A 922,746-nucleotide genomic window follows, 5' to 3' on the forward strand; every position below is an offset into this window, starting at 1 on the left:
TTCCGTGCTAGAAAATGCCCCTGGTTGGGATAAAACCTCTGTTTCTAAAGTAGATAAACTATCAGGATCATAGTATTTTGTGGCCGCGACACAAGCTGTTATATGATGACCAATTTTAATTTCTGTACCCTTGAGGTTCAGGTAGTAACCTGTTTTGAGAATATTCAGAGTATCTTGGGCGATCGCCTTTCGGTTCATAATGATTAGCTCCGATTTACAGTGACTAATTCAATGGTAGCCAATTCACTGACAACGGCACCGCGACCAACTCCCATCACATCTTTAATGGCGGGGGTAGGAGTCGAACCTACTTATTTCAGCTTCTGAGACTGACAAGCTACCGTAGCTTATCCCCGCATTTCATCAATAGCCCCAACGGGATTTGAACCCGTGTTTTCTGATCGAAAGTCAGAAATCCTCACCACTAGACGATGGGGCCTTTGTAATTGGCGCAAATTCTCCGAAGAATGAATCTTTTTAAAGATTTATCCGCAGGATTTGGGCTTTTTTTGGACGTAGCAGCAGTGAGCGATCGCTTTTTTTGGGTTTTGCTGGATTGGCTGCTTAAGCCGTTTGGCTCTCTCCTGTCCCTCACATTTATATACTACATTATATACTACATATTGTCAATGGGTGGGACGAAAAAATTTTTATTTAAAGAGTGCTTCTCTAGATATCAGGCTAAAACTCTTGTTTTATAAGGATTTAAATAAAGATTTATGAAAAAATACGCAGAGATTACAGGGTGAAAACGGCTAAAATGATGTAGTATGCGTAAGTACAGGTTGGCAATTTATATATTAAGTAAAGATTAAACCGTGAGGGGCGATCGCCCTAGATTTCCGTGGGACAATATGCTACAAATGAGGGGTCAGACCCATCAGGGTGCTAGGTCGATGAATAGAGACAGCACTCGAAGATCGGTGGCATCCACAAAATTTCTCAGTCACTTGTGAATGATTCACCCCAAGAGAGTTCTCAATTATGAATACTCACGCTCGCTGTACCCTGTCTCAGTTAACCAGTAGCCAATTGAATGTATTTTGAACAGTGGTCGAATTACTCGCGCCGATCAAAATGCGTTGCTGAAAATTTTTGCCTGGGAAAATCCCATGAGTAAAGAAGACCAAAGGCGACTTAAACAAGTTTTTGATAGTCTGGATATGGGGTTATTGCAAGTAATTGATTAGTGGTATGGCATCAGTTAAAGATTGAATCTGAGTGAGTCATAATGTTTGGTTTGGTATCCCTGATGAGCGATTGATTTCAGCTTTTTTATGACGATTCTTCTCCAGATATTTTTTGATATTTTTATAATGAGCAATTTTTTGGATTTTACCTGATGTGTTTTTTCAAATTTAATATGATTCAATATCCCAAGGGGCGCACAATGTTGTGCGCCCTTGATATTTTCTGGAAAATTTTGCGGTTTTTCGGAATGTAGGGGTCAACAGCCGTTGACCCCTACATGACGCAATTTTCTAGACGCAATTTTCTAGACGCAATTTTCTAGACGCAATTTTCTATAATTGCGATTTAATCGACTTCTTTGAGCAAAGATGCGCCGGTTTGAGCCTGTTCCCAGCATTTAAACAGATATAATTCCGTGCGATCGCTCATTACCGTGAGAAATAAACCCTCAGCCGTATGGGAATTAGAAGCAATCCAAGTCCCTTGTAAAGTGACTTCGATGTAATCTTCATCGGCAACAGACAACTCGATTTTTTCACTGTCATAACGCAGGGCCTCTGTATGAAGCACATTCACCAAAGGCAAATCTGCGGGCAGCAAAAACGACGCTTTGCTGGGTTCGACGAGGACACTTTGACCAACTCGCATAGCCAAAATAACTCGCCGCACAACTAACTGCTCCAGGGAGTCAGCCAGAAGCTCTAGGTTAAAGCCGGTTTCTGTATATGTAATCTTCAACATTTCCGGGTAGGGATTCTTTTCCTGTGAGAGTGCTTAATCTCTTGGCTGAGGGTAAAAAAACATTTCTCAGCCTGATAACTGCTGTTCCCGCCAAAAATGTTCGGCAAAAGCAACAGCGGGGTGGATAGGGGCGCGTGGTTTGGTTAACAGTGGCATTCCCGCTTGTTGCGGAGTGCGATCGCCCTTGCGGCAATTGCAAGAATTGCAAGCAGTGATGACGTTATCCCAAGTATGACTACCCCCTTTGGATCGGGGAATTACGTGATCTAAAGTTAAATTTTTGTGACTGCCACAATATTGGCACTGGTGACGATCGCGCCTAAGTACCTCTCGACGGTTCACTGGTGGCACTTTCCAGATCCGTTCATTCCCGGTAAAGGTTAAACGAATTTGAGTGGGTACTTGCATCACTAGAGAAGGCGATCGCACCGCTATACAGGTGCAGCCGATCTCCGAAGGGCTGAAATCCAAAGGTTCAGCTTTTCCGGTCACTAACAGCGCGATCGCTCGTTTAATATTGACCCGACTAATCGGTAAATAATTTTTAGAAAAAACCACCACCGACTTACTTAAGACGTCTGTTATCCCAGTCACGACTTTGCTCCTGATTAAAATAGCCCCCGCTTCACCAAGAAAGCGGGGGCTAGAGAATTTAAAGTCTTTTAAGCCTATACTGGCACAGCATAATTATGGCTGTACCTCCCGCGATATCTATTCAGTTGTGGTCTATCCAACCGATAGTCTTCGGTTGAATCTAAATTTTCATTAATCTCTTCTACAGCATTGACTGCTGTAAACAGGCACGATGCTCCCTGTTTCTCGCCACCGGGCTCAAAATGGCATATCCCCAGCATAGCGGTTGTCCAGATGCCATTGATGTCATCTAGACCACTGCCAAAGCTACTGGCGAAATGCCGTGTGAGTGAATAGGTGGATGAGTATGTCACAGGTTTCCTCGTTGAAAGCTACTACTTGAATCCTACAAAAAACATACTACACTAATAATACAGATATGTCTACCCATAAGAGGAAAAAATTATGTCCGCAATCACAAAAACCCCAACCACCGAAATGGAAGTCACCAGCATCCGTCTAGAGAGAGAGCTAAAAAACCAACTCAAAGCGATCGCCGGGAATCAAGGCTATCAAGCACTAATTCGGGAAGTGCTCTGGAAGTTCGTGCAGCATAAATCTGGAGATGTGAAATCTTACCTTTCGCGATCGGATATTCGAGCCAGCTTTGATGCTACAGCGCAACATGAGGAACGGTGCGCCATTACTGGCAAGATTATTCGACCCAATGAACCGATGTTACTTGGACTGACCGTGACCGGAGAAATGATACCCCTCAGCAAAGAGAGTTTAGCTGGCTAGGGCTGATGCTCCCCCGTGCCGAACGTCTGGCGATCGGGGGAGCCGTTTTGTCGATCATAGATTTCCGGCGCTTAAAATTGCCCGAACTGCCGCTAACAGCTTGCCATGACTAGACCCATTACTGCCAATCAAGCAGCCCCATTGGTTCACATCCTCGGAATCATAACTCAGGGGTTCCCCGTTGAGATGGGTTAATTTTCCCCCCGCTTCGGTGAGAATTAATTCCGGGGCTGCCAAGTCCCAATGTTTAGGGGCTGATTTTCCCGAAAAGGAAATATAAATATCCCCTTGTTGTTCCACGATCGCCGCAATGCGGCAACCAATACTGCCGATTTGATATTCTTGGCGACAGGGTAAAGTATGTAAGATTTTTTTAAATTCTGGGGTTTGCCGGTGTTTTGTCACTAAAATGGTTAAGTCTTCCAGGCGATCGCGCTGAGAAACTTGTAGCTGCTTCACCTCACCACTGCGAGTTTCTACAAAAGCCCCCATACCTTTTTGAGCATAATATAATTTCCCCGCTTCTGGAACCACGACCACCGCTAACATGGGTCTGCCTTCATAGACCAAGGCAATATGCACCGCATAGTAATCATTATGGTGAATAAAACCCCCGGTTCCATCGAGGGGGTCAATAATCCATAACCAGGAATTTTCGCCTTTAAACGCTTGATGGTGATCGGTTTCTTCGCTGAGATAACTAAATTCTTCCTGACCGAAGGCAATGCGTAATTTTCTTAGGATATACTCATTGGCCGCTAAATCCGCAGCAGTCACTACCCCATCTTTTTTTTGTTGAATTCCCAGGGTTAAATTCGCGGTTCCGTGATAGTAACCTTGCAGAATATCCGCCGCACCCCAACCAACTTGACGGGCGATCGCGCCGATTTGTTTTAGTTGTTCATCTGTCAAACCAAGCACGATATTATCCCTCAGAGAATTTAGCCGTTGGCTTTTGGCTGTTGGCTGTTTTATTCTACAGTTGAACATTGTATCATAGTTTCTCGATTGCCAAAGCAGAGGGGCGATGTAGCGATCGCCCCTCTGCTTTGATTTATTTAACCAGGCCGGTTATTTTCAACTGGCTATGGCTGAGGAATTAGCTGGCTTTGTTGGCTTTGCGTTTGCGAGCCGCAACTAAGGCACCACCACCGAGAACAGTTCCTAAGATAGTCAGAGGTTCTGGTGCAGCTTCGGAAACCATGCCGCCACCTTCGTCACCACCACCGCTGGATACTGGAGTGCTAGGAATAGAAGGTTCTTCGACAACCGCCGGTGGTGTGCTGCCACCAGTGCTAGGGGTCGTGCTACTATCATAGTTACCAGGGATAGCAGCGCTGCCGGTTTTGCTGCTTTCAGCACGGCCATTAGAGGTATTGCCAACACTCATCAGACGAGTACCAATCATGTCAGAGCTAAAGTCAGCGAGGGAAACCCCAGAGAGTTTGAATGTAGCAGTTTGATAGTCGTCTTTGCCGCCTTTGAGACCTTCGGAGCCGATTTCCACCCCTAAGTTGAAGCTGGCTTTCATGCCGTTTAGATCCGCACTGTTGCTAACTCCGCCCTTCGTGGCATTGCTGGCACCGCTGATACCTGTCACCGGGCCACCACCGGCACCTCTGACACTGACTCCACCGGCATTGGGAAGGTTAAACCAAACAGCCCGCAAGTCGCCAGTCCATCCTGCGGAACTCGGTACGACGTTAACTTTGACTTCTACTCCTCCGTTGACTTCTTTTAAGTTGACGCTGACGGTGGGATAGTCTTGGGTATTCGAGTTGGTCTTGTCGGTGAGGGTCAGGGTTTTTTCAGCGGCTTGGGCTGGCATGACTGATAACATGGCAGAGGCGATCGCCATCGTTCCAGCAAGTACAGCACCTTTAGATGTAAAAAGTTTAGTGGTCATCATGGTCATTTCTCCTGTTCTTTGGTAGCGAATCTCAATGCGTGAGTAGTTTTCTAACGGTGGAGGGTGTTATTGCCTAGCATCGGTGTTGTTGTAGAACTACCACATTGCCGAAGATATATTTTTCACCCTGAGAACATCTGGAGCCTGATAAAGAAATCCCTGGACATCTAAAATAATTAAAGAGCACACCCGTTAACAGTCACCTGGTTATTTTTATTTTAAGCAATTGCTCCAGATAGTTCGTTATTTATCTGATTTGCTTCATTTCCTCCGATCATAGCAACATTCATCGGGGTTTGGCAAGGGGTAATCTCGATTTTTACAAAAAAAATATAATTCCTTGATAATTGTGAAAATTTCTGAAAATCTTTAAGTATTGTGCTCAGTAGCGATCGCCTTAATGCTTAATTAAATTTTCTGCCTTCGGTTTATATACCGACTTTTTATTCCGTGATTATACGGATATGATATCAATGATTTACGGAGAAAATTTTTAATTTTTTACTAAAAAACATTTTGATAGCTTTTGTTTCACATAGCTGGCAATCAGGCACTCTGTCACAATCATCCTATGATCCATCAAAAATGCAACCGTAAGGGCGCGAAACCTTTTCGTTCTTAGGGCGCAACCATTGCGCCCCTACGCCCAAATCCTTATTTTTACGGAGACGGTAAAAATCCAATCAGGCCAGACGATCGCTCCTGAGTAGCCCCTGAGTGGTCTGGCCCCCTAAGTATAAAACTTACTTGAGAAATTCCAGGCAGAGTTGCCGGAAATGATCCCCCCGTTGCTCAAAATTTTGATATTGATCAAAACTGGCACAAGCGGGAGAGAGTAATACTACCTTAGCTCCAAGTTCTTGAGCCAATTGAGCCGCCCTGGGAACAGCACGATCCATTGTGCCAACAATTTCATAACGTTGATGGCCAACTTCTTGCAAGCGTTGGGCAAATTGCGCGGCGGCATCCCCAATTAATAACACTGCTGCGGCTTTGGTTTGAATGATTCTGTACCACCCCGTATCATCCCCAGTTTTGGGATCCCCACCGGCAATGAGAATCACTGGCGCTGCTACGGATTTTAACCCGACTTCGGCGGCGTCGTAGTTGGTGGCTTTGCTATCATTAATAAACTCAATGCCTTGCCAAGTGGTAATCAGTTCTAAGCGGTGGGGGACTCCGGGGAATTCCGCAATGGCTTGGGCGATCGCCTCTTTTTTGATCCCCGCCAAACTAGCGGTAGCCACTGCCATCAGCAAATTTTGTTGATTATGGTCGCCACACATTCGCAAAGCATCAGCCCGGACGATTTTTTCTCCTTTAAATATCACCCAGCCATTTTCAATATAAGCGCCCTTTTCTGGATCGCCTAATAGGTGACTTTTTCCCTGGGTGCTAGTCCAACAAGCATCGGGCCAACGAGTAGCTAAATGTTGCCGTAAATAGGGGTCATCGCCATTAATTACCCGATACTCAGACCGTTCTAATAGAGAAGCTTTGATGTTGAAATAGTTCTCGATAGTATAGTGGCGACTCAGATGATCGGGAGTTAAGGTGGTAAAAACGCCAATTCTCGGCGCTAAAGAATTAGAAGATTCAATTTGATAACTGCTAATTTCCGCAATCATCCAATCAATCGGTTTCACCGATGCTGATTTTTGGGGATTGACCGATTCCCAAACCAGTTCACAGGTGGCATAGCCGATATTGCCACAAGCCGGGGCATTAAATCCAGCAGTTTGGAAAATAGCCGCAATTAAAGCTGTTGTGGTGGTTTTGCCATTAGTGCCCGTGATACCCACCCAGGGGGCTTGGTTCAAATTACGCCAAGCGAGTTCCATTTCGCCAATAGTTTCAATGCCCATTTCTCGCGCTTTCACCAGGGGAGGAATATCCCAAGGAACTCCGGGACTGACTACTACTAACTCCAGGGATTCATCTGGGGCGAAAGTATGGTCTAAATGCACTTCAATGCCAATGGCAGCGAGTTGTTGTTGTTGTTGGCGCAAACTGTCAGAATTGCCGCGATCGCTCACGGTGACTTGCCAAGCTTTTTGTTGCAATAACTTCGCTGCGGCAATTCCTGATTTTCCTAAACCGATGATATGGGCTTTTGACATAGACGGGATATTTGATGAATGAAGATGACTGATGAGCAGCCGACGGAGGTTAAAACCTCCGTCTCATAGCTCAAGTCCATTAAAATGGACTGAAGCGAACAGTTTAAGATAATTACAGTCGTCTTTAGAGGACTTACAGCAATTTTCTCCGCGAATAAACCACAAATTTTTGTAGGGGCGAAGCATTCCGGCAGATAATTTATTACTTAGAATATTGTACAGGCCCGCGCATTCCGTAGGGGCGAATGGCCATTCGCCCGTACAAGGGCGAATGGCCATTCGCCCCTACAATATTTTAAGCAATAAGCTATCTACCGGAATGCGCGGGTCCCTACTGCCGGAATGCGCGGGTCATACCGTGGTTTAGTAATCTGAAAACCGCTGTAAGCTTTTAGCAGGGGGTTTATAGCCCCCTGCGGGTGATGACTGCGGGTGAGGACTGCGGGTGATAACTGCGGGTGATAACTGCGAGTTATGAGTGCGAGTGTTGCTATCTAACTTTTAACGATCGCGCCAAAATCTGCTAAAACACGAGCATGATTCCGCAATAATCCCAAAAGATTTAAGCGGTTGCGTTGAATTGCCGGATCTGAATCCATCACTAGGACACTTTCTGGGCCATCAAAAAAGTTGCTGACCGTTGGGGCAATTTCTGCTAAAGCATCGACTAATTTTTGATAATCTCGTGCTTCACGGGCGGCTTGGGTTTTGGGAACTAATTGCACCAGAGAATCATAAAATTCTTGTTCAGAAGATTTTTGGAATAGTTTGGGTTCGATCGCTTGCTTAGGTTCTAATTCAATGGTATCGAGTTCTCCTTGTTTGGCTAAACGGGAGGAACGGTTTACGGTTTCATAGATATTATTTAGGATGCCATTATTGCGGATAGATTGCAAGAATAAGGCGCGATCGCGCAAATCCAACAAATCTTTTAATCCCCGTTCCGTATATTCTGGGTCATTTTCCCCTAATACCGCATTCACCAAATCATAATCAACTCCGCGCTCTTCTTGCAACAGAGTTCTAATCCGTTGTAAGAAAAAGTCATACAATTGTGACAATAAATCTGGGGAAGTATCGGGGTAAATTGTGCTAAATTCACAGGCGGCTTGTTCTAGCAAATGATATAAATTAAGGGGTAAATCTGCCGCCCAAATAATATTCACGATCGCCGTAGCTGCCCGACGCAAGGCAAACGGGTCGGAAGAACCAGTAGGCAACATTCCCAAGCCAAAAATACTGACCAATGTATCCAGTTTATCCGCTAAAGCGATCGCTTGCCCTGTGATAGTATCTGGCAAACTATCACTAGCGCCCCGTGGCAAATAATGCTCAAAAATTGCCGTAGCTACTGCCTCGGTTTCCCCAGAAATGCGGGCATATTTTTCACCCATCACCCCTTGCAATTCAGGAAATTCATAAACCATCTGGCTGACTAAATCCGCTTTACAAAGTAATGCAGCCCGTTGGATATCTTTAGCTTTTTCGGCGCTGAGGGATAATTGATCTGTAATGAAACTGGCAATTTTGATAATGCGGTTGACTTTCTCCCGCACCGAGCCTAATTTTTCTTGGAAAGTGACAGTTTCTAACTGGGCAACATAACTTTCTAAAGGTTTGGCGATATCGGATTTGTAGAAAAACTGGCCATCAGCTAACCGGGCTCTAATTACTCGTTCGTTGCCATTAGCAATAATTGCTGATTTTGCCGGATCGCCGTTAGAAATGGTGATAAAATAAGGGAGTAATTCTGTAATTTGCTTACCCGTTTTATCTCCATTTGTCTGATTTTTTAATACCGGAAAATACCGCTGGTGTGTCACCATAACCGTAGTAATTACTTCCGGCGGTAAAATTAAAAAGTCGTCGTCAAATTTGCCGATGACCGCTGTAGGCCATTCGACTAAGTTGGTGACTTCGGTGAGTAAATCGGCGGAAATTTCCGCAATGCCACCGACGTTTTCGGCGGTGGCTTTGACTTCCGCAATGATTTTTTCTTGGCGTTTTTCTGGGTCTACTTCAATATAAGCTTGCCGTAAAGTTTCGGCATAATCTGCGGCGTTAGCAATTTCCACGGGTTGAGGATGAAGGACGCGATGACCGCTAGAAATGCGATCGCTTTTGAGAGTTTCTGAGCCATTTTCTATGGCGATCTGCAGAATTTCTCGGTCTAATAATGCCACCAACCAACGCAACGGGCGAGAAAATCTTAAATCCCCATTTGCCCAGCGCATAAACCGTTTGCCTTCTAGTTTGTTAATCCATTGGGGGACGAGTTCCGTGAGAATTTCCGCTGTAGTGCGTCCGGTAATTTTTTTGTTGACAAAGACAAAATCGCCTTTGTCCGTGGGGCGAATTTCTAAGTCGCTTAACTCGACGCCCTGTTTGCGGGCAAATCCTTCGGCAGCTTTGGTGGGTTTCCCATCTTTAAAGGCTGCTTGGGCTGGTGGGCCTTTAATTTCTTCTTCGCGATCGGGTTGCTGGGTGGGCAAACCAGAGATTAAAACGGCCAAACGGCGCGGGGTGCCATAGACTTGGGTGGCTTCGGGGGTGAGAAAGTTTTCTGCCAGAGTCCCCGGAATGAGCGATCGCCACTGAGAAATCGCCGGTTCGACAAAACTTGCGGGTAATTCTTCTGTACCGACTTCTAATAAAAATGTAGTCATATTCGATCGGGATAACCGCTTGGGGTTTAAGGTTCGTTAGAATAGTGTACCGTGGCTTGATGTTTCACAATTCTACAGGGACAAATTTTTCCTAGTGGGGCGGGTTTCGGGGTGCGATCGGATTTCCAATCCGATATTGATTTTTTTGTCAACAAATTTAGGGTGGGCAAAAGTTTGCCCACCCTACGGACTCAAGGTTGTTTATTAGAGTTATTAGTTATGAGGGACTGGTAACAGTTTTAACATATCCACATTTAAGGATTTACAGAGGACATTAAACTTGCCAAATAACCATTTTAAATATTTCGATATCCCACTACAAAAACGGTATAATTATGTCATTTATTGCTTAGTATGCACGGTTCAAAACTCCACCATTTTATAAATATTCTGGAGCTATATTAAGTATTAAAAAATGTAACAATTACTTGAAAATCACCATAATTTTTCTTAAAATATAAATTAATGGTGGTTTTAAATTTAGGAAAAATTCGCAGAGAGTCACGAATATGCAAAAAAGTATTCAGCTAAATTTATTCGAGCCTTTATTAGAGATTCCCTACCATTCTCCTGACATTCCATTTCAACCCAAAAAAACCGTGAAGGCGATCGAGCTGTTTGCCGGGGCAGGGGGTCTAGCATTAGGATTAGAAAAAGCTGGCTTAAAAACCCAGTTTTTAGTAGAAATCGATAAAGATGCCGTGGCTACTTTACGACACAATCGACCTGATTGGCATATTATCCATGATGATATTTCTAAAGTTTCGTTTAAACAAATGTCGGCAGATGTAGTTACAGGAGGATTTCCTTGTCAATCATTTAGTTATGCCGGTAAAAAGCTAGGGCTGGAAGATACCAGAGGAACTTTATTCTATGAATTTGCTCGATGCGTTCAAGAAATTAAACCCAAATTATTCTTAGCGGAAAATGTCCGGGGCTTAATCAGTCATCAACAAGGGGAAACTTTAAAAATTATTTTAGCAATTTTAGAGTCTTTGGGTTATCAAGTTCAATATCGATTGCTGAATGCAGTGAATTATGATGTCCCCCAAAAGCGAGAAAGAATTATTATTGTGGGGACTCGTTCCGATCTAAATGTTCAGTTTTTTTATCCTGAACCTTCTCAAAAAATTCTCACCTTAAGAGATGCTCTAAACAATGTTCCGCCCTCCGCAGGAGTCAAATACAGTAAAAAGAAAGCAGAAGTGTTAAAATTAGTGCCGCCGGGGGGATGCTGGAGAGATTTACCGGAAAATATCCAAAAAGAATATATGATGAAAAGTTATTATTTGGGTGGGGGTAAAACTGGGATGGCACGTCGGATTTCTTGGGATGAACCGAGTTTAACTTTGACCACTTCTCCTTCTCAAAAACAAACCGATCGCTGTCATCCCGACGAAACGCGACCTTTTACCGTCCGGGAATATGCCAGAATTCAAACGTTTCCTGATGATTGGGAATTTATGGGAGGGATTACATCACAATATAAACAAATCGGAAATGCGATTCCGGTAAATTTTGCCTATCATTTAGGACGCTCAATTATATCCGCTTTGACAGGATGTTTTGGCGAAAAAATTAATCGAGCGTTTTTTAATTAATTCGAGTCAAAGTAAAAGTAGGGTGGGCAAAATTTGCCCACCCTACGGGATCAACCGAATTTATTGATCGGAAGATGTGTCATTTTCGTGTTCCCCATTACAGTGTTCTTCACAGTTATCGTGACAGTTATTGCGAAGTTCAGTGTTAAAAGGGTTGTCCTGTTTAGTTAAGGAAACTTGAGCGCTGGCAGGTTCAACGACGAATCCCCCGAAGCTAAACCCAGTGGCGATCGCGCCACTCACCGCCGTTAAAACGATTTTAACTAAAGTCGCTTTCATGTTAGACAAACTCCTAAATCGATATTTTAAGCATAGAGAACAAAAATGAAATCAGGATGAAATTGCGATCTTCAGGTAAAAAGCGATCTACAAACGGGATGATAGAAATCGGGTTTCTTTTGGGGATATTAAAAGTTGTCTTCGCAACCCACAAAAGAAATTCGATTTCTTTTTCCCTGTCACCAGAAAGCGAGACTGCCTCTACAAATCTCCTCATTGAGGCGATTCCCCCCCGCCGAAGAGGGGGCAAGCTTCGGGATCCGCTTCGCGGAATCGCAGAAACCCGTTGGCTGACCCGACCAATATTACCGACCCATCGGCATTCATCACCCATCCGGTAGCTTCCACAATGGGGGGACTAGAAACCCGGTTTCTTGAAGAAACCGGGTTTCTTGAATAACTTGAAGAAACCGGGTTTATTGAATCACCCCGGTTGGTTTGACTTTTGTCCTCTATTTCCAGCGATCGCAAATCCTGCCAAACTGTTTGACCCCACAGCATTTCTGTGGGACTTTGGGGCAGACCACCGCGTCCGACGATATAAAACTCATTGTCTTGATTGGCAACACAACCGGAAGTAATTCGATCGCTCGGATCAACCAAAGCTGAGGATAATTCTACCAATCCTGCGGCTGGGTTGGCATCGGGATTATTAATTTCCACGGTGCCATCTACCCCCAACTCAGAACTAGCGGTAATATCGCTTTTAGGGGTTAAAGTAGGGCGAAACTCTGAGCCAAAAATGCCCCGACTGGTAATGTTAATATTGCCGCCATTTCCGCCTACCGCATTGGCGATAATATCGCTATTTTCTAAGGCCACAATTATATCGGCATTAATGGTTAAGTTGCCGCCATCCCCGATATCGCCTTTGGCTTCCACATTGATTTGACTGCCGTTGCGTAAACTTAATAAATCACGCACGTTAATTTCTACGTCGCCGCCAAAGCCAAACGCTGTTGTGGCATTAATATTTCCGCCGCTTTCTAAATTGAGGCGATCGACATTTATTTGCAGCCGTCCTGCGTTGCCAGTTCCTTGATGGTCTACGCGGATTTGTCCGCCGTTGGCGATCGTGAGGCGATCGCTATTCACCGTTAATTCTCCTGTCTTTCCCGTAGGAATTGGCGCAGCAAAGAAAACTTGTTGAATATCTTCTGCCCCCGCAAAAGCATCCGCACTTAGGGAAGAAGGAATGCCAAGACTTGCCTTGCCAGAGATGAAAATATCCGCAGCATTGATCGTTGAATTTCCGGCATTTCCCGCACCCACAGTCCCCGCAGCAACACTCCCTCCGTCTTGCAAAATCAGACGTGGGGTATTGATGACTAAATATCCAGCTTGCCCCAGACCAAAGCTTTGGTTGCCGATTAAACTGAGAATGTTCGGCATCAATGAACTGTAACCATAAATTTCAATTGACTCAGACGCATTAACGGTCAAATTACCACCGTTTCCCGTTCCCGAACCGGGCAGCGGTTCCCCTAATGTAGAGGTGGAAAACAGTCCGACATTTAATATTTCTGCGCCTTCAAGAATTCGCATTTGTCGAGTTGAGATATTCACATCCCCCGCATCCGCTCGGCCAAATGTTAAGCTGCCAATTAAGGTAATATGATCCAGGGCTAAAGGACTAATTCCAGTTAACTCAATGGTGTCGGCATTGATGATGATATCTCCTGCATTGCCCGTACCACCTTCGGGGACAGAAATGCCAACTAATTCCATTAAAGTTCGCGAACTAATCTGTGCCCCGTCAGAAAGGTTAATTTTGCCCGTTGATACTTGAATATTACCGCCGTTTCCCGAACCAAGGGCGATCGATGTAATCCCACTGTCAGCTATGGGGAAAAGCGGGTTAACTCCTCGACTGGCGATCGCGTCTGTGGCATTAACCAAAATATCTCCACCCTTGCCACTTCCTTGAGTCCAAGAAAACAAAAATGCCCCATCTCTAAAACTTAAATTTTCCGCTGAAATATTCAAGTTTCCTCCGGCAGCTTGCCCTGATGTATAGGTGGCAATTCCACTGACAAATATAGGATTAAATGGCAGTGAATTTTCAGCGGTTATCCCTTGGGCAATCACGTTAATATTGCCACTATTGCCGGTAGCTTGTGACCCCGCTAAAGTAGCAATTTGTCCCCCAGATAAAAAAGTCGCTTGTTTGGTAGCAACGCTGATATTTCCTCCAGCACCACTGGCAAAGTTTTCGCTAGAAATCCGACTATTGGTATTTTGTTCTAGCCAAGTTTCTGGATCTATCGCCTCTAAGTTGATTTCTCCTAAATTAAATCCGGGCGGTAAAGCAAATCCGTCAACTATCATTGATTCCGTAGCTTCTACCTGAATATTGCCTGCGGTTCCCGCCCCTTGGGTTAAAGTCTGGATTCTTGCCCCATTATTAATCGATAAATTCGCAGATTTTACCTCAATATCTCCACTATTTCCCGTGGCATTAGGTGCTACTTGGTTGAGAATCCACGCACTAAAAGGAAAAGCAGATATCGTTCCGCCTAATGATAACGATTCTGCCGCATTAATGGTAATTTTTCCACTGTTAGCATCTCCATTAGTTAGGGAGACAATTTGCGACCCCTCTAAGGCAATATTTTTACCTGTAACGGTGATTTGACTCAGAGGATTATTCACCACAGCGGGAGAAAATATGGCGGAACGATTCGCTAAATTAATATTGGCAAATTCATTGACTAAATCATAGTTAACGACTAATCCAATCGGAGTTGGCATTATTCCCACGGTGCCATTTGCTACGCTGCCGATTTGAATTATTCCCGATGGGGCAGTGACAATTCCTCCGTTAAAGTTAATCCCATTTCCGATTAAGGCGAAGGTTTGACCGGGGGCAACGGTTAAGCCTAAATTATCGGTGGGGATGATATCAGTAATGCCGGTGCCATTGACAGAAATTGCTGCCGAATTTTCTCCCATTTGTAACCCAATGGGCACATTAACAGATAGTAGGGGCAATTCCCCCGTGGTTGCCCCCGTTTCGCGAACCTCTCCTACATTGGCAGGAAATTCTCCATCGGGAAATAACACGCTATTAGCGGTACTGCCAAAGAAAGAACCACCGATCGCTAATCGGGCATTGTTGCCAAATATTAGCCCATTGGGGTTAATTAAAAATAAGTTGGCGGTGCCATTGGCACGAATCAAGCCATCAATATTAGATAGATTATTTCCGGTGACACGAGTCAGGATATTTTGAATGTTGAGGGCATTGTTAAACAACACTTCGGTGCCGGTATTCACGGAAAAATCCGAGAAACTATGAAATAAGTTATTTCCGGCTGCGGTGCCTCCGTCAATTGTAATTAAATTGGCTTCAGGGGTGACGATACTGTTGTTGGGCAGAGTGCCATCAGGGATAATTTGAGCAACAGCGATAGCAGGCCAAAACCAGGGGCATAATAACAAGACAAACCAGAATCGCTTTGATTCTAATATTGGTTTCATATTCAATCTATTCTTTAATCTCATCAGGGATACGCGATCGCTTTTCCGTAACACCCTGAAAAAAAAGCGATCGCTGCGATCGGGCATTTTAACTAATATGCATGATTATAGCGGTAGCAATGCGGATTACAGAAGTTTTCTGGATTCTAGCGGGCGCGGGAATGACAGATTTTATTTGTACTTCATAACTCTGACAAGTTCTCTATCCTTGGGCAAACAATAAAAATCCCACACCATGAATATGCTGATGGTGTGGGGATATGGATGTCGTTGCAATTGAGTTTTAAACTTTACCAAACCGGCGATCCCGCTTTTGATAAGCCAACAATGCCTGATGAAACTCTTGGCGATTAAAATCTGGCCAAAGAGTATTAGTAACATACAATTCAGCATAAGCAACTTGCCAGAGGAGAAAATTGCTCAGACGCATTTCCCCACTGGTTCTAATCAACAAATCGGGATCCGCCTGTTCAGCGGTATAGAGATGACGAGCAAACATAGACTCGTCAATTTGTTCGGGAGTAATCAGACCTTGCTGTACTTTTTCGGCGATCGCCCGACAAGCGTGGACAATTTCTTGACGGGCGCCGTAATTCGTCGCTACAGTAAACTCAATCCCCTGATTATTTCGGGTTTCGGTCATCGAGCGAGAAATCTCCGCTTGCAGTGACTCTGGCAGCGCTTGTAAATTCCCCACAAAGCGAATCTTGACATTTTCTGCCATCATTTCTTGGAGTTCTTGCCGCAATACCCGCTCAAACAGAGTCATCAAAAAATTGACTTCATCCAGAGGGCGGCCCCAATTCTCGCTAGAAAAGGCATAAGCCGTCAACGCGCAAATTCCCCAATCCTTGCAGCAGCGCAGCAGGTCTTTTAGTGAGTCAACTCCCCGCCGATGTCCCATAATTCTGGGCAGTCCTTGCCGTTTTGCCCAACGACCATTTCCATCCATAATCACTGCGACATGTTTGGGCAATCGCGCCGAATCTAGATCAGCGGGTAACTGTTGCAGTGTCGTTTGCTTAACAATCATTTTTTCTCTCGAGAGGAAGCCGATGATGGAAGACGGAGTAAACGCACGGCTAGTGCGACTCCAGAGGATCCTAACTTACGCGTAATTTGCCGCAAGTCAGGGGCAACTACTTCACGATCCGCCGATTGGGAAAATCGAGCTTCTAGTAGTTCTTTGAGTTTACTACTGGTTAACGGTCGATTCAGTGTACCCCGTTCAGCCAAAGAAATAGAGCCTGTTTCTTCAGATACAACCACACAGATGCAATTTTCGACTCGCTCAGTAATTCCCATTGCCGCACGATGCCTGGTTCCCAGTTGCCGGGAGGCTTTCCGGTCTGACAAAGGCAGAATTACTCCCGCTGCCATAATTCGGGCTTCGCGAATCAATACTGCGCCATCGTGTAGTAGGGTTGATGTCTGAAACAGAGTTTGCAATAGTTCTTTAGAAACTTCTGCATTCAATTTCACACCGGGGACAGAAAAATCTCGCTCATCAATCGGCTCACTGGTTTCTAGAATCATTAATGCTCCCGTGCGGTTTTGCGAGAGTTCTTTAACCGCTTCGACTATTTGATCGATGACGCTATCGGATTTGGGAATCGCTTTGCGCGATGATTGAAATAATTGGAGCAGTTCTCCTTTGCCTAGTTGCTCTAGTAATCGGCGAAATTCCGATTGCAATAGCACGGCCATGGCTACGGCAGATCCAATCACCAAATTATTTAACACAAAACTCAGCAGCCTGAGCTCTAATTTGGTGCTGACTGCCGCTGCTACCATGAGCAGTATAAACCCCCGCACCATCCACAGGGTTCGCCGTTCACCGATGATGATCAACACCATATAAGTGAGTATCACTACGAGCAATATGTCGATGGGGTCTTTGAGCCATTGCTGCCAAATTTCGGCAAGCTGAAGCGCCAAGGACTGAGTCCAAGTCGGATTGATTAGCAATTGTTTCCATGTATATCCCATTGGCTCAGGATTGACCTTGCGCTTAAAGAAGTTTTTTGATTAGAAACGGTGCGGATGCGTGGCTGACGCGGCTCCCGATCTTTTATACTGCATCTGAGTCCGTTAGACCTGTGGAATCGTCAGTCTTTCGGGCAGGCGATCGTGTTGAATCAGATCGTCATAAGTTTCTCGTTGCAGAATCAGATTCGCTTCCCCTTGGCAGACTAAGACCGCTGCCGGTCGCGGCTGCCGATTATAGTTAGAGGCCATACTGCAATTGTAGGCGCCCGTGGCCATGACGATGAGAATGTCGCCGGTTTCTAGCTTGGGCAGTTGGGCGTCTTTGATTAAAATATCCCCAGATTCGCAGTGTTTTCCGGCAATGGTGATGGTTTCGGTATGTTCGGCAGACATCCGATTGGCGATCGCTGCCCGATAGACGGATTGGTAGGTAATGGGTCGGGGATTATCGGACATTCCGCCATCGACGGAGACATAAGTGCGAATGCCGGGAATTTCTTTTTTGGCACCCACGGTGTAAGCGGTGATACAGCTTGAGCCAATCAGCGATCGCCCTGGTTCGCACAAGAGTTTTGGTAAGTGTACCCCACGAGACTGACAAGCAGCAGCGATCGCTTGACTCACCACTTTCACCCACTCAGAGATACTCGGTGGATCGTCCGCTTCTGTATAACGAATCCCTAAGCCACCGCCCACATTTAACTCGCTGACGGGCAGTCCATATTCTGCGGCTTTTTCCAGCCATTCTACCAACACCCCTGCCAAATCCTGATGGGGGTTTAATTCAAAAATTTGTGAGCCGATATGAGCGTGTAAGCCAATACAATTTAAACTGGGTTGCTGGCGAACAAAGGCAAACACTTGATCCACTTGTTCCGGATCAAAGCCAAATTTACTATCTAAATGGCCGGTGCGGATATACTCGTGGGTGTGGCATTCGATCCCAGGGGTTAAGCGCAACATGATTCGCACTGGGTGAGAAGAATATTCCGCAATGGCTGCCAAGGTTTCCAACTCTAACCAGTTGTCTACCACAATGGTGCAACCGGAACCGACCGCTAGTTTTAATTCGGTTTCTGATTTGTTGTTCCCGTGGAAATAAATTTTTTCCGGGCTGACGTTGGCACAAAGGGCGGTGTAGAGTTCGCAACCTGTGACTACATCAATGCCTAAGCCTTCGGAAGCCGCGATCGCGCATATTGCGAGGCAGTTCCAGGCTTTAGAAGCATACAACACCAGAGTTTTGCCGGGATAATATTCTTCAAAGGCTTGACGATACTGTCTGCAAGCGGTTCTCAGAGTTGCTTCATCCACAATATAAAGCGGTGAACCATATTGCTGTACCAAAGTCACCACATCACAACCACCAATTTCTAGGCGATCGGCGCTGTTGACCTTTGCGGTCAAAGGCAGCAACTCTTGATTCGGTGAGCGCAATTCAGGGTTAATCCCGGAAGCGTGTAAGTATTGACGGCCAGATTTTTCGGCAACGCGAGGAGGAGTAGATACCATAATTTAATCAATCGATCCTAAGTTTAGAGCGTTTGGGTGAGGAGTTCTCGTTTTCCAGTGTACAATTTGCCATTGTGATTTCTCTGTTTTAATTTTGTAGTTTTTGTGACTTTTTTCAGAATTGATCCCCTGACCCCAGAATTTCTGACTGCCGTAGCCGAATTGGACAAGTCTTGTTTCGGTGGGATTTGGAGTTTGGACAACTATCGCCAGGAAATGGAAAGTCCCAACAGTGATTTACTGGTAGTTTCCGTGACTCCCGCCCCGTCCGCCGCCGATCGCCCCTCCCGAACCTCATCTCCACCCATACTTGTTGGGGTGGGCTGTTTGTGGTCAATTTTAGAGGAAGCGCATATTACCCTATTGGCGATCGCGCCTAATTATCAAGGTCAAGGGTTGGGTCAAGCTATGCTCTACCAATTACTCTTTTGTGCGTGGCAACGGCAACTAGAATGGGCCACCCTGGAGGTGCGGGTTTCTAACACACCAGCCATTTCTCTTTACAAAAAATTCGGCTTTCAGGATGTCGGTCGCCGCCGTCGCTATTATCAAGATACGGGAGAAGATGCCCTGATTCTGTGGCGCTATGGGTTACATCACCCTGGGTTTAAGAATTGGTTGGCGGAATGGAAACCCCAAATCTGCGATCGCCTCACCCGGTCAGGCTTTCGTATCTAAGCTTATTTGTTGTTTGTTGTTGGCTATTTGTTGTTGGTTATTGGTTATTTGTTGTCTGTTGTTTGCCAAGAACAGTGAACCGTCAACAAAGAACAAATAACAGTAAACAGCCCACTATAAATAGTTAATTAGTAAATTAATATTAATAAAATCTGTATATTTACTTACTGCCATGATAAACAGTGGTAAGATTATATCAAATACATGATTCAGACCGATAGGCCAAGCGCGAATAAGTGCTGCCTTTGCCATAACCCGCCAGAGCATAAATTCTCTGGCTAATAGCTCAAGTCAGTTAAAACTGACTAGCCAAATCTCTAAATAATATCACCATGAATATCCCAGTGAGAAAAACTCGGAATTTTTCGACCGATTAGACTCTTAGGACTGACTTTTTGGGATGATGTTTGGGATGATGTTTGGGATGATGTTTGGGATGATTTTTGGGATGATTTTTGGGATGATTTTCAATATTTTGGGATGACTTTCAATATGTAGAGGCAAGGCATTTAGAGGCAAGGCATGAATTGCCGATCGCTGATATGGCGGCGATGCTTAAATCCTGACCTGGCACTGCGCTTGAAAAGGGCTGATTCGGCACCGAGAATGATAAGTCTCGTGAGGTTTTTTATGAATAAAATCACACTTTTTGGGATGCCCGCAGAAAAAGGTCGTTGGCTACTAATTCCCCTCGGCCTGACCGTTTACCTCTGTTTGGGTACAGTCTATTCTTGGAGTATTTTTAGGAAACCTTTAGAAGATTTCCTCAACATTGGCGCTACGCAAAGTTTACTGCCGTTTACGGTGCTCTTGGTGGTCTTTGCTATGCTGATGCCGATTACAGGTTTTTACATTGATAAAATCGGCGTGCGCCAAATTACGGCCATTGGTGGAGTCGTGATGGGACTGGGTTATATTCTGTCTAGCTTTGCCTCAAATTTGCCCATTTTGGTGGTGACTTATGGGGCGATCGCAGGGGCTGGAGTTGGCATTGCTTACGGAGTGCCGATCGCCGTGGTAGCGAAATGGTTTCCCGATCGCAAAGGACTCGCAGTAGGTTTAACGGTAATTGGCTTTGGTTTGTCGCCATTAGTGACTGCACCGTTAGCCCGCATTGCGATCGCTGCTTATGGACTAATGCCCACTTTTGCCATTTTGGGTGTTGCCTTTACCGCGATGATTTTAGCCATTTCCACCCAATTAAAAATACCGCCTAAAGGATGGCAACCTGCCGGTTGGCAACCGAATATTGTTCAAAACCCCGCCTTGATCGCCCAAGAAAGAGATCGTTTGCTGCGATCGCCGGAATTTTACGGCCTCTGGTTGTGCTATATCATTGGCACTTTTGTCGGACTCTCTGCGATTGGCATTTCCAGTCCCGTTGCCCAAGAAATTATTAAACTTGACTCAGGGTTAGCGGCAATGGCGGTTTCCTTGTTTGCCGTGTTTAATGGTGTAGGTCGTCCCCTGTTTGGTTGGTTAACTGACCGGATTCATCCCCAAAACGCAGCGATCGCCTCTTATGTGCTGATTTTGATTGCTTCGATTATGATGATCAATGCCACTGAAGGTCAGACAATCACCTATTTAATTGCCTTTTCCTTATTCTGGTTATCCCTAGGCGGCTGGTTAGCGATCGCCCCCACCGCCACCTTAAGCTTATTTAAACCAGAAAATTACGCCAAAAACTACGGAATTGTCTTCACTGCTTACGGGGTTGGCGCATTATTAGGCACCTTGGTTGCCGGACAAATCCGAGATATTTTTGGCACCTATACTTATGCCTTCTATGCCACTGCCGCATTAGCGATCGTTGGCATCATCATCGCCGAATTCATGCTGAAAAAACATCATCCGAAACCGACTAAACCGGCTACCGTATAATAAAATTCAACAATTTCAGCAATCATCATGTTTGGGTCTAAATCCCTTGATTAAAACAATTAAATAAACCCTTGTCGGGATTTATGTTGATTTAGGCGCGTTCTCTCATTCGCCCTTACATGAACATAAATCCCAATCGGGTATAAAATTAATATTGACATCCAATTTACAGCGGTTTTCAGACTAATGAACCACGGTATGGCCCGCGCATTCCGGTAGAGGCCCTTACAATATTGTAAGGGCGAATGCGCTCGTCGCCCCTACTGCCGGAATGCGCGGGCTACTACAGATAGTTCTGGTTTACTCGCGGAGAAAATTGCTGTAATCATCATCGAGGAGCGCATAAACATGAAATACTTATTATTAATGGGCTTAATGGTTTTTTTTCTCCTAGTTTCTTTAACCCCATTATTAGGATATACTGACAAAAAATGGGTTTTACCATTCATGTGGGGATTATTTGGTTTATTTACAGTAATTGGCTGGTTACTATTTATCTTTATTGGTGCATTTGATTTTTAAAGTTTTTGAGTTTTATAGGACTTATAGGACTTATTTGTTATTGGTTATTTGCCAATAATACCCAATAACAAATAACAAATAAATAGGAATAAAAACTATGAATAAACAACGAAAATGGCTTGATGCGATCGCGCCTTTTTTCCCCAATTTAATATCGCTGTTTTTATCATCAAACACCCTTAACGCCCAAATCATTCCTGACAGTACCCTGCCCAACAACTCAGTAGTCAATATTGACGGACAACAACAACAAATCACTGGGGGTACGGAAGCAGGAAATAACTTATTTCACAGTTTTGCCCAGTTTAATGTCCTAACTGGAGAAACTGCCCATTTTCAGAACCCTGTCGCCATTCAAAATATCATCACCCGTGTCACCGGGGGGCAAATCAGTAATATTGACGGATTAATTCAAGCCAATGGTAACGCTAATCTATTTTTAATCAATCCCAGTGGCATCATATTTAGTCCCAATGCCCAATTAAACATTGGCGGCTCATTTTTAGGCACAACCGCAGACAGCTTATTATTTCCTAATGGAATAGAATTTAATGCTAATATAGGAGCAAATGTAGGAGCGGTTCGCGAAGCGCCCCTACTATCAATTAATCTTCCCATAGGCTTGCAATTTGGCACAAATCCTGGGGTCATTAGAGTAGAAGGAATAGGTCATAGTCTCAAGACCAACAATCCCATATTTTCACCACTTCTAGGACCTGGTGAAAGTGCCACAGGTTTGCGCGTCCCATCTCATGAAACCCTCGCTCTCGTCGGTGGTGACATATTTATAGAAGGAGGAATTCTCACCGCACCAGGTGGAAGAATTGAATTAGGGGCAGTGGGGCAAGGAAGTGTCATCCTGAATGCCACATCATCCGGCTGGACTTTGGACTATCAGGGACTATCTAATGTTGCTAATTTTAAAGATATTCAACTCTCTCAAAGAGCCCTCGCTGATGTCAGTGGCACTGAAAGTAGTTCCCTACAAGTGCAAGGACGTAACCTGGTGATAAGTGATGGTTCTTTATTGCTGATGCAAAACCAAGGAACAGAAAACGATGGGGATTTGCGGATTAATACTACTGAGTCTATAGAAATTCGAGGCTTTATCCCCGATGGAAGTATCAGCAGTGGACTACGCAGTGAAACCCTGGGCGATGGAAACGGTGGAAATATTGTAATTTCAACGGCAAAATTACTCCTGGACGATAGCGGAATTATTGACAATAGAACCTTCGGTCAAGGGTCAGGGGGAAATATTCAAGTTGATGCCTCTGAGTCCATCGAAGCCATTGGTTTGACTTCCATACAGCTTGGTCAAAGTGGTCTACTTACGGCGAATTATAGTTCTGGACAAAGTGGCAATATTACGGTGTCCACCCAAAATTTGACCCTTAGAGATGGAGCCATATTGGTTTCTGGAGTTTTTGGGAGTGCCCTGGGAGGAGAAGTAATCGTCAATGCCACTGATTCTGTAAAACTGATTGGAACCCACCCAACATTCGGGAATAGAAGCATTATCGGAACTAATGTGTTGGGTTCGGGAAATGCTAACAGAGTTACAGTTAATACGGCTCACTTATTCATTGAAAATGGCGGATCTGTTTCTACCAGTACCTTAGCATCAGGCCATGCCGGAGACTTGACAATTAATGCGACCGAATCTATAGAAGTCAATGGCACATATGATAATAATCATAAAAGTGCGATCGCATCCAGGAATTATATCTCACCCCCACTAATCAGACAGTTCAGATTACCTGAGATGCCTTCTGGAGATGCGGGGACGATCGCCATTAATACCCCGGTACTAAAAATCGCCGATCAAGGTGAAATCTCAGTTGTCAATCAGGGTACAGGAAATCCGGGGCAAATCCTGATCAATGCCGATACAATCATGTTGAATTCTCAAGGCAGTATCTCCGCGCTCACTAGAGAAGGATCCGGAGGAAATATTACCCTGAATACTCGCAACCTGGAAGTAAATAATAGTACCATTAATGCCTCTACTTCTAGCTCTGGAAATGGTGGTGATATTAACATTAATGCCAGTGAATCTGTAGAAGTTATTGGCACTGGATATGAGAACTTACAAGAAGGGATTATCACTCCGGCTGTGAATAGAAGCCTGACTTTAGCAAATTTTACCACGGGAATTTTCACCGTAAGCGAAGGGTCAGGAAACTCCGGAAATATTCTCATAGCAACCCCCAATTTTAGTGCCAGGAATGGGGGACTGGTGGCGACGACGACTTTAGGCGCCGGACAAGGGGGAGAAATTATCATTAATGCGGGAAATATTCTCACTATTGATAATTCTCTTTTGGCCACAGGCACGTTTACTAATGCCAATTCAGGAGATATTCATCTCACCAGTCAGCAAATGATTGCCCAAGGCGCTGCCCAAGCATTAACTTCGACTTTTGGATCCGGAAAAGCTGGGAATTTAACGGTGAATGTTTCTGAATCTATTGATTTAATTGACCCCAGTAATTAAAGCCTTTTCTTGGCCACGGGTTTATTAGCTTCGTCTGCGGAAAATGCGGCGGGACAAGGAGGAAATATTACGGTAAAAACTGGCAGATTTAATATTAGCGATGGGGCCGCTGTCACTGTCAGTGGCTCAGGAATTGGTAATGCGGGAAATATATTTCTTGAGGCAGTTTTTCTATTTTTAGAACAAGGGATAATTAGCGCGACCAGTGCAGCGGGAGAAGGGGGAAATACTACCCTAAAAATTGGTGACATTTTACAGTTAAGAAATCGTAGTGCAATTTCTACTCGTGCCGGAACCGAAGCCAGTGGCGGTGGTAATGGCGGAAATATCAGAATCGATACACCTTTTTTAATTGCATTTCCCTCAGAAAATAGCGATATCACCGCCAATGCTTTTGCGGGAAAAGGCGGGAATATTAATATTAACAGTAGTGGGATTTATGGTTTAGTTGAACGCCAGCAACTCACCCCCCGCAGCGATATTAGCGCTAGTTCTCAGTTTGGGTTGGATGGCAACATATCTATTAATACAGAAATTGATGCTACGGCTGGTTTAGTAGAGTTATCTACTGAGGCAGTTGATCCAAATTCGCTGATTTCTCAAGCCTGTGCGGACTATCAAGGGAGTTCATTTACTGTCAGCGGACGGGGTGGTTTACCCTCAGACCCGACTCAACTTTTGGAAAGTTTACACCCGTGGCAAGATGTGCGATTTTTATCTCAAGATTTGTCAATTTTATTGCCTATTTTAACGTTAAAATTTGGCATAAAAAAACAAAATTTATTGACCAATACAAGGGCAAATAATTCAGTTGTTGAGGCTACCGGATGGGTGATAAATCAGCGAGGTAACATAGAATTATTTGGCGATATTCCTGATGGCAAAAATCACGTTTTTTTTGAAAACAAACAATGTTATGCTCCGGTTCAATAAAAATAGACTATTGTTAATTTTTGGTGGTTGAAGGTTGAGGCTTCAAGGTTTACTGGTTTGTTGTTTCAGAGAATCAGTACCCTTTTCAAGGGATATTTACGATCGCCAATGCGATCGCACAAATTCTCTATAACCAGCGATCGCATTGCGATGCTACTGTACATAGGCATGAAATTTAACCGAAGTAACTGCGGGAGAAGATATACAAGAATCAAATATTTTCATAAAAAACCGGGTTTCTATTTTACAGCAATTTTCTATTGAATAAACCACAAACACCTGTAGTGGCCCGCGCATTCCGTAGGGGCGAATGCGCTCGTCGCCCCTACTACCGGAAAGATCACGCCCTTGCCGTATTCTATTAAAATGAAAAGCGCTGTAAGAAAGGGTTTTTCGCCAAGGTTAACTCAAGAAACCCGGTTGATTTTCAGGATATCAAAGTTATCTTCTTTTCGCCACCAAGAAACCGGGTTTCGCTATCCGCTGCCCACCACTATCCGAAAATAAAATAGTCAGCTTATCCGCTGCCAACCGCTATCCGCTGCCAGCTATCCCAGAAACCGGGTTTCTGTTCGGGATATCAAAGTTATCTGTTTATTGCCACCAAGAAACCCGGTTTCTTGCGGGGGTACAGAAACCGGGTTTCTGTTCGAGATATCAAAGTTATCTATTTTTTGCCAACAAGAAACCCGGTTTCTTCTGTCAACCGATATCCCCTATTTAAAACTCTATTCCCCCAAATTCTTCAGCCGCCAACTCTGATAAAATTTTTGCCTCATCCTCGTCATCAGTAGGCATAAAATTATTAGCCGATTCCGCGAAGCGGATCCCTTGCGGGGATCGCCCATTTTCTGTCCAAGATAACGGTTGCGGCATTGCGGCTGTTTCTACAACCTCTTCGGCAATATCAGAAAAATCCTCGACTTCTAATGATATGTCGTTCATCGGCTCCGAAGATTGCTCTATTCTATCCCGATAAAAACTATCTGAATCCTCGAAATCCGTGACCACGGTTCCGCCAAACATATCCGCTAGTTTTTGGGCAGCCGCGATCGCCTCTGACTCGTCCACATAAACTTTTGTCGTTTGCTGCGGTCGAGAAACTTGATAATTCGCGCTTGTATTAACCGTGGCGATCGCAACAGCGGTGCGGAGCACTATCGCCCCTGCCCCTGGTTTTGCCACTGCAACCGACTGGGTTAACGGCACATTTCCTTGACCATTAGCAACCGTTACTGTTTGCACAGGTGGCGTAGTTTGAGTTGGCCTTTGCGCGGGCAAACTTTGACGCACTTCTGACACAGGCGCCGGTTGTGGGGTCGGAGGTGTCGCTGCCGGTGTCGCTGCCGGTGGCTGAACCGGGGCAGTGGGCAACGACCTTTGTGGTTGACTGGTTGCCGGTGCTGGGGTCGCGCTGTCTCCAGAGACTTCGAGACGAACTTGGATCGCCCTTCCCAGGACTTTAGCAAAAGCGTCTTTAATTTGTGGCAATTTCGGTTCAGCCGCAATTTTAATCAGGTTTTGCGATCGAAAACCCAATCTAACTTCATGTTCTTGAACCGAAATCAAGGTTCCCTGTTGTTTTAATAGGGCTTGGCTGGGCAAAGGAAGATGGGCAAGTACCTGTTGCCATAAAGACTGCAAATCATTCAAGTCAGCCGGACTATTGGGCACTTGTGCTGCCTGGGTTTCTGGGTTTGGCAGATGCCCCGAAGCGGATCCCGAAGCTTGCTCCCTCTTCGGCGGGGGGGAATCGCTTTGTGGGGCTGGAGTTGCCGCCACCGCAGGGGTTTGACCGTAAGACCGCTCCCCAGCTTGGGGTTGACTGACTGGGGTTGCCGGAGTTGGAGTTGCCGCAACGGGCTGATAGCTAGGCTGTGTTCCCGGTTGCGGGGAAACCGCCCGTGGACTGGGACTTGCGACAACTTGCTGCGTCACATTCAAAGCAGAAGGCAGCAATCCTAATAAAGCCACTTCCAACCACAAACGGGGCTGCGTAGTATTTTTAATTTGCGCTTCGCAAGCCCGCAAATGTTGCTGACCTTGTAATATTTTCCCCACATCTTGAGTTTGGGCAAATTGACGTAATTCTGCCCAAGTTGCCGGGGTAATCGCTACCAAATCCGCGCGATCGCCCGCAGTTTTCGCAATCAATAAATCCCGGTAAAAACTGGTCAGGTTTTGCAACACCACCAAAGGTTCTCGACCCCGATCCATAATTGCCCGCACCCGGTCAAGAACCGCCTCTGGATTATCCGCAGCGATCGCCTGCAACAACTGCATCAAATCTTGCTCTGGAACAGCCCCAACCAAATTCCAAACTTGCGCGATCGTCACCTCACCGGGCAACAAACTAAGCTGATCCAGCATACTTTCCGCATCACGCAATCCTCCCTGAGAAATTTGCGCCACAGTCAGCAATGCTTCTGGGGTAATATTAATATTTTCTTTCCCCGCAATATCCTGTAAATGCTGCACCATTGCATCCAAAGGAATGCGCCGAAAATCAAAGCGCTGACACCGAGAAATAATCGTCGGCAAAACTCGTTGTGGGTCTGTCGTTGCCAACACAAAAACCACATGACTGGGCGGTTCTTCCAAAGTTTTTAACAATGCATTAAAAGAAGAAGCACTCAAAGAATGGCATTCATCAATAATATAAACTTTGTGGCGACATTGTACCGGGGCAAATTGCGCTCGCTCAATCAACTCGCGAATATTATCAACTCCCGTATTACTTGCCGCATCAATTTCAATCACATCCAGAGATGAACCATTAGTAATACTGCGACAAACTTCGCAAATCCCACAAGGTTGATCCGTCGGACTATTACCCTTAAGACAGTTCAGAGATTTCGCTAAAATTCGCGCACTAGAAGTTTTGCCGGTGCCTCTTGGCCCCGCAAACAAATAAGCTGGAGCGATTTTATTCAATTGCAGCGCATTGCTCAAGGTGGTGGCGATCGCCTCTTGACCAACTAAATCGGCAAAAGTTTGTGGACGATACTTATGATGTAGTGGCTCGTAAGACATAATTAGCTCAAAGAAGGCGAAAACAACCGGGAAATCTATATATAGATCGATATGGAGAACGGGGAACGAGGAGCAGAGGAGATGAGGGGCAGAGGAGAGAGAAGAGGGAAAAGGGAAGAGAGAGTTTTCATTAGCATCATTAGCATCTATGCATCCTCTTTGCTCTTTCCTCTTTTCTCTTTTCTCTTTTCTCTTTTCTCTTTCCTGTTGCAATAGTGCCTCTTGCCTGTTCAGCGACTTAATATTGCGCTAATCAATGATATAATTAAACTGCGCTGTCAATAATCCATGCAATTTTTTAGTAAAAATTAATGCTCTCTCACGTTTAGATCGGGGTAGATCAACGATATTAAGGTTAAACGAACCGGAAGCGCATCCGCGCCTCTTCGCGAATGAACAGTAAACGCGATAAGATATTTAAGATACAATTTGGACTAGAAAGCCGATCTTGGTGACAAAGCGTGCTAAAGACCCTCTTAACTGACTTCCGCATTATATTCGATCGCGACCCAGCCGCTCGCAACTGGCTAGAGGTACTGTTTTGCTACCCTGGATTGCAAGCCTTACTATTTCACCGTTTCGCTCATTGGCTGTATGTGGTGGGAATTCCGTTTATCCCCCGCTTAATCTCTCACCTCTCTCGGTTTATCACCGGGATCGAAATTCACCCCGGCGCCCAAATTGGCGAAGGGGTATTTATTGACCACGGTATGGGGGTGGTGATTGGAGAAACCGCCATTGTGGGCGACTATTGCCTCATCTACCAAGGCGTCACCTTGGGAGGCACCGGCAAAGAAAGTGGCAAACGTCACCCCACTGTCGGAGAAAACGTAGTCGTCGGGGCTGGGGCAAAAGTGCTCGGTAACATTCAAATTGGCAACGATGTCCGCATTGGGGCTGGTTCCGTCGTCCTGCGGGACGTACCTTCTCATTGCACCGTGGTCGGAATTCCCGGTCGGGTTGTCTTTCGGTCAGGGGCCAAAGTTAGCCCCTTGGAACACGGGCAACTGCCTGATTCTGAGGCGAATGCAATTCGGGCTTTAGTCGATCGCATTGAAGCCTTGGAAAAACAACTAGAAAGTTTACAAACACAAACACCAGTGGCGATCGCCTCGACTAAAGCAAATAAATTAGACATTTTGGACTCTAATCGAGCCGCCTTAGAAGCTGTAATGCAGTTATCCCTCGATCCAGAATTAGCCCCTAAATGTTTAATCAAAAATAAAGCGATCGAGCAGTTCTTAGATGGTGCCGGGATTTAATCAAAAACCCAGCATCGCTGCGGAAGATAAAATTGTTGTTGGTTGTTGGTTGTTTGTTGTTTGACCAACAACCAACAACCAACAACCAACAACCAACAACAAATAAAATATTACCAAGAATCAGACTGATGCTCTACTTTCGTAATATGAAGCCCTGTATTCATAATTTCTACATCCGTGAGACTACACAAATATTCCTGATAACTATCTTGAGATTTATGCCAAGGCAATTTCACCGTAAATGTACTCCCTACACCTACGGTACTTTGGACAGACATATCCCCACCATGTAAATAAACACAGCTTTTGACAATAGATAGTCCCAACCCACTGCCGGGAATATTTTCGATATTGTTGCCTCGATAAAACATCTCAAAAATTTGAGTTTGTTCGGCGGTGGGAATGCCAATCCCACGATCTTTTACCTGCAAAATAATTTCTTCATCATCCGTAGCATCAATTTCCAAAAGAATCACCCCGCCCTGGGGGGAATACTTAATGGCATTCCATAATAAATGATTTAAAATTTGCTTCATCAAATCCTTATCAAACAAACCATAAATATGGGGTTTTTCTAAATTATTATTTAAGTTAATTAGCACATCTATTTGATGCTTTTTGTTTTGAGCAATTACTTTAGTCCTATTAATATAAAACTTTAAATTTTTCACAAATTCCTTAGAAAATTCACATAAATCTAACCAAACCGGATTAAAGTTTAAATTTCCAGTTTTGGCATCTTCCATTAGTAGTACATCATTTAACATTTGCGTCATATATTCCGCCGCGCTTTGGAGGCGTTCCACATGGTTTAAAGCATTTTCTTTTTGCAACTGTTCTATATAAAACTCTAGTAAATCTGCGGAAGATAAAATAGTTGCCAGAGGAGTTCTAAACTCATGGGAAACCATCGTCAAAAAGCGAGATTTTAAGTAATTAATTTCCTTTTCATTTTCTAGGGATTGACGCAAATAAGCTTCTAATTGCTTGCGTTCGGTGATATCGGTTTCCGAACCAGCCATCCGACAAGGCTGACCATTGCTATCTCTTAAAGTATCACCTCGCGACAAAAACCACCGCCAAGTTCCATCTTTATGTAGTCGGCGATATTCTACTTCATACTGACTGGTTAACCCGGCTAAATGATTCGCTAAAACCACCTTAACCCGTTCTTGATCGTCGGGATGAATCAGTTTTTGCCATTCTTCCCAATTGGGATTAATTTCATTATTAGTATAGCCCAGCATGGCTTTTAAATTCGTGGCCACATAAAGCTGATTATTTTTGATATCCCAATCCCAAACCCCGACTTCTCCCGCGCTTAAAGCCAAGGCATAACGTTGTTCGCTTAATCGCAATGCTTGATTAATTTGTTGCTCTTTTAGGGCATAACGAATTGCGTGTTCTAAAAGCGTTACATTAAGTTCACTTTTATCGAAGTAATCAGTGGCACCAGCCGCTGTAATTTCTTCGATTTCTCTGGATTTTAGCTCTGATTCTGTGAGGATAAAAATTGGTTGATTACAGCCTTTTTTTCTGGCTTCTTTTAAAAGCTGTAATCCCGCATATGAATCCGGCTCTAATTCGCGATCTATTAAATAGATATCAGCTTGATTATTAATGGTATTTTCTAAGCCTTCTGCATAAGTCTTTACCCAGTTTAAATTAAATTGAAAAGTGCATATTTTATCTAAAAAATCTTTGAATACCTGATAATCATGCAGTTCTCTATCGATGAGTAAAATATTGACAATATATTGAGACATATTTGATATTTTTTTATATTACAAAAATGGTTTGCATAATTTTTTTTTATTTTTTATTTTAAAAATGGATTTTAAAAGATGATTTTGATAGGATCCGATGTTTCAGCTTGATTTCGGGGAAAGATAAAAAAAATTAAAGGATGAATTAAGCAAGTTTTAAACGATTTCTAAACGATCGCCTATCTGGATATTACCACCGCTGATGACTTCTGCTACCACCCCAGTTTGTAAATGACCAAAGTGTTCGGTAAGGAGGCGACATAACGGCAAATCGCGATCGCCCGTTTCTGGATTTACCTCAATATTGACACAGCGACCAATCCGGGCAGAAACCAGCATCCGGCTTTCTCCAAGATATAACTCTTTTCCTACCCAGTCAAACTCACCCCAAGGAGCAACCCCATCTATGACAATATTAGGGCGAAATCGGCGAATATCTACTTCTGCACCTATGCAACGGCTAATTTCATCCACAGTGGCTTGACTGATAATCGAAATATGTCCAGACTGGCGATCGCTATAACGAGTTTCCCCTCGCTGACCTGTTCCCACCAACTGCACTGGAGAATACTGAGGATGACGGGCTTTTTCCGTAGGTTTTAATCCAGCCAAATAGCCAGTAAAAAAAGCACTAATTGCCGCCCGTCCCTGGGAGGTATTGGTGGCAGCCACCAACAGAGGCGAATCACTTTGGCCAATGCTAACCCTGAGTTCGGCATTCTCTGGGTCATAAATACATTTTAACCGAGCTAAACCAGGCCAGTCATTCTGCACCGCAAAGTATTTTTTACTCTGCCAGGGCAAGGTTTCCGGGGAGGGAACTTTTTCCCCAGTATCCACAAACATTAAAGCCATAGCCCGATCGCCTTTAATACCATGTCCAGGCAGGAGCAATGCGCGATCGCACCCTTGGGGAGTCAGACCTTTAATCGGGTGAATAAATAACTGTGTAACCGTTGCCTGGGACATATTTCCGGGGATGTTTGACGATAGGATTTGGCATTTCCTTCCCCTAGAAGATTTGTGGCCTCTCAAAATTGAAAAAAAGCGACAAAACCACCCACGAGAAGGTACGCCAACGAAATTATTGACGACTCACTGCCGAAGTTTGAGATTTACTACGCTCTCCACCCAAGCTAGAAAAATAGAAACTACCTACGGTGAATAAAAATACCATATAGCCCACCGCTTGAGCCAAATAGAGATGAGAGCGATAGCCAAATAAAGCCTTAAGAATCATACCAGGAAACTGGCGATCGGAAAGAAATTCGCTAGTATCCCAAACCATTGGGCCGAGGAGACAGGAACCAGAACCAGAAAAGCACAAGTCACTAAACCGAGCATCGATCTCAGATAAAATCATCGCCGCATTATCAACATTTTTTAACGCGGAAATCACCAACCCAGAGACAATCAAGAGTAACAAGATGCCCATGAGTTGAAAAAATAGCCGCAGATTAATCCTGACACCCCCTTGAAACAGCAAAACTCCAATCAGCACCGCCCCCAGCAACCCTAACAATGCCCCGATCGCTGGTGTCCATCCTTGCTGAAACTGAGCCACAATAAATAACACCGTTTCAAAACCTTCTCGTAACACCGCAATAAAAATTAACGTGAATATGCCCCAAGCCGCTGGCTGATTTATCCCAAACTGGCTGCTGTCTTGGGCGGAACGGGGGGATTGGATCGCCGAACTCACGGCAGTTTCAATTTCCCCTTTTAAAGCTTTAGCCTGCTTAGTCATCCAAATCAGCATCCAACTCAGCATAGCGATCGCCACCAAACAAAATCCCGCCTTGAGCAAAGACTCCACCACTGGGGCATAAAGGTGATCGGACTGACTCAGGGCGAATAAAATCCCACTAAATAGCCAACCCACTAAGGCACTGACCACAATTCCACTAACAACACCACTGTAAACCCAAGGGTTCAAATCACTGGCTTGAGCTTTTTTCAAACAAGCCAGGACAATTCCCACTACCAGGGCTGCTTCCACCCCTTCTCGCAGGGTAATCACAAAAGTCGGTAAGGCCGCACTAAAATCCATAGTTTGATCCTTTTGATTGATTAAGAAAATTCTAAGGCAACAGGGTGTAGGGTGTGGGGTGTGGGGCAGAGGGAATAATTGATAATTGATAATTGATAATTGATAATTGATAATTGATAATTGATAATTGATAATTGATAATTGATAATTGATAATTGATAATTAATAATTGATAATTGATAATTGATAATTTTGTTTAATTGTCAATTATCAATTGTTAATTATCAATTTTTCCCCGCTCCCCTTTGTAAAGATTTATGGATCCTGAATCTGTGGATCCCAATTAAATGGTAAAATCAGCCAAATCACCACAATTCCGACCGGATTTGCGGAAATAATTAACAATTGATCATTGACAATTGATAATTAAACAAAATTATCAATTGTCAACTATCAATTATCAATTATCCATTTCGTGAGGACTTAGGGGTGGTTTACTGGAGATGGTGTGGCGACTTATGTATTGAAAGTTAGCCGCACATTTCACCGCAAGTGTGTCAGGAACTACGCACAGAAACCACAGTAGGGGCAATTCCCCCGTGGTTGCCCAAATCTTACAAAAAAGATATAGACGGTGCGTAAATACTGTGCATTTAATGATTCGGACAGAACGCGAGTTTTTTTGAGATCAACGACTAATGTCTAACTCTACAACTATGACGGCTCCAGCCTCTGGAGATACTGATAAAAAGCTGTCGAAGCTGGAAGCACTCAAGGAGCGTAGTAACTTCTTGCGAGAACCTGTAGCCAGTGAGTTGCTTCAGGATACCAATTACTTTACAGAAGATGGAATTCAAATTCTGAAATTTCATGGTTCCTATCAGCAAGACAATCGTGATAATCGGGTCAAAGGGCAAGAAAAAGATTATCAGATGATGTTGCGGACTCGATCGCCAGGTGGATTTATTCCCCCGCAACTTTATCTGACTTTGGATCGCTTATCGGATCAATATGGGAATCATACTCTGCGAGCCACCACTCGCCAGGGGTTTCAACTGCACGGCATTCTCAAGAAAAATCTGAAAAGCGCGATCGCGGAAATTGTCCGCAATATGGGGTCAACCCTAGGGGCTTGTGGCGATCTGAATCGCAACGTCATGGCACCTCCGGCTCCCTTTCACAATCGCCCAGAGTATGACTATGCCTTGCGCTATGCCAACAATATCGCCGATTTACTCACTCCTCAAAGTGGCGCTTATTATGAGATTTGGCTAGATGGGGAAAAAGTTATTAGTGGGGAAGAAAATCCTGCTGTTAAAGAAGCCCGCCGCCATCAGAATAATGGCACTCTGTTTGAGGATAGTCCAGAGCCGATCTATGGCACTCAATATATGCCCCGCAAGTTTAAAATTTGCGTCACCGTACCGGGAGATAATTCCGTAGATATCTATACCCAAGACCTGGGTTTAGTGGTCATTTCTGACGAACAGGGTAAATTGATCGGATTTAACGTCCTCGCAGGGGGTGGGTTAGGTCGGACTCATAATAAAGAGGAAACTTTTGCCCGGTTAGCAGATCCCATTGGTTATGTAGCCAAAGAAGATGTCTATGAGTTGGTGAAAGCTGTGGTCGCCACTCAACGAGACTATGGCGATCGCCAAAACCGCCGTCATGCGCGGATGAAATATCTCATCAATGACTGGGGGGTGGAAAAATTCCGCGCCACCGTAGAAACCTATTTTGGCAAAAAACTCGAACCCTTTAAGCCCTTACCCGAATGGAAGTATGAAGACTTTCTCGGTTGGCACGATCAAGGGGATGGGTTGATGTTTCTGGGCATTTCTATTGAAAATGGCCGAGTTTTCGATCGCGGTGATTTTAAACTCAAAACCGCCTTGCGGGAAATTGTCGAGAAGTTCAACATACCAATGTTGGTCAGTCCCCATCAAAATGTGATTCTCTACGATATTAAGCCCGCCAACCAGCAGGAAATTAAACAAATCCTCCAAGGCTATGGGATCAAAGGCGAAACGGAAATCGATCCCCTGGTGCGGACTGCAATGGCTTGTCCCGCTTTGCCTACTTGTGGATTAGCGGTGACGGAATCAGAACGCGCCATCCCTGGAATTTTAGAGCGAATTCGGGCTCTATTAAATAAACTAGGGCTATCCCAAGACCAATTTGTAGTCAGAATGACCGGCTGCCCAAATGGTTGTGCGCGTCCTTATGTGGCAGAATTAGGGTTTGTCGGCAGTGCCCCAGAAAGTTATCAAATTTGGCTCGGTGGCTCCCCCAGCCAAACCCGACTGGCTCAACCCGTAATTGAGAAGCTACATATTGATTACTTAGAGGCATTCCTAGAGCCGATTTTGGTCAATTTTAAGCAAAATCGACTTTCTGCCGGTGAGAGTTTTGGCGATTTTTGCGATCGCATTGGACTCGACACCATTCGTGAACTTACCGCCTCTTATCAGCAAAATACTCCTGTAACTAGCAACAAAATGACTACTGAATTATTGACCGCCCCCGTTGACACAGATTTGACTCCCAGCACCGAAACTATTTCCGAAGAGATCGTCGATCAAGGTTCTGAAGAAGACGAAAAAGAACGTCGCCCCCGTCGTCGCGTCAACCTCAGCGAAGATATTTATCATCGCCTGAAAAATGAAGCCGCCCGTCAAGGCAAACCTATGAGCGAACTAGCGGCGAATGCCCTGGAAGCTTTCCTCGCTAGTCAACAATCGGCGGATTAGATTGATTGTTGTTGGTTGATTGTTGTTGGTTGGGGTGTAATTGATAATTGATAATTGATAATTGATAATTGATAATTGATAATTGATAATTGATAATTGATAATTGTCAATTATCAATTGATAATTTTATTTAATTGTCAATTGTCAATTATCAATTGTTAATTGTTTTCCCCCGCCCCTCTGCCCCTCCGCCCCTCTGCCTCTTCATGTCTCAATTACAAAGAATCGCGATCGCACCAGCCCAAATTCAAGGTCAGCAAATATTGCTCACCGCCGAACAGCAGCACTATCTGATGCGAGTGCTGCGGTTAAAAATAGGCGATCGCTTTATTGTCATCGATCCTCAAGGGGGTTGGTGGTTGTCGGTACTCCAAGAAAACAATGGCCAAATTCTCGAACCGATAGCCATTGCCACCGAATTACCTGCTACCGTTTCCTTAATTGTGGCTATGCCCAAAGGAAATGGCTTAGAAGAGATAGTGCGTCAAACTACGGAACTCGGTGTGAGTGCGATTTATCCGGTAATGAGCGATCGCAGCCTCCTCAAACCTAGCCCCCAAAAAATTCAACGGTGGCGTCGCATTGCCCAAGAAGCCGCCGAACAGTCAGAACGAGCAAAAGTCCCGACAATTTTTGAACCGATCGCTTTCTCTGAATGTTTAGGGCAAATTTCTCAGGCTTCATGTAGGGGCGAACAGCCGTTCGCCCCTACCCTCACCCAGGAAAATTCGGGGGGATCCGACACCCCCCTTATTAAGGGGGGCGGGGGGGGATCCGACTCTAAAAAATATAAATATATCTGTGTGGCTCGTGGGGATAGGCCACATTTACTCAAAACTTTGCAAGGATCTGACCTTAAATCTGAAGCAAATCCCCAAATCGCGATCGCCACTGGGCCCGAAGGCGGCTGGACAGCCACAGAAGTGGAACAGGCGATCGCTGCGGGTTTTCAGCCAATTTCTTTAGGCGATCGTATCCTCAAAGCCGTTACCGCCCCCATTGTCGCCTTATCCCTCGTCGCTGCTTACTTAGAAAGTTAGAAACCGGGTTTCTGCGTTAACTGATGCCAATCCGCCAATCCGCCAATCCGCCAATCCGCCAATCCGCCAGGGAATAAATTCCCGTCGCTTTTAGCTAAAGTCGGTTAAAACCGACTGAAATCGATAATTTGAAATCAAATAATTATAATTGGATTTATTTACAACTGAAATCGATATAGCGGTTTTTATTGGATTACAGAGGTTTTCTGGATTCCCGCCTGGGCGGGAATGACAGTTTTTTTGTACTTCATAACTCCGAAAAGTGCTATAATTTGAACTCAAATTATAACGTTTTTAACTAAAAATGCCACATTATGGGCGCAATGCTGTCGCCCAAATTAACAGCTTAATTGTAGCAATAATTTTTGAATTTGGTATAATTTTAGTCGGATTTATCCGACTTTAGCTATGAGGCGGGGGTTTTAACCCCCGACGGTTTTTCAGCCCTTTGAAATCGATAATTTAAAATCAAAGAACTATTTTCAAATAGATATTTTCTCCCAGACCACAAATCCCCAGACAAAAAACCGGGTTTTTTTTAGAATTCCACAGATAACTGTTGATATTCACCAAAGAAACCCGGTTTCCGATCTATATATTTCTAATTAATTGTTTTACTTATTTCCCATTTGGCTGGCCATATCTAAGAAAGTTTTCATATTAGGACCAGGACGACGACGGGGGCCTGTGCTGGGCATTAAATATTGGGTCGCAAATCCACCCACGGGTTCCGCAGCTTTTGCCGGTGCTGGGGCTGGCTTGGCTGGGGCTGGGGCTGCTGCTGGGGCCGGGGCGGGTTCAGATTTTTTCGCTTTCGGTGCCGGGGCTTTCGGTGCCGGGGCTTTCTCAGTCTTCGGCGCTTCTACTTTGGCGGCAGCGGGTTCAGCTTTTGGTGCAGCCGGTTCAGCTTTTGGTGCAGTTGTCGCTGACCCAGTGCCTTTGGCTTCGTCCAATTCTAAGAAATATTCAGATTTTTTGCCAAATAAGTTTTTTAGTGCCATGATGCCTGACTCCTGTTGTGTTGTCTGTGTTTTCGTGGATATGGGATTATCTGGTTTAGGGCGGATGCCGCTTTAGTTGGATCCGTTTCGGTAATCGCCACGTTATACCACTTCTGAGGAAAGAGGAGAGAGGAAAGAGGAAAATTCTCTCTTCTATGCATCTCTCTTCTATGTATCTCTCTTTGTGATATCTGGCTAGAAGATCGATAAAATTCTGAGATTGATTATGAAGTTTTTATAACGCCAAAGGCAATAATTGCTTAAAATTCTTAATAAAACTTCACAAACTTATTAAAGCCAAACGGCGATCGCCTCCCAGAGCCTACGGGTGTGGATAAATTGCAAGGAACCTTAATGCGACAGGAATCCCTAGCCAACAATAGGATCCTATTCCTTGCTAGGACTTATTTTATCTAAGGATTAGCAGTCAAAAAGGTAACGTTGATTTGGATCCAAGGAATTACTGACGGAATTGGTATGGAAGCAGTTTCTAAAGTTATGGCTTCTGCACAAAACGCAGTGCATAAATAATATCTGTCAATGTACATCCAGCATTGTAAATAAACACGGCTTATCGGACGACAATTTTGAGGCAATACTAAAATATTATTATTCCCAGATGACCTCTTCACTTCTCCACTAATAATAACTAAACTTGAGAATTTAGTTATTTTAAATGTACTATATAAACTCTATCCTTCACTAAAAGTGTACGGAATATCGGACATTCCTACTTGTAGATTAGTTCTTGCCGCTGATACGGTACTAAGCCCGGTGCCCCCATTCGCGATCGCAGCTATCCCAGTAATATTGGCGGCACTCCCGGAAATATTCCCAGAAATTTGAGCGCCGGTCTGAGTATGCGATGCGGCGGCTGCACCGATCGCCTCTGGGGTAAGCGGGTCAGTGCCCTCGATTGCGTGGTTTGGGGCGTGGGTCTCAGAAGTCTCAATGATTGGTCGTAAAGGAATCATAATTACCAGTTTTCAGTAATCAAAGCTTCGGCGCGTGAATCAGGTGTCGAGTTGCTTGCCCAAAGGAAATTGATTGCAGTTGTAGGCACAGCAGAAAATTCATAAGCGTACTGGCCGGGAATTTCAATTTCAGCATTTGCGGCAGTAGCTGGTTTGCTGGCCACCGTACCTGTTGCCACATACAAAGTATTAACAGAACGATTGATCATGATTAATCGCTTTCTGTCACTACGTGCGGCGATCGCATCGACAGCCGTCACAGACACAGCAATGGTAGCATGAGCGCTATTGCTGTAAGTTTTGGTGTTGTTGCTGACTGGTTGATTGCCAGTAAATTGTAACATTTTTACTCTTTGTTTTTTTCTGGATAACTAATGGATAATTTTCCTAAAAAATTGAATAAGTATTTTTTTATGCTCTTGAATATTTTTAATTTATTTTTATTAAAATTAAAAATAAATTTTAGCATGACTTAAATTTTCCCAATCTTAAGCTATGCTAAAATTATAAAATGGTTAAAAATGCGTAAAAATGCCAATTAAAATTGTTAAAAAAAAACTAATTTTTTTAACAATTAAATGTTAATTAGCCTAAGATTACCTCAAATTACCCAGACAAAAAAGCATAATGTTCTCCGCGTATTCGTGCATCAAAATAACAATCAATAGATTCAAAACCGTCCTCGACACAATCCACAGCAAGTTGATTGACGACTTGTGCTTTTTCAATGGAAGAATCGTCCGAAAGACTTCCTAAGCCAAAAGTCGTCGCGTCTAACAGCCAATCAACCCAATTGCCGTTAATACGGCCTGCGTAATCTAGCTCAATCCAAGTTTTTACAGCTTGATTGTAGGAGCGTTTGCTAATCGTAAAATCAAGATTTTTATCTCCCATAAATTAACCTTTTTGTTTAGGGATTCAACTTAGCCTAAGCTGCGAAAACCGACAATCATCAAACTTTTCCTAGAAAAAAAGAGGTTAAAGCAATCAATATTTTAAGCAAAACTGGTAATATAAAAGGGTAGCTGGGGATTAATCCCCAGCCGACGGTTTATCCGCCTTCAGCAGAGCAATGAAATCTGTAAAAGAATGATTAAGTTTTATCGTGGTTAAAATAAATCGTTACAAAGGTTAAGAATTAGTTATGAGTCATAAATAAAATGGCGAAAAAAAAACTGGAGTGTCGTAAAGAATTTAACTTCTGAATATACGGGGGAAAACTATTGCAGTCTTATCAAGGGAACCGGACGAGAGTTTGTTGTTAACTTTTGCTTAAAACCAGAGGTCGAGAACCCTGCTATTCCTCCGTTTCTGCCGCCGTCTCCACCCTGCAATATCAAGCCGCTGGCCAAGCTCAGTTAAGAGCTTATGCTGAGTCGATCGCTCATTATCGGCTTCAGCTTTGGGAGCGAACGGCTGAGGGAACTTTTTACCGAAAAACTTTCCCAATTTTCAAATATTTCCCAGATCATCAGCTAGATATTTTTCCCTTGTTGTGGGTAACAACCGAGGCCGGAATTGGGGATAAAGAACTTTTACTAAAATTTGATGGCACTGTTTTACCAATAACTGATGATAAAATCTCGGTCTGCCTCGACTACTACTGTTCAGGACGAAATTTGGTTTTCGTTAAATATTCCGGCAAACACGGAGATTGAATTTCAGCGTCCTGATAATTATACTATTTTTAATTACCAAAGATGCACTCATTTGGGGCGCTTGGACGCCTTGCCCCTACAATATCTGTTATTAATTTGGCATCGGTAGGGGCGCCGGGGCTGGCGCCCAAATTAACCTCGAAATCGTAGCAATAATTTTTGAAATTGGTATAAATACTTGGAAAACGGAAAACCAATCATTGATTACACAATGGGGCAAGAGAAAAAAAATCCGAAGCATCTGACTAAAAAAAATCGCAGCGACGCTTCCGACAAGCTTTAGGGCTGGGGGAAGTTGTCCGAAAATCAGGCGCTACTGTCAATTCAAAGTCCAAGGCAAAAGGGTCAGGAATGGCGCGATCGATAATGTGGCTGTACGTCAATAATAAATTTGAAATGTCACTCAAAGAGAATGGTGTTTCAACAAAAAGTTTGTTGAAACACTATTCGCCGAATTCTTGAGTATTGGCTGAACCGTGCTTATCAATTACTGCCTGATGGTTCCTTGCAAAAACTTAGCGGGAAAGCATTGTATGCCGCTCGTGGTGCAACTATGCGAAAGGTGGCTGCGATGATTTACAAGGATTTCGCCATTGTCACTGGGTTGTCTTGAAGATAGTGATATTTAATCCTCAGGGGTAGAATTCAGACTTGTTGATTGCGGTTGGCTTTGAGTAAGTCTTCTACACACCAAAACCCCATTGAAAAAATCCCATTGAAAATAGACAATTGACAATTGTTTACTCATTCATTATCCATTATCTATTATTTTTTCCCACACCCCACACCCCACAGCCTACAGCCTACACCTCTTACCCTGAGCCACACCCCACACCCTAGACCCTGTAATTAGCTGATGTGATCGAGCAATTGGCGAACGATCGCGGCATCGGCAGCATCAGGGACGATCGCCAGATAGGATTCCAGGTCTTGCCGTGCTTCTGACCAGCGATCGCTTTGATAATATAAAAGGCCGCGATCGCGCAGTTGGTCTGGGGCATCGGGAAACAACAGCAAAATCCGGTCAATTACCCCCAGACATTTTTTCGCCTGCATTTGTTGGAGATAAATCATTTTTAAATTCATCAGCATCCGGGCTAAAAACTGTCGTGACGTGACTGGGGCAAAAAATTCTGGCCGCAACTGCACAGGTTGACCATACAGTTGACTTAATCGGGGCTGCCAATCTTCCGCAAACAATATCTCCCCGCGATTAAATGCATCCACAAAAATCCCCGCATCGGCAAAATCTGGACGAATGATAAAATGTCCGGGCATTCCAATGCCGACCATCGGAAAATCGATGCGCCGAGCCACTTCCAGATATACTAACGACAGGGTAATTGGAATCCCCGTGCGCCGAACAATTACGTCACTCAGAAAACTATTGCGCGGATCGTAGTAATCATCGGTATTGCCCCGAAAACCAAGGTCATCAAACAAATACTGATTAATGGTCTTGATGATTCGGAGGGGATAGCGTTCTGGGGGCAACTGTTGCCGCACCTCTTCCGCCATCACATCAAAAGTTTCGAGGGATTGCTCGACATCCAGATCGGGATATTCTTCTTGAGCAATATATAAAGCCGCTTTTGCCAGATTAATTTGTTCATCTGGCTGCTGGATTTCTTGGTAAAATAATTGTCGCGCTGCGGAAAATTCCATGTTACAAGTGAAGACTGCCTTTTAGGTGGTTCTATGCTGTTTTTCTATTTTAAGTCAGGGATACATTTATTAACCGTTCGTGGTTGATGGTTCTTGGTTGATGGTTGATGGTTCTTGGTTCTTGGTTAAGCGTTGCCGGTTCACCGTTCACCGTTTCCTCCACTTCTACGGATGTACTATTATAGCTGATGCTCTATTAAGTTAACATCAGTTCTTTTATGGAAAAATTTCCACCGTATTTATCTTATCTCGGAATTGGTCTAGGGAGTCTGGTCGGTCTTTTGTTATTAGTTTGGGTTATCGTTGCCATCAGGATTTTGCGGAAAACCAAAGGATTACCTCAAGCAATTGGCACGTTTTTGACTTTGATTGTCGAGGACAATGTGACCGCAGCTTATCAGTTGACGACAGATAATTTTAAAGTCAAAATGTCTAAACAAGCTTTTAGCAAGTTTATTAAAAAGCATAAAATCAATATACTCGTACCCTGATGTCAATTCCTACCGTTGAAGAAAATTGTCATTCTTTGGCGGTGACATTGATTACGAAAACGGGTCAATAAATAACCTTAAAAATCTCTGTTATTAAAAACAAAAAAAATTGGCAAATTGAGTATTTATAATATGAATATCAAGGTTAAAATCCTGATCTTGCCGGGAAATTAATCGTCAGCTTTAAGACAGAATCTCTCTAGATGCAAGCGAGATATTTAGTCGGGGCATTCGCTCGATTTGCCCCAAGAAATCTGCTATGATTCAGTGTACTGACATTTGAGGGGATAATTTAATATCGCTCGGCAGCAAATCGCGGTCTGCGATCGCGATGACGGTCATGGAGTTTCCCCGAAAAATCTATCATTTTATTAATATTTTTTTATATTTTTTTTAGATTTACGTTAAAATTCGTGTAATTTGTGTAATTTGATGCGGAAATTTTGTCCATTTTTACTCAATTTAAAAATAGATTAAATACATAACGGGTTGGATCCAGCCCCTTGATGCTCGTACTCATACTAAATTTAAATCTACCGCTAAATCTAGCTCCGAAGTGAAAATGCAGGTTTATCGGCATTTTGTTCCATTGTCACCAGGGAATTAGCAATAATGGATATCGTGACTAGCGAAACCGAACCGATCCCAGTGTCACCAAGCTATCACTTTTGCTGGGTAGTATTGAATCAACCGCATCTTAAAGTGCTTTCTTGTCGATCGCCTTAAAGGGGCGAAAAATCTTTCAGCCCAGCCAGGAAACGAGAAGTGTTTTTTAATAAAAGACACTTGGAGAAAAACTTTTCTAGCTTACTCTCTAGCTTACTTGTCCCGTGAATGAGTCCAGGTTAAAAATTTTTAAATCAGGGTCTAGAGTCATAACCGCTTCACTCGGCATTTGGCCAAAGCTTTAATTAACCGTGGATGACTCGCGCATAAAACCGAGCAGATCAAAAATATTCGATCGCCAGTTTTTTTTGATTTGAGAGGTCAAAATATATAATTACTTAATCTACCTATATTTTTTGTGATTCATTCTGAATGCGATCGCTTTCATAAATTTGAATCAAGCTTCACAGGAAAAGCCCGTTTACCTGAAAACAAAACCCAAAATATAAAATATGGACATAAACAATCTGGACATAAACAAAATGATTGCTTTCCAAGAACAACGAGGTTATACGGACATAAAAATGTATGCGTCTTTATTGCCAAGGCTAATTTTAGAGATAGCGGCTGCTGACGATCTTGATACCGCTTTAAGCCTTGCAGTAGAGCGGATTTGTGAAGCAACGGACTGGGATTATGGAGAAGTGTGGGTTCCCAGTCCGAATGGGGATTATTTGCAATGTAGTCAATCTAAATTTAATCGGGATTCCTTGGCGATCGCTCAATTAAGAACCCATAGTTTAGAATTTATTTTTCCCCCTAATATCGGTTTGCCCGGACGAATATGGGTGACGAAAAAATCAGAATTTTACCCTGATATTTCTAAATTGTCAAAAAATTTTTTTTCCAGAGTCGAAATGGCGAAAAAACTGGGAGTCAAATCCGGTTTTGGTATCCCCGTTGTGATTTCAAATGAAGTCGTTGCTGTAATTTTATTTTTTATGCTGAAATCTAACCCGAAAAATCCAGTTAAACTGGAGATGATTCAAAATATGATGCCTCAATTGACCGTGTTACTCCATCAAAAACAAACCGAAAAACAATTAAAAGAGACTACGGAAAAATATCGGAGTATTTTTGAAAATGCGGTGGAGGGCATTTTTCAAACCACCGCCGATGGTCGTTATCTAACTGTTAACCCGATGTTAGCGACTATCTACGGTTATGATTCCCCTGGAGAAATGATGGCTAATCTGACCGATATTGAGCATCAACTTTATGTAAATCCTCAACGTCGGAATGAATTTCGCCACTTACTGGAAAAACAAGATGCGGTCTGGGCATTTGAATCAGAAATTTATCGGAAAGATGGCCAAATTATTTGGATTTCAGAATGTGCGCGAAAAATTCGCAATGCTGCGGGAGAAATCATTGGCTATGAGGGGACGGTAGTTGATATTACCCAGCGTAAGCAAGCAGAAATCGAATTGCTGAAACGCGATCGCTTGCTGGAAGCTGTGGCCGCAGCTATGAATGAATTATTGTTAAATCCTAACCACCGAGAAGCGGTGAATCGTGGGTTAGGAAAATTAGGGGAAGTGGTGGGAGTGCATCGGGTTTATGTCTGCATAGAAAGAAAAAATTGCGATTTTAATTGCGAATTGACTGGCGCTCGGCTCGCCAGTCAACCTAGCTTAATTATGGAATATGAGTGGACTGCTGAGGGAATTTCCAGCGCCAAAACAGCGGATCATCTGCTGATTCCCACGGACTCAAAGATTTTCCCCTGTTTATTAGCTGGTGAACCCTTGACGATCTTGACGGAGCAAATGAGTCCAGGCGATCGCGCTGTATTTGGTTATCCCGATGTTGTTTCCAGTTTGTTAGTCCCTATTATTGTCCAAGAAGAATTTTTTGGCTATGTGGGATTTGATGATTGCCAAACGGCAAGGTCTTGGTCAAAAAGTGAAGCATCAATTTTAGTGGCGATCGCCGGTAGTATTGGTGGTGCGATCCAACGCCATCAGCAAGAAGTCCTGATTCACCATCAAGCGTTTCACGATCTTTTAACAGGTTTACCCAACCGACAGCAACTCGAACAATCTCTACCGAAAATGCTGGCGATCGCGCAACAGCAAGAGCAAAAAGCCGCTTTCCTGTTTATCGACTTAGATCGATTTAAAATCATCAACGATACTTTAGGTCATGGAGTAGGGGATCAACTTTTGCAAATCGTCGCCCAACGATTAAAACAGTCCCAGCGAGAAGATGATATGATTATTCGCTGGGGAGGCGATGAATTTATTGTCATCCTGAATCAGATTCACCATTCAGTCGATGCTGGTCATATTGCCCAGAGGATTATTAACTCCATCCAGCAATCGTTTCTGATCGATGAGCATCAACTATATATTAGTTGTAGCATTGGCATTGCCATTTATCCTGAAGATGGCATCGATGCGTCCACCTTGATGCAAAATGCCGATCTCGCATTATATCGGGTCAAAGAAACGGGACGAAATAGCTATGAATTTTACACTCCCTATATGCACTCGGAAATTCCCGAATACTTATTATTAGAAAATAATGCGGAACAGGCGTTGAACCAACAAGAGTTTCTCCTGTTTTACCAGCCATTACTCCACCCAACAACCCGTGAGATTAGAGGAGTGGAAGCATTAATTCGTTGGCAGCATCCCACCCTCGGATTACTGCCAGCAGAAAAATTTATTTCTTTATTAGAAGAAAAGGGCTTCATGGTCAAGTTAGGTCGCTGGATTTTAGAAAGTGCTTGCGAGCAACTGTCTATTTGGCAAACCCTTGGCTGGCCGCCGGTTAAAGTTTGGATCAATTTGTCAGCGGCAGAATTTCAGCAACAAAATTTATTAGCTATTATCAGTGAGGTGTTACAAGCAACGGGAGTTAATCCTGAATGTTTGGGCTTAGAAATTAATGAAGCTACGGCGATGCAAGATTTAGAATTTACTCGCCACAGATTGCAGCAGTTACACCGGATGAGAATTGCTTTGGCTTTGGATAATTTTGGCAGTGGGCTTGTCTCGTTAACAGCACTCAAAAGTTTGCCTTTTGACCGGATTAAAATTGATCGTTTTTTTCTCAAAAAAGTAGCAAAAAAATCTAAAGAATTGGCGCTACTACGCACCATGATTGATTTGGGAAATCAACTGGGTTTTCCAGTGGTTATTCAAGGAGTTGAAACTCCCGAACAACAAGAAATTTTAGCGACATTTGATTGTGACGAAATGCAAGGTAATTTTTTGAGTCCACCACTGTTTGCGTCGGAGGCAAATCGTTTGTTTAGTTTGCCCAGTAAATTTCATTTATCCTAAGTGGATAATAGGTAATGGGTAATAGATAATGGGTAATGGATAATGGGTAATGAACCTGGAGAGGCGATCGCACCAATCAAATCCTTTCAAAATGCTATAATATACCCTATAAACTGCGATGAGAAACAATTAACTATGGCCATCGCCCAATCATTAGAACTGGGAATTACTAGCCTTCCCGACCATACTCAACTACCTGACTCCGACGGTACTTTTGTGAAAAACTTTCAGGAGCATCCCCAAAGTATTTTACTCACTGATTCTCTGAAATCGACATTAGATCAACTGCATCCAGACCAACAATATGCGATCGGTCAAGACTGTGGGATTTATTGGCGATTAACCCAACCCCCAGAAAAAGGGGCGGAATGTCCCGACTGGTTTTATGTTCCCAACGTTCCGCCAACTTTGGATGGACAATTCAGACGTTCTTATGTCTTATGGCAGGAATATATTCCTCCTTTAATTGCCATTGAATTTGTCTCAGGAGATGGTTCAGAAGAACGCGATCGCACTCCCTTATCCCAACTCTCTGGAGAACGCCAAAAACCCGGTAAATTTTGGGTATATGAACAAGTGATCCGTCCGGCTTTTTATGCGATTTATGAAGTACAGAAAGCCAGTGTAGAAGTATATCGCCTAATCGCCAATCATTATGAGTTAGTGGCAGCGAATGAACGAGGTCACTATCCCATTGAGCCAATGGGCGTAGAATTGGGCATTTGGCTCGGACAATATGGCAACTTAGAATTGCCGTGGCTGCGGTGGTGGGATAGTCAAGGTAATTTGCTACTAACCGGAGATGAACGAGCAAGAATTGAAAGCCACCGGGCGGAAAAGGCCGAATTGGAGTTACAGCAGGAACGCCAACGGGCGGAAGCGGAACGCCAACAAGCCGAAGTAGAATTACAGCAAGAACGCCAACGGGCGGAAGCGGAACGCCAACGGGCGGAAGCGGAACGCCAACGGGCGGAAGTGGAACGCCAACGGGCTGAACGACTCGCGGAGTTACTGCGATCGCAGGGAATTAACCCCGAAGAACTGTAAATAACTCTGGCGGAGAGGCGATCGCCAATTTGCCGCCCTGGAAACTATGACGATTTGGTCTTGATAATTACACTTAAGCTCAAGTTTCCACCAACGGCAGGGAATTAATTCCCTGCCCCGCATTCGCGGGGGTTGACACCAATGTTGGACGAAGCCCCCCTAGGGAAACTCCTGTTGCCCCTATTTTGTGGGGTGCGATCGCTTCGGCGTTGCGGATGCAACCGAAGCGACAGAAACAGGGTTTCCGTGCTTAATCTCGCTGTTTAACCTCGCTACTTATTTAGTCTCACCGATCGTAATCACCGCGATCCTTGTCTAAACGCTCAGATCCTTACACCTGAAAACTTTCGATGTAGGTTGGTCAATGATTTCTCTGGGGGATGCTTCCAGCACGTAGTAAAATCAGAAGAGTAGAATCAAGGTGTGCATATGTCAAATTTTAGCTTATCCAGGTTTTGTGCCACTTTAGGTTAATCGATTTTTCAAGGGATAGTTTTCGATTCAAAAAAATCAGTGGGTGCAATGATAAAAGTGGGTTATTTGATCTCTCATATGACTGTGTTAAGATGACTGTCTGTGCGCTGAATATTGTTTGTTTAGCCTGTTTTTCACAATCTGTTTCGATTCCTGGAGATGCTATATGTTCCAGCGATTCTTTAGATTTGTTTATGGCAAATTCCTGTTCTCAGGAATCTCTTAATTTCCCAATGGTTTTTAACGATGAAAAAAAATATTCACAGGTTCGTCAGAATTAGTATTCTGCTAATTATATGCGGATTTTGCCAACCCTTGCATATAATAAGTTTTGCAGAAAAAATTTCCATATTTTCTGCAAAATTATTCTCGCTTACTGGAATAACAATATCGGAAAATTTAGGAGTAAAATCATCCATAATTGATGAAAAATTTGCCTCTATTAATCAAAACAAAATTAGCATAAGCTTGCATGAACATTTTACAAAAAATGCCATAAGCGCATTAATTCTTGAAAATAAATGGGTCAAATTAGGTGCATATTCTGATAATCTTAATGAGAAAAAATACCAAAATTTTCAGTTAAAATCAGCCTTATTGTACACGGGAATATATCCAGAAGTTTATACCAGTAAAGCCGATCGCTTATTGCCCCCACCAAATCATTTTTCTCATTTTTCTCATTATTTAGATGATTTACATATTTATGACTTTCAATTATTTATGGTAATTTCGGGTTTGACCCTGGGCGGAATTGCTATTTTTATTTACCAAGCTAAATATACCGCCAATCAACTGAAGCAGAAAAAAAATGATTTTGCCACCCAAAGTTATTTAAATAAATTCGCCATAAAAACCGTTAAAAATTCTCGGATAATTCATCCTTTAATCACCGATAGTCAAATAATTCTGGATGCTTCTGGTAGAATTCAGTTTATTGCCGAAAATTTATTAGTAAAATTAGGCTACAATGCGGATGAGTTATTAAATAATAATGTTAATGCAATTCTGGGTAAAAGTGATTTTTTGTTTCAGCAGACTCAGAATATTGAAGTCAAAATTCCCGAAATAAAACAAATCAAAAAAAAATTAAAAACTAAACAAGGAGAAAAAATAATTGCCTTGATTTATTGGGCAAAAATACATAAAAACAATAAATTAAAAGGCGTTTTTTTGTTAATTAAAGATATTACAGATAGTCACCATTTGCAAGAAGCACGACGCAATGAAAAGAAGTTTTACCAACTCGCTGAAACGGTTCCTATTGCAACTTTTATTTATCAAGACAAACAGTTCGTTTACGTTAATTCAGCAATGGAAACCTTAACCGGCTATGGTAAAAATACCTTGCTCGCCATGAATTGCTGGCAGGTGATTCATCCCGACTTTCACCAAAAAATTAAAAAAAGCTTGCAGCATAAAAAAAATACTCAGCAGCCTGTCACCTGGAGAGGAGAGATTAAAATGCTCACCCAAGCAGGTGAAGAACGGTGGGTTGATTTTACGGTGAAATTAATTAAGTTCGATCGCAAAGTTGGCCTATTGGGGACAGCTTTCGATCTGAGCGATCGCAAAAAGATGGAACGAACCATCAAAGGCAGCGAAGAACGTTACCGTAATTTGATTGAATTATCCCCAGCGGCAATTTTTGTTCACAAAAAAGGCAAATTAGTCTTTGTCAATCCCACCGCCTTAAAACTCCTGGGAACCAGGAATTCTAAGCTGGTGCTCGGTCAACCGTTGCAAAAATTTTGGTTAGAAGATTATAAAGCATTAATTCAATCTCAATTTAAGCAAGCCAGCCAAAATAATGGCATTTTAGATCCAGTTGAACATCAACTGATTCGGGTTGATGGCCATCGGATTCAGATGGCATCGACTTTTACCCCAGTCATTTATGAGGGGGAACCGGCAATTATGACTACGGGGATCGATATTACTGAACGCAAGCAAGCGGAACAAGCACTCCGAGAAAGCGAAGCCCGCTATAAACAACTCCTGGGGTCTGTCACTGACTATATATATACGGTGAGAGTGAAACACGGCAAGGCGATCGCCACGGAACATGGTCATGGCTGTATTGCGGTCACAGGTTATAGCCCAGAAGAATATCAAGCAGATCCTCAACTTTGGTATGAAATTGTTTACTCCGAAGACTTGGAACCCGTAAGAAACCAAACGGCGCAAATTCTGACGGAAGGAAAAGCCGAACCCTTAGAACATCGGATTATCCACAAAAATGGCGAACTCCGTTGGGTGAGAAATACCCCAGTTGTCCGCAAAGATGCCCACGGTCAGATCGTCTCCTACGATGGCTTAATCAGTGATATTACAGAACGGAAGCACGCGGAAGAAAAAGTCAACTACCAAGCGTTTCACGATCTGCTCACCGGACTACCAAACCGGGCTTTATATAATCAGCGTCTCTTAGAAGCGCTAACCAAAGCCCAGCATCAGGGTCATCACTTGGCGGTGATGTTTTTGGACTTAGACCGATTTAAAACCATTAACGACACTCTCGGTCATGCGATCGGGGACTTACTCCTACAGCAAGTAGCCCAACGGATTTGTCATTGTCTGCGGCAAAATGACACCCTATCCCGGTGGGGGGGTGATGAGTTTACCTTGCTGCTACCCCAAATTCATACTCCTGATGATGCAGTTCATGTCGCCCAAAGAATTATTGCCGCTTTAAAACCTGTGTTTGACCTAGACGGACACCCCTTGCACATCACCACCAGCATTGGTATGGCGGTCTATCCCCAGGATGGTCAAGACATGGAAACATTGCTAGGGAATGCGGACGTGGCTCTATACCAGGCCAAAGAACAGCGGTCTACTTACCGAATGTACAGTGCGACGATGAATTCTCAAGCCTCGGAGTTGTTGGCGTTGCAAAATAGTTTGCACGCGGCTTTAGAACGCGGCGAAATACAAGTGCATTATCAGCCTCAAGTTAATGTAAAAACTCGGAAAATCTTTGGCATGGAAGCATTGGTGCGGTGGCAACACCCAGAATTCGGTCTGGTGCCCCCCAGTCGCTTTATCCCTTTGGCGGAAGAAACGGGACTGATTGTGGAAATTGGGGAATGGGTTCTACGCAATGCCTGCGAGCAAAATCAATCTTGGTTACAAGCGGGCTTTTCACCGATCCGTATGGGAGTTAATCTCTCAGCGCGTCAATTTCAAGAAGCCAACTTGGTGGAGATGGTGGGAGAAACTTTAGCCAGAACCGGTCTGCCTGCGGATTTGCTGGAGTTGGAAATCACCGAAACCATCGCCATGCAAAATGTGGAATGGACTGGCAAGGTGCTCGGTCAATTGCAGTCTCTAGGGGTTCACCTCTCGATGGATGATTTTGGCACGGGTTATTCTTCCCTGAGTTATCTGCAAAAATTCCCTTTCCATAGCCTGAAAGTGGATCGGTCTTTTGTCCGAGATATTAGCATCGATGAACAAGATCGGGCGATCGCCCAAGCGGTGATTGCCCTCGGTCGCGCCTTAAATCTCCGCGTGATCGCCGAAGGGGTGGAAACCGTGGAACAATTAGAAGTCTTACGGGGAATGCATTGTGAAGATATGCAAGGTTTTTTGTTTAGTCCGCCGATTCCCGCCCTACAAGCTACTAAACTGCTAACAAAATATAATCATCATCATCGGCAACATACTGCTTAATTCGTTATGTCCCTGGTGACGAAGCCAAAAATCTCACCGATCATAAAAACAACATGAATGCAAATAACATCAAACGCTTACTAGAAACTAAACAATGTCAAGGGGGCATTCTCCATGATGCCAACCTGCCGCGATTTAATCTGAGTCAAGCGGATCTCAGCGGTGCTAAGTTACTCTTTGCCAACCTGAATCGGGCAAATCTGAGTCAAGCGAACCTCAGTGGTGCGGATCTGAGTTTTGCTAATTTAGTCGGAGCGAATCTGAAAAATGCTGACCTGAGTGGTTTAGATGCTAAAAGCATTAATCTATTTGAAGCCAACCTGACTGGAGCAAACCTCAGTGGTGCAGACCTCAGTTTTGCGAATTGCGTCAAGAGTAATTTAAGCGAAGCCCACTTAAGTGGAGCCGAGTTTCAGGGAGCCAATCTGATTGGGGCTCAGTTCAATCATGCCAACTTGAGTGGAATTCACCTCAGTGGGGCTAATCTTGCTCAAGCGCAAATGTTGGAAGTGAATTTATCTAATGCTGATTTGAGTGGTGCGCGGTTAGTGGATGCAGATTTAAAAGATGCCAATCTGAGTAATGCTGACTTGAGAAATGCGAATCTCGGCAATGCCGACCTCCGGGGCGCTAATTTGACTGGTGCAAATTTGACCGGAGCTAATCTTGGCGGGGCGAAATTAGAGGGGGTGATTGGGATTTATCATAATCCGATGATGATGCAACCGAATTATCCGCCACATTATCCCCCGAATTATTCACAAAATGCACCGAATTATCCACAAAATTATCCCCCAAATCGGGGAATTTCTCCATCGCCTTATATGACGAATGGAGAATCGGGAAATTATCCGGGTGGGGTGAATGGTTTAGCCCTACCTCGTCCAGGAATGCACGTTCAAGGCTAAAAGTTTGACATTTAACAAATGTCACAAAATTCTGGTGACGAAATTCCGGTGACGAAATTTCGGTGACGAAATTCCGGTGACGAAATTGGTGCCTTGGGCAAGGAGTTCCAAGTCACGGATCCCTTAATATTCAGACTTTAACAGACTGGCTCAAATTCATCCTAGATTTCGGAGTCATGGGAGCGGGAATCTGAAAACCCGGACGGGGGCTTTCTTTGGTCATTTTATCCCTTGAGGGAGGAGCGATCGCTTGATTCCCCCTGCCTCAACCCTGGATATATTGGTGAAAGGTTCTGCGATCTGAACCTTCCAAGCGGCACATGGCAAGCTAAGATGAGAATCGTTGTCCAATTCACTAAACTTGTGATTAGAGCAGCGTAGGTTATGGATCGCTGCTGCCGTGGATCGTTGTCAAATCAATTTACTAAAACATAGCCTTATGAGTCCTGTGATTAAATTTATTCGACCCGCTGGGCTGCTAGACCGCACTAGAGCTAGTCAGTTTAATCAGGAGGTTAACAAATGTCTGGAATTCACTTCTGATGTTGAGAGTAAAGCTGACATCGTTTTAATTAATTTTAAAGATGTGACTTTTATGGATAGTTCTGGCTTAGGTGCGGTGGTTTTAGCCATTAAAACTGTTCAAGGAGCGGGGATGCACATTTATGTGTGTTCTCTGAATAATCAACTCAATATGTTATTTGAACTTTCTGGCTTGAATAAAGTCATCGAAATTTTTCGTGATGAAGAGGAATTTAAGCATAAATTTTGCTCAAAAAAATAATCGTAATTAAGGAGAATAAAAGGAGAATGAATTGTTTTTTATCCTGATTGATTAGTAAAATATAATTCAGGTTTTTCCAGCTAAAAAAAATCAGATAATCAATAAAATTATGGGCGGTCTTACGATCGCCCATAATTTTATATGATTTAATAATTGCCTCGCCCGGAGAAAAACTGGAAAAAGATTTTAATAAACTGAAACAGCACCTTTTGTTTGATGGGAAATGTTTGGGTGAAAATGTCGATCTAAAGAAAAAATTTAGGCTGAATTAATCAAAGGCAAAATGCAAGAGTGATACGTCATCATTAAACGCATCATCAAAGTTTAATGAACGAACGGCTTGTAAAATATTTTCCAGACTACATTGATTTTTCTCGGTGTAATCAGCGAGGACTTGAATGAAGTTATCTAATTGCCAGATTTCGCCATTGGGTAAGGGAATTTCATAAATCCCATCACTAAATATGTATAAGTTGGATGCCGGTTCAATTTGACAAGAGTCGTTGATATATTTTGCTTGGGGAAACATACCAATAGGGATACAACCCGATGTAGAAAGTTGTTTGACTTCCACAAGGTTTTCGGGATTTTTGGTGATTAACATGGCGGGGGGATGACCGGCACAAGAGTAGAGTAAACTTCTAGTGCTTCGGTTATAGACTCCATACCAAATGGTAAAGTACATATTCCGCTGTCGATCCATCTGGAATGCTTGGTTCAAGGCATTGAGCACTTGATTGGGTTCATAAAAGTTGGTGTTGGGCAGAAAGCGTGATCGCAAAAAGTTGAGTACGGACACGGACAACAATGCTGCCCGCGAACCATGTCCCGATACGTCCAGTAAATAAATGGCTAAATGGTCGTCATCCAACCAATAATAATCAAAACAATCTCCTCCGAGTTGTTGGGAGGGAATAAAGCGAGAATCAATGCGGACAGGTTCGATGGCGGGGATTGGCAACAGAGATTGGACATAATCGGCGGCTTCCATTAGTTCCGCTTGTAAAGCCGCTTCTGCCCGTTTGCGTTCGGTAATATCAATGCCGACAAATACAGCGGCTTCATTGCCTTGCCATTTTTTGGCAATCACCATATCACTGTGAAAAGCGTCATTGACTTTTGTGTCAATTTCTATAGAGGCTTCCTCGGTTTGATTGGCAAAAAATTCCCGCACAAATTGACCAAATTTTGATTCACGAAAGCCGACTTCTCGACCGACAAACTCTTCTGGGGGTAAATTATAAGTGGCGGCTAAATGTCGATTAGCGCCTAGATACCGAAAATTAGAACTAATTAAAGACACGGTTCCGGGTACTGCATCTAAGACCGCTTGGAGTTGATCGCGAGTAGTTTGTAAGGTGGTTTCCGCTTGTTTTCGGCTGGTGATATCATCCACAAAGCCTTCCACCCCGATGGGATGGTTGTGGAGATCGCACAAGAGCTCAAAGGTTTCTTCGATCCAAATTTTTTTGCCATCCCGTCGTTTTACTTCGGCTTCGCAACAGATGCGACCTTCAACGGTCAGCTTTTTGATGCAGTCAGCCCAATGATCGGGATTGACATATAATTCAGCGCCATTGCTGACGCTGGCGAGAAATTGTTGGGGAGAATCATAGCCATATATTTTGGCTAGGGCTAAATTAACGGTGGTGTAACCACCGGATAAGGTGGCTTGAAAAAGTCCTTGGGTGGCATTTTCAAAGATTTGTCGATATTTGGCTTCCGCTTTTTTCTGGGCGGTGATGTCCTGGAGAATAACACAAATGGAGCAGGGGTTTCCGTCTTGCCAATGACAAAATATTTTGCCCTGACAAAAGAGGCGATCGCCTTCTTTGGTTAATAAAATTAATTCGACATTTTCTAATGTTTGTTTAGAAATCAATAGTTGTGGTAATTGCCAGCAATCTTCTCCACAGTCTGGATGCAGAATATTGCCCCAAGAGAGATGACTAAATTCTGCTTCTGTGTAACCGAGGGCTTCACAGCAAGAGGGGTTGACATAGAGAAATCCTTGGTCTGACGACCGGACGATCGCCATTAAATTAAACGTCTGTGGTAACAGGGTTTCGAGTAATCGTGAGGTGATATTTTTGTCGCCATTGGACTGCTGAATTTGTGGGACGAATTGCTGTTCTGAATGCTGGAGTTCTGGATCTTTGACCCCAGATTCTAAAAGGGCGATCGCCTGTCGAGCAATAATTTCTAGTCCGTCTTTTTGTGGGTCGGTTAAAGATCGCGGTTGATCGTCCATAATGCAAAGGGTTCCCCACAAATAGCCATCAGCGGTTCGCAGGGGGACTCCGGCATAAAAGCGAATGGCAGGAGGATTGACCACCAAAGGATGATGACTAAATCGGGGATCTTGGAGGGTATCTGGAACTATGAATAATCCTGATTGCTCGATGGTACAGAGACAAAACCCGATATCAGGAGCAAAAATCGGCTCGGCAGAATTGTTTGGTTGTACCCTTAACCAACTGCCGTCCCTCTTTCGCCAGTGGATCTGGGCAATGGGGGTGGTACAAATTTGCGCGGCTAGGCGCATGAGGTCTTTAAATGCTGCTTCAACTGCCATATTAAGAGCTTTCTTGCGACCCCAAGAGCGATCGCGATTTTCAATGATGGAGATTGATAATTTATGATGAGCCAATTGCTCTGTCTTCGGGATAGAACCTGACATTAAATATTTTTTGCATTAAGATACAATATACTGTATATAATATCCAGGATCTGGAGTGAGTATCTTGATAAAGTCTCCACCCTGTTTTGCCCAAATTATCAGAGCAGTAAGCTAATGGATTTCCTAATCAACCAATTTTTTTTCTCAACAGCAAGCAATTACGGCTATCGGGGGTTCGACTGTAATCTAACTCATCGGTTAACCGATCCATAAATAGTATTCCTCTGCCGCTGGTGCGCTCGAGGGGGTTGTATTTTTCTTGAGAAATCGATTTGAGTTTTGATTGCAAATCAAAAGGCTGGCCATAGTCCCAAATTCGCATCTCAAACCAATTGCTAAGTACGGTGACTTCAATATCAATTGGAGTGGTACGAGGCAAATTATGATGAGCATGGCGGACTGCGTTGGTGAAGCCTTCTGCCAAAGCAGTTTGACATTGCCACCAGAATTCATTGGTTACAGGTAAAGCATTGAATTGCTCAAACCATTCTAGGACATTTTCTAACTGATTCAGATCGGTTAATACCTGAATTTGCGATCGCTTCAGTGGTGGCTCTGGTTTTTCCGCTTGCTTGTTTAGCTGGGCTGTGAATTGCTTCCACCAGCTTCCAAGGTTTTTTAACACAATTTCTAAGGAATAAGGATAAATCTTGAATCACTGGATTATGGTTCTCGGTAACTTCACAAAGCTCCACTATTTTTGTGAAAAATTACCCAGATAGTTTTGAGTATTAACTTAATATCATAGAGCAAATTCCAGTTTTTTTGGTATTGTCGGTCTAACTGAACGACATCTTCAAAATTTTTAATGCTTGAGCGGCCATTTACTTGCCATTCGCCGGTCATGCCCGGTTTCACGTCTAGCCGTTGCCATTCTGGAATTTCATAGCGTTCCACTTCATCGGGAGTGGGGGGTCGGGTTCCCACCAAACTCATCTCTCCTTTAAGCACATTCCAAAATTGTGGCAGTTCATCGAGACTGGTGCGCCGCAGAAAACGGCCTACTTTCGTAATTCGCGGGTCATTTTTGTTTTTGAACAATTTCGCCCCTTCAATTTCGTTTTTGACCTCTGATTTCCGCGCTTCCGCATCAATGTACATGGAGCGGAATTTCCACATTTTAAATGGCCGATGCATCCAACCACAACGAATTTGACCGAATAAAATTGGGCCGGGACTATTGAGTTTAATGGCTACGGCGATCGGAATAAATAAAACCGCCGTAATGCCTAAACCCACGAGCGCCCCGACAATATCGATCAAGCGTTTCACTTTAGATTTCACCGAGGGATGAGTCGTCGGTAGAGAGGCCATTTGTTCCTTATCCAAGGTGGGAATGACTTGCCGACCGGATTTTTGGGAATTTGGCTGATAATTTGGCTGATAATTCGGCTGATAATTCGGCTGATAATTTGGCTGATAATTCGGCTGATAATTTGGCTGATAATTTGGCCGGGAATTTGGCTGATAATTTGGCTGAGAATCAGGCATTTCCTCAATGGTTACTCGTTGTAACAGGTCGGTCATGGATAAGACTGCCATGACTTGCGGTTGCACTTGACAGAGTACCAAGGAAATTTTCTGTTGTCTGGTGGTTTTGATGTTATAAACTAAAGCACCAATTCCACTACTGTCAATAAAAGTTGTTTGACTACAATCAAGTACGATTTTGTGCGGAGTTGGCTCACGCTCGGCAAGTTGGTGACAGGTTTGCTTAAAAGCAACGGCTTCCAATATGCTGATCCGAGGTGGTAAGTGAACGGTGGCGGTATTGCCATTAAACGAAACCGGAAACTCTGCGTTGGGGTTTTGAGTGGGCATAGAACCGGAAGGGTAAATAAGCGAGTGATTTTGGCCTAGTTTTGGTCTAGATATTTTAACTAAACCTGCCCCCTTGAAGGCGGGGGTCAGAGATTTTGGGGTCTGATTTACCGGGGGTTTGTTGATGACTCTATTTGAGGATCTAGCTGACGATCTCGGTTATGAGGACAGCAAGCGAATGCCTTGATCTTTGAGATATCGGCCTGTAATTATCTATTGTTTGGCGCGATCGCCCCAAATAATAGATATCATAGAGCATAGACTGGCACTGAATTATTTTTCAATAGTACACTATCTATTTGCCCGGTTACAACCACCCACGCCAAGCGGATTTGACAACATTCTATCCAGGGCTGCCACTCTGAAGTTTTATTTTTCCGGCGGGGATATTTTCCCGTGCAATATGGGAACTGTGCAACCTAAATTCTCCTTTTTGAGCGAGAATTTTTTATAGTTTTTTAACGTTTTTTGTTTTGGCAATAAAAAATCAGTTTCCTGGGATCTGGCGGGTTAAAAAAAGTTAACATCTGGGGTTTTTGCTCAGGGACTGAGCAAAAACCCGGTTGCTGCGTTGATTTTCTGTACTTACGCACGATCAGGCTCGGTGTTAGGGGCAATGGATCAATTGCCCCTACGGATAGCAGTAAAATCAGGACTTTTGTTTTAGTGCTGCCTCAGAATATAATCCCCTGGGGTAATTGATCGAGTTCTCCAACCAGAGATGGAAGTGACGGTTCAGCGCTATGGATCATAGCTCAGAAGTATTCCCGGATACGCGGGTAGGGCGATCGCGATTTACCAGCCGTTCCAAGGGGTCACTTCTAGAACTTGTCTGGGGGTAAATACCACCCGGTAGCTGACCACTGGAACATAAGCTAAGTTACCGTCACTGTTTTTTCTCAGAGCCGCAGAAGGCTGATGTAATTGGCGCAGAGGCGTTTCATAAAGATAATCTCGGGCTGGTTGATTTTGCGGTTCGTAGTCGGCGATCGCCCCATCTTCTGTCACCAAAACTTTATAAATTAAATCCCGCTGAAATGTTGGTGTCGTTTTCCACTCGTCAATCAGATTGTCACGCAACTGCTTAAATAAGGTTTCCACCATCGCCGGATCTTGAATCTCAGGCGGTGGGCTGGGTCTGCCGGTTAGCCCCCGGTAGGGACTCACTTCTGGCACCCCATTGGGTTCGAGTACCACTTTAAATAAGCCAATTTCTTCCACCGGAGTGGTGCCACCGCCAGTCTGTTTGTACAGAATTTGCGATAAGGGGGTTTGCTCAACATAATCTCTGGCGGCATCATTTTCCGCTTTGTAGCCGACGATCGCCCCATCTTTGGCTACGGAAACTTGATAGATTAACGGTTCGGTAAACGTTGCCGGATTTGTCCAAGTCTCCACAAGTTGATTCCGCAATTGCTGCTGTAAAATTGTCAGTCTGGTGGGATCGGTAATTTCTGGAGTTTGCGCCAGAAGGGTTTCTAAATCTGAAGCGGACAGGGGTGAACCAGAGTTAGCGGTTCCCGGTGGCTGATTTGCCCCGGAAGAACCGGCGGTTTTCCCATCGGTGATTTCATTCCGAGTGGACTGTGTTACCGGATCCTCTGTAGGCCGTTTAATTTCTGGGATCGGTGCCATGAAAAAGGCGGTGGCGGCGATCGCTAAACCGGAGACTCCCACTGCCAAAGGAACGACTTTCTTCGCGACTGGTTCTTGGGTGCGGAGATATTTCTTAGAAACCGGGGTTAAACTCAGGGTCAATGCGGGGAGAGTGCTTTTATCGGCAAAGAACTGATCCACCGCTTCAATCAAATCAAATAACTGCACCGTGGTCAGATCCACCTGGATCGGGGCCGACTGACGCCCAAGTTCCCCAGACAAGACCGTTAAGCGATGCAAATTACCGGGAATGGCTTCGAGGTTGACCCAGGTGCCTTGATGCGGCTGCTCCCCACTACCATTATTGGGTAGCAGAATAGGCGATCGCACCCCGCTCAACATTTCCTGAGCATAATGACTGACTGCCGTCACCAAACTCTGAAAAAAATCTAGCCCACCGCTGACGGGTTGCTCCAATCCAGTCACATAACATTGAGCATTCAGCAGAATCGACATCAAAGGCTGCACATTGGCACCGAGGGTCGTCTGTTCGCTTAACCCTTCCAAAATCAACCGGCAATTCGGCAAACTATACTGACGTTGAATAGTCATTCAACTTCTCCATCAAACAAACTAATCCAAAAACGTTGTATTCCGGCAGTGCCGGTGCAAATAAGTAATTTACTCAGCAACTCCAAAGCCAACTCATTCAACTTCTCATTAGAAGAATAAGCCAAAACTGCCGCACGTTTCGGGTTCATCCGGCTGCGAAAATGCGCTCTAAATCTTTCGAGATATTTCCCTAAGAGCAAATGGTGTTCTACGGGAATTTGTTTCCGATTGAGTTGCTGGTAGTCCATGAGCAACTGTCGAATTAATGCGGTTAAGCGTCGAGCCAAAAAGCCCACAATCGAGACCAGGGCTTTCCCCTCTGCTAAGGATAAGGGACTGCGTTGGCTATAACGGCGTAAGGGATTGGTGCTCCGCATCCGCCACAAGGCCACCCGATTTTTAATAATCGGTTGCAGTCCTAAGTCTTTGGCTAAAAGCAAGATTGCTTCCGACCCACCGAGATCCAGGGCTTCAATCGCCAGCAACATTAAATCTATTTCTAACCGACCCCGACGGGGACATCCCTTGTGCCATTCCCCTGGAGGATCGGGCAAATTATCTAAAATGAGCGGTTCGCTCGGATCCGGTGGCTTGTTAGAGCCCATTACGTCTACCACACTATTCATAATCAGGATAATAGTTTACGAGAATCAGTATATTCTCAGATTCTACAGAATTAGACTACAGAGGTCGGGCGAAAAGCGATCGGCCCTCTATCTGATCATAAATTGCCGTCGCGATTTAATCTCTACCGGAAAAAAGGCGATGGATTAAATTTCGACCATTGAGAAAGGATCTGACCCTCGGAAAATTCCCTCTCACCCTTTCACCCAAGGGGTCTAACTTGTTTTTTCCTGGGGGCGTTTTGTCAACCGCTGAATTCAAGTGGCATATGTTAAAACCGGCAAGTTTTTTGGTGAATGGTCTATGATTCATTCAGGTTAATCATCCAGGCTTTTAAGCTAGAGTTCCTCCGCTGTAGGGTGCGTCTTTGCGGTCACTAATTATAAATTTATAATTAAAAACCCTAAAGATAAATGTCCGCTCCCAACGCACCATATTATGGGCATTTTTGGTTGATTTGCACTGACGGCGATCGCACCACTAGGCCTGGTTGCTTGCCCTGGTTGCTTGCCCTGGTTGCTTGCCCTGGTTGCTTGCCCTGGTTACTTGCCCTGGTTACTTGCCCTGGTTACTTGCCCTGGTTAAAATCTACAACTTATATTCACCCGCAAAATTATCGATTTATGGATATCAAATCTCTCATTCGCAATATCCCTGATTTTCCCAAACCGGGAATTATGTTTCGAGATATTACCACCCTACTGCAAAATCCTGATGGTCTGCGAGGTGTGATTGACCTGATGGCGGCAGTCTGTGCGCCCCTTCAGCCAGATTATATTCTGGGAATGGAGTCTCGTGGGTTTATTTTTGGCACCCCGTTGGCTTATAAGTTGGGGGTGGGTTTTATTCCGGTGCGGAAACCGGGCAAGCTGCCAGGGGCGGTTTATTCCGTGGAGTACGAGCTTGAATATGGCACCGACCGCTTGGAAATGCACCAAGATGCCCTCAAAGAAGGCGATCGCGTCTTAATTGTTGACGATTTAATTGCCACCGGGGGTACGGCTCAAGCTGCGGCTAAGATGGTTCAGCAAGCGGGGGCAGAATTAGTCGGTTTTTGCTTTGTGGTGGAATTATTGGCCTTGGGTGGTAGAGAAAAACTCCCCAATGTCCCGATTATCTCAATGGTTGAATATTAAAAGAAACCCGGTTTCTTGGATAATTGTGTTATGGCCACGAAGAGAAAAGTATGGATTTAGACGCTTTATTTACCCTGCATTGCGATATCCCCAGGGAAGGCCCCGGCAGCGATGAAGCAACGTGAGGCGATTCATCGTTTACCCGGTTGGCTGCGATCGCGCGATTTTATTGAACCCTGGGGCGGGCAAATTTTGGATCTGGGTTGTGGTCTGGGACGGCAAACCCTGGTATTAGCGCAGGAACTCCAGTGGCCGTTCGCAGCGGTTGATTTCCTTGCAATTCCATCTTCCCTACCTATTGCGACTTCAGCAAGCTGCCGTGGACCGAGGACTGGATCATTTAATCACGATCCGCCAGCAAGATATGGCGCAGTTAGAAGATGCTCCGGGTAGTATCGATCTCATATGGGCAGAAGCTTCGATTTATATCCTGGGATTTGCCAATGGCTTAAAATTGTGCCGTCCTTTGTTACGAGAGGGCGGCTGCCTGGTGGTCAGCGAAGCTACTTGGCTGATTTCCGCACCCCCCCAAGAAGTTCTGGACTTTTGGCAAGCCGAATATCCAGCCATGACCCCGATCGCGGGCAACATAAAATTAGCGGAGGCGGCGGGTTATCAAGTGTTCGATCATTTCATTTTGCCCCGGTCGGCTTGGTGGGACGAATATTTGACCCCATTGGCAAAGCGGGTGCGTCAGCTACAACCTGAAGCGAGTCAGAATCCAGGATTGGCCGAGGTGTTGGCCGCAAGGGCAAAAGAAATTGATATTTGCGATCGCTTTGGAGATTGTTTCGGTTATGTTTTTTATCTCATGCAGCCCTCTTCCTAAAACCTGAATTGGGGTTGAGGATTTCTGGTGAAAATTATGGCTGATTTTTGACCCTTGAAATCCCTAAAAATTTCTGGAAAATTTTCTATGCTTAATCTCAGTGAACCCAATGAATTAGACAACGATATTGTCACTCTAACCAAAATTCAGATTGCCCTGAAAGCCGCAGCGCGATTCCGCGAAGCGGATTGCTACCGCGAATCGCTTCAAAGCAACTTATCCCAATTAGTCATGGAAACCGACCTAAAAAGCGATCTAGGTTTATGGCAATGCAAAGTTACCTGGAAAATTTGTTAAATAATTATCCAGATTAGACGCATTTTATTGGTAGTTCGCAAACGGTGAATGACCGGAAAAATGCCCAATAATTGTTAAAAACATTTTCTTGATCAGCACGGCAAAAGTTCAGTGCAGAAACCCTCAGTAATATTCAGGGAAATATTACCCAAACTGCCCCTATAATTGATGACTTAGAACAGGTTGAAGCGGATTATATTGTTGTCACCTTGTTAATCGGCACCGCTTAAGATCGCCCCTTATTTGCATCTATTAAATCTGCCGCTGAATTAAAAGCTGCATTACAAAGGCCGCAATGCCGCCAGAATATCTGCTGATTTTTGAATTATTGTGGAGTCCGCAATTGGCAACTGATAGCCTGTCCGCCTCGCAATTTGCTCAAGATTATAGTGATTTAATCCCGATCTAAGCCTGCCCCCGTGCAGACGGGGGTTAGATATTTGGGGGAAGTTAGATATCTGGGGACTGAGTGAGCATAACTGCTTGATAATAATTAGGAGAAAATCGGCGATCGCTCCCAAAAGCAGATGTTTTCATCGGTTATGATAGGGTGTGGAAAACCAATCAAGACAGTCAAGAAAGGGTAATATTTATGAGCTTAAAAGACCGCATTGGCGAAGAAATTAAGGCCGCCATGAAAGCTAAAGATAAAATCCGCTTGGAAACGGTGCGGAGTATCAAAAAGCTGATTCTGGAAAAAGAAGTCAGCGTCCGTCCGTCCGGTCAGGATAGCTTAACGGAAGAACAAGAAATTGAATTACTGGTGCAGTTGGCGAAACAACGAAGAGACGCGATCGAGCAATATCAACAAGTTGGTCGCGAGGATCTAGCTGCCCAAGAAGCCCAGGAACTAGCCATCATAGAAGAATACTTGCCCAGTCAACTTTCCGACGCCGAAATCGCCAGTACCATTGAAGCGATCATCGCTCAAGTCTGCGCCACCTCCATCAAAGATATCGGTAAAGTCATGGGGCCTGCCATGCAGCAGTTAAAAGGAAAAGCCGATGGCAAAAAAGTCCAAGAAATCGTCAAAGCCAAACTAGGATAGTTGTTAGTTGTTAGTGCGATTCGTTCAGGCGGAAAGTCTAGGGATAAAACCCAAAACGTGCGTCTGGTGTAGGTTCTGACCTACATAACTCTGGGGGTGTACAGGATAGTCCTGTAGACAAAGATTCCCGGAGGGTTTTTCCTCCGAGGTCATAGACACCTCACCCCACGGTAAAGATTCACTATCTTTACTCGTGAAGCGGGTAGGAAAGCTGATCATCCCTAAGCAGATGGGAAAAATCAGCAAGTCAAGCGCTCATGGGCAGCGAGAGCGAATTCCCGGCTTGAACCCTCTCCAAACAAAAGTAGCGAAACTGCTTGTTACGCTGCGTCCAAAATGGCATAGGGAAAGGTGACGAATTTAACAAGTCAGTCACAAAGGAATCCCAGAAATACCTAGGGGGACAGGGAAGACCCTAAAAGCGCATTCAACCACCACTAGGGAACGAAGTAAACCCATATTTCTCTTACCAGTAATGGTAAGTAGCGATAGTGTGTAAGCGGATGAAATATTGGGAATGGGATGTGGCAAGAAAGCTCTTTTCCGCCGGTTTTGCCAGTGGATATGCAGACGTGCCACGGCTGTGAAGTTAGCGATTATTAGTAAGTCCAAAGGACGCACAAAACCAGTCGCTTACGACATGGTGTGATTTTAAAGGGACAAAGGATGAACGCTATGCCAAACGGGAACGTTTAACGACTTCCCCATTAGGATGCTATTGGTTTAGCAAGCGCAGCTAGGAGCGGAGTGCCGCGAAAGTGGCACGCTCCGTTCTGAATGGGAGGTGGGAGTTGTGAAGCTCCCATCGACCCCTACCGGTAGGGATTCTTTGGTTGTTGGTTGGGGAAAGTGAAAAGTTAAAAGTGAAAAGTGATGCATTTCAATGAAATACCACTATTCACTATTCACTATTCACTATTCACTATTCACTATTCACTCTTCCCTACACCCTACACCCTACACCCTACACCCTGTTGTTAGTTATTCGTGATTGGCTTTAACAAATCACGAATAACTAGCAACCAGTAACTAATCACAATAACTTTACGCAAACTTTACCCATGAATACTACCATCGGGCATGGTCGCACCTGTTAACAACGCTTCCCTTAAATCAGCGCCGACGATCGCCGCATCTCGCAAGCTGGCACCCCGGAGATCCGCACCTCGCAAGCAAACGCCGTCGAGATTCGCCCCCCACAAATATGCTCCTTGTAGGTTGGCATTGGATAAGTCTGCCCCGGTCAATTTCGCTAAATTCAAATTCGCACCACTGAGGTCTGCGTTTCTCAAGTCAGCTTCTCGCAGGTCTGTTTTCATTAAGTTGGCTTGGAGAAAGCAGCTTTTGCTTAAATTGCTATTGTGCAAGTCTGCACCTCTCAAGTTCGCCTCATCCATTTTCACATTTCTTAATTGAGAACCGCTGAGGTTAGCACCACTAAAGTTAGAACCTTGAAATTTTCCGCCACTCATTTTCACTTCGATGAGTTCCATGGCACTGAAATTTACCGCGCCAAGGTCTAAACCATTTAAAAAAGCTCGACTCAGTTTCACCCCATTCATTTGTGCCCCTTTGAGCAATGCCCCACTTAATCTGGCACCACTGAGGTTAGTCCAATTCAGGTTAGCTCCCGTGAGGTTGGCACAACGCAAGTTAATCCCATTTAAGTTAGCCCCACAGAGGTTAACTCCCGGTAAGTTCGCTCGATAAAGACTCACCCAGTCCAGCACCGCACCCGTTAATTTTGCCCCAGTGAGATCCACATTCGGCAATTGTGCGCCGGTGAGATTGGCTTTCGTGAGATCCGCTTCAATTAAATTGCTACCTTTGAGTTTGACATAACTTAAATTGGTACTATAAAGAAATGCACCGTTTAAGTTGACTTCCATTAAAAAACAGCGTTCTAAATGACCGCGAGCGAAGGATGCCTCCATTAAATTATCCCCGGAGAAGTTAGCGTGGGTAAGCTCCGCACCAATTAAGTTAGCAGAGGATAGGTCAAATCCGCGAAAATCCCGTTCTCCTCTGGAATATCGGTTTAAAACTTCATTTTCCTTCATGATTAGAACCTCACGAGCGATAAATCGACTCAGATAGATTCCCAGCAACAATGTTGACTTCGCTTATAGAATTACACCCGTCTTACTTAATCTCGATAATTTTTTTACTGCTTGGTTAACTGTAAACTGGCTACTGTAAACTGGCTACTGTAAACTGGCTAATGAGTGCCGATATCATCAGCATATTTTACGGTAAACTGCTGGTATTTATCTGTTGTTTATATAGTATCAGATTTAGGCAAATAAGTTTATGTCTTAATTTTTTGTTACAAAAAACCTGGGACTCTATTTTGGTATTTTTGGTATTTTTGCTAGTGGTGCGATCGCGCTTCGGCGTTGCGGATGCAATATCACTCTGTAGTTATTCGGAGACGACTTTAAGCAAAATTCATATTGCCCGGTTTTTTTAAAGTTATCTTTAAATTGGCAGCAATTGCTTGATTTTCCGGCGATCTTCGGGTAAGGGAGACTTCGCTAGGGAAAAGCATATGCTTGCCGATTATTTGATTTTTTTACCTATCGATGATAATGGGGATGATGATCCCCGATGGTTGAATTAATTATATTCTTGATAGTTTGCCTCAGCAAAGAGGGCAGGAATATCCTGATAGTCTATGGGCCAGTCTTCATTTTTTCCCCCAATAATAAGTTGCTGGATTTCTACATATTCTAAGCTGAGTTTTTGCAGGGCATTAATCAGGATATCGATCGCGATCGCATCACTGGTGCCCAAATCAAACCAACATCTTGCCCAGGTTCCCTGGTATTCCAACTCGCCCATATTGTGCATTAAAGAAGTGAGACTTTGGTCAGCGTAATCCAATTCATAATGCATATAACTAATGTCAATCCCAGTATCCTGGACTTGTAAATTCTCCGCATTGAATCCGCCCAGCTTACCGAGTAAAAACCAGGAGTCAAGAACTTCCTCAATATATTGCTTTTCTTGGTCGCTAGGAACGGTGCTAAACTCTAGCCAAAACCAGACATCAAAAGGATTAAATTCGCGAAAATAGACTTGCATGACGTTAGATTATATATTTGGTTTGATTGATATTATAGCCCAGTTTAGACCGATTAAGTCTTCAGATCCAGATTTACAGGAGAATCGAGCGTCAAGGTACAAAGGAAGCATCTCGTATTTGTAAATCTGATAGTAAGACTGTAGGGGCGAAGCATAAAGCCTGACGGCATAGCGCAAGCATACCGGGCAGTTAATTATCGGGAAAGAACAATTAAGATAACTAGCCGAATGCAACGCCGTTACAAATATGTGATCCACCAGACTTATCGAAGCGGTAATCGATCCTAACAGCAATTAATCGGCTGATTTGCTGGGACTAATCTAGTCCCCCGATCGCCCCCGAACCCTGTTTCAGGGTTTCTATAAGCATCTATCCTGAAATCCCCAGTTTTTGATAGAAACCCGGTTTCTTTTACCTCATTCTGCCAATATTTTGCTAAAATAAACATAACGTTAAACGGTTTTTAAGATTATGCTACTAGAATATAATCCTAGACATTGCTTGCCTTCCGCTGAAGATTTACCCGATTCTGATGATACACCTGTGGATAATCAACTACAACATCTGATTCCTGGACTACTTGAAGCAATTCTGGCATTAATTTGGTCAGAAAAAATGGATTGGTTTTTTGGGGTGGATATGGGGATTTATTACGATCCTTACCAACCGGCGATCGTTCCTGATGGATTTCTTTCTATCGGAGTTCCCCGAATTATTGACTCAGATTTACGGTTATCCTATGTGTTATGGGAAGAGCAAAAACTGCCATTAATGGTGTTAGAAGTAGTTTCCCAAACTCGCCGGGGAGAATATACCGATAAAAAATTAGAATACGCTCAACTGGGCATCTTATATTATGTGATTTATAAGCCGTTGCGGAAAAGAAAAGCCCGGTTAGAAGTGTATCGACTTGTAGAAGGAGAATATCAATTATTACCAGGTGAACCTGTGTGGTTATCAGAGATAAATTTAGGCATCGGTCGTGGGGTGGGAACCTATCAAGGGATTAACCGAGAATGGCTATATTGGTATGATGACAAAGGAGAAAGATATTTAACTCCAGAGGAGCGACTTTTAACCGCAGAAAAAGAAATACTCGTGGCTAAACAAAAGGCAGATAAATTAGCAGCCAAACTGAGAAGTTTAGGAATTGATCCAGAGGAATTTGATTTCTAGAATCTTATTGACCACAGAGGCACAGAGGACACAGAAAAAAAACCCGGTTTTGGCGGAGAAAAAAAAACCTGATTTTTGCGACAATTGAAAGCATCACCACCGAAATATTTGTGAAAAAACCCGGTTTTTGGATCTGCAAGAAAGGGGCGATCGCTTCCCTGAAAAGAAACCGGGTTTCTGCGTTAACTGTTGCATCACAACCAAAATATTGGGTAATAAACCCGGTTTATTAACACCCATGAAAGGCGCGATCGCGAAGCTCACGCGAGGGAATCGCACTTACGGAAATTGCACCAATTTATGCTAACAAAGGACTTCTGATAGAAATTCCTTGTTTTAGAGATATCTGCACCCAGAGCAACCAGTCGGAGTGAGATATACCATAAGCAGTAGGATTGTAGTAACAGTTTAATTCACATTCTAGCAGATTTTTTAATTGCTCGGTTGCGAGATTTTGGGAAAGCAAATGTTCGATTTCTTTGATGGTTGTTTCTACTTGTTCCAGCGACTCATCTTTAAGGTAGTTGCTGATAACGGCGAGAGCATCGGGGGCTTCTAACTCCCAGTCTTGATGGAAGTAAGCGCCGCAAAATTGAGCGAGGGCGGGGAAATTTTTTTCGGTCATAGTTCTGGGTATGCCGTCAGAATATAGTATCCTAATGGTACGTTAAAATCTCGTTTTAAAACAATTTGTATGTTTTGCGCGGGTACGGAATTAGAATCCCCGCGAGTTAAAGTAACGCCGATAGGTTTACAGCAATTTTATGTTGAGTAAACCACAAATTTTTGTAGGGGCGAAGCATTCCGGCAGATAGCTTATTACTTAGAATATTAACCTGACTGCCGGAATGCTTCGCCCTACCGTGGTTCAGTAATCTGAAAACCGCTGTAGTCGCAGTATGCTTGATTTGTAACCGAGAAGAATTACCAGCAAGCCAATTGGTAATTTGGGTTTGGTTATTCGCGATCGCATCTGCTATGACTTGTTCCGCAATTTCTCGATTGGTGAACGATGATGAGCGGGGAATAGCTATTTGATTAACAAGCCGATTAGCGAGTTTGGTTTCTGTTACATCAACGTGCCGTGCTAATGTATGTCCTCCGGCTAATTCATGGGCTGTTAGACCTCCACCTGGAGTTATATTACTAAAGTTCGTCACGGGTTGGATTTTACTGTCTGCATTGATTTATTTTACTATAAATTTCCCGAAAAAGCGATCGCTTCCCTGAAAAGAAACCGGGTTTCTGCGTTAACTGTTGCATCACAACCAAAATTTTGGGTAATAAACCCGGTTTATTAACACCCATGAAAGGCGCGATCGCGAAGCTCACGCGAGGGAATCGCACTTACGGAAATTGCACCAATTTATGCTAACAAAGGACTTCTGATAGAAATTCCTTGTTTTAGAGATATCTGCACCCAGAGCAACCAGTCGGAGTGAGATATACCATAAGCAGTAGGATTGTAGTAACAGTTTAATTCACATTCTAGCAGATTTTTTAATTGCTCATTTGCGAGATTTTGGGAAAGCAAATATTCGATTTCTTTGATGTTTGCTTCTACTTGTTCCAGCGACTCATCTTTAAGGTAGTTGCTGATAACGGCGAGAGCATCGGGGGCTTCTAACTCCCAGTCTTGATGAAAGTAAGCGCCGCAAAATTGAGCGAGGGCGGGGAAATTTTTTTCGGTCATAGTTCTGGGTATGCCGTCAGAATATAGTATCCTAATGGTAGGTTAGAATCTCGTTTTAAAACAATTTGTATGTTTTGCGCGGGTGCGGAATTAGAATCCCCGCGAGTTAAAGTAACGCCGATAGATTTAGTCGCAGTATGCTTGATTTGTAACCGAGAAGAATTACCAGCAAGCCAATTGGTAATTTGGGTTTGGTTATTCGCGATCGCATCTGCTATGACTTGTTCCGCAATTTCTCGATTGGTGAACGATGATGAGCGGGGAATAGCTATTTGATTAACAAGCCGATTAGCGAGTTTGGTTTCTGTTACATCAACGTGCCGTGCTAATGTATGTCCTCCGGCTAATTCATGGGCTGTTAGACCTCCACCTGGAGTTATATTACTAAAGTTCGTCACGGGTTGGATTTTACTGTCTGCATTGATTTATTTTACTATAAATTTCCCGAAAAAGCGATCGCTTCCCTGAAAAGAAACCGGGTTTCTGCGTTAACTGTTGCATCACAACCAAAATTTTGGTTAAGAAACCCGGTTTCTGAACACCCAGGAATCAACCCGGTTTATGGGTTCTGAGATAGAGGGATTTTGGGGCGATCGCTTGGGAAAATGACGAGATTTTAGCTATAATTTAGTAGAAAGGCTAACCTCTTAAGTTATTAAAGGTTACTGACTAACTTATAATGATGAAAATAAATCTTTCTAATCATGTCAGCCAAAGATATCTTTCACGATACCGTGCGTTTAGCCCTGGAAAAAGATGGATGGACAATTACCCACGATCCTCTGTTTGTCAAAGTTACTGTGCAAGTTAGCATTCAGATAGATTTAGGCGCAGAAAAATTATTATCGGCTGAAAGGGGAGAACAAAAAATAGCAGTGGAGGTGAAAAGTTTTGTTGGCCGATCGACTATCTCAGAATTTCATACTGCTGTTGGTCAGTTTCTTAACTATCAATTAGCCTTGGAAAAATTGGCACCAGAACGAGTTCTGTATTTGGCTGTACCCAACGATATTTATCAAGAGTTTTTCACAGATTCGTTTGTGCAAACGGTGTTGGAACGATATCAAATAAAACTATTGGTATTTCATGCAGAAAAACAGGAGATCATTTTATGGAAAAGTTAAATTATCGAGATTTAGTTCAGAAAGTTATCTCTCAACACGCCAGCGATCGGTCAGAAAAAGATGTAGAAACTACTGAAATTGTTTTTGATACAGAACGCGATCGCTATTTATTGTTGTATGTGGGATGGCATGATGAAGAACGAATGTATGGATGTCCGATTCATATCGATATCAAAGATGGCAAGATTTGGATTCAGCGCGATTTTACAGAAGAAGGATTGGCAAATCAGTTGATGGAATTAGGAGTGCCAAAAACCGATATTGTTTTGGGATTTCGTTCCCCTTATGTGCGGCAGTTTACTGAATTTGCCGTGGCTTAATTTTTGATGGGAAAAAAGAAACCGGGTTTCTGCGACAATCTTTGCCCCCCAACCAAAAGCTTAATTAAGAAACCCGGTTTCTTAACACCGAGGAAAAGCGCGATCGCTCCTGGAAAAAGAAACCGGGTTTCTGCGTTAACTGTTGCATCACCACCAAAATTTTGGTTAAGAAACCCGGTTTCTGAAACCTCACTAAAAGCGCGATCGCTTCCCAGAAAAAAAACCGGGTTTCTGCGACAATCTCTGCATCACAACCGAAATCTTTGTGAAAAAACCCTGTTTCTTAACACCCATAAATCAACCCGGTTTCTGACACTCCACGAAAAGCGCCTCCACCAAAGAAACCGGGTAGGTAAAAAGAAACCGGGTTTCTTAATTAAATCTTGGTAGGGATGCAGAGATTATGCTACAAACCCGGTTTCTGGGTTGAAAGCGGGAGAACAAAAACCGAGTTTTTTGATAAATTTTTTAGGCATAATTTATTCAAAGACTTAGCCACTACTGCCGCTCCAACTTGGCTTGGCAATCTCGCTGAAAATTCTCAATAGATTTTCTGGTGCTATAGGCCAAAATTCCATCTATTTCACCTTGATAGAAACCAACAGATTGCAAAGTTTGCTGAATCCTCATAACTCCGTCAGGATTTAACGCGGCACCTTCCCAGATGACATTGTTAATTTCCCCGATTAACTTAACGCATTTACTTCCTTCAGTAATTTGCTGCTCCCGTTGTTGTAATTTATGCTTGGTTTGAGTCAAGTTTTGATTGGTTTGCGTCAAATTATATTGGGTGGTTTGCAGTTGGGTTTTGGTTGACTCTAATTTATTCTGAGTGTCTGCCAGTAACTTTTCTAATTTAGGAACTCGTTGCAGTTTTTCGTTGGCTGTCTCTAATTCTTGTTCTGCTTTCTTTAAGTCGGCATTGACTTGAGCAAGTTCAGTCTTTGTCTGCTCAAGCTGCCTAATTGCGCGATCGGCTTCCGCAAATTTTTGTCTTGCATACACACCAGCAGAAATAAGTAGCAATAAGGCAGCGATCGCGGCCATACCAGAATAGGATAGTAGTCTTTTCTGAAAAATCTCAAGTTTATGGTCTTTGAGATAATCATCGTATGTTCTATCACAGTATTGGCACTTCTTAGTATTATTAATTGCCTCCGCGTGTGGATTGGTAGAAACGCCGGTGCATTTCCAAGATTGGTTAGAGTTAGATGGTTGTGCATTCATTTGAGTTTCCTTAAAATTAGGTGCTCTGATTTCCTCGGGCATCATAGAATCACTGTGTAATTCGAGTCTGAGCGATCGCTCTTCAGAACTTGCTTTGCTTTGACATTTGGTTAACAATTGCCCTTTTAACTTCAATTCCTATCTCTGGCTTTATTGCTCCTTCTGCAATCAAGGCATTTATTTTTGCTATAACAATTTGGTCTTGGTTTTTTCTAGCTAATTTACTATATTTTGCACTATAACCGGAAAAACTGGAGGCGAGTCCACAACCAATTCCCATAAGTGAGGAGAACGATATAACTATTACCCAGTCACCAAAATCGTCGGGAAAACTGCCGGTGACAACCATCAATACTACGGGTATTAGTTGGGCAGTAATTAAGCTGTATATAATGCTGTTTTTCATCATCTTTACTCCGTGGTCTATACCACAGTTAAATATTATATCAGCTTGATATGCACCCTGATTTTTACCTAAATGAAGAAGCCTATTCCTCCTTTTGATGGCAGCTTTATGGTCTTTGAGATAATCATCGTATATTCTATCACAGTATTGGCACTTATTAGTATTATTGATCGCCTCCGCGTGTGGATTGGTAGAAACGCCGGTGCATTTCCAAGGTGGACTAGAGTTAGGTGGTTGTGCAGTCATTTGAGTTTCCTTAAAATGTGGAGTTAGAAATACAATCAATAATGGGTTGAATTAAAGATTCTGGTACTGGTATCCAGCTAAATGTTGCCTTGAACATCAAGCCAGACTCTTCAACTAGCAAAGATTTTTTCAAATCTTCAAGATAGTTTAAGAAATCCGTTATAGATATCTTCTGCACATATTTTTGAGCAGCACTGGAAAATGCTTCTTTGTAAAGCTCTTTTTCGACCGCTTTATCTCGCCACCACTTGAGCAGGGTCATATTTTTGTTTGGTAATATGTATTGAGTGAAAGCCTCGACAGAAAATTTTTCTACATCAGATATTTCTTCTCTTTTTTCGTTGTTCAATTGCAGTTGAAGTAACAATCCTATTAACTGCTGTTCTTCAGCGGGATTAATTGCTTTATCTTTATCGTAGAGATAGGGGATTATCAAATCAGCATTGCAGGCTTGAGGGAGTGCAGCTTTGAGAATATCTTTTTGTTCAGTGCAACTTAAACCCCATGCTTTACAATCATTAAGCAACTTGCGCGTTTGTTTGGGACAGGTGTAGCGAGGTATTATTGTCTTCGCATAACTCTGCAAAGACAATAGTAGATCGGGGGTCAGAGCAGTTTTAACCCCCAGCGGTAGTTCTAGATCAATTTCTGGTTCCCAACTAAGACGTTGCAGATTTAACCAGTCGTTATTTGTAAATGTATTAGTCACGCTAGGGCTGGTGACAAAATTTTTCAAGTCCTCATCAACTTTCTTTTGTTCTATCCAGGTTCGGCAAAGGTAATGCAGTAAGTCACCCTTAATCCAGTCAAGGCGCGAGCCATCTCGCAAACAGCGCGTCAACGCAGAAACATACTGTTGGGAACTAGGAACAAGCTGATTGAAATTGTCAAGGGCAAGACTTTGCCATGCAGAGGATTTGTCAATAACATTTTTCCTGATATCCTCATTATCATCGATTAGCGGGAGCCATTTTTGCATCACCGGACCAGGGAAGATATTTCCCACTAAGGTGTCCACAAATTCAGTCTGCTCTTTTTGGGTTTCATAGATAGCCTGAGCCAAGTTGATCCAATTTTCACAGATATAATTCTGCTGGATGCTCTCGAAAATTGCCTTGAGTTCAGGCTGCTGTTGCTCAAACCAAGTATAGGTTGTATGAAAATCATCGCGACTGAAATTATTACGAGAATTTGGGGTGTCTTTAATCACCTCAACCAATAGCAACTTGGCTTGTTCCTGGGAAGGAGACCATTTTTTCAGAAATGTTGCGTACCAATTATCCTTTGCGGCGTTATCCATCTCTATTAAGTGGGCTATCTGCGGCAGTTTTGTTAAACCTGCATTGCCCTCTGCAACAAGGGTGTCAAGCAATTCTGCTACTTTTGGGTTTTTTGTGGTAAGCTGTTGGCGTAAATTACTCTGTTTGAACTGTTCCACCTCAATACTAGGCAATAAACCAGCCAGATTTGAGGTGAAACGGTTGGATAAAACTTCAACAGGAACTTCACCTAGCAGGGCGGTATCGAGTAGCGAAAAAGTCTCTTTCTCAGGCTCAGTTTGAAAAAAAAACTTGGTTAGTGGTAAGGCAAGATGATTGGTAGCCAATTCCCATGCCTCTGAGAAATCAGATTTAGCTTTATCAGCTACCAAAATTGTACAGAGTCCAATGAATTTTAAGACAATTTCAGGATCTTTACTGTCGCGGCGGTTCTGCTCTAATAGCCCTTGCTTCAGTAATATTTCAGCTAAGGGTAAATTTTGCCCTAGTTCATCTAGCAGCAGAACTAACTTGGCATTTATAAGGCGACTCCAAACCCTCAACATTAGGGTAATCGCTTGAGGTTCTAAAAAAGCCTTTTTAGCTAACTCTTTCCAGGCAAACATAAGTCCCTGTTGATAATCTTCATTGATTATCAGGGGGATTAATCCATCCCAAATATGGATAGTCAATCCAGAGAGATATTTAGTCAAGCACTCATCTTGCTTTTCTTTAGGTAATGCGGGAATTAACCGGACAATTTCTTTACGGGCAAACACAAATCCCTGTTGATAATCTTCCTTGCTTATTAGTTGAATTAACACATCCCAAATATCGAGAGTCAATCCAGAGAGATATTTAGTCAAGCACTCATCTTGCTTTTGTTCAGGTAATGCGGGAATTAACCGGACAATTTCTTGACAGGCAAACACAAATCCCTGTTGATAATCTTCCTTGCTTATTAGTTGAATTAACACATCCCAAATATCGATACTCAATTCAGAGAGATATTTTGTCAAAAACTCGTTTTGTTTTTCTTCAGGTAATGCGCGAATCAGGCGGACAATTATTTTGGGGTCAGCTAGGGACTCCAGGGTAATATCATTGTCAGCAATTGTATCTAGTTGTTGAATCAGTCGCTTAAGTGTATCTGGCGCGGTCGCGGTGGTTATATGGTCGCGTATGTAATCAACATAGGAGTTTTCAAATGTACTCTCGTCAGCCTGTCCCTGAAATGTTTGATTAACACGATTCAGCAAAATCATATTTTCGGGCAGCGATCGAGAAGAATGTTGATTGGTTTTCACCACCAGTGTTGCCCAAGGGCATTGCTGCTCATCAAGGGTTCCGACGGCAACGGATATTTTAGGACGAATACTAGCAGGTAGTAGGAGCAAAATGATCTCCATCCAGTTCTGAGGAGGAATACCTGTTTGCTCATTGGTGAGCAGGAGCCTTTTGCCGTTAATTATTGCTGCTAACGCCGATAAAACTAAAGGCTTTTGCTCGTTGCCATATTGCCAGCATTGCCGAATTTTATCAATTTCTTTATCTATAGTTTCGGCTGATATTTGCTCTTCTAAAATTGGAATAGATAAAGGTTCTAAATTGGCATTAAACTCTGTCAAGAGGGGGATGGGTTGTTTAAACATCCAAAGGAGTAGTTTAAATGCCCGACCTTGCAACGCTGACATGGATGTGACGGGAATAAAAACATAGCGGTGCTGAACGAAATCGCTACCTCCGCAGATAACAGAATGACCACGATCATCTACAGCAGTTTCGGCTTTGACTAACACCAAATTATCCCCTTGGCAAAAGATACCAACTACCTTTGGTTGTCTATCTGGCGCTGTTGCACCCCAAAAGCGATGAGTTCTTTCTGCCATAATTTTTAAATTAGCTGCATTGGTCAAGTCAGCGCTATGAGCAACAAGCTGATATCTAGGGTCTCTGTTGCTAACCAATTTTCCGTGAATAAACTGTGAGTACATAGGTCAAAGGGTTTTATGTTGTGTGAATGTAGTCTGTGCTGAAATACTCTTGCCACCAGCTATGACTTTTCCTTGGATTGTTGCCGAGATGGTGGTTGTTTTTGAATGCTACAGGACTTTCGCAAAACATCCATATTTGGTGGTTTGTAGGGGCAATTATCCCGTGGTTGCCCCTATCCATAGTGTTAGTGCGTAAGTCCTATGCTATCAATTAACCACTTAATCGGTGCGATGACATTGAATGGTTCATATTCCACTTCTGTATTAATAGTTGGTTGGGGGAGCGAAGGTAGTTCTGGAGTGTTTGATGTCTGGTTGAACGATTCCCAGTCATCATCTGATGACGAACTAGAACTAGGGGGAGTATTAGGTTCTCCTGATGGAGCATCAGGATCATAACCCCCCGAATAACCCCCCTGTAGCGGTTGAGGCGGTTGAGGCGGTTCAGGCGGTTGAGTTTCTGGGATGTCTGGGTAGATTACAGCTTCCCGCGACTTGCCATCTTTATCAAGATAACGACCAATAGATGCTACAGAAAAAAACTCATACCGACCCTCGCTGAAAAAATTTTTCAGCTTTTTAGTAAAAAACTGATTACCCATCACATCTTTAGCTAAATCTGCTGATTTCTTTCCTTGACTCCATATCTCCTCTTTGTCAACCTTTGTCACGCAGAATGCTATATACTGCTCTAGTGTAGTAACCATGTCATTGTCATTTTTGCGAGAGCGTTTTTGAAATTCTCGAAATAATCTTAGTAGCAAAGTCTTGTAGGACTCTCCTTGTTTTTTGCTTCTTATCGGATCGATCAAGAAAATAATTCCATCACAACTGCGTAAATAGTCCACGATATCGCCTGATGTATCCTGGTTGTTCTGCGCCTCATGTATCTTAACTGTTTGAGCGCCATTGCCACGTATGTCTTCATAAAATTCTCCCGGAGCATCAATAAAGTTCAGTACGATTTTAGAGCCTGTTCCTTGAGAAAACTTGGGTATTAGAATATAAGTGAAAATATTGAGATTTGCAGTCGGTTGGGTAGCAGGTGGGAATTTTCCAGCATCAATCTCACTAATGTGTGTGTCTATAAAATCGTCAGCATGATCATCTCCTGCCTGGACTCTCCATTCGTCTGAATCCTCTAGCGCAGAGTAAAGCATTGCTAAATAAGTTGTCTTTCCAGAACGGGACGTTCCCCAAATTCCTATGCGTATATCCTTTGGTCCGGTTGGTGAAGTCTGTTTATTTTTCAACCATGCGGTTAAAGCCGTTCGTAATTGTAAGAACTGGTTGTTATTGTTCATAAATCTCCGGAGTGGGCTATTTCAAAAAATTGACTGATGGTAGTTTTCTGTTTGGGAATACTGACTTGATTACGATTTGATCGTTTCCAAGGTAGCGAGTTTACGTTCTATCAACTCAAGACGTTTCCAGTTGGGATCGTCGCTGAGACTTTCGTTGATTTTGGCTTTCAAAATTGCGTCATTTGAATAGCGCATCTTGGAAAATACATCTTTGATGTAGCCTAATAACGAATCCTCAATCACAATCATTTCATATCGATACAAATTCAAGAGTCCAGTAATGCAATATTGATACACGAAAGATTCATACATTTTTCGCATTTCTGCAATAAATAAAGTAAAATTATTGCTACTTACCTCCGGCTGACGTGGGATTTGAGCAAGACTATCAAAAAGCTGCTTTTTCTCAGGTTGACCGTTAGCACCCATAGCCGTAAAGTAAAGCGCAGGAGCAGTCATTTGAGTCATGGCAATACGACTCGCTATTTCCGGTAGGGTGCGACGCATATTTGCATCTATTTTTTCTTTGATTGTTGATTGAAGTAAAGAAACTTCTACATAGCCGTAGCAACCGCTAGAAATTTTTTCAGCAAGCTGAGAAGTTTGTACGCTGTCTCTGTAAACTCGAATCAAGTGATTTGCCATTAATGGCACTTGATGATTTAGTTCATACCAAAGATTGATTTGAGCCTCGGTTAGTATGTATTCGTAAATTGGTTTAGCAATATTGCTATGAGTGAGACGGTCTTCTAAAGCGAGAAAACTTTTTTTCCACAGTTCAGGCATCTTCTCCTGAATGGCGCGATCGCTTTGATCGCAAATGGATTGAGCTATCTTTTGGAGTTCACTGCCTAAATTGTCCAGTCGTTGCTCTTGTATTTCTCGGATTTGTTTAACTAATTTTTCTTGTTCTTTTTGTCGTTGCTTGAGTAAGTCTTCTACTTTTTCTGTTAGGTATGATGTACCTCTCCGATTAATATTTTTACTCAGATTTTGGAAATTGTCAATCAGCATATTAATAATACTGTCCAAAGCCAATTTTCCGTCGCGAATTTGTCCCTCAATCCGATGCTCACGAGCAAATTTGGTCAATTCTTGCACCAGCTTGGGAATTTGACTGGCTTCTAGGACTTCGCGATCGCTTTTCCCTCGAACACCTAGTTTAAGGGTAGCTGCTTCATAAGTGTTAGTATCTTCAATTGTCTCTCCTTTAAGTTTCTTTTGAACGTAGTATGCAATCCAAGAGGATGTCTCAAAATAAGGACGATCTCCCCCGCGATTTGAAAAATTTATCGCATAATTTGAAACCAACAATTCCATCAACTCGCCCATCTGTCTCCGCAGAATATTCTGTTTCTCTGGGCTGTCTGTCATAATGCTATCTTTAGCATTAAGGACTAGAAATATCCGCTCGCCCGCTCGCTCGTTTCCTTCAAAGCTAATATACTTTCGCGATCTATCAAGCAGATAACCATCGCCACGAGTGAGAATCCCGTTTGGGCTTTGAATAAAAATTACAGCATCAGCTTCTTTAATTCCTTCGCTGATAATAATATCGTGTAGGGGAGTGCCATCAAGCCCTGGTAAGTCAACTAAACATACATTCTTGGGCAATTTTAGTGTAGCGATTCCATCAGGACTCTCGCTTGGTACAATGTGATAGGTCACGGACTTGACTAAGCCAATTCGACGATTCAAAGAACCAGGGCTGTTGATGTCGCTATTTTCATCAATTAAATTCATCAATTCTTCAATGTCTCTTCGGTTGGCAAGAGAAAAATTCTGCCGCAACTCCTTACCAAGATTATTGGCATACTGTCTAACAATATCTGCCAAACTCAACCGTAGCTCCTCAAAATCTCTGTTTGCTTGATCGGGAAGTTGAATGGCTGGCTGTAACTTTTCCAGTGCTATGGCGTAACCTGCATCAAGATTGCCAGTCAGCCCGGATTCGTTCAATCTATATGCTTTATAGCGACTGACAAAATCTGCGACCAAGCTACGAATATTGGCTTCATCACGGTAAATAACTTGGGCTGTTTCCTGTTGAGCATTAGCGGCGTCAAAGAAAATTTCTAAAGCTGCTCCTGTTGCTGGTTTACCTGATATTTTTGCCAGCACTAAATCGCGTCCTAATATGGCGTTAATTGTTGTGCTTTTGCCAGTTCTTGCCTTGCCAATCACAGCTATGCGGTAAGGCTTTTCGTATTTAAGTGCTTTTTGAGCAAGTTCCAGCTTATCTTTAAAGTCTTCTTGCCCTTCAGGATAATCTGTAAAAAAATGTTGCAGCTTTTTCAGTCGCTCAACCTGAAGGGCAAAACGTCCCACCTGATCGGGCGTAGCATCAGGTAAGTGTTTTTGGATTTTGTCACGTAAACTTTCCAAAGGGGCTGATGTCACCATGTTATGAACTCCTAAAGACTAAAATGATTGAATAATGATTGCGATCGCTTGAAGCGCCGAAAGTTTAGGGGTTTATCGGCGATCGCTCAAATCAGATGCCAAATCTTGATTGAGATTGTTGAAAGGTGAATCAATATTCGTCAATCAATCATTGACTAAAAACGCCAATTCCGTAATAACAATCAGAAGTTGAACAACTATACATATCTACCTCTAAACTGAACTCTCCTGTCCCAGTAGGAGAAATCTGGAGCATCGGGTAGTCATCAGATCCGCGATCGACCGCAATTGAATTCCCATTTTCGTCATAAATTTCCAGGTCGATATCGCTGCAATCTTCATCGCAAACGCCAACAATGGCATAAGTCCCGCCTTTTTTCAAGGTGAAAGTTAGGCGATCCTCACTGTTGGCGCCCAAGCTATCGATATAAGGATCGTAAAAAAGCTGATAATCTTCCAATCCCAACGTCATTGCGGCCATCATTAGCTGACCGCGTATTTGCTCTTCGTAACGGTTGCCTGCGATCGCCACCGTGGGAATAAGAAGCGAGGCACTGGCAAGCAGACCAAAAGTGACTTTAGCCGTATGATTGACTTGCATAGTTTTGACTCCATCTATTTATTGCATTCACTAACTTATCGGGCAAGAATTGAAAATTTATGCAATTCGCGGTTAGCGCAACCAATCTTTAATCCTGAATCCCCAAATGTTCTTGCCATCAATTTGTCCAAATGTCCAGATTATTCACAAATCATCGGATACCCACAGGCAACCCTACGGGAATCGCAACCCTGTAAATTCAACGAAAAATTAGATTATGTTCATCTTGCGCGATCGCCAATTGCTTGCCTCGATCGCTCTCAAAGCGCTAAAATCTCCAGCCGCCCAAGATGCTGCCAAAACTCGTGCTTTTTCCCCATCCAGGCGATCGCCAAATATCCCTTGCATCTTAGTCAGCAAATCTGGACTGGTCGCCAAACTTTTCAGGGAATTCTCAACATCTTGCAGCGCATCTGAAACTTGAACATTCAACAATTCAGCATCACTTTTCAGCGATTTCATAATCTCAATTCCTCATCAAGTTACTGAGTGACAAACATAAAAAGCTGGATATATTCAGAAACCGGGTTTTTTGGCAAAGCAAATTCACCGAAGTAATATCCCTGGAAAAACTCGGTTCCTTAGCCACCTTCCCCAGTCCCGCGAAACTCCCATTCGTCTCAGACTAGATGAGCTAAATATTCAGTTGATTTAAAATGATTAGCTGTCGATACTTACAACCGTACAGCGTCGTTGCTTTTGAATCATCCCAATCAAGGCATGGGCTTTATATTTCCGGTTGTTTCCGGCATTTTGCCCCATTGATTGATGCGATATTGGTGCGGGTTTTTCCTCGCACCAATATGGCAATCATACCACAGATAATAATTTCCTATTGTTAAGATTTATTGCCAAGCCACCGCCTCACTTCTTCATCGGTAATCACATAACGATAATGGGTTCCTCCCTTAATCACAATCCTAATTTTTTCAGTTCTAGGCCGATCGCTTTCAATGGATAAACAACCAAAACCTGTCTCTTGCCAAGTTTCAAGCAAAAGGTCTTGAATTCGAGCAAAAACTTCGTCAATATTAGTCTGCTTACTGTCAGGTTCAGGTGAAATCATATTTGGGTGAAAAGTTTAAAAGTCAGTGGTCATAGAGTCAGTCAAGACAGAAACCGGATTTTCATCTGTTTAGGGATAGCAACCTAAATAGACAAGGAATTTTTCCTTTGTCCTTTGTCCTTACTAGCTATAACGTTGGAGAAAGCCAAAACTTTCCAAAATTTCCCAAAAAATTCCCAAAAATTTCCCAAAAATATTTTCAGGGGGTAGGCTTTTCGCCCCGCCACCTGCTTCTATCGATCGCACGCAGCCGGGTGAATCAGGCTGAGGAGTTGGGTAAGAGAGCGCATTTTCATCGTCAATGTTCTCCTTAAAATAGGGGTTACGTCAGAAACCGTGTTTTTACGCAAGTTTCCTCAAGTAATATCCCTGGAAAAACTCGGTTTCATTAGCCATCTTCCCCAGTCCCGCGAAACTCACATCCGTCACAAACTAGGTGGTCTAAATATTCAGTTGATTTGAAATGATTAGCTGTCGATACTTACAACCGTACAGCGTCTTGGCTCGAAGATTTAGCCCTTTAAACCTGCATTTCGCACCATTGATTGATGCTATATTGGTGTGGGCTTTTCCTCAAGCTAATATAACAATCATACCACAAATCATAATTTCCTACTGTTAAGATTTATTGCTAATCCACTTAATAATTTCTTCATCAGTAATCACATAAAGATAATGGGTTCCTCCCTGTAAGGGCGAACCATGATTGTATTGGATTCTTGATTTTAGAAACAGGGTTTCTTGTAGGGGCAAACACCGTCACGGAATTGCCCCTACAAGATCATACTTTTTAGGGCAAATACCTAAATTTCTGGGTCAATTCCAGCCGATCGCAACTGTGCGGCCAATCGTTCCGATCGCTGTCGTTCTAGCTCTAGCTGTTGTCGTTCTAGCTCTAGCTGTTGTCGTTCTAGCTCTAGCTGTTGTTCTGCCAACTTCTTTTGCTGATATAAATCGACATAATCAACAAATTTTTCCCCATTGGGCGCATAAAGTTCTAAACCCTCATCGCCCAACTCAAAACGCACCCCCAATCGCGGTGAAACCCACCCCGGCATTGGGTCAATCACATCGAGCATCCCATCGATTCGCCGCCAACCGCTTAACTCTTTCCTTTGCGGATCGTAAAGGTAATATTCCTCTACCCCATAGCGATTGTAAAAGACTAATTTTTTATCCATCTTAGTTTGGGTGTCGCTTTCAGAGCGCACCTCAAACACCACTTGCGGCGGGATATTATTTTCTAGCCACTGTTTGTATGACTTGCGATCTTCTTTCCCTGTCCCAAACGCCACCATCACGTCAGGGGCTTGGGAAATAGTAGGTTTTCCCTCTACGGGATACCAGAGTAAATCTCCCGCAACAAACACATTTTCATCATCTTTAAAAATGGCGTCACAGCCGCCTTTTATGGTAGTAATCCATTGGTATTGGATGGTACTATCTGCCATTGGTTGACCGTCACTGGAGGGATAGATAATAGTATCAGTAATTAGCTGCATAGTAGTTGCAGAGTCTATGACTCGGCGGTAGCAACAATGTTTGAACCAGACTATTTGCCGTTAAGCTGACTGATATAATCAAACAGCCAGATTTGATTATATCTTATTTTGATTCAAATTGGCTATAGGCTTTGTCGTTTGGGCGGAATAAACCTGGTTTATTCATCAATAGACAATTCTGGCTTTCATACCGGAGAATACTCCCCCAAGCACCCTAAACAAGGGGATTTATTTAGGGGTGCAATAGGTCTTTTATAGGATAATTATACCACGAATCATAATTTTCTACTGTTCAGATTTATTGCTAATCCAACTACTCACTTCTTCATCGGTAATCACATACCGATAATGGGTTCCTCCCTTGATAACTATTCTAATTTTTTCATTTTTAGGTCTGTCACTTTCAATGGATAAACAGCCAAAACCTGTCTCTTGCCAAGTTTCAAGCAAAAGGTCTTCAATCCGGGCAAAAACTTCTTTAATGCTAGTGGTTGTGTTGTCAGTTTCAGATAACATCATATTTGGGTGAAAAGGTTAAAAAGGGAGCATCCCACTTTTGTAGGGGTTCTCGCATTCAGACCGTTAATTATGGGTTTTCACACTTAAAATAATTACCGGGTAAGCTTTCACTATGCCGCTTTATGCTTCGCCCCTAGTCTCTGATTTGCCAATATGGGATGCTGCTGTTACAAGTCAGTGGTCATAGAGTCAGCAAAGATAGAAACCAGGTTTTCGATCGGGATTTTTGTGGGAATCAGAAAATTTTCCCGTACAGCCCCCTGTCTTGGTCTGCCATCTGATTGCGGAACCAGAATGTTCTAAAGCTACATACCTAGAACAACCCAGGTTTTGACCGTATTTTTACGGAACCCCGATTTTGCCAAAAAAAGCTGACAAAACTGGGGTTTTTGAGCATAAGTCATCATGTCAATACATTAACAGCCTTTCAAAAGAAAAAAGTTGCCAAAAAGTGAAGCCCGGTGAAAAAAAAGTTCCCAAAAAGTGACATCATAAGTACAATAAAGTGAATAAAAGTGAATCAAAGTGAATCAAACGGGGGTGCATCCCTCTCTCCAGAGGCATAGACCCTGTTTCGATGACGATTGGTTAATTATGGGTAGGGCTATGGATAGGGCTATGGATAGGGCTATGGATACGGCTATGGATAAGGCTATGGATACGGAAAGCATCGTTCAACGGGTCAACCAGATTGTTGCTCAGAAGACTGGTACATCTCTCAAAGATATTCAGATCCATATTCTCCGGGGGTCGTTGAATCAAGAGGGATATGTTAAGATGGCTCATCAACTAAATAGAAATGAAGCAAGTATCAAGAAACAAGCCTCTTCTCTTTGGCAATTACTTAGCCAAGTTTTTGGGGAAAAAGTCACAAAGACTCGCTTAGAAGCATTAAGACGATCTGTTTTACCAGGTGCGATCGCTTTTGGGGAAAAATTACAATTCAGCGGCCATATAGATTGGGCAGATGCCCCGGATGTGCAGCATTTTTTAGGGCGAAAAAAGGATTTAACCACCCTTCAACAATGGATTAAAAGAGATCGCTGTCGTTTAATTGCGATTGTCGGATTTCCCGGAAAGGGTAAAACCAGCCTAGCGGTTAAATTAGCGGAAGAACTCAGCCTAGAATTTGAGGGGATTATTTGGCGATCGCTCCTCAATGCTCCTCCCCTGGAAGAAATTCTCCGAGATTGGATTCAATTTATCTCCCACCAACAAACCACCACCTTACCGAACAGCCTAACTCAACAAATTTCTCTACTCATATCTTATTTAAAACAAAACCGATATTTACTCATCTTAGATAACTGTGAATCGATTGTTGCCCCAGGAACCTCAGCCGCAAAATATAAATCCGGGTATGAAAACTATCACCAAATCTTAGAAACCATTGCCAAAACTAATCATCAAAGTTGCTTAATCCTCACCAGTCGCGTAAAAATTAGTCACCTAGAAGCCCTGTCAGGGCCGAATCAACCCGTGCGCTTTTTGATGTTAGACGGTTTAACGGTTGCTGACGGAAAAAAACTGTTTAAACAGAAAGGGGAATTTTCAGCCACCGACACCGAATGGGAAACTCTAATTAATTTTTATCAAGGCAATCCTTTAGGCTTAAAGCTAACCGCTTCGCATATTCAAAATCTGTTTGGCAGTAATGTCAGGGAATTTCTAGAAATCGGCAACTTTTGTTTTCAAGATATTCGAGACTTATTAGATTGGCACTTTCAAGTTTCTTCCGGTGAAGAAAATCAGCTTTTATTTTGGTTAGCCATTCACCGAGAACCTGTGTCACTCTGCCAATTAAAAGATAATTTAGTTGGCGGCATCTCTCAACAACAATTATCCAATCGATTAGCATCTCTCCAGCGGCGAATGCTGCTCGAAAATATCGAAAATATTGAAGATAGCCAAAATATTGCAAATAGCGATCGGCAACAACCGGATAAGCAGCAACGCTTTACCCTACAGCCAGCGTTGATGGAATATGTCACTGAAAAATTTATTGAAATCGTTACCGAAGAAATTATTTCGGGAGAGTTTAACTTATTTATAACTCATGGGTTAAGGTTGGCTAAAAGCAAAGATTATATTCAAAGCAGCCAAGTCAGAGTGATCATTAATCCCCTGATTGAAGCTTTATTAGAAAAATGGCAAATTTCGGCGATCGACCTTCAGAATTATTTGAAAAAATTAGTCAATCACAGTCAACAAAAATATGCTTTTACACCTGGGTATATTGGCGGCAACTTAATCCATCTCCTTTGTCAGCTAAACACCAATCTCCAAGGTTATGACTTTTCGCAACTGGCCATTTGGCAAACTAATTTACAAGGCATTAACCTCCAAGATGTGAATTTTTCCTATTGTCAATTTAAAAATACCATCTTCACCAGATGTTTTGGCGGAATTCATTCCTTAGTCTTTTCTCCCGATGGAGAAATTTTAGCCATTGGCGATTCCCAGGGAATCATTAGATTATTAAATATACAAACTGGGAAAATTATCGGGACTTTTGGCAAACATAAATGGTGGGTTTTTTCCCTTGACTTTAGTCCCGATGGTAAAAAATTAGTCAGTAGCAGTTTAGACCAAACCGTGAAAATTTGGGATGTTCCAACAGGTCAATTATTACATAACCTAGAGGGACATACGGAATGGATTTGGTCTGTGGCTTTTAGTCCCACTGAAGCGATCGTTGCCAGTGGATGCAACGATAAAACGATTAAAATTTGGGATGCCAATCGTGGTGAATTACTACGCACGATCGCTGGCCATGAAGGATGGGTTTTAGGGGTGGCTTTTACTCCTAATGGGCAGATTTTAGCCAGTGGCAGTTTTGATAAGACGATTAAACTCTGGGATGTGAAAACCGGAGAATTGCGGCAAACGATCGCCGGAAGTGATGATGCGGTTTGGTGTGTTGATTTTAGTCCTGATGGGAAAAAACTTGCCAGTTGTGGCTATGAAAAAGTGGTTAGAATTTGGGATATTAAAACCGGAAAATGTGAAAAAATTTTATCAGGACATGAGAAAGAAAATAAAGTTTTAGCCTGGAGTCACGATGGTAAAACTTTAGCCACTGGGGGTTTTGATGCCAAGGTAAAATTCTGGTCAATGCCCACGGGAAAATGTCAGGCCACATCACAACAATATAAAACCGGAATTAGAACATTAGCTTTTAGTCCTGACAATCGAACAGTGGCATCGGGAGATAATGACCAACTGATCAAAATATGGGATAGTCAAACGGGCAAATGTGTTCAAACTCTGCAAGGACATACTAACTGGATTTGGTGTTTGGCTTTAAGTCCCGATGGTGAAATTTTAGCCAGTAGCCATTTAGATCATAAAGTGAGACTTTGGAATGCGAAAACCGGAGATTGTTTAAAAACTTTAAGCGGACATACTGCTTGGGTTTGGTCGGTAGCATTCAGTCCTGACGGCAAAACCGTAGCGAGTAGTAGTGATGATGAAACAATTCGCTTGTGGGATATAGAGACGGGAAATAATACGCAAATTTTAACTTATGAAACAGAGAAGTATCAAGGGGGTATTTGGACGATCGCTTTTAGTTATGACGGCAGTTATTTGGCCAGTGGCGGTCAAGATTCAACGATAAAAGTCTGGAATCTCAAAACAGCTAAATTGACCGGAGTTTTAGCGGGACATAAAGCTTGGATTTGGAATCTTGCCTTTCATCCCAGGGCGAATATTTTGGCCAGTGGTAGTAACGATCACACGGTAAAAATTTGGAATATTAAAACCGGGGAATGTTGCCAAACCTTAGCGGGACATGAAAATAATATTAGAGCCGTGGCATTTAGTGATGATGGGCGATTTTTGACCAGTGGCAGTGAGGATAAAGTTGTAAAAATTTGGGATTTACACTTAGGAGACTGTTTGCATAGTTTATTCGGACATGAAGGGCTAATCTTGTCCGTTGATTGGAGTAAAGATGGTCAAGTATTCGGCAGTGGGAGTGATGATTGTACTATAAGATTATGGCAGGTGAAAACTGGTGACTGTCTGCATACACTTAGGGAACATCAAGATACAGTCACTTCCGTGATGTTTCACCGGCATTTGCATCAAGTAATGACCGGAAGTTCCGATGGAACCATGAAGTTTTGGGATCTGGTGACAGGTCATTGTTTAAGAAGTGTGACAATTCCGAATATTTATCTGAATATGAATATTGGGCAAGCTGAAGGCTTAATTGATGCGGAAAAAGAAAATTTAAAAGCATTGGGGGCAATTGACTGTCCCGGTGGGTTTGAGCAATCGGTTTGAAAGTTATCTTTATGGGCACTTTCCAGAAAAAAAACCGGGTTTCTGCGACAATCTTTGGCTTTCAAAAAAAATCTTAATTAAGAAACCCAGTTTCTGACACCTCACGAACAAAAAAACCGGGTTTCTGCTGAGAAAAAGAAGCCGGGTTTCTGCGACAATCTTTGGCTTTCAAAAAAAATCTTAATTAAGAAACCCGGTTTCTGACACCTCAAGAGTATGATGAAAGACGACCATAGCAAATCGTAATTTTTGCAACGGAGAAACGAATGACACTCAAGCGATTAATCTTAACATTGCTGACGGTGATGGTAGTGGGTTTGGCGGGTATTTCTTTAGCGACTAGCTGGAATGAACCTCAGATTCAAAGTCGTCTAGAACTATATCAAACCAATCTACTCCTACACGGATCGGAATACAAGGGCGAAAATTCAGAAGACCCTAGGGTAAAAGCTGCCCAAACTTTATTGGGTCAGGAGTTTATTCAAACGGCCCTGAAGCAATATCAAGCAGTGCGCGAGTCTACCCAAACCATTTTGCAAAGCAACCGGGCTAAATTAGAAGCGAATACAGAAATCGGTACGGTTGACGATCGCCCCGTGGAATTGCTGCAAAAGGCGATTCACGACGGAGAGTTATATTTAAATGACCTAGATTTGCGGATTGGCATTTTGCAAGCGTATCAAGGTGAGGTGAAAACTGCTCAAGCAACTTGGGGACAAATCAGCGAAAGTGCATCCACCCAAACCGAAGCCCAAAAGCAAATCACGGCTATTTTATCAGGCCTTTGGAGTGAACCACCACGTCTGGAACCCAATGCCGAAGAACTGCTAAAAACCAACTTAGATGGCTGGTTTCGCTATCAAGTATTAAGCCAATTATATGAACAACAAGGGCGAACCAGTGACCTAGAAATTCTTCAGGAAAAACAGCAACAAATTGCCGGTCAAGCATTGCTAAAACTGGTGTTTATTGGTGGGTTGCCCGTGTTGGGGGTAATCGTCGGTGGGTCATTGATAATTTTTTTGCTGGTGCAAGTTTTTCTAGAACCGCAAACAGCAATTTTAGCCTTACCCTCGGATAACGATAACCAAGAAATTTGGCAAACTCCCTGGGATTGGGAAACTATTTGGCAAGTGCTGATTGTGGGCTTTTTCTTTGTCCAGCAAATCTTATTACCATTGTTACTCGGACTGCTGCCGATTAAGGCTTCAGAACTCGGTGTCCGGCTTCAATCTTTCTATGTGTTGGGAACTTATGTGCTGTTATCAGTTGGTGGTTTGTTGGTGCTTTATTTATCATTAAAACCATTTTTCCCATTACCAGAAAATTGGTTTCGTTTTAACTGGCGGAGTAATTGGATTCTCTGGGGAATTGGCGGCTATTTAGTCGCCCTGCCTTTGGTAATTTTGGTGTCTTTAATTAACCAACAAATTTGGCAGGGACAAGGTGGCAGTAATCCCCTATTGCAAATCGCCCTAAATAATAAAGATAGTGTGGCGTTAGTGGTATTTTTTATCACCGCATCAGTGGCCGCACCTTTGTTTGAAGAAATTATGTTTCGCGGCTTTTTGTTGCCATCTTTAACCCGATATCAGTCCCCCTGGTCGGCGATCGCCCTGAGTAGTTTGTTATTTGCGATCGCTCACTTAAATGTCTCCGAAGTTATCCCCTTAGCTACCTTGGGCATGGTGCTAGGATTTACTTATGTGCGATCGGGCAATCTTTTAGCCCCAATGTTACTCCACTGTCTCTGGAACAGTGGCACCCTCGCCAGTCTATTTATTTTAGGCAGTAGTGCCAATTAAAATTGACATCATCCCGATATCTGTCAGTTTATAGTCTGACTTAAGTCTGACTTTAAAAACCAAGAAACCGGGTTTCTGGTAAAATCTCTGAATTATCAACAAGATTAACGCCAGAAACCCGGTTTCTGAGCCTGTTTCTCAAACCTCAAGCGAAAACCAAGAAACCGGGTTTATGGTAAAATCTTTCTGATAAAATCTCTGAATTATCAACAAGATTAAAGCCAAAAATCTGCTTTCTGAAAGCTTGTGCAACCATATTCAATTTAATTAAACTCCCCGGGTAGGATTCGAACCTACGACCAATCGGTTAACAGCCGACCGCTCTACCACTGAGCTACCGAGGATCGTGTAGCCTTTTTCTTAACCTTAAATACTATAACCCGATCTACTCGATTTTGGCAAGCCTTTTTTGAAAAAAATTTTTTCACCCTGATTTTTCTCCCTCATAAACCCATCCGCATTTGGGCGAGACGCTCTTGGGCTTTGGCATCCAGCGATTGAAACAAGAACCGTCCAGTAGGTTGCTTGTTCTGTTTATGCTGGTGGCGACGCTGACGATTCGTATTTTCTACCGCCTTCGCCAGATGTTTCGCGGACATCCACTCCGCGCCATAACCAATCACCGTAAGTTGTTGCGCCCGGTCTGAGGTGGCAACGATCACCCGGCGATCGCGCTTGTCGATTTCCCGGTGCAGCTTGGCACAGGTTTTCTCGATATAGGTATCGGCAGTCTGACCAAACTCTGTATAGTGAACCGATACGCGATCGGTGATAACTTCCAGATAGCTAGGTTCCCGGCGATTTTGGGCATCAAAAACCACTTTGGTTTCTAATCCTTCAAAAGCACTGTAGTTGACCAATAACTCGATCAATTCCCGGCGTGAAGCTTCTAAGCCGTCACGCTGATGTATTCTCTTCAGGTCAGACCAGATCCCGATCATGTTGTAACCGTCTACTAGGAGTAGCGATCGCCTTAAGGAGGGTGGCATTGTAGTTAAGGGTGATCAAAATTCTTAAAATTTCATATATTTTAAACAAATTTAAACAACGATCGCCCTTGGTTTCTGAGATTTCTTGACTTTTTGTTAAAAAAATTAAGATTTTCTCACAAAGAATCTCAGATTTCTCCCAATCTCATAGATATCATATTGCCAACTTACCACTTTTTGACTACTTTTTTTACCACTCTTGTTGCATCAAGCGTTGTTTCAAGGGTTCGGGATTCCCAGAATCAACCACCCCCCCATCTTCCAAGAGAAAAGCGCCGTCACAATAATTCAACTCATCAAAACGGTGTGTCACCCATAATGCGGTGATGCCCCGGCTTTTCACCAAGCGTTGCACTTGGGCGACCAAATCTAATTGACTGTCCGGATCTAACAATGCCGTCGGTTCATCCAATAACAACACCTCACAATGACGGGCGATCGCCCCGGCGATCGCGATCCGTTGCTTCTGCCCGCCACTGAGGGCATAAATCGGTCGGCGTTGCAAATCCAGCAAATTTACCGCGCTGAGGGCTTCCTCCACTCGTTGCCGAACCTGGACTGGTGAAAGTTTTTCCTCCACCAAGCCAAAAGCCACATCAGCGCCCACCGTCGGCATCACCAATTGATGATCCGGATTTTGGAACACAAATCCCACGGGAGGCAAAATCGAAATCTCACCCCTTTGGGGAGTCAATAAACCGGCGAGTATCCTTAATAAAGTAGATTTGCCACAGCCATTTGACCCCAAGAGCATCCAAAACTCTCCCTGGGGCACCGCTAAGGAACAGGATTTTAACACCTGTGTTCCATCAGGCCAGGAAAACTGGAGATCCTTAACGCGAATTGCGGGTTCTCCAGTCACCAATTTCTGTTCAACTCCTAAGTTGGGATTCATTCCGCCAAGGCTTCACTCACGAGGGCAGCAAAACCAGGGGCTTTTCCGGTGGGACTAGCCCCGGATTTTTGAGACAATTGCACCGCAATAATCTCATTGGCGTAAACCGCCACTTTTTTCTCTGGCATTTTTTCGCAGGTCAGCTCTAAAATTTCCGAACTTCCCGCCCGCATAGCAGCCAGGATGTCTTGGTAAAGGGATTCAGCCGCTTCGATGGTCTTCCGTTGGACTGACAAAGGCAGCGGATTATTTTTCAGAGATAGATCAATGGTGAACATTCAGTGTTGAGAATTCTCAGTTGATAGGCCATTCTAGTATCTCAGAATATCTCAGGTACTTGGCACTGTGTGAAGATAAAAATCCATTTCATTGCAGATATTTAGGGAAAATTAAGGGAAAATTACTCGACTTCACCTCATGGCTCGAACCGATACAACCGATGCACCGCCCTGGTATGCGGTGGTATGCGCCATCGATTGACCCAGGGCAATCGACTTCTCAAGAAATTCTTAAGAATTTCTTAAGGATTAATTTGGGGAAAAAAGACTTGAAAATTATCCAGTTTTGCCTATAATGAGAAACTAAGTAAAGAAACGTAAACTCTACTACCACTCAGAGCACTTATCTGCTATGGGTCTGTCTCTGACAAGTAAGTCGCCAAGATTCGGTAGTAAAGCATTCGTGGAATCATAATCATAACTTTGGAGATACGCTAAACAATGACTATTGCCATTGGACGCGGCCAAGAGCGAGGATTGTTTGACGTCCTCGACGACTGGCTAAAACGCGATCGCTTTGTATTCGTAGGTTGGTCTGGAATTCTCCTATTCCCCTGCGCCTTCCTGGCGGTTGGGGGCTGGCTGACCGGCACCACCTTTGTGACTTCCTGGTACACTCACGGATTAGCCTCTTCCTACCTGGAAGGCTGCAACTTCCTGACCGTGGCCGTTTCCACCCCCCCGAACAGCTTAGGCCATTCCTTACTGTTCCTCTGGGGTCCAGAAGCCCAAGGCTCCTTTGCTCGCTGGTGCCAATTGGGTGGACTCTGGACATTCGTCGCCCTGCATGGAGCTTTCGCTTTGATTGGCTTCTGCTTGCGTCAGTTGGAGATTGCTCGACTGGTAGGGATTCGCCCCTATAATGCGATCGCCTTCACCGGCCCAATTGCCGTATTCGTCAGCGTCTTCCTGATGTACCCCTTGGGTCAGTCTGGCTGGTTCTTTGCCCCTAGCTTCGGTGTCGCTGGTATCTTCCGTTTCATCCTCTTCTTCCAAGGTTTCCACAACTGGACTCTCAACCCCTTCCACATGATGGGAGTGGCGGGTATCCTCGGTGGCGCTCTGCTTTGCGCCATTCACGGTGCCACGGTGGAAAACACCTTGTTTGAAGATGGCGAAGGAGCCAACACCTTCCGGGCATTTGAACCCACCCAGTCGGAAGAAACCTACTCAATGGTGACTGCCAACCGTTACTGGTCTCAAATCTTCGGGATTGCCTTCTCCAACAAACGCTGGTTGCACTTCTTCATGTTGTTTGTTCCCGTCACCGGGCTGTGGATGTGCTCCATCGGTGTGGTGGGCTTAGGTCTGAACCTGCGGGCTTATGACTTCGTGTCCCAAGAATTGCGGGCGGCTGAAGACCCGGAATTTGAAACCTTCTACACCAAAAACCAACTTTTGAACGAAGGTCTGCGGGCTTGGATGGCTCCGGCTGACCAACCCCATGAAAGCTTTGTGTTCCCCGAAGAAGTTCTGCCTCGCGGTAACGCTCTGTAATCAATATTGGGTTTGATATCAATTAGTCAGTTTCTCTGAATTTGATACTCTCTTACGGTGATTCACCACAAAAAAACCTGCCTGATGGCAGGTTTTTTTGTTGAATCAAACGGGATGGTGAAATAAAACGGGATTAATTTGGACGATGGCGATCGCGATCGCGAGAATATTTTCGGCTGAGTTATTTATCTTTGCCAAGGAAAATAATCTCAAAAGAAAATAATGTAATTAGAATTACATTTAATCAAGAAATAATGTAACTTAAGTTACACTTTTTATAAAAAATAAAGCAGTTCAAAAAATTTCTTAAAAATGGGCTTGACATTAAAAATTTATGTGTTATCTTACAAATCAAGAACGATTTGAAAAATAAACCGTTCAGGGAAACAGGAGGTGATGCCTATGCCAGATAGTAGTAAATGCATGGGTCATCAGTTTGGATTAGGCCGGCTGTGTGCCGGGACTGTTCTCTAACAGCTAGTCTCTGGAAAATCAGAATTTTTCTGATTTTTATCAAGGCTGACTGTTCGGTTCTCCCGGCAGTCAGGTTTCCAAAACTGAAGACCCGCTACACCGCTCTCATCCATTGCAATTAGCTTATGGCTATTTGTCCGGGGTGAGAGCGGATAGCTTTCTTTAGGAGAAATTAGAGAAAATTGATCGATATTCTCAACAGAGATTTATTCTAAACAGAGATTTATTCTAAACAGAGATTTTTTACAGAGATTTTTTTTAACAGAAAAGCCCCTCTATGTTTAAACGCTTAAACACAGAGGGGCTTTCGCTTCAACATCAGTCATTGCTGATGGGTGGCACCTCGATGGTTCGTTCCCCAGTGGCAATATCTAATAAGTTTTCTAGGGTTAACGGTTCCTGGGTTTGAGGGTTGATGGGTTCGAGGACATCCATCAGTAACAGGAGTTGATCGATCGCGAGGCGGGTAATTTTCCCGCCTTCAATGCGGTTAATTTGTGGGCCTGAGATTCCTGGCACCAGTTCCGGGTCAATATAGAGTTCTTTGCCCCGGTCTTTGAGCAATACAGATTCCTCATTGGCAATGTGTTGGCCTAGATCGTGGACGGAAGTCCACCCGCGAAAATATCTCAGCCAACGCAGATATCGCCCCAAGTGGATTAGACCCACTTGAGTCAATCTACGGTTCTTTTTCAAGGGTTTTTGAGACATGGACACAAAATGATCAGATCCGATATTACAGATCGAAATAATAATACGTTCTTTTACAATATCAGATTAGTGGTTACTAATTTTTTACATAGCTTTAGGAAAGTAGGTAATATGTAATATTTTGCTGATAATACTTGCCCTTAGCGCCGATCTGAGTTAGGACTAAATTCCGGCAGGTAAGGCAGGGTCAGTTGATCTCACAGAGGGACGGGGACAAGGTTTGCTGACAGCGAGAGATTTCCTGGGGAGTAAGACGATCCCATGAGATGTCTTGTCTGAGTTCTATGCCGTTGATGCCAATGATGATTCGGGGTAATTCCTGAATATCTAGGACTTTTAAGGTGTTGAGGTTATAGGTGGTGTAGCTGGTGGTGGCCGATCGCAATTCTATATCAACCACGGTGAGGGTTTTTTCCCCTGGGCGATCGCTTTCCAGGAGTTGCCTCGGCCCGCTACCGATCGCCCCTGCATGAAGCATTTGCAACTGCCCCCGATGACCGGGAAAATAAGCGTGGTGATGGCCACTAATATAAGTATGGACGCGATACCGTTCTAAAAGACGACGCAATTGTTCCCCATTGTCCAAGATTTCCCCGGTTTTGTTCCGACCGACCGCCACCGCATAAAGGGGCAAATGGCCGATCGCGATTCTCAGTTTGGCGTTCTGGGCCACAGGACTGGCTAAACTTTCCTCGACCCAAGTTAATTGGGCTGGAGGAATTTTGGCGGTAGAAGCATCCCAGACTAAACAGAATACTTCCTCGTCGTTGGCAGCGGCAGGAGTTAGCCGAAAACTATAGTAAAAAGGAAAATGAGTGCGATCGATCCAGTTTAAGCCTGGGTCATGTTCGGGATCTTGCCAGTAGGCTGCCGCAATTTCTCGGTCTAGGTGAAATTTGAGTTGACCGTTGGCATCAAGGGCGCCGGAACCATCGTGGTTGCCAATGGTGAAGCCAAAAGGAAGATTGGCTTGACGGAGTTTGGCGGCAATGTGCCGATCGAAAGCTTGCCATAGAGCCTGAAGATTTTCTCTGGTTAAAGATAACTTTTGTCCGGCTACCATGTCCCCACCGGCAATGACTAAGTCCGGTTGCCAGTCGGGAATCAGCGCGATCGCCCGCTCCACTTCCGGTTCATAAGTAGTAGACCCATAAGCACTGTTGAAATCGCTAATCACAACTAGCCGCAAATCCCCGCGCGGAGGTGCAAATACACCAGGGGGCGCCGGGTTCAGCGGCTTTTCGCCAGGGGAAGGGATGGAGGCATCAGAAGAGTCAGAGGTGCGATCGCCTATCTTGGCAACGGTGCAACCACCGATCATTCCCGCCAAAACTAAAAACTGACGGCGATTTAATCTCATTGGTTAACGACCTTCCGGGGCTTCCGGAGCAGAGGAGATGAGGAGCAGGGCAGATGAGGGGCAGGGCAGATGAGGGGCAGGGCAGATGAGGGGCAGAGGAGATGAGTAGGGGCGCAATGCTTGCGCCCTTATGCTCCCCTGCTCGATTGGCGGCTCCCCTGCTCCTCATCTGCCCTGCTCCCCCACACCCCACACCCCACACCCCACACCCCACACCGATGGCGGCCCCAAAAGCCTATTCCCCATTCCCCGTTCCCCATTCCCGGTTTAAAGCCTCGGCTTTTTCCTGGGTAGACTGGCTATATTGACGATAAAGGGCGGCGCGATTTTTCGCTGTCTCATATCGACTATGATCCGGGGGAACGGATGCCATAAGTTTAGAGGCTTGATCCCACAAAGCCGCGATCGCCAACCAATCCTCAGCAGTTTGGGCATTCTTTCCTTGGCTAGAAGCTTGTTCTGCCAACCGCACCGCTTGAGCAAAATTCTCTGTATAATTGGCCGTTGGCTCGGCGGCAGTAGGCGAAACCGTCGCTTCAGAACTGGTCGGCGGTTGAGTTTCCTGGGGCGGAGTTGCGACTGGTTGGCGATTTTGACCTTGATACAAATACCAGCCAATCCCGACACTAACCAAAAAAGCCAAACCAGCCCCCATCATTAGAGAATTCAAAAATTGACGTTGTTGGCGTTTTTGCTCTGCCACTGCCGAAGAAGTGGTCAAACTCAAAAGCAATTGACGAGGGTCTGTTTGCTCAGTGCGGATATCTTCCAGTAAACGCTTAAAAACATTGGGCTTGCGTAAAATAATTTTTTCTGACCACAATAATTGATTCTGGGGATCTCGCATAATTTCTTCCAACCAAAGAAGCTGTTGCTCGCGCACCAATCGACTATTAATATTGACGTGGTGAATATTCCTAGGTGACAGAGACTCCAGAATCTCACGAATTTCGTTGACTACCGTCGATTGCTCTAAAGCTGCCTCGGTGCGAGCCTCACAAAGAATTTGTAACACCCCTTCGGCCAACACTGCACGGGTTCTCACCCCAGAAGCCGCTAACTTTTCATTAAGCACTTGTATAATCGCTGCCACACTGCCTTGGCGAGCTTGTTTAGCAATATCATCAATAGAAGCTATCATCGTTGAAATCATTACTTGTTGATGGAATAGGTTGTCAAAAGGTTGTCAGCTTTCTGCTGTAAGCCGTCAGCTTGCCGCTAAATCATCCAGATCGGTGATAGCACAGAATTTCACTTGAGTACCCCAGGCATCCAGAAGCAATATGAATTCTGACTCACTCAACGGGCAGCGAATAGCTGACGGCTAATCTCTGACCGCTAATTGCTGGCTTAAATAGTAAATTGATTTAGATGATAAACGAAATTTACTCCGTCGGTGTATATTTTCAGAAAGTTTAAGACAATTTTTTTTAAAAATCTCCATATTTCTCTGTTTGATTACGCCTTAGCGGATGCAGATAAAAACAAGGGCAATTTTCAGATTGCCCCTGTTTAAACCAATTAAACTAATTAAAGCAAATCAATTAGACAATCGGCGTCAATCGGCGTCAATCATCATCGCCTAATTTTAACGGGCTTCAATGACTAGACCGACACTTTCATTGGCCATATTATCCACCGCACATAAGGCATAATTTCCGGGGGAAACGCTCACATTGTTGATATTTGCTGGCAGAATTATGGCTAATTTCCAACTATTTCCTTGCTGCTGATACAAAGTCCAAGAACGAATGTCATTAGAGGTAGCTGGATTCCAACTAATTTGCCCAAAACTGACCTGAATTCCCGTGGGAGGTTCGGGGGGAATCGCATCTAACCAGGGCATTGTTGGTGGTAATGCCGGTTGAGCATAAAGATTTGTTTTGAATCTTTCATTCACTCCTAGCCAATTTTGGTTGAGCACTTTGGCACTGTATAAAATATTACCCAGGGAAAGTTTGTCAGCTTCTTGACGGGAAATTTGCACTTGTCTTTCAAATTCAGAAATTGGCCAAGAATTTCCATCGAGTTTACTGAGAAAATTACCGGCATAAATATGCCGACGCAGAGGATTATTTTCAACCCACCATTTGAGCAATACAGGATAACTTTGTTGCGGCGGATCGATGCGCCAGTAGAGTTGCGGGGCTAGGTAGTCTAACCAACCTTTTTCTAACCATAATTTCACATCGGCATAGAGGCTTTCGTATTGATCTAAACCGACGATTCCCGGTGCTTTTCCAGGGCGGTAAATGCCAAAAGGACTAATGCCAAATTTGACATGAGGTTTTTCCGCTTTAATTCCTCGCCAGATTCTTTCAATCATCAGATTGACATTTTGGCGTCGCCAGTCTGCCAGAGAAAGAGTCCCCCCAGAATTCCGATAAGCGTTATAAGTTTTGTTGTCAGGAAAGGGAACTCCTGCTTCAGGATAGGGATAGAAATAGTCATCAATATGAATGGCATCGACATCATAGCGACGCACTACGTCCATAATCACATTGTAGGTTTGGTCTTGGACTTCTTTCGCCCCCGGATCCATCCAAATTAATTGGCCATAAGAATAGGCATATTCTGGATAAAGTTTGGCCATATTATTGGGCGCTAAGGTATAGCTGGTGGCGTTTCTTGCCCGGTAAGGATTGAACCAAGCATGGAGTTCTATATTCCGTTTATGACTTTCGGCGATCGCAAATTCTAAGGGGTCATAAAAGGGGACGGGGGCTTTGCCTTGTTGTCCGGTTAACCAATAACTCCAAGGTTCGAGTTCCGAGGCATAAAAAGCATCTCCTGCGGGTCTAACTTGTAAGACCAACGCATTCATATTTAAAGCTTGAATCCGGTCAAGAATTTGCACCAGTTCGGCTTTTTGCTGGTCTACGGTTAGGTCGGGACTGGACGGCCAGTCAATGTTGGCGACTGATGCTACCCAAGTGCCGCGAAACTCCCGCTGATGTTCCACGCTCACTCGCGTAAACATATCATTATTCTGAGTGGGGAACGGTGGCTGATTTTGTGGTTGATTTTGTGGTTGATTTTGTGGCTGATTTTGCGGATTATTCTCTGTTGGCAAGGGTGGTTGATTTTGCGGTTGAAACTGCCAATCAGAATAAGAAGGAGATGGGGGTCCAGAATTTTCTGGCAGATCGATCCGAATTGGATAGGCATAGACTTGAGTCACGGTCATGGCAACCAGGACCAAACAACCGGCGATCGCCAATGGGAACGTGAATGGGGACTTTTTCCCGCGATGAAAAACCCGTTGTTGCAATATCCAAAGGTCTTGGAAAATCCCAATCACAAGACGGATCAAGGATGACAAGGGTTTAATTTTAGGCATTCTTCTGAACATTTGGCTTATCCAATTCATCAAGTAGTAATTCCCTCTGGCAGTTTTAAAGTGTAACATTTGGTTAAGTTTACCCAAATTTGGGGATCGGTTGAGTTTTTTTCACCTGAAATCAGCCCGGACTGAGGGGTGTCCCAGTTGACTTAAGTGCTTCGGCTTCGGTTCCAAGCCTCATATTTGGCAATGTTTGGGTGATTGCTTTGGACTTGAAGAGATTTTACTCAGAACCATACCGATGATTTTTGGCATAACAGAACATACGGCCAAAGCTTCAGCCAATCCCGAAGCTTTGGCCAAATTTAAACCAGGGCAAAATTAGGCCGTCGATATTCCCCACAAGATATCCTACAAGACAGCGAAAAATATGGGACACGGCAATGCCGTGTCCCCGGTAAATATTCAATTTTTTGCGGGCTGTTACTCTGAATAAAGATAAGTTTAGATCCGGTGAAAAATTAGCTAAAAATTAGCCCCGGATTATAAGAGAACTATGTTAATTATTATATGTTTGCTCGTAGTTACTGTTTACAAAAAAAACAGCATATCCAATAGACAAGAATGCAAAATTCGTACAAAGCCCCCACCCCCCTAGCCCCCCTTCAAAAGGGGGTTTGGGGGATCTATCGGTTATTTGGCAAGAGATATAATTTAGAATTCATCACATTTTTTACTACATGAGCAATTAAAATTATCAAAAATTATCAAAATTTTAAAAACATTGAAAGTATAACAATTTATCAATTTACTAGATATAACTATCGGCTAAGATTGCTCTTTTAAAATTGCTCCTTCAAGGTTGGCAGTTTTTAAATAAGCTCCTTCTAAATTGGCTTGACTTAAATCAGCCCCTCTCAGGTCTGCTAAACCCAGAAAAGCGCCGCTTAAATTGGCTCCTTTTAGTATCGCTCCTTTAAGGTTAGCAGCAAATAACCAAGCCCCGCTTAAATTGGCATCCCGGAGGTTGGCGCCACTTAGGTTGGCATTTTCTAAATCTGCATCGGCTAAATCTACTTTTTCGAGAATAATTTTGGCTAAATTAGCATCGCTCAGTTGTCCTTGATGGAGAGAAATAGAACTAAAATTTCTCTCTCCAGATTGATATCGTTTTAGCAGTTCTTCCGGTTGCATATTGCAGTCGATCTCCAATTGATTAATTTATTTAACCACTCTAGTTTATGGAGAAATTTAGCGGTTGCGCTGGTAAAACTAGCCACTTGCTTAAGTGGCACATAATTGGTCAGGACTGAGCCGCGAGAAACGGTTTAATGGCAAAATCTCCTAATGTGACAGTAAAACTCTGCTGTTTTTCGGTGGCGGTAAAGTTGATGATGACTTCACAAGCAACGGCCACTGTTAGGGTGACTAAATTTCTGGCTAAGGGATATTCACAAATGTCATCGTTGGTGGGTGAGGGGACGCGATAATCTTGGTTCCAGATGATTTCGGCATAGTCACTGGCCATTCCCAGATGCAAACAAGGAATGTTGTTGGTGGTGCAGTAATCTTTGACCGCTTGGCGGCTAATGCTATTGTCAAAGGTATCAATGACTAATCCCGGTTTACTAATAAGTTGCTTGGCATTTTGGGGGGTTAATTCTTTGGCTTCAATTTCCAGTTTTACCCCTAAAGCCCGATAAAGACTATTGGCTAAGATTTTGGCTTTGAATGCGCCAATATCTGAGCGATAATAGGGTTGGGTGGATAGGTTGCGTTCTTCTATGCGATCGCGATCGATGGTTTTGAGTTGACTAAAGCCACTGCGGGCTAAACTTTCCGTAAGATTAGCCCCTAGTGCCCCGGCGCCGCACACTGTCACGGGCAATGTTTTTAGTTTTGCCATGACTTCTGATGTTCTATAGATTTGTTCGTGAAAAAATATAGACATTTTTTTAGTTTTTTCTATGGTAAATCACCGGCAAAAATATCGATCGCTATATGTGCATTGCCCAGCTATTTTTAGCTTACCTTTGTTTACCAAAAATAACCGGGTTCAATGTTGGTTTGGCGGGTTTCTCCATTATATTTTAGGAGATATTCCCGGGCGATCGCCTTTTGTTTGCGGAGTTTTTTCACTTCCTCTTTGCCTAATTCTGTATCGGTAGATAGGAGAATTACTTGATGAGAAGCGGCGGGAAAATAACGTTCAATTAAGTTTTGCCGGTGTTCGGAGTCGAGACGACCTAATGGGGTGTCAATGGCTACCGGAAGTTCCCGTCCCGAAACCCGGGCAAGTCCCCAGAGAAAGGCGATCGCTAATAGTTGTTTTTCCCCGGCAGAAATTCGATGTTTGGGCACGGGTTCTCCCTGGAGATCGTAGAGAGAAAGGCTAAAGTCTTTGGTGTCAATGGCTACCCGGTGAACTAAATCTAATTTATGGAGTAAATAGCGGAAACAGTCGGTGACTTCTTTTTCGAGTTTACTGAGTTTTTTGATGGTTAATTTTTCCCGAAATAGTTTTAGGGTGTCTTGGACTCTGGCCGCTGTTTTAATTGTATGTTCATCTTGTTGGCGTTCAATGGTGTTGTCTACATAATTGATTAATTCTTTTTTGGCTTTGTTAATTTCTCGTTCTAGTTGGACAACGAGATGCTGGGCGTTTTCATAGTTAATTCTGGCTTTGATTAAGGCGGTTTGGGTCTTTTGTACCGCGTTTTTTAACTGTTCATAGATTTCCGGCGGTGGGGCAACTGCCAGTTGTTTTTCTATGGCGTTGAGTTGCAGTTCTAGCTGGTCAATTTCGGCGCGAGTTTGTTGGGCGGATTTGATGCGATCGCCTAAGTCAGATTGCACCACAATGCCCAGAGTTTCTAAGGCTTTTTCGTCCGCTGCTAACCAGGCATCTTTTTCGGCACCAATTTGATCTAATAGTTGTTGGTTTTCGTCCGCTAAAAATTGGTCAATTTTTTTGATTTGGTCGGCTTTTAATTTTAAGTTTTTGATATACTCTAAGAGGCGATCGCCCGTTGCTTGGACTAAAGCTTGAGCATTTTTTGCCTGTTGTCGCTTGGTTTCTCTTTCCCCTTGGGTACGGGCCGCTATTAGCAATGGTTGAATTAATGCTAAGGGTAATTTTTCGGCGGCTAATTCTCGTAAATATTGGCGCGATCGCTCAATTTGCCCCTCTAAATCGGCTTTTTGTCTTTCCAGGTCTGCTTCTCTTGAGGCAATTTTACCCCCTTCCGAGAGAAAGCGATCGCTGGCTTCTTTGGCTTTTTTTTCGGCTTTTTCCAACTGAGTTTTTAGGGTAGCTTCCTCCGCTTGTGCCTCCGCTAACTCAGCCTGATATTTTTTCAGCTTGATGTCAATTTCATCTAAACTAATTTTTTGTTGGAAATTCGCCAGCTTCTTTTGTTTCCGCTTGACGAGAATATCAATATCAATAGATAGCCTTTCGATTAATTCCAAGCCCAGCAGGGACTCGATCGCTTTGACCACCGTCGAGGGGGGAACCTCTTGTTCTGCTAACTCTTTCACCTGTTCCCCATCAAATAAGAATAGGTTAGAAATTCCCAGGGGCAGCAGATTTTCAATATACTCGTCCCAAGTTTCCGTTAGATAATCGTCTTTCCAGTAATCTTGCTGACTTTCATTCCACTCTAAAATCCCTAACGTATCTTTGCCGTCTTTGGGGTTTTTTGTCCAATAGCGGACAATTCTTAATTCCACCCAGCGATTGCGATCGATATGTTTAAAAGCCAACTCCAAACGGCTTTTATCCGTAAACGGAGATTGGCGATTCACACATTGAGAGAGAAAATCACCATAACTCAAATTTCCCCGCGTGGAACATTGCGCCCGTGACCCATATAAAGCGAGGCGAATTGCATCCATCAGGGTAGTTTTTCCGCCCCCATTCATGCCGCCAAATAGGATAATCGGGCGGGTTTCTCCAGCTTCGGCTTCCGGGTGAAAGTTAATGATTTGTTTGCCCACATAAGGGCCAAAATTTTCTAAGACAAGTTCAGTGAGAATCATGGTTGATTATATATGTGGTTATGGGTTGCGAATCCGTTATCTATCTGTTGTTCAAATCAATCATCACCATCCACCGCATCCACTCCTTGCTGCCCATATTTAACGTCCGACCAAGGGTTTAACTCAAGCTGTTTCACCTCATCAATACCCCCACCACCAGCGGCAACCTTTAAATCCCGCTGATAATAAGCAGTTCCTACCGCGTCTTTTTCATCACGGGAACTACTTTCAAAGCAACCATCCAACGCTTCAAAAATGCCGCGTCGTTTAACGTAATAGTGGGATTCGGTGCCAATCAGTTTTGACATCAGTTCTAAATACATCGAATCTTCAGCACAAATTTCCTGAAGAATTTCCCATTCATCGCTGCCTAATAGTTTTTTGGCAACTCCTACTCGCGGGTCATTAAAAGGTTGCCCGGTGACTTCTTCATAGATTTTCGGCAAACTGTCATCTAACTCGTGTTTTTCTTCCAGCCAAATCCGGCGAATTTCGCTGAGTTCGTCATCAGAAATCAGGGTAATATCCCTCATGTCTTCCGGGGCAGTTCGCCGAATTTCTGTTTGCGCTTCCAGCAGTTTCCTGAGCAAATATTCTCGATATTCTTTAGTATATGGCCCACGAATCGGTTTGACAGAAATTTTGCCATCAATATTCCGTTCAAAGAGTTGAACCGTACCCCAAATTCGGCGAAAGTCTCTTTTATCGTGTTCGTTCCATATATCTAATTCGAGACGAAAATCAACGAGAGGCTGTAGCCATTCTTTTTCTTCGTCATTTTGGATCATAGCGTTTAAAGATTTATCGCTATCTACCAGGGTGCAAACCCAGCAACCAAACCGTGAACTACCACAACTAGGGGTTGAAGTATCTACTACTAACGGACATTCATTATCCGCAGTGGCTCCTCGATACATGGCGAATAAATCTTTATTGCTATGTCCCCAGGGATTTTCCCATTGCATTAGATATAGCCAAACTTCATCAGTCCGCCAATCTTCAATTGGGCTATAAAGTAAAGAATTCGGCAAATGAGGATGTGGACTCAGGCGATCGCGCACTCTTTTAGCTTCACGCTTAGTCATAATATTAGCGCGATTAATACTTTCAGTTTTGCGAATACCTAAAACTACAATTGCCTCACCATTAGAACGGACAATATTGCGAATAAATCGGTTAGATGGATCGATCTTTAATCGCGAAGTACACCATCTAAATTTGTGACGAGGGGCTGGATAACCTTTGCCAATTAAACCAGTCCAATATGTTTGAGAAATTTCTGGCTTTAAAAGATGTGCCTGAATCGGCATTTCTTTTTCTTTTGCTGCTTTTCTCAGACGCTCCATCGATTTTTTCACCCAAGCAGCAACAATCGGATTCTCAACTAATGTATCTGTAGTAATTACATAAATGGTTTTTTGGCGTTTTTCTTTAGGCAATTCGGCGATCGCATTCCAAACCAACTGTAAAACAGAGGTACTATCTTTTCCCCAAGATACACCAATAATCCAAGGGATATCATCCGCACAATATAATTCTTGAATTTCAGCGGTTAAAAATTTGATATCTTCAACTAGCTGATCAACACTACGTCCTGGGAATAGTAATGTTTGTGTCTCTGCCACTTTTTTCACCTCTGCTTATGGTCTAAATATATTTTTTCTATGCCAGTCTAATGCTTTAATACTGGGAAAATATTGCTCTAAATTTGGTAAAGAAATATTTTCAAAATGAAACTCTTTTAATGGCTTGGCATTCGGTGAATCTTCTTGTAAATCTTCAGCTACTAAAATTCTATAATTATCATCTATACTCAACCAACCGCGATCGAATGCCCAATGATGATTTTTACACAGTGAAAGTCCGTTATTAATATGACTGTTATAAAACTGTGCAAATGGTTGAATATGCGCTCCATCGACAATATTTTGAGTTAAGTTTCTTGTGACTTTTAATCTACAAATTGCACATCGGTAATCATAGACATGAACAACTGCTTTACGAAAGAAAGAATTTCTGACTAATGCTTTTCTGATGACTAACTTAGGTTTTTTCTCGAAATCGGAAAATTCATCATCTTGTGGCTGTTGGTTATGGTTTTCTTGTAATGATTCATTGACTCGTAAAATATCTTCTATTTCTTGTTGGTAATCGGCGAACCAGACAGCAATCAGAGTATCAATCAATTCTTGCAGAGAATTATTATCTTGCAATAATTCAAATAATTCTAGATCCAAACTAGCATATTCAACTGCTTCTTTTAGCTTATTGGTAGTTTTGGGTTGTAAGCCATTAAATTTGTCTGTAAATTTTAAATGCCAAAATCCCTCACTTTGTAAATGAAAAAATGGATAATGTAAACCGCCTTTATACGAGGAATCAGACGATAAGACATTCCAGTATTTTTTAAAGTTATCAATTAATTCATCTGAGACAAATATTTTATTATCTTGGATTGTTCCTTGTGTAATTAAATCAATTACTGATAAAAGTAAAATAGGCTTATAATAAGCCTGTCCCTTGGTTTTATTCCGACTTACATTCAAACTAGAAAAAATTTCTGAATAGTAATTTATATCCCGATTCTGATTTTTTGATGATTCACTGTTACTCATTTTTCATTTCCTCTAGAAAATCGATCGCCCACTAATACCACTAAAGAGTCATGTTCTGGGGTGAACGACCCACCCAAACACTGTCACCAATCAGCAATTAAGCAAATCGCAATTGGGGAATATCGGCAAAAGCGATCGCCTCTACTCTGGAACATAGTTGCACCCTAAAATATTGACAAAAAAACAAAAATGTGCATTAGGCATCGGCGTCCTAGGTAGTTTTTATCTAGACCGCATTATTTTTTAAAAACTGCAAAAGTATCGTAGCATATTAACCAGCGATTTTCAAAAACTTTACAAAAATTGCTCCTCAGCAACCATGAACAGCGACCCCAAACAACCTCCGAACATTGCCAAGCAAATACTGGAACAGGATCAGCAAGACCGAGAAGCCCTAGCCCTGCTATTAGATCGCCATTTGTCCAGAAGCGATCGCCTCCTAGTCCAGCAGACTCACATGGGCAACACCGAAGCCTTCATTGGATCCGTGACCTTAGAATGGCTAGACAGTCGAGTCCGTTTTGCCTCGCAACTGCCCCTATTCCGCAAAAAATTTGACCCGGAAACCGACAACGTAATCCGGGACGAGGAAACCATCGACGATATCTTGCAACGACCCCTCGACTGGTCTAGACAAGCGCCCCTCAGCCTGTATCTGGTCGCCCGCAAAGCCCACAAATTCCCCGCCGTCCTGGTTGTCCTCAGCGCCAGTTGGGTAGACGACCCCCACGCGGACGAATGGGACGAACAAGGACGCGCCCGCCAATCCGCCGCCGATTTCACCCCATTAGATAAAGATGGCACCGTAGGACTATTAGACATTACTGAAAAAGTCTCTATTTTTGCCCTAGATGGCCAACACCGACTCATGGGCGTTCAAGGGTTAATGCAACTAATTAAAACCGGCAAAATTCAACGCTATAACAAACAGAAAAAGGCGATCGGTAATCCCATCACCATTGAAGACCTACAAAAGCAATATCAAGTTGAACCCAACCATGTCCAAACTTTAGCCTATGAAAAAATCGGCATTGAATTTATCCCCGCCGTCGTGAAAGGGGAAACTCGCGAAGAAGCCCGCTTGCGAGTTAGGTCTATTTTTGTCCATGTTAACCTCATGGCCGTTAACCTCAGCAAAGGCCAATTAGCGGTACTAAATGAAGATGATGGTTTTTCCATTGTGGCTCGGAAAATTGCCGTCCAACATCCTTTATTTAAAGAAACTAAATATCGCAAACCTCGCGTTAATTGGGATAGTGCTACGGTCGCCAGCAAATCCACAGTTTTAACCACTTTACAAGCGCTCAAAGATATGTCTGAGCGTTACTTATCTGCTCGTTTTCCCACTTGGCAAACTTCAGACAATAAAGGGTTAATTCCCATGCGTCCCGAAGATGAAGAACTAGAAGCTGGAGTGGCTGAATTTAGTCAGCTTTTCGACCATTTAAGCAAGTTATTAAGTTATGAACGTTTAGAATATGAAGCCGAAACCCCAAAAATGCGCCGATTTAGCCATGAAAAAAGCGGCGGTGAGGGGAATTTTCTTTTCCGTCCCGTGGGTCAGGTTGCTTTTGCTCAAGCGATGGGTATTTTAGTCTATGAAAAAGGATTTTCTCTGGAGAGTTTATTTGAAAAACTTAGCCGGTTTGATACAGACGGCGGTTTTAGTGGCATGGAACATCCCCAGTCTATTTGGTATGGGATATTATACGACCCAAATCGCAAGCGGGTGTTAGTGGCTGGTCGTGATTTAGCGGCCAAGTTGCTGGTGTATCTTTTAGGGGGAATTACTGACAATTATGAGCGAGCTAATCTGCGGAAAGAAGTGGCGATAGCTCGTACTTTTGGCAGTCAAGCCATGAACTTTGATGGTAAATTTGTGGAGCCGAAAAAAATCGTTTTGCCTCCTATTTTGGGGTAATTTGGCAACGGATGGGATAACTGATGGGGTAATGGAAAAATAAAAGGTGATTTTTTTACCACAGAGACACAAAGGACACAGAGAGAAAAACCATTATCCCATCGGTTGCCAATCACTATTTATGACTAAAACAGTTAATCTATCCGTTGGCAACTATCCGCTGCCGATCAAAAAATAAAATGTGATTTTTTTTACCACAGAGACACAAAGGACACAGAGAGAAAAACCATTATCCCATCGGTTGCCAATCACTATTTATGACTAAAACAGTCAACCCATCCCTTGCCAACTATCCGCTGCCAACTGCCTAGGAGTTGCCAATTTTTACCCGCCCCATTAAACCTCAATTATCATCATCAAAATCAGACTCTTCATATGAATATTCACTTTCGTTTAAAGTGGAAATTTCCTGATTTAATGGTCTATCAAAATTCTCTAACCAGTCACTAAATTGCTGTGAAGTAATGCCAAACCATTTCCGACAAAATTTACTCATCCGGTTTTTAGCCTTAACATTGGCTTTTTGTTGGCAAACTTTAGAAGTCATACTGGGATAATTCTTTTTCAGGGTTTTTTCTTCGTCTTTTACCAAAGCGTCTAAATACAATTTTCTTGCTTGACTTAAAAGACGGGCGATCGCCTCTTTTTCTTCCGGGGTAAATTCCTCGCTTCGAGAAACTTGCATAAACTCTAATAAGAGATACCGGAAATAGACCGCATCAGCGGGAGATAGTGTGGTAAAGTCTAAAAAAGCATAGTCTTGTTGGCGATCGAATATCTTAATCCGATCTAATGATAATTCTAAGGCCAAATTCCAAGACCGGATCCAAACTTCAGCCCGTTCTTTAAAAGTCTTGGCATCATACCCTAAATCGTGTTTTAGACTCGCCAAAGTTAAGACCGCACCAGATAAAAAAGCCTGAGTAAACAGCCACTTGTAAATATTGTCGGCAGTTTTCAATAATTCATCATTAATTTCTCGTTTCCGGTTAAATAATTTCTTGGCACGTTCCTGCTCAAACTCTTTTTCTTTATATTGAATAATTTCCCAAGCTTTTACGGTTTCAGTTTTATCTTGAACTGTACCACCATCCAAGCGAGCCGTTTGATTATTTTTTAACCATTGCTCGTGATCTTCTTTAAGAGTCCAGTAAATCCCTAACCCTTTGAACATCGCATCATTTGCCAAAATAGCATGAGCCGCCCCAGCCGTCCAGTTATTTTGTAAGTCTTTTAAGGCTTCAATGTGACATTTAAACGGAAAAAATTCAGAAAAAATATTCATAATCACACTGCCCCAGCCATCCCAAAACTTTTCAATTAATGTTTTTAACTGTGTCTTGGGAAAATGCTCATTCCTTAAATCATTTCTCACAAAAGCTATCGGCCCATTCATTCCTTCATCGACGATTTCTGAATCCAGCCATTTATTAATTTCTAATTCATACTGAAGTCGCCGGTCTTTGTCAGTTTTTTTCGCGGTTCCTTGAATCGTTTTATTCACATCTTTAATATACTTATCTGGCCCGCGTAATGCCCATTCTATAGCACTATTCAGCATCAAAATGCTGGCTAAAGCCGTCTTGCGAACTGGCACCCCTTCCCCTTGTTCATGGGGATAATCGTATTCAATGGCGTGCAAAGGAAACCGCGCATCTTTTGTGCGGAGATGATTTAAAAATTCCCTGACAAAAATAGACGTTAACTCGGAATCCGAAAGCAAAATCAATCGAGATTTACTGGGGGTTCGCGCATTCTTATTTACATCCACAAAAAGCTTCCGCGCCGCTTTATGAGGATTTGGCCATAATGAATTGTCAGAGGTAGGGTGTGGAAACCAACAAATACAGACCGGAAATTCGATATTTTCCAACAAATCAGGGGGCGGATTATTTAATAACTCGTTAATTCGTTTCTCATAAAAATAACGATAAGCCCCACCAGTCCCCGCATCCCAATTGCGATCGATAGTGCGACGAATCGCTAACAATGCCATTGCCCGATGTTGCCCATCAATCACCACCAGTTTAACGTGCTTAGTATTAAAATCTAAGCGACCTAGGGGAGTTTTATGCAGCATTTGATTATTCTTATCCCAGAATTTTAACACCCGAAATGCCTCTCCATATTGCGTTTGTTCCCAGGTATTTCCATCAACCTGGGTAACTGAAATATCTAGATTTTCAGGATAACTATCGATTGGATTTGGCCCATCAAACGGTAATACTGCTGCAAGAATCGGCGTATAAAATGCCGGACCGCCAAAATTGGGTTTAAGCAAATAATCGACTAAATCTGTGGCTACCCGGTAATCATCCAGATCCCGTTGCAGCAATTGGTTAAAATCCAGATCGTCAATATTGAGAACTTCGCGCACTGGGGCTAAATATTTAGTCAGAATGCCTTCGGGAGTAGTATCTGCTTTTAGCTTGGCTTTAGTCATTAAATAAGAGACTTTTCCGGCAAGGGTATGGAATTCGCCATAAGTTCCTTGAGTTTTAACTTCCCAATCTTGGATTGATGGACCTAGCATTTTTTCGTTGACTCCTATATATATTGTTTCTGGGTTTCCCTGTGTGAGAGAAAGAAACCGGGTTTCTGGTCGGGAAACCAAAGTTAACGGTGGAACTTGAACAAGAAACCAGGTTTCTTGTTTTTACAGAAACTTGCTCAAATCAAAAGAAAACTGCCCGGTATCTTCCTGCTTAAACCGCTCAGAAATCAGCATTAACATGATTTGCTCGGTGTAGTCCACGGCGCCGCGCAATTCATCCCGCAAAATTTCTAACCCCCCATTGGCATATTCTTCAAAAATCTCCAGCCGTTTTTCCACCATTGTTTGGTCTAGAGTCCCCAGAATTTTCGCGTCTTTGGTTTCGGCGATCGCCAATAATTTGATGGCGACATCGTACCCACGGGTGACAAAAATATCCAAGTTAATTGGGCCGGGATCTTTTTTAGAAATTTGTCCCAAAGGCGATCGCTTCTTGCGTTTTGCCCCCAAAGCCGCAGCAAACACCATCACATCCGCATAGGTGGGAAAGGGAGAGTTATTATTTTCTGAAGTAGTTAAGGATTTAATCAACTCAGCTTTATCTTTAGCAATCCTAATTTTCAGAGCACTCATAAAACGGTTAGGCTATAATTAACGGCTATGATTAACAATAAAAAAGCGCTATAGATCATTATCTCATATTTTTTAGCGATCGACACAAAATCTCCGCCCCCAAAAAATTAACCCAGCTATCCCGTATTTTTACGGAGAAATCATGGAATTATACGGATAGCAATGGCGTTTTCCCATGAAAAAGGGTGGACAATGCCCACCATAAGAAAATTTTAATGATCTATGCCCATAGAATTTTAAATTAAAAAATTACCGCCAATTGCCCACCAAAGCAAACCCCGACCATAAACAAGGATGAAAGATTATATCATCCTTTAACCTTTTCTCATTAAAAATAAAAACACGAATATAATCAACTTAATCGTTATACAAATCCGGCAAATGAAATCGAACCAATTCCACAAAATTTGGCGCATCAACTGCCAAAGCATTTAACACATCACTGACGCTAATTGGGGGTTGACGAAGCTGTTTTGCTTGTTCTATAATAATTTGCGTCATAATCTGCGGATTTTCATTAAATAAACAAATTAAAAATTGATCCGCTGACCAAGCTTCAATTTCATAAATTGATAAAGCTGATGCGGGAAAATCTTTGAGATTGCTCGTCACAATAATATCAGCTTCAGCCATCACTGCTGCCGCGAGGATATGGCGGTCTTTTGGGTCATTTTTCATCTCTGGAATCAGAAATTCAAAACCCTTAACTGTAGCATTGGGGAAAAATTGGCGCATAGCCGATAAAAGTCGCTGTACTTGCTGGCTATTCATCTTATCGGTTTTGAGCAGATTCCGATTTACTTCTTCAAGAATTGTCTCACTCCAATAAACAAAACATCATATATGCCTTTTTCCGCTGCACGCAGTAAAGTATCTCGCAGGGACGATTTAAATAAAATACAAGCGTCTAAGACCACTTTGAATAAACCTGATTTCATCAATCTATTCCCTATTAAGCGTTTATTCTGCTGATATTTTAGCGGTTGGTTCGCTTAACTCAGATCCCAGAAAATAAAGACCGGCATCATGGCTCATCTGGGCAATGTCTCTAATATTTTTATGCCGCAATTTTGCCCAATTTTTCTGATAATCAATTAGATGATCAAACTGAATTTTACGATTAAGTCCTTCTCCGGTACTCGGAATCTCACCATTTTGGAGTATTTCTACCATATGTTGCCGGGAAAAATTCAGTAAATAGGCAGCTTCATTGATGGTTAATGGCTGATGAAATGTTTCTATAACTACCCCTTTTCCCTGGTTAAATTGATGGACAACTTGGCGAAGTAACTGCAAGATACACTGAGGCATTGGGATGGTTTCTCCGGTTTCTCCATCCAGGATTTGTAATTTGCGATCGGAGTGACCATTATTCAGCATATTTAATATTTGTGCTAATTTGGCTAAATCAGCTTTTTCGTTTTCATCGGCAACAATGGGTTCAATATTTACTTCAGTCATCGGTTAATTCTCCTATTTTGCTGGCATTTTGCTGGCAATTATGCTTTTATTATATAACGTGATTATGATCGATCGCCTCTGGGTTAAAACATCTCTGGTAAAACCTCTCTGGTAAAACATTTATGGAGAAACCGTCGGAACTGGCAATAATTCCAACTGATAACGATACAAAGCCACCGGATGACCTCCGGCATTAAAATAATCTGGGTCTTGGGGAGATAAATAAATCGCCGTAATTTGGTCAGCAGCGATTCGCGTTCGCGATCCGCTTTGCGGAATCGCCCCGGAATTTTGGAACTGATAACGGGTCGTAGTTTCCACTTCATTTAAATAAATATCCGTTTGACCATGAAAAATTTGTTGGGTAATTTCTGTAGCCACAAATTCATCCGGGGCAATAGTTTCACTTAACCGTCCTGTGACCACAGAAACCAATTGGCGATCGCCTCGCAGTCCCGTAATTTGCCGATTGGGATTTTCCGGATCGACTTTCACCGACAATATGCTATCATTCCCTAAATACGCTTGGGCAATATTCAACCCATTAAAAGCGCGATCTGCGACGACCAAAGTTTCCCGAAAATCCTGATTTTTTACTAAAGGAATCGGCACCAATGTAACCTTTTTACCCTTAGATGAATTTTGCCGATAAGTCGGTTCGCCAAACTTGACTAAAAACTTGATTGGTTGATGCAAATACTGACGATTACTTTCAAATCCGGGCGTGATTAATTTGGGGGCTAAAGGGGCAACTAAATCCACCAAGGTACTGCTGACTTCCCAAGTTCCAGCCATCCATTCAGGATAGCGTAAATCTCCTTGGGCTATCTCAACCGGGGGTTTACTTTCCCAATGGGGAAATTGGGCAATGCGATCGCCCAAAACACCGGCGATCGCTGAGTCATTACCCCACAACACCAGCATCAAGACTAAGCAAACTTTCCAGCAAACTTTCCAGCAAACTTTCCAGCAAACTTTTACAAGTAATTTCATAATAGTGGCATAATCCAATTAAAATTGTAGGTTGGATTGAGGCACGAAACCCAACACAAACCATAAAAATTCGTAGGGGCGAAGCATGACCGCAGTCAATTCATGGGTCTAATCAATAACTTATATGCGGTCATGCTTCGCCCTTACAATATTTTACCCAATAAATTATCTCCTCTTGGGGCGAAACATGACCACAGTAAGGGCGAAGCCTGACCGCAGTCAGGGCGGCGTTGCATGACCGCAGTCAGGGCGGCGTTGCATGACCGCAGTCAGGGCGGCGTTGCATGACCGCAGTCCAATTAATATTTTAAGCAATAAGCTATCTGCGGTCATGCAACGCCCCTACAATATTTTAATCAATAAATTATCTATAGTTTTAACCAATAAATCATTGGCGGGAAAAATTACGAATGGGCGATCGGTTAACTTAAATTGCCCGAATATTTCGATTCCGGGATCGGAATTGACAGATCGGTCAGAAATTTTCCCAGAGGCACACAGACCTGAACATAAACCCGTAAAATAGAACAAAGTAAAAATAAACCTGTAATTTCTCTATGTCTATATTGGCAGCGATCGCGGTTCTTGCCCTACTCATTTTCGTCCATGAACTAGGACATTTCCTAGCCGCTAGACTCCAAGGCATTCATGCGAATCGTTTTTCCATCGGCTTTGGCCCAGTATTGTGGAAATACCAAGGCCCCGAAACCGAATACGCCATCCGAGGCATTCCCCTGGGGGGTTATGTGGGATTTCCCGACGACGACCCGGACAGCGGAATTCCCCTTGATGACCCAAATTTACTCCGCAACCGGCCAATTCTTGACCGGGCGATCGTCATTAGTGCTGGGGTAATTGCCAACTTAATCTTTGCCTATGTACTATTAGTCGGTCAAGTCGCCATCGTTGGCATCCCAGAATTTAACTACCAACCGGGAGTAATTGTGGCGGAAATCATGTCCCAAGACTCTGCCGCTTATCGGGCTGGACTGCAAGCAAAAGATATTGTACTTGAAGTCAACAACCAAAAACTTGAGGCTTCCGAAGAAGCCATGCAACTGTTCATTCAAGAAATCCAAAATCATCCCAACCGAGAACTTTCTCTAATAATTCAAAGGGATGAAAAAACCTATCCCATAACCATTATCCCCAACGATCAAAACGGCAAAGGAATTATTGGGGTTCAGTTAGCCCAAAACCGGGAAGTTTTCAGACATAAAGCGGCAAATATTATTGATGCTTTTGTCTCTGGGGCGAATGAATTTCAGCGCCTCACCATGTTTACCCTCAACGGATTTGGTAAGCTAATTAGCAACTTTGGGGAAACCGCTGAACAAGTCGCAGGCCCCGTAGCAATTGTGGCGATCGGTGCCAATATTGCCAAAGATAATGCGGCCAACTTATTCCAATTTGCCTCGCTAATTAGTATTAACTTAGCGATTCTGAATATACTGCCCTTACCTGCCCTTGATGGCGGACAATTAGCGTTTCTCCTAATAGAAGCCTTACGAGGCAAACCCTTACCCACCCATATTCAAGATGGCGTGATGCAAACCGGGTTAATGCTATTATTGGGTCTAGGAATTTTCCTAATTATTCGGGATACAACGCAACTGGATTTTGTCCAGCAGTTATTCCAAGAATAACCAGAATAAATTCCGTGGTAGTGGTAGGGTGCGTTAGGCTGACCAGCCGTAACGCACCAACCAGCAATCCCGTGGTAGTAGTGGTAGGGTGGGTTAGGCTGACCAGCCGTAACGCACCAATCAGCACTCCTGTTGTAGTAGTAGGCTTAAAAATGTAGGTTGGGTTGACGAAGGAAACCCAAAACGAAGAATAATGTGGGGTTTCGTTCCTCAACCCAACCTACGAATCAAGCCACGAATCAAGCTAAATTCAATCATTCATTTAATAGATTCTATGAGTATTACTCGAAAATGGGCAGCCAAAGAACAACGGGCTATTGAAATATTGATTCGCTTAAAGCGCCTTTATCCCGATGCGAAATGCAGCCTAAACTATGAAACTCCTCTACAATTATTAGTCGCCACAATTCTATCCGCCCAATGTACCGATGAACGAGTCAATAAAGTAACCCCCGCATTATTTCAACGGTTTCCTGATGCCCAAGCTTTTGCCGAAGCTGATATCGCAGAAATCGAAAATTTAGTCCGTTCAACGGGCTTTTATCGTAATAAAGCGAAAAATATTCAAGGGGCTTGTCAAAAAATTGTGGAAAAATTTAAAGGTCAAGTCCCTAAACGCATGGAATTATTGTTAGAATTACCGGGAGTCGCCCGGAAAACGGCTAATGTGGTATTAGCCAATGCTTATGGTATTAATCAGGGAGTTACGGTTGATACTCATGTCAAACGTTTAAGTAATCGTTTGGCCTTAACCACTCATCAAGACCCGGTAAGAATTGAAAAAGATTTAATTAGATTAATTCCCCAAGAAGATTGGGAAAATTGGTCAATTCGCTTAATTTATCACGGACGGGCTGTTTGTCAAGCTAGAAAACCTATGTGCGATCGCTGTGATTTGGCGGAACTTTGTCCCTCTAAAAATGAATGAGCGATCGCCAACAGTCAACCCCCAAAAGCCAACCAACAACTCACAACAAATAACCAACAACAAATAAACTCATCAACACCTAACCGCCCAGTAGCAGCCTGCAAAATATTCAGGATGATTAAAAATTTTCGGTTGGCGCATAAAACCCATATAGTCAGCGAGTTATTAAAAATAATAGCGATAAAATAGCGAGCCAAAAATTAGTAATTATCATGGTAATAATTTGACTCTTTTATCAAAGATAAATAAATTTAATTCAATCAAATCAATCTGAATCTGAGTTGACAAAATAGATCATTGATATATCATTGATGGTTGATCCCCGATCGCTCAAATAGTAATTCTGCCTAATTCTGCCTAACTGCCTAATTCTGTCTAATTCAAGCCTAATCAAAGCCTAATTCAAGCCTAATTCAAGCCTAATTAAGATTTCTGTCATAAATTTTACCACTAAAATTGATAAAAGCAAAAAAATCTCAAGTTTTGAGGTTCCCTGACCCAATATGCGGGGATTTGTGATTTTCTGTGTCTCAGGAGTCAAATTATGTCACAATAACTGACATTATTAGACCCATGAGTGATTTAGGTCAATCCCAGCCTAAGTCGATTCATGTTAACCCGATGAAAACATTACATTTTATCTTATGACAGTATCCAGAACGATTTGCCTAGGTTTTCTGGCAATCATCAGCGTTGGTACGATTTTACTACTATTGCCTTGGTCAACCACAGAACCCGGTTTTAGTGATGTCATCACTGCTTTATTTACTTCCACTTCCGCCGTCTGTGTCACCGGGTTAGTTGTGAAAGACACGGGCACATATTATACAGGATTTGGACAGTTTATTATTGTATTGCTGATTCAGTTGGGTGGCTTAGGTTACATGACCGCCTCAAGTTTTTTGCTATTGTTACTGGGTCGCAAATTTCGGTTACGAGAAAAGCTGGCCATTCAACAATCTTTGGATAAACCGGGAATGGCGGGAGTTTTGCAGTTGGTTAAATCCATTATTGCCGCCACTCTGATTGTGGAAATTACCGGCATTTTTTTACTGATGCTAGTCTTCATCCCCAATTATGGTCAAGCTTATGGGCTGTGGTTGTCAATATTTCATAGTGTCAGCGCTTTTAATAATGCGGGATTTGGTTTATTTTATGATAACCTAGTCCAATATGTAGGAAATCCTTTAATTAACCTGGCAATTACCTTGTTAATTATTTTGGGCGGCATCGGCTATCAAGTAATGATGGAATTATTTTACTGGATGCGCGATCGGCTACAAGGCCGTTCCCAACGAGTCATATTTTCCCTTCATTTCAAAATTGCCACCACCACCACAATTTTTCTGCTAATTTTCGGTACTCTGATCTTTTTCATCATAGAATTCAGCAATCCAAATACCCTAGCCAGTTTGACCTTTGGCGAAAAAATATTAGCAGCTTGGTTTCAATCTGTCACCACCCGTACCGCTGGATTTAATAGCATTGATATTGGCAAAATGACCACCGCAGGTTTATGTCTCAGCATTGTGTTAATGTTTATCGGGGCTTCTCCGGGCAGTACCGGCGGCGGGATTAAAACCACCACCTTTCGAGTATTACTGAACACAGCGCAAACTGTTGTCCAAGGCCGTCAACAAGTGCTGTCTTTTCAGCGGCAAATTCCCATAGAATTAGTCCTGAAAGCTGTCGGACTGATTATGACCGCGATGTTTACCGTGTTCGCCGCTACTATGATGATTTGCATTAGTGACCCTGAAATTCCCGCGATTCAAATTTTGTTTGAAGTCGTTTCTGCTTTTGCAACAGTGGGCTTATCTACGGGAATTACTGCCAGTTTGACTCCCTTTGCCAAACTGGTTTTGGTTTTGACCATGTATATAGGTCGAGTCGGTCCATTGTTGCTGATGAATGCAATTCTGGGAGAACCCCAGCCCACAACTCTTCGTTACCCCGACGAAGAACTATTAGTTGGTTAATCAAGCATTGAATTTGTTGCCATTTACCATAGAGAATTAATAGGAGCATTAATGGTCAACTTATCGTCTCTAAGTTTTCTGCGTAATCTCCGCACCGACAACAAGCAATTTGCGGTGATTGGGTTAGGTCGTTTTGGTCGCGCTGTCTCTTCCACATTACATAGTTTGGGATATGAAGTGCTGGCAATTGATAACAATGAAACGAGTGTTAACCAAGCGTTAAAAGAGCAAATATCCTCCCATGCAATTCAACTAGATACTACCGATCCGATCGCCCTGGAGGAGGCAGGACTTTCTGATTTTGATGTGGTGATTGTAGCCATTGGGAATTATCTCGCCCAAAGTATTATTACCACTTTGAACTTAAAAGAGTTGGGCGTCAAGCACGTCGTGGCCAAAGCCTCCTCAGAAATTCACATGAAACTGCTGAATAAAGTCGGCGCCGATCATGTAGTTTTTCCCGAAAGAGAAATGGGATGTGAACTCGCCCGCAGTCTGACTAAACCTAGACTTTTAGATCAGTTTGAACTCGACCCCAATCATAGTATTGTGGAAATGCTAGTTCCTGCCCAATTTAACGGGAAAACCATCGCAGAATTAGAACTGAGAAATCGGTTTGGCATTAATGTGCTGGCGGTGGGTTCTGATGAGAAGTTTGAAATTAATCCGCCGCCGAATAAACGCATGGAAAAAGGAACGATGATGGTAGTGATTGGAGCCAATAAAGATATTGATCGCATCCCCTTGTAGTTAACTGTAGGGTGGGCAATGCCCACCCTACACCTATTTTTTAACTAATTTCTGGGTCTAAAACAATCTCAGTTTGATGGATTAAATCCTCAAAAGATAGAACAAATTTACTCCGAGAATAAGCCCCCGCTAGATTTTTCATTAAAGACCTTTGCATTTGGCTAGTCATTTGCCATAAAATTTGACGGGTGGGTTTAACCAAACTGTTCCATAAATGGAACAAGGCTAATTCAATATATTTCTCTGTTTTTAGCAGATCATCAAACACGACCCGACTCATCAATTGAGTTGGCTTGATCCACGCAAAAATCTTGGCTTTGTTGTTAATTTGATGCCAAAATCCCATACGAGGTGATTTCGCTTTTTGCTGGTTCAGCAAGACACTCACCGTTGGTTGATCGGTGAACTCATCCCCAACCATTTCTGGTGAAAGGAATAAGGGCAGTGGTAAGGTCAGCCATAAAATCAACAAACCGACGATCATTCCCCGAAAAATTCCCATAGCAAAATAGACCCATGACTAGAAAAAGAAATGGGACTTATTTAGTCCTGTAAGAAAGTCACTTGATTTTCCCAGGATGGCTGTGTTTAATGCGATCGCTTCTCACCGCCATGCTTAGTCAAACTAGCCCCCGGCTGCTCCATAGACGATCAACATCTATTTGCCGACTTTTTCCGTCGTCATATGCGTTGATTTGACCGGGTAAGACTATCTTGACTGACGGTTATTTCTGTGCTTTCTGGGTGACAGAAGCAAATTACCCACTCAACTTACCCTTGGTAAGTTTTTGTCTTACAGTTATCCAAGTCTCATCGTTTCTACTTCCAGATCCGATGGCCGGATGTCAAGCCCTCTTTTTTGATTATAACCCCTTTTATAAATTTATTGAGATCCCTAGAGCAAATTTCTGAAAAATTTATTTTTTTACTGCCAAAATTATTACAAATAGATTTGACATTAGCCATTAGCCATTAGCCATTAGCCATTAGCCATTAGCCATTAGCCATTCAAAGAGTAAATAGGACACCTAGGAAAGAGGCAGCATAAGCGATCGTCAGTGTAAATCAACGCAGCCGAACACTTTAGTTCTTAGTTCCAGTCTTCTCTTGGCAATGTATCCTGGCCATAGCCTGTAACAACAGCGATCGCGGCATCACCACTGAAAACTGAAAGCTGATACCTGAATGCTTACAAAAGCCCACCCTAGGGAATGCTATCAAATACTGGCCAAATACTGAAAATCATTCGGTGGTTCAAGCTGACCTGAAATGCGATGAACACCCGAAAATCTCAAGATAATCTAATTAGTTTTGAGTCTTAAACAAGCAATACTGAAAAATGCTGGAGGGAGAACTATGGAGAGGGAAAAACCGGATTGAAAAACACATTGAAAAACACATTGAAAAACACAACTAAGTGAGATATCCTCTGCTTTTTCAAGGAAAATAACCTTAGCTTAAGAGAATTGAAACCCACCGTGTTTCTATCCATCCCATCCCTGAAACAGCAGAGGTTTTCCCACCTGAGCCTGAATCTATACTACACACAGTTCTAAATATTTGTGTTGGGTCGATTCAGTCATCGAAATTCATATCGCTGAATGTTAATTACAGCAGCCCAGTGTTGGTTCCGGGCGTACCAGTGACCAATTTAACCTTAATAATTTTGCCACCCATTTTCATAATTCTTTGCTGTTCACTAAACCAGTTATCATAAGGCACTAGCTTGGTGAAGTAGGTGTTTTGCAATTCTCGTTGGGTACGAATACGAGTTTGACTTGGGACGCAAGCCGTCACCTTGAACATACGCATGAGTTTTTTCTCCTGATTTAATTGAGAAAATTGTAAATGTCAATTGAGATTATCAAAATTAAAGGCAGGGAGTCGAGAGTCAATCCTAACTCGTCAAAACTCATCTTGTAGATAAGCCCTCGACCAGCTAGAACTCACTCTTGACTTCCCTGACCTCAATAGACTCAAGACAATGCTATGATTTGTAGCATTTCCCTGTCAGGGTGGCTATACTAGCTCAAACCAGAGCTAATGTAGTCGAAGTAAACACCCATTTCTTTGCCAGCGTCAGGGCCGACCAGAGAAGCGGTGACTTCTTTCATGGCTTGGATGGCTTGCACGGTAGAACCGATTGGTACACCCAGGGAGTTGTAGGTTTCCTTCAGACCGTTGAGCACGCGCTCATCCAGGATGGAAGGATCGCCAGCTAACATAGCGTATGTGGCGTAGCGCAGGTAGTAGTCCAAGTCGCGAATGCAAGCAGCATAACGACGGGTGGTGTACATGTTGCCACCGGGACGGGTGACATCACTGTACAGTAAGGACTTGGCCACAGCTTCCTTGACGATGGTAGCGGCATTGGCGCTGATGGTGGTTGCAGCACGAACGCGCAGTTCGCCGGTTGCGAAGTAAGACTTGAGCTTGGCCAAGGAAGAGCTATCGAGGTACTTACCTTGGACGTCGGAGGAGTTAATTACAGCGGTAATTGCGTCTTGCATTGTTTTGATGATTCCTTAAACTGCTTAATCTGGTGACAATTGGCTAAAAGGTGCGGAAAGAATTAAAGAATTAATCAGAGGATTAACTCTTAGGACATAGCACCAATTACATAGTCAAAGTAGGAAGAAGCTTCGGCAGCATCTTCGGCAGAAAGCAAGGAGGAAGCAGCTTCCTTCATTTCACGGACGCCTTGTGCCACTGCATCAATGGGGGTGCCCAGAGATTTGTACATTTCACGAACACCAACGATGCCGATTTCTTCGATGGGGGTCACATCACCAGCGATGATTCCGTAGGTGACGAGACGCAGGTAGTAGTCCAGGTCACGCAGGCAGGTGGCGGTCATTTGCTCGCCGTAGGCGTTTCCACCAGGAGACACCACGTCGGGACGTTTTTGGAACAGACGATCGCCAGCGGTCTTGACGATGCGTTCACGAGATTCACTGAGAATTTGAACGATGCGGAGGCGCTTTTCGCCGGTGGTGACAAAGCTCTTGATCCGATCTAATTCGCCTGGGCTCAGGTAACGAGCTTCAGCATCGGCATTCACGATGGATTTCGTGACGATACTCATTAATTACTTCCTCCAAAAGAGAATGATGTCCAGATAGGTCAAAGATTGATCTGGATTGTGGGTTTGGGTGAGAAAGCGGAGATTCTTTAAGTTTTTTTACTTAAAGACTCATATTTGAGCCTCTCTGCTGCTCCCGACAATATTGTACGGGATAACGTCACCCAAAGAAACTCAATTCAGTTTTTCTTTGACTTCAGTTTTGTAAGTATCGCTATTTTGCAGCATTAGGTTAACACTTGAGCGATTTGCTTAATATTTTTTTACAAATCCGTTAATTTTTGGCCGATTCACCCACCCCATGATTAACCTCTTATGCTTTCATTACAAGAGTTTCAGGGACTTATGTGTTGCTACCTCTTGGATGTAATGTGATTGGTGATTCGTTATGGGACAATTCCTCCCCCCAATCACAAACAACGAATAACAAGCAACAAAAGAATCCCTACCCAACAACAAATAACAAATAACAAATAACAATTAACAATTAAATTGCATATTTTCGCAAATCTTCCAGAGAAACAAATTCTAGGGCTTTTTCATGGGTGGCAGAGAGAATGACCGGGGGCGCCACTCCAGCTTCCAGGGCTTCTTGCCAGCGGCTGGCACATAAACACCAGCGATCGCCCGGTTTCAGTCCCGGAAATTGATAGGCAGGCATGGGGGTGGATAAATCGTTGCCACGAGATTTGGTAAATTCGAGGAATTCCTCGGTGACTTGGGCACAGATGACATGGCTGCCAAAATCCATCGGGCCGGTTTTGCAACAGCCGTCGCGATAAAATCCGGTGACGGGATTGGTACAGCAAGTTTCCAGGGTTTCGCCTAAGACATTTTTTGCTTCAGCCATAAGTAATTCCGATGTGATGGTTGGATGGATTGGTTTAAACCTATTAGTCTAAGTAGGTGAACATAATTAATTGCACTTTTCGTTCCCCGCCGATAGGCTTTGGATTCCCGCCTGTAGGAAGTAAAGAGGTTCGTAGGAGAGAGGAGAGAGAATATCTTTACTCTTTACTCTTTACTCTTTACTCTTTCCTATGCATCCTCTTTCCTATGCATCCTCTAATGGGGTCTGTGGTGCATTTATTTCTGCCCGTCTACTTATTATGTTCACCTATATAGATGAAATTTTGGGGGCAATGGGAATCTCTATGATAAACTCGGTGCCTTGATTGGTTTGACTTTCATAAGTTAATTGCCCTCCATGTTGTTCTACGATAATTTGGTAGCTGGTGGAGAGTCCTAACCCTGTCCCTTGTCCGACGGGTTTGGTGGTAAAAAAGGGATCGAATATTTTGCCTTTAATCGCTTCTGGAATACCCACCCCATTATCTCGAATCAAAATTCTCACAGTGTCTTGAGAAGTTCTCTCGGTGAGAATCTCGATTTTAGGGGCAGACTCAGAAAGCGATCGCACTTCTGCTAAAGCATCGATCGCATTAGTCAAAAGATTGAAAAATACCTGATTTAATTAGGCGCCATAGCAAATCACGTTGGGTAAATTGCCATAATTTTTCTCCACGGTTACTTGGCGCAAATTTGCTTCACCGTTAATCCGACTTTGCAATAACATTAAACTACTCTCGATACTGACATGAATATCCACGGGTTTCATTTCAGCTTCATCTAACCGGGAGAAAGTGCGTAATCCTTGGACAATCTTGGCAATGCGATCGCAGCCATATTTCATAGAAGTCAATAACTCTTTCACATCAACTCGCAGATAGTCCAAATCCATCTCTTCAATTTTCTCTTGAATCATGGGACTGGGATGGGGCAATTCCTCTCCATAAGCATGAATCAGATATAGTAACTCATCAAAATAATTCTGGGCATAAATCACATTGCCAGAAATAAAATTAATGGGGTTATTAATTTCATGGGCAATTCCGCCAACTATTCGTCCCAATCCAGACATTTTTTCCGATTGAATCAATCGGACTTGGGTGCGCTGCAATTCCTCTAAGGTTTGGGATAACTTCTGATTTTTTTGTTCTAATTCCTCAGTCCGTTGCTGCACTTTTTCTTCTAAGGAAGCATAAAGCCGAGAATTTTCTAAAGAAATCGCTGCCTGGGTGGATATCATTTGCAATATTTCCATGGGTTTCGTGGTAAACACCCCAGTAGCTAAATTATTTTCTAGATAAACTAAGGCAATTAACCGTCGTTGATTTAATAGGGGAATACAGAGGATTGATTTGGGTTGATGGGTTTTAAAGTAAGAGTCGTTACTTTGGCTAATTTCTTGACTAGCATTCTGATAAACCAAAGGTTTTTTAGTGCGAATAACATATTGAATAATTGACTTAAAAAGCTGATTTTTTTAAGTCAATTATTCAATATAGCCGTTTGCTCATCTCCTGGCACTTCTCCAATAGCTTCGATTTTCCATTTATCTAATTTGACATAACTTTTATCACCGGATTTCACGATTAAATAACCCCTTGGTGATCTGGCGGTTTTAATAAAAATTGTCATTAAATTTTTCAAAAGTTATTCTAATTCTAAAAACCGAGAAATAATTTGATAATTTTTCGCCAATGCCGCATAATCTAAAAAAGCATTAGCATTATTATCCCCAGGATAAGATGAAATTGTTGTGGTGTTAAACTCAGGGAAATTACCAATTTGGAGGATATATTGAGAGTAGTTGGCTTCCAGTTGTTTTAATTTGTTTTTCGCCCCCCAGCGATCGTAAGAAGAGTAACTCTGGCTGAGGTAAATTTTCGCAAAGTGTTCTTTCCCTAAACCCAGATAAAAATAACCAGCCATTTGATTGGCTAATGCATGATCTTGGAGAAATTCGTTTTCTTTCGCTAAGGCGATCGCGCGATCGTATAAATCCATTGCTGCGAGAATATTTTCGTTTCTCCGCGCTTGTTCCGCTTCGATCAGCAGCAACTTATGTTGGAAATTTTTTGGACAACTTTTCACCCATTGGCTCATCGTTTGCTGATTTTTATTGATTTCATTCAGATAAAGATACCAATTGGGCTGATTTAACATCAGTAAGGAAGCATAATAGTAATATTCTGAGGATAAAGTAAATCCCAAGATACTGGTTAAGATTTTTTTGGTTGGGTTGATATATAGGATGCCTTGGGCAAAATCCTGAGTCATACAACAGAGTTGCATTTGACAGATATAATAAATGGTCAAAGCAAACAAAGATTCAGAAGATTTACAGCGATTAACAAATTCGCGATCGCTAATATCCTTATCCCTTTCAATTGTGCTGTCAATTTCCTCGGCATCAACTCCCACGAAGGAAATGATAAATTTTTTAATCGCGAATAAGACATCAATACCTAACCTAATTGATTTTTGCTAGTTAATGCAAAAGATAAATAATCATTTAATTTATTTAACATTCCAGGAAAATACAAGCCTTTAATCAGTAAAATTTAAACTCGCTAAGTCTGACAATTGCAAATCATCCAATAATAAGAATAAGGGATGTTCTGGGTTACAGAAATATCGGATAAATAAAATATTTAAATAAAAGATTAATTAAATCGATTTTGGGCTTCCACCAGCCCGACTTCAGCCACCGCAGGCTGAGAACTAATAATTAACTCTAATTCAGGAATCACATCAATAATAATTTGCCCTTCCCTAATGCGGAGAATATTTTTTCTCGCCATTCTTGTAGTTGCTCTTCACTTTCTGTTAAGATTTGTTCGATTAATTCTCTAAAAGCATTGATTAAGGCTGAGTAGGGAATATGAGTTGGCAATTGATCGAATTTACCACTAATAAAATAGCCCCGTTTGGCGATAATGGCTTTGTGAATTTCTGCCACTAACGCTGATTTGCCGATACCGGAATATCCGCTAATAAGCATTATTTAATTGGAGAGAATTACCCCGTATCCATGAGCGATCGCCGGTTCTTTGCCCAGACTACTGCTAACTCGTTCAAAGGCACTAATTAACTCAGCAATTTCCGCTTCTCTGCCATAGAGTTTTTGGAAAATATGGAATTGATCGGCAAAATTCCACGCTCCCAAAGCAAAGGGTTCAATAAAACCAAGGGCATTAAACTGCCTTTGACATTCTTGTAAATCCGTCAGGAAACCCCAAGCACTTTGATAACGTTCTTCCGCATTTTCGCCATCAATTTCAGCACAATGTTAGCTAAATTTGAGGTAATTTCGGGACAAATAGAGGAGATGGGGGTTGGGTGGCTAAATGACAGTGGACTAATTCCAGTGGATCTTGGCTGGTAAATGGCAGTTTTCCCGTGAGGAGTTCGTAAAAAGTAACCCCAAGAGAGTAAAAGTCACTGCGATAATCAATTACCCGGTTCATCCTGCCAGTTTGTTCTGGGGAAATATAAGATAAAGTTCCCTCTAAAACATGGGGATTTTTAACTGTGGGATTTTCTCGACTCAGTTGGGTGGCAATGCCAAAATCAATTATTTTCACCTCATTGGTAGAGGGGTTGATGATAATATTACTGGGATTAATATCTTTGTGAATAATGTTGCCACCGTGAATTTCGCCAACAATCTTGGTAATTTGAATGGCGATCGCCAAGAATTTAAGTAAAGGTAGAGGACGACCTGCCAGATATTTCTTTAAGGAGATGCCCCCAATGTCCTGAAACACCAAAAAAGGCTTTTGTTGATGGTATTCCAGGCTATCTACTTTGACGACGCCGGGGAGGGAGAGATTTTGCGCGATATTGCATCCGCAACGCTGACGCGATATTGCATCCGCAACGCTCCTGCGCGAACGCATCAAAAAAACCCCCAGTCTCATCAACAGACCAGGGGTTAAACATTAGAAATGAAAGGTGAAATCAGAAGTTAGGAACGCTTGTAAGGCACCACATCCTCACGGAAGTAGCGGCCATACTCTGCACCATCCACCAAAGCATCCACAGCGGCAGCCAATCCTTGGTCTAACATCAACTGCTCACACTGATTCACTTCTGGGGTAGCGCCAGGAAGTATGGAACTGCGACCCAACAGGTGACGGCACAACAACTCAGCGGCCTTCGGTGCCGGATAAGGAGTCACAAACCGAGCCTTGTAAGCATCGGAACTGGCCAACTGGCGGACAAACTCGCGCACGGAAATTTCTCCGTTGCGGAGTTTAGCTTCAGCGTCCAACAAGCGAAACTCTTGGGGAATTTCCTCAGAGTAAACATCCATAATCTGTTGATAGATTGCTTGGATGCCTTCTTCCACTTGCTCCACACCACTGTTCGGCGCGATCCGGTGAATCCGGGCGGCTTTCTGGACGGCCACCGGCTGAGGGCTGACGCCGTTCACCGATCGCCCGATTTCCACCACATCAAATTGAGCAGCGGATTCGGTGGTCTGAGACATACCAGACTTCACCGGCTTAAAGCTGGGCACAACGATATCTTTACTTTGCTTGGTTAGCTGGTTGTAAAGAATTTCCGTATTCGGGAAGTTAGCCGCAGGCAGGGTCGGGAAGCGGCAGAACGGCACGGTATCTTCATTAAAGGCTTGGAGATATTCCATGCTGTTCACCATTGCGGTGATGAAACCACGCAGACCTTGAGCCGCGAGAATCTGGTTATACTTGCGAATTTCCTGCTGATTCAAGGGCGCACGACCCAAGAAATGCTTGGTGCCGAGTTCAATCACCTTGGTATTGGGATAGGGAGTGTAGAACTCTTTAACATAGAGTTTGGAACAACCTAAGCCTTCAATGAATTCCTTAACGGTGATTTCCCCATTCCGCAGTTTGCTTTCCAGGACGCTGAACTCGTTCTTGATGATATAAGGATCGAGATCGCGCTCAAAGATTTGCCGGTAAGCCGCCAGAATGACGTTTTGGGCTTCCACGGGAGTCCGGTTGGTGAGCTTGAACACCTTGGTTTGCTCGCGCCGCTTGCTGACCCCTTGGGCAATCCGCATTTCCACATCGGGCAAGCTGCGATCGCCCACCGCACCCAGTTCGATAAACAGCGGGGTTTCTTCCTTAACAATCTTGAGATTCTTATCGGCAATGCTGCCAACACGGGTACTGCGTAAGGATTGACCCGCTGGAGTCAGATAGCGCTCATAAGGAACGGTATCTTCCCCAAAAGCTTCCTCATATTCTTTGCTATCGATAATTGCATCGACCAAAGCATAGAAACCTTTCTTCGCCGAGATATCAAAATAGGCATTCATCTCTTGACGACCATAAGTAGGACGTCCTAATAAACGCCGATGGATATACTCGATCGCCTTACAGACGTACAGGGGAGTCCAGTACAGTTTCAGGAAAGCTGGAGACTTAGCGATTTGGCGAATAAATTCGCGCATGGTGATTTCGCGGTTTTCCAACTTAATCTCTGCCACTGTCAGACGCTGACCCGAATACACGGGACGGCCAAAGACTTGGCGGTAAGCGGCATCAATCACCGTTTGGGTGCTGGCTTCAATCCCACTGATATTGGCACTACGGGCGCGATCGCGAGGAACTCCAGTCAACTTAAACACCTTAGCGCCCAAAGAACCGGGATTTTCACCCCGTGCCCCTGGGTTGCTCAACTGGTTATTAATTCCCGGTCCTTGATGAATCAGAATCCGGCGACTATCCTTACCAAACGGTGCGGGACGGTTCTTGGGATTCCGGGTTTCTTTCGGGAAAATCGCGCCAAACTGGATTTCCAGAGGATCGTTGCCACTGCCATAGGGATGCTGATCCGGCAACGGCTGGGTGTAATCCGCAAACAGAGTAATAAACTGTGGCACCTTGCGGAAGGGAGCGCTGTAATTAAACAGGTCAAACTGCACGCCCCAGTTGCGGCATTCTTGAGCCTCTTGGCCCAAACCGCGCAGGTAAGGCACCGTTTCCTCACCAAAGTAGTCAGAATACTCTTGGGAATCTACCAAGGCATCGACCAATGCGGATAAACCGCCACTAGAAACAATTGAGAAATATTTATTAAACTCTTCGCGGCTAGAAAGACCCCGGCCCAAGAAGTGCCGATGAGCCAATTCCACCACCCGGCTATTCACAAACGGGTCATAAAACTGTTTTTGGTATAGAGGCGATTTGCCCAAACGACGGACAAACTCTTTCATAGAGATATCGCCATTTTTTACCTGAGACTCCAGGTAAGACAGGCTCAAGCCATAAGCACGAGTAATATCCCGCTCAAAGATTTGCCGATAAGCTGCCTTCACCACTGATTGTTTTTCAGAGAAAGACAAACCGGGCTTCATCACAAATTTTTGCCGACGCTCAGATGCATTGAAATAAATCTGAGGCAGTTCTAGACCTTGTTGATCGGTTGAAGGCCGTTGGCGCAACTTATTAGAAGGAGTAGAACCTTGGAACTCAGTTAATACCAAGTCAAAGCATTGACCGACAAGGCTTTGAGCTTCTGCATCTCCCTTGAAATAAGACAAACTGGCTTGTCTCATTCCTTGGATGGCCACAATAGTCGCCGCCGAAGAACAAGCCCCTTCAATGATTTCCCGCAGTCCGCGCACGTTCACCGAGAGAATATTCATATCCCCGGCCACGATCGCGTAGGTAATATAACGCAAGAACCAAGACAAATCCCGCAAGGATTTGGTCATATTGGATGGACCATAGCGGGAAACGTTAATCGGTTGGAACCCTGGGGGAATTGGTCCACCGCCTGGGGCTGTGGAAAAAATCTCACCCAACCGGCTAAAGATATTGCCACCGCTGGATTTACTTTCCACATAGGTGACAGTTCCCAGTTTCATCCCTTCTTGCAGGGTCATCGGATCGCCTGCTTTGGTCATTTCCATTGGGCGATCGTCCGCTGGCTTTTCTAAGAAAGCCAAGGGAGAACCCCCAGTGAAAATCCGGTTCGCACCACGAGACACAATCAGTTCTGAGTTTTGAGTCAGGACTTCCGCAATCTCTAACCGCTTGGTGCCGGATTGAAAAAATACTTGCAGTTCGCTTAATTCAGAATTATCTGGGAAGCGATCTTGTTGTTCCGCTTGCGAAATGGTTGCAACGGCCACTGTTTGATATAGTTGCGGACGTGCAACTGAGCTTCCACCACTTGCCTTTACACTCATGCGATTTCAAAAACTCCCAACACAGATATTACTAGATTCAACCGAACTCATATAGTTAATCGGCACTTTCACTCCAGTCATGGTTAACAATTCCAGAGTGCCTTCCCTCGATTCGGGGACGGTGAATCATGCCATTGGTTCGACCGTCTGGGTTTAATCAACACAATCTTATTTAGATTAAAACGATTCGGCCTTAACCTCTCAATTATTAAGAATTGTGTAGAAATCTTACGATAGACCCACCATTGGATCTTATGGGTTCATGGGAAAAACTGAGAAAAAAGATAACTTTTGTTACGCTTTCATTGCAAATTACTAACTGCTTATAGAAAAAGAGGAGTTCTAAAGCTTTCGCGGATTACCCGATCGCCCAGCGATCGCGAGTCACGGGCAACTACCAAGCGATCGCCCATTGGAGCCTACTGATTCCTTTGATAATTGGGAAAACGGGTAAAAATCGTTAAATTTACCCCGGCAAATTACGGAAAAATCACCTCGGATTTTGGCAATATTTGCGGAAAACTGACCGAACAAAAAAGGTAAAAAAATTTTTTCCTATTGCACGATAAAAAAAGTCGATAAAAGGTTAAAATAATCGGGAAAATAACCATCATCAATCACGGATAAATTATGAATTCTGAAAGTAACATTAGTCAGGCAGTCCAACAACTTTATGATACTTACCCGTTTCCCCCAGAAACCCTCTTAGATGAACCCCCACCGGGATATAACTGGCGCTGGAATTGGCCGGTTGCTTATAGTTTTTGCACCGGACAAAAACCAAAAAATCAGGCCATTCGGATTCTTGATGCCGGTTGTGGTACTGGGGTGGGAACCGATTATTTAGTTCACCTCAACCCGGAAGCCCATATCACCGCTATTGATTTAAGTAGCGGGGCATTGGAGGTCGCCCAAGAACGCTGTCAACGTTCTGGGGCAGACCGGGTGACATTTCATCATTTAAGTATTTATGATGTGGGTCAACTGGAGGGAGAATTTGATTTAATTAATTGTGTCGGGGTACTGCATCATTTACCCGATCCAATTCGGGGGATTAAAGCTTTGGCGTCTAAGTTGGCGCAGGGGGGTTTATTTCATATTTTTGTCTATGCAGAGTTAGGTCGCTGGGAAATTCAACTGATGCAGAAAGCGATCGGGCTGTTACAACAAAATTCTAGCCTCGATCGACCCACAGGCGAAACCTATCAAGAAGGGGTGAAAATTGGGCGGCAAATTTTTGCCGCATTACCAGAAAATAACCGGATTTTGAAACGGGAAAAAGAACGTTGGGCAATGGAAAATCACCGGGATGCCAGTTTTGCGGATATGTATGTGCATCCTCAAGAAATTGACTACAATATTGACACTTTATTTGAATTTATTGATGCATCAGGATTAGAGTTTTTAGGGTTTTCTAATGTAGATTATTGGAATTTAGAGCGACTTTTGGGCAAGGAACCAGAGTTAATGGAACGGGCAAAACAGTTGAGCGATCGCCAACGGTATCGACTGATTGAATTACTCGATCCAGAAGTAACTCACTATGAGTTTTTCCTGACTCGTCCCCCATTAGCGATCGCTGACTGGTCGAATGATGAAGCATTAAAAGCAGCCTATCCCGAAATCAGTCCTTGTTTACATGGATGGCCAAGCACACAAGTCTTTGACTATAACTACCAAATCGTCGATTTTTCCCCGGCAGAATTTGAATTTCTCCAAGCTTGTGAAACCGCTAATTCTTCTGAAACAGCCAAAAAGACTATCGCCGAAATATTAGCCAAAGTTGACCTAGATTTGGATGGGGTGCGGAGTCTGCAAAAACGACAAATTATTTTACTTTCACCGGCTCAAGGTTAAGCATAGGAAAAATACTTAGAAACCGGGTTTCTTTAGACCATCTCTGTCACCTAACCAAAATGCTGATAGAAACCCGGTTTGTTTGCTTGAGCACATTTTTGGCTATTGGTGCGTTACGGCGGGAATGAAGATAATTAATTTGAGCCATAAATTTTGCCCCGCAAACACGCACCCTACCAAAGACTACCAAAGACGTAGGCTTGAGAAACCGGGTTTCTTTAGACCATCTCTGTCACCGAACCAAGAAACCGGGTTTCGTCAAAGAAACCCGGTTTCTAACCCGGTTTCTTTGCTTGGTTGATTTCGGTGCGATCGCCCTTCATTTGTTTATGCTAGGATTAAGTAGCTTAAACATTAGCAAATAAGAGATTTTCAATAAAATGCCTCAGCCAGCAATCATCACAGAACATATTGAAATTACACCAGGAGTCCTTGGTGGTAAGCCCCGCATTGCCGGTCATCGAATTGCCGTAGCACATATCGCTGAAATGTATCTAAAAATGGGAATTTCTCTAGAAGAAATTGCGGGCAAATATGATTTATCCTTGGCATCGGTTCATGCAGCAATGACTTATTATTATGATCATAGAGCAGAAATCGATCGTCATACCGCTGAAAGTCGAATGCGGGTAGAAGAATTAAAGCGCAATAGTCCCCCATCTCCGTTACAAGAAAAGTTGAGGGCAATTAGAGGTGAGTGAGAAAATTCGGTTTCATTTGGACGAGCATATTGACCCTAATATTGCGCGGGGTTTACGTCGTTATGGCATAGATGTAACCACAACATTAGATGCAGGGTTGCGGACTCAAAGTGATGAATTACATCTGGCATTTATTCGTGAAGAGCAGCGGGTGATAGTCACCCATGATGATGATTTTCTAATTATGGCCAGTGATATCACCGATTATCCGGGGATTGTCTATTGTGCGCCTAATTCTCGTTCCGTTGGGGAGATTATCCGTAGTTTGATTTTAATTTATGAAGTCTATACCCCTGAAGAAATGAGCGGAAGAATTGAATATATTTGATATGATTGCAAGGCGATCGCCTCTATCCAGAAACCGGGTTTCTTTAGACCATCTTTGTCACCGAAACAAGAAACCGGGTTTCGTCAAAGTTACCCGGTTTTTAACCCGGTTTCTTTGGTTGTAAGATGAATTATCAATATCCTGGTAAATTTAGACTAATTTGAGATAAAATAGAATAGATTTTTCTGGAGCAAAAGAGATGGAAACAATTAAGCTGAATTCTCATGTGGTAACCGATGGTATTCTCCAAATTACGATGCCAGCTAATTTAAAAAATACTGCGGTTGAAGTAGTATTAGTAGTACAGCCGTTATTATCTGAAGAAACTAAATCCAAGTATAATGCCTGGGGGAAGTTGACCACTAAAGAATCAATTCAACAAGCCATTGAGCAAATGCGAAAATTGCAGCAACAAGTGGCGTTGTCACCAAATTTTATTCGAGAAATGATTGATGAAGGGCGGAGATTTTAATGCATTTTGTCTTAGATTGTTCGATCGCAATTAGTTGGTGCTTAGTCGATGAAAATAACGATTGTACCGGCAATTTGGTCACTAGAAGTCGCGAATACTCTACTGGTGGCGGAACGACGCAACCGTATGACTCAGGAGCAATCACAATTAGCGATCGCTTTGTTACAATCTTTGTTAATTCACGTTGACGAAGCAACGGATAGCAAGGCGTTCTCTTCAACATTTTATCTGGCAAGAAAAGAAGGTTTAGCCGCTTATGATGCGGCATATTTAGAGTTAGCCATACGATTAAAATTGCCAATTGCAACACTCGATCGCCGCTTGGCAGAAGCCGCAACTCGCTGCGGGGTAGATTTGGTAGTTGTTGATGGTTAGAAAAATCCCAGAAACCGGGTTTCTTTAGACTATCTTTGTCACCCAAGCAGGGGGTTCATAGAAACCCGGTTTCTTTGCTTGGTTGCTTGGTTGCTTGGGGGCAACAGAGAAACCGGGTTTCTTACCCAAATCTCTGTCACCCAATCAACATTATCGCAGAAACCCGGTTTCTTTATTGTAGGGTGCGTGTTTGCGGCGAAAAAATTGAGATTTTTACCGAGATTTATAAATCCGCCGTAACGCACCAATATTTAGCAATAAAGGTGCGTTACGTCTGGAATGGAGATGGTTAATTGGAGGCATAAATTTACCCCCGACTAACGCACCCTACCAAAGACTACCAAAGATTACCAAAGACTGTAGGCGATCGCCTCTATCCAGAAACCGGGTTTCTTTAGACCATATTTGTCACCCAACCTAGTAGGGGCGTTCTCGCATTGGCCCCTACTAGAAACCCGGTTTCTTTGCTTGGTTGCTTGGGGGCAACAGAGAAACCGGGTTTCTTCAGACCATCTTTGTCACCCAACCTTAATGCTCATAGAAACCCGGTTTCTTTGCTTGGTTGCTTGAGTACCTTTTTGGCTATTGGTGCGTTACGGCGGGAATGAAAATAATTAATTTGAGCCATAAATTTTGCCCCGCAAACACGCACCCTACCAAAGAGGTGGTTAAACTAGATACACATCCTTAATTCTGTTAACCTATGATTTCATTTAAAACGATTCTTCACAACGGCATCATTAACATTCCGTCTCAATACTCCTCCCAATGGGAAGGAAAAACCATCTGCGTCATTGTGTTAGAAAACCAGGAAAGCACACCGTCATCTATTGATATTGAAAACAACCCCCTCAAAGGAAGTATTATTTTTGAGGATGACCTGATTTCTCCCATTGATGAGCCTTGGGAAACAGACGAATGATTATTCTCGATACTCATGCTTGGCTTTGGTGGGTCAATGAATCCGACAAACTAGCTCCTCACGCCGGAGAAATCATTCAGGGAGCAGACCAGATTGGGATTTGTGCGATTAGTTGCTGGGAAGTAGCAATGCTCATTGCCAAAGATAGACTCGGGCTATCAATGGATGTACAAGTCTGGATTGATTTAGCACTACAAGTTTCTTTGCTTAGTTGCTTGCTGATGGCGTCAGAAACCGGGTTTCTTTAGACCATCTTTGTCACCCAACCAAAATGCTGATAGAAACCCGGTTTCTTTACTTGGTTGATTTTGGCGCAATCGCGCTTTTTTAACCACAAATAAAGGTGAATGAATCAATGGCGATCGTGAGGAAATTTAATCTAGCTTTAAGTGGAGTTTGAGGGCAGTCTCTACTATTTGCATAACTTCCTGACTCAAAAAACCCACTGCATCCCCACCGATCCTTTGTTTAGAAATAGTTCGCACCTGCTGCGCTTGCACCTTGGAAGGCTTGGATAAACCGCTATCCTCCGGATTGATTAACACTTCAAAAGGGTAAACGCGAGTCACATTAGAGGTAATGGGTAGAATTGTCACTGTATCCGCTGCGCGGTTATTTGCATCGTTACTTACTATAAGCACGGGGCGGCGTTTATCCATTTCCGATCCAACCGCCGGACTGAGATTAGCATAGTAAATTTCACCACGTTTCATCGGTTAATCCATCGGCAATTGTAATATCCCAAGCGGAATCAATTTCACTAGATGCTTCTCTGTAAGCGGATTCTAGTTCTTGATTTCTCAATAATTCTAAAGCTAATTGAATCACTTGGTCAGGGGATTGACATCCTTTGGCGGTTTTATAGTTCTCAATAAATTGTACTAGGGATGTTGGTAAGGAAATTGAGATTTCTTTAGCGGGCGACATCTTAGTTATTGATCGTTATAGATATGATTATTTGATTATAGCATCAGCGATCAACTTAATTCAGAAACTCGGTAATTGACACCAAATCTCTGTCACCCAACCAAGAAACCCGGTTTCTAACCCGGTTTTTTTGCTTGGTTGCTTGCTGAGGGCTTCAGAAACCGGGTTTCTTTAGACCATCTTTGTCACCCCACCAAAATGCTGATAGAAACCCGGTTTCTTTATTGGTATGGTGCGTGTTTGCGGCGACAAACTTTAGATTTTTACCGAGATTGATAAATCCGAATAGACGCACCTTTTTATTTATAAATGATGCGTCTAGTCGAATTTTTAGATTTTCTCGCGTCAACCCAGCCTACAAGAGTCACGCTCTTAATTACAGAGACCGAGCTACCGATATAGCAAGACTGACAAGATTTGGGTAGGCATCTCTAATTTCTTTACTTCCCCATCTATAGCCATCGTTGTGAGGATCAGAGAAGTGGATATTTTCAATATCTCCATTTTTGGAATATTTTACAGTCCAGTGTGGATAATCGTGTGTCTGCCCTGCTCTTCTTAACAGGAAAACACGACCATCGTCGCGTTCCCTGTATTCGAGAGGATGACCTTCATCATCAGAAAAACCTGCTGATTGCCAGCTACTGTACGCCATTTGTTCTCTAAAATTTCTTAAGGTTTACACAGATTGATATGATTCTAATTTTCCTTAAAAATCAAAGCGTTGTCTAGGCTAAAATGCTCGATTTTGTTGGCAATTTTGTCGGCAACCCCAACTCCACCGCGTCAAAAATGTTGGAAAATGCCAGAAAATGTTGGAAAATGCTAGGAAATGTTGGCTATAATACGGAAAATCACGAAATCTACCCGAATCCATGAATCTTGATGAAGTGCTAAAAATGGCTGACGCTCTGGTGTTTGCTAAGACCGGGCAACACCTTGATGACTTGCAACAGGCGATCGCACGGGGAACTCTGCAAGGTAAGAAATACAGCGAAATTGCCCAAGAAAAGCACTGTAATGAGAGTTATGTTCGGGATGTTGGAGCAAAATTATGGCAGACACTTTCAGAGGAGTTGGGAGAAGAGGTTAAGAAATCAAATTTTCGCTCGACAATAAAGAGGTGGCAAATCTCATTATTTTCAAATGTTGTACAAGATCACGTTCAAGCTGGTAGCATTAACTTTTGTGGACAAGCCAGACAACCACCAGATACACCCAACCAAACCCCACAAAATCAAGCAACATCTAACCCCCAACAAAGCCCAAGTTTCCATCACGATTTAAGTGAAATGCCCAAGTTAGGCAGCTTCTATAATCGTACTGCTGAACTGGAACTACTCAAAAAGGAAATCCTCACAGAAAAAGCACAACTTTTAACCATTACTGGCATCATAGGAATGGGCAAAACCGCCCTGGGGATAAAACTTGTAGAAGAAATTAAACATGAATTTGAATATGTGATTTGGCGTAGCCTGGAAACTTGCCCGACCCTTAACCAATTGCAAAATAATTTAACCGAAATTTTTACCCAGGGGGATAATCAAACTTCACCGTTACCCCCGATCAACCTGATGAAATATTTACAAAATCATCGCTGTTTAATTATTTTAGATGATATCCATTACCTGTTTATGCGGGGAGAATTGGCCGGTCATTATCAACCAAACTATGAGGATTATCGCAGTTTCTTTAAACAAATTAAAGAGCGATCGCATCAAAGTTGTTTTCTCTTGATTGGTTGGGAATACCCGCGAGAAATTGCTCAAGTTAAACACCCAAATACCCCTAGCTTAATCTTGACCGGGTTAGACACTGCATCCGCTCACCAAATTATCGCCGAACAAGGATTAGAACCGGAAGCAAACGGCTCCCGATTCATCGATCATTATCAAGGCAACCCGTTATGGTTAAAAACTGTGGCGAATTTTATGGTTGAATTAGGCTTAACCGTGACTGAGGTGTTACAAAATCAGCCTTTATTATTTCCCCAAGATTTGAAAGATATTTTACAGCAACCGTTGGCTTACCTATCGGAACCAGAAAAGCAACTTTTATCCCTATTAGCTAAAGAAAATGAAGCGATCGCCCTGGTCAAACTATTAGAAATTGCCCCGATGCCATATGCCGATTTACTGGATATCCTACAATCTCTTTGCCGTCGTTATTGGATAGAAAAAACCGATCATCTTTATGGAATGTCACCTGTATTGAGACCGTACCAATTTTGAATAAAAAAAGCTGAATAAAAAAAAGCGTCTATTCGGGAATGAAGATAATTAATTTGAACCCTAAATTTTACCCCTACTAACGCACCCTACCAAAGACTTAATACCATCTTTGTCACCAAACCTTATGGCTGATAGCAACCCGGTTTCTTGGTTTCTTTGCTTGGTTGCTTCGGGAGCATCTCCATTAAATTAATCTATAAGTAGAAATACTTAGATAATTTAGGCACCAAAAGCCCCATTGAGATAGGCGCAACGATGCTTGAGTACCTGATTTCTCTTATGGTTAAAATTGTCAAGGAATTCTAGGGATTTCTGAGACAATTTCCCAACCCTAACCCTAATAAAGAACCATAAATAACAAACAACCAACAACCAAAGAATCCCTACCCAACAACCAATAACTAATAACCAATAACTAATAACTAATATTTAATAACTAATCAAAAAATGTTAAGCTATCTCAAAGGCACAGTCGTCGGCGTGCAAAAAATCGCTCCTTGTCGAGTTATTCTCACCGTAGAAGTGAATCATATCGGTTATGACTTGCAAATTCCGCCTCGGATGATGCAGCAGTTGCCCACGAGCGTCGGGCAACCTATTCAAGTATTTACCCACTTACAAGTTCGGGAAGACCAGTGGATATTATATGGCTTTGCATCAGTAGCGGAACGGGACTTATATCGCCAGTTAATCAGTGTGAGTGGGATTGGTTCTCAGTTGGCGATCGCCCTCCTGGATACCTTGGGCATGACGGACTTAGTGCAGGCGATCGTCACCGGCAACACCAAAGTGCTAATTCAAACCCCTGGGGTGGGCAAAAAAACCGCTGAACGCATTGCCTTGGAACTCAGAACCAAGCTGGCAGAATGGCATCAGCGATCGGGTTTATCGACCACAGCCACTCCAGGGCTAAACCCAGCCCTCCAAGAGGATATAGAAATGACCTTACTCGCTTTGGGATATACCCCCAGTGAAGTCATGGCTACTCTGACCAGTCTCAGCCGAGATCCGCATTTATCGGCGGATACCGATGCGGATGAGTGGATTAGACAGGCGATCGCGCTTCTCAGTCAATAATTGTCATTTGTTGATTGTTGATTGTTGATTGTTGATTGTTGATTGTTGATTGTTGTTGGTTGGTTGTTGGTTGGTTGTTGGTTGGGGTGTGGGGGGGGAAAGTGATGCATTGAAAAGTGATGCATTGAAAAGTGAAAAGTCGTAGGGGCGAATGGCCATATAGCCTGACGGCATGGGCTTCGCAAGGACGCCCGTACAAAAGAAATATCACTATTCACTATTCACTATTCATTATTCACTATTCACTATTCACTATTCACTATTCACTACACCTCTTACCCTGAGCCTGCCGAAGGGCTACACCCTCTCTTCCCCCTACACCCCACACCGATGGCGGCCCCACACCCCAAAACCGCGCTTTCACAAAAAAATCAGGCAAATAGATGAAAACCCCTAGACCCAATCGAAAAGAATTTGCTATGATTAAAAATTGCTGTTTTAGAAAAATCAAAAAAAATCAATGGGTTTGCCACAACCAGTCAAACAACAAATCATCAACGAATACCAAAAGCATGAAACGGACACCGGATCCGCTGATTTGCAGGTTGCCATTCTCACCGAAAGAGTCAAACAACTCAGCCAACACCTAGAAAATAATCCCAAAGATTACGCTTGCCGTCGAGGACTTCTAAAAGTGATTGGCCAGAGAAAGCGGTTGCTGTCCTATATACTAAACGAAGACCGGGCGCGGTATCAGGCACTGATTGCCCGCCTCGGCATTCGTGGTTAAGTGGTTAAACAGTAACAAAACTTATGTCGTCGGAATCAACACGCGATCGCTTACCCTTTGAACCCGGTAAACGAAAAAAATCAGCCAAAAAAGCCGCTGATCGGGCAACAGAGCAAAATCAACCATCACGTCCCACTGCCAAAGCAGAAGCCACCAACAACCCACCCAGTAAGGCGATCGCCAAAGAGGACAGGGCAATCCCGGAAGTTGTCAGCAATCGCATGATCCGCCGGATGGCGATTTTATGTGGAATACCTTCCGCTTTGGGGATGGCTACGTTTATCGTTAGCTATTGGATTACGATCAATGAAATTTTTGAGCTACCGAATACAGCGGTGGTGTTGGTGAGTTTGGGCTTTTTTGGCTTGGGCGTCTTAGGGTTAAGCTATGGCGTTTTGTCGGCGTCTTGGGATCCTGAAATATCTGGAAGCCTGGTAGGGTGGAGCGAATTTACCACAAATTTGGGACGAATGACCCAAGCATGGCGGACGGCAAAAGAAAAACGTCAACAAAATTAGTTGTCATCAGTCAAATCACCAGTAAATGTTGGGTTGGCAGAGTCAATCGTCAACACTCAACATCTAACCGTCAAATAAAGATATACAAGACTTACGCATCAGGGTTTGACCGTTGCTGAATCTGATGAGGTGGTAAAAACATACCGCCCCCTGCGGATCAGCCGATACCATGCGTAAGTCTTCGTTTATTAGGGCTGCGATCGATAAAATAGATGACAAAGGACGTAGCAACACAAAAATTGAGAAATTTATGATTATCGTCACAAAAGTCGGGACTCCACCAGCGGAGATTGATCGGATTAATGAAGAACTGAGAACCAAATGGGGACTAACACCAGAAAATATTGTTGGTCGCTACAAAGTGGTGATTGGTCTGGTGGGAGATACCGTTGACCTAGACCGAGAAGTTCTCCAAGAAATTAGTCCTTGGATCGAGCAAGTTTTGCGAGTCGAACAGCCGTTTAAACGAGCGAGTCGTGAGTTTCGCCAAGGGGAAGCCAGCGATGTAGTGGTGCCTACCCCCGCCGGGTCGGTGATTTTTGGCGAAAATCAGCCTTTGGTGACAATCGCTGGGCCTTGTTCCGTGGAAAATGAGGAAATGATTGTGGAGACGGCACTGCGAGTCAAGGCTGCCGGTGCCCAGTTTCTCCGGGGGGGTGCCTATAAACCCCGCACTTCCCCTTATGCGTTTCAAGGACATGGAGAAAGTGCCCTCGGTTTACTGGCAGCGGCAAGAGACGCCAGTGGTCTGGGGATTATTACGGAAGTGATGGATGCAGCGGATCTAGAAAAGATTGCGGAAGTAGCAGATGTGATCCAGGTGGGGGCGCGAAATATGCAGAATTTCGCGTTGCTGAAAAAAGTGGGCAGTCAAAATAAACCCGTGTTGCTGAAACGAGGGATGTCAGCGACGATTGAGGAGTGGTTGATGGCCGCTGAGTATATTTTGGCCGCCGGAAATTCCCAGGTGATTTTGTGTGAACGGGGGATTCGCACCTTTGACCGGGACTATACGCGCAATACTTTGGATTTGTCGGTGATTCCGGTGTTGCGATCGCTCACTCACCTGCCGATTTGCATTGACCCCAGTCATGGAACTGGTAAGTGGGAATATGTGCCTTCAATGGCAATGGCAGCGATCGCGGCGGGAACGGATGCTTTAATGATCGAAGTGCATCCAACGCCCAATAAAGCCCTATCCGATGGCCCACAATCTTTAACCCCAGCAAAATTTGACAAACTGATGCAAGACCTGTCTGTAATTGGCAAAGCGGTGGGGCGTTGGCCGCAGCAAAAAACACCAGTTTTAGCCTAATTTTCTAGGGCTGAAATGGCTAATTTCAGCAATTAATTTGGTAATTTTACCAGATTCACGGACACGGAAAAAGCCCGTGTCCTTATTTTTACACCATATTATTCTATCCCATTCAAATATCTTTAATTCACAGCTTTTTATATTGTAAAGACCGCAGAAAATTGACTTGATTTTCTACTTTTTGAAGAAGCTGATTCAGCACGGGTAAAGAGTCTAATTCTCTGGGCATAAGATCGGGATTATTCCGAGCATTTCGCTCTAGTTGGTTAATTTTATATTCAAGTTGATGGGCTAATCGTAAAGCATCTCGACTCAAAGCCACAATTTGTTGCTGTTGATAGAATTTTAAAGCTGCTCCCCGTAAAACTTGCAGAGTCGCTTCTTCCCCATTCACCCCAGGCATAATCCTTAAGCGTAATAATAAATCCGCATTTTGATAAGAACGTAAAATTTCCACTTGTTTCGGTTCTTTGACCGGCATTAAACTTAAATTAACTAAGCGCTTAAATTCATTCAGGGTACTTTGAAATAAAGGTTCAGACATATTAGATAATACCGATTGCACCACCCCATTTTGACTCCAAAGAATTCGGCCTTTTTGCATTTGTCGCTCGAAGTATAAGCGACCAATTCCTCCTTGTAAAACTCTGGCTAATAATTCTTGCAGGAGTTGATTGGGTGGTAAATGCGCCAGTGACTCAAGATCCTTACCTAAATGAACGGAATGCACCGTTAAAACTGGCAATTCATTCAGGGATGGGGAGACCCCAGGAGGAACTTTTATTTCCGGCGGCTTGTTGAGGCGACGGGCGGCGGCTATTTGTTGTTCAGTCCGCACCAAATTCCCCGCCGGATTATAAACTAAAGCCGATTCATTATTTTGATTAACTGGAGGTTCGCTTTCCTGCTCTTTAGCATATTTGCTCGGACTGGGTTTGGCGGCAGCAGCGCTCGATACCGCAGCATGGCGAGAATGAGAATATTTTAAATAAGCGGAAAGGGTGTCACTATGCACTTTGGATTCTAAAGATTTTGGCACCAAGGAACAATTTACATAGCTCAAAATTCGTCGCACATAATCAAGGGCAGAGACATCTTTAGGATCGACCATACCAAGATGGAGGCGACTTCCCTGGATCGATAAAGGCAGGACTTGATAGTAAAGACAGACTTCAAACGGCAGGATGCTATCAATCAACTGGAATATTTGCTGAGAATCAATTCGGGCAGACCCGTCACTTGGAGATGGGGATGGTATAGGCATAGATGGCATGATTTTAAATTCAACTGAGGCAAAACTTTCGGTGACACCAATCGCAGGTATATACCGCTGGCTTTATTTTCTCAGGATAAAATTTGCGATGATATACCTCCGACCCAAGGATGTTGAATGCTAGGGAGTCGGTCAGAGGGTAGAGAGATTGGACTGACATATTCGTGAGGCTTTTCAGGTTAAGTCTCACGCCTACGATCGCCACGTCAGGAGAATCAGCGAGGTTTGGAACAGGGTTCCGATCCTGGATTCATCAGGAATCGGACATGGATGTACCCGCATCCCATAAAAAGTGATCGGGTTTACTTAGTGTATCAAGAACCAATTTTCCCGATCAGGAATTTCTTACGGATTGGGCGGTTAAATACAGTTGAGTCCATTCGGTCAATACTTGAGAAGTTTTTAGATGTAAAGAAGTCGCGATCGCCTTGATGGGTTGACCGGCTTTTAACTGGGATAAGACCTGCCGTTGGATCGGGGTGAGACTATCTAGATATTTCTGCCATTGAGTTGGGGTCAAACCCAGGCTATGTTCGGTTAGAGAGGTTTGCAGCCAGTTGGTGACTAACTCTGGTTGAATTTTCAGGCTAAAAATCCGCATGGCATGGTAGCTGATTTTTTCCCGTAAACGATAAATTTGTTTGATCGGCAGGTTGAGTTCTTGGGCGATCGCCTCTTGGGAACGACCTTGCAAATACAGATGCAGCCATTTAGCCGCCATCGGATCGACTTTTTTGGCTAAATAATCGGCAAATTCTTCACAGACCGCTTGACGCAGACGCTGTTGTTCTTCCCAGGCTTGTCGATCTTCATATTGGGCGATCGCTTGTTCATCCAGGAGGCTTACAGGGTCATCACTGTCATCGGTGGTAATCTCTTGGGAGACTAAGCGAATTAACTCGGTATCGGGTACATGGGTGAGTCCAGCGCGTCCCGACTGGCGCAGATAGTTAAAAAAGCGATAGGTCAAGAGGGGCTGGTTGCGGACTGGACGCAGACAATATTCTTCGAGGCTTGCCAGTAATAAGGCATTGCGTAACCGGGAATCTTCCGTGCATTGACCGATCCAGGTTACTTGTTTTTGCATATAGCGATCGCGCTGACAAAGTTCTTGGACAACTTCTTGGATCACGTCTACCACCGTGCGCTGGCGATCGCGACTCAAAGCCACCCAAGTGCGGATCTTATTGCGAACTAAAAATAAACTGGCCAAGCGACGAATTAACTGGTTATACCCTTGGGTCATGGGTACGCCCAAATAACGCTGTTGTAAAATTCTCCAGCGGTAATCCATCCCCTGAGAAATCACCAAAAGCTCTTGATCGTTCAAGTGATTCAGCCGTTCTGGGTTTTCGCCTAACAGCCAGCGGATCATCCCATCATAACTGCTTTGATATTCTGGAGCCTCCCGCAACAGGCGCGATCGCCAATCTTGTGTCAGCTTTTCTTCAACCAATATCATACCGATTGCACTCCTTCCTCACCAGTCCAAGCTCTGCTGATTCTAATCTCTCATATATTTTTCCTTGTCGGTTGCGGCAAACACGCAATCAATAGCGTAATTAGCGCATAAGTCAGATGTAGTGGCGATCAAATTCAAAATGGTTTGAAAAGATTTGAAAATGATGGGAAGCTGGCAACGGATACCCCTCAAAATCCCGATCCGGAATTTTTTTATACCCTTTGAATACCGAATTGTAGATCCGTCAGGTATGGGATAAACCATCAATCAGGGGTTAATTGCGTCGAATTTGGTAGGATAATGGTAGGATAAATGGCGATGAATAGAAATTGATAATTTTCCGGCGAAAAAACTTGGTTTTAATCAACAGAGGACTTACTCATCAAACCCTAGAAGCTGACTGAGTTTTACTGCTACTCTCGCTCCCAGATTTATTTTTGGTTTAAATCTGAGAGCGGTGTAAGTCCAATTAATTGTCAAGAAAAACAGCCTTCAGGGGTTAAATTTTGCCCATGGGACAAAGGGTTGAAAAATTCGCACTAATTCTGGTTTAGCCACAACTAATGTCGGAAAATTGCGATCGCTATAATCGTGACCCGGTTTCAGGGGAAAAATCTGGGCATTATCCAAAGGTTGCCACACTCCTCCTGCCGCTTGGACAATTGGATAAGCCCCACAAATATCCCAAACTTTGGGGGTTGCTTCGACTCCGCCAATAGTTGAACCGGCGGCCACGCAGAGAAAATTGTAACTCGCGACGCCTAATAAGCGAATTTTGCAGGGAAAAGGATGCTGGACTATCGGAATACTGCGAGAACAAAAATTAAAAAAGTGATTGTGAGTCGGTTCATCAGCGCAAGTTTCGATCGGGCGATTATTGCGAAACGCACCCCTAGGCCCTTTTAGATCTGTTTGGCCATACCAAAAGCCATGAAAAGAAGTTCCCAATGGGGGCATATAGATGTAACCAAACACGGGAATGCCACGATAAAGTAATCCCAAAGAAATCCCCCACAGGGGAATGCCACGGGCAAAGTTGGTGGTGCCATCAAGCGGATCGACGACCCAACACCATTCGGAATTAGGGAATATCCGCTGGCTTTCCTCGCTCAAAATCCCATGATCGGGAAAATGAAATGCGATCGCCTTGCACAATTCTTCATCAGCCCATTTATCTGATTGGGTAATTAAACTCCCATCTTTCTTTTCCGAAGGCTGAACCTGGCCAAAATCCGCAAGCAGTTCACTGCCCACTTTGTTACAGGTGGTCTTGGCAAAATTTAAGACTTGATCCCAAAAATCTTTCATTAGTCAGTGGTCAATGGTCAAATGTAATGCTTGTAGGTGATGCAAAATGTAATGCAATCTGTGTAAACAGTCAGTTTATCGCAGTGGATTTCTCAGCCAGATCATCCACATTAAACCCATTAGAGATGGCCAAACAATACGCCACTTGGCGCCAGTTGCTCTACTTGGGGGCACCCCAAGCCTGCCCCCATGCAGCCAGCCCCCCGTGCAGACGGGGGAAGCCTGCCCCCGTGAAGACGGGGGACGGGGGACGGGGGACGGGGGGCGGGGGGCGAGGGGCGGGGAAGCGCAGTGGCTTTAGTCTAGTTCCCCTTCGATGATCGTCATAATCGTTGCCCTTGCATTATCGCGAAACTCTTGGATATTCACCTGGTTCAGCAAGATAATTGACAAGAGCATCCCAACTGCTTGGGTGGCAAACACCGTGCCGTAAGCCAGAACTGGTTCGGTGAATAGATTTCGACCCGCATCCAGAATGGCACCGCCCAACACCGTCGAAAGTCCTCTGGCAATTGCTTGAGCTAATCCCCATGCGCCAATAAATGTACCTGCTGTTTCCGCTGCTGTCAAATCTAACATTAAGCTTAAGACTCCAGCGGTAAGGATGCCTGATAGTAAACCAAATAAAACTAAGACACCCATGAGCATTCCCGGTTGACCGACAAATCCGGCCATAATAAATAATCCAGAGCAAACTGCCGCACCGATACAGCCATATTTAGCTGTCTTTTGTTTGCCCAAGCGCGGCACAATCAAAAAACCAGTAGACCCAATTCCCATTAAAGTACCCATGCCCAAAAATGCATTCAGGCGAGTGGTTTGGGCAATTTCCATTTTGAAGACTTGGCCACCATAAGGTTCGAGAATAGCATCTTGCATAAATAAACTAATCGTCATTATTAAGACGAAGCAGAAAAATATCCCGGTTTGGCGGTTGGCGGTTAAAATCTTTAAGGCTTTGCCGAAGGTAATTTGATCTTCCCGGTTGGCAACCGTAGAACGGATGGCGTAGCGAGAATACTTTTTTTCTACGCCAAAAGTAGCAATGATGGCTAAGGAAAATACGATCGCTGGAATAATGATAAAGAGTCGGTTAATCGAAGCTTTTAATTCCGCGATCGGGGCATCTAAAGCGATTTGCTTGAGTAAACCACTACTGACAATTGCCCCAATAATAATCCCCACCATGAGCATTGACCAAACAATACTGACCAGCTTGGAACGGTTATCATCATCAGAAATATCCACCAGTAAAGCGGCAAAAGGAGTGGAACTCATACTCAGGGCTAATCCGTAGAGGGCAAAGATCGCCGCGAGTATCACAGCCCAAGGATAGCTGGCGGGAGTCCAGCCGTTGAGCGCTACAGTATCACCGAGTTGCCAAACCACTTGCAAGGCCACAAATGAGAGACTGGTAAATAATAATGCACCGAGCCAAACATATGCAGTCCGGTGCATCCCCATCATGGGTTTGGCATCGGACATTTGACCAAACCATACTCTGGCAGGGGCGACAAACTGATGCATGGCGATCGCCCCGGCGGTAATTAAGGCCGGGACTTTCAGTTCATCAATCATTACGCGATTAATCACACCCAAGGTTAATAGGGTCATCATTCCTAGTCCCATCTGAAATGTCCCCAGACGGAACATAGTGAATAGATTAATTGGTGGCAGTGTTTCATTCATTATTGGGGCGTCCGGTTGTGGTTCAGATAACTGATTTGTTTTCATCGTTTCAGGGGTGATTAATTGTCCTCTAGATTTTTATTTAAGATACCTTTTTCTCGTTCAGGGCTGATACAAATATATCCAAATATATATACACAAATATATAATTTAGACTTAGTTATACTCTACCCTATATGGGATTTTCATCTTTGATGTAAATAATTAATCGGGAATCAATCGTGTACTCATGGGCGGTTAAATCCCGATGATTCTGGTTGATTGGCAATTCATCGCCAATCACAATTGATAACAATCCATCAGTAATTACCGGGGATTCTAGTGTTCTGAATCTCTCAAAAAATTAAGACCTGAGTGATGATTCTCAAGTCTTAATTTTGGCAGTTTTTATGATTAAACCAACTAGGCTTGTTCCTTGGGTTCACTGTTGCCACTTGGAGAAGAATTATAAAGCTCATCTAATTTCTGACGGGCATCTTCTACCGTCATTGATTTCATTACTAACAAGGGTTCATTCACTAGATTCCCTTGATCGTCTAAAAATTCTGGGTGAGGCACTCGTCGAGACCGGGGGGAGGCAACGGGAGACAAGGGAGAATTTTGGTTCCAATTGGTCGGGGAGTAGCTTCTCTGTGATTCAGCACTTAATGTAATCAGACTGCGGACTAAATTACCTACTGCCAGAATTGCTAGGCCGGTAAACGCAAGAATATAAAGTAGGTGTAGCATCGGGTTTATCCTCCAGTGTATTTGATGTTTAATCAGGTGAGCAATTGGATTTGCGATCGCCGCCAAGCTGCTTTTTGCTAACCCTGGGCTTTTATGTAGCGAAACTCTAATCTTAATTTTCGGTTAAAATCGCTTTTTCTTCAACCTATTGTATTGAACCTATTGTTCTGATTGCTGTTGTGCCGCTTGTTCTTGACGAAAACGAATGCTGACTTGCCAGCACTCCGTTAGGAGTTGATGCCAGGGCATGAGTACCTGCATTTGCACTCCCGCTTGACCATTGGTTAAAAGAAAAAGCTGCTTGGCAATCTTGACTTCTTCTGATGCTGCTTGCACTCGTGATAGCATATCCGCCTGTTTTTCTGCACCGAGAAAGTCAATTTTCTCAGTTTCGAGCAAAGTCCGCGATCGCCCAAACCAATAGTGGAAGTCCTCTAGTAACGGTTCTAGTAGGTTTTTGAGTAATTCTGATTCGCCTGGATTCGGGGGGGTCATAGGTTAAAAAAGTCCTAGTCTATGGAATTAATATTAACTTAGTTTACAAATTTTAACATTAGTGGGCTGATTTTAAGCTAACCGCCTAGTTAGTCTCATAATTTTTTCTAATTTTTTAATATTTAGAGGGTTGATATAATGTAAATAGTCAGCAACTTGTTATTATAGCAGTTACAAAAATTCATCCAACAGTAGGGGCAAAGCATTCCGGCAGATCGTATCCGCTCAAAATATTAACCTATATACCGGAATGCTTTGCCCATCCTCCCCTAAGTAGTCGCCCCGCTATTCTACTGTTGCATTTTTAATTGGAAACGGTATTAAATCAATTAATTAAAGTAAATTAAAGAGATCCGCGATCGCCTTGAATCAGAGATCGCGGATCTGGTTAGATTATTCAAGTGTAAACCTGGACTTTCGCCGTTCACGGAGGAACCCAGCCAACTAGGAGATATCAATCGATGAATCCACGGGGGAAATCAAGCTTCATCCTCAACTTGCAGCCACCCGCGCCGAACGGCGTGCAACAGTCGGTCAATGGCATCCCGCTCATCCTCGCTCAGAGAATCTTGCATGAGAGCAGACATTAATCCCCATCGATGGCGGGCGCTGATTTGTTTTGTTTGCCAGATCTGATAAAAGATTTCTGAGATGGTTTGTTTATAAAAATTAACGTAAACTATCATTTGCCTAAGATGCGAGATTTTTCTGGAAGTTTCTCTATATTTAGATTATCTTTGATTGGCGGGAAATATTAAGTAAATTTAATCCTTAATCCCCAATGATCATTCTCACTAAGCCTTGTGACAGAGATCATTGCCTGGGTGAAGCTGAGGGGGAATCCGGGAATGTAACTAATCGTTATCATTAGATTATCTTTACTGCTTCTACTTAGGAAGGGATCAATTTGAGATGGGAAAATTTTTAACAGATAATAGGCAGTAGGAAGTAGGTAGTAGGGAGTGGGGAGTAGGCTGTCTTCTTGAGTCAGAAAGCATCGGGAATAAAAGACAATTTCCCTTGCCCTCAGAAATGCGGAACGCGCCTCTACGGTTTCTAAAGGCAGTTGCTAAAAGCGGTTTCTAACGGTGACTTTCTAATAAAGTAGTAGTGCTGTTGAGAATTAGTTGCGCCGAACCAAGAAAGAACTCGCGATCAATATTTTCCACCACATCCGTGGGCTGATGATAATGGGGATTGCGAAGGTTGGCCGTATCCGTCACCAAGACCGCCCCAATCCCTTGATACCAGAAAGGTGCATGGTCACTACGCAAGGTATCTGGGGTTAAAACACCTTTTAACGGAATGGGTATGGTTAAAACTGGGCTGGTGTGAATGTTTTTACTGGCGATCGCGTCAGTTTTTACAGAATTGAAGGTATTCAGTAAGGGTAAATTTTCCGCATCCCCAATCACCACAATAAAATCCCCTTTGTTGCTAGGGGGAGTAACCGGGATATTCACAGGATAGCTTTGACATCCGGGAATATGGCAAGCATAGCCAATCATGTCAGCGATAATTACCCCTTTTAAGTTAGCGCGGAGTTGCTCATTGCCCGCAAAAGCCAAACTGCCCCAAAGCCCACTTTCTTCTTTGTCAAAGAAAGCCACTCGCAGCGATCGCGCCGTTTCTCTATTTTTTAATAACCGAGCAATTTCTAAAACCGTAGCCACTCCCGTGGCATTATCATCGGCGCCGGGAGAAAATGCCACCGTATCATAATGGGCAGCCACTAAAATCGTCCCAGCGTCGGGGTCTGTTCCGGGGCGATCGCCATAGAGGTTAATTCCCTCCTCAAACTCTTGCTGCTGGGTTTCCCATCCCGCTGCTTCTAGCTGATCGATAATATATTGACGGGCTTGTTCTCGTTGTGATTCAGAATAACGCTCAAAAGCCAAGTTCTCTAAGTCGGTGAAGATTCTCTTAGAAGATATCGTAGGAAAATCAATCGGTGACAATGTTTCCGGTGGTTTTGGGGCTTCCTCCGTCTTGATGGGTGAAAATTCGGACACAAGTTCAGGGGTGGGAATAGTTGCCGGGGGAGAAGAAGCCCGGTTTCTGTGACTGGGGGCGATCGTCATTCCCGCTACCAAAATCATCAACAACACAAACCCGATAAATTGCTGAATCTTATTTATCATCGATAGTCAATGGGCAGCCCCGTAGAATCTGTGAATATTTTTACAGTAGCATGAGTGACTTTTCCTAGGCAGAGTTTTGCCGATCTTGGGCGATCGCTCAAACTAAAATACCCCGTATTATTAAGTGAAAAACTTAAAATACGGGGGCATCGATCAAAGTTAAATATAATCATGCTACCTGATATTAAATTGCGGGAAGTCCCTGCTGAATACGACTGGACACACTAACCTAAGCGGAGACTTTCCCGTCATTATCGGTTAGGAATTAAGCAGATTTTTGATTTTTGCGCTTGCTGGCATTGCGTTGGAATAAGCCACCAAATCCCAAGGCTAAACCACTACCCATAATAGTCAAAGGTTCCGGTACATCTGTTGCTAAAGTCATTTGATAAGTTGAACTTTGATTTGAACCCCAATTTGTGTAGCCGCCCGACAGTTGACCCTTAGCTAAGGTAGTACCATTAAACTTAAACGCACCAGTCAAATAGGGGAAGGAAACTGTAGTGCCAGTGCCGAAGGCTTCCCAGCTAATGAACTGAGTTTCATCTAAATTAAAGGTTAGCTCGGCTATTTCTCCCTTAATGCTTTGCGTACCAAAGCTAATGAATGGGGTGACAGGATCGGTGGTGCAAAGAGTAGGGTTTCCGATTCCACAAGTGAATGCCAAATCATTGATTTGAGGCAGAGAACCGTCCGCAGGAAATGATAGTCCAGCAAAATCATCGAATTTATCATTAACTACATTCTCAGAAAATTTCCAAGTAAAGCCATTGGCAGTATCATTAATGTCCAAGTCTCCGGATAAGCCAACACTACCATGTAGACCAACATCTAGACTGGCGGCTTGGGCTGGGGCGACTGCTACGACGGTGGCGGCGGTGACGGTAGCGGCGATTAAACTGGTTCCTAGACCTAAAGAAGATAAAGTTTTCATGGCTGTACTCCTGGTATATTCGTGAGAATTTTTATTTATATCTATCTCAGAGACTTGAAGAATTGCTCTCTGTGTGATTACTTACGAATATACTCGGAGCTTTTTGGGAGAGGCAATAGCTTTTGCGTAACTTTACGAAAGCTTTAAAATTCGCCAACGAGTTTTCAGGATTTTCTCGTTTAACCTTCCTTGGCGCTTCATATTACCTTTAAAAAACTATCTAAGTAACCCGCTTCTTTCACTTAGAAGCTATGATAAAAAATACCGTAATCCGTAAAAATACGGATATTTTATTTCAGGATTTTTACGGATTGCGGATATTTTTGTCGGGAGAGAATTTACGGGATGCTCCAATCCGCAAATCTACGCAAATTAGATCATCTTTAAAGTAAAAAATTGCCAACAAAAATAATTAAAATTGACGGTGACAAAATTTGCTTATAGCGGTTATTATCCCGATGAAGTACAGAGGTTTTCTGGATTCCCGGCGATGGCGGCGCGGGGGCAGGCCGCCATCGCCGGGAATGACAGGTTTTTTTTGCACTTCATAACTCTGACAAGTGCTGTAAGCGATCGCAGAATTTGTCTAATTCATCGGCCACTCAGGACTGCCGCCGAAACATAAACAGGGGTGGTGAGTATGACCCACCACCCCTGTGAAGATGGAAAATTACCGAGGAAAAAACTCTGATTCGGCTTCGGCGATCGAGAGGAAGTTTCCTCGGAGTTAATTGTTTGTTTGTCAACGGAGAATTTCCCTGGTAAATACAGCAATACTACAGCACTAATACAGCACTAATACAGCATTAAGCCGGTGTATTGTTGTTTTTTGAGGCAGAGTTTTTACGTCGCAGTAAGCCAGCCAAACCTACGGTCAAACCAATTCCCAGAGTGGTGGAGGGTTCTGGGATAGTTGTTGGTACTGCCGCCAAAGTCATCTGATAAGTTGACGAGTTTCCGGTTTTACCACCAGCAAAATTGCCCACCGCAAGAGTTGTACCATTAAACATTAATGAACCAGTAATAGCAGGGGCGGCAGATGTGGTGTTAAAGAAGTTATTTCCCCAACTCATGTAATTAGCGGCATCTAGGTTAAAGCTGAGATTGGCGGTGACTCCCTTAATCGTTTGCATACCGAAGTCGATGAATGAGGCGATCGGGTCGGTGGTGCAAGACTTCATCGACACACCAAACATACTTGGTGCGGATATACAGCTAAATTCCAGGGTACTGATTTGCGGTTTAGAATTGTCCGCAAATGAGACGCCTAGGAAATCACCGAATTTATCGTTGAGGACATTTTGCGAAAAATTCCAGATAAAACCGTTGCTAGTATTAGTAATGTTCAGGTTTCCGGACAGTCCCATGCTACCGGATAGTTGAATCGCTTGGGCTGGGGCAACGCTTACCACAGTGGCGACGGTGACACTGGCGGCGATTAAGCTGGTTCTTAAATCTAGAGATGGTAAAGTTTTCATCGTATTTTCTCGCTTCTGTGATGTTCTACTGCTGTGATTCAGAGGAATCCTCCGTGTTATTACGCACAATTCTAGTCGGATCTAGGCAGTAACCGCTATATATGCGGAGTAACTTTACCAAATCTTTAAATTTCCCCCACAAATTATTGCGGGTTTAGGGCAAGGCACTGGTTGTGACTTCATCATTATAGCGGTTATTGTCCGAATGAAGTACAGAGGTTTTCTGGATTCCCGCGCGGGAATGACAGGTTTTTTTTGTACTTCATAACTATGACAATTGCTATAATTAATAATTGCCAGGAATTGCCCGGACAAGGCAATAGTCCGGGCAATTATTAACTCTAATTATTTACCTTATTTACCCTATTTACCCCATTCGGTGTGGAAACTGCCTTCTTGATCAATTCGTTGATAAGTATGGGCACCGAAATAATCTCGCTGGGCTTGGGTCAAGTTTTGGGGCAAACTGGCACGACGGTAACTATCAAAGTAATCTAATGATGCACTAAAAGCAGGCACGGGAATTCCTAGGGTATTGGCCAGAATTAAGACTTCTCGCCATGCTTGTTGTCGGTCGAGAATTGTTTGTTTGAATTCTGGGGCTAAGAGTAAATTGGGTAGGCTAGGATTATCGCTGAAGGCTTTTTTAATTTTATTCAAAAATCCAGCGCGAATAATACAGCCACCTTTCCAAATTCGGGCAATTTCACCTAAGTCTAAATCGTAGCCAAATTCTTGAGATGCCATACTTAATAAGGCCATGCCTTGAGCATAAGAGCAAATTTTTGAGCAGTATAGGGCATCGCGAATTTTGCTGATAAACGCTTTGACATCTCCGTCAAATTTAGCGGTTGGGCCGGTGAGTTCTTTGCTGGCGGCTATGCGTTCTTCTTTGCTAGAAGACATGATGCGGGCGTTGACCGCTGCACCGATGGTGGGAATGGCTACGCCTAATTCTAAGGAACTAACCACGGTCCAGCGTCCGGTGCCTTTTTGTCCGGCGGCATCGACAATTAGTTCGACTAAAGGTTTGTTGGTTTCTGGATCGATTTGTTTGAATATGTCAGCGGTGATTTCAATTAAGTATGAGTTGAGTTCGTCGGTGGTGTTCCATTCGGCAAATACTTCATGGAGTTGATTGTGGTCGAGTCCCAAGGCGTTTTTGAGGAGGTCGTAGGCTTCGGCAATTAATTGCATATCGCCGTATTCAATGCCGTTATGCACCATTTTGACGTAGTGACCGGCTCCTTTGGGCCCAATGTAGGTGACACAAGGGCCATCATCGACTTGGGCGGCAATTTTGGTGACGATCGCTTCTATTTCGTCGTAAGCTTCTTTGGTGCCTCCGGGCATTAAACTGGGGCCATTGAGTGCGCCTTCTTCGCCCCCGGAAACTCCCATACCGATATAGCGGAGTCCGGTGGATTCTAAGTATGCTACTCGGCGATCGGTATCTTCATAGAGAGAGTTACCGCCGTCGATAATCATGTCTCCGGGGTCTAGTAAGGGTTTGAGTTGGTCAATGACCGCATCTACGGGTTTACCGGCTTTGACCATAATCAAAATCCGCCGAGGACGTTCCAGGGACTCGACAAATTCTTCTAATGAGTAGGTGGCTTTGACTTGCTTACCACCAGCGCGGTTGGTCATAAAAGCATCGGTTTTTTCCGCTGTCCGGTTATATACGGCTACGGGAAAGCCATTGCGTTCCACGTTCAGGGCGAGGTTTTCACCCATGACGGCTAAACCAATGACACCAAATTTCTGTTTCGTCATAATGTGATGATTCTGATGTTTCTTTTGATGAACTCTAAGAAATCAGAGTAGCCCGATCGCCTGTAGGTTGTAATGGAAAAAGATATTAAGACTTGGCGATCGCCCTAGAATCAAAGGGGTTTTATCAGCGATCGCTGACATAACAGACTCTCGGACAAAACCTCAGAAAGAGGGCAATCAAAATAATTCTGGGAAAAAGCGCGATCGAGAACGGGGTCTGAACGGTAAAATTGACCACTGAGAGGACACACCGCCGAGTCTTCGTAGCACAGTACCATTGAAAGGAGCGCAAAAATGCTGGCATATATCTTAGCTTTAGCAGTCGTTATCGGTAGCTTCGCGATCTACATGGCTGCTTTCTTTTTTCCAGAAGTCCATCGTAAAGGAGATATATTCTGGAGTGGCATTGGCCTTTTCTATGCCTTGGTGTTATGGTTCTGTGCTGGAAGAATTACCGGCGCAGTGCTTCTGGGTCAGACTGCTAGTGTCGCCCTTTTAGTCTGGTTTGGCTGGCAAAGTATGCGTTTGCGTTGGGAAGTCACCCCAGCCCGACAACGCACTCAAGTCCCCAGCAAAGTTCAAACAACGGATCAAAAGACGGATCGGGACTTAGAGCAAAAACCCGCCAACGTTTTATCCAAACTGACCGGAAGTTTTACGACCTTATTTAAAGGCAAGTCCCCAGGGGAAACGCTACAACCGGAGAAAACTAAGACTAAAGCCAAGAAAGATAGCAAGAAAGACAGCAAGAAAGACAGCAAGAAAGACAGCAAACCAGACCAGAAAATCGCCGCAGAAACCCCGGAAACCTTGCTTTCAGAGTCTACGGTGGAGCCAACTGCTGCTCCTGAAGTCGTCGAGGTTACTCCAGAGACTCCAATCGCAAGTCAGGCGGACACCGCAACGGAAAGCACTGTTGCCGCAACTGAAACAACCGTTGCGACTCTGGAAGAAACTAATGAGACTAAACCAGAATCAACGGAAGAAATTGCGATCGCTCAACCTGTCGCTCAACCTGTTGTCTCTGAAGCACCGCAGGAAAGTCAAGCTGATGCCGCAGAAACGAACGCCGTGGCAAATGTAGAAGAAATCACCGATCGCCAGACTGAAGCAAAAGAAGATTGGGACAAAGAAGATGTGGACTTTGACCCAGAGTGGGACATTGAGAATCCTCCCGTATCTTCCCCTGCTGTGGGAGAAGATAGTTTAGGGTCTGGGACGGAAGCGGCAATCACCGAGTCCGCAGTTTCCCCAGTTTCTCCTGTTTCCGCCGATAATTTAGTGGCAGTGGATCGAGAAACCGAGTCGAAAACCGAGTCGAAAACGGAAACTAAGACTGAGGATCGGCAGGATAAGTCCGATCGCGATAAGTCAGAGGCGATCGCTGGGAAGAGTCCCAAGAAATCTAAAGGCAAAACCGCTAAAGAAAAACTAGGGGCAAAAGCCAAAACCGAAGCCAAAACCAAAGCCAAAACCGAAGCCAAAACCAAAGCCAAAACTGAAGCCAAAACCGAAGCCAAAACCAAAGCCAAAACTGACAAATCTAGCGGTGGTGTCACGAGCAAAATTCTGGCACCGATCGCCGGTTTATTCGGTACGATTCCAGGACTATTTGGCAAAGGGAAAAAGGATAAGCAAGATAAACCAGACCAAACACCCCTAGTTCAACCGGATCTTACGGATCTTAAAGAGTCGGAGGGCAAAGATGACACCCCGGAAATAGGGGCGAACGCATCTCAAATAGAATCAGCGGCAACCGTTGAAACAGCCGTTGAAACAGCGCTTGAAACAACCGTTGAAACACCCGATCTGGAACCAAAAACTGCACGTCCAGACACTTTAGAATCAGTTGCCACAACCGTTGAAAGTGCCGAACCGAAGGTCACGGAAACTGAATCTGACTCATTATCAGACCCATTACCAGAAGTTGCCGCAACAGAGGTGACAAGTTATGATTCAACGGACGATTTCACCCCAGAATCTGAAATAGAAGCCACGACTGTAAATCGAATTTCGCCAGTGGTGACAGAAAGCCAAAAGTCTCCAGAAAATACGGAGATCGCTGAAGTGGTGCTGGAAGTGGAAGAATTGCCAAATAACCCCGAATCTGCCGAAGTGGTGCTGGAAGTGGAAGACTTGCCAATGACTTCCGAAGCTGCGGAAGTGGTGGTAGAGGTTCAAAATCCAGTTAATTCTGAAACCTCCGAAGAAATCACGGAAATTCAGGATGATGCGTTAACGGTTGATGCAGCGGCAGTGACCACGGTGTTAGAAACCGAGGTTCTGACAGAGGAGAATCAAGTAGAACCCTCGGAGGATGAGGAGAATCTGCATTCACGAAGCGTTGCGGATGCAACATCGCGAAGCGTTGCGGATGCAATATCCGCTGAAAATACCCCAGGAGAAGAGGGGACAGTTTCCACAGAAACAACTGCGGAAACAACTGTGGAAAACACTGCCGCATCTTCTGACCTAAACAAACCAGAAGAAACGGATCTATCTTCCTCTAACCAAAAGCAAAAAGACTCTTCAGAACCCAAGTCAGAATGAAAGTCAGAACCAAAGTCAGAACCAAAGTCCAATAGTGACAGCGAATATTAGACAATTCTGGCTTTCATTCCGGGATGGTGGATCCCCCCAACCCCCCTTAAAAAGGGGGGCTTTTTAGATTTTTCCAGAGGTCTAATATACAGAAAAAAGCTGATTTTATCTGCGTTAGATCCGGGGGAAGGTGCGATCGCGAAGCGTTGCGGATGCAACATCGTTAATAATCTCTAATCATCGCTAGTTATGACCAGTTATGGCCGCTTATATGTTCACAATTCCATCGGGCATCACCGTTTTAATCATCTGAGTATCCCTTAAATTCGCTTGATAAAGATTAGTATCAATTAAAATAGCCTGACTCAGATTTGCTTCAGTCAAATTCGACCAACTAAGATTCGCTCGATAGAGACTACAGCCTTCTAAGTTCGCGCCTCGCATCGAAGTCCAACTAATATTGGTGCTTCTAAGTTGTGCTTTACTCAAATTGGCTTTACTCAGATTAGAACCACTCAAATTTGCTCTAGTCAAATCCGCCTCAACGAGAATTGCATTCGTCAAATTAACCCCATTGAGAATAGCATTGGTCAGATTAGCTTTGGTCAAATTCGCACCTGTAATGATAGCAATACTTAGGTTAGCGGATTCTAATGACGATCCAGATAGGTCAGCATCCATTAAAATCGCTCGACTGAGGTTAGCATTACGACAATTGCTGCCACTAAGATTAGACAACCGAAAGCGCGTTTCACTAGCAATGCAGTGTTGAAGATTCACTTTTTCTAACGTCGCTCGCTCCACATTGGCTCGACTCAGGTTAACCGCACTTAAGTTAGCTTCACTTAAGTTGGCTCTACTGAGATTCGCGGCAATTAGGTTGGCTTGACGCAGGTCTACCGCAGTTAATTTGGCTCCAGAGAGATTTGCTTCTCGCAGATTTACCCCTGTTAAAATCGCCCCTGTGAGGTTTGCCTCCCTTAAATCACAATTCCTTAAGTTAGCCTCACTAAGGTTGATTCCCTGTAAGTGAGCCATTACCAGATCCAAGTTGCGAAAATCTCTTTCCCCTGCTTGATATCTTTCGCTTAGTTCATTGACATCCATCTAACATTACCCTCTGACTATAGAATCGGTCTAAATTTAATGGTCTATTGTTATAATTTATCGCCTTCAATGGACTATTTCAGCTACCTTGGTGGTAATCCGTACTAAATTGTCAGAGGTGCCGGGGATGCCAGGAACTCTTGACCGTGAAAAAAAATCCATAATCTGACGGGTGCGTTGTTTTCGACGCCGATCGCTTAAATGATAAACTGAATTAAAGAACAGGGATTTTTCATACATAAACTCTTCCGGGGTGCCTAAAATTGGCACGTTTAGAGTTTGATACAAGTTTTTAATGCTCTCAAAAAAGGCTTGTGTCCCTGGTTGTTGCTACTCTTAAAAGTAAACGGTACTAGGCCAAGTGGCGATCGCGCTCACCTGATGGCGATGTTGCATCCGCAACGCCGAAGCGAACGCACCCTTGAATATATTTAATTAAATTTTATTAAAATAAAAATTCATTTTAGCATGGCTTAAATTTTTCCAATCTTAAGCCATGCTAAAATTGTAAAATGGTTAAAAATGCGTAAAAATGCCAATTAAAATTTTTAAAAACCAATTAATTTTTTTAACAATCCAATGTTAATTAGCATAAAATTACCTCAAATTACCCAGACAAAAAAGCATAATGTTCTCCGCGTATTCGTGCATCAAAATAACAATCAATAGATTCAAAACCGTCCTCGACACAATCCACAGCAAGTTGATTGACGACTTGTGCTTTTTCAATGGAAGAATCGTCCGAAAGACTTCCTAAGCCAAAAGTCGTCGCGTCTAACAGCCAATCAACCCAATTGCCGTTAATACGGCCTGCATAATCTAGCTCAATCCAAGTTTTTACAGCTTGATTGTAGGAGCGTTTGCTAATCGTAAAATAAATATTTTTATCTCCCATAAATTAACCTTTTTGTTTAGGAATTCAACTTAGCCTAAGCTGCGAAAACCGACAATCATCAAACTTTTCCTAGAAAAAAAGAGGTTAAAGCAATCAAGATTTTAAGCAAAACTGGTAATATAAAAGGGTAGGTGGGGATTAATCCCCAGCCGACGGTTTATCCGCCTTCAGCAGAGCAATGAAATCTGTAAAAGAATGATTAAGTTTTATCGTGGTTAAAATAAATCGTTACAAAGGTTAAGAATTAGTTATGAGTCATAAATAAAATGGCGAAAAAAAACTGGAGTGTCGTAAAGAATTTAACTTCTGAATATACGGGGGAAAACTATTGCAGTCTTATCAAGGGAACCGGACGAGAGTTTGTTGTTAACTTTTGCTTAAAACCAGAGGTCGAGAACCCTGCTATTCCTCCGTTTCTGCCGCCGTCTCCACCCTGCAATATCAAGCCGCTGGCCAAGCTCAGTTAAGAGCTTATGCTGAGTCGATCGCTCATTATCGGCTTCAGCTTTGGGAGCGAACGGCTGAGGGAACTTTTTACCGAAAAACTTTCCCAATTTTCAAATATTTCCCAGATCATCAGCTAGATATTTTTCCCTTGTTGTGGGTAACAACCGAGGCCGGAATTGGGGATAAAGAACTTTTACTAAAATTTGATGGCACTGTTTTACCAATAACTGATGATAAAATCTCGGTCTGCCTCGACTACTACTGTTCAGGACGAAATTTGGTTTTCGTTAAATATTCCGGCAAACACGGAGATTGAATTTCAGCGTCCTGATAATTATACTATTTTTAATTACCAAAGATGCACTCATTTGGGGCGCTTGGACGCCTTGCCCCTACAATATCTGTTATTAATTTGGCATCGGTAGGGGCGCCGGGGCTGGCGCCCAAATTAACCTCGAAATCGTAGCAATAATTTTTGAAATTGGTATAAATACTTGGAAAACGGAAAACCAATCATTGATTACACAATGGGGCAAGAGAAAAAAAATCCGAAGCATCTGACTAAAAAAAATCGCAGCGACGCTTCCGACAAGCTTTAGGGCTGGGGGAAGTTGTCCGAAAATCAGGCGCTACTGTCAATTCAAAGTCCAAGGCAAAAGGGTCAGGAATGGCGCGATCGATAATGTGGCTGTACGTTAATAATAAATTTGAAATGTCACTCAAAGAGAATGGTGTTTCAACAAAAAGTTTGTTGAAACACTATTCGCCGAATTCTTGAGTATTGGCTGAACCGTGCTTATCAATTACTGCCTGATGGTTCCTTGCAAAAACTTAGCGGGAAAGCATTGTATGCCGCTCGTGGTGCAACTATGCGAAAGGTGGCTGCGATGATTTACTCGGAATTGCTGAAGGAATTGTCTGATTAGGATTAAGCATAAAACGCCACTGCTGTTTAAAGTGGCGTTTTATAATTTACCAATTATATCCCCGAATTGAGAATTGCCGGAAGATAATTGATATCGATTGGCGGCGCTAGAATTGCTTTATAACTTAAAAACAATTTTAGACGCACGTCAAGATTTGGATCGAGAATATCGGGAGTTAATTATGGAACTATCGCCCCTGTATTTGCAGCGACTATAAATCGCTACCCAACAAGGATTTGAACAATAAATTTAACAATGAATTTAACAAGGAATTCAACAAGGAATTCAACAAGGGCAAAGGCTGATGGTTGAAACCATGCTTCAAGTGAATTTTGGCACAATCGAGCGGGAGTTATCCCAAATTATTGATCCGTTAATTCAACTATCTGCCCTGGAAATAACTCAACTGATTATGCAACTGAATCGAGAAGAGTTGTTAGCCAGATTTCACCCGCAATCCTAGGAATCTTTTTGAGGGATTCCCGCAACCCGGTTTGACCAAAAAAACCGGGTTTTTTGTCGGTAGCAAAACTTAAACCAAAAGTGATAACGCATCGATCCCCCCAACCCCCCTTTTTAAGGGGGGCTTTTTAGAATAAAAGCACTCTTGTCTATTCATCGTGACTATTTTCGAGGGAATAAGGGATGCCCAGACTTTTCGGAGGCAGGGCTTTTCCGGCTAATCCTAGTAAGGCAAATAAAGCCAGAATGTAGGGTGACATGACTAAAAATTGATAGGGAATATTTGCCCCAAATGCTTGAATTCTTAACTGTAAAGCTTCCGTCGCCCCAAATAAGAAACAAGCCCCAATAATCCCTAAAGGATGCCACCGACCAAAAATTAGCGCTGCTAGGGCAATAAATCCTTTTCCGGCACTCATTCCTTCGGTAAAAAAATTAATTTGTACCAAGGTAAGATAAGCCCCTCCTAAACTCGCTAAACATCCACTGACTATCACTGCACCATAGCGCACCCAGGCAACGGAAATTCCCGCAGTTGCCGCAGCTTGGGGATATTCACCCACCGATCGCAAGGTTAAGCCAAGGCTGGTATGAAATAAAAAATAGAGACTAAAAGCTACTAAAATAACTAGCAAATAAACCAGAATATTCTGTTGGAATAAAATAGCGCCTAGGAGTGGGATTTTTGCCAGTCCAGGGATGGCAATCGCCTCAATTCCGGGTAATCTTTGCGTGCTATTACCATTAAATATTAGGCGGGCGAAAAATGAGGTTAATCCCGCCGCTAGTAGATTAATTCCTAATCCTGATACTAACTGATTGACTGCTAAAGTCACCGATAAGAAAGCGTGAAGTAAACCCACTAATCCGCCGCCGATTAATGCAAAGACAATTCCTACATAAGGATTGCCGGTGTAAAAGGTAGCGATCGCGCTAGAAAAAGCGCCGGTTAATAACAAACCTTCCAGGGCAATATTCAGAACTCCCGACCGTTCCGAGTACATTCCCCCCAGGGCGGCAAATGCTAAAGGGACGGCTAAATCAACGCTAGAAATCAAATAATCATTATAATTAATCATTATAGTTAATTGTCATTATTTAAACCATTTAACCATCGTTTTTCTACCGCCAAAGCGATCGCAATAAATAGTACGGTTAATCCCTCAATAATATACACAATTGTAATCGGGACTCCGGCACTTCTTTGGATAATATTCGCCCCACTACGCAAAGCGGCAAAAAATAAAGAAGCCAACACAACACCGCTAATACTACCACGACTTAAAAAAGCGATCGCGATCGCATCAAATCCGTAACCGGGGGACATTTGTTCAAATAAACGATATTTTAATCCCATCACTTCTGAAGCCCCCGCTAACCCTGCTAAACCACCTGCTAAAGCCATCACAATCATCAGGGTATTTTTCACCGAAATACCGGCATAATGGGCGGCGGTAGAATTAAAACCAACGGCAGTAATTTGATATCCTAAAGGCGATCGCATCAACAATATCCATAAAACCGCTGCGGTAATGAAAGCGAGTAAAATACCCAAATGGGCTAAACTGTCCGGTAAAATAATCGGTAATCTGGCGGTTTTGGCAATTAATGGAGAATATGGACTCGGTGCAGCGGGTGCTTTTAAAGGGTTTTGGACTAGGTAACTGACTAAATTTATGGCAATGTAATTGAGTAATAAAGTAGTAATCACTTCATTAACTCCTTTTACTGCTTTCAGATAACCCGGTATCCAACCCCAAAATGCCCCAAAAATAAAGCCAGAAATTAGGGCTAAGGGAATATGAATTATCGCCGGAATTCCCTGTACATATAAACCCACTAAAGTGCTACCCAAAGCACCAAAATAAATTTGTCCCTCACCCCCAAGATTAAATTGTCCCGCACGCAAGGCGATTAATACCCCTAAACTGGTGAATAATAGGGGGGTCATTTTGGTGAGGGTATTGCCAAAACCAAAGTAAGTAGTCAGGGATTCTTGAAATAAAGCGGTGTAGGCGCTGATGGGATTTGCTCCGGCAAAAAAAATCAGCATCCCACCCAAAATCAGAGCGCAAATCACCGCAATCAGCGGTGATATAATTGGCCGAATAATTGGCCGAATAATTCGCCTAATTAATTGAAAGGGTTTATTCGCGATCGTCATGTCATGTTTGCTCCTCCCATCAATAAACCAATCTTGTCTAATGTAGCGGTATTTGCATCCAAAATATCCACAAATTCTCCCCGATAAATAACTGCTATGCGATCGCTCATCGTCATCACTTCTTCTAACTCGGTGGAAATATACAAAATCGCGGCACCCCGTTCTCGTTGGGCTAATAACTCCTCGTGAACCGTAGCGGTTGCACCAACATCTAATCCCCTGGTGGGTTGCATGGCGATAATTAAATTTGGTTCTTCTGCCAGTTCTCTGGCTAATACGACTTTTTGTTGATTTCCCCCTGATAGTTGACTAACTTTTACATTCTCTCCAGAAACGCGAATTTTAAATTTTTCTATGCTCATTTGAGCATTGCGTTTGATCGCCTTTGGTTGCAATAATAAATTACAGCAAAACGGCGAATTTTTAAAGCTCTTTAAAATTAAGTTTTCCGCAATGGTAAACGGCAAGATTAACCCCATTTTTTGCCGGTCTTCAGGAATATAGCCGATTTTCGGATGCACCAAAGAACCAGGGAAAGAAATTTTACCCTGATGGATACTTCTTAAACCGGCGATCGCATCAGCCAATTCTCTTTGTCCATTCCCATCTACCCCCGCAATTCCTAAAATTTCTCCAGCCCGTAATTCAAAGGAAATATTGCGAAGAGAGGGAATATTTCTATCATCTAAAACTTGCAATTTTTCTACGGATAAAATTACTTGTTCGGCTGTGTATACAGATTGATTAACTTGTTGATTAACTTGTTGATTAACTTGTTGATTAACTTTTTGATTAACTTTTTTATTAACTGTTAAACTTACCCCTTGTCCCACCATCAAGTCTGATAATTGCTGAGAAGTGACTTCTTGAGTGCTTCTGGTAGCGACTACTTTACCTCGTCTTAATACGGTGACATTATCACAAAGTTTAATCACTTCTTCTAATTTATGGCTAATAAAAATAATCGTCTTCCCAGCCGCCGCTAATTGTCGCAAGATATGAATAAATCCTGCGACTTCCTTGGGGGTTAAAACGGCGGTGGGTTCATCAAAAATTAATAGTTTTGCTTGGCGATATAATACTTTTAGGATTTCGACTCTTTGCTGTTGCCCTACAGGTAAATTTTCGATGCGGGCATTTGGCTCAATTTCTAGGCCATAACTTTGAGCTAAAGCAAAAATTTCTTGTTGTTTTTGCGACCAATTTAAGCGCCAACTATTTTCGGTGCCTAAAATAATATTTTCCGTAACGGTCAAGTTAGGCACCAGCATAAAATGTTGATGTACCATGCCGATTCCTAACTGAATTGCCTGGTGGGGTGATGTAATTTTGACGGGGCGATCGTCTAGATAAATTGTACCCGTATCCGGTTGATATAGACCACTTAGAATATTCATTAAAGTGGTCTTACCGGCTCCATTTTCCCCTAATATTGCCATAATTTTTCCCGTTTCAACCCGGAAACTAATGCGATCGTTGGCAATAAATGAATGAAAGTGTTTACTAATATTTTCTAAGCGTAAATCCATGATTTTTTTACATTACCAGAAAATTATACCAATTTGAAAAACTACTACGACAATTCCAAGGTTTATTTGGGCGAAAAAGACGTGGCGCCCAAGTTGGATGAATTTTTGTAAATGGTATTACCAATTTCAAAATAATCCACAGTCTGTTTTAACCGACTTGGGCTATTAGCCTGGGGTTTTAACCCCAGGCGGTTTATCTATTTTTTTCACGCAACGGGTATCTTTTCCGGCTTCTTGACAAGGTTCAAAGATTATTTTTTGCTGAGAAATGGCTTGTTCTATTTGCAAGGCATTTTGTTTAATTGGTTCGGGTACGGCGGAACCAAATTGACCTAAATATAAGATATCTTTTCTGTCTAAACCGATATTATATATCTGTCCCTTGAGTTCTTTTTTTTGAGCGAGTTCTGCTAAATAGGCGATCGCCACATCCAAGCGTTTGATAATACTGGTTAACACGGCTTTGGGAGCAACTTGTAATTGATCTGTTGTATTCCCAAAAGCATAAACTCCTTTATCGCTGGCGGCTTGTAAAACGGCGGGAGAAGAACTATCTAACCATTGATAAATTACATCGGCACCATCGGCAATTAAAGCCAGTGCCGCTTGTTTTGCCTTCACAATATCATTCCAATCCCCCACAAAGGTGGAACTTACTTGAATATTCGGTTTAACGGATTTTGCGCCTAATTCAAATCCCCGCAATTCTTCCTGGGTTGCCGGAAATTCTTGCCCTGCTAGATAGGCTAATTTATTTGATTTAGTCATTGCCGCCCCAATCAGACCACATAAATAACTCCCTTGTAAGTGATCGATTCTTAAAGAGGCAATATTTTCTCCTTGATTATTCCCATTAACCCCGACAAAAAATGTATTGGGAAATTGGGGCGCAACTTGTTCTATAGATGCATCAAATTGTCCCCCATGAGCAAAGACCACATTATAACCCTTGCGGGCAAAGTCGGTTAAAACTTCCGCTTGATCGGTTTGGGCAACTTGTTCGAGATATGCCACTTCTGCCCCTAACTTTTGTTTCGCTAGGTTGATTCCTTCATATCCCGACTGATTCCAAGCTTTATCGGTGATTAGACCAGGAAGTGCGATCGCAATTTTAAACCCTGCCCCACTATCACTAACGGTGCTAGTTTGATTACTACTGCAAGCTTTCAGTAATAAGCTAGTCCCTAAAGTCGCTGAACCATACACCAAAAATTTCCGGCGGCTAAAATTTCGTTTCATATTTTCTCTGGATGATATCTAGTCATTTTATAGTATTTGCACAAATAATTCGTCAAGCGATCGCCGAAATTAGTTCGGCGATCTAAAATTTTTCCGCAAAATCAGCTATTCTGAGGTTGGTTTTCTTATATAATGCGATAATTTTCTGTGCGAATACAGCAGACTTGCCCATTCTACTTTATTCGGGACAAGACCGGAGCAACCACCGCCAACGGAATTGCTGAATTCCGTCCGGGACAACCACGGAAAACCGGGGCAACCACCGCCAACGGAATTGCCCCTACGGTCTGAATGCTTTGAATATGTTACCGTAAAGGTGAAATCACCCTAGTTGTACTCTAGGTTTTAATTCAACATGACTGCGGAAAATTTTTTAACGATTGGCGAAGAAAACATCTCTTTACCCCAAGCACTGGGTTATTTGCGGGCAAGTGGAGACTTGCAGCAATTTCTGATGCGAATTCTGCGGCAGCACGTGATTGCCAAAGAGGTCGCCCAACGCACGGATCTGGAGGTTGACTCTAGCCAAATCGAACAAGCGATCGTCAATTTTCGACTGCAAAATCAACTGGTAAATCCCCAAAGTTTTGACCAATGGCTGACCAGTCAAGGCACTAACTATGTTGATTTTCGCAAACAAGTGACAGCGGGATTAAAGTTTGAATTGCTCAAACAAGCGATCGTCAATAGTAAGGTGCAAGAAATCTTTGAGCAAAATAAAGATTCATTTGAGCAAGTGATTCTTTCTCGGATTGTGGTGGATAATTTACCCAAGGCAGAAGAGTTAAAAACTCAGCTTGATAAAAAGCCTGCCCAATTTGAAAAACTGGTGAAAGAGCATTCCACAACCGGCGATCGCCTATTTAATGGCATGATGGGGGCGGTGACATTGGGTCAACTCCCAGACCAAATTAGTGAATTGCTCAAAGATGCCAAACCGGGAGATATTGTCGGGCCTGTAGAATTTCAGAATTTATACAGTGTTCTGCGACTGGAACAACGGATTCCCGCCACACTTTCTGGACAACTAAAACAAAATCTAGAAGAGCAAGTATTTGAACAATGGTGGCAATTCCAATTACAAAATCAGCCGGTGAAACTGCATATAGAACCGCCAAAAGTTGAAGCTTGATATTCCCAACCTAACCTAAGTTTAAGAAACCGGGTTTCTGCGTGTATTTTTGATAAGGACAACCTTTTCCAGAAACCCGTTTTTTCTAACTTAGTATTTTTTTATATTAACATTTATCTAAACATTTTTTTGCCCAAGGGTTATATTCAAGATATTTATGTTAGAATGATGGGTAGAGTAATGATTCGCAAGGCGATCGCCTATGAAATTAATTGAAGTTACAGAAACACAAGATCCACTGGCGGAATCGGCTAATTATAAAGAACCGATAGTTTTAACTCGGAATGGACAAGTGATCGCGGTTTTAATGCCTCTAGAAAGTGAGAGCAACTTGGATAATATTTCGACTAACTGGCGTAAAATTATAGAACCAGAGGCGTTTGCTAAAAAAACTGAGTTGGAAACAACTTTTTATCAGCTTGTGGAGCAATGGAAAACAGAAACTCGCGGCATTTCATCCACAGAACAACTATCAATGCACTCAGCTTATCAGCAAATCATTGGCATGGGGAGTGAAGTTATCCCGATGCTGTTACGGGAATTGGAAAAAAATTCTGGGCGCTGGTTTTGGGCTTTAAAATCAATTACTCGTGAAGATCCAGTGCTTCCCGAACAGAGAGGAAAGACCAAAGAAATGATCGAAGCTTGGTTAAATTGGGGGAGAAAAAAGGGTTATATATGGTGATGAATGAGGACTGGATTGCTAGGGTAAAAGCTTGGATAGAAAGGGATTTTCCTAATTTATCAGCAAATGGATATGAAATTACCAGTCCTGATACGATCGATTACAATTGTATCGCTTGGGCAGCGGGTGACGATCAAAGGTGGTGGTGGCCAGATTCGCAAAATATCGATTATTGGCCAGAGGGAGTACCACGAGAAGTCACTGTAGAGGCTTTCCAGCAGGCTTCTCAAACCATTGGCTATGAAGTTTGTGCAGATGATACTATAGAACCAGGATATCAAAAAATAGCCATTTATGCAGATTCTCATGGAAAGCCAACACATATCGCTAGGCAATTAGAGAATGGAAAATGGACGAGTAAGCTAGGGCAAGACGAGGATATAGAACATGAAAATTTACCCGGACTTGCCGGGGCAATTTATGGCAATGTTGTTGTGATAATGAAACGGATCAATTAATCGAAATATTTAATTGAATTATAACCCAAAAAACCAAGTCAATCGTAGGGTGCGTTAGGCGGTGAGAAAATTTTAGAGAAAACTACTAATCTTTACTGTCCGCCGTAACGCACCATAAGCAGCATTAAATTTTAATCAGTAATGCACCGATTAACCTAATTATTGGTGGTAGGGTGCGTTACGGCTCGAACAAGATTAATTCTTGCCATCAAAAGTTTATACCGAGCCTAACGCACCCTACCACCCCGCTTACTTATTTTCATTTTTTGATTCAGTGTCAACTTTCCAGTCATCTATGGACATATCTAATGTTTCTATGACTTTCTGGCAAAATTTATAAATATTTTCTGCCGATAAATTCACTTCAACAAAAGCACCATTCTTGAGTTTTCTTGGACTACGAAATTCTTTTTCATCCCAGCCAACAAAGCGAGGAAATTTCTGTATAACTTCTGTAAAATATTCTGGCTCCAAATTATCAATTATTACAGTCAGAGTCACTTCTGAAACATCTCGCCAACTTTTCACTGGATATTCTTCGCCAAAACAGTAAAGCTTCTTGGGAGTTGTTCCTGTTAAACTGCTTCTTTCCTCTGTATTTTTTGCAGATTCATCACCAAAGTAAGGCCAAATCTTGAGAGCAATGTCAGCGAGATAATGAGATCGTTCTTCAATTTCCTCTCTTCGCCAGCATTGTTGATCTTGAAAATACTTATTCATTTCGAGATGGCTATTTTGAAAATTATTCTTTTTGACTTCAAACTCAGAATTATAATTTTCTGAATTGTAAGCTGTGAGAGTTAAATTTCCTAAAGTATGCTGCAAAAGTTCATGGGCGATTGCCCAATCTTCTCCTAGGTGTTTTTTCCACCAATCATTCGGAGTTTGTGGCATGATATGCTCAATGGAAAGTTTCTCAAAAGAAACCTGTTCTTTATGACCAAAAGATTCTTCAATAGATTCTAGAATAAGTTTGCCTTTTTCAGAGCGATTAGTGCCATAGAGTTGCACCTCCACTAATTTTGCTTTAAACACTACATCTTTTGGATATTCTCGATGTTGCAGGATTAATTTTAATTTTTCCACAAAATTATCAGAGCCTAGGTCAGTGGCTTTACTTACTTGGGAATAGAGCAAAGCAAAAATTCGATTAAGTCCTCTGGTTTGAATATTACAAACAAAACGACGCAGAATAAAATTTTCTAGAATTCGCAAAACCGAAATAAATTCTGCTTCTGTAATTCGAGACTTCATCCAATCATCATAGCAATTTAACAGGAATGGATAAACCGTTGCCACATCGAAACGATTTAATCGATGTAGATATTTACGGACAACTGGATTAGGTTCTCCTTCAGGATTTAACAGCTTGGCATAATATTCAGCAAAAATATATAAATCTTGTAAAGAAGAGAAGGCATCATAATTGTTAATTCGATCCTTGATTTCAAAATAAATTTCATTCTGTTTAACTACTACACCATTTTTAGTTAGATAATGACGAATAAACTCGGTTAAATTATCACCTAGTAAATTCTGCATGGGTTGCCAATATTGAGCATAGACAGATTCTTGAGACTTGGTATCGATTCGCATGAAAAAATAGTTGCGAATTAAATCTGCTTGAGTCAGGGGTCTTCCTTTCGCATTTAGACTTTCAAAAACTAAATACGGATCATCATCTGGACTCAAGACAACACTAACTAGAGAAAAATTACTGCCAATAACTTGTTTAATTTTTTGAAGTTCTAATGATGCTTGCTTTTTGCGAAGTTTTTTTAAAAAAAATTTATAGCATTCTGAAATTGCCGTTTGCTCGATTTGAGACTCTGACTTGATGATCTCGTAAAAGGATGACCGATCAACCTGTGTCGGTTGTAATTTATAGTAATCAAAGCCATCTTCATAAGGGTTGGTCAGAAACCTATCATTAATTTCTGCCGCTAATTTTTTCTCAGAGTTTTTAGCAATATCTCTGAGAGCAGAAAGCAAAATAAAAACAGTGGTTAAGCGTTGTTGTCCATCAATTAATAAATACTTACTGACTCCTTCAGGCAAAGATGTAGTGGGCATGGTGACGATCGAACCCATGAAATGAGGCCGTGGATTCTCTGCCTCACAAAGTTCTACCAAATCATTCCAGAGTGCTTCCCATTCGGATTTTTTCCAGCTATAGGGTCTTTGGAATAAGGGGACAAGGTACTGTTTTGTTCCCTCAATTACTTGTTGCAGCTTTGTTTCTGATGCTTGCATGAGTCCCTGCTTCTTTAGACGATTGACTATTGTGATGAGCCACTATTCTTTGACGATACCACTCAGGGTCTAAATTTTTCAGCATGATTCATGGGGATTCATTGACCCCGGAAAACCGATCGCCCCTACTGACCGATCGCCACAAGATTTGAGCCAGAATATATTTTATCGGTATAATTTCCGATGTCATCCGATAGAAAGTTGTTAAAATAATCAACAACGTCATCACCCAACAAGCAGCCCAGACTGAATGGTTCATATCAAGAGCATTGAACTGACGAATTTTAAATCTTTTGGTGGCACGACCAATATTCCGTTGCTGCCCGGTTTTACGGTGGTTTCTGGCCCGAATGGATCTGGCAAGTCGAATATTCTCGACGCGATGCTATTTTGTCTGGGCATTTCCACCTCCAAGGGAATGCGGGCGGAACGTTTGCCCGATTTGGTGAATCACGATCAAAGTCAGCGCCGCAATAGTACCGTGGAAGCCAGCGTTCAGGTGACATTTGATTTGGGAGAGGACTGGATCGATCGCCCCCAAAAGACGAAAGCCACAAAATCGGACAATGACATAGCCGAAGATGAGACAACGGACGATGTAGAAAATTTAACCGACTCTACAGAAGACCCGGAAGCCAACGAAGCCGATAGTAGCGATTCCGGGAATCGCCGCAATGAATGGAGTATCAGCCGTCGCTTGCGGGTGACAAAACAGGGCACCTATACCTCCACTTATTATATGGATGGGCAACCTTGCACCCTGAGCGAACTGCACGAGCGGATGAACGAACTCCGCATCTATCCCGAAGGCTACAATGTGGTGCTTCAGGGGGATGTGACCGCGATTATTTCCATGAATGGCAGGGATCGCCGCGCCATTATTGACGAATTGGCGGGGGTTGCGGCGTTCGATCGCAAAATTGCCCAAGCCAAAAGTAAGTTAGATGAGGTGAAAGAACGGGAAGACCGTTGTCACATTGTCGAACAAGAACTGATTCGCAGTCGCGATCGCCTGGACAAAGACCGGGTGAAAGCGGAAAAATACCAAAAACTTCGCACGGAATTGCTGGAAAAGCAAAAGTGGGAAAGCATTCTGGCATGGCGACAACTGAAGCAGCAAGAGTGGGAATTGCGGGAAAAAATCGAAGCGGGCGATCGCACCATTGGCGAACTCAGCCTGAAAGTTTCCCGGATTAACTATGAAATTGAGCAAACCAACAATCAGTTAAATGAACTCAATGCCCAGGTAAAAGCCTTGGGTGAAGACCAACTGCTGGCCTTACAAACCACCCAAGCCAACCAACAAGCGGAACAAAAACAACTCCAACAACGGCACGAGGAACTTGTCACCAGCCAACAGGAAACCCAAGCCGCAATAGCACGAATCGAGCAAAAAGTCAAGGAAGATGAGGCAGAACTTGCTCGAGTCCAGGAACAACAACAGTTGACTGAGGCCAAACTCGCTGTCTTGCGGACGGGACGGGATGCAGCGGCAGTGGCGTTACAACAAGGTCGGGAGCAATCCCAGGCGATCGCCGCTGCTAACCAAGCTTGGGTAGAACAACAAACCCAACTGCACCGGCAAATTGAAACCTTGCAAAAAACCCTCGACCCCCAAAGAACGGAACAAGCGCGATTACTGGAAAGAGAGCGATCGCTAGAAGAACAAATTGCCAAACAGCAACAAACCATCCAAGACTCAGAGGCAGAAATTGTCCTGAAACAAGACAGCCTCAAACAACTGCAAAACCAAGAACTGGTCTGTCAAACTGACCAAATCCAAGCCCTAGAAGAAGCCCTCAGCGAAGCCGAAGCCGAATTGCAACTGCAACAAGCCACCCAAAAGCGCCTCCTGGAAGAACAACGGGAAAAACAACGACGCCTGGATAAACTGGAAGCCCAAGCCCAAGCCATCAAAGAAACTAGCGGTAGTGGGGCCAGTCAAGCGATCGTGGACGCCAAACTGCCTGGGGTTCATGGGTTGGTCGCCCAACTGGGGCGAGTGGAACCGCGCTATCAACTCGCCTTGGAAATTGCCGCTGGTGGCAGATTAGGCAATATCGTGGTGGAAGATGACGAAGTAGCCGCCGCAGCAATTAAACTGCTGAAACAAAACCGGGCAGGTCGGGCCACGTTCTTACCCCTGAACAAGATTAAACCAGGGCGTTTTGACTTCAACGAAGGACTGAAAAATGTCCCCGGTTTTATCGACTATGCGGTCAGACTGATTGCTTGTGACAATCGTTATCAGCCCATTTTTGCCTATGTTTTCGGCAGTACCGTAGTGTTTGAAACCCTCGATGCGGCGCGATCGCACCTGGGGAAAATTCGCATTGTCACCCTAGATGGGGAACTCCTAGAAACTTCTGGGGCAATGACCGGGGGAACCATCCAAAATCGTTCCACCCTGCATTTTGGCACTGGAGACAACACCGATTCCACGGAAGTCGCCGAATTACAAGCCCGGTTAAAGCAAATTAGCCAAATCTTAGAACGATGCGCGATCGCCACCGAAACCGCCAACACAGCGGTCAAAACCCAATCGCAACAACTCATCCAAGCCAAACAAGTCCAGCGGGAAGTGCAACTGCAAGTGCAACAACTGGTCAAAGAAATCAACGGCTTAACTGTATCCGTTGAGCAAATGCAGCAACAACTAGCCAACAATCGGCAAGAATTGACCGCTGCCAAAGCCCGCTTGCAACAATTAGCCACCGAATTACCCGCCAAAGAAAGCCAAATCGACCAATTACGTCAAGCCCTAGCCGAACTGGAAAATTCCAGTAAAAACAGTGAATGGCAACAAATTCAAACCCAACAACGGCAACTCGAAGAAGCCTTACAAACCGCTCAATCTGCCTTGACCCAGGCAGAAAAAAATCACCAAGACTTAGACTCTGCCTATCAGCGATTGGCGGAAAAAATCGCCGCAGGAAAACAGCAGTTAACCCAACAGCAAACCCAGCAAAAAAACCGAGAAATTGCCATTTACAAAGTGCGTCAGCAATTGTCAGAAATTAACCAGCAAATTCAGGCCACCCAAACAGCTTTAGGGGAAATCGAAGCCAAATTAGGGGCAGAAAAAGCCGCTCGCGATTTAGCCGAAACCAAATTGCGAGAATTGCACCTGTCTCGACAACAGAACAACTGGCAAATTCAACAACTAAGAGAAACTCAGCAACAACGGCGAGAACAACTTCTAGCCTTGCAAGATGAACTCGAACTGAAATTAGCAGATTTACCGGATCCCTTACCAGAAGTACCTGAAGATATTAATGCCAAAATCTTCGAGTCCCTGCAAAACTTACAGAAAGAAATCCGCGACTTGCAAAAACGACTGCAAGCAATGGAACCTGTAAATATGTTAGCCTTGGAGGAATATGAACAAACCACCAATCGCTTGCAGGAACTTCAGTCTAAACTGAAAACCCTCGAAGATGAACGCACGGAATTACTATTGAGAATCGAAAATTTTACCACCACCCGGTTACAAGCTTTTCAAGAAGCTTTTGACGCCGTGAACAGCAACTTTACCAACATTTTTGCCGAATTTTCTGATGGAGATGGACATTTACAGCTTGATGATACCGACGACCCATTTAATAGTGGTTTGAACCTGGTGGCACATCCCAAGGGTAAACCCGTGCAGCGGTTGGCTTCCATGTCTGGGGGTGAAAAATCTTTAACCGCCCTGAGTTTTATCTTTGCTCTGCAACGCTATCGCCCTTCGCCCTTTTATGCCTTTGACGAGGTAGATATGTTTTTGGATGAGGCGAATGTAGAAAGATTAGCTAAAATGATCAAACAGCAAGCACAGCAAGCACAGTTTATTGTGGTTAGTCACAAAAATCCGATGCTGAAGTCCGCAGAACGCATTATTGGGGTAACTCAAGCGCGAGGCGCTCATACTCAAGTGGTGGGATTAAAAGTTCCCTCCTAAGAATGCTTCGGTGTAAATTTGATCGTAATTTAACTTTTATAGAATTCGAGATCGGAATTTTAGCAAGAATGACATCTGAAATAATCCGCCCACGCTCCGAAATATTAAATACTCAAGTCATTACCCGTAATAGCGGCAAACGCATCGGGGTAGTGAAGGAGCTATTGGTAGACATTGACCGACGGGAAGTGGTGGCGCTCGGTTTACGAGATAGCCTGATTTCTCTCGCCGGTATGCCTAGGTTTATGATGCTCAGTAGCATCCAGAAAATTGGTGACGTAATCCTCGTCGAGGATGAAAACGTGATCGAAGATATCGATGTGGAAGCATATAGCAACCTGATTGGCAGCGAAGTGATCACGGAAACCGGGGATCTATTGGGAAAAGTTCGGGGGTTTAAATTTAACGTAGAAACAGGCGAACTCTATTCTCTAATTATTGCGTCATTAGGAATTCCCCAAATTCCTGAGCAAATGCTCAGTACCTACGAATTGCCCATTGATGAAATTGTCAGCAGTGGCCCGAATCGGTTAATTGTTTTTGAAGGGGCTCAAGACCGCTTGACTCAATTATCCGTCGGGGTGATGGAACGCTTGGGCATTGGGGAAGCCCCTTGGGAAAAGAACCGCGAAGAAGAATTTCTCACGCCGAAAATTCGCATTGACAATCAATTGGGCACCGGCGCCAAGATTCCAGAACCAGAACCAGTGCGGTTCCGCGAAGCGGATCGCGAACGCGAATCGCCTGCACGAGTCGTCGAAGAGGCTTGGAGTGAAGACGAATGGGATGAACCGGAACCAGTTCCCGTCCCCGAACCCATCTCAGAAGCCATGTATTATGAGGAAGAACTGGAAGAAGATAACTGGAATGAAGCCAGTAGAGGCGATCGCTATGAAGATTATCGAGATCCGGTAAATCCTTACCGTGAGCCAGAATATGCCCAAGAATACGACTATCCCGATGTAGAAGCGGATGCTTGGGCCGACGAAGGAGAGCAAACTCCCTATACACCCCCCCGCGTCAATATCCCACAGAAACAGAAAACTCCAGAATATGAAGAAGAACCGGGATATTAACTAACATCAAGACTCTCCAAAGTAGTAGGGTGGGCAAAATTTGCCCACCCTACTTTATTTGTTTGTTATTGGTTGTTGGTTATTGGTTGTTGGTTATTGGTTGTTGGTGGTTGTTGGTTGAATTGAATAACAAATAACAAATAACAAACAACAAACAACAAACAACAAATAACAACCAACAAATAACATCAAAAAGCATAATTACTGAAGTTGATATAAAATAACACCAGTCAGAAGTTATATGGTATTTAGCTAATGCTAGACTCAACTCTCCTAGTTCCACTGTTATACCTGGTTTTGGCTGGGGTTTACTTGGTTGTGGTTCCCTTTGCTACTTATCTCTATTTACAACAACGCTGGAATGTTGCCACCTCCTTTGAGCGTGGTTTTATGTACTTTTTGGTCTTTTTCTTTTTCCCTGGATTGTTATTACTCAGTCCATTTTTGAATTTTCGCCCTCAACGCCGGGAAATCTAATCTCTGACTCTGGGAAAGTTGTCGTGAAAATTTCATGGTAATTTTTAGGATTCAGTGATTTTACCTGCTTATAGTAAAGATAAAATTACTGAATCCTCAAACCATTGATGATAATTTTGATAATTTTGATAACTTTATTCTGAATAATTATGCGTAGAATTGATGTAATTGGCATTGGTTTGGGAATGTTTTTGGCCGGTGGATTGGTTTATTTAGCCTTAGAATTTGCCGGATTAGATAGTCAATCAGCGGGAATTTGGAGCCAAGCTGTCCTGGTGGGGGGAGTGGTTGGCTGGCTGTTGACTTATTTGTTTAGAGCCCTGACTCAACAGATGACCTTGAATCAGCAAATTAAAGAGTATAAAGAGGCGGTTTTAACGAAGCAGTTAGAAGAAATGTCCCCGGAAGAATTAGCCAAGCTTCAGGCAGAAATTGAAGCGGAGAAAAAATCTTAAAAGTGAAGATTTTGGTAGAAGATTTTGGTAGGGTGGGTTAGGCGGACAGTGAGATTGGAAATAAATCAGCCAGTTAATATTTCCGCGCCCTTCCCACCACAGCCAAATTAATTGAAAAAACGGTGCGTTACGGCTCGAATTGGGTTAATTTGTGCTAATTTAATGTTCATGGCCAGCAAACACGCACCCTACAATTTACTTAGCACTTGTCAGAGTTATTAAGTACAAAAAAACCTGTCATTCCCGCGAATGCGGGAATCCATCAAACCTCTGTACTTCATCCGGATCATAACCGCTATATACAGCGTTTTTCAGGTTACTGAACCACGCTAGGGCGAAGCCCAAGCGGTATTTAATTTAATATTGTAGGGGCGAATGGCCATTCATTCGCCCCTACCGCAGGAATGCTTCGCCCCTACAGGTATTTGTGGTTTACTCGCGGAGAAAATAGCTATATGGCTGACAACTAAAATCTATCGGACAACCAATCTAAGTTACGACCAACCAACAATTCAGTCATTTTCGCATGATGCGTATTTTTCATGGCTACAGTTTGCCAATCAAATCTATGTAAATTTGCCCAGGCTTTAACTGCTTGACTTTCATCATAAGTCATCAGAAATTCTCCAGCCATTTGGCTCGCTAATTGAAATAATTTTTCATGGTTTAATTGAGCATACTGATAAAGACGATGCCCTGCTTTTTTCCCCGCTGCTGTGTAGGGAGGATCGATAAAAAATACCACATTATGCCGATGAATATTCTGGGTAATAATTTCTAAACCATCTCCAGGAATAAAAGTAATGCGATCGCGTATTTCAGCAATCTGCAATATCCGACGTTTCAAGGTTTCTGGATACCAGCGAGACTTTAAACCTTTCCCTTTTTCTCCTTGCTTAATCATCCCGGCACCAGGGGCTAAAATTCCGCCTCGATTTACCCGATTTTTCACAATTGTTTGAAAAGCTTTTTATTGTAATGAACTGGGTTCATTTGACAAGATTTCTCTCACCGCTTCAGCGGTCATTTCAAACTTAATAATTTCCTCTGCTAACCACTCTGCATCTTTAGATAAAATAGTCTGCCAAACTGCTGCCACTTGGTCATCTAACTCTACCATTGTCACATGATTGGCTAATTTTTCAAAAGCCACTGTTAAACTGACAATTCCGCCACCAGCAAACGGTTCAATAAATTCTTGGGCTACATTCGGTAAACTATTTAGCCATTGTCGAATTCGAGGCACTAACCAAGTTTTTCCTCCGGGATAGCGAAAAGGACTCCTTTGAGGAACCGAGGAAACATTAGTAATTTGGTTGAGGTTTTGTTGATCGAATAGGGAAAGTTGTTGCATGGCGATCGCGTAATTATCGCGTAATCATCTCCTAATTAGAGTAAATCGATTAAACTGGGCGCATCTGGTGGATTCACCTCTTCTAACTTTTCATCTAATTTTTCTTGTAGATATGCTACAAAATCATTCATAGTGAATATTTTGCATAGGGAAGATTTTCGTAGGGTGGGTTAGGCGGACAGTGAGATTAGGAAATAAATCAGCCATTTAAATTTCCTCGCCCTTCCCACCACAGCCAAATTAATTGAAAAAATGGTGCGTTACGGCTCGAATTGGGTTAATTTGTGATAATTTAATGTTCATGGCGAGCAAACACGCACCCTACAAGCTAATAGATATTTTGTGACATATATATGAGACAGATCAATGAAAAATGAAACATTTAGGTTAAGCCGCGATCGCTATATTTAAGACTTGATTTTTCGCCGTAATACATTTTATAAAAGGTCATACGTTACTTATGAAGCTGATAGGATATAATTAGGTTATGATGAACGAATATTAGTCAATATTTGCTCTCACTGTATTAATGGGTATTAATGGATCGTGGCTGACAGCGGGAATTTTGGGTATCAATAAATTTTAATTGTTGATACAACATCCACATACGGGGTAAATCAACTCCGGCTAATTTAGCCATGCGAAGAGGGTTGCCTAGGATGGCTTCGACTTCCAGGGGATTGCCCCGATCGCAGTCTAATTTCATACTCGTCAAATATGGCTTCATCTTCTCCGTATGATCCAACATTTTTTCAATAAAAACATCGGGAATCGTGCGGCCAAAAGCTGCTGCACCAGCCACCACTTCTCGCATCAAATCTTCGGCCAAATGGCGAATATGTTTATTGGCCATCAATTGATTAGTGTCAGCATTTAAAATTACAGAGAGCCCATTATAAGGCACATTCCAAACCAACTTTTTCCAGCGAGTCAAGATTAAATCTTCATTCAGGATAGTGGCAATTTGTGCCTGTTCAAAATCCCTAGCAATTACCCGTAAATTTTCCGTAATCCCAGCGGGTTGACCGTTGGGGGAATATTCAGCCAAGGTAATCACCCCATAGTCTAAATGGCGAATATGTCCCGGCCCAACTTTATTAGAGCAAACAAAACATAAGCCCCCAATAATCGGGTGATGGGGAATAAAGTTTGCCAGAAATTCTTCAGCCCCTAACCCATTTTGGAGCAAAACAATCATGGTATTTTCTTTGAGTAAAGGAGGCAACAATTGCGGCAGTAAATGATTTTGGGTAGTCTTCAGGGCAACCACGACTACATCACAAGGAGGCATTTCTTGGACATTTTGATAAGCGTTGACTTGTTCTAAAGTAAAGTCACCATCTTTTGATTCAATTACCAGACCATTTTTTCTGACATACTCATAATCGGTATTCAGTAAAAAATGCACTTCAAATCCGGCTTTTTGGAGTAGACCGCCGTAAAATCCGCCGATCGCCCCTGTGCCAATAATTGCATAACTGTGATTTGTCATCAAACCCGGTAAATTGCTCATGTTCATGGTTATATATAGGCTATATCTGGGAATATTATCATTAGACACTAACCGGGCAAAATTATCGCTCGTCTGAGTGGCTTTTTTAGCCCTGGAAAGCCAGAATTGTCTATTATTTATTAGCTATTGGTTTAATTATATAGCCAGTATATAGCCAGAAAGCAAGAGTTAGTCAATCAGGTTCTTCGGGCGATCGCCCCGTTCAGTCCCCACAGTAACCACAATTTTTCTACCCCCTGAAATGCTACACCCCAGCCCCAGATAACCGGGGTCGGGGTGCGGCATCTAATTTAGATTAACTCAGATTGACTTTGAGGACTTTATGTTGCTCGGCTTCTGCTTAAGGGTCAATTTTAAAATACCATTTTTATATTCAGCTTCTACTTTAGTATTCTGAATTCGAGTTGGCTGGGGAATGACTCGTTGGAATTGACCGTAGCGGAACTCACTGCGAAACTTGCCTTTTTCTTCCGCCGTGAATTGAGATTTCCTTTCGCCGCTAACCGTGACAGCTTCAACGGTGACTTGCATATCTAAATCTTGGGGATTGATTCCGGGAATTTCTAGGTTTAAGTAAACGGTTGTCGAGGTTTCTTGGATTTCTGCTGGGGGAACAAAATTGACTGCCACATTTTCCGATTCAGGATAGGTGGTTAAGCGATCGCATACCTGGCAATAATAAAAATTAACTTAAAAACCTGCTTTCTGACTTCCCGGCAAGACTATAATATTTTGCAGTGTTTACCTACCTAGCAAACCAGGTGCATATTGGCATGAACAAAAGCCAGGAAATCCAAAGCATTATCGCCCAGCGTCAACCGCTGGCCCAAAAGCTGGGAGATATCGAGAGTCGCTTATCGTCCCTGTATGGTTTGATTCAGAATTTGGCACAAGAACGCGATCGCCAGCTTGAGTATTGGTCGGGGGACGCGGCGACCCAGGCAAAGCTAAAAAGTCTCGACTTTGCCCAATTTGAGCAAATTGCCACTTCTTCTCTAGCGTCATTGCACCGACTCCAGAGCCGATTTTCCCGCAAAGCCCTGAATATTGGGGTAACTGGGCGCATGGGACAAGGCAAAAGCACCTTGTTGCAGAGTTTGAGTGGGCTGGAAAACGAGGTGATTCCGGCAATGCAGGGGAAAGCTTGCACCGCAGCGCGGAGCACTATTTGTCATCAACCGGGGAATTTGACCGCCGCCGAAATTCAATTTCACGATCGCGAGTCTTTTTTAACAGAGGTGATTATTCCCTATTACGAGAAACTCAAACTCACCCCGGCGCCCAATTCTTTTGAAGCGTTTGCTCATGCAGAAATTCCCAGGCTGGAGCCGGGGAAAGAGTTAAGAGCGTGTTTTTAAACATTGAAAAATACTTACTTTGGCCATGAAAAAAGTAAAATTTGTTCTACTGATTTCGGGGTTACTAGCTTCTCATATGCTATTCTCAGACAGAGTTATGGCGGAATCTTGCTATGCTCGAAGAGCCGATACTCAGGGTAGAACTGCTTCTGATGGGAGTTGTCTTGCTTTTCCTATTTTTGCTGGAAATGCGTGGGGTAAAAGTTATGTAGCTCCTTATGTTATGGGTTTTGTTACTAGGGCTATACAGGCAGGCAGTGCGGGTGATTATAATTCGGCATTATTGCATTTTGAGGAAGCCAGCCAATCCCTTCTTAATAATGAATTGATATCTGCAAGAGACGCGGAGCCTTATCAAAGAGAAGTTAATCGAGGGTATTTAGCGGCTCAAGTAGCAAAAAAATGGGTAGACCAAGGAGATTCTGTCGCAGCGCGACAAGCTTGGATTGAAATTAGTGGGATTGATTACTGAACAAAGTACGGGCTGAATTTTTCTAACGAAGGTTGTACACCTAGAGAGTTGAGGGCGATTTAGGGCGATCGCACATAATTGGGTCAACAGCCTTTGACCCCTACCGTCGCCAAAAATAGTTATCCTATAAATATGTAACCGGAGTAAACCAACAGAGATGGAAACTATTACAATTCAAGTCGATGCTGAACTAGCCCAAGCTTACCGAGAGGCTGAACCCCAGCAACAAAAAAATGTCTCGTTCATGTTTAATTTGATGATTAAGGAATTACTCACCTCTAATTCTTTTAACGACCTTGTAGCACAAATTAGAGAAGAATCTGCGGCCAATGGATTAACTGCTGAAATTTTAGCCGAACTATTAGAACATGAATAAAAAACGTTTTTCCCCTGGCTTATAAATGGAGGAATAGCCTCAAAGAATGCATTCCCATGCTGGAGCAGGGTAAGGAGTTAAATAAATAGTAAATATAGAAAATAAAAAAGCGATCGCACATTTTAAATCTATCCTCTGTGTCCTTTGTGTCTCTGTGGTAAAAAATCTCAATTACACCTCCATGACAGAAACCGCCAGGGAATGAATTCCCTGGCTAATAGCGAAAGTCGGTTAAAACCGACTAAAATTTTTTTAATATAAGCATTAAGAGTCGGTTAAAACCGACTTGCGCTATGAGGCCGCCATCATTTTAATCCCCGCCGGTTGTGGTTGATTAATCTAAAAACCGCTGTATGTCGTGCGATCGCGCTTTCACCAGAAACCCGGTTTGTCAAAATCCCAAATTTTGCTAAAATGGAAACCCTATACAAATTATTAGATAAAATCAAGCATAACCCAGGACTTTATATCGATTATTCATCGGTGACAAACCTATATATGTTTCTCTGTGGATATGAATCACGCACAACTGAATATTTCCCTCAGTGAAGAAGAAGCAGAATTCCAAGAATTTCAACCGTGGCTACAAGAACGGTTTGGCGTAAAAACTTCTGCATCATGGGCGCGGATTATTTTGCTTTATGCTATTAATGAGGAAGAAGGATTTAATACTTTTTTTGATTTGCTAGAGGAGTTTAAGTTCGATCGGGCTACTCAGTCGGATCAACTTCGATTTGACAAAACCTCAGAAAATGAGTTTATTTTATCAGGAAAATAAAAAAGCGATCGCACATTTTAAATCTATCCTCTGTGTCCTTTGTGTCTCTGTGGTAAAAAATCCCAATTACACCTCTATGACAGAAACCGGGTTTCTTTCTGTGAAAAATAAAAAAGCGATCGCAATCAATCCTCTGTGTCCTTTGTGTCTCTGTGGTAAAAAATCCCCTGGTTTATTTTACCGGGAAATAAAGAGGCGATCGCTGCTACTCCAGATAGTATTGGTGGGTTACCACACCGAACGGCACCCTACTAATAGAAAAGTATTGCCTAAGTCCTGTTCAACCCTATTTTTTATCAGAATTTTGATCAACTCATGCTTTCCGCTTGCGAGCAGATTTCGCACCTAAAATCCCCAACCCAATTAAACCAAGAACCGTAGAAGGTTCAGGAACCGAGGCGACGGTGACATTAAATCTATCTTCTGTCCCAAGTTCCTCACTACCATATACGCGGTTTAAAGCAGTCAGCCAATCATTTGTCGGGCCTTGAGTTAACCAACTAAATGGTTGGGCTGTGGTAATAAAATCTTCCACTTCAAATGGATTTTCATTACCATTATCATTACTTTGAATATCATAACCCCAAGTCCAACCCACTAACGGCTTGACGGAAAAGAAATCATCTTGGGCTTTGTTGGGATCATCGCCAAACACTTCATCTAAGACTTCAACTAACCAAGTTTCAAACTTAGCCTCTGCACGACCACCAATAGATAAAACATCAGGGAAAGAGGCGGTAGGCTGATCGAAGAAATAATTTTCCAAACCTGGTTCTGCATCGTAGTAAGGCAAGAAATCAATCAAACCAGGGGGCATCATAAAATACCCACCGGGGGGAGGATCGAGCAAAGGTTTTTCAATCAACGTACCATCGTAAAATATGGTAGGGCCATCGGCTGATGTTATAGCACTAATAAAGCCATATTTGCCACTTTGATTGGGATTAAACATCGCGTCCATAATCACCGATCCGGCTCCAATATTAGGAAACTCTTCTAATGGATAACCGGCGCGCACTGTATACTCATTAATTGTTAAAACGCCCTGATTCAGAGTTTGGCAAGAAAATGCTCCATCCCAGCATACAGCGCTTGCCGCTTCTGGGAGAGCAAGGCTGGACAACGCAGCGAAAAACAAGGGGTAAGTAATCTTTTTCATAACCTTCTGATAGCTAACTTTACTTGATAATATCTAATTTGAACTGGATCTAATTTGAACTGGCTCGATTTAATCGAGGGATTCCCTGTAAGGTAGGCAGAAAGAATTAGCCTTTTTACTCAGACTATTGCAGATTACCGCATACCAGCGGGATGGATTTAGCGATCTGGCTATATCTGTTCCAGATTCACTTCTCAAAGAGAAAAATACTGAAAGCATTTTTTTCGTTGAACCGCTAAATTTCACTTGGCTTTATCCGTAATTATACGCAGGTTTTAGAGAAAATACCAGGGGACGGCTTCAACTTTACAAAAGCTTTAAATTTTCCCGGTTGATTTCCCTGGGTTTCGCGGATTTCTTTACACAATCTTTAAAAGACTGAAGAGACCGCGTAAGGGTACTTAACGAAAAAGGCAATTCGAGATAACCCCGCCCGATCGCTGGATCGGGGAAAAAGGCCGTGGAGTTTGTGAGTCACTTTGACAAATCATCAGAATTCACAAATCATCAGAATATAGATGGGAAATAACCATCCAACAATTGTCATAATATGACAAAGTAATAACCCTAGTTAAGTTTTATAAAGAAATATAAATTTTTTTACCATAAAGTTACCAGAAGGAAACAACCAGAATCGACTAAATATTCATAAGCATCAAACTTTTAAGATTGATTGGCTAAAATAGATTGTGTTCGGCTGAGTCCAGCTAACGGTTGAAATCAACCAACAATCTGATAGCGATCTATTGATTAATCGTGTATCTATGACATTTCTGAACAAAACATGACCAATTTTGCCAAAAATCCCCAAAGGCGATCGCGCCTTTTGATTCAGTCACCATCGATTCACCGTGAGGAAATAAATGAGAATAAAAATTAAGACTTGGATGAAAACTTGGATACATTTCCTGCTGGGGTTACTCCTAGCATTTGGTTTATTTACTTGTCAAACCACAAATATGACCACAAATTTTTCCCAGGCAGTGGAAACCTTACCACAGGTTGCCCCACTTCCGAAGCCACAAATTCCCGACTGGATCGAACAAATCAGCCCGACGGAAGAAGCCGAACCCCTTGCCCAAATTCGCATCCGGTTTAAAGACCCAGTAATTCCTCTAGAGAGTCTCGACTCTCCCGAACAGCAAATCAAACTAAACCTATTTCAAATTCAGCCTGCTTTACCGGGGCGATTTCGGTTTTTAACCCCGCGCATGGTGGGATTTCAAGCGGACGAACCCCTGCCCAAAGCCACGCGAATTCAAGTTACTGTAAAAGCGGGTTTAGCAGATTTAAATAATCATCGTCTGACTCAAGATTTGGCGTGGACATTTACCACTGACCCGATCCAAATTACCAATTTACCTGAAACTAATCCTAATCCATATAGTTCAGGATATCTGGATATCAAGCCAAACCTAGAAATTACCTCAAATGTTCAACTAGACTTGAACTCTTTGGCCAACAATGCCACCTTAATTTCTGAGGCTAATCAAGAAAAAATTAGCCTAAAAGCTGAACAAACAACCGCCGAAAATCAGCAACCATATCCGATTTTTTTAGCCAATGGTTCTACGGATCCATTTAATCTGATTAACCGTCAATGGCAGTATCAGCTAATTCCTCAACAAGAACTGCAAAAAAATACTCGTTATCGCTTGGAATTAGATCCAGGAATACGGCCTATCCGAGGTAATTTAGTCAGCGACAAAGCGTTTACCAGTCAAGTAGCAACCTATGCTCCCTTAAAATTTGAAAAAATAGAAACCAATCGCGGATGGGGATCCAGATTTGATCAAGGAATCTCTGGATTAAGATTTAATAACCCCTTGAACGCTGATTCAGCCTTAGAAAATATTCGCTTTAGTCCTCCACCTAACCCAGACATTCCTCTATTAGAAATTTATGAGGGCAACAACTATGTTGGGGTTAACTCTTGGGCATTAGAACCAGAAACAAATTACACCATTACTATCGGCGAAAACCTTAAGGATACCTTTGGTCAAACCTTGGGTAATTCCTTAACTATTCAGCATAAAACAGGAAATTTATTGGCCAATATTTTTACCCGAACAGGGTTAAATATTTTTCCCAAAGGTGCCAAAGCTAATTTTAAAATTTCCACGGTAAATTTGCCGGAATTAAACTATAAAGCCGCTTACAAAGTCGTGCAACCCACTGACTTAGTATATCGCAATAACTCAGAAGAATTTCTGCCAAGTTCAAATACTTGGAAAAAGTTCGATATTTCCGGTAAAAAAAATCAAATCACCCAGACTGAAGTCGCTTTAGAGCAAGAACTGAAAGCCCCTACAGGCATGGTGGCTTATGGAGTCCAAGCCAAGACAGTTCCTTACTCAGAAAATAACCAGCAAAAATGGCAAGAACCCACTTATTATGGTTTCGCCCAAATCACTAATTTAGGCGTCTTTACTCAATTGTTTCCCAAATCTGGATTAATTCGGGTCAATCATCTATCTGATGGGGCGCCAGTTGCCGCTGCCACTATCGAGATTTATCAGTCAAAATTGAATGAAACACCTCGTCCTGAACCGAAACCTTGTGCTACTGGAATTACTGACCAAACAGGAACTTTTATCCTGAATAATCAGCAGTTAAAACAATGTATTCCCAATAATGAACCACCAGAATTATTAGTGATTGCGCGAGAAAACCAAGATTGGGCTTATGCTCGATGCGATCGCGACAGTGGCAGCTATGGTTATGGCATTTATCCCGAATGGGACTATGGCCAAATTCAACCACGGGGGACTATTTTTTCCGATCGCAACCTGTATCAACGGGGTGAAAAAGCATCATTTACCAGCTTGGCGGCTTATTTGCAAAATAGCCAGTTAAAGCTGGATAAAAATAGCCAATATACTGTCACCTTGTCTCAACCAAATGGCACGCAAAAAAATCTGGGTAATTTTACCACCAATGAGTTTGGGACATTTTCTTTTGACTGGGCAATTGAACCAGATAGTCCTTTAGGAGACTATTATTTATCAGCCGATGGAAAAAATGGCAATGTCCTTTCTGGTTATGTTCGGGTAGCAGAGTTTAAACCGCCAAATTTTCAGGTGGATTTAAAGCTAGATAAAGAGATTGCCATTAGCCAGCAAACTATCGAGGCAAAAGCAGAAGGTCAATACTTATTTGGCTCCCCCTTAGCGGCAGGTCAGCTTAAATATTATGTCACCCGCAGTCAGGCAAATTTTACCCCCAAAGGTTGGGAAGAATTTGCTTTTGGACAACAGTGGTTTTGGCCGGAAAACCCACCATCAATTGATGCTGAAGTGCTGCAAAATTATGCTGAGTTAGATCCTCAAGGTCTGGGAACTTTTACCTTTAAAATTGGTAATGACTTACCCTATCCCATGACCTATCAAGTATCCGCCGAAGTCTCGGATAGCTCAAATCAAGCAGTGGCCGCTTCTCAGTCGGTGATTGCTTTACCCAGCGATCGCCTAATTGGGTTAAAAAGTGACTTTGCGGCTGAAGTGGACAAAGATTTTACTGTAGAAATGATTGCCACTGATGCCACAGGTAAAGTGCTTAAAGGAGAACGAATTCGCCTGCAACTCCAAAAAGTTGACTATAAACCGATGCCGCGTTCAATGTCAGAAACTTGGCCAAAATATAAACTTGAATATACAACCGTAGCGGAAAAACAAATCACATCTGGCGGCCAAGCCGAAAAGATTTCTCTCCAAGCAAAAGAAGCGGGTTATTACCGCATTCGGGCTAATTTTGCCAATGCCAAAGATGAAGTAATGGCGACCGATTTATCCATTTGGATTAGTGGGAAAAATCCTGTATTTTGGGGATATCCTGGAGAACAGGAAAATGCCCTGGAAGTTAAACTAGATAAAGATACTTATCAACCCGGTGAAATCGCCACCGCTGTTGTACAATCTCCCTATCCAGAGGCCGAATTATATTTTGCCGTGGTGCGAGATAAACCCATCTATAAAACTATCACCAAAGTAACCGGAGGGGCGCCGCAAATTCAGTTTACTGTCACCCCAGAAATGCTGCCCAATGCCGCAGTGCAAGCGGTGTTAGTCCGACAAGGTATTTCTCTGGATCAAGTGGAAGCGGGAACGGTGAAAGATTTGGTAAAAATTGGTTTTGCCCCATTTTCCACTAGCTTAGATGAGAAATATCTCCAGATAGAAGTGAAGCCAGATTTAGAGGCTGTTGAACCTGGGGCAGAACAAAGCCTCAAACTGACCGTTAAAGATGGGAAAAATCGGCCAGTTAAAGCACAAGTTTCCCTGATGGTGGTGAATGAGGATGTCCTGCAATTGACGGGATATCGTCCCCCGGATTTGGTGACAACAGTTTATGCCCAGCAATTAATTCCGACGCGGTTTACGGATAACCGATTTGCGGTGTCTTTGAAGGATATTATTTTTAATCAAAATGAGAATCCTCAATTGTCACCACGGGCTGCTACTCCAGGAGTGGGAGATGTATTTCTACAACAGGAGTCGGAAAAAAATCAGTCTGCCCCATTACCTGCAAATGCTCCTGCAGCAGGCCGATCGCAGACCCCAGAAGAACCGGCGCAAGCGATCAATATTCGCAAAGATTTTAAGCCCTTGGCTTATTACAATGGTGCCGTCATCACTGACAACAATGGTCACGCCACTGTTCGGTTTAAATTACCGGATAATTTAACCACTTGGCGAGTGATTGCGATCGCCGAAACCGAGGATATGCGGTTTGGCAAAGGAGAGAATACTTTTATCACCAAAAAACCGCTGATGGCCAATCCATTGCTACCCCAATTTGTCCGGGTGGGCGATCGCTTTTTTGCCGGTCTTGCGGTCACTAACAATACGGGCAAAAAAGGCAATTTAGAAATAAATGGCCAAGTGGCGGAAAATATGCAGTTTGCGGAAAATGCCAGCAGTACCCAACAATTAAGCACTCAAGCCAAACCGGATACAACTGGCTATCGTTTCCCGATCGCAGCCCAAGACATTGGGGTAGGAAAGATAAAATTTACCGCCCAATTAAACAAGCGGGACGGCGATGGTTTCGAGGTATCTCTGCCGGTGAAAAAACTGGCAGTTACAGAACAGGTGATTTCTACTGGAGTCACAGAAAATCAGGTCAAAATTCCCTTAAATGTGAATCAGAATGTAGCGCCCAATGTGGGAGGTTTAGAAGTTTCTCTGGCTTCTACCTTAATCCCCGAAATTACTGCCCCAGCGCGGCAAGTATTTGAAGAAAATCGCTTGCCATTCTTGGAACCGGCAGCCTCTCAGTTAGCGATCGCTGCTAACCTGCAAATTTTAGGGCAAAAATATGGTCAAGCTTTTGGGGAATTTAACCCCACAGCCCAGGCAGAAATTGCCTTAAAACAACTCCAAGAACTTCAGCAGTCTGATGGCGGTTTTGCCTCATGGCCAAAACAATACCAATCCGATCCATTTGTCACCCCCTACGCGGCGGAAAGTTTAGCCAAAGCGTTGGCTGCTGACTTTAAGGTAGATCCGGGGATGGTTTCTCAGGTAAAACTGTATTTGCAGCGTCTCTTAGAAAACCCGCAACAATATGATTATTGCCAGACAGAAATCTGTCAAAATCAGTTGCGACTATCCGCACTGATGGCTTTAGCCGAATTAGGAGATAAACGGGATAGTTTTTTAGGGGATATCTATAAACAGCGAGAAGAATTAGACCAGTTATCTCAGCTTAAATTGACCCGCTATTTATTTAGCTTCCCGCAGTGGCAAGATGAGGCAAAAACTCTGTTCGATCGCTTCCAGGAAACAGTTTATGAAACTGGGCGATCGGCCACAGTCAATTTACCGCGAGGCTGGTATTGGCTGAGTACCCCGACCACTCAACAGGCGGAAACTTTACGGCTATTTATTGCCCAAAAAGCTAAACCAGAAGTGAGCGATCGCCTCTTACAAGGGCTATTAAATTTGCGGCGAAATGGCACCTGGCAAAATAGTTATGCCAACGCTTCTGCCCTGACTGCATTAGTGGCTTATGCCAACACTCAACCCACCCCACCGAACTTTACCGCCACGGTAAAATTAGCCGGGGAAAATATCGACTCGATGCAGTTTCAAGGCTACGAAAATCCCAGTCGATTTATTAATGTAGCAATGGATCAATTACCCCAGGGAAATGCTGACTTAACCTTAGAAAAATCAGGGGCAGGTAGCCTACATTATTTAACCGCCTATAGCTATCGCTTATTAGGCAATGCCCCCGGACGATTTAACGGCTTGCGCGTTGACCGAAAAGTTCGCCTTGCCGGGGAAGATCAAGTGCTGGCAACAATGGGGTTATCTGCCTTAAATCAACCCGTAACCGTAGAGGTTGGACAAGTGTTTGATATTGGGTTGGAAATTATTACTGACCACCCCATCGATCATCTGGTGATTACTGACCAATTACCCGCCGGTTTTGAGGCAGTAGATACCACTTTTCAAATCACGAATCCGGCAGTTCAAGCCCAAGTTGATAGCTGGGAAATTGGTTATCAAACCATTTACGCAGACGAAGTGGTTGCTTATGGCGATCGCCTCAATGCCGGGGTCTATAATCTGCATTATTTAGTGCGGTCTGTAACCCCTGGAACCTTTGAATGGCCTGGGGCAGAAGTGCATCTAAAATATGCCCCAGAAGAGTTTGGGCGATCGGCCACGGCTACTTTGGCAGTGAAAGAATAATTACTACCAAAAAACCTCAACCTGGTTCCTGAATAAGCCCGGTTGAGGTTATGCTTCAGAGGTTATGCTTCAGGCGATCGCTAACAGCAAACTGGTTTATTGTGTTAGCTATAAAACCAGGAATTCCTGGTTTATTTCCGTTTACCGATTGACCCATAAAAATAATTGACAAGCGGCTTTTAATTGGAAATATCCCCATTTTCCTTGCCAGTCAGAAATTTTCCCAGTCCATCGGCTTGATTTTTGCAAATCAGGTAGAAAAATCAGGCGTTTAAATTCTTGGATGAGAGACCGATCGTGACAAATGGCAATAATGTCTTGCTGAAAATAATAACTAAATAAGTCAAAGTTAGAAGAACCGATGATTAAGTATTGGTCATCGATTAACATGGATTTTAAGTGGGTCATGCCATCAGGGTAAAGATATAGGTCAATTCCCGATCGCCCAGTTTCCCAGCGAGTATAATGGTCGTAAACTCCCCAGTTATTCGCCGCTGAGGTAATGAAGGAAATTTTCACACCGTTTTTTCGGGCAGTTCGCAGGCGATCGTAAAAAGGAAATGACAAATAAGGGGTTTCAATGATAATTGATTCACGGGCTGACTCAATTAAATCAAAAAATCTGGGAAATAGCTGAGAATTATTCCTGCCATTGAATAAATAGAGTTCAATGTTGCCAAAATTCTGAAATTTCTGCTGATGTTCTCCCTGCCAACTGGCTAAAAAGTCAGTGGTTAAAAATTCTGCTATCTTGGGGTCTTCAATTCGCAGCATCATATCATGCCACGCAAAGTTATGCTGGCTAAAATTAATTCCGCCAATGTAGAGAATTCGACGATCAATCACAATCATTTTTTTATGATTGCGATCGGCAAATTTGCTGAAAAATAGCCCGACGGGATTAATAAATTTAACCCCGACTCCATTTTGATTCAGACGTTTAATGATTTGCCAAGTTTCTCTGGCTTCTTGCTGTAATTCTGATTTGAGTAAATTTGGCAGACTATATAAAAATTGATCGCTAATCTTATACTTAGTATAAGAGTCGATCATCAATTTTTTATCCCTAGCCGCAGAAGCTAATAAGGCTTCGGCCAAGTTTTGACCGACGCGATCGCCCTCAAAAGAAAGGGTTTGAATATAAACTTGGTCTTGGGCTGATAAAATATCGGCTTTCAAGCTTGCCCAAAAGTCATGTGAATCCACTAAAATCTGAAAATTCATAACCACAAACCTTTCAACAATTGAGGAATTCCTACACAAAAGATAAACCGGATAAACCGTCCAGCCGCCCCAAACGTAAAAAAGTTAACCAACTTAATTTTTAACAGAGCCGAGCCAACAGTGACGACAAAAAACGGCGAAAAACTCACCCAACCGGAAAGAAAAATAAACCAGTTGCGGTGGTTGCCCATTTTTTCCATTTTTTGGATAACTTTTTCAATCTGGTTGGCGTATGCTGTTTGAGGGAAAACTGGATCGCACCTTGAGTGGCAAAAAACATCAGAGATTTTCCCAGCATTTGTCCCAAAGTAGCCAAAAGAACGATCGCTAATAATTCCCCAAGAGATTTGGGCAAAAGTGTGGAAATTGAAAGCAAGTAAACTTCGGTGTTCAGCAAGGGAAATGCCCGGGCGACAGTACAAATAATTAAAGTCGCCGCATAAAGTCCGAATTGACTAATTAATTCCGAAACATTCATGCAAGATAATCCGCTGTAAATTGTATCTTTTGATGGGGCAAAGCATTCGGATGGGGAGCATCCCCAGCATTGCAACTACACCCGTAGGCTCTTGGGAGGGCGAAGCATTCTGACGAGTGATTCTCGGTTGCTCGCGAGAGATTCCTCGCCAGAATGCTTCGCCCCTACCGGGGAAAATAATTAATCTGCAATTAATTTGCGGCACCAACTAGGGCTGATTCCCCTGGATCTGACTTCTGAGGGTGGCGCCAGTTGTCAAACACAGCGATCGTATTCACACAGGTCTGCAATACGCAGCGCAATCCTTCTCGGTCGCGTACTCGGCATCCAAGTGCTCCTGAGTGTATTCTAGGAAGGGAATGCCCGGGTAGCCCCTTTGTTGGGAGCAGCGATGCACCAGACCATCCTCGCAAACGTAGAGATAGCGGCCTCCTGCCCGACACCGCCACTGGTTAGGACGGCCTTCCACAAGGTTATTTCGGAATGCCATAAAGTGCGACATCGGCCAGGGGGTTGTGGAACGGTAATCTTGGTAGATGGCTCGTTCCTTTGAACCGAGAGGCCGCAGTTGGCCATTGCCATCGTGGACTACGCTCACGGTACTCGTGAAACCCAGTTTCCGGGCATGACGACCAATGGTCAAAGCATCCTCTGGGTTAGAGATGCCAGCACCAATCACCGAGTTGATGTTCACGTCGAAGTTCCCATAAGCCGCTAGGTGATCGAGATTATGCCCAATGGTCGTCTTGGTTGGGTTTCATGGTCTGCCGTTCCCTTGTAGTATCTGCTTAAATTTTATAGTTACTGGGAGGAAATTGGCATTGTAGAAGCTTTCGCATATAGCCTAGCAGGGCGACAATTTATGGAATAAACAGAAAAATTTATTTACCACAAAGACGCAAAGGACACGAAGGGATGGCTGCTGGGGTCATGGCGGGGTGCGAGAAACCCGGTTTCTTTTAAGCTACAGTGGAATAGACGATAATAAACGATACAAATAGGCATGAATAAGGGGGCGATCTATGACCCAAAAGCTTTTACTGGTGGATGATGAGCCCGGTTTACGAGAGGCAGTACAAGCCTACTTGGAAGATAGTGGCTTTGAGGTGAATGTTGCGCCAAATGCTCAACAGGGCTGGCAATTGTTGGAAAAGACTCTACCGGATTTGGTGATTACGGATGTGATGATGCCCCAGGTAGATGGGTATCAGTTTCTTAAGCAGATGCGGGAGGATCCCCGGTTTAAGGCGCTGCCAGTGGTGTTTTTGACCGCTAGGGGGATGACCAGCGATCGCATTCTGGGGTATCAAGCGGGTTGTGATGTGTATATTTCCAAACCTTTTGACCCGGATGAATTGGTGGCGATCGTGCAAAATTTGCTGCAACGGCGGGCGGCGCAAAATAGTGAAGATGGGGATGAAGCGGGGATGGCGGATTTAGTCCGTCAAATTGCAGAAATTAAGGCGTTGCTAACAGGAAATACGGGAATTGTTCAGACTCCCGCACCGATTAAAGTCGATTTAACTCCCAGAGAACAAAGTGTTTTAGATTTAGTAGCCCAAGGATTAATGAATAAAGAAATTGCCCGTCGTTTAGACACCAGTGTGCGGAATGTAGAAAAGTATGTGAGTCGCTTATTTAGCAAGACCGGCACCAACAGCCGCACTGAATTAGTGCGCTATGCTTTGGAACATGGATTAACGAAGTAATATACATATGACAAAATAACCGATCGATCCCCCCAACCGATGGCGGATCAAAGGGGGGCTTTTTATAATTTTGCCATAATTGTCTAATGATGATTTAAACAGTGATTTAAACAGTGATTTAAACAGTGATTTAAACAGTGATTTAAAGATAGTCGGTTGACAATAACTGTCAACCGTTAGCCATGAACGTTAAACATTTTTGGGGTATGAACACTCAACCAGTGGCTCCTTCTCTAGAGACGCAGCTTAGAGACGCAGGAGCAGGTTAGAACCATGAGTATCGGTGCCGCAGGTACTTAATAAATGATATTCTGCGGCTAACTCTTTTACTTGTTGAGTTTGCCCGGGACTCGGTTGCCAAGGTTTAGGGTTGCCGTAAGCATAGTAAGTTTCTACCCCATCAATCCCTAGGTTAGCCGCTGCTCGAATTAAGTCCACAGGCGATCGCCGATAGCGGACGGGATGCGCTAATACCGCTAATCCTCCGGCAGCTTGAATGGCGGCAATCACCTGAGATGCTTGATAATCCCGACCTTTAGGGGCTTGTCGTTGCAGGTAAAGCTCCATGCTAGGGTGTGCGGGATTAAAGGCATAGCCGAGAATATGAACTTCCGTGCCAATTAAATCAGCGTTAATTTCTACCCCAGTCCACAAATACGGCTTCGGCGCCGGGTTAGAGTCATACCCATGAGCTAATTGTTTTTGAAGTTGGTTCTGATATTGGTTCTGATTTGGCCATCGATCGAGCCATTGCTGTGCCACTTGATAGCCCCCGATGCTGTGGTGATCGGTAATAGCTAGTCCTTGCAGTCCAATGCTTACCGCTTGGGACATAATCTCTTCTGGCTTTAACTGACCATCGGAGAAGGTTGAGTGGAGATGAAAGTTGTAAGTCAGCGGGCAACTATTGCCGTTAATTGTTTGGAAAACTTTTTTCAGTGCTGACTTATTTTGAGCCGCACTGAGGGTCAAGGTTGAAGGTTCTGCAAGATTCAGAGTCATAGATCCATTGGGAATGATTGATCTTTTTCTAGCATATCTAATAAGATATGTTTCTAGGATATCTAACTTGCAGAGGTACTTGACGGCGATCGCCTTATGGCAATTGATTAAATGAATAAACTATTGACTTTGACTAGACTTGACTAGACTTGACATATTTTGTAGGATTTTATACGACTTTTTTAGTAATTTATTCAATTTTCATTATTATATCCATAACCATCAATTATCAATCCTCAATCATTAACTATTAATTATCAAGAATTAAGAGCTAATTATTAATAACGATCAAGGAGGGGCGATCGCCCATGACGGCGTTGGTGCGATCGCAGAGTAAAATCGCTCATCATGTTCACCGAAAGCTTAAGGATTTTCAGGATTATTTTCTGCATTCCGTGCTTCCCAGGCCATTTGTAAAATCGCCGACCAGCGTTTTTGCGCTTGTTTGACAGTACATTTAATCGCGGCAGCAATTTCTTGGTCAGTAGCGTGGTGGCGTTTCAGTTGCAACAACTGAAATTGTTCGGCAGAAAGTTTCCCCTGAAAAGCTTGCCACTCTTGCAAAGACATCCCCAAATTTTGATCCAAATCAGCCCCTAACCATTGATGCACCAGTTTCCATTGACTAGAAGACCGAGCGAATTTTTCCACATGGTACTTAAACCGCTGTTGTAAATAGTCCCGTTGGCGAGGTGTCAGACCCAAAATTTCATCAATATCCGGAGCAGACAAATCTTTCAGCTTCAACACCAGATAATTCACACAATCCGGTTGACCTTGATCTTGCAAGTATTGAATCAGTTCCGCCACCACGCGATCGCGCAACACCGCATCTGCTGGATCGACCGTCTCAGAAATCATTTGCTCGCGCACTTGTTGCGCTGCATAGGAACGACCATGCTTTTCCGCTTCTTCTCCCTTGGGAAATTCCACAGTTTGCTCAATATCCATCACCGTTTCCTGGGGCTGACCGTAGGCAAAGCCTTGAGCGCGTAAAATAATCAACTGCTGATTGCGATAACCGGGTAAATTAATCCGACGCTTGGCATATTGCTCCGTAAAAGCCATATACTCAGCCAGTTGCAATTGAGTCCGGGGAGTATAGTCTTCCGGGACATCATGTTCCCGTCGGAAAGCCCGCAGCACCTCGATATAGAAATTTTGTAAGAAATCTTCAATTAGGTTGTAACGAGCTTGGAAAGTCAGATATTGATTAGAGGAAATATGCCGATAGACCATCGAGCTCAGTTGAGCGTGTAACTCCACTCGTCCTTGTCTCGAACCCAGGCGGAAATATTCCACGCACTTTTGCAACCGCTGACGACCCAGGTTGACCTGCCAGTATTGCACCTTACCGGACTTTTGGATGCGATCGCTCTTAGTGCAAATCCGGTTCACTTCCTCAGCAATCCGTCTTGCCACTTCTGGAGCGCTACTTGAGGCAGTTTTCAGCTTCGTCAACAGTTCGCTCAACAACTCATTCATTAAAGTTTCCAGATCCATCCCTTCTACTTCCGTTTCTGTAGCGAGAGGGGATAAATTCACACTCCGATCATCGTTCAAAGTCATGGTTTCTTGGGCAGCAATTTTGGTTTCGGCATTACGATTCACAGAATTTGCAAGTTTGACGTTCATGATTAAAGCCTCTGGTGGCGACACACCTAATACAAATTTGATTTATGAGCATGGTTCAGAAGAGGTTTCTGATCCGCTTCACATCGCTCAACTGTCCCCAATCTACGAGGCTTTAATTGGGTTTAGTGCTTCCAGGTTGCCACTATCCCAACTGCCTAATTTGATCGTGGCCACCGGAAAAACTGACCCCCAGTTATCCCAGGATTCAAACCTGTGCTAACCGTTGCCCCATAAGTGTTTTCAGCCATTCACACCGCAAATCACGCCACAAAATTTCACTTTCCCGCAGAAAAAGTTAGGGAGCCCACCCCTTCCCGCAATGGACAATTTCAAAACTGGCTGTCCCAGCAGTGAATGCTGGGCTAACTGGCACAATCTTTGCGATCTGTAAATTGGCTATAACAACACAAAATTTCCATACGGACAGATTCCTTTCCGATCCGGAGAAAAAATATTCCACCGCCACTTGCTCTAGGGCCGTCGGTCTCCGACGGCCCTAGAGCAAGTGGCTCTTTGATCCGCGCCATCAAAATGCCATCAGAATTTCTCTCTATCTGGAAAATAATTTATAACAGATTAGTTACTGCTTATAATCACGACAGGAATTATCGTAAACCAATAATTGCCCAGCAACGCCTATATATCAACGCCTATATATCAACGCCTATATATCAACGCCTATATATAAAGATTTGTCATCATTTCTCATAATCTTGAGGAATTTGTGGGGATTTCCTCACTGCCATAACATCTTTTTTTGTGCCTAACTGGATCCCGTCTTTACTTTCAGCCAAATTAATAGATTTTTTCCGGATCTGTCAAATAATAAAGCCGGACTTAAGGCAACACTGATATTATGTTGGATTAGCAACAGAATTTGTTGACGAATTTTTATCGATTAATTCACATAAAATCGATTCATAATATATTGTGACATATTATTATAGCATATTTTTTTGGATAAAGAAATAATTCCCACATTAAAATTTGATTAATTTTTGACCCAACTCGATCATCTAGCACATTTCAGAAATTAGCTGGCTATAATGTGAAAAGAGAGTAAATACCTAGTGATTTCAATCCCTAGGAGACAAGACATAACAGAAATTGAGACAGTTAAGCCCATGAAAGTCACAAATCAAGCCGAACTTGAAGCCCTAATTCAGCGAGTCAAAGCGGCTCAAGCAGAATATGCCACCTATAGTCAAGCCCAAGTTGACGAAATTTTCAAAAAAGCAGCCTTAGCCGCCAATGCGGTGCGGATCGCCCTAGCGAAAATGGCTGTAGCTGAGACAGGGATGGGCATCATTGAGGATAAAGTGATTAAAAACCACTTTGCCTCCGAATACATTTACAACAAATACAAGCACGAAAAAACCTGCGGCATCATCGAAGAAGACAAATCTTTTGGCTTCCAGAAAATTGCTGAACCTGTAGGAATTCTCGCGGGAATTGTTCCCACCACCAACCCCACATCTACGGCAATTTTTAAAGCATTGATTGCCTTAAAAACTCGTAATGGCATCATCTTTTCTCCCCATCCCAGGGCAAAACAATCGACGACTGAAGCGGCCAAAGTTGTCCTAGAAGCTGCGGTTGCTGCCGGGGCACCGGCAAATATTATCGGCTGGATTGATGAACCCACGGTTGCCCTTTCCCAAGCACTAATGCAGCATCGAGATATTAATTTAATCTTGGCTACGGGCGGGCCGGGAATGGTGAAAGCGGCTTATTCTTCGGGACATCCTTCTTTAGGGGTTGGGGCAGGCAATACTCCGGCCATTATTGATGCAACGGCTCATATTAAAATGGCAGTTTCTTCGATTCTTTTGAGCAAAACTTTCGACAATGGGATGATTTGTGCCAGCGAGCAATCAGTGATTGTCGTGGATGAGGTTTATGAGAAAGTTAAGCAAGAATTTGGCGATCGCGGGGCTTATTTCCTCACCCCAGAAGAAAAAGCCAAAGTTGCCAGCCTGATGATTATTGATGGCCACTTAAATCCCAATATCGTTGGCCAATCCGTAGAAACCTTAGCCCAACTCAGCGGCATTTCTGTCCCACCAGGTACGCGAGTTTTGATTGGAGAAGTGACAGAAATTAGCACCAACGAACCATTTGCTTATGAAAAACTTTCTCCCATCTTAGCTATGTATCGGGGGAACGATTTTAAAGATGCCGTAGAAAAAGCCGAGGCATTAATTGAATTTGGCGGGCGGGGTCATAGTTCAGTGCTCTATACTTCTCCGGCAAATAACGAGCATATCAAATATTTTGAAAACCGGATGGAAACCGGACGGGTATTAATTAATACCCCAGCCTCCCAAGGGGCGATCGGCGACCTCTATAACTTCCGACTCGATCCATCTTTAACATTGGGATGCGGCACCTGGGGCGGAAATACCGTCAGTGAAAACGTTGGCCCCCAACACTTGCTGAATATTAAAAGTGTATCGGAACGCCGGGAAAATATGCTCTGGTTTCGGATTCCCCCGAAAGTCTATTTTAAATATGGCTGTATGCAGACCGCCATTCAAGAGTTGCAGGGGAAACAGCGAGCATTTATCATCACCGATAAACCTTTATACGAGTTAGGAATTACCCGCAGTTTAGAACAAGTCCTCGAAGAAATTGGCATCAAATCTGATGTGTTCTATGATGTAGAACCCGACCCATCGTTAAAAACAGTTAATAAGGGATTAGCCTTAATTAACTCATTTAATCCTGATGTAATCATCGCCATTGGTGGCGGGTCGCCAATGGATGCCGCCAAAATTATTTGGCTAATGTATGAGCATCCAGAAACCGACTTTGAAGGACTGGCTACCCGGTTTATGGATATCCGCAAACGGGTTTATGAGTTGCCGCCTTTGGGCAAAAAAGCCATGATGGTGGCTATTCCCACCACCTCCGGGACTGGTTCAGAAGTCACGCCCTTTGCGGTGGTGACGGACGATCGCACGGGGATAAAATATCCTCTAGCTGACTATGCCTTAACTCCGAATATGGCCATTGTCGATCCTGAATTAGTGATGAATATGCCCAAAACTCTCACCGCTTATTCGGGAATTGATGCCTTAACTCACGCCTTGGAAGCTTATGTTTCCGTCTGTGCTTCCGAGTTCACCAATGGCATGGCATTAGAGGCGATTCGGTTACTGTTTAAATATCTACCATCGGCCTATAAAAACGGGGCGAAAGACCCGAAAGCGCGGGAAAAAGTCCATTATGCGGCCACAATGGCAGGGATGGCTTTTGCTAATGCTTTTTTGGGCATTTGTCACTCAATGGCCCATAAATTAGGGTCTACATTCCATGTCCCCCACGGATTAGCCAATGCCCTGATGATTTCCCACGTGATCCGCTACAATGCCACGGATTTACCCTTTAAACAGGCGATTTTTCCCCAGTACAAATACCCCAATGCTAAATGGCGTTATGCCCAGATTGCGGATTACTTGAAACTGGGTGGGGAAACCGACGATGAAAAGGTGGAAAAATTAGTCGAAGCGATAGAAAATCTCAAGCGGGAATTAGATATTCCTATGACGATTAAAGAGGTATTGCCTGAAGATGAGCAAGCCTTCTCCAAAGAACTGGAAGAAATGGCCGAACAAGCTTTTGATGACCAATGCACTGGGGCGAATCCCCGTTATCCTTTGATTAAGGATCTCAAGGAATTGTATGTGTTGGCTTATCAAGGTTGCCGGATTGGGGCAGGTTTCTATCATCCTGAGTCCGATCCTGCCCATGTTTAAAGCGGATCTATTACAGAAATTTTCTCCGCGAGTAAACCACAAATACCTGTAGGGGCGAAGCATTCCGTAGGGGCGAATGGCCATTCGCCCTTGTAGGGGCGAATGGCCATTCGCCCCTACAATACTGAAAATATTAAATTAAATACCGCTTGGGCTTCGCCCTAGCGTGGTTCAGTAAGAAAGAAAACCGCTGTAGTCAAAAACCTTTGAAGTAAAAAGAAACCCGGTTTCTTCAAGAAACCGGGTTTCTTTACTAATCTTTACTAACATAAACCCCGTTTTCTAATTGGGATTTTCATAGAAAACATAGCTAGTGGAGTAATCGCTAAACTCAAAGTAAACTCGTTTTTCTCCGGGATCTACTTGATAGTTCTGATTTTTGTCCAAGTGGCCATAGCCAAATCGATAGGGACGAGAGGTGCTCGGATCGCTGGTTCCCTGCGCCGTGGTTAGTTTATCGATTTTAATAAATCGATGCACCAGCTTATCCCCGGCATAAATATCTAGAACTCCATCAGTCCCCGTCCAGTTTTGGATATTGCGTTGAAGTTGATTTTGGGTTTCCTGGGTGCAACCAGTAACCGATAGACCGAGGAATAAAACTATAGAAAGATTTTTTACTTTTTTTAACATAACTGATTGGATGTTTTGAATCGATTGACAGCTATATTATAGTCGGTCTTATTTGAGTTTTATTCTCGGTCTGCATAGATGCTGGTCAATGTTCAATTTTCAGAGTTTACAGGGTTTAATTTTCAGCCAGTTCCGTTACTCTAAGGGAATGGTCGGAATTGTGCCTGGGTTTTCCTGCTTTGCCAAGTATTGACTCAGGGCATAAACCATATCTCCGCGAGTCATTAATTGATCGGGATTTAGACGATTGTTGGCCGAGTCAATGTTTACTAATTCTTCAAAAATAGCGCTGGCGATCGCCCTTCTTGCCCAGCCAGGGATGCGATCGCTATCTGGGTAAGAACTGAGAATCCGGGAAATTTCGGCATCACTGAGGGACAAAACCCCATAAGCTTGGGCAAATGTGGCAAAACCTGCGGCCCTGGTCACAGGTTGATCCGGGAAAAATCTTCCCTGTTCGTCCATATGTAAAATTCTATTTTGCAGCACAAGCTGAATATTGTCAAACGCCCAATGGTCGTTGGGGACATCGGACACGCGAAGATTATTTTCTTGTCCTGGAATGCGTTGATCTAATCCAAAAGTTTTGACTAAAATTGTGGCCAATTGCGCCCGACTCAATACCCGTTCTGGATGAAATTGACCATCAGGATAATTTGTCATCAATCCCATTTGAATAATTTCCTGAGTGCGATTTCCGTAGGCATCCCTAGAAGAATCGACTTCTTGGGCTTGAACCATTAATGAACCCGTTTCTAAGCACAACAGCAAAGAACACAAGCTGATAATTTTTCTGCTAAACACCCTAATTCCTCCTATTTACATCTTTTAATTTTATTTAATAAAAAAGTCAAGAAAGTGGCGATCGCGGCCTAAGCCTCGGTGCGGAGCACCTTCGCGACTCTCTTGACTCGTGTTCAATTAACCGAATGAGTAATGTTTTTTTACCGCTTTGCGAATTTTCCAAGTGCAAGACATTCCCGCTGGAAATGTCACCAAATCACCTTTACCCATTTCCACTGGGGTGCCCCGGTCGGGGGTGACGACCACATCTCCCTCTAGGAAATAGCAAGTTTCACGCATATCATAAGTCCAAGGAAACTCAGACACTTCTTTTTTCCAAATCGGCCAGCTAAAAATCTCCAGTTTTTTCAGTTTTTCCTCACTGGGTTTATGTTCAATTTGAATCTGCATTTTTTCCAGCCTCCAATTTGCCAACATGACAAGTATTTTCCCCCAGGCTGACTTAGAAAACAATCTCGTTCTGTTATTAGTGATTGGTTATTAGTTATTGGTTGAGTGGTTGGTTGGATTACCCTGGAAATCCCCACAAATAACCAATCACTAATAACCAACAATTAATCTTTAATTTACTGATCCCAGGGAATTGGCGCTGGGTTGCCTTCTTGTCGTTCTAAATACTGACTTAAGGCATAAGCCATATCGCCTCTGGTCATTGGTTCTAAAGGTTTAATCTGATTATTAGGACCGATATTGACAAATCCTTCATAAATAGCGGTAGCAATAGATTTTCTTGCCCAATCAGGAATTTGTCCCGCATCAGGATATTTAGCTAGGAGTTCGTTGATATTATTTTGGGGAAACTGAAAGACTCCATAAGCTTGAGCGAGAATAGCCAAACCTTCGGCTCGGTTGACTCTTTGATTCGGGAAAAACATTCCATCTCGATAACCATTCATTACTCCAGTTTTGAGGACAATTTGAATATCCCGGTAAGCCCAATGAGAGGAGGGCACATCTCGCAAGGTAAAGTCGTTGGTGCTGACCAATGCTTGACGGTTGTCTAACTCAAAAGTTCTGACTAATAATGAAGCGAGTTCAGCGCGGCTAAGAATCCGATTTGAGTTAAAATTGCCGGTAGGATCTTTGGTCATTAATCCGGCAGAAACCACTTTTTCTACATGAGAAAACTCTTCAGCATTGACTAGGGTAGGCATTTGCAAGATTAAGGTCAAAGACAAAATGGTGAGTAAGCGTTTCATGCTGTTTCTCAAAGCTAGGATAATCTTGAGTATTATGATTAATGACTACAGATAAGAAAACAAGTGTTCCGGGATTTTTGATTATTTTTGCTTATTTTTGCTTACCTATAACAAAATCTATAGTCTTTGCATTAGAAATCTAAATAATTGACCAAAGAGGTGGGTGATGGTGGTAGGAGGATGGGAATTTTTCCATTTGTTTTACTAGGGGCGGTTCGCGGTAGCGATCCGATGAAGCGGAATCGCCTCTGGAGAAATTGAGGGTATTTTTGCATCACTACAAGGGAAGTGTTGCGGATTTCGGAATTTATAGAAAAATTTTTTCCGGGTCGCAACTTTCACCCCTTGAAACATAAATATATAAATCTGAGGAAAACCTTTGAAAAGTATTGTCTGACAGAGCGATCGCGATTTGGCATTGCTGAATCCTCACCATTGCCATAAGCTCTGCTTAAGAAATGGTAGGAAATGTTAAGAATTAATACAACCTGCCTGGAGTGATTGACATGAGTTCGCGAAAAATGTATTCAATAACATTCAACTAGATTCAATTGTCGTCTATCAATTAAGGGGAAAGTTCCTTGATTTATTCAACTTTACTTGCAGTGGTTCCCAATACCCTGGAATGGAGTCCCACTGTGGCCATTGTTATGATCATCTGCAATATCGTGGCGATCGCCTTTGGTAAATTCACCATCAAATATCCCAGCGTTGGCCCAGCAACCCCTTCCCCCAATTTGTTTGGTGGATTTGGTTGGGGTGCCGTGCTCGGTACTACCTGCTTTGGTCACATCCTGGGGGTTGGTGTCATCCTGGGACTAGCCAGCATGGGTGCGCTTTAAAGCATTGCCCTGGGATCGTTTGACCGCAACCGAAAGCCGATTTCTTCCCGAAACCGGCTTTCTTTTTGCGATCGGGTTGCGATCGGGTTACGGGGAATCATCACCAATTCGGTGAATTGATGTCAAAATTACGGCAACCAAAACGGCGGGAGAAAAGTCTCGGCGAGCGATCGCACGGTTTGATTAATTTCTCGCAACCCTTGAATATGGGGTTCATCCGGTTCCACGGGAATAATCTCAGCCTGTTGACCTCCTTTCAACCGGGAAATAACTAAATTCGCGGCTTCCAAGCCGGTGACATAAGCTTTTTCCTGAGACCAAGAACCATGACGATTAACAATCCAATCCCCACTCATAAACACATTATTAATACTGGTCTGTGCAGGCAACATATATTGATAACTGCCCGGAGAGAAATGAGTCACCGCTTGGCGCAAGCGAATCACGCTACTATCAATAATTTTAGCTTGACCAAACTCAGGAATACAAGTGGTTAAATACCCTTTAACGATCTTGACAATTTCTCGATCGGTCAGCGGTAAAAATTGATTGGCATGATAAAAATCAACTTCCACCACGCTGCCCGGTTCATCTCGATATTCATCATGCAAAGCATTCAGGTCAAAAAATGTCCAACCCGTGGTTTCATCAAAGCCAAAACAAGCATTAGAAGCACGGGGAATCTTAATTTGGTGATCGAACCATAAACGAGTAGCCAGAACATCAATCCCGGATAAATTCATCAAATTTCTAAATTCTGGGCGACTTTGTAAATGAGAACTATTGCTGACAATTTTTTTCATCCCAGTAATACCCACGGCGAAAATTACCGCATCGGTATCAAAAATTTCGTCCCCACAAACCACGTCGGTAGCTTCACCCAACTCATTAAAAAGAATATCTGTAACGCGATGATTCGCCAGAATTTTTCCGCCCGCTTTTTCTATGCGTTCCACCCAAGGCCGAAAGATTTTTTCTCCCACGGTTCCCCGACACCACATCACATCAAAATTTGGTTGATGAGCCAAGATAAAATAGTAGAGCATTCCCAAGGCAGCAGCGGCAGAACATTGCTCACCAGGGGCAAATAATCCCACTAACAACATCGGGTTAAAGGCATCACGATACAGTCGCCCCGAAACTCCATATTGTTTAAATAATTCTCGTGCGGTTACGGAGTCATATCGCCGCCATGCTTGCTCGGAATTGTCAAAATCAATCAGGGCATAAAGCATCGGCAGGGCTGAGAGTCGGTCAATAAAAGGTAAGCGCTGAAATTGTGGATAAAGAAATGTCCCCAAAGGGGTTGGCAAAGAGGGTTCTTGTTGAAAAATTGGCGATTCAACTTCTAATCCGGCGGGGGAATATTGGGCTGATTTTGTCCAAGGAGTGAAGGGTTGAATGGCTAATTCATCGATTAATTTAAAAATGTTTTTGTAGGGATACCAAAATCCATGAATTCCCGCTTCGACCGAACGTCCGTGTTCAGTTTTCCAGCCAGCAACTAAGCCACCGGGATAAGACCCTGCTTCTAGGAGGGTGACGTTATAGCCTTGTTTGGCTAGATGGTAGGTAGCGCTTAAACCCGCCCAACCAGCGCCGACCACAACAACTTTTTTGGTTTCTGATTCACTAGACATTATTCAGATTGTTTGCTTTTCTAGAGGAAGATAATAAGCTGTTAATCATTTAAATTGGGTATCTGGATTCCAGAAGCCACGAAACCTCGACTGTCAGAGAGTTTAACTGATCTCAATCTAAATGCGTAACAGCTTAAGACAATTTTAAAGGCGAGACATCCCAAGTTTTAGTTTTTCCATGCCGTGACTTAAGTCTCTGAGTCATCAGCAGGATCGCAGTCTGCGATCCTGCTGATGACTGGCATTCCCAACGAGGGGGGAACGAGGAATTTACGACCAAAAAGCGGGATGCCGATCGCAAGGATATGAAAGAATATTGGCGATTAGTGTAGGTGACATAGAATATGTAGATTTTTTTAAAAGTAAAATTTCAGTCGTTCGGATCGACGAGGGTAGATCGCACAATTTATTCATAATTCAATGCTGGGATCATTTCGACTATTTTAGATACGATTCAGCCCACTCATAGCGATTTGGATCTTTGCGGAAAAGATATTCTGCAACTTCTCTACGTTGCTCCTTGTCTTTGACCATTCTGACAATTCTTTCAATTTCATCATCGGTATCATCAGCCCCACGTTCTTTCGCTCGTTCAAACCAGATGTCTCCATCATCATATTCACGGCGATCATAACAAATTGCTCCCATCAGGGTATAAGGCTGATGACTATCCGGTTGACATTCTATTGCTTGCGTTGCACAGTTTTCAGCTTCATCTAGTTGACCAAGATCCCGAAATGCTGCACCTCTAGTAACCAATAAAGCTGATTTTAGGTCAGATTCTTTGATTTGCTTCCAGTTTACCTTTTCTGTGACTTTTAGCGCGTTTTTCGGTTCATCTGCTTTACGCCAGTTACTACTTGCACTGGCTAAATTCCGTCTGTTTCCAGTTCGATGATATTCTTGTTCATAAAATTTTGCTTCTAATGTGTAGTGGGCGATCGCTATTTTTCCATGCCGAGAAAGACGATTTTCTTCTATTAGTTGAACGACTTGTTTTGGTTCCAGCCTTTGCCCCCGTTCAAGTCTGAGCATAATTTCATAAAATGGAGCGAGGGGTAACTTGGGATCCACCATACCATATTTCTTTTTTAAAATGTTAAAATGAATTTCCTGAGCAATTTCTACTGTCTCAGCAAGTCCTTGCTCTGATAACCACTGAATATCTGGATCAGAGACTTGATTATTATCAAGATTTCTCAGCACAGTAAATAAAGGACTGGAAATATCTGAACTTTGATATTGAGTCGCTTTATACTTACTTTTCAGTTTCCTGAAAATTATTTTATCCTTTCGTTTTTGCTCGATTTGAATCAGTTTTGTTAAATTTTGTTTTTTGAGCCACTCACATTTTATCGTATCGATTTCTTCCTCGTCATCTAGTTTATTTAAAATCAAATATAATGGACTGCTAGGAGAAGTGTCTGGATGTTCTTCAACCTGATATTTTGATTTTAGTTTTAAAAATTCAACTTTGGCTTTTCTTTCTTCTTCCTGCTGCAAATAAATCTCTAAGGTTGATTGAAAATCCGATGCTAAAAGCCATTCAGCTTCATCGTCAGATAATTCCTCTCTCATGTCAAGCTTTTTCAAAATTGAATAAAGAGGTTCTTCAGGAAACCGATTTATATGTTGAGTGGCATTGTATTTAACTTTTAGTTTGTCAAACCTAACCATTTCTTCAACCAAGTTAATTGTATCTACCAGACCATGCTGATTTAATATCTCAATTTCTGAATCGGTGAGATTATATTCATTATCTAGTTTCCAAAGGATTGAATAGACTGAACTAGAAATAGGCAGTTCTAGTTCTGAAGGGATATGATACTTAGTTCGCAATTGCAGAAACTCGGCTTCTATTCTCTTCTTGTCTTCGGCTCGATATGTATGTAAGCAAATAGCTTCCATCGTGCTAAAAAGTCGATTTTTTTCTAACCATCTAAATTCTAAATCTGTGAGATCAATGCCTGAGTCTGCTTTTCTCAGTATTAGATAGAGAAACCTATCATAATCAGCAACTTTATATTGAGTAACTTGATATTTCTCTTTAAGAAAAGCAAAGTGTTTTTTCTGGATTTCTTTACTATCCATAGCTGATTCGATCTGTACTTTTTTCTACATTACCACATTAATATCCATTTCATCTAATCTTGCTGATGGTCGGTGGCACCCAATTCGGAGCGAAGGTTAAGAATTTTGCCGCCAGCGAGAAATTTTATCTGTTGCATGAATTTTTGTAAATGGTATCATTTCACTATGCCGCTGTTTGAGTCCATGAACCGCCAAAAACCACCAAAAACCACCAAAAACCACCAAAAACATCTAAGGGTTGTCCCCCCGAACAGGAGGACAACCCTTAGATAGGTAAATAAAGCTCTAGATCAGAAAAAAACCGGGAAAAAATTGGGAAAAACTGGCAAAAAGCTAGATGCTTCCCACCACAGCCTTAGCCTGATCGATATTTTCTCTCACGGTGTCCGCACAGTGAGATAAGGCGGCTTTTTCGCTATCGGTGAGGTCGAGTTTGAGGATTTTTTCTACCCCATTTGACCCTAGCTGACAAGGCATTCCCAGGAAAACATCGTTGATGCCGTATTCTCCTTGAAGATAAGCGGCGACGGGCAATACTCGCGACTGATTTTGCAAAATGGCTTCACACATTAAACAAGTGGAAGAAGCGGGGGCAAAATAGGCACTGCCAGTTTTCATTAAGTTGACAATTTCTGTGCCACCTGTGCGAGTGCGATCAACCAAACGCTCGATGGTTGGGGTATCCATCAGTTCCGTGAGGGGCACCCCATTCACGGTGCAGTAACGAGGAATGGGCACCATTAAGTCGCCGTGGTTTCCCAAGACCATCGTGTGAATATCTTGGATGGAAACGCCGAGTTCCATTGAGATAAAGGCTTGGAAGCGGGCGGCATCAAGTACCCCAGCCATCCCCATGACCCGCTGAGTGGGCAGACCACTGGCTTCCCAAGCTAAATAGGTCATTACATCCAGGGGATTTGTCACTAGAATTAAGATCGTGTTGGGCGATCGCTCCAGGGCTTTTTTCGTCGCGTCCACCACGATCTTGGCATTGGTTTTCAGCAGATCCTCTCGACTCATCCCCGGTTTTCGGGCCAGACCCGCAGTAATCACGACAATATCGGAATTACTGGTATCTGCATAGTCATTGGTGCCGATAATCTGACGGTCATGGCGTTCGACTCCTCTGGCTTCCATGAGATCCAGGGCAATGCCTTGGGGCATTCCCTCGACAATATCGACCAAAACAACATCAGCAATATTTTTCTCAACCAGACGTTGAGCCAGGGTACTGCCAACCCGACCGGCACCGATGACGGAGACACGGGCGCCCCGAAGTGAAGAGGGAGACAACGAGAAAGAGGTCATAACTTGAAGGTGATTAATTACTTAAATTCTTCCAGTTGATCGATCCGCAACCAAATATTTGGGGTGGGCACTTGGCCAAACTTAATCAAAGCATAATCGCCCCTCGTTTCTTGGATTTCCCCTTTGGTTTCAAAAATATAAGCGGGGAAACGCGGATCGCTGGCTTTGGCTTCTACACTATTCTCTAACTTTTCGCGCAATGCGCGGACAAAACTGCCTTTTTTAATTGCCATAGGTGATTGTCTCAGATTTTTAGATTACTTGCTTGAATTTTAATCTTTTTTTCGCTTTTTAGAGTGTTTTTGCGGGAATTTCTCTCTCATCACAACATCCAATTGAATCAGAGAGTAGCCCCCTGCCAGATTTCTGGGGTATCTATGGGGTTGCGGTGGGCTGTAACCTTGGAACCACGGGGTTTTCCAGTGTAAAATCTCCGATCTAATAATATGGACGAGCGACGATAATGCCAATTTGACCATCAACAGCTTGGATATATGATTGTAAATCGCGGGATATTTTTACTTCTCCACTGGGGGAAGCGTGGATAAAGCCAATGCCACCATCAGGAAAACGATAAACTAAGCCAGTATGGGTGACATCTAATCCGGGGATATCCGTAGCGGTGGCAATAATATCACCGGGTTGTAAGTAAGGGTAAATGGTGGCGATTTTGTCTTGGGGAATATAACGGATATTTAGGTGGGCAAGTCGGGCTTCTTGGTTGAGAATACATTGATAATTAGACTCGTTGGCAAGTTGAGGATAATACTGCCGATGTTGGGTCATAAAGTTGAGGGTAGCACCCAGAGGAATTCCCCCAATATTTTGGGTAATATTCTCGACCAGCCGCCGATTTTGATTGTCATATATCCAGTCAGAAAAATAATGTAATCGGCTGCAATAGCCGTCGATTTTACCGCCACGATAACGCTGTTCTTGGACGCGATCGCGGAAGTTTTGGTAGTTGTAATCTTGCTGGGCAATTCCTCTGGCGATCGCCAATACGGTTTCCACAAATAAAACACAGTCAAAGCCTTGTAACGTTACTACCAAATTTTCTTCAGGGGATTTATCTAATAATCCCGCCATATAGGGAGTGCCGAGAAATTGTTCGCCGATCGCTTGGATAATTTCCCCCAAGGGGCGATCGCTCAGTTTAGCATCAATGGCATATTGCATCACCTGATTAAATCGCATCATTTCTGAATCTAAACCCTGATAAATTGAGAGTGCTTGGGGGCGATTTTCTCCGGGAGATGGTAAAATTTCCGGGGGAACGACAGGGGAAAGGGAATCAAATTTATCTTGATTTTGGGGCAACTGCTGCGGTAATTCGGGCAAGGGGCGATCGGTCAATAAATTCTCTTCAGGGATAAGTTCTTCTGGGTTATCGATCGCTTTTTTGGTTTGACCCTGACTCAAATCTGGTTCTTGATAATAAGCAGTTGCTTGGATGCCTGCCAATACCATGAGAATCAAACTGAGAATGCTTAATAAATATAAACAATTTTTTTGAAAATTAAAATCCATAATAGGTTTTTTTTGATCGACTTATTTGATAAACTTAAATATGTGAGCGCTGTGAATAGGACTGATACCTATTTAAAATATAGCTGCTGTTTCCCACCCTTAGATGCCCCCCGGCAACCCTAGGGTTAGGGTGCCCCATATCTGCCATTGACCGTCCCTGGCATTGTATAAAATATATCCTAATATGAAATATATCCTAATTGGTCTCTGTGGATTCGCGATCGCCACCCCAAGTTTTGGGCAAAGTCTGGGGCAAATTGTCCCGGATACCAGCCAACCCATTAACTCCATTGTCACCGTTGATGGCAACAATCAGATCGTCACCGGGGGGACAACTTCTGGTAGCAATTTGTTCCATAGTTTTCAAGAATTTTCTCTGCCCACCGGCACCCAGGTATTTTTTAACAACCCGGTGACTATTGATAATATTATTACCAGAGTGACCGGCGGGGGAATTTCTCAAATTGACGGCATAATTAGCGCCAACGGCACCGCGAATTTATTTCTGTTAAATCCGAATGGAATTATTTTTGGTTTCAATGCGGCTTTAAATATTGGCGGTTCTTTTTTTGCTAGTACCGCCGAAACCATCACATTTGCTGATGGCAGCGAGTTTAGTGCCAAAAATCCCCAAACTCCACCTTTATTAAATGTGAATGTTCCCATCGGGTTGCAGTTAGGAGAAAATCCGGGAACGATTGTTAATTATTCCCGCGCATCAATTAACGAGCGAGTCTTAGGTTTAGCGGTACAACCCGGACAAACTTTGGGTCTAATTGGTGGCAATCTGAACTTAGAAGGCGGTCATATTAATGCCATTCAAGGCCAAGTGGAACTAGCGGCAATTGTCAATGGTGAATGGCCGATATCTATCAGTGGAAATCAACAACCAGTTTTTTTAGAAAATCCCGATTTGCTGATGGGCAATATCCAATTATCCCAACAAGCCGTAGTGAATACTACGGGACTAGGTGGGGGTGAAATTAACATCAGAGGTGGTTTAATTTCTCTAACCGATAATTCCCAAATTTTAGCCAATACTGGCGGAGATTTTAATGGGGTGGGAATTACTATCGAAGGCGATCGCCTCCGATTAGAAAATAACTCTTTAATTTCCTCTTCGACCTTGGGTTCAGGGGCAGCAGGAGCGATCGACATCGCGGTAGGAAATCTAGAAATAATTGGCAACGGTGACTCCAATATATTACCAGCCCTTTTAAGTGGAAATTTTTCCCCAGACTTCCTCAGCAATGGGATATTTTCGATTAGTGCGGGGGCTGGTGCGGCAGGCAAAGTCACCCTAAATATAGATCGCTTACAATTAACAGCGGGGGCGGCAATTTTAACCACCACTCTCGGCCCAAATAAAGGGGGAAATTTAACCTTAAATGCCACTGATTTTGTAGAACTTTTCGGGGGTTCTTTGATGATCACCGGCAGCGGGAATACAGGTGCAGCGGGAGATTTTACCCTGAATACTAATCAGTTAAAAATTCAAGATGGTAGTTTAATTGCGACTTCTCCTACCGCTGCCAGTCAAGGTAGTGGGGGAAATCTCACGGTGAATGCAGGCACAAGCGTGGAAATTAGTAATATTCCACCGGGCAGACCTGTTCCAGGGGGTTTATTTACCACGACATTGGGGGCTGGAGATGCGGGGGATTTAATGGTAAATACGAGACAATTAGTGTTGCGAGATGGGGCGCAGATTAACTCCTCTTCCTCCGGTCGGGGAATTGGCGGAAATCTCACGGTGAACGCCACTGAATCTATAGAAATTAATGGAACTACTGCCGATATTTCCTGGATTAGTGGTTTATATACCAGTTCATCTTTGTTAGATGTGCAAGGATTATCCGGTGCTTCTCCGGCTGGTACTCTGACGGTGAATACAGGGCGATTAAGTATTCTCAATGGCGGCATTATATCCGCAGCCAGTGAGGAAGGTTCCGCAGGCAGTTTACAAATTAATGCTTCGGAATTGTTAGAAATAACGGGAATGACTAATACAGCGATTCCAGAACTGCAAAAAGCCAGTTCTTTGTTGGCGAATAGTGTTGGTTCTGGAAAAGCCGGAGATTTACTGATTCAAACTGACAAGTTAATTGTGAGCGATCGCGCCTTTATCACGGTGAGTGGAGAAGGGACTGGTAATGCGGGAAACCTGCAAATTTCCGCGAATTCTATTCATTTAAACAATGGCAGTCTCAGGGCTACCACCGCCTCTGGGGAAGGGGGGAATATTTTCTTAAATAGCCAAACTTTGCAGTTAAGAGAAAATAGCAATATTTCCACGGAAGCACGCGGCAGTGGAAATGGCGGAAATATTAATATCAATTCTCAAATAATTGCTGCCTTAGAAAATAGCGATATTATTGCCAATGCTTCTCAAGGATTTGGGGGTCGAGTAATAATTGATTCTCAGGGAATTTTTGGCACCCAATTTCGCCAACAACTCACCCCAAACAGTGATATTACTGCTACCTCAAAACTTGGCCCCCAATTTAGCGGCGTGGTGGAAATTAATACCCCCGATATTGACCCTGGGGCTGGGTTGGTGGAATTACAAACTGAAGTGGTTGACGTGCAAAGTTTAGTCGATCGCGATGTTTGTGGAAATCCGGGCAATAGCTTCTACATTACTGGACGGGGTGGCTTGCCTCCGCATCCCGACGAACCCCTGAGTAGCGATACCGTTTGGATAGACGATCGCGCAGCGGCGCGGATGCGCTTTCGCGCCACTTTTGTCGGGGAAATATCAACCATTAACCCAGAAAAAATTATCGAAGCAACGGGATGGAAGATTGACCCTGATGGCCAAATTATTTTAACCGCAAATCAGCCATTTATGCTGCCAAATACCGAATACTGGCGATCGGATCTAAAGTGCCAACAAATAAACTAGGCAATATAAACTAGGCTAGATAAACTGGCATCGAGTTATAAACCAATCACAACCTCTCAATTAAAATTTGAGCAATTCAGTAAAAAAAATTGCGTGAGGATGTACTATGTTATCTGACTCAGTGATGACAAAATCCGCCAAAATATTACTGCCACGCATATTTCTCAGTAGCGCGATCGCACTTTTCTTATTTCCCTTAGTAATTTATAGTGGTTTACTATTGCGTCGTCCCCCGCGAACCGCCCAACAAAAACAGTTATTTCCCGGCATTACCTATCAACGGATTGCGGATTTAAATCCGCGTCCGGTGATGATGCATATTGTCACCATTGACCTGAATGCCCCAGGAATTAAACTGCGAGTAACACCGGGAGAACCGGGAGATGATGGCAAAGATATCCCAGCCCAAACCACCTCAGAGTTTCTGCAAAAGCATCAGCTACAACTCGCTATCAATGGCAGCTTTTTTTATCCTTGTTATTTTAATCACTTTTGGGATTTTGTCCCCCAGCGGGGCGATCGCGTTAATGTGATTGGTCAGTTAATTTCCGATGGCATTTTATACAAGGAAGGTAAACCGGGCTGGGGGGTATTATGTGTTTCTGAATCCGCTGGGGTTTCTATTGCCCCTGCCCATTGTCCCCCTAACACTCGTGAGGCGATCGCCGGTCGAGAAATCATCATCCAAAATGGTCAACCTGTGGCGATCGCTAAACCGAAAAAAAATAGCGATCGCCACAAACCATATCCGCGAACCGTCGTGGCAATAGATCGCCTGGGGGAGAAATTATGGTTCATCTTAGTGGATGGTCGTCAACGGAATTATAGCGCCGGTCTAACCCTTCCTGAATTAACCGAAATTCTCTTAAATATGGGAGTTGATGCAGCCCTAAACTTAGATGGGGGTGGGTCTACTACCCTGGCGATCGCTGATGGCAAAAAGACTCGATTATTAAATTCGCCCATTGATGCCCGAATTCCCATGCGAGAACGGGCGATCGCCAACCATATTGGGATTTATACCTCACCCCAATCATCCCATCAAAAACCATAGACTGAAAATCAGCCAATTAAAAAATCAAAAAAAATCAAAAAAATCAGAGGGGTTAACAAATGTTAACCCCTCTGATTCAACACATCAAAACAATGTGATTTAATTTTCTGCCGCAGACTCAGGACTTGTCACCGGATGAATACTCACAATTGTGCCACCCAAACGGGTAATCCGGCGCATTTCATCATTCATCCGAGAATAGGGAACAGTGATGAAAACACTCGATCCTTGACGAATCGCATGATTTTGGAGATCCGTTTGGTCATTTTGACGCAACCCGGTCACTTCATAGCGAAATAAACGATTAGCCCCAATGACATTAGCTTGATTGCCACCAGCAACTTGTCCCAGCATAAAAATTTTCCAATCCTAAGTTTTCTCTAGTTAAACAGGTAAGATGATGCTGACTTTTTCCTGGATAATTCTGCATCAATGATTGCCGGTAATCATAGCGGTTAATCATGCCATCAATGCCATAAATTTCCCGGTCAATCATCCATCCAACTTCAGATAGTCTGATAATCTGACAATCAGATAATCTGATTAAATTGCCGTAATGCTGGCAATTTTGCCACCTTGCTTCAGAATGGTCTGAATTTGCTTGGAAAGCTGGTTGTAAGGCACCACATAAACTTTGCTGCTGCGGCGAACCTTGGGATAACCTGCTTTCACAAAGCCAGTGGCTTCAATGCGATAAACTTGGCCTTCTTGACCAAAGCCCACAAATGCACCGCCCACAAAGCTATTCGGTGCGGAGTTTTGGCTGACACGGTATGCCCAAGCATCATTATTGCTGCCAGAAGGAGCCACAATTGTGGTCGTGCTGTTTTGACCCAGTTCGCGAGCTAAACGGGGGCTGTTGCCTTCTAATTGAGCGCGATCGCTGTTAGCATAACCACGATACAACCGGAACATCCGATTAAAGCCCACAGTTTTTTGACCCAATTGAGTCGAAAACCCGCGATAGTAAGGAACGATACTATCGCCAAAATTGTCTTCATATTCAGGAGAATCAATATAGGAGTCGATCTCCGCATCAAAGCCTTGATTTTGATAAAGATCGAGATGATAAACAACTTCAGACTCATCATAAGGACTGCGACCCAACAAATGCTTATAGTTGAGTTCAATCACGCGAGTTTGGAAATTGTTGTACAAAAACTTTTCTTTATAAAGATCGGACTTCGCCACACAGCGCACAAAATCCCGCACCGTAATACTGCCATTTTTCAGCAGAGATTCGGCATTAACTAAACGTTCAGATGCCATCACATAGTCATTACCTAACACCTGACGATACACAGCCCGAATGACTGCTTCAACATCTTCTGGGCTCCAATTGGGACGAAGCTCAACAACTGGTGCGTCACTGTAGGGAGAAGTTCCCAAGCGAGATGCGGCTACTGTTACTGCCATATTATTAATTTCCTCATCAAAACAATTATCTAGTGGATGACCTTTAACTGGCTATTTTAGTGATGCCATAGTCATCATCAAAGGCAAGAATTAATTAACCCAAATTCTATTTGGGCTATTTGGGCATCAAGATGCAATCTGTTTAACCTGTGTTGAACCTGTGAACCTGACATCTAAATTCAGTATGCGATTTATCTGAAAATTTTCGATGTTTTCTGATAGATTTAGGCCAAATTTTGATTATTTAATTGCATCCAAATACTGAGTATGTCCGGACGGATGTGTAACTGCTACTAGGTTTACCAGCAGTAGCTTCATATCTTTCCGGACATCTCTTTAAAATAACGGCAAAACCAATTAGCTCAGAGCATTGATGGCGTAGTCGAGGTAAGCATTGGCTTCAACCGCAGCTTGACCGCTCAGACCATGATTGCCTTTGATGTACTTGAGAGCTTCAACGTACCAGCTAGGAGACAGTTCAAAGGTGGTGTTGATTTCATCAATACCAGCCAACAGGTAGTCATCCATTGGGCCGGTGCCACCGCAAATCAAGCAGTAAGTCACCATCCGCAGGTAGTAACCGATGTCACGAGCGCACTTGGACTTGCCGGTTTCGGTGGAAGCGTAGTTAGCACCTTGCATGGAGGTGGTGTAGGGGAACTTGTTGTACACCGCTTGAGCCGCGCCATTGATCAGGTTTTGAGCATTGTTGGTCAGAGCGCGAGCAGCTTCCATGCTGGCGGCGGCACGCTTGAAGCGACCGTCAACAGCTTGCAGTTCAGTATTGCTCAGAAAACGGCCTTGAGAATCTGCGGCAGAAATGGCTTCTGTGATTGGGGTCTTCATGTTGAGAACTATCTCCTTGTGATGATGATTTGCTGAATTTTGATTAGCCTTGAATTAAATCAATCGGCTAATAATTGTGTGAAATCTTTGGTGATTTCCGATGCTGTTGCTAAAGCAGGACTTTGGTCCGGCAGATTAAGCAACCGCAGCAGCAGCGCGATCGAAGTAGGTAGCCACTTCAGACATCAGGGCGCTGCAATCGCCAGGAGTGATACCAGCAGGATCGTTAGCGATCTGGATAGCGGCATCTTTCATTTTGCTGACCCCGTTAGCCACAGAAGCTCCAGGTACACCTAAAGCTTGGTAGGTTTCACGCAGACCATTCAAGCAGCGGTCATCGAGCACACTGGCGTCACCAGCAATGGTGGCGTAGGTGACGTAACGCAAGATGATTTCCATGTCGCGCAAGCAAGCAGCCATACGACGGCTGGTGTAGGCGTTTCCACCGGGAGCGATCAGTTGGGGTTGCTCGGCGAACAGAGCGCGGGCAGCGGCAGCGACGATGGTGGAAGCATTGCTGGTGATCCGGTTGACGGTATCCAGACGCTTGTTGGCGTTGGAAACCATAGCAGACAGAGCATCTAATTGAGCGGTGCTCAGGAATTCACCGCGAGCATCAGCTTGGGAAACCACTCTTGCGAATGCGTCTAGCATTTACTAAATCTCCTATGTTAATTGGATTGGTATCGAGTTAAAGTTTTTTTTCTGGCAACAGATTCAGACTTGTTTAATCCAGAGGTCTGGACAGAGATCGTGTTTCCGATTGACTGTCTTCTGTTGTCGTTATCCAGTTGACCACTGGTTTCTGGAACAGAAACCGGGAAATTAAAACTGGCTTCAGAGAATTATGAGAGTCTTTTCCTCTTTTATGAGATGGAAAAAATTCTCTCAATTCAGGTCTGGGTAATAATTTACCTTTTTTTCTGACCTATTAGGCAATGACTATACAACGGAATTTATGATTTTTATATTAAGTTTTATTACAAAAATTTGTGGCGATCGGCGTAAGTAAAAATGCTCTCCTCAGAGGTGATGCTGAAGCGATCGCCCACCGTCTCAAACCCTCGATCTTCCGTCATATATAAGGTTGGCCAAGATTCTCCGTAAGTATCCTTACTTACTGCCCAAGATAGGCGACGGGGATTTTAAGGGTGATTTTAGAGGGGATTTTAGAGGGGATTTATGGAATTCAGATCATCATGTTGGGATATCAATGACTGCTGATTCCGGCATTTTGGCAAGGCGATCGGCATAAACAGGAAAAGTGAATAATTTCAGAACGATCGGCAGCTAATCCACATTGTATGGGTGCGTTACCGAAATGCCTCCGGCACGCGACCAGATCGGAAAGGCACCCTATTGATACAGGCTTTGCGTAAGTCCTGATATAGTAAGGGTTCAGATTATTTGATCGACGAGCATTTTTGGCTTCTAATTCCACTGGAATTTCCAGATATATTAATTATAGGTTTTAATTATAGGTTTTCTTTTTATTTTTCCGGGGCGATCGGCATTCTTGGCGGCGCAGTTTTCCACATTAAATCTATTTCTTCCGGGGTTAAACCATAAGCTTGATTAACTAAATCAGCAAGACGATATTCCAGGGTCAAGGCTTCTGCTTGACGGGCTTGAATATCCGGGGCATAATCTTGATAAACTTGCCGCAGTTCTTTCAGGGCAGAGGGACTCATACCGCCCGATGATTTGGGTTGGCGCTTTTTCACTTCTTGAATAAAATCATTTTCTTCTAAGTTAGCAAACTCTTCCAGTTTTTCACCAGGTTTATCAATTTTTTGCTCAACTTGTAACCAGTCCAGTACCTCTTTATAAGCAGTTTGGTTGGCTTGGGTGATTTCAATCAAACGGCTAACAATCGGTTCCACTTGTTCGCGGATTTGTGCGGTGGGTGGGGCGATCGGAAAATCCACCATAATATCTCCACGGGGAGTCACCGCATCACCAATCATTTTGGGAAATATTTGATGAGCGATCCACCATCCTAATGCAGAATTTAAGCAGCCACAAAGATATAATTCATATTTAGCAATCAGAAACACTTTATTATTGGCAAAATAACCCTGAGTATCGATCGCATACGCTGGAAAAGTATTAATTTCTTGATAGATAATTTTCGGCTGTTCAAACATCTGCCAATAATCAACGGCATCTTGAATTTCATACCATTGATAGCTTCCGGTTTTTCTTCCTAGCCATTCCCCATCCTGATTTGTATGCCAATCTTTAGGACGAGGTTCTAATTTTTTTCGACACTGACTTAGATGGGCTTTTACTGCCGGATAAGCATCAATATCAATCCCTCGTTTTGTAAAAATTAACCACAAATTTTGCCAATCGGGACTCCAGCGTTTAATATCGCGACCCCGTAAAAAAGGCTTAATCACTTCAGCGGATTTAGGGTCAGCTTTAACCAGACGATTTTTCGTCGTCTCATCAATCAAAAACGCTTCATTAAACCCGGTTAATATCCCCCGATAAGGCTTAACTCCAGCAAACTCTTTCAGGGGAATACCCACGCGCTGAATTTTTTCCATTAATGCTTCAACTTCTGGCCGTTCCAAACTCCAAGCATCCGCAGAAAACCGCGACCAAGCAACCGGATAACTTTCTTGCTGCACATATTGAGTCAAATTAATATCCGCTAATTTTTCTCTAGGAACTGGACAAACTTGCACATACTTTTCCCCGGAACCTTGGGGATCTAATCGTTTCCGTAACCCCACAATACAAGGAAAAGTATCCGCATCCTCAAAAATTGGGGCATGACCAAAATCAACAATTTCCTCAAATACGCTATTTTCCACAAAAAACCGCCGTAACGGTTCCCCATATCCTGCCCGCAACCATTTATTTGTCACAATATAAGAAAGCACTCCCCCCGGTTTCAAAATATTTATCCCTTGCTCATAAAAATAAGCATATAAATCCGCTACCCCATCATAAGACTGATATTTTTTTTGCAAATAAGGCTTAATTGGCGATAACAATTCTTGGCGCACATAAGGCGGATTACCGATCGCCACATCAAACCCACCATCCGCAAACACTTCGGGAAATTCTGCCTGCCAATTAAAAGCCCGTTCTGCCACTTCCGGGTCATCCACAAGAGAATTACCAACTTTAATATTGCCATCTAAATCCGTCAGGGTTTTCCCTTTTTCCGCTGTTTTCAACCAGAGAGAAAGCTTGGTAATTTCCACCGACTCAGGGGACAAGTCCACTCCATAGATATTCTGGTTTAAAATTGTCCGGTTCAAATCAAACAAACTGCGCTGACCGACAATTTCTGCATCCTTTTTCCCGCCAGTTTCTAAACTGGCTAACGCTTGATTGACTCGTTCATATTCCCGCAGCAAATACTCAAAAGCCGCAATTAAAAAAGCCCCGGATCCACAAGCCGGATCGATCACTCTGGTTTTCTTCAAAACCTCATCCCGGTAGGTTTCCCAAAACTGAATTTCTGCTTGCTGCCGTTTCTTAGTTGCCCGTGGGGAAATTTGCTCTAATTGGAGGCGATCGCGGATTTCCTGTTCCTGTTTTTTCAGATAACCACCCAGGGCAACCTCAACAATATATTGAGTAATAAAAGCCGGGGTATAAAATACCCCTTGGGTCTTGCGTTTTCCTTTTTTCTGATTATATTCTTGCCCGGTAGCTTCTGCTTTTAACTCCTCTAAATCCGTCACGGACTGCTCAAATATCCGCCCCAGGATATCAACAGAAACCTCCGTATCAAAATCATAGCGAGTTAACTGCTTAATTTGACCACAAAGAATATTCGGAACGGTCAACTGTTCATCTAACAGGGGGTCAACTTCAAATAACCCGCCATTATAACCAGAAATCGGCGGATTTTCATTGCCTTTATCTACCCAACGAAACACCGCTTTGTAATTTTCCCAAATCGGTCGGGGATTATAGGGATCTTGGTGATCGTGGGCTTGCATAATGGTTTTTGCTGGCAATAACCCCTTATCCTCGCAAAAGGCAATAAACAAAATCCGGTCTAAAGTTTTTTGGGCTTTTTCGATTAGCAGGCGATCGCGATCAGGCAGGTCTTTTGGCCCCGAAAAGCGAAAATGCTTCACCAATTGCCCGCGAATCTCCTTATATTCTTGATACAGTTGCTTAGTAATACTTTCTTGCACCTCATTGGACTCAGCCAATAGGCGATCGATCACCGAAGGGCGATCGGATTTCACCCCCAGAAAATTTTGCCGACAGAAAATAAAATAAAACCGCTTAAACTCTTGAATATCCTCTAAATCAACCAGACGAAACCGCTCATAATAAGCCGGAGTTTTACTGGTATAATATAAGCGCAACTCCCGATAATTAGAAACAATCACCCAGCGACAATCTGGAGTATAATTTGCATAGCGCCAGCCCTGTTCCACCGCTGACTCTTTGCGACCCGAAGGAGGGCGATCTAAATCTTCTTTTGCGCCTTTTAACTCAATCGGTGCGATAACTTTTCCTTCTAGCTTAATTTTGTCTTTTTTCCCTGCGGAAGCCGTAAAAAAACCCAAAGCCGCATCTGCCGAACCACCCCCATCCGATATAGTCGTTTCCGCGTGAATTTCCCAGGCTTTACCCCCACCGGAAATCACCGAAACATAGCCCAAAACTCGCTGAAAAATATCCGTCAGAAATTCCCCATGTAAAGAAACTTCTTTAATTTCATTCAGCGTCCCTGCTTTTAGTGGTTCAAGCCACTTTTTAACCAGGGCATGACGTTGGTCTAAGTCTTGGGGAAAAGTAAAATTGCGGATGGCATTATTCAGAGTTTTGGGGTGAAATAAAGGATGGGTAATTTTATTAGTCATAGCTAAGATTTAACTGCTTGGTCTTATTGTAATCTTCTTTATGTCCTTAGTCTCTTTGTGGTGTTTATTATTTACATCATCCCACCCCAAAATCGGTATATTGCCGCATGATTGGGGAATTAAATCCTAAAATAATATCTTCTTTCGGCACCCCTAATTCAACCAATTGATTCGCCAGTCCTTCTTCGGTTCCATCTTGTTGAATCCAAATTTTCCCATCAATAATATCTACATGAAGCACCACCCCATAGACCCGCTTGGCATTGGTCGGCCACCCTACATAAACTAATTGATAGTGGTCTCTCTCTGGATCGAAAATTGTTTCCGCCTTAATCTTAGGATTCCAAACTAATTTGGAGCGTTTTGTCAGCAATTCTTGAATATATTGTCGATAAATATCTACGGTAGCCATCGCTCAATGACCTCCTGTTCAATATTATAAGTTAAAAGATAAACTTGATTTTCCTGGACAAGTTCCTGAATAAATGAAGTTTGAAAAAATTCCTCATAAATATCGCTAGGAACTCCTAAGTATAATTGACGGTCTTTGTCTTGCAACTTCAAAGCTGAACGATAAGAGATGAATTGACCCAAAGCATTGTAAAAATCAGCAATTCTAGATGGACTGCGAAAGCTTTTGATTTCCACCGCAATTTTTCGTCCTTTTTGTTCAGCGGCAATAATTTTTTCTGCCCCGATATCGATCGCCAGATTAAAGCTACCTGCCTGAAGCGGATATGGATCGTGAGTAACGATCCATTGATCTTTTTGCAGGGCTGTTTTGACAACTTCGTGAAACTTATCTTTGGCAGACATAGTTAATCACCAAATCAAAAAGAATCGCACAACTATAATATAGCAAATTTTACCATATTTTACCATGATTGACATAAATATTTATAGCAGTTGTCAGAGTTATGAACTAAAAAAAACCTGTCATTCCCGCGAATGCGGGAATCCAGAAAACCCCTGTACTTCATCCGGCTAATAACCGCTATATGTCCTTTCTCGAAAGTGGCGTTAATTATTTTTTAAACCACCGGACTTAACATTTCCGCAACGGTAATCGTTACATCAGGAAAAGCTAAAAGTGAAATCGGGTCATTTTCCCTGAGAATAGCTTCCCGTTGATAACCATTTTCTTGAGGTTCTCGCAAAACATATAATTGGCGATCGCTAATATCTAAAACCCAATAATCCGTAATTCCTGCTTTAGCATAAACCGTCCCTTTAAATTCGCGATCTCTTTTCAAAGTGCTATCTGCCACTTCAATAATTAGATAAATTTCCCTGGGGGTTGGGTGGTGGTCTTCATAGTACAAAGGGTCAGGTCTTACCAAAGCAATATCCGGTTCTGGTTCAGAGTAATCATTTAACTTAACGGGATTTTCTAGCCTGACTAAAACGCGATCGCCTAAACGATTTCTCAATAAGTGATCTGTTCTCGAAACTGCCGCACTATGAGATTTTCCTTTCATGGGTTTTTGAATAACTTGTCCTTCAATTAATTCTACAGGTTCATTAGGGGCAAGAATTCCCAAATCTCCCATCCGATGATATTCTTCCACCGTTAACCGACGAATATCGACTATCATTTTTTTCTCCTAATTCCACTTAGCGTTTAATTTTTACCACAGAGACACAGAGGACACAAAGGACACAAAAATTGAATCTCTCCGTGTTCTCTGTGTCTCTGTGGTGATTATTCTTGCACAGGTTTTGCTTCACCTAAAAGGGCATCTAATTCCTCCCCTTCAATCACCTCAGTTTCTAATAATTTTCCAGTAATTCTGTCTAACAAATCGCGGTTATAATTCAGCAAAGCTAATGCATTCTCATAAGCGGTTTCGACAATAGTTTTCACTTCCGCATCGATCGCCTTAGCGGTTTCCTCGCTAACCATGCGTCGCATATTCATTGACCGATTACCTAAGAAATTATTGGCATCATTTTGCTGATAAGCTAAAGGCCCTAATACCTTACTCATGCCATAAGCTGTCACCATGCGTTCGGCTAAATCCGTCGCCCGTTGTAAATCATCCGAAGCCCCATTAGTGACGCGGTTAAAGACAATTTCTTCCGCTGCCCGACCGCCAAGTAACATAGTAATTTGTTCGCGAAATTCGCTATCATCCATTAAAAAGCGGTCTTCCGTAGGCATTTTCAAAGTATAGCCTAAAGCGGACATTCCTCGCGGCACAATGGAAATTTTGGTCACTTTCCCAGCCCCGGGCATAATGGCACCAACTAAGGCATGACCAACCTCATGGTACGCCACTACTTTTTTCTCCTTATCACTCAAGACGCGGCTTTTCTTTTCTAACCCAGCAATAATTCGTTCGATCGCCTCATTAAAGTCTTCTTTTGTCACCGCTTCCCGATGATTTCTGGCCGCTAATAAAGCCGCTTCATTAACTAAATTAGCCAAATCAGCCCCAGCAAAACCCGGAGTTTTCACGGCGATCGCGTGTAAATCCACATCACTTCCTAACTTTACCTTTTGGGCATGAGTAGTTAAAATCGCTTCTCGTCCAGCCAAGTCCGGGCGATCGACCAAAACTTGACGGTCAAAGCGTCCGGGACGTAACAAAGCTGCATCCAAAGTTTCCGGGCGGTTAGTTGCTGCTAACACAATCACCGTAGCTTTTCCTGCGGCAAACCCATCCATTTCAGTTAACAATTGATTCAGGGTTTGTTCCCGTTCATCATTACTCCCACTAGGAGTTCCCCCACTACTCCGAGACTTGCCGATCGCATCTAACTCATCAATAAAAATAATACAAGGAGCTTTTTGTTTTGCTTGTTCAAATAAATCGCGAACTCTGGCCGCCCCAGTACCCACAAATAACTCCACAAATTCCGAAGCCGAAATACTAAAAAATGCCACCCCAGCTTCCCCAGCCACCGCTTTAGCCAGCAGAGTTTTTCCTGTTCCCGGCGGGCCAACTAATAACACCCCTTTAGGAATGCGTGCCCCAATCTCCGCAAAGCGTTCTGGACTTTTGAGAAACTCCACAATTTCTGCTAACTCAGTCTTGGCTTCTTCCACCCCTGCCACATCGGCAAAAGTGATTTTAGTATCCTCTCCGGCCACATAAATTCTCGCCTTACTCTTACTAAAAGAAAGACTCCCTTGAGTCCGACTATCCCGACTCATAAAAAACTGAAACATTAACACTAAAATCACTGGGGGAATCACCCAACTAATCAGCGTTCCCACCCAGGTATTTTGTGGGGGCGGTGCCGCTTGAAAAACCACCCCATTTTTTTCTAATCGTTGGGGTAAACTTAAATCAAAAATTGGCGTAGTTGCCCTTAATTGTCTGGGTCGATTGTTAGCTTTTTCCTGGGTTTCACCGGCTTGAGGGGTATTTTTTAAGTAATATATAATTTCCTGTTCACCCACCTGGGCAGCCTCGACTTGTCCCGATTCTACCTGGGAGATAAAAATGCTATAAGGAACCCTAGGAATTACTTGGCGACGAGGCAAAATAAAATTAGCGGCTAATAATAATAAACCCACTAATATCAGCAAGTTACCTAAATTGAAATAGGAGCGAAATTTAGGTTTTTTAATTAGAGGCATATATCCTTCCAGATTATTTGCAAGTTTCACGGAGGTTTAAACCGGAGGCCAAGCCTCCAGGTTTGTTTAACGGTTAACTCCGATTGGGAGAACGATAAAAAGGTTTTTTCACAACCACACCGGGATAACTTTTCCCTCGGATTTCGACTTCTAATTCTTGACCAGATTTCGCGAGGTTCGTGTGTACATAAGCAAGGGCGATCGCTCGTTGCAAAGTCGGCGACCAACTGCCACTGGTAATTTCTCCCACCGTCTCACCGTCGGCTTTCACCCCATAACCATGACGGGCAATATAGCGCCCTTGCATTTCCAAAGCCACCAGACGCCGTGACAACCCAGTTTGCTTTTGTTTCTCCAACACTTCTCGACCGAAAAAGTCTCCTTTACTATCCAGGTGAACCACCCAACCTAGTCCCGCTTCCAGGGGCGTAGTCGTATCATCAATATCCTGACCATAAAGGGGCATCGCCGCTTCCAGACGCAGAGTATCCCGGCAGCCCAAACCACAAGGCGTCACCCCAGCGTTCAGCAGACTGCGCCACAGCGTCACCGCCACTTCCGGGTCTACCATCACCTCAAAGCCATCCTCTCCGGTGTAACCTGTTCGGGCGAAAAAGCCCAATCCGCCACAAACCGGCGCTTCCAAATGACCAAAATACTTAACAGCAGTTAAATCCGTTTCTACCAAAGATTGTAAATGCTTCACCGCGTCAGGGCCTTGGACTGCAATCAACGCTTTTTCGGGAGATAAATCTTGCAGTTCCACATCAGAACCCTGGAAATTTTCCCATAACCAAGTTTTATCCTTGTTCAAAGTTGCCGCATTCACAATCATCCGTCCCCGGTGTTCCCCAGTGGCATCTTGACCTTGGTAATAAAAGATAATGTCATCAATAATGCCCCCTTGGGGATTTAACAGCAGGGTATATTTAGCCTCACCGGGTTGTAACCGACTCAAATCCGATGGCACCAAATATTGCAATTTCTGAATTAAATCCTTGCCTTTGAGGATAAATTTACCCATGTGGGAAATATCAAACATTCCCGCAGTGGTTCGGACTGCTTGATGTTCTTCCGTAATGCCGCTATATTGCACCGGCATTTCCCAGCCAGCAAATTCGGTCATTCTGGCGTTCAGTTCAACGCAAACCTCGAACAGCGGAGTCCGGGAAAGGGTTTGCGGAGTTTTGTTTGCTTCTGGTGACTTAGCCACGAATTCTTCTTCTCTTACAAATCAATATGTTTATCTTAGAAAAAACTCGTGCCATCTGACGGCACCTTTGACTTATTTCAGGGGCGTCTTGTGTGGAGCGGCCGCCAATCGAGCAGAGGCGCAGAGGCGCAGAGGAACCCGCCGTCGGCAGAGGAGCTTCAGGAGAGAGTGAATAGTGAATAGGGAATAGGGAACAGGGAACAGGGAACAGGGAACAGGGAACAGGGAACAAGGAACAGGGAACAGTGATATTTCTTTTGTACGGGCGAATGGCCAGAAAGCCCCTACGACTTTCAACTTTTCACTTGTACGGGCGAATGGCCATAAGGCCTGACGGATTATGCTTCGCAAGGACGCCCCTACGACTTTCCCCTGCACGATGGCTGCTCCCCCGCACAAGACGCTCCCCTGCACCCCCGCCTCTCCGCAGCCCGATCGCCATAATCCGCCCTAATTTTACTTAATTTAATTACCCGTCGCTGAACCCGTGGCAACCGCCGAGGTTAGCGCCCCAACAGAACCGGCAACCGAAGCAAGTGACCCGGTACAAGAGTCATCAGACCCCGTAGCGGTGAATGTCACAGTGACGCGCAACAATTCACGCAGTGGAAATAATGGCCGGTTTAATAATGCCGGTGGGGTGATGGCAATGAATGCGATCGTGACTACCAGTGATATTGTCGGTGGTCGTTTTCAGTTCGCCGGTCGCAGTGTCCTCATGGCAGTGCTTCAAGGTGCCAAGTCTTTAATTAGTGAATTACTTGGGGAAGGTGAGGTATTTTTTGCCGGTCAAATGATTTCCATTGAAGCGCGGCAAACGGTGGTCACGGTGATGACTAAGTTAACCACTGCGATCGCGGTTTATAACGAGACAATTAGTGTAATGAGTACACAAGCTGTTGAATAACCCTCAGTCAGCGATCGGAGGTATTGTCTTGCACAGGTTATGCCTTATCTAACTTAACCCAAGCCGCCGCCAGTGGCGCAAGCCAACAGGCGAATCGATAGGATCCTCTCTGAAATCCGTAGTAGGGTGGGCAAATGTTTGCCCACCCTACGCTTTGCTACTCTTGCTGATGTTCTCCACTTATAGTACATATAAGAGCTATCCGTAGTAGGGTGGGCAAATACTTGCCCACCCTAACCTTGCTTTGTGCATCAAACCTCGATAGCGATCGCCCAACTATAAGAGCTTTATTCAATCAATTCAAACCCTAAAAATTTCAATTATGACTCCTGAATTTTTTGCTGTCATCGAAAAGCATTTTCCTGGGACTTTGCTCCTGGAAGAATACATGAAAAAAACCTTTGATGTCTTACAAAATTATGGCTTTGAATCTGAAAACACAATGGGCATGGTGGCTCTTTGTCGAGACGAAATTACTGAGCCATTATTTAATGAAGTAGTCAAATATTGGGGAAAAACTTTTAATTGTTGTAGTTTAGGCGGTTTTTTAACCATTGGCAGAACGGGGATAAACGCAGCGGCAGCACATACCCCAATTTATGATGGAATGCGTCGGTTTACTTTTTACGGAATGCCGCATATTGCCATTTCTAGATATGGGGAAATTGGTAAGGTCTATCGGCATGGAATTGATAAACCATCTCATGCTTGTGGTTCTTTAGAGTTGATTGTGAATGAACTGAATAGAGGACATTTTAACATGATTCTCGACTTGGAAGACCTGGAAGAAAGTTTAATTCTGCAGAAGCTTTTATCTCATATCAAATATGGCAGTAAGCCCGATTTAATTAAAATGACTAAACTGGCGTGTAATATTATTTCAATAGATATTAAGAATTTGCTATTAAAACAGCTAAGTCCGAATATTTTTAATTATGCGGTGATGACGGGAATCATGATTCATGGGCCGCTGGATAGCAATTGGGTCTATCCTCGGGATTTTTATGTAGTGGGGGAAAATTTCCCGCATCAACTGGAAAAAATTAAAACTTTTCATCCCTATCGACTTGAGATTGTCAACAAGTCAAGAGGCCGGAACGGATAAATTAATGTTTGCTGAAACATCTAGTAGCTGTTGACTGAAACCGACTTTAGGCGATCGCCTGACTAAATTTTTTGCCAAAACCTAGATGCTATCATCCGCGATCGCCCCGACAATTTCCCCGGCTGAATATAATATATTCTGTGATTCTGTGAACACCGTAGATAGGAGGGGCCAGAATTTCTGGTCAAAAAAGTCTATAGAAACGATATACGGCAACCTTCAAGGTTTAAAACCTAGTCAACTCAAACAACTCGGTCGGCTTTATCACCAACGCTTACCCGTAGACTGCCTGACCACCCCGGAATTTGCCCAGCGGCTGGCCGCCATCAGCACCGAAATCGGCCAACCCGTCTGCACTTACCTCAACCGCCGAGGTCAAGTCATTCGGGTCGGCGTCGGTTCGCCGCGTCAAACCCAAATTCCTCCCTTAGAACTGCCCCGCTATGGGGCTGGTCGTCTCAGTGGCATTCGCTGCATTGCCACAACCCTCAAATCCAGTCCCCCCAGTGAAGCCTCTCTGACCGCAATGGCAATTCAACGCTTAGATGCTTTAGTCGTCTTGACCCTCACCGGGAGTGGATTTGAACGGCGCGGCGGTGGCGCGACTGGGTATGTGAAAGAAACCTACTTGGCGCATTTAATCCCACAAATGCCACAAGACATCGAGAGTTCAGCATCAGAAAATCTCGATATTTTTTGGCAAGTCTCCCCACCAGTTAGCTTGGATACCTTAGTCACCCAAGACTTTTTGGATCTGGTTGAAGGCTTAGAAGCGGAATTGCAGAGTCAATTCGTAGCCAGAGAAGTAGACGCTGACCAAGACTTAGTGTTAATCGTGGGTTTAATGACCGATGACCTAACCCCAGAACAATTTGAAGATCAATTAGTGGAACTGGCGAGATTAGTAGATACTGCCGGAGGCAAAGTCGTCCAAACGGTGCGGCAAAAACGTCCCCGCCCTCATCCGCAAACTGTCGTCGGCACAGGGAAAGTGCAAGAAATTGCCCTGGCTGCCCAGACCGCCGGGGCGAACTTGATTGTATTCGATCGCGACTTATCTCCCGCACAAGTCCGCAACCTAGAAATCCAAATCGGTGTCCGAGTTGTCGATCGCACCGAAGTGATTCTAGATATTTTTGCTCAACGGGCCCAATCTGCTGCCGGTAAACTACAAGTAGAATTAGCCCAACTAGAATATACCTTGCCGCGACTCACCGGGCGGGGTCAAGCCATGTCTCGTTTAGGGGGCGGCATTGGCACCAGAGGGCCGGGGGAAACCAAATTAGAAACCGAACGGCGAGCGATTAGTCGCCGAATTGCCAGACTGCAACAGGAAGTGAACCAATTACGAGCCCATAGAAATCGGATGCGGCAACGTCGGCAAAAGCAAGAAGTGGCAACGGTGGCGATCGTCGGTTATACCAATGCCGGGAAATCAACCTTACTCAATGCCTTAACTAATGCGGAAGTTTACACCGCTGACCAATTATTTGCTACCTTGGATCCCACGACCCGCCGAGTCGTGATTGCCGATGCACAAACCGGGCAACCCATGCCAATTTTATTAACCGATACGGTAGGATTTATTCACGAACTGCCGCCGACTCTGATGGATGCCTTTCGCGCTACCCTGGAAGAAGTGACCGAGGCAGATGCTTTATTGCACGTCGTGGATTTATCCCATCCCGCTTGGCAAAGTCAAATTCGCTCAGTCACAGAGATTTTGCGCTCAATGCCGATCGCTCCTGGCCCCGCTTTGATTGTGTTTAACAAAATTGACCAGGTAGACGGCGAAACCTTAAGACTTGCCCAGGAAGAATTTCCCCTGGGGGTCTATATTTCTGCAAATCTACGGATTGGCTTAGAAACTCTGCGTCATCGGCTTGCTCAGTTGATTGACTATGCGGTTTCTTCTGGGTGAAACTTTCGCTTTACAAAAGTCAAAGTTTCCGTATTTATACTTAAAATAAGTATCTTTACTTTGGGGATGCTCGATCGTTGAGTCAATCTAAATTCCTAAATTTAGATTGACTAATTCCATCATCATTCATTTTGGCACTGTGCCAAAATTGCCTTTGAATTGCAGATAATTTACGCAAAACATCTTCTCTTTGGGTATATTATGTTAATTTAAAAAGCTTATCATTAGAGGCGATCGCCGCATTTTTGGCATCTTTAGGGGTGAAATCTTGATTGTTACTTACAGAACAATATTTCCGTATTCTCATCTCAATGCTGAATAACCGATTGCAGCATAAGGAATGAGCCAGATACAAATCCGTGTAAATACTGAAACATGAAAAAAAAACGGCGGAAAGTCGAGATAAATCAGTGTTTTTACCAAAAATCTCTGGATCGCTCCCTGAATTCATTAAAGATTTGGTAAAGCTTGCCAATATTCCTAGCCAAAGAGGGAATTTAGTTTATAAACTGATACTAGGGTTTGACTGCGGTGTAACCAAATGGATGCTTCAGAAGGTGAGCCCTAACTTTCTTAAGTTAAAATCAGGGAGAATGGGATGTATCTAAACCAAAGGATGATTCGGCAAACACGAGCAAGCAAGGGTTCACCAAGACAACATTTTGGTAGAAGAGGGGAAAGAGAATGTTTAAACAAACAGTGAAATTAGGAATTGGGGTAGCCGCTATATCTTCTGCTGGGCTAGGTTTCTTGATTGAAGCTCCCTCGGCAGCCGCCTTTGTGTTCAATGGCGCAACCATTGAGGATATTAGCGCTCAGGATGTGGGTAAGTCCTTTACGGTCAACTTTGATGGGAATGTCGGAGGGAAAAATGTTAATGATTTGACCTCTTGGGCAAAATTCACCCTGCAATCATTTACCGGCACGGAGGCCATCTTCGGGATTCAGTTGGATAATACTTCAACTGGGAACATTACTTCTAGGACTAGCGCCCTAGGCTTTAATCTGGACGGAGCAGAGATCAAAAGCGCCAGCGTTACAGGTGGCGTTTTTGCCAACGCTCATACTAATGATTCTTTGCCCAATGGATTTGGGGGTATTGAAGCCTGTTTTATCAATAATAAAAATAACTGCAAAGGCGGTGGTGGCGAAGGCAATCAAGGTGGCGTTTCTACCGCCGATGGGGTGGCTGCATTCACCGCCAAAGTTCAGTTAACTAAGTCGGTGCAAAGCTTTGCCATGAGCAACTTTGGCGTGCGTTATCAAAGCATTAATGGTGGTGGGTTTAGTGGGGCCAGTGGGACTGGTAGAGGGACGCCGTATTATGAACCCCCCGCACCGAAAGCCATCCCCGAACCCAGTACAGTCACCGCACTTTTAGTGACTGGATTTGCTTTCCTTCAACAACGCCGAAGAAAGCAAGTAACTAAATAAAATTTAAGGCTAATCGGCATCCTCCTGATAGCTGGTATATGGTCTTGCGAAGTTAAATGCTTTTCTTCTCCCCAACTGGGGAGGGTTTTTTTTCAACAGAGGCGATCGCCTCTTTTCTTTAGGCATAAAATACTATAGTAAAAGTTGATTAAGAAATATTACGAAACCAGAGATCGGGAGCAACTATGCCGAAAGTGGAAATCTATACATGGAGCCGTTGTCCTTTCTGTATCCGAGCGAAAGGCTTGTTGACAAAAAAAGGTGTGGAGTTCACGGAATATTGTATTGATGGGGATGAGGCGGCTCGCGATGCCATGTCCGTTCGCGCTAATGGTCGTCGTTCTGTGCCCCAGATATTTATTGGCGATCGCCATATTGGTGGTTGTGACGATCTTCATGCCCTGGAAAGTGCCGGTGAGTTAGATCCCTTGCTCCAGTAGGGAATTTTGGCGGCCTGGGTTCCCAGGAATCAAGAAAAGATGCCAAGAAAAATATTCAACTTCACAGCGATCCTCTCGACCGGGCGGATCGCTTTTTTCGGTACGTTTGGGGGTTTAATGGATTACGGTGGCTAACGAATTTAAAAAGAGAAGTCAACGTGAAACTTGCGTTTATCATCGATCCAATCCACAAGCTCGATCCCACACACGATAGCAGCGTCGCCATGATGGAAGCGGCCCAAGAGCTTGGCCATGAAGTTTGGATTACGGAAATTAATCAGTTAAGTGTGTTCGCCTCTACAGCTTGGGCGAATTTGCAGCCAGTTCGTTTAACTCCCGTGCAACGGGTGGCAGGACGTTGGCAAAAAGTCGAATCTTGGTATGAAGTAGGCGATCGCCGTCTTTGCTGTCTGGAAGACATGGATGCGGTGTTCATGCGTACCGATCCCCCAGTCACCACGGCCTACCTTTATGCCACTTATATTCTCGACTATATCGACCCCCAGAAAACTCTGGTGCTGAATCATCCCGCTGGACTCCGCAATGCCAACGAGAAAATGTATGGCCTCCAGTTTACCAACGTCATCCCAGAGACCATTGTCAGTCAACATAAGTCAGAAATTCGGGCGTTTACCGAAAAACAAGGGATGGCAGTGCTCAAACCCATTGGGGGTAAAGCTGGAGAAGGGATTTTATTGCTGAAACCTGACGACCCGAATTTTAACTCCCTGATTGAACTGAGTACCCAACAAGGGACTCTGCCAACGATCGTGCAAACTTATTTACCCGCTGCCCGAGAGGGGGATAAACGAATTATCCTGTTAAATGGCGAACCCATTGGCGCGATTAATCGAGTCCCTAGTGGCAATGAATTTCGGGGCAATATGGCCGTGGGCGGTCGAGTGGTGAAAACGGAGATTACCGACCGAGAGCGGGAAATTTGTTCGACTGTTGCCCCGAAATTAAGAAAAGATGGGTTATATTTTGTCGGCCTGGATGTGATTGGGGGTTATTTAACGGAAGTAAATGTCACCAGTCCCACGGGAATTCGGGAAGTTGATTTGTTTCACCCGGATTGCGTGCCTTTGGGTCAGCAAGTAATCCGGTGGGTGGAAGCACAAGTTAAAAATCTGCCGAATTCATCCGCAAAGAAATAGTTTTTTATTAGCACTAATCTCTAAATAATGCGGTTATTTTTTGAGGGATCCGGATTAAATTTACTGCTGGTATATTATTTGAGAGATTAGTGATGTTTTGAATAAGTTTAATTGAGAGATTTATGACAGATTCAGGAATAAATGTGGCCGCTGATTATGCCAGTCAAACCGGGGAAAATAAGCCCCTGGGAGTCGCCATTGTGGGGACGGGTTTTGGGCAAAAAATTCATATTCCCGGATTCCAAGCCCATCCCGGAACGGAAATTGTAGCTGTTTATCACCGGGATATTGAGAAGGCTAGTGAACTCGCTGATGCCTATAAAATTCCCAATGCCTGTGACGAAATAACTGAATTGGTGAATCTCCCAGAAGTGCTGGCGGTGAGTATTTCAACTCCGCCATTTTTGCACGATGAGATGGCAAAAATTGTGTTAGAATCCGGAAAGCATTTGTTATTAGAAAAACCCACTACTCTTTCTGCCCAAGAAGCGCGATCGCTGTATCATTTAGCCCAGACCAAAGGCGCGATCGCCACGATGGATTTTGAATTTCGCTTTGTCCCGGCATGGCAACGCTTTAAAGAATTATTGGACGAAGGATATTGTGGGGAAAAACGATTAATTAAAATAGACTGGTTAGCCTCTAGTCGGGCTGCTGCCGATCGCCCTTGGAACTGGTACTCCCAAAAAGACAAAGGGGGCGGGGCACTGGGGGCGATCGGTTCCCATGCCTTTGATTATATTAGCTGGTTATTTGGCCCAGTCAAGCGGTTATCTGGGCATTTATCTACGAGTATTACGGAACGTCCGGATCCCGCTGACGGCGGTAAACTGAAACTGGTGGATGCGGATGATAGTTGTTTGTTGATGCTAGAACTGACTGATGGCACCCCGGTCAACGTTTGCCTAAGTTCTACCACTTATCAAGGACGGGGACATTTTGTGGAAGTTTATGGCGATCGCGGCACCTTAATCCTTGGCAGCAGCAACCAAAAAGACTATGTACATGGCTTTACCATTCAAGGCGCCCCAGCGGGGGAAGACCTGCGTCATATGGAAATTCCTGATCGCTTACAATTTCCGCAGACTTACAGCGATGGCAGACTAGCCCCATTTATCCGCGTCGTGGACAACTGGGTTCAAGGCATTCACAGGGGTCAGACCGTAGTCCCTTCCCTGAAAGAAGGAGTCTATTCTCAACTGTTAATGGATTTAACATTAGAATCTCACGCCACCGGCACTTGGGTCACAGTACCAAATTTCGAGCAATTTTTAGCCAATTCTTGACCGCAACCTCGGTTAGGTTGCGGATGCCCGGATCCTGCGGTGAAGGGAATTCGTCTGAAAACAAATCAGTCAAGATTTTTCTGGATCCGGGCACAGAAGTAAACAATCAGAAATAATGAGGGAGATCAACAATGGCGACTTGGCGGTGTATTGAACGATGTGGGGCTTGTTGTAACTTGGATCCGAGCGATCGCCCCGACGTGGAAGACTATCTTTCTCCAGAAGACTGGCAACTGTATCTCAGCTTAGTCGGGGCTGATGGCTGGTGCATCCATTACGATCGCCTGACCCGTCGTTGTGGCATTTACGCGGATCGGCCTCGCTTTTGTCGAGTCCAAGCGGATGTATTTGCCGAACTCTATGACATTGAACCGGAAGAGTTAAATGATTTTGCCATTACTTGTTGTCAAGAACAGATTTCTGCTGTGTATGGCGAACAAGCTTGGGAATTACAGCGGTTCAACCACGAAGTGGGAGTATAGGTGGCGCTCGACCAGTGAAAATTTTCGTTAAAATTTTGATCGGGACTGACGCTTTTTCAAGCTGAGAAATCACCAATGGTAGCCAATTGTTGCCAAAGGAACTTCGGGAGGTGATTCGGTCAGTCAGTCCTATGTGTCAAGATTCAAATCAGATGGCCTCAAGAAAGCGGAAATAAGAATGCAATTGTTTCAAAGCAGTACCCTGCCAAAGGGTAGTAATTTATTAATTTCGTTGCTGGTGATATTGGGTTTGTGTACTGTCGCGCCGACCGCTAAAGGGCAGGCATTATTGCCACATACCCAGGAACTGGATCAACAAGAGTTGGAAATTCAGGGAGTCAGACTGGCCCAACAAGCGGCTCAGTTAGCGCAGTTTCAGCAATATGACTTGGCTTTGGCTCGCGCAAAGTTAGCCACCCAGTTAGCGCCAAAGGAAGAAAGAACCTGGGAAGTTTTGGCAGGAGTGCTGTTTTCTCTAGGATCTAGCAACTTTCAACAGCAAAATTATCAGGGGGCGATCCAATACTTACAAGAAGGGTTGAAAATTAAACCGGATCTGCCGATCGCCCGCTTTGAATTGGGCAATACTTACTATAAGCTCAACAAGCTGCCACAGGCGATCGCCGAATATGAAAAAGCGATGGCCGTCGATGAAACATTCTGGCCAGCTTTAAATAATATTGGCTTAATCGAATATGAACAAGGCAAAAAACAAGCGGCATTAAATAGATGGCAGTCTGTGGTTGTCATTGACCCGAATGCCGCCGAACCCCAGTTAGCGATCGCCGTGGCGTTTTATATCCAAGGAAATATCGAAGAAGCTTACGCGATCGCCGAAAAAGCCTTGCGTTTAGATGCCCGTTATGGCCAAATCGAATTTCTCCGAGAAAACCTGTGGGGAGATCGGTTGTTAGAAGATACCAAAAAATTCTTACAAACCCCTAGAATGCAGGCCACTTTAGCCCAAATCGAAAGTTCCGCACCCCCAGAACCCATACGATTACCAGGGCAATAGGAATTGATTCGTTATTCGTTATTCGTTATTCGTTATTCTTTATTTGGCTAGGCGAATAACTTTTTAACGAATAACGAATAACTTGCTTAATTGCCGCTTAATTTTTGCTTAATTTTCGCCTAACATGGCTTTAATTTGCTTAACAAACTCTTCATGATCCACCACCGGCTTGGAAATGTAGCCATCAGCCCCACTCTGTTCCAGAAAGGCTTCCCTATCTCCGGCCATTGCGTGAGCCGTCACCAGAATAATCGGTAAGTTTTTGGTTTTCTCCTCGGATTTCAATATTTGGGTAATCTTAATCCCATCAACCGCTTTGCCATTGTAAACACTTCTGGCTAAAGAAACATCCATCAGAATCAGATCCGCTTCTCCAGCTTGGGCGATGTGCATCACTTCTTCCACATTTTCCGTGTGCTTGACATTTAAGCCCCCCCGTTTGGCCAGGATTTTAGAAAAAACCCGGGCATTGACGGGATCGTCCTCCACAATTAAAACTGTTTTCATACCACTTTCCTTTTTGCTGTCTGATGCATTAATTGTCATAGTGTATCGAAGAGAAGGATTTGAGATTGCGATTAAATCCCGCCTTTCGGTTACTATTCTAAGACTTATGCATCAGCCCTTTTCAGTGGACTGAGTAAATTCCCCCATCTAGTCGCCATATATCAGATTTAAATAAGACCGTCGGTTTCTGGTAAGGGGCGTAAGTCCTGTATTCGTATCCTACGAGTTTTAGGGCTTAAAATATTCCTTCGATGTCAGAAAGTTTATTGGTAATGAGAGGTTCCTCATGGCAAAACAGTTGTCGATTCTGTCGAGTGGGCAGGTAATCTCGACTGCCTTGCATACAGAAATGCAGCAGTCTTATCTTGAATATGCCATGAGTGTGATTGTTGGCAGAGCATTGCCCGACGTGCGCGATGGCTTAAAACCCGTACACCGCCGGATTTTATACGCTATGCACGAGTTGGGTTTAACCCCAGATAGACCTTATCGCAAGTGTGCGCGTGTGGTCGGGGATGTGTTAGGCAAATATCATCCCCACGGCGATCAAGCGGTTTATGATGCTTTGGTGCGGATGGTACAGACTTTTTCCAGCCGCTATCCTTTACTTGCCGGTCATGGGAATTTTGGCTCGATCGATAACGATCCTCCTGCGGCAATGCGCTACACCGAAACCCGCTTGTCGGCGATCGGTCAGGAAGGACTGCTCGGAGACATTAGTGAGGCTACGGTGAACTTTGTTAGCAATTTTGATAATTCCCAACAAGAACCCGTGGTACTCCCGGCGAAATTACCCGTGGTGTTGCTGAATGGTTGTTCGGGCATTGCGGTGGGAATGGCGACGAATATTCCTCCTCATAATCTCAACGAGGTGGTTGATGGTTTAATTGCCCTGATTGATTGTCCGACGTTATCAGACGAACAATTATTTAAGTTGATTCCCGGCCCGGATTTCCCCACGGGCGGTGAAATTGTTGATAACGAGGGGATTTATACCGCATATACCACTGGTCGGGGGACGATTCCGGTTCGGGGAATTACGGCCATTGAAGAAATCGAACGCAGTCGGGGACGCCATCGCCGCAATGCGATTATTGTCACCGAGTTGCCGTTTCAAGTGAATAAGTCCGCTTGGATTGAGAAAATTGCCGATTTGGTGAATGAGGGTCGGATTTCGGGGGTGGCGGATATCCGGGATGAGAGCGATCGCGATGGGATGCGGGTGGTAATTGAACTGAAGCGAGAAACCGATCCAGAAATCGTCCGGGAACAGCTTTATCAGCACACGGCATTACAAAGCAATTTTGGGGCAATTTTACTGGTTTTGGTAAACGGGGAACCGAGACAGCTTACCCTGCGAGAAATTCTGCAAGAATTTTTAGGGTTTCGTGAAGAAACTCTGACAAAAGAGTATTCTCAAGAACTTAGAGAAACAGAAAATCGACTGCATATTCTCTCCGGGAGTTTACTGGCGCTAACGAATCTCGATCGCACCATCGCGATTTTACGGGATAGTCCTGATGGTACTCAGGCGAAAATGCGATTGCAAACGGAGTTGGATTTGAGCGATCGCCAAGCGGAGGCGATTTTAGCCATGCCCTTGCGTCGGCTGACCGGCTTGGAACGGCAAAAATTACAAGCCGAATTGGATCAACTGACCCAACGGCAACAAGAGTTGCAAAAGTTATTGAGCGATCGCCACGAACTGTTAAAGGCATTAAAGAAAGATTTACGCGCCCTCAAGCGTAAATACGGTGATGAGCGGCGGACGCGAATTATTGCCCCTAAAAACGTCGGCCAAAAAATGGTGGCCGCGCAAATAAGCAGCGAAGGCACAAAAAGTCAAAATCTGACAACGGAGAAAAAATCTGCGGGAAAACAGGCTAAAACCACAGCCGCAGCAGGGGCAGGACTAGCTCTAGATGTAGCATTTAAACCGGAAGATACGGTGGTAGAATTCACTTACCGGGGGTATGTGAAACGATTTTCTCCCCAAAATTTTGAACGGCCAAAACCAGATAATAGCGCCACCAAAGATATCGAAGTCATTGGCAAGGCGATCGATGATTTTAGCCGGCAAATTTATCTCACTCGAACGGACAAAACCGTAGTTGTTTTTACTCGTACCGGCAAAGCTTATCCCTTAAATTTGCGTGACTTGCAATTAACCAACGGTCGCAGTTCAAAACCCATAGAGGGGCGGGGCACTCCCCTGATTACTTTGTTGCCGAATTCAGTTCAAGGCGATCCGAATATTATTGCTACACAATTACTCCTTTCCGATCAAACAAATGCCACTGATTTAGTTTTATTAACCAAGCGGGGCAGAATTAAGCGCATCTCTGTGGAACAAATTAGCAATTTAAGCAATCGCGGCTTAACCGTCGTCAAGCTGAAAGATGGGGATGAATTGTTATCGGTGAATTTGACTAAACCGGGAGAATTTGTGATTTTGGCCACTTCTGGGGGGCGGTTATTACGATTAGAAGTGAGTGACGACCATCTACCAATGATGAGTTATGGTACACAAGCCCAACAAGCTTTACGTTTAGGAAAACAGGAAAGTTTGGTCGGATTTGTCACCCTAAATGAGGCAGACAAATTTTTATTGTGTACCCAAGATGGCTGGGCTAAACGGATGAAAGTTAGCAGCCTCCGTTTGGCAAATCCCGGAGATATTGGCACTCAATCTTTACAGTTTAAAAATCAAACCGATACGGTGGTCGGCATTGTTCCTGCGGTGAAAACTGGTGAAGTTATTCTCGTGACCAGTCAAGATCGGTTGTTAAATTTGCCGATGAATGCGGTGAAGTTATGGGAGAAAGATGGGTCAGGCGATCGCATTAAAATCTTGCAACCTCACGAACAAATTGTCTCGTTAAATTTATCGATGGTTGTGGATGAATCTTGAGGTATGAAACCGATAAAATTACGGAAATACAAGGGGGTTTAAACTCTTCCAGGGTTCAAAGACAGGGTAGGGGTTCTCACGCTCCCACCATGTCTTGATAGCGATCGCGCCCTTGCTGTTTGGCGCGGTACAAAGCCACATCCGCTTGTTTCACCAATGCCTCTGGGGACTCACCGGCTGGGATCGTGGTGCAAATCCCCATACTGACGGTGACAATATCGCTGATATCGGAAGCTTGATGGGGAATTGAGAGCGATCGCACCTGAGCCTGAATGCGTTGGGCGATCGCCACTGCCCCTGGTTGCTGAGTGTTCGGCAAAACGACGACAAATTCTTCGCCCCCGTAACGGGCTACCAGGTCTGTGGTGCGGCGAATTGACCGCTGAAGCCCTTGGGCGACCTGCTTTAAACAATCATCTCCCGCTTGGTGGCCATAACTATCGTTAAACTTTTTGAAATAGTCAATGTCCAGCAAAATTAGTGATATTGGCTGCTGTTCTTGGCGGGCTTTTTCCCACTCTTGGGATAAGTATCGATCAAAATAGCGACGATTCGCCAACTGAGTCAGGCCATCGGTTTGGGCTAATTGTTCAAGCTGTTGATTGGCAATTCTTAAGTCATTTTCCATCTGTTTGCGATCGCTAATATCCAACAGGATGCCATGCCAACAAATATCCCCATTTTTTCTGAGTTCGGGACGAGAATTAGCTTGTAACCATTTTAATTGACCAGAGGGGGTAATGATTCGCCACTCATAGAAAAATAAATCTAATGTCTTGGCACTGGTGGCAAGCGCTTTCAGATATCCCTGGCGATCTTCTTCATGCATTTCTCCCAAAATAAACCGTAACGGATCGACTAAAATTTCCGCCACCGTTGCTTCAAAAATTGATTCAATTCCGCGACTGACATATTCAAATTCAATCGAGCCATTTCCTCGCTGCACCGAAGAATAAATTACCCCAGGAGCGGCATCAGAAAGGGACTGAAATCGGATTTGATTGTCTCGTAAGACGGTTTCAATTTTTAAGCGTTCTTCAATTTCCGCTTGTAAATATTTCGTTTTCTCTATAATTTTATTTTCTAATTCACTCTGGTAATTTTCCATGAGTTTTTCCGCCGATTTCCGGGCTGTAATATCTTGAAAAACTACGATTGAATGAGTAATATATCCCTGGGGGTCAAAAAAAGGCGTCGCTTCAGCTTCAATCGCAATTATTTGATGATTGGCGTGAATTTCTATATCTTCTGTTTTGACAATTTCTCCCTTCAAGGCTTTGACCACAGGTAAATTTTCCAGGGGATAAAGTATATCAGTATCAGCTAAATACAATTGATAGGCAATCACCTGCTCTGAGATATCAGCATCAGCCTTTATTTCTGAGTTTAACAGTTTTTTTGCAGCTTGATTCATGTAAACTAATGAACCTTTGGCATTGTGAATCGCTACCCCCACGGGAATGGCTTCGAGGAATTTTTCTAATCTGGCTTGACTTTCTGAGAGTTGTTGATTTAAATGATTCATTTCCTGAAATGACTGATGCAGGCGATCGCCCATATAGACAAAAGTATCCGTAAGCTGTTGCATTTCCTTGACTAATACAGGGGGCAAGTCACATTCAAAGTTGCCTTGGGCGATCGCCTGAGCCGAATTCCGTAACCGCAAAATCGGTTGACTAATCCATTGGGATGTATAAATTCCCAACAGAATTGCAGCCGTCAAAGCCAGACTGACTAAAATCAAAGTATCACGCACATTTTGATAAATTTTCCCCATGATGTCAGATTCAGGAATAGTAATGACAATTAGCCAGTCCAAACCATAATCATCTTGATAGGAAAACACTTCCGTAAAATAACGTTGAGGGAGTTGCCAAAACTTTTGATCGGGGGGTTTGGCGAAAAATTCTAAACATTCACCGTTACGGATTTGAGCCAAGTTTTTGGTTTGCTTAATCACTTCCTGGGCGGTGGTTCGAGTCAGCCAATCCTGACTTTTTACCGCCGGTAGGCGAATTAATTTCTGGCCTTTAATGTTTTTTACATAAGGTTTTTCTTTGGTGGAGGTTGCTACGATATCCCCAGTTTTTTCCATAATAAATATTTGACCATGAGGAGAAAAAGACATTTCGCTTAAAAATAAGCTGATATGGGAAAGAATCACATTTGCCCCAAATACCCCCCATAATTCCCCTTTGGAGTAAATCGGTGCGATCGCATTCATGCTGGCCCAATCCACCCCTGTCCAAGGGGCGATCGGTGTCCATGCTTGGGTATTCGGGGGTTGTTTAATTCCCTGTTGATACCAAGGGCGATCGCGATTATCCATTTTCAGGGATTGAATTAACTGGGTGGGTTTTCCCGTCTCCGAAGCCAAATAATAATTTCTTTCTTTCTCATTGCCTGATGCGAGAATGATGGAATTCGGCGCACTTATTCTCCCATCTTTGTCCCGCCCAACTCCGACAATAATCCCTTGAGTATTGAGCAATTTGAGGCTATTAATATCCTCATAAATTTTAACTTCCTGCCATAATCGTTGTTGAATTTCCGAGACATTTTCTAGATTCAGATTTCCCTGTTCAATGGCTAATAAGTTTAAGGCAATCAGTTTTTGCGGGGTCTGTAAATAATGATCGAGGCGATCGCGGACTTGTTCTGAGACTTTATGGATTAGCTGTTCTGCCATATCCTGCACTGCTTCTTGTCCACTGCGGAAAGAAAGATAGCCAACTAAGCCCACAATCGTAGAAAGTTGCAGCAGAAACGGAACTACTAGAAAAACTCGTAAAGGAATGCGGGCGATCGCTCCCTTTAAATGTCTGTTCCAATGATTAACTTGCATTAAATTTTTCCAGCTTTTCAAAGTAAAGAATATTTCTTTGTATTGAATCTAGTGAAGCCCTACTGTAAACCATCTTTAGTCAAACAGAGGCAATCCCAATATTACTTTTGTTTTTGGGTAATTTGCTTAAGTTTTTGGGTAAACTTAGGAAACCATTCAATCAGTTTATAAACGATCGCCTCCCCGGTGCGATCCATAAATTCCTGAATTGGTTCCCAGCGTTGCTGCACTTTCTGCCAAATCGACTTAACTTGATAAGCATATAAAATCGTTTGGGGATAGCGTTTAATAAATTCAACCAACCAGTGAATGGCTTTCTGTTTCGCGGTTTTGCGGCTGGCTTTTGCCCGTGCTTCTAAAATTGCCGTATATACCTTGGCCAAATGGGGCATTTCCGACTTCGCCCATTTTTTGTGGATGGGATTTTTGCTATCCGTAAGCATTTGACAAGTTTCTAGGGCTTTTTCAATTTGGTTATTTTGTTCATAAGCCGCTACCAAATTGATCTGGGCTTTTTCGATGGTTGTTTGATCCAGTTCCGTCTCACAAACGATTTCCAGTTGAAAAATTGCTTCTTCGTAATCCTTGGCTTTCAGGGCTTCCAGTCCGGCAATTAAATTTTTATTTTTAATGCTCATAGTCTGAGAACTTATTATTACTTGATCAATATTGTATCGAGCCGGATATCCAATTGGCGCGACAGCCCATCAGCAGATCAATCAGAGATAAGATCAATCAGACATAAAATTGGGGGCGGATCTGATGTGCGATCGCCGCCCCCAATTTTACCCAGCAAATTAAGACCAAACATCTTTAATTTTTGGCTTCAATTTTTGGTTTCAGACAATCGATGCATAATCGTCTCATGGTCTAAACCTTCTGTCACCCAACCTTCCACAGGTTCCAGACGGTCTGGCAAGCCCAAAATAAACCGATTACAATCAGCCCCAAGGGATTCACAAGTGGTTTGCACGCAGGCAAGTTCTCGCCCCGTGAGTTGACTAAAATAGCTAGTTAAAATTCCCGCTTCTAAAAAACAAGCAGGCCCCGACCAGTTCTCGGTTTTTTTGGCAAAAGAAGAATTAGTAATTTTAAAGACCAAAAATCCTTTTTGATAATAATTTTGGTCAAATTCAAATAATCCCCAGCCATGAGTTTTCCAAAATTGTTGCAAACATTGGACAAAAGAAATCATGTCCATTTCGGCAATTGATTTATTATAGTAATCCTGGATTTCTTCGCAGAACCGCACATATAAATTCTTGCCCCACCATTTGCCACAATTAAACAAAACTAAACGGGTGGCGGATCCCGTTTCTTTTTCCAAGCCGCTGTAAATAGCCTCAATCAGGGTATCGGGTAAAGCCAAGAGGCGATCGCCCCGACGATTCTCTAATAATCCTAATTCTAAATCCCCCTTCACATAAACATCCCAGGCAAAATAATTTCCCGAAAGTTTCTCGTTGTCTTCTAACAAATTGGCGATAGAAATCATGCTGGTGCCTCATCACTATTTACTTGAATGAAAATCTTTGTCATTTATCAGGAATTGCCGGTTTCGGTCGGGATAATTAAATCTTTGGCTTTTTGAAAAACCGGCTCTAATAACCTAAGATCGTCTGGAGATAGATGGTTTGTTGATTCCTGCATCAGCAATTCATAAATCTGGACATCAATTTGATAGGTTTCATAAGTTTCTAGGAAACCTTTCACCCAATCCTGTAAACGGTTTTGTAAATAAGAAAGATCGTTGATCAGCATCGCCGTCGCACTATAGCGAACAATCAATAACCAATATTTCAAACACCGTTCTAAGTTTTGTTCGCTCTCATTGGGCAATATCTTGACTAATCCATCGGCGATCGCTTGAAAAATATTCGTTTCTTGTTCTCGCAGTAGTTCATAGGTTTGTAAGCGTCTATTCAAAGATGCCGCATGACGACGATAAAGTTCAATCTCTTTCGGTTCTAGGTATCGCTGTTCAGCCGTTTCTAGTAGGCTCAAAAGCTCTGGATGCATAGCGTTAATTCTTAGGTAGATGTGGACAAATAGTATGTCAGCAATATGTAGGGTGGGCAACCCCCCAGCCCCCCCCTACTACTCAAGCATACTAAAAAGAGTCGAGGAGATCCTCAAGGGTGACATCCTCAAGCGGATCATTTTCTAGCAAATCAAGATTAGCGGAGACTTTTGGTAAAGAACCGATAATAGGAGTTCCTTCCCAGGGAATTAAGCGGAAATATTCTGCCACCAATAAACTTAGTCGAATTTCGGGAACAGTTTCTTGATCGATATTTTCCAGAATTGCTAGGGGTTGACCAGCCCAGTTACATTGGCTAAAAAACTGATCGACTGATAGTTTTAGTAAAGTCCTACCATTGCTCATTTTAATCGATCCCCAGATTGCATTCGTCGTTGAATATCGTTAGCGGTGGCTCCTTCATTTTGCCAAAAAGCAGCCGCATCAATCCGATCTTTGTTGCCGATGAGAAATTTACAGTAAGTTTCGCCCATTGAGTAGCATTGCAGTTCAATGCAGCTTAAGGGTTTTTTCACTAAGCAGCTAAAGAAACCGGCAAATAACCCCGCGTAGATATAACAAACAGGTTTGCCCACATCTCCCAGGGTGCGAGCTACGGCAGAATCAAATAAGTTAATGAACATAAATCCATGTTTGCGATCGCTCAAATCGACTTCCCATCGTCCCCACCCTTGAGAAGTAAAAGGCCACCACCATGTTTCCAATAAAAACATTAAATTTGTCTGGCGCACTTCTCGTTCATATTCTTTTTCAAACCATTCTTTAAAAAAAGCAGCATCTTTGTTGCCCCATTCTTCGCCAATGGTGTACATAATCACCGAAGAAGCAGGACCCACTTCTTCTTCTAATCCTTCCACTAACCCAATAATAAAATCTTCACTGGTCAAAATATTCCGAGACTGATTCCAGTCGGTAATGCTGCCCTGGGCGGCATCAAAATGAAAAAAGTCCTTAAACCCGTAATGATTATGCTTTTTGGGATGTTTGGCTCGGAGAGAATGTGTGAGTTGGGTAGCTGCTTGTTGACCCGTGGAGACGACCATAAGGTTTATACTCCTATTTCCAATTGAATATTTCCAATCAAATTTGCAATCGCCTGAAAAAGCTTGATTAATTGACGGTTGACGGTTAACGGTTAACGGTTAGCGCTTCACTGTTTGCGGTCAAGGGTCAATAGAAAGCTTTAATGTATTATTTTGCACCAATATGTTGTCCATGATGTTGTGGATGATCTAGTCCCCATATCCGATCCCAATATCTTGTCCGAATATTTGTCCGAATATTGACAGAGAAAAAAAGGCTCAAGAAACTGGGCTATGGGCTGTCAATCCGGGAATTGTCCACGACATTTTACCGCCGTTTACTGAATCAATGGGATGATTCTTCCTCATTTGAGACAACCACCACTCATAAAAGATGACCCTTATTTAATTTACTTTATGGCGAATCATGGCACATCGGTTGTCGTTGAAACAAACTTTTAACAATCATTCCTCACTGGCTTTGCCACTGTCTATGACTCGATGGGGGATAAATGGCTACTGTCTTCTCGGCCAGCGCAGAGCTTGATCCGCTGCTAGTTGCCGCGCCACTGCCGCTGCGCCAAAGCGGTTGAGATGACTGGGGTCTTCAAAGTATTCATTGCGGCTGAGATTTCCCTGGGAATAGTCCCGCCAGACAAAGCCGAGCGATCGCGCCTGATTCTGCATATATTGACGAAATTGTTGTTGGCGATAACTGCGGCTACTGTCCAAGTAGTCATTGGTGACGGGCAAGTTGACCACCAACAAGGGAATTCTCCGGGCTTTGGTTAGGGCTACCACCGATCGCAATGCCGCATCTTGACTCCCTCCGAGTTGAAACCGGGCATAGTCCCCATCATAATTTCCCGATACTCGCGGATTTTGTCGATAATAAACCGACGGATTAAATCGAGTAGAGACGGCTCTAAAACCATTGGCATCAATGGCCTCAAACAAAGAACTGCCTGGACCCCCTTGAGCCAAAATTCCTGGCATCATTACCCCTGGGTCATCCCAGGTTTCATGATGGACTACCGGCTGATAACTATAAAGCTGTTTGGCGTGAAAAGTCTCTTCGCTGATAGCGGTAGCGGGCAGTTGCGACCCCAGAGTCGGGCGAGTGCCGGACATTAAGAGTTGATAGCCCGGAGAATTGAGAATCTCGTTGTAGGTGCGATCAAATCGACCATTATTAAATGCTCGCAAGCCATCTGCCCAGATAATCATTCGGGGGAGTTGGTTGGGGGTTAACAATTTGCTCAACATAAAATTGACCACTTGAGCCGTTGCACCATTGACACTAAAGTTAAAAATTCTTAACCCCGGATAGCCCCGGGCAGCTAAGGCTTGCTGTAAGACACTTGGATCGATCCCTTGCAAAGCCCGAGAACTGCCAATTATCGCCACATCGGGAATACCCACGGCAGCAATATAAGACAAGTACAGTTCCAATTGTCTATCGAGGATTTCGCTGCCAAGGGTGGGATAAGATAAGCCAAAATTTCCCGCCGCCCTTCGTTGTGCTTGGGTGAAATTTTCTAAATATTCCACGACTTTTTTCTCGGCAAATACCCGTTTAGGACTATTGGGTGGAACGCTTTGCATCCAAGCCACTGCCTCGATCCAAGCCATTGCTACTTGGTTCCAGTCTGTGGGACTGAAGGCGTTTTGAGCCAGAGTTGCCGCCCTGGTTGCTTGGCCGATCGCTTCTCGAAACGGATCTGCCGGTCTGGAGACAGTCAACAGGTTGAGTGGTTTGGCCGATCGCGCGGCAATGGGCAATCGCATCACCGTCGCCAGAGTCAGGGATAAAGTAGCAGAGGAAATGGCGATCGCCCCTACCAATCGATAGAGGTAGCCGTATTTAGACATAAACCAATTTGAATTACTTGGACTTAATCCGATCGATTTGCTGTTGCAACTCCTCAATTTGCCGCCGCAACCTTTCCGCTTCATCCGATGAAGATTCAGAACGCACTGGCACCGACCCTTGTGCTCCTGCCCGAGCATAATTCCCGGCTCTAATTTGTTGATATTCTCGTGAAACTGCCCACTCTCGCAAATAGCTAAGGCGTTCCACGGGAAACGGATGACTTAACATCATACCTTGTGCCCCGTTGTACAGCAAAAACTTATACAACTGATTCAGATTATCATCGTCAAGTTCCTGATAATTTTCCGACTGTTTAATAAATTCATCTAAGTGACATTCATGGCTAAACTGGTGACTTCCCCCGGCAATTTTCATCATGCTATACATTACTGGATTTAAATCATCCATGACCAACAGGGAAGCGCGATCTGCCGATAATTCGGCTTTGCGTCGCCATTCATAAAACGCGAAAATCAAGCCGCTGCCGATTAAATTGCCTAAGCCCATCGTCATTTCTCCTAGGGTTGAAGCAAAGTTAATCGCCCAAATTGCCATTTGAATTAAAATAGTATGCTCGCATTTAATATGGCCGAGTTCATGGGCAATTACCGAGCGAATTTCTGTTTCATTGAGAATATCTAACAGCCCCGTATTGATCACAATATACGGATGTTCTTTGCCCAAGGAATAGGCATTCACCACCGGATTTTGGCTGACAAACAGAGTCGGTTCTGGGTAAACATCTAAATCCCTGACACATTCCCGAAAAATTCCGTACAAGGTGGGATACTGACGCGGCCCAACTTGGATACTATTGCCCATGTGATAGACAAATTGAGGCCGTTCATAGATAAATTCCACAAATTTGCTGGCTAGGAGTTCAAATCCGGGCAGACTGCGTAAAGCTTCCTCCGCTTCGCGATCGAGGGGATGGCGAAACGCTTCACTCGAAATTCCAGTATAAGTAGGCATAATGACAATCCTTCAGAATCCTTAATGGTTTGGCAAAATCAACTTCAGTCTATATTATTGACAAAAGCTGCGGAAATTGGCACCCCTGACAGTCACCCCTGACAGTCACCCCTGACAGACCCGGAATGACCCGGAATGACTTAACTCGGTTGCCGATAATTCTTCTGCTTCACCTCTATGCAAATTTCAGCACCTCTGCTATAATCAGTGTATGTGTTCATTGCCGGTGTAGCTCAGAGGCCAGAGCATTCGATTCGTAATCGAATGGCCACGGGTTCGACTCCCGTCATCGGCTTAGGTAAAACCCTGATACGGTGAAGGTTTTAGCCACTCTCCAAATTGGTCAGAGTAGTTTTTTAGTGCTTTTTTGGGCTTAAGTGGGATAGCGGTTTTCTTTCTTACAGCGGTTACTTGGTTTCAACCAGGAGATTTTAAGCGAATGGCATAAACAAAGTTTTCTTTCAATTTGTAAACATAATGCTTTCTAATTATTTCCTTAATTCTATAGAAATTAGCCAACCATTTTAGGGTATGCCCGTAAATAATGCTGCGGTGGTTTTGCAGGCTTTCTGGAAATGAGAATAAACCGGGAAAAGTGGCAAAACCCAAATCATTAATCATAAGAATCACAATCGGGTTGGCACTAATGGTGTAAATATTTCTGTTGCGGGCGATCGCCTCTTCACAGGCAGCATAAAATAAGCGTTTGCCAATTCCTTGACCGCGATACGCTTCCCGGACATATAAAACAGCGATTTTTGTCCAATTTTGAGCAAAGTCACTATTTAAACTAACTCCCATGAGATGCCCATTGTCATCTTCCGCAATGCGGATATTTTCCGCTTGCATCCATTCTGAGAATGTATAACCAACAATATAAGGAGTTCCCTGGATTTCTTTGACCAGTAAATTCGCTTCATCAGGGGTGACATTTCGTTGGATAATTTTTACCATTGGTTTATTTTTAATTATTTTATATTATTTTACATTACAGTGGGTATTCTTAGGTTGGGTTTCGTTACAAAAAGCCAACCTACAATTTTAGTAGGGGCGAAGGATTTCGGCAAATAGCTATTGGTTAAAACAATGAATTAACTGCCGGAATGCTTCGCCCAGTGGGTATTCGTAAGTTGGGTTTCGTTCCTCAACCAAACCTACAATTTTCTTTTATAAGGAAAGGGCGAATACAAATAATTAATAATTTAAATTATTAATTATTTGTTAATGGGCAATAATAAAAAAATTAGAGAAAAAAAACATGAATAACCCTAGATAAATGCTAAGATTTGCTTGGCAAATTCTTTTTAAGACATTCCAGGAATTATGTTGGTTTTCAAACTCTTGATAACTGACTTTAAATTTTGACAAACCATGAGAGGTTTCTTGGAAAACTGTTTCATAATGGTAAAATCCCCAAAAGATAATCAGTAAGACGATCGCCACCACAATCACCCCAATCCAAAACCAGGCTTGGGCTGCTTCAGATAAGACATTTTTATGGGCATAAAATTTATTGATACTGATGTGAAACAAAACGACAATAGCTAACCCAGAGAATAAGGACGTATAACGTTTGATTAAGTTAATTAGATCGTAGCAATATTTTTGAAAAATGTCAATGAGATGTTCGCGGATTACCGCATCTTTATGGGCTTTCACCGATGGATTCAATTTGATGTTTAATATTTAGGCTTTGCGATCGCAGTTGCAGCAAATCCTTAATTGCGGCATAACCAGCGCCCGCAAATACCCAGACCGCTAACCCAAAGTTAATTGTTGAATAAGGCAAATATAATAAGTAAGGGATATGATAGGTAAAAAAATTATCTGCGGTTGAAAAAACCACCTGATATTTGTCCTTAAGGGCATTTGGCCCAGTCCAGAGATGGTGATCCAATAATAAACCAGCGATCGCCAATGAAAATAGGCCAATAAATACCCGGAATAAACTAAAAATTCCTATGGGGTCTTTCAGGGGGCGGCGAAAGGCAAAAAACTCTCTTGTTTCTTGAGAAAACTTACTAGCTACCAGATAAATAATGCCGACAATTAATATCATACTTTGAGCCAGTTCCACAATCCAACTTTGTTTGCCAAAGGATGCTAACCAAGGTTCACTTTTGACTAAAACGTAACTGGCTAAAAGAGATAAGGTACTGATTATGGATAAATAAATACCGAGTTTAATGGCAAGTTTGGGCGCGATCGTGTCCCAATCAAGGGGCAGATTATTCTGGTAATAATCCCTGAGGTAATTGACCGCAACTTCTGGGGAAATTGTGGGTGATAAATCTAAGGAAATACCGGAGTTTAACCATTCCTGCCAAGTGGGAGAAAACCCAGCGGGATTTTGAAAAATGACTGGCAACCAACTCACCCCAGGATATTGCTGATGAAAGGCATCTTCTAATACTCCCCTTGCATAACGGACTGAGGCATAAAATGATTCATCATTGGCAAAAGACCAGAGAAATTCTTGCAAAAACTTGGTGGCTACTTCGTCCGGGACTGGTTCGCGCATGACAATGCTTTGGGGTAAGTGCAATTGGGTGAGTTGATTGGCTAATCCCAAGCCATCACAAGAGTTGAAAATTGCCAGTTGTAGCCCGTTTTCGTTAATGGCAATATCTAAGGCATTTTTTAAATCGGCGATCGCCATCCAGTCGGTTTTATTAAGTTTAAATCGGCCAATTTTCCCATGTTCATCACTTTGGGAATGACCGGCAAAAAAGAATATATGCCAGAATTCTTGGCGCAAGAGTTGCCGGAGTTGTTCTGGGGTGGGTTGTTGCAGAATGGTAATTTCCCCTTGGCGATCGCGCAACGCTTCTAAAACTTGTCGATCGATGTCTAGTTGCAGATGGGTAGCATCACCAAAAACTGCCAGAATTTTCACAGTTTTACTGGGGAAAATATCCCGATTCGGTCGCTGATAGCTGCGGGGACTTAAGGCAATATCTGTTTTCTTATAATTTCCCCTGGCAAATATATCCCAAGTATGCCAAGGAATTCGCCGTAAATCAATATCCTCCGTTTCTAGCAAAATCCGAGTTTTTTCTTGGGTATTTTGCAGCAATAAATCCCGAATGTCGCGCCATTGCTTATCCCCATAATTTAGCCATTCATTCAAGCGATCGGTTAATTCTTGGGCAACTTGCGGATTTGGGGACACTACTTGACTAGAAATCGCTTCCAGTCTCGATGTTTTTACGGATTGAAAGTTAGACCGCCATCGATTGAGTAATTCCGGGATGTCTGGGGCTGGTGGAAGGATGCCCGGAATTTGGATCTCGGTTTCCGTTGGCGGGTCATCACCCCGAATTTGCAACAAAGCCCGAAATCCTTGCTCAAAATTGCCCTCTTGCAAAATTAGTATGACTAACTTGGCCATCAGTTTTTCAGACCTGTGAATTTGTGAATTATTTAGATCAAAATTAGATCGTAAAATTTTGGTTAATTATATCATTGTCTAAAGAAATTTTCACTGTAAACGGTTCCCCCTGGTCGCCTCTAAAGTCTAATTGTAAAAAACCGCTGGTGGCATTGGCGATCGCGGTGGTCAAAATCGGGTTTCTTTCTAGATCGAGGAGAGTTAATTCTAAATTTGCGGGCAAATGGTTGGAGGCTGGGGTAGGGTGGACTTGCACGCAAATCCGAGCTTTTGCCTCAGTTTCCTGGGCTAAAGCTATGACTAATACTAGGGAAATTCCGGCGATATTAATCCGCTGTCCCCCGATAATTTCTGCCTGCCAAGCCGATCGCCAACCAAAGGCTAACTGCATTTGAGTGGAACTTAATAATGAGGCGATCGCCTGCCAACCAGCGGAAAAAATATCGGGCCGCCATTGGCTTAAATTTACCGAATCTTCCATCGGCGCGATCGCTGCCACTGCTTCTACTGGTAGCCCGGCAATTTCGGTTAAATCACCCCGATTAAATAGAGATTGAATGCGTTTAAATCCTGCTTCACTGCCAGCAAATTCGATGATAATCGATCCTGCGGTTATATTCATTATATTTTGAGCGTCGTCCCCAGCAATTTCACGAACTACAGTTTGAATTTTTTTGAGTGATTCTGGGGTTAATTCGGCTAAATTACCATAAAGCTTGATTTGCCAGCGAACAATTTTATGATTTCCCTGCTGTTCTATTTCAGCGGTTAATTGATAGTCATAATTTGCTGAGGCAATCGCCGCATCCCGGTTCTCTGGGATAGTCTCTTCATCCCCTCGATGATTTGGGCGATCGCTGGAATATAATGACTTTTTAAACCACTGTTTTTCTAAAATAAAATTCATAATTTTTTATAAATTTTGGCTGGTTAAATCTAAATACAATGATAATTTTTCGGCTTTTGCCCCTGTTTTCACCTGGCGCAGGTCGGTTAATATTTGCAATTCCTCTAAATGGGCGATCGCATCTTGAATTTCTGCTTTCTTTTTCTCACTAGGGTAGGGCATTTTTGTCATTAACTTAACTATATTTGCTTTAGTAGTGTAATGAACCAATAACCGATAGCGATCGCGCTGACCTACTTGCCATTCTACCTGGAGAAGTTCCGGGGAATAATTGCGGCTATCCAGCAAAACTTGCAAAAACCTACTCACCCGTTCCCTGGGAATTTTTCCCCAAGTCAAGTTTTTTCTTTGCGGCATTCTCACCTCCAAATATAACCACAGGTAAATCAACAGGTCAATCATGGGCGAAGGAAGCATCACTGTAAAAAATTCTGGCTTTTAATCCATCTAACTTCTGCGGTCATGCTTCGCCCCTACAGATATATTTACAATGCAGGGGATGATCCCAACAGGTCTAATCATCTGGGAGATCCCATATGAATTTCCGGCATCCCAGAGACGGAACCCTTAAATTATAAGGCTTTATCAGCAATTTTCATCACGATTCTGGGAGTATTGACTTGTTTTTGCCTCCCAATTGATGCTTTTTATTAGCGTTTTTTAGGCAGTAGGCATCATTGTTATGTCATTTTTTAACAAAATTAAACAACTAGACCTAGGTCCGATCGCATATAAATTGATGCACCCAGAAACTGGGGAAGGATTAACTTATCAGCAAGTGAATCGCGCTTTAAGCCGTTATTTGATGTTTCTGGGTTTAATTTATCTTTATCCTAATGTAGCGATCGCCCCGAACCGAGAAATCGATCACGTTTGGCATCAACATATTTTAGATACCAGCAAATATGCCCAAGATTGTCAAATGTTATTTGGTCGGTTTATCCATCATTTTCCTTATTTTGGCATTCGCGATGAGGGCGATCGACAACAACTCAATGCTGCATTTGCCCAAACAGAAGCATTATTTGAAAAACACTTTGGCATCAACCTCGCTGAAGCCGAATCCAGCAACTCAGAAGACTCTAGCAATGATGCTAAAAAACCGGGAGTTTGCGTGTTAGTAGAACATACCAATGCCATGCGACCATCAGTAGATATTAAAGTAGAAATTAGCGACTTTTTTGGGTAATTTGTTGACATAAATCTGCCAGAGTAAGGACACGGCAATGCCGTGTCCTTTGGGCGAAGCATTCGCGCATGAATTTTAACGATTTATCCACAGGATGTAGGCGCGAATGCTTCGCCCCCCTACATTGGTAAAACTCATCACCGTTTTTTCCCTCTTGATCATCGGTTGCCAAATTAATTACCCCATAAATCAACCCATCCGCTGCCAAATTAATTACCCCATCAATCAACCCATCCGTTGCCAACACCCAAAGAATCCCTACCCAAAGAATCCCTACCCAAAGAATCCCTACCCAAAGAATCCCTACCCAAAGAATCCCTACCCAACAACCACTCTAAAATGACAAAAACTCATCCATTTCTGCCACTTCTCGCCGCATCAATAAATGGCGAAAATCTTCCCTAGCTAAAGCAGCCCAATATTTTGCTTCTTGCCAATTTTTTTGGGCTTTTTTCAATAAGGCAAATGCCCGCTTACAAAAAGCCAAACAACGGCGATCGCCATTCTTTTCCACCTCTGGTAAAGCCTCTTTTAACAAAACCTCAGCTTTTGGAAGTAAATTCAGGCTAATGGCAACCAAAGCTAACCAAATTTGGCAAAAAATCATCGCTCGATGCCAACCAGTTTTCCTAGCTTCTTCTGCGGCTTTTTCATATTTGCGCTGGAATAAACTCGGCTTTTTTAAAATGCAGTTCCCCGCGATAGTAAAGAATTTGAATGGGAATTCGGGGATGTCTGGGGTCATTAGGGGGCAGATTTTGGTACAATTTAGTCACTTCACTAAACCATTGATTAGCAGCGCTTTCATTTTGTTGATGAACCTGGAGCACTGCCATGTCCAAGGCTAAATTGATGCTAATGGTTAGTTGATAAGTTTGACATAGTTGCCAAGCCTGGTTTAACAGTTGGGTTGCTTCTTGTCGATCTTCCGGTTGATCTAGTAAAATTAGGGTGCGACTTTTATCCCCGATCGCCTCTACCACCGTCAGCCAATCGGCTCGGTTTTCCGCTGTTTCTCGCCACCAATCCATCCAGCGCAACCGTTCCGACCAATATCCAGCAAAATGGGTATAGCCTTTAAGGTATTGCCAAAATTGACCAAAATCTTCATAGCGATCTGCCATAATTGTCCATTCGATCGCTTCACTTATATTTTCCCATTCTTGGTCTAATTCTGTAAATTCACTCCATTCTTGTGCATCGGTTTTGCCATACTTTTGGCAATAGTTTAAATACCATTTCACCCAGCGATCGCGGGCAAGTTTCTCGAAGTTGGGATAACTTTGGAGTTCAGTTAATACATAACCCCGCGTCAAGGGCAACATTTGATAGCGTCCTTGATGCAGTTTCACCAGAAATAACTGTTGCAACGGGGCAAAATGATTCAGGTCGGGAACATTCCCTACTGCGCTGACAGCTTCTGGTAAAGCAGGATTGGGAAAAATAGCCAAAGCCATGAGCAGAAAATGGGGCGGTTTTTCCCGCAAAGGAATCACCGAACCCTGGAAACAATAGCGGGCAATTTCTCCGTCGGAGTGATTCAAATTGGCGATCGCTTCAGTGAAATGATAACCGGCACTCAGTTGACCAATAGTATAAACAATTGCCGCCGGAATTCCCCCGGTAGTGGTATAAATGACCTCCGCTTGTTTAGGCGTAACCGGGATATCTTTTTCCTGGGCGTGATGGTTGATTAAATGCAGGCTATCTTTTTTATTAAAACATTCTAGGCGAATCGAAACATCTAATAAAGCTTGTTGACGGCTAGTAATCAATACTTTTACCGTAGGGGGCGCTTCAAGTAAAAAAGAACGCACATCATTTAAATCTGCCGCTGTTTCCAGATTATCGATCATTAATAAAGTGCGTTGATAAGATAAGCAATCCAGAATTTCCTCCAGTTGGCGATCGCTATCTCCCATCAGTAGATCGTGACGTTGCAAAGTACGGGCGATCGTGCGGAAAATTTCTGACTATTCTCTTTTTTTAACCGAGGTAAAATACCCGTACTCGTGAGTCGGTGGGGTTTCGCCGAAGTAAAAATCATCGCGTCAAAATTCGGCGATTCTGCTGACTCTAAAAAAGCATAAGCCGCTTCCACAATTAACGTAGTTTTGCCTGCCCCACCAATTCCTTCAACGCTAATGCGATGGATGCGACTATCCCAAGATAAGAGTTTCAGCAAGCGATTCAATTGTTTTTCGTGACCGATAAAAGTAGTGTGATCGCGGGTGGGGAGGTTTTGGTAAATCCGTTGTGGAGGGAAAAAATTTCCCATCGCCCTTTGTCCCCCTCTTAATAATAGGAGTTGGGGTAATAGGGGTTGGGTGAATCCTGTAGTCATGGGTTGGTTTCCCTTCCCTGGGTTTCCTCTGTCGTCGGGTTGGGAGTATCCATCCGAGGTAAATTCCCCAGGATATTCTCTGAGCAAAGCTTGTCGCAGTTTTGGTAGTATTTCTTTTTTTAGAATGGTTTTCGTATTTGCATCCACGACCCCCACTTTTTTCAAAGCAGCAGTTAATTTTCTCCGCAATTTGGGAGAAATTGTTTGCCTGAGATAATCGGGGGTGAATTTGATGGATTTATCGCTAGTTATTTGTTCATAACTGCGATCGCTGATGATGCCTTGGAGGGTGATCTTCTCTAAATCAGAGAAAATTTCATTAGTCGTTCGTTCGAGTAACTGTTGGGCAAAGGCGAAAAGTTCTTGCACTTCTTCTTGATTCATGGGTCAAAAAAATTAAACGGTTTGCGGTTGATAGCTGACAGTTGATGGGGGTGCAACGAAGATACATATATAGAATGCACCCATTGACGGTTATTTTTTGTCCTTGGTCATTGGTCATAAGTCCTTTGTCTGTATTTAAATCTACAAAAATGTTAAACATTAAAAAATATTTATGCAACTGGGATTTGGTTGGCGATGAAAGGGTTTGCTAAGGGCTACCCTAGCAAGTTAAATACATTCAGAACCCAGGGCGGAAATATCTCCGTATTTTTGCGGAGATATTCAATGTTTTTGCCTGAAAATAAACTTTACAAAAGTTTACAAAAGTTACCGTTAGCGACATTTTGCGACATGGGAAAAATGTCGCAAATTTTTCGAGCGGCAAGGCCAAAAGAGGCGATCGCCGCTTCAGTCCTAGGCTACACAAAGGATTTAGGCTAAGGCTGATGATAATTATACCGCAATTGTCCACCAAAAATTAGATAAATTTAGTAATGATTTTCATCGACATTTTTAATGGTTATTTAAAGTGTTGGTAAAATGTCGAAAAATGTCGAAAAATGTCGCAAAATGTCGCAATACATGGGTCTTGACAGTTGATTTTTAGATCGGTTAACATCGGTGTTAAGAAATTAAAAAGTTAATCAGCGGTCGATTAAAACACGACACAAGCAAAGGGGCTTTACCAAAAATTTGACTCATGGCTTTACCGGGGAATTATCTATTTAGGGAATTGAAGGTCAGCCTTGGCAATTTTTCGGTTAATTCTTTTCGTTACTGTAAGACAGTTTTTCCGTATTTTTAAGTCAGAACCAGGGAACGAGTTTAAGTCGAAAAATGCGATGGGCGATCGTTGTGCTGTAATTTCTGTAATTAAGGAGTTTTTTCTGTGAAAATCAAGCAAAAATTCATAAACCGTACAATAGCGGGAACTGTCACTATCTTGGCCATATTGGGGAGCATTCCCGAAGTGATTCAAGCAAAAAATGCTTGGTCAAGTTATAGCAATACATCAGAAAATATCGGTTTAGATATTCGCCTTAAACAACGAGGCCAAATTCGACCCGAAACAAGTCAGAGAGTTGTTCAAACAAAACGGCAAAATATGGGAGGAGGGTATAGTGAAGTAGAAGCCACTCTCTATCGCGATGGATCGTTGAGGATTCAAGGTTCCGCGATTGCTACGGAGCGAACACAAGGTGTTCGCGCTACAGTTAATGTAGTTGGATATGACAGAAGAGGAAATACATTATTTGTCTCACAACCCTTGGATATACCTACAGCTTGCGGAAAATGGGATCCAAGTTGTTCTTCACGTGCCAGCGGTCTGAGCAATCAGAACATCTCTCCTGAAATAGCCAAGTATATAAGTCATCTTCACCTAGAGTTTTCTGAGCGTCAAGGTCCTGATATTTTTCAAAGAACCACGCAATTGATTCGCCAGACTTGTACCAGCTACAATTATCTGCCTGTTGCCGCTCGGGCTGCTATAGCTTATCAAACCGGCTTTCCAGGATGTAATTTTTAGATAAAACCAAATGTAATAACGTGACAATTATCCTTACCCACTGCCTTCGGATAAGGATATAACGAAAGAGAGATCGCCCCTCACAGCTAAATCAATCAAAAGGTCGATCGCCTTTTTTTACCAGGGTTCATTTGGTGCGTTACGGCGGCGCAATTGAAGGTTATTTGTGGTTAGAAAAAATTTTCGCGCCGCCTAACACACCCTACCAATGATGGGCGATCGCATCTTCGGATTTCTTATATTATAATTGTCCATGAGCGCAACTCACAATACTCACAATATCATAAATTAACCAAAAGATGAAATTAACTAAAGGTTTGAGACTATTTTACCAAATTAGTATTGCCTCTATCCTCATATTGTCTACCTCTTCTTGCTTTGATTTAGGAAAGGTAGACAATACCTTAGCTGAGTTCGATCGAGCCATTAATCGCTTAGAGAACGAATCGGCCAATTGGCGTCAGGTGGTTAAAGACTTGGAAAGTTCAACTAAAGAAACTATTAGCTATGAATTAGAAAACTTTGCTGAAACTACCATAAATACTGCGGGAGCAGAAATGCGATGTAATGCTACTTTTGTCAATGACTATGTTGGCTATGAACTTCAGAAAAAAATTCTCAAAAAAAGAAACGAGTTAGCCCAAAAAATTGGAGCATCTCCCCGAACCATACCCGCCCCCCTACCTGTGATTTGTAATGATCCAAAACAAATAATCTTAAAAGGAAACCAACCCCAAACTTCATCGGTTGAGTTATATGGCTATTACCTGAATCCTAACGAGTTTCAAATTATTGCAGAGTTGAATGAACAAGCAGCCCGAAAAGCTAAGATAGAAAATCCTAGTTCTCCTAGAGTTATCAAGAAAAGGTTAGCTGGGGGTCAATTTAAGGTGTCTCTAAATTTAGGAGAGAATGGAATTTCCGGTGATTTACTCCAAATAATCGATCGCATTATTCTGAAAAGCCAGAATCAGGAAATATATATCCTTCATGTAATTCATACCCGTGCAGAACGCACCAAAGCAAAAGTTACAGTAAATTTCAAATCCGTTTATCTTGAGGATGATGCCGATCCGGCTGGGTCAGCGGAAGTGGATTTCACTTTTCGGGTCAACGGTCAGACAAAAACTTGGCGAAACTCTAATGCCAATAGCGGGAGGACTTATTCAGTTAATAAACAATTTCAGGTAACTTTATCCAAAGAAGAAAATCTGAGTATTTATGTCAATGGTGTGGATGAAGATGGCGGGTGGATGGACGAAGACGATCCATTAGGACAAGTTACAGAAACTTTTTCCGCTAGTAGAAACTGGGGATTGGGGAGTCACAATCTGAGAAGTAATTGCCCCGATGGATGTTATTACGTTAACTTTGATGTAAATGTTGACTGGATTGATTGAACGGAGGAGCGATCGCTTTTTTGTGGGGGCGATCGCTTTTCTTAGGGAGACAGAAACCGGGGCAGAAACCGGGTTTCTATAGAAATCTCGGCCTGGATACCAAAATTATCGGAGAAACCCGGTTTCTGTTTCTCTCACTGGTTAAGATCCAGTATTTTCCGCTGATTTATCAGCAACCTGCTGCACCAATTTTATATCCAAATTTAACGCCTGGGCAACTTGTTCTACACTTAAACCCACTGCCAATAAACTAGGCACAGATTCCAGTTTACCCTCTTCTTTACCTTCTTCTTTCCCTTGTTGGTAAACTCTTGTTTGTTTTAAATCACTTAAGCTAAACATTGCTTGGATTTCCTCCTTGGTTAATTCAGTAAATTTATAAATCAACACCGTTTCTACTAATTCTACAACTTTTGCCTTCAACCCTGGATCACTCAGTTGGTTCGCTTGCTGCATAGCTTGGGCGGTCAGGGGTTTGGCTGTCTCTTTATCTCCCACCACCAACTGCACAATACTCAGTCCCAGGGAGGGAGAATCTGACAGGGTAAGTTCATCCAAATAGACAAGTTTCAATTGCTGACTCATCAGCAAACCCCGATATTGAACCGGCACTTCTGGGGCTATTCTCTTAGAGACAAATACCGCGATCGCACACCAATCTTGAGTGGGTTGATATTGACCCAGATACACAAATATTTCCGTAAAAAAGCGCCAGTAAAAGTCGGATTTTTCCTGAAACTGCACTTCCACGAAATAAATGGGTAAATCCGCATCTGCCGCTGGCAAAAATATGCCATCAAACCGGCGAGCCAGTTCTTTAATTTCCCTAGAGGAGAATTCATAGCTGTTGGCGGATTTTGGGTCAGCCCCAATCAGTTCAAATACCAGACTAGGAAATGTCTGAAATAATTGATAAAATATCGTATCAGTTCTCATTGATTAATTTGAGTAATTCCTGATTTAAATTATACCATAATCACAGAAACCGGGTTTATATAGATATATCGGGCTAGAACCCAAAACGCCGCAACCCGGTTTCTGTTTCTCTCACTGGTTAAGATTTAGGATTTTCCGCTGATTTAGAGGCAACCTGCTGCACCAATTGTATATCCAAATTTAACGCCTGGGCAACTTGTTCTACACTTAAACCCACTGCCAATAAACTAGGCACCGATTCCAGTTTACCTTCCAGTTTACCTTCCAGTTTACCTTCCAGTTTACCTTCTTGTTTACCTTCTTGTTTACCTTCTTCTTTCCCTTGTTGGTAAACTCTTGTTTGTTTTAAATCACTTAAGCTAAACATTGCTTGGATTTCCTCCTTGGTTAATTCAGTAAATTTATAAATCAACACCGTTTCTACTAATTCTACAACTTTTGCCTTCAACCCTGGATCACTCAGTTGGTTCGCTTGCTGCATAGCTTGGGCGGTCAGGGGTTTGGCTGTCTCTTTATCTCCCACCACCAACTGCACAATACTCAGTCCCAGGGAGGGAGAATCTGACAGGGTAAGTTCATCCAAATAGACAAGTTTCAATTGCTGACTCATCAGCAAACCCCGATATTGAACCGGCACTTCTGGGGCTATTCTCTTAGAGACAAATACCGCGATCGCACACCAATCTTGAGTGGGTTGATATTGACCCAGATACACAAATATTTCCGTAAAAAAGCGCCAGTAAAAGTCAGATTTTTCCTGAAACTGCACTTCCACGAAATAAATGGGTAAATCCGCATCTGCCGCTGGCAAAAATATGCCATCAAACCGGCGAGCCAGTTCTTTAATTTCCCTAGAGGAGAATTCATAGTTACTGGCGGATTTTGGGTCAGCCCCAATCAGTTCAAATACCAGACTAGGAAATGTCTGAAATAATTGATAAAATATCGTATCAGTTCTCATTGATTAATTTGAGTAATTCCTGATTTAAATTATACCATTTGTTTCGGCGGGCGGTAATTTCTATTCCAGAAAGCTTTCTTGGGGCAAAATACCTCCTGTGCCTTCTCGGTGACTCTGTGGTAAAAATGAACCAAAAATGAACCACAGAGTCACCGAGGTTACAGAAAGTGCTTAAATGTCATTTTTAACAAATCTTTACAAAACTTTTAGCTGCGACATTTTGCGACATTTTGCGACATTTTGCGACATGGGGTAATATGTCGCAAAAATTTTTTGCTGAGAGATAAGTCAGGGAAAGCATTGGTTGAAACCTTTGCCATACAAAGGGTGTATAGGTATCATAAGTGTAAATCTGGAAAAAATTTGCGCCTTTTTTTTTGCTAAATGTGAGGCAAAAATTTGCCGGATTTGTTGATTTTTTTAAAAAATAATGTCGAATGTCGAATAATGTCGCAGATTATGGCTATTGACAACTTAGATTTAACTTGTTTAACATTGAAGGTAATCAAATTAAATTTTAATCCTGAGTGACTTTAAACGTGGCATACTCAAAGGATTTGCCCTGAAATACTTACTGGCAGCATCTCCCAATGCTTATCTTCACAATATCCGTAATTATACGGAGGTTTATATCTTCGGTTTCACGGTTGATTAGTTGACAAACAACAAGAAATATTCCCGGATGTTTCTCTAATGTTTGGTGACAATCTATACAGATTATTGTTGCTGTAAATCCAATGATAAGCAGCGACCAAAAGTACCACAAGCAAAAGTAGCCATTGGTGGGAAGACCCGCGCATTTCGGGATTAGATTTTGGCTTTTAACCAGAAATATTTGCCGCAATGCTTCGCCCCTACTGAATTGTTAGGGCGAAGCATTGCGGGATTAAATTTTGGCTTTTAACCAGAAATATTTGCCGCAATGCTTCGCCCCTACTGAATCTTTAATTTTTTACTCTAATTCCGAACATGATTGACCAACTGCTTGACCAACGTTATAAAGTTTTGCAAATTCTCGGCGCCGGTGGTTTTGGCCGCACTTATATTGCCCAAGATATGAAACAACCCAGTAAGCCGAAATGCGTGATTAAACAACTTCTCCCCCAGGGAGTTGATGACCCTACTTTGTCCGATGCTTCGCGGGAAAATCGTTGGGGCTTGGCGCATAAATTTTTCGAAAAAGAAGCGGAAATTTTGGAAGTTCTGGGCAACCATGACCAGGTTCCCCGGTTACTGGCTTATTTTGAAGAAAACCAAGAATTCTACTTGGTGCAAGAGTTTATTGATGGCCTCACTTTGGGGTCTGAACTAATTCAAGGTCAACCTTGGTCGGAAAAACAAGTAATTGCTTTGCTGAAAAATGTTTTAACGGTTTTGGAGTTTGTCCACGGCAATAATGTGATTCACCGAGATATTAAACCGGATAATATTATTCGCCGCAAACTCGATAATAAATTAGTGTTGGTGGACTTTGGCGCGGTCAAGCAAGTGCGCGGTCAAATGGTGACAAATTCTGGGGCATTTGGTTGGACGGTTTGTATTGGTACTGAAGGATATCGCCCCCCAGAACAAGCGGCAGGGCGTCCCCGTTTGAATAGCGATCTTTATGCTTTGGGGATGATTGCGATTCAAGCATTAACGGGAATCAATGCTTTCGATCTGCGCTTGAATTATAGCGATTCAAATACCGATGAAATTCAATGGCAAGATAAAGTAACCAATGTTAGCCCGGGATTAATTGAGTTTTTAACCAAGATGTTGCGTCAAAACTGGCGCGATCGCTACGAAAGTGCCACCGCAGCCTTACAAGCACTGGAGTCTCTAACCGCGAGTCTCCCTGGAAATAACTATCAGCCCACCGTGGTTCCCACCGCAGTTGCTACTCAGTTGCCCGTGACCACCCATCGACCCGCACCTGTTGCAGGTACGGAAGTGGCACCCGCAGCACAGCCTACACCAAAACCTACACCACAACCCACACCACAAACCACACCACAAACCACACTAGCAAGCACACCAGCAACTACAGTATCTAAGACTGCTTCTAAGAATGCTTCAAAACCACTGCCCCTCAAGCCGATCGGTTTAGCAGTTGCCGGAATTTTGGCATTAGCTTTGGTGGGCGGTGGTGTGCGATCGCTCATGGGTTCTTCAGGAGATTCTAAGCTTGCGGTTTCTAATTCTCCGACTAACTCGGAGGTTCAGTCTGACGATGAATTAATCAGTTCGGGCGATCGCATTTTAATCCCCAACGAAGGCGTAGATAACAAAGAATTCGAGGAATTAAAAAAAGCTGGAGTGGACGCAATGGCGGCTAAAGACTATGCCAAAGCTAAAGAAAACTTTCAGCAAGCTCTTGGGATTAAGAAAAATGCCCCGGAAACTCTCATTTATCTGAATAATGCCAAGATTGGTGATGCTAAATCCTACAGGCTGCTGTTGTGCCGATTAAAGATGGTAAAGAGCCAGGGCGATCGCTAGAAATGTTGCGGGGATTTGCCCAAGCCCAAGAAGAAGTGAATAAAAACGGGGGCATTAATGGCGTACCGCTAAAACTGACGATCGTCAACGACTACGATGACAAAGATAAAGCCAAAATGCTGGCAGAAAAACTGGTCAAGGATTCTAACATTCTGGGGATCATGGGACACCATATCGGTTCGGTTAGTGAAGCGGTGGCGCCGATTTATCAACGAGAAAAATTAGTGTTAATTACCCCAATCAGTGTGAATGATGAAATCACCAATGACAAAACCCCCTATTTGTTCCGAACCAATCGAGCCAATATTGAAAAAGGGTCTAATGAATTAGTTCATTACATGGTGAACAATTGGCAGAGGCAAAAAGTAGCGATCTTTTCTAATGGAAAATTGGATTACATTAAAAAAATGAAAACTTCTTTTGAGGATGAATTGTTTAATAAAGGGGAGGTCGTTGGTGAGTTCGATTTATCCCTAGATGGTTTTAATGCCTATCAAAGCCTGAAAACCGCTAAAGAAAAAGGGGCAGAGGTAATTCTATTATTACCCAGCCTCGGAGATTTAAATAAAACCTGGGAACTCTTACGGGTAAAAAATGAATATCCTAACGAATTTGGTGACTTAAAAGTTTTAGGAGATATTGTCACTTTATATCGCCTGGAAACCTTAAAAAATGGACGCGATACCGAAGGTATGGTATTGGCAGTTTCCTGGCAATTCAATCCAGAAGCTGGGGGTTTTTCTCAGGATGCTGATACACTTTGGGGAGGGGGCGTTAACTGGGTTACAGCTATGTCTTATGATGCCGGTAAAGCATTTATTGCGGCGATGGAAAAAAGTGAGAATCCCACTCGTGAAAATATTCAACAGGAACTCAGTAATGACAGTTTTGTCACCGAGGGAGCTTCTGGACCAATCAAGTTTAAAGAGAATGATGTGACACCTCCTTCTTTACATATGGTCACTGTTAAGAAGCAAGCTTCGGTGGAAGAAAGTATTTCTAAAACAGGCTATGATTTTGTTCCAGCTAAATCAGCATCAGCGCAGGAAGCAGAAGTTCCCAATTATTAAAGCCCTCGTTTCTAGCAGTAGTTTTATTGTAGTTTTATTGTAGTTTTATTGTAGTTTTATTGTAGGTTCGGTTGAGGAACGAAACCCAACCTACGAAGGCTAATCGTGGCAGGGTTGGGTTTCATGCTTCAACCCAACCTACGAAAGCTGGGAACGAGGAAAATGACCGATTCCGCTCAAAAATCAACTGGGGATAATGTCGATGAATCTGGTATTAAGCTCTAAAAATTGCCGCCTGTTTTTTACCGGACAAGGCATTTCCCTGGTTGGACAGTGGATGACAAAAGTGGCTGCCGGTTGGTTGGTGTATCAGCTAACTCACTCTGCTTTTTTACTAGGTTTGGTGGCATTCACTGATGATATTGCTAGTTTACTTGTAGCCCCTTTTACGGGAGTGTTACTCGACCAATGGAACCGGCAACGGGTTTTAATTCTGACTCAGACTTTTGCGATGGTTCAGACTTTGGCCGTAGGGGTTTTCTGTTTGACAGGTCATATCGATATTTACGGGATGATTGCCCTGAGTTTGTGCCAAGGTTGTATTAAGGCTTTTGATCTGCCTGCCCGACAATTTTTTATTGCCGAAATTGTCGATAAAAAAACGGAAATTGGGGAGGCGATCGCGCTTAATTCGTTAATGATTAGTCTCGGTCGGTTACTCGGCCCTGCTTTAGGGGATGGGCGATCGTTAATTTGGGGATTGGCTTGTGTTTTTTGTTCGATGGATTTACTTATATGTTTGTGATTGCCGCCTTATTAATGATTAAAATATCTCCCGCTAAAAATACCCGTTCAACCCAAGTCGATCGCCCTTGGAAAAAATTGCAACAAGGATTCGCATATATAGTAAAATTTCCCGATATAGGCTTCATTCTCCTGTTACTAGGCTTAGTGAGTTTTATGGCCATGCCTTATACTTCTTTAACGCCCATATTTGCCAAAGAAATTTTGCAAGGCAATGCCGAAACTCTGGGTTTTATGCTATCCTTTGCTGGACTAGGTTCTTTAATCGGCAGCCTATATTTGCTGTTCAAAATTAAAATCTTCGGTTTAGAAAAAATTATTCCTCTATCCACCGGATTAGCTGGCATCAGTCTGATGGTATTTTCTCAATCAGAAAATGTTATAATATCCTTTATATCCTTGTACTTAGTCGGATTTGCCTTAAGTTTACAAGTTGCATCGAGCAATACCATATTACAAATTCTGTCACCCGATGATAAACGAGGCCGAATTATGAGTTTATTTGCCATTGCTTTTGTCGGCATGACCCCATTAGGAAATTTAATGAGTGGCTTTATGGCCGATCGCCTCGGTGTGGTGACAACTTTAACCATCAATGGTCTGATTTGTTTGATTGCCGCTGGCATATTTTCCCAGCAAATTCAACCGCTCCAGCGTTCTTTAAAACGTTTGGTAAATTGTGAACCTTAACCTTTAACCTAACCTTTATAAGCTTAAGTAAACTCTAACCACATAAACCCTGAAATAAAATTAATTATTAACCATGTTTACTGCAACAGAAAATTAACCCCAAGCGGCATCAAGCAAAACAGAAAAACTGATCCAGTCTCTCCAAGAAATGCACAAATTCTTGACAGCCACAGGATCAGAAGACCCCACCTTTAAAACCGTGGCGGGAAAATTGAGCAGCTTAAGTGCAACGCTCAAAGCTGGACAAATCAAATTTCAAATTGTCAGTCAATCTCCCCCCCTGGCTTATGCGGTTGCTAAACTGGTAGAATCGAGTGCCACCCTACCGGCACTTTATCAATTTCAAACTACAACTTTACCGGGTCAATCTCAACGCACCGAAATTCCCATCAAGGCAGTAGAATATGCTCGCACGGAGTTAGCTGCCCCCGAACCTGTTCTCTTGCAATTTACCGATCGCGATCGCGAAAAGCCGATTTCTCATCGTCTGTCCAAAAATGGTAAATTACTCATCGGTCGTCGTCCAGGCTGTCAAATTCAAATCCCCCAACAATACAGTTTTGCTTCGGGACATCATGCGGAAATTGTCCCGGTTCCGGGGGCGGATAATTCTTTCGGAAATTGGCAAATTTGTGACACCAGTACCAATGGCACTTACATCAACGGTCAAAAGATTTCGGGATGCCAAACTTTGCATCCAGACGATCGCATTACGTTAGGCTATCCCGAACCGACCGATCGCAGTGCGGAACTTATTTTTAAATTTGAATATAATATCGCCTCTCCCCAACCCCCTCATGGTTCTGCCGGAAATCAAACTTCGGATCCGAATGAGTCATTATATAAAGAACTGATTGACTGCGATATTCTCTGTTTGGTGATTAACCCCACTGTCCCCGTTTCCGATACAGAAAAACGGCTGATTTCGCGAGCAAATCAAGGGCGACTTTTCAAAACGATTGCAATTGTGGATGTTTCAGCGATCGCTCGCGAACCGGAACGAGTTAATCATAATATTGACGCCTTCAAGCAATGGCTAAAAAGCCAAAATTTGCAAGGGACTGTTGCCTTGCAGTTAATTCCTTTGCATCCTTTTTATCCCAGTCCCGAACCCATGACCGAACTGGCGCCAAATGTGCAGCAAGAGTGCGATCGGTTTCGCCAATTTTTAGAACAGTTGGCGATCGGGCAACGGGAGGAAATTCTGATGCAGCGGTTCAGCAAAAAAATCAAGGAACAAATTGCGATTATAGAACAAGCTTACGGCGAAAAAGAAGCAAACTTAAAAACCCGGATTGCGAAATCTATTGCCTTGCCTCCGGGAACCGATCTGGATGAGTTGGATCGACAAATTAGAAAAACCTTCAAACAAGTAGCAGAAAACAAAGAAAAATCATTCCGAGAAATTAGATTGGAACTGAATAAATCGAAATCAGAATTAGTGGATGGATTCAGTAAAGAAAGTTTACTGTATAAGATTAAACAGTTTACCGACGAACTGCAAGCCGTTGTCACCAAAGAAAAAGATCAGGTTTCCCTGTGTTTAAATTCTGAGAAAATGAGCAAGTCCCATACCATCTATACTCACATGAATCGTCTTTGTTACGGAGATATGAGTCAGTGGGCAAAAGATGAATGGCAACGAGTTTTTGGGACTTATGGCGATGGCGGTTTACAAGCAATTTTCCAACGTACTCATGCAGCCTTTGATTTTATTCCCGGTCTAGATTTACCCAGTGCATCTTTTGCCGCTAACCCAGAGTTTGACGTTTACAAATGCTTGCAATATTCTTTTGTGGAATTTGACAATCAGGTTTCTTTTCAAGACACCGCTTCGGGCAACAATTTGATGTTATGGGGATCGGCAGTTATGGGAATTGTTGGTTTGGCAATGGGACAACCCATTCTACTGATGACTCCTGGGATGGGTGTCCTGGGAAAACAGGTCGCCCAACAACAAAGCGAAACTGCCAAAATTGAACAAATTACCGAAAATTTACGCAAAGGCTTATGCCAACATTATCAATCTTTTGCGAAAAGTATTGCGGATAAGTTATCCCAGCAAATTAATTTGGCGATCGAAGCGGAAAAACGCCGATTTAAAACTTTAATGAAAACAACTAGCGATAAGGTTTGCGCCTACATGAATGACATGAAAAAAGGTTTGGATTATGCTGAAAAACAACATAAACAATTGCAGCAATAAAAAAGCCTGTTCATGGATATATGTAATAAAATATCTACTTAAATTAAGTCTTAAAATAAACCAGAGGTGTTAATGAATAAAAATACCGGACAACCCCAACCCAAAATAATGCTAAATATCAATAAATGTACTGACGATTATGGTCAGCTAATCAGCAAATTTAAAAATGCTCTATATGGTATTTTTTGATAGACCAGAATAAACTTTAGAAATATTAATGACAGGGAGGTTTCATCATGGGTCTTTTTGATTAAATCAGGGATGCCTGCCGTCACAGATTTGATAATGTTGCCAATGCCATTAAATCGAAGTTTAAAAGATAAGCGAACATAGACACATATAAAGGATAAACGAACATGAACACATCTGAAGGAGAAACAAACATGGACACAAACTACGGCAATTTTGACTCATTAAAAAATGAACTTAGGCTAAAAAATATGCCCACGGTGTCCCGGGATTCATATACCATTTCTGAAGATACCAATGGTGACGGACAAGTTGATTATGTTTACGATCGCGATAATCGATCAATTCCATATCATATTGCTGAAGATACCAATGGTGATGGAAAAATTGATAATGTTTACAATCACTACGATACCGATAAAGACGGGTATTATGAGATTGTAGTTGAAGCGTTTGATGAGAATAAAGATGGAAAATTTGATTACGCTTCTAAGAGTTACGATAGCAATGGTGATGGCCACCATGACACTGTAGAGTATGCCGATGGCAACCAAAGCGATAGTTACACCGATCAAACCATGCTTAGTAACGATATCGATAACGTCAGCTATGATCCAGATAACTACATAGGAAATAACGACGATAACTATGATTTTGATGACCAAATGACATATAACGATGATGGGTGTTACAACGCATAACATTCATGTTGCTAATTCAATATTATCAAGCAATAAAGTTATTGAATTAGCAAAGTTATGAGTTAAAACCAATATGACAATTGGTGCGTTACTGCGGCGCAAGTTAAGATTATTTGTGGTTAGCAAAAATTTCTGCGCCGCCTAACACACCCTACCAAAAAAAGGCGATCGCAGTTCTTGGGATAACAGAAACCGGGTTTCTACAGAAATCTCGGTTGGGATGCCAAAGTTATAATATAAACCCGGTTTCTCGGAGAAGGCGATCGCTTTTCAAGCCCAAATTAGCGGGGATTTAAACTATTTTAAACCAGGATATGTTTTGCTGGATACGGCGATTTCTAGTATTTGCGGTTTGGTAGAAGTAGACCAAGCAGAATGCGATCGCCTGAATGCCAGACCAAAACCAACAGTTACAAGACCATATTCAGGCGATCGGGGTGGGAATTGCCGCAGGGGCGATCTTGGCGTCGAGTTCCGGGTTAATGCTGGCAGAAAAAAAGACATTTCCTTGGCAAGCAAATCAGCGGTATTATTAAGTGCCGGTTGTGCCATAGCATTTTGGTTGGCGTTTTTCTTATACTTCCAAGTCCGCAGAAATGCCGCCAAAAATAAGAAGTAAAATAAACCGGGTTTTTTGAGTAAAAAGAAACCCGGTTTCTGTCCCATGAAAAAGAAACCCAGTTGCTTGAAAAAACCGGGTTTTTGAATCGTTTAAGCTGAAATAATCTTTTCAACGGGAATGGTCACATCAGGAAATGCCAGGGGCGAAATTTCCCCATCTTTTAAGGTCATTTTAAACCCATATTCTCGTTCACGGGGTTGGCGGTAAATAATTAATTCCCCAGTTTGTAGATTCACCAGCCAATATTCTGGGATGCCCGCTTCTGCATAAATGTGATATTTTACTGTTGCATCTTTTTCTAAACTGCTATTAGCATATTCGATTACCCAGAAGATATTTTCTGGATAAGGATGATGAGTCAGATACTCTCTCCCTAGGGGCTGGACAATAGTGATATCCGGTTCCGGTTCCGACCCGTTGGGCAGGGTGATAGGTTTGGCGTGGCGAACAAAAGCGCGGTAAGCGTCAGCTATGCCGTCAGGCTTATCGCCTAAAACTCTAGTCAAATAATTTCCTGCTTCTGAACTAAAGAAAGCATGAATTTCACCTTCGGGGGACATTTCAACTATTTCTCCTGCTAATAACTCCACGGGGCGATCGTCGAGTAACCCCGTTTTAATCATCAGGTGGTAGTCTTCTACACTCCACTTGACTGTTGACAGTACCATATTTCACCTCCATCAACCTTCACTTTAGTTTATCATTTACCTGCCAGATACCTGCCAGAGAAGAGTTAAAAAAATGGCGCGATCGCCTTTATTCCCATATCTCATACCAACCAGAAACCGGGTTTCTTAATTGTAGGGGCGATTCGCGAATCGACCGTACTCGGTACGAAGCATAAATTGTCGCAAAAACCCGGTTTCTTCTATGACCCATCTATCGGTCAAAAACTCAATAAAGTTGCTGATTTGTGAAAATAAATATCAGGATTTAAAAAATAAGTTTAAATACTATAACTTATTAGTTTATTTCATTCACAAAATTTAATATCAAATACAACTAATTTAATAGAATTAAATCATAAATAAAATGCTTTTATGCTAAAATAAAATAAATTGCCAATTATCGGAGGTAAAGCTCTATGGTAGCCGAACTAAAATCTCCAACCAAACCAGAAATTATCTATCCCGATAGTGACGGTCAACCTATGTCAGATAATACAGAACATTTCCAACTGATTGTCTTAATCAAAGAAAACTTAGAAATTTTGTTTTCTGCGGAGCAAAATGTATTTGTAGCGGGAGACTTATTATGGTATACCGTAGAAGGGGATAATCAGCTAAGACAAGCCCCAGATGTGATGGTGGCATTTGGGCGACCCAAAGGACGCCGAGGTTCTTATCAACAATGGCAAGAAGAAAATATTGCCCCGCAAGTAGTGTTTGAAATCTTATCTCCGGGAAATCGGCCATCGGAAATGGCGAAAAAATTCCAGTTTTACGATCGCTATGGAGTAGAAGAATACTACCTCTATGACCCCGATCGCTTGGATTTAACTGGCTGGTTGCGTCAAGGGGAAAAATTAGCCGTCATCGATCGCGTATCTGGGTGGGTTTCTCCCCGACTGGGAATTAAATTTGAATTAACTGAGTCAGGACTTGAGTTAATTCGCCCTGATGGACAAAAGTTTTTAACTTCTCAGGAATTAGCTGAACGGGCTGAAGCCGAAAGCCAGCGGGCTGAAGCCGAAAGCCAACGGGCTGAAAAAGCCGAAGAACGAGTTAAACTCTTAGAGGCACGATTGCGAGAATTAAACATTAATCCAGAGGATTTGTAACCGATTTACTCGCTGTTACTATGTTAGTTTTATCCTGACGAAAAAAAGTAGGGGCGCAATGCTTGCGCCCCTACGGAATTCATGCACATTTTTAATCAAATCTAATCACATTTAATCAGATAATCAGATAATCAGATAAATTTGCTTCAACCTTTGACACAAACCACTTGTTTCAAGGTTGCCACAATTTCCACTAAATCTGATTGATTTTCCATCACTTGCTCGATAGGTTTGTAAGCTCCAGGTATTTCATCCAGTACCCCTCGGTCTTTGCGACATTCAATGCCTTGAGTTTGTTCAATTAAATCCGCTTCAGTGAATTCTTTTTTCGCCTTATTTCTAGACATTAAACGACCGGCGCCGTGGCTGCAACTGCAATAACTATCAGCACAACCTTTGCCTTTGACGATGAAAGATTTGGCTCCCATTGAACCGGGAATAATCCCATAATCTTCTTCTCTAGCTCTCACGGCACCTTTGCGAGTCACATAGACTTGTTCGCCAAAATGAGTTTCTTTTTCAGCGTAATTGTGATGACAATTGACCAGTAATAACGGTTTAGTGGGTTTGCCTCCTGCGAGGTGTTTTTCCACAATTCGCATGAACCGATCCATCATTACATCGCGATTTTTGCGGGCATAGTTTTGTGCCCATTGTAAATCATGCCAATAGGCATCAAATTCGGGAGTTTGGGAGACAAAATAAGCCAGGTCTGGGTCAGGGAGGCGATCGCCTGCTAATCGGGCTAATTCTTTGGCGGTATCAATATGACATTGGGCCAACATATTGCCAATGTGCCGAGAACCGGAATGTAACATCAACCAAACTTGATTATCTGTATCTAAACAGACTTCAATAAAATGGTTGCCACCACCGAGGGAACCCAATTGTTTCATGGCTTTTCCTTCTAAGCGTTGGACTCCAGCATGAAGGTCTTTAAAATCCCGCCATCCCTGCCAATTACTTGCCGGTTTATCCACGTCCTTATTTTCATCAAAACCCAGAGGAATTGCTGCTTCAATATCCTGGCGAATTTTTTTCAATTTGCCTTCGAGTTTGTCTGCGAAAAATGGAGTTTTTACCGCACACATACCACAGTTATGAACGAATACCCCAGCAGTTAGAGCAAAGTTATGATATTCGGGAACGGTTAAACAGTAAACGTCTTGTTGTTCTTCTAGGGAAACAACCTCAACGACTTTGTGGTTGTACCCGTGTTCTTTTCGCCGATGGTTATGTAATCCAATGGGAGTTTTCACTTCATCTCCGCAGGTTTCACAGGTGTAGATCCGATTAGCAATTTCCTTGCTTTTTGCTCTTCCTTTTTCGCTGGTATTGTAGTCAATCAGATAATTTTTTCCCCGTTTTCCATTGTCAAAAACTTGGTATTCACCGGAATCATTCTGCTGAATTAAAGTGTAGCCATCCTGATATGTTTTGCTATAAAAAGGCATTAAGGATGTACCATTATTTAAATCTTTGGCTTCTCGATAACTGCCATCACGCAGCATAAATTGGTGGTCGGGAGTGCATAGGATTTCTGCACCGTTGTCGAGAACCACTTTGACTAATGGGGCATTGCGACGAGTCAAACGAGCGATCGCTTTTGCGGCCACAATTCGTCCTGTATTGGTACAGGAGTAAACCACAAACTCCCGCCCCCAGGAAGCTAACTCCGCCAGGGAATAAGATTTGCCGTCTGCGAGAGGAACTAATGTATCCCCAGTGAAACAACCAATATCGACCCCCACCGCAGCGGGAATAATCGCATCTTTGGTCGCCAGCACTGACCCTACTAAGGCCCCTTTGCCCAAATGAACATCGGGCATAAGCGCCACGTGCTTAAACACAAATGGCAACGAGGCCACATTTTTGGCCATTGCAGTTTCTTCCGAACCTAGTTCGTGATTTGCCCAAGATAAGACAGGTTTGGGCGTTGAGATTTTCAGTTGTTCGTAGGGCATAAGAATTATATTGCCAGTATGACTATTTATATACTACATTATGTAGTATGTTTTGTCGAGCGTTGCTCCCTAACCCCGTGTCAGCCAGTAGCCGCGCAAACCAACGGCATTCGCCCCTTCATAGTCGTCTTGGCGACTATCCCCGACGTGCCAAGCTTCCTGGGGCAGACAATTATGTTTTGCCAAAGCGGTGGCAAAGATTTTCGGGTCAGGTTTGGCAGCCCCCACTTCGGTGGAAATGGTGACGGATTGGAAAAAATGATTTAAATCGAGCGCTTTTAAGACCGCATATAGCCGCGAGTCAAAATTAGATAAAACACCGAGTTCAATGCCAGCACTTTGGCACCGTTCCAGGGTGGGCAGCACTTCGGGATAAAGTACCCACGGCTGGCTGGTGGCAAAGTAGGCGTAAAGTTCCGCAAAGAATTTACTAAAGTCGCGAAATTGGGATTGTACTCCGGCTTTTTGGAAGGTGTGGGAGGCGACCCTTTCCCACCATTCAAATTCTAACCGGGGAATTTCTCTGGGAGTGGCATGGGGAAAGGCTGCGGCTGGGGCTTGCCGAAAGCTTTCCCGGAAGGCTCGATCTAATAGGTTGGGGGCAACTTCTACGCCAAAAGATTGGGCAATTTCTGCATAAATTTGTCCGACTGTCCCCCGAATGCCGAAAAGCGTTCCTACGGCATCAAAAAAAATAACTTTTGGTTTGGGATTAGTCATGGTTATTTGTTGTTTGTTGTTTGTTGTTTGTTGGTGGTTGTTTGTTGGTGTTTGGTGGTTGGTGGTTGATGCTTGGGGAACGGGGAACGGGGAACGGTTATCAGGGAACGGGGAAAGTGAAAAGTTAAAAGTGAAAAGTTGTAGGGGCGAATGGCCAGAAAGCCCCTACAAAAGTCGTAGGGGCGTCCTTGCGAAGCATAATCCGTCAGGCTATATGGCCAGAAAGCCCGTACAAAAGAAGTATCACTATTCACTATTCACTATTGACTATTCACTCTTTCCTCTTTCCTGTTGTTGTTGGTTGTTGGTGGTTGGTTTATTAGAATTTTTGCTTTTGGACCGGCGTCGATCGCCCCAACCCCCCTGAAAACCGCCTGCTCCGCACCGCAGCATAGCTGCGAACGGCTTTTCAGCATTTTGCCACAGATTTATTGGTTATTTGTGGTTCGACTATTGCCCCAATAACGAATAACCAATAACCAGTAACAATTGAATTAACTAGAAAGCATTTCTCGCAGTGGTTGAGTGATCCAGTTAAACCCAACTTTAAGCTGATGGTCTAAGGTGGGGAGGCGATATAAATAGATGAGACGGCGGAGGATATGGGCCGCTGGGCCGTCGAGTTTGATTCCTAAGCCGGTGAGGGTGGCGTTGTCTAAACCCAATGTCATCATTTCCCCTAAATTTTGATACCGGAAGGGTAATAAAGGACGTTCGGTGAGAGAGGCCCAAATGTTCCAGGCAGCATAGTCCGCTTGCTGGATGGCAGCTTGGGCAGTGCTGGGAACCCGTTGCTCGCTGGCATCTTGACAGTCCGCTAAGTCTCCGAGGACAAAGATATCGGGATGGTCGATCGCCTGTAAGGTGGCAGTGGTGGTAATTTGACCCCGTTGATTTTGCTTCAGGGGCAGCGATCGCACCACGGGGGAAACTTCGGTGCCCACAGTCCAGAGGACGATATCCACCGGCAAGTTATCGATTTGTTCTTTATATATTAAGGAGATGCTATCCGCTTCGACGCGATCGACGGTGGTTTCTAAGTCAATCCAAATCCCCCGTTCTTTCAGCGATCGCATCGCCGCAGTCCGATTAAACTCCGAAGCCGATCGCAGAATACTATCCGAGGCTTCCACCAACCGAACTCGACCCCGTTCTCCCAGGCGATCGGCCAATTTACAGGCTAATTCAACCCCACTATAGCCACTCCCAACAATGGCAACGCGAATTTTATCGCAAACGGAGTTTTCTAACTCTCGGAGTTTTTCTTGCAGCCGATAAGCATCATTAATGGTGCGGAAGGGAATAGCATGGTCAGCACATCCCGGAACCCGATCCATTGGGGTTTCCCCACCGAGGGCTAAGACGAGGCGATCGCAACTGATATCCGGGCCATCGTTTAATTGCACTAGATGCGATTCTCGTTCCGAGACGCTTCGCGAACGCACATCAATATTTGTCACCGCACCTTGGACAAAGCGCACCGTTGTGTCCGCCAAAAGTTCAGAAAATGGTGGGGCAATTTCCCAACTTTGCAGTTCCCCGGTCAGCAATTCATACAACAAGGGCGAAAATAAAAAGCGATCGTTTTGCTCAACGAGAATAATTTCTGGTTTATCCGGTGAATTCCAAGGGAATTGGCTTAATCTTAGAGCAGTGTATAGACCGCCAAAGCCTCCACCGAGGATACAAATACGTTTTTGGCTCATGGTCAGCAGGAGTTAAGAAAAAAAATCATCTCTTCCAAGATAGCAGTGACACCGATTTAAATTTGTGGCGATCGCCATAAACAAGCATAAATAACACCATAAATAACATTTTCCATAAAAAAATGCAAAACGCCAAAATCATAGCGTTTTGCATTTTTTGTTTTACACTTTTAACTGTTGCTTCAGTATTGAGCCGTTTGATTATCAATGAATTTGAAATCAGGCAGAATTCTTGCCACCCTAAAAGACTTAATTAATGTTCCAAATTCTTGGCAGTTTTACGAGCTTCCAACCAAGGGGGAACTACCAACCAGGCAATCACAAGCAGCAAGGCTACTAGAGCGAATTTGCTTACCCAGGAGATTAATTGCTCCAAAGAAATAAGTTCGCCCACGAAAAAAGACAAACTCACCATAACACTTGCCCATATAGTTGCTCCGGCTGTGTTACATAACAAAAATTGGGGATAAGGCATTTGAGCGATGCCCGCCATCGGTCCGGCAAAGATACGCAATAGGGCAATAAATCTGCCCAAAAAAACAGCCCTGGCAGCATTTTGGCTAAACTGGTCTTTGACTTCTAGGAGTTGCGCTTCGGTAATGCGAAAAACTCGACCGAGAACTATGAGTAAGGGCCAGCCACCTTTTTTGCCAATCCAGTAGCCAACGTTATCTCCTAGCACTGCGCCAGCGATCGCACATCCCAGCACGAACCAGTAATTAAGTTCTCCGCTTCCCGCCAGAAAACCGCCTACCAGGGTGATGGTTTCACCTGGCAGGGGAATTCCGGCATTTTCCAGCATAATTCCCAGAAAAACTGTCCAGTAGCCGTATTGATGTGCTATTTCTTGTATGGTTTCTAGTGAAATTAACTCAGACGACATTCAACACAGCCTTTACAAACCTTTACTATTACCTCTTATATTGACGTAAATCGGGTCATAGTGTCAATTAAAATCATTAATTTCTGGATAAAAATAATTAACAACCTGTGATTATTTAAATTACATTTAAATAATCTGTAATTATTTGATGAAATGACAGACCAAGAGCCTGGTTTAAGGGAAATACTGAGTAGGATCGGGGAAAAGTTTCATCAGGTTTAACCCAGAGAATTGTGGCGGTCTGGAAAAACCAATCAAATCCAACCAAAATTTAACCAAAAAAATTTAACCAAAAAAATTTAACCCAAAAAAATTGAGCCAGAAAACAAGGTGCCATAGGCGCGACGAGTCCGGGTAGGTGCTAGAAACCCAGTTGCCTAGGTTTCTAGACCCCCAGCCGGAAAATTATTCCCGCATAATACCAAAATTAGGCATTCCCCAAGGAGGGATTGCCCAATGAAGGCAGACTGACACTGCCGCTACCCTCAGAAAAACTGGGTAAATCCAACCGTCCAGACTGGCGACGGGATCTAACCGCCAAACGATAGCTGACGCTTTGCAGTTCAGCATGGAGTTTTTGGTTTTCCCGTTGCAGCATTTCGACTTTCTCTTTGACAGGCGCCATGCGCTCGGCAAACTTCTGGCGATAAATATCCGGCAGTTGTTGGACGACTTGTTCCAGCATCCGAGAGCGATCGGTGAGTTCTTCTACAGACTGGCGCAATTCGACAATTTCGCGATCGCGACCGGCGATCTGCTCTTGGTAAAATTGCACTTGCTCTTCAACCCCTTGGAGTTGTTCCCGCAATCTTTTTACCTGAGCTTGGCAATCTTGATCGGCTTGCGGGTGGGGAATAATTTCACTTTTGCCCTTGACTAAGCGAAACAACTCCTGCGAGAGTTGTTGTACCAGTTGATCGCGCATTTGCAACTCTTGGTTTAAATGCGTGACCTCGGTTTGTAACGACTGTATCGTTGGTTTTTCTGTTTGGCTCACGATCCTTGCCCCAGTTCCAATCATTTCATAACAAAGAGCAATTCACGCTCTTCAAAGCGCGATCGCTCCATTGACTCTGCTGCTAATTTAGCATCACCTTAGCATCACCCGCAGCAATTGACATCCCAATTCCTCCCTTCAACCTCCACATCCGCAAATGTTGCGTTCTCCAGGCTTTCCCCCTGCCGATGCTTCGGGGCTTCCCATTCCCAGTATTCTGAAGCGATTTGATTAAGATTCACAATCCTTGCTCAAGTTAAATTCAGAAATGATGACCGAAATTGCCCGCTAATTGTTAAGAAATGTTAAGATAAAAGTTAAGACTGGAAGTAACCATAAAAAATCTAGTCGTCAGTGAATCTAGGCTTAAAATCTCCGCTTGTTAAGCATTTGCAAGGGCTAGACTACATAAACGATATTTTTTGGCCAAAAAATATCATCGAGAAAAATCAAGAAAACTCAAAAAAATTTACCTTGCTAATTTTTCCCAATCGCCATATAATGCCCAGCAAATAATCCTTGACTTATCCTAGCACAATAAACACCTATTTACACTTTTGGTACAAAATGTTAAAATCCTAATTAAGGATTATGTTTTAAGTATCAAAAAAATCTAGTAAAAAAGCTAGGGTTCTCAGCCATACAGACATATTGGTCTTGATCTGAGAAAATTGAGTGAAGCTGGCAAAGTGAGAAAGCTGGCAATCTGTCAAAATGTCAAATTTGTTGTATAGGGGCTATGCCAAAACGGGTGTCATTATGACCACAACAGCCACCAAAGAACTAAAAAGTGAGAGCATGGGACTGTTGCGGCAGTACCAAACCTCACCATGCACGAAAATTCGCAATCAGATTGTGCAACTGAATATTGGTCTGGTAAAAAGAGAAGTCTATCACTGGATCCATCAATGCTCAGAAAGCTATGAAGACTTACTGCAAGTGGGATGCTTGGGGTTGATTCGAGCGATTGAGCGGTTTGATATGTCCAAGGGAAGTGCCTTCAGTTCTTTTGCCATTCCCTACATTCGCGGTGAAATTCAACATTATCTAAGGGATAAGAGTCCCTCAGTCAGAATTCCTAGACATTGGCTGGCATTACAAAGTCAATCCAAGAAGGCGATCGCGCAACTACAACTGCAACTCAAGCGACAACCTACGGATGCCGAGATTGCCGAAAAACTAGAAATTCCTGTAGCTGAATGGCTGGAAATTAAACTTGCCTATCAGAATCAATCCCCGTTAAGTTTGGATGCTCCAGTCCAGAGTTATGATGAAGACCAAACCTCTTTAGGCGAAACGGTTCCCGATCATGGCTATCGGAGTTTTCAGTTAGCCCAAGAAGACCAAATTCGCCTACAACAGGCTCTCGCTCGTTTAGAAGAAGGCACGCGCAAGGTGTTAGAGTTTGTCTTTTTGCACGATCTGACTCAAAAAGAAACCGCAGAAAAGATGGGGATCAGTGCCGTCACCGTTTCTCGTCGGGTGAAAAAAGGATTAGCTTCTTTGAAGAACTTGATGGGGAGTTGAGGAATATTTGTAGAAAAGTTCTGAAAAGTAAACAATATCAGCGAGCAATATTCAGCAAGCAATATTCAGCAAGCAATATTCAGCGAAAAAAGCGGGTAGAAAATGAAGATTTTCTGACCCGCTTTGATTTTATGTGATTTTCTTTGATGCCTGCCGGATTTAGGTGAATCTAAGAAACCGGGTTTCGGCGACAATTTGTAGATTTGAACCACAACTTTGATTAAAAAACCCGGTTTCTGAATGCCGTGCCAGAGTGAAATTTCCGGCAAAAATTTATGCTGCGATCGCTTCATGCTGCCGACAAATCCCGCTCAGGGTTCGCTATTGTGGACTAAAACATTCGTCGGTAATTTGGCTTCGGTTAAATCGGCGCCTAACAATTCCGTATTCAAGAATGTAGCTTCTGTCAGGTCAGCCCCAGAAAGATGAGCAAAAGCAAAATTACTATTGGTTAAGTCTGCCCCTTGTAAGTTAGCATTAGCCAATTCTGCGTTGTTGAAGAAAGTTGCAGTGAGATTGGCATTTTCTAGGTTAGATCCGGATAAATCGGCTCCCTCTAAGTTCGCTTCTTTTAAGTTGGCTCCGCTTAAATTGGCTTCTCTTAAATCCGCCCCAATTAAATGAGCGCCTTGCAAGTCTGCGCCGCTTAAATCGCAGCCTCGACATAAATTAGTTTGTAAAAGCTGTTGAAGATGTTGAGGATTTTCGGCTCTAACTGGGGTAATGAAGGTTAAAGCAATCAAACAAGTTGCGGTATGAAGAATAATGGATTTCATTTGTCTCTCCCTCCGAGACTCTCTGTGTTTATTATCCAAAATTCATGGCGCGATCGCAGTGATACTTGTCACCGGAATAGGTGATTACTATCAAACAAAAAAGTGACCAGTATCACCGTTGATATTGATACCGATCGCTGACAATATTAGGAAGTTATAAATACTCAAACAATCTTTGATTTTCTTTACTTTTGCTAAAAAATAATTGAGTTTTGTAAAATTTCAGCTAAAGTGATAATTTACTATTATACCATGAGTTGATGTTTTTAACAAGCCTAAGATAAATTTGGCAGCAATTCTCATTTTGGAAATTTAACTGCTATTGGGGGGAATCTCTAGCTCAAGTCCCTGGAGCATGAAGGTGAGCAGGTGATCCCAGTTGTCGAAATACAGATACCGGGTTAAAGCCCGTAAATCATCAAAAAAGGTCTGGCGAGTCGGCAGATGGCCTCGCAGCCGTTTATATTTCTCGTCGAGCCGCTCCAGCAGCGTATGAAAGAGTAGGGACAAGATATTCAGAGTTGCCAGAAAGGCAGCCAGATGCTGTTTGCCATGGCCGAAGTTATGTTCGAGATGGTAGCCTTTGGTCTTGAGGGTATTGTTATTCTCGTTCTCAACCTTCCAACGAGTGCGACCGGCTTGAACAATCTCAGCTACGTTATCATCAGTAAGGGTGTAGCGGGTCACAAAGGCGTTATGGTAAATCACCTTTTGGTCAGGACGGCTGACAGTTACCTCACACCAGTTCACCAACAGCGCATCCGCCGCGTCTTTGAGGGGCAAGTCATTGAGATATCGGTAAGTCCAGGTTTCCTCAACTTTTCCCGTCCACCTTTTGCTGATGACTGTTGGTAGGTCAATCCCCTCAAGATGGTTATAAAGCGTAGTGTGGGAATCTGGGCGACAGACCAAGATAAAGTCCAACTGGTGGTCTAACAGTAGCTGACACAGGGGTTGGTGGCAGTACAAGTCATCGCCTAACACCGTTACCTTCAAGCGACTCAAGCTCGGACCATGCTGGTTCAACCACCGCTTCGCAGCGGCATTCTCACAGTCTTGTTTGTCATGACCGTCTTGGGGGCGGACAAACTCAGGGACTAACGGAATCACCTGAGTCTGCCCTGGACAGACGATGACTGGAGTGACCACGCTATGGAAGTGTTGAATGTCTCCTGACCTCAAGGTGCGTGTCGAGCAGCCAGGACAGTGGATTTGAGTTGAACTGAAGTATTCCGTCCCATCCATAGCAACCAACAGGGTGTCGGCCACAGACCGGAAGTCCTTCAACTGACCCTGTTCGTCCAACATCTGTAGGATTTCCTCGAATACGGGAAACAGCTCCTCCGCCACAACCCCGTCGAGCAAGTCCCGGATGTGGTTGTCGCAAGGAATCTTATGCACTCCAAACAGGCTTTGAGCATTGCTTTGACCCTTATTGCCTGCCATCTTGCGCTGGTAGGCCAGGAAGGACGGGGTTTGGGTGAAGAACACCCCTGCATGCGCTCAACGCAGCATCCTCCATTCCATAGCGGGTATTTTTACCTCGGCGCTTGTCCGGTAGCGACGACAAGCGCTCGCGAAAAGAACTCACTACAGTGTCAAACCAACCTGGCTTTTTCAAGGGCTCTGGCTCTCTTGGGTTTTGCAGATATCATTACCATACAGGTCTCAAGGGGACTTGAACAGTTTTTTGCCAAAATGAGAATTGCTGTAAATTTGGCGATAAATAGCGATAAATTGGGCGGGCGATCGCCGGAAAAATCGAGTAAATTACCAATACAGGATGATCGCTCAGTTGCTCCACCAAGCGATCGCCCCCGACTGAATCTCTTAAGGTTTATTATGAATCTACAATCATCCTTTATACCGTTTCCAATTAACAATGCAACAGTAAAGAGTAATGCTTGCGCCCTTGCGCGGGGCAACCACGGGGGGGGATTGCCCCTAATTACGCCCAAATTAACCTAGTAACTGTAGCCAGAATTTTTCAAATTGGTATTATTTTGCTAAATTAGTCCCAAGGGAAGTCAGCGAATCCCACGGATCAACTCGCATCTTGTTCCATATTTTTCATATAAATGTCCGTGGCTTCTTGAACAACTGCTTTCAGTTCATCCGGCGAAAAAGGCTTCATAATACATCTGAATACAACATTCTGCCGATTGCTATCCTCCTCATCCATGTCTCCTTCACTGTATCCAGTCAGGAGAATGCACTTGGTATTGGGGAATCGCTCTGTTGTTTTGTCAAACAATTGCGTGCCAGTCATTTCCGGCATACTCTGATCGGAAATCATCACCGCCATTTCCCCTTCCTGGTCTAAAATGTCCAGAGCCTCAATGGGGTCTGATGCTTTATAAACTTTAAACTCACGTCGAAACGTCCTGTAGAGCAAATCCAGGTTATCTCTTTCGTCATCGACTATCATCAGTTTGAATTTTTCGGGCATGGTTTACCTCTTGCCAGTGTTTGATCTTATCTGATAGTTGCTTTCCATTTTATGCGGCTTAGGCAAAGGGTTCATAGAGCATAAAGTATTTTTCACCATTAACTCCTGGCAATTGTTTGCCTGATGCTTAGTCAACACAGGAGTCTATCCCATAGAAATCAATTTATCATCGATTACCAGTCCAGCCACATCAAAGGATCAATTACCTGGGATCAAAAGCCAGCACCCTCGCAGATTGGATGAAGATTATATGATGATTCTATGTTAATCAACAATATCAACTTGGTAATATATCATGCTTTTAGCCGCAATCCAGGTTTGTTTATCTTGGGCAATCCGATCGATTGGCCAAGATTCCTGGGGAGGCGACGTAGCGGATCCAGATGCAGGCGATCGCCCATCTCCAGAGGCTTAAGAAACTTTTAATTCTTCATTTGTAATTGCCAATTACAGCTAATTTAGTCAAAATCCTTGCGGATCCTGACAAAAATAGTATTTTTAGCTACAAAAAAATCACAATTCATCGCGATACTAGGGTACGATGCGGGTAAAACAGTAAACAACTACCCAAAGCGAGAGGAGTTAAGAGCTTGAAAAAGGTAGAAGCGATTATTAGGCCATTCAAACTCGATGAAGTCAAAATCGCTCTGGTCAACGCCGGGATTGTCGGGATGACCGTTTCGGAAGTCCGAGGGTTTGGACGGCAAAAAGGACAGACTGAGCGTTATCGAGGTTCCGAGTACACCGTTGAGTTTTTACAGAAACTCAAAGTGGAAATTGTGATTGAAGACAATCAAGTAGATACGGTGGTTGAGAAGATTATTGCGGCAGCCCGTACTGGCGAAATCGGCGACGGCAAAATTTTCATCAGCCCTGTAGAAAAGATTGTCCGTATTCGTACCGGAGAAAAAGATCTGGAAGCGATTTAGGCAATCAGGTAATCTTCAACCCATCTTGATTCGGGGGATTTGCTTTCGGCAGATCCCCCGAATCTCTTTTTGATCTCTTCTTAATTTCTTGATTTCTAGGTCGGTGGAAGTAACTGGAGTTGCGGCAGCAGGAGTTGGAAGGCTTGACCGCGATGGCTGTGGTGTCGCTTTTCGGCAGTGGTCATTTCCGCAAAGGTCATTCCCGCAGTGGGACAGTAGAAAATGGGATCGTAACCAAAGCCGTTGGTGCCACGGGGTGAGTACAAAATTTCTCCGGGACAAGTTCCTTCGACTTGGACGGCAATGGAACCATCGGGACGAGCGATCGCGATCGCGCAGACAAATTGGGCTTGGCGATTGGTTTCCTCGCCCAACTCCCGCAACAATCGCTCGATGCGATCGCGGTCATCTTGACCATAGCGGGCAGAATAGACCCCAGGGGCGCCCCCCAACGCGGCCACTTCTAACCCCGAATCATCGGCGATCGCCCACTGTCCCGTTGCTTTCGCCACTGCGGACGCCTTCAGTTCAGCGTTGGCCATAAAAGTTGCCCCGGTTTCTTCAATATCCAACTCTGGAGGCTTTAACTGTAACTGCCAATCCACATCCCCCAAATATTCCTGCATTTCCCGAAGTTTACCGGGATTGCCCGTCGCCACAACCAGAATAGTCATAAGATTTTTATAGTTGTTTGTTGTTGGTTGGTTGTTGTTTGTTGTTGGTTGTTGGTTGGGGAACGGGGAACAGTTATCGGGGAACGGGGAAATTTATAAGTGAAAAGTTAAAAGTGAAAAGTTGAAAGTGAAAAGTTAAAAGTGAAAAGTTAAAAGTGAAAAGTCGTAGGGGCGAATGGCCATAAGGCCTGACGGATTATGCTTCGCAAGGACGCCCGTACAAAAGAAGTATCACTATTCACTATTCACTATTCACTATTCACTGTTCCCTATTCCCTATTCCCTATTCCCTATTCCCTATTCCCTATTCCCTATTCCCTATTCCCTATTCCCTGTTCCCTGTTCCCTGTTCTCTGTTCTCTGTTCTCTGTTCTCTGTTCCCTGTTCCCTGTTCCCTGTTCCCTGTTGTTTGTTATTCGTTATGCGAGTCAACCAATAACGAATAACAAATAACCAACAATTAGACAGAATTCGCCCAAGATGAAGCCCAAGCTAAAGTGCTGCGGACTTGCTGCATGGTGGGGGCTTCACAATAAAGCCGTAATACGGGTTCGGTGCCGCTAAAACGAATCAGCAGCCAACTGTAATCGGCTAACTGAAATTTATAGCCATCAACGGTTAAGCAATTGAGCACCGTGCGACCATCAATTTCGGTTAACGGCGATTTTTCTAGTTTGTCTAATAATTTTGCCCGCACTTCCATGCTGGCTAAGGGTAAATCAATCCGGTCATAGACAAAATGATAATCGGTTTGATTTTGTAACGCGGTGTAAAGCTGACTGAGATCCTGACCAGATTTAACGATCGCCTCGATGGTATATAGGGCAGATAACAAGGCATCTCGTTCTGGTACATGGGTGCCATAGCCAACACCTCCCGACTCTTCACCACCGATTAACACCTGAGTGGTTAACATTCGCTCGGCAATGTACTTATAACCAATCGCCGTCTCAAATAGCGGCAAATGATAAAGTTTAGTCACACGGGGAATCAGATCGGAACCACTGACTGTTTTGACCACTTCTCCGGTCAACCCGTGATGTTGCACCAGGTGTTGAATCAAAATCGGGATCAGAACTTGAGAACTGAGGAAATTGCCTTGGCTATCTACGGCGGCAATGCGATCGGCATCCCCATCAAAGACTAATCCCACGGAGAGACTATTGGGTTGCTGACGACTTTTGGTGCGGATTAAGCGGAAAAGCTGAGAAAGATAGCGGGGTAAGGGTTCTGGGGCACCGCCATCAAAGAGAGGATCGCGATCGCCGTTAATTTCTTCGATGGGCATACCCAAAATTTGCCCGAGTCCACCACTGGCGGCGCCGTGCATTACATCAGCAAATACGGTAATTTTTCCTGAAGCGATGCTGTCACGAATGGCGGCAATGTCAACTTTTTGCCGCAACATCTCGCAGTAACTCGGCCAAATATTAAATTTTTTTATAGATCCAGGGGCGATCGCTGGTGGCAGAGGACTATCGAGTTTGGCTTCAATATCTAACGTCACTTCTGGGGGCACGGACCCACCAAAAGCCCCTTTCACTTTTAAACCCAGATATGCTGCCGGATTATGACTAGCGGTCAGCACGATCGCGCCGAGTGCTTTTTGGGCATTGGCATACCAACTAAATGCCGGTGTTGGGGCATAAGTTTCGGACAGCAGCACATCAAATCCTGCCCCTTGCACGGCTTGGGCAGCACTGCGAGCAAAATCCTCAGCCAAAAAGCGGCGATCGTAACCGATAATCACCGTGCGACTATTAGTGGTTGGGCCATAAACCTCGGCCAAAACGTGAGCCGCTACCCCAGCGACTAAAGCCACTCGCTCAAAAGTAAAGTCAGCGGCAATCACCCCCCGCCAACCATCGGTGCCAAATTTAATTGGCTTGAAATCAACAGGTAGAGAAGCGTGTTTAACCATAATTTCCGCAAAAATGCAAATTATCTATTCAGGTGACAAGGTAAGCAACCATCAACGAATCAGCACCCCTGAGTCTTACAAACGAGTATCCCTTGAGTAAAGGAAAGGTAAAGGCCATGCCCACTTGTGTCTCTACGAAGACGGGGAAAATCCCATAAGCGTAAGTCCTGAGTGAGCAACACAACCTACAGGCCAAATTATATTGGCAGATCATGGCCAGATTTTCTTTTTTCTGTGAACCTGATATTTTTTTCAGGGTAACAGCATTAGTCCACGATCGATCTCTCAAAAAATCTCCGCACAGAGCCTACGGGTGTGGATGAATTGCAAGGAACCTTAATGGGATAGGAATCCCTAACCAGCAAAAATAGGATCCATTTGGTTTAAGGATTAGCGGTGACAAAAGTAGCGTTAATTTGAACAAAGTTAATTAGTGCGGGAATTGTTCCGGTGGCATATATCAAGGCTACATCGCCATTAGGGTAAAAATCTACTCGACAGGGATAATAAGTGTTATTCCAATACCCCCAACATATTGACATTATACCAGGGCTGGGACGACAACTTGAGGGTAATACTAAAATAGTATTATTAGTTCCAGAAGTTCTAGTTACTAATCCTGTTATAACAATTAAACTCGAAAACTTATTGATTTGTAAATACCAGGATGAACTATGATTACTCCACCCTGTATTGAAAGTGTATGAAATACTGCTCATTGCGACCTGTAGATTAGTTCGTGCCGCTGATACGGTACTTGCCCCGGTGCCGCCATTCGCGATCGCAGCTATCCCAGTAATATTGGCAGCATTTCCAGGGATATTCCCAGAAATTTCAGCGCCCGTGTGAGTATGCGATGCGGCGGCGGCACCTAAATTAGCCAGAGCACCTGCGGGGGTAGTCGCCCCTGTCCCACCTCCCAGAAGTCCCAAAGGTTGATTAAGGTTTACTAACTATGTCAACTTCACAGCCGTGATACGTCAGCATATTCACTGGCATTACCCAGGATGGACGCTTTTTTACCACATCCTACCCCCACGAAGGCTATTCTTACACTTAAATCACTACTCCATTGCTGGAGAGCCAACGTGGGGTTACTTCGTCCCCAAGAGAAGGTTATTTTGCTTTTAGGCTGTCCATCTATCCGGATACTTTTGGGACTTCGTAACGGATGAATCAATTATTTCTCCGTCTTTTTCCTAGTGAATTCCTAGGATTTCTCCAGTCACTTTTTGTGCGTGGCGTGTCAAGCAGTTTCGCCACTTAGTTATTAGGAGGGTTCAAGACGATGGTTCCCATAACGCTATCCATGAGCAATTGACTCAGATGCCGACTTTTTTGACCATCTGCTTAGGTCTTATCGGCTTCGGGAGAGCCCGCTTCACAAGATTGATAGGTATTCCGCTCCGTGGGGCTGATGTCGATGACAAAAGTGGATGGCTCCACAGAAGTCTTTGTCTGTGGGACTGTCCCACACATCTCAAGAGTTATCCTTCTTTCAGACGGCTGAAAGAAATACCCCGCGCACTTTTTAAATATTATTCTCCACTTTTCACGGGAACGAATCGCACATTTTAATTAACTATATAAGTAAATTTAACTGTGCTGGATATAATTTAAATTTACCAGATTTTGCCTGAAAAATATGTAGCAATATTTTATCTAAATTTTTGCTCAGTTTTTGCAGCTTTTTTTTCAATATATTTAAAATATTTTTTTTATTATGCGGCCATAAATCACTATATATTTTAAAGAAGTTTGCGGTTTTATATATGGTGTTTAAGGGGGTATAAAATTGATAAAATGTCATAAAAATTAAGTAATATTTGAATTGATTTATTTCTTTTTTTCTAGCTAATGCTTGATGAATTTGGGTTTCCGCTTGCTTGCGTTCGTTAATGTCATAAAAAGCTGAAAATATGGCTGGCTCAGAGTTAAAGATAATTAATCTAATATATACCGCTACCCAAAACGGCGTTTCATCTTCTTTTTTTACCTAAACTTCATAATTATTAATTTGTCCATTAATTTTTAAAGTTTCTAACAAATGCTGGCGATCGCTCTGATTGTAGTAATAATCTGGGGTTTGGCAGCCAATCAATTTCTCTGGAGGCAGGTTAAAAATTTGACAGGTGTAATCATTGCCCTATAAAACTAAGCCATCACTAAAGCGGGAAATCACCAGGGGAATGGGAGTAGCATCGGCGATCGCCCGAAACCTTTCCTCACTCTCTCGCAGGGCTTGCTCAATTCGTTGGCGTTCTGGAATTTCTGCGGTGAGTTGTTGATTGATGTTGGATAAATCAGCCACTCTTAATTCCACGTGTTCTTGCAAAATTTCTGGTTGCTTAAGCAGTCGAGCGACGAGATAAGCGATCGCCAACCCAATCGCCAAAATAAATGTGATTTCTAAAATCAATGGAGTTTTAGAACCCCAACCATCAGTGGGTGACAAGACTAATATCCATGCGCCATTAGCAACGTTGATTCGATAAGAGATCGGCTCGACTAAATCGGCATTCTGGGAACGGGCAAATACTCCGCGATCGCCGCTTTCTGGATCGACCCACTCTAATTGATAAGCGTAATCCTGTTTAACAATTTGGTTTAATCGACTTTGTTCAAGTAAATCGGCAATCTGGATCTCGACAATCACCAATCCCCAAAATGTTTCGGCGTCAGTATCCTGCTGTACAAACACTGGCAAATAACCGACGATCTTCATCATGCCGTAATCTAACTCCAGGGGTTGAGTCACCTTCATTTTCCGTGAGGCGATCGCCCTAAATAGGTGTGAGGAATTCGCCTCATCTCTTAAGAGATTAACCGCAATTTCTTGGTCATTTTCTTCGGGAGGATACATTTCCCGGACAATCCCGTCTGGCGCTAATTTTAAGTGACTAATCCCCGGATAAGACTCAATCAGATCCGCTGCTAGATCGTCTTTTTCAGCCTTCCTTGGTTATGGCGGAGAATTAAAGCTAGAGTCAATGGGACTGAGAAGGATTGATCCAACTGTCTCTGCAACAATTCACCTTGAACCACCGCCAGTTTGCCCACGACCTCCCGTTCGGCATTGATATGTCGATCCGTCAGCAAGTACATCAGAAATCCTTCGATGGTGATAATAGTTAAAAATGAAAGGCCAGCAATCCAGTATCGCCGAAAAGATCGGTGATATTTTTTGATCAACTGCTGCGCTATCATCCCTCGCACCCCTCCTAGAAACTGTCCCATCTAAACTAAGCTTGCTTGACACGGCGTAATTCCGAGAATTACTCACCTCTAGTGTAACGACCCCTGATTGAATCAAACCAGAATCAAACCACAATCTTTCTGCTGCTAAGTCTAGGATAAGTGTTGCTGCGTCTTTGACCACGCGACCATCAAGGGAACCCAGGTGGTTACAGCGCTTTTTTGCTGAGTAAACTACAGCCCCGGTAGAGGCTTACTACAGGATGTTTTATATTGCGGAAGCGATCGCCCACGGGACATTCGTACCGGGTTTCTAGCAAGATGCTGGCTTGATGACCGAGGTTTACTCAAGAAACCCGGTTTCTAACGAAGATCGCGATCGCCTCTATCCGTTGCCCCATTCGTTGCCTATTTTAATTTCAAATAGCGATCGCCTCTATCCGTTGCCCCATCCTCACGCTAATCCGTTGCCAATCTGCTACAATTTTATAAAAAAATCCTCTATGCCCAACTCAGAAATTAGCGTAACCGTTAAACTTTTTGCGGGATACCAAGAAGCTTATAGAATGTCAGAACTGGTGCTAAAATTCCCTCCAAATACCCCAGTCGTTGCCGTGCGCGATCGCCTACTCTCGGAACATCCCGAACTAGAACACTTACGCCAAATCACTCGCTTTGGCATCAACCTGGAATTCGTAGCACCAGATACCCTACTCCAAGAAGGAGATGAAATTGTTCTCATTCCTCCAGTAAGCGGTGGTTAATTTCCAACTCTCAGAAAAGCAATCTTCTTAATCGATAAGAAGCCAAAAAAGGTGGGCATTGCCCACCCGAAATTCTCACTTTCTTTGCTAACTTTGGGAAGACTCGCGAATCAATCCTGCCGTTTGACTTCCGGGAATTTCCACAATAAACTCCGTGCCTTTTTCCGATTCAGAAATACAACGCATAGTTCCGTGATGTCTTTCCACAATAATTTGATAGCTAATCGATAAACCCAGTCCAGTGCCTTTACCCACAGGCTTACTGGTATAAAATGGATCAAAAATCTTGGAAATCGCATCCGGTTTAATGCCAATGCCATTATCTTGAATCCGAATTTGTACCCAATCATTCTCTAGGATATGAGTAGAAATCTTGAGGATACTAGGATTAATCAAAATTTCCGACTCAGTGCGAGTTTTATCCCGTTCTTCTAGGGCATCGATCGCATTTGCCAGTAAATTCATAAATACCTGATTTAGCTGACCGGCATAACATTCAATCAGTGGCAGTTCACGATAATCTTTTACCACGTGAATTGCCGGATGTTCGCTCGTCTTCTTCAACCGAGACTGTAAAATCATCAAGGTACTTTCCAGATTTTCATGCAAATCAACCCGTTTCATATCTGACTCGTCTAAGCGGGAAAAAGTCCGCAAAGACTTGACAATTTCGCGAATCCGTTCCGCCCCAACCTTCATAGAATCTAATAACTTAGGCAAATCAACCATCAAAAAATCTAAATCTAACTCTTCAATCGCTTCAGAGATTTTTGGAGTTGGTTTAGAATAAGTATCCCGATAGAGTTGAACAATCTTCAGCAGGTCATTAGCATAATCCCGGGCATATTTCAGGTTGCCATAAATAAAACCAATGGGGTTATTAATTTCATGGGCAACCCCGGCCACCATTTGTCCCAGGGAGGACATTTTTTCCGCCTGGATCAAATTGGCTTGGGTTTGCTTCAATTCTCGTAAAGCTGTCTCTAACTCTTGGGATTTAGCATTAGCAATACGAGCGGACTCTACCGACTGACTATAAAGTTCCGCTTGGTTAATAGCGATCGCCACTTGAGAGCAAATTGATTGCAGCATTTCCACATCTTCCTGCTGCCAATGTTCTGAACCATGAGAATGACCGCAACCGATCACGCCAATTTTGCCCGATCGGGTTTCAAAAGGCAAGGCTAACAAAGCACGATACCCCAGACTAGAGATTTGCTCATTGCCCGAAATCATTAAATTACTGATATCATCCACACGGAAAATCTGTAAATTTAAAATCTGCTTGGTCAAAGGATGGCTGGGTAAAAACTCCGTTGTATTAATTAGATTTGGTAAACTCGTATTCTTCACCTCACTGACCAAATCCCAAGTCACTTCTTTTTGATTGGGGACTAGCCACATAAAAAAGCAATGGTCTATCTGTAAAAAGCCACTAATCTGCTGAATAACCGTTTCCACAATACTTTGAATATCCAACGAGTGACGAATCAGATTCCCAATCCGATTTTGCAGGGCTTCTCGTGCGGCCAATTCCCGGAATTTTTGCTCAGATTTCTGCAAGGCTTGGACAAACTCTTTATATTGGGTAATATCCCGACTGACCGTAGCAAACCCAATAGATTTATTCGTTTGTGGATCCTTAACTAAAAATACATTATATTCCACGGGAATGGGTTGCCCAGTCTTAAAGTTTTTCAGGCGAAATTCTCCTTGCCAAGACCCGGTTTCTAGCACAGCAGGCAGAATATCTGACAACACCACGGGTAAATCTTCCGCCATGAAAAATTTAAACATATTCAATTTTTCCACCGATTCATTGGCGGTGATCTCTACCATTTTTCTGCCCGCTGGATTCAGGAAAAATGGTTTGCCTTCCGAAGACGCCAAAGCAATAAAATCGCTGCTATTCTCAATAATTGTCACCAATTTTTGTTGTTCAATTTCGGCTTTTTTCCGTTCCGTGATATCAATCGTAGTACCAATAATTCGATAAATCAGATTGTGTTCGTTTCGCAACGGAGTTAGGGTAGTCATTGACCAACTTTCTACACCTTTAAAGACCTGATATTCTTCATAAATCCTTGAGGTGGCCGATTGTAAACACTTGGTATAATGATCCCGGACAAACTGAGCCGTATTCGGGCCATAAACATCTTCAAAAGTTTTCCCAGCAATATCCGCCGAACTAATCCCCACCAGTCTTTCTGCGGCTGGATTTAAACCGATATAACGGAAATTACCTTTCGGGAAAACATCCACCACAAAAATTGCTTGTTCTACTCCGTTGTAAATACTGCGTAAAAATTGTTCTTGCTCTTGGAGAATTTTTTCAGATTCTTTTTGGTCTGTAATGTCTCGATTACTCGAACGTAAACCGCGCCAGCGCCCCTCAAAGTCGTGGACTGACTGGCTGAGTTGAGAAATCCAGCGAATTGAGCCACTTTTAGTAATAATCCGAAAGTCGATCTTAGTGGTTAATTTGTCGGGATGAAACGATTGCGGTTGTAGAGATTTCTCGACCCGCTCCCGGTCATGGGGATGGACGATTTGAGTGAATAACTGAGGATCGACTAAGAAATCATCGGCTCGGTATCCAGTAATTCTTTCACAAGCCGGTGAAATATAGAGTAACTTACCATCAGCGTCAACCCAATACTCCCAATCATAAGTAAAATCTACTATCGTTTTGTAATGTTTCTCGCTTTCGCGCAGGGATTCGATATCTTGGTGACGAGTGGTAATGTCATCAATTACGGCAATTAAATATTGGGGTTTACCGCATGAGGTTTGGACTAAGGACACGATCGCATTCATCCACACCCAGTGGCCATTTTTATGTTGGAATCGCACATCCTGAGTCGCGATCGCAATTTCTCCGGCTAGTAATTGGCGTCGGTACTTGGCACTCAGGGGGGCATCATCTGGATGGATCATCTCTTGATAGCGCAACTTAAGCAGTTCCGATGAACTGTACCCCAACAAACAGCACAACCGAGGATTTACATTCAGCCAGGTGCCATCAAATTTCATATGGGCAATTCCCACCCCAGCTTGCTCAAAAGTTGCCCGAAATGTTTCGGATTCTATGGTTAGGTGCTTGACCGTTTCACGCAACTTACTTTCTTGTTGCAGGCGATCGGTCACTTCGTGAAAAGAAATTAAAGCCACGGAATTGTTAATTTTTTGTGGCTCGACTTGTGGCTCGACTTGTGGCTCGACTTGTGGCTCAACTTGTGGCTCGACTTGTGAATCGATTTGTAAATCCACCAATGGTTGAGCATTGACAGAAATCCAACTCAAAGTCCCATCAGCTTTATGAATTCCCTGAAGATTACCTTTAACCGATTTACTCCCTAGCCCTCTTTCAGATTTGAGGTGATGATTTCTGCCTTTTGCATTGCCGAAAAATTCCCGGCTATTGTTTGCTGGGATAGGTACAAAAAATCCAGGATTACCAATAATTTGGGCGGAGGTTAAACCCAGGATATTCTCAGCGGTTTGGTTGCAATCACGAATTTGACCGTTGGCATCTTGGATCAAGAGTCCTTGCGGGATAGCGTTAAACACTGAACGATAAATCGCTTCACTTTCTTTTAAACCCCTGATCAGTTCGTCCGTTGACCTGTTCGCGGGCAAGTTTTCCAGCGAATTTTCGGAAAGTTGCCAATCACCAATGCCGCCATTTCTAGGCTCTAGATCGGCAGGAAAATCAACAATTTCTAAGATAAATCCATACCAACTTATGTCTCCATTCTCTTTTGCTTGGGGTTCGGCCACCGCTGATAACCACTTGACGACCCCAGAGGGGGTAATTTGTTTCCATTGCCATTGCCATTGGGTGAGGTTTTTGGCACAATTGGCTAAAGAGTTTTGTAAATCATCCCTGGTCTCTGGATCGACAAATGCCCACATCATGGCTGGATTTTGTTGTATTTCTTCGGCGGTTAATTCATATATTCTTTCACAACTGGGACTAATATAAGGAATTTCTTCACGACCATCCCTGTGGCAAATATATTGATAGATAACTCTCGGTAATTTTTGAGCAATTTTTGGCTGATTTGTTTCTGTAATATCTCGGATAATTCCATCAATGCGAATCAGTTCGCCCGTTCCATCGGTGACAGGAGAAATTTTTTCTTTGATCGGACGAATTGTTCCGTCAGGTTGAATAATTTCATATTGGTTTTCTAGCTGTTCATTTTCTAACAATTCCGCTAGGGATAAGCGTTGGCGATCGCCCTCGGTAGCCGCCTTAACTACTTCTAAGCGTAACTCTGGACAAGCGTAAAATTCCTCTTTTGGCCGACCGTAAATTTTTTCTGCCCCGTGGTTTAAATAAAGGAATTGCTCGGTTTTGGCATCCACAGACCAAGCTCCTTCTTCAATTTCATCTAGCAGACTACTCAGCCATGACTCTTGTTGGTTCATGGGATTGGTACTCGAATATGGTTTGACATCTAGAATGAACATTTTCGTAGATAAACATTCATTTGTATTCTATATCACTATTTTCTCTGAAAATACTTGCTTAAAACCAACGGGATTGAAAATTTATAAAAACTTTATAAAGTTTTGCGAAAATTCTGGCGTTACTTAGAAAAAAATTAACTTTTTTACTGCTAGATATTTTGCCGCTATTTTTTAGGTGCAAAAACCGGAAGTATTTACTTGATAAAAATAAGCCAACTCTTGATTAACTTTAATATCTGGTTAATACCGTGCAAATTTTTCGTAAAAAAGCTGAATTTCTGCCAAATTTTGACCGTGGAGATCGCCGATCGCCGTGGATCGGTGACAATTGCTCCGTATAAATCCTGAGATATTGAGATACTAAGATACTAAGATACTAAGATACTGAGATACTAAGATACTAAGATACTGAGATACTGACCCTGAATCACAGACCGAAAGGATTGACAACATGACAATCGGCGGCGCCCACCACGGGGGGCTGGTGAGCCAAAGCCCACCTAGTCATCCAGATCATCCAGATCATCCAGATCATCCAGATCATCCGCGATCGCCCCTGAATCAACCATCTCCGACATAGCGGAGCATAATTCATCCAGGCATTACCGTGAGGACTTCCGAGGCAAAACTAGCGACCCGGACAAATTGAAATGGTCCAGCGATCGCCCCCCAAACTTGCCGATCGGTTTCTAAATCCATACCGCGATCGTGGCTAATAAATTTTTCGGCATCAATTTCAAACTCACCATCAAAATAAGTGGTTTGGTTTTTCCGCACCACAATGCAGCCTTTACCCGGTTCCACCCGACCTTTGAAACTATGATGGTCAGTCCAATGGGTAATGTAGCTACATCCCGACATCTTGGTCAGGCGGTCTTTGGTGAGATTTTTTAAGCGTTCTGGTTGCCGAGAAGCCCCATAAAATTCTTCCACTTCAGCCACTTCATAGTTCTCAACCACAATATGATCCGTAGCGGGGACTAATTTCAAGACCCGCACGCGATAAGGCTGATTAAGCATAAAATCATAAGCTTGCTCCAAATATAAACTCATGCCATCGAGCAATTCCCAAGGCAGGGGACGCATACAAACTCGGATATGGGCAAAAAAGGGAGGGTTTTCTAAGGCTTGCGCTTGGTTACTGAAGTCAGAAGCCATCCATTGAGCTAAGGTCTTGATATCTGTGGAGTGGGTCATCTTGAGTTGAAACTCTCATCACTAAAAAAATCAATGGTTATTTATCTCAAGTAAGTAACTGGTGATTACTGATTTACTTTCAGAATAATGACCATCTCCTTCTAATTACCAGAAATTATGGCTATATTTCTCGACTAACCGGGGGAAAATCTGCGAATGGTGCGATCGCTCCCTCGTGAGATATCAGCCTTTAGCCTTCAGCCTTCAGCCTTCAGCCTTGACCCAAAAGCTAGATAATGATTTTCCCCACAGGACTGACCATTGATCCGGGTGCTGCCACGTCACATCAAATCCATCGGCGTTACATCGGCATTACCAAAGGGGGATGGAACCCCTGAAGGAACCCCTGAAGTCTTCGGCGACCAAATAGTTAAGAATTGTTACATATACTGCCTAGATTGGGACATCATTTGATGTGCGTCAGCCGCCTTAAATCAATCATTAGATCGACAGCACAGCCAGTAATTATACGGATGCAATCCCCAGTTCAATAAAAAAGGGGCGGGCAAAAAAATAAGTATTTCCACTCAATTTAACGGGAAATAAAAAATTGTTACAAAACTTAAGAATCAAAGGGGCAATCCCATTGTATAAAAGATACCTGTAGGGGCTCACAGGCAAAAAAACTTAACCAAAACACTGATTTATCAGTTTTCAAAATTCTCATGTAGATGTAAAATTTTCTAAGATTTCTGAACTAAGCCTTCTAAATCATCCCTAGTTATGAAATAGATGGCTTGCTCGGAAACCTTAAACCAGTGTTGGATGTCTGTGACCAATCCCTCTTAGCTGTTTCCAGCGGCTAAAACTGGTTCAACCAAACTTCCTTTCATCCTAAGTCAACCTTATTAAATAGGAGCTTTCCTCAATGCTAGACGCATTCGCAAGAGTGGTTTCCCAAGCTGATGCTCGCGGTGAATTCCTGAGCACCGCTCAATTAGATGCTCTGTCTGCTATGGTTTCCAACGCCAACAAGCGTCTGGATACCGTCAACCGGATCACCAGCAATGCTTCCACCATCGTCGCTGCCGCTGCCCGCGCTCTGTTCGCCGAGCAACCCCAACTGATCGCTCCCGGTGGAAACGCCTACACCAGCCGTCGTATGGCTGCTTGCTTGCGCGACATGGAAATCATCTTGCGTTACGTCACCTACGCCACCATTGCTGGTGACGCCAGTGTGCTCGATGACCGCTGCTTGAATGGTCTGCGTGAAACCTACCAAGCTTTAGGTGTACCTGGAGCTTCTGTGGCTAACGGGGTCAGCAAAATGAAAGATGCCGCTATCAAGATCGCTAACGATCCTGCTGGTATCACTCCTGGCGATTGCAGCGCCCTGATGTCTGAAGTGGCTACCTACTTCGATCGCGCTGCTGCTGCTGTTGCTTAATCGACCGGATTTTACCAAAATCCCGCGCCGCTTTAGCAAATGAAATCAGCGAAAGATTTCAAACAATTATTAGCCGATTGATTTAATTCAAGGCTAGTCAAAATTCAGCAAATCATAATCACAAGGAGATAGTTCTCAAGATGAAGACCCCAATCACAGAAGCAATTTCTGCCGCAGATTCTCAAGGCCGTTTTCTGAGCAACACTGAACTGCAAGCCGTTGACGGTCGCTTCAAGCGTGCCGCTGCCAGCATGGAAGCTGCTCGCGCTCTGACCAACAATGCTCAAAACCTGATCAATGGCGCAGCTCAAGCGGTGTACAACAAGTTCCCCTACACCACCTCCATGCAAGGTGCCAACTACGCTTCCACCGAAACCGGCAAGTCCAAGTGCGCTCGTGACATCGGTTACTACCTGCGGATGGTGACTTACTGCTTGATTTGCGGTGGCACCGGCCCAATGGATGACTACCTGTTGGCTGGTATTGATGAAATCAACACCACCTTTGAACTGTCTCCTAGCTGGTACGTTGAAGCTCTCAAGTACATCAAAGGCAATCATGGTCTGAGCGGTCAAGCTGCGGTTGAAGCCAACGCTTATCTTGACTACGCCATCAACGCTCTGAGCTAGGATCGCAATGGCAAATAGAAGGCAAGAGATTAAAGGGTGTTACATCTTTTAACTTTTGACTTTTAGATGAAAATGGCTCGGAAAGGTATGCGGGTACTAGCAATACGCTAGTGTTTGTTTACTTTTCCGAGCCATATTTTATTGCGTAAAAGCATTGAGTATTTATCTTGTAGGGTGGGCAAAAGTCCAGCATCATATATAGCGGTTATTGTCCGAATTACAGAGGTTTTCTGGATTCCCGCCTTTGCGGGAATGACAAATTTTTTTTGGACTTCATAACTATGACAATCGCTATATGGTATGGTGGGTCAAATTTTTTGCCCACCATACGAATGTTAGGGGCTGTTGGATGAATTTTTGTAAATGGTAAGCATTGTCATTCAGCGTTTTTTTGATTAAAAATGAACTTTACAGAAAATACTGAGCCAATTTCCGGGGAGTCTTTGACCCTGGAGCAGGCGATCGCGAATCTCCGCCATGAGGATTTGAGTCTGCGTTATTATGCGGCTTGGTGGATTGGTCGATTTCGCGTCCGCGAACCGGAGGCGGTTCAAGCATTAATTGATTTGTTACAATTCGAGGGCGATCGCACCGATGAGGGGGGTTTTCCCTTGCAACGCAATGCGGCGCGGGCTTTGGGGAAACTGGGCGATTTGCAAGCGGTTCCTGGTTTGATTCAATGTTTAAGTTGCTCCGATTATTATGTGCGGGAAGCGGCAGCCCAAGCTTTAGAAATGTTGGGGGATGCGCGGGCGATCGCCCCTTTAATGAAATTACTGGCAGGGGGCGTGACAGCAGCGGTGCAGGTTCCCGGTAAACCCCATTTGATCCAACCTTATTCGGCGATTATTGAAGCGTTGGGGACTTTGAAGGCGACGGAGGCGATCGCGCTGATTCAGCCGTTTTTAGAGCATTCCGTGGAACGGGTGAAAAATTCCGCAGCGCGAGCGATGTTCCAACTGACGGGAGAAGGATATTATGGCGATCTTTTGGCGCGGGGCTTAAATGCGGCAGATTTACAGTTGCGGCGATCGGCTTTGATGGATTTGGGGGCGATTGGTTATTTACCGGCAGCAGAGGCGATCGCGAATACTTTGGCGGAAAATAGCCTAAAGTTAATTGCTTTGAAAGGATTGTTAGAAAATCATTTACTACAGCCTGACCCGGATCAACCCCCCAGTCTTTCCCCGGAAACGATTCAGGTGATGAAGCTGATGGATAGTCTTTTGTAACCGGAAGTCTTTGGGAAGCGATCGAGCAATTATTTACCAATATTTACAAAGAGCGAGAATCTCGTCAATATATAATCGGCAATCTCAACAATCTAATGAATATGACTGATGTTCAGGTTGAAGATCGGGTTCAAAAACTGATCGAAGCGGTGCAACAAGCAGATTCGGCCAATCGTTTAACCGATGCGGTGAGAGATTTAGCCGAAGTGGGGGCGATCGCGGCAATTCCCACTTTAATTGAAGCCCTGGGATATAACAACCCTGGTGCAGCGGTGGCCGCAGTGGATGGACTGGTGGCCATTGGTAAACCCGCCGTGGTTTCTATCCTAGAACAACTCGACGGTTATAACTATGGGGCTAGAGCCTGGGCGCTGCGGGCATTAGCGGGGATTGGCGATCCCAGGGGGTTAAATTTCTTGCTGGAAACGGCGGAAAAAGACTTTGCCTTGAGTGTGCGTCGTGCAGCAGCTAGGGGTTTAGGGAATATCCACTGGGATGATATGGAACCAGATCGAGTCCCGGAAGCCCAACGCCGCGCCCATCAATCCCTGGCGGCAGTGTGCCTGGATCCAGAATGGGTGGTGCGTTATGCCGGTGTGGTTGGCTTGCAAGGGTTGGGGGCGGCGCTTGTCAACAGTCAACCCGCAGAATTTGGGCAAATTCTAGAACGATTACAAGCGATCGCCAAAACCGATGGGGAATTGTCCGTGCGGGCTCGTGCTCAGTTGGCAGTTCAGGAATTGCCAGGGATATAGCACTTGGCAGATTTATGAAGTACAAAACAACCCTGTCATTCCCGCGCGGGAATCCAGAAGACCTCTGTACTTAATCGGGATCATAACCGCTATATCTTAATCGGCGATCGCGCCTAAATTTTATCTAGCGAAGAATTTATCGGAGAAATTAATGATTAAACATATTGTGATGTGGCGTTTAAAAGAGGAAGCAGAAGGGGCGACTAAGGCAGAAAATATCGCCAAAATGAAGGAAATGCTGTTAGCCCTGCCCGGAGTAATTTCAGAAATTATCGAGCTTGAAGTGGGGATTAATTCTTTAGCATCTCCAGCCGCTTATGATGTGGTGCTCTATTCTGAGTTTGCCAGTTTTGAGGGGTTGAATGCTTATCAAATTCACCCCGAACACGAAAAATGTAAAGATTTTATTGGCAAGATTGCGTGCGATCGCGCTGTGGTGGATTATGAAATCTAAACTACCGGAGTTCAATCTCCCGATCTAAATGGGAAAATTGGGAATTTTTTTGTTAAACCGCCCTTTCTCCGGGCGGTTTTGTTTTGCCCGAATTAATGGATAATTTCTTTAATTTGTGATACCAGTCGGTCGATTTCTGACTCTAAGGTAAAATAGTGAACGCAAGCGCGAAAACAATGGGGATGGGGAATCGTGCGGATGATAATTTTATTAGTTTCTAAAGTTTTGCTTAATGATTCATAAGTTATGGCTTTGTTTAACCGCTTGGGTTCGATTTGGAAAGAAACTAACCCACTTTCTGGGGCGGTATGACGTAAACAAGTAATCCCAGGAATTTCGGTTAATTTTTGCCAAAGATATGCGCTCAATTGGAGAATTTTTTGATAACGTTCTTGGGCATTGCCCCATTGATGATGCAAGGCGATCGCCTCTCGCAAACCCGTATATAAAGGATAAGCAGAAGTGGCTAATTCAAACTTACGAGCATCGGGTTTCCATCCTAGGGGATTTTCTGCCGCATCAAATAGTAATCCCCGCCAGCCAATAAATGTGGGATGGAGGTTATTTTGGGCATCAGGATGAATATAAAGCCCACCCACTCCCCCAGGACCGCCCCACCATTTATGGCCGGTAAAACTATAAAAGTCAACGCCTATTTTTGGTAGGTTTAAGGGCAGAACGCCGACCGATTGAGCGGCATCCACTAAGACTTTAATTTTATTTTTAAATCCCCTATGTTCTGGTTGTTGATTCACATTATGGCATAATTGCATTATCCGGTCAAGAGGTAAAAGTTGCCCCGTATTCCACAGGATATGGCTGATGACTAATAATCGGGTATTTGGTCTTAAATATTGGGAAATTACCTCTACTACATCTCCCTGATTTAAGGTAGGAATTAAGGGACAAATAGATACTTCTATTTTAAATCGGCGTTGGATTTCTTCTATGGCGGCAATTACCCCCGGATGTTCGCTGTCCGTCATTAGTAAATGATCGCTCGGTTGCCAGTCTAAACCCCATAAGGCAATGTTACAGCCCCCAGTGGTATTTTCGGTGAATGCAATTGTTTCTGGGGCTACCCCTAATTCAGCGGCGATCGCTTTTCGGGTTTGATAGCATTCTGCCGCTACCCATTGATTTCGGCTTTCTGAGTAGGGGCCAATTTCTTGCAGATAGGTATGAGCATCGGCGATCGCATTTAAGGCTTGTTGGGGCATTACCCCTTGTCCCCCATAGTTAAAATAGGCTTTATTTTTTAAGCCGGGAAATTGCGATCGGTAGAGGTCTAATCCTGATTTTTGGTAATCTGATTTTTGGTAATCTGATTTTTGGTAATCTGATTTTTGGTAATCGTTCATGGTCGGTAAAAAATTATATTTCTTTGGTAAAATATATTTTGGGGAATTTTTCCGTAATCATCATGGTTGGTTGCCGGTTGGAACGAACACAATAGGTACGAAATAGGAGAGGTTCTTCTTCAGAAATATTAAAATAACTGGATAAACCATTGGCGGGTTGTTTGCCGGTATCCAGAATTTCTTTAAAGGTTTCGACCTTTTGTTCCAGCCAAATTTTGCCAATGGGGGTTTTGGTTTCTAATAATTCTTTTTTAAATTTAGGTTCCAGGCGATCCAAGACTAAAATCGATTCGGCATAAATATAATTTCGCCGACTGATTTTTCCTTGGAGTAAAATTTTGCGTTCCCAGACCTCCGCCCCTTGGCTTAAATCCATTTCCGGGATATCATGGTCTAGTTGGATGTTTTTTTCTGAGAGTTTGACTAATTGAATTTGTTCAAAAAAATATGCCTCTAGCATATCCGTGACGGTGCCATCGGTGGTGAGTAAGATGCGTTCAAAAATACTCAGCTTAGAAGGATCGATGTGACTACGATGTAAAGATTGATCTAGGTCGTTTCTCATCGGAAAATGGGTTTTTTTTGGCGGACAATCAAGATTACTATAGCATTTTTCTGAGGAAAATTTCCCCAATTTTTAAGCATCAGTCAGGGCGATCGCGCTCAAGCTGGGGAAGTCTGACCCCTGGAAGCTGACCTCGGAAAGAAATTTAGATCGATTCAGCGGATTCTCCGGCTGAGAAATTGCTACCCTAGAATCGATGACCAATAAATTCAGGGAAGACTTGCCTAAAAAACTATGCCGGAATTAGGGGAGATATTGCAAGAGCGCTATCAACTCCAACAGCAGTTGAGCGATAACCCAGTAAGAGAAACTTGGTTGGCGGTGGATCTGACCACCGAGGAACTTGTCGTTGTCAAGTTATTGCTGTTTGGCGGTCAGAACCCTTGGCAAAATTTGAAACTGTTTGAACGGGAGGCTAAGGTGCTGCAAAATTTACAGCATCCGGCTATTCCCCGTTATCGGGATTATTTTGCGATCGACGACCAAAAACTATGGTCGGGGTTGGTTCAGGATTATATTCCGGGGTCTTCGTTGCTGGAGTTGCTCTCGCGCGGTCGCAAGTTTACCGAGGAAGAGGTGCGATCGCTGGCCGTATCCTTATTAAATATTCTCATCTATTTACATGAGTTAAATCCGCCGGTACTGCACCGAGATATTAAACCGAGCAATATTATTTTTGGGGAAAATGAGCAGGTTTATTTAGTGGATTTTGGCGCTGTCCAAGACCGCAGTTTCTCCGACGGCAAAAGTTTTACTGTGGTCGGGACTTATGGCTATACTCCCTTAGAACAATTTGCCGGTCAAACTGTCCCGGCATCGGATTTATATGCCTTGGGCGCTACCTTAATCCATTTGCTGACGGGCACCCAACCGGCAGAGTTATTAAAGCAAAATTTACGCTTAGAATTTCGCGCTCGCCTGAATGCTAATTTAAGTGCTTATTTTGTCCAGTGGTTAGAACTTTTGGTGGAACCCCAGTTAGACCAACGGTTTACCAGTGCGAGACAGGCGATCGCGGCTTTAGAAAAAAAATATGCCCTGCCCGGAGACACCAAGACGAGAGATACCAGCACGATTTTGCCGCCAGATAACAGTCAAATTCTGGTGAATTATACGGCTAAAAAACTAGAAATTTGTCTGCCAGAACCGGGGATAAGAATATTAGAATTCGGGAAACAACTGATTGAAAAATGTATTCAAGCCGCCGAAGGAGCAATTAGCGCTATTCAAAATAGTACCCACGGTTCTGACCTCAGTTCCCGCATTTTTGTTTATGCCATTGTGGGGATTGGAACTGTCACTTTTCTTTCCCTGACTTTAAATTTGGCGATCGGGATTTTACCCTTTTTAGTCCCGGTGGTGATTGGGGCAAGTTTGACTGACTATTTTGAACGGACTTATCTTTATTTTGACCGCACTACGGACACTTTTACGATTGCCCAAAAGCGTCTAGGGTTGACTTACCGAAATGCGATCGGGATTATTTCAGAAATTCAAGAAATAAGTCTTTTCTATGACCGGCGTAAATTGGTGATTGGGGTAATGATTACCGCTGGACCAAAACCGGGGGAATATCAGCAATATTCTTTTGGCAATTTAGGCCGTAAACTTACCGAAGAAGAATCTCTTTGGTTAGTCCAGCAAATTAAAGATTGGTTAGAAATAAACCCTGATAAGCAAGGGATTTAATTAAGCAATCAGGAATCAAAGAAACCGGGTTTATGTTGTGGGTTTATGGGAGAACTTTTATCTGCCGAAAATCAACCCGGTTTCTCTTGTTTAAAGGGCTACTTATCTGCACAAGAAGCACCCCTAGAATCCGGCTGGGCGATCGGCGCGAACTTCAGCAATAAACTGTAGCATTTTTTCATAGTGAGAACCTTTCCAGTAAATTTTGCCACAATCGAGACATTGGCGAAATTCATCATGGCTTTCTTTCGTTTTTGGGGGAATTTGTTGGGCAATTGTTTCTTTATCCACTGCTTTGACCGAACCATTACAGTGAATACACCGAGAAAAGGGTTTAATCCCATCAAATAGATTAAATCTTTGCAGGACTTCCCGTAGTTGTCGCTCCGGGTCGGTGTTTCTTACCCAGTAACCATGAGTGACAATTTTCCGTTTAAGTAAGCCAATATCTCGCGTGAGTAAAATGCGGTTTTCCTGGCTAGAAACATCGGCTAGTTCCTCATCGGGATAATCATTCCGATATAGGGTATCAAATCCCATTCGGCGTAAGTATGCTGCCAGTTTTCCTAAGTGTAAATCGAGGACAAATCGTGGTTCTGGTTCAGGACGCAAGGGCAGAAATTGGGCATTTTCTATGGAGTATGAAATGGGATAAATATGGCATTGGTCATTATTTTGGACTAAGTAGGAAAAGTCAACGGGAATTCCATTGACAATTATTCCATGAACTTCGGGATGGGGCACCCCGAAAGAAGCAATCATGTCTTTAATTGATGGGTGTTCTTTAAAGTGATGGGTAAATGGCCGATTTTTCCGCTCATCGGCTAAAAATATATTCAGGTCTGCATAGAAGCAAAATATGGCTTGATTCATAAGTTTTTTGGGGATTGAAATAATTTTTTGCCCGATCGCGGTTTTTTCTCAGCCTAACACAAGGAACTCAGCCGATCGCCCCACGGTCTAGTTTCTCTGGATCCCCCCGATGGTCAAAAGTCGGTCTGAGGAGGCGATCGCACGGATTATTTCCCAGGAGTCATGGGTCGGGTTGTACTAGATTTAAGTAAGAGACAGCGCTTAGAATAAGGGTTTTTTCTTTTCTCTCTACTATAATTAGGGTAAGTTGATCGTAAGAGAATAATCGGCCATGAACCAAAATGATAAAGTGATTATCACCGCTTTTATTTATGCTTTAACCCGCTTGGATAAGAAACTCCCCACGACTGTACTGAATCAGTTGGGGATGATCCAAGATGTGGCCGATCATGCCCGACGATTAGAAATGGTGGCGTCAAGTTATACGGATTTGGCAAGATTATATGAGGAAGAATACGATCGCCTCTTGGTTGATGCCAGCGATCGGAGAAAAGGCTATCTGCCGACTTTTGACAGCAGTGAATATGATAGGGATCTGGAAAAACTGGCAGAATGCATTTGTCATTCTCCTAACCCAGTTCAAGCGGCAAAAGATGCAGTAAATTCTTCCAAAAATTGCAGAATTAACCAATTTTTTCAGCACATCTTTAACCCATCTCACGCAAACTAATCATTAGGAATATTCGGGGGGTCAGCGGGAGTACCTTGCCCTCCCCGGATCCATCAGAGGGTCAGCGGGGGTTTTACCAGTGAGAGTTTCCGGTGAGAAATTTTCCATGAAAGAATGAAAAAATAGTTAAATTTAGGATGAAAAATAGCGGGGTTGTGATCTGAAGCATTGTCACATCAGGAAAAGTCCGTTAATTAATAAAGAAAAGTCAACCCCAGATCCTATTCAGCCCCTAAAAATGGGGTATCACCCCTCGATTCCTTATGTTAATTAAGCATAATATCAACGGACTAGAACTGAAATCCCAGTGGCAATTTTTATTCCATAATTCGGTGAGCGATCGCCGAGAAGAGAGAAAAGTTTTACTGGATCTGATTCGTGCATATTCCAGTAACAGTCGCTTTTATCACGGTTTGGATCATATTAAACATACTTTAGCCGTGATTGCTAGTTTGCAAAGCCAAGCGAAAAATTACTCGGCGATTCAGTTAGCGGCTTGGTTTCATGATGCGATTTACAATCCGATGGTCACAGATAACGAAGAAAAAAGTGCCGAATATGCCGCGAAAGTGTTAACAAAACTGAATATTTCCTCCTCCACTATTGATGCGGTGACTCAGATGATCTTAAATACGAAAGATCATCAAGCAGCCCCAGAGGATATTGATAGTCAAATTCTCCTGGATGCTGATTTGGCGATTTTAGGAGAAGATGAAGCCAGCTACCAGTTTTATGCCAGAGGAATTCGTCGAGAATATGGCTATTTAGGTGGGGAGGAATATTGCTTAGGACGACTCAATGTTTTGAAAAAGTTGTTGCAGCGATCGCGCATCTATTATACGGAGCCAATGTTTCAGCAATATGAAGCCAAAGCCCGTCATAATATGCTTTTAGAAATTACCGCTATTTCTAGCCAAGATAGCTGTTTAGGATTCTACGGTGACATATACTCAGCGGCTTGATCCTTCCCAGAGCAACGCAAACAAGGCAAAATTGTGTTTCCCCTGTCGGCTTTGTCGGTATTTCTTCTTGCCTAGGTCTAGAAAAGGGGCACACACTGTCGCATAATCTTATTTGGTAATAACTGTAGAAAATTATCAAGGCAATGAAACGCTATAAATCGATTTTAGCCAGCATTCTGGCAGTGGTCATGGTGTTTTTGGTCAGTTGCGGCAGTCCCACCCCGACCAAACCTCCTGCTTATACTCCAGAAACTCTGGAGCAAATTAGCTCTTATGAATCTAAACTCCTGTCATTTCGCGATCGCATGACCGAGTTAGAAGGATTTATCGCCGCTAAAGATTGGGTCAATGTCCGCAGCTTGATTCACGGACCTCTGGGTTCTCTGCGTCAGGACATGAGCTATGTGAGCCGTCTGCTGCTACTGCCTTCGGAACAAAAAACTGCTTTGGCAGAAGCCCGCGATATTTTCCGTCACCTAGAAGCGATCGATCAAGCGGCTGAAGCCCGAAACTATGCACTGGCACGGGATAACTATGCAGAAGCCCTAAAAGATTTCGATCGGTTCTTTACTTTGCTCCCGACTAGCTAGGTTTCCAGGTTAAGTGAGAAGTTGTGATACACTTCTCACTTTATTGTTTATGGGGAATAGATCAGATGAGCCATGTGGTTGTGATTGGCTGTGGGGTGGTAGGGGCAGCGATCGCATTTGAACTCAGCCGAGTGCCCGGTTTACAAGTCACGGCGATCGATCGCCAACATCCGGGACAAGGTGCCACCAGTGCCGCCCTAGGGGTTTTGATGGGAGCCATTAGCCAGAAGGTGAAAGGCAGGGCGTGGCAACTCCGACACCAAAGTATGCAGCGCTATGAAACCCTGATTCCTGAGTTGGAAGCTTTGACTCAGAAGAAAATTCCCTTCAACCGTCAGGGAATTCTCAAGCTTTGTTTTGCCGGTGAAAATATGTCCAAGTGGGAAGAATTGGCGCAGTTACGGGAAAGTCAAGGTCTGCCGTTAAAAATTCTCCATCCCGGTGAGGTTCGTTCGCAGTATCCGCAATTGGGAAATCTCGATACATTAATTGCGGCGGTATATTCCCCAAGCGATCGCCAAGTTCATCCCGTTCTCCTCACCCAAGCTTTAGTGGAGGCGGCCCAATGCCATGAGGTGAAATTTCAGTTTGATGTCACCGTTGAAGGCTTTAAAACCGTTGCCGGGGAGAATTCTACCCAGTCCGTGACTGTGGTTCAGACTAACCGGGGGGATTTAACCGCCGATTGGCTGGTGGTGGCGGCTGGGTTGGGTTCCACCCCGCTGACCGCTGAGTTGCAACAGCCTGTTTCCGTTACCCCGGTTCTGGGACAAGCCCTGCAATTACGTCTGAGTCATCCTTTGGGCAATCCTGACTGCCAGCCGGTGATTACTGGGGATGATGTACACATTGTCCCTTGTGTAGATTCTGGGTTAACGGAATCGATGGACTATTGGGTGGGGGCTACGGTGGAATTTCCCAGGGAATTTCCCCTCACGGCGATCGCCGCCGATGAAAGCCTGTTAGAAGAGGTGTGGCAACGAGCGATCGCCTTCTGTCCTGACTTGGCGAAGGCTACGATTGTGCGAAAATGGTCGGGTTTACGTCCCCGACCCCAGGAACAGTCAGCCCCCGTACTCGGCCCAATGCCCGGATATGATAATGTGCTGTTGGCCACAGGTCATTATCGCAATGGGGTGTTATTAGCCCCCGCCACGGCGATCGCTATTCGTGATGTGATCGTCGGGAAAATTTGATGGTTTTCCAGGGGTGGAAAAACTGGGTTTTTGTCATACTAATTTCAAAAATTATTGCTACTTATTGCTACAATACGTCCCCCCCCTTTTTTAAGGGGGGCTAGGGGGGATCGAGATGTAATGACATCGCCAACCATTAACGCCGAAATTGTTTAAAAATTTCTTGGGTATAAATATATTGGATTAAACTGAGAGAATGAAAAGAAACCCCGGTTTTTGCTTGACTCAAATGGGAGGTATCGCCATTTAATTCCATTTGCCATTGTTCTCCGGAACCAACCAGTTTAATTAAAGAACAAAGAGAGGAACGAATTTTCGCCCGATCCCCCACCAGTTTACGAGTCATATTCACCAAGCTGGCACCATGACTAATAATTAAAAGATTACCCGGAAATTCTTTACTTAAACGTTTAATCGTATCTCCCGCTCGTTTTTTGGCAACTGCCAGGGTTTCTGGGTAGCAAACAGGAACGCGATCGCGATAGTTAAGGTCAATGCGGGGAAACCGTTGGGCTAACATTTCTAAAGGCAAAAGTTCGGGCTTAATAGCACAAAAAGGAAAACTCAAACATTCAGCCGCCCCGGACTCTATTTTAATCGGTAAATTCAGCACTTCTGCCACATAATGGGCTGTTTGTACCGTCCGCAAAAATGGAGAAGCAAAAATATGGGCGATCGGTTCTAAAGCCAGCCGCTGCGCCAACTCTTGCGCTTGTTGAATACCATCCGCAGACAGTCCCGGATCAAACGGGCGATCGGCGGTTTTAATCCAATTAAAATCGACAAAATCTTCGCGATTTCCATGTCGGGCAATCCAAATTGTCTTAGTCATGCTTGTTGGTTGTTGGTTGTTAGTTGTTGGTTGTTAGTTGGGGAACGGGGAAATTTATAAGTGAAAAGTTAAAAGTTAAAAGTCGTAGGGGAGAATGGCCATTCGCCCGTACAAAAGTCGTAGGGGAGAATGGCCATTCGCCCGTACAAAAGTCGTAGGGGAGAATGGCCATTCGCCCGTACAAAAGTCGTAGGGGAGAATGGCCATTCGCCCGTACAAAAGTCGTAGGGGAGAATGGCCATTCGCCCGTACAAAAGTCGTAGGGGAGAATGGCCATTCGCCCGTACAAAAGTCGTAGGGGAGAATGGCCATTCGCCCGTACAAAAGTCGTAGGGGAGAATGGCCATATAGCCTGACGGCATGGGCTTCGCCTAACGCCCGTACAAGTTAAAAGTTAAAAGTGAAACGAAATATCACTATTCACTATTCACTATTCACTATTCACTATTCACTCTCTCCTCTGCTTCCCTGTTGCCTGTTCGATTGGCGGCTGCTCCCTGTTGGTTGTTGGTTTTTTGACCGTCAAAGGTCAAAAAAACTCTTTTACAAACGCTATTTTACCCTTCTCTAAAGCCCATTTTGAGTTGATAGACCCCTTCAGACATTCTCCGAGTCACATCAAAACCCATTTTTTCAAATAAATGCAACATCGGGCGATTTTCCAGGAGAACTTCCGCAGTAAATCCCAGTAAACCTTGTTTTTTAGCCAAATAGGTTAAATATTTCAAAAGTTCTGTACCTAGTCCTTGATGCTGATATTCATCTTGAATCACTAAAGCCACTTCTGCGCTATGGGCTTCAGGATCGATCGCATATTGACCAATGCCAATAATTTCCTCTTTTTGTTGGTCAGACAAAATGGCTAAAATCACCATTTCGTTAGTAAAATTAATCACCGCCAAATCCTGTAACATTTTGTGGGGCATATCTTTACGCATAGACATAAATCGCCGGGATAAACTCCGATCCGACAAGGAGTAAAAGAACTCTTTTAATAACGGTTCATCACTAATTTTCACCGGGCGTAAAAACACTTCTAAACCCGTTTCCGTGGTGCGATAAGTTTCCAGGTTTTCCGGGTATTCTCCGGGAGTTCCGGCAATGAAAGCTTGGTCTTTATAAATGAGGTTTAAGGCTTTGGCTTGTTCTATTAACCAAGGGCGGAATTTGGGATGGGCGATCGCAATTAATTTCATCGCCCGTTCGCGGATATTTTTGCCATGTAAATAAGCAATGCCATATTCCGTCACCACATAATGAACATCTCCTCGATTCAGGGTAATCCCTGCCCCTTCTTTTAAAAAAGGAACAATCCGGGAAATTGTGCCATTTTCCGCTGTGGATTCTAGGGTGAGAATCGTCTTACCATTGGGGGCTAAAATTGCCCCCCGCATAAAGTCAGCTTGCCCCCCAATACCACTATAAAAAATCTTACCCAAAGATTCAGCGGTGGCTTGTCCGGTGAGGTCAATTTCCAAGGCACTATTAATCGCCGTCATATTATGATGTTGAGCAATCACCAAAGGATTGTTCGTATAGTTGACGGTTCTAAATTGAATCGCTGGATTATCATTTATATAGTCATAACTTGACTTTTTTCCCATACAAAAAGAAGCGATAGTTTTCCCAGGATTAATCGTTTTTTTTGCATTGGTAATCACGCCTTTTTTGAGTAAATCCACCAGACCATCGGAAATTAACTCTGTATGCACTCCTAAGTCTTTTTTATCATCAAGATGAGCCATAATTTGATTGGGAATACTACCATAGCCGACCTGAATTGTATCTCCATCTTGAATCAGACTAGAAACATACTTACCAATCCGGCTAGTCATTTCCCCATCGGCATCGGCTTCTACACCATATTCTAAAATCGGTTCATCATGGTGAATGATAAAATCTACCTCATCAATATGAATAAATCCATCCCCATGAACGCGAGGCATAAGTGAGTTGATTTGCACAATCACTAAGGAGGCTGTTTCTGTCGCCGCTTTGACAATATCCACGCTAATTCCTAAACTCATATAGCCATGTCGATCAGGCAGAGAAGTTTGAATCAGGGAAACATCAATGGGCACTAAGCCCCGTTCAAATAATTCAGGAACTTTTGACAAGAAAACCGGGGTATAATCCGCCAGTCCTTTGTTGACCGCATTGCGGGTATTTTTGCCCAGAAAAAATGAATTATGGCGAAAATTGCGCTGATATTTTTCATCAGCGTATGGCGCTAGATCCAATGTCCAAACGTGGAGAACTTCTGTATCTACTAACTCTTTGGGGTGAGAAGATACATAGTTTGTCAGAGCATTTACGAGATATTGTGGGCAGCCGCAACCCGTGCCAATAAAGATGTGATCGCCTCGATGAATATGGCTAAAAATTTTTTCTTTCGAGGCAAACTTCTCCGCATATTTTTGCTTAATTTCATTCAAATAAGTTTCTGGTGAATTCATCGTGCAGGCTCCTATTCAGTGAACATCTGAAGTTAAATTTTTATATCTGGTTTATAGCGCTATGCTCAAGCTATTCTCAAAAAGACCTAAAAACCCCGATGGTTTTTATCATCATTGGGTGTTTGGATGTCACCAAAACTTCTGGCAGTCGCGGCTAGATATTAACATTCAATATATTCACATCATATTCACATCCCAGAAACACCCATGCTTATACTTCACAGGACTGAGAAACATCATCGATTATTCATTATCCATTCTCCATTATCCATTTTCTATTGTCAACTATCAACTATCAATTACAAAGTATCAATTATTGATTATCAATCATCAACTACCAGGTGTAATTCGCCGATGCTTTGTTTAAAAATTACAAGGCCCTGTTTGACCATTCGGACAAACGGTTAAATGATTGGTTTTAGTTTGGGATAAAATCGCTCCTTGAATTTTAGCCCCGGTTAATTTGGCGGCAGTTAAATCCGCCCCGGTTAAATCCGCCCCAGTTAAATCCGCATCGCGCAAATCCACCCCACTTAAATTAGCCCATTTCAGCTTGCTATTGCTCAAATTGGCCGCAATTAAGCTGGCAAAGGCTAAATTAAATCCAGATAGATTTAATCCACGTAATTGGCGATCGCGCTTCGGCGAGTTAACCAACTGCCAGTTGAGTAAATCTTCTCGATCCATTTTGGTGTTATTAACATCAATTTTACTATCTCGTAAATTAGCGCCAGTGAGATTAGCCCCGGTGAGATTTGCCCTGACTAAATTTGCCCCACTTAAATCCGCCGAATGTAAGTTAGCTTCGGTCAAATTCGCCCAATCTAAACTGGCATCTTGCAGTTTTGCCCCTTTTAAATTTGCTTGGCTTAAATTAACTCCATTTAAGTTGGCTTTGACTAAATAAGCATTCACCAAACTAGCCCCTTCTAGATTCGTATTCATCAGCTTCGTTTCCGTGAATTTGACCTCATCTAAGGTGGCGTTTTGTAAATTCACTTCGCTTAAATCTTGGTAGGATACATTTTGAAGATATCCTTGCTTTAAAACCCAAGATATAATCGGTTTGGCAACTCTGGGATCTCTGAAGGCAAAATATCCGGGACTGAGAAACAGTAAAATGACTAACAGATGAAGACAAGCTTTGAGATAGCTCGTGACAGCAAATCCCCCAGACTCCCTAGATTGTACCGCAGATTGTACCGCTTGATAATTTTGCAAGCTGTTCTGGAATTCCTGCAAGCGATTTTGTTCCCGTTCATTGGCTTCTAATTCCCACTGAGTTTGCGATAACCGACTTTGCAATTGGGTGAGTTCACTGTTGGCGCGTTCTAGTTCACTTTGCAGTCGATTTCTTTCTTCTAAACTCATCTCTAAACGGGAGGTGAGTCTGCGTCTTTCTAAGCGTTCTTCATTGAGTTCATATTGGAGTTGAGAATGCTGGTCTTTGAGTCGGCTGGATTCCGCTTGGGCTGTTTGGATTTGCGATCGCATATGGGATTGATTTTCTCGCATTTCCAACAAAGAAAAAGAAGTCTGCTCATCGATATTGGCTAATTTCGCCTTAGTTTCTTCTAATTCGCTTTGTAACTGCCAATAAGAAGTCGCAGCTTGTTGCAGTTGAGCCTGTAATTGGGTAATTTCGGCGGTAGATTCTTGCAAGGCGTTTTGATGCTTTTCTAACTCTGCTTGTAGGCGCGATCGCTCCTCATCAGCGGCTTGCAATTCTGTCAGTAAATTATTTCGCATTTCATCCGCTGACTGCACTTTCTCTTCTAATCGCCAGTAAGCGGTTGCTGCTTGTTTAATTTGTTCTTTTAACTCAAAAGAATTTTGTTCCGACTCGGTAAATTGATTCCGAGTTATTTCCAATTCATTCTCGATTTCGTGATAAGCAGTTTCGGCTTCTTTTAACAGTGCCTTCAAGTGATTTCTTTCTTTATTCACAGCTTTTAACTGTGATTGGGTTTTTTCTAACTCACTATGTATTTTCCAGTAAGCGGTTTCTGTTTTTTCAAACAAAGAATGTAACTCAGTCCGTTCTTGAGTGCATAATTTAAGCTGAGTTTTGGCTTGAGATAGTTCCAACTTAAGATTTGTCAGCTTTTGCACGGTTTCTGGATCAATTTCTGTGCTGCTGACTTTCGCTGATTTAGTTTGTAACTCATCCCAAACTTGCCGACTCCAAGCAAGTTGGACCCGTTCTTTGCGTAAAAAGCCTTCGGGAATGCGTCCCAAGGTCAAAGGATAAGGGGTTAAATCCCAACCACAGTTGGTACAGGTTGTGACTTCCCCCTCAGCGTATTTTGTCTGACAAATCGGACAATAAGCCACTACTGATCTCTCCGCAAATCTGAAATTCCGCAGAACTCCGATGAGTTCCTCCAGAAATTATGCCTTAGCAAGCGGCATTCATGCAAAAGACAGTACAGATCCTGGGGTGTTGAGAAGAAGAACCCCCATCAGCCTCCGGCTTTTTTGGCGGCTGGGCGCCCTGGGTTCTTCTGTTGACTTTTAAGGAATATAGCGTTGAGACTCAATCACTTTTTGGACTGTGGGGGGTACATTACTAAAGAAGTCATAGCCCGTTTTTGCCTCTACATCATCAACGGTGACAATGTAATTTTTCCAACTGGTACGCTTCACAGAATCGTCATTGGGCATCCAAACCGCGATCGTCTTAGTTTGGGCGGTGACATTTTTCGGATTACTCCCCGGAGGATCGAGGATTAATAAGACTTTCCAGTTGTATTTGGGAACCGTAATTTTGCCATTGGCGATGGTTTTAATTTTCCCGTGAGGACCCGCCACAATATATAGTTCTTTGCCCTGATCTACTAATCGCCGAGATTCTAACTCCAATTCTCGCCAAACTTCCCGATTCAAATCCGGCGCTTGTGGCAGCATATTCACCATGAGAAATGTGGCGCTATTTTCTTCGAGGGTACGAGTGCGATCGCCTGACGGAACAATATGTCCGCGATCGTAGCCCGTATTTGCATAGTCTTTAACGGTCACTTGATAAAAGTTGTCTGGCAAACTACTATCCGGGCGAAAATTATTTTGGCGATCGCTAGATCCTAACCAAGATTGATTTAGTTGCCAACTTACCCAATTAGCAGTTCCTAGATTGGCGTTGTAACTTAGGGCATATTCCGTTTTTTCCATTAAATAATTACTCAGATTTATGGAATTTGCCGTGGCATTACTCGGATTTCCCATTAACAAATGCTTCTTCCCAGAAAATACCTGTTTATCTTCACCAACATAACAAACCAGGCGATCGCCACTTCCTCGTTCATAAGCAGAACTCGCCCCACATTCCCGACCATCTTGCCGTCGATCATAAGGACATTCACAAGTGCCAATTTTTGGTGCGCGAATCGGTTTCATTTCTCCAGAAGGAGAAAATAACTGATTGCAGGCAATTATTAAAGGCACCAACAGTAAAATCAGTAATTTTTTCATCATCACTTTATCAGTCAGATCATCGCCGCAATGGGCAAACGCCCAGCGCCATTGATGACCAAATCTCGTCTAATGCTCAACTATCATAGAACACATAGAGCATTTTCGGGATCATCTCACTTTTTATGAAAAGAGAAAACAGAAAAGACGAGGAGGAAGAGGAGAGAGTGAATAGTGAATAGTGAGTAAAAATTTTTTTATTTGCTCTTGATTTTTTGAGATTCCTAAATTTATCTACAAAAATTAATTTAGCTTGTAGGTTTGGTTGAGATACGAAAACAAAAAAATACCCTATTATTGGATTATTTTGGGTTATTTCGCTTTGTTAAACCCTAAAGATGCAATTCATTGTCTACGCGGCGTCAAACCGCCAAAAATTACCTCGAATTTCTCGCGAAAACTTTAAAATTTATTATTAATTAAAAATAAAAATATTTTTATCTTTAAACCAAAACTTTTGTTCTTAAGTTTATTTTAATAAAATATCATAATATACTCTAAAAATAAAGTTTAAATTTTTATTGTTTTAATTAAATGAAAAAGCTTAATTTTAAATACTTATTTAAGTATGCAATATTCAAATTTTTTTCTAATTTTTTGCCGGATTTTTCCCAAGAAGTGAATAGGGAGAAACGGAGCGGGTTACTACGGATTTCGCCCCAATAATAGCGCCATCCCCCACTTGGACTCCGGGCATTAAAGTGGCACCATAGCCAATCCAAACATCATTACCAATTACCGTATCTCCTTTATCTGGCAAACTCTCTGGCATGGGATTTTCTCACCCATTGCCAAACACGGGAAAAGAATAATTAGTTAACCAATCTGTACAATGCCCCCATTCATAATAAATTTTACATTAGAGGCGATCGCGCAAAAAAAATTGGCCGATAATCATAAGTATAGTCGCCAACAATAATATTAAGATTCGTGATGATATTTTTCAGATAAACCAGCCTTGATACGGCATGGTATCTTTACTCTCTGGACATGGGCAGAGTAACATAAAATACATCAATAAATTTCTCTTCTCTATCTCTTCTCTAAATTTATCTAAATTTTTCTTTCAGGACTCAATCTCAAAACTGATGAGTGAAAGAACAAGTCAAAGTTAGCCGTAAGAAAAAATTTGTCAAAAAAATTTGTCAATTTTTTAGAGATGACTATAACCGCAAAAAATGATTAGTTTCGGTTGCGGTTTCTCCGACCACCCGCCCAAGGAGGTGGGCCTTCAGCAGGCCGAATTTGCAAAATTTCCCCATCCTCACGAGTAATGGTGAAGGCATCAAAATCATATCCTTCATATTCGCCCACCACCATCACTCGTTCCCCTTCGCGGAAGTTTAATTGATGATACCAAAGCGGGCCGGCATCCACAATCACTTGACCCGTCCCATCATCGAGAATAAACTCATTGCCCACCACCGAACGAATGACCCCAGAAATAGTCAATCCCTGATTTCGCTGCAAGTCGCGAATGGGAATTTGTGCCATGACGGGATTCATTCCTATGGCCAATATTGCTGAAGTAAAAGCTGAAGTAAAAATTGCGGTAATTCTTGGTTTCATAGTATTTTACATTGTTTTACAATGTTTTACCCGTAAGTTCGCATCTAATTTAGAAAACGAATATGACCGAAAAATGACCAAGTAAGAAAATCTAGGAAAGTCGCCGCATCAGGATTTGTCATCTTTTGGTCATAATCTGGATTTAGGCTTAATTTAAGTTCAGCAAAAAACCAATCTACCTAACGAGGAATCTTATTTTATGTCCTACCTCAAGTCTTCCAACTTACTCATGAGTTGTCTTTTAAGTGCCAAAGCCGGTTTTCTGTTAATCTCTCCCGTTGAAGCGGCGATCGGTGGGGCTTCACCACAAACCGCCCTGAATTCGCCGATAGAAGTAGAGGTGGTGAACCTGAAAGTAAATTCCAGCGATCGCACTGGGGATATGATGTTAGTGGCTGATGTTGATTACGATCAAACCCAGGATTACGATCAAACTCAAGATTCCGATCAAAATCAAGCCCGTAGAAATCGTCAAGCATAGGCGTCAAGCATAGGCGATCGCAATTTCTCGACCCCCCATCCCCCTGAAAAAGGGGGAATTTCTTGGCGTCCCGACTGGCGGTAAGATGCAAGTTTATCTGTTTATCAAAGTGTTTATAAAAATGTTTATGAAAGTTTTATCTTCTCTATTATATCCTTATTCAATTGATACTTTTTTTCAAGAAAACTGGACAAAACGGGCAGTATTAATTTCCGGAAATAATCGGGATAAATTCCAGCAGTTATTTACTTGGCAGCATCTCAACCACTTATTAAATTATCATCAAATTCCTTATCCCGATTTGCGATTTGCTCGCGATGGAGAATCCCTCCCAGCCGCTAAGACCGATCGCTGGTTAGAACTGCTTCAGCAAGGATCTACTTTAATTATTAATAGCGTTCATAGTCGGATTCCCGAATTAGAGAAATTGGTGGCTGATGTTCGCCAAGAAACAGGTTATCGCAGTCAGATTAATCTCTATTGTTCCCCAAGCTCAGAAAAAGGCTTTAATTGTCATTATGATACCCATGAAGTGCTGATTTTACAAATTGATGGTGAGAAAGAATGGTTTGTTTTTCCAGAGACGATCGCCTCTCCGATTTCTACCATGCGATCGGCAGAACAAATTCCCCCAGATGTGCCTCCTTATTTGCAATGTATTCTCAAACCAGGGGATGTTTTATATATTCCCAGGGGACATTGGCATTATGCGATCGCCTGTGGCAATTATGCGGAAGAAGAATATGCTCCTTCGCTGCATTTAACATTAGGAATTGACTGTCAAACGGGGTTAGATTGGATGACTTGGTTAGGACAAGAATTGCCGGAAAATACAGCATGGCGAGAAAATTTACCTGTGATTTCTCAGGGAGATAAAACAGCGGCCAAAGCTCATTTAGAACAGTTGCGCGATCGCCTGATTTCCTGGCTACAAACCCCAGAAGCGATCGACGGTTATCTGGATTATTTAGCATATTGCGATCGACCACAGCTACCATTTTCTTTTCCCCATCAACTCGGTAGCCAAATTTTTGCCCAAGGACTAGAAACCCGGTTTATTTGCTCTCAATTACATCCGGTACAAATTTCACCCAAAATTTTACCCACTGGAGAAAACCAAACTCAAATTATTATTGCCGCTAAACAAGCCACCATTAAAGGTTTGCCCACGGATTTAGTCAAAAAACTATTTCGTCCTGAAGGATTTACCCTGCTAGACTTAGCGGACTGGTCGCCATCTCTTGACCTAGAAACCGAAGTAATTCCCCTGTTAACTCGCTTAGTCACTCAGGGAATTTTATTGGTAGATGATTCTGCTTCTATTTCTGAATAAATTATAGATTAAATTTACTGTTTACTGCCGATACTAACCAACGACCAAACCCTCGGAGAAATAAGATTAACCCCGGACGATTTCCCGAAGGCGCGATCGCCAGTTCTAAAGCCTTTTTCATCGCCCCTTGTTTCTCAGGGAAATAAGCAGAAAAGCGTTCATAGCAATAATATAAATCCGGGGTATAACTTTGATCCACTTCCATCACTAACTCAAAGCCCGTTCGCACCATGCGTCGGGCAATCCAGCCACATTGTTTTTTCACCTCAGCGGAAAACCTTAAATTATGGGGTGGTAGTTGTGCTAAAATATCCAAAGTTTTGGCTAAATCATTTTCCCAAGTATAGGCATAGTTAACTAGGTAAAATCCGGGCTTAAACTGGGGCAAATTTAGCAAGTTTAAATTGCGATCATTTCCGGCAATTTTTAAGCTTTTGGTCTGGATAATTCCCGGCCAAATCGAATCATTTTCCTGAATAATTGGTAAATTCAAGAGAATCAACTCTACTTTTTTACAAAATAGATAGCGTTTTTTCATTTGGTCGGAAATATCCTTAGCTAAATTAAGATCGTCGTCAGTAATTTCCCCGGACAAAATCGCAAAACTATCTAAATCAGAAACTTGGATCATTGCCAAACCGCGAGGCACCGAACCGCGTAAATAAAGCCCTTGTAAACGACTTGACCAAACTTTCTCACAAGTTTCGCGCAATTCTGCCACTAAGTTTGTCCAGGGGGGCAATATTTTATCTTCATGGCAATCATTAACAATAAATCCTGCCGCATCTTTTTCTAAAAGTTTACCCCACGGTAAAATATTGGTGTTATTAGTCATTTTTTTTCAGGTTAATTAATAATTAATAATTAATAATTGATAATTGAGAATTGACAATTGATAATTCCCCCGATCCCCCACACCCCACACCCTACACCGATGGCTGCCCCACACCCTAAGATAAAGGCAAGGATATTTTAAAGGTTGAACCCTGATTTAGGGTACTGAATACTTCAATAATGCCCCCATGTAGTTGCACAATTTGCTGGGTAATAGCTAACCCTAAGCCAAAGCCTTTTTGATGGCGATCGCCCTTGGGATCGATGCGATAAAACCGTTCAAAAATATGAGCAATTTCCGTTTTGGGAATACCAATTCCCGTATCTTTTACCGCCACGATCGCCTGACAATTTTCGGTGAATAAACTTACTTCAATGATCCCACCAGGGGGAGTGTAGCGACAAGCATTATTTAACAAATTAGCGATCGCTTGCGGCAATAAACTTTTTTCACCATTGACCATAACGGCATCCTTAACCCCATCATATTTCAACTGTAATTGATGGGCTTCAGCTTCGGGGATTAAATCAGCCAATAAACTAGCTACCATTTCCGTTAAATTAATCTGCTGGAAAGATTCAGCAGACAGCCCCCCTTCATGGCGAGCCAAAAATAGTAATTGCCCCACTAATTTACTCATATTTTTCGCCAATTTAACGATTTTTTGCAAGCGGTTTCGGACAGCAGCTAAACTCTCTTCTAAATCCTCTGCATATGCTAATTTTTCTAAATCTGCTAATGCCATTAATCCTACTTGGGCATTACTCAAAACAGCGGCTAATGGGGTACGCAATTCGTGAGAAGCATTGGCGGTAAACCGCTGAAGTTGCTGGCAAACAACTTGTAACTGTTGATTACTAGCTTGTAAATTCAATTCTCGGTTGGCTAACTCTTTTTCTAGTTGGTAAAATAAGTGCATAGACAAATAAAAGCCGAGGAATCCCAATCCAGCCGCAATACATAAAATCGTCCAAGTCACTTGGCGATAAAAATTCTGGTGTTCTTGGCGTTGTTCTAATAATTTCTCTTCGTTTTCCGCGAAGCGATCGATTAATAATCTGGCTTCATCCATTGTAGCTTTCCCTTCTTCTAGCCATTCATACAGAGAAGCAGCGGGAACTAATAAATCCGTCCTGCCGCGAATTCTTTTCAGTTCGCTTTGTAGAGTTGATTTTTGGTAAAAAATCGCTAAATTTTCATTCGTAACATATTTAATATCTTGCAACAAGCGGGTTTGCTGTGGGTTGTCCGTGACTAGGTTTTCTAATTTTTTTAAAGAATCAGGGATAATTTTAAAAGCATTCTCATAAGGGTTTAAAAACTCCGGTCGTAGGGTCAAACCATAACCGCGCACCCCATTTTCTGCATCAATTAAAGCATTCAGTAATCTTTTAGTTTCTAACCGAACGTTTTGCGTATGTTGTACCCATTTTTCATCTTCCACTAGGCTGGCTTTTAACCACGCAAAAGCGGATAAAGCCGCAAACAGACAAGTGACCGGAATGGCAATAATTAGGGTTCCCCGAATCCGAATTGGCAGTTGATGCCACCAGGATATAAAAAATTTACTTTGGTTACTACTTTCCATAAATTAATGGGTAATTAATTCGTTTTAACACCTGATTTTAATCTTTAGTTGTTTTGGGGATTTTCCAGACGATAACCCATGCCATAAACAGTTTCTAGCCAGTGGTCTACTCCCAATTCTTGCAAACGCTTGCGAAGACGTTTAATGCGGGCTGCTACCGCATTACTTTCCGGTTCTTCGCCCCATTCCCACAGGGCTTGTTCTAGGCGATCCCGGCTGATAACTTTTCTCGGATTTCGCATAAAATATTCTAACATTTGAAAGTCCCGACTGGCTAATTTAATCTGATTTTCTCCTTTATTTAAATACATCGTATCTAGGTTCAAAGATAAATCGTTAAATTGGAGAATATCCCCAACCCAAAGAGGCGATCGCCGCCGCAATGCTCGCACCCGCGCTAACAATTCATCTAGATCGACGGGTTTCACCAAATAATCATCAGCCCCTGCATCTAAACCCTGCACTTTATCAGCCGTAGTATCTCTCGCAGTCAGCATTAAAATCGGGGCATTTTTTCCCGAATGGCGATAAAATTGACAGAGAAAAACCCCATCTTTTCCGGGTAACATCCAATCTAAAATTAATAAATCGTAATCTTTTTCTCCCATTAACCATTCCGCGTCTATCCCGTCGTTAACCGCATCCACAATATGTCCTGAACGAGTTAAAGCAAAATGTAGGGGTTCGAGTTGTTCTGGATCGTCTTCAACTAAGAGAATTCGCATGATTTCCACCACATTACCATCGCAAATTACTATCCCAAATTACCATTAAAGAGGGCAAAGATAAGCATTCAGGGATCGGGTATCAGCTTTTAAGGAATGTGCCTCTCCCTCAACTCTTACCCCTGACCCCTGACCGCTGAATGCTTACAATATGAATGCACCCCCTAGAAACCCGCTTGCTTAATTCTTGGTTAATTTTAACCTACCGTAAATTATGTTATATTTTCAGCATTTTTTAGGCATATTTTTTAGGCATATTTTAAGCATCGTCTAGCCCAATAAAAAATTATTTGTACTTAGCATTCCTGGGTTAAAATTATCCACAATTCCCAGCACTTGATTGCTCTGAGTCACTCGAATTGCGGTGCCTAATTCCATCGCTTCTAAACTGAGGTCAGCAAAGGTTAATCCTGGAGTTAATTGAATGCGGTCTAACCCGCTTTCAAAGTCAAGAATGCGATCGGCTGTCTGGAAATCAGCGGCAGCAGTTGCGGTAGATAAAACAAAGATATCATTTCCCGGCCCGCCGGTGAGAAAATCTTGTCCCATATCCCCACTCAGGATATCATTTCCTTCTCCTCCATCCAGAAAATCTGAATCTTTGCCACCGAAAAGGATATCATTTCCTAAATTACCAAATAGCATATCTTGGCCGCGATTCCCCGTAAGGGTATCATCATCTTTGCCGCCAAAGAGAATATCGTTACCGCTATTCCCAGTTAGCAAATCTTTGCCGCGATTCCCCGATATGATATCATTATTTTCACCGCCGAAGATATTATCATTTCCATCATTGCCATTGATGGTATTGGGATTAATTTCGTCGCCAAAAATCAAATCATGTTCCAGGGTTCCTTGTTGTCCGCTATTTAAATTCTGATTTTCCCAACTGAACGGCAGGGTGACTGGAGAATTGCTGCGAGTAATACTAATCGCATCAAAGTCTTCTAAATCATCGCGATCGCCCACCACCGTTACTTGGTCGCCAATATTTAAATTTAAACTATTCCAACTTCCGGCATTCGGTTCCACCCAAATTTGTCCGGTACTATCTTGGAGTAAAAATTCATCTTCCCGGAACCCAGCAACCGTCCCAGCAATTGTCACAATTACATCTTCTCTTACGGGTAATCCGCCGATATTTGTCGCCATAGTCTTGATTCCTCTTCGGGTTTTCCTCTTAGGGTTATTTTGTTCGTTGTTAGAATCTAAGATAGGCAAAGATTATGACCAAAAAATGACGCATCAAAAAAACTCTCAGCCCCCAACAAACCGAGTTTCTACTCGCAGCTTTGCACCTCATCCGTAAATTTACATAAAAACTCGATTTTTAAATCCGCTCCGTTCTATCTATGTCTCTGTGTTTCTATGGATCCAATCTATTCCCCATAATTATATACCATAATTATATAGCATTAACATTTTAGATGTGAAATAGGAATTTATGAAGCCTGAAAACCGGCAACAGGCATGGTCAATAATTTACTTTTGAATTTATTTTTTTAGGAATTAGCAGCACAGGTGAATTGGCTTGACATCTCAAATAAAAATGTTATATTTGGTTATAGGTAAAGATGCACAATATATTTGTCATTTTCCCGTATATCCTGCCCCCGCGTTTGGCGTCCCAGACCCGAAGTTTACTGATGCGGGGTTGGGCATTTAAGCAGCTTTCCCCAAGGTATTTGTTGGGTTTCGTGCCTTAACCCAACCTACTGTTGCTACTATCGATCTGCGGCTGAATTGTTCGTAACTTGTGTGAAACAAAATCCGGGCGATCGCGCGAGCGAAATTTATTTAGAACGGACTCAGCAACAGGTGAACGATGCTGAGTCAAAAAATCACCTTTGACATATTTGGATCAATTGCTCTACTTTATTTTCCAGATTTTGTTTATGAATCAGGCCATCGATCCAAGGGGATTCAATCTTGCTATAGCCAAATTTTGCACCGAGCAAGGCTCCGGCTACTGCGGCATTGGTATCAGCATCTCCACCTTCATTAATAATCCTTAAGATTCCTTCACGAAAGGTTTGTGCGTGTAATAATGCCCAAAATCCAGCCGCTAAAGTCTTGAGGGTATAGCCTATCTTAAATGATTCATAGTGATTTAGTCCTTCATCTAAACGGAGCATTTCTAGGGAGGATTCTTTCGCTTGTTTAAAACAATCCTCGATCTCTGGATGAAATATCTTAACTTCATTGGCAATGCTATCAACCAAAGCCTCAATATTTGAGTTGCCTTGAATTAACTGACTAATGGCGAGGCATACTGCAATACATGAGGCAATACACCGAGGATCTGCATGGGTGATTTTACAGACCTGTTCTGCATTCCAGCGAACCTGCTGGAGGTTTTGGTATTGCCAAATCCCTAAGACTGATGTTCGCATTAATCCACCATTGGCAGCGGAATTTCGACCTTTTGATTCCCAGACTTGCTGGGCAACCTGATGGGGATTTTCTATAAAATCTGGGTCATGGACGACTCGATAAACAGTGCCACCGATGCCAAAACCATCCGTAACTGCCCACTGTTTGAACCGGGTTGCAATGTCTGTTAAATTAACTTGCTCACAGATGAGCAGACTATCAAGAATGCAGAGCATTTGATCCGTATCATCAGTCCAGTCTCCGGGTTGCCAGCGCCAATCATCCAGATCCTCAAATTGATTGGTAATTTTAGAAAAGAAGCGAATTTGAGCATAGTCAGTTAAGCCATCGGGATAAATAAAATTGACTTCAGATTTTGGCATAAATTCAGTGCCAAATCCAAGGGCATCCCCGATCGCCTGCCCGAATATCACTCCCCGAATTTTATCCGCTGCGATCGCATCCATACCTGATTACCTCATTACCTGATATAGCTCATCTATAGCATCATCTATAGCATTGCTAACCAGAAACCCGGAAGAAACCCGGTTTCTTGAAGAAAGAAGAAACCCGGTTTCGCCGAAGTTACCGGGTTTCTTTTCTATAACGAAACTAATTGATTCCCACACTTATAACAAAACTTGGAATTGGTGGGATTTTTGGTGCCGCAATTGGTGCAGAAAACATGGTTTTGCTGCGGGGTTTGATCCACTGGGGGGACAGGCTGAGAAATTTTCGGGGTTTCCTTAGATATCTCAATGGTTTTTTCCGGTGTTTTCTCAGTAGTAGTGGCCGTGACTGGCAGCTTATAACGAGTAATCACATTCTGGATAATTGTCGCTTCTCGCTTATAGATGAGGCTATCTTTACCTCCCTCTTTTTCTAGTTCTATTTGCCGCTGGTTTAAGTAAGCCATGAACTGCTGATATAACTGCTGCTTTTCTCGGTCACTGTCCGCTTGTTCAAGTTTAGCCTTGACTTGCCGTTCAATTTCTTCGCGATCGCCCCGACAAGCGAGCACTTCTAACACTTGCACTGCCTCTTCCCAGGTAGAGGCAATATCCACATTTTCTTCACCGATTACGGTTTTGCGAGTATAGCGAATTACCTTTTCTTTGGTACTGCGATTTTCTTCAACCCGTAATACTTTCAGCGATCGCGCTTCAACCACTAGCTGATAAATTTGGGGATTTTCGGGAAAAATATCCCAAAACGGGGGCTCTTTTTGGATATGAACTGGAATCGGTGGGTCTTTACTTTCCCCCCGTAATTGAGCCCGTTTTGCCTCAATAGTTTGGCCTTTCCAATCTTGATAAGACTGGCGCAACTCCCGCATCCCATCAATGCTACGCAGGGAAAAACCGCCGGTTTCTTGGACAAAAACCACGCGATGCCGTTCTGCTTCTCCCAAAGGAGTCACCGCATCTTTACTGCCTACTCGTTCTTCTAATAAGGGCAATAATTTAATTGCTGCGGGATCGACAGGATTGCGACCTCCGATAACCGCAACTTTGACATTTGTAGCCGGAGTAAATCCCGCATCTTTCCCAGACATTACCGCTTGATTGAGTAAAATTAATGGCTTAGACTTGCTGTAAGCAATGCCCAATTGGGTGCGAATTTCTCCCGGATCATTGTTAAAGATTTTGAAGATGCGATCGCACGCGGCTAACTCTTTTTTCAACCGGCTACTATTCGGCGCATCCGTAATCACTCGTTGACTTTTTTGAGTAATAATTTCGATAAAATCATCATCCTGCACATCCGCCAACTCTGGCAAATTAAACAGTCGCATCACCTCATTAGAAGTGCGATTTTGTTTCCACAACGGACTTGCTTCCGCCAAAGTTTGATCCGATAAATTGCGGCAAATGCCATCCATGCCGATATGATATTTACTCTTACTCCCTTCCGTAGACCCGGCATATTGTTCGACTAAATCCTGATACAAATCATTCAACTCTTGACGATCATAAAGCTTAATTCCATTAATAACTAAAGCATCCGCACTATCCGCTTGGGCATCCGCTAACTTTTGGAAATTATCCCGCCATTGGCGTAACTTTTGATTAAAGCGGGCTAACCGTCGTTCTAACTCATCCAAATGTTCTTGTAAACGGGCAATAACCTCCAAACCCAAAAACCGGGCTTTGCGTTGAATAGTCGCAATTAAACTGCCTTCTAAACCGCCCAAGGCAGATTGACAATATTCCTCCATTTTCGCTTGTTTAGTCAACCCAAACTTATCTTTAAAATGGGCAATATCTTGCAGGGCATCCTCATATTGTTTCTGGCGTTTTTCCTCATTGGGTTGCCAGACTTTCTCCGCTTCCCGGCGAAACTTTTCGGCTGAAGCTGTAAAAATTTGCCGCATAATGCTGATAAAACTATCGGCAAACTTTGGCCCTCGGTTGCGGTCTTCCAGAATCCGATAAAATTCTTCTTCTAAAGCCTTACGTCCTTGGATAATAGTCCGATTGCGATTATCGTACATCTTTTGCAAGAAATCCCCATGCAACCGTTCGTCGGGGCTTAATTCCCGCAAGTGATTTGAGCGATATTCCTCAACTTTTGGGCTTAAATAACCATCAACAAATTGCAGAATTTTGCCTTTTTCTGCCCCCATTACACCGCCAACTCCCTGCTGGGTACATTGCAATAAATTCTCCTTAGCGATTTCATTGCGAATACTGTTCACCCAACTGGAAATTTCTGCCAAATAAGACTTATCCCCAGCAGCAGATAAATCCATAATTAACTCTATATCCGTCAACCGCATTCGCTTGAGCAGATCGTTCTGAATTAACTCAAACATTTGCGGCGGTAATTGCACTGATTCATTTAGCCACCACCGGATAAAATCAGCCCCTAAACGACTGGCTAAAGATGTGCGAATTTGGGCGATGGGAATTTCTAGAGTAGATAAGCCAAAACTCATAAAGTTTTTCGGATAGCCTCGTCCCCCTGGATCCGCCGCAGCCCAGGCACCTTTAATATTATCCCGAATTGACCGTTTATGGGGGGCAAAGTCGGAGGTTAAATCAAGGAATATATTCTGGGCAATTAGTTCGCGAATTGCCTCCAGACCAAATTCACTTTCGCCGTTTTTGGTGCCCACTAAGTAGGTAAAATCAAAGGGCGGTAATTTCTGGCGAATTTCATCCATTAAGCTACTACTATATTGAGCCACATATTCGGTGCGATGGTCAGAGAAATAACTCAATTCCATCATCGCCGCATAACCATTCGCTAAGACGCGATCGCCCACATTAATCCCCGCAAAAGCCTCTGGAGTAGGGGCAATTCCTGTCACCAAAGGACTCGATTGACCCTTTAACCAATGGCGTACACAATAGCCCAGGTCAATCATCATCCCACTGCCCGTCCCCCCGGAAAGTGACCCGACCACAAACACATTTAAACTATTTGTCACCACCTTAATGCCGTACTTATCCAGCATAATATTTTCGTGACCTTTTACTCGTTCTGCGGCCTGATTAAATGCTTTTTGAATTTTGTGATAATTGCAGAAAAAAGCAAAGCGACCACAGCCACGAATTTGGCCAGCCCCAGCTTCAATGGCGCTGAGATTTCGTTCTAATTCCGTAGGAAACCACTGGGCAATCCAGGGATAATTTTGCATATTATCCATCATATCCCGGACTTGGCGACCACTCACACTTGCCCATAACTTTTCTGAATCTTTAAACGCAGAACCTGCCGCATTCGGACTGGTGACTTTATATTCTTTATCCGTATCGATGATTAGGAAGCTAATTAAGGGAAAATTATTCAAACTGCCATAAGTTTCCTCCACCAAGCGGCGGACTCTTGCCAGCACCTCATGTCCCGTACCCCCGACCCCAATTAACACCGTGGGCACCATACTTTTTTCTTCTACCGTAACTGCCATATTTTTCTCCTGTTTAATGACACTTGATTTTATTATATTTGTCGGTTGGGTTTCCTTCCTCAACCCAACCGACAATTGCTAACACACCCTAAATTCTACTACCTTGGTGCGTTACGGTGGACAATTAAGTTAACCCGTGAAACATTAATTTTTCGCCGCCTAACACACCCTACCTTCTCATATATGAACTGTTGAATTTAGCAAGCACCCGTAAAGGGTAAACCAAATAATCGCCAAACCACAATAATGGTTAAAATTGTCCAAAATAGGGCATTGCCTAAAGCCAGTTGACCGCTGAGGGTCATGTCTAAACCAATTAACCCTTGAAATAACCACCGATCTAATGGTAGCGTCAACATCCACATTAAGCAAATAAATGCTGCTCCTAACCAGAAAATTATCCAGCGCAGATTACTATTAAAGCGGGTAAACAAGTTTTCCGTAAATAAAGTGCTTAGTTGGCTGGCTTCTCCAGAGAGATAAATCCCTCGACTGCGAATGGTCGCCGTTTGCAGATCGGAGGAAACTATATTCCCTAAAACCACCGCATTAATTTTAACATTTTCCTTAATAGCCTGATCGACGATTTCTGGGTTTACGTCAACAATTCCATCGGTGACAATTAACAGTTCTCGACAATGCTTGAGAATGGTCTTGAGAGAGTTTACCCCTTCTTGAATGGCTAAATTCAGATTAGTTCCTCCCCCTAATTGTTTTTCTAGGCTAGGATTCTGTAATGCTTGGGTTAACTCATTGTCTACTTCCTGAGTCTTACTATTAAAAGATGTGGTTAATGGTTGGACGTTGCTGGCAAAAGCCAATATTTTGATTTTGTTTGGGTTTTTGAGTGCTTCGTTTTGCTGTAAATAGGATTTAATTGCCAGGATTTCTTGTTGTCGCACATAACCCGTGGTACTGCCACTCAGGTCAAGAGAAATTGCCACCGCTACCGGAGGTCTGCCCCAACTTAATAGCCAACCCAAGACAGCAATGATTAAACAGCCAATCATTAACATTAACGGAATTTGAAATAGAGGATATAGCCAGAGTTGACGACGCTGAAGCATGATAATTTAGTTATTAGTTATTAGTTATTAGTTGTTGGTTGTTAGTTGGTGGTTGTCAGAAACCGGGTTTCTTAAAGAAACCCGGTTTCTTTTACAGCGGTTTTCAGATTGGTCAACCAGAAATATCTGTAGGGGCGAAGCATTCCGGCAGATATTTGTGGTTGAAAACAGATATTTAATGCCGGAATGCTTCGCCCCTACCAATATCTGTGGTCTATTTAATATAAAATCGCTGTATGCTATGTTTTTTGGCCTCTAGTCTTCCAAAATTACCTTTCCATCTTTGTCCTGCCTCTTGGCTTCTACTCGATAGGATCGAACTGATATTTGGAACCAGTTGGGCCAGCGGTTCCGGGATTAGCTTTGACTAAAGGAATTTCATTAAAAATATTAAATTCCGTAGCCGTTTTTCTCAGGGTTATACCTTGATTTAACTGTTGACTAATCGCCGCCCGATCGCCTGGAAATTGGGTAAAGGCATTGGCTAAGGCATTGGTAGCATCATAGGTTGTGGCAGTGCGCCAACTGACTCTTCCTTGCCAAAGTTTTCCGGCTTGACTCGCAAAAGGATCGTTACTTCGCCAGCGCCAAGGTACAGCCAAAACCATTCCCTTAATCGCATCGCCTCCTTGAACCAAAATCTGCGGATTATACATTTCATCGCTACTAAGTAAAACCAATTGATTTTGATTGGCTTGGGCTAGAGCGATCGCGCGATCGACCTGATTTTTACTTAAGGCTAAAAAGGCAATATTTGACCCGGCTTGACGGGCTTTATCGATCTCTGCCGTCGCATCAAACCCTGGAGATAAAATATCCACTTCTTTGACCAAAGTTGCCCCCGCTTTTGACAAAGCGGAGACTAATTCCCCTTTTAAATCTTGGCTATAACGATTATCGGAATTGTAAAATAATGTCACTTTGGCAGGGCTGTGATTTTTCACCGCATAATTGACTAAAGTTTCGGCTACTTTTTGCAAATAAGTGGTGAGTATAGTTTTGGTTTGACTCAAGGGAATCGTTTGCACAGTCGATTGGCCTGCATTGGTGGAAATTGTCGTATTTAAAGGGGACAGTACCGCCAGATTATTTTGCTCATAACGAGTTAAGGCTTGACGACTATTATTGTCCACCCCATGTCCAATCACTCCCAGCACATTTGCGGAAGATTGAATCAGATCCTCAGCCAAAGAATCGGATAAGCTGGCATCTTTTTCATTGACAACCACCACTTCCAATAACCTTCCGGGAATGCTGGGAACTTGGTTAAATTCCCCTTGGTATTGGGCAACTCCGCGCAGCACTTCTTTGGCTTCATTCACGCGGGTAGTAATCGGCACTACCACTGCCATTGTTAAGGGATTTCCCGCTTGTTTGGCCTTGGCATTGTTCAGGTAAATTGCCGCTTCTGGGTCATTTTTATCTTTATTTACCGCTTCTTGATATTGTTGAATTGCCCCCGGCCAATCTTGACTGGCAAATGCCGCCGCTGCTGAGGTTTTTTCCTGGGAATTCCTCCCACCAATAATCAATATTTTCTCCCCTTGACTAATTAATTCAGCATTCACCGCTGTTTCACTGACGATCGCCAAAGGATTCACCCCAGAGGTCGGGACTCCGTCAGAATTATTGCCAGAATCATTTTCCACCACCACGGTGCGATCGCCCCCCCGTTGGCTAAAATACCACCAACTGCCACCACCTAACAGCAGCAAGGCGATCGCCACCAACATCAAAATCGGCAGAGGAAAGTTTCCTCCCTTTCCTCCATTGGACGAAACCACGGTTTTTGCCGACTGCATGGCCTCCTGGGGCAACCCACAAATGGCACAATCTGGGCCATTATTCTCATAAGGGGGGTGAGGGCCGGAACAATTGGGATATTGCTGGCCATTTTTCGGCGTCCCATCACAAATCCAACTCACTTTGGACTACCTCTCTCGTGACGTTTATTCTAACTATTCTAGAATTATCCTCAACCATAAAACCGTAAATTTCGCAATTTCTGGATTCTAATGGCGAATTGCGGAATTACCAGGCGATCGCTTTGTAACAAAACGTAATATTCTTCAGAACACAGCCATCAGAAAATCTTTCTGGAGCGACCTGGAGCGACCTGGAGCGACGGTCGAAAATCCCACAAATTGACGAAGTGCGATCGTCAGATAGGTCAGAAGGATTTTGAGGCGATCGCCCCTCTTGATTCACCTTTACTAACTCGGCAACTCTTCAGCGGAAAACAACAAACCCATGACCACTCAAAGCAACCATCCCTCCCTAGGCAGTCTGGAATATTTATCTTACCTAGATCAAGAAGGACAAATCAACAACACCTTTCAAGGTCAAGTCGGAGTTTATGCAATTTTTGACCAAAACCAAAAGTTACAATTTATTGGCTATTCTCGCGATATTTATCTCAGTCTCAAACAACACTTAATCCGTAAACCAAATCAATGCTATTGGTTCAAAGTGCAAACAATTAATCGGCCTAGTCGCACAATCTTAGAAGAAATTCGCGAAAACTGGATTGCCGAAAACGGGTCAACTCCCGTGGGCAATTCATCAGAATTAGAACTCTGGACGCAGCCAATTAACGTCAAAACCATGATGCTGGATCGAGAAAAACAAGACTATGAGAAAGCAGCCGGAGATGAACTCAGCCAAATCAAAGTCTTAAAACAAATTGCTCGACGAGTAGAAGCCGAAATCTTATCGATTTTAGAACAGCGGGGATGCAAAGAACAACTCCGCTTTAACCCCAAACTCAAAGAAACAGGATTACTCGATTTAAAGTAATACCATATTAATGCATTCATTAGGGATTAATCTTGGTAAAAACACGGTAAAATATAGAGATTATTTAAATTCTCTATATTTCACCTACCGTCAAAATGGGGTTTGGTTAAATCCAGAATTTCATCAAACAAAAAGTGATTCGTTAAATTAGTCAAAAATTCGCGCGAGTATATTATGGGGTAATTTCAGCCACAAGCTGAAAAATTATTTCATCGCTACACTCTTCCGCTGATTGATAAACTTCTGACAAGCAATCACCGGAAATTTGCCTTAAATAGAACTGGATATCTTCCTCCCGTTTCAATGTAGAATCCTTGGATTTCAACGGATGAAAAACTTGTGATTTCTGATATAAATAAAGAACTCCTAAATATTTTTCCATTTTGACTAAAAGTTCTTGTTCCTGGAAAGGCTTTAGCACGAAATCATCACAACCAATTTGCAAGATTTCCTGGCGATCTTCCTCAAAAGCACTAGCGGTTAAAGCAATAATTACAATTTTTTGGCTCAGAGGATTAGCCTTAATTCGTTTCGTCGCTTCATAGCCATTCATCACCGGCATTTGCATATCCATCCAGATTAAATCCGGTTGCCAAGTTTTCAGGATATCGAGAGCTTCTTGACCATTGGTCGCTTCACGCACTTCCTGAAAACCCCATCTAGAAAGCATTTTCATTAGTAACAAACGATTTTCCAGTCGATCTTCAACTACAAGAATGCGGTATTGAGGTTGATCCGGCGCTAAACCAACCACCTTGGAGTATTTTGAAGTAGTAGCGATTTCCGTCAGATCGGCGTTTTCAATCTGAATATCAAACCCAAACGTTGTGTAAGCGCCCCCTTTTGTTCTTTGCAAATAAGTATCTTTGACCGGAGTGTCTGGGTTGCCAAAATGTTTCAAAGTACATTCTTCATTGTTCATAAACTTATCAGTTAAGAATTATCCTGGTTGGGTGGCAAGAGACGCATCCAACCAGGACTGACAGATTCAGAAGCAAATTCACCACTCCAGTCAGGATTAAAATGATAGATAGCAAAGCGATCGCAGTGCAGAATGGCGCGTAATTCTTCGGTTGTCACCGAGAAAATTGTCTGAAAATCTAAAGTCTGGCGCATTTTTTGAATAATTTTGGCGATCGCCCGTTCTCGGTCGGCAATTTCTCGCAAAGATTGCTCCGCTAAAGCGCGATCGCGGGATTCAATCGCCCGAGAAATCATATACGCCAAATAACTGATAAAATTTTGTTCCTCAATTTCCCAGACTCTTTTTTCACCCGTATGTTATATACAAATGACTCCCTTAATTTCACCCTTTAAATGAATTGGCACATCCAACATAGAACTAATCAATAATGGAGTCAGATAAGTTTCGGTAAATTCAGTAGTTTTTGGATCCTGCTTGGCATCATAAACCACCATACATTTCTCAGATTCTAAAGCCTGAAAATATTTAGGGTAATCAGAAAAAGACAATTCATATCCTTGACTATGCTGATTGGGAGTTAACTCATAAAGATTGGCACAAAAGCTCGCCGAATTATTCTGGTTATAAAACAAAATACTGGCTCTTTCAAGGTTCAAAATTAGGCTAAAAACTTGAGTAATTTCCTGCAATGCCTGCTTTAAATATCCCTGATAAATGCTTTGATTTTTCGCTAACGACAGGAGTCCAGACTGCTGCTTGCTTAACCGATATTCACTACAAAGTAGATTTAATCGTCTTTATCACTTTAATTTTACTTGCTAATACTAGGTTATTTTTTAATAAATTATTTCTCTTTTTTTTTGCTCTAATATCTAATTAATTTTCAGCATTTAGCCGTTTTTTTAGCCTATTTTTTTCTAATTTTTCTAATTAAATACTGAATATTGCGGCAAAAAAAATCAAACTTTTCGGTATTTTAGTTTTGGATAATTCGTCGATTGTCTGTAATACAAAAATTGCCAATTACTCTATTTTATCTATCTAATAGCGTTTGCCAAATATAACTTTTAATTTGGCTTTATTTGATTAAAAAATTTTTATAAAATTATTAGCAAAAAATATTAATAATGATAATATTTATCAAATAAAATTTGAATATTTTTGGTGGTAACTAGACATTTTTTTTAATTATATATTATATCCCAAAGATCATCTGCCAAAGCACAGCCCAAATTACTAAAGGTTTTAATCGCTCTGTCGGGTTTTATATGGCTTCATAAACCATCGCATAGGACACATCAATATCTTGATCTAGATGAGTGACCAAAGCGGAAAAAAATTCACTTACCGTTGCAGTTACCAACACAATATTTTTTAGGGTGTTTTCTGTTCCCAGGCGTTCCCCAATTTATTTTTGCATTTCTTGGTTTAATTGATCTAATTGTTCAGGATTTTTTAAAGCTAAAAATTTTGCCAGTAAATCTACCATTTTTAAAGCTGTATAGCAAAACACTAAAGCGGTGATAGATCGCTCAAATTTTGACCGCCAATAAGCGGGATGCCACAATGTCCAAATATCCAATAAATATCCGATGCCACAGCAAACAATAAAAGCGCCTACTAAGTAGAAAAATCCAAAAAAAGCAGATCCTGGCGTTTGATCGCGAAATAGATTAACATTGCCGAAATCGAAAAATAAGCCAGGGCGATTAGGAAGTCGCTGGTTACATGAAGCCAAACTAAAGGGGGTTGCCACAGGAAGCTGTAACCGTGAGGCATATATTGACTAGGGGAAAAGATGGTTTTGAGAATTTGCCACATTTTCTTGCCGATTGATTATGGGATTTTAAAAAAACGAGAATTAATTGCTATGATACCTTTGAATTATACGTGAAAACTATTTTTTTTTTGCCAAAACATTAATTCATCGTCACTTGAAGGGGATTAGGGTGAGTCAAATTATCGGAAAAAATTACTTGAGCATCCGGGAGGTTTGTTTATCCTAAATAGAGATTATTAGCTCTTTGTCAGGATCTCAGCCCTGCAAATCTTTTGCGATCGCGCTGATTTTTCTTCCCCTAGGGTTTGGCCACGATGAAATTTTTTGCCGATAGGATATAATTACTATATTCTATATTAGATCCATGATGGATGAGTAGGCAAAAGCCCAACCTAAATTTATTAATTTATCTTGGAGCCAATGTTTGACGTAATTTTCCGCAGCCAGCCACTCCCGGCACTCCCCCTTTATGCCCCTTTATGTTAGATATTGGTTAGCTCATGGAAATCAGTTAATTTGAATGATTGGAGGAATATCCTTGTGAATTTTTCGAGAATTTTGGCGATCGCTGTCAATGTGTTTTGGGAAGTGATGCGGGAACGAGTCCTTTATCTGATTGCTTTGTTTGCGATATTTTTATTCGGCACTTTGCGACTGTTGCGAGAATTTGCCCTGGGAACCGAGTATAAAATTATCACCGATTTAGGAATTGCCGGGATTGGGGTAATCGGCTTAATTGTGGCAATTTTTGTCGGCACTGGCATAATTAACAAAGAAATTGAAAAACGCACGGTTTTAGTCCTGTTAGCTAAACCCATTAGCCGCGCCGATCTGATTGTAGGCAAATATCTCGGACTCTCTGGAATTCTGGCAATTCTGATCTTTTTTACCAGTCTGATTTATCTGAGTTTTTTGAGCTTAAATCGAGTAGAATATCCGTTAGGCAGCATTTTAGTCGCCTTATTTTTTATCTTTTTAGAACTGTCTTTACTCACCGCCGTAGCCATGCTTTTGGGGGTGTTTACCAGTTCTTTGTTAGCTACCCTACTCAGTGTTGGGGTTTATGTGATGGGACACTTGAGTCCTGATATTATTAAGGCTGGGGAACTGAGTGAAAATCCGGCTTTGATCGGTTTTACTCGAAACTTATACTTAATTTTACCAGATTTGACCAAGCTAGATTTAAAAAATCAAGCCGTCTATGGTCTATTACCTGACTTGAATACCTTGCTATTTAATGGGATTTATGCTGTAATTTATATTATCCTATTGTTGGCGATCGCTAACTTGATTTTTCGCCAAAAAGAATTTTAACCTTGGCGACAGCCGAAAAATTGTTTTTTGGGTTTTTTTGTTTTTTTGTAGAGAAGCATAGTAGAGAAGCATAGAGTGATGGAAAAACTGAAGCAACTAAAAAATATATTTGCGGAAATGGAGCGAGCATTAATTGCTTATTCCGGTGGAATTGATAGTACCTTAGTCGCCAAAGTTGCTTATGATGTCCTGGGCGATCGCGCTTTAGCGGTAACGGCGGTTTCGGCTTCATTATTGCCCGAAGATTTAGAAGATGCCCGCATTCAAGCAGCGGATATTGGCATTCACCATGAAGAAATTGCCACCCATGAAATGGCCAATCCTAACTACACCTCTAACCCAGTAAATCGCTGCTACTTTTGCAAAAGTGAACTGCATGATACCTTAAAACCCTTAGCCCTGCAACGGGGTTATCCTTATGTAGTGGATGGAGTGAATGCGGATGATTTACAAGATTATCGTCCGGGGATTCAAGCCGCCAAAGAAAGAGGGGCGCGATCGCCTTTAGCGGAAGTGGGCATTACTAAATTAGAAGTCCGACAAATAGCGAAAGAATTGGGTTTACCGTGGTGGGATAAACCCGCCCAACCTTGCCTCAGTTCCCGCTTTCCTTATGGAGAAGAAATCACCATAGCCAAATTGCAGCGAGTCGGTCGTAGCGAACATTATTTACGCCAGTTAGGATTAAAAAATCTGCGGGTTCGTTCAGCGGGGGATACAGCCAAAATTGAATTACCCCCTGAAGAAATTAAACCGTTTATTTTAACCACCGATTTACCCCAACTGGTGGCAACCCTTCAAGAATTTGGCTTTGTTTATGTCACCCTTGATTTAGAAGGATATCGTAGTGGTAAATTAAATCAGGTTTTACCTCCAGAAGTCTTGGCCAATCCGTAAATTAAATAACTTTAAATAACTTTAAATAACTGGCGATCGCCCCAACCCCGATTGGCGGATCTCTCCTTGATCCCCCCTGAAAAAAGGGGGGGCTTTTGAGATGTTTCCAGAATAGACCTCTGGCTTTCATAACGGATCTCCCCTTGATCCCCCCTGAAAAAGGGGGGCTTTTAAGATGTTTCCAGAATCTAATACATCTTACTCAACACTTCTCGAATCGTATCCGCAGAAACTCGATCCGTAATCGTCACCGCCCCGATCGCCGTCGGCAAAACAAACCGGACTTTCCCCGCTTTCACCTTCTTATCCATTTGCAGACTATCTAAAATAGCCTCAATTTCCAAACCCTGGGGTAACTTTGTGGGTAATCCCGCTTTCGCAATCAAAGCCAACTGACGGCGATCGCACAGTTCATCCCAAAGGCCCAAAGCCACCGCTAACCGACTAGCTGCCACCATCCCAATGCCCACCGCTTCACCGTGAATCACCACCGTATAGCCGGTTAAGCTTTCCACCGCGTGACCAATGGTATGACCATAATTCAAAATTGCCCGCAGTCCCGCTTCTTTTTCGTCTTTGCCCACCACATCCGCTTTACTCTGACAAGACCGGACTAAAATATCTTGCAGCAAGCTTTCTCCCAAATAGCCCAACTCGTCGAGGCGTTCTACCGCTTCCATCCGCGCAAATAATTCCGCATCCCAAATCACCCCATATTTAATCACTTCCGCCATCCCCGCCCGAAACTCGCGCACCGGCAGGGTTTGCAGCACCAAAGGGTCAATTAAAACTAAACGCGGTTGATAAAAAGCACCGATGAGATTTTTGCCTTGAGGATGGTTCACCCCAGTTTTGCCGCCAATGGAAGCATCCACCATTGCCAACAGAGTGGTGGGGACTTGGACAAAGTTAATCCCCCGTAACCAAGTGGCTGCCGCAAATCCAGTCATATCGCCAATCACCCCGCCACCGAGAGCAACCATTGTGGAAGAACGTTCCAGGCGATTTTCTAGGGCAGTATCATAAATTTTTTGAATAGTTGCCAGAGTTTTATATTCTTCTCCGTCCGGGAGAATGCAGCGAAACACTTCAAATCCGGCAGACTCCAAAGAGGCGATCGCCCTTGCCCCGTAATGGTCAAACACCACGGGATTGGACACCAGCAGCACTTTTTTGCCTAATTTGCCTAACTTCTGACCCCCAGAGAGTCCCTCGGAGAGTCCCTGCGTTGTTGCCCCCAGTTCGTCCAAGGTGTTATGGCCGATCGCGATTTGATAGGAATTTTCCGGCAGCGCTACATCAATGACAGACCCCATGACTCAGACCCTCGAAACAAGCATTAATCGGCTTAATTGTATCGCAGTATGTTTCAATATTAGAACCATGTTGTTAATTGGAGAAACTTAAATGACTGCTGCTGGAGCCGTTACTTACTTCACTCTCTTGGGTGGTGCCTTTGTCACCGCTTTAGTGCTGTTCTTTGGTTTGCGAGCCGTCAAACTGATCTAACCGGATCTAAAAAAAGTTAAGGCGATCGCATCACCAAAAAATAGAGATTTATAGAGACTCATAGAGAGTTGCCGATCCGCTCGGCAACTCTCTATGTTTCGATTCACTTCGATTCACTTATTTTGTTCTCTGTTCTCTCATTCCGATCTAACCGATCTCATTGATTTAATTATTTTCATCAATTGATGGATCAATTGATGAATCAATTGATCCATTTTGGTTAGGTTGGTCAGGATAGTTATTTGCCGGTGCAGCCCCATTTTCCGCTGATTGATAATTGGCCTGAGAATCCGCAAATTGATTCAACTCTAATTCCGCCTTTTTCTCTTCAGAATCCGCAAAATTATTTAAATATGAGGCTGAATCTGGTGCATCATTTTCTCCCCCTGGAGTCATAGTTGCTCCCAACCGGGCAGCATTTCTTTTGGTTACAGTCTCCCAGGAATCAGACTGAGACTCAGGAGACAATGTTCGCTTCAGGATATCCGTAATACTATGGCAATAATTGGTTAAACCGAAACTGGCGGGACTGACCGCATTTTCATAAGTGAAATGACGATAGTTTAAACAAAAGCAATCCCAAGGACTCATTTGAATCTTAAACCAGTTGATAATTAAATCCGTTAACCAATCAGACAAAGGAATTCTAAAATAAATTTTTTTGTCTAAATATGCACAAATTTCTTCTATAATTTGATTAACCGTAACCGGCTGATTTCCTAATACCAAATGTGGCGCAGTATCCGGGGGATTTTCAATCAAATGCAGCACAATTTGGGCAATATCCCCAGCATGGATAAAGTGAAAACTGCCCTCAGCTTTCAGGAAGCGAATTAGATTAATCCATTTGAGCACATCGGGTAATCCCTTGGTCAGGTGAGAAGAGATGCCGGTATCTTCACCCCCAAATACGAGGGTGGGAAATAAGGTGGTAATCCGTGAGGCGATCGCCAACCGAGATAAGCGAGAGTAACAATCATACTTAGTCCGAATATAATCGGTGCCCAATTGTCTGGCTTCTTTGAGGGGTTGGTTGCGGCGATCGAGAATACTCGCAGTGGAAAAATAGATCACCTGTTCGCAGAATGCGGGATCCAAAGACTGCATCAACTGCATGGTTTTCAGGACATTCACATCAAAAACATCTCCGCCTCCCCAAGCAGTAGCGGTTAATACCGCCACATTAATGGTTTGTAACAGAGGGGCATATCGATCGATGTGTTGCATATCTCCCCGCAAAAGTTCGATTCCCGGACGATGGTTGAGGTCAACTTTCAGCCGATCCGGGTTTCTCACCAGCAGGTAGAGTTCGTGTTCCGTATGGTGAATCAACGCTTGAGTAATATAGTGACCAATACAGCCACTCGCACCAGTAATAAAAATCCGCTTGGGGTTCATTAGAAAAATCTCTCAGGATAAGCTGGGTGAGTGATGGGCTAGATTTTGAATTTTAGACTTAGATTCTATAGTGCGATCGCCAGATTTTCAATTGTATCACCGCAAAATTTTTAAATTTCAGCCCATTGACGCCTAAATTGCGCCTTAAATGATCCTTAAAAATGTGAATTGGGGCAATCCCTGAAGGACTTGCCCCAACAAGAGTTTAAATATGGAGATTTATGAGTCGCTCCGATAAAATCTCAAATAGACTTCTTGCTTTCCCCGGCTAAAAAGCCCCCTTTTTTAAGGGGGGTTGGGGGGATCGACGGCGGTATGAAAGCAATATGTCTAATTTTGTCATCCAGGTGAACTATCACGAAAACCGAGTAAAATTAAGCGGGGACTGCCAATAATTGATCGACTTTTTTGGCGGTTTCAAAGAAGAAAGCAACGTTTTCCTCCGGGGTTCCCGGTAAAATGCCATGTCCTAAGTTAAGAATATGGCCTTGGTTGCCCGCTTTGCGAACCGTGTCCAGGATGCGATCGCGAATAAAGTCCTGAGATCCAAATAAAGCACAAGGATCGATATTCCCTTGGACATGGATATTTTTGCCCAAGCGCTGTCTCGCTTCGGCCATATCCACAGTCCAGTCCACACTAACAATATCCACCCCAGATTTACCCATCCGTTCCAAAACTCCGGCACTGCCACTAATATAGAGAATTAACGGAGTATCCGGGTGAGTCGCTTTCACCTGTTCGACGATTCTTTGGTGATAGGGTAGGGCAAAACTATCATAGTCTTGAGGGCTGAGTTGACCTGCCCAAGAATCAAACATTTGCACCACCTGCGCCCCACTATCAATTTGATAGCGCATATAAATGGCGATCGAATCCGCAATTTTTCCCAAGAGTTTATGTAGCATTGCGGGCTCAGAAAAAGCCATGCTCTTAATAATCTTATAGTCCTTGGAAGATTTACCCTCAATGGCATAAGCCGCCAAAGTCCAAGGGGCGCCGACAAATCCCAAAACCGTGGCTTTGTTGCCCACTTCCTGCCGTAAAGTTTGTAAAATTTCCCGAATAAACGGCAAAGAACTCTCAGGATCGAGGGTATGGATTTGCTCAATTTGCTCCAGACTGCGAATCGGGGGATCGATAATTGGGCCTTTGCTTTCGATGATATCAAAGGGAATTCCCATCCCCGGCAGAGGAGTTAAAATATCAGAAAATAAAATTACCCCGTCTGGCTGAAATGCCCGAAACGGTTGTAAAGAGATTTCAATGGCCAACTCGGTATTTTCCGACCGTTCCCGAAACGAAGGATATTTATCCCGCAAATCTCGATAAACTTTCATATAACGACCCGCTTGGCGCATCATCCACACGGGAGGACGGTCTAATTTTTCGCCACGGGCTGCTCTTAATAAATAAGGAATTTCGTTGGAAGCTGCCATCTGTACTTGACTATTAATCGATTAAATACAACCGTTAAGCTTACCATTGCCCGGATCCTGATTTTTACTGTCTTTACAATCCTTGATGTTATCTTCGCTCAACGGAAAAATCGTCTTCCTCAGAAGCCCCCTTGGGGGTGGGTGGGCTGGATGCCCACCGGACAATTACCGGAAAATTAATTAATGCCAGGGGTAGGGGGCCGTTCCAAGGGGTAACGCACCTTGATTACTTAGCGGAATGGATCGCGGGAGTCGGTGGAACATGAGACAAAGGAACACTGCGATCCGGTCGGAGATTTTTCGCCTCACGCAAATAGGGGTGATATATTTCTGGATGGGATATCGGCAGATTCACATGGATCAAAAAGCGAATGCAACGCTTGAGGTCATTTTCCACGTGCATATGCTGTACATCTAGCAAAGCCACCTGATCCCATTTTGGTCTTTGACGAGCGATCGCTGCGGGAAAAATCGCATCCAGATCGCGAGTCACGGTAAATGTGGCACTAATAATTTTTTCTGGATCTAGCTGATTTCCTCCTTCCAAAGCATCCAGTAATTCCGTCACCGCAACTCGGATCCCCTGAATCGTATTACTCTCCGCAGTGGTAGCGCCACGAATCGCCCGAACTGTCCACTCCACGTTACAATCCTCCATGCTCATTTATTCGTTATTTGTTATTTGTTATTTGTTATTTGAATCGAATCACCAAGAACAAATAACAAATAACGAATAACAATATTTGTCTAAGGTCGATACAGCCATAACGGTTGGCCACTGGTTGCCAGTTCAAATTCCAACCAATCAAGCTGGCCACTCAGTCCCCCCGTCGTCACCTGATTTCCCAACAGCCGATTTAACGTCGGTTTCCGTTCTTCGAGGGTAATACACTGAGTTTTTTTCGGATCGAGACCGACTAACTCTGCCGCCCAGATACGGGCTTCCTCCTCGGTTCCCAGACGGTCTACAATGCCCAGTTCCAAAGCTTGCTGTCCGGTGAAAATCCGCCCATCAGCAAAATTTTTCACCGTTTCCACGGCTAAATTCCGCGAGGCGGCGACGGTTTCCACAAATTGTTGATAACTGGTATCGATTAACTCTTGGAGAATGCTTTTTTCTGGGTCAGTCAGTTCTCGGTCAAACGCCAGAATATCTTTATAAGGACCAGATTTGATCACTTTGAAGGACACGCCGATTTTTTCCAGGAGGCGTTCGATATTATTGCCTCGGAGAATTACCCCAATGCTGCCAGTGATCGTGCCTGGGTTGGCCATAATATGATGGGCGCCCATACCAATGTAAACACCTCCAGAGGCGGAAATGTTACCAAAACTGGCAACAATTTTGATTTTTTCGCCCAGTAGCTTCAGGGCGCTGTAGATTTCCTGGGAGTCTCCCACGGTGCCCCCTGGGCTATCAATTCGCAGCAGCAAAGCGGGAAACTTTCTCTCTTCAACGGTTTTGAGAGATTCTAAGACCTTTTTACGGGTGCCTCCGGCGATCGCGCCGGTAATTTCAATCCGAGCAATTTGTTTACGAAACTTCTTAAACGGCCAAATCATGGGGTAATTCGCAACTATTCGTGAATCAGGACAGCGAGTCAAAGTGCTGACTGCCTTAATTATGACTGCCTTAATTATGACTGCCTTCATCTATCAGTTTACAAGCAGGGTTGAGCAATCTGATCTGAATCGGCATTTTTATTAATTAAAAATAGTTAATGATTAGTTAGTAATTGTTTATTGCTAACTATTAATTTTTTTAGCCAAAAAAAAGTTAACATAACTACATATAAGTACATAATTTAGTACAATAATTAAAATCACCAAAACGATGGCACTGATCGCCTCCTTCAAGTCCCCCGGAGCGCGATTGGCGTTGCTCGATCCGCTTCGCGGTACGACAGTTTAACCAAAATCTTTTAACCAGCTTATGTTGAAACAACTTGAATTTCCGGCCAGCAAAGAATCTACCATTGCATCACCGCTTAACTCCGCGATCCGTTTGCTATTCCTAATCGCACCCTTTTTCTTTTGGGGAACGGCAATGGTGGCCATGAAAGGGGTGATGCCCCACACCACACCCATGTTTATGGCGGGAGTCCGTTTAGTGCCTGCGGGGGTCTTGGTATTGCTGGTCGCTTTTTTGAGTGGTCGTCCCCAGCCCAAAACCGCCCAAGCATGGCTGTGGATCCTCGCCTTTGCGGTGGTTGATGGGATGATGTTTCAAGGCTTTTTGGCGGAAGGCTTGGTCAGAACTAACGCTGGCTTGGGATCGGTGATGATTGATTCTCAACCCCTGGCGGTGGCGTTGTTATCTGCATGGTTATTTGGGGAAGTGATTGGGGCGATCGGTGCGATCGGCTTGATGATTGGTATTCTGGGCATTAGTCTGATTGGATTGCCCGATGCTTGGATTATCGGTTGGCTACATGGACAAAATTTGATGCCGTCTTTGGACTTTAGCCAGTTATTTGACAATGGCCAATGGTTGATGCTTTTATCGGCCTTATCAATGGCTGCGGGAACGGTGATGATGCGTCGGTTGGCGCGGGAAGCGGATCCCGTGGTGGCTACCGGATGGCACATGATTTTGGGCGGGATTCCTTTATGGGTGATTAGTGCCACGACAGAATCAGATCAGTGGGTTAATATTAACTGGGATGGTTGGCTTGCCTTGGCATATTCCACTGTGTTTGGGAGCGCGATCGCATATGGTCTGTTTTTCTATTTTGCCGCCAAAGGCAATCTCACCAGTCTCAGTGCGCTGACTTTCCTCACACCTGTGTTTGCATTACTGTTTGGTAATCTATTTTTGTCGGAAACGCTATCTCGGGTGCAATCAATCGGTGTCGGTCTGACCCTGGTTAGTATTTATTTAATTAACCAGCGTTCGGCGATCGCTGAAAAACTCAATTTCCAGCAGTCAAACGCAGCCAGTGTTTATCTGGGAAATCAATCTACCGGCGAACAATTGCGTCTGTCATTTGTCAAAGAAAATCCACCGGTTGAAGTTCCTGTAAAAGTTCACACCGTAGAGTCAGATGCTTAAACGGTGATTAGCATCAGGATTAGCATCAGAACCAGTGCGATTTTGCTGTTCTCGGATCCAGAAAGAGAATCGCACTTGTCTTTTGACTGAATTCTTTTGGCTGAATCATCAATTTTATGGGCGATCGATCAAAAGAATGACCCTAGCTGAAACTCCGGGATATGATGACGCTGGTTGCTGCTTTTCACCCTGAGTAAGGTTAGTTAACGGTTATGACCTCCTACCGTCTTATTTTATGTTTAATCATCAGTCTGACTAGCTTCGACTTTGCTCCTGGTTCAGTGAGTAAAACCGAATCATTTCAGATTCCTGGTACTAAACCATACCAGAACACTCCTGAGACTGCCCTAAAGTCTAAGTCGTTGAATCCGCCATTTAATCTGGGGGCAAATGCCAAGAGTCCAGGCAATTCTTATTTCTTAGAATTCATCGCAAAAGGTGAGAATAAAGGGAGGTCTAAAAAAGATTTAATTTGGCTGGCTTTAATTATTCTTTCAACGGTGTTCGGTGCGGCAATTTTTGCTGGATTATTTTATCTGCTGACCAATCCCAGCGTTGAAATTGAGTCAGAAGAATCAACCAATCCTGAAAATTCAGATCCGAAATCATCGGCGGAACTTAATCCTCAAGACCTAAGTGATGAGCTAAATTCAGAAACTCATATCGACTCAAATGTAGGGGAGATTTATGTGCAAAATCCGGAAGCGACCGCCTACCAAAGCGGCGCACAGGATGCAACTACAAACCAAATCGATAACCATAAAAATATCTCAGAAAATTCTCAAAATATTCAGAGTATTTCCGAGCAGCCACTGGCAGCAAACCGGAAGAAAAAGCAATCAGATGAACTAGGATTTACCAGAAAAATATTTTTAAAAATATTTTCTAAAAAATCTGAAAAAAAACCGGCGAATCAAAGCGATATAAAACCGATTAATCCCCAGAATAATGATGAATTACTAAAGTCTCAGATAAATTCTGAAAAACCACCAGATATTCACCCAGAAAAGCTGGAAATTGAAAGGTTGCCGAATATCCCAGGCTCTACTACATCGTTGCCCCAAGGAAATCAAGCAATTTCATTAGATCCGGGCAGGGAAAGTTTAGCCATCAGCGAAAATATCAATACCACTCGCTTGGCGAAAATTGATATTATTGAAGAATTAATTAGAGAACTCCAAAATCCCGATCCTATTAAACGGCGTAAATGTATTTGGGAACTGAGTCAAAGAGGTGATTCTAGGGCGATCCAGCCCTTGGTCAATTTAATGATTGATTCGGATTCTAAGCAGAGCAGTTTAATTCTGGGGGCTTTGTCTGAAATTGGCACTCGCACCATCAAACCGATCAACCGAGCTCTGGCTCTTTCTTTACAAGATCACAACGCTGATGTGCGGAAAAATGCCATTCGCGATTTAACCCGCATTTATGATTTGATTAATCAAATTACCCAGTTATTAAATTATGCGGTCAACGATACGGATCCCGAAGTCCAAGAAACCGCTCGGTGGGCTTTGAGTCAATTAAGTAAGCTCAGTAAAAGTTCTGGTTATGAGGTGCCGTCTGCTTTACCTAATGTCACAAATATAGGAGATAATTCCCCAGAATAATTGTGGTTTTGATTGTAGTAGCTTTGAGCGATCGCTCTCAAACACTCTCAAAAAAACACTCTCAAAAATTATGTCTACAATATGCTCACTAACCATATTCTCAATATTCTCCATAACAAGATTCTCACTAACATAATTTAAATCCCATATAATAATGCAATCTAATCAGGAAAATCTGCGATCGCCTCTTCAATTTCCCTCTGCCTTAAAACCAGGCGATCGCCTAAATCTAGTTGCCCCCAGTGGGGCTTTGAAAACATCAGAAGCTTGGGCAAAAGGGTTGGAAATTTGGCGTCAGCGCGGTTATCAAATTGAATTGTCTCCCGGTTACGATCAAGTGTGGGGCTATTTAGCGGGTACAGATAGTCAGCGTCGGCAGCAATTAGCCGAAAGTTGGCGCGATCGCCTCTGTACTGGCGTCCTCTGTGCCCGTGGAGGCTATGGCGGCGCCCGGTTGCTGGAAAATTGGCATTGGCCCAAAGAGGCATCCGGTCAATTAAACCCCAAATGGTTAATTGGGTTTTCCGATATCACCGCTTTACTCTGGAGTCTTTACCAGCAAGGGGTTGGCGCCGTACATGGGCCGGTATTAACTACTTTGCCAGACGAACCGGATTGGTCGGTGCAGCGACTCTTTGACCTAGTAGAAGGACGACCTTTAGCCCCGTTGACCGGGGAAGGGTGGGGCGGTGGGAAAGTCAGCGGACGTTTACTAGCCGGAAATCTCACCGTAGCAACCTATCTGCTACATACCCCCGTCCAACCATCTTTAGATGGGGTGATTTTGGCGTTTGAAGATGTAGGAGAAGCCCCCTATCGAATCGATCGAATGCTGACTCAGTGGCGCATGATGGGGGCGTTTGCCGGAGTACGAGGTATTGCTTTAGGCCGGTTTAGCGATTGTGATAATTTAGCCAAAAATCCCAGTTTGACTGTGGCGGAAGTGTTGCGTGATCGCCTTTCAGATTTAGGCATTCCCATTGTCTCTGATTTGCCCTTTGGTCACGATGGGGTTAATGCCGCATTACCTGTAGGGGCGATCGTCGAACTCGATGCCCAAATCGGAACTTTATATTTTTAATTGCCTCTAATTTATTTAGGTAGATATTTAGGTAGATATTTATGCAGATATTTAGTCAAAATATCTGATTTTTTTTATGCTCAAAGAATTGGCAATTATTTGAGCAAGTATCTATCAAATTTATCAACGCAGATAAAATTGATAGATACTTGCGGATTTTTTTAGCAAATTGAATCGGGAGGAGCATGGTCAAACAAATCGGGATCTCTTTACTAGGAAGTGCGATCGCAACTATCAACATTCTTGCTATCAAACCGGCAGCGGCGCAATTAACGCCTCAACCTTGGGCTTCCCTGGGAGTTCAAGATAGTGAACTCACTTATTCCGTTGGGGTTCGTGCTTTAGGGTTTGGCGCCGAATTAGGGGTTGATAATGAAAACGCTGTAGGGGTGGATGTACTAAAATTTATTAGTCCTCCTTTTATTAGTGTAATTTCTGGCTATGGTGGCGTTGGACTATATGAAAAAGCCAATAGCGATCATTCCCAATTTGCCTATTCTGCGGGCGTACAAATTCGACCTGATGGTAATTTTTTCTTCGGGGCTGGTTATCATAATATTCGCGGATTCAATGGTCAAATAGGATTTAAGCTGTTTTAAACTTGACCATCCGGGGATGATTGGCTGATGCCAAATGCAGCAATCATCCCTAAGAATAGTTTAACATTCAGATGTTTTCATCATATGTTTTTACCATAAATTTGAAGATGTTTTGATCTGAATTTAACTAAAATTTAAGTAATTAAAAATATTCTAAAAATTAATGGTTTTTGAAAAATATATAATTTAGATAAATTAGCACTCAGTTATGCCCCGGTCGATCGCGATTAAGTCTGCGCCAGTTATCGACCGCATATATAGCAATCCTAAAACAAGGTCGCAAATTTGCCCGCACCCCTCTCCCATCTCCCAATTAGCTCCCAGGCATGGGAGAGGCCAGCGTCTTCATAAATCCTGCACGGATAGCTATAGCTGAGAAAATACCGCTATAAAAATGGCAATCAGGCTTACTTTTTAACGTTTTTTTAACCTAGCTTGGTAGCGATCGGGAAAACCGGAAAACCTGGGAAACTCTTGTATTCACTATGCGATCGCCAATCCGCCGTTATCCGCCTCTTTGACTGCCTGATACTCAAAATCGGATACCATCGGATATCTCTGATATATACAAAAATTTAGGTTAAAATCAACTCAGATTTAACCCATTTAGATGTCGGATGAGCGCCGATTGGCAAAAATCTCTAAATTCTTTTAAGCTGTATGTCAACCTTAATGTCTGAACCCTTGTCAATCATAATGACTACACTTAGGCATGAATAGCAAAAACATTTATCATACGTGCTATTTGTTAAGACTTCTTATCAGTTACTTTTAGGTATTACGCACTAACCCTATATATAGGGCAACCACGAGGGGATTCCCCTTACAAAACCCTAAATGTCACAACCGTGCGTAAATCTTAACTTTTCTACAACAAAACCCCTAAAAAGGAGGCCACTTACAGTGTTTAACTCCACTGAACTGCTCATTAACGCCTTTGTCGATCAACTTCAGGATGGCTACCACAGGACCTATGGAGGGTACAAGCCAGACTACGCAGAGATTATTGCCTGGGCGGGTGGGATGGCTTTGGAAAATATCGCCAACAGTGATGCCCTGTATCACAATGTCGAACATACTATCCTGGTGACATTAGTTGGTCAGGAAATTTTGCGGGGCAAGCATATCCGCGAGGGTGGGGTTTCCTGCGAAGATTGGTTACATTTCACCATTTCCCTGCTGTGTCACGATATTGGCTACGTCAAAGGCGTTTGCCGCCAAGACTCCAAATTATTAGGATTTTATGCCACCGGAATTGATGCTCAAACGGTGTCCTTGCCTTCCGGGGCAACCGATGCCAGCCTAACCCCCTATCATGTGGATCGGGGTAAACTTTTTATTAGCGAACGTTTCTGCGGTCACAAGCTGATTGATGCTCAGACTATCATGCGGAACATCGAACTGACTCGTTTTCCGGTGCCTTCCGATGAGGATCATCAGGATACGGTGAATTATCCGGGACTGGTTCGAGCGGCGGATCTGATTGGTCAAATGAGTGACCCGCGCTATTTGCAAAAGATTAGTGCGCTGTTTTATGAATTTGAAGAAACCGGCACAAATTTCAGTTTAGGTTATAAAAATCCGGGAGATTTACGGGACAATTATCCCAAGTTTTATTGGCACGGCGTTTATCCCTATATTCACCATGCCCTTAAGTATCTTGAACTGACTCAAGAAGGCAAACAAATTATTGCCAACCTTTATGCCAATGTCTTCCGCGTAGAACACGCTCAACCTTTAAATAATAAGGTCGAAGTGGCATAAGTCAGCTTTCACCTACTAACTTTCATCTTTCAGTTTTTGTAGGGGCGAATGAGATTTTCGCCCCTATTTTACTGATTGTTCCAGGGTAATTCATAGTTTTATCGATCGCTTATTTAATCAAATATTTAATCAAATAGCCCATCGAAATCCGCCCCACGTAATATCCGGGCAATCAGCGGGATAAATCTTTGATTCATTGCGCCTGATTCATTAGAATTTACGTCTTAATATTGTTTAAGTGCCCGACGCATATCTCGTTGATCGTCCCGCCGTTTCACATCTTCCCGTTTATCGTGAAGTTTCTTACCCCTAGCGAGCCCCAGGGCTACTTTTACCTTGTTGTTGCTCATATACATTTTTAACGGCACCAAGGTTAACCCTTTCTGCTCGATTTTGCCCACCAGTTTGTTAATCTCTTTTCTATGTAACAAGAGTTTGCGATCGCGGCGAGGTTCGTGGTTAAAATACTGACTGGCTTGTTGAAATGGGGAAATATGGGCGTTGAATAGCCAAACTTCACCACCTCTAACTAAGGCATAAGCATCTTGTAAATTCGCTCTGCCTGCGATAATAGATTTGACTTCGGTGCCTTTGAGTTCAATTCCCGCTTCATAAGTTTCCAGAATTTCATAACGAAACCGCGCTTGTCGATTATCTGTGAGTAATTTCATTTTCTGGGTTTTTTCAGCCATAATTCCTTTTTGGTTATTGGTTATTAGTTATTGGTTGTTAGTTATTGGTTGTTAGTTATTGGTTATTGGTTGGTGGTTGCCCCCCCTTTGAAGGGGGGGCTGGGGGGGTGGTTGGTGGTTGTTGGTTGTTGGTTACGTTGGTGATAAAGAACAAACAACCAATAACAAAGAAGCAATAACAAAGAACAAACAACCAATAACAAACAACCAATAATAATAATTAATTTTTTCGTCGGAGTTCTTCTTTGCCTAGATTTTCTTGCCCAGACATGGCTGAACGTCCTTTGACTTTATCCCGCTCAATTTTATAGTCCATAACGGCAAAATTATTTCCTTGCCCCCAACCGACAATTAACCAATCATCGACCCGTAAGCCTACCCCCAGTAAGACTTGATCTTCTACGATCCAGGAAACTTGATAGATGTCTTTGACTTTGTTAATTCTCAGTAGTCCATTGTAGGTAGAATCCGGCTGACCTGGGTCTGTGCCATCGATTCTATATTCTCCCTCGAGTTTGCCGCGTATGCCACCGATCGCCTTTTCCGTGCCAACGGCGCCATTGGCTTGAGAATAAGTCCATCGGCCTTCTAAGGTGCCATCACCATTAATTTTATAAAGAACGGCTCCATAAATTTCTTCATTGAGTCCGTAACCGACGAGTAGGCGATCGCCTTCTAAGAACCCTAAGCCAGTATAATCTCCCGCTGAGGTTTCCCAAGAGAGATTGTACAGATTATTGGTGTCTCGAAAAGCCTCAATTTCTACAGTTCCGGTATATTTTTGGTTGTCGGGACGTTTGGCGTCCCTAAGTTCCCAGGTGCCTTCGATTTCCTCTGGAGAAACATTTGTAGCGGCTAAGATCGGCGATCGCACGGGAGAAATTTCTGAAGTAGAAACTGGAGAAATTTCTGACACTGACTGAGTTTCGGCCAAACTTGTCCCGGAGATCGTTGCCCCAGAGGTGCGATCTCCCGGCGCGACCGCCAGTGCGATCGTACCCAGGATTAAGCTAACGGTTAGGGTTCGATGCCGTAGATATCCCATAGAAACTATCCTCCTAGGAAAAATAAAATCGGAAAAAGTCAAAATTGTCAGGAAAACTTGAAGCGATCGGCCACTTTTGCATAATTGCTGAGTGCGTTGCTCTTGACAATTTGACCCATTTAAGCATTTAGGAGTTTCCGCCCTAGGATTCTCACCGGCTAAAACCCTTATATGGCAATACCTTCAGATTCATTAACCGCGATCGTCACGGAAAAAATTGTAAAAAACAATTAATATACTTGACAGTCTTCAAAAAAAACAGTAACAATAGATACAGAAATGAAAAAAACAAATCGTTCATCTCTCCAAAACAGGTTTGACTCTAAGCCGCTGTAAGCATTGGGGAGACGGAAGTAGGGAGTATTCAAACCAGTCATCCCGAAGGAACGCGCCTCAATTCTTCTGAATGACCTTAAGGAGCAAGCATTATGAAACTCAGCTATCGCGGCGTTTGCTACGACTACACCCCCCCAACGGTAGAAACAACTCAAAGTGAACTTGTAGGCAAATATCGGGGTTTAAATTGGCGCTTTTCTGCGGTGAAAAAAGCCCCAGTACAACAAACCAATGTAGATTTAAAATATCGCGGCGTTGCTTATAATACCAACCCAGCAAAAACCCCGGCATTATCTGTCAGCGAAAAAGCTCGCCAAGGCATGATGGATCGGCAACGGCACAGCGTTAAGCGACAACAAGTTATGTTGAGCCGCTTAAATGCAGAAGTTGGCTTAGGGCCAGTGCTCGCTTAATCTAACTTTGAGCTTTTTGAGCTTGTTGTCCCAGATTAATAAATTTCGATCAAAAAACGTTCATCTCTCTAAAAATCGCGAATCGATTTGATTCCCTATTAGGGAGACGGAAGTAGGGAGTATTTACATAGTCATCCCGAAGGAACGCGCCTCATCATTTCTTCTCAACGAACTAAGGAGGCCAAGACTATGAAACTCTGTTATCGTGGTGTTTCCTACGAATACACACCGGCTACTGTTGAAACAACTCCAAGCGAATTTTTTGGCAAATATCGCGGTTTAGATTGGCGGTTTTATGCAGTGAAAAAAGCCCCAGTCCAGCAAACCAATCTAGATTTGAAATATCGCGGCGTTGCCTACAATACGAACAGTGTGAAAGCCAACCAGGTGAAAACCCCTGCATTGTCTGTAAGCGAAAAAGCTCGCCAAGGCATGATGGCTCGGCAACGGTCAGTGATGAAGCGGCAACAAGCGATGCTGACCCGTTTAAATGCAGAAGTTAGCTGATTTTTTATCCGGTTTTTCATCTCTTCACTGAGAAAAAATGACAAAATTTCAGCTTTTTTCTCAAGATTACTGAAAAAAACTCAACAACTGGTAGTTTATTGACACCCCTTTTTGGGGTGTTTTTTTTAGGACTCATGCAATAGACTTCTTGCGTTCATACCAGATCGATCCGGTATGAACGCAAGAAGTCTAATAATTTTCAATCATCCCAAATCATCCCAAATCATCCCAAATCATCCCAAATCATCCCAAATCATCCCAAATCATCCCAAATCATCCCAAATCATCCCAAATCATCCCAAATCATCCCAAATCATCCCAAATCATCCCAAATCATCCCAAATCATCCCAAATATTGGGGTCGTGGTCTAGTCAGCAACATCTGCCTAAAAACCTGATACTATTGTTCTGGATCTAGCGACGATTACTGCGGAGTCCCGTTCAGAAACGGAATCAATGATGGAAAATGTCGAGGCTGTTAAGCTAATCGTTGAAGTCGTCAGCGCAAACTGGCGGTATAGTTATGCCAAAAAATGCCTCTTTTTGTTTAATGATATGCTTAAGGATTTGTGCAAATGCGTCAATATTATCAACTACTTTTGATCGTAGTTTTCTTAGTTTCATGCACTGTGAATAGCCAGTCAGTGGTTGCTACTTCATCTTGGCGTCCAGTGGGCAGTGGGATTACGTTTGGGATTAGCGGGATGGCGCTGGTGAATCAAGACAATAATCAGTCTAATTTTTTGATTGTCCATGACAATAAAAAAACTGGTGAAAATCGTTTAGCAATTGTGGGTGTGGCTGCTTCAAATCAAAATAATCAGAGTATTGAATATCTGCCTTTAGTTTGGCCAAATAATGTCGATTTGCCCATTGATTTAGAAGCAATTACCAGAGTTACTGGCACGGACAAGGTTGCTTTTATGGCCGCCAGTAGTCAAGGACGAATTTATTATTTTACCTTGGAAAATAACCAAACGATTTCGATTTTGAAAGTCTTGGATTTACCAGAAATTAGCCAGGGCAGCAATTTTGAAGGTGTGGCAATCCAGGAAATTGACGGTAAATTAGTGATAGTTTGGGGACACCGAGGTCAGGATAGCGATCCAGGGGTGATTTATTGGGGAACCCTAGATTTAAATTCTTATCAAATTTCGCCTCAAGGTTCAGCTAAATTCACGGTTCCTTGGCCTAGGGAAAAAGTGCGTCATATTTCCGATATTAAAATAGATTCAGCGGGAACTTTATATGTGACAGCGGCAACGGATAACGGGGATGAGGGCCCGTTTAGTTCCGCTGTTTATGTGGCGGGGGTTTTTACGGTTAATCAATCAAAGGTGCAGTTTCGGGTTAATTCAGAATTGGCGGCTTTATATCGCTTTGATGGTTATAAAATAGAAGGTTTAGAACTGATACCCGGTGAGAATGGTGGGGTGATTTTTGGCACGGATGATGAAAATATGGGTTCGTCAATTTATACCAGTTTTTAATCCCAATTAATCCCTATATACGAGTTGTTACAGGAGTTTTCTCTGCCTGCATAGCAGAGAAAACTCCTGTAAATCGCTGTTTAATTCATGGCTAATTATGAAACGGGAATAAATTAACCGTTGGGAGGAGTAGGTTGGCTGGTGAACCGTTGAATCAATATTTGGATGCCGAGGGCAAATAAACCTAATGCGGCAAAGGCAAAAACAAAAGTCCCTAGGGTGCTAACGCCGACGACTAAAGTTCGCACGGCGCCCGCAATGGTGATGACCGTTTGGTTGTCGGAGTGTATGGGTTTGTTGGCAAAGCTTTGGCTAATGGAACTGGTGAGTAAATAAGCACAGTAGGCGATCGCACTGGCGACGGCTGAACCGCTAAAACACCGCCAAATCGTTGGTTGAACGGTTTGTTGAGACTCTGGTTGTTGGTTCATATATTTGTTGGTTGGTTGTTGTTGGTTGTTGGGTAGGGATTCTTTGGGTAGGGATTCTTTGGGTAGGGATTCTTTGGGTAGGGATTCTTTGGTTGGCAGTAATTGATAATTGATAGTTAATAATTGATAATTAACAATTGATAGTTAACAATTGTTAATTTTTTGGCTATTAATTATCAATTGTTAATTATCAATTGTTAATTATTTTCCCCGTTCCCCGTTCCCCGTTCCCCGTTCCCTCCCAAAACAAGTTAATGGTCTATTTGAATGCCGCAGGGGATTAACTGAGCCACCCAAAAGTCTAAATCTGGGTGATTCAGGGTGTTTTTCACTGTTATAGATGCTTGTTGGGCTTTTTCTGGGGATTCCGCGAGGGCAAAGACCGTGGGACCGGAACCGGACATCATTACGCCTAAAATATCGGTGTTTTCAAAGGCAGAACGCAACTGCGCTACTTGGGGATAAGCAGGTAAGGCAACTTTTTCTAGGTCGTTGTGGAGGAGTTGGCCAATTTTCTGACCGTCTTGGTGGGCGATCGCGGCAATCATAGACCCGGAGTGAAACCTTTGCCGCCGTTCCAGTAAAGCCTCTGGCTCAGAAACATAAGTATGACCAAATTTTTGGCGATAGGTGCCATAAGCCCAAGCGGTAGAAATTTCTAGAGAGCGATATTTGGCCAAGATGACGGAGATGGGCGGTAAGTCGGGCAACGGTTCGAGCATTTCGCCGCGTCCGGTGGCTAATGCGGTGCCCCCAGAAATACAGAAGGGAATATCGGAGCCTAACTGAGCGGCCAATTCCTGCAATTCCGGTTGGGTCAGTCCCAGTTGCCAGATTAAGTTGAGCCCGACTAAGACGGCGGCGGCATTGCTGGAACCCCCAGCCAGTCCCGCTGCCACCGGAATTTGTTTTTCAATATTAATGTCTACGGCGCCATAGCGATTAAATGCCTGGGGAAATTGTTTGGCCATTAATTCCGCAGCGCGATAAGCCAGGTTGGTTTTATCTTGTGGGACTTGGTTGCTGTTACAGGCGCAATGGAACTGTTGCGTGCCATTGGCTCGCAAGTGAACCCGGTCGGCTAAGGAGATACTTTGCAGTACCATTGCTAGTTCGTGGTAGCCACCGGGAGCATTGCCGATAATTTCTAAATAGAGATTTATTTTAGCCGGAGCAATTAAAGAGTAAGAGCGCATTGATTTGGGGATTTGGCGACCTAGTTGTTGACAGGGGATGACTCAAGATTAGATAAGCTGAGATGATTACTCAGGGCGACCCATTGCCCTACGCTAAGGTCTTCAGCGCGGGCTTGAGGGTTAATTTCTAATTGTTCCAGGATTTGGGTCAAGCGATCGCTTTCGATTAATCCTTTCAGGTTATTTCTTAACATTTTGCGTTTGTTGGCAAAGCCCACTCTGACTAAAGTTTCCAGTTGTCGGGGGTCTTCTGCGGCAGGGGCGATTCCCGTAAGGGATCCGCTTCGCGGAATCGCACGGGGTTTGAGTCGTACCACCGCTGACTCTACCTTGGGTGGGGGATAGAATGCTTTGGCCGGAACCGGGCAAATTAACTCACAATCTGCTAAATATTGCACTCGCACCGATAAAGCCCCAAATGCTTTATTTCCTGGGGTGGCGTAGAGGCGATCGGCGACTTCTTTTTGTACCAGTAAGACAATCGATTCATAAGGGTTTTTCGCTGGTTGGGCAATTTTGCCTAACAGTTTTTCTAGAATTGGCCCGGTGATGTTGTAGGGGATATTCGCCACTACTTTATTCGGTTGCTGAAATTTGGGATCTTGGTCAGCCAATAACCCCTCTAAATCCAGAGATAAAATATCTCCCGATAAGAGTAAAAAATTTTGATAATCTCGAAATTTTTTAGTCAGTTTCTCCCAAAGGTCGCGGTCAATTTCTACGGCGGTGACTGAGGCGGCGTAGGGCAATAATTTTTGCGTGAGTACCCCGGTTCCTGGGCCAATTTCCAAGAGGCGATCGCTTGGGGACAAGTTCGCCGCCTCGACAATTTTAAATAATACTTTTTCGCTTCTAAGCCAATGTTGAGCAAATCGCTTACGCGGTCTAATAGAATCACCCATGTTTTTGGTAAAGTGGCAAATTTCTGGTAACTTTCTGATTTTATCATCAATGGTTACTGCATGAGGGCATTCCAAGTGGCGGGGCCAACTGTCCCATCAGCGGGAAGATTAAATTTTTGTTGGGCGGCTTTGACTGCGGCTTCGGTTTTGCTATCAAATACCCCATTAATCGGGCCGGAATAAAACTCTAATGCGGTTAAGCGTTGTTGTAAACCGAGTACCGCTGAACCTTCCATCCCTAAGCGCAAAATTTGCCAATCACCGGATGATATTTGCACGGGCAATGGATTAGCAACGGTTGGGGAATTGGTGGGGTTGTTTGGGGGATTCATGTTTGTATTTGCTGGGGCAACCACTGTGGTTGCTTGGGGGGCAATTACCGATGGTTGTGCCACAATGGGGCTGGGGGGAAATAAACGATTCCAGGTATCGGTTCCAGCCATGCCATCAACGGTTAATCCGGCATCTTGTTGAAATTTTCGCACCGCTTGGGCGGTACTTTCCGCATAAATTCCATCAAGTTTGCCGGTGTAATATCCCATCAGTAATAAAACCGCTTGTAGTTCAATGACCGATTCGCCCTGACTACCAATTTTTAGCAGCGATCGCGCCCCAGGGGGGACTGACTGACCGAGAATTGGGTTCGCCAAATTGGGCAAAACGGATAAAATAAGAGCTAATAAAATTGGCCGGATTAATCTTAGGGTTTTATTGTTTTTAATCATTATCTTTATCTCAATTTACTTCTGTCAATTCAACTCTTTTATTGCAGGACTTACGCATAAACGCTATTGGTAGGGTGTTGTTCCGAGCAATAACGCACCAAGACCCCAGATATAGAGTCGCTGCGTAAGTCCTATATTGGTTATTTGTTGTTGGTTATTTGTTCGTGGTTATTGTTTATTTAAAATTAGACTAACAACGGTAGGGGTCGATGGGAGCTTCACAACTCCCACCTCCCATTCAGAACGGAGCGTGCCACTTTCGCGGCACTCCGCTCCTAGCTGCGCTTGCTAAACCAATAGCATCCTAATGGGGAAGTCGTTAAACGTTCCCGTTTGGCATAGCGTTCATCCTTTGTCCCTTTAAAATCACACCATGTCGTAAGCGACTGGTTTTGTGCGTCCTTTGGACTTACTAATAATCGCTAACTTCACAGCCGTGGCACGTCTGCATATCCACTGGCAAAACCGGCGGAAAAGAGCTTTCTTGCCACATCCCATTCCCAATATTTCATCCGCTTACACACTATCGCTACTTACCATTACTGGTAAGAGAAATATGGGTTTACTTCGTTCCCTAGTGGTGGTTGAATGCGCTTTTAGGGTCTTCCCTGTCCCCCTAGGTATTTCTGGGATTCCTTTGTGACTGACTTGTTAAATTCGTCACCTTTCCCTATGCCATTTTGGACGCAGCGTAACAAGCAGTTTCGCTACTTTTGTTTGGAGAGGATTCAAGCCGGGAATTCGCTCTCGCTGCCCATGAGCGCTTGACTTGCTGATTTTTCCCATCTGCTTAGGGATGATCAGCTTTCCTACCCGCTTCACGAGTAAAGATAGTGAATCTTTACCGTGGGGTGAGGTGTCTATGACCTCGGAGGAAAAACCCTCCGGGAATCTTTGTCTACAGGACTATCCTGTACACCCCCAGAGTTATGTAGGTCAGAACCTACACCAGACGCACGTTTTGGGTTTTATCCCTAGACTTTCCGCCTGAACGAATCGCACGGTAGGGGTCGATGGGAGCTTCACAACTCCCACCTCCCATTCAGAACGGAGCGTGCCACTTTCGCGGCACTCCGCTCCTAGCTGCGCTTGCTAAACCAATAGCATCCTAATGGGGAAGTCGTTAAACGTTCCCGTTTGGCATAGCGTTCATCCTTTGTCCCTTTAAAATCACACCATGTCGTAAGCGACTGGTTTTGTGCGTCCTTTGGACTTACTAATAATCGCTAACTTCACAGCCGTGGCACGTCTGCATATCCACTGGCAAAACCGGCGGAAAAGAGCTTTCTTGCCACATCCCATTCCCAATATTTCATCCGCTTACACACTATCGCTACTTACCATTACTGGTAAGAGAAATATGGGTTTACTTCGTTCCCTAGTGGTGGTTGAATGCGCTTTTAGGGTCTTCCCTGTCCCCCTAGGTATTTCTGGGATTCCTTTGTGACTGACTTGTTAAATTCGTCACCTTTCCCTATGCCATTTTGGACGCAGCGTAACAAGCAGTTTCGCTACTTTTGTTTGGAGAGGATTCAAGCCGGGAATTCGCTCTCGCTGCCCATGAGCGCTTGACTTGCTGATTTTTCCCATCTGCTTAGGGATGATCAGCTTTCCTACCCGCTTCACGAGTAAAGATAGTGAATCTTTACCGTGGGGTGAGGTGTCTATGACCTCGGAGGAAAAACCCTCCGGGAATCTTTGTCTACAGGACTATCCTGTACACCCCCAGAGTTATGTAGGTCAGAACCTACACCAGACGCACGTTTTGGGTTTTATCCCTAGACTTTCCGCCTGAACGAATCGCACTAACAATCAACAACTAACAACCAAAGAATCCCTACCCAAAGAATCCCTACCCAAAGAATCCCTACCCAAAGAATCCCTACCCAACAACAAACATCCAAAGAATCCCTACCCAACAACAAACATCCAAAGAATCCCTACCCAACAACAAACATCCAACAACAAACAACCAACAACCAACAACCAACAACTATTCTAATCCTTCAATGGCTTCGGCAGGGCCAACGAGGGAAACATAAGGGCTGCCCGCAAGATATTGACCAGCGGATGATTGGGCGATCGCGGCATTGACACTGGACACCGCTTGGGGGAACCGAGTGTCAAATTCAATTCCCAGTCCAATGGTTTCATACCAGCCAAAAACCTGGGCTAATTGAGCATTGGTTTGTTTACCGAGGGCATATTGTCCTAGCAGCTTGTTTTTAGATGCTTGAAGTTCTTCTGCCGTTAGTGGAATGTCACATAATCGTTGCACTTCATAGCGAAGACTCTCTAAGGCTAACATGGTATTTTCTGGTGCTGTACCCATATAAACCACAAACATCGCCGGATCTAATCGAGTGGGATAAAATGCTGAAACATCATAAGCTAAACCGCGCTTTTCCCGCAATTCCACAAACAAGCGACTGGACAGACCATTTCCTAAGTAAGTATTGAGTAATTTTAAAGCCGCATAATCAATACTATTATCGTTCACATCATCGTGATGGTATTCTACCGCTGGGGCTAAATACCCCAACATGACAATGGATTGTTGGGTGTCTTGAACGGTGCATAAATAGCAGGGATTAGGGGTGATTTTCGGAAAGGTTAGCATGGGAAATTGCTCTGGAGAAACTGGCCAATCACCAAATATTTCCTCAACTAATTTTATCGCTGCTTCTGGGTTAATGCGACCGGCAATACTAATTACAATATTATCTGGGTGAAAATAGGTTTGGTGATAATTTTGTATATCGTTGCGGGTGATTTTTTCTACGGTTTTTTCGGTTCCCAGGGCAGAAAAACCATAAGGATGTCCCGGATACATGGCTTGTCGGAGTTGCTCGAATGCGACGGAAAACGGCTGTTCTTGTTGGGAGCGAATTCCTTGTAGGGTGAGACGTTTTTCCAGTTCGACTTCATGTTCGGGGAAGGAGGGCGATCGCAGCAATTCATTCGCCAGTTTTAAGATGTCTGGAAAGTCAGCGGAGACGGTTTTCAGACTCATTAAAAAATAATCGGGGCTGCTATTGGTGCTTAAACTAGCCCCGACAGACTCGATCCGTTCGGCAATTTCCAAAGAAGATAATTGATCCGTTCCTTTGGTTAAAACGGCGGCCAAGAGATGAGACAGTCCGGCCATTTCCAAAGGTTCACAACGGCTTCCAGCCCGTACAAAGATCCGAGCAGCGATAATATCAGCGGCGTAATTTTCTACAGCGATCACCACCATCCCATTTTTGAGGATTGTCCGCTGAACTATTGGCTGTAAAAGTGTATTGGTCACGCGATTTTTTCCGTTAGAACAGTAAAAAACTTCTCTCAATTTGAGCCTTCAGCTTTCAGCTTTCAGCTTCAGAGAACAGATAATCGGGGAAATTTTGGCAACTTCCCCCCAATCAAACAACTTCCCGTGCATACCGGATCAAGAATATCAAGAATATGGTTGAATTTCTGTGACGGCGTAACATTCAGGAGAAAGATACCGAGAAGCCAGAGTTTGCAGTTCTTCCGCTTGAAATGACTGGATTTCTTCGGGATAGGAAACAGCTACTTCTGCCCGGTCAATGGTTTGATAGTAACCATAAAGACCGGCAATTTGGCTGGCCGTTTCCGTGGAAAAGGCGTAATCATTACAAAGAAGCCGCTTACCTCTGGCGAGTTCTGCGGGAGAAATGGGTTGAGAGTGCAGTTCTCTTAGGCGATCGCCAATCAGCGATTCTACTAGGTGGATATTTTCTGCCTCCAACCAAGCATTAATCGTAAAGATACTGGAATCTTTTTGTAAAGAGAAATTGCTGGTAATGTCTTGGACTAAATGTTTTTCTTCCCGCAGTTCTCGCACCAAGCGCGAAGTTCTTCCTTCCGCTAACAGCACCGCCAACAAGTCCAGACCATAAGCATCTCTTATTTGGTCTACCCCAGGCCCGATCCAAGCCATCATCAATCTTGATCCTTCTAAGCGAGGTAAGAGCATTTCGCGGCGGCGAATTTCCCTGATGGGTGATTCTGCCTTGATCGTGGGTGTCGCCGTATGATAGTTTGTGGGGAAATCCTGAAACGCTTGCTCGACTAAGGCTAATGCCTGGTCTTCACCCACCCCACCGACGATCGTCACGGTCATATTCTCCGGTTGGTAGTGGGTACTGTGAAACTGACGCATTTGCTGAGGCGATCGCTGCATTAACCCCGGAATATCACCCAAAACTGACCGACCATAAGGATGCTGTTGATACACCATTTGCATCAGTGCTTGAAAAGCGATCCAATCAGGATTATCAGCTTCTTGGCGAATTTCCTCAAACACTACATCTCGTTCCCGGATAAATTCATCTTCAGGAAAAGCGGGATGTAATAACAGATCCGCTAAAGGGGCTAACGAATCTTTTAAATATTCCGTCGCCGTCATAATAAAAAAGTGAGCATAATCATGGCTGGTGGCTGCATTGGTCATCCCGCCCAAACTTTCAATCAGCCAATCAAAGGATCCGGGGGGTAGATTATCCGTACCTTTAAAAATCATGTGTTCTAAGAAATGAGCCATCCCTGACCAAGCATCGGGTTCCCGTGAAGCTCCCGCTTTTACCCAGACATCGACTACCGACACGGGGGTCGCTCTGAGGTATTGATGGATCACCGTTAATCCGTTATTCAGCTTAAAGACTTTGGCGGGAAATTTTGAGCGCGTGGGTATTACAGACAATTTATGTGATTTTCCATCTAAATTTAGTTGATTGGAAAATATCCTAGCTTTTTCTGGCAACGGAAAATTAACAACCTGATGGAAATTTTTCTTGGTGGTTTGTCCAGTCATAGCAAGTCCTCATTGACTATCGAGAATCGAGATTTAAAACCCAGCCAGCTTTGATTGTGAATTTCTCCTTTTTGAGCCATCACTCATTGACTTTATTCATATGTCCCCCTTGCTTATCTGTTTTATTATCTGTTTTATTATCTGTTTTATTATCTGTTTGGTTCTTGCTTCCCTGAGATGAACATGGAATGAACCGTTTTCATCAAAATTTTTAATCAAAATCGAATTATCAAATTATCAAAAATTGCTGACTTTTCGCTTGGTTCTTCGTTCCCGATCGGGTAATTTGCCTGAGTTTTTACGCAGCTTATCTTTACGATGCGAGTTGGTTTATCCTAACCGCTAGGCCGGGAATTAATTTTAACCCGCAATGTCAGCCGGTGGTTCACTCACTGACTGGAAAAATCGCGTTCCTTAAAAAAAATGATTTGATTAGTGATATTTTATCCCCAACCAAACCGTTAATTCTTTAAATATTCATTATAAAATCCAATATCCAGTAATTTTTAAAGATTAACGAGCAATTTTGTGTAAATTGAAAACGGTGGGAAAGTTTTTTGCTAGAATAAACCCACATCAGTTCAGTAAGCTACCCAGAACCCTGTTTACAGGGGGCGGGACTTCCAGAACATCACCATCCAAGAGACAGATTCCATGATTCCTACGGTTATTGAACAATCGGGTCGGGGCGAACGCGCTTTTGACATTTATTCACGTTTGTTGCGCGATCGCATCATTTTCCTCGGACAACAAGTTGACTCAGACTTAGCCAACCTGATCGTGGCACAGATGCTATTTCTAGAAGCGGAGGATCCGGAGAAAGATATCTATTTGTATATCAACTCTCCAGGCGGTTCGGTGACTGCCGGTATGGGGATTTTTGACACCATGAATCAAATTCGCCCTGATGTCTGCACCATTTGCTTAGGATTAGCTGCCAGTATGGGTGCGTTCTTGCTCAGTGCTGGAGCGAAAGGCAAACGGATGAGTTTACCTCATTCTCGGATTATGATTCACCAACCCCTAGGCGGCGCTCAAGGGCAAGCGACGGATATTGAAATCCAAGCTAGAGAGATATTATACCACAAACAACGCCTCAACGAACTGTTAGCTGCTCATACAGGTCAGCCTCTGGAGCGAATTCAAGAAGATACCGAACGGGACTTTTTCATGTCTGCGGAAGAATCCAAAGCTTATGGATTAATCGATCAAGTGATTCAGCGCCGTCCCACTATCACTCGCCCGGTTGCCGTTTAATTGCCGGTTGGATTGATTCAGCCATAAAAAAACCCCTAAATCTTGGCAAGAAGATTTAGGGGTTTTTGATGACATTTAACTTTCAGTTAGCTTTCCGTCGGGGTGGGCTGGGTTTGTAAGTAATGCAAGAAGTCCAATAATTGCTCATCGCTGAGTTGCGATCGCGCCCGCTGGTTATACCGTGTTTGCAGAAACTCACGCCCTTGCTGAGTATTCCAACCTAGGCGCTGAATTTCTATGGTAGTTTGAGCAATCTTTTTTTTGCGTTCATCATCAGATAAAAGATTGGTGGGGGAGGACAAATCCTCTCCGGTCATGGCTTCGGTTGCCTGAGTGGGGGCAACGGTATAAGACAAGTATGGATCGGCACTGGTGGGCGCCTGGTTGGGGCTGGGCGAGGAGGCGATCTCCTGCCCCGACATAGCCGAAACATCTCGGTTAGTCTCAAATGATTCAAAGGATTCAAAGGATTTTGTCGGTGTTGACCACCCGGGTATCTCCTCTGACGGGTTCTGGTTCTCCCCTGAAGAATAATAGTCTTGATTGGAAGCTAACCACTCTTCTTCTGGGGCGGAAATTCCCGCCGCCCCCCGGTAACTGCTGGGCAGATCCGTGAGAATGCCTTCCGATTGGAGATGAGGCAAATTCGCCGCCACATCTTGATTCGGATGGCGATCGCTAATTTGTGGCCGATTTCTGGGGCTGGAGTGCGATCGGCTTGTCCCTGCGGCAGAACTGACCCCGGACAAACCCGCCGATGGCTGCGGGGACACAAGCTGCGGGGACACAACCGGACGAGAAGCTCCTTGATGCAGCGGCGCCTCAAAACTAATGGCGCCCAGAGCTCTGAGTCTAGCTCGATCCTCGGCCATCTCCAGAGTATCTTCAGCGGCTAAACCAGTAGCCAGGGTGACATCATCAACGATCGCCAAAACCCTGACTATATACTTGCCTTGGTATATATTGAGTAACTCAGAAATTAAGCTGCCTCTGGGATAAACTTTACGAAATTCATTTAACATAACGGCACAAAAATAGTTGCTGATCGTTTTATGGGATATAGATGAGGGAGACTTTTTTCTTCACGAAGCGGGATGCAAGCCCTACCAGCCGTAAGAGTCAATCTCACTGTAACGGATGCTATAAAAAAAGTCTAATCAAAACTGTTTGTTATCTGTTGTTTGTTATTTATTATTTGTTATTTGTTATGAGTTGGCTATTACGGGCGCCAAACGCCAGCGAATGACAAATAACAAATGACAAATAACATTCAAAACAAGTGAAAAGTAATAGGGAATACAAGAATTATTAATCTAAATCGTGCAGTAAATTGCCACTTTCTTATAAAATAATAAAGATTATTAATCTGGTTTGCTAAAACGCTAGTGTAATGGCAACCATCTCTGAGATCCCCAGCAACAATGCTTAAGATGTTCTACAACCACTCTGAGGTAGGCAATTTACTTGCTGAACTGGGGATATTCTCGACAAGTGCAGTCAGTGAAATCTGTTGAACTTGTCGCACCTTGGCAGGGTGGATCGAGGTATGCTTTTGTCCCATAGCTCGGATCCGTCAGTTCTGAGATCCCAGATAAATTAATGCTCTAGAGAGGGAAAATACTGCTCCTTGGTAGTACCAAAAGTCAGAAAAGCGGCTCGCAATCTGGCTGTTGTATTCTGTTAGTTCAGCCGCTAGTCAAGTTAGTTATAAGCGATCCCGATCGAATCATCTCACGTCCGGCAAGCTGATCGAGCATCTGTTGGATGAAACGCTTGTAGCTTTGGTTACGCAACCGCCCCTAGTACATCTCTAGAATGAAGGTGCTCCGCACTGCGGCTTAGGCCGCGAACGAGTTGGATGGCTCTGATCCAAACCCTAATTCCAGACCGTTTTGCTCTCCCGGATGCTGATACTCGGAAATAAGAGCGTCCATCAACCCAATCACGCTTTTCTGCGGTGTGCAAGTCTCGAGCGAGAGTAGGGTGAAAGTCAAAGCCAACCGGCGATCTTCGGCGTTAATTTGTTCGGCAATTCTCCAGATCCAAGGAAATTATGGGGTTCTCAAGGTGGGAACCTTGCTGACGTGGGTAAGCTTGGTCATCATGGCACTAAAATTTCTGTAACTGTGCAATGCATGATGGTCAATCATCCTAGGCATTTCAACCAGAAAGCTACCCACAAATTCAACTGCATAATCATAAAAAAGGACTGATCGCTGCATGGAATTTTCAATCGCTACATTACTAGCAAATTTTACCGATGATAAATTGGTGGCTCCCAAAATTTTGGAAAAAAAATTGGGATGCCACGATGATGTCAGTCAGCGCCAATTACAAATTGCTTTAGATGCTTTGGAAAAAATTGGCTTGCTGATTAAAGATAAAGGCCGCTATCGACGCAACCCAGATCAAGCACTGGTGGAGGCGAAATTACGGTGTTCCAGCAAAGGCTTTTGTTTTGCGATTCAAGACCAAGAAGGCACTGAGGATATTTATATCCGCGAGAGCAATCTGAGTAATGCTTGGAATGGCGACCGTGTATTGGTGAATATCATCAAAGAAGGCAGTCGCCGTCGTTCTCCCGAAGGCGAAGTGCGCCTAATTTTAGAACGGGCAAATCCTTCAGTTTTAGCGCGAGTCAAAAAACAAAATACTGTTTATGAAGCCGTACCTTTGGATGACCGATTATTGTTTGATGTGATCCTCAAAGAAAACGGCATCAATCTGGAAAACGCGATCGAGTATTTAGTCCATGTGGAAATATTGCGCTATCCCCTCGGTTCCAATCCCCCAGTCGGACGAGTGGCGCAAGTCCTGGGTCTAGATGCGGAAGATGCCAACGACCTAGATATTGTCTGCTGTAAACATGATTTACCCCGCAATTTTTCCGACATTGTGGTGGAATTCACCAAGGGAATGCCGATTCAATTGCGGAAAAATGACCTCAAAGATCGGCTGGATCTGCGAGATAAATTGACCCTAAGTTTTGTCCCATTACCCTGGGGCTTAAAACTGTCCCCTGGTTCGGCCATCATCGATCATGGTTTTACTCTAGAAAAAATTAATGACTCTCATTGGCGCTTAGGGGTGCATACTTCTGACGTAGCCCATTATGTTAAACAAGAAACACCTTTAGACCGAGAAGCTCGCAAACGGGGTGTATCCGTCTATTTGGAAGACAAAGTAATTCCGATTTTCCCAGAAAGCATTTCCGTAGATCGCTGCTCTTTACTACCAGATTGTGAACGACTAGCCCTATCGATTCTAATTACTTTGGACAATGAAGGGAAAGTTGAAGAATTTGAAATTAAAAGCACTGCCATTTCTGTAGATCATCTGGTCAGTATTAGTGGTGACAGCGCCGAATTCAATGGGAATTCTCAGGGTGAAGCGCCTAAATGGGTGGAAATTAAATCAATTAACACCACTCGACCAACGGAACATGACTTATCCCCCCCTGCCCTAGAAATGTTGGCGCAGTTGTCTGAATTAGCGCAAAAGGTTCGCCTCCAGCGGCAAGCCCGAGGTGGGTTTGAACTGAATCAACCCCTGAATCAATATGGCATTAGTCCTTCTCCTTATGATGAGGAAGGGATTATGGGGGCATTAAGTCAGATTGGGATGTCCGGGCCGCAAGGGATGATCTGTGAGTTGACCATTTTGGCCAATCAACTGGTGGCATCTCATTTAAAGGAACTCTCAATTCCGGCGATTTACCAAATTCAGTCCGCCCCAGATCCAGAAGAGGTGGAAGAAATTGCGAAACTAGCGATCCAGATGGGGGTGGAACTTCAGATAGAAAATCCAGAGGCGGTGAGCCCTCGCGATTACCAACAGTTTACCAAGTTGTTGGGCAAATCCACTAATGAGCGGGTTTTGACTTATTTGTTAGAGTCCAGTCTCAAGGCTCCGATGTATAGCATGAATCCAGCCCCCCATTTTGGTCTGGCTTTGGATAGCTATTTGCACTGCACTTCCCCTCTGCGTCGTTATCAGGATTTGATGGTGCAACGAGTTCTATATGTTGTGTTTGAATCAGGGCGCGATCGCAAATCAACCCGTGCCAAAGAACGAATCAATCTGCACCATAGTAATTGCCACGGTCAAATTACCTGGAATGTCCTAGCCCCAGATGTGCAGAATGAATTAGAAAGTGAGTTGGCTGGAGTCGTCAACCATTTGACCGATCGCACCAGATTAACTCAGGAAGCAGAAGCGGATCTACAAGGATTGAAAAAAGCCGCCCTAATGAAAAAACGCACTGGGGAAATTTTCTCTGGGTTAATTACCGGGGTGCAGTCTTACGGCTTCTTTGTGGAAATTGAATTAGAAGGTTCAAATGGTTTCCCCATTCGTCTCGAAGGACTCGTTCATGTGTCTTCCTTGAAAGATGACTGGTATGAATATCGTTCTCGACAACAAACCCTTGTCGGTCGCAAGAACCGCAAGCAATATCGCTTGGGCGATCAGGTGGAAGTCGAGGTTAAAAGTGTGGATTACTATCGTCAACAAATTGACTTAGTAGCTGTTGGTGGTGGCAGTACCGCCAGCATGGATTATGAACCGGATGAGCCTTATTACAATGATGATGAGTATCAAAGATATTAATCTTTGATTATAGCACTTTGCGGAGTTATGAAGTACAGAAAAAACCTGTCATTCCCGCGCAGGCGGGAATCCAAAAAACCTCTGTACTTCATCCAATAAAAACCGCGATAATCTTTGATTGATTGGTCTTTATAACTTAAGAAACCCGGTTTCCGCTGTTGGGAGAAAGAAACCGGGTTTCTGTTGTTGGGGCAAAGAAACCCGGTTTCTGTTGTTGGGGCAAAGAAACCGGGTTTCTTCTGTGAATATCACGAGTTATCTGTGGGAAGCGAAAAAGAAACCCGGTTTCTGGGGTTCTGGGGCTGACTGTTGGGGCAAAGAAACCGGGTTTCTTTTGTGAATATCACGAGTTATCTGTGAGAAGCGAAAAAGAAACCCGGTTTCTGGGGGCGGCTGACTACTAGGCAGTAAATTGGTGATTTTAACTGATAACTTATGTGCCGAAATGCGCGGGCCCTAGTTTAGGCAATAGCAAATTGCTGTAACCTATGGGGTGGAAAGAAATTAATCACGGGCTAACCACCAAATTAATGCCCCAGCAGCCCCAACAGCTAATGCGACGGGTGCTGCTAAGGCCACAAATGGACTAATAGCCACTGCCCCAACTGTTCCCGCTGCGGTAGTCACAGTCGCAATTCCAAGACCGCCAGTAGTAGCAATAGTATGATCCTTAAAAAAATGACATTTTTTTAAGGATCATTAATGCTTGAAATGGTATAATTATTTTGTATGTTCAATTAAAATAATAAGTCATTTTTAGCGCAAAATTTAGTAGTAATCTGAGTTGAAACCAGGAGATAATTTTGCCGTTAAATTTGTATGAAGCAGAAATTAACAAAAATTGTGCCTTGTAAATAAATGTAACATTATCTAAATAAATATTACTAACTTGTTCTTGGGCATAATTTTTATTATCATTATCTAGGATAGTAAGTAGACGGGCAGAAATAAATGCACCACAGACCATACCAGAAGAAAAACTGTCATTCCCGCGAAGGCGGGAATCCAAAGCCTATCGGCGGAGAACGAAAAGTGCAATTAATTATGTTCACCTACTTAGTATTTTCTGATATATAATTTAAGATCATGGAACCTATATTAGCAGCAGCGTTAGCACTAGGAACAGTCGTCGGCACAAAAGCCTTAGAAAAAACAGGTGAGGGAATTGGTGAGGCTCTCGTTAAAAAAACTAAAGATTTTTTAACAAATCTTAAGCGAGAAAGTCCTACTACTGTAACGGCGATCGTTGAACATACACCCAATCAGCCGTTAAACTATAGTCAAATCATTCCCGCGATTCAAGCCGCAGCCGAAAAACAACCAGAATTAATGGCACAAATTGAAGAGTTAGCAGCATTAGGGCAAAAGGAACCAAAACTTATGCCCTATATTCAAGAGGCACAACAATCGAATTATCAAAAATCTATTGTGAATCAAATGCGTGATAATTACGGTGTCATTGCTGAAAAAATTGATAAAAATGTGCAGATTAATAACGTTGAAGGTGATGTGCATATTTAGAGAGAATAACCTGAATATTGACCGTAGTGGCTCAATGTTAATTGCTACCTAGTAACTGTAACTCTATGAATGATAATTACGGGGTTAACGCTGAAAATATTGGGACAAATGTTCTCATCCAAAAGGTTGAAGGCGGTGTAACAATAGGTGGCACACCGGAAACTACACCAAAACCTATTGATATTAACTGGCGCGAAGTCTCTCAAAACGCATTAGCAGAAAGACAAAAACTCACCACCAATCCCCTCACTACGGGTGAAGGGGTAGAATTTACTTTTGATGATATTTATGTGCCTCTGGGATTGGTGGAAAAGGTAAAGAAAGAAAAACGCCCTGGGGAGGTTTCGCCAGAGGAAGGTTCCCAATTTTATCAGCCAGAAAGACTAAAACAAGAGAAAGAAGAGAAAGAAAAGGAAGAACAGAAGAAAGAATATGAAGAAGTCATTCGCACTTATAAAAATGATGAGTTTTTCGCCCAAGTGCTGAAACAGGGGCAAAGTCCCAAAAGTCAAGGGCGCAGGTTAGCGGTGACAGGGGAACCGGGGGCGGGGAAAACCACCCTATTACAGAAAATAGCCCAATGGGTAGCCGCAGAGACAGAGCGGGATGTGGCAATTTGGGTGTCTTTGGCTGATTTGCAGGGGCGAAGTGTTGAGGATTACCTACGGCAAAAGTGGCTCAAGGATGCTCGGCGTGTGCGGGTAACGCCGGAAATGGAAGATGCACTAATATCGCTGTTTAACAGTGGGCGAGTGTGGCTGTTGCTGGATGGGGTGGATGAAATGGGGGGTAGCAACCCCCTGGCGACGGTGGCGAATCAGATTAGCGGTTGGGTTGCTTCGGCGCGAGTGGTGGTGACTTGTCGCCAGAATGTGTGGGATGCGGGGAAAAATGCTCTGGAAGGTTTTGATGTTTATCGCAATCTCGATTTTGACTACCCGGAGGGGGTGGGGCAATTTATTCATGGCTGGTTTGCGCGTCACCCAGAGTTAGGGGAGCGGTTGCTGGCAGAATTAGCCCAAGCTGGAAAAGAGCGGATTCGGGATACGGTGCGAAATCCCCTGCGGTTGGCGCTGTTGTGTCGCGCTTGGCAAAATCGCCAGGGGAGTTTACCGGAAACCAAGGCGGGGCTTTATGGGCAGTTTGCGGAGGCGCTGTATGACTGGAAGCAGGAGGCTTTTCCCACGACTTCCCAGCAGCGACGGGATTTAAATGCAGCTTTGGGCAGGTTGGGGTTGCGGGGGATGGAGCAATCAGAGTCTCGGTTTCGGTTAAGGGAAGGTTTGGTAACGGAGGTTTTGGGAGAAAAAGATGAGCCGTTGTGTCAGTTGGCGTTGCAGTTGGGTTGGATTAATCGGGTGGGAGTGGCGGTGGAAAATACCGATGAGCGGGTTTATGCCTTTTATCATCCCACGTTTCAGGAGTATTTTGCGGCGTTGGCGGTGGATGATTGGGGTTATTTTTTGCATCATGTACCGGATAATCCGAGTTTGGGAACTTATCGGATTTTTGAGAAGCAGTGGAAAGAGGTGATTTTGCTGTGGTTTGGGCGGGGGGATGTGCAGAAGGAGAAGAAAGAGGCGTTTCTTGAAAAGTTGGTGAATTTTGATGATGGTTGTGGGGATTGGCATCATCAGAAAGTCGATAAAGGTTTCTATGAATATCGTGCTTATTTTTTGGCGGCGGCAATAGTTCCTGAGTTTAAGGAGAGTGGTTTTGCTGATGCAATTGTTAGTCAAATTGTTAAAAATTGCGTTAGTTATCTGTATTCAATTAAAACAGGAGCCAACGCAGTATTAGTAGAAACTGATAGATCAAGGGCAATCAATCGCTTAATCCGACTCCTTGGTGAAACTTCTGATAAAGATACCCGTAGGAGAGTTGCCGATATTTTAGGTAAAATCGCCGTGGGGAATGAGGGGGCTATCAATCGGTTCATCCAACTACTTGATGAAACTTCTGATTATTCTACCCGTGAGAGAGTTGCCGATATTTTGGGTAATATCGCGGTGGGAAATGAGGGGGCTATCAATCGTTTAATCCAACTGCTTGATGAAACTTCTGATGAATCTACCCGTGAGAGTGTTGCCGAAAGTTTGGGTAATATCGCGGTGGGGAATGAGGGGGCTATCAATCGTTTAATCCGACTGCTTGATGAAACTTCTGATCAATACTATAACCAGGGAATAGTTGCCGAAAGTTTGGGTAATATCGCTGTGGGAAATGAGGGGGCAATCAATCGTTTAATACAACTCATTGATAAAAATTTTTATAAATATACCCGTGGGAATGTTGCCAATATTTTTGGTAAAATTGCGGTGGAAAATCAGGAGGCAATCAATCGGTTACTCCGACTGTTTGATGAAACTTCTGATGAATCTACCCGTTGGATAGTTGCCGAAAGTTTGGGTAAAATCGCCGTGGGGAATGAGGGGGCAATCAATCGTTTAATCCAACTGCTTGATGAAACTTTTGATAAAGATATCCGTGGGAAAGTTGCCGATATTTTGGGTAAAATCGCCGTGGGGAATGAGGGGGCAATCAACCGGTTAATCCAACTAATGAATGACAAAGATTATCATAAATATACCCGTTGGGAATTTGTACAAGAGATTTTGGGTAAAATTGCGGTGGGGAATGAGGGGGCAATCAATCGGTTAATCCAACTACTTGATGAAACTTATAATGAAGGTATCCGTGGTCGTGCTGCCCATATTTTGGGTGATATTGCGGTGGGGAATGAGGGGGCAATCAATCGGTTAATCCAACTACTTGATGAAACTTCTGATAAAGATACCCGGAGTAAAGTTACCTATATTTTGTGTCAAATTGCGGTGGGAAATGAGGGGGCAATTAATCGGTTAATCCAACTACTTCATGAAACTTCTGATAATTTTTATTCATCGGATAATTTTTATTCAATTTATTGGATTCCCTATATTTTGGGTAAAATTATTCGGGTAGGAGAACATAGACTCTATATTTTAATCCAATTTATAAATGAAAGTTCTGATAAATATATACGGCGCAAAATTGCCGAAACATTGAATAAATTTGCCCCAATAAATGATCTAATAATTAATCAGTTAATCGAGCATTTATATATTGAAGATTTTTTTTCCCAAGCATACGATATTGAAGAATTTGCCCATATATATTTTTATGGTGAAGAAAATGAGGGGTTAATTGCGGCTATAAATGAGGGAAAAATCAATCGTTTAATCCAACTACTTGATGAAACTTCTGATAAATCTACCCGTTGGATAGTTGCCGATGATTTGGGTAAAATTGCGGTGAAAAATGAGGGGGCAATTAATCGTTTAATCCAACTACTTGATGAAACTTTTGATGAATATACTCGTGGTATAGTTGCCGAAAGTTTAGGTAAAATCGCGGTGGGGAATGAGGGGGCAATCAATCGGTTAATCCAACTACTTGATGAAACTTCTGATGAATATACTCGTGGTATAGTTGCCGAAAGTTTAGGTAAAATCGCTGTGGGGAATGAGGGGGCTATCAATCGGTTAATCCAACTACTTGATGAAACTTCTGATGAAGATACCCGTCAGAGTTTTGCCGAAAGTTTTGGTAATATAGCGGTGGGAAATGAGGGGGCTATCAATCGGTTAATCCAACTACTTGATGAAACTTCTGATGAAGATACCCAGAGGATAGTTGCCGATAGTTTGGGTAAAATTATCCAGACCAAACAACAATATTACCAAGTAGTTTTTGGACTAAAACACAACTTCAATGATGAAATTTGCCAAAATAACTTTGACCTTTACGAAAGATCCTACAATTTGATTTGGCGATACGCCCAAAACCTCACTTACCCAGAATTTTATACAGCATGGCATCAAACACCCAATAACTTCTGGCAAAAGCTATGGCAATACTTAAACCGTCCAATATTTTAATCCCTAGCCGATGAAACAGACACCAGCGCCATTTGTCAAGAACTTTGCACCCTAATTTACTCCCTCGCACTCCCCGATACAGACATCCCCCCTGTCAGCAACTTTGCCCAACTCAAACAACAGATTCTCACCGTAAAAAAACAACTGCAAAAACGCCACCTTGCCCTAATTTTCCATAACTGTAAACCTCATCCCCCACTCCTCACCTGCTGTCGCAAAATTGCCGATGCTAAACTGGGTTTACACATCCTCTGGATAACCGATGAACCCCTAGAAGAACCTTTACGCGGGTTTCCCCCCAATCAGGATAATTTATTAGGGGCGATGCAAAGTTGGATTTCGGAATTTTAGGAAAGAAACCGGGTTTCTGGGGTGGGTATCAAGAGTTATCTGTGGGATGCGAGAAAGAAACCCGGTTTCTGGGGTTCTGGGGGTGGCTGTTGGGGCAAAGAAACCGGGTTTCTTCTGTGGGTATCAGGAGTTATCTGTGAAATGCGAGAAAGAAACCCGGTTTCTGGGGTTATGGGGGTGGCTGTTGGGGCAAAGAAACCGGGTTTCTGCGACAATTTTTCGTTTGACACCAAAGATACTGATAGAAACCCGGTTTCTGGGGTTCTGGGGGTGGCTGTTGGGAGAAAGAAACCGGGTTTCTGTTGTGGGTATCAGGAGTTGTCTGTGGGTGGCGAAAAAGAAACCCGGTTTCTGGGGTTCTGGGGTGGCTGTTGGGGCAAAGAAACCGGGTTTCTGGGGTGGGTATCATACCAAATCCGGTTCTCATATACTGACTATGATCATTACCTAAAACGCTTGTGGATTCCCGCCTTCGCGGGAATGACATATGACCTGATAAACGGGTTTTAACAACCGGATTTGGTATCAGGAGTTATCTGTGGCAGCGAAAAAGAAACCCGGTTTCTGGGGTTCTGGGGGTTTCAAACAATCTCTCGCAAATGAACTATTTGATCCTGATATTCATCATCAAAAGATGCCTCAGCAATAAAAATTAATTGCCGAATATTTTGTCCGATACTTAATTTGGCATTGAGGAGAAAAATCCCTGGTATATGACGACCTTCAGCTAAATGATCTGCCAAATGCAAGGGCATCGATTTACGATTATTCGTCACCAAGATAAAGTTATATTCCTCACACCATTTAAGAATTTCTGGATCTAAAGTTCCCCGACTCGGTGCTTCTGGTTCCCCCACGCACCAAATTATCAAATCGGGATTGCTTGTCAGCATTTCAGCTTTATAGCTAGGATCGACATTTTCATCCAACAGATAATTCAGACTCATTTTTGATTTGTTTAGCTTTTTGTTCCGCTCTCAATTTTTGCAGTCTAGCAATACCAGGTGGAGGATTAAGTTGTTGGGCTTTAAGTTGCTGATGACTCCACTCTAACCAGTCAGCAATGTAGTTACTAACGGCTTCTTTATTATGCAGATAATAAAGGATAGTAGCATAAACTTGTTCTAAGTTTAGAGATGGATAAGTTTGGGCAATTTGTTCGGGAGTGCGAGCGCGATGAATGAAATCATATAGGATAGTTTCTATGCCGATTCGCGTTCCTTTGACCCGAATATCATCCGATCGCTGAAAATCAAAATAGTCTTCCAATTGCATCGGTGAATCCTCCTATTTTAAAGTTGGTGTAAGTTGACTGGGTAATTGATATTATATCATGGAAAAAGAATTGTTGGGGCAAAGAAACCGGGTTTCTGCTGTTGGTATCAGGAGTTATCTGTGGGAAGCGATAAAGAAACCCGCTTTCTGGGGTTCTGGGGGTGGCTGTTGGGGCAAAGAAACCGGGTTTCTGGGGTGGGTATCCGGAGTTATTTGTGGGAAGCGAGAAAGAAACCCGGTTTCTGGGGTTCTGGGGGTGGCTGTTGGGGTAAAGAAACCGGGTTTCTGCTGTTGGGAGAAAGAAACCGGGTTTCTGTTGTGAATATTAGGAGTTATCTGTGGGAGGCAAAAAAGAAACCCGGTTTCTGAGTTTCTGGGGTTCTGGGGGTGGCTGTTGGGGCAAAGAAACCGGGTTTCTGTTGTGAATATTAGGAGTTATCTGTGGGAGGCGAAAAAGAAACCCGGTTTCTGGGAGGGCTGAGGGGCGATCGCTTCGCCGATACAGTATTCTATTAATTAGAAAACTTTCGTAAATTCATGTCTGAATCGATTTCTCCTTCTCCTAAGCCCTTAATTTTGGGCGTATCCGGTGCCTCTGGTTTAATTTATGCGGTGCGATCGCTGAAATTTCTCCTAGAAGCCAATTATCGAATTGAACTGGTGGCCTCGAAATCCGCTTATATGGTTTGGCAAGCGGAAAACAATATTAAAATGCCCGCTGACCCGGAATTACAAGGGGAATTTTGGCGGGAACTAGCCGGAGGTGTCACCACAGGTCAGTTAACCTGTCACCCTTGGCAAGATGTGGGGGCGAATATCGCTAGTGGTTCTTTTAGAACTTTGGGAATGGTCGTGATTCCCTGTAGTATGAGTACCGTGGCTAAATTGGCAGCGGGTTTAAGTTCCGATTTACTCGAACGCGCCGCAGATGTGCAAATTAAAGAAGGTCGTAAACTGGTAATTGTCCCCCGTGAAACGCCTTTTAGTTTGATTCATTTGCGGAATTTAACCGCTTTGGCTGAAGCCGGTGTGCGAATTGTCCCGGCAATTCCTGCTTGGTATCATCATCCTCAAACTATTGAGGATTTAGTAGACTTTGTAGTAGCACGGGCTTTGGATCAGTTAGAAATTGACTGTATCCCGATTAATCGTTGGCAAGGCCATCGCCAAAACAAAAATAGCGATTAGGTTAGATCAATTCATGCCAGCCCTGGTACAGATCGGGCTCTGTCCCGAAAGCCCCTCTAGTCCCATTTGAGGATAAAATTATGCGAAACTTACGCCTAGGATTACTGCTGGTATCTGTGGTAGCGATCGTTATTTTTATTCAGCAAAATCTCTCCCCAGTTTTACCCCTAACATTTTTGGGGATGAAAACTGTGGCATTTCCTCTTTCCTTGTGGATTTTATTCGCATTGGCTGCGGGGGTTTTGACCGCTCAATTGGTTGTGATGCTGCTGCAATTTCCGATCGCTGCGAGTCAGAGGTCACAGGCAAGCGATCGCCCACGAGAAGCTAGGGCAAATTCTTCGGTTAACGACGGGAAAATTCCCGACGCGCGATCGGTTCAAGCCCGAAGCAAAGGCGATGAATCTTCATACTCAAACCGAGAAAAAACCACGACTTATGCTGACAGTTTCCGTAGTGGCTCAAAAGCTGCCGCAGATTTTGGCACGGTGCGGGATTTACAGGATAATTCGACTAATTGGGTTGATGATGAAGAAGTTGAGCAAAATTGGGTTGATGATGATTCGCAAAATTGGGTGGATGAACCAATAGAACCAGCAACAAAATCAAGTGCAACTCCTAAAGTTACGCCGCTGAAAACTGATTATGAAGTGCCGAAATCACCAACCAGTGAATATCGCTCTGGCACGATTTATTCTTATAGTTATCGAAAACCAGAAAATACTGGGGTGGGTATTACTGAATCGGTGAATGATGCAGAGTATCGAGTGATTATTCCGCCTAATTATGAGCATGAGGAACAGTCTGGAAAGTCTGCCGTTGGTGACTATTCATCCAACGATTATGTCGCTCGCAAATATTCTAGTGATGAATATTCTAGTGATGAATATTCTAATGATGAATATTCTAATGATGAATATTCTAGTGATGAACCCTTTAAACCAGAAATAGTAGTACCGACCCCGACACCTGCACCGCAACCAACCCCGGAACCTAAACCACCATCAACTCCGGTTTATAAACCCGAAGTTGAACCTGTGCGATTCCGCGAAGTAGAACGCGAACGCGAATCACCTCAAACTAAAATCCAAACCAATAATCAAACCAATAACAATGATGAGGATGATTGGAGTAAACCTAGGAAAAAGAATAATGACGATTGGGTTTAAAACCTTTTCAGCGATCGCACAACAGCCCGGTTGCTGGCTAAAATATGCATAAAATATTGGTAAGGGCGAAGCATTTCCGGAAAAAATTCACGCTTCTCACCCATCAAACTTCTGCGGGAATGCTTCGCCCCTACAGATCGAAAAACGCCATAATCTAATTATTCCTCAGCCAGTGGAACAATCATCATGGAACAAAACAACTTAAACCAAAACAACCAAAACAACTTCAACAAATTATTCAATTGGTTGCCCAAGGCTAAAAATCGTGACGATTCTCCCCAAGCGGAATCGCCCAATTCTGGCAGTTTTTTGACAAAAATTACCGCCAATTTGGGCAAAAATAGCCCGCGAACTCTCAGCCCTAGCAATGAATTTCCTGATTTCCAAATTCATGGATATCAAGTGCTGCAAAAATTAGGTCATAACTATGCGGGGGGTCGCTGTACTTATCTAGGGGCGGACTGCCAAACTAAGCAACCTGTGGTGATTAAGCAATTTCAATTTGCTAAACCAGGGGCGGACTGGTCAGCGTATAAAGCCCACGAACGGGAAATTAAAGTATTACGAGAACTGAGTCATCCCGGAATTCCCCGTTATTTAGATTCTTTTGAAACCGCTGAGGGATTTTGTCTCGTCCATGAATATAAAAATGCCAAGTCTTTAGGGGTTTATCGTCGGTTTACCCCGGAAAAAATTAAGCAAATTGCCACATCTTTATTAGAGATTTTGGTTTATTTACAAAACCGAGTACCGCCCGTAATTCATCGGGATATTAAACCGGAAAATATCCTGGTTGATGATTATTTGAATGTGTATTTAGTGGATTTTGGCTTTGCCCGCATTGCCGGAGATGACATGATGCAAAGTAGTGTGATTTCTGGCACCCCTGGGTTTATGCCCCCGGAACAATTACTCGATCGCAATTTGAGTGAAGCTTCTGATTTATATGGGTTGGGTGTCACCTTAATTTGTCTTTTAACTAAGACTCCATCCACAGAAATTACCAAAATTATTGATAGTCAATATCGCTTAGATTTTCGCGAATTAGTGCCATTTCTTAGTGATGCTTTGATTTCCTGGTTGGAAAAAATGGTACAACCCAATGCAGGCGATCGCTTTCCTCATGCTGCTGCTGCCCTGGAAGCCCTCACCCCGATTGCCGTAAATCGCACTTTACCGGAAGTAGAATTAAGCCAATCTACCATAGAATTAACTGGCGAATATGGAGAAATTTTAACCCACACCATAGAGGTGAAAAATTCGGTGGCTGATACGGTCTTACAAGGTCGTTGGGAAATCACTGCCCCGACTAATTTATTAGTTGATGCTGGTGCCGATGATTTATCCGATTCCTTAGCGAAAAAACTGCCAAAAAATGCTGATTGGTTAAAAATAAAACCAACTAAATTTAAGCGCAATAAAGTCAAAGCTGAAATTATTATCAATACCGAAAATTTAGTGATTAATGAAGTTTATGAACGGAATATTTTACTCCATACTAATTCAGCGACTCCGACCCAAATTGTCACTATTAAAGTAAAAGCCGTTACCCCAAAAATCACCTTAGCCAAAACCAGCGCCCTGCTGCAAAAGAAACTATCATCTCAGTTACCGTTAACATTATTAATCATCGGGGCTGCAACACCGATTACTCTGCTTTATCCTTATATAGCCGCTGTGATTTCTATTCCCTTAGTGGTGTTAATTGCCAACGATATCTCAGGAAAAATTGCCGATAATGATTTGAATAATATGGCTGAATTTGCCCAGAAATGGCTAGTTGCCCCGACTTTGACGGTACTAGGGATATTTTTATTAACTCATTTACAAATTGATTGGGTAGAAAGTCCCAAATCTCAACTGTTGTTACGCCTGTTAATTACCTTATTAATGGGTGGGGTTGGGGTCGGTATTTTCACCTTATTTAAACCGGCTTTTAAACGGGTGGCGGTGGTGTTGCCGTTGCTAATTTTTGCCAGTTCTTTTGTATTTGTGGGAGTTGCCGGGGGTTTGGTGGGCAAAATTGCCGAAGTTGGGGTGAGTAGCTATATTTTAACTGGCACCGTTCAGCAGAGTATTACTAAGGAAAAACTTTCTAAAGGATTGGCGTTAAAAAAATATGGGTTAAAGGCAATGTTTGGCCTGGGTTTGGGTAGCGCGATCGCCTGGTTATTGATTTATTTAGGCATGGGTTCTTTGCTGTGACAGAGAAACCGGGTTTCTGGCAAAAATCTGGGTATTTGAAGCACAAATATTAGGTGAGGGCGAAGCATGACCGTATATAAGTTATTGCTGCAAAACATAAATCTACTGCGGTCATGCTTCGCCCCTACAAAGGTAAATTATTCCCCAAATAAATAGAAACCGGGTTTCTGGCAAAAATCTGGGTATTTGAAGCACAAATATTAGGTGAGGGCGAAGCATGACCGTATATAAGTTATTGCTGCAAAACAAAAATCTACTGCGGTCATGCTTCGCCCCTACAAAGGTAAATTGTTCCCCAAATAAATAGAAACCGGGTTTCTGGCAAAAATCTGGGTATTTGAAGCACAAATATTAGGTGAGGGCGAAGCATGACCGTATATAAGTTATTGCTGCAAAACAAAAATCTACTGCGGTCATGCTTCGCCCCTACAAAGGTAAATTATTCCCCAAATATTTTTGATGTGTTTATAATAGAACCGCTTCTAATTTTTGTTGTTCCCAGAGCAATCGATAGAGTCCACCTTCCTGCAAGAGTTTTGTGTGAGTGCCACTCTGCACGATCGCCCCAGCAGCCATGACAAAAATTCGGTCAGCTTTGGCAGCGGCAGACATTTGGTGAGAGATAAAAATCACCGTTTTCCGCTGAGTTCCCGTGGAGAGATTTTTGAGAATATCCGTGGCGGTTTGGTTATCTACACTGGAAAGGGCATCATCTAAAATAAGCACGGGTGCATCCATTAATAACGCTCTCGCGAGGGCGGTACGTTGCCGTTGTCCCCCAGAAAGGGTAATGCCTCTTTCCCCCACAATTGTTTGATATTGTTGGGGAAAATTGAGAATTTCGGCGTGAATTTGCGCTTGTTTGGCGGCATATTCTACTTGTGTTTGATCCGCCAATGGGTTGCCATAGCGAATATTATCTTGAATGGTGGTACTAAAGAGAAAACTTTCTTGGGGAACATAGGCGATCGCCCCCCGTAAATCCGTTAATCTTAATTGGGTGATATCTTGTCCATCCAAAAATAACTGACCGGGTTCAATATCTAGTAACCGGGGCAAGGCATTAGCTAAGGTCGATTTTCCAGCAGCAATTGGCCCAACGATCGCGATCGTTTCTCCGGGCATAATATCAAAACTGACATGATTTAATGCGGGAATTTTGCTATCAGGATAATAATAAGTCAGATGACGAGCAGTGAGTTTTCCTTTAGCCTCTTCTGGGGGTAAAGAAATCGCCTGAACCGAGTCAACAATTTTTGGTTTAGCTTCGAGAATGGCTTCGACGCGATCGACACTCACCTCTCCCCGTTGATAAGTGGTAATGGTAAAACCCATCAAGGCAGTGGGAAATACTAACCGTTCCACATATAAAAGTAAGGCGACAAAATCTCCGACGGTAATCACTTTATCCGCGATCGCGTTTCCCCCAAAGGCCAATAAAACCAGTAAACTAATACTGGCTAAACCCCCCAAAATGGGAAACAATAAGCTGCGAGTTTTGGCTAACTTTAAATTAGCCTTCAATAAGGTTTCATTTTTATCAGCAAAAGCTCGCCGCTCATTTTCCTCTTGGGCATAAATTTTAATTAAAGAAATCCCGCTCATATCCTCTTGAATTAAATCGCTCAAATTGGATAATTCTTCTTGAACGGTTTGCTGCTGGGTGCGGAGTTGATCGCTAAATAGTTGCACAATAATCATCAGCAACGGATACACAGAAAGCGCCAATACAGTCAACTTCACATTAATCGATAGCATCACCGGAATGGTCAGCCCATAAGCAAATACGATATTGGCAAAGGATAACATAGCAAACCCAACTAACCGGCGAATACTATCCACATCAGAAGTCGCACGGTTAATTAAATCTCCCACGGGGTTTGCGGCAAAATAAGCCGGTTCTAAAGTGAGTAAATGTTCAAAAATCTTTTGCTTGAGGTCAAATTCTACTTGTCTTCCTACCCCAAACAGCCACATTCTTGAAGCAACGCGAATCACCCACATAACGGTGGTCATTACCAGGATAATGATGACATATTTCAACATCAGTTGAAAGTCAAACATTGCTTGGAGTTCATCAATACTATTGCGAATTAGCAGGGGAATATAAACCCCTAAAGCATTGACGATCAATAGAGTGCCAATTCCCCCTAGTTCTTGTCTCCAGTAGGGACGGATGTAGTCGATTAGTGTTTTCAGTCTTGAGCGAGCCATGTTTTGCCCTGGAATTTCCAATGATTTCAAAAATTAATCTTAATTTTATCACTTTTGCTAGGGGTGCGACAGCTTGAGAAACCGGGTTTCTTGGCAAAATCTCTGTTATCCAACCTTCATGGCTGATAGAAACCCGGTTTCTTGGTTGCTTGGGTTGGTTGCTTGGGGGGCGACAGCTTCAGAAACCGGGTGTCTTAATACCATCTTTGTCACCCAAACCAAGAAACCGGGTTTCTTAGAGAAACCCGGTTTCTAACCCGGTTTTTTTGTTTATTTTAAACTAAATTAAACTCTTTCATCGCGGGGATAAAATTAGCATTTTCGTGGCTGGAACGGCTGAGTTTAATCAAGGCAAATCTTTGTAAGGGAGTGAGTTTTGCCCATTGTTCTAAGGTAATGGTTAAATTAAAGGCTTGCGCCTTTCCTTGCACCATTTCTGGTACAATTGTATCATCTAACCAGGAGGGATTTTCCTCAATGGGCAGGTCTTTGGCTTCGCTGCCCGTATGTGAAATTACTTGCTGGTGTAACCAGTCGTGATAGTCTTGGATTTCTGCGGGGGTGGAACAGGGGCGATCGCACAATTGGGAGCGAATTTCTTGGGGAAACTTATGCCAATGGGCTAATTTTAACTTCACCCCACAAGTATCGAGTTTATAGCGTACTTGCATAGGGATGCAATTCAGGGAATCAACAAAATCCGCTTCAAATTGAAAAAAAGTCATCTTCTTTTAGGTGAGTGATATTAACTGGGTATTAACTGATTTATAATCGCCGATTGCTATGGCGGATAATGAAATAACTAAGGGATAAAGCCAGGATAGCTGTTGCCACTCCAATTAGATCAAATCCTCCAGCTTTGTTAAAGTCGAAAATAATAATTTTCCGAGCCATTGCGATCAGAGATGTCACCAGCACTAACTCCATTTGTACCACATTATTTTGCAGATAGGCGGTAATATTTTCGAGAATTTCCAGGGCAATTAATACATCTAAAAATAAGCCAAACAGTTTAAATAATATTTGATGACCCACCAGGACAGGTTGGGTAGTAAATTCTTCTAGGGTGACAATAATTAAGTCCCAAACTGAGACAATGATGACAAAAATCATTACCAAAGATAAGACTTTGGCAGTAAACTTTTGGATTTTATTAATGCTGTAAATAAAAACTGAGTCATCAAAAAAACTGATAATTTTTTGAATTAAATTTATTTGGGGGTGTCGCTCGTTTTTCATGCTTTTTTTAAAAAAGACTGCATAAAAAAACTGACTTCAGATGAAATCAGTCTATTTTTCGATTTAAGTTGCGGACGATCCAGTAACTAATGGAAAGGGCAAAAATGGCCAGTCCTAGACCGATTAAATCTAAGCCTTTGAGCTTACTAAAGTCAAAAATAATGATTTTCCGAGCTACCGCTACCAAAGAGGTGACAATGACTAATTCGACTTGAACGACGTGCTTGCGTAAATAAGCAGTAATATTTTCTAAGACTTCTAGGGCGATTAAAATATCTAAGAATAAACCAAAAATTTTAAATAAGGTTTTATCTAAAAAAATATCTGGGGTGTCTAGAAAATCTTTAGCCACCACAAGAATCAGGTCGCCCACTGAGACGATAATGATAAAAATCATTACCAAGGAGAGGATTTTAGAAAAGAATCCTTCCATCCAGTGGATGCCAGACATGAAATTATCATCGCGAAACCACATCGCGATGTCTGTGAACAATTTGTTAAGTTGAGTTTTTTTGATGGGAGCCATAGACTAGGAGTTAGGCAAAGTGCTGATATCTGGACTGGACCGACTATCATGCCTAGTCTATAGCACAGTGGCTTCTAATTAGAAGTTTTAAAAGAAAAAATAACCGAGTTTCTACGATCGCTGCTGTTGAGTGACAGAGATAGTCTGAAGCAACCCGGTTTCTGCTTGGGCGATCGCCACTAACTGCACCGCACAAGCTTTTAACTCTGGTTGCAAGGAGTCGGGACAGGACTCGGAGTGAGTCAGGGCGTTGGCTTCGGCATTTTCAGCCCAAAGGAAGCCCCAGTGCATCGGTACAAACACTGTTCCACGGGCGATCGCCTCCGTAATCATGGCCGGAAACACAGCATTGCCACGGGGCGATCGCACTTCCACCGACATTCCCTCAGAAATCCCCAACTTTTCCGCATCACGGGGATGAATTTCTATAAACGGATCTGGGTGCATCTTAGCGGTCTTGGGAATTCGTCCCGTCCGAGTTTGGGTATGCCAATGACCATAAAGCCTGCCCGTAGTCAGCACAAACGGATAATCGGGATTCGGCGGTTCCGCCAAACCTTTGGAATAATAAGCCCCAAACCGAGCTCGACCATCGGGGGTATTAAAGCGGAAATCCGTATATAACCGCTTATTCGTGGCAAAGTTGGGGGTAACTTGGTCAGCGGAAAAAGGCCATTGAATCGGGCCATGTTCCGCCAAAAGTTGATGACTCAACCCGGAAGTATCACAAGGACGACCTTTGGTTAATTGGACAAATTCCCCATAGACTTCGGCGGAATTAGCAAAATTAAACTTATCGGCAAAACCCAAACGCCGCCCCACTTCCGCAAAAATTTCCCAATCCGCTTTAGCTTCCCCTGGGGGTTCGCGAAATCCAGCGCACAAAGTCACCACCCTTTCCGAGTTGGTCATCACCCCTGTTTTCTCACTCCACTGGGCAGCAGGCAACAACACATGGGCATATTGCGCGGTTTCCGTCGGATAATAGGCATCTTGATAAACCGTAAACGGGGATTGACGCAAAGCCGCTTGAGTCCGCTTGATATCCGGCATACTCACCGCTGGGTTGGTGGCGGCAATCCATAAAAAACCCACTTGTCCCGCTTCTAAACCCCGGATCATCTCCACGGTGGTCATCCCCCGTTGGGGCTGAATGCTGCCTGGGGGAATTCCCCAAAATTGTTCGACTTCTGCCCGATGTTGGGGGTTTGAAATCGACCGATAGCCCGCTAAAATACTGCAAAGTCCTCCCGCTTCTCGACCTCCCATCGCATTCGGTTGTCCGGTGAGGGAGAATGGCCCCGCCCCCGGTTTACCGATTTGCCCAGTCATTAAATGCAGGTTAATCAGCGATCGCACCTTAGCAGTTCCTTCCGACGACTGATTCATCCCCATTGACCAAAGAGACAAGACGCGATTTGACTCACCCCACCACCGGGCTGCTTGTTCCAATTCATCCAGCCGAATGCCACAAGTTCTTGCCACCAATTCCGGGGCGGTGTTCTGAATTACTTCGGCAAAAGCGGGAAACCCAGAGGTACATTCATCAATAAAAGACGCATCAATATATCCCCATCGCATTAATAAGTGGGCGATTCCATTTAATAAGTCAATATCTGTACCCGGTCGAATGGCTAAATGTAAATCAGCGGCTTCAGCGGTTTGGGTGCGGCGCGGATCGACCACGACCATTTTCACTTGGGGATTTTTTTTGTGGTGTTGTCGCAGGCGATTAAATACAATCGGGTGACATTCAGCGGTATTGGTGCCAATCAGAAAAGCAAAGTCAGTAAGTTCTAAATCTTCATAGCAGCAAGGGGGGCCATCAGACCCAAAACTTTGGGTATAACCCACCACCGCACTGGACATACAAAGGCGGGAATTAGTATCAAAATTGTTGCTGTTTAAACAGCCGGTAAAAAGTTTTTCAGCGGTGTAATAGTCTTCGGTTTGAAACTGACCGGAACCGTAGAGAAAAAGTGCGTTTGGCCCTTGGGTTTCTCGCACGATTTGAATCCGTTGCACAATGCGATCGAATGCTTCATCCCAGGTGGCGCGGCGAAAGGGTTGATCGAGAGATTCTCGCATCATGGGATATTTCAATCGATCTTTATGTAATGATTCGCTAACTGTAGCGCCTTTGACACAGACTTTGCCCAAACTAGAAGGATGTGCGCGATCGCCTTGAACTTTCCAAATCGGCGTTCCTTCACCATCTTTATGAGTGGGTTTTCCCTTTTGTGCTGGTGGGGATACTTCCAAACCACAGCCCACCCCACAGTAAGGACAGATAGTTTTGTTTGAGTTAGTTTGGTTAGAGTTAGTCATAATATAATTGTTTCGGTGAGTAAATATGATTGTTTGATATAAATATTAGACATATTAGACAATTCTGGCTTTCATACCGTAGAATATCCCCCCAACCGATGGCGGTGGATACGCCATCGGCTATATTGAAAAATTCGATGCATCTAATCTAATATTACGATGTTTAATTATTTGCTTAATTATTTGCTTAATTATTTGCTTAATTATTTGCTTAATTATTTGCTTAATTATTTGCTTAATTATTTGCTTAATTATTTTTCAACAACCCAGGAATAGCTGGGGTGAATGCAGGTCTATAAAAAATATCAATTTTTTGACAATTGCATTATCACCCAGCCGCCCGGAAAGAAAAAATTCAGGTTTAATTACCGGAAATCCAAGGGCTAACTTCTAGTTGCCCACTGGGGGTAAAAACCACCACAAATTTAGCAGTTTTGTCTGAGGTTGCCGCCGGATCAATTAAGCTGGGTAAAGGAGTTTCATTGCTATAATTTTTGGCTGATTCATTGATTTCTTTGTAAGAGGCGATCGCCCCTGATTCAGTTACATTAATCTGATACACCAGACTAGAGGTAAATGTGGGATTAGTCGTCCAATTTTCATCAATTTTGCTCAATACTTGGCTGTTTAATGCTTCAAGAGTGGCCGGATCCGTAATAGTCGATTCGGCGATCGCGGGAGCGGTCGTCGCGGGAGCGGTCGTCGCGGGAGCGGTCGTCGCGGGAGCGGTCGCTGTGTCGATCCTGGGCTGACTGGTGACGGAAAGGTTCTCTGTCACCAGGGGGATTTCTTGATTCGTCCCCGAAGTCGATTCAGGGGACAGGGAAGTTTCACCTGGATTGCTGGGGGTCGATAGGCTGGTGGAATAAGTCACAGCGGGTTTACTTTCCTCAGCAGGCGTGGCCATTTTCTCAGGAGTCACCTTGGGTGAGATGAATTGTAGAACCCCGCCTAAAATCAATACAGACACGGTGGCGCCAGTGGCAATCAGGGCATCAGAACGGTAATGTTGATCGGCAGATGTGTTTTCAGTCACTTTATTGCTAGACATAGCAGGTTTTTCCCTTACTTTAAAGTAGCCAAGGTGTATGAGAATATTATGACAATTTTACCTAGTTTTTTCAGATTGAACGGATTATTCTCACTTAGCGGCTGCACATTACCATAAGATTCAAAATTTAAACGTTATCAGTGAACAATCGACCCTGGGAATGTCTGAATTGCTTAATCTGAGAGCTTTGAGCTTTACCGTTAAGGTTAAGTTTTTTGCCTCTGTTTGGCGGTAATGGCTGGGTGGCAAGTCAAGGCGATCGCTTCTCGGAGCGAAATCCTCCGTTTGCTTACGATTCTTGACTCAGCCACGGCCTCACTTCCCGTTGCCCCTCTGGGGTAAACATGACCAAGAACTTAGCCACGGATTTTTCTGCCGCGAAGGTTTGGGTCATGTCTGTGCTGTGGTTGATGGTGTGGTTCATATCCCGGTGATTTACAGAACCAAGACTCAACTGACTCAACTGATTTAAAGGAGTTTACATAGCGGCGATCGCTCAATAACTCGCCATCAAACCTTCTTCTTTGCGCCAAAATTTTCGATTAACAAATTTTCCAGAAAAGGCTTCAAATCTTCACAAGCAATCCCCTTAGTCACACAAGTACCCAAATGAGCATCTTTGCCAACTTTGCCACCCATATAAATATCCACCCCTTCCACGGTTTTGCCATTCTTGCGGACTTTGGTTCCCATCAAACCAATTTCTGCCACTTGGGGCTGACCGCAAGAATTCGGGCAACCGGTCCAATGCATTCGCACTGACTGGGGAATATCTAATTCTGCTTCCAATTCTTTCACCAGTGCGATCGCCCGGTTCTTCGTTTCCACCAGAGCAAAATTGCAGAACTGCGCCCCAGTGCAAGACACCAAACTGCGAGCCAACGGATTGGGATTAACCGAAAACTTCTCTAACAATGGCTCTTGTAAAAAAGCATCTAAATGGGCATCTTTAACATGAGGAATAATCACATTCTGCTCCACCGTCAGGCGAAGTTCTCCTCCCCCATAAACCGCTGCCATGCGAGCCAAATCAAACATATCTGAAGCATACAAACGACCCACAGGAATATTTAAACCCACATAATTCATTCCCGGTTGCTGCTGAGGATAGACCCCAATATGATCGCGCTTATCCCAATCAATTTCATCTGCCAAAGCAGCGGTTGCCAAAGGGCGTCCTAATTGGCTTTCTACTTTAGCGCGGAACTTTTCGATACCCCACTCATCAATCAGCCACATCAACCGGGCTTTTTGGCGATTTGCCCGCAAACCGGAATCTCGATAAACCTCTAAAATAGCCCGGCAGAGATCCACCACATCATCATTTGGTGCTACCCAAGCATTCAAAGGAATCGCCGCTTCACAACGTTTCGCCGAAAAGAAACCACCGACCAAAACATTAAAACCCAGGGCACCATTTTTATAAGCAGGGACAAAAGCCACATCATTAATTTCGGCGTGAACTGAATTATCTCGTCCCCCTTCAATGGCAATATTAAATTTGCGGGGTAAGTTACTGAATTCGGGATTTCCTGCACCATGATTAGTAATCATATCTTGAACTTTTTGCACTAATTCTCTGGTATCAATTAATTCATCGGCACTAATCCCCGCAACTGGCGATCCGGTGATATTTCTCACATTGTCCATCCCCGATTGAATACTGGTCAAATTCACCGATTCAAGACGGCGGAAAATATCGGGAATATCTTCAAAGCGAATCCCGCGTAGTTGCAGATTTTGTCTGGTGGTAATATCTGCATTGCCATCTTCTCCATAGCGATCGACAATTTCTGCTAAAACCTGCATTTGTTTACTGGTGAGAATGCCGTTAGGCGTCCGTAAACGCAGCATAAATTTACCCGGAGTGACAGGCCGAAAGAAGATGCCCAGCCACTTTAAGCGATGATTTAGGTCAGTTTCACCAACGGATTCCCAACCAATTCTGGCAAATTCATCGAGTTGGTGTTTAACAGCTAACCCATCTTTTTCTTGTTTTAACTTTTCAAACTTATTAGATTTCGTATCTACAGGGCTGGTGGATGTAATCATTGAACGATCGCTCCTCGTTTTACCTCAATATTGTTCTACAAACATATAAATTTAATCCGACAATCTAGTCAAGGTTTAAATTTAATTATTGAATTTTTATTTTTTGCTTAATTTTTTGGGCATATTTAATCGAATTTTTACTTAATAATTCGGCGTTTTGCCGGTATTTTTAGTGTAATTTAAAGGGACTTTACCCCTTTTTTTGTAGTGGTTTTTACAATTTATTAAGAAATATGGGGCTTTTGCATATTACCAATTCTTTTTTTGCATACATGAACGATATTGCCCACCAGGAAAGCTTCCGGGGCTTCCTCTGTGGAGGAGCGGCAACAGGCAAGGGGGAAGCGGATAGAGGATAAATTATAACAGATGGCAGATAATGAGTAACAGATAAATTATAAACAATAGAGGAGAAAAGATAGTGAATAGTGAGTAGTAAATACACCAACGATAGATGATAGAGAGAGTACAGGATAGAGAAAAAATTTTCACTCTTTACTTTTCACTTGTCACTTGTCACTATAAAGCCAGCACCTGGTTTATCGAACAACCGGGTTTCCGTTCTTACTGCGTAAATATACGGATACACGCAAATTCCGTATCCGTATATTTACGTAAATTAAATTATGCAAATGTCACGATGGCTGAAGTAATTTGTTAGTGGTATATTTTTATTGTCCAGGTAAGTACCGAGATTTATCCTGACTTCAGTAAAACCGTCAATTACCACAAAAATATATAAAAATTTATAAAAATATATAAAAATATACAAAAAAATTGTGCTTAAAAAAACGGAACTAATTATTTACTATCCCGGATAATCCTACAAATCAACCAGTAGTTTTTCAGCCCGTATCCTTATTGGGTGGGTTAATTATTTGATCGTTTGATCGAGGTCTAATGGTTGAGAATTAACTGCACGTCTCAATAATTCCAACCATATAAAAAATTGATTGATTTGGGTAGAATGACCATGAGGAATGTCTGAGGGAGATTCACTGACTGTAACCAGGAGGCTTTATGTTAACTCTATTTAAAATCCTATGGATGCAAAAACCATCGATCGCGCTAGTAAGTGGGACTTCAGAAATGCCCCAAATGTGCTTGACAATGGTTTTAGATTCTTGCAATGTTGTGCTTTCTCTAGTTCTAGGAATCATTTTCTGGCAATGGTTCCGCCGCTTCAACCCTCAATTTACCATGTCGCCGGTGCGAATTTTTTCGGTGTTGCTACCCTTATCGATCGCCTTGGGAGTTTTGAATTTACTTCTTCCTGGGCAGGATGATCCTTGGATCTACTGGGTGTTGAAGATTTTACCAGGGACTATCAGTGTGGTAGTGGCGGCAGCCCTGGGGACAAGGATATTCTCTCGGAGTTCCCAGGAGGAAGTTTGTGACGTTATTCCTTGTCAGTCACCGTTTATCCCCGCTCAAGTTCCGTCTGAAGGGCGATCTAGTGAAAGCGTCAGTCCGTTTTTCTCAGACTATCCCTGTGTGATATCTTGTGTAGATGCTCACCCAGAAAAGCAGTTGGCCATGCAATTTTGTCAAAATTTGCATACAAAACTCCAGGCAAAAAATGCTGAATTTGAGGGTATTTTTCAAGCATTTCCCGATTTATTTTTACTCGTTGACAACGATGGCACGATTTTAGACTATCAAGGAGAACATCGTTGCAATATCCACATTTCACCCACGGCAATTGGTCAACAAAAAATTCAAGAATTATTGCCATCCCCAGTGGCTAGTCAGTATGAGCAAGCAATCCGTTTAGTGGCCAAGCATCAGTGGATGACTACCATTGAGTACGAGATCGGTGGATCGGCTGGTGAACAAATCTATGAAGCAAGGCTAATCCCATTTTGGCATCAAAAAATTATGATGTTCATTCGCAATACCACCGATAAAAAACAAGCCCAAAGCGCATTGTGCCAATCTTATAAGGAATTATCAGACCTTAAGTACGCTTTGGATCAATCGGCGATTATTGCGGTGACAGATAGAAAAGGCACAATCACTTATGTGAATGATAAGTTTTGCCAGATAGCGGGCTATTCCCGCGAGGAACTGATCGGTCAGAATCATCGCATCGTCAAATCCGATGAACATTCGTCAGAGTTTTTTCGCAATCTTTGGTCTACGATCGCCCAGGGGAAAATTTGGCGAGGTGAAATCAAAAATAAAACCAAAGATGGCCATGATTACTGGGTAGATACCACGATTGTGCCATTTTTGGATCAGCAGGGGAAACCGTTTCAATATTTATCGATTCACACGGATATTACCGATCGCAAGCAAGCCGAAAAAGCCCTCCATCAACAACAAAAACGCTTGAGTATTTTGCACCAAATTGACCGGGCAATTTTGGAAGCAGAAGAACCAGAAGCGATCGCTGAGGTGACAGTGAAATATCTAAGAACTCTACTGCCTTGTCAACGGGTAAGTGTGATTTCTTTTAACCTGAAGACCGACGAAGCGATCGTGTTAGCGATCGATGCCGACCGAGAAAGCTGTATTTTAGCCGGAAACCGTTTACCGCTGATGAATCAAGACGGTTTCGCCAGCCCAGACAAACTAACCAACGGAGTTTTGGTGGTCAAGGATATTCTGGAGTTATCCAATTTAACCCCGGTACAGGAAAGTCTGAAAGCGGAAGGACTTAGATCCTGTGTTTGTATTCCCCTGAAATCGAGAAACTCACTCCTCGGTAGTCTCAATCTTTGGTCAAACCGTCCCGGTGGCTTCTCCGATGCCCAAATCGCCATTGCCCAGGAAGTCACGGATTCTTTGGCGATCGCCATTCAACAAGCCCGCCTACGCCAAACCGTGCAATCTTACGCCCAGGAACTAGAGCACCGCGTCGCCCAACGCACCGCCGAACTCCTCAAAGTTAATCAACAACTCCGCAAAGAAATAGAGCAGCGGCAAGAGATAGAAGCACAACTCTACCATGAAAAAGAAGTCGCCCAAGTCACCTTAAACTCCATCGGCGACGCTGTAATTACCACCGACCTCAACGGCATCATTCAAAGCTTGAATCCCCAAGCAGAAATCCTCACCGGGTGGCGACAGTCCGAAGCCCAAGGTCAACCTTTAAAGCTGGTGTTGCAACTATTCAACGCCGTTACTGGAGATCCCGTGGAAAATTTCCTCAGCGCCTCCATCACCAGCCGGTTGTCCGCATTTTCCCACCATACCTTAATTAGAAATCGCGACGCTGAAGAATTCATCGTCGAACCTTCCGTCGCCTTCATTAGAATGAGCAATGCGGAAATTATCGGCATGGTGGTGATTTGTCGGGATGTCACGGAAAATCGTAAACTCGCCGCCCAGTTATGTTGGGAAGCCAGTCACGACCCCTTAACTAATTTGATTAACCGACGAGAGTTTAAGCGTCGGCTGTCAGAATTGATGGAAGAAAAATCAACAACTGAATCGGAACATAGCTTATGTTATCTGGATTTAGATCAGTTTAAGATTGTCAATGATACCTGCGGTCATGCCGCTGGGGATGAACTGTTACGTCAAATCACCACCTTGTTGCAATCTCAAATTAGAAAAACTGATTTGCTGGCTCGTTTGGGTGGGGATGAATTTGCGCTTTTATTATATGAATGCCCTCTGAAACAAGCGCGACAAGTGGCGGAAGATTTGCGGCAAGTAGTGCAAGATTTCCGCTTTGTTTGGCAAGATAAAACCTTTTCTATTGGTGTGAGTATTGGGTTAGTTAAACTTGACCCGGTTGTTACTAGCTTGGCGGATGTTATGAGTGCGGCTGATTCTGCCATGTACGCCGCCAAAGATGCGGGACGAAATCGGATTCATGTTTATCAAGCCAACGATCAAGAATTGGCTCAACGACAAGGGGATATGCAGTGGGTGTCTCGATTGGTCAAAGCCTTGGAAGAGGATCGATTTTGCTTGTATTCACAGGCGATCGCCCCAGCCCAACCCGACTCTGGCAAGCCTGATCATTATGAAATTTTAATTAGAATTACCGACGAAAATGGCATCATAATTCCCCCAGGAATGTTTATTCCTGCCGCTGAACGCTATAACCTCATGCCCAAAATTGACCGCTGGGTGATCCGCAATTTATTTAGTTATCTATCCAGCAATCTCAAGCACTCATCCTCTGGAACGAAAACCTCCGCCGATGATCTGCTTTCTCCTTACCCTAAACCCGTTGGCGAATCTAGTATCTACACCGTCAACCTTTCCGGTGCCAGTTTTAACGATGAGCAATTTCTCTCTTTTCTCCAAGAGCAATTTGCTCAATATCAAATTCCCCCCCAAATGATCTGCTTTGAAGTCACCGAAACTTTTGCGATTAGCAATTTAAACAAAGCGATCCAGTTTATTCACGCCCTAAAACAACTGGGTTGCTCCTTTGCCTTAGATGATTTTGGCAGTGGAATGTCTTCTTTGACCTATTTAAAAAATCTGCCGGTAGATTATGTCAAAATTGACGGCTACTTTGTCAAAAATATTCTCGAAGATCCGGTTAATGCCGCGATGATTGAAGCCATCAACAAACTTACTCATGCGATCGGCTTACAAACCATTGCGGAATTTGTCGAAAATGAGCAAATTTTGCATAAACTCCAAGAATTAGGAGTGGATTATGTCCAAGGCTATGGCATTGCCAAACCCAGTCCCTTGGGAGGAAATTTGATTAATATGTCGATCGCCAAACAAAAACCAAAACCCTCACGGCAAGTCCAAGCGGGATAGAAGCTTTTAGGGGCTTTTCTGGGGGCAGGGGATACCACTCTTGCCCCCATTTCATATCGTCGTCATACGGAGATATCACGGAGATATTTCTGTATAGCGTTGCTCATTACAGCGTTTCTCATAAAGGCACTTATTTTTCTCTGTCCCGAACCGCTTGATGCGGGAATCCACAATTTTATTTTACTAAACCTCACCGGATTAAAAATATAAATTAACTAAATTAACTAATACCAATTCCAAAAATTATTGCTACAATTACGAGGTTAATTGGGGCATTAGTAGGGGCGAAAGAAAAGGCGGTGGTCGCCCCGCGCAATGGCGCAAGCCGCCGCGCCCCTGCTGTTGCATGACGTTGGGATAAAATTAAGCGAATAAAAAATCTAGCCAAAGATCAGGAGAATTTTTATATAAATCAACAGATCAATCATTCACGGCACATCCCAGTCTCCTTTGGAGATGACTTTGATGATTTTTCAGATCAGTCTAGGCAGAATTTTCTCCGTGATTTAAGATAAGCTATTCATCAATTCAGATATATTCTCAATCCAAATATAAATAAATTGTAAAGAATAGCCAAGCATCATTAAAGGGAGAAACACAGGGAGAAACACAATGACCAGCGATAGGATTCAGGAGGAAATCAGTCAAAAAAAATGAAACAAAACCAACCATCCACGCTTGAGTAGGGGTGGGTTCTCACAGGGTCAATGTTTGGCGATCGGTCTGCTGACTGGTATCGTTTTGTCCGTTATGGCATCGGTGGTGGTCTGGCAGAGTGAACGGGATGAGTGGCAACGTCAATATGAAACTGGGACAAAAAAAGTGGCGATCGCTTTGCAAAAGGCTATTAATACTGATTTGAAAGTCTTTGATGAGATTAAAGCTTTTTATGTCGCCTCTGAAGCGGTTGAAGAAACAGAATTTCAGCTTTTTGTCCAAAATTCCATGCCCCAACATCCTTCCGTGGATATGGTCGCCTGGATTCCCTCTTTCCCGGCAACTCAGTCCCCTCAAACTTTGAATCCAGTAAACCCAGATGGCGATTCGCTTTTCCGTTTTCCTGGGAATCACTCAGCCGCTACTCAGGGGGGCGATCGCCAGCCATGCCTACCCATTAGATATCTAGCTTCTAAAACTCAGAATTTAATGTGGGCTTTGATTTTGCCCAGGCAAGCAGATTGCTCTATTTTCAGGAAGCAAAAGATACGGAGGAAATAATTTTATTTAGTCCGATGAAGGCGATCGCTGGGGCAGACAAATTTATCGCCGACCAACCCTTAAAAATTTGGGCAATTTCAGCCATTTATCAAAATTAATTAAATTATTTTACCGTTTAATTTAGTCGTCAAACTTAATTGTTTTTTCTGATTGTGACCTTTAATTTCAACCATATTTAAGAGCGAATTAGCCAAAACAAAAAACCAGATATATACCAAAAAATACGATAATTAAATTGGTAAAATTGCTGAAACAATATACAGCAAATGAGCCTGATTTTTGGCAAATACATTCAGCCAAAAAATCATCACATAACATATTTTTGAAAATATTATATTTTTGAACTTTTGAACATATTTTAGCAATTTATCAAGCTACTACTGGACAGTGGTTAAAAACCATCACTCATAACCAAGATTTAAATCTGCTCAAATTGCTTTGTCCATAAACCAATAATTGTCTGAAATATCTGCAAATTGGCAATCAAAAATGGTCGGTGCAGTTTTTACCCACCGCCGCCTATCTTAACCACCAACTCAGGTCAAAAGTATGGCTTACTTTACTCTTCTGCCTGACCATTAGTGGGCGTGTGAGTGCCGACTTGCCTGGATTTTTATCCCGCTATCGCCACCGGCAAAAGTCTCAAATACTGTTTGGACAAATGCAGCAATAATTGATGGAATTACGGCAGCAAAACAATGATTTACAAATTTTACTAGAAACAATAATAAACAATAGTGAACATGATTTACAATAAAATTTAACAAGACAGGATAAGGCTTATGAAGAAATGGAAATACCCAACCTATAACTCATAACAATTAACTCTGAAGTCATCTTGTTAGGGAAAATGATTAATTTGCTTCAGGCTTGTTTCACGCAACAAGACCATAAAAACACAATTTAATTTATGCTCTGAATTTAGGCGCCAGCTTTTTCCCCAGCAATCTGGGGCAATTTATCTAATTTTTGAGTCAAAAAATATGGTAAATTTATTAGTAAATCGAAAAAAATACACCAATTAAGTTTGTTTTTAACATCCATTATTGCTGGTCTTTACGCAGTGGGCGATCGCATTTGACCGCGACCACAAAGATTTACCATGTCAACATTATGATTCGAGTTATACGGAAGAATCTCTCTGTATTCCTTTGAAGGCTCAAGGGGAAACTTTTGGAATCCTGGATTTAACAACAAATTCATCCTCAAATAAATTAACGGAAGCCAAGCAAAAACTCGCTTTGGCTGTAGCGGAACATACTGGGTTAGCTTTAGCCAATTTAAAACTCCGAGAAACTCTCCGACTCCCAAGTATTCGCGATGCCCTCACTGGGTTATATAATCGTCGTTATTTAGAAGAATATTTAGCCACATAAACTCATCGATGTCAACGCTCTGGAAAATCTTTTGCGGTGGTGATGATCGATGTGGATCATTTTAAAAAGTTTAATGATACTTTTGGGCACAAAACTGGGAATATGGTACTGCAAAAATTGGGCATATTTTTGCAATAAAGTGTGCGAAATTTCGATGTGGCTTGCCGTTATGAGGGAGAAGAGTTAACCCTCTGATTTTACCGGAAGTCTCTTTAGAGGAGACGCAAAAAATTGCGGAGAAAATTCGCCTGGGAGTGAAGCAGTTGAATCTGAAATCTCATCATCAGTCTGTGGGGGCAATTACTATTTCTTTAGGAGTGGCGATTTTCCCTCAAGATGGTTGGACGAGCGATCAACTTCTGGAATCGGCGGATCAAGCACTTTATCGAGCGAATAAAGAAGGGCGCGATCGCGTGGTGACTGCCTCTGAACCAGAGAAAAGTCCGCCCCTGTTGAAAGTTTTATCTTGAATTGGCTGTTGGTTGGTTGTTGTTGGTTGGTTGTTGTTGGTTGGTTGTTGTTGGTTGGTTGTTGTTGGTTGTTGGTTGGTTGGGGAAAATCGTAGGGGCGAATGGCCATTCGCCCGTACAAAAGAAATATCCCTCTTCACTACACCCTACACCCTACACCCTACACGACGGCGGCTTCCCCCTACACCCTACACCCTACACGACGGCGGCTTCCCCCTACACCCTACACCCTACACGACGGCGGCTTCCCCCTACACCCTACACTCTACACCCTACACCCCTTTCTCCGTTACAATTGTTAACGTTTTCCTCGACTTTTTATCTATGCTTGACCGTACTGAACGCGCTGGTTTTGATGCCGATTTGAATGCTGTGGCAACTCTGGATGGCCAATCTTTAGCGGAGGCGATTAATCCAGTTAATGACCAACCGACGAATAATCGGATTAAAATTCGGGGGGCGAGGCAGCATAATCTGAAAAATATTGATTTAGAATTGCCCCGCGATCGCCTGATTGTGTTTACTGGGGTGTCCGGTTCCGGCAAGTCTTCTCTGGCTTTTGATACGATTTTTGCCGAGGGACAACGGCGTTATGTGGAGTCTCTAAGCGCTTATGCCCGTCAATTTTTGGGCCAATTGGATAAACCGGATGTGGAGTCAATTTCGGGACTGTCTCCAGCGATTTCTATTGACCAAAAGTCAACTTCTAATAACCCTCGGTCTACGGTGGGGACGGTGACAGAAATTTATGATTATTTGCGATTATTATTTGGACGGGCTGGAGAACCCCACTGTCCCCACTGCGATCGCTCTATTACCCCGCAAACTATTGATGAAATGTGCGATCGCATGATGCAACTAGGCGATCGGACTAAATTTCAAATTCTTGCCCCAGTAGTGCGAGGCAAAAAAGGCACTCACAAAAAACTTTTATCCAGTATTGCTTCCCAAGGATTTGTCCGGGTGCGGATTAATGGAGAAATTTGCGAATTAACCGATGCCGTTGAACTGGATAAAAATCAAAAACATACCATTGAAATCGTCGTTGACCGACTGATTAAAAAACCGGGCATTGAAGAACGGTTAACGGATTCTTTATCGACGGCTTTACATCATGGGGAAGGATTGGCTTTAGTCGTAATTGAGGAACAGCCAGATTTACTCTTTTCGGAAAACTTTGCCTGTCCCGAACATGGGGCAGTGATGGAAGAACTTTCTCCCCGATTATTCTCCTTTAATGCTCCTTATGGGGCTTGTCCTGACTGTCATGGTTTGGGCTATTTTCGCCGGTTTTCCCCAGATTTAATTATCCCAGATCCCGATGCTCCAGTGCATAGTGCGATCGCGGATGCGTTGCGGAGCAATATCGCGCCTTGGGCTGATAAAGACAATCCTTATTACTTGTCCTTACTTTATAGTATTGGCCAAGCATTAGGGTTTGAATTAGACAGTGCTTGGAACCAGTTGACCGCTGAACAGCAAAAGGTGATTTTATTTGGCAGCGATGAACCAATTTTGATCAAACAAAAGCGCGAAAGCTATGAGCATCAATATATCGGAGTATTGGCTATGCTTGACCGCTATTATGAGAACAGCGCCAGCGAACTGCAAAAACAAAAACTGGAACCATATCGCATCGATCAACCCTGTGCAACTTGCCAAGGACAGCGCCTCAAACCAGAAGCGTTATCGGTCCGAGTGGGACAATATCGGATTAATCAAATTACCAGTGTTTCTATTCGCGAAGCCTTAACCCGAATTAACCAGTTAGAATTAAGCGATCGCCAAGCAAAAATTGCCGAATTAGTTCTCCGAGAAATTCGCGCCCGCTTGCAATTTTTACTTGATGTGGGCTTAGACTACCTCACCCTCGACCGTTCAGCAATGACGCTTTCAGGGGGAGAAGCCCAGCGAATTCGGCTCGCCACCCAAATTGGTGCCGGATTAACCGGAGTGCTTTATGTATTAGATGAACCCAGCATTGGACTACACCAGCGAGACAACGGACGACTGTTAAAAACCTTAACCAAATTACGCAATTTGGGCAATACTTTAATTGTCGTTGAACATGACGAAGAAACCATTAGAAGCGCCGATCATTTGGTGGATATTGGCCCAGGGGCAGGACTACATGGCGGAGAAATTGTCGTCCAAGGAACCTTAAGCGAACTATTAAATAGTCAGCGTTCTCTGACCGGGGCTTATTTATCGGGAAGAATAGCCATTGAAACCCCCGCAAACCGACGGGAAGGCAACGGCAAATCTCTTTATGTGAAAAACGCCAAACAGAATAATCTCAAAAATCTAGATATTGAGATTCCTTTAGGCAAATTAGTCTGTATTACTGGGGTGTCCGGTTCGGGGAAATCTACCCTGGTTAATGAGTTATTATATCCGGCGTTGGAACATTATTTGACTCGGAAAGTCTCTCTACCCAAAGGTATCGATCGCCTAGAAACTGTGGAACAGCTATCCGCGAACAAAAATCAGGCGATTGACCTCAAAGCAGCGATCGATAAAGTGATTATTATTGACCAATCACCTATTGGCCGAACTCCTCGGTCAAACCCGGCAACTTATACCGGAGTTTTTGATATTATTCGGGGTTTATTTGCCGAAACCATTGAAGCTAAAGCCAGGGGATATCAACCGGGACGATTTTCTTTTAATGTCAAAGGAGGACGCTGTGAAGCTTGTAGCGGTCAAGGGGTTAATGTCATTTCCATGAACTTTTTGCCCGATGTCTATGTGCAATGTGAAATTTGCAAAGGGGCGCGATATAACCGAGAAACTTTGCAAGTGAAATATAAGGATAAATCCATTGCCGAAGTGTTAAATATGACCGTGGAAGAAGCTTGTTCAATGTTTACAAATATTCCCCGCGCCGCCACTCGGCTGAAAACCTTAGTGGATGTAGGATTAGGATATATTACCCTGGGACAACCAGCGCCAACTCTTTCCGGTGGTGAAGCCCAACGGGTAAAGTTAGCCACGGAATTATCCCGTCGGGCCACAGGAAAAACCCTTTATTTAATTGATGAACCGACCACCGGCTTATCTTTTTATGATGTGCATCAGTTGTTGAATGTGTTACAACGGTTAGTAGATAAAGGCAATTCAATTTTAGTGATTGAACATAATTTAGACGTGATTCGTTGTGCAGACTGGGTGATTGATTTAGGCCCTGAAGGAGGCGATCGCGGTGGGGAAATTGTCGCCGTAGGCACCCCCGAACAAGTGTCAGAAAATTCTCACTCTTATACTGGGCAATATTTAAAACAAGTCTTACAACAACATCCGCCCAAACCATAACTTTTGACTCTAAAAATCCCCCCTTTTTTAAGGCAATGCCCTGAGCTTGTCGAAAGGGGGGTTGGGGGGATCGACGCCGGTATTTTCCCAGAATCGTCTATTGGTTATGCGTGATTGGTTAAGGGCGCAAGCATTGCGCCCCTACATGAAATAACGATTTTTATTACAACCAATAACCAACAACCAACAACTAACAACCAACAACCCAAAAAAATATGAAACTACATTTTTTAGCCAAACTTTCAGCAATTCTTTTTTTAGTAGGCAGTGGTGTAATTTTTCTGCCCATTGCCGATAGTTTTTTCTGTCCTCGGTTGGTATTCAGTCGAGAAATCAACGACTTTGGTGACGAGGGCAGTGATGGGAGTAATGGTCGCAGTGGTGCAGATGGTCGCAATGGTGAAAATCGCACGATTTTTGTGGATGGTTCGGAATTATATCTGAACCTGTCTGGGGAAGATGGAGGAGATGGGGAGGATGGGGATGATGGGGATGATGCCCGGTCTTGCCGCCAACCGAACCGAGCCGATCGCGACCAAGAAGGGGCCGATGGTGGGGACGGAGGTGACGGAGGACGCGGTGGCAATGGCGGCAATGGCGGGGCTTTGACGGTGTATTACACCAACCTTGAAGACCTGAAAAAAATCTATGTCCTGGCTAAAGGGGGCAGTGGTGGCAGTGGGGGAGAACGGGGATATGGTGGCGATGGTTGCGAATGTCGCGATCGCCGCTGGAATGAAGAAGTTTGTACCGGGACTCCGGGAAATCCCGACTACCGTTGTGAAACCCGTTCTTTTGTTTGTAGCGATGGCGATGATGGGGATGATGGCAGTTCTGGGAGTTCTGGGAGTGATGGCAAATTGGGCACTTTAAGGCTAATTCAAGGGACAGAACCTTTGCCCCAGGAACAACCGGCGATCGCCCGTTCTTTAGCGGAATTTAGCAACCAAATTTTTGTCTTATCTAAACATATCTGGGAAACGCGCCGTGGGGCAAAGAATTTATTAGGCAGTAACTCAATTATTGCCGATGAATATCGTCAGTTTATCAAGCGCATTGAAAAGCCGGTACAACTGGTCTGGAATGCGGAGCGATCGCCCAGAAATTTTGCCAACACCAGAGTCACATTTCAGCTAAAAGATGACCAAACCTTAGAAATGTCTGTTCCCGAAGAACTTTGGCTACAAACCAGCCAAATTGAAACCGATAACCAGACTCAATTCGTCATTTCTCAAGCAATGTTAGCCAGTGAAGCCACCCAACTTAGGCTAGTGGATGTCGCCAACAATGGCAAAAATTTGCAACTAACCTTAATTGACGTAGCCAGACAATCACATATTTTAGACACGGAATTAGAAATAGTCTATCAAACCACTCCTGCTGCCCCAAGAGGACGATTTGATGATAATTATACCACCCGCTATCAAGGCAAAATACCCCCTGAATTAGTCTCATTTACTTCAGATCGCTTTACCGTCAATATCGGTCAATTACCCATTGCCGAACAATATTTACGCAGCGGCTTAAATATCAAAATTGAATTACGGATTATTCGCTTTTTAGGTGAACGGTCAGCGGAACAAAAAATCGAATGGCGCGGGGCAATTAGAAGGTAAAAAATTGGCCTGGGGCAGAGAAACGAGATATGAGAAACCGGGTTTATTGGTTAGTTATCAAAGGTGGAAGAAGCGATCGCGCTTTTCTTGGGATATGAGAAACCGGGTTTCTTCTCGGAATTCACCAAAAATTTTGGCTGAAAAAATAAGAAACCCGGTTTCTTTGTTGGGCGATCGCGCTTTTCCTGGGACATGAGAAACCGGGTTTCTTCTCGGAATTTACCAAAAATTTGGGCAAGAAACATCAGAAACCCGGTTTCTTGGTTGCTTCACCTCATCGGATAAGCTATAATTACTATAAGTGTTTGGATTTTGATATGGAAACAAGTTTAAATCTTGAATATATTACTAACCAAGATGGAGAAATAAGCGCTGTAGTGATTCCAATTGATCTATGGCGAAAAATTATACCTAATCAAGAGGTTTCTACCGAGCAACTTGCGGACGCGATAGAAGATTATTGCATGAACAAAGCAATGGATGAAGCAGTTAACACTCCTTTGTTAGATCGTTCTGAAGCTTTAGCGTATCTTGAGGAATAATTACTGTGGAAGTTCAATACCGTCAAGCTTTCCTAAAAGACTTGAAACAACTAAAGAGTTCCCCTTCATACCAAAGCATCTACGATTTAGCATTTACCACTCTACCATCAATCAACACATTACAGGATATTTCTGACATTAAAGCAATGAAAGGTTACGCAGGGCGTTATCGGATTCGCATCGGCGATTATCGGATTGGCATAGAAGTTAATGAAAATGTTATAGAAATAATGCGAGTGCTCCATCGTCGGGAATTTTATCGTTATTTTCCCTAGCAGAAGTCAGAAAACCCGTTTCTTTGTTGGTTATGAAAGATGGAAATGAGCGATCGCATCTTGGGGCATGAGAAACCGGGTTTCTTCTCGGAATTAACCAAAAATTTCGGCAAGAAACATGAGAAACCCGGTTTCTTGTTTGGTTATGAAAGTTTGAGGGCGCGATCGCTTTTTGCAATGAGCGATCGCTGCTAAACTATTAGCGTCGATTATTCTGTCACGCGATAAACATTAATCTTGTTTTTATAATCGCTCTATTAATCACGATACTTGTATTTATTTGGTTGTTAAAATAACAATGAATTCAGCCGCGCAGATACTTGCTAATCTCACGGGGAAAACCCGATTGGAAGCAGTAAACATCCTAGCAGCCCAAGGGTTTCAATTCAAAAGTCAGACAATAGGTGGATACGAAAAGAGCATCCTGATGGTAGTATAATTCATATTAGGCCAACCGGAGAAATTGTCAGAACGGGGCCAAAGATTCGCGGGACAAACGGAAAATATTACCGTCGCCGATATAATCAATATGGAGAGCAAATAAAATTTATCCCAGGCGACAACACTCACAATACTGGAGAAAACTTAAGTTTATGACGGCAACGATTACCCAAAACCTAACAACTTTTTTAGAAGATTTAAAAAGCGCTGATTTAGTTGGTATATCTTTACTGCCCAACTATCTCGGATTACGTCTTGATTTTACTTTTGGGCCAGAATTTGGTGATGCGGCGATCGAACTCGATCGCCTGGTTCACCTGGTGCTTTCTCAACCCATCAATCCAGGTGATGAAAATTGCTGCTTTTGGGTGGGAGAAGTAGAACTGAGAAAACTTGAGTCAGGTTTCGGGAGTCAAATATTATCTGATTTATCCTATTCTTTCAAAAATAACAACGAAAACCTTCAGGCAAGTTCAGATTCATTGATTTATTTTCGCTTGCAGGGAGATATCTACATTGAGGTTGTTTGCGGCAGTTATAAAATATTTCAAGAATTTCTCAAGTAAAGGGAATTGGGTGGTAAGCGATCGCGCTTTTCCTGGGACATGAGAAACCGGGTTTCTTCTCGGAATTAACCAAAAATTTGGGCAAGAAACATCAGAAACCCGGTTTCTTGGTTGGGCGATAAAATGAAAGAGGGTCGCGATCGCTACAGCGTCCAATCTTCAATTTTTAGTCCAGGAACCTGACCAAAATCTCGTTGATTCCTGGTGACAACAGTAGCACCAATAGATAAAGCGATCGCCGCAATTCGCATATCTTTTTGCAGGCGATTTTTCCGCAAAGGCGGATGATATTTTAAAAGTTGCTTGAGACAATTATCCGCCTCTGGTGTAAAATTTAAGACCTCAATAGATTGGAGATATTGTACAGTTGTCCTTTTGAATAAAGTTCCGGGAGGTTATGCACCTGGGATGGATCGTTAATCCTGCCAACCCAGCCATTAAAAAGTTCTTGAACCGTGATAATTGTGATGGCAAACTGATGCTGTCCTGCCTTAGCAGTCAGTTGAGGATGATTGTAGAGAATCAGTGAAATACAATCAGTATCCAAAATATATTGACACACCCTTAGCCACCTCTACAGATAATAGGAAGGATCGACTTCCGAATCATCGTCTGAGTTTCTTTCAGCATGAATTGATTCTATAATGGCCGCAAAATCAGCATCGTCTTTAAAGACCCCAGCAAATTTTATCCAAGTAGGTTCTTTTTCTGGAATCGGCACATTCCATGAAATCGCTTCTATGTTTTTTAGTCGTTCTAAAAAATTCGCTTGAATTTGTGCGATCGCCTCTTCTCGTGTTGCTGCTTTCACTCGACAGTCGGGAAACTCTCTAATCGATGCCGCAACTTGCCCAGATGTTACGGGTTCTATCAGTAACGTGACTTTGAGGTTGCTTAATGGATGGGACTGGGATAACTCTAATTTCATCATCTTAAGTTCAATTTTGACAAGAGTAATTTCATTTTAGCGCAGACATTGAAGCGATCGCGCTTTTCTTAGGACATGAGAAACCGGGTTTCTTCTCGCAATCCGCCAAAAATTTGGGCAACAAACATGAGAAACCCGGTTTCTTGGTTGCGCGATCGCATCTTGGGATATGAGAAACCGGGTTTCTTCTCGGAATTCACCAAAAATTTGGGCTGAAAAGATCAGAAACCCGGTTTCTTGGTTGGGCGATCGCATCTTAGGGTATGAGAAACCGGGTTTCTTCTCTGAATCCGCCAAAAATTTGGGCAACAAACATGAGAAACCCGGTTTCTTGTTTGGTTATGAAAGTTTGGAGGCGCGATCGCATCTTGGGGCATGAGAAACCGGGTTTCTTCTCGGAATCCGCCAAAAATTTGGGCAGAAAAGATCAGAAACCCGGTTTCTTGGTTGGCTATTAATTCTTTCTTTATCAAGGAATAAAAACCCTTCTTGCCCCCATGTAGTTGCCAATATAAATCGCAATCTCAAGCAGGCGATCGACGCACCGTTCTCGATAAATTGAATCGTTCAAAACTCGATCTGCATTACCAATTGTCACCACAGGGAATGAATTTGGGGTATTTTCTTCACGCATAACTTGTTCGAGTGATTCTTCATCTTTCATGCTGCGATTGGCTGTGAGCAAAATCATTTTGTTTTCCTGTGCCAACCTCCAGACTACGCGATCGGGGCTATCAATTGATAATCCTACTTCTTCAAATGTAACAAACCGAATTGGAATCGAATCAAGCCAACCTTGACTAGCAATGCTGCCCAGGAGAATTCGCCCATGTCCCTTCAGGTTATGATCGACTAAAAAAATCATAATTAGGTCTGATACCGTGCCTTTGCTGCTTGAAGTTTTGCCCAGGCTTTTTCTAAACCTGGTGGAGGCGGCATGGTGGCAATTTGGGCGACTCGATCGCGATTTTGTTCTTCATAGTAATGCCGGAGTTCTTCCGCTTCCTTGAGAACAACTTGATATTCGGTTTCTACTTGCTCCCGATGAGTTTTGATGTATGATAGAGCAACGTTAATTTGTTCTTCGGTCAAGTCAAACAGGGAACCAATAAACTTAGGTGGATACCGATCTCTCAGATAATCCATAATGTCATAAAGAGTGATTCGTGTACCTGAGATCGTTAATCCCCGCTCTGTCCTGATAATAGCTGTCTGCCCATTAGAGACTAAAGTCATATCGATCGGATGATTAGAAGTCATTTTTATGATATCTCATCGATCGCCCGGATGGGGGAATGCCAACCCTACCATCTCAGATCGAAAATTACGATCGCGTTTCTCACCATTTGAGCAGTAGGTCTTTTGGGCGATCGCATCTTGGGACATGAGAAACCGGGTTTCTTCTCGTAATTAACCAAAAATTTGGGCTGAAAACACCAGAAACCCGGTTTCTTGTTTGGTTATGAAAGTTTGAGGGCGCGATCGCATCTTGGGATATGAGAAACCGGGTTTCTTCTCGGAATTCACCAAAAATTTGGGCTGAAAAGATCAGAAACCCGGTTTCTTGGTTGAGCGATCGCGCTTTTCTTGGGGCATGAGAAACCGGGTTTCTTCTCGGAATTAGCCAAAAATTTGGGCAAGAAACATGAGAAACCCGGTTTCTTGGTTGAGCGATCGCATCCTGGGGGCATGAGAAACCGGGTTTCTTCTCGGAATTCACCAAAAAATTGGGCTAAAAACATGAGAAACCCGGTTTCTGGTTTGCCGAATAATTAATATGCTAACCATCTTTATGAAGCTGAAGCTGTAGATTGCCAAATTTCATCAAGGATCGGAAGTTCCAGTTCCAGCAGAGCAGAGTCATAAGCTGATAGTCTAGGATTGTCATGCAAATGACGAGAAGATATTTCTGAGAGAATTCCCTCTCTCACTAACTTAAGAGTAGCTTCTAGAGACTTAAGTTCACTCTCAACTAAGTGCAGATTTTTCTCGACACCTTTTTGTTTTTTCAGCCTCATCTGATGAGTTTTAATTGCTGTAGAAATGCTTTTTCTTTGAATGTCATCTTCAGCTTCTTCATACTCTTTCTCTGCTTGGCTTAACTCTTGCATAATTTCATTACACAAAAGTTGATTATTGACATGAGTTGATCTGTAATAAAGACTCACTAAAGCTTGATCGGCAAATCCTATTATGGCTGTAGTTTGCTGCTTAGATAGTAAAGTGCCAGCCACACGATCTCTTTCTTCTAATACCCTTATAGCTTTCCAGGATGACTCCAATATATTCTGCCACTGAGATGCGTCTGTGCTGTTTAGCTTAGATATAAAACGCATACGCCACTCAGCGTGTTCTATCTCTTTACGGAACAGATTCTCTAAGAATGAATCTCGCTCCCATTTAACAGAAATAAGTTTGCAGTTGCCATCATATCCTTCAACTTCTGTTTGGCCATAATATCGATTTAGTGTGACTTTAACTCGCCCTTTAAAAGGATCAATTGACTGAAGAGATAGCTGTCGTTTTCTCTTATCTTGACTTGAACTTACTGCCTCACCAATACTTTTTATAGGTAAAATAACTAACAGGTAAAAAATCCAGCCAATAATTGCCAAAAAAATACCCAATATAATTAAGATTTCCATGGTTTTATTATTTATGTTAAAATTTAATAATTTGCTACGATATTTTTTCTAATTATTCCTGATGGATTAAATCTGTGTCCACCACAAAAATGTGTAATTTTGTGATAAAATTGTTCCATATTTTACGGATTTGTATATAATTTTGTGCCAAAATGTAGAAAAATGTATCAACCTGTGCGAAAATGTAAGCTATAATACAAAAAAACTGCATCTCCCTAACCCCATGAATATTAAGGAAATGTTAAATCTTGCAGATCAGATAGTCTTTGACAAAACCGGCCAGCACCTCGACGACTTACAAGAAGCGATACTCCGAGGAACTCTACAACGGGAGACATACAAAGAAATCGCTAAAAACCTGGACTGTTCACAAAGTAATCTGAGAAAAGCCGGTTCGGAACTATGGCAAATCCTTTCAGAAGAATTGGGTCAAGATGTCAGTAAATCCAATTTACAATCGACAATGGGCAGGCTGATTTCTTCAAATGTATCGATTTTTGAAAAAGAAGCTGTAGCCATCGGTATTTTTGAAAAAGAAGTTGTAGCTATCGGTAGTTTTGAAAAAGATGTTGGAGCAGTCGGTAGTTTTGAAAAAGATGTTGTAGCAATTGGTAGTTTTAACATTTGTGGAGAAACTAGACACTCCCCAGATATCGCAAAGTCAGTTAATCACAAAACATCTAACTCAAAACCCTCTCAAACCCCACATCAAGACTTAAGCGAAATGCCAGAGTTAGGGGCTTTTTATAATCGCACTCCCGAACTGGAAACCCTGAAAACCTGGATTTTACAACAACGTTGTCACCTGGCGACAATTACGGGTATCAGCGGCATTGGCAAAACTACTTTAGCGGTGCAACTGGTTCACCAAATCAAAGATGAATTTGAGTATGTTTTATGGTACAGCTTAGAACCATCCCCGACTTTTGCTGAATTTCAAGATAACTTAATTCAGTTTTTCTCCCAGTCAGAACAACTAGATACCCCTCTCAATTACCCTCTGAATAACGGCAAAAGCTTATCGCTGATTAAGTATTTACAAAAATATCGCTGCTTGGTGGTCTTAGATGACTTTCACCACCTTTTCAGCAGCGGTGAATTTGCCGGAAAATATCAACCCGGTTATGAAGAATATCGCTCATTTTTTAAACAAATCGAACAACTATCCCATCAAAGTTGCTTATTGTTAATCGGTTGGGAACCCGCAGTGGCACTCCCGAAAGTCCCTCAGCCAAAAAATGCCATTTTTTCCTTACAACTCACTGGCTTAGATATTGCGGGTACACAAGAAATCCTGAGAGATTACGGATTACCAGAAATCGATAAATATTCCGCCCTAATTTCCCATTATCAGGGCAATCCTTTATGGTTACAAAGTATCGCCCTACAGATTCAGGAGTTGGGGGAATCCGTCACCGATTTATTGCCCGATAATACTATCTTATTGCCGGAAGATTTAAAAGAGATATTAGATCAACAATTTAATCGCCTATCGACAATCGAAAAACAAGCGTTATTTTTGCTGGCAAAGGAAAAAGAAGCAGTTAATTTGGCAAGTTTGTTGGAAAAGTCCACCTTAGAAGGGTTAGATTTATTGAATGCCCTGCAATCTCTATTGCGACGTTGTTTAATTGAAAAAATAGATAATTTTTATACTTTGTCCCCGGTGTTCAGGCAGTATATAACCTAAAAATTTGGTTTATAGGAGAAACAGGTTTTTTCGGTATTTAAATCCTAATCAGCCAAATTAATCCTATGCTTATAGCACCCCCGTCCCCCGTCCCCCGTCTGCACGGGGGCAGGCTGCATGGGGGCAGGCTTCGCGCTGGCGTTGCTACAAATACTCAAATACTGCATCTACAGCCTTATGGAGATTAAAATCATACTGGCAGACGTTGCTCTTTTTTGATAGCGTTCTTGATTTTTTGCCACCCATGCTCAATTGGATTTAAGTCAGGAGAATATTGGGGAACGGGGTTCGGAGGAGAGGGGAGAGACAAGAGAGAAGAGAGAGTTTTCCTCTTTCATAATTCACCTCTTTCATTAGCATCCTGTTGTCTGTAGCAGTAGTTGCCTGTTGCCTGTTCCCTTTGGTAAAAATAATAATTCACAACCCGCATTCTCAATTAATTCTCTGATTCTTTTTCCTTGATGAAACCGGGCATTATCCATGCCGGATGACTTGACCTTTTTTGAGATTGGGTAATAACTTTTTTCTAGCCTTTGTCTCAATTACCTGAGATGTAATCTTCAGTACCATTGGTGCCAAAAACTCTTTTTGACATAAAGCCCCAATTATGATCTACCGCTGACCGCTTACCGGGCTTTTTGCTATAATATCTTGAGCCTTTTTCATCCCATCCATATTCATAACCTTCATTCCGCATCAATTCCGCTTTCATCCATGTAAATCAATTGTTCTGGTTCTTCGCGATTTTTTCCAGAAATGCCTTTCTCTCTAATTCATCTCTTTCTTGATAACCATAAGTTTTTTTCCGCGTATATCCCAATTTTTTTAGTCCCCTACTAATTGTATGGTGACTGACTCCTCCCCACGGGCTAATTATTTTTGGGTTTTATCTTCCTGGATCATCGATAAACTTTTTAAATTTATCCCAGTCTGTAATTTTTGAGGGGTGGGGCGGTGGCAGGGCGCCAGCCGAAGCGCCCCTAATCGGTTGCGTTGACCCAGTTAATTCCCACTGTTTTTTCCATCGATAGTCCAACGGCTAATCGATAACACCAGAATACTTGACTGACTGAGTAGCCTTGTTCTAATAAATTTAAGGCTCTAATTCGTAAATCTTGAATCTTGACTTAATGGTGTTGCCATTTTTTCGCTTGACTTCGTTTCTTTATGTTACTGGATGTGATTGATACACTTGATGTCCTGAAGGCTTGTATGTCACTATACCATCGCGAATATAATTGTCATTTTAAGTAGTATTAATTTCAGCGCGATCGTTGTCAATGATTTTAATTTCATCCACACCTAAGTAAAGCTCATAAAAAAGCTCATAAAAAAACACTTAGATTCAAATAGATTCAAAAGCCACTGCGGTCTTGGGGCTTGTCACGCCAGTTGCTCTAGCGCCTACGGAGACCCCAAGTCTGTCCCCATGCAGCCTGCCCCCGTGAAGACGGGGGGCGGCGAACCGGACTGGCTCCTGAGTTTATCGAAGGGTCTCCGTAGGCGCTAGAGCAACTGGCGTACTGACAAAGTGTTATTTTTCTGTTTATTTTTATATTTCTTTTTATGTTTCTTTTTCTGTGCCTCTGTGGTGAATCTATGAAGAAACCCGGTTTCTTCAAGAAACCGGGTTTCTAAGTTTCTAATTCATTACATCTTAGCGCCACATTCGGGGCAGAAATTATTAGTCGAAACGTTTTTCGCGCCGCAATTAGTGCAATAAACTAACTCAGCCGCTTTTTCCAAAGATTTATTTTCTGGTAAACCGAGCATTTGGGCATTACTCTTACCAGGGGCAACCATTGGATAGCAGTTTTCATCTTTTGTCACTTGGACATCAATCACCACCGGGCCATTGTGGGCTAACATATCCGCGATCGCCTGCTTCATTTCCTCGCGGGTTTTCACCACAACGCCTTTAATCCCATAAGCTTGACAAAGTAGGGGAATATCCGGCATTCCGGCTTCCATATTAGAAGCCACATAACGCTCACCATAGAAGGTCTGCTGCCATTGCCGCACCATTCCTTGCCAGCCATTATTTAAAATGACGGTTTTCACATTGATGCCGTAATGCTTCAGAGTGCCCAACTCCTGAAGATTCATTTGGAAACTGGCATCCCCACTAATACAGATCGTTTCCTCTTCCGGTAAGGCAACTTTGGCGCCCATTGCCGCTGGTACACCATAGCCCATTGTCCCCAAACCAGCACTGGAAATCCATTTGCGCGGGCCAAATTTCAAGAATTGCGCCGCCCACATTTGGTGCTGACCCACGTCCGTGGTGTAATAAGCGTTGGGCGCTTGTTTGCCCAATTCCACCACCACCTCTTGAGGGGAAATGCCGTCTTCCGGATGGGGAACCACTAAGGGATAATCTTGACGCCAGCGATCGATCCGATCCAACCATGCCTTAGTCCGGGATGGATCCACGGGATCGCCGGTTTCCCGACAACGACGGAGTAAATCAATCAGCACTTGCCGCACGTCGCCCACAATGGGTACTTCTGGGGCGCGGTTTTTGCCCACTTCTGCCGGGTCAATATCAATATGAATTACTTTAGCGCGAGAGGCAAACTCATCCAATTTGCCGGTTACGCGGTCATCAAACCGCGCCCCGATCGCAATTAATAGGTCGCATTCGCTGACGGCAAAGTTAGCATAAGCCGTCCCGTGCATCCCCAGCATATTCAGGGACAGGGGATGATGTTCGTCAAAAGCCCCTAAACCCATTAAAGTAGTAGTGACCGGGATGTGGAAATGTTCGGCGAGTTCTTGAATTTCCGCATGGGCTCCAGAGGCGATCGCGCCCCCACCCACATACATCAAAGGCTGCTTACTCTTGCGAATCAGTTGCAATGCTTGATTAATTTGCCGGGGGTTGCCCTTCACCGTGGGACGATACCCAGGCAACTTAACGCTACCCGGTTCCACGGGCACATAGTCAAATTCTTCTAAACCCACATCTTTGGGCACATCAATCAACACCGGCCCAGGTCTGCCACTGCTGGCAACATGGAAAGCCTCCGCCACAATTCGGGCCATATCCCGGGGGTCGCGCACCACATAAGAATGCTTGACAATCGGTAGGGTAATCCCGTATATATCAGTTTCTTGGAAAGCATCAGTGCCAATAGCCGGACGACCCACCTGACCCGTCACGATCACCATTGGGATCGAGTCCATTTGGGCTGTGGCAATGCCGGTGACTAAATTAGTCGCCCCAGGGCCGGAAGTGGCAAAACAAACCCCCACTTTCCCGGTGGCACGAGCATAGCCATCCGCTGCGTGAGAAGCCCCTTGTTCGTGCCGGACTAGGATATGTTGGATGCCTCCAGCGGCTTCGGCTCGATATAATTCATCATAAATTGGTAAAATTGCGCCACCGGGATAACCAAAAATATGTTGGACACCGTGACGTCTTAAGCTATCAATCAGGGCATAAGCGCCAGTTTGACGACTGGGCACCCCGATGTTGGTATAATGGGACGCGGTTTGCGTTGTGATTGGAGATTGGCTTTGGGATAGCACTCCGATTACCTCTTTTCAGTAACTTGGGCTACTCTTTTAATCATGCCTTAATCAGAAAAAATTTTTTGTTTTATTTTCAGATATTTTCAGAATTTAAAGATTCTTAATTTTGATGCTGAGTCTTGGTGGCGCTGATGGTTGCGTTGCCGGTGTAGGGTGTGGGGCCGCCATCGGTGTAGGGTGTAGGGTGTGGGGTGTGGGGCCGCCATCGGCCGCCATCGGGAAGAGAGGGAAGAGAGGGAAGAGAGGGAAGAGAGGGAAGAGAGGGAAGTGTGGGAAGAGAGGAGCAGAGGAGCAGAAGAGCAGAGGAGCAGAGGATAATTGATAATTAATAATTATCAATTGTTAATTGTCAATTGTTAATTTTTTCCCCCCGCTCCTCTGCTCCCCCGCAATTTTGCCCACCGGACATATCTAGCCCATCAACAGGGGTTAACGACAGAAGCGGAAAACTTACCCAATCTTACCCAAACTTACTCAAATCGTCAGAAATTTCCAGAGCATCGAGCAAGATTTTTAGAAACTGAATGGTCAATGTGGTCATTAGTTGTGGTAAGATTGGATCTGGTTCAGCGCGTCGGAATTATGACTCCATGTTATTAGGGTTTAAAACACAACTTAAATTGAATCAAACCCAACGGCAACAACTTGCTCGCCATGCAGGAGTCGCACGTCATGCCTACAATTGGGGTCATGGTTTGTGTTTAGGGATTTTATCTCATAATACTCATTGTAGCCCCGAAGAAAAAATCAAATTTCCTACAGCCATTGACTTACATAAATGGTTAAATAAGCTGGTAAAACCAGAAAGTCCCTGGTACTATGAAGTTTCCAAATGTGCTCCTCAGTACGCTTTACGACATCTTGCCCAAGGGTGGCAAGATTGCTTTAAAAAAAAGAAAGCTCGACCAAAATTTAAGAAAAAAGGCAGACAGGACAGCTTTACCTTGGATGGGACAATTAAAATCTTATCATCAAATAAACTGAAAGTACCAGTTATCGGCTGTCTAAAAACTTATGAAAAGCTGCCGGTCGTTCCCGACCCCAAAAATGAAGGAGAGAGAAGAGAGGAGAGAGGAGAGAGAATATTTTTCATGGTTCACCTCTTTACTCTTTACTCTTTCATGGTTCACCTCTTTCATGGTTCACCTCTTTCCTCTTTTCTCTAGATGTTCCCGTTGCCCCCACAGATAAAATAGTCGATGTGGTTGGGATAGATTTGGGGATCAAAGCCCTGGCTACCCTATCAACCGGAGCCAGCATAAAAGGAGATGCATCATATAGAAACCAGTCTAAGAAACTGGCACTACTCCAAAGAAAAGTTAGTCGAAAAGTATCGGGGTCAGCCAATCGATATAAAGCTCAAGTAAAAGTCCAGAGACTTCATAGAAAAATCGCTAATCTCAGAAAAGATACGTTACATAAGTTGACATCACAATTATGCAAGAACCACGCAATTAATGTGATAGAAGACCTAAATGTATCAGGGATGTTAGCGAATCATAAATTGGCGAAATCAATCGCCGATATGGGGTTTTATGAGTTGCGGCGACAGATGGAATATAAGAGTGAACTTTATGGGTCACAACTCATAATTGTTGACAGGTTTTATCCTTCTAGTAAAACCTGTTCAAACTGTGGGGCAATTAAAGACTCATTACCGTTGTCAGAAAGAGTATTTTACTGTGAGCATTGTCATTTAAAAATAGACCGAGACTTAAATGCCGCAAGAAATCTCGAAAAAATAGGTCGAGCTACGGCCAAATCTACGCCTGTGGACAATTTGGAGCCGACTCCGTTGGTAGAAGCAGGAAGTAAAACCAACTCAAACGTAGTAAAAATCAAGCTTTCAGACTTGATGAGTAAGTTTGGGTAAGTTTTATCTAGCGGATAATCGAGTTATTCTATCTTGACAATTGCCCTTCCCATGAATGCCTACCAACTGAAATTTTGGCAGCCGGTTAAACCAGATCCAGATATCGCGGCTAAAAATCGCGATTCCCGCAAGGGATCCGCTGCGCGGCATCGCGATACGCATCTTTCCTCATTTGCGGCGGTGGTGAGACAAGACCCGACTTGTCCGCAATTTTATCGCGATCCGCATCATTTTTTTAATGCTACTTATTTGACCGCTGAACTGAAGCAGTTATTTAAAGGGGTACTCGGTGGTTTATGTGGGGAGGGGCAGCGGATTTTTTCCCTAGAAAGATCGGGGGATATTTCTCAGACCTTTCTTGCTTTATATCATCTGGTGAAATATCGCCCAGAACTTCGACAAGTTACCCAATTTTTGACTCTGCCCAATCCTAAGTTAGTCCAGGTTGCGGGTTTAACTAATTTTGACTTAGAGATTAAATCCGGGATGGAAATTAAACCCGGTTTGCGGATTTTTACCCCCTGGGGTTATTTAGCATGGCAACTAGGGGGAAGTTTTGCTTATTCTTTGGTGAAAATTCACGATGAACAACGGGTTGCCCCTAGTCAATATTTGTTGCGGCAATTGCTGGGCGTTCGTCCCACTTTGCTATTGGTTGAGGATTTTCTCGATTATGTGCAAAATGCGATCGCAATTTTGGGAATTGACGATCCATTTATCCCAGAAATTCTGATATTTATTGAAAATCTGATTGCCGTTGTCGAAAAATCACCCTATACGGTTTTAGTTTATTCCTTACCTGCCACTGAAACCAATCTATTAACTGCGGTGAAAAATCTGCTAAATCCCAATTTAATAGTAAATCGTAGGGGCGAAGCATTCGGGCAAGAATCTATGGGCAAAACCCAACAATTTTCGCCCCGAATGCTTCGCCCTCATACTAATAAGATAGCTAAAAACCGACAATTTTCACTCCGAATGGTTCGCCGATGGGAAAAAGCCAGGAAAAATCAAGCAAAATATACATCAGAAACATCAGAAATAAAGGAGAAAAAACAGGCGATCGCTGTTTTCAGCTTAGATGAGCATACCTATTATTATCCTTCAGTTTTACGGTCAAAACCTCGCCAAAAAACCCCAGCAAAAATCTGGAGACTCAAAAGCGATCGCTGCCCAAGAATATGGCTTTCATATTCGCCTGTGAAAAAACGCAATAAGTTTATCATAGAAAATCAGCCATATCTAAATTTTGTTAGCATATTAAGACAATTAAATTATATAAATAAACCGTTGTATCAATTAATAAGTAAGCATTGGGATGGTAAATTATCGGTCTTTATGCCTAAATCCTTTGTCCGAATTTTTCGCCCATACATCAGCGGAATATTGGGAAGCGATCGCTCAAACCGTTCCATAAATAAGCCCCTAGAACGGTGCCATAAACTATCAGAAATTGATGTAGCATTCAAAGAAGTTATCGCGCGATCGCCCCCGAAATATTATCCTTATGGGGTTATCCCTGGGGGTAGAGAAACCGGGACCAAAGCTGTGGATATCAGGAGTTAACTTTGGGATGCAACAAAGAAACCCGGTTTCCGCAACCTTTTGTTTATTACCCAAACATATCCCTGGAGAGGCAAAACACAAGCAGGATATTCCCCCTAACCTCCCTTAAAAAAGGGGGAATCGGATCTTATTTGGAGAGAATTAAAGAAGGTGCGATCGCCTACCTTAAAGTAGATCGTAATCTTCAGGTTCTACATCAGGAACCTTGGTTAAAACTTGTTGAAATTTCTCCCACGAACCCCGTTTAGCTTTGTCCGCTAAATAGTCTTTAGTCAGCCAAGCGGGGACTTGTGCTGATAATGCGATCGCCATTGCGGCATTGAGCGAAAAAAAAGGTGAGCCGAAGCCCACCCTAATTTGTTCTACATTTTTCTACGTTTTTCCTAATCACGAGAAAAATTAGCCCTTAGCCCAATTTTAAACTAATTTAAACTAATTTCAAATTGGGATATTGAGCCAAAATATCATCGGTGGTCAGGGTATCGCCACTGGCTTGAGGTGCCCAGAGAATTTCTATGGCTAATAGGCGATCGCTCGCTAATCCCCCAAACTGACCCAAAGCTTGACGCAAATCGCCACTATCGTTAATCTTGGGTAGTTGTAATTTTCCTTCGGTTGCTAACAGAATGGTGACGACAATATATTCCCCTGGATCGGCGGCAGCCCCATGATTTTCTTCCCCCGGTAAAGCCGCTTGACGCTCCGCTTCTCGGAGTTGATTATTCACATTAGAAAGGGTTTCCCGTTCAACTTTAGAACGTTCCGTCAGGGACAACTGATTAAACTTAGCTTCTGCCGCATTTAACTTAGTTTGTTCTGTGGTAGTAGCGCCATAAACCCAATATTCGGGATGACGTAATAAAGCGAGGCTGACTTCTTGGAGGACTTCAGCCCGACCAGCCTCGGAACCTGTATCGGCACTTTCGGCAATTTGGTTGAGTTCCGTTTGTAAACTACGAGCTCCGGCTAACAGTCCAACTTGTACTTGGGCAATGGATACAGTGGGATTACTGTTATATTCTTCGATCGCTTCTTCCCCGCCATTATTAAAACTGCGGATTAAAAAGTTGGCTACGGCAAAGACAATTAACAGGGTAAACAAACCCCCGCCACCGAACCCAAAGAAGGGAAAAATAAAGGGAAAACCAATCCCCCCGCCATATCCACCCCCGGGATAAGCGCGGGTGGGTGGGGCATAAGTGCGAGTGGGGGCGCGGAAAGAACCGCCGCCAATTCTGCCACCAGTCCTTGCCGCCAAAGCGCTTTGGGCATTGCCAAATACCAGGGCAATGACCAGGGCGATCGCCAAGCAGGATTTGAAAAAGGATTTGATGTTTGATTTTTGATACATAAACCAACTCATTGTTATTCGTTGACGGTTCTTAGTCATCAGTCATCAGTCATCAGTCATCAGTCATAACTAACAACCAACAACCAACAACCAACAACTAAGGACTAAGAAGTCAACGGTCATTGATCTAATGTATCGCTTGTGACAGTAGGCAGGGTAGTCGATTCGGCAAGATACTGCGGGGGTTCTCCGGTCAATCATTGACCAGATATCCGAACCTATATCGGTTTAACCACCGCCGACAATGGTGACAATTTCCAGGCGATCGCCTGTTTGCATTTCGGTCGTCTCCCAAAATTGTCGGTGTAAAATTTCGCCGTTATACTCCACTGCCACCAACCGGGGATTTAACCCAAGTTGTTCCAGGAATGCGGGCAGGGAGGTATGGGGCGGACAAGTTTTCGCTTCACCATTCACTTGCAGAGAAATGGGCATCATTGGACTAGACATGGCACTAGATATAAGGTTGAATCTTGTTTTCGCGATCTCTTAGGTTTTGAATGCGGGTCAATTGAGAAATAAAATATTGACTCAATAACGTAGGTTGTTCGGCTTCCATAAGGGCTCGCACCACGGCGACCCGTTCTGCACCGGCATCAAGCACATCATTCAGGTTATTCATGTCAATGCCGCCAATAGCAAACCAAGGAATTGTGGCATTCTCAGCGGCGTAGCGGACATATTCCAGACCCGCTGCGGTTTTCCCCACTTTGGTGGGAGTTTCATACACCGGGCCAACACCAATATAATCAGCCCCTTCCGCGATCGCCCGTTCCATTTCGTCTGGGTTAGTCGTGGAACGACCCACAATGCGACCAGGGCCTAACAATTGTCGGGCTACGGCGATCGGTAAATCGTCTTGACCCAAATGAACCCCGTCCGCATCCACAGCTACGGCAATATCCACTCGGTCATTGATCAAAAATAACGCACCATAATCATGGCAAATCTCCCGCAGTTTTTTAGCGATCCGGATCCGATCGCTATCGGGTGAATACTTATCACGATACTGCACTAAAGTTAGTCCACCGAGTAAAGCGGCTTCCACAATAGAAAATATCTTTTCTGTTGGGGAAGTGACTAAATAAAGGTGCGATCGCACTAACTTGAGATAGCGCCGATACGCCAGCAAATTAGTTTCCAGGGTATAAACCCGATAACGCATTTGCTTAAAAGTCCCGCCCATCTCTGGGTGATACAGCTTACCGTATTCTTCCAGCACTCTGAGGGCTTCTTGAACTCGACCAAAGTTCACCTGTAACAGTTGCTCAATTCCCTGGCGCTGTTCCTCCCCTGGGTGACTCAAAGTAGTGCCTGGATCTTCTAGGGTATTTCTGGCCGCACGGATATCGGCGCTATGCCATTTGCCAAGTTCCTGACGTAAGTGCTTGCACTCACTAGCCATCTGAACATGGTTCACCCCAAAGCGACACCATTCCTCAATGATTCTCAAGCCTTCACGGGCTCGATCCAAGTTCGCATCTAAAATTCTACAGAGTGCTGATTGCGCCATTAACGGACTGACATTTGGCGATCTATCAAGTTGACTGGTTTGATTAACCATCGGAACCCCCCCATGATTTTGTGATTCTTTTAAGTCAGTGTTTACACTCTCGTCAAAGCCTACATCAATGCCTACATCAATGCTTACATCAATGCCTACATCAGTGGGCGATACAATCTCTGTAGGCCGAGCGATCGCCCCTGTTTGAGATGCTTTAATTATTTTCTCTGGTCAAACGATTATTGCGCTAAAAAAAAATGCAATGTTTTAGCACCAATTCACCAGATTGTAAAGCTTTGTAAAAAAAACTCATTAAAATATCAAAAGGATGAATCTTGGTTGGTGATTTTGAATCATTATTGGGTGCGGCAGTATATCATATTTTTCAAGGTTTTTTTGGTTTTGACTCAAATAAATCAGGATCGTGCTGGGGGATCGGTGTTTCAGACTTATCGGAGGAGGTTATTCAACAGTGTCAGTTTTGTTAACAGATGCTCATGTATGCTAAAGTTTAAGAGATGGCATACATACCACTCAGGAAAGCGGTCGAATTTCTGGGTGTACATCCCAACACTGGAGCGAAAATACGCTGATGAAAAGAAGATCAAAAACATCAAAAACACCGCCTACCAAAGACTCTATGATGTCGAATCATCGGTGCGGGATACAGTTGGAGCTACCACGGCTTGCTACTGCCGAGTTAGTTCAACAAAACAACGATCTCACCTCGACAGACAAGTTGCCTATATGTAATCAATCTATGCAGACGCAGAAATTATCCGAGATATCGGCTTTAGATCGGGGCTTAATTTCAAACGCAAAGGGTTGCTTTGGTTACTGGTCAGACTTATGCGAGGCGATTAGCTCACAGTTATTGTTGCCTGTCGTGACAGATTGTGCTGAAAAGGATTTGAATTATTCGAGTTTATGGCACAACAAAACGGTGGAGGCATCGTGGTTTAAGAAAACTCTGTACAATGTCCAGAAGCCGAACTCAAAGCCGATATTCTCTCCATCCCTCACGTCTTTTCTTGTCGGATACACGGATTCAGAAGCTACAGTAAGAAAATCAAGGAAGCTCCGAATCTATCTAAACCCAGAACAAAAAAAATTGCTTAAACAATGGTTCGGAGTTAGTAGATTTGTCTACAACGAAACCATTAAATATTTGCAGCAGCCCGATACAAAAGCTAACTGGATGGCGATTAAAACAGGAATATTGAATGGATTACCTGAATGGGCTAAACCTGTTCCTTATCAAATTAAATCAATCGCCATCAAAGATGCTTGTTTAGCCGTTAAAGCCGCGAAAAGGGGGTATTGTAAGGATGGAAAAATTAGGAAATGTCGGTTTCGCAGCCGTAAGGATACAAAGCAATCAATCTTTGTGCCTAAGTCGGCAATAAAAGATTGTGGAATCTACTATACAATTCTGGGCAGATGTTTATTCAAGGAGGCACTGCCAAAAGACTTCAGCGATGGTCGATTAACACTAACTTACGGTGAGTATTACTTGACTATCTCGACAGAAGTGCAACAACTAAATTCCGAGAATCAAGGGAGAGTTGTTGCCTTAGATCCTGGTGTCCGCACGTTTATGACATTTTTTTCGGAAACATCTTTTGGTTGGCTAGGCAAAGATTCTAACTTACACATTCAGAAATTGTGTTTCAAATTAGACAAATTAGTGTCTCGACTATCAAAAGCCAAATGTAAACAGAGAAGAAATATCAAAAAAGCCGGGAGTAGACTTCGTTGTAAAATCAAGAACTTAGTCAAGGAATTGCATTATAAGACAGCTAGATTTTTAGTAGAAAACTTTGATGTGATTTTCCTCCCAACATTTGAAACATCACAGATGGTTTCTAAGTCAAGACGTAAACTTAGAAACAAATCTGTCAGGCTTATGCTAACTCTAAGTCATTATGAGTTTAAGCAATTTCTGAAATGGAAGGCTTGGGAAAACAATAAAGTTGTGATTGATTGCAACGAAGCCTACACTTCTAAAACGGTGTCATGGACTGGTGAAATTATCAATAATTTGGGTGGGGCAAAAACGATTAAATCGAATTCCACCCAATTAAAGATGGACAGGGATTTAAATGGTGCGCGAGGGATCTTTCTTCGTGCATTGGTTGATACGCCTTGGTTGAGAGAGTATCTCAACTTATGTGTTTGTTAGCAAATGTTAGCAAAAAAGTATCGGTAAAATTGTGAGTTCAGTAAACAAAACTAAAAAGTCAACGCGACTGACTGAGACGTTGATATGTGGTGCGACTCGCTACCACTATGGGATTCCCGGTGCGATCGCGAAGGGAATCGGCCATCTATTACTGGCAACTGGTGTTTGCTTCGCTTTATCCCCTGAGCCAACTATGGCTCAAACCCCAAACGCACCAGAAGCCATGTCCAATATACTGGCTCAAGCGCCGTCAACCGCCAACCAGTTATATGTCAATCCTGATCGGGGAAGCGATCGCGAAGGCCAGGGAAGCCTTCAGTCACCCTATAAAACCATTACCCATGCCCTGCGGGTAGCCCAAGCCAACACCACCATTATTTTAGCCCCAGGCACCTACAGTGCCGAAACCGGGGAAACATTTCCCTTAGAACTCAAGCGAAACGTCACCCTATCGGGACTCCCAGAACGCAACGGCAACGGCGTAGTCATCCAGGGGGGTGGCTCCTACATTAGTCGGACCGTCGCCGCGCAAAATGTCACCGCGATCGCCGCAGAAAAAGCCACCCTAACGGGAGTCACCATCACCAATCCGAATCGGCGGGGTTATGGCCTCTGGATTGAATCCACCAGTCCCACCATCACCAACAACACTTTTACCGGCAACACCCAAGACGGAATATTTGTCGCCGGTAACGCTGCCCCCGTGATTCGTGAGAATAACTTCGTCCAAAATGGCGCCAACGGGATGACCATCCACGGCACCGCCAAACCAGAAGTCCGGGAAAACTCCTTTGAAAGAACCGGATTCGGCATTAACGTAGTTGAACAAGCCGCGCCCGTATTGGTGGGCAATCGCATCCGGTTTAACAAAGATGGCTTGGTCGTCCAAGGATCCGCTCGACCTGTGTTGCGGAATAACATCATTGAAGGCAATGAACGGGATGGCATTGTGGCCATTTCTAATGCCTTACCTGACCTGGGTTCTTCCGGGCAACCGGGGGGAAATATTTTCCGCAATAATCGCCAATATGACATTAATGGGGAAGCGGCTAAAGAAATTATTTCTGCTTTTGGCAATGAGATGACCGGGAATCGGACAGCCGGACGGATCGATCTCGCGGGGGTGGTCAATCCCGCCAATTCTCCAAGACCAGTGGCGCAAACTCCTCGACCAACCCAAACTCGACCGACCCCAACGCGACCGACCCCGGCCCCATTGCCCAATCGGCCCACCTCTGGTCAAACTTCCGGCGCCGATTCATTTCCGCGTCCCACTCAAACACCGGGACAAAATCCTCGACCCACAGGATCTTCCGCCCCATCGACACAAACCCCGATTCCTGTCCCCACTTCTGAGCAACCGATTAATATTCCGGTGCCGCCTCCGAGAACCAGTAATGTACCTCCAGCCCCTTCCGGTTCTATTCCCAGTCCGGGAAATCGGGGTGACAGTTTGCCCGTGTTATTGCCGGTGCCCAATGGCAACGCGCCGATTGGCAATGCTGGATCGGCGTCACAACCTGTGGCGTCTAACGTGAATCCCCCTGGTGAAGGTCCACCAGTTCCAGCAAATCGCATTCAAATATTAGGTTTACGGTATCGGGTGACTGTTGATGCGCCCACTGCCAGAGAACAAAACCGGGTGCGATCGGTGGTTCCTGAAGCATTTCGTACCATCTTGAATGGTCGAACTGTGATGCAGGTTGGTGTGTTTAACAGTGCCGAAAATGCTAATCAAATAGTTGATACTCTCAATCGCAATGGCATTCAAGCGGTGATTCAGGAACTCGAATAAGCAAATTCGTAGGGGGGCAATTGCCCCCCTAATCATTTTTTACGGTGAGATTTACGGTGAGATTTTTTATTATTTAATCGGCTACGGCAAAAATTTCTTGAGCGGTTAACTTTAATTCAGGAAATGCGGCGGAAATAATCGGCTGTTCCCCGCGAAATTGTTGGACTTGATATTCCCCATCGATTAATTGATACACGGACAAAGTAGGCTGTTTGGGGTCGCCAATATATCGTTTGCCCCCTAATGCTAAATAATCCACAATCCAATATTCGGGTATTTCTAGGGCTTCATAATCAATTAATTTATATCCATAATCATCCCGCCAATTGGTACTGACTACTTCTATAATCAGTTTGATGGTTTTCCCCTGAGTAATGGTGGAGCGTTTTTTCCAGAGGTTTTCATCGGCTAAAGCGGTTTGATCTAGGACGATCACATCGGGATTATACCCGGATTTATCTGTGTCTACGGGTTTCACGATCGCCTGTCGAGGAATGATATAAGGCAGTTCTAGGCGATCGATTTGTACGCCTAGCTTCAGTGCGAGAAAACCGGCAACTTGTTCATGGGTTCCTGTAGGCTGCATTTCAAAAATTTCTCCATTGCGTAATTCATAACGACCGTATCCGTCTGGATATTGTTCAAAAAATTCTTCCAATGTGATTAATTTTGGGAGAGTTTCTGCCAGCATATTGACCTCCGCTTAGGGGTTGACTGATGTTCTTAGTATTTTGTTGGTATTTGGTGATTTGTTATTTCATTTGTCTGAAATTCGTATCTATGGTTTAATTATATTGTATCACAAGTTTAATCAATGGGTTGATGAATAAGAAATTATCAATTATAAAAATTAGACAAAGGAACCTTTTAAAGGGTTTTTATTTTTTGTGGTGAATGCTCACCCTAATTATTCTATAAGTCTTCTATAAATTATTAATTTTTTTGTATGTCTATAATTTAGCGATCGCGCAGGTAATTGAGAGATATTTTTTCCAACGATTAAGCGAAAATTATTCAAGTAAAAGAAAAGCATGACAATTTTGATTCAATAATTTTATAGATATAATCAAGTCCATTGAAGCAACCCTGACGCCAAATTAAAAGCAAGTCATTCGGCTTTTCTCTTACTTAAATAATGATGCAGAATTAGGCAGATTTAATTTCCTGAATCACCCATTCAAAGGTTTCATAAATCCGCTGTAAAGCTGTTTCATCTTGCAACGTAGACAAGCGAAAATTGGGTAAGCGGGTTTCGGTGGCATTCATGGGCAGGGCTAAACCGATCGCACTCATGCGCGATCGCAACTCTAACCAGGTTTCCGGCTCGTCAAACGGGGTTTGAGCGGCATAACTGCTAGAAGAAATTAAAAATTCTCCCGAAATTCCCACCGTAAATAAGGGGGTAGATTTTCGCCCTTTTGGGGCAAATTTGGCGGCAAATCCGCCATAAGCACCACCGCGTCCCCAGTGAATTTCCACTTCGGGTTTTTGGCGAATCCAATCATAAAGTTTTTTGGCTAATTCCGCCTCTTCTCGGCCTTGTCTTGCCTTAAATTCTTTAAAGAAAGAACTCTCATCCCACTGTCTTCTTTCCCGCGTGGTACTGGATTTTTTCTGTTGGGCACCGGCAGTTTGACCAATTAATCGGGGGACTAACGTTCTCTGGCCATCTTCGCTGAGATACTGCTTAATTTCCAACCCCAAAACTTCCGTAGGATCCATTTGTTCGTTCAGGAATTCTACCACTCGTCGCAGTTCCCCAGGAATTTCATCGGCAACAAAAACTAAGCGAAATTTGCCCGCTTGGAGATTGGTTTTTACCTGACTCCAAAACCCTTCTTCGTTGGCATCTTCACCGAGAAACTCTTCAAAGACTTGTTCTGGATCTCGACCGACTTCGCGGCAGTTGACTTCAAACTGGGTCACAATGGACTCAAAAGGCCAGTAAATTAAAGCATTGGCCGCATAGTCAATCATTTGACCCAGCATTTTTTGCCGCATTTCTGCATCGCGACTGCGCTTCACTTCAACCAGTGTGGGAATGCCGTCTTGATCGATAAATAAATGATCCAAGTTCCACCGATCTACCCCATCTTCTTCTGGGGCAATGGCTGATTCCCGATTAATCGATAACCAGCGTCTCGGAGTCGCCCGATCGATTTGATCTCCAGCTAAAATATTGGGATATTTTTCCAATAATTCTTGAAGTTGATCTTCCGAGTCATAAGCTTTTTCTGTCATTTCCACTAGGCGATCGTCGTCGTCGATCAGATAAATGCCTCCACCCATGAAAATTTCCTCTTGTTGATTAGTTTAATTGGGATTACCTGATTGATTTCATGGTGCCAGCCCATCAATCATCATTAAAGATAATGATCGGTGGGTCAGCATCTTCAACACTTAACATGATTATGTAATTTGGTGTAACTAGCTCTGGTTAAGAGAGTTTGCCAGTAAACACCCTTTGTGCTGGCCCGGTCATGTAAATTCTTTCGTTAGATTCTGACCATTCAATGACTAATGAGCCACCGGGCAATTCAATGGTCGCCTTTCTCTCACACCGACCTATAATGAATCCGGCCACCAGGGCGGCACAAGCCCCAGTCCCACAGGCGAGAGTAATTCCCGCCCCCCGTTCCCAGACGCGCATTTTCAGGTAATCAGGTGCGACCACTTGAACAAACTCGACGTTGGTGCGCTGGGGAAAGATGGGGTGATGCTCAAATTGTGGGCCGATGCTTTCTAGGGCAATTTCCGCTACATTATTCACAAAGGTAATACAGTGAGGATTGCCCATGTTGACGCAAGTCACCTTCCAAGTTTGACCGGCGACTTCCAAGGGTTGAATGATCACCCGACAGTCTTCTTCCATCAAGGTGGTGGGAATTTCTGCGGCGGTTAACCGGGGAACTCCCATGTCAACGGTGACTTGGCCATCGGCTTGGATTTGCGGGGTAATCATCCCGGCCAGAGTTTCAATATGATAGGTCTGTGGGGTACGGCTTGGGGCTTGTAAATCCGCCAAAAACCGAGCTAAACAGCGGATGCCATTGCCGCACATTTCCGGTTCCGAACCATCGGAGTTGAAAATCCGCATTTTGTAGTCGGCATCTGGGGATGTGGCCGGTAGTGCAAAAATTACCCCATCAGCCCCAATCCCAAAATGGCGATCGCACAGTTGTACCGCTTGAACGTCCGTCAAAATGGGTTCACTTGATTGGCGATTATCAATCAAAATGAAGTCATTTCCTAACCCGTGGTATTTAGTAAACTCAATAGTCATAGCCTTGTTTATTCACAATATTGCTGATTGCCATGTCAATGGCTAGTTTAAACAGGGAATCAAGGAGGGTTAACCACCCTGAATACACCACAATCGATCGCAAATAGTACACATTCATTGGATCAATTTGATTATGCCTGACTTTGATACCAGTCTCCCTAGCATTCGCCAAATCCAATCGTTAATCACCGATAAAAAAGAGGTAGAACTCAAATTGGTGACGGACGATCTCTTGGTGGGCAAGATTTTTTGGCAAGATATGGAGTGCATCTGCATTCTGGATCACTACGATCAAAAAACCATTGTTTGGCGACAAGCAATTGTTTATATGAAGCCGAAACCCTAAACCCGGATGGCGGTACAGGGTTATGGACTAATGGGGTTCCAGCTTATTCTTCTGCTGAATGTTCGATCCCAGATGTCTCCCCAGATTCATACGCCACTTGGCGCCAGTTGACGCCAGTTGACGCCAGTTGACGCCAGTTGACGCCAGTTGACGCCACTTGACGCCACTTGGCGCCACTTGCTCTACTTGGGGAGACCCCAAGACCCGTTCATGGTTCGCCAGTTGTTCATGGGGGAAACCCCCAAGACCACACTGGCTCACCGCACTGGCTTCTCTACCTGGGGAGACCCCAAACCTGTCCCCGGGAAGGCGGGGAACCGCAGTGGCTTTAGATTCGTTCTTCAATGATTGACTGACTGCTGTCACCATCACTAAAGGATTTTCAGTGGCTATCAATACCGGGACAATAGTGAAAGCTGAATTTGCTTCAGATCGGCTAATCGTCCACGCAGAAATAGCAGATCCCCTGCTTGAATTGTCATATCGCCGTGAGGAAATTGGATGAAATGCCCCTCGCGGCGAATGGCAAATACTTGGATCTGGTATTTTCGCCGCAGATCCAGATTGGCTAGAGTTTCCCCTGCCATCGGACTGCCTAGTGGCACTCTTAACCATTGGCAACACCGGCTTTCGCTCTCGACGGCAATTTCTCCCGATGCCAGTTGACTAAAGGTACTGATTTCTGCCGGTGTTCCGATTAATAAGAGGCGATCGCCCTCTAACAGAAGCGTCTCCCCATTGGGATAGTCGATTTCTTCCCTCGATGACCGCCGAATGGCCATCAAACTGACTCCAGTCAGGCGGCGCAAATCCACCTCTGTCAAAGTCATCCCGACTAATGGCGACGCTTCCGGCAAATCCAGCCATTTGGGATTCATGTCTTGGGTGGCAGCTTTAAGCTGTCGGGAAACTTCCGAGGCAGTTAGGGATGAGCGTAAGCCTTCGTAATGATGGCTGCGAATTTTGCCGATTTCTCGTTGAATGCCACTGAGAGAAAATCCCACGGTCAGCAATAAATGGGTGGATAATTCCAGGCTGACTTCAAATTCTGACTGGACAACCTCACGGGCACCGAGTTGATAGAGGAGTTCGATATCTTCTTCTTGGTTGGCTTGGACGACGATATCCAAGTCGGGGGATAATTCTAGGGAACGCTTCAGACATAGCCTGGTACTCATGGAATCCGGCAGGGCGATCGCCATTGCCTTAGCATGACGGACTCCCGCTGACTCCAGCACGTGCAAACTCGCGGCATTGCCATAAATATAAGGAATGCGATCGCGAAGCGGTGCGGATGCACTATCGCTCTCGCGGTGCGGTGTACTATCGCTGCGTAACTCTTGAATCGCCGCTTCCGACAAATCAATCACCACCACGGGATAATTGTGGGCTTGCAACAACTGCACCACCTTACGACCCACGCGCCCATAGCCACAAACCACCACGTGATTTTCTCCGGGCAGATCCTCCGATCGCCCCAAAATTGTCCCGGTTTGGTCAAAATAGGGCATGAACCAGGGGACTGTTTCGGCCCAGTCCAGGAGTTTGGGCATTAACTTTAACAACAAAGGCGTCACCATCAAGGTGACAGCGGTTGTCCCTAAAATAAACAAATACACCGGACGGGAAACCAGCCCCAACCCCAAAGCCCGCGCTGTCAGCACAAAAGAAAATTCCCCAATTTGGGCTAATCCCAAACCCACTAACAACGCCGTTCTCAGGGAATAACCAAATATCATCACTAACGGGGTGGTAATCAAAAATTTACCCACCAACACCAAAGCCACCAATCCTAAAATCAATTCCAGATGGTTCCACAGGAAGATCGGATCGATCAGCATTCCCACGGAGACAAAGAAGAGGGCGGCAAAAATATCTCGCAGGGGTTCAACATAAGTTAGGGTTTGATCCGCGTATTCCACCTCGGAAATCATCAACCCAGCCACAAAAGCCCCCATTTCGATGGAAAATCCCAGATGTTCCGTCAACAGGGCAATGCCCAAACACAAAACCACCACACCGAGCAAAAATAATTCGCGACTTTCGGTTTTAGCCAGTAAGCGCAACAAACGGGGCACCACAAAAATGCCCGCCAGTACCGCCCCCCCCGCAAACAGGGCAATTCTCAGTAAAGCGTTAAGCAGCGCCATACCAATGGCTTCTGCCGGTTCGTCCAAAGCCGGTAATACCGCCAACATGAAACCCAAGGCAAGGTCTTGGACGACTAAAATCCCCAGCATGACTTGACCGTGGGGGGTTTCCGTCTCATTGCGTTCGATCAAGCACTTGAGTACCACCGCTGTGGAAGACAGGGACAGAATGGCTCCCAGGAATACCCCCTGGGCTGGTTCGAGTACCCAGCCTAAGCTCAAGGAAATCAAAGTGGTGACGGCAATGGTTAAGCCAATTTGTAAGCTACCTCCACCGAGGGCGATCGCTTTTACCTTCCGCAGTTCGGCAAAGGAAAACTCAACTCCCAAAGCAAACAGTAGCAACGCCACACCAAATTGAGCCAAGGTTTCCACTTGAATAAATTCTTTAATCCATCCCAGACTTGCCGGCCCAACGATCATCCCCCCTAGGAGATATCCTAATAATGGTGGTTGACGCAGCGCAGACGCCAACAGTCCCCCGGCAGCGGCCACCGCTAAAACGGTTACAAGGTCAATAATGAGTCTAAAGTTTTCTGGCACAGAATTGGGAGAAATAATCTAGAAACTATTGTAAATTATTAAATATTATATCAGAATATTCTCATAACTCGTCAAATGCTAATTCGGTTCTAGATGTAGTTCTAGATGTAGGGTGGGCATTGCCCACCAATTTACCCGATTAAACCCAGAAAATGACAAGATTCCTAAGTGATGTAATTATATATCATTTGCTAATTTTTACTATTCAATTAATTTATTCCTAACCCAAATGAACTAACCAAATTATCCGAACATTCCTTAAACCATATAAAGGTAATTTCGTTAATTTCTCTCCTGTGGCCATAAAGCCTTTTCCCTAGCTGGCATTAATTCAGCATTGTGTATTATTTCTTGGGCTATCGCCGGTTGTCGGTTGCCGGTTGCCGGTTGTCGGTTGCCTAAATTACTCAGTAAATCTTATTCCCTTGATCAATCTTTTTATTTTCTCATTATGCCATTACCCGTCGGATTTCCCCCACCCACAGAGGTTCAGGTGATTTCAGTTAAACAATATCCTGAATATCGCGCTGTCACCTATACTCACACTGGTGCGGTTCAACAAGCCAGTCAAGTGGCTTTTAATCCCTTATATCAGCATATCAGTAGTAACAATATTGCTATGACTACTCCGGTGGAAGTGCGTTACTATGGTGATTCAGGGATACAAATTGACGCCTACAGTGATTCCCACAGTCATGCGGAAGTTTCATTTCTTTATGCAGATCCAACGATTACCCCAAGGGCGATCGCGCCCAATGTGAAAGTCACCGATTACCCCGCGATGACCGTAGTCAGCATTGGCATTGCCGGGGCTTATACTTGGGAGAGTTACCAAACTCATTTACAAGCATTACTCGATTGGTTAAGTCAACATTCTGAGTATAAAATTGTGGGAGAACCCCGACGCTTTCTTTATAATTCGCCGATGACTCCCGAAGCTTTGAAGCGGAGTGAAGTGCAAATCCCCATTGAATTGCATTAATTGTTGTTTGTTGTTTGTTGGTTGTTGTTTGTTATTTGTTATTTGTTGCTTCTTGCTTGTTGCTTGTTATTTGTTGCTTGTTATTTGGTGGAGGAGATATAATCCTAATAACAAACAACCAACAACGAACAACAAGCAACAACCAACGAACAAAGAATTCGCTAAATAGGAGCACAAATATCGTGAACACTTTTCTGATTTTATTTGTTCCTTTTGCCTTGGTATTACTAGGCGCTTATATTGCCACGTCGATTAAAGTCGTCAATGAAGGCAACGAAGCTTTAGTAGAACGGTTTGGCCGATTTAATCGCAAGTTAAAACCAGGGATCAATTTTATTGTCCCTTTATTAGACTCTGTGGTGCTAGAGGATACTCTCCGAGAACAAGTTTTGGATGTGGCAGCACAAAAAGCAATTACCAAAGATAGTGTTTCCATTGAAGTGGATGCGATTGTTTATTGGCGGATTTTTGATTTAGAAAAAGCTTACTATGCCATTAATAATCTAGAGTTAGCGATCGAAAATCTCGTAAATACGACATTGCGATCGGAGGTAGGAAAAATGAAGCTAGAGCAAACATTTTCCGCCACCACTGATTTAAATAGAACTCTATTACCAACCTTGGATCAGGTGACCTCTAATTGGGGAGTTAAAATTCTCCGCGTCGAGGTACAACACCTCAATTTACCCCAAAGATTAATCGAGTCAATGGAGTTAGAACGCGCCGCCGAAATTAGAAAACGCGCCAGTATTGCGGAAGCCGAAGGATTGGCGGAATCCATGAATTTAATCATTCAAACTTTACAGAGTCAAGGGAAAACTCCCCCCAATATGAACGAGATTCTAAAGTTTTTAATTGCTCAAAAATATGTCCAAGCTTCTCAAGAAATTAGTAAAAGTCCCAATAGTAAAATTATTTTTATGGATCCCAAAGCTTTAACCGAAAGCATCAATCGATTGATGGAATCAGACACTATGCAGTTATTAAATCCTGACTTGCCGATTCCTGGGACACCGGGAACCATGAATGGGGGGATACAGGGGGGCGGCAGTACGTCCTCAAATCCGACATCTTATGCTTCGTCAAACTCTAATTCTCCTACAATCAATTCACCGTTACCGGGAAATCAAACAAGTTCCTAAAATATTCTGGATCATTCTATCTACCGCGATCGATTCAAAATTCCCAGGGATTTTGATTGGTAGAAGTAGCAGTGATTTTTTTCGTAAAATATGTCAAAAATATTAACAAAAATTTTATATTTTGACCCCATTTTACCATCTATAGTTAATTTTCGTTTATTTTCATCATATCCTAGAGCGGAGAGGTCAATTATATATGAAATTTGTCACCTATTTTAAAAATTTAGTTTATCAAAAATTTCCCCGATTTATTTTTCGGTGTTTAACCAACGAAGAACGAGTAATCTATAAATTAAATAAATATAATTTTTCCATGCTTCTCAGTTTAGGAGACAATGCCATTAGTCGGCCAATATTAGTCAAGGGAGAATATGAACAATCAGTGACTAAAGTATTGATTAAATATTTTAAGCCAGACCTGCATTTTTTAGATATTGGGGCTAACTTAGGATATTATAGTTTGTTGGTAGCCAGTCAGTGTCCTCATGCTAAAATATATAGTTTTGAACCAGATGAAAAAAACTTTCATTTATTCACCACCAGCATTCTTTATAATCAGTTTCAGAATCAGATTCAATCTTATGGTTTAGCTGTCAGTGACCAAAATAAAAATATCGTGATTTCAGACTTAGGAAACGGGGCAAATTATGGGGCTAGGTTCACCGGCAATAACGCCCAAGAGTTACGGGCTTATGTTCATGGAGAGAATCCTTATTATGAAGAAATACCAGCAGTTAGTTTAGATGATTTTTTACCAGATATTCAAATAGATATTGTCAAAATTGATATTGAAGGGTATGAACCCTTTGCCCTCAAGGGAATGGTCAACCTATTAAAAAAGAATCGACCGATTATTTTTGCTGAATTTGCCCCGTCTAACTTAAAATTTTTCGGCAAAATTGAACCGCCAGAATTTCTAGAATTTTTTACCAATCTTGACTATACCATCAATTTAATCGATCGCCAAGGCCAGGTAATTGCTTACGAGCAAAATATAGACCAGTTAATTCAAGATTTTGGCACTTATCAAACACATCATCTCGATCTGATTTTCTTGCCCCTTTTGTTGCCCCTTGGGGAAAAGAGTGAGTCAAACCCTGTCTGATAATTTCTCAGATATAGGGAACTTCTCAGATAGTGAATTGATGAGTTTATTGGGGCGCGATTCCGCTTTGATTGAATCCAGAGGCGATCGCCTCTTTCACTGCTACCAGTTTGCTGATAGATTGTTGATTGTTGTTTGTTGACGGTTGACCGTTGTTGGTTGACCGTTAACAGACGGATCAGATTGCCGAGAAAATATCGGGAGGTGGTGAGGCGATCTGATTGCTAACGGTAGAGTGAGAGTTTTAGACGGTTGTCCCTCAACTGTGCGGACTATTGAAGAAAGGGGGCGGTGGGGGCTGTGAAGCCCCCACCGCCCATTCAGAACGGAGCGTGCTACTTTCACAGCAATCTGCTCCTAGCTGCGCTAGTTATTCCCAGACTCCTACTGGGGAGCTTTTTAGGAGTGGAAAACCCTTGGGAACTCGAGGTTCCGTTTCAAGTGACCTTTTCAGGTCGCGCCCGCGTAATCGAATCGCACTATAGATATTTACATTGACTGTAAGTCAAAGAACCAATATGATGGTACAATGATCCTTGTAACAACATGGTCATACTTGTTGCCAAAGTGAGATGCTACCTCAAAATATCTATGCCCAGTATTCAAGCGAAGTAATCGATTTAGCTAGATCGCCTAGCTTCCGCTTTCGCAGTTACATTAAAAATGTAGCATTTTCACCGTCAATACAGTGGATCCTTGATCGGTCATTATGAAAAAAATATTATGACTAAAAAAGAAGCAATTGAATTGGCTCGCCAAACAGGATGGACAAAAGCTGACGCAGAAAGAGCTTTTAGTAATTTTACAGGAGATATCAGTAAAAAGGATTTTTATATTGCTTTAACAGAGTTTGCTGGTTCTGAATTAAAACAGCGTCAACGTCTTCAAGCAAGTCAGAAAAGTGAAGTCACAAAAAAGAATAAGCAAATCAAGAAAATCGAATTAGATCATGCCGCTAAGATAGAAGATTATCAGAATGATCTTAGCAAAGAGAGAGAATTTTGGAGAAAACTGCTTTCAGGTGTTTATAGTAAAGCTAAAGAAGAATGGGGCTTTAGTAATCCTCTGATTGAAAAGATATTGAGTGAAGATAATGCAGCCTAAGCATCAAAAATCTGATTGGAACTTAACTCGTAAGCAATTAACCGCCTATGGATTATCAGAATATCATGCTATAATTCTGACTAAAGAACTAGAACCCATAGAAAAGAGTGGAAATGCTAATGTTTATTCGTGTCGGGAAATAATTGCATCAGCATATAACTACATTAAAAAACCTAATCTTAAGGCAGATAGTCAGGAATCTATCAAGAAATTGATCGAAACTTTACAACAAATGTTAGGTAATAAAGTGGAGATTCATTTTGAAGAATCGTCTAATAAAGATATCCAGAAAGCAGCAGCAAAATTAATTAATGCCATGTCTGAAACAGATAAATCATTAGCCAGATTAAAAGCAGATCGTTTAGAAATACTTCATAAATATAACCAGGAGATATAATCATGGATGATTTAAACTTTATAATTGCCAATTTACAGGATGCGATAGAAAAAACAGATAAATCTTTGCAAAGTCTAAAAAATGATCAAAAAATTATAGAATCAAAGTATGAACCAGTTACAGATGCTAGACGAAATTTTAACAATTGGAGAGATAGTGATGAAGGAAAGAAAACAAAAATTGAATTATATGAAAATCAAAGACATATATGTGCTAATCCAGACTGTGGATTGAAAAATGAATTACCTATTGAATATTTTGAAATAGATCATAAGTTACCTATTACTAAATTTCCAGAACTTGCTTTAGATAAAAGTAATATGCAATTATTATGTACACCTTGTAATAGAAAGAAAAACTCGAAAATATAAAATATAAAAATTGATTTTCAATATTATTTGAGTAAAACGCTTACCTCATTAATGCTTGAAAGCCAGCCTGAACAAAATGTTTATCAAATGTTAATGCTTGTGTTACTTGACTGTGTTTCATTACCACGAAAGAAACACAGTCAACTAAACCCCAAGATTTATCTTGATGTTTTTTGTATAAAGTTAATGATTGTTCCAATAAATCAGGAGTTAGCCGGACAACTTCCACATCATCAGACGCTAAAAATTTTTCCATTAATTCAACCGCTTCATTTTTATAGTTACTTGATAAAGTATTACCAACTTCTAAAAAAATTACATCAGTTGTAATCAAAGGATAACTTTCAAGTTGTTTAGCAAACGCTAAGGCCGCTTGGTGATATTGATCTCGTTTATTAATTAAAGCAACAATAAACAGCGTATCAACAAAAATTTTAGTCTTCACTGACATCTCTCCCTAATTTCATCGCCACTTGAACCGAGAAATCTTCAGGAGCATCAATGGAAATTTTTTGTAATTCAGACATTAAACTAGGCTGTTTAAACGGATATTCTCGAATCCTTGATTTTTTAGATAGAGTATCCCCTTAAATTGAGCTTTTTGTTAAATTTTCTATCTTTTCGTTTTGGAATCATTTTTTTTGCCATAATAACCTAATTATTTTAAATATAGACAATATTTAAAATAGTAAGTTTTGTTTAGTCATCTCTAATCTTTTTAATTTCTGTTCTCTAACTTCTTTTTCCATTTGAGCTAATAATTCTTCTAATTGAAATCCGAATTCTTGTAGTTCTACCCGATTTTTCCTTAAATTACTGACTAATCTTTTTCTAGTTTCTTCATTAGGAATAGATTTTTTTTCGCTCATAATAAACTCCACTCGATTTTAATTTCTTCAATACTACGTTCCAGCGCCGGAATTTTCAGTTGATTTTGAGTAATAGTCTTTTCTAGCAAGTTTAGCATATCGTTTGATAAACCAGGTTGAGCCTCGGCTATCCTGAGTCTTAATGTAGAAAGTTGAGCGTAGCGAGAACTCGCATCTAAAGCCACACCTTTCAATTCATCTAAAGAATTAATTGTTTCATCGGTTTCTCCGAAACGTTCAAACAGTAAATATTCTGTAGCTGTAGCCTCATCAACCAGTTTTGACAATTGTTTTAGCAGATCAAAGATTATTTCTAAAATATGATTAGGTAATTTTGCCATATTTCATGGATATATTGTTATTTGTAAATAATATTTTATCATGGTTTTATTCCATTTACCAGTAATGTACCTAGCATTCTGCTTCTTATATAATAGCATAAATAATATCCAATCGGAGAAGAAAGTAACATATTTTTAACGAATAATGTCAGCACAGATAATAGCAAAATTGATCGTTTACCTCGACACCTAAATACCCAGCATTGCTATTAGCTAAAGCATTAGCCAATCGATTATTGATTATTGATTGCTAGTGAATTTACCAAACAACCAATAACCAATAACCAATAACTAATAATTACATTTGCCGCTGAAATTCTTCGAGAATATTCATCAAATCCGTTTCACATTGCCGGGGCAATAAATCAATTAACGGCAGTTCCCGCCGTCCCCCACCTAACTTAATGGAAATACCGGCCAGAATGTCTCGCACGCGGGCTTCGGTGAGAGTATTTTCCGTCAGCAGGGGATAAAGCTGTTCCGCCAGAGTTTTGTGCAAATGGGCATCATCTAAACGCAAATGCCATTTAGCAATGTCCATATAGATGTTTTGACCAATTTCTGCGGCTAGTTCTTCGATTTCTTGGGTGTGACTGATATTAGCCATAAGCTGATTCCTATCTGTTAGTATTTGGCGGCTGAGAATCTATCTTTGGGTGAATTCATTCTCGGAATAATCAGCGATCGCAAAAATATAAAGGGCATGGGCTAAGATAATCAATAGCCATAAGCCGGTGAACCAAACAGTCCAAGAAAACTGTAAGCGTTGTAAGTTGAGGAAAAACCATAAACCAGAATTACTGGCAGCAAATATTCCCACATGGACGGCAAAGTTCATCCGGTCATCTAAGCGACGGTATTCTGGGTCGTTTTTTCGGTCTGGTTTGCGAGGCCAACGCGGTGGCATAGTTTACCTTCATCAAAATTCTTTCAGACTTATTGTACCGTTTTATTTCCCTGATGATTTTTCGAGAATCTGAGTTTTGCATGGGAATTTAATCCCAACCGGAGAACCTCTGTCCACAACCCCAGTCACGATAGATCGCCGATCGCTTTGGCGATCGCTTTGGTTAAAGGAAGATAAAAACTGGCAAATAATCTAGACAAGAGCGTTAGAATGCAAAAAGATACTTAAAATTCCCCAATGCCCTAAAAACTTTTCCCTAAACAATATTGAACATGACCGCCCTGCGATTTTTAAGAAAAGCAAGTTCTAAACGCAACTCCTGTTTAGCGATCGTTGCGCTTCCTGACGAAGCTTCCGCCTTCGGAGCTTATCGACTTCTACAATATCATGGCATTTCCCCAGAACATTTGGCGATCGTTGGCCAAGGTTATAGCAGTCCTGACAGTGTGGGACTGGTCGAACCGATGCAAATTGCCCGGCGTTGCGCTCGTCGGTTCGGCGCGATCGCCTCTGTGGTCGGGACAGTGATCGGTTTCGTCCTCTTCCTGATCTGCTATTTGTCTTTAGGCTGGCCCTTGGATGCCACCTTAATCCTAATAATTCCGGCAACAATGATCGCCACTGGTTTCCTAGGCGCTGTCCTGGGCGCTTTGTTAGCCTTCTTTGGTGAAGGTGCAAGCGCAGGAATCTATCGTCATCATCTGCGAAAAGGTCATTATTTATTAATGATCGAGGGAACTGAAAAATTAGTCCGCAATGCCCAAGCGGTTTTAAATCAATATTCAGCCCCCCAAACCCGTTAATGCTGATGTTTGATCCAGGCTCACTCTGGCATCCGCTGATAATCCCCAGATTTGCCTCCGCTTTTACTCAGGAGGCGAATTGCTTCAATCTGCATTGATTTATCCAAGGCTTTGGCCATATCGTACAGGGTCAGCGCCGCCACCGTAACACTGGTGAGAGCTTCCATTTCTACGCCAGTTTCCGCTTTGGTTTTCACCGCAGCCCGAATTTGATAGCCGGGAAGGTCGGGGTCAGGATTAATCTGCACCTCTATTTTTTTTAAGGGTAAGGGATGACAAAGAGGGATTAAATTGGCGGTCTGTTTGGCAGCCATAATTCCGGCCAACTTTGCTGTACCCAAAACATCCCCTTTTGGGGCGTTTCCCGCTTCAATAGCCGCAAAGGTCGATGGCAACATCCGCACTTGTCCAGCCGCGATCGCCTGTCGTTCTGTGGGGGCTTTCCCCGACACATCAACCATAAAGGCGGCGCCACTGGCATCGAGATGGGTCAGTTGACTGGGTGATGCCTCCTTGGTGGTGGGGTTGGAGGCGGGGGAGTAGGGCTGTGTGGCGCGATCGCTTGTCACCGCAGGTGTTTCAGCGTCCTCATGGGGGGAATTGAAAAAAAAGTTTTCGGAATTGTTTGACATTTCTCTGATTTATGTTAATATAAATTTCGGTTAAGGGCTTGTAGCTCAGTGGACTAGAGCACGTGGCTACGGACCACGGTGTCGGGGGTTCGAATCCCTCCTAGCCCGTTGGTGATTGACTCCTATAAATTAATACTTATAGGGCTTTAGTCAACACATAAAATATAAGTTTAAGAAATCTTTACTCAGTTAGCACTCTACCATAAGGGTGAATTGAGTAAAGATTTTTTTTAGGCTACCTAATATATCACAATTCTAGCAGTTACATAAGGCAGAATTTTCTCTCAATATTCTCAAACCTGGTGATTACTTAAACCCCTAAGACGGATGGCGCGATCGCTCATACAAAAACAAATCAAACCAATTGGTGTGCCTAACTTGGCCTAGGCAAAAAATCCGGGCGGTGGATTTTTGAAGATCCCTCAATTTGAATAATTTTAGTACCAAGTTCCGCCATTTATCAACTTTCTTTAAACAGGATTTAGGAAAATGCCGATTTACTTTTACAGCACTCGTGACCCTAATTATGGTTGTTTTTCCAACTTTTCCCGACATGGGTTTGAGTTAGATGACTTGTGGTGGCCAACCAGTGAGCATTATTTCCAAGCACAGAAGTTCGTAGAAAGCGATCGCCCTTGGTTTGAAAAAATAAATCAAGCAAAAACTCCCAGTATTGCCGCTACAATGGGGCGTGATCGCTCTCATCCTTTACGGACTGATTGGGAACAAGTCAAAGATGACATTATGCAGCGGGCAGTGCTAAAAAAATTTACAACTCATGCCAAACTTCGGGAAATTCTCCTCGCTACTGGCGATCAGTTAATTGTAGAAAATGCCCCAAAAGATTACTACTGGGGCTGTGGTGCTGACGGCACTGGCAAAAATCAACTGGGACAAATTTTAATGGCGGTGCGAGAAATCTTACGTCAATAGTAAATTAACCAGTCAATATTCATTAATCAATATGAGTCTGTAGATCAATGGGCGATCGCCTCTCACACAGGAGGCGGTGGGTTCAACCCCCACCAGATCCATCTATCTTATGGTGCCTGAAATCGAAATGGTGGAGACACTACCCTGTGAAGCTAGTCATTAGCCGGTTAGACTCCCGTCAGACACCCGGAAGTTTGATTTCTTCATCAACCACCGGAGGCAGAAAAGCGAGGGATTGTTATGATGGAAATCATGGGGAGGTGGCCTAAATTGGCAAGGCACCGTAAAAACTTGAGAAGCGGCTCCTAAAAAGACGATCGGGTTTATTGAGTAAGGTCAAAAGTTGCTTGGCGACGTTCCCTGAAACCGTAAACGGGCAACAGGTTGCGGAGGCACTGAAAGGAATTAATAGTCCGAGGTGGGGGCAGTTCCCATCTGCCTACGGGTAGTAAGGAAGCGCGTTTCCTGAAAGTTGTCGGCGATCGATGCGGGTTCGACTCCCGTCCTCTCCATTATTATATTTTTTTCCCTCTGAAGCCGGGATTTAGCACTGACGCTACGAACGTCGGATGCGGTGGTACTCTGCGAGAAGCCGCGAAAGCGTCTACGATTCCTGTTATTCCCACTGGTTTGATTCATGGAAGATGCTGCTGAATGGTCGGCAACCTGTCTTGAAAACAGGAGTATGGGAAACTGTAGGGGTTCGATTTCTCCATCTTCTTTTCAAATGTATTCAATTGTGAGTAGGGTGGGAAAAATTTTGCCCACCCTATTTATTTTTGAGAATTAATCTAGATTTTAATGTCCCCAAAAATTTGTTTTCTGCTAATGAGTCGATGCCCGACGATCGCACATTTAACCAAAGCACATTTAACCAAACTCTGCTTCAATCGCATCAATTTCTGTAAGCCATTAACATGAACCCAGCCAACATAACCAAAATTTAAGGAACGATGGACAGATCCGGGGTTACAAGTAAATTAACCAATCAATAAATCTGGGTTTGTAGATTAATTGCGCGATCGCCTCTCTTTTACACAGGTATCTTGTACATAGGAGCCAGATCGAATCGACCTGAAAATATAAACTATTAATTATCTGTTGTCAGCAACCTATTGTTAGCTATTTATTGCTGGCTATTTATGGTCTTTTGTAAAATAACAGTTATATGTTATATGTTATTTTTGTATTGGTTATTTTTTGGTTTTGGTCTGTACGGGGTTGTCATCGATGCGCGATCGATTTTCAGGGATTACTGACAATCAGGAACATCAACCGAGAAAAAACCCTCAGCCATATATAGCAAATAACAAGTAACATATAACCAATAATTAAGTTTTAAGAAAGAATAGCAAATAACAAATAACATATAACTGGTAAAATATAAATATAAAAAGTTAAAAAAAGGACTTATGACCAAGAACCTTACGACCGGCTATCAGCTATCAGCTATAAGCTATCAGCTTTTGTAAAGTTTTATCAGGGCGTGCATATTTTTCCCCCCTACTGACCAACAACCAAAGAATCCCTACCCAAAGAATCCCTACCCAAAGAATCCCTACCCAACAACCAAGGACTAAATTAGATTAATTTTTTTAAGCCCGGTAAAGGAGCGAAGGTTATCTTTACTTTCTTTTTCCCAGGGGTACTTCCCTGGGGAATGTCATGGAACAGAAAGGGTTCCAGTTACAGTCATTGATGGGATTTAGGGGTTAAAGATTCTATTTATACCGATTACTTGTGCCATTCAAGGTCGTTACCAAGGGCGATCTTTGACCTTAATCAAGAAAATTTTCAAAAAAAATATACGAATTAAACAAATCAATGTTAGACTTTTTATCAGCTTAATCATCTAAGGATATTGATTCATGAGTGCAGATCAACAAGCAACTCCTTTAACTGGCAAAGCACTGGTCGAGCAAGTTAAAAAGCTGGCCAACATGAGCAAAGAAGAAAAGGCCAAGGCTTGTGGTTACTACACAGTCACCAAAAACGGACTCGAAAGAGTCAATATGATGAAGTTCCTGAACGCATTAATCGATGCAGAAGGCATCAATATTGACAGTCAGCAATCAGAAAATGGTCGAGGTGGACGGAAAGCCAGCTATCGTATTACTGTTCAGTCAAACGGTAACTTGCTGATTGGCTCTGCTTACACCAAACAAATGGGTCTAAAACCCGGTGATGTGTTTGAAATTACTGTGGGACGTAAGCATATTCACTTGAAACAAGTAGAAGACCTAGAAGAAATTGCTTAGAGCTTAATTTTTCCAAGGGTTTTCACCACTGCTGGTCTTGACAGAAGCTTTGGGATTCAGCGAATTTTATAGGAACTTTTGCGGAAAAAACCGATCGCTCAACCAAAGCTTACCTTAACCTGAGAGGCTCATCGCTGAGATTTGAATTCTGACACGATCGCCCCCTGAACATGGGCATCGCCCCTGATTTGATTCCCACCTGTTGGATCGGTCAGAATTCACCATTGTTCCCTCAGCCATGATCGCTCAGGTATTTTATTTTCAGAAGCCAAAGTCGGAAAAATGGCGAAATGAACTTAGAAGTAATTAAAAAATAAGCGATTCACCAACAGGGGGGAAATGTCTTTCACGGGTAAAATATGGGTGGCGGCACCGAGAGCGATCGCCTCCTTTGGCATCCCAAAGACCACACAACTTTCCTCATTTTGGGCAATGGTCAACCCACCGGCTTGGGCGATCGTCAGCATTCCATCCGCCCCATCTCGACCCATTCCGGTTAACAAAACCCCTACCGTAGAACGACCATAATATTTAGCAAAGGAGTTAAACGTCACCGTCACCGAAGGACGATGACCAGAATAAGGTTCCGTTGAAGAATAAATAAATCGACCACATTGATCCAATTCCAAATGTTTGCCTTCTGGGGAAAAATAAATATGTCCCGGTTGGGGAACTTCTCCAAAAGGAGCAATTTTGACCGGCAGATGACATTCTCTTCCTAACCAATCAACTAATCCCTGTAAAAAACCTTGACTAATATGCTGAACACAAACCACGGGCACGGGAAATTTCGCGGGCAACTGACCGAGGATCGTTTGTAACGCCTGCGGCCCCCCCGTAGAAGCACCAATCGTCACAATCCGGTAACGTTGGGTGAGAAATGTAGACCGATCGTCTTTTGACGATGGAGTGACAGAGATTTGTTTTGGTCTGGTCGGGGTGGCAGTGGGGGTGACGGTCGGGGTGACGGTCGGGGTGACAGTCGGGGTGACAGTCGGGGTGACAGTCGGGTTGACAGTTGTGATTAACTTTGGCAGGAAAGATTTATTTTCGGGAGAAAAAGATTTATTCTCGGTAGAAATTGGCACAGGTTTGACTGGAGTCGCGGGGGTTTGAATGGGACTAATATTGCGCTTGCGACGTAAAGTAAAAACTGACACCCCAGACAAAACTCGGACTTTAGTAATTAACTCTTGTTTGATGGATTCATAATCGGCATTAATGCCAGCGCGAGGCTTGGGAAATACATCGATCGCACCCGCCGCCAGCAATTCAAAAACATTTTCTTTATTTTCCGGTTGGACTGAAGCACTAATCACCAGAATTGGTTTAGGACAATTGGACATCACTTGTTCGGTGAATTCCAACCCATTCATCTGGGGCATATGCAAGTCGGTGCAAATCACGTGGGGTTGAACCAAGGGAATCATTTTTAATCCCTCAACGCCGGTTCGAGCAGTTCCTACCACCTCGATATCTGGAGAGGAATTTAAAATACGTTTGAGGATAATGATGGCGACGGGTGAGTCCTCTACCAGCAGAACTCGAATCGGCTTTTTGTTCATGGTCTTCTTGCGTCCATTGAGGCTGATTTTTTACTTTTTTACTTAAAAATTTTTGTTAAACAGCATCTTCATAAAATTATAAAACGAAATTTGAGTTTTTCTCGATGAGTCATCGGCTTTTTCGCCGATCGCGCAATAGAGTGGTCAGGGAGAAAATTTTCCTGGTTAATTCCCATTGTTAAAGGGGGGTTGATGGGAGCGCAGCGATTATTTTTGACAAATAGGCTGATTTTTTGGGCAAAACTGTTCCCGTAATTGTGCTTTTTCCCAGCCACCTTATGAGGTTGATGGCTAAAACTTGCCAAATTCCCGACCAAGGCTAAACCCTAAACTTAGCCCGTGGTATCCTGGAAAAATCTGGGAAAATTCACCGATCTTATAATAGCGAAGACGGCAAACAGGACGGATCGATCCCCCTAAACCGGCGATCGACCGCGAACGGCTTTGCACGAATGAAAGCCTTGCATGGTCTAATTAATCCAACAAAATACTCCCCGGCCCTCCAGACGGTTCATCTCGCAGCATCGATTCTAGGGTAAAAGAATAAAGTTTATAGACATCTTCCACCACATCTTGGGGATCCGCAAACGCATCTTGTCCGGGATCAAATTCCAAGATGCCACTACTCTGGGCAATTTGCTCTAGAGGAGTTATTCCCGTTTGAATCATTTTCTCCGAGGGCAACTCTTGTTTAAAGGGTAAATTTAAGCCAGATTGCGCCATTAAATTGAGAAAAAAATTAATATTTTGGCCACTACTAAACTGCTGAATTAGTTGATTAAATTGCTGGAAATTTCCCTGAGACGGCGAATTATTTTCCGACTCCAATGGAGAACCGGAATTTGGAGCAGACTCAATATTGGGACTGCCCCCACATCTTTCTTTGAGTAAGCTGCCTTGTCCGTGACTGCCAATGACTCGGCCTTGGCGATCGAACACTGGCCCGCCACTCATTCCCACCCTAGTATTATCGAGGTAAAAGATACTATATCCTAAATTTGTGGGATCGGGATTGACTTTGCCGGTGACTGGCCCCCAAGCTAACCGCCGTTGTCGCCTTGCCTGCCGACCCCGACATTGATTTGTGGCGGGATCTCGTTCTTTTTCGGGATCGGGCCAACCAGAAATATAGACAGTATCCCCTGAGTTGATTTGACTGGCATCTCCTAATGTGGCAACGGGATAATCGCGATCGCTTTCAAAAACAATCAGGGCAATATCAATGCCTTTGACTTGATCTGCTCCTAAAGTGCGATCGACCATATCTGTCCCCGGAATAAAGCGATCGCGACAACCAAATCTAATTAAAATATGTTGCCGATCCGGTTGTCCTTGGAGGGGACAATTTCTGCCATCATTCACTTCCTGCACCACGTGGACTTGTCCATCCCAAGTGCGGATGCCGTAGTAGGGTTTTCCCTGAGAATCTTGCCAATATTTTGCCGTATCTAAATGTCTTTGAAAAAAATTATGGGCGACCGTTAAAACATAGTATTTTTTCCCTTCTTTGGCGATAATCACCCCAGACCCAGGATTCCAAAAACCTTCTTTATTTAAAGGATTATTGCGATTATTTTCTAAATCTTCCCGTAAGGTTGGGGTGAGTGCTGGGGCAATCAGTACGGTAGTTTGTCGGGCAATAGAATTAATTTCTTCTAGGGAAAATTCTGCCCGGATTGGCGTAGCCAATACACTGTTTAAAAAGACGCTAATAATAACGCTAATAATAGACGGAAAGCATATATGTTTGCTCCACATAGGCACTTATCGGTAATATTTTAATGAATTTCTGGGCTATTTTTGATTTTAATTAATCAAAAAAATATGCTTAAGTATGATCGAATTAGTCCAGTAAAATTCCGCCGCCATCTGAGGGCTTGTCTCTCAGCATATTTTGAATATCAAAGGAGAAAGTTTTGTAAATATTAGAAATCACATCATTGGGATCTTCAAAACTGCCCTCACTTTCTAGAGTGCTACGATTAAGGGGAATTTCGCTAATCCCAGCCTGAATTAACTCCACAGAAGGGGATGCTAAATTCAAAGAAAGCCTGACTCCAGCTTGGACGATCAACTGACGAGCATAGTCTATGTTTTGTGCGCTACTATAGAAGGCTTGGAGATTATTAGAGTTAGCCGGATTTGTGGGCGGGTTAGACTGCTGAGATGATGGTCGATCGCCCTGATTATTTGGGGTAGAATTTTGTTGATTGGCATCCGGGGAACCATTATTTTCTGAGTTGTCTGGGTTGGGGTTATCCCAATTCCCATCGGGATCAAAAATTCCATCATTTTTACTCATCCCAGAGTTTGACCTTTGCTTAGTCGGTGGTTGATAAACTTGACCGCATACGAGTTTATTTTCTGAACCCCGTCCATGAATCCCCACTACTTGACCAAACTCGTTAAAAACAGGGCCACCACTCATTCCCGGTCGAGTGCGATCGATATAATAAAGACTATAGCCATTTTGGGCTGACGAAGCTGATATTAAAGCTTGCAAAGGACTCCAGGTAAGTTGTCTTTGTCGTCGGGGTGAAGGGTCTTGACAAATAATTCGCCCTTGGGCATCTAATTGGGGACTGCCATCATTATTTAATTTCGCTTCTACTTCAATATTTGGCCAACCGGAAACATACAATAATTCTCCAGTGGTGAGTTCTTTGGTTGCCCCAATGGGTGCGATCGCATAGTTTAGCGAACTTTCAAAAGTAACAATGGCTAAATCATACCCATTCACTTTTCGTTTGCTTTGATAACAACCAAATCTTAACAGCGCTGTGGTTCCTAATCGATTATCCACCTGAAAATTATTCGTGCAATTCTGTCCATCGTTAATTGACTGCACCACATGAACTTGGCGATCGCTCGTCAAAATGCCATAAGGCAAATTTTTTTCTACCTGTTCTTGGGCAAAATTATGGGCTACGGTCAAAACATAATAAGTTTGCCCTTCTTTCGCCACAATCACTCCCGATCCAAAAGTCCAAGTTTTCCCCGGTTTTTTGGCTAATAAATCTTCTAATTCTTGGGGTTGAAGCTGTGGGGCAATTAAAACGGTGGTTTGCTTGGCTAAAGAATTAATTTCCGCCTGATTGAGTTTTTTGGGCATCGCATCCGCCCCCAAACTCCCCAAAGTAAGTATCACGAGAGAAATAGTGCCAAGTTTTTGCAGCCACTTGATTTTATCTATTTCTCTTTTGTCTGCATGAGTCATAAAACCTCCTTTTTTTCTCATAAAATCTGATGGTCGGAAGAGCCAATAAGCAATAACAACAGGGTGTAGGGTGTAGGGTGTAGGGTGTAGGGAGCGGCGGTTCGGCCCTTCGGCTGCGCTCAGGACAGGCTTCGCTCACCGACCGAGGAGCACAGGAGCAGAGGAGAGAGTGAATAGTGAATAGTGAATAGTGAATAGTGAATAGTGAATAGTGATACTTATGCATAACTTTTAACTTGTACGGGCGAATGGCCATTCGCCCCTACGACTTTTCACTTTCCCAACCAACAACCAAAGAATCCCTACCCAACAACCAACAACCAACAAGCAACAAGCAACAACTAACAACTAAATTTTTTTAATCGGAATTGCCCAACTTGCCGATCGCATTTGTTCAAAAAGTCTTGGAGATGGTTTACTGCCATCAGCAAATCGATAAGCATCAACCCCTCCAAAGGCATATTTAGTCCTACCAATAATCCCCATTAGTTTCCCTTCTTGATTAAAAACTGGCCCGCCACTCATGCCGATATAAACTTCATTGGTGATGCCTATTTGATATCCTTGTTCTAGGGGTTGATTCAGTAGTAATGAAATTACTCCACTGCTGATAAAATAAGGCTGAATTCCTAAGTCTAGGGTACTTTCTAATTTATCTAAGTTTTGTTGGGAATTGGGAAAACCAGCCACATAAATCGGCTCCATTAAGGATAAGTTTTGGTCAGGAGAAAGAGTGGCGACGGGATAGGGTCGATCGCTGGTAAATTCAACCACGGCTAAATCTAAATCCCCAAAATAAAAGCGATCGCTTCTCACTGCTGAATACCCTGCCCCATCGGAGGTTAGCACTTGAAAAACTGCCCTGGGATCTAAGGCAATCACATGATCGCAGGTTAAAACCTGATAGGTTGAACCCTGATGACCAATAATCACCCCAGAACCCGCTGCATAATCGCCGATCAATCGCACGGTTAATTGATGCGCGATCGCACTGACGATGGCTGGGTTCCGCTCCGGGGAGGACAGGTTTTCTCTAGCAATAGAAAAATGCCGCATATCCGCTAGGAAAATTAAGCAAAGCATCAAGCTAATTCCCAGGGCGATGGTTTTAATTCGTCTGTTCATATTTCATCGGGGAATTTATCGGGGAATTTATCGGGGAATCGTTCGGGGAATCGTTCGGGGAATTAATCAGGAAAGTCATCAGGGAAACCAGCGGAGACAATTTTTCTATCTGTTTCTATTCCTGCGGTAATTCCTGCGGTAATTCCTGCTGTAATTATTTTAGCTGATTTCTTCTCTTCTGGGGATTACATCCCGGAAAAATTATAGAATTTTTTAATAAACCTGTAATATGGCAATTCACTGGTAAAATAATGAAAATCAAAAATCCGGGCTATATTGTCAGAGCCGGATTGTCAAAAAATTATCTCGGCGGTGATGTGAAAAAAACCGCTGCTGTGGGAGGAGGGAATACAGGGAATGCTCGAAGAACAAAACAGCTATCATATGAGTCCAGAAGAGTTCCGCCGTTGGGGATATGCGGTGGTAGATGCGATCGCGGAATATCAGCAAAACATTGAGAAATTCCCGGTATTATCTCAAGTTTCTCCCGGTGAAATTCGCGCCCAACTGCCGCCCCACCCCCCAGAAACCGGGGAATCTTTCGCGCAAATTTTGCAGGATGTGCAGGAAATCCTCATCCCCGGACTAACTCACTGGCAGTCCCCCAACTTTTTCGCCTTTTTCCCATCCAACAACTCCGCCCCGTCAATTTTGGCAGAACTATTGTCCGCTGGACTAGGGGTGCAGGGAATGCTGTGGGCAACCAGTCCCGCTTGCACCGAATTGGAAACCCTGATCCTTGACTGGTTGGTAGAAATGCTGGATTTGCCGCCACAATTTAAATCCTCAAGTAGCGGTGGCGGAGTCATTCAAGACACTGCCTCCAGTGCGACTTTATGTGCATTATTGGCCGCACGAGAACGGGCGACAGATTTTGATAGTAACCGCCAAGGTTTAGAGCAAAATTCAGCACATAAACTGATTGCCTATACTTCAACTCAAGCCCATTCATCCGTAGAGAAAGCGGTGAAAATTGCCGGGTTAGGAGTAGAAAATTTACGCTTGATTTCCGTGGCCGAAAATTATGCCATGCAAGCGGATATTTTAGCCGAACAAATCGAAGCCGATATTCAAGCCGGACTAACCCCTTGTTTTGTCACAGCCACTATTGGCACAACTTCTTCCCAGGCGATCGATCCGGTGCGGAAAATCGGAGAAATTTGCCAAAAATATCGGCTGTGGCTGCATATCGATGCGGCCATGAGTGGCACCGCCGCCCTCTGTCCAGAATATCGATTTATCCATGATGGTTTAGAGTTGGCCGATAGCTATTGTTTTAATCCCCATAAATGGATGTTGGTTAACTTTGATTGCGACTGTTTTTATGTGGCAGATCGGAGTATTTTGATCCGCTCCTTGAGCGTATTACCGGAATATCTAAAAAATCAGGCTACGGCATCTGGGGCGGTGTTTGATTATCGGGATTGGCATATTCCTTTAGGTCGCCGATTTCGCTCCCTGAAACTTTGGTTTGTGATTCGGCATTATGGCATCGAAGGATTGCAATTTTATGTCCGCAAACATATCGGACTTGCCCAAGAATTTGCCCAGTGGGTACAGGATGATTCCCGGTTTGAATTAGCGGCGCCGGTGCCCTTGAATTTGGTTTGTTTTCGTCATCAAGGGGGCGATGCGGTGAATCAGAAGATTCTGGAAAAACTGAATCAATCGGGGGAAATTTATCTCAGTCATACCAAGTTAGACGATCGATTTACTTTGCGAATGTCCATTGGTCAGGCGCAAACTAATAGAAACCATGTGCAGAAAGCTTGGCAGTTGATTCAGGCAGCGGCAGAGTAGTTATTAGTTATTTGTTATTAATCATTTGTTGTTATTTATTACTTATTTCTTATTAGTTATTGGGTAGGGATTCTTTGCTCCCCTTGGAAGGGGATTTGGGGGGATTGTTGGTGATTTAGCGATCGCATCAAGCAACCAACAAAAGAATCCCTACCCAACAACAAATAACCAACAACAAATAACCAACAACAAATAACCAACAACAAATAACCAACAACAAATAACCAACAATATTAAATTTAAGAATTTAGCTAATTGCTTCCCGGCTATGTCACCATTGAGAATTGAGATATCAATATTTGAGATATCAATGACGTTCATACCCTGGGAAATTGAAATGACTGCTGTTGAATCAAAGCAAAACCAAACGATTTCTTATCCTGTTCAGACCATAGAACGGGCGGAACGGGCGATCCGTTGTTCCCCGTTTCAACTGAAGTTGCTGGCAACCATGCAAACCACTAGGGTGGAGTTAAAAGCGATCGCTGATGAAGTTGGGGTAAAAAATGGATATACACAGTCGCCCATTTCTGAAATCATTGCGGAAAATCATCTACTATGGCTAATCCAAGTGGGTTTACTCCGCCGTGAAGTCGATGGTCAGGGAATCACCGATAGTTTTCGCTTAACTCCCTTGGGGCGTCAACTGGTGGAAAAATGGCAGCCAGCGGGTAGTTTACCCCCAGCGACCGGGTGCGATCGCGTGAAAAATGCCGTAAATCGGTGGTTGACACTGCCGGTATAACCCTGATCGGTAAGTCCTCAAGCATTGCCTGAATTGGCGCCTAGTTATTTTTTAGACTCGATCGAGTATCAATGAAAGCAATCTTAGTAGTCGGAACCACTTCCCACGCGGGAAAATCCATGCTTGCCACGGGGCTTTGTCGGGCTTTTTCCCGACGGGGTTGGCGAGTCAGTCCGTTTAAAGGGCAAAACATGGCCCTCAACTCTTATGTCACTCCCACTGGGGGCGAAATTGGTTATGCCCAAGCGGTACAAGCGTGGGCAGCGGGAGTCACCCCAGCGGTACAAATGAACCCAATTTTATTAAAGCCCCAGGGTGACATGACCTCTCAGGTGATTCTTAATGGCAAAGCCGTTGGCACCGTTGGAGCCAGCGAATATTATGAAAAATTTTTTAATCCAGGGTGGGAAGCGATCAAAGACTCCCTCAAAGTCTTGGGCAACAACTTTGATGTTTTAGTCTGTGAAGGGGCTGGCAGTCCGGCGGAGATTAACCTCAAACACCGCGATTTAACTAATATGCGGATTGCCACTTATTTAAATGCCCCCACAATTTTGGTGGTTGACATCGATCGCGGCGGGTCGTTTGCCCATGTAGTCGGGACGTTGCAACTCCTGGAACCGGAAGAACGGGCTTTAATTAAAGGGGTAGTGATTAATAAATTTCGCGGACAGCTATCCCTGTTACAATCTGGAATTGACTGGCTAGAAGAATACACGGGAATTCCCGTTTTAGGGGTGATTCCTTGGCTAAATCAATTATTCCCTGCGGAAGACTCTTTAAGTTTATTAGAACGCCGCAACGAAAAAAACCATACCGACCTAACGATTGCGGTGATTTTGCTGCCGAGAATTTCTAACTTTACCGATTTTGACCCCTTAGAAGCGGAACCTACAGTTAAAGTTAAATATATTCAGCCCGGTCAACCTTTAGGTCATCCAGATGCGGTGATTATTCCCGGTTCAAAAACCACCATTCCCGATTTATTAACATTACAAAAAAGCGGCATGGCGGAAGAAATCCAAAACTATGTAGCCACAGGAGGCACCGTCTTGGGAATTTGTGGCGGATTTCAAATGCTGGGAGAATTAGTCGCCGACCCGGAAGGCATTGAAGGACAAGCAGGCCGATTTGACGGTCTAAACTTATTACCGTTAAAGACATTTCTCACCTACCATAAAGTTTCCCGCCAACGCCAAGTCGTTTCTAATTATCCGCAAATGGGTTTGCCAATTATGGGATATGAAATTCATCATGGTCGGAGTAAAATTACCAATAATGAAGATATCTATCAGCTTTTTGACGATCCCAGTTTAGGGGTGACGAATTTGGAGCAATCGGTCTGGGGAACCTATCTGCACGGCATTTTTGACAATAGTCCTTGGCGTCGGGCTTGGTTAAATCGGCTGCGCTATCCTAGAGGTTTGCAAACTTTACCCACGGGAATTCCCAATTATCGAGAACAACGAGAAACTTTGTTTAATAATTTGGCCGATATAATTGAGTCAAATCTAAATATGACCCCGATTTTAGATTTGCTGGAATCGCGATCGCTCTAAACCAAATCTCTGGTTTATCTTTGACTTTGACTTTGACTTTGACTTTGACTTTGACTTTTATCTTAGGTTACCTTCAGATTAATTCCTGAAGATTATTTTTTTCCATGACTGATAACCGCCAGCAAATGGAATGATGTAAATTTTGGCCATTGACTAGGTTGGCTCAATTACTTTGGCGTTACTTTGGCCTTACTTTGGCGTTAGATTGATTTTATTCTATTTCTTGTCTAATTAAACCTACTTTGTTATTAACAATTATGACTGTAAAAGTTAACTTTTTACCCGATGATGTCACCGTGAACGCGGAAGTGGGCGAACCCTTGCTGGAGGTAGCGAAAAGGGCTGGGGTAGACATTCCGACCGGCTGTTTGATGGGTTCTTGTCATGCGTGTGAAGTGGAACTCGATGACGGTGAGACGATTTGTGCTTGTATTAGTGCAGTAACTCCCGGAAAAGAAACCGTGACTATTAATCTTTATGTGGATTCAGCCTGGTGAGAGATAAATTATGTAAATTTATGTAAATTTATGTAAATTTATGTAATTTATGAAAAAATAACTAGAAATCACATTCACTATCACATTCACTAACTGAACAACCGTGGATACTCAAGAACCAACTGTAATTTTTTTGGCGGGGGCTTCTCGCGGAGTAGGTCGAGAAGTCGCTCAATGCCTGAGCAAAGAACAAAAACCTGTGGTGGCGCTGCTGCGATCGCCTGATACCCAAGCAGAATTAGAAGCAATGGGCATTCAAGTAGCCATCGGGGATGCCTTGGATCCCGCTTCCCTGGCATCAGCCATGCAAGGAAAAGCTTTCGCCGCCGTAATTAGTACCATTGGGGGGTTGCCCCAGCAAGGGGAAAGACCCGATTATCTGGGCAATAAAAATTTAATTGATGCAGCGGTGAACGCTGGGATCAAGAAATTTATTTTGGTGTCTTCCATTGGTACAGGAAATAGCAAAGGAGCGTTATCGCCCCAAGCGTTAGCCACCCTGGAAAAAGTTTTAATTGAAAAAGAAAAAGCTGAGGAATATTTAATCAATAGTGGCCTAACTTATACTATTATTCGTCCCGGTGGGTTAAAATCTGAACCGGCAACAGGAAACGCCGTTTTAACTGAAAATCCTCAAGTTTGTGGGATGATTCACCGCGCCGATGTCGCTCAGTTGGTTTGTGCCTGCTTGAATTCTGAAACGGCGAATAATAAAGTGTTGTCAGCTATTGACCAAAATATGCAGTTTGTCCCCCAAGAATTTGAGGTATTTAATGTCTAAAATTGTTTGGGCAGGTAATTTTGGCCGAGCAAAGTGAGAAAAAAAGTTATGAGTTAAAAGGTTTGACCCACTGGCGAGCGATCGCCCAATCTAAGACAATTCTAGCCGCCGCAAATAAGATTAAACTTTCTAACCCTATGAGGGCAAATGGCCAAATTTCTGCCAAGTTAGGAATATGCCCAATTAGTTGGGAAATGGCGGGTTCTACTTGGGGGATCGCTCGCACTAATCCAAACGCCAACACTGCCCCAGATTTTAAATGCGGATTGCGATCGTCTCGAATCACATAACGGTAGGTCATGCCAAAGAGAAAACCACTGATGGCAACTCCTGCGGCAGAAGCGAGCGCCGCTTTCACTTGTGACAAATTCACCAATGGCAACGTCACCAAACTTGCTGATGGTTGAGCCAGAAGCCAATGATTTCCCCATGTGGCGATCGCAAATACGACCAGTAAGCATAACGCCGCGATCATGCCAGCTTTCACCGATTCTATCTTTTCCCGGTCATTAAACTTTAAATCCTGGTTCACGCTCTGTTTTACCTAACTCACTCCATGATGAACAGTCCTTATTATTACCCATGAGGCGATCGCCTGTCATCTCGGATTGCGTAAAATTTTGTTGAGTCTGGCAATTTCCCTTTTTCGTAAAATGCTTTTCTCGGTTTTCTCCCAGGTCATATCCCCAACAGAAATAATTTTTCTCCACTCTTGAACAAAATTTAAAAAGCATCAAAATAGGTTATTTTGTCATATTAATTAAACCATAAAAATGACAAAATAACCAAAAATATCAGCTTATTTTTCCAAAAATACTAATAGCTGAATCAGAAAAGTTAAAGATAAAAATTACAGCACTTGATGGGTATAAGCGTGTTGTTTCACATTATCTTCAGTGCTGACAATATTTTCCGCATTCAGCACTCGTTTCCGTTCCAGAGAATAGTTAAATTTCTGATAAGTGCTGCCCACGGGAATGAAAGCAGTGGCTTCCGGTCGGCGGCGATAAGTCCGCACAGCCGCGATCGCTCGTGTGGTGAAATCCTCACTAATTTGGGTATCCGGCGGAAAATCAGCGGGCATTTTCACCACTTCCCCATCTAATAAGTTGCCCAAGGTGGTGGCACAAGCCATCAAATATGAGGTGGGAACTCCCTTCATAATCGCTTCTAATGCCGCTGAAGGAATTGGTTCAATCACTTTCACTTCAATGATTTCGCCATCATTTCTCACAAAACAAGTCGCCAAACCGACCACAAGATAGTCCTCAGCGGAAACATCAGGAGCATTGGGATAATTCTGGGGAATAGTCATATAATTATTCTTGAATTTTGGTGGGTGACTGTTGACTAATATTAGTTGCATTTTATCAACACGCCGGACATTTATAGCGGTTTTTATTGGATGAAGTACAGAGTTTTTCAAAGATTCCCGCCTGCGCGGGAATGACAGGTTTTTTTTGTACTTCATAACTCCGCAAAGTGCTATAATCGTCAACGGTCAAGAGTTATTCGTTATTTATTATTCGTTATTGGGTGAAAACAACCAAAGAATCCCTACCCAACAACAAATAATAAATAACAAATAACAAATAACAGATAGTTACAGCATCGGGGACACCGCTGATAAGGCAGTGATATCTAGACGGGATAAGCGATCGCCTGCTCGATCAATCGTCCCTTGTCCTCGGAGAAATCCCGTATTCGCACCGGGACATAAATAAGTTAACCGATCTGAGGTAAATCGTTGTTGCAGATTTTGAAGCGATCGCAGTTGACGCTGCCAATGAAAAGTCTTGAAAACTCGCAACGGCATCGGTTCCCCTTGTTGGTTGGGCAGGAGATGACGGCCTGTAAACAGCACCCCACCGTGAGCCGCATAATAGACACAAGTGGAACCCGGACAATGGCCAGGAGTCCAGATCAAGGTCAAAGTAGGTGCGATTTCGCCCAGGGAATCGCCTACCGGAATCGTCAACTCCTCAGCAAAGCAAGTCAGGGATAAATTTGGCAACAAATAAGCAATTTGTTCGTGAATCACAATCTCGCACTGAGTAAATTCCTGAATTTCTTTAGCTTTGCCAATAGCCTCGCGATGGGTGATCAGCAAAGACTTTACGCCCCCTGATGCTTGGATAAATTCTTGGGTGACTTCATTCCAGAGCGGACAATCGATTAAGAAATTAGCATTTTTTCCTACAATAAAGTAGGCTGTGCCGCCTAAAGTCTCCCGATTTGGCGGAAAGGCAAAAATGGCATCGAGCACAGCCCGTGGTTCTTTAGGCATAGCATGGTTTCCTGGTTACTAATACTAATACTTGGGTTAATCACCTATATCATTTTGCGGCAGCGAGTTACGACATTAACCCGCACCCCTGTGTGGATTTTATGGCTGGTGCTGATGACGCCCGCTTTTGTGTGGATCGCCTGGTATGCGTTCCACGATCAAAATCAGTCAATGCCACCGACCTTGGTGTTTGGCCCGTTTGTGGTTTGCTTCTTTCTCTACTGGTTTTTGGTGCAATGGGGGCGGCAGGATGTGCCGTCACCGCCACCAAAATCTTCCGTGAACCCAGAAACAAACCTAGAAGTTTCTGATTCAAATAATCCTGAAACAGCGACAAACCCTTCTGAGATCAGAGCCCTGACCCTGGAAGAAGAAAAAATGCTGCGGGATTGTTTTCCTTGGACGATGTATCCCTTGCATAAAATTGATTATCGTTTACAAGCGGCGATCTGTCGAGGACAGTTGCGGGCTAAATCTGATGTGGCTTATGCAAAAATTAAGCAAAATATCGAGGCTAAATTTGGCGATCGCTTTTTGGTGATTTTCCAAGAAGATTTTAATGGCAAACCTTTATTTGTTCTGGTGCCAAATCCGCAAAGAATTTCCCCAAAAGCCCCGGCAAGCCAAACCAACAGCCAAACCGACGATCCATCATTGCTAATGCCAAATTCTGGCGAACAACTCCAATCATTGAACAAACCCGGACTGGCGATCGCCTTAGCCCTCGTCACCCTCTTTACCACCACTTTAGTTGGTGCGATTAAAATGGTTGGAATTGAGCAAACGAGCTTACAATCTAATCCCAACTTATTACTGGAAGGATTGCCCTATAGTCTAACGCTGATGCTAATTATCGGCAGCCACGAATATGCTCATTTTCTCACAGCGACTTTTTATCAAATCCAGGTCACCCTCCCTTATTTTATTCCCTTCCCGGAATTTATTGGCACCTTTGGGGCTTTCATGCAAATTCGCCAACCCATGCCCAACCGAAAAATCTTATTTGATGTCAGCATTGTTGGACCAATCTGTAGTTTTTTGGTGACAATACCGATTTTAATGTGGGGAATGGCTCATTCCACAGTCGTCCCCTTGCCCTCAGAAGCTACTCTATTATCTATTGATGCTTTAAATCCTAGCTTTTCCTTGTTGTTGACCATACTGAGTAAAATTAGCTTACCTTCTCCCCTGGGAGTGAATCAAGGAATTGATTTACATCCTGTCGCCGTCTCCGGTTACATTGGTTTAATTCTCACTGCCTTTAATTTGATGCCCGTAGGTTCTCTGGATGGGGGTCATATTGTCCATGCCATGTTTGGGCAAAAAATGGCCATCACCATTGGACAAATTACTCGTTTTTTGTTTTTTATCCTGGCGATCGCCAAACCAGAATTATTAATTTGGGCAATATATTTATTCCTAATTCCGGTCATTGATAGTCCAGCCCTGAATGATGTCACAGAATTAGATAACAAACGAGATATCTTAGGCTTAATTGCCCTATTAATTTTAGTCATCATTATCATCCCCGCCCCGAAAATTTTCTTGCCGATGTAGTGATTAGTCCAAATAGGGGCCTGTAGGGGCGATTCTCGAATCGCCCGGACGACAGCATTCGCGGCGTAGGGGCGACAGCATTCGCGTAAGTAACTCTTAGCTAAAAACCAACAACCCATGACGCGAATGCTTCGCCAGACAAGGGTTGCGCCCTGCCCCTCCGCTCGATTGGCGGCCCTTTGCTCCCTACCGCTCAATTTGGCATTCAACGCTAAGATAAGTGGGGAGTAAATATCAATCTGTGCAATAACCAAAAAACCGAGGTGAGATCCTTTGCTATGTCTTACGCCCTACCCTTAACCAACTTTTTAACAGTCTTTCGTCAGCCGACAGGGGTAGCCCTGGTCGCCTCTGTGGGGATCCACGGACTTTTTGGCGTCGGTTTGGAGTATGTGCCAATCCTGTCAAAACAAAAAGAAATTTCCCCAGTGCAACTGGTGGAACTCACCCCGGAACAACTGGGTATTTTGCCAGAGTTTTCTCAACCAGATATGGCGGCGATGAAATTCGATACCTTGGTGCCGCCCTCTCCTGGCGCCCCTCTTTCTGGTTTGCCAGCGTTACCCCCTCTGAAAGAACCGCTGCAACCTTGGACATTGCCCGAAGGTTCTTCTCTTTATAATGGTGAATCTGTGGCGACTATACCCAATTTGGAAAACTGGCCGCCGACACCTCCGGCGATCGCTTCTGAACCGCCAAAGAAAAATAGTTCCTCACCGTTAAAGAATAATCGGGGCTTAAACCAGACCCCTGCCACTCAAGAGCGAGTTGCGGTGCGATCGCCCTTGGAAGAGTTACTCAGTCAATTACCCCCACCGCCCCCAGTGGCACCGTACAATAATCAGTCTGATTTATTCAGTCAAGTTCCCCAGCAGGTTTATACCATTCCGGCGTTGCCAGATGCTCCCCCGGAACTGCCTCCAGCCCCACAGTTTGCCCCACAGTTTGAAGGGTTTAATCCCAGTTTCCCCCCCACTCAAGTGATTCCCCCCCAGGGTCAAAACCTGGCACCTCCCTTGATCGATCCTCAAGAACTGGTGATGAATTCGCCGAATCCGCAAAATTCTCCTTTACCCGCTGGGCTAACCCCTGGTCTACAAGTGGGCGGATCCCAACCTTTGTTGGATACTCAACAGCCAGTTAATCCCAACTTGGTACTACCACCCAGAGAACAAACCAGTCAAAACCCAGGGCAGGAGCCTTCACCGGCTGAAAATGCCGCAGTTTTAGCCTATAAGGAAAAACTCCGGCAAGCCTTCCGAGATGGTCAATCCGCTGCAATAACCGCCAATGCACAGCCCGAGTCGCCAAAACCTGAATCCGCTCAACCCACTCCACCGCAGCCGTTGACTCATCATCAGCAACAGATGTTGGCATATCACCAACAGCTAAAGGAACAACAGCGCCTTCAGCAACAAGGAGGGTCTTTGTCCGCTATGGAAGAAGCGATGTTAGCGGGTGGGGAAGAGTTTTATACCTGGTTTATGCAATTACGCCAGGAGTTGCCGGATGTGGCGGCCAAAACTCCGAGCGCGATCGCCGATAATTATCCCTTAGCGGCTTGTGGTCAGAAGTTGGAAGGCAGGGCGGTGGTCGGGACTGTGGTGAATCCTGACGGTGACATTATTAAGTCACCGAAAATTTTGCATAGCAGTGGCTCGGATATTTTGGATGATGCGGCTTTACAGTATGTGGAGTCCAATGATTTTCCTGCCCAGGATCACCCTACCGCTTATCAATATCCTTTTGAGTTTAGCTACAGTGCGGAAACTTGCGCGATCGCCCAACCAGAGAAACCAGAGGGTGATGCAGCCAATCAGCCCCAAAGTCCTCAAACGGTCAACCCAGAAGCCGAACCTGCAGAAAATAGTAATCCTGCTGTCACCAGCGGCGCCACAACGGATCAAGGTGCAACTCAGTCTCCACCGACTGAGGCATTACAGCCCCAAGAGGAGCGATCGCCCACTCCGGCAACCTCCTCTCCACAAGCCACCGGAAATGCCACCGGAAATGCCACCGGAAATGCCACCGGAAATGCCACCGGAAATGCCACCGGAAATGCCACCGGAAATGCCACCCCTCAATCTCCGGCTTCTTTAACCTTGGAAACCGAACCCCGTAATGGGAATTTACAGGAGTTCTATGCTCCAGTGCCAGTGCCGACGATTGACAATTAATCATTATTAGTTGTTGGGTAGGGATTCTTTGGGTAGGGATTCTTTGCCCCCCCTTTGAAGGGGGGTTATTGGTTATTGGTTATTGGTTATTGGTTATTGGTTGTTGGGAGGCCGGACAGGGCAGAGGGAACAGGGAAAAAGAATTCCCCCTTAATCAGGGAGCAAGGGAGGAGCGACGGGGAGAGGGAACAGTCAACAAATAACAAATAAAGAATAGCAAATAACGAATAAAAAATAACAGTTATTACGGTAAAACCTTGATGAATGATACGTCAGTCCTGTTTACATTAAGATACAATGGAAATTTGACTAAATTTTTAGCCATTCCGGGAAGATGATGTGATATAATCAACCTCTGTGTCTAATTATCTCCCGGTTGCGGATTATATAGAAAAATGGCTAAAGGTGTTCGTATTGTAGTGACGTTGGAATGTACAGAATGTCGCACGAATCCGACTAAGCGCTCTCCTGGAGTGTCTCGCTATACCACGCAAAAGAATCGTCGGAATAACTCGGCCCGGATGGAACTGAAAAAGTTCTGCCCTCACTGTAACAAACATACTGTTCACAAAGAAATCAAGTAAAGCTGGTTAGGACTCCCTGGGTTTTCCAAGGCTTTATGGTCTATCCGGCAGGTCATTACAGATGATTCCTCCGGGTAAAACCCATCTGGAGAAAGAGAAAAATTCATTGATCAATTAAAGAAAAGAAAACTATGAGTTATTTTCGTCGCCGAGTTTCCCCCATTAATCCCAAAGACCCCATAGACTACAAAGATGTAGAACTGCTGCGGAAGTTTGTCACCGAACGAGGCAAAATCCTGCCCCGTCGGATTACTGGGCTGACGGCCAAACAACAAAAAGAACTGACTGTAGCAATTAAGCGAGCCAGAATCTTAGCTTTGTTACCTTTTGTTAATCAAGAAGGTTAAGCTGAGAATGATGGTTGGCTGAGGGTCTGGGACTCCGTGCAGAAGCCTGCTCAACCAAGTTAGTCTGGAAAAAAAACACTTTGTGACGAAAGTTAGTGGATTGTGGAAAAGGGAACACTGATCGAATATCGCGTTCACGCAGAACGTAGACTCGCCGTCGCCGAACGTCCAGATGGCAAAAAAAACTGGATTGTGATTGACGAATTCGGTCAATCCCAAAGTATCCGTCCTCAGCAAGTAAGTTATGAAATTGCTAAGGACGGCTATAAACCGTCTGATCTGGCTAACTTCCGAAAAGAGGTAGAACCACTAATCGATCCAGATAGTGTGGAAGTAGCATGGGAAATTTTGGTAGAAGATTCCGAGGCAGTTTCTCCCGCAGAAATGGCCTTACTTCTGTTTTCTGACCAGACTCCGGCTCAGTGTTATGCAGCTTATTCTTTGTTGTCTCAAGATAAGCTGTTTTTTAAGCAAAAAGGCGATCGCTATGAACCTCGTCCCGCTTCTCAGGTGGCTGAACTGAAACATCAAAAAGAGGTGGAAGAAACTCGACAGCGGGATTGGACAGAATTTTTGTCCCGAGTTTCTCAAAGTTTGGCCGGTGAGCCAGTGGAATGGTCTAATAGCGATCGCATTCGCATTGAGGCGATCGAAAAATACGCCGTCTTTGGCGAAGAAGCCAAAGAACGGATGAATGCGAAAGAAATCTTAGCGGTCTTGCAACGTCCTGAGACCCCGGAAGGGGCTTTTGATCTTTTAGTAGACTTAGGATTGTGGACTGAACATGAAAATTTATTTTTGCGACGAACTCAAATCCCCATAAATTTTTCTACCAAGGTGCTGGAAGTGGCGCATCGTTGTTTGATTTCTCCCCCGGCTGATCCTGACGAAAACAATCGCTTAGACCTGACCCAGATGAAGGTCTATACCATCGACGATGAAAGTACCCAAGAAATTGATGATGGCTTAAGTGTGGAATATCTGGAGGATGGTCGGGAACGTCTATGGGTGCATATTGCTGACCCGACGCGATTAATGTCTCCAGGAGATGAGTTGGATCTGGAGGCCAGACGACGCAGCACCACGGTGTATTTGCCCACGGGAATGGTGCCGATGTTTCCGGCGGAGTTGGCGACGGGGCCGATGAGTTTGATCCAAGGCAAAATTTGTCCAGCCCTAAGTTTTGCGATTATTCTGGAACCCGATGGCGCGATCGCGGAATATACGATTCATCCCAGTCTCATCCAACCTACCTATCGCCTCACTTATGAAGATGTGGATGAGATGCTGCATTTGGCTATCAGTGCGGAAGCAGAGTTAGCAACTTTGGCGAAATGGGCAAACATCCGACAAGCATGGCGAACTTCCCAAGGGGCAATCAGCATTTCTATGCCCGAAGCGGTGATTAAAGTTAAAGATGACCAGATTTATATCAATGTCTTAGAAGACTCGATGTCCCGCAAGTTGGTCTCGGAAATGATGATTCTGGCTGGGGAAGTTGGCGGAAGCTACGGTCAAACTAACAATATTCCCCTACCTTTCCGGGCGCAAATGCAGCCAGAACTGCCCCCGGAAGAAGAGTTAATTTTATTAGAACCGGGTCCGGTGCGTTCTTGTGCTATCCGTCGCTGTATGCCCCGCAGTGAAATGGGGACAAATCCCGCCCGTCATGCGAGTTTAGCTTTAGATGCTTACACCCAGGTGACATCACCGATTCGCCGCTATAGCGATTTGTTGGCTCATTTCCAGATTAAAGCCCATCTGCGCGGCGATACGCTGCCTTTTTCAGCGCAAGAACTTCAGGAAATGCTGATGAGTGTCACCAGTACCGCCAAAGAAGCTAGTTTGGTGGAACGTCAGACTAATCGCTATTGGGCTTTGGAATATCTGCGGCGCAATTCCGGTGAGGTTTGGCAGGCTTTGGTGCTGCGTTGGTTGAAGGAAGAAGATAATTTGGGTTTGATTTTGTTGGAGGAGTTGGGCTTGGAGTTGGCATGGCGTTTCCCCCGTCCTTTTGAGTTGGGCGATCGCCTCGATGTGCAAGTCAGTTATTCTGACCCCCGACGAGATCAAATTCATTTGCAAGAAAAGATTTATTCTACCATTTAGCTTGAATTAAATGGTGGCTATTAGTCAAAGGTTATTGGTTATTGGTTATTGGTTATTGGTTATTGGTTGTCTGGAGTCCAATAAAGAATAACCAATAACTAATAACCACAATTATCCATGATTAATAATTTAGATTTTGTAGGCTAAAATTTGCCGGTTCATAATGACGGCAACCTTGACAAGGCCCTTGAGGATTAACGGCGCAACGAATGTAGGGAGAATTGGCATTAAATTGGCAGGTGCGATCGCCAATAATTTGCCACGGTTCTGGGGGCTGATTGGCCGGTGAATCATCAGGAACCCATCCGCTGCCAGCCCTGGCAATTGCTCGTTGCAATCGTTCATTGGCTGTCGCTTGGGCTTGCCGGAGTACCCAAACGGAAATTAATGAGGGAATGACGCCCACAGTCAAAATAAGCACGATAGAAATCATTGTCTTGGTGCTAGTTATTTGTTATTGGTGTTATTGGTGTTATTGGTTGTTGTTGGTTATTTATTGGGGGTTATTGCACTTAATCTTGTTATCCCCATAAAAAATATCTTTTGTCAAGTTCAAGTTAGAGAAAATCTTAATCTTTGTCTACGGAGGAGAAATTCTCAAACCAGCCCCGACGCCAAAAGAAATAGACTAATGAGAGTGCGATCGCAATCATCACTCCCCAACAGCCGACATAGCCCCAATAGGAATTCAATTCTGGCATATTAAACGGCGAAGCGTCGGGATTAAAATTCATCCCGTACACCCCCACAATAAAAGTTAGGGGAATAAAAATCGTGGAAATGATGGTAAGTAATTTCATCACATCATTCATCTTATTGCTGACAGCGGATAAATAGACATCCATTAACCCAGAGGTTAATTCTCGGTAAGTTTCTACTAAATCAATCACTTGGGTAACGTGATCGTAACAGTCCCGCAAATAAATTCGCACATCCTGACTAATCAGCTTACTATCATCTCTAATTAACCGATTAATCGAGTGGCGCTGCGGCCAAATTGCCCGCCGTAAAGCGAGTAATTCTCGCCGCACTTCATAAATTTTTTCTAAGGTTTTTCGCGAGGGATTTGCCACCACTTCATCTTCTAGTTCTTCGATGCGTTCGCCGTAATCTTCTAATACGGGGAAAAACCCATCAATAATAGCATCTAATAATGCATAAGCTAAAAAATCAGCCCCGTGTTTGCGAATCATGCCCTTGCCCGACCGAATGCGCGATCGCACCAACCCAAAACAATCATGTTCCGGTTCTTCTTGAACCGTCAACAGATAATGTTTGCTCAACACAAAACTCACCTGTTCTAGATAGAAACCCTGCTGATCTTCCATCGGCATCACCATGTGTGCAATAATCAGCAATTGCTCTTGATATTCTTCAACTTTGGGTCGCTGTGGTACATTGACCACATCTTCGAGTACCAGGGGATGCAAATGAAACACTCCGCCAATCCGTTGCCAGGTTGCTTCATTTCCTAAACCTTGAATATCGACCCAAGAAACTGACTCTGTATCTAAGTATTGATAGCATTCTTCCGGCTGATTAATTCTGACGCGAGTTGCTCGCTCTAAGTTATAATCAATCAAGACAATTTTGGTGGGAGCCGCATCCGATTCAATCGTCAAAGTTCCCGGTGCGCTGCCCGGTTCGTCGTAAAAATAATCAAAATAATCTTCTTCTTTATCTTCTGCTTCGATTTCTTGTTCTAGTTTTTGTCCCCCAAAATTATGCTGTTTTTCTGTAACTTTTTCTTGGCCTTTTTCATTGATTTTTTCTTTGATTTTTTCTTTGATGTCTAGGTTTGGCAATGGTTTATGAGACATGGGTACTTTCCTGATAAATTGGTTGATAGTTTTTCCTGAAATTATGCATCAAATTCCGGTTAAATAAGCCGGTTAAAGAAATTGGTCAATTCCGCCGCTGAATACGATGACGATTTAGCAACGCAAATTTGCGTGGCAGTTGGTTTGACTTAGGGCTGGGAGAAAATTACCCTTCATGTTCCCGAAAACAAACAATGGAAAACAGGGTGGCGAATACGGTCGAAAAGAATAAGCATTTTTCCTTACGGGCAAATTGCTCCTCACCAGGGTTTGAAGATAGACCAGCCCTTCCCAGGGGCAATTTGCATCTGGGACGAGCAAAAGTCCGAGCTAAAGTCTGATCTAGAGTACCATCAGTCTAGGCTGATTTACTGGGAGCGGCGATCGGTTAAGAATTGTTAAATTAGATTTCAACTAATATTTAAAATTATATTTTAAATATTCGTTGAAAAAAATGATTAAATTCTGCTTGTTTATTTTCAATAAAAAAAATATATATAGCGATATCGCTAATCTAAAATTTAATTATTTTTTATCGATCGCTGGCATTAAAATTTTAACAAATAAATTCATTTTTCAGCATTAAATATTCAAACGAAACTAATTATAAAAAATAATTTAAGAAATCCGGCAGTCATTTTTTCTCTGTTCTCGTCCCATGAAATAGGGGGCTGAATCCAGTTATAATAATGATTGATGTAAAAAAAACAAGGTAAGTGACGGAGAAAAATATTCTCGGTTTTTTTCGGGACTGATTTCTCAGCAAAGATTTTTTCTGTTGATTAGCCAAAATGTTAACTTTTGTGAATTTGTTAATGGGCTAATTTGGCGCAGATCGCAAAAAACAGTCACCTCCAGGGAGTCCTTGTCTCAATTTGTTCTCCCTTAGCGGTTGTTCTATGGAAGGGCGATCCTTCCCGGATCAACCGCTATAACGCTGAATTAAAACGTTGAATTTCTATTTAGATAAACACCATGTCAGAACTCAGACAAAATTTAATTACCAGAGATTGGGTGATTATTGCCCATGAACGGTCACAACGACCGAATCAATTTGCGAAAAAAATAGAAAGCGATCGCATCATTCCACCTTATCAAGCGGATTGTCCATTTTGTCCAGGGAATGAGCATGATACTGCCGAGGAAATCTGTTGTTTAGGCGATCGCGAAAACTGGAAAGTCCGGGCGGTTTTTAATAAATATCCCGCTGTTTCCCCGGAAAAAGAACCCACGCGCAAAATTCAAAAAACTTACCGTTCGATCGCCGGTTTCGGCGTCCATGAGGTGATTATTGAACATCCCTTGCATAACGTCAATCCGGCACTGCTGACAATTAGCGAAATTGCCAATATTTTTAGCATGTATCGGGAACGATATCGCCAACTTAAACGGGATCCTCGAATCAAAACAATTGTCATTTTTAAGAATCATGGTCCGAAAGCGGGAACGTCTTTAGAACATCCTCACTCGCAAATTGCGGCCACCCCTATTGTGCCCGGTCAAATGCGCGATCGCATCTCAGAAGCGATGCGATATTTTGATGAAACTGGGGAGTGTTTATATTGTCGAACAATGAAAGATGAACTCTCAGCCTCTCAGAGGATTATTTCCGAAAATAAACATTTTGTCGCCTTTATTCCTTATGCGGCATTATCCCCATTTCATCTATGGATTTTTCCCAAAAGACATAGCTCGTCTTTTGAGCAAATTTCTGATGAAGAAATTATCGATATGGCTCGGATTTTGAAAACGGTTCTGGCTAAACTCTATTATGGATTAAATAACCCAGACTATAACTATACCATTCGCTCAATTCCTACGGATCAAGATTACACGGATTACTATCATTGGTATCTGGCCATTATTCCCAGAGTATCACAAGCTGCCGGATTTGAATTAGGCAGCGGAATGTTTATTAACAGTTCTCTACCGGAAGAAAGTGCTGAGTTTTTACGTTCCATAGAAATTCCTATCTCGTCAGGCAACCGCGATCTAGATAAAAAATCCCCACCTTACTCAATTTAGTCCGGTATTTAGTCCGGTATTTAGTCCGGTATTTAGTCCGGTATTTAGTCCGGTATTTAGTCCGGTATTTAGTCCGGTATTTATTCCGGTATTTATTCCGGTAATAATAGCCGAACAGGAGTGATGGGAAATCGGGCATTGCCCACCAATGCCCAGAAATTTTTAGTTGGAGATTTTTGTTAGTTGGAGATTTTTAGTGACAAAATGTTCATTTAAATATTCACGTTATTCAATTCATTAAAGCGAGCAATTAAAGCGGCAGTATTTTCTTGGGCTGTAGCCCCACCGAGGCCATAACAAGACCGTTTACGCCATCCTGTAACCGGCAAATGACCTTCGGCGGCGGTAATAGAGCAATTTAAATCATCATAATACAGCCAATTTTCTTTGACTCGCCAACCCACGCGATCGCAAAAAATAGTGTAGTCATTGCCCACAGTTTGCCAAATTTTATACTGAATATGGAAGCCAAATCGACCGCCACTATAATAGTCCCAAAGCCATGCGATCGTTTCTAAGTCCGTAGCCGGAAATCCTTCGATATCTTCAAGATTTAAAAAACCTCGATCTTCCTGATTAGCCACTCTAAGCATAATATCCCAAGTGCGTTCATCGGCTTGTCGCCATTTTCCCGCTGCCAGGAGTTTTTCTAACTTAGAATAGTCCATCCCCACCTCGGATTTTAGATAATTTTGGGGTTGATTTTGGGGTTGATTTTGGGCTGGGTAATTGCTTAGAGCATGAGCCCATTCTTGGAGTTGCCAGAGAGTTTGTTGGATGTCTTGGGGGTTGGCTTCCTGCAAGACATACAAAACCCATTCCATCTGAGATTTTAAATGGCGATTTTCCTCTTGTTCAACGGCCAATTCCGAGCGTAAGCTTTTAATTTCTAATTCAGATGTTTGTAACCGAGATTCTAATTGTTCTAATCGGGCTTCCAGTTTGAGAATGATGGCATATTCAAGACTTTGATTGACTGATTCTCGATAAGAATTATTGACTAAAGGGTTGACGTTTACGGGCTGAGTCAGGGAGTGATTTTGTTGTACGAGATATTTTTGCCACATTTTTCTCGCCCAGTCGAGATGGGCTTGTTCTTTTTTGGCAAAGGCTTGACGATATTTCCCAGTTTGGGGTAAATTATAGTATTTTAAATCCCATTCGCAAACGGCACATTTTTCTAGGGGTGTTTCTAGGGTTGATTCAAGATATTCGGTGTAGCAAATTGGACATTTAGCCATGATTTTTTATGGGGTAATTTTTATGGGTGTTGCTGGTTGGTGGTTGGTGGTTATTGGTTAGTCTGATTAAATTGTGCTTCTAACTGAGAAAATCGGGTTTCTAGGGTGTTGATTTGTTCTTTGAGTTCGATTAAAAGGGTGGCTAGTCGATCAAATTGTTGTTTGTTGGGGGATTCGACTATTTCCCGTTGGGGTAGGGGAAAGATCGCCGGTTCGGGGGCTTGCCGGATTTGGGCAAAATCTAGGCGGTTGTTGAGTCGAGAAACTTGAGATTCCAGGGAATTTATCTGCGATCGCACCATGAAAAATTCTGATTCTAATCGGCTGAGTCGGGCAGACATATCCAGGGATGCTTGAGCAGGAGCGCATCCCATCAGGCATATGAGAAATAAGGTGATTAAAAGATGAAATATTCGGCGGTGTGGTTTCATCATTTCCCTCTATTTTTTATCGGTGATTAAGAGTGATTTTTTCCCTGGGTGAAGGCAGTTTGGAGAATTGCCCCAATTTCCTTTAAGGCAGTTTGACCCAGGGGCAAGAATTTCGCGAAATTAATAAAAGCATGGATGGTGCCATCATAGCGAATGGTTTTGATTTCTACCCCAGCTTCCCGGAGGCGATCGCCGTAAGTTTCCCCTTCATCGCGCAGGGGGTCAAATTCAGCAGTGACAATTAATCCTGGGGGTAAATTGGCCAAATTTTCCGCCAACAAGGGAGATGCATAAGGATTTTTTCCCTCCGTGGGACTGGGTAAATAATGATGCCAAAACCAGTTAATTGAGTCAGCCGTTAAAAAGTAGTTTTCTCCATATTGGTGAAAGGATGGGGTGTTGGATTGATATTGAGTAGCAGGATAAATCAGTAATTGATAGATTAAAGCAAATTCGCCGCGATCTCGTGCCATTAACGTCACCCCTGCCGCAAGATTTCCCCCGGCACTTTCCCCCGCTACCGCAATTAAGCGGGAATCGCCATTTAATAATGCCGCATTTTCCGCCACCCACTTAGTTGCGGTGTAGGCATCTTCTAGCCCTGCGGGAAATTTATGTTCGGGGGCTAACCGATAATCCACGGACACCACCACACAACCAGCGGCATTGGCTAAAGTCCGACAAATACTATCCACCATTGGCAAATCACCGATTACCCAACCGCCCCCGTGAAAATACACCAACAAGGGAAAGGGCCCAGCCCCAAAGGGGGTATAAATCAAGAGGGGAATCTCTCCCCCAGGACCGGGGATGGTGCGAGGTTCCACTTGGGCTACAGGTTCGGGGGGGTGGGAAGCAGCCACGAACACGGCGTTCATTTTGCGGGCAGTTTCCGGTTGCTGCTCATGTAGTGGCGGTTGACCGGACTGGGCTACTTGTTCTAAAAATATTTCGGTTTCTTGATTTAGCGGCATAAATAAATCTCGTTTTTTTTAGCTTGAGTTATGGTCATTTAAATCTAAAATTAAAATCAGTAAAATTTTAAGCCAAATTATGAGTAGTCAGCCACCCCTGCTGGAGATTGCGGAGTTTTATCTGCGGTCAGAAATCGCGCCCCAAGCCGCTGCCATCGATCGTGACCAGGCGGTGTTGCGTTGGGCAATGCAAGGATTGGGCGATCGCTCCTTATTAGCCTTAAAACTCACCGAATCAGAAGAAGACTTTCGGCGGTTTCAGGAAATGGTCGCCAGATATTCTGGTGCTTTAGCCTTTCTGCAAATTCAGCATCAAAGTGCCAGTAGTACGATCTTCGCCAGTGAAAATAAAGCACTGAAACAAGCTTATTTACCAGATTTGGCAACGGGCGATCGCCTTTTGGGGGTTGGCTTTTCCCACCTCCGACGTGCTGGGGAACCCCGGATCAAAGCCTTCCCGGTCAAAGGGGGCTATCGCATCTCTGGGGACTTACGTTGGGCGACGGGATTTGATATATTTCCCGAATTAATTGTAGCGGCCACCTTAGCCGATGGTCGGGCAGTCTTCGCCATTATTCCTTTTACCAATACTACCCAACCGAATGGGGGCGAAATTCATTTTAGCGAACCTATGCAGTTAGCGGCCATGCAGTCTACCAATACGGTCATTGGGGAAATTAAAAATTGGTTTGTTCCCCACGATTATATTGTGGGCATTCAGCCCCCCGGTTGGATACATCAAAATGACCGCAAGAAAGTGCTGATGTTTAGTTTTTTCTGCTTAGGTTGTGCTCGCGCTGCTTTAGATATTATTGAACAGACGGCGAAAACAAAACACTTACCAATTATTCAAGAAACCTTTGAGGTTTTGGATCGGAAGTTGACCCGGTGTCGCGAGGCAATTTTGTCAGAATTGGCAACAGAGGTGATCTATGAAAATGGTTTAAAATTACGAGCGGAGGCGATCGCTTTAGCTAATCGTTGTGCCCATGCTGCCGTCACTGTTGCTAGTGGGGAAGCGAATTATCTTGATCATCCCGCCCAACGAGTTTATCGAGAAGTGTTACTATTTACAGTCTTTGGTCAAACCACTGATGTAATGACCGCGACTTTACATCAATTAATGGTTGATGGTTGATGGTTGATGGTTGATGGTTGATGGTTGTTGGTTGGGGTGTGGGGGAAGAGAAGTGAAAAGTGAAAAGTTAAAAGTTAAAAGTTAAAAGTCGTAGGGGCTTTCTGGCCATACGCCCGTACAAGTTAAAAGTTAAAAGTGAAAAGTGAAAAGTGAAAAGAAGTATCACTATTCACTATTCCCTATTCCCTATTCCCTATTCCCTATTCCCTATTCCCTCTCTTTCCCCAGCCCACCAGCACCCCAGCACCTCTGTTCCCTGTTCCCTGTTCCCTGTTCCCTGTTTGTTGGTTGATGGTTGATGGTTAGTGTAAAACCCCGATTTGTTGACAAATCAGGGTTATTGCTTGACTAATTAAGAGGGCAATGTTTGACTGATTTTATTATGACGGGCTTCAGCGTTATCCATCACCTCATTAAAGTTTTCTATGATTTCTCCGGGGTGATTTTCTAATAACTTGGTTGACAGAGAAACGCGACCTTTGGTTTCATCAATATCAATCACGACCGCTTTAATGGGTTGCCGCAAAGAAAACAGATCATCCAGAGATTTCACGTAATTTTTACTCACTTGATTAATATGGAGTAAAGCAGTCATCCCATCCACATCCACAAAAACGCCAAAGGGTTTAATACTGACTACGGTTCCTTCCAGGAGTTGGCCCACCTTAATTTCACCAATCCGACTGGATTGGGCTAAGTGCCGTTGGGAAAACACCAGCTTATTGCGATCGCGATCTAACTCTAAAATATTTGCCGTCAAGTTTTTACCCACCAGGGATGCGGGATTATTTTTTTCCAACAAGTGCGATCGGGGAATAAACCCACGCAACCCATTGATATCAACCGTCACCCCACCTTTATTCACACCCGTCACATACAAATCAACGGACTGATTTTCTTTTTGCTTGTTCGCCAACTTATCCCAGATTTGCTTAAGTTCCAATTGTCGAATCGAAAGAGTCACCTGACCTTCCGCATCTTGTTCGCGGATAATCAAAAACTCCCGTTCTTCATCGAGGGGTAATAGTTCCTCAAGATCCTCAACGAATGCCACCGCTGCTTCTCGCTTCGGCAGAAACCCAGGGGACTTGGCGCCAATGTCTACATAGACACCATCGTTTGTATAGGCACCGATCCGACCGGACACCACCTGACCGAGACTAAACGCATAGTCGTGTTCTGCAAGGGCTTTGGCAAAATCTTCAGCGGAAAAGGAAGGCTTACCCTTTTGAGAACGGGTCGATTCTTGATTCATAACAATTTCAGGATTTGACAAAAGTAAAATTATACTGATAGAACTGAACCGCTACAACATTGAACTGTCGTAGCTGACTGGAGAGGGAACATCTGTGTTATCCATCAACAATCAGCTTACCCAGTCTAGCTAATTCTTACGGCGATCGCTCTTTTTTGGCGATAGTTTCGGCGATAGTTTCGGCGATCGCTTCGGATTACACCAAGGTAAAATCCCCGGCATTAATCGCAAAATCCGGCACCCCAGCTAATACCGCCAAAAGCTCACCCGTACCGGCAACCCGAATCAACGTATCGGCGCCCACTCCAGTAATCGACAACTGGTCAAAGGTCAGCCCAGCGGACAAACCAATCTTATCCACCCCATCGCTAAAATCCGTAATCCGGTCAGAACCATCGGCGATCGCATACACAAAAATATCAGAACCCTGCCCCCCGGTCAGGGTATCGGCGCCTCTGCCACCGATAATCGTATCCGCCCCAGGGCCACCGTTAATCACATTATCCAGATTATTGCCCGAAATAAAATCATTCACGGGAGAACCAATCAAATTCTCAACCAGCACCCCAAAACCAATCACCGTGCCATAACTACTGGTAATATGTGGCCCATCGGCGATCGTCAAGAGGGCATTACCAACTCCAGCCCGTTCTAAACTCCCATCTTCACCTCTAACCGCTGACACCCCGATATAGGTGGAACCATTCAGGGCACTAAAGGTGGTATTCAGTCCCCCCTCATTCATATTAAAGAAATAACTATCAATCCCCGGCAATTGGGAAAAATCCAGGGTATCGATGCCACCCCCATCCCAGACGGTCTGTTTCATCCCGATAAAATTACTGCCATCAAAGGCATAGACATCATTGCCCTTTCTGGCATCACTAAACCCATACAGGTATTGCAGCGCCCGAATATCATAAGACATCGGGCTAACCGCGCCTACCCCGGCAAAATTATAACTCATCGCCGTATTCGTATTATTATCTTGAAAAGACTGTAAGAATGGCTGAGATTCTGTGGAACTTACGGGGGAATTATTTAAAGGATTGGTACTAGCAATCCCCGGATTTTTCAGTCCTAAAGCAAACCCGATTTGCCGTACCAAAGACTCATAGCCAAAAGTGCCTTTTTGTCGAGAAAAAGCATTATTTTGATCCGACTCAAAATTTCTACTTAAATGGATATCACCCCGTAAATTAATATCACTAATTCCAGGGTCATAAGCATAAGCATAAAAGTTGCCAAAATTATTTGGTTGTCCGTTAGAAAACATAATTCTAATTTCCCCGGTATTCGGGGGTCTGTCCGGCACCTCCACCAATTGAAATGGCAGAATTTCATTATACTGCCGCATGATTTCCCGGACATTATTTTTAATCGCTTCGCTGACCTCCCCGACCCCACTTTCTACCCCGGTATAAAGACCGGCACTAGCTTGGGTCACAAAGCTATAAGTCAGGGTGCCATTAACCCTGGTGTTCCACTTTTGTTTCGGCTGTAAAATGTTATTCGCTGCCAAAGCTTCATCAGGATTTTCGGCAACGGTTTGATTTTGGAGTAAAGCATCAATAGCTCTAGGGGCAAAATATACAGAAGATTGCCGTTGTTCGTCGGGCAAACCAATCAGACGAAAATGATTGATTAATTCCTTATTATTGAGATTTTGTTCTTTTAAATCTTGGTTGTTATCTCGATAATATTGAGTATCATACAGCAGGGAGGGACGGCGATTTTCGTTGATACCAAATCGGATAAAGTGTTCTAAGGCGGTGCGACTGTTGAAATTAGCCGACTGAAGCTCCCGATTATTTTCGACATAGTATTTCGGATCGAAAATAATCGAAAACCGGCGACCTTCATTTAGGCCAAACAGTTGTAAGTGTTGTAAGGCTTGTTTGACGTTGAAACCAGCGTTGACTAAATCCGGGTTAGTGGGTAGGTAAATTTCTTGAATATCAATGTAGGGAGAAAAGCGGAAAAAATCTTCTCCTTCTTCTGGTTGTGCTGGAGCGGTTTGTAGTTGGTTCACTAATAACCGGAGCCATTGTCGGTTCGCTGATTCTATGGGGTTAAAATCTTCGGGAACTGCGGTGGTTAATTCGTTTCTCTTTCTATATGATTGAATGTAGAAGTCCAGGTCAATAAATGGGGAAAATAGCCGACCTTCGCTGATTCCTGATGTTTTAAAATGATTCAATAGATCCCGATTACTTAACCCAGCTAAATCTGGATTTGCGGCGCGGTAAAAGTTAAAATCAAATACGAGAGAAAATCGCCGGCCTTCATCAATTCCATTGTTGAGGAAGTGATTTAATAGTTGCTCGTCATTGAATCCGGCGGCGGCAACGTCGGGGTTGGCCGCGAGATAAAAATCGCGATCGAATATTTCTTGTTCAAAGGGAAAAAATTCAACGCTGGGATCTGTGAAAACGCCCTGAACCATTTTGTTTACTCCTGTTTACTACTTTAGCATTTAGATAAATTTTAGCTGAATAAAACTTTTGATAGTTGTCGTTAGGTGACAGGTCATTTTTTCTTTGTTCACCAATGACCTGTCACCTAATGCTCAATAAGAGTTTCACTTAGTGAGAGGTTTTGAGGGTTTCGCCATAGAGTTGTAAGACGTGAGTCCAAGCATCTGCGGCGGCGCTGGGGTTGTAACTAGCCCGTCGATCGCAGAAGAAACCGTGGTCGGTTCCATCGTAGCGAAAGACGCGATGAGAGATTTGATGTTTCTGAAGTTCGGCTTCAATTTGATCGCCCTGTTCATTGGGAATGAGGGGGTCTTGGTTGCCGAAGAATAGGTAAATGCTGCCGTTGATTTCTGGGGTGCGGGTGATGGTAGGTTCACCGCCTCCAGGGGTCATGGTGGCAATTCCGCCGCCATAAAATGAGGCGGTGGCTTTGATGTCCGGTAATGTCGCCGCCAGGTAAGCGACGTGACCGCCAAAGCAGAAGCCAATGCAGCCAAAGTTATCCGTGGTGACGGGCAAGCTTTTCAGGTAGTTGATGGTGGCTTGGGTATCACTCAGGAGTTGGTCGGCGGTGGTGAGGTCTTTATGATATCTGCCGATTTCTAGGTCTTTTTCGGTGTATCCGGTTTCAAAGTTGGGGGCAGTGCGTTGAAAAATTGCTGGGGCGATCGCCACATATCCTTGTTTGGCAATGCGTTCGGTGACATCCCGAATATGGGCATTGACCCCAAAGACCTCTTGGAACACGATCACCCCTGGAAATGTCCCTTGACCCACAGGTTGGGCTAAATAGGCGGAAAGTTGCAAATCTCCGTTGACAACTTTAACCTGATGAGTAAGTATTTGCTGTTCTGACATAGTTTCTCTGACATAACTGGTTTGATTTTATATTGATAGTTGGTTGTTGGTTGATGGTTGTTGGTTGTTGGTTGATGGTTATTGGTTATTCGTTATTGGTTATTGGGTGTTCGTTATTGGTTATTATAGGTTAGCCAGAACCAACAATAAACAATCAACAATCAACAATCAACAATCAACAAATAATTTGTCCCTGGAGCCCCTGATATGGTTGATTTTCATATTCAGTCTGATAGCGAAATTTCTGCGTCGAACCAATTATTTAATCAAATTCGGTTTGCGATCGCCTCTCGGCAATATTCTCCGGGGGAAAAGCTACCGAGTACCCGTGCGTTGGCCATGCAGACGGGTTTACACCGGAATACGATTAGCAAAGTTTATGAACAATTAGAAGCGATCGGGTTGGTAGAATCCCAAGCGGGTTCGGGGATTTATGTCAAAGCCGAAGGCTCTCCAGGCCAACGGCCTATCAAATCTTACATCTTAGAACAACATCCCCAAGCGAGTGAGATTGTGCAGAAAAGTGTTGACAAGCTAATTGCTCTGGGTTGCACGCTCAATGAAACCAGAGAGCTATTTTTAGGAGAAATTGATTGGCGTTTACGGTGTAGTGCGCGAATTCTGGTGACAGCCCCGTCCCAAGATATTGGCATTGGTAAGTGGATGCGTTGGGAGTTAGAAGAAGCCCTGGCAACGCCGGTGCAACTTGTGGCTTTGGAGGAGTTGGCTGACGTGCTGGCCCAAGCGCCTTCGGGAACGGTGGTGACGACTCGTTATTTTATTGGCAAAGCGGAGGAGATCGCCAAGCCCAAGTCGGTACGAGTTTTGCCGATTGATATTTATGACCATGCCAAAGAAGAGGCGATTGTCAAACAGCTACCCAAGGATAGCTGTCTGGGTCTGGTAAGCATTAGTCCCGGTTGGTTGCGAGCCACGGAAGTGATTATTAATAGTATGCGGGGGGATGAATTACTGGTGATTACCGCCCAACTGGAAGATGCCTATAAGCTCAATTCGATTGTCCGTCGGGCAAGGGTGATCGGCTGTGACCCCGCCAGTTTACCTTCCGTGAAAGCGGCGATCGCAGCGGCTAAAGAAGACCTAATTCGCGCCCCGCAAGTTTACTGTATCGACCATTACATCAACCCGGATTCAATTAATCGGCTCAAACGAGAACTAGGACTTAGTTGAAGCCTTTGTCATTCAGAGATTCAATGGGGCGATCGAGTGGGGATGAGGGGCTTCAGGAGCTTCAGAAGCTTCAGGAGAGAGTGAATAGTGAATAGTGAAAGGGAGGATGCATAGGAAAGAGGATGCATAGGAAAGAGGAAAGAGGATGCATAGGAAAGAGGAAAGATATTCTCTCCTCTCTTTTCTCTCCTCTCTTTTCTCTCTTGGCCATTCGCCCCTACGACTTTTCACTTTCCCTGCCCCCCCGCACCCGCGCACCCCTACATCTGCCCAAGCCCTCATGCTTCCCCGTGATTAAACCAAGTTGGGGCGTTGGCTAATAACTCCGTTGCCGCTTGACTATCTAAGGGTTTAGAAAAGAAATAACCTTGTCCTTGTTCACAAGCTAGGGATTTTAATTGGGCTAATTGTTCAGAGGTTTCGATGCCTTCGGCTACTGCATCCATGCCCAAAGTATGCGCCAGGGTGACAATGGCTTTGACGATTTCTGAGTTTTCTTCGTTGTCGTTCATACGACTGACAAAAGAACGGTCAATTTTCACTGTATTGACGGGGAAACTATGTAAATAGCTTAAGGAAGAATAGCCGGTGCCAAAATCGTCCAGACTTAACTCAATATTGCGCGATCGCAGTTGCCAGAGAATTTTCGCCACTACCTCGGTATTTTCCATTAACACACTTTCAGTAATTTCTAACTTCAGGCAATTGGGATTTAAATTAGTTTCTAGTAAAATGTCATCAATCTTCTGAATTAATTGCTTCTCCCTAAGCTGTTTTGCCGAAAGATTCACACTCATTTTCAAAGGAGCAACCCAGGAAAATTGGTCTTGCCATTGCTTCATTTGCTGACAAGCTTCCCGGAGTACCCACTCACCCAAAGGCACAATTAACCCGGTTTCTTCCGCAATAGGAATAAATTCCACCGGGGAAACCATGCCTTTCTCTGGATGATGCCAACGCACCAATGCTTCAAAGCCAGTTAAGCTGGCGGATACTAAAGAGGTAATTGGTTGATAGTGTAATTTAAATTCGCGTTTTTCTATGGCTCTTCGCAAGTCATTTTCTAACTGTAATAAACCCAAAGCATAGGAATACATTACTTTATCAAATATTTCATACCGAGCTTTGCCAGCGCGTTTGGCTCGATACATGGCAATATCTGCATCTCGGAGGACTTGCTCTGGTTGTTCATAGGTCGGAGATAGCATGGCAATGCCAATACTCGCAGTGGTGACGACTTCATAACCATTTAAAGTAAAGGGTGAACCCAGCAGTTCTAAAATGCGATCTGCGACTTTTGTGGCATCTTTAATATCTTTAATATCTTCGAGTAAAATACTAAATTCATCGCCGCCCAAACGGGCTACCATATCCGTAGACCGCAGACATTGATTCAGTTTATCAGCGATCGCAATTAACAGTCGATCGCCCATCACCGGCCCCATACTATCATTGACAATTTTGAAGCGATCCACATCTAAAAATAACACAGCAAATAGCTGATGGGGATATCGTTTAATTCGTTTCAGTGCGGTGGAAACTCGTTCCAAAAACATCGCCCGATTAGGCAGACCAGTGAGAGCATCATGGAAAGCATCGTGAACTAATTGTTGCTCGACTTGTTTGCGATCGCTAATATCCACAAATTGACCGAGCAAATGTAGCGGTTCTCCCCTAAAGTCCCGCACTAACACCATTTTTAACAAAGCATGAACTACATGACCATCTTTAGCCAAATAGCGATTTTCCATTCGAAAAGAAGCAATTTCATCGGCTAATAAATGCTGCTGTTGTTCCAGAAATGCCATCACTTCCTCTGGATGGATTAAATCCGCAAAACTTTTGCCTAACAATTCCTCAGCGGTGTAGCCCAAAGGTTCACACAATCCTTGATTCACCCGCTGAAATGGCCCATTCAAAGACTGGATCGCCATCCCAATGGGGGCATATTCAAATGTATGACGAAATTGCTCTTCACTTTGACGCAATGCTTCCTCAGTGACTTTCAATTCATTAATATTTGTCACCGTCCAAACATAGCCAGTGATTTTCGTGTCTTGGTCAAATTGAGCGATCGCCTCTGACAAAACCCAAGTCACCTGATTATTAGCCCGTAAAAACCGATATTTACCAGTCACTTTTTGGCGATCGCTGTGGATCTGTTGCAACTGCTCAAACACCGCTAGACGATCTTCGGGATGAACATTTTGAATCCATCCTTCTCCCAACATATCAACCAGTCCCAACCCAGCGATTTCACAAGCGTGAGGATTAGCATAAACACATTCTCCACTGGCATCTAAATGGAAAATTCCCACGGGAGAAACCTGCATCAAGCTATAATATCGATGTTCGCTGTCTTGTAATGCTTGTTCCGTGCGTTTGCGATCGCTAATATCCGTCAAAAACGCCACAAAATATTTCGGTTTTCCCTCGTGATTTCGCGCCAAAGATACAGTAACATTGCCCCAAACCACTGCACCATTTTTGTGAATATACCGCTTTTCCCGCGAAAACTTAGGAATTAAATCATTAATTAATGCCTGACATAACTCTAGACTTGAGTCCAAATCTGCGGAATGAGTCAAATCCTGGAACTTCATTTCTAATAATTCTGACTCAGAATAACCGACAATTTTGCCAAAACCAGAATTCGTCCACAAAAACTGACCATCCAGTGACAGTTGAGCAATGCCAACTGCGGCTTGATCCATGATATCCAGAAAACGCTCTTGACATTCCAGCATGGTCAACTCCATTTCCTTTTGCTGGCTAATTTCTCGACCGATCCCCACCAAGAATTTTTCTGCCCCCACATCCTCAACACAATATATCTTTGTGGAGATAACATAAGTGTTACCCACGGCGTTGGTAAAATTCGCCTCATATTCCACCGGAGACCCCAAGGCTAAGACCCGTTTCTCTTGTTCTCGGAACAGGTCAACTTCGGGAAAAATCTGCTCGTCGGACTGACCAATCAACTGTTCTCGGGGATATCCAACCAGTTGGCAAAAAGCATCGTTGACAACTAAATAACGGTGTCCTTCATTCTTAACAAAAATGGGATCCGCAATGGTATTCAGAATGTGATTGATCCACTGTAGCGAGCATTTTCGGCGATTTTCCCTAAGTGGCTCCTCAGTGCTTGAATTGGCTAAGTCTCCTGTGTTTTGGGAGATTTGCTGTTCCCAGAATAAAGACTCAACTTGCTGACGAGCCTTGATTTCTGCTTGCAATGTGGTCTGCAATTCGGCTATTTGTCTACTGAGATCCTCGATTTGCATTGCTAGTTGCCGTTCAGACATTGTTTATAGAGCCTCCTGACCTTGATAATGGCGAGTCTCTCGCTACCATCCCCATATTGAATCAGCCGTTGAATGACTGTAACCGGCTTGACCATTCAGAAATCGCCAGAGACAAATGAATTTTTGTATTTTTTTAATATTTTCCCCTAAATCTCTCATTTGTGCTACAGCTTTGTCTTTAAATCTCGCCGCCCCGATCTAATTATAATGGACGGTTCTTGACGACTAAATATTTTGTCATCATTTTGTCATCATTTGGCGCTCGATCATAGTTAGTTATAATTGGTTCAATTGAACGGCGATCTCAGTGACTCAATTAGACTTTTCTCATGGTATCTTTAAATCAAGGTTTTGGTCTATTTAAAATATCTATTTCAGAGATTGGCTTTAATTTTATATAAAAAAAGAATAATCTCCAGCCAAATCATTTTTTTTGTTCTGACAAAGTATCAAGTCTCTAGGCAAGTGAGGGATAATTCTAAAAACCGACTAAAAATTATGCGTGATTCTTTATTCTTTGCTCAGGGGATAGTAGATATAAGGGATAGTAGATATAGTAGATTAGGACTGGTCAGTATTCGGAAACCTATATAGCAATTGTCATAGTTATGAAGTACAAAAAAAACCTGTCATTCCCGCGCCGGCGGGAATCCAGAAAACCTCTGTACTTCATTCGGACAATAACCGCTATATACTTTCAGGCAACGCCGCCCTCTTCCCCAGTGATATGTTACCAATTCTTGACAATAGAATTTACCGATCGCGATCGCGGCGATTAGAGGGTTGGGTTGCCTACCAATGGTCTAACCTACATTAGCTAGATTAGCAAAAAAGGGGGATTACCTTTAATGTATCGCGATCGCCGCATTTCCCCGGCAAATTCCCCGGCAAATCAACCAACATCTCAGCGTTAAATTCCACAATCAGCACCCCTAACCAATAACTAATCACTAATAATTAATAATATGTCATTCACCTACTTGCGGACGATTCGCTTCCAAGACACTGACGCAGCGGGAGTGGTCTATTTTAGTAATGTTTTGGCCATATGCCATGAAGCTTATGAAGCTTCACTGTTGTCCGCAGAATTTAATCTGAAAGATTTTTTTCGCAACCCGGAGGTGGCGATTCCCATTGTTCATGCTAGTGTGGATTTTTTCCGACCCATGTTTTGCGGCGATCGCCTCTGTGTGGAGTTAACCCCCCATCAATTAAATGACAACTCCTTTGAAATTGCTTATGAAATTTTCCCAGATCCCAAACTCACTCAGAATTGCCTTGCCAAAGCCTTAACTCGCCATGTCTGTATTAATCCCCGCGATCGCCGCCGACAACCCTTATCCCCACCGATGATCCAGTGGTTGACCACAGGAATTGATGATTTATAGTTGGTTGTTGGTTGTTGGTTGGGGAAAGGGGGTGTGGGGTGTGGTACAAAAGAAATATCACTATTCACTATTCACTATTCACTATTCACTATTCACTATTCACTTTTCCCTCTTCCCTCTTCCCTCTTCCCTCTTCCCTCTTCCCTTAATTTATAACCAATAACCAACAAGTTATATATTTCACCTAATAGCGATCGCTACTTTCTCAGAAAAATCTTACAAATCTCAAACAAACTTAATAAATAGTAATGTTATTTAATTTTACTACATTTAAATTAAAAAAACTTAATAAATCTACAGAAAAATTAAGACAAAGAAAATAATTTAGTAATTAATTGTAATTTTGTGTAACAGAATACAAACTATTTAACATTCTTTTAATAAATTAAGATATATTAAGAATTAGTGAATCTAATCCGGGTTGGTTAAGGCACACTTTCTAGTCGGTTCAACAAAGTAGGGCACTATGACACTGGAACAACAATTTTATACAAGAATCAGAGAATTAGGGTATTGGGATCGGTTGAATTTGACAAACCGCAAAAACCATAATCATAAAATGGCACTGGCTTGGTGCAATCCCAACACCACCGCAGACCCAGAGATGATGTTTCAACTGGTCTGGTTGTTGAGTTCTAGCAAGCGGCGGCAAAGACTGAATGCGATTGACGTGCGAATTTTAGAACAAACCGCAGAAGATTTGGCAGAAAACGGCCAAACGATGTCGGCGCGTAAGTCTTATGTGCAATATCTTTGGCAACAGGTTCACGCTCAAGAATTGACTTCGGTCAGCTAATTAATCATGGAACGGTTGAATGTTAGTTAGTTGTTTGCGGTTGGCTAAGACGCCATGCTTGGGCAATTTGATAGAGGCTGACGCGGTTGATTTTTCCCTGAGCATTCCGAGGTAACTCTGTCACCGGCACCCAATGTTTTGGCTGCTTATACTTAGCCAACCGATCTACTAACTCGATTTTCAGAGATTCCGGGGAAACGGTTAAATGGTTAGGAACATAAACAGCGGCGATCGCTTGACCCCAGTCAGGATCGGGTAAGGCGATCGCGCAAACATCGGCAACTAAACCAGTAGTTCTAATTGCCGCTTCTACCTCAGCGGGAAACACATTTTCCCCACCTGTAATAATTTTGTCGCTGCGGCGTCCCACAATATTTATGTCACCATCGGCATCAAAAAAACCCAAATCATCAGCGGTAAACTCTGGTGAATTATCCTCACATAGGGAAAACGATGCCATATCGGGATAATAACCCAGGGCTAAAGATTTAGCTCTAATCTTAATTAGGCCAATTTGATTAACCCCTAATGGCTGACCATCTTCATTACAAATTCTCACTTGGGCATGAGGTAAAACTTGACCACAAGTCTGATTCCCAGCTAAGAAAGCGCTGGGTTTTAAGGTGACAATTTGGGAGGCTGTTTCCGTCATGCCGTAGGTCGGTGCTAATTTAACGTGATACTCTCTAGCTTTTTCTAATAATTCTGGCCATGGGGGGGCGCCACCGAGAAGCACCGTGGCAAATTGTGATAACCAATCGGCGGCGATCGCCTGTTCTAGGAAGCGAGAAAGCTGGGTGGGTACAAGGGAAATAAAAAAATTTTCCGGGTTAATTTCTTGCAGATATTTTTGACAGGGGATTACCTCGCGAGATTCTGAAGTGAGGACATTTAAAATTTCTTTATAAGAGGGGAAAATTGCCAAAGTTCCGCCGGTAGTGAACGAGCGAATAAATTGCATCAAACCACTAACATGATACAGGGGTAAAACACAAAAGGAATTCACTTTTGAGACTTGAAAATACTCCGTAAATCCGCTGACTGATGCGGTTAAAGTTTCCCAAGTATGAATGGTAAAGCGAATTTTTCCCGAAGATCCGCCCGTGGGAATCATAATCGCTGCTTGGTTTTTGGGTAAGGGAAAAAACTGGTCAGATTTTTTGGCTGTTGCCGGTTTTTTGAGATATTTCTGTAAATGTGCTAAATCATTGCCCCAAATAATATCGGGCTGGAGGTAATCAAAGACCTGCTGCCATTCTTGTGCTTGCCAGTGCGGATTGGCTAAAAAAATGGGACATTTGGCCTCGACTGCGGCGATAAAATTGCCAATAAATTGCTCCGGGTCAGCGTCACAAAGGATAATTTTCCCCGGACAATCCGGGGAGCGATCGCTAATTTCCTGAAATTTTTGCTGGGCGATCGCCTCGATTTTTTGCCCGTCAATTCCTTTGAGCCAACCTTGATGATTTCGGGTGGTTAATGTTGATAATATCCAATAGTTCATGCTGGTTTCGATTCCAAGTAAAACAACTAGAAATTTACAACTATAAACTTAAAAAATTAAATAAGATATCCCTGATAGAGGATAATTTTCCCGGACAGCGGTTTAATCATGCCAAAGTTGATGAACATCAAAATTATCATCAAACCAATGGTTGACCCCAAATCCCACAGGCCGATTATGTTTAGTATTTAATTCTGAAGCTAATCTCAGGGCAGCTTCGCGGCCTATTTCGGTTTCAAAAACCGATGAAAAGACCGCATCAATATTTTTCGATTTGCAAAACTGACGAATTTGGGAAGGAGAACCGGCAATACTCGGTTTAATCACAAAAATTCCGTTCCAACCTTTTTGATAAACCTCTTTCATTTGCTTCAGGGTGACGACTGATTCATCTAAGGCAATGGGGGTGGAAAAGCGATCGCTTAATTTCTTCATCTGGTCAAACTGATCCACCGGCAACGGTTGCTCTAAAAATTCAATAATTTTCCCAGCGCGATCGCAAACGTGCAACCATTGACTCGCTTCCACATCCGTCAGTCCGCCATTGGCATCTAAGCGAAGGGAAATCGAGTCATCGGCAGAAAAATCTTCCAGAATTGACTGGACTAACTGCTCTAAAATTCGCAGTTCTAACTGAATGGGAATCACACCAATTTTCCACTTAAAGGTACGATATCCTTTTTTCCAGAGAATCTTGCAGGCAAGGATGGCCGCTTGTCCAGGGGGAAGTAAACCACTACACATTTCCGGTTCTGAAGTAGGATCTGGCAAATCCTCTAATGGCATTCCACTCAGGGTGAGTGCATGAGTGGTAATGGTTTCCCAGGCTGATTCAATCCCAAATTGACAAGCGGGTAACTCGTCGGGAACTGAAAAAATATTCGTTGGTGTAATCACCTTGGGGAGTTGTTGACAAAAGTCTAAAGCTTGCTCAAAGGTTTCTGACCCCAACCAACTCACTGGGGCAATTTCACCGAAACCTTCTTTCCCTTTCTCATCGGTGAGACGCAGGATAATACCTTTTCGGAGATCCCAGGTGCCATGACTGGTTTTGACCGGGACTCGGAATTGGCGCTGGTAGGGACGAAATTCAAATTTGTATTCCATTATTTTGCTATCTGTTTGGGATTTGCAGATCAGGGCAGATCAGGGATGCCGGATTTTACTGGTTATTTGCTATTTGTTGTTGGCTATTTGTTATTTGCTGTTTGGTTTAGGCTGAGAATTTTCCCGAACCAATAACGAATGACCAATAACGAGTAACGAATAACGAATAATTAATAAAGAATTGGCATTTAGCTAATTAACGATACCCATTTTAGGGACATTTTAGAGCAATCATAGAGAAAATTTAGCAAGATTTAAGTCGATCGCACGCTCCGAAAAATTGAATTAATTCGTTGACGTATGTTCTCGAATTTTCCCAGTGGATATTATGACCTGTGTGGGGGATAATTTTCAACTGGGCGAAGGCAGAGCGCTGGACTATTTCCGTATTAATCTTTCTAAATTTATCATCATACTCTCCTACTAGGAGTAATATAGGAACGGAATTGTGGGGTAATTGTTCCCATAAAGAAGGTTGGTTGCCAGTACCCAGATTACGGAGAGATTTGCTTAATTCTCTGGGGTTTTCCTGCATCCGACGTGCCATTAATTTTCCCCAATCAGGATGCTGGAGTAAAGATTGAAACAGAGGTTGATGATACCACTCAATTAAAAAAGATTTGAAGGGAATTGTTTCTAATTTTTGGGCAAGTGCTTCATCGGCTGCACGGCGCTGCGATCGCTCTGGCTCGGTCTTTAATCCAGGGGAGGCTCCCTCCAAAATCACTTGGTAAAATCGCTGGGGAAAATGTAAGGTTAAATATAAAGCCAATCGCCCCCCCATTGAATAGCCCACTAAAAAACATTGGTCTATGTGGAGGCGATCAAGTAAAGAAATCAAAGCCTGAGCAGTTTGGGGCATTTGGTAGCTAGTTTCATCCCCGTTCACTGTGGTTTTTCCATGTCCCGGTAAGTCAACGGTTAAACAACAAAATTTGTCTTTTAACTCTGTACAAATCTCCCTATAATCATCCCCACTTCCCAGAAATCCATGTAAAAATAAAATGACAGGTTTATGGCGATTTCCAGACAAAGAATAGTGAATGTTCATGGTGATTGATGATTGGTTGTTGGTTATGGATTATTTTGTTGTTTGTTGTTTGTTAGTGGTTATTAGTTGGTGGGTAGGAATTCTTTGGTTATTGGTTGTTCGATTGGAGATTATTGGATATTAAAAGCATTAATAACCACCAACAACCAACAAAATAATCCCTACCCAACAACAACCAACAAAAGAATCCTTACCCAACAACCAATCATTAATAAACTAGAAGAGAAATCCTAAGCCTAATAAACTACCGCTAATAAAATGAAGACCCACGGCGATAAATTTGCAATTGATTAACTTGTGTGGTTCTTGATAGTAAGTTTGGACTTGATGAGAAAGTTTAATGGCAAAGGGTAAACCCGCCAAGCTGAGTAAGGTTGAAAGGGGAAACATTCCTAATGCCACAAATATTCCCGTAAATACAAAAATACTCCCAGAAAACCACGGCAGGAGTTTGGTTCCGGTTTCAATTCCTAGGCGCACAATGGGCGATCGCTTTCCGGCGGCAATGTCATCTTCTACTTGGTGGAAATGAGAACAAAATAAAATCAAGGTGGTGGCGATGCCTACAATGATAGATGCGGCGATCGCCGATAGATTGAGCATTGACCAGCTTTGGGTTTGACTGTAGTAAGCAGCGGCCACTCCTACGGGCCCAAAAGCCACAAAGCAGAGAATTTCACCTAATCCGTGATAACCCAGGCGAAACGGTGGCCCTTGGTACATATAGCCGAGGAAACAGGCCAGCAAAATTAAGCCTAAGACGGTGAAGTCTTGCTGCCACCAACTAATCGCGATAATTTCTAGAATGCCAACAGCTAAAAACAGATTGGCAATCCAAAAAATTAAGGATTTATTTTGGGTGAGATTGACTAAGGAATGATGTTTATTTTTATCAATGCCGGTTTCTGAGTCAAAGACATCATTATAGAGATTTTCCCAGGCTAAAATTAAAATCGCCGCCGTCATAAAGGTGGAAAAAATCCCCCAATTCATAGTTTGGGTTTGAAAAAAAGCGATCGCACTACCGACCCAAATGGGCATAATCGCCACACTATACATGGGTGGTTTAATGGCGGCAAGCCACAGTTGGCGTTTGGAAGTTTGAATGGTTTGGGTGGTCATTTTAACTGTAAATATTAGATCGCAGACTATCCGGAGAAGGAAAATAACAGATATTTTCGGTTAGAGTTGAGCATTTGAATCCCTGGGCGATCGCCAGCTAACCAGTGACAAACCCAGGTGGCTGTGCCCCAGAGAATTTAAGGAACTTCATAATTTTACAATTGCAGATCGGTGGATGATCCCTGGCAATTGTTGAGAAATATTACAGAAACCAGGGAATTTTACTCCTGTCCGCGACAAATCAGGAATGATTGGTCTGAGGACTGGTAAATTCTGCGATTCCGCCTGAAGCGGATCGCGAACGCGAATCGCGCCAATCAGTCCATCGGGATGCCCAAAATATGTCTATATAGGACTTACGCAAATTTCCTTATGTCACCCTTTTAGGTAGGGGTGATTCGCGGAATCACCCCTACCATATATAAAGGTAATGTGTAAGTCCTATCTATATATATCTATGTGTACATATCAGTGGTGCGTCTAGTTCCACCTGATTCGTTTATAGTTAAGTAGCCAACCTTTAAGGGGACACCTGTGCCCCAACCGCCAAAATCTGCCATTTTCTCTTCCATGCCAGTTGTACCGTTTCATGCCAATCTATTGCAAGGTCATCGGGAACTCTGCCAGTTTCTGGTCGCTTGTCAGCAAGTGTCCAGAGAAAAAGGCTGTGGTCAAATTATCAGCATTTCCCTGGAAATTCCCCCAGTGGATCCCCTGGCGGTGTTTCAAGTTCTCAGTCCAGAATCTCCCTTACATTTTTATCTGGAAAAAGGGGGAAACGGTGAAGCGATCGCTGCTTTTGATGCCGCAGTAGATTTTACGGCTAACAGTGGCGATCGATTTACCCAAACCAAAGATTTTATTCATTCTACCCTGGCCAATACTCTGAGCACAGGGGCATTAAACTTGCCTTTTGCCGGCCCCCACTTTTTTTGCAGTTTTACCTTTTTTCCGCCAGATAAATCCAGTGATTCCCCCTTTCCTGCGGCCACCGTCTTTTTACCCCGTTGGCAAGTTTCTCGCTCTAACAATCACTGTTTATTAGTGGCTAATTGCCTCATTGAACCCGATCATAATATTGAAAATTTAGCCGAAAGTATTTGGCAAAAACTCCAAAAAATTAATTTAATTAAATCCCAGGGGTTGAACTGGGCAGAAACCAATGGTCAATCTCTGAATAAAAAACGGCATATTACCCAAACGGATAATTTTAAACTAGCGGTGAATTCGGCATTAGATTCTATCGCCAATCAGCGGTTAAGTAAAGTCGTTTTAGCTCATGCCATTGATGTCAGTTCACCGAAACCTTTTAATTTGGTCAAATCTTTACAGAATTTGCGCCGATTTTATGCCGATTGTTATCTCTTTGTCACCAGCAATCCCCAGGGACAAAATTTTCTGGGAGCCAGTCCAGAACGATTACTCAGTATTCAAAATCACCAACTGGTTACGGATGCCTTGGCCGGGTCTGCACCGAGGGGCAAAACTCCCGCCGAAGATGCTCAGTTAGCCAATCAATTAATCTCTAGTGATAAGGAACGGCACGAGCATCGAGTGGTGATTGATTTTATTCGCGATCGCCTAATTCATTTAGGATTAAATCCCCGAATTTATCCCGAAGTTCGGCTGCTGCAACTCTCGAATATTCAACATTTATGGACACCGATTAAAGCGACGATTCCCCCGGACGTGCATCCGTTAGATATTTTAGCCGAACTGCATCCGACTCCAGCGGTGGCGGGAGTTCCCAGAGATATTGCCTGTGAAGAAATTCGCCGCTATGAAACCTTCGATCGCTGTTTATATGCAGCGCCAATTGGCTGGGTAGATGCCCAAGGAAATGGAGAATTTATTGTCGGTATTCGTTCGGCTTTAATTACAGGAAATCATGCTAGACTGTATGCCGGTGCTGGAATTGTTCAAGGCTCAAATCCCGATCGAGAATTGGCAGAAATTGACCTCAAACTTCAAGCCCTTTTAAAAACATTAGTTTGAGCACATAAGCGATCCTATTTCAGGGTAGGAACGAACGGCCTACCCTGACCGCCATTAGGGTGCGATCGCTTAATTAAAAAATCGCGATTAAAGGCAATGATAGATTTTCGGAATACAAATACGGTTTGGGCGTCAGTTTTAGTCGAGACATTACACCATTTAGGATTAACGACCGCAATAATTTGTCCCGGTTCGCGATCCACTCCATTGGCGATCGCTTTTGCGGCTCACCCAAAAATTGCCGCAATTCCGGTACTGGATGAGCGATCGGCGGCTTTTTTTGCCCTGGGACTCGCCCGACAAAGTAATTTGCCCGTGGCGATCGTCTGTACTTCTGGAACCGCTGGGGCGAATTTTTACCCCGCAGTGATTGAAGCGCGGGAAAGTCGCGTGCCTTTGTTGGTGTTGACCGCTGACAGACCCCCAGAATTGCGCGATTGTCATGCGGGACAGGCGATCGACCAACTAAAACTCTATGGTCATTACCCCAACTGGCAAGCGGAGTTAGCGGCGCCATCGTTGGACATAGCCATGCTGCGTTATTTGCGCCAAACCTTAATCTATGGGTGGCAAAAAACTCTGTTTCCGGTTCCCGGTGTGGTTCATCTCAATGTGCCATTGCGCGACCCGTTGCCCCCGTTGCCCGAACCGGATCGGGCTTTGGCGATCGATCGCTTACGGCAGACGTTCGACGCCGAGGATTTTTTTGCTCATTGCTGCCCTCCTAGCCCCCAACCCCCCCAACCCCCCCTTCAACGGGGGGGCTACGGAGGGGTTGGGACGGTTGGAGAACGATTCATCCCTGAGCAAATATTTCCCCAGTGGCAAGGTAAACCGGGAATCATTATTGCTGGGCCTGCCCAACCTTCCGAACCAGAAACCTATTGTCAGGCGATCGCTCAACTTGCCCAAACCTTTGATTGGCCGGTATTAGCCGAAGGGCTTTCTCCCGTGCGGAATTATGCCGCCATAAATCCTGATTTAATTTCCACTTATGACCTAATTTTACGCAACCAGAATCTAGCCGAAACCTTGACCCCGGAAATTGTGGTGCAAATCGGCGAATTACCTATTAGCAAACAACTGCGACAATGGTTAGAAACTCAAAACATTCGCCGGTTTGTAATTGATCCATCTGACCATAATCTCGACCCCCTCCACGGCCCCACGATTCATTTAACAATTTCCGTGGGACAATTAGCCATTGCTGCCGCAAATAACCCCCCCAATCCTTTCAATTCAGTTAATTCAGCCCAGGCAGAATATCGGCAAAAGTGGGCGGACGCTGAGAGCCAAGTCAGAGAGGCGATCAGCCAAACATTTGCGTCAATCAATCACATCATTGAACCGAAATTAGCCTGGGTAATTTCCCAATCCTTACCCATTGGCACTCCTCTATTTATTGCCAATAGTATGCCCGTGCGGGATGTAGAATATTTTTGGCAACCGGGAAACCTGCAAATTCGGCCATTTTTTAATCGCGGGGCTAATGGTATTGATGGCACTTTATCCACCGCTTTGGGCATTGCCCACCGCCAACAACCTAGCGTTATGCTAACCGGAGATTTAGCCTTACTCCATGATACCAATGGGTTTTTACTTTGCCCTAAATTTCAAGGTCATCTGACAATTATTTTAATTAATAATAACGGCGGTGGCATCTTTGAAATGTTACCTGTAGCCCAGTTTGACCCACCCTTTGAGGAGTTTTTCGCCACGCCGCAACAAGTAGATTTTGGTCAGCTTTTTGCCAGTTATGGAGTTGAGCATCAACTGATTAGTTCTTGGGAAAAATTAAGGCAATTATTAAACCCATTACCGAGTCAGGGCATTCGGGTATTAGAGTTAAGGTGCGATCGCAAATTTGATGCTCAATGGCGCAAGCAAACTTTGCTTAATCTCGCCAGTATATTATCATAACATCCCAGAAACCTGGTTTTAGTGATTTCCCTAAGCTGTGGAGCGACAAACAACCCGGTTTATTGTCACCCAAATTTATCCCAACAACCGGGTTTTTTCTCTCTTCCTGCTTCGGCTGTTCACCAAAAAAACCGATCTTTTAAGTTTTCCTGTATTTCTTTCCTGTATTGGCTTCCAACCCATGAACAAAAAATTAAGATTAATTAGAGTCGCTGCTGCCCTGTTGCTGGCTCCCACTTTGGTTCAATGTACATCAACCACCGTTGCCGAAAAAATAGCTGAAGAAAACATCAATACAGCGTATAATAGCAATATTTCCCGCCCACAAACCAACATTAAAAATATTCTCAGCCCTAGCCAAGAATTAGCAAATAGCTACCTCAGCAAAACTCCAGCCACCGCCGTCACCGCGAATTTAACTTTAGCCCAAGCTGAACAAATTCAAGCGGAATTTGTCCAAATTTTAAGCCAGACATTGGGCAATCCCGTAGGCTATAAAGCCGCACTAACCAGTGCTCCAGCCCAAGAAAAATTTGGGGTTTCTCAGCCATTGTTAGGGGTTTTATTAGAGAAAATGTTATTACCCAATGGGGCAGTTTTACCCGCTAATTTTGGGGCTAGACCCATGACCGAGGGAGATTTAATTGTCCGGGTCGGTAGTGATGCCATTAATCAGGCAAAAACTATGTCAGAAGCATTAGCCAGTTTGGATGCAGTGATACCATTTATCGAAGTTCCGGATCTGGTTTATGGGTCAGAGGTGAAAATGGATGTGTATGCGATCGCGGCCATCAATATTGGCGCTCGCTATGGAATTTTAGGGGAGCCAATTCCTCTGACAAATAATCAAGATTGGCAAACCAGTTTAGCCGCCATTCGTTTAGAAATTATCGATGAAAATGGCACAACCTTAGCCACCGGAAATAGTAGTGCATTGTTGGGTCATCCTTTAAGCGTAGTCCTCTGGATCAAAAATACCCTTAAAGCCCAAGGAAAACAACTTAAAAAAGGTGACTTGCTTTCCCTGGGAACCATTACACCCTTAATCCCCGTAAAACCGAATAGCACAATTCGGGCGAAATATATCGGTTTAGACCCGTTCGACCCAAATAAAGAAATAGAAATTTCGGTTAAATTTGAGTAAAAAATTTGCCTAAATAAAAAATAACCTCAAATATTGCCTGAGCCAAAGCCATCAAAATTGATAACTAATGCCAATTTGTAAAACCGGATAAAATTTAAACCCGTCTAATTTGGCATTTAAATCCTCTATTTCTTTATCAATTGACTCCTGAAGTTGTGGCGTCACCGCTTGATTAGTTGCTCTGAGAGAAACTTCTGGGGTTCCGTGAATCATCACTCCTAAATCTATCGTGAATCCTAATCTTCTTCCTGGTTTCACCGCATTTCCCCAACCAATGCCCACAAAGGGCGCGACTAAAGGAAACGTGACATCTCCCGATAAAGTTCCCACTTGTTCAGCGGTAAAAGTCCGCCCACCAATGGTGTAAACTTGTCTGTCTACCCCACCGACAACTACTGTTTGAGACTCAGCGGTTGCCTCTGCTTTATTTCCATTTAACATCACCCCCGCAGAAAGGCGAAATTCCGTCTCTGGAAGCGGATAAATATCCATTACCGCCGCGCCACTTCTTAAGTTAATATCTGTGCTATATTTCACATCGGTTTCTTCATAGTCTCCACTCAAAGAAAAAATCCCAAATCCAGCGCGGGCATTCAAAATTTCTGAGACTCTGGCTGTAATATCTAATCCTAATCCTAAGCTACTGACTTGCGGCTCGATCGCCACTCCACTGAGTTCATTCAAAGGCCCCCATTTCCGGGGTTTTTCCTGATTATTTGAGTCTTCAGAACTGGATCCGGATGATGGCTTTTCAGGAATTTCGATCCCTGGAGGTTCGCTCTGTGGAATTTGCATCTCTGGGGGTTTTATCTCTGGCACTTCCATCGCTGGTGGTTCGATCGCCGGGGGTTCGATCGCCGGGGATTGACTGTCTGATTCTTGTGGCTTTTCTCGCTCTCCTTGACACATGGAATTTTGGGGAAATTTCTCACAAAAAACTGCCCAGTCAACGTCTTGAGTTAATAAAAACTGGGCCGAATTGCCGGAGATTAAAGGGTCTTGAATCTCTAACGACTCTAACGAGAAAGTTTGCATTTGCCCGGAATTCAGCAGACTATTGTCAAATAAAAAAAGCGATCGCTCATTTATTTGGGCTTTAGCCACCGGATTGCTTAACAAATCTTCAGGCAAAAAGTCGATTTTGTCTTGCGCTAAGAGAGGAGAAGATAAGCCGCCAATCGTATAGAAAACTGTGGTAATTCCTAAGTAAAACTTACTGGATTTTAAGCGGGGAAAATTTTTAAACATATTTGTTGACTTTGCCAAGATTGTATTGCCAATATTTTCAAGCTGGCAATAGGCTGAGTTTTATATACCACAGGTGATGGCTGATATGCAATCATCCCTAAAGATCCCCCTCTGGGGATGGGGGGTTTCCCAAGTCCCCGGCGCCTCCGAGCCAAAAATCGCCAGAAAATTCGCTAAAATATAAAAAAAATCATTAATTTTTTTCAGTGATTTACAAAGCTGAGAAAAATCCTGTGAGTTGAGTCCACAGGACACCTCTAAACCGAAACCAGGAGATAGTGATGAGTCTGAAAGCAATTTTATTTGATTTCAATGGTGTCATCATTAATGATGAGCCGATCCATGAGCAGTTGCTGGCGGAATTGCTGATTCAAGAAAACTTGCGTCCCAAGGACGGTGAGTTTAGGGAGTTGTGTTTGGGGCGCAGCGATCGCGCTTGTATCCTTGAATTATTTGCCAGACGAGGCCGAATTCTCGAAGAACCGGAACTCACCAAACTTATTCAACGCAAAGCACAAGCCTATCAAGCTCACATAGAAACCTTGGCCAAAATCCCCGTTTACCCTGGACTCGAAGACTTAATCTATCAGATCCGAGGGCTGGGACTAAAAATGGCGGTGGTCAGTGGCGCCCTGCGATCGGAAGTTGAACTGGTCTTAAACCGTTTAAAAATTGCCGAGTATTTTTCCGCGATCGTCAGTGGGGATGATATTAAAGTCAGCAAACCCGAACCGGATGGCTATTTGCTGGCGATCGAACGGCTGAACCGCGTCTATCCGGGCTTGAATTTACAACCCCAAAATTGTTTGGCCATTGAGGATACGTTTCCCGGCATTGAATCGGCGAAACGGGCCAAAATCCCTGTGGTCGGAGTCGCCCATGCTTACCCATTACATATGCTGCAACGGCACGCTAACTGGGCAGTAGACTATCTGTGGGACTTGAACCTGGAACGAGTGCAGGAAGTGTACAGCCAGTCGGCAGCATAGGGGATTTGTGATTTTTTTTCATCTCTTTTCCTCAGAGCACTTCCCCTTGGCTCTGACTTGTGCTACAATGTCTGAGAACAAACGCGGGGAATTAGCTCAGTTGGTAGAGCGCTGCGATCGCACCGCAGAGGTCAGGGATTCGAGTTCCCTATTCTCCATTAACTAAAACCCAGACTGGGTAAGTGTTTCATCGGTTGACCAGTTGTAAGTCAGCCTGATACTTTCTAGCATTTTCTGGATATTTCTTGATGTTTTTTGGGAAAATTGAGGGAAAATTGAGGGAAAATTGAGGGAAAATTGAGGGAAAATAATCGGAATCAGAAACATATCCATACAGAGGGCATCAAACTGGCTAAGAAAAGCCCTTGGTTTGACAAGCTCAAGCGGTCTTATCCAGATGTTGCCGGTTACGAGTCATTTTCCACCGTAGCTCAACATCTGGCGTTCAACTTATTTTCCCTAGACTTTTGTTTAGACCAAGAGTTATTGACGCCGCAGGATTTTTTAAATGACCTTGCCTGGAGTTCGACGGTAATGGCAGCCTGGACTTTGGCTCACAATCCGTTTCCCGTCTGGTGGCTCGATAAAGATTTATTTGCTGCGTTTGAGCAATCCGACATTCCCAAGGCGATCGCTGATTTGCAATTATCCGTCCCGTTTGGCATTCTCATGTTGCCCCAAAGCATCCCAAACCCCGATGGTGAATTTTGCAACTGGGTTAGTTTCCAGCATTTTCTCCCAGGGTATAAGTTTCCCATCATGCAGTTTGGGTTACATACTATCGCCTCTGTGCCCGTTGACTGTGAAAAGTTGCGCTGGCTGACGGTGCTTCAGAATGGGACTCGTTATGCCAGCACTGTAGAATTTGCTGGAGACCACCTGGTTCATGGCAACTTTCAGACGGTTGGAGACAAAGGAAAACCAGACGCTAACCGCGATATTGACCTCGAACGAGATTTTCTGAATCGGGTTGAAAAAATTGTTATCCAAACCCTGCTTTATCTTCAAATTCGACCTGATGATTTAGCGCCTCCTCGGAAGGTTTCGGTTTCTTATAAGGGTCAAGGCTTTGGCCAGAAAGCTAACAAAGACCGCCTAACTCCGCTCATCATCGGTCAACAATTTCAGCCTCAAACGGAGCGCGTCTCATCTGCCCACGGCACCCATGCCACCCCTAGGACTCATTGGCGGCGAGGTCATTGGCGTAGAGTGGCTTTTGGCAAGGGACGGCAGCAGCGCGAGTGGCGATGGATTCAGCCCGTGCTGGTGAATGGGTGAGCAGGGGAGCGGGGGGCAGGGGGGGCAGGGGGGCTTCAGGAGCAGGGGGGCTTCAGGAGCAGAGGGGCGGGGGGGCTGAGATACGATGCGATCGCCCGTCACTCAACCCAGTTTCACCGTATCGCTGTAAGGGCGCCTGTCTTGATTGGATAGATATGTTGTAACTTGCCATATTCACCAGCGGGAGTTTCTGTTGCTTAAAATAGTATTCATAAAGATAGAGGGCTGTCCCTAGTATGTCAGTTTCAGTTTCACTGAATTAGTATGGTAGTGCGATCGCCTGATAGACTCCTGTACCAAGTTGCTCTCTTTCAGCTTCATTTTCCCACTCGAAGGTGAGTTAGTGGAAACAAAGCATGAATCAACAATCGTGTAAATCTTTAAGCTTTCCTTAAATATGAATTAATGGAGACGTCCCTATTCCTGTTGTTACTAACAGGAGAAACCATACTTTAAGATTCCTTTGAAACTGAATTAAAGGTAATTAACAGATGGCTATTGATATTTATGCAAAATCACCCTTGGACGGTTTGGAAGAGGAAGAGGCCAAACTCTATGCCTTAATTAACGATTATCGCAAGCAAAACGGACTGCCCTCTATCCCCGCATCTAATGCCCTGACTACGGTGGCGAACCGCCATTTGCAGGATGTGGCGGAAAATCTGCAAATAGTGAGGTTGGATGACCCCCGCAATCCCCATTCCTGGAGTTATGGCGCTTATGATGGGAGCGATTCTAGCACCTGGCCAAATATGTGGACGGCACCGCAGCGACTGAATACGGGTTATCCGGGAAATGGATATGAGAATTTTGCCAGAACAACGGCTGATTTTATGTCTGCGGAACAGGCTTTGGAAGTCTGGAAAAATAGCCCGCCTCATAATGCGGTGATTCTGAATCAGGGTATCTGGAGCGATCGCCCCTGGAACGCTTTGGGAGTTGGTATCTATAAGGGGTTTGCTGCCTTATGGTTCGGGGAGGAACCAGACCCCACTGGTGAACCAGTAAAAAACCAAGGTTCAACAATAGATGAAGACGAGCAGGGTCGCACAGACTTAATATCATTCGTTCCTATGTTGGGAGAGGTGATACCAGAATTTCGCCGCCAGAGTCTCGCGGGGATAACGGAACCGGCAAATCAGTCTTTTGTATTTGCAGATTTTTCAGCGGAGAATGATGTGGTGCAGTTAACCCCGGAAATTAGCCGCCAAAACCCCGGAGGAGTGCGGGCTTTTGATGGGGATGATTTGATTGTGGGGTCGAGCGATCGGGATATCGTCAATGGCAACCGAGGGAACGATACCATCCAGGGTAGTGGGGGAGATGATTACCTGCGTGCCGGTCAAGATAATGATTGGCTTGAAGGCAATGATGGGAATGACATTCTCAATGGCAATAGGGGTGATGATACGGTATATGGCGGCGCCGGAAATGATTTGGTGCGCGGCGGTCAGGGAAATGATTTGTTAATTGGCGGTGATGGGGATGATGTGTTAATTGGGGATTTTGGTACTGATACCCTCACTGGGGGTCTTGGTGCCGATAAGTTTATTATCCGCGCTGATACGGTGGTGGGCGAAACTAATCCTAATTTGGCAGACCTGATTACTGATTTTGGCCTTGGGGATGAAATTGTGATTGTGGGCAATCAGGAAACGATTCAATTAGTCGCCAGTGGTAGTGATACGGTGATTCAGTTGAGCGGTGGCGATATTTTGACCGTGGTGGCAAATGTGACGCCGGGGAATTTGCAAGGGTCAGTTTTGGCGGCTTTTAGTAGCGATCGCGCCATGAGTATCGGGTAATGGCCATAATTTGAGTCTGTTGGACAATTCCGGGACAACCATAGAAGCCACAGAAAGGTACTTAGCACAGCAACCAGACTGAGATGCGATGCGATCGCCACCCAACCCAGTTTCAACCCTTCACAGCGTAACTTTGGGCGTATCGTTATATGGTAAAATAAGTAATTATTCCCCGAACAGTTACTAGGGGGTAATCGGTCGGCTATCTTCGGGTAGTCGGCCACTCTTTTTTTCAGCCTAAATGCTTCAGTAAAATCTCCGTAAATTGCTAACTGTCTAATTTAGAGACTGCTGATTAATGATTCTGTTAGCTGTTATAAGTTTGTAAACAAACCAATAAACTATTAACTACCTAATAAGTAACTACCGCGAGGTTCACGGAAAATCGCTGTAACTTAGCTAATTCGTCGGGAACCTCGCAGCCTCTCTGGGTAAGGGTTTCAGCGATTTTTTTTTCGAGGTTTAGCAAAATTGTAGCAACAAAATTGGTGAACCTCGCAAACCGCCTCTAGACATCTTGCTGGGTAAGGGTTATAATTTTAGCTATCCCCACTCGCTGGGGATATTAATTGAATGGAAACAAATTGCAATTACTGAGTAAGGACAGTTAGGGATTTTTTTTATCCCCACTCGCTGGGGATATTAATTGAATGGAAACGGATAGATGAGCGATCGCTGGTAATGGATAGATGAGCGAATCCCCACTCGCTGGGGATATTAATTGAATGGAAACCATCAAGTATTCCAAAGAGCTATCTAAAAAAGAAAAAATAGATCCCCACTCGCTGGGGATATTAATTGAATGGAAACCCCCTTTTAGGCAATTCGTTAAATCGGGGTTAATCTCAATCATCCCCACTCGCTGGGGATATTAATTGAATGGAAACTGTTAATGGTTTGCCAAGTTCGTTTGACTTAATTTCCGAGTATCCCCACTCGCTGGGGATATTAATTGAATGGAAACGCGCCTTAATAGTGAAAAAATCGGATTCTCGATCGTCTGTGATCCCCACTCGCTGGGGATATTAATTGAATGGAAACGAGCAACTTTTAGTTGCTCATTGAAAAGAGAGTTATTGAATCCCCACTCGCTGGGGATATTAATTGAATGGAAACTGGAGATGCCAGTTGACTACCCCCACAGAGTACATGAAGAATGCCTGTCCGATGAATCCCCACTCGCTGGGGATATTAATTGAATGGAAACTTTACCTTCGGTATTAGAACCGAAGACGAATATTTGATTAATCCCCACTCGCTGGGGATATTAATTGAATGGAAACTTGACATCCGAAGTTACGAGCCACTCGGCAAGCATGGAGATATCCCCACTCGCTGGGGATATTAATTGAATGGAAACTAGGAGTCGGTAAAGAGTCTCAAAAGACTTTTTGATGAATCCCCACTCGCTGGGGATATTAATTGAATGGAAACATAAGTTTTCCAACGTTCTCGCAACATTCAAGTCGATCCCCACTCGCTGGGGATATTAATTGAATGGAAACTTGTTACTGAGAATTGTGTGAGCCAGATGTTTTTTCATCCCCACTCGCTGGGGATATTAATTGAATGGAAACTGAAGCCCATTAGAGCCGGTCCGAATATGGCACTCATATATCCCCACTCGCTGGGGATATTAATTGAATGGAAACTACCTGCACCCGTTGAGGCAACTCGTGGTTTATCCAATCCCCACTCGCTGGGGATATTAATTGAATGGAAACTTCTGACGGATGCGTATTCACCCGTTTTTGAATTATTTATCCCCACTCGCTGGGGATATTAATTGAATGGAAACGGGCGTAGCAGCTAACCCCTTGTACAACCCTACCATACTATCCCCACTCGCTGGGGATATTAATTGAATGGAAACTTAAGTTTAAATGCTTTAATTAAGTTATTGATAGAAAAGAGTAAGTATCCCCACTCGCTGGGGATATTAATTGAATGGAAACACACTTCCTTTTGGCTTAAAGCCATACGGCTACCATTGATCCCCACTCGCTGGGGATATTAATTGAATGGAAACAGGAAAGTATCCCAGATACTTTCTAGGAGAAGGAGCAGTTGAATCCCCACTCGCTGGGGATATTAATTGAATGGAAACGCTCCGAGTGAAGGAGCTCGACCGTAACGATATCCATTTCTATCCCCACTCGCTGGGGATATTAATTGAATGGAAACGTGACTTCTGTTAGTTTGATTTCCAGGGCTTCGATTACCGATATCCCCACTCGCTGGGGATATTAATTGAATGGAAACCCACCGCCAATGATCTACATATTCCCAGTGATTTCGATTATCCCCACTCGCTGGGGATATTAATTGAATGGAAACGCGATGATAGCTGACAGAGTCTTCCCAGAATTTTTTGAAACATCCCCACTCGCTGGGGATATTAATTGAATGGAAACTAAATCCATTGGCTTACAGGGAGATAAATATAGCGATCGATCCCCACTCGCTGGGGATATTAATTGAATGGAAACGTGAATTTACCTTCATCAGAAGATTCCCACTCGCGTTGCATCCCCACTCGCTGGGGATATTAATTGAATGGAAACTGGTTAAGATTACCCCTTCTTCAGAGGTAATCATAGAAGAAATCCCCACTCGCTGGGGATATTAATTGAATGGAAACTCTTCCCCCTCTTCATCGATTAACGTTGGTCTATGGTCATCCCCACTCGCTGGGGATATTAATTGAATGGAAACAAGGAGTTATTAGAAAGGGTTGCAGAACAAAGGTCAACCAGATCCCCACTCGCTGGGGATATTAATTGAATGGAAACTGAACCAATTCAATTTCTCCCAGTTTCTCTCTAAGCTATCCCCACTCGCTGGGGATATTAATTGAATGGAAACCCATATCTCTTTCCACTGATGGAAAGAGACGATTAATTCATCCCCACTCGCTGGGGATATTAATTGAATGGAAACGAGGTCTATAAGAATATCCATGACATCGAATGTTTCTTCTTCATCCCCACTCGCTGGGGATATTAATTGAATGGAAACAGAGAGGGATAGCGCTTGACTTTTGAGGCTTACTTTTATCCCCACTCGCTGGGGATATTAATTGAATGGAAACATGGTAGTCTTGAATGCCTTACGCTCTTGACGGGCACTAATCCCCACTCGCTGGGGATATTAATTGAATGGAAACGATAGTGCCGGGGAACCGGGAGGCGATCGCCTGTGGTGATCCCCACTCGCTGGGGATATTAATTGAATGGAAACCTGCCCTTTAAATGGAATAGACTTAATTAGTGATTTTGGATTTATCCCCACTCGCTGGGGATATTAATTGAATGGAAACGAATTGCTGCTTGGTCAATAGAATCAACTAGCGATTTGTATCCCCACTCGCTGGGGATATTAATTGAATGGAAACGAGCGCTAACTGATTTAAATAATGGATTAACCTCCGCATCCCCACTCGCTGGGGATATTAATTGAATGGAAACGATATCAAATACTTTTTGAATAAACTCTAGAGGAACATCCTTATGGAATATCCCCACTCGCTGGGGATATTAATTGAATGGAAACTCTTCTTATCAGCTTTGCTTTGGGCTTCAAGCCCGAAAAAAATCCCCACTCGCTGGGGATATTAATTGAATGGAAACGGCAATTGTTGCCAGTCGTAATAGGCGATCGCCTCACCCTATCCCCACTCGCTGGGGATATTAATTGAATGGAAACTCTACTCATTTGAGGATTAAATAAGTCTATTACTACTGTATCCCCACTCGCTGGGGATATTAATTGAATGGAAACTTAAAAGATGGTTTAAGTTGTAGTCCCATGTATTGAATCCCCACTCGCTGGGGATATTAATTGAATGGAAACAATAATCAATTGGTTTGAAGCAATTGTCAACTTGATCACGTCGTTGATCCCCACTCGCTGGGGATATTAATTGAATGGAAACGAAATACTTTCTTGTGGGAGAAATCCCGGAGATGGACATCCCCACTCGCTGGGGATATTAATTGAATGGAAACTTCGCTTCCGGCAGTTTAGCAAAAATTTTAAGCATTTTCAATCCCCACTCGCTGGGGATATTAATTGAATGGAAACCGGCAAAAGTTGTCGAGCGGGCATTTTGGAAGTACCGCGAATCCCCACTCGCTGGGGATATTAATTGAATGGAAACGGTAGTTTCATTTTGATTTTTGGAAAATTTACCTAAATTATTCTATCCCCACTCGCTGGGGATATTAATTGAATGGAAACCTTACACCCTCACTGACCATTGCCTTGATTTCCTCGAAATCCCCACTCGCTGGGGATATTAATTGAATGGAAACTCTATTTCTTTCCTTTAATATATCTTGAAGAATAGAAAGATCCCCACTCGCTGGGGATATTAATTGAATGGAAACTATCTATGAAGGTCTCGGGTTATCTGGCTTCAATGCTAAATCCCCACTCGCTGGGGATATTAATTGAATGGAAACAGTTATGAATATAAGACGATGGAAATATTAGATATGGAGGATCCCCACTCGCTGGGGATATTAATTGAATGGAAACTTCGCCTTATCTATCTGTATGGATAATGCGTAAATCTATCCCCACTCGCTGGGGATATTAATTGAATGGAAACGTAGATTAGTAGTATCCCGGTTAAGCATTGCGCTAACCCCTGCATCCCCACTCGCTGGGGATATTAATTGAATGGAAACATGGGGTTCATCAATGGATTGAAACCATTAGCACCAGTACCTCCAATCCCCACTCGCTGGGGATATTAATTGAATGGAAACATCTCCTTCTTTTATAACTACTCTTAAGCCTATCCAATCTTTATCCCCACTCGCTGGGGATATTAATTGAATGGAAACAATCCTAAATGGTACACTTAAACCTCCCTTTTAATTATTGATAAATCCCCACTCGCTGGGGATATTAATTGAATGGAAACATCCGTAATGAACAATACTTAGGAGAGGATAAATCCCCACTCGCTGGGGATATTAATTGAATGGAAACAATGCAAGAGGCGGGCAAGGTTGTCTGGGAAAAAGCATCCCCACTCGCTGGGGATATTAATTGAATGGAAACAAGGAGAATAATTTTTCTAACTTGTTAACATTGGTATCCCCACTCGCTGGGGATATTAATTGAATGGAAACTAAGAACGCCTTTCCCTCTGGTGTTAACCCGACTACTTATCCCCACTCGCTGGGGATATTAATTGAATGGAAACGATGGGATATAACAGAGGCTAATAAATTACAAACCTTTTATCCCCACTCGCTGGGGATATTAATTGAATGGAAACTGGTAGCTTCAAGAAGAACTTCATGCATCCATTTATCGAATCCCCACTCGCTGGGGATATTAATTGAATGGAAACCCACAGTCACGAACTGCATTCCATCCCCATCGACATCGCCTATCCCCACTCGCTGGGGATATTAATTGAATGGAAACTTCACCAGTCCGGCCACAAAGGACCGGCTATCATACTTCTATCCCCACTCGCTGGGGATATTAATTGAATGGAAACGATCGCGAATCATAGAGCGCTCCAGTTGTGCGAAGCCCGCCATATCCCCACTCGCTGGGGATATTAATTGAATGGAAACATTCGGAAAGAGTTAATCAGAGCATTTGACTTTTCCGATATCCCCACTCGCTGGGGATATTAATTGAATGGAAACACTGTTGCCATTTTCTTTGTTGCATTAGCCAATTTGTTGTATCCCCACTCGCTGGGGATATTAATTGAATGGAAACATAAACCTACCTTTTCCTATGCTCGTTACCTTGGATCCCCACTCGCTGGGGATATTAATTGAATGGAAACTCTACTTGGCTAACTATTACAAGGTCTTCGTCTTCTAATCCCCACTCGCTGGGGATATTAATTGAATGGAAACTCATTCCCTTAGCAGACCAGTTGAGAGCACCCGGCCAATCCCCACTCGCTGGGGATATTAATTGAATGGAAACGCTCCTCAATGCTCCAACCTTGAAGGGTGAGTGGTTGATTCAATCCCCACTCGCTGGGGATATTAATTGAATGGAAACGTGGGCTCGGTATGAGCTGTTATTGCCTTAGCTAAGGGACATCCCCACTCGCTGGGGATATTAATTGAATGGAAACCCATTGACCTCCGTGAATAATCTCATGCAAGGTCATTAAATCCCCACTCGCTGGGGATATTAATTGAATGGAAACAGAATTGCCCGATAGCCATTTGCACTGTACGCAGTTCACCATTCTTATCCCCAGCGAGTGGGGATATTAATTGAATGGAAACAAGGAGAAGCTTCTTGATAGAGGTCATGTCCTAATATCCCCACTCGCTGGGGATATTAATTGAATGGAAACTTATAATCCTCCAAAGTAGCCCCGACCACTTGGGAGGAATACTCATCCCCACTCGCTGGGGATATTAATTGAATGGAAACTCGCGGGAATCGTTGCTTTTCCAAAGTTCATCTTTATCCCCACTCGCTGGGGATATTAATTGAATGGAAACTAAGTTTTTCTTAAGTTAGCTGAATTGATTGTAAATCCCCACTCGCTGGGGATATTAATTGAATGGAAACTCAACATAAAAGCAATACCTTGAATAGTAGCCCAGTTCAATCCCCACTCGCTGGGGATATTAATTGAATGGAAACAGTCAGTGGGATTTCCGCATCCCCGAATTTGATAGCTAAAGATCCCCACTCGCTGGGGATATTAATTGAATGGAAACAATCCCTATCCGGTCAAGAGTAGAGAACCCTTGACCAGAATCCCCACTCGCTGGGGATATTAATTGAATGGAAACGTTAAGGGCTTTAGTTGCTCAACGATTGCGGCTTCAGCATCCCCACTCGCTGGGGATATTAATTGAATGGAAACTGGAAGGTAGCCCCCTAGGACAAAGCAGTCATACAATCCCCACTCGCTGGGGATATTAATTGAATGGAAACCATTGGTAGAACGGGGCTTCGATAATGGCTAGGTCCTGATCCCCACTCGCTGGGGATATTAATTGAATGGAAACGTTCCAAAGCACGACGACGAAGGGCTTGAAGTTTGACCATCCCCACTCGCTGGGGATATTAATTGAATGGAAACAGATAGGGCGTCCATAGGATTTAGGGGTAGGTAACTTAACCTTATCCCCACTCGCTGGGGATACTAATTGATTGGAAACTCGCGCGTTCATAATTAAACTCTGTTAGTTCATCCTGGTATCCCCACTCGCTGGGGATACTAATTGATTGGAAACAGCATTTCGGCGTCTGTCGCGTTTAGCAGTTGCTTAACTCTATCCCCACTCGCTGGGGATACTAATTGATTGGAAACTAAGACCTTACCTTTCAAACCACTCATGCTATGAAGAACTATCCCCACTCGCTGGGGATACTAATTGATTGGAAACAAAACGTAATCTGACAGGCTTAAAGTGAAGCTGTTTAATATCCCCACTCGCTGGGGATACTAATTGAATGGAAACGGAATCCCTTTCTTCTGCTGTAAAGGTTTTTCTCGACAGTCAATCCCCACTCGCTGGGGATACTAATTGAATGGAAACGTCAAGGTCTTTCTTGACAGTCATATTTGATTTTTATCCCCACTCGCTGGGGATACTAATTGAATGGAAACTCACCACATCGGCGGTGTATGCCGGTGGAGCGATCGCATCCCCACTCGCTGGGGATACTAATTGAATGGAAACCCTCTACTAAGGCTTCATTCCAAGATGCTCCTTGCTGGGCACATCCCCACTCGCTGGGGATATTAATTGAATGGAAACGCCATGACCATCGGCAGAAACTTGATGGTAAACATTGCTGCAAATGGTTTTCCACTTGCAGGGAACAATTGAACAAAAATAGTAAAAGCGATCGCCCATTTTCTGTAAGCGATCGCTTTTTAATTACTGATTAATAAATTTCTCTCTCTCATCTGCCCGATTCAACCAGCCCGGTAAGTGAACCCCACCCCATTTTTATGGGCGGCAAAATTATTTCGGCAGTCCTCCTTATAATTTTACCAATCAAACTTGTGAATATTTTCTGCCTCCACCAAAACCCACGGAACAGGATATCCAAGTTCACGCTTATCACTTATGGCAACGGATGGGTTGTCCTGAAGGGCAAGATGTAGAAATTTGGCAACAAGCCCGTCAAGAATTAGAAGAAAGTTGGCTTAACTAAGTTATTTCAGTTATTTCAGGACTTACGCATAAACCCTAAATATTTACGGTTGATTCGCTTTCTCAACCCTACTTTTACACCTGGATCTTAAATAATGCATAAGTCCTATATTTGTTATTTAGTCACTCGTAGGGGCGTTCTCGCATTCGCCCCTACTGCTCTCTGCCTCCCTACTTATCCGACAGCCCACACCCTAAACCCTACAGCGGTTTTCTGTTGAATAGACCACAGATGCTTTGTATATTTTATCGAGGCTTGTAGGGGCGAAGCATTCCGGCAGATATTTCTGGTTAAAAGCAGAGATTTAATACCGGAATGCTTCGCCCCTACGGGTATTTGTGGTTTACCAGTCTGAAAACCGCTGTCTTGCCTGATAGTTGCTGGGGACGGTAATCGCATTTAATACAATAATTTATAATAGTGAATCAGGTAACGAGAAACATTCTGACTGCATCGCTCAAATTGGTAACCGGAAAGAGTTAAATTTTCATAACTTTTTTCTGTGAGTAAAATATCTCCGCCATTGGCAATATCTTCCCCCAATTTATAAGATAAATTGACCTCATGGCCATAGACTCCCTCATCTCCAGCATCCAGCATTAGGCCATAACCAATGCCAATAGCCACCCCCAAGGCTTCATCTTCAGCAATCATCATTCGGGCATCAGCTACTACTTTATTCATGGCGATCGCTGCTTCTAAAGCGCGATCGGGATGGGTAAAACAAGCATAAAGATTATCCGCTTTCGGCTGCCATTTAATCGCTTCATGTTGTTTCATCACTGGATCGGCAAGTTCCCGCAAATTGGCCAGCAACTGGAGATAATAAACAATTCCATATTTTGCCGTTGTCCTCGTAAATCCGGTGGGATCTAGATTCAAAATCGCCCAATTGCGCCCTAAATCTGCCCACAATTTTTGCTCATCTTCTTCTCTCACCCGTTGAAATATTCGATTGTTGTTCATATTTGACACCCATCTATGAAAAATTCAAAAATTTTACCCTGAAACAATCTAACCATTCCCTAATCTAAATCTAATTTTACACTAATGCCCCTCCACAACTCGACCCAGACCCAGCGGTACAGCCATAACAATAATTAGCAGTTTGTACCGTTGAAATTATATCTAAATTTTCGGCTTCTAGTAACTTAGCTAACGTTAAAGCTTCTCCATTTGCTGTGCGGGCGGGTAAACCTTCCATTTGGTTAAAATCGCAATCATAAACATTGCCTAAATAGTCAATGGATAACTCATGGCGACACATTAATTGAGGAATAGTAGCTGGGTTGTAATTATGCTCTAAAAATTTCAAATAAGGCTGATAAAGCTGGTGATGTTGTAACTGAAACTTAGTCCGACCAATGGGCAGATTGGTAATGGTTAATAGCTGGTTAAACTGAATGCTAAAATGTTTTTTTAAGAACGATTCATAGGCGTTTTTCAGTCGATACTGATCTGGGGTTAAAGCAAACTTTTCCGATTTAGGCAGTGCCGGGTTATAGACTAAATCGAGAATTAAATTGGGGTCGCTGCCGTAGCCAAGCTGGTTTAATTTCTGCAAGGCTTTGATTGAGTCATTATAAACTCCTTTGCCCCGCAGTTTATCTACATTGTCTTCTAGGTAACAAGGCAAAGATGCCACTATTCTGACTTTTTGACTGGCACAATATTCGGGAATATCTTCATATCCCGGTTCAAAATAAATGGTCAAATTCGACCGGACAATTACCTCTTTGCCTTGGTTTCTAGCGGCTTCGACAATGGGTTTGAATCCATACAGCATTTCCGGCGCCCCTCCGGTGATATCCACGGTTTTAATTTGGGGAAATTGGGCGATCGCCTGTAAAATCTGCTGGCAAATTTCCGGGGAAAGTTCTTCGGTTCGCGTCGGACTTGCTTCTACATGACAATGAGTACAAGCCAGATTACAACGTCTCCCTAGATTAATTTGTAAAACCGTAATTTTATTTTTGGTTAAAGGGGCATTTAGCTTTTGCTGAAACGGGGTAATTGTGGTGTTGGAAACCTGGTTAGCGGCTAATTGAATCATATCCTTTGGGTGATTTTTGATCTTTTGATCGGTTTTGACACTGTACAACAAATTGTTGTTTGTTGTTGGTTGTTAGTTGTTAGTTGTTGGTTGTTGGTTATTTGTTATTTGTTATTTAATAACATTAATTGATAGCAACTAGCAGTTAGTGACTAGCGGTTAACAAGAAACAACTAACAACTAACAACAAAAAATCCTTGGTTAAGAAAATTTAACATAAGTCTAATGAAAGCTTTGATTGCCTTTAACCACAGGGATAGGGGCGATCGCGCATAATATTTAATATAAATTTGTATCAGTAAATACAAAAGGTTCCGGTAAAGTTTCTCTAAGGGCTGAATCTTATAACAAGAATCACTGACAAATCATTAATTCGCGTAATCCCTCAATTTTTAGGAGTACTGCCATGACTACCCAAGCCAAAGCCAGATTTTTACTAGCCCGTCAGCGTCAACGTCAACGTAACCGCCAAGACTCTCAGGTGACATTGCTGGCGCAACAAACAGGGCTATCAAGCGGTACATCTGATGTCACCGATTTTATAAGCGATCGCAATCAAATAATCTAAAATGGTAAAAAACGCGATGAAATTTTCCTATCACCGAATCACCCAACCTTGGCAACCACTGACTTTAGAAGTCATTGAGGCAGAAATCTTAGATCGAGATCATCTCCGTAACGGAAAAACCCGCACCATAAAGGAAATGCCGATGCCTCAACGTCCATTTTCTTTTGCCAAAACTATCTTGTGTCAATAATGATTCGTGGTGGGATTTTTCCGCATTACCAGCATCAAAACCAAAAACCCGGTTTTTTCACGAAAACCGGGTTTTTTGGCGATAAAATTCGGTTCTGTAAGGACAGGACATCGCCTGATGGTCTTATTCTTTGGGAGATTACTTCATATGGACGTTTTTTCACGCTCGTTTGATCTGTAAAGGGAAATGGAACCAAGATAATATCGCCGAAACTATAACTGGTCATAGTCAGCATCCTCATCGTTATCCCAAATCTTGGCAAAAGCGGTTTCCGAAAGTTTCCCCGCCGCACGATTTAAGAGAATCCTGTCATTTTTCTCTAACAGGAAGTCCACAAAATATTCTACTTCTGTAATTTTATCGGGAGGTAAATTGCGGATTTTTTTGATTAAGTTTGTTTCTGAATAAATCCCTGAATTCATATTCTCTATAATTCTTTTATGAGAGTTTTGACTTTCAAATCATCAACACCATAAAGAAGCGTAAAATAGCTATTTGTTAGCATAGCACACAAAGGCACGGTGTGGGTGTCGCGAGTTGAAAGGAAAAAGAATGAAAAAGGGCGATTCCGCGTGCATATCGGATTCCGAAGCTTGCCCCCACTTCGGCGGGGGTAAAATCCCTTGAACGTTTTAGAATTAAAGCCCTGGAAACAGAAAAGATTCTGTATTCAGGAATCCGATTTAAGTAGGTGAACATAATTAATTGCACTTTTCGTTCTCCGCCAATAGGCTTTGGATTCCCGCCTTCGCGGGAATGACAGTTTTTCTTCTGTTATGGTCTGTAGTGCATTTATTTCTGCCCACCTACTTACCCCGATTGATTGCCCATGTTGAAATGTTAATATGTTAAATCTTGATAAAGATTGGCAAAACTATCGATTTTTTTTATGGAAAATTTCTCTGTTTATATGATAGTTTAAATATGAGAGTTTAAATCGACAATCCCTAGAGGATCGGACTGCCATGAAATTACCCCGTCATTTATTTCCCGGTCTCATTGTGATGCTCTCTGGGTGGGTTTTGCCCTGGCAGTCTTCCACAGCGCAAATCCTTCCAGATTCCACTCTGCCAGGGAATTCGCTGGTGACACCTAACGGGCAAATTTGGGAAATTACTGGGGGCACCCAAGCGGGCGGCAATTTATTCCACAGTTTTGAAAAGTTTTCGATTTTGACTGGGGAAACGGCTTTTTTCAATCATTCTTTGGATATTCAAAATATTTTTAGTCGTGTGACCGGGGGTTCAGCTTCCGAAATTGATGGATTAATTCGGGCAAATGGGACGGCGAATCTATTTTTGCTGAACCCCAATGGGATTATGTTTGGCCCCAATGCGAGGCTGGATATTGGTGGGTCGTTTTTTGCCAGTACCGTTAGCAATTTCAAATTAGCGGACGAAACAGAATTAAAAATCGCCCCGGAAACTGCTCCTATATTGACTGTTAATGTTCCGATTGGTCTGCAAAATACATCTTATTCGGCTGGAATTGTCAATACAGGTCAGCTTGCGGTGAAACCAGCGCAAAATATAGGCTTGTTGGCTGGAACTATTATCAATACTGGTCAACTTTGGGCACCAGGGGGTCGAGTAACGATCGCCACTGTCCCGAATATTACAGAATCTGGAGATTTATCTTCATCTTTGTTCGAGTTACCCATCTTTGGAGAAATAGAAACATTCGGACTCAATGTCACCAATACGGGTGCAGTGACATTAGGTGAGTCGGGTTTTTTTGTAGAAACTGGGGATATTGCGATCGCACCGGGAAACCAAGGTGTCCCATCAGTACAAGCGGGAACAGCAACTTTGTTGGCGGCTAAAAATCTGAGTTTAATCGATGCTGCATTATATGTTACCGGAGATTTAAACTTACTGGCGCGGGATACCGTGCAAGTTCGCGATAGTATCGCTAATCCTTTTTATGCCCAAGCTGGAGGAAATCTACATATCCAGGGAAATCAGGGGATAAATTTACTCGTTTTGAATCATCCACATACACCTTTTCAGAGTGGTGCTGCCCTTCATTTAGTCAGCGATGGCACAATTTTTGCCGACGCTCACTTTACCAGTGGCGGTAGTTTCTCGATTCTTAATCTGTCAGGAAACCCCGGTAACTTTGTCAGTCTTTATGACCCGATTATCAGTTCGGAAGAAGATGTCATTATTGGGAATTATACAGGGCCGTCGTTAAAAATAGAATCAATGGGAAGCATCACTGCCGGAAATCTGGTAATTTTAGAACCCGATACAACTTTACAACCGAGTTCCGATCCAGATATTCCAATTTTAAGAAGTAGTCCAGCATTAATTTTGCGAGCAGGAGTGGATGCTTTACAAAATCCCCCGACTTCGATTCCATCTGTTGTAAATAGTTTTCCTGAAGCGGCGATCATAACTTCTTCTACAGAAGTGTACGCTAACGACTTTGAAAACTCTGTGGGCGATGAATGGTCTAACCGAAAAACTGATATTACTCCTCTGGGAGACAGAAGATTTTTAGGCCAGTTTGGTGGCATTGAAACCGTTAGTCTAAATTTGGATAATATTCCCGAACATAATCAAGCCACGGTGACATTTGATTTATTTGTAATTCGCTCTTGGGATGGAAGCAAAATTGATTTTGGGCCAGATATTTGGAATCTGACTATTCCTAATTACATCACTTTAGTGAATACAACATTTTTGAATCAAGAAGATGCAAAGAATAACACAACATTTGGTCAAGCGTATCCGAATAGTTTGTTTGAAGGCAATAATCCTGGTTACACTGGCACTCAAGAAATAAATTCTCTTGGGTATAATTTTAGGGAGCATCGAAACGATGCACTTTATTCATTAATTCAGATATTTCCCCATTCAGACAGTTCATTGCAACTGAACTTTTTTTCATTGCTGGAAGAAGAAATTGAAAATGAAAGCTGGGGAATCGATAATGTTACCGTATCGGTGCAAGAGGCTACTACGAGTTCTGGGAATCCGTTGCCCTCTGTTGTAGTGGATCTGCCAAATTTCAGCACCTCCGGATCGCGATCGCCCGGAAGTATTACCGTTGGCAACATGATTACCGCTGGAGGCCCGATCGTTCTATCAGGAACCAGCGATATTACTGTCAGTGGAATCGTTCGGTCTTTTGGCGGAAATATTAGTTTCGAGAGTAGAGGAGATATCAACACAACTGCCGGTAATATCGATTCAAGGTTAGACCAAAAAGGAGGAAACATAATCCTCAAAGCAAATGGAAATATTTTTACTAACCAGATTGAATCAAATGGGGGAACTATTACGTTAGATAGTGGAGGAACGATCGATACCACTGCCGGTCGGATTCAGTCGAGATCGAGTAGTAATGGAGGAACAATTACTTTCAACGCTGATGGGGACATTTTCGCAGGTTCTATTACTTCCTCTGGAGACCAAGATGCTGGAGACATTAATTTGATTAGTCATGGAAAATTGTTTATCGATGGCGCCATGACGGAAGAGGAACTTACGATTCGCAGCGATACCTTTAAGTCTGGCACTAGGGGTAATATTAATTTTACCGCTAATTCTATTTCTGTGATGAATGGCGCTCAAGTTCTCACGGGAACAGGATTGGACGGACAACAAAGTAGACCGGAAGGAGAAGGTGGTACGGTGACTATCACTGCCAGAGATTTTGTTGAGGTCAGCGGAACCTCACCGGATGGTCTTAGATTTAGTTTCATCTCTACCGCCAGTGGTGGAAATATAAATCCAGCAGATTTAATCATTAATACCCAACGATTGATCGTCAAAGATCGAGGTGCGATCGTCACAGCGGCGGCTGGCTCAGGCAACGGTCAAGGGGGCGATCTGATTGTCAATGCTTCTGAATCGGTAGAATTGTTAGGCTCTTCAGTACCGCTTCTATTTCCGACAGGCTTATCTGCCGATACAATTGGTTTTTCAGATGAAGGAGATGCGGGGAACTTAATCGTCAATACGAAACGGTTCATTGCCCATAATGGAGGCGCTGCATCCGCTTCTACTGCTGCCAGATCATCTAACCGTCAAGGAGGCAATCTGATTATTAATGCCTCGGAATTTGTTGAATTAAGTGGAAGTTCGGTAAATGGGTTTGCCAGTGGTTTATATGCTCAAACTTTTGGTGCAGGAAATGGAGGAAATTTGATCGTTAATACTCCTGAGTTGATCGTTCGAGATGGAGCAGTGATTACAGTTAGTTCTCGGAATGCAGGAGATAGTAGACTTCCTTTCAATTTAAGCGTATTAGAAGGATTAAATATACAGGGTCTGGATAATATGGCGCTATTAAATAGCGTATTAAATGTTGAAGCAACAGGGGATGCAGGGAATATAAAAATTGATGCAAATTCGATAATTTTGGATAGTCAAGGGTCGATCACCGGGGAAACCAAAACGGGGCAAGGTGGGAATATTACCGTCGAGACAGATGACTTGCAACTTCGCAATGGAAGTAATATTTCGACGACTGCTGGAATTGCTGGTGCAGGGGGTAATGGCGGCAACATTACTATTGTGATGGATATTTTAGCGGCTTTGGAAAATAGCGATATTCGCGCAAATGCCTTTGAGGGTAGTGGTGGAAATATTCAAATTACCACTCAAGGGGATTTTCGATCGCCTGATAGTGAGATTGATGCCAGTTCTCAATTTGGAATAGATGGGACGGTGACATTTAATATCTTCGGTATTGACCCCACTTCTGGGTTATTAAAGTTACCGCAGACTCCTGTGGATGTAACCAGTTTAGTCGATCGCCGTTGTACTCCTAGCAACCCACAGCAAAGTTCATTTATTAATATTGGACGCGGTGGTAAACCGGCAACTCCCAGAGATCCTCTGAGTAGTAATGGTGGTTGGGTAGACTCCAATTTTTCTGAGGTATCGACCACTGCCTCAGTGCCAACTGACCAGAAATCGGGTTTCTCTTCAGCGATTTTGGCCGAAAGTCAAGAAAGACTGACAGAAACCCGGTTTCTGATGCCACATAATGCCATTGTGGAAGCCCAAGGTTGGATTTTCAACGAACAAGGTCAAATCATATTGGTGGGGCAAACTGATGCCGCTACCCCCGATCGTTTTTTACCGACACCTCGTTGCGGAGAATAACTTCCGACATCCATATTATTGGGCAAGTTTTATCTTAGTCGGAAGTTGGGTTTAATTTTTGCAGTATTTCTCTTGGATCAAAACCACAGAGACACAGAGGACACAAAGAGAGATTTTTTATTCGTTCCCAGGTTGTACCAGGGAACGAGTAAACTTAGTAGGGACACGGCTGGCCTAAGTCCCTACGTTTTCCTTTTTAGTTGGAGATAGCAAGATGACAAAATATTGGTCAGTTTGGAAATATATTTTATTGGCAATCAGCCTCATCCTAGTGATTATTGGTGGGCAAGAAAAATTAATCGCTCAGGTAGATAATCCTGTCGGCAATTCAACAAGTTCTGCGATCGCCCAATGTGAGTTAGCAGCGGAAAACTATGCGGCTTGTTTAACTCAAAAAGGTTACGACTATTTCAACCGAGGTGATGCCCAAGCTGCCTTAGAAATTTGGCAAGAAGCTGAGGCAGCTTACCCAGAAAATTCAGATGGATTTATAGGCAGTAAAATTAATCAAGGGATGGCTTTACAAGGGTTAGGTCAATCTCGGCAAGCTTGCCAAGTTTTAGTTAAAGCTTTATATGGCGATCGCCTCTATAGTATTTGTGATGTTACAAATGAAGAAACTTTAGATTTATCAGCAATATCCCCATCTTCAATGAATGCGATCGGATTGCGGAATTTGGGGGAGGTGCTGCGGGCGATCGGTAAACTGGATGAGTCGCAGCAGGTATTAGAAAAAAGTCTGGAAATATCTCAAAAACTTAACATTTCTGAACAAATAAATCTGGTGCAGCTAGAGTTAGGCAATACTCATCGCGCAAATTACTACAGACTTACCAATTTATACGAAAGAACCGATAATAAGGCGAATACGAGAAAAGATGCGATCGCTCAAGCTGATTTGGCTTTAGCATCCTATCGCCAAGTTCGGGAAACCTACCCGCTACTTCAGATAAAATCCCAACTCAATCAACTCAGCTTATTAGTAGATTTCAAGGATTGGTTGTCAAAGATTAAGCAAAGTGATTCATTCACTCACAAATCAGAAATAACTGATTTAATTGATTGGCTAAATAACTCATCAAATTTGACAAATTTACCTCCCAGCCAATTTGCGGTTGATGCCCAGATTAATTTTGCCTTAAACTTAAGCAAGCTTGGTCAATCTGAGATGGCTTTCACCTATGCGGAAAAAGCCAGAAAAATTGCTACACCTCTGGGAAATCCATCGGCTGAATCTTATGCTTTGGGTGTTCTTGGTGAATTATTTTACGATCGGTATGTTCGGTTAAAGCAAGATGAAGATTTAACCCAAGCTGAAAAGTTAACCAGAGAAGCCATAGTCATTGCTAACAAGATTCCTGATTCGGCAAATCTTTTGTATGAATGGCAATGGCAGTTAGGCAAAATTTACCAAGATAAAGGAAATATTGAGGAGGCGATCGCGGCTTATGAAGCAGCGGTGAAAAACCTAGAAATCGTCCGCCGAGATTTACTGGCGATTAATGCCGAAATGCGGTTTTCTTTCCAGGAAAAAATTAAGCCGATTTATGAAGATTTAATTTGGTCACTGTTACATCAAGCGGAAACACCCGAACAAAAATCAGAACAAAAAGACTTGAAAAGAGTCACTGAACTGATTGGCCAATTTCAACAAGCTGAAGTTGAAAATGCTTTTGGCTGTATCCAATCAGAGCTAATTAATCTTACCAAAGATATCGAACCACAAAATAACTATGATTTGCCCGACGCGATTATTTACACAATCGTTTTAGAAAGAGAACAGCATAATGCGATCGAAGTGATTCTGAAAACTACGGATAAATATTATTACAACAGTACCCGATGGACGGATGTCAAGAAAAATATTGATAATCTACAAGACATTTTACAAGATAAATATTTCTATCAGTACGAACCGAATGACTGGATATCAACGGATACGAAAAAACTTTACGAACTCTTCATTGGACACGCTGAAAACCACTTGCCAAAAACAGGCGATTTAGTTTTCGTGGTCGATAGCTCATTAAGCAATATTCCGATGGGGCTGCTGCAAGATAAACATAATCAATATCTAGTACAGAAATATCGAATTTCTACGATTTTAGGAGCGCAATTGCGAGAACCCAAAAAGTTGAATTTAGAAAAATCAACGGCTTTAATTGCTGGTGCTGACCAATGGCAAAATGCTCAAGAAAGAAACTTGGATCCGCTGAACTATATAACCGATGAACTCGACGAATTTGAAAAATTGACGGTGGCGCGATCGCGTCTGGAAGGTGAAGACTTTACTCGAAATAAATTTCAAAAGCAAGTTGCAGATTTGCCCGTTCAAATCATTCACATCGCCACTCACGCCAAATTTAGTTCCGATCCGGAACAAACCAGAATAGAAGCTTATGACCAACCGATTACTCTTAAAGAATTAAAGTCTTTACTTCAGAGTAAAACCCAAAGCAGTCTGGATAATATTGAGTTACTGGTTTTGAGTGCTTGCCAGACTGCTAAGGGAGACGAACGTTCCGGTTTAGGATTAGCAGGAGTTGCCTTACAAGCGGGAGCCCGAAGTACAGTGGCAAGTCTCTGGAATGTCAACGATCCTTCTACGCCAAAATTTATGAAAGAATTCTACCAAAGACTCAAAGATGGCGAAACTAAAGCCGAAGCTTTACGTCAAGCACAGCTTGCTTTTTTAGAAGATGAAAAATACTCCAACTTTCGACATCCATATTATTGGGCAAGCTTTATCCTAGTCGGCAGTTGGCTTTAATTTTTGCCGTATCGGTAGGGTGTGTTAGCGCTGGCGCGTAACGCACCAATCCCCTATATATAAAGTCAGCACCGACTGTTGCATTTTTAATTGGAAACGGTATTAAAATTGGTAAAATAGTCGGTTTTAACCGCCTGTAGGGGTGATTCGCGAATCACCCCTACAGGCGGGGATTTTCATCCCCGCCGGATTTTCATCCCCGCCGGATTTTCATCCCCGCCGGATTTTCATCCCCGCCGGATTTTCATCCCCGCCGGATTTTCATCCCCGCCGGATTTTCATCCCCGCCGGAGGGTTAATTGCGGGGGTACATAAACCGCCGGGGGTTAAAACCCCCGGCTAATAGCGCAAGTCGGTTAAAACCGACTCTGGATTATTTTGAAATTGGTAATACCAGTTACAAAAATTCATGCAACAGTAGGGGCGCAATGCTTGCGCCCAAATAAACCTTGGGATTGTAGCAAAATTTTTTAAAATTGCTATCACTCTTGAATCAACTTAAATCGAGTGGTATCAGGTTCTATACAGTTATCAGAAGATGCCACGATCGCTTCAACGGTTACTTCATACCTGTGGCCAAAAATTAAAGGGTCTTCATCATCAGGATAAGGAAAAGCGATCGCTTGAGAAATCACACTGGAATTGTCTACTGTTTCCAATGTTTTCTGAAAATTAAAATCCGAATCCCAGGATTCTACCTTCACCGTGTAACCTGTTGCACCTGCAATTGTTTTCCAAGCGATAGAGGGTCGAGAATTGGAGATTATTTGACTAAAAGGACTCTTAATTTCCGGGCTATCACAAGAACCACTGGGACGCGGGTTCGGGTCGCAAAGATTGCCCGAATCATCGCACTCTACTGCGGGTTCTGGTGCCGAACAATATTCCCCGACCTGAAATCTATCATCACTGGATACTTCCCAACGCTTGCCTTGATCAAAACAAACCAAAGCAACTTTTGTTCCAGTAGTAGGCTGTAAATTTTCATCACCACATAACAATTGTCCCGCTTGTAAACCCACGGGGAAATTAGGGTCATTTTCTACCTGGTAAATCAGTCCCACCGCAGACTCAATTTCACAAGTCTGAGTTGCTGTCGTTGCTGTTACAGGCAACATCGATGTCACTTTTCCATCAGAGTTAAAACTCCACCCTACTAAAACTATCAGTAGAGTTAATCCGAATAAAACCAATTTTCTAATTTTTCTCGATTTCATCGTTGTTTTTTTCCATGATTCAAACGTTGTCGAGCCACAGTTCGCCATAGTATTACATCATTATTGACATATTCAGAATCTAGACAATTTTCCCATTGTTCTACAGCCTCTTCTGCATTACCTTTTGCTTCTTGTACAAAACCTAACAAACAATAAGCGTCCGTTCGTTTTGAGTTGAGCTTAATTGCCTGTTGCAAGTCTTTCTCTGCTTGGTCATATTCGCCACGCATCCAATAAGCCCAACCTTGATTTTTGTAACAAGCGGATAACACTTTGTTTTGGGATTGATTAGTTTTTTCGATACATTGCGAAGTCAGAGTAATTGCCGCAACTAGGTTTCCTTGTAAAATTTTTATCCGAGACAAATCGCTGGTAGCACGAACCGAAACAGGGGAGTGAGATTCAACCACAGATTTGTAGTTTTCCTCGGCACAGTCTAAGTCTCCCCAGTCATCACAAACACCGCCTAAATTATAGCGAACCGTATAATTGTATGGGTTGATTTTAATAGCTTTTTCATAATTTTTTTTAGCGCAAGTATAATCTTGTTGATATTGACAAATTAATCCCAAGCTATTGTAAATAGTATCATTTTGTTCATTAAAATAAAGAGCTCGATCATAATATTTTTTTGCTTGTGTTAAATTATTATCTTTTTGAGCATCTAGTCCCAGATTAAAATAGTATTTTTCCCACCAGGGAAATGATAGCCGATAAATTCCCAAACCAGCAATTACCAACCCCAATACTCCATAAACAGTTAACTTAAACTGACGAGAATTAATAAACCGCCAAACACTTCTAAGCCACAAACCCCGGACGGTCAAATTCCGCAACATCACTTGAATATTTTGCGGTCTAGCTGCCGGATCTGCCGCCATCAAATCATCAATAAAATCCGCCAAAGGTGAAGAAATTTGTGGGGCGCGATCGCGCCAAATTAACTGACCCGTTTTGCCATCTCTGGGTAAGTCTACGGGATGCAACCCTGTGACTAAATGAACAAAGGTGCGACCAACAGCAAAAAAATCTGATTCAGGTAATGCTTTCCCCTCTATTTGTTCTGGGGCAGTATAACCACTAGAAATATATGTGGTGACGCTTCCTAGTCTGACATCTACTCGATAAGTAGGGCTAATTTCTCGCACCGATCCAAAATCAATTAAAACCAGTTGCCCACTATATCCTATTCCCCCCTTTTGAAGGGGGGTTAGGGGGGATCCAGCCTTTTGAAGGGGGGTTAGGGGCGATCGCAGAATAATATTAGAAGGCTTAATATCCCGATGTAAAAATTTATTCTCATGGAGTACCCCTAATATTTCAAGAATTTGTCTCAACCAGTTAATCGCCACCTTTTGAGATATTCGCCCATGAGTGGCAGACCATTTTTCTAAATCCTCACCCTCGATTTTTTCCATGACTAAACAATTCAGGGGATCCGACTCTTCATCAATGGTCAACTGAAAATAACCATCGATATCCACTTTGGGAATACCGGGGCGATCTAGCCACTGAAGAGTTAACGCTTCTTCCTCAAACTTCTCGACTAATTTCGGTTCATTATCTTTTAAGATTTTCAGCACTTTGCGGGTGTGATTATCTTTAATATCTTCCACTTCAAAAATTTCCGTAGCCAAGCGGCGGTCTAATTTCCGCAAAGGGCGAATGAGTCGATAGCGGTTCCGCACCAATAATGGCGTCCCGCAAGCTTGACAAGAAGTTAAATTATCGTCATTTTCCCGATGTTTACATTCTGGATTAATACAATAAATCACATTGTTTTGGTTCTCCTACATTATATTAACAGGTAGGGTGCGTTAGGCGGACAGACAACCTAGGATATTTACAGATTATTTCATATTCCGCCGTAACGCACCATTTGATTTGTTTGATTTATCAATGGCCGCGATCGCCTTTAAGCAATCAAGTCTGAATTGGTAGAGAGCATCTGATATTTGTAAGGGCAAAGCATTCGGGGAAAATTTTAACGGTTTAAACCCAGAATTAACTGCTTTGTAAGGGCAAAGCATTCGGGAAAAATTTTAACGGTTTAAACCCAGAATTAACTGCTTTGTAAGGGCAAAGCATTCGGGAAAAATTTTAACGGTTTAAACCCAGAATTAACTGCCCGAATGCTTTGCCCCTACAATCACTAATATCTTATTTGCAAATCTGAGATATTAGTGATTGGTGCGTTACGGCAGGTTTTGAACTTCATTGTTTGAGTATAAATATTTTTGCCTGCCTAACGCACCCTACCTAACTACCTAACTGATATTTATTGATATATTTTTGAATCACCGGCTGAAGACCAAATCGGCTTTGCTCATTGTCTGGGGATTCGGATTTTTCTAAGAGCGATCGCCCCTTAAGTGAATTTAAACTTTCAATCAAGTCGGACATAGAATAGTCTGGCATTCGATCGCGCAACTCAGAAAAAGATATCGGGTGATCGGCTTCGGCTAAAATCCGCAAAACTTTTTTTTCTAAGTCAGATAATCTTTCCCAGTGCCAAGCTAAAATATGCCGATATTCTGGATCGAAGTAGATGGTTTGTGGATCTTTGAGAAATTCGCCTATATCTCGATCGAAAAACTCCTGAATCGTCGGGGCAATCAATCTCAAAGCTAAAGGCATCCCACTATATCTCTCGATCAACCCTTGCCAATGTTGAGATTCTCCCGTTAAATTAGTATTCTGTAAAAGTTCCTGAACTTCCTCTAGTTTCAATCCCGTCAGTTCTAAAGATTTTACCGCTTGATTAAACTTGCTTAGGCGATCGCATTCTGGGAACTTCTCTCGACTAACTACCACCAAACAACTTTGATGGGCAACTTCACCCACTTTTTTAAACAATTGACCATAGGCTTCAAACCCTGTCCGATATCGACCAAAGCGATCGCCTGGTTGTAAAATCGCCTCCAGATTATCCAGAATCAACAGACAGCGATAGTCACGCAAACCATCAATCAACCGCAAAATTTTGTCATAGACATCTTCCTCCTTATTTTGTAGGGACGACCCAGTTAAAAAAGTCGGTAAATCCCCCAGAAACTTGTCAAAAGCATAAGTCTCGCGCAGCACTCGATAAATGCAGCGGTCAAATTCTCCTTTAACTTGTTCTCCCATGCGAACTGCCAGGGTAGTTTTCCCCATCCCTCCCAGTCCCAAAATCCCCACCATGCGGCATTTGTCCTCAACGATCCAGCGTTTCAAAGTGTTGAGTTCTTCAGTTCGTCCGCAAATATTAGACACATCTGGTGCATAACCCCAATCATCGCGAGGCTGATTTTTCTGTCCTGCGGTTTCGGTGACAGCGGTTTTGGCAACTGGTGAAGTCGGTTGAGGCTGTTTTTCCAACTTTTCCAAAACAGCCCGAACATTTCGCTTACTCACCTGTTCCCCAAACACCTCGCTGAGTAGCTTCCAAAAGTTCGGGCCAACATCTCCTTTGAGATAATTCGCTTCATAGTTTGAGGATTGTTCAGCAATTTGGTCGTAAGTCAGCCCCTCCCAGGCACCCTGGAATACCACTTTTTCTACGTCAAGTAGCGGCTTGCCGGTTTTCTCCTGCACCAATTGCTCAACTAATTTCAGTGCTATTTCAAATTCCATTGTGTTATTAAAGCTTCTCTGTGTAAATCTGTGTGTAAATCTGTCTAAGCTTACCTCTATTGTAGCTTAAGCTTAATCCACCACAAGCGCGATCGAAAACCGGGTTTTTTTAGGTTGACCGAAAATTTTCCTCCTATTACTCCTATTAGGGACACGGCATTGCCTAAGTCCCAACACGCTTCAGCCAAGGATCCAGGATTTGACTAGCGGATTGACATAATAAATGACATAATAGTCAGCTTAGGTAAGGCTATTCTGGAAAACAGCAATCAAGAAACCTGTTGCCACAGGCGAAATGCCGCCTTTTGTCCGGCCTCAATTCCGGCAAATTGTAAAGTTTTGTAAAAAGTTAAGCATAGTATTAGCTAATATACTTATGCTATGTTATGCTGTTAAGCATCAACAGGACTGAGACAAGTTTTCCGATCCAACCCTTTTAGGTACGGGTGATTCGCTTTCTCACCCCTACCAGATATAGGAGTAATGCCTAACTTTTCAAGGGGGGTTAGGGGGGATCTGGGAGTTTGGGGGATCAATCCGTCCTGTTTGCACTCTTGTCTATTAATTGAATTTAACAGGGTGTTTCGTGACTTTCCGCGTGTTGGCCGATGTTAAAAACTAACAATTCGATAATGAGGGTATGATCATGCTTTCTTTTGACACAGATACTAAAGAAATTGCCAGATTACTGGGAATAAATCCCGATCCGATCGCTCCAAATGATGGGGATATTTTAAAGCCTTTTGGTGCCAATCAACTACCAATACCGGGGGCTGCCGATGCGATCGCTCTCCCCACCTTAGTATCAGTGGCCTGCGATAATCTTGTCATCCCTCTCGATATGTCGGTTGACCAAGGAAAAACTCCAGCGGAAACGGATTCTCACACTGCTGCGTCCGTAGATTCGTTAACAGGAATAGCCTTAGCCAAGAGTCACGAACAATTACAGCAATTTGCCAATAGCCCAGAGTTTCTCTCTCAAATGAGCCTTGCTTTTGGAGATGATTTTGATGTTGAGGCGGCTCAGGATTTGGCAGATAGCTTGACTAATGGTACTTTCCAGACATCACCGATTAAGGTCGTTTCTGCTGCTGATATCAACGGAGCTAATGGGGCTTTTGCCGCAGAAACTAACAATATTTATCTGTCTAGTGAGCTTGTGGCTGACAATGCTGATAACCCATTGCCAATTGTCTCAGTGCTGCTAGAAGAGATAGGGCATTATATCGACTCACAGATTAACATCTCCGATGCAGCGGGAGATGAGGGGGCGATTTTTGCTGGTGTCGTTCAAGGGAAAGTGTTTGATGCAGCGGAACTACAGGGATTAAAGGCGGAAGATGATACTGCGACGGTGATGCTGGATGGGAAAGCCACGGTCATAGAGCAGGCAGCTAATCAAAAAGCAGACTTTAATGGAGATGGCAAAACTGACTTCATCCGCCAAGAGAAAAACTTTTGGGATGATGACACATTCAATACTGCCCACGTTTGTTTGTCAACGTCAAATGGCAGTTTTAGCAAGCAGGAATTGACCGATCATGCGGGGATGAAGGGCGACCTGACTAACCTGATTTTTGGCGACTTCAACGGCGATCGTCGTACCGACTTCATCCGCCAAGAAAAAGGGGTTTGGGATGATGACACTGCCAATACTGCTCAAGTTTATTTGTCCAATGGTAATGGCACCTTCAGTAAGCAAGACTTGACGAATCAGGCGGATATGAAGGGGGACATGACTAACCTGATTGTCGGCGATTATAACGGCGACGGCAAAGATGACTTCATCCGCCAAGAAAAAGGAGCTTGGGATGATGACACTGCCAATACTGCTCAAGTTTATTTATCCAATGGTAATGGCACTTTCAGTAAGCAAGACTTGACCGAGCATACGGCGATGAAAGGCGATTTAACCAATCTGATTGTCGGCGATTATAACGGCGACGGCAAAGATGACTTCATCCGCCAAGAAACAGGAGTTTGGGATGATGACAATGCCAATACTGCTCAGGTTTATTTGTCCAATGGTAATGGCACCTTCAGTAAGCAAGACTTGACCGATCATGTGGGGATGAAAGGCGACCTGACTAACCTGATTCTCGGCGACTTCAACGGCGATCGTCGTACCGACTTCATCCGCCAAGAAAAAGGGGTTTGGGATGATGACACTGCTAATACTGCTCAAGTTTATTTATCCAATGGTAATGGCACCTTCAGCAAGCAAGACTTGACGAATCAGGCAGATATGAAGGGAGACCTGACCAATCTGATTGTCTGCGATTATAACGGCGACGGCAAAAATGACTTTATCCGCCAAGAAAAAGGGGTTTGGGATGATGACACTGCCAATACTGCTCAAGTTTATTTATCCAATGGTAATGGCACTTTCAGTAAGCAAGACTTGACCGATCATGTGGGGATGAAAGGCGATCTGAGCAATTTGATTGTTGGCGAATTTAACGGCGATCGTCGTACCGACTTCATCCGCCAAGAAAAAGGGGTTTGGGATGATGACACTGCCAATAATGCTAACATTTATTTGGCCAATAGTAATGGCACATTTTGGAAGCAAGACTTGACCAATGACCCTAATTCTATGAAGGCTGATGATGGTGTCAATATTCTTACCGGATCGCCACAGGCGTATTTAAACCCCACTCCTAGTTCTAGTCCAACTCCTACTGGTGGTAAATACCAACTCCCTTACCCAGATGGTACAACTTATAAAGTTTACCAAGGAAATAACGGCGGATACAGCCACTCGGATCAATGGAACCGCTATGCTTGGGATTTTGGTATGCCTGAAGGCAATACAGTAGTCGCGACAAGAAGTGGTAAAGTCGTCAGTTTATACGAAGGTTCTCAAACGAGATTAACTTCTATGAACGGTTGGGCACAATACACTAACTATGTACTTATTGATCATGGAGATGGAACATCTTCTTTTTATTCTCACTTAAAAAATAATAGTGTACTGCCAAATGTAGGCGATTATGTAAGTCAAAACCAGCCAATTGCTCAAAGCGGAAATACTGGTTTCTCCACTGATCCTCATCTACACTATTCTGTACAAAAAACTCCCAGTTATATTCCTCCTGGTGGTTTTAGCAACACAAGCGGATATGCGACTGAAAGCCTACCAAGTTCTTTCTCAGATCCAAATGTCTTGAGCCAAAATTCTAATGGTGTGCCTACTTCTCCTAACTACTATACTTCGTAGTTTGTTAGTATCGACAACTAATATTAACGTGAGTTCAACGACTAATATAGCAATCCCAAAGTAATAGGGTGCTTCACCGGGCAATTTTTTACTAAAACAATTAATTATCGCAGGTGACACACCCTAAATCTGTTGAAAATACAATTGCGATAATCCCTCTGCTACCTAGTTTCTGTGCTAAGAAGCGATCGCTATTTTATTTTAAGATAGGCGATCGCTATTTTATTCTTAGATAGGCGATCGCTTTTTTGCCCCGAAAAAGAAACCGGGTTTCTATTGTGAATATAACAGTTAAATGTGGTAGGCAAAAAAGAAACCCGGTTTCTGAGTCCCTGGTTTTTGCCCCAAAAAAGAAACCGGGTTTCTGTTGTGAATATCACAGTTAACTTTTGCCGCCAAAAAAGAAACCCGGTTTCTGAGTTCCTGGTTTTTGACACCGAAGAAAGAAACCGGGTTTCTGTTGTGAATATAACAGTTAACTGTGGCAGTAAAAAAAGAAACCCGGTTTCTGAGTCCCATGAGAGGGCGATCGCTTTTTTTGTGGGGAGCGATCGCTTTTTTGTAGGGTGCGATCGCTTTTTTGGGTGGGCGATCGCTTTTTTGGGGGGCGCTTTTTTGGGGGGTGCGATCGCTTTTTTGTGGGGTGCGATCGCTTTTTTGTGGGGTGCGATCGTATTGTATTATCGGAAAACTGCCTAATGTCACATCACTATGTCTGAATCCATTGAGCGAGAAGCCGAAGTCATACTGCACACTCTTGCATCGACTTCGTTCCAGGATTGTATCGCCCTGTCCAAGGAATTCCGCGAACTGCCAATGACGGCTGGTATCTACGCTGTTAAACATCGCACCCTGGGAATCCTTTACATTGGTAAAACCAGAACACTGAGAGATCGTTTTCGTGGGGGTCACAAAGCGTTACTTTGGGCATTCATCGAAGAATTAAAAGCCACAGACATCCGAATTGCTTTTTACCCGCTAGATTTTGTTCAATGGAGACAGCTATCATTGGAGTTAGAACGTCTAATTATTCAAGCCGTGAATCCACCTTATAACGTGAAAATTCCAGCGAGGGACTAATAAAGATGCAAACTCAGCCTGCGATTTCTGAACATCTGTCACCTGAATTAGCACAAATATTTTTAGAAGGATTACCTGAAACCATTCGTCACGGACTAGAAATGCGAGCGAAAAGAATGAACTATCCAGTTTGGGCAGTTATTGAAATGGCGATCGCTGGCTATCTTGATGAAGAAGCACTATCTTTTGTCGATTGCCAGCCAAAGCTTGACTAGCCATAAATCATATTCATGCGATCGCTTTTGGGGGGCGATCGCTTTTGGGGGGCGCTTTTTTTGGGTGCGATCGCTGTTTTAACCCCAAAAAAAGAAACCGGGTTTCTTCTGTGAATATCACAGTTAACTGTGAAAGCGATAAAGAAACCCGGTTTCTGAGTCCCCAAGAAAAGAAACCGGGACCCAAGTGGTGAATATTAGAGTTAACTGTGGAACCACAAAAGAAACCCGGTTTCTATGTCCCCTGAGAGGGCGATCGCTTTTTTGTGGGGTGCGATCGCTTTTTTGTGGGGTGCGATCGCTTTTGGGGGGCGATCGCTTTTGAGAGGGCGATCGCTTTTTTGGGGTGCGATCGCTTTTTTTAGGGATATGAGAAACCGGGTTTCTCTATATAATCTCTGTCACCCAACCAATATTCTCATAGAAACCCGGTTTCTTGGTCGGGGCGATCGCCTTGCGGAGGACGAGGAAATCGCTTTTTCGGTCAACATGGCAAAAAATGACAAAAATTGCCATAATATACCAAAGCGCTAAAAGACTCAGGCTATGAAAACAATGAATGTCTCTGTTCCCGAACCCATGCGGGACTACATCGAACAGCAAGTCAAGACCGGAGGTTACGGAAGTGTCAGCGAATATATCCGCGACCTCATTCGTCAAGACCAAAAACGAAAAGCGCAAGAACACCTGGAAAACCTTCTATTACAAGGAATAGACTCCGGGGAAGCCACAAATATGAGCGATCGCGACTGGGTAGAAATTCGCCAAGCAGTTCAAAAAAAACTGAATCAACAACAAGATGGGTGAAATTCGGAAACGTCCGCAGGTGATTCGTGACTTAATCGATCTAGCCACTTATATTGCGGAAAATAACCTCGATCGTAGTGATCGATTTCTTCATGCGGCTGAAGAAACATTTAAACAACTCGGACAAATGCCGCAACTCGGTAAACAATGTCAGTTTAACAACTATCGTTTACAAAATACCCGTCAAATCGCAGTCAAAGGATTTAGAAAATATCTGATTTTCTACCAAATCACCGCAGGGGAAGTCGAAATTATTCGAGTTATCCACGGGTCACGAGATATTGAAAGCATCCTAGGAGATAGTCAAGAGTCAATGTAAAATTCTTTGTTCGCGCAGATCGGGCGAAGGAATCGCTTTGTTTTGGGAGGCGATCGCTTTTTTGGGGGGCGCTTTTTTGGGTGGGCGATCGCATGAATGGGAGGCGATCGCTTTTGAGAGGGCGATCGCTTTTGGGGTGCGATCGCTTTTTTGGGGGGCGATCGCTTCCTTCCACCTCCCTAAGAGAATAGCCTTTTCCCTTGATATAATCAAGAAATACGACCATTATCATGCCCAAGATGACACAACCGACAATTCAACTACAAATTCCCTTTGATTCTCTAGTCAATGCGATCGCCACCAAGGGCGATCGAAGATAAAATTCAGCTTTTCCAGCTTCTAGAAACAGAACTTGCCCAATTAGAAGAAGACTCGTTAGAAGAAGATCCAATAGTCCTTACTGAAATCCAAGAATCTCGCACTGCCTACCAAGCAGGAGACTATCAAACCCTAGATCAATATATGGTTTCTCGGAAAAACAAAACTCCATGACTTATGGCGATCGCACATTTCCCCCAAGCAAAGAAACCGGGTTTCTGTGGTGAATTATGTAGGGGCGAATGCGCTCGTCGCCCCTACTGTGGAAGCAAAAAAGAAACCCGGTTTCTGGAGTTTCTTAAGGGGGCGATCGCTTTTTTGTGGGGTGCGATCGCCCAAAACCAATGTACTGAATCAACATCCTTTGCCCCCAGGCAAACCCGCGTGTCATAATTGACTAAAAACCTACTGCGAGGTGGACTCATGCAGATTGTTTTAAAGCCAGAAGAAGCAAGCTTTGTACAAACCCAAATAGCCAACGGCAAATATCAAACCGCTGAGGAGGTAATGAGTCAAGCCTTGGCATTACTCCAACGGCAACAAGACTATGAACAATGGCTGATAGAAACACGCCAAAAAGTGGAAGTAGGAATTGCTGCTTTAGAACGTGGAGAAGCGATTGATGGTGATGTGGCGATCGCTCAACTGCGCGAGCGACTTCACAACAGAGGGTAGCACTAGCTTATGAGACGTTACATTATTTCAGTACCAGCCCTTCAAGACTTGCAAGAAATCATTGATTACTTTGCACAGACAAATGTTGAAACAGGGGATAAGTTTATCAATAAATTTGATGCTTGGTGCCAAAAATTACGTTCGTTTCCCGCGATCGGTAAACGCTACAATGGCGTATACCCAGGTTTAAGGGGTGTATTGATTGACGAATACATCATGTTTTACAGAGTAACGGACGATCTAGTTGAAATTGTCAGAATTGTGCATGGCAAACGCGATTTATTATCCTTATTTCAGTAGGGGTAGGGTGCGTTAGGCGGGCATAATATTTTGGCTTAAGCAACAAATTAAAACATCCGCCTAGACGCACCGAAATTGCCAATAATAAACTTTGTTGTGGTGCGTTACGCAGGGAATTTTACTTGACTTCCGCTTAATTTAACCCGGAACAACACCCTACCGCATCGCTTTTTTGCGTAGGCGATCGCTTTTTCGGTGGGCGATCGCTGTTTTAACCCCAAGCAAAGAAACCGGGTTTCTGTGGTGAATTATGTAGGGGCGAATGCGCTAGTCGCCCCTACTGTGGAAGCAAAAAAGAAACCCGGTTTCTGGAGTTTCTTAAGGGGGCGATCGCTTTTTTGTGGGGTGCGATTCCCTCCGGGACGCTTCGCGATCGCTTTTTTGGGGGGCGATATCCAAGCTATAATGTCCTCAGAGTAATCATCGACAACTCATATGAGCCATGAAAGTTATTTCTTTATCAGCATATTTTGATGGTCAGTCTATTCAGCTAGACGAACCATATCAGCTAGAACCTAACACAAAACTGATTGTGACAGTAATTCCCGAACAACCCTCCGAAAGAGAAACGTGGTTATCCTGGTCAAGTCATCAACTGAACAGCGCTTACAATGAGGAAGATGAATACCCACTGGATAGCATCAAAATAGCGAACCCTGATTATGAAAGAAGCTGATGTTGCTCTGACTCCCATTCCCCAAGCCAAGAAACCGGGTTTTTTAGATAAATCTATGTCTCTAACCGATATGTTGAATAAAAACCCGGTTTCTGAGGTGGTCTTGCTCAGGGAATTGCCCCCTTATCAAGACTTCTTAGTTTGTGGCATTAGTACCCAACTGCACCAAGAAGTGGTGGGTTTTGATGATGTCATTTCTCCAGACGATTCGGACTTTATTGCTAGTGGCTTGAGAGTAAAATCTTTAATTCGACTGGGTTTTCTTGCTGTAGTTCCTCGTAATAAAGTGATTGGTTCTATCGGGTCAATCTCATCAGCAAGACATGAGCGTTTGCTCACCACCTTGAGTAATTATCTGGTCAGTAATTGATTGGCATCTAGAAAATCGATCGCGTTTGGCAGGTGCGGTAAGGGTCGCTATGCCGTCAGGCTTTTCGCTGTTTTAACCCAAGCAAAGAAACCGGGTTTCTGTGGTGAATATCACAGTAGTTTATTGATATGGTGGGCTGGCATTTTGCCCACCCTAAACTCCAAGAAAATAAACCGGGACCAAAGTTGTGAATATGTAGGGGCGAATGGCCATTCGCCCCTACTGTGAAAGCGAAAAAGAAACCCGGTTTCTAAGTTCAGGGGGTGCGATCGCCAGACAACCTATTCTATCCAAAACGGCGATCGCGATTTTAGCGTTACAATAAATCATCGCTAGTACAATTGGAGTTGTCCACTATGCCAGAAATGACTATAAAAGACGTGGAAAAAATTCAGTCAATTCTCAGCGAAGCTGACTTTGACTGTCAACTGGAACTGGAAGCAGGTAAGATTATTGTTATGGGGCCATCAGATATCATCTCTAGCGAAGTCTCCCTAGAATTCGCTCGTCAACTGAGTAACTGGGTGAAACCGCGCCGTCTCGGTCGTGTTTTTGACTCGGCAGGTGGCTTTATATTGCCCAATAGCGACTTAAAAGCACCAGATGTTTCTTTCGTTTTGCGCGATCGCCTTCCTCGCAGCGTTAGATATTTTGGTACTCTTGTCCCCGACTTAATAGTAGAAGTTAAATCCCAAAGCGACCGCCTTGCTAAATTGCGCCAAAAAATTGAAATTTTTCTCGACCAAGGAGTTAAAATTGGCATTTTAATTGACCCAGATGAATTAACTTTAACTCTTTATCGCCCCAATCAAAAACCAATTTTGTTGACAAACGGAGAAACTCTTACCATTCCTGAATTGCTGCCCGGATGGGAATTACAAATTTCTGAATTGTGGCCGCCAGTGTTTGAGGAAAATGAAGATTATCCTCATCAACAATAGTTGAATCTTGGGCTTTTTCCGAATATATAACTACATTTAAAATCATCGCTTTTTTGGGGGGCGATCGCGCAGCTTTCCTGCGAGGGAATCGCTTTTTTCCCCAAGCAAAGAAACCGGGTTTCTTTTGTGAATATCAGAGTTAACTGTGAAACAGAGAAAAGAAACCCGGTTTCTGGGTTCAGGGGGGGCGATCGCGCTTTTTTTCCCCAAGCAAAGAAACCGGGTTTCTTTTGTGAATATCAAAGTTAACTGTGAAAGCGAGAAAGAAACCCGGTTTCTAAGTCACTTGAGTGGGCGATCGCTTTTGGGAGGTGCGATTCCCTCGCAGGAAAGCTTCGCGAACGCTTTTTTGTGGGGGGCGATCGCTTCCTTCCTTCTCCCGAAGAGAATAGCTTTTTCCCTTGATATAATCAGTAAATACGACCTAATTAATGCCCAAGATGACACAACCGACAATTCAACTACAAATTCCCTTTGATTCTCTAGTCAATGCGATCGCCACCCTAGCGATCGAAGATAAAATTCAGCTTTTCCAGCTTCTAGAAACAGAACTTGCCCAATTAGAAGAAGACTCGTTAGAAGAAGATCCAATAGTCCTTGCTGAAATCCAAGAATCTCGCACTGCTTACCAAGCAGGAGACTATCAAACCCTAGATCAATATATGGTTTCTCGGAAAAACAAAACTCCATGACTTATACTGTAATCGTTCCGAAACCGTTCCAAAAACAACTAGATAGTCTGCCCGAAGATATCCAAGAGCGAATTCTTGAGAAAATCACGCCATTGGGTGAAGAACCTCGGCCTCCCGGAACTGTAAAGTTAAAAGGCTATGACAATGAGTATCGCATCCGTATTGGTGATTACCGGATCCGCTACGAAATCAATGATAAAGAATGTTTGGTATTATTGCTTCATTGTAAGCATCGAAAAGATGTTTATAAAAGTTGAAGCATTGAAAACTGGGCGATCGCGCTTTTACCCCAAGAAAATAAACCGGGTTTCTGTGGTGAATATGTAGGGGCGAATGCGCTCGTCGCCCCTACTGTGAAAGCGATAAAGAAACCCGGTTTCTGAGTCCAGGGGAGGCGATAAAGAAACTGGGTTTTTTCTGTGGATATCACAGTTAATTATGGTATGAAGAAAGCCGCTGATTATGCCTCTGATGAAATTATTCCCGGATTTTCTCTCCAACGGCTGATTAATTGTAAAATATTGTAACATTATGTAAATATTAGTAATACCTAACTTAACGGTCAACTAACTATGCTATGCTTAAAAAAGGTAGTTAAAAATTTAGGCGATCGCCGTAGACAGGAGCAGCTTTCCTATCAAAGAAAGCCACTCATTGTCTCAATTCACAAAATACTAGAGCAGTTTCATCGCCATAAGTAAAATCAGTTTTAACTCATTTTTCCGCAGCGATCGCTCAGTTGGAGTCCAAGACACTGCGCCTACTGAGACAAAACTGATGAGCGCGATCGCTGTGGATCTTAATGACAATTGAGTTAATCAAGCTATTGATACTTATAATCAATAAGGTGGTTATATTGTACGGCTCAATTGCAAAAAATTGGAGAAAATCGGCCATTTTGAGTCATCAGCATTCCGGGTTAAAGTAGCCGTCCAGATTGGCTGATTGACTGATGAATCAGCGATCGCATCTTTACGGCTGATAGTGGATGGTACGGGACGCATCACCAAACTCTTTAACTGGGATGAAAAAACCCCAATAAAACACAAGCATTACTTTTTATGAAAAGTAAAGGAATTTATTGTTCAGCCATGACTCAACTCAATTTATTTTTTCGCGGAGCGATTCCGCGAAGCGGATCCCTTGCGGGAATCGCTTTTCTAGCTGCTACTTCTTTTTGGGCTAATACCACTGGCAAAGCAGGGGCGCAGAATTTTAACAAAGTAGAAATTGATCAAAGCAAAGTCATCGTCATTTCTACGCAGCTTCGGCAAAGATATGCCTTGACAGTGATTAGACAACTAGCCGATACTCGCTCCTGCTGGACTGAAACCAATTCGGGTAAATCTGTGATTGTCAAGTTAGACTTGCTAGAATTTGACTTTACTGGCATTTGCCAACGGAGTGTTGATAGTGGTGGCTATTCTATCCGCATGGCCGATCAAGATTTGGGACTTGATTACAAGGTGGAAGTGTTAAGCCGAGATGGGACTCTTGTATTAGTTGGTACACCCTATTCGCCGAATTTGCCCGAACTAATTATTGGCCAAACTCATGGAATTTCTGCGGATCCGTTGAAATTTTTTTTGAATCCTGGATGGCGAATAACACAAAGAACCTATGAAGATCAAATACTCGGTCATTATTATTTTACCCATGACCTAAGTGCTGAAGCTTTTCATGCCACACAATAGTAAGTAAATCATTAAGTCAATTATTCAGGGTTAAAATAGCCTGCATATGTAGCAATAATTTCATTAATTTTCGGGTGGGCAATGCCAATCCTACTCAGGCTAGCTAGGCGAATGAAATATGGCGATCGGTCTTTATGCCTCATCAAATTTAGATGGTTTTCAACCCCCCGTAGATCCGTTCCAACTCCCATGGCGATTCCAGCATCAAAACCAAAAAACCAGGTTTTTGAAAAACCCGGTTTTTTGGCAGATATTTGCCCAAATAAGAAAGCTTTAATCCGCCAAGGATGCAATCAGTTTTTCCACCCGTGCTTTAATCTCATCTCGGACGCGGTGAAAGGTTTCAATCGGTTGACCATCCGGGTCATCTAATTGCCAATCTTCAAATACTTCTCTCGTCACCCAATCTTCTGGCAAATTCACCCCACAGCCACAAAGAGAAATCACCGCATCATAATTTTCTGGCTGAAATTCACTCAAGGGATTAGAGGTTTGATCTGTAATATCAATGCCAATTTCTGACATCACTCGAATGGCGGTGGGATGCACTCGACTGGATTCTAATCCAGAACTGGTCACGGCGATTTTCCCTTGGCCTAAATGCCTAGCAAATCCTTCGGCCATTTGGGAACGGCAAGAGTTTCGCTTACAAACAAACATGACGCTTTTCATAGTATTTTTTTGGCAGATAAATGAGAAATTTTTTGGTTAATTTTTTGGTTAACCTTGGCTAATTGCCAGTGGGGAAACAGCGGCGATCGCGCAAAGTAGCTTTTTCTGGTTCACGGCGAAACCAAAAAGCGGTTTTCTTGCAAAATTCCACCAACATTAACATCACCGGCACTTCGATTAAAACCCCCACCACAGTGGCTAAAGCTGCCCCAGAATTTAAACCAAACAACATCACCGCCGTGGCGATCGCCACCTCAAAATGATTACTTGCCCCAATCAACGCAGCCGGTGCCGCATCTTCATAGGCTAAATCCATTTTTAAAGCCGCCACATAACTAATCAGAAAAATAAAATTAGTCTGAATAAACAGCGGCACCGCAATCAATAAAATATGCAGCGGATTTTGCACAATCAGTTCACCTTTAAAGGCAAACAATAAAACCAGAGTAATTAACAGCGCCGAAGTTGCCACGGGACTTAAATAGTGGAGAAATTTATCCTTAAACCAGTCTTCTCCTTTATACTTAAAAATCCAATAACGGCTATACATTCCTGCCGCCAAAGGTAAACCCACATAAATCAACACTGATAACACAATGGTTTCCCAAGGAACTACCAAATCATTGGCCGCCAATAACCATCGCCCCAGAGGTGCATAGAGAAATAACATAGTCAGGGAATTTATCGCCACCATCACCAAAGTATGGCCTTGATTACTATAGGAAAGATATCCCCACATTAATACCATTGCGGTACAAGGGGCAATGCCCAACAAAATCGTTCCGGCAATATAAGAATTGACCATATCCACTTCCATACCGCGCAACATTTCTGTTCCCCCTAGTAAAGGGCGAAATAGCCAGCCTAAAAATATCTGGGCAAAGGCGACCATTGTAAACGGTTTAATCAGCCAATTGACCACTAAAGTTAGTAAAACCGGCTTAGGAGTCCGAATGGCTTGGGCTGCTTGGGTGAAATCAATTTTCACCATGATGGGATACATCATAAAAAACAAACAGATGGCGATCGGTATCGAGACTTGATAGATACTCATCGCGTCCAAAGTCGCCGCCACATTGGGGAAAGCTTTGCCCAAACCAATGCCAATCAGAATGCAGAAAAACACCCAAACCGTGAGGTATTTTTCAAAAAAACTCAGTTGTCCCCCTGCTTGGACGGGACGAGGTTGGTTTTCCGAGGTCTTATTGGAGTCCATACTCAATTTTTTACCGTTGAGAATCCACTGATGGAAAAATTATATCAAAAAAAGTTGATGAATAACCTCTTTAGAAATCTTGATTTTTTGATTTTTTGTTTAAACATATATGTCACCTGTAACAAGTTATAATTTATTTGTTATATATTACCAAATATGTATTACTTAATGAGCGAATAACGAATAACGAATAACAAATATTAGTAAAATTGCAATCACCCTTTCAGCGAAACCGGATGCTGACAAGTTATAGTGTTGATGGAAGCGCAGCAATGTAGTTGAGTTCTTGATCGTGAGTTATTGCGTTAATCCCAAGTGCCCCCAGCCCGATGATCCGGCCAACCAAAACCAGAACCACTGTGTTCACTGTGGTACGGAGTTGCTGATCCAAGGTCGCTATCGAATCTCTAGAGAGATCGGCAGTGGTGGCTTTGGTAAAACTTATGAAGTCGATGATCGCGGGATCCCCAGAGTCCTCAAAGTTTTGCTGCAAAATCACGAGAAAGCAATCAAACTTTTTAAACAAGAAGCCGATGTGATGATGCGGCTGGATTGTCCGGGTATTCCCAAAGTCCAGCCCGATGGGTATTTTGAGATTCCCCTCCCGGAGGGGCAAGATCCATTACACGCTCTGGTGATGGAGAAAATCAACGGATTGAACCTGCGGGAGTGGATGAAAAAGCGGCGCAATAAACCGATCACTGAGGAGTTGGCGATCGATTGGTTAAAACAACTCTCGGAAATTTTAAGTGTTGTCCACCAAGAGCAATTTTTCCATCGAGATATCAAGCCCTTGAACATTATGATTAAACGCAATGGGCAACTGGTGCTGATTGACTTTGGCGCCGCGAGAGAAGTCACCAACACCTATTTTGCCAAAGTGGGACAAGGGCAAAATATTACCGGGATTGTTTCACCGGGATATACGGCACCAGAACAAGCGAATGGTAAAGCGGTGCCGCAATCGGATTTTTATTCTCTGGGTCGGACTTTTGTCTTTTTAATCACGGGGAAATCCCCCACTTCTTTTTCTGAACATCCTCGCACGGGTAAATTAGTTTGGCGCAGAAGTGCCCCCCAAATTTCTGATGGTTTTGCCGATGTGATTGATTATCTGATGGCCAGTTTTCCGGGAAAACGGCCTCAAAATGCTCAAGCGATCATCCGTTGTTTGGAGGAATTGAAACACGCTTCACCTAGTAGTGATGCCGATGAATCTGAGCCATCTTTGGTCAGCCAAAAAAACACCGGAGGATTCAACCGGAATACGGGGAAAAATCCTACGAAGATGAGCCCTACCAGAAATACGCCAACATCTGTTTCTTCTCTGGGTTCTCGCGCTTCTGCTTCCAAGATTAAACAAGTTTCTCGGGTTCAACCATATACGCCATATCAACCCCCGAAGAAAATCCCTTGGGGACTGATGCTTACGCTTTTGATTTTGAGTCTATTGGGATCGCAGGTTTATGGGTATTGGCGCTATGGTTTTTTCCCCGCCAGTCCCATCTCCTTGATTGTCAGTTTACCGAGTAGTGTTTTTTTACAAAAGAGCTTGACGGGTGTAGGCCAAATTCAGTCTTTGGCGATGGGGCCTGAGTCTAGAATTCCCATGTTTGCTAGTGGTAGTTATGGGAAAATCCGCATTTGGAATCTTCAGACTGGAGTGCAGGTCAAAGAATTAGATGCCCATCGATCCTGGGTTAATGCTTTGGCTATTAGCCCGAATGGTCAGATTTTAGCCAGTGGTAGCGAAGATACGACGATCCGCATTTTGAATTTTCAAACCGGGGAACTGCTTCAATCGATTCCAGCCCATTCCGGCCCGGTTAATGCTTTAGCAATTAGTCCCAATGGTCAGATTTTGGCTAGTGGTTCGGCGGACAGAACGATTAGATTTTGGAATTTAAGCGATGGGGTTCGTTTGCGGACAATTTCCGGCCATCAAGATGCGGTGAATGCGATCGCCTGGAGTCCGAATGGCCGATTAATTGCCAGTGGCAGTTCTGACAGAACAATTCAAATTTGGGATGCGATTACCGGCACAAGAGTAAGAAAACTACAAGGTCATGGGAATGCAGTTTTATCGGTGACATTTAGTGCCGATAGTCAGTTGGTGGCGAGTGGCAGTCGTGATAATACGGTGATTGTTTGGGATCTGAAAACGGGTCAACAAAAATATCAGTTAACGGGGGATAATAGTTGGTTTCGGTCAGTGGCGATCGCCCCTGATGGTCAGCTATTAGCAACCAGTGGCAACAACCTCAATATTTGGAATTTAAATACCGGAAAACTGGAAAAAGTGTTATTGGGACATGAACAATATATTAGTGTGTTCGCCCTGAGTCCTGATAATCAAACCATTGTCACTGGCAGTCCAGATAAAACTATTAAAATTTGGCGATTGCCTCCGTTATCAGAATCGGAAAAACCTAAATAATTTTGTTGATTATTTGTTGATTATTATTTATTGGTTATTGGTTACTGGTTATTTGAGGATAGCTTTACCAATAACCAATAACAAACAACTAATAACTAATAGATAGAGGTTTTTAAGGCAAAAAATAATCTCTGGAATGCGGCAATATTAGAAGTTACGGCTAAAAGAATCAGTAATGGGAAAAACTGTTGAGTTGAAATCCCCAAAATAATTAGAATAAATCGGGCGGTACGATTTCCAATTGCTGCTGCTACTACGCTTTTTCCTTCCGCTTCACTTCTGGCGCGAATATAGGGAACCATCATGCCGCCAAACATGGCCAATAAACCGGGAATTAAATGTTGACTAGGGTCGAGGAAAATTAGGGCGGTGATGATAAAAAAATCAACGTATCTATCTAATACACTGTCTAAAATTGCTCCTTCCTTAGATGCGACACCTTTTGCCCTAGCTAAGTCTCCATCCAAATCATCAAAAATGCCACTGATGATAATGACCGCAACGGCGATTAAATAGTAATTTTCTAGAATTAACCAGCAGGCTAATGGGCCGCCAAATAAGGCAGAAAGGATAGAAATCCGATTGGGAGTAATCCAGTCATATTTTGCCAGAAAATTGGCAATTTTTACGGTATAAATTTTTAAGGTTTTTTCTATAAGCGATCGCGGCTTGATAATTTCCGCTTCATCATTACTGGTTTCGGGCTGATTTAATAAAGTTTCTGACGGATCATTTTCTGATAAATTTGACATAATCTCTTCCTGTTGATTTAATTTTAATTAATTTTAATTAAAGCAGAAAAAAACCTAATTTTCAAGTAATTAGCTAAATTATTTCAAGTTAATAAGGCACATAAATATCAAAAATATCAAAAATATCAAAAAAACGAGGGTATTTATTGATGGGGTGGTTATCTTCTGGCTAAGTTCTTAAATTTAGTCACCTGGGAATCAAACAATAGTTTCACCGTTCCCGTTGGTCCATTTCTATGTTTGGTAATAATCACCTCCGCAATGCCGCGATCGGGGGTATCGGGATTGTAATATTCTTCCCGATACAACATAATGACTAAATCGGCGTCTTGCTCAATGCTGTTGTGAACGATGATATTATTGGCCACAAAGTTGTGATGAAAATCGACGGTCAGGTCATAAACTTCTTCTTCTCCATCTGCTTCTATGGAGATGATTTCATCCCAATAAATTTTGAAATATTGCAGGGATTTCTGGAATTGATCGATGGGAATGGCGATGCGATCGCCATTCGCCAATTCATCCAAAGGTTGCCACCCAGCCATTGTGAGAAACTTGTGATTTCCCGTAGCCCGAAGCGATCGCCCATCATGGGTAGTTAGTCTAAAGACGGGTTTAACTCCCGTGGAAAAAGCATGATGAACCAGGGCTGGTTCTAACATCATCGTCGCTTCATTCACTGCCCAAACTTTCAACCGAGATTTGCCGATTTTGTCGATAAAGTCTCGAATCGGTAGCTGCTGATTCCGATTATTCACTAAAGGAATTAAAGTATCTCCGGTTAAGCAACCAGACTCGCGCAAATCTGACATCATCGGTCGCTTATTCGTGCGGGATTCTACCCCACGACTAAGCTGAGATAAAGTAATAATCGGCACATTCAATTCCCGGGCTAAACCTTTCAGTCCGCGAGTAATTCTGGATAATTCTTGAACTCGATTATCTGGACTACTTCCCTCCATTAACTGTAAATAATCGATCAAAATTAATCCTAACTTTCCCCCCTGTTCTGACTGAAGCCGCCGACATTTGGAGCGAATTTCTGTCACCGTAGGATTGGGGCTATCGTCAATAAATATTGGCAGTTCTGATAAGGTAGCGATCGCCCGACTTAAAGGTTCCCATTCATTCTGACTAATTCGACCCGCTCGCAGGCGGTTACTTTCAATTCCTGCCTCTCCCGAAAGCATCCGTTGTACTAGCTGTTCTTTGGACATTTCTAAACTAAAAATCGCCACGGGTAACTCATGAATTGAAGCAATATTATAAGCAACGCCGATAGAAAAAGCGGTTTTGCCCATTGACGGACGACCGGCGACAATAATTAAATCTGAACGCTGAAAACCGCCGGTCATGGCATCTAAATCATAAAAATCACAAGGCAGTCCAGGAATTGCTAAACCTTGCTGATAAATTTCAATGGTTTCAAAGGTTTGCACCAGGGTTTCTGAGATAGAAACTAGACCTTGTTGGGGGCGTTCTTGAGTTAGTCCAAAGATGCTTTGTTCCGCTTTATCTAATATTTCCGGTAATTCCGTGGCGGTATCATACCCTAGTTCGGCAATTTCGTGACCCGCATGGATTAATTTGCGGCGAATCCATTTATCAACTACTAACAAAGCATACAGGTCAACGTTGACCGAGGAAACGGTGCGATCGATCAGTTGGGCTAATTTAATTTGACCGCCAATTTTTTCTAGGAGACGGCGATCGGATAACCAAGTGGTGACGGTCATCAAATCCGTGGGTTTCCCTTGAAGCTGAAGGGTTAAACAAGCTTGATAAATTTCTTGATGGGCGGTGATAGAAAATGCGTCTTTGGGCAGAACATCTGCCACTTTGCTGATCGCTTCCGGGTCGAGCAATATGGCGCCTAAAATTGATTCCTCCGCTTCGATATTTTGTGGAGGTAAGCGATTACCGCTATTGCCTTGGAACTTAACTAGGTCAACCATAATAATAGTGATCGGCTTTGATCTTTCATCGGTCAGACTTCAGTCTAGGGGTGATTTGGGAAATTAGGGGTAATTCGCGAATTACCCGTAGGGGTGATTCGCGAATCACCCCTACTGATTGCTGATATAATTATTCAGCAACCACCTGAATTTCCACTTCGGCGGTAACTTCTGGGTGTAGTTTGATTTGGACTTTGTAGAAACCCAATTTGCTGATATCTGGTAGAGTAATGCCCCGGCGATCGACTTCCTGAGAAGTAATCTTGAGAATCACTTCTGCCACTTCGCGATCGGTGACGGTGCCAAAAATTGCCTCCCCTTCTCCCACGCGCTTGGCAATGGTAAAGCGACCAATAGTTTCCAGGGCAGTTTTGCGAGATTTTGCAGCTTCTTTTTCCGCCAAAATGCGCTTCCGTTCTTCTTCTTTGCGTCTTTCGACTTGTTTTAAGACTCCCGGAGTGACGCGATAAGCCATGCCTTGGGGCAATAAATAATTGCGAGCATATCCAGGGGCAACTTCCACTAAGTCACCGGCTTTTCCTAGTTTTTTGACATCTTTATTTAAGAGTAATGGAACCCGTTTAGACACAATAGTTTCTCCTCTATGGGTAATAATTTTAAGGGGTGATAATTTGACCGCTGGCTGTGTCAAGATTTTGATGAAATCTCCACACAACTTGCTACAACTTCTGTTGAACGTTGAAAAATATGGCCTCTCCTGTTCGTTGGCGGGGCGACTATTGGTGGTTGAAGTTGTGAGCAAATCGGGTATGCCGAGGCCACAATCTCCCAGCATAACCGATTTTGACCGCGATCGCAATTCAGGTTAATAATTTATTGCTAATTGAAAATTCGTAATAAATTGCGGGGTGTAGGGTGTAGAGAGGGTGTAGGGTGTAGGGGTTTGAGAGGGTGTAGGGTGTAGGGTGTAGGGTGTAGGGGTTTGAGAGGGTGTAGGGTGTAGGGTGTAGGGTGTAGGGTGTAGGGGAAGAGGATGCATAGGATGCATAGGATGCATAGGATGCATAGGATGCATAGGAAAATTCTCTATTCTCTTTTCTCTATTCTCTTTTCTCTCTTCCCCACACACCCCACACTTCGATGGCGGCTTCCCACACACCCCACACCCTACACCGATGGCGGCCCCACACCCCAGGGTCTGGGTCAGCTTAAAAAATATCTTTGCGACCCCGCAGACGGGCAAAGGTTTGTACTGGGTCTTGGCTGTCTACCGCTGACTGTAATGCCGGTTGATCCCAGCGCAAGAAAGGATTGGTGCGTTTTTCCAGCCCCAGAATTGATGGGACGGTGGGTTGAGATAGCGATCGCGCGGTTTTCACTTCAGCAAAGCGCTGTTGTAAATCTGGGTTATCCCCATCGACGGTTATGGCAAATTGCAGATTACCGAGGGTGTACTCATGGGCACACCAAACTTGCGTCGAGTCCGGTAAATTGCGTAGTTTGCTCAGGGAGTTGACCATTTGTGCGGGGGTGCCTTCAAATAATCGGCCACAACCTCCAGCAAATAAGGTATCTCCACAGAATAAATGGCCGGTGTCTTCGACCGCATTGGGCGGAAAATAGTAGGCAATGTGACCGCGAGTATGTCCGGGAACAAAGAACACTTGACCTGTGCGATTCCGCGAAGCGGATCCCTTGCGGGAATCGCCAAATTCCACGGTATCGCCTTCCTCAAGAAAGACTTGCTGACCAGGAATTCGTCCCCGATCCTCTGCCCCCCCGTACACGATCAGATTGGGGAAGCGTTCCATCAGCGATCGGTTGCCCCCCACATGATCGCTATGATGATGGGTGTTAAAAATTGCCACCAACTCAGCCCCTAGTTCTTCAAGCTTTTGTAACACCGGGGGAGCCACCGCCGGATCCACCACAGCCGCAATATTTTTCTGAGCGTCGTATATTAAGAAAATATAATTATCAGACAGCGCCGGAATTCGATAAATTTGCATAGAACCATGCCTCCATGAGCGGAAATTTATTCAGTTAAATTTTAATCTGCTTCCGGGGGACAAAGAAAAATCAATCCTCAGTAGTACAATAATGAATACTCACTATCCGGTTAAGACCGATCGCTAGATCATTCCCTATGGTTAGACAAAATCCAATTCCCGTCAGTTCAAACATTCATCAACTGATTACACGAATTGTCGAATCCAATGAAATTGGCAGAAGGGAACAGTTACAACTCACCTCTGCTATGCTAAGGGATAAGAATCTTACCGAGGAAGATCGCCGACAAATCAATCGGATCTTCGATCATATCCAAAGCGGGCGCATCAAAATTATCGATCTTTAGTCGCTCTCTAAGAATTGTTTGGTAAATATTAAGCCACTGAAACAATATAAGGAATTTGCAAGTGAGTAACAAAAAACAAATGATTTTAGTGACTGGGGGCGCTGGATATATTGGCTCCCATGCAGTTTTAGCCCTGAAACAAGCCGGTTACGATGTGCTGATTCTTGATAATTTGGTCTACGGTCATCAAGAAATTGTTGAGGAAGTTTTACAGGTGCCATTGGTGGTCGGGGATACCTGCGATCGCCCTTTGTTAGACCGCATTTTTTCTACCCATGATATTGCCGCTGTGATGCACTTTGCCGCCTATGCTTATGTGGGAGAATCTGTCACAGAACCAGCCAAATATTATCATAATAATGTGGTGGGTACTCTCACTCTTTTAGAAGCGATGGTGGCGGCAAACGTGAAGAAATTTGTCTTTTCTTCTACTTGCGCTACTTATGGCATTCCCCACAGAATTCCTCTCACAGAAGACCATCCCCAAAATCCGATTAATCCCTACGGGGCGACTAAATTAATGGTGGAAAGAATTCTCCAAGACTTTGACCCAGCTTATGATTTCAAATCCGTAAGTTTTCGCTATTTTAATGCGGCTGGGGCTGACCCAAATGGCCAACTGGGAGAAGATCACAACCCAGAAACTCATCTCATTCCTTTAGTGTTACAAACTGCTTTGGGCAAACGAGACTCTATTGGAATTTTTGGCACGGATTATGAGACTGCCGATGGCACTTGTATCCGAGATTATATTCATGTGAATGATTTGGCCAGCGCCCATATTTTAGGTTTAGAGTATCTGATCAATGGAGGAAATACAGACTTTTTTAACTTAGGCAATGGCGGCGGTTTTTCCGTTAGAGAAGTGATTTTACAAGCAGAAAAAATTACGGGTAAAAAGATTAAAGTGGTAGAGAGCGATCGCCGTCCGGGAGATCCTCCGGTGCTCGTGGGTAGTAGCGAAAAAGCCAAAACAATCTTAGGATGGTCGCCCCAATACTCAGATTTAAAGGATATTATTGCTCATGCTTGGCAATGGCATCAAAAACGTCATGGTTAAGTCTAGGCAGCATTAATAGCCAACATTAAAAATCATGGTTCTTCAGTCAGGTGGTAAGATGGCTCCCCTAGTATCAATCATTATCAATTGTTATAATCAATCTCACTACCTGGAAAGGTCAGTTAAAAGTGTTTTAGCCCAAACTTTTACTGACCTAGAATGCTTGATTGTGGATGATGGTTCCACGGATAATACTCGGCAGGTGGCGGAGAATTTAATGGCTCTAGATTCGCGAGTCAGATATTGCTATAAAGAGAATGGTGGTTTGCCCGCAGCCCGCAATTTTGGGGTAAAAGAAGCGCAAGGAGAATGGATTCAATGTCTGGATGCGGATGATTGGATCCAGGAAGATAAAACCCGATTTCAGTTAGAGCATTTAAAGGGTTGGGAAAATCAAGAAATTGTCTTTTATTGCGATTACGAGCGAGTGTTTATTGATGCGGATGAAAAGATTGTGGACAGACAGCCCAATATTATCGGTAAATTGAACCGAGAGCAATTAATTAAACGGTTATTGATTCCCGATTTTTTGGCAAATTCACCCCATCCTGCCCTGCAACAATGTATGTTGATGAAACGCAGTATTTTCCAAAAATGTCAGTTTCCCGCAGAGATGAAAGCCCTGGGAGATAGATACTTTGGGGTGGATATTCTGGTGAACGGTGTCACTTTTGTTTATACCCCGATGGTGGGGGCATTCTATACAAAACACCAGGGAAATCGCACGAACAGTTGGAACTATATGCAGAATTATTATCTGTTATTTTATGAAAAGGTTTATCGAGAACAGCCAAGTTTACGGAAACTTTGTAATATTGGCTTAGAGTTTCTGGTGAATGAGGCGATTCGGGATAAAAAATCAGCAACTTTTGACCGTTTAGTCAATATCCTCGAAGTCCCGATCGCGCTCAAAATCTGGAATATGCGCTGGCAAATTTCCGGGTCTACTGGACTTAGGTTGGCTTATGGGGTGCGATCGCTCATTCCCAGCTTTTTATTATATGAAAAATACCAAGGACCGCGCTCGAAGAAAGTGATTAATTTTATAGCCAAGCTAGGGTTAAAAAAATAATCCAATCAAAAATAAAAAATTATTATGATAAAAGCATTTGAGCATACAGTCAATCTCAAGCAAATATAAGCTAAGGAGTTATTTGAAATCTTGGTGAAAGTATCTTTAGTCGTCAGTGATTTATCCGGGGGAGGAGCAATTCGGGCGTTTCTCCTGGGGCAAGTGCTAAAACAACTGAACTATCAAGTCCAAGTGATTGGCTTTCAATTTGGTAAAGAAATTTACGCGATTCCGCCCCAGGGTTTCTCCGTGGATGAGGTAGCGGGAGAAAATTATCCCGGTTTCCTGAAAGCTGCCCAAAAGCTGCTGCAAAAAATTGATGGAGATATTATTTATGCGGTCAAACCCAAGCCCACTAGCTTTGGCGTATCCCTGCTGAAGAAACTGCAAACCCGTCGTCCTTTATTGTTAGATATGGATGACTGGGAATTGAGTTGGTATGGGGGGGATGATTGGCAATATCGCCCCGGTTCTCTGAAGCAATTTTATCGCGATATTTTTAAAGAAAATGGCCAATTGCGATCGCCCGATCATCCCTTGTATGTGAAGTGGATCGAAAACTGGGTTCACCTCGCTGATGCCATCACCATTGATACGCAGTTTTTACAAGACCGCTTTGGCGGAATTTATATTCCCAATGGCAAAGACACAGATATGTTTGACCCGGAAAAGTACCACCCCGCCGCGAGTCGAGAAAAATATGGACTTTCTGGTTATCGAATTTTGATGTTTCCCGGCGCCCCGCGACCCCACAAAGGAGTAGAAGATGTTTTAATGGCTTTAGATCGATTAAATCAGCCGGATTTCCGGTTAGCCATTGTCGGCGGCAGCCCTTATGATGACTATGACGATCGCCTCATGGAAAAATGGGGACGTTGGATTGTCAAAATTCCCAAGAGTCCAGTGGAGAAGATGCCGGAAATTTTGGCCGCTGCTCATCTGGTGGTGGTGCCTCAACGAGATACCTTGACCGCCAGAGCCCAGTTTCCCCTAAAGTTAACCGATGGCATGGCGATGGCCAAACCTGTTTTATCGACAAAAGTTGGGGATATTCCCGAAATATTAGGGGACACTGGGTATTTGGTTGAACCCAATTCCCCGGAACAAATTGCCCGGGCAATTGCCAATATTTTCCAAGACTTTGAGTTGGCTAATCAAAAAGGTATGAATGCTCGGAAAAAATGCGTTCAATTTTATAGTTTAGACGCAATGGCGGCATCTTTAGAATTGTTAATCTCTGGTTTATAATCTGAATTAATTGAGCCAATAGAGCCAGCGATTCCCTTGTCCTCCGCAAGCGGATCGCATCGAACTGGCAAAACCATTACTGATATTTCCCTGAAGATTTTTTTGCTGAAAACTTCCTAGAGTAGATTTAAGCAGCCTCTCTGAGAATTTGTAGAGTTGAGGCGATCGAGTGACGAAGTTCGGTAATTTTGCTAAGGTTATTGGTGAATATCCATATTTCACCGCTCATTGGGGATTGATTAACCCATCGAAACCCTCCGCAGGCAATAATGACTCCATATAAATTTCTCCTAAAATTTGCTCGCAGACAGCCGGTCTGGATTCTCATCACGATTATCCTAGGTTGGACCGGTGCTTTGTTCAATGGGGTGAGTACAACTCTGATTGTACCATTGTTACTGGGATTTTTAGGACAAGAACTGAAATTTGAACAAGCTCCCCCTTTTCTGCGCTACACTCTATCCCTATTCGATAACCTCCCGGCTAAGTATCGCCTCCTATATATGATGGGCATCATTCTGCTAGGTATTTTGTTAAAGAATGGTGCGATCTATGCCAGCACTGTGGCTTCTGCTTATGTGTCCAAACAATTGGTGAGAGATATTCGCCTTGCGGCGATCAAGTTACTATTAGATGTAGACCTGGATTTTTACTCTAAAACTAAAATTGGCGATGTGATCAATTCCATTGGCCAAGAAGTGAGCCGTGCAGCGGGTGCCATTCGCTTGGGAATTCAAATGGTGGTTCATGGCATTACTATTTTAGTATTTATTGCTATTCTGATCTCGATTTCCTGGCAGCTAACATTAGTCGCTCCATTTATTTTAGTTTGGGTGCCTGTTTTGTCTCAGTTTGTGATTAATAGATCGCAAAAATATGGAGATTTTTTGTCCCAATCATCGAGAGCATTTTCGGGGAAATTTATAGAAATATTAAATGGAATTCGTCTGGTGAAATCAACTAGCAGTGAAGCTAGAGAATATGACATTATTGTGCAAAGAATTCTGGATCGGGAAGAAGCTGAATTAAAATCCGAGATGAACTATGCCCTAACTGCCCCAATTAATGAAATTAGCGCAGTGAGTGCCTTGTTAGCCATGATTGCGATCGGTAGGGTTCTGTTTGCCAATCAGATCGATTCATTGTCTGCGGTTCTCTTAACTTATTTATTTGTGCTGAATCGGATGATGGTGGTGGTGGGACAATTAAATAGTACCCGTAGCCGATTTGCTAATGCGGTCCCTGGGGCTGTGATTGTGAGTGAATTTTTGCGCCTTGATGATAAGCCGATCATGCAAAATGGTTATATTCCCTACCAGGGAATTCAAAAAGAAATTCGGTTTGAGGGCGTCTCTTTTTCTTATCCGAGTAGTTCAGAATTGGTGTTAGATGAGATTAATTTAACGATTCCTCGAGGCACGACTTTGGCTTTAGTGGGGGGATCGGGGGCAGGAAAATCGACTTTGGCGGATTTAGTGCCCAGATTTTACGATCCAACCGCTGGAAAAATTACCATTGATGGAATTGATTTAAGAGATTATGACTTTACCACCCTGCGAAAAGCAATGGGGATTGTGAGTCAGGAAACTTTTTTGTTTAATGATTCGGTGCGAAATAATATTAGTTATCCCCGTCCTGATGCCAGTGAAGCGGAAATTATTCAAGCGGCAAAGCAGGCGAATGCTTATGATTTTATTGTGCAGTTGCCCCAGGGGTTTGATACGGAAATTGGCGATCGCGGGGTGATGCTTTCCGGGGGACAACGACAACGCATTGCGATCGCCCGTGCCCTGTTGAGTAATCCGGATATTTTGGTCTTAGATGAAGCCACCAGCGCCCTGGATACGGTTTCCGAACATTTAGTCCAACAAGCGATCGAACGGTTAAGCAGCGATCGCACCAGCATCGTCATTGCCCACCGACTCTCCACCGTCCAAAAAGCCGATCAAATCGTCGTCCTGGAAAAAGGAAAAATCATCGAAATCGGCACTCATATAGAACTCTTAAAGAAAGGTGGTCGCTATACTCACTTATACTCCCTGCAATTTTCCAAAGACTCACAAGAACTGTTGCTAAAACGAGCTCGCAATGAAACTTTAATGAATTCTTCTTATGAAATCCGCACCCGTTTAAACCCGATGATTGGATTTCTCCGGTTACTGGTGGACAATGCTGCTGATTCAGCGGAAGAACGGCGGGAATTAACCCAAGAAGCTTATGAATCAGCCATGCGTCTGCTTGGCACTTTAGAATATCTCGAAAGTAGTGCCAAAGAATCGATTGATCCTTAATAAATTAGATATAAATTAGATGTTTATCTCCCAAATTTATGACCCTACCCAAATCAGCCAGCATGGGCAAATTTTTCCTCCGCACCACTCTTGTTGTCCCGTTTCTGATTCAAATTATCGCCACGGTTGGCTTAGTGGGGTATCTTTCTTTCCGCAATGGTCAACGGGTTGTCACCGACTTAGTGGGTCAGCTACAAGGGGAAATTAGTTCTCGAGTTAGAGAACGGGTTCAAGTCTATCTGGCTACACCACCCCTGGTGAATCAAATCAATGAAGATGCGGCGCGGTTAGGGTTGCTAGATTTTTATGACTTAGCCATCGATAGAGACTATTTGCGGCGTTATTTTTGGAACCAGGTGCAGCGTTTTCCAACCATTGGTCATGCGGGAATAGGGAACGAGGATGGACAATATTTACGCATGGGCTGGGTCAACCGTTCGGTGGGGGACGAACAACCGCAACTGGCCGAACAATTAGAATGGGGAACCGGCGATTTAATTTATTACCTACTTGACCAGAATGGTAATCCCACTGAGGTGGCTAAAAAGACTCCGAATTATGATGTCCGTAAGCGTCCCCTTTATGAGACGGTGCTGAAAAATAATCGAGCCGCTTGGAGTGAAGTTTATATTAATTTTGGCTATGGTTCACTACAAATTAATGCCAGTTCTCCCTACTACGATGAGCCGGGAAAGTTGCTGGGGATTTTCACTTGTCAGATGGGACTCGATCAAATTCAGGGTTTTTTGCAGACGTTGCAGGTGGGGCGGTCTGGTCAGGTGTTTATAATTGAACCTTCGGGAGAACTTATTGCTAGTTCTTTGAAAGACCAACCCCTAACCGTGGGCAAAGATAGTTCCCAAAGGCGTCTGACCGCCCAAGAAAGTAGCGATCCCATTATGCGTGCGAGTATCGATTTTCTCCGCCGCAAAATTCAGGATTTGCCCACGCTTCAAGAGGCAACGCAATTAGATTTTCAACTGGATAATCAACGCTATTTTCTCAAACTTTCCCCTCTAAGAGATAAATATGGGTTGAATTGGTTGATTGTGGTGGTTGTCCCGGAAGCGGACTTTATGGATCAAATCAATGAGAATACTCGCAATACATTCGTGTTGTGTTTGCTGGCATTGGCGATCGCGATCGCCTTTGGGATGTTGACCGTGAGTTGGATTACCAATCCCATCCAACAAATTACCAAAGCCTCAAAAGCGATGGCTGATGGTGATTTGAATCAATATATTCAACATAGTCCCATTATTGAAGTGGATCGATTGAGCAGTTCTTTTAATTGGATGACCGCACAACTAAAAGATTCCGTAGAAGCTTTACGTTTGGCAAATGAAGAATTAGAAAACCGGGTGGAACAACGCACGCGGCAATTGAGTCAAGAAAAAGAGCGATCGGAACAACTGTTACTGAATATTTTGCCGGTGGAAATTGCCGATCGCTTAAAAAGAGATGAATCCCCCACGGAACATTTTGAAGAAGTGACCATTCTGTTTGCGGATATTGTCGGATTTACCAGTCTTTCGGCGGAGATGGAACCGATGCAATTAGTGGCCGGACTAAATCAAATTTTCTCCGCCTTTGATGGGTTGACGGAAAAGCATGGCCTAGAAAAAATCAAAACCATTGGCGATGCTTATATGGTGGTCGGGGGATTACCGATTCCCCGTGGAGATCATGCGATCGCGATCGCGGAAATGGCCTTAGAAATGCAAGCTTACATGGCCAATATGCCCAGGGATTTAGGTCATGCCCTACAAATCCGCATTGGCATTAATACTGGCCCGGTAATTGCCGGAGTCATTGGCATCAAGAAATTTATTTATGACCTGTGGGGCGATGCGGTGAATGTCGCTTCCCGCATGGAATCTCACGGCAAACCGGGCTATATTCAGGTGACAGAAACAACATATAACCATTTAAAAGAGCAATATATCTTAGAACCCAGGGGAGCGATTTCGGTCAAGGGTCGGGGAGAGATGATCGCTTATTGGCTGGTGGGCAAAAAATCTTTGGCCTTGGCTAACCCTTCAATGCTTCAATAATCTTCACATTTGCTTGAGGAAAGGTAAATTGCTCCAACTGATCCAAGTTGACCCAACGGACTTCATCACATTCTAACGGTTGCGGTTCCCCCGCCAAGTGACGGCAATGATGCACCATCAGGGAAACTCGAAAATGAGAATAGGTGTGCTCTACGGTAATCAGGTGCGCTTGGACGGCGATTTCTATGCCTAATTCTTCCCTAATTTCTCGCTGAATACAAGCTTCTACGGTTTCTCCCGGTTCAATTTTGCCGCCGGGAAATTCCCATAAACCACCGTGAAGTCCATGGGCTTTGCGGCGGTCAATTAAAATTTGTCCGCGATCGTTCCAAATCACGGCAACGCCAATGCATTTATGGGGAATCGGTGTCAGGGTTTCACTCATAAGTATTTTTGGTTGTTGCTTGAGTTAGGGGTTTGAGGCAGGGGTTTGAGGCAGGGGTTTGAGGCAGGGGTTTGAGTCAGTTAAACAAAACAAAATCAGGCAGACTGTTCTGGGAGCCTGCCTTGCTCGCTTGTAGCGATGTTGAGAATATCAATAATGCGGGTTGGACATAAATGACTGGGATCATGGAGTCAACGGAACACAAGCGAATAAGTTTAAAACTGATCCCCGTGGGAAGATTTCGGCTCATTTAATTGCAGCGATCGCTCAAAAGACATCCGTTGTTCGGCATTTCTGAGGAAATAACCGCTCATCATCGCCGAAGCTAGTAATCTGCCCAAATGTTCCCGACTGGTAGTCACCATCATCCCAAAATGTTCGGGTGGTAAATTCCCTAACAGTCCCATAATATTTCGCTCAATCACTTGAAAGACTTCATTGGTGGTAGGCTGGGATAACTGAGAAATGGTTTCTGGACTCATAGATTGGACATATTGCCAGAGCAAATTATTGCCCTCACGGTCATGGTTGGTAAATTCTGGAAATTGATTCGACGAATTATTCATGGCGCATAACCTCCGAGATCAAAGACCTGCTCACAAATTGCTAAAGGATACTATTATCAAAGACTTTTCAGTAAGCTCATTTTTAATTTAGCAATGATCGGTTAATCCGCAGGTAGGATTAACCGATCTCCCATAGACGGGTTATCTACTAATATTCTAACTTTTTATTTTAAATCTACCAGTAGGCTGGGCAAGATTTTCCCCATTAATGTAGGGTGGGCAAGATTTTGCCCACCCTACCAGTAGTAAGGTGGGCAAAGTTTTCCCCATTAATGTAGGGTGGGCAAAATTCATTAATGTAGGGTGGGCAAGATTTTGCCCACCCTACCAGTAGTAAGGTGGGCAAAGTTTTCCCCATTAATGTAGGGTGGGCAAAATTCATTCTAGTTAGCTGGCGACATATTCGTTCATATCCGCTTTGCGCTTGCGTAATTTGGCCAGGGCTTCCCGTTCAATTTGCCGCACCCGTTCCCGACTAATTTTTAGCCGATCGCCGATTTTGGCCAAAGTCATGCCCTGTCCGTCTTCCAAACCAAATCGCAAGGCGAGGACTTCTCTTTGTTGGGGAGTTAATTCCGCCATCATGTTTTCTAAGTCCGATCGCAACGAGGCTTGAGTGGCGTAATCTTCCGGTGACGGGCCGGTATCTTCCAGCAATTCTCCCAGTTCCGTATCCTGGTTATCCCCGACTCGTAAATCTAAGGACAAGGGATGTCTGGCTCGTTCTAGGTATTCCCGAATTTGTTTGCCGGTCATTTCCAGTTCGGCGGCCAACTCATCAATGGTGGCTGCCCGCCCCAGTTGTTGGGAGAGTTGGCGTTGCGCTTTTTTAATTTTATTCAGTTTTTCCGTAATGTGAATGGGCAGACGAATGGTGCGACCTTTTTCGGCGATCGCCCGAGTAATTGCTTGGCGGATCCACCAGTAGGCATAAGTGGAAAACCGATAACCTTTACTCGGATCGAACTTTTCCACACCGCGCTGCATTCCAATGGTGCCTTCTTGAATTAAATCCAGCAAATCCACATTCCGTTTAATATATTTTTTCGCCACCGAAACCACTAAGCGCAAATTCGCTTCCACCATTTTTCGCTTGGCAATTTTACCTTGGGCGATCGCTTGAGACAGGTCGGCTTCGGTAATTTCTGCGGCGATCGCCCATTCTTCATCAGTGGGTTCTCGATGTAATTTTTCCGCCAATTCTTGTTTAAGTTGTTGCAGGGAGGTTAATCGCTGCACCTGCTTACCCAGAACAATTTCTTGTTCATGGGTTAACAAAGGAACCTTCCCAATTTCTCGCAGATAGGTGCGTACTAAGTCTGTAGAACTTTGACCGATTTTCATGGCAATAAATTAATTATGATTAACGACAGTTGAACCCAATTTATCCAGTGGTTAATTAAGGGAAATGGAAAGATGATCCTGAGAAATCAATGGGATTGATTTCACTGCTTGTTGGATGCCTACTATGAATCTGTCTGGATTTTCTTCCCCTTCAGTTATTTTCGGGAATTTTTCTGACAACGATAAATTAAAAAGTTAAACAAGTGAATTGAGGAAAAATAAAATTTTCCCTCTGACCAAACATCCGTCACAAATCTATTTCGATCGCAGTTTTCCCAATATCAGCAAATGGATACGGGAGTTGAATATCACTGACTCACGGCTTGATTTCCTGTACCGACGGATACTTTAGTCGGTTGAAATGTCAAGGTTTGCATATATTGTCGGCAGAGTATCTCGTCCGTTGAGCCTGCGATAATGCTACGCATCGCTATCGCTGGTATGTTAACAATTGTAACATTTATTAAAAAATTGTCTAGTCCTCCGCACCCTTTCTCCTCAGAAAAGTCAGAATTATGCTAGAGATTACCCAGGAATCACCCAGATAAATGCATCATGGAAAACATTTTGAAGATTTTTTTTGTCAACGCTCCGGAAATGAGCCGGATCCGTGATTGGCGATTTGTCACGAACAATGAGAGGGCGATCGGCCATGATTATGCTTGCGATATCGAGGTTTTCCGGGCTATGTTTTCCTGGCGATTCCGGGGAAAATGACGGTTAAATGAAATTGGTTAATGATGTAGATATCAAGTGAATACTCTGTTATTTTTGAGTAACTTTGCTCTTTAGAGAAGGTAGAAACATCAGTTTATTCTAATTCGGAAATCCCCGCTGCGGAAAATCCGGGGAAAACTGGCTAATTTCATTGGTTTTTCTGATGATTTGAGTAAAAATTACTTATTTTTTTGGCAAAAAATTATGCCGCCGAAAAAAGTGACGGGGTAAAACGGAAATAATTTTAGAAAAAATTAATCTTTTGCCAAGGATTTAAACATCAATTATTCTGATGGCGATGATAACAGCAATTGATGAATATCCCAAAAGTCCAGAGGCAACAAAAAACCCGGTTTTTTTGAATGAAAAAACCCCCCTTTGACCGCCATCGGGCAGGGGGGGTTTGGGATCGGTTAGACCGGAGGAAAATCAACTAACCTAACCAATATATTCCTGAAGTGCTTTCACCTCTAGGGGTTGGGATTTCAGGGTGCGAATGGCCGCTACCGTAGCCTTGGCTCCAGCAATGGTGGTGATAATCGGCAGTTTGTAATCCAGGGCAGTACGACGAATGCGTCGGCCTTCCGCTTGGGCATCTTCCCCAGAAGGAGTGTTGATAATAAATTGAATGTTTTCATTCTTAATCCAGTCGATCACATTCGGGCGACCTTCATAGATTTTCAACACTAAATCTACGTCATTAATGCCGTTTTCCTGTAAGACTCGTCGCGTCCCGGAGGTGGCCACTACCTTAAAGCCCAACTGGACTAACTCCTTGACCACGGGAACCACCGCATTTTTGTCGCGATCGCTCATGGAAACAAACACCGTCCCCCCGGTAGCTAGTTTCACACTTGCGGCCATCTCTGCTTTGGCAAATGACTTGCCAAAATCGATGTCAATGCCCATTACTTCCCCAGTGGAGCGCATTTCTGGGCCAAGTAAGGTATCGGCACCAGGGAATTTATTAAAGGGCAGCACCGCTTCTTTCACGGCAATATGTTCGGGGATGACTTCAGCGGTAAATCCGAGAGATTGTAGGGTTTCCCCGGCCATGATCCGGGAGGCGAGTTTGGCCAAGGGGACGCCGATCGCCTTAGAGACAAAGGGTACAGTCCGAGAAGCGCGGGGGTTGGCTTCCAAGATATAAACTTGTGGGTCATAGCCGCTGGCGCCCGCCACCGCATATTGAATATTCATCAAGCCCACCACTTTGAGGGCTTTGGCAATTTGATAAGTCCAAGTGCGGATCTTATTCATCACCGAGGGGGATAGGGTGATCGCGGGAATAGAACAAGCGGAGTCCCCAGAGTGAACCCCGGCTTGTTCGATGTGTTCCATGATGCCGCCAATGACTACATTGCCCGTAGCATCAGCGATCGCATCCACATCCACCTCAATGGCATTTTCCAAGAAGCCATCAATTAAAATCGGGTGGTCCGGTTCTACCTGCACCGCGAGGGTCATGTACCGTTCCAGTTCACTATCGGAATAGACGATTTCCATTGCCCGTCCCCCTAACACATAAGACGGACGCACCACCACCGGATAGCCGATTTTTTGGGCGATCGCCAGGGCTTCCTCGTAGCTGCGGGCAAGACCGTTGGGGGGCTGCTTAATATTCAGCTCTCGGAGGATTTTCTCAAAGCGTTCCCGGTCTTCGGCAATATCAATAGAGTCAGGAGAGGTGCCCCAAATTTTCGTATCTAAGCCCGGAGTTAAGCCGTAGGTTTCCGGATCGTTCAGGGCTTTCTCAATGGGTACGGCCAATTTCAACGGGGTTTGACCGCCAAATTGAATAATCACCCCTTGGGGATTTTCCGCTTCAATAATATTCAGCACATCCTCTTTGGTCAGAGGTTCAAAGTAAAGCCGGTCTGAGGTGTCGTAGTCCGTGGAGACGGTTTCCGGGTTGGAGTTGACCATGATGGTTTCATAGCCGTTAGCCCGCAGAGCATAAGAAGCATGACAGCAGCAGTAGTCAAATTCAATCCCTTGACCAATGCGGTTCGGGCCACCACCGAGAATCATTACCTTGGGTTTGTCGGAGCTCCTGACTTCGGTTTCCGGTTCGTAGGTGGAGTAATAATACGGCGTATAAGCTTCAAATTCAGCGGCACAGGTGTCTACCAGTTTGTACACGGGGGTGACGCCGAGTTGTTTCCGGTAAACCCGCACTTGGTCTTCGGTGGTCTTGGTGGCATAAGCAATTTGCCGATCGCTATATCCCTGACGCTTAATCTCAAACATAAGCTCTTGGGTGAGATTTTTCAGGGGAGTGCGTTTGAGGAATTTTTCGGTTTCCAGTAAATCGCTCATTTTATCTAAGAACCACGGGTCAATGCCGGTGATTTCATAGATTTCCTGATTACTCATCCCCATGAGCATGGCATGACGCAGGGTAAAGATGCGGTCTGGGTTGGGAGTACGCAACCCGGCGCTAATTTGTCCTAAGCTGGGGAGCACTTCGTCGCGATCGCACCCCCAACCAAAGCGGCCAATTTCCAAACTCCTTAAGGCTTTTTGTAAGGATTCTTGGAACGTCCGCCCGATCGCCATCGCTTCGCCCACGGACTTCATCTGGGTGGTTAAAACCGGCTTGCTTCCGGGGAATTTCTCGAAGGCAAACCGAGGAATTTTCGTCACCACATAGTCAATGGTGGGTTCAAAACTGGCTGGAGTCTTTTGGGTAATATCGTTAGAAATTTCCGGCAAGGTATAGCCCACCGCTAATTTAGCCGCAAATTTGGCGATCGGAAATCCCGTGGCTTTGGACGCTAAGGCTGAAGACCGAGATACCCGTGGGTTCATCTCAATCACCACCACATCCCCGTTCACCGGATTGACCGCAAACTGAATATTCGACCCGCCAGTTTCTACGCCAATTTCCCGAATAATGGCGATCGAGGCATCCCGCAACCGCTGATATTCTTTATCCGTCAGGGTTTGGGCTGGAGCCACCGTAATCGAATCCCCCGTATGCACCCCCATCGGATCCAGGTTTTCAATGGAGCAAATAATCACCACATTGTCCGCCAGATCCCGCATCACCTCAAGTTCATACTCTTTCCAACCCAACAGAGATTGCTCAATCAAAATCTCGGAAACTGGGGAAGCATCAATCCCTGCTTGGGCCATTTCTTCAAATTCTTCTTGGTTGTAGGCAATGCCACCCCCGGTGCCCCCTAGGGTAAAACCCGGACGGATAATCAGCGGATAGCTGCCAATTTGTTGTGCCACCGTCTTGGCTTCATCAATATTATGGGCAATTCCTGACGGGCAGCATTGGATGCCGATTTTTTCCATCGCTTCTTTAAAAAGCTGCCGGTCCTCGGCTTTTTCAATGGCCGGTAACTTCGCCCCAATCAGTTCCACCCCATACTTGTCTAACACGCCATTTTTGGACAGGTCAACCGCAATGTTTAAAGCGGTTTGACCCCCCATTGTCGGCAGCATCGCATCGGGACGTTCTTTGGCGATCACCTTTTCCACCATTTCTGGGGTCAGGGGTTCCACATAAGTCCGGTCAGCGGTTTCCGGGTCGGTCATAATCGTGGCTGGGTTGGAGTTCACCAGTACCACTTCATATCCTTCTTGTCTCAAAGCCTTGCAAGCTTGGGTGCCGCTGTAGTCAAACTCACAAGCTTGACCAATAATAATCGGGCCGGAACCAATGAGGAGAATTTTTTTGATATCGTCGCGACGAGGCATAAGTATATACTCCCACGGAATATTTTTGACTGAGTAGAATTATTTGCTAACAGAATTTACGCAAATCTTCTCTTAGCTATCAGCTATTTGCTATCGGTTATCAGCTATGATTAATTTTGCTGGGAGCGAAACATTTCGCCCCTACTGTTATTGGTTGTTGGTTGGTGGTTATTGGTTATTGGCTATTGGCTATTGGCTATTGGGGATGATCGGTTCAAATAACGAATAACCAATCACTCATAACAATATTAAGCGGCAAATTCTACGATTTTACTTACTCAATTTAGTCAGATGTTAGTCAGATGAGTCAGAGTCGAGCCGGTCTATCTAGACCTGTCCGGGCAAAGTAGCCCGGTGATAGTCATTTAAAATCGACATTTGACAGTGACTCTTTAAATCCACCACATTTTAAGGGGTTTTGTCTAGATCGTCCCAACTGCTTTCGGCCATTTTTCCAAGGTTTGATGACTTAAGGCCAAAAAATCAATTTAATATTTGCTATTTGTTATTTGTGATTTTGGGGACGGGAATCAAGGCATCTCTGGCGGTTGTCAGCGAAATTAGTCTTGATGGTATGCCTAAAAATTGCCAGGAGCTAAACCTCAATTGCCCACATCCGTTGCCCACATCCGTTGGTGGTGCCTTACGTTCCACTTCGTTCTACGCTTCGCACCCTACTGTTAAAAAAAAGAGATCCATCTCTGGGTATTGCGTAAAATAAGCAACAAGGGATAACCAATAATCAAGCATTAACAAACAACAAACAACTTGCCAAAAAACAACAAATAACAAATAACAAATATGCTAATCATTGCCAACTACCATCTCAGAGAAATTCTTTATCAAAGTAGTCACTCGGAAGTTTATCGGGGGACAAGTACCGTTGATGGACGACCGATTATTCTGAAAATATTTAGCGATCGCTACCCGGTTCGGGAAAAAATTGCTCAGTTTCAGCGGGAATATGAAATCACCAAAAGCTTAAATCTCCCTGGGGTGATTAAAGTTTATGAATTTGGCCGCTTTGAAAGCCAAAAATCAGGGGTTTTTAGCGATCGCTACGGGATGACTTTAGAAGATTTTGGCGGCACCGCTTTAAACCAGTTGGGAATCCTGGGCAAATTATCTTTAGACAAGTTTCTCAAATTAGCCATTGCGATCGTGCGAATTCTTGAAGCAGTGCATACGCAAGAAATCATCCACAAAGATATTAATCCCAGTAACTTGGTACTCAATCCCAACACTGAAGAAATTAAACTGATTGATTTTGGGTTAGCCACCCTTTTCTCTCAAGAAACAGCTACCTTTCAACCGCCCAATCAATTAAAAGGCACTTTGGCGTATTTAGCGCCGGAACAAACCGGACGCATAAATCGGCGCATCGACTATCGCACAGATTTTTACTCATTAGGGGTCACATTTTATCACCTCTTAACCGGACAATTGCCTTATGCTAGTCAAGATTCTTTAGAAATAATTCATAGTCATCTCGCCAAAGAAGCGATTCCGCCTCATCTAATTTCCCCCCATATTCCCCCAGTGGTTTCCGAGATTATTCTCAAATTGATGAAAAAAAATGCCGAAGCTCGCTATCAATCTTGTCAAGCAATTGCAGCGGATTTATCCGAATGTTTACGCCAATATCAAAGCCAGGGAAAAATTGAATCCTTTACCTTATGCCAGCAAGATTTTTATGCCAGATTTCAAATTCCCCAGAAACTATACGGACGAGACAAAGAAATTGCCCGGCTGATGAATGCTTTTAATCGAATCGGTGGTTCAGCGATCGCTCCCGTTGAATTATTCTTAGTTGCGGGCTATTCTGGAGTAGGCAAATCGGCGTTAGTTAGAGAAATACAAAAACCAATTACCGCCCATCAAAGTTATTTTATTACAGGCAAATTTGACCAATATCAGCGGCATACTCCCTATCTAGCATTTACCGAAGCCTTTCATCAACTCTGCGAGCAACTTCTGGCGGAAAAACCCGAAATTTTTACTCAATGGAAACAGCGGTTACAGAAAGCCGTGGGCAAAAATGGCCAAGTCTTAATTGATGTGATGCCTGATTTAGAATTAATCATTGGCAAACAACCCCCTGTGGATCATTTAGGAACCCAAGAAGCGCAAAATCGCTTTGAATTAGTTTTTAGAGAGTTTATCCAAACCTTATGTCAGCCCGATCGCCCGTTAGTCTTATTTATTGATGATTTACAATGGTCAGACCAAGCATCATTAAGGCTATTAGAGATGATTGTCACCAATCAGCGTTTGCATCATTTACTGGTGATTGGGGCTTATCGGGATAATGAAGTCAATGCTACTCATCCGTTGATGCTGACTTTAGAAAATATTCAGAAAAACGGCGGACTAATCTCGGTGATTACTTTAGAAAATTTACCCTGGGATGAAGTGAATGCTTTTATCGCCGATTCTTTGCAACGTTCAAATAAAAAAAATCTCAAATTTTTAACTAATTTAATTTATCAAAAAACTCAAGGTAATGTTTTTTTTACTGGTCAGTTTTTACAAGCTTTAATTAGCGAAAAATTAGTCATATTTTCTCCATTTCGGGGAGAGTGGATCTGGAATATTGCCCAAATTCAGGCGAAAAATTTTTCTGATAATGTCGTAGACTTGATGGCGGAAAAACTGAGTAAGTTATCGGCAAAAACTCAGCAAATATTACGGTGGGCGGCTTGTATTGGCAATTCTTTTGATTTGGAAACTTTAGGGATTATTTCGGAAAGCTCCCCGGTTGAGGTATTCGCTGATTTATCACCGGCTTTGAATATGGGGTTAATTTGCTTAGAGAGCGATATTGCATCCGCAAAGCGACCGGATATTGCATCCGCAACGAGGAGCGATCGCTATCGGTTAATCAATGGGGAGAATACAGGGGATATTCTCCAGGATATTGCCGGGGAAATCAGATTGTATTTTATCCATGACCGAGTACAACAAGCGGCGTATTCACTGATTGATGAGGAGCAAAAACAAGCGACTCACTTAAAAATTGGTCGGTTACTTTTAGCCAATACCCCAGAAGCCAGTTTAGACTCGGTAATATTTGATGTGGTTTATCAGTTTAATCAAGGTTTGAATTTAATTGAAGACCTCCCGGAAAAATTAGAGTTAATCCAATTAAATTTAGCTGCCGGGAAAAAAGCAAAAGCAGCGAATGCTTATAACTCCGCTGGGGAGTATTTCCAAATTGCCTTAAACTTTTTACCCGAATCTAGCTGGCAGACCTATTACTCATTAACCCTAGAAGTCTATACCGAATTAGCCGAAACTGAATATTTACTCGGCAACTATGCCCAAATAGACCAATTAGCGGAAATTGTTAAAAGCCAAGCAAATTGTGCCTTGGATAAAGTCAGAATTTATTTAACCAAGATTTTAGCTTACAGTGCCCAAAATCAAATGAATAAAGCCTTGGACACTGGGATATTTTTCTTGAACCATATGTTACAGATATCTTTAAAAAAAGAACCTCCCGTAGGTTTGCACGTTGAACAGCTTTATGACCTGCCAGTGATGACTGATGTTTATAGCCAAGGAGCACTGAGAGTTTTAATGACGTTGTTTGGACCGGTCTATATCACGGAACCCAGCTTATTACCTTCATTGGCTTATACAATGGTAGATTTATGTGTCACTTATGGCAACGATCCGCTGGCGGCTTATGCTTATGGCTTGTATGGAATGTTATTATGTGGTGTGTTAGGAGAAATTGAATTAGGCTATCAATTTGGCCAGTTAGCCCTGAAAATATTAGATAAGTTTTCTGCCTGCGAAATTTATTGTCGAGTCACGAATAAATTTTACTCCTTTATTATCCACTGGAAAGAACACGCTGCTTTAGCCCTGGAACCTTTACGGCAGAAAACTATCCCTGTGGGATTAGAAACCGGGGAAATCGAGTTTACTTGTTATGCCGCTACTAACTATTGTCATAATGTGGCGTTACTGGAAGAAAATTTAGCGATCGCCTCTGAGAAAATTACTCCTTATTTAGAATTAATCCAAAGTCTGCAACAAAATTTTCAACTTTATTATGCTCAGATTTGGCTTCAATATCTGTGCAACTTGCAGGGGCAATCGGGAGATCCGAAAAAACTAGACGGTGCAGCTTTCCCTCAAGAGAAAATTTTGCCCCGCTTGATAGAAATTCAAAATCTTGCTTCTCTTTATTGTTTTTATCTCACCTCAACGATGCTGAATTATTTATTCAAAGATTATGAAGCAGCGATCGCATCGGCGGATTTAGCCGCGCAAAATGCTAGAGGAATTGTGGGATTATTTCCATTTACTTACTACCAATTTTACCAGTCTTTAGCTCTATTAGCGGTTTATCCGAGGCGGTCATCAGCGGAGCAGTTAGAAATTTTATATCAGGTGAATAAAAATCAAGATCATTTAAAAATTTGGGCAGACCATGCGCCAATGAATTATTTACATAAGTGGCAGTTAGTCGAGGCAGAGAAATCCCAAGTGATCGGCAACTATTGGCAAGCTGTGGAACTATATGAACAGGCAATTAAAGGATCAACTAAACACAAATATATCCAAGAACAAGCTTTGGCATACGAGTTGGCCGGTGAGTTTTATTTGTGGCAAGGAATGGATAATTTTGCCAAAAATTATTTACAGGAAGCTCGTTATACTTATCTGCGGTGGGGGGCTGAGGCGAAGGTGACAGATTTAGATCGGCGGTATGCTCGATTTTGGCCGGAAATTTTTGCCAAAAAACAAACCAGTCAGAATATTGTAGTTGAAGATAATTCCCTATTATCTAGTCAAACTTTAAATAGCCAAATCGATTTAACCAGTATTATTAAAGCTTCCCAAGCTTTAACGGGAGAAATTGTCTTGCCAAATTTGCTGGAAAATATCCTGAAAATTTTAATGGAAAATGCTGGAGCAACTCAAGGTTATTTGATTTTAGAAAAAAATGGCCAATGGGTGATTTACTCCGCTGTCAGCTTTTCGGCAAGAACTGGAGAAATTTTGCAGTCAATTTCCCTGAACCAATTGGATAAAATTAAGTTTCCTGCGAGCATTTCTCCAGGAATTGTTAATTATGTGATGCGAAGTCAAGAAACGGTGGTTTTAGATGATGCGCTGAATCCACCAATCCAATTTACCCAAGACCATGATATTATAGAAGGGCAGTCTAAATCTATTTTGTGTTTACCTTTGCTGAATCAAGGGAAGTTGGTGGCGATTCTTTATTTGGAGAACGATCTGACTACGGGGGCATTTACCAAAGAAAGATTGACGGTGTTAAATTTATTGGCATCCCAAGCGGCAATTTCCCTAGAAAATGCTAAACTTTATACGGAATTACAAGCTAGTGAAGCAAAGTTAAATCAAATTTTAGAATCTTTGCCGGTGGGGGTTTCATTTCATGATATTACCGGACGAGTAATTTATCTGAATCAAACGGGCAAACAACTCATTGGTCAAGATGCTAAACCGGAAGTTTCTCCCGCAGAAATTGCTCAGGTTTATCAAGTTTATGTGGCTGGAACTGATGAACCTTATCCCGCAGAAAAAAATCCGGCTTTACGATCGCTTAAAGGAGAAATAGTCCTGATTGATGATATGGAAGTTCGTCGATCGGATGGCTATTCCCGATTGTTGGAAGTGCGATCGCATCCCATATTTGATGCTCAAGGAAATGTTATTTATGCGGTGACTTCCTTTGCGGATATTACCGAACGAAAACAAGCGGAAAAACTCCTGGCAGATTACAACCGCACTCTAGAAAATCAAGTGAAAAAACGCACGGAAGAATTAGTTAAATCTACGGAATTAGCCGAAAAAGCTAATCAGGCTAAAAGTACATTTTTGGCCAATATGAGTCACGAGTTACGCACGCCTCTGAATGCGATTCTAGGCTTTACTCAATTAATGAGTCATAGTCCAAGCTTGCCCAAAAGCGATCGAGAAAATTTGCAGATTATTCAACGGAGTGGAGAACATCTATTACAACTGATTAATGATATCTTGGATGTGGCCAAGATTGAAGCAGGACGGGCGACCTTAAATGAAAAATATTTTGATTTACATCAATTACTTAAAGATATTGAGGGTTTATTTGATCTCAAGGCCAAAGAAAAAGGTTTGAGTTTAACTTTGGTGATGAGTCCAGACCTGCCCCAATATGTACAAACGGATCCGATGAAGTTGCGGCAAGTGTTGCTCAATTTGTTGAATAATGCGATAAAATTTACGGAAAATGGGGGGATTTCTGTAAAAGCGGGCATCGTGCCGAGTGCCAATCAGTCTCAGTCTTTGAACGGCCATCGCTTGTGCCGAATTTTCTTGGAAGTGGAAGATACTGGGTCAGGAATTTCTCCGGAAGATTGCGATCTCTTATTTCAAGCTTTTGTCCAAACTGAAACGGGGAAAAATGCTCAAGAAGGGACGGGTTTAGGGTTAGCCATTAGTCAAAAATTTGTGCAAATGATGGGGGGTGAGATTACAGTTATCTCCCAGGTGGATCGAGGCAGTTGTTTTCGCTTTGAAATTGATGCCAAACTGGTCGATTGTTTGACCGTAGAACATAAATTAAGCGATCGCCATGTAGTAGCTTTAGCCCCCAACCAACCCAGTTATCGGATCTTATTAGTAGACGATCGCCCAGATAATCGGCACCTCCTAGTCAAATTACTCAGTCCTTTGGGGTTTGAACTCCGAGAAGCGGGCAATGGTCAAGAAGCGATCGCCCTTTGGCAAAAGTGGGAACCCCATTTAATTTTTATGGATTTGCGAATGCCGGTAATGGACGGCTACAAAGCCACCGAAGAAATTAAATCCACCGCTAAAGGACAAGCTACGGCGATCGTTGCCCTGACTGCCAGTGTCTTCGATCAAGACCGGAACTTGATCTTAGATGCAGGATGTGATGATTTTATTCGTAAACCCTTCCGCGAGGCCGATATTTTTACCGTTCTGGAAAAACATCTGGGGGTGAATTTTATCTGGGGTGAACAGATACCCGTTCCCGTAACAGAAACCCAAGATGTCAACCAAATCGTGGCTGCCCTGCAAACGCAACCCATAGAATTATTAGACCAATTAGCTGTAGCCGTGCAAGAGTGTGACATGGAAAAAATTTCCCTAACGGTGGCAGAAATTCGTCACCATAATCCCCCTTTGGCGGAAAGTCTGACAGGTTTAGCGGATAACTTTGCCTATTTGGAAATTCTCCAGTTAATTCAAAATGCAAAGCAAAAGACCTCTGGGCTTGACCCAAAAATTCAGCCCATTGAATACCGGGGTGAGAGTCGCGATCGCTGATTTCTGCTACAATTCTGAGTGTTCAGGGAAAATCAAGAGGTGCTGGGAATCGTTTCTGCCGTTTTAATTCTGGCAATTCAGTTATAATTTTAGCAAACGCCATCAACTCAAGGATTATTTCATTTTTTCATCTCTGATATTAGAGAACGAGCGGGAATTTTCTGATAGTAACGTTTTTCCGAAAGTCTGAAATTCCGAAAATCCGCTCGCTGTTTCCTCTTTTTAATCACTGATTAAAACAAATCACAGACTAATTAATTAAAAATGACGATTAATCTCGCAGAATCTAAACACCAAATTAATATTCTGTTGGTAGACGATAATCTCGAAAATTTGCGTTTGTTGATCCAAATGTTAAGTAAACGAGGATATAAAGTCCGACCAGCTAATCAAAGCAGTTTAGCGCTTTCTGTGGCCAGAACCACGGCACCAGATTTGATTTTGCTCGACATTATGATGCCAGAAATCAATGGTTATGAAGTTTGTCAGCAGCTAAAATCCGATCCGAACACTCAAGAAATTCCGATTATATTTCTCAGTGCCCTAGACGAACCGATTGATAAAATTAAAGCGTTTACGGTGGGAGGGGCAGACTATATTACCAAGCCTTTTCAAATTGAAGAGGCGATCGCCAGAATTGAGCATCAACTAACCCTGAAACATCTAAAAGAAAAACTTAACCAAGAAAAAACTCAGTTAGAAGAGGAAATTAAACAGCGAGAACAAAGTGAACGGTTATTTAGAAATATATTTGAAAATGCTGCCGTAGGGATGTGCTTAGTGGAACTTTCCGGTAATTTATTAAAAGTAAATGCGTCCCTAGGAGAAATGTTGGGGTATTCTGCCGCTGAATTTTTGCAATTAAACGCCAAAGACATTACTCACCCGGATGATTTAAATTTAGATGCATCGGATCTACAAAAGCTCCAACTGGGTACGATTTCTAATTATGATATAGAAAAACGCTTGATTCATAAAAATAAATCAATTATTTGGGCGTGGTTGAGTGTATCTTTGATGCGGAATGCGGAGGATCAACCTCTTTACTTAATCTGGCAAATTCAAAATCTTACTCAACGCAAGGAAATGGAGGATGATCTAAAAAAAGCCAAAATTGCAGCGGATGATGCGAACCGGGCGAAAAGTGAATTTTTGGCCAATATGAGTCACGAAATTCGCACCCCACTAAATGCCATTTTAGGATTTAGTGAACTTCTCCAGAGCCTAGTCAACGAGGAAAAGTTTGGGTCTTATTTACGGGGAATTATTTCTAGTGGCAAAAATTTACAACGCTTAATCGAAGATATTCTCGATTTGTCCAAGATTGAAGCAGGAAAACTAGAATTAAACTATGAAAATGTGAATCTGGTCAATTTGATGAATGAGATCAGAAATATGTTTAGTAAGTCGGCGGAAGAAAAAGGATTATCTTTGATTTTTGAACTTGATGAGTCGGGGCCGTCAGTAATTGTCTTTGATGAATTTAGACTGCAACAAATTTTGGTGAATTTGATTGGCAATGCGATTAAATTTACCGAGGCGGGAACGGTGAAAGTGCAAATGTTGAATTCACCGAGCCAATCAGCCCAATTTGCGTCAGAGTATGCTCACGTTTTTGATTTGACCGTGATTGTTGAAGACACTGGGATTGGCATTAATCCCAGTCAACAAACTGAGATTTTTAAAGCATTTCGCCAAAGTGCTGGACAAAATGTCCGTGAATACGGAGGCACTGGTTTGGGGTTAACGATTACCCAACGCTTAACGGAATTACTAGGTGGGACGATTAAAATTAGTAGTCAATTGGGCAAAGGGTCTCAGTTTAGCTTACATTTTCCCCAAGTAGTTGGGGTAGAATTATTTAATCAAGCGATCGCCCCTGGGGAGGAAACTTTGGATCTGAATTGTTTTCCCCCCCTGAATATTTTGGTGGTGGATGATGTTTTGTCTAATCGAATCTTGATCCAGGGATATTTTGATAATACGATTCATCATGTTTGGTTGGCCGAAGATGGGACTCAAGCCTTAGAAATGGTAGAAGCTTCTTGTCCAGATTTAATTTTTTTAGATTTACGAATGCCCAATTTGGATGGAGAAGAAGTGGCGAAAATGCTGAAATCTAATCCAGACACCCAAGGAATTCCGATTATTTTTCTGAGTGCGGCTATCTTTGAAATTCAAAAAAAGCATATGAGTAGCCTCTGTAACGGCTTTCTTTCTAAACCTGTGAGTCGGCATGAATTAATTATGACTATGAACAAAATATTTCCCACCACCATGAAATTCCCTGGGAATACACCAGAGTCATGGGTTATAGATGCCCCAGAAAAATTCTTAAGTTCAACGGCGATTACCCTCTCCAAAAGCAATGGGACAAAGTTATTATTTCCCCTTGACCAAGATAGTGAATTTTCTGGATCAGAAACTTCAGAACGGTTCAGAGAATTGGCCAATATTCTCAAGGAATTAGAAGCAGAAGTTTGGCATAATTTACACAAAAAGATGATTTGGCAAGAAATTTATCATTTTATCGATCGATTACAATCCTTGGCCTTAGAATATCAATCCAAAACTTTATTAGTCTATACGGAAAAATTAGCGGCTTTGTATAACGAATTTGAAATTGAGCGATTAGAAGCAAGCATTTATCTCTTCCCAGAAGTTATTCAGGCGATCGCCCCACAGGATTCATCTCAACCAAATTCACCATAAATCCTTTGGCTGAATGGCTGAGGTAAGTTTTCCGGTAAGTTGTCCGGTAAAATTTTAAGATTTCCTAAAAATTCACAACGGTGATGCCCGCAAAATTTACACTGGAAAAAAATGATTAAAATAACTTTCACTGGATGAGGGATTTCTTATGGTGACTCGTGATTTTTCTGATGAACTGGAATGGACGACAGAGGCGAAAACCAAGTTAAAAAATATTCCTTATTTTGTGCGATCGCAAGCTCGTCAACGCATTGAACAAATGGCTAGAGAGGAAGAGTTACAGGTGGTTACACCAGACCTAGTAGAAAAAGCCCGTTTAGAATTTGGTCAATAATTCAGATAAATTGTTGCCAACTTATTTTTATTTATTGCTTATTGGTAATTATGTTCAAGGTTCTTTGATGAAAAATAAATCAGATCACCAATAAGCAATATTTTAGTCTGGCTGGACAATATCATTCAACTCAGCAGCCGCATGGTTTAATTTTTGAATTCCTATTTTAATTTGATTCATCCCATCATTGCTATCTTGAGCATTTTGACTTAGATTATTCATAGCTATCACCACTTGTTGAATCGCCGAAGCTTGTTGTTTGGCATTCAGGGAAATTTGCTGAGAACTCATCACAATTTCTTTAATTTTTTCTGCCATCAGATTAAAACTATTCGCGGTTTCTTGGGCTAATTTTTCAGTATTTTCTACACTTTGAATCCCATGTTGAGTAACAGTCACCGTTGTGCTACTAGACTCTTGAATATCTCTGACTAAGTTATTAATTTTTTCGGCGGATTTTTTACTTTGATCGGCCAATTTACGGATTTCTAAGGCTACTACAGAAAACCCTTTACCCGCTTCCCCCGCCCTCACCGCTTCCACCGCTGCATTCAGGGCTAACATATTGGTTTGATTGGCTAAATCACTGACTAATTGGGAGATGATGGCAATTTGGTTGGTGCGATCGCTCAGGCGTAAAGTTTGTTCGGCAATTCCCTGAACTTTTCCTTTCGTCTCTGCCATTTCTGCCAAGGTGGTGGCGACTAATTGATTACCTGTTTCCGCTAAATTTAAAAGGTGTTGGGCTCCTAGGGCTGACATATCTGCTTGTTGAGTGGCTTGTTTAGCAGATGCCCCTAATTCATCCATAGAAGTCGTGGTTTGATTAATAGAAATTACTTGACTATTAGTAATCGTTTCTTGTTGACGCACCGCCCGATTAATTTCTCCGGCAGAGTTGTCAATTGAACTGGCAGATTGACTGATTTTGTTGCTGACTACAGAGGAAATTAACCAAGCAATCACCAACGCGGTAAGGGCGGAAATGCCTGAGCCAAATATTAACAGATTTACGGCTAATTGCAGAGTTTTTTTGGCGGCGATATTCTCTTGGGATAATTTTTGGGTTTCTGTTTCAGTAAATTCATTGGTTAACTTGAGAAAATCCGCCAAAGCTTTAGTGCCGATTCCCGAATTAAACAGATCCATCGCCGCTTGGCTGTTACCAGTTTTGACCAAATTAAATATTTGATTGGCATATCGATCGTATTCTTGGCCAATTCTTTTCATTTCCTCAAACCGTTGTTTTTGTTGAATATCGGTAACGATATGATCTCGCTCTAAAATCTTACTCGCTTGCTGAAAATCTTGCCAATTTTGGTTGTATAATTTGATGAAATCTTCTTTTTCTGATAGCAAAAAAGCTCGACTATTGGCTACCATATTACTACCGGATAAGGCAACTTTATTGGTTTCAATAATAGATTTTTGCACAGTTTCAACTCGATTAAAAGCGTCAAATACTTCATTGGTGTTCGTATAAACAATGCTCGCCGAACCCATAAACACGACAACAGGTATGGCATAGCCAATCAGCATTTGGGTTCTGAGTTTAAGTCTACTCAGAAAGTTTTTTTGATTATTTTGACTAATTCGGCTATCTTGGATATTTTGGCTATTGTAGTTGCGATCGGAAGTATTCATAAAATTTCATAAGATAATATGAGTATTTAATGTCTATAAAGCTTTATCTTTGAACCAGTGACAGTTAGGGATTAGAAGGAAGCAGATCGGAAATTACCACCAACCCCCTGGGACTAAAAAATCGGGGGTAATGGTCTTTCCCCAGGATTTTGCTGCCAGAGGAAATGCAGATCGGTTTTTTGTCAGGATTCCCAGGATTCAGGCAGTTAGAATTTCGATAATAATTCATAACGATGGGTTGTGAGCAATGGAGGGAAATAACTATATAGTAAGGCTTTAATAATAAAGCTTTAATTACTCACATCTCCAGATTTTGACGGTACTATCACTCGACCCACTGGCAAGGGTTTTGCCGTCGGGACTAAAGATGACGGAGGTGACGGCTTTGCTATGTTCGGTGAGGGTAGTTTGCAATTGACCCGTGGTTAAATCCCAAAGTTTAATTGTGGCATCATAGCTGCCGCTGGCAAAGGTTTTGCCGTTAGGGGCGATCGCCAGGGTGGTACTCGGCAACATAGGACCCGTGAGACTGTGTAATACTTGGCGAGTCTGAAGATCCCAAATTTTGATGGTGCGATCCCAACTACTGCTGATTAACAGGCGTCCGTCCGGGGCGATCGCCACCCCATAGACTGCCCCAAGATGACCCGTCAGTTCAGCCAGTTCAGCCAGTTCAGCCCGTTCAGCCGGTTTTCCTGGGTGAGTGCTTTTGTCCAGTTGCCAAAGTTTAATCTTTTGATCTGCCGAACCACTCGCTAATAAATCACCAAGTAAATGGCGATTGGGATTAAAAGCCACACTGATTACTTGTTGGCTATGACCTTTCAGAATTTGGGTTAATTCTCCGGTCGGCAAATTCCACAGGCAAATCGTTTGGTCACGACTGCCGGAAGCGAGGGTTAATCCATCAGGGGCGATCGCTACTGATGCTACCACACTGCGATGACCTGTCAATTCAAATCTCAGGGTCGGTGGCACACCTTGGTGTAACTCAGCGGTTCCCAACTGCCACAACCGCCAAACCAGAATCCGACCATCGGCGCTGCCACTGACTAAGGTCTGACCATTGGGGGTAATGGCTAAACAGGTGACAGGATGGGGATGGGCCGTCAGAGTATGTAATAACTCACCCGTGGTAAAATCCCACAATTTAATCGTCCCATCGGCGCAACCAGCGATTAAAGCCCGACATTGTGTACTAAAAGCGATCGCCGTGACTTCTGGTATTCCTGGCGTATCTGCGGTCGCCGCATTCAAAGTTTGCACGCATTGCCATTTAGGGATGCGCGGAGATTTTGCCACCACCGGACTAGGCAACTCATTCACCGTTTGGGGCGGGGATATTTTTTCTATGGCTAATGGGGATGGTTTCTGAGAATTTTCTGGAGAATTTGGAGAACTCGTAGTCGATTTTGGGACTTTTTTAGCTTTAATTTGATAAGACTTGGGCAACTGCTTAATTAGCTGACGACTCAGGGCTGGATCTAAATCTGCTAACACCGCTTTTGCTGCATCGTAACGATGACTAACCGGCCACAGCATTTTATCTAAAATCCGGGCTAAAGCAGGACTAATCGCACTTCTGAGATAGTCTCGCCAGACCCAGACCCCTTCCAAACTATCAAACAGATCAAACGGGGTCATTTCCGTCAGCAAATGCACGCAAGTCACCCCTAAACTATAAATATCACTGGCAAAAACCGCCTGACCCATTAACTGTTCCGGGGCAGTATATTCCGCACTGCCCACCATCGTTCCTGGACTCAGCATGGCCAGAGAATTCATCTGTTTAGCTACTCCAAAATCTACCAAGACCAAAGACTGATTTTTCTCAGAGCGAATATCAGAGCGAATAATATTCTCTGGTTTAATATCTCGATGAATTAATCCATAATTATGAATTAAGTGCAATACGGGCAAAATTGATTCTAATAATTCTCGAATATTCGCCTCGTTAAAACTCCCCGTATCCCTCAATTCTGCTTCTAGATTTTTTCCGGGGATAAATTCTTGGATCAAATACTGGCGATCGTTCTTCTCCAAGGCATCAATCAGGGCAGGAATTTGGGGATGTTGCCCTAATTCCGAGAGATTGGCTAATTCCTGTTCAAAGGAATTGGCTGCTTGTTTGGACTGATGGCGAAACTGTTTAATAATACAGCGGGGTTTGGTCGCTTCTGCTTCGGCAATGCCGATAAAAGTCCGGCTATAGTTGCCACAACCAATGGGTTTGAGAACCCGATATTTGTCGCCCAGGAGTAACTTTTGGCCGCAATTTTGGCAAAAAAGATTCTGGTCAGGATTTTGGGGGTTTGGGCAATGGAGATTTAGGCAAAGGGTCATAAACTGAATTGAAATTAATATTCACCACTTCAGACAGAGGACAGAGAAATACACAGAAATATAGAGAGATGGCGTGAAGCTTCCGCAGCGTAACAGCGAATCGCCTCTGCCTCCGATCTTTGTGTCCTCTGTCTGAAGTGGTTATTTTAGTCTAATTTTATGCCAATCTTTAATTATGATATTTTATCCTAATATTTTATTCCTGAAGGTTAAATTCAGGGGATTCGCCCTCCGCGATCGCTCATTTACTCTCCGAAAATTGCGGATAAATTGGCAGTTATTTGTTAAGTTTTTTTAAGTTTTTTTGCGATTTATGATTTATTTTACCGTAAGCAGCCCCCACATATTTATCTGCATCAATTCGATATGTCACCCCATTTTGGGGCGCGATCGGCAGTCTGTGTTAGTCCAGCAAAGAATTCAAACCTAAAAATAACTTTTTCGGTGCAATTAGCAGTCGCGGATTCCCCGAATTAGTGCAGGGTATTTTTTCGGCAAAAAAATTTTATATTATAGATTTGTCTAATTTAAGTTATAATTTAATCAGGATCGAATTCAACTAAATTACGCTCCTTAATTCTCTATTTATTCTATTTATTTTCGCTGGTTCAATGCGAATAATCCCTGCTGGGAAAAAAAATATAGATGGCATCGAATATATCTGAAAATCAGGAGATGAGCAATTATGCAGATTATTCCTAGAAATGAAATCATTAAATTTACCGAAGATGAAAAAAATTTATTGACAAAAAATCGCCAAAAAAATCAGTGGCGACTGGGGAAAACTATTCCCATAGGTTTAGGCATAATTGCCAGTTTAAATCTGTTCAGTGCCATGATATCTCGAACCAACATATTGAGAATTTCTGATGCAATAGATTGGGTGAATACTGCCCATGAAGTTAAGGCAAATATTCGCTTATTGGACAGTCAAATATTAGAATTAGAAACCGATGAGCGGGGTTTTTTGTTGACGGGTAATACGCAATATTTAACTCAGTATGAAGATTACGATGAATCTATATCTAAAGTGATTAGCGATTTAAGATTATTAATCAAAGATCCAAACCAGCTTGAACGACTTGATGATGTGGAAACTATCCTAAAAATTAGATTAAGTGAAATTGCGGCAACGATTCAGCTTAAGAAAAATAATGAAACCGCAACGGTTCTCAAAGCAGTTCAGGACAACACCAGTAAAAATACGAGAAATCAAATCCGAATCCAACTGAAAAAGATGGAGGAAGAACAACATAAAATTATTGGTGAACGGCAAGAAATTGCCAATCAAGCAGAAATCCAAGCGAATTTACTGACGATCGCCACTTCTACGGGTATTTTTATGCTGGTTTGTGGCATGATTTGGTTTGTTTTGCGACAAGTGATTCAACCGATCGATCGCGCAGCTTTGACCATTAGTTCATCTTCGGCACAAATTGCCGCGACCGTGGAAGAACACGAACGCATTGCCAACCAGCAAGCAGCTTCGGTGAATCAAACCACCACGACAATGGATGAATTAGGGGCATCATCCCGACAAGCTGCGGGTCAAGCGGAAGCGGCAGCCCAAAATGTCGATCGCTTACTCATATTAGCCATTGGCAGCAATAAAGCGGAAAATATGACGTTTCAACATGAAGCGAACTTAAAGGAAAAATCTCAACAAATTGCTCAACAAGTGCTGAGTTTAAGTGAAAAGCTGACTCAAATCGATCGCATTGCTGGAGTAGTGAGTCAATTGGCCAATCAAACCAATATGTTAGCCCTGAATGCGGCGGTGGAAGCGGTGCGAGCAGGAGATCAGGGGAAAGGCTTTGGGGTCATTGCCACGGAAATTCGTAAACTGGCGGATCAAAGTGGTAAATATGCCGAGCAAATTAATGGACTGACCGCAGATATTCAACTAAGCACAGATGCCACAGTTAGTGTTAGCGAAGAGGGTAAAGAACTGGTGGAAAAAATGGTTAATTCTATTAATGAAATTGCCTTGAATATCAAACAAATTTCTTTTAATGCCAATCAACAAGCGATCGCCATTCAACAAAGTGTTGAAGCCATGACCAGCATTAACCAAGGAGCCGCAGAAACTGCCACGGGTATTGCCCAAACAAAAGCCAGTACCCAACAGTTGAATGAAGCAGCACAAGCCTTGAAAGCTCTGGTGTAGTTGTAGGGGTGTAGGGTGTAGGGCCGCCATCGGCCGCCATCGGCCGCCATCGGGGGGAGAAGTGAATAGTGAATAGTGAATAGTGAATAGTGAATAGTGAATAGTGATATTTAGGCATAACTTTTCACTTGTACGGGCGTCCTTGCGAAGCCCATGCCGTCAGGCTATATGGCCATTCGCCCCTACGAATGCATCACTTTCTTCCCCTACACCCTACACCCTCTCGAACCCTACACCCTACACCTCTTACCCTGAGCCTGCCGAAGGGCTACACCCCACACCCTACACCCTAATTAGACTTATTTAAATGAGACTTTAACTCCTCGGTCATGGCATAATAAGCCCGTTTTGGGCGATAATTAAAATCAAAAATTAACGGATCTTTCACGGTGCCTAAAAAACTTTTTAGCCAAGTATAGCGATCGGTAAATCCCCACATATTCAAAGTGTTACAATTCGGCGCTTCCAAGCAAATCCTCAAAAAATACCGATATATATCCGCTTGTTGGGCTAATTTTTCCTCTAATGTACCCGAAAACTGTGTCACGGGAACATCCATTTCCGTAATCACGATTTCTAAGCCAATCTCATTAAAACGCTTCATATTTTCTGCCACTTCTTTCGGGTCATTGGCGGAAAGAAAGCCAATATGGGTTTGAAATCCTACCCCATCAATTGACACCCCACGTTCTTTTAATTCTTTGGCTAATAAATATAAGGAATCGGCTTTTGAATTCAGCCCTTCCCCATATTCACTTAAATATAGCTTGGCGTCTGGATCCGCTTCGTGCGCCCAGCGAAAAGCTAAATCAATATATTCGGGGCCAATTGCTCGCATCCATAAGTTATCTCTTAAGGAACCATCAGATCCCAAGGGTTCATTGACTACATCCCAATGTTGTACTTGACCGCGATAATGACCGACTAAAGTTTGAATGTGATCTCGGAGAATTTCTTTCATTTCATCTCTGGTAAATTGATTTTCCGTTAACCAACGGGGCAAGGAATGAAACCAAACAATTGTGTGTCCACGCATGGTCATATTATGGTCTTGAGCAAACTTCACCAGGGCATCAGGACGAGTAAAATCATAGCGATCGCGCTCTGGATGTACAATGATAAATTTCACCTCATTTTCCGTAGTCAGGCTATTGAACTCGCGGGCTAAAACTTCTCGATATTGCCAATCTTTTTCTAAAATTTTATCCCCAACCGCTGACCCAATTAAAAACCCTTGCTGACTAGCCAAAGACCGCAAGGAAGTCGAGGGAATTTCTAGTTGAGTACCGGGGACTGGATTGGCAATTAAGCATACAGAGGCAATGGCGATCGCCAACAGAATCACCTTCGTTACCACCCGCATTAAAAATAGGTGTTTCATTATATTTTATTGGTAGTTATATTGGTAGTTATAGTTATACTATAGTCGCACCATTGTCGCCATTGAGTCGCACCATTGTCAGAAACGGCACTCCTAGTCAATGTGCGGTTAAGAATGCAATCTCTGACATCATAACGAACGTTTCACTTAAGGATCATTTATGCATTTGATGATACCGATTTTTCCCTGTTATTCCGGCGAAATGCCGAAATTATTCAATCCATTGAACCCGCGCCATTATTTATTACTGGCTTATTGGATATTTTTTCGGCCTACGGCTTTAAATTCTTATTTCTATCAAGCTGCCCCGAACCTGCATCCGCAAGGAGGCTTCGGCAAATTCTGGCGCACCTGGAAAGTGCAGGCATATCGTCGCCTTTATCTGATGTTCGGGGCTACTTTGCTGTTATTGACAATTTTGCTCGGTTTAATCGCCAGTTTCTATAACCTCGCTACGGATCAAGGACATACTGCTTCGGTGAATGTCGTGACGCCAATTTCCTCTACGCAATTTATCTCGGCTTCTACTGGTAGTAGTTTTAGTTCGTCTACTATTAAAATTTGGGATTTGCCAACCGGCGCTGTGAGTCATGCTTTAATGGCTGGGAATCGAGGAATTAATGCGATCGCCGTCTCTTCAGATCGAACACGCATCGTTTCCGGGGGCAGTAACAGCGAATTGATTGTCTGGGATTTAAAATCTGGCACAAAACTGAAAACCCTGGAAGGTCATCGCCGTTGGATCAACGATCTGGTGATTCTGGGGGATGGTCAGCGGGCGATTTCCGCTGCCGCTGATCAAACCCTCAAAATCTGGCAACTGGACTCCGGTAAAGCCTTATTCACTTTAGAAGGTCATACCAATTCGGTGAACGATATCGTTTTGACCGAGGATCAGAAACAAGTGATTTCCGCTTCCGAGGATAGAACTTTAAAAGTTTGGGACATTTCCTCCGGCAAAGAAGTCAAAACCCTCAGCGGTCATCAGGTTGGGGTGAACAAAGTGGTGATTTTGCCCGGAAACAAAGCCCTCAGCGGATCTGTTGATGGGATTTTGAAAGTGTGGGATTTAGCATCCGGGAAAGAATTGCGGACATTAACCGGACATACGGACAGCATCCAAGATATCGCGGTGACATCAGATGGGAAATTGGCAATTTCTGGGTCAGCCGATCGCACCTTAAAAGTCTGGGACTGGCAAACCGGAAAACTCTTGCATACCCTCACAGGTCATCAAGGCTGGGTGAATTCCGTAGCGGTGACTCCTGATGGTCAGCAAGCTATTTCCGCCTCTTCTGACCATACCTTAAAAGTCTGGAATCTCCAACAGGGAAAAGAATTAAATACCCTCAAGGGTCATACGGAATGGGTGCGAACGGTGCAATTAACCCCCGATGGTCAATGGGCAATTTCTGGGTCAGGAGATGCCAGACCGAAAGTTTGGGATTGGAAGTCCGGTCAAGAAATTCCCCTCAAGTCTGCGGAGAATACCATCAAGTTAGCCCGAATTGGTTTTTATGTCGCCATGATTTTCGCGATCGCCACGGGTCTATTTCTGATTGCCCTGATTTTGGCGATCGGGATGATGGCTTTTGGCATTGCGGGCAGCCTCTTCTCTATTCTGGTTTTGGCTTTAGGCAGCACCATCGTCTTTACTTGGCTGTTCGTAGCTGCCGATGTGGTCGCTGTTAACCCCTCATTCCGAGAAGTATTCGGCGCGATGGCCCTAGATCCACAGTGGATTAATGCGGGGTTTGCCATTTCCTTGGGATTGCTATTTAATGTGGCGTTTAATTTAACCGGCAGAAAAGCGATCGCCCCAATCAGCAGCATCGCCCTAGTTTTCATCGTCGGGATTGCGATCGGTGCCCTCGAAGCCACTATATTAAGTAACAGTCAAATCATTACCCGAATTCGCCTAAACAGTGGCATAAAAACCGGGATAACTGTTGGTTTGCGATTCAACTTACTGGTCTTAATTGGCGCAGTGCGAGCCATATTTTACCCCATTGAACTTGCCTGGTCTGTCTATAGCAGCGTTCAAATTTTTTCTAAGGGGGGCAAAGGACATCCCGTGGAATGGGATGAACTACAAATTTTTCCCTTGTGGGGGACTCAGAAATATCTATATCGGCGATTACAGGCGTTTACTGCAAAGGGCGACCCCATCTCTGGACTACGTTTAATTGCCGAAGTTGCCAGCAACCCCTTTCAAAGAGTTTTCGCTATCCAAGCCCTGCATAAATTCTTACATAACGCTGAAAATGATGGAAAAAATTACAGCCCGCTACATTTGATTTATGCCATTTTGACCGATCCAGAATTAAAAGCATTCGTTTCAACTCCCAGCAGTCAACAAGATTGGCGCATTTTACCCAGCCGTCAACAATTACTCCTCGGCGAACTCGACCAACGCTGGGTTGACTGTAGTAGCGATTGGATCGATCGCCTAATTTCCCGAATTGTTTGGTTAAAATTGCGGATTTTAATTGGGTTTTGGTGGCACCACCGCACCACTCCCTTAACCCAATTTGCCGGAATGCTTTATGAATTTTTGAACCACAAAGACACAGAGGACACAAAGGACATCCGGGATTATGAAAGAATTTATGATCGTCTGATTGACTATCCCGGTGGCACAGAAATTGCCCTTTCCTTTCAAGCAATGGCTACTTGCTTGAAAGTTCAAGAATTGGCAGATATGGCTGAGGTGGTTAAGGCGATCGAACCCTTGGGAAATATACCCCCAGGTTCGCGGTTCGATTTTTTTGCGTCCCAAAGGGGCGACACTGCCCCCCTATGGGGGGACGCCATTCGACCAGCAGTAATTCAGGCTTTAATTCGTTTAGCAGATATAGCCAAGATATCGATGAATCAACCTACCACAGATGCAGTTCAAAAATTAAGCGCGATCGCTTATGGGATGATTCTGCTGCAAGAACTCGATACCGAATTAATCGCCCAAACAAATATCCCCCTGCCGGAAAAAATCATCCTGAAAAAAATTATTGCTCATTGGCGTCCATTACTAACTCAAGCAACCCATCAAACCCTAGCACAGTTCAATATGTTTTAATCACAAGGGGCGATTCCGCAAATAAGTAAATATATTTGTATGGGCGTGATATTTCCGGCAGTAAATATCGGATTACAAGCAATAACCTATATACCGGAATGCTTCGCCCTGGTAAACATGAAATGCTCTCAACTCGTAGGCGATCGCGCTCTCGTTGCAACCAAGCAAGAAACCGGGGCAAGAAACCGGGTTTCTATAAGAGTTGTTGGTTAGTGGCAAAGGTTATCTGAAGAAACCCGGTTTCTGGGTTTGGGTGGCAAAGATGGTCTAAAGAAACCCGGTTTCTGGGACTAAGGGCGATCGCGTACAATAGAAAGCATACATTCTTGCCCAAAACCGATCTTTATGCCAGTAATTTCCATGTTTTATGGTGTGATCGTGATGATGTACTACTTTCATAACCAAAAACATCAATCCCCACACATCCACGTCACCTATCAAGATGATCTGTAATTGCAGTCAATGGGCAAGAAATATTCAAAATCAACCCCCTCCAGTAATCAGGAGTAATTATATGTCTCCCAAAGTTCTTCAAGTAGAACCCTTGGAATCTTATCAACTTCGCCTGACTTTTAGCAATGGCGAAATTCGTCGTTTTGATGTGACTCCTTATCTTAACAAAGGCATATTCACCGAACTTCAAAACATTGAATATTTTCAACAAGTAAAACTTAGCTTTGGCAGCATTCAATGGCCTCACGAACAAGATTTTAGTGCGGATACCCTCTACCTCACCAGTCAGCCGGAAGAAAAAACTGTAGAGCCGATATTTTCTCACTCAGCCCGATAATAATTTGCACTCAAGCAAATCGTTACAGCCGATTCGTAGGGGCGAAGCATTCCGGCAGTCAATATCGGAGTAAAACCAATAACCTATATACCGGAATGCTTCGCCCTGGCACATATTATATCCGTAGGGGCGAAGCATTCCGGCAGTAAATATCGGGGTAAAACCAATAACCTATATACCGGAATGCTTCGCCCTGACTGGGGTTCACGAGTTGCCAGCTTGCCAAGAAACCGGGTTTCTAGTAGGGGCGAATGGCCATTCGCCCCTACTAGGTTGGGTGACAAAGATGGTCTAAAGAAACCCGGTTTCTGGGGATTATATTTGTAGGGGCGAAGCATTCCGGCAGTCAATATCGGGTTACAACCAATAACCTATATACCGGAATGCTTCGCCCTGGCACAAATGATTTACAAATCAGCTTGATTATCTTTGGGTAAAATATATTCCTCCTCAAAAACCTCTAACCAAGAAAGTGAGGTTAATCGACATTTTTTGCCCATTTCATCCTCGGCATCTTTCACCGAATTATCAAAACATTTATCCCAGATAGACTCAATAAAATTCCGATTTAAACTTGGCATTTCCTCTTGACTTTCCTCAATTTCTCGACGGGCTGAACGAATACTAATAGCCCAGCTTGAAGTGCGTTTCTCTGGTTGACATTTCCACTTAATAACGTGAAGCATTAAGCGAATTAACTGGGTTTTTACCGCTCTTTTTTCAGTTCTTCCCATCGCTTCAATTAGAGATGCTAAACCTTCCGTTGCTTCCATCGATTTTCCTTCTTTGAGAAGTGTCTGTACTGTCACAGCAGTTTGATAATGAGAGCAAACTGCTAACCAATCCCAATCTTGTTTAGTCAGCATTGCCATTTCCTTGAGATTATCTATATTTAATTAAGTTTAAAATAATTATTATAACAATTTGGCAAAAAAATATCAATATATCGACATTATTCCGAGACTATTTTACCGTTTTTCTCACTCAGCTTTTCAGTTTTTAAGGTTTCTTGGATCGCTAACTCAGGAACTTCAGATGTGGGGATGCTCAAATTAAACTTAAAAACGATTTGATGTTGCTCAATATTGACAGTAGTAATATGAATAACGCTTTGATCGGGTAATAAACTTTGCACGGGAACTTGAGGAGGTGCAGATTTATACCCCGACTCATCCAACCATTCATAGATTTTCCGCCAATTCTCCACCTTTTCGTCTACTTTGTCCAACAGAAATTTCACATATTTATAAATAGTGGCACATAAATCCGCCTCTACACCTCTGGGAATTTTATCTAATTTTTCCGCAATTGCTGAGGGACTATAGCCAGATAATAAACCTCTTAAATGGGCTTTTTCAATGGGAGTCAAATGTTTTCCTTTGGCCGAGGCTAAGTCAGCATAAAGGGTTTCTAAATCCCATTCTTGGGCAGCTTGACTAAACATTTGATCCACTTGAGTCATAGTAAGCGTTGGGAAATTGGCTAACAGAACTCTAACACCAGTCCTAACGTTAATCAGTAGATTTTTAGAACTGGGTTATTTTACTCTGATTATAGCATACCATCGCGTAACAATCCTATGCAATAGCTAAAACCGCTCAAAAGGCTACACCATAAGGTATTGAGAGCCTTGGGGCTGTGCTGTGGATGCTTTTATTACGTGGCTTGGCAAATATTTTTTGGAAAAAATTGACAAAGTTATGGCATACACTGTCCCTCTTAGCGGCGAAAACCCAGGATATATAATAATTCTGATTGACCAGTCAGGCTCAATGGGAGATCCTTTTGGCGGGAATGCAGGAGGCACTAAAGCCCAGGAGTGCGCTAAAGCGGTTAATCGGGTACTTCGAGAACTGGGTATGGCTTGTGTATCCGGTGAAACCATTAAAAACCGATGCGATATTTCCGTAATCGGCTATGGGAACTCAGGCGATCGCGCTTACAATGCTTTTACTGGCAACTTAGCTAATAAGCCCATTGTGAATATGCAAGAGTTGGCGAAAAATGCTTTGCGAGTGGAGACATTGAAAGTTAAAGTTTCTGATGGCGCCGGTGGCTTAGTAGAACAGAATGAGCCATTTCCTGTCTGGATTGAGCCGATTGACAGTGGTGGAACACCCATGACACAAGCATTTGAAATGGCTGATCAACTAGCCAATGACTGGAGTAAGAACCATCCAAATAGTTTTCCGCCAGTGGTGATTAATATTACTGATGGTGAACCTAACGATCAATCTAGTGCAAAAACTGCGGCTTTGAAACTCAAACAATTGGGAACTAATGACGGCAAAGTTTTAGTCCTCAATGCACATATTACATCTAAAAGAGCAGCGCGAGTGGAATTACCACCTTCAGCAAGTGACTTGCCAAATGGTGATAATTATGCACAGTTTTTATTTGATATTTCTAGTGAGTTACCTCCTGTAATGTTAGAAAGAGCTTCAGCCGTTGGATTTGAGGTTTCTGCGGGTTCACGAGGGTTTGTCTATAATGCTGATGCAGAAACTATGATTCGTCTCTTAGATATCGGTACTAAAGCGAAGTTACGCTAACAATAGAATGTTAACAATGTTAACTTTTATTAAACTGTAACTGTTTTGATTCTCCCTATTTGAGATTATTTGATATTTAAAAGGGAGAATCAAAAAGTAATTTTGCTCAAAATAGAAGGCTTTTGAGTGATTTTTCTATAAATTTGTTGATTTGATTAAGGCTATGTAGGGAAAATGATTCAACAAAATAATAACTGCATTGAGATTGTTACTTTCACGCTACCCAAAATAAAAGAAAACCCTGAAGATATACAAGATGCTTTTTATTTCAGCGACGATCGGACAATGGTAGCGATCGCAGATGGAGCATCATCTTCTCTTTATCCTCGAAGATGGGCTGATATTCTGGTCAAAAAATTTTGCGAGGATTCGGGCAACTCAATTCAGGAAATATGCAAAAACTGGCAAAAATGGTTAAAGCCTTTACAACATGAATGGTTTCAATATTATCAAGCTATTCAACAAGATGCTACTGTTGAGTGGTATCGTAAAGCAACTCAAAATAAAAATTTTGGTTCATCAACGTTTGTTGGCTTAAAATTACATACTCCCGATCCAAGTGGCAATACCTATTGGGAATGTCTAGCGATCGGCGATAGCTGTCTATTTCAAGTTAAAGCTAATTCTCAGGGAATTATCCCTTTTCCCATGACTAGATACGAGGATTTTTCTTCAGTCACCGATGCTGTTCATAGTCTTTCTCAATATAATTCTCCTCCGCCTCTGTTTTCTAATGGTTCTTATGGTAAAAATGATATTTTTTTGTTGGCAACAGATGCTTTAGCAGAATGGATACTTAAAGACTTAGAATCTCAAGGTAAGAGATGGGTTAAATTACTTACATTATCAGATCAAGAGGAATTTGCTAAACTAATTGAAAACTTGAGATCGGATAAACTCATAGAAAACGACGATACAACTTTTTTACGATTGAAAGTCATGTCAATTCCCCAGAGAAAAAATCAAAAAAGGATCCCCCCAGGAAATAATCAGATTTCTCATCCATCTGGAAAAGACAATTCCATAAATCAATCAAATCCTGTTGATTTATCTGATAATCCTCCAGTTAAACCAGATGAAAATACAACAAATAAATTATTAAAACAACTAAGAATATGTGTTATTTTAAGTACAGCTTTAATCTTATCATTTTCTGGATTAAATTTGTTTACAAATTTAGTTAATACGACCAATTTACGCAAGGTTTATCAAAATAATGACTTGAATCGCATATTAATTCCGGTCTATCTAAATGATCAGAATAAAAATACAACTCAGATCGCGGGTTTTGTTTGGAGAAAAATTATAAACGATCAAAATATCTTACCTTCCAATGATCTAGAGTACCAATTTTTAGTTGAGCTTCCGACATCAGTTGATCGCCCTACCGATCCTAAATGGATTGATTCACAACAAAAAACTTTGACAATTCCTAAATCTCACCCCCCTGTAATTTTATATATCAAAACTAAAGATGTCCAAAAGAATGAAGTAGGTTATTTATTACCAGGAACATATAAATACTCTCAGTCTGACGCAGAAGCTTCTTCGTCGTTAATTGAAATCCAGGTAAAATTAGGTGAATAGAAAAATTTATGGCTCCCCGAATTTATCCTACAAAAAGTGATTATGCTACAGCGATTAATAATCCCAAGGTTGCCTTTAAAAAGAAAGACCCAAATACTAAAGTAGAAACAGACCTTGACTCGATATTAGTTAATGGCGAAGCTTTCAAAATTCCTCATCCCGCTAATCCGAATATTAAACAACCCTGGTCAGCATCAGGAGGATTTGCTTGTGTATTTAAGTATCAGACTTTTTCGCCTAAAAAAATATGGGCTGTAAGATGCTTTAATCAAAGTACATCAACGTTTGATAGTCATTATAAAAAAGTCTCTCAACGCTTAAAAACTATCCCTTGTGCTGATTATTTTATTGATTTTACTTTTCTCGATCAAGGAATTCGAGTCAATGGACAAATTTATCCTATTGTACGCATGGAATGGGTAGAAGGGAAAGATTTAAAAACGTTTATTAAAGATAATATCAGCAATCAACAGCGTTTATTAGAATTAGCTGAAGCTTGGTTACAATTATCAGAACAATTATATAATGCTGGTATAGCTCATGGAGATTTACAACATGGGAATATTTTGATTGACGAACAAAATGGCAGGATTAACATTAAGCTGATTGATTATGATAGCCTGTATTTTCTTCAAGATGGCAATAGTATTGATGATGAAATAAAAGGAATATTGGGTTATCAGCATCCTTTGAGAGATTCTTTACAAAAACAGTGCTTGGAGATAGACTTTTTCTCTCAATGGGTAATTTGGATTTCGATTATTGCATTGGCGAAAAGCCCCAGTTTATGGAAAACTTATAATTTAGACAATACAGAACGCTTACTATTTTCTCGAAATGACTTTGACCAGCCACATCAAGCACAAGTTTTTGATGATTTATCTGTACTATCTTCAGATGTAACCGATAGTTTTAGAGCAATTTGTCAAGTTAAAAGTATTCAAGATATTCCCTGTCTAGCTATAGCATTAAAACCCGATGATCCTATAGATATAACAGACATATTTATCAAAAATGCACCACCACAACCACCAGTAAATCCGCCACCGCCAGTAGGTTCATCTCAAACTCAAGATGTAACCAGTATTTTTACGGGTTTTTCCCCAAATTTGGGAGGAACTCAATCACAGAATAACAGTTCATCTCAAACTCAAGATGTAACCAATATCTTTACAGGTTCTTCTCAACAATCAGGTCGCATTCAGCCCAATAATCCTAGTTTGTCTATACAAAAGCTTGAAAATGAGAATCAATCACTCACTCAAAAACTTGGTAATGCTAAGACAGAATTATGGAAACAAGGACAACAATTAAATATTATCAAAAAATTTGCCATAACTAGCACCATCATTGCTACCGCTTTAGCCGGTCTATCTTTTATTCAATATCAAGAGAGGAATCAGCTAATTAGGCAAATTGAGCAAATCAGAAGACAGAATAATCTTCCCTCTGGTCGATGGGACTTATCATCGTACTCTCTTGATAAGGAGTTAGAAAATTTGGGCGAGATGATTGAGGATGAAAAACCCTTGGTTTCCCGTGACTTGGATGAGTTAATTAATAAAATGCAAGAGAATACGGAGACGAGTATCAATGAAAGAGAACAGAGAATTAGTAATTTAGAGACTACCAAAACGCAGTTAGAAAAGGAAAAAAAGCAGTTAGAAGAGAAAAAAAAGCAGTTAGAAGAGGACAAAAATTCTCTGCAACGTCGGATTAATGAATTTGAAAAATATACTTATGTTAATTTTTGTAATAAAAATTTTGATAAAACAATATATGCTGCATTCACTTACTGGAATGAAACAGGATTTTTATCTCACGGCTGGTATCCTATTAAATCAGGAGAATGTAGCCAAGTTACTGTGAGTCAAAACTATCATGGTAATCTATATGTCTATGGAAGTTATAATCGGGGTGAACGTGAATGGGGAAGCGGAAAATATTCTTTCTGTATAAATATAGTTGATATATTCAGCATTTCTGAAAGTGACACAGTGAGTTGTAGTGGCATTAATCAAAAAAGAGTAAGCATGAGTGAGTTTTCTGTATCACCTGGAACAAATACTTGGAATTTTTAGTAGATAATTTTTTTGATCGGTCTATTATAAAGCTTTGAGCGATCGCGCATTGTCTTTGTCAGCAAGCAAGAAACCGGGGCAAGAAACCGGGTTTCTATGAGCACTTCGGTGGGGTAGCAAAGATGGTCTAAAGAAACCCGGTTTCTGGGGATTATATCCGTAGGGGCGAAGCATTCCGGCAGGAAATATCGGGGTAAAACCAATAACCTATATACCGGAATGCTTCGCCCTGGCAACTCGTGAGCGATCGCATTGTCGTTGCCAGCAAACAAGAAACCGGGGCAAGAAACCGGGGCAAGAAACCGGGGCAAGAAACCGGGTTTCTATGACATTTGTTTGTTGGTGGCAAAGGTTATCTAAAGAAACCCGGTTTCTGGGGTTAGTGGCAAAGGTTGTCTAAAGAAACCCGGTTTCTGGGGTGAGTGGCAAAGATTATCTGAAGAAACCCGGTTTCTGGGGTTTGTTCGGAGCGCTTATTGGTTAGAGTAATTGTGTTAAAATTATAGAGTGGTTTAGTAGTATTCGCTACAGAGTCTTTGTGGATTCTAGCGGGCGCGGTTCGGGACAGGTTGTAGTTTGTCCCCGATCTATCGGCAATATTCTAGGAGAATACAAAATGGCTAATTCCGTTGAATTTAAAACAAAAATTAAGCAGGGTATTATCGAAATACCAGAAGAATATAAACAGGAGTTAAGAGAAGAACAAGAGGTGACAGTAATTGTTGTCAAACCGCCAAAAAGAATCCCTCAAACAGGCATCATTGCTGAATTAACTCAAAATCCTATTTCAGTTCCCGGTATTCGCCAGTTAACACGAGATGAAATTCACTCACTATAGTTATGTCAAATTTCCCGATGATTTTTTTTGATTCAAATATATGGTTATATCGTTTTTTATTCGATCCAGACGGCGATAATTCTGAAGAAATTAGAAAGCATAATATCGCCTCTAACCTGACTAATTCAGATAGCATTTTGATTAGTACACAAGTGATTAATGAAGTCTCTGCTGTTTTAATCAAAAAAGCGAAAATAAGTGAAATTCAACTAAAAAAAATTATTCAATAATTTTACCAGGGTTGTATTGTAATTGAGATTGATTACAATATTATCGTTACCGCTTCTGATTTACGCACTCAATATAATCTCTCTTTTTGGGATAGTCTGATTGTCGCTAGTGCCTTAGCCGGTGGTGCAGATACTCTCTATTCTGAAGATATGCAGCATGGGTTAATTGTTTCTGAGCAACTGACGATTATTAATCCGTTTAAATAAAAGAAACCGGGTCAGAAACCGGGTTTCTTAAAGAAACCCGGTTTCTTGGTTGGGTGACAAAAATGGTCTAAAGAAACCCGGTTTCTGGGGATTATATTCGTAGGGGCGAAGCATTCCGGCAGTAAATATCGAGGTAAAACCAATAACCTATATACCGGAATGCTTCGCCCTTACAAATTTGTCAGCCAACAAGAAACCGGGTTTCTATGAGCACGTTGCTTGAGTGGCAAAGATGGTCTAAAGAAACCCGGTTTCTGGGGATTATATTCGTAGGGGCGAAGCATTCCGGCAGTAAATATTGGGGTAAAACCAATAACCTATATACCGGAATGCTTCGCCCTGACTGGGGTTCACAAGTTGCCAGCAAGCAAGAAACCGGGTTTCTATGTGTACGTTGGTTGAGTGGCAAAGATAGTTTAAAGAAACCCGGTTTCTGGGGATTATATCCGTAGGGGCGAAGCATTCCGGCAGTAAATATTGGGGTAAAACCAATAACCTATATACCGGAATGCTTCGCCCTGACTGGGGCTCACAAGTTGTCAGCAAGCAAGAAACCGGGGCAAGAAACCGGGTTTCTATAAGAGTTGTTGGTTAGTGGCAAAGGTTATCTGAAGAAACCCGGTTTCTGGGACAAAGATGGTCTAAAGAAACCCGGTTTCTGGGTTTTTCTTTATGTCTTAAGTTTTAGGGTTTATCTGATACCAATGATGCACCGCTAACCAGATAGCAGAAAGTAAACCCGCAAGACTAAGAGTGATGCCACTGTATGTAACAATTAACCCCCAAATTGGCAAAACTCCCCCGGCGATCGTCGCCACAATTGCCGCTAATTTGGCAGATTTATTTTTACCTAAACCCCAGACTAATGCTAACATTACCAGTGAAATCATACTCCAAGCTAACTTAACATCTATTGAGCGACTTAAATAGGTCAAAGTTAGTAAGCAGGCAAAGAATAGTCCCCCAGCGATCGCTACATCCCGTAAACTCAGATTAACCGAGAAATACAATAGCATAATCCACCACAAAAATACGGCGGGTGCTAACAATAATAGTCGGGGTAAAATGCCGGTATTTTTGACGCTATCTGTGGCAGTAAATACCCCAAAAGGATTTTTCACGGATACATTATCTTCAAATACCCAAGTAAAGCGAGTCCCATTGCGTTCGTTCTTAGTTTCCGTGGGAATAATGCCACTAGCAAAGTCAGCTTTAGAGAAATTCGCCAATGCACTTAACTGAAATTTCGCCAAAGACTCTCCTTGCGAATTATAGACCCACCTTGGCCCTCCTTGGGCTTTATATCCTACCTTAAATGTGGCAGATTCACCCGCTCCTAACCGAAAGGGAAAGCCATAGTCTCCGGGGTTAATTTGTGGTAATAGCTGCCCATCTTTTTCCACTTTAAAGTTTTGCAATAAAGTGTAACCGTAGGGAGGGTTAAATTCAAAGAAAAAATCTTGCGCTTGTTTGAGTTGGTTAACAAATTGATATTCCGCTTTGAAGTCTACGATATAAATGGCACTATTTTTTTTCTGCACGTCAGTGCTTTGGTTGATGGTGACATCAATGTTTGAAGAAGCGATCGCCATATATCGGTTAAGAATTTGTTCCGACTCCACTTTTACCTGTTTGCCATCCACCCAGTTATAGTAAAAATATGGTTCAACCACGGTGTAGCGAATTTTTGGGACAGGTTGTTCTAGGCGATCGCCTGATACTGTAGCCGCTACCTGCTGAACTCGTTGCTGTTCCCAATGATGATAACGATTTGCCAAAGTGGAACAAAGAAAAAATCCCCCCGTAACCAAAATCAAAACCAGTACCAGATGAGGAAATTTATCTAATATTCGGAAATAATTTTCCACCCATTGTTGCAGAGAAAGGGTCGGTTCTTCCGGCGCTTCGCGCAGCGATCCGCTCTCGCGGAATCGCCGTTTTATGGAAAAATTAATCACAGCAATGACCAACCCCAAAAATGCCATAAAAATGGCTAAATTTAAGGAAATTTTCATAATTTGTGACCCAAATTCCATCAATTCATTCGGATGGGTCAAATCTGGCAAATTAGGAATCCCTTGAAAATCTGAATACATAATCAGACGCCTCGCAGTTCTTTAATCATGGCGATGACTGATATATTCTAGACTTTTGGCAAAATATCGGGAGGTTTGGGTGTGGGGGAAAACAATTAACAATTGATAATTGACAATTGACAATTAAATAGATCAATTATCAATTATCAATTATCAATTATCAATTACACCCCAACCAACCAACCAACAACAACCAACAAACAACAAACAACCAACAACCAACAACCAACAACCAACAACCAACAAAAAATATGCAAAAAAACCTGAAACAAATCATCAATGAAATGCCCAAAGCAGAACTACATCTGCACCTAGAAGCAACCCCCCACTGGTCAAGTATTCGCCAAGCATTTGCTCGACATTACGGAGAAACCTTGCCAGAAATTTCTCCTTTGTATCATCCTGAATTTAGATTTAATAATTTTCAAGAATTCCTCAATGGCTTTACCAGTTATATTCACCCGTGGTTACGCACCCCCAATGGCTATGCAGAATTAATCGATGCGGCGATTGACTCTTTAATTCAACAAAATATTCGCTATGTGGAACTAAATTTTAGTATCTTAAGTATTCAGCGAGTTAATCATAACCTTGAAGAGGTTTTATTTTTATTAGAAAATGCAATAAATCGAGCTAATCAACAAGGTTTTATGATTAAATTAATTGCGGGTATTAGTCGGAATAAACCACCAGAAATAGCCAGTAAAATTGTCAAGCAATTACTTAATTATTCTATAATTTCAGGGTTCGATCTTCATGGGTTTGAAACCCCAGAAACTCGCGCTGATTTATTCCGAGAGGCTTTTGAACTAGCCCAAGCAGCAGGCAAAAAAATCAAAGCCCATGCGGGAGAAATGGATAGACCTGCAAGTATTCGGGCGGCGGTGACAGGGTTAGGGGTGACTCAAATTGGTCACGGCACTTCGGCTATGGAAGATGCGGAGTTAATCCAGTTATTAATTGAGCGAGATATTGTGTTAGAAATGTGTCCGAGTTCTAACGAAAAGTTAGGCAATATTCAGCGGTATGATGACCATCCGATTTTAGCCTTAGATGCGGTTGGGGTTGCTGTCACCGTGAACTCGGACGATCCGAGTTTATTTGGAGTTCATTTAACTGATGAAATGGTGCGATTAGTGACAGAAAGAGGTGTGGCGATCGCAGATTTAGTGCGTTGGACTCGTAACGCTTTTAATTGTGCGATCGCCGATGCTGACTCGCGGCATGAATTGCATCGTCAATTAGATACCTGGGCAGCAGCTTATCAGAATTTCCAGCCTATAAGTAGGTGAACATAATTAATTGCACTTTTTGTTCCCCGCCGATAGGCTTTGGATTCCCGCCTTCGCGGGAATGACAGGTTTTTTCTGATATGGTCTGTGGTGCATTTATTTCTGCCCGACTACTTACAGCCTTGATTTAGCAAATTCGGGGAAGCTGTTCGCCACTGAGCATATCCAGAATCCGTTGAGCACCAATTCTACTTTTCAGCTTCACCAAAGAATTCGCGGTTGCACTCACGGAACCAATTTGACTGGCATTGATTCCCAAGGGGTGCGATCGCATAATTTCCAAAGCTTTCTGGGCATCCGCAGGGGCGACAAAAGCCACAAATCTTCCTTCATTGGCCACATAAAGGGGGTCAAATCCTAACAATTCACAAGCCCCTTGCACATCTTCCCGCACCGGAATCGCCAATTCATCAATAGAAATCTCAAAACCTGCCGCCTCAGCAATTTCATTTAAAGTGCTGGCTAAACCCCCGCGAGTCAAATCTCGCAAACAATGAATTTCAATGCCCGCTTGTAAAAGTTGACCAACTAAATCCGCAACCGGGGCAGAATCACTTTCGATCTCGGTTTCAAAATCCAATCCTTCCCGCAGGGCCATAATCGCGATGCCATGCCGTCCCAGGTCGCCATTCACTAATAAAATATCCCCTGGTTGCACGGAACCGGGCGCGATCGCCAGGGAATGTTCAACAATTCCCACCCCTGCGGTATTGATAAAAATTCCGTCCCCTTTACCTTTGTCAACCACTTTGGTATCGCCAGTAACAATCTTCACCCCAGCATTTTCGGCCGCTTGCTGCATCGATTGGACAATCCGCCAGAGGGTTTCCATAGGGAGTCCTTCTTCTAAAATCAACCCAACGGTTAAATAAAGCGGACGGGCTCCAGCCATCGCCAAATCATTCACCGTGCCGTGAATGGCTAATGAACCAATATCCCCTCCGGGAAAAAATAGCGGACGCACCACATAGGAGTCCGTGGTCATGGCTATTTTCTGGGTGGGCAGAGTCAACACAGTGGCGTCATGGGGAATGTGGCTATCATCCCCAAAGGTGGAGATAAACATCTTTTCAATTAATTGATGCATCAGCTTACCACCGCCCCCGTGGGCTAAGAGGATATGAGGATATTGCTGAATCGGAATCGGACAGGTGCGGGTGTACTCTGGCATATATATCTGTATCTATATAAATAGATATATTTATCTTGGTATTAGGTTGGCAATACTCAGTCCCAAATTTTAACCCTTGGATTGCCGATTATTCACAATTGCGTCAGTGAGCGATCGCATCTTTCCCATTAGGGCAAGAAACTTACCCCAAGTCCAGGGGATCGAGTCCAGGTGCGACTCCCTACGGGACGCTTCGCGAACGCACTTCGCAGCAATTGTTAAAAAAAATCAACGAGTCAAAGTCAAAAACACCATTGGACTTAGAATTGTATCGAGTACAACATCTCTTTTTGCACAGAGATTTTGACCTGATGCAACTTGTCGATCGGAAAATCTGAATTTAATAACTTCAAACCCTTTGCTGTTAAAGGTTCCCAGTTTTCCCACCCCAGCTTCCACCAGGGATATGGCTTAGAATTGACAGTGATAGTTAGGTCAAGCTCAAGGGTCAAAAGCTTTCAATCTAATATTCGCGAATCATTTAATGGAGAAGGAAAATAATGATGATTCCATCCGTTCGATACTCCATCGATGTGATTAAGGAAGAAGTCCGCGATTTGGTTAACAAAAAATTAATCAGCCGTCGGCAGTCAATTTACAATATTTGTCAATATATCCCGGTTAGAGAATGGCAAGAGGTGGAGAGAGAGTTAGAAAATCACGGATTTTTACTCAGAGATAGAATTATTGACCTAATGGGTCGAGAAGATTGGTACGAAGACTAACTCAAGACTAACTCAAGACTTAACTCAAGGCTATTGTGAATTAGTCACAACCATCAAGGGGTGTGGGGCAGGACAATCATTATCAGGAAAAAAATCCCCGATGACGGGTTCACCAATCAAATATACTCATCAAGTCAAACCCGCAAAGTTTGGCTATTTTTATTTTAGGTTATTTAAGGCAGTTTATTTAGGGCGATTTCCCGCAATCCCATCCCCAAATCCAGCCAAACAAAATATAGACCAATCTGGCAAATATAAGCAAATATAAAATTAATCGGAAATTTTAGCCATATTTCTAGACCCAATGCTAAAATAAAGTAGCGTCTCTCCTGGAAGCGATCGCTCCTAATTTAATTAACCCAACCCAGTCACCTGAACCCTCATATTTTCACCCTGACCTCCGCTCTGCCCGGTAGTTAATCTATTGGGGATGGCGCTATCTGATGCGCTATCTGATGCGCTATCTAAAGAATATATTCAAGAGAGATTAAGTTATTTTGGAAATAAATATCACAAAAATTTATTTCCAACTTACAACATTTAACCAAGAAAACAACGAGAAAATTATGTGTTTAGCTGTACCAGGGAAAATTATCAGTATTACCGGGGAAGATCCACTAATGCGTTCTGGGAAAGTCAGCTTTGGTGGGGTTCTCAAAAATGTCAGTCTGGCTTATGTTCCTCAAGCGAAAGTCGGAGATTATGCTATTATTCATGTAGGCTTCGCCATTAGTCTCATCGATGAAGAAGAAGCTCAACAAACTTTAGACGACTTAAAAAAACTAGCCAGTTAACCCATCAAGTTTAAGCAATGGTAAAGGTTAGATAATTTTTGATTAAGATTAGATCAAAAAATGCTCTTAGGCATTATCCGCGATCCCAAACTGGTTTAGGGCTAAATTTGCCTGGTTTTAGCCGCGATCGCGATCGGGGGAAAGTAGAGCCGTAAATCAGTCGTAAATCAAGATTTACTCACAAGATGCCTAAGTCAGCGAGACTGATCAAAATATTTTCCAGACTGGCAGGCAAACAAGCAGGGAAACAAGCAGGTAAACACCAGGAAAACGGGTAAATTTCCCTTTTCCTGGATTTTCATCGGTTCTAGATGCCCATTGAATATTCACAAATATTAATATTAATATTAATATTAATATTTTCTCAGCAATTTCTCTCAAACCCAGGGATCCCAACAATCTCATCATTTTTTGGGCAATGGGGTCAGACTGAACCACGGGAAAGATTCATATTTCTTAACAAAAACCGATCATAATTGAAGAATCATTAGAAAACATTAAATTTCTCGGAAAATCCCCAAATCAGTTATAGAATAATAAAAGTAAGAACTATGGAGTGGGAGTTGTCCATAAAAATATCTCTAACGCCCTTAAAAAAATAAGAAATTGCCTGATTCACGCGCCCAACAAGCCCAATAAATTTAAAAACAAAATCACCGATAAATCGGGTGAATCTGAATCAGGGAAATAAACCGGGAATATGTAACCTTTACAGTCCCACCACAATCGGTCGTTTTTCACAAGATTCATTGGGGCAAATTCAACATAAATACCCAAAAAATATCCAAAAAAAGCCCCAGAACTCAACAGACAGATCGACCCAAAAATTCTGAGAGACTCACAATCAAGTTGAAATAAGTATGACTACACGAACTTATGCAACCCTAGACGGGAACGAGGCAGTCGCCCGCGTTGCCTACAAGCTTAATGAAGTGATTGCCATTTATCCCATCACACCCTCCTCACCAATGGGTGAATGGGCCGATGATTGGATGTCACAAGGTCGTCCCAACTTATGGGGCACTATTCCCACGGTGATGGAAATGCAATCCGAAGCCGGGGCAGCGGGAACCGTTCACGGTGCCTTGCAAGGCGGGGCAATGACTACCACCTTCACCGCATCTCAGGGATTATTATTAATGATCCCCAACTTGTACAAGATTGCCGGTGAACTGACCAGCGCGGTGATCCATGTGGCGGCGCGATCGCTTGCGGCCCAAGGGCTGTCAATTTTCGGCGATCACAGCGACGTGATGGCAGTGCGGGCAACGGGAATTGCCCTGCTGAGTTCCGGTTCGGTACAAGAAGCCCAAGACATGGCTTTAATTGCCCAAGCCGCAACTTTAGAATCGCGGGTGCCTTTTATTCACTTCTTTGAAGGCTTCCGCATTTCCCACGAAGTGCAAAAAGTGGAACTGCTCGACGAGAGCGTTCTGCGGGCAATGATTGATGATGATTTGGTATTAGCTCACCGGGCCCGTGGCATGACCCCAGACCGTCCCGTGTTGCGCGGTACGGCTCAAAACCCGGATATCTATTTCCAAGCCCGTGAAACTGTCAACCCGTTCTACGATGCTTGTCCCGATATTGTCCAGAAAGCAATGGACAAATTTGCGGAACTAACCGGGCGTCAATATAAGATTTATCAGTATGAAGGCGCACCCGATGCCGACCGTGTGATTGTGGTGATGGGTTGCGGTGGGGAAACCACTCACGAATTGGTGGATTATTTAACCGCTAAAGGCGAAAAAGTTGGTGTGCTGAAAGTGCGTTTGTATCGCCCGTTAGACGCCCAACGGTTAGTAGCTGAACTGCCAAAAACCGTCAAGAAAATTGCCGTGCTCGATCGCACCAAAGAACCAGGATCTGCTGGAGAACCCCTCTATTTAGATGTGGTGACTGCCCTGAACGAAGCATGGGAAGGCCCAATGCCCAAAGTGGTTGGCGGTCGCTATGGTCTATCTTCTAAAGAATTTAACGCGGCGATGGCCAAAGGGGTATTTGATAATTTGGCCCAAGATAAGCCAAAGAATCATTTCACCATTGGCATTAACGACGACCTCGGCCATACTTCCATTGCTTATGACCCGAAATTCTCCGTAGAACCGGATAACGTGGTCAAGGCTATGTTCTACGGTTTGGGGGCTGATGGCACCGTTGGGGCCAACAAAAACTCGATTAAGATTATTGGGGAAGAAACCGATAATTACGCTCAAGGTTATTTCGTCTATGACTCCAAGAAATCTGGGGCAATGACGGTTTCTCACTTGCGCTTTGGCCCGAATCCGATTCGCTCTATTTACCTCATTGAACAAGCCAATTTTGTCGGCTGTCACCAGTGGATTTTCCTGGAAAAATTTGATGTCTTACGCTCCGCTGGTCAAGGGGCAACCTTCCTGCTGAATAGTCCGTTTGGACCCGATGAAGTGTGGGATCAATTACCCATTGAAGTCCAAGAAGATATTGTTCGCAAGAATCTGAAATTATTCGTCATTAATGCCAACAAAGTTGCCCGTGAAAATGGCATGGCCGGACGGATTAATACGATTATGCAGGTGTGCTTCTTTGCCCTGTCCAATGTGTTGCCACGGGAAGAGGCGATCGCGCAAATCAAGAAAGCGATTAAAAAGACCTACGGCAAGAAAGGGGAAGAAATCGTCCGAGTCAACCTGCAAGCGGTTGACAACACCCTGGACAACCTATTTGAAGTCAATATCGGTGATGTCACCAGCACCATCAAACGTCCCCCGGCAGTTTCGCCTCTCGCCCCAGATTTTGTGCGCGAAGTCGAAGCCAAAATGCTGATCAAAGAAGGGGAAGACCTGCCCGTGAGTGCTTTACCTTGCGACGGCACCTATCCCACCGGCACCGCTAAATGGGAAAAACGCAACCTGGCGGAAGAAATTCCCGTTTGGGATCCAGATGTTTGCGTCCAATGTGGCAAGTGCATCATGGTTTGCCCCCACGCGGTGATTCGCGGCAAAGCTTACGATGAAAGCCAGTTAGCTAATGCCCCGGCCACCTTTAAGTTCACAGATACTAAAGATAAAGACTTTGCCGGAACCAAGTTCACCATCCAGGTAGCCCCAGAAGATTGCACGGGATGCGGTATTTGTGTGGATGTTTGCCCTGCGAAGAATAAGGCGCAACCTTCCCGCAAGGCGATTAACATGGCAGAGCAGTTGCCCTTGCGTCAACCAGAGGCGGAAAACTGGGAATTCTTCTTGAAGTTGCCCAATCCCGATCGCCAACAACTGCATATCGATCGCATTCGCCAACAACAATGGCAAGAACCCTTATTTGAGTTCTCTGGTGCTTGTGCCGGTTGTGGGGAAACTCCTTATGTGAAATTAATTTCCCAATTATTTGGCGATCGCATGATTGTCGCCAACGCCACCGGCTGCTCCTCCATTTACGGCGGCAACCTGCCCACCACCCCCTGGGCGCAAAACGCAGACGGACGTGGCCCAACCTGGTCGAACAGCTTATTTGAAGATAACGCCGAATTTGGCCTGGGCTTCCGCCTAACCGTCAACAAATTTGCCCAATTTGCCGGGGAATTATTAGTCAAACTCGGTGGTGAAGTGGGAGATAATCTCGTCCGGGATATCCTCAACAACACCCAAAAATCTGAAGCGGACATCTGGGAACAACGGGAACGAGTAGCCGCCCTGAAAGAAAAACTGCAACAAATCAATTCTCCCGACGCCAAACAGCTTCTCAGTTTAGCGGATTATCTAGTCAAGAAATCCGTCTGGATTCTCGGTGGTGACGGCTGGGCTTATGATATTGGCTACGGTGGTTTAGACCATGTACTCGCCAGTGGCCATAACGTGAATGTTCTGGTCATGGATACGGAAGTTTATTCCAATACCGGCGGACAATCTTCTAAAGCCACTCCTCGCGGCGCTGTGGCCAAGTTTGCCGCTGGTGGCAAACCCAGTCCCAAGAAAGACCTGGGCATGATGATGATGACCTACGGCAATATCTATGTAGCATCGGTGGCTATGGGGGCACGGGATGAACATACCCTGAAAGCATTCATCGAAGCGGAAGCTTATGATGGCCCGTCGATTATTATTGCCTACAGCCATTGCATCGCTCACGGCATTAACATGACCACCGCTATGAGTCACCAGAAAGAAGTGGTAGAAAGCGGACGCTGGTTGCTGTATCGCTATAATCCAGCCCTGAAAGAACAAGGACTCAACCCACTGCAATTGGATAGCCGTTCACCCAAGAAGAAAGTGGCCGATTCTTTGTTGCAAGAAAACCGCTTCAAGATGCTGACTAAGAGCAAGCCCGAAGCCGCTAAAGTCCTGCAAAAACAAGCCCAACAAGACGTGGACGATCGCTGGAAAGTTTATGAATATCTAGCATCCCGGTCTTTGGAAAATGGTAACGGTAACGGACATCAGTAGTGGTTGTTAAGTGATGTTGTTTGTTGGAAAGTTGTTTGTTGTTTGTTATTTGATGACACCAATAACGAAGAACGAAGAACGAAGGGTTCAGAAACCGGGTTTTTATCCCACATCTTGCTTAACCAACAAAACGTATCGAAAAAACCCGGTTTCTTTTCAATAACCCAAAAACTATGACCAACATCAAAGATTTCCGACTCAACCCAGACCAGTTACGCTTTTTTGGCCAAAATTTGCACCGTCCCGAAAGCATCATTGCCACTAAGGACGGCACTCTCTGGGTGTCAGATCGGCAAGCGGCTGTCACTCGCATTGACGCAGATGGCACCCAAACCGCGATCGGTCACATGGGTGCTGAACCCAATGGTCTGGCAATGGATCGTCATCGGGACAAGCATCGTAGGGGCAATCTTTATGTGGCGAATATCGGCGATGGGAAGTTTTACAAGCTATATCCCGACGGCACGGAGGAGGTACTCCTAAGTGAGTTTGAAGGCAAACCCCTGGGATCTCCGAATTTTGTGTTTATCGACCGGCGCGATCGCCTCTGGTTATCAGTTTCTACTCGCACCTTGCCCTGGGTTGCGGCAGCGATTAATCCCCGTCCCGATGGGTATATTCTGCTGATGGATGAAAACGGGGTCCGCATGGTTGCCGATGGCATTTATTTTACGAATGAAATTCGCCTGGATGCCAATGAAGAATATCTCTATGTGGCAGAAACCATGAAATCGCGGATCCTGCGTTTTCCAGTTAACCCTGATGGCAGTTTGGGCTCGCGCGAAGTCTTTGGACCCGATCCTCTGGATTACGGTGCTTGGGTCGATGGTTTCACCTTTGATATCGAAGGCAATCTTTGGATTACAACTCCCCTACGCAATGGGTTAGGAATTCTCACTCCTGATGGCGATTATCACGTCGTTTTTGAAGAGGTAAAACCGGATGCATTAAAAAATGCTGTCACCAACCTAGAAGCCAATCAATTAAAGCCAGAAGATATCTTCGCTTGCGCCGGAGAAAATTGGCCATTTCCTACTAGCGTGACTTTTGCCGGATCGGACTTAAAAACGGTGTATGTGGGTTCTTTAATTATGCCCCATTTAATTACTTTTGAGTCGCCAATTCCCGGTTTACCCATGCGCCATTGGCATTAAGTAATGTTGTTTGTTGTTTGTTGTTTGATGTGGGTTCAGAAACCGGGTTTTTATTCCACATCTTGCTTAACCAACAAAACGTATCTAAAAAAACCCGGTTTCTTTTCAAACATTAGAAGGAAAACAGAAAATGGATTTAACTACGACTTATTTAGGTTTAAATTTGCGATCGCCCCTTGTGCCCTCAGCCGCGCAACCTTTGACTGAGGAAATTGATAATGTCAAACGGCTAGAAGATGCGGGGGCAGCGGCAGTAGTTTTGCATAGTATTTTTGCCGAACAACTGCGGATTGAACAATATGAACTGCATCATCACACCACTTATGGGACGGAAAGTTTTGCCGAAGCGCTGACTTATTTTCCCGAACCAGATGAATATAAAGTCGGCCCAGAAACCTATCTAGAACATATTCAAAAAGCCAAAGAAATGGTGGATATTCCCATCATTGCTTCCCTGAATGGGGCATCATTAGGTCAATGGGTTGACTTTTCCAAACAAATTCAACAAGCCGGTGCCGATGCTTTAGAATTAAATATCTACAGTATCCCCACGGATATGCACAAAACAGGGGCACAGGTTGAAGAAGAATATATCGAAATCGTGGAAGCAGTCCGCGCTGATGTCACCATTCCACTGACCATTAAACTGAGTCCTTATTTTAGCAACATGGCAAATATGGCCTCTCGGTTGACGAAAGCAGGGGCGAATGGTTTGGTATTATTCAACCGCTTTATGCAGGAAGATATTAACCCTGAAGAGTTGGAAGTTTGGCCGCATTTAGTATTAAGTAATGTCCAAGAATCTCTCTTGCCAATGCGTTGGATTGCCCTATTATATGGTCGCATTCATGCAGATATGGCCGCTACCAGTGGGATTCAAAAAGGCCATGATGTGGTGAAACTTTTAATGGCTGGGGCAAAAGTGACTCATGTTTGTTCACCATTACTCCGTCATGGGATTTCTCACCTAGCAGAAATTGAGCGGGAACTGGTGCATTGGATGGAAGAAAATGAATATGAATCCGTGCAGCAAATGATTGGCACCATGTCACAAGTTAATGTGGCTGATGAAAGTGCCTATGAACGGGCTCAATATATGAAAGTTGTTCAAAGTTTTAATCCCGATCGCGTCCTGATTTAGGATAGCCCAGAAACCGGGTTTATTGAGACTACCTTTGCCACCAATTAAGAAACCGGGTAACTTCGGCGAAACCCGGTTTGTTACCCGGTTTCTTGCTGGCGGCAAAAAACCAAAAATATATAATCCGTTTAATAGACAAGAGTGTACGCAGGACGGATTGATCCCCCCAACCCCCCTTAAAACCGCCATCGAGTTTGCACGAATGAAAGCCAGAATTGTCTAATGATCGATATCGTATTTGCTTTGGGGCGATCGCGGTGCTGAGAACGTTGAAATTGTCGATTATCACTAAATATCATTAATATACTACTAAAATATACTACTAAGAGAGTCAGTTTTATGATTCGCTTTCCCACTCATCGCCCACCCACTCACCCTGGGGAGATGATATTAGAAGAGTTTTTGATTCCGATGGGTCTGACACCGGAAGAATTAGCCGATGCTATTCATCTATCATATCAGCACGTTAATGAAATTATTAACCAACGGCAAGAAATTACTCCGAGTACGGCTCTGCGGCTGGCTAAATTCTTTGGTATTTCCCCGGATTTCTGGATGAATCTGCAACTGCGTTGGGATTTATATCAGGCAGAGCAGAAAGACCAAGATATCCTTAAGACAATTCGCCCGTATCTGTCAACATCTGCCTAAAAATAGGGACGATCGGCCTAGAAACCGGGTTTCTTTACACTATCTTTGCCACCCAAGCATTTGCCAGGGCGAAGCATGACCGTATATAGGTTATTGGTTGTAACCCGATATTTACTGCGGTCAAGATCACGCCCCTACGGATATATTTATTGTAGGCGATCGCCCCTTTGCCCCCGCCCCAGAAACCGGGTTTCTTTAGACCATCTTTGCCACCCCACCTAGTAGGGGCGTTCTCGCATTCGCCCCTACTAGAAACCCGGTTTCTTGCTTGCTCATATATGCTAGGGCGAAGCATGACCGTATATAGGTTATTGGTTGTAACCCGATATTTACTGCGGTCAAGATCACGCCCCTACGGATATATTTATTGTAGGCGATCGCCCCTTTGCCCCCGCCCCAGAAACCGGGTTTCTTTAGACCATCTTTGCCACCCCACCAAAATGCTCATAGAAACCCGGTTTCTTGCTTGCTGACAACTCGTGAACCCCAGAAACCGGGTTTCTTTAGACTATCTTTGCCACCCAAACCCAGAAACCGGGTTTCTTCAGATAACCTTTGCCACTAACCAACAACTCTTATAGAAACCCGGTTTCTTGCCCCGGTTTCTTGCTTGCTGGCAACGACAATGCGATCGCGCTTAGATGACATTTGGCTCGATCGTAATTTGCCAACCATCATCTACTTGTTTCACAGATAACTCAGGAATATTTTTCAGGAAATTAACCAATTTAATTTGAATCGATAAGCTGCGGAATATCCCCCGAATTGGTTGCCGATAATATTTGGAAAATTCTTCACTTAATGCGCCAATGGTGGTAAAATTTTGGGGATGATTTATCGTTAAACTTTTAACTAATTCTAGCAAAACAAATTCCAAGTAAACCCTAGATTTTATTTCATCAATTAATTTGGGCTTATATGGTAAACCGGCTGGTTTGACAAAAAGGCTATTTTGTGGTTTGGGAATTTCTTGTGGTTTGGGAGTTTCTTGATATTCCTCTGATTTTAGCAGATCCAGCAAGCGTCCGTCAACTTTCCAGGGTCGTTTGATAGTGTATTTAATTGAAAGTGCTGTAGTGGTTTTTTCTGGGGTTAAATTAGGATTGATCGCCGAAAAAGCAGCCACATAAAACTCTTGAGTATCGGGATGGTTGTAGATAGAAAAGCGTTGGCTGCTAGTCAGAAAGCTTTTTAAACAGTCGTAGCCTTTCTGTTTCATCACTGCTTTCAGTGAAATATGGTATTTATCTGCAAACAACTTACAAAGTGTAGTTGCCGTAAACCAGGGCCGATCGGTTTCTGCCGATAACTGAACCATGAAGCGTTCCAATTCTAGGAAAATCTGTTCGGCTGGTAAAGGCGAAAAGTCATGTTCCTCGGAGTTATTCATTTTGCTACACCCAATTAGTAATGCGATCGCATATAGCTACAGACTTACTGCCGATCATTTCGGAATTTTCGCCATACAACTTGCCATACAACTTGCGGTAAAACTTGCCTTTGTGGACAATATGCAAGCATAGATAGGGTTCCAGAAAGCGCGAACTCCGCACCGCTTACGCGAACGCCCGCCCGCAACGGGAAAAGGTCCTTAGCTGAGGAAATTTCTTGATCGCGATCGTGGATATGATAAATTAATTGCTCAAAAACAAGATCGACCTGATTCGTAAGTCCTGAATTAGTGGCAAATTGGGAAAATCACAGTACAGTAGTAATGGTTAATAATTAATCCTTTGACCATAGCTTGAGTAAAGGCGCGATAGAAAAGTAATAAGCCATGAATTCAGAACAACCATTAGGCTCAGTCATTCAAGGTTCCCTAAGTAACGGACTCGAAGTAAAACTCCATGCAGATGTCTCTGTAGAAGACATGAGGGTGGGCAAATTTTTAGTCATCCGAGGAGCGCGATCGCTATTTTTTTGCATTCTCACCGATGTCACCCTGGGTACTTCCAGCGAGAGAATTTTGATTAACCCACCGCCACCGGAAGATGACTTTATGCAAGCGGTTCTAGCGGGAAGCGGCACTTATGGCACAATTAATCTATCGCCAATGTTAATGTTGGCTCCTGAAACTTCTGAAAGTGGCTGGAGTGTAGAATCTCTCCTCAAAACTCAATCCAGTGCTAATAAAAATGGATCAAATAACAACTCAAATAACAACTCAAATAACAACGGAAAAAATAACGGATTAGCCTCGTATCAAGCCAACACTGGCACACCGATGCAACTATTGCCGGTCAAAACCATTCCCAGCCATTTCTCCCAAGTTTATGAAGCCAGCGAAAGAGATTTTCGGGCCGTATTTGGCTGGGAAGATGACCCTCAGCGGCGGAATTTTGCCGTAGGACAACCTTTAGACATGGATGTACCCGTCTGCATTGACCTCGATCGCTTCGTAGAAAGAAGTAACGGCGTCTTTGGCAAATCCGGCACTGGGAAATCTTTCTTAACCCGTCTGTTGCTGTCGGGAATTATCCGCAAACAAGCGGCAGTGAATCTGATTTTTGATATGCACTCAGAATATGGCTGGGAAGCTCAATGTGAAGGCAAACAAGTCAGTACCGTCAAAGGGTTACGGCAGCTATTCCCCCATCAAGTGCAGATATATACCCTTGACCCGGACTCTACCCGCAGACGGGGAATTCGCGATGCCCAAGAACTTTATTTAGGTTATGACCAAATAGAAGTAGAAGATATCAGCTTGGTTGCCAGAGAACTCAACCTTTCCGAAGCAAGTATCGAAAATGCTTACATCCTTCAAGGGGAATTTGGGTCATCTTGGATTAAAGATTTACTGGATATGAATAATGAGGATATTCAAGACTTTTGCGATCAAAAGCGGGGGAATAAATCCTCAATTATGGCGTTACAACGGAAATTGATGCGGTTGGATCGACTGAAATATATTAAAACCCGTTGTCCCCAGAATTATCTCTCCCAAATTTTGGCCAATTTAGAAGCGGGTAAGCACGTTGTAATTGAGTTTGGTTCTCACTCGGATATGTTGTCTTATATGTTAGCCACGAATGTGATTACCCGGCGCATTCACCGGGCTTATGTGGAAAAATCCGAGAAGTTTCTCCAAACCAAAAATCCCAGCGATCGCCCCCGACAACTGGTGATTACCATTGAAGAAGCCCACCGCTTTCTCGATAGCGCTACGGTGCGTCAAACCATCTTTGGCACCATTGCCAGAGAAATGCGGAAATATTTCGTCACCATGTTAGTGGTCGATCAACGTCCCTCTGGAATTGATAACGAGGTGATGTCACAAATTGGCACGCGAATTACGGCGTTACTTAACGATGAAAAAGATATTGAAGCAATTTTTACCGGCGTTTCTGGCGGGCAAAATTTGCGTTCTGTGTTAGCAAAACTTGACTCTAAACAACAAGCTTTAGTCTTAGGTCATGCGGTGCCCATGCCCGTGGTGGTGCGAACTCGTGCTTATGACCAACAATTTTATCGAGAAATTGGCGATATGTCCTGGGATGAAATGGATACGGAAACGTTATTAAAAGTGGCCGAAGCCGCCAAAGCGGATTTAGGGTTTTAGGAAAAAAAGGAATCAAATAACAAATAACCAACAACAAATAATCAACAACCAACAACAAATAACCAACAACAAAAAATTTTGATTAAGTATTTTTGCGGATTGTCGTCAATGTAGTACAAGTGTAATATGGTAGTAGATTAAAAATTCAACCCAGATAATTCGCCAGTCACCGAGAAAGAAAAGGAATGGGGCGTAAACATGGCATGGGTACGCGCATTCAATTTTTGCCCTGACAGAAGTTCATGGGCGATCGCTGCTGTTAGGTTTAATTTCTTTGGGATTACTGGGTACAGTTGCTATATCAAGTCGATGGAATCAAGCAAAAATTTTTTTCTCGATAACCCGGAATTCGAGATTAACCCACTGTAGTCATAGTGCAGTGATGACAAATGATTATCAATGATGATGAATCCATGTCATTCGTCCTTGGCACTTTGCCAGGGTCAGTCCCGTCCAATCATTTAGTCACATTTAGTCAAATCACTTAGGAGAGAGATTTTACGGAACATTTCATCTTTCTGCGGGTAGCGAGTGATCTTGTAAATCTTTACAAACTTTTAATTTTGACTTACGATAATAAAACAAACTCATAACGACTTCGCTTTAGCGGGATAAACCTACCTTTCATTCTCGGTGGCGGCTGAGTCACTCAGGCAAATTCCTGGTATCCAGCCTGGTATCCAGCCTGGATCCCAGCTTTGACTAGGACTTCCTTATATCAGATATCTCCTGGATGACTGGATAATTTTTTTTCTAGGGATCCGGAAAAGTCGCCATCAAAAAGGCTACGCATCTAATCTGTTTGGAGAACTGCAACCCTATGCCCACGATCAAAAACCAATCAACCACCACCCAGCAAAGCAATATGAGTACACGACGTAGTGAAACGAGTGATAGCATTCGGGCTTATCTACATGAAATCGGTCGTGTACCCCTGCTGACTCATGAGCAAGAGATTGTGTATGGGAAGCAGGTACAGCAAATGATGAAGTTGCTAGAGGATCAAGAAGCTTTGGCGAAAAAATTAAATCGCCAGCCAATTGAGCAGGAATGGGCTGACCATGTGAATTTGACGGTTTCTGAACTTCAGAGATTGTTGGATCTGGGGCAGCGGGCGAAGCGAAAAATGATTGAATCCAATTTGCGTTTGGTGGTGGCGATCGCCAAGAAATACCAAAAGCGCAATCTGGAATTTTTGGATCTGATCCAAGAAGGCACCCTCGGCTTGGAACGGGGGGTAGAAAAATTCGATCCCATGCGGGGCTATAAGTTTTCTACTTATGCTTACTGGTGGATTCGCCAAGCAATTACCCGAGCGATCGCCCAACAAGCCCGCACGATTCGTCTACCCATTCACATCACGGAAAAACTGAATAAAATCAAACGAGTGCAGCGGGAACTCAGTCAAAAACTGGGTCGCACCCCAACACCGGCAGAAATTGGGGAAATTTTGGATCTGCAACCCGCCCAAATTCGGGAATATCTGCTGCTTTCCCGTCAGCCGGTTTCTTTGGATTTGCGAGTTGGGGACAACCAAGATACGGAATTGCAAGACCTGCTCGAAGATGTGGACGCTTCCCCAGAAAATTACATTATGCAAGAGTTGTTGCGGGAAGACTTGCATAATTTATTAGATGAATTAACCCCGCAACAAAAAGATGTGATTATGCTCCGGTTTGGCTTCAAAGATGGGCGCGAGCTTTCTTTAGCCAAAGTCGGTGCCGCCCTGAAACTCAGCCGTGAGAGAGTCCGCCAATTAGAGCATCAAGCTTTGGCGCATCTGCGGCGGCGTCGGGCGAATGTGCAAGAATATTTCGCCAGCTAATCCAGCTAAGAATAATCCAGCTAAGAATAATCCAGCGAAAAATATTGTTAGCAATTTTTAGCAAATAGAATCACTGGCAAAGCCAAATAAATTCCCAAGACCAGAGAAATTAATGATTCTCTGGTCTTTGTTTTGTCCTAGGGATACGGTGTGCTGACTGAAAACCTGGACACTTGAAAAAATATGGGTTAATTTAGGCGTGTTTGTGACTTGCTCAGGCAGTCAAATTCCTGACCATCATTTTCAGGGTTAGTATCTACATATTGACGAGCCGAAGTCTTGCAAATCAAGGGTTGATCTTAAACAGGGGATAAGAAACTTCAATGACAATGAAGGATACAGAGAATCAGCATCCTGAACGGATCAGCTTGTTGACCGCGATCTGTCTTGTGGTCGCGAATATGATTGGCACCGGGGTGTTCACTTCTCTGGGTTTTCAGGTGGTGGATATTCAGTCCGGTTTTTCTTTGTTGTTTTTATGGTTTGTTGGGGGAGTTTTCGCCCTCTGTGGCGCCCTGGCTTACGGGGAATTGGGGGCGGCGATGCCCCGGTCTGGGGGTGAATATCACTATTTATCTAAGATATATCATCCGGCTTTAGGCTTTCTTTCGGGATGGCTTTCGGTGACGGTGGGGTTTGCGGCGCCGATCGCTGCTGCCGCGATCGCATTAGGAAGGTATTTCTGTAGAATCATTTGGGAACCAGAAAATATACCCAGTTTTTACCCACAGGCGATCGCTTTATTCGTGGTGATCGTGATTTCTCTATTGAATACCAAAGATTTGAAACTGGCCAGTTCATTTCAACAGATATTTACCCTGTTAAAAGTGCTGCTGATTGTGGTATTTATTGCCTGCGGATTGGTTATGGCTACTCCCCAAGATATTAGCTTTTTGCCCTCTGCCGCCGATCCAAATCTGATTTTTAGTGCGCCGTTTGCCATTTCAATGGTCTATGTCACTTATTCTTATTCCGGTTGGAATGCGGCGATTTATTTAGCCAGTGATATTGACCAACCGGCCAAAAATCTGCCCCGGTCTTTGCTGCTGGGAACGGTGATCGTTATGGTGTTATATTTGTTGTTAAACTTGGTTTTTCTCTACAGTACCCCCATCGATCAACTAGCCGGACAATTGGAAATTGGTTATATTTCTGGGAATCAGATTTTTGGGGCGATCGGGGCTAAAATTATGGCATTCTTAATTTCTTTTGGCCTAATTTCTTCCATTAGTTCAATGGTTTTAGCCGGCCCAAGGGTGACACAGGTGATTGGGGAAGATATCCCGGTTTTCCGAATTTTAGCCAAGAAAAATGCGCTGGGAATTCCTTATACTGCGATTTTATTCCAATTGGCGATCGTGATATTTTTCATCATCACCGCCACATTTGAATCTGTGATTACTTATCTGGGATTTACGCTGACTCTTTCTTCTTTTCTCACAGTCTTAGGGGTATTTGTCCATAGAATTCGCTACCCTGAAGTGGCGCGACCATATAAAACTTGGGGCTATCCGGTGACGCCAATAATTTTTCTCTTAATTAGTCTGTGGATTATGATATTTCTCTTAAGAGATAAACCGATTGAATCGGTGGCGGGTTTATACACGATCGCCCTGGGATTGCCGGTCTATTTCTGGGCTGTGAAGAAAAAACTTGCTGATTAAATTGTTGCTTGGCTTGCTGAATGCTGAATATTTTCAGCGGTTAAACTCCTAAGAAGTCTATGACTATCAAAATTACCATGAATCAAAAAATGAATCAAAAAATGAATCAAAAAGTCACGCGATCGCTTTTATTAGCCATCATCTCTACCCTAGTTTTTATTCAGTCTTGTAACAATCCGCAAACTGAAGGCAGCAAAATCGAAAATAGCAGCCAAACGGCCAACACAAATCAGACCACCGCAAGCAACCCAGAGGCAGTCACCGAAGAACCTACAGCCACGCCAAAACCTGAACCAAACCCCGATCCCTTAGCCCAATTCGATTTAGAAAAATCGGCCAAATTAACGGATACTGCCAAGTTAATTGCGGGGATGAAAATTGAGGATGCTAGTCCCCTCGCTGCCATCCAAAATACTACCGGTTGGAAAAATCATGCTCAATATTTTCAAAAGGGTTGGCCGCAACTAGAAAATCAACAACTTGCTAAAGTCAGAAAATGGACTGAAACGGAACTCAAAACCATCAACGAATCTGCGCCATCAATATTTTATCCTTTTAGCGGACCTGATTTTTTATACGCTTATTCTTTCTTCCCCAACGCCAAAGAATATGTAATGATTGGCCTTGAACCTGTGGGCACAGTCCCGGATTTGCTGAATATGTTAGAGGGACAGCGATCGCAACAATTACAAATTATTAATCAGTCCCTTTATGCCATTCTTGAATATAGCTTTTTCCGCACAAAAGCGATGGCAGTGGATTTAGCCAAACAAGGAGTTTTGCCCATTTTATTACTATTTTTGGCTCGCACAAACAATCAAATTTTGGATGTGCAATACGTCGGTTTGGATGCGGAGGCAAAGATTCAAATTTTAGAAACAAGTACCACTCCAGCAGGAATGATTCCCGGAGTCAAAATTTCGTTTTTACCCGCTGGAGAATCTGAACCTAAAACCCTGCATTATTTTTCTACGGATTTATCTAATGATGGCGTGAAGAAAACCCCACAGTTAGTAGAATTTGCCCAAGGTTATGCCAAGGATTCAGTCACTTATTTGAAAGCGGCTTCTTATTTGATGTATAATGAATCATTTTCCACGATTCGGGAGTTAATTCTCAACCAAAGCTATGCGGTGTTGCAGGATGATTCCGGAATGCCCGTTAAACATTTTGATGAAGCAAAATGGGAGCGGAAATTTTACGGCCAATACATTGCCCCGATTGATTTATTTGCCAGTCGATATCAGGCTGATTTGCGAAAAATTTATCAAAGCGATAAGACGATTCAGCCTTTAGATTTTGGCATTGGCTATAAATTTTACAAAGACTCTAATTTAATGTTAGCCACTCGGAAAGCAGCGCAATAAAAGTTAAGCAATTAATTCACCGCCATTAACACAAGAAAAGAAACCCGGTTTCGCCGAAGTTATCAAAGAAACCCGGTTTCTGGCACCGCGATGGAAAGTTTATAATCCCACGGCTTCTAATAAAGGTTGGATGGTTTCCCAGGTCAGTCCTTGCTCAATGTAAATGGGATTTGTGGGATTTAATGGACCTTGTAGGCGATCGATGGTCAAAATTTCTGCGGTATCGGGAAGTACCGGCACATCTGGGTCAAAAGCAGTTGGACGCATTAAAGAACTAGAATATCCTTTGAAAATGGCAATTTCATCCGCTTCCCCATCAATTTCTGCTTTCACAATTAGCACTTCAGTGGGACGCTTAATCGTGTATTTTTCTAATCGTTGAATGATTTGCTCTGTCATTTTAATTCCAGTCTTAATTCAAGTTTATTGTTGATGTGGTGGGAATTGCCCGCTATTGTCCTCTCAATTATATCAAGCATCAGAAATTATTTCTACAATTATTGCTACGATTGCGAGGTTATTTTGGGCGCAAGCATTGCGACCCTATGCATTTTCTATTACAGCAATTTTCTCAGCAAGTAAACCACAAATACCTGTAGGGGCGAAGCATGACCGCAGACAAATCATTGCTGAAAATATTGTAAGGGCGAAGCATTCCGTAGGGGCGAATGGCCATTCGCCCTTGTACGGGCGAATGGCCATTCGCCCTTGTACGGGCGAATGGCCATTCGCCCCTACTGCTGAAAATATTAAATGAACTGCCGGAATGCTTCGCCCCTACCGGAATGCTTCGCCCTAAAGTGGTTGAGTAATCTGAAAAACGCTGTAAAAACAATATTAACTCAGAGGGTTAAACCGGGTTTGTTTGCCGATGGGATGCTTCGGTGAATCATTGATTTAATCACTGTCAGTGGCCATAAATGCGATCGCATAATGCCGCAATAGAGGAGGTAGCACATAAGATTTTTCGGTTTTTTCAATTAAACAACGCCTGGTTAAAGATTGCAGGGCATTGAGTAACTCTGACGCCGAAATATGATTAGCTTCTAGCAACATAGCCAAAGTGACTGGTTTTTCTTCCTTAGCTAACCGGGAAATTACCTCTATTTCCATTTTCGATAACCGCTTAAATTGTGGCGCTAAATTATCGGCTAAATCTTCCGTTAATAAAATAGTATTCTCCAAAAATAACTCCCTAGGGCTGAGTTCCAAGTCTTGCATCAAATTGGCCAATATTTTTAACCATAAAGGATTGCCTTGGTACAGGGAAATCAGCGATCGACTCATCTCTGAACTAGCAATCCCTCGATCCTTAAATATTTTTAGCGCTGCGTTGTAGTTTAAGCCCCGAAGTTTGAGGCTGTGAATGGGATGAAAATCGCTGTTGTGCTGGGGAACTTGTCTCGGTTGTTCCCACCCAATTAGTAAGAAGCAACTTTGATGGGATAATTCCTCAATTTGTTTCAAAAAAGTGGCATAATCCTGGGTTTCGGGTTTATATTCTCCCGCCGATTTTCCCGGACTAAATAGGTATTGAACATCATCGAATACGACTAAACAACGATGCTTTTGTAGATATTTAATCAGAGATAAAGGCTGAGGGTTCTTTTTACCTAATTGGATTTCTGACCGCTGGGAAAAAAAAGCAATTAGACTGGTTTCCAGTTGGGCAAAAGTGGGGCATTTTTCCAGACTGCGCCACACTACATAGTCAAATTCATCTTTAATTTCGCGGATGAGTTCGGTTGCCAAGGTCGTTTTGCCAATGCCACTCATCCCCTCGATGGTGACAAGGCGGCAATTTTCTTGAATGACCCATTGTTTCAAGGTTTTTAGTTCATCGATGCGGTCATAACAAATCCGCAAATCCGGCATTTCGCTCAAATCTTGATGCAGGGTTTCTGTTGATGTGGCTTCAGGATTTTTCAGATTATTTTCGCTCTTGGGGATATCTGAGAAAGGTAAAGTTTCCCTACCAAAATTTATGCTACAAATTTTTATAGAATCTCGGAGAGAATTATCGGAAAAAATAGAAATTTGCAACCTTTCCATTGTGGATCGCAAATTTGATTTATGGATATCTTCCCCCAACATTTCTGATAGGATTTGCCACAACTCAGAACCCACATTCCTCACATGACTTTCCGAACAATGAGACTCATCGGCGATTTCTTGATATGTCTCACCTTGGATTGTCCCTCGCAGTACCGCTTTTTGCAAGTCATCGAGGTGCTGACCTGTTTTTGCGAACACCAGATCGTCGGCAAGTTTTAACATTTCCTTAAAATTCATGGGCTTTGGTCAATGTCAGGGTTTGCCTATTATATCCGACATTTTCCTACATTTTCGGACATTTTCGGACATTTTCCTACAGTAGGCAAGGAAATTTACCAAAAATTGCCGATAAAATCGGATATTTTCCGACTATACAGAATCTGGCATTAGTTTTATAGTGGAGTTATGACATTTACAGCAAGCGAGTCCGTCATGTCTACACAAATTGAAAGAATCAAAGTTCGTTTAGCTAGTCAGAATGACGAAGAAAGACTCGATGCGTTATTAGAGACTCTTAACTGTGGTCAAGACGGATTAGAACTATTAATTGAACAGTCTTTAAAAGATCAGTCAGAAAAAATTAGACAATTAACCTATAGAATTTTTATGGGCGATCGGCCTCATCTTAATGAAAGCCCAGAAAAATCTTACCCACCACATAACCCAACAGATATAATTACTTCGATCGCAATTAGCCCTAATACCCCTAATACTATTAGAATAGTAGGAGGCAGCTACAAAAAAATTTGGATTTGGAGTTTAGAAAGTAAAGAATTTACTTGTTTTCTTAAAGGAAGTCAACAAGGAAGTCAACAACATTCGCACTGGATTTTGTCGGTTGCGATTAGCCCTGATGGAAATAGATTAGTCAGCGGCAGCGCAGATAAAACTATTAAAGTATGGGATTTAAATCAAGGAAATCTAATTCATACATTAAATCTAATTCATACATTAAAGGGACATGATGGCTGGGTGACTGCTGTTGCCATTACTGCTGATGGAAAAAACATTATCAGTGGCAGTACAGACAAAAGCATCAAAGTCTGGGATTTAAATACAGGCAAATTGATTAAAACCCTGAAGAATGACAAAGAATTATCTTCTGTTCTGACTCTATGTCTGACTCACGATCAAAAAATGATCGTGAGTGGAGACACAAATAATAATATTACTTTATGGGATTTAAAGACAGGTCAATGGCTCCGCAGTCTTGAAGGACATTCAGATTGGATTAAAGCGTTAACAGTTACTTCAGATAATACCACTTTAATTAGTGGCAGTCGTGATGGGATGCAAAAAATTTGGCAGTCAAACCCTGATAATAAAAATAATTTTAACTTACCATTAATTTTAGCTCAAGGATCATTAGATATAGCACTTATTGGATTTTTATGGAAAATTTCAATCTCATGGTTTATTATATTTTTTGTTTGGGTATCTATGAAAATTTGGTTAATATATCGCGATCAAAAATCTGATAATCTATCTTCTAAAACAATAGATTGTATTAAGACATTACCTGGCTGTACATCTATTAATTCTCTGGATTGCAATTTGGATCAAGATATAATTTTTATTGGTAGTTTTAATACGGCTAATTTTTTTAATCTTAAAAAAAATGAATTAATAAAAACATGGATAGTAGATGGGTTTATTAGTTCTGTAGTAATTAGTTCAGATGCCAGAATACTTGCTTTTGCCGGTCAAAACTGGATTACTTTATTAGATGCAAAAACCAGAAAACCTCTGCCTGTTCTTAAAGGTTGTTCTTATTCACGATTAAGTACAATTAAAATTATCGATCAAAGTAATAATCAAAAGCTATATACTGGGGACATTAAAACATTTACAGTAAAAGTAGTAGATCAGAATAACCAACCAATAAATATTGATAGTAAAAATATTATTTGGGACTGTTTTTTTACTGGCTATAAATACAGCGTGGTAGCACCTGGTAAACTACAGAAAAATAATAATGGAGAAGCGGTATTTATAGCCGGTAACAAACCAGGAAATGTTGACATTACAGTAAAAGTTGGAATTCTGGAAGATTCGATAAAAATTAATATTCAAGAAGCTCCTAAAATCTCTAAAATAAAGTGTTCACCTCATAATCAAACTAAACTTTTATATGGACAAAGCTTTGAGTTTAAAGTTGCAGAAACTTTAGATCAATATGGATCTCGCATAAAAACCACGTCAATTCAGTGGTTAGTTGAGCCAGAAAAATATGGCATTTTTGACGAAAATGGTAATTTTACTGCCGGTCAATATTCAGGGACTTGTTACGTCTATGCTTCGGTTGGTTCAATCAAGTCTGAAAGAATTTCAATTGAGATTATTGAACCTCCCAAGTTGACAAAACTCCTGGTGATAAATAATCGCCTATCTAATATAAAATTAGAATATGGAAAAACTTTAAAATTTGAGGTAAAAGGTGTAGACCAATATGGAGAGGATATATCCACTGGAACAATTACTTGGTCAGTGGATGATGATCGATCTGGAACCATTGACGAAGATGGTAACTTTACTGCCGGTGAATATTCAGGGACTTGTGACGTCTATGCTTCGGTTGGTTCAATCAAGTCTGAAAGAATTTCAATTACGATTCTTGAACCTCCCAAGTTGACAAAACTCCAGGTGATAAATCGCCTATCTAATATAAAATTAGAGTATCAAGAAACTTTTCAATTTGAAGTAAAAGGTGTAGACCAATATGGAGAGGATATATCCACTGGAACAATTACTTGGTCAGTGGATGATGATCGATCTGGAACCATTGACGAAGATGGTAACTTTACTGCCGGTGAATATTCAGGGACTTGTGACGTCTATGCTTCGGTTGATTCAATCGAATCTGAAAGAATTTCAATTACGATTATTGAACCTCCCTATCTGAAAGAACTTCAGGTGATAAATCGCCCATATAAAGAATTAGAATATGGAGAAACTTTTCAATTTGAAGTAGAAGGGATAGACCAATATGGATACGATATATCCACTGGAACAATTACTTGGTCAGTGAATGATGATCGATATGGAACTATTGACGAAGATGGTAACTTTACTGCTGGTGAATATTCAGGGAATTGTTACGTCTATGCTTCGGTTAGTTCAATCGAATCTGAAAGAATTTTAATTGAGATTATTGAACCTCCCAAGTTGAAAAAACTCCTGGTGATAAATCGCCCATCTAAAGAATTAGAGTATCAAGAAACTTTTCAATTTGAAGTAAAAGGTGTAGACCAATATGGAAACTATATATCCACTGGAACAATTACTTGGTCAGTGAACGATGAGCAATCTGGAACCATTGATAAAAATGGTAACTTTACTGCCGGTCAATATTCAGGGACTTGTGACGTCTGGGCTTCGGTTGGTTCAATCAAATCTGAAAGAATTTCAATTGCTATTATTGAACCTTCTCGTTTAGAAAAAATAGAATTAAAACCTTCTTTTGTTTCTTTACTACCAAACCAAAAACAACATTTTGCGATCGTTGCTTACAATCAACGAAAGCAAGAAATACCGCTTAATCAAAAAATACAGATTAACAATCAAGAATACAATATTCCCAATGATATAGAATATGAAGTATCTGAAAAATTAACTTTTCAGGGAATTGATTATAACCGAGAACAAAAAAAAGTGTCTTGCAAAGTCACTGTCAATCAAGATGGAAAAGGCGATCAAGAAATAATTATTAAAATTGGAGATTTTAGCGCTAAGGCTACAGTTTATGTTCAGCCAGTTTTGCGAAAAATCGAAATATCGCCTAAAGACAAAGAACTTAAACCAGAAGAATCATTTACGTTTACTTTAAAGGGCTTCGATCAAACTGATCAACCCTATAATCACATTTTTAATGTGCAATGGAAAACGACAACTGGTGGATTCATCTCGCTTGGAAGTGTCAGTGCTGAAGGAATTTTCAGAGGAGATTATAAAAGACGTGAAGTTACTGTCACTGCAAGCGTTGGCGATATTAGCGATACAGCTAAAGTTATTCTATTGCCTGTTTTAAGACGTTTAAGAATTAAACCGAGATTTGTTTATCTGAAACCAAACGATCAACAAATATTTACTGTTCAAGGTTTCGATCAATTTAAAAATGAAATCGATCCGGGAGACGTTTACTGGGAAGCAACCGGGGGCAAAATTACTCAAGACGGTATTTTATCTCTGGATGAAAATGACTTAGGTTATTTTCAGGTTACGGTCACATCTCGAGTTCAACCAAAATATACTCAAAAGGTAAGAAAGATTTTTTTATATTTTGGTATTTCTACCGGAATCATCTCTTACTTGATTTCTTATGAAAGTCTCATAGAAGATGTTCTCGCTTTCGATTCAAAGTCAAAGTTAGTTAATCCTCAAAAACAGTTGACAGAAGCTAACACAACGACTGAATCATCTACGGAAACTGAGTCCACGGAACAACTTGACTTAACAACTGACTCATCTACGGATACACAAGCTGAGTCCACGGAACAACTTGACTCAACGACTGACTCATCTACGGATACACAAACTGAGTCCACGGAACAACTTGACTCAACGACTGACTCATCTACGGATACACAAGCTGAGTCCACAGAACAACTTGACTCAACGACTGACTCATCTACGGATACACAAACTGAGTCCACGGAACAACTTGACTCAACGACTGACTCATCTACGGATACACAAGCTGAGTCCACGGAACAACTTGACTTAACGACTGACTCATTTACTGAATCTACAGAACAACTGGACTCTCAGTCAGGTGACATACAGCAAGTAATAGAACCAGTCGTAGAAACTGAAATTGTTAAGGATACAAATTTCTTCGATGATTTTTATCTAGGTTTAGAACAATGGTTTCTCAAAAAGCTGCGAAAGTTAATTGCAAAAGTATTCCGGTCTATTAGTAATTTTTGCTTGACTCAAGCCGATGCACCTTTAAGTGCTTCTGCTGATGTATTTGTTCTCAAAAATGAATCGAATCCCTATAAACATTTTGAATGTCTTAAGACTCTGAAAGGTCATTCGGGTATTGTTTCTTCTTTGGCCATAACACCCGATGGAGAAAAACTGATTACTGCCAGTTGGGACAATACTATAAAAATCTGGAATTTAACTTCAGGGGAGTTACTTCATACTCTAAAAGACCATGCGGATGATGTGGAATGTGTTGCGATTACACCAGACGGGCAAACACTTCTTAGTGCCGGTTGGGATAGCACGATTAAAATTTGGGATTTAAAGACTAATAAATTAGAAAATGATCTGAATTTTTCACGGAGGGTTGTTTTCGTCACGCCTACACTAGATGGACAAAAATTTATTAGTGGTGAAGCATATAATTTAATCAAGGTATGGGATTTAAATAGTCTGGAAATTAACCAAATAATTGGAGAGTTAATCGGAAGCTATAACCATCCTTATTATTGGCATAATTGCATTGTAATATCTCCAGATCAAGAAAAGATATATGTAGGAAATACAGTGATTAAATCTTATAATTTAATCACTGGCAAATTACTCAATATTATGGATGAAGGCAATTTAGGGCTTGTTTATGCTTTGGCTATTACACCAAATGGTCAAACCCTGATTAGTGGCCATGAGGGAATGATTAAAATTTGGGATTTAGCATCGAATCCAGCTTCTGAGGTTAAGCTCACGTTAAATAGTTCGGCTAAAGCAGTCTATGCGCTTAAACTAACACCAGACGGTAAAACAATTATATCGGCTGGTCGTAAAAGCAATGAGAATTCAGAAAATAATGATTCAGATAAACCTGCTGCTGAAGAATCAATTATTGAGGTATGGGACTTGAATACTGGAGAACTGCTTCACGCGATTACAGAAAAGGCGGACAATGACAATTATGTTTATTCTCTAGAAATTACCCCAGATGGAACAAATATAATTACTGGATATGAAAATGGAGAAATTAAAATATGGGGGGTAGCAGAGTTATCTTTAGTAGAAAATTAAGTAAAAAATATATGGAAAATTTTTGATTGACTACTCATCGGCGATCGCCCATCTATCTCCAAAAAAGCGATCGCCTCTTTACTGAAAATCTGATTCACCACAAAGACACAAAGAACACAAAGAAGGTAAATTAACTTCCTTTGTGTCCTTCGTGTCTTTGTGGTGAGTAATTCATTCTCCCGAAAAAGCGATCGCTAATTTCATGTTAGACTAAAACGTAATTTTAATATTTTAGGGTATGACTTCAAAAGCGTCTCGATCGTACAGTCGATAAACATAAAAATCACTATCCAATGTAAAGATACGTTTAATTTTTTGACTTTCTGCCGTAGCCACCAGCCTCAGTTGGGTTAAATTGATGATGAGGTTCTGCTTGACTATCGATCGCACCAATTAAGTCCCCGATTTTTTCAGACAACGGTTCTGCTTCTGCTTGCTTGTGATAGAGTTGAGCCGCAATCCAATTTTCTGGAGTTAAACCTTGGCTTTGGGAAACCTCTAAAAGCGTTTGATAAATTTCTTTATCTAGGTTGATTGTATAGTTAGACATAAGTCTATTTTTCAGGATATTATAGGGTTGATAAGAATTTAATTATAACATAATGAAATTCTCAGTCAAGGCTTCGATCGCCCATCTATCCCAAAAAAGCGATCGCTTATCTCCCAAAAAGACGATCGCCCAGTTCTCTCTTAAAAAGCGATATCGATTCTCTTCCTCTGTGTCCTCTGTGTCTCTGTGGTGAATTGCTCATTCTCTCGTAAAAAGCGATCGCCTCCGGGACGCTGCGGAATCCCCTCCTATTTTACTGAAAATCTGATTCACCACAAAGACACAAAGAACACAAAGAAGGTAAATGAACTTCCTTTGTGTCCTTCGTGTCTTTGTGGTGAGTAATTCATTCTCCCGAAAAAGCGATCGCCTCGCCCGATAAGCGCGATTCCGCAAAGCGGACGAATGGCGCGAATCACATGAATCTGTTCCGCTATTGATGAGCCTCCATATATGCTCTTAACAAGCGATTAATCTGATTCTGATAACCCCGACCTTGAGATTTAAACCACTCCAAAACATCATTATCAATGGGTAAAGTCACTTCAGTTTTCGTCTTAGACTTGGGTAAACCTCTTTGAACGACTGCCTTAGCAAACATTTCTGGCGTAATTTCCGGGCAATCAGAGAAATCAATCTCTTCATCAGTCATCGCATCTAGGCGTTGCCAATCAGTCTGAGATTTGCTCGAAGTAAATTCGTTGTTCATATTTAGTTGCCTTTCTCGCAGAAATAATCCGGGTAGATTCTCCTCGTTCTGTATGGACAATTGCCACCACTCGTCCTTGCAACAAACCAAAAGTTACAAACCTCTGTTCCCCATAATTAAATCGGTCATCTTCAACGGTGACAATATCTCCCTCGAAAACTACGGGAATATCGATAAAGTCAATTCCATGTTTGCGGAGGTTGGCAAGACGTTTAGTTTCATCCCACTCAAATTCCATCCCTTCATTTACATCTTAACTAAAGATTATAACTACCTAAATGTAGTTATAGCCACTTATGTTAACACATATTCTGACTGTTCTCCCGTTAAGTAACTTCCTTTGTGTCCTTCGTGTCAATGGGAGTGAGTAATTCATTCTCCCGAAAAAGCGATTCTCTCCCCTGATCTGCGCGATCGCTTACTTCTATCCTAAAAAGCAATAAATTTGGTGAGTTAGACTCCGCTGCGCTGCGTTAACACACCCTACTAAGGTCATCTATTTCCGAAAAAGCGATCGCTAAAATCTCTGCGGAAAATCTTATTCAGCACTTTGGACAAAGCAGCTATTGTTACAATAGTCAAAAAGAAAGTCGGATGAACATACATGAACACTTCTATTATCGATCTAGTCGTTGAACAACTCAAGTACCTGCCACAGCAAAAGCAATGGCAGGTACTTGAGTTTATTGAGACATTGCTAAAAACTGAAGTTCGAGGGACTCCAGGAAAGCAGTTACTACGTTTTGCTGGTTCAATTCCGTCCGACGAGCTTCAATTGATGAGTGAGGCGATCGCCCAAGACTGTGAGGAAGTTGATATCAATGAGTGGTAGATATTTACTGGATACCAACATCATTATTGCTCTGTTTGCCAATGAAAACGTCGTCAAAGATCGTCTGGCTCAAGCCAACGAAGTTTTTCTTCCCACTGTTGCCATTGGAGAATTATGTTATGGTGCCAAAAAATCGGGGCGACCTGAAGCAAATTTAGCCAGAATTGATGAATTAGTTGTCAGCAGTATGGTGCTTGGGTGTGATGTTAACACGGCTCGACAATACGGTGAAGTCAAACACAAATTGAGGCTCAAAGGTCGTCCTTTACCGGAAAATGATATCTGGATCGCTGCTCTTGCATTACAACATGGCTTGATTTTGGTCACTCGCGATGCTCATTTTCAGGAAGTGGATGACTTGCAAACAGTAGCGTGGTGAATTCAAACCTTATACTTAATCGCCTCTTTACTGAAAATTTTATTCACTCCCATTGGCACAAAGAACACAAAGAAGGTCAAGTAACTTCCTTTGTGTCCTTCGTGTCAATGGGAGTGAATTATTCCTTCTCTGATTTATATCTATCTCCTAAAAAGCGATGGATTTGGTGCGTTACACTCCGCTACGCTGCGTTAACACACCCTACCAAACTATTTTGTGTCCTTCGTGTCGAAAGTGGTGAATCATTGATTTTCCTAAAAATCTCAAGCAAAAACCACCCCCCCCACTTGTGGAGGGGTGGTTTTGTGGGATCCCATCAAATTCGCCCATCCTTGGGGGAAAATGAGAACCTAAATTAAGAGTTGTTACAAAATTAAACTTGGCCAAGGGGGGCTGAACTTGGCTTAGTCGTCGTGGTCATCAAACGGGTCAGCCAACTCTTTAGCCGGTGGTCCAAAGGCGGTATAGATGGAAAAGGCAGTGATCGCAATCACAATGACGGCAATGCCAATAATAAAATTAGTTTCCGGAGAGGATTCCATGTGATTAGATAGGTTATGAGAACTATTTCTTCTATAATATTACGAATCGTTAAAACTTTCTGCGTACATTCATCAAAGGTGACTTATGGCACAACGCACAGGCTTAGGAGATTTGCTCAGACCCCTGAACGCTGAGTATGGTAAAGTAGCCCCCGGTTGGGGCACCACCCCAGTTATGGGTGTTTTCATGGGGCTATTTTTTGTGTTCCTGCTGATCATTCTGCAAATTTACAACTCCTCTCTAATGATTGAGGGTGTGAATGTAAATTGGACAACCCTGGGTAAATAGGCGCATCTCATTTACAAGTTTTCCCGCAATAGCCCGCCGTTTTTAATTGGGATTTGTCCCAGTTAGTTCAGGCGGGCTTTAAAATCATAGAAAACATTTGCTCGCTCGCATTTTTCGCGGTATCAAGGTGGTAATCGAAAGACCATCGCCTTAAATCCAACTGTTGCAGATTGTCGTCCATTCAGAATCGGAGGTGGCTGTGTGAATATTTTTGGGCTGGGTTTGCCAGAGATGATTGTCATTCTAGTGATTGCGGTATTAATCTTCGGGCCAAAGAAGCTGCCGGAAATTGGCCGGAGTATGGGCAAAGCCATTCGCGGCTTCCAAGAAGCTTCGCGGGAATTTGAATCGGAATTTAAGAAAGAAGCGGAACAGCTTGAGGCTGCCGCTAAACGGGAGTCGGCGGTGAAATCGGCGGCGCCATCGGATGCGGCATCGACCAAAGTGGCGATCGCCTCTCCCGAAGAAACCACCACGGGTTCCTCTGGGCAAAGCTAATCAGAAAATAAAATGTTTGATTAAATGTTTGATCCCAGACCGGGTTAAATGTAATGTTTTGAGTGGGGGTTAGAAACATCTGCATTAACATCTGCATTGCCATCCTCACTCAATCGTTCTTTCCACTTTTTATGACAGAAGCAACAGAAGTTCCCAGTTTAGTGATTCCTCAGTTAATCGTTGGGTTAGGGAATCCCGAAAAGAAATACGAGCAAACTCGCCATAATATAGGTTTTGACGCGGTGGATCTCCTAGCCCGTCGCTGGGGCATTTCCCTGCCAGAGAATCGACGCTTCCAAGGATTATTTGGGGAAGGAGTCGGGCCAAAAGGAGCAAAAATCCGTCTACTCAAGCCTTTAACCTATATGAATCGATCGGGACAAGCGATTCGTTCTGTCACCGATTGGTATAAAATACCCCCCACATCCGTGTTAGTCGTCTATGATGATATGGACTTGCCCACGGGTCGGATTAGACTGCGGTTGTCCGGTTCCGCAGGCGGTCATAATGGGATTAAGTCCACGATCGCCCATCTTGGCACCCAAGATTTTCCTCGATTACGGATTGGCATTGGCAAACCGGCAGATCCGAGTAACCTGGATACCTCCACGGTTTCCCATGTTTTAGGCAAATTTGCCCCAGAGGAAAAACCAATTATCTCAGAAGTGCTTGAGTTGGTGGGTGATGCTGTGGAATTGAGTATTAAGCAAGGGGTAGAAAAAGCGATGAGTCTTTATAATGGTCGTACCGTGCCGCCCGTGAGCTAAATCATCAATTAAATCATCAATTAAATCATCAACTAAATCATCAACTAAATCATCAACTAAATCATCAACTAAATCATCAACTAAATCATCAACTAAATCGGTGAGTGACAAGCATTTACCCAAAACTACTGCTCATGTACGGGTGACTCAGCATTCTTGGCAAAAAGGAACTCTGGAAGGAGAAGTCATTGCCGGTCAATTTGTTTGGCAATTTAAATGGAGTTTTCGCCAGGGAAAACTGGCGATCGCTCCTTCCCGGGGACGGGCTTTAATTCAAGAACCTCTCGGCAGATTTTTGGAAAAATGTGATTATCAACTAGAACCGGGTGGAGACTATTTCTTTACCATTAAAGCCCAAATTTAGATTAGCTTTAGATTAGCTTTAGATTAGCTTTACAGCAATTTTCTATTGAATCTACCACAAATATCTGTAGGGGCGAAGCATGACCGCAGATATCTTTTTGCTTAGAATATTAATTTGATTACGGTCATGCTTCGCCCTACGGTGGTTCAGTAATCTGAAAAACGCTTGAGGTTAGCTTTAGGTATTACCTGGAGCATTAATTTTTGCCAAATATCTTTCAATCAGAATAATCGCCACAATATCGTCCACAGGTCGAGGCGGTTGTCTCATCCCTTGGGGAATTAGCCATTGCAGACCTTTAGGCGGATACATTTGCCAATAGCGATCGCGGGCTTCCAGACTACTATATCGCTCATCAATCATCGCAATTTGCTCTGTAGACCAGCCGGATTTTTCTAACTCTTTAATCCACTTTTTCGCCGTAGTTTGATCGCCAATAATCAGTTTTTCCACCGGAAACTGTTTCGCGAGACTAAAAATAGTCGCGATCGCTTCACCAGATGGCACCACCTGATGAAATAGCAGAGTTTGATCTGACTTCATCACCGCAATGCCACATTTATCTTTTCCTGGATCAAAACCTAAAAAAGTAATTGAATAGTAATTCATGGATATTTTCTCATACAGGGAATAGGTTGTGGGGAGCGGGGGAGCGGATGGTGCGGGGGAGCAGAGAGGCCCGCCATCGGCAGAGGAGCGGGGGAGCAGAGGGGAGAGTGAATAGTGAAAGGGAGGAAAGAGGATGCATAGGAAAGAGGATGCATAGGAAAGAGGAAAGAGGATGCATAGGAAAGATATTCTCTCCTCTCTTTTCTCTCCTCTCTTTTCTCTCTTGGCCATTCGCCCCTACGACTTTCCCCAACCAACAACCAAAGAATCCCTACCCAACCACCAACAACCAAAGAATCCCTACCGAACAACCACCAACCAACAAAACTAATTATTCAACATAATTTGCCCGTCTTGCACCACCACTAAATTAATTTTTAGGGGGCCGGAAGTATAAGTCACATCTGAAACAATTGCCTGCACAATCACTTCTTGATTATACTGCTTTAATTGCTCAATAAATTCCAACAAAGTCAAACGACCTTCAGCAATTTGGATCGGCTCACCTAACATTCCCGCACGACGGGCTCTAAAACTCGCCGATGCCAGCAACAAATCAAGGCGTTGTCGCAATTCTGCATCGGTCATCGTTGCTGGAGACACAGAAGTTCCCGCCAAAATTTCCCCGCGAAAAAAAACAATTTTATTCACCGCTGCATCGGCGAACACTTGCACAATCTTTTCCCCAACCAAATAGTTAGCGGCAGACATAATTCTCACCACATAAGGTTGGCCATTATTAATTTGTTCCACCAGGCGTTCAAATTCCGTGGCGGTAATTTGTACCACTTGTTCTTGTGCAACATTTGTCCCCGGACGGATGCGTTGAATAGCAGCTAAATTCGCTTCCCGCAACAGTTCTTCAGCCGCTTGACGCGCCCCTAATGGTTGGAGAACCCGCACCACCCCAGAAGCCAAAACTTGATTTCTTAAAATCGCAAAGTTGCCCTCGCGTAAAAATTGAAAATTTTGTTCTAAGTTTTGAATATCTTTTTCTAAAAAAGCTTGCTGCCTTTCCAGTTCTTTCAGCCGATTTTCTCGTTCCGCAATCACTCGATCTCTTTGGGCAATCTCTGCCTGTCTTAGATCAATTTGTTGCTGTTGTTCCGTAAGTTCTTGTTTTTGTTGGTCAATTTGAGCCGTTTGTTGGTCAATTTGACTTTGTTTGGCCATAATTTGAGCCGTTTGTTGGTCAATTTGACTTTGCTTGGCCATAATTTGAGCCGTTTGTTGGTCAATTTGACTTTGTTTGGCCATAATTTGACTTTCCTGTTCGGCAATTTGACGCTTTTGTTGGGTAATTTCTTGATCGCGTTTTTGAATCTCCGCTTCACGTTGGGCAATTTCTTGGTCTCTCTGGGCAATTTGCAATTGCACTTCTTCTTTTTGTCGCAGTAACTCTTGCTGTTCTCTTTGGAGTTTTTGAATTTCCCGACGCAAGTTTTGGGCTTGCTCAGAAAAAGTTGCCAACTGACTTTGCGCCCGCTGATACTGAGATTCAATCAGACCGAGTTGCGTCTTAGCCCGTTGAAAATCAGTTTCAACTTGGCTAAGTTTACTTTCGGCTTGATTCAGTTTCACCGCTGTTTCACTTTGCCGATTAATGGCTTGCTGTAGATACTGGTTAATGGCATCTAATTTTTTTTGGGCTTGGGTTTGTTCCTTTTGGGCTTGAGCCAATTGTTGCTCTACTTGAGTTTTTTGTAGAGTCACTTCGGTAAGCTCTTGACGGGCTTGACGTAATTCTCTGAGTTTTTCATCAAGTTGGAAAATTCCCACCCGTAAAGATTTACTCGTGGCAAACAGAATTCCCAACGTCGATGCGGAAATAATGGTGCCGGTAATAATGGTGACAACGGTGGCGGTTTGTTTCGGTCGAAGATTAAATAAACTGAGTCTGGCTTTACCGACTTTCGTCCCCAGGCGATCGCCCAGGGTTGCCAGTAAGCCACCTAAGACCAAAATGGCCAGAATCAAAATATAGGCACTGGTCATTACTCGTTGGTCGTTAATTTTTACTTTGATTACTTTTAAGGGGCGGTTGATTGACAGGCTGATTTACGGCTGGTCGTAGGTACGCGAAATGGCAAATGAGCTTGGGTTTGGCATTGATTAGCCCAGATAATCAACAATGAGTCAATCGCTGAATTGATTACTTCCGCATCAAGTAAATTGCTGACTTAAGGCCACCGGCTTGTGAACGGTGATTTTTTTCTTGTGAATGGAGATCATTTGATCCTCTCGCAATTCCCCCAAGAGTCGGGTGACAGTGACTCTGGTGGAACCGATCGCCTCAGCGATCGCCTGATGGGACAGTTTCAAATCAATCGTAATCCCATCTGCGGTCGGTACGCCGAAATCCCGACAGAGAATTAACAGAAAACTCACCAACCGCGACCCCATATCTCGGTGTGCCAGGGTTTCAATCATCATCTCTGTTTGCAAAATCCGCGATGACAAGCCCCGTAACATCAGCATCGACAGTTCTGGGTCATTTTTCAGGGCTTTTTCCACTTGTTCAATAGGCACCGAGAGCAACTCCACGGGGGTAAAAGCCACCGCATGATAAAACCTGTCTGAACGATTACCTGTAATCAGCGACAGCACACCAAACACACTGTTTTCCCGCAGCAGTGCGACGGTGATTTCCTCTCCAGCTTCGTACACTCTGGAGAGTTTGACGGCTCCTTTGAGGAGAAAATACACCCGTTCAGCAGGATCCCCGGGGAAAAAAATCGTTTTGCCGCGATCAAAATTCTCGACGGCGGGTGGAAATGTCCCGGTTCCCATCTGACGAAATACAGCTTCTAGGGGTCTATCTTGAGTCATTACCATGTCCAATAGTCTATTAGGGGCCGAGTCAACTCTGCTGCAGATCTGTTTCTGTCGGAGTTCAGGAAGGGTTCAACTGTCGGAGTTTAGAGAATGTTATGTTTACAAAACTTAAACTTACAGTCAGTTGTTTTTGTCTCCCGATATACACAATTAAGCCGAGAGCGGCGATCTAAAAAAATCCCTAGGGGAAAGCGATCGGGCAACAAGGGTCGGCGAATTCTCTGAGCAAATTGCCCATCTGTGTGGTACTCAGTAGCACTCAGTGGTACTCAGTGGTACTCAGTGGGAAATTCCCCTGGCTAATCTAAGTAAATTTACACAAAGGAATTTAACACAATTAGGCGGAGATGGGATTTCACGCATCCGTAAATCCACTCTGGTCTATTTCACACTTAAAGAAATAGCACAATTGAGGCCAATTCGGGGTAAACTTGCCCAATTACAGGGATATTAAGCGCTGTCCGCTTCCCTTGGGAAGCGATCGATCGCGCACCTTAGATATAGAATATATGCTCATGCTAGATTTAACCGGAAAAAATGCCCTCGTTACAGGAATTGCTAACAATCGCTCCATAGCTTGGGGCATTGCACAACAGCTTCACCAAGCTGGCGCAAATATTGGGGTCACATACCTGCCTGACGACAAAGGTCGCTTTGAAAAGAAAGTCCAGGAACTCGTCGCACCACTCAACCCCACTATCTTTGAACCCTTAAATGTTCAAGATGACCAGCAAGTTCAGTCTACCTTTGAAGTCATCAAAGACAAATGGGGCAAGCTGGACATCCTGATTCACTGTCTAGCTTTTGCAGGCAAAGATGAACTCAGCGGGGATTTTAGCAATACCACCCGTGAAGGATTTACTCGTGCCTTGGATATTAGCGCCTATTCATTGGTCAATCTCAGTGCAGCGGCGAAACCCTTAATGACCGAAGGAGGCGCGATCGTCACCTTATCCTATCTCGGTGGCGTGCGCGTCATACCCAACTACAACGTTATGGGAGTTGCCAAAGCTGCCCTAGAAATGAACGTGCGTTATTTAGCTGCCGAACTCGGCCCATCAAATATTCGCGTCAATGCGATTTCTGCAGGCCCCATTCGCACCCTAGCTTCTTCTGCGGTCGGTGGCATTTTAGATATGATGCACCATGTGGAAAAAATCGCCCCGTTGCGGCGAAATGTCTCCCAAGAAGAAGTGGGAAATACGGCGGCTTTTCTCTGTAGTGACTTGTCCAGTGGCATCACCGGCCAAGTGATTTATGTAGACTCTGGCTACAACATTATGGGAATGTAATCAAAAACCCGGTTTCTTGAAGAAACCGGGTTTCTTTTCTGGCAGAAACCCGGTTTCTTCAAGAGATATTGGTCGGTTCGATCCGGGATTGTAGGGGCGGCGTTGCATTCCCGCAGAAGTTCTATGGTTAGAAGCGTAAATTTTTTACGGGAATGCTTCGCCCCCGCTAATCAGAAAAACGCTGTAACTTCTTAACTCTCAGAAGCTTTATGATAGAAATCCGGTTTCTTGAAGCAACCCGGTTTCTAATCTCGCTCGCGATCGCCCGTGGTTTGGTTTTACCTCTTGCCCTAAAAAATTCCCGTTTTTCCGAAATAGCCAAAACGGGGATTGAAGTTGTGGTCTGATTGAAGTTGTGGAGAGATAGGCGATCGCTCAAAGGCAGCATTTTTCAGAAAACTTAGCAGGAGCATATCATGGATAAATCTAGTCAATTCCGAACAATTCATCCCAGAAAACATCTCAGTTTTCTCGATTCTTTGATGAATCTTTTGATTCTCAGATGGGGCAGGGTAGGTGGGGCAAAATTTGCCCCCATACTGTGGATAATTTTACTCAGTTTATCCCTGGTTGGCTTTCCTATACTGAGTCATGCTCTCAATGTCAATGATGTCCCAAATCCTAGAAAAGAGTCTAATGGATGGGTCACAGATATGGCCAATATTCTCAGCCAAAGCACCGAAACTTTACTTAATGAAATGATTTCCCAATTGGAGGCTGATACTGGGGCAGAAATTGCGGTTGTCACCGTATCCACTACGGCACCGGCACCCAGTCCCAAGGCATTTACTACTGAGCTATTTAATCATTGGGGCATTGGCAAAAAAGGGGTAAACAATGGGGTACTATTTTTAACCTCGATTGGCGATCGCCGCGTAGAAATTGAAACCGTATCGGGGGTAAAACAAATTATCTCCGATGAACAAGTTGACAATCTCATTAACACCGAAATTATTCCCCAATTTCACGAAAATAATTGGGATAGCGGAGTCTTTATAGGAACCCAAGCCTTAGTGAATTTATTAGCAGAAAATCCGCCAGATACAAGCAAATATAATCAAATTAAAATTATGCTTTTTTTATTAGGAATGTGCCTTTTATTAGGTTTTGGTATTTTCTTTTTGTTTGGCAGTAATAATCCTAATCTCAGGAATTATACAAATTCTGATGACAGCATTGATGATGATATTGATGATGTCATCATCAAAAATGGTGGTGATTACGATATGCGAGATTTTGGTGGTGGGAATAGTCATGGTGGCAGTATAGGTGGAGATTTTTAAGGCATATATAGCTATCCGTGCAGGATTTGTGAATGAGATTCCCCTCTCCCATGCATCGATCTCGCCCCCTCGCGGGGGCAGGCGTCGGTTGGGGGTGAGGGCAAATTTTCGACCTGGTTTTAGGATTGCTATAGCTAAATAAAAAAACATAGAGTAAAATTATTGATAATAAAATTACCAATATTTAACAAAAATTTACCGGGTTAAATGGCTATTTTTACTTTTTAATTTTGACTGTTTATATTCTGATAATTATAGTTTTGTAGGGTTTATTCTGTGGGTTTGGGATCATACCTGCTTTTGTAAAAAGACTTTTTCTGAATATTTTCTATCTCGTCTCTGCTCTCTCCTCTCTTCTAAAAACCTTCAAGGGCGAAAAATCCGCCCGTACTTACAAAAGTGAGATGATCCCGTAGGGGGTGGTTGCTCTCAACCTAGGACGAGTGCCTAAGTTCTAGTTATCCTGAGAGATATGCTGAGAGATATGCTGAGAGATATTGTGTTATCTGTGTATTGTCTTATCTGTGTTATGATAGATGATCGTTCTCAAACCTGATTAATTTTTTCCATGAGTCACCTTTTCTTGCCGGAAACTCCTCAATTTAGCTCTAGTCTGCTTGGTTATAATCCATCGTAACTCGACCGAACCCAATTTGGCGATTTTTCTCATGGTTTCTCATCTTTGGTGATCTGAATCATTACAAAATGACCGAAAAAGATGAATATACATCAGGTCGATGACCGAAATTCAAATATTTGGCTACTATTTGGCTACTATTTGGCTACTATTCAGCTACTATTCAGCTACAACAAGGATAAAAATGCTCCGACTCGAACATATTAGTAAAATTTACCCCACTGGGCAAGTCCTCAAAGATGTCAACTGGGAAATTAAACCCGGCGATCGCATTGGTTTGGTGGGGGTTAACGGTGCCGGAAAATCCACCCAACTAAAAATTATTGCGGGGCAAATTGAACCCACATCCGGGGAAATTATTCGGCCCGCAAGTCTGCGGATCGCCTATTTATCCCAAGAGTTTGAACTGGATTTTCAGCGTACCGTGCGCGAAGAATTTTGGGCAGTTTTTACGGAAGCGAACGACATTCAAAATCAATTACACCATCTGCAACATGAGATGGAAAACGCCGCCCCAGAAGACTTAGATCCCCTGATTCATAAACTCGATCGCCTCCACCGTCAATTTGACGCCCTGGACGGCTATGGATTAGAGTCGCAAATTGAGAAAATCTTACCAGAAATGGGATTTACTTCCGAAGACGGCGATCGCCTGGTCAGTGCCTTTAGTGGGGGCTGGCAAATGCGGATGAATTTGGGCAAAATATTACTGCAAGAACCCGATATTTTGCTCTTAGATGAACCGACCAACCATTTAGACCTGGAAACTATTGAATGGTTAGAAACCTACCTCAAACAACTAAATACCCCGATTGTAATTGTCTCCCATGACCGGGAATTTTTGGATCGTCTTTGTACGCAAATTGTAGAAACCGAAAGAGGGGTTTCAACCACTTACCTGGGAAACTATAGTTCATACTTAGAACAAAAAGCCCTCAGCCGGGAAATGCAGCAAACTACCTTTGAACGGCAACAGAAAGAACTGGAAAAACAACAACAATTTATTGAGCGTTTCCGGGCGAGTGCCACTCGCAGTACCCAGGCAAAAAGCCGCGAGAAACAACTGGAAAAAATCGAATTAGTCGAAGCTCCCATTGGCGAGTTAAAAACCTTACACTTTCACTTTAAACCCGCTCCTCGCAGTGGGCTAGAAGTCGTGACGATTCAAGATTTAACCCATGCTTATGATGAGAAGATTCTGTTCTTAGGGGCAAAGTTAGAAATTAAAAGAGGCGATCGCATTGCCTTCTTAGGCGCAAATGGCACCGGAAAATCCACCCTTTTACGCTTAATCATGGGCATAGAAACCCCCACGGAGGGAACAGTTGCTTTAGGGAAACATAATGTAATTCCTGCCTATTTTGAACAAAACCAAGCGGAAGCTTTAGACTTAGAAAAAAACGTCATGGATACCCTCCATGATGAAGTTCCAGACTGGAAAAATGAAGACGTGCGGACATTATTAGGCCGATTTCTATTTAGTGGCGACACAGTATTTAAAAAAGTCAAAGCTTTAAGTGGAGGGGAAAAAGCCCGCCTTGCCTTGGCGAAAATGCTCCTCCAACCGGCCAATTTACTCATTCTCGATGAACCGACCAACCATTTAGATATTCCCGCCAAAGAAATGCTAGAAGAAGCATTACAAACTTATGAGGGAACCGTCTTAATTGTCTCCCACGATCGCTATTTTATTTCCCAAGTCGCCAATAAAATTGTAGAAATTCGGGATGGAGAATTAAGAGTATATGCCGGGGATTATCATTATTATTTGGATAAACTAGAAGAAGAACGATTCAAAGTAAAACAGGAAAAAATTGCGGCGGCACAAGCAGCCAAAGCAGCGGCTAAACGATCAAAAAAACAGGAGAAAAAGAAAAAATGATCTTAATATCTTGAAACAGGCTCTTAGCAGAGAGGTTCTGGTGTAGGGTGTAGGGGTCAAACTACCCAGTAGCTTTCTCTGTGGTTCTCTGTGCCTGAAGTGGTTCATGGTATTAGTGCAGGGTTTAGGGGTCAAACTACCCAGTAGCTTTCTCTGTGATTCTCTGTGCCTGAAGTGGTTCATTGGTGTAGACTGTAGGGGTTAATCGAAGTACCGAATACCGTCAGCAACTAACCTTATGAGTACCGGACAAACTTTTAACCTGAGAATTCTCCAAGAGACTTTTTTTAAAGTGTCTACCGCTTCTTCTTCGACTCTAAATGACCGGCAAAAAGTCCGCTTGGTCGCGGGGCAGACATTTTCTATCAGAAAATATCAATCCAATAGCGGTCATTTTGAAGTAGAACTGGTCAATCCCATTGCCCCAGTAGGTGCCACGGGCTACCTTTTTGAACCCCACGTGCAAATCACCCCAGCCTCAGCGACTTCTCAGACCGTGGGTAGTATTCACGACGTGGCTGACCCACCTCCGGGGTTTTCTCTGCTGTGGATTGCTCAAAATACCAAAATTAAAACCTCACCGGAAAGTTCCAGTAACCTGCGATCGCACCAACAAATGGATCTTGCGGCGGGGAGATCCTTTTTAATTCTCGGTTATGCCTCGGTAGCGGATCATTTTCGGGTAACGCTCAATCAGCCCCTGGAAAATTTTGGCCGGATTGGTTATCTCTACAACCTCCATGTCCAGATTAAAAGAGATGGCAAACTGATTGCATTCGACCCGAATGCGCTGAATTTGGTGCTGCTGCGAAACACCGTAATTAAAAAGCAGCCCATTGACTCGTCCCAACTAAAACCGGAAGAACAATATACTCTCGCAGTGGGGATGATTTACGGAGTAAGCAGCTACGTCATGGAAGCGGGACAACTGAAAGTATCGCTGACAGAAAACTTACCCCCGTTTGGGAATACCGGCTATCTTTCTCCTGACTTTGTGGAACTGAGACGGGGGAACACGGTGGTTAATGCCGCCCCACGGCTAAACTATACCGGCCCAAGTGCGGTGGTGGCTAACCGGGCGACAAATTTGACCGGGACTTACGATCCACGAGTTATGACTAAGGTAGAATTAATCGCCGAAGATAAACATCCCCTGACCGTCAGCTTAAACTCAAGCGCTAGAACTTGGGCTGTGTCATTGCCCAATGGTTTCAGTACCCCTGGTGCCCGTTGGCTGAGACTGCGGGGGAGCGATCGCACAGGAAAAGTGCTAGATAGCCAAATTGTAAATATTACCGTCTCTCCTGCCGGAACAAGTCCCCAAGCTTTAAGACTTCGAGTAACCCGCGATACTTTGTTTAAAGCTTCCCCCGTGGACTCGACCACTCTGAATAATCGGCAAAAAGTGATGGTGAAAACCGGCCAAACTTTTGCGGTCAGCCAATATGGATTGGTCGATGGACATTTAAGAGTCACCCTTGACCCACCGATCGCCCCGATTGGGGATTTTGGCTATTTTTATGAAGGCCATGTGCAAATGAGCAAAGGTCAGGAAGTCCTGAGATTTGATCTGGCGGATGTGCCCGAAATTCCCGGTACTGCCCAACTGTTAGTAACTAGCACAACTTTTATTAAATCCAGACCCGACGATTCGGCGAATTTAGCCGCGAATCAAAAAGCCGAACTGAAATTAGGGCAAAGTTTTAATCTGACCGGATATGCCTCAACTTCTGGTCATTTTCGGGTGACGCTGACCGAATCGATTCCTGGTTTTGGTCGAGTGGGATTTCTCTACCATCTCCATGTGCAAATTAAAAAAGATGGGCAAACGGTTCCTTACGATCCCGATGCTTTAACCATGACCATTCGGCAAGCCACTGATTTTAAAAGACGTGCCGTTCCTGCTTCTACTTTAAGTGCCAGTGACAAATTAAGCTTACCTGTGGGAAGAATTTATGGGGTTTCCAGCTATAGTATTGAAGCGGGAAATATCAAAGTTTCATTAACCGAAAATTTTGCCAATTTTGGTAATACGGGCTATGTTTGGCCGGGTCATGTGACGATGCGACGGGGTAGCCAAGTTTTCGATCCATTACCCAAACAAATTGAACTGAATGTTCCTTATTTTTCCCAACGAGATAATCCTCGGTTTTATTGGTCTACTTGCAATGTCACTTCGATCGCGATGGTAATGTACTATTATGGGGAGCGATCGCAGTGGGGCGGACAACTCGAAGACGAACTATTGCAATGGTGTTTCAATCGCTATGGGGAAGGCTGCCAAACCGACCATACCGTATTGGCAGAATTGATTCGCGCTTATGGATATAAACATAGTTTTAGCACCACTCGTCGCTGGTCAGACGTAGATAATGAACTGATTAATCGCCGCCCAGTTGTGATTGCCGGGGACTTTACCGCTACGGGACATATTGCCACAATCATTGGCTACAATACTCAGGGATATATTCTTAATGACCCCTGGGGAGATGCCCTGACTGGTTATAGTTATACCGAGGGTCGTCGTTTACTTTATCCTTATGGTTATATGGATCGAGTTTGCGGCCCTGATGGTAATGTTTGGGCGCATTTTATTTCCACTTAATCAGTGTTATTTGTTGTTGGTTGTTGGTTGTTGGTTGTTTGTTCTTTGTTGGTGGTTGGTTGTTGTTTGTTGGTTGTCAAACATAAACAATCAACCATCAACCATCAACAAACAACAATCAACAACCAACAATCAACAATTATATGTCAGGGCGAAGCATTCGGGTAATAAATTGTCTGTTTTTCCCCATAAATCCTTTGCCCGGTAAGCGAAGCTATGCCGTCAGGCTTTATGCTTCGCCCCTACAGATTCAACAAACAACCAACAAACAACCAACAACAAACAACAAAAAAATCCCTACCCATCAACCATCAACAAACAACAAATAACAGGGAACAGGGAACAGGGAACAGGGAACAGGGAACAGGGAACAGGGAACAGGGAATGGTGATATTTTTTTCACTTTTAACTTTTAACTTTTAACTTTTCACTTGTACGGGCGTCCTAGGGAACAGGGAACAGGGAACAGGGAACAGGGAACAGGGAACAGGGAATGGTGATATTTTTTTTCACTTTTAACTTTTAACTTTTAACTTTTCACTTGTACGGGCGTCCTTGCGAAGCATAATCCGTCAGGCTATATGGCCAGAAAGCCCCTACTACTTTTCTCCTTCCCCGTTCCACGCCACTTGCTAGACTTGGGGAGACCCCAAGATCGCAGTGGCTCCTGATAACCGTTCCCCGTTCCCCAACAAACAACAAACAACAAACAACAAATAACAAACAACAAATAACCATGAACAAAGATAGATTATTGATCGAGAGAATTATGCCAGTGAAACTGTTAAATCAACAGGTGGCTTATGAACATGGGGGTAATCCATTTAAAGGATTACACCGCTGGTATTCTCGGAAGCCGTTATCTTTCTCTCGCGCTTCAGTTTTGGCTTCTCTGTTACCAGAGGATATTTCATTAGATGAGTTTGAATATTTACTGGGATTACATCCAGAATTGGATGGGTTAAAACCTGATGCTAATTTGCGACTTTATAAGGTGCCTCCAGGATATCCCGTAGTACAGAAAGTCCATGATTATTGTGAGAGAGTTTGGGGCAACCGAACCCCTACAGTTTTAGATGCTTTTGCCGGTGGGGGGAGTATTCCTTTTGAAGCCGCTAGATATGGGTTAAATGTGTTAGCTTCGGATTTGAATCCGGTGGCAGTTGTGACTATGAAAGCTGCAATGGAATATCCGGTAAAATTTGGCCCCGATTTACAAGTGGATATTGACCGTTGGGTGAAGTGGGTCGGGGATGAAGCGGAGAAAAGATTAGCGGAATTTTTCCCTTCAACCCCCAAAAGTGAGGAAGTTGTGCAAAATTATTTATGGGCACATACGGTAGTTTGTCCTAGTTGTCAGTCTGTGGTTCCCTTAAGTCCAAATTGGTGGTTAAGTAAAACAAGTAACTATGCTGGAAAAGGACAAGCTAGAAAAGTTACGAGTGATTGGTACGCGGTGAAACCAATTCCCAATCTGACAGAAAAGCGGGTTGATTTTGAGTTAATTAAGGGGAAAAAAGGGAAAGGAACAACGATTAAAACCGATGATGGTGAATACAATCCTGATGATTACATTACCGTTAGTCGTGGGGTGGGTAGATGTCCTACTTGTGGCAATATTATTGAGGATGAAGTGATTAAGTCTCAAGCCCAATCTGTCGGTTTAGGACATCAGTTATATGCAGTGGCTTATAAAAAAGGAAAAAGCAGTTTAGAGTTTAGACTTCCTAATCAGTTTGATTTAGACGGTTATCAAAAAGTTTTAAATATTTTTTTAAAAAATATCAAAAATATTGAGATAATTCCGATTATAGATATTCCTCATGGCCAAGAGACAGAAAGACTTTTTAGTATAGGCATAGACTCATGGAATAAATTATTTAACCCGCGACAGCTTTTAACTCTGGTGACTTATGTAGAAATTATCAACGAAGCGAAGGAGTTAATCCGGGGTGAATATGAACCAGAAAAAGTAGAGGCAATTTGCACTTATTTGGCTTTAGTATTAGATAGATGTGTTGATGCAAACTCTCGTTTAGCCCATTGGAGTGCAACCACGTCACAAATTCAACTCGCTAGTGGACAACACGCTTTAAATTTAATGTGGAATTATCCAGAAGTTAATGGAGTGACTCGCTTGTGGAATTGGTGCGTAGATGCCTTGACATATGACTACACTAAACTTTGTGAATTATTCGGCACAAAGTCCCACTCTCTCAGCTTACCGGGTATCCTAGAAACTGAACCCAAAAGCATTAAAATTGATGCGGCTTCGGCGGATAGCCTGTATCATATTGCCGATAAATCTGTGGATGCAATTGTCACTGACCCGCCCTATTATGCTACGATACAATATGCGGAACTTTCCGATTTTTTCTATGTTTGGATGAAACGGACGTTAGGGGATATTTTCCCCGAATTATTCTGGTCAGAACTCACGGATAAACACCGAGAAGCGGTCGCGAACCCGTCTCGTTTTCGGGATATGGGTACTTCAGCCGATGAATTAGCCGCCCAAGATTATGAGGCAAAAATGGCCTTGGCTTTTGGCGAATATTATCGAGTTTTGCGGGATGATGGGGTGATGACCGTACAATTTAATCATAAAGATTCCGGCGCCTGGGATGTGCTGACTAAATCATTAATTGATGCGGGTTTTGAAATTACCGCTTCTTGGTCTGTGAGCACAGAAAATCCCCAAAATTTACATCAAGCCCAGAAAAATTCTGTTTCTAGTACGGTGTTGCTAGTTTGCCGCAAACGCAACCCGAACGCTGAACCCGCTTGGTGGGATGATTTGCGCCCGGAAGTGGCTAATTTGGTAGAACAACGCGCTCCGGAATTTGAGGATAATGATATTACGGGAATCGATTTATATTTAAGTGCTTTTGGTCCGGCTTTAAATGTGTTTAGTCGGTCTTATCCCATTTATAATAGCAGTGGGGATGAAGTTCGCCCAGAGGTGGCTTTTGCGGAAGCCCGAAAAGCGATCGCAGCTTATCGTTTCCGCAAATTAGTCCAAACGGATACCCAGGGATTTGACTCTTTAACTCAATGGTATTTTTTGGCTTGGGATGCTTTTAAAGCCCGCGAATTTCCTTATGATGAAGCGCGACAATTAGCTTTAGCTATTGGCGGTTTTAATGTGTCCGACTTGGACAAAACTCATAAATTGCTAAGTGCTTCTGGAGGTACTTGTAAACTCTTAACTCCAACCCAACGATGGAAAAAACGGGCTTTTTCCATCGAAGCCAAAGATTTTTCTTGCCGTTATTTGGTGGATGGAATCCACGCGATCGTCGCTATTTATGAGGAGGAAAACGATATCCAAGCAGTCCGTAAGTTTATGCAAGATACCAATTTGGTGACTAATGATAATTTTATGAAGGCGATCGAGGTTGCTTTGAAGGCTATTCCCCGGATTGGGGATGAGAAAAAACGCATTTCCGAAGAACGGAATTTGCTGGATTTGTGGTCAGCAATGGATGAGATTAAGGCTAAGGTGGTTTATGAACAATTGACGATTTTATGATTTCTGTAGGGGCGAAGCTATGCCGTCAGGCTTTATGCTTCGCCCCTACAGAGTCAATTTAACAACCAACAACCAACAATCAACAATCAACAATCAACAATCAACAATGTTAGGGCGAAGCATTCGGGTAATAAATTGTCTGTTTTTACCCATAAATCCTTTGCCCGGTAAGCGAAGCTATGCCGTCAGGCTTTATGCTTTGCCCCTACAGATTGAATAAACAATAATTAACAATCAACAATCAACAAACAACAAATAACCATCAACAAACAACAAATAACCATCAACAAACAACAATTTTTACGCGATCGCAATATTAAAGACTTGATTATTCAGCTTGCCGCCAAATGTGTCAGCTACGGTAAAACTAAATAAGTCCTTTTTCACACTGCCGTTAGTATTTTGATAAATCAACTGATGGTTATTCACCTGATCTTGGGTAAAACTCGACCCAATTTTTAATGGGGTGCCATTAAGCAACAATGTGCCACTCGCGGGAACAGAAACCAGGGTATAAGTAAACGGATCGTTATTGGGGTCGATCGCCTGTAAATAACTCTGATTAATTACCGCTGGTTTTCCGGGTTTTCTCAGAGTAAGCTGTCGTAAAGTCATCATCGTCGGACTTTCATTCGTCGGGGTAATAGTAATATTAAATGTTCCCGGAGTTTCTCCACCCTGAGTATCCACCACATTAAAGGTAAAAACATCGCTTTTTGCGTCCCGAAGTTCCTGTTGATAAGTCAGCCGATTTGCTGCCAAATCAGCGGGAGTAAAAACCATCCCTGGACTTAAAGGATTTTCTGCTAATTTTAACGTACCACTGGTGGGGGTATTCGTGAGAATATAACGAATCTCAGCTTTTTCTGTGGTCTGACTAAATAAAGCCCCTTCCCCAATAATTGCGATCGCCCCTGGTTTGATGGTCATCCCATTATTGATCTCTAGACCCGGAGGATTATTCACCGGATTGACCGTAATATTAAACTCCGTAGTAATCGAATTACCTTTGGTATCAAATATCGTCACAGTAAAGCGATCGCTGGTCGTTTCTGTGCCATTGTGTAGATAATTTATTTCATTATTATTAATTTGGGTTTGAGTCAAGGTATTTCCCAACCCCAACGGCGTACCATTCACCAACAAAGTGCCGTTTTCCGGTAAAGAAGTTAAAGTATAAACCACCGGATTATTTTCCGGGTTATTCTGTGGTTGGATTCCGGGCAAATTTGCCGTTTTAATCGCCGCAGTTTCCCCAGCCTTCACACTAAAACCAACGTTAATATTTTCGTTGTTATCTAATGGAACTACGGCAATATTAAAGCTGCCCGTAATTGCCGGAATACCCGGTGCTGTTGCCGTAAAGGAAAATATATCTGTCACCGTTTTGCTGCCATCATGTTTGTAAGTAATTGTGTTACTATTAATTTCCTCTTGAGTGAACTTATCTCCTAATTTTAACTCAGTTCCATTCTTATTCAACTTCCCAGCTTTGGGCAGGGCTGTTAAAGTATAGAGGATATTTTCCCCACCCAACATCACCGTTTCTAAATTAGTTTTGGTAATCGCCGCATCCCTGCCTTCATCCAAAGTTAAGGCTTGATTTGTCACCAAATTTAGGGGAATATTTGCCCCACCGATATTAATATTAAATGTTTGAGGAACTAATTCACCCCCTTGCCCATCGCTGACCGTAAAGGAAAAGCGATCGCTAGGTTTTTCTAATTTAGTCAGTTCATAAGTCAATTTATTGCTATCAATATCCGCTTGGGTAAAGGTTTTGCCCACAGTTAACTCAGTTTCCCCTAATTTGAAAGTCCCAATAGTCGGTGACTCAGTGAGGGTATAAGTTAATTCTGCCGCTGACTGTTCCACATCCATCACTTGCAATTGGGCTTTGGTAATTGGCTGAGGCTTTTTCAATTCCGGTGACAGGTTTATTCCCGAATTAATGGCGATAAAAGGGGCATCATTCACCGGCAAAACCGTCACTTTTACCTCAGCGGTGGTGCTGTAAGTGCCACCATCAAAAACTTGATAACTGAATTGGTCATCTCCATTAAAATTTGGCTTCGGAGTATAAACAATTTCCCCAGTTTCTCGCTTTAGTTGAACCGTGCCATTAGTGGGTTTATTAATCAATCTTAAAGTATCGGATCTGAGCTTGTCTACATCCCCTAAAGCCACAGCTAAACTTGCCGCATTACCCAGGTTTTGACCACTATCAGTAAATTTACCACTGCCATCATTTAACCAAACTTTATTCGGTTGTAATTTATTGGCCAAAAAAGCATCTACATCTTGGTCATTATCTAAATCTCCCAAAGCCACCGATTGAGTTAATGAATTACCTAGTTTTTGCTGAGTATTGGTGTACTTTCCCGACCCATCATTCAGCCAAACTTCTGAGGGTTGTCCGGCATTACCGACAAATACATCCAGATGTTTATCTCCATTTAAATCCCCCAAAGCTACCGCAACCGTCACCGCATTTCCCAAGGCTTGTTGGCTATCAATAAAAACGCCCCCACCTTGGTTCAGCCAAACTTGGTTTGGTTGTCCGGCATTGCCAATAAATGCATCAATATTATTGTCACCATTTAAGTCTCCCAGGGCTACGGCTTTGGTAAAAGAATTGCCCAAAGTTTGACCACTATCGGTAAATATTCCACTGCCATTATTTAGCCAGATTCGATTCGGTTGACCAGCATTTCCTTCAAACACATCTAATGTCTGATTGCCATCCAAATCCGCAAGAGCGATCGCGGTAGTAAAAAAGTTGCCCAAACTCTGCCCAGAATCCGTAAATTTTCCTGTGCCATCATTCAGCCAAACCTTATTTCCTTGACGATTATTGCCTTCAAATAAATCTAAATCTTCGTCTCCATCTAAATCCCCTAATGCAACAGCGGTCGTCAAAGAATTGCCCAAACTTTGACCACTATCGGTATAAACCCCTGTGCCATCATTTAGCCAAACCGTATTTGCTTTACCATAATTGCCGACCAAAGCATCCAAATCCCCATCTTTATCTAAATCACCCAAGGCGATCGCGCTACTAAAAGAACTGCCCAACTTGCCCGCATTAGTCAGAATTCCTTTGCCATTATTTTGCCATAAAAAATTAGTACCATCATTGCCAATAATTACATCTAAATCTCCAAAATCATTTTTGAGCAGTTCAATAACTGTGGAAGTATTTTCATTAATAATAATTGTATCATTTGCGGCATCAGGTTCTCGCTTTTGCCCAACATTTATCTCTGGGGATATCTCTGGCAAAGGTGAATCAGCCATTGCCAGGGCAGGGGAAGCCGGAGAGAAGCGAGAGGAAAGAGGAGTAAATAGGTCAGGAGTTGCTAAAGAAAAGACTTCCCCTAGGGAATTGGCCAATAAATTTTCTGTAGCTGCTTGAAAATCGATTAAGTTCATCATCACAAAAACCAGCGACTAACATCTCTTCTTATTTTACCTCTTAAAATACCCTTTGTGTCCTTTGTGTCTTTGTGGTAAAATAATCTTCACTGAGTAAAAAAATAGACAAAAGTCTAAGAGACATCCCCAATAATTAATATTATCATCTAGAATCCGCCCATCATAAAAGCGCATTGGGGAACGGTAAGAAAATGGCACTAATTATCGGCACATTAGACAAAGATTTTCTACAAGGCACAGACGCGGCAGACGAAATCTTAGGACTCGTTGGGGATGATACCATCAACGGCCTATCAGGAGATGACACCATCAATGGTAACGAAGACAAAGACTTAATTGATGGGGGAGAAGGTAATGATTTACTGCGTGGTGGACAGGACAACGATACCCTCCTGGGAAATAACGGCGATGACACGACTTATGGTGACAAAGGGAATGACCTAATTTTTGGTGATTCAGGTCAAGATGCGCTTTTCGGGGGTGAAGGAGATGACACCCTAAATGGGAGCACGGAAAACGACTTTCTCAATGGCAATGAAGGGGCAGATTTAATTTACGGCGGCCAAAATGACGATACTTTGCGCGGAGGTATCGGCAATGACATCCTTTATGGCGATCGCAACCATGACCTAATTTATGGAGACAAAGGGGCTGACAGCATTTTCGGCGGTCTTGGGGACGATACTTTTGTCATTGGTCAAGGGACAGGCGGCCCAGAAATTACTGACGCCGATTGGTTATTAGACTTTGGTCTAGAAAAAGATTTTATTGGCTTAATTAATGGCCTGAAATTTGAACAACTGAATATCTTCCCAGGGGTCGATGAATACGCAGACAATATTATTATTCAAAATCGGCTAACTGGGGAATTTCTGGCCATCATCAAAGGGGGGGTCAGCAAAGGCATCACCCTGAACGCCTCAAACTTTGTCGAGTTAGTCTCAGAAACCGGGTTTCTTCCAGACACCTCGGCTGAAACAGTAGGAACCGGAGAATCAACGCAGAAACCCGGTTTCTTATCCCTGGTAATTTCTAACAACAAAATTGCCGAAAATAGCCCTAATGGGACAATTGTTGGCACATTATCCATTAGTGGGGTCTCAGAAACCGGGTTTCTTCCAGACACCTCGGCAGAAACCGGAGAATCAACGCAGAAACCCGGTTTCTTGTTAGTAGATGATGCTGGGGGTCGCTTCGCCATTGTTGGCAACGCCATTGTAGTCGCCAATGGTGGGGATTTATTAGATTTTGAAACAACTCCCAATATTCCCTTAACCGTTCAAGTCACCACCGCAGCAGGTTTAACCTTCTCTCAACCTGTCACCGTTGACTTAATTAACCTGGTGAATGAAGAAAACCCCAGTCCTGCGCCCACGGAAATTATTATAGAAACCGGGTTTCTTCCAGATACTTCGGCTGAAACAGGAGAATTAACGCAGAAACCCGGTTTCTTATCCGTTGCCGAAAATAGTCCAGGGGGAACCCTAGTCGGTACTTTGAGCATCCCGGAAGGGTCAGAAGGCGCCACCTTCTTCTTAGTAGACGATGCCGGTGGCAGATTTGTCATTTCAGAAACCGGGTTTCTTCCAGATACCTCGGCTGAAATCGGAGAATCAACGCAGAAACCCGGTTTCTTTTCTCTAAAAGTTGCCCCTGGTGCAGATATTAATTTTGAAACTAACCCAACAATTCCGATTCGGGTTCGGGTGGCAAATGCCAATGGTCAAACCTTAGACCAGGTTTTGACCGTCAACGTGCTGAATATGCCGGATGAATTATCCATAGCGAAAATTGCCCCTGTCTCCACGCCTCAAGACACCCAAGCTAACGTCCCCATCACCATTGGGGATATTGAAGTTGCCACCGGGCAGATTAGCATTACAGGCAGTTCCTCAAATATTGGGTTAGTCCCCAACTCAGAAACCGGGTTTCTTTCAGATATTTCCGCTGAAACCGGAGAGTTAACACAGAAACCCGGTTTCTTTATCACTGGACAAGGGGCAAACCGCAGCTTAATCATTACCCCGACCCCCGGACAGTCGGGTACTACCGAAATCACCCTTAACTTAAATGATGGTAGTCAGACTGCTACTCAGACTTTTAGCTTTAGGGTCTCGCCGCCAGTCACAGAGGTGGTGTTATCAAATAGCAACATTGCCGAAAAAAGTGCTAATGGGACGATTGTTGGCACATTATCCACCACGGGGGCTTCAGAAACCGGGTTTGTTCCAGACACCTCGGCAGAAACCGGAGAGTTAACGCAGAAACCCGGTTTCTTGTTAGTAGATGATGCCGGGGGTCGCTTCGCCATTGTTGGCAATCAAATTGTGGTCGCCAATGGTGAGGATTTATTAGATTTTGAAACAACTCCCAATATTCCCTTAACCGTTCAAGTCACCACCGCAGCAGGTTTAACCTTCTCTCAACCTGTCACCGTTGACTTAATTAACCTGGTGAATGAAGAAAACCCCAGTCCTGCGCCCACGGAAATTATCGTCAGTAGGGACGGTTCGCAAATCACCCCTACAGTAGCCGAAAATAGTCCAGGGGGAACCGTAGTCGGTACTTTGAGCATCCCGGAAGGGTCAGAAGGCGCCACCTTCTTCTTAGTAGACGATGCCGGTGGCAAATTTGTCATTTCACCAACCACCAACCAACAACAAGCAACAAGCAACCAACAACAAATTCAAGTTGCCCCTGGTGCAGATATTAATTTTGAAACTAACCCAACAATTCCGATTAGAGTTCGGGCAGCAAATGCCAATGGTCAAACCTTAGACCAAGTTTTGACCGTCAACGTGCTGAATGTACCCGATCAATTATCCATAGCGAAAATTGCCCCTGTCTCCACTCCTCAAGACACCCAAGCTAACATCCCCATCACCATTGGGGATGCGGAAATTGCCACCGGGCCGATTATCATTACAGGCAGTTCCTCAAATATTGGGTTAGTCCCCAACTCAGAAACCGGGTTTCTTTCAGATATTTCCGCTGAAACCGGAGAGTTAACACAGAAACCCGGTTTCTTTATCACTGGACAAGGGGCAAACCGCAGCTTAATCATTACCCCGACCCCCGGACAGTCGGGTACTACCGAAATCACCCTTAACTTAAATGATGGGAGTCAGACTGCTACTCAGACTTTTAGCTTTACGGTCTTGCCCCCACCAGCAGCGATCGCGGATTTAGCCCTTTCCAACAGCAGCATTCCCGAAAACAGTCCCAACGGCACCCTAATCGGTCTTTTATCCACCATTTCAGAAACCGGGTTTCTTCCAGATACCTCGGCTGAAACCGGAGAGTCAACGCAGAAACCCGGTTTCTTTTCATACACCTTATTAGATGATGCCGGAGGAAGATTTGCCATTTTCGGCAACTTGCTGATTGTGGCTAATGGCGGTTCTGCCTTAGACTTTGAAGCCACCCCCACCATCCCGATTAGAATTCAAGTCACCACCAACAACGGCGACGCCTTTGAAAAAGTCCTCAATATTCCCCTGACGGACATTGCCAACGAGGAAAACCCCGGCCCACCGCCCACAGATATTATCATCAGCGGGGGAGCCGGGGAGCCGGGGAGCGGGGGAGCCCGCCATCGGCAAGTAGCGGAAAATAGCCCAGGGGGAACCCTAGTCGGTACTTTGAGCATCCCGGAAGGGTCAGAAGGTGCCACCTTTAGCTTATTAGACGATGCCGGTGGCAAATTTGTAATTTCAGAAACCTCAGAAACCAACCAACAACCAACCAACAACCAACAACCAACAACCACCCAACAGCTACAAGTTGCCCCAGGTGCAGCGATCGACTTTGAACAAACCCCAGTCATACCGATTATTGTGCGGGCGACGAATGCCAATGGTCAAATATTGGATCGACGCATCGAACTAACGGTGACTAACGTTCCCGATCAATTAACCATTGAAGCAATTCCGTTGGCGGTTTCCACCCGTCAAGACAGTCCCATCAGTGTGGCAGTCAACATTGGGGACAGTGAAATTCTCACAGAAACCTTAACCCAGCAAACCCAGAAACCCGGTTTCTCTTTCAGTTCTTCAAATCCTGCCCTTATTCCTAACTCAGAAACCGGGTTTCTTCCAGATACTTCCGCTGGAACAGGAGAGTTAACGCAGAAACCCGGTTTCTCTATAACTGGAGAAGGGGCTAACCGCATCCTCACCATTACCCCCGCAGCGGGACAAACAGGGACTGCGGAAATTACCCTAACCTTAAACGATTCCCCCCCTTTTGAAGGGGGGGCAGGGGGGGTCCAAACCGCCAGCCAGACTTTCAGCATCAACGTCCTTACCCCGGTAGGAACCCCGGACAACCCCCTAAAAGCCTTTCTCAGCAAACCCCTAAAAGTTCCTCAAATTCAACTCACCACCAACAACCAAGCGATCGCCGAAGTTTCCAACCCCATCAACGGTGAAGTTTCCCTAAAAAATGGCGAAATTACCTTTATCGCTGATGAAGGTTATGTGGGACCGGCTTCTTTTGACTTCACCATAGACAATGGACAAGGAGAACCCACCACCCTAACTGCCAATATAGAAGTCACTGACACCGCAGATATTGAAACCCTTGTAGCAGGTGATGGCGGCTTTGAAATCACCGGAGAAACCAAAGGAGACGGAGAAGAAAAATGTGTCAATATCAGCATAGTACCCGCTGAAGATATTAACGGTGATGGTCTGCCTGATTTAGTGGTTAAAGATGTCAACGCCGACAAAAATTTTCTCATCTTTGGCAAAGAAGATGGCAACGACGTAGACCTCACCAAAGACCCCGCCGAAAGTGGTACAGGTTATCGGATTTTTGCCAAAGACCCTGCGGATGCTGGGGACAAACCCAACTACGCAACAATGCCCGTTGGCGACCTCAATGGCGACGAATTAGAAGACGTTCTGTTTAACAGTTTTCAGGAAATTCCTGAAATAGGAAACTCTGTTCCATCCTATATTGTTTTTGGCCAAGACCCCAACAGCAACGCCACGCCATTTTTAAACTCTTTATTAAGTTTATTAGGGGGTTCATTACCCACCATTCCTCCCAGTAATATCAACGTCAAAAATCTGGGCACTAAAGGGTTTAAAATTATTGGCACTGGCACTTTCGATCAAGCCGGTCGTCCCATCATCAGAGCCGGGGATTTTAACGGCGACAAATGGACAGACTTACTCGTCAAGGCTCCCATTGCTAATCCGAATATCCCCGATTATGGGCCGTATTATGTCCTGTTTGGCAAAAATAATAACCAGCAGGTTGATTTTCCTTACTTAAATAATCCCGCGCCGCAAAAATTCGATTTAGCGGAATTATTCGGGCCACCGAAAGTTGGTTTTGCCATTACCTCTGCTCCCGTATTAGGAACGCCGGTAGTTGATTTTGCTGGTCGTGATGTCTTACCCACTGCGGATATTAATGGGGATAAAAAAGACGATTTATTGATTGGATTTTCCAACAAATCAGCCATTGGGTTTGGCTCAAATAGTGCCTTTGTTGTGTTTGGTAAATCTGACGAACAGCCCATTGATTTAACCAATCTTGCAGCCCCGCCTCGTGACCCAATTCTATCGGTAATTGACCCGTTTCAAATATTTTTTCCTTCCCAGCCTCGCGGTTTTGATATTACCAGCAATAAAGAAACTTTAGCTGGTCGCAAAATTTCTGCCGGGGGGGACACAAATGGAGATAACTTGCCGGACTTAGTAATTGAAGCTGACCCCGACCCAAATAGTGGTTCTAATAAATCTTATGTTGTTTTTGGTAAGAATAACAGCAAAACCGTTAATTTAGATGCATTGGGTTCGGCAGGATATTATCTCGGCAGTGACCCGGTAATTGACCCAGCCACAGGTCAGGAAAAAATTAATCCTGCCACGGGAAAACCCGAAAAGCCCGTGCAGGCTTTACGGGATTTTTCTAGTATTCCTGCTGGGGATATCAATGGAGACAAAAAGCAAGATTTTCTGCTAATTCCCGGAAAAAATCCCAGTGAAATTGCTTCAAAAATTTATGTTATTTTTGGTAAAGAAGATGAGCGATCGATTAATCTCAATGATTTGAATCCACCGCCGCTGACCCCAGTTCAGCAGGCAATTAAAAAAGTGTTTGAGTTTTTTGGCCTAACTTATCCTGAGCCAAAACCGTTGGGATTTGCGATTAATAATCCTGCCGGTTTGAGAAACCGGGTTTCTGCGTCAACTTCTTTATCCCAACAGACATCTTTAAGAAACCCGGTTTCTGATGTTAATTTGGCGGAAGATTTATCAAATCGACAGATAACACCAGCGGGAGATGTGAATGGGGATGGCTTGGATGATGTGATTATTGGGCCACCGAAGTCAGACACACCGGGAGTGTTGTTGCCGGGAGATGCGTATGTGGTATTTGGTAAGAATGAAAAGCAAAGTATTGATGTAAATCTGCAAAATTTAGGCAGTGCGGGATTTAAAATTAATCATTCTAGTTTGGGGGATATTACTAATTTTAGTATTGCCCCAGGGGGTGATTTTAATGGAGATGGTTTAAAGGATTTAATTGTATCGCCCCCGAAGGCTGATCCGTTACGGGCTTCTGGCCCATCATACATGATTTTTGGGAAAAGTAATGCGGGGCCGCGTGACCCAATTCAAGCATTTCTCGATCCGTTGGGTTTAATATTTCCTTTGCCACCGCCAATTGCCCTGCCAACAGTGGATTTGGCAAATTTGGGAAATCGCGGATTTGCGATCGCCCCTAGCGGTAATCAAGTGACAATTTCCTTGCGGGCGGGTAAAGACATCAATAGCGATGGATTTGATGATTTAACAATTGAAACAGAAATCCAACATTCTAACGATAAAATATGTCCTGGGCCGTCTTATTTTGTCTTTGGCACTCCGGCTTATCAAGGCGGTCAACTCATTAAAGGGAATGAGGGCAATGATAACATCGCCGGGACAGCCGCCGCAGAAGTCCTAGTTGGTGGACGTGGCAATGATGTGTTATCCAGTGGCGGTGGTTTTGACAATATCTCTGGGGATTTAGGGGATGATATTATTATTTTAAATAACGTCGGGTTTAATCGGATCAGCGGCGGTTCAGGCAGCGATGTGCTGCGGATTGATAGCACTGAAGATATCAAGTTAGATTTCAGTCCATTTCCCATTCCTTCTATCCGGGGAATTGAACAAATTGACCTGACCAGTGCGGGCAATCATACCATAAAAATCAGCGGGGCGAATCTTAAGACAATTCCTGATAAAGACCAGCCGTTAGTAGTGTTAGCAAATCCCCCGATTGTGAATGAACTTGGGGAGGTGACGAGTGAGGGAGATGTGGTGGAGTTGCCAGACTTTTTATCTGCTGGAACCGAGGGAGGTTTAAATAAGTTTATTTTTGAAGATGAGACGAAAGTGGTATTAGTCACCCCAGGGGTGACGGTGAATTTTGGCGGCTTCAACGTCGAGGGCAGCGATGAAAATGATTTACTGACAGGGACGGCGAAAGGCGATCGCCTGTTAGGTAAAGGAGGCAATGATGTGCTGATTGGTGGTGGGGGTCAAGATGACTTGCAGGGGGGTCCGGGGGATGATGTCTTAGTAGTCAGCGATATTCTGTTCAAAAATGCCAGTGGCGGCATTGGTAAAGACATCCTGCGGATTTCTGGGGCGAACGTTAATCTCGACCTGCGAGCGTTCCCGCAGCCGCCCATTTCTCAAATCTCGCAAATTGACCTGACGGGGTTTGGCAACAATACTCTAACTCTGGACACAGAAGACCTGACCCAAATCACCGAAGATGGCATCCTCACAGTAGTTGGCAACGAGGGAGATACGGTGGCGGTGATCGGATTTGTGCCCCTAGGAACGGAAAACGGCTTAAACAAGTTTGGTCAGGCTGGACTAGAGAACATTGCCACCTTATTGGTAGATCCAGCGGTGACGGTGACAGTTTTACCCCTGTAGGTTTACCCCAGAGTGGCTGTTCGGGCGGAAAGCTGTCTCGCCCCTACAAACTGTTCGCCCCTACAGAGGGATTTTTCAGGGCAGAAGACGGCAGGAGATTAGCTTTGGGCAAAGCGATTTCTACCGTCGTCCCCTGACCGACTCCTTTACTGTTCAGCATAATAGTGCCGCCCATCAGTTCGATTAAATTGCGGGCGATCGCCAACCCCAAACCCGTGCCCCCATGCCGCCGAGTGGTGGAACCATCCACCATCACAAAGGGTTGAAATAACTTTTGTTGTTGCTCCAAAGCAATACCGATGCCGGTATCTTTTAAAGTAATCACCACATCTGTCGCCCCTTTGCCACTGCCATCCAGGGTTTCCGTGGTGGTGGAAACGCGGTTCATTACTTCCGTATAACTGGATTCCAGACGAGTGCTGATGGTAATACTCCCGGTGTCGGTGAACTTAATGCAATTATTCATTAAATTTAATAACACCTGCTTCAGCTTGCTCGGATCGGCTTCCACCACCAGAGGTTCTGGGTATTCTTGGACGGATAAATGCAGTCCCTTCTGGGCGATCGCATTTTCTTGGATTTCAATCACTTCTTTAATAATCCGGCTGACATCCACCGGCTCTAATGTCACCGAAAGAGTCCCCGCCTCAATTTTAGAAATATCCAGAATATCGTTAATAATATTTAGCAAATGAATCGCCGCATCATCGGCTCGCTGTAAAAACTCCACCTCTTCCTCCCGGTCATCACAGCAGTCATCCCGCACCAAGCGAATGCAGCCAATAATCGCATTCAAAGGCGTTCTTAGTTCATGGGAAATGGTGGCCAAAAACTCATTTTTTAGCTGGTTCGCTACTTTTGCTTCTTGCCATGCGCTTTCCAGTTCTGTCGCCCAAGCTTTCAGGCGCTCGACCATCGTATCAAGGGCATCAGCTAATTGTTGAAATTCAGTGATTTTGAGTTTAATTGGGCCAGTGTCACCTTCGGTTTGGCGGCGATGTACGTTTAAGGCATAAGCTTGCAACTGTTCAATGGGACGGGCTAACTCCAAAGTTAAGTACCAAGTGACTACCAAGTTGGCAGCTATGAGGCTAAAAATCAAGGTAAATAAGACCTTCTGAATTTCTTTGAGACCGGCTAGAGCATTGTCGAGTCGAGTCACCGCTAAGATAATCCACCTTTTGTCTGGAGATACAGGAGAGGCGATCGCGGTATATCCGGAAATCAACTCGATGCCTGGGGCTTCAAAGTCAAATAAATGGACAAAATCCTGTTTACCGCTGATCGCGTTTCTGACAATACTTCTGAGGCGATCGGCGTCTGCTTCCTCCGCAATATTCGTCCCAGCGCGATCGGGGCTCAAATGTTCCACAATTGTGCCATTTTCCTGCTGATAGGTGGTATCAAACACATCAATCACTACGGTCTGTCCGGTCAAAGACCCTCGCTTGCCCACGGTTTCTTGTTCCAAAGTTGACAGAAGGCTTAAGGCATAGCGTATATTCCCCCCAGAAACTACGTTGCCCGGAAACACCGGGGCGGAGAAAACCATCCTCATGTTTCTCTGACGTTCTTCTGAGGATGATGGCTGATTTTCGGACAACTGTAGGCTGACATCCACCAGAGAAGAATCTGGACTAGGATTTTGCCACTTGTCCAGGGGCAGTTGACGATAAATCGGTGCCGATCCACAGGTACTAGCGATGATTCTATTGGTGGCGATGTCGGTTAACTGGGTGCATTGCACTTTGGTGGGCAGTCGTTCATCAAGGGTCTGTAGGTATTGGGCGATCGCTGCGGTTTCTTCTGACTGCAAGACCGTGGCTTCAGTAGCGGTTAATAAGCTGGCTTCTAAGGCTTTAACAGATGTTTCAATACTTTGTCCTTTGCGGATGGCGCTTTCTGTTAGGTTCTGGCGGGCAGTTTCCAGGAGGGCGGAACGAGCTTTCCGATAAGTGGTGTACTCTCCCATCAGCAAGACAGGAATGCTCAACAGTAAAATCCGCGTGAGGAGAATACGACGAAAGGATGAACGACCGGGTTTAAACATAGCAATTGTCTAACTCGAAAGGATGCTTTTTTCCAACCACAATCATCAAGAAAGAAATTGGATCGGGTAGATAGGTCTCTACTGATTATGGTATAACTCAAAAAGCTCAAAATTTTCTGATTAAATTTTTAGAGCGTGTTTTAGAGCTTGCACAGGAATCCGATTTTTTTAGGAAAATTTGATCAAACGGATTTTGACCGTGCTGACCGTTGATGATTCGCCGTGGGCGAACCCAGAGGATCTGAATCCTTAATCTGCCGATTTATTTTCTCGTTAGAGATTATTCTCTGTCCCCTGATTCCAGTCTGTTTGACGAGAGATCGTCGTGTAATTTACCGGAGACTGTACTGAATTGATTTGGAACATCGCCGGGAAGCATAAGCTAAAAAATCAGGTTGAATCAGTCCGGGTTCTTGACTCCCCAATAACCAGAAGGGATCAAGGAGGCTCCGCTCCTTAAGCCTGGGTAAAAATTATCAGTCCGGATGGATCGGGAAAAGGCCGTCGGCACTGATTTTGCTTGCCTTCGCCGGTGGGTGGGCTTGAGGGATGAAGCGCTCCACGCCTTGATATTTATTCATATTAATTCATATTCATTCATATTCATTGATTGGGCTATTTTTAAGGGTTTTTACTTAGTCTAAATTGGCTCTATCTGACAAAATAGATCAAAAAATTTTTAAGGGGAAAAGGTTGACATGGATAAATTCGCAAATTTACATTCCCTAATTTACATTCCCTGGCTTGATGGCCAGCGTCATAAATTTTAACAAAATCAGTGGAGTTGGGGGGTGGGATCGATCACCCCTCAACGGAATCTCTTTAGGAAACAACCTGATTCGATGCCTGACGAGGATCGGGATAGTAGCTGGCCACGATCGCCATCACCAGCCACCAAAGGGTATTAATTTGGGGTCGATACCAAACCGTATCAACGACACCATGAGCCAGCATACCGACGATAATCGCGATCGCCCCCATCAGCCAATAGCCCTGAAGATTGGCTTGATTTCGCAGTTGTTGTAGTTGCTGGAAGCCTTGATTTAAGGTGACGACCAGCAGCCAGATAAAAGTCATTAAGCCAATGATGCCCGTTTCCACTGCGGTTTCTAACCAGATAGAATAAGCACTCAAAGCACTAAACCTGGGGCGCATATAAAGGGGATAAATTTTGTTAAACGCATTATTGCCCGGTCCAATGCCTAACAACGGGCGATCGCGAATCATCTCGATTACCGACTGCCAAACATTGATCCGGAAATTATTGCTGCTATCAGAACGACCGGCAAACATACTGGCGATGCGATCGCGCAACGGTTCCACAAACAGAAAAGCCAAAAGCAGCACCGTGACGGTGCCGCCGAAGACCCCAGGCAGCGCCCATTTCCGACCGGCGGGGGGTAACTTGGGACTCCACCAATAAACCAACATCAACAATAAAACAAAACTGGCGACCACCAAACCAATCCATCCCCCCCGACTCCAGGTGAACAGCAAACAGAATGAATTCACCACAGTCATCGTCACCGCCAGCAACTTCGGCAGCAGTCCAGACCAAACAAAGATCGCTGCCACGCCGAAGATCGCTGCCGGGATCACATAAGCAGCCAAGAGATTGGGATTTTCCAAATAGCTATAAACTCGCGTCACACCGGCCATAGAAGAGGTGGGATCGGTCCAAGTCGCCAGAGGCGGGGCGCCAAAAAACCACTGTCGCATCCCATACACACTCACAATCAGAGAAGTATGCAGATAAAGACCGATTAGGAGTGAACGAATCCGGGGCGATCGCAACACTCTTGCCAGCAGTGCAAACATCATCAAATAAAGGGTCAACTTAACCCAGCCACTAAATGCGGCGGTTTTCACCGGCGACATTGCGGTCGAGACTGTGGCAATAGCCCAATAAAGTAACACCAACAAATGAATCGGGGTAAAAACCATTTCACCCTCATCGGCGACAGTCAGCAGCAGCCAATAACCAGCCCCGGCCAACAATAACACTCCAATCAAAGCCGTGGAAACAAAAGGCGACAGACCAAAAATCAAAGCACATAACAACGCACCAATTGCTTCTGACCATTGCATCAACCAACTGCTGGAGCGCCAACGACCCAAAGAACCCACAAATAAACGAGATAAATAGCTTCCTTTTTGCCATCGGTAGATGGGCAAATTTGACAGGGTTACTTGTTGCCAAAGTGAATTCATCGATTGCATACTTATTTTTGATTTAAATCCTATTTTTAGCATTCTTTGCCGGTTATATCAATCTATTATTCAATTTAAAACTGAATATTAAATATATCTTAATTTATTGAGATTTAATCTTATAATATACCATTTTAATCATGATTTTTTTATGACCAATCATATCATATTCATATTTCTTATGAAAAATGGCATATTATAATTTGATATACTCAATCTTCCTATTAAATTGGCACGATCAGAAAAAATTATCTCTAATAATAACTAGGATCATAAATTTTCATAAATCCAAACAAAAATGAATATTTCACGGATTTTCTCCTTTTTTGTAACGCCAAAATCTAGATGTTCTACTCACTCAAAATTAGCCCAATCTTCCCTGATAATTTCACCTTAGTTAATCCGTAGGGGGAACTCAAGTAAATATCGATAACCGGAACTAGGGGAACCTTCTAAAACAATATGTCCTTGATGCTGCCTGGTTAACTCCCAACTGAGTAAAAACCCTAAATCTTGCCGGGAAAGCTTAACGCAGCATAGGTCATTTGGATTTGCGGTTTGACAGTCTGAATCATATAATGCCTTGAATTCAGAGATTAACTTTTGAAAGAATTGCAGCATATTTGATGCCGGTTGCCTAGTAGAAAAAAGAGCTTCCAGGGTTTTTTCTGGCTTCAGAGATTCTGACTCATCATTAGCTGGGTTCAAGGGCATTTCCTCAGACTCCATATCCTGCATTTCTATTGGATTGAAACCATCTCCTAACCAGGGATGAGAAACCCAAATAATCATCTTTAAAATATCAGATTTGCGGGAAACATGAAGCCGCACGACTCCTCCCGGATGCGCCACAGAAATTACCCTGGCCAACATCTGATAGAGAATTTGGTAGACTTTAGACTTATCTATGAGAACTAGGCGATCGCCCGGTTCCACAGACAGACGAAATTCTTGGCCGCGTCGAGAAGCTTCCAATTCCAAGTGATTAAGGACTTGTTGACAAAGCATTTCAATATCCACAGCCGCCAGATCAAGATCCGGGGTTTGGTCATGTAAGTTCCGCAGAGACACTAACTCATCCAGCAACGATACCAAGTAGCGACCACTGTCATAAATAATCTGGAGATATTCTTTCTGTTTGTCGTTTAAATGTCCATAAACTTCTTGATTTAAAACTTTGGCCATTCCTGTCACCGAAGTTAAGGGATTCCGCATTTCTTGCGTCATGCTACCGATGAGTTTCTCCAAAACCAAGTCAGAAATATTCTTCAGCCCAAATTTTTCATCATTACTGGCTGGGGAAGTATCATCATCTACGGATATATCTGGCAATGAGTCAGGCAAAAAAGAGCTAACTGGAGTGTGAGTTGTGTCAGGCGATATTGCATCCGCAAGGCTCCTGCGCGTTCGCGCCAATTTGCTCCGTTCTAACTCGCTCATAATCCAGCGAGCGGTCAACTCCAAAAACTGAATTTCTTTAGCCGTAAATTGACGGGGAGACAGATCCATGCCCATCAAAACTCCCAAGCAATCCCCTTTGGAGGACAGCAAAGGCACTCCGGCATAAGCCCGAATTCCGTAATTTTGAACCGCCATCGACTTCGCCCACTGGTCTTGCTTCAAAGTATCTCGAATTGTCACCACAATTTGACTGGCTAAAACCTGTTGCCAAAAAGCCTCTTGCAGAGAAATTTTTGGTAACTTATTCGCCAAGTCTTGCAACAATTCGATCTCTTCAAAGTTAACGTCAGCAAAATTTACAGCAAGCTGTCTCAAGCGCCGATCTTTTTGCACTCCCCCAACAATACATAAAGGGATATCTAAAAATTCTGCACTCGCTTGAGTCGCCTTTTGCAAGATAAACAAGCTGTGTCGATCCAAGAGACCCCGGTCTGCAAACAGCAATCCAGATTCTTCTGGGGATGGGCTGGCAGAATTATCAAAATAAGCAAATTCTTGATTGTCTGGTACTACCATAAGAGTTTAAGGTTGCCATAGACAACAATGAAATCTATTCAATAAATCTATTCAATGGCGATTGGCCATAATGTTTCTAGTGAACGGCAGAACCGCCGAGGACAAATCTCTTGCCGCTAAGATCTTGAGGATTTTTGCCGTGGGATTTTTGCCGTGGGATTTTTGCCGTGGGTTTGGTTCTGGCAGATTTGGCTAGATGATCGGCACCAAATCTAAGCCTTTAGATATCTGCAATTTGCGCTGCAAAAAAAAATTTGCCGAACAACGAGCGAGATTGCATCCGCAACGCCGAAGCGCGATCGCAGGTCAAAGCTTAATCTTTGGGTGCCGAATCTCTGGGATTGGGTGACTACTTCCATGCTGGATGAGAAAGGAGTTTTTCCATCACTCTAACCCCGCGTAACTGATTGGAAAGAGGTAAATGACCTCTAGGGGCTGTCAAATCCCAAGTAAACTCTTGGGGATATCTTGTCCAATTATTGCCATTTTTCCAGCCGATTTTTGGCCACATCTTATCCCACATTTTCCCGACACCCAGCCAAATTTCTCGTTGGACAGAAAATCCAAACTTATCTTCGGAGTACAACTGCCACAGAGTATTAATGGTTTGTAAATCCGTTTCGGGAAACGTATCAACTTCAGTAAAATATAACCACTTTCTCTGGACGGCAGCAGGACCTGCCAATTCACAAAGTAATTGAATGGTGATTTTGTCAGCGGATTGGAAATCCGCAGCGGCCAGCAGCTTTTGTAACAGACTGTAGTCGATCTGGCGATCGCTCGGAGTTGGGAGCAGACCGTGGGGAAATGTGGAACGCAAAAATTCAGCGGATACCGGGTCTGCCGATGTATAAAGAACTTGGTAAACTTTCCCATCGACGAAGTTCGGGGTGGTTGAGCGGCGTTCTAACAAAAATTCTTGCAACACTCTCAGACCATCCCCACCAGCTTTGGCCAGATGAGAAATCACCTTGATCTGATTTTTTTGATTATTCGTTCTTAAGTTGGAAGCCAGTTCGGCAAAATCCAAAGCAGCATCCGGTATGGCAGAAGTTGTTGAGTCAGTCATGAAGGCTTTTTGAGGATCGACAGTTGCTATTTTCAGAGGTACAAGTAAACCCAGTAGGCCCTGCCCCCGCGAAGGCGCGGAGCCTGCGCGAAGCGCGCTTAGGCGGGGGATGAACCTGGAAGCATTAAGCAATCGGTGCCACTGGATATGAGGTTGAAACCTCAGATGTTCCTATTGTCTCATTATCTTAGACCTGCTGATTATTTCTGTGCTTGTAAAATCCGATTAATGATCCCGGTGGTGGATGAGTTGATTTCCACTTTCACCAGTTCAATCTGACCCCCATAAGCCTGAACCACTGGGGCTTCCGGCAGAGTTTCCAGGGTGTAGTCACCTCCTTTGACATAAATATCCGGTTGCAGAGATGAAATCAGGGTGGTAGCGGTGGGTTGATTAAAGATCACCACGGCATCAACCGCTTTGAGGCTACAGAGTACCTCAGCCCTTTGTAATTCTGGCACAATTGGTCGCGAGGGTTTTCCGGCGGTGGATGGCTTGATTGTTTGTACGGACTGGTCACTATTTAAACCAATAACGAGCGATCGCCCCAAAGCTTTGGCGGTTTGTAAATAGCGCACATGACCCACATGGAGTAAATCAAAACACCCATTGCTAAACACTAGAGGACGCCACCGATCCGGTTCAGAGGCGATCGCCTGAGTTAATTCATCCAAAGTATAAAGACCAGAAATCATAACGCTTAAGGGTTGATGGTTGATGGTTGAAGCTTGATGGTTGATGGTTGACGCTTGATGGTTGACCGTTGACCGTTTGCAGGATTCGTGAGTGTTCAAAAGGTGATGCCTTATTCACAGCAAGCAAACATTTGCTATCGCTTAATAGCTATCATTTAATCTGCTATTAGCTATCAATGTAACTGATAACTGATAACTGATAACTGATAACTGATAACTGATAACTGATAACTGATAACTGATAACTGATAACTGATAACTGATAACTGATAACTGATAACTGATAACTGATAACTGATAACTGATAACTGATAACTGATAACTGATAACTGATAACTGATAACTGATAACTACCGAAATCAGGGAAACCCAGCATTTGATATTGCTAAGTTATTCAGCATCAGGAGCGGACTCGTATCCATGTTCAAAAGCAAACCGAATTAATTGACCACGATTTTCCAAATCTAATTTGCTTAAAATATGACGCAAATGAGTTTGTACAGTCCGAGGACTGATAAATAAACGTTCGGCAATTTCTTTATTTGTACAGCCTTGAATCACTTCCCAAAAAACTCTGGCTTCCGCCGGGGTCAAGGGCAAACGGTCTGGGGAAGTCTCCGATATCGATGAGGTGACTGGGTATTCTTTGGGAGTTAAATTGGACTGATTATCAAGCCGATTATTGAGGGGATGGGTCATCTTCTCTGAAAGGGAAATTACAGAGGGTGAACTCACATTTTTATATCCTCCCGCCATATGCTGCATTAATCGAATAATTTCCGAATAAATCCGGCGACTCCGCTCTAATTGCGCTTCAATTTTTGCTACTAATTCTCTGGGTTCAAAGGGTTTAATTAAATAATCATCGCCACCAATTTCATGGCCTTCTATGCGGTCATCAAGCTCTCCCAAAGAACTTAAAAATATAAAAGGGATTAATTGACCTGATGGCGTCGTGCGTAGTCGTCGGCAAAATTCAAATCCATCCATGTCTGGCATCATCACATCCGATACAATCAAATCTGGCATTTCCGCCTCTAACGATTTTAACGCTTCTACCCCAGATTTGGCATCAGCAACGATATACCCTTGATTTTCTAGGTGTCTTCGTAAAGTAATTCGCATAGTGCGATCGTCATCCACAATTAAAATTTTTTTCATTTCATTTTGGCTCCCGGTTTCATTGAGATAATCTCAATATATTATTCAAGAGCATTTTTTACAAAATTTGTTTCTCATCTTTTTGAGATTTAATCATAGATGATTTTCTTCAAAAAACGCTCCGGCTCCTATAATACAATCAATTTTTCTAAAAAGCAAAAATTAGCAAATGTTATAAAATCTTAATATTTGAGATTTATTTAAGATATTTTCTTCAAATTATCTAATAACCTCGATCAAGAAAACTTAATCATAAGTAGATCCAATCAATTTTGAGACAAAATATGACTAAATTTTCTCAAGGAATCTCAAGGCTTCCCCGGTTTAGGGAATTTGTCATCCTAAGTCGAAAGTGAAAACAAGTTTATTGAGAGTTCTAGGCGTTAGGCAAACCCAGCCGCGATCGCGATAGATCGACGGAAAAATAGAACGCAAATGAGAATAAGTCGATCTGGAGAAGTGTGCGAACAAGAAATCATACAAAGGAAGAGTGGGTTGACCAGAAACATAGTAAGGGCAAAGCATATAGCCTACCCGACCGGATGCCGCTTCGCGTCTACGGCATCGAAATTACCTCGCTGAAATTTGATTGGAGAATCTTCAAGATTGTTACTTAAGATGCTTTGCCCCTACAAATGGCTGAACCAAAGAGCGCGAAATTGTCAAAATTTCGAGATTTTAGGGGCAAAATTCAGGAAAAATGCTTAAGAAACAAAACCTGAAAGCATTGCATGATGTAGTCTACCAAAGAAGGATTGTCTAGTTTTAACTAGACTCAACGGGCAGTATGTACGAGAAAATCACTCCCCCCACCACTGGCGATCGCGTCACCTTTAAAGATGGGCAACCCATTGTCCCCGACAACCCCATCATTCCATTTATTCGCGGAGATGGCACAGGGGTTGACCTATGGCCAGCTTCACAAAAAGTCATCGATGCAGCCGTTCAAACCGCTTACAAAGGCCAGCGAAAAATTAGCTGGTTTAAGGTTTATGCCGGAGATGAAGCTTGTGAAGCTTATGGAACTTACCAGTATTTACCGGAAGATACCCTCCAGGCCATTAGAGAATATGGTGTGGCCATCAAAGGCCCTCTGACCACCCCAATTGGGGGCGGCATCCGTTCTCTGAATGTCGCGTTACGGCAAATTAACGACCTATACGCTTGTGTTCGTCCCTGTAAATACTATAGTGGCACGCCATCTCCCCACAAAAATCCAGAAAAACTGGATGTGATCATCTATCGGGAAAATACCGAAGATATCTATCTAGGAATTGAGTGGCGCCAAGGCAGCGAAATTGCTGACAAATTGATTCAAATTCTCAATCAAGAGTTAATTCCCGCCACCCCAGAACACGGCAAGAAACAAATCCGCTTAGACTCTGGTATCGGCATCAAACCGATTAGTAAAACTGGCTCACAACGGCTGATTCGTCGAGCGATTCAACACGCTTTGCGTCTGCCGAAAGAAAAGCAAATGGTGACCTTGGTTCATAAAGGCAACATTATGAAATACACCGAAGGTGCTTTTCGTGATTGGGGCTATGAATTAGCTACCACGGAGTTTCGCTCCTGTTGTGTCACCGAAAGAGAATCCTGGATTCTCAGCAACAAAGAGCGGCACCCAGAGATTACCTTAGAGGACAATGCTCGCAAAATTGATCCCGGTTATGACAACCTGACCAGTGAAAAGCAAGCAGAAGTTCGCCAAGAAGTCGAAGATGTTCTTAAGGCGATTTGGGATACCCACGGAAATGGCCAATGGAAAGAAAAAGTCATGGTCAATGACCGGATTGCCGATAGTATTTTCCAACAGATTCAAACTCGACCGTCAGAGTATTCAATTCTGGCGACGATGAACCTGAATGGAGATTATCTATCTGATGCCGCTGCCGCCGTGGTCGGTGGTCTGGGAATGGGGCCAGGTGCGAATATTGGCGATGAATGCGCCATTTTTGAAGCCACCCACGGCACCGCACCGAAACACGCTGGTCTTGACCGGGTGAACCCAGGATCTTTGATTTTGTCCGGGGTGATGATGTTGGAATATATGGGTTGGCAGGAAGCGGCTGATCTGATTAAAAAAGGTCTGGGTGCCGCGATTTCCAACCGAGAAGTAACCTACGATTTGGCTCGGTTAATGGAACCTCCGGTAGAACCCCCGCTAAAATGTTCTGAATTTGCTGATGCAATTATTGCTCACTTTAACGATTAATTTCCCATTGAGAGATTAATTCTCGACGGGAAAATATCATCGATATCTATTTTAAGAAACCCCCTTTGACTCAAAAAGTAAAAGGGGGTTTTTCGCTTTTTGGGGATGCGATCGCCACGATATCCTGTGAATGAATCAGCAATGACTATCCAGGAAATGACTATCCAGGAAATGACTATCCAGGAAATGACCTAGCAACACTATCAAGGATTGGAGAAAGTGTTAATCTCTCCACCGCCGATATAGCGCCCCGGAATTGGACGAGGCACCGAAAACGGGGATGTAGGTTGTTGCGGTTGAGTGGGAGCCGCTGACTGGGTGGGATTAAGGGAGGAACCTGTCAGCCCGTTGGCATTGGGGATTGTTGTTGGTAAACCCTGCGGGATGGGGACTGAACGCAGAGTCGGAGTTGGCTGTGCCAATGGCTGAGTGCTTGTGGGAACAGAAGGTTGGGTCATAATCCCTAAATTTTGACCGTTGGCAGTGCTTTGCTGGGATTGATTCGGGGGCAAATTGAGTTGATTGTAAGTCTGTGGATAAGTCTGTGGATAAGTCTGTGGGGCGATTCCGCGCAGCGGATCCGGAAAGGGAATCGCATTTCTTGAAGCGGGTACGCTTCTGGGATTGACTAATCCCCCAGAGTTCATCCCACCTGTAGTCGGATTGCTTGGACTAGACTCTAAGAGATATTGATAAGAGTTGTAGGAATCGGCACTGTTGGCATCGGCAGAATTGCTTTGGAGTGGCTGGTTATAAGAGTTATAACCTCTTTGAGAGCCCTTGACTCCCCGACTTGATGCCGGTGATAGAGGCATTAATAATTCAGCGCTTGGGTTGACCGAATCTCTGAGACCAGGTTGGGCAGAAGTTGGAAATATCCCAGGGGTAGTGTTGGCAATCCCAGAAAAGTTTAAAAGATTTGTTTGATTTGTTTGAGCTAAGAGTGAAAGTTGATTTGTGGGATTGGATATGCTGGACGTGGATATGCTCGACCCTGTGTTCTGATTTGTATCCACTGGTACGGGAGAGACTAAAAGCCCAGAAGCAGATCCAGGAGGATTATTACGGCTGCCTTGAGCCTGAGTGGAAGTCGGTGGAGCCTGGAGATCACTTGGGTTTGATCTACTATTGCTGGTCGATCTGCGGATAATCGCTTCTTGCAATGGACTCATGGCCATGCCCAAATTTCCAGTCCCTACTTCAGTAGCATTAGGACTGATTGTGTTGCCATTTCTGTCACTGTTTCCTAACGATAAATTCATCCCCTGAGGATTCATGCCACCGATCCCGTTGCCTGGATCATTCGCTTTCAAAAATTCATTGACTGGCAAAGTATTAGGGTTGCCACTTAGGAAAATATTAGACAATCCCTGAACATTTTGATTCGTTGGCGGATTGGCTGAGGGTTCAGTTGGGGGAATCGGCGTTGATCTCGACGGTTTAAGATTGTCGGTCTTTTTGGGTTTTTGCGAGGGCAATCCGCCAACGTCGGGCAAAATTGGCGGGGGAGTTTCCAATAGCTTCATATCTTCTTTGAGGACTGATGAGCTATCAATATCAGCGGCGATCGCTTCCTGGGCCTGGTCTTGACTTTCTGTTTCCCCCGGATCCGCCAACGATCCTAGACTAAATTCTCCGTCGGTGAAAAATTCCGTGGAGTTAAGCCAGAATTCCCAACTAAACATAGTAAACAAACCCAAAAATCCGATCGATCCCCAAACCAGCGGTTGCCGCAAAGGGCGTAGTTTGGCTCTGAGATTACGCAGATAAACAGGTAGCTGATTTTCCGATGACATAACAACGTCCTAAATTCATCACAGTTTTCTAAAGTCTGAATAATTATGAGTCAATATGTGCTGAGAGGAAATCGACGCTGCGATCGCCTGCTCATCACTCGGACAATATCTAGACTTCTTGATTGATTCTCCGTTGAGGCTTGGCTGTTGAGGATTCTGCAAAAAAACACCTTTTCTTGTCAACCCGCAACCCGCAACCCGCAACCCGCAAAATTTCTCCAAAATTTCTCCAAAATTTCTCTGGATGATTTCTCTGGGTGATTTCTCTGGGTGATTTATTTGGGTGATTTATTTGGGTGATTTCTCTGAGTGATTTCTCAGGCGGCATCCTCACGCCTTGCCATACTCCTTATACGGAAGCCTACTTATAGACTTCTACTTATATTATATTCTACTTATATTCTACTTATATCTTAGCCGTTGATCTGTCTTTAGACGTAGCAACACACCAAAGCCGGGATAAAGACTGACCCCCTGTGAGAACACAGTGGAAGTCAATCAAAGCTAAATCAAAGCTAAATCAAAGCTAAATCAAAGCTAAATCAAAGCTAAATCAAAGCTAAATATAGCAGTTCTTTAATCTATGAGGTACATCGTTAAACTTGTCATTCCCGCGAAGCCTGCCCCCGCGCGGGGGGCGGGAATCCACTCACATCTCTGTATTTTATAAATCCGAGAACTGCTATATCTCCGTTGACCCAGATTTAACCTGTGACTGGGGAGAAGTTAACGAGAAGCCCGGACTAACAAAACTCCGCCAATGGTCAAACCAATTCCACTGGGCAACCAAGCGGCCAAAACCGGAGATAAAATTTGAATTTGTCCCAAAGCATTGGTTAAAAATGCTAATAAATAATATCCAAACACAATCAAGATACTAATGCCAAAGCTGGTGGCTTTGCTGACCCGTCTGGGGCGGATACCGAGAGTTGAACCGACCAAAGCAAAAACGACACAAACAAAAGGTAAGGCATATTTTTGTTGAATCCGTACCTCCATTTTGCGAATTTCATCCTCATCTGCACCCTGACGCAGAATTGCCAAGCGTTCTTTTGCTTGAGCAATATTCATTTCTCCATAATCTCGACCTCTTTGGGCTAAATCTAAAGGAGTGCGAGGGAGTTGGAGTTGTTGGCGATCGAAGCGAATAATATTGCGATAGGAACCATCGGGGGCAATTAAATAAATGGTGCCATTGAAAAAATCCCAGCTATTTTGGGAAAAATTCCATTGGGCTAATTCAGCGGAAACGATTTGCGTCAGACCTTGCTCGGATCTGTCCAAAATCGTTAATTTTTTCATATCTTTCCCATCAAACTGTTCGGCATAGAACAAGCGTTTCATCACGTTGACTCTTTGGCCGTCGGCTTGGGTAACTCTTTCAAATTCTGTGTGGATAATATTACGGTCTTGAAACGGTAGTTTTTCTCGTTTCAAGGCTCTTTCTAAGGTAGTTGAAGCTTGGTAGTTGGCTACGGGAACGATCGCCTCGTTAAAGGCAAAGGTCATGGCAGTCACCAATAAACTCACCATCATAGCCGGGAAGACTAACCGATAAACACTTACCCCACAACTGCGTAAGGCTACTAACTCGCTATCCGCCGACAATCGACTGTAAGCCATTAAAGTTGCCAGCAACATTGACATGGGAAAGGCTAACACTAAAAATTCTGGAAGTTTCAACAAAAAAACTTCGATGGCGATTTCCCATGCCAGACCTTTCTCTGTCACCTGGCGAATCAGTTCAAATAAAGTGTCAACGGATACTCCTACGGAACAAAACGCGCCAATTCCAAACAGAAATGGACCGATAAGTTCTCGGATGATATATCGATCCATCATCGTCAGCTTTAAAGGAAACCCGAGCAGATTTATAGACGTATTCACACGACTAAAAGATGTCATATTTTTTTTATTCAGCAGCATATGATTGGCATGAACCGATTAAAGGTTTAATCTAAACCCAGAAATCTAGATGTTACACACCTATACCTATACCTATACCTATATATTATACATTTATTAAAGTCTAAGATTAAAGTTTAAATTGCTCTCCTAAATAATATTGTCGAACCAAAGGATTATTATAAAGTTCTTCAGGGGTTCCCGAAGCGATGATTTCTCCATCTCTCATAATGTAAGCCCGGTCAGTAATCGCCAAAGTCTCACGGACATTGTGATCCGTGATTAAGATGCCGATATTTTTCTGACGCAATTTAGCAATCATAAGCTGAATTTCTGATACGGCAATTGGATCGACTCCCGCAAAGGGTTCATCTAACAAAAGAAATTTTGGCCCGGTGACCCCCATCCCTAAAGCTCTCGCCAATTCGGCTCGCCGTCGTTCACCTCCTGAGAGTTGAATTCCTAAAGTTGATGATACTTTTTCTAGGCGGAATTCACGGAGCAGTTGATGTAGGCGATCGCTCCATTCATGTTTAGGAATCTTGCTTTGCTCTAGGACTAAAAGAATATTTTGTCGTGTAGTCAGGTGGCGAAAAATACTCGCCTCTTGAGCGAGATAAGCAATCCCTAAATTGGCTCTTTGATCGATGGATAATTGGGTAATTTCTAACTCATTCAGCCAAACATGGCCTTGATTTGGTTTTTCTAACCCAGTTGCAATGTAAAAAGTGGTCGTTTTTCCCGATCCATTTGGGCCGAGTAATCCGACAATCTCTCCTTGATCTAAGGTTAGGTTCACGCGCTTGACGACTACCCGCTTACCATAGATTTTATAGATGTTTTCCAGATGGATGTTCACGTTGATGATTTTTCCTGAATGGCTGAATTGGTCAACGATTCCGTAAAAATCACGAGGGTAATTTTACCGACATTTGACCTCAGATTAATCATTTTAATCATTTTTTACTAGCGAGGAATATTCGGCGCCGATGATTGATTCGATGCGTTTGGGTCAGGAATCAAATAAATAGATTCTACTTGCTGGTTTTTTTCTGGAACCGCAATAAATCTCCCCTCATCAATTAAATAAGTAATGGTTTCGGCTCGTAAACTATTCCCTTGTTGCAGAATATAGGCATTTCCCGTCAAAACAATCCGACGTTCGCGACTAAAATACTGAGCTTGAGCAGCAGTCCCTTGCATTTGTCGGGCGGGATAGTTAATTTGCACGTTACCACGAGCGGTGACTATTCCGGTTTTCGCATCCGCCTCTTGAATGTCTGAACGAACACTTAAAGATTGTGCGTTCGCCGCTTGGTTCGCGTTGGCGATTTGAGTATAAGTGGGAGTGGCGATCGCCCCAGCTAGGGCGATCGGCAGAATTAATCCCAATCCACACTGAACTAAAAATGAAGATTTTCTCACAGAATGCATCATGGCTGGTAATGGTTCACACGGTTAACAATTAATTTAACCACGGCCAGGGGTGACACTAGGCCGCTATTGATAGTTTAGCCAATCCTAGCAACACTTCCTCCGGAATAATTTCCCCGTGGTGTTGTGGGGATTGGCTTTAGGCATACTGACTTGATGGGATTTCTATAAGTTTCCTATTGCCTGAATCGGTGATTTCCCCTGGTGTTTTGCCATCGAATAGCTTCTTAGGTTCTTAGAGGTTCTTAGGATCTGAGGATTTCAGAACAATTAAGCATTCGTAGACATTGACTAATCTGAGAGGCTCCCCAATAACTGGCATTTTAAAACTCAATTAGGCGATCGCAGTTGAATTAGTCAACGGTTGATTTGACTAATTTTGGGCAAAGATAACCCTGGGTTATCCGGCATTGAATTCTCAGGCATATTGCCAAACAATTGATCGGTTAATTTGACTACATTTTCCGGGCCTACTTCTTGAAGCTTCTGCAAGATTTGGCTACTTATTTGGAGTATTTCCGCTACATTAATCTCAAAATAAGTAGGTTGATAACTTCTTAAACGGCTCATCCCTTCTCCTAACAGAATTGCCGCCCCTTTCCAGTTATGATTGCTCAAATGATATAAAGCAACAGCAATTTGCAGAATTCCTTGATAAAATTTTTTGTCTGGTTCTGATGCTTCCATCCATAAACTTTCTAAAGTATCGTGACAAGCATAGAAATCCTGCTGATTAAATTGTTCGACTGCTTGCCAAAACTCTGGGGGTATTGAATTTGACATTGATTTTTGCTCTGCCGCTTAATTGACTTATGGTGATTTCTTTATGGGGATTGGCAAATTATCTCTTTTGCGCTATCAACGATTTAATACTTTCATCACAGAAAGCTAGATTTTAGAGTAAAAAAACACCGGCAAAAAAGCCGGTATTTTCATAAAAACAATTAAGCAATACTATTTCTGACTGCTTCTAATTCTGCCATTGATATTTCTTGGGTCGCCCCAGCAAAATCATTGTCGGGGGTCAGGAAAAGCATACAGTGGCATTCTTTGCGCTCGCGCATAGGCACACAAGGACAGTTCCAAAAAGTCGCTTTTACTTCCGCTGCTTTATCTTCGTAATGACGACAAGGACAAAGCGGTGAACCCAATTCATCCTTATGTTTCGCCAGTCCTTCAATTACCACCGCTGTCACGGAAAGATCAACACAAAAGTAAGTTCCGGTGCGTTGGGCATACTGTTCAGCAAACTTTTTCATTGCCTCTAGGTTTTTTTCGGTGGAGAGCTTTTTACTATCTGTTGGGTTCATGCCATCTGCCTTGAAAATCTTGTGATGTTTATATTTTAGCGCAAATTTATCCCATAATTTGTGAATATTAATGTCGCAATTCTCTGATTTGTCCAGCCGATCCCTTGGACACTTGTCACAGATCCCGCTTGACAAATAATTAAGGGTGAGTAGGTAAAAATAGCGATCGCCTATAGGATTTAGGGTGGATTTCGCGATTAGTCACCCCGCTCTGAGGACTCTGGCACCTCCGACCGCCGGGATGGCTTATCCTGACGCTTTGAAGTAATATTCGCTGATGGTCTTCAAGCTTAAACCTGAACAGATGCAAATAATTCGTCACCCCCGGCAACAAACTTATCCCGAATAATCTTGTAGTTTATGATTAGGTAAATCCACTCTCTGTGGAAAAATGGTTAATTGCAGTCTGGTCTACAGAAAATTGTTGGCATCCCGAAAGCCCAATACAACTGTTCTTCGGTCTGAATTAATGTTCTCTATAATTTCTCGCGAGTACCTGCATTCCCTTAGCTATGCTTAATCCCAATCTGGATGAAATCCAGTTAACTAAAGACGACTACGAACGTTACTCCCGTCACCTGATTTTGCCGGAAGTCGGCGTTGCCGGACAAAAACGCCTCAAAGCCGCCAGTGTCTTGTGTATTGGCACTGGTGGTCTCGGTTCTCCCCTATTGCTATATTTAGCCGCAGCGGGCATTGGCCGATTGGGGATTGTCGATTTTGATGTGGTCGATCATTCCAACCTGCAACGGCAAGTCATTCACGGCACTTCCTGGGTGGGCAAACCAAAGATTTCTTCCGCCAAACATCGGATTCACGAAATTAACCCATTTTGCCAAGTCGATCTATACAATACCCGCATCAGTTCTCAGAATGCTCTGGAATTGATTTCTCCCTATGACATAGTAGTTGATGGCACGGATAATTTCCCTACCCGATACCTGGTTAACGATGCTTGCGTCTTACTGAATAAACCTAATGTTTACGGTTCTATTTTCCGGTTTGAAGGACAAGCCACGGTGTTTAATTACCAAGAAGGCCCCAACTACCGAGACCTCTATCCCGAACCCCCACCGCCGGGAATGGTGCCTTCTTGTGCGGAAGGCGGTGTTTTAGGGATTTTGCCGGGAATTATTGGCGTAATTCAGGCGACGGAAACCGTAAAAATTATTCTTCGCCAGGGAAATACCCTCAGTGGTCGCCTACTATTATTTAATGCACTGGAAATGAAGTTCCGGGAATTGAAACTGCGACCCAATCCAGAACGTCCCGTGATTTCTAAACTGATTGACTACGAACAATTCTGTGGCATTCCTCAAGCCAAAGCCCAGGAGGATCAACAAAAAATGGATATTCCCGAAATGACCGTTGTCGAGCTTAAGCAGCTTATTGATAGTGGTGCTGATGATTTTGTGCTGATTGATGTCCGCAACCCCAATGAATATGAAATTGGCAAGATTCCCGGTTCGGTGTTGGTGCCATTACCGGAGATTGAAAATGGCGCCGGGGTGGAAAAGGTTAAAGAATTAGCCAATGGTCATCGGTTGATTGCTCACTGCAAGATGGGTGGGCGATCGGCCAAGGCTTTGGGCATTCTGAAACAAGCCGGAATTGATGGAATTAATGTCAAAGGTGGGATTAATGCTTGGAGTCAAGAAGTTGACCCCTCTGTCCCACAATATTAATTAAGCTTAATTAAGCCGTTAATTACTACAACCCCAAAAAGAACAGACACAGAGGACACCAAAGAAAATTTATCTTTGTGTCCTCTGTGTCTTTGTGGTGAGTTTCACCCGCAAGATGCAGCAAAAATTATTAGGCACAATGAGTGATTGACAAAATAGCTAATTTATGGTATAGAAACGAATTTTTATCAATAATATTTAATTTATTTCCCATATATCGGCCATAAAAATCAGTAATATTGCGGATGACTTTGGTCAGAGATTGGGGGGATAATGAAGTCAAGATTAATAAATTGTTAAATTTTTTCAGTGGATCGCTCAATTTTTTGTCCCAGGGGTGGCGGAAAAAATTTCTATTTTTTTATTTAAGTTCGCTTCAGCCATCTCAAAAATATCCTGATTGCCTGGGTAGCCGAAAGCAAGTTACAATGATTATAGGAGTGAATTACTCTATTGTTTAAGTATAGAGAATATTATTGCCAAAAGTAAGTAGGAGAAAGTTATTATGTTACGAGGCTTTAGTCAATTTTCCCGCAGTAAATCTAGCCCAAAAGTCGATCGCCTTGGCATGAAAAAAACTAGCGCTCCATTAGCGGATGGTTTTTGCAGTCGTTATGCCCACAGTTTTGAACACGACGATACAGAACGGTTAGATAAATTTGCCGGTCTGAATGATTTGTTGTCTTCCCTGGAAAGTTTCCGCGAGTAGTTCACCGCGATCGCCTCTGATGTACTCATTATGCTGTAATTCTCAGCAAATCAAGAATATTGGGTTAAATGACTGGATTGAAAGAAACTGAAATCATTATAAAGAGGGTGGGGATTATCTCCCCACCCTCTAAAATTTTTCATGGCTGCTAAGTTTAATGGTTGTTAAAATGGCGCTGGATTTATGGGGAGAAATTACCGAAATTACCAGAGCCAATGGCGATCGCACGATTATTGGCTTCAATGGCTTCGGTGTATCGGCCCAATTTTTCTAATGCTTTACCTTTATTAATCCAAGCTTCTCGTAAATCTGGGTTTAATTCTGTGGCTTTGTCCCAACAGCCGATCGCCTCCTCCCATCGATTTAATCCCGCTAAAGCGATGCCATAATTACACCAAGAAAGCGGATCTGTCTGATTCAATGCTAAAGATTTTTCCCAGCAGAATAAAGACTCTTCTAACCGGCCTAGATTAACCGCTAAAGCTAATGCTTTATTATACCAAGTTTCGCCATCATTGGGGTCAATTTCTAGGGCTTTATCCCAAGAAGCGATCGCCTCTTCATAACGTTCTAAATCATAGAAAGCATCGCCCCGATTACTCCAAGCTAGTTCTGCATCTGGTTTAATTTCTAGGGCTCGATCGTAAGAGGCGATCGCCTTTTCCAACTGCCCTAAATTAGTCAGAATATTTCCCCGATTAATCCAAGCCCGATAATGGTTAGGATCGAGTTTAATTACCTGGTCATAAGCAGCCAGGGCTTCTGAGTTTTTCTCTTGATCCATTTTTTCTTTGCCATAAGCAAACCAACCCTCCACATCATGCGGTTTCGGCAGCCCAGTTCCCGCCACCGGATCCATTTCTAGGAGGCGATCGCCTAGTTGTTGGGCTGCTTGATAAATTTCTCCTTTGCCCAATTCCCCCAAGCGCCGCAGTCTCCGACCAAGTTCATGGTTGGCATTGGTGGCGGACTCTAGTCGCTGGGCAAAACGTCTCAACCAGTCCAACCATTGCTGTTTAGTAGCGCGATCGCTCAAAACTTGAAAAAACCGCGTCACCTCGGCGTCCTGCCAATCGCCATTGACCCCTTCGAGTAACTGCATAAAAAAATGTTCATACTCTGGATCGCTGAGGGGTTTAACTTCCCGTGGGGGTGGCGCTTCAACAATGGGCGACTTCTGGGATCTGCCGAAAAACCGGCGAAATTGCTTAACCAGCCATTGCCAAATTTGCCTCAGCATTTGCGTTTTACCTCATATTTTACGATAGTTTCTAGGCGTCTGTATCCTGCTGATTCCGCCAATCGTATATTAAAATTGGAGAGAATTTTGGTGGAGAGAGTTATTTTGGATCTCCGTCTTCTTATTCCGATTTTCGATCCCTCCGTACCAGACTGGGCATTATCAGCACGATTATTACGCTGGTTAACTTTTTTGTGGCTATTCATCGGCTTGGCGGTGTTATTTTCTGCCTCCTATCCCACAGCCAATGATGAGTTTGGCGATGGATTTTACTATTTAAAAAGACAACTGATCTGGGTAATGGTCGGTTTGGTCGGCTTTAATTTAGTGGTCTATTCTCCACTGCGTTATCTGCTGGGAGTCTCCAATTGGGCAATTTTTTTGCTCCTCGGCGCGATCGTCTTAACCTTAGTTCCCGGCTTGGGGACGACCGTCAATGGCGCAACCCGCTGGCTTTCCATTGGCCCAGTGCCGATTCAGCCCTCAGAACTGATTAAACCATTTTTAGTCCTGCAAAGTGCCCTAGTTTTTGGCCGTTGGGACCGTTTATCTTGGCCAGATCGCCTGCGATGGCTGGGCATTTTCTCCGCTATTTTATTGGGAATTTTGCTCCAGCCCAACCTGAGCACCACTGCCCTCTGTGGTATGAGCATCTGGTTAATCGCCTTAGCCGCTGGTTTACCCTACAAATATTTAGGCGGAACTGCCCTGAGTGGCATCTGCCTCGCCCTCTTAAGTATTACGTTTAAAGAATACCAACGACGGCGGGTGATGTCGTTTCTCAATCCTTGGAACGATTGGTTTGGCGATGGCTACCAACTGATTCAAAGTTTACTGGCGGTCGGTTCGGGTGGCATTTGGGGCAATGGCTTTGGTATGTCCCAACAAAAACTGCTCTATTTGCCGATTCAATTTACCGATTTTATTTTCGCCGTTTTTGCCGAAGAATTCGGATTTGTGGGTTCTCTGGTGATGTTTTTAATGTTAGCTAGTTATGCCACCTTGGGATTATGGGTCGCCCTTTCTGCCCCGACTTTGGTCTATCAGTTAATTGCTATTGGCTCTACGGTTGTGATGGTGGGGCAATCTTTACTGAATATTGGCGTGGCTACCGGCGCCCTGCCCACCACGGGATTACCGTTACCTCTCTTTAGTTATGGTGGCAGTTCCATGATTGCTAGTTTAATGATTGCCGGGTTGTTAATTCGGGTAGCCCGTGAAAGTAGTAGCGCTCAAGTCATCCCCATGGGCGATCGCGTGCTTTAACCTTTTCCGGTCAGCAAAAAAGGAGGCCCCAAGTAGAGCCAGTGGCGATACCAAAAGCCGAGGATCACTGATGATCCTCGGCTTTTTTCATTACTTCCAAATATCAGCCAAAATATCTCATCCCCCGCTAATTCCTAGGCATCTTGTCCCACTTGAATCACCGTATCAGACTGAGACAGTTTGGGGGTGACAAAACCACCAGAAAACAACCGTTCTTGTTGTCCCGCAAACACTGGCATAGTTTGGCGAATTTCCTCAGCCACTTGCGTGGTTTTCACATCATAAGTTTGTGTCACCAGCTTGGGATACAAACCAATGCCAATGATGGGCAACAACAAACAAACCGTAATCAAAACTTCCCGTGGTTTGGCATCCATCCAAGTCTCTATTTCTAAAGCATTGATATCTTTACTCATATCTTTGCCATAGAAGACGACCCGCAGCATGGAAAGTAAATAAATCGGCGTCAAAATTAAACCAACAGCCGCTAACAGAATCACCACTAATTTAAATGAGGTGGTATAAATATCGCTGCTGGCAATTCCTAAAAATACCGTTAATTCACCCACAAATCCACTCATTCCCGGCAAGGCTAAAGAAGCCATTGAAGCGGCAGTGAAGAGGGCGAAAACTTTTGGCATGGACTTGGCCATTCCACTCATTTTTGCCATTGCTAAAGTATGGGTGCGTTCGTAGGTGACACCAGAGAGGAAGAATAAGGCAGCGGCAATTAAACCGTGAGACAACATTTGTAAGACCGCCCCACTGATACCTAATTCCGTCATGGCGGCAATTCCTAATAACACAAAGCCCATGTGGGAAATGGAAGAACAAGCCAGACGACGCTTGAGGTTATCTTGAGCAAAAGCATTCAAGGCACCGTAGACAATATTCACCACACCTAAAATCGCCAGGGCGGGGGCGAAGTAAAGATGAGCATTCGGTAGCATTTCGATGTTCATCCGAATCAGTCCATAGCCGCCCATTTTTAACAAAACTCCCGCCAGGATCATCGAGACTGGGGCGGAAGCTTCCCCATGAGCATCGGGCAACCAAGTATGCAAGGGGAAGATGGGCAGTTTGACCCCGAAGGCAATCAGGAAACCGGCATAAACCAGCAGTTCAAAGGTAACGGGGAAATGCTTGGCGGCGATCGCGCTCATATCAAAGGTGACGGTATCCCCAGAAAATGCCATTGCCAAACCGCCGATCAAAATAAAGATTGAGGCTAATGCGGTGTAAAGGATAAACTTGGTCGCGGCATATTGGCGCTTTGGCCCACCCCAAATAGAAATCAGCAAGTAAACCGGCACCAGTTCCAGTTCCCAAATAATGAAGAACATCAGGATATCTTGGGCAGCAAATACCCCAATTTGGGCGCTGTAGAGTGCCAGCATCAGGAAATAAAATAATCTCGGTTTCTTGGTGACGTTCCAAGATGCCCAAATTGCCAACACATTCACCAAACCTGTCAGCAAAATCAGTGGCATAGAGATGCCATCCACCGCCACAGACCAATTTAAGCCAATTTGCGGCATCCAGGCATAGCTTTCCACCAATTGATAGCTGGGGTCATTCAGGTGGAAATTTTGCCAAAAGGCATAAATAGCGAAATAAAAATCGACCAATCCAACGCCGAGAGCATACCAGCGGAGAGTTTTGCCCTCTTTGTCGGGAATCACAGGAATGGCCAGGGAAGCCACAATGGGCAATAGAATGATGGCGCTGATCCAGGGAAAGACTACCATAATCAGATGAGGATATATACTTATGACTGATGCGACCATTATATTTAGATCAACGAAGTTTTGTAAAGATTTGTTGCATAATAATCTTAGATACAAACCAGAAGTCAGCGTAAATACTTAGTCAATTTGCCCAGAATTGTCAAAATTGCATAAAAAAACGGGCAGCAGCAGCGCCCGTCAATAGACTATTTTTCCCCAGAGGGGATTTTAGAGGGGTGTGGGGCCGCCATCGGCCGCCATCGGTGTGGGGGGAAGAGAGAAAAGAGAATAGAGAAAAGAGAATAGAGAATTTTCCTATGCATCCTATGCATCCTATGCATCCTATGCATCCTATGCATCCTCTTCCCCTACACCCTACACCCTACACCCTACACCCTACACCCTACACCCCGGCTGCCTAACTCGGATCGAGACAAACGTCATATTTGGCGCCAGCATGATCGATCGCCAATACCTTGACCTCAGCCTTAACTCCTTGCTGATCCCAGGTGGCCGCAATGGTGGTCGCGACTTCGGTGGCATAGTTGGGAGATGTTAAAGCTAACAAAGTTGGCCCCGCACCACTAATCACGACACCATAAGCGCCGGAATTAATGGCCGCTTGCCGCACCATGTCGTAGCCAGCGATCAAGGTTTTTCGGTAGGGCTGATGAATGCGATCGCGCATAGCCACTCGCAACCAATCCCCATTCGCTGTTTCTAATGCCAGAAGCAGCAACCCGAAATTAGAGGTATTAAAAATTACGTCAGCCCGACTATAATTTGCGGGCAATACTTTGCGGGCAGTTTCCGTCGCCAGTTCAAAATCAGGAATCGCCAACACTGGGACAATTTCCGGATGCCAAGCAACCGGACAAATCATCCAGTTAGAAGCTTCATAATAAGCAGCATCATTACTGACCGCTAAACGACAGCCACCAATTAAAGCTGGAACCACATTATCCGGGTGGCCTTCCATCGCGATCGCCAAATGCATCACTTCTTCTATGGTCAGCGGCGCCCCAGCCAATTGATTGGCTCCCACCAACCCACCAACAATCGCCGTAGCAGAACTACCCAGCCCCCGCGCTAAAGGCACATTCAAATGAATGTCAATCGCCACATTCGGCGGGATTTGGCCAATTTTTTCATAAACCTTTACAAACGCCTGGTAAACCAGATTCCGCTCATCAGTGGTCACGCGATCGGCGTCCAGTCCAGTCACCGTAATTTTCACCCCATCCGCAGCCGAATCAAGCGTGCTTGAACAGACTTGCGAAGAAAATTGAAACTGGTTATACAGGGTCAACGCTGCACCCAGACAATCGAAACCCGGCCCCAAGTTCGCGGTAGTGGCAGGAACCCTTACAGTCACACTATGTATCATGTCGTCACCGCAAATTTATTGGAGATCAATTTGTGATCGGGATTCATTTAAAATCATTCGCCACCCCATGTAATTGCCGACTTTCTAGAATATCGTGGGTTAGACTTCAAGGAAACCCCACATCCAATATACTCTACCATTTTCTTTGACTTTTCGTAGATCGCGATCGCCGCCACAATCACTGATCGGTCAATTCTGGAAATATGATTAAATTTTTAGCCAGCATTAACAATAGAGTTTTGTTGCTTTCAGGAAAGTTTTTTTAACCAAAGAAAAACTGGCTGAAGCTTAATATAAATTATCAGCATCAAATAAATTCATCAACCTGTCTATAAATCTCCGGGCAATAGATCCCCGACTCCAGGATAAATCAACCGGTTCAAATTTCAAGCATTTCTCAAAACAATGGCATTTTCTACGTGACAATTTTCACAAATTGGATCAGGGTTACAAATGGGGGTAAATCGATAGACACTGGGTGATAGCACATATTCAAGAATTCAACAGAATTTTCACCACAGAATCCAGATAAAAGTTAAGATATATGAAGCTTTGACATATATGTGATTAAAGTTTAACAAGCGCAAAAAAAAATATCAGTAATAAGCACAAATCGCTAACAATCGACAAACCAAAACAATCTCTTTGAATCCTGCGCCCCATTAGACATCTCCAAAAAAGAAGTAAATTGTGGTATTATAGCAAATAATTGTTAATTTAACCTGAAATTATGAGCAACATAATTGAGTATATTAATAACAATCCTGAAGAATCACATCGGTTATTATGAATCGAGCATCAACAGTTAAAGCAACTGATAGAAAAAGCAATAAATATACATAATCCTAAAAAATAATTGGCATAATCTAAAAAAATCAAAATCATTAGGTTTGGAGGTGGACGTAAACCCAAATTAACCATAGAATCACAAATAATTTTAACCTTAACATATTTACGTGATTTAAGAACATTTCAGTTGCTGGTTATTCAGTTTGGCGTAAGTGAGACAACCGCCAATGATACGTTTAACTATTGGTTTCCCCTCCTGGGAGAAATCTTCCCACCGAGTTTAATATCACAAAAAAAACTCCAGCGATCACGAAATTGTTAAAAAAACCTTAACAAATTTTGAGTTAATTGTGGATAGCTAAAAACAGCCTATAGAAAGAAATATTTTCAGAATATGAGACGCAAAAAAATTATTACTCTGGTAAAAAAAACTCATAAAAAAACCAGCTAATTGTCCTACCCAATCGTAAAGATATTGTAGATGTAGTCGCTGGTGAACCAGGTCCAAAAAGCGATCTAAGTTTCTTTGGTCAAACTCATAAATAATTTCAATTTAACCAAAGGTTCAATGGCGAGAAAGCTTATGAAGGATAAAAGTCAATTAAAACCCCGGCGAAAAAATCGAAAAAACAAGAATTAACCCCTGAACCAAAGTTAAACAAAAGTTAAAAAACAAAGAAATAGCATCAGAGATAATTTTTGTTGAACATTTAATTTGTTTAGTCAATATATTTAGAGTATCACAAGAAATATTTAGATTAAATACCCAGAAATATGAACAAATAATTATGACTATTTGTGGAGTTGTCAAATTACGGATTGGTAGTTTGATTTTATAGCTAAAAAAATTGCATTTTTTACAGATAAAATATGCTTCTTCGAGATGCTATTTTTTAGCCCAGATTCCGCACATTTTCATATATCGTTACATATCTTAACTCTATTCAGGATGTTTTTACGAAAAACTGCCCTTACAGGAATACTTAATAATAAAACTTCTCAATAGCTAATTTTTATGAGAAAATTTATTACAATTATTCATATTATGGGCAATGAATCCTGATAACTAGAATGCTTACAGGATAAAGATTACAAGCGATATATTAGTAAAAATAATTCATTAAATGTTAAGAAGTGCGGAATGTGGGTTTTAGTTAATTTCCAATAACAGGCATTTTCAACCCTGATTCTATCGTACGTATAATCTGAATATCTACATAGCCTTCATTTACTCAAACGCAGTCATGGTGAAGGTTACATTGTTTTCGGAGATGTCTATTTAAAAAACTTGAGCGGCGCACTGCCGTCAAGATCCCTTTACCATTTTAGATGTCGAGACGAGGGAGTGAAGCAATTTTTAAAGATTCTGTAAAGATGCTCTAAATTATAGGGGTTTTCACAGAGAACATGAGAGAATTGTACTATGACAAGGGATGTCCTTATGAGCCGAGCAGCTAGACGAAATCCAGTGAGATTGCACCGATGCAGTTCATATGAATTTCCCCGATACTAGCTCAGACCGCTGCAACAGACCATGTTTGCTTGGTTTTGCCGTTAGATTAAGCAGTCTTGGGAATCTGTGACGGACAAAAACCACCTAACCTCAAAAGTTCTTCCAGGACATCGGACGCTTTTGGGGGTTGTCCTTAAAAATGGCATCTGGTCAGCAGCCCCAACAATAGTTATAAATTGCGGGGTTCACCTCTAATCTCTAACTGGATTTATCAGGTCTAAATGAGTCGCTAGAGTAAATTAGTTAAACAGGGGCATTGTTTGCCAGGATCACTTAAGGGGGGGGGATTATGCTCAACCAACAGAACAACCAAAACACCAACAAGCCTATCCGAGAGGAAGCTAACACTGGTAAAAACTCACAAGCTTTACTGCCAATCAAGTCGGGACAATCCTTGGCAAAGGTGGCGCTGGCGATAGGTTCCTTAATTGCCACCAGTCCTTCGGCCCAAGCATTAAACATCCATTTTGATTATGCGGCCAACACTTCCTTACAAGTTAGGTCAAGTTTTGAAATGGCTGCGAGTATTTGGGAAAATTTGTTGTCTGACAACCTAGATGTCCGCATTGAAGTGGGCATGGTCAACTTTGCTACAGAATTTGGCAATGGAAGCAACGGCACAGAAGACTATTCCAAAATCTTGGGTTTGGCCTTGCCAAAATTCTGGGAACCAGACAATGGCTTCCAAGCATTTAAAACGGCTTTGGCAGCAGATGCCAAATCTGCCAATGATGCGACGGCGGTTGCTAATCTGAATATCTCTCAACAGATTAAAGATAACTACGATCTGATTCTGACCCAAGCCAACGCCAAATCTTTGGGACTCTACAATGGCAGCAGTACCGCTTTTGATGGTCAGATTCGGATTAATAGTGCATTTAATTGGGACTTGGATCTGACTCCCAACTCAGGCAGTACCGGAGTCGATCAGTTTCACTATTTAAGTGTGGCGATTCACGAAATTGCTCACGTTCTTGGTTTCACCAGTGGGTTGGATAGTAATGAATGGGTGACGGCGAACAGTGAAGGATCCGCTACTCCAGGAAGCACAACGGCAAGAAATCAATTTACTTCTTTGGACTCCTTCCGCTTTAACGAAAACGGCGTGCTGGATGTGGCCCAAGTCACCAATGCCACGGCGAAACGTTATTTTTCCATTAATGGTGGGGCAACGAATCTGGGTCAATTGTCTACAGGTGTCAACGGTGATGGTTATCAAGCCAGCCACTGGAAAAATGACAAGTTCTTAGATGCCAATGGTAATCTGGTGGTGAATGAGATGCTGGGGATTATGGATCCGGCATTTGGCATGGGTGAACGGGGCAAAGTTTCCGCCCTGGATTTGACGGCTTTGGATGCGATCGGCTGGGATTTGTCCGGGAAAACCTGGAATAGTCTGAATATGGACACTTTGGCCGCACAAGCGAGTACCACTGCCACTATGTCTATATTCCAAGATATGCTACAGCAGTTTCAGGCGCAACAAGGTCTTCGCTGGTCTTGGTGGGGTCGCCGTTGGGCGGTGACAGAGGATGGGCTATTGGCTGCCGCTGGTTTAACCTCTTTGAATCAATTAAATCAGAGCAATCAAGATGAAGCATTTCAGAAAATGCTCTCATACGCCGCTACGGTAGGGTCTGTTAATCCCAATTCTTTGCCCCCGGCAACCTCAGTTCCCGAACCCACGACAACCGTTGCTTTGATGGGTATGGGTCTGTTGGGTCTGAGTGCTGGACGCAAGCGTCGTCAAAGCAAATCATCTGGCTAATTGATGGAATTAGATTTGGTTTTGCCCGGTCGGAAAAAGATCGGCGGCGATCGCGCCGCGCAACGATGAAACTAATTTTGCCCGACTTTCACTCGGTGAGTTCCCTAAACAGCAGAAAGCTAAAATGGTGGGCAATGGTGGGCATTGCCTAAAATGGTGGGCAATGGTGGGCATTGCCTAAAATGGTGGGCAATGGTGGGCATTGCCCACCCTACAACTAAAATGGTGGGCATTGCCTAAAATGGTTGGCAATGGTGGGCAATGCCCACCCTACAAAAATTCAACAAAAACGATTTTAACGATTTTTCTTATTTCTAATTTGACCCCATTGACAGGGCTGGCAATGCCCAGCCTACATCAGCCTATAGTTGTTGGGATAAACTAAGGACAAATGCTACCCGTTGTCAGCAACGGAAATCAGCAACGCAAAATCGTTAGGTGCCGAATATGAGCCTTTTTTCCCCTTTACAATCCTCTACCAGAGAGCGATTACAATGGAGTCTCGGAACTCTGGTGAGTAGTCTAGCGAGTAGTCTGTCTCTTTGGCTGGTGCCTATCCCCCAAATTTCCGCCCAAGTGATCCCCGATGGGAGTTTGCCGAATAATTCTATCGTTACACCTGATGGCAACACTACGGTCATCACTGGGGGCACCACTACTGGCAGCTATCTATTTCACAGCTTTGAGCAGTTTTCCCTCTCTACAGGAAATACAGCATTTTTTAATAACGGCCTAACGATTTCTAATATTATTACCCGCGTTACTGGGGGATCAATTTCTAATATTGATGGCATTATCCGAGCGAATGGCACGGCTAATTTATTTTTGCTGAATCCCAATGGGATTGTGTTTGGCCCCAATGCCAGCCTGAATATTGGCGGTTCATTTCTTGGCACCACTGCCAGCCGGATTACCTTTGCGGATGGGAGTGAGTTCAGTGCCACTGACCCCAATGCCCCACCTTTACTGACAGTTAATGTTCCTATTGGCTTACAGTTTGATTCCTCTGCTGGTTCGATTCAGGTGCAAGGGCCGGGACATGGTGTAATTCCAGATCCAGAGACGCGGCAGCCGAATAGAGATGCGCGGCCTGCGGGACTGCAAGTGAATCCTGGTAAAACTTTGGCTTTCTTAGGTGGCGACGTATCTGTGACTGGGGGAAATATCACCGCTGAAGCCGGACGAGTGGAAGTATGGTCGGTGAGCAATGGTGAGTTATCAGTCAATATTGATGGGTCAAATCTCCAAGTGAATCATCAAACCGGCACAGAATTTAAAGATATTAATTTCACCCAAGCCGCATCTATTGATACCAGTGGCAACCGCAGTGGAGAGATTCAAATGCAGGGCAGACAGATTCGCTTTGCCGATGGTTCACTGATTTTAGCTCTAAATCTAGGAAATCAAGATGGGGGAAATATTGCCATTCGGGGCACTGAATCGGTGGAATTAACCGGCATTTCACCGGAGAATTTTGTGCCGAGTTCCTTTTTAGCAGAGGTGATGCCAGAAGCAACCGGATCCGGAAGTAATTTGTCAATTGAAACTGGTCGCTTAGTCGCAACTGATGGGGGACAGGTTTCTACATTAACTGTCGGTTTTGGCAATGCGGGAGATTTGACGATAAAAGCGAAGTCCGTTGAGGTTATTGGGGGTTCTGAATTTACTGGTCCAAGCGGGTTTGTTAGTTCTTCCGATGGCCAAGGTAATGGGGGTAATTTAATTATTGAAACAGATAGTTTGTTGGTAGCATATGGAGCACAAATTGCTTCTAATACTTTCGGTTCTGGCGATTCTGGAGATGTGACTGTGATTGCGAATGATTTTGTGGAAATCATTGGCGAATCTGTCCAGGGAACAAGTGCCTTAAGTGCAGCAGCATCATCAGGTAAGGGAGCAGCATCATCAGGTAAGGGAAATGGCGGCAACCTTACTATTCACACTAACAGTCTGCGGGTGGCTGATGGTGGACAGATAGCTGCCAGTACCGCAGGCCAAGGAAATGCCGGAAATTTAACAATTGATGCCCAAGAAATAGAACTGGTCGGGCGAGGATATCTGTCTCGCAGTGGATTGTTTGCTAGTGCGATTTTACCTGAATCTCCGGATTCATCCCCAGATTCAGAAAATCCTATTCAAGGAGGAAATGGAGGGGACATTGAAATTACCACGGATAAATTAACGGTGCGTGACGGTGCAATCATTAGTGTCAGTAATTTCCCCAGTAGTTTACTTCTTAATGCTTTACCCGGAACCGGGGCGGCTGGCAATATTATGATTAATGCTGGGTCAAGAGTCCTGCTGGATAATGATGGCCTGATTACGGCGGATACCCAGCAAGGCAACAACGCTAATATTATCGTGAATGCTCGGGATATTCAGTTGCGGCAAGCCAGTAAAATCACCACTAATTCCACACAGCTTGCTAATGGCGGCAATATTACCCTGACGATGGATAATTTGGTAGGTCTGGAAAATAGCGATATTACCGCTAATGCGGAAGTCCTTGATGGCGGAAAGGTGATTATTAATGCGGAGGCTTTGTTTGGGATTGCTTTTCGTCAGGAACTCACCCTAGATAGTGATATTACGGCGACGGGAGGCAGTGAAGGGGTTGCCGGTACGGTGGAAATTAATACCCCAGATGTAGATCCAGCGGCTGGGTTGATTTCGTTGTCCGGTTCGGTGATTGATGTTACCGCCTTGGTGGGGAAAGACCTCTGTTCACCGGAAATTTTGGCCAATAGTTCGTTTACGATTACGGGACGCGGTGGCATTCCACCGACGCCGATGGAGTTGTTTGGTTTTGAGCCGATCGCCCTAGAGTGGGCTAGACCTAATGGCACCTTATCCAGTCAGTCTGGGTTATCTTATTGGTCGAGTTCTCTGCCTGTGAATGCTTCACGGAGGACTGGGGGAAATTCTCAACCCATATCCCCAATACTTGAAGCACAAGGCTGGACGGAAAAGGCCGATGGCACTATTGTGCTGACGGCACAATCCTCAACGGTTACACCCAATGTTTCAGGATTTACCCATCCGGGTTGTCGTTAACAATTGTAGTTGAAAATTGTAGCTGCCAAAGAAACCGGGTTTCTTGAAGAAACCCGGTTTCTGGGTGCTTTAACCCAGGAATAACTTTTTCAAAAGTTTTAATTTGTCTGGAGTGTAGGGCGCATATCGCCAATCTAAGTCGAACATAAATGATTTACTTAAGACACTTTTCTTATGAGAAAATGTGTCGAAAGAAGCTTTGCCATGATAGCTGCCAATGCCACTGTCCCCTACTCCACCAAAGGGTAAGTCAGGAGAGGCAATATGCACGATGGTGTCATTGATGCAAACTCCCCCAGATGAGGTATTTTTTAAAACTTGCTCTTGTTTGGTTTTGTCTTGGGAAAATATATACAAGGCGAGGGGTTTTGGCCGACTATTAATCAACGCGATCGCCTCTGATAAATCCCGATATGCTAAAATTGGTAAAATTGGCCCAAATATCTCATCTTCCATGATAGCTGAATCAGGAGAAATATTATCAATTAATGTGGGGGCAATATAACGGTTTTCTCGATTATTTTGCCCGCCAATTAGAATTTCTCCTTCTGACAAAAATGATGTCAGCCGTTGAAAATGTCGATCAGAAATAATCCGAGGATAGTCTGGACTATTGGCTGGATCGCTGCCATAAAAATCGGCAATACATTGTTTTATTTCGGCAATTAATTGAGATTTAATCCCTTGATTTACTAACAAGTAATCCGGGGCAATACAAGTTTGCCCACCATTAATAAATTTGCCCCAAGTAATTCTTTTAGCGGCAGTTTTTACATCAATATCTGGTTCGACAATACAGGGACTTTTTCCCCCAAGTTCTAAAGTGACAGGTGTTAAATGTTTGGCCGCTGCTTCCATGACAATTTGGCCGATTTTGGTGCCGCCTGTAAAGAATATATGGTCAAATTTTTCGGCAAGTAACTGTTGACTGGTTTCGACTCCACCTTCGATGACAGCAATATAATTGGGGTCAAAGGTTTTGCGGATTACTTCAGTGACGATCGCCGATGTATTCGGGGCAAGTTCTGAGGGTTTGAGAATGGCACAGTTGCCAGCAGCGATCGCGCCTAATAACGGCGCAATCATTAAAGAAAATGGATAATTCCACGGCCCAATAATCAGCACAACCCCCAAAGGTTCTGCATAAATTTTGGCCGATGCAGGAAATTGATCCAAAGGCGTTTTTACTTTCTGGGGTTTGACCCAAGATTTCAGATGTTTCAGGATATAATTAATGTCCTGAATCACCGCTACTTCCAACATTCCCTCTAACTCTGGCTTATTTAAATCAGCCTTCAACGCATCCAGGATTTTTTGTTCAGAGTCTTGAATGGTTTTTTTCAGCCGTTGCAGTTGTTCTAGGCGAAATGCCAGTTCCTTGGTTTGCCCCGTGGCAAAGAATTGCCGTTGCGCTTGGATTAGTTCCTTGACATTAGATTTTGTTATGGTCTGAGTCATTTTTGCTGGTTCATCGATGATGGTTCTATACACAGACCTCTGGCAAAATTCGTTCAAAGCCCCCCTTTTTAAGGGGGGTTGGGGGGATCGAGGCCGCTGCCAGAGGTCTAATAACAGATTAAACAAATTCAACCTAATTTTTCAAGGCTTACTACATCGATGTAGTAACGCACCTTCTGATTGACTACACTTCGTAGGGTGCGTTAGTGGAACGTAACGCACCTTCTGATTGATTACACTTCGTAGGGTGCGTTAGTGGAACGTAACGCACCTTCTGAGTGACTGAGCACAATTTCCAGCACTTTTTGATAAGCAATTTCCACGTCGTGAAAATAAAGTGTTTCATCTTTATGGTCAGCGACGAAAAATAAGGTAATTCCGGGCATCACCCCATCTTCGGATTCTACTGGATCATCCCCGATCGCCACTTTGACCGAATTATCAGCAATTTGCTGATTGGTTAATTTGGCTAAATGATGAAACAGATTAAAGAATCGTTCATATTCTTGGGGCGTCCGGGGCAAAATAGCCACATATCTCTGTCGCATGACGGCATCGTTGGTGGTGGCATGACCCTGACAACTGGAGTAGGTGATGCAGTTATATTTCCGAATCAGGGCGATCGCTAATTCTCTAATTCCCGCTTCCAGGGATTTTTTAAAGTAGCGATGATATTTGGGAAAAATTGCTGAGTTATAGCAAGCGGAAGTTCCCTCACTATTAATATTGCCCTGGGGACTGGTTGCAAATACATCAGTCTCCGTGACTTCCACAAAGCAATCATCCCAAGACTGAATAAACTCTTTGACGCCACTTACAAAAGTCATTTTTATTTGTTGGTTGTTGGTTGGTTGTTGGGTAGGGATTCTTTGGTTGTTGGTTGGTTGTTGGGTAGGGATTCTTTGGGTAGGGATTCTTTGGTTGGAGAAAGGGGAACAGTTATCAGGGAACGGGGAACGGAGGAGAGAGGAGAGAGAAGAGAGAAGAAAGATGCATAGAAGAGAGAGTTTTCATAATTCACCTCTTTCCTGTTCCCTGTTCCCTGTTCCCTGTTCCCTGTTTGTTGGTTGGTGGGTAGGGATTCTTTGGTGATTTGCCAGATAACGAACAAAAAAATCCCTACCCACAAATAACCAACAACAAATCACCAATAACAAATCAATAATAACAAATAACAGTCAATCTGTCAACTCAAGAAAATAATCTCCGCTTGTGTCACCATTTCAGCGGTATCTTGTATCAGAGATATGTTGCAACTTTCAACCATGAACGAACCTCAAACTGAAACTCAACCCCTTCTGATACCAAAAGATACTTTAGTCAAACTACCGAGCCACAAGTTTTATCGGCAAACGTTTATGTTTTATGAAATGCTGTCGATTCTGCTGTGGGGTGTGACCCGCATTTCCTACGATGTCAAATGTTTAACCGATGGGGTGAGAGGTCGATCCATTCAACCAAGTGGGGAATGGGATGTGGGGACAATTCGCTTATTGACGATTGTGGGGATTAAATTTCGCACTGAAGAAACTCGGTTAGAATTTGACTGTTTGACCAAATATCCTCCAACTTTATTATTACCGGATACAGCGGTAATTCAATCTGATAGTAACCTAGTCTGTCGTGAACCCGCTCAAGTGGGCAGTATTGTCCGAGAACTGAAAGAGGAATTACAAGCCGCTTGTGTGGAAACGACTGATTTTTTAGTGCCGACCCGCTTGGGTTTTCCGATGATTGAATTTCTGGAACCAGGGAAAGAATGGCGACAAGCAGAAATGCGTCTGGATTTGGAAATTAGTTTTAAGTCCGATAATTATAAGCCGGGAAATAAACCCGCGAGTATCAGTGCCAGCAAAGCCCCAACGATATTACCTTTAGGAGAACAGCTTAATCCACCTCGCAATTCTTAGCCTGCACTGAACCTGCACTGACAATATCCCTCACATATAGGAAGGATGATTCGGGGCTAGGGGCAGTTGATTAATTGCCCCTATATTGACCATTAAACTTAAATTTTTTTAGTTATGTATGCAAAATTTCGCGGGTTTATTTTATCGGTATTTTCTATCGGTATTTTCTATTAGTTATAGCCTGATTTTACTGGGGTGGAGTCAAGACATTTCTTCAGTAGAGGGGATTCGCGAATCGCCCCTACAAAATCGCGAATCGCCCCTACAAAATCCCGAATCACCCTTACAAAATCGCGAATTTGGTTATAAAAAAGGCATGGTGGTTGCGGCTCATCCTCTGGCTAGTGATGCCGGTTTAGCTATGCTCCAAAAAGGAGGAAATGCCGTAGACGCCGCTGTTGCCACTGCTTTTGTGATTTCTGTGGTGGAACCTTTTTCCGCTGGGATTGGTGGGGGTGGGTTTTTGCTGTTGCGAGAGGCGAATAGTGGGGATATTCGGGCGTTGGATTTTCGAGAACGATCGCCTCTCGCTGCTACAAGAGATATGTATTTGGATGAGAATGGTCAAGTGATTCCCCGCGCTAGTTTGGATGGTCATTTAGCGGTGGGAGTTCCGGGAACCGTGGCAGGTTTATATGAGGTTCACCAGAAGTATGGTCAGTTGCCTTGGGCAACAGTGGTGGCCCAGGCGATCTCCTGGGCAAATGATGGTTTCCCCGTGGGAGAATATTTTGTTTATTCGGCGGAACAACGGCGCGAAGTGTTACTGAAAAATCCCGCAGCTAGGGCAATTTTTACCAAAGATGGGGAAATACACGCGGTGGGCGATCGCCTGGTGCAGCCAGACCTGGGCAAGACTTTGCAGCAAATAGCCGCGAATTGGCAAAGTTTCTATACCGGGGAAATTGCTCAGGCGATCGCTGATGATATGGCCAAAAATGGCGGTCTGATTACCTTGGCAGACCTGAAAGCCTATCAACCGATTTGGCGAGAACCCGTTTGTGGTCTGGTTCTGGAACTGCGAGTCTGTTCTATGCCACCGCCGTCTTCTGGAGGCGTTCACTTATTACAAATTTTAAATATTATTACGGCTAAACCTGCGAACGATAGCGAAACAATTCAATCTTGGGCATGGCAAGACCCGAAGGCTTTACATTTATTGGCAGGGGCGATGCAAATTGCTTATGCTGACCGTTCTTTATATTTGGGCGACCCAGATTTTGTCACGGTTCCGGTACAAGAAATCATTAGTCCTATCTATGGGCAACAGCGACGCCAAGAAATTGACCTGGGTCGGGCGCGATCGCAAACCGAAGTCAAACCCGTGGATGAAGCGACTCTGAAACGCTTACAAGCCGGTGAGTCTGAGAATACTACCCATCTAACGGTGGTGGATCAAGACCGAAATGTGGTTAGTCTGACTTTTACGGTTAATGGCAATTTTGGGGCCGGGGTGGTGACTCCAGGAACGGGAATTTTGTTGAATAATGAGATGGATGATTTTGCGATCGCGCCGTTGGTGCCGAATTTGTTTGGTTTGGTGGGGGATGATGCTAATGCGATCGCCCCGAAAAAAACGCCCCTTTCTAGTATGACCCCAACCATTGTCACCAAACCCCAAGAGGGCGATCGCTTTTTCATGGCTGTTGGTTCTCCTGGTGGCAGCACCATTATCACCACGGTGTTACAGCTTATTCTCAATGTCGCTGTCTATGATCAGGATGCGAATGGGGCGGTTTCTGCCCCGCGAATTCATCACCAATGGTTGCCCGATAAGTTGTGGATTGAAACTGGCACAGACGGCGGTGAATTTGACTCAGGAACCCTGGCAGCTTTAGAAAATTTGGGATATTCTCTCGATCTAAGAGATACCTGGGGCAATGCTAATTTGATTATTCAAACCAAAGACGGGTTTTTAGATGGGGCCGCTGACCCTCGGAGAGAAGGGGCTGCTAGAGGCTTTTAGGGGGCAATGTTAGAAACCGGGTTTCTGGGTTAACTCTATATCCCAACCAAAATCCCAACCAAAATATCCGCAAGAAACCCGGTTTCTGGACTTTTGCAACAATCAACAATCAACCATCAACAATCAACCATCAACCATCAACCGCTGTTGATATAGTTGGACAATTTGCTCAACCACTTGGGCAATGGTGAGAGAGTCGGTTTGAATTTCAATGGCATCGGTGGCTTTACGCAAAGGCGCGATCGCCCTCGTACTATCCAGGCGATCGCGTTCGGCAATGTCTTTTTCTAATTGCTTAAGACTCATTTCTCCTAGCCCCAGATTAATCAAATCTTGTTGACGGCGCCGAGCTCGTTCTGCAACGCTGGCGGTTAAATATATCTTTAATTCCGCATTGGGGAATACATGAGTCCCCAAGTCTCGTCCTTCCCCAACAATGCCTCCGGTCCGTCCATAGCGTTGTTGTTCCCGTACCAGTAACCGTCGGACTTCTTTTTGGGCTGCGATCGCGGAAACTTGGGAAGTCACGCTTTGGCTGCGAATGGCTTCCGTAACATTTTGGCCATTAATCGAGATTTGACTCGGTTGCCCTTCGGGATGCCACATAGAAATCTCTGCATTAGCGACTAATTCTGCTACTGCCGGTTCATCGTCTAGGGGAATTCCCGATTGTAAGACTAGCCAGGTGACAGCGCGATACATTGCCCCGGTATCTAGATAATGTAAACCTAGTTGGTTGGCAACTTGTTTGGCAACGGTGGATTTTCCCGCCCCCGCAGGCCCATCGATCGCAATTACCGGCTGACGATTGCGTAACACTATGTTGTCAATTAACCGTGTAGAACCAATCCGCACCGCGATCGCCAATAAACCCGTTTCCGCCACAGTTTCTAGTGGTTGCATAGTATTGAGATCGACCAGTTCCACATAGTCTATTTCTGTGGGAATCTCTGGTTTAGCGGCACAAGTTTCTAGGATTTCTGCTTTTACCGCGCTGATAATCTCATCACTGCGACTATTGCCCGTAGATAAAACCTCTGCCCCCCGTTGCAGCGATCGATATAATACCGCTGCTAATTCTTTTTCCTCTGGGCTGAGATATTGATTCCGCGAACTCAAAGCCAGTCCTGACGGTTCTCGGACAATTGGACAGCCGACAATTTCCACATTGGAGTTTAAATCCGCCACTAATCGACGAATCACCGCCAACTGTTGAGCATCTTTTTGGCCAAAATAAGCCCTAGTCGGAGTCACGATATTTAACAGCTTCGTGACAATGGTCGCCACTCCCTGAAAATGCCCCAGGCGCGATCGGCCACACAAGCCCGACATCAGAATGCCTGGAGGAACCACCTGAGTCAGAGTGGGAGTTTCCCCGATTCCCATTTCTTCGGGAGTTGGGGCAAAAATCACATCAACTCCGGCATCCTCACACAACTGTCGGTCTTTCTCCAAAACACGGGGGTATTTTTGTAAATCTTCCTGGGGACCAAATTGCAAAGGATTCACAAAAATACTCACCACCACAATATCGTTTTCAGTTTTTGCCCGTTCGACTAAACTGAGATGACCTTGGTGGAGCGCACCCATTGTCGGGACAAAGCCCACATTCAATGAAAAGCCATGTAAGTCTAAATAGCAGCGTAAGGCGGCAACTGTGGTAAACAGACGCACGGCACTCTCCCATCAATTCAAAATATCTTCGATAAAATATCAAAGATTTGCCGTGAGAAACTAGAAACAGAGAAACCGGGTTTCTGATGGCGCTAAGAAACCCGGTTTCTGATTAGGTTTCTGGTTAATTTAAAACCTGCAAAACCACATAAGCTTCACCAGTGTAGATCATGCCCAATGCTTCAGCCGCACCAGCAGACAAGTCAATAATTCGGCCACCGGCAAATGGGCCGCGATCGTTAATTCGCACCGTCACCGACGCCCCATTATCCAAATTAGTCACTTGCACCAACGTCCCAAAAGGAAGAGACGGATGGGCTGCGGTCATGTCATACTGGTCAAAAACTTCACCGCTGGCGGTGTAGTTGCCATCAAACCCCGGACCATACCATGATGCCCAGCCTTCGTTGTAAGATCGACCAGAATTCTTGATACCTTGGAACGCAAGTCTGGAAGATTTGCGCGGAAGTTTATGGATATTTTTATGAGGTTCATGCGGCGATACCTCAGAAATATTCTGCATAGAAATATTCTGGATATTCTGCCGTTCAGCTTTTGCGCTTGACTGAGCACTTACTGCTTCACTCATGCCAATAGTAGAAAGCAGTGCCATTGCGGTCAGGCTATGCCAAAGTTGTTTTTTCATGGGTCTCTCTTAAAAATTTACATTGGTTATGGAGAAATGAGTGTTGACTACCTTGGCGATACCAAGGGTTTTAGATGTATTCACTCATGCTCCGGTAGATGTCACCTAATACCTAAAAAGTAAAGAACTGTCACAAGGTAACACAGAAATTTCTCAGGTTCACCACATTTACGATCAGAAAATCTGTACTTTCCGATAAGTACCGATAAAATTTGCCAAATTTCATGGCTTTTTTGTTGACAAAAATTAGCTTTTGTGGTATTTACTGTAAACCAATTGATCGCCCACTGGATCCAACAATATGGATCTGATAGCCGTTCGCGGAGCGTGCCGGAGGCATCTCGCACAAAAGCGGAATTTTTAGCGGAATTTTTAGCGGAATTGTTATCGGTGACAATTTCGGCATACTGGCACATTAAAATACCGATGTCACTCTATCCCCGGATTAATTCCAGGATTAATTTCAGGATTTAATTTCAGGATTAATTTCTTATGGACTATAAACAAGCAGGTGTAGATGTTGAAGCCGGTCGCGCTTTTGTCGATCGCATTCGTAAGATGGTCGGCAGTACCCATCGACCAGAAGTTTTGGGAGGCATTGGCGGATTTAGTGGTTATTTTCAAATGCCCACGGGTTATCGAGAACCCATCCTGGTTTCCGGCACCGATGGGGTGGGTACAAAGCTGAAACTAGCCCAGCAAGGGAATCAACACAGCACCGTAGGCATCGATTTAGTGGCTATGTGCGTCAACGATATTTTGACTTCCGGGGCTGAACCGTTATTTTTCTTGGACTATTTAGCCACAAGTCAACTCGACCCAGAACAAATGAGTCAGGTGGTTTCCGGCATTGTGGAAGGATGCAAGCAATCTGGTTGTACCCTTCTCGGTGGGGAAACCGCCGAAATGCCCGGTTTTTATCAGCCCGGAGAATATGACCTGGCTGGGTTTGCTGTGGGGGTGGTGGAAAAAAGCCAGTTGCTCGATGGTTCTCAGGTAAAATCAGGAGATGTGGCGATCGGACTAGCCAGTTCTGGGGTTCACAGTAACGGCTTTAGTCTGGTTAGAAAAATCGTCTTTGACCACGGCTACAGTTGGACCGATACCCCTAGTTTGCTCGGAGGTGCTTGCTTGGGTGAAGTGCTCCTAACTCCCACCCAGATATATGTCAAACCTGTTTTAGCCGCTAGAGACGCGGGCATAGAAATTCATGCCATGGCTCATATTACTGGCGGCGGTTTGCCGGAAAATCTGCCCCGCTGTTTGCCCCCAGGAAAATCGATTCAAATTGATGTGAATAGCTGGACTGTACCGCCAATTTTTGAATGGATTGCCACTGTTGGTGAAGTGAATCGGCCAGAAATGTTCAATACTTTTAATATGGGGATTGGTTTTGTGGTTCTCGTGTCCCCGCAGCAAGCGAACCAAGCGATTCAATGGTTTGAAAGTCAACAAATTCCCGCTTATCGGATTGGTGAAGTAATTGATGGGTCTGGAGGCTTAATCGGGATTCCTGAAAGTTAATCAAAGAAACCCGGTTTCGCCGAAGTTACCGGGTTTCTTTATACCAAATCCGGTTGTTAGTAGGGGCGAGCACAGGGGCATTGGTGTCAACTTAAGGAATATGAGGAGGGGAGTGTAGACTAGAAGAGAGAATCTTTCAAGCTTTACACCCCCCTGTAACATATGAGTCAAAAGCAACAGAACCGTTGAATAACCCCTTGAAAGAATTTCTGTAGAAATGGTATTTAGAGGGCTTTATCACTTTTACCGAGCTTTACTGAGGGGAGAATCTGAGGATGTTGTAGCTTTTTTAGCTGAAAATTATCAGTTGTTAGGTTTGGTTAAAGCCGTGAGAAAGCGGCATAGAGACTCGGCTGCTCTCTCCCAAGAAATCTGGGCATCCTCTGGTTAAGTTGACACCAATGGAAAGCGAATCGCCCCTACGCGGGAATCCACAAGCGTTTCAAGGGATTGTAGGGAGGGGGGGTGGGGGCTTGACACCAATGGTTTGAAACCCGCCCGTAATGAGCCTACAATATAACTCAAAACCATTGATATATCCTACTTTTTGACTCACTCGCTACTGTTGTTTTAACCCAAAGAGTGAAAAATGAGTGAAGGATCGAACACCCCAAATAGCGGTATTTACCAAAATTTTGGTGATACGATAAAGTTATATCACAAGTTAGTAACTGAGTTAGGAGATTACTCGGTAGGTCTAAAACTAGAGCGTAACAAATATATCCGATTGCAGTTTATAGATCCTGCAACAGGTAAACGTACGAACAAAGCTTGTGATTGCAATTCATTTACTACTGATAATGTAATCAGTGCTTACCAAAAAGCCATCAAAGTTCACAATGCTTTACAGACATTTACTAAGGCTAGTGAATTTTGGGAATGGTATGACCGTGAGATATTAGGTGAGAATAAGATCACCAATGATCTAATCACTTATCGTGAAATATTTCAAGATATAGAAAACGAATATTTTCGCGGTAATCACCGGAATACTAAACGCAAACGAACACGCGATACTAATCAAATGGGTAGGATAAGCGATCATGCTTCATTCCATAGTAACTATGGTTATATTTTCGCTAAATTCCCAGATTGGAATAAATACCCTACATGGGATGAGATTAAATCAGTTTGGTTTACCGTTGGCACCAATAGTCAATTAGCGAAAAAGCATAATTTACCAGACGGTCAAGGCACAAAAAGTTTTCACGATGCAAAATTTGCAATTATCGCTATTTGTGAACGCTGCCCTAACGCTGATGAGTTAATAAAAAAGTCAACTCAAAGTCCAAGGCAAAAGGGTCAGGAATGGCGCGATAGATAATGTGGCTGTACGTCAATAACAATTTTGAAATGGCTCTTACAGAGAACGGCAAATTCAACAAAAAGTTTGTTGAAACACCATTCGCCGAATTCTCTAATATTGGCTGAACCGTGCTTATCAATTACTGCCTTATGGTTCCTTGAAAAAACTTAGCGGAAAAGCACTTTATGCCGCCCGTGGTGCAACTATGCGAAAGGTGGCTGCGATGATTTACTCGGAGTTGCTGAAGGAATTGTCTGATTAGGTTAATACATAAAACGCCACTTGAAACAACAGTGGCGTTTTATATTCTAGGGCAATTGCCCCCGCATTGAGATTCCAATAAACAAATTGGTAAACCTTTTGCAATTTGTGGGATGGGTAAAGAGGGATTATATGGTCGAATCTGCATAATTTGAAACCTGGAAAAATGAATAAAAAAATCTGTGGCGCTGATGTCTGCAAAGCCAAAATTGTGGCTGTCTTCTTGGACGAAAAGCCGGAAAACTTGAAAGCGTTTTTCTCTGACACGGAAAAGTTTCAAGCCTACGAATTTGATCTAGACCAAAAAAACGTTACTCAATGGTTAGCTCAAGGGTTTTCAGAGTTAGTCCTTGAGCCAACGGGAATAAATTATTCTTGGCTATGGGCTGAAATTGCTACTCAAAATGGAATTCGCGTCCGATGGGCAGACCACAAAAGCACTCGTCACTATCGCGAATCGCACAAGCTCCCAGACAAAAACGATAAAGCTGATGCCTTAGCGCTGGCTGCGATCGGTTGGGAGTTCGGTGAGGATGACGACTATTTTCTCAAGTATTGCCACAACGACGACCTAAGTTTCTTTCGGGATGCGGTGCTGCAACTGGAGTGCATCGAGGCAGCGTGTACACGACTAATCAACCGCGCCCGCCAGCAACTTTGCCGGGAGTTCCCAGAAGTCGCCTTCTCAAATTCAAAGGAAGCGACCGACGGGGAAATTCCACTTTGGGCATGGTTAGCAGGCGCGGAGCGAAAGTTGAAAATCAAGTCCTCTACTCACGATAACAAATGGGCAAAATCTGTAGGCAAGGCTTATGGGCAGGAAATATCTGATTTCACCCGGTTTTTGGCTCAACAGATTCGCACCCTCAAATTAGAAGAAGAGCGAATCCTCAAAGACCTAAAAAAACGGATGCGATCGCCAGAATTTATGCCTTATCAAAAGGTGATGACGGCGTTCGGGTTTAATGTAAAGCTTCAAGCCTTAGTCATCGCCCTGTGCTATCCCATAGACCGATTTTTTACCCCAAAGGGATTCCGCGCAGCCCGTGCCAAATTTAAGCAACGCTTGGGATTTGGTCGGATAGAGGAGTCATATGGGGATAAGAAAAAAACGAAAGTCTCAGGGTCAGCCTTGGGTCGCGAGTTTGTCAATCATTTAATCTCGCGAACTTGCGGTAATTCTAAAAAATGGGTTCCGAAAAATCACTATCAAGACCGGCTTTTAGACTACTATAATTTTACGGTGAAAAAGTGGTGTGGCAGCCCAGAGGCGATTAAAGCGAAGCAAGACCAAGAAGAAAAAGACAAGCTCATGCGGGACATAAAAGACCAAATGGGAGCAAAGCTATCAAAAGAGCAGATGGCTCAAATTGAGGAAATTGTGCGAGGAAAAGTAAAAGAGGTAAAAGTTGAAAAACTTACCTCCAATCAAGCCAAGAAAAAGTGGCAGCGGTTGATAAATTCTCGCGTCGCGGCGAAATGCGTTGAAATGCTGTGGCAAGCTTTGATGGATGAGATTTATCCCAAGGCATAGCCTGCTATACTGAGAAAAAACGGATCATTTTTTAAGGTACTTGTTAGCTTAAACAGAGGATTCGTTCTTTTTTTGAAACTAGAGTTTGACCGTAAACAAAAGGGGGGGCATGGGGGGGATCGTCAATGCGTACAGAATAGGGAAAGTCGCCTTGGCAAAAATGAGGAGGCACCGCAGTCGGTAATGAAAAATTGGCTCCACTTTCTGAAGAAAAGTTGAAGAAAACAGCACCGGAAAATCTTCGGTGCGTAGAATAAGACAAGAGTTGACGGGACACTGCCTCAACTCCCTAAAACGTAAAAGTTTGAATAACAGAAAACAGAATTATGACCTTAACAGGCCAGTTTGAAGTGCTAGCGACTGCCGAGACTGGAATTGACTTTACCAATAGCCAAGGCTCCCCAGTTGCTTATACATTTACGTCGTCAGGAACTTGGACGTCGGACGCAAATAATCCCCACCTGGAATGTACCGCCGAGGGGATAGCCAGTCTCCACCCGCTGATTCAGGATGGGCTAAAACAAGGGTGGCCAGATATGGCAAACTACACGAAGTATCCCAAGAATGTCGTTTATGGCTTAGTCGCCCAAAACCTGACAACGGGTGAAGTTACCGATATTGGCAAAAAAGCCACGATCGTTCTCAAACCGGGGCAAACCTTGCGGTTCCTGATGAATGATTTATTTTGGGACTATGGCAATAACAAGGGCAGTATCAAGGTTGATTGGTCAGGCATGACTTTAGTTCCGAAAGTTATGCTGTTTGACGGCGATAAAGATTATGTCACACTGCCAGCGATAAGTGTCAACTTTGCGGGTGGTCTAACTATAGAAGCGTGGGTGTGGTATGATGCCTTCCGGTGTTGGTCGAGAGTTATCGATTTAGGCAACGGTGCCCAGTCAGATAACATTGTTTTGGCCAATGCGGGAACAACCGCCAAGTTGGACCTGAGTGTTTATAAGGGTAGTTCAGGACAAGATTTTACTTCCCCATCGGCAGTTCTAGAACTGGGTAAGTGGATGCACTTGGCAGGGACGCTAGATTCTGCAGGAAATGCCGTCCTTTACAAAAACGGCCTGCCGGTTGCTTCTGGCAAGCTACTGGTGCCAAACAACATCAATCGCACCAAAAATTACATCGGCAAAAGCAACTGGACTGCCGACCAAGATTTCCAGGGCAAGATGGCAGAAGTTCGGGTTTGGAACCGAGTTCGCACCCAAGCCGAAATCCAGGCGGATATGTCCAAGCGGATCACTGGCAAAGAGCCTGGTTTGGTCGGGTGCTGGCCATTAAATGAGGTCCGCGTGGAAGGTTCAGCGCTAAAAGTTGCAGACCTCACCGGCAATTTCACCGGTACTCTTACTGGCGCTGTCCTCGTTGAAGACAGCACCTTGCCTGTTCACTAAGGGCGAGGATCTTTGTCTGGGGGCAAGAAGCGCGAACATAAATAAACGTAACGAGCCCCCTGTCAGAAACCCGGTTTCTTGGAGGAGGTTATGCCTGACGCCCTCTCAATAGAAACACCGGCTACTGCACGTACTCAGCATAAATCAAGCCAGTGGCTGACAGCATTTCCCCATTCAAAGAAAGACTGACTTTAATCGCTCCGGTCACTTCCTCAATAAAACTATACTGCCGCTCTTGATTGTCAGGCACCACCAACTCCGCCTTCCCGTCAAACTCCACCTCCATTAACAACCGGTCTTGTTCATCCGCCGCATCCACGACCAAACTTTGCGGCATCCTCAAGGAGCGACGAGAAAACAGCGAAGCCATAATTCCAGGCAGGCGCGTTGGCAAAACCGGATCGGGCGACCAATCCCAATTAATCCGCAAACTTGAACTTAGAAAAATCTTGCGCAACTCCTGATTCAAGTAAACAAAAATATAGGATAGCCCGCCCTCTGAGTGATTTTTGTTCGTGCGCCTGTCCAAAACAAAGGTTAATTCACGGCCATCCTCGCATTTCGCAAAAGCCACAAACCATTCCCAACCGATATCCTCGCCCCAGCGGAAGCGCCCGAAATTGCGATCGTGATAGCAAAACCAGTCAGAATTGAGATTAAAACTCTGGCCGCAAACCGACAGTTCTCCCGCCACTCGCAAACCGGGCACTAAACCCCAGCCGATGAAACCGCTGCCGAAAGGCGAATCCTCTGTTACCAACAAAGCTGTCGCCTCAGCTTGTGCTTGAAAGCGGACATAAAGCTGCGCCCTGTCGTCGCGTACTTCCACAGCAAAATTGTTGCCGTCAATATCCAGGGACATCCCTTTGCCTTGCAAGTGCAGGGGGAAACGGCGCACTAATTCTGGCTTCCATTCCTGAGAGAAAGCGGTGCCGAAAGTTGCCAGAGGCGCATCCAATTCCGGCACAATAGATTGGGAGTTCATATTAACAATAAACGTCACTTGAATTTCCCCTTGCCCGGGCCGCCCCGCCAAAGTGACATTAACCAGCGATCGCACCCCGCTGTGCCGATCGAGCAGCACAAAGTGATACCAGTCTTTCCAGTCTATCGGGGAAGCGGGGTCATCTAGGGGGATTCGCAGGGCTTCAATGCGGGCTAGCAATTGAGGGTCAGTTGTCATCGCTGAATAGATTTCTCTTCGCCAAGTACATCGTCAAAAACCGGCTCCGACGCAGCAGGGGCAGCCGGTGCAGCGGACGCGGGGGCGATCGCCTCCAGAAAAGCAGCGAACCTAGGCGACACCTGCGCCAGTGCCAGAACCCAAGCCCCAAACCAGAGGTCAGCATTCCCCCCCAGTGCGGTGACAGTGCTGCCACCGACAAAATCGGGAACCCGAATTTTTAAGGGCAACTCACCGGCAAATAAATCCGCTTCTACCAAACTCCACAGCCACTGCTCCCAGGCATAAAGCATCCCTTGCTGTCCAGGCAGCCCCCCAATGGAAGCGTGATAAGCAGAAGCCGCCGACAGGCTCACCGCCAGCCAGCGCGGTACTTGCGCCGCCGCCTGCGCCAACACCCCATTCTTAAAGAACCGCGTCCGCCCCAGTTGAGCCAGCAACTGACTTCCCGCCTGAGTTTGGGCGCGTTCCTTTCCTTTTTCAGCCAGGACGAGCAGCAGTTCTGCCGCCAGCCAGCGAGCGGGCAGCCCTTCGAGACCGGGCAATCCCATTGCTAAACTGTTACCGGCTCGCTCTCCGGCGCCGGTAGAAACAGCAGGGTTTGCCTTGTCGGTGGCGCAAGATTCCAGAATGCTGGCAATTCTCGGCGACAACCGGGCGAGTCCCAGCGCGATCGCCCCAAACCAGCGCGCCCCATCCCCGCCCATTTGGGCAGCAAATTCTGCGGCGAACAGAGGCGGAAGCGCGATTTCCTTCCCGCTTCTCCCCGCTTCTAAATCCGTGTGCGCCAAATTTAACAGCCAGCGCTCCCAAATCTCCAATAAACGCCTTTGCCCGAATTGACTTTCCAACGCCGCACTCGCCGCCAACAAGTTTTGAGAAATCCAGGCTGGCAGTTGAGCGGTGACAAATGCCCGAGCCCCATTTTGGCAAAAGCGTGTGGCCTTCAGCCGAGCCTGTAACTCTCCGCCGGTTTTTGTTTGAGCGTATTCCTCTCCTTTTTGAGCCAAAATTGTCAGAAGTTCAGCCGCCAGCCAGGGAGAGGGAATCTTATCCAAATCCATCAATCCTGCTATCAAGCCAAAAATTCCGGCTGTGGTCGGATCCGGATCTAAGCCAAACAGTTGATGCGGTTCTCCTGGCAGAGGAAGCGTCACCGACAGATGCAAATCTACCGACTCAGTTTGGTGGGGGAAACTAGCAGCAGGCACAATCTCTATTGTAACAGGAATTGCTGTTTCTTGCCAACCGGGAAATCGCAGCCAACTTTTGAAAAATTGACCGGGCTGCAAATCTGAGGGAATTTCCACCGCGATCGTCTGGCTCGCTTCACGCCCCTGCTCCAAGTAAATGTAAGAGGGAACTAAGTGCTCAATTGTCGAGAAAATCTGGCCGCCATCGCTCACCCAGTCATCTATCGTCGGGCGGATGAGTGCCACTTCATTCATGTTATTAGAGAGTGAGAGCCTTAACAAAAGCGTCGCGCCGGGAGGGATTTTCAGGCTCGCTTCGGTTAAGGGTTGCGGGAGTTCAATTGCTTGGTTCATTCTTCAGGGAATCTTCAACATAATGATTTGACAAAAATCAGGTGGGTCGGCGAGGGGACTCTACTGTGAACCTTCACACATTCCGGTAGATTACGTAGTCGATCAGTTCCTTGAGGAAGCGGCGATCGTGGACGGCGGACACCCCTTGTTCGCTGGGGCGCAAAGGAGTTTCCCGCTGGAGAAAGTCCATCTGCTCAAAAATCTCAGCAGCTTGGTTCGCCAAAGTCCGCGCCACATTCCAGCCGCGATCGATACTGCCGTACCGCTGCATCCGGTCGTAAATAAACTCCACTTGTGCTGGGGTTTTTTGCTCCCGAGGCAGAGCCAGGATTTCCCGAATCTTTTGCGAGTCGGCAGCGGAGCTGTGGGCGAGCGTGTGATTCAGCATCAGAGTGCGCTTGCCCTCATAGATATCGCCGCCAATTTCTTTACCGTAAAGTTTCACATCCCCCTGGAGATTCAAAAGGTCGTCTTGAATCTGAAAGGCGATTCCCAGAACCATACCAAATCGGGTGACGAGCGCCAAGGGTTCTACCAAATCTTTTGTATGTGCCGACGGGTGCCCCACAATCAGACCAATGCGGCAAGGCGTCATAAAGGAATACCAGCAGGTTTTCTTGACGCACATCTTGAAATAATCTTGGTCTGTGAGGTTCGAGGCATTTGTTGCCACCCAGTCCAATTCCATCGCTTGCCCTTCCACCGATTGCTGGGCCATCAACTCAATCTCATGCAGCACATCCAGGGTTTTGTTCGCCCCAATCAGAGAGAGGTTTTCCAGCAACATTCCCACCGCAAGGACATTCGTGGCATCGCCCACATTAATAGCGCGGGGAATGCCAATTATGTGGTGCAGAGTTTCTTTGCCTCGCCGCGCCTCGGAACCGTCTTCAATGTCATCGTGAATTAGAAACGCATTGTGATAGAGTTCTAGAGCCGCTGCTGTGGTCAAAGCCGACTGTCCCATCCCTCCTACCGCTCGCGCCATACTCACGCACATAGTCGGACGCAGCATTTTCCCGGTGCGGAAGGGATAATCTGCCAGCATTTCATACAGGGGTTCGTAGGAGCCGATTCCGCCGCGTTTTTTGTCGATAAACTCCTGAATTTTCACCCCCACAGCCACCCGCGCACTGTGCAGCGCTTCGTTGATAATCTTCTTGTCAAACTCGGCTTTTTTTGCCGCTGGCGGAGTGAGTACCTGTAACGTTTCTCCCCCAGGCAATTTTAGAGCAGATGTCTCTGTCTGGAGAGAGGTTCCCCCCTGATATTCATCCCTCCTCCTACCCCTCTTTGTTTCGGGCGCTTGAAGAGACGCGACTAGGTTGGCTATTACCCCATTTACTTCCCCATTAGCTATGCCGTTGTCTGGGTGATGGTTGTCTGTGCCTGCCGTGCCATGTGGTTTGCCATTACCATTAGAGAATCCGCCATTAGCTGTGCCGTTGTCTGGGTGATGGTTGTCTCTCAATGCAGTCTCGTGATGGTTGTCTGTGCCTGCCGTGCCATGTGGTTTGCCATTACCATTAGAGAATCCGCCATTAGCTGTGCCGTTGTCTGGGTGATGGTTGTCTCTCAATGCAGTCTCGTGATGGTTGTCTGTGCCTGCCGTGCCATGTGGTTTGCCATTACCATTAGAGAATCCGCCATTAGCTGTGCCGTTGTCTGGGTGATGGTTGTCTCTCAATGCAGTCTCGTCAGGCAGCGGTTTGAGATTAGCTCCGTTCGTCCGGTGTTTAGTGGTTTTTCCTTTGGGGTCATACAATAACCAATTTGAAAAACTGAACAATAAAGTAAAATAAAATATTTCCAGCATGGAGTCTATGTTTAACAAAAATTAGCTCAATTTTGTGGGAATTGAATTTTTTCGTGAGCCTAGCGTTGGCACCGATCTATCCTGATTTTTCTAGATATTTTGAAATCAGCATACTTACCCTGAGTAACTTGAGCGGAACTTCCGCCGCCACTTTCAGCCAGCATAACTCATCTCTATCCAGTCAAAACCAGGTGCCTCGGTTTCAGGAACCGCGCCAGTAGATACTGGCTATACCAGCAAATTTTATGTTTTTTATAATTTTTTTTTGTTTTTCGTCTTCTTATTTTTGGTGTTTCATCTGCTGTTGAATTTGCTTAAGTTAATTATTATATTATGCTGAACCTGTCATGTCAATTCATCCTTGACATGACAGGTTCAGAGAATATGAGATTAAATTAGCGTTTAACTTCTAGAGGTCAACAATGGTATATGCGTCGGACAACCGCCAGGAACAGTTGGCGAACTGGATACTCGACCTAGTGGAAATACTGCGAGCCAAGGGAGGCAGGACTTGGAGATTGTTAGTGGAAACAGTCTCTGGGAAGACGGCGGCGATCGCCCTCGACGGGATTGGATTGCGACTGCGAGCATCAGGGGGCAACGAGCTGCTTTTGACGGTTGAACCGCTAGCAGAATCAGAACCGCTCATCTTTCGCAGCGATGCCGAGACGCTCAGAGACGCGATCGCAGGCCGGTTATCTGTAGATGCTGCTGTCACAGCCGGAGATATCTATGTTCGCGGCGACTTAGAGGACTTGCGGGGGATATACGCTGTCACAATGGAGATTTTGGCCGACAGTGCCATCAATCCGCAATTGCAGCGCCTCTGGGAAGAATTCGACGAATCCTGGGAGCGTCCATCCTCTCCCCCGCCTTGCCGCGCTCTCGAACAGCAGAAACCGCCTTACGGTTATCTGGTGAACCAAGTCTCGGAAGACGTGCTACGCACTGACGTTGGGGAGTAAATAGTAGGGTGCGTTCCTGGAGAGCCGCCTCACCGTCAACCGGGAACGACCCCGCTAACATAGCATCGCGCAAAGCCTTAGCTTTATCATCACCATTGTGCCAATTTTGATAAAATTGCTCCATAATAAAGGCGGTAATATTATCATCAACAGACCAAAGAAAAACCAACACTGAAGCCGAACCTGCCGAAATAAAAGCACGAGATAAACTAATCACCCCATCGCCACCAATTTTGCCTCGCCCAGTGCCACAAGCGGACAAAACTACTAACTAAGATTTCAGGTTTAAATTCACAATTTCTTGAGCGGTTAAAAGCCCATTATCTGCCGTATTCAGGCTATCCGGCGACAAAGCTACCCAGCTTTTATTCCCTTGATTAGCATCAAAATTGCCGTGAGTGGCTAAATGAATGATGCGCGATTTTTTCATCCGTTAAACCACCATAAATTTTGTAGCTTCGTGGCAGATTAAAGCCGTATTATTAAAACTCCTGGCAATATTTTGGGCTTCGGTTTCCGCTGCTTTTAGAGAAAATAATTTTTGCGGCTTTTTCCCTGGAATTATAGTGACTAATGGCATCCTCGGATTGCCGACAATTAACACATCATTGCTGCTAATATTTTCACGAGGTAACTGTTGCCGATGTTCAGCGGTTAAACCCAGAGATTGAATGAATCGAAGGATCAGTAAGAATCGTGTGTTTTTCGATTAAATAAGTGTCATTTTCATCCACTAAAGCGGGAAAAAGAACCAGAAATAACTCATCTTGAGGAATAAAAATCACATGAGCATTCGGGTCTGAGGGAAGTAAATCCGCGATCGGGTTTGATCGGTAATTCATGCAGTTGTTTCAATAAGCGAGTATCGAAAGAATTATTCGGTTTGGGGGTATTCGCTTGATCGGCGGATTGCTGTTGTAAATTAAAGCCTGATCCGCCGCGCATTTCTGGTAAACTAATACGGCTAAAAACTATCTGTAAATCGTTGCGACAAGAGAGGTTAGCAAAACAACGATTATTGGCAATAAATTACTCTAAAAATGTATTTTATTGTCGCAAAAAATTTAAATCATCGCGATTTAAAGTAAGTTAAATACTGTTTTTTAAAACCTTAACAAATATACAATACATTTATTCTTATTTAATTATTTATGATTGATGTAAAATCTCACATATTTGAATAAATAACAATCGTGGCATGATGGGCAGCCGCAATTTTTTGAATTTGCTCGCTCTCGATATTGGGCGGTTCAATATTAAATTCTGAATTTTGAGAAAGTCGTTGATTAAATAACTCCACAAATGCTCTTGCCCTTCCCCGTTCCGCTACGGTTAAAGCGATTTCAATTAATGAGGAGTAAACTTCGCCCAAATTATTCAGAAAAATGGCAATGCGATCGCGATCGCCAATTTCACGGAATATTTCCCAAGATTGCTGTAAGTGTTCAATCGCTCTTGCATAGTCTCCTAATGAATAGTAAGCCGTGCCTAAATTATTCAGAGAGTTGGCAATACCTTGGCGGTAAGTAATTTGCTGATAAAGTGCCAAAGCTGCTTCCCAAGATTGTAAAGCTTCGCGAAACTGACTGGTTTCATATTGCTGAATTCCTTGCAGCAATAATTTATGGGCTGCTTTGATTTCCGTTTCCGTTTGCGCGACTGCTTGGGGCGGGAAAAATCCCCTAATAATTGATTCTTGACCCAATTTAACCGACCCAGGACAAGTTATGGACAACAGAATTGTGCTGCAAATCAGGCTAAAAACTTTTTGAGCGAGGCGCATCGGTGAAGCCTCCGATTATTTAAAATATCTCTAATTTTATTAGAGTCTTGGTTTAGATAAAAACTCTTAAACGTTAGTCTTTTTTTATATTGTGCCTGGTGGTGGGGCGGTGGCTGGTAACGAATTTACCGGGTCAGGATTTCAGTCGGTTTTAACCGACTTGAGCTATTAGCCCGCCATCGTTTTAACCCCTGGCGGGTGTGGCGATATGGCAGGTGTGGCGATATGGCGGAATGGCGATATGGCGGAATGGCGATATGGCGGAATGGCGATATGGCGGAATGGCGATATGGCGGAATGGCGATATGGCGGGTGTGGCGATATGGCGGGTGTGGCGATATGGCGGGTGTGGCGATATGGCGATCGGGCGGAATGGCGATATGGCGGAATGGCGATATGGCGGAATGGCGATCGGGCTGGTCGCGGGAAACCCAGACCGCCGGGGGTTAAAACCCCCGTCTCATAGCGCAAGTCGGTTAAAACCGACTAAAAATCCGATATTTAATGCTGCATAACAATCCGACCGGCGGGGGTTTAAACGTTGGCGGCCTCATAGCTAAAGTCGGTTGAAACCGACTAAAAATCCGATTTTTCCTGCTCCATAACAGTCGGTTTTAACCGACTTGCGCTATGAGCCAGGGATTTTAATCCCTGGCGGATGTTGCGATATGGCGGATGTTGCGATATGGCGGGTGTTGCGATATGGCGGAAGGAAACCCAACCTACAATTAATCAATGGTAATTTCAAGGTTGCGAAATCAACGGTTCTTCCGCGACTTCTGCCAATCCCACAGACTGCAATACCTCAATCCAATATTGGGTTAACTCAGAATCATTAGGATTTTCCCGTCGTAAATTAGCCAGACTAGCGAGAAAATCATACCAAATTCCTGCCTGAGCATAAATTTCGGGAACTTGGCGAGGATTTGCTTGCTGGACTTGTGCCACTAAATCGGGATTGTCTACTCTTTGAATCCATCCATTCAGATGAGTTGTTTTATCTTCTTTCCCATTTTTCTGACAAACTAAAGCTAATTCCCATTGATAAGATTTCCCTGGTTGTAATTCTCCCATTGGACTATCCGTAGGCAGACTCACACTCATCACCCCGCCACGAGGAGAGATTGCCATACGGTTACGATATAAAAGTCTGGATTTATCATCTAGAATTAAAAACTCAACAGCTTCAAGCGCATTATCAGGAATATAGAAAAAAAACGTCGGATATCCCATCGTCGTTAATGGATAACCGCTTGAATTCGGAATCAAGGCTGTGAGAGGTTTTGGATTTTCTCCAACCAGGCAATTATCTCGCGTAATTCCTGAATCTGTATTATTTTTTCTGTCATCAGGATCATCGACTGGGTTGACTGGTTTATCGTCACTGGATTGTGTTCTTGGATTAGTTTGCGCCCAAACTCCTGTGGTAAAACTTATCCCCGAAAGCAATAGCAATAGTGCTAAACCAGTGGAGGCGATATGTTGAAATGGTCGAAACATTATTCATCCATCTTCTTTATAACAAAGCTTGATATAAGCTAAAATTTGCTTCATAGAAAAAGCCGCGATCGCTCTACAATTATAGTCATAGACTATTACACCAATTATGGCTCTCTGGCGACTTTACTATCATTTAGTTTGGACAACTAAAAATCGTCAATATTTAATTACCCCAGATAAAGAATCTACTCTTTATAATTATATCATTGGCAAAGCGGACTCTCTGGGTTGTATCATTCATGGGATTGGTGGCATCGAAGATCATATTCATTTGGTGGCATCGATTCCTCCGAGTCTATCAATTGCTGAATTTGTCAAGACGGTAAAAGGTAGCAGCGCCTATTATATGAATCATTCAGGATTGATGGGTCAAGATAAATTTGCGTGGCAGGAAGAATATGGCGTTTTTTCTGTGGGCAGTAAGCAAATCGATCGCGCTGTGGCTTATGTGAATAATCAGAAAATACATCATGGGAATAAAACGGCGATTTCTTGGTTGGAAAAAACTGATTCTGAAGACGATCCACCTAATCGTTGGTATCCCCCGGATCCGCCGAATTAGCCAATTTCCCAATCCGCCGGGGATTAAAATCCGTCTCATAGCGCAAGTCGGTTAAAACCGACTGAAATCCGTCATTTTCAATTATATAATTTTAGTCGGATTCGCCCGGATTCGCCCGGATTCGCCCGGATTCGCCCGGATTCGCCCGGATTCGCCCGGATTCGCCCGGATTCGCCCGGATTCGCCCGGATTCGCCCGGATTCGCCCGGATTCGCCCGGTTCCGCCCGGATTCGCCCGGATTCGCCCGGTTCCGCCCGGTTCCGCCCGGTTCCGCCCGGTTTCGCCCGGTTCCGCCCGGTTCCGCCCGGTTTCGCCCGGTTTCGCCGGGGATTAAAATCCCCGTCTCATAGCGCAAGTCGGTTAAAACCGACTGAAATCCGTCGTTTTCAATTATATAATTTTACCCAGTTCCGCCCCGCCGGGGAATAAATTCCCCGTCTCATAGCGCAAGTCGGTTGAAACCGACTGAAATCCGTAATTTTGAATTATATAATTTTACCCGGTTCCGCCCCGCCGGGGAATAAATTCCCCGTCTCATAGCGCAAGTCGGTTAAAACCGACTGAAATCCGTCGTTTTCAATTATATAATTTTACCCGGTTCCGCCCCGCCGGGGAATAAATTCCCCGTCTCATAGCGCAAGTCGGTTAAAACCGACTGAAATCCGTCGTTTTCAATTATATAATTTTACCCAGTTCCGCCCCGCCGGGGAATAAATTCCCCGTCTCATAGCGCAAGTCGGTTAAAACCGACTGAAATCCGTCGTTTTCAATTATATAATTTTACCCAGTTCCGCCCCGCCGGGGAATAAATTCCCCGTCTCATAGCGCAAGTCGGTTAAAACCGACTGAAATCCGTAATTTTGAATTATATAATTTTGCCCGGTTCCGCCCCGCCGGGGAATAAATTCCCCGTCTCATAGCGCAAGTCGGTTAAAACCGACTGAAATCCGTAATTTTGAATTATATTATATTTTATATATATAAATAATATTATATATATAATATTATTTTAGTCTAATTTTAGTCGGTTTTAACCGACTTTAGCTATGAGGCGGGGAATTTATTCCCCGACGGATTTTAACCCCCGACGGATTTTAACCCCCGACGGATTTTAACCCCCGACGGATTTTAACCCCGACGGATTTTAACCCCCGACGGATTTTAACCCCCGACGGATTTTAACCCCGACAAATGTTAACCCCCGACGAATGTTCACCTCCGACGGATTTTAACCCCGACAAATGTTAACCCAGGCGGATTTTAATCCCCGACGGATTTTAACACCCGACGAATTTTAAACAACCCGACCGATCGCCCGGTAAACTTCTACCATTTGTTGTTTCCCTTTTAACGGTAAAGACCCCCAAGATTCCACCTCAAATTTACCTTGAACATATTCTAAAGTGGCTTGACCAATGAGAATGCGGCAGTCATCGGGTTGGCGCTGTTTTTCACAACTTTCTAACCGTGAGGCGGTGTTGACGGTATCCCCAATTACTCCATATTCTAGACGATTTTTTCCGCCTAAGCTGCCCACCGTAATTAAGCCGGTAAAAATCCCGACACGCATTTGCACTTTGGGCAATTTTTGCTGTTGCCATTTTTGATTAAGTTTTGTTAAGTTTTCGGCCATTGCTAAGGCACAATTGATGGCATTTTCGGCATCTTGAGCGATTTCTTCATTACTACTACGGGGCACCGGAACTCCAAATACAGCCATAATTCCATCCCCAGTAAATTTGTTAACAATTCCATGATAATCTAAGACCCGATCGCTCATGGCAATCAGATAGGGATTTAACCAGGTCATTAACTCTTCCGGTGATTTAGTTTCCGAGATGGTGCTAAAGTTTTTAATGTCTGTAAATAAGACCGTTGCGGTTAGAGTTTGCCAGGGTAATATGCCCGATTGTAATAAGCGATCGCGGCTATTCCATAAAGCAGAAGCAATTTCTGGTGAGGTTTGTTGCCCTAATAGCTTCATTACCATTTGTTCCTGTTGCCAGACTAATTGCTTTTGATACAATTCGGTTAAAATTGTCGTGACAAAAAACGTGGCCATTGGTGCGGCAACGGGCACCCAAGCCGCTTGTAAAAATAATCCATAACTAATCCCAAAGATACCACCCACAGAGGCGATCGCGCTGCCGACTAAAACCAAGGGTTGCTGAATTCGTCCGGCTAAAATAGCGCCGATAATTGCCCAAACGAATATCCACAATACTTCAGCCCATTCTGACCAAAACCCAAATAAAGGTTCACCATCTAATACGGCACTCAATATCTGGCTAGTCATCTGAGCATGAATCTCAACTCCAGGCATTTTTTGTCCGTAGTTGCCTGCACTATAGGGAGTAAAAAATAAATCTTTGAGACTAGGAGCAGTCACCCCAATAAAAACAATTTTATTTTTTACTAAATTTGGCTCAATTTCCCCGTTTATTACTTCTGTAAAACTAATTGTTTGGGCAACAGTTTTCGACCGATAAGTTAGCAAAAATTGATAACCCCGTGCATCTATGGTTTGATAACCACCAGAGGATTTGCTTAATCTCGGAAAAATCTTTTCACCAAGCTGATATTCTTTATTTTCGGTTAATTTATCGGATATTTGCTGATTTTTTAAATAAATTCGGGCTGCCTGAACAGATAAAGCACTTCCATCAGGCTGAAACATTAATTGACGGCGAACTCGACTATCTGGATCGATCGCCATATCCGCAAAACCAATTTGTGTTCCTGGTAAACTGGGAGGGGCGGAAACGCGATCGCGATCGTTATTACCAATGACTAAAGACCCAATCACATTAGGTTGCTGAAATTGTTGCACCAATTCCTCATATCCCGGTGGGTTAGGAATATCTCGCACCAGGTCTAGAGCGATCGCTGCTGGTTGGTGTTTTTGCAACTCGGCTAAGGCTTTTGCTAATACGCGATCGGATATAGGCCATTGCTGTAAATTGGCAATATCTTGCTCGTTAATTTCTACCACCAAAAGCCTGGGATCGGGTCCTGGGTCGGGACGCAAATTTACCATCAGATCAAATATCATCAATTCAGCAGATTGCCACCCGCCAAAATAGCGAACGAGTAACACCAACCCAGTCACTCCAAGAGAAGCGATCGTTAATTTTAATAAGCTAACCAATGAATGCCCTGATTTTTGGTTGGGTTTTTGAGATATATTTAATAATTTAGAAAGCACGGTTTTTTGCAAATAAATCTTATTGGTATAATTAAATTATATAAATTATCCACAAAAAATTATAACAAATTGTTGATTTACAGCGTTTTTTAGATTAATCAACCACAGACAAATAGATAATAAGGATTGGGAGAGAAAACCCAACCATTTTGGTCTCCCAACCTGTAGGGGCAATTCGTAAATAGCCCCTAGTTTCACGCAATAGAACAGCCCTGTAATCAGTGGATTTTAGATATAGGACTCAAATTATTTGAACCGAATCAATCAAAATTAAACTTGTCCCGTCCCTTGAACAATATGCTTGAGAGTGGTTAAAGTTTCCAGACTGATTAAACCCCGGCGAAGGCCTTTTTGGTTGGACATTCCCAGGAAAATGGCATCACCCTGTTGTTTGTTGTAACGGTAAAATCGCGGGGATGAGTTAATATATACTGAAGCACTGTTAATCCCCGCCGAAAATTGAGAACTTTCTAAATAAGACTCGGTGACGAGGCAATCCGCATGACCGCTACTATATTTGTTGATCCATCGAATCGCGGCTTCCATGTTATTCACCCGTTTAAAGGCAACAGTTTTGCTTAAATAAGATTGATGCCACTCTTCTTCTTGGACAACGGTTAACCCAGGAAATTCTTGATGTAACTCTTCATCGACGCGAATTTCAAAGCCACTTTCTTGCAGGGTATTCCACAGTATCGTTAAAGAAGAGAGTTTTTGATTGCTATGGATTAAAACTTTCTCGATCGCATTCACAGGATCTGGTTCACTTTGATGGCTATCCATAATAATAGAACGGGTCAGATCCAAACTCCCCGTAGGCGACCAATAAAGATAACAATTGCCCATTGCCGATCGCAAAACCGGGGCGGTAGATTGCCGCACAACTTGTTGGACTAAACTCGGTCTTCCATAAGGAATGACTAAATTAATATAGTCATCTTGTTTAACTAAATCACGAATGGTTGCCCCAGAATCCGCTGGGATTAATTCTACAGATCCAGAGGGAAATCCCACCTTTTCTAAAGCCCCACAAATAGCTTGCGCGATCGCCTGATTGGATTGACTTGCTTCAGTCCCACCTCGCAGCAGCAAACTATTACCCGTTTTCATACAAAGTCCAGCGGCGATCGCGGCTAACTCTGGCAAAGTTTCATAGATTAATGCAATCACACCCAGAGGCATTAACTGACAATAAGTTTGAGAATGATCCAACTGATAAGACGCATTCATCACCCGACGCAGAGGGTCAGACAATTCCGACAAGCGATAAAGCGTCTCCACCGTATTATTTAAACGTTCTGGAGTCAGCTTCAACCATTCCAAAATCAAATCAGGAACCGCCATTTCCCGACTGGCTTCTAAATCCAAAGTATTGGCTTCGAGAATATCATCCGTCGCATCATCCAACGCATCAGCAATTGCCCGGACAGCCCTAGAGCGTTCTATCCCTTTAGTGGTTCCTAGAATCAAGGACGCTTCATAGGTGCGTTGAACACTCACCATGAGACTGGACGAAGAAGTTAAAGAATCTTTTGTCATTACGCTAACGCCTATAAGCTAACCACACCATTAAGGCGGGGAAAATTGCCAGCAATACTGCCAGAATCACCCACGGGACAATATTTGCCCCCTGGGGCAATTGCAACGCCAAAGGTAGCCAAATTACCAATAACATTAAGATAACCAAGATTGCTACAGATAGGTAGCTTTCTCGGAAATTATCATCGGTCGTTTGCCAGTGATGGCCATTCCAGCGCCAAGAGCGTTTGTAAGGATAGTGGGTGGGCAGTTGTTCTAGAACATATCCCTGTTCCTCAAGAACAAAGATTTGCTGGCAGGAATTGCAACCAAATGCTTCGGTCAAGGTGATAGGGATTAATCTACCTTGGCGCGGACACGGACAAGGATAGTCCGTGTTGCAGTCAATTTTATGCTCTTTTTTAAATCGCACAATATCTTTCTCAAAACATCTTTCACTATATAATGTGAACCATCGCTGCTTTGGCTAATAGGTTTGAACCGCCAAAAACAACTGAGCCATTAAAGGCTTTGCTCTCAGTTTATGATATTTTTGCTTTTAAAGCGGGTAACGCGATTCGAACGCGCGACATCAACCTTGGCAAGGTTGCGCTCTACCACTGAGCTATACCCGCATTTCCATGACGATTTCTATATTTACAGATTTTTCAGATTTTGTCAACAGTTTGGGAAAAAATTTTTTTCGGGTGTGGGGCCGCCATCGGTGTAGGGTGTGGGGTTTAGGGTGTAGGGTGTAGGGGAAAGAGAGGGTGTAGGGTGTAGGGTGTAGGGGAAGAGAGGATGCATAGGATGCATAGGATGCATAGGATGCATAGGATGCATAGGATGCATAGGATGCATAGGAAAATTCTCTATTCTCTTTTCTCTATTCTCTTTTCTCTCTTCCCCCCACACCGATGGCGGCCGATGGCGGCCGATGGCGGCCCTACACCGATGGCGGCCCCACACTCCACACCGATGGCGGCCGATGGCGGCCGATGGCGGCCCTACATCCCCTGTTGAGCGATCGCGCTTTTCGGAGATCCGGCTGCGGGTAAAGTCTGGCTGCCAGAAGTGATCGCTGTAGAGTTGCGTTGCCCCGAAAAAATTTTGAACTGGCGCATCAAACTGGCCATTTCTATGGCATTCATGCCATAGTCCCAGCCTTTATTACTCTTAATTCCCGCCCGTTCCAAGGCTTGCTGCATAGTATCGGCGGTTAAAATCCCAAAAATCACCGGGACTCCGGTTTGAAAACCCGCAGCGGCAATTCCTTTAGAAACTTCGGCGGCGACATAATCAAAATGAGGCGTATGACCGCGAATTACGGCGCCCAAGCAAATGACGGCATCGTAGCGATCGCTCATCGCCAATTGACGCGCCACCAAAGCGACCTCAAAACACCCAGGCACCCATATATAATCAACTTGATTGCCTTGTTCGCTGACATCAATGCCGTGACGTTGCATCGCATCTTGGCACCCGGCTAAGAGTTTGCCGGTAATCAGGTCATTAAACCGACCAATCACGATCGCAAACTTTAATGATTCGGTCTGGGTAAAATTACCCTCGAAAACTGCCATAAGAATTGTTAATTTAATGTTTTCTACCTATAAAGCTGTAGAAACGTTGCCCAACGCATCTACAGCTTCAGCGTAAGCTGTAATTCTGAGGAATTAAGCAACCAGATAATTTAAGACCCCAACCACAATCACCAGGATTGCCCAAATTCCCGATCCGATGTACAGCAGGGGCTTAGATTGATCCCAGTTTTGGGGGGAAGCATAAGCTACCGGCACCCCAATTACCATCACAAAGGACACGAGAACTAAAGCTAAGAGTGCAAATTGAAATATGACTGACATTTTCCTAATCTCCCAAATAAACGGTAATCGACAACGAATGCTGACCAGCGAATCGAAGTTTTTGTTATTAATTCCGATTCCTAAGCTACCAAAAAATGATCCTTTGTCATAGACTTAAGCTAAATATTACTAATTACTATTATGTAATGTTGGTGGTTATTTGTTGTTGGTTGATTGTTGTTTGTTGTTTGTTGATTGTTGTTCGTTATTGGTTATTGGTTATTTGAACTGAATAACCACCAACCACCAACCAACAACAAATAACCACCAACAAACAACAACAAATAACCACCAACAAACAACAACAAATAACCACTAACAAACAACAAACAACAAAATGGATATTATTTTGTGCCATATTACCGCTGATTTCGATACCGTGGGTGCTGCGGTGGGATTGACGCGACTGCAACCGGGTAGCCGAATTGTTTTGACCGGAGGCGCCCATCCTGCTGTGCGAGATTTTTTGGCGTTGCACCGGGATGAGTATCCTTTGCTGGAACGGCGATCGGTGAATCCCCAAAAGATTCGCTCGATCGCGGTGGTGGATGCCCAACGGCGCGATCGCTTGGGGAAAGCGGCAGAATGGCTGGATTTACCCGTGCCGATCCAGGTTTGGGATCATCATTTAAATATAGAGTCGGATATTCCAGCTATGGAGCGACATATTGCCGCAGTGGGGGCAACGACTACCTTAATTGTGGAAAAGCTGCGGCAGTTGGATGGGGAAAAATTAGGCAAATTGCCTGCGGTGGAAACCACGGTGATGGCTTTGGGTATTCATGTGGATACGGGTTCGCTGACTTTTGACCATAGTACCCCCAGGGATGCTCAGGCTTTGGCTTGGTTGATGGAACAAGGGGCTAGTTTAGCGGCGATCGCGGAATATGTGGAACAAAGCTTATCCCCTCGGTTGCAAGAATTATTGATTGTGGCTTTGAGGGAATTAGCGACGGAAACGATTTATGGCTATACCGTCTCTTGGGTCTTGTTGGAAACCGAGGGATATATTCCCGGTTTGTCCGGTCTGGCATCCCGACTATTGGATATGACGGAAAGTGATGCCTTGATTTTGGGCAGTCGTTATCCCCTGAAACAATCTGGGGATGAACGCTTGACGATTATTGGGCGATCGCGCATTAGTGGCACGGATCTGAATCAGTTATTTCAAGGCTTTGGTGGAGGGGGTCACACTCGCGCAGCCTCAGCGATTTTACATGAAGGGGATTTAAGCCAAACTTTTGGCGAATTGATTTCTAAGCTGAAAATGCAGATCCCTCGTCCTCCCGTGGCAAGAGATTTGATGTCTTCTCCAGTGCGAACCATTCGACCAGAGACGACCATTCACGAAGCCCAACGGATTTTATTACGCTATGGTCATGCGGGCTTATCCGTGGTCGATAGTGCCGATAAGCTGGTGGGAGTGATTGCCCGTCGAGATATTGAGATTGCGCTGCATCACGGCTTTTCTCATGCTCCCGTGAAGGGATATATGACCACTAATTTGAAAACTATTACCCCAGAAACGTTGCTGCCAGAGATTGAATCCCTGATGGTGACTTATGATATTGGGCGGTTGCCCGTATTGTCCGGCGATCGCCTAGTGGGAATTGTCACCCGCACCGATGTTTTGCGCCAACTGCACCAAGATAAGGCGATCGGGGATCATGGCGTTCCCATTGGGCCAAAACGTCCTTATTGTCCATTGCCGGAATCCATTGAAAAAATGTTGTCCCATAGCCTAGTCCCGGAACAACGGCAACTGCTGAATCATGCGGCACAACTGGCAGAACAACGGGGCTGGCATCTATATTTAGTCGGCGGGGCGGTGCGAGATTTGTTTCTCCAAAGTGCTTGGACTGAGGCAGAAAGCGATATCTCTGCAAAATCCCCAAAATCCCCGGTTTTTTCAAAAAACCGGGGATTTGACCCTGGCTCCCCAAGATCCCCGGTTTTTTCAAAAAACCGGGGATCTAGCCAAAAATCTAGCCAACAGGCGACTATTTTACTCAGCGATATTGACTTAGTAGTGGATGGATTTCACGAAGCCGCAGATGCGGGGGCTGGAGTAGAATTAGCCAAAGAATTGCAAAAACTCTATCCCGGTGCTCGTTTGGACATTCACGGTCAATTTCAAACCGCTGCCTTGTTGTGGCACAAAGACCCGGTACTAGATTCTTTATGGATTGATATTGCCACAGCGCGGACTGAATTTTATCCCTATCCCGCAGCCAACCCAGAAGTAGAAGCGTCATCGATTCGCCAAGACCTTTATCGCCGGGATTTTACCATTAATGCCTTGGCATTGCGGCTTACCGGCAATGGTCGGGGAGGCGATATGGCAGCCGCAACACGATCGGACCGCCCTGGGATAATTTTGGACTTTTTCGGGGGATTTTTAGACCTGCAAGACCGCCGAATTCGGGTATTGCATTCTAATAGTTTTATTGAAGACCCCACGAGAATTTATCGCGCTGTTCGGTTTGCGGTGCGCTTAGGGTTTCACATTGATTCAGAAACGGAAAATTATATCAGAAATGCCTTAGAATGTGGGATTTATCATCACGTTCAAGATAGCAATAGTCGCGCCCCGGCTTTGGAAACTCGGTTAAAAAGTGAGTTAAAATATATCCTAGAAGCCCCCTATTGGCAACCGGCATTAAAATTACTCGGTGACTTAGGTGCGCTGAAATGTATTCATCCTCAGTTGCAGTTAAGTCGAGAATTGTGGCGGCGGATTCGGCTATGCGATCGGGCTTTAAAATGGTTTGACCCGGAGAAAAATTTTCCCCATTGGCAACTGCGATTAGAAGTCTTAATCGCCGACTTAGCGCCAGAATATCGGGTTAAAGTTGCCACCAATTTACAACTAACCCACGAGAGTATTCAACGGCTGACTAACTTGCATCAAATCAGCCAAGCCGTGCAAAAATTACCGGATTTAAACCGTCCCAGTGAAATAGTTTTGCTATTACGTTCTTATGATATTTGCACCTTAATTTTAATCGCGGTGAAATTTCAAAACGTGCGCCGTCATATTTGGCGATATTTAAGCCGTTACGGTCAGATAAAACCCATTTTAGACGGCAATGATTTAAAAGCCTTGGGCTATAAACCGGGACGACAATTTAAAGTTATGTTAGACCGTTTATTGGCGGCAACTATAGACGGGGAAATATGCGATCGCAATTCTGCCGAAGCATTTCTCCGGCAACATTTCCCCAAATAAACAGGTAGGGGCAAAGCATTCCGGCAAATCCGCAAATCCGCAAATCCGCCAGGGAATTAATTCCCTGGCTAATAGCTAAAGTCGGTTAAAACCGACTGAAATTCATCGTCAAAATTCGTAGTCAAAATTGGGAGTTTGGGTTGATCAACCAAACCCAACACCCAACCCCAACCCAACCAAAAAATAAACACATTTCTTAGGGGCAAAGCATTCCGGCGGATAACTTATAAATAAAAACCAGAAATATATTACCGGAATGCTTCGCCCAGAAATATTTATTAACCCAACCACCAAAAAATAAACACATTTCTTAGGGGCAAAGCATTCCGGCGGATAACTTATAAATAAAAACCAGAAATATATTACCGGAATGCTTCGCCCAGCAATATTTTGTATCCCAACACCCAACACCCAACCCCAAACCAAAAAAACAGAAAATCGCCCCTGCTTAATTTTCCCCTATATTTGATGAATTAGCCTGTGCTTCACGCTGACTTCTAGCCTTGTCTAACTTACTTCTAATTGCCCCTTGAACCTTTTGGTCAAAATCAGGATCGTCAGGACTGGCAATAACTTTTAGCGGACGTTGATTAATTCTATCCAAATACGCTTGAAAAGCCGCTTCATCACCACGATGTTTGAGAAAATACTGTTTTAATTCAGCCGTAGACATAGCAGCATAATTAATCTGACTCATCAGCAAATTCTCCGTGTTCTCTGTGTCTCTGTGGTAAAATTATATCCTCAAGAACCCGACTGACCAATCAAAATAAACGGCGACCAAAAAAACGGATGCAAATTTCGCCCCACCATCTTAAGTTTCGCCTGCCGTAACGCCGCAGCCTGGGAATCACCAGCCCCTAAATTTTGATAAAAATCAGCCATCAAATTCGCAGTTTTTGCATCAGCCGCATTCCACAAAGTCGCCATCACTGCCCGTGCTCCTGCCCGTTCCAAAACATAAGCCATGCCCGAAATTTCCTGCCCTTCCAGATAACTATTCATCGCCGTTTGGCAAGCACTCAGAGTAATTAACTGAGTATCTTTTAAGCCCAACAAAGCCGCATCAGCAATATTATAAAATTCTTTATTAGCAAATAGCAGAGTATTCGCCGACATATCTGGGTCATAATCTTTACAGTCATCACTCAAACAACAGCCCAAAGGTTGAAAACAACCGTGAGTCGCTAAGTGCAAAATGGGAAATTTGGGGGATTCATTTTTAAACCGTTCTAATGTTGCCGCTTCTCGGACATAAATTTGACTATCTTTAAGTAATTCGCCCAAATTTTTCACTTCGGTTTCCGCACCATCGAGGTTAAAAGGTTTTTCGGGAACCGGATTTCCTAGAGCTAGAATGGATATACTGCTGATGGGATTTTTCACCGAATTTTCTATCGGAGATTGGCTGGAAATACGAGTCAGGTAATGGATGGGATATTTAGAAATCAAATATTGTTCCCCGTCGTGGAGGGTTTCAAAAGGAATATAGCGCAGTTTATTCGGGGCAATAATTGCCAAAGTTTCGGGAGATTGGGCGGCGATTTTATCTTCTACCGGACGAATTAGCAGGTCGTAAAGCTGTTGGCTGGTAGTGAGATAGTCGGGGTTGAAAAAATTTTTCAGTTGTTCGTCGTAGTCGTCGATTAGCTTATCCAAATTTTTGCCATCAACGGGATGTTTAATCACCTGAAAACTATCTTGAGTCAGGAGAAACAGGGCAACGGTATCAGGCACATTTGGGATATTAGTCAGCAAGACGGGATGCAGCACTAAAGTGCCTTGGGGAATATTGCGACGTAATTGGGCGATATCCGTGGGGGTAGTTTCAAACAGTTCGGCAATAATGGGATATTTTTTCCCCAAGGTTTCCGCTTCGCTATAAACTTCTGTTTCCAGTTGGCGAATTTGGCTACTAAATTCCTCGGAAAAGTTTTCTTGGAGTTGTTGGCGCTGAAATTCCAGTTGTTGGTTTTTCTGTTTCCAAGCATCCAGGGCTGCTTGCACTTCCGGGTCATTGACTTGGGCATTGATTAAGCGGTTATAGTTGGCTAATTCCGCAGTGGTGACAAGTTCGATCCATTCATAGGCTTTTTCCGGCTGTTTTTGGTCGATTAAAATATCTGCGAGGGCTACGGCTGGGCCTCGGTTTTGTTCGATAAAGCTTTTGCGTAAGTCTCGTTGTAATCCTTTGCGGATATCTAAGACAATCTTGAGGGATTTTTCCCAGTGGTCTATGGCTTCTGTGGGTTTGTTGGTGTCTCGGTATGCTGCTGCAAGATTACTCAGAGTGGCGGCTTCTTGGCTTCGGGCTTGTACTTCTTGGGATATAGGCAAGGCTTGCTGGTAATATTTCAAAGCTTCCATTGGTTGACCGATCGCATAGTGAATCACACCGATATTATTCAGAGTGCGAGCTTCTCCCTGACGGTCTTTCACTTCTCGCAAAATAGGCAACGCTTGTTCGTAATATTTCAAGGCTTTTTGAGATTGACCGATGTCATGGTAAACTCCACCGATATTATTCAGAGTGGTGGCTTCTCCCTGGCGGTCTTGCACTTCTTGGAAAATGGGCAAAGCTTGGTTATAATCACTCAAAGCTTCAATCAGTTGACCGATCGCATGGTGAACCGCACCGATATTATTCAGAGTTGCGGCTTCTCCCCTTCGATCTTGCACTTCTCGGCGAATGAGCAAAGCTTGCTGATAATATTTTAAAGCTTCACTCGGTTGACCGATCGCATCGTAAATCGCACCGATATTATGCAGAGTCGTGGCTTCTCCCTGGCGGTCTTGCACTTCTTGGAAAATGGGCAAAGCTTGTTCAAAATATTTCAAGGCTTCACTCGGTTGACCGATCGCATGGTAAACCCCACCAATATTATTCAGAGTGATGGCTTCTTGGCTTCGGTCTTGCACTTCTCGATCTATAGGCAAGGCTTGCTGATAGTATTTCAACGCTTCCATTGGTTGACCGATCGCATTGTAAACCAGACCGATATTATTCAGAGTCGTGGCTTCTGCCTTTCGGTCTTGCACTTCTCTGTATATCGGCAAGGCTTGCCGGAGAACGGTCAACGCTTCCATTGGTTGACCGATCGCATTGTAAATCAGACCAATATTATTCAGAGTCGTGGCTTCTGCCTTTCGGTCTTGCACTTCTCGGCTGATAGGCAAAGCTTGCTCATAATATTTCAAAGCTTCACTTGGTTGATCGATCTGATCGTAAACCCCACCGATATTATTCAGAATCGTGGCTTCTCCCCTACGGTCTTGCACTTCTCGGAATATAGGCAAAGCTTGCTGATAATATTTCAATGCTTCACTTGGTTGATCGATCTGATCGTAAACCGCACCGATATTATTCAGAATCTTGGCTTCTTGGCTTCGGTCTTGCACTTCTCGGCTGATAGGCAAAGCTTGCTGATAATATTTCAAAGCTTCACTTGGTTGATCGATCTGATCGTAAACCGCACCGATATTATTCAGAATCTTGGCTTCTTGGCTTCGGTCTTGCACTTCTCGGCTGATAGGCAAAGCTTGCTGATAATATTTCAAAGCTTCACTTGGTTGATCGATCTCATCGTAAACTCCACCGATATTATTCAGAGTTGCGGCTTCTCCGCTTCGGTCTTGCACGTCTTGAAATATACGCAAAGCTTGCTGATAGTATTTCCAGGCCTCCATTGGTTGACCGATCGCATGGTAAACTCCACCGATATTCGTCAGAGTGGTGGCTTCTCCGCTTCGGTCCTGCACTTCTCGGAGAATAGGCAAAGCTTGCTGATAATATTTCAAAGCTTCACTCAATTGACCGATCTCACGATAAACCAAACCGATATTATTCAGAATCTTGGCTTCTCCGTTTCGGTCCTGCACTTCTCGGAGAATAGGCAAAGCTTGTTGATAATATTTCAAGGCTTCTGTCGGTTGATCGATCACATGGTAAACCGCACCGATATTACTCAGAGTCGTGGCTTCTTCCTGAAGGTCTTGCACTTCTCGTAATATAGGCAAAGCTTGCTGATAATATTTCAATGCTTCACTCGTTTGACCGATCGCATTGTAAACCAGACCGATATTATTCAGAGTCGTGGCTTCTCCCCCTCGGTCTTGCACTTCTCTGTATATCGGCAAGGCTTGCCGGAGAACGGTCAACGCTTCCATTGGTTGACTGATCGCATGGTAAATCAGACCGATATTATTTAGAGTAAAGGCTTCCAAAGCTTTCAATTCAGGATCTTTAATTTCTCTAAAAATAATCAACGCTTGTGCATAAGCATCTAAAGCTGGCTGGCGTTGTCCAATAGCATTATAATTGAAACCAATTCCCAACAGGGCGATACCTTCTAATTCTTTGATTTGCAGTTGTCGCGCAATGGTTAAAGCTTGCTGAAAGCTTGTTATAGCTTCTTGGTGTTGACCTTGTTGGGTTTGTTGGGCTGCCTGCTGTATAAGTTGCAGGGCTTCTTGCGCTGAATTTTCACCTTGTGCATAAGCAGCCACACCCCCAAAGCCACCTTTACCAACCGGAGCCCATATCGCCGCGGGATTTAGGGGCATTGTCCCCACTCCCAGGGCGACCAGACTGGCGAAAATCCATTTGATTGGGCGGTGCCCTGAGCGTGCCGAAGGGTTGAAATGATGCCGTTGCATGGGTATTGCCTCCTGTGATTTGGGTGTGGGTGTTATTCGTTATTTGTCAGGAACGGGGTAATAGGTTATAGGGGCGATTCGCGAATCGCCCCTAGATTTATTTCAAAACGGGTCTAACGGTCAGAGTAACTTTCCCCTCTGGTTCAAACTGCATTTGTTCAACCACATAAGTTGCCGTAGTCGCTACCGATAAGATTCCTTGTTGCTTTGACGGCGGCAAAGAAGACAAAGTTAAATTCACCCTTGCTTGACCCGTAGCTGCCTCAACCACTTGAAAAGCACTCAGAGGAATTTGCGACCAAGTATCGGGTCTGCTGCTAATCTCTCCTTCACCGCGAATCACCAACTGACCGTTACTATAAAAACGGACATCGCCCTTAAACTCAACCTCAGTCACATCTTTAGTCGGAACCGAAATTTCTAGTCCTGCCAAAGTCAAGACTAACTGTTCGGCTGTCACCTGGGTTAACAGTCCTTCCTTAGCGTTTCCTTCTCTCAGAATCACTTCTGCCTTTTCCGGCAACACCACCGGCAATGCTGTGGCAGAAATCGGGGCGGTTTCTGCTGACAAAGGTTGTCCCGCAACTGTTCGGGGTTTTGTCCCGTATCCAGCTAACCAGGCAGCCGAAATCAGTAGCGCCACTGCCAGAATTTTATGCCAATGTTTCATAACCGTGACGGTTGTTATTTGTATTTTTCTTATTATAAGCTGTGGGTTGAGAAACCGGGTTTCTTTAGACCATCTTTGTCACCCCACCAAAATCATCATAGAAACCCGGTTTCTGGGTCGGGGTTGAGAAACCGGGTTTCTTTAGACCATCTTTGTCACCCCACCAAAATCATCATAGAAACCCGGTTTCTGGTCGGTGTTGAGAAACCGGGTTTCTTTAGACCATCTCTGCCACCCCACGAAAATCATCATAGAAACCCGGTTTCTGGGTTGTTTATTAATTTAATGGTGCGTCTAGGCGCTGAAAAAAAATTCTCGGTTAGGTTGCCAAAAAATAGCAGCGCCTAACACACCCTACCTCTATGCTAATCTAGAGATATAGGATTGCTGTATCCTTCTTTTGTACTTGTTTTATTGATTACAATCTTATGAATACTTTGCCAGAAATTGAACAAGCCGTTCGCCAACTTTCATCAGAGGATCTTGCTGCTTTTAGAGTTTGGTTTGCCGAGTTTGATGCCCAAAATTGGGATCGCCAATTTGAAGCAGACGTGGCAGCAGGTCGTCTTGATGCTTTGGCAGAAAAAGCATTAAAAGTTCAGAAACCGGGTTTCTTTAGACCATCTCTGTAACCCCACCAAAATCATCATAGAAACCCGGTTTCTTAGTTATTTACAAATTAATTTAATGGTGCGTTACGGCGCTGAAAAAAAATCTCGGTTAGGTTGCCAAAATAATAGCAGCGCCTAACACACCCTACCCAGGCTAGAAAAATCCGGTTTATTAATCAGTTATTAATCCCTTATACTTATATCATAATTATGTCTGCCACTAACCCGAACAACTTCAACTTCTTAAGTAGAATCGCCGCATTAGTCGGCCTAATCAGTGCTTCCCTGTATTTCACCGGGTGGATTTATCGCTGGTCGTATTTTGGCTTTTTCCACCTAGAAGTCACTACCCTCGATTTAGCCTTTGAATCTTTCTTAATTGTACCACTTCAAGTGTTTTTTGTCAATAACCAGCCCCGCCTTCCAGCGGTTTTATTATTCCTCTTATTTCCCCTAGCTGCTTGGCTGATTATCGTTATATTTCAGGGTCTAGATTTATGGTTGGTGCAATGGCAAAACCGCTGGCGAATTCGCTTAATTCGTTACTGCCAAAAAGCGGAAAATTACCGGCTGCGTTGGCTGCAACCTTGGGCAAAATTATGGGGATTAAACCTGCGGCAATGGTCGCCCCAACCTGTAGACCTTTCGCAGACTTTAGTAGATGAAGCGATTAAAGTGGCTTTAGCTTTAGTCGCCTTATTTTGGTTAGCCAGTAACCAAGGTTTAGCGGATGCTCAACGAGATGCTTTTAATCAAACTTCCACTTTACCCGTGGTGACTTTAATTGTTCCAGAAAATATGCTGAGTTTTGGCCGCCAATTCGATCCCCCAGAGGCATTAGCGGACAAACAAGCGGCAAATCAGTTTAGAATGATCGGCGATCGCGGATTAATTGAAGCGGTGCGCGGCGCGTCAGAATTAAACGATCTAAAAAATCAAAAAGTGTGGCGGTTGCTGATCGAACGAGATGGCTGGATTTATCTGTTTAGAACCCTGAAACCTTGCTCGGATAGCCAGTTAATTTGTGCCGCCAATAAAAATGAACGCCCATTAGTTTTAATGGTCAGAGAAAGTCAGTTAGGCAATCAATTGTTAATTTTAAGTCCGAGTCCCTCTAAGGAATAGATATGCGTTTTTGAGCGATCGAGTAAAATTTATTTATTAAAATTTTAGTTTGTGCTCTTTAAATCTCAATATTAGAGACGATTAGGGGCGCCAGCATTGCGCCCCTAGCCTTTAAATTTACTGAAATAATTACTATCCAACACTAGCCAAACAAAACTAGCCAAACAAAGGCAATTCTTCGGCGATCGCCGCTTGACCGGGATAAATTTGGCGACTACCTTTAGGCACATAAATCCAGCCTAAATCTTGCAGACGATTCACTAAATTTGAGATACTCACCCCCAACTCATCTTTTAATTGATATAAATGCTGCCAACGAGTTAAATCTCTTTGATGGGCTTTTTCCATTAAAATATGTCTGGGCATGAGCAAACAACCGGCAAAATATTGGGCTTGCCATTCAATAGAGTCTAGTTCCCGAGAACTGCCTTTGCCCCGGCAAAAAAACGGATCGTTACTATTAAGATTGTCCGGTTCGGGCTTCTCCGTGGGGAAAGTCACCCCATCCGCCACTTCTTGATTAATATGTAAAACCCAATGGCCAATTTCATGGGCTAAGGTTGACTCTTGAAACCCTTGGGGCAGATCCAAGATATCCTCGTTAATTTCAATCAGCCGTTGCTGGGGCAAAATTCGGGCAGCGATCGCGCCTAACTCGTCGGGGGAGATGGGTTCCCACACCACCCCCAAATCCAAAAAATCCGCCACCAGAGTGGCATCAAACGGCCAACTAGGGGCAAATTGGCAGCCGCGTCCCTGCATCCGTCTCAGCAAATGGCTGGCTTGATACTCAATTGCTGATTTGGAATAAAAGCGATACGGCTTAAAAATGCTCATAGCTTATTCCCCCTCGTTCACGGTTTGAAACACTTTCTGGGCAAATTCGGGATTTTCCTGCATTCGGCGCAACAAAGCAGGCATCGCCTTATAGTTTTGCTTGAGAAATTCCTCGTACTCTTGCGGCAGTCGTCCGGCTAACACGATCAACTCTTCCGGGTCTAAATGCAGGTGCTTGGCCAAACCCCGAATCACATCTTCCTTGGGGGCATAGTCGGCGCGATCGTTTTCCAGCTTAGACAAATAGCTGAAGTTGACCCCCAGCAGCTTGGCCAAGTCTCTTTGGCTATATCCATTGTCCTTCCGGGCTTGCAAAATGAGCTTTCCAAAGGTCTGTTCCACGGCTGTATCTCCTACTCTGTCTAGATTTTAGGCCATTTGACAAAAAAATCAATTTTTTAGTTGACGTTTTATTCAACAAGTGTTAGACTGAATTTAGTTGATTAAAAAATCAACTCAGCCGCCCCGCTAAGTTGAATATTAAGTCAACTTAAGTATAACACCAGCCATGTCTGACTGGATTGGTAACGGAACGGGAAGGGGCGATCGTTGCGTCGGCGTTGCCACAGGTGTACAGATTGGGAGGAACCATGCTCAAGACTTGGAGAGATACTCATTACCAACTGGATAGCGAAGATTGGCTTTACATTGCCAAACATGAGGATCAAGGTGCCGCTTCCCTAGTTTGCCCCGGCTATGCTCGCGATGGCTGCGGGTTTAGCATTCATTTTACTCCGGATCATATTGAGTTATTAAAAAATCTGATTGCGGTGCTGCAAAGCTGTGCTAGTCCACCCATGAATCAGCCCATCAATCCGTTAGCAAATCAGCCCACAGGAGGCGATCGCGAAACTATTCTCAATCAAAAATATCGAGGAAATAGTTACAAATATCCAGATCCAGAAATTCAGCGACATTTAATTCAATAGTCAGCCGCAAAGTAGCAACGTAGGGTGTGTTAGGCGGTCAGAATTACCAATCAATTACAATCACCCAGATTTTACCGCCGTAACGCACCAGCTTGAATAATTTTTCAACAGCAAAAAATCAGCATTCAGGGTCGAGTCAGTGACGGTTTTAAGAAAGCATCCCCATTGTTTATACCGTCCGGGGGGAAGCATTCGCGGATCTATCTCCCGGAAAAACCAAAAAGTTATTGCTGCGGTAAGCTTTCGCCATGCCGTAGGCTATATGCTTCGTCCCTACAAATAAACAATATGGGATTATGCCCATTTTTACAACTATCAAATTATCACTCATAGGAGTTTTTTATCATGGCTAAGAAAGCAACAATTTCCGTTTTTGGCGTCAAACCGGATAATGCTATTATTGTTCCCGAATTACCTCTAGCGGTTCGCAATAACTGCCAAAGCGGTAAATGGACGATTGGCGATAATGAATATGGCTCCAAACTCGGTATGACCATCTTAAAATTTAGTAAATTTTTCGGCAGCTTAGGTCAAACCCAAAATACCATCTGGGGTCAGTTGTGGTTTGTCGCCGAATCTGGAGAATTACCCCAAAATGTGGTGATGGTGACTTATATAAAAGGTCGCAGTTTGCGGGATTTTAATCGCTTAGTCGCCTCAGTGCAAAGCCGGGGAATTGAGCCGGCAGAGGGCATTTTTGTGCCGGATTTTATGAAACATTCCGGGCAAAAACCCGATGAAGCAGGAGTGATTAAACCCATTAACTATTATAGTCTAAAATGGAATTGGGTTGAACGTTCTGATTGGTCGATGTTGGAAAAAGCTGCCGCTGTTTTAGCCGAACCGAGCAATCACAGCCGGATGATTGATTTAGACAGTACGGCAAATATGATTTGTTTGGACAATTTGCCCCCCCATGAAATCGCCAGTTTAATGATGGCTTATACTAATGGTCACGAGTCTAATGGGGAGTTAAGTTTAGTGGGGGCTAATGAGGGTTTGCCCCGCTTACCAGAAATGGCTGATGCGGTGTAATGGTTAATGGTTAATGGTTAATGGTTAATGGTTATTTGTTATTTGTTATTGGTTGGTGGCTATTTGTGGTTTGGCTAACTAATAACGAATAATCATTAACCATTAACCAGCCTCGTTTTTATGCTTTAATTAAGGAAAAATCAGCCATGAAAAAAGTTGCAGTTTCCCTGAATGAAGCTTTGTGGGAAAAGCGGTTAAGAAGCAATTTATCGACGATAGAAGATATTCGCATTGATGGATTGAATGATTTAAGGGCGATGCAAGATGATTTCCACCATTGGCAAACGGTGTTAATTTCTTTGCAAGAGAATTATCAGGCACTTTTGGCACAAAATCAACGCCTAAAATCCATGTTGCTAGGTAGTATTGATGAGTGTTATTGCTGGCCTGGAAATAGATGCGATCGCTGTACTAAAATAATTGAATTGCTCGGTGATTTTGTTCGATAGGATGTAGGATGTAGGGTGTGGGGGCTGGGGTGCGGGGCGACCGCCAATCGTGCGGAGGGGGCTGGATCGGGCGACATTCAACGGTCAACGAATAATGAATAACGAATCACGAATAACAATAATGGGAGTACAACTATGGCGATAATTTCACAACCAGAAACCAAAGAACAGATTTTGTCAGCGTTTCAAAAGCTGTTAGCGGAAAAGAAAAAGAATGAGTCTAAGGTTTACACCAAAGAAGAGGCAGCGAAGAAAGAAAAGAATCAAGAATTAATTGAAGTTGCCGCTACTTATACGGTTGATAGTATTGTCAATGGGATGGCTTCCCTACAATTAAATTTTGGCAGTATTATCCATGATTTATCCGCACGGTTGAGTACCGAATTTTCTAAGCTGGATGAACTGAAGCAGGCGATCGCGATCGAAAAACAGCACCTAGAAAACTTGCAGCAAATTCGCTTGGTGGCAGATGCCCTCCATATTTTAAACCAAGAACACCAAGAGAAGTTGCAAACTCTGGAAAATCAAGCCGCCCTGCAAAAAGAAGTTATTGAAAAAGAAAAAAATCAACTGCGAAAAGCCTGGGAAAAAGAAGAAGCTGAATTTGAGTTGTCTGTGGCGGAAGAAAATGAGTTATTACTCAAACAACGCGCCCAAGAAAAAGCGGACTATGATTATGAAATGGAACGCTTACGCAAGGTGGAAATGGATCGCTATGAAGAAACAAAACGACAACAACAACGCTCCTTAAAAGAACAAAACGAGGAAAAAGAAAAGGATTGGCAAGTGCGCGAAAAATACCTAGAAGACAATCAAGCGGAATTTGCCGAAAATGAAAATAAAATTGCTGGCTTTGAGGAAGAACTGAAGAAGGCTTATATTAAGGCGAAAGAAGAAGCAATTAAAGAAGCTGAACGAGAAGCGAAGGTCAAGACCGATTTGTTTGAGAAAGAGTGGGAATCCACCCAACAAGGGTATGATTTGAAAGTCACGTCATTAGAAGCGACGATTCAACGCCAAAATGAACAAATTAATAATTTAATTGCTCAACTGCAAGAAGCGACCAAGCAAGCACAAGAGTTAGCGATGAAGGCTTTTCAAACTTCTGGGAATAACGGTTAATTGGTAATATTATTTTGTCGGTTGGGTTGAGAAACGAAACCCAACCTAGCTTAAAGCGAATTAATTGCTCTGATAAAAATGGATCGATTAGGAGAATTCACGATGACTAAAAAACTTAATGCAAAAAGTACCAAGGCGGAAATTTTAGAAGTTTTGACAGAAGTTACTCAGGAAAAGTCAAACCTAGAGGCGGAAATTAAAAAGCTGCATAAAGAATTGCAGTCTGCTGCCAAATCTCCCGCATCTATGCCCGCTACCAAAGTAACAGAAACTATTAAAGGAAAAGAACCTATGAAAGCAACGGTTAATGCTCAAGATAATGCTCAAGATAATGCTCAAGATAATGCTCAAGATAAAATGAATCAGATTATTGAAAGTTTGACGCAATTGCAATTGGGTTTTGGGGGGGCAGTTAGTGATTTATCAGAAAAGCTGACGACGGAAGCTTCTGCCCTGGATGATGTGCAAACTTTGGTGACGGAAGAGTTAGAAATTTTAAAAGAGTTACATGGTTTAGAAGATGTTGCGGAAACGACTCTGGATGAGTTGATTGGGTCTTATGAGGAAAATTCTAAGACTTTTGAACAGGAGGAAAGTGAGCAACGCGAAACTTTAGACCAAGAGATGCAGGATTTACGCAAGGGTTGGCGGAAAGAACAAGAAACCCATCAAAGTCAGGTTAAAGAACGGAATGAAATTCATCATAAAAATCGCCATCGTGATGTGCAAGAATATCGCTATAATTTAGAGTTAGAGCGGCAGTTAGATAGTGAAGCTTATGAGGAGAATAAGAAATCTATTTATAAAGAACTGAGTGAGATTAAAGCAGCCCAAGAAAAAGCCTGGGCTGAACGGGAAAAAACGATTAGCGATCGCGAAAAAGCCTATAGTGAAGCTAAAGCAAAAGTCGAGGCTTTCCCAGAGGAACTGGAGAAGAATATTAAGAATGGGAAAGAAAATGGCCGGAATATTGGCACCTATCAAGCGAAGGTGAAAGCGGATTTACGGGAAAAAGAAATTGAAGGCCAAAAACGAAATTATCAGTTGCGTATTGAGTCTCTGGAAGAAACGATTAAAGACCAAAATGCCCGAATTCAAAGTTTGTCTAAACAACTTGATGCGGCGTTGAAACAGGTACAAGATTTGGCGGTGAAAGCGATCGAAGGGGCGTCTAATGTCAGTTCGTTCCAAGCGGTGAAAGAAATTTTGTTAGAACAACAAAATAAAAATCAACAGAAGACTAAGTAGTTAAAATTAGCTAATTTTAGCTAAAATTTAGCCTCGCAATTTATCCGCAAAATTTACCACAATTGTCTCAGCTATCACATCACAGGGGTTTACATCAGGACAACCAGGGATGGAAACAGCCCTGGTTGTCCTGATGTTGGTTGTTGGTTGGTGGTTGTTGGTTGTTGGTTGGTGGTTGTTTGAATAACCAACAACTAATAACTAATAACCAAAGAATCCCTACCCAACAACAAATAACAAATAACAAATAACAATATTATTTAGGTAGGATTGGGGGAGGTAATCTAAAATACCGGCATAAACCCATGCGTGTTTTCGGGACTTATGGAAGTAATTAGAGGAAATTGGTTAAAAATTGCGGAATATATCTCCTTGCTTGGGGCGGCGATCGGCGCGATCGCGGCGATATTTTTTGCAGCGGTGGTTTATGCAGGGGTATTGCTGTTTCTTTCTCTCTGGCTGAATTTGATGATTAGATATCGTTGGCATCAGATCAACCAAGAAGAGATGATTCATGCCACGATGACCTTGGAAAATTTGCTGCTGGATATTCGGGGGGCGATCGCCGAACGGGTGGAACAGATGAAAACCGAAATCGCCCAAGTACACAAAGCAGCCAAAAATCATGCCTCCCATGAGGATATCGATAATTTAATTATGGCGATCTCCCAGGTGCAAGGGGAACTGAGTATCCTGGATGACTCCGTAATTCCCGTCAAAGAACAACTAGACACTTTAATTACCACGGTAAAACATTATTCAGTTTCCCCACAACGGTTAGAAGATTGGCAAGTACAACTGACGGAAATCCTAACTCGCTTAGAAGCGCGATTCCGCGAAGCGGATCCTTTACAGGAATCGCTCTCCCAAGCAGCATTTGCAGAAATCCAGAGATGTTATCAAGAAATTGCCGATTCCATTAATGAATTAAAACAAATTCGAGCGACTAGCTTTAACACATTTCCCACCGCATCTGCCACCGACTTATTAGAATCAGAATCCTTAGAATCCGCAGAATTCTCAGAATCCGCAGAACCCGCAGAAACCTTAGAATTCTCAACCCTGACCGCAGCAGTGACGGACGCGGATCAAGAAACCTGGGGAACTCCTGAACCATTTGAGGAACCAGTGACCTCCGTGACCTCCGTGACCTCATTGGTGGGGCAATTTCGCCACACCTCAGATCAAGCCTCAGATCAAGCCTCAGATCAAGCTTCAAATCAAGCCTTAGATCAAGTCCATAACCAAAATCCGATCCCAGCAACAGACCCAGACACGCCATATTTATCAGAATCGGATGTCCCAGAAGCAGGGGCATGGACTCCAGTAACTTGGTCACAGGAAAACTGGGTTTCCACCGCGATCGCTGCCCAAATCGTCCCCCAAACCGAAACCCCTGAAGACAATTTGCCAGAAAATTTAGCCATCACCCAAAGACAACCCACAGAACTCCAAATACCCCAGGCAATTCTCGCCAATGAAGCCTTAAACCTTTATCCGGTAAGTATCTGGCAAACCTACGCACCCCCAGACTCCGAATCACTGATGGCCAGCACTTTTAATGACCCATTAGCCTTAATGATGGCTGACACTTCGCCCCACCTGGATCTCAGCCACACCAACCTCAGTGGAGTCAGCCTAGCAGGTGCCAACCTAGCGGGGGCAACCCTCACCCAAGCAAACCTGAGTGGCACCGACCTCAGTGGGGCTGACTTACGGGGGGCTGACCTGCGGGGGGCCGATTTAAGTGGGGCAAATTTGGATCAAGCGGACTTAGAAGGAGCCAACTTAGCCTGGGCTAATCTCATCGCCGTGGATCTGAAAACCGCCAACCTCAGAGGGGCGAATCTCTGCGAAGCGAATTTAGTGAGTCAAAATCTTTGTGGATTAAACCTTTCTCACACTAACTTCAATGGTGCCAACTTAGAAGCCTCCCAGATGATCGCGGTGAACCTTTCTGGCAGCCAACTGATTGCCGCTAATCTCACCCACGTCAATTTAACGGCAGCGAACTTAGAATTTGCCAATCTCACTGCCGCGAACCTAACCGGGGCAACCATTGACCGAGCCAATTTTGGGGAAGGAGACACACAGACGATTCTGACAAAAACGATTATGCCTAATGGGACTGAACGGGATAAAGCAACATAATCCTCTGTAGGTTGCCGTTCCGTGCAGTAACGCACCAATACAATAGACAATTCTGGCTTTCATCCCTGTCTCGATCCCCCCAGCCCCCTTCCCAAAGGGGCTTTTTAGCTTGGGAAAGCCAGAATTGTCTATTGTAGGGGCGGGCGGTTCGCTTTCCCGCCCCTACAACGAACCGGGGAATAGTTTATAAAACCCCTTTAGAACTGGGAATTTCGCCAACGCGACGGGGGTCAATTTCTACCGCCATCCGCATTGCCCGCGCAAAAGCCTTAAAAGTTGCTTCAATAATATGGTGAGAATTAATCCCATCCAACTGCCGAATATGCAGAGTCATAAGACTATTATTCACCACCGCCACAAAAAATTCCCGTACCAATTGAGTATCATAAGTTCCCACCCGCTGCGTGGGAATATCTAAGCCATAACTCAAATGAGGTCTACCAGAAAAATCCAGAGAAACTTGCACCAATGCCTCATCTAGGGGGGCAACAAAATGGCCAAATCGGACAATTCCCTTGCGATCGCCGAGGGCTTGGGCTAGGGCTTTTCCCAGAGTAATCCCCACATCTTCATTAGTGTGGTGGTCATCAATTTCAACATCTCCCGTAGCTTGCACATTCAAATCAATTAAGCCATGAGCCGAAACTTGGTGAATCATGTGATCTAAAAAAGGAATTCCGGTTGCCGCAGTACATTTCCCGGTTCCATCCAAATTCAGGCTAACCTCTACATCAGTTTCCCCAGTGGTGCGTCTGAGTGAAGCGGTTCTGGATCGATAACCGTTAGTTAAAATTGGGGAACTATCCTGGACTGGAGCAACACCTTGATTAATTGGCATAATTGTCTTACCGATCGTAATCACTATCTTCATAGATTATCTTATAGACAGCCCAAGACAACCCAGAAACCCCAGAAACCGGGTTTCTTCTGTGGAAATCAAAGTTATCTTTAGCATCAAAAAAAGAAACCCGGTTTCTTAGTCCTCGCAGACCACCCAGAAACCGGGTTTCTTCTGTGGAAATCAAAGTTATCTTTGGCATCAAAAAAAGAAACCCGGTTTCTTAGTCCTCGCAGACCACCCACCAGACCACCCAAAAACCGGGTTTCTTCTAGTGAAGAGGATAGCGACCTGGAAGCCTGGAAAGTCTATCAGATTATTCCAGATACCAAAGCCGATGAAGTGGTTTGCAGGCGCGTGATTGATGAATCTGGGGAAGACTATTTATATCCTCAAAGTCACTTCGTTAGGGTTGAACTGCCTCCAGAAGCGCCAGCTAAACTGCTGGCTGCTAAGAAAAATTAGCTATTTTTTGATATAGCAATCCTACTATATCAATTGAGAAAATTTGCCCTCACCCCCAGCCGACGCCTGCCCCCGCCTTCGCGGGGGGCAGCCCATGGCAGAGGGGAATCTCATTCACAAATCCTGCACGGATAGCTATATCAAGAATCAGCAATTCAATTAACAGTAAATGTTGGGTTTCGCTACCTAAAACTGGGGATAAAATTGCAAAACATTGCAAAACAAAAAACGCCCCCCTTTTCAGGAGAGCGTTTTTTATTTATTTAGTTAGCTAAGAATTAGCCGTTGATTTGAGGAGCACTCAAAGCCACAGGAGCAGCTTCACCAGCAGCCAAATCTAAGGGGAAGTTGTGAGCGTTGCGCTCGTGCATCACTTCCATACCCAAGTTAGCGCGGTTGATCACGTCAGCCCAGGTATTGATTACGCGACCTTGAGAGTCAACGATAGATTGGTTGAAGTTGAAACCGTTCAGGTTGAAGGCCATCGTGGACACACCCAGAGCGGTGAACCAGATCCCAATCACCGGCCATGCACCCAAGAAGAAGTGCAAGGAGCGGCTGTTGTTGAAGGAAGCATATTGGAAGATTAAACGACCAAAGTAACCGTGAGCGGCAACGATGTTGTAGGTTTCTTCTTCTTGACCGAACTTGTAACCATAGTTCTGAGATTCAACTTCGGTGGTTTCACGAACCAAAGAAGAAGTCACCAAAGAACCGTGCATGGCGGAGAACAGAGCGCCACCGAACACACCGGCCACACCTAACATATGGAAGGGGTGCATCAGGATGTTGTGTTCAGCTTGGAATACCAACATAAAGTTGAAGGTTCCAGAGATACCCAGAGGCATACCATCGGAGAAAGAACCTTGACCGATGGGGTAGATCAGGAAAACTGCGGAAGCAGCCGCCACAGGAGCGCTGTAAGCGACGCAGATCCAAGGACGCATACCCAAGCGGTAGGACAGTTCCCACTCACGACCCATGTAGCAGAAGATGCCGATCAGGAAGTGGAAAATCACTAACTGGTATGGGCCACCATTGTACAGCCACTCATCGAGAGAAGCGGCTTCCCAAATGGGGTAGAAGTGCAGACCGATCGCATTGCTGGAAGGAACAACGGCACCAGAGATGATGTTGTTGCCTAACAGTAAGGAACCAGCCACGGGTTCGCGGATCCCGTCGATGTCCACTGGAGGAGCAGCGACGAAAGCAATGATGTAGCAGATGGTTGCGGTCAACAAGGTGGGGATCATCAGGACGCCGAACCAGCCCACATACAGGCGGTTGTCGGTGCTCGTGACCCAGGAGCAGAAGCGCTGCCACAAAGAGGCGCTCTCGCGTTGTTGCAGAGTAGTAGTCATTTGCTTTATGAGTGCTATGTAGTTTTCAATGTTCGGATGATGTTTTTAGATTAACCCGATTGTTAAGCTTTGTAAAGGGGTTTAATAAATATTTATTCTCATCAGTCTGATAAGTCAGGCTTATGAGTTATTGACTCACCGGAGAAAAACGGCGGAAATGACTATAGGGTAAGGCGGCCAGCTATTTGCCCCAAGGGATATAATCATCAACAAGAATTACCAGAAAGTGGGGAGCCGAAAATGTCAGTAGAACTCACTGCCCAGACTTGCCCGGACACCCCCGTGGAGCCGGACTGGGAACCCCCCATGCCACCCACGGACTTGATTTTTGATGATGGAGAACCCTTGGAGAGTAACCGCCACCGCATCGCGATGAATGTCCTCATCCGGTCATTGCAACAAGTTTGGCGCGATCGCTGCGGACTTCTTTACTGGGGGCAATATGTTCGTTTATTACAGTAGCGACCAAGCCATGAACAAAGATTTCCGAGGACCGGATTTCTTTGCGGTATTGGATGTAGATGGCACCAAAGAGCGACAGGGTTGGGTAGTGTGGCAGGAAGCGGGACGCTACCCTGATGTGATTGTCGAGCTAATGTCGCCGAGTACCGCTCGCATAGATAAAGGAAAGAAAAAGGATCTGTATCAGCGGACGTTTCGGACGCCAGATTACTTTGTATTTGACCCGTTTGAAGCCAACGCCTTTCAAGGATGGCATTTGGATGGTTCAGGACGTTATCAGCTTTTACAGCCGAATGATCGCGGATGGCTGTGGTGTGAAACCTTGGGCTTTTGGCTGGGAACCTGGGAAGGAACCATCGACCGAGAGACGGCAGTTTGGTTACGGTTTTACGATACCGAAGGCAATTTGGTGTTGTTACCGGAAGAGGCAGAACGCCAAAAAGCGGAACAAGCTCAACAATTCGCGGAACAAGCTCAACAGCTTGCTGAGGCAGAACGCCAAAAAGCCGAACAAGCTCAACAGCTTGCTGAGGCAGAACGCCAAAAAGCCGAACAAGCTCAACAGCTTGCTGAGGCAGAACGCCAGCGGGCCGAACTTCTTGCTGAACGGTTGCGGGCGATCGGGCTAGATCCCGATAACCTTTAACAGCCGATCGCTCCCGCGAATCGCGCCAAGCGGATCCCGAAGGGGCGATCGCACTTTCCCTTCTGCCTCAAAATTGTCCAGAAACAAAGAAACCCGGTTTCTTGAAGAAACCGGGTTTCTTGTTTGCTCGGCTTGGGCGATCGCCCCCGCATTGAGAATTGAATAAAGAAGGCGATCGCGATCGTTTTTCCGGTGATAGTGATAAATTCTACTTCATAGCCCAAACCTTCTTGATGGACTAAAACGACCGTGCCAATATCGCCAGATTTTAAATCATATTCTGGTAAATCTGCGGTTAAAACTACGCTATCGTGTTCTTAAATCATTGATTTAAGACTATAACACGCCGAAGAACACGCTGTATAAAAAACTAGAAGTTACGGTGGAGATAATATATATCACCTTTAACTTTTGAAGCTCAGTCATATTTATATTAAAATTGTGAACGTAGCCAGTTCCAAAATTTGCTGATGACATCTTTTATTTTGAGATAAATTGCATAAAGCACATTGGCTAACCATTCTGTAAAAGCTTCAAGAGAGGCTAAAATCACTCTTCGTGTTGTTTCTTCTAAAATGTCGAGTTCTTCTATAACTAGCTGCTTTTCGTAATCACTTAACGCCATTGAGATGAACCTCGCCAAAAAAACTAACTAAAAAAATTACGAATGGATTGCCACAAGCTCCTCAAAGCATCCCTGACTTTGCAATAAATTGAGTAAAGTTTGTCATACAACCAATTACCAAAAGCGTCCACTGAGGCCAAAACTTTGTCTAATTCGCTTCTGTCAAGTTCATCCAGCAGTTCCACCACCCGGCGTTTTTCTTCATCTGTCATTTTTCCCATAATAGCGTTACCTCTTACCATCGAATGATGGTCTGCAAACTATCCAAATAACCAGTCCCAAAGGTCATTTAACCAATCTCTTACTTTACAGTAAATTGAATAAGCGCTGTTACGCAACCAATTTTCAAAAGCCTGTTGAGACGATAAAACCTTTTGTTGCTCTTGATAATCCAATTGATCGAAAATCTGCTCAAGTCTTCTCTTGTCAGCTTCGGTTAAAGCCATTTTCTATACTCCTTAGCGCTGAGGAGTAGGAAAGTCTCTAAGCCACTCAGAGATTTTTATAATCATCTCTTGGTCGTCTGCAAAATCTCTGGTATTGGCTTGCAAAATGAGAAATACTAAATCACAGGAAGGAATTATCTCTTGATAAATTTTTTCATACTCTCGATCTTCTGCCATACTGCGTCCATAGCCTGGTAAGTCAACAACAGCTAAACTTCCGCCGCTAGAGAGGGAAAATTCTTTCATTTGAGCCTGAGTTGTACCAACAATCGTGTGGCTCGTTTTCCATTGTGCATTAAACACACTATTAAGGGTTGTTGTTTTCCCCACACCGGCTTTGCCAAGGATAGCAACTTTGGGCGGGATTCTGCGTTCTTGTCTGAATTTATCCAGCACCAAGTTTAACTCATCCTCTGAGAGAATTTTTCTCATTTCATCGAACATTCTGTCTTTGGCATTAACTTCTTTGCCTTTACTTTTTGCTCTTTTTCGCCGCTCCTCATCGGCAAAAGCTTTCACTTCTGGATCTGCCAATTCAAAAGGATCGGCTGGTTGTACGTTATCGAGTTTGAATCCCGCGTAGGCATTTTTGATGATTTTAGTTAGCAAAGGTAGCAAACGGTAACGCTTCAGCGCCGAATAATATTCGATGTTATCAGCAGATAAATGAGTGTATCTACTTAATCGTTGAATGATATCTTTGCTTCGACGCTCAATTTCTTTTTCAGCCTTTTGGGTAGGCAGATTTAAGCGATCATCCCACCCATCGGGAATCATTTTATCGACTTGGTTTAAACCAATGACAAGCCGAATTGGAGTTTCCTGACTTTTTCCAAATAGAGCACTCAACATGATTCAACCCCTTGTGAATATTTTAGTTTTCAAATTTTCTAAACCCCAACCATAAACAGATGTGTGTGGGATAATTTGTTTTTTGTCAAAACTGACTTTTCCATTGATAGCACTTTGGAAAATTCCGTAAACATCTTCTATCTTTTCAGAGAGACGGTTAAGTTGGTCTTTGGAAGGTTCTCCTCGCTCAAGATTAAATCCATCTTCTCCTTCATCAACTCCCAAGCAATCTATTTTATTAAGAGCGACAATCAGAAAAATATCTGGTTGAAATAAGGGCAGGAACTTGGTCAAAAAAATCTCATCCCGCTTGTAAGCTCTCGTATCTGCTTGAGTCACCCACACTAAAGAATGGGTTTGAGGTATCCACTCTTCATAGTGAGGCATATAGGTTTCATCGTCAGTCAGACTCTCACCAATTCCCGGCATATCAACAACTCGTACTTGCTGATAGGGAAAACCAGTATAGTGAGAGTTGTCTAAATAGGCAATCTGAGGTTCTTTGGTGCAAGCAACAGCATTGTCAGTAGCCCAATTCAGTCCAAACAGAGAATTGAGAGTGCTGCTCTTACCAACACCAGTCTTGCCAAAAAATAACACTGTCAGTTCATCGGGTTTAAGCAAGGCTACATCTTTGTTTACTTGTATGACTATTAAAAGCCTATTGTGAATTTTTCGGTGATGTCAAGTCTTAAAAGTACGGACTTTTGTACGATCGCCCAACCGACCAAAAGTACGAAATGTACGAAAAATACGATATAGTATCATCTGTCACATAAAATTTTTTCTGACCTATGGATATTGATGAAGTGTTAAAACTGACTGATGACCTAGTTTTTGGTCAGACAGGAATGCACCTGGATTACTTGCAGGAGGAGATTCTTAAGGGAACTTTACAATCTAAAACTTACTCGGAAATTGCCAAAGAACTACATTTAAGTAAAAGTCATGTGAGGAATACCGGCTCGGAACTTTGGAAAATTCTGTCAGAATATTTAAAGCAAGATATTACTAAAACCAGTTTTAAATCTATATTAGAAAAAGCAAATTTAGATAATATTTTATCTTTAGTTATTGGTAGTAAGATTGGACGAGATCATATTGGACGAGATCGTGTTGGACGCGATTATGTAGCGATTAATAACTTGAATATCTGTCCGGCAAGTGCCAGATCATCGCCTTCTTCCCCTGACTCTTCCCCTAACTCTTCTTCTCACTCTTCCCCCACCCAAAATTCTTCACCCATTATCGACCTAACCGACGCCCCAGACCTCAGCGATTTTTACAACCGCAACACCGAACTAAATACCCTCAAACAGTGGATCTTACAAGACCAGATCCGCTTAATTACCATCTATGGACTCAGTGGCATTGGCAAAAGCGTACTAACCAGACAACTCATCGAACAAATCAAGCCTGAATTTGACTATATTATTTGGAAAAGTCTCACAGAAACTCCCAACCTTTCCTCCCTAAAAAACCAACTGCAACAATTTTTTGCCCAGTCCCAACAGCCTCCATTACCCACAATAATTGATTACTTTCGTAACTCGCGCTGTTTAGTCATCCTGGATGACTTGCAAAATCTGTTTCAAAGCGGGTTCCTTGCCGGTCAATACTTAACGGAACATAAAGACTATGGCCAATTTTTGCAACAAATCGCCAAAAACCATCATCAAAGTTCCGTGATTCTCCTCAGTTGGGAAAAACCCAGAGAAATCGCCACTTTACAAGGCGAAAAACAATCCACCCGCACTTTAAACCTCAAAGGATTATCAGCGGATGCTGAGGAAATTTTGAAAGAACACGGATTAACCGACTCAGAAAAATGGCCAGAATTAATCAACCTCTATCAAGGTCATCCCACCTGGTTAAATATCATCGCCTCAACGATATTAGAATTATTTGATGGTAGCGTTTCCTTATTTTTATCCGACCAAGAAGATATATTTATCGGCGACTTATCCCCCATTATCGAATATCACTTAGACCGTTTATCGGAGTTAGAAAAAAAAGTCATATCCAGGTTTTCAGAATATGAAGCGGTAGATATTTCTCCAGCATCTGGATTACGGGAATTTGCCAAATCAGAATTAACCGAAGCCATGCAATCTTTAGGCAGACGGGGCTTAGTCGAAAAAGTGACCACAGGAGGGCGATCGCACTTCCTGCTAAATTCGCTCTTTAAACAATACATTTAGTCCCAGTCCAACTCCAGAAAATGAAAACCGTAACACATCTCGTAGTTGCGCGGTCTTCGCTACCTTTGTTGTAGCTGATAAATAATCGGTCGATATTTAGGTTGAGGAATTGCTTTACCCGCAGCCGAAGCCGCTGACAACCATGCTTCTTTAGCAATTTGTACCTCGCGCAAAGCTGTTTCGGGGGTTTCACCAAATGCAGAGCAGTATTTTAAGTCAGGAATATCAGCAATATAACCTTCATCTTCTTCACTGTAGAAAATATTGATGTGATAGTCTTTCATAGTTCATCCTGCTCCATGCTTAGATTATACTCTTCAATTATCGATAAAAATTGACGTACTTGATAAGGTGTCACCTCGCCTTTGTTATTTTGAATGTTAACAATTTCCGTAACTTGGGGATGAGTAAAAATGTGATGACTACCACTGATTCTTTCCAAGCTAAACCCGAAAGCTTCAATCAGCGTCACCATTTCACTAAACTTGATATTTTTTGAACCGGCCAGAACCTTATCCAGAATTTTCCGCTTTTTCGCGACCACTTTTTAGGCTTCCTCTCGGCGATGTTTTAATTCGATCAAAGATGTTGCTCTAGCCGGAAATATTCGGCAAGGCTTTTGGAACTTTTATCAGCTAGTTTACCGCAGCATAACAAGAAACGCAAAAAAACGCCCCCCTTTTCAGGAGAGCGTTTTTTATTTATTTAGTTAGCTAAGAATTAGCCATTGATTTGAGGAGCACTCAAAGCCACAGGAGCAGCTTCACCAGCAGCCAAATCTAAGGGGAAGTTGTGAGCGTTGCGCTCGTGCATCACTTCCATACCCAAGTTAGCGCGGTTGATCACGTCAGCCCAAGTATTGATTACGCGACCTTGAGAGTCAACGATAGATTGGTTGAAGTTGAAACCGTTCAGGTTGAAGGCCATCGTGGACACACCCAGAGCGGTGAACCAGATACCGATAACAGGCCATGCACCCAAGAAGAAGTGCAGAGAGCGGCTGTTGTTGAAGGAAGCATATTGGAAGATTAAACGACCAAAGTAACCGTGAGCGGCAACGATGTTGTAGGTTTCTTCTTCTTGACCGAACTTGTAACCATAGTTTTGAGATTCAACTTCGGTGGTTTCACGAACCAAAGAAGAAGTCACCAAAGAACCGTGCATAGCGGAGAACAGAGCGCCACCGAACACACCGGCCACACCTAACATATGGAAGGGGTGCATCAGGATGTTGTGCTCAGCTTGGAATACCAACATAAAGTTGAAGGTTCCAGAGATACCCAGAGGCATACCATCGGAGAAAGAACCTTGACCAATTGGGTAGATCAGGAAAACTGCGGAAGCAGCAGCAACAGGAGCGCTGTAAGCGACGCAGATCCAAGGACGCATACCCAAGCGGTAGGAGAGTTCCCACTCACGACCCATGTAGCAGAAGATGCCGATCAGGAAGTGGAAAATCACCAACTGGTATGGGCCACCATTGTACAGCCACTCATCGAGAGAAGCGGCTTCCCAAATGGGGTAGAAGTGCAGACCGATCGCATTGCTGGAAGGAACAACGGCACCAGAGATGATGTTGTTGCCTAACAGTAAGGAACCCGCCACAGGTTCACGGATACCGTCGATGTCCACGGGAGGAGCAGCGACGAAAGCAATGATGTAGCAGATGGTTGCGGTCAGAAGGGTGGGGATCATCAGGACGCCGAACCAGCCCACATACAGGCGGTTATCGGTGCTCGTGACCCAAGAACAGAAGCGCTGCCACAAAGAAGCGCTTTCGCGTTGTTGCAGAGTAGTGGTCATTTGCTTTATGAGTGCTATGTAGTTTTCAAGGTACTCGGTAGTGTTTTCCCTACCGTGATTACTAGATTACACACATTGTTTAGTTTTGTAAAGTCTTCTAATCTACAAGCTTTCTGATACATTAAATAATTTTTGTTGATGGTTAGTCATCACCGGAGTCATATTATGGCTGGACAACCAGGATTCAAATTATTCATTATTTACAGTTAGTAATTTGTAATAATTCTCCTAGAGAGGTTCCTGGGAGAGAAGACCGGGGATGGATTATCCAGCAAGGGGATTAGCTGAACAAAATAGGGATTGAAAAATTTAATGAGAAACTTAATTAAGCGGCGATGAATTTAAACTAGACGAACTGGAATTCACCCTCAACCTACCCAAACTAGCCATCCTGCTGACCAACTGCGAACATCCCACCCCAGAACTCATTGCCTTTTGCCACAAACTGACCGACACCGTAGCCGTAGCCTTCCTCACGGACGAATCCCTAGAATGGCCGTTAAAAGGATTTCCGCCAAATCAACCGAATCTGTTATCTGCCATTGAAACCTGGTTAGAGGAGATATAAGAAACCGGGTTGAAAGCGACAGTTTCAGCTACAAACCAGAGATTTTGCTAGAAACCCGGTTTCTGAACCCCACGCCAGTCCCAAACTTGGAATAAAATTAGAATTGACCTTAAAACCTGATTTTTGGTAATGAATACCTTAGCTGAACAACTTCTCAAAAAAGATGGTTTGCCGAATACAGAACAACAGGCGATCGCCCTTGAAATAAAGATCAAATGAACCTCTCTAAACTCTTAGAAATCGCACAAGTCTTCCTCAAACTCGGCATTATTGGATTTGGCGGTCCAGCGGCACATATTGCCATGATGGAAGATGAAGTAGTCCATCGACGGCAATGGTTAACCCAAGAAGAATTTCTGGATCTGGTAGGTGCCACCAACTTAATTCCTGGACCAAATTCGACAGAAATGGCGATTCATGTTGGCTATATATATGCCGGTGGTTTAGGATTAATTGTCGCCGGAACTTGCTTTGTGTTCCCGGCTGTACTAATGACGGCAGCTTTGGCATGGGGATATGTCAAATTTGGACAATTACCGGAGATTTATCCGTTTTTATATGGCATCAAACCGGCGGTTTTAGCGGTGATTTTTACCGCATTGTGGCGCTTGGGGAAAAAAGCAGTGAAGTCTCGGGAACTGTTGATCATTGCGATCGCCACTGGGATTGCAGTCAGTGTAGGAGTGAACGAGGTAGTCGCCTTGTTGTTGGGCGGAATCTTGGGCGCTGTTTGGCTGAATTTGCGTCATCAACCGACTTTAAGTGCATGGGTTTTCGGGTTGTTTTTATCCCAAACTCCCAGCAGTTTATCTCCAGAAAAATCCGTGAATTTAGAATCAGTTCCATTGTGGCAATTGGGGTTATTTTTCTTAAAAGTCGGCAGTGTTTTATATGGGAGTGGTTATGTGTTAATTGCCTTTTTACAGGGTCAATTAGTGGATGAATTTGGCTGGTTGACTCAGCAACAATTATTAGATGCAGTGGCAATGGGTCAAGTCACTCCTGGGCCTTTGCTAACCACGGCAACTTTTATCGGGTATGTAATTGGTGGATTTCCCGGTGCGATCGTTTCTACGGTGGGGATTACCTTGCCATCTTTTCTGTTTGTGTTAATGCTAAATCCCTGGATTCCCCGCTTACGAGGCAGCAAATGGACTTCAGCTTTTTTAGATGCGATTAATGTTAGTGCCGTGGCATTGATGGCGGTGGTGACGGTTGAATTAGCGGTGGCGACTTTCGGGATTAATCTTATGGGAATGCCCCTAGGGAGTGCGCCGATCGCGATCGATTGGATTGCGGTTATGATTGCGGCGATCGCCGCTATTTTTGCCTTAGTTTGGCGGATCAATGCCGTTTGGTTAGTCTTCGGAGGTGTGATCGCCAGTTGGCTGGTCTATATTCTGGGTTAACATTCTGGGTTAACATTCTGGGTTAACATTTCCATCCTCACAATACCGCCAAAAAAACTTATTATCCTTTGGTTAACTGAAGAAACCCTATAAGTGACCTTAAAAGGCTTTTCCCCAATCAACCTAATCTGATATCAACCATTGTTATCTTTGGCATCCAACCAAGAAACCCGGTTTCTTGTCTATTGGCAGCGGATAAAAAAACTATCTCCAAATTAAATAGTCAATTCATCCGCTGCTTGTCTATGGTTTGTTACCGATGGCATCAAGGTTAATTGTTTATCCCCTATTTTTCATCCAACACATTCGACCTAAGAATTAATCAAAAAATCACTGAATAAATCATCAAAAAAACCTTGACAAATAAATTGCCATGAGATAGAGTAATTATTAAGAATTCAGGTTAGGTGGGGCTTTAAAAACACACAAACAGCCCAAGCGATACCTGGGATTGCCCGGCCCGGAGTGGCGAAAAAATAAGAGCGAAAACCCTTATGCTTTCCGGGCCTGGTAAAGTCCCTTAATCGTTTCAAAACTCACAAAGGGAAGCCCTGTGAGGGGCTTCCTCCTGCCCGGAACCCAGAAACCCGATTTCTTTAAAATTCATCATTTTCTGTATCTTCAAACACCGTTGGTAAATAAAATCGGTTTAGGTACAGAGAGGATTTGTCCGTTCTTTGGCCTCTCGCCAATACCTCGTAGGCCGACACGGGTTCCCATTATATCTTTATAAGAGTATTTTGCCAATGGTGTTAATCTTCTCTCTATTCTCTGTGTTTCTCTGTGTTTCTGTGGTTCAAGAATCATCACCACAGAGACACAGAGAGGCACAGAGAGATATAGGGGCGCAAGCCGCCGCGCCCCTAAGTTAAAAAACAGTTAACTAAAAATAGCCGATTCGATCGCATATAAAGCATGGTTGAGGTCGTCGTTGACAATTTGAATGTCAAATTCGGAGGCGACTGCGAGTTCGTTTTCTGCTTTTTGCAGTCGTTTTTCAATTGCTTCTTCTGTGTCTTGTCCCCGTCCGCGAATGCGTTTTTCTAATTCTTCAACGGAGGGAGGTAGGATGAAAATTTGCCACGCTTCGGGAAAACTTTGCCGAACTTGTCTCGCTCCTTGTACCTCTATTTCTAATAGGACAATTTTGTCCTGAGCGATTTGTTCTTCGATCGCTTTTCGGGGGGTGCCGTAGTGGTTGCCCGCAAATTCTGCCCATTCCAAAAATTCACCAGCGGCAATCATTTCGGCAAACTGCGATTTGGTCAAAAAATAATAATGCTGACCGTGAATTTCTCCAGGACGAGGCGATCGCGTAGTAGCAGAAATTGACAGATAAATTTCTGGGTGATTTTCTAGCAGCAATTTTAACAAAGTGCCTTTGCCGACACCACTTGGCCCGGTTAAAACAATTAATTTACCCATAAGTGTTCAGTGAAATGTTCAGTGAAATGATAACTAATTATTTGTCAGGTCTTTATTCAGAAATCGATTGGCCACGGTTTCCGGCTGAATTGCCGACAGAATCACATGATTAGAATCGGTGATAATCACCGCACGAGTGCGCCGCCCATAGGTAGCGTCAATCAGCCGATTAGCGTCTTTGGCTTCACTGATGATTCTTTTAATCGGGGCAGAGTCAGGACTGATGATAGCAATAACTCGGTTAGCAGAAACAATATTACCAAAACCAATATTAATTAATTGAATATCCATAGGAACCAGTGTCCTAGTTGAAAAGTTGAACAATTTTAAAGGACTTGCCGTAGGAGCCTGCCATCGGCAGGGGGGCTTTCGGGGCAGAGGAGAGATGTTAGGGGCGGCAATGCTTGCGCCCCGGCAATGCTTGCGCCCCTAAATCTCGAAAGCCAGTTCCGTGCGATACTACACAAAAAGCCTCACAATAGAATCGAAGTACAACCTCTATCTAGCCTAGACGGATAACTCTGATTTTGAATTATTCCTTGTGATTCTTTTATATTTCTATATTTCGTTTATTTTGTTTTTGCCGTTATCTTCTTATGCAACCAGTTGACTTCACCACCCTCACCGCAGCTTGTGGTGAACTGCGTACCTTTTTACTGCCAGCGCGTCTGGAACAAGTGATTCAGCGCGATCGCCACACGATTTGCCTTGCCCTGCGTACCCTGAAAAAACGCCACTGGCTAACGATTTCCTGGCATCCTCAAGCTGCCTGTATTTGTGCCGGAGATCCGCCCCCCCGGACTCCAGACACATTTACTTTTAGCGATCAATTGCGCCATCAACTCGGAGGTTTTGCCCTGGTGGGGATTTCAGCTTTAGCCCCGTGGGAAAGGGCGATCGATCTGCAATTTGCCCAACGTCCGGGCGACCCAATTTTATGGCATTTGTATGTAGAAATCATGGGCAAACGCAGCAACGTAATTTTAGCCAATCAAGACAATCAAATTGTCACCACCGCCCACCAGGTGAGTGAAAAACAATCCAGCGTTCGCCCAGTGCTCACGGGGCAACCCTATGAACGTCCTCCAGCCCTGACTGACCCTGCCCCCAATTTAACGGAGTTACCATCTCGTTGGCAAGAAAGAATTAGTTTAATTCCGGGCAAGTTAGGCCAACAATTGCTGAAAACTTATCGGGGTTTGAGTACCCACTTGGTTAAATCCATGATAGAAGCAGCGGGTCTAGACAGCGATCGCCCTACGGACTCCCTGACTGACGCGGAATGGGATCGGCTGTTTCAACGTTGGCAAGAGTGGCTACATATTTTAGAGAAGTTATCCCAAGGAGATTTATCCTCCCTTCAGCCAAGATTAACGGAAACTGGCTATACTTTGATTCACTGGCAGATTCACGGGCAAAATCCCCAAAGCGAATCAGGAGTAGTTCAAAATCCTCCGACCACTCATTCCGTTCAACAATTACTTAACCGCTATTACACCGATCAATTAAATCAACAAACTTTCCAACAACTGCATCACCAGTTAGGGCATAAAGTCAAAAATTTGCTAACTAAACTAGGAGTCAAAGCCCAAGGATTTCGCGATCGCCTCCAACAATCGGACAATGCAGAAACTTATCGGCAAAAAGGCGATTTGCTAATGGCTTATTTACACGAATGGAAACCGGGGATGCGATCGATTACCTTAGCGGACTTTGAAACGGGTCAGCCGGTAGAAATTCCCCTCGATCCAGAAAAAAATGCGGTGCAAAATGCCCAGAAACTTTACAAACAACACCAAAAACTAAAGCGATCGCGCATTGCCGTAGAACCCTTATTAGCGGAAGTCCAAACCGAAATTGACTACTTAGAACAAGTAGACTTAGCCATTGCCCAAATCGATCGCTACCAGCATCACCAAGACCTTTCCGCCTTAGAAGAAATTCGCGATGAACTAATGCAGCAAGGTTATCTCCCAGACCCCGACCACCGCAGTCAAAACCAAACCCCGGTTACGGATTTTTACCGTTACTTATCTCCCAATGGCTTTGAAATTCTCATCGGTCGGAACAACCGTCAAAATGACCAACTCAGTTTTCGGCTCGCTGGGGACTATGACCTGTGGTTTCATACCCAAGAAATTGCCGGAAGTCATACCCTATTGCGATTAAATCCGGGAACTGTGGCCGACGATGCGGACTTGCAATGTGCCGCCGACTTAACTGCTTATTATAGTCGCGGGCGACAAAGCGAACAAGTACCCGTAGTCTATACCAAACCCAAATATGTCTATAAACCCAAAGGAGCAAAACCGGGCATGGTAGTATATAAGCATGAACGAATTATTTGGGGGCGTCCCCAAGAGGGCAGTAAACGAAGCGATCCTAGTTTCAGGTCATAGCCCAACAGCAAAATCGCCAGAATAATGATACGGTTAACCCTACTGACTGTAAAGTAAACCGCCCCAATATGCCCCAATATTTGTAGATTTGCTGATTTTTTCAACAAACGATAAATTTTTGTAACAAAAAATCCGTGTTTATTGTTACAATAAAACTGAGGACAAGGTAAATTATCTCTTAACCCCCTGTAGCTTGGGAAGGCACAGTTTGGGTTTCCTCCATTTCAGACAACAACGACAAATATTCTGTTCGACCAACCGGCTTTTTGGTTGGTCTTTTTGTTTTTGATTTTTTAGACAACGGGCGTGGGGGAGAGGTTCGTAGGAGAGAGGAGAAAGTGACACATCAATTGTAGGGGAGGGGCGGTTCGCTTGGACGCCCCTACAGGGAATTTATTCCCCCGACGGGTCTGGTTTACTTGTCTGTTCTACGAACCTCTCTCGTGCGAACCTCTCTTCTCTTTCCTCTGTGTCCCTCTGTGTCTCTGTGGTAAAAAAACCATCACCATTTCAGACGCAGAGAGATGGGGTGTAACAGATAACAGATATTGTATAAATAATTATTTTATTTTCTCTATATTAAATGATATAATTTATAGAATATCTGGAGATAAATTGAGTTGCTGAATTTGATAATTCACCAATTACATAGATAATTTATTCATTTGTAGCTCCCTGGGGGCGATCTAACGCGATCGCCCCCAGGGAGCATAGACACGAGTACCAATTAATTATACAATTAAAAAAGCTTTTAAACTTGAGCGGAAAACATGAGCAAATTTAACGATAAAGACTTTGAAGTAGGTATTTCGCCTCGAATTGTGCGCTTATATGATATTACAAACCAACAACCATTTACCGCTTCAATTGTCAGCTATCCCGGTTCTAACTGTATTACCATTAACCTGTTCGATCGCCATACAGAAATTATCCAAGAAGTCACTTTAGAATTAGATCATGGCCAATTGGTTTATAGTGAAAAATTTTATGAGCATGGCTAATGGGTGATTGGTATTGGGATTTGTAGCGATCTGCTTAGAATGCCAAAAAATCTAAAATTTAGGGTGTAAAACTATTAATTTTAAAAAATAATTTTTTAGTCAGTCCCAGTCAGAAAACTTATAGAAAATCAATATGGATTGCTGAGACTGGCTTTTTATTGCAAATAAGTAATTAATTACCTAAAGCGCCAAGGGTGACAAAAAAAGTGACAAATAGATTGGGTCAGCATTTATCCTGAAAACCCAACCCCTTCAGAGAAGAATGAATTAGTTCTCTAGAATGGGTTCTATTTTTTTGGCCGATTTTCACGGAATAGAACCGCCATCAAAGAAAAATATTCAAGTTTGATTAAAATCCCCATTCTCGATCCCTTATCCGGGCATTATAGTAATAAAATAGTCATAAAATGTATGTAACGGAGAGTTCTCCCAAAACTGTTTTGGGTTCTAATCAGCAGGTACAGAATCAGCTAAAGTTAGCTTTACAGCTAGGTTTGCGCCGTCAAATCTTCGTGGCGGTGTGCGATGACGTGGGCTTAATGTACCACATGGCGGAACGCATAGAGTTAGAAATCGCCGGTGGAACATCATTCCCCGTAGGGGGGCAATGCTTGCGCCAGGAACAGCTTGGATCCAAACCATCACCGGGTTTAGTAACATTACAGCTAAACTTAAAAGATCCTAGTCCGATTAATCAGATTCGGCGATGGTTGAGAAAGCATTCCATCCCGAAAACATCTCGGACGATTGACTCATTACCTGTCCTGCCTAATTTTCAATTTTTAGGGGTGGATCTTTTAACCCGCAAATCCGCCGCTTCTCAGTGGCATTTCTTAAATGAGTTGCAAGAATTAGCCCAAATTTTACCTAGTTTAGAGTTTAGCTTAGTATTTTGGTTGACTCGTCCGTGGTGTCGCGCGATCGCCCAGTCTGCTCCGGAATTTTGGAGTTGCCGAACTGGGGTGTTTGAGTTTGCCGGAGAACCCACACCGACAACGGTAATTAATAGTTTACCTCTGAATTTACCCCTGAAAACTATTGAACCTAACCTGAAAAATAATTCTGAGTTACATAAACCCGTGAACTTGGGTAATGTGACCCGGAAAAAATTATCCGATGCCAAATACTCACGGCAAAAAGATATACAGAAAAATCTCCCTATTATTGGACAATATTTTCATCAAAATTTACCAAATTTAGAGCCAAATTTAGAGCCAAATTTAGAGCCAAATTTAGAGCCAAATTTAGATAAAGATCAAAAATCAGCGCCAAAAGCAAATCAATCGCCAATTCCCCAGATTTCCAGTTCAGCAGCAAAAACGCCGAATTTGCCGAAATTGGATATTATAGGAGTGAGCGATCGCCTCCCAGAAGCGATCGCCAATCATGGCAATTCTTCTCAAACCAATGAATTAAATTACAGTGGCATTGATGCCCCATTAAAGCAGTTAATTACCTCAAGTTTTGCCACCTTAGAAGAAGTGGCAAACCCAAGTCAGCATGGGCATTTATCTGCCCCTGCCGTACGGAAAATTGTCCAAGATATTGAACAATTAAATCAGCAACAGCCATTGCCTACTTTAGAATTGGGCAATGCTTATTTAGCTTTGGGTAATCTTTATCGAGTCGCGATCGCCAGGGGGGAAAGCAATGCCACTTATTTAAAAATTGTGATTGCGGCTTATGAACAAGTGATTAAATTCCGCCATGAGCAAGGATATGATTCTCAAGGCTATGAATTAGCCAATGACCTTGGCAATTTTTACTGGATGCTTTCCCGGTTAGAGGTCAATGTTTCTGAGCAAATTTCCTGCTTAGAACAGGCGATCGCGGCTTATCAAAAATCCCTAACCAAAATCAATCCCGAACAGCAGCCGGAAAGTTGGGCAATAGTGCAAAATAACCTAGGTAGCATCTACAATGAACTAGCCCGTCATCGAGAACCGCTGCCAGCATTACAATCCAGTATTAAAGCTTATCAAGAAGTGCTTCGTTATCGGCCTAATTTCCAAGCAATTCAGCAAAGTAATGCCCCGGAATCAGAAAAAAATGCCCAAATTCAAGCCTTAGCTGCTACGCAAAATAACCTGGCCACAGCTTATTGGAATTTAGCCCAACATCAAGACTCTTTAAAGAACCTAAAACAAGCAATTTATGCTTATATTCAAGCCCTAATTGCCCTGGAATCTCAAATTCATACCAATGAATCGCCCCAAGGGTTGTTAAACTATGGCATGATCCAAAATAACTTGGGAACCGCTTACTGGAATTTGGCGCAACATGAAAATGTTGAAGATAATTTACAATTAGCCATTGGTGCCTATCAAATTGCCTTAATGTACCGCACCCCAAACGCGGCGCCAGTTGCCTGTGCTGCTACCCAGAATAATTTAGGGACAACTTATAGTAATTTAGCCAAATATTCAGAGCCTCATTCTCAAGAACGGCACAATTATTTAAGACAGGCGATCGCCGCTTATTCCACAGCGTTAGAAATTGCGGAAAACCTGCAAAAAATCGATCTGAATAAACCTAAAAATATGGTCGTGGCTGTCAAGCCCTCCCTAATGACCTTTGATGTCTTAACCACCCATAATAATCTGGGGGATGCGTATTATCAATTAGCCAGTGAAAGTGATTCAGAAATCGACTCAGAATCGACATCATCATCGGTAAAAACCGCTCTTAGCCACGCCTTAGAACATCATCTAAAAGCCTGGAAAGGATGGCAAGAAAAAGCCCAAACCGATTTAGCCAAAAATGCCCTCACGCATATTGTGCAAACCATTCGCGCTTTCTACAATTTCTTCGGTGTGCAAGGGCAAAATATCGCTTTATCCCAAATTCCTGGCGAGATATTGCCAGAAGTGATGCCCCGGTTATCCGCATTTAAGCATTAGTCAAAAGCATTCAGCTAACTGCCTAGGTTAACCCTAATGTCGTACAATGACAAATGACTTCCTAGAATCAATATCAACCATGACTGATAGCATATTTGCTAAAATTATCAGGCGGGAACTGCCCGCTGACATTGTTTATGAGGATAATCTTGCCTTAGCGTTTAGAGACAAAAATCCTCAAGCCCCCGTTCATATTCTGGTTATCCCCAAAGAGGCGATCGCCAAACTATCTGATGCTGAATCCAAAGATCATGCCCTGATGGGACATTTGCTGCTAACGGCGAAACGAGTTGCCGAACAAGAAGGACTAAGCGAAGATGGCTATCGGGTCGTCATTAATAATGGTCCCAACGGTGGACAAACCGTGTATCATCTCCATTTACATATTCTGGGGGGTCGTCAAATGAAATGGCCTCCGGGCTAAACTCAATAAATTAGTCTGATAGTCCAGTAGGGTGCGTTAGCCGGTCAAAATGAAGCCACTTCAAGCGACCAGCCACAGTCCGGCGTAACGCACCAAATTATCCCACGGTAACTAGATCGCCTAAACAAACTTTTACTTTAGACTTTTGCTTTGCTATTCTTCCATGCTTTGGGCCACTCTACCAGGGTAATTTACCGAGACAGTGATGAAAGAAAAAAATCAGGGGTTTTGCGGTTTGGGCAGAAAAAACAGATTTTTCAGGTTACACTTTATCTATAACAATTAAGCGGATGGCGATCAAATGGCGATCGGAGTCAGAGTTATCACTGTTAGCCCCCGCTGTTACCCCAATACCAAACCTGCATCTGACCCTGCCCGATTCTATAGCAAATTAGACAGTGAACTTGCTCTGGAAATCAGTGCTAAACTAAACCAATAATATTATCGAGATCCAAGATTAATGGGGGATGTTTCTCTTAACTTGAGAGTCATTGCCAAGGTTGCCCGGTCAAAAGCATAAAATCAAGAGAAAACTTATGAAAGTCAAACTGTTAGTTAGCTTAATCTTGACAAAGACAAGTTTTTTCCCCTATCTGGCTTCAACCGCTAAAGCACAAAATTTTCAGTTGACCATTAAGCCCCCAGGAGAAAGTAAATCATCTCTTGCAATAAATCTTGCAATAAATCTTGCCATAAACAAAACTGCGATCGAGATGGCCGATGCTTCTATTTTTTGAATCATATATATGTCTCTGCTTTAAGTGATTGTGTTAATTCCGGTATTAATATTTCAAGTGGAGAATTATTGCGATTTTCTGCCACTGGCCAAGCCAGGTATGGTTATGAAGGTGAACCAATTAATGATTCACCCATAACAGATGCAAATGGAAATAGGCTAGTAAATGGCAACAATATTGGTAAAAAAATAGACCCGTCTGCACAAATGCCGAATCAACCTATTGGTACTCTGCTAGGGAGGATTGGTCGAAGCGGAAATTTTTTTGCAATTGGCTCAAGTAATCAGTTGATAATGCAGGAATCAGGGAGGTTATTTCTATGTTACAATGATGTGCCGGATATGTTTGGGGATAATGGTAGTGGATACACAGTTAGTATTTACAGAATAGAGGCTGGTTCTCAGAAACCAACTAACCCTTCTCCTTACGGTCAACAGACTGCAACAGCACCAACACGACCCACAAGACAAACTTTCAGGAATGCTCAAGAATTAGGCATGGCACAGTTCTTGCAGGGAAATCGAGAACTGATAGATGCTTATGAAGCGTTACAGGGTGCTGCTCAAGGCCAATACAACGTAGTACAAATTCCCAGTAATGATTTTATGGATAACCCCTGTACTCAGATAGCCAGAGAAAGGGGAACTTTATTCAGCGAGAGAGAAGATATTAGTTATGCCGATTATCTAAAATTAAAGTTAAAGTTAAATGCTCAAATTGCAGCGTACAATAATAGTCTAGCGATTATCGAAAAGATGCAAGACTATAATAATCGTCTGTCAAACGAGAATCGACAGGGCGGAAGGGACGCATCCCAACGCATCGTCGCCAACTTTCAAAGTTTATGGAGTCGTATTGAGCAACAAAACCAACCAGATTTATCCTTAGATAGAATATTAAGATCCCTAGCTTATGCGATAGAAGAAAGTGGAGTTTCAACCATAAATTTTGTAATAAAATCGGCGCAAACTGGTGGAAAACTAGCTGCTGCTTTTAGCGATTTTGGCAGATTGGGTCAATTATTGAATTTACCTAGTTCTTCTAATGCTGATGCTACTCAGTTAACTGGCAGAAGTCTCGACTATGCAATAACTTTTTCTGAACAACTTGAAGAGGTTAGCCGCGAGTTTAATGCAGGTAATTATGAAAAAATAACCGATATTACTTTAGAAGTAGCAAATGCAGCGATCGGTTTGATCGATACCCAAAATAATCCAAGACTGGTTCGGGCAGGTCAAGCGATAGCAATTCGTTCTGAGGCTATAAAGCTGAAGGATATGATAATTTTACTACAGCAACCTAATGTCGGAGAAGTTCTAGATGATTACGACCGATTTTATCTGACAGTAGCAGGAATTTCTTCTGCTTTAAAGATAGGAGCAGACACAGTAACACTAATCAGTCAGTGTAGATGGTGTTTTGTATCCACCCAATTCGCCATAACTTCTAATTATTAACCCGGATATAGTTTGGTAGGGTGCGTTAGGCTGGCGATCTATTTTCCGCGAAAAACAATCAGCCTAATTGCCAGCCGTAACGCACCATTAACCCGGATATGAAAACCGGGTTTCTTCTTTGAATTCCACCGTTAACTTTGATATCCTGAAGAGAAACCCGGTTTCTGGGCCATAACGAAGAAACCTGAGAAACCGGGTTTCTTTTACGCATTTCACCGTTAACTTTGATATCCACAACAGAAACCCGGTTTCTGGGGTTTCTGGGTGATTTATTAAGTTTCTTGCTCCTGATTAAAAGAACATTCTACTTGAATTTTCAGGTTGCTTTTGGCGGTGCCTTTTGTAACATAAGGAATCCCGGTTTCACCACCCATCTCGACCCCAAACTCTAGAGTTACTTTGTCAATCTTGGCTACAGCAACTTGTTTGAAGGCGGCTAAAGTATAGCTGGTATAGGAAAAGATGGTTTTTTGTAAATCGTGAATCTGCTTTTGGAATTCTGCTTTAACTTCTTTGACTCCTTTGGAGACTGCCGCTTCCTCCTCGTCGTCGTCAGAAACCGGGGCAGTGGTTAAAGTTTCTGGTGCATCAATATCTTCGGTGGCTTCGATATAGATTACGGTGTTGTCATCCAGTTGGATCGGGGTGAGTTTAACAGTCATAAGAATTCCGGGTTGCCAGATTTAAAATTTGTAGCTTAATTATATAGAGAGGATTCAAAAATTGGTGGAAATAGTCCAATGAGTCGAGATGCGCTGGTGGTGGGGATTAGCACCTATCAATATCCAAAATTAAACAAGCTAGAGGCACCCGCAAAGGATGCTGAAGACATTGCTCAATGTCTAGAGTCTAGTTTATTGCCGTTCCAAGTGAAACGACTGCCAGAGATTGTCGATAAAGAGAATAATAGGCTGAAGGTTGGGAAAAAAACTGAAGTTTCTCTGACTCAACTTAAACAAGAACTATTTAAACTATTTAAACCCAAAGGGAGCGTAATTACCGACACGGGGCTATTTTATTTTTCTGGACATGGTTTATATGATCAACTCACGGAAGAAGGATATCTCGCCACCAGTGATGCTAATCCAGATCAGGGAAATTGGGGGTTTCCATTACATACTCTACGCAAGTTACTACAAGATAGTCCAGTTCGTCAGCAAATTATTTGGTTAGATTGTTGTCATAGTGGTAGCTTAATCGTACTGAATGAAGCCAACCCCGGAAAAGACCCGGATCATAGTCGCTGTTTTATTGCCGCATCTAGGGATATTGAGGTGGCATATCAGTTAGTGAGTGGATCGCATGGGGTGTTGACGGATGCGTTGTTGGAAGGATTAGATCCAAATCGCGTTTCCGGGGAATGGATTGATACCTTGTCTCTCAGCGCATTTGTAAGTCAATATCTGCAAAAGGTGCATCCAACTTATCCGCAGAAACCGCTTTTTATCAATGATGGGCAAGTTATTAATTTGATTCGGACGCAAGAGAAACAGGAGTCTGAGAGCAAAAGCGATCCGCCACCACCTAAAACCACAGTGGGCTTAGAAAATATCGCCGAAATTCCCGTATGGGTGGGACGGGATGCCCTAATCCAAGAGTTAAAAGCCAAATTACTCGCACCGGAAACCGCCCCGAAAGTGCTGGCGATTATTGGGCAAGGGGGTATCGGTAAAACCAGTTTAGGGGTGAAGTTGTTGGAAAGTTTGGGGGTGCAGTTGCAACCGCCAAACCTCACCGAAACCTGTGTTTATGAAAAAGTTCTCTATTTTAAAGTGTATCCAGGGACGAGTTTTGATGATGTGGCGGAGTTTCTGCTGCGCGGGTTGGACATGGAAACCGTGGAACCGTTGAAAACTCCAGAGGAAAAAATCCGCAATGTCCTGGAGGGGTTGACGAAACAGCGCGGAGTTGTGGTTTTGGATAACTTAGAAGATATTTTACACCCAGGATCGGCTACGAATCCGGGGAAAGCCCTGTCTGGGGAATGGGGACAATTGCTCAATCGCTTTGTCTATGGCAATCATTGCTCAACGATTATGCTCACCAGTCGGGAATTTCCGGTAGATTTGGCTGACCCCCGTGCGCGGACTGGGAACCCTGACCCGAAATTGGTCGAGTTGCTGACTTTGGTGGGGGTTAGCGATGAAGCTGGGGTGGAAATTTTGCGGCTGCGTGGGTCTGCCGATAGTGAAGCAGACCAGCAATGGATTGCGGAACGAGTCAAAGGCAATACATTTTTATTAGCTCAATTAGCGGCGATTGGTTTAGAAAGTCCGGGGTATTTGCGACAACATCCCGAACTGGTGGCAGAGGAGGCAGAACCGATTCTACAAGCGCAACTGATGCGGCAAAGTGAGGCAGCACGGGATTTGTTGCGGCAAATGTGCGTGTTGCGGACGGGGATTGATATCCCAGGATTAACGTTTTTGCGCCTTTATACCGATGACAAGGAAAAAGACGATCGCTTTGGAACAGCAGTAAAGTTAGAAAAACCAGGAAAATTTACCAAAGCAGAACTGAAAGAAACTGCGGAAATTGTCCGGCATTTGGTGAATAGTTCTTTGGTGCAGAGTCGCTATGATAAGGAACGGTGTGAATGGTTTTATGACCTGCATCGTTTGATTGTGGAATATCTGCAAACGGCATATCAGGCAGAGTTGCCGCAACTGATGGAACGGGTTTATAAGTTTTACTGCACTGGGAAAACAGTCGAAAATCCCAAAACTCTGGAAGATTTGCGCCCACTTTTAGAAGCCCAGTATTTTGCTTTTCAGTTGGGGAATTATGATGAAGCCTCTAGTTTATTGATGGGAAAAATAGAGAAATATCTCGAACCTTGGGGATATTGGAGTTTATTAAAAAACCTATGCGAACAAATTTTGCCATATATTACAGATGACACAAATAAACGAATTTGTCTGCAATCAATTGGAATCATATACCGAGAGACGGGTAACTGGGATAAAGCCGAAAAATATTTTGGTAAATCCTTAGATAGCGCAAGAGAGCATAATAATAAAAGCGGTATTGCTGCATCATTACGACTCTTGGGAGATATCGCCCGATATCGCGGCAAATGGGATGAAGCGGAGAAACACTTTCGGCAATCTTTGGAAATAGAAACCGAATTGGACGATCGCGCTGGGATGGCTTCGAGTTGGATACTCTTGGGATATATCGCCGAAAGTCGCGGCAAATGGGATGAAGCGGAGAAACTCTATCAGCAATACTTGGAAGTGATGACCGAATTGGACGATCGCGCTGGGATAGCTTCGAGTCGGGCAAGCTTGGGATATATCGAAAAATGTCGAGGCAATTGGGATAAAGCGGAGAAACTCTATCAGCAATGTTTGGATTTGAGAACCGAGTTGGGCGATCGCGCTGGGATGGCTTGGAGTTGGGGACAATTGGGAGATATCGCCCGATATCGCGGCAATTGGGATAAAGCGGAGGAACTCTATCGGAAAGCTTTGAATTTGAGAACCGAGTTGGGCGATCGCCCTGGGATGGCTTCGAGTTGGGGAGTCTTGGGAGATATCGCCCGAAATCGCGGCAAATGGGATGAAGCGGAGAAACTCTATCGGCAATCTTTGGATCTGAGAACCGAATTGGGCGATCGCGCTGGTATGGCAGAAACTTGGGCAAGCTTAGGAGAAAACGAACTGGGCAAAGGTAATCTCGATACGGCGGAACAATATTTAACCGAAGCTTTAGCCGATATGGAAAACCTGAAAATGACCTGGCATATTGCCGAAACTAATTTTGACTTAGCTAAATTATGGCGTCAGCGAGGCAACGAGGAAATTGCCCAAAAGCATTACGAAAAATCCCATCAACTCTATGAAAAATTAGGGGCGATGAAGGATTTAGAACGGATTGAACGGGACTGGAGAGAAACCGGGTTTCTTATTTGAATTCCACCGTTAACTTTGATATCCTGAAGAGAAACCCGGTTTCTGGGCTACAAAGAAGAAATCTAAGAAACCGGGTTTCTTCTTGGAATTCCACCGTTAACTTTGATATCCTGAATAGAAACCCGGTTTCTGGGCGACAAAGAAGAAACCTAAGAAACCGGGTTTCTTCTTGGAATTCCACCGTTAACTTTGATATCCTGAAGAGAAACCCGGTTTCTGGGCGACAAAGAAGAAATCTAAGAAACCGGGTTTCTGTCTTACAGTGGTTTTTAGATTAATAAACTATCCACATTAACCGCCAGGGAATAAATTCCCTGGCTAATAGCGCAAGTCGGTTAAAACCGACTGAAATTCTCATCACTATAGTTATTTAAAATAAAAATAAAACATTAATTAAATTTCGCGGCGTTAGTAGGGGCGGTTCGCGAACCGCCCCTACATAATTGTATTAATCTTGCTGGAATGGAAATAACTATAAAAGCATGATTAGTCGGATTTATCCGACTTGCGCTATGAGGCGGGGGTAGAAAACCCCCGCCGGATGTGGTTTTCTACTGAGAAAACCGCTGTAAGAAACCCGGTTTCTTATTTAACGCAAGGATAAAATCCGATCGCCCTTATTTAAATCCTGACTTGCTTCCAAAACTGCTTGACGCGCCCAGCTATCTGCTGCTAAAATATCATCTAAAGATGGATTTTGGCAGTTATTCCCTTGGTGGCGATCGCAGGTTTTTTCAATTACACGGGGAATATCTAAAAACGCAATTTTCTCATCTAAAAATAGCGCCACCGCTTGCTCATTGGCCGCATTTAAAACCGCCGTCATCGAACCGCCTGCGCGACCTGCCGCATAAGCTAATTCCATACAAGGATACTTATCATGGTCAGGTTCCCGGAAAGTTAAATCACCGGCTTTAACTAAATCTAACCGTTGCCAATCCGTATAAATTCGCTCTGGCCAAGACAAAGCATAAAGCAACGGCAACCGCATATCCGGCCAACCCAATTGAGCCAAAACCGACGTATCTTGCAACTCAATTAATGAATGAATAATACTCTGAGGATGAATCACAATATCAATATCATCGTAATCCATCCCAAACAGATAATGCGCCTCAATTACCTCTAAACCTTTATTCATCAAAGTAGCAGAATCAACGGTAATTTTTCGCCCCATTGACCAGTTAGGATGTTTTAAAGCATCAGCCACTTTCACCGAGGCTAATTTTTCCACCGGCCAATCCCGAAAAGCCCCCCCAGATGCAGTAAGAATAATCCGCCGCAAACCCCCATCCAGCACCCCTTGCAAACATTGAAAAATTGCCGAATGTTCCGAATCCGCAGGCAGCAATTTTACCCCATATTTTTCTACCAAAGGATTCACCACCGGCCCACCAGCAATCAGGGTTTCTTTATTCGCCAAAGCAATATCTTTCCCCGCTTCGATCGCCGCAATTGTTGGCAGTAACCCCGCGCAACCGACAATCCCCGTCACCACCGCTTCCGCATCCCCGTAAGCAGCCACGGTTTTAATCCCTTCTGCCCCTGCGGTTAAAATCGGCTGGGGGTCAACATGGGCGATCGCCTCGCGCAACTCTGGCAACAAAGACTCATCGGAAATTGCCGCAATTTCCGGGCGAAACTGCTCAATTTGCCGCGCCAACAAGCCCACATTCCGCCCTGCGGCAATGCCCACCAACCGAAATTTATCGGGATGTTGCGCCACAATATCCAAAGTTTGAGTGCCAATCGAGCCGGTGGATCCTAAAAGTGTAATAGCTTTCACGATTTGTTAACAATCAACAACAAACCTACTATAAAATTTTCCGGCGCCCTCGCGATCGCAATTTCCTGGCAGCGCAATTTCCTGGCAGCGTAATTTCCTGGCAGCGTTTGCTATGAGTTGGGTTGGCGATGAGTTGGCAACCATCAGGGTGCGATCGCTCACCACCAACCAGCCCAAGGAGAATAGACAGAGGTCTATTCTCCCGAAATATGAACCACTAAATCTCTTACTGACCCTTGCGATCGATGTTCCCAAACATAAATTCCTTGCCAAGTCCCCAAGACTAAATAACCTTGATTAATCGGAATTTGTTCAGAACTGTGAGTTAAAACCGTGCGAATATGGGCTGGCATATCATCAGGGCCTTCGGTACTGTGAAAATAATTGCGATTTTCTGGAACTAAATCCGCCAAAAAATTTTCCAAGTCCCGCAAAACATCAGGATCAGCATTTTCTTGAATAATTAAACTGGCGGAAGTGTGGCGTAAAAATAAACTACATAAGCCTGTTTTTACCCCAGATTCGGCAACAATTGACTGAATTTTTGGGGTAATTTTAATCAAAGATTTGCCAGTAGTCTTAACTTTGAGTAAATGTTGATGATGAATCATGGTGCTGTGAGGAATTATCTCGCTAGATAGTTGACAAAAAGCGGAATATATTGATATAATTTCAGGAATTACTAGGAATTAGCTGATGTTTACAATGCTTGATGTAAATCATCAGGAGTTAAATGGGAGTGAATAATTTCGCCATCGCGAAACCAAACAATTCTGCGCGTACAGCGAGCAACTTCTGGTTCGTGAGTCACCATCACAATCGTCATCCCACTCTGATTCAGTTCAGAAAAAATATTAATCACTTCCTGAGTAGTATGAGAATCTAAAGCCCCCGTAGGTTCATCCGCTAATAAGAGCACGGGACGATTCACGATCGCCCGGGCGATCGCCACCCGTTGTTGTTGTCCTCCAGAAAGTTGGTTAGGTTTATTATTCATCCGATTTTGTAAACCTACTCGCATTAAAGCTTCTTCAGCCCTTTCTCGACGTTCTCGATTGCCCACCCCCGCATAAACCATCGGTAACATAACATTTTCTAAGGCCGTCATTTGGGGTAACAAATGAAATTGCTGAAACACAAATCCCAGTTTCCGATTTCTAATTGTCGCCAAATCTGCCTCTGGTAAATTGGCCACATTTACCCCGTCTAAATAATATAAACCACTGGTGGGACGATCTAAACAGCCGATGATATTCATGGCAGTAGATTTACCGGACCCCGATGCCCCCATAATTGAGCAATATTCCCCCAATTCAACGGTGAGACTGACGCCATTCAGGGCTTTGACTTCGGTGTTGCCACTGCCATAGAGTTTAAAAATATTTTCCAGAGAAACGATCGCCTGTTTTTTTTCTGGATCTAGCAGTGAGGTGGTTTGATTTGTTTGACCTGTTTGACTTGTTTGACTTGATAGTTGATTCATGGCTTACTTTGATTTTATATTTTTATAGTAGATGATTTTGTAGATGATTTCGATTGTTCCCATTGATGGTTACTTTGATAGTTAAGCTGTTCTTAAGGCAACAATGGGATCGAGTTTTGCCGCTTGTTGGGCAGGTACAACGCCGAAAAATAAGCCGATCGCCCCAGAAACTCCTGTAGCTAAGGCGATCGCGCCTATAGAAACCCCTGGGGAAAAGGGCGTAAAATAACCCACCAACAAAATCCCACTAACGGCGACTCCTGTACCGATCGCACCGCCCATCACCGACAGAATCACCGATTCAATCATAAACTGAATCAAAATATCTCGCGGAGACGCGCCGATCGCCTTGCGTAAACCAATCTCTTGAGTGCGGTCTGTCACCGACACCAACATAATATTCATAATGCCAATACCTGCGACCAGCAGAGAAATACTAGCAACCGCCCCCAAAAAAAGCGTCAATGCCCCACTAATCGCTTGCAATCGATTTAACATATCTTGTTGATTACGCACGGTAAAATCATCTTCATCGGTAATTTTGTGACGCAGCCGCAACAAGTTTTCGATTTGAAACTGTGCTATAGCCATGCTTTGTTCATTTTTAACCGCTGCAAAAATAAAAGAAACCGGCAGTCCATAAGGGGAACGACGGCCAACAATTTGGTTAGCCATTGTAGTAATCGGCACGATCGCGGTTTCATCATAATTAGTACCCAAAGAAGTGCCTTTAGATTCCATCACCCCAATCACTTCCAAGCTAACATTTTTGATGCGAACTTTTTGGCCGATCGGGTCTTGGTCGCCAAACAATGCTTTAGCCACATCAGACCCGATCGCCACCACTTGATTATTTCGTTTCAAATCTAAATCTGTAATAAACCGACCTTTCGCCACCTGGTAATTTCTCACCTGGATAAAATCGGGAATCGTCCCAAAAATTAACGCCGAAAAATTTTTATTCCCATAGCGAATAGTCTCCGAACTATTTAACTCTGCCGAAACTGCCTGAACTAACGACACCTGAGAGGCGATCGCCTCTGCATCAGACAACACTAATTTTTGGGTTGACCCCACATTTAATCTTCGACTCCCGCGACTTCCAGACTGAATAAACAGCAGATTCGTCCCCAGAGATTGAATTTGCTCCCGCACATAAACTTTAGCCGCTGAACCCACCCCAATCGTGGCAATTACCGCCGCATTGCCGATAATAATTCCCAGCATTGTTAGGCTGGTGCGGACTTTATTTGCCCCCAGAGTTTGCGTGGCTGTTTTAATTTGTTCAAAAATATCTACGGACATTGATTTGTTATTTATTGTTGGTTATTTATTGTTGGGTAGGGATTCTTTGGGTAGGGATTCTTTGCTTGCCCCCCTTTGAAGTTGGGGGGGTTGTTGGTTGTTCGGGATAAATAGGGTTAATTTTTCTGGATTGTAAAGCATAACGGCGATTTGCTCCTGTAATTCGGCTTCTGACATTCCGGTAATTTGAAAGATGTCATGGGGAATTGTGATGTTCATAGTATTGTTTCCTAAGCGTTACTTTAAGATTAGCACTAAATGTGGCTAAGAAACCGGGTTTCTATGGTGGATATGTAGGGGCGAATGCGAGAACGTCCCTACTGTGGAGTTACAGGAAGAAACCCGGTTTCTGAATCCTGGGGATAACTAAGAAAAAGAAACCGGGTTTCTGTGGTGGATATTATCGTTAACTGTGGAGTTACAGAAAGAAACCCGGTTTCTGAAACCCAATAAGCGATCGCATTTGTCCCCAGATAAAGAAACCGGGTTTCTGTGGTGGATATTATCGTTAACTGTGGAGTTACAGAAAGAAACCCGGTTTCTGAAACCCAATAAGCGATCGCATTTGTCCCCAGATAAAGAAACCGGGTTTCTGTGGTGGATATTATCGTTAACTGTGGAGTTACAAAAAGAAACCCGGTTTCTGAAACCAAGCGAGATAAGTAAGAAAAAAAAACCCGGTTTCTGATAGTAATCGGCTGATTATGATTCTTTTTTAGAAGTAATCACTTCGATCGGTCGCAGAATTTTATCCCCATGACGAAATCCCCGACGCACAATTTTAGTAATCGTTTGATCCTCAACATCCGATCGCACTTCTCGTTCCACTACTCGGCAAAAATCGAAATCAGGTTTAGTTCCTTCCAGTTCTAAAAGTTCAACTTGACGGCGCTGAAGTACCCCCAGCAATTTCTTTTGCACAATTGAGAGAGACTTAGGCAAACGCTGAATAAATTGAGGAGAAAGTTCAGAATGCTGATCCATATAATCGAGTAAAAATTCCACAGCATCAAAAACATCAAATATCTCTAAAAACAGTTCCTCTTTAGCGGCTATTGATTGTGACTTTTGTTCCCGTAATTCTTGTTGGAGTCCGACTCGTTCTTTTTGCAGGTTTCCCAATTCGTTGACAAGTTGGTCTCGCAGTTCGGCATTAAAGGTTAGATTGGTCATGGGTTATAGGTTATTGGTTATTGGTTATTTGTAGGGGCGTGGGTATTTTTTGCATATTATTTGCGTATTATTTGCCCCTACTGACATAATGACATCTCCAAAAAATAAATTATGGCTGCCTGATTGGGCTAGGGCGAAGCATAAGGGATAGGCATATCTCTAATTTTACCGTCAAATTGTCGCCCATTAGCTTCGCCCCTACAAAATAATACAAATTAATACATTTTTTTCTGGAGATGTCTATAATGACAATTCACAAATGACATTGGTGATTGATTAATAACTTGAACTTTCGCCAACTTCTGCGCTACCGACTTGTCTTTTTAATAAATTGGCGAATTCTCTGGCATCATTGATATTCATAAATGACGCTACTTGAATCATATCTGTGTTAGTATTTTCGACATATTTGACAAATGCATCTCTACAGTAATTATTCTGAATAAATGTTAGATTGCTTTCGCTATAAGTCACATTCACAGGATACCACAAATTAATGCCCCCTGGATGACTATCCCCACAAGAACTTAGAGGAAATGAACCACTATTGTTGCTTAATATATCGGCGGCATTAGCCCGAACTGAGGGAGCATCAGCATTATAGCTAGATGGTTGGCCAACTTCTCCACTACCCAAATCAAATTTGAGAATATTTGCCAACTCTACAGCATCAGATCGATTTAAAAACGAGGCAACTTGAACCGATAACTCGCCAGTTTTTCTCCATTTTTCGATCGCATCTCTACAGTAAAAATTGCGAACTCGATTTAAATTATCCTCGCTATAGTTGACATAAACCGGATACCAGTCATTTGTGCCACCAGGGTCTCGATCGCCACAGGTATTTTTGGGATAGCCCTTAGCATAATAGCGATCGGAGAATTGAGGTCTAACCACTGGTTCCGTTTGTGGCGATCGCGGTTTTTCTTGCCTTACAGGAGTCGGCGGTTCAGGTAGTTTTTCTAAGCGATCGGATAACTGAGGTCTAACCACTGGTTCCGTTCGTGGCGATCGCGGTTTTTCTTGCCTTACAGGAGTCGGCGGTTCAGGCAGTTCTTCTATCTGCTGTATCGGTATAACTTCTGGGGATTTAGGCGAGGTTAAATATTCGATTTTTTGGGCTTGTTTTCGCTCTGTTTTTAACTCATTTCCGCTGTTAACAGCTAAGACAAAACCAGAAAAAATCGGGCTAAACACAAATAGCCAGACAAAAAATCTAATCCCATCTAAAACCAGATGACTACCATTAAATTTAAATTCCGGTTTTAGCTCACTTTGGGGCATGACTTTAGGGCGTTTGCTTAAACTAGCGCCAATGAATTTAACGGATAATTCTTCTTTAGAGGGAAGTTCTGCCCCGGCTTCTAAGCTTGTATCTATTCCGGCGAAATGGGATGACAAATTCGGATCCATATCGTCTCTAATATAGTTAGCGACTTTCTGCTCAATATCCAAATCTGTTGCGTCAAAATCAGCCAGTAAATTTAATTCTGGGGCAGTAGTCTCTATGCTAGAAAAATCTGTTCGCTTGAACCGTTTAATCGGTGGTAAAATTGGACGCAGATAATCGGCGACGATGCGTTTTTGTGAGTCTAGGAGACTTTTTTGCGCTGCGGCGATCGCCTGAAGGGGATATTCCTTGCGCTTCATGGCGATCGCCATAGCTTTGGTAATTTCTGCTTTTGATGCAGCTTGGGAAACACCGAGAATATCGTAAGGATTCATAGAACACTGTTTGTTTTCCATTCAAAATCTCCTAAAAAAATCGACGAATACCTAACTCACGATAAATTTGTTGATATTCAACTTTATCCGGGCAAAGTTCATAAGCCCATAGGCCAAACTTCTGGATCAAATCATAAGGCATTTGTTGAGATTTTGACCCTTTAATCAGATGCAGTATAAAGAATTCCGCCAAATAAGATTTAAGCGGATCGCAGTCGGAATACTTGGCATAGTTCACCGCTTCATCAAAGCGATCGCGTTTCATTAAATCGTGAACTTTATTGAATTCTTTACTCAGTTTGTAAATTTCTTGAACTATCGGATCTTCGGGACAAAGTTCGTAGATCCAACTACCCAATTTACTAATATCCTCAAAGGTTAATTCACCACTTTTAAATCCTTCAACAAATATTTTGACGAAAAATTCAGTCAGATTATGGCGAATTTTATCATGGCGCGATCGCTTGGCTTGTTGAACGGCTTCTTCTAGTTTATTTGCCTTGATCAGCGCATCGATTTTTCGATTATCTTGAGTAATCTCAACGCGATCGATGAGGTCAAGCAATACCGGATTTTTAGGATCGATTCGCTTAATTTCTTCAAGTTTTTGAAGTGCCGTGGTTTCCTGAATTGTTTCCGCAACTAATTGCTCGCGAATTTGCTCCGCTTGATATTCCGCTAAATAGCTTCTGGCTGGTTGACTGCCTAATAATTCATACCAAGATTTGGCAAAATCTAGATGTTCTTTAAAATCAGAAATAGCATGACGCTGCTGTTGGCAAATTCGGTCTATTTCTTGACTCCATTCTCGATTCGCTTTAATCGCTGCAATAGCTGGTTTGAGCGACGATATAGCCTGCCGCCATTGTTTTTGTTGAAGATAATAGCAACCTTCATGGTACAATACAAATTGTTGAGCAAATTGTTGGCCAACAAATTCGGGAGTTATGTTGGGTTTAATCGCCGGTTTAATTTGAATAGCGCGAGCGATATCTCCTTCAACACAAGCAGCTACCGCTAATCCCCAACTGGTATAAAGTCCCCGCAATATATGGTTAGAATTATGGTCATTATTCTGGGAAACTTCAATTTCATTTATGGCAATCTGAGAACGCGAACAAAAACCAGGGGTCAAGTACAAATTATTTTTTTTCGCTCCTGAATTTGCCGGAGTTCCCATCAAACGCAGTGCTACCATTTCCTGACGATAAAGATCGCGCAGACGCAAATAATCGTTTAAGTTTCGATCTCTGAGGGAGTCAACGGCATTTTCTAGGATTTTTTGCAGTTCTGATGTGACTGCGTTTAAGTCAACTGCTGTACTTGACAACCAAGGCAAATTTTTCAGAGAAGAGTCTTGGGAAAGATTGGCGATCGCAGTTGACCAAGTGACAATAAAATCTGGCATAAATTCTGCCAATTTATTTGGGTTATTTTGCCAGCAGTAATAAGTAGCGATCGCCCAATTATGTAGGGCAACAATATCGCCATTATCCCGCCAAACTTGTGCCGCATTTTCGGCTATTTGCTGCCAGTTTTTATTTTGCCAAATTTCCCCATCTATCCGAGGGATGATATGCTCTTCTAGATTCGTTTTGACGAGTTCATAGCTGCCAAATTTATTGATGAATTGAAGACTGATTGATTTGGCTAATTCAAAATCTGCCGCATCAACAGATTGCTCGATTTGCTGTAAACTGAGGGTGCGATCGCGTTCCACCAAAATCTTCAAAAGTTGGCGTTGTTGCTCAACTCTCGGATCGGAAATAGACTGCCATTCTCGATTAGCTTGCTGCCAATTCTGTTTTTTCCCATGAGCAAATCCCCGAAGATAAGCCGCTTGATTGCCCGTCACTCTTTCTAGAGTAGCAAGTGCCTTGTCGAACTGGTAAAGTTTAACGGCAACTGATGCTTTTCTGAGGGCGCATTCTGGAATATCTGGTAATAATTTTTCGGCGGATGCGTAGCTGGGTAAAGCCCGATCAAAATCCCCAGCTTTTTCTAGATTCCATCCATGATGAAACTGTTCGATTCCCCGGACAATATTCTGTAATTTTGCTAAAAAATCGCGGCCATCAGAACGGGGAAATTGAGCTAGTCCGGTTTCCAGGAGAGCGATCGCTTCTGGAAATTTTCCCTCACAGGATAACTGATAAGTTTGACGCCAAATTGTTGCAAATATTTCCTCCTTTTCAAGCTGAGAATGAAGTTGCGCGATCGCTGCCTCCACCTCATCGGTGGCAAACAGTTCTTGCGCTTTTTGATATCGAGAAGTTGCTTGGTGAAAATAATACTGTTTTGCGAGTTGTTCCCCTGACTCAACGAGTGACTGATATTTCTGCCGCCATTCCAGGAGATTTTCGCATCGATTCAAAGCGATCGCCACCCGCTCGTCAGGATAGCTTGAATAAGACTTTTGGTAGAGATCCAGTGCCTTAGACAGGGCTGTAATACTCGGTAAAGTTCCCGTTTCTTTCGCCAAAATTTCATTAGCTGAATTCAGCAATTGTTCGGCTTTTTCTGTTTGAGTTTTCCAGCTATATTTCCAAATATTCAAACTATGTTTAACTTCCCCTAACAGGGATGCTACGGTAAATTTTTGCACAATCAGTTCAGAAACCGACTCAATGGGATACCACAAATTGAGAATTTCTTCAGCCTTGGCGATCGCCTCTGGTAGCTGCTTTTGTCTAGAGAGAGTTTTAGCTTTTTGGAATAGGGATTTAGAATAGGAAAGTTGGCGCAAAACTTCAGCAAAGTCCACCCCTAATAAAAGACTGCTTACCCGATTGAATTTATCGACAATCATGGACAATTTACCTCCAAATTAGGCACAAGCAATATCTCACCGATTGCCAAAGCATTTTCGCGACCAGTGAGGGGAGAATTCGCGGCCATAATTTGCGGCCATAAATTTCCATCTCCATAGAACTTTTCCGCAAGGCGCGATAAAGAATCACCACGATTTACTTTGTAATAAAATCCGCCACAAAGGAGGGATTCTCCGTCGGATTTTTTCGAGGGGACAACTGGCGTTTGTGTGGGATTAAGTGTGGGAAATTCCGGGGATACTCCGGTTTCTAAAGCCGGAGAAATAGTTGCAACTGCTGGTTGATTTTGCTGCACACCTTGCTGCATATAAACTGAATTTCCCGCTGCACCTAAACTTATCCCCAGCAACAGGATGAGAATTGCGACCCCAATTGGCACCCAAGGCGCGATCGCTGTTGATTTGGTTGCTACGGAAGGCAATTCTGGCAGTTCTGTGAGGGTGCGAATTAGGGATAAATCAGTTTCGCAATTAGGGCAGATATTTCCCTCGATTTTCGGGCGATCGCATACCGGACAAGTGAGATAAGTTTTCATCGTGTAATTCCCGTGGCAATATTTGCAGCAGAAAATTCGCGCAATCCATACTCGCGGATATCTGGAATCAGTTCGTTCCAAAGGCGATTAGCTTCATTAATCTTTTCATGCTCTATTGCATGAATCAGACGGTGCAATTTATCTGCCATGAAACCAGCGCGAGTTGGGTCAACAGAATGGGCTTTTTGGATCGCATCTTTGGCAATTAATAACTTTTGGATTTCTTCCGGCAGATTTTTCAGTTCCCGTTCCGCATCTTCGGCGAGTTTTTGCATTGCCGATAGATTATGAATAGCGATCGCCTCTTTGAGTTGTTTAGTGAGACTTTCAATCCGTTGTTTTTGAGCATCAGGAAGCATAAAAGAGCAATGTTCCATGAGGAATTCAAATTCCCGCACAAAGAACTGAGCCACATCCCGATCTTCTGAAGCAAATGTTTTCAATTCCTGAAGTTTAGCTTGGGCAACTGCCACGCGATCGGCTTGGGGTTTATTATTTTGACCTCGAATTTGGTTAGAGGCAGAAATGGCTGCCCCGGCAATTTCATAAGCAGTTTGCACCCCTGTTTCTGTCAAGTTAGCCGCTTGATTCAATTCAGCGATCGTTCGCTCCACTTCTCTGGCAATTTCTTCATCTACCCCACCCCGCGAAAACGAACAACTGACTCGAACAGCAGGGTTATTTTTCAGGGCTGCGGTAATTTGCAGAGAACTATTTTTCTCATCTAATTCTACTGTAACCGCTACTTCTGTACCCCGTGGATAGGGTTTGTCCAGTGCTAACCACATCTCCCCAATCCGTTCGTCCCGGTTGAGGCGATCGAGGTCTTCACTAACGCGATCGGGACTGGAAAATTTAAAGTGAATCAATCGTTGTCCGTCGGCTTCAGTGCGAAATGTATGGGCTGTATTGACTGGCAGAATATCCCCTTGTTTGATTAGTTTATATCGCGGTTCATTCGCCAATTCAATAAAGTAATCGCGGGAAACCGTAGAAACTTTATCTGGCAATCCTGCTGCTACAATGGCCGCTCCTTCTGCAACCGCATACATGGGGCGTGGATGAACTACTACCTTATCTGCACCAAATGCTTCGCGGACTTTGCGTTGAACTAAAGGAATTTTTGAAGAACCCCCGACCAGCAAAACAATATCAACTTCATCGACGGGATATTCGGAATATTTTAGAGTATCCTGGCAAATTGCGATCGTGCGTTCCACCAATGGCAAAATCATTTCTTCCAACTCGCGGCGAGTGATTACAACCTCAATGGGAATTGCCATTCCTAATTCGTCTAAGAGGGGAGTCGCGGGTATAATTCGTGCTGTCTCATTGGTACTTAAATCTATTTTTGCTTGCTCTACAGTAAATTTGACATCTGCTAAAAAGCGAACCCGATGGTAATAGGGCATTTTGGCAATTAAAGCATCGATATTCTCGATTCTTTCTTCCTGCGCTACTTTAGCTTTAACGAATTCAAAAAGCTTGTGGTCAATATCATCGCCCCCCAACCACAAATCGCCTGCTTTACCAGACTCGATAAACTGATTGCCAGAAACCGTAATTAAAGAGGAGTCGAATGTGCCGCCACCGAAATCATAAACCAACATAGTTTTACTATCATCAGAATCCGGTTTAAATCCATAAGAAATGGCGGCGGCAGTGGGTTCGGGTAGCAGTTCCAGCAATCCTAAACCCGCTCGCATGACAGCAGTTTGAGTAGCGTAACGCTGTTTGTCATTAAAATAAGCCGGAATCGTCACAACTGCGTGAGTTATTTTACCTTTTTGATTGGCTTTCTCTTCTTGATGAAGTTGGGCATTTTCCACCACCTTTTTGAGGATTTCAGCAGAGATATCTTCCGGTTGATACTCTCGACCATCCAACCAAACCGAGAGACTGTTATCAGTCCCCTGAGTTGATTGGGTAATTTTATAGCCAAAGCGAGACAATTGTTGTTGCACTGTAGGGTCGTTAAATCCGCGTCCCATCAAACGTTTGATGGAAATAATCACGTTTTCTGGTTGATCGCGTAGCTGATTGTAGGCTTTCGTACCCACCACGAGTTTACCTTTGTCGAACGCAATAACCGAGCGGGTCAGTGCGTTCTCGTTTCCACTGTTTTCTTCATTTTTGACGACTTCTACATTAACCAATTTTAAAGCTGCGACGGAGTTTGTCGTGCCCAGGTCTATGCCAATTACATTACCCATTTAATTGTACTCCTCTAATTTGGTTATTTGTTGTGTGTTGTTGGTTGCTTGTCCTTTAATTAAACCTGTTTGTGTGATTTAATAAATCAGTATTTTCACTAATTTTTTTGACAAGCTTTAGGTTATTTTATCAAAATTTACAGCGCAAAATAGCCCGTTAAAATAGGGCTATAGAGAAGCATAAATCGGATTTATTTTTAACAGTTAATGCTTTTTAGCTTGTGATTAAAAATCCGATTTCTATGACTGCTCGATTAGGGATCCATGTTTCCCAGAGATGGAAATAAGCGATTCGCGTTCGCGATCCCCTGTCGCAGAATCGCGCACATATATAGATTGACTATCGGCATGACTCCTGAAATAGGGCTCAGAAACCGGATGTCTGAGCGCGAAGTTCTGCGAGAGGCATAAAGTTAACGCAGAAACCCGGTTTCTTACCTATCGCCTTGGCGGAGAAGTTTTACGCAAATTTGGCAAAATTTTTTTTCGTTAAGCGTGAAACAGCCCAGAAACGGGGTTTTTCGTCTCTTCCCCGAAAAGCAACCGGGTTTATCCCCAAGAAAAGAAACCGGGTTTCTGTTGTGGATATGTAGGGGCGATTCGCGAATCGCCCCTACTGTGGAGTTACAAAAAGAAACCCGGTTTCTGAAACCCATAAAATAAGCGATCGCGCTTTTGCCCAAAAACCAAGAAACCGGGTTTCTGTGGTGGATATTACCTGTACTGTGGAGTGACAAAAAGAAACCCGGTTTCTGAATCCTGGGGATAACTAAGAAACCGGGTTTCCCCAAGAAAAGAAACCGGGTTTCTGTGGTGGATATTATAGTTAACTGTGGAGTGACAAAAAGAAACCCGGTTTCTGAAACCAAGCGGGATAACTAAGAAACCGGGTTTCTGTGGTGGATATGTAGGGGCGAATGCGAGAACGCCCCTACGGTGGAATACAAAAAGAAACCCGGTTTCTCAACCTGAAAGATTACGACAAAATAAATCAGCCGCTCTTTGAATTTCTGCCATTTCTCTTTCCCAGTGTTTTAACTTGTGCCGACGCTCTTCTTGTTCGCTAAATGAGGGAGCGGGCAGTCCGGTTTCGCGGTTGTATTGGTTGTGTGGGACCTTTAACCCAATAAAATCTTCAGTTCCTTCGTTAGGATAGATATTTCGATTCCTCAGTAATTTTTCACAATATCCCTGCCACAAAAATTTGTGGTCGTGGACTTCTCCACCTAGACAGCGCAGTCGTTTTAAAGATAGGGTGGGAGATTCAAATAGCTTAGTTTTAATGTTTGGATAATCTTGAACATTGAAGACGCGAGTTTCGCTACCTAGACCTCGGAAGAATTCCACAATGCAGCAATCTCCGAAATCAAAGATGCAAACTTCAGTGGGTTCGCTGCCATCTTCCTCAAGAATGCTGATATCTTGGTGCTCAAATTCACTGCCGATCGCCTCCTTGATCGCCTTTTGGGAGGACTGGGGTAATACAATCCGCATTCGTCCAAAGCGATCGCTATAATTCGACCAGAAACCCCGGCGACTTTTTAGCTGATTCCATTCCCAATCCGGCAGATCCAGTTTATCTAGTAATATTTTGACTAATTTATCAAAATATTTATAGCTCAATAATTCAAGCCACTTTTGTAAAGCATCTTTTGCCTCTTGAGATAATTGATTCCATCGGGAATTAGGAGCGGTGCTGCCGTAGTTCTGTTTTACCCATTTGACCATAATATCTGGAAACTGACCAGCAATTTCTTTGGAAACATTTGTCAGTAGATACTCTACCCCATGAAGTTGAGGTTTTTCTGACATTTCCTCTAGGCAATTAATCAGTAAACTTGCCTGCTTGCGATTAGGATTATTTTGTGCGTTGAATTCTTTAATCATCGCCTGAAATGCTCCTACATCCAGCGGATAAACATCCGGGGGGAGGTTAGCTTTTTTTAAGAGTTTTTTGGGCGTGAGTAACTCTTGAAAACAGATGCGTGTAATTGTCTTGCAGAGGTTAAATGTGTTATGGCTTTTTGTGTATTCTGCCAATGCGGAGAGAATATCTACCGTTAAAGAATCGCTCTTTTTCAACGGCGAAACAAATTCGGGAAAAGCATCTGCCAAAGAAGGAGGCAGCACTTTTATATCCTGGCATTTACTATCGTAAAATAATGCCAATCGCCAGAATAATCGAGATTTAATTTTATGTTTATATTCAGATATAGCAAATTGCCAAATAGCTTGGGAGCTTGATTTAGCCCGATCGCTTCCTTGTTGCCTATCCCAATCTTCTTTGGCATAAAATAAATAAACCCACTCCAAAATTGTCACTTTTTCGCCTGTTCCCTTCTCAATATCCGCTAAAATATCATCGAGACTGCGCGGCATTGTTGCCTGATATTTCGGCACACCTGGGGGAAGTTCGGGAGGTGCGATCGGGCTACTTCCACCTGTTCCGTTTGCGAGATTAATTAACTCTTTCGCTTTCGGTTGGGGAATTGGTGGCAATTCTAATGGTCTAAATTGAAAATTCATAGTAATTTATCCAGGAATACCTATAACAATCGGTGCAAAATTTGTTAAACAATGTCGGGTTTCGATCCCCCCAAACCTCTTTTCCAAGGGGGGCTAAAGAATTTTAGGTTGAGTTGAGGTAAGGAAAACCAACCTAGTAAGGGCGAAGCATGACCGCAATCAAGTTTATATTTTAATCACAAATATCTGCGGTCATGCTTTGCCCCTACATAATCGCGATCGCTTCCAAGAAATATTTGTGGTCTATTCATTAGAAAATGTATCACCGGCTTTTTCAGATTAATATATCGCCAATATATCGCCTCTGTAGGGGCGAAGCATTCCCGCAGAAGCTCGATGGTTATAAGCGTAAATTTTTTACGGGAATGCTTCGCCCTTTCCACACCGGAATGCTTCGCCCTTTCCACACCGGAAGGCATTTTAAACCATAGATTATTTCCCGAACAAATTACCCCAATCGGGCGATCGAAGTTGGAACCGAAACACTACTTTTCTGTCAGCAGGAGAATCTATTTTTTGATTCGCATCTAATTCCCCCCGACCAGCCGCCAATATCTTATATTTGAATTGGGACCGGGTGGAAAAGTTGAGAGAGGAAATATAATCCGACACAGATAAAGCCCGTTGCAAGCTCAAATTCATATTTTCTTTTTCGGTTCCTGATGAACTGGTGTGACCTTCGATAATCACGCGAGTAATCATCTGGTCAAATTCATCATTAGAGAAAATGACTTTACTGTAAACGGGAATAAAACCGATCAGAAATTGTTTGCCTGCTGGCTTGAGTTCGGCGCTATCTTCATCAAACAAAATCGCATCAGGAATGCTCACATCCCCTGTTTTGGGATCGACTTCCAATTTATCTCCCCCTGGCACTTCTTGCCGGAGGGTATTGAGGATGGCCAGAGGCAGTTTATCAAAGGCTTCTTGGTAATTTTTTAGTTGTACCATGACGGTGATAAACAACAGGGCAAAAAACATCAGCAGTCCTGACATTAAATCCCCAATGGATAGCCATACTCCAGAGTCTAGTTCCTCTAGAACTTCCCCTTCCATTTCAAAGTCAGAAAAATCGCTCATTAACTAGCGCTCCCGTTTCCATTTTTCAAGTTTTTAGCCGATGCAACTAAGTAATGAGATACATCCATTAATCCGTGAGAAGTCTGGTTGAGTTGTTTGCAAACTTCAGCCGCAGCGCGATCGCCTTCTTCAATACTCTTTAGGTAGGCTTCATTCGCTTTTTGCAAATATTCTATTAGTTGCGCGTTGCCAATTTTTAGGGCTTGTTCAAATTGGTTTGCCATGTGTTGATAGGCATTTTCTATTTGGTTGGCTTCGCTGCCAAGTCCGCGAATAATTTCGTGCAATTGTTGCAGACTTTCCCCGGAGGTTAAGCCGGTTTTGTTGGCTATGTTGTACACTATAGCCATGTCCTGGAATTAAGATTTCCTTGCACTTTTTCCATCGCTTCTTTAATCGAATCACCCATTTTTGGAGCATCTTCTCGAAAAAATCTTTGAAGTCCGGCGATCACCTCTTCTAATTCATCTCGCTGCTTGCCGAGAGTTCCTTCTAGGAGATTGTTTTGGTCTCCAAAGAATTTCGTGAGTGCAGTTTGATATTCAACCCGGAATTTCTCTAACTCCTCCTGCACGGTTTTGCGAGTTTTTTGCAGCATCTCATCGATATTCTGTAATGTTGCATCTAAGTTCTCCGCAGCGTGGTTCATCACTTTAGCGGCTTCGTCACCAATTTCCTTCAGCTTTTCAGATTGATAAGTAAAGGATTGCTTGGCATCTTCCAGCATTTGTTTTTGTAGTTCAGCTTGTTTATCCAGAGATTTTTCTAATTCTTCTCGGATACCTACGAAAGTTGCAGCAGCTTGGGCAGCACTGCGAGCAAAGGCTTTTCGCTGTTCTTTCATTGCTTCGATACTTTCGGCAACGGCTCGCTTGATTTCATCGGCAACTGTTACTAAGACTCCGTTAGTATCGCGGCTAAATTGATCGAGAATACCTCTTAAATCGAGAGCAAATTGTTTCAGGTCTTTGAGGGTTTCGGTTTGGAAGTCCCGAATAGTTTCAACAGCCCCAGCCAAACCAATCGTAATACCTCCCAAATCGGTTTTCAGTTCTTTAACTGCTTCGGATGCTTCTTTGGTGAGTTTGGCAGTTTCATCCAGACGTTCGACAACAGGTTCGATTAATTCTTCGCGGAGTCGCGTGACCAAATAATCTACCGCTTGACCGTGTTTTTCTTGCAATTCCCGAATGCTGGATAATTCGCCTTGCATAGAAGTGAATGCGGGATTTAGTTGTGCTCTGGTTGCCTGTGCGATCGCCTCTGGAGTAAGCTGAGTCAAAGGCGTAACCATCGGGCTAAGTTCCGATCGCAAAACCGATCGCATTTCTGTCGCCACAGCTTGCCCAATTGCCGCAGCAGTCAGATTGCTTTGTCCACCGCTTGTCCCTGGTGCCATGCGGGTCAGAACTCGTACCGGAGTCAGCAGAAAAGCAACTTTGCTCAATTCAGAACGCAAACTATCCCGACGCCCTTGCCGCACTCGTTCTCCAAAAGCCAGGAATAACATAAACACACTGGAACTGCCCAGTCCCCACAAGGAAGTTAAGAAAGCAAATTTCATTCCTGCCAGCAGGTCGGTACTGCTTTTCAGCAGGGTATCGGCTTCTTGGATGTCGAGATTAACTCCCTGCAATCCCTGATAAATGCCCGCAAAAGTTCCTAAAACCCCCAATGCGGTCAACAATGTGGGGGCAAAATAAACGGGGCCGCGTGGCACGGGTTTACCCAAAACTGTTGGGAAAGATAGCATGACGGCAGTATTCCCTTCGTATGCGGGAAAAAACAAATTTCCCCTCATTTCTCCATCAAAATGGGTCAGAAACCATCCCCTCATTTTGTCATCCAAGTTGATTCCATTGCCCCCAGAAACCAGGTGTTCTTTCAGAATTTTAATGGCCTTAGCCGTTAGCCCGCATTGCTTTTGGCAATAGTCTGCGATGGACTTTATCTCAGCGAAAAGGGAGGCGATCGCCACTCCAATAATAACGAGAATAAATACCGTATTCATCGTAATTCCTATCCTAATGTTACAAGTTTGTAAAGCGTTCTAAAAGTTCAGATGAGAGGAATTTTTTCGCCACTCTCACGGGCAAATGGGCAGCATCGGTTTGCCCTCCGGCGATCGCTTCTTTTAGCCGCAAACCATAGACGGGTTCATCACTTCCGGTTTCCGTATCTAATGCCAAATAAACGCGATCGGGCGCATACAGGTGCAATAGCCGCACTTGCAATCGCGCTTTCATTTCTTGCAAAGATGTCGCCAAAGCAGGAATATCCCCAAACGCTAAAGCAACTTTCCAAGCGCGATTGACCGCATGGATTTCGTCGATTAGCTGTTCTAGGGAGGGATTTAACAGGGTCGTCACCCTGGATTCACTATTCATTGGAGTTTGAATCTTGAGGTTGAGTTTGGGTCAAAAATCGGGAACTTTAATTGCTTTTTACCGTCAAAAGCGGATTTTGTTAATTACCTCATTAAAGCTTTTCTGATGCTTTCAGACATCAGTATTTTCACGGAATTTTATTAACCGATAAGGGATCCATGTTGGATCCCCAGGGATGGGAAGATCGCCCAGAAACCGGGTTTCTGAGCGCGAAGTTTTGCGAGAGGCATAAAGTTAACCCAGAAACCCGGTTTCTTATCTATCGCCTTGGCGGAAAACTTTTACGCAAATTGGGCAAACTTTTTTTTCGTTAAGCGTGAAACAGCCCAGAAACGGGGTTTTTCGTCTCGTCCCCGAAAAGAAGGAAAAGAAACCGGGTTTCTGTGGTGGATATTACCTGTACTGTGGAGTTACAAAAAGAAACCCGGTTTCTGAATCCTGGGGATAACTAAGAAACCGGGTTTCTCTGGTGGATATTACCTGTACTGTGGAGTTACAAAAAGAAACCCGGTTTCTGAAACCCATTATGTATAATAATAAATAGAAGATTACCAAGCGAAGGTAATAGAAAATGAGCAAAATATCTGAACATCGCCAAGCGCGTCTAGGTCGAGTATTTCCAGAACGCCAACGTTCCCCAGAAGAACTCGCCCAACGCAAGGCGGAAATGCAAGCATTAATGAAGCGGTGTGACGAAATTTTCGAGGCAGCTAAACCAAAACTAATCGATGATTATTACGACTGGTTTATGGTCATCGAACCAGAAAGCGGGGACTATGTTATCGACAAAGACGATAATGTAGCAACACAGAAAGCTCGTGAAAAATACCCCAATGCTCGGTGTGTGGTTTACTGCGTGAATGAAACCGGAGCCTGTTATCGAGCATGATTAGCGGAGAGTTTAACCACAAGGGAGAATTAGTGTTTGAAATTGCTTTAATTGCAGCCGATGAAACTGATTGGCAAGTTCAGGCAATTTTTGATACAGGGTTCAATGGTTGGCTGTTGATGAATAACGAAGATGTCGATAATTTAGGGTGGTTGCAGCAACCTGAACCTAGAAAAAGTCAGACAGCAGCGGGGACAGTATTTTTTAATGTCTACGAGGGGATTATACTCATCGATCGAGAGGAGTTCATTATTCCCGTTTTGGGTGGCGATGACATTAAAGAAATTCTCCTGGGGGTGCGTTGGTTGCAATTTAAGCGACTGATTGCCGATTATTCTGGCGGAGTTTTGACTTTGGATTAAGGGGCGATCGCTTTTGCCCAAAAACCAAGAAACCGGGTTTCTGTGGTGGATATGTAGGGGCGAATGCGAGAACGCCCCTACTGTGGAGGTACAAAAAGAAACCCGGTTTCTGAATCCTGGGGATAACTAAGAAACCGGGTTTCCCCAAGAAAAGAAACCGGGTTTCTTTGGTGGATATTATAGTTAACTGTGGAGGTACAGAAAGAAACCCGGTTTCTGAATCCAAGCGCGATCGCTTATGCAAATCCTACCTTTTTATCAGATGAATGCCCAGCCATTGTGTGAATTCTTCTCTCCCTAATTCACCGGATGCTAGTTTTAAAATCACTTTTTCTTGCTCATCAACTTCAGCATAAATCTCAAATCCATTTAATACTAGGAAAACTTCCATTGCCGCGTGACCGATGCGTTTGTTGCCATCGAAAAAAGGATGGTTTTTAATCAGAGAAAAGCCTAAAGCTGAAGCTTTTTCGACAATAGTGGGATAAAGTTCTTGTCCCCCAAAAGTCATGCGCGGTTGTGCGACAGCCGACTCTAGCGCTCCCAAATTGGTGACTCCACCAGTGCCACCGGATTGCTGCATGAGATGCCGATATATTTCTAAAACTTCAGGTACAGTAAGATAACGCATTATTGCAGTCTTTGGTAAAGTTCTGCATTTTTATTGAGAACGTATGCGATCGCCTGGTTAAAAGAATCTTCCGGTTGATTCACCACTGCTTCCACTCCCATTAAGAGCAATTCTTCTACAGATACTCCCATATTACTGGCAGTTTTTTCTAGTTTTAGGAGGCGATCGTCAGGAATTGAGATCGTGATATTCTTCATTTTTTACTTTTTGATAGCAGGTTACTCAGGATTTTAGCATATCAATTGGATGCCTGCGATCGCGCTTTTGCCCAAAAACCAAGAAACCGGGTTTCTGTGGTGGATATTATCGTTAACTGTGGAGTTACAAAAAGAAACCCGGTTTCTGAATCTTGGGGATAACTAAGAAACCGGGTTTCCCCAAGAAAAGAAACCGGGTTTCTGTGGTGGATACCAAAGTTAACTGTGGAGGTACAAAAAGAAACCCGGTTTCTCAGACAAGGCGCGATCGCCAAGAAAAGAAACCGGGTTTCTGTGGTGGATATTATAGTTAACTGTGGAGGTACAAAAAGAAACCCGGTTTCTCAGACAAGGCGCGATCGCCAAGAAAAGAAACCGGGTTTCTGTGGTGGATATTATAGTTAACTGTGGAGTTACAGAAAGAAACCCGGTTTCTCAGACAAGGCGCGATCGCTCCTGGAGTGCCGAGGTAGGAGTGGGGGCGATCGCCTGGGAGTTGGGAGTTGGGAGTAAAGGGTAATCGCCCTGCAAAACTGTGACTACTCCCAAGCATAAACACCTCCACGAGCTAAAAAATTAGCTACATTCCAACCAACTTGATCTAGCGCAGCATCTACACCAACTTCCAAAATTTTTGAACTGTACAAATATCGACCCATAGTAGCGTTGTAAAACCGGCCTTGAGGATCGATCATCACATAAGAGTCTTTCATTAACTCATTTGACTCGGCAATTGGCTGCAATTGTTTATCTAGAATGTTTTGATGAAACTTCACAAATTGGTTAAATTCCTGGGGTGAAATTAACATCTCTTCAACAGAACCATCGTTTTGCCCATCTACTGGCAACACTTGAAATACTTTCCACCGCTCTGGACGCACCCGCCGGACAAACTCGGACATATCTTCTTGAAAGTTCAGTCGAGTAATCACTGAATTGAGTTTAGTATGAATGCCTTTTTGATGGAGCAGATCGAATAAAGCAATGGAATTTCGGACATGATCTCCATTACCCCGTCCCAACTGTTTTTGAATTACTTCTGAAGCCGAATCTACTGATAATGCTACCCAATCAATATCACTACCATACCTTTCTAGCAACTCGGGTATTCGCGCACCATTGCTCACTATACTGGTGACAAATCCTAAGCGACGCGATTCAGCTAATATTTCACCTAAATGGGGGTGTAGGGTCGGTTCTCCACCAGCAAAGTTAATTTTTTTAGTCCCCGCACTATGCAGTAATAAAAGAATTTGCTTAACCTCATTCAAGGTTAAATATTCTGTCACATCACGAAAGGTCGCAAAGCAAAAATCACAATGATAGTTGCAGTTATTACACAGATGAAAGTTAACGCTGATTGGTTGCATAATTCGGATTTTTAATTGGGTTTATACAAAATTTAAATTATCAGTTAAAATCTATTGTGTTAAATCCTAAAGCGGAGTTATTTTGTTGATTTTTGTGCATAAATTATGGTATGATTCCTCAGCATTCTCATTGGTAGTATCAATTCGGACGATCGGGATATTGACCAACTCAAATATTCGCTCGTATGATTGAGGAATGTTGTATTCAAGAGAAACTTTATCTCCATACCATTGAGGGGAAATACTCTGACTTCTATTGGCAATACGTTTTTTAATCACTTCTGGAGAAGCGGTTATATAAATTACTACGTCAGGCCATAAAAAGTTGGAGTCTGATTGCCAGATCCGGAAATGCGCCGACAAGTCTTGCTTCAGCAACAAGCTGTGGTAAGCGAAAGTAGAAAATACATATCGATCGGCGACAACTCCCGAATGATTTAAATTGGATATGTACTCATTGCTACGCATTAGGTTACACAAGCTGTAAAAGTGAAAGGTAGCGATTGGGGAATTAGTCGCAGTTATTTGCTCTTGGATAGAGAGTAAGCCATCTGGGATACTGCTGTAATAGCATAAATTTAGCCGTTTGGCTAAGAGTTTAGCTAAAGTTGTTTTACCAGATCCATCTACTCCTTCAAACACGAAAAAAGGGAAATTTTTCATAAATTTACGCTCTCAACTATAAATTATCATAATTACCAATTAAAGCTTTTCTGATGCTTTCAGACATCAGTATTTTCACTGAATTTTATTAACAGATAAGGGATCCAGGTTGTTTCCCCAGGGATGGGAATGAGCGCCCAGAAACCGGGTTTCTTCAGCTAAGTTCTGCGAGAGGCATAAAGTTAACCCAGAAACCCGGTTTCTTACCTATCGCCTTGGCGGAAAACTTTTACGCAAAATTGGCAAAATTTTTTTCTGATGCGGTAGGGACACGGCATTGCCGTGTCCTTTCCTTACCTGCTGCCAGATGACCCAAGGTAATATCCATGATGTCTAATTTCCTAATCCGTGAATATTTTTCACCAAATATGGACTAGAGCGAAGCTTTTTAGATGCGATCGCTTTTTGCTGTTGGTAGGCTGACGAAAAACTTTGAGGAAAGCCACCCAATCCTAAGCGATAGATTATTTCTTTGACAGCGACCGATCTGTGATCGAAACCCATCGAGTCTCCTAAAAGTGCTTGTGAAGTGTCACGCTGATTAAGTTGTAAACTTTTGCGCCAGTACAAGAGTGCTGCGTCAACCTGTAAACTAGCAGCTAAAGCAGTAGCTAAATGGAGATTAGACCAGTAATGATCTGGATTTGTGCTGAGTGCCTTGACATAACACTCACAGCTAATGACCAAAGACTCTTGCGCTGTTTCGATCATCTGTTTTGCTCCGGCTTCACCTATGGAAGAAACTCCCAAATTTGCTAAGAAACTTCGATAATCTACTCCACCAAAAACATTGTCTCCCCAGAATGAATTGTAACTGCGATCGTAGGCTAAACCGGCTTTTAAAAAAGCTTCGGTACTGGGTTGGCTCACCGCTTGCTGGTAAAGTTGATAACCTTGTGAATTAATTTCTTTCATTTTCTCTTCTGAAAAGGCTTGATCTGAACCTTTAGATTGAAATTCGGATATTTCATTGTATTCAACCCTGGGCTTCTCCACGATCGATTCTCTTGAAATAGGAATGGTAGATGAATCGTCATCGGTTGTTTGGTTTTCTGAAAATTCATAATCAGAAGAATATGGCTCCGAAGTGTTTTCTTGTTTCTCTTCACCCCAGGAAAGCCAGAAAAGCCAAAAACCGATTGCCAAGATTGCTAAGATTATGATGATTTCCATACAATATTTGCTCAAATATTTCAGATATTACGCCGCGTCATGCGGGGTTTGAATTATATATTTTTATGGATTTTTGGTTGTACTCCGGTAGACGATTTCCCTTTTAATGAATAAGCAGGTTTTCATTCATATCACTTCCCCGAAGGAAAGTGATATTTTTTACGAAATATTTTTTATAAATGCTTACTTTACTATATGTTGGCAATTAACTTGATATAAGCTTTGTGTGTACATTCCCCCCATCAATTCTATGCGGGATGCTTTGTCTACCTCCTGTTTAATCGACGATCTATATTGATTCAACTGATTACAAAGTTTCCGTAACTCTGCTTCTCGTTTTGCTTGCTCATGGGCTTCTAATCCAAGCAATATAAGGCTTAAGACTGACATGACACCAAATGTCAATACTGCTATCTTTATGGTCTGCTTCATGTTAGTTACAATCATAAGGAACCCCTTCAACATAGATAGTGGTCTGTGCATTTATTCCTAGTGCATTAGAGGTGTTTAAAATTTCGGCGCATTCCTCTTCTGCAATTTGTTCAGGGGGTTTCTCAAAGGCTTTATATCCTAAGCCTACCACCAAACTAAATAATCCGATTCCTAGGAGAATAGCATTGATTTTTTGCATTGCTGTTTTCAATGTACTTTGTACTTTTGCATTTTTTCTTGCTTCCAGGTGCTATTGAACTTTTGAGGTTCAATTCTTATACATCTTCAAGCATTACCAGTGATTCCACCCCTAGTTAAAAGGGCGATGTACTTTCACTGAATTTCGCTAACCGATAAGGGATCCAGGTTGTTTCCCCAGGGATGGGAATGAGCGCCCAGAAACCGGGTTTCTTCAGCTAAGTTCTGCGAGAGGCATAAAGTTAACCCAGAAACCCGGTTTCTTACCTATCGCCTTGGCGGAGAAGTTTTACGCAAATTTGGGAAAAAATTTTTTCGCTATTCGTGAAAAAGCCCAGAAACGGGGTTTTTCGTCTCGTCCCCGAAAAGAAACCGGGTTTCTGTTGTGGATATTACAGTTAACTGTGGAGTTACAAAAAGAAACCCGGTTTCTGAAACCCAAAAACCCGGTTTCTCCTCTAGGGACTAACGATCGCAACAACCGCCGATCGCCTCATTTGCCAGATAGCCCAAGCCAATGGATTCGAGAAGTTCTTTCCACTCAGCGGCGATATCTGCATCCCCCGGACGATCGCGACGCAATTCGGCGAGGGCGGTCAGGGTTTCGTACCACAACCCATTCGCCGCATAGAGTTCCACGCGCTGCATAGGTGTTGTTGCCGCTTCTAGCTGACTGATCAGTGCGCTATCCCCGGCAACTCTTTGCACCATTCCTTGCACATAGTCATCCTCAGCCCGAATTCTCGGATTGCATCGATAGGAGAATTGCCACAAATATTTTTTGCCAATTTCCAACGGTGGGACGCTTTCCGGTAAGCGGAAACTGACAATTCCCGGTGTATCCGCAATCGTGACGACGGTTTTGTAAACTTGCTCTTCTGCTTCATCCAAGAGCACGAATTCTACCTCACGAGGCGGATCCGAGTCATAAGGCACATAAAACCAGAATGTGGGATGTCCCGATAGGGTGTAGTTGACTTGACTGGGAACTAATGCGGTCAAAGGTTTATCCACAGCGGGACAAGAGGTGCGGCTGCCAGAACCTTCGCGATCTTCTGGTGGGTCCGGTGCTGGTGCTTCAAACTTTGTGGCGATCGCCCCATCCGTTGATGGCAGTTGACGATCGCCCCTTTGTAACTCGGTTTGAGATGCGCCGTAAACTTTCGTAACGGGCACTATCCCGATGAAGACAAGCAAGGCGATCGCTAATGGCAATTTGCCCGCTTTCGGCGGTTTCCGCAAAGGACTTGGCAAGGTTCTACTCCTCAGATTGACATTCTATTTACCTATCGCAGTCCGGGGATAAATTTACGCAAAAATTTACGCAAAATTATTCACGGCAGCATCTCGATTTTTTACAGCGGTTTTCAGATTCATCTCCCACTGTTACCGCCAGCCAGGGGTTAAAACGATGGCGGGCTAATAGCCTAAGTCGGTTAAAACCGACTGAAATTTTCATAACTACAAGCATGATTAGTCGGATTTATTTGAAATCTTGCATCAGTTGCAACAACCGGCGGGGATTAAAATCAATTCCTAACATATCAAGCCTGCCCCCGCGAAGGCCGCCAAAGCCTGCCCCCGTGAAGCCTGCCCCCGCGCGGGGGACGGGGGTCGGTTAAAACCGACTGAAATGCTTTTAATATAAGACTCCTAGTCGGTTTTAACCGACTTTCGCTATGAGGCGGGGATTTTAATCCCCGCCGGATCGCGGGGTAAACTTTCGGCTGGTTGAGAATGGTGCAAGATTTCAGTTTCAACCGACTTCAGCTTTGAGACAGGGAAGACGATTCCCTGGCGTGCGATCGACTTGTAGAAGCAAAGCATTCGCGCAGACATTTTCGCGATCAACTTGTAGGGGCAAAGCATTCGCGCAGATATTTTCGCGATCGACAGAAAAATTATCTACGCGAATGCTTCGCCCTTTATTTTCGCGATCGACCCTGGGACCTGTCACCAATGGCAAAAAACAAAGGACAAATGACCAATGCCAATGCTGAAGGAATGAGGGGAACCCAGGTGCCTTGGAGGAATAGCACATAGCAGACAATATATAGAACCCCGATCGCAATGGCGATCGCCGCGATCGCCCATTCCCGGTTGCGGATGCACAATGCGATCGCACTGCCCACCATTGACCACAGGCCCACCCAGATCGCTTCTCCCCACCAAACCCATACGCCGATTAGGGGACGACCGTCAAGGACAGCACTGAGAATATGACTCACCATCTGCGCTTGCACCATCACTCCCGGTACTCGATCCGACGGAAATCGTCCGACGCTGTAGGGGGTGAAAAAACGTTTTGCGTTGACGCTGGTGGCGGTGAGACCGATAATTACAATTCGGTCTTTAACCAAATTCGGGTCAAAATCTCCCTGCAATACTTCCGTCAGAGTGACAGTTCTGGCAATGGGAAAAGAACGATAATTTAACATCATATACCAGCCGCCTCTACCGAGATTTTTGTATCCGCCACTATTCGGGTTCATTGGCTGAAAAATCGCTGAACCCAGTTGCACTGGATTATTTTGATTTCCTTGATAATTGGGTAAAATATTCTCATCTGCCAGATATTTTTCGGCTAATTTAAAGCTCAAAGAAAAGCGAGTGTTACAGCCCGATGTTTCTTTCATAAAGAATAAATGACGGCGCAAAATTCCATCAGAATCGGTGGCGACATCATCGAATCCTAAGCGATTTTTGGGCATAGCATCAGGAGAAGAAATCCCCGGTTCTGCCTTCCGGGGGAAGCTACAGACCGCAAATAAATTCTCTTGCTGCTGCATTTGTTTGCTTAATTCTGAATCCACAGGATAGACGGGAAAATCTCGATAAATGGTTAAGCCGATCGCTCGCGGTTGATGCTGTTCTAATTTCTGCAACAGTTGGGCTAATGTTGCATCGGAAATCGGATATCTTTTCTGCAATTGTACGTCGGCTTCTGTAATTTCAACGATTAAAATCCGGGGGTCTGGTGGTTCTGGAGGACGCGATCGCATTAAGTGGTCATAAAGTCTCAATTCCGATCCTTGTAAAATTCCCAATTGGCGGATGATTAAAATCATCAAAGTTATCCCCAAACTGGTTAACCAAAAATGGCGATTTTGCAATTGGGAAAACCCCAGTTTTTTTGGGTGCGATTGCTGTGGCCAAACCATTGACAATTCGGCGGGATTTTGACAGATAATCGGCAACCAACTAGCACAGGGGAAATTATCTTCTAAACCTTGCAACCGTTCTCGCGCTTGCCGCACCGCTAAATAAAAAGACAAACCACTAGAAAAAGCCTGAATAAATTGGACTAAAAATGCGTTAGCCACCCCATCCGCCACAGGTTCTCGCATCACAATAATTTGGGGAATATGTAAATCCGCTAATTCCGTGGCTAACCCCAACCCATCGCAAGAGTTAAAAATCGCCAGTTGTAATCCACGACTGATAGCGGTTTTTAGGGCTAATTTCAAATGAGAAATGCCGATTTTCTCCGTGGGATTAATGGCCAATAAACCCCGGTGGCCATTTTCTTCACTCTCACTATGACCGGCAAAAAATAAAATATCCCAACCGCGATCGTCCCACAAATGTTCGTCAACTTCCTGACGGGAAGGTTTCACCAAAAAAACCGTTTCTGCATCGGCAATTTCTGACAAAACCTGGCGATCTGCTGCAATATCAAGGCCGTTATCATTGCCTAAAATGGCTAAAATTCTCGTAATTTTTCTTTGGTGTAACTTCTCCACTCGGCGATATTCAGGGGTACTTAAAGCTATTTCGGCTTTGGGATAATCTGACAAAAAATTCCAAAAATGCCAAGGTAAACGCCGCACCGATTCATCATCGGTTTCCAGAATTAATTGGATTTCGTCATTCTGGTGCAGATGCGATCGCAATTGGCGATCGATATTTCTAAATTCCTCCGCATCCAGCCACTCATTAATAAGCTGAATATAACGCTGGCAAATATCCGCAAATTCCATCTCAGAAACATTGGTGATATCTTCGCGATCGATTTTAATCCGGGGATGCCATCCGGGACGGCGATAAAGTGCTTGATAAATTAAATGCCATCGACGATAAATCCCATCTAATTCTACCCCTGGAGGTAAAGCCCCAGTAAATTTCAGGGGGCGGGGATTCTCCGGTTCCCAAAGTAGGGCAGTGACATGAGGAAAACCGGAGAGCAAATTGCCATATCCTAGATTAATGACAACGATAGTTGATTTTTTGTGATTCGTCATTAAATTTCAAAATTCAAATTTCAAAATTCTCTACAATCATGGCATTTTCTAGGGCAACTTGAATCGAAAAACGTTCCCCCGGTTCACCCGTAAAGCGGGACAGTTGAATATAATTATCCTGACGGCGCGATCGCACTTCTTGCAAAATATCCCCCTCTATTGATAATAATGCTAACCGCAAATTTGGCGGTAAATAAATTTCTCCATCAGGGGGATAAAGTCGCACTCTGACTGCTATATTATCAGATTCGGGTGTTAGCGCCACCAGCAATACGACCGTTTGACTGCCAAACTGCATTTGCAAATCAATCAATTTTGCTCGTTCTATATCCACCTCTTTATCTTGTGGAGAATTGCGGAAATTATAGGCAATATTTTGATTGCTAAATATTGCGGCTAAATCCTGCCAATTTTCCCCAAATATGCCTTGCAACCACTCACTAAAGTTTACCAAATTATTCCCAGTAGGGACACGGCACGCCGTGTCCTGACTTGCTGCCTCATTAATTTCTGTGTTTTTACTCAGGCGCAATGCGGATAAAGTGGTTAGCAATGTTTCTAATGGTTGCAATTGAGTTAGGGGAACATATTCTGCTTCTATACTATTAATAAATCCCAAAATATTCGCGGCTTTAACCGAATCTTCAATTTGCACCACCACATAGCCAATGCGATCGCCCCAAACGTCCTGGGGAATTCGACAAATTTGCTGATTTTCGCGGATGGGACGACATTCGAGAACCCCCAATCCCGTCACCTGTAAATCTGCCACATCACTGCCTAAACGGGCGATCGGATTCCAACTATCTCCAGCATTGATTTTCGTAGAAATTCCCATCCACTGTAAATAATCATGCACCACACAAACCGCCAGAGTATTAAAATAAACTTGTTCGGCTTTTTGGCGATTTGGTTGTTCCAAAGCAAATTGTTTGGCAAGGCGGCGCCAATTCCTGCCAATCAACATAGGTAAAGCAAAATTTTCTATTTCTTGAGTGTTATAAATCATAATTTGTTATTGGTTGTTTGTTGGTGGTTGGTTAACGAACCTCTTTATAGATATCCTGTCGATTCGCCAAATTTACGCAATTTTGGCATACATTTCCGCTGATAAAAGCTGCTGAGGCTAGAACTTGGCAACCCCAACTCGGCAGAAAGTTCCCTCCAGGTGGTTTCGGGGGGCAAACGCCGTAAAATTAACAGTTGGCAGGTGACATCTTCTCGACCGGGAATATGAACGCGCTGCAATTCGCCCTCTGGGTCAGTTTCCGCCCACTCGCGGGTGGCTTGCAGGATCGGCGGGATATCTGGGGGGGCTTCAAAGGTGTCCAAAAACGTCAGGGTGTCATCGTCATCTAACCCTTGTGAAGCGGAAACCATTTGTTGTTTCTGTTTTTGCTCTTTAATCGCCCTATCTTTTAGGCGCATTTTTAGGTAAACATTCAGCCAAGTGGTGATGCTACTGCGATCGGGGTCATATTTATCTTTCGCTGTGGTGGCTTCACATAAATTTACGCAAAAATATAGCCAAGTTTGTTGCCATACTTCTTCATAATAAAGAGTATCTTCTCGCCATAGCTTGCCTGACTTAACAATCAGTCGGTACAGTTGAGTTAACCCTCGCTGGCGTTCAACGCTTCTGGGAGGGTGGCGACAAGTCTCGGTAATTAGCGATTGTAATTGGTCATTAATCATTTAACTAAAATGCCTCTAAAAAACATTTCGTCCTGTCTTTTCCTCGTTGCGTCGATCGCTATGGGTGAACTTGAGTTTATCAAATTTTCTTCGTTCCGGGTAGGAGGGTTGCCAGTTTTGGCACAAGAAAGGGGAGAAAGTCCTGCCAGTGAAGCGATACAACTGTACGATCGCGGTGATGAACAGGTCGATCGCGGTGAATTGAAAGAAGCGTTGGCAACGTTCGATCGCGCTTTGCAAATGGCGCGGGTTGAGGGCGATCGCCAACTAGAAGCGGTGATATTAAATGATATCGGTGTTGTGCATCGCAATTTGGGCAACTATCCCCTGGCTGGGCAATTTTTAAACCAAGCTTTAACCATTCGCCAAAATATTAACGACCCACAGGGAATTGGCCAAAGTTTGATGAATTTGGGGGCGCTTGCTTCATCTCAAGCTGACTATCCCAAAGCCCTTAATTTTTATCAGCAAGCATTGGATATTTTGCCAGCCGAAGAATCCTATGGTTCCGCCATCATTCTCAATAATATGGGAGAAATTTATCGCGGGTTAGGACAACCGAAAAAAGCCCTGACTTCTTTTCAAGCAGCCTTACCGCTGTTTGAACAAGAGGAAAACGCTTTCGCCGTGGGAATTACTCTCAGTAATATTGGCGCAGTTTATCATGCTCTCGGTGACTATTCCCAAGCTTTAGAATTCTATGAAAAAGGGTTAGCGATCGCCACCGAAATCGAAGATGCCGTGGGAATTGGTCAAACCTTGCTAAATATGGGCGCGGTTTATGAGAAATTAGCCAACTATTCCCAAGCCTTGCAATTGTATAACCAAGGATTAGAAATGATGACTGCGATCGGGGATGAAGATGCGATCGGTCAAGCTTTGAATAACATCGGTTCAGTTCACCGACTGATGGGGGACTATTCCCAAGCGTTAGAATTTTACGATCGCGCCTTAGAAATTCGGCAAAAGTTAGCAAATCAAGCGGGGATTGCTGTCACCCTGAATAATAAAGGAGTCGCCTTATTTGAAGCCGGACAAATCGCCGAATCTACACAAACCTTATACGCGGCAATTGACGCCTTAGAATCTCTGCGACCGGGCTTAAGCGATTTGAACAAAGTCTCAATATTCGATAAATATCGGTCTAGTTATAGCATACTTCAAAAAGCATTAATTAGCCAAAATAAACCGGAAATTGCCTTAGAAATTGCCGAAAGAGGTCGCGCCCGGGCTTTTCTGGAATTAATCGCCCAAAAGCTATCTCCAGAAGCGGTGCAAGAATATGCCCAAAAACAAAATATTGTAACCACGATTTCCGATATTAAAAAAGTGGCAGCAGAGCAAAATGCCACCCTCGTTGAATATTCTATTATTAGCGAGAATTTAGGCCAAAATTCCGCTTTATTTATTTGGGTCGTAAAGCCTACAGGGGATATTACGTTTCGGGAAGTTGATTTAAGCCAATTAGAAAAGTATCGGGATAATTTAGTGCCGTTTTTGGCTACGGGGGAAAGTGACTCAGAACCGGAAACCTTATTAACGGCTTTAGTGCGGGGAACTCGCGAGAATATAACGGAAACTCTGCCCAGCATTCCCGCCGGTGGAGTGAGCGATTTAAAATTAAATAAGCTGCACGATTTACTGATAAAACCGATTGCCGATTTACTGCCCATTAATCCAGAAGACAAGGTGATATTTATCCCCCACGAGGAGTTATTTTTTGTGCCGTTTCCGGCGCTAGTAGATGAAAGCGATCGCTATTTAATTGAAAAGCATACCATTCTCACAGCACCAGCAATTCAGGTGTTAAAATTGACTCGTCAACTGGCACAAAATCGAACAATTAACAATGCAAATAACAATATAAATAACCCCACAAATGCTTTAGTGGTGGGCAATCCAGTCATGCCGAAATTGTCGGAAGAAGGAGCAGAGCCATTGCCTAATTTACCCGCTGCCGAAGCAGAAGCGATCGCGATCGCCTCTATGTTGAATACCCAGCCTTTAATTGGCAGTGCAGCGACCAAAGCAGCGGTTTTGCAACGTATCGGTTCGGCAGCGATCGTGCATTTGGCAACCCACGGGTTTTTGGCTGATTTTACTGAGTCTGGTTCTGGTTTTTTGGGGGCGATCGCACTAACCCCAAGCGAAGGCGATCGCGGGTTTCTTACTTCTGAGGAAGTCATGGGATTAAATTTAACAGCTTCCCTGGTAGTTTTAAGTGCTTGCAACACAGGTGGCGGCAAAATTACTGGTGATGGCATTATTGGATTATCTCGTGCATTTATCGGTGCGGGGGCTGAAAGTGCGATCGTCTCTTTATGGCAAGCAGACGATGAGGCAAGCGCAAAATTAATGCAGGAATTTTATCGAATTTTGCCCCAAACGGGCGATCGGGCAGTGGCTTTGCGGCAAGCAATGCTGACGACAATGCAACAATACTCTCAACCAAAAAATTGGGCAGCTTTTACTCTTATGGGCGAATCTGTGAATAAATCTGTAAAATAGAAATAGCGCATAAATTATCGATGAGGTATCCAGAAAATGATTGCACTTTCTGATTCATGGCGGATGACCGCAGAAGAATACCTAGAATGGGAAGCATTGCAGGATCTACGTTACGAGTTAATTGATGGGGATGTGGTGGCAATGACTGGCGGCACGATCGCCCATAATGATATTGCCCTCAATCTTAATGATAAATTACGTTCTGCTTTGCGTCCCAAAGGTTGCCGAGTCAATGTGGCAGATGTGAAAGTAAACGTAGAGGCAACGGGGAATTACTTTTATCCCGATTTGGTAGTTAGTTGCGACGATCGCGATCGCGAAGCCACCAAAGAAATCCTATTTCCCGGATTATTAGTCGAAGTATTGTCCCCTAGAACCGAGGCCAAAGATCGGGGGAAAAAATGGCAAAACTATCGGCAAATTCCCACCTTAATTGAGTATGTGCTGATTAACTGCGATCGCCCATTAGTCGAGTGTTTTCGCCGCCGCGATCGACTGTGGATTTATCAAACTTTTGGGGTTGGGGAAGTTTTGGACTTGGAAAGTGTCGGAGTATCCATAGCCGTTGACGATTTATATGATGGGGTGACAATTGAGGAAAATCAAGATGAATCTGTTGATAAGTAACATTAGAAAGAAACCGGGTTTCTGTGGTGGATATTATCGTTAACTGTGGAGTTACAAAAAGAAACCCGGTTTCTCACACCCCACGAATAACTAAGAAACCGGGTTTCTGTGGTGGATATGTAGGGGCGAATGTGGTGGATATGTAGGGGCGAATGGCCATTCGCCCCTACTGTGGAATACAAAAAAAACCCGGTTTCTGAAACCTATCATGCCTATTTCCTACTTTTTTATCCTAATTCAGCTATAATAATAAATAGAAGATTACCAAGCGAAGGTAATAGAAAATGAGCAAAATATCTGAAAATCATCGCCAAGCGCGTCTAGGTCGAGTATTTCCAGAACGCCAACGTTCCCCAGAAGAACTCGCCCAACGCAAGGCGGAAATGCAAGCATTAATGAAGCGTTGTGACGAAATTTTCGAGGCAGCTAAACCAAAACTAATCGATGATTATTACGACTGGTATATGGTCATCGAACCGGAAAGCGGGGACTATTTTATCGATAAAGATGACAAGGTTGCCGAACAAAAAGCCGATGAAAAATACCCCAATGCTCGGTGTGTGGTTTACTGCGTGAATGAAACCGGAGCCTGTTATCGAGCATGATTACCGGAGAGTTTAACCATAAGGGAGAATTAGTGTTTGAAATTGCTTTAATTGCAGCCGATGAAACTGATTGGCAAGTTCAGGCAATTTTCGATACAGGTTTTAATGATTGGCTGTTGATGAATAACGAAGATGCTGATAATTTAGGGTGGTTGCAACGGCGAAAACCCAGAAAAGTTAAAACAGCAGCAGGGACAGTCTTTTTTAATGTCTACGAGGGGATTATACTCATCGATCAAGAGGAGTTAATTATTCCCGTTTTGGGTGGCGATGACATTAAAGAAATTCTCCTGGGGGTGCGTTGGTTGCAATTGAAGCGACTGATTGCCGATTATTCTGGCGGAGTTTTGACTTTGGATTAAAAGAAACCGGGTTTCTGTAGTGAATATGTAGGGGCGAATGCGAGAACGCCCCTACTGTAGAATACAAAAAAAACCCGGTTTCTGAAACTTATCAGAGAGCGATCGCCTATTTCATTTATTAATTAAATTTAACCTAACTTTCCTCAGATTTACTAAAATTAAGTTACAATAACAAATATAAGATTATTTTTGGAGGATAAAAAAATGATTAACACCTCAGAAACTCACTTCAACCCTCGTCTAGGTAAAGTCTTTCCTGGTCGCGAGCCAACTCCCGAAGAAATTGAGAAAGTCGAAGCAGAAATGCAAGCTTTAATGAAGCGGTGTGACGAAATTTTCGAGGCAGCTAAACCAAAACTAATCGATGATTACTACGATTGGTATATGGTCATCGAACCGGAAAGCGGGGATTATTTTATCGATAAAGATGACAAGGTGGCCATTCAGAAAGCCCGTGAAAAACACCAGGACACCTGGTGTGCAGTTTACGGTATTAATGAAACAGGAGCTTGTTGTCGGGTATGATTACCGGAGAGTTTAACCACAAGGGAGAGTTAGTCTTTTAAATTGGTTTAATTGCAGCAGATGAAACTGATTTTCCAGTTCAGGCAATTTTTGATACAGGCTTCAATGATTGGCTGCTGATGAATAACCAAGATGCGAAGGATTTAGGGTGGTTACAAAAACCAAAACCTAGAAGAAGTCAAACAGCAGGAGGAATAGTATTTTTTAATGTTTACGAGGGAATTGTGGCGATCGATGGGGAGGAATTTACCATTCCTGTTTTAGCAGGTTCTCGCGTGAAAGAAATTCTCTTGGGTGTGCGTTGGTTGCAATTTAAGCGACTGATTGCCGATTATTCAGGCGGAGTTTTGACTTTGGATTAAAAGAAACCGGGTTTCTGTGGTGGATATTATCATTAACTGTGGAGTCAAAAAAGAAACCCGGTTTCTCACACCCATTATGCCTAAGTAGGTGAACATAATTAATTGCACTTTTCTTTCTCCGCCGATAGGCTTTGGATTCCCGCCTATAGCCTTTGGCATGGGCTTCGCCTAACGCGGGAATGACAGTTTTTCTTCTGATATGGTCTGTGGTGTATTTATTTCTGCCCACCTACTTATTTCCTACTTTTTTATCCTAATTCAGCTATAATAATAAATAGAAGATTACCAAGCGAAGGTAATAGAAAATGAGCAAAATATCTGAAAGTCATCGCCAAGCGCGTCTAGGTCGAGTATTTCCAGACCGCGAACTTGACCCGCAAGAAATCCAACGACAAGAAGCGGAAATGCAAGAATTACTACAAAAATGTCAAGTTGTGTTTCAACGGGTTCAACCGGAGTTAATTAACGATTACTACGACTGGTTTATGGCGATCGAACCCCAAAGTGGCGAATATTTTATCGATAAAGATGACAAAGTAGTCAGCCAAAAAGCCCATGAAAAACACCCAAATGCCCAGTGCATTATTTTCTGCATTAATGAAACTGGAGCTTGTGATAAAATATGATATCAGGGGATTTTAATCAAAAGGGAGAATTAGTTTTTGCAGTGGATTTAGTTGCGGCAGATCAAACTGATTACCGGATCAAAGCAATTTTTGATACAGGATTTACTGGTTGGTTAATCGTTCATAACCAAGACGCGATCGCTCTAGGTTGGAAACGATATAGTGAACCAAAAACTGTACAAACAGCTAGTGGAATCACTACTTTAAATGTCTATGAGGGAATTGTGCTTTTAGATGAGGAAGAGTTCACAATTCCGGTTTTCGGAGGTTCTCGCGTGAAAGATATCCTTTTAGGGGTGCGTTGGTTAAGATTTAAAAGACTGATTGCCGATTATTCTGGCGGAGTTTTGACTTTGGATTAAAAGAAACCGGGTTTCTGTGGTGGATATGTAGGGGCGATTCGCGAATCGCCCCTACTGTGGAATACAAAAAGAAACCCGGTTTCTGACACCCCACGGATAACTAAGAAACCGGGTTTCTGTGGTGGATATTATCGTTAACTGTGGAGTTACAAAAAGAAACCCGGTTTCTGAAACTCATCAGAGAGCGATCGCACCCCCGCCTTCGCGGGGGCAGGCTTACAACGATTCTTTTGCTGCCTGTAGAATTTCAGCGTAGAGTTGCTGACTAATTCGGAAACCGGCGATCGCAATTAAATCGTCTACTATTGGCTTCACTCGATCGATTAAGCCGTTAGATTTCGCTTCTAGGAGAACTCCCAAAATTCCAATTACTTGCACACCCATATCAATTGCTATTTTTCGGCCTTTACGTTCATCAATAATGAGTCGATCGGCGTTCAGAGCGATCGCCAAGGCAATGGCTGCTGCTTCTCCGGGATCGAGTTTTTGCCGGAGTGCTTTTACTAGGGGTTGGTTCGCCACTATTTTTGTCTCTATCCAAGGGTAGGTTGAGACTTCTTTTGCCCCTGGAACTGTGGGGTTAGCGCCAATCAATTCCTGATAAACCGTTTCGGGGATGATAATGCGCTGATATAGTTGTTTCAGCAGGTCTAGTTGTCCCACCGCAGCTAGACTGGTGATCGGTGAGGTATTGCTGACAATAATTAAGTTGTTCAATCAAATTTTTCCTAACGCTTGCAATGTTTGAATATCTTGTTGTAAATCTTCTACATCATAATGAATGCAGATATTGCGACTGGCAAGGAGTTGTTGGAAATTAAGTTGATTCATCCCCGCTAAACGACTGGCGTTACCTAGGGTTAATTTTTCTGTTTGGTAAAGCATAACGGCGATTTCCAGCTTTAACTCTCTTTCTGACATTCCGGTACTTTGAAAGATGTCATCGGGAATTGTGATGCTCATGGGATTTTTTCCTAAATCTCGTTTTAATTATAGCACTAACCCCGCTATATGGTAGGTGCGATCGCGAAGCTCCTGCGGGGGAATCACCCCTAAGTTATGTTCGGATAAAATAGGCGATCGCTCTATTTTGTCCCCAGAAAAGAAACCGGGTTTCTGTGGTGGATATTATGATTAACTGTGAAGGACAAAAAGAAACCCGGTTTCTCACACCAAGCGGGATAACCAAGAAACCGGGTTTGCCCCCAGAAAAGAAACCGGGTTTCTGTGGTGGATATTATCGTTAACTGTGGAGTTACAAAAAGAAACCCGGTTTCTGAAACCAGGCGCGATCGCCTATTTCATTTATTAATTAAATTTAACATATTTTTTCTCAAAGTTACTAAAAATAAGGTAATATAATAAGTATAATATTCTAGTTTTAGGCTAAATCAAAATGATCAAAATATCTAAACCTCATCGGACACCGCTGCGGCGTCGGGGCTTCCCAGACCTCAGCTATTCCCCTGAAGAACTGGCACGAATCGATGAAGAAATGCAAGCATTAATGAAGCGTTGTGACGAAATTTTTGAGGCAGCTAAACCAAAACTAATCGATGATTACTACGATTGGTTTATGGTCATAGAACCCGAAAGCGGGGACTATTTTATCGATAAAGATGACAAGGTTGCCGAACAAAAAGCCGATGAAAAATACCCCAATGCTCGGTGTGTGGTTTACTGCGTTAATGAAACCGGGGCTTGTTATCGAGTATGATTACCGGAGAGTTTAACCACAAGGGAGAATTAGTCTTTGAAATTGCTTTAATTCTAGTTAAAGAAAGAAACCCGGTTTCTGACACCAAGCGGGATAACTAAGAAACCGGGTTTCTGTGGTGGATATTATCGTTAACTGTGGAATACAAAAAGAAACCCGGTTTCTCACACCCCACGAATAACTAAGAAACCGGGTTTATCCCCGGAAAAGAAACCGGGTTTCTGTGGTGGATATTATCGTTAACTGTGGAGGTACAAAAAGAAACCCGGTTTCTGAAACTAGGAGCGATCGCTTTTGGGTTATGTTCGGATAAAATTAGTGATTGGGTAGGGTGGGTTAGGCGCTGCTTTAATTATTGAAATAATCCTGAATTGAAATAAATTTGTTGGGTTTTATCTCTCAATTCAATCTGCGATCGGGCTGCGGTGTGTTTAAAAATTTACATTCTTTCCAAAGGTCTAACTGGTCGAACAAATTTAGTGTTTGCTCGAACAAAGCAAATTGATGTTGTCGCTGAGGTGCCAACCCATACCCAAGGTAATCCGCGATCGTCTAAGTTAATTCCTGCGCTCCAAATTTCTTCTCCGGCTAGAAATCTATGACTTACGGGAAAATTATAAATATCCCTTCCACTTCCATTAGTTCCATTGGACTGACGTCTATTCATCAAGCGACAGTTTAATCCATTCGGGTCGGGGTCTACCACTTCCCAAACATAAGGCATATATGAACCACCTTCGCCACCAATAATATAATAATCGCCATTTTCGTCAACTCCAGGATAACGTCCGTGCGCTATAGCCACTTCAGTTATTTTTCCTGAATGCAAAATACTGGAAATATTGACCATGCCAACAGTTGCACCGATGACAATTGCTAATCCTGAATTGATAGTAGTTGTGAATTTCATATCACGTTTTCTTGATGAATCATCGTAAATTTTTCTGAAAAAAGCGATCGGGTTTCGACTTCTGGTACTTGGTAGGGTGGGTTAGGCGCTGCGGTGTGTTGGTTTCTGTAGGGGTCAATGGTCATTGACCCCTACCATTTATCTCTTTTATTGCAGCTTAAAAAATTAAGAAATTTTTGGCTGTCAGCAATTCCTGAAATTCTGGTTGTTCTCGAATCAAGTCAAAATCTGGATCGGTCTTGGCTGTGTCTCGGTATTTTGAATCTAATTTAATTGCTTTTTGCAAATTTTCCAAGGCCAAGGGTACATTATTTTGTAATCCATAAATACAGGCTATCTGATATAAAGCCCAATCATCATCAGGATTATATTGCAAGGCTGTATTATAGGATTTAAGTGATTCTGCATATTTTCCTAGGTAGTATAAAGCGTCTCCTTTATTTTCCCACGCCCGATCATCATCAGGCTTATATTGCAAGGCTTTATCATAAGAGTCAACTGCTTCTCCATATTTTTCTAATTTGGATAAAGCGTCTCCTTTCCTTTCCCACGCTCGATCATCATCAGGCTTATATTGCAAGGCTTTATCATAAGAGTCAACTGCTTCTCCATATTTTTCTAATTCGGATAAAGCAAGTCCTCGAATCAAGTATAGATCGGAGTCATTAGACTTATATTTTAAGGCTTGGTCAAATGATTTAACTGCTTCTGCATATTTTTCTAACTTATTTAAACTAAATGCTTTCAATAACCAAGCGTAATAGTAATAATCATCATTACCATCGCCATAATTTAAAGCGTCATCAAATGAATCAATGGCATTTGTGTACTTGTCTAGAAAATATAAAGAAATCCCTCGCTGTAGGTAAAGATAGTAATTATCTGAATTGAACTGCAAAGCTTGATCGTAATATTTAACAGCTTTGTTATAGTCCTCTAAATCTTGCCAGACTAAGCCTAAACGATAATAAGCATCACCAAAGTCACGGTTAATCTTGGAACATTGCTCAAAATCTTTAATTGCTTGATTACTTTCTCCTGAATAGTAAAAAGCTAATCCACGCTTATAATAAGCTAGATATTCTTGACCCTCGCTATCTAGTTTAATGGCGTTCGTGTAATCTTTAATTGCTTGTTGGTAATCCTCTAAGTCAGACTCAACATCACCTCGTTGAAGATATGCATCTAGATATTTTGGATTTAAGCTGATTGCTTCTGAAAAGTCTTCAAGCGCTTGCTCGTATTGTTCGAGTTCTAAGTAAACTGAACCCCGACTAAAGTAAGCATCGTAATAATTGTCATTCAGATTGATTGCTGAATCAAAATCACTAATTGCCTCTTGATACTTAGATTGTTGAAAATAAAGATTACCTCTGCCAATGTAAGCTTCTATCAATTCCGGATCGATAGCTAAAGCTTGATTATAATCTTTCAAAGCTTTGTCTAGTTGATTTATTTTAGAATTAGCATATCCTCGACTCACATAAGCTTTAGCAAACTGTGAATTAAGTTGAAGAGCTTGTGTATAAAGTGGTATAGCTTCTTTAAAATTGTTTTGCTTTGACTGTTCTAACCCCTGATTAAAAAGTTGACTTTCACGAGGTAAATTTTTTGATTTATCTTGTTCATATTCATAGAGTCGAGATTCAATTAACTTATCAATTCTGAGCAACGAATCAACTTTAACATCACCATTAGCTTGAAATAATGTCAAGTTTTCGATATTAACACCTGAAACTCCTGAAATTATTGCATAAACAGGTCGTGCATTCAACGAAAACAAGCCTAAGATGAGAAATAATAGTAAACTAATTTTCACTAGAGAAAATAGTTTGGTTTGAAGTTTCTGCAAGTTTAACATTTTGATCGTTCCTAATGGTGTATTTGGTTGGGTGGGTTAGGCGCTACCATGATTATTGCGAAAATAGTCTATGGAAATAATAGCGCCGTCATCCCACCAGAGATTTTGTTAGAGTTTTACAGTTGTTGGGTTTTGTTCCTCAACCCAACCTGCGATCGCTGCGATCGCGCTAAACAAAATTAACTGGCTATTCTTTAGCCAGCATTTCATTTAGGTTTAGAGTTGATCAACACAGTAGAACTTCAAAAAAACTTGACGCTCTATCAAACAATTGAATTGTGTCGTCTCACTTATGAATTAAATTTCTCTCACTCAGACCGATCGCCTCTGTAGCATATCGATCGCCTAATGCCGAGGCTTCGCTAACGCTTATCGTCGATTTGATATACGAAAATCATAAGTCAATTTAATTATCTAATATTTTGGGAAAAATTACCAATTTTTCCCAAAATTGTTATATCGTTACATAAGTAAATAACACTTAATAAATCTTCACATGAAGTCTTCCCTTGGTCAGCGACTAGGCGCCACCCGCCGACTTTTGGGACTCACGCAGCAACAAGTCATCGAACAGCTAAAACACCGCTACGGAGTCCATCTCAGCCAACAAGCCCTCTCAGCCCTGGAACAAGGCAAACGCAAAATCGACGCCGAAACCGAACTCCCCGCCCTGGCAACCCTCTACGGCAAACCCATCCATTACTTTTACGAATCCTGGGAACCCACCATAACCCCGAAACCTTCTATCCCTCTTGATTTAGACCCCCTCACCCCACGGGAAAAACTGCAACTCGCTGCCGAAATCCTCGATCGCCTGTTACGGGACTAATCAAGCAAACATCTTTCTGTAGGGGCGATTCGCGAATCGCCCCTACATCCGCATTTTGTTGGTAGGGGCGCAATGCTTGCGCCCCCTTTTCCGTAGCGCCCTAAAATACGCGATTTTCGCAACTGCACAAGTTTATCGGATAGAAGAAAGTGCGGCGAAAATTTAAGATTTAGTGGTAATCTACATGATTTTCTGATATGGCGTTCTCACTAGGCAAACGCCTCAAAGCCACTCGCGAATCCCTCGGTCTGACTCAAGAACAAGTCATCGAACAGCTAGAAATTCGCTATGGAGTGACTCTCAGCCAACAAGCCATATCCTGCATCGAAAACGGCAAACGCAAAGTAGATGCAGAACGAGAATTACCGGCTTTTGCTGCCGTGTACGGTCAACCCATTGACTATTTTTATGATTCCTGGCAGCTACAACAGTGCGATCGCATTCCTCAACTGCCCATCCCCAAAGCTAAATCCGTGGTGACAGTTGACTATGACGCTTTGACCCAACGAGATAAACTGCAACTTGCTGCTGATTTGATTCATCAGGTCTTGCAGGAAACCTAAGAAGGAAGCGGGGGTGCAGGGGAGCGGGGGAGCGGGGGAGCGCAAGCCCCATTGGTGTCAAGGTGAAAGCTGCCACCCGCCTGCCACCCGCCAGGGAATAAATTCCCTGTGTCATAGATCAAGTCGGTTGAAACCGACTGAAATGCTTTTAATATAAGGATCAAGAGTCGGTTTTAACCGCCTGTAGGGGTCAACGGCCGTTGACCCCTACAGGCGGGGATTTTAATCCCCGCCGGATCGCGGGGTAAACCTTGGCACCAATGGCAAGTCACCCGCCAGGGAATAAATTCCCTGTCTCATAGATCAAGCCGGTTGAAACCGACTGAAATGCTGTAGGGGTCAACGGCTGTTGACCCCTACCAATTATCATTAGTCGGTTTTAACCGACTTGCGCTATGAGGCGGGGATTTTAATCCCCGCCGGATCGCGGGGTAAACCTTGACACCAATGGCAAGCCACCCGCCAGGGAATAAATTCCCTGTCTCATAGATCAAGTCGGTTGAAACCGACTGAAATGCTTTTAATATAAGGATCAAGAGTCGGTTTTAACCGCCTGTAGGGGTCAACGGCCGTTGACCCCTACAGGCGGGGATTTTAATCCCCGCCGGATCGCGGGGTAAACCTTGACACCAATGGCAAGCCACCCGCCAGGGAATAAATTCCCTGTCTCATAGATCAAGCCGGTTGAAACCGACTGAAATGCTTTTAATATAAGGATCAAGAGTCGGTTTTAACCGCCTGTAGGGGTCAACGGCCGTTGACCCCTACAGGCGGGGATTTTAATCCCCGCCGGATCGCGGGGTAAACCTTGACACCAATGGCAAGCCACCCGCCAGGGAATAAATTCCCTGTGTCATAGATCAAGTCGGTTGAAACCGACTGAAATGCTTTTAATATAAGGATCAAGAGTCGGTTTTAACCGCCTGTAGGGGTCAACGGCCGTTGACCCCTACAGGCGGGGATTTTAATCCCCGCCGGATCGCGGGGTAAACCTTGACACCAATGGCAAGCCACCCGCCAGGGAATAAATTCCCTGTGTCATAGATCAAGTCGGTTGAAACCGACTGAAATGCTGTAGGGGTCAACGGCTGTTGACCCCTACCAATTATCATTAGTCGGTTTTAACCGACTTGCGCTATGAGGCGGGGATTTTAATCCCCGCCGGATCGCGGGGTAAACCTTGACACCAATGGCAAGCATTGCGCCCCTCTGCCCCCCTGCCCCTCATCCGACGGCGGGCTCTCGTAAAGCCGCAATAATTTGCCCCAACGCTAACCCCCCATCATTGGGGGGAACCCATTGATGCCAATAAGGACGGAAGTTTGCCTCTGTTAATTTTTGAATCATTCTTTCCGTTAAATATTTGTTTTGAAAACAACCCCCTGTCAGGGCAATTTTCTCAATGCCCACTTGTTTGGCGATCGCCACAGTTGCCGCCACTAAAGTATTATGAAACTTCAGAGAAACTAGGGCGATCGGTTGTTGGAATCGCAGATCCGCCAAGATTTCCCGAATCATCGGTTGCCAATCCACAATTAACGGCTGATTTGGCAAATTTGCGGGATTATTTTCAATAGCAAATGAATATTCGGCATCCCGATTAATCGGATTAATTTCTGAATCAATCCCATCAATTTGTGATAAAATAAATTCTAACTCCATTGCCCCTTGTCCTTCAAATGTCACCGTTTGCCGTAGCCCGATTAAAGCCGCGATCGCATCAAATAATCGACCCATACTGCTGGTCAAAGGTGCATTAAGTTGTTTTTGCAACATAGTCTTAATCACTTGCAACTCACGGGGAGAAAAATCCTGAAGCGGTAACGGATTAAACGGATTAAAACCATCATCAAAATCCGCACCAAACAACTCATAAAGCAATCCCAAAGCCACTCGGCGAGGTTCTTTCACCGCTTTTTCCCCTCCCGGTAGCCGAAAAGTTCGCCAATGGGCCACGCGCTGAAATGAGCGATCGCTGACTGCGAGAAACTCTCCGCCCCAAATAGTCCCATCCAGTCCATACCCTGTACCATCCCAGGAAATGCCTAAAACTGGCGGTTCTATTTGATTTTCCGCCATACAAGCGAGCACATGGGCATAATGATGTTGCACCGAAAACACCGGCAGCCCAAAAAATGAAGACTGCGATCGCGCATATTCGCTAGAAATATAATCCGGGTGAGCATCACAAGCAATGCCGTCCGGCTGAAAATCATAAATGCTACCCAGGGTTTTAATTACGGTTTGAAAAGCATCAAAAGCTTGGGGCGTTTCCATATCCCCAATATGCTGACTGAGAAACACTTTATCTGCCATCAAAATCGCGATCGCATTCTTGAAATGTCCCCCTACCGCTAATAAATTACTCCCTGATTTTTCCGCACCGTTATCTTTTCCTGATTGCCCATTTTCTGCCTGGAGAAATTTTGGTAAAAAAACTGGTAACGGGGCATAACCTCGCGCCCGACGAATCACCTGTAGGCGATCGCTCACCACCCGCACCACGGAATCATCAACCGGACGGGCAATGGGACGATTATGGACTAAAAATAAATCCGCAATATTGCCCAAACGGGCGATCGCTTCTGCTTCATCAGTGCAAATTGGTTCATCGGCTAAATTGCCACTGGTAGCTACTACCGGGTCGCCCAATTCTGCCATCAATAAATGATGCAAAGGTGTATAAGGCAACATAATGCCTAAATAGGGATTTCCCGGAGAAACTGCCGGGGCAATATGATTATTTTTGCCTGAATTTTTTAGCCTTAATAACACAATCGGCGCTTGGGGCGATCGCAACAAATCCGCCTCTATCTCAGAAACCTCACAAACCCCTTGCACTTTGGCCAAAGAAGGATACATTAAAGCAAAAGGTTTATCCGGGCGATGCTTTTTATCCCGCAACCGTTGCACCGCTGCCTCATTGTGGGCATCCACCATTAAATGAAACCCACCTAAGCCTTTAATCGCCACAATTTTGCCCTCGCGAATTGCCGCCACCGTCGCCATTAATGCCCCATCATGGGATTGCAAAATATCACCATTTTTATCCCACAATTCTAAATGCGGCCCGCACTGGGGACAAGCATTCGGTTGAGCATGAAACCGGCGATCGCTGGGATTATGATATTCCCTTTCACAGTCAGAACATAAATCAAACTTCTTCATGGTTGTAGCGGGGCGATCGTAGGGAACCGACTCAATAATCGTATAGCGTGGCCCACAATTAGTACAGTTAGTAAAAGGATAACGATAACGCCGATTTTCGGGGTCAAAAATTTCGGCAAAACAATCTGGACAGGTCGCTAAATCCGCTAAAACAATCGCCGTTTTCGTTCCCGGAAGGCTGGGGCGAATTTCAAAATTTTCATAGCCGATAATTTCTGCCCAATTTATTTCTAAACTTTGGATAAAAGATGCCGGTGGTTTTTCCGTTTTAATCCGCTCAATAAAGGTTTCTAACAAAGCGCGATCGCCTTCCACGGAAATCATAACTCCTTCGGCAGAATTATTCACCCAACCCACCAGGTTTAACTCCGTAGCCAGACGATAAATAAAAGGGCGAAATCCCACTCCCTGTACCGCCCCCTGAATTTTTAAACAACAGCTAATTTTGCTCATTTTTCAATTGATTTTAATTATCAATAAATCATCAATAAATTACAAATAACGTAGGGTGGGCAATGCCCACCACTTCTAACTAATTCAGATACATTCCCGCATAAGGTCTAAGCAATCGATGTAAATCTAAAACTGGGGGAATGATTTCTGTTTGAGTAATCATGTCATGGACTTGACCCCGATGATGGGTCTGATAATGAAAAAAATGTTCCAACAATAAGATAGCAGAATATTCTTGGAATTTGCCGTCGCGATCGTAATACTTAATCGTTTCTTGCAGAAACTCCTCCGCCATATTTTGGGTGAAACTTTCAATATGGCCATCTTCAACAATTCTCGCTTTTTCCAGTTCCGAGAATGTTTCATATAAAATGGCGTTAAGGTCATAATTTTTAACCGTATTACTGGCAAATCTGGCTAACCAGAGGCGATCGCAAACCAGAATATGATTCAGGGTAGCGTAAATACTGCCAAAAAATGATGGCCGAAATCGAGTCAGTTCAGCGCGAGAAAGCTGGGAACAAGCCTGATAAATTCTCAAATTAGCCAAAGTATTATATCGAGCCAGCATTTGGAAATGCTTAATTAAGGTTATACACTGATTAGTTTGCATAAAATCAAGGGATCAAGCTAAAGCATTTTTTCACTAAGTGGCTAGACCTAACTTTTGGTGCAAAGCTTGGCGCATTACTTCCACAGGAACGGGTTGCTCGATCCAAATTTTTAATGCTGCGGCTCCTTGCTGAACCAGCATTTCACTACCATCAATCGCGATCGCCCCTACTGCTTTCGCCTGTTGCAAAAATTGCGTCGGACTAGGAGTATAAATTAAATCATAAACAATAGTCTGAGAATTCAAACAAGTAAAATCCGCGTCACTAAGAGGCGATCGCTCCACCTGGGGATACATCCCAATGGGAGTTGTATTCACCAATAAACCCGTTTCTGGTAATACCATCGATAATTCCTCCCAAGGATGAACGGTCAGGGGCACAGAAATCGGCGTATTTAACCAACTTTCTGCAAAAGCCGCTAACTTATCCCGGTTGCGACCGACCATAAGAATTTCCGTACAGCCCAACTCTCGACAACCCGCCACCACCGCACGGGCAGCCCCACCAGCGCCTAAAATCACCACTTTGGTATGCTTCCAGTCGCGGTTCAGGGATTGGTTCAGCGATCGCAAAGGAGCGAGAAACCCTGCCACATCAGTATTTGTACCCACCCAACCCCGTTCGGTCCAGTAAACCGTATTCACCGCCCCCACGGACTGAGCCAACGGGGACACCTCTGATAGTAGCGGGATAATCGCTTGTTTGTGGGGAATCGTCAGATTAAAACCTTTCACCCCAATAGCCGCCAAACCTGCCACTGCGGTGGCTAATTTTGCCGGTTTGACCGGGAAAGGCAAATAAACATAATCGATGCCTAAGTGGGCGATCGCTGCATTGTGCATAGCCGGAGACAGAGAATGTTCTACCGGATCGCCCATCACTCCGAGTAACTTTGTTGTGCCTTGAATTTGCATTTTTACTGATTTATAGCTCTATTTCTAGAATACGATTTGAGTAAACCTCTGCTCAAAAATTATTTTTTCTCATGCTTACCTATACATAAATCGTCCGTGCTATGCCACAATCGGTAAAAAGGGACACCAACCCAGTTCACCCTCGGTGGTCGAGATTCTGGAGATGACTTACAGCGGTTTTCAGATTACTGAACCACGCTAGGGCGAAGCCCAAGCGGTATTTAATTTAATATTTTCAGCATTTGTAGGGGCGAATGGCCATTCGCCCCTACAAATGCCGGAATGCTTCGCCCCTACAAATGCTTTGTGGTTTACTCGCGGAGAAAATTGCTGTAAATCAGAATCTCTCTCCTAATCTGGGGTTGGAGCGATCGCTGACTCAGGATATCAGGGTAATCATCAGTTTCAGCGCAACCATCAAATTTCCCGTCTCTCTGGTGCATCTTAACTTTATTTTTACCTATAGAGTCATTTTCTCAACCTCTACCAAGGAAACTCAAGGTTTTTTGAGTTGATTAGATCCTCAATTCCCGGTTATTTTATTTCACCAGATTGCTGCCATGAAAAGACTCACATATATTAGTCGATTTTCTCTTAACTTAACTGCCGCCGATATTGAAAAAATCGGTAAAATTTCTCAGCAGAATAATCAAGCCAGAAATATTACTGGAGTTTTACTGTGCTTAGACGGAATGTTTTTCCAAATTCTCGAAGGAGAAGCCGAAGACATCGATCAAATTTACCAAAGAATCTTGGACGATCCTAGGCACACCGATATTCTTTGCTTAAAATCAGAACTCAATGTCACCGAACGACTATTTCCTGAATGGTCAATGCAAATCATTGATTTAGAGCATAATACCGATCTAATTATTCAACCAATTAAAACCTTATTAGAAACTATTACCGAATCACACGGGATTTTAGAAAAGTACACTCAAAACACTATTTTTAAACTAATTCAACAAGGGATAAATCCTTTAGAATTGCGTCCTAAAAAAATAGAAAAAATCATTATGTTTAGTGATATTGTTTCTTTTTCGGCTTTTGCGGATAAACTGCCTGTAGAGCACGTTGTTTACTTGGTAGATCATTATTTAACTTCTTGTGCTAAAATTATTAGTGAAGCCGGGGGGGAAGTTACCAAATTTATTGGCGATTGTGTTATGGCTTATTTTGATGCCGACCAAGCAGATGCGGCGATTCAAGCGGGTTTAGATATTTTGCTAGATGTCGCCATGTTGCGAAATTATGCCCAAGAAGATAGTGTTTTAAAAGTATTATATACGGGGATTGGTATAACTAAAGGAATGGTGATTGAAGGGAATTTAGGCTCATCTTTTAAAAAAGACTATACAGTGATTGGGGATGTAGTTAATGCCGCATCTAGATTAGAAGCATTAACCAGAAATTTACCGCGATCGCTGGTTTTTTCTGAAGCCGTAAAAAATAGTACCCAAAAACACTGGGATTTTATCAATTTAGGCTGTTATAAGCTCAAAGGAAAAAACCAGCCAATCCAAGTTTACTCCATCGATCAAGAGATTACCATAAAATGCAGCAATGGGACTCAAGTAGCGCGGGAAATTACCGAATATTTAGACATAATTATGAATTTTCAACAACCGGGTTTTTTATAGTTTTGACAAACAAATGGTGAGATTAAATAAAAACCCGGTTTCTAAATCGCTAAATCTCTTGACTAGAATGCCAGTCTTGGGCTTTTTGGTGAATTGCTTGCCATTCTTCCGGGGAAATGCGATCGCAATTTTTTAAAATAAAACTCATCCGCCCTTGAGACTTCAGCTTTTCCCGGTGCCGAGACAAAAAATCCCAATAAAAGAAATTAAACGGACAAGCATTTTCCCCGGTGCGCTTTTTATAATCATAAACACAATCGCGACAATAATCACTCATTTTATGAATATAATTCGCCGAAGCTGCATAAGGCTTAGAAGCCAAAACACCGCCATCCGCAAACAAACCCATCCCGATAACATTTGGTTGCATCACCCAATCATAGCTATCAATAAATGCAGAGTGAAACCAACTTTCTACCGCTTGGGGCAACAGTCCAGAAATTAAAGCGAAATTACTCAAAATCATTAATCGTTGAATATGGTGAGCATAGCCAGTTTCTTCCACTTGAGACAGCACTTGATGCAGACAATTTAGATTAGTTTTTTTGGCATCCCAGAAAAAATCTGGCAGCGGGCGATCGTGCTGAAACCAGTTATTTTCCCCATAGTCATCAGCCATAAAATAATACACCCCGCGCATATATTCTCGCCACCCCATAATTTGCCGGATAAACCCTTCCACACTATTTAAAGGAAGCGAAAAATCAGCATAAGCTTTTTCAGCGGATTGAATCACTTCTAAAGGATGCAGTAATCCTAAATTTAAATAAGGGGAAAGTAAAGAATGCCAGAGAGTTGCTTCTCCTGTCACCATCGCATCTTGATAATGGCCAAAATTCCCCAAGCAATGCTGAATAAAATAGTCTAACACTTGTAGCCCTTGTGAACGAGTCACCCCCCAAGAAAAAGAGGCAATTTTTCCATAAAGTTGGCTTTCGGGTAAGCTATTCACTTGTTGTATAACTGCTTGAGTTATGGCATCCGGGGGAAACTCCAAAATTGGCGGTGTTTTGAGTTGACCATCCTTCCCAGAAAAAAGTTTTGAACTCGCCAGAGGTTTACGATTTTCTTGGTCAAAATTCCATTGACCGCCCACAGGTTTATCATCCGCCATTAAAATATTAAACCGTTTTCGGCTTTGACGATAAAAATCTTCCATTAATAGCCGTTTTCTGGATTTAGCCCATTCCTGAAATTCTGCTACCGTCCACAGGAAATGGTTATTTTCCACTAAGGTAATTTGGCAAGGCAAGTTTAACCCCTGAATTAGTTGAGTAAAAGGACGGTCATTTGGGGTCATCACCCGCAATTCTGTAATGCGGTTTTGCTGCACCCATTCCCTCAGTGGAGTTTCAAAGTTTGGGGCATTGTTATAGTAAGTAATTGGTATGCCGCGATCGCGCAACTCAGCGGCAAAATGTCGCATTGCCGACCAAACCAGCACCAATTTTTGCCGGTGATAACGCCGCCCCATCATAGCAGCTTGAACGAGCACATAATCTAATGACTCGATGAATATCGTGGGAGTCTCTGGGGAAACTGCGGTAAGTGCAGTTTGAGTCTGATACAGTTGATCGCCTAAGATCCAAATGCCGATAGTCATTTGTTACTACTTCTCCTTTTGTGTTACTTGTTAGTTATTCGTAACTAAAATCTGGTTCTTCATAAGTAGGTGAAGATAATTAATTGCACTTTTCGTTCCCCGACGTAAATCCTTGGATTCCCGCATATAGGGAGGAGAGAGGTTCGTAGGAGAGAGGAGAGAGAAAAGAGAAGAGAGATTCGTAGGAGAGAGAATATCTTTCCTATGCATCGTCTTTCCTATGCATCCTCTTTCCTATGCATCGTCTTTCCTATGCATCGTCTTTCCTATGCATCCTTTTTCCTATGCATCCTCTTTCCTATGCATCCTCTTTCCTATGCATCCTCTAATGGGGTCTATGTTGAATTTATTTAAGCACATCTACTTATAGCGAGAGACAAATTAGATATTCCGTACAATTACTCATTAATTAAGCAGTCACTCATTTATTCATAAATTTGTGTGACAAATTATTGACGCATTTTTCAGAGTTTTTGTATATTTAGCTACAGACAAATATTTAATTAAAAGTTGCATCTCCCTAAAATCATTGAAAAATTTTCAGCATAATTACTTATTCATTTACAGGAGAGTTGTATGAAATTCACCACTGAGCAGCAGCAAACAAAAAACTATCCCAAAGCCTCGTCAGTCATTCCATCCCCAGAAACAACTCACGACAAGCTGCTATTTTGCTCTGGTGATTGGGTAAGCTTGATTAAACCCCTGACCGCCCTAAGTTTTGAAGAAGCCATCCTGCTGTGTGAAGAAAGTCTGGATAAATGGGTGGTTTGGGTGCCAGGTTTGGGGGAAACACGGTTAAATACCAGTGAGTTTGTCAGACAAGCCTAAGTGGGTAATGGTAATGGTGCGATCGCCTCATCTCCTCGGCTTAGTCAACAACAATATCCGCTTTTTGGCATAGAAGAATTACGCCATCAGACGGATGTTTTTCCTGGCTCTACAGCAGAAAATGAATGTACTGAATCGAAAAATTCATTCAACTTCTATGGTATAAGCCATCGCCCGGTCAATTGATCGGGTTTTTTGTTTGTGGCCTTCAAGAATATACGCCAAATGGCGTAGAAGAATTACGCCATTTGGCTGATGCTTTTCCCCGCTCTAGGGTAGAAAATGAATGTACTGAATAGAAAAATTCATTCAACTTCCATGGTATAAGCCCTCGCCCGGTCAATTGATCGGGTTTTTTGTTTGTGGCCTTCAAGAATATACGCCAAATGGCGTAGAAGAATTACGCCATTTGGCTGATGCTTTTCCCCGCTCTAGAGTAGAAAATGAATCCATTGAATCGAAAAATTCATTGAATTTCCCTGGTATAAGCCATCGCCAGGTCAGTTGATCGGGTTTTTTGTTTTGGGTTGGTTTTGGGTTTTCAGAATATACGCTATATCAGCCTGATGGCGTAGACGAATTACGCCACCGGGCTGATGTCTGACTGAGAAGATTGCTAGATTTAATTCCTTATCTAAGTATAAGCAAGATAAAGCAAGATAAAAATAGACGTAGCAAAACTAGGCCAGCGACCACGGCAACAAATTAAGCCCTATTGGTCAGAGAATCCAGCATTGCCCAGAGTTGGGAGTCGGTGAAATCCGCAACTACCATCGTCGCCCCTTCGTTTTTCAGGGTATTTGGTTCGTGAGTGGAGGCAATGCCAATTGTTTGAATTCCAGCGGCGACTGCCGAACGGATTCCGGTGAGAGAATCTTCAAAGACGATCGCTTCTTTTGGGGATAAGCCCAGTTTTTCCAATGCCATCAGGTAAGGATCGGGATGAGGTTTGGGTGCTGGGGCTTCTTCCCCCAGTATTATGGGAGAAAATGTTTCGGTCAGGTTTAACAGATTGAGCATAAAGTCCACATTGTCGCGAGGGGCATTGGTGACGAGCGATCGCCCTAATCCCTGAGTTTTTGTCCATTGCAACAGTTCCAAAAGTCCGGCTAAGGGTTTGATTTGTGTGGCTAACTGCCGAAATAGGGATTCTTTTTGTTTAGCTAATTGTTCTCCCGCTTCTGGGGATAATTCCGGGAATATCTGCTCGACAATGTGCTGATTTTTTTTGCCACTGATATGCTGCCGATAAAAAATTTCATCCACGGTGATGTGATAATCATGCAGCATTTGTTGCCAAGCTTGCATATGAAAACGGTCAGTGTTGGCGATCGTGCCATCTAAATCAAATAGTAAACAAAAGCGTTTAAAACCCATACCCTGACTACATCCTAAGCACTCAAAAATCTTCTTACTCGTACTTTGTACCTTGACTGATACTTCTAGCGTCAGTTTTGTATCTAAATTACCCGTAACAAACAAGTTGCTTGCACGCTATTTGCGCTTAATCAGTTTCTATTCAGTTTACAATAGATACCATAATTAAGCACAAATAGTGATAATACTTTTCTTTTTTTGTCTTGACTGTTAACAACCATGTAACCTGTATCCAGTTTAACCAGATACAAGTCACCCTTGCTAAGAATGCGATCGCAAATCTTTGAGCCAAGTACGCAACTTCTCGCTAAAGTCAACTAACTGCTGAATGTTAAGTTGTGGGCGATATTTTACTCCATACCACTTTGTCAGCTTACTTTGAACTTCTTCTGGTGAGACTCCAAGCTCTTCGAGTTCCTTGATGAGAGATGTTGTGTAAAAAGCCAGTTCTTTCCTGACCAAGCTAGTTTCATCAGAGGCGCTTGCCTCTGTTTTTGTGGCCGCTGTGTTTTCACTAGAAAAAGAAGTGTCGCTTGACCCGACACACCCGACATCCTCAGTCACGGCAAGGGTTTCATCCGACATTCCACCCGACATCGTATCCGACATTCCATCCGACATGGCGTGGTGATGAGCTTCGTTGGCAGATTCTAATATTTCGCCGTAAGTGGGGATTTCTTTATCAGATTGGAAATTGCGTAAACGCAATCCTGTAATAACACGATAAGATTGGTTACGTTGTTTTTTGATATCTAGGCCCAAGGTACGTTGTGTTAATTCGAGTAAGTCAGTGCTAAAATTTCGACTGTTTTTAGGTTGATAGTTGTTTTGATAGCAATACAAAGTGTAACTCTCGTAAAGCGTAGTGCAGTCTCGCAGACTGCTCGTTGAGTCAGCTTTTTTGCTGCCAATTTGTTCCTGGCCTTCTTGATCCACGACCACGCACTCATCAAACCATGCAGCTAGGCCATCAGAATTAAATTGAGTTTCCCATGAATCTGACGTAATCAATCCCGTGCAACTGTTGTCCCCCTTGAGAGTACGGGATATCCATCTGTTATCCAGACTCAGCAAGTAACGAGAGAACGCAGGAAGTTCATCTTGGAAGTCAGCGTTAAGGTCGCGTACCTGACTGGGGTTAACTTTTGCATTGAACGGAACGAGAATCATTCGACGCGCGATCGCACTGCTGGCACCCCCCACAAACACAGATTTGTTCGATGCCATGACGACCATTCCGTCATATCGATAACAAAATGCTTTTTTTCCTTTTTCCTCTGCTCTTAAATCATCCTGACCCGTCAGCTTGAGAAATTTAGCATAATTGTTTACTTTGCTGTCTTCATCCGGGAACACCGTAAGACGTTTCTGATAGGCATTGGCGGTCTCAAAGCGGTTGCCATTCCAGTCACTCAGGCTGCTGGAATGGATATTATTTTTACCAATGAGGTCAACAAGCAACCGAATAAAAGTCCCTTTACCGCTACCGCCATGCCCCTGTAAATACAGAAACTTTTGCAAGTCTGAACGTCCACGCAAAGTGGCCGCCATGTAAGCGATTAAAGTTTGTTTATTTCGTTGGTTGTTTTGAGTAGCAAAATCTAGCCACTCATTAATTTTGTTCCAGTTGTCATTTTGAGACTGATATGGGTAGGGCAATTGCCACGTAAAACGATAACCAGGGGAATGGGATTTAAGTTGGTTGGTTTTAAGGTCAAAAACTCCATCACGATATGGGATCAGGTCGGGCGACATCTTCCAATTATCGGTGCTGAGTTTTATTCTTAACAAGGCAGAAATTGATTTAACTTTTTTATCTGTGTAAGCCTCATTATTGACATCCAGATAAGACACGATCATGCGGTTGACAGAATCGGAGTGAATTTCTGACCACATCCCGTCCTGCTCTTTGCCATACATCATCCAACGGCTAGGGTAAGATTCCCAGATAAGTTTGCCTTGGTATTCTTCAGCAATCTCATCAGCAAAATTATTGTCATTTTTTCGGACGGCAGAACGCTTTGAGTCACCTTTCCGCGACTCGGAGTTAAACTGTTTCTCCAGTTTTTGTAACCAGACATCGTGTTGAGTTTCTTTCACTTGGTTGTATTTTCCGTTGGCAATTACATCATCTATACCTTTACCGATTGAGATATCCCAAGTCCAAACACTCACGGTGCAATCTTTGTTGATGAGTGTTTCAGCAAGACTTTTAAGTGCGCTTCTCACTTGTGGCTTACTGACGATATCTGCATCAAAAGCTATGCAAAAATGTCGTCCTGATCTAGCCAAAAGGTCAAGACCAGGGACAAGCTTTGTGCCGCATCCCCCTTTAAGATGTCCCATATTAACACCTGGCAAGGAAACAGCTATCAGTCCTTGACTGATTAAACTTGCTGCTTTTTTGGCACCTTCAGTGATGATAATAGGTTTTGTGGGGTCGTCAGCGATCGCATCCCAGTCAATCCCCTTAAGCAATGCCGCATCATAGCCGCCCTTGGAAGTAAGGTACTTGGCTGGTTTGCCATCCAGAAGAAGCGGTTTCCTGGGCTTAAATTGCCGTTCCAAAGAATCACCACTCAGCCAACCTGGTTCCCCTTTATAAGATTTCCAGCCTAGGAACTGTGCAATTTTTTCGTCGTCGTAAACTGGTTTAAAATTGGCTAAGGCGATTTCAGGGGCGATCGCGCTGGCGCTTAAATCTGCCGCCATCCATTCCAGTAAATCATCTGGAATCAATGGATGAGCACCTTTAAATAGGTTGACAAGCTCATCTTTAGTGGTAAAATTATTACTTGAGCTTAAGTCAAATAGAATTTTGTCAGGCTGGGAAATTTTCATGATCGTTTCTGCTTTAGAGATAGATTGAGTAGACATAGTTGCTTTTTTTGTAGCTATTAACTTTGTTAGCGTTAACAGATTATCAGTTCAAAAAAAATAGCTAATCAACTTAACTTAAATCTGTCAACATCTAAAAAAAAGACTGTACAATGAATCAGTAATTGCCACTTCCAGCAAACTTAATTCATTGTACAGTCTTTTTTTAATCAGAAAATTCATTAAACGGCAAATTTTCAGATTTTATTTCTACAGAGTAAGGTAAGGCTTGTCTCCCTACTTTTCTCCGCCAATAGTCCGTTTTTTTTGCAAACGGAAATCTCACCTGCGTTTGTTTGCCGCTTAGTATTTTGTCAGTTAGGTCACTACATTCGACTGAACAAAACTTCTGACCTTTAGGAACCTTATCTTCACAGCAACAACATTGCGTGACATCTGGAGTGTAATTCTGGAGTCTTTGCAACACGCCCTTAGCGAAACTATCGAGAATCAAAGGGTCCATGCCGTAGTGTCCTATTCGCTTAAGCTTTTTTTGATACTTTTCGGTTTTAATCAATTCTGCATATTTAAGGGCAGCCTCATAATTGTAAACAGCAATCATTGTTACCTGCTCTATTTGTTGAGGCGTTAAGCCTTCTGTGACCTCTTCGGGGAGGCAATTAAGTTGATGGTTATCCGTCATAGCGTTAAGGATGGAGATATACGAATGTCTATCGGGGGATTAGTCCCCTCACAGATGTACAGCGATGTAGAGCCTTCGCAGCCCCTATTCTTCAGCTTGAGCCAACGAGATAAGACAAGCCATTGAAAATCCGTCTTGACCGTTGGCGATCGCACCGTGGCCTGAAAGCTTGAAACCTAGTCACATCAAAGGTGCAAGCTTTTGCACCGGCAAGGTGCAACGGTGACTTTTTCAGGTCACGATCACCCCTGAGTCACCGCGAAAGTCACCGCGAAACGAAATGAACCGGGATGACAGTTCAAACATTAACTCTGCATACTTTTGTTTGATTTGTCCCAAAAACTCAGGCACGTCAAAACATTGCTGAGACACATAGATATAAAGGTCTGTACCTATCTCAGCAACTACCAGAAAACACTCTGGGTTATCCCAGATGTCCAGTTGATAATTTTTGGGGTAAACTTTTTTGAACTGAGCCAAATATAAGGAAATCCCAGAGTTACTCAACTCATCTATCTTTTTGGCCGGTTCTATTAATCGCCACTGCTGACCTGACTCACGGCGTAATTTAGGCAACACGCTCAGAAAGTTGTTTGGGCTTGTTACTTGAAAACGGTAATCACTTAGCATGGTTTTTGCTAAGTCAGGCACTAAAGAACCGTAATAATAATCTAGAACTCGGATGATTTCAGCCTTGGTTAACCGTGACCAGTCCCGCTTGACGATGCCTAGTCTGGACTTGAAAAAGTTGCGAGTGATTCTGAAAGATGTCCGACTGAGATGAGAAAGTTTAGCCTTTAACTGTCGGATGTTAAAGGCCGCGTAAAGTCTTTTCATAATACTTAAATCCTTGAATCAAAGGGGAACACCCTAGGCAATAGCTTTGAGGGTGTTCCCTGTTAGTTATACCGCCTCATTTCCGTTTCCGGTCAATATTTGCCGAATTCTTCATCGGGACAGTAATACCCAAAAAATGACGAGTCAAATGCCCCTAACCCACAATTGGGACAATGCCTGCTTTCTTCATCAATTGGTACTGAATTATTAGCCAATTCAGAAGAAATTTTAGCAGCGTAAGCGCATTCTTTATCTGATGATTTTTCATTTATCCTTGCCATTCATAAATCGTTCACAGTCCTGGCAGAGTAAATTCATCGCTTCTCTTAGGGTTGCTTCAGATTCTCTGATTTTGGCTAAATATGATTCCGAGCAATCAGTTAAAGTCGCTGCACTTTCCATATAAGAAATAAGTGCAGACAGATTAGAAAGTACCTGGTCACATTTGTCCCAAGCTTCTAAATATTGCTCAGTGCTGTTAAAAGAGAAGGCGTTACTTAAGATGCTCATGCTGCTACCTCATCAGTTTCCAGTTGATGCAACCGGGCAGCAATAAAGACGATCGCCTCGATTAATTCTTGGCGCGGATCGTCATAAGCAAAAGTATTCACCGACTCGAGAAAATCATCATCAAAATATGATGCAGTGCCACATTCTTCAAGCGTTGCCGCAATGTTGCATCCCGTTCTCAGAGATGAGCTACAAGCTTCCAGTAGTGCCTCTAACTGGTCATCGGTAAACACTGTCAGGTCATGGAGAGACGCAAGTTCATCCCCCAGGGATACCTGAACGGTGACGGTTTGTGTTATATTCATAGGAAATCAGTCCTTTTCTTTGTAAAGGTTCTGGATTTGCCCGTGTCAGCGTATTCCGCCAAGAAGTAGCGCTGATGCGGGTTTTAAAGTTTTTGTGGAAATAACCTAACTCAGTACGGCACTCATCCGGCATTACCCGTAACTTTGGCAAGCGTACCCGCTTATCGGATTTTTCTGCCTTACCCGCTTTCTGGTTATCCGGCGGCCCTGGACGGTTTATCTAGTTGATTCCCGGATAGGGGCGATGGTGTAAAGGCTATCTTTGGGCGTTGAGTCTTGGTTGGCTTATGGCGTTGCGTCAACGTGACCAAAAGGTTCAGTCTCAACCATTCTCGGTGAGACTTGTTTTTTGCTTGCCATGTTTCTATTATACACAGCATGAATTAAGTTGTCAACTGTCTAACTGTTTTATATCTATGGCTGAATGTTATCTTATATGGTATAATTGCAGATGATAAGCTTTTAGGTATGATAAAGATGAATATCACTAGCAAAAACACTATGATCCAGTGGCGATTACGGCACATAATGGCGGATCAGATGTTAACCAACAAAGAACTAGCGGAAAGGCTAGGCAAGCATCCCAACTCTATCGGGAACCTTAAAAACACTGACAGTATGCCTCGCATTGATGGGGAAACCTTAAACAGCTTATGTCTCGCTTTAAGAGTTACACCCAGTGACCTGATCCGTTTTGTCCCAGATAATGACGCGGCATAACCCCCCCCCCCAAAAAACTTAAGAGATGCGATCGCGTAGCGTTGCGGATGCAACATCGCTTTCGCGGCGCGGATGCGCTATCGCCCCCCTACCTTGGGGGGTTTTTTGTTGGCCAATGTTCGGGGAGTCATCCCCGGATAACTTCTGTACAAAGCTGCATCCTGGACCTGGATAAACAGAAAAGCGATCGCAATTCTGAGCGCTTACCCGCTAAGTCGATGTTTATGCTGGGCATTAACGAGATTCCCATGTCGGATGAAATGTCGGGTGAAATGTCGGGTGGAATGTCGGATGAAACCCTTGCTGTGACTGAGGATGTCGGGTGTGTCGGGTCAAGCGACACTTCTTTGCAATTAAAGCAAATGCGCTCTGTTCGTCAAAAAAATAATCACTACCTATCCGTAAATAGCTTCTAGCAACTTACTTGCAAATAAGTTAACATCTGTCGTTTCTGCCTTTAAGCTCTCAGATATCTTGACAGCTTGCTCTTTAGTCAATTGTGGCAATTTGTTCTGCTGATAAACCCGTTGCCACTCCTCTTTTAGCATTGCAGCCGTTCGTTGGGACGCTAGGTTCTTAGCGTACACACTCTCAGCAGTTGACAAGGTGTGACCTTGACTTTGGGCAAGCTTCCAGGGATTGACTCCTAGGCAACGGCCTCGATGGGTGTAGGCGTGACGCAACTTGTGAGATGAGAACTTGGTAACGTTCAAAGATTCCCAAGCGATTGTAGATCCAGTTCCTGCGCCTAACATTATGACAATGTTCTGAGTTCCCTTGAGTCGGCAATCACAGTTTACTTTCAACGGCTCTTTAATGTCTGGCAATATCAACCCGTCCTTAAGGTGAAAACGCTCTATCCAGTTATCGCCGATAGGTGACAGTGGCATAGCGAGACGCTTACCCGTCTTAGTATCGTCACTGATAACCAAGACCGGAAACTCATTGTTAGGGTCAAAGAACGCGGGGATTATGCGATCGCTTTCAAGTTGAACCCGGCCTAGGCCGTACTCACTATCAGTAGAATCGTCAGAATCATCAGAATCGACTTGAACCCATTCCTTAGCTGAGATGTCAACCGGGTTATGCCAATTTAGAACGTGCCAAAATTCGTGAGCACGAATACCGTAGGTTGCCATGATGCCAAAAACAAACTGATAAGCTTTAGCGGCGTGTAACTGTTTACGATCTTTTTTACGACCATTACGCTGAAATAAAGAAAACCCATTTTCCCAAACATGGATAACTTCATCATCTGTGGGAACGTAAGTTTCTTTTTCCTCTGTATCCTTACCAGTGAACTTACGACAGTTTAAAGCATTGCCAAATTCACGCTCTAAATCGTGATATTGCAACAATGCTTTGACTGCTGTAATTGCTTTTGTCGCTTGACTGTTATCATCTAAAGAATTGATAAAATCTATCAACACTTTAGAAGTCAATACAGCATCACTTGGTAAGTGCTTAAGAAAACGACCCCGATAGTGATTCCACTTACTTTCTGGGTTTTTAGCATCCTTATTATCAGCGATAAAAGCTAATTTGTAAGCTTCTATTAAGTCACCAATAACTTTTGGTGCTATCCCTTTTTTTGCCTTTCCCAACACATCATAATCAAGATAGTCCCAAAATGCAATGGGGTTATCAGAAAAGCGATTGATTTTCAAGACGTGGCTTAGTAAGTTACTAGCGTTTTTAGCCTTAGTTACTTGCAACGGAATATGAGCACTACCCATGCCTACGTTATATTGTTCGGGTTTCTGAATTCCGTCGCGATTTACCGGGTAGGTAAATATCAGAGTCAAGGTTGCGTTGCTGATCGAGCGATCGTTAACCTTGAGTGTACAGACACCTCGACCACCGTATCTTGCCTTTATATCAGAGTTGTGATTTTTAATCTCAGCTTTGACATCTTCCAAAGACTTAGCCGGGTTGCCGCCATTTTTGACTTTAGTCATATAGTTGCTAATTGTTTATTAGATTTTCAAGGTGCATTTTCGGTGCTTACAGTGTACTTTTTAGTACCTACAAAGTTAGATGCTAAAACCTTAACTGTAGACAAATCAATAGTAGCACAGAACCATGCTGGCAGCAATACAATTTAAATCAAATAGTATTGCTGCCAGCATGGTTCCTCGTTAATGTTTAGCAGAAATGTTTAGCAGATTTTTCGGGCTTAGTTGCCCCCGGCAACCACGGGGGATTGCCCCTAGATTTTATCGCGATTTTTGGTATCGCGATTTTTGGTTTTTTCCGATTGTGTTTAGCTAGAGGCACTGGTATAAAAGCGCAGGGCAAACCGCCAAAAGGCGATCGAAGCGCATAGCAAAGTGATGGCTAAAACTCCCGAACCCATGATCCAAGTGAATTCTCCACGGTTTAACATTGCCTGAGCGGGTACTGTGGTTAAAAAAGCGACCGGCACTACAAAGGTAAAGAAAACTCTATAGGCGGTGGGATAAGCCACCATTGGATATCTTCCGGCTTCCAGGAGTCCTCTTAATACCTCAGTAATATTGTAGGTTTTAACGAACCAAATTGTTGTTGATCCGAGCATAAACCATAAGCTATAAAGACTAATGACGGCAAATAATAAAGGAATAAAACTTAACAAGTAATTAACGCTGCTTAAGCCTAGTTGACTGCCAGCGTATCCGACAATAATTATGCCAAATAATAAGTCAGACAAACCCCAAAGAGAAATGGTGCGGGTAGAAAGCCAAAATTGACTACTAATGGGTTTGAGCAAAATAAAATCTAAAGTTCCTTGTTGCACATGATCGACGATGCGATTTAGGTTAGGAATCAAAAATGTGGCGGAAAATCCTTGCAATATGGTAAAAATTCCCAGAACAATTAAGGCTTCTTGCCATTGCCAACCTTGGAAAGTATAGCCTGTTCTATAAAATAAAAATAATCCAAATATACTGCCCCCTAAGCTGCCGATACTGGTGAAGGTAGCCAGTATAAAATTTATCCGGTATTCCATTTCAGCGGCGATCGCTGCTCCCCAAAATAATTTTAAAATTGATAGATATCTTTGCATGGGCTTGTTATTTGTGGTTTGTTGGTGGGTAGGGATTCTTTTGTTATTTGTTATTGGTTGGTGGTTATTGGTTGGTGGTTATTGGTTGGTGGTTATTGGTTGGTGGTTATTGGTTGGTGGTTATTGGTTGGTGGTTATTGGTTGGTGGTTGGCATTATAGCAAATAGCTGGCAGTAAATAACAAACAATGAATAACAAATAACAAATAACGAGTTACTTCAGGACAAATAACCGTAAAATAATTTTTATGGCCACGGATTGCCGCGATCCAAGATTTCAGTCTAAGATAAGACCATAAATCTGGTATAGGAGCAAATTCAATGATAGTTTCAATTTACGCCCCAGCATTATTAAGATTATATAAAATTTCTGACAATTTAATAGTACCCGTATAAAATTGTCAAATAAATTAAATCAAAAACGTTTTTACTTAACCACCTTAAATTTTTCAAATATGTATAATGAAATACCAAATAATATTCTGGTTTTAAATAAAAAAGATTCAGTGAATGAAAAAGTCCAAAGTATTTTAGAAGCTAATCAATTAACTGTGATAAATATCCAGGGGTTTTGTGAAGCGATCGCCTATTTGACTGAAGGCAGATCCCCACAACCGGATTTGGTGCTGCTTGACCTGGATCTGCCAGAAGTTTCCGGGGCATATGCGGTGAAACAATTACAAGCGATCGCCCCTGATGTGCCGATTATAGCACTGGTGAGTCCGCAGCAGGAAGAAATGGCGAACGGGCTATTTTCTGTGGGACTGCAAGACTACTTGGTAAAAGACGAAATCAACAGTCGGGCATTGATGCGAGTAATTGCCGGGGCAGTTTCCCGGAGTCGCTATGTTAAATCATCTGAACGTAAGATAAGCAATCGATTAGAAAAAATAAGTGCAGCACTGGGAAATGATTTTTTCCAAAAGTCGCCGACGGGGATGGCAATTTTAGATCCCGTGGGGGTAATTATCCACGTTAATCAAGCTTTAGCCAAGATGAATGGGCGATCGCTTCAGGATTTTTTGAGCAAAAAAATTACAGAAATATGGCCAGAAATCGGCATTCAATTGATGGGACAGTTTGAACAAGTTTGGCAAACTGTCCCATCAATTATCGCTCAGGAATTTACCATGAATCAACCAGGAGCGTCGAACTTGACTCATCAATCATGGTCGATGTTTCCTCTGTCTGATGCTGAGGGAGAAACTATCGCGATTGGCTGCTTAATTCTGGATATCAGCGATCGCAAACAAGCGGCTGAAGCGATGTTGCATCCGCAACGCTTCGCGAACGAACAAGAACGCCGGCAACTCAGACAAATTGTCGCCCATGCGCCAGTAGCGATCGCTATTTTAGATCGAGAACTGCGCTACTTGGCTTACAGTAAAAAATGGCTGACCACTTATGGCTTAGTCGGTCAAGAAATTTTGGGCGATTGCCACTATCAAATAGTACCAGATATGCCCGATCACTGGCAAGAAAATTATCAAAAAGCATTGGCTGGAGAAATCATTTCTATTCCCGAAGAATGCTGGAATCGGGCAAACGGCCAGAAAATTTATTTGCGTCGGGCAATTCATCCTTGGTACAGTCCCAATGGTCAAGTGGGGGGGATTGTCATTGCCAGCGATGTTGCATCCGCAACGCCGAAGCGCGATCGCATCGATGAATTAGTTGAAGCCAGAGAAAAAGCGATCGCTGCTGTTAAATTTAAATCCCAATTTTTTGCCAACATCAGTCACGAAATCCGCACTCCCATGAATGGGGTATTAGCCATGAGTGACTTACTCTTGAAAACGCCATTAAATGGGGAACAACTTGATTTTGTTCAAACCTTAAAAGTGACAAGTCATCACTTACTGACAATTATTAATGACTTACTAGATTTTTCTAAACTAGAATCCGCCCAAATTCGGCTAGAAATGCGAGAGTTTGACTTAAATGAATGCCTGGAAACTGTCATAGATTTACTGGCAACTCAAGCCAATGCCAAAGGGTTACAAATGGCCGTCCTAGTTGATGGGGATGTTCCCCGGCAACTGGTTGGGGATGATTTGCGCTTAAGGCAAATTCTGACAAACTTAATTGGCAATGCCTTAAAATTTACCGAAACCGGAGAAATCATTGTTCATGTTGAGCGGCTAGAAACTTTAAATATAAAAAAATCTCCAATAAATTATCCTGCCATCAATAGTTATGCTCTAAATAGACCGATTACCATAAAATTTTCAATTAAAGATACAGGAATTGGAATTTCCGATCCCGATCAAAAGAAACTATTCCAAGTTTTCTCCCAAGTGCATCAAACTTCGAGAAAATATGGAGGCACGGGCTTAGGATTAGCAATTTGTAAACAATTCGCGGAATTAATGGGAGGTGAAATCGGGGTACAAAGCCAATTGGGTGAGGGTTCTACTTTTTGGTTTACCATTAAACTAGGTTTGGGAAAAACCCATATGGATCTGCCTCATCTAAGTTATGCCAATAAATCAGAAAAAATCCGAGAAATTGAGGCGACAAGAAAAGCCCTGTCTGGAAAAAAAATCTTGGTCATCGATCGAAATGCCACGAATCGCACCGTAGTGATTTTAGCAGCCAAAAGTTGGGGAATGCAAGTAGAAGAAACAGATAATGCTGTGGCGGCTTTAACTAATTTATGTTCAGACAGCGCTCAACAAAATTTTTATCATGTTGTTTTAGTGGATTGGCAAATGCTGAAATTAGACCGAGATTTTCGCGCTCAATTAATGCGGATTAAACCCGTGCTTAAGCCAACTAAATTCGTTTTAATGACTGAAATCACGGAAACGCAAAAAGCTAAACATTTGCTTGAGTTAGCCTTTGCGACTTACTTGGTCAAACCCATTACCGAAAGTCGATTAAAAACCGCTATGTTAAAAGTCCTATTTTCTCCTAATGAATCCTCTAGTCAAATGAAGGAAAAAATCAATCTTGCTAAAAATAAAGCATCGGATTTTAAAATTTTGATTGTAGAAGATACCCTAATGAATCAAAAAGTGATTAAACATCAGTTAGAAATGCTGGGTTATGTGGCTGATTTTGTGAACAATGGTCAAGAAGCGTTAGCGCAATTATCAGAAAAATCTTACGATATTATTTTCATGGATTGTCAAATGCCCATATTGGATGGATATGAAACAACTAAAGCTGTGAGAGAACGGGAAGCACAACATAAATTGCCGAAAAATATCATCGAAAGAACTGTGGTTATTGGGTTAACCGCTTATGGAATTAATGATGAATGTGCGGACGGAAGTGGTTTGACAAATCGAGAAAAAGGTTTGGCGGTGGGTATGGATGATTTTTTAACCAAACCCATCTCCCTGGAAGATTTAGAATCGGCTATTCAGCGATGGGTTAAACCTGAAACTTCACCCCCAGAAATTGTCAATAATTTAGTAAATGTGCCTGAATGTACTGTGGAGCAAGTTTATGGCCTTGAGTCCGTAGTAAATGTGGCTCATTTGGCCAAAATTACCCAGGCTAATATTGAGTTACAACAAGAGTTGCTAGGACTATTTATTCAACAGGCTGAAACGAATTTGCAAAAGGCACAAGCAGCTTTAGAAACTGGGGATATTCAAACTTTATGCCGCAACGCACATCAATTAAAAGGGGCGAGTGCCAATGTCGCAGTGATTGGGATGCCAGAGTTGGCGGCAGAATTGGAACGTCAAGCTAACGCTAATAATTTAAAAGAAGCGATCGCCCTTATTGGTGAACTAAAACAAAAACTGGATCAGTTAAAAAATGCGATGCTGCACAGCGGATCTTTTAAGGGAATCACCGCTTCAGAAAATTTGAACCATTTCACCCAGACTGCTATGATTGCTCAGAACAGTCCGGTCAAACAGGTGAATCCTGATTCACGGGCGATCGCCGTTGATTCACACCGATTATCGGCACAAATTCCCATTGATTTTGCTCGACTACACAAAATCTCTGGAAGCAATCATTTTTTTGAAAAAAAACTGTTAGAAACCTTTGTCCAACAAACCGACACCTATCTAGAAGAAGCCATGACCGCCCTCACGGATCAAAATTACTTTCATCTGGCTCACAAAATGCAGCAAATTAAAGGAACAAGTCAAAATGTGGGGATTCTTATCATCCCAGAAATTACCAGTAAAATCGAAGCAGAAATCACTCAAAACAATTTCACCTCGATCGCAGAAACCATGAAACAATTACAAAATATTTATCAGGCTGTTAAGGAGTTTATTGCCGCCGATCGGTGATGACCCGATCGGCACATTAACCGAATCCCAGGAAATAAAAGCATGATTCCCAATCAAGAAAAAAACACCCAGCCATCAGTATTAGTGATTGGATATGGAAATACCCTCCGCAGTGATGATGGGGTGGGGCAACAGGTTGCCACTCTGGTCGAGGAGTGGAAATTGCCATATATCCGCAGTTATGCGGTCCACCAGTTAACTCCAGAATTGGCGGCAGAACTAGCTACCGTCCAGCGAGCCATTTTTATCGATGCCTACCCAGAGTCTACAACGGTGGAAGTTTATCCCCTGACCGATGAAGTCCCAGAAACGACCAATTGTTTGGGACATACCAGTAATCCGCGATCGCTCCTCACCTTAGCCAAACAGGTTTATGGGGTCGCCCCGGCTGCTTGGTGGGTACTCATTCCAGCGGTTAACTTCGACTTTGGCGAACAATTTTCCCCCACCACCCAAGCGGCGATCGCGGTTGCTTTAGAAAAAATTAAACAATTAGTCAGCGAATTTTGACTATTCTCCCCACGATCAATTTGTCAGAATTATCTACGATAAAATAATGACATGCATGAAGTCAGTTTAATGGAACAAACCCTAGAAATTGCCCTAGAAAATGCTCGTCAGCAAGGAGCAAACAAAATCAATCGCTTAAAAATGCGGATTGGTGAAATGTCTGGGGTGGTTCCCGAAGCCTTAGAGTTTGCCTTTGATGTGGTGACACAAGGCACGATCGCCCACGGAGCAATTCTAGAAATAGAATCAGTCCCCGTTGTTTGTTATTGCTCTCACTGTCAGCGGGAATTTTCCCCACCTGATGTATTTTATCAATGTCCAACTTGTGAACAATTCAGTCAAAAAATGATTTCGGGAAAAGAAATTGAATTAACTTCTCTAGAATTATCGGACTTTGTTTGAATTTGTTATTGGTTGTTGGTTGTTTGTTGTTTGTTCTTTGTTCTTCGTTCTTCGATGCCAACAACCATCAACCAAAGAATCCCTACCCATCAACCAACAACCAAAGAATCCCTACCCATCAACCATCAACCAACAACCATCAACCAACAAAGAATCCCTACCCAACAACCATCAAGTAACAAAATAAAATTATGTGCAAAGATTGCGGATGTAGTAAAACCCCTGGAGAAATTGGAATTCATAGCCATTTTCACCATGACCATGACCATGACCATGACCACGATCATAACCATGACCATGATCATAACCATGATCATGACCATGATCATAACCATGACCATGACTATGACCATCACCACGATCATCAACACCTTTCTGGTCACGATCATCATCATCCCCATTCCCAAAATGGTCAGAATAAAGGCGATCGCGAAGCGGCGCGGATGCGCGATCGCATTGTTCAAATTAGCCAAGGAATTTTGGACAAAAACGATCGCCTTGCGGAACGGAACCGAGGCTATTTTATGGCCAAAGGTTTGCTAGTGTTAAACCTGCTTTCTTCCCCTGGTTCTGGCAAAACTTCCTTGCTAGAACGTACCATTAGTGATTTGAAAAATCAGGTAAAAGCTGGAGTCGTGGTCGGTGATTTAGAAACCGATAATGACGCCTCTCGTCTCAGTAAAACCGGTGCCCCGGCCATCCAAATTACCACCGGAACGGTCTGCCATTTAGAAGCAGAAATGGTCGCCAAGGCAGTCAAACAACTTGACCTGGATGCTTTGGATTTACTAATTATTGAAAATGTGGGCAATTTGGTCTGTCCTGCTGCTTATGACCTAGGCGAAAATATGCGGGTAGTCATGTTATCTGTCACCGAAGGAGAAGATAAACCCCTAAAATATCCGACCATGTTTAAATCCGCTGATGTGGTGATTGTAAACAAAATTGATATTGCCGAAGTGGTGGGATTTAATCGGGAAAAAGCCTTAACCAATATTCAAAAAGTAGCTCCCCAAGCGAGTATTTTTGAAGTATCAGCCCGTACCGGGGAAGGGATGGAAAATTGGTATCATTGCCTGACAGAAGCAATGTCAAAAAATCAGCCATTCCTGGTTTCTACTTAATCGCCTTCGGGCATAAATCCAAAATAGGACTTACAGCGCTTTTCTGTTGAGTAAACCACGAGCGGGCGAAGCATTCCGGCAGTCAGGTTAATCTTTATAAGCATCAAACTTCTGGCGGAATGCTTCGCCCCTACAGATATTTGTGGTTTACTCGCGGAGAAAATTGCTGTACGCCAATACGCTATATATAAGGGCAACCACCGCTTTCGGATTGCCCCTCCAAAACCAGAAATATCGACACCATGCGTAAGTCCTATAGCAATCCTATTTAAGCTATCCGTAGGGTGTTGTTCCGAGACGGTAACGCACCAATACTCATATATAGAGTCGTTGCGTAAGTCCTAATGAATAGAAAAACCCTTTAATTACCGGGGAAGTGATATAAGCTAGTGGTTAGCGTAATTTTAACCAATCAAGTAACCAATAAAGTAATGTTCAATACGAGTCGATTTCGCCTGTTCGCGAAGCGTGCCGGATGGCATTTGAATTTTCGGGCTTTTTATGGGGTGGTAATGACCGTAGCGATCGCGATCGCCACTTGGTTTTGGATGCCCCCCGCTTGGGCAATGACCCAAATTACCCTCTCTGACCTATCTTACAAAGACTGTCCGGCAGAATTCTCCGAAGGGCTGGTGACTAGCGATGGTTCTGGCAATCCTGCTAATTGCTTTATTATCACTGGAACCGCCAAAAATCCCACCAATAAAATGGTCTACGATGCGGATGTTTATGGTCGGATTTATGATGCCAATGACAATAACGTGCTGCCGAACCGGACGCGGGTAGGAAAAATTGATGAAGTTCCCCCTGGGGAAAGCAATTTTGAAGTGAGAATTTCTGTGCCGGTAAATAATCCATTACCTTTGAGCTTAAAACAATTCAAAGCCTCTGGTTTTGCCTCTGCGGTGCGAATTGAACACTTTTGATCCTGGAAATTTAAAAAAGTAGAGACGTAACCAAAACGTCTCTACTTGTATTTTTGTTTACCTTATTAAAATGCACTTGCTGCTGGTAAACTAGCAAATACATCAGCCACAATTTGCAAGAGCAAAATAGCCAAAATTGCGGAAAAGTCAATGCCACCGATTGGGGGAATGAAAGAACGGAAAATATTCAGATAAGGATCAGTTAGCTGACTGAGAATCGAAAACGGTGGATCGTACCAGTTGACTTGAGGAAACCAGCTTAAGAGAATCCTGATGATCAACAGGGCAAAATAGATGTTCAGAAAAGTGGCTATGGTCTGGGTGAGTATCTCTATTCCCATAAGTTTATGCTGCGAAAGCAAATTAATTAAGTTGGTTAAGGCTTAAATTTAGTGTAAACGATGGGGAGGCGGTCTGGAGCAGTTAACCTCCTGAAAGTTGGTCAAATTTGAAAGTCAACCGTCTCCAGATGCGTCAGTCAGTTCGGTTATCCGTCATGGGCTTTCGGGGAGCGACCGGCGAGGAAATCGCTTCAGGGTTGTCCAGTTCATCAGAATGATCGTGGTCATCCCCTAACTGGAAGCGGACTTCATCAATGGCTTCATTTAGTTGAGCAATTTTCTCTTCTAAGGTTCGCCGTGCGACAGAAATCTTTTCCTCTTCACCTTTTAGCGGGCGTTTGATGATTTTACGCAATTTTGATTCCGGCAGTGGACTATTCTCATCGGCTAAAACCTCTTGCGATCGCCCTCCTCCGAGCAGAAAGCCAATCACGCCTCCGACTAAACCACCGACGACGGCGCCAACGATTAATCCACCTGTAAAATTATCTTGATCACTCATTTCTCTTCCCTATTCATTAACCGATATTTCCAGGATAACTTCGAGTGAATCACTCGAATAACAGTCTTTTTGTCAAATAGCTCCGGACAATTTTGGGGATTTATTCGGTGCCAAAGGTGCGATCGCCTGCATCCCCTAATCCCGGAACAATAAACCCCTGCTCATTGAGATGTTCATCAATACAAGCGGCATAGATATTTAACGCGGGATATTGTAGACTCAATTTCTGCAAAGCGGGAGGGGCTGTCACCACGGAAATAATCCGAATCAGATCCGGACTCACCCCACGATTAGTCAACTCTGTCATAGTGGCCATAATCGTGCCCCCCGTCGCCAACATCGGTTCGGAAATCAACACTCTGGTTTCCGGCTCAAACTTTTCTGGCAACTTATTCACATAACACCGAGGTTCTAAGGTTTCCTCATCCCGTACCATGCCCAAATGATAAATCGATGCCGTCGGCAGTACCGTTTGCGCTCCGTCCATCAGGGCTAAACCCGCTCGCAGAATCGGCACCACCGCGATCGGCTTTTGGGGATTCACCATTGTCGCCGGACAAGGCGCCAAGGGCGTCGAAATCATCACATCCAGAGTGGGCAACCAATCGCGACAAGCTTCGTAAGTCAGCCAACGGCCTAATTCGGTCATGGCGGTGCGAAACAGGACTGATGGGGTGTCGCGATCGCGAGCCACTGCCAGCCAATGCTTAATTAAAGGATGAGGTGGAACGAAGACACGCAATTGTATAGTCATATTCGGTAAATTTGTGGCTAAACGTAAATCATCATAGTGCCTTGCGATCGTGGATTGATCGGCGATCAGGATTTTTTTCTTATTTGTCATTTGTTATTTGTTGTTTGTTATTTGTTGATGCTCCATCGGCGAATTATGTTAATTTATTGCAGATAAAGTATATGCAATAAGCTGTATCCCTAAAAGTTTTGAAAAAAATTCTCAAAAAGTATTGACAAAACTTTGCAATAAGTTTATAGTAAATATCGTGTTCTCCTCTCATAAGGATCGGCAGGCGGGATTAGTTGGCAAGATTAAACTAATCCCGTATTTTCTTTTTATGCATGGGACTTAACCTGAGAAAGCTTTAAAGGTAAAATGTAAGGACACGGCATTGCTGTGTTCTGTCAACAATTGTCAACAACCGCGATCGCAACTAGATCGTCAATCATCACTGATCATGCCCTCAAAATTTGACGTTATCGTTATTGGCTCCGGGATCGGCGGACTTGTCACAGCCACCCAACTAGCTGCAAAAGGCGCACAAGTTCTTGTCTTAGAAAGCTACGTCATTCCCGGAGGCAGTTCTGGGTACTTTGAACGCAATGGCTACCACTTCGACGTAGGCGCCTCCATGATCTTTGGCTTTGGCAAACAAGGCACCACCAATTTGCTCACTCGTGCCTTAGATGCGGTCAATGTCAGCCTGGAAACCATCCCGGATCCGATCCAAATTGATTACCACCTGCCCAATGATTTGCGGGTGCAAGTCCACCGAGACTATGAGAAATTTTTGCAAGAACTGGGAGATAAATTTCCCCAAGAACGCCAAGGGATCCGTAACTTTTATGACGAATGCTGGCAAGTGTTCAACTGCCTCAACGTGATGGAATTGTTATCCCTGGAAGAACTAGGCTATCTGACCCGCGTCTTTTTTCAACACCCTCTAGCTTGTTTGGGTTTGGTGAAATACCTGCCAAAAAACGTGGGAGATATCGCCCGCAAATATATTAAAGACCCAACGCTGCTGAAATTTATTGATATTGAGTGCTACTGCTGGTCAGTAGTCCCCGCAGATATCACCCCCATGATTAATGCGGGAATGGTATTTTCTGACCGACATTATGGCGGGATTAACTATCCCAAAGGTGGGGTGGGGAAAATTGCCGAAAAACTGGTAGAAGGGTTAGAAAAACACGGGGGCAAAATTCAATATAAAGCCCGAGTCGATCGCATTCTCATGGAAAAAGGACGGGCAATCGGGGTGGAACTATCCAATGGAGAAATCTATTATGGCAAACGAATCGTTTCCAATGCGACTCGTTGGGATACTTTTGATAAGTTATTACCGGATACACCCCTGCCGAAAAAAGAACAAACTTGGCGCGATCGCTACCAAGAATCTCCCAGCTTCCTCAGCTTACATTTAGGGGTAGAAAAATCTGTCATCCCCCCAGACACCGCTTGCCATCATATTCTCCTAGAAAACTGGCAACATATGCAAGACCCAGAAGGCACAATTTTTGTCTCAATTCCCACCTTACTCGATCCAGACTTAGCCCCAGAAGGATATCACATCATCCATAGCTTTACCCCCGATTGGATCGCTCCCTGGAAAGGACTCTCTACCACCGAATATGAAGGCAAAAAAGAAACCGCTGCCGGACGAATCATCGAGCGATTAGAAACTATTTTTCCTGGATTAGATGCCGGACTTGATTATATGGAAATCGGCACTCCTCGCACCCACCAAAAATTTTTAAATCGGCACAATGGCACCTATGGGCCAATTCCCCAGCGGAAACTTTTAGGCTTATTACCCATGCCATTTAATCGCACATCTATTCCGGGATTATATTGCGTGGGGGATAGCACATTTCCCGGCCAAGGTTTAAATGCCGTCGCCTTTTCTGGCTTTGCCTGCGCTCATCGCATCGCCGTTGATTTAGGCTTCTAGGGATATATCTATCAAGATATGTTTTATGTCAGGTGGACATTTGCCACCTGACATAACCATCATCCAAAATCAGGCGACGATCGATCGACGATCTACAGGCATTGATCCCAGCCGCATCCGTGAGCCTAGGGGAACAGGGAAGTTGAAGTAGCAAGTGCAACGACCTGAGATTTGAAGTAGGTTGCATCCAAGAAAAATGGATTCTCCAAGAAAACCTGTAACTATTCGGAGTATCGTAAAGATAAGTTAACTTCTAAGCAATTACACCATGAGTCTTGGTAATTTGCGCGATCTTTACCAGCAAGTTATTCTGGAGCGCTACAAAACCCCTCGGCATAAGGGGACAACAAGCCCGGTTCACTGTCGCCAACGCGGCCACAATCCCTCTTGTGGTGACACCATTGAGATCACAGTCCAGCTTAATCAAGCGGGCGATCGCATCGAAGATGTGAAATTTGAAGGGGAAGGCTGTGCCATTTCAATGGCTTCTGCGGATCTGATGGCAGAAGCATTACAAGGAAAAACCATCTCTGAAGCCCTGGAAATGGTCAAACGATTTCAAGGCATGATGAAAGGGGAGGGAGAATTTCCCAAAGAACACCGCAAGCTAAACGTCATGCAAGGAGTCGCTCAATTCCCTGTGCGGATTAAATGTGCTAATCTTTCTTGGCACGCTTTAAAAGCCGCCTTGGAATCGCCAAACCCTGACTCGGTTGAGTTTGTCAGCAACGAGACGGAAACTTGAGTAAAAAAATTCTTAAAATTCTTATGATATCCAATGATCTGATTCTGATGGCTTCAAAGTGGGTGGGAATTGGCACCCTCGTTTTTGCGGTTTTGACCGGATTGAGCTTTATCCTCAGATGGGGATTTAGATTTCGCTTGGTGGGGATCACCAGTTTTATGGCTGTCCTGACGGGTGGATTATTTGCCTTGGGGGTGAGCTTATATGTTCGCACGCCAATTCCTGGGGCGGTAAAGTTTTCTCTAGTTTACGATGATGCCGCCACTCAAGCGGTGATTGCTGTACCGGCGACGATTACTGAGTCAGAACTTGAGGCCACCCTGCGTCAAGCTGCGGCGGATCTTTATTCCCCCGGTCGTTTTAGTCGCAACGGGGAAGATAAACTGACTATTCGGGCGCGAACCGTATTGCATCCTGAACCGGGTATTTCTGAGTTGCTTTATTTGGGTGAGGTGAAGCGATCGCTTGGCACTCGCGATGACGATCAAATGGAGATTCAAATCTATCCGCAGAAAATGGCTTTACTCTCCAAAGCCCAAAAATCTTAAAGCCATCAGGGAGCAATTTTGGCTAGTCTGCCAAGAAAAAAATCCGCAAAAAACCCATTTGCTTACATTACAGCTTATGTTAAACCCCTGGCTTTTCTCAAAGCCAGGGGTGTAGTTTTTGTCAGGGGATCCGTCATGGCCATCAGCCAATGAAGAAAAGGAGATGGTTTGGCAAATGCAGCCCCATAGATAGTTAAAGATAGCAGCGGCAGTATTTTGCGGATTTTTAGTTTTAGCAAATTGACTGGGCTGGATTTTTCCAGTTTTAATAAAATTTAAATAAAATTTATTTTATATTCGTAAATTAAATTTGCTTAACTTTGCCAAAACCTATCTAAAATTAAAAGTTTTTTTCTCCTACAGGTGTTAATTCCGGAAAAATTTTTCAGTTTTGCATAACCAATGACTGTAGATATAATAAGAGTAAAGGTGTGTAGTGTTTAGACCGCAGAATTCTATCCGCATAGATAGATGCGGGCAAAGCCTACACAGGCTTGGTTCTGGCCAAGTGTGTGTTGTGTGATTTCTCTAATTCAAACAAAAAGTTGAGAGACCCTCACTGCCAGGTAAGAGCTTCTCAACCACAGCAACGATGGCTTTTTGGCGATCGCTGCTAATAATGTAGATAGATGCACCTGATGTTTGATAAATCCCTGATGAGTTGACTCCCTGATGTTGTGTACCCTGATGGTTTTATTCCCTGATGATAATGCACCCTGATGGTTTAGTCCCTGATGGTTCAAGTCCCTGATGGCTCAGGATCCTCTCCCCAAACAAGAAGGATTGGTGCAAGATTGTGGAAACAGAGATCCGTCATTGAAGACAGTTCAGTTTCAACAGGCTTGGCCTGTATGTGTCCATTATTAACGGCTGAGTGGTCAAACCACAAGAGGTCTATTGCAAAGGCCCACTTTTGAAGATTGCAATTGCTTCAAAAGTGACATTTTTAGGAAAGCAGGGTACATCTCATGAAAAAGAATATTCTCGTAGTTGCGGCGCTTATCTCCGCCAGCTTTGCCATATTTAACCTTGGCAGTGCCAGTGCGAATCCGCTCAAAGCATCGGCTTCAGGTTTTGCCTGGGAAAAATCCTCTGAAATGCTCCAAAATAGTCGTTCTCAAGGAACGAAAGAGAGCGATAAGCAAGGATACACTGGAACTGATGAGGATGGCGATACAGAGGAGATTCAAACGAAATCATAGGTTAATCACCGTGAGAGTAATTCGCCAGCCAGCGCGGAAATAATCTGAAAATATATTTTTCAGGTGGGTAGAACTTCCCCAGCAATTGCTGATGCCAAGCCTTCCATTGCTGCTCTGTTCTACCCCTCTGGCTATCTGTAATCACAAACCCGTGGCATCATCGACCATGACTATTACAAGACAACGAGCAACCATCAAAACCCAAGGCAGACGTCAAGCAACTGCCAAAGAAAGAGAACTGATCCATTTACTAGCAAATTTGGGTTGTTCTCTGTCGAGATATGGCTTTCAACACGCCACCAAGAAAGGGGAAATTCCGCCCGAAGAGCGGTTGCGTTTGGCCGAATGGCACTATCTTCGAGTGCAACAAATTCGCCGAATTGAGCGCAGTTTAGAGCCTGTGGCCACCCTAAAGCGAGTTTACTTTAAAAGTGACTTGAGTCCCCGCCGTCTGAAATCCTTAAAGCTGGTCTGGGTAGAAGACGACCGAGAAAAAGTGAAACGGATTAATCCAGAATTGGATGACATCCTCACTTTAGCCTTGGATCGAGGAGACACGCTCAAACAGGTGTTTTATATTCTCGAAGTGGGCGATCGCTTATTTTCTCGGACACCCCAACGAGGCAAAGTGCCGCTTTGGGTTAAAGAATGGGAAGATTCTGATTACGATATCAATTTTTTCCCCCCTTCTTTCCCCGACTGGGCGCAGATTGTGGACGATTAAATCAAGTAACTCGCTGGGGATTTTTCATCAAGATGGTCGCATCTACATCCAGAAAAACCAGGGCATCCAGAAAAACCAGGGCTGCTCAATGGACGGTTCCCCGACCTAGGGGTTCGCCTTGGGTCGGGCAATCGGACAAAATCATTTTTATCTTGTATCTTTATCTTGATCAATGCGATCGCTATTCCTCGGAATCCAAAAATGATTCGACCGGGCGATCGCATTGATTTATGCATCTAGGACTGACGCTGAAACCGGGTGTCTAGGATGTAAGGGATAACTCAGCACTGAGCATTGGTTCTCCGGGAACGCGCTGAATCAAAAATCCTAATTTTTTGCCAATATGCTGCATCACGAAATTATGTCGGAGAATTTCCGCCCGGATCACGGATAAATTTTCTGCCCGACCAATAGAAATCAGTTGGCGCAAGAACTCAGTCCCCAACCCTTGTCCTTGGAACGGATCGCTGACCAACACAGCAAACTCCGCCTCTTCTTTGTTGCTGTGCAATTTGGATAATCGACTAATTCCCAAAATTTCAGGTTCCTGGGTTTCCGGATGCCGCCGCACCCCAATCAAGGCAATTTCGCGATCGTAGTCAATACAACAAATCCGGGACAAGCGTTGGTGGGCGAACAAACGACTGGTTTTAAGAATTTGCGCGTAGCGCAAATACAAACTGCGTTCTGAGAGAGTTTCATGGAACTTCTGCACCATCGGCTCATCTTCGGGTCGGATTGGCCGAATCTTCACTTCTTGCCCGTTCTTGAGCGTAATCTTGGTGATATATTGATTCGGATAAGGACGAATCGCGGGTTTGGGGATTTGGTCTTCGGTGATATCCAGGTCGTGAAGCAGTACGCGGGCATCCAAGGCCACTAGACCAGCCTCAGAAACCAACAAAGGATTAATATCAATCTCTTTAATCAAAGGATGCTCAACGATCAGTTGAGAAAATTGCACCATCAGCCCTTCGAGGGCTTTTAGATCCACGGGTTTCCGTCCGCGCACTCCTTGAAGAGCCTTATAGATTTTGGTTTGTTCCATCATCCGCCGCGCCAAGGTACTGTTGAGTGGTGGCAACCCTAAAGCCCGATCTTTAAACACTTCCACCAGTTGTCCCCCAGAGCCAAACAGCATCACTGGGCCAAATTGAGGATCGAGACTACTGCCTAAAATCAGTTCATAGCTATCTTTGAGTTTGATCATCCGTTGCACGGTGACACCTTGGAAATGCTCGGCACCGACTTTTTCCGTCACAGAGGTTTCAATTGCCCGATAGGCGTGTTGGACTTCTTCGGCATCCACCAGATCCAACCGGACTCCACCGACATCAGTTTTATGGGTGATGGTTTCCGAGAAAATTTTCAACACCACCGGATAACCCATTTGCTCGGCCATTTCTACGGCTTCCGCTTCACTGGTGGCCAAGCGGGTTTCCACAATGGGAATATCGTAAGTGGCGAGTAGCTGCTTGGATTCAAATTCTGTCAGGAGAAACCGACCGGCGGCTTGTGCTTTTTGAATAATGGCGGCAGCGCGATCGCAACTGGGATATTCTTCCGCATTCTGGGCTAAAGAAGGGGTATCATAAATTCCCTTCAAGTTGTAGCTATATTGCCACATATAATTAAAAATCCGCACCGCCGTATCTGGGTAAGGAAAAGTGGGAATATTGGCCTGGTTGAGAATTTTGGTTCCTGCCGACACCTCGGCACCCCCCATCCAACTGGCCAGCACTGGTTTACGTTTTGCTGACCCGGTTAGCTTTTGAACGCATTGTTTTAAGGTTTCAGCGGTCTGAGTCGGATCGGTCATGGCTTGGGGGGTTAAAATTACCAGCAAGCCATCACTATTGGGATCCTGTGCGGCAATTTCTAGGGTTTTGGCATAGCGGTCTGGATCCGCATCTCCCAAAATGTCAATGGGATTATTGTGACTCCAATGAGTCGGCAGAATTTTATTCAGAGAGGCGATCGTTTCTGGGGATAACTCAGCCAAAGCACCATCTTCACTGATCAGGGTATCGGTAGTCAGCACTCCCGGCCCGCCCGCATTGGTAATAATCGTCAAACGCTGGCCTGTGGGTCGATCTTGCTTGGCCAGCAACTCCGCCATAGAGAATAGATGGGCGATATGATACACCCGCAATACCCCACAACGACGAAATGCGGCATTGAGCACTTCATCACTGCCGGTCAATGCGCCGGTATGAGATGCCGCCGCTTTGGCCGCCGCTTCGGTTCGACCGGCTTTAATTACGATAATAGGTTTGCTTAAGGCGACCTCCCGCGCGGCGGACAAAAATGACCGAGCATTGCCGACGGATTCCATGTAAATGACGATGCTGCTGGTGCGGGGATCGTCCCCTAGGTAATAAATTAAATCTCCCCAGTCTAGGTCTAACATCGAACCAATGGAAATAAAGGCACTAAAGCCAAAGTTTTCTTGTAAACTCCAATCCAAAATGGAGGTACAAAGGGCGCCACTTTGAGAGATAAATCCTACATTTCCCGGACGGGCGATCGTGCTGGCAAAGGTCGCATTCAGTCCGATTAAAGGGTTCATTACCCCCAGGCAATTTGGCCCAATAATTCGCAGATTGCCCCGCCGAGCATTGGCGAGGATCTGCTGTTCCAGTTTCACTCCTTGGTCGCCAATTTCTTTGAACCCGGCAGAGATAATAATTGCCCCTTTGACTCCGGCGGCGACGCATTCATTGATGATTCCCGGTATGGTTGGAGCCGGAGTGGCAATTATTACTAAATCTACTTGTTCCGGAACCGCACTAATATTTGGATAAGCTTTGATGCCTAATACATTTTTCCGCTTGGGATTGACGGGAAAAATTGTGCCGCCAAATGGACTACTGAGTAAGTTCCACATGACGGTTCTGCCCACACTATCGGGAGTTTCTGTGGCGCCAATTACCGCTACGGTTTTTGGCGCAAAAATTGCATCGAGGGGCTGTTTTTCATAACCCAATATATTATGAGCAGGATCGGCAGTTGCCATCTTTAATATTTCCATTATTTAGCTCCAAATAACTGAATTATCTGCTGATAATTTCATCAAATATTGATCGTTTTTTGGCGATATCCGCTAGACTCTATCCACACTTTTTTCACCCCAATAAATGGGTAATAAGATGTATTTTGGGGTGGGTTCAATGCTGACCAGACTATATCAGTAACTCCATGATTATTTGACCCATCATTTGAGATGGTGGTTCCAATCATCTTTAATCTTAAAGACATTAGCTAGACATAAAAAGCTGATCGACGATCAGCGCGATCGCCGATGATGTTGAAGATGATGTTGAAGTTTTCCCTCCCCCCAATCCACCTTAATCAGGGGGCAGGGGTGTGATGTCATTATTTGTGAATAATGCTTATCGGTTTGGCTAAGGGGTTGCCGTGAAGAACCTAACAGAATTTTTCTCTCAGGTTCGGATGAGCAAATTTTGGATCGATCGCCCTTGGTTTAGCCCGTATTATTGAAGACTTTGGTTTACACAAAATAAGCGAATTCACCGTTGGCGATCGAGACTACCGATATTTTTACCGATATTGTGATCCGAGGAAGAGGTACTGCTATTCTAGCGTATCGATATGTAAAATTACTCAGAAAGAGATACATTTTCGCCGAAGGGGGAGATCCGGGGCAGTGATCGCCCGTTCGCGCAGGATCCCCCCTTCGGCGAATCGCGAGAATCGCCTATTTAAATTAACCCCGCAGACTCATAGAGTCTTCGCATCAACGCCATAATCTTTTTCCCATATTGCAAATCCACAGACCAGCGACCACTGAGTTGATCCACTAAAGGGGCAACTCCTCGCGTGACAAACCGAAATCGCGGATCTACGACGTCTTGAACCAAAGGTTCAGTGCTGGCATAAGCTTTTAACCGTTGAATATGGGCTCTCACACCAATTCGTGCACTGGGGAAAGAGGCAGATGCAGTGGCTCCACCGATCGCACCTAAACTGGCAAAATTATTTTGATTCGGAGTAATGTCCCCACCAAAGCGGAGAAAATCCGTTTCTAAACACATTTGACAGAAAGCGATGTCATAATTTACCCCCTCAATACTGCCTTCTTCTCGATAAATTTTTGAGAGGTCGGGAAACTGATTAATTGCCGCTTCATTGTTACTTTTTAAGAACATCATTAGCTGAACTTCTGAGGTGTTGCCATGCCCCATGATGCGATCAAAGGCTCCTGGACATATCTGCACAATAGATCGCAGCAAGACAGTTCTTGTGTCAGCATTCCAGCCAACAGATATGGAAAAATCACGAAGTTCAACTGCCCTAATATAAACAATATTTTTGTAAGTGATCCGACGAATCTCAGTGACCTGAGAAATATTCACTCCCAAGCTATCCGCTAAATCAATGGGAATAAACGCATTGCCATTCACAACAATGCCGCCTTCCCCATAGATTTGACCATTAATATTGATATTAATTCGGCTATAAGTAGGTGTGGGTGTGGGCGTCGGTGTGGGCGTCGGTGTGGGCGTCGGTGTGGGCGTCGGTGTGGGCGTCGGTGTGGGGGCTGGAGTAGCCCCACTCCAAGCGATCAGTCCCTCGGCAAGTCCGATCGCAAAGTCTCGACGGCGGTTTTGCAGTAAAAAGCGATCGTCTGGGTTGGTAATATAGCCCAGTTCGATCAACAGCGATGAGACACTCACCCATCGACAAAAGGCCAAACTACCCAAACCAGACATGGTGTCTGCAAAAACCCCTTGACTGGGCAGTTGTGGCACCCGTCGCAATAAGGCCAGCAGGAGATTTTGGGCGTCTTGTCTTCTTTGGGTGTTGTTGGCAATATGATAAACTCTGGCCCCACGGGTGGCGGGAGTGGACGCCGACCCTAAGTGAATTTCTAAGGCTACATCCCCAGTTCTAGCCCTGGAGTTGATCCAATAAATGGATTGTTCCATACTCAGGTCATCGGGAACCGATAAAACTTCTATCCGGCGCGATCGCAGTTCGGCCACAACCATATCTCGCAGCAAGATCATTTCCTGGGCTTCCGTGGTGCCACCAGCGATCGCACCGGGATCGATCGTCCCATTTTCATAACCCCCATGACCCGCTGAAATAAAAATTCGTCCCATTGAGATTTCTCCCAGCCTTAAAAATGGATACTTGTAGATTGATTAAATTTAAAATCCCTTGGCGATCCTACCACTTGCGCCCCTTTCTTCCCCAGGGGGCTAGGAGATAGATTCACTGGGGAGGGGTAAAACTTATGATCTTAAGCTGATGTTCTGTGAGCCCCCAGGCTCTCAAACAAATAACAAATCACCAATTATTAATAATATCTTTAGGATCGCCGGAATTCTGTAGTCAAAGAAAATCAAATTCCAAGATAACTAAATTCGGAGCCCCTTCAGTGATACCCTTAAAGATGGCATTTTAAGGGTGACAGACCCAGCTTGACCGAATCACTTTATAGGTAAATTCTCTAAAAACGCGCATGGTCACCACATTAGAAAAAACAAACGTAGGATTCATTACCCAGATTATTGGTCCCGTTGTAGACATCAGATTTCCCAGTGGCAAACTGCCGAAGATTTACAACGCAGTGAACATTAAGGGTAAAAACGGATCAGGCCAAGAAGTTTCCGTGGTTTGCGAAGTACAGCAGCTCCTCGGCGACAACCAAGTTCGCGCCGTGTCTATGACCTCCACCGATGGCTTGGTGCGCGGCATGGAAGTTGAAGACACAGGCAAATCCATTGCCGTTCCTGTAGGCAAGGCAACTCTAGGCCGGATTTTTAACGTCACTGGCGAACCCGTGGATAACCTCGGTCCTGTTGGTAACGAAGAAACCTCCCCCATTCACCGCTCTGCGCCAACTCTGGTCGAGTTGGAAACCAAGCCCTCCATCCAGGAAACTGGGATTAAAGTGGTGGATCTGCTGGCTCCCTATCGTCGGGGTGGCAAAGTGGGTCTGTTTGGTGGTGCCGGGGTCGGCAAAACCGTGATCATCATGGAACTGATCAATAACATCGCCAAAGCTCACGGTGGTGTGTCGGTATTTGCTGGAGTGGGTGAACGCACTCGCGAAGGTAATGACCTCTACAGCGAAATGAAAGAGTCTGGGGTGATTAATGAAAAGAACCTCAGCGAATCTAAAGTGGCCTTGGTTTACGGTCAGATGAATGAGCCACCGGGAGCCCGGATGCGCGTTGGTCTGTCTGCTTTGACGATGGCCGAGTATTTCCGCGACGTGAACAAGCAAGACGTGCTGCTGTTTGTGGACAACATTTTCCGGTTTGTCCAAGCCGGTTCTGAAGTGTCCGCACTCTTAGGTCGGATGCCTTCTGCGGTGGGATATCAGCCAACTCTGGCTACGGAAATGGGTGAACTGCAAGAACGGATTACCTCCACCACCGAGGGTTCCATTACTTCGATTCAAGCAGTATATGTGCCAGCGGACGACTTGACCGACCCCGCACCAGCCACTACCTTTGCTCACTTGGACGCTACCACGGTGTTGTCTCGCGGTTTGGCTTCTAAGGGAATTTACCCAGCAGTGGATCCCCTGGATTCGACCTCAACCATGCTCCAGCCAAATATCGTTGGTGAGGATCACTATAATACTGCCCGGGCTGTGCAAGCCACTTTGCAGCGCTATAAAGAACTGCAAGATATTATCGCCATTTTGGGTCTGGATGAATTGTCCGAAGATGACCGCTTGACCGTGGCACGGGCTCGGAAGATCGAACGTTTCTTGTCCCAACCGTTCTTTGTGGCAGAAGTGTTTACTGGTTCTCCTGGTAAGTATGTGAAGTTGGAAGACACTATCAAAGGATTCAAGATGATCCTGTCTGGGGAACTGGACGATCTGCCGGAACAAGCATTTTATCTGGTGGGCGATATTAATGAGGCGATCGCCAAAGCCGAAAAAATGAAAGCCGAAGGCAAGTAATTTTATTTGCTGTTGACCGTTGAAGCTCAATGGTTATTTGTTGGCAAGTTGGCAAGTTGGCAAGTTGGCAAGTTGGCAAGTTGTTTGCTATCTCAAACCAATGACGAATAACGAATAACAGTCAACGGTCAACCGTCAACGGTCAACCGTCAATCATTGACAATCAATCCTCGATAAATTATGACCCTAAATGTTCGCGTAATTTCTCCAGATAAGACCATCTGGGATGCTTCGGCTCAAGAAGTCATTCTGCCCAGTACCACTGGTCAGCTTGGCATTTTGAGCGGTCACGCTCCTTTGCTAACGGCGTTGGATGTGGGTGTGATGCGGGTACGGCCAGAGAAAGAGTGGGTGGCGATCGCCCTACTCGGTGGCTTTGCCGAAGTGGAAAATAATCAAGTCACGATCTTAGTCAATGGTGCCGAACTCGGTGAGTCCATTGACAAAGAAGCTGCCCGGAAAGCATATGCTGAAGCGGAAAAAAATCTGAATGCTGCGGTCACCGGCAGCCGTCAGCAACAAATTCAGGCCAAGCAAGCGCTGAAAAGAGCCCTGGCGCGTCTGCAAGCCGCAGGCGGTATGGTTTCCGCTTAATTTAAGCTTAATTTAAGCTGAAATTCCACTTAATTTAAACTTAAGCAAAGTAATCAAAACCCGGTTTCTACCCAGAAACCGGGTTTCTAAATCTACAGCGTTTTTCTGATCGACCAGGCAAATTGGCTAAGAAAGCGATCCCTTTATGCCTGTTCTCCCTTACAATAACCAGGGGTTAACTACAGAAGCAGGAAACTTACCCAATCTTACCCAAGATTACTCAAATCGTCATAAATTTCCGGAGCAAAGACCTGCGATTGTTAGATTCAGATTGTCAATCTGGTCATTAGTGGTGGTAAGATGGGAGCGGCGTCTGGCGCATCGGAGTCTGAACATGGCACGCATACCGACCATCACTTACGATCGCGGCACCTTATTACTGCATCCACCACCGAAGGGTAAAGCCTGGGTAGAATTTGTCACCTGGGACGACCGGGTGGAAAAATTTCGCATCCCCGCCATTCAATACCGTCCCTTATTAGAAGCCCTTCAAGGGGAAGACATTCAATTTAATGACGAAGCCAAAGGGTTTGAAGCCCTGGAGTTAGTCCCCAGTTTGGAAATGCCCCCTTATCGGCATCAAGAGGAGGCGTTGTGGGCTTGGAAAAAAGCTAAACGTCAAGGGGTGGTGGTGTTGCCCACCGCAGCGGGAAAAACCTATTTAGCCCAGTTAGCCATGCAATGCACCCCTCGGAGTACCTTGGTGGTGGTGCCAACTCTGGATTTAATGCACCAATGGTATGCCCACTTAGAAGCCGCATTTCCTGATGTCGAGGTGGGACTCCTCGGCGGGGGTTCGCGGGACAAAAGCCCAATTTTAATTTCTACCTATGATAGTGCGGCCATTCATGCAGAAACTTTGGGCAATCGTTACGCTTTGATTGTGTTTGATGAATGCCATCATTTACCCACAGATTTTAATCGGGTGATTGCGGAATTTGCGATCGCCCCTTATCGCTTGGGACTGTCTGCCACTCCAGAGCGATCGGATGGTAAACATTCTGACTTAAATTATCTCATTGGTCCCGAAGTTTATCGCCAAACTGCCGAAGAACTGGCGGGAGGTGCTCTCGCTGACCATGAAATTGTCAAAATTAAAGTAAAATTATCCCAACATGAGCGCGATCGCTACAACCAATTAATCAATACCCGCAATGAATTCTTAAAATCGGCGAAAATTTCTCTCGGTAGCCTAGAAGGTTGGCAGAACTTTGTCCAAGTTTCGGCGCGATCGCCTGCGGGAAGAAGAGCCATGTTAGCCCATCGAGAAGCCAGAGAAATTGCCCTAGGAACCGACGGCAAAATGAGAATTATGGCGGACTTACTTGCCCAACATCATCCCGAACGCATCCTCATTTTCACAGCGGATAACTCCACCGTTTACCGAATTTCCCAACAATTTCTCATCCCCGCAATTACCCATCAAACTCCCATCAAAGAAAGGCACCAAATCCTCACCCGATTTCGCAGTGGCGAATATAAAACCCTCGTCGCTTCTCATGTCCTCAATGAAGGAGTTGATGTCCCTGATGCCAGAGTCGCCATTCTGCTTTCTGGGACAGGTTCAGAACGAGAATATATTCAGCGACTAGGGCGAGTTTTGCGTAAAGGCAACACCCCTGATAAACTGGCAATTTTATATGAAGTCATTGCCGAAAATACCGCAGAAGAAAACACCTCTCAGCGACGACATGGAGAGAAAAATGGCGATAAAAATGGGAATAAAAAACCGCAAAAACCGGCCAAATATCAACCCAGACAATTAGAAATTGTCCCCGAGCCAAACCCTGAAACAACTAAATCACCAGAACCCCCCATTCCTTTATATGGGGTGAACAAAACCCCCAGAAAAAAAGCCGCAGAAAAATCAGCAAAATGGCCGAAAAAATCCGATGACCCTGATAAAGATTAAGGGGAAATTTATCTTGATAACAATCGGGCATTTTGCTGGCTATTTTCTGGATCTAAAAAAACCGGGTTTTTGTGATAGATTCTTAGGCAAAGCTACAGATTTATCAAAACCCGGTTTTTGATTCGGCTTTCGTGCGAACGCGCAGGAGCGTTGCGGAGCAATATCGCGTTAGCGTTGCGGAGCAATATCGCGCAACCCCTTGCGGATGCAATATCGCGGCTAATTAGCGTTGGCGATCGCGGCAACGACTCCCACTTCTTTTTCTTCGTAATCTTGATGTTGAGGATGTATAAAACTCATCAGAATATTTTCCTGAGAAATTCCCATCTCTACCAGTTTTTCTGCGATCGCATCTTCCGTATCATTACGCTGAATCAGAATGCGATCGCCCACAATATCAATATGCACAGCACATTGATGGATGCGCTTATATTTATGCCATCCCACCCACAAAACCATATAGCGCATTCGTTCATCATCAAAAATTAGCTCGATTTTAGAATTCTCATCTTGAAGAGATTCATATTGACCGAGAAAATTTTTCACGCATTCTCTGTAAAAAATTATGTGAGAATCCATTGTAATTCCTCCTCATCGAAAGAAAAAACAATTAGTTTTAACTTGAAATAATTAATCGCTACTTTTCCCACCTGCCTACTGAATATATTCTCAAAAGCGTCAATAGGAACAGCCAAGTAAAGTTCTCTATCCGGTTCTTGGATTTTTAATAATTCTCGATAGATGCCATACTGACCTACAGATGCAGTTCCGTGACCTGGGAGTCTGCAATAAAACTCTTGACTTCTACTCCAATTTTATCACGATTTTTGTCAGCCGCTATGATTCTTTCTGCCCCTAAATCAATCGAAAGCTTGGGATCGGATTGCAGAAAATAAGGCTCGTGGGAAATTCTCCAGCCTTCTTTCATTAAAGCTGATTTAACTAAATCGTGATAGGTATCTTTTCTAGACATATTGACTTATTCAATATTTTGTGACAAAATCAGTTCAGTAATGCTTTAGATCTACATATTTTATAGTTTAACTCAAATCATACATTAATAAAAACCATTTTTTATAGTTAGACCCAATCATCAACTATGTTACCCACTGATTTATTAAGCTTGAGAACTAATGGGGAAACAATTATGCCCAAAAACCTGGCAATAAACCCTAAAAATTTGAAGACAGCAGAGCAAATCATCACCTGTTTCCAAGAAGCGGTGGGCTGTTGTCAAGGGGAATTAAATCGACAACTTTTAGAATTAGAAGGGGACAATACCGACTATCGGATTAAACGAGGACTTGCTCATTTATTACGCAGTGGTTTTTGTAAGTTTGAAGTCATTAGTCCACTGGAACCGCAAGAACTCCGATACAGAGTGTTCACCCTAGCTGCCGCAACGGTTCCCAGTCGTCAAGCCACTGAATTAACCTTAGAAAAATTAGCCAGCCAACTAAGTCAAGAACAAGAAAAAGAAATTATTCCCAGCCAAATTCAAGCGGCACTTTATGCGGATTTAGAAGAAAGTAAAATTCTCACGGAATTTGAAGCACCCACTCCAGAAGCGTTGCTAAATCGCTACAATCTTTCCCAAGTACAGGGGATTTTTTACAAGGCCACTCATATTGTGATTCATGCTCATCGGAACGATCCGGGGGAATATAAACTGTTATTCCGCTATCTGAAATTATTTCAACTAATGGCTTATATTGAAGGAGACGCGGATCATGGTTTTACTATTACCATTGATGGCCCGACTAGCGTATTGAAAGTTAATACTCGCTATGGACTAGCCCTGGCGAAAATGTTACCGGCTTTATTGCACGTCACCAAATGGAGTTTATCTGCCCAATTACAAAGCCGTGATACTTATACGAATCAGTGGAAAAGTGGCCGGTTTACCCTAAATTCTGATTGTGATTTAGTCAGCCACTATCCTCCCGGTAAAACCTATGACAGTATGTTAGAGGAATCATTTGTCGATCGCTGGCATCAACAGAAAACCGAGTGGCGGTTAGAAAGAGAAGTGGATCTAATTCCCATTCCTGGGAGTGTGATGATTCCTGATTTTCGGTTGGTGCATCCAGATGGGCGATCGCTCCTCTTTGAAATCGTCGGTTATTGGCGTCCAGAATACTTACGCAAAAAATTTGCCCAAGTCAAAAAGTCAGAATGTAAAAACTTGATTCTCGCGGTTTCCGAACGCTTAAATTTAGAAAAAGCTGGGGTGAATGTTCGGGATGTTTCGGTGCCGATTATTTGGTTCAAAGATAAACTATTGCCCAAGCAGGTCTTAGCCATTATCGATGAAATTATTTAGTAGTTATTAGGGTGGGCAAAATTTGCTCACCCTATCGGATGCTGGACTATATTTCTATATTTAATTACTTTTTAATTAAAAAGTAATTAAATAGTGATATTTAATTACTTTTTAATTACTTTTTTTGTTGCTGATAATTAACATCTAAATGCAAAACCGTATTTATTAAATAAAGATTGATATTTTTTCCGTTGACTTTTAAACCAGTCTAATACCTCAGAGTCTATCCGAATAGAAATCGCTTTTTTATTTAGCGGTTTCAACATTTTTCCTTGTTCCCATAAGCGATCGTCTAATTCACGAATATCAGAAGTATCAATCGCCGAATCTCGAATATTTTGTAACTCTTTAAGTCGTTCGTCTGAGATACTGTATTGTTTTTTTTCTTTTGGGGTAGCTTTTCGATCCGAAATTAAGCGAATATAACCTTGTCTTTCTCCATGGGCAACTCTCACAATCACTACGCCTCGGATTAGACCAATACTAATTTCTCTAATCTCTCCATAGTCGAATCGGTCGTCAACAGCAGTAAAAATAATGCCTTTCAATATTTCTTGGGCGTCTTCAAAGCTGATGCCATGTTTTTGCTGATTTTGTTGATTTTTTTTCTAATCCCATTCAAATTTACTTTATGTATAAAAAAACTATATACAAATTTATAAGCTAAATTTAAAAAATCAATTTCGATTCTGTCAGAAATCTCTCGTTAGCATCCTCGGACTGATAACTTATGACAAATCTCTGCCCCGAACCTCTCTCCTCTCTTAAATGTAAAGAATTGTAACAAGTATGGGGGGTTTTACCCCTCGTATGCTAGATTAATTTCATGTAGATGCACCCTGATGGCAAACGCCCTTTTGTGGGCGTTTTTTTTTGCCCTTCGGTCAGCCAGAGGCTTTTTGCTAGAGAAGCAGGACAGGAGTACCCAGAAAAATCCGCAGCAAACCAGCGGAAAAAAAGACCTCGCAAAGATTTACACTAAAGATTTACACTGGAGAGACAAAAAATTTTTGTCCTCGCTAGATTTCATAAGCATTGGATGACAGAACCTCAAACCCCTGAACCAATTTCCCCCCAACAGCGATCGCCTCGTGGCTTTAGACCTCGTGGCTTTGGATTAATTGCCGGAGCGACTTACCCATTCCGCACTCTGATATTTTTGCGGCACAACCCGAAACTGTTGCAATATATCGTCATTCCTATCCTGGTAAATTTGATTACTGGGATTCTGCTTTATCTGGGTTTGTTGTTTCCCGGCTTAAATCAGATTGATGCCCTGGTGCGGGGTCTGTCCGGTTGGATCGAAAGCTTAATCGCTAATCTTCCCCCTTGGTTAGGGGCTTTGACGATGATTGCGGTGGCGATCGGTTGGTTACTCCGGTTAGTGCTGGTGGCAGGATTGCTGATTTTAATTGGCTTGCTGGTGTTGCAAATTGGCAGCATCCTCGGTGCCCCTTGGTACGGTCAACTGTCTGAGCAAATCGAGAAACTGCGGACAGGTCAGCTACCACCAATGGCAGAGGGAATGGGTGCTTTGCTGCGCGATATTTGGCGAGCATTGATGTTTGAAATTAAAAAATTGCTGTTCGCTGGGGGATTCGGCATCCTGTTATTTTTGCTGAATTTTTTAATCCCCATTGGCGGTACGGTGGTGGCGACGATTATTGGCGTAGGTGTGGCGGCAACTTTGGTTTGTTTGGATTTTTTTGATGGGCCTTTGGAACGTCGCCGTTTAAGTTTTCGGCAAAAATTGAAGATTGTGTTTGGTCATTTACCCGCTAGTGGTAGTTTTGCCTTGGTTTGTCTTTTTTTAATTAGTGTTCCCGTGTTAAATCTGTTGGTTATCCCTATTTGTGTAGCTTCGGGAACTCTGTTTTTCTGCGATCGCATTTGGCCTAATTTGGTGGTAAATCAGCCAGAAGCTAAATAACATCGATGGTTGAAAAACCCTCTACTTTCATATGAATAGAACAATTTCAGCCAGGGTATCAGCAGAAAAACCATAATATTTATCGGGTAAACAATACCTGTTTTTAGAGTTAATTTATCCAGAAAAAATGGTCAGGTTAATTCATCAATTAACCTGACCAAAATCTATTATGAGTTAAAGCTCAAACAGGTAGATGTTTAGATATCTAAATCAGTGAAATTGAGGTGTTTACTGTGTTGTTCAATAAACTCCCGACGCGGCCCGACGCGATCGCCCATTAAAATGGTAAAGATGCGATCGGCTTCGGCAGCATCTTCAATTTCCACCCGTTTCAGGGTGCGAGTTTCCGGGTTCATGGTGGTTTCCCAAAGTTGGTCTGGCATCATTTCACCTAACCCTTTAAACCGCTGAATTGTGTAATTCGCATTCGGCGGTAATTGGGCTAAATGTTCTTGCAACTCGCGATCACTGTAGCAATACACATGATTGCGACCGCGTTCTACCTTATACAAAGGAGGACAAGCAATATACACATAACCTTGGTCTACCAAATCCCGTTGATAGCGATAGAAAAAGGTCAATAATAAGGTACGAATGTGGGCCCCATCTACATCAGCGTCAGTCATAATTATGACACGGTGATAACGCAGTTGATCGGGGTTAAATTCTTCCCCTTTAATCCCCAAACCTATAGCAGAAATCAGCGATTGAATTTCGTTATTTTTGTAAATTTTCGCATCGTCAGTTTTTTCAATGTTGAGGATTTTCCCCCGTAGCGGGAGAATCGCTTGGAATCGGCGATCGCGCCCTTGTTTAGCACTGTTGTGAACAAATATCCCACTGGCTAAAGCAAAGTTATGGGTGTTGGGAACTTCGATATCATAAACATCAAATCGTTCCTCCATTGGTTCCACCGAAATAATCTGATGGTTGTAGTTGCGAATAGCATCCCGCGCCCGGACATCATCCCCATCAAAATAGCGATCGCAAAATGTTTTAAACGTCAACAGAGAGCGATCTTTTTGACATTTACGGTATGACTCATAAGTTTCCACATCCATATAACCGCAATAGGTGTGAACTTTCTTTAAAGCTTCAATAGTTTTGCGGTAATAGGTTTTATCCAACGCCTCACGACGCTTGCTGCGAAACTCTGGAGTCCATTGCTCCTTGGTTTTTTCCCGGCGCCATGCCAGCAAATCCTCGTCTTTCCATTGCTCCTTAGCCATCTGTGAATACTGTTCCCGCAGATGGGGATGATAAGCAAAATACTCCCGCACTCGTTGGGCTTGCTCCTCACGATGGGCTGGATCGCTCCAATACTCCCGCTGTACTCGGTCAAGTCGTTCCCGATTTTCCAAGCGGTAGGATTCGTTACTATCATAAAACTCTCGCCACTTAGCCATCATATAGGCTTTATGTTCTGGGGATTCCCACAGAGCCTTGGCGTTGGCTGAAAGCATCTCTCGGGTGTCCGGTTGAAGCATCCGCTCGCTCATCATAGCCCGAAACTCTGGACTCTGATGAATGCGTCGGCTCTTTTCGATCACATCTGGACGATGCAATGTTTTCTCCAGATGAGCCCGATGGAGGGCTAAATGTTCTTCCTCTGGAAGTCGCTGAATATTGGTCGGATTATTGTTCAGCTTGTTGAAATCTACATGATGTCGGTGGTTGCCATCTGAAGTTTGATAAACCCCATGTTCCAGATTATAAAAATCCGCCAACAGATGAGTATAGATCCAATCATTGCGCTTCGGACTCCAAACCATTTCATACCCCTTCAACCCCGTGCCGTTCTTATTTTTTTCAGAAAGACACTGGTAAAAAGGCATCAAATGATCGTCCCGTGTCAGGGAAGCTGCTGGTTTATAAGTCCCATCGCGCAACATAAATGGATGATCGGGAGTGCAGATGATCGTTTCCCCACTGTCCAATGTCACCTTAACTACTTCCGCATTGGCCTTAGTCATCCGAGCGTTAATAATCCGCTCCACCGCAATGTGACCATCATCCCGAATGGTGTAGCAGAAATGTTCTTTCCCCGCTGCCTGTTCCTCAACCAACTCTTTAAAGCTCAAACAGCGCCCATCCGTTAAAACAAGTTCAGTTTCTCCAAAAAAACAGCCACTGGCGCTGTCGCCTTCGACCAAATATATCTCACTTTCTGAGGCTTCTTTGGAGCTACAATCGGCCAATTTACCGGGCAGTGGAGACGACTCTAGCACTGACTTTCGGCGGACTTGTTCCCGTGCGAGACGTGCTGCTTCAGCGGCTTTAAATGCTTGGATCGCTTTATCTAAAATGGCATCCGCAATATGGGGGCGAAAATCCAAATACTCGGTGAGCACTTGAGCCACCAGAGAATCAACAATCCCCCGAACTTCTGTATTCCCCAACTTAGTCTTGGTTTGACCTTCAAATTCCGGGTCTGGCACCTTCACGGAAATCACAGCGGTTAAACCTTCCCGGATATTTTCACCGCCCAGGTTGGCATCTTTCTCTTTCAGTTTGCCGCGTTTCCGGGCGACGTTATTCATGCTGCGGGTCAACACCGCCTTCAGACCTTCTAAGTGAGTGCCGCCATCAATAGTGCGAATATTGTTGGCAAAACCCAGTAGGTTATCGTTGTAGGCATCGGTACACCATTGCAACGCCACTTCTACTTGGACATTGTTGCGATCGCCGGAAATATAGATAATCTCCTCATGTAGGGGAGTTTTTTCCCGGTTCATATAGGCGACATATTCTTGAATGCCTCCTTCATAGCAGTAGGTTTCGCTGTGAGGTTTGTCGCTGCCCAACAAATCCAAGCGGTTGTCTGTAAAAGTAATTTTCACTCCGGCATTCAGATAAGCCAGTTCCCGAATCCGTCCGGCAATGGTTTTATAATCAAACTCAATGCCGGTGGTGAAAATGGTGCTGTCTGGCAGAAAGCAAACCGAGGTGCCGGTGCGGTTTTCTTTGTACGGCTTGGCTTCCAGTTCCCCGACGGGTTTGCCTCGTTCGTAGCGTTGATTATGGACTTTGTTGTCGCGCCATACGGTGACTTCCACCCATTCCGATAAAGCGTTGACCACGGAGACGCCCACCCCGTGCAAGCCACCAGACACTTTATAGCCGCCACCGCCAAATTTACCGCCCGCATGGAGTACAGTCATAACCGTTTCCAGGGCAGATTTGCCGGTTTTAGAATGGGTATCCGTGGGAATCCCTCGACCATCATCGGTGACGGTGACAGATCCATCGGCATTTAGATCCACTTCTATGTGGGTGCAATAACCAGCCAGCGCCTCATCAATGGAGTTGTCCACTACCTCGTAAACTAGGTGGTGGAGTCCGCGCGGGCCGGTTGAGCCGATATACATTCCAGGTCGTTTGCGTACTGCTTCCAAACCTTCAAGAACCTGAATTTGATCGGCGCTGTAACTACTGGTCATAGTAAAATTGCTCCAATTATGAGGCGAATAGCCTATATTAACCGTTGAGATATGAAAAACTTTAAAAAGTTTAGCACAAAACGGTTATAGGCGATGATAGAGCAATTTCCTGTAAAATTTATCAGGGGGGTGCAGGGTCTATTGTTGCTGTAAAATTCAACTCAGTTGGCAGTTAGAGAAAATTTTATGGGCGGATTAATTGTAATTTGTGGAGCAACGGCTACGGGTAAGTCGGGACTGGCGATCGCGATCGCTCATCGTTTGCATTCTATTATAATTAGTGCCGATTCGCGCCAAGTGTATCGAGATTTTGACATTGGCACCGCTAAACCGACGCGGGAAGAGCAACAGCAAGTCCCGCATTATTTAATCGATATCTGCGATCCTACGGAAACTCTCACGGTTGCAGATTATCAACAACAAGCACAGTCTTTGATTGCTTCTACACCATACACCCCTCCACCCCTCCTCGTCGGTGGGACGGGTTTATATATTAAATCTGTGGTTAGGGGGATGAAAATTCCGCGAGTGCCACCACACCCAGAACTGCGATCGCAGTTAGCTGATTTGGGGCAATCCCAATGTTATTCAATGCTGCAACAGGTAGACCCGTTAGCAGCAGCGAAAATTCATGGCAATGATTCGGTGAGAACTTTAAGGGCTTTGGAGGTTTATTATGTGACGGGGTGTCCGATTTCGCAACAGCAGGGCGAAAATCCACCGGGCTATCCGATCTTACAGATTGGGTTAGACTGCGAAACCCAGGCATTGAGCGATAGCGCATCCGCGCCGCTTCGCGATGGCGCATCCGCGCCGCTTCGCGAACGCATTTCCCGACGGACGCAACTTATGATTTCGGCGGGTTTTGTGGGCGAAGTGGAATATCTTTGTGAAAAATATGGCAGAGACTTACCGTTGCTGAATACCCTGGGTTATGCGGAAATTAAAGACTATTTGGCGGGAAAGATTAGCTTAGAAGAGGCGATCGGGCTGACTATTTTACATACTAGGCAATTTGCCAAACGGCAACGTACCTGGTTTCAGCGGGATGCAGACATTGAATGGTTTAATGCGGATGACCTTGATTTAGTAGAGCAAGTCTGGCAAAGGATTCAAGAGTTTATCGAAAAGTTATCATAATCAACAAGCCTGTTTAACCTGGAGGTGTTGGTATGCCTTCTCCGTTTCCTGGGATGGATCCGTATTTAGAAGATCCCCAAGAATGGCCTGAAGTTCATAATCGATTGATTGTTAACTTGGCAGACTGGTTGAGTCCTCAGTTGCGTCCGACCTATCGAGTGGCGATTGAAAAGCGGACTTATCAGACTGATGTGGATGATTTTTTATTAGTCGGTCTTCCTGATGTAACAGTATGGCAGCCCAAATCATCAACCCCATCAAGTCAACCACCAAGATATTCTACCGCTGGTACTTTGGCGTCAACCAAAGATCGACCGTTCGCCGTTACCATGCCAATGCCGACTACGGTTAAGGAAGGCTATTTAGAAATTAGACGAGTGAAAACCGGGGAAGTGGTTACGGCTATTGAAATTTTGTCTCCGAGCAACAAACGTCCTGGAGAAGGTCGGGACGCATATATCCGCAAGCGGAGACAAGTGCTGGGCAGTTCCACTCATTTGGTCGAAATTGATTTGCTCAGAACTGGGGAGAAAATGCCCGCCATTGGTGAAGTGCCACCAACCGATTATCGCATTTTGGTCAGTCGGGGCGATCGGCGTCCCAATGCTATGGTCTATGCTTTTACTCTCCGGGAAGCTATTCCTGTCTTTCCCCTGCCTTTGCGTCCCCAAGACCCAGAACCCTTGGTTGACTTGCAGACTTTGTTAAACAACTTGTACGATTTGGCAGGCTATGACAGCAGCGATCGATTATCGCTTATCGCCGGTTCCCTCACTTTCAGAAGCAGATGCAGCATGGGTAGATGTGCTGTTGCGAGAACAAGGACTGCGGTAGTTGGACAGGTTGGACAGTCTGATTTCTGCTCAGTTTATGATCGGGCTATAATAAACCAATTAATTGATTAAGGAGTGAAAATTGCCAACGGAAGCTCAGTCTTTAAAAGCCGTAATTTTATGTCAATGGCTTTCCAACGGGTTTCAGCCAATTCATGTATTTCGATACGATCATAAATATAAAACGATCTATCTTCAAGCTGGCACATCAGAACAAATCGCAATTGTAATTTATGCCGATGGTAAATGGGAGTTTGTGTAATGTCCAATTTTCAAGAGATGACAGTTGCTCAATTAAAACAATTCTTGTCAGATCATAGAAGTAATGATGAGATGTTTAGTGACGCCTTGGGAGAACTGTTAAGACGTAATCCCGATCGCCCAATCTATTCAGCCGATATGCCTCCCGAAGAAATTGGCCAAGTGATTCGCGAAAAAATCGAACAGATTAGAAATAAAGAGCAATATAGCTAATCAGTCGGGGAGATCGCCGTCCCAATGCTATGGTCTATGCTTTTACTTTCCGGGAAGCTATTCCTGTCTTTCCCCTGCCTTGGCGTCCCCAAGACCCAGAACTCCTGGCTGACTGGCAAAGTTAAACAAGTTGTAGGATTTGGCAGGCTATGACAGCAGCGATCGATTATGGTTTATCGCCGGTTCCCCCACTTTCAGAAGCAGATGCAGCATGGGCTGATGGTCTGTTGCGAGAAAAAGGACTGCGTTAGTTGGACTGTCTGATGTATCCTTTGTTTGTGATGGTTAATTCTGTAAGCGCGATCGCTCAACCGGAGTTTTTGGGTAGTTTAAGATTAACGGGTTTCGGAAATTCCCGAAATACAGGATAAATTCAGTGGGGGGCGATCGATATATTATAAATGAATCCAATTCAACATATTACTATATGGAATATTCTAGTTTAAATGACCCTACACATTCAAAGCCACCCTTAGAAGATAGAGTAATATGTATTGTTCATCCCAATGAAAATGCCTACTCGGAAACCTTCATTCGTAACCACATTGAACGCTTACCAGCCAAGGTGATTGTTTTACATAGAGGATCACCAGAGATTCAGAATATCGCCGGTCTTGGTCAATTTTTCTGGGAAAATAATGTCGAAGCTGTCTTGGCAGAATATATTCCCACTGGAGTTGCGCTAATGAATGTTTGTGAAGCCGCAGGATTACCGCTGATTGTCCACACTCATGGTGAAGCAATGGAGACTGTGGTACTGGAAAACGAAGGTCATTTCTATCCAGAACTTTTTCACAAATTAGCAGCGATTGTCGCCCCCACTGAGTTCATTAAAACCCAGCTACTCGATCTAGGATTACCCTTAGAAAAAATTCAGGTAAACACCAATGGGGTTGACCCATCTATATTTTGTGGGGCTAATCCTGCTACTTCAGAGCCAGTGTTTCTAGCTGTATCACGTTTGGTCGATCTAAAAGGCCCGCATTTGACTCTTTTAGCTTTTGCCAAAGCTATTCAAGATTTTGGTGAAGCCCATTTAATGATGGTGGGTGACGGAGTTTTATTAGAAAGCTGTAAACAAATTACTAAAGCGCTGAAAATCGAGAAAAATGTAAAATTTTTAGGGGTAAAAAATCCCTGGGAAATCGCTGAATTAATGCGTTCAGCTAGAGCTTTTCTTCAACATTCAATTCAAACATCTGATGGACAATGCGAAGCCCAAGGAGTTGTATTTTTAGAGGCGGGGGCTTCTGGCTTGCCAGTGATTAGCACTCGTAGTGGTGGCATTCCAGAGGTGGTGATAGACGGGGAGACAGGTTTTCTCGTCCAGGAAGCTGATGTGGATGCGATGGCCGATCGCATATTGCGATTAATCAAAGATCCTCTCCTCGCTGCACAACTTGGCCAAGCTGCCAGAAAGCGGATTTGTGCTGAGTTTTCCATGGAAAAAAGTATTAGCGGCTTGTGGTGTATCATAGATACAGCGATTAAACAACACGCGAAGCAGGAGTTGATTTCTAGTTTAAATCTTAGAGAGATTAATTTAATAGTGTTCCCTGATTGGTTACAGCCGGAGAATTCGCTGATTGACCAGTTGGCATCTGTGATATTATTGCTTTTTAAGCATCCAGAGTCAGATCGGATAACATTGCTTATCGATCAGAGTGATGTTTCTGATGAAGAGTCTAATCTAGTTTTATCTACGGTGTTAATGAAAATTATGATGGAAGAAGAATTAGACGATGCAACAGCCCCAGAGATTTGTCTACTGCCAGATTTAAGTGAAAAAAAATGGTTGGAACTGTTGCCTATCCTCAACTATCGCCTAATTTTGAACCAGGAAAAAATAGCTAAAAATCATAGCAGCGAATTGTCAAATTTACCTGAATTAAATCTGGATGAATTAGCCTTGCTGTATTCAGCTAAACAGTCAACAATTACCAACCTGAATTAAGATGGATAATTTAAGGATAAACACTCCGGTTTGCTTTTTTATTTTTAAAAGACCTGATACCACTCAGCGAGTATTTGAGAGAATTCGTCAAGCTCAACCCCCTAAGCTTCTAGTGATTGCAGATGGGCCGAGAACCGAGGCAGCCGGAGAATTAGAAAAATGTCAAGCAGGACGGGCAATTATTAAACAGGTAGACTGGGATTGTGAGGTACTGACGAATTACTCGGAAACAAATTTAGGCTGTCGAAAACGCATTTCCAGCGGATTAGATTGGGTATTTAATCAGGTAGAAGAAGCCATTATCTTAGAAGATGACTGTTTACCCGATATAACATTCTTTCGGTTCTGTGAGGAATTACTAGAAAAATATCGTCATCACGAACAAATTATGGCGATCGCGGGAGATAACTTTCAATTTAACCAACAGAAAACTCCATACAGTTATTATTTTTCCCGGTATGCTCATTCCTGGGGATGGGCAACTTGGAAGCGATCTTGGCAGCATTACGATCGAGAAATGAAGCTTTGGCCTCAAGTCAAAGCAGAGAATTGTCTTCAGGATATCCTTGAGGATGATCTGGCAATTCGCTGTTGGTCAAATGTGTTTCAACAAGTTTACGATGAGCGTTTAGATACTTGGGATTATCCTTGGCAACTATCCTGTTGGATTCGCAGGGGTTTAACAATTTTACCCAATATCAATTTAGTGTCTAATATCGGGTTTGAAGCAGAAGGGACTCACACGAAGGGGAAAAATCCGCTGGCAAATTTACCGACTAAGATGATGTCTTTTCCTTTAAAACATCCGCCATTTATTTTGCGTAACACTCAAGCGGATAATTTCACAGAAAAACAGTTGTTTAGTGGGCAAATTCAAGCAACTGATCCCAACCATGCACCATTAAACTTGATCGAGGAAGGAGTTAATAAGCTGAACGAGAACCAGAACGGGGAAGCTTTGACTCTTTTTCAAGAAGCGATCGCCCAATATCCAGATGTACCACATCTTAACTATGGTAAAGCTTTAGCTTTAGCCAGACTTGGTTATCCCCGGCAAGCGGTTGACTCTTTGAAGAGTTTATTAGACATTGTGCCAAGCCATAAAAAAGCCCAGTTGCTACTAGGAGAACTGAGGGCGGGAACCGTCGGGCAGTTAATGGAACAAGCGACGGCAGCGTTGCAGTCTGGTCAAGTTAATGAAGCTTTCCATTGGTTGAATCAAGCAAAATCATGCAAACAACCGATCATCGGACTTGATTATTTGCGGGCTGCTTGTTTTCTGCAAATGAATCAACCCGCTGCGGCCCTGGAAGCCTTGTATGAAGAACTGCGATATTTCCCTAACAATCTAGAAGCTAAAGAATGCCGTCAAGAACTGATTTCAGCATATCCAGAACTGGTGACTGGAACAATTGAAGATGCAGAATTTCAAGCACTCTATCAGAGAATCCGTCCTTACACGATGTTGAGCGAAGCTCGTCTCTATTCTCTATTTTCGCTAGTCAAACAAATTTGTTTGGCAAACATTTCTGGCAATATTGTTGAATGTGGTGTGGCCGGTGGCGGTTCCACAGCTTTAATGGCGGCTGTGATTCAACGGTACAGTAAGCAACAACGTTATCTCTATGCTTTTGATTCTTTTGAAGGGATGCCACTGCCAACGGATGCTGACCAATTTAATCAGATTCCTGCGGATGCAACGGGTTGGGGAACAGGCACCTGTGCTGCCCCAGAAAGCAGTGTTCGAGAAATTTGTACGCAACTGGGTGTTTGGCAGATTGTGCAAACGGTTAAAGGCTATTTTGAGCATACTTTACCTACCGTTCGGAATGCGATCGGCATGATTGCTTTTTTGCATATGGATGGGGATTGGTATGAATCAACCAAAAATATCTTAGATAATTTATATGACCGAGTTGTTAATCATGGTGTTATTCAGGTAGATGACTATGGTCACTGGTCAGGATGTCGTCAAGCGATCCATGAGTTTGAGAGCCAAAGACAAATTCATTTTGATATTAAGCCTATTGACAGCACTGGGGTGTGGTTTTCCTGCCCGGATAAGTTTCCTTTAAATCCCATCTTAGAACCTGACTTAGTTCAAGAATTTTATCAGGACGATCCAGTAGCCCATGATATTGAAAGTCAAATGTCTCAAAACGAACGTTTCCAGCTTTACTACATCCTGCGAAAGTTATTGCCAGAAATTTCTGCTCCATTAAGGTTTGTGGAAATTGGTTCTTATGCTGGAAGTTCACTATTTTTGACTTGTCGGACTTTGGATAGAATGGCAGTAGATTTTCACGGGTTTACAGTGGAACCGGGAGGAACTCCAGCTTTTTACGAACTTCTACCAAAATTGGCAGATCGGGTGACACATTTACGGGAATTTTCTCACCAAGCGGTGAGTGAATTAGCGCAGATATTTGAGTCCGATGGCAATTTTCCTCTTTTTATATTTATTGATGGCGATCATAGTTATCAGGGAGTTCGGCAGGATATCCTCGATTATTTCCCGCTCCTCGCACCGGGAGGGATTATGGCTTTTCATGATTATTTGCCAGCAATGAATGATGAAAATAGAGAGGGAATTTTATTTCACCACGGAGATAAAGAACCTGGGATTAGACAAGCCTGTGAAGAAATAATGGAAAATATCTATGGGTGTGAAGCGATCGATATTTTCTTGTTGTATCCAACGGATCCGACCCAAACTCAAGCCCATCTGCCAATTATTCCTGGGGTTTTTTCTACTATTCGAGTTTATCGTAAATCTACCAATAAACCTGTAGGAGATTAATGAACAATACTAAGATTATTCATATTATCCACTGCCTGGGAAATGGTGGAGCGGCTCGCTCCATGATCGCTACCGCTAAGTATTCATCAGAACAGGAGAGTTTTGAACATATTGTTATGTCTTTAGATCCGGCAAAGCCCGATGCAATGGCTATGGTAAAATCAGCCGGTATAACGGTGATTAATAGTCCCGATTTCCCGACTCTGATCCAAGCCATAGAAAATGCAGACATTGTGCAATTTCATTTTTGGAATAATCCGCAGATATACGAGTTTCTCCGGTTAGAATTGCCCCCCATGCGTCTGATTCTATGGTTTCACATTGCTGGAGATAACCCACCCCAAGTCATTACTCAAGAGTTAGTGGGATTTGCGGATTGCGCGATCGCCTGTAATCCATATTCATCAGAACTGCCGGTTTTTCAAAGTCTGCCCACTGAAATTAGATTGTCAAAAACTGGGATGGTGTATGATGGGGCTGACTTTGCTCGACTGACTGATATAAAACCGCAACCCCACGAAACATTTAATGTGGGCTATATTGGCAGCGTCAATTTTGCCAAAATGCACCCCAATTATGTGCCAATGAGTAGCAAAATCAACGTCCCTAATATTCGCTTTATTGTTTGCGGTGGGGATAAGCAAAGCTATTTTAAACAGCAGGCTGGATTAATGGGGACTGCTGACCGATTTGAGTTTCGAGGATTTGTGGAAAATATTAAATCGGTGCTAGAAATTTTAGATGTTTATGGCTACCCATTATGTGAAGATACTTATGCGGCAGCAGAATTAAACTTGCAAGAAGCAATGTATGCCGGAATTCCTCCGGTTGTCTTTCCCTATGGTGGGATTAAAAGTCTAGTGATGGATAATTACACCGGGTTAGTTGTTAATAGCGAACTGGAATATCAGCAAGCCGTTGAATATCTCTATCATCATCCAGAAGAACGAGCGAGAATTGGCAAAAATGCCCAGGATTATGCCCGCCAAATTTTTGGGGCGGAAAATGCGGCGAACAAAATTAATCAAATTTACGAAAATTTGCTGAAGCAGCCGAAGCGCGATCGCGAATGGGGCACTCTTTACGGATATCCTCAAATCGATCAACCTGTGACCCTGAAAGATGTCACCGGAGAGTCAGAAAATCTTTCTGGGGCAGAATTGTTTATTCAAGCTTTGGGAGAAACAGCGCCGGAATTTCAAATTAGTTTGAAATCAGATAATGTCGAAGAATTATTGGCAGCAGACCAAAAAATCGCCCAAGCCTCAATGTTGTTAGCCACCGGAGAAGGTGGGATTTCTCAATACCGCGAATATTATGAAAAAGATGGTTATTTGAGACTTTGGTGGGCGCTATATTTACAAGAACAAGGAAGCTATGGGAAAGCGTTATCAGAATTAATCGCCGCGATCAACTTGGGTTGTAATCACTGGCGTTTTGTCTGGTATCTTGCACAAGCAGCGGTAAAAATTAATCAAATATCTTTGGCCAAAAAAGCCATCACCGATGTTTTGCAAGCTGTACCAGATTTTGCTGAAGCTAAAACGCTATTGGAATATATAGAGTCAATATCAGAACCAGAATCTTTGACTGCCGATCAGCAGCAAGAACTTGCCCATCAACTGCGATTAAGAAACATTAACCTAATTATATTTCCAGACTGGACTGCATCGGAAGATGCGCTGTTAGAAGAGTTGGCAACGGCGATCGGTGGGATCGCCTCTCATCCCGATAAAAATAACATGACTCTGCTGGTAGATAGTACCAATATTTCTGACGAGGATGCCGATATGGCTGTCTCTAGCATTGTGATGAATTTGATGCTGGAACAAGAACTAGACCTGGAAAGTGGCCCGGATATTTGCGTGATTGGACAACTCAGTAAAATTCAGTGGCAAGCACTATTCCCTCAGATTCATGGGAGAATAGTTTTAGAATATGAAAATAAGGAAGCGATCGCCTCAGCTAAGGCAGAAGATATTTCAGTTTTGTCAATCGAAAATTTTTGTGCTGGTCGTGCCGTTGAATCACCAACAGGTATTTGGGAGTTACAAATTTCATATGGTTCAGATGGCAACGAATTTACCCCTTTACCTGTAATCCCTATGGAAAATCCTGATTTATCTGCTGATTATTGGCGATACATAGAGCAGGCTTGTCCCAATCTAGATCGCAGTTTATTTCCTCATATTGTTTCTAGTCTGAAAAATACCTCTTGGGAGCAACCTAACTCTGCCTTAGATTTTAATAATGTTGCGGTTCTCTCGCTAATTGAGGCAGAAAATTGTCAAGATTCATCCATGAAAGAGATTTATCTTGAAATGGCATTTGAAGCCTTAAATCAGGGCGTAGAACAATACAATCATCCTCTTTGTGCTGCCCATCTTGCTCTGTTGTTGATAGTGACGGGAGATATTGAAACAGCGATTCCTTTAGTATTTTCTACTTGGGATGATACAGTTCAAGCAGCGTATGTGAATTTGGCAGAAATTTCACCCGGTATTGTGTATCTGCCTCGCTTCTCAAAAACGGCGATCGACCCGGATTTAATCCTGGAAATCATGGGATATCAGGAAGGATATACTCAATGTCTCTTATTATTGAGAGAAGCAATTAAGCAATTACAAATTCAATCCCTAGGACGCCGAGATGCTGTAATTACCTATACCAAGAAAAGATTACAAGTTATAGAAATAGCGGTTGAACTATTAAACCAGTATATCTGGAACTACTTAATCAGTGGCTTTCAACTGTTACCCAAAAATATCTCTCTGGGATTGCTCAACTTAAAGTTAGCCAACTATGCGCCAATTTCTAGTTTTCAGATCATTCAAGCCATCTATTTGATGGCTCTAGATATAAAGCAAAAAGACTTAGCACAATTTTGGCTGGATTTTGCCCGGAATGACGTTTGGTACAATCCTCATAGTTTAGAGTGGCGTTGGACTGATTTAGCAGTTGATAGTTCAACAACATATATACCTTTTGAGAGTGAATGGCTCTTGGGAGTTGAGCCAACTTGTCATAGTATGGTTACGAGCATACTACTTTCCGAAGGAGACTGGTTTGAAAAAGAAATGGAGTTTTGGCGAAATCATATTCAACCGGGAATGACTGCGATCGACGTAGGGGCAAATGTAGGAGTTTATAGCTTTAGTGCTGCCCGATGTGTTGGTTCAACAGGTTTGGTATTAGCGATCGAGCCTTTTCCCGGTTGTGTTGAATGCTTGGAAGAAACTTGTGAAATTAATCAGATTTCTTGGGTGAAAATCTGTGCAGGTGCCGCCAGCGATCGCAATGGTAAAGTTCGATTATCCCTGAGTAATTCTAGTGAACTCAATGCAATTATCACTGATGACACAAGCGAAAATATCAACCCTGAATCTTATCTAGAAGTTCCCTGCTTTACCCTAGATAGCCTGATGGAAAAAGAAAACCTGAAGCGAGTCGATTTTATCAAAATTGATGCCGAAGGACATGAGCTTTCTGTTTTAATGGGCAGTCAAAGAATTTTATCTCAGTTTTCTCCAGTAATTCTATATGAAAATATTGCTGGATCTCAGGGCAGTAACTTACCTGTAGCTGACTATCTCCGCAGTCATGGATATCAATTATTCCGCTATCAGCCCTATGTTGGACAACTCATTCCCATATCAGATCCCGCTGATAATTTATCCAGCAACTTGAATATCATTGCTATACCTGCCCAGAAAAGTCAATTTTGAAAAGTGAGAATTTTGCCATGTCAGCTTTTGTGGAAAGTTTAAAGAAAAGTGGTCATTTAGATCAAATTTCCATGACAATCTGTAATGTGGGTTCTCGAAAAATAACCAGCCAAGATGACTACGGGAGTCAAGGCTGGAATCTTTTTGCTCCCAACCTGACCATTTATGGATTTGATGCCGATGCTGATGCTTGTGATGCAGCCAATGAAGATATCGAACAGAGACAGATTAATTGGACGGAAAAACATATTCCCTTGGCATTGGCAAAAACTGTGGGTGAAGCCACGCTTTATGTAACGAAAAATCCCATGTGTTGCTCTCTATATCCACCAAATGAATCTTTCATTAATCGGTTTGCCGGACTTTCTGATTTAGTTAAACTAGATTTTACGGTTGAAATAGAAACAACCACTTTAGATACCTTTTGCGAAGCCGAAGCAATTCAGGAAATCGATTTTCTCCAACTGGATATTCAAGGAGCAGAAATTCAAGTAATGGAGGGGGCTGGTAAAATTTTAGACCGCAGTATTTTAGCGGTTCAAGTGGAAGTTAACTTTTCTGAAATTTATGCTAATCAACCTTTATTTGGAGATGTGGACAATTATTTGCGAAACCAAGGATTTACACTATTTGATTTAGCGGGTGCTCGTCGGCCTCGCAAAGATTCGCCAATTCAATCAACTTCTTGCGCCGGACAATTACTGTGGGGAGATGCTCTTTATTTCCGCGATTTAATCCGAGAAGACCTTGACTCACCCCTAAAAAATCCGCAGAACATTCTCAAATTAGCTGCGATCGCTGACCTGATGAACTTTCCTGACTATACGGTAGAGTTACTACAGTATCTCACTCTGGAATATGGCAAAAATGACCCTAATTATAATTTTGCTAATAATATAATTGAGGTTCTCAGCCAAATTCCAGAACTGAAAGAACAAGGATTAGCTTCTCTACCGATCGTGGCTAAACTTCGAGATTATCTGAAAGACTACAAGATTAATGATTTTTAATTCTTGACCTTGACTGACAGATTTTTTCAGATTAATAGAGCACCTTTGTAGGGGCGAAGCATTTGTGGCAAAATTTATGGAAAAAATCACAAATCGGCAATCCACAAATGCTTCGCCCTAGAAAATTGCTGTAGTCATTTATGGTATAACCCTTGAATCTTGGAGAAACTTCTCCCACATTTGCTGATAGGCTTGTTCTATTTCCTGAGTAAATTGCCGAGCATTCCAAAGGGGTGCGGTTTGGCGACCTTGCCGTAATTTCCACCATATCTTTTGCCGCAATTCTGAGTCTAAACCCAGACGAACTCCCCATTCGATATATTCTTCATCTGTCCAAGCAATGCCTTCGGTAATTCCAGCATTGACCATCATGGTATAGCTATTCCGGGCAGCCCATTGTTCGCCCACGCGAGTTACGATGGGAATGCCCATCCAAAGTATTTCCAAAGTTGTGGTTGCACCACTATAAGGATAGGTATCGAGTGCCACATCAACTATTCCTAAGTTAGCTCGATGAATTTCCGAAGAATCGTTAGGTAAAAATCGCAGTCGGGAAACCGCCACTCCTTCTGATTCTGCCAATTCTAGAAAGAATTGTTTCACCCCTTCTACATCAGGCCAAGTTTTAATCAAAAAGTAGCTATTTGGCACCTCTTTAATAACCTTCATTTGCAGTCTTGCCATATCTGGATTGCGTTTGGAACTGGTTTGACCACTGTAATAAACCACTGCTGCCGCTGGAATTTCTAATTCGTCGCGCCGCATGGTGGGAACACTCACTTCATACCCATCCAAGGCGATGTAAGTTTTGGGGAAGCGCAAGATTTTTTCCACATAGTAATCTTGGGCATTTTCTGGTAAAACGAATGGATCGGCTAGATAGTAGTCAATGGCTGGCAGTCCCGCCGCATCCAAGCCTAGCCAAGTAGCTTGAATGGGGGCTGGTTTCAACGCCATCACCTGAAATGTAACCTCCCAAGTTAGGCTATCAACATCGATTAAAATATCAATTTCATCGTTGACGATTTCCTCAGCAATTTGTAAAGCATTCGAGCCTAATTTGTGAGCTTGGTCAACATGATGAATATACCATTCTTGCAGCGAATCCCCTGGCTCATAGTCTACGAAATAGCCGTGAATTTCAAACCGATCGCGATCGTGATATTGAAACACTCCTCTTGCCATCCAACCTACGGAATGTTTTCTCAGACAATTGCCGATATATCCAATCTTTAAGCGTCTTCCCTGAGTCATCAATTCAGGTTTATTCAAATGCTGATTAAAGGAATACCCTTGTTTCCTGGCATCTGCTTGGATGCGTTCCTGGGTCAAATGAGCAATCTTATTTTGGATTTTTCTGTTAATTTTTGGTTCATCTCTGAAATAGGGGAAACAAAACATAGCAGTGAGCAAACGCGATGCTCTGAGTTTTAAAATTTCCTGCGGTGGAAACTCTAGAAACGACAATAGCATAGACTCGTGCCGTTTAAAGATATCCACTGCTTCTTCCCAGTATCCACCCGTAACTAATAAAGCTGTGATAATCTGGTAATTGGCGGCAATTTTATCTGCTAAATATTCACATAGGTCATAGCATTGTTTCGCTGCTTTTATTGACAGATCATACTGCTTTGATTTTTCGTAAAAACGAGCCAGATTTCTCCAAATTTCTTCGGGATGTTCCGCATTAACCTGCAAACATAATTGGGCGATCGCGATTGCGATGTCCGTTTCCCGCATCTGGTAGCCAATTTTAGCGGCTGCCACCAAGAGAACATCTCGAAAATTTGAATTTCCTTTCAGATGAGGCAAACAAGCAGCAACAAATTCTTGGGAATATGATTCTAAGGGGGCAAACTCCAATAAGTTTTCTGCCACTTTTATCAGTAATTGCGAATCCAAACTACCAGGATTTGTAGATTCTAGGAGTTCAATAATGTTCCAAGCGGCAAAGTCCTCTGGAGTTAATGTCTCTTGAGCGATCGCCAGTTGAACTAGCTGCAATAGGTTATAAATATCTCCGGGACAAATTTCTCGCAAATGTTGTCGAATTAACCAAGCTGGTGAATTCTCGGCTTTTTCTTGTTGCCTGTTCGCCTCAGTTTCCAGAATTTGCAACAGTTCTGCCGTCCAAGCCTCCATTTGCTCAGAATCACCTTCCATCATTCCTAGAAGCCAAGTGGTATGAGCTTCTTCTTCTTCTCCTCCCAACAGCAACATTAGCCCCAAATACCAGTAATTTTGTCGCTGTTTTGGATTAGCTGAAATTGCCTGTTCATAAAGCTGTGCCGCCTGATTGTAGTCTCCTGCCATCCAGCATTGAGCAGCTTTTTGTTCCCAATTATTCTGGTTTTCCATTGAGGAAACAGCCTCCTAAAATTTACTTGCCAAATATTTTTGCTTTGCCTGCCACATTTGCTCGTAAGCGTTTTCCATCTCACGAGTAAATTGCTTCGTATTCCAGAGGGGTTCTGTTTGTCTTCCTTGTAATAATTTCCAAGATATTTCTTGCCTTAACCTGGAATTTTGACCCAGTTTAATACCCCATTCTACATAAGCTTCATCACTCCAAGCAATCCCTTCGGTTATGCCTGCATTGACCATCATGGTATAACTATTACGAGCCGCAAATTGTTCCCCCACCCTTGTAACCAGGGGAATCCCCATCCACAGTGTTTCTAACGTATTTGTTGCCCCATTATAGGGATAAGTATCCAGCACCACATCGGCAATTCCCAGATTAGCTCGGTGAATTTCTTCTAAAGAAACTTGTGGTAAAAATCGCAGCCGGGAGCTATCTACATCTTCTTCATCCGCCAATTGCTCAAAAAATCTTCTAGTTAAGGCTTCATCTCCTAAATTTTTGATTAGAAAATAGCTATTTTTTACTTGTTTAATGATTCGCAATTGTAATCTGGCATTTTCGGGATTGCGTTTATATCCGGTTTGGGAACTGAAATAAACCACTGCATCGTTGGGAATTCCTAAGCTATCTCTTCGGATCGTCGGGATTCCCACTTCAAACCCATCCACAGCCACATATACTTTGGGCAGTCGCCAAATTTTTTGGGCATAATAATCTGAGGCTGTTTCCGGCAAAACATAAGGATCGGCAATAAAATAATCGATCGCTGGTAATCCCGAAGCATCGCACCCCAACCACGTTATTTGAATGGGAGCCGGTTGTAATGCCAATACCTGAGAAGTCAAGCGATGAGTAATGCTATCTAAATCCACTAATATATCAATTTCGTCCCTAGCAATTAATTCGGCAATTTCCCTAGCCCCCCAATTAAAAACATCAATGAAATTTGATGGAGATTGTTGTATGTCTTCAAAAAAATATTTTAAATCGTCATTTTTACTTCCTAAGTTATAAGCAAAAATTTGGTATTTTTCTCGATTGTGATATTTGAAGATCCATCGGACTAACCAACCAACTGAGTGTCGGTTAAACCCGCTGGATAGGTAGCCGATTTTTAAATTTTTATCTCGGTTTTCTGGAATGTTTAACTTTGATTTCCTTTCCAGGGATAAATCAGGAAAATATGCTCTAACTTTTTCGTAGTAAAACCTAGCAAATTCATTGTTAAACTGGTGCATCTGTTGGGGACAGTCGCAGAAGTAAGCTTGAAATCCCAACGTTGCCATCAATTCAAGAGTAAAACTGGATTCGATCGCCACATCCTTTTTGGCGATCGCCTCCAGTAATTTTTGATATTCTTGATAAAGTTGCCGTGCTTTTTCCCAATTGCCCCCACTTTCTAGTAAAATTTTAATCATTAGATGATAAGCAATTGCCTGATTTTTGCCCGAAGTGGCAACTTCGAGCAATTTCTCCGCTAATTTTAAAATATGGTTCCGAATCAACCAAGCGGTTTTAAACTGAGCAATTGTCTTTTGTCTTTCCGCTTCTGCATCGAAAATTGAAATTAATTCAATTAGCCAATTTTCCCTCTGCTCTGGCTCAGAAATCGTCAAATTATTATCTGCTAATTTCTCTTGCCAAACTCTTTCCGCTTCTGGTTCATTTTCTGCCAATAAATACATCAAGCTCATCAGCCAATAATTTTGCTGGATGTCGGGACGCGCCAAAATTGCTCTTTCGCGCAGCGTTGCGGATGCAATATCGTAAAATTTTGCCGCCCCAGCATAATCTCCTTGCATCCAGCATTGATAGGCTTTTTGTTCCCAGTGATTATTATAGTTTTCTTGATTTTCCATTGATCATCAACCATTGAGATATATTTGCCACATTTGCTGATAAGCATTTTCCATTTCACGGGTAAACTGTTTGGCATTCCACAGGGGTTTTGTTTGTCTTCCTTGTAACAATTTCCAGGATATTTCTTGTCTCAGTTGTGGCTTTGTCCCCAGACGAATTCCCCATTCTATATATTCTTCATCTGTCCAAGCAATCCCTTCAGTAATTCCAGCATTCAGCATCATCGTATAGCTGTTGCGAGCCGAAAATTGCTCACCAACTCGCGTCACCATCGGCACCCCCATCCAGAGCGTTTCTAATGTAGTAGTTGCCCCATTGTAAGGATAAGTATCTAATACCACATCAACAATGCCGAGATTCGCTCGGTGAATTTCTTCTGAAGGAGCAGACGGGATAAATCTTAAACGAGAACTGTCCACACCTTCGGCTTCTGCTAGTTCAGTAAAGAAATTTTTTACTGCCGTTTCATCTGCCCTACTTTTAATCAAAAAGTAGCTATTCGGCACCGCTTTAAGAATCTTCATTTGTAGTCGGGCTGTGGGGAGATTACCCTTATATCCCTTCTGACCAATGTAATAAACTACTGCATCAGTGGGAATATCTAAATCCTCTCGCCGTAGGGTGGGAATTCCTACCTCAAAGCCATCCACTGCAATATAAGTTTGCGGCAAAGACCATATTTTTTCTGTATAGTAATTTGCGGCTTTGACTGGTAATACATAAGGGTCAGCGATGAAATAATCAATCGCAGGTAATCCCGCCGCATCCCAACCTAGCCAGGTTACTTGAATCGGCGCAGGTTTATAGGCCATAACCGTAAAAGTTCTATCCAAGGTTAAGCTATCAATATCAATCAAAATATCAATTTCGTCCTGGGCAATTTCTGCCGCAATCTTAAGGCTATCCGCACCTAATTGATGTACTTGGTCAACATGATTCATATACCAGGCTTGTAAGGGATCGTCCAAGGGCTGATAGTTCATAAAATAGCCGTGAATTTCAAACCGCTGGCGATCGTGATACTGAAATAACCATCGCGCTAACCAGCCCACAGAATGGGATCGCAGACAATGAGAAATATAGCCAATTTTTAAACGTCTGTCAGTTGGATTAATTTGCCGACGCTGTACCGCTTGCTCCTGAAATTTTCTTACTATCTCCCGCGCTGATTCTTGAATATAAAACTGAAACAGATCGGCAACAGAATTTTGAATCTGGCGATTTTTTACCGGATCGTCTCGCAAGTAGGGAAATAAAAAAGTAGAACTCAGCAAACGTTTCGCCCTCACCAAGTCCAGTTCTGGCGGTTTTTCCGCTATCAGCGATAACATCAATGAATCTTGTTTCGTTAAAGCAACATTAGCTTCCTCCCAGTATCCCCCAGCACCGAGCAAGCTTTTCAGGATGCGGTAATTCGCAAAAACTTGGTCTGGCAAAGTTTCGCATAAAGCATAAGCGCGTTTTGCCATTTCAATCGCCTGGGAAAAATTCCCCGCATAGTCATAAATACCAGCCAAATTCCCTAAAAGTTCTTGGGGTTGCGTGCTAGTCCCAGCCCGCAAACATAACTCTCCCCAGGCGATCGCGATTTTGGGTTGATGTAGTTCATAGGCAATTTGCGTCGCCACCTCCATCAGCAGATCCCGAAACTCAGCACTTTCTGATAGATGCTGCACACAAGCTTCGGCAAATTCCTGCGGATAAGGATGCAGTGGAGCCACATTGATTAAGCTGCGTAAAACTTGTAGGAGCAAATCCCGATCGATCTGCTTAGGAGTGACTGATTTTAGCACTGCGATCGCATCCCAAGCAGTTAACTCCTCCTCTCGCAAACGATTAATTTTGCTCCCAAGTTGGATCAAATGCAACAAGTTGTGAATATCCTGGGGGCAAATTTCCCGAATATGTTGCCGAATCAACCAGGCAACCATATCCTCTCCCAATTCTTCTTGCCTTAAAGCTTCTGTTTCCAGCACCAGCCGTAGTTCCTCTGTCCACTGCTCGATCTGCTCAGAGTCACCATCCATCATCCCCACCAGCCAAGTGGTATGAGCCGCTTCTTCTTCTCCCTGCAAAAGTAACAGCAAGCCTAAATGCCAGTAGTGAGATTTTACGTCAGGCTCCGTGGCAATTGCCTGCTCGTAAATGCTGGCTGCTTCGGTATAATTTCCTTTGAGCCGATGCCGATCGGCTTGCTCCAGCCAATCCACAAAGTCAGTTTCCCGAACATCCTCGATCATCAGCGTGACTCATCCCAGCTTGTAAACAATCCAACCAAAAATAATTGAGAGTGAGTAGTTTCAACTACTCACTCTTGAAAATGGAAGAATAACTCTCCCTGTCTAATTCTGCGTCAGGCACATTCCTCGACCAGACATAAATTAAACTATGTATTGATTATTCGGCGAGGTTCTTATCACCGGCAGTACAGCCAGCACTGGTAGGGTCTCCAGCTTGAGAACCAGGGCTTTTTGCCTCGCAGAGGAGTCCCAGGGTCAGAACTTCTGTCGCTGCTGTACCTGTAGAGGTGTATGTTAACCCTTTATAGCCTTTGAGAGATTGTCCTGTGGTAGCCGCATCTATCTGTGCTATCTGGATGGCTTGAGCATTAGGAGTACCAGCACTGATGGTGTAGGTATAGTTAGGACTATTTTTGATCCCAATGCCTAAATTATCCTTGATTGTTGCGAATGTGTTGTTATTTTCCAAAAAGTATGCTTGCTGTGCCCGGTTCATCGCACCAATATTATTCCGAGCTTCAACCTGCTTGGCTTTGTTGGCTTGGCTGAGGAGGGAGGGCAGAGCCACAGCAGCCAGAATCCCGATGATGATCACCACCACGAGCAGTTCAATCAGGGTGAAACCGCCTTCTCTTCTTTTTTCGTTCAGGTGTTGGAGGAATTTGACTTTTAATTCGGTTTTCATTTTAAAGGTCTCCTTGAGATGTGGGATGCTTGTTTTTTTAACTTCTAGAGATAACTTACCCACCGTCTCTGACTTTTATATCACCCATCGGCAAAATTTTTTTCCACCTTCAATCACAACGCTCCAAAAGCACATATAGAAAGGCTTCCAGGTCAGTTAAAAATTTGGTAATCTCTAATAACGCTTTTTCCTGACTCACGGGGTTGAGGGTGAGCGGATCCACCGGACGAATCTGGAGCCAGCGTTCCACCAAGGCCGTCACTGACTGAGGCTCATCCCACAGAGGTAGCAGACAGGCAGCAATATCACTGCCGATGATTACCGGATTCATTGTTGGGTGGGGAACGTCCCGACTAATTTCAAAAGATTGATGGTCGATGACACATTGGATCAAATAGTCTTTTAACTTAGAATTTCTTAGCTGAGGGTGCAAATACACTCTGGCACTTCGCCAGTCTGCGTCTTGCCAATCGTCAACAGGAACAAAACTTGAACCATTGTTGGGATGACCGCACCAAAAGTCAAGCAGTCGATGCCTCGGATGCAACAATTCAAACAGATGTAATCGATCTTCCGCCGAGAGTTCTGGTAAGCTCATGGCCAGAAATACCGGCAAATTCTCCCAATCTTCAAATAAATCCATCAGTTCCCAGTGTCGCCAATTCACCATACTGATGAACTCTAAATCAGCGGCTTTCATCGCAGCAAACATTTCGTTTACTGTGTACCCTTTGTCTTCTTGGAACAAGTAATTCATCATAAAAAACTCTGGGTTATTTTCTCGATTATCAGCCCAAGTTGTTGCTTTAAGTTGAACGTCATTTTTCAAGGCTTTCATCATTTCACGGACGATAGATATTTCCAGTTCCCCTGGGTTTTCATCCATCAACCCCATCATTTTGAATATTTCTTGCGCCCGATAAAGATAAACCCGATTCAGGGAACTGTGGAGATTGGCGCGAATAATTCCTTCGGGCTTTAAAACCGATTTCATCCCCTGTAGTCCAATCGCCGGTTCAGGCAGCAGATAGAGAACATCGTCACAATTGATATAGTCAAACTGCATCCCTAAGCTGGGCAAATCTTCAATACACAAAAGATGAAATTCTATATTATTCCTAAATCCATGAAATTTTAGTCTTTCTTGAGATATCTTTAATGAGTTTTCTGATATATCTATGCAAACAATTTTTGCCTCTGGGTTGGCTTCTGCTAATGCTAAAGCCTTATATCCAGTGCCACAGCCAGCATCTAAAATAATTTTGTCTTTGGTATCAATTACTTTTTGATTCCTTAAATAAAAGGATGTGACATAATTGTGATAATATAAAGAATTATAATCTTCTTTTAAAGAATTTTCTAAGGGAACTCTGGGATAAGGGCCTGTTTCAAATTGTTGGCGAATTTTTTCTAGGGATTCAGCGTTTTGGTTTTCCATGTTCTTTTTGCGTATATCCGATCAAAATGTAGCCATGTAGCCAGTCTGTAGGGTGGGCAATACCCACCCAAGGGTATAAATTCGATCGCCAGAAATGCTGGTTTTATGTAGGGGCGCTTCGGCTTGCGCCCCCAGCGGCGGAAAAGCGCCCCCAAAATCAGAGCCTGCCCCCGCGTTAGGGGAAGCATTAGCTCTAATGGCTATAGATCCGGGGGCGCAAGCTTTGCGCCCCTACAAATACACCATAAAGGGGTAGGGGGACAATGCCCACCCTAATGGTTACGGCTGGGTGGTGGCAGGAGGTGGTGGTAATTGAATATTACTCGGTGGCAAGGTGGTTGGTGTGGGAATGGACGGCTGGGAACTGGCATCACGGGGAAGGGTCGCCAATGCTACTCTGGTGCCACCGACCGCTCTCATGCGATCGAGCACTTCCACCACCAGATTATATTTGACCTCCTCGCTGGCATACAACACCATGAGCGCCATAGGATTACTGCTGTGATAAAAGCTGAGGATTTGTTCTAACTGGTCTAATGTCACCAGTCTAGGCTGTTCTTCTATATAAACATAGACCTGTCCCGCTGGTTCTAGCCGGACAATTAACATTTCTTGTGTCTGCGTCTCCCCGGTAGCTGCTTTCGGCAAGGCTACATCAATCACGGGCTGGCGCGTGAGTTGCAAGGCTGCCAAAATAAAAAATGTCAGAATGCAAAAAATTACGTCAATCAGTGGAATTAGCTCAATGCGAGCTTCTTCCCCTTGAATATCCTGGTTTATCTTCATCGATCGCCTCTTTCCCCCAATTAAATTAAGCATCTGTAGGGGCAGTGACCCCGCCCCGATTTTACCCAAAATTATCGATCGCGTCAGCCCTCATAAGACCCTGGGCAACATCGAAACAGGGCAACCTCGAAACAAGGCAACCTGGAAACAGGGGAACCACCGCCAACGGAAAAGCCCCTACTTTTGCCCTAAACATTGCTGGTTTCTTCTGGTTTATTATCTGCTGCCGGTGGTCTTTCAGGCGCTTTTGCCTCTGTGTGGTTGGCGACTGTAGAGGTGTTGGACTCAGGAGGAGTGCTGGTGCGTTCATTGTTGGGTAGGGGCGGTGCGATCGCGGTGGCAGCCCCCGGCAACGGAGTCTCTGGACTTGATCGCTGACTATCCGCTACCTGACTATCCGCTACAGGTAAAGGAGTCGGTATTTCTGAAGCAGGAGGTTCCGTGAGTCGCCCGGTTTCCCCCGATAAAGAACCCTCAGATAAAGAACCCGAACTTGAGGATAAAGGACTGTCAGTTAGTCGCCCGGTTTCCCCCGATAAAGACCCCTCAGACAAAGACACCGAAATCGATCGCGCCACTCCATCGGCTGATTCCACCGCACTGATGTTTCTGTCTGATGGTTCCGACAGCGATCGCGGACTTTGCGGACTTTGGGGGTTCATCTGGGGCATCCCCTGACTATGCCTACCTTCAGCCCAAAACTGCCGATACAGCAACTCTAACTCATTCCCCGACTTGCGGAACATCTTCATCTGCGAGAACAAAAAGCCTTGAAACATCCGATAAAAGGCTAGGGTCATAATTGCCACAATCAGTCCTGCCGCCGTACTAATCAGCGCCTCACCAATTCCAGAGGTAACATCTCGCGTCGCATTAGTGCCGATATCACCCAAACGAATCGAACCCAGGGAGTTAATCAAACCTAAAACCGTTCCCAGCAAACCCAGCATTGGTGACAAAGCAATCACCGCTTCCATAATTTTTTCGCCGCGACGCATTGCCGCCAACTCATTATCTGCCGCTGACTCCAACGCCAGACGAAACAGTTCTGGCTCGGCATTTTGCAGTCGCAAAGGAGCATACAGGAATCGACCAATCGGTTGTTTACTCCCTTGTTTGGCAATTTCTTGAGCCACCTGCCAGTCATAACGGGCCGCTTCTAGCACGCGATTGATCAGTTCTCTTTCTTTGCTCATTACGCCCAGCCAAAAGACCAGCCGTTCTAGAATCGTGCTCAACGATAAGATCGAGAGGAACAATAGCGGCCACATAGAAATGCCGCCTTTCTCAAATAGTTCTAGGATTGCTGTTTGTTGTATCATCCGCCTTCTGCTTCTCCTCTTCTGTCTTTCCCTGGAATCGGGTTTGTGGCCATAGCAGTCCAAGACATATTTTAAGTTCAAAAGTTGCCATTATATACAGCGATCGCAGATTGATTCCATAGATTTTTTCACTGACTAATAGCTCGTCATTGATTAATTTATTTTTTTATTGAGTTAGGAAGCCTACAGGCAAAACCTCAAAACCATGAAAGCAGAGCAATATTTTTTTCATTTCAATTAATTCTCTGAATCTTCTGATGATTTTTGGCTTCCTTACCCTAACCTTACCCTAAATTATTCCTAAATCAAAATACCTTGGATATTATACCAATTATTCATCACAATATTATCGTTATATCCTAAACATCAAGATTTTTCGGCATATAAATAAATGCTGACTTTTAGCAACAACAAAATTACACATTTATTATTTAATCAGCATAAATATTGCTGATTGTAAAAATACAAATAGTGTATTTTTACTGCTTTTTAATTTCCCTGGATTTTTCATATTATTTTTGATCGATAAGTTTTATCATCAAAATTCATTTTTTTAGGTTCAAGGATTTTAATGTCAGCGACATACCATCGAGCGGATCAAAGATCACGGTAACTCCACTGAAGTGGGTTTAGCCACATGAGGCAATCCCCAGCCTAACTTTTCTCGCAGCACATGGAAAAATTCAGGCCGTTTTAAGCGAATAAACCGGGCACTATAGGGTGATCGCTTGATGTGGACTCGATCCTCCGGCAACACATAACATCCCGCATTGCCATCCACCACCATCACCAGGCGATCGGGATTCGCGGCAAAAATATTCACCGGCTCACTATTGGCAAAAACTAAAGCCCTTGAAGCCAACGAATGAGGACAAATCGGCACTAGCTGTAATACTGGCACATCAGGGGTAATCACCGGGCCGCCTGCAGACAGGCCATAAGCGGTGGATCCCGTGGGTGTGGAAATAATCACCCCATCAGCGGCGATATCCACAGGTGCATGATGCCCCACTTCGATTTCAAAGTGGCACATACTGGTCAACGGTTCCCGGTGAAGCACCATTTCATTCATACAGAGTGCTTCCCAAACTACGATATTGTCCCGAATCACTTGCACCGTGACCATTGTCCGCTCTTCAATTTGATAGTCACCGGCAAGAACTTGTGCCATCGCTTCCGGGAGATGGTTCAGGTAGATTTCTGTCAAGAAACCCATGTGACCAGTATTCACCGTCAGCAATGGGATCCCCGCCGGTGCCACTTGGCGGAACGAGGACAATACAGTGCCATCCCCACCCAGCACTAAGCCAAAAGTCATATCCTGATCGAACCCAGGGGGAACCAGTTGGTCGATCGCGGTATGACAGATAGGTTTTTCTGGACTGGAGTAACCTAGAATTCCCCCGACTCCGGTGGTGGAGACCACCTGCCAACCAGCATCAGTCAGCTTGTCTTGCCATTCGAGGGCAACACGACAAGCGATCGGTTTATTGTCGTTATAAATAATGCCTGCTTTGGGCGACATTCAGCAGCCTTTCTTCGGTTTAAGTTTTACACAGCACAGAGATAGGGTTTGCCCCTAGGACATTTTTAGCATGGTTCTACCGTATGGTCTAGGGCAAACCTCTGAGAAACCGGGTAATTAACGTCAACCCTTGCCACCAACCAACAACGCTCATAGAAACCCGGTTTCTGTTGCTAGATTGGGATTGCCTAAAAAGGAATCTTCCTTTTCTTTTGCATCTTGCTGTTTTTTTCTTTTTCGTAATCCAGTTCCTTGAGTTTTTTCATAATTCGACTGAAGTATTCTTGCAAATACCCTTCTAAAGTGGTGGTTTCTTTGGGATCCAAGCCAAAGACCGGATAAACTTCATCCATTGACGCCGTTAAGGGTTTGCCACTAGCGAGCACTTCCACAAATGCGAGGCGATCGGCCACATTCCAACTCCATTGGAAGAATCGGGCAATTTTACGCACGGTTCTCAATAAACTCAGGGGTGAGCGGATAATTTTGGCTTCTTTACCCGCCAAGCGATTACACAACGCCACAATTTCATCACCACTCCAGGCACGAGTCCCTACCACGGGAAAGGTTTTGTTTTCCGTTTCTGGTACAGATAGAGCGCGGATGGCAAATTTGGCAATATCCTGCGTGTTCATATAGGCGATCGGCACCACCTCACCGGTCATCCAAACCGCCTGATTATCCAAAATCGGAATCGCATACTGACCAATTAACCCTTGCATGAATCCGGCTAGACGAAGAATTGTATAGTTTAGCCCTGATTCCGCTAGCGCCGCTTCATTACAGCGCTTAATTTCCATTAAGGGTACATCGGGATATTTCTCCGCGTCTAAAATCGAGAAGAAAATATAACGCTGCACCCCCGCAGACTTGGCGGCTTCCATCAGCGCTAGTTTGCCTTCCCAGTCAACTTGCTTGATACTTAAAGAGTCTGTGGCTCTGGCTGTGGCTGCATCAATCACCGCAGTCACCCCATCGAAAGCGGCAGGTAAAGTCTCAGGATCGCAAAGATTTCCCCGCACCAGTTCTGCGCCCCACTCTTTTAAAAAGGCTGCTCTTTTGAAACTACGGACTAAACAACGCACTTGATATCCTTCATCAAGGGCGCGTCGCGCAATTTGTCTTCCTAATGTACCTGTGGCACCGAAAACCAATAAAGTCATTTAGAATTTATGACGAATTTTTAACTTTTATTACATTTTATCAGAAATCGTTACAAATATCGCTTGCTATTGGAATTACACCGGATCGAATCGGCATATTTTGGCGACTGTCTGAATCCGGAACAATATCTTAGAGTTAGCTGGAGTCAGCCTGGAGAGCGATCGCAGGCTGAAGCCACTTCCTAGACTCCACAAAAATTCCAGTTTCCGACATTGTTAAGTTATGTAATCACAAAATCATCAACATTAGGCATGAGAGGAGCGATCGATGTCATATCAGGATTATCGCTTATTGGTGATTGGTTATAAGCAAGTCACTGATAGTGACTTGCTTTAATAGCGCCAACTGATGAGCGATCGCATTTCATCAGCCAGCAAAAAACCGCCATAATTGGCGGTTTCATTCCGGGACTTTCTGGCAAGGTTAACTATTATCTCGCGTAATCCAGTTGATCACCCACAACCCAGTAACTAAACCGATGAAGTGAGCGAAAATGGTGTGGGTGTTCGCCAAGATCACAAAAATATCCAACGGTTGGATCAATTGTTGCATAGGAACAGTCAAGGAAACCCGCGCCGCTTGAGATTGCAGGGCTTTACCCAAAAGAATCCCACTAATCGATTCAGCGGCCAGTAAACTTAAAAACATCCCAACGAGATTGATGATCACACCCAAACGCAAAATTTGCATGGCATCTGCTTTTTTGGGACGCAGGGAAGCCTGACTCGCTTTTAACTGCAACGCCAACCTGGTATAACGGAATGACCAATAGATACTTACCAGTAGGGCGATTATTCCACTCACCGCAAAAAAGATTCCGGCGCTGGTTCCGGGATTACTCCCACCGCCTGAAGCCCCAGAATTGCTGGTTTCAAAGATAATCGCGAATAAGAAGATGATACTAGCTACGACGGCTAGGACGACCTGAACCCAAAAGCTAATCCATCCGCCAAGGCGAAATGCGGGAATAACTCTCTGGACTGCTGGTGGTAAGGCGGGGGGTTCTGAATTGTTTCGCATGACTACGGCCAGTTGAAGTGATTGGGCTTAGTTCTTTTGTACTAGGATTAGGGGTCGATGGGGGAATCGCTTTCCCCACCTCCCATTCAGAACCCAGCGTGCCACTTTCACGGCACTGGGCTCCTACCTAAATTGACCTTTTACACAGGTACGATTACCAGAGCGGCAGTTCTTCCTCCTGATGTCCTTGGGTGCTCCCGTCATATCTTGACTTTAAATCGTGACAATGAGCGTGAAGCAATTGCAGGTTTTTGTATTCATCCTTTCCGCCTTGGCTTTTAGGAATGATGTGGTCTACTTCCAACAGGTCGCTGCTTGTGAAGTATTGCCCGCAATATGGACATTTACCATGCATGCTTTTTCAGCAGTTTTGCCACTCTTGTAGGGGCTTCTATGTCTTGTCCTGGCCTGGTGCTCCAGTAAACCCAGTCGCCGTCATACGGGGATTTGTCAGGCTTGACTAAGGTATGTCTCTTGATTTCCACATCCTGGTGTTTCCATAGCGTTAATCCGTCTGCTGTGGCAAACGTCCATGTACCATGTCGGCCTTTGCGATAATACTTGCGTATTGCTTGGGCTTTTTGTTTTCTTCCACGTCTACTTACTGACCATGCTCTGAGCATTTGCCAAAGAACCATGTCTTCTGATGAGAACGTTTCCTTGGCTGCTACCCCTGAATAGTAGTTTGCCCACCCTTTAATCATTGGATTTAATCTACCAATGAGTCCCGCTTGCGGGGCTGTTTTGTGGGTCTTAATAACTTCTTTTAGGGCTACATGGTGAGCTTTGATTGCTTTCTTACTCGGCTTAATCAGGGTTTTATATCCCAGTAGTTTCCCTTGGGGGTTTTTCCCTGATTTGTGTTTTCCAACTGGATATTGTCGGATGTTGAATCCCAAGAAATCAAAACCGGGAGTTACAGTCAATTCACTTCCTGTAACCAACTGATTAAGGGTGTGACATATCCTGGTTTTTTCTGGTTTTAATTCCAAACCAACTGGTTTTAGCCAAGCTTCAATTGCCGCTTTAGCCTTATGGATGACCTCTAACTCTGGGTGTAGTACCACAAAATCATCGGCGTATCTAATGATTCTGACAGGGGGTGTGTATAAGCCTTTTTTGCTGTAATAGTACATAGGAAATTGACTTTCTACATCCCGAATCATCCCATCTAGTGCTATGTTGGCCAAAAGGGGTGAGATAACCCCACCTTGGGGTGTACCTGCCTCTGGCTTTTCAAAGGCTCCTCCGTCCATGATTCCGGCTTTTAACCAAGTTTTTACTTGGTGTCGGATTTTTGCTGGACATTGGAGCTTTTTCAGTAAGTAAATGTGGTTGATTTTGTCAAAACATTTGGATATATCCGCATCCAGAACATAGTTAGGTTTCTTGTTTATTACAAGATATATTCTGGCTACGGCGTCATGTGTTGACCTACCTGGCCTAAAACCATACGAGGTTTCCTCAAATTGGGATTCCCAATACGGCTCTAGTGCCATTTTTACCAATGCCTGACGCGCTCTATCCTCCACTGTTGGTATCCCCAGGGGGCGTTTTTCATCCCGTCCGGGTTTTGGTATCCATACTCTGCGGACTGCTTTGGCCTTATAGGTTAGTGACAATCTGGAGGCCAGACTAAGCCTTTGTACGGGTGTCAGTGATTTTATCCCGTCAACCCCGGCTGTCTTCTTTCCTCTATTGAGTTGAGTTACTTGCCTTACAGCGAGTAGTTTTGCGTAATATGACTTTAACAGTAATTTCTGGAGCCCTTTTGCTAAGACATCGTTGCCCCTACTAGCCGCTCTGTAGATTCGCTTTTGTAACTTGAACACTTTCCGCTGGATTATTTTCCAGGGGATTTCGTTCCATTCCACCATCAACTTTTGTCGTGTTTTGGACATATATATCACTACTTGGGACTCTACAATTCAACTTAGGCGCAGGCTGTCAGCATATACCAGTTATTAGGCTGGTCTTTGGCTTCTGCACTGCATCTCTCACCCATGTGGCTTGCGCTTACACTTTATTTCACTACTTAGGATTATCGACCTATCCTAAGAGCCTACATGGGCTTTACTTCGTTCCGTGGCTTTGGGTTTATTAGCTTTCTTGTGCTGCCCTCTCCCCCTGGGTACTTCGGGATTTCTTTTTGCACGAACAGCAGAGTCATGCAACTTTTTGTGGGAAGTGTTAAATTCCCTACCTATTCCCCGTGCTCGTTTTGAGCGCAGCGTATCAACCAGTTTTTCGCTACTTCATGATGTAGAGGGTTCAAGTCGGACAGAAAGCCTCACGGCTGACCTTAGCTAATTGGCTCGAAGGGATTCTCTTACTGGTTAAGAGTTACCTCCTTTTCAACCCGCTTCACACCAGTGAATAGTGATTCTCCGGGTGGGGCTGATGCCTAACTACCCCTGGTAATTGTTCTTTTACCAGGAAATCCGGGTAATTGACCTCCATTTAGGCCAACAAAACCACAGTTGGTCGGGTAAGGTTCAGGGATTACTCCCCTCCCCTCCCCTAAGAACCGGACTTGACACTTTCGCATCATCCGGCTCAAGCCTTATTTCAAGCGATTGGACTTGGATTTGCTGTGTACCTGCTTATGACACGCTTGGTGTAAATGCACAAGGTTTTCAATGTCGTTTTGTCCGCCTTCTGCAACAGGTACTATATGATGGGTTTCAATTTCCTCACCGTTGAATAAAGGTTCGCCACAGATAGGGCATTTCCAGTTTTGGTTTTGAGCGATGTTATAATTCCGGGAGTTTTTCTCCCAGTAGCTCTTACCATATTTATGGTGACGTTTTTCCCAGTATTCCTTGAGGCTCGGATCGTCCGGTGACGCTTCCCCTTTGACCTTTACATGGCGCTCGATTGGAGTGTAAGCTATTGGGTAGAGAATTGTTTCAACCTCTTTCCCTCGCCGTTTGTCTGTACTTGTACAGGCGAACGTCCACTTATTGCCTTTTATGGTCTTAAAGTAACGTTTCCGAATCCATTTTGTGTTTTTGTTGGGATGCCGACGCTTCGCCCAACTCCAAAGGTAGTACCACACTCTTGATGAGATGTAGCTGAAGGTTACTTTGCTCACTACCCCCTTGTAGTAGTTAGCAAAACCTCGGAGAATCGGATTTAGCTTTTTAATGACTACTTCTTGTTCACAACCATTCATTGCCTTTATTTCCTTGCCTATCCTTTTACAGAAGGCTAAAACCTTCTTTTTGGATGGCTTGATAAGCAGTTTGCCGTTATAGTGGCGATGGTTGAAACCGAGAAAGTCAAAGCCGTCTTCTATTGATGTAATAACCGTTTTCTCCGTGCTTAATTCAAGTCCTATTTCTGATAACCATTGCTGGATTCTGGTCTGGGCTTTTTCAAGACTTTCCTTGTCTCTAGCAGTAACTATAAAGTCGTCTGCATACCGCACGATGCCTAATTTTGAATTGGTGGTTTTAACGAGTTGTTCCAAACCATGCAGTCCAATGTTGGCTAGTAGGGGTGAGATTACCCCGCCTTGCGGTGTTCCCGTCTTTGTGGGGTTGAATTCCCCTTTGAGAACATAGCCAGCTTTTAACCATCTTTGGATTAAATCCCTTTTAGGGAAGTTTCCTAATTGTTTCAAGATGGATTCATGGGCAATATTATCGAAGAATCCTTTGATGTCAGCTTCAAAAACCCAAGTGTCTCTGCCTTTACAGAGTCTAATAAAACTTTGTTCGATGGCATCTTGACAGCTTCTTCCGGGTCTGAATCCGTAGGAGTTTGGCTCAAACACGGGTTCCCATTCGGGTTCTAGTGCGTTCATTACTATTGCCTGTTCGATTCTGTCACGCATTGTTGGGATTCCTAGCGGTCGCAACTTTCCGTTTGACTTTGGTATCATTACCCGTTTAGTTGGGCTTTGAGTTCCGCCCTTCCAGTTGTTTACCAGTTTCACCCTTTGCTCTGGGGTATTGATTATTTTCTTGTCAATTCCTGCCGTTGCTTTTCCTTTATTGGTTTGGGTGATTTTTCGCACTGACAATAGTAAGTTTGCGTGGCTTTTTAACATCAACTTTTGTAGGTTTCTCAACTTACGAAAGTTACCAAGTTTTCTCGCGAGAAAGATTCTTTGACGTAAGTTCCTAACCAGCTTGTTGGCTTTTTGCCAATTAATTTGGCTCCAGTCTTCCAGTGGTTTCTTTAGTCCGTTTGTTGCATTTGGTTGCGACATCTAACTTGTCCTCAGATACGGTTTTTACTGTCTGGTCTCTTTCTCATACGACCCAAGGCAAGTCTGCTGTTCCTTTCGGTCAGGGGCAAATTTTGAACCCCTATCTCCCCATTACAGGGATGCTTTCGCTTTTTGCCTCATCCTCTACCCTCCAGAGAGTTCTGCTTTCCTTGCGGTCTGCTTACTATGGGATTCGACCTTCCCATAGACTCTGTAGGGCTTACCCTGTTGTATCCTTTGGTTGTCCGTTCTCTCGTTAGGCGCTGTCTTTCCTGCGGTGAGAGTTTTAGTCACACGCCTTGATGACATAGGATCATCGAGGCTGCTCACTTACCTTTTGGTTCGAGCCTGTCAGCCTTATTTGGCTCGTTTAGGAATCACGCAGTTTAAATGGCAGTTCATTTTCATTCACCATTGAGAGAATCCCTCTTGCTCCTTACCGGCTTAGGCTGCCAGTTTCGGTTACGTTCGGGGTCTGCACTCCGTCTGTTTCGTTACCTACTAGGACGTGACCATACCTTTTTTGGTACTTTCCGCGAGGGCAGGGGGTGTGACTCCCCTAGTAGGGCCGACCCTACTTACCAAACGACCAGTTCAGGTCGCGCAAATGGTTCGTGACTACGATTTTAGGTGGATGCCTGTTAGTTCACTATGTCTTCCGGAACCACTACCAAGCGCACGCTTCAGGTATTACCATCCACTTTTCGCTTGAACGAATCGCACCTTGCTGTTTTATGATAGTCCATGAAAGATAATCCCTGAAATCAGCATGGCGCGATCGCGCTATGTTGTGTTGATGTGCTCCTAAGTAGCGGTAGGGTGTGTTAGCGTAGCGAAGCGGAGCGTAACGCACCTTAACCCAGGGTAACGCATCTTACACCAGGGTAACGGATCTGATTAGTTAAAATAAGGGCGAACGATGGGGCTCGAACCCACGAAATTTTGTAGGGGCAAAGCATTCGGGCAACAATTTCTGGGAAAAAACCCCAAATTTAATATCCGAATGCTTTGCCCAGTAACGCACCTTAACCCAGGGTAACGCACCTTAACCCAGGGTAACGGATCTGATTAGTTAAAATAAGGGCGAACGATGGGGCTCGAACCCACGAATGGTGGAACCACAATCCACTGCCTTAACCACTTGGCTACGCTCGCCATTCGATTTATAACTATAGCACATTTAGTTAAAATTGATCTACCCCCTGGGAAAATTTTTTTTGATTTTGTCTAAAAGTCGCTGCGGCTGCGAAATTTCCGGTTTAGCATCGGTAGTTAAAGCATACAGAAAACCATACAGATAAGTTCAACGTCACTATGAAAGGGTTAAAGATAGTCGCATCCATCGGCGCCGTGGGGGGCGTGGGACTTGGGGTAGCAATGGCGATCGCCAATCCCAGTCCAGAAGCTTACAACAACTATGCGGCCCAGCAAATGACCCAGTATCTCAACAATGTCGCCTGTGAGAAAGTGCCAACGGGCAAAAAGCCATGTCTCTCACTGGTGCAGTCAGCGCAGCCGCAAATTTCCCAACTCATTAGTCAGAATACCGAACGCCGTAACTTTCTCTTGTTCAGTATTTACAAGACAACGTTTAATCTGCCCTTACTCCCAACCTACCAATTTGAAACCCTGGGAGCCCTGCAAAACTTTTATATTTATAAGCAAGAAAAATTATAAATTATCATCAAAAGATCATCTATATTGTGGCGCTCAACGATTGCCCCGAAAACCTCATCTTAACCGAATAATGCTGGTTTAAGGGTAATCGCCATTCTCGAAAAACGCGAAAAAAATTAAAATCCCAATTAAATCCCGGTAGCTGGTTATAGATATATGATTGCCTGAATGTTATCGCTCCGATGATTAATTGGGATTTTTGCTGTAACAATGTCGTGTAACAACTGGTAGTGCCCCGCTGAGGTTATTAAACGTGCTGCTTCAGGAGGTCTTTGAACAAGTTATCTTTGACCATGCTCTGACGCAACACTTCTAATAGATACTCTTGCGCTTGCTCTCTGGTTAACCCTTTGATTTGCTTTTCGTACACCTTTAACTGAAATTGTTGTTCCAAGCTCAGACCTGAAGTTGTATTCATCGGTTTGCTCCTTTTTCTGTTGTTTCTTGTCTGTTTTCGGTTGTCCTGTGATTCAAGACGTTAAGTGATTCTGGTTTGGTTTCCGTTAAATGTAAATTATCGTAACAAGCTATTGACAAACTGTTCATAATATACATTTGCAGATTAATTTCTGCTACAAAAGTTCATAAAAGCCTCAGACGGTTTATGATAAAGAGGTGAAAACAACCAAAAATCAATAGTTACAAGGCATCAGCAGTTTCATGGACGCGATAGAATTTTTTCAAAAAAGTGCAGGAAAATGGCGATCGCAGCGCACTACCCACCATTTGGCATTTAGACGCGCTGAGATGGGCGACTCGGAAATTACCGTGGAAGCATTAGCGGGGGACGATCCAAAAGTACAGGAAATTTGTAAACTCCATGAAGTGGATCCCAGGGAAGCCAGTGGCGGGGCTTTTGTCTCTTGGCAGGGTTCGATGGCTTGGGACAGGGAAGGAGAAAATCATTCTGGGGAAACCGTATTTGCGATCGTTCCCGATCCGCATCATCCCAACACTGGGCGAATGTTAAGAGAACGGGGCTATGCGGAAATTGTCCCAGTGGCGGGACAATATCATATAGACGAAGAAGGTGGACTGGTACTGATTACTGAGTATGAAACCATGAGTGTGATTGAACGCTTCTGGTTTGCCAATCCCAATTTACGGATGCGGACTAGCACGGTGACTCGCTTTGGGGGGTTTAGTACCGCCTCTTTTTGTAGCGAAAGTCGGATTTCCACAGAATCAGCGGATGTCAATAATTCTCAAGCGGAATCAGTAAACGCCAACAAAGAATCCAGCCAAGAATTATTAGGAACCGCCAAATTTTCTTCGGTTTTGGGGTGGTAAAAGTGATTGGGGATTGGGGATTAGAGATGAACGCGCCGCACTGGGAAAGCAACCCGGAAAGAAACCCGGTTTCTTGGAGAAACCGGGTTTCTGAGGTTGCCTCCTGCCAAATTACCAGTAGCAACACCAATTCAGATTCGTTTCAACGAGGTTGGCAATACCTAGATCGGGTGCGTCAGCTTACCCCAGAACCGGGGATAATTTCGCTAAATCCAGAAACCGGGTTTCTCGAAGAAACCCGGTTTCTTCACACTCGCATCTGCACCTGGATTGGCGATCATATAGATGCGATTAATTTAGAACTCACCGATTATCTGGAAGCCTGTCATCAATGCTTTCCCGTCGCCCACCGGCAAAATATTCAAATTTTCGCCGCCCCATTAGCCTCTCGATTTGGCATTGACGGCTTATGCAATATTTTATTGGACCCGATCGCCATCCTGATTGATGTAGGTCGGGTTAACCCTGAAGATTGGTTAGGCTTAGTCGTCCATGAATATGCCCATGCTCATCTCAAATCTCCGGGACACGATCGGCGATTTTTAGAAGTCCTCACCCATTTATGTCTAGGCTTAGGACTTGTCCCCCCAGTCTGCTCCTTTGACAGCGATCGATCCGTAAATTCCGCTCATTTGCGTAATTGGCCTCACTGTAGCTCAACCGCCAACCCCCTAGCTTTTTGGCTTGGCCTCACTGTAGAACCGCCAAACTCCTAGCTTTTAGGCAGAAAAAGAAACCGGGTTTATCTTTTAAAAGAGAAACCCCCATGCTAGTCAGGCATTTTCTGAAGCAACCCGGTTTCTGTGGTTTTTCTAGCGGCTTTTCCGCCGATGATTAATCACTTGCCAGCCACCACGCTCCTACAGAAAAACAACTGGCAATAAAGCCAATAATAAATGGATGGGGAGGAAGCCGGGAGGCGATCGCGGCTGGGTAAACTCCCGCATTGAGTAATTACCCAGGAGTACGATCCCCAAACTTGGTGGCAGTACAGCGAAGGGGTTTCCTCGATTTTTTCGGCAACCATTACCTATATGTACGCTCGTTTTTTTTGAAGTCCCTAGGGTGGCGTATCCCATGCCAGAACAGATGCAAGAACGGATATTTTGGGTGGCTTGGTCACAAATTTCTGGGGTCGGCCCGGTGACACTCCATCGTTTAAATCAAAAGTTTGGCAGTTTAGCCGTCGCGTGGCAAGCGCCACCAACTGCCTTAAGTGAGGTAGAAGGATTGGGTCACAAAATTATCGCCAGCATCATGGAACAGCGATCGCGGATCTATCCCAACACCCTGTATCAGCAGCATTGCCAAAAAAATCCCCACTTTTGGACGCCGGTTGACCCGGACTATCCCCGTTTGCTATTGCAAATTCCCAACCCCCCGCCCCTGCTTTATTATCGAGGCACCATCGACCGAGACGAAAATCTGGGCAACCGCCCAGTGATTGGCATCGTCGGCACCCGCAATCCCTCGGACTATGGCAAACGTTGGACTCAGCGCATTGCCACCTTGCTGGCCAAATGTGGCTTTACCATTGCCTCTGGTATGGCTAAAGGTATTGATACAGAAGCCCATCATGCCTGTTTAGCTGCCGGAGGACGCACTCTGGCGGTCTTTGGCACCGGGGTTGATGTGGTCTATCCCGCAGAAAATCGCAGCCTTTACCAACAAATTCTGGCGCAAGGGCTGGCATTGAGTGAATACCCCAGGGGCACTACCCCCAACGCCCGCCACTTTCCTCAGCGGAATCGCATTATTGCTGGACTCAGCCGTGCTTTATTAGTCATGGAGGCGCCGGAACGATCGGGGGCATTAATTACCGCGCATCAAGCCAATGAATTTTGCCGCGATGTTTATGTGTTGCCCGGTCGGATCGATGACTATAACTCTCAGGGTTGTTTAAAACTTTTGAAAAATGGGGCGGAGATGATTCTCAGTGAAGCGGAGTTATTGAAGATGCTCGGTGCCATGCCCCCCCTGAATCAAGGGCAACAGTCTCAACAGTTGTCCCTATTTTCTGATTCGGTAACCAGAAATATTCAAAAAAGCGATCGCGCCATTGCGTCCAGGGATCCCACCCCATCCCCTACCGTACCCAGCATGACCCCAGCCATCAACCTGGAACCTAATTTAAAACAAGTATTTCAGGTCATCCCCTCAGAGGCGATCGCGTTTGATCTGATTGTGGAACAAGCTCGGATGAATGCCGGGGAAGTTTCCAGCGCCTTGTTGCAGTTGGAATTATTGGGTCTAGTATCCCAGTTACCCGGAATGCGCTACCAACGTGACTAACCCAACCGGGACCACCCCGAATACAAACCAGTGCTGGGGAAGCGATTGATGGCAGTTGAGTTGACGCCTAATAGCATAGACATCAGCCGTCAACCCTCAACAATTCTGATAATGAATATGGACTCTTAATCAACAAAATCAACTCTAAGAGCGTAAGGGGAAAAAGATCAGAGGTTGACTGCTGCCTCGCAGCAGATCGCGCCGGAAATTGCGAACCCAATCCCAAGAACCGCCTAAATTTTTACCCGCCACGGCGATCGCACAAATATCACTCATGGCGGCGATTTCCAAGATATCGGGAACAGGTTCTCCCAAGCGCACCTCGATATCCACTTCTAAATTCAACCCTGCCAACTCGGTTTTGATTGCCCCTAATTTTGCCTGAGCTTCTTTGAGCAAAGAATCTTTCGGCACCTCGCGCAGAATACCGGCATCAATAATCCAAATCAGCATACAACGTTCCAGAGAATTAGCGGGACGTTGTGCCGCATAGCGTTTAAATTCTGCCACCAATTGCGGGGAAACATCCGTATCATCATAAGGAATTCCCACATAGCGCAATAAGTGCCGACAACGTAAATCCAATTCTTCCGCAGTCAAGGCATATAACAAAGGAGTAGGAAAAGTGATCAGGGGAACCTTAATCCGAGCCGATAAATCAATAATAGTCGCACCAAACAGTTGGTCACTCAGTAAAGTTTTCGGTTCCGTACCCACAACAACTACGTCACTTTTATAAGTTTGAGCAACTTTGAGAATATGATCTATGGGTAAACCGGATTTAATTTCTACCGCCACTTCCATCCCATTGGGGATATTTTCAGTAATGAAAGACAAGCGATCTTGTGCTTTCTTAATTTGCTCTGTATCTTCCCGAGGAATCTGACCTTTTGACCAAAAGGGAACACAATGCAGAAATACGATTTGCTCGACTCCACCGGCGGCCAAACTCGGCAAAAATTGACCTAGACGATGTAAACCGTCTGTAAAATTTGTAGAAACCAAAATTTTTCTAAACATGAGGATTTCCGCGACTGATTTGATAAAATCCCGTCCAAGGAAGGTTGGCTGGGATTGACGCTGGTTCACAACAGAGTTAACCAAGTTTACCCAGATCCCAGTACCATTCCCACATCTGTTTTCCTCAACATCTATTCCGCTCGTTTATACCTAGGGTAACAACTTCTAATTGGTTTTAGTCAGAGTCTTACGGGTGAGGAGAGACGCAGGATTTCTGATGGCGGGTAGTCGATCTCTTCTGACTGATATCTGCCCAATTGATTGACGATTTAATTCATTTAATTTATATAATTAAATATAATTAATGGGCATTAATGGGCGGATATTCTCCGGGAATTCGACGAATTATCGATGCCGGATCGACGGTTAGATATATCTTTTTTTGATAGCCTGGGCTATTTTAATCCATATGCTTCTTTAATTCAGATTCTTCTACAATAAATTTCCTGAGCCAGACCGATGGCGGTGAGAATGACAATTCCGGGTTATCCAGCAAATTAGATGTATGAATATTTTTCTAGGCGAATCTTCTATTTAAGCAATCGTGATAATCACCACGGTAATATTGTCTCGTCCACCTTTTTCTTTGGCGGCGTCTACCAAAGTGGTCGCCGCTTTTTCCCCGGCTCTAATTGATTTCAGGTTATTGGCGATCGCGGCATCGGATAATTCTTCCGTCAGGCCATCAGAACAAAGCAGGAGGCGATCGCCGGTTTGCACCTCAAACGGATTCACCGTCACTTCCGGGAGATCCGGGCGACCAATACATCGCTCCAAAACATGACGCATCGGATGACTTCGCCCTTGTTCGGCAGTTAAATGACCAGCCTGAATTGCCCGCGCCACCCAGGTATGATCGTCGGTAATTTGCTGCAATTTTGACCCGCGTAGACGATATAAACGAGAGTCCCCCACATGAGCGCACCAGGGCTGGTCATCGCGAAAAATCACCGCCACAGCGGTCGTTCCCATATCATTCAATGCGGGATGTCGCTGTTGCTCCTGAACAATTGTCTCATTCGCGAGGCGAAAAGCTTGATTGAGAATTTCAGCGGAACTCTTATCGGAATGCCACTGATTTTGTAAATAATTTTTGATCGTTTGCACCGCAATTCGAGATGCTTCTTGACCTCCCGCATGACCTCCCATGCCATCGGCGACGATAAAAAATCGTCCCTCCGGTTCGTCCATATAATAATCATCTTGATTAACCGAACGAACGACTCCTGTATCCGTTAGACCCGCAAAATAGCGTTTCATAATTCAATTTTTTTTCAGCATCAGGCGACAGTAAATCAGAAAAAATCGATAAAAATCGATGGTTTGGGACTAATTAATTGCTCCTTAAAGCATTTTATCCATTCGCTCCAATCCCATTAATAGGCGAATTAAGCTACCTGCCAGTAAAACTGCGACCAGGGCGATCGCACCGGCCAACCATAGCCAATTATTCACCAATAAGATCGTTGCCGATAGGGTAAAAGCGCTCACCAGCAAAGCCAAATTCGTACCCATTTGAATACTACCTAGGCGTCGGATTACTCGGTCGGTTTCCGTGGAGCGAATCCGCAAACGGATGTCACCGCGATCTAATTTTTCAATGGTATCCTCAATCCGACCTGGTAAACCGAAGGCGGTACTACTGACTTCCGCTGCTTGGCGACCTAGTTGATCTAAAAAGCTAGATTGATCCAGTCCATTGCCATTACTCATAATCTGTAGAGCAAAGGGTTTTGCTACCTCCATAAAATTAAACTCTGGATCGAGACCTTTGCCGACCCCTTCTAAGGTAGAAAAGGCTCGCATGACAAAAGTAAAGGTGGCTGGGAAGCGAAACGGCTGGTCATAAGCGATTTCATATAAATCATCGCTAATCTGTGTCACCGACTGCTCCTCAAACGGTTGATCCATTAAATTATCTAGAATGTATTGGATCGAACGCCGTACCGGGCCTGGGTCTTCCATCGGTGCTAGGGCACCTAATTCTATCAAAGAAGTCACCACTTTATCGGCATTTTTTTGGGCAATGCCAAAAAACAGATCCAGCAGTCCTTCCCGAATATCTCTGCGGATAGACCCCATCATGCCAAAATCGTAAAAGATCAAAGCACCATCAGGGCTGACAGCAATATTGCCTGGGTGAGGGTCGGCGTGGAAAAACCCATGATTGAGCAGTTGACGTAAATAAGCTTCCGCCCCCAGGTTGGCCAAAGTTCTCCGATCCAGTCCAGCGGCTTCGATCGCTTCGTAATGACTTATTTTAATTCCGGGAATATATTCTAGGGTCAAGACCCTGGGGGAAGCATAGCGCCAATAAACCCGGGGGACTTTCACCCAATTTACCCCGCGAAAATTCCGCCGAAAGGTATCCGCGTTCCGCCCTTCGTTGAGGTAATCAATTTCTTCGTAGAGAATTTTGTAGCATTCATCATAAATGCCCAACCAATCTCGACCTTTACCCCAACGGGGATGATTTTTAAAGTATTGAGCGATGGTTTTGGCGATCGCCAAATCAATGCCGAAGAGTTTTTGTAAGCCCAGGCGCTGCACCTTGACCACTACTTCTTCCCCGTTCATTAGCTGCGCTTTATGAACTTGTCCCAAACTGGCTGCCGCCAAAGGAACTGGGTCAAAGCTGCGGAACAATTCATCCACACTGCGGCCAAATTCTTCTTGAATAATTTGTTTCACCTGCTCATAACTAAAGGCAGGCACCTTATCTTGCAGCTTAGACAGTTCTTCTACATATTCCGAAGGAAACAGATCGGACCGGGTAGAAAATAGCTGTCCCAGTTTAATAAACGTTGGGCCAAGATCCAAGAAAGTTTCCCGCACCCAGATCGCTTGCTTACGACGTCTCGCCCCTTTCGCTTCTTCGGTATATCCGTTTGGGTAGCTCCAAGGTTTGCTATTTAGCCACAGTTCAGTGGTAAACCTGAACACACAACTCCAAATATGAATTCGGCGCTGAAAGCGAGAATAGTTTGGCCGACTCCAACGGTAAGTTTTCTTCTCAGAAGAGTGGGTAATCCCGACGGCATCAGTAGCCTGTGCGTCCCGGTTAGACTTGGCTAAGTGTTGGCCATTTAAGGGACGCTGACGGTTTTGAATATCAGTTTCAGTTAGAGGTGACACAGGCAAAAGCGCAACTCGTTTTTCAGAGGGGATCTAAGGGTATCTAAATTAGTTTAACCGGCGATTGTCAGTCTTTATTTTATCAGTGACAATCCCCATAATTTATCATAATTAATCAAGCACGAGAATTGCTACGATAACGTTGCAATTCTGCTCTGACCTGGGCAATTTCTGCTCGTAATTCGTCAATGGTGGCTTGTAAATCTTCTGATTCTGACCCATTCGCCCCGCTGCCCGATCCGGTACTTTCTAAGCTAACCGCTTCGGCGTCTCGCTTGGCTCGTTCCATCACTTCTTCGGTAAACTTGCGTAAGTTTTCCCGTTGTTCTGCATCAAACTTACCCAGTTCGCTTAAGGCATTCGTAATGGTTTTCGAAATCGTCTGATTGACAACTTCTGCCAGGGCTCGGCCTACAAAGAAAGCATTAACAAGAGGATTCATTTTACTTACATCATGTACACACACATCCGCAGATGATTATAACAGCGATTTACTTTTGGGTGTAGGTTCTGGGCATTTATTTTTTTGTTATTGGTTATTGGTTATTATTTGTTGGTTGTTTGTTATTTGTTATTTGTTTAATAAGAACTAGCAACGGAGCAACGGTAGGGGTCGATGGGAGCTTCACAACTCCCACCTCCCATTCAGAACGGAGCGTGCCACTTTCGCGGCACTCCGCTCCTAGCTGCGCTTGCTAAACCAATAGCATCCTAATGGGGAAGTCGTTAAACGTTCCCGTTTGGCATAGCGTTCATCCTTTGTCCCTTTAAAATCACACCATGTCGTAAGCGACTGGTTTTGTGCGTCCTTTGGACTTACTAATAATCGCTAACTTCACAGCCGTGGCACGTCTGCATATCCACTGGCAAAACCGGCGGAAAAGAGCTTTCTTGCCACATCCCATTCCCAATATTTCATCCGCTTACACACTATCGCTACTTACCATTACTGGTAAGAGAAATATGGGTTTACTTCGTTCCCTAGTGGTGGTTGAATGCGCTTTTAGGGTCTTCCCTGTCCCCCTAGGTATTTCTGGGATTCCTTTGTGACTGACTTGTTAAATTCGTCACCTTTCCCTATGCCATTTTGGACGCAGCGTAACAAGCAGTTTCGCTACTTTTGTTTGGAGAGGGTTCAAGCCGGGAATTCGCTCTCGCTGCCCATGAGCGCTTGACTTGCTGATTTTTCCCATCTGCTTAGGGATGATCAGCTTTCCTACCCGCTTCACGAGTAAAGATAGTGAATCTTTACCGTGGGGTGAGGTGTCTATGACCTCGGAGGAAAAACCCTCCGGGAATCTTTGTCTACAGGACTATCCTGTACACCCCCAGAGTTATGTAGGTCAGAACCTACACCAGACGCACGTTTTGGGTTTTATCCCTAGACTTTCCGCCTGAACGAATCGCACTAACAACTAACAACTAACAACATTAATTAATTTTTTGCCAATAATCACTGGCTTCTGACGGACTCATCCAGAGTAAGCGCAGATCGCCTAATTCTAAAGCAGGAGAGTCAGGGGGTAGGGTGAGGGGATGTAATTCTAAGTTTTGGACGACTTTGGCGCCGATCGCCCGTGCCAATAAGGGGGGTAGGGCATTGCCGACTTGACGAAAGCCATGCCATTTGGTGGCGTGGAAGCGAAACCAGTCGGGAAATGAATGTAAGCGAGCGGCTTCTCTAACGGAGATGACCCGGGGATGCTTGGGATGAATTGGTCGGGGAGAGGTGTGGCGCCCGCGATCGTTGCCGGTTCCCGCCCGTAAGGGGGGACAAACATGATTGATATCGAGGCGACGGAGCCGACTTTGGGGTTCAACTTTGCCCATCGGTGTGGTGGCGAACCTCTTGGCTGAGGCTTCGGTGTGAACGGTACGCATGGCGCCGGTGAGCATTTGCGGATTCCACTGTCGGGGATAGCCCAAGTTGTGGGGGTCGGGGATTAATCCTCGGAGCGATCGCGCATATTGGGAACTGCGCTGTTCGCATTCAAGCAACTGTTCTGGAGTCAGGAGAAGTTCATCGGTTCCCAGTAATTTATGCCAGCGATCGACATTGGGCAGGTCGGCGATCGCATCCCCGACGGTGACTTGAATCGCGTCTGGGTCATTAGCAGAAAATTCAGGATATTCTAGCAACGGATAACCAATGCGGGTGCCAAGGATAAATAAGCGGCTACGGTCTTGGGGCACCCCAAAGTTACGAGCGTTAATCTCTTGAACCGGCTGGGTAATGTGATAACCTCCAGCGGCTAAATCCTCTAATAATTTTTTTCTTAAGTCATCGTAAGGCGCATCCAATAAGTTCGTCACATTTTCCATGACAAAATAGCGCGGTTGCAGTTCGCGAACTAAGCGACTAAACTCAAAGACCAAATCATTTCGCTCGTCTTGTAATTCCCGCTTATTAGTTTGAGAAAATCCCTCTGCTGGCGGCCCCCCAATCACTAAGTCAATTTCACCCTGCCACGGTTTTACCGGACGGTGACGGTAGATTTCCACTGGATGAGAAATCCATCCCCTAATTGCCGCATTTTCAATTGCTTTTGCCGAAACTTTGGTCGCATCGGCACAGAGAACTGTGGTGTGAGGAAAGTTATAAGAATAGACCGCTGCATGGACGGGATCAATGTCTAAGGCGGCTACCACGTCAAATCCGGCTTGTTCAATGCCCAGAGAAAATCCGCCAACTCCGGCAAATAAATCCACGGCGATCGGTCGGGTTCGATGCCGATGCCCGGACAGATTGTGAGCAAATGGTTGAGTAAATGGGGAAGTAAATGACACAGTTGGCGATCTGGCTAAAATTTACTGGCTAAAACTTATGCGACTGGAGCTAATGGATCTAACATAGAGCAGTTTTGACCCTTTTAATATGGGGAATTAGAACTGCTTTCATATTGAAACATGATTTTCGCAAATTTTGAGCGATCGCCAGAAAGGTTTAAAAAACTTGACATTAGACAATTCCAATTGAATCAGCTTTTAGCCGCTATTTTTCTGGGCTAAACCTGGGCTAAAATTGCCAAAATTGATTGGGCAGCGCGATCGCACGCGCCAATTTCTCCTAGGGCTTGACGCATTGTTTGATAATCCTGGAGGATTTGTTGCCGTTTGGGGGTATTTTGAAGCAATGGTAAAGATTCACGGACAATATTGGCGGGAGTGACTTGATCTTGAAGTAACTCCGGCACAATTGATTTCATTAAAACTAAATTTACCGGAGACATAAACGGAATTGAGAATTTGAGCAGCTTGGCCAAAATCCAGGCGCTAATCGGGTTGAGGCGATAAATCACCACTTGAGGGACATTTAACAAGGCAATTTCTAGGTTGACGGTGCCTGATTTGGTAATGGCCAAATCTGCGGCAGCGATGCCTAGGTGATTGTTTTCCCCTGTCAAGATTTTGGCTGGTAATTTAAATAAAGCGATCGCTTTTTCGATATCTTGGCGATAAATTTGGTTGGACACAGGAATCACAAATTGCACGTTGGGTAAATGCTCTTGAATAGCCCGAGCCCCGGCCAACATCACTGGCAATAAATATTTAATTTCTTGCCGTCGCGAAGCGGGTAATAAGGCAATCACTGGCTGGGAAGAATTAATCCCTAAAGCGGCGCGGGCTTGTTCCCGGTTGGCTGCCCCTTGTATCTGGTCAATTAAGGGATGACCCACCCAGGTGACATGGGCGCCTTTTGCTTGATAATAACGAGCTTCTTCGGGAAAAATCGCGATGAGGCGATCGCAAATGCTAACAATTTCGCTGGTATTTTTGTGATTAAAAGACCACACCCATTCCTGGGGGGCAATATAATAAACAATCGGCACTTGGGGAAAATGCCGCCGAATATAATTACCCAGCCTTAAATTTGGCCCGACATAATCAATCAAAATCACTAAATCCGGGGTATTTTGTTGCAGATATTGGTAGATTTTTGCTTGCAGTTTTAGGGTGGGCAAAATATAAGGCAAAGATTCCAGAATGCCTACAGAACCAATGGCGGTTGTATTCGCCCAAATAGTTGCCCCGGCTGCGGCCATGCGATCGCCCCCCAGGGCAAAAATTTCTAAATCTTTAGATTCTAAATCTTTAGATTCTAAATCTTTAGATTCTAAATCTTTAACTTCTAAATCTTTGCCTGGGGCTAAAAATTGACGGTTTAATGCCTCAATGAGTAAAGAACCTTGCAAATCACCGGACACTTCCCCAGTGCTAATAAAAATGCGCTTGGATCGGTTCTTTTTCGCAGTTATGCTGGCTTCATTTTCTGGTTTCGGTTTCATTAAATATTTTTAATCTTATTCTCAAACTTTCCAGGAGTCAGTCCGCGTCTATCCTCTGTTAATGACTGGGTGATAAAGTCAGATAAATGGGTTAAATATGGATTTTCTGGAATTAAATTTAACTGTTCTAATGCCTCTTTTAAAGACAATCCAGAGCGATACAAAATCCGAAAAGCTTTTTTCAAAGATTGACTTTCTTCCGCGCTAATTCCTGCCCGTTTCAGCCCCACGGTATTCAGGACGCGAACTCGCGATGGCGATCCTTCTACTAACATATAAGGAGGAATATCATTGATAATGCGACTGCATCCGGCAATCATAGCCAGTTGGCCAATATGCACAAACTGATGAATTCCTGTCACCCCACCAATCACCGCTCGTGATTCAATGTGAACATGACCAGCCATATTCACCGAATTGGCCATGACTACATGGTTTTCGATCGCGCAATTATGGGCTACATGGGCATAAGCCATCAGCAGGTTATGATCGCCAATGGTTGTGCTTTCTCCCTCCCCTGTGGCTCGATTAATTGTCACATATTCTCTGATCGTATTGCCATTGCCAATCTTGGTAAAACTGATCGCTCCTTTATATTTTAAATCTTGAGGTTCGGTGCCGATCGCGGCACCGGGAAAAATCCGATTGTCTTCGCCAATTTCTGTATGGCCATCAATCACCACATGGCTATAAATTTTGGTGTTTTTGCCAATTTTTACGTTTTTCCCAATCACACAAAACGGGCCAACTTCTACCGTTGGATCTAACTCGGCTTCCGGGTGAATACTTGCTGTTGTATGAATCATATTAATTATTAACAAAGTTGTTGGTTGTTTGTTGTTTGTTGTTGGGTAGGGATTCTTTGGGTAGGGATTCTTTGGGTAGGGATTCTTTGGTTGATGAACAAAGAACAAACAACAAAGAACAAACAACAAAGAACAAACAACAAAGAACAAACAACAAAGAACAAACAACAAATATGCTATTTTTTTGCCAATGCGGAGGTCAGTCCGCCAAGGAAAACATCAGAGTTCCTTCGCAAACTTTCTGGCCATCGACTAAGGCGATCGCCTCCATTTTGGCGACCCGCTTGCGCTTTACCACCAGCAGTTTTGTGGTCATTTTCAACTGATCTCCCGGCACCACCGGACGCCGAAAGCGCACCTCATCAATTCCAGCAAACAACCAAATTTTCCCATGAGGTAATTCAGGATGTTGACTCAGAACAATTCCCCCCACTTGAGCCATTGCCTCGACAATTAACACCCCAGGCATAATGGGTTTTCCGGGAAAATGTCCTTGAAAATGCGGCTCATTAAAAGTGACATTTTTCATTCCCACCGCCAATTCCCCAGGGACATATTGAATGATTCGATCCACTAGGGCAAAAGGATAACGATGAGGGAGCAACTTGTGGATTTCTTCCACATTAAAGCAGACAGTTTCTCTAGCAATATCTTCAGACAATTTTTTTTCACCCAGATCCGTTGTCTCACGAGCAGTGGTTTGCTGCTCAATTGTTTTAGACATAAGCTTAAATCAAGCTTTACTAAGTAAGCGAGTAAGTTTGATATGTAGGTGATGGCTGGCTTTATAGGCCACAAAATGAGCTACGGGAAAGCTGCCCAGCAAGCTCAAATCTCCCACTAAGTCTAGAATTTTATGACGGACTGGTTCATTTGCAAACCGCAAGGGCGGATTTAGCCAACCAGATGGGCTGCAAACCAGGGCATTTTCTAAGCTGCCACCTTTAATTAAACCGGCGGCTCGCAGTTGGTCAATTTGGTGGGCTAACCCAAAAGTCCGAGCGGGGGCAATTTCTGCCATAAAGCTTTCGCGAAATCCCTCCTGCCCCCTGGCGCGATCTGGCGACCAACTATACCACTGCCGACCGATCGCCGGTAAATCAAAATCGATCGCATAACTAAAGCGCAGTTCATCCGCTGGTAACGCGGCGACAAAGGCATCATTTTGGCGCACCCATACCGGAGTCTTAAGCTTTTTGGGCAGGGGATTTTTGGGCAGGGTCAGGGAGTTGGTTGGGTCTTGTGGAGTTTTGAACTGGGTGGCGGGCACCAGTCCCACCCGGAGAATTTCTTGCGCCCAAGGTAGGGCTGACCCATCTAACAGCGGCACTTCCGGGCCATCAATTTCAATTCTGGCGTGGCTAACCCCCATTCCCGCTAAGGCTGCGAGGAGATGTTCTACGGTTCTCACCCTAGCCTCACCACTGGCTAACTCCGTAGAAAGGGTGGTTTGATGGACTGCATCTACATGAGTGGCGATCGCGGGTTTTCCCGGCAAATCAACCCGGACAAAGTAACGCCAGGAGTCCGCAAGGGATGATTTCTGGGCAGGCAGCACTTTGACCGTGGTGAAATTCCCTGTATGTAAACCCACCCCAGACAGTTCAAACCCTGCGGCCAAAGTCATTTGGGGAACAGGGAACGGGGAATAGGGAACGGAGAATATTGCCTTCCCGCCCTGCCCAGACTTTTTCCCTCTTTTTAATTCATACATTAGAATTTCTCTCCAATGCCAAAGTGGAAACGACTATCACCCTCATCATTGAAACCGTAATCAACTCTAATTGCCCCTAGGGGAGACTGGACGCGAATTCCCAGACCATAGCCAAACCCTTCACCGGGCTTACCCCGGACTCCTGCGGGGTCGCCGTCCACTTCACTGCCGGTTCCCAAGTCAGAACCCACATCAAAAAATAACGCTCCGCCAACTAATGAATAAACCGGAAAACGATATTCAGCGGTGGCTTGAACGTAACTCCGACCAGTACCCAGTTCGCCTTCCCCGTATCCGCGCACGGTACTGCTGCCGCCGAGAGAAAAGGCTTCATAAGGGGGTAAGTCTCCAATTACCGTTCCCGCTTGGAAATTCACCGCAAAGGTTTGTGGGCCTTGGGAGAAGCGAATTAAATTTACTGGAACATAATGACTGACGCTACCTCGGAGGCGATTTAAGAAAATACTGCCGCTGCCCACGGGAATTGATTGCTCGCTGCTCAGACGCAAGACCGACCCTTGTGTCGGTTGTTGGGCGCTATTGCGGCCATCATAAACTGTTCCCAACTCGAAGGTGATCAGGTCATCTTGCCCGTCTTCGTTAAAGCTGAGTAGGTTGCCCAGTTCATCGCGGGGGGTAATATCCCCATCCCCGTCTCTAACACTGACTCGTTGATATTGCAATCCCAGAGAACCCCGCCAGTTGCGAGCTAAAGGACGGAAAAAGCTGACGCCACCGCCGAGTCGCAGTAATCTGGGGCGATCGCCATTTTCCAAGGTGACTTCGTTTTCGCCGCCATCGAAAATTAAAGAAATGGAACGACGCCGAAAAGCATTCACTGTATAAGAAAGCCTTTCCGTACCCGCAATCCAAGGATCGGTGAAGCTGATGTCGTACAACAGGGCTCGCTCACCCACTTGGACTTCCGCGCCAAATTTCTGGTTGCGGCCAAACAGGTTTTGTTCTTGATAGCTGACGGTGCCAAATAAGCCACTGGCGGAACTGACCCCGGCACCAGCGGCGATCGAGCCAGTATTTTTTTCAATCACATTCACTACTACGACCACCTTCCGGGGGTCTGTACCGGGATTCAGAGACAGTTGCACGTCCTCAAAGATGCCTAAACCAAAGACCCGCTGCAAGTCTCTTTCTACGAGCGATCGGTTAAACACCCCGCCCGGTTCCAGTCCGAGTTCTCTGGTGATGATGTATTCTTTGGTGCGACCTTTAATCGGTTCACCATTTTCATCGACGGCCTCGCCATCTTTATTCAAGAACCGAATCTCGATACTTTCAATGGTTCCTTCGGCTACTTCTAATGTCACCAAGCCATCAGGACTGACTTCCGGGGCATCAATCACTTGAGCCAAAATGTAGCCATTTTGTTGATACCAATTATTTAATCGTTGGATTCCTTGTTGTAAGTCCCGAAAGTTAATGATTTTGCCGTACTGATTTTCAAATGCGGCGGATATTTCACTCTGGGGCAGTACGCTATTGCCGGTTACTTCTACCCTCGTCAGCACGGGGTTGGCTTCTACGACAAAGGTGACTCGGACACCGAGAGGGGTATCTTCGGGTTCCGCTCGCACTTTGGAGAAATATCCCGTGGCAAAAATCGCGTTAATGTCTTCTTGGAGTTGCGATCGCGTGGTGGTTCGTCCCGGTCTTAAAGAAATTACCCGATAAATCTCATCTTCCAGTTCTCCAGATACCCCACTCACTGCCACCTCTGCCACCAATACATCCGGCTGATTCCCTGGAGATACTGGCGTGGGAGTCCTAGGATTGGTTTGCCTAGGGTTGGTCGGCGTAGGCTGTGGCTGCCCGGGCTGTTGTGTTCCACCGGGAGAGAAGGGTTCCGCTTGTGGAGTTGCCGGTGCGGGAGTTGCTTCGGCTGGGGTTGCCCCTGCGGGAGTTGCCGGTGCGGGAGTTGCTTCGGCTGGGGTTGCTTCGGCTGGGGTTGCCCCTGCGGGAGTTGCTTCGGCTGGGGTTGTGGACTCATTCTCTGCCGGTTCACTTGCCGGAGTGGACTGGGGCGAAGTTTCTTGAGCCAACAACTTAGTGGCAGATATGGTCTGGTTTTCTGCCAAAGAAAAACCAGTTTCTGGATTCGCTTGCCCCACCAAGGGCAACGGATTCATCTCTAGGGAAATCTCAGGGATAGCCCCCAGAAATGGCTCAACGGCTGAGAACTCAGTCTTGAACAATAAGTCATTGCCAGAATTCACAGCCAGGGATGACGATGACTCTACAGAATTTAAACTACTTGGAGGGAAAACTGAGAGACTGATGGGAGCAAACTCCTCGGTCTGCGGCGGCTCCTGAGAACCGATCGAGGAATCCTTTGATCGTTCTCCCAAGGCTGAATCCACTGTTTTGTGGTGGTCGGTCTGCTCAACCGGGCTGACCAAGGAGTTATCCGAATTAACGGTTGGGTTTGAGGTTTCACCCTTAGCAGGGTGCTGAACACTCAAAATTGTTGAGGCAGTGAATACGGCTCCCAACAGCGTAGATAAGCGCATTGTTTTATTTTCCGACACCTTCACACCATTTAAAATTAAGCTAAAATTAAGCTAAAACTAAGCCAAAACTAAGCCAAAAATTGACCAAACTGAAGCCAAAACTAAGCCAAAACGCCAAAAGCGATAATTAAGCTCATAATTAGCCAAAATTAAGCACTTTAATTAAGGACTTTTGGCACTGAACATGACAACTTAAAAGTGATTTTAGGTTATTCACCTATTTCGGCTTTCTGTTTAAGTTGTCCGGATGAATGTTTGCGGTTTTACCCTTGAGTTTTACTGTTTAAAACTCGTTCTAGCACTTTTTGATAAGCCGATTCTACTTGGCCTAAATCTTGGCGAAATCGGTCTTTATCCATGATGCGTTTGGTTTGATCCGTTTCCCCTTCATCCCAAAGTCGGCAAGTATCGGGACTGATTTCATCAGCCAGCAACAGTTTGCCGTTGACATCTATACCAAATTCAAGTTTGAAATCCACTAGGGTAATGCCACACTGGTGGAAAAATTCCGTGAGTATTTCATTGATTTGTAAAGTCATTGTTTTGAGTTGATCGAGTTCTTCTGGTGTTGCCAGTTCTAATAATAGAAGCCGATCGCGGGTTAACAGGGGATCTCCTAATTCATCATTCTTATAGAAGAATTCCACCAAAGGATGTTTCAAGACCGTACCCAAGGGCAAACCCGTTTGCTTGCAAAGGCTACCAGCGGCAATGTTCCGCACTACCACTTCCACGGGGACAATTTTCACCCGTCGCACCCGCATTTGGTTCGGGGCGGGTTGGTCAATCCAGTGGGTGGGAATGCCTTTCGCTTCCAGCAGTTGAAACAGTTCGGTGCTCATTCGACAGTTGATTTCACCTTTGCCGATGATGGTGCCACGTTTCAGGGCATTAAATGCGGTGGCATCATCTTTAAAGTGTGTCAGCAAAATTTCTGGATCTTCGGTAGAATAAATAATTTTGGCTTTACCTTCGTAAAGTTTTTGCATATCGGCCATAAGACAAGGTTAGGTTTTTGTCCCTAAATAATGGATCTCGCCTGTATTCTGCCATAACCAGGGCAAATTTTGATCGGTTCTGAATTTTTTTTGCCATGAGTTCTTGAATTTTGCTTTAGTAAAAGCGTCACCGCATATATCTGGGCATATATCTGGGCATATATCTGGGAATTCAGCCGATCCTCGGTTTGTCGCTAATAAAATTTGATTAAATATCTTGATTTTTAGAGCAATTTATGATTATTTAGTTGTCATGGTATGCACCCCATCCCAAGAATCCGGCGGGGGTAATTGAATATAATTGAGCGATCGCTGAATATGTAAGCTTACCGCTCGGTCTTGTTCTTGCAATCCTTGAGCTTTTTGGAATAGTTCTAAGGCTTGCTGAAAATTGCGATTCATATAGGCATTACGCCCCTGGGCATAAATTTCCAGAAATTCTGTCATTTCTGGTGCTAAAGGATGGCTGGCTAATCCAATTAGTTCATAGATGCTGACCGCTTGTTTTTTGCCTTTTACCCGAATTTTATCTAATTCCCTGACTCTAATGCGATCGCGGCATAATTGATAAGTGAATTCACTTAAAATAATATCACAATGGTATTGTTTGGTGATGCTTTCTAAGCGAGAACTTAGGTTAACTCCATCGCCAATTACTGTATAGTCCATGCGTTTTTGGGAGCCAATATTTCCCGAAACTACTTCCCCGGAACTAATGCCAATGCCAATGGCAATTTTATGCTCGGTTTGGCGATCGTTAAATTCCTTGAGGCGCGATCGCATATCCAAGGCAGACTGCACCGCTTTCCAGGCATGATCTTGGATCGGTAAAGGTGCCCCAAATACCGCCATTAAAGCATCACCAATAAATTTATCTAAGGTGCCATCATAATTAAACACCGCCTCCACCATTGTTTCAAAATATTGGTTTAATAAAGAAACCACTTGAGACGCTTCAAAGTTTTCCGTCAGGGTGGTATAACCGCGAATATCAGAAAATAAAATAGTCACTTCTTTGCGTTCCCCGACCATCAAAGCATCTTCACCCAAAGCCATTACTCTTTCCGCAACTCCAGGGGTCATGTAACGATACATGGTGGTTTTCATTCTTTTTTCTTGACTGATATCTTCTAGTACCACTAAGCCCCCGCGCACTCCCCCTTCCGGGTTGGTTAACGGGTTAACGGTTAGATTAATACTGCGTTCGATTTTTTCAATTTGACTGGCATCAATTCTGGGTTGATGTACGAATTCTGAGGATTCATTCCAGAGGAGATAAACTTCAGGATTTATGCGATCGCTAATTGCTAAACTATACCGTTCACAAATATCTCTGGTATGAAAAATTTGTTCTCTGGATTCTATATATAATCCCACGGTTAAACTTTGCTCTGGGACATAATGTTTGGCGGCATTTTTTAAACTATCTTCTAAACGCCAGCGTAAGTTTTCAATGGGTACTACTTCCCACAGTAAGCGCCCGATTAATTTTTGCTGCCAAATTAGTAACTGTTCTTTTCCCTGTTCTCCCTTAGTCGGACACCCCAACAAGGCGATCGCGGCTTCATTAATCGTCACGATTATTCCCAGCATATCCGTAGAAATAACCGCATCAGAAAGACTTTCTAAAATATCTTTTTGATACTGCTTTTCTACCATCACACTTTCAAATAACTGAGCATTTTCTAAGGCCATGCCTGCTTGAGCATTAAAAGCTCTTAAAAACGCTTCATCGGCAGTGGTAAAATTGCCTTTAATTTTATTAATTAGTTGAGTTACCCCAATCAAGTTGCCTTGGGCATTAAAGACCGCCATACAAAGAATATTCCGGGTTTTATATCCAGTCCGTTCATCGGTACTCGGATCGAAACGCGGGTCTTGATAAGCATTGGGAATATTCAAAGTTTGGCCGGTAGATGCTACATATCCAGCAATTCCTTTATCGGCAGGAATGCGGATTTCCATCATGGTTTTGCCATCGGCTTTGGCTACTTTTGTCCAAAGTTCGTTGGTTTCTTTACTGAGTAAAAATAAGGTGCTGCGATCGGCTTGCATTAAATCTTTGGCTTGATCCATCACAGCGCGTAAAGTGGTTTCTAAATCTAGACTTTGCCCCAAGGTTGTGGTGGCTTTCACCAGGGCATTTACTCCCCTTTGATTTCTCGCTGCCATATAAAAAGATTGGCAACTATCGAGAATAATCCCGATCGCCTGAGCAAATTCCCGGAATTCTTCCTCGTCCCGGTCGTCAAAAGGTAGGCGATCGGTTCTGTTTAAAAGTTGCACCACCGCCAAAGCATTCGTCTCGTCTTTCCGACTAAAAATTGGCATACATAGCAAATTTTCCGCCGTAGTTCCTAGGGCTTCATCGACTTCTGCATTAAATAAAGGATGATTGTAAGCATCGCTAATATTGACACCTTTGCCAGTTTTGGCCACATAACCCAAGATGCCAATATTGATTGGCTTACTGATTTCTATGGTTTGCCCAGTTTCATTATCGGTAATTTTTGACCAAAGTTTCCGTCTTTGGTCATCTACTAAGAAAATTGTAGTTTTTTCCGCTTTCAGGATTTGGCCAATTTTTAGAGTTAACGCATCTAAAATTTGCTCCAGGATATTTTCTAGGGATTCATTCTCAATCAAATCCAGTGCTCTGAGATATTGCTGAAATTCTGCGGTAATAAAATCCAGCAGACAGACAAATTCTCCCACTGGCAGTTTTTTGACTAAATTAGCCAGAACGCCGGTTTGATTCACTTGCGTCAGCCTAGCTAAAACACTACCAGCATTAGAAAAGGTCATGGGGAAGTATCCGAGGTATTTTTATTATCCAGCATAGCTTAGATGATGTAGGGTCTAGGCTGTGGGCAGTAGAAACTTGGCAACATTCAGAAACCGGGTTTCTTTTTTGTAAGAAACAGTTAACTCTGGACTTCACAGCAGAAACCCGGTTTCTGGTTTTATTGCCGATCGCTGGATCGGGAAGTTATGCCGCATTCGGCAATGATTCAACAGCCATCACCGATTGATAGTACCGACGGAGTTGGGCAGTTGCCGCTGACCAGCCCCACCGTTCCGCTTCCTGGCGGGCATTTTGACGCAGGGTTTCTCGTTCTTTTTGGTTGGCTAATAACCTTTGGGTGGCCAGAATTGCCCCGTCTTCCGCTTCCGGGTCAAATAAATAGCCGTTCACGCCATCGGTGACAATATCCAAAATGCCCCCTCTGGCGGCAGCTACTACGGGACAACCGGCAGCCATTGCTTCGAGTAGGACTAAGCCCAAGGTTTCGGTACGGGAGGGAAAGATGAAGGCATCCGCAGAGGCAAAGGCGCTGGCAAGTTCTTTACCCCGCAGGTAGCCGACAAAGTTAGTGGGCGTTCCGGCAAAATGTTCTTGCAGTTGTTGGCGGTTTGGGCCATCACCGACTAGGGCTAAACGAGCATCGGGAATGGCCGCTAGGATGGGTTTGATGCGATCGATTTCTTTTTCGGCACCGAGACGACCTACATATAATAGTAGAGGACTTTCTGGGTGGCCTTGGCTGAGGCGATCGCGCATTTCTGGACTGGCTAATTCCGGTTGAAATAGTTCGGTATCTACTCCCCGTTGCCATAAATCGACTCTTTCAATGCCGTGCGATCGCAATTCTTTGACCATTGCCGTGGAAGTACAGAGATTCAGATCCGCTTGATTGTGGGCGCTTTTGAGCAATTCCCACAACAAGGGTTCCAGGATACCCAGGCCATAATGTTGCAAATACTGGGGTAAATGGGTATGGTATGACGCCACCAGGGGAATTTTCATGGTTTTGGCGTAATACAAGCCCCCTAGACCCAAAATTGCCGGATTGACTACATGGATTAAATCCGGCTGGAATTTTTCCAACACTGGACGAATGGAAGGATTCGGGGGCGCCAGTTTTAATTCTGGGTACATGGGTAAGGGAAAACCACTGACTCCATAGACTTGGGAGCCTTTGTAGTCTTGAATGCCATAATCCGGTGAGATGATTAAGACGCGATCGCCAAATCTTTGGAGATGATCGATCGTCTGACAAAGACGGGTGACAATCCCATCAATCTTAGGTAGAAAAGTTTCCGTAAAAAGAGCGATTCGCATGGGGTTGCGTCTTTAATATTGCTGCTGTGAATATTGCTGCTGTGAATATTGCTGCTGTGAATATTGCCTGGGATAATTTATTGCTGATATTCGGCGCTAATCTTGGACTAAAGTTAATTTTTCTCGTTGACTGCGTGGTAATCCTTTTGATTCTTTGAACGAGAAAAATTAACTACATATTTTTTGCGGTTTGTCTGAAGCCATAATATTTATTATGTTATTTATTATGTTGGCTTCAGAAAATAACCGTTTTCTGGCAAGATTAATCAGGGAAAATTGAGCGATTTTCCCTGATTAATTTTCCCTGATTCATGTTAGCGCCGCCAAGAAACTTTGGGCAGAATATGTTTTTGATCCACGCGATCTTTGTACTTAATCGCGAATTTCAGCAGCGAATCAATCAGCGAATCCGAGAGATAGTGAGGCTTTAAGCCCAAATCGAGTAAATTTGTGTTTTTGGCTTTAAAGTAATGTTCCTCTTTTTCTACCCGTGGGTTATCAATGTTATGAACTTCTACATCTAGTCCCAAAGATACCCCTGCTTGTTTCACTTTCATGGCCAAGTCTTTGACACTGAACATTTCCGTGAATTGGTTAAAGACTCTGAATTCACCGGGTGCGGCTGGGTGGCTAAATACACCCCGTTCGGCGGGATTTCCTAATGCTAATTCAATACAACGCACCGTATCCCGAATGTCCAAGAAAGCCCGCGTTTGTCCGCCACTACCGTAGACGGTTAGGGGATGTCCCACTGCCGCTTGGATGCAGAAACGATTTAACGCCGTCCCAAATACGCCATCGTAGTCTAGACGGTTAATTAGCATTTCATCCATGCCAGTTTCATCGGTCAGAACGCCATAAACGACGCCCTGATTTAAGTCGGTAGCCCGCAGACCCCAAACCTTACAAGCAAAGTGAATGTTATGGCTGTCGTGGACTTTACTTAAGTGATAGAAACTACCCGGTTGTTTGGGATAGGGCAGGGTATCTTTGCGGCCATTATGTTCAATGGTGATATAGCCTTCTTCAATATCAATATTAGGCGTGCCATATTCGCCCATTGTCCCCAGTTTGACTAGGTGGCAGTCGGGGAAATGTTCTTTGATGGCATAGAGAATATTCAGATTTCCCACCACATTATTTGTCTGGGTGAGTACCGCGTGTTCTCTATCGATCATGGAGAAGGGAGCCGATCGCTGTTCCCCAAAGTGAACGATCGCCTCTGGTTCAAACTTGATCAGGGATTTGATTAGGAAATCGTAGTTGGTGATGTCCCCAATAAACAGATCGATATGTTTGCCGGTCAGGTCATGCCACCGTTGGATCCGGTGTTGGATGGGGGCGATCGGGGTCAGGGTTTCCGCACCCAGTTGCAAATCCCAGTGCCGACGCACCAAACTATCTAATATGCCTACTTCATAACCTCGGTTGGAAAGGTAGAGGGCGGTTGCCCAACCGCAGTAACCGTCACCACCAATGACTAAAACTTTCATAAATTGATAAATTTTGCTTGCCGATACTCGGTAAATTTATCAGGTTTTGTGCCTCGTTTCACATTTTTAGGGGTGGGACTTCTGCTATGGGTCTGGTCTTGTCTGGGTTTCGCGGTGATTTGACTATGAGTTAGAAATGAGGAAAGGTAGTCTAGGTTACATTCCGGTAATCGTTGTTGGTTGTTGGTTGTTGATTGTTGGTTGTTGGTTGTTGGTTGTTGATTGGTAACGAATGGGCGACTTTGTGTTCTTTGTGTCTTTGTGGTGAAAAAAATAGGCAACGGATAAGGATAAGCAACGAATTAGCGTCAGGATTAGCTATGACAGATGGCTGTTGCAATGTCATATATCGGATTGAATCGCTCTATAATTATGGGGGGCTTGGTGGTTGATCGGCTTCTGATTCCGGCGATCGCGATCCATCGCCCCAAGTTTAAAGAAATATCAACGCCAATATGATGACTCAATGCCTTAATCCTAATTGCCTGAAGCAAAACCGGGCAGAGAATCAGTTTTGTGAAAAGTGTGGCGGGAAATTGCTCCTGCGCGATCGCTATCGTGCTCTATCTATGATTGGAGAAGGCGGCTTTGGTCGCACTTTTAAAGCTTGTGATGAAGACAAGCCATCCAAACCTTTTTGTGTGATTAAGCAGTTTTTACCCCAAGTTCAAGGCACCGCTAACCAAGAAAAAGCCGCTGAATTATTCAATTTTGAGGCAAAAAGATTAGAGACTTTGGGTTCCCATCCTCAAATTCCCGAACTGTTTGCTTATTTTACTCAAGAAGGACGCCAATATTTAGTCCAGGAGTTTATCGACGGGGAAAACATACAAAAGGAACTTGAGCGAAACGTCTTCACAGAAGAGCAAATCAAAGAACTACTGGCTGATTTGTTACCAGTGCTGCAATTTTGTCACGAAAAACAAGTGATTCACCGAGATATCAAGCCAGAAAATATTATTCGTAGAAATAGCGATCGGGCTTTGGTTTTAGTGGACTTTGGGGCGGCTAAATTCGTGACCGATCCATCTTTGTCTGTGGGAACCGCGATCGGTTCACCGGGTTATCAGTCTCCTGAACAGTCTTTAGGAAAAGCTACATTTGCCAGCGATATCTACGGTTTAGGATCCACCTGCATTCACTTGTTAACTGGGGTTAATCCTCGTGACTTGTTTGATGCCTATGAAGACAAATGGCTGTGGCGCGATCGTTTACCTGAAGCCATCAGTGATGAACTGGCTCAAATTCTCGATAAAATGCTGCAACGAAGTCTCGATCAGCGCTATAAATCAGCCGAGGAAGTTTTAGCGGCACTCAATCCCCCAAGGTCTGCAAAACATAATCGGAATGTGGTTCTCGAAAGTGATAAGGGCATTGACTATACTCATCTACGCGACCTCTTGGCAGAGGGAAAATGGCAAGAAGCAGACGAAGAAACCGCTAAAAAGATGCTGGAAGTAATGAATCGAAAGTCTTTACCATTTATCCGACGTAAAGACATTGAGAATTTTCCCGCTAAAGATTTAAGCACTATCGATCATCTGTGGGTAGAATATTCAAACGGTCACTTTGGCTTTTCTGTTCAAGCCCGAATTTATGAAAAACTGGGCGGAACGAAAAAATATAACAAGAAAATCTGGGAAGTTTTTGGCGATTTCGTTGGCTGGCGTAAACAAGGAGTGTGGATGAATAAGAGTAACGAGTATCTTGCCTTGAATAAAAATCAATTCCCTTCTTATAATCTGCTCCACGGGTATCTTCCTACCACTGCACTTTTGTGTTTTCGTGGTATGATGCCTTCTTTTTTGGTTTTGTGTTATGATGTGTTTCTTTATGTGGGGTACTATATATTAGTTTCTATATTATTAGTTTCTATATTAGTTCCATTGGTATTTGTTGGTTTCTTTAGTCTGTATCTGTTGGACGTAGACTTAGAGAGTGAGATATTGGATGGATTTCTTGGAGTGATGATGAGCATCGGAATATTGATCGGAGGATGGGTAATGACATGGAGATATTTTAAAGATAGAGATAGCAAGCCTCCTTTTCACTCTCTTCTTTCGCACAAAGGCTTAAATCCTGTAAAATAACTTATTTAATTTTAGATCATTGCCTATATTTAGTGTCGGAAGTGTAGGGAGAAAGCGATCGCTATTTTATTTTCCGATAAGCAACGGATCGTTGTTGATTGTTGATTGTTGGTTGTTGGTTGGCAACGGATGGGCGCCTTTGTGTCCTTTGTGTCTTTGTGGTGAAAAAAATAGGCAACGGATCAGCGTGAGGATAAGAGGCGATCGCACAGCGTCCCGGAGGGAATCGCTATTTTATTTTCAAATAGAGGAAAGATGAGGTAAGTTAGCTTTTTTTGAGCAATGGTAAAATGAGAATAATCTGTAACCCACCATGATTTAAGGTTTGAATCAAATATGACTGAGTTACTTCAAAAAGCGATCGCCCTTCGGGCATGGCTTCGCTTACCGCCCAAATCGAGAAACTTCCCATAGATGAACAAAATACCATTGCCAGTCGTTGGCTGGCTGAACTAGGGCGTGTCATCAATTAAGCCAAATGACAGAAGCGATGAGATAAATTGCTCCTAAAAAATTACGAGCAGTCTTATCATAACGAGTTGCAATCGCTCTATATTGCTTCAGACGGGCAAAAAAGTTCTCAATTAAATGACGGGCTTTATAAAGCTCTTTGTCATATGGGTAAGAGACTGTGCGATTCCCTTTTGAGGGAATCACCGCCTCACATTTTTTGGCGGAAGATATCGCTTTCGAACTCGCTCATCTGCATCATATGCTTTGTCTGCTAAAACTGCCTCCGCTTCTATCTCTGGTAACAAGACATCCGCTCCCTCTAAGTCATGGGCTTGCCCCGCAGTTAAATGAAATCCGGTCGGATTCCCCAGTGCATCACAAGTGGCATGAATCTTAGTGCTCAACCCCCCTTTGCTACGTCCAATGGCTTGGTCTTCTCCCCCTTTTTTTCCGCCCCGGCACTGTGTTGATGGGCTCGCACAATCGTACTATCAATCATGGCATATTCATCATCCGCATCTTCTGCCAGTAACTCGAAGATATTCTCCCACACCCCAGAACGACACCAACGACTAAATCGAGTGTGAATCACCCTAAAATCACCAAATCTGTCGGGTAAATCACGCCAAGGAATACCGGCACGATAGCGATAGAGAACTGCTTCAACAAAGAGACGATTATCTTTGGCCGTAACTCCGACATGTCCTTTTCTGCCCGGAAGCAGAGGCTCAATTTTTTCCCATTGGTCGTCTCTGAGAGCGTAACGGCGCATAATTCACCTGATGATCTAAAAAGTTTTCTGCTTCTACCTCTGCATTTCTCCTGCTTTTTGTCAAGTCTTCCAATTGATGACACGCCCTAGAAGACGAGGAAGCATGGAAATCTCGATTTCAAGCTACCACAGATGAGCAATGGGATCGAATCGCGGAAATGGTACATCAAGAAATTGCCGCTGGTGACATTGATTCAATTGATGATGTTTTTCCTCCAAAACCATGAATTCAAGTATGACGAAAACTTTTCGGAAGAAATTAATTCAGCTTCCCGAAGAGGTACAAGAACAGGCAAATAAAGCTTTTATAACCCCATTTTTTTTGACTGATAATTTTTGTTGAGGCGAGCGCTATTTTATTTTCAAATAGGCAGCGGATGGGCGATCGCTATTTTATTTTCCGATAATTTTTCTCTTTGTGTTTCTTTGTGTCTTTGTGGTGAAAAAAATAGGCAACGTCCCGGAGGGAATCGCTATTTTATTTTCAAATAGGCAACGGATGGGCGATCTATGACCTTATGAAAATGAGTGATATAATCCGCTTGATAACTCCTCATCAGACCTAACAGCAAAATTATAAATATGAAAGCAATTACGACTACTGGAAAAATTGATCCATCCGGTCAATTATCTTTAGACCAACCAATTGAAGGGACTGCACAGAGGTCAGTTCGAGTAATTATTCTGTTTGAAGAAACCGATTTGCCAGTAAGAAAAAATCTGATGTCAGCCGAAGAATTGCAGCAAGAATTAAAACAGGCTTTTACCGAAGCAGGCTATGATTCAAAGGAAAAAATTATTAATCTAGTCCAGGATATTAAACGAGAAATATCTCAAGAGCGTGAATCAAAAAACCACCAAGGTAGATAATGGCCATTCCTCAAACCGGAGAATTTGAATCTTTAACCCCATCGGAATTTGTGAAGAAGTATATCAACTGAGTTTGAGAGGCGATCGCGCAGCGTCCCGGAGAAAATCGCTATTTTATTTTCTGATAAGTTTTATCTTTGTGTCCTTTGTGTCTTTGTGGTGAAAAAAATAGGCAACGGATCAGAGGGAATCGCTATTTTATTTTGAAATAGGCAAGAGATAGGCGATCGCTATGGCAATTCTACCCCACCACCAATCTTCTCCTTTAGCAAGTCTGACGGGGTGACAGTATAATCAATCAGTGCGGCGTTATTCCCTGCCGTCTAACTCACTGCAAGACCTAACATGAACAGCGATCCGTACAATCTAAAACGTTTCCTGGACGCACAAGCTACAACCTACGATCGCGCCTTAGCCGAACTCAAAGCCGGTCAGAAGCGATCGCACTGGATATGGTACATCTTCCCCCAATATCGAGGCTTGGGTTTTAGCGCTATGTCACAAAAATATGCCATCCAAAGTCTAGACGAAACTAAAGCCTATTTAGCCCATCCGATATTAGGCGATCGCTTACTTGAATGTACCACAACAGTTTTAGGCATTACCGGGCGATCGGCAGATAAAATTTTTGGCTCCCCCGATGACCTTAAATTGCGTTCCTGTGCCACTTTATTTGCCGTAGTATCACCTGCGGATTCTCTGTTTGTGCAATTGTTAGATCGATTTTACCACGGGCAAAGAGATACCAAGACCTTGCAGTTGTTGGGGTTGGAAGAGTGAAGAATCGGGGCGATCGCCTTTGTGTTCTTTGTGTCTTTGTGGTGAAAAAATAGCGAAAAATGCCCAGGAGAACCCCCGCCAGAGGGTTCTCCGGTTGTGAAGCGATAAAGGGATTTGCCTGACCCGGAGAGGAACTCGATGGCTCCTAAAATTTCTTAACTTTCTTGATGTTTTTGTTGGTGTTAAGAAGGGCAACTCCGGGCCGGGCGCCCCTGGCGATCGCTTGGGCTTGTATTACATTTGCCCCAATTCGCCTTCATCTCTTTATAACTATTATTATTGTCTATTTTTTTATATTTGTCAATAGGTATTTAAAGTTTTTTTTGATGGTTATTTTTCGATTAAATTGGACTAATTTTAGATTTTTTGCCCCCGTTTATTGTAAAAAAATCGCTACTTTATTCTGAGATAAGTTGTTTTTCTGTGTTTCTCTGTGCCTCTGTGGTGAAAAAAGCCAAAGCTTTATGCTAAAATTAAGCTAAAATAAGAATAGCCACGCACAGGCAAAATCGGGAGGAAATTATGAGATTTATTAATCCCAAGGTCGATTACGCCTTTAAAAAAATCTTTGGTTCAGAACAAAGCAAGGAAATTTTAATCAGCTTTCTCAATGCGATCGTCTATGATGGGGAGAAAGTAATTCAATCTTTGACTATTGTTAACCCCTATAACCCCGGTCAGGTACTTACCTTAAAAGATACGTTTTTGGATATCAAGGCGGTTTTAGCTGACGGGTCAATTGTAGTAATTGAAATGCAAGTGGCTGCGATGACTGCTTTTAACAAACGGGTGGCTTATAACCTAGCTAAAGCCTACAGCAATCAGTTAGTCACCGGGGAAGATTATCCTCTGCTCAATCCTGCGATCGCGGTGACAATTACCGACTTTATTCTTTTTAAAGAAACCACCGATACGATCAACAAGTTTGTTTTTCAGGAAGTGACCAAAAAATTCAAGCTGCTGGACGATCAATTGCAGTTAGTCTTTGTGGAGTTGCCGAAATTCCATCAAACGCTTGAGGAGTTACAGACTTTGAGCGATAAGTGGCTTTATTTTTTGAAAAAAGCCGCCAGTTTAGATGAGATACCGGAAAGTTTGGGGGCAGTGTCAGAGATAAATTTTGCTCTAAATTTGGCTAACCAAGCGAATATGACCGTAGACGAGTTGGCAGCGGTCGATCGCCGAGGGATCATGTTACAAGATGAACGGGGACGACTTGCTTATGCGGCAGAACAAGGGGAACAACAAGGACGAATCAAACAAGCGATCGCCCTATTAATGCGGTTACTGCAAAAGCGGTTTGGAGAAATTCCCGCTACCGTCAGTAACAAAATTGAAAACTTACCTTTGGGGAATTTGGAAAATCTAACTGAGGAAATTTTAGAGTTTGAAAGTTTATCGGACTTAGAAGTTTGGTTAGAACAGCAGTAGGCAGCGAACAATGGACAATTGTTCATTGTTCGCTGTTCATATTGTTCATTGACGAGGAGGTACTTCTCTAGTCTCTGATAATTTCTGATAAGTTATTCCTCTGTGTCCTTCGTGTCTTTGTGGTAAATATTTTTGGGTTGAATATTAACTAGAACCAATTGGAACCACAGAGGCACAGAGTACACAAAGTTAATAAGACTGATTTTGGCTTTAATTTTAGCTGTAAAATTAATTATCTTCTGTTTTTTAAGGCAGCGTTAAAAACCAAGAATCTAGTAACAATAATCTAGTAAATAATAACGAGATATTTTTAACCAGATAATTTTTTGATTTTTATTTCATAAACTCGGTTTTTTGCTGGTGAACTTGTTTCACAAATTTTATCTAATAACTCTAGAAAGTCTATGGGAGGATGAAAATCTTTGCTGGCGTTAAAATTTTTTAGAGAAACCAATTGTTGATCGTGTCGCCAGATCGTATAAGCATTAGCTTCTTCGACCAGTAAAAAAATGACCTGTTGTTGCTCTTCATCAAACAGTTCTCTGGCTCGATTTACGGCGGATTTATATTCAGTGATGGGATAGGATTCAATTTTACAAAAAAGTCGGTTATTATAGGCCAATCCAGAAAGTTTACCAAATTTGCCTCGGCCAGGGCGAACGACTTGACAATATATTACTTCCTGTTCGTTAAGAATTAGCATAGACAATCTCCAGTCTAATTATCATAATTACTTAGTCATGCTCCTGGATGCTTGGCGATAAGCTTATTAAGCGGATCGCAAACACGCTTTGAAAATAGCAGCTTTTTACGTCGTGTAGCTTTAAGAGGTATCACGCCAATTTAGTCGCCCAGAAGCCGGAAGCCGGTAGCACAGCGATCGCCTCGGAGAGTTATTGAGTAGCTGCTGCATTTTCATTATGTAACCTGGTGCAAATAATTGCTGTGATGGTATCTAGGGCTAAATAGTGATCTGCATCACATCCTCTGGGGGCAATGGTTGGCGATCGCCTCCGAGGATATAGTCCTGGTCAAGGGCGATCAACAAGATCGACCCACCCAGACCCCCACTCAAACCATAGACGATCCCAAGAGTTCAAGGTCGATCGGGTGAAAACAGCATCGGAAAATCTAAAATGATATAGTCCTCAAATAGCGGATGCACGATCAAAGCAACAACTCACCCATAAAAACTGGCGATAATAAACCAGCCAACTTGCCCTAAAAGCACATTATTCAAATTTTGCTCCCTTAAGCGTTCTCCCTAGGTAAGATCGCACAATAAAATTATACAAAGATCGCGCAAATTTAAGGAATCTGTCTGATGAATCAACAAACCTCCGTGGACAACCTGAAAAAACTTAACCGTCAAGCGGATCAATTAAATCCTCAGTTGCAAGCGGTTTTGGGTAGCTTAGATGTGCAGCTTGATGATGAATTGGCTCGATACCGCCGAAAAAAACGGATCGAGGCAGAGGCGCCTCAGCCTTCTGGTTATCGTCATCGGTCAACAGCGCCAAACAATCTGGAATTGTTTACGATACCAGGGTTGAGAGAAACCTCCACCACACCAGCGGTGGCACAAAGTCCGTCAGAGGCGATCGCCTCGGAGTTCAGAGAACCGAATCAGTCAAATCCTTTTTCCTCTGGGTTATCTCCGTTTTCCCCGGAAGCGGTTTTGCCTGAGAAATTAGAAGCCTCGCTTTCTGCCAACCGACCCAACATTGGCGATCGCGATCCTTTATCATCGAATGCTAATTTAGCGGACAGTGATTCCCAGGATTCCCAGAATCCGATATCACAATCTAATGATTCTAATGATTATTTAGAATCATCGGAACAGCTACTCGGTAGTTTGGAAGATTCTACGCCCAACAACTTGCCAACCCACTTGCCAACCCAATTGAGAAACCGAAGACTGCGCCGCCGTTCTCTGAAAAGTTTACTCAGTCCTTTAAGTGTTGGTGTCACCTTGCTATTTGTCCTGACTTTAGGAACTGTAGCATCGGTCATTAGTGGCAGATTTGGCGATCGCAAGCCTGTGGTCACGGCGGAAAATTCTGCATCATCGGCATCATCTCCAACTCAAACTCCATTACCGGAAGTACCGCGATCGCCCAATTTAGCGGATAAAGAATTTGTGTCTTTAGACTTAGACACATTAGGTACTCTTAGCCGTAATTCTGAAACAAATCCGCCAACGATTCCAGAGCAATCATTGCCAACAGTGCCGATTTCTCCATCGCCGAATCCCAATCCAAACACCACCACCACCCCTGCGGTTCCCGATCAAAATTATCCCAGTTTGGAAAATCTAAATACCGCCATCTTGCCTCAATCAGTGCAAGATAATTTGCCCAACGCCAGGGCGACTAATTCTAATAACGCCAATTCTAATAACGCCAATTCTAATAACGCCAATTCTAATAACGCCAATTCTAATAACGCCAATGTAGCCAATAATTCTCCTGAAGCCAAAACAGGGGCAAGTTCTCCAACCGCCGCCGCAACAAGCCAAAATCCAGCTACCAAAACCCCAGAAAAATTACCGGAACCAAGCGTGGGTACTCAATCATTTCCCTTATTCTTTTATGTGGTGATTGATTATCAAAATGAAGACAGTTTATATCTGGCACGGCAAGTAATTCCCGATGCATATCTGCGAGAATTTCCTAACGGGGTAAAAGTGCAAATGGCCGCATTTGAAGATACAGCTTCCGCTCAAAACATGGTGCAGTATCTCAAGGAACAAGGATTTGCTGCTCAAGTTTATCAACAACCGTAGGGAATTGTGTGCGGTTATTGGTTATTAGTTATTGGTTACTCGTTAAGCTGTCAAATAACCAATAACTAACAACCAACAACAAAGAACAAATAAAATAACAGGAGTTAGAAAAATGGGATTATTTGAGCGAATCATGCGAGTAATTCGCAGCCAAATTAATAGTTTAGTTAGTAAGGCAGAAGACCCAGAAAAAATTCTGGAACAAGCGGTGATGGATATGCAGACGGACTTGATCCAAGTTCGCCAAGCAGTTGCCCAGGCGATCGCCACCCAAAAACGTACTGAACGACAATATGAGCAAGCGAAATCTACTGCCGATGAATGGTACAAACGGGCACAATTAGCGTTGCAAAAAGGGGATGAACACTTAGCTAAAGAAGCGTTAACCAGACGGCAATCTTATCAGCAAACTGCCAATTCCCTAAAGGGTCAAATTGACAGTCAACAAGAGATTGTGGCTCAATTAAAAAATAATATGCGCGGGTTGGAAAGTAAAATCGCAGAAGCGAAGACGAAAAAAGACTTATATATTGCCCGTGCTCGTTCGGCACAAGCGTCGGAAAAACTATCAGAAATGCTAGGTAGTTTAAACACTAGCAGCGCTATGTCAGCCTTTGAACGGATGGAAGAAAAGGTGATGCAATTAGAAGCGCGTTCAGAGGCGATCGCCTCCCTGGGATCTGATGATTTAGAAAAGCAATTTTCTGCCCTAGAATCTAATAATATCGATAATGAATTAGCGGCGATGAAACAACAAATGTTGGAAAGTAAACAGCCTAAAGGAACGTTGCCCGGTAGCAATAATTCCGGGGCTAACTCCGGGCAATAAAGGGGAAAAATGGATAAAAAGGCATTACGCAAGTTATGCTTACAACAGCGCAAATCCCTGTCTGAGGCAGAATGGAAACTGAAGAGCGATCGCCTCTGTCATCATCTCAAAGCTGCCTCAATGTTTCAGCAAGCCCAAACCATTTTAGCCTACTTTAGTTTTCGCCAAGAACCTGACCTCAGCCCTCTATTTAACTCAGAGGATAATTCAAATAAACAATGGGGATTTCCTCGCTGTGTTGATCAATCCTTAGTTTGGCATTCTTGGCAACCGGGAGAACCTTTAGAAAAAGGGGCATTCGGCATCCCAGAACCATTAGCTAATGCCCCAATTTTATCACCGGAAATGGTTGATTTAATCCTCGTTCCCGCCGTAGCTTGCGACTTGCGAGGATACCGCTTAGGATATGGTGGTGGCTTTTACGATCGCCTATTCAATGACCCAAAATGGAGTCACAAACCCACCATTGGCATTGTCTTTGAATTTGCCCGACTACCGGAATTACCCATCGATCCTTGGGACAAACCTTTGGATGCAATTTGTACGGATTATTGTTTAACCAACCGGGTTGGAGGCACAGAAACCGGGTTTCTCGAATAACAAGAGAAACCCGGTTTCTTGTTTTTTTGTAGGATCAAAAACCCCGTTTCTCGTTCAATTGGTATTTTTAGTTTTCTTACCCGAAGGAGTTGGTTGACTTAAGGAAGTTTGCTGCTCTTTTGTAAGCTGAGTATATTGACGACGAACTGCCGTCCCTACTGTGAGAACCTTCGCCACTAATTGACTGCCTGTGGTAATGCCAATTGTATTCATCTTAGCTTCACTAGCCTGTTTTTCATCAACGTTTCCCTGTCCTTTAATTTCATTGGCAATACTATAACCCACTTCATACAAATCATTGACTCCTGAAATCGTACTAAATCCCATATTTTTAGCGGCATCTGCCATCCGCCAAATATACTTCGCCGATTTAAAAGCCGCTTCGCCAAGAGTATCATTATGACGGCTAATTTCTTTTAGGGCATCTCCCATATTTTCCGTAACGGCTTGCATCGATTCTGCTTTGCTTTGTTCAATGGCATTTCCCCCTTGAAGTCCAACCACTGCATGATAAACTGCGGCATCAGTTACATAAGCTTCATTGGAAAAAAGTGCCGATTCAGAAACGAGTTTTCGCAGGGCTTTTAATTTGACTTCTATATAACCATTGAGCATTTCCAGCCCCGTCACGCCACCGAAAGCTGTTCCACCATTATCCCCCTGTTCAACCATATTATTATAACGAGCGATCGCATCTTTTAGCTCCTTGCGTAACTGGGATACTTCTTGCAATTTTCTCTCATAAACTCGGTTGCTCGATCCCATCAGTAAATTTTCCGCTAATACTTCACCACTAGACGATTTTCCTCCCAATTGCTGATGGATTAATTTCTCGGCTGTACTGTTCAAACCAGTAATCCCACTCGCCATATCATCTTCACTCTGTTCAGCCGCATCTACGGAGATATTCGCTTGTTTAGACATTTCCTCAGAAATCTCTTTAACATAGTTCTGATATTTAGCTTCTATGCTTTCTTTTTTCTTCTTGGAAAGACCGGCGGCTTCCGCATACTCTTCCCACTGCACAGGATTAGAGATATATAATCTAACTTTAACCAAAGACCATTCATCCTGTTGCTCCTTATCTTGTTGAGATAAGATTGATTCTTTAAAACCGCCTTGAATTTGATTTTGTCGTTTTCCTTCTTTCTGGGTCAGTTGATGACCGTCCACCTCAACTCCCCCAAATGTATGCATAAAGTCTAAAGCATAAACATTCACATCATAAACAACTCCTGATTCATAATCCCAACCGTCTTTTTTAAACTCTTCATTAAAAATTTTGACAGCGAGTTCCGTTTCTGTTCCTTTCAAATTCACGTCAATATCAGAAGTTAAAGTTTCGCTTCCGGCTGCTGACCAGTTTTTTAATCCATTTTCATCTGTGGTGAGTTGGTTAACTCTCGTTTTTGCCCTTTCCAGAATGTTTCTATGATGCCATTTACGAAATTCCCAGATTTTACGCATGAGCGCTTTAGCTTTTTCATCTCCCTCTGCTAATTCATGTTTGGCAGTATGCCAACTTTGTCCCAAAGGATATTTTAAAATATTACGAATTGTCTCAGATTGGGGATTCAATGAAGCAATGGCACCGAGAGTCGTTGATTGCAAAAAATCCTTCAATTCCTGAAGACTCAGCTTTCCATTATTTAATAAAATTTCCGGTGACTGTTGATTCTCAGGAATATTTTGTTCCTCTGTAGGCTGACTGGCAACCGACTGACTGGCAACTGGTTGATTGGCAACCGACTGATTCGCTGGGGGCTGATTCGCTGGGGGCTGATTCGCTGGGGGCTGATTCGCAGTGGAATGCCCGATCGCTTCTTCAATATTATTTAGTTTCCCTGCTTGTTCGACAGGCAAAAGTGGCAAGCCTCTGGCTTTACGAATTCGGTTAGCGTGTTTAACCTGCTCTGGAGTCAGCTTGCATTGAATATTGGGAGCGTCACCTTTCATTTGGATCGTTGGCAAACCTGGTGACTCAGGCGGTGTAGCGGGCGCTGAAATAGAAATATTCCCTAAACGATGGCCAAAACCTTGCCCAAAACCTTCGCGGGGTTCTGGTTCCATTTGCAACTCTGGCACTTCTAAGTCTGGATTCATAGTTTCCGCTGACTGAACCCAGGAACTTGACTGCAACTGGGTTTGTATTTGGGGGACAAATACCGGATCCGTGTTCTTTTTCTTGCTGCGAGAGTGACTTGGCATATTTTTCTCGGTTTTACACTAAGTTGGATTTCGTTTTGTGAAGGTTGATTAACCCCAGGGAAATCAGAAAAATTAGATGGAATCAATGATAGAAGATTTGGGCAGCAGGGGTGGATTAGACTAAAGTCTAATTGTGAACCGAAAAAAATCATCCCAGAATCCATATTATATTAGATTCAAAAAATTAATCGCACTTGCACCATTAAACAAATAACCACAGAAACACTGCAATAATTCAAGTACAAATAGACAGATCCTATGACATCTTCACAACCCCTAAACCCCACCAAAGAGCGACCTGTAATTACCGATCCAGATGTGCTGAATTCTCTACTAATGGATGCCTTTAATCGCTCCGTTGCTGCTGGGGGAGAAATGTTAATGCCTTGCGTTCCCGTACTGCATTCTTCCCAGATGAAGCGAATTCTAGGAATTTTTGATGCCCTGGGTAGCGAATTTAATGAAGAACAACTGCAACGGTTGAGTCAAATTGTAGCGCGAAAACTCCACGAAGGTTTTCAAATTTCCCCTCATGCCAGACTACTGCTGCACTACAAACCCGCCGAAGGCAAACAAGAAGGATTAACTTTTGATATTTCCGTGAAAGTTGCCTCTTTTGAGGATGAATATAAAGATTGGGTCGAAAGCCAAAATCCGCCTTTATTCGGTCAATATGCCGATGCCAAGGTGATGGCATTAGCCGCAGAATTGGGCAACCCCGCAGAAGCACCAATATTAGATGTGGGGGCAGCCAATGGGCGCAATACTTTTGCTTTAGCGGCCCAGGGTTTTCCTGTGGATGCGGTGGAGTTAGCCCCAGAATTTCTCCGCCACTTAGAAATCAACGCCCAAGGAAAAGCGGTGACGGTGACTCCAGGGGATATTTGCGATCCGTTAGTCAGAATGGAACCAAATTATTATCGATTGGCGATCGCCCCGGAAATTGTGGCTGCCCATTGTTATGACAGCGATCGCCTGCGACTATTCCTAGTAAAAATGTGCGATAGCCTGCAAACGAACGGCTTATTACTTTTTAGCCTATTCCTCGCTGCTGACGACTATCAACCGGATCCGGGCATTCGCCAAATCGCCCAACTCCAGTGGTGTCCCATCTTCACCAGGCAAGAACTCTCCGAAGCAATGGCAGACCTGCCCCTAGAGTTAATCACCGATGAATCCGTCCTAGAGTACGAACAACACCATCGACCAGAGGAAATTTGGCCCCCGTGCGATCGCTTCACCAACTGGGCTGCCGGGTGGGAACTCTTTGCCCAAACCGATGAAAAACCCTTCATAGAATTACGTTGGCTTGTTTGTCGTCGAATTTAATACTGGTTATATGATTGCTCAAACCATTTCCACCCCCAAACTAACGATTGTCAACGGCCAAGGAGCGAAAAAATCAAACCGCACCGTATCCGCCGTAATTCGGGAGCAAATTGTCACCGAACTGACCAATAAATTTTTGCTGCGCGGTGAGTTAATCATGCCTTGCATTCCCAGCATGAAGCATTACTATTTCCAAAGAGTTAATGCCCTATTTAACGCTTTTGGCATTAAACCCACTTCCGAAAAAATTAAAGAATTCTATCAACAAATTCTCGCCAAAATTAACCAAGGATTTCAAGAATCTCCCCACTCTCGGATTAGAATTAAATACGAAAGCATATTAGAACCAGAGCGAGGAATAACTTTTAATATTGGGTTAATGAACTACTCAGTAGTTGCTCAATACCAGGATTGGTTAAAAAACCGCAAACCGCCTTTTTTTGGCACTCATCCCGATGCCAAATTAATGGCGATCGCTGCTGCCATGAATCAACCACCCCAACAAATCAAAGTATTAGATATTGGGGCAGGAACCGGCAGAAATACAATCCCTTTAGCCAACCTAGGCTATCCTGTCGATGCCGTAGAATTAACCCCAGAATTTGCAGAACAAATTCAACAAACGGCGGAAAAATCCAACTTACCTGTACGAGTCATTAAAGGAAATGTCCTGGACTCTCGACAAGTAAAACTCCGACCGGCCAATTATCAAATAATCTTAATTTCTGAAGTAATTTGTCACTTAAGAACTGCCAATGACCTCAGACAAATAATAGCAAAAATGTCTGACTTACTAGCCCCCGGAGGCTTATTACTCTTTAACTCTTTTTTGCCCATCGGTGACTATGAACCGAAGCAATTCGACCGAGAAATTGCTCAATCAGAAATCTCTACTATTTTTACTTATGCCGAACTCGCTTGGGCAATGGACAAACTGCCATTAAAAATGATTTCTGATGAATCGGCTTTTGACTACGAACATCAACATTTACCCATCGAAGCATGGCCTCCTACGGGCTGGTATTGTGACTGGGCAACGGGGCGGGATGCTTTTTGGAAAGCCTTAAATCGACCTCCCATAGAACTTCGCTGGATTCTTTGTCAGCGAACTTAGAAACCCGATTTGTCTGCAAGAAACCCGGTTTCTTGAAGAAACCGGGTTTATGAAACCACGAAACCCGGTTTCTGAAACAACTTTTCAACCAATAACAAATCAAGGTAATTAACGAATGTTTGACGCGAACTTATCAGAAATTTCCTCAGAAAATTCCTCAGAAATTCCCTCAGAAATTCCCGCCCCAGAATTGCCGCAACCGAGACAAAAACCCATGCTCAAAGAAGCGGTTTGGCGAGAATTGCAAGAACGATTTGTCGCCCGTGGACAAGTGACGATGCCCTGTGTCCCAGGAATGCTGCATAATTGCCTCGATCGCATTGCCGGAATCTTTCAATCCATTGGCGCTAAAGTTGACTCTGAAGCGGTTAGCGAAATTCCTCGCAACTTAGCCCTGAAATTACAAGAAGGATTTGATGCCTCGGTTCACTCTACTTTGTTCTTTCAGTATGAACCTGTAGAACCACCAGGAGATGGTTTACGCTTTGACATCAAAATTCAAGTCGGGACAATTGCCCAACAGTATCAAAAATGGTTGGACAATCGAGAACCGCCTTTGTTTGGCACTCATCCCGATGCCAAACTGATGGCTGTAGCGGCTGCTTTAGGGGAACCTAGTCAGGTGCCAGTGTTGGATGTGGGGGCAGGAACCGGACGCAATACTATTCCTTTAGCCCAAGCAGGTTATCCCGTAGATGCGGTGGAGTTAACCCCGGAATTTGTCCAGCAAATGAAATCCCAAGCCCAGGAGTTAGGATTGCCGGTGCGGGTTTTTCTGGGAGATATTCTCGCTCCCAGAGAAGTCAAACTGCGACCCGCGCATTATCGTTTAGTGGTTTTAGCGGAAGTGGTCGCTTCCCATTTTAAAAACGTGGAACAATTGCGGCTTTTGTTAGCAAGAATGGCCGATTGTCTCCAGTCCGGGGGTTTGTTACTTTTTAGTATGTTTTTAACAGTGGACGATTATGAGCCGAATGAGGTAGCCCGTCAGTTGTCCCAAGTGAATTGGTCTTGTTTATTTACTCGTCAGGATTTGGCAGAAGCGATCACGCAATTACCTCTAGAAATCCTTGCCGATGAATCAGTTGTAGAGTACGAAAAAAAACACCAGCCAATCGAAGCATGGCCCCCGACTGGCTGGTTCATTAAATGGTGTGAGGGAGAAAATCTCTTTCCGCTCAAAGATCGGGATTTTAAATCTCCTCTGGAATTACGCTGGATTCTCTGCCGCAGAAAATAGTTTCAGAAACTTGCGAATCAACCCAATGGTTAACCCCGGTAATTCTAATTGTGGGGTTAAACCTACGTCGTCCAACTGTTGAAATACCTTAACCGCAGTGGGGTTAAGTTTGGCTAACCGTTGGCCGATTTCTGGACTGGTAAATTGAGACTGGCGACCCCAAATAATTGCCGTGGGTATAGTCAGATCCCCCATATAAAGGGATAAGTCAAAACACAGATCCCCTCGGACAAATGAAAGGGCGGCATATTCGCCGTTGGGTTGTTTAGCCGACTCTAAATAGGCGGCGATGATTTCTTCATAAATGCGGCTGGGATTGGCAAATTGGCGAATTTCCAAGAAGCGACGAATCCCCGATGGGTTGGTAATGCCCACATTGTAGAAGAAGCGATCGAGAATGGGAGTTTTGACGATTTGGGCAAAAAAGTTATTTCGATAGTCTTCGCCAAAGTCAGACAGTCCCGAAGGAGTGGTGAGAATTAGCGATTTAAATAATTCTGGACGAGCGATCGCTGCCCGAATAGTTATAGCAGCGGTCAGCGACGAAGCAATCACCGTTGTGGGGCGATCGCCAGTTTTTTCCAGAAACTCAATAATCGTCTGAATATAATCGTCAACCTGATAATTCCTTTCGGGATGGTCGGAACGCCCCCAACCAATCAGATCCGGAGCCAAAATCCGATAATCTGCCGCAAAAGCGGGGTAAACTTTAGACCACTCATAAGCCGATGACCCGCCACCAAACCCGTGCAAAAAAACCAAAGTTGGCAACGTTCCCAGGCTGGAGCCTGGGAAAGATGCTGAAGTGGCTGAATCGTTTGAGGACGGTTCACCCTCATTCTCCGTCGATCTACGCCACAGTTCCTCAGCCTCAGTGTAATAAACCATAGTGCCGAGGGATGTCACCACACTATGTTGCTCAAAGCCGATGGGTATAAACATTCAGCAACCTCATTGAAAGAATCCCTACCCAATATCCATAATAGTAGGGGCTTTTCCGTAGGCGGTGGTTGCCCCCATCCAATGGCGGTGGTTGCCCCCAATCCAATGGCGGTGGTTGTCCCGGATGCCTAGGTATGCCAAATTTTAATGCTATCGTCTCCCGCGCCACTAGCCAGTAATTGACCATCGGGACTGAAAGCCACCGAAAAAACTCGCTCTGTATGACCCGTTAAGGTCTGCTTGCGTTTTCCGATATTCAGATCCCAAAGTATAATCGTCTCATCCCGGGAACCACTGGCCAAAGTCTTGCCATCAGGACTAAAAGCCACCGCATTCACCCGTTCTGTATGGCCGGTAAAACAGCAAATTTGTTCACCCGTTTCCACATCCCAGAGGATAATATTGTTAGGTTGAAAACCGCCAGCGGCTAAAGTTTGGCCATCGGGACTAAAAGCCACCACATTCACCAAACCAAAATCGCTATCCAGGGTACGAATTGGTTTACCAGTATTTGCATTCCACAGAATAATCGTCTGATCCCGAGAACCACTGGCGACAATTGAGTCATCAGGACTAATGGCTACCGAATAAACCCAACCGGAATGACCTTTGAGAATATGACGCGGCTTACCCGTTGTCACATCCCATAAAATCACTTTACTATCCCAACCTCCACTGACCAGACTTTGACCATCAGAACTAAAAGCAACGGAATTGACTAATTCTGAATGGCCAGAAAACCAGCCCCCCAGGGTGCGAATGGGTTGACAAGAGGCCACATCCCACAGGACGATTTTTTTATCCCGCGAACCACTGGCTAAGATCGTGCCTTCAGGATTAAAAACTGCGGATAAAACGATATCCGAATGACCCATCATGGTGCCAACGGCGGCACGGGTTGCCACATCCCATAAAATAATTTTGTGATCAGTGCTGCCACTGGCAATATACTTGCCATCAGGACTAAAACTGACAGACCAAACCCAGCCAGTATGACCCTTGAGGGTATCCACCGATTCTGATTGATTTGCCTGAAGTTCCGGTTCTTCGAGTACCGTGAGATGGTGCGGCGGCACCGCGCCCAAGAGGTCTGCCAAGGCTTGTTCAGCAGTTTGATAGCGATCGTTTAGCCCTTCTTGTAAGAGTTTTTCCAGGACGATCGTTAATTCTTCACTTAATCCGGTTTTAATTTGCTCGATCGCCTCTGACCAACGCCACCCGCCTTTAAGAAAATCATAAAGCTCATTGATCGGCGCATCCGTCAGCAGTCGCATACAAGTAACGCCCAAACTATACAGATCGCTGGCCGGATATACCGTGCCACAACGCACCTGCTCAAGGGGTGCATATTCATTGGTTAACTTGGCCACTCCGGTATTCACCAAACCCATACTCACCAATTCGGGAGAAAGGGCAAAATCAATCAGCACCAATTCACCTTCTCTAGCTTCACCGCGATCCCGATTGGGTTCAGATGTACTGCGGCGCAAAATATTTTCTGGTTTGATATTGCCGTGAATCACCTGATTATCATGGATTACCTTCAGTACCGGCAATAATTCTTTTAACAATTTTTCAATTTTTTTTATTTTAAAAACTCCCTCTTCTTTTAATTCTTCTAGTAAGTTTTCTCCTTCAATAAATTCTTGCACCAGATAGAGTTGTTTCCGCTCTTCAAAGTAATCTATTACGGCAGGAAGTTGAGGTTGATTGCCCAAACTTTGTAACGCTTCAGCTTCCTTAAAAAAAAGATCTATCGCTTTGTTCAAATAGTTGTCGCTTGGTTGAATTCCGAAGGTTAAACTGTCTTGGATCATCACTTGTTTAATGACAACAAACTGGTTTTCCCGATCGCGTTCATCAACCCCTAAAAAAGTTCTCCGACATCCTCCTCTCCCCAAAATTGAGATGCCGCGATAACGGTTATGGAGGAGTAGCAGTGAACCGCAGGCTAAACAATGGCTTTCATCTAAATTTTGAGGGTTTGGACAAACTGGATTAAAGCAATAACTCATAAACACCACCGTTCAGGAGACTTGTATTATCATAGTTCTGCGCCAGGATTTTGCCGATCATTTTTTACCGTCGGTTAATTGTTCGCCTAAATTTTCAGCCTAAATTTGAGCAGGCAAGTTTGGCAGCAGATAACTGGCCGAATTCAGTTTTCTATATTTTTTGGCTGAGAAAAATAATTAATCTCCTAAATGAATTCAGGAAAGCCAAATCTTAATCGTCTTATCCCAACTACTGCTGACGAGTCGAGTCCCATCAGGACTAAATGCCAGGGATGTAATCGGGCCGGAATGCCATAGGAGTGAGCATAACTCTTTGCCCTGGTAAACCGACCAAAGTTTAATGGTGCTATTTCGATCGCCACTGGCAAAAATCTGGCCATTGGGATTAATGGCGATCGCCTGCACCCAGCTTGACTGATTAGCCAAATTATAGACCAACTTTTCCGTAGCAATTTCCCAAATTTTGATCGTTTTATCTTCACTGCCACTAATCAGTTTAGTCCCATCGGGACTAATTGCCACAGAACGCACCGAAGCTTCATGTCCCCAAAAGGTAGTTTTCAGGGTCATACTAGGAATATCCCAAAGTTTAATGGTGTGGTCATCATAGCCTCCACCACTAGCCAGAGTCGCACCATCGGGACTAAAAGCGATCGATTCAACATACCCGCTATGGCCGGTCAGGAAACCGAGCCGTGTCCCCCGTTGAGGATCCCAGAGTTGGATCGTACTGTCAAAACTGCCTCCGGCCAGGATTTTGCCGTCCAGACTAAAGGCCAAACTAAGGATATATCCTGAAGGGGTGGAAATTTCGCGTAAAAGTTCACCGCTGCCGAGACGCCATAGTTTAATGGTATTGTCTAAACTCGCGCTGGCGAGAATTTGGCCATTGGGACTAATGGCGATCGCGCTGACCCACCGCTGATGACCTGTCAGAGTCCCTAACAAATGGCCATTGTCCAGATGCCAAAGTTTAATGGTTTTATCGTAGCTGCAACTGACTAAAGTTTGACTATCAGGACTAATCGCTACCCCGATCGCATAGTGATCGTGTCCGGTCAGGGTATGCTCACATTTCCAGTTTTGGGACAATTTCCCGGCGATCGCCGACTGGGGTATAGATTTCGGCGCCGCAATCGATCCACCTAAGTCCGCGATCGCCTCTGCTGCGGATTGATAGCGATCGCTCACCCATTCTTGCAGCATCTTATCCAAAACTTTTTGCAGGCGATCGGGAATCATTCTCCCTTGTTTTTCTAACGCTTCCTTCCACAACCAACGACCATACATCGGATCGTAAAGATCGTCGGGAAGTTCACCCGTCAGCAAATGAACACAAGTCACCGCCAAACTATAAAGATCGCTCGCGGGATAAGCCTTACCCCCGCGTAATTGTTCAATCGGCGCATATCCTTCCGTACCAATTTTTGTCCCCGTTTTAATTAACATACTCCCAGTTAATTGCTTCGCCACCCCAAAATCAATTAACACCAAACTGCCATCCTGCCGCCGCATAATATTTTCTGGCTTAATATCCCGGTGAATAATATTTTTTTGATGAATATCTTGTAAAATAACCAAAATTTCTCGTAAAACATTCTCAACTTTATTCACCGAAAAAGCCCCATTTTGATGCAACTCTGCTAATAAATTATCCCCCTCAATAAACTCCTGCACCAAATATAAGCGGCCTGCCTCCTCAAAATCAGCAAACAACGTCGGCACCTGCCGATTACTCCCCAGACTCAACAACTGCCGAGCCTCCTGAGTAAACATTTCCTGAGCCTTTTTCAACAACCCCACATTATGCTGAACTTGAGGCAAAGGCAAAAATTGTTTAATCACACAAGGCGCATTTAACCTCATAGAATCTTGCGCCAAAAAAGTCCGGCCAAATCCCCCCTCTCCCAACAATTTAATCGCTCGATAACGCTCTTTCAGTTGCACCGAAGCACCACAACTGAGGCAAAATTTAACCTCATCATAATTCTCTGGATTGGGACACTGGGGATTTAGGCAATAAATCATATATTTTGTTCTTTGTTGATTGTTCTTTGTTGTTGGTTGTTAGTTGTTTGTTGTTTGTTTGTTGGGGAACGGGGAACATTTATCAGGGAACGGGGAACGCAGAGGAGAGGAGTAGAGGAGATGAGGAGCAGAGGAGATGAGGAGCAGAGGAGCAGAGGAGCAGAGGAGAAAATTATCTCCTCCGCGCCCCCGCGCCTCCGCGCCCCCGCGCCCCCGCGCCACTGTTCCCTGTTCCCTGTTCCCTGTTCCCTAACAAACAACCACCAACCAACAACAAACAACAAATAACTAATAACCAATAACTAATAACCAATAACTAACTTTTTTCTCCAAACTCCGCCTTCATCGCCTCCAACTCTGCCTGAATGGGATCAAAAGCCGGAGATTTTGGGGTTGACTGAGGTGATTTCGCCGTTGGGGAAGGACTTGGGGGAGATGCCGGTTGCTTGGGCTGGGTCTGACTCAACTCACTTTTCACCGTCTCTAGCAATTTCGAGATTTCATCCGGCTGTGGTGAACCCTGTTGTTGTTTTGGCTGGGGATGTTGGGGATAAGCGATCGCGAAGCCGTGCCGGTGTACTATCGCTGTCCCTGGAGGAATAGGTGGCTGTGTCACCGGCAAACTAACCTGAGTCATGGTTTGACTATAACCACCGTCCACCGCTTGCAGCACCGCCGCCGCCGACTGATATCGGTCTTTCACCGCTTCTGCCAGCATCTTATCTAAAATTTGCCTTAACTCATCGCTCACCGAACCCCCTTTTTGTCTGAGAACTTGCCACCAAATCCATTCCCCTGCCTGTGGATTAAATAACTCATGCGGGGGAACTGCGGTCAACAAATGAACGCAAGTCACCGCCAAACTATATAAATCACTTGCGGGATAAACTTGTCCCCGCCAAATTTGTTCTAAGGGGGCATAACCTTGGGTGCCAGTAATCGTGCCGCTTTCAGCCAATTCACTCTGAGTGCCTTGCTTGGCTACCCCAAAATCCACCAGCACCAAAGCTTCCCTCAACTGCCCAGCAGCGGAAACGCTGGTAGGGGTCTGGTGTCGTAACTGCCGTCTTAAAATATTTTCTGGCTTAATATCGCGGTGAATCACCCCATTTTCATGGATAAATTGCAGCACGGGCAACAACTCCCGCAATAGCTGCCAAATTTTGGCCTCGCTGAAAGCCCCTTGCTGCTGCAATTCCTGCCATAAATTGCCGCCATCAATAAATTCTTGTATAAGATAAAGACGTTTGTCTTGTTCAAAGTAGGCATACAACGTAGGAATTTGTGGATGTTCTCCCAATTTCAGCAGTTGTACCGCTTCCCGGTTAAACAGTTCCGTGGCTTTGGATAAAGCGGCTGAGTTTTGTGTTTGGGGAAAAAACTGTTTAATCGCACATGGGGTTTTCAGTCGATCTTCATCGACACCTAAGA

The 922,746-nt window shown here is 43.5% G+C and carries 774 protein-coding genes, 10 tRNA genes, 15 pseudogenes, 1 CRISPR repeat array and 2 riboswitches (2 of these 802 cut by a window edge); of the genes and pseudogenes, 354 read left to right on the forward strand and 445 right to left on the reverse strand.

Annotated features, from left to right (window positions below; genetic code table 11):
- The 3 genes and pseudogenes from ABWT76_RS04235 to ABWT76_RS04245 all read right to left on the reverse strand — a co-directional run.
- Positions 1 to 198, reverse strand: a pseudogene (locus tag ABWT76_RS04235) (TIGR02452 family protein) (it extends 678 nt beyond the left edge of the window).
- Between the two features lie 88 nt (positions 199 to 286).
- A tRNA-Leu gene (locus ABWT76_RS04240) sits at positions 287 to 357 on the reverse strand.
- A gap of 10 nt (positions 358 to 367) precedes the next feature.
- Positions 368 to 439: transfer RNA gene (locus ABWT76_RS04245), tRNA-Glu, on the reverse strand.
- A 604-nt stretch (positions 440 to 1,043) separates the two neighbouring features.
- Between ABWT76_RS04245 and ABWT76_RS04250 the strand changes: the two genes are divergently transcribed.
- Positions 1,044 to 1,190 carry a hypothetical protein gene (locus ABWT76_RS04250; protein WP_156331872.1) on the forward strand — a complete coding sequence of 49 codons (147 nt, stop codon included), beginning with the start codon at positions 1,044 to 1,046 and terminating at the stop codon, positions 1,188 to 1,190.
- Positions 1,191 to 1,536: 346 nt separating this feature from the next.
- Here the strand turns inward: ABWT76_RS04250 and ABWT76_RS04255 are convergent, their stop codons facing one another.
- Both ABWT76_RS04255 and ABWT76_RS04260 read right to left on the reverse strand, forming a co-directional pair.
- Positions 1,537 to 1,932: an alr0857 family protein gene (locus ABWT76_RS04255; RefSeq protein ID WP_054467693.1), complete on the reverse strand. Its 396-nt coding sequence runs from the start codon at positions 1,930 to 1,932 to the stop codon at positions 1,537 to 1,539.
- A 66-nt stretch (positions 1,933 to 1,998) separates the two neighbouring features.
- On the reverse strand, positions 1,999 to 2,526 hold the full coding sequence (locus tag ABWT76_RS04260; protein WP_054467695.1) for an HNH endonuclease: 528 nt from the start codon (positions 2,524 to 2,526) through the stop codon (positions 1,999 to 2,001).
- Between the two features lie 444 nt (positions 2,527 to 2,970).
- Between ABWT76_RS04260 and ABWT76_RS04265 the strand changes: the two genes are divergently transcribed.
- Positions 2,971 to 3,306 carry a hypothetical protein gene (locus ABWT76_RS04265; protein ID WP_054467697.1) on the forward strand — a complete coding sequence of 112 codons (336 nt, stop codon included), beginning with the start codon at positions 2,971 to 2,973 and terminating at the stop codon, positions 3,304 to 3,306.
- Between the two features lie 54 nt (positions 3,307 to 3,360).
- Here the strand turns inward: ABWT76_RS04265 and ABWT76_RS04270 are convergent, their stop codons facing one another.
- From ABWT76_RS04270 to glyS, 4 genes are all read right to left on the reverse strand, one after another.
- A complete protein-coding gene (locus ABWT76_RS04270) occupies positions 3,361 to 4,227 on the reverse strand; it encodes a 3'(2'),5'-bisphosphate nucleotidase CysQ (RefSeq protein WP_054467744.1) in 867 nt (288 codons plus the stop codon).
- A 178-nt stretch (positions 4,228 to 4,405) separates the two neighbouring features.
- Positions 4,406 to 5,215 (reverse strand): PEP-CTERM sorting domain-containing protein, encoded by an 810-nt coding sequence (locus ABWT76_RS04275; RefSeq protein ID WP_190879943.1) that lies wholly within the window; start codon positions 5,213 to 5,215, stop codon positions 4,406 to 4,408.
- A gap of 743 nt (positions 5,216 to 5,958) precedes the next feature.
- Complete coding sequence (gene murD, locus ABWT76_RS04280) at positions 5,959 to 7,335, reverse strand: UDP-N-acetylmuramoyl-L-alanine--D-glutamate ligase (protein WP_354635692.1); 1,377 nt, start codon at positions 7,333 to 7,335, stop codon at positions 5,959 to 5,961.
- 494 nt (positions 7,336 to 7,829) lie between these two features.
- On the reverse strand, positions 7,830 to 10,001 hold the full coding sequence (glyS, locus tag ABWT76_RS04285) for a glycine--tRNA ligase subunit beta (RefSeq protein WP_354635693.1): 2,172 nt from the start codon (positions 9,999 to 10,001) through the stop codon (positions 7,830 to 7,832).
- A 509-nt stretch (positions 10,002 to 10,510) separates the two neighbouring features.
- Here glyS and ABWT76_RS04290 point away from each other — a divergent pair.
- On the forward strand, positions 10,511 to 11,602 hold the full coding sequence (locus ABWT76_RS04290) for a DNA cytosine methyltransferase (RefSeq protein WP_054467709.1): 1,092 nt from the start codon (positions 10,511 to 10,513) through the stop codon (positions 11,600 to 11,602).
- Positions 11,603 to 11,662: 60 nt separating this feature from the next.
- On the opposite strand, the gene ABWT76_RS04295 is transcribed toward ABWT76_RS04290, so the two are convergent.
- From ABWT76_RS04295 to lysA, 5 genes are all read right to left on the reverse strand, one after another.
- Positions 11,663 to 11,881 (reverse strand): hypothetical protein, encoded by a 219-nt coding sequence (locus ABWT76_RS04295; RefSeq protein ID WP_054467711.1) that lies wholly within the window; start codon positions 11,879 to 11,881, stop codon positions 11,663 to 11,665.
- A 213-nt stretch (positions 11,882 to 12,094) separates the two neighbouring features.
- The gene (locus tag ABWT76_RS04300; protein ID WP_354635694.1) at positions 12,095 to 15,361 is read right to left on the reverse strand and encodes an S-layer family protein; all 3,267 of its coding nucleotides are present in this window, start codon (positions 15,359 to 15,361) and stop codon (positions 12,095 to 12,097) included.
- Positions 15,362 to 15,644: 283 nt separating this feature from the next.
- Complete coding sequence (locus ABWT76_RS04305) at positions 15,645 to 16,394, reverse strand: isoprenyl transferase (RefSeq protein ID WP_054467716.1); 750 nt, start codon at positions 16,392 to 16,394, stop codon at positions 15,645 to 15,647.
- Positions 16,391 to 17,350 (reverse strand): diadenylate cyclase CdaA, encoded by a 960-nt coding sequence (gene cdaA, locus ABWT76_RS04310; protein ID WP_054467718.1) that lies wholly within the window; start codon positions 17,348 to 17,350, stop codon positions 16,391 to 16,393. Before cdaA ends, ABWT76_RS04305 begins: the two co-directional genes overlap by 4 nt.
- A gap of 102 nt (positions 17,351 to 17,452) precedes the next feature.
- Entirely contained in the window at positions 17,453 to 18,862 is a 1,410-nt protein-coding gene (lysA, locus tag ABWT76_RS04315) for a diaminopimelate decarboxylase (RefSeq protein WP_054467719.1), read from the reverse strand.
- A 105-nt stretch (positions 18,863 to 18,967) separates the two neighbouring features.
- On the opposite strand from lysA, the gene rimI reads away from it, so the two are divergent.
- The 4 genes from rimI (at position 18,968) to ABWT76_RS04335 (ending at position 25,376) form a co-directional block, all read left to right on the forward strand.
- Positions 18,968 to 19,540, forward strand: a complete 573-nt coding sequence (gene rimI / locus ABWT76_RS04320; RefSeq protein ID WP_054467721.1) for a ribosomal protein S18-alanine N-acetyltransferase — start codon at positions 18,968 to 18,970, stop codon at positions 19,538 to 19,540.
- 630 nt (positions 19,541 to 20,170) lie between these two features.
- Positions 20,171 to 21,424: an OFA family MFS transporter gene (locus ABWT76_RS04325; RefSeq protein WP_054467724.1), complete on the forward strand. Its 1,254-nt coding sequence runs from the start codon at positions 20,171 to 20,173 to the stop codon at positions 21,422 to 21,424.
- 619 nt (positions 21,425 to 22,043) lie between these two features.
- Entirely contained in the window at positions 22,044 to 24,443 is a 2,400-nt protein-coding gene (locus ABWT76_RS04330) for a filamentous hemagglutinin N-terminal domain-containing protein (protein WP_354635695.1), read from the forward strand.
- Between the two features lie 9 nt (positions 24,444 to 24,452).
- The gene (locus ABWT76_RS04335; RefSeq protein WP_354635696.1) at positions 24,453 to 25,376 is read left to right on the forward strand and encodes an S-layer family protein; all 924 of its coding nucleotides are present in this window, start codon (positions 24,453 to 24,455) and stop codon (positions 25,374 to 25,376) included.
- A 720-nt stretch (positions 25,377 to 26,096) separates the two neighbouring features.
- Here ABWT76_RS04335 and ABWT76_RS04340 read toward each other — a convergent pair.
- Positions 26,097 to 28,409: a DNA polymerase III subunit gamma/tau gene (locus ABWT76_RS04340; protein ID WP_354635697.1), complete on the reverse strand. Its 2,313-nt coding sequence runs from the start codon at positions 28,407 to 28,409 to the stop codon at positions 26,097 to 26,099.
- 461 nt (positions 28,410 to 28,870) lie between these two features.
- Here ABWT76_RS04340 and cysE point away from each other — a divergent pair, with 461 nt between their 5' ends.
- Positions 28,871 to 29,671, forward strand: coding sequence for a serine O-acetyltransferase (gene cysE, locus ABWT76_RS04345; RefSeq protein ID WP_054467728.1), 801 nt, complete (start codon positions 28,871 to 28,873; stop codon positions 29,669 to 29,671).
- A gap of 110 nt (positions 29,672 to 29,781) precedes the next feature.
- On the opposite strand, the gene ABWT76_RS04350 is transcribed toward cysE, so the two are convergent.
- From ABWT76_RS04350 to ABWT76_RS04360, 3 genes are all read right to left on the reverse strand, one after another.
- Positions 29,782 to 31,437 (reverse strand): ATP-binding protein, encoded by a 1,656-nt coding sequence (locus ABWT76_RS04350; RefSeq protein WP_054467730.1) that lies wholly within the window; start codon positions 31,435 to 31,437, stop codon positions 29,782 to 29,784.
- A gap of 156 nt (positions 31,438 to 31,593) precedes the next feature.
- The gene (locus ABWT76_RS04355) at positions 31,594 to 32,406 is read right to left on the reverse strand and encodes an MOSC domain-containing protein (protein ID WP_354635698.1); all 813 of its coding nucleotides are present in this window, start codon (positions 32,404 to 32,406) and stop codon (positions 31,594 to 31,596) included.
- Positions 32,407 to 32,521: 115 nt separating this feature from the next.
- Complete coding sequence (locus ABWT76_RS04360) at positions 32,522 to 33,487, reverse strand: FTR1 family protein (protein ID WP_354635700.1); 966 nt, start codon at positions 33,485 to 33,487, stop codon at positions 32,522 to 32,524.
- 656 nt (positions 33,488 to 34,143) lie between these two features.
- On the opposite strand from ABWT76_RS04360, the gene sir reads away from it, so the two are divergent.
- Both sir and ABWT76_RS04370 read left to right on the forward strand, forming a co-directional pair.
- Complete coding sequence (sir, locus tag ABWT76_RS04365; RefSeq protein ID WP_354636380.1) at positions 34,144 to 36,180, forward strand: sulfite reductase, ferredoxin dependent; 2,037 nt, start codon at positions 34,144 to 34,146, stop codon at positions 36,178 to 36,180.
- 206 nt (positions 36,181 to 36,386) lie between these two features.
- On the forward strand, positions 36,387 to 37,220 hold the full coding sequence (locus ABWT76_RS04370) for a 16S rRNA (uracil(1498)-N(3))-methyltransferase (RefSeq protein ID WP_354635701.1): 834 nt from the start codon (positions 36,387 to 36,389) through the stop codon (positions 37,218 to 37,220).
- Positions 37,221 to 37,834: 614 nt separating this feature from the next.
- On the opposite strand, the gene ABWT76_RS04375 is transcribed toward ABWT76_RS04370, so the two are convergent.
- The 4 genes from ABWT76_RS04375 to ABWT76_RS04390 all read right to left on the reverse strand — a co-directional run bounded on the left by ABWT76_RS04375 (position 37,835) and on the right by ABWT76_RS04390 (position 40,089).
- Positions 37,835 to 38,221, reverse strand: coding sequence for a hypothetical protein (locus ABWT76_RS04375; RefSeq protein ID WP_072160969.1), 387 nt, complete (start codon positions 38,219 to 38,221; stop codon positions 37,835 to 37,837).
- A gap of 692 nt (positions 38,222 to 38,913) precedes the next feature.
- Complete coding sequence (locus tag ABWT76_RS04380) at positions 38,914 to 39,195, reverse strand: hypothetical protein (protein WP_054470438.1); 282 nt, start codon at positions 39,193 to 39,195, stop codon at positions 38,914 to 38,916.
- Positions 39,196 to 39,197: 2 nt separating this feature from the next.
- The gene (locus ABWT76_RS04385; RefSeq protein WP_054470439.1) at positions 39,198 to 39,539 is read right to left on the reverse strand and encodes a hypothetical protein; all 342 of its coding nucleotides are present in this window, start codon (positions 39,537 to 39,539) and stop codon (positions 39,198 to 39,200) included.
- 262 nt (positions 39,540 to 39,801) lie between these two features.
- Complete coding sequence (locus tag ABWT76_RS04390; RefSeq protein WP_354635702.1) at positions 39,802 to 40,089, reverse strand: hypothetical protein; 288 nt, start codon at positions 40,087 to 40,089, stop codon at positions 39,802 to 39,804.
- Positions 40,090 to 40,463: 374 nt separating this feature from the next.
- On the opposite strand from ABWT76_RS04390, the gene ABWT76_RS04395 reads away from it, so the two are divergent.
- The gene (locus tag ABWT76_RS04395; RefSeq protein WP_354635703.1) at positions 40,464 to 40,853 is read left to right on the forward strand and encodes a hypothetical protein; all 390 of its coding nucleotides are present in this window, start codon (positions 40,464 to 40,466) and stop codon (positions 40,851 to 40,853) included.
- An 849-nt stretch (positions 40,854 to 41,702) separates the two neighbouring features.
- On the opposite strand, the gene ABWT76_RS04400 is transcribed toward ABWT76_RS04395, so the two are convergent.
- Positions 41,703 to 42,518, reverse strand: coding sequence for a SirB1 family protein (locus tag ABWT76_RS04400; protein WP_190880666.1), 816 nt, complete (start codon positions 42,516 to 42,518; stop codon positions 41,703 to 41,705).
- Positions 42,519 to 42,736: 218 nt separating this feature from the next.
- Here ABWT76_RS04400 and ABWT76_RS04405 point away from each other — a divergent pair, with 218 nt between their 5' ends.
- The 6 genes from ABWT76_RS04405 to ABWT76_RS04430 all read left to right on the forward strand — a co-directional run bounded on the left by ABWT76_RS04405 (position 42,737) and on the right by ABWT76_RS04430 (position 53,853).
- Positions 42,737 to 43,009, forward strand: coding sequence for a hypothetical protein (locus ABWT76_RS04405; RefSeq protein ID WP_054469935.1), 273 nt, complete (start codon positions 42,737 to 42,739; stop codon positions 43,007 to 43,009).
- Positions 43,010 to 44,157: 1,148 nt separating this feature from the next.
- Entirely contained in the window at positions 44,158 to 46,965 is a 2,808-nt protein-coding gene (locus tag ABWT76_RS04410; RefSeq protein WP_354635704.1) for an EAL domain-containing protein, read from the forward strand.
- Between the two features lie 135 nt (positions 46,966 to 47,100).
- Entirely contained in the window at positions 47,101 to 48,012 is a 912-nt protein-coding gene (locus ABWT76_RS04415; RefSeq protein ID WP_054469937.1) for a Uma2 family endonuclease, read from the forward strand.
- A gap of 942 nt (positions 48,013 to 48,954) precedes the next feature.
- Complete coding sequence (locus tag ABWT76_RS04420; RefSeq protein ID WP_054469938.1) at positions 48,955 to 52,161, forward strand: EAL domain-containing protein; 3,207 nt, start codon at positions 48,955 to 48,957, stop codon at positions 52,159 to 52,161.
- Positions 52,162 to 52,214: 53 nt separating this feature from the next.
- Positions 52,215 to 53,069 carry a pentapeptide repeat-containing protein gene (locus tag ABWT76_RS04425; RefSeq protein ID WP_354635705.1) on the forward strand — a complete coding sequence of 285 codons (855 nt, stop codon included), beginning with the start codon at positions 52,215 to 52,217 and terminating at the stop codon, positions 53,067 to 53,069.
- A gap of 439 nt (positions 53,070 to 53,508) precedes the next feature.
- A complete protein-coding gene (locus ABWT76_RS04430) occupies positions 53,509 to 53,853 on the forward strand; it encodes an STAS domain-containing protein (RefSeq protein WP_054469940.1) in 345 nt (114 codons plus the stop codon).
- 268 nt (positions 53,854 to 54,121) lie between these two features.
- Here the strand turns inward: ABWT76_RS04430 and ABWT76_RS04435 are convergent, their stop codons facing one another.
- The 5 genes from ABWT76_RS04435 to ABWT76_RS04455 form a co-directional block, all read right to left on the reverse strand.
- Positions 54,122 to 56,533 carry a SpoIIE family protein phosphatase gene (locus tag ABWT76_RS04435; RefSeq protein WP_156332085.1) on the reverse strand — a complete coding sequence of 804 codons (2,412 nt, stop codon included), beginning with the start codon at positions 56,531 to 56,533 and terminating at the stop codon, positions 54,122 to 54,124.
- A gap of 127 nt (positions 56,534 to 56,660) precedes the next feature.
- Positions 56,661 to 57,158, reverse strand: a complete 498-nt coding sequence (locus ABWT76_RS04440; RefSeq protein WP_322096588.1) for an ATP-binding protein — start codon at positions 57,156 to 57,158, stop codon at positions 56,661 to 56,663.
- 56 nt (positions 57,159 to 57,214) lie between these two features.
- A complete protein-coding gene (locus ABWT76_RS04445) occupies positions 57,215 to 58,354 on the reverse strand; it encodes an anti-sigma factor antagonist (RefSeq protein WP_054469941.1) in 1,140 nt (379 codons plus the stop codon).
- 795 nt (positions 58,355 to 59,149) lie between these two features.
- A complete protein-coding gene (locus ABWT76_RS04450) occupies positions 59,150 to 60,562 on the reverse strand; it encodes a DUF4335 domain-containing protein (RefSeq protein ID WP_054469942.1) in 1,413 nt (470 codons plus the stop codon).
- On the reverse strand, positions 60,559 to 61,167 hold the full coding sequence (locus tag ABWT76_RS04455; RefSeq protein ID WP_242053180.1) for a DUF3038 domain-containing protein: 609 nt from the start codon (positions 61,165 to 61,167) through the stop codon (positions 60,559 to 60,561). Before ABWT76_RS04455 ends, ABWT76_RS04450 begins: the two co-directional genes overlap by 4 nt.
- Positions 61,168 to 61,809: 642 nt before the next feature.
- On the opposite strand from ABWT76_RS04455, the gene ABWT76_RS04460 reads away from it, so the two are divergent.
- The 6 genes and pseudogenes from ABWT76_RS04460 to ABWT76_RS04485 all read left to right on the forward strand — a co-directional run bounded on the left by ABWT76_RS04460 (position 61,810) and on the right by ABWT76_RS04485 (position 64,496).
- Entirely contained in the window at positions 61,810 to 62,322 is a 513-nt protein-coding gene (locus tag ABWT76_RS04460) for an adenine phosphoribosyltransferase (protein WP_054469949.1), read from the forward strand.
- Positions 62,323 to 62,596: 274 nt separating this feature from the next.
- Positions 62,597 to 63,151: a cyclopropane-fatty-acyl-phospholipid synthase family protein gene (locus tag ABWT76_RS04465; RefSeq protein ID WP_156332086.1), complete on the forward strand. Its 555-nt coding sequence runs from the start codon at positions 62,597 to 62,599 to the stop codon at positions 63,149 to 63,151.
- An 87-nt stretch (positions 63,152 to 63,238) separates the two neighbouring features.
- Positions 63,239 to 63,448: a hypothetical protein gene (locus ABWT76_RS04470; protein WP_054469945.1), complete on the forward strand. Its 210-nt coding sequence runs from the start codon at positions 63,239 to 63,241 to the stop codon at positions 63,446 to 63,448.
- 107 nt (positions 63,449 to 63,555) lie between these two features.
- Positions 63,556 to 63,678, forward strand: a pseudogene (locus ABWT76_RS04475) (hypothetical protein); the annotation flags it as partial.
- Positions 63,679 to 63,743: 65 nt separating this feature from the next.
- A complete protein-coding gene (locus ABWT76_RS04480; RefSeq protein WP_190880947.1) occupies positions 63,744 to 63,857 on the forward strand; it encodes a DUF1517 domain-containing protein in 114 nt (37 codons plus the stop codon).
- A gap of 183 nt (positions 63,858 to 64,040) precedes the next feature.
- On the forward strand, positions 64,041 to 64,496 hold the full coding sequence (locus ABWT76_RS04485) for a GatB/YqeY domain-containing protein (RefSeq protein WP_054469946.1): 456 nt from the start codon (positions 64,041 to 64,043) through the stop codon (positions 64,494 to 64,496).
- Positions 64,497 to 65,551: 1,055 nt separating this feature from the next.
- Here the strand turns inward: ABWT76_RS04485 and ABWT76_RS04490 are convergent.
- Positions 65,552 to 66,556 (reverse strand): pentapeptide repeat-containing protein, encoded by a 1,005-nt coding sequence (locus ABWT76_RS04490; protein WP_054469908.1) that lies wholly within the window; start codon positions 66,554 to 66,556, stop codon positions 65,552 to 65,554.
- A 556-nt stretch (positions 66,557 to 67,112) separates the two neighbouring features.
- Positions 67,113 to 67,580, reverse strand: coding sequence for a DUF3531 family protein (locus ABWT76_RS04495; protein ID WP_054469907.1), 468 nt, complete (start codon positions 67,578 to 67,580; stop codon positions 67,113 to 67,115).
- A gap of 472 nt (positions 67,581 to 68,052) precedes the next feature.
- Here ABWT76_RS04495 and ABWT76_RS04500 point away from each other — a divergent pair, with 472 nt between their 5' ends.
- Positions 68,053 to 68,757, forward strand: a complete 705-nt coding sequence (locus ABWT76_RS04500) for a Uma2 family endonuclease (RefSeq protein WP_354635706.1) — start codon at positions 68,053 to 68,055, stop codon at positions 68,755 to 68,757.
- A gap of 298 nt (positions 68,758 to 69,055) precedes the next feature.
- Here the strand turns inward: ABWT76_RS04500 and ABWT76_RS04505 are convergent, their stop codons facing one another.
- From ABWT76_RS04505 to ABWT76_RS04525, 5 genes are all read right to left on the reverse strand, one after another.
- Complete coding sequence (locus ABWT76_RS04505; protein ID WP_354635707.1) at positions 69,056 to 69,382, reverse strand: contact-dependent growth inhibition system immunity protein; 327 nt, start codon at positions 69,380 to 69,382, stop codon at positions 69,056 to 69,058.
- Complete coding sequence (locus ABWT76_RS04510) at positions 69,379 to 69,504, reverse strand: RNase A-like domain-containing protein (RefSeq protein WP_354636381.1); 126 nt, start codon at positions 69,502 to 69,504, stop codon at positions 69,379 to 69,381. Before ABWT76_RS04510 ends, ABWT76_RS04505 begins: the two co-directional genes overlap by 4 nt.
- On the reverse strand, positions 69,489 to 69,917 hold the full coding sequence (locus ABWT76_RS04515) for an RNase A-like domain-containing protein (RefSeq protein WP_354635708.1): 429 nt from the start codon (positions 69,915 to 69,917) through the stop codon (positions 69,489 to 69,491). Before ABWT76_RS04515 ends, ABWT76_RS04510 begins: the two co-directional genes overlap by 16 nt.
- A 206-nt stretch (positions 69,918 to 70,123) precedes the next feature.
- The gene (locus ABWT76_RS04520; protein ID WP_354635709.1) at positions 70,124 to 70,450 is read right to left on the reverse strand and encodes a contact-dependent growth inhibition system immunity protein; all 327 of its coding nucleotides are present in this window, start codon (positions 70,448 to 70,450) and stop codon (positions 70,124 to 70,126) included.
- On the reverse strand, positions 70,447 to 70,848 hold the full coding sequence (locus tag ABWT76_RS04525; RefSeq protein WP_354635710.1) for an RNase A-like domain-containing protein: 402 nt from the start codon (positions 70,846 to 70,848) through the stop codon (positions 70,447 to 70,449). Before ABWT76_RS04525 ends, ABWT76_RS04520 begins: the two co-directional genes overlap by 4 nt.
- Before the next feature lie 3 nt (positions 70,849 to 70,851).
- On the opposite strand from ABWT76_RS04525, the gene ABWT76_RS04530 reads away from it, so the two are divergent.
- The 4 genes from ABWT76_RS04530 to ABWT76_RS04545 all read left to right on the forward strand — a co-directional run bounded on the left by ABWT76_RS04530 (position 70,852) and on the right by ABWT76_RS04545 (position 72,284).
- Positions 70,852 to 71,022 (forward strand): hypothetical protein, encoded by a 171-nt coding sequence (locus ABWT76_RS04530; RefSeq protein ID WP_354635711.1) that lies wholly within the window; start codon positions 70,852 to 70,854, stop codon positions 71,020 to 71,022.
- Between the two features lie 132 nt (positions 71,023 to 71,154).
- Complete coding sequence (locus tag ABWT76_RS04535) at positions 71,155 to 71,574, forward strand: XisH family protein (protein WP_354635712.1); 420 nt, start codon at positions 71,155 to 71,157, stop codon at positions 71,572 to 71,574.
- Positions 71,562 to 71,894 (forward strand): XisI protein, encoded by a 333-nt coding sequence (locus tag ABWT76_RS04540; protein WP_054469903.1) that lies wholly within the window; start codon positions 71,562 to 71,564, stop codon positions 71,892 to 71,894. The genes ABWT76_RS04535 and ABWT76_RS04540 overlap by 13 nt, the downstream gene beginning before the upstream one ends.
- Positions 71,895 to 71,900: 6 nt before the next feature.
- The gene (locus tag ABWT76_RS04545; protein WP_156332080.1) at positions 71,901 to 72,284 is read left to right on the forward strand and encodes a hypothetical protein; all 384 of its coding nucleotides are present in this window, start codon (positions 71,901 to 71,903) and stop codon (positions 72,282 to 72,284) included.
- 108 nt (positions 72,285 to 72,392) lie between these two features.
- Here the strand turns inward: ABWT76_RS04545 and ABWT76_RS04550 are convergent, their stop codons facing one another.
- From ABWT76_RS04550 to ABWT76_RS04595, 10 genes are all read right to left on the reverse strand, one after another.
- Entirely contained in the window at positions 72,393 to 73,121 is a 729-nt protein-coding gene (locus ABWT76_RS04550; protein WP_354635713.1) for a peptidoglycan-binding protein, read from the reverse strand.
- 82 nt (positions 73,122 to 73,203) lie between these two features.
- Positions 73,204 to 73,773, reverse strand: coding sequence for a hypothetical protein (locus ABWT76_RS04555; RefSeq protein ID WP_354635714.1), 570 nt, complete (start codon positions 73,771 to 73,773; stop codon positions 73,204 to 73,206).
- Positions 73,774 to 73,783: 10 nt separating this feature from the next.
- Complete coding sequence (locus tag ABWT76_RS04560) at positions 73,784 to 76,999, reverse strand: hypothetical protein (protein ID WP_354635715.1); 3,216 nt, start codon at positions 76,997 to 76,999, stop codon at positions 73,784 to 73,786.
- A gap of 212 nt (positions 77,000 to 77,211) precedes the next feature.
- Positions 77,212 to 78,330: a hypothetical protein gene (locus ABWT76_RS04565; protein WP_354635716.1), complete on the reverse strand. Its 1,119-nt coding sequence runs from the start codon at positions 78,328 to 78,330 to the stop codon at positions 77,212 to 77,214.
- Between the two features lie 69 nt (positions 78,331 to 78,399).
- The gene (locus ABWT76_RS04570; RefSeq protein ID WP_354635717.1) at positions 78,400 to 80,733 is read right to left on the reverse strand and encodes a hypothetical protein; all 2,334 of its coding nucleotides are present in this window, start codon (positions 80,731 to 80,733) and stop codon (positions 78,400 to 78,402) included.
- Positions 80,734 to 80,881: 148 nt separating this feature from the next.
- Positions 80,882 to 81,334 carry a hypothetical protein gene (locus ABWT76_RS04575; protein ID WP_054469897.1) on the reverse strand — a complete coding sequence of 151 codons (453 nt, stop codon included), beginning with the start codon at positions 81,332 to 81,334 and terminating at the stop codon, positions 80,882 to 80,884.
- Between the two features lie 210 nt (positions 81,335 to 81,544).
- The gene (locus ABWT76_RS04580; RefSeq protein WP_054469896.1) at positions 81,545 to 81,796 is read right to left on the reverse strand and encodes a hypothetical protein; all 252 of its coding nucleotides are present in this window, start codon (positions 81,794 to 81,796) and stop codon (positions 81,545 to 81,547) included.
- A 376-nt stretch (positions 81,797 to 82,172) separates the two neighbouring features.
- On the reverse strand, positions 82,173 to 82,400 hold the full coding sequence (locus tag ABWT76_RS04585) for a hypothetical protein (RefSeq protein ID WP_054469895.1): 228 nt from the start codon (positions 82,398 to 82,400) through the stop codon (positions 82,173 to 82,175).
- Positions 82,401 to 83,203: 803 nt separating this feature from the next.
- A complete protein-coding gene (locus tag ABWT76_RS04590) occupies positions 83,204 to 83,902 on the reverse strand; it encodes a Uma2 family endonuclease (protein WP_190880603.1) in 699 nt (232 codons plus the stop codon).
- A 285-nt stretch (positions 83,903 to 84,187) separates the two neighbouring features.
- On the reverse strand, positions 84,188 to 84,421 hold the full coding sequence (locus tag ABWT76_RS04595) for a hypothetical protein (protein WP_354635718.1): 234 nt from the start codon (positions 84,419 to 84,421) through the stop codon (positions 84,188 to 84,190).
- 630 nt (positions 84,422 to 85,051) lie between these two features.
- Between ABWT76_RS04595 and ABWT76_RS04600 the strand changes: the two genes are divergently transcribed.
- Positions 85,052 to 88,711 carry an NB-ARC domain-containing protein gene (locus tag ABWT76_RS04600; protein WP_354635719.1) on the forward strand — a complete coding sequence of 1,220 codons (3,660 nt, stop codon included), beginning with the start codon at positions 85,052 to 85,054 and terminating at the stop codon, positions 88,709 to 88,711.
- 266 nt (positions 88,712 to 88,977) lie between these two features.
- Positions 88,978 to 90,516: a CPBP family intramembrane glutamic endopeptidase gene (locus ABWT76_RS04605; protein ID WP_190880599.1), complete on the forward strand. Its 1,539-nt coding sequence runs from the start codon at positions 88,978 to 88,980 to the stop codon at positions 90,514 to 90,516.
- A 272-nt stretch (positions 90,517 to 90,788) separates the two neighbouring features.
- Here ABWT76_RS04605 and ABWT76_RS04610 read toward each other — a convergent pair.
- The 4 genes from ABWT76_RS04610 to ABWT76_RS04625 form a co-directional block, all read right to left on the reverse strand.
- A tRNA-Asn gene (locus ABWT76_RS04610) sits at positions 90,789 to 90,860 on the reverse strand.
- 99 nt (positions 90,861 to 90,959) lie between these two features.
- Positions 90,960 to 91,505, reverse strand: a complete 546-nt coding sequence (locus ABWT76_RS04615) for an NYN domain-containing protein (protein ID WP_054469892.1) — start codon at positions 91,503 to 91,505, stop codon at positions 90,960 to 90,962.
- 190 nt (positions 91,506 to 91,695) lie between these two features.
- Entirely contained in the window at positions 91,696 to 92,400 is a 705-nt protein-coding gene (locus ABWT76_RS04620) for an energy-coupling factor ABC transporter ATP-binding protein (protein WP_054469891.1), read from the reverse strand.
- Complete coding sequence (locus ABWT76_RS04625) at positions 92,397 to 92,678, reverse strand: hypothetical protein (protein ID WP_054469890.1); 282 nt, start codon at positions 92,676 to 92,678, stop codon at positions 92,397 to 92,399. Before ABWT76_RS04625 ends, ABWT76_RS04620 begins: the two co-directional genes overlap by 4 nt.
- A 441-nt stretch (positions 92,679 to 93,119) precedes the next feature.
- Between ABWT76_RS04625 and psbD the strand changes: the two genes are divergently transcribed.
- A complete protein-coding gene (psbD, locus tag ABWT76_RS04630) occupies positions 93,120 to 94,175 on the forward strand; it encodes a photosystem II D2 protein (photosystem q(a) protein) (RefSeq protein ID WP_190883029.1) in 1,056 nt (351 codons plus the stop codon).
- A 792-nt stretch (positions 94,176 to 94,967) separates the two neighbouring features.
- Here psbD and ABWT76_RS04635 read toward each other — a convergent pair.
- The 9 genes from ABWT76_RS04635 to ABWT76_RS04675 form a co-directional block, all read right to left on the reverse strand.
- The gene (locus ABWT76_RS04635; RefSeq protein WP_054468559.1) at positions 94,968 to 95,360 is read right to left on the reverse strand and encodes a hypothetical protein; all 393 of its coding nucleotides are present in this window, start codon (positions 95,358 to 95,360) and stop codon (positions 94,968 to 94,970) included.
- A 187-nt stretch (positions 95,361 to 95,547) separates the two neighbouring features.
- Complete coding sequence (locus ABWT76_RS04640; RefSeq protein ID WP_054468558.1) at positions 95,548 to 96,720, reverse strand: metallophosphoesterase; 1,173 nt, start codon at positions 96,718 to 96,720, stop codon at positions 95,548 to 95,550.
- A 235-nt stretch (positions 96,721 to 96,955) separates the two neighbouring features.
- Entirely contained in the window at positions 96,956 to 97,873 is a 918-nt protein-coding gene (locus ABWT76_RS04645; protein ID WP_242053069.1) for a hypothetical protein, read from the reverse strand.
- A 435-nt stretch (positions 97,874 to 98,308) separates the two neighbouring features.
- On the reverse strand, positions 98,309 to 100,060 hold the full coding sequence (locus ABWT76_RS04650) for a glycoside hydrolase family 10 protein (protein ID WP_082348964.1): 1,752 nt from the start codon (positions 100,058 to 100,060) through the stop codon (positions 98,309 to 98,311).
- 771 nt (positions 100,061 to 100,831) lie between these two features.
- The gene (locus ABWT76_RS04655) at positions 100,832 to 101,197 is read right to left on the reverse strand and encodes a pentapeptide repeat-containing protein (RefSeq protein ID WP_054468556.1); all 366 of its coding nucleotides are present in this window, start codon (positions 101,195 to 101,197) and stop codon (positions 100,832 to 100,834) included.
- Positions 101,198 to 101,306: 109 nt separating this feature from the next.
- On the reverse strand, positions 101,307 to 101,954 hold the full coding sequence (locus ABWT76_RS04660; RefSeq protein ID WP_054468554.1) for a ThiF family adenylyltransferase: 648 nt from the start codon (positions 101,952 to 101,954) through the stop codon (positions 101,307 to 101,309).
- A gap of 86 nt (positions 101,955 to 102,040) precedes the next feature.
- Positions 102,041 to 104,044, reverse strand: coding sequence for a DNA sulfur modification protein DndD (gene dndD, locus ABWT76_RS04665; protein WP_054468553.1), 2,004 nt, complete (start codon positions 104,042 to 104,044; stop codon positions 102,041 to 102,043).
- Positions 104,045 to 104,100: 56 nt separating this feature from the next.
- Entirely contained in the window at positions 104,101 to 105,669 is a 1,569-nt protein-coding gene (dndC, locus tag ABWT76_RS04670) for a DNA phosphorothioation system sulfurtransferase DndC (RefSeq protein WP_354635720.1), read from the reverse strand.
- Positions 105,670 to 105,684: 15 nt separating this feature from the next.
- Positions 105,685 to 106,659 carry an HNH endonuclease gene (locus ABWT76_RS04675; protein ID WP_354635721.1) on the reverse strand — a complete coding sequence of 325 codons (975 nt, stop codon included), beginning with the start codon at positions 106,657 to 106,659 and terminating at the stop codon, positions 105,685 to 105,687.
- 319 nt (positions 106,660 to 106,978) lie between these two features.
- Between ABWT76_RS04675 and ABWT76_RS04680 the strand changes: the two genes are divergently transcribed.
- A complete protein-coding gene (locus ABWT76_RS04680) occupies positions 106,979 to 108,580 on the forward strand; it encodes a DGQHR domain-containing protein (protein WP_354635722.1) in 1,602 nt (533 codons plus the stop codon).
- Positions 108,581 to 108,923: 343 nt separating this feature from the next.
- On the opposite strand, the gene ABWT76_RS04685 is transcribed toward ABWT76_RS04680, so the two are convergent.
- From ABWT76_RS04685 to ABWT76_RS04710, 6 genes are all read right to left on the reverse strand, one after another.
- Complete coding sequence (locus ABWT76_RS04685) at positions 108,924 to 111,113, reverse strand: hypothetical protein (protein ID WP_354635723.1); 2,190 nt, start codon at positions 111,111 to 111,113, stop codon at positions 108,924 to 108,926.
- A gap of 123 nt (positions 111,114 to 111,236) precedes the next feature.
- Positions 111,237 to 111,707: a DNA phosphorothioation-associated protein 4 gene (locus ABWT76_RS04690; protein WP_054468544.1), complete on the reverse strand. Its 471-nt coding sequence runs from the start codon at positions 111,705 to 111,707 to the stop codon at positions 111,237 to 111,239.
- Between the two features lie 357 nt (positions 111,708 to 112,064).
- On the reverse strand, positions 112,065 to 112,478 hold the full coding sequence (locus ABWT76_RS04695) for a hypothetical protein (protein ID WP_354635724.1): 414 nt from the start codon (positions 112,476 to 112,478) through the stop codon (positions 112,065 to 112,067).
- A 26-nt stretch (positions 112,479 to 112,504) separates the two neighbouring features.
- A complete protein-coding gene (locus ABWT76_RS04700; RefSeq protein ID WP_156331925.1) occupies positions 112,505 to 112,645 on the reverse strand; it encodes a hypothetical protein in 141 nt (46 codons plus the stop codon).
- A 22-nt stretch (positions 112,646 to 112,667) separates the two neighbouring features.
- Positions 112,668 to 113,168, reverse strand: a complete 501-nt coding sequence (locus ABWT76_RS04705) for a helix-turn-helix domain-containing protein (protein ID WP_354635725.1) — start codon at positions 113,166 to 113,168, stop codon at positions 112,668 to 112,670.
- A gap of 120 nt (positions 113,169 to 113,288) precedes the next feature.
- A complete protein-coding gene (locus ABWT76_RS04710; protein ID WP_354635726.1) occupies positions 113,289 to 114,161 on the reverse strand; it encodes a DUF6816 family protein in 873 nt (290 codons plus the stop codon).
- Positions 114,162 to 114,420: 259 nt separating this feature from the next.
- On the opposite strand from ABWT76_RS04710, the gene ABWT76_RS04715 reads away from it, so the two are divergent.
- From ABWT76_RS04715 to ABWT76_RS04735, 5 genes are all read left to right on the forward strand, one after another.
- Positions 114,421 to 114,687: a hypothetical protein gene (locus ABWT76_RS04715; protein WP_354635727.1), complete on the forward strand. Its 267-nt coding sequence runs from the start codon at positions 114,421 to 114,423 to the stop codon at positions 114,685 to 114,687.
- A 31-nt stretch (positions 114,688 to 114,718) separates the two neighbouring features.
- Positions 114,719 to 115,807, forward strand: coding sequence for an RIP metalloprotease RseP (gene rseP, locus ABWT76_RS04720; RefSeq protein ID WP_354635728.1), 1,089 nt, complete (start codon positions 114,719 to 114,721; stop codon positions 115,805 to 115,807).
- 274 nt (positions 115,808 to 116,081) lie between these two features.
- Complete coding sequence (nth, locus tag ABWT76_RS04725; protein WP_054468525.1) at positions 116,082 to 116,735, forward strand: endonuclease III; 654 nt, start codon at positions 116,082 to 116,084, stop codon at positions 116,733 to 116,735.
- A gap of 644 nt (positions 116,736 to 117,379) precedes the next feature.
- Positions 117,380 to 118,714 (forward strand): TrkH family potassium uptake protein, encoded by a 1,335-nt coding sequence (locus ABWT76_RS04730; protein WP_054468521.1) that lies wholly within the window; start codon positions 117,380 to 117,382, stop codon positions 118,712 to 118,714.
- Positions 118,715 to 118,765: 51 nt separating this feature from the next.
- Entirely contained in the window at positions 118,766 to 119,464 is a 699-nt protein-coding gene (locus ABWT76_RS04735) for a TrkA family potassium uptake protein (RefSeq protein ID WP_054468517.1), read from the forward strand.
- Between the two features lie 40 nt (positions 119,465 to 119,504).
- Here the strand turns inward: ABWT76_RS04735 and ABWT76_RS04740 are convergent, their stop codons facing one another.
- The 13 genes and pseudogenes from ABWT76_RS04740 to ABWT76_RS04805 form a co-directional block, all read right to left on the reverse strand.
- A complete protein-coding gene (locus ABWT76_RS04740) occupies positions 119,505 to 119,966 on the reverse strand; it encodes a hypothetical protein (RefSeq protein ID WP_054468516.1) in 462 nt (153 codons plus the stop codon).
- 1,106 nt (positions 119,967 to 121,072) lie between these two features.
- Entirely contained in the window at positions 121,073 to 121,276 is a 204-nt protein-coding gene (locus ABWT76_RS04745; protein WP_072160863.1) for a phycobilisome linker polypeptide, read from the reverse strand.
- A 212-nt stretch (positions 121,277 to 121,488) separates the two neighbouring features.
- Entirely contained in the window at positions 121,489 to 121,974 is a 486-nt protein-coding gene (apcB, locus tag ABWT76_RS04750; protein ID WP_054468513.1) for an allophycocyanin subunit beta, read from the reverse strand.
- An 89-nt stretch (positions 121,975 to 122,063) separates the two neighbouring features.
- A complete protein-coding gene (gene apcA / locus ABWT76_RS04755) occupies positions 122,064 to 122,549 on the reverse strand; it encodes an allophycocyanin subunit alpha (RefSeq protein ID WP_054468512.1) in 486 nt (161 codons plus the stop codon).
- A gap of 484 nt (positions 122,550 to 123,033) precedes the next feature.
- A complete protein-coding gene (locus ABWT76_RS04760; protein WP_054468509.1) occupies positions 123,034 to 123,396 on the reverse strand; it encodes a DUF2237 family protein in 363 nt (120 codons plus the stop codon).
- A 267-nt stretch (positions 123,397 to 123,663) separates the two neighbouring features.
- Positions 123,664 to 124,008, reverse strand: a pseudogene (locus ABWT76_RS04765) (sensor histidine kinase); the annotation flags it as partial.
- A gap of 12 nt (positions 124,009 to 124,020) precedes the next feature.
- The gene (locus ABWT76_RS04770; RefSeq protein WP_354636383.1) at positions 124,021 to 124,851 is read right to left on the reverse strand and encodes a GAF domain-containing protein; all 831 of its coding nucleotides are present in this window, start codon (positions 124,849 to 124,851) and stop codon (positions 124,021 to 124,023) included.
- Between the two features lie 26 nt (positions 124,852 to 124,877).
- Positions 124,878 to 125,039 carry a hypothetical protein gene (locus ABWT76_RS04775; RefSeq protein ID WP_354635729.1) on the reverse strand — a complete coding sequence of 54 codons (162 nt, stop codon included), beginning with the start codon at positions 125,037 to 125,039 and terminating at the stop codon, positions 124,878 to 124,880.
- A gap of 3 nt (positions 125,040 to 125,042) precedes the next feature.
- Entirely contained in the window at positions 125,043 to 125,813 is a 771-nt protein-coding gene (locus tag ABWT76_RS04780; RefSeq protein WP_354635730.1) for a hypothetical protein, read from the reverse strand.
- A 325-nt stretch (positions 125,814 to 126,138) separates the two neighbouring features.
- Positions 126,139 to 126,393 carry an AAA family ATPase gene (locus tag ABWT76_RS04785; RefSeq protein ID WP_354635731.1) on the reverse strand — a complete coding sequence of 85 codons (255 nt, stop codon included), beginning with the start codon at positions 126,391 to 126,393 and terminating at the stop codon, positions 126,139 to 126,141.
- A gap of 3 nt (positions 126,394 to 126,396) precedes the next feature.
- Complete coding sequence (locus tag ABWT76_RS04790) at positions 126,397 to 126,558, reverse strand: hypothetical protein (RefSeq protein WP_354635732.1); 162 nt, start codon at positions 126,556 to 126,558, stop codon at positions 126,397 to 126,399.
- A gap of 127 nt (positions 126,559 to 126,685) precedes the next feature.
- Entirely contained in the window at positions 126,686 to 127,291 is a 606-nt protein-coding gene (locus ABWT76_RS04795; RefSeq protein ID WP_354635733.1) for a serine/threonine-protein kinase, read from the reverse strand.
- 68 nt (positions 127,292 to 127,359) lie between these two features.
- Positions 127,360 to 130,578, reverse strand: coding sequence for a phycobilisome rod-core linker polypeptide (locus tag ABWT76_RS04805; protein ID WP_375341519.1), 3,219 nt, complete (start codon positions 130,576 to 130,578; stop codon positions 127,360 to 127,362).
- Between the two features lie 291 nt (positions 130,579 to 130,869).
- Here ABWT76_RS04805 and ABWT76_RS04810 point away from each other — a divergent pair, with 291 nt between their 5' ends.
- From ABWT76_RS04810 to ABWT76_RS04845, 8 genes are all read left to right on the forward strand, one after another.
- Positions 130,870 to 131,004: a hypothetical protein gene (locus tag ABWT76_RS04810; RefSeq protein ID WP_354635734.1), complete on the forward strand. Its 135-nt coding sequence runs from the start codon at positions 130,870 to 130,872 to the stop codon at positions 131,002 to 131,004.
- 204 nt (positions 131,005 to 131,208) lie between these two features.
- Positions 131,209 to 132,435: a class I SAM-dependent methyltransferase gene (locus tag ABWT76_RS04815; protein ID WP_354635735.1), complete on the forward strand. Its 1,227-nt coding sequence runs from the start codon at positions 131,209 to 131,211 to the stop codon at positions 132,433 to 132,435.
- Between the two features lie 380 nt (positions 132,436 to 132,815).
- A complete protein-coding gene (locus ABWT76_RS04820; RefSeq protein WP_190879647.1) occupies positions 132,816 to 133,136 on the forward strand; it encodes a DUF433 domain-containing protein in 321 nt (106 codons plus the stop codon).
- A complete protein-coding gene (locus ABWT76_RS04825; RefSeq protein ID WP_190879645.1) occupies positions 133,129 to 133,464 on the forward strand; it encodes a DUF5615 family PIN-like protein in 336 nt (111 codons plus the stop codon). The genes ABWT76_RS04820 and ABWT76_RS04825 overlap by 8 nt, the downstream gene beginning before the upstream one ends.
- Positions 133,465 to 133,663: 199 nt before the next feature.
- Positions 133,664 to 133,936, forward strand: a complete 273-nt coding sequence (locus ABWT76_RS04830; RefSeq protein WP_054468485.1) for a hypothetical protein — start codon at positions 133,664 to 133,666, stop codon at positions 133,934 to 133,936.
- A 48-nt stretch (positions 133,937 to 133,984) separates the two neighbouring features.
- The gene (locus ABWT76_RS04835) at positions 133,985 to 134,311 is read left to right on the forward strand and encodes a type II toxin-antitoxin system VapC family toxin (protein WP_354635736.1); all 327 of its coding nucleotides are present in this window, start codon (positions 133,985 to 133,987) and stop codon (positions 134,309 to 134,311) included.
- 703 nt (positions 134,312 to 135,014) lie between these two features.
- Positions 135,015 to 135,233 (forward strand): hypothetical protein, encoded by a 219-nt coding sequence (locus ABWT76_RS04840; protein WP_054468482.1) that lies wholly within the window; start codon positions 135,015 to 135,017, stop codon positions 135,231 to 135,233.
- Positions 135,230 to 135,481 (forward strand): PIN domain-containing protein, encoded by a 252-nt coding sequence (locus ABWT76_RS04845; RefSeq protein ID WP_072160861.1) that lies wholly within the window; start codon positions 135,230 to 135,232, stop codon positions 135,479 to 135,481. Before ABWT76_RS04840 ends, ABWT76_RS04845 begins: the two co-directional genes overlap by 4 nt.
- Positions 135,482 to 135,607: 126 nt before the next feature.
- Here ABWT76_RS04845 and ABWT76_RS04850 read toward each other — a convergent pair whose 3' ends face one another.
- The 3 genes from ABWT76_RS04850 to ABWT76_RS04860 form a co-directional block, all read right to left on the reverse strand.
- Positions 135,608 to 135,946, reverse strand: coding sequence for a type II toxin-antitoxin system PemK/MazF family toxin (locus tag ABWT76_RS04850; RefSeq protein ID WP_046320580.1), 339 nt, complete (start codon positions 135,944 to 135,946; stop codon positions 135,608 to 135,610).
- Positions 135,933 to 136,160, reverse strand: coding sequence for a hypothetical protein (locus tag ABWT76_RS04855; RefSeq protein ID WP_006620406.1), 228 nt, complete (start codon positions 136,158 to 136,160; stop codon positions 135,933 to 135,935). Before ABWT76_RS04855 ends, ABWT76_RS04850 begins: the two co-directional genes overlap by 14 nt.
- A 376-nt stretch (positions 136,161 to 136,536) precedes the next feature.
- Positions 136,537 to 136,815 (reverse strand): hypothetical protein, encoded by a 279-nt coding sequence (locus tag ABWT76_RS04860; protein WP_190879640.1) that lies wholly within the window; start codon positions 136,813 to 136,815, stop codon positions 136,537 to 136,539.
- A 220-nt stretch (positions 136,816 to 137,035) separates the two neighbouring features.
- Between ABWT76_RS04860 and ABWT76_RS04865 the strand changes: the two genes are divergently transcribed.
- The 5 genes from ABWT76_RS04865 (at position 137,036) to aroF (ending at position 142,031) form a co-directional block, all read left to right on the forward strand.
- On the forward strand, positions 137,036 to 138,391 hold the full coding sequence (locus ABWT76_RS04865) for an NB-ARC domain-containing protein (protein ID WP_354635737.1): 1,356 nt from the start codon (positions 137,036 to 137,038) through the stop codon (positions 138,389 to 138,391).
- 447 nt (positions 138,392 to 138,838) lie between these two features.
- A complete protein-coding gene (gene ruvA, locus ABWT76_RS04870) occupies positions 138,839 to 139,468 on the forward strand; it encodes a Holliday junction branch migration protein RuvA (protein WP_054468478.1) in 630 nt (209 codons plus the stop codon).
- A 460-nt stretch (positions 139,469 to 139,928) separates the two neighbouring features.
- On the forward strand, positions 139,929 to 140,198 hold the full coding sequence (rpsO, locus tag ABWT76_RS04875) for a 30S ribosomal protein S15 (RefSeq protein WP_054468477.1): 270 nt from the start codon (positions 139,929 to 139,931) through the stop codon (positions 140,196 to 140,198).
- A gap of 23 nt (positions 140,199 to 140,221) precedes the next feature.
- The gene (locus tag ABWT76_RS04880) at positions 140,222 to 140,716 is read left to right on the forward strand and encodes a PAM68 family protein (RefSeq protein WP_054468475.1); all 495 of its coding nucleotides are present in this window, start codon (positions 140,222 to 140,224) and stop codon (positions 140,714 to 140,716) included.
- 250 nt (positions 140,717 to 140,966) lie between these two features.
- Entirely contained in the window at positions 140,967 to 142,031 is a 1,065-nt protein-coding gene (gene aroF / locus ABWT76_RS04885) for a 3-deoxy-7-phosphoheptulonate synthase (protein WP_054468470.1), read from the forward strand.
- A gap of 127 nt (positions 142,032 to 142,158) precedes the next feature.
- Here the strand turns inward: aroF and ABWT76_RS04890 are convergent, their stop codons facing one another.
- From ABWT76_RS04890 to gndA, 10 genes are all read right to left on the reverse strand, one after another.
- A complete protein-coding gene (locus ABWT76_RS04890) occupies positions 142,159 to 143,295 on the reverse strand; it encodes a hypothetical protein (protein WP_054468468.1) in 1,137 nt (378 codons plus the stop codon).
- Between the two features lie 343 nt (positions 143,296 to 143,638).
- Entirely contained in the window at positions 143,639 to 144,766 is a 1,128-nt protein-coding gene (locus tag ABWT76_RS04895) for a HetZ-related protein 2 (RefSeq protein WP_054468466.1), read from the reverse strand.
- 492 nt (positions 144,767 to 145,258) lie between these two features.
- Positions 145,259 to 146,074, reverse strand: coding sequence for an inositol monophosphatase family protein (locus ABWT76_RS04900; protein ID WP_054468464.1), 816 nt, complete (start codon positions 146,072 to 146,074; stop codon positions 145,259 to 145,261).
- A gap of 297 nt (positions 146,075 to 146,371) precedes the next feature.
- Entirely contained in the window at positions 146,372 to 147,808 is a 1,437-nt protein-coding gene (locus ABWT76_RS04905; protein ID WP_054468460.1) for a BCD family MFS transporter, read from the reverse strand.
- Positions 147,809 to 148,165: 357 nt separating this feature from the next.
- Entirely contained in the window at positions 148,166 to 148,492 is a 327-nt protein-coding gene (locus ABWT76_RS04910) for a DUF2973 domain-containing protein (RefSeq protein ID WP_054468456.1), read from the reverse strand.
- Between the two features lie 159 nt (positions 148,493 to 148,651).
- The gene (locus tag ABWT76_RS04915) at positions 148,652 to 148,987 is read right to left on the reverse strand and encodes a DUF2605 domain-containing protein (RefSeq protein WP_054468455.1); all 336 of its coding nucleotides are present in this window, start codon (positions 148,985 to 148,987) and stop codon (positions 148,652 to 148,654) included.
- Positions 148,988 to 150,069: 1,082 nt separating this feature from the next.
- Positions 150,070 to 151,128: a M20/M25/M40 family metallo-hydrolase gene (locus tag ABWT76_RS04920; RefSeq protein WP_354635738.1), complete on the reverse strand. Its 1,059-nt coding sequence runs from the start codon at positions 151,126 to 151,128 to the stop codon at positions 150,070 to 150,072.
- A gap of 265 nt (positions 151,129 to 151,393) precedes the next feature.
- Entirely contained in the window at positions 151,394 to 152,062 is a 669-nt protein-coding gene (locus tag ABWT76_RS04925) for a PEP-CTERM sorting domain-containing protein (protein WP_054468447.1), read from the reverse strand.
- 806 nt (positions 152,063 to 152,868) lie between these two features.
- Entirely contained in the window at positions 152,869 to 153,540 is a 672-nt protein-coding gene (locus ABWT76_RS04930) for a PEP-CTERM sorting domain-containing protein (protein ID WP_054468445.1), read from the reverse strand.
- A 363-nt stretch (positions 153,541 to 153,903) separates the two neighbouring features.
- A complete protein-coding gene (gene gndA / locus ABWT76_RS04935; RefSeq protein WP_054468442.1) occupies positions 153,904 to 155,316 on the reverse strand; it encodes an NADP-dependent phosphogluconate dehydrogenase in 1,413 nt (470 codons plus the stop codon).
- A 294-nt stretch (positions 155,317 to 155,610) separates the two neighbouring features.
- Between gndA and ABWT76_RS04940 the strand changes: the two genes are divergently transcribed.
- Positions 155,611 to 157,866 carry a Ycf66 family protein gene (locus tag ABWT76_RS04940; RefSeq protein ID WP_354635739.1) on the forward strand — a complete coding sequence of 752 codons (2,256 nt, stop codon included), beginning with the start codon at positions 155,611 to 155,613 and terminating at the stop codon, positions 157,864 to 157,866.
- Positions 157,867 to 158,124: 258 nt separating this feature from the next.
- Here ABWT76_RS04940 and ABWT76_RS04945 read toward each other — a convergent pair whose 3' ends face one another.
- Together ABWT76_RS04945 and ABWT76_RS04950 are read right to left on the reverse strand one after the other, a co-directional pair.
- Positions 158,125 to 158,964, reverse strand: coding sequence for a pentapeptide repeat-containing protein (locus ABWT76_RS04945; protein WP_054468439.1), 840 nt, complete (start codon positions 158,962 to 158,964; stop codon positions 158,125 to 158,127).
- 66 nt (positions 158,965 to 159,030) lie between these two features.
- Positions 159,031 to 159,252, reverse strand: a complete 222-nt coding sequence (locus ABWT76_RS04950) for a hypothetical protein (protein WP_156331920.1) — start codon at positions 159,250 to 159,252, stop codon at positions 159,031 to 159,033.
- Here ABWT76_RS04950 and ABWT76_RS04955 point away from each other — a divergent pair.
- Positions 159,244 to 159,399 (forward strand): hypothetical protein, encoded by a 156-nt coding sequence (locus ABWT76_RS04955; protein ID WP_156331919.1) that lies wholly within the window; start codon positions 159,244 to 159,246, stop codon positions 159,397 to 159,399. The genes ABWT76_RS04950 and ABWT76_RS04955 overlap by 9 nt on opposite strands.
- Before the next feature lie 172 nt (positions 159,400 to 159,571).
- On the opposite strand, the gene ABWT76_RS04960 is transcribed toward ABWT76_RS04955, so the two are convergent.
- A complete protein-coding gene (locus tag ABWT76_RS04960) occupies positions 159,572 to 159,859 on the reverse strand; it encodes a hypothetical protein (RefSeq protein ID WP_054468432.1) in 288 nt (95 codons plus the stop codon).
- Positions 159,860 to 160,232: 373 nt separating this feature from the next.
- On the opposite strand from ABWT76_RS04960, the gene ABWT76_RS04965 reads away from it, so the two are divergent.
- Together ABWT76_RS04965 and ABWT76_RS30635 are read left to right on the forward strand one after the other, a co-directional pair.
- Entirely contained in the window at positions 160,233 to 160,622 is a 390-nt protein-coding gene (locus ABWT76_RS04965) for a hypothetical protein (RefSeq protein WP_354635703.1), read from the forward strand.
- A gap of 914 nt (positions 160,623 to 161,536) precedes the next feature.
- On the forward strand, positions 161,537 to 161,695 hold the full coding sequence (locus tag ABWT76_RS30635; protein WP_369817722.1) for a hypothetical protein: 159 nt from the start codon (positions 161,537 to 161,539) through the stop codon (positions 161,693 to 161,695).
- A 148-nt stretch (positions 161,696 to 161,843) separates the two neighbouring features.
- Here the strand turns inward: ABWT76_RS30635 and ABWT76_RS04975 are convergent, their stop codons facing one another.
- The 4 genes from ABWT76_RS04975 to ABWT76_RS04990 all read right to left on the reverse strand — a co-directional run bounded on the left by ABWT76_RS04975 (position 161,844) and on the right by ABWT76_RS04990 (position 166,626).
- Positions 161,844 to 162,773 (reverse strand): ABC transporter permease, encoded by a 930-nt coding sequence (locus ABWT76_RS04975; protein ID WP_354635740.1) that lies wholly within the window; start codon positions 162,771 to 162,773, stop codon positions 161,844 to 161,846.
- A 5-nt stretch (positions 162,774 to 162,778) separates the two neighbouring features.
- On the reverse strand, positions 162,779 to 163,858 hold the full coding sequence (locus tag ABWT76_RS04980; RefSeq protein WP_354635741.1) for an ABC transporter permease: 1,080 nt from the start codon (positions 163,856 to 163,858) through the stop codon (positions 162,779 to 162,781).
- Positions 163,855 to 165,387: an ABC transporter ATP-binding protein gene (locus ABWT76_RS04985; RefSeq protein ID WP_354635742.1), complete on the reverse strand. Its 1,533-nt coding sequence runs from the start codon at positions 165,385 to 165,387 to the stop codon at positions 163,855 to 163,857. The genes ABWT76_RS04980 and ABWT76_RS04985 overlap by 4 nt, the downstream gene beginning before the upstream one ends.
- A 165-nt stretch (positions 165,388 to 165,552) precedes the next feature.
- Positions 165,553 to 166,626 carry a BMP family protein gene (locus ABWT76_RS04990; RefSeq protein WP_354635743.1) on the reverse strand — a complete coding sequence of 358 codons (1,074 nt, stop codon included), beginning with the start codon at positions 166,624 to 166,626 and terminating at the stop codon, positions 165,553 to 165,555.
- Between the two features lie 147 nt (positions 166,627 to 166,773).
- Here ABWT76_RS04990 and ABWT76_RS04995 point away from each other — a divergent pair, with 147 nt between their 5' ends.
- From ABWT76_RS04995 to ABWT76_RS05010, 4 genes are all read left to right on the forward strand, one after another.
- The gene (locus ABWT76_RS04995; RefSeq protein ID WP_354635744.1) at positions 166,774 to 166,917 is read left to right on the forward strand and encodes a hypothetical protein; all 144 of its coding nucleotides are present in this window, start codon (positions 166,774 to 166,776) and stop codon (positions 166,915 to 166,917) included.
- A gap of 64 nt (positions 166,918 to 166,981) precedes the next feature.
- A complete protein-coding gene (locus ABWT76_RS05000) occupies positions 166,982 to 167,758 on the forward strand; it encodes a peptidylprolyl isomerase (RefSeq protein ID WP_054466532.1) in 777 nt (258 codons plus the stop codon).
- A gap of 202 nt (positions 167,759 to 167,960) precedes the next feature.
- Positions 167,961 to 168,443 carry a hypothetical protein gene (locus tag ABWT76_RS05005; protein WP_354635745.1) on the forward strand — a complete coding sequence of 161 codons (483 nt, stop codon included), beginning with the start codon at positions 167,961 to 167,963 and terminating at the stop codon, positions 168,441 to 168,443.
- Complete coding sequence (locus tag ABWT76_RS05010) at positions 168,437 to 168,901, forward strand: hypothetical protein (RefSeq protein WP_354635746.1); 465 nt, start codon at positions 168,437 to 168,439, stop codon at positions 168,899 to 168,901. Before ABWT76_RS05005 ends, ABWT76_RS05010 begins: the two co-directional genes overlap by 7 nt.
- A 249-nt stretch (positions 168,902 to 169,150) precedes the next feature.
- Here the strand turns inward: ABWT76_RS05010 and ABWT76_RS05015 are convergent, their stop codons facing one another.
- Positions 169,151 to 171,154 (reverse strand): DUF262 domain-containing protein, encoded by a 2,004-nt coding sequence (locus ABWT76_RS05015; protein ID WP_354635747.1) that lies wholly within the window; start codon positions 171,152 to 171,154, stop codon positions 169,151 to 169,153.
- A gap of 88 nt (positions 171,155 to 171,242) precedes the next feature.
- Positions 171,243 to 171,413, reverse strand: a complete 171-nt coding sequence (locus ABWT76_RS05020) for a hypothetical protein (RefSeq protein ID WP_354635748.1) — start codon at positions 171,411 to 171,413, stop codon at positions 171,243 to 171,245.
- Here ABWT76_RS05020 and smc point away from each other — a divergent pair.
- The 4 genes from smc (at position 171,405) to ABWT76_RS05040 (ending at position 177,102) form a co-directional block, all read left to right on the forward strand.
- Entirely contained in the window at positions 171,405 to 175,094 is a 3,690-nt protein-coding gene (gene smc, locus ABWT76_RS05025) for a chromosome segregation protein SMC (protein ID WP_354635749.1), read from the forward strand. The genes ABWT76_RS05020 and smc overlap by 9 nt on opposite strands.
- A gap of 68 nt (positions 175,095 to 175,162) precedes the next feature.
- Positions 175,163 to 176,170 (forward strand): PRC-barrel domain-containing protein, encoded by a 1,008-nt coding sequence (locus ABWT76_RS05030; RefSeq protein WP_354635750.1) that lies wholly within the window; start codon positions 175,163 to 175,165, stop codon positions 176,168 to 176,170.
- A 255-nt stretch (positions 176,171 to 176,425) separates the two neighbouring features.
- The gene (ndhL, locus tag ABWT76_RS05035; RefSeq protein WP_054466527.1) at positions 176,426 to 176,647 is read left to right on the forward strand and encodes an NAD(P)H-quinone oxidoreductase subunit L; all 222 of its coding nucleotides are present in this window, start codon (positions 176,426 to 176,428) and stop codon (positions 176,645 to 176,647) included.
- A gap of 149 nt (positions 176,648 to 176,796) precedes the next feature.
- Complete coding sequence (locus ABWT76_RS05040; protein ID WP_190879845.1) at positions 176,797 to 177,102, forward strand: DUF3007 family protein; 306 nt, start codon at positions 176,797 to 176,799, stop codon at positions 177,100 to 177,102.
- A gap of 466 nt (positions 177,103 to 177,568) precedes the next feature.
- On the opposite strand, the gene ABWT76_RS05045 is transcribed toward ABWT76_RS05040, so the two are convergent.
- The 4 genes from ABWT76_RS05045 to ABWT76_RS05060 form a co-directional block, all read right to left on the reverse strand.
- Entirely contained in the window at positions 177,569 to 178,054 is a 486-nt protein-coding gene (locus tag ABWT76_RS05045; protein WP_199317431.1) for a hypothetical protein, read from the reverse strand.
- An 18-nt stretch (positions 178,055 to 178,072) separates the two neighbouring features.
- Entirely contained in the window at positions 178,073 to 178,456 is a 384-nt protein-coding gene (locus ABWT76_RS05050; protein WP_197285289.1) for a DNA adenine methylase, read from the reverse strand.
- A 526-nt stretch (positions 178,457 to 178,982) separates the two neighbouring features.
- Positions 178,983 to 179,948: a putative 2-dehydropantoate 2-reductase gene (locus ABWT76_RS05055; protein ID WP_054466545.1), complete on the reverse strand. Its 966-nt coding sequence runs from the start codon at positions 179,946 to 179,948 to the stop codon at positions 178,983 to 178,985.
- Positions 179,949 to 180,269: 321 nt separating this feature from the next.
- A complete protein-coding gene (locus ABWT76_RS05060; protein ID WP_054466525.1) occupies positions 180,270 to 180,599 on the reverse strand; it encodes an Hsp20/alpha crystallin family protein in 330 nt (109 codons plus the stop codon).
- A gap of 143 nt (positions 180,600 to 180,742) precedes the next feature.
- On the opposite strand from ABWT76_RS05060, the gene ABWT76_RS05065 reads away from it, so the two are divergent.
- The 4 genes from ABWT76_RS05065 to ABWT76_RS05080 all read left to right on the forward strand — a co-directional run bounded on the left by ABWT76_RS05065 (position 180,743) and on the right by ABWT76_RS05080 (position 182,953).
- Positions 180,743 to 181,327: a hypothetical protein gene (locus ABWT76_RS05065; protein ID WP_054466524.1), complete on the forward strand. Its 585-nt coding sequence runs from the start codon at positions 180,743 to 180,745 to the stop codon at positions 181,325 to 181,327.
- Between the two features lie 25 nt (positions 181,328 to 181,352).
- The gene (locus ABWT76_RS05070; RefSeq protein ID WP_156331737.1) at positions 181,353 to 181,799 is read left to right on the forward strand and encodes a hypothetical protein; all 447 of its coding nucleotides are present in this window, start codon (positions 181,353 to 181,355) and stop codon (positions 181,797 to 181,799) included.
- A gap of 157 nt (positions 181,800 to 181,956) precedes the next feature.
- The gene (locus ABWT76_RS05075; RefSeq protein WP_354635751.1) at positions 181,957 to 182,175 is read left to right on the forward strand and encodes a hypothetical protein; all 219 of its coding nucleotides are present in this window, start codon (positions 181,957 to 181,959) and stop codon (positions 182,173 to 182,175) included.
- A 514-nt stretch (positions 182,176 to 182,689) separates the two neighbouring features.
- Positions 182,690 to 182,953 (forward strand): hypothetical protein, encoded by a 264-nt coding sequence (locus tag ABWT76_RS05080; protein WP_354635752.1) that lies wholly within the window; start codon positions 182,690 to 182,692, stop codon positions 182,951 to 182,953.
- A gap of 313 nt (positions 182,954 to 183,266) precedes the next feature.
- On the opposite strand, the gene ABWT76_RS05085 is transcribed toward ABWT76_RS05080, so the two are convergent.
- Entirely contained in the window at positions 183,267 to 184,112 is an 846-nt protein-coding gene (locus ABWT76_RS05085; RefSeq protein ID WP_054466520.1) for a PEP-CTERM sorting domain-containing protein, read from the reverse strand.
- An 863-nt stretch (positions 184,113 to 184,975) separates the two neighbouring features.
- Here ABWT76_RS05085 and ABWT76_RS05090 point away from each other — a divergent pair.
- Positions 184,976 to 190,810 carry an alpha-2-macroglobulin gene (locus ABWT76_RS05090; protein WP_190879857.1) on the forward strand — a complete coding sequence of 1,945 codons (5,835 nt, stop codon included), beginning with the start codon at positions 184,976 to 184,978 and terminating at the stop codon, positions 190,808 to 190,810.
- A gap of 141 nt (positions 190,811 to 190,951) precedes the next feature.
- Here ABWT76_RS05090 and ABWT76_RS05095 read toward each other — a convergent pair whose 3' ends face one another.
- Both ABWT76_RS05095 and ABWT76_RS05100 read right to left on the reverse strand, forming a co-directional pair.
- Entirely contained in the window at positions 190,952 to 192,034 is a 1,083-nt protein-coding gene (locus ABWT76_RS05095) for a phosphatidylserine/phosphatidylglycerophosphate/cardiolipin synthase family protein (protein WP_054466518.1), read from the reverse strand.
- A gap of 145 nt (positions 192,035 to 192,179) precedes the next feature.
- Complete coding sequence (locus ABWT76_RS05100; protein ID WP_054466517.1) at positions 192,180 to 192,512, reverse strand: hypothetical protein; 333 nt, start codon at positions 192,510 to 192,512, stop codon at positions 192,180 to 192,182.
- A 568-nt stretch (positions 192,513 to 193,080) separates the two neighbouring features.
- Here ABWT76_RS05100 and ABWT76_RS05105 point away from each other — a divergent pair.
- On the forward strand, positions 193,081 to 193,230 hold the full coding sequence (locus ABWT76_RS05105; protein WP_156331735.1) for a hypothetical protein: 150 nt from the start codon (positions 193,081 to 193,083) through the stop codon (positions 193,228 to 193,230).
- A 304-nt stretch (positions 193,231 to 193,534) separates the two neighbouring features.
- Positions 193,535 to 194,221, forward strand: a complete 687-nt coding sequence (locus tag ABWT76_RS05110; RefSeq protein WP_054466515.1) for a response regulator transcription factor — start codon at positions 193,535 to 193,537, stop codon at positions 194,219 to 194,221.
- Positions 194,222 to 194,467: 246 nt separating this feature from the next.
- On the opposite strand, the gene ABWT76_RS05115 is transcribed toward ABWT76_RS05110, so the two are convergent.
- Positions 194,468 to 195,223, reverse strand: a complete 756-nt coding sequence (locus tag ABWT76_RS05115) for a PHP domain-containing protein (protein ID WP_054466514.1) — start codon at positions 195,221 to 195,223, stop codon at positions 194,468 to 194,470.
- Between the two features lie 363 nt (positions 195,224 to 195,586).
- Positions 195,587 to 196,858 (reverse strand): HetZ-related protein, encoded by a 1,272-nt coding sequence (locus tag ABWT76_RS05120; protein WP_054466513.1) that lies wholly within the window; start codon positions 196,856 to 196,858, stop codon positions 195,587 to 195,589.
- A 1,124-nt stretch (positions 196,859 to 197,982) separates the two neighbouring features.
- On the opposite strand from ABWT76_RS05120, the gene adhE reads away from it, so the two are divergent.
- Complete coding sequence (gene adhE, locus ABWT76_RS05125) at positions 197,983 to 200,616, forward strand: bifunctional acetaldehyde-CoA/alcohol dehydrogenase (protein WP_054466511.1); 2,634 nt, start codon at positions 197,983 to 197,985, stop codon at positions 200,614 to 200,616.
- Between the two features lie 282 nt (positions 200,617 to 200,898).
- On the opposite strand, the gene ABWT76_RS05130 is transcribed toward adhE, so the two are convergent.
- The 4 genes from ABWT76_RS05130 to ABWT76_RS05145 form a co-directional block, all read right to left on the reverse strand.
- The gene (locus ABWT76_RS05130; protein WP_054466510.1) at positions 200,899 to 201,249 is read right to left on the reverse strand and encodes a hypothetical protein; all 351 of its coding nucleotides are present in this window, start codon (positions 201,247 to 201,249) and stop codon (positions 200,899 to 200,901) included.
- A gap of 135 nt (positions 201,250 to 201,384) precedes the next feature.
- Complete coding sequence (locus ABWT76_RS05135; protein ID WP_231636778.1) at positions 201,385 to 202,053, reverse strand: S-layer homology domain-containing protein; 669 nt, start codon at positions 202,051 to 202,053, stop codon at positions 201,385 to 201,387.
- Positions 202,054 to 202,170: 117 nt separating this feature from the next.
- Positions 202,171 to 202,470 carry a cupin domain-containing protein gene (locus ABWT76_RS05140; protein ID WP_197285288.1) on the reverse strand — a complete coding sequence of 100 codons (300 nt, stop codon included), beginning with the start codon at positions 202,468 to 202,470 and terminating at the stop codon, positions 202,171 to 202,173.
- Positions 202,471 to 202,619: 149 nt separating this feature from the next.
- Positions 202,620 to 203,252 carry an S-layer homology domain-containing protein gene (locus ABWT76_RS05145; protein ID WP_054466509.1) on the reverse strand — a complete coding sequence of 211 codons (633 nt, stop codon included), beginning with the start codon at positions 203,250 to 203,252 and terminating at the stop codon, positions 202,620 to 202,622.
- A 581-nt stretch (positions 203,253 to 203,833) separates the two neighbouring features.
- Here ABWT76_RS05145 and psaK point away from each other — a divergent pair.
- Positions 203,834 to 204,094 (forward strand): photosystem I reaction center subunit PsaK, encoded by a 261-nt coding sequence (gene psaK, locus ABWT76_RS05150; RefSeq protein ID WP_197285287.1) that lies wholly within the window; start codon positions 203,834 to 203,836, stop codon positions 204,092 to 204,094.
- A 128-nt stretch (positions 204,095 to 204,222) separates the two neighbouring features.
- On the opposite strand, the gene ABWT76_RS05155 is transcribed toward psaK, so the two are convergent.
- The 5 genes from ABWT76_RS05155 to ABWT76_RS05175 all read right to left on the reverse strand — a co-directional run bounded on the left by ABWT76_RS05155 (position 204,223) and on the right by ABWT76_RS05175 (position 210,663).
- On the reverse strand, positions 204,223 to 205,734 hold the full coding sequence (locus tag ABWT76_RS05155) for an FAD-dependent oxidoreductase (protein WP_190879859.1): 1,512 nt from the start codon (positions 205,732 to 205,734) through the stop codon (positions 204,223 to 204,225).
- A gap of 438 nt (positions 205,735 to 206,172) precedes the next feature.
- Positions 206,173 to 207,825, reverse strand: coding sequence for a hypothetical protein (locus ABWT76_RS05160; protein WP_354635753.1), 1,653 nt, complete (start codon positions 207,823 to 207,825; stop codon positions 206,173 to 206,175).
- Positions 207,826 to 208,158: 333 nt separating this feature from the next.
- Complete coding sequence (gene mdh, locus ABWT76_RS05165) at positions 208,159 to 209,133, reverse strand: malate dehydrogenase (RefSeq protein ID WP_054466506.1); 975 nt, start codon at positions 209,131 to 209,133, stop codon at positions 208,159 to 208,161.
- A 17-nt stretch (positions 209,134 to 209,150) separates the two neighbouring features.
- Positions 209,151 to 209,366 (reverse strand): NAD(P)H-quinone oxidoreductase subunit O, encoded by a 216-nt coding sequence (locus tag ABWT76_RS05170; RefSeq protein ID WP_054466505.1) that lies wholly within the window; start codon positions 209,364 to 209,366, stop codon positions 209,151 to 209,153.
- 205 nt (positions 209,367 to 209,571) lie between these two features.
- The gene (locus ABWT76_RS05175) at positions 209,572 to 210,663 is read right to left on the reverse strand and encodes an N-acetylmuramoyl-L-alanine amidase-like domain-containing protein (protein ID WP_082348868.1); all 1,092 of its coding nucleotides are present in this window, start codon (positions 210,661 to 210,663) and stop codon (positions 209,572 to 209,574) included.
- 184 nt (positions 210,664 to 210,847) lie between these two features.
- Between ABWT76_RS05175 and ABWT76_RS05180 the strand changes: the two genes are divergently transcribed.
- Both ABWT76_RS05180 and ABWT76_RS05185 read left to right on the forward strand, forming a co-directional pair.
- Positions 210,848 to 213,568 carry a filamentous hemagglutinin N-terminal domain-containing protein gene (locus ABWT76_RS05180; protein WP_354635754.1) on the forward strand — a complete coding sequence of 907 codons (2,721 nt, stop codon included), beginning with the start codon at positions 210,848 to 210,850 and terminating at the stop codon, positions 213,566 to 213,568.
- A gap of 106 nt (positions 213,569 to 213,674) precedes the next feature.
- A complete protein-coding gene (locus tag ABWT76_RS05185; RefSeq protein ID WP_354635755.1) occupies positions 213,675 to 214,622 on the forward strand; it encodes a phosphodiester glycosidase family protein in 948 nt (315 codons plus the stop codon).
- 99 nt (positions 214,623 to 214,721) lie between these two features.
- Here ABWT76_RS05185 and ABWT76_RS05190 read toward each other — a convergent pair whose 3' ends face one another.
- The 11 genes from ABWT76_RS05190 to gcvT form a co-directional block, all read right to left on the reverse strand.
- On the reverse strand, positions 214,722 to 214,976 hold the full coding sequence (locus tag ABWT76_RS05190; protein WP_054466503.1) for a phycobilisome linker polypeptide: 255 nt from the start codon (positions 214,974 to 214,976) through the stop codon (positions 214,722 to 214,724).
- Complete coding sequence (locus ABWT76_RS05195) at positions 214,942 to 215,118, reverse strand: hypothetical protein (RefSeq protein WP_156331733.1); 177 nt, start codon at positions 215,116 to 215,118, stop codon at positions 214,942 to 214,944. The genes ABWT76_RS05190 and ABWT76_RS05195 overlap by 35 nt, the downstream gene beginning before the upstream one ends.
- Before the next feature lie 47 nt (positions 215,119 to 215,165).
- The gene (locus ABWT76_RS05200; RefSeq protein WP_054466502.1) at positions 215,166 to 216,038 is read right to left on the reverse strand and encodes a phycobilisome linker polypeptide; all 873 of its coding nucleotides are present in this window, start codon (positions 216,036 to 216,038) and stop codon (positions 215,166 to 215,168) included.
- 357 nt (positions 216,039 to 216,395) lie between these two features.
- Positions 216,396 to 216,884, reverse strand: a complete 489-nt coding sequence (gene cpcA / locus ABWT76_RS05205) for a phycocyanin subunit alpha (protein WP_054465837.1) — start codon at positions 216,882 to 216,884, stop codon at positions 216,396 to 216,398.
- A gap of 135 nt (positions 216,885 to 217,019) precedes the next feature.
- Positions 217,020 to 217,538: a phycocyanin subunit beta gene (locus tag ABWT76_RS05210; protein WP_054466501.1), complete on the reverse strand. Its 519-nt coding sequence runs from the start codon at positions 217,536 to 217,538 to the stop codon at positions 217,020 to 217,022.
- An 836-nt stretch (positions 217,539 to 218,374) separates the two neighbouring features.
- Positions 218,375 to 221,728 (reverse strand): Eco57I restriction-modification methylase domain-containing protein, encoded by a 3,354-nt coding sequence (locus ABWT76_RS05215; protein WP_354635756.1) that lies wholly within the window; start codon positions 221,726 to 221,728, stop codon positions 218,375 to 218,377.
- 76 nt (positions 221,729 to 221,804) lie between these two features.
- A complete protein-coding gene (locus ABWT76_RS05220; RefSeq protein WP_054466499.1) occupies positions 221,805 to 222,140 on the reverse strand; it encodes a XisI protein in 336 nt (111 codons plus the stop codon).
- Positions 222,128 to 222,544 carry a XisH family protein gene (locus ABWT76_RS05225; protein ID WP_054466498.1) on the reverse strand — a complete coding sequence of 139 codons (417 nt, stop codon included), beginning with the start codon at positions 222,542 to 222,544 and terminating at the stop codon, positions 222,128 to 222,130. Before ABWT76_RS05225 ends, ABWT76_RS05220 begins: the two co-directional genes overlap by 13 nt.
- A 215-nt stretch (positions 222,545 to 222,759) precedes the next feature.
- Complete coding sequence (locus ABWT76_RS05230; RefSeq protein WP_354635757.1) at positions 222,760 to 223,323, reverse strand: Uma2 family endonuclease; 564 nt, start codon at positions 223,321 to 223,323, stop codon at positions 222,760 to 222,762.
- A 107-nt stretch (positions 223,324 to 223,430) separates the two neighbouring features.
- The gene (ftsH, locus tag ABWT76_RS05235) at positions 223,431 to 225,314 is read right to left on the reverse strand and encodes an ATP-dependent zinc metalloprotease FtsH (protein WP_354635758.1); all 1,884 of its coding nucleotides are present in this window, start codon (positions 225,312 to 225,314) and stop codon (positions 223,431 to 223,433) included.
- 73 nt (positions 225,315 to 225,387) lie between these two features.
- The gene (gene gcvT / locus ABWT76_RS05240; protein WP_054466495.1) at positions 225,388 to 226,527 is read right to left on the reverse strand and encodes a glycine cleavage system aminomethyltransferase GcvT; all 1,140 of its coding nucleotides are present in this window, start codon (positions 226,525 to 226,527) and stop codon (positions 225,388 to 225,390) included.
- 487 nt (positions 226,528 to 227,014) lie between these two features.
- On the opposite strand from gcvT, the gene ABWT76_RS05245 reads away from it, so the two are divergent.
- The 9 genes from ABWT76_RS05245 (at position 227,015) to ABWT76_RS05285 (ending at position 236,274) form a co-directional block, all read left to right on the forward strand.
- Positions 227,015 to 227,434: a hypothetical protein gene (locus ABWT76_RS05245; protein WP_054466494.1), complete on the forward strand. Its 420-nt coding sequence runs from the start codon at positions 227,015 to 227,017 to the stop codon at positions 227,432 to 227,434.
- 322 nt (positions 227,435 to 227,756) lie between these two features.
- A complete protein-coding gene (locus tag ABWT76_RS05250; RefSeq protein ID WP_354635759.1) occupies positions 227,757 to 228,539 on the forward strand; it encodes a hypothetical protein in 783 nt (260 codons plus the stop codon).
- A gap of 85 nt (positions 228,540 to 228,624) precedes the next feature.
- Complete coding sequence (gene hflX / locus ABWT76_RS05255; protein WP_354635760.1) at positions 228,625 to 230,460, forward strand: GTPase HflX; 1,836 nt, start codon at positions 228,625 to 228,627, stop codon at positions 230,458 to 230,460.
- A 684-nt stretch (positions 230,461 to 231,144) separates the two neighbouring features.
- Positions 231,145 to 231,894 carry a cistern family PEP-CTERM protein gene (locus tag ABWT76_RS05260; RefSeq protein WP_054466491.1) on the forward strand — a complete coding sequence of 250 codons (750 nt, stop codon included), beginning with the start codon at positions 231,145 to 231,147 and terminating at the stop codon, positions 231,892 to 231,894.
- A gap of 185 nt (positions 231,895 to 232,079) precedes the next feature.
- Positions 232,080 to 232,334 (forward strand): glutaredoxin 3, encoded by a 255-nt coding sequence (grxC, locus tag ABWT76_RS05265; protein WP_054466490.1) that lies wholly within the window; start codon positions 232,080 to 232,082, stop codon positions 232,332 to 232,334.
- Positions 232,335 to 232,492: 158 nt separating this feature from the next.
- A complete protein-coding gene (gshB, locus tag ABWT76_RS05270) occupies positions 232,493 to 233,491 on the forward strand; it encodes a glutathione synthase (protein WP_054466489.1) in 999 nt (332 codons plus the stop codon).
- Between the two features lie 122 nt (positions 233,492 to 233,613).
- Positions 233,614 to 234,777, forward strand: coding sequence for a Gfo/Idh/MocA family oxidoreductase (locus ABWT76_RS05275; RefSeq protein WP_354635761.1), 1,164 nt, complete (start codon positions 233,614 to 233,616; stop codon positions 234,775 to 234,777).
- Between the two features lie 131 nt (positions 234,778 to 234,908).
- Positions 234,909 to 235,259 carry a YkgJ family cysteine cluster protein gene (locus ABWT76_RS05280; protein WP_054466488.1) on the forward strand — a complete coding sequence of 117 codons (351 nt, stop codon included), beginning with the start codon at positions 234,909 to 234,911 and terminating at the stop codon, positions 235,257 to 235,259.
- Positions 235,260 to 235,437: 178 nt separating this feature from the next.
- Positions 235,438 to 236,274: a tetratricopeptide repeat protein gene (locus tag ABWT76_RS05285; RefSeq protein WP_156331732.1), complete on the forward strand. Its 837-nt coding sequence runs from the start codon at positions 235,438 to 235,440 to the stop codon at positions 236,272 to 236,274.
- A 108-nt stretch (positions 236,275 to 236,382) separates the two neighbouring features.
- Here the strand turns inward: ABWT76_RS05285 and ABWT76_RS05290 are convergent, their stop codons facing one another.
- Positions 236,383 to 236,781 (reverse strand): response regulator, encoded by a 399-nt coding sequence (locus ABWT76_RS05290; protein WP_054466487.1) that lies wholly within the window; start codon positions 236,779 to 236,781, stop codon positions 236,383 to 236,385.
- Between the two features lie 286 nt (positions 236,782 to 237,067).
- On the opposite strand from ABWT76_RS05290, the gene ABWT76_RS05295 reads away from it, so the two are divergent.
- On the forward strand, positions 237,068 to 239,692 hold the full coding sequence (locus ABWT76_RS05295) for a DNA topoisomerase (ATP-hydrolyzing) subunit A (protein WP_054466486.1): 2,625 nt from the start codon (positions 237,068 to 237,070) through the stop codon (positions 239,690 to 239,692).
- Between the two features lie 76 nt (positions 239,693 to 239,768).
- Here the strand turns inward: ABWT76_RS05295 and ABWT76_RS05300 are convergent, their stop codons facing one another.
- The 8 genes from ABWT76_RS05300 to ABWT76_RS05335 all read right to left on the reverse strand — a co-directional run bounded on the left by ABWT76_RS05300 (position 239,769) and on the right by ABWT76_RS05335 (position 248,445).
- Positions 239,769 to 242,537, reverse strand: coding sequence for a diguanylate cyclase domain-containing protein (locus ABWT76_RS05300; RefSeq protein ID WP_054466485.1), 2,769 nt, complete (start codon positions 242,535 to 242,537; stop codon positions 239,769 to 239,771).
- Positions 242,538 to 242,638: 101 nt separating this feature from the next.
- Positions 242,639 to 243,175: an outer membrane protein assembly factor BamD gene (gene bamD, locus ABWT76_RS05305; RefSeq protein WP_054466484.1), complete on the reverse strand. Its 537-nt coding sequence runs from the start codon at positions 243,173 to 243,175 to the stop codon at positions 242,639 to 242,641.
- Between the two features lie 188 nt (positions 243,176 to 243,363).
- Positions 243,364 to 244,032, reverse strand: coding sequence for a V4R domain-containing protein (locus tag ABWT76_RS05310; RefSeq protein WP_054466483.1), 669 nt, complete (start codon positions 244,030 to 244,032; stop codon positions 243,364 to 243,366).
- Between the two features lie 47 nt (positions 244,033 to 244,079).
- Positions 244,080 to 244,556, reverse strand: coding sequence for a hypothetical protein (locus ABWT76_RS05315; RefSeq protein ID WP_054466482.1), 477 nt, complete (start codon positions 244,554 to 244,556; stop codon positions 244,080 to 244,082).
- A gap of 91 nt (positions 244,557 to 244,647) precedes the next feature.
- Positions 244,648 to 244,923 carry a hypothetical protein gene (locus tag ABWT76_RS05320; protein ID WP_054466481.1) on the reverse strand — a complete coding sequence of 92 codons (276 nt, stop codon included), beginning with the start codon at positions 244,921 to 244,923 and terminating at the stop codon, positions 244,648 to 244,650.
- Positions 244,920 to 245,621, reverse strand: coding sequence for a V4R domain-containing protein (locus tag ABWT76_RS05325; protein ID WP_054466480.1), 702 nt, complete (start codon positions 245,619 to 245,621; stop codon positions 244,920 to 244,922). Before ABWT76_RS05325 ends, ABWT76_RS05320 begins: the two co-directional genes overlap by 4 nt.
- A gap of 495 nt (positions 245,622 to 246,116) precedes the next feature.
- Entirely contained in the window at positions 246,117 to 247,472 is a 1,356-nt protein-coding gene (locus tag ABWT76_RS05330; protein ID WP_190879741.1) for a hypothetical protein, read from the reverse strand.
- Positions 247,473 to 247,485: 13 nt separating this feature from the next.
- Positions 247,486 to 248,445, reverse strand: a complete 960-nt coding sequence (locus ABWT76_RS05335) for a M48 family metallopeptidase (RefSeq protein WP_054466478.1) — start codon at positions 248,443 to 248,445, stop codon at positions 247,486 to 247,488.
- A gap of 222 nt (positions 248,446 to 248,667) precedes the next feature.
- On the opposite strand from ABWT76_RS05335, the gene ABWT76_RS05340 reads away from it, so the two are divergent.
- A tRNA-Thr gene (locus ABWT76_RS05340) sits at positions 248,668 to 248,740 on the forward strand.
- A 122-nt stretch (positions 248,741 to 248,862) separates the two neighbouring features.
- Here the strand turns inward: ABWT76_RS05340 and ABWT76_RS05345 are convergent.
- The 5 genes from ABWT76_RS05345 to ABWT76_RS05365 all read right to left on the reverse strand — a co-directional run bounded on the left by ABWT76_RS05345 (position 248,863) and on the right by ABWT76_RS05365 (position 253,160).
- Entirely contained in the window at positions 248,863 to 249,399 is a 537-nt protein-coding gene (locus tag ABWT76_RS05345) for a GNAT family N-acetyltransferase (protein WP_190879743.1), read from the reverse strand.
- Positions 249,400 to 249,666: 267 nt separating this feature from the next.
- Entirely contained in the window at positions 249,667 to 250,116 is a 450-nt protein-coding gene (locus ABWT76_RS05350) for a hypothetical protein (RefSeq protein WP_156331731.1), read from the reverse strand.
- The gene (locus ABWT76_RS05355; RefSeq protein WP_054466475.1) at positions 250,091 to 251,836 is read right to left on the reverse strand and encodes a CHAT domain-containing protein; all 1,746 of its coding nucleotides are present in this window, start codon (positions 251,834 to 251,836) and stop codon (positions 250,091 to 250,093) included. Before ABWT76_RS05355 ends, ABWT76_RS05350 begins: the two co-directional genes overlap by 26 nt.
- Positions 251,837 to 251,879: 43 nt before the next feature.
- The gene (locus ABWT76_RS05360; protein WP_354635762.1) at positions 251,880 to 252,743 is read right to left on the reverse strand and encodes a DUF1822 family protein; all 864 of its coding nucleotides are present in this window, start codon (positions 252,741 to 252,743) and stop codon (positions 251,880 to 251,882) included.
- A gap of 6 nt (positions 252,744 to 252,749) precedes the next feature.
- Entirely contained in the window at positions 252,750 to 253,160 is a 411-nt protein-coding gene (locus ABWT76_RS05365; RefSeq protein ID WP_156331730.1) for a hypothetical protein, read from the reverse strand.
- A 265-nt stretch (positions 253,161 to 253,425) separates the two neighbouring features.
- On the opposite strand from ABWT76_RS05365, the gene ABWT76_RS05370 reads away from it, so the two are divergent.
- Positions 253,426 to 253,932 (forward strand): hypothetical protein, encoded by a 507-nt coding sequence (locus ABWT76_RS05370; RefSeq protein WP_354635763.1) that lies wholly within the window; start codon positions 253,426 to 253,428, stop codon positions 253,930 to 253,932.
- Here ABWT76_RS05370 and ABWT76_RS05375 read toward each other — a convergent pair.
- From ABWT76_RS05375 to ABWT76_RS05390, 4 genes are all read right to left on the reverse strand, one after another.
- A complete protein-coding gene (locus ABWT76_RS05375; RefSeq protein ID WP_190879749.1) occupies positions 253,913 to 254,179 on the reverse strand; it encodes a hypothetical protein in 267 nt (88 codons plus the stop codon). The two genes, ABWT76_RS05370 and ABWT76_RS05375, sit on opposite strands and share 20 nt — an antisense overlap.
- Before the next feature lie 87 nt (positions 254,180 to 254,266).
- A complete protein-coding gene (locus tag ABWT76_RS05380) occupies positions 254,267 to 254,539 on the reverse strand; it encodes a hypothetical protein (protein WP_054466470.1) in 273 nt (90 codons plus the stop codon).
- A 43-nt stretch (positions 254,540 to 254,582) separates the two neighbouring features.
- Positions 254,583 to 255,875 carry an NB-ARC domain-containing protein gene (locus ABWT76_RS05385; RefSeq protein WP_354635764.1) on the reverse strand — a complete coding sequence of 431 codons (1,293 nt, stop codon included), beginning with the start codon at positions 255,873 to 255,875 and terminating at the stop codon, positions 254,583 to 254,585.
- Positions 255,854 to 256,660, reverse strand: a complete 807-nt coding sequence (locus tag ABWT76_RS05390) for a hypothetical protein (RefSeq protein WP_054466468.1) — start codon at positions 256,658 to 256,660, stop codon at positions 255,854 to 255,856. The genes ABWT76_RS05385 and ABWT76_RS05390 overlap by 22 nt, the downstream gene beginning before the upstream one ends.
- A gap of 285 nt (positions 256,661 to 256,945) precedes the next feature.
- Between ABWT76_RS05390 and ABWT76_RS05395 the strand changes: the two genes are divergently transcribed.
- The 3 genes from ABWT76_RS05395 (at position 256,946) to ABWT76_RS05405 (ending at position 259,588) form a co-directional block, all read left to right on the forward strand.
- A complete protein-coding gene (locus ABWT76_RS05395) occupies positions 256,946 to 257,101 on the forward strand; it encodes a hypothetical protein (RefSeq protein WP_156331729.1) in 156 nt (51 codons plus the stop codon).
- Between the two features lie 448 nt (positions 257,102 to 257,549).
- Positions 257,550 to 258,188, forward strand: coding sequence for a hypothetical protein (locus ABWT76_RS05400; protein ID WP_156331728.1), 639 nt, complete (start codon positions 257,550 to 257,552; stop codon positions 258,186 to 258,188).
- 299 nt (positions 258,189 to 258,487) lie between these two features.
- Positions 258,488 to 259,588, forward strand: a complete 1,101-nt coding sequence (locus ABWT76_RS05405) for a hypothetical protein (protein ID WP_054466465.1) — start codon at positions 258,488 to 258,490, stop codon at positions 259,586 to 259,588.
- Positions 259,589 to 259,729: 141 nt separating this feature from the next.
- Here ABWT76_RS05405 and ABWT76_RS05410 read toward each other — a convergent pair whose 3' ends face one another.
- Positions 259,730 to 260,524: an Rpn family recombination-promoting nuclease/putative transposase gene (locus ABWT76_RS05410; protein ID WP_354635765.1), complete on the reverse strand. Its 795-nt coding sequence runs from the start codon at positions 260,522 to 260,524 to the stop codon at positions 259,730 to 259,732.
- Between the two features lie 118 nt (positions 260,525 to 260,642).
- Complete coding sequence (locus ABWT76_RS05415; RefSeq protein WP_354635766.1) at positions 260,643 to 261,485, reverse strand: Rpn family recombination-promoting nuclease/putative transposase; 843 nt, start codon at positions 261,483 to 261,485, stop codon at positions 260,643 to 260,645.
- A 969-nt stretch (positions 261,486 to 262,454) separates the two neighbouring features.
- Between ABWT76_RS05415 and ABWT76_RS05420 the strand changes: the two genes are divergently transcribed.
- The 7 genes from ABWT76_RS05420 (at position 262,455) to ABWT76_RS05450 (ending at position 270,102) form a co-directional block, all read left to right on the forward strand.
- The gene (locus tag ABWT76_RS05420) at positions 262,455 to 263,966 is read left to right on the forward strand and encodes a serine/threonine-protein kinase (RefSeq protein WP_354635767.1); all 1,512 of its coding nucleotides are present in this window, start codon (positions 262,455 to 262,457) and stop codon (positions 263,964 to 263,966) included.
- A complete protein-coding gene (locus ABWT76_RS05425) occupies positions 263,927 to 265,036 on the forward strand; it encodes an ABC transporter substrate-binding protein (protein ID WP_354635768.1) in 1,110 nt (369 codons plus the stop codon). The genes ABWT76_RS05420 and ABWT76_RS05425 overlap by 40 nt, the downstream gene beginning before the upstream one ends.
- Positions 265,037 to 265,238: 202 nt before the next feature.
- Positions 265,239 to 265,781: an MFS transporter gene (locus tag ABWT76_RS05430; RefSeq protein ID WP_354635769.1), complete on the forward strand. Its 543-nt coding sequence runs from the start codon at positions 265,239 to 265,241 to the stop codon at positions 265,779 to 265,781.
- Entirely contained in the window at positions 265,751 to 266,470 is a 720-nt protein-coding gene (locus tag ABWT76_RS05435) for an MFS transporter (protein ID WP_231636775.1), read from the forward strand. The genes ABWT76_RS05430 and ABWT76_RS05435 overlap by 31 nt, the downstream gene beginning before the upstream one ends.
- 148 nt (positions 266,471 to 266,618) lie before the next feature.
- Positions 266,619 to 268,676, forward strand: a complete 2,058-nt coding sequence (locus tag ABWT76_RS05440; RefSeq protein WP_354635770.1) for an FHA domain-containing protein — start codon at positions 266,619 to 266,621, stop codon at positions 268,674 to 268,676.
- 356 nt (positions 268,677 to 269,032) lie between these two features.
- On the forward strand, positions 269,033 to 269,566 hold the full coding sequence (locus tag ABWT76_RS05445; RefSeq protein ID WP_190879763.1) for a hypothetical protein: 534 nt from the start codon (positions 269,033 to 269,035) through the stop codon (positions 269,564 to 269,566).
- Between the two features lie 389 nt (positions 269,567 to 269,955).
- Positions 269,956 to 270,102 carry a hypothetical protein gene (locus tag ABWT76_RS05450; protein WP_156331727.1) on the forward strand — a complete coding sequence of 49 codons (147 nt, stop codon included), beginning with the start codon at positions 269,956 to 269,958 and terminating at the stop codon, positions 270,100 to 270,102.
- A gap of 175 nt (positions 270,103 to 270,277) precedes the next feature.
- Here ABWT76_RS05450 and ABWT76_RS05455 read toward each other — a convergent pair whose 3' ends face one another.
- Entirely contained in the window at positions 270,278 to 270,856 is a 579-nt protein-coding gene (locus ABWT76_RS05455) for a Uma2 family endonuclease (RefSeq protein WP_054466456.1), read from the reverse strand.
- A 416-nt stretch (positions 270,857 to 271,272) separates the two neighbouring features.
- On the opposite strand from ABWT76_RS05455, the gene ABWT76_RS05460 reads away from it, so the two are divergent.
- Positions 271,273 to 271,968 carry a Uma2 family endonuclease gene (locus ABWT76_RS05460; protein ID WP_354635772.1) on the forward strand — a complete coding sequence of 232 codons (696 nt, stop codon included), beginning with the start codon at positions 271,273 to 271,275 and terminating at the stop codon, positions 271,966 to 271,968.
- Between the two features lie 146 nt (positions 271,969 to 272,114).
- On the opposite strand, the gene ABWT76_RS05465 is transcribed toward ABWT76_RS05460, so the two are convergent.
- From ABWT76_RS05465 to ABWT76_RS05490, 5 genes are all read right to left on the reverse strand, one after another.
- Positions 272,115 to 273,932, reverse strand: coding sequence for an RtcB family protein (locus ABWT76_RS05465; RefSeq protein WP_375341520.1), 1,818 nt, complete (start codon positions 273,930 to 273,932; stop codon positions 272,115 to 272,117).
- 69 nt (positions 273,933 to 274,001) lie between these two features.
- Positions 274,002 to 274,652: an HAD family hydrolase gene (locus ABWT76_RS05475; protein WP_354635773.1), complete on the reverse strand. Its 651-nt coding sequence runs from the start codon at positions 274,650 to 274,652 to the stop codon at positions 274,002 to 274,004.
- Between the two features lie 494 nt (positions 274,653 to 275,146).
- Positions 275,147 to 276,364, reverse strand: a complete 1,218-nt coding sequence (locus tag ABWT76_RS05480; protein ID WP_054466451.1) for an NAD(P)/FAD-dependent oxidoreductase — start codon at positions 276,362 to 276,364, stop codon at positions 275,147 to 275,149.
- Positions 276,365 to 276,611: 247 nt separating this feature from the next.
- The gene (locus tag ABWT76_RS05485) at positions 276,612 to 277,241 is read right to left on the reverse strand and encodes a DedA family protein (protein ID WP_054466450.1); all 630 of its coding nucleotides are present in this window, start codon (positions 277,239 to 277,241) and stop codon (positions 276,612 to 276,614) included.
- A 427-nt stretch (positions 277,242 to 277,668) separates the two neighbouring features.
- A complete protein-coding gene (locus ABWT76_RS05490) occupies positions 277,669 to 278,238 on the reverse strand; it encodes an Npun_F5560 family protein (RefSeq protein WP_190879766.1) in 570 nt (189 codons plus the stop codon).
- A 759-nt stretch (positions 278,239 to 278,997) separates the two neighbouring features.
- Between ABWT76_RS05490 and ABWT76_RS05495 the strand changes: the two genes are divergently transcribed.
- The gene (locus ABWT76_RS05495) at positions 278,998 to 279,765 is read left to right on the forward strand and encodes an RNA polymerase sigma factor SigF (protein WP_054466537.1); all 768 of its coding nucleotides are present in this window, start codon (positions 278,998 to 279,000) and stop codon (positions 279,763 to 279,765) included.
- 311 nt (positions 279,766 to 280,076) lie between these two features.
- Here the strand turns inward: ABWT76_RS05495 and ABWT76_RS05500 are convergent, their stop codons facing one another.
- The 3 genes and pseudogenes from ABWT76_RS05500 to ABWT76_RS05510 form a co-directional block, all read right to left on the reverse strand.
- On the reverse strand, positions 280,077 to 280,541 hold the full coding sequence (locus ABWT76_RS05500) for a pentapeptide repeat-containing protein (RefSeq protein WP_054466448.1): 465 nt from the start codon (positions 280,539 to 280,541) through the stop codon (positions 280,077 to 280,079).
- A gap of 312 nt (positions 280,542 to 280,853) precedes the next feature.
- Positions 280,854 to 282,162 (reverse strand): annotated as a pseudogene (locus tag ABWT76_RS05505) (ISNCY family transposase).
- 423 nt (positions 282,163 to 282,585) lie between these two features.
- The gene (locus ABWT76_RS05510; RefSeq protein WP_054465827.1) at positions 282,586 to 282,990 is read right to left on the reverse strand and encodes a response regulator; all 405 of its coding nucleotides are present in this window, start codon (positions 282,988 to 282,990) and stop codon (positions 282,586 to 282,588) included.
- Positions 282,991 to 283,580: 590 nt separating this feature from the next.
- Between ABWT76_RS05510 and ABWT76_RS05515 the strand changes: the two genes are divergently transcribed.
- Entirely contained in the window at positions 283,581 to 283,919 is a 339-nt protein-coding gene (locus tag ABWT76_RS05515; RefSeq protein ID WP_054465828.1) for a P-II family nitrogen regulator, read from the forward strand.
- A 95-nt stretch (positions 283,920 to 284,014) separates the two neighbouring features.
- Here the strand turns inward: ABWT76_RS05515 and rdgB are convergent, their stop codons facing one another.
- The 5 genes from rdgB to ABWT76_RS05540 all read right to left on the reverse strand — a co-directional run bounded on the left by rdgB (position 284,015) and on the right by ABWT76_RS05540 (position 289,619).
- Positions 284,015 to 284,593, reverse strand: coding sequence for an RdgB/HAM1 family non-canonical purine NTP pyrophosphatase (gene rdgB / locus ABWT76_RS05520; RefSeq protein WP_054465829.1), 579 nt, complete (start codon positions 284,591 to 284,593; stop codon positions 284,015 to 284,017).
- A 460-nt stretch (positions 284,594 to 285,053) separates the two neighbouring features.
- Positions 285,054 to 286,514: a phosphoglucomutase/phosphomannomutase family protein gene (locus tag ABWT76_RS05525; protein ID WP_054465830.1), complete on the reverse strand. Its 1,461-nt coding sequence runs from the start codon at positions 286,512 to 286,514 to the stop codon at positions 285,054 to 285,056.
- Positions 286,515 to 286,897: 383 nt separating this feature from the next.
- Positions 286,898 to 287,446, reverse strand: a complete 549-nt coding sequence (locus ABWT76_RS05530) for a hypothetical protein (RefSeq protein WP_054465831.1) — start codon at positions 287,444 to 287,446, stop codon at positions 286,898 to 286,900.
- A gap of 1,214 nt (positions 287,447 to 288,660) precedes the next feature.
- Complete coding sequence (locus tag ABWT76_RS05535) at positions 288,661 to 289,377, reverse strand: CHASE domain-containing protein (protein ID WP_054465832.1); 717 nt, start codon at positions 289,375 to 289,377, stop codon at positions 288,661 to 288,663.
- A 71-nt stretch (positions 289,378 to 289,448) separates the two neighbouring features.
- A complete protein-coding gene (locus ABWT76_RS05540; RefSeq protein WP_156331651.1) occupies positions 289,449 to 289,619 on the reverse strand; it encodes a hypothetical protein in 171 nt (56 codons plus the stop codon).
- A 593-nt stretch (positions 289,620 to 290,212) separates the two neighbouring features.
- On the opposite strand from ABWT76_RS05540, the gene ABWT76_RS05545 reads away from it, so the two are divergent.
- On the forward strand, positions 290,213 to 290,473 hold the full coding sequence (locus tag ABWT76_RS05545) for a MoaD/ThiS family protein (protein ID WP_054465926.1): 261 nt from the start codon (positions 290,213 to 290,215) through the stop codon (positions 290,471 to 290,473).
- Between the two features lie 87 nt (positions 290,474 to 290,560).
- On the opposite strand, the gene ABWT76_RS05550 is transcribed toward ABWT76_RS05545, so the two are convergent.
- Complete coding sequence (locus ABWT76_RS05550; protein WP_054465834.1) at positions 290,561 to 294,907, reverse strand: PAS domain S-box protein; 4,347 nt, start codon at positions 294,905 to 294,907, stop codon at positions 290,561 to 290,563.
- 493 nt (positions 294,908 to 295,400) lie between these two features.
- Here ABWT76_RS05550 and ABWT76_RS05555 point away from each other — a divergent pair, with 493 nt between their 5' ends.
- Positions 295,401 to 295,529 (forward strand): hypothetical protein, encoded by a 129-nt coding sequence (locus ABWT76_RS05555; protein ID WP_255353175.1) that lies wholly within the window; start codon positions 295,401 to 295,403, stop codon positions 295,527 to 295,529.
- Positions 295,530 to 295,540: 11 nt separating this feature from the next.
- Here the strand turns inward: ABWT76_RS05555 and ABWT76_RS05560 are convergent, their stop codons facing one another.
- Complete coding sequence (locus ABWT76_RS05560) at positions 295,541 to 296,146, reverse strand: chromophore lyase CpcT/CpeT (protein ID WP_054465835.1); 606 nt, start codon at positions 296,144 to 296,146, stop codon at positions 295,541 to 295,543.
- Between the two features lie 868 nt (positions 296,147 to 297,014).
- Between ABWT76_RS05560 and ABWT76_RS05565 the strand changes: the two genes are divergently transcribed.
- The 5 genes from ABWT76_RS05565 (at position 297,015) to ABWT76_RS05585 (ending at position 300,603) form a co-directional block, all read left to right on the forward strand.
- Positions 297,015 to 297,533, forward strand: coding sequence for a phycocyanin subunit beta (locus ABWT76_RS05565; protein WP_054465836.1), 519 nt, complete (start codon positions 297,015 to 297,017; stop codon positions 297,531 to 297,533).
- A 140-nt stretch (positions 297,534 to 297,673) separates the two neighbouring features.
- On the forward strand, positions 297,674 to 298,162 hold the full coding sequence (gene cpcA / locus ABWT76_RS05570; protein WP_054465837.1) for a phycocyanin subunit alpha: 489 nt from the start codon (positions 297,674 to 297,676) through the stop codon (positions 298,160 to 298,162).
- Positions 298,163 to 298,563: 401 nt separating this feature from the next.
- Positions 298,564 to 299,394, forward strand: coding sequence for a HEAT repeat domain-containing protein (locus tag ABWT76_RS05575; RefSeq protein WP_054465838.1), 831 nt, complete (start codon positions 298,564 to 298,566; stop codon positions 299,392 to 299,394).
- Between the two features lie 101 nt (positions 299,395 to 299,495).
- Positions 299,496 to 300,149 carry a HEAT repeat domain-containing protein gene (locus tag ABWT76_RS05580; RefSeq protein ID WP_054465839.1) on the forward strand — a complete coding sequence of 218 codons (654 nt, stop codon included), beginning with the start codon at positions 299,496 to 299,498 and terminating at the stop codon, positions 300,147 to 300,149.
- Positions 300,150 to 300,300: 151 nt separating this feature from the next.
- The gene (locus ABWT76_RS05585) at positions 300,301 to 300,603 is read left to right on the forward strand and encodes a Dabb family protein (protein WP_054465840.1); all 303 of its coding nucleotides are present in this window, start codon (positions 300,301 to 300,303) and stop codon (positions 300,601 to 300,603) included.
- Between the two features lie 92 nt (positions 300,604 to 300,695).
- On the opposite strand, the gene ABWT76_RS05590 is transcribed toward ABWT76_RS05585, so the two are convergent.
- Together ABWT76_RS05590 and ABWT76_RS05595 are read right to left on the reverse strand one after the other, a co-directional pair.
- Positions 300,696 to 301,964, reverse strand: coding sequence for an aminotransferase class V-fold PLP-dependent enzyme (locus ABWT76_RS05590; RefSeq protein ID WP_354635776.1), 1,269 nt, complete (start codon positions 301,962 to 301,964; stop codon positions 300,696 to 300,698).
- Positions 301,965 to 301,977: 13 nt separating this feature from the next.
- The gene (locus tag ABWT76_RS05595) at positions 301,978 to 302,529 is read right to left on the reverse strand and encodes a chorismate pyruvate-lyase family protein (RefSeq protein ID WP_054465842.1); all 552 of its coding nucleotides are present in this window, start codon (positions 302,527 to 302,529) and stop codon (positions 301,978 to 301,980) included.
- A gap of 234 nt (positions 302,530 to 302,763) precedes the next feature.
- On the opposite strand from ABWT76_RS05595, the gene ABWT76_RS05600 reads away from it, so the two are divergent.
- Positions 302,764 to 304,218 carry a serine/threonine-protein kinase gene (locus ABWT76_RS05600; RefSeq protein WP_054465843.1) on the forward strand — a complete coding sequence of 485 codons (1,455 nt, stop codon included), beginning with the start codon at positions 302,764 to 302,766 and terminating at the stop codon, positions 304,216 to 304,218.
- Positions 304,219 to 304,341: 123 nt separating this feature from the next.
- On the opposite strand, the gene ABWT76_RS05605 is transcribed toward ABWT76_RS05600, so the two are convergent.
- Entirely contained in the window at positions 304,342 to 305,091 is a 750-nt protein-coding gene (locus tag ABWT76_RS05605) for a Mut7-C RNAse domain-containing protein (protein WP_054465844.1), read from the reverse strand.
- Positions 305,092 to 305,362: 271 nt separating this feature from the next.
- On the opposite strand from ABWT76_RS05605, the gene ABWT76_RS05610 reads away from it, so the two are divergent.
- The 4 genes from ABWT76_RS05610 (at position 305,363) to ABWT76_RS05625 (ending at position 308,509) form a co-directional block, all read left to right on the forward strand.
- Positions 305,363 to 305,761 (forward strand): hypothetical protein, encoded by a 399-nt coding sequence (locus ABWT76_RS05610; RefSeq protein WP_054465845.1) that lies wholly within the window; start codon positions 305,363 to 305,365, stop codon positions 305,759 to 305,761.
- A 263-nt stretch (positions 305,762 to 306,024) separates the two neighbouring features.
- Positions 306,025 to 306,723, forward strand: a complete 699-nt coding sequence (locus ABWT76_RS05615; RefSeq protein WP_231636719.1) for a hypothetical protein — start codon at positions 306,025 to 306,027, stop codon at positions 306,721 to 306,723.
- Between the two features lie 143 nt (positions 306,724 to 306,866).
- A complete protein-coding gene (gene psbQ, locus ABWT76_RS05620; RefSeq protein ID WP_054465846.1) occupies positions 306,867 to 307,313 on the forward strand; it encodes a photosystem II protein PsbQ in 447 nt (148 codons plus the stop codon).
- 65 nt (positions 307,314 to 307,378) lie between these two features.
- Positions 307,379 to 308,509, forward strand: coding sequence for an FAD-binding oxidoreductase (locus tag ABWT76_RS05625; protein WP_054465847.1), 1,131 nt, complete (start codon positions 307,379 to 307,381; stop codon positions 308,507 to 308,509).
- 136 nt (positions 308,510 to 308,645) lie between these two features.
- Here the strand turns inward: ABWT76_RS05625 and ABWT76_RS05630 are convergent, their stop codons facing one another.
- From ABWT76_RS05630 to ABWT76_RS05660, 7 genes and pseudogenes are all read right to left on the reverse strand, one after another.
- A complete protein-coding gene (locus ABWT76_RS05630; RefSeq protein WP_354635777.1) occupies positions 308,646 to 309,341 on the reverse strand; it encodes a histidine phosphatase family protein in 696 nt (231 codons plus the stop codon).
- Between the two features lie 68 nt (positions 309,342 to 309,409).
- The gene (locus ABWT76_RS05635; RefSeq protein ID WP_354635779.1) at positions 309,410 to 309,703 is read right to left on the reverse strand and encodes a hypothetical protein; all 294 of its coding nucleotides are present in this window, start codon (positions 309,701 to 309,703) and stop codon (positions 309,410 to 309,412) included.
- A 195-nt stretch (positions 309,704 to 309,898) separates the two neighbouring features.
- The gene (locus tag ABWT76_RS05640; protein WP_054465849.1) at positions 309,899 to 311,797 is read right to left on the reverse strand and encodes a bifunctional acetyl-CoA hydrolase/transferase family protein/GNAT family N-acetyltransferase; all 1,899 of its coding nucleotides are present in this window, start codon (positions 311,795 to 311,797) and stop codon (positions 309,899 to 309,901) included.
- Between the two features lie 363 nt (positions 311,798 to 312,160).
- Positions 312,161 to 314,131 (reverse strand): pentapeptide repeat-containing protein, encoded by a 1,971-nt coding sequence (locus tag ABWT76_RS05645; protein WP_054465850.1) that lies wholly within the window; start codon positions 314,129 to 314,131, stop codon positions 312,161 to 312,163.
- 180 nt (positions 314,132 to 314,311) lie between these two features.
- On the reverse strand, positions 314,312 to 315,268 hold the full coding sequence (locus ABWT76_RS05650) for a DNA/RNA non-specific endonuclease (protein WP_231636720.1): 957 nt from the start codon (positions 315,266 to 315,268) through the stop codon (positions 314,312 to 314,314).
- 592 nt (positions 315,269 to 315,860) lie between these two features.
- Positions 315,861 to 316,013: pseudogene (locus tag ABWT76_RS05655) on the reverse strand (DapH/DapD/GlmU-related protein); the annotation flags it as partial.
- A 434-nt stretch (positions 316,014 to 316,447) separates the two neighbouring features.
- Complete coding sequence (locus ABWT76_RS05660) at positions 316,448 to 316,834, reverse strand: OB-fold nucleic acid binding domain-containing protein (protein ID WP_054465852.1); 387 nt, start codon at positions 316,832 to 316,834, stop codon at positions 316,448 to 316,450.
- A gap of 199 nt (positions 316,835 to 317,033) precedes the next feature.
- Between ABWT76_RS05660 and ABWT76_RS05665 the strand changes: the two genes are divergently transcribed.
- Positions 317,034 to 317,315: a hypothetical protein gene (locus ABWT76_RS05665; protein ID WP_054465853.1), complete on the forward strand. Its 282-nt coding sequence runs from the start codon at positions 317,034 to 317,036 to the stop codon at positions 317,313 to 317,315.
- Positions 317,316 to 317,442: 127 nt separating this feature from the next.
- Positions 317,443 to 318,648: a JmjC domain-containing protein gene (locus ABWT76_RS05670; RefSeq protein ID WP_354635780.1), complete on the forward strand. Its 1,206-nt coding sequence runs from the start codon at positions 317,443 to 317,445 to the stop codon at positions 318,646 to 318,648.
- Position 318,649: 1 nt separating this feature from the next.
- Here the strand turns inward: ABWT76_RS05670 and ABWT76_RS05675 are convergent, their stop codons facing one another.
- The 9 genes from ABWT76_RS05675 to ABWT76_RS05715 form a co-directional block, all read right to left on the reverse strand.
- The gene (locus ABWT76_RS05675) at positions 318,650 to 319,483 is read right to left on the reverse strand and encodes a hypothetical protein (RefSeq protein WP_190879095.1); all 834 of its coding nucleotides are present in this window, start codon (positions 319,481 to 319,483) and stop codon (positions 318,650 to 318,652) included.
- A gap of 115 nt (positions 319,484 to 319,598) precedes the next feature.
- On the reverse strand, positions 319,599 to 321,071 hold the full coding sequence (locus ABWT76_RS05680) for a CHASE3 domain-containing protein (RefSeq protein ID WP_190879093.1): 1,473 nt from the start codon (positions 321,069 to 321,071) through the stop codon (positions 319,599 to 319,601).
- 44 nt (positions 321,072 to 321,115) lie between these two features.
- On the reverse strand, positions 321,116 to 321,796 hold the full coding sequence (rppA, locus tag ABWT76_RS05685; protein WP_054465856.1) for a two-component system response regulator RppA: 681 nt from the start codon (positions 321,794 to 321,796) through the stop codon (positions 321,116 to 321,118).
- A 270-nt stretch (positions 321,797 to 322,066) separates the two neighbouring features.
- Positions 322,067 to 322,948, reverse strand: coding sequence for a calcium-binding protein (locus ABWT76_RS05690; RefSeq protein ID WP_054465857.1), 882 nt, complete (start codon positions 322,946 to 322,948; stop codon positions 322,067 to 322,069).
- A gap of 689 nt (positions 322,949 to 323,637) precedes the next feature.
- Entirely contained in the window at positions 323,638 to 324,636 is a 999-nt protein-coding gene (locus ABWT76_RS05695) for an ADP-ribosylglycohydrolase family protein (protein ID WP_054465858.1), read from the reverse strand.
- A 134-nt stretch (positions 324,637 to 324,770) separates the two neighbouring features.
- The gene (locus tag ABWT76_RS05700; RefSeq protein ID WP_354635782.1) at positions 324,771 to 328,082 is read right to left on the reverse strand and encodes a tubulin-like doman-containing protein; all 3,312 of its coding nucleotides are present in this window, start codon (positions 328,080 to 328,082) and stop codon (positions 324,771 to 324,773) included.
- A gap of 197 nt (positions 328,083 to 328,279) precedes the next feature.
- A complete protein-coding gene (locus ABWT76_RS05705) occupies positions 328,280 to 329,149 on the reverse strand; it encodes a vWA domain-containing protein (RefSeq protein ID WP_354635783.1) in 870 nt (289 codons plus the stop codon).
- Between the two features lie 302 nt (positions 329,150 to 329,451).
- A complete protein-coding gene (locus ABWT76_RS05710) occupies positions 329,452 to 331,074 on the reverse strand; it encodes an ABC transporter substrate-binding protein (protein WP_190879089.1) in 1,623 nt (540 codons plus the stop codon).
- A gap of 106 nt (positions 331,075 to 331,180) precedes the next feature.
- The gene (locus ABWT76_RS05715; protein ID WP_156331654.1) at positions 331,181 to 331,357 is read right to left on the reverse strand and encodes a hypothetical protein; all 177 of its coding nucleotides are present in this window, start codon (positions 331,355 to 331,357) and stop codon (positions 331,181 to 331,183) included.
- Positions 331,358 to 331,399: 42 nt separating this feature from the next.
- Between ABWT76_RS05715 and ABWT76_RS05720 the strand changes: the two genes are divergently transcribed.
- Positions 331,400 to 331,945 (forward strand): GIY-YIG nuclease family protein, encoded by a 546-nt coding sequence (locus ABWT76_RS05720; RefSeq protein WP_054465862.1) that lies wholly within the window; start codon positions 331,400 to 331,402, stop codon positions 331,943 to 331,945.
- A gap of 172 nt (positions 331,946 to 332,117) precedes the next feature.
- Here ABWT76_RS05720 and ABWT76_RS05725 read toward each other — a convergent pair whose 3' ends face one another.
- The 4 genes from ABWT76_RS05725 to ABWT76_RS05740 form a co-directional block, all read right to left on the reverse strand.
- Positions 332,118 to 332,867 carry a response regulator gene (locus ABWT76_RS05725; protein WP_054465863.1) on the reverse strand — a complete coding sequence of 250 codons (750 nt, stop codon included), beginning with the start codon at positions 332,865 to 332,867 and terminating at the stop codon, positions 332,118 to 332,120.
- Positions 332,868 to 332,878: 11 nt separating this feature from the next.
- Positions 332,879 to 333,163, reverse strand: a complete 285-nt coding sequence (locus tag ABWT76_RS05730) for a hypothetical protein (protein ID WP_054465864.1) — start codon at positions 333,161 to 333,163, stop codon at positions 332,879 to 332,881.
- 63 nt (positions 333,164 to 333,226) lie between these two features.
- On the reverse strand, positions 333,227 to 333,559 hold the full coding sequence (locus ABWT76_RS05735; RefSeq protein ID WP_054465865.1) for a GAF domain-containing protein: 333 nt from the start codon (positions 333,557 to 333,559) through the stop codon (positions 333,227 to 333,229).
- A gap of 719 nt (positions 333,560 to 334,278) precedes the next feature.
- The gene (locus tag ABWT76_RS05740; RefSeq protein ID WP_354635784.1) at positions 334,279 to 334,626 is read right to left on the reverse strand and encodes a hypothetical protein; all 348 of its coding nucleotides are present in this window, start codon (positions 334,624 to 334,626) and stop codon (positions 334,279 to 334,281) included.
- Positions 334,627 to 335,190: 564 nt separating this feature from the next.
- On the opposite strand from ABWT76_RS05740, the gene ABWT76_RS05745 reads away from it, so the two are divergent.
- Positions 335,191 to 335,964, forward strand: coding sequence for an ABC transporter permease (locus ABWT76_RS05745; RefSeq protein ID WP_354635785.1), 774 nt, complete (start codon positions 335,191 to 335,193; stop codon positions 335,962 to 335,964).
- A 78-nt stretch (positions 335,965 to 336,042) separates the two neighbouring features.
- A complete protein-coding gene (gene larE, locus ABWT76_RS05750) occupies positions 336,043 to 336,861 on the forward strand; it encodes an ATP-dependent sacrificial sulfur transferase LarE (protein ID WP_190879084.1) in 819 nt (272 codons plus the stop codon).
- 188 nt (positions 336,862 to 337,049) lie between these two features.
- On the opposite strand, the gene aroB is transcribed toward larE, so the two are convergent.
- Complete coding sequence (aroB, locus tag ABWT76_RS05755) at positions 337,050 to 338,177, reverse strand: 3-dehydroquinate synthase (protein ID WP_054465869.1); 1,128 nt, start codon at positions 338,175 to 338,177, stop codon at positions 337,050 to 337,052.
- Positions 338,178 to 338,268: 91 nt separating this feature from the next.
- Between aroB and ABWT76_RS05760 the strand changes: the two genes are divergently transcribed.
- Positions 338,269 to 338,370 carry a cytochrome b6-f complex subunit PetL gene (locus ABWT76_RS05760; RefSeq protein ID WP_072160727.1) on the forward strand — a complete coding sequence of 34 codons (102 nt, stop codon included), beginning with the start codon at positions 338,269 to 338,271 and terminating at the stop codon, positions 338,368 to 338,370.
- Positions 338,371 to 338,535: 165 nt separating this feature from the next.
- On the opposite strand, the gene ABWT76_RS05765 is transcribed toward ABWT76_RS05760, so the two are convergent.
- From ABWT76_RS05765 to sppA, 4 genes are all read right to left on the reverse strand, one after another.
- Positions 338,536 to 339,768 (reverse strand): NAD(P)-dependent oxidoreductase, encoded by a 1,233-nt coding sequence (locus ABWT76_RS05765; RefSeq protein ID WP_190879082.1) that lies wholly within the window; start codon positions 339,766 to 339,768, stop codon positions 338,536 to 338,538.
- A 374-nt stretch (positions 339,769 to 340,142) separates the two neighbouring features.
- Positions 340,143 to 341,207, reverse strand: a complete 1,065-nt coding sequence (gene hemE / locus ABWT76_RS05770; RefSeq protein ID WP_190879080.1) for a uroporphyrinogen decarboxylase — start codon at positions 341,205 to 341,207, stop codon at positions 340,143 to 340,145.
- Positions 341,208 to 341,433: 226 nt separating this feature from the next.
- Entirely contained in the window at positions 341,434 to 341,865 is a 432-nt protein-coding gene (aroH, locus tag ABWT76_RS05775) for a chorismate mutase (RefSeq protein ID WP_054465871.1), read from the reverse strand.
- A gap of 89 nt (positions 341,866 to 341,954) precedes the next feature.
- Complete coding sequence (gene sppA, locus ABWT76_RS05780; protein WP_054465872.1) at positions 341,955 to 342,770, reverse strand: signal peptide peptidase SppA; 816 nt, start codon at positions 342,768 to 342,770, stop codon at positions 341,955 to 341,957.
- 484 nt (positions 342,771 to 343,254) lie between these two features.
- On the opposite strand from sppA, the gene ABWT76_RS05785 reads away from it, so the two are divergent.
- The 5 genes from ABWT76_RS05785 (at position 343,255) to ABWT76_RS05805 (ending at position 349,313) form a co-directional block, all read left to right on the forward strand.
- A complete protein-coding gene (locus ABWT76_RS05785; RefSeq protein WP_369817705.1) occupies positions 343,255 to 344,259 on the forward strand; it encodes a DMT family transporter in 1,005 nt (334 codons plus the stop codon).
- A 212-nt stretch (positions 344,260 to 344,471) separates the two neighbouring features.
- Positions 344,472 to 345,869 (forward strand): hypothetical protein, encoded by a 1,398-nt coding sequence (locus ABWT76_RS05790; protein ID WP_354635786.1) that lies wholly within the window; start codon positions 344,472 to 344,474, stop codon positions 345,867 to 345,869.
- Between the two features lie 154 nt (positions 345,870 to 346,023).
- On the forward strand, positions 346,024 to 346,950 hold the full coding sequence (locus tag ABWT76_RS05795; RefSeq protein ID WP_054465874.1) for an LD-carboxypeptidase: 927 nt from the start codon (positions 346,024 to 346,026) through the stop codon (positions 346,948 to 346,950).
- A 185-nt stretch (positions 346,951 to 347,135) separates the two neighbouring features.
- Positions 347,136 to 347,549, forward strand: a complete 414-nt coding sequence (locus ABWT76_RS05800) for a hypothetical protein (RefSeq protein WP_054465875.1) — start codon at positions 347,136 to 347,138, stop codon at positions 347,547 to 347,549.
- 903 nt (positions 347,550 to 348,452) lie between these two features.
- Positions 348,453 to 349,313: an Npun_R2479 family HD domain-containing metalloprotein gene (locus tag ABWT76_RS05805; RefSeq protein WP_054465876.1), complete on the forward strand. Its 861-nt coding sequence runs from the start codon at positions 348,453 to 348,455 to the stop codon at positions 349,311 to 349,313.
- Between the two features lie 224 nt (positions 349,314 to 349,537).
- Here the strand turns inward: ABWT76_RS05805 and smpB are convergent, their stop codons facing one another.
- The gene (smpB, locus tag ABWT76_RS05810; protein ID WP_054465877.1) at positions 349,538 to 350,005 is read right to left on the reverse strand and encodes an SsrA-binding protein SmpB; all 468 of its coding nucleotides are present in this window, start codon (positions 350,003 to 350,005) and stop codon (positions 349,538 to 349,540) included.
- Positions 350,006 to 350,225: 220 nt separating this feature from the next.
- Positions 350,226 to 351,050: a hypothetical protein gene (locus ABWT76_RS05815; RefSeq protein WP_354635787.1), complete on the reverse strand. Its 825-nt coding sequence runs from the start codon at positions 351,048 to 351,050 to the stop codon at positions 350,226 to 350,228.
- Between the two features lie 292 nt (positions 351,051 to 351,342).
- Positions 351,343 to 351,443, forward strand: a riboswitch (Glutamine riboswitch).
- A 35-nt stretch (positions 351,444 to 351,478) separates the two neighbouring features.
- Here ABWT76_RS05815 and ABWT76_RS05820 point away from each other — a divergent pair.
- From ABWT76_RS05820 to ABWT76_RS05830, 3 genes are all read left to right on the forward strand, one after another.
- Positions 351,479 to 351,799, forward strand: a complete 321-nt coding sequence (locus ABWT76_RS05820; RefSeq protein ID WP_054465879.1) for a DUF4278 domain-containing protein — start codon at positions 351,479 to 351,481, stop codon at positions 351,797 to 351,799.
- A gap of 55 nt (positions 351,800 to 351,854) precedes the next feature.
- Positions 351,855 to 351,950: riboswitch (Glutamine riboswitch) on the forward strand.
- Between the two features lie 38 nt (positions 351,951 to 351,988).
- Positions 351,989 to 352,306, forward strand: a complete 318-nt coding sequence (locus ABWT76_RS05825) for a DUF4278 domain-containing protein (RefSeq protein ID WP_054465880.1) — start codon at positions 351,989 to 351,991, stop codon at positions 352,304 to 352,306.
- A 575-nt stretch (positions 352,307 to 352,881) separates the two neighbouring features.
- Positions 352,882 to 353,796 (forward strand): hypothetical protein, encoded by a 915-nt coding sequence (locus ABWT76_RS05830; protein ID WP_354635788.1) that lies wholly within the window; start codon positions 352,882 to 352,884, stop codon positions 353,794 to 353,796.
- 113 nt (positions 353,797 to 353,909) lie between these two features.
- On the opposite strand, the gene ABWT76_RS05835 is transcribed toward ABWT76_RS05830, so the two are convergent.
- From ABWT76_RS05835 to ABWT76_RS05860, 6 genes are all read right to left on the reverse strand, one after another.
- On the reverse strand, positions 353,910 to 354,227 hold the full coding sequence (locus ABWT76_RS05835) for a DUF3082 domain-containing protein (protein WP_054465882.1): 318 nt from the start codon (positions 354,225 to 354,227) through the stop codon (positions 353,910 to 353,912).
- A 251-nt stretch (positions 354,228 to 354,478) separates the two neighbouring features.
- Complete coding sequence (ispE, locus tag ABWT76_RS05840; protein ID WP_054465883.1) at positions 354,479 to 355,423, reverse strand: 4-(cytidine 5'-diphospho)-2-C-methyl-D-erythritol kinase; 945 nt, start codon at positions 355,421 to 355,423, stop codon at positions 354,479 to 354,481.
- Positions 355,424 to 355,443: 20 nt separating this feature from the next.
- The gene (gene rsmA / locus ABWT76_RS05845; protein ID WP_054465884.1) at positions 355,444 to 356,325 is read right to left on the reverse strand and encodes a 16S rRNA (adenine(1518)-N(6)/adenine(1519)-N(6))-dimethyltransferase RsmA; all 882 of its coding nucleotides are present in this window, start codon (positions 356,323 to 356,325) and stop codon (positions 355,444 to 355,446) included.
- A 53-nt stretch (positions 356,326 to 356,378) separates the two neighbouring features.
- The gene (locus tag ABWT76_RS05850; RefSeq protein WP_054465885.1) at positions 356,379 to 357,050 is read right to left on the reverse strand and encodes a peptidoglycan-binding protein; all 672 of its coding nucleotides are present in this window, start codon (positions 357,048 to 357,050) and stop codon (positions 356,379 to 356,381) included.
- A 1,993-nt stretch (positions 357,051 to 359,043) separates the two neighbouring features.
- The gene (locus ABWT76_RS05855) at positions 359,044 to 360,342 is read right to left on the reverse strand and encodes a M16 family metallopeptidase (protein ID WP_369817703.1); all 1,299 of its coding nucleotides are present in this window, start codon (positions 360,340 to 360,342) and stop codon (positions 359,044 to 359,046) included.
- A gap of 147 nt (positions 360,343 to 360,489) precedes the next feature.
- Positions 360,490 to 361,758 carry a pitrilysin family protein gene (locus tag ABWT76_RS05860; RefSeq protein WP_054465931.1) on the reverse strand — a complete coding sequence of 423 codons (1,269 nt, stop codon included), beginning with the start codon at positions 361,756 to 361,758 and terminating at the stop codon, positions 360,490 to 360,492.
- Positions 361,759 to 362,505: 747 nt separating this feature from the next.
- On the opposite strand from ABWT76_RS05860, the gene clpP reads away from it, so the two are divergent.
- Entirely contained in the window at positions 362,506 to 363,126 is a 621-nt protein-coding gene (gene clpP / locus ABWT76_RS05865; protein WP_255353177.1) for an ATP-dependent Clp endopeptidase proteolytic subunit ClpP, read from the forward strand.
- Positions 363,127 to 363,212: 86 nt separating this feature from the next.
- Here clpP and ABWT76_RS05870 read toward each other — a convergent pair whose 3' ends face one another.
- Entirely contained in the window at positions 363,213 to 364,148 is a 936-nt protein-coding gene (locus ABWT76_RS05870) for a hypothetical protein (RefSeq protein ID WP_054465889.1), read from the reverse strand.
- 1,198 nt (positions 364,149 to 365,346) lie between these two features.
- Between ABWT76_RS05870 and ABWT76_RS05875 the strand changes: the two genes are divergently transcribed.
- The gene (locus ABWT76_RS05875) at positions 365,347 to 367,734 is read left to right on the forward strand and encodes a ribonuclease R family protein (protein ID WP_054465890.1); all 2,388 of its coding nucleotides are present in this window, start codon (positions 365,347 to 365,349) and stop codon (positions 367,732 to 367,734) included.
- Between the two features lie 118 nt (positions 367,735 to 367,852).
- The gene (locus ABWT76_RS05880; RefSeq protein WP_354635789.1) at positions 367,853 to 368,074 is read left to right on the forward strand and encodes a hypothetical protein; all 222 of its coding nucleotides are present in this window, start codon (positions 367,853 to 367,855) and stop codon (positions 368,072 to 368,074) included.
- Positions 368,075 to 368,238: 164 nt separating this feature from the next.
- Here ABWT76_RS05880 and ABWT76_RS05885 read toward each other — a convergent pair whose 3' ends face one another.
- Positions 368,239 to 368,361 (reverse strand): hypothetical protein, encoded by a 123-nt coding sequence (locus ABWT76_RS05885; RefSeq protein WP_354635790.1) that lies wholly within the window; start codon positions 368,359 to 368,361, stop codon positions 368,239 to 368,241.
- 459 nt (positions 368,362 to 368,820) lie between these two features.
- Between ABWT76_RS05885 and ABWT76_RS05890 the strand changes: the two genes are divergently transcribed.
- From ABWT76_RS05890 to ABWT76_RS05900, 4 genes and pseudogenes are all read left to right on the forward strand, one after another.
- Positions 368,821 to 369,255 carry a hypothetical protein gene (locus ABWT76_RS05890; RefSeq protein WP_354635791.1) on the forward strand — a complete coding sequence of 145 codons (435 nt, stop codon included), beginning with the start codon at positions 368,821 to 368,823 and terminating at the stop codon, positions 369,253 to 369,255.
- Positions 369,256 to 369,320: 65 nt separating this feature from the next.
- The gene (locus tag ABWT76_RS05895) at positions 369,321 to 373,175 is read left to right on the forward strand and encodes a HEAT repeat domain-containing protein (protein ID WP_354635792.1); all 3,855 of its coding nucleotides are present in this window, start codon (positions 369,321 to 369,323) and stop codon (positions 373,173 to 373,175) included.
- A 15-nt stretch (positions 373,176 to 373,190) separates the two neighbouring features.
- Positions 373,191 to 373,526: pseudogene (locus ABWT76_RS30640) on the forward strand (hypothetical protein); the annotation flags it as partial.
- 21 nt (positions 373,527 to 373,547) lie between these two features.
- Positions 373,548 to 374,036 carry a hypothetical protein gene (locus ABWT76_RS05900; protein WP_354635793.1) on the forward strand — a complete coding sequence of 163 codons (489 nt, stop codon included), beginning with the start codon at positions 373,548 to 373,550 and terminating at the stop codon, positions 374,034 to 374,036.
- A gap of 71 nt (positions 374,037 to 374,107) precedes the next feature.
- Here the strand turns inward: ABWT76_RS05900 and ABWT76_RS05905 are convergent, their stop codons facing one another.
- On the reverse strand, positions 374,108 to 374,473 hold the full coding sequence (locus tag ABWT76_RS05905; protein WP_054464669.1) for a DUF5615 family PIN-like protein: 366 nt from the start codon (positions 374,471 to 374,473) through the stop codon (positions 374,108 to 374,110).
- Positions 374,448 to 374,801, reverse strand: coding sequence for a DUF433 domain-containing protein (locus ABWT76_RS05910; RefSeq protein WP_054464668.1), 354 nt, complete (start codon positions 374,799 to 374,801; stop codon positions 374,448 to 374,450). The genes ABWT76_RS05905 and ABWT76_RS05910 overlap by 26 nt, the downstream gene beginning before the upstream one ends.
- 58 nt (positions 374,802 to 374,859) lie before the next feature.
- Here ABWT76_RS05910 and ABWT76_RS05915 point away from each other — a divergent pair, with 58 nt between their 5' ends.
- The 4 genes from ABWT76_RS05915 to ABWT76_RS05930 all read left to right on the forward strand — a co-directional run bounded on the left by ABWT76_RS05915 (position 374,860) and on the right by ABWT76_RS05930 (position 379,363).
- Entirely contained in the window at positions 374,860 to 375,123 is a 264-nt protein-coding gene (locus tag ABWT76_RS05915; RefSeq protein ID WP_054465898.1) for a hypothetical protein, read from the forward strand.
- A 215-nt stretch (positions 375,124 to 375,338) separates the two neighbouring features.
- Entirely contained in the window at positions 375,339 to 375,989 is a 651-nt protein-coding gene (locus ABWT76_RS05920) for a flavin prenyltransferase UbiX (RefSeq protein ID WP_199317389.1), read from the forward strand.
- 80 nt (positions 375,990 to 376,069) lie between these two features.
- The gene (locus ABWT76_RS05925; RefSeq protein ID WP_190879054.1) at positions 376,070 to 377,158 is read left to right on the forward strand and encodes a hypothetical protein; all 1,089 of its coding nucleotides are present in this window, start codon (positions 376,070 to 376,072) and stop codon (positions 377,156 to 377,158) included.
- A 186-nt stretch (positions 377,159 to 377,344) separates the two neighbouring features.
- Positions 377,345 to 379,363: a serine/threonine-protein kinase gene (locus ABWT76_RS05930; RefSeq protein ID WP_354635794.1), complete on the forward strand. Its 2,019-nt coding sequence runs from the start codon at positions 377,345 to 377,347 to the stop codon at positions 379,361 to 379,363.
- Positions 379,364 to 379,828: 465 nt separating this feature from the next.
- On the opposite strand, the gene ABWT76_RS05935 is transcribed toward ABWT76_RS05930, so the two are convergent.
- The 8 genes from ABWT76_RS05935 to ABWT76_RS05970 all read right to left on the reverse strand — a co-directional run bounded on the left by ABWT76_RS05935 (position 379,829) and on the right by ABWT76_RS05970 (position 388,773).
- Complete coding sequence (locus ABWT76_RS05935) at positions 379,829 to 381,577, reverse strand: ABC transporter ATP-binding protein (RefSeq protein WP_054465901.1); 1,749 nt, start codon at positions 381,575 to 381,577, stop codon at positions 379,829 to 379,831.
- A 275-nt stretch (positions 381,578 to 381,852) separates the two neighbouring features.
- The gene (locus tag ABWT76_RS05940) at positions 381,853 to 382,302 is read right to left on the reverse strand and encodes a nitrate reductase associated protein (protein ID WP_354635795.1); all 450 of its coding nucleotides are present in this window, start codon (positions 382,300 to 382,302) and stop codon (positions 381,853 to 381,855) included.
- A gap of 40 nt (positions 382,303 to 382,342) precedes the next feature.
- Positions 382,343 to 382,816 carry a phosphate-starvation-inducible PsiE family protein gene (locus ABWT76_RS05945; RefSeq protein WP_054465903.1) on the reverse strand — a complete coding sequence of 158 codons (474 nt, stop codon included), beginning with the start codon at positions 382,814 to 382,816 and terminating at the stop codon, positions 382,343 to 382,345.
- A gap of 46 nt (positions 382,817 to 382,862) precedes the next feature.
- Complete coding sequence (locus ABWT76_RS05950; protein WP_156331666.1) at positions 382,863 to 383,291, reverse strand: phosphate-starvation-inducible PsiE family protein; 429 nt, start codon at positions 383,289 to 383,291, stop codon at positions 382,863 to 382,865.
- 162 nt (positions 383,292 to 383,453) lie between these two features.
- Positions 383,454 to 385,670: a molybdopterin oxidoreductase family protein gene (locus ABWT76_RS05955; RefSeq protein ID WP_054465905.1), complete on the reverse strand. Its 2,217-nt coding sequence runs from the start codon at positions 385,668 to 385,670 to the stop codon at positions 383,454 to 383,456.
- 361 nt (positions 385,671 to 386,031) lie between these two features.
- Complete coding sequence (locus tag ABWT76_RS05960) at positions 386,032 to 386,721, reverse strand: hypothetical protein (RefSeq protein WP_354635796.1); 690 nt, start codon at positions 386,719 to 386,721, stop codon at positions 386,032 to 386,034.
- A 289-nt stretch (positions 386,722 to 387,010) separates the two neighbouring features.
- The gene (locus ABWT76_RS05965; RefSeq protein ID WP_255353176.1) at positions 387,011 to 387,145 is read right to left on the reverse strand and encodes a hypothetical protein; all 135 of its coding nucleotides are present in this window, start codon (positions 387,143 to 387,145) and stop codon (positions 387,011 to 387,013) included.
- An 86-nt stretch (positions 387,146 to 387,231) separates the two neighbouring features.
- Positions 387,232 to 388,773, reverse strand: coding sequence for a ferredoxin--nitrite reductase (locus ABWT76_RS05970; RefSeq protein WP_190879045.1), 1,542 nt, complete (start codon positions 388,771 to 388,773; stop codon positions 387,232 to 387,234).
- Between the two features lie 1,020 nt (positions 388,774 to 389,793).
- Between ABWT76_RS05970 and ABWT76_RS05975 the strand changes: the two genes are divergently transcribed.
- From ABWT76_RS05975 to ABWT76_RS06015, 9 genes and pseudogenes are all read left to right on the forward strand, one after another.
- Positions 389,794 to 393,507 (forward strand): EAL domain-containing protein, encoded by a 3,714-nt coding sequence (locus ABWT76_RS05975; protein WP_354635797.1) that lies wholly within the window; start codon positions 389,794 to 389,796, stop codon positions 393,505 to 393,507.
- A gap of 711 nt (positions 393,508 to 394,218) precedes the next feature.
- Complete coding sequence (locus ABWT76_RS05980) at positions 394,219 to 394,725, forward strand: hypothetical protein (protein WP_354635798.1); 507 nt, start codon at positions 394,219 to 394,221, stop codon at positions 394,723 to 394,725.
- Positions 394,686 to 394,823 (forward strand): hypothetical protein, encoded by a 138-nt coding sequence (locus tag ABWT76_RS05985; RefSeq protein ID WP_156331660.1) that lies wholly within the window; start codon positions 394,686 to 394,688, stop codon positions 394,821 to 394,823. Before ABWT76_RS05980 ends, ABWT76_RS05985 begins: the two co-directional genes overlap by 40 nt.
- A 948-nt stretch (positions 394,824 to 395,771) precedes the next feature.
- Positions 395,772 to 396,101, forward strand: coding sequence for a GAF domain-containing protein (locus ABWT76_RS05990; protein ID WP_054465911.1), 330 nt, complete (start codon positions 395,772 to 395,774; stop codon positions 396,099 to 396,101).
- Positions 396,102 to 396,116: 15 nt separating this feature from the next.
- Positions 396,117 to 396,239 (forward strand): annotated as a pseudogene (locus ABWT76_RS05995) (diguanylate cyclase); the annotation flags it as partial.
- A 56-nt stretch (positions 396,240 to 396,295) separates the two neighbouring features.
- Positions 396,296 to 396,571, forward strand: coding sequence for a GGDEF domain-containing protein (locus ABWT76_RS06000; RefSeq protein ID WP_255353178.1), 276 nt, complete (start codon positions 396,296 to 396,298; stop codon positions 396,569 to 396,571).
- Between the two features lie 101 nt (positions 396,572 to 396,672).
- A complete protein-coding gene (locus ABWT76_RS06005; protein WP_190879039.1) occupies positions 396,673 to 396,873 on the forward strand; it encodes a hypothetical protein in 201 nt (66 codons plus the stop codon).
- Positions 396,874 to 396,895: 22 nt separating this feature from the next.
- Positions 396,896 to 399,883 carry an excinuclease ABC subunit UvrA gene (gene uvrA, locus ABWT76_RS06010; RefSeq protein ID WP_354635799.1) on the forward strand — a complete coding sequence of 996 codons (2,988 nt, stop codon included), beginning with the start codon at positions 396,896 to 396,898 and terminating at the stop codon, positions 399,881 to 399,883.
- Between the two features lie 215 nt (positions 399,884 to 400,098).
- Positions 400,099 to 401,499: a collagen-like protein gene (locus ABWT76_RS06015; protein WP_190879034.1), complete on the forward strand. Its 1,401-nt coding sequence runs from the start codon at positions 400,099 to 400,101 to the stop codon at positions 401,497 to 401,499.
- Positions 401,500 to 401,549: 50 nt separating this feature from the next.
- Here the strand turns inward: ABWT76_RS06015 and ABWT76_RS06020 are convergent, their stop codons facing one another.
- Positions 401,550 to 401,744: a hypothetical protein gene (locus ABWT76_RS06020; RefSeq protein WP_190879033.1), complete on the reverse strand. Its 195-nt coding sequence runs from the start codon at positions 401,742 to 401,744 to the stop codon at positions 401,550 to 401,552.
- A 72-nt stretch (positions 401,745 to 401,816) separates the two neighbouring features.
- Here ABWT76_RS06020 and ABWT76_RS06025 point away from each other — a divergent pair, with 72 nt between their 5' ends.
- The 4 genes from ABWT76_RS06025 to ABWT76_RS06040 all read left to right on the forward strand — a co-directional run bounded on the left by ABWT76_RS06025 (position 401,817) and on the right by ABWT76_RS06040 (position 403,323).
- Positions 401,817 to 402,041: a hypothetical protein gene (locus ABWT76_RS06025; RefSeq protein WP_054465935.1), complete on the forward strand. Its 225-nt coding sequence runs from the start codon at positions 401,817 to 401,819 to the stop codon at positions 402,039 to 402,041.
- Positions 402,042 to 402,046: 5 nt separating this feature from the next.
- The gene (locus ABWT76_RS06030) at positions 402,047 to 402,316 is read left to right on the forward strand and encodes a type II toxin-antitoxin system RelE/ParE family toxin (protein WP_190879031.1); all 270 of its coding nucleotides are present in this window, start codon (positions 402,047 to 402,049) and stop codon (positions 402,314 to 402,316) included.
- 45 nt (positions 402,317 to 402,361) lie between these two features.
- Entirely contained in the window at positions 402,362 to 402,511 is a 150-nt protein-coding gene (locus ABWT76_RS06035; protein WP_190879029.1) for a hypothetical protein, read from the forward strand.
- A 398-nt stretch (positions 402,512 to 402,909) separates the two neighbouring features.
- A complete protein-coding gene (locus tag ABWT76_RS06040; RefSeq protein ID WP_054465915.1) occupies positions 402,910 to 403,323 on the forward strand; it encodes a hypothetical protein in 414 nt (137 codons plus the stop codon).
- Between the two features lie 143 nt (positions 403,324 to 403,466).
- Here the strand turns inward: ABWT76_RS06040 and ABWT76_RS06045 are convergent, their stop codons facing one another.
- From ABWT76_RS06045 to ABWT76_RS06080, 8 genes are all read right to left on the reverse strand, one after another.
- On the reverse strand, positions 403,467 to 403,601 hold the full coding sequence (locus tag ABWT76_RS06045; protein ID WP_277926291.1) for a type II toxin-antitoxin system VapC family toxin: 135 nt from the start codon (positions 403,599 to 403,601) through the stop codon (positions 403,467 to 403,469).
- A 296-nt stretch (positions 403,602 to 403,897) separates the two neighbouring features.
- Entirely contained in the window at positions 403,898 to 404,254 is a 357-nt protein-coding gene (locus ABWT76_RS06050; RefSeq protein ID WP_190879027.1) for a hypothetical protein, read from the reverse strand.
- Between the two features lie 65 nt (positions 404,255 to 404,319).
- Entirely contained in the window at positions 404,320 to 404,451 is a 132-nt protein-coding gene (locus ABWT76_RS06055) for a hypothetical protein (RefSeq protein ID WP_354635801.1), read from the reverse strand.
- A 21-nt stretch (positions 404,452 to 404,472) separates the two neighbouring features.
- The gene (locus tag ABWT76_RS06060) at positions 404,473 to 404,724 is read right to left on the reverse strand and encodes a hypothetical protein (protein WP_190879025.1); all 252 of its coding nucleotides are present in this window, start codon (positions 404,722 to 404,724) and stop codon (positions 404,473 to 404,475) included.
- Entirely contained in the window at positions 404,721 to 405,116 is a 396-nt protein-coding gene (locus ABWT76_RS06065) for a DUF5615 family PIN-like protein (protein ID WP_190879024.1), read from the reverse strand. Before ABWT76_RS06065 ends, ABWT76_RS06060 begins: the two co-directional genes overlap by 4 nt.
- A gap of 2 nt (positions 405,117 to 405,118) precedes the next feature.
- On the reverse strand, positions 405,119 to 405,511 hold the full coding sequence (locus tag ABWT76_RS06070) for a DUF433 domain-containing protein (RefSeq protein WP_322096562.1): 393 nt from the start codon (positions 405,509 to 405,511) through the stop codon (positions 405,119 to 405,121).
- A gap of 79 nt (positions 405,512 to 405,590) precedes the next feature.
- Positions 405,591 to 405,971 (reverse strand): hypothetical protein, encoded by a 381-nt coding sequence (locus ABWT76_RS06075; protein ID WP_354635802.1) that lies wholly within the window; start codon positions 405,969 to 405,971, stop codon positions 405,591 to 405,593.
- Positions 405,972 to 406,041: 70 nt separating this feature from the next.
- Complete coding sequence (locus tag ABWT76_RS06080; RefSeq protein WP_354635803.1) at positions 406,042 to 406,896, reverse strand: hypothetical protein; 855 nt, start codon at positions 406,894 to 406,896, stop codon at positions 406,042 to 406,044.
- A 223-nt stretch (positions 406,897 to 407,119) separates the two neighbouring features.
- Here ABWT76_RS06080 and ABWT76_RS06085 point away from each other — a divergent pair, with 223 nt between their 5' ends.
- Entirely contained in the window at positions 407,120 to 408,586 is a 1,467-nt protein-coding gene (locus ABWT76_RS06085; protein ID WP_354635805.1) for an ATP-binding protein, read from the forward strand.
- Positions 408,587 to 408,776: 190 nt separating this feature from the next.
- Here the strand turns inward: ABWT76_RS06085 and ABWT76_RS06090 are convergent, their stop codons facing one another.
- The gene (locus ABWT76_RS06090) at positions 408,777 to 408,896 is read right to left on the reverse strand and encodes a transposase (protein ID WP_156331663.1); all 120 of its coding nucleotides are present in this window, start codon (positions 408,894 to 408,896) and stop codon (positions 408,777 to 408,779) included.
- 1,340 nt (positions 408,897 to 410,236) lie between these two features.
- Positions 410,237 to 412,060 (reverse strand): biosynthetic-type acetolactate synthase large subunit, encoded by a 1,824-nt coding sequence (gene ilvB / locus ABWT76_RS06095; protein WP_313890659.1) that lies wholly within the window; start codon positions 412,058 to 412,060, stop codon positions 410,237 to 410,239.
- 584 nt (positions 412,061 to 412,644) lie between these two features.
- On the opposite strand from ilvB, the gene ABWT76_RS06100 reads away from it, so the two are divergent.
- The 3 genes from ABWT76_RS06100 to ABWT76_RS06110 are packed head-to-tail and all read left to right on the forward strand — an operon-like array spanning position 412,645 to position 415,559.
- Positions 412,645 to 413,286: a helix-turn-helix domain-containing protein gene (locus ABWT76_RS06100; RefSeq protein WP_231636731.1), complete on the forward strand. Its 642-nt coding sequence runs from the start codon at positions 412,645 to 412,647 to the stop codon at positions 413,284 to 413,286.
- Positions 413,287 to 413,312: 26 nt separating this feature from the next.
- The gene (locus ABWT76_RS06105; protein ID WP_231636732.1) at positions 413,313 to 413,993 is read left to right on the forward strand and encodes a transposase; all 681 of its coding nucleotides are present in this window, start codon (positions 413,313 to 413,315) and stop codon (positions 413,991 to 413,993) included.
- Between the two features lie 33 nt (positions 413,994 to 414,026).
- Positions 414,027 to 415,559 carry a DUF499 domain-containing protein gene (locus tag ABWT76_RS06110; protein ID WP_354635806.1) on the forward strand — a complete coding sequence of 511 codons (1,533 nt, stop codon included), beginning with the start codon at positions 414,027 to 414,029 and terminating at the stop codon, positions 415,557 to 415,559.
- A gap of 165 nt (positions 415,560 to 415,724) precedes the next feature.
- Here ABWT76_RS06110 and ABWT76_RS06115 read toward each other — a convergent pair whose 3' ends face one another.
- The 4 genes from ABWT76_RS06115 to ABWT76_RS06130 form a co-directional block, all read right to left on the reverse strand.
- Positions 415,725 to 415,910, reverse strand: a complete 186-nt coding sequence (locus tag ABWT76_RS06115; protein ID WP_190880804.1) for a hypothetical protein — start codon at positions 415,908 to 415,910, stop codon at positions 415,725 to 415,727.
- A gap of 76 nt (positions 415,911 to 415,986) precedes the next feature.
- The gene (locus tag ABWT76_RS06120) at positions 415,987 to 416,910 is read right to left on the reverse strand and encodes a DUF1517 domain-containing protein (RefSeq protein ID WP_054465938.1); all 924 of its coding nucleotides are present in this window, start codon (positions 416,908 to 416,910) and stop codon (positions 415,987 to 415,989) included.
- 228 nt (positions 416,911 to 417,138) lie between these two features.
- Positions 417,139 to 417,360, reverse strand: coding sequence for a sulfur carrier protein ThiS (gene thiS, locus ABWT76_RS06125; protein ID WP_054465923.1), 222 nt, complete (start codon positions 417,358 to 417,360; stop codon positions 417,139 to 417,141).
- Positions 417,361 to 417,364: 4 nt separating this feature from the next.
- On the reverse strand, positions 417,365 to 418,474 hold the full coding sequence (locus ABWT76_RS06130; RefSeq protein ID WP_054465924.1) for a thiamine phosphate synthase: 1,110 nt from the start codon (positions 418,472 to 418,474) through the stop codon (positions 417,365 to 417,367).
- Between the two features lie 532 nt (positions 418,475 to 419,006).
- On the opposite strand from ABWT76_RS06130, the gene ABWT76_RS06135 reads away from it, so the two are divergent.
- A complete protein-coding gene (locus tag ABWT76_RS06135) occupies positions 419,007 to 420,596 on the forward strand; it encodes a transposase (protein WP_354635807.1) in 1,590 nt (529 codons plus the stop codon).
- Positions 420,597 to 420,627: 31 nt separating this feature from the next.
- A complete protein-coding gene (locus ABWT76_RS06140) occupies positions 420,628 to 422,391 on the forward strand; it encodes a DUF1565 domain-containing protein (protein WP_156332049.1) in 1,764 nt (587 codons plus the stop codon).
- A gap of 73 nt (positions 422,392 to 422,464) precedes the next feature.
- On the opposite strand, the gene ABWT76_RS06145 is transcribed toward ABWT76_RS06140, so the two are convergent.
- The 4 genes from ABWT76_RS06145 to ABWT76_RS06160 all read right to left on the reverse strand — a co-directional run bounded on the left by ABWT76_RS06145 (position 422,465) and on the right by ABWT76_RS06160 (position 425,792).
- Positions 422,465 to 423,082 (reverse strand): Uma2 family endonuclease, encoded by a 618-nt coding sequence (locus ABWT76_RS06145; RefSeq protein ID WP_054469685.1) that lies wholly within the window; start codon positions 423,080 to 423,082, stop codon positions 422,465 to 422,467.
- Between the two features lie 455 nt (positions 423,083 to 423,537).
- Positions 423,538 to 424,680, reverse strand: a complete 1,143-nt coding sequence (locus ABWT76_RS06150) for a hypothetical protein (protein ID WP_054469684.1) — start codon at positions 424,678 to 424,680, stop codon at positions 423,538 to 423,540.
- A 148-nt stretch (positions 424,681 to 424,828) separates the two neighbouring features.
- The gene (dapF, locus tag ABWT76_RS06155) at positions 424,829 to 425,674 is read right to left on the reverse strand and encodes a diaminopimelate epimerase (RefSeq protein ID WP_054469683.1); all 846 of its coding nucleotides are present in this window, start codon (positions 425,672 to 425,674) and stop codon (positions 424,829 to 424,831) included.
- Positions 425,664 to 425,792, reverse strand: a complete 129-nt coding sequence (locus ABWT76_RS06160) for a hypothetical protein (RefSeq protein WP_255353265.1) — start codon at positions 425,790 to 425,792, stop codon at positions 425,664 to 425,666. Before ABWT76_RS06160 ends, dapF begins: the two co-directional genes overlap by 11 nt.
- Before the next feature lie 15 nt (positions 425,793 to 425,807).
- Between ABWT76_RS06160 and ABWT76_RS06165 the strand changes: the two genes are divergently transcribed.
- Positions 425,808 to 426,020 carry a hypothetical protein gene (locus ABWT76_RS06165; protein ID WP_054469682.1) on the forward strand — a complete coding sequence of 71 codons (213 nt, stop codon included), beginning with the start codon at positions 425,808 to 425,810 and terminating at the stop codon, positions 426,018 to 426,020.
- A gap of 392 nt (positions 426,021 to 426,412) precedes the next feature.
- On the opposite strand, the gene ABWT76_RS06170 is transcribed toward ABWT76_RS06165, so the two are convergent.
- Complete coding sequence (locus tag ABWT76_RS06170) at positions 426,413 to 428,713, reverse strand: cation:proton antiporter (RefSeq protein WP_054469680.1); 2,301 nt, start codon at positions 428,711 to 428,713, stop codon at positions 426,413 to 426,415.
- A 451-nt stretch (positions 428,714 to 429,164) separates the two neighbouring features.
- Here ABWT76_RS06170 and ABWT76_RS06175 point away from each other — a divergent pair, with 451 nt between their 5' ends.
- The 6 genes from ABWT76_RS06175 (at position 429,165) to ABWT76_RS06200 (ending at position 433,814) form a co-directional block, all read left to right on the forward strand.
- A complete protein-coding gene (locus tag ABWT76_RS06175; protein WP_354636387.1) occupies positions 429,165 to 429,695 on the forward strand; it encodes a heme-binding protein in 531 nt (176 codons plus the stop codon).
- Between the two features lie 182 nt (positions 429,696 to 429,877).
- A complete protein-coding gene (locus tag ABWT76_RS06180) occupies positions 429,878 to 430,837 on the forward strand; it encodes an SPFH domain-containing protein (RefSeq protein WP_072160919.1) in 960 nt (319 codons plus the stop codon).
- A 196-nt stretch (positions 430,838 to 431,033) separates the two neighbouring features.
- Positions 431,034 to 431,942 carry an FkbM family methyltransferase gene (locus ABWT76_RS06185; protein ID WP_354635809.1) on the forward strand — a complete coding sequence of 303 codons (909 nt, stop codon included), beginning with the start codon at positions 431,034 to 431,036 and terminating at the stop codon, positions 431,940 to 431,942.
- A 723-nt stretch (positions 431,943 to 432,665) separates the two neighbouring features.
- Entirely contained in the window at positions 432,666 to 433,046 is a 381-nt protein-coding gene (locus tag ABWT76_RS06190; protein ID WP_054469674.1) for a hypothetical protein, read from the forward strand.
- Entirely contained in the window at positions 433,036 to 433,443 is a 408-nt protein-coding gene (locus ABWT76_RS06195) for a hypothetical protein (RefSeq protein ID WP_054469673.1), read from the forward strand. The genes ABWT76_RS06190 and ABWT76_RS06195 overlap by 11 nt, the downstream gene beginning before the upstream one ends.
- Before the next feature lie 2 nt (positions 433,444 to 433,445).
- Positions 433,446 to 433,814 (forward strand): HNH endonuclease, encoded by a 369-nt coding sequence (locus tag ABWT76_RS06200; RefSeq protein WP_054469672.1) that lies wholly within the window; start codon positions 433,446 to 433,448, stop codon positions 433,812 to 433,814.
- A gap of 40 nt (positions 433,815 to 433,854) precedes the next feature.
- On the opposite strand, the gene ABWT76_RS06205 is transcribed toward ABWT76_RS06200, so the two are convergent.
- The 5 genes from ABWT76_RS06205 to ABWT76_RS06225 all read right to left on the reverse strand — a co-directional run bounded on the left by ABWT76_RS06205 (position 433,855) and on the right by ABWT76_RS06225 (position 435,931).
- Positions 433,855 to 434,259: a type II toxin-antitoxin system VapC family toxin gene (locus ABWT76_RS06205; protein ID WP_054469688.1), complete on the reverse strand. Its 405-nt coding sequence runs from the start codon at positions 434,257 to 434,259 to the stop codon at positions 433,855 to 433,857.
- 235 nt (positions 434,260 to 434,494) lie between these two features.
- Complete coding sequence (locus ABWT76_RS06210; protein WP_054469671.1) at positions 434,495 to 434,683, reverse strand: hypothetical protein; 189 nt, start codon at positions 434,681 to 434,683, stop codon at positions 434,495 to 434,497.
- Positions 434,680 to 435,024 carry a hypothetical protein gene (locus ABWT76_RS06215; protein ID WP_054469670.1) on the reverse strand — a complete coding sequence of 115 codons (345 nt, stop codon included), beginning with the start codon at positions 435,022 to 435,024 and terminating at the stop codon, positions 434,680 to 434,682. Before ABWT76_RS06215 ends, ABWT76_RS06210 begins: the two co-directional genes overlap by 4 nt.
- Before the next feature lie 298 nt (positions 435,025 to 435,322).
- Positions 435,323 to 435,631 carry a DUF3181 family protein gene (locus tag ABWT76_RS06220; protein WP_054469669.1) on the reverse strand — a complete coding sequence of 103 codons (309 nt, stop codon included), beginning with the start codon at positions 435,629 to 435,631 and terminating at the stop codon, positions 435,323 to 435,325.
- Positions 435,632 to 435,670: 39 nt separating this feature from the next.
- Positions 435,671 to 435,931 (reverse strand): 2TM domain-containing protein, encoded by a 261-nt coding sequence (locus ABWT76_RS06225; protein ID WP_054469668.1) that lies wholly within the window; start codon positions 435,929 to 435,931, stop codon positions 435,671 to 435,673.
- 272 nt (positions 435,932 to 436,203) lie between these two features.
- Here ABWT76_RS06225 and ABWT76_RS06230 point away from each other — a divergent pair, with 272 nt between their 5' ends.
- Positions 436,204 to 436,734, forward strand: a complete 531-nt coding sequence (locus tag ABWT76_RS06230) for a magnesium transporter (protein ID WP_054469667.1) — start codon at positions 436,204 to 436,206, stop codon at positions 436,732 to 436,734.
- Positions 436,735 to 436,754: 20 nt separating this feature from the next.
- On the opposite strand, the gene moaC is transcribed toward ABWT76_RS06230, so the two are convergent.
- Positions 436,755 to 437,366, reverse strand: coding sequence for a cyclic pyranopterin monophosphate synthase MoaC (gene moaC / locus ABWT76_RS06235; RefSeq protein ID WP_190877851.1), 612 nt, complete (start codon positions 437,364 to 437,366; stop codon positions 436,755 to 436,757).
- Positions 437,367 to 437,400: 34 nt separating this feature from the next.
- Here moaC and ABWT76_RS06240 point away from each other — a divergent pair.
- From ABWT76_RS06240 to ABWT76_RS06260, 5 genes are all read left to right on the forward strand, one after another.
- A tRNA-Arg gene (locus ABWT76_RS06240) sits at positions 437,401 to 437,474 on the forward strand.
- 381 nt (positions 437,475 to 437,855) lie between these two features.
- A complete protein-coding gene (locus tag ABWT76_RS06245) occupies positions 437,856 to 438,299 on the forward strand; it encodes an NADAR family protein (protein ID WP_054469666.1) in 444 nt (147 codons plus the stop codon).
- A gap of 33 nt (positions 438,300 to 438,332) precedes the next feature.
- Positions 438,333 to 438,400: transfer RNA gene (locus ABWT76_RS06250), tRNA-Val, on the forward strand.
- A gap of 539 nt (positions 438,401 to 438,939) precedes the next feature.
- A tRNA-Ser gene (locus ABWT76_RS06255) sits at positions 438,940 to 439,020 on the forward strand.
- 1,147 nt (positions 439,021 to 440,167) lie between these two features.
- Entirely contained in the window at positions 440,168 to 440,557 is a 390-nt protein-coding gene (locus ABWT76_RS06260; RefSeq protein ID WP_054468208.1) for an AbrB family transcriptional regulator, read from the forward strand.
- A gap of 296 nt (positions 440,558 to 440,853) precedes the next feature.
- On the opposite strand, the gene cheB is transcribed toward ABWT76_RS06260, so the two are convergent.
- The 4 genes from cheB to ABWT76_RS06280 form a co-directional block, all read right to left on the reverse strand.
- Positions 440,854 to 442,122: a chemotaxis-specific protein-glutamate methyltransferase CheB gene (cheB, locus tag ABWT76_RS06265; RefSeq protein ID WP_054468210.1), complete on the reverse strand. Its 1,269-nt coding sequence runs from the start codon at positions 442,120 to 442,122 to the stop codon at positions 440,854 to 440,856.
- A 474-nt stretch (positions 442,123 to 442,596) separates the two neighbouring features.
- A complete protein-coding gene (locus ABWT76_RS06270) occupies positions 442,597 to 443,811 on the reverse strand; it encodes a serine protease (protein WP_231636869.1) in 1,215 nt (404 codons plus the stop codon).
- Positions 443,812 to 443,965: 154 nt separating this feature from the next.
- The gene (locus ABWT76_RS06275) at positions 443,966 to 445,339 is read right to left on the reverse strand and encodes a serine protease (RefSeq protein WP_354635810.1); all 1,374 of its coding nucleotides are present in this window, start codon (positions 445,337 to 445,339) and stop codon (positions 443,966 to 443,968) included.
- Positions 445,340 to 445,687: 348 nt separating this feature from the next.
- Positions 445,688 to 446,464: a serine protease gene (locus ABWT76_RS06280; protein ID WP_054468218.1), complete on the reverse strand. Its 777-nt coding sequence runs from the start codon at positions 446,462 to 446,464 to the stop codon at positions 445,688 to 445,690.
- Positions 446,465 to 446,821: 357 nt separating this feature from the next.
- On the opposite strand from ABWT76_RS06280, the gene ABWT76_RS06285 reads away from it, so the two are divergent.
- The 5 genes from ABWT76_RS06285 (at position 446,822) to ABWT76_RS06305 (ending at position 451,846) form a co-directional block, all read left to right on the forward strand.
- Positions 446,822 to 448,264 (forward strand): pyridoxal-dependent decarboxylase, encoded by a 1,443-nt coding sequence (locus ABWT76_RS06285; protein ID WP_199317300.1) that lies wholly within the window; start codon positions 446,822 to 446,824, stop codon positions 448,262 to 448,264.
- Between the two features lie 337 nt (positions 448,265 to 448,601).
- Positions 448,602 to 449,009, forward strand: coding sequence for an Npun_F0494 family protein (locus tag ABWT76_RS06290; protein WP_054468222.1), 408 nt, complete (start codon positions 448,602 to 448,604; stop codon positions 449,007 to 449,009).
- Between the two features lie 71 nt (positions 449,010 to 449,080).
- Complete coding sequence (gene cobQ, locus ABWT76_RS06295; protein ID WP_354635811.1) at positions 449,081 to 450,568, forward strand: cobyric acid synthase CobQ; 1,488 nt, start codon at positions 449,081 to 449,083, stop codon at positions 450,566 to 450,568.
- A gap of 257 nt (positions 450,569 to 450,825) precedes the next feature.
- Positions 450,826 to 451,065, forward strand: coding sequence for a 2Fe-2S iron-sulfur cluster-binding protein (locus tag ABWT76_RS06300; protein ID WP_054468226.1), 240 nt, complete (start codon positions 450,826 to 450,828; stop codon positions 451,063 to 451,065).
- A 103-nt stretch (positions 451,066 to 451,168) separates the two neighbouring features.
- The gene (locus ABWT76_RS06305) at positions 451,169 to 451,846 is read left to right on the forward strand and encodes an SDR family oxidoreductase (protein ID WP_054468228.1); all 678 of its coding nucleotides are present in this window, start codon (positions 451,169 to 451,171) and stop codon (positions 451,844 to 451,846) included.
- A 46-nt stretch (positions 451,847 to 451,892) separates the two neighbouring features.
- Here the strand turns inward: ABWT76_RS06305 and ABWT76_RS06310 are convergent, their stop codons facing one another.
- The 3 genes from ABWT76_RS06310 to ABWT76_RS06320 all read right to left on the reverse strand — a co-directional run bounded on the left by ABWT76_RS06310 (position 451,893) and on the right by ABWT76_RS06320 (position 454,133).
- Entirely contained in the window at positions 451,893 to 452,378 is a 486-nt protein-coding gene (locus ABWT76_RS06310) for a hypothetical protein (protein WP_054468230.1), read from the reverse strand.
- Between the two features lie 318 nt (positions 452,379 to 452,696).
- Positions 452,697 to 453,161, reverse strand: coding sequence for a hypothetical protein (locus ABWT76_RS06315; RefSeq protein ID WP_054468232.1), 465 nt, complete (start codon positions 453,159 to 453,161; stop codon positions 452,697 to 452,699).
- A 288-nt stretch (positions 453,162 to 453,449) separates the two neighbouring features.
- Entirely contained in the window at positions 453,450 to 454,133 is a 684-nt protein-coding gene (locus ABWT76_RS06320) for an MBL fold metallo-hydrolase (RefSeq protein WP_054468235.1), read from the reverse strand.
- Between the two features lie 3 nt (positions 454,134 to 454,136).
- Between ABWT76_RS06320 and ABWT76_RS06325 the strand changes: the two genes are divergently transcribed.
- The 5 genes from ABWT76_RS06325 (at position 454,137) to ABWT76_RS06345 (ending at position 460,907) form a co-directional block, all read left to right on the forward strand.
- The gene (locus tag ABWT76_RS06325) at positions 454,137 to 455,690 is read left to right on the forward strand and encodes a site-2 protease family protein (RefSeq protein ID WP_054468237.1); all 1,554 of its coding nucleotides are present in this window, start codon (positions 454,137 to 454,139) and stop codon (positions 455,688 to 455,690) included.
- Between the two features lie 278 nt (positions 455,691 to 455,968).
- Positions 455,969 to 457,867, forward strand: a complete 1,899-nt coding sequence (locus ABWT76_RS06330; RefSeq protein ID WP_354635812.1) for a TonB family protein — start codon at positions 455,969 to 455,971, stop codon at positions 457,865 to 457,867.
- Between the two features lie 395 nt (positions 457,868 to 458,262).
- Positions 458,263 to 458,451: a 50S ribosomal protein L33 gene (gene rpmG, locus ABWT76_RS06335; protein ID WP_072160851.1), complete on the forward strand. Its 189-nt coding sequence runs from the start codon at positions 458,263 to 458,265 to the stop codon at positions 458,449 to 458,451.
- A gap of 131 nt (positions 458,452 to 458,582) precedes the next feature.
- Positions 458,583 to 458,798 carry a 30S ribosomal protein S18 gene (rpsR, locus tag ABWT76_RS06340; RefSeq protein ID WP_054468243.1) on the forward strand — a complete coding sequence of 72 codons (216 nt, stop codon included), beginning with the start codon at positions 458,583 to 458,585 and terminating at the stop codon, positions 458,796 to 458,798.
- A gap of 102 nt (positions 458,799 to 458,900) precedes the next feature.
- On the forward strand, positions 458,901 to 460,907 hold the full coding sequence (locus ABWT76_RS06345; protein WP_054468245.1) for a ribonuclease catalytic domain-containing protein: 2,007 nt from the start codon (positions 458,901 to 458,903) through the stop codon (positions 460,905 to 460,907).
- 121 nt (positions 460,908 to 461,028) lie between these two features.
- Here the strand turns inward: ABWT76_RS06345 and ABWT76_RS06350 are convergent, their stop codons facing one another.
- Together ABWT76_RS06350 and corA are read right to left on the reverse strand one after the other, a co-directional pair.
- Positions 461,029 to 461,340 carry a DUF6464 family protein gene (locus ABWT76_RS06350; protein ID WP_054468247.1) on the reverse strand — a complete coding sequence of 104 codons (312 nt, stop codon included), beginning with the start codon at positions 461,338 to 461,340 and terminating at the stop codon, positions 461,029 to 461,031.
- A gap of 136 nt (positions 461,341 to 461,476) precedes the next feature.
- Positions 461,477 to 462,727, reverse strand: coding sequence for a magnesium/cobalt transporter CorA (corA, locus tag ABWT76_RS06355; protein WP_082348952.1), 1,251 nt, complete (start codon positions 462,725 to 462,727; stop codon positions 461,477 to 461,479).
- Between the two features lie 975 nt (positions 462,728 to 463,702).
- Between corA and galT the strand changes: the two genes are divergently transcribed.
- Positions 463,703 to 464,752 (forward strand): galactose-1-phosphate uridylyltransferase, encoded by a 1,050-nt coding sequence (gene galT / locus ABWT76_RS06360; protein WP_054468249.1) that lies wholly within the window; start codon positions 463,703 to 463,705, stop codon positions 464,750 to 464,752.
- Between the two features lie 212 nt (positions 464,753 to 464,964).
- On the opposite strand, the gene ABWT76_RS06365 is transcribed toward galT, so the two are convergent.
- The 3 genes from ABWT76_RS06365 to ABWT76_RS06375 are packed head-to-tail and all read right to left on the reverse strand — an operon-like array spanning position 464,965 to position 467,398.
- Positions 464,965 to 465,993 carry a GUN4 domain-containing protein gene (locus ABWT76_RS06365; RefSeq protein ID WP_054468251.1) on the reverse strand — a complete coding sequence of 343 codons (1,029 nt, stop codon included), beginning with the start codon at positions 465,991 to 465,993 and terminating at the stop codon, positions 464,965 to 464,967.
- A gap of 50 nt (positions 465,994 to 466,043) precedes the next feature.
- A complete protein-coding gene (locus tag ABWT76_RS06370) occupies positions 466,044 to 466,427 on the reverse strand; it encodes a hypothetical protein (protein WP_156331905.1) in 384 nt (127 codons plus the stop codon).
- Between the two features lie 23 nt (positions 466,428 to 466,450).
- Complete coding sequence (locus ABWT76_RS06375; RefSeq protein ID WP_054468255.1) at positions 466,451 to 467,398, reverse strand: alpha/beta hydrolase; 948 nt, start codon at positions 467,396 to 467,398, stop codon at positions 466,451 to 466,453.
- A gap of 79 nt (positions 467,399 to 467,477) precedes the next feature.
- Between ABWT76_RS06375 and ABWT76_RS06380 the strand changes: the two genes are divergently transcribed.
- A complete protein-coding gene (locus tag ABWT76_RS06380; RefSeq protein ID WP_054468256.1) occupies positions 467,478 to 468,536 on the forward strand; it encodes an acyl-CoA dehydrogenase family protein in 1,059 nt (352 codons plus the stop codon).
- Between the two features lie 352 nt (positions 468,537 to 468,888).
- Here ABWT76_RS06380 and ABWT76_RS06385 read toward each other — a convergent pair whose 3' ends face one another.
- The 3 genes from ABWT76_RS06385 to ABWT76_RS06395 form a co-directional block, all read right to left on the reverse strand.
- Positions 468,889 to 469,791: a S1 RNA-binding domain-containing protein gene (locus ABWT76_RS06385; RefSeq protein WP_054468258.1), complete on the reverse strand. Its 903-nt coding sequence runs from the start codon at positions 469,789 to 469,791 to the stop codon at positions 468,889 to 468,891.
- Between the two features lie 196 nt (positions 469,792 to 469,987).
- A complete protein-coding gene (locus tag ABWT76_RS06390) occupies positions 469,988 to 472,237 on the reverse strand; it encodes a M10 family metallopeptidase (RefSeq protein ID WP_354635813.1) in 2,250 nt (749 codons plus the stop codon).
- Positions 472,238 to 472,376: 139 nt separating this feature from the next.
- Entirely contained in the window at positions 472,377 to 473,126 is a 750-nt protein-coding gene (locus tag ABWT76_RS06395) for a dienelactone hydrolase family protein (protein ID WP_054468262.1), read from the reverse strand.
- 207 nt (positions 473,127 to 473,333) lie between these two features.
- Here ABWT76_RS06395 and ABWT76_RS06400 point away from each other — a divergent pair, with 207 nt between their 5' ends.
- Positions 473,334 to 474,317, forward strand: a complete 984-nt coding sequence (locus tag ABWT76_RS06400) for a GntR family transcriptional regulator (protein ID WP_054468264.1) — start codon at positions 473,334 to 473,336, stop codon at positions 474,315 to 474,317.
- A gap of 278 nt (positions 474,318 to 474,595) precedes the next feature.
- Here ABWT76_RS06400 and ABWT76_RS06405 read toward each other — a convergent pair whose 3' ends face one another.
- Positions 474,596 to 477,622, reverse strand: a complete 3,027-nt coding sequence (locus ABWT76_RS06405; protein ID WP_354635814.1) for a PAS domain S-box protein — start codon at positions 477,620 to 477,622, stop codon at positions 474,596 to 474,598.
- A 965-nt stretch (positions 477,623 to 478,587) separates the two neighbouring features.
- Between ABWT76_RS06405 and ABWT76_RS06410 the strand changes: the two genes are divergently transcribed.
- Both ABWT76_RS06410 and ABWT76_RS06415 read left to right on the forward strand, forming a co-directional pair.
- Positions 478,588 to 479,010, forward strand: coding sequence for a thioesterase family protein (locus ABWT76_RS06410; RefSeq protein WP_054468269.1), 423 nt, complete (start codon positions 478,588 to 478,590; stop codon positions 479,008 to 479,010).
- 466 nt (positions 479,011 to 479,476) lie between these two features.
- Positions 479,477 to 479,806 carry a hypothetical protein gene (locus tag ABWT76_RS06415; RefSeq protein WP_054468271.1) on the forward strand — a complete coding sequence of 110 codons (330 nt, stop codon included), beginning with the start codon at positions 479,477 to 479,479 and terminating at the stop codon, positions 479,804 to 479,806.
- Positions 479,807 to 479,828: 22 nt separating this feature from the next.
- On the opposite strand, the gene ABWT76_RS06420 is transcribed toward ABWT76_RS06415, so the two are convergent.
- The 4 genes from ABWT76_RS06420 to menA form a co-directional block, all read right to left on the reverse strand.
- Positions 479,829 to 481,310 carry a 2-succinylbenzoate--CoA ligase gene (locus ABWT76_RS06420; protein ID WP_354635815.1) on the reverse strand — a complete coding sequence of 494 codons (1,482 nt, stop codon included), beginning with the start codon at positions 481,308 to 481,310 and terminating at the stop codon, positions 479,829 to 479,831.
- A 102-nt stretch (positions 481,311 to 481,412) separates the two neighbouring features.
- Positions 481,413 to 482,417 carry an o-succinylbenzoate synthase gene (locus ABWT76_RS06425; protein WP_054468275.1) on the reverse strand — a complete coding sequence of 335 codons (1,005 nt, stop codon included), beginning with the start codon at positions 482,415 to 482,417 and terminating at the stop codon, positions 481,413 to 481,415.
- 244 nt (positions 482,418 to 482,661) lie between these two features.
- Positions 482,662 to 483,468 (reverse strand): 2-succinyl-6-hydroxy-2,4-cyclohexadiene-1-carboxylate synthase, encoded by an 807-nt coding sequence (gene menH / locus ABWT76_RS06430; protein ID WP_054468277.1) that lies wholly within the window; start codon positions 483,466 to 483,468, stop codon positions 482,662 to 482,664.
- Positions 483,469 to 483,684: 216 nt separating this feature from the next.
- Positions 483,685 to 484,590, reverse strand: coding sequence for a 2-carboxy-1,4-naphthoquinone phytyltransferase (menA, locus tag ABWT76_RS06435; RefSeq protein ID WP_054468279.1), 906 nt, complete (start codon positions 484,588 to 484,590; stop codon positions 483,685 to 483,687).
- 570 nt (positions 484,591 to 485,160) lie between these two features.
- On the opposite strand from menA, the gene ABWT76_RS06440 reads away from it, so the two are divergent.
- From ABWT76_RS06440 to ABWT76_RS06450, 3 genes are all read left to right on the forward strand, one after another.
- Positions 485,161 to 486,585, forward strand: a complete 1,425-nt coding sequence (locus tag ABWT76_RS06440) for an isochorismate synthase MenF (protein ID WP_054468280.1) — start codon at positions 485,161 to 485,163, stop codon at positions 486,583 to 486,585.
- A 96-nt stretch (positions 486,586 to 486,681) separates the two neighbouring features.
- Complete coding sequence (gene menD / locus ABWT76_RS06445; RefSeq protein WP_190877835.1) at positions 486,682 to 488,505, forward strand: 2-succinyl-5-enolpyruvyl-6-hydroxy-3-cyclohexene-1-carboxylic-acid synthase; 1,824 nt, start codon at positions 486,682 to 486,684, stop codon at positions 488,503 to 488,505.
- A 37-nt stretch (positions 488,506 to 488,542) separates the two neighbouring features.
- Complete coding sequence (locus ABWT76_RS06450; protein WP_354635816.1) at positions 488,543 to 489,649, forward strand: hydratase; 1,107 nt, start codon at positions 488,543 to 488,545, stop codon at positions 489,647 to 489,649.
- Between the two features lie 51 nt (positions 489,650 to 489,700).
- Here ABWT76_RS06450 and ABWT76_RS06455 read toward each other — a convergent pair whose 3' ends face one another.
- The gene (locus ABWT76_RS06455) at positions 489,701 to 490,897 is read right to left on the reverse strand and encodes a hypothetical protein (RefSeq protein ID WP_054468284.1); all 1,197 of its coding nucleotides are present in this window, start codon (positions 490,895 to 490,897) and stop codon (positions 489,701 to 489,703) included.
- A gap of 281 nt (positions 490,898 to 491,178) precedes the next feature.
- Between ABWT76_RS06455 and ABWT76_RS06460 the strand changes: the two genes are divergently transcribed.
- The 5 genes from ABWT76_RS06460 (at position 491,179) to ABWT76_RS06480 (ending at position 503,141) form a co-directional block, all read left to right on the forward strand.
- Positions 491,179 to 491,886, forward strand: coding sequence for an HAD family phosphatase (locus tag ABWT76_RS06460; RefSeq protein ID WP_054468286.1), 708 nt, complete (start codon positions 491,179 to 491,181; stop codon positions 491,884 to 491,886).
- Positions 491,887 to 491,971: 85 nt separating this feature from the next.
- Positions 491,972 to 492,044 (forward strand) — tRNA-Ala (locus ABWT76_RS06465).
- A 139-nt stretch (positions 492,045 to 492,183) separates the two neighbouring features.
- On the forward strand, positions 492,184 to 493,164 hold the full coding sequence (locus ABWT76_RS06470) for a hypothetical protein (RefSeq protein WP_054468288.1): 981 nt from the start codon (positions 492,184 to 492,186) through the stop codon (positions 493,162 to 493,164).
- A 491-nt stretch (positions 493,165 to 493,655) separates the two neighbouring features.
- Entirely contained in the window at positions 493,656 to 494,969 is a 1,314-nt protein-coding gene (locus ABWT76_RS06475; RefSeq protein ID WP_354635817.1) for a CAP domain-containing protein, read from the forward strand.
- Between the two features lie 545 nt (positions 494,970 to 495,514).
- A CRISPR array of direct repeats spans positions 495,515 to 502,738; the repeat unit is 36 nt; unit sequence ATCCCCACTCGCTGGGGATATTAATTGAATGGAAAC.
- Positions 502,739 to 503,030: 292 nt separating this feature from the next.
- Entirely contained in the window at positions 503,031 to 503,141 is a 111-nt protein-coding gene (locus tag ABWT76_RS06480; protein ID WP_354636388.1) for a DUF2934 domain-containing protein, read from the forward strand.
- A gap of 399 nt (positions 503,142 to 503,540) precedes the next feature.
- Here ABWT76_RS06480 and ABWT76_RS06485 read toward each other — a convergent pair whose 3' ends face one another.
- Both ABWT76_RS06485 and arsS read right to left on the reverse strand, forming a co-directional pair.
- Positions 503,541 to 504,107 carry an adenylate/guanylate cyclase domain-containing protein gene (locus ABWT76_RS06485; RefSeq protein ID WP_054468293.1) on the reverse strand — a complete coding sequence of 189 codons (567 nt, stop codon included), beginning with the start codon at positions 504,105 to 504,107 and terminating at the stop codon, positions 503,541 to 503,543.
- 76 nt (positions 504,108 to 504,183) lie between these two features.
- Positions 504,184 to 505,194 carry an arsenosugar biosynthesis radical SAM (seleno)protein ArsS gene (gene arsS, locus ABWT76_RS06490; protein WP_354635818.1) on the reverse strand — a complete coding sequence of 337 codons (1,011 nt, stop codon included), beginning with the start codon at positions 505,192 to 505,194 and terminating at the stop codon, positions 504,184 to 504,186.
- A 406-nt stretch (positions 505,195 to 505,600) separates the two neighbouring features.
- Here arsS and ABWT76_RS06495 point away from each other — a divergent pair, with 406 nt between their 5' ends.
- Both ABWT76_RS06495 and ABWT76_RS06500 read left to right on the forward strand, forming a co-directional pair.
- Entirely contained in the window at positions 505,601 to 505,762 is a 162-nt protein-coding gene (locus tag ABWT76_RS06495) for a hypothetical protein (RefSeq protein ID WP_156331907.1), read from the forward strand.
- A gap of 16 nt (positions 505,763 to 505,778) precedes the next feature.
- Complete coding sequence (locus ABWT76_RS06500; RefSeq protein WP_156331908.1) at positions 505,779 to 505,952, forward strand: hypothetical protein; 174 nt, start codon at positions 505,779 to 505,781, stop codon at positions 505,950 to 505,952.
- Positions 505,953 to 506,164: 212 nt separating this feature from the next.
- On the opposite strand, the gene ABWT76_RS06505 is transcribed toward ABWT76_RS06500, so the two are convergent.
- Positions 506,165 to 506,374 carry a DUF2281 domain-containing protein gene (locus tag ABWT76_RS06505; RefSeq protein WP_354635819.1) on the reverse strand — a complete coding sequence of 70 codons (210 nt, stop codon included), beginning with the start codon at positions 506,372 to 506,374 and terminating at the stop codon, positions 506,165 to 506,167.
- Positions 506,375 to 506,917: 543 nt separating this feature from the next.
- On the opposite strand from ABWT76_RS06505, the gene ABWT76_RS06510 reads away from it, so the two are divergent.
- Entirely contained in the window at positions 506,918 to 511,069 is a 4,152-nt protein-coding gene (locus ABWT76_RS06510) for a filamentous hemagglutinin N-terminal domain-containing protein (RefSeq protein ID WP_354635820.1), read from the forward strand.
- Between the two features lie 214 nt (positions 511,070 to 511,283).
- Positions 511,284 to 513,839 (forward strand): CHAT domain-containing protein, encoded by a 2,556-nt coding sequence (locus ABWT76_RS06515; protein WP_354635821.1) that lies wholly within the window; start codon positions 511,284 to 511,286, stop codon positions 513,837 to 513,839.
- A 482-nt stretch (positions 513,840 to 514,321) separates the two neighbouring features.
- On the opposite strand, the gene ABWT76_RS06520 is transcribed toward ABWT76_RS06515, so the two are convergent.
- The 4 genes from ABWT76_RS06520 to ABWT76_RS06535 all read right to left on the reverse strand — a co-directional run bounded on the left by ABWT76_RS06520 (position 514,322) and on the right by ABWT76_RS06535 (position 518,671).
- Positions 514,322 to 515,056, reverse strand: coding sequence for a hypothetical protein (locus ABWT76_RS06520; RefSeq protein WP_054466710.1), 735 nt, complete (start codon positions 515,054 to 515,056; stop codon positions 514,322 to 514,324).
- Entirely contained in the window at positions 515,053 to 516,831 is a 1,779-nt protein-coding gene (locus ABWT76_RS06525) for a tetratricopeptide repeat protein (protein ID WP_354635822.1), read from the reverse strand. Before ABWT76_RS06525 ends, ABWT76_RS06520 begins: the two co-directional genes overlap by 4 nt.
- A gap of 75 nt (positions 516,832 to 516,906) precedes the next feature.
- A complete protein-coding gene (locus ABWT76_RS06530; protein ID WP_156331775.1) occupies positions 516,907 to 517,086 on the reverse strand; it encodes a hypothetical protein in 180 nt (59 codons plus the stop codon).
- A 229-nt stretch (positions 517,087 to 517,315) separates the two neighbouring features.
- Positions 517,316 to 518,671: an NB-ARC domain-containing protein gene (locus ABWT76_RS06535; protein WP_190877822.1), complete on the reverse strand. Its 1,356-nt coding sequence runs from the start codon at positions 518,669 to 518,671 to the stop codon at positions 517,316 to 517,318.
- Between the two features lie 646 nt (positions 518,672 to 519,317).
- Here ABWT76_RS06535 and ABWT76_RS06540 point away from each other — a divergent pair.
- Entirely contained in the window at positions 519,318 to 521,891 is a 2,574-nt protein-coding gene (locus ABWT76_RS06540) for an FG-GAP-like repeat-containing protein (RefSeq protein WP_190877820.1), read from the forward strand.
- A gap of 291 nt (positions 521,892 to 522,182) precedes the next feature.
- Here ABWT76_RS06540 and ABWT76_RS06545 read toward each other — a convergent pair whose 3' ends face one another.
- Positions 522,183 to 522,737, reverse strand: a complete 555-nt coding sequence (locus ABWT76_RS06545; protein ID WP_242049857.1) for a hypothetical protein — start codon at positions 522,735 to 522,737, stop codon at positions 522,183 to 522,185.
- Here ABWT76_RS06545 and ABWT76_RS06550 point away from each other — a divergent pair.
- On the forward strand, positions 522,708 to 522,971 hold the full coding sequence (locus ABWT76_RS06550) for a GIY-YIG nuclease family protein (protein WP_242049852.1): 264 nt from the start codon (positions 522,708 to 522,710) through the stop codon (positions 522,969 to 522,971). The genes ABWT76_RS06545 and ABWT76_RS06550 overlap by 30 nt on opposite strands.
- A 5-nt stretch (positions 522,972 to 522,976) precedes the next feature.
- Positions 522,977 to 523,186: a hypothetical protein gene (locus ABWT76_RS06555; RefSeq protein WP_054466715.1), complete on the forward strand. Its 210-nt coding sequence runs from the start codon at positions 522,977 to 522,979 to the stop codon at positions 523,184 to 523,186.
- Here the strand turns inward: ABWT76_RS06555 and ABWT76_RS06560 are convergent.
- Positions 523,183 to 523,353 (reverse strand): hypothetical protein, encoded by a 171-nt coding sequence (locus ABWT76_RS06560; RefSeq protein ID WP_156331777.1) that lies wholly within the window; start codon positions 523,351 to 523,353, stop codon positions 523,183 to 523,185. The genes ABWT76_RS06555 and ABWT76_RS06560 overlap by 4 nt on opposite strands.
- 70 nt (positions 523,354 to 523,423) lie before the next feature.
- On the opposite strand from ABWT76_RS06560, the gene ABWT76_RS06565 reads away from it, so the two are divergent.
- From ABWT76_RS06565 to ABWT76_RS06575, 3 genes are read left to right on the forward strand one after another with little or no spacing between them, the layout of a single operon-like run.
- Positions 523,424 to 523,720: a hypothetical protein gene (locus ABWT76_RS06565; RefSeq protein ID WP_354635823.1), complete on the forward strand. Its 297-nt coding sequence runs from the start codon at positions 523,424 to 523,426 to the stop codon at positions 523,718 to 523,720.
- Between the two features lie 12 nt (positions 523,721 to 523,732).
- Positions 523,733 to 523,993 (forward strand): type II toxin-antitoxin system ParD family antitoxin, encoded by a 261-nt coding sequence (locus tag ABWT76_RS06570; protein ID WP_054466717.1) that lies wholly within the window; start codon positions 523,733 to 523,735, stop codon positions 523,991 to 523,993.
- The gene (locus tag ABWT76_RS06575) at positions 523,986 to 524,312 is read left to right on the forward strand and encodes a type II toxin-antitoxin system RelE/ParE family toxin (RefSeq protein WP_054466718.1); all 327 of its coding nucleotides are present in this window, start codon (positions 523,986 to 523,988) and stop codon (positions 524,310 to 524,312) included. The genes ABWT76_RS06570 and ABWT76_RS06575 overlap by 8 nt, the downstream gene beginning before the upstream one ends.
- On the opposite strand, the gene ABWT76_RS06580 is transcribed toward ABWT76_RS06575, so the two are convergent.
- A complete protein-coding gene (locus tag ABWT76_RS06580; RefSeq protein WP_054466719.1) occupies positions 524,304 to 524,525 on the reverse strand; it encodes a hypothetical protein in 222 nt (73 codons plus the stop codon). The two genes, ABWT76_RS06575 and ABWT76_RS06580, sit on opposite strands and share 9 nt — an antisense overlap.
- Positions 524,526 to 524,600: 75 nt before the next feature.
- Between ABWT76_RS06580 and ABWT76_RS06585 the strand changes: the two genes are divergently transcribed.
- The 11 genes from ABWT76_RS06585 to ABWT76_RS06635 all read left to right on the forward strand — a co-directional run bounded on the left by ABWT76_RS06585 (position 524,601) and on the right by ABWT76_RS06635 (position 528,541).
- Positions 524,601 to 524,804, forward strand: coding sequence for a hypothetical protein (locus ABWT76_RS06585; protein ID WP_054466720.1), 204 nt, complete (start codon positions 524,601 to 524,603; stop codon positions 524,802 to 524,804).
- Between the two features lie 3 nt (positions 524,805 to 524,807).
- Positions 524,808 to 525,023 (forward strand): hypothetical protein, encoded by a 216-nt coding sequence (locus tag ABWT76_RS06590; RefSeq protein WP_156331778.1) that lies wholly within the window; start codon positions 524,808 to 524,810, stop codon positions 525,021 to 525,023.
- A 30-nt stretch (positions 525,024 to 525,053) separates the two neighbouring features.
- Positions 525,054 to 525,305: a type II toxin-antitoxin system ParD family antitoxin gene (locus ABWT76_RS06595; RefSeq protein WP_054466721.1), complete on the forward strand. Its 252-nt coding sequence runs from the start codon at positions 525,054 to 525,056 to the stop codon at positions 525,303 to 525,305.
- 9 nt (positions 525,306 to 525,314) lie between these two features.
- Entirely contained in the window at positions 525,315 to 525,605 is a 291-nt protein-coding gene (locus ABWT76_RS06600; protein WP_054466722.1) for a type II toxin-antitoxin system RelE/ParE family toxin, read from the forward strand.
- Positions 525,606 to 525,800: 195 nt separating this feature from the next.
- The gene (locus ABWT76_RS06605) at positions 525,801 to 526,025 is read left to right on the forward strand and encodes a hypothetical protein (RefSeq protein WP_156331779.1); all 225 of its coding nucleotides are present in this window, start codon (positions 525,801 to 525,803) and stop codon (positions 526,023 to 526,025) included.
- A gap of 22 nt (positions 526,026 to 526,047) precedes the next feature.
- Positions 526,048 to 526,281, forward strand: coding sequence for a hypothetical protein (locus tag ABWT76_RS06610; protein ID WP_054466723.1), 234 nt, complete (start codon positions 526,048 to 526,050; stop codon positions 526,279 to 526,281).
- On the forward strand, positions 526,268 to 526,651 hold the full coding sequence (locus ABWT76_RS06615) for a hypothetical protein (protein ID WP_054466724.1): 384 nt from the start codon (positions 526,268 to 526,270) through the stop codon (positions 526,649 to 526,651). Before ABWT76_RS06610 ends, ABWT76_RS06615 begins: the two co-directional genes overlap by 14 nt.
- Before the next feature lie 356 nt (positions 526,652 to 527,007).
- Complete coding sequence (locus ABWT76_RS06620; protein ID WP_054466725.1) at positions 527,008 to 527,592, forward strand: Uma2 family endonuclease; 585 nt, start codon at positions 527,008 to 527,010, stop codon at positions 527,590 to 527,592.
- Positions 527,593 to 527,737: 145 nt separating this feature from the next.
- A complete protein-coding gene (locus ABWT76_RS06625; protein ID WP_156331780.1) occupies positions 527,738 to 528,070 on the forward strand; it encodes a hypothetical protein in 333 nt (110 codons plus the stop codon).
- Positions 528,033 to 528,284: a hypothetical protein gene (locus ABWT76_RS06630; protein ID WP_072160772.1), complete on the forward strand. Its 252-nt coding sequence runs from the start codon at positions 528,033 to 528,035 to the stop codon at positions 528,282 to 528,284. The genes ABWT76_RS06625 and ABWT76_RS06630 overlap by 38 nt, the downstream gene beginning before the upstream one ends.
- Positions 528,281 to 528,541: a type II toxin-antitoxin system RelE/ParE family toxin gene (locus tag ABWT76_RS06635; protein WP_054466727.1), complete on the forward strand. Its 261-nt coding sequence runs from the start codon at positions 528,281 to 528,283 to the stop codon at positions 528,539 to 528,541. Before ABWT76_RS06630 ends, ABWT76_RS06635 begins: the two co-directional genes overlap by 4 nt.
- 417 nt (positions 528,542 to 528,958) lie before the next feature.
- On the opposite strand, the gene ABWT76_RS06640 is transcribed toward ABWT76_RS06635, so the two are convergent.
- Positions 528,959 to 529,093 carry a hypothetical protein gene (locus tag ABWT76_RS06640; RefSeq protein WP_255353199.1) on the reverse strand — a complete coding sequence of 45 codons (135 nt, stop codon included), beginning with the start codon at positions 529,091 to 529,093 and terminating at the stop codon, positions 528,959 to 528,961.
- A 282-nt stretch (positions 529,094 to 529,375) separates the two neighbouring features.
- On the opposite strand from ABWT76_RS06640, the gene ABWT76_RS06645 reads away from it, so the two are divergent.
- Entirely contained in the window at positions 529,376 to 529,978 is a 603-nt protein-coding gene (locus ABWT76_RS06645) for a DUF3747 domain-containing protein (protein ID WP_190882952.1), read from the forward strand.
- Positions 529,979 to 529,998: 20 nt separating this feature from the next.
- Here the strand turns inward: ABWT76_RS06645 and ABWT76_RS06650 are convergent, their stop codons facing one another.
- Genes ABWT76_RS06650 through arsB form a run of 3 tightly spaced genes read right to left on the reverse strand, consistent with a single transcriptional unit; the run spans position 529,999 to position 531,866 of the window.
- On the reverse strand, positions 529,999 to 530,271 hold the full coding sequence (locus tag ABWT76_RS06650; protein ID WP_054466729.1) for a hypothetical protein: 273 nt from the start codon (positions 530,269 to 530,271) through the stop codon (positions 529,999 to 530,001).
- Entirely contained in the window at positions 530,252 to 530,650 is a 399-nt protein-coding gene (arsC, locus tag ABWT76_RS06655; protein WP_190877814.1) for an arsenate reductase, glutathione/glutaredoxin type, read from the reverse strand. Before arsC ends, ABWT76_RS06650 begins: the two co-directional genes overlap by 20 nt.
- A gap of 58 nt (positions 530,651 to 530,708) precedes the next feature.
- Entirely contained in the window at positions 530,709 to 531,866 is a 1,158-nt protein-coding gene (gene arsB / locus ABWT76_RS06660) for an ACR3 family arsenite efflux transporter (RefSeq protein ID WP_054466731.1), read from the reverse strand.
- A 292-nt stretch (positions 531,867 to 532,158) separates the two neighbouring features.
- Between arsB and ABWT76_RS06665 the strand changes: the two genes are divergently transcribed.
- Entirely contained in the window at positions 532,159 to 534,303 is a 2,145-nt protein-coding gene (locus ABWT76_RS06665; protein ID WP_190877812.1) for a protein kinase, read from the forward strand.
- Positions 534,304 to 534,398: 95 nt separating this feature from the next.
- On the opposite strand, the gene ABWT76_RS06670 is transcribed toward ABWT76_RS06665, so the two are convergent.
- The 5 genes from ABWT76_RS06670 to gloB form a co-directional block, all read right to left on the reverse strand.
- Complete coding sequence (locus ABWT76_RS06670) at positions 534,399 to 535,055, reverse strand: CDP-alcohol phosphatidyltransferase family protein (protein ID WP_054466733.1); 657 nt, start codon at positions 535,053 to 535,055, stop codon at positions 534,399 to 534,401.
- 158 nt (positions 535,056 to 535,213) lie between these two features.
- Positions 535,214 to 537,010, reverse strand: coding sequence for a replicative DNA helicase (dnaB, locus tag ABWT76_RS06675; RefSeq protein ID WP_054466734.1), 1,797 nt, complete (start codon positions 537,008 to 537,010; stop codon positions 535,214 to 535,216).
- Between the two features lie 130 nt (positions 537,011 to 537,140).
- Positions 537,141 to 537,599, reverse strand: coding sequence for a 50S ribosomal protein L9 (gene rplI, locus ABWT76_RS06680; protein WP_054466794.1), 459 nt, complete (start codon positions 537,597 to 537,599; stop codon positions 537,141 to 537,143).
- 237 nt (positions 537,600 to 537,836) lie between these two features.
- Complete coding sequence (locus ABWT76_RS06685) at positions 537,837 to 538,046, reverse strand: hypothetical protein (RefSeq protein WP_354635824.1); 210 nt, start codon at positions 538,044 to 538,046, stop codon at positions 537,837 to 537,839.
- Between the two features lie 133 nt (positions 538,047 to 538,179).
- Complete coding sequence (gloB, locus tag ABWT76_RS06690; RefSeq protein ID WP_054466735.1) at positions 538,180 to 538,980, reverse strand: hydroxyacylglutathione hydrolase; 801 nt, start codon at positions 538,978 to 538,980, stop codon at positions 538,180 to 538,182.
- 426 nt (positions 538,981 to 539,406) lie between these two features.
- Between gloB and galE the strand changes: the two genes are divergently transcribed.
- The 5 genes from galE (at position 539,407) to ABWT76_RS06715 (ending at position 547,052) form a co-directional block, all read left to right on the forward strand.
- Positions 539,407 to 540,387 carry a UDP-glucose 4-epimerase GalE gene (galE, locus tag ABWT76_RS06695; RefSeq protein WP_156331793.1) on the forward strand — a complete coding sequence of 327 codons (981 nt, stop codon included), beginning with the start codon at positions 539,407 to 539,409 and terminating at the stop codon, positions 540,385 to 540,387.
- A gap of 58 nt (positions 540,388 to 540,445) precedes the next feature.
- Entirely contained in the window at positions 540,446 to 541,459 is a 1,014-nt protein-coding gene (locus ABWT76_RS06700) for a glycosyltransferase family 2 protein (protein WP_190877868.1), read from the forward strand.
- A 93-nt stretch (positions 541,460 to 541,552) separates the two neighbouring features.
- Positions 541,553 to 542,707 (forward strand): glycosyltransferase family 4 protein, encoded by a 1,155-nt coding sequence (locus tag ABWT76_RS06705; protein ID WP_054466739.1) that lies wholly within the window; start codon positions 541,553 to 541,555, stop codon positions 542,705 to 542,707.
- Positions 542,708 to 542,976: 269 nt separating this feature from the next.
- Positions 542,977 to 544,998 (forward strand): ABC transporter ATP-binding protein, encoded by a 2,022-nt coding sequence (locus ABWT76_RS06710; protein WP_054466740.1) that lies wholly within the window; start codon positions 542,977 to 542,979, stop codon positions 544,996 to 544,998.
- Positions 544,999 to 545,036: 38 nt separating this feature from the next.
- Positions 545,037 to 547,052, forward strand: coding sequence for an adenylate/guanylate cyclase domain-containing protein (locus ABWT76_RS06715; protein WP_054466741.1), 2,016 nt, complete (start codon positions 545,037 to 545,039; stop codon positions 547,050 to 547,052).
- Here the strand turns inward: ABWT76_RS06715 and mutT are convergent.
- The 4 genes from mutT to carB all read right to left on the reverse strand — a co-directional run bounded on the left by mutT (position 547,030) and on the right by carB (position 553,775).
- Entirely contained in the window at positions 547,030 to 547,437 is a 408-nt protein-coding gene (mutT, locus tag ABWT76_RS06720) for an 8-oxo-dGTP diphosphatase MutT (protein WP_054466742.1), read from the reverse strand. The genes ABWT76_RS06715 and mutT overlap by 23 nt on opposite strands.
- 215 nt (positions 547,438 to 547,652) lie before the next feature.
- Positions 547,653 to 548,003, reverse strand: a complete 351-nt coding sequence (locus ABWT76_RS06725; RefSeq protein ID WP_054466743.1) for a DUF760 domain-containing protein — start codon at positions 548,001 to 548,003, stop codon at positions 547,653 to 547,655.
- Between the two features lie 387 nt (positions 548,004 to 548,390).
- A complete protein-coding gene (locus ABWT76_RS06730) occupies positions 548,391 to 549,347 on the reverse strand; it encodes an RNA polymerase sigma factor, RpoD/SigA family (protein ID WP_054466744.1) in 957 nt (318 codons plus the stop codon).
- A gap of 1,155 nt (positions 549,348 to 550,502) precedes the next feature.
- The gene (carB, locus tag ABWT76_RS06735; protein WP_190877808.1) at positions 550,503 to 553,775 is read right to left on the reverse strand and encodes a carbamoyl-phosphate synthase large subunit; all 3,273 of its coding nucleotides are present in this window, start codon (positions 553,773 to 553,775) and stop codon (positions 550,503 to 550,505) included.
- Positions 553,776 to 554,576: 801 nt separating this feature from the next.
- On the opposite strand from carB, the gene ABWT76_RS06740 reads away from it, so the two are divergent.
- From ABWT76_RS06740 to ABWT76_RS06750, 3 genes are all read left to right on the forward strand, one after another.
- Positions 554,577 to 561,086 (forward strand): AAA family ATPase, encoded by a 6,510-nt coding sequence (locus ABWT76_RS06740; RefSeq protein ID WP_354635825.1) that lies wholly within the window; start codon positions 554,577 to 554,579, stop codon positions 561,084 to 561,086.
- 264 nt (positions 561,087 to 561,350) lie between these two features.
- Complete coding sequence (locus tag ABWT76_RS06745) at positions 561,351 to 563,798, forward strand: response regulator (RefSeq protein WP_054466747.1); 2,448 nt, start codon at positions 561,351 to 561,353, stop codon at positions 563,796 to 563,798.
- A gap of 148 nt (positions 563,799 to 563,946) precedes the next feature.
- On the forward strand, positions 563,947 to 564,132 hold the full coding sequence (locus ABWT76_RS06750) for a PCP reductase family protein (RefSeq protein ID WP_054466748.1): 186 nt from the start codon (positions 563,947 to 563,949) through the stop codon (positions 564,130 to 564,132).
- A gap of 102 nt (positions 564,133 to 564,234) precedes the next feature.
- On the opposite strand, the gene ABWT76_RS06755 is transcribed toward ABWT76_RS06750, so the two are convergent.
- Positions 564,235 to 565,776 carry a methyl-accepting chemotaxis protein gene (locus ABWT76_RS06755; protein ID WP_054466749.1) on the reverse strand — a complete coding sequence of 514 codons (1,542 nt, stop codon included), beginning with the start codon at positions 565,774 to 565,776 and terminating at the stop codon, positions 564,235 to 564,237.
- Between the two features lie 294 nt (positions 565,777 to 566,070).
- Entirely contained in the window at positions 566,071 to 568,119 is a 2,049-nt protein-coding gene (locus ABWT76_RS06760; protein ID WP_054466750.1) for a serine/threonine-protein kinase, read from the reverse strand.
- Between the two features lie 685 nt (positions 568,120 to 568,804).
- Here ABWT76_RS06760 and ABWT76_RS06765 point away from each other — a divergent pair.
- Positions 568,805 to 570,286: a methyl-accepting chemotaxis protein gene (locus tag ABWT76_RS06765; protein ID WP_054466751.1), complete on the forward strand. Its 1,482-nt coding sequence runs from the start codon at positions 568,805 to 568,807 to the stop codon at positions 570,284 to 570,286.
- Between the two features lie 289 nt (positions 570,287 to 570,575).
- Here the strand turns inward: ABWT76_RS06765 and ABWT76_RS06770 are convergent, their stop codons facing one another.
- Positions 570,576 to 571,667, reverse strand: coding sequence for an endo-1,4-beta-xylanase (locus ABWT76_RS06770; protein ID WP_354635826.1), 1,092 nt, complete (start codon positions 571,665 to 571,667; stop codon positions 570,576 to 570,578).
- A gap of 160 nt (positions 571,668 to 571,827) precedes the next feature.
- Between ABWT76_RS06770 and ABWT76_RS06775 the strand changes: the two genes are divergently transcribed.
- On the forward strand, positions 571,828 to 574,743 hold the full coding sequence (locus ABWT76_RS06775) for a WD40 repeat domain-containing protein (protein WP_354635827.1): 2,916 nt from the start codon (positions 571,828 to 571,830) through the stop codon (positions 574,741 to 574,743).
- Positions 574,744 to 575,010: 267 nt separating this feature from the next.
- On the opposite strand, the gene ABWT76_RS06780 is transcribed toward ABWT76_RS06775, so the two are convergent.
- On the reverse strand, positions 575,011 to 575,142 hold the full coding sequence (locus tag ABWT76_RS06780) for a hypothetical protein (RefSeq protein WP_354636458.1): 132 nt from the start codon (positions 575,140 to 575,142) through the stop codon (positions 575,011 to 575,013).
- Here ABWT76_RS06780 and ABWT76_RS06785 point away from each other — a divergent pair.
- On the forward strand, positions 575,128 to 575,196 hold the full coding sequence (locus tag ABWT76_RS06785; RefSeq protein WP_354636389.1) for a hypothetical protein: 69 nt from the start codon (positions 575,128 to 575,130) through the stop codon (positions 575,194 to 575,196). The genes ABWT76_RS06780 and ABWT76_RS06785 overlap by 15 nt on opposite strands.
- A gap of 61 nt (positions 575,197 to 575,257) precedes the next feature.
- Complete coding sequence (locus ABWT76_RS06790) at positions 575,258 to 575,533, forward strand: DUF2442 domain-containing protein (RefSeq protein WP_354635829.1); 276 nt, start codon at positions 575,258 to 575,260, stop codon at positions 575,531 to 575,533.
- An 83-nt stretch (positions 575,534 to 575,616) separates the two neighbouring features.
- Here ABWT76_RS06790 and ABWT76_RS06795 read toward each other — a convergent pair whose 3' ends face one another.
- The 3 genes from ABWT76_RS06795 to ABWT76_RS06805 form a co-directional block, all read right to left on the reverse strand.
- Positions 575,617 to 575,871, reverse strand: a complete 255-nt coding sequence (locus ABWT76_RS06795) for a hypothetical protein (RefSeq protein ID WP_354635830.1) — start codon at positions 575,869 to 575,871, stop codon at positions 575,617 to 575,619.
- 69 nt (positions 575,872 to 575,940) lie between these two features.
- Positions 575,941 to 576,399: a DUF29 domain-containing protein gene (locus tag ABWT76_RS06800; RefSeq protein WP_354635831.1), complete on the reverse strand. Its 459-nt coding sequence runs from the start codon at positions 576,397 to 576,399 to the stop codon at positions 575,941 to 575,943.
- 86 nt (positions 576,400 to 576,485) lie between these two features.
- On the reverse strand, positions 576,486 to 576,995 hold the full coding sequence (locus tag ABWT76_RS06805) for a helix-turn-helix domain-containing protein (RefSeq protein WP_190877793.1): 510 nt from the start codon (positions 576,993 to 576,995) through the stop codon (positions 576,486 to 576,488).
- Between the two features lie 238 nt (positions 576,996 to 577,233).
- Here ABWT76_RS06805 and ABWT76_RS06810 point away from each other — a divergent pair, with 238 nt between their 5' ends.
- The 3 genes from ABWT76_RS06810 to ABWT76_RS06820 all read left to right on the forward strand — a co-directional run bounded on the left by ABWT76_RS06810 (position 577,234) and on the right by ABWT76_RS06820 (position 581,753).
- Positions 577,234 to 578,085 carry a vWA domain-containing protein gene (locus ABWT76_RS06810; RefSeq protein WP_354635832.1) on the forward strand — a complete coding sequence of 284 codons (852 nt, stop codon included), beginning with the start codon at positions 577,234 to 577,236 and terminating at the stop codon, positions 578,083 to 578,085.
- A 174-nt stretch (positions 578,086 to 578,259) separates the two neighbouring features.
- Positions 578,260 to 579,672 carry a hypothetical protein gene (locus tag ABWT76_RS06815; protein WP_354635833.1) on the forward strand — a complete coding sequence of 471 codons (1,413 nt, stop codon included), beginning with the start codon at positions 578,260 to 578,262 and terminating at the stop codon, positions 579,670 to 579,672.
- A gap of 8 nt (positions 579,673 to 579,680) precedes the next feature.
- Positions 579,681 to 581,753, forward strand: a complete 2,073-nt coding sequence (locus tag ABWT76_RS06820; RefSeq protein ID WP_354635834.1) for a DUF1036 domain-containing protein — start codon at positions 579,681 to 579,683, stop codon at positions 581,751 to 581,753.
- On the opposite strand, the gene ABWT76_RS06825 is transcribed toward ABWT76_RS06820, so the two are convergent.
- Positions 581,750 to 582,064 (reverse strand): hypothetical protein, encoded by a 315-nt coding sequence (locus ABWT76_RS06825; protein ID WP_354635836.1) that lies wholly within the window; start codon positions 582,062 to 582,064, stop codon positions 581,750 to 581,752. The genes ABWT76_RS06820 and ABWT76_RS06825 overlap by 4 nt on opposite strands.
- A 305-nt stretch (positions 582,065 to 582,369) precedes the next feature.
- On the opposite strand from ABWT76_RS06825, the gene ABWT76_RS06830 reads away from it, so the two are divergent.
- From ABWT76_RS06830 to ABWT76_RS06840, 3 genes are all read left to right on the forward strand, one after another.
- The gene (locus ABWT76_RS06830) at positions 582,370 to 582,591 is read left to right on the forward strand and encodes a hypothetical protein (RefSeq protein ID WP_354635837.1); all 222 of its coding nucleotides are present in this window, start codon (positions 582,370 to 582,372) and stop codon (positions 582,589 to 582,591) included.
- A gap of 17 nt (positions 582,592 to 582,608) precedes the next feature.
- Positions 582,609 to 582,821, forward strand: a complete 213-nt coding sequence (locus tag ABWT76_RS06835) for a hypothetical protein (RefSeq protein ID WP_354635838.1) — start codon at positions 582,609 to 582,611, stop codon at positions 582,819 to 582,821.
- A gap of 413 nt (positions 582,822 to 583,234) precedes the next feature.
- Entirely contained in the window at positions 583,235 to 583,480 is a 246-nt protein-coding gene (locus ABWT76_RS06840) for a hypothetical protein (protein ID WP_354635840.1), read from the forward strand.
- 225 nt (positions 583,481 to 583,705) lie between these two features.
- On the opposite strand, the gene ABWT76_RS06845 is transcribed toward ABWT76_RS06840, so the two are convergent.
- Positions 583,706 to 585,124 (reverse strand): hypothetical protein, encoded by a 1,419-nt coding sequence (locus tag ABWT76_RS06845; protein WP_354635841.1) that lies wholly within the window; start codon positions 585,122 to 585,124, stop codon positions 583,706 to 583,708.
- Between the two features lie 251 nt (positions 585,125 to 585,375).
- On the opposite strand from ABWT76_RS06845, the gene ABWT76_RS06850 reads away from it, so the two are divergent.
- Positions 585,376 to 586,416 carry an adenosine deaminase family protein gene (locus tag ABWT76_RS06850; protein ID WP_190877777.1) on the forward strand — a complete coding sequence of 347 codons (1,041 nt, stop codon included), beginning with the start codon at positions 585,376 to 585,378 and terminating at the stop codon, positions 586,414 to 586,416.
- 127 nt (positions 586,417 to 586,543) lie between these two features.
- Here ABWT76_RS06850 and hypE read toward each other — a convergent pair whose 3' ends face one another.
- On the reverse strand, positions 586,544 to 587,587 hold the full coding sequence (hypE, locus tag ABWT76_RS06855; RefSeq protein ID WP_354635842.1) for a hydrogenase expression/formation protein HypE: 1,044 nt from the start codon (positions 587,585 to 587,587) through the stop codon (positions 586,544 to 586,546).
- Between the two features lie 503 nt (positions 587,588 to 588,090).
- Between hypE and ABWT76_RS06860 the strand changes: the two genes are divergently transcribed.
- From ABWT76_RS06860 to ABWT76_RS06885, 6 genes are all read left to right on the forward strand, one after another.
- Positions 588,091 to 588,312: a DUF4327 family protein gene (locus tag ABWT76_RS06860; RefSeq protein WP_054466796.1), complete on the forward strand. Its 222-nt coding sequence runs from the start codon at positions 588,091 to 588,093 to the stop codon at positions 588,310 to 588,312.
- Positions 588,313 to 588,878: 566 nt separating this feature from the next.
- The gene (locus ABWT76_RS06865; protein WP_054466764.1) at positions 588,879 to 589,106 is read left to right on the forward strand and encodes a HypC/HybG/HupF family hydrogenase formation chaperone; all 228 of its coding nucleotides are present in this window, start codon (positions 588,879 to 588,881) and stop codon (positions 589,104 to 589,106) included.
- Between the two features lie 860 nt (positions 589,107 to 589,966).
- A complete protein-coding gene (gene nifJ / locus ABWT76_RS06870; RefSeq protein WP_354635843.1) occupies positions 589,967 to 593,527 on the forward strand; it encodes a pyruvate:ferredoxin (flavodoxin) oxidoreductase in 3,561 nt (1,186 codons plus the stop codon).
- 173 nt (positions 593,528 to 593,700) lie between these two features.
- On the forward strand, positions 593,701 to 594,681 hold the full coding sequence (locus tag ABWT76_RS06875; RefSeq protein WP_054466768.1) for an SMP-30/gluconolactonase/LRE family protein: 981 nt from the start codon (positions 593,701 to 593,703) through the stop codon (positions 594,679 to 594,681).
- A gap of 130 nt (positions 594,682 to 594,811) precedes the next feature.
- A complete protein-coding gene (locus ABWT76_RS06880) occupies positions 594,812 to 595,822 on the forward strand; it encodes a dihydroorotate dehydrogenase-like protein (RefSeq protein ID WP_054466769.1) in 1,011 nt (336 codons plus the stop codon).
- Between the two features lie 339 nt (positions 595,823 to 596,161).
- Entirely contained in the window at positions 596,162 to 596,473 is a 312-nt protein-coding gene (locus ABWT76_RS06885; RefSeq protein WP_054466771.1) for a HigA family addiction module antitoxin, read from the forward strand.
- 637 nt (positions 596,474 to 597,110) lie between these two features.
- Here ABWT76_RS06885 and ABWT76_RS06890 read toward each other — a convergent pair.
- Positions 597,111 to 597,863, reverse strand: a complete 753-nt coding sequence (locus tag ABWT76_RS06890; RefSeq protein ID WP_354635844.1) for a hypothetical protein — start codon at positions 597,861 to 597,863, stop codon at positions 597,111 to 597,113.
- Positions 597,864 to 598,250: 387 nt separating this feature from the next.
- Here ABWT76_RS06890 and ABWT76_RS06895 point away from each other — a divergent pair, with 387 nt between their 5' ends.
- The 4 genes from ABWT76_RS06895 to ABWT76_RS06910 all read left to right on the forward strand — a co-directional run bounded on the left by ABWT76_RS06895 (position 598,251) and on the right by ABWT76_RS06910 (position 604,888).
- Entirely contained in the window at positions 598,251 to 600,032 is a 1,782-nt protein-coding gene (locus tag ABWT76_RS06895; protein WP_354635845.1) for an ATP-binding protein, read from the forward strand.
- 865 nt (positions 600,033 to 600,897) lie between these two features.
- Positions 600,898 to 601,857 (forward strand): RNA polymerase sigma factor, RpoD/SigA family, encoded by a 960-nt coding sequence (locus tag ABWT76_RS06900; protein ID WP_231636800.1) that lies wholly within the window; start codon positions 600,898 to 600,900, stop codon positions 601,855 to 601,857.
- Between the two features lie 323 nt (positions 601,858 to 602,180).
- Positions 602,181 to 603,521, forward strand: coding sequence for an APC family permease (locus ABWT76_RS06905; RefSeq protein WP_242049847.1), 1,341 nt, complete (start codon positions 602,181 to 602,183; stop codon positions 603,519 to 603,521).
- Positions 603,522 to 603,580: 59 nt separating this feature from the next.
- Positions 603,581 to 604,888: a hypothetical protein gene (locus ABWT76_RS06910; protein WP_231636797.1), complete on the forward strand. Its 1,308-nt coding sequence runs from the start codon at positions 603,581 to 603,583 to the stop codon at positions 604,886 to 604,888.
- 99 nt (positions 604,889 to 604,987) lie between these two features.
- On the opposite strand, the gene ABWT76_RS06915 is transcribed toward ABWT76_RS06910, so the two are convergent.
- Complete coding sequence (locus ABWT76_RS06915; RefSeq protein WP_054466776.1) at positions 604,988 to 605,287, reverse strand: hypothetical protein; 300 nt, start codon at positions 605,285 to 605,287, stop codon at positions 604,988 to 604,990.
- A gap of 55 nt (positions 605,288 to 605,342) precedes the next feature.
- On the opposite strand from ABWT76_RS06915, the gene ABWT76_RS06920 reads away from it, so the two are divergent.
- Complete coding sequence (locus tag ABWT76_RS06920) at positions 605,343 to 605,645, forward strand: hypothetical protein (RefSeq protein WP_190882958.1); 303 nt, start codon at positions 605,343 to 605,345, stop codon at positions 605,643 to 605,645.
- A 140-nt stretch (positions 605,646 to 605,785) separates the two neighbouring features.
- Here ABWT76_RS06920 and ABWT76_RS06925 read toward each other — a convergent pair whose 3' ends face one another.
- On the reverse strand, positions 605,786 to 607,180 hold the full coding sequence (locus ABWT76_RS06925) for an NB-ARC domain-containing protein (protein ID WP_354635846.1): 1,395 nt from the start codon (positions 607,178 to 607,180) through the stop codon (positions 605,786 to 605,788).
- Positions 607,181 to 607,375: 195 nt separating this feature from the next.
- Between ABWT76_RS06925 and ABWT76_RS06930 the strand changes: the two genes are divergently transcribed.
- Positions 607,376 to 612,931 carry a hypothetical protein gene (locus tag ABWT76_RS06930; RefSeq protein ID WP_354635847.1) on the forward strand — a complete coding sequence of 1,852 codons (5,556 nt, stop codon included), beginning with the start codon at positions 607,376 to 607,378 and terminating at the stop codon, positions 612,929 to 612,931.
- A 307-nt stretch (positions 612,932 to 613,238) separates the two neighbouring features.
- Here the strand turns inward: ABWT76_RS06930 and ABWT76_RS06935 are convergent, their stop codons facing one another.
- On the reverse strand, positions 613,239 to 613,481 hold the full coding sequence (locus ABWT76_RS06935) for a hypothetical protein (RefSeq protein WP_054466781.1): 243 nt from the start codon (positions 613,479 to 613,481) through the stop codon (positions 613,239 to 613,241).
- Between the two features lie 52 nt (positions 613,482 to 613,533).
- Here ABWT76_RS06935 and ABWT76_RS06940 point away from each other — a divergent pair, with 52 nt between their 5' ends.
- On the forward strand, positions 613,534 to 613,674 hold the full coding sequence (locus tag ABWT76_RS06940; RefSeq protein WP_156331790.1) for a hypothetical protein: 141 nt from the start codon (positions 613,534 to 613,536) through the stop codon (positions 613,672 to 613,674).
- 240 nt (positions 613,675 to 613,914) lie between these two features.
- Here the strand turns inward: ABWT76_RS06940 and ABWT76_RS06945 are convergent, their stop codons facing one another.
- Both ABWT76_RS06945 and ABWT76_RS06950 read right to left on the reverse strand, forming a co-directional pair.
- On the reverse strand, positions 613,915 to 614,190 hold the full coding sequence (locus ABWT76_RS06945; RefSeq protein WP_054466782.1) for a BrnA antitoxin family protein: 276 nt from the start codon (positions 614,188 to 614,190) through the stop codon (positions 613,915 to 613,917).
- On the reverse strand, positions 614,153 to 614,428 hold the full coding sequence (locus tag ABWT76_RS06950; protein ID WP_054466783.1) for a BrnT family toxin: 276 nt from the start codon (positions 614,426 to 614,428) through the stop codon (positions 614,153 to 614,155). The genes ABWT76_RS06945 and ABWT76_RS06950 overlap by 38 nt, the downstream gene beginning before the upstream one ends.
- Before the next feature lie 366 nt (positions 614,429 to 614,794).
- On the opposite strand from ABWT76_RS06950, the gene ABWT76_RS06955 reads away from it, so the two are divergent.
- Complete coding sequence (locus ABWT76_RS06955; protein WP_354635848.1) at positions 614,795 to 615,022, forward strand: hypothetical protein; 228 nt, start codon at positions 614,795 to 614,797, stop codon at positions 615,020 to 615,022.
- On the forward strand, positions 615,012 to 615,401 hold the full coding sequence (locus ABWT76_RS06960) for a type II toxin-antitoxin system VapC family toxin (RefSeq protein ID WP_054466785.1): 390 nt from the start codon (positions 615,012 to 615,014) through the stop codon (positions 615,399 to 615,401). The genes ABWT76_RS06955 and ABWT76_RS06960 overlap by 11 nt, the downstream gene beginning before the upstream one ends.
- A gap of 404 nt (positions 615,402 to 615,805) precedes the next feature.
- Here the strand turns inward: ABWT76_RS06960 and psbN are convergent, their stop codons facing one another.
- Complete coding sequence (gene psbN / locus ABWT76_RS06965) at positions 615,806 to 615,943, reverse strand: photosystem II reaction center protein PsbN (protein ID WP_072160770.1); 138 nt, start codon at positions 615,941 to 615,943, stop codon at positions 615,806 to 615,808.
- An 85-nt stretch (positions 615,944 to 616,028) separates the two neighbouring features.
- Between psbN and psbH the strand changes: the two genes are divergently transcribed.
- The 4 genes from psbH to ABWT76_RS06985 all read left to right on the forward strand — a co-directional run bounded on the left by psbH (position 616,029) and on the right by ABWT76_RS06985 (position 617,861).
- The gene (gene psbH / locus ABWT76_RS06970) at positions 616,029 to 616,232 is read left to right on the forward strand and encodes a photosystem II reaction center phosphoprotein PsbH (RefSeq protein ID WP_054466786.1); all 204 of its coding nucleotides are present in this window, start codon (positions 616,029 to 616,031) and stop codon (positions 616,230 to 616,232) included.
- Positions 616,233 to 616,433: 201 nt separating this feature from the next.
- Complete coding sequence (locus ABWT76_RS06975) at positions 616,434 to 616,730, forward strand: TatA/E family twin arginine-targeting protein translocase (protein WP_054466787.1); 297 nt, start codon at positions 616,434 to 616,436, stop codon at positions 616,728 to 616,730.
- Between the two features lie 131 nt (positions 616,731 to 616,861).
- Positions 616,862 to 617,497: an aminoacyl-tRNA hydrolase gene (gene pth / locus ABWT76_RS06980; RefSeq protein ID WP_054466788.1), complete on the forward strand. Its 636-nt coding sequence runs from the start codon at positions 616,862 to 616,864 to the stop codon at positions 617,495 to 617,497.
- A 100-nt stretch (positions 617,498 to 617,597) separates the two neighbouring features.
- A complete protein-coding gene (locus ABWT76_RS06985) occupies positions 617,598 to 617,861 on the forward strand; it encodes a DUF3146 family protein (RefSeq protein WP_054466789.1) in 264 nt (87 codons plus the stop codon).
- A gap of 177 nt (positions 617,862 to 618,038) precedes the next feature.
- Here the strand turns inward: ABWT76_RS06985 and ABWT76_RS06990 are convergent, their stop codons facing one another.
- From ABWT76_RS06990 to ntcA, 3 genes are all read right to left on the reverse strand, one after another.
- Positions 618,039 to 618,470 carry a RuvX/YqgF family protein gene (locus ABWT76_RS06990; RefSeq protein ID WP_072160771.1) on the reverse strand — a complete coding sequence of 144 codons (432 nt, stop codon included), beginning with the start codon at positions 618,468 to 618,470 and terminating at the stop codon, positions 618,039 to 618,041.
- A 327-nt stretch (positions 618,471 to 618,797) separates the two neighbouring features.
- Positions 618,798 to 620,465, reverse strand: a complete 1,668-nt coding sequence (locus ABWT76_RS06995) for a DUF3084 domain-containing protein (RefSeq protein ID WP_354635849.1) — start codon at positions 620,463 to 620,465, stop codon at positions 618,798 to 618,800.
- Between the two features lie 168 nt (positions 620,466 to 620,633).
- Positions 620,634 to 621,305: a global nitrogen regulator NtcA gene (ntcA, locus tag ABWT76_RS07000; RefSeq protein ID WP_054466791.1), complete on the reverse strand. Its 672-nt coding sequence runs from the start codon at positions 621,303 to 621,305 to the stop codon at positions 620,634 to 620,636.
- 515 nt (positions 621,306 to 621,820) lie between these two features.
- On the opposite strand from ntcA, the gene fabI reads away from it, so the two are divergent.
- The 5 genes from fabI to ABWT76_RS07025 all read left to right on the forward strand — a co-directional run bounded on the left by fabI (position 621,821) and on the right by ABWT76_RS07025 (position 632,536).
- Positions 621,821 to 622,597 carry an enoyl-ACP reductase FabI gene (gene fabI / locus ABWT76_RS07005; RefSeq protein ID WP_054466800.1) on the forward strand — a complete coding sequence of 259 codons (777 nt, stop codon included), beginning with the start codon at positions 621,821 to 621,823 and terminating at the stop codon, positions 622,595 to 622,597.
- Between the two features lie 416 nt (positions 622,598 to 623,013).
- Positions 623,014 to 623,880 (forward strand): YgcG family protein, encoded by an 867-nt coding sequence (locus ABWT76_RS07010; RefSeq protein ID WP_197285304.1) that lies wholly within the window; start codon positions 623,014 to 623,016, stop codon positions 623,878 to 623,880.
- Positions 623,881 to 624,701: 821 nt separating this feature from the next.
- The gene (locus ABWT76_RS07015) at positions 624,702 to 626,399 is read left to right on the forward strand and encodes an ABC-F family ATP-binding cassette domain-containing protein (RefSeq protein WP_054466792.1); all 1,698 of its coding nucleotides are present in this window, start codon (positions 624,702 to 624,704) and stop codon (positions 626,397 to 626,399) included.
- Between the two features lie 238 nt (positions 626,400 to 626,637).
- A complete protein-coding gene (locus ABWT76_RS07020) occupies positions 626,638 to 629,004 on the forward strand; it encodes a C39 family peptidase (protein ID WP_054466793.1) in 2,367 nt (788 codons plus the stop codon).
- Positions 629,005 to 629,773: 769 nt separating this feature from the next.
- Entirely contained in the window at positions 629,774 to 632,536 is a 2,763-nt protein-coding gene (locus ABWT76_RS07025) for a DUF1156 domain-containing protein (protein ID WP_354635850.1), read from the forward strand.
- 300 nt (positions 632,537 to 632,836) lie between these two features.
- Here the strand turns inward: ABWT76_RS07025 and ABWT76_RS07030 are convergent, their stop codons facing one another.
- Positions 632,837 to 635,971, reverse strand: a complete 3,135-nt coding sequence (locus ABWT76_RS07030; protein ID WP_190880559.1) for a cadherin-like domain-containing protein — start codon at positions 635,969 to 635,971, stop codon at positions 632,837 to 632,839.
- Positions 635,972 to 636,162: 191 nt separating this feature from the next.
- Between ABWT76_RS07030 and ABWT76_RS07035 the strand changes: the two genes are divergently transcribed.
- Positions 636,163 to 643,920, forward strand: coding sequence for an Ig-like domain-containing protein (locus ABWT76_RS07035; RefSeq protein WP_354635851.1), 7,758 nt, complete (start codon positions 636,163 to 636,165; stop codon positions 643,918 to 643,920).
- 43 nt (positions 643,921 to 643,963) lie between these two features.
- Here ABWT76_RS07035 and ABWT76_RS07040 read toward each other — a convergent pair whose 3' ends face one another.
- The 6 genes from ABWT76_RS07040 to ABWT76_RS07065 all read right to left on the reverse strand — a co-directional run bounded on the left by ABWT76_RS07040 (position 643,964) and on the right by ABWT76_RS07065 (position 653,083).
- The gene (locus ABWT76_RS07040) at positions 643,964 to 645,970 is read right to left on the reverse strand and encodes an ATP-binding protein (RefSeq protein ID WP_190880563.1); all 2,007 of its coding nucleotides are present in this window, start codon (positions 645,968 to 645,970) and stop codon (positions 643,964 to 643,966) included.
- 822 nt (positions 645,971 to 646,792) lie between these two features.
- Positions 646,793 to 648,181, reverse strand: coding sequence for an IctB family putative bicarbonate transporter (locus ABWT76_RS07045; protein WP_054469851.1), 1,389 nt, complete (start codon positions 648,179 to 648,181; stop codon positions 646,793 to 646,795).
- 393 nt (positions 648,182 to 648,574) lie between these two features.
- Positions 648,575 to 650,158, reverse strand: coding sequence for a GAF domain-containing sensor histidine kinase (locus ABWT76_RS07050; protein WP_054469844.1), 1,584 nt, complete (start codon positions 650,156 to 650,158; stop codon positions 648,575 to 648,577).
- 349 nt (positions 650,159 to 650,507) lie between these two features.
- Positions 650,508 to 651,227, reverse strand: coding sequence for a GUN4 domain-containing protein (locus ABWT76_RS07055; RefSeq protein WP_054469845.1), 720 nt, complete (start codon positions 651,225 to 651,227; stop codon positions 650,508 to 650,510).
- A gap of 200 nt (positions 651,228 to 651,427) precedes the next feature.
- Complete coding sequence (locus ABWT76_RS07060) at positions 651,428 to 651,922, reverse strand: adenylyltransferase/cytidyltransferase family protein (RefSeq protein WP_054469846.1); 495 nt, start codon at positions 651,920 to 651,922, stop codon at positions 651,428 to 651,430.
- Between the two features lie 390 nt (positions 651,923 to 652,312).
- Complete coding sequence (locus ABWT76_RS07065; protein WP_054469847.1) at positions 652,313 to 653,083, reverse strand: response regulator transcription factor; 771 nt, start codon at positions 653,081 to 653,083, stop codon at positions 652,313 to 652,315.
- A 787-nt stretch (positions 653,084 to 653,870) separates the two neighbouring features.
- On the opposite strand from ABWT76_RS07065, the gene ABWT76_RS07070 reads away from it, so the two are divergent.
- Positions 653,871 to 655,298, forward strand: coding sequence for an NADP-dependent isocitrate dehydrogenase (locus ABWT76_RS07070; RefSeq protein ID WP_054469848.1), 1,428 nt, complete (start codon positions 653,871 to 653,873; stop codon positions 655,296 to 655,298).
- Between the two features lie 203 nt (positions 655,299 to 655,501).
- Here ABWT76_RS07070 and ABWT76_RS07075 read toward each other — a convergent pair whose 3' ends face one another.
- From ABWT76_RS07075 to ABWT76_RS07100, 6 genes are all read right to left on the reverse strand, one after another.
- Positions 655,502 to 657,094, reverse strand: coding sequence for a hypothetical protein (locus ABWT76_RS07075; protein WP_054469849.1), 1,593 nt, complete (start codon positions 657,092 to 657,094; stop codon positions 655,502 to 655,504).
- Positions 657,095 to 657,820: 726 nt separating this feature from the next.
- The gene (locus ABWT76_RS07080; RefSeq protein ID WP_231636931.1) at positions 657,821 to 658,999 is read right to left on the reverse strand and encodes an LptF/LptG family permease; all 1,179 of its coding nucleotides are present in this window, start codon (positions 658,997 to 658,999) and stop codon (positions 657,821 to 657,823) included.
- Between the two features lie 130 nt (positions 659,000 to 659,129).
- Complete coding sequence (gene lptB / locus ABWT76_RS07085) at positions 659,130 to 659,858, reverse strand: LPS export ABC transporter ATP-binding protein (protein ID WP_054469528.1); 729 nt, start codon at positions 659,856 to 659,858, stop codon at positions 659,130 to 659,132.
- 107 nt (positions 659,859 to 659,965) lie between these two features.
- The gene (locus tag ABWT76_RS07090; protein WP_054469527.1) at positions 659,966 to 660,436 is read right to left on the reverse strand and encodes an LptA/OstA family protein; all 471 of its coding nucleotides are present in this window, start codon (positions 660,434 to 660,436) and stop codon (positions 659,966 to 659,968) included.
- 354 nt (positions 660,437 to 660,790) lie between these two features.
- Positions 660,791 to 661,216, reverse strand: coding sequence for a DUF309 domain-containing protein (locus ABWT76_RS07095; RefSeq protein WP_054469526.1), 426 nt, complete (start codon positions 661,214 to 661,216; stop codon positions 660,791 to 660,793).
- Positions 661,217 to 661,377: 161 nt separating this feature from the next.
- The gene (locus ABWT76_RS07100; RefSeq protein WP_054469525.1) at positions 661,378 to 661,743 is read right to left on the reverse strand and encodes a ferredoxin thioredoxin reductase catalytic beta subunit; all 366 of its coding nucleotides are present in this window, start codon (positions 661,741 to 661,743) and stop codon (positions 661,378 to 661,380) included.
- 512 nt (positions 661,744 to 662,255) lie between these two features.
- Here ABWT76_RS07100 and moeB point away from each other — a divergent pair.
- Both moeB and ABWT76_RS07110 read left to right on the forward strand, forming a co-directional pair.
- The gene (gene moeB / locus ABWT76_RS07105) at positions 662,256 to 663,428 is read left to right on the forward strand and encodes a molybdopterin-synthase adenylyltransferase MoeB (RefSeq protein WP_054469524.1); all 1,173 of its coding nucleotides are present in this window, start codon (positions 662,256 to 662,258) and stop codon (positions 663,426 to 663,428) included.
- A gap of 505 nt (positions 663,429 to 663,933) precedes the next feature.
- Positions 663,934 to 664,137, forward strand: a complete 204-nt coding sequence (locus tag ABWT76_RS07110) for a hypothetical protein (protein ID WP_054469522.1) — start codon at positions 663,934 to 663,936, stop codon at positions 664,135 to 664,137.
- A 181-nt stretch (positions 664,138 to 664,318) separates the two neighbouring features.
- Here ABWT76_RS07110 and ABWT76_RS07115 read toward each other — a convergent pair whose 3' ends face one another.
- Complete coding sequence (locus ABWT76_RS07115) at positions 664,319 to 665,377, reverse strand: tetratricopeptide repeat protein (protein WP_054469521.1); 1,059 nt, start codon at positions 665,375 to 665,377, stop codon at positions 664,319 to 664,321.
- Positions 665,378 to 665,482: 105 nt separating this feature from the next.
- On the opposite strand from ABWT76_RS07115, the gene ABWT76_RS07120 reads away from it, so the two are divergent.
- Positions 665,483 to 666,643, forward strand: a complete 1,161-nt coding sequence (locus ABWT76_RS07120) for an FtsW/RodA/SpoVE family cell cycle protein (RefSeq protein WP_054469531.1) — start codon at positions 665,483 to 665,485, stop codon at positions 666,641 to 666,643.
- Positions 666,644 to 666,777: 134 nt separating this feature from the next.
- Here ABWT76_RS07120 and ABWT76_RS07125 read toward each other — a convergent pair whose 3' ends face one another.
- Complete coding sequence (locus ABWT76_RS07125) at positions 666,778 to 668,391, reverse strand: NAD(P)H-quinone oxidoreductase subunit 4 (protein ID WP_054469520.1); 1,614 nt, start codon at positions 668,389 to 668,391, stop codon at positions 666,778 to 666,780.
- Between the two features lie 397 nt (positions 668,392 to 668,788).
- On the reverse strand, positions 668,789 to 669,757 hold the full coding sequence (gene thrB / locus ABWT76_RS07130) for a homoserine kinase (RefSeq protein WP_354635852.1): 969 nt from the start codon (positions 669,755 to 669,757) through the stop codon (positions 668,789 to 668,791).
- Positions 669,758 to 670,676: 919 nt separating this feature from the next.
- Here thrB and ABWT76_RS07135 point away from each other — a divergent pair.
- The 3 genes from ABWT76_RS07135 to ABWT76_RS07145 all read left to right on the forward strand — a co-directional run bounded on the left by ABWT76_RS07135 (position 670,677) and on the right by ABWT76_RS07145 (position 676,881).
- On the forward strand, positions 670,677 to 670,868 hold the full coding sequence (locus ABWT76_RS07135) for a transposase family protein (RefSeq protein WP_354636391.1): 192 nt from the start codon (positions 670,677 to 670,679) through the stop codon (positions 670,866 to 670,868).
- A 1,480-nt stretch (positions 670,869 to 672,348) separates the two neighbouring features.
- On the forward strand, positions 672,349 to 673,827 hold the full coding sequence (locus tag ABWT76_RS07140) for an NF038122 family metalloprotease (protein WP_054469518.1): 1,479 nt from the start codon (positions 672,349 to 672,351) through the stop codon (positions 673,825 to 673,827).
- Positions 673,828 to 674,274: 447 nt separating this feature from the next.
- A complete protein-coding gene (locus tag ABWT76_RS07145; RefSeq protein WP_354635853.1) occupies positions 674,275 to 676,881 on the forward strand; it encodes an S-layer family protein in 2,607 nt (868 codons plus the stop codon).
- 69 nt (positions 676,882 to 676,950) lie between these two features.
- Here ABWT76_RS07145 and ABWT76_RS07150 read toward each other — a convergent pair whose 3' ends face one another.
- Positions 676,951 to 678,339 carry an aldehyde dehydrogenase gene (locus ABWT76_RS07150; RefSeq protein ID WP_054469530.1) on the reverse strand — a complete coding sequence of 463 codons (1,389 nt, stop codon included), beginning with the start codon at positions 678,337 to 678,339 and terminating at the stop codon, positions 676,951 to 676,953.
- 233 nt (positions 678,340 to 678,572) lie between these two features.
- A complete protein-coding gene (locus ABWT76_RS07155) occupies positions 678,573 to 679,166 on the reverse strand; it encodes a hypothetical protein (protein ID WP_054469516.1) in 594 nt (197 codons plus the stop codon).
- A 438-nt stretch (positions 679,167 to 679,604) separates the two neighbouring features.
- Here ABWT76_RS07155 and ABWT76_RS07160 point away from each other — a divergent pair, with 438 nt between their 5' ends.
- Positions 679,605 to 680,249 carry a hypothetical protein gene (locus ABWT76_RS07160; protein ID WP_156332021.1) on the forward strand — a complete coding sequence of 215 codons (645 nt, stop codon included), beginning with the start codon at positions 679,605 to 679,607 and terminating at the stop codon, positions 680,247 to 680,249.
- Positions 680,250 to 680,367: 118 nt separating this feature from the next.
- A complete protein-coding gene (gene ggt, locus ABWT76_RS07165; RefSeq protein WP_190880187.1) occupies positions 680,368 to 682,215 on the forward strand; it encodes a gamma-glutamyltransferase in 1,848 nt (615 codons plus the stop codon).
- 123 nt (positions 682,216 to 682,338) lie between these two features.
- Here the strand turns inward: ggt and ABWT76_RS07170 are convergent, their stop codons facing one another.
- Both ABWT76_RS07170 and ABWT76_RS07175 read right to left on the reverse strand, forming a co-directional pair.
- Complete coding sequence (locus tag ABWT76_RS07170; RefSeq protein WP_054469513.1) at positions 682,339 to 683,889, reverse strand: bifunctional pantoate--beta-alanine ligase/(d)CMP kinase; 1,551 nt, start codon at positions 683,887 to 683,889, stop codon at positions 682,339 to 682,341.
- 124 nt (positions 683,890 to 684,013) lie between these two features.
- A complete protein-coding gene (locus tag ABWT76_RS07175) occupies positions 684,014 to 684,535 on the reverse strand; it encodes a septal ring lytic transglycosylase RlpA family protein (RefSeq protein ID WP_082349045.1) in 522 nt (173 codons plus the stop codon).
- A gap of 492 nt (positions 684,536 to 685,027) precedes the next feature.
- Between ABWT76_RS07175 and purM the strand changes: the two genes are divergently transcribed.
- The 4 genes from purM to ABWT76_RS07195 all read left to right on the forward strand — a co-directional run bounded on the left by purM (position 685,028) and on the right by ABWT76_RS07195 (position 690,566).
- Positions 685,028 to 686,059, forward strand: a complete 1,032-nt coding sequence (purM, locus tag ABWT76_RS07180) for a phosphoribosylformylglycinamidine cyclo-ligase (protein WP_054469511.1) — start codon at positions 685,028 to 685,030, stop codon at positions 686,057 to 686,059.
- 589 nt (positions 686,060 to 686,648) lie between these two features.
- Positions 686,649 to 687,383, forward strand: a complete 735-nt coding sequence (locus ABWT76_RS07185; RefSeq protein WP_054469510.1) for a hypothetical protein — start codon at positions 686,649 to 686,651, stop codon at positions 687,381 to 687,383.
- Between the two features lie 409 nt (positions 687,384 to 687,792).
- Positions 687,793 to 689,160, forward strand: a complete 1,368-nt coding sequence (locus tag ABWT76_RS07190) for a transposase (RefSeq protein ID WP_354635854.1) — start codon at positions 687,793 to 687,795, stop codon at positions 689,158 to 689,160.
- A 326-nt stretch (positions 689,161 to 689,486) separates the two neighbouring features.
- Entirely contained in the window at positions 689,487 to 690,566 is a 1,080-nt protein-coding gene (locus tag ABWT76_RS07195; RefSeq protein WP_054469508.1) for a LamG domain-containing protein, read from the forward strand.
- Positions 690,567 to 690,687: 121 nt separating this feature from the next.
- On the opposite strand, the gene ABWT76_RS07200 is transcribed toward ABWT76_RS07195, so the two are convergent.
- The 7 genes and pseudogenes from ABWT76_RS07200 to ABWT76_RS07230 all read right to left on the reverse strand — a co-directional run bounded on the left by ABWT76_RS07200 (position 690,688) and on the right by ABWT76_RS07230 (position 697,860).
- Positions 690,688 to 691,749, reverse strand: a complete 1,062-nt coding sequence (locus tag ABWT76_RS07200) for a hypothetical protein (protein ID WP_054469507.1) — start codon at positions 691,747 to 691,749, stop codon at positions 690,688 to 690,690.
- Entirely contained in the window at positions 691,746 to 693,296 is a 1,551-nt protein-coding gene (locus ABWT76_RS07205) for a hypothetical protein (protein WP_054469506.1), read from the reverse strand. Before ABWT76_RS07205 ends, ABWT76_RS07200 begins: the two co-directional genes overlap by 4 nt.
- A 73-nt stretch (positions 693,297 to 693,369) precedes the next feature.
- Positions 693,370 to 694,983 (reverse strand): polyprenyl synthetase family protein, encoded by a 1,614-nt coding sequence (locus tag ABWT76_RS07210; RefSeq protein ID WP_242050064.1) that lies wholly within the window; start codon positions 694,981 to 694,983, stop codon positions 693,370 to 693,372.
- A 933-nt stretch (positions 694,984 to 695,916) separates the two neighbouring features.
- Positions 695,917 to 696,507, reverse strand: a pseudogene (locus ABWT76_RS07215) (CHAT domain-containing protein).
- A 3-nt stretch (positions 696,508 to 696,510) separates the two neighbouring features.
- The gene (locus ABWT76_RS07220; protein ID WP_156332020.1) at positions 696,511 to 696,657 is read right to left on the reverse strand and encodes a hypothetical protein; all 147 of its coding nucleotides are present in this window, start codon (positions 696,655 to 696,657) and stop codon (positions 696,511 to 696,513) included.
- A 67-nt stretch (positions 696,658 to 696,724) separates the two neighbouring features.
- Positions 696,725 to 696,919, reverse strand: a complete 195-nt coding sequence (locus tag ABWT76_RS07225; protein ID WP_054469503.1) for a CHAT domain-containing protein — start codon at positions 696,917 to 696,919, stop codon at positions 696,725 to 696,727.
- A 326-nt stretch (positions 696,920 to 697,245) separates the two neighbouring features.
- Positions 697,246 to 697,860 carry a tetratricopeptide repeat protein gene (locus ABWT76_RS07230; RefSeq protein ID WP_054469502.1) on the reverse strand — a complete coding sequence of 205 codons (615 nt, stop codon included), beginning with the start codon at positions 697,858 to 697,860 and terminating at the stop codon, positions 697,246 to 697,248.
- A gap of 233 nt (positions 697,861 to 698,093) precedes the next feature.
- Between ABWT76_RS07230 and ABWT76_RS07235 the strand changes: the two genes are divergently transcribed.
- The gene (locus ABWT76_RS07235) at positions 698,094 to 698,375 is read left to right on the forward strand and encodes a hypothetical protein (protein WP_354635855.1); all 282 of its coding nucleotides are present in this window, start codon (positions 698,094 to 698,096) and stop codon (positions 698,373 to 698,375) included.
- Positions 698,376 to 698,604: 229 nt separating this feature from the next.
- On the opposite strand, the gene ABWT76_RS07240 is transcribed toward ABWT76_RS07235, so the two are convergent.
- Positions 698,605 to 699,360 (reverse strand): DUF928 domain-containing protein, encoded by a 756-nt coding sequence (locus tag ABWT76_RS07240; RefSeq protein WP_054470479.1) that lies wholly within the window; start codon positions 699,358 to 699,360, stop codon positions 698,605 to 698,607.
- Between the two features lie 106 nt (positions 699,361 to 699,466).
- Here ABWT76_RS07240 and tnpA point away from each other — a divergent pair, with 106 nt between their 5' ends.
- Entirely contained in the window at positions 699,467 to 699,922 is a 456-nt protein-coding gene (tnpA, locus tag ABWT76_RS07245; protein WP_054470477.1) for an IS200/IS605 family transposase, read from the forward strand.
- Between the two features lie 1,295 nt (positions 699,923 to 701,217).
- Here the strand turns inward: tnpA and ABWT76_RS07250 are convergent.
- The 6 genes from ABWT76_RS07250 to psbZ form a co-directional block, all read right to left on the reverse strand.
- A complete protein-coding gene (locus ABWT76_RS07250; RefSeq protein ID WP_231636954.1) occupies positions 701,218 to 703,128 on the reverse strand; it encodes a CHASE2 domain-containing protein in 1,911 nt (636 codons plus the stop codon).
- Between the two features lie 270 nt (positions 703,129 to 703,398).
- Entirely contained in the window at positions 703,399 to 704,667 is a 1,269-nt protein-coding gene (locus ABWT76_RS07255; protein WP_054469868.1) for a glutamate-5-semialdehyde dehydrogenase, read from the reverse strand.
- A gap of 4 nt (positions 704,668 to 704,671) precedes the next feature.
- Positions 704,672 to 705,079, reverse strand: a complete 408-nt coding sequence (locus tag ABWT76_RS07260) for a hypothetical protein (RefSeq protein ID WP_054469867.1) — start codon at positions 705,077 to 705,079, stop codon at positions 704,672 to 704,674.
- Between the two features lie 130 nt (positions 705,080 to 705,209).
- Positions 705,210 to 705,281 (reverse strand) — tRNA-Gly (locus tag ABWT76_RS07265).
- Positions 705,282 to 705,653: 372 nt separating this feature from the next.
- Positions 705,654 to 706,229, reverse strand: coding sequence for a 6,7-dimethyl-8-ribityllumazine synthase (gene ribH, locus ABWT76_RS07270; RefSeq protein ID WP_054469866.1), 576 nt, complete (start codon positions 706,227 to 706,229; stop codon positions 705,654 to 705,656).
- A 93-nt stretch (positions 706,230 to 706,322) separates the two neighbouring features.
- Positions 706,323 to 706,511, reverse strand: a complete 189-nt coding sequence (psbZ, locus tag ABWT76_RS07275) for a photosystem II reaction center protein PsbZ (RefSeq protein ID WP_054469865.1) — start codon at positions 706,509 to 706,511, stop codon at positions 706,323 to 706,325.
- 337 nt (positions 706,512 to 706,848) lie between these two features.
- Between psbZ and ABWT76_RS07280 the strand changes: the two genes are divergently transcribed.
- A complete protein-coding gene (locus ABWT76_RS07280; protein ID WP_354635856.1) occupies positions 706,849 to 709,740 on the forward strand; it encodes a CBS domain-containing protein in 2,892 nt (963 codons plus the stop codon).
- A 448-nt stretch (positions 709,741 to 710,188) separates the two neighbouring features.
- On the opposite strand, the gene ABWT76_RS07285 is transcribed toward ABWT76_RS07280, so the two are convergent.
- From ABWT76_RS07285 to ABWT76_RS07295, 3 genes are all read right to left on the reverse strand, one after another.
- Positions 710,189 to 710,437 carry a DUF6887 family protein gene (locus ABWT76_RS07285; RefSeq protein WP_354635857.1) on the reverse strand — a complete coding sequence of 83 codons (249 nt, stop codon included), beginning with the start codon at positions 710,435 to 710,437 and terminating at the stop codon, positions 710,189 to 710,191.
- Positions 710,438 to 710,484: 47 nt separating this feature from the next.
- Positions 710,485 to 714,303 (reverse strand): tetratricopeptide repeat protein, encoded by a 3,819-nt coding sequence (locus ABWT76_RS07290; RefSeq protein WP_354635858.1) that lies wholly within the window; start codon positions 714,301 to 714,303, stop codon positions 710,485 to 710,487.
- A gap of 190 nt (positions 714,304 to 714,493) precedes the next feature.
- Complete coding sequence (locus tag ABWT76_RS07295) at positions 714,494 to 715,066, reverse strand: hypothetical protein (RefSeq protein ID WP_354635859.1); 573 nt, start codon at positions 715,064 to 715,066, stop codon at positions 714,494 to 714,496.
- Between ABWT76_RS07295 and ABWT76_RS07300 the strand changes: the two genes are divergently transcribed.
- The 3 genes from ABWT76_RS07300 (at position 715,058) to ABWT76_RS07310 (ending at position 716,802) form a co-directional block, all read left to right on the forward strand.
- Positions 715,058 to 715,414 carry a hypothetical protein gene (locus ABWT76_RS07300; RefSeq protein WP_354635860.1) on the forward strand — a complete coding sequence of 119 codons (357 nt, stop codon included), beginning with the start codon at positions 715,058 to 715,060 and terminating at the stop codon, positions 715,412 to 715,414. The genes ABWT76_RS07295 and ABWT76_RS07300 overlap by 9 nt on opposite strands.
- An 80-nt stretch (positions 715,415 to 715,494) precedes the next feature.
- Complete coding sequence (locus ABWT76_RS07305) at positions 715,495 to 715,698, forward strand: hypothetical protein (protein WP_354635861.1); 204 nt, start codon at positions 715,495 to 715,497, stop codon at positions 715,696 to 715,698.
- Positions 715,699 to 715,887: 189 nt separating this feature from the next.
- Positions 715,888 to 716,802: a hypothetical protein gene (locus ABWT76_RS07310; protein ID WP_354635862.1), complete on the forward strand. Its 915-nt coding sequence runs from the start codon at positions 715,888 to 715,890 to the stop codon at positions 716,800 to 716,802.
- 156 nt (positions 716,803 to 716,958) lie between these two features.
- Here the strand turns inward: ABWT76_RS07310 and ABWT76_RS07315 are convergent, their stop codons facing one another.
- Both ABWT76_RS07315 and ABWT76_RS07320 read right to left on the reverse strand, forming a co-directional pair.
- Positions 716,959 to 717,639: an ImmA/IrrE family metallo-endopeptidase gene (locus ABWT76_RS07315; protein WP_054469860.1), complete on the reverse strand. Its 681-nt coding sequence runs from the start codon at positions 717,637 to 717,639 to the stop codon at positions 716,959 to 716,961.
- A 3-nt stretch (positions 717,640 to 717,642) separates the two neighbouring features.
- Entirely contained in the window at positions 717,643 to 717,981 is a 339-nt protein-coding gene (locus ABWT76_RS07320) for a helix-turn-helix domain-containing protein (protein ID WP_054469859.1), read from the reverse strand.
- Positions 717,982 to 718,229: 248 nt separating this feature from the next.
- On the opposite strand from ABWT76_RS07320, the gene ABWT76_RS07325 reads away from it, so the two are divergent.
- The 6 genes from ABWT76_RS07325 to ABWT76_RS07350 all read left to right on the forward strand — a co-directional run bounded on the left by ABWT76_RS07325 (position 718,230) and on the right by ABWT76_RS07350 (position 724,573).
- On the forward strand, positions 718,230 to 718,568 hold the full coding sequence (locus ABWT76_RS07325; protein ID WP_354635863.1) for a hypothetical protein: 339 nt from the start codon (positions 718,230 to 718,232) through the stop codon (positions 718,566 to 718,568).
- A 345-nt stretch (positions 718,569 to 718,913) separates the two neighbouring features.
- Complete coding sequence (locus ABWT76_RS07330; protein WP_054469858.1) at positions 718,914 to 719,603, forward strand: hypothetical protein; 690 nt, start codon at positions 718,914 to 718,916, stop codon at positions 719,601 to 719,603.
- Positions 719,604 to 719,749: 146 nt separating this feature from the next.
- On the forward strand, positions 719,750 to 720,052 hold the full coding sequence (locus ABWT76_RS07335) for a hypothetical protein (protein ID WP_190880573.1): 303 nt from the start codon (positions 719,750 to 719,752) through the stop codon (positions 720,050 to 720,052).
- 135 nt (positions 720,053 to 720,187) lie between these two features.
- Positions 720,188 to 721,174 carry a hypothetical protein gene (locus tag ABWT76_RS07340; RefSeq protein WP_354635864.1) on the forward strand — a complete coding sequence of 329 codons (987 nt, stop codon included), beginning with the start codon at positions 720,188 to 720,190 and terminating at the stop codon, positions 721,172 to 721,174.
- A gap of 102 nt (positions 721,175 to 721,276) precedes the next feature.
- Positions 721,277 to 722,422 carry a hypothetical protein gene (locus tag ABWT76_RS07345; protein ID WP_054469869.1) on the forward strand — a complete coding sequence of 382 codons (1,146 nt, stop codon included), beginning with the start codon at positions 721,277 to 721,279 and terminating at the stop codon, positions 722,420 to 722,422.
- Positions 722,423 to 722,746: 324 nt separating this feature from the next.
- Positions 722,747 to 724,573, forward strand: coding sequence for a pentapeptide repeat-containing protein (locus tag ABWT76_RS07350; protein WP_054469855.1), 1,827 nt, complete (start codon positions 722,747 to 722,749; stop codon positions 724,571 to 724,573).
- Positions 724,574 to 724,757: 184 nt separating this feature from the next.
- Here ABWT76_RS07350 and hisB read toward each other — a convergent pair whose 3' ends face one another.
- Both hisB and ABWT76_RS07360 read right to left on the reverse strand, forming a co-directional pair.
- Complete coding sequence (hisB, locus tag ABWT76_RS07355; protein ID WP_054469854.1) at positions 724,758 to 725,411, reverse strand: imidazoleglycerol-phosphate dehydratase HisB; 654 nt, start codon at positions 725,409 to 725,411, stop codon at positions 724,758 to 724,760.
- A 7-nt stretch (positions 725,412 to 725,418) separates the two neighbouring features.
- On the reverse strand, positions 725,419 to 725,613 hold the full coding sequence (locus tag ABWT76_RS07360; RefSeq protein WP_156332071.1) for a hypothetical protein: 195 nt from the start codon (positions 725,611 to 725,613) through the stop codon (positions 725,419 to 725,421).
- Here ABWT76_RS07360 and ABWT76_RS07365 point away from each other — a divergent pair.
- Positions 725,607 to 725,876, forward strand: a complete 270-nt coding sequence (locus ABWT76_RS07365; RefSeq protein WP_054469853.1) for a hypothetical protein — start codon at positions 725,607 to 725,609, stop codon at positions 725,874 to 725,876. The two genes, ABWT76_RS07360 and ABWT76_RS07365, sit on opposite strands and share 7 nt — an antisense overlap.
- Before the next feature lie 278 nt (positions 725,877 to 726,154).
- Here ABWT76_RS07365 and psbA (ABWT76_RS07370) read toward each other — a convergent pair whose 3' ends face one another.
- Entirely contained in the window at positions 726,155 to 727,237 is a 1,083-nt protein-coding gene (psbA, locus tag ABWT76_RS07370) for a photosystem II q(b) protein (protein ID WP_054469783.1), read from the reverse strand.
- 240 nt (positions 727,238 to 727,477) lie between these two features.
- On the opposite strand from psbA (ABWT76_RS07370), the pseudogene ABWT76_RS07375 reads away from it, so the two are divergent.
- Positions 727,478 to 728,345: pseudogene (locus ABWT76_RS07375) on the forward strand (Uma2 family endonuclease).
- Here ABWT76_RS07375 and ABWT76_RS07380 read toward each other — a convergent pair.
- The 6 genes and pseudogenes from ABWT76_RS07380 to ABWT76_RS07405 all read right to left on the reverse strand — a co-directional run.
- Positions 728,342 to 728,650 (reverse strand): annotated as a pseudogene (locus tag ABWT76_RS07380) (DUF4926 domain-containing protein); the annotation flags it as partial. The pseudogenes ABWT76_RS07375 and ABWT76_RS07380 sit on opposite strands and share 4 nt — an antisense overlap.
- Before the next feature lie 128 nt (positions 728,651 to 728,778).
- Positions 728,779 to 728,970, reverse strand: a complete 192-nt coding sequence (locus ABWT76_RS07385) for a hypothetical protein (RefSeq protein ID WP_054470411.1) — start codon at positions 728,968 to 728,970, stop codon at positions 728,779 to 728,781.
- Between the two features lie 23 nt (positions 728,971 to 728,993).
- The gene (locus ABWT76_RS07390) at positions 728,994 to 729,191 is read right to left on the reverse strand and encodes a hypothetical protein (protein ID WP_197285449.1); all 198 of its coding nucleotides are present in this window, start codon (positions 729,189 to 729,191) and stop codon (positions 728,994 to 728,996) included.
- A 39-nt stretch (positions 729,192 to 729,230) separates the two neighbouring features.
- A complete protein-coding gene (locus tag ABWT76_RS07395) occupies positions 729,231 to 729,416 on the reverse strand; it encodes a hypothetical protein (RefSeq protein ID WP_054470413.1) in 186 nt (61 codons plus the stop codon).
- Between the two features lie 12 nt (positions 729,417 to 729,428).
- A complete protein-coding gene (locus ABWT76_RS07400; RefSeq protein WP_054470415.1) occupies positions 729,429 to 730,268 on the reverse strand; it encodes a GTPase in 840 nt (279 codons plus the stop codon).
- Positions 730,269 to 730,271: 3 nt separating this feature from the next.
- Positions 730,272 to 730,892 carry a GTPase gene (locus ABWT76_RS07405; protein ID WP_231636982.1) on the reverse strand — a complete coding sequence of 207 codons (621 nt, stop codon included), beginning with the start codon at positions 730,890 to 730,892 and terminating at the stop codon, positions 730,272 to 730,274.
- A gap of 170 nt (positions 730,893 to 731,062) precedes the next feature.
- Here ABWT76_RS07405 and ABWT76_RS07410 point away from each other — a divergent pair, with 170 nt between their 5' ends.
- On the forward strand, positions 731,063 to 732,469 hold the full coding sequence (locus ABWT76_RS07410) for an ATP-binding protein (RefSeq protein ID WP_354635865.1): 1,407 nt from the start codon (positions 731,063 to 731,065) through the stop codon (positions 732,467 to 732,469).
- Positions 732,470 to 732,528: 59 nt separating this feature from the next.
- Here ABWT76_RS07410 and ABWT76_RS07415 read toward each other — a convergent pair whose 3' ends face one another.
- From ABWT76_RS07415 to psbA (ABWT76_RS07425), 3 genes are all read right to left on the reverse strand, one after another.
- A complete protein-coding gene (locus ABWT76_RS07415) occupies positions 732,529 to 732,753 on the reverse strand; it encodes a type II toxin-antitoxin system HicB family antitoxin (RefSeq protein ID WP_054470488.1) in 225 nt (74 codons plus the stop codon).
- The gene (locus tag ABWT76_RS07420; RefSeq protein WP_054470486.1) at positions 732,750 to 733,013 is read right to left on the reverse strand and encodes a type II toxin-antitoxin system HicA family toxin; all 264 of its coding nucleotides are present in this window, start codon (positions 733,011 to 733,013) and stop codon (positions 732,750 to 732,752) included. The genes ABWT76_RS07415 and ABWT76_RS07420 overlap by 4 nt, the downstream gene beginning before the upstream one ends.
- 176 nt (positions 733,014 to 733,189) lie before the next feature.
- Positions 733,190 to 734,272 (reverse strand): photosystem II q(b) protein, encoded by a 1,083-nt coding sequence (gene psbA, locus ABWT76_RS07425; RefSeq protein WP_054469783.1) that lies wholly within the window; start codon positions 734,270 to 734,272, stop codon positions 733,190 to 733,192.
- 355 nt (positions 734,273 to 734,627) lie between these two features.
- On the opposite strand from psbA (ABWT76_RS07425), the gene ABWT76_RS30645 reads away from it, so the two are divergent.
- Both ABWT76_RS30645 and chrA read left to right on the forward strand, forming a co-directional pair.
- Positions 734,628 to 734,840, forward strand: coding sequence for a hypothetical protein (locus ABWT76_RS30645; RefSeq protein ID WP_375339301.1), 213 nt, complete (start codon positions 734,628 to 734,630; stop codon positions 734,838 to 734,840).
- A gap of 215 nt (positions 734,841 to 735,055) precedes the next feature.
- Entirely contained in the window at positions 735,056 to 736,249 is a 1,194-nt protein-coding gene (gene chrA, locus ABWT76_RS07430) for a chromate efflux transporter (RefSeq protein ID WP_054466033.1), read from the forward strand.
- Positions 736,250 to 737,128: 879 nt separating this feature from the next.
- Here chrA and gmk read toward each other — a convergent pair.
- Positions 737,129 to 737,674 carry a guanylate kinase gene (gmk, locus tag ABWT76_RS07435; protein ID WP_190879735.1) on the reverse strand — a complete coding sequence of 182 codons (546 nt, stop codon included), beginning with the start codon at positions 737,672 to 737,674 and terminating at the stop codon, positions 737,129 to 737,131.
- Positions 737,675 to 737,707: 33 nt separating this feature from the next.
- Positions 737,708 to 737,965, reverse strand: coding sequence for an extracellular matrix/biofilm regulator RemA (gene remA / locus ABWT76_RS07440; RefSeq protein WP_054466031.1), 258 nt, complete (start codon positions 737,963 to 737,965; stop codon positions 737,708 to 737,710).
- 305 nt (positions 737,966 to 738,270) lie between these two features.
- Between remA and ABWT76_RS07445 the strand changes: the two genes are divergently transcribed.
- From ABWT76_RS07445 to ABWT76_RS07470, 6 genes are all read left to right on the forward strand, one after another.
- The gene (locus ABWT76_RS07445; protein ID WP_054466030.1) at positions 738,271 to 740,073 is read left to right on the forward strand and encodes an NFACT family protein; all 1,803 of its coding nucleotides are present in this window, start codon (positions 738,271 to 738,273) and stop codon (positions 740,071 to 740,073) included.
- A 770-nt stretch (positions 740,074 to 740,843) separates the two neighbouring features.
- Entirely contained in the window at positions 740,844 to 741,074 is a 231-nt protein-coding gene (locus ABWT76_RS07450; protein WP_054466029.1) for a hypothetical protein, read from the forward strand.
- A 407-nt stretch (positions 741,075 to 741,481) separates the two neighbouring features.
- Positions 741,482 to 743,974, forward strand: a complete 2,493-nt coding sequence (locus ABWT76_RS07455; protein ID WP_054466028.1) for a tetratricopeptide repeat protein — start codon at positions 741,482 to 741,484, stop codon at positions 743,972 to 743,974.
- A gap of 79 nt (positions 743,975 to 744,053) precedes the next feature.
- Positions 744,054 to 744,398 (forward strand): histidine triad nucleotide-binding protein, encoded by a 345-nt coding sequence (locus tag ABWT76_RS07460; protein ID WP_190879731.1) that lies wholly within the window; start codon positions 744,054 to 744,056, stop codon positions 744,396 to 744,398.
- Positions 744,399 to 744,934: 536 nt separating this feature from the next.
- Positions 744,935 to 745,135, forward strand: coding sequence for a hypothetical protein (locus tag ABWT76_RS07465; protein WP_054466026.1), 201 nt, complete (start codon positions 744,935 to 744,937; stop codon positions 745,133 to 745,135).
- Positions 745,132 to 746,592, forward strand: coding sequence for a hypothetical protein (locus tag ABWT76_RS07470; protein ID WP_054466025.1), 1,461 nt, complete (start codon positions 745,132 to 745,134; stop codon positions 746,590 to 746,592). The genes ABWT76_RS07465 and ABWT76_RS07470 overlap by 4 nt, the downstream gene beginning before the upstream one ends.
- A 58-nt stretch (positions 746,593 to 746,650) precedes the next feature.
- Here ABWT76_RS07470 and ABWT76_RS07475 read toward each other — a convergent pair whose 3' ends face one another.
- Together ABWT76_RS07475 and ABWT76_RS07480 are read right to left on the reverse strand one after the other, a co-directional pair.
- Complete coding sequence (locus ABWT76_RS07475) at positions 746,651 to 746,827, reverse strand: hypothetical protein (RefSeq protein ID WP_156331683.1); 177 nt, start codon at positions 746,825 to 746,827, stop codon at positions 746,651 to 746,653.
- A 37-nt stretch (positions 746,828 to 746,864) separates the two neighbouring features.
- Positions 746,865 to 747,254: a CU044_2847 family protein gene (locus ABWT76_RS07480; protein WP_054466024.1), complete on the reverse strand. Its 390-nt coding sequence runs from the start codon at positions 747,252 to 747,254 to the stop codon at positions 746,865 to 746,867.
- Between the two features lie 78 nt (positions 747,255 to 747,332).
- On the opposite strand from ABWT76_RS07480, the gene ABWT76_RS07485 reads away from it, so the two are divergent.
- Together ABWT76_RS07485 and ABWT76_RS07490 are read left to right on the forward strand one after the other, a co-directional pair.
- Positions 747,333 to 750,506, forward strand: a complete 3,174-nt coding sequence (locus tag ABWT76_RS07485; RefSeq protein ID WP_354635866.1) for a tetratricopeptide repeat protein — start codon at positions 747,333 to 747,335, stop codon at positions 750,504 to 750,506.
- Positions 750,503 to 750,784: a hypothetical protein gene (locus tag ABWT76_RS07490; protein ID WP_156331682.1), complete on the forward strand. Its 282-nt coding sequence runs from the start codon at positions 750,503 to 750,505 to the stop codon at positions 750,782 to 750,784. The genes ABWT76_RS07485 and ABWT76_RS07490 overlap by 4 nt, the downstream gene beginning before the upstream one ends.
- Positions 750,785 to 751,095: 311 nt before the next feature.
- Here the strand turns inward: ABWT76_RS07490 and dxr are convergent, their stop codons facing one another.
- The 5 genes from dxr to ABWT76_RS07515 all read right to left on the reverse strand — a co-directional run bounded on the left by dxr (position 751,096) and on the right by ABWT76_RS07515 (position 755,299).
- Complete coding sequence (gene dxr / locus ABWT76_RS07495) at positions 751,096 to 752,292, reverse strand: 1-deoxy-D-xylulose-5-phosphate reductoisomerase (RefSeq protein ID WP_054466021.1); 1,197 nt, start codon at positions 752,290 to 752,292, stop codon at positions 751,096 to 751,098.
- A 194-nt stretch (positions 752,293 to 752,486) separates the two neighbouring features.
- Positions 752,487 to 752,903, reverse strand: a complete 417-nt coding sequence (locus tag ABWT76_RS07500; RefSeq protein WP_190879727.1) for a secondary thiamine-phosphate synthase enzyme YjbQ — start codon at positions 752,901 to 752,903, stop codon at positions 752,487 to 752,489.
- An 89-nt stretch (positions 752,904 to 752,992) separates the two neighbouring features.
- On the reverse strand, positions 752,993 to 753,775 hold the full coding sequence (locus ABWT76_RS07505) for an ABC transporter ATP-binding protein (protein ID WP_082348827.1): 783 nt from the start codon (positions 753,773 to 753,775) through the stop codon (positions 752,993 to 752,995).
- Between the two features lie 81 nt (positions 753,776 to 753,856).
- Positions 753,857 to 755,080: an ABC transporter permease gene (locus tag ABWT76_RS07510; protein ID WP_054466019.1), complete on the reverse strand. Its 1,224-nt coding sequence runs from the start codon at positions 755,078 to 755,080 to the stop codon at positions 753,857 to 753,859.
- Positions 755,081 to 755,101: 21 nt separating this feature from the next.
- Positions 755,102 to 755,299: a hypothetical protein gene (locus ABWT76_RS07515; RefSeq protein WP_054466018.1), complete on the reverse strand. Its 198-nt coding sequence runs from the start codon at positions 755,297 to 755,299 to the stop codon at positions 755,102 to 755,104.
- Positions 755,300 to 755,492: 193 nt separating this feature from the next.
- On the opposite strand from ABWT76_RS07515, the gene ABWT76_RS07520 reads away from it, so the two are divergent.
- The gene (locus ABWT76_RS07520; protein WP_354635867.1) at positions 755,493 to 755,768 is read left to right on the forward strand and encodes a hypothetical protein; all 276 of its coding nucleotides are present in this window, start codon (positions 755,493 to 755,495) and stop codon (positions 755,766 to 755,768) included.
- A 14-nt stretch (positions 755,769 to 755,782) separates the two neighbouring features.
- On the opposite strand, the gene ABWT76_RS07525 is transcribed toward ABWT76_RS07520, so the two are convergent.
- The 10 genes from ABWT76_RS07525 to ABWT76_RS07570 all read right to left on the reverse strand — a co-directional run bounded on the left by ABWT76_RS07525 (position 755,783) and on the right by ABWT76_RS07570 (position 769,550).
- A complete protein-coding gene (locus ABWT76_RS07525) occupies positions 755,783 to 756,253 on the reverse strand; it encodes a nucleotide exchange factor GrpE (RefSeq protein ID WP_054466017.1) in 471 nt (156 codons plus the stop codon).
- A gap of 276 nt (positions 756,254 to 756,529) precedes the next feature.
- The gene (locus ABWT76_RS07530) at positions 756,530 to 757,999 is read right to left on the reverse strand and encodes a hypothetical protein (RefSeq protein WP_354635868.1); all 1,470 of its coding nucleotides are present in this window, start codon (positions 757,997 to 757,999) and stop codon (positions 756,530 to 756,532) included.
- A gap of 10 nt (positions 758,000 to 758,009) precedes the next feature.
- Positions 758,010 to 760,787 (reverse strand): hypothetical protein, encoded by a 2,778-nt coding sequence (locus ABWT76_RS07535; protein ID WP_354635869.1) that lies wholly within the window; start codon positions 760,785 to 760,787, stop codon positions 758,010 to 758,012.
- The gene (locus ABWT76_RS07540) at positions 760,784 to 761,344 is read right to left on the reverse strand and encodes a LysM peptidoglycan-binding domain-containing protein (protein ID WP_054466015.1); all 561 of its coding nucleotides are present in this window, start codon (positions 761,342 to 761,344) and stop codon (positions 760,784 to 760,786) included. The genes ABWT76_RS07535 and ABWT76_RS07540 overlap by 4 nt, the downstream gene beginning before the upstream one ends.
- Positions 761,341 to 763,557 (reverse strand): Hsp70 family protein, encoded by a 2,217-nt coding sequence (locus tag ABWT76_RS07545; protein ID WP_354635870.1) that lies wholly within the window; start codon positions 763,555 to 763,557, stop codon positions 761,341 to 761,343. Before ABWT76_RS07545 ends, ABWT76_RS07540 begins: the two co-directional genes overlap by 4 nt.
- Positions 763,558 to 764,520: 963 nt before the next feature.
- On the reverse strand, positions 764,521 to 766,083 hold the full coding sequence (locus tag ABWT76_RS07550; protein ID WP_354635871.1) for an EH signature domain-containing protein: 1,563 nt from the start codon (positions 766,081 to 766,083) through the stop codon (positions 764,521 to 764,523).
- A 432-nt stretch (positions 766,084 to 766,515) separates the two neighbouring features.
- A complete protein-coding gene (locus tag ABWT76_RS07555; protein WP_354635872.1) occupies positions 766,516 to 767,163 on the reverse strand; it encodes an OmpA family protein in 648 nt (215 codons plus the stop codon).
- Positions 767,163 to 767,513, reverse strand: coding sequence for a hypothetical protein (locus ABWT76_RS07560; RefSeq protein WP_354635873.1), 351 nt, complete (start codon positions 767,511 to 767,513; stop codon positions 767,163 to 767,165). Before ABWT76_RS07560 ends, ABWT76_RS07555 begins: the two co-directional genes overlap by 1 nt.
- Complete coding sequence (locus ABWT76_RS07565; protein WP_354635874.1) at positions 767,504 to 769,174, reverse strand: hypothetical protein; 1,671 nt, start codon at positions 769,172 to 769,174, stop codon at positions 767,504 to 767,506. The genes ABWT76_RS07560 and ABWT76_RS07565 overlap by 10 nt, the downstream gene beginning before the upstream one ends.
- 19 nt (positions 769,175 to 769,193) lie before the next feature.
- Entirely contained in the window at positions 769,194 to 769,550 is a 357-nt protein-coding gene (locus ABWT76_RS07570) for a hypothetical protein (protein ID WP_054466008.1), read from the reverse strand.
- Positions 769,551 to 770,121: 571 nt separating this feature from the next.
- Between ABWT76_RS07570 and ABWT76_RS07575 the strand changes: the two genes are divergently transcribed.
- The gene (locus ABWT76_RS07575) at positions 770,122 to 770,439 is read left to right on the forward strand and encodes a hypothetical protein (RefSeq protein ID WP_054466007.1); all 318 of its coding nucleotides are present in this window, start codon (positions 770,122 to 770,124) and stop codon (positions 770,437 to 770,439) included.
- Positions 770,436 to 770,801: an aspartyl protease gene (locus ABWT76_RS07580; RefSeq protein ID WP_190879714.1), complete on the forward strand. Its 366-nt coding sequence runs from the start codon at positions 770,436 to 770,438 to the stop codon at positions 770,799 to 770,801. Before ABWT76_RS07575 ends, ABWT76_RS07580 begins: the two co-directional genes overlap by 4 nt.
- A 247-nt stretch (positions 770,802 to 771,048) precedes the next feature.
- Here ABWT76_RS07580 and ABWT76_RS07585 read toward each other — a convergent pair whose 3' ends face one another.
- Both ABWT76_RS07585 and ABWT76_RS07590 read right to left on the reverse strand, forming a co-directional pair.
- A complete protein-coding gene (locus ABWT76_RS07585; RefSeq protein ID WP_054466005.1) occupies positions 771,049 to 771,432 on the reverse strand; it encodes a type II toxin-antitoxin system death-on-curing family toxin in 384 nt (127 codons plus the stop codon).
- Complete coding sequence (locus ABWT76_RS07590) at positions 771,432 to 771,629, reverse strand: hypothetical protein (protein WP_054466004.1); 198 nt, start codon at positions 771,627 to 771,629, stop codon at positions 771,432 to 771,434. The genes ABWT76_RS07585 and ABWT76_RS07590 overlap by 1 nt, the downstream gene beginning before the upstream one ends.
- A gap of 316 nt (positions 771,630 to 771,945) precedes the next feature.
- On the opposite strand from ABWT76_RS07590, the gene ABWT76_RS07595 reads away from it, so the two are divergent.
- On the forward strand, positions 771,946 to 772,149 hold the full coding sequence (locus ABWT76_RS07595) for a hypothetical protein (RefSeq protein WP_156331677.1): 204 nt from the start codon (positions 771,946 to 771,948) through the stop codon (positions 772,147 to 772,149).
- A gap of 19 nt (positions 772,150 to 772,168) precedes the next feature.
- Here ABWT76_RS07595 and ABWT76_RS07600 read toward each other — a convergent pair whose 3' ends face one another.
- From ABWT76_RS07600 to ABWT76_RS07640, 9 genes are all read right to left on the reverse strand, one after another.
- Positions 772,169 to 772,999 carry a viperin family antiviral radical SAM protein gene (locus ABWT76_RS07600; RefSeq protein ID WP_054466003.1) on the reverse strand — a complete coding sequence of 277 codons (831 nt, stop codon included), beginning with the start codon at positions 772,997 to 772,999 and terminating at the stop codon, positions 772,169 to 772,171.
- A gap of 66 nt (positions 773,000 to 773,065) precedes the next feature.
- Positions 773,066 to 773,662, reverse strand: a complete 597-nt coding sequence (locus ABWT76_RS07605) for a deoxynucleoside kinase (RefSeq protein WP_054466002.1) — start codon at positions 773,660 to 773,662, stop codon at positions 773,066 to 773,068.
- A gap of 333 nt (positions 773,663 to 773,995) precedes the next feature.
- Complete coding sequence (locus tag ABWT76_RS07610) at positions 773,996 to 774,850, reverse strand: hypothetical protein (RefSeq protein ID WP_190879712.1); 855 nt, start codon at positions 774,848 to 774,850, stop codon at positions 773,996 to 773,998.
- Positions 774,851 to 775,268: 418 nt separating this feature from the next.
- A complete protein-coding gene (locus ABWT76_RS07615; RefSeq protein WP_054465999.1) occupies positions 775,269 to 775,466 on the reverse strand; it encodes a hypothetical protein in 198 nt (65 codons plus the stop codon).
- 464 nt (positions 775,467 to 775,930) lie between these two features.
- Entirely contained in the window at positions 775,931 to 776,719 is a 789-nt protein-coding gene (locus ABWT76_RS07620) for a DUF928 domain-containing protein (protein ID WP_190879708.1), read from the reverse strand.
- A gap of 502 nt (positions 776,720 to 777,221) precedes the next feature.
- The gene (locus ABWT76_RS07625; RefSeq protein WP_156331675.1) at positions 777,222 to 777,422 is read right to left on the reverse strand and encodes a hypothetical protein; all 201 of its coding nucleotides are present in this window, start codon (positions 777,420 to 777,422) and stop codon (positions 777,222 to 777,224) included.
- Entirely contained in the window at positions 777,391 to 779,706 is a 2,316-nt protein-coding gene (locus tag ABWT76_RS07630; protein WP_354635878.1) for a CHASE2 domain-containing protein, read from the reverse strand. Before ABWT76_RS07630 ends, ABWT76_RS07625 begins: the two co-directional genes overlap by 32 nt.
- Positions 779,707 to 779,719: 13 nt before the next feature.
- Positions 779,720 to 780,715: a DUF1822 family protein gene (locus ABWT76_RS07635; RefSeq protein WP_354635880.1), complete on the reverse strand. Its 996-nt coding sequence runs from the start codon at positions 780,713 to 780,715 to the stop codon at positions 779,720 to 779,722.
- Between the two features lie 44 nt (positions 780,716 to 780,759).
- Positions 780,760 to 781,401, reverse strand: coding sequence for a sigma-70 family RNA polymerase sigma factor (locus ABWT76_RS07640; RefSeq protein WP_354635882.1), 642 nt, complete (start codon positions 781,399 to 781,401; stop codon positions 780,760 to 780,762).
- A gap of 108 nt (positions 781,402 to 781,509) precedes the next feature.
- On the opposite strand from ABWT76_RS07640, the gene ABWT76_RS07645 reads away from it, so the two are divergent.
- The 8 genes from ABWT76_RS07645 (at position 781,510) to ABWT76_RS07680 (ending at position 787,378) form a co-directional block, all read left to right on the forward strand.
- Entirely contained in the window at positions 781,510 to 783,909 is a 2,400-nt protein-coding gene (locus ABWT76_RS07645) for a tetratricopeptide repeat protein (protein WP_354635883.1), read from the forward strand.
- 36 nt (positions 783,910 to 783,945) lie between these two features.
- Positions 783,946 to 784,536 carry a Uma2 family endonuclease gene (locus ABWT76_RS07650; protein WP_354635884.1) on the forward strand — a complete coding sequence of 197 codons (591 nt, stop codon included), beginning with the start codon at positions 783,946 to 783,948 and terminating at the stop codon, positions 784,534 to 784,536.
- A 284-nt stretch (positions 784,537 to 784,820) separates the two neighbouring features.
- The gene (locus ABWT76_RS07655; RefSeq protein ID WP_054465992.1) at positions 784,821 to 785,141 is read left to right on the forward strand and encodes a hypothetical protein; all 321 of its coding nucleotides are present in this window, start codon (positions 784,821 to 784,823) and stop codon (positions 785,139 to 785,141) included.
- The gene (locus tag ABWT76_RS07660; protein WP_190879695.1) at positions 785,138 to 785,503 is read left to right on the forward strand and encodes an aspartyl protease; all 366 of its coding nucleotides are present in this window, start codon (positions 785,138 to 785,140) and stop codon (positions 785,501 to 785,503) included. The genes ABWT76_RS07655 and ABWT76_RS07660 overlap by 4 nt, the downstream gene beginning before the upstream one ends.
- A gap of 204 nt (positions 785,504 to 785,707) precedes the next feature.
- Entirely contained in the window at positions 785,708 to 786,028 is a 321-nt protein-coding gene (locus ABWT76_RS07665; RefSeq protein WP_190879693.1) for a hypothetical protein, read from the forward strand.
- 119 nt (positions 786,029 to 786,147) lie between these two features.
- Positions 786,148 to 786,390 carry a hypothetical protein gene (locus tag ABWT76_RS07670; RefSeq protein ID WP_197285264.1) on the forward strand — a complete coding sequence of 81 codons (243 nt, stop codon included), beginning with the start codon at positions 786,148 to 786,150 and terminating at the stop codon, positions 786,388 to 786,390.
- A gap of 305 nt (positions 786,391 to 786,695) precedes the next feature.
- Positions 786,696 to 787,016: a hypothetical protein gene (locus tag ABWT76_RS07675; protein ID WP_054465990.1), complete on the forward strand. Its 321-nt coding sequence runs from the start codon at positions 786,696 to 786,698 to the stop codon at positions 787,014 to 787,016.
- Positions 787,013 to 787,378, forward strand: coding sequence for an aspartyl protease (locus ABWT76_RS07680; RefSeq protein ID WP_054465989.1), 366 nt, complete (start codon positions 787,013 to 787,015; stop codon positions 787,376 to 787,378). The genes ABWT76_RS07675 and ABWT76_RS07680 overlap by 4 nt, the downstream gene beginning before the upstream one ends.
- A 216-nt stretch (positions 787,379 to 787,594) precedes the next feature.
- Here the strand turns inward: ABWT76_RS07680 and ABWT76_RS07685 are convergent, their stop codons facing one another.
- Positions 787,595 to 788,095 (reverse strand): DUF3368 domain-containing protein, encoded by a 501-nt coding sequence (locus ABWT76_RS07685; protein WP_354635885.1) that lies wholly within the window; start codon positions 788,093 to 788,095, stop codon positions 787,595 to 787,597.
- Complete coding sequence (locus tag ABWT76_RS07690; RefSeq protein WP_054465987.1) at positions 788,096 to 788,341, reverse strand: UPF0175 family protein; 246 nt, start codon at positions 788,339 to 788,341, stop codon at positions 788,096 to 788,098.
- A gap of 433 nt (positions 788,342 to 788,774) precedes the next feature.
- Between ABWT76_RS07690 and ABWT76_RS07695 the strand changes: the two genes are divergently transcribed.
- Positions 788,775 to 789,095, forward strand: coding sequence for a hypothetical protein (locus ABWT76_RS07695; protein ID WP_190879687.1), 321 nt, complete (start codon positions 788,775 to 788,777; stop codon positions 789,093 to 789,095).
- A gap of 439 nt (positions 789,096 to 789,534) precedes the next feature.
- Here the strand turns inward: ABWT76_RS07695 and ABWT76_RS07700 are convergent, their stop codons facing one another.
- Both ABWT76_RS07700 and ABWT76_RS07705 read right to left on the reverse strand, forming a co-directional pair.
- A complete protein-coding gene (locus ABWT76_RS07700; RefSeq protein ID WP_354635886.1) occupies positions 789,535 to 790,005 on the reverse strand; it encodes a hypothetical protein in 471 nt (156 codons plus the stop codon).
- 157 nt (positions 790,006 to 790,162) lie between these two features.
- Positions 790,163 to 791,866 (reverse strand): tetratricopeptide repeat protein, encoded by a 1,704-nt coding sequence (locus tag ABWT76_RS07705; protein WP_354635887.1) that lies wholly within the window; start codon positions 791,864 to 791,866, stop codon positions 790,163 to 790,165.
- A gap of 48 nt (positions 791,867 to 791,914) precedes the next feature.
- Here ABWT76_RS07705 and ABWT76_RS07710 point away from each other — a divergent pair, with 48 nt between their 5' ends.
- The 3 genes from ABWT76_RS07710 (at position 791,915) to ABWT76_RS07720 (ending at position 793,258) form a co-directional block, all read left to right on the forward strand.
- Entirely contained in the window at positions 791,915 to 792,049 is a 135-nt protein-coding gene (locus ABWT76_RS07710; protein ID WP_354635888.1) for a hypothetical protein, read from the forward strand.
- A 313-nt stretch (positions 792,050 to 792,362) separates the two neighbouring features.
- Positions 792,363 to 792,695, forward strand: a complete 333-nt coding sequence (locus tag ABWT76_RS07715) for a helix-turn-helix transcriptional regulator (protein ID WP_354635889.1) — start codon at positions 792,363 to 792,365, stop codon at positions 792,693 to 792,695.
- Positions 792,696 to 792,892: 197 nt separating this feature from the next.
- The gene (locus ABWT76_RS07720) at positions 792,893 to 793,258 is read left to right on the forward strand and encodes a helix-turn-helix domain-containing protein (RefSeq protein WP_190879680.1); all 366 of its coding nucleotides are present in this window, start codon (positions 792,893 to 792,895) and stop codon (positions 793,256 to 793,258) included.
- 1,224 nt (positions 793,259 to 794,482) lie between these two features.
- Here the strand turns inward: ABWT76_RS07720 and hypF are convergent.
- From hypF to ABWT76_RS07735, 3 genes are all read right to left on the reverse strand, one after another.
- The gene (gene hypF, locus ABWT76_RS07725; RefSeq protein ID WP_354635890.1) at positions 794,483 to 796,879 is read right to left on the reverse strand and encodes a carbamoyltransferase HypF; all 2,397 of its coding nucleotides are present in this window, start codon (positions 796,877 to 796,879) and stop codon (positions 794,483 to 794,485) included.
- A 79-nt stretch (positions 796,880 to 796,958) separates the two neighbouring features.
- A complete protein-coding gene (locus tag ABWT76_RS07730) occupies positions 796,959 to 797,450 on the reverse strand; it encodes a DinB family protein (protein WP_242053087.1) in 492 nt (163 codons plus the stop codon).
- 75 nt (positions 797,451 to 797,525) lie between these two features.
- Positions 797,526 to 798,407 (reverse strand): shikimate dehydrogenase, encoded by an 882-nt coding sequence (locus tag ABWT76_RS07735; protein WP_354635891.1) that lies wholly within the window; start codon positions 798,405 to 798,407, stop codon positions 797,526 to 797,528.
- A 254-nt stretch (positions 798,408 to 798,661) separates the two neighbouring features.
- Between ABWT76_RS07735 and ABWT76_RS07740 the strand changes: the two genes are divergently transcribed.
- Together ABWT76_RS07740 and ABWT76_RS07745 are read left to right on the forward strand one after the other, a co-directional pair.
- The gene (locus ABWT76_RS07740; protein WP_156331671.1) at positions 798,662 to 798,922 is read left to right on the forward strand and encodes a hypothetical protein; all 261 of its coding nucleotides are present in this window, start codon (positions 798,662 to 798,664) and stop codon (positions 798,920 to 798,922) included.
- A 45-nt stretch (positions 798,923 to 798,967) separates the two neighbouring features.
- Entirely contained in the window at positions 798,968 to 800,047 is a 1,080-nt protein-coding gene (locus ABWT76_RS07745; protein WP_190879674.1) for a BLUF domain-containing protein, read from the forward strand.
- Between the two features lie 49 nt (positions 800,048 to 800,096).
- On the opposite strand, the gene ABWT76_RS07750 is transcribed toward ABWT76_RS07745, so the two are convergent.
- On the reverse strand, positions 800,097 to 801,650 hold the full coding sequence (locus ABWT76_RS07750) for a cryptochrome/photolyase family protein (RefSeq protein ID WP_190879672.1): 1,554 nt from the start codon (positions 801,648 to 801,650) through the stop codon (positions 800,097 to 800,099).
- Positions 801,651 to 802,226: 576 nt separating this feature from the next.
- On the opposite strand from ABWT76_RS07750, the gene ABWT76_RS07755 reads away from it, so the two are divergent.
- Entirely contained in the window at positions 802,227 to 802,481 is a 255-nt protein-coding gene (locus ABWT76_RS07755) for a hypothetical protein (protein WP_054465976.1), read from the forward strand.
- Positions 802,482 to 803,186: 705 nt separating this feature from the next.
- On the opposite strand, the gene ABWT76_RS07760 is transcribed toward ABWT76_RS07755, so the two are convergent.
- The 6 genes from ABWT76_RS07760 to ABWT76_RS07785 form a co-directional block, all read right to left on the reverse strand.
- Positions 803,187 to 803,858 carry an HAD family phosphatase gene (locus ABWT76_RS07760; protein WP_190879669.1) on the reverse strand — a complete coding sequence of 224 codons (672 nt, stop codon included), beginning with the start codon at positions 803,856 to 803,858 and terminating at the stop codon, positions 803,187 to 803,189.
- A 261-nt stretch (positions 803,859 to 804,119) separates the two neighbouring features.
- Positions 804,120 to 806,735 (reverse strand): phage/plasmid primase, P4 family, encoded by a 2,616-nt coding sequence (locus tag ABWT76_RS07765; protein ID WP_354635892.1) that lies wholly within the window; start codon positions 806,733 to 806,735, stop codon positions 804,120 to 804,122.
- 166 nt (positions 806,736 to 806,901) lie between these two features.
- Entirely contained in the window at positions 806,902 to 807,378 is a 477-nt protein-coding gene (locus ABWT76_RS07770) for a hypothetical protein (RefSeq protein WP_354635893.1), read from the reverse strand.
- Between the two features lie 231 nt (positions 807,379 to 807,609).
- On the reverse strand, positions 807,610 to 808,215 hold the full coding sequence (locus ABWT76_RS07775; RefSeq protein ID WP_354635894.1) for a hypothetical protein: 606 nt from the start codon (positions 808,213 to 808,215) through the stop codon (positions 807,610 to 807,612).
- A 264-nt stretch (positions 808,216 to 808,479) separates the two neighbouring features.
- Positions 808,480 to 808,725, reverse strand: a complete 246-nt coding sequence (locus tag ABWT76_RS07780) for a hypothetical protein (protein WP_354635895.1) — start codon at positions 808,723 to 808,725, stop codon at positions 808,480 to 808,482.
- Positions 808,722 to 809,030, reverse strand: a complete 309-nt coding sequence (locus ABWT76_RS07785) for a hypothetical protein (protein ID WP_354635896.1) — start codon at positions 809,028 to 809,030, stop codon at positions 808,722 to 808,724. The genes ABWT76_RS07780 and ABWT76_RS07785 overlap by 4 nt, the downstream gene beginning before the upstream one ends.
- Positions 809,031 to 809,531: 501 nt before the next feature.
- On the opposite strand from ABWT76_RS07785, the gene ABWT76_RS07790 reads away from it, so the two are divergent.
- The gene (locus ABWT76_RS07790; protein WP_354635897.1) at positions 809,532 to 809,750 is read left to right on the forward strand and encodes a helix-turn-helix domain-containing protein; all 219 of its coding nucleotides are present in this window, start codon (positions 809,532 to 809,534) and stop codon (positions 809,748 to 809,750) included.
- A gap of 395 nt (positions 809,751 to 810,145) precedes the next feature.
- Here the strand turns inward: ABWT76_RS07790 and ABWT76_RS07795 are convergent, their stop codons facing one another.
- Together ABWT76_RS07795 and ABWT76_RS07800 are read right to left on the reverse strand one after the other, a co-directional pair.
- Positions 810,146 to 811,708, reverse strand: a complete 1,563-nt coding sequence (locus ABWT76_RS07795) for a hypothetical protein (protein ID WP_354635898.1) — start codon at positions 811,706 to 811,708, stop codon at positions 810,146 to 810,148.
- A 305-nt stretch (positions 811,709 to 812,013) separates the two neighbouring features.
- Positions 812,014 to 812,796 (reverse strand): ABC transporter permease, encoded by a 783-nt coding sequence (locus ABWT76_RS07800; protein WP_054465974.1) that lies wholly within the window; start codon positions 812,794 to 812,796, stop codon positions 812,014 to 812,016.
- A gap of 454 nt (positions 812,797 to 813,250) precedes the next feature.
- Here ABWT76_RS07800 and ABWT76_RS07805 point away from each other — a divergent pair, with 454 nt between their 5' ends.
- The 5 genes from ABWT76_RS07805 (at position 813,251) to ABWT76_RS07825 (ending at position 820,016) form a co-directional block, all read left to right on the forward strand.
- Positions 813,251 to 817,054 carry a response regulator gene (locus tag ABWT76_RS07805; protein ID WP_354635899.1) on the forward strand — a complete coding sequence of 1,268 codons (3,804 nt, stop codon included), beginning with the start codon at positions 813,251 to 813,253 and terminating at the stop codon, positions 817,052 to 817,054.
- A gap of 42 nt (positions 817,055 to 817,096) precedes the next feature.
- Positions 817,097 to 817,564, forward strand: coding sequence for a hydrogenase maturation protease (locus ABWT76_RS07810; protein ID WP_354635900.1), 468 nt, complete (start codon positions 817,097 to 817,099; stop codon positions 817,562 to 817,564).
- 51 nt (positions 817,565 to 817,615) lie between these two features.
- A complete protein-coding gene (gene hypA, locus ABWT76_RS07815) occupies positions 817,616 to 817,966 on the forward strand; it encodes a hydrogenase maturation nickel metallochaperone HypA (RefSeq protein WP_054465970.1) in 351 nt (116 codons plus the stop codon).
- A gap of 191 nt (positions 817,967 to 818,157) precedes the next feature.
- Positions 818,158 to 819,090: a hydrogenase nickel incorporation protein HypB gene (gene hypB, locus ABWT76_RS07820; protein ID WP_354635901.1), complete on the forward strand. Its 933-nt coding sequence runs from the start codon at positions 818,158 to 818,160 to the stop codon at positions 819,088 to 819,090.
- 482 nt (positions 819,091 to 819,572) lie between these two features.
- The gene (locus tag ABWT76_RS07825) at positions 819,573 to 820,016 is read left to right on the forward strand and encodes an FxLYD domain-containing protein (protein WP_054466040.1); all 444 of its coding nucleotides are present in this window, start codon (positions 819,573 to 819,575) and stop codon (positions 820,014 to 820,016) included.
- 65 nt (positions 820,017 to 820,081) lie between these two features.
- Here ABWT76_RS07825 and ABWT76_RS07830 read toward each other — a convergent pair whose 3' ends face one another.
- From ABWT76_RS07830 to upp, 3 genes are all read right to left on the reverse strand, one after another.
- Entirely contained in the window at positions 820,082 to 820,357 is a 276-nt protein-coding gene (locus ABWT76_RS07830) for a YggT family protein (protein WP_054465968.1), read from the reverse strand.
- A 133-nt stretch (positions 820,358 to 820,490) separates the two neighbouring features.
- Entirely contained in the window at positions 820,491 to 820,859 is a 369-nt protein-coding gene (locus tag ABWT76_RS07835; protein ID WP_054465967.1) for a hypothetical protein, read from the reverse strand.
- 100 nt (positions 820,860 to 820,959) lie between these two features.
- A complete protein-coding gene (gene upp / locus ABWT76_RS07840) occupies positions 820,960 to 821,613 on the reverse strand; it encodes a uracil phosphoribosyltransferase (RefSeq protein WP_054466039.1) in 654 nt (217 codons plus the stop codon).
- A gap of 439 nt (positions 821,614 to 822,052) precedes the next feature.
- Here upp and crtH point away from each other — a divergent pair, with 439 nt between their 5' ends.
- The 5 genes from crtH to ABWT76_RS07865 all read left to right on the forward strand — a co-directional run bounded on the left by crtH (position 822,053) and on the right by ABWT76_RS07865 (position 826,768).
- A complete protein-coding gene (gene crtH, locus ABWT76_RS07845) occupies positions 822,053 to 823,549 on the forward strand; it encodes a carotenoid isomerase (RefSeq protein ID WP_354635902.1) in 1,497 nt (498 codons plus the stop codon).
- A 268-nt stretch (positions 823,550 to 823,817) separates the two neighbouring features.
- Entirely contained in the window at positions 823,818 to 824,294 is a 477-nt protein-coding gene (gene sufU, locus ABWT76_RS07850; protein ID WP_054465965.1) for a Fe-S cluster assembly sulfur transfer protein SufU, read from the forward strand.
- A gap of 47 nt (positions 824,295 to 824,341) precedes the next feature.
- Positions 824,342 to 824,842 carry a Ycf51 family protein gene (locus ABWT76_RS07855; RefSeq protein WP_242050025.1) on the forward strand — a complete coding sequence of 167 codons (501 nt, stop codon included), beginning with the start codon at positions 824,342 to 824,344 and terminating at the stop codon, positions 824,840 to 824,842.
- Positions 824,843 to 825,810: 968 nt separating this feature from the next.
- Positions 825,811 to 826,044: a hypothetical protein gene (locus ABWT76_RS07860; protein WP_054465964.1), complete on the forward strand. Its 234-nt coding sequence runs from the start codon at positions 825,811 to 825,813 to the stop codon at positions 826,042 to 826,044.
- A 91-nt stretch (positions 826,045 to 826,135) separates the two neighbouring features.
- On the forward strand, positions 826,136 to 826,768 hold the full coding sequence (locus ABWT76_RS07865; protein ID WP_231636736.1) for a hypothetical protein: 633 nt from the start codon (positions 826,136 to 826,138) through the stop codon (positions 826,766 to 826,768).
- Between the two features lie 262 nt (positions 826,769 to 827,030).
- Here ABWT76_RS07865 and ABWT76_RS07870 read toward each other — a convergent pair whose 3' ends face one another.
- Positions 827,031 to 829,799 carry a bifunctional acetate--CoA ligase family protein/GNAT family N-acetyltransferase gene (locus ABWT76_RS07870; protein ID WP_054465963.1) on the reverse strand — a complete coding sequence of 923 codons (2,769 nt, stop codon included), beginning with the start codon at positions 829,797 to 829,799 and terminating at the stop codon, positions 827,031 to 827,033.
- A gap of 691 nt (positions 829,800 to 830,490) precedes the next feature.
- Positions 830,491 to 831,894: an N-acetylmuramoyl-L-alanine amidase gene (locus ABWT76_RS07875; protein ID WP_054465961.1), complete on the reverse strand. Its 1,404-nt coding sequence runs from the start codon at positions 831,892 to 831,894 to the stop codon at positions 830,491 to 830,493.
- 362 nt (positions 831,895 to 832,256) lie between these two features.
- Here ABWT76_RS07875 and atpD point away from each other — a divergent pair, with 362 nt between their 5' ends.
- The 3 genes from atpD (at position 832,257) to ABWT76_RS07890 (ending at position 836,220) form a co-directional block, all read left to right on the forward strand.
- A complete protein-coding gene (gene atpD, locus ABWT76_RS07880) occupies positions 832,257 to 833,714 on the forward strand; it encodes a F0F1 ATP synthase subunit beta (RefSeq protein WP_054465960.1) in 1,458 nt (485 codons plus the stop codon).
- Between the two features lie 180 nt (positions 833,715 to 833,894).
- Positions 833,895 to 834,308 (forward strand): ATP synthase F1 subunit epsilon, encoded by a 414-nt coding sequence (gene atpC / locus ABWT76_RS07885; protein ID WP_354635903.1) that lies wholly within the window; start codon positions 833,895 to 833,897, stop codon positions 834,306 to 834,308.
- 334 nt (positions 834,309 to 834,642) lie between these two features.
- The gene (locus ABWT76_RS07890) at positions 834,643 to 836,220 is read left to right on the forward strand and encodes a DEAD/DEAH box helicase family protein (RefSeq protein ID WP_054466036.1); all 1,578 of its coding nucleotides are present in this window, start codon (positions 834,643 to 834,645) and stop codon (positions 836,218 to 836,220) included.
- Between the two features lie 219 nt (positions 836,221 to 836,439).
- On the opposite strand, the gene ABWT76_RS07895 is transcribed toward ABWT76_RS07890, so the two are convergent.
- Both ABWT76_RS07895 and ABWT76_RS07900 read right to left on the reverse strand, forming a co-directional pair.
- Positions 836,440 to 836,799: a XisI protein gene (locus tag ABWT76_RS07895; protein WP_054465958.1), complete on the reverse strand. Its 360-nt coding sequence runs from the start codon at positions 836,797 to 836,799 to the stop codon at positions 836,440 to 836,442.
- Positions 836,784 to 837,193, reverse strand: a pseudogene (locus ABWT76_RS07900) (element excision factor XisH family protein). Before ABWT76_RS07900 ends, ABWT76_RS07895 begins: the two are co-directional and overlap by 16 nt.
- 126 nt (positions 837,194 to 837,319) lie before the next feature.
- On the opposite strand from ABWT76_RS07900, the gene ABWT76_RS07905 reads away from it, so the two are divergent.
- Positions 837,320 to 838,543 carry a DUF790 family protein gene (locus ABWT76_RS07905; protein WP_054465957.1) on the forward strand — a complete coding sequence of 408 codons (1,224 nt, stop codon included), beginning with the start codon at positions 837,320 to 837,322 and terminating at the stop codon, positions 838,541 to 838,543.
- A 137-nt stretch (positions 838,544 to 838,680) separates the two neighbouring features.
- On the opposite strand, the gene ABWT76_RS07910 is transcribed toward ABWT76_RS07905, so the two are convergent.
- Together ABWT76_RS07910 and ABWT76_RS07915 are read right to left on the reverse strand one after the other, a co-directional pair.
- Entirely contained in the window at positions 838,681 to 838,809 is a 129-nt protein-coding gene (locus tag ABWT76_RS07910; RefSeq protein WP_255353181.1) for a BrnA antitoxin family protein, read from the reverse strand.
- A gap of 129 nt (positions 838,810 to 838,938) precedes the next feature.
- Positions 838,939 to 839,139 (reverse strand): annotated as a pseudogene (locus tag ABWT76_RS07915) (BrnT family toxin); the annotation flags it as partial.
- 443 nt (positions 839,140 to 839,582) lie between these two features.
- Between ABWT76_RS07915 and ABWT76_RS07920 the strand changes: the two are divergent.
- A complete protein-coding gene (locus ABWT76_RS07920; protein WP_082348823.1) occupies positions 839,583 to 840,473 on the forward strand; it encodes an EI24 domain-containing protein in 891 nt (296 codons plus the stop codon).
- Between the two features lie 197 nt (positions 840,474 to 840,670).
- Here the strand turns inward: ABWT76_RS07920 and gyrB are convergent, their stop codons facing one another.
- Positions 840,671 to 843,913 (reverse strand): DNA topoisomerase (ATP-hydrolyzing) subunit B, encoded by a 3,243-nt coding sequence (gene gyrB / locus ABWT76_RS07925; RefSeq protein WP_054465955.1) that lies wholly within the window; start codon positions 843,911 to 843,913, stop codon positions 840,671 to 840,673.
- Between the two features lie 186 nt (positions 843,914 to 844,099).
- Between gyrB and miaA the strand changes: the two genes are divergently transcribed.
- From miaA to ABWT76_RS07970, 10 genes are all read left to right on the forward strand, one after another.
- Positions 844,100 to 845,053 carry a tRNA (adenosine(37)-N6)-dimethylallyltransferase MiaA gene (miaA, locus tag ABWT76_RS07930; RefSeq protein WP_354635904.1) on the forward strand — a complete coding sequence of 318 codons (954 nt, stop codon included), beginning with the start codon at positions 844,100 to 844,102 and terminating at the stop codon, positions 845,051 to 845,053.
- 32 nt (positions 845,054 to 845,085) lie between these two features.
- A complete protein-coding gene (locus tag ABWT76_RS07935) occupies positions 845,086 to 845,958 on the forward strand; it encodes a DUF4058 family protein (protein ID WP_313890668.1) in 873 nt (290 codons plus the stop codon).
- Positions 845,959 to 845,968: 10 nt separating this feature from the next.
- On the forward strand, positions 845,969 to 846,148 hold the full coding sequence (locus ABWT76_RS30650; RefSeq protein ID WP_375341521.1) for a hypothetical protein: 180 nt from the start codon (positions 845,969 to 845,971) through the stop codon (positions 846,146 to 846,148).
- On the forward strand, positions 846,148 to 846,360 hold the full coding sequence (locus ABWT76_RS07940) for a DUF6887 family protein (RefSeq protein WP_054465952.1): 213 nt from the start codon (positions 846,148 to 846,150) through the stop codon (positions 846,358 to 846,360). The genes ABWT76_RS30650 and ABWT76_RS07940 overlap by 1 nt, the downstream gene beginning before the upstream one ends.
- Positions 846,361 to 846,389: 29 nt before the next feature.
- The gene (locus tag ABWT76_RS07945) at positions 846,390 to 846,485 is read left to right on the forward strand and encodes a hypothetical protein (RefSeq protein WP_156331668.1); all 96 of its coding nucleotides are present in this window, start codon (positions 846,390 to 846,392) and stop codon (positions 846,483 to 846,485) included.
- A gap of 24 nt (positions 846,486 to 846,509) precedes the next feature.
- Positions 846,510 to 846,611 (forward strand): DUF4058 family protein, encoded by a 102-nt coding sequence (locus ABWT76_RS07950; protein WP_231636734.1) that lies wholly within the window; start codon positions 846,510 to 846,512, stop codon positions 846,609 to 846,611.
- Between the two features lie 176 nt (positions 846,612 to 846,787).
- Positions 846,788 to 848,314: a glycosyltransferase gene (locus ABWT76_RS07955; RefSeq protein ID WP_054465951.1), complete on the forward strand. Its 1,527-nt coding sequence runs from the start codon at positions 846,788 to 846,790 to the stop codon at positions 848,312 to 848,314.
- 112 nt (positions 848,315 to 848,426) lie between these two features.
- A complete protein-coding gene (locus tag ABWT76_RS07960; protein WP_354635905.1) occupies positions 848,427 to 851,114 on the forward strand; it encodes a TylF/MycF/NovP-related O-methyltransferase in 2,688 nt (895 codons plus the stop codon).
- Complete coding sequence (locus tag ABWT76_RS07965; protein ID WP_354635906.1) at positions 851,114 to 854,839, forward strand: FkbM family methyltransferase; 3,726 nt, start codon at positions 851,114 to 851,116, stop codon at positions 854,837 to 854,839. The genes ABWT76_RS07960 and ABWT76_RS07965 overlap by 1 nt, the downstream gene beginning before the upstream one ends.
- Positions 854,840 to 854,856: 17 nt before the next feature.
- Complete coding sequence (locus ABWT76_RS07970; RefSeq protein ID WP_054465950.1) at positions 854,857 to 855,849, forward strand: FkbM family methyltransferase; 993 nt, start codon at positions 854,857 to 854,859, stop codon at positions 855,847 to 855,849.
- Positions 855,850 to 855,987: 138 nt separating this feature from the next.
- On the opposite strand, the gene ABWT76_RS07975 is transcribed toward ABWT76_RS07970, so the two are convergent.
- The 13 genes and pseudogenes from ABWT76_RS07975 to ABWT76_RS08035 form a co-directional block, all read right to left on the reverse strand.
- Positions 855,988 to 858,207, reverse strand: a complete 2,220-nt coding sequence (locus ABWT76_RS07975; protein ID WP_354635907.1) for an O-linked N-acetylglucosamine transferase, SPINDLY family protein — start codon at positions 858,205 to 858,207, stop codon at positions 855,988 to 855,990.
- A 15-nt stretch (positions 858,208 to 858,222) separates the two neighbouring features.
- Positions 858,223 to 860,073: a hypothetical protein gene (locus ABWT76_RS07980; RefSeq protein WP_354635908.1), complete on the reverse strand. Its 1,851-nt coding sequence runs from the start codon at positions 860,071 to 860,073 to the stop codon at positions 858,223 to 858,225.
- Between the two features lie 6 nt (positions 860,074 to 860,079).
- Positions 860,080 to 862,314, reverse strand: coding sequence for an O-linked N-acetylglucosamine transferase, SPINDLY family protein (locus ABWT76_RS07985; protein WP_354635909.1), 2,235 nt, complete (start codon positions 862,312 to 862,314; stop codon positions 860,080 to 860,082).
- 157 nt (positions 862,315 to 862,471) lie between these two features.
- Positions 862,472 to 862,999 carry a type IV pilin protein gene (locus tag ABWT76_RS07990; RefSeq protein ID WP_054465946.1) on the reverse strand — a complete coding sequence of 176 codons (528 nt, stop codon included), beginning with the start codon at positions 862,997 to 862,999 and terminating at the stop codon, positions 862,472 to 862,474.
- Between the two features lie 109 nt (positions 863,000 to 863,108).
- Positions 863,109 to 864,437 (reverse strand): class I SAM-dependent methyltransferase, encoded by a 1,329-nt coding sequence (locus ABWT76_RS07995; protein ID WP_190879772.1) that lies wholly within the window; start codon positions 864,435 to 864,437, stop codon positions 863,109 to 863,111.
- A gap of 279 nt (positions 864,438 to 864,716) precedes the next feature.
- The gene (locus ABWT76_RS08000; RefSeq protein ID WP_354635910.1) at positions 864,717 to 865,256 is read right to left on the reverse strand and encodes a biopolymer transporter ExbD; all 540 of its coding nucleotides are present in this window, start codon (positions 865,254 to 865,256) and stop codon (positions 864,717 to 864,719) included.
- A gap of 650 nt (positions 865,257 to 865,906) precedes the next feature.
- Positions 865,907 to 866,545, reverse strand: a pseudogene (locus ABWT76_RS08005) (MotA/TolQ/ExbB proton channel family protein); the annotation flags it as partial.
- A 604-nt stretch (positions 866,546 to 867,149) separates the two neighbouring features.
- Positions 867,150 to 868,070: an NAD(+) kinase gene (locus tag ABWT76_RS08010; protein WP_054465942.1), complete on the reverse strand. Its 921-nt coding sequence runs from the start codon at positions 868,068 to 868,070 to the stop codon at positions 867,150 to 867,152.
- Between the two features lie 188 nt (positions 868,071 to 868,258).
- On the reverse strand, positions 868,259 to 869,233 hold the full coding sequence (locus tag ABWT76_RS08015) for an SDR family oxidoreductase (RefSeq protein ID WP_354635911.1): 975 nt from the start codon (positions 869,231 to 869,233) through the stop codon (positions 868,259 to 868,261).
- Positions 869,234 to 869,657: 424 nt separating this feature from the next.
- On the reverse strand, positions 869,658 to 870,254 hold the full coding sequence (locus ABWT76_RS08020; protein WP_054465940.1) for a DUF3611 family protein: 597 nt from the start codon (positions 870,252 to 870,254) through the stop codon (positions 869,658 to 869,660).
- 154 nt (positions 870,255 to 870,408) lie between these two features.
- Positions 870,409 to 872,155, reverse strand: a pseudogene (gene ltrA / locus ABWT76_RS08025) (group II intron reverse transcriptase/maturase).
- 662 nt (positions 872,156 to 872,817) lie between these two features.
- Positions 872,818 to 874,470: a group II intron reverse transcriptase/maturase gene (gene ltrA / locus ABWT76_RS08030; protein ID WP_354635912.1), complete on the reverse strand. Its 1,653-nt coding sequence runs from the start codon at positions 874,468 to 874,470 to the stop codon at positions 872,818 to 872,820.
- A gap of 1,082 nt (positions 874,471 to 875,552) precedes the next feature.
- A tRNA-His gene (locus ABWT76_RS08035) sits at positions 875,553 to 875,625 on the reverse strand.
- A 159-nt stretch (positions 875,626 to 875,784) separates the two neighbouring features.
- On the opposite strand from ABWT76_RS08035, the gene ABWT76_RS08040 reads away from it, so the two are divergent.
- Positions 875,785 to 876,147 (forward strand): DUF4359 domain-containing protein, encoded by a 363-nt coding sequence (locus tag ABWT76_RS08040; protein ID WP_054470383.1) that lies wholly within the window; start codon positions 875,785 to 875,787, stop codon positions 876,145 to 876,147.
- 247 nt (positions 876,148 to 876,394) lie between these two features.
- On the opposite strand, the gene ABWT76_RS08045 is transcribed toward ABWT76_RS08040, so the two are convergent.
- Positions 876,395 to 876,565 carry an NblA/ycf18 family protein gene (locus tag ABWT76_RS08045; RefSeq protein WP_072160968.1) on the reverse strand — a complete coding sequence of 57 codons (171 nt, stop codon included), beginning with the start codon at positions 876,563 to 876,565 and terminating at the stop codon, positions 876,395 to 876,397.
- Positions 876,566 to 876,807: 242 nt separating this feature from the next.
- Between ABWT76_RS08045 and ABWT76_RS08050 the strand changes: the two genes are divergently transcribed.
- From ABWT76_RS08050 to dprA, 3 genes are all read left to right on the forward strand, one after another.
- Complete coding sequence (locus ABWT76_RS08050) at positions 876,808 to 877,437, forward strand: phycobiliprotein lyase (RefSeq protein ID WP_054470389.1); 630 nt, start codon at positions 876,808 to 876,810, stop codon at positions 877,435 to 877,437.
- Between the two features lie 26 nt (positions 877,438 to 877,463).
- Positions 877,464 to 878,153: a hypothetical protein gene (locus tag ABWT76_RS08055; RefSeq protein WP_354635913.1), complete on the forward strand. Its 690-nt coding sequence runs from the start codon at positions 877,464 to 877,466 to the stop codon at positions 878,151 to 878,153.
- A 361-nt stretch (positions 878,154 to 878,514) separates the two neighbouring features.
- A complete protein-coding gene (dprA, locus tag ABWT76_RS08060; protein WP_231636979.1) occupies positions 878,515 to 879,729 on the forward strand; it encodes a DNA-processing protein DprA in 1,215 nt (404 codons plus the stop codon).
- Positions 879,730 to 879,873: 144 nt separating this feature from the next.
- Here the strand turns inward: dprA and ABWT76_RS08065 are convergent, their stop codons facing one another.
- From ABWT76_RS08065 to ABWT76_RS08130, 14 genes are all read right to left on the reverse strand, one after another.
- Complete coding sequence (locus tag ABWT76_RS08065; protein ID WP_054470376.1) at positions 879,874 to 880,749, reverse strand: universal stress protein; 876 nt, start codon at positions 880,747 to 880,749, stop codon at positions 879,874 to 879,876.
- A 534-nt stretch (positions 880,750 to 881,283) separates the two neighbouring features.
- Positions 881,284 to 882,009: a Stp1/IreP family PP2C-type Ser/Thr phosphatase gene (locus ABWT76_RS08070; RefSeq protein ID WP_054470377.1), complete on the reverse strand. Its 726-nt coding sequence runs from the start codon at positions 882,007 to 882,009 to the stop codon at positions 881,284 to 881,286.
- A gap of 84 nt (positions 882,010 to 882,093) precedes the next feature.
- On the reverse strand, positions 882,094 to 883,779 hold the full coding sequence (locus ABWT76_RS08075) for an AarF/ABC1/UbiB kinase family protein (protein WP_231636977.1): 1,686 nt from the start codon (positions 883,777 to 883,779) through the stop codon (positions 882,094 to 882,096).
- A 220-nt stretch (positions 883,780 to 883,999) separates the two neighbouring features.
- Positions 884,000 to 884,326 carry a DUF6825 family protein gene (locus ABWT76_RS08080; protein ID WP_054470380.1) on the reverse strand — a complete coding sequence of 109 codons (327 nt, stop codon included), beginning with the start codon at positions 884,324 to 884,326 and terminating at the stop codon, positions 884,000 to 884,002.
- Positions 884,327 to 885,315: 989 nt separating this feature from the next.
- A complete protein-coding gene (locus tag ABWT76_RS08085; protein ID WP_072160619.1) occupies positions 885,316 to 886,671 on the reverse strand; it encodes a DNA cytosine methyltransferase in 1,356 nt (451 codons plus the stop codon).
- 218 nt (positions 886,672 to 886,889) lie between these two features.
- Positions 886,890 to 888,170 carry a lipid-A-disaccharide synthase gene (lpxB, locus tag ABWT76_RS08090; protein WP_054464517.1) on the reverse strand — a complete coding sequence of 427 codons (1,281 nt, stop codon included), beginning with the start codon at positions 888,168 to 888,170 and terminating at the stop codon, positions 886,890 to 886,892.
- Entirely contained in the window at positions 888,170 to 888,976 is an 807-nt protein-coding gene (lpxA, locus tag ABWT76_RS08095; RefSeq protein ID WP_190876910.1) for an acyl-ACP--UDP-N-acetylglucosamine O-acyltransferase, read from the reverse strand. Before lpxA ends, lpxB begins: the two co-directional genes overlap by 1 nt.
- Before the next feature lie 199 nt (positions 888,977 to 889,175).
- Positions 889,176 to 889,700, reverse strand: coding sequence for a 3-hydroxyacyl-ACP dehydratase FabZ (fabZ, locus tag ABWT76_RS08100; protein WP_082348712.1), 525 nt, complete (start codon positions 889,698 to 889,700; stop codon positions 889,176 to 889,178).
- A gap of 9 nt (positions 889,701 to 889,709) precedes the next feature.
- Positions 889,710 to 890,603 carry a UDP-3-O-acyl-N-acetylglucosamine deacetylase gene (lpxC, locus tag ABWT76_RS08105; RefSeq protein WP_054464690.1) on the reverse strand — a complete coding sequence of 298 codons (894 nt, stop codon included), beginning with the start codon at positions 890,601 to 890,603 and terminating at the stop codon, positions 889,710 to 889,712.
- An 86-nt stretch (positions 890,604 to 890,689) separates the two neighbouring features.
- On the reverse strand, positions 890,690 to 893,215 hold the full coding sequence (locus ABWT76_RS08110) for a BamA/TamA family outer membrane protein (RefSeq protein WP_354635914.1): 2,526 nt from the start codon (positions 893,213 to 893,215) through the stop codon (positions 890,690 to 890,692).
- A 263-nt stretch (positions 893,216 to 893,478) separates the two neighbouring features.
- Positions 893,479 to 894,213 (reverse strand): phosphoribosylaminoimidazolesuccinocarboxamide synthase, encoded by a 735-nt coding sequence (gene purC, locus ABWT76_RS08115; protein ID WP_354635915.1) that lies wholly within the window; start codon positions 894,211 to 894,213, stop codon positions 893,479 to 893,481.
- Between the two features lie 240 nt (positions 894,214 to 894,453).
- A complete protein-coding gene (locus ABWT76_RS08120) occupies positions 894,454 to 897,018 on the reverse strand; it encodes a GAF domain-containing protein (protein ID WP_354635916.1) in 2,565 nt (854 codons plus the stop codon).
- A gap of 184 nt (positions 897,019 to 897,202) precedes the next feature.
- Complete coding sequence (locus tag ABWT76_RS08125; RefSeq protein ID WP_054464520.1) at positions 897,203 to 898,336, reverse strand: glycosyltransferase; 1,134 nt, start codon at positions 898,334 to 898,336, stop codon at positions 897,203 to 897,205.
- A 314-nt stretch (positions 898,337 to 898,650) separates the two neighbouring features.
- Positions 898,651 to 899,829: a UDP-sulfoquinovose synthase gene (locus ABWT76_RS08130; protein ID WP_190876914.1), complete on the reverse strand. Its 1,179-nt coding sequence runs from the start codon at positions 899,827 to 899,829 to the stop codon at positions 898,651 to 898,653.
- A gap of 455 nt (positions 899,830 to 900,284) precedes the next feature.
- Here ABWT76_RS08130 and ABWT76_RS08135 point away from each other — a divergent pair, with 455 nt between their 5' ends.
- Complete coding sequence (locus tag ABWT76_RS08135) at positions 900,285 to 901,919, forward strand: serine/threonine-protein kinase (protein WP_199317214.1); 1,635 nt, start codon at positions 900,285 to 900,287, stop codon at positions 901,917 to 901,919.
- 265 nt (positions 901,920 to 902,184) lie between these two features.
- On the opposite strand, the gene ABWT76_RS08140 is transcribed toward ABWT76_RS08135, so the two are convergent.
- A complete protein-coding gene (locus tag ABWT76_RS08140) occupies positions 902,185 to 902,385 on the reverse strand; it encodes a hypothetical protein (RefSeq protein WP_354635917.1) in 201 nt (66 codons plus the stop codon).
- Positions 902,385 to 903,144, reverse strand: a pseudogene (locus tag ABWT76_RS08145) (IS5 family transposase). The gene ABWT76_RS08140 and the pseudogene ABWT76_RS08145 overlap by 1 nt, the downstream one beginning before the upstream one ends.
- 582 nt (positions 903,145 to 903,726) lie before the next feature.
- On the opposite strand from ABWT76_RS08145, the gene ABWT76_RS08150 reads away from it, so the two are divergent.
- The 3 genes from ABWT76_RS08150 (at position 903,727) to ABWT76_RS08160 (ending at position 906,225) form a co-directional block, all read left to right on the forward strand.
- A complete protein-coding gene (locus ABWT76_RS08150; RefSeq protein ID WP_054464524.1) occupies positions 903,727 to 904,014 on the forward strand; it encodes a hypothetical protein in 288 nt (95 codons plus the stop codon).
- Positions 904,015 to 904,359: 345 nt separating this feature from the next.
- A complete protein-coding gene (locus tag ABWT76_RS08155) occupies positions 904,360 to 904,794 on the forward strand; it encodes a DUF1810 domain-containing protein (RefSeq protein WP_054464525.1) in 435 nt (144 codons plus the stop codon).
- A 522-nt stretch (positions 904,795 to 905,316) separates the two neighbouring features.
- Complete coding sequence (locus tag ABWT76_RS08160; RefSeq protein ID WP_054464527.1) at positions 905,317 to 906,225, forward strand: Rpn family recombination-promoting nuclease/putative transposase; 909 nt, start codon at positions 905,317 to 905,319, stop codon at positions 906,223 to 906,225.
- Between the two features lie 310 nt (positions 906,226 to 906,535).
- On the opposite strand, the gene ABWT76_RS08165 is transcribed toward ABWT76_RS08160, so the two are convergent.
- On the reverse strand, positions 906,536 to 906,928 hold the full coding sequence (locus ABWT76_RS08165; RefSeq protein ID WP_054464528.1) for a hypothetical protein: 393 nt from the start codon (positions 906,926 to 906,928) through the stop codon (positions 906,536 to 906,538).
- 621 nt (positions 906,929 to 907,549) lie between these two features.
- On the opposite strand from ABWT76_RS08165, the gene ABWT76_RS08170 reads away from it, so the two are divergent.
- The 3 genes from ABWT76_RS08170 (at position 907,550) to ABWT76_RS08180 (ending at position 910,439) form a co-directional block, all read left to right on the forward strand.
- Positions 907,550 to 909,010 carry a hypothetical protein gene (locus ABWT76_RS08170; protein ID WP_054464529.1) on the forward strand — a complete coding sequence of 487 codons (1,461 nt, stop codon included), beginning with the start codon at positions 907,550 to 907,552 and terminating at the stop codon, positions 909,008 to 909,010.
- A gap of 112 nt (positions 909,011 to 909,122) precedes the next feature.
- Positions 909,123 to 909,839, forward strand: a complete 717-nt coding sequence (locus ABWT76_RS08175) for a PspA/IM30 family protein (protein WP_054464530.1) — start codon at positions 909,123 to 909,125, stop codon at positions 909,837 to 909,839.
- A gap of 9 nt (positions 909,840 to 909,848) precedes the next feature.
- A complete protein-coding gene (locus ABWT76_RS08180; protein ID WP_354635918.1) occupies positions 909,849 to 910,439 on the forward strand; it encodes a 5-formyltetrahydrofolate cyclo-ligase in 591 nt (196 codons plus the stop codon).
- A 54-nt stretch (positions 910,440 to 910,493) separates the two neighbouring features.
- Here ABWT76_RS08180 and ABWT76_RS08185 read toward each other — a convergent pair whose 3' ends face one another.
- The gene (locus ABWT76_RS08185) at positions 910,494 to 912,647 is read right to left on the reverse strand and encodes a hypothetical protein (RefSeq protein ID WP_054464532.1); all 2,154 of its coding nucleotides are present in this window, start codon (positions 912,645 to 912,647) and stop codon (positions 910,494 to 910,496) included.
- A 258-nt stretch (positions 912,648 to 912,905) separates the two neighbouring features.
- Here ABWT76_RS08185 and ABWT76_RS08190 point away from each other — a divergent pair, with 258 nt between their 5' ends.
- The 3 genes from ABWT76_RS08190 (at position 912,906) to ABWT76_RS08200 (ending at position 916,330) form a co-directional block, all read left to right on the forward strand.
- Entirely contained in the window at positions 912,906 to 913,976 is a 1,071-nt protein-coding gene (locus tag ABWT76_RS08190) for a class I SAM-dependent methyltransferase (protein ID WP_354635919.1), read from the forward strand.
- Positions 913,977 to 913,986: 10 nt separating this feature from the next.
- Positions 913,987 to 915,090, forward strand: a complete 1,104-nt coding sequence (locus ABWT76_RS08195) for a class I SAM-dependent methyltransferase (protein ID WP_354635920.1) — start codon at positions 913,987 to 913,989, stop codon at positions 915,088 to 915,090.
- Positions 915,091 to 915,205: 115 nt separating this feature from the next.
- Entirely contained in the window at positions 915,206 to 916,330 is a 1,125-nt protein-coding gene (locus ABWT76_RS08200; RefSeq protein ID WP_242049669.1) for a bifunctional 2-polyprenyl-6-hydroxyphenol methylase/3-demethylubiquinol 3-O-methyltransferase UbiG, read from the forward strand.
- Here the strand turns inward: ABWT76_RS08200 and ABWT76_RS08205 are convergent.
- The 4 genes from ABWT76_RS08205 to ABWT76_RS08220 all read right to left on the reverse strand — a co-directional run.
- Entirely contained in the window at positions 916,301 to 917,272 is a 972-nt protein-coding gene (locus ABWT76_RS08205) for an alpha/beta fold hydrolase (RefSeq protein WP_054464535.1), read from the reverse strand. The two genes, ABWT76_RS08200 and ABWT76_RS08205, sit on opposite strands and share 30 nt — an antisense overlap.
- Before the next feature lie 128 nt (positions 917,273 to 917,400).
- Positions 917,401 to 919,287, reverse strand: coding sequence for a WD40 repeat domain-containing serine/threonine-protein kinase (locus ABWT76_RS08210; protein WP_054464536.1), 1,887 nt, complete (start codon positions 919,285 to 919,287; stop codon positions 917,401 to 917,403).
- Between the two features lie 195 nt (positions 919,288 to 919,482).
- Positions 919,483 to 921,315 carry a serine/threonine-protein kinase gene (locus ABWT76_RS08215; protein WP_054464537.1) on the reverse strand — a complete coding sequence of 611 codons (1,833 nt, stop codon included), beginning with the start codon at positions 921,313 to 921,315 and terminating at the stop codon, positions 919,483 to 919,485.
- A gap of 316 nt (positions 921,316 to 921,631) precedes the next feature.
- Positions 921,632 to 922,746: the 3' portion of a serine/threonine-protein kinase gene (locus tag ABWT76_RS08220; RefSeq protein WP_054464538.1), read on the reverse strand. It continues 145 nt past the right edge of the window; 1,115 of the gene's 1,260 nt are visible here — the last part of the coding sequence; its start codon lies beyond the right edge, outside the window — the gene reads right to left on this strand; the stop codon is at positions 921,632 to 921,634.

It is taken from the genome of Planktothricoides raciborskii GIHE-MW2, assembly GCF_040564635.1.
Taxonomy (GTDB): domain Bacteria; phylum Cyanobacteriota; class Cyanobacteriia; order Cyanobacteriales; family Laspinemataceae; genus Planktothricoides; species Planktothricoides raciborskii.

Bases quoted from the DNA above. Each gene is read 5' to 3' on its own strand.
- ABWT76_RS05355 (WP_054466475.1), bottom strand. From the start codon at position 251,836: ATGGCCAAGTTAGTCATACTAATTTTGCAAGAGGGCAATTTTGAGCAA.
- ABWT76_RS04415 (WP_054469937.1), top strand. From the start codon at position 47,101: ATGGCCATCGCCCAATCATTAGAACTGGGAATTACTAGCCTTCCCGAC.
- ABWT76_RS04550 (WP_354635713.1), bottom strand. From the start codon at position 73,121: ATGAATGCACAACCATCTAACTCTAACCAATCTTGGAAATGCACCGGC.
- ABWT76_RS06835 (WP_354635838.1), top strand. From the start codon at position 582,609: ATGATTTTTTTTGATTCAAATATATGGTTATATCGTTTTTTATTCGAT.
- ABWT76_RS07720 (WP_190879680.1), top strand. From the start codon at position 792,893: ATGGCGTTCTCACTAGGCAAACGCCTCAAAGCCACTCGCGAATCCCTC.
- ABWT76_RS06905 (WP_242049847.1), top strand. From the start codon at position 602,181: ATGACAATGAAGGATACAGAGAATCAGCATCCTGAACGGATCAGCTTG.
- ABWT76_RS04470 (WP_054469945.1), top strand. From the start codon at position 63,239: ATGCTTAATCTCAGTGAACCCAATGAATTAGACAACGATATTGTCACT.
- ABWT76_RS08160 (WP_054464527.1), top strand. From the start codon at position 905,317: ATGAGATTTATTAATCCCAAGGTCGATTACGCCTTTAAAAAAATCTTT.
- ABWT76_RS06935 (WP_054466781.1), bottom strand. From the start codon at position 613,481: ATGTCTAACTATACAATCAACCTAGATAAAGAAATTTATCAAACGCTT.
- ABWT76_RS07745 (WP_190879674.1), top strand. From the start codon at position 798,968: ATGAAAAGACTCACATATATTAGTCGATTTTCTCTTAACTTAACTGCC.
- ABWT76_RS08155 (WP_054464525.1), top strand. From the start codon at position 904,360: ATGAACAGCGATCCGTACAATCTAAAACGTTTCCTGGACGCACAAGCT.
- larE (WP_190879084.1), top strand. From the start codon at position 336,043: ATGGAAAAACTGAAGCAACTAAAAAATATATTTGCGGAAATGGAGCGA.
- ABWT76_RS08205 (WP_054464535.1), bottom strand. From the start codon at position 917,272: ATGTTTATACCCATCGGCTTTGAGCAACATAGTGTGGTGACATCCCTC.
- ABWT76_RS05285 (WP_156331732.1), top strand. From the start codon at position 235,438: ATGCAATTGTTTCAAAGCAGTACCCTGCCAAAGGGTAGTAATTTATTA.
- ABWT76_RS06425 (WP_054468275.1), bottom strand. From the start codon at position 482,417: ATGGAATACAAATTTGAATTTCGTCCCTACCAGCGCCAATTCCGAGTC.
- ABWT76_RS06100 (WP_231636731.1), top strand. From the start codon at position 412,645: ATGGTCAATGTGGTCATTAGTTGTGGTAAGATTGGATCTGGTTCAGCG.
- ABWT76_RS05280 (WP_054466488.1), top strand. From the start codon at position 234,909: ATGGCGACTTGGCGGTGTATTGAACGATGTGGGGCTTGTTGTAACTTG.
- ABWT76_RS04595 (WP_354635718.1), bottom strand. From the start codon at position 84,421: ATGATGTTATCTGAAACTGACAACACAACCACTAGCATTAAAGAAGTT.
- ABWT76_RS04890 (WP_054468468.1), bottom strand. From the start codon at position 143,295: ATGCCTATACCATCCCCATCTCCAAGTGACGGGTCTGCCCGAATTGAT.
- psbQ (WP_054465846.1), top strand. From the start codon at position 306,867: ATGAAACGCTATAAATCGATTTTAGCCAGCATTCTGGCAGTGGTCATG.
- ABWT76_RS04820 (WP_190879647.1), top strand. From the start codon at position 132,816: ATGCCTCAGCCAGCAATCATCACAGAACATATTGAAATTACACCAGGA.
- ABWT76_RS07835 (WP_054465967.1), bottom strand. From the start codon at position 820,859: ATGAGTGATCAAGATAATTTTACAGGTGGATTAATCGTTGGCGCCGTC.
- ABWT76_RS06620 (WP_054466725.1), top strand. From the start codon at position 527,008: ATGCCAGAAATGACTATAAAAGACGTGGAAAAAATTCAGTCAATTCTC.
- ABWT76_RS08120 (WP_354635916.1), bottom strand. From the start codon at position 897,018: ATGACCTTTTCTAATGCTGGTAGTGTTTTAGCTAGGCTGACGCAAGTG.
- atpC (WP_354635903.1), top strand. From the start codon at position 833,895: ATGACCCTAAATGTTCGCGTAATTTCTCCAGATAAGACCATCTGGGAT.
- ABWT76_RS08200 (WP_242049669.1), top strand. From the start codon at position 915,206: ATGTTTGACGCGAACTTATCAGAAATTTCCTCAGAAAATTCCTCAGAA.
- ABWT76_RS05560 (WP_054465835.1), bottom strand. From the start codon at position 296,146: ATGACCCACTCCACAGATATCAAGACCTTAGCTCAATGGATGGCTTCT.
- ABWT76_RS07290 (WP_354635858.1), bottom strand. From the start codon at position 714,303: ATGCCCCTAAATCCCGCGGCGATATGGGCTCCGGTTGGTAAAGGTGGC.
- ABWT76_RS04455 (WP_242053180.1), bottom strand. From the start codon at position 61,167: ATGGGCTCTAACAAGCCACCGGATCCGAGCGAACCGCTCATTTTAGAT.
- ABWT76_RS04605 (WP_190880599.1), top strand. From the start codon at position 88,978: ATGACACTCAAGCGATTAATCTTAACATTGCTGACGGTGATGGTAGTG.
- ABWT76_RS05835 (WP_054465882.1), bottom strand. From the start codon at position 354,227: ATGAACCAACAACCAGAGTCTCAACAAACCGTTCAACCAACGATTTGG.
- ABWT76_RS07075 (WP_054469849.1), bottom strand. From the start codon at position 657,094: ATGTCATCGGAAAATCAGCTACCTGTTTATCTGCGTAATCTCAGAGCC.
- ABWT76_RS06945 (WP_054466782.1), bottom strand. From the start codon at position 614,190: ATGAACAACGAATTTACTTCGAGCAAATCTCAGACTGATTGGCAACGC.
- ABWT76_RS04300 (WP_354635694.1), bottom strand. From the start codon at position 15,361: ATGAAACCAATATTAGAATCAAAGCGATTCTGGTTTGTCTTGTTATTA.
- ABWT76_RS07730 (WP_242053087.1), bottom strand. From the start codon at position 797,450: ATGCTGGCTCGATATAATACTTTGGCTAATTTGAGAATTTATCAGGCT.
- ABWT76_RS07705 (WP_354635887.1), bottom strand. From the start codon at position 791,866: ATGTTAAACTTGCAGAAACTTCAAACCAAACTATTTTCTCTAGTGAAA.
- ABWT76_RS06420 (WP_354635815.1), bottom strand. From the start codon at position 481,310: ATGAACTATTGGATATTATCAACATTAACCACCCGAAATCATCAAGGT.
- ABWT76_RS05155 (WP_190879859.1), bottom strand. From the start codon at position 205,734: ATGTCTAGTGAATCAGAAACCAAAAAAGTTGTTGTGGTCGGCGCTGGT.
- ABWT76_RS04990 (WP_354635743.1), bottom strand. From the start codon at position 166,626: ATGAAACGAAATTTTAGCCGCCGGAAATTTTTGGTGTATGGTTCAGCG.
- hemE (WP_190879080.1), bottom strand. From the start codon at position 341,207: ATGGCAGCTTCCAACGAAATTCCTTATTTATTAAGAGCAGCCCGTGGC.
- ABWT76_RS07655 (WP_054465992.1), top strand. From the start codon at position 784,821: ATGAGCAAAATATCTGAAAATCATCGCCAAGCGCGTCTAGGTCGAGTA.
- ABWT76_RS06325 (WP_054468237.1), top strand. From the start codon at position 454,137: ATGGTTTCCTGGTTACTAATACTAATACTTGGGTTAATCACCTATATC.
- menA (WP_054468279.1), bottom strand. From the start codon at position 484,590: ATGACCACCCAAACCATTCAAACTTCCAAACGCCAACTGTGGCTTGCC.
- ABWT76_RS06530 (WP_156331775.1), bottom strand. From the start codon at position 517,086: ATGCTTTGCCCTTACAAAGCAGTTAATTCTGGGTTTAAACCGTTAAAA.
- murD (WP_354635692.1), bottom strand. From the start codon at position 7,335: ATGTCAAAAGCCCATATCATCGGTTTAGGAAAATCAGGAATTGCCGCA.
- ABWT76_RS04460 (WP_054469949.1), top strand. From the start codon at position 61,810: ATGGATATCAAATCTCTCATTCGCAATATCCCTGATTTTCCCAAACCG.
- ABWT76_RS05610 (WP_054465845.1), top strand. From the start codon at position 305,363: ATGAACCAAAATGATAAAGTGATTATCACCGCTTTTATTTATGCTTTA.
- ABWT76_RS07285 (WP_354635857.1), bottom strand. From the start codon at position 710,437: ATGAGTCAGATTAATTATGCTGCTATGTCTACGGCTGAATTAAAACAG.
- ABWT76_RS04620 (WP_054469891.1), bottom strand. From the start codon at position 92,400: ATGAATCCCAACTTAGGAGTTGAACAGAAATTGGTGACTGGAGAACCC.
- ABWT76_RS07200 (WP_054469507.1), bottom strand. From the start codon at position 691,749: ATGACAACTGACCCTCAATTGCTAGCCCGCATTGAAGCCCTGCGAATC.
- ABWT76_RS04740 (WP_054468516.1), bottom strand. From the start codon at position 119,966: ATGGGAATTTTTCGGGGAATGATCGTCGGTTTGTTGATTTTATGGCTG.
- ABWT76_RS06940 (WP_156331790.1), top strand. From the start codon at position 613,534: ATGAAATTCTCAGTCAAGGCTTCGATCGCCCATCTATCCCAAAAAAGC.
- ABWT76_RS05580 (WP_054465839.1), top strand. From the start codon at position 299,496: ATGACTGATGTTCAGGTTGAAGATCGGGTTCAAAAACTGATCGAAGCG.
- ABWT76_RS05920 (WP_199317389.1), top strand. From the start codon at position 375,339: ATGTCTGAATCGATTTCTCCTTCTCCTAAGCCCTTAATTTTGGGCGTA.
- ABWT76_RS06745 (WP_054466747.1), top strand. From the start codon at position 561,351: ATGACGATTAATCTCGCAGAATCTAAACACCAAATTAATATTCTGTTG.
- ABWT76_RS07445 (WP_054466030.1), top strand. From the start codon at position 738,271: ATGCAACCAGTTGACTTCACCACCCTCACCGCAGCTTGTGGTGAACTG.
- ABWT76_RS06790 (WP_354635829.1), top strand. From the start codon at position 575,258: ATGTCTCCCAAAGTTCTTCAAGTAGAACCCTTGGAATCTTATCAACTT.
- cheB (WP_054468210.1), bottom strand. From the start codon at position 442,122: ATGAACAAAAAGCCGATTCGAGTTCTGCTGGTAGAGGACTCACCCGTC.
- ABWT76_RS07770 (WP_354635893.1), bottom strand. From the start codon at position 807,378: ATGACGGATAACCATCAACTTAATTGCCTCCCCGAAGAGGTCACAGAA.
- ABWT76_RS05675 (WP_190879095.1), bottom strand. From the start codon at position 319,483: ATGACTAATAACACCAATATTTTACCGTGGGGTAAACTTTTAGAAAAA.
- ABWT76_RS04640 (WP_054468558.1), bottom strand. From the start codon at position 96,720: ATGAGATTAAATCGCCGTCAGTTTTTAGTTTTGGCGGGAATGATCGGT.
- ABWT76_RS05795 (WP_054465874.1), top strand. From the start codon at position 346,024: ATGCAATCTAATCAGGAAAATCTGCGATCGCCTCTTCAATTTCCCTCT.
- ABWT76_RS05595 (WP_054465842.1), bottom strand. From the start codon at position 302,529: ATGAGAAACGACCTAGATCAATCTTTACATCGTAGTCACATCGATCCT.
- nifJ (WP_354635843.1), top strand. From the start codon at position 589,967: ATGACTACACGAACTTATGCAACCCTAGACGGGAACGAGGCAGTCGCC.
- ABWT76_RS04290 (WP_054467709.1), top strand. From the start codon at position 10,511: ATGCAAAAAAGTATTCAGCTAAATTTATTCGAGCCTTTATTAGAGATT.
- ABWT76_RS05895 (WP_354635792.1), top strand. From the start codon at position 369,321: ATGAATGATAATTACGGGGTTAACGCTGAAAATATTGGGACAAATGTT.
- ABWT76_RS07575 (WP_054466007.1), top strand. From the start codon at position 770,122: ATGAGCAAAATATCTGAACATCGCCAAGCGCGTCTAGGTCGAGTATTT.
- ABWT76_RS07505 (WP_082348827.1), bottom strand. From the start codon at position 753,775: ATGAATCAACTATCAAGTCAAACAAGTCAAACAGGTCAAACAAATCAA.
- ABWT76_RS06635 (WP_054466727.1), top strand. From the start codon at position 528,281: ATGACTTATACTGTAATCGTTCCGAAACCGTTCCAAAAACAACTAGAT.
- ABWT76_RS08130 (WP_190876914.1), bottom strand. From the start codon at position 899,829: ATGAAAGTTTTAGTCATTGGTGGTGACGGTTACTGCGGTTGGGCAACC.
- ABWT76_RS06910 (WP_231636797.1), top strand. From the start codon at position 603,581: ATGACTATCAAAATTACCATGAATCAAAAAATGAATCAAAAAATGAAT.
- ABWT76_RS04980 (WP_354635741.1), bottom strand. From the start codon at position 163,858: ATGACGATCGCGAATAAACCCTTTCAATTAATTAGGCGAATTATTCGG.
- ABWT76_RS04615 (WP_054469892.1), bottom strand. From the start codon at position 91,505: ATGCCACCCTCCTTAAGGCGATCGCTACTCCTAGTAGACGGTTACAAC.
- ABWT76_RS06495 (WP_156331907.1), top strand. From the start codon at position 505,601: ATGACTACCCAAGCCAAAGCCAGATTTTTACTAGCCCGTCAGCGTCAA.
- ABWT76_RS05160 (WP_354635753.1), bottom strand. From the start codon at position 207,825: ATGGATAGTAAAGAAATCCAGAAAAAACACTTTGCTTTTCTTAAAGAG.
- ABWT76_RS05070 (WP_156331737.1), top strand. From the start codon at position 181,353: ATGAAAAAAGTAAAATTTGTTCTACTGATTTCGGGGTTACTAGCTTCT.
- ggt (WP_190880187.1), top strand. From the start codon at position 680,368: ATGCAAAATTTCGCGGGTTTATTTTATCGGTATTTTCTATCGGTATTT.
- ABWT76_RS04355 (WP_354635698.1), bottom strand. From the start codon at position 32,406: ATGTCCCAGGCAACGGTTACACAGTTATTTATTCACCCGATTAAAGGT.
- ABWT76_RS07110 (WP_054469522.1), top strand. From the start codon at position 663,934: ATGTTACGAGGCTTTAGTCAATTTTCCCGCAGTAAATCTAGCCCAAAA.
- ABWT76_RS06485 (WP_054468293.1), bottom strand. From the start codon at position 504,107: ATGAACAACAATCGAATATTTCAACGGGTGAGAGAAGAAGATGAGCAA.
- arsC (WP_190877814.1), bottom strand. From the start codon at position 530,650: ATGAAAAGCGTCATGTTTGTTTGTAAGCGAAACTCTTGCCGTTCCCAA.
- ABWT76_RS07185 (WP_054469510.1), top strand. From the start codon at position 686,649: ATGAGTGAAGGATCGAACACCCCAAATAGCGGTATTTACCAAAATTTT.
- ABWT76_RS05615 (WP_231636719.1), top strand. From the start codon at position 306,025: ATGTTAATTAAGCATAATATCAACGGACTAGAACTGAAATCCCAGTGG.
- ABWT76_RS07345 (WP_054469869.1), top strand. From the start codon at position 721,277: ATGACTAAAAAACTTAATGCAAAAAGTACCAAGGCGGAAATTTTAGAA.
- ABWT76_RS04350 (WP_054467730.1), bottom strand. From the start codon at position 31,437: ATGTCTCAATATATTGTCAATATTTTACTCATCGATAGAGAACTGCAT.
- ABWT76_RS04880 (WP_054468475.1), top strand. From the start codon at position 140,222: ATGTCGTCGGAATCAACACGCGATCGCTTACCCTTTGAACCCGGTAAA.
- ABWT76_RS04340 (WP_354635697.1), bottom strand. From the start codon at position 28,409: ATGTCTTACGAGCCACTACATCATAAGTATCGTCCACAAACTTTTGCC.
- ABWT76_RS04715 (WP_354635727.1), top strand. From the start codon at position 114,421: ATGACCGCAGTCAGGGCGGCGTTGCATGACCGCAGTCCAATTAATATT.
- ABWT76_RS04625 (WP_054469890.1), bottom strand. From the start codon at position 92,678: ATGTTCACCATTGATCTATCTCTGAAAAATAATCCGCTGCCTTTGTCA.
- purM (WP_054469511.1), top strand. From the start codon at position 685,028: ATGGACTATAAACAAGCAGGTGTAGATGTTGAAGCCGGTCGCGCTTTT.
- ABWT76_RS07765 (WP_354635892.1), bottom strand. From the start codon at position 806,735: ATGTCTACTCAATCTATCTCTAAAGCAGAAACGATCATGAAAATTTCC.
- ABWT76_RS07590 (WP_054466004.1), bottom strand. From the start codon at position 771,629: ATGAAGAATATCACGATCTCAATTCCTGACGATCGCCTCCTAAAACTA.
- ABWT76_RS06795 (WP_354635830.1), bottom strand. From the start codon at position 575,871: ATGCTTCGCCCCTACAAATATAATCCCCAGAAACCGGGTTTCTTTAGA.
- ABWT76_RS04795 (WP_354635733.1), bottom strand. From the start codon at position 127,291: ATGCGTTCGCGCAGGAGCGTTGCGGATGCAATATCGCGTCAGCGTTGC.
- ABWT76_RS06585 (WP_054466720.1), top strand. From the start codon at position 524,601: ATGCGATCGCCACCAAGGGCGATCGAAGATAAAATTCAGCTTTTCCAG.
- ABWT76_RS07955 (WP_054465951.1), top strand. From the start codon at position 846,788: ATGGAATATTCTAGTTTAAATGACCCTACACATTCAAAGCCACCCTTA.
- ABWT76_RS07385 (WP_054470411.1), bottom strand. From the start codon at position 728,970: ATGGCGTTAAGTGATTACGAAAAGCAGCTAGTTATAGAAGAACTCGAC.
- ABWT76_RS06175 (WP_354636387.1), top strand. From the start codon at position 429,165: ATGCCATTACCCGTCGGATTTCCCCCACCCACAGAGGTTCAGGTGATT.
- ABWT76_RS06610 (WP_054466723.1), top strand. From the start codon at position 526,048: ATGAAAGTTATTTCTTTATCAGCATATTTTGATGGTCAGTCTATTCAG.
- ABWT76_RS06300 (WP_054468226.1), top strand. From the start codon at position 450,826: ATGACTGTAAAAGTTAACTTTTTACCCGATGATGTCACCGTGAACGCG.
- ntcA (WP_054466791.1), bottom strand. From the start codon at position 621,305: ATGGTAATGACTCAAGATAGACCCCTAGAAGCTGTATTTCGTCAGATG.
- ABWT76_RS06900 (WP_231636800.1), top strand. From the start codon at position 600,898: ATGAGTACACGACGTAGTGAAACGAGTGATAGCATTCGGGCTTATCTA.
- ABWT76_RS05525 (WP_054465830.1), bottom strand. From the start codon at position 286,514: ATGGTTAAACACGCTTCTCTACCTGTTGATTTCAAGCCAATTAAATTT.
- ABWT76_RS04710 (WP_354635726.1), bottom strand. From the start codon at position 114,161: ATGAAATTACTTGTAAAAGTTTGCTGGAAAGTTTGCTGGAAAGTTTGC.
- ABWT76_RS05415 (WP_354635766.1), bottom strand. From the start codon at position 261,485: ATGAGAACTGATACGATATTTTATCAATTATTTCAGACATTTCCTAGT.
- ABWT76_RS05680 (WP_190879093.1), bottom strand. From the start codon at position 321,071: ATGGAAAGTAGTAACCAAAGTAAATTTTTTATATCCTGGTGGCATCAA.
- ABWT76_RS04905 (WP_054468460.1), bottom strand. From the start codon at position 147,808: ATGAAAACAAATCAGTTATCTGAACCACAACCGGACGCCCCAATAATG.
- ABWT76_RS05015 (WP_354635747.1), bottom strand. From the start codon at position 171,154: ATGCAAGCATCAGAAACAAAGCTGCAACAAGTAATTGAGGGAACAAAA.
- ABWT76_RS06815 (WP_354635833.1), top strand. From the start codon at position 578,260: ATGATTCAACAAAATAATAACTGCATTGAGATTGTTACTTTCACGCTA.
- ABWT76_RS05950 (WP_156331666.1), bottom strand. From the start codon at position 383,291: ATGTGGTTTCGCGATGATAATTTCATGTCTGGCATCCACTGGATGGAA.
- ABWT76_RS06765 (WP_054466751.1), top strand. From the start codon at position 568,805: ATGCAGATTATTCCTAGAAATGAAATCATTAAATTTACCGAAGATGAA.
- ABWT76_RS07050 (WP_054469844.1), bottom strand. From the start codon at position 650,158: ATGGTAGTACCAGACAATCAAGAATTTGCTTATTTTGATAATTCTGCC.
- ABWT76_RS06135 (WP_354635807.1), top strand. From the start codon at position 419,007: ATGAAAAGAAGATCAAAAACATCAAAAACACCGCCTACCAAAGACTCT.
- ABWT76_RS04380 (WP_054470438.1), bottom strand. From the start codon at position 39,195: ATGATTCCTTTACGACCAATCATTGAGACTTCTGAGACCCACGCCCCA.
- ABWT76_RS05145 (WP_054466509.1), bottom strand. From the start codon at position 203,252: ATGAAACGCTTACTCACCATTTTGTCTTTGACCTTAATCTTGCAAATG.
- ABWT76_RS05030 (WP_354635750.1), top strand. From the start codon at position 175,163: ATGACATCTGAAATAATCCGCCCACGCTCCGAAATATTAAATACTCAA.
- ABWT76_RS04735 (WP_054468517.1), top strand. From the start codon at position 118,766: ATGGTCAACTTATCGTCTCTAAGTTTTCTGCGTAATCTCCGCACCGAC.
- ABWT76_RS05020 (WP_354635748.1), bottom strand. From the start codon at position 171,413: ATGAACCATTCAGTCTGGGCTGCTTGTTGGGTGATGACGTTGTTGATT.
- ABWT76_RS05175 (WP_082348868.1), bottom strand. From the start codon at position 210,663: ATGGATTTTAATTTTCAAAAAAATTGTTTATATTTATTAAGCATTCTC.
- ABWT76_RS04700 (WP_156331925.1), bottom strand. From the start codon at position 112,645: ATGAAATCAGGTTTATTCAAAGTGGTCTTAGACGCTTGTATTTTATTT.
- ABWT76_RS07255 (WP_054469868.1), bottom strand. From the start codon at position 704,667: ATGACAAAAGATTCTTTAACTTCTTCGTCCAGTCTCATGGTGAGTGTT.
- ABWT76_RS04985 (WP_354635742.1), bottom strand. From the start codon at position 165,387: ATGGATTTACGCTTAGAAAATATTAGTAAACACTTTCATTCATTTATT.
- ABWT76_RS05395 (WP_156331729.1), top strand. From the start codon at position 256,946: ATGTTTTTGCCTGAAAATAAACTTTACAAAAGTTTACAAAAGTTACCG.
- ABWT76_RS04590 (WP_190880603.1), bottom strand. From the start codon at position 83,902: ATGCAGCTAATTACTGATACTATTATCTATCCCTCCAGTGACGGTCAA.
- ABWT76_RS06185 (WP_354635809.1), top strand. From the start codon at position 431,034: ATGAAATTTGTCACCTATTTTAAAAATTTAGTTTATCAAAAATTTCCC.
- ABWT76_RS04705 (WP_354635725.1), bottom strand. From the start codon at position 113,168: ATGACTGAAGTAAATATTGAACCCATTGTTGCCGATGAAAACGAAAAA.
- ABWT76_RS04925 (WP_054468447.1), bottom strand. From the start codon at position 152,062: ATGAAAACTTTATCTTCTTTAGGTCTAGGAACCAGTTTAATCGCCGCT.
- ABWT76_RS05915 (WP_054465898.1), top strand. From the start codon at position 374,860: ATGGAAAAAGAATTGTTGGGGCAAAGAAACCGGGTTTCTGCTGTTGGT.
- ABWT76_RS05725 (WP_054465863.1), bottom strand. From the start codon at position 332,867: ATGAACAATGAAGAATGTACTTTGAAACATTTTGGCAACCCAGACACT.
- ABWT76_RS04850 (WP_046320580.1), bottom strand. From the start codon at position 135,946: ATGAAACGTGGTGAAATTTACTATGCTAATCTCAGTCCGGCGGTTGGA.
- ABWT76_RS07205 (WP_054469506.1), bottom strand. From the start codon at position 693,296: ATGAACCAAGCAATTGAACTCCCGCAACCCTTAACCGAAGCGAGCCTG.
- ABWT76_RS07795 (WP_354635898.1), bottom strand. From the start codon at position 811,708: ATGACTAAAGTCAAAAATGGCGGCAACCCGGCTAAGTCTTTGGAAGAT.
- ABWT76_RS07150 (WP_054469530.1), bottom strand. From the start codon at position 678,339: ATGACTCAGACCATAACAAAATCTAATGTCAAGGAACTAATCCAAGCG.
- ABWT76_RS07340 (WP_354635864.1), top strand. From the start codon at position 720,188: ATGGCGATAATTTCACAACCAGAAACCAAAGAACAGATTTTGTCAGCG.
- tnpA (WP_054470477.1), top strand. From the start codon at position 699,467: ATGGCTCTCTGGCGACTTTACTATCATTTAGTTTGGACAACTAAAAAT.
- ABWT76_RS05670 (WP_354635780.1), top strand. From the start codon at position 317,443: ATGAAAGTTTTATCTTCTCTATTATATCCTTATTCAATTGATACTTTT.
- mutT (WP_054466742.1), bottom strand. From the start codon at position 547,437: ATGAGTGAAACCCTGACACCGATTCCCCATAAATGCATTGGCGTTGCC.
- ABWT76_RS05820 (WP_054465879.1), top strand. From the start codon at position 351,479: ATGAAACTCAGCTATCGCGGCGTTTGCTACGACTACACCCCCCCAACG.
- upp (WP_054466039.1), bottom strand. From the start codon at position 821,613: ATGACTATACAATTGCGTGTCTTCGTTCCACCTCATCCTTTAATTAAG.
- ABWT76_RS07540 (WP_054466015.1), bottom strand. From the start codon at position 761,344: ATGAAAACTTATCTCACTTGTCCGGTATGCGATCGCCCGAAAATCGAG.
- ABWT76_RS07480 (WP_054466024.1), bottom strand. From the start codon at position 747,254: ATGACTGTTAAACTCACCCCGATCCAACTGGATGACAACACCGTAATC.
- ABWT76_RS05650 (WP_231636720.1), bottom strand. From the start codon at position 315,268: ATGATGAAAAAATTACTGATTTTACTGTTGGTGCCTTTAATAATTGCC.
- psbN (WP_072160770.1), bottom strand. From the start codon at position 615,943: ATGGAATCCTCTCCGGAAACTAATTTTATTATTGGCATTGCCGTCATT.
- uvrA (WP_354635799.1), top strand. From the start codon at position 396,896: ATGCTTGACCGTACTGAACGCGCTGGTTTTGATGCCGATTTGAATGCT.
- ABWT76_RS04940 (WP_354635739.1), top strand. From the start codon at position 155,611: ATGCTGGCATATATCTTAGCTTTAGCAGTCGTTATCGGTAGCTTCGCG.
- ABWT76_RS05300 (WP_054466485.1), bottom strand. From the start codon at position 242,537: ATGCAAGTTAATCATTGGAACAGACATTTAAAGGGAGCGATCGCCCGC.
- ABWT76_RS04575 (WP_054469897.1), bottom strand. From the start codon at position 81,334: ATGCAAGTCAATCATACGGCTAAAGTCACTTTTGGTCTGCTTGCCAGT.
- ABWT76_RS04410 (WP_354635704.1), top strand. From the start codon at position 44,158: ATGATTGCTTTCCAAGAACAACGAGGTTATACGGACATAAAAATGTAT.
- ABWT76_RS07865 (WP_231636736.1), top strand. From the start codon at position 826,136: ATGCCAAGCCTTCCATTGCTGCTCTGTTCTACCCCTCTGGCTATCTGT.
- ABWT76_RS07335 (WP_190880573.1), top strand. From the start codon at position 719,750: ATGAAAAAAGTTGCAGTTTCCCTGAATGAAGCTTTGTGGGAAAAGCGG.
- ABWT76_RS06840 (WP_354635840.1), top strand. From the start codon at position 583,235: ATGAGCACGTTGCTTGAGTGGCAAAGATGGTCTAAAGAAACCCGGTTT.
- ABWT76_RS07100 (WP_054469525.1), bottom strand. From the start codon at position 661,743: ATGAACCCAACAGATAGTAAAAAGCTCTCCACCGAAAAAAACCTAGAG.
- ABWT76_RS05010 (WP_354635746.1), top strand. From the start codon at position 168,437: ATGGTGATGAATGAGGACTGGATTGCTAGGGTAAAAGCTTGGATAGAA.
- ABWT76_RS04650 (WP_082348964.1), bottom strand. From the start codon at position 100,060: ATGCCTAAAATTAAACCCTTGTCATCCTTGATCCGTCTTGTGATTGGG.
- ABWT76_RS05975 (WP_354635797.1), top strand. From the start codon at position 389,794: ATGTTAACTCTATTTAAAATCCTATGGATGCAAAAACCATCGATCGCG.
- ABWT76_RS06955 (WP_354635848.1), top strand. From the start codon at position 614,795: ATGAACACTTCTATTATCGATCTAGTCGTTGAACAACTCAAGTACCTG.
- ABWT76_RS04910 (WP_054468456.1), bottom strand. From the start codon at position 148,492: ATGCTACACCTACTTTATATTCTTGCGTTTACCGGCCTAGCAATTCTG.
- ABWT76_RS06740 (WP_354635825.1), top strand. From the start codon at position 554,577: ATGCTAATCATTGCCAACTACCATCTCAGAGAAATTCTTTATCAAAGT.
- ABWT76_RS07465 (WP_054466026.1), top strand. From the start codon at position 744,935: ATGAAAGTCAAACTGTTAGTTAGCTTAATCTTGACAAAGACAAGTTTT.
- ABWT76_RS06400 (WP_054468264.1), top strand. From the start codon at position 473,334: ATGGTTGATTTTCATATTCAGTCTGATAGCGAAATTTCTGCGTCGAAC.
- ABWT76_RS05185 (WP_354635755.1), top strand. From the start codon at position 213,675: ATGTTATCTGACTCAGTGATGACAAAATCCGCCAAAATATTACTGCCA.
- atpD (WP_054465960.1), top strand. From the start codon at position 832,257: ATGGTCACCACATTAGAAAAAACAAACGTAGGATTCATTACCCAGATT.
- ABWT76_RS07115 (WP_054469521.1), bottom strand. From the start codon at position 665,377: ATGCTGAGGCAAATTTGGCAATGGCTGGTTAAGCAATTTCGCCGGTTT.
- ABWT76_RS06715 (WP_054466741.1), top strand. From the start codon at position 545,037: ATGACCCTACCCAAATCAGCCAGCATGGGCAAATTTTTCCTCCGCACC.
- ribH (WP_054469866.1), bottom strand. From the start codon at position 706,229: ATGGCAGTTTTCGAGGGTAATTTTACCCAGACCGAATCATTAAAGTTT.
- ABWT76_RS04405 (WP_054469935.1), top strand. From the start codon at position 42,737: ATGGAAAAATTTCCACCGTATTTATCTTATCTCGGAATTGGTCTAGGG.
- ABWT76_RS07220 (WP_156332020.1), bottom strand. From the start codon at position 696,657: ATGCCATTAGTCACTATAATTCCAGGGAAAAAGCCGCAAAAATTATTT.
- ABWT76_RS04920 (WP_354635738.1), bottom strand. From the start codon at position 151,128: ATGATAAATAAGATTCAGCAATTTATCGGGTTTGTGTTGTTGATGATT.
- lpxA (WP_190876910.1), bottom strand. From the start codon at position 888,976: ATGATTCATACAACAGCAAGTATTCACCCGGAAGCCGAGTTAGATCCA.
- ABWT76_RS06685 (WP_354635824.1), bottom strand. From the start codon at position 538,046: ATGCATCCTATGCATCCTATGCATCCTATGCATCCTATGCATCCTCTT.
- ABWT76_RS06730 (WP_054466744.1), bottom strand. From the start codon at position 549,347: ATGAAAATCGGTCAAAGTTCTACAGACTTAGTACGCACCTATCTGCGA.
- ABWT76_RS06800 (WP_354635831.1), bottom strand. From the start codon at position 576,399: ATGCTGACTAAACAAGATTGGGATTGGTTAGCAGTTTGCTCTCATTAT.
- ABWT76_RS08210 (WP_054464536.1), bottom strand. From the start codon at position 919,287: ATGAGTTATTGCTTTAATCCAGTTTGTCCAAACCCTCAAAATTTAGAT.
- ABWT76_RS05310 (WP_054466483.1), bottom strand. From the start codon at position 244,032: ATGATTTCTATCGCCAATTTGTTAGAAGACAACGAGAAACTTTCGGGA.
- ABWT76_RS07665 (WP_190879693.1), top strand. From the start codon at position 785,708: ATGATTAACACCTCAGAAACTCACTTCAACCCTCGTCTAGGTAAAGTC.
- ABWT76_RS05545 (WP_054465926.1), top strand. From the start codon at position 290,213: ATGCCCAACTCAGAAATTAGCGTAACCGTTAAACTTTTTGCGGGATAC.
- lpxC (WP_054464690.1), bottom strand. From the start codon at position 890,603: ATGACTTTGGCCGCAGGGTTTGAACTGTCTGGGGTGGGTTTACATACA.
- ABWT76_RS07325 (WP_354635863.1), top strand. From the start codon at position 718,230: ATGCTCAAGACTTGGAGAGATACTCATTACCAACTGGATAGCGAAGAT.
- ABWT76_RS06875 (WP_054466768.1), top strand. From the start codon at position 593,701: ATGACCAACATCAAAGATTTCCGACTCAACCCAGACCAGTTACGCTTT.
- ABWT76_RS04960 (WP_054468432.1), bottom strand. From the start codon at position 159,859: ATGGGAGATAAAAATATTTATTTTACGATTAGCAAACGCTCCTACAAT.
- ABWT76_RS05850 (WP_054465885.1), bottom strand. From the start codon at position 357,050: ATGATTAAAAACAATAAAACCCTAAGATTAATCCGGCCAATTTTATTA.
- ABWT76_RS05120 (WP_054466513.1), bottom strand. From the start codon at position 196,858: ATGAACGTCAAACTTGCAAATTCTGTGAATCGTAATGCCGAAACCAAA.
- ABWT76_RS07895 (WP_054465958.1), bottom strand. From the start codon at position 836,799: ATGGATTCTCACATAATTTTTTACAGAGAATGCGTGAAAAATTTTCTC.
- ABWT76_RS05410 (WP_354635765.1), bottom strand. From the start codon at position 260,524: ATGAGAACTGATACGATATTTTATCAATTATTTCAGACATTTCCTAGT.
- ABWT76_RS07635 (WP_354635880.1), bottom strand. From the start codon at position 780,715: ATGATTTATAACACTCAAGAAATAGAAAATTTTGCTTTACCTATGTTG.
- ABWT76_RS06995 (WP_354635849.1), bottom strand. From the start codon at position 620,465: ATGACCAGTGCCTATATTTTGATTCTGGCCATTTTGGTCTTAGGTGGC.
- ABWT76_RS05095 (WP_054466518.1), bottom strand. From the start codon at position 192,034: ATGAATTTTCAGATTTTAGTGGATTCACATGACTTTTGGGCAAGCTTG.
- ABWT76_RS05930 (WP_354635794.1), top strand. From the start codon at position 377,345: ATGGAACAAAACAACTTAAACCAAAACAACCAAAACAACTTCAACAAA.
- ABWT76_RS04845 (WP_072160861.1), top strand. From the start codon at position 135,230: ATGATTATTCTCGATACTCATGCTTGGCTTTGGTGGGTCAATGAATCC.
- lysA (WP_054467719.1), bottom strand. From the start codon at position 18,862: ATGGTATCTACTCCTCCTCGCGTTGCCGAAAAATCTGGCCGTCAATAC.
- ABWT76_RS08020 (WP_054465940.1), bottom strand. From the start codon at position 870,254: ATGCGAAACAATTCAGAACCCCCCGCCTTACCACCAGCAGTCCAGAGA.
- ABWT76_RS07020 (WP_054466793.1), top strand. From the start codon at position 626,638: ATGAGTACCGGACAAACTTTTAACCTGAGAATTCTCCAAGAGACTTTT.
- ABWT76_RS05870 (WP_054465889.1), bottom strand. From the start codon at position 364,148: ATGTTAAATGAATTTCGTAAAGTTTATCCCAGAGGCAGCTTAATTTCT.
- ABWT76_RS07500 (WP_190879727.1), bottom strand. From the start codon at position 752,903: ATGATTCATCATCAACATTTACTCAAAGTTAAGACTACTGGCAAATCT.
- ABWT76_RS07940 (WP_054465952.1), top strand. From the start codon at position 846,148: ATGTCCAATTTTCAAGAGATGACAGTTGCTCAATTAAAACAATTCTTG.
- ABWT76_RS05550 (WP_054465834.1), bottom strand. From the start codon at position 294,907: ATGAACCAACAAGAGTCATGGCTGAGTAGTCTGCTAGATGAAATTGAA.
- ABWT76_RS08065 (WP_054470376.1), bottom strand. From the start codon at position 880,749: ATGTTTAGAAAAATTTTGGTTTCTACAAATTTTACAGACGGTTTACAT.
- hisB (WP_054469854.1), bottom strand. From the start codon at position 725,411: ATGCCAATTAATCAAGGTGTTGCTCCAGTCCAGGATAGTTCCCCAATT.
- nth (WP_054468525.1), top strand. From the start codon at position 116,082: ATGAGTATTACTCGAAAATGGGCAGCCAAAGAACAACGGGCTATTGAA.
- ABWT76_RS07950 (WP_231636734.1), top strand. From the start codon at position 846,510: ATGACAGCAGCGATCGATTATGGTTTATCGCCGGTTCCCCCACTTTCA.
- ABWT76_RS04540 (WP_054469903.1), top strand. From the start codon at position 71,562: ATGGAAAAGTTAAATTATCGAGATTTAGTTCAGAAAGTTATCTCTCAA.
- ABWT76_RS04695 (WP_354635724.1), bottom strand. From the start codon at position 112,478: ATGAATAGCCAGCAAGTACAGCGACTTTTATCGGCTATGCGCCAATTT.
- ABWT76_RS06195 (WP_054469673.1), top strand. From the start codon at position 433,036: ATGCAGCCTAAGCATCAAAAATCTGATTGGAACTTAACTCGTAAGCAA.
- ABWT76_RS07315 (WP_054469860.1), bottom strand. From the start codon at position 717,639: ATGAGCATTTTTAAGCCGTATCGCTTTTATTCCAAATCAGCAATTGAG.
- cpcA (WP_054465837.1), bottom strand. From the start codon at position 216,884: ATGAAGACCCCAATCACAGAAGCCATTTCTGCCGCAGATTCTCAAGGC.
- ABWT76_RS05830 (WP_354635788.1), top strand. From the start codon at position 352,882: ATGCGTCAATATTATCAACTACTTTTGATCGTAGTTTTCTTAGTTTCA.
- gmk (WP_190879735.1), bottom strand. From the start codon at position 737,674: ATGGGTAAATTAATTGTTTTAACCGGGCCAAGTGGTGTCGGCAAAGGC.
- ABWT76_RS07235 (WP_354635855.1), top strand. From the start codon at position 698,094: ATGGCGATATGGCGGAATGGCGATATGGCGGAATGGCGATATGGCGGA.
- ABWT76_RS06510 (WP_354635820.1), top strand. From the start codon at position 506,918: ATGAAATTACCCCGTCATTTATTTCCCGGTCTCATTGTGATGCTCTCT.
- hflX (WP_354635760.1), top strand. From the start codon at position 228,625: ATGCTATCATCCGCGATCGCCCCGACAATTTCCCCGGCTGAATATAAT.
- ABWT76_RS06080 (WP_354635803.1), bottom strand. From the start codon at position 406,896: ATGGAAATCTTAATTATATTGGGTATTTTTTTGGCAATTATTGGCTGG.
- ABWT76_RS08010 (WP_054465942.1), bottom strand. From the start codon at position 868,070: ATGTCGCCCAAAGCAGGCATTATTTATAACGACAATAAACCGATCGCT.
- ABWT76_RS07240 (WP_054470479.1), bottom strand. From the start codon at position 699,360: ATGTTTCGACCATTTCAACATATCGCCTCCACTGGTTTAGCACTATTG.
- fabZ (WP_082348712.1), bottom strand. From the start codon at position 889,700: ATGTCTAAAACAATTGAGCAGCAAACCACTGCTCGTGAGACAACGGAT.
- ABWT76_RS05430 (WP_354635769.1), top strand. From the start codon at position 265,239: ATGAATCTGGTATTAAGCTCTAAAAATTGCCGCCTGTTTTTTACCGGA.
- ABWT76_RS05575 (WP_054465838.1), top strand. From the start codon at position 298,564: ATGAACTTTACAGAAAATACTGAGCCAATTTCCGGGGAGTCTTTGACC.
- ABWT76_RS05660 (WP_054465852.1), bottom strand. From the start codon at position 316,834: ATGAAACCAAGAATTACCGCAATTTTTACTTCAGCTTTTACTTCAGCA.
- ABWT76_RS06960 (WP_054466785.1), top strand. From the start codon at position 615,012: ATGAGTGGTAGATATTTACTGGATACCAACATCATTATTGCTCTGTTT.
- ABWT76_RS05050 (WP_197285289.1), bottom strand. From the start codon at position 178,456: ATGCAACAACTTTCCCTATTCGATCAACAAAACCTCAACCAAATTACT.
- ABWT76_RS07565 (WP_354635874.1), bottom strand. From the start codon at position 769,174: ATGAATACGGTATTTATTCTCGTTATTATTGGAGTGGCGATCGCCTCC.
- psbA (WP_054469783.1), bottom strand. From the start codon at position 734,272: ATGACCACTACTCTGCAACAACGCGAAAGCGCTTCTTTGTGGCAGCGC.
- ABWT76_RS04805 (WP_375341519.1), bottom strand. From the start codon at position 130,578: ATGAGTGTAAAGGCAAGTGGTGGAAGCTCAGTTGCACGTCCGCAACTA.
- ABWT76_RS04275 (WP_190879943.1), bottom strand. From the start codon at position 5,215: ATGATGACCACTAAACTTTTTACATCTAAAGGTGCTGTACTTGCTGGA.
- ABWT76_RS06520 (WP_054466710.1), bottom strand. From the start codon at position 515,056: ATGAAATCGAGAAAAATTAGAAAATTGGTTTTATTCGGATTAACTCTA.
- ABWT76_RS04675 (WP_354635721.1), bottom strand. From the start codon at position 106,659: ATGAGTAACAGTGAATCATCAAAAAATCAGAATCGGGATATAAATTAC.
- ABWT76_RS05335 (WP_054466478.1), bottom strand. From the start codon at position 248,445: ATGCCTACTTATACTGGAATTTCGAGTGAAGCGTTTCGCCATCCCCTC.
- ABWT76_RS06805 (WP_190877793.1), bottom strand. From the start codon at position 576,995: ATGACTCAAGTGGATCAAATGTTTAGTCAAGCTGCCCAAGAATGGGAT.
- ABWT76_RS07600 (WP_054466003.1), bottom strand. From the start codon at position 772,999: ATGCAACCAATCAGCGTTAACTTTCATCTGTGTAATAACTGCAACTAT.
- ABWT76_RS06500 (WP_156331908.1), top strand. From the start codon at position 505,779: ATGAAATTTTCCTATCACCGAATCACCCAACCTTGGCAACCACTGACT.
- ABWT76_RS07670 (WP_197285264.1), top strand. From the start codon at position 786,148: ATGAATAACCAAGATGCGAAGGATTTAGGGTGGTTACAAAAACCAAAA.
- menD (WP_190877835.1), top strand. From the start codon at position 486,682: ATGATAGATTTTCGGAATACAAATACGGTTTGGGCGTCAGTTTTAGTC.
- ABWT76_RS07530 (WP_354635868.1), bottom strand. From the start codon at position 757,999: ATGGAAAACAAACAGTGTTCTATGAATCCTTACGATATTCTCGGTGTT.
- ABWT76_RS05720 (WP_054465862.1), top strand. From the start codon at position 331,400: ATGACCACTCAAAGCAACCATCCCTCCCTAGGCAGTCTGGAATATTTA.
- ABWT76_RS07010 (WP_197285304.1), top strand. From the start codon at position 623,014: ATGGATAAATCTAGTCAATTCCGAACAATTCATCCCAGAAAACATCTC.
- ABWT76_RS07615 (WP_054465999.1), bottom strand. From the start codon at position 775,466: ATGCAAAAAATCAATGCTATTCTCCTAGGAATCGGATTATTTAGTTTG.
- grxC (WP_054466490.1), top strand. From the start codon at position 232,080: ATGCCGAAAGTGGAAATCTATACATGGAGCCGTTGTCCTTTCTGTATC.
- ABWT76_RS07525 (WP_054466017.1), bottom strand. From the start codon at position 756,253: ATGACCAATCTAACCTTTAATGCCGAACTGCGAGACCAACTTGTCAAC.
- ABWT76_RS05215 (WP_354635756.1), bottom strand. From the start codon at position 221,728: ATGACTAATAAAATTACCCATCCTTTATTTCACCCCAAAACTCTGAAT.
- ruvA (WP_054468478.1), top strand. From the start codon at position 138,839: ATGTTAAGCTATCTCAAAGGCACAGTCGTCGGCGTGCAAAAAATCGCT.
- apcB (WP_054468513.1), bottom strand. From the start codon at position 121,974: ATGCAAGACGCAATTACCGCTGTAATTAACTCCTCCGACGTCCAAGGT.
- rsmA (WP_054465884.1), bottom strand. From the start codon at position 356,325: ATGGGTGATTCTATTAGACCGCGTAAGCGATTTGCTCAACATTGGCTT.
- psbZ (WP_054469865.1), bottom strand. From the start codon at position 706,511: ATGTCAGTCATATTTCAATTTGCACTCTTAGCTTTAGTTCTCGTGTCC.
- ABWT76_RS05170 (WP_054466505.1), bottom strand. From the start codon at position 209,366: ATGGCAATTAAAAAAGGCAGTTTTGTCCGCGCATTGCGCGAAAAGTTA.
- ABWT76_RS05055 (WP_054466545.1), bottom strand. From the start codon at position 179,948: ATGACAAATCACAGTTATGCAATTATTGGCACAGGGGCGATCGGCGGA.
- ABWT76_RS06410 (WP_054468269.1), top strand. From the start codon at position 478,588: ATGTCATTCACCTACTTGCGGACGATTCGCTTCCAAGACACTGACGCA.
- ABWT76_RS06005 (WP_190879039.1), top strand. From the start codon at position 396,673: ATGGCCATTCGCCCGTACAAAAGAAATATCCCTCTTCACTACACCCTA.
- ABWT76_RS08170 (WP_054464529.1), top strand. From the start codon at position 907,550: ATGAATCAACAAACCTCCGTGGACAACCTGAAAAAACTTAACCGTCAA.
- ABWT76_RS06275 (WP_354635810.1), bottom strand. From the start codon at position 445,339: ATGACTCATGCAGACAAAAGAGAAATAGATAAAATCAAGTGGCTGCAA.
- ABWT76_RS08140 (WP_354635917.1), bottom strand. From the start codon at position 902,385: ATGACACGCCCTAGTTCAGCCAGCCAACGACTGGCAATGGTATTTTGT.
- ABWT76_RS06575 (WP_054466718.1), top strand. From the start codon at position 523,986: ATGGGTGAAATTCGGAAACGTCCGCAGGTGATTCGTGACTTAATCGAT.
- ABWT76_RS06260 (WP_054468208.1), top strand. From the start codon at position 440,168: ATGAGTGCAGATCAACAAGCAACTCCTTTAACTGGCAAAGCACTGGTC.
- ABWT76_RS04635 (WP_054468559.1), bottom strand. From the start codon at position 95,360: ATGTCTCAAAAACCCTTGAAAAAGAACCGTAGATTGACTCAAGTGGGT.
- ABWT76_RS07580 (WP_190879714.1), top strand. From the start codon at position 770,436: ATGATTAGCGGAGAGTTTAACCACAAGGGAGAATTAGTGTTTGAAATT.
- rpsR (WP_054468243.1), top strand. From the start codon at position 458,583: ATGAGTTATTTTCGTCGCCGAGTTTCCCCCATTAATCCCAAAGACCCC.
- ABWT76_RS06035 (WP_190879029.1), top strand. From the start codon at position 402,362: ATGAGCGATCGCATCTTGGGGCATGAGAAACCGGGTTTCTTCTCGGAA.
- ABWT76_RS05080 (WP_354635752.1), top strand. From the start codon at position 182,690: ATGAATCACGCACAACTGAATATTTCCCTCAGTGAAGAAGAAGCAGAA.
- ABWT76_RS04485 (WP_054469946.1), top strand. From the start codon at position 64,041: ATGAGCTTAAAAGACCGCATTGGCGAAGAAATTAAGGCCGCCATGAAA.
- ABWT76_RS05345 (WP_190879743.1), bottom strand. From the start codon at position 249,399: ATGGTAAAAATTATCCAACGAAATGTCACCCCTGATGAAGCGAATTTA.
- carB (WP_190877808.1), bottom strand. From the start codon at position 553,775: ATGCCTCGTCGCGACGATATCAAAAAAATTCTCCTCATTGGTTCCGGC.
- ABWT76_RS07295 (WP_354635859.1), bottom strand. From the start codon at position 715,066: ATGAAACATTGGCATAAAATTCTGGCAGTGGCGCTACTGATTTCGGCT.
- ABWT76_RS06190 (WP_054469674.1), top strand. From the start codon at position 432,666: ATGACTAAAAAAGAAGCAATTGAATTGGCTCGCCAAACAGGATGGACA.
- ABWT76_RS07735 (WP_354635891.1), bottom strand. From the start codon at position 798,407: ATGCAAATTCAAGGCACAACAAAGTTACTCGGAGTGATGGGCGATCCG.
- gloB (WP_054466735.1), bottom strand. From the start codon at position 538,980: ATGCAAATTTATCGAATTCCGGCGCTGTCTGATAATTATATTTTCTTA.
- ABWT76_RS07485 (WP_354635866.1), top strand. From the start codon at position 747,333: ATGAGTCGAGATGCGCTGGTGGTGGGGATTAGCACCTATCAATATCCA.
- ABWT76_RS05315 (WP_054466482.1), bottom strand. From the start codon at position 244,556: ATGCATCCAGAGCTTTTGAGCCTACTAGAAACGGCTGAACAGCGATAC.
- ABWT76_RS05730 (WP_054465864.1), bottom strand. From the start codon at position 333,163: ATGATTTCTCGGGCGATTGAATCCCGCGATCGCGCTTTAGCGGAGCAA.
- ABWT76_RS07080 (WP_231636931.1), bottom strand. From the start codon at position 658,999: ATGACATCTTTTAGTCGTGTGAATACGTCTATAAATCTGCTCGGGTTT.
- ABWT76_RS05495 (WP_054466537.1), top strand. From the start codon at position 278,998: ATGACCACAACAGCCACCAAAGAACTAAAAAGTGAGAGCATGGGACTG.
- ABWT76_RS04645 (WP_242053069.1), bottom strand. From the start codon at position 97,873: ATGATTTCAACGATGATAGCTTCTATTGATGATATTGCTAAACAAGCT.
- ABWT76_RS07300 (WP_354635860.1), top strand. From the start codon at position 715,058: ATGTTTCATAACCGTGACGGTTGTTATTTGTATTTTTCTTATTATAAG.
- ABWT76_RS06315 (WP_054468232.1), bottom strand. From the start codon at position 453,161: ATGACTATTCCCCAGAATTATCCCAATGCTCCTGATGTTTCCGCTGAG.
- ABWT76_RS06885 (WP_054466771.1), top strand. From the start codon at position 596,162: ATGATTCGCTTTCCCACTCATCGCCCACCCACTCACCCTGGGGAGATG.
- ABWT76_RS05085 (WP_054466520.1), bottom strand. From the start codon at position 184,112: ATGAAAAAGATTACTTACCCCTTGTTTTTCGCTGCGTTGTCCAGCCTT.
- gndA (WP_054468442.1), bottom strand. From the start codon at position 155,316: ATGACGAAACAGAAATTTGGTGTCATTGGTTTAGCCGTCATGGGTGAA.
- ABWT76_RS06760 (WP_054466750.1), bottom strand. From the start codon at position 568,119: ATGACCCTTTGCCTAAATCTCCATTGCCCAAACCCCCAAAATCCTGAC.
- ABWT76_RS06460 (WP_054468286.1), top strand. From the start codon at position 491,179: ATGAGTCTGAAAGCAATTTTATTTGATTTCAATGGTGTCATCATTAAT.
- ABWT76_RS06285 (WP_199317300.1), top strand. From the start codon at position 446,822: ATGCTCGAAGAACAAAACAGCTATCATATGAGTCCAGAAGAGTTCCGC.
- ABWT76_RS06120 (WP_054465938.1), bottom strand. From the start codon at position 416,910: ATGTATCAAAAATCAAACATCAAATCCTTTTTCAAATCCTGCTTGGCG.
- ABWT76_RS07395 (WP_054470413.1), bottom strand. From the start codon at position 729,416: ATGGCTTTAACCGAAGCTGACAAGAGAAGACTTGAGCAGATTTTCGAT.
- ABWT76_RS06555 (WP_054466715.1), top strand. From the start codon at position 522,977: ATGCAAACTCAGCCTGCGATTTCTGAACATCTGTCACCTGAATTAGCA.
- psbD (WP_190883029.1), top strand. From the start codon at position 93,120: ATGACTATTGCCATTGGACGCGGCCAAGAGCGAGGATTGTTTGACGTC.
- ABWT76_RS05605 (WP_054465844.1), bottom strand. From the start codon at position 305,091: ATGAATCAAGCCATATTTTGCTTCTATGCAGACCTGAATATATTTTTA.
- ABWT76_RS06645 (WP_190882952.1), top strand. From the start codon at position 529,376: ATGACTCAACTCAATTTATTTTTTCGCGGAGCGATTCCGCGAAGCGGA.
- ABWT76_RS07515 (WP_054466018.1), bottom strand. From the start codon at position 755,299: ATGAACATCACAATTCCCCATGACATCTTTCAAATTACCGGAATGTCA.
- moaC (WP_190877851.1), bottom strand. From the start codon at position 437,366: ATGTCAAACAATTCCGAAAACTTTTTTTTCAATTCCCCCCATGAGGAC.
- ABWT76_RS05180 (WP_354635754.1), top strand. From the start codon at position 210,848: ATGAAATATATCCTAATTGGTCTCTGTGGATTCGCGATCGCCACCCCA.
- ABWT76_RS07860 (WP_054465964.1), top strand. From the start codon at position 825,811: ATGAAAAAGAATATTCTCGTAGTTGCGGCGCTTATCTCCGCCAGCTTT.
- ABWT76_RS07555 (WP_354635872.1), bottom strand. From the start codon at position 767,163: ATGAGCGATTTTTCTGACTTTGAAATGGAAGGGGAAGTTCTAGAGGAA.
- ABWT76_RS05090 (WP_190879857.1), top strand. From the start codon at position 184,976: ATGAGAATAAAAATTAAGACTTGGATGAAAACTTGGATACATTTCCTG.
- ABWT76_RS04430 (WP_054469940.1), top strand. From the start codon at position 53,509: ATGAGTCCTGTGATTAAATTTATTCGACCCGCTGGGCTGCTAGACCGC.
- ABWT76_RS08015 (WP_354635911.1), bottom strand. From the start codon at position 869,233: ATGACTTTATTGGTTTTCGGTGCCACAGGTACATTAGGAAGACAAATT.
- ABWT76_RS08175 (WP_054464530.1), top strand. From the start codon at position 909,123: ATGGGATTATTTGAGCGAATCATGCGAGTAATTCGCAGCCAAATTAAT.
- ABWT76_RS04490 (WP_054469908.1), bottom strand. From the start codon at position 66,556: ATGAAGGAAAATGAAGTTTTAAACCGATATTCCAGAGGAGAACGGGAT.
- ABWT76_RS06200 (WP_054469672.1), top strand. From the start codon at position 433,446: ATGGATGATTTAAACTTTATAATTGCCAATTTACAGGATGCGATAGAA.
- ABWT76_RS07740 (WP_156331671.1), top strand. From the start codon at position 798,662: ATGGCCATTCGCCCCTACAAATGCCGGAATGCTTCGCCCCTACAAATG.
- ABWT76_RS06215 (WP_054469670.1), bottom strand. From the start codon at position 435,024: ATGGCAAAATTACCTAATCATATTTTAGAAATAATCTTTGATCTGCTA.
- ABWT76_RS05295 (WP_054466486.1), top strand. From the start codon at position 237,068: ATGGCAAAACAGTTGTCGATTCTGTCGAGTGGGCAGGTAATCTCGACT.
- ABWT76_RS04570 (WP_354635717.1), bottom strand. From the start codon at position 80,733: ATGGTGACATCAGCCCCTTTGGAAAGTTTACGTGACAAAATCCAAAAA.
- ABWT76_RS05965 (WP_255353176.1), bottom strand. From the start codon at position 387,145: ATGAACCACACCATCAACCACAGCACAGACATGACCCAAACCTTCGCG.
- ABWT76_RS04830 (WP_054468485.1), top strand. From the start codon at position 133,664: ATGGAAACAATTAAGCTGAATTCTCATGTGGTAACCGATGGTATTCTC.
- aroB (WP_054465869.1), bottom strand. From the start codon at position 338,177: ATGGGGTCTGTCATTGATGTAGCGCTGCCGGAAAATTCCTATCAAATC.
- ABWT76_RS06070 (WP_322096562.1), bottom strand. From the start codon at position 405,511: ATGACTTCTAATCATCCGATCGATATGACTTTAGTCTCTAATGGGCAG.
- ABWT76_RS05455 (WP_054466456.1), bottom strand. From the start codon at position 270,856: ATGGTACTGTCAACAGTCAAGTGGAGTGTAGAAGACTACCACCTGATG.
- ABWT76_RS05075 (WP_354635751.1), top strand. From the start codon at position 181,957: ATGGAAACTATTACAATTCAAGTCGATGCTGAACTAGCCCAAGCTTAC.
- remA (WP_054466031.1), bottom strand. From the start codon at position 737,965: ATGGATATTCAATTAATTAATATTGGTTTTGGTAATATTGTTTCTGCT.
- ABWT76_RS04545 (WP_156332080.1), top strand. From the start codon at position 71,901: ATGGGAAAAAAGAAACCGGGTTTCTGCGACAATCTTTGCCCCCCAACC.
- ABWT76_RS07905 (WP_054465957.1), top strand. From the start codon at position 837,320: ATGTTACCCACTGATTTATTAAGCTTGAGAACTAATGGGGAAACAATT.
- ABWT76_RS07775 (WP_354635894.1), bottom strand. From the start codon at position 808,215: ATGAAAAGACTTTACGCGGCCTTTAACATCCGACAGTTAAAGGCTAAA.
- ABWT76_RS06860 (WP_054466796.1), top strand. From the start codon at position 588,091: ATGATTCCATCCGTTCGATACTCCATCGATGTGATTAAGGAAGAAGTC.
- ABWT76_RS04785 (WP_354635731.1), bottom strand. From the start codon at position 126,393: ATGCTTATTAGCGGATATTCCGGTATCGGCAAATCAGCGTTAGTGGCA.
- ABWT76_RS07195 (WP_054469508.1), top strand. From the start codon at position 689,487: ATGACCTTAACAGGCCAGTTTGAAGTGCTAGCGACTGCCGAGACTGGA.
- ABWT76_RS05000 (WP_054466532.1), top strand. From the start codon at position 166,982: ATGACTGCGGAAAATTTTTTAACGATTGGCGAAGAAAACATCTCTTTA.
- ABWT76_RS05700 (WP_354635782.1), bottom strand. From the start codon at position 328,082: ATGGCAGTTACGGTAGAAGAAAAAAGTATGGTGCCCACGGTGTTAATT.
- ABWT76_RS07920 (WP_082348823.1), top strand. From the start codon at position 839,583: ATGACAGAACCTCAAACCCCTGAACCAATTTCCCCCCAACAGCGATCG.
- ABWT76_RS07870 (WP_054465963.1), bottom strand. From the start codon at position 829,799: ATGGAAATATTAAAGATGGCAACTGCCGATCCTGCTCATAATATATTG.
- ABWT76_RS05790 (WP_354635786.1), top strand. From the start codon at position 344,472: ATGACCTCCTACCGTCTTATTTTATGTTTAATCATCAGTCTGACTAGC.
- ABWT76_RS05100 (WP_054466517.1), bottom strand. From the start codon at position 192,512: ATGAATGTTTCGGAATTAATTAGTCAATTCGGACTTTATGCGGCGACT.
- ABWT76_RS06895 (WP_354635845.1), top strand. From the start codon at position 598,251: ATGAATTCAGAACAACCATTAGGCTCAGTCATTCAAGGTTCCCTAAGT.
- ABWT76_RS08185 (WP_054464532.1), bottom strand. From the start codon at position 912,647: ATGCCAAGTCACTCTCGCAGCAAGAAAAAGAACACGGATCCGGTATTT.
- ABWT76_RS04435 (WP_156332085.1), bottom strand. From the start codon at position 56,533: ATGTCAGGTTCTATCCCGAAGACAGAGCAATTGGCTCATCATAAATTA.
- miaA (WP_354635904.1), top strand. From the start codon at position 844,100: ATGGGCGGATTAATTGTAATTTGTGGAGCAACGGCTACGGGTAAGTCG.
- ABWT76_RS07045 (WP_054469851.1), bottom strand. From the start codon at position 648,181: ATGAATTCACTTTGGCAACAAGTAACCCTGTCAAATTTGCCCATCTAC.
- ABWT76_RS05625 (WP_054465847.1), top strand. From the start codon at position 307,379: ATGAGCCATGTGGTTGTGATTGGCTGTGGGGTGGTAGGGGCAGCGATC.
- ABWT76_RS07560 (WP_354635873.1), bottom strand. From the start codon at position 767,513: ATGGCTATAGTGTACAACATAGCCAACAAAACCGGCTTAACCTCCGGG.
- ABWT76_RS06320 (WP_054468235.1), bottom strand. From the start codon at position 454,133: ATGCCTAAAGAACCACGGGCTGTGCTCGATGCCATTTTTGCCTTTCCG.
- ABWT76_RS06775 (WP_354635827.1), top strand. From the start codon at position 571,828: ATGCATTTGATGATACCGATTTTTCCCTGTTATTCCGGCGAAATGCCG.
- ABWT76_RS06505 (WP_354635819.1), bottom strand. From the start codon at position 506,374: ATGAATTCAGGGATTTATTCAGAAACAAACTTAATCAAAAAAATCCGC.
- ABWT76_RS07155 (WP_054469516.1), bottom strand. From the start codon at position 679,166: ATGACTTTTGTAAGTGGCGTCAAAGAGTTTATTCAGTCTTGGGATGAT.
- rppA (WP_054465856.1), bottom strand. From the start codon at position 321,796: ATGCGAATTCTCTTAGTTGAAGACGATCCAGAACAACTCGAACCCCTA.
- ABWT76_RS06810 (WP_354635832.1), top strand. From the start codon at position 577,234: ATGGCATACACTGTCCCTCTTAGCGGCGAAAACCCAGGATATATAATA.
- ABWT76_RS07690 (WP_054465987.1), bottom strand. From the start codon at position 788,341: ATGAGCATCACAATTCCCGATGACATCTTTCAAAGTACCGGAATGTCA.
- aroF (WP_054468470.1), top strand. From the start codon at position 140,967: ATGATTATCGTCACAAAAGTCGGGACTCCACCAGCGGAGATTGATCGG.
- ABWT76_RS06545 (WP_242049857.1), bottom strand. From the start codon at position 522,737: ATGTTTAACAGCGTAGATACCAGCCGTCATTGGCAGTTCGCGGAATTC.
- rpmG (WP_072160851.1), top strand. From the start codon at position 458,263: ATGGCTAAAGGTGTTCGTATTGTAGTGACGTTGGAATGTACAGAATGT.
- ABWT76_RS07945 (WP_156331668.1), top strand. From the start codon at position 846,390: ATGGTCTATGCTTTTACTTTCCGGGAAGCTATTCCTGTCTTTCCCCTG.
- ABWT76_RS05765 (WP_190879082.1), bottom strand. From the start codon at position 339,768: ATGAACCCCAAGCGGATTTTTATTACTGGTGCGAGTGGCTGTATTGGT.
- ABWT76_RS04505 (WP_354635707.1), bottom strand. From the start codon at position 69,382: ATGACCGAAAAAAATTTCCCCGCCCTCGCTCAATTTTGCGGCGCTTAC.
- ABWT76_RS07025 (WP_354635850.1), top strand. From the start codon at position 629,774: ATGCCAGTGAAACTGTTAAATCAACAGGTGGCTTATGAACATGGGGGT.
- ABWT76_RS05500 (WP_054466448.1), bottom strand. From the start codon at position 280,541: ATGAAATCCATTATTCTTCATACCGCAACTTGTTTGATTGCTTTAACC.
- ABWT76_RS07360 (WP_156332071.1), bottom strand. From the start codon at position 725,613: ATGCCAAAGATAACTTTGATTTCCACAGAAGAAACCCGGTTTCTGGGT.
- ABWT76_RS06535 (WP_190877822.1), bottom strand. From the start codon at position 518,671: ATGGAATTTGAAATAGCACTGAAATTAGTTGAGCAATTGGTGCAGGAG.
- ABWT76_RS04900 (WP_054468464.1), bottom strand. From the start codon at position 146,074: ATGAAAGATTTTTGGGATCAAGTCTTAAATTTTGCCAAGACCACCTGT.
- ABWT76_RS07980 (WP_354635908.1), bottom strand. From the start codon at position 860,073: ATGGAAAATCAAGAAAACTATAATAATCACTGGGAACAAAAAGCCTAT.
- ABWT76_RS05290 (WP_054466487.1), bottom strand. From the start codon at position 236,781: ATGAAAACAGTTTTAATTGTGGAGGACGATCCCGTCAATGCCCGGGTT.
- ABWT76_RS06160 (WP_255353265.1), bottom strand. From the start codon at position 425,792: ATGAATGTGTACTATTTGCGATCGATTGTGGTGTATTCAGGGTGGTTA.
- ABWT76_RS04840 (WP_054468482.1), top strand. From the start codon at position 135,015: ATGATTTCATTTAAAACGATTCTTCACAACGGCATCATTAACATTCCG.
- ABWT76_RS04450 (WP_054469942.1), bottom strand. From the start codon at position 60,562: ATGACTATTCAACGTCAGTATAGTTTGCCGAATTGCCGGTTGATTTTG.
- ABWT76_RS05005 (WP_354635745.1), top strand. From the start codon at position 167,961: ATGAAATTAATTGAAGTTACAGAAACACAAGATCCACTGGCGGAATCG.
- ABWT76_RS07695 (WP_190879687.1), top strand. From the start codon at position 788,775: ATGATCAAAATATCTAAACCTCATCGGACACCGCTGCGGCGTCGGGGC.
- ABWT76_RS06990 (WP_072160771.1), bottom strand. From the start codon at position 618,470: ATGAATTACTATTCAATTACTTTTTTAGGTTTTGATCCAGGAAAAGAT.
- dapF (WP_054469683.1), bottom strand. From the start codon at position 425,674: ATGACTATTGAGTTTACTAAATACCACGGGTTAGGAAATGACTTCATT.
- ABWT76_RS07535 (WP_354635869.1), bottom strand. From the start codon at position 760,787: ATGATTGTCGATAAATTCAATCGGGTAAGCAGTCTTTTATTAGGGGTG.
- thrB (WP_354635852.1), bottom strand. From the start codon at position 669,757: ATGATACATAGTGTGACTGTAAGGGTTCCTGCCACTACCGCGAACTTG.
- ABWT76_RS04375 (WP_072160969.1), bottom strand. From the start codon at position 38,221: ATGGCACTAAAAAACTTATTTGGCAAAAAATCTGAATATTTCTTAGAA.
- ABWT76_RS06440 (WP_054468280.1), top strand. From the start codon at position 485,161: ATGCCAGTTGTACCGTTTCATGCCAATCTATTGCAAGGTCATCGGGAA.
- menH (WP_054468277.1), bottom strand. From the start codon at position 483,468: ATGAACATTCACTATTCTTTGTCTGGAAATCGCCATAAACCTGTCATT.
- ABWT76_RS07700 (WP_354635886.1), bottom strand. From the start codon at position 790,005: ATGAAATTCACAACTACTATCAATTCAGGATTAGCAATTGTCATCGGT.
- ABWT76_RS05200 (WP_054466502.1), bottom strand. From the start codon at position 216,038: ATGGCAGTAACAGTAGCCGCATCTCGCTTGGGAACTTCTCCCTACAGT.
- ABWT76_RS07715 (WP_354635889.1), top strand. From the start codon at position 792,363: ATGAAGTCTTCCCTTGGTCAGCGACTAGGCGCCACCCGCCGACTTTTG.
- ABWT76_RS04815 (WP_354635735.1), top strand. From the start codon at position 131,209: ATGAATTCTGAAAGTAACATTAGTCAGGCAGTCCAACAACTTTATGAT.
- ABWT76_RS05785 (WP_369817705.1), top strand. From the start codon at position 343,255: ATGGTGGCCATGAAAGGGGTGATGCCCCACACCACACCCATGTTTATG.
- ABWT76_RS07230 (WP_054469502.1), bottom strand. From the start codon at position 697,860: ATGCGCCTCGCTCAAAAAGTTTTTAGCCTGATTTGCAGCACAATTCTG.
- ABWT76_RS06150 (WP_054469684.1), bottom strand. From the start codon at position 424,680: ATGGGTGGAGGCATTTATCTGATCGACGACGACGATCGCCTAGTGGAA.
- ABWT76_RS05535 (WP_054465832.1), bottom strand. From the start codon at position 289,377: ATGTATCCTCCCGAAGAAAATGACCAAGAAATTGCGGTTAATCTCTTA.
- ABWT76_RS07400 (WP_054470415.1), bottom strand. From the start codon at position 730,268: ATGTTGAGTGCTCTATTTGGAAAAAGTCAGGAAACTCCAATTCGGCTT.
- ABWT76_RS06890 (WP_354635844.1), bottom strand. From the start codon at position 597,863: ATGAATAACTCCGAGGAACATGACTTTTCGCCTTTACCAGCCGAACAG.
- ABWT76_RS05420 (WP_354635767.1), top strand. From the start codon at position 262,455: ATGATTGACCAACTGCTTGACCAACGTTATAAAGTTTTGCAAATTCTC.
- ABWT76_RS06405 (WP_354635814.1), bottom strand. From the start codon at position 477,622: ATGTCTGAACGGCAACTAGCAATGCAAATCGAGGATCTCAGTAGACAA.
- ABWT76_RS08125 (WP_054464520.1), bottom strand. From the start codon at position 898,336: ATGCGAATCGCTCTTTTTACGGAAACTTTTCTACCTAAGATTGATGGG.
- ABWT76_RS04330 (WP_354635695.1), top strand. From the start codon at position 22,044: ATGAATAAACAACGAAAATGGCTTGATGCGATCGCGCCTTTTTTCCCC.
- ABWT76_RS05600 (WP_054465843.1), top strand. From the start codon at position 302,764: ATGCCGGAATTAGGGGAGATATTGCAAGAGCGCTATCAACTCCAACAG.
- ABWT76_RS07995 (WP_190879772.1), bottom strand. From the start codon at position 864,437: ATGGAAAACCAAAACGCTGAATCCCTAGAAAAAATTCGCCAACAATTT.
- ABWT76_RS06770 (WP_354635826.1), bottom strand. From the start codon at position 571,667: ATGAAACACCTATTTTTAATGCGGGTGGTAACGAAGGTGATTCTGTTG.
- sppA (WP_054465872.1), bottom strand. From the start codon at position 342,770: ATGATTTGGCCGTTTAAGAAGTTTCGTAAACAAATTGCTCGGATTGAA.
- ABWT76_RS05640 (WP_054465849.1), bottom strand. From the start codon at position 311,797: ATGAATTCACCAGAAACTTATTTGAATGAAATTAAGCAAAAATATGCG.
- ABWT76_RS05910 (WP_054464668.1), bottom strand. From the start codon at position 374,801: ATGCAATTGGAAGACTATTTTGATTTTCAGCGATCGGATGATATTCGG.
- ABWT76_RS06225 (WP_054469668.1), bottom strand. From the start codon at position 435,931: ATGCCACCGCGTTGGCCTCGCAAACCAGACCGAAAAAACGACCCAGAA.
- ABWT76_RS07040 (WP_190880563.1), bottom strand. From the start codon at position 645,970: ATGTTTAAACCCGGTCGTTCATCCTTTCGTCGTATTCTCCTCACGCGG.
- ABWT76_RS04255 (WP_054467693.1), bottom strand. From the start codon at position 1,932: ATGTTGAAGATTACATATACAGAAACCGGCTTTAACCTAGAGCTTCTG.
- ABWT76_RS06230 (WP_054469667.1), top strand. From the start codon at position 436,204: ATGACCGCCCTGCGATTTTTAAGAAAAGCAAGTTCTAAACGCAACTCC.
- ABWT76_RS06850 (WP_190877777.1), top strand. From the start codon at position 585,376: ATGCAAAAAAACCTGAAACAAATCATCAATGAAATGCCCAAAGCAGAA.
- ABWT76_RS04325 (WP_054467724.1), top strand. From the start codon at position 20,171: ATGAATAAAATCACACTTTTTGGGATGCCCGCAGAAAAAGGTCGTTGG.
- ABWT76_RS04895 (WP_054468466.1), bottom strand. From the start codon at position 144,766: ATGATATTGGTTGAAGAAAAGCTGACACAAGATTGGCGATCGCGCCTG.
- ABWT76_RS05195 (WP_156331733.1), bottom strand. From the start codon at position 215,118: ATGATTGACCGGGAAATTTATGGCATTGATGGCATGATTAACCGCTAT.
- ABWT76_RS06845 (WP_354635841.1), bottom strand. From the start codon at position 585,124: ATGTATTCAGATTTTCAAGGGATTCCTAATTTGCCAGATTTGACCCAT.
- ABWT76_RS05555 (WP_255353175.1), top strand. From the start codon at position 295,401: ATGACAATCGGCGGCGCCCACCACGGGGGGCTGGTGAGCCAAAGCCCA.
- ABWT76_RS07935 (WP_313890668.1), top strand. From the start codon at position 845,086: ATGCCTTCTCCGTTTCCTGGGATGGATCCGTATTTAGAAGATCCCCAA.
- dprA (WP_231636979.1), top strand. From the start codon at position 878,515: ATGCCAGAACAGATGCAAGAACGGATATTTTGGGTGGCTTGGTCACAA.
- ABWT76_RS05875 (WP_054465890.1), top strand. From the start codon at position 365,347: ATGGAATTTTCAATCGCTACATTACTAGCAAATTTTACCGATGATAAA.
- rpsO (WP_054468477.1), top strand. From the start codon at position 139,929: ATGGGTTTGCCACAACCAGTCAAACAACAAATCATCAACGAATACCAA.
- dndD (WP_054468553.1), bottom strand. From the start codon at position 104,044: ATGATTCTCACTGAACTTGTCTTAGAAAATTTTGGCCCTTATGTGGGC.
- ABWT76_RS07790 (WP_354635897.1), top strand. From the start codon at position 809,532: ATGATCCAGTGGCGATTACGGCACATAATGGCGGATCAGATGTTAACC.
- ABWT76_RS06700 (WP_190877868.1), top strand. From the start codon at position 540,446: ATGGCTCCCCTAGTATCAATCATTATCAATTGTTATAATCAATCTCAC.
- apcA (WP_054468512.1), bottom strand. From the start codon at position 122,549: ATGAGTATCGTCACGAAATCCATCGTGAATGCCGATGCTGAAGCTCGT.
- ABWT76_RS05705 (WP_354635783.1), bottom strand. From the start codon at position 329,149: ATGCTTCAGCGTCGTCAACTCTGGCTATATCCTCTATTTCAAATTCCG.
- ABWT76_RS07070 (WP_054469848.1), top strand. From the start codon at position 653,871: ATGTACGAGAAAATCACTCCCCCCACCACTGGCGATCGCGTCACCTTT.
- ABWT76_RS04680 (WP_354635722.1), top strand. From the start codon at position 106,979: ATGAACAGCGACCCCAAACAACCTCCGAACATTGCCAAGCAAATACTG.
- hypB (WP_354635901.1), top strand. From the start codon at position 818,158: ATGTGCAAAGATTGCGGATGTAGTAAAACCCCTGGAGAAATTGGAATT.
- cpcA (WP_054465837.1), top strand. From the start codon at position 297,674: ATGAAGACCCCAATCACAGAAGCAATTTCTGCCGCAGATTCTCAAGGC.
- ABWT76_RS08180 (WP_354635918.1), top strand. From the start codon at position 909,849: ATGGATAAAAAGGCATTACGCAAGTTATGCTTACAACAGCGCAAATCC.
- ABWT76_RS06925 (WP_354635846.1), bottom strand. From the start codon at position 607,180: ATGAATTTTAAGGAAATGTTAAAACTTGCCGACGATCTGGTGTTCGCA.
- ABWT76_RS07305 (WP_354635861.1), top strand. From the start codon at position 715,495: ATGAATACTTTGCCAGAAATTGAACAAGCCGTTCGCCAACTTTCATCA.
- ABWT76_RS07800 (WP_054465974.1), bottom strand. From the start codon at position 812,796: ATGCAAAGATATCTATCAATTTTAAAATTATTTTGGGGAGCAGCGATC.
- ABWT76_RS07455 (WP_054466028.1), top strand. From the start codon at position 741,482: ATGTATGTAACGGAGAGTTCTCCCAAAACTGTTTTGGGTTCTAATCAG.
- ABWT76_RS04265 (WP_054467697.1), top strand. From the start codon at position 2,971: ATGTCCGCAATCACAAAAACCCCAACCACCGAAATGGAAGTCACCAGC.
- ABWT76_RS06865 (WP_054466764.1), top strand. From the start codon at position 588,879: ATGTGTTTAGCTGTACCAGGGAAAATTATCAGTATTACCGGGGAAGAT.
- ABWT76_RS07415 (WP_054470488.1), bottom strand. From the start codon at position 732,753: ATGAAAGACTATCACATCAATATTTTCTACAGTGAAGAAGATGAAGGT.
- smpB (WP_054465877.1), bottom strand. From the start codon at position 350,005: ATGGCTGAAAAAACCCAGAAAATGAAATTACTCACAGATAATCGACAA.
- ABWT76_RS07125 (WP_054469520.1), bottom strand. From the start codon at position 668,391: ATGGTAGTCTTTCCCTGGATCAGCGCCATCATTCTATTGCCCATTGTG.
- ABWT76_RS04360 (WP_354635700.1), bottom strand. From the start codon at position 33,487: ATGGATTTTAGTGCGGCCTTACCGACTTTTGTGATTACCCTGCGAGAA.
- ABWT76_RS30635 (WP_369817722.1), top strand. From the start codon at position 161,537: ATGGTTGAAACCATGCTTCAAGTGAATTTTGGCACAATCGAGCGGGAG.
- ABWT76_RS05230 (WP_354635757.1), bottom strand. From the start codon at position 223,323: ATGATAGTCGATATTCGTCGGTTAACGGTGGAAGAATATCATCGGATG.
- ABWT76_RS04730 (WP_054468521.1), top strand. From the start codon at position 117,380: ATGACAGTATCCAGAACGATTTGCCTAGGTTTTCTGGCAATCATCAGC.
- ABWT76_RS05445 (WP_190879763.1), top strand. From the start codon at position 269,033: ATGAACACATCTGAAGGAGAAACAAACATGGACACAAACTACGGCAAT.
- ABWT76_RS07890 (WP_054466036.1), top strand. From the start codon at position 834,643: ATGGCACGCATACCGACCATCACTTACGATCGCGGCACCTTATTACTG.
- ABWT76_RS06550 (WP_242049852.1), top strand. From the start codon at position 522,708: ATGACGGCTGGTATCTACGCTGTTAAACATCGCACCCTGGGAATCCTT.
- ABWT76_RS07550 (WP_354635871.1), bottom strand. From the start codon at position 766,083: ATGAATTTTCAATTTAGACCATTAGAATTGCCACCAATTCCCCAACCG.
- ABWT76_RS04660 (WP_054468554.1), bottom strand. From the start codon at position 101,954: ATGTCTATATTTTTTCACGAACAAATCTATAGAACATCAGAAGTCATG.
- ABWT76_RS05590 (WP_354635776.1), bottom strand. From the start codon at position 301,964: ATGAACGATTACCAAAAATCAGATTACCAAAAATCAGATTACCAAAAA.
- ABWT76_RS05115 (WP_054466514.1), bottom strand. From the start codon at position 195,223: ATGACTCTGAATCTTGCAGAACCTTCAACCTTGACCCTCAGTGCGGCT.
- ABWT76_RS07780 (WP_354635895.1), bottom strand. From the start codon at position 808,725: ATGAGCATCTTAAGTAACGCCTTCTCTTTTAACAGCACTGAGCAATAT.
- ABWT76_RS07450 (WP_054466029.1), top strand. From the start codon at position 740,844: ATGAGCAAATTTAACGATAAAGACTTTGAAGTAGGTATTTCGCCTCGA.
- ABWT76_RS06050 (WP_190879027.1), bottom strand. From the start codon at position 404,254: ATGATGAAATTAGAGTTATCCCAGTCCCATCCATTAAGCAACCTCAAA.
- ABWT76_RS06565 (WP_354635823.1), top strand. From the start codon at position 523,424: ATGTCCCCTGAGAGGGCGATCGCTTTTTTGTGGGGTGCGATCGCTTTT.
- ABWT76_RS04425 (WP_354635705.1), top strand. From the start codon at position 52,215: ATGAATGCAAATAACATCAAACGCTTACTAGAAACTAAACAATGTCAA.
- galT (WP_054468249.1), top strand. From the start codon at position 463,703: ATGTCAGAACTCAGACAAAATTTAATTACCAGAGATTGGGTGATTATT.
- ABWT76_RS05390 (WP_054466468.1), bottom strand. From the start codon at position 256,660: ATGAATCAAGAAGAAGTGCAAGAACTTTTCGCCTTTGCCCAACAGTTA.
- ABWT76_RS07650 (WP_354635884.1), top strand. From the start codon at position 783,946: ATGATTGCACTTTCTGATTCATGGCGGATGACCGCAGAAGAATACCTA.
- ABWT76_RS05800 (WP_054465875.1), top strand. From the start codon at position 347,136: ATGGTCAAACAAATCGGGATCTCTTTACTAGGAAGTGCGATCGCAACT.
- arsS (WP_354635818.1), bottom strand. From the start codon at position 505,194: ATGATTCAATTAGCCGCTAACCAGGTTTCCAACACCACAATTACCCCG.
- ABWT76_RS07605 (WP_054466002.1), bottom strand. From the start codon at position 773,662: ATGAAAAATTTCCCTTTTTTCGTGTTTGAAGGAGTAGATGGATCTGGT.
- ABWT76_RS04745 (WP_072160863.1), bottom strand. From the start codon at position 121,276: ATGCGTATGTTCAAGGTGACGGCTTGCGTCCCAAGTCAAACTCGTATT.
- ABWT76_RS07140 (WP_054469518.1), top strand. From the start codon at position 672,349: ATGCTCAACCAACAGAACAACCAAAACACCAACAAGCCTATCCGAGAG.
- ABWT76_RS04495 (WP_054469907.1), bottom strand. From the start codon at position 67,580: ATGCAAGTCTATTTTCGCGAATTTAATCCTTTTGATGTCTGGTTTTGG.
- ABWT76_RS06370 (WP_156331905.1), bottom strand. From the start codon at position 466,427: ATGATGAAACCACACCGCCGAATATTTCATCTTTTAATCACCTTATTT.
- ABWT76_RS05065 (WP_054466524.1), top strand. From the start codon at position 180,743: ATGAACAAAAGCCAGGAAATCCAAAGCATTATCGCCCAGCGTCAACCG.
- psbH (WP_054466786.1), top strand. From the start codon at position 616,029: ATGGCACAACGCACAGGCTTAGGAGATTTGCTCAGACCCCTGAACGCT.
- ABWT76_RS07510 (WP_054466019.1), bottom strand. From the start codon at position 755,080: ATGTCCGTAGATATTTTTGAACAAATTAAAACAGCCACGCAAACTCTG.
- ABWT76_RS04655 (WP_054468556.1), bottom strand. From the start codon at position 101,197: ATGCAACCGGAAGAACTGCTAAAACGATATCAATCTGGAGAGAGAAAT.
- chrA (WP_054466033.1), top strand. From the start codon at position 735,056: ATGAACCTCTCTAAACTCTTAGAAATCGCACAAGTCTTCCTCAAACTC.
- ABWT76_RS05955 (WP_054465905.1), bottom strand. From the start codon at position 385,670: ATGACTAACTCTAACCAAACTAACTCAAACAAAACTATCTGTCCTTAC.
- ABWT76_RS07630 (WP_354635878.1), bottom strand. From the start codon at position 779,706: ATGACGAATCACAAAAAATCAACTATCGTTGTCATTAATCTAGGATAT.
- ABWT76_RS06950 (WP_054466783.1), bottom strand. From the start codon at position 614,428: ATGGAATTTGAGTGGGATGAAACTAAACGTCTTGCCAACCTCCGCAAA.
- rdgB (WP_054465829.1), bottom strand. From the start codon at position 284,593: ATGACTATTCTGGTTGTGGCGACGGGCAATCCCGGTAAACTTCGGGAA.
- ABWT76_RS04835 (WP_354635736.1), top strand. From the start codon at position 133,985: ATGAAAATAACGATTGTACCGGCAATTTGGTCACTAGAAGTCGCGAAT.
- ABWT76_RS07640 (WP_354635882.1), bottom strand. From the start codon at position 781,401: ATGATTAATGACCAATTACAATCGCTAATTACCGAGACTTGTCGCCAC.
- ABWT76_RS06710 (WP_054466740.1), top strand. From the start codon at position 542,977: ATGACTCCATATAAATTTCTCCTAAAATTTGCTCGCAGACAGCCGGTC.
- ABWT76_RS05825 (WP_054465880.1), top strand. From the start codon at position 351,989: ATGAAACTCTGTTATCGTGGTGTTTCCTACGAATACACACCGGCTACT.
- ABWT76_RS06570 (WP_054466717.1), top strand. From the start codon at position 523,733: ATGAAAACAATGAATGTCTCTGTTCCCGAACCCATGCGGGACTACATC.
- arsB (WP_054466731.1), bottom strand. From the start codon at position 531,866: ATGGACTCCAATAAGACCTCGGAAAACCAACCTCGTCCCGTCCAAGCA.
- ABWT76_RS05450 (WP_156331727.1), top strand. From the start codon at position 269,956: ATGCCAGACCAAAACCAACAGTTACAAGACCATATTCAGGCGATCGGG.
- ABWT76_RS05510 (WP_054465827.1), bottom strand. From the start codon at position 282,990: ATGCCCGAAAAATTCAAACTGATGATAGTCGATGACGAAAGAGATAAC.
- ABWT76_RS07035 (WP_354635851.1), top strand. From the start codon at position 636,163: ATGGCACTAATTATCGGCACATTAGACAAAGATTTTCTACAAGGCACA.
- ABWT76_RS07785 (WP_354635896.1), bottom strand. From the start codon at position 809,030: ATGAATATAACACAAACCGTCACCGTTCAGGTATCCCTGGGGGATGAA.
- ABWT76_RS06145 (WP_054469685.1), bottom strand. From the start codon at position 423,082: ATGCTGGCAGAAACTCTCCCAAAATTAATCACATTGGAAGAATTTTTT.
- ABWT76_RS05330 (WP_190879741.1), bottom strand. From the start codon at position 247,472: ATGTCTAAATACGGCTACCTCTATCGATTGGTAGGGGCGATCGCCATT.
- ABWT76_RS07970 (WP_054465950.1), top strand. From the start codon at position 854,857: ATGTCAGCTTTTGTGGAAAGTTTAAAGAAAAGTGGTCATTTAGATCAA.
- pth (WP_054466788.1), top strand. From the start codon at position 616,862: ATGACAGAAGCAACAGAAGTTCCCAGTTTAGTGATTCCTCAGTTAATC.
- aroH (WP_054465871.1), bottom strand. From the start codon at position 341,865: ATGGAGGATTGTAACGTGGAGTGGACAGTTCGGGCGATTCGTGGCGCT.
- ABWT76_RS07675 (WP_054465990.1), top strand. From the start codon at position 786,696: ATGAGCAAAATATCTGAAAGTCATCGCCAAGCGCGTCTAGGTCGAGTA.
- ABWT76_RS06350 (WP_054468247.1), bottom strand. From the start codon at position 461,340: ATGATTTCTATCGTGCTTATTTTGACTGTGGGCGTCATTCCCTCATTA.
- mdh (WP_054466506.1), bottom strand. From the start codon at position 209,133: ATGACCTCTTTCTCGTTGTCTCCCTCTTCACTTCGGGGCGCCCGTGTC.
- cdaA (WP_054467718.1), bottom strand. From the start codon at position 17,350: ATGGGATATACATGGAAACAATTGCTAATCAATCCGACTTGGACTCAG.
- ABWT76_RS07090 (WP_054469527.1), bottom strand. From the start codon at position 660,436: ATGATGCATTCTGTGAGAAAATCTTCATTTTTAGTTCAGTGTGGATTG.
- ABWT76_RS06330 (WP_354635812.1), top strand. From the start codon at position 455,969: ATGTCTTACGCCCTACCCTTAACCAACTTTTTAACAGTCTTTCGTCAG.
- ABWT76_RS07830 (WP_054465968.1), bottom strand. From the start codon at position 820,357: ATGGGAATAGAGATACTCACCCAGACCATAGCCACTTTTCTGAACATC.
- ABWT76_RS04945 (WP_054468439.1), bottom strand. From the start codon at position 158,964: ATGGATGTCAATGAACTAAGCGAAAGATATCAAGCAGGGGAAAGAGAT.
- ABWT76_RS05940 (WP_354635795.1), bottom strand. From the start codon at position 382,302: ATGACTTTTTTTCAATTTGAAGCGGATTTTGTTGATTCCCTGAATTGC.
- ABWT76_RS05665 (WP_054465853.1), top strand. From the start codon at position 317,034: ATGTCCTACCTCAAGTCTTCCAACTTACTCATGAGTTGTCTTTTAAGT.
- ABWT76_RS06025 (WP_054465935.1), top strand. From the start codon at position 401,817: ATGGAAACAAGTTTAAATCTTGAATATATTACTAACCAAGATGGAGAA.
- ABWT76_RS05905 (WP_054464669.1), bottom strand. From the start codon at position 374,473: ATGAGTCTGAATTATCTGTTGGATGAAAATGTCGATCCTAGCTATAAA.
- ABWT76_RS04305 (WP_054467716.1), bottom strand. From the start codon at position 16,394: ATGATTGTTAAGCAAACGACACTGCAACAGTTACCCGCTGATCTAGAT.
- ndhL (WP_054466527.1), top strand. From the start codon at position 176,426: ATGCTAGACTCAACTCTCCTAGTTCCACTGTTATACCTGGTTTTGGCT.
- dnaB (WP_054466734.1), bottom strand. From the start codon at position 537,010: ATGGTTGACCTAGTTAAGTTCCAAGGCAATAGCGGTAATCGCTTACCT.
- crtH (WP_354635902.1), top strand. From the start codon at position 822,053: ATGCCCTCAAAATTTGACGTTATCGTTATTGGCTCCGGGATCGGCGGA.
- ABWT76_RS05190 (WP_054466503.1), bottom strand. From the start codon at position 214,976: ATGCTGGGACAAGTTGCTGGTGGCAATCAAGCTAATGTCATTGGGGCT.
- ABWT76_RS06750 (WP_054466748.1), top strand. From the start codon at position 563,947: ATGGTGACTCGTGATTTTTCTGATGAACTGGAATGGACGACAGAGGCG.
- ABWT76_RS05320 (WP_054466481.1), bottom strand. From the start codon at position 244,923: ATGAGCAATGGTAGGACTTTACTAAAACTATCAGTCGATCAGTTTTTT.
- ABWT76_RS06040 (WP_054465915.1), top strand. From the start codon at position 402,910: ATGACGGCAACGATTACCCAAAACCTAACAACTTTTTTAGAAGATTTA.
- ABWT76_RS08135 (WP_199317214.1), top strand. From the start codon at position 900,285: ATGATGACTCAATGCCTTAATCCTAATTGCCTGAAGCAAAACCGGGCA.
- ABWT76_RS07965 (WP_354635906.1), top strand. From the start codon at position 851,114: ATGAACAATACTAAGATTATTCATATTATCCACTGCCTGGGAAATGGT.
- ABWT76_RS06385 (WP_054468258.1), bottom strand. From the start codon at position 469,791: ATGAATCAAGAATCGACCCGTTCTCAAAAGGGTAAGCCTTCCTTTTCC.
- ABWT76_RS07060 (WP_054469846.1), bottom strand. From the start codon at position 651,922: ATGATTTCTGGTCTTTATACTTTGGATGAATTAACTCAGGCGATCGCC.
- ABWT76_RS06930 (WP_354635847.1), top strand. From the start codon at position 607,376: ATGTCTACACAAATTGAAAGAATCAAAGTTCGTTTAGCTAGTCAGAAT.
- ABWT76_RS06220 (WP_054469669.1), bottom strand. From the start codon at position 435,631: ATGGCTAATATCAGTCACACCCAAGAAATCGAAGAACTAGCCGCAGAA.
- ABWT76_RS06455 (WP_054468284.1), bottom strand. From the start codon at position 490,897: ATGTTTAAAAATTTTCCCCGCTTAAAATCCAGTAAGTTTTACTTAGGA.
- ABWT76_RS05690 (WP_054465857.1), bottom strand. From the start codon at position 322,948: ATGGCGACAAATATCGGCGGATTACCCGTAAGAGAAGATGTAATTGTG.
- ABWT76_RS07585 (WP_054466005.1), bottom strand. From the start codon at position 771,432: ATGCGTTATCTTACTGTACCTGAAGTTTTAGAAATATATCGGCATCTC.
- ABWT76_RS06015 (WP_190879034.1), top strand. From the start codon at position 400,099: ATGAAACTACATTTTTTAGCCAAACTTTCAGCAATTCTTTTTTTAGTA.
- ABWT76_RS06365 (WP_054468251.1), bottom strand. From the start codon at position 465,993: ATGGCTAAATGTCCAATTTGCTACACCGAATATCTTGAATCAACCCTA.
- ABWT76_RS06595 (WP_054466721.1), top strand. From the start codon at position 525,054: ATGCAGATTGTTTTAAAGCCAGAAGAAGCAAGCTTTGTACAAACCCAA.
- ABWT76_RS04445 (WP_054469941.1), bottom strand. From the start codon at position 58,354: ATGCCCACTCAAAACCCCAACGCAGAGTTTCCGGTTTCGTTTAATGGC.
- ABWT76_RS08165 (WP_054464528.1), bottom strand. From the start codon at position 906,928: ATGCTAATTCTTAACGAACAGGAAGTAATATATTGTCAAGTCGTTCGC.
- ABWT76_RS07410 (WP_354635865.1), top strand. From the start codon at position 731,063: ATGGATATTGATGAAGTGTTAAAACTGACTGATGACCTAGTTTTTGGT.
- ABWT76_RS07175 (WP_082349045.1), bottom strand. From the start codon at position 684,535: ATGAAAAAACAACTTTGGCATAGCCTGACCGCAATGGCACTGCTTTCT.
- ABWT76_RS06390 (WP_354635813.1), bottom strand. From the start codon at position 472,237: ATGGTTCAGGGCGTTTTCACAGATCCCAGCGTTGAATTTTTTCCCTTT.
- adhE (WP_054466511.1), top strand. From the start codon at position 197,983: ATGAAAGTCACAAATCAAGCCGAACTTGAAGCCCTAATTCAGCGAGTC.
- ABWT76_RS07570 (WP_054466008.1), bottom strand. From the start codon at position 769,550: ATGAATAGTGAATCCAGGGTGACGACCCTGTTAAATCCCTCCCTAGAA.
- ABWT76_RS06725 (WP_054466743.1), bottom strand. From the start codon at position 548,003: ATGAATAATTCGTCGAATCAATTTCCAGAATTTACCAACCATGACCGT.
- ABWT76_RS07160 (WP_156332021.1), top strand. From the start codon at position 679,605: ATGAACGAACCTCAAACTGAAACTCAACCCCTTCTGATACCAAAAGAT.
- purC (WP_354635915.1), bottom strand. From the start codon at position 894,213: ATGGCCGATATGCAAAAACTTTACGAAGGTAAAGCCAAAATTATTTAT.
- ABWT76_RS05945 (WP_054465903.1), bottom strand. From the start codon at position 382,816: ATGAAAAACGAGCGACACCCCCAAATAAATTTAATTCAAAAAATTATC.
- gyrB (WP_054465955.1), bottom strand. From the start codon at position 843,913: ATGACCAGTAGTTACAGCGCCGATCAAATTCAGGTTCTTGAAGGTTTG.
- ABWT76_RS04400 (WP_190880666.1), bottom strand. From the start codon at position 42,518: ATGGAATTTTCCGCAGCGCGACAATTATTTTACCAAGAAATCCAGCAG.
- ABWT76_RS05130 (WP_054466510.1), bottom strand. From the start codon at position 201,249: ATGTTAAAAAAAGTAAAAAATCTTTCTATAGTTTTATTCCTCGGTCTA.
- ABWT76_RS07755 (WP_054465976.1), top strand. From the start codon at position 802,227: ATGAAATTCACCACTGAGCAGCAGCAAACAAAAAACTATCCCAAAGCC.
- ABWT76_RS07545 (WP_354635870.1), bottom strand. From the start codon at position 763,557: ATGGGTAATGTAATTGGCATAGACCTGGGCACGACAAACTCCGTCGCA.
- ABWT76_RS08150 (WP_054464524.1), top strand. From the start codon at position 903,727: ATGAAAGCAATTACGACTACTGGAAAAATTGATCCATCCGGTCAATTA.
- ABWT76_RS07660 (WP_190879695.1), top strand. From the start codon at position 785,138: ATGATTACCGGAGAGTTTAACCATAAGGGAGAATTAGTGTTTGAAATT.
- hypE (WP_354635842.1), bottom strand. From the start codon at position 587,587: ATGCCAGAGTACACCCGCACCTGTCCGATTCCGATTCAGCAATATCCT.
- ABWT76_RS07055 (WP_054469845.1), bottom strand. From the start codon at position 651,227: ATGACTGACTCAACAACTTCTGCCATACCGGATGCTGCTTTGGATTTT.
- ABWT76_RS07390 (WP_197285449.1), bottom strand. From the start codon at position 729,191: ATGGGAAAAATGACAGATGAAGAAAAACGCCGGGTGGTGGAACTGCTG.
- ltrA (WP_354635912.1), bottom strand. From the start codon at position 874,470: ATGTCGCAACCAAATGCAACAAACGGACTAAAGAAACCACTGGAAGAC.
- ABWT76_RS05275 (WP_354635761.1), top strand. From the start codon at position 233,614: ATGACAGATTCAGGAATAAATGTGGCCGCTGATTATGCCAGTCAAACC.
- ABWT76_RS04865 (WP_354635737.1), top strand. From the start codon at position 137,036: ATGAATCTTGATGAAGTGCTAAAAATGGCTGACGCTCTGGTGTTTGCT.
- ABWT76_RS07810 (WP_354635900.1), top strand. From the start codon at position 817,097: ATGATTCCCAATCAAGAAAAAAACACCCAGCCATCAGTATTAGTGATT.
- ABWT76_RS05815 (WP_354635787.1), bottom strand. From the start codon at position 351,050: ATGGGATATCTACGGCATCGAACCCTAACCGTTAGCTTAATCCTGGGT.
- ABWT76_RS04600 (WP_354635719.1), top strand. From the start codon at position 85,052: ATGGATACGGCTATGGATAAGGCTATGGATACGGAAAGCATCGTTCAA.
- ABWT76_RS05970 (WP_190879045.1), bottom strand. From the start codon at position 388,773: ATGATTACATCCACCAGCCCTGTAGATACGAAATCTAATAAGTTTGAA.
- ABWT76_RS06245 (WP_054469666.1), top strand. From the start codon at position 437,856: ATGCCGATTTACTTTTACAGCACTCGTGACCCTAATTATGGTTGTTTT.
- ABWT76_RS07875 (WP_054465961.1), bottom strand. From the start codon at position 831,894: ATGGGACGAATTTTTATTTCAGCGGGTCATGGGGGTTATGAAAATGGG.
- ABWT76_RS04480 (WP_190880947.1), top strand. From the start codon at position 63,744: ATGCCGCCAGAATATCTGCTGATTTTTGAATTATTGTGGAGTCCGCAA.
- ABWT76_RS05890 (WP_354635791.1), top strand. From the start codon at position 368,821: ATGGAACCTATATTAGCAGCAGCGTTAGCACTAGGAACAGTCGTCGGC.
- ABWT76_RS06515 (WP_354635821.1), top strand. From the start codon at position 511,284: ATGACAAAATATTGGTCAGTTTGGAAATATATTTTATTGGCAATCAGC.
- ABWT76_RS05405 (WP_054466465.1), top strand. From the start codon at position 258,488: ATGAAATTAACTAAAGGTTTGAGACTATTTTACCAAATTAGTATTGCC.
- ABWT76_RS05630 (WP_354635777.1), bottom strand. From the start codon at position 309,341: ATGACTAAGACAATTTGGATTGCCCGACATGGAAATCGCGAAGATTTT.
- ABWT76_RS05220 (WP_054466499.1), bottom strand. From the start codon at position 222,140: ATGGCTACCGTAGATATTTATCGACAATATATTCAAGAATTGCTGACA.
- ABWT76_RS06165 (WP_054469682.1), top strand. From the start codon at position 425,808: ATGCCTGACTTTGATACCAGTCTCCCTAGCATTCGCCAAATCCAATCG.
- ABWT76_RS05925 (WP_190879054.1), top strand. From the start codon at position 376,070: ATGCGAAACTTACGCCTAGGATTACTGCTGGTATCTGTGGTAGCGATC.
- ABWT76_RS05365 (WP_156331730.1), bottom strand. From the start codon at position 253,160: ATGCTTCCTTCGCCCATGATTGACCTGTTGATTTACCTGTGGTTATAT.
- ABWT76_RS06590 (WP_156331778.1), top strand. From the start codon at position 524,808: ATGGCGATCGCACATTTCCCCCAAGCAAAGAAACCGGGTTTCTGTGGT.
- ABWT76_RS06130 (WP_054465924.1), bottom strand. From the start codon at position 418,474: ATGGTTAATCAAACCAGTCAACTTGATAGATCGCCAAATGTCAGTCCG.
- ABWT76_RS05635 (WP_354635779.1), bottom strand. From the start codon at position 309,703: ATGCCGTCAGGCTATATGGCCATTCTCCCCTACGACTTTTGTACGGGC.
- ABWT76_RS04685 (WP_354635723.1), bottom strand. From the start codon at position 111,113: ATGCTAGGTCCATCAATCCAAGATTGGGAAGTTAAAACTCAAGGAACT.
- ABWT76_RS07985 (WP_354635909.1), bottom strand. From the start codon at position 862,314: ATGATCGAGGATGTTCGGGAAACTGACTTTGTGGATTGGCTGGAGCAA.
- ABWT76_RS07015 (WP_054466792.1), top strand. From the start codon at position 624,702: ATGCTCCGACTCGAACATATTAGTAAAATTTACCCCACTGGGCAAGTC.
- galE (WP_156331793.1), top strand. From the start codon at position 539,407: ATGATTTTAGTGACTGGGGGCGCTGGATATATTGGCTCCCATGCAGTT.
- ABWT76_RS05935 (WP_054465901.1), bottom strand. From the start codon at position 381,577: ATGGCTCGCTCAAGACTGAAAACACTAATCGACTACATCCGTCCCTAC.
- ABWT76_RS07760 (WP_190879669.1), bottom strand. From the start codon at position 803,858: ATGGGTTTTAAACGCTTTTGTTTACTATTTGATTTAGATGGCACGATC.
- ABWT76_RS05380 (WP_054466470.1), bottom strand. From the start codon at position 254,539: ATGATTTTTTGCCAAATTTGGTTAGCTTTGGTTGCCATTAGCCTGAAT.
- ABWT76_RS06540 (WP_190877820.1), top strand. From the start codon at position 519,318: ATGCTTTCTTTTGACACAGATACTAAAGAAATTGCCAGATTACTGGGA.
- ABWT76_RS04855 (WP_006620406.1), bottom strand. From the start codon at position 136,160: ATGTCGCCCGCTAAAGAAATCTCAATTTCCTTACCAACATCCCTAGTA.
- ABWT76_RS06615 (WP_054466724.1), top strand. From the start codon at position 526,268: ATGAAAGAAGCTGATGTTGCTCTGACTCCCATTCCCCAAGCCAAGAAA.
- hypA (WP_054465970.1), top strand. From the start codon at position 817,616: ATGCATGAAGTCAGTTTAATGGAACAAACCCTAGAAATTGCCCTAGAA.
- ABWT76_RS05960 (WP_354635796.1), bottom strand. From the start codon at position 386,721: ATGTCTAGCAATAAAGTGACTGAAAACACATCTGCCGATCAACATTAC.
- ABWT76_RS05460 (WP_354635772.1), top strand. From the start codon at position 271,273: ATGGTAGCCGAACTAAAATCTCCAACCAAACCAGAAATTATCTATCCC.
- ABWT76_RS06830 (WP_354635837.1), top strand. From the start codon at position 582,370: ATGGCTAATTCCGTTGAATTTAAAACAAAAATTAAGCAGGGTATTATC.
- ABWT76_RS04520 (WP_354635709.1), bottom strand. From the start codon at position 70,450: ATGACCGAAAAAAATTTCCCCGCCCTCGCTCAATTTTGCGGCGCTTAC.
- cobQ (WP_354635811.1), top strand. From the start codon at position 449,081: ATGAAAGCAATCTTAGTAGTCGGAACCACTTCCCACGCGGGAAAATCC.
- ABWT76_RS04585 (WP_054469895.1), bottom strand. From the start codon at position 82,400: ATGATTTCACCTGAACCTGACAGTAAGCAGACTAATATTGACGAAGTT.
- ABWT76_RS08190 (WP_354635919.1), top strand. From the start codon at position 912,906: ATGACATCTTCACAACCCCTAAACCCCACCAAAGAGCGACCTGTAATT.
- rseP (WP_354635728.1), top strand. From the start codon at position 114,719: ATGTCTATATTGGCAGCGATCGCGGTTCTTGCCCTACTCATTTTCGTC.
- sir (WP_354636380.1), top strand. From the start codon at position 34,144: ATGACGGCTCCAGCCTCTGGAGATACTGATAAAAAGCTGTCGAAGCTG.
- bamD (WP_054466484.1), bottom strand. From the start codon at position 243,175: ATGAGCATTAAAAATAAAAATTTAATTGCCGGACTGGAAGCCCTGAAA.
- ABWT76_RS07855 (WP_242050025.1), top strand. From the start codon at position 824,342: ATGGCTTCAAAGTGGGTGGGAATTGGCACCCTCGTTTTTGCGGTTTTG.
- ABWT76_RS04760 (WP_054468509.1), bottom strand. From the start codon at position 123,396: ATGGCTGAAGCAAAAAATGTCTTAGGCGAAACCCTGGAAACTTGCTGT.
- ABWT76_RS04500 (WP_354635706.1), top strand. From the start codon at position 68,053: ATGCTACTAGAATATAATCCTAGACATTGCTTGCCTTCCGCTGAAGAT.
- ABWT76_RS04690 (WP_054468544.1), bottom strand. From the start codon at position 111,707: ATGAGTGCTCTGAAAATTAGGATTGCTAAAGATAAAGCTGAGTTGATT.
- ABWT76_RS07750 (WP_190879672.1), bottom strand. From the start codon at position 801,650: ATGACTATCGGCATTTGGATCTTAGGCGATCAACTGTATCAGACTCAA.
- ABWT76_RS08045 (WP_072160968.1), bottom strand. From the start codon at position 876,565: ATGAATACAACTTCAGGTCTGAGCTTGGAACAACAATTTCAGTTAAAG.
- ABWT76_RS06475 (WP_354635817.1), top strand. From the start codon at position 493,656: ATGGCTATTGATATTTATGCAAAATCACCCTTGGACGGTTTGGAAGAG.
- ABWT76_RS07095 (WP_054469526.1), bottom strand. From the start codon at position 661,216: ATGTCAAATTCAATACCCCCAGAGTTTTGGCAAGCAGTCGAACAATTT.
- ABWT76_RS06020 (WP_190879033.1), bottom strand. From the start codon at position 401,744: ATGTTTCTTGCCCAAATTTTTGGTAAATTCCGAGAAGAAACCCGGTTT.
- ispE (WP_054465883.1), bottom strand. From the start codon at position 355,423: ATGCGCTCTTACTCTTTAATTGCTCCGGCTAAAATAAATCTCTATTTA.
- ABWT76_RS04565 (WP_354635716.1), bottom strand. From the start codon at position 78,330: ATGAACAATAACAACCAGTTCTTACAATTACGAACGGCTTTAACCGCA.
- ABWT76_RS06280 (WP_054468218.1), bottom strand. From the start codon at position 446,464: ATGAACAGACGAATTAAAACCATCGCCCTGGGAATTAGCTTGATGCTT.
- ABWT76_RS06380 (WP_054468256.1), top strand. From the start codon at position 467,478: ATGAGTAGTCAGCCACCCCTGCTGGAGATTGCGGAGTTTTATCTGCGG.
- ABWT76_RS07225 (WP_054469503.1), bottom strand. From the start codon at position 696,919: ATGAATTACCGATCAAACCCGATCGCGGATTTACTTCCCTCAGACCCG.
- ABWT76_RS07990 (WP_054465946.1), bottom strand. From the start codon at position 862,999: ATGAAAACCGAATTAAAAGTCAAATTCCTCCAACACCTGAACGAAAAA.
- psbA (WP_054469783.1), bottom strand. From the start codon at position 727,237: ATGACTACTACTCTGCAACAACGCGAGAGCGCCTCTTTGTGGCAGCGC.
- ABWT76_RS06395 (WP_054468262.1), bottom strand. From the start codon at position 473,126: ATGTCAGAACAGCAAATACTTACTCATCAGGTTAAAGTTGTCAACGGA.
- ABWT76_RS05370 (WP_354635763.1), top strand. From the start codon at position 253,426: ATGTCATTTTTTAACAAAATTAAACAACTAGACCTAGGTCCGATCGCA.
- ABWT76_RS04860 (WP_190879640.1), bottom strand. From the start codon at position 136,815: ATGGCGTACAGTAGCTGGCAATCAGCAGGTTTTTCTGATGATGAAGGT.
- smc (WP_354635749.1), top strand. From the start codon at position 171,405: ATGGTTCATATCAAGAGCATTGAACTGACGAATTTTAAATCTTTTGGT.
- ABWT76_RS04975 (WP_354635740.1), bottom strand. From the start codon at position 162,773: ATGATTAATTATAATGATTATTTGATTTCTAGCGTTGATTTAGCCGTC.
- ABWT76_RS04930 (WP_054468445.1), bottom strand. From the start codon at position 153,540: ATGAAAACTTTACCATCTCTAGATTTAAGAACCAGCTTAATCGCCGCC.
- ABWT76_RS07330 (WP_054469858.1), top strand. From the start codon at position 718,914: ATGGCTAAGAAAGCAACAATTTCCGTTTTTGGCGTCAAACCGGATAAT.
- ABWT76_RS07680 (WP_054465989.1), top strand. From the start codon at position 787,013: ATGATATCAGGGGATTTTAATCAAAAGGGAGAATTAGTTTTTGCAGTG.
- ABWT76_RS05325 (WP_054466480.1), bottom strand. From the start codon at position 245,621: ATGGTCGTCTCCACGGGTCAACAAGCAGCTACCCAACTCACACATTCT.
- ABWT76_RS06880 (WP_054466769.1), top strand. From the start codon at position 594,812: ATGGATTTAACTACGACTTATTTAGGTTTAAATTTGCGATCGCCCCTT.
- hypF (WP_354635890.1), bottom strand. From the start codon at position 796,879: ATGAGCAAAATTAGCTGTTGTTTAAAAATTCAGGGGGCGGTACAGGGA.
- ABWT76_RS05475 (WP_354635773.1), bottom strand. From the start codon at position 274,652: ATGACTAATCCCAAACCAAAAGTTATTTTTTTTGATGCCGTAGGAACG.
- ABWT76_RS06375 (WP_054468255.1), bottom strand. From the start codon at position 467,398: ATGCCGCTAAATCAAGAAACCGAAATATTTTTAGAACAAGTAGCCCAG.
- ABWT76_RS07065 (WP_054469847.1), bottom strand. From the start codon at position 653,083: ATGAAAAAAATTTTAATTGTGGATGACGATCGCACTATGCGAATTACT.
- moeB (WP_054469524.1), top strand. From the start codon at position 662,256: ATGCTTAATCCCAATCTGGATGAAATCCAGTTAACTAAAGACGACTAC.
- ABWT76_RS08000 (WP_354635910.1), bottom strand. From the start codon at position 865,256: ATGCTTAATTTAATTGGGGGAAAGAGGCGATCGATGAAGATAAACCAG.
- sufU (WP_054465965.1), top strand. From the start codon at position 823,818: ATGAGTCTTGGTAATTTGCGCGATCTTTACCAGCAAGTTATTCTGGAG.
- ABWT76_RS08215 (WP_054464537.1), bottom strand. From the start codon at position 921,315: ATGATTTATTGCCTAAATCCCCAGTGTCCCAATCCAGAGAATTATGAT.
- ABWT76_RS05250 (WP_354635759.1), top strand. From the start codon at position 227,757: ATGACTCCTGAATTTTTTGCTGTCATCGAAAAGCATTTTCCTGGGACT.
- ABWT76_RS06915 (WP_054466776.1), bottom strand. From the start codon at position 605,287: ATGACAGAGCAAATCATTCAACGATTAGAAAAATACACGATTAAGCGT.
- ABWT76_RS08195 (WP_354635920.1), top strand. From the start codon at position 913,987: ATGATTGCTCAAACCATTTCCACCCCCAAACTAACGATTGTCAACGGC.
- ABWT76_RS08055 (WP_354635913.1), top strand. From the start codon at position 877,464: ATGAACGCGCCGCACTGGGAAAGCAACCCGGAAAGAAACCCGGTTTCT.
- ABWT76_RS05485 (WP_054466450.1), bottom strand. From the start codon at position 277,241: ATGTCGTCTGAGTTAATTTCACTAGAAACCATACAAGAAATAGCACAT.
- ABWT76_RS06780 (WP_354636458.1), bottom strand. From the start codon at position 575,142: ATGAAAGTAGTACATCATCACGATCACACCATAAAACATGGAAATTAC.
- ABWT76_RS04535 (WP_354635712.1), top strand. From the start codon at position 71,155: ATGTCAGCCAAAGATATCTTTCACGATACCGTGCGTTTAGCCCTGGAA.
- ABWT76_RS08040 (WP_054470383.1), top strand. From the start codon at position 875,785: ATGAAAGGGTTAAAGATAGTCGCATCCATCGGCGCCGTGGGGGGCGTG.
- ABWT76_RS05140 (WP_197285288.1), bottom strand. From the start codon at position 202,470: ATGTTGGCAAATTGGAGGCTGGAAAAAATGCAGATTCAAATTGAACAT.
- ABWT76_RS07910 (WP_255353181.1), bottom strand. From the start codon at position 838,809: ATGTTGAAACCGCTAAATAAAAAAGCGATTTCTATTCGGATAGACTCT.
- corA (WP_082348952.1), bottom strand. From the start codon at position 462,727: ATGTCTCATAAACCATTGCCAAACCTAGACATCAAAGAAAAAATCAAA.
- ABWT76_RS07710 (WP_354635888.1), top strand. From the start codon at position 791,915: ATGATTATTGCGAAAATAGTCTATGGAAATAATAGCGCCGTCATCCCA.
- ABWT76_RS06290 (WP_054468222.1), top strand. From the start codon at position 448,602: ATGACTGCTGTTGAATCAAAGCAAAACCAAACGATTTCTTATCCTGTT.
- ABWT76_RS05360 (WP_354635762.1), bottom strand. From the start codon at position 252,743: ATGAATTTTATTTTAGAAAAACAGTGGTTTAAAAAGTCATTATATTCC.
- ABWT76_RS06820 (WP_354635834.1), top strand. From the start codon at position 579,681: ATGGCTCCCCGAATTTATCCTACAAAAAGTGATTATGCTACAGCGATT.
- ABWT76_RS07460 (WP_190879731.1), top strand. From the start codon at position 744,054: ATGACTGATAGCATATTTGCTAAAATTATCAGGCGGGAACTGCCCGCT.
- ABWT76_RS05695 (WP_054465858.1), bottom strand. From the start codon at position 324,636: ATGGATGCGATCGCAGCGGATAAAATTCGGGGAGTGATATTCGGGCAG.
- ABWT76_RS06210 (WP_054469671.1), bottom strand. From the start codon at position 434,683: ATGAGCGAAAAAAAATCTATTCCTAATGAAGAAACTAGAAAAAGATTA.
- glyS (WP_354635693.1), bottom strand. From the start codon at position 10,001: ATGACTACATTTTTATTAGAAGTCGGTACAGAAGAATTACCCGCAAGT.
- ABWT76_RS05225 (WP_054466498.1), bottom strand. From the start codon at position 222,544: ATGTCTGCCAAAGATAAGTTTCACGAAGTTGTCAAAACAGCCCTGCAA.
- ftsH (WP_354635758.1), bottom strand. From the start codon at position 225,314: ATGCCTCTAATTAAAAAACCTAAATTTCGCTCCTATTTCAATTTAGGT.
- ABWT76_RS04390 (WP_354635702.1), bottom strand. From the start codon at position 40,089: ATGGGAGATAAAAATCTTGATTTTACGATTAGCAAACGCTCCTACAAT.
- lpxB (WP_054464517.1), bottom strand. From the start codon at position 888,170: ATGAAACCGAAACCAGAAAATGAAGCCAGCATAACTGCGAAAAAGAAC.
- ABWT76_RS04555 (WP_354635714.1), bottom strand. From the start codon at position 73,773: ATGACTGCACAACCACCTAACTCTAGTCCACCTTGGAAATGCACCGGC.
- ABWT76_RS06065 (WP_190879024.1), bottom strand. From the start codon at position 405,116: ATGATTTTTTTAGTCGATCATAACCTGAAGGGACATGGGCGAATTCTC.
- ABWT76_RS07145 (WP_354635853.1), top strand. From the start codon at position 674,275: ATGAGCCTTTTTTCCCCTTTACAATCCTCTACCAGAGAGCGATTACAA.
- ABWT76_RS06670 (WP_054466733.1), bottom strand. From the start codon at position 535,055: ATGTCAAATTTATCAGAAAATGATCCGTCAGAAACTTTATTAAATCAG.
- ABWT76_RS07190 (WP_354635854.1), top strand. From the start codon at position 687,793: ATGAATAAAAAAATCTGTGGCGCTGATGTCTGCAAAGCCAAAATTGTG.
- ABWT76_RS06600 (WP_054466722.1), top strand. From the start codon at position 525,315: ATGAGACGTTACATTATTTCAGTACCAGCCCTTCAAGACTTGCAAGAA.
- ABWT76_RS06755 (WP_054466749.1), bottom strand. From the start codon at position 565,776: ATGAATACTTCCGATCGCAACTACAATAGCCAAAATATCCAAGATAGC.
- ABWT76_RS07975 (WP_354635907.1), bottom strand. From the start codon at position 858,207: ATGGAAAACCAGAATAATTGGGAACAAAAAGCTGCTCAATGCTGGATG.
- ABWT76_RS05210 (WP_054466501.1), bottom strand. From the start codon at position 217,538: ATGCTAGACGCATTCGCAAGAGTGGTTTCCCAAGCTGATGCTCGCGGT.
- ABWT76_RS05260 (WP_054466491.1), top strand. From the start codon at position 231,145: ATGTTTAAACAAACAGTGAAATTAGGAATTGGGGTAGCCGCTATATCT.
- ABWT76_RS07280 (WP_354635856.1), top strand. From the start codon at position 706,849: ATGGATATTATTTTGTGCCATATTACCGCTGATTTCGATACCGTGGGT.
- ABWT76_RS05465 (WP_375341520.1), bottom strand. From the start codon at position 273,932: ATGCCCTACGAACAACTGAAAATCTCAACGCCCAAACCTGTCTTATCT.
- ABWT76_RS07350 (WP_054469855.1), top strand. From the start codon at position 722,747: ATGGAAGTAATTAGAGGAAATTGGTTAAAAATTGCGGAATATATCTCC.
- ABWT76_RS04295 (WP_054467711.1), bottom strand. From the start codon at position 11,881: ATGAAAGCGACTTTAGTTAAAATCGTTTTAACGGCGGTGAGTGGCGCG.
- ABWT76_RS05110 (WP_054466515.1), top strand. From the start codon at position 193,535: ATGACCCAAAAGCTTTTACTGGTGGATGATGAGCCCGGTTTACGAGAG.
- ABWT76_RS04915 (WP_054468455.1), bottom strand. From the start codon at position 148,987: ATGACCCCCCCGAATCCAGGCGAATCAGAATTACTCAAAAACCTACTA.
- ABWT76_RS08050 (WP_054470389.1), top strand. From the start codon at position 876,808: ATGGACGCGATAGAATTTTTTCAAAAAAGTGCAGGAAAATGGCGATCG.
- ABWT76_RS05585 (WP_054465840.1), top strand. From the start codon at position 300,301: ATGATTAAACATATTGTGATGTGGCGTTTAAAAGAGGAAGCAGAAGGG.
- ABWT76_RS04580 (WP_054469896.1), bottom strand. From the start codon at position 81,796: ATGAAATCGCTGAAAAGTGATGCTGAATTGTTGAATGTTCAAGTTTCA.
- ABWT76_RS05540 (WP_156331651.1), bottom strand. From the start codon at position 289,619: ATGTACTTGCTGACGGATCGACATATCAATGCCGAACGGGAGGTCGTG.
- ABWT76_RS08070 (WP_054470377.1), bottom strand. From the start codon at position 882,009: ATGAAACGCTATTTTGCGGGTCTAACGGATACAGGAGTCGTTCGTTCG.
- ABWT76_RS07030 (WP_190880559.1), bottom strand. From the start codon at position 635,971: ATGATGAACTTAATCGATTTTCAAGCAGCTACAGAAAATTTATTGGCC.
- ABWT76_RS05760 (WP_072160727.1), top strand. From the start codon at position 338,269: ATGACTGCTGCTGGAGCCGTTACTTACTTCACTCTCTTGGGTGGTGCC.
- ABWT76_RS06415 (WP_054468271.1), top strand. From the start codon at position 479,477: ATGACACTGGAACAACAATTTTATACAAGAATCAGAGAATTAGGGTAT.
- ABWT76_RS08080 (WP_054470380.1), bottom strand. From the start codon at position 884,326: ATGAATCCTCTTGTTAATGCTTTCTTTGTAGGCCGAGCCCTGGCAGAA.
- ABWT76_RS06630 (WP_072160772.1), top strand. From the start codon at position 528,033: ATGACACAACCGACAATTCAACTACAAATTCCCTTTGATTCTCTAGTC.
- ABWT76_RS05440 (WP_354635770.1), top strand. From the start codon at position 266,619: ATGCACAAATTCTTGACAGCCACAGGATCAGAAGACCCCACCTTTAAA.
- ABWT76_RS07805 (WP_354635899.1), top strand. From the start codon at position 813,251: ATGTATAATGAAATACCAAATAATATTCTGGTTTTAAATAAAAAAGAT.
- ABWT76_RS05565 (WP_054465836.1), top strand. From the start codon at position 297,015: ATGCTAGACGCATTCGCAAGAGTGGTTTCCCAAGCTGATGCTCGCGGT.
- fabI (WP_054466800.1), top strand. From the start codon at position 621,821: ATGCTAGATTTAACCGGAAAAAATGCCCTCGTTACAGGAATTGCTAAC.
- ABWT76_RS05040 (WP_190879845.1), top strand. From the start codon at position 176,797: ATGCGTAGAATTGATGTAATTGGCATTGGTTTGGGAATGTTTTTGGCC.
- ABWT76_RS04385 (WP_054470439.1), bottom strand. From the start codon at position 39,539: ATGTTACAATTTACTGGCAATCAACCAGTCAGCAACAACACCAAAACT.
- ABWT76_RS07310 (WP_354635862.1), top strand. From the start codon at position 715,888: ATGTCTGCCACTAACCCGAACAACTTCAACTTCTTAAGTAGAATCGCC.
- thiS (WP_054465923.1), bottom strand. From the start codon at position 417,360: ATGTCTAGTCCAATGATGCCCATTTCTCTGCAAGTGAATGGTGAAGCG.
- ABWT76_RS04370 (WP_354635701.1), top strand. From the start codon at position 36,387: ATGTCTCAATTACAAAGAATCGCGATCGCACCAGCCCAAATTCAAGGT.
- ABWT76_RS06085 (WP_354635805.1), top strand. From the start codon at position 407,120: ATGAATATTAAGGAAATGTTAAATCTTGCAGATCAGATAGTCTTTGAC.
- ABWT76_RS08110 (WP_354635914.1), bottom strand. From the start codon at position 893,215: ATGCGCTTATCTACGCTGTTGGGAGCCGTATTCACTGCCTCAACAATT.